The 922,746-nt window shown below is 37.7% G+C and carries 820 protein-coding genes, 10 tRNA genes, 3 pseudogenes, 1 CRISPR repeat array and 1 riboswitch (1 of these 835 running past the window's edge); of the genes and pseudogenes, 403 read left to right on the top strand and 430 right to left on the bottom strand.

The window, feature by feature from the left end:
* The 3 genes from mscL to DCS32_RS05435 all read right to left on the bottom strand — a co-directional run.
* Positions 1-376, bottom strand: partial view of a large conductance mechanosensitive channel protein MscL gene (mscL, locus tag DCS32_RS05425; RefSeq protein ID WP_108877339.1) — the 5' portion only. 29 nt of this gene lie to the left of the window's left edge; the window shows 376 of its 405 coding nt (coding positions 1-376); its start codon is at positions 374-376; its stop codon lies off the left edge, out of view.
* Between the two features lie 83 nt (positions 377-459).
* On the bottom strand, positions 460-1,557 hold the full coding sequence (gene alr, locus DCS32_RS05430) for an alanine racemase (protein WP_108877340.1): 1,098 nt from the start codon (positions 1,555-1,557) through the stop codon (positions 460-462).
* Positions 1,557-2,216 (bottom strand): thymidine kinase, encoded by a 660-nt coding sequence (locus DCS32_RS05435; RefSeq protein WP_108877341.1) that lies wholly within the window; start codon positions 2,214-2,216, stop codon positions 1,557-1,559. Before DCS32_RS05435 ends, alr begins: the two co-directional genes overlap by 1 nt.
* Before the next feature lie 113 nt (positions 2,217-2,329).
* On the opposite strand from DCS32_RS05435, the gene DCS32_RS05440 reads away from it, so the two are divergent.
* The 4 genes from DCS32_RS05440 to DCS32_RS05460 all read left to right on the top strand — a co-directional run bounded on the left by DCS32_RS05440 (position 2,330) and on the right by DCS32_RS05460 (position 5,233).
* Positions 2,330-3,175 (top strand): hypothetical protein, encoded by an 846-nt coding sequence (locus tag DCS32_RS05440; RefSeq protein ID WP_108877342.1) that lies wholly within the window; start codon positions 2,330-2,332, stop codon positions 3,173-3,175.
* A gap of 372 nt (positions 3,176-3,547) precedes the next feature.
* Positions 3,548-3,910 (top strand): DoxX family protein, encoded by a 363-nt coding sequence (locus DCS32_RS05450; protein WP_108877344.1) that lies wholly within the window; start codon positions 3,548-3,550, stop codon positions 3,908-3,910.
* Positions 3,911-3,951: 41 nt separating this feature from the next.
* Positions 3,952-4,626, top strand: coding sequence for a 16S rRNA (cytidine(1402)-2'-O)-methyltransferase (gene rsmI, locus DCS32_RS05455; RefSeq protein ID WP_108877345.1), 675 nt, complete (start codon positions 3,952-3,954; stop codon positions 4,624-4,626).
* A 37-nt stretch (positions 4,627-4,663) separates the two neighbouring features.
* Complete coding sequence (locus tag DCS32_RS05460; protein WP_204161803.1) at positions 4,664-5,233, top strand: uracil-DNA glycosylase family protein; 570 nt, start codon at positions 4,664-4,666, stop codon at positions 5,231-5,233.
* Here the strand turns inward: DCS32_RS05460 and DCS32_RS05465 are convergent.
* The 4 genes from DCS32_RS05465 to gdhA form a co-directional block, all read right to left on the bottom strand.
* Positions 5,230-7,641 (bottom strand): TonB-dependent receptor plug domain-containing protein, encoded by a 2,412-nt coding sequence (locus DCS32_RS05465; protein WP_108877347.1) that lies wholly within the window; start codon positions 7,639-7,641, stop codon positions 5,230-5,232. The genes DCS32_RS05460 and DCS32_RS05465 overlap by 4 nt on opposite strands.
* A gap of 1 nt (position 7,642) precedes the next feature.
* Positions 7,643-8,362, bottom strand: coding sequence for a DNA repair protein RecO (recO, locus tag DCS32_RS05470; protein WP_108877348.1), 720 nt, complete (start codon positions 8,360-8,362; stop codon positions 7,643-7,645).
* Positions 8,362-10,641, bottom strand: coding sequence for a two-component regulator propeller domain-containing protein (locus DCS32_RS05475; protein WP_108877349.1), 2,280 nt, complete (start codon positions 10,639-10,641; stop codon positions 8,362-8,364). Before DCS32_RS05475 ends, recO begins: the two co-directional genes overlap by 1 nt.
* Before the next feature lie 175 nt (positions 10,642-10,816).
* Positions 10,817-12,160 (bottom strand): NADP-specific glutamate dehydrogenase, encoded by a 1,344-nt coding sequence (gdhA, locus tag DCS32_RS05480; protein ID WP_108877350.1) that lies wholly within the window; start codon positions 12,158-12,160, stop codon positions 10,817-10,819.
* Positions 12,161-12,370: 210 nt separating this feature from the next.
* On the opposite strand from gdhA, the gene DCS32_RS05485 reads away from it, so the two are divergent.
* Complete coding sequence (locus DCS32_RS05485; protein ID WP_108877351.1) at positions 12,371-13,213, top strand: THC0290_0291 family protein; 843 nt, start codon at positions 12,371-12,373, stop codon at positions 13,211-13,213.
* Between the two features lie 67 nt (positions 13,214-13,280).
* Here the strand turns inward: DCS32_RS05485 and DCS32_RS05490 are convergent, their stop codons facing one another.
* Positions 13,281-14,423 carry a cystathionine gamma-synthase gene (locus DCS32_RS05490; RefSeq protein ID WP_108877352.1) on the bottom strand — a complete coding sequence of 381 codons (1,143 nt, stop codon included), beginning with the start codon at positions 14,421-14,423 and terminating at the stop codon, positions 13,281-13,283.
* Positions 14,424-14,613: 190 nt separating this feature from the next.
* Between DCS32_RS05490 and DCS32_RS05495 the strand changes: the two genes are divergently transcribed.
* On the top strand, positions 14,614-15,336 hold the full coding sequence (locus DCS32_RS05495) for a hypothetical protein (RefSeq protein WP_108877353.1): 723 nt from the start codon (positions 14,614-14,616) through the stop codon (positions 15,334-15,336).
* Here the strand turns inward: DCS32_RS05495 and DCS32_RS05500 are convergent.
* Positions 15,326-15,790 carry a DinB family protein gene (locus DCS32_RS05500; protein ID WP_108877354.1) on the bottom strand — a complete coding sequence of 155 codons (465 nt, stop codon included), beginning with the start codon at positions 15,788-15,790 and terminating at the stop codon, positions 15,326-15,328. The genes DCS32_RS05495 and DCS32_RS05500 overlap by 11 nt on opposite strands.
* A gap of 84 nt (positions 15,791-15,874) precedes the next feature.
* Between DCS32_RS05500 and DCS32_RS05505 the strand changes: the two genes are divergently transcribed.
* From DCS32_RS05505 to DCS32_RS05520, 4 genes are all read left to right on the top strand, one after another.
* On the top strand, positions 15,875-16,228 hold the full coding sequence (locus DCS32_RS05505; protein WP_108877355.1) for an arsenate reductase family protein: 354 nt from the start codon (positions 15,875-15,877) through the stop codon (positions 16,226-16,228).
* A gap of 6 nt (positions 16,229-16,234) precedes the next feature.
* Positions 16,235-17,128 (top strand): DMT family transporter, encoded by an 894-nt coding sequence (locus tag DCS32_RS05510; RefSeq protein ID WP_108877356.1) that lies wholly within the window; start codon positions 16,235-16,237, stop codon positions 17,126-17,128.
* Positions 17,121-18,251 carry a peptidogalycan biosysnthesis protein gene (locus DCS32_RS05515; RefSeq protein WP_108877357.1) on the top strand — a complete coding sequence of 377 codons (1,131 nt, stop codon included), beginning with the start codon at positions 17,121-17,123 and terminating at the stop codon, positions 18,249-18,251. The genes DCS32_RS05510 and DCS32_RS05515 overlap by 8 nt, the downstream gene beginning before the upstream one ends.
* A gap of 285 nt (positions 18,252-18,536) precedes the next feature.
* A complete protein-coding gene (locus DCS32_RS05520; RefSeq protein ID WP_013750788.1) occupies positions 18,537-18,905 on the top strand; it encodes a nuclear transport factor 2 family protein in 369 nt (122 codons plus the stop codon).
* 68 nt (positions 18,906-18,973) lie between these two features.
* Here DCS32_RS05520 and DCS32_RS05525 read toward each other — a convergent pair whose 3' ends face one another.
* Both DCS32_RS05525 and DCS32_RS05530 read right to left on the bottom strand, forming a co-directional pair.
* On the bottom strand, positions 18,974-19,447 hold the full coding sequence (locus DCS32_RS05525; protein WP_108877358.1) for an acyl-CoA thioesterase: 474 nt from the start codon (positions 19,445-19,447) through the stop codon (positions 18,974-18,976).
* A gap of 93 nt (positions 19,448-19,540) precedes the next feature.
* Complete coding sequence (locus DCS32_RS05530; protein WP_108877359.1) at positions 19,541-20,131, bottom strand: TetR/AcrR family transcriptional regulator; 591 nt, start codon at positions 20,129-20,131, stop codon at positions 19,541-19,543.
* Positions 20,132-20,303: 172 nt separating this feature from the next.
* On the opposite strand from DCS32_RS05530, the gene DCS32_RS05535 reads away from it, so the two are divergent.
* Both DCS32_RS05535 and azu read left to right on the top strand, forming a co-directional pair.
* Entirely contained in the window at positions 20,304-21,275 is a 972-nt protein-coding gene (locus DCS32_RS05535; RefSeq protein WP_108877360.1) for a YheT family hydrolase, read from the top strand.
* A 50-nt stretch (positions 21,276-21,325) separates the two neighbouring features.
* Complete coding sequence (azu, locus tag DCS32_RS05540) at positions 21,326-21,832, top strand: azurin (protein ID WP_108877361.1); 507 nt, start codon at positions 21,326-21,328, stop codon at positions 21,830-21,832.
* A 98-nt stretch (positions 21,833-21,930) separates the two neighbouring features.
* Here the strand turns inward: azu and arfB are convergent, their stop codons facing one another.
* Genes arfB through DCS32_RS05555 form a run of 3 tightly spaced genes read right to left on the bottom strand, consistent with a single transcriptional unit; the run spans position 21,931 to position 23,423 of the window.
* Positions 21,931-22,332: an alternative ribosome rescue aminoacyl-tRNA hydrolase ArfB gene (gene arfB / locus DCS32_RS05545; RefSeq protein ID WP_108877362.1), complete on the bottom strand. Its 402-nt coding sequence runs from the start codon at positions 22,330-22,332 to the stop codon at positions 21,931-21,933.
* Positions 22,329-22,463 carry a DUF2256 domain-containing protein gene (locus DCS32_RS05550; protein ID WP_204161804.1) on the bottom strand — a complete coding sequence of 45 codons (135 nt, stop codon included), beginning with the start codon at positions 22,461-22,463 and terminating at the stop codon, positions 22,329-22,331. The genes arfB and DCS32_RS05550 overlap by 4 nt, the downstream gene beginning before the upstream one ends.
* Positions 22,464-22,472: 9 nt before the next feature.
* Positions 22,473-23,423 (bottom strand): NAD-dependent epimerase/dehydratase family protein, encoded by a 951-nt coding sequence (locus tag DCS32_RS05555; protein WP_108877364.1) that lies wholly within the window; start codon positions 23,421-23,423, stop codon positions 22,473-22,475.
* 113 nt (positions 23,424-23,536) lie between these two features.
* On the opposite strand from DCS32_RS05555, the gene DCS32_RS05560 reads away from it, so the two are divergent.
* The 4 genes from DCS32_RS05560 to DCS32_RS05575 all read left to right on the top strand — a co-directional run bounded on the left by DCS32_RS05560 (position 23,537) and on the right by DCS32_RS05575 (position 30,337).
* Positions 23,537-24,136 (top strand): hypothetical protein, encoded by a 600-nt coding sequence (locus DCS32_RS05560; RefSeq protein ID WP_108877365.1) that lies wholly within the window; start codon positions 23,537-23,539, stop codon positions 24,134-24,136.
* A 1-nt stretch (position 24,137) separates the two neighbouring features.
* Positions 24,138-24,641, top strand: a complete 504-nt coding sequence (locus tag DCS32_RS05565) for a nuclear transport factor 2 family protein (RefSeq protein WP_108877366.1) — start codon at positions 24,138-24,140, stop codon at positions 24,639-24,641.
* Positions 24,642-24,783: 142 nt separating this feature from the next.
* On the top strand, positions 24,784-28,179 hold the full coding sequence (locus tag DCS32_RS05570) for a T9SS type A sorting domain-containing protein (RefSeq protein WP_108877367.1): 3,396 nt from the start codon (positions 24,784-24,786) through the stop codon (positions 28,177-28,179).
* Between the two features lie 97 nt (positions 28,180-28,276).
* Entirely contained in the window at positions 28,277-30,337 is a 2,061-nt protein-coding gene (locus DCS32_RS05575; RefSeq protein ID WP_108877368.1) for a M13 family metallopeptidase, read from the top strand.
* 75 nt (positions 30,338-30,412) lie between these two features.
* On the opposite strand, the gene DCS32_RS05580 is transcribed toward DCS32_RS05575, so the two are convergent.
* Both DCS32_RS05580 and DCS32_RS05585 read right to left on the bottom strand, forming a co-directional pair.
* On the bottom strand, positions 30,413-31,216 hold the full coding sequence (locus DCS32_RS05580; RefSeq protein WP_108877369.1) for an NAD(P)H-binding protein: 804 nt from the start codon (positions 31,214-31,216) through the stop codon (positions 30,413-30,415).
* A gap of 93 nt (positions 31,217-31,309) precedes the next feature.
* The gene (locus DCS32_RS05585) at positions 31,310-33,604 is read right to left on the bottom strand and encodes a M28 family peptidase (RefSeq protein WP_239057569.1); all 2,295 of its coding nucleotides are present in this window, start codon (positions 33,602-33,604) and stop codon (positions 31,310-31,312) included.
* Positions 33,605-33,805: 201 nt separating this feature from the next.
* Here DCS32_RS05585 and DCS32_RS05590 point away from each other — a divergent pair, with 201 nt between their 5' ends.
* Entirely contained in the window at positions 33,806-34,270 is a 465-nt protein-coding gene (locus DCS32_RS05590) for a CBS domain-containing protein (RefSeq protein ID WP_108877371.1), read from the top strand.
* Between the two features lie 4 nt (positions 34,271-34,274).
* Here DCS32_RS05590 and DCS32_RS05595 read toward each other — a convergent pair whose 3' ends face one another.
* The 3 genes from DCS32_RS05595 to DCS32_RS05605 are packed head-to-tail and all read right to left on the bottom strand — an operon-like array spanning position 34,275 to position 36,310.
* Entirely contained in the window at positions 34,275-34,802 is a 528-nt protein-coding gene (locus DCS32_RS05595; RefSeq protein ID WP_108877372.1) for a GNAT family N-acetyltransferase, read from the bottom strand.
* Positions 34,803-34,832: 30 nt separating this feature from the next.
* Positions 34,833-35,180 carry a hypothetical protein gene (locus DCS32_RS05600; protein WP_108877373.1) on the bottom strand — a complete coding sequence of 116 codons (348 nt, stop codon included), beginning with the start codon at positions 35,178-35,180 and terminating at the stop codon, positions 34,833-34,835.
* A 59-nt stretch (positions 35,181-35,239) separates the two neighbouring features.
* Complete coding sequence (locus DCS32_RS05605) at positions 35,240-36,310, bottom strand: isoaspartyl peptidase/L-asparaginase family protein (RefSeq protein ID WP_108877374.1); 1,071 nt, start codon at positions 36,308-36,310, stop codon at positions 35,240-35,242.
* Positions 36,311-36,526: 216 nt separating this feature from the next.
* Between DCS32_RS05605 and DCS32_RS05610 the strand changes: the two genes are divergently transcribed.
* The 5 genes from DCS32_RS05610 (at position 36,527) to DCS32_RS05630 (ending at position 41,365) form a co-directional block, all read left to right on the top strand.
* Positions 36,527-37,021: a CAP domain-containing protein gene (locus DCS32_RS05610; RefSeq protein ID WP_108877375.1), complete on the top strand. Its 495-nt coding sequence runs from the start codon at positions 36,527-36,529 to the stop codon at positions 37,019-37,021.
* Positions 37,022-37,143: 122 nt separating this feature from the next.
* Positions 37,144-37,680, top strand: coding sequence for a 3-hydroxyanthranilate 3,4-dioxygenase (locus tag DCS32_RS05615; protein WP_108877376.1), 537 nt, complete (start codon positions 37,144-37,146; stop codon positions 37,678-37,680).
* A gap of 184 nt (positions 37,681-37,864) precedes the next feature.
* Positions 37,865-39,418: an aldehyde dehydrogenase family protein gene (locus tag DCS32_RS05620; protein WP_108877377.1), complete on the top strand. Its 1,554-nt coding sequence runs from the start codon at positions 37,865-37,867 to the stop codon at positions 39,416-39,418.
* 288 nt (positions 39,419-39,706) lie between these two features.
* The gene (locus DCS32_RS05625; RefSeq protein ID WP_108877378.1) at positions 39,707-40,657 is read left to right on the top strand and encodes an OmpA family protein; all 951 of its coding nucleotides are present in this window, start codon (positions 39,707-39,709) and stop codon (positions 40,655-40,657) included.
* 21 nt (positions 40,658-40,678) lie between these two features.
* The gene (locus DCS32_RS05630; RefSeq protein ID WP_108877379.1) at positions 40,679-41,365 is read left to right on the top strand and encodes a hypothetical protein; all 687 of its coding nucleotides are present in this window, start codon (positions 40,679-40,681) and stop codon (positions 41,363-41,365) included.
* Between the two features lie 76 nt (positions 41,366-41,441).
* Here DCS32_RS05630 and DCS32_RS05635 read toward each other — a convergent pair whose 3' ends face one another.
* The 4 genes from DCS32_RS05635 to DCS32_RS05650 all read right to left on the bottom strand — a co-directional run bounded on the left by DCS32_RS05635 (position 41,442) and on the right by DCS32_RS05650 (position 44,747).
* Positions 41,442-41,858, bottom strand: coding sequence for an OsmC family protein (locus DCS32_RS05635; protein ID WP_041295646.1), 417 nt, complete (start codon positions 41,856-41,858; stop codon positions 41,442-41,444).
* Between the two features lie 177 nt (positions 41,859-42,035).
* A complete protein-coding gene (locus tag DCS32_RS05640; protein WP_108877381.1) occupies positions 42,036-42,386 on the bottom strand; it encodes a tRNA-binding protein in 351 nt (116 codons plus the stop codon).
* A 54-nt stretch (positions 42,387-42,440) separates the two neighbouring features.
* Positions 42,441-43,544 carry a DNA helicase PriA gene (locus tag DCS32_RS05645; RefSeq protein WP_108877382.1) on the bottom strand — a complete coding sequence of 368 codons (1,104 nt, stop codon included), beginning with the start codon at positions 43,542-43,544 and terminating at the stop codon, positions 42,441-42,443.
* A gap of 63 nt (positions 43,545-43,607) precedes the next feature.
* Positions 43,608-44,747 carry an SPFH domain-containing protein gene (locus tag DCS32_RS05650; protein WP_108877383.1) on the bottom strand — a complete coding sequence of 380 codons (1,140 nt, stop codon included), beginning with the start codon at positions 44,745-44,747 and terminating at the stop codon, positions 43,608-43,610.
* Between the two features lie 522 nt (positions 44,748-45,269).
* On the opposite strand from DCS32_RS05650, the gene DCS32_RS05655 reads away from it, so the two are divergent.
* The 4 genes from DCS32_RS05655 (at position 45,270) to aat (ending at position 47,703) form a co-directional block, all read left to right on the top strand.
* On the top strand, positions 45,270-46,145 hold the full coding sequence (locus DCS32_RS05655; protein ID WP_108877384.1) for a flavin reductase family protein: 876 nt from the start codon (positions 45,270-45,272) through the stop codon (positions 46,143-46,145).
* Between the two features lie 36 nt (positions 46,146-46,181).
* On the top strand, positions 46,182-46,565 hold the full coding sequence (locus DCS32_RS05660) for a DUF3127 domain-containing protein (protein WP_108877385.1): 384 nt from the start codon (positions 46,182-46,184) through the stop codon (positions 46,563-46,565).
* Positions 46,566-46,649: 84 nt separating this feature from the next.
* Positions 46,650-47,015, top strand: coding sequence for a hypothetical protein (locus DCS32_RS05665; RefSeq protein ID WP_162533598.1), 366 nt, complete (start codon positions 46,650-46,652; stop codon positions 47,013-47,015).
* Between the two features lie 31 nt (positions 47,016-47,046).
* Positions 47,047-47,703 (top strand): leucyl/phenylalanyl-tRNA--protein transferase, encoded by a 657-nt coding sequence (gene aat / locus DCS32_RS05670; RefSeq protein ID WP_108879245.1) that lies wholly within the window; start codon positions 47,047-47,049, stop codon positions 47,701-47,703.
* A gap of 15 nt (positions 47,704-47,718) precedes the next feature.
* On the opposite strand, the gene DCS32_RS05675 is transcribed toward aat, so the two are convergent.
* Positions 47,719-48,285 (bottom strand): DNA-3-methyladenine glycosylase I, encoded by a 567-nt coding sequence (locus tag DCS32_RS05675; protein ID WP_204161816.1) that lies wholly within the window; start codon positions 48,283-48,285, stop codon positions 47,719-47,721.
* Between the two features lie 67 nt (positions 48,286-48,352).
* Between DCS32_RS05675 and DCS32_RS05680 the strand changes: the two genes are divergently transcribed.
* Entirely contained in the window at positions 48,353-48,967 is a 615-nt protein-coding gene (locus DCS32_RS05680; RefSeq protein WP_108877388.1) for a thioredoxin family protein, read from the top strand.
* Between the two features lie 6 nt (positions 48,968-48,973).
* Here the strand turns inward: DCS32_RS05680 and DCS32_RS05685 are convergent, their stop codons facing one another.
* From DCS32_RS05685 to DCS32_RS05720, 8 genes are all read right to left on the bottom strand, one after another.
* On the bottom strand, positions 48,974-49,699 hold the full coding sequence (locus tag DCS32_RS05685; RefSeq protein WP_108877389.1) for a hypothetical protein: 726 nt from the start codon (positions 49,697-49,699) through the stop codon (positions 48,974-48,976).
* A gap of 59 nt (positions 49,700-49,758) precedes the next feature.
* Positions 49,759-50,481 (bottom strand): tRNA pseudouridine(55) synthase TruB, encoded by a 723-nt coding sequence (truB, locus tag DCS32_RS05690; protein WP_108877390.1) that lies wholly within the window; start codon positions 50,479-50,481, stop codon positions 49,759-49,761.
* A complete protein-coding gene (locus tag DCS32_RS05695) occupies positions 50,481-51,281 on the bottom strand; it encodes an undecaprenyl-diphosphate phosphatase (protein ID WP_108877391.1) in 801 nt (266 codons plus the stop codon). Before DCS32_RS05695 ends, truB begins: the two co-directional genes overlap by 1 nt.
* 38 nt (positions 51,282-51,319) lie before the next feature.
* Positions 51,320-51,583: a DUF3098 domain-containing protein gene (locus tag DCS32_RS05700; protein WP_108877392.1), complete on the bottom strand. Its 264-nt coding sequence runs from the start codon at positions 51,581-51,583 to the stop codon at positions 51,320-51,322.
* A gap of 18 nt (positions 51,584-51,601) precedes the next feature.
* Positions 51,602-52,480 (bottom strand): cell division protein FtsX, encoded by an 879-nt coding sequence (locus DCS32_RS05705; RefSeq protein WP_013750749.1) that lies wholly within the window; start codon positions 52,478-52,480, stop codon positions 51,602-51,604.
* An 87-nt stretch (positions 52,481-52,567) separates the two neighbouring features.
* A complete protein-coding gene (locus DCS32_RS05710) occupies positions 52,568-53,518 on the bottom strand; it encodes a hydroxypyruvate isomerase family protein (RefSeq protein ID WP_108877393.1) in 951 nt (316 codons plus the stop codon).
* A 67-nt stretch (positions 53,519-53,585) separates the two neighbouring features.
* Complete coding sequence (locus tag DCS32_RS05715; protein ID WP_108877394.1) at positions 53,586-54,230, bottom strand: gluconate 2-dehydrogenase subunit 3 family protein; 645 nt, start codon at positions 54,228-54,230, stop codon at positions 53,586-53,588.
* 1 nt (position 54,231) lies between these two features.
* Positions 54,232-55,911, bottom strand: coding sequence for a GMC oxidoreductase (locus DCS32_RS05720; RefSeq protein ID WP_108877395.1), 1,680 nt, complete (start codon positions 55,909-55,911; stop codon positions 54,232-54,234).
* A gap of 190 nt (positions 55,912-56,101) precedes the next feature.
* On the opposite strand from DCS32_RS05720, the gene DCS32_RS05725 reads away from it, so the two are divergent.
* From DCS32_RS05725 to DCS32_RS05780, 12 genes are all read left to right on the top strand, one after another.
* Positions 56,102-57,091 carry a sugar phosphate isomerase/epimerase family protein gene (locus tag DCS32_RS05725; protein ID WP_108877396.1) on the top strand — a complete coding sequence of 330 codons (990 nt, stop codon included), beginning with the start codon at positions 56,102-56,104 and terminating at the stop codon, positions 57,089-57,091.
* Positions 57,092-57,096: 5 nt separating this feature from the next.
* On the top strand, positions 57,097-58,320 hold the full coding sequence (locus DCS32_RS05730; RefSeq protein WP_108877397.1) for a nucleoside permease: 1,224 nt from the start codon (positions 57,097-57,099) through the stop codon (positions 58,318-58,320).
* Positions 58,321-58,420: 100 nt separating this feature from the next.
* Positions 58,421-59,557, top strand: coding sequence for a Gfo/Idh/MocA family protein (locus DCS32_RS05735; protein ID WP_108877398.1), 1,137 nt, complete (start codon positions 58,421-58,423; stop codon positions 59,555-59,557).
* Between the two features lie 134 nt (positions 59,558-59,691).
* Positions 59,692-60,744, top strand: a complete 1,053-nt coding sequence (locus DCS32_RS05740) for a sugar phosphate isomerase/epimerase family protein (RefSeq protein ID WP_108877399.1) — start codon at positions 59,692-59,694, stop codon at positions 60,742-60,744.
* 9 nt (positions 60,745-60,753) lie between these two features.
* A complete protein-coding gene (locus DCS32_RS05745; protein WP_108877400.1) occupies positions 60,754-61,512 on the top strand; it encodes a DUF1080 domain-containing protein in 759 nt (252 codons plus the stop codon).
* A gap of 3 nt (positions 61,513-61,515) precedes the next feature.
* Positions 61,516-62,277: a DUF1080 domain-containing protein gene (locus DCS32_RS05750; RefSeq protein ID WP_108877401.1), complete on the top strand. Its 762-nt coding sequence runs from the start codon at positions 61,516-61,518 to the stop codon at positions 62,275-62,277.
* Positions 62,277-62,609, top strand: a complete 333-nt coding sequence (locus DCS32_RS05755; RefSeq protein WP_013750739.1) for a hypothetical protein — start codon at positions 62,277-62,279, stop codon at positions 62,607-62,609. Before DCS32_RS05750 ends, DCS32_RS05755 begins: the two co-directional genes overlap by 1 nt.
* 171 nt (positions 62,610-62,780) lie before the next feature.
* Positions 62,781-63,644 carry a YicC/YloC family endoribonuclease gene (locus DCS32_RS05760; protein WP_204161805.1) on the top strand — a complete coding sequence of 288 codons (864 nt, stop codon included), beginning with the start codon at positions 62,781-62,783 and terminating at the stop codon, positions 63,642-63,644.
* A complete protein-coding gene (gmk, locus tag DCS32_RS05765) occupies positions 63,644-64,243 on the top strand; it encodes a guanylate kinase (RefSeq protein ID WP_108877403.1) in 600 nt (199 codons plus the stop codon). The genes DCS32_RS05760 and gmk overlap by 1 nt, the downstream gene beginning before the upstream one ends.
* A gap of 7 nt (positions 64,244-64,250) precedes the next feature.
* A complete protein-coding gene (locus DCS32_RS05770) occupies positions 64,251-64,595 on the top strand; it encodes a HopJ type III effector protein (protein WP_108877404.1) in 345 nt (114 codons plus the stop codon).
* An 18-nt stretch (positions 64,596-64,613) separates the two neighbouring features.
* Entirely contained in the window at positions 64,614-65,192 is a 579-nt protein-coding gene (gene nadD, locus DCS32_RS05775) for a nicotinate (nicotinamide) nucleotide adenylyltransferase (protein ID WP_108877405.1), read from the top strand.
* Positions 65,193-65,203: 11 nt separating this feature from the next.
* Positions 65,204-65,533, top strand: coding sequence for a hypothetical protein (locus DCS32_RS05780; protein ID WP_108877406.1), 330 nt, complete (start codon positions 65,204-65,206; stop codon positions 65,531-65,533).
* 94 nt (positions 65,534-65,627) lie between these two features.
* Here DCS32_RS05780 and lysM read toward each other — a convergent pair whose 3' ends face one another.
* The 4 genes from lysM to dprA all read right to left on the bottom strand — a co-directional run bounded on the left by lysM (position 65,628) and on the right by dprA (position 70,267).
* Complete coding sequence (gene lysM, locus DCS32_RS05785; RefSeq protein WP_108877407.1) at positions 65,628-66,128, bottom strand: peptidoglycan-binding protein LysM; 501 nt, start codon at positions 66,126-66,128, stop codon at positions 65,628-65,630.
* Between the two features lie 279 nt (positions 66,129-66,407).
* On the bottom strand, positions 66,408-67,370 hold the full coding sequence (locus tag DCS32_RS05790; RefSeq protein WP_108877408.1) for a nicotinic acid mononucleotide adenyltransferase: 963 nt from the start codon (positions 67,368-67,370) through the stop codon (positions 66,408-66,410).
* Between the two features lie 335 nt (positions 67,371-67,705).
* Positions 67,706-68,806: a hypothetical protein gene (locus DCS32_RS05795; RefSeq protein ID WP_108877409.1), complete on the bottom strand. Its 1,101-nt coding sequence runs from the start codon at positions 68,804-68,806 to the stop codon at positions 67,706-67,708.
* A 357-nt stretch (positions 68,807-69,163) separates the two neighbouring features.
* On the bottom strand, positions 69,164-70,267 hold the full coding sequence (gene dprA / locus DCS32_RS05800) for a DNA-processing protein DprA (protein ID WP_108877410.1): 1,104 nt from the start codon (positions 70,265-70,267) through the stop codon (positions 69,164-69,166).
* Positions 70,268-70,368: 101 nt separating this feature from the next.
* Here dprA and DCS32_RS05805 point away from each other — a divergent pair, with 101 nt between their 5' ends.
* Both DCS32_RS05805 and DCS32_RS05810 read left to right on the top strand, forming a co-directional pair.
* Complete coding sequence (locus tag DCS32_RS05805; RefSeq protein ID WP_108877411.1) at positions 70,369-71,304, top strand: SPOR domain-containing protein; 936 nt, start codon at positions 70,369-70,371, stop codon at positions 71,302-71,304.
* A 67-nt stretch (positions 71,305-71,371) separates the two neighbouring features.
* Positions 71,372-71,881 (top strand): acyl-CoA thioesterase, encoded by a 510-nt coding sequence (locus DCS32_RS05810; protein WP_108877412.1) that lies wholly within the window; start codon positions 71,372-71,374, stop codon positions 71,879-71,881.
* Between the two features lie 46 nt (positions 71,882-71,927).
* Here DCS32_RS05810 and DCS32_RS05815 read toward each other — a convergent pair whose 3' ends face one another.
* The 21 genes from DCS32_RS05815 to DCS32_RS05915 all read right to left on the bottom strand — a co-directional run bounded on the left by DCS32_RS05815 (position 71,928) and on the right by DCS32_RS05915 (position 91,306).
* Positions 71,928-72,113, bottom strand: coding sequence for a CsbD family protein (locus tag DCS32_RS05815; protein WP_013750728.1), 186 nt, complete (start codon positions 72,111-72,113; stop codon positions 71,928-71,930).
* Between the two features lie 145 nt (positions 72,114-72,258).
* Positions 72,259-73,491, bottom strand: a complete 1,233-nt coding sequence (locus DCS32_RS05820; protein WP_108877413.1) for a murein hydrolase activator EnvC family protein — start codon at positions 73,489-73,491, stop codon at positions 72,259-72,261.
* Entirely contained in the window at positions 73,478-74,260 is a 783-nt protein-coding gene (locus tag DCS32_RS05825; RefSeq protein WP_108877414.1) for a DUF4292 domain-containing protein, read from the bottom strand. The genes DCS32_RS05820 and DCS32_RS05825 overlap by 14 nt, the downstream gene beginning before the upstream one ends.
* Positions 74,260-75,642, bottom strand: coding sequence for a tetratricopeptide repeat protein (locus tag DCS32_RS05830; RefSeq protein ID WP_108877415.1), 1,383 nt, complete (start codon positions 75,640-75,642; stop codon positions 74,260-74,262). Before DCS32_RS05830 ends, DCS32_RS05825 begins: the two co-directional genes overlap by 1 nt.
* Before the next feature lie 9 nt (positions 75,643-75,651).
* Positions 75,652-76,671, bottom strand: a complete 1,020-nt coding sequence (locus DCS32_RS05835; protein ID WP_108877416.1) for a sugar phosphate nucleotidyltransferase — start codon at positions 76,669-76,671, stop codon at positions 75,652-75,654.
* A 39-nt stretch (positions 76,672-76,710) separates the two neighbouring features.
* Complete coding sequence (locus DCS32_RS05840; RefSeq protein ID WP_108877417.1) at positions 76,711-77,163, bottom strand: hypothetical protein; 453 nt, start codon at positions 77,161-77,163, stop codon at positions 76,711-76,713.
* Positions 77,164-77,169: 6 nt separating this feature from the next.
* The gene (dut, locus tag DCS32_RS05845; RefSeq protein ID WP_035335161.1) at positions 77,170-77,604 is read right to left on the bottom strand and encodes a dUTP diphosphatase; all 435 of its coding nucleotides are present in this window, start codon (positions 77,602-77,604) and stop codon (positions 77,170-77,172) included.
* Positions 77,605-77,659: 55 nt separating this feature from the next.
* Entirely contained in the window at positions 77,660-79,123 is a 1,464-nt protein-coding gene (locus DCS32_RS05850) for a lipopolysaccharide biosynthesis protein (protein WP_239057570.1), read from the bottom strand.
* 47 nt (positions 79,124-79,170) lie between these two features.
* Complete coding sequence (locus DCS32_RS05855) at positions 79,171-79,701, bottom strand: hypothetical protein (protein WP_108877419.1); 531 nt, start codon at positions 79,699-79,701, stop codon at positions 79,171-79,173.
* Between the two features lie 199 nt (positions 79,702-79,900).
* Positions 79,901-80,764, bottom strand: coding sequence for an ATP synthase F1 subunit gamma (gene atpG / locus DCS32_RS05860; RefSeq protein ID WP_108877420.1), 864 nt, complete (start codon positions 80,762-80,764; stop codon positions 79,901-79,903).
* Between the two features lie 124 nt (positions 80,765-80,888).
* Positions 80,889-82,466, bottom strand: a complete 1,578-nt coding sequence (gene atpA, locus DCS32_RS05865) for a F0F1 ATP synthase subunit alpha (protein ID WP_108877421.1) — start codon at positions 82,464-82,466, stop codon at positions 80,889-80,891.
* A 62-nt stretch (positions 82,467-82,528) separates the two neighbouring features.
* Positions 82,529-83,065, bottom strand: coding sequence for an ATP synthase F1 subunit delta (gene atpH / locus DCS32_RS05870; RefSeq protein WP_013750718.1), 537 nt, complete (start codon positions 83,063-83,065; stop codon positions 82,529-82,531).
* Between the two features lie 22 nt (positions 83,066-83,087).
* Positions 83,088-83,588, bottom strand: a complete 501-nt coding sequence (locus tag DCS32_RS05875; protein ID WP_108877423.1) for a F0F1 ATP synthase subunit B — start codon at positions 83,586-83,588, stop codon at positions 83,088-83,090.
* A gap of 97 nt (positions 83,589-83,685) precedes the next feature.
* The gene (gene atpE, locus DCS32_RS05880) at positions 83,686-83,910 is read right to left on the bottom strand and encodes an ATP synthase F0 subunit C (RefSeq protein ID WP_013750716.1); all 225 of its coding nucleotides are present in this window, start codon (positions 83,908-83,910) and stop codon (positions 83,686-83,688) included.
* Between the two features lie 40 nt (positions 83,911-83,950).
* On the bottom strand, positions 83,951-85,141 hold the full coding sequence (gene atpB, locus DCS32_RS05885; RefSeq protein ID WP_108877424.1) for a F0F1 ATP synthase subunit A: 1,191 nt from the start codon (positions 85,139-85,141) through the stop codon (positions 83,951-83,953).
* 92 nt (positions 85,142-85,233) lie between these two features.
* Positions 85,234-85,626, bottom strand: a complete 393-nt coding sequence (locus DCS32_RS05890; RefSeq protein WP_108877425.1) for a DUF6168 family protein — start codon at positions 85,624-85,626, stop codon at positions 85,234-85,236.
* Between the two features lie 2 nt (positions 85,627-85,628).
* A complete protein-coding gene (locus tag DCS32_RS05895) occupies positions 85,629-85,844 on the bottom strand; it encodes an AtpZ/AtpI family protein (protein WP_013750713.1) in 216 nt (71 codons plus the stop codon).
* Positions 85,813-86,217, bottom strand: a complete 405-nt coding sequence (locus DCS32_RS05900; RefSeq protein ID WP_013750712.1) for a polymer-forming cytoskeletal protein — start codon at positions 86,215-86,217, stop codon at positions 85,813-85,815. Before DCS32_RS05900 ends, DCS32_RS05895 begins: the two co-directional genes overlap by 32 nt.
* 18 nt (positions 86,218-86,235) lie before the next feature.
* A complete protein-coding gene (locus tag DCS32_RS05905) occupies positions 86,236-88,779 on the bottom strand; it encodes a tetratricopeptide repeat protein (protein ID WP_108877426.1) in 2,544 nt (847 codons plus the stop codon).
* Between the two features lie 332 nt (positions 88,780-89,111).
* Positions 89,112-89,828 (bottom strand): ABC transporter ATP-binding protein, encoded by a 717-nt coding sequence (locus tag DCS32_RS05910; protein ID WP_108877427.1) that lies wholly within the window; start codon positions 89,826-89,828, stop codon positions 89,112-89,114.
* Between the two features lie 8 nt (positions 89,829-89,836).
* Complete coding sequence (locus DCS32_RS05915; RefSeq protein ID WP_108877428.1) at positions 89,837-91,306, bottom strand: DUF5687 family protein; 1,470 nt, start codon at positions 91,304-91,306, stop codon at positions 89,837-89,839.
* A 94-nt stretch (positions 91,307-91,400) separates the two neighbouring features.
* Here DCS32_RS05915 and DCS32_RS05920 point away from each other — a divergent pair, with 94 nt between their 5' ends.
* From DCS32_RS05920 to DCS32_RS05935, 4 genes are all read left to right on the top strand, one after another.
* On the top strand, positions 91,401-92,453 hold the full coding sequence (locus DCS32_RS05920; RefSeq protein ID WP_108877429.1) for a ferredoxin--NADP reductase: 1,053 nt from the start codon (positions 91,401-91,403) through the stop codon (positions 92,451-92,453).
* Between the two features lie 167 nt (positions 92,454-92,620).
* Positions 92,621-93,025: a hypothetical protein gene (locus DCS32_RS05925; protein ID WP_108877430.1), complete on the top strand. Its 405-nt coding sequence runs from the start codon at positions 92,621-92,623 to the stop codon at positions 93,023-93,025.
* 135 nt (positions 93,026-93,160) lie between these two features.
* Positions 93,161-93,454: a hypothetical protein gene (locus tag DCS32_RS05930; RefSeq protein WP_108877431.1), complete on the top strand. Its 294-nt coding sequence runs from the start codon at positions 93,161-93,163 to the stop codon at positions 93,452-93,454.
* Entirely contained in the window at positions 93,451-94,113 is a 663-nt protein-coding gene (locus DCS32_RS05935) for an ATP-binding cassette domain-containing protein (RefSeq protein ID WP_108877432.1), read from the top strand. The genes DCS32_RS05930 and DCS32_RS05935 overlap by 4 nt, the downstream gene beginning before the upstream one ends.
* A gap of 572 nt (positions 94,114-94,685) precedes the next feature.
* Here the strand turns inward: DCS32_RS05935 and DCS32_RS05940 are convergent.
* From DCS32_RS05940 to DCS32_RS05955, 4 genes are all read right to left on the bottom strand, one after another.
* A complete protein-coding gene (locus tag DCS32_RS05940) occupies positions 94,686-95,639 on the bottom strand; it encodes an NAD(P)H-dependent flavin oxidoreductase (RefSeq protein ID WP_108877433.1) in 954 nt (317 codons plus the stop codon).
* Positions 95,640-95,697: 58 nt separating this feature from the next.
* Positions 95,698-96,711: a glycosyltransferase family 9 protein gene (locus DCS32_RS05945; RefSeq protein WP_108877434.1), complete on the bottom strand. Its 1,014-nt coding sequence runs from the start codon at positions 96,709-96,711 to the stop codon at positions 95,698-95,700.
* A gap of 58 nt (positions 96,712-96,769) precedes the next feature.
* On the bottom strand, positions 96,770-97,381 hold the full coding sequence (locus tag DCS32_RS05950) for a DUF4254 domain-containing protein (protein WP_108877435.1): 612 nt from the start codon (positions 97,379-97,381) through the stop codon (positions 96,770-96,772).
* A gap of 179 nt (positions 97,382-97,560) precedes the next feature.
* Positions 97,561-98,487: a DUF6427 family protein gene (locus DCS32_RS05955; protein WP_162533599.1), complete on the bottom strand. Its 927-nt coding sequence runs from the start codon at positions 98,485-98,487 to the stop codon at positions 97,561-97,563.
* A gap of 81 nt (positions 98,488-98,568) precedes the next feature.
* On the opposite strand from DCS32_RS05955, the gene DCS32_RS05960 reads away from it, so the two are divergent.
* Positions 98,569-98,832, top strand: coding sequence for a DUF6341 family protein (locus DCS32_RS05960; protein ID WP_108877437.1), 264 nt, complete (start codon positions 98,569-98,571; stop codon positions 98,830-98,832).
* 4 nt (positions 98,833-98,836) lie between these two features.
* On the opposite strand, the gene purD is transcribed toward DCS32_RS05960, so the two are convergent.
* Complete coding sequence (gene purD, locus DCS32_RS05965) at positions 98,837-100,105, bottom strand: phosphoribosylamine--glycine ligase (RefSeq protein WP_108877438.1); 1,269 nt, start codon at positions 100,103-100,105, stop codon at positions 98,837-98,839.
* A gap of 91 nt (positions 100,106-100,196) precedes the next feature.
* Between purD and DCS32_RS05970 the strand changes: the two genes are divergently transcribed.
* A complete protein-coding gene (locus tag DCS32_RS05970) occupies positions 100,197-101,480 on the top strand; it encodes a phenylacetate--CoA ligase family protein (protein WP_108877439.1) in 1,284 nt (427 codons plus the stop codon).
* Here DCS32_RS05970 and DCS32_RS05975 read toward each other — a convergent pair.
* The 17 genes from DCS32_RS05975 to DCS32_RS06055 form a co-directional block, all read right to left on the bottom strand.
* Entirely contained in the window at positions 101,477-102,277 is an 801-nt protein-coding gene (locus DCS32_RS05975; protein WP_108877440.1) for a glycosyltransferase family 2 protein, read from the bottom strand. The two genes, DCS32_RS05970 and DCS32_RS05975, sit on opposite strands and share 4 nt — an antisense overlap.
* Complete coding sequence (locus DCS32_RS05980; RefSeq protein ID WP_108877441.1) at positions 102,261-103,613, bottom strand: undecaprenyl-phosphate glucose phosphotransferase; 1,353 nt, start codon at positions 103,611-103,613, stop codon at positions 102,261-102,263. Before DCS32_RS05980 ends, DCS32_RS05975 begins: the two co-directional genes overlap by 17 nt.
* 2 nt (positions 103,614-103,615) lie before the next feature.
* On the bottom strand, positions 103,616-104,602 hold the full coding sequence (locus DCS32_RS05985) for a UDP-glucuronic acid decarboxylase family protein (protein WP_108877442.1): 987 nt from the start codon (positions 104,600-104,602) through the stop codon (positions 103,616-103,618).
* Positions 104,603-104,684: 82 nt separating this feature from the next.
* On the bottom strand, positions 104,685-105,908 hold the full coding sequence (locus DCS32_RS05990; RefSeq protein ID WP_108877443.1) for a WcaI family glycosyltransferase: 1,224 nt from the start codon (positions 105,906-105,908) through the stop codon (positions 104,685-104,687).
* Positions 105,901-106,449 carry a putative colanic acid biosynthesis acetyltransferase gene (locus DCS32_RS05995; RefSeq protein WP_108877444.1) on the bottom strand — a complete coding sequence of 183 codons (549 nt, stop codon included), beginning with the start codon at positions 106,447-106,449 and terminating at the stop codon, positions 105,901-105,903. Before DCS32_RS05995 ends, DCS32_RS05990 begins: the two co-directional genes overlap by 8 nt.
* Positions 106,449-107,525, bottom strand: a complete 1,077-nt coding sequence (locus DCS32_RS06000; protein ID WP_108877445.1) for a glycosyltransferase family 4 protein — start codon at positions 107,523-107,525, stop codon at positions 106,449-106,451. The genes DCS32_RS05995 and DCS32_RS06000 overlap by 1 nt, the downstream gene beginning before the upstream one ends.
* Positions 107,518-108,744: an O-antigen ligase family protein gene (locus DCS32_RS06005; protein WP_108877446.1), complete on the bottom strand. Its 1,227-nt coding sequence runs from the start codon at positions 108,742-108,744 to the stop codon at positions 107,518-107,520. The genes DCS32_RS06000 and DCS32_RS06005 overlap by 8 nt, the downstream gene beginning before the upstream one ends.
* Complete coding sequence (locus DCS32_RS06010; protein ID WP_108877447.1) at positions 108,714-110,156, bottom strand: O-antigen polymerase; 1,443 nt, start codon at positions 110,154-110,156, stop codon at positions 108,714-108,716. Before DCS32_RS06010 ends, DCS32_RS06005 begins: the two co-directional genes overlap by 31 nt.
* Positions 110,146-111,219, bottom strand: a complete 1,074-nt coding sequence (locus tag DCS32_RS06015; protein ID WP_108877448.1) for a glycosyltransferase — start codon at positions 111,217-111,219, stop codon at positions 110,146-110,148. The genes DCS32_RS06010 and DCS32_RS06015 overlap by 11 nt, the downstream gene beginning before the upstream one ends.
* The gene (locus DCS32_RS06020; RefSeq protein ID WP_108877449.1) at positions 111,209-112,477 is read right to left on the bottom strand and encodes an oligosaccharide flippase family protein; all 1,269 of its coding nucleotides are present in this window, start codon (positions 112,475-112,477) and stop codon (positions 111,209-111,211) included. The genes DCS32_RS06015 and DCS32_RS06020 overlap by 11 nt, the downstream gene beginning before the upstream one ends.
* Positions 112,478-113,098, bottom strand: coding sequence for a class I SAM-dependent methyltransferase (locus tag DCS32_RS06025; RefSeq protein ID WP_108877450.1), 621 nt, complete (start codon positions 113,096-113,098; stop codon positions 112,478-112,480).
* The gene (locus DCS32_RS06030; protein WP_108879246.1) at positions 113,099-114,145 is read right to left on the bottom strand and encodes a GDP-L-fucose synthase family protein; all 1,047 of its coding nucleotides are present in this window, start codon (positions 114,143-114,145) and stop codon (positions 113,099-113,101) included.
* A 7-nt stretch (positions 114,146-114,152) separates the two neighbouring features.
* The gene (gene gmd, locus DCS32_RS06035) at positions 114,153-115,271 is read right to left on the bottom strand and encodes a GDP-mannose 4,6-dehydratase (RefSeq protein ID WP_108877451.1); all 1,119 of its coding nucleotides are present in this window, start codon (positions 115,269-115,271) and stop codon (positions 114,153-114,155) included.
* A gap of 26 nt (positions 115,272-115,297) precedes the next feature.
* Positions 115,298-116,296 (bottom strand): hypothetical protein, encoded by a 999-nt coding sequence (locus DCS32_RS06040; protein ID WP_108877452.1) that lies wholly within the window; start codon positions 116,294-116,296, stop codon positions 115,298-115,300.
* Positions 116,297-116,334: 38 nt separating this feature from the next.
* Positions 116,335-118,029 carry a DUF6909 family protein gene (locus DCS32_RS06045; RefSeq protein ID WP_108877453.1) on the bottom strand — a complete coding sequence of 565 codons (1,695 nt, stop codon included), beginning with the start codon at positions 118,027-118,029 and terminating at the stop codon, positions 116,335-116,337.
* A 68-nt stretch (positions 118,030-118,097) separates the two neighbouring features.
* Positions 118,098-119,588 (bottom strand): GH3 auxin-responsive promoter family protein, encoded by a 1,491-nt coding sequence (locus DCS32_RS06050; protein ID WP_108877454.1) that lies wholly within the window; start codon positions 119,586-119,588, stop codon positions 118,098-118,100.
* On the bottom strand, positions 119,588-120,454 hold the full coding sequence (locus tag DCS32_RS06055; RefSeq protein WP_108877455.1) for a M23 family metallopeptidase: 867 nt from the start codon (positions 120,452-120,454) through the stop codon (positions 119,588-119,590). The genes DCS32_RS06050 and DCS32_RS06055 overlap by 1 nt, the downstream gene beginning before the upstream one ends.
* 163 nt (positions 120,455-120,617) lie before the next feature.
* Here DCS32_RS06055 and tatA point away from each other — a divergent pair, with 163 nt between their 5' ends.
* The gene (gene tatA, locus DCS32_RS06060; protein WP_013750675.1) at positions 120,618-120,806 is read left to right on the top strand and encodes a twin-arginine translocase TatA/TatE family subunit; all 189 of its coding nucleotides are present in this window, start codon (positions 120,618-120,620) and stop codon (positions 120,804-120,806) included.
* 90 nt (positions 120,807-120,896) lie between these two features.
* Here tatA and DCS32_RS06065 read toward each other — a convergent pair whose 3' ends face one another.
* From DCS32_RS06065 to DCS32_RS06090, 6 genes are all read right to left on the bottom strand, one after another.
* Positions 120,897-121,193 (bottom strand): type II toxin-antitoxin system RelE/ParE family toxin, encoded by a 297-nt coding sequence (locus DCS32_RS06065; RefSeq protein WP_108877456.1) that lies wholly within the window; start codon positions 121,191-121,193, stop codon positions 120,897-120,899.
* Positions 121,194-121,196: 3 nt separating this feature from the next.
* A complete protein-coding gene (locus DCS32_RS06070) occupies positions 121,197-121,442 on the bottom strand; it encodes a hypothetical protein (protein WP_108877457.1) in 246 nt (81 codons plus the stop codon).
* Positions 121,443-121,478: 36 nt separating this feature from the next.
* On the bottom strand, positions 121,479-122,450 hold the full coding sequence (locus tag DCS32_RS06075; protein ID WP_108879247.1) for a DUF4837 family protein: 972 nt from the start codon (positions 122,448-122,450) through the stop codon (positions 121,479-121,481).
* Positions 122,451-122,467: 17 nt separating this feature from the next.
* On the bottom strand, positions 122,468-122,965 hold the full coding sequence (locus DCS32_RS06080) for a hypothetical protein (RefSeq protein ID WP_108877458.1): 498 nt from the start codon (positions 122,963-122,965) through the stop codon (positions 122,468-122,470).
* 7 nt (positions 122,966-122,972) lie between these two features.
* Positions 122,973-124,595 carry a LysM peptidoglycan-binding domain-containing protein gene (locus DCS32_RS06085; protein WP_108877459.1) on the bottom strand — a complete coding sequence of 541 codons (1,623 nt, stop codon included), beginning with the start codon at positions 124,593-124,595 and terminating at the stop codon, positions 122,973-122,975.
* Between the two features lie 139 nt (positions 124,596-124,734).
* Entirely contained in the window at positions 124,735-125,922 is a 1,188-nt protein-coding gene (locus tag DCS32_RS06090; protein WP_108879248.1) for a phosphoglycerate kinase, read from the bottom strand.
* 74 nt (positions 125,923-125,996) lie between these two features.
* Between DCS32_RS06090 and DCS32_RS06095 the strand changes: the two genes are divergently transcribed.
* Positions 125,997-127,145 carry an ATP-binding protein gene (locus DCS32_RS06095; protein WP_204161806.1) on the top strand — a complete coding sequence of 383 codons (1,149 nt, stop codon included), beginning with the start codon at positions 125,997-125,999 and terminating at the stop codon, positions 127,143-127,145.
* 336 nt (positions 127,146-127,481) lie between these two features.
* Here the strand turns inward: DCS32_RS06095 and DCS32_RS06100 are convergent, their stop codons facing one another.
* From DCS32_RS06100 to DCS32_RS06120, 5 genes are all read right to left on the bottom strand, one after another.
* Entirely contained in the window at positions 127,482-128,000 is a 519-nt protein-coding gene (locus DCS32_RS06100; RefSeq protein ID WP_239057571.1) for an OmpH family outer membrane protein, read from the bottom strand.
* A 600-nt stretch (positions 128,001-128,600) separates the two neighbouring features.
* Entirely contained in the window at positions 128,601-129,434 is an 834-nt protein-coding gene (locus DCS32_RS06105; RefSeq protein ID WP_108877461.1) for a class I SAM-dependent methyltransferase, read from the bottom strand.
* 37 nt (positions 129,435-129,471) lie between these two features.
* Positions 129,472-131,349, bottom strand: a complete 1,878-nt coding sequence (gene mnmG, locus DCS32_RS06110; RefSeq protein ID WP_108877462.1) for a tRNA uridine-5-carboxymethylaminomethyl(34) synthesis enzyme MnmG — start codon at positions 131,347-131,349, stop codon at positions 129,472-129,474.
* Between the two features lie 177 nt (positions 131,350-131,526).
* Positions 131,527-131,934 (bottom strand): rRNA maturation RNase YbeY, encoded by a 408-nt coding sequence (gene ybeY / locus DCS32_RS06115; protein WP_108877463.1) that lies wholly within the window; start codon positions 131,932-131,934, stop codon positions 131,527-131,529.
* A complete protein-coding gene (locus DCS32_RS06120) occupies positions 131,927-135,448 on the bottom strand; it encodes a DUF4175 family protein (RefSeq protein WP_108877464.1) in 3,522 nt (1,173 codons plus the stop codon). Before DCS32_RS06120 ends, ybeY begins: the two co-directional genes overlap by 8 nt.
* Positions 135,449-135,614: 166 nt before the next feature.
* Here DCS32_RS06120 and gltX point away from each other — a divergent pair, with 166 nt between their 5' ends.
* On the top strand, positions 135,615-137,132 hold the full coding sequence (gltX, locus tag DCS32_RS06125; protein WP_108877465.1) for a glutamate--tRNA ligase: 1,518 nt from the start codon (positions 135,615-135,617) through the stop codon (positions 137,130-137,132).
* A gap of 70 nt (positions 137,133-137,202) precedes the next feature.
* Here gltX and DCS32_RS06130 read toward each other — a convergent pair whose 3' ends face one another.
* Positions 137,203-137,874, bottom strand: coding sequence for a hypothetical protein (locus DCS32_RS06130; protein WP_108877466.1), 672 nt, complete (start codon positions 137,872-137,874; stop codon positions 137,203-137,205).
* 163 nt (positions 137,875-138,037) lie between these two features.
* Here DCS32_RS06130 and DCS32_RS06135 point away from each other — a divergent pair, with 163 nt between their 5' ends.
* A complete protein-coding gene (locus tag DCS32_RS06135; protein WP_108877467.1) occupies positions 138,038-138,997 on the top strand; it encodes an SPFH domain-containing protein in 960 nt (319 codons plus the stop codon).
* 75 nt (positions 138,998-139,072) lie between these two features.
* Here DCS32_RS06135 and DCS32_RS06140 read toward each other — a convergent pair whose 3' ends face one another.
* The 4 genes from DCS32_RS06140 to DCS32_RS06155 form a co-directional block, all read right to left on the bottom strand.
* Positions 139,073-139,333, bottom strand: a complete 261-nt coding sequence (locus DCS32_RS06140; RefSeq protein WP_013750660.1) for a DUF6327 family protein — start codon at positions 139,331-139,333, stop codon at positions 139,073-139,075.
* Positions 139,320-139,739, bottom strand: coding sequence for a hypothetical protein (locus DCS32_RS06145; protein ID WP_108877468.1), 420 nt, complete (start codon positions 139,737-139,739; stop codon positions 139,320-139,322). The genes DCS32_RS06140 and DCS32_RS06145 overlap by 14 nt, the downstream gene beginning before the upstream one ends.
* A 21-nt stretch (positions 139,740-139,760) precedes the next feature.
* On the bottom strand, positions 139,761-140,135 hold the full coding sequence (locus DCS32_RS06150) for a YtxH domain-containing protein (protein WP_108877469.1): 375 nt from the start codon (positions 140,133-140,135) through the stop codon (positions 139,761-139,763).
* A gap of 180 nt (positions 140,136-140,315) precedes the next feature.
* Positions 140,316-142,352 carry a glutamine--tRNA ligase/YqeY domain fusion protein gene (locus DCS32_RS06155; protein ID WP_108877470.1) on the bottom strand — a complete coding sequence of 679 codons (2,037 nt, stop codon included), beginning with the start codon at positions 142,350-142,352 and terminating at the stop codon, positions 140,316-140,318.
* 314 nt (positions 142,353-142,666) lie between these two features.
* Here DCS32_RS06155 and DCS32_RS06160 point away from each other — a divergent pair, with 314 nt between their 5' ends.
* From DCS32_RS06160 to DCS32_RS06170, 3 genes are all read left to right on the top strand, one after another.
* Positions 142,667-142,816, top strand: a complete 150-nt coding sequence (locus DCS32_RS06160; RefSeq protein WP_317047397.1) for a zinc ribbon domain-containing protein — start codon at positions 142,667-142,669, stop codon at positions 142,814-142,816.
* 82 nt (positions 142,817-142,898) lie between these two features.
* Positions 142,899-143,255, top strand: a complete 357-nt coding sequence (gene folB / locus DCS32_RS06165; RefSeq protein ID WP_108877472.1) for a dihydroneopterin aldolase — start codon at positions 142,899-142,901, stop codon at positions 143,253-143,255.
* Positions 143,256-143,383: 128 nt separating this feature from the next.
* Positions 143,384-143,454, top strand: a tRNA-Cys gene (locus DCS32_RS06170).
* Between the two features lie 57 nt (positions 143,455-143,511).
* Here DCS32_RS06170 and DCS32_RS06175 read toward each other — a convergent pair.
* The 4 genes from DCS32_RS06175 to rnr form a co-directional block, all read right to left on the bottom strand.
* A complete protein-coding gene (locus DCS32_RS06175) occupies positions 143,512-144,213 on the bottom strand; it encodes a LysE family translocator (protein ID WP_108877473.1) in 702 nt (233 codons plus the stop codon).
* Between the two features lie 152 nt (positions 144,214-144,365).
* Positions 144,366-145,037, bottom strand: a complete 672-nt coding sequence (locus DCS32_RS06180) for a head GIN domain-containing protein (RefSeq protein ID WP_317047391.1) — start codon at positions 145,035-145,037, stop codon at positions 144,366-144,368.
* Positions 145,038-145,332: 295 nt separating this feature from the next.
* Complete coding sequence (locus DCS32_RS06185) at positions 145,333-146,856, bottom strand: carbon-nitrogen hydrolase family protein (RefSeq protein WP_108877475.1); 1,524 nt, start codon at positions 146,854-146,856, stop codon at positions 145,333-145,335.
* A gap of 166 nt (positions 146,857-147,022) precedes the next feature.
* Positions 147,023-149,227: a ribonuclease R gene (rnr, locus tag DCS32_RS06190; RefSeq protein WP_108877476.1), complete on the bottom strand. Its 2,205-nt coding sequence runs from the start codon at positions 149,225-149,227 to the stop codon at positions 147,023-147,025.
* Positions 149,228-149,532: 305 nt separating this feature from the next.
* On the opposite strand from rnr, the gene DCS32_RS16050 reads away from it, so the two are divergent.
* From DCS32_RS16050 to DCS32_RS06200, 3 genes are all read left to right on the top strand, one after another.
* Positions 149,533-149,700, top strand: a complete 168-nt coding sequence (locus tag DCS32_RS16050; protein WP_162533600.1) for a hypothetical protein — start codon at positions 149,533-149,535, stop codon at positions 149,698-149,700.
* A 906-nt stretch (positions 149,701-150,606) separates the two neighbouring features.
* Positions 150,607-151,038 (top strand): ribose 5-phosphate isomerase B, encoded by a 432-nt coding sequence (rpiB, locus tag DCS32_RS06195; RefSeq protein ID WP_108877477.1) that lies wholly within the window; start codon positions 150,607-150,609, stop codon positions 151,036-151,038.
* 30 nt (positions 151,039-151,068) lie between these two features.
* Entirely contained in the window at positions 151,069-151,524 is a 456-nt protein-coding gene (locus DCS32_RS06200; RefSeq protein WP_108877478.1) for a GNAT family N-acetyltransferase, read from the top strand.
* Positions 151,525-151,589: 65 nt separating this feature from the next.
* Here the strand turns inward: DCS32_RS06200 and DCS32_RS06205 are convergent, their stop codons facing one another.
* The 6 genes and pseudogenes from DCS32_RS06205 to rnpA form a co-directional block, all read right to left on the bottom strand.
* The gene (locus tag DCS32_RS06205) at positions 151,590-152,021 is read right to left on the bottom strand and encodes a carboxypeptidase-like regulatory domain-containing protein (protein ID WP_108877479.1); all 432 of its coding nucleotides are present in this window, start codon (positions 152,019-152,021) and stop codon (positions 151,590-151,592) included.
* Positions 152,022-152,030: 9 nt separating this feature from the next.
* Positions 152,031-152,639, bottom strand: coding sequence for an OmpA family protein (locus tag DCS32_RS06210; RefSeq protein WP_108877480.1), 609 nt, complete (start codon positions 152,637-152,639; stop codon positions 152,031-152,033).
* 6 nt (positions 152,640-152,645) lie between these two features.
* A pseudogene (locus DCS32_RS16345) lies at positions 152,646-152,909 on the bottom strand (OmpA family protein); the annotation flags it as partial.
* Positions 152,902-154,527, bottom strand: coding sequence for a S41 family peptidase (locus DCS32_RS06215; RefSeq protein WP_108877481.1), 1,626 nt, complete (start codon positions 154,525-154,527; stop codon positions 152,902-152,904). The pseudogene DCS32_RS16345 and the gene DCS32_RS06215, both read right to left, overlap by 8 nt.
* A 64-nt stretch (positions 154,528-154,591) precedes the next feature.
* Positions 154,592-155,413 (bottom strand): DUF4349 domain-containing protein, encoded by an 822-nt coding sequence (locus tag DCS32_RS06220; RefSeq protein WP_108877482.1) that lies wholly within the window; start codon positions 155,411-155,413, stop codon positions 154,592-154,594.
* Complete coding sequence (gene rnpA / locus DCS32_RS06225; protein ID WP_108877483.1) at positions 155,388-155,771, bottom strand: ribonuclease P protein component; 384 nt, start codon at positions 155,769-155,771, stop codon at positions 155,388-155,390. Before rnpA ends, DCS32_RS06220 begins: the two co-directional genes overlap by 26 nt.
* A 124-nt stretch (positions 155,772-155,895) precedes the next feature.
* On the opposite strand from rnpA, the gene DCS32_RS06230 reads away from it, so the two are divergent.
* Both DCS32_RS06230 and DCS32_RS06235 read left to right on the top strand, forming a co-directional pair.
* Positions 155,896-156,255 carry a S24 family peptidase gene (locus DCS32_RS06230; protein WP_108877484.1) on the top strand — a complete coding sequence of 120 codons (360 nt, stop codon included), beginning with the start codon at positions 155,896-155,898 and terminating at the stop codon, positions 156,253-156,255.
* Positions 156,252-157,523 carry a Y-family DNA polymerase gene (locus tag DCS32_RS06235; RefSeq protein ID WP_108877485.1) on the top strand — a complete coding sequence of 424 codons (1,272 nt, stop codon included), beginning with the start codon at positions 156,252-156,254 and terminating at the stop codon, positions 157,521-157,523. The genes DCS32_RS06230 and DCS32_RS06235 overlap by 4 nt, the downstream gene beginning before the upstream one ends.
* 48 nt (positions 157,524-157,571) lie before the next feature.
* On the opposite strand, the gene DCS32_RS06240 is transcribed toward DCS32_RS06235, so the two are convergent.
* Positions 157,572-158,159, bottom strand: coding sequence for a hypothetical protein (locus tag DCS32_RS06240; RefSeq protein ID WP_108877486.1), 588 nt, complete (start codon positions 158,157-158,159; stop codon positions 157,572-157,574).
* A gap of 172 nt (positions 158,160-158,331) precedes the next feature.
* On the opposite strand from DCS32_RS06240, the gene DCS32_RS06245 reads away from it, so the two are divergent.
* Both DCS32_RS06245 and DCS32_RS16350 read left to right on the top strand, forming a co-directional pair.
* Positions 158,332-158,910, top strand: a complete 579-nt coding sequence (locus DCS32_RS06245; RefSeq protein WP_108877487.1) for a hypothetical protein — start codon at positions 158,332-158,334, stop codon at positions 158,908-158,910.
* 71 nt (positions 158,911-158,981) lie between these two features.
* The gene (locus DCS32_RS16350) at positions 158,982-159,050 is read left to right on the top strand and encodes a DUF4113 domain-containing protein (RefSeq protein ID WP_108879250.1); all 69 of its coding nucleotides are present in this window, start codon (positions 158,982-158,984) and stop codon (positions 159,048-159,050) included.
* Positions 159,051-159,057: 7 nt separating this feature from the next.
* Here DCS32_RS16350 and DCS32_RS06255 read toward each other — a convergent pair whose 3' ends face one another.
* From DCS32_RS06255 to DCS32_RS06270, 4 genes are all read right to left on the bottom strand, one after another.
* The gene (locus DCS32_RS06255) at positions 159,058-159,810 is read right to left on the bottom strand and encodes a hypothetical protein (RefSeq protein WP_108877488.1); all 753 of its coding nucleotides are present in this window, start codon (positions 159,808-159,810) and stop codon (positions 159,058-159,060) included.
* A 210-nt stretch (positions 159,811-160,020) separates the two neighbouring features.
* Positions 160,021-161,868: a M1 family metallopeptidase gene (locus DCS32_RS06260; protein ID WP_108877489.1), complete on the bottom strand. Its 1,848-nt coding sequence runs from the start codon at positions 161,866-161,868 to the stop codon at positions 160,021-160,023.
* Positions 161,869-161,940: 72 nt separating this feature from the next.
* A complete protein-coding gene (locus DCS32_RS06265) occupies positions 161,941-163,614 on the bottom strand; it encodes a S8 family peptidase (protein WP_239057586.1) in 1,674 nt (557 codons plus the stop codon).
* Positions 163,615-163,618: 4 nt separating this feature from the next.
* Complete coding sequence (locus tag DCS32_RS06270) at positions 163,619-164,479, bottom strand: MBL fold metallo-hydrolase (RefSeq protein ID WP_108877491.1); 861 nt, start codon at positions 164,477-164,479, stop codon at positions 163,619-163,621.
* 218 nt (positions 164,480-164,697) lie between these two features.
* Between DCS32_RS06270 and DCS32_RS06275 the strand changes: the two genes are divergently transcribed.
* A complete protein-coding gene (locus tag DCS32_RS06275; RefSeq protein WP_108877492.1) occupies positions 164,698-166,602 on the top strand; it encodes a cation:proton antiporter in 1,905 nt (634 codons plus the stop codon).
* A gap of 8 nt (positions 166,603-166,610) precedes the next feature.
* Here the strand turns inward: DCS32_RS06275 and DCS32_RS06280 are convergent, their stop codons facing one another.
* Positions 166,611-167,954: an MATE family efflux transporter gene (locus DCS32_RS06280; protein ID WP_108877493.1), complete on the bottom strand. Its 1,344-nt coding sequence runs from the start codon at positions 167,952-167,954 to the stop codon at positions 166,611-166,613.
* 69 nt (positions 167,955-168,023) lie between these two features.
* A complete protein-coding gene (locus DCS32_RS06285; RefSeq protein WP_108877494.1) occupies positions 168,024-168,524 on the bottom strand; it encodes a GNAT family N-acetyltransferase in 501 nt (166 codons plus the stop codon).
* Positions 168,525-168,572: 48 nt separating this feature from the next.
* Here DCS32_RS06285 and DCS32_RS06290 point away from each other — a divergent pair, with 48 nt between their 5' ends.
* From DCS32_RS06290 to DCS32_RS06375, 18 genes are all read left to right on the top strand, one after another.
* Positions 168,573-169,364, top strand: coding sequence for a universal stress protein (locus DCS32_RS06290; RefSeq protein WP_239057572.1), 792 nt, complete (start codon positions 168,573-168,575; stop codon positions 169,362-169,364).
* A gap of 13 nt (positions 169,365-169,377) precedes the next feature.
* Positions 169,378-169,454: transfer RNA gene (locus DCS32_RS06295), tRNA-Ala, on the top strand.
* A gap of 262 nt (positions 169,455-169,716) precedes the next feature.
* A complete protein-coding gene (locus tag DCS32_RS06300; RefSeq protein WP_108877496.1) occupies positions 169,717-170,136 on the top strand; it encodes an HYC_CC_PP family protein in 420 nt (139 codons plus the stop codon).
* Between the two features lie 108 nt (positions 170,137-170,244).
* Positions 170,245-173,997 carry an efflux RND transporter permease subunit gene (locus tag DCS32_RS06305; RefSeq protein ID WP_108877497.1) on the top strand — a complete coding sequence of 1,251 codons (3,753 nt, stop codon included), beginning with the start codon at positions 170,245-170,247 and terminating at the stop codon, positions 173,995-173,997.
* The gene (locus DCS32_RS06310; RefSeq protein WP_108877498.1) at positions 173,994-175,214 is read left to right on the top strand and encodes a TolC family protein; all 1,221 of its coding nucleotides are present in this window, start codon (positions 173,994-173,996) and stop codon (positions 175,212-175,214) included. Before DCS32_RS06305 ends, DCS32_RS06310 begins: the two co-directional genes overlap by 4 nt.
* Before the next feature lie 16 nt (positions 175,215-175,230).
* Complete coding sequence (locus tag DCS32_RS06315; RefSeq protein ID WP_108877499.1) at positions 175,231-175,740, top strand: DUF3347 domain-containing protein; 510 nt, start codon at positions 175,231-175,233, stop codon at positions 175,738-175,740.
* Positions 175,741-175,751: 11 nt separating this feature from the next.
* Positions 175,752-176,978 (top strand): permease, encoded by a 1,227-nt coding sequence (locus DCS32_RS06320; protein ID WP_108877500.1) that lies wholly within the window; start codon positions 175,752-175,754, stop codon positions 176,976-176,978.
* Positions 176,979-176,982: 4 nt separating this feature from the next.
* Positions 176,983-177,732 (top strand): heavy-metal-associated domain-containing protein, encoded by a 750-nt coding sequence (locus tag DCS32_RS06325; RefSeq protein ID WP_108877501.1) that lies wholly within the window; start codon positions 176,983-176,985, stop codon positions 177,730-177,732.
* Positions 177,733-177,745: 13 nt separating this feature from the next.
* Complete coding sequence (locus DCS32_RS06330) at positions 177,746-178,237, top strand: DUF305 domain-containing protein (RefSeq protein ID WP_108877502.1); 492 nt, start codon at positions 177,746-177,748, stop codon at positions 178,235-178,237.
* Positions 178,238-178,241: 4 nt separating this feature from the next.
* The gene (locus DCS32_RS06335) at positions 178,242-179,969 is read left to right on the top strand and encodes an efflux RND transporter periplasmic adaptor subunit (protein ID WP_108877503.1); all 1,728 of its coding nucleotides are present in this window, start codon (positions 178,242-178,244) and stop codon (positions 179,967-179,969) included.
* A gap of 51 nt (positions 179,970-180,020) precedes the next feature.
* Complete coding sequence (locus DCS32_RS06340; RefSeq protein ID WP_239057574.1) at positions 180,021-180,416, top strand: hypothetical protein; 396 nt, start codon at positions 180,021-180,023, stop codon at positions 180,414-180,416.
* Between the two features lie 121 nt (positions 180,417-180,537).
* Entirely contained in the window at positions 180,538-184,959 is a 4,422-nt protein-coding gene (locus DCS32_RS06345; RefSeq protein WP_108877505.1) for a CusA/CzcA family heavy metal efflux RND transporter, read from the top strand.
* Positions 184,960-184,963: 4 nt separating this feature from the next.
* Entirely contained in the window at positions 184,964-186,157 is a 1,194-nt protein-coding gene (locus DCS32_RS06350; RefSeq protein ID WP_108879251.1) for an efflux RND transporter periplasmic adaptor subunit, read from the top strand.
* 5 nt (positions 186,158-186,162) lie between these two features.
* Positions 186,163-186,804 carry a cation diffusion facilitator family transporter gene (locus DCS32_RS06355; RefSeq protein WP_108877506.1) on the top strand — a complete coding sequence of 214 codons (642 nt, stop codon included), beginning with the start codon at positions 186,163-186,165 and terminating at the stop codon, positions 186,802-186,804.
* A complete protein-coding gene (locus DCS32_RS06360; protein ID WP_108877507.1) occupies positions 186,797-187,210 on the top strand; it encodes a Fur family transcriptional regulator in 414 nt (137 codons plus the stop codon). Before DCS32_RS06355 ends, DCS32_RS06360 begins: the two co-directional genes overlap by 8 nt.
* Positions 187,211-187,270: 60 nt before the next feature.
* Positions 187,271-187,627 carry an STAS/SEC14 domain-containing protein gene (locus tag DCS32_RS06365; RefSeq protein WP_108877508.1) on the top strand — a complete coding sequence of 119 codons (357 nt, stop codon included), beginning with the start codon at positions 187,271-187,273 and terminating at the stop codon, positions 187,625-187,627.
* A gap of 120 nt (positions 187,628-187,747) precedes the next feature.
* Positions 187,748-188,002, top strand: coding sequence for a DUF3703 domain-containing protein (locus DCS32_RS06370; protein WP_317047393.1), 255 nt, complete (start codon positions 187,748-187,750; stop codon positions 188,000-188,002).
* A 5-nt stretch (positions 188,003-188,007) separates the two neighbouring features.
* On the top strand, positions 188,008-189,972 hold the full coding sequence (locus tag DCS32_RS06375; protein ID WP_108877509.1) for a heavy metal translocating P-type ATPase: 1,965 nt from the start codon (positions 188,008-188,010) through the stop codon (positions 189,970-189,972).
* Positions 189,973-190,167: 195 nt separating this feature from the next.
* Here DCS32_RS06375 and DCS32_RS06380 read toward each other — a convergent pair whose 3' ends face one another.
* On the bottom strand, positions 190,168-190,371 hold the full coding sequence (locus DCS32_RS06380) for a hypothetical protein (RefSeq protein WP_013750612.1): 204 nt from the start codon (positions 190,369-190,371) through the stop codon (positions 190,168-190,170).
* 182 nt (positions 190,372-190,553) lie between these two features.
* Between DCS32_RS06380 and DCS32_RS06385 the strand changes: the two genes are divergently transcribed.
* The 6 genes from DCS32_RS06385 to DCS32_RS06410 all read left to right on the top strand — a co-directional run bounded on the left by DCS32_RS06385 (position 190,554) and on the right by DCS32_RS06410 (position 194,653).
* A complete protein-coding gene (locus DCS32_RS06385) occupies positions 190,554-190,802 on the top strand; it encodes a helix-turn-helix domain-containing protein (protein ID WP_013750611.1) in 249 nt (82 codons plus the stop codon).
* An 11-nt stretch (positions 190,803-190,813) separates the two neighbouring features.
* The gene (locus tag DCS32_RS06390; RefSeq protein WP_013750610.1) at positions 190,814-191,998 is read left to right on the top strand and encodes a VapE domain-containing protein; all 1,185 of its coding nucleotides are present in this window, start codon (positions 190,814-190,816) and stop codon (positions 191,996-191,998) included.
* Between the two features lie 240 nt (positions 191,999-192,238).
* A complete protein-coding gene (locus DCS32_RS06395) occupies positions 192,239-193,096 on the top strand; it encodes a toprim domain-containing protein (RefSeq protein WP_013750609.1) in 858 nt (285 codons plus the stop codon).
* Between the two features lie 80 nt (positions 193,097-193,176).
* Positions 193,177-193,473 (top strand): mobilization protein MbpA, encoded by a 297-nt coding sequence (mbpA, locus tag DCS32_RS06400; protein WP_013750608.1) that lies wholly within the window; start codon positions 193,177-193,179, stop codon positions 193,471-193,473.
* Positions 193,470-194,339: a relaxase/mobilization nuclease domain-containing protein gene (locus DCS32_RS06405; protein ID WP_013750607.1), complete on the top strand. Its 870-nt coding sequence runs from the start codon at positions 193,470-193,472 to the stop codon at positions 194,337-194,339. Before mbpA ends, DCS32_RS06405 begins: the two co-directional genes overlap by 4 nt.
* Entirely contained in the window at positions 194,336-194,653 is a 318-nt protein-coding gene (locus DCS32_RS06410; protein WP_013750606.1) for a DUF6730 family protein, read from the top strand. The genes DCS32_RS06405 and DCS32_RS06410 overlap by 4 nt, the downstream gene beginning before the upstream one ends.
* 163 nt (positions 194,654-194,816) lie before the next feature.
* On the opposite strand, the gene DCS32_RS06415 is transcribed toward DCS32_RS06410, so the two are convergent.
* The 5 genes from DCS32_RS06415 to DCS32_RS06435 form a co-directional block, all read right to left on the bottom strand.
* Positions 194,817-196,040, bottom strand: coding sequence for a site-specific integrase (locus DCS32_RS06415; RefSeq protein WP_013750605.1), 1,224 nt, complete (start codon positions 196,038-196,040; stop codon positions 194,817-194,819).
* Between the two features lie 279 nt (positions 196,041-196,319).
* Positions 196,320-199,016, bottom strand: coding sequence for a PD-(D/E)XK nuclease family protein (locus DCS32_RS06420; RefSeq protein ID WP_108877510.1), 2,697 nt, complete (start codon positions 199,014-199,016; stop codon positions 196,320-196,322).
* Between the two features lie 63 nt (positions 199,017-199,079).
* On the bottom strand, positions 199,080-200,495 hold the full coding sequence (locus DCS32_RS06425) for an OmpA family protein (protein WP_108877511.1): 1,416 nt from the start codon (positions 200,493-200,495) through the stop codon (positions 199,080-199,082).
* A 119-nt stretch (positions 200,496-200,614) separates the two neighbouring features.
* Positions 200,615-201,808 carry a glycine C-acetyltransferase gene (gene kbl, locus DCS32_RS06430; RefSeq protein ID WP_108877512.1) on the bottom strand — a complete coding sequence of 398 codons (1,194 nt, stop codon included), beginning with the start codon at positions 201,806-201,808 and terminating at the stop codon, positions 200,615-200,617.
* Between the two features lie 24 nt (positions 201,809-201,832).
* Entirely contained in the window at positions 201,833-204,973 is a 3,141-nt protein-coding gene (locus DCS32_RS06435; RefSeq protein ID WP_108877513.1) for a UvrD-helicase domain-containing protein, read from the bottom strand.
* A gap of 266 nt (positions 204,974-205,239) precedes the next feature.
* Here DCS32_RS06435 and DCS32_RS06440 point away from each other — a divergent pair, with 266 nt between their 5' ends.
* Positions 205,240-205,848 (top strand): superoxide dismutase, encoded by a 609-nt coding sequence (locus tag DCS32_RS06440; RefSeq protein WP_108877514.1) that lies wholly within the window; start codon positions 205,240-205,242, stop codon positions 205,846-205,848.
* Between the two features lie 524 nt (positions 205,849-206,372).
* Here the strand turns inward: DCS32_RS06440 and DCS32_RS06445 are convergent.
* The 4 genes from DCS32_RS06445 to DCS32_RS06460 all read right to left on the bottom strand — a co-directional run bounded on the left by DCS32_RS06445 (position 206,373) and on the right by DCS32_RS06460 (position 210,688).
* Positions 206,373-208,271 carry an amidophosphoribosyltransferase gene (locus tag DCS32_RS06445; RefSeq protein WP_108879252.1) on the bottom strand — a complete coding sequence of 633 codons (1,899 nt, stop codon included), beginning with the start codon at positions 208,269-208,271 and terminating at the stop codon, positions 206,373-206,375.
* Between the two features lie 42 nt (positions 208,272-208,313).
* A complete protein-coding gene (locus DCS32_RS06450) occupies positions 208,314-209,246 on the bottom strand; it encodes a PfkB family carbohydrate kinase (protein ID WP_108877515.1) in 933 nt (310 codons plus the stop codon).
* A gap of 208 nt (positions 209,247-209,454) precedes the next feature.
* Entirely contained in the window at positions 209,455-210,090 is a 636-nt protein-coding gene (locus DCS32_RS06455) for a viroplasmin family protein (protein ID WP_108879253.1), read from the bottom strand.
* A gap of 4 nt (positions 210,091-210,094) precedes the next feature.
* On the bottom strand, positions 210,095-210,688 hold the full coding sequence (locus tag DCS32_RS06460) for a phosphoribosylglycinamide formyltransferase (RefSeq protein ID WP_108877516.1): 594 nt from the start codon (positions 210,686-210,688) through the stop codon (positions 210,095-210,097).
* Positions 210,689-210,865: 177 nt separating this feature from the next.
* Between DCS32_RS06460 and DCS32_RS06465 the strand changes: the two genes are divergently transcribed.
* The 6 genes from DCS32_RS06465 to pyk all read left to right on the top strand — a co-directional run bounded on the left by DCS32_RS06465 (position 210,866) and on the right by pyk (position 216,844).
* Positions 210,866-211,099, top strand: coding sequence for an acyl carrier protein (locus DCS32_RS06465; RefSeq protein ID WP_013750595.1), 234 nt, complete (start codon positions 210,866-210,868; stop codon positions 211,097-211,099).
* Between the two features lie 10 nt (positions 211,100-211,109).
* Entirely contained in the window at positions 211,110-212,363 is a 1,254-nt protein-coding gene (fabF, locus tag DCS32_RS06470; RefSeq protein ID WP_108877517.1) for a beta-ketoacyl-ACP synthase II, read from the top strand.
* 6 nt (positions 212,364-212,369) lie between these two features.
* A complete protein-coding gene (gene rnc / locus DCS32_RS06475) occupies positions 212,370-213,107 on the top strand; it encodes a ribonuclease III (protein ID WP_108877518.1) in 738 nt (245 codons plus the stop codon).
* 93 nt (positions 213,108-213,200) lie between these two features.
* Positions 213,201-214,835: a sensor histidine kinase gene (locus DCS32_RS06480; protein ID WP_108877519.1), complete on the top strand. Its 1,635-nt coding sequence runs from the start codon at positions 213,201-213,203 to the stop codon at positions 214,833-214,835.
* A 105-nt stretch (positions 214,836-214,940) separates the two neighbouring features.
* Entirely contained in the window at positions 214,941-215,417 is a 477-nt protein-coding gene (locus DCS32_RS06485; RefSeq protein WP_162533601.1) for an IPExxxVDY family protein, read from the top strand.
* On the top strand, positions 215,417-216,844 hold the full coding sequence (gene pyk, locus DCS32_RS06490; protein ID WP_108877521.1) for a pyruvate kinase: 1,428 nt from the start codon (positions 215,417-215,419) through the stop codon (positions 216,842-216,844). Before DCS32_RS06485 ends, pyk begins: the two co-directional genes overlap by 1 nt.
* Positions 216,845-216,905: 61 nt before the next feature.
* On the opposite strand, the gene DCS32_RS06495 is transcribed toward pyk, so the two are convergent.
* The 3 genes from DCS32_RS06495 to uvrC form a co-directional block, all read right to left on the bottom strand.
* Positions 216,906-217,676: a hypothetical protein gene (locus DCS32_RS06495; protein ID WP_108877522.1), complete on the bottom strand. Its 771-nt coding sequence runs from the start codon at positions 217,674-217,676 to the stop codon at positions 216,906-216,908.
* Positions 217,677-217,808: 132 nt separating this feature from the next.
* Positions 217,809-220,040 (bottom strand): patatin-like phospholipase family protein, encoded by a 2,232-nt coding sequence (locus tag DCS32_RS06500; protein WP_108877523.1) that lies wholly within the window; start codon positions 220,038-220,040, stop codon positions 217,809-217,811.
* A complete protein-coding gene (uvrC, locus tag DCS32_RS06505) occupies positions 220,037-221,833 on the bottom strand; it encodes an excinuclease ABC subunit UvrC (protein WP_108877524.1) in 1,797 nt (598 codons plus the stop codon). The genes DCS32_RS06500 and uvrC overlap by 4 nt, the downstream gene beginning before the upstream one ends.
* A gap of 102 nt (positions 221,834-221,935) precedes the next feature.
* Here uvrC and DCS32_RS06510 point away from each other — a divergent pair, with 102 nt between their 5' ends.
* Genes DCS32_RS06510 through DCS32_RS06535 form a run of 6 tightly spaced genes read left to right on the top strand, consistent with a single transcriptional unit; the run spans position 221,936 to position 226,412 of the window.
* On the top strand, positions 221,936-222,382 hold the full coding sequence (locus DCS32_RS06510; protein WP_108877525.1) for an ATP-dependent zinc protease: 447 nt from the start codon (positions 221,936-221,938) through the stop codon (positions 222,380-222,382).
* Positions 222,357-223,229, top strand: a complete 873-nt coding sequence (gene rimK / locus DCS32_RS06515) for a 30S ribosomal protein S6--L-glutamate ligase (RefSeq protein ID WP_013750585.1) — start codon at positions 222,357-222,359, stop codon at positions 223,227-223,229. Before DCS32_RS06510 ends, rimK begins: the two co-directional genes overlap by 26 nt.
* 6 nt (positions 223,230-223,235) lie before the next feature.
* The gene (locus DCS32_RS06520; protein ID WP_108877526.1) at positions 223,236-224,234 is read left to right on the top strand and encodes a succinylglutamate desuccinylase/aspartoacylase family protein; all 999 of its coding nucleotides are present in this window, start codon (positions 223,236-223,238) and stop codon (positions 224,232-224,234) included.
* Positions 224,215-224,778 (top strand): 5-formyltetrahydrofolate cyclo-ligase, encoded by a 564-nt coding sequence (locus DCS32_RS06525; RefSeq protein ID WP_108877527.1) that lies wholly within the window; start codon positions 224,215-224,217, stop codon positions 224,776-224,778. Before DCS32_RS06520 ends, DCS32_RS06525 begins: the two co-directional genes overlap by 20 nt.
* Before the next feature lie 47 nt (positions 224,779-224,825).
* On the top strand, positions 224,826-225,974 hold the full coding sequence (locus tag DCS32_RS06530; protein WP_108877528.1) for a PAS domain-containing sensor histidine kinase: 1,149 nt from the start codon (positions 224,826-224,828) through the stop codon (positions 225,972-225,974).
* 21 nt (positions 225,975-225,995) lie between these two features.
* Positions 225,996-226,412, top strand: coding sequence for a response regulator (locus tag DCS32_RS06535; RefSeq protein WP_108877529.1), 417 nt, complete (start codon positions 225,996-225,998; stop codon positions 226,410-226,412).
* Here the strand turns inward: DCS32_RS06535 and DCS32_RS06540 are convergent.
* The 6 genes from DCS32_RS06540 to DCS32_RS06565 form a co-directional block, all read right to left on the bottom strand.
* Positions 226,409-227,044: a lipoprotein signal peptidase gene (locus DCS32_RS06540; RefSeq protein ID WP_108877530.1), complete on the bottom strand. Its 636-nt coding sequence runs from the start codon at positions 227,042-227,044 to the stop codon at positions 226,409-226,411. The two genes, DCS32_RS06535 and DCS32_RS06540, sit on opposite strands and share 4 nt — an antisense overlap.
* A gap of 34 nt (positions 227,045-227,078) precedes the next feature.
* Positions 227,079-227,705 (bottom strand): hypothetical protein, encoded by a 627-nt coding sequence (locus DCS32_RS06545; RefSeq protein WP_162533602.1) that lies wholly within the window; start codon positions 227,703-227,705, stop codon positions 227,079-227,081.
* A 95-nt stretch (positions 227,706-227,800) separates the two neighbouring features.
* Complete coding sequence (locus DCS32_RS06550) at positions 227,801-228,184, bottom strand: TraR/DksA family transcriptional regulator (protein WP_108877532.1); 384 nt, start codon at positions 228,182-228,184, stop codon at positions 227,801-227,803.
* Between the two features lie 2 nt (positions 228,185-228,186).
* The gene (ileS, locus tag DCS32_RS06555; protein ID WP_108877533.1) at positions 228,187-231,594 is read right to left on the bottom strand and encodes an isoleucine--tRNA ligase; all 3,408 of its coding nucleotides are present in this window, start codon (positions 231,592-231,594) and stop codon (positions 228,187-228,189) included.
* A gap of 106 nt (positions 231,595-231,700) precedes the next feature.
* Positions 231,701-232,339, bottom strand: coding sequence for an outer membrane beta-barrel protein (locus tag DCS32_RS06560; RefSeq protein WP_162533603.1), 639 nt, complete (start codon positions 232,337-232,339; stop codon positions 231,701-231,703).
* 31 nt (positions 232,340-232,370) lie between these two features.
* The gene (locus DCS32_RS06565; RefSeq protein WP_108877535.1) at positions 232,371-232,961 is read right to left on the bottom strand and encodes a carboxymuconolactone decarboxylase family protein; all 591 of its coding nucleotides are present in this window, start codon (positions 232,959-232,961) and stop codon (positions 232,371-232,373) included.
* 106 nt (positions 232,962-233,067) lie between these two features.
* Here DCS32_RS06565 and DCS32_RS06570 point away from each other — a divergent pair, with 106 nt between their 5' ends.
* From DCS32_RS06570 to DCS32_RS06585, 4 genes are all read left to right on the top strand, one after another.
* Positions 233,068-233,520: an OsmC family protein gene (locus tag DCS32_RS06570; protein WP_108877536.1), complete on the top strand. Its 453-nt coding sequence runs from the start codon at positions 233,068-233,070 to the stop codon at positions 233,518-233,520.
* A 4-nt stretch (positions 233,521-233,524) separates the two neighbouring features.
* Positions 233,525-235,066 carry an SPOR domain-containing protein gene (locus tag DCS32_RS06575; protein ID WP_162533604.1) on the top strand — a complete coding sequence of 514 codons (1,542 nt, stop codon included), beginning with the start codon at positions 233,525-233,527 and terminating at the stop codon, positions 235,064-235,066.
* Entirely contained in the window at positions 235,066-236,760 is a 1,695-nt protein-coding gene (gene recJ / locus DCS32_RS06580; RefSeq protein ID WP_108877538.1) for a single-stranded-DNA-specific exonuclease RecJ, read from the top strand. The genes DCS32_RS06575 and recJ overlap by 1 nt, the downstream gene beginning before the upstream one ends.
* A 195-nt stretch (positions 236,761-236,955) precedes the next feature.
* Complete coding sequence (locus tag DCS32_RS06585; RefSeq protein WP_108877539.1) at positions 236,956-237,153, top strand: hypothetical protein; 198 nt, start codon at positions 236,956-236,958, stop codon at positions 237,151-237,153.
* A gap of 45 nt (positions 237,154-237,198) precedes the next feature.
* Here DCS32_RS06585 and DCS32_RS06590 read toward each other — a convergent pair whose 3' ends face one another.
* The 4 genes from DCS32_RS06590 to trpS all read right to left on the bottom strand — a co-directional run bounded on the left by DCS32_RS06590 (position 237,199) and on the right by trpS (position 240,990).
* The gene (locus DCS32_RS06590) at positions 237,199-238,131 is read right to left on the bottom strand and encodes an alpha/beta fold hydrolase (RefSeq protein WP_108877540.1); all 933 of its coding nucleotides are present in this window, start codon (positions 238,129-238,131) and stop codon (positions 237,199-237,201) included.
* A 45-nt stretch (positions 238,132-238,176) separates the two neighbouring features.
* Positions 238,177-238,938, bottom strand: coding sequence for a UDP-2,3-diacylglucosamine diphosphatase (locus tag DCS32_RS06595; RefSeq protein ID WP_108879254.1), 762 nt, complete (start codon positions 238,936-238,938; stop codon positions 238,177-238,179).
* A gap of 6 nt (positions 238,939-238,944) precedes the next feature.
* Positions 238,945-239,397: a 6-pyruvoyl trahydropterin synthase family protein gene (locus DCS32_RS06600; RefSeq protein ID WP_108877541.1), complete on the bottom strand. Its 453-nt coding sequence runs from the start codon at positions 239,395-239,397 to the stop codon at positions 238,945-238,947.
* Between the two features lie 621 nt (positions 239,398-240,018).
* A complete protein-coding gene (gene trpS / locus DCS32_RS06610; RefSeq protein ID WP_108877543.1) occupies positions 240,019-240,990 on the bottom strand; it encodes a tryptophan--tRNA ligase in 972 nt (323 codons plus the stop codon).
* A 70-nt stretch (positions 240,991-241,060) separates the two neighbouring features.
* Between trpS and DCS32_RS06615 the strand changes: the two genes are divergently transcribed.
* Positions 241,061-241,792 carry a lysophospholipid acyltransferase family protein gene (locus DCS32_RS06615; protein ID WP_108877544.1) on the top strand — a complete coding sequence of 244 codons (732 nt, stop codon included), beginning with the start codon at positions 241,061-241,063 and terminating at the stop codon, positions 241,790-241,792.
* Positions 241,793-241,943: 151 nt separating this feature from the next.
* On the opposite strand, the gene DCS32_RS06620 is transcribed toward DCS32_RS06615, so the two are convergent.
* The 3 genes from DCS32_RS06620 to recA all read right to left on the bottom strand — a co-directional run bounded on the left by DCS32_RS06620 (position 241,944) and on the right by recA (position 245,181).
* Positions 241,944-243,401 carry an outer membrane beta-barrel protein gene (locus DCS32_RS06620; protein WP_108877545.1) on the bottom strand — a complete coding sequence of 486 codons (1,458 nt, stop codon included), beginning with the start codon at positions 243,399-243,401 and terminating at the stop codon, positions 241,944-241,946.
* On the bottom strand, positions 243,401-243,976 hold the full coding sequence (locus DCS32_RS06625) for an RNA polymerase sigma factor (RefSeq protein ID WP_108877546.1): 576 nt from the start codon (positions 243,974-243,976) through the stop codon (positions 243,401-243,403). Before DCS32_RS06625 ends, DCS32_RS06620 begins: the two co-directional genes overlap by 1 nt.
* A 197-nt stretch (positions 243,977-244,173) precedes the next feature.
* Positions 244,174-245,181, bottom strand: a complete 1,008-nt coding sequence (recA, locus tag DCS32_RS06630; protein WP_013750564.1) for a recombinase RecA — start codon at positions 245,179-245,181, stop codon at positions 244,174-244,176.
* A 404-nt stretch (positions 245,182-245,585) separates the two neighbouring features.
* Between recA and DCS32_RS06635 the strand changes: the two genes are divergently transcribed.
* The 6 genes from DCS32_RS06635 to DCS32_RS06660 all read left to right on the top strand — a co-directional run bounded on the left by DCS32_RS06635 (position 245,586) and on the right by DCS32_RS06660 (position 252,556).
* Positions 245,586-246,617, top strand: coding sequence for a rhodanese-related sulfurtransferase (locus DCS32_RS06635; protein WP_013750563.1), 1,032 nt, complete (start codon positions 245,586-245,588; stop codon positions 246,615-246,617).
* Positions 246,618-246,776: 159 nt separating this feature from the next.
* Positions 246,777-248,243 (top strand): regulatory iron-sulfur-containing complex subunit RicT, encoded by a 1,467-nt coding sequence (gene ricT, locus DCS32_RS06640; RefSeq protein ID WP_108877547.1) that lies wholly within the window; start codon positions 246,777-246,779, stop codon positions 248,241-248,243.
* Complete coding sequence (locus DCS32_RS06645) at positions 248,236-248,712, top strand: gliding motility lipoprotein GldH (protein WP_013750561.1); 477 nt, start codon at positions 248,236-248,238, stop codon at positions 248,710-248,712. The genes ricT and DCS32_RS06645 overlap by 8 nt, the downstream gene beginning before the upstream one ends.
* A gap of 10 nt (positions 248,713-248,722) precedes the next feature.
* Complete coding sequence (locus DCS32_RS06650; RefSeq protein ID WP_108877548.1) at positions 248,723-251,053, top strand: penicillin-binding protein 1A; 2,331 nt, start codon at positions 248,723-248,725, stop codon at positions 251,051-251,053.
* 142 nt (positions 251,054-251,195) lie between these two features.
* A complete protein-coding gene (locus DCS32_RS06655) occupies positions 251,196-251,897 on the top strand; it encodes a CoA transferase subunit A (protein ID WP_108877549.1) in 702 nt (233 codons plus the stop codon).
* Between the two features lie 2 nt (positions 251,898-251,899).
* Positions 251,900-252,556 carry a CoA transferase subunit B gene (locus DCS32_RS06660; RefSeq protein WP_108877550.1) on the top strand — a complete coding sequence of 219 codons (657 nt, stop codon included), beginning with the start codon at positions 251,900-251,902 and terminating at the stop codon, positions 252,554-252,556.
* A gap of 814 nt (positions 252,557-253,370) precedes the next feature.
* Here DCS32_RS06660 and DCS32_RS06665 read toward each other — a convergent pair.
* On the bottom strand, positions 253,371-255,059 hold the full coding sequence (locus DCS32_RS06665; protein ID WP_108877551.1) for an ABC transporter ATP-binding protein: 1,689 nt from the start codon (positions 255,057-255,059) through the stop codon (positions 253,371-253,373).
* Positions 255,060-255,417: 358 nt separating this feature from the next.
* Here DCS32_RS06665 and DCS32_RS06670 point away from each other — a divergent pair, with 358 nt between their 5' ends.
* Positions 255,418-259,386 (top strand): M36 family metallopeptidase, encoded by a 3,969-nt coding sequence (locus DCS32_RS06670; RefSeq protein ID WP_108877552.1) that lies wholly within the window; start codon positions 255,418-255,420, stop codon positions 259,384-259,386.
* Between the two features lie 118 nt (positions 259,387-259,504).
* Here DCS32_RS06670 and DCS32_RS06675 read toward each other — a convergent pair whose 3' ends face one another.
* From DCS32_RS06675 to DCS32_RS06685, 3 genes are all read right to left on the bottom strand, one after another.
* The gene (locus tag DCS32_RS06675) at positions 259,505-259,702 is read right to left on the bottom strand and encodes a gliding motility protein GldL (protein WP_108877553.1); all 198 of its coding nucleotides are present in this window, start codon (positions 259,700-259,702) and stop codon (positions 259,505-259,507) included.
* A 16-nt stretch (positions 259,703-259,718) separates the two neighbouring features.
* Entirely contained in the window at positions 259,719-260,435 is a 717-nt protein-coding gene (locus tag DCS32_RS06680; RefSeq protein WP_108877554.1) for a 3'-5' exonuclease, read from the bottom strand.
* 181 nt (positions 260,436-260,616) lie between these two features.
* The gene (locus DCS32_RS06685) at positions 260,617-261,090 is read right to left on the bottom strand and encodes a methylated-DNA--[protein]-cysteine S-methyltransferase (protein WP_108877555.1); all 474 of its coding nucleotides are present in this window, start codon (positions 261,088-261,090) and stop codon (positions 260,617-260,619) included.
* Positions 261,091-261,219: 129 nt separating this feature from the next.
* On the opposite strand from DCS32_RS06685, the gene DCS32_RS06690 reads away from it, so the two are divergent.
* The gene (locus tag DCS32_RS06690; protein WP_162533605.1) at positions 261,220-263,400 is read left to right on the top strand and encodes a response regulator; all 2,181 of its coding nucleotides are present in this window, start codon (positions 261,220-261,222) and stop codon (positions 263,398-263,400) included.
* A gap of 13 nt (positions 263,401-263,413) precedes the next feature.
* On the opposite strand, the gene DCS32_RS06695 is transcribed toward DCS32_RS06690, so the two are convergent.
* Positions 263,414-264,529, bottom strand: a complete 1,116-nt coding sequence (locus DCS32_RS06695; RefSeq protein WP_108877557.1) for a CNNM domain-containing protein — start codon at positions 264,527-264,529, stop codon at positions 263,414-263,416.
* A gap of 184 nt (positions 264,530-264,713) precedes the next feature.
* Between DCS32_RS06695 and DCS32_RS06700 the strand changes: the two genes are divergently transcribed.
* Positions 264,714-265,385: an HAD family hydrolase gene (locus DCS32_RS06700; RefSeq protein ID WP_108877558.1), complete on the top strand. Its 672-nt coding sequence runs from the start codon at positions 264,714-264,716 to the stop codon at positions 265,383-265,385.
* A 29-nt stretch (positions 265,386-265,414) separates the two neighbouring features.
* Here DCS32_RS06700 and DCS32_RS06705 read toward each other — a convergent pair whose 3' ends face one another.
* Complete coding sequence (locus DCS32_RS06705) at positions 265,415-265,864, bottom strand: DUF3291 domain-containing protein (RefSeq protein WP_108877559.1); 450 nt, start codon at positions 265,862-265,864, stop codon at positions 265,415-265,417.
* A gap of 25 nt (positions 265,865-265,889) precedes the next feature.
* Positions 265,890-266,873 carry a porphobilinogen synthase gene (gene hemB / locus DCS32_RS06710; RefSeq protein WP_108877560.1) on the bottom strand — a complete coding sequence of 328 codons (984 nt, stop codon included), beginning with the start codon at positions 266,871-266,873 and terminating at the stop codon, positions 265,890-265,892.
* A gap of 126 nt (positions 266,874-266,999) precedes the next feature.
* On the opposite strand from hemB, the gene DCS32_RS06715 reads away from it, so the two are divergent.
* The gene (locus DCS32_RS06715) at positions 267,000-269,663 is read left to right on the top strand and encodes a DEAD/DEAH box helicase family protein (RefSeq protein ID WP_108877561.1); all 2,664 of its coding nucleotides are present in this window, start codon (positions 267,000-267,002) and stop codon (positions 269,661-269,663) included.
* An 86-nt stretch (positions 269,664-269,749) separates the two neighbouring features.
* On the opposite strand, the gene hemF is transcribed toward DCS32_RS06715, so the two are convergent.
* The 8 genes from hemF to hemA all read right to left on the bottom strand — a co-directional run bounded on the left by hemF (position 269,750) and on the right by hemA (position 277,302).
* On the bottom strand, positions 269,750-270,655 hold the full coding sequence (hemF, locus tag DCS32_RS06720) for an oxygen-dependent coproporphyrinogen oxidase (RefSeq protein WP_108877562.1): 906 nt from the start codon (positions 270,653-270,655) through the stop codon (positions 269,750-269,752).
* 23 nt (positions 270,656-270,678) lie between these two features.
* Positions 270,679-271,437 (bottom strand): EI24 domain-containing protein, encoded by a 759-nt coding sequence (locus tag DCS32_RS06725; protein ID WP_108877563.1) that lies wholly within the window; start codon positions 271,435-271,437, stop codon positions 270,679-270,681.
* Between the two features lies 1 nt (position 271,438).
* Positions 271,439-272,794: a TrkH family potassium uptake protein gene (locus DCS32_RS06730; RefSeq protein WP_108877564.1), complete on the bottom strand. Its 1,356-nt coding sequence runs from the start codon at positions 272,792-272,794 to the stop codon at positions 271,439-271,441.
* Between the two features lie 65 nt (positions 272,795-272,859).
* Positions 272,860-273,318, bottom strand: a complete 459-nt coding sequence (locus DCS32_RS06735) for a DUF6973 domain-containing protein (protein WP_162533606.1) — start codon at positions 273,316-273,318, stop codon at positions 272,860-272,862.
* A gap of 26 nt (positions 273,319-273,344) precedes the next feature.
* Positions 273,345-274,373 carry a uroporphyrinogen decarboxylase gene (hemE, locus tag DCS32_RS06740; protein WP_108877566.1) on the bottom strand — a complete coding sequence of 343 codons (1,029 nt, stop codon included), beginning with the start codon at positions 274,371-274,373 and terminating at the stop codon, positions 273,345-273,347.
* 100 nt (positions 274,374-274,473) lie between these two features.
* Positions 274,474-275,154: a uroporphyrinogen-III synthase gene (locus DCS32_RS06745; RefSeq protein WP_108877567.1), complete on the bottom strand. Its 681-nt coding sequence runs from the start codon at positions 275,152-275,154 to the stop codon at positions 274,474-274,476.
* On the bottom strand, positions 275,151-276,065 hold the full coding sequence (hemC, locus tag DCS32_RS06750; protein ID WP_108877568.1) for a hydroxymethylbilane synthase: 915 nt from the start codon (positions 276,063-276,065) through the stop codon (positions 275,151-275,153). The genes DCS32_RS06745 and hemC overlap by 4 nt, the downstream gene beginning before the upstream one ends.
* Positions 276,058-277,302 (bottom strand): glutamyl-tRNA reductase, encoded by a 1,245-nt coding sequence (gene hemA, locus DCS32_RS06755; RefSeq protein ID WP_108877569.1) that lies wholly within the window; start codon positions 277,300-277,302, stop codon positions 276,058-276,060. Before hemA ends, hemC begins: the two co-directional genes overlap by 8 nt.
* Positions 277,303-277,512: 210 nt before the next feature.
* Here hemA and DCS32_RS06760 point away from each other — a divergent pair, with 210 nt between their 5' ends.
* Both DCS32_RS06760 and hemH read left to right on the top strand, forming a co-directional pair.
* Positions 277,513-278,403 carry a helix-turn-helix transcriptional regulator gene (locus tag DCS32_RS06760; protein WP_108877570.1) on the top strand — a complete coding sequence of 297 codons (891 nt, stop codon included), beginning with the start codon at positions 277,513-277,515 and terminating at the stop codon, positions 278,401-278,403.
* A 121-nt stretch (positions 278,404-278,524) separates the two neighbouring features.
* On the top strand, positions 278,525-279,565 hold the full coding sequence (gene hemH / locus DCS32_RS06765) for a ferrochelatase (protein ID WP_108877571.1): 1,041 nt from the start codon (positions 278,525-278,527) through the stop codon (positions 279,563-279,565).
* Between the two features lie 53 nt (positions 279,566-279,618).
* Here the strand turns inward: hemH and DCS32_RS06770 are convergent, their stop codons facing one another.
* Positions 279,619-280,029 (bottom strand): hypothetical protein, encoded by a 411-nt coding sequence (locus tag DCS32_RS06770; protein WP_108877572.1) that lies wholly within the window; start codon positions 280,027-280,029, stop codon positions 279,619-279,621.
* A 158-nt stretch (positions 280,030-280,187) separates the two neighbouring features.
* Here DCS32_RS06770 and DCS32_RS06775 point away from each other — a divergent pair, with 158 nt between their 5' ends.
* From DCS32_RS06775 to DCS32_RS06795, 5 genes are all read left to right on the top strand, one after another.
* Positions 280,188-281,570: an MATE family efflux transporter gene (locus tag DCS32_RS06775; RefSeq protein ID WP_108877573.1), complete on the top strand. Its 1,383-nt coding sequence runs from the start codon at positions 280,188-280,190 to the stop codon at positions 281,568-281,570.
* A gap of 554 nt (positions 281,571-282,124) precedes the next feature.
* The gene (locus DCS32_RS06780) at positions 282,125-285,232 is read left to right on the top strand and encodes a VPS10 domain-containing protein (protein WP_108877574.1); all 3,108 of its coding nucleotides are present in this window, start codon (positions 282,125-282,127) and stop codon (positions 285,230-285,232) included.
* Positions 285,233-285,313: 81 nt separating this feature from the next.
* Positions 285,314-285,865 (top strand): CopD family protein, encoded by a 552-nt coding sequence (locus tag DCS32_RS06785; protein WP_108879255.1) that lies wholly within the window; start codon positions 285,314-285,316, stop codon positions 285,863-285,865.
* Entirely contained in the window at positions 285,865-287,313 is a 1,449-nt protein-coding gene (locus DCS32_RS06790) for a sensor histidine kinase (protein ID WP_108877575.1), read from the top strand. The genes DCS32_RS06785 and DCS32_RS06790 overlap by 1 nt, the downstream gene beginning before the upstream one ends.
* A 63-nt stretch (positions 287,314-287,376) precedes the next feature.
* Positions 287,377-288,147 (top strand): enoyl-CoA hydratase/isomerase family protein, encoded by a 771-nt coding sequence (locus DCS32_RS06795; RefSeq protein ID WP_108877576.1) that lies wholly within the window; start codon positions 287,377-287,379, stop codon positions 288,145-288,147.
* 72 nt (positions 288,148-288,219) lie between these two features.
* On the opposite strand, the gene DCS32_RS06800 is transcribed toward DCS32_RS06795, so the two are convergent.
* Complete coding sequence (locus tag DCS32_RS06800) at positions 288,220-289,632, bottom strand: Gfo/Idh/MocA family protein (protein ID WP_108877577.1); 1,413 nt, start codon at positions 289,630-289,632, stop codon at positions 288,220-288,222.
* 178 nt (positions 289,633-289,810) lie between these two features.
* Between DCS32_RS06800 and DCS32_RS06805 the strand changes: the two genes are divergently transcribed.
* Positions 289,811-291,847 carry an alpha/beta hydrolase family protein gene (locus tag DCS32_RS06805; protein WP_108877578.1) on the top strand — a complete coding sequence of 679 codons (2,037 nt, stop codon included), beginning with the start codon at positions 289,811-289,813 and terminating at the stop codon, positions 291,845-291,847.
* An 86-nt stretch (positions 291,848-291,933) separates the two neighbouring features.
* Here DCS32_RS06805 and DCS32_RS06810 read toward each other — a convergent pair whose 3' ends face one another.
* The 3 genes from DCS32_RS06810 to DCS32_RS06820 form a co-directional block, all read right to left on the bottom strand.
* Positions 291,934-292,590 carry an HD domain-containing protein gene (locus tag DCS32_RS06810; protein WP_108877579.1) on the bottom strand — a complete coding sequence of 219 codons (657 nt, stop codon included), beginning with the start codon at positions 292,588-292,590 and terminating at the stop codon, positions 291,934-291,936.
* Between the two features lie 20 nt (positions 292,591-292,610).
* The gene (locus DCS32_RS06815; protein ID WP_108877580.1) at positions 292,611-293,087 is read right to left on the bottom strand and encodes a hypothetical protein; all 477 of its coding nucleotides are present in this window, start codon (positions 293,085-293,087) and stop codon (positions 292,611-292,613) included.
* Positions 293,088-293,238: 151 nt separating this feature from the next.
* Entirely contained in the window at positions 293,239-293,652 is a 414-nt protein-coding gene (locus DCS32_RS06820) for a BrxA/BrxB family bacilliredoxin (protein WP_108877581.1), read from the bottom strand.
* 199 nt (positions 293,653-293,851) lie between these two features.
* Here DCS32_RS06820 and DCS32_RS06825 point away from each other — a divergent pair, with 199 nt between their 5' ends.
* Positions 293,852-294,619, top strand: coding sequence for a TerB family tellurite resistance protein (locus DCS32_RS06825; RefSeq protein ID WP_013750523.1), 768 nt, complete (start codon positions 293,852-293,854; stop codon positions 294,617-294,619).
* An 80-nt stretch (positions 294,620-294,699) separates the two neighbouring features.
* The gene (locus DCS32_RS06830; protein ID WP_108877582.1) at positions 294,700-295,377 is read left to right on the top strand and encodes a haloacid dehalogenase type II; all 678 of its coding nucleotides are present in this window, start codon (positions 294,700-294,702) and stop codon (positions 295,375-295,377) included.
* A gap of 4 nt (positions 295,378-295,381) precedes the next feature.
* Here DCS32_RS06830 and DCS32_RS06835 read toward each other — a convergent pair whose 3' ends face one another.
* Entirely contained in the window at positions 295,382-296,530 is a 1,149-nt protein-coding gene (locus tag DCS32_RS06835; protein ID WP_108877583.1) for a lycopene cyclase family protein, read from the bottom strand.
* 56 nt (positions 296,531-296,586) lie between these two features.
* Here DCS32_RS06835 and pdeM point away from each other — a divergent pair, with 56 nt between their 5' ends.
* The 3 genes from pdeM to DCS32_RS06850 all read left to right on the top strand — a co-directional run bounded on the left by pdeM (position 296,587) and on the right by DCS32_RS06850 (position 299,654).
* Positions 296,587-297,219, top strand: a complete 633-nt coding sequence (pdeM, locus tag DCS32_RS06840) for a ligase-associated DNA damage response endonuclease PdeM (protein WP_108877584.1) — start codon at positions 296,587-296,589, stop codon at positions 297,217-297,219.
* A 118-nt stretch (positions 297,220-297,337) separates the two neighbouring features.
* Positions 297,338-298,765 (top strand): pyridoxal phosphate-dependent decarboxylase family protein, encoded by a 1,428-nt coding sequence (locus tag DCS32_RS06845; RefSeq protein WP_108877585.1) that lies wholly within the window; start codon positions 297,338-297,340, stop codon positions 298,763-298,765.
* Positions 298,766-298,853: 88 nt separating this feature from the next.
* A complete protein-coding gene (locus tag DCS32_RS06850) occupies positions 298,854-299,654 on the top strand; it encodes a hypothetical protein (protein WP_108877586.1) in 801 nt (266 codons plus the stop codon).
* On the opposite strand, the gene DCS32_RS06855 is transcribed toward DCS32_RS06850, so the two are convergent.
* Both DCS32_RS06855 and DCS32_RS06860 read right to left on the bottom strand, forming a co-directional pair.
* Positions 299,651-301,000, bottom strand: a complete 1,350-nt coding sequence (locus tag DCS32_RS06855) for a dihydrolipoyl dehydrogenase family protein (RefSeq protein ID WP_108877587.1) — start codon at positions 300,998-301,000, stop codon at positions 299,651-299,653. The genes DCS32_RS06850 and DCS32_RS06855 overlap by 4 nt on opposite strands.
* Before the next feature lie 125 nt (positions 301,001-301,125).
* On the bottom strand, positions 301,126-301,557 hold the full coding sequence (locus tag DCS32_RS06860) for a DoxX family protein (protein ID WP_108877588.1): 432 nt from the start codon (positions 301,555-301,557) through the stop codon (positions 301,126-301,128).
* Positions 301,558-301,750: 193 nt separating this feature from the next.
* Between DCS32_RS06860 and DCS32_RS06865 the strand changes: the two genes are divergently transcribed.
* The 6 genes from DCS32_RS06865 to DCS32_RS06885 all read left to right on the top strand — a co-directional run bounded on the left by DCS32_RS06865 (position 301,751) and on the right by DCS32_RS06885 (position 308,072).
* Entirely contained in the window at positions 301,751-302,266 is a 516-nt protein-coding gene (locus tag DCS32_RS06865; RefSeq protein WP_108877589.1) for a hypothetical protein, read from the top strand.
* A gap of 204 nt (positions 302,267-302,470) precedes the next feature.
* A complete protein-coding gene (locus DCS32_RS06870; protein ID WP_108877590.1) occupies positions 302,471-303,148 on the top strand; it encodes a hypothetical protein in 678 nt (225 codons plus the stop codon).
* A gap of 99 nt (positions 303,149-303,247) precedes the next feature.
* Positions 303,248-306,661, top strand: a complete 3,414-nt coding sequence (gene mfd, locus DCS32_RS06875) for a transcription-repair coupling factor (RefSeq protein ID WP_108877591.1) — start codon at positions 303,248-303,250, stop codon at positions 306,659-306,661.
* A complete protein-coding gene (locus tag DCS32_RS16055) occupies positions 306,648-306,800 on the top strand; it encodes a hypothetical protein (protein WP_158306999.1) in 153 nt (50 codons plus the stop codon). Before mfd ends, DCS32_RS16055 begins: the two co-directional genes overlap by 14 nt.
* Positions 306,790-307,389: a hypothetical protein gene (locus DCS32_RS06880; protein ID WP_162533607.1), complete on the top strand. Its 600-nt coding sequence runs from the start codon at positions 306,790-306,792 to the stop codon at positions 307,387-307,389. The genes DCS32_RS16055 and DCS32_RS06880 overlap by 11 nt, the downstream gene beginning before the upstream one ends.
* A gap of 2 nt (positions 307,390-307,391) precedes the next feature.
* Positions 307,392-308,072 carry a DUF2490 domain-containing protein gene (locus tag DCS32_RS06885; protein ID WP_108877593.1) on the top strand — a complete coding sequence of 227 codons (681 nt, stop codon included), beginning with the start codon at positions 307,392-307,394 and terminating at the stop codon, positions 308,070-308,072.
* A gap of 45 nt (positions 308,073-308,117) precedes the next feature.
* Here DCS32_RS06885 and DCS32_RS06890 read toward each other — a convergent pair whose 3' ends face one another.
* Genes DCS32_RS06890 through DCS32_RS06910 form a run of 5 tightly spaced genes read right to left on the bottom strand, consistent with a single transcriptional unit; the run spans position 308,118 to position 310,966 of the window.
* A complete protein-coding gene (locus DCS32_RS06890) occupies positions 308,118-309,002 on the bottom strand; it encodes a YitT family protein (RefSeq protein ID WP_108877594.1) in 885 nt (294 codons plus the stop codon).
* A 25-nt stretch (positions 309,003-309,027) separates the two neighbouring features.
* Positions 309,028-309,339 carry a phosphoribosylpyrophosphate synthetase gene (locus DCS32_RS06895; protein ID WP_108877595.1) on the bottom strand — a complete coding sequence of 104 codons (312 nt, stop codon included), beginning with the start codon at positions 309,337-309,339 and terminating at the stop codon, positions 309,028-309,030.
* Positions 309,340-309,387: 48 nt separating this feature from the next.
* Positions 309,388-310,350 carry a sodium-dependent bicarbonate transport family permease gene (locus DCS32_RS06900; protein ID WP_108877596.1) on the bottom strand — a complete coding sequence of 321 codons (963 nt, stop codon included), beginning with the start codon at positions 310,348-310,350 and terminating at the stop codon, positions 309,388-309,390.
* A 30-nt stretch (positions 310,351-310,380) separates the two neighbouring features.
* Entirely contained in the window at positions 310,381-310,689 is a 309-nt protein-coding gene (locus DCS32_RS06905) for a hypothetical protein (RefSeq protein ID WP_108877597.1), read from the bottom strand.
* 28 nt (positions 310,690-310,717) lie between these two features.
* A complete protein-coding gene (locus DCS32_RS06910) occupies positions 310,718-310,966 on the bottom strand; it encodes a hypothetical protein (protein ID WP_108877598.1) in 249 nt (82 codons plus the stop codon).
* 86 nt (positions 310,967-311,052) lie between these two features.
* On the opposite strand from DCS32_RS06910, the gene DCS32_RS06915 reads away from it, so the two are divergent.
* Together DCS32_RS06915 and DCS32_RS06920 are read left to right on the top strand one after the other, a co-directional pair.
* Positions 311,053-311,976: a LysR family transcriptional regulator gene (locus DCS32_RS06915; RefSeq protein WP_108877599.1), complete on the top strand. Its 924-nt coding sequence runs from the start codon at positions 311,053-311,055 to the stop codon at positions 311,974-311,976.
* 339 nt (positions 311,977-312,315) lie between these two features.
* Positions 312,316-313,140, top strand: coding sequence for a helix-turn-helix domain-containing protein (locus tag DCS32_RS06920; RefSeq protein WP_108877600.1), 825 nt, complete (start codon positions 312,316-312,318; stop codon positions 313,138-313,140).
* 14 nt (positions 313,141-313,154) lie between these two features.
* Here DCS32_RS06920 and DCS32_RS06925 read toward each other — a convergent pair whose 3' ends face one another.
* From DCS32_RS06925 to DCS32_RS06935, 3 genes are read right to left on the bottom strand one after another with little or no spacing between them, the layout of a single operon-like run.
* Positions 313,155-313,514: a YraN family protein gene (locus DCS32_RS06925; protein WP_108877601.1), complete on the bottom strand. Its 360-nt coding sequence runs from the start codon at positions 313,512-313,514 to the stop codon at positions 313,155-313,157.
* 15 nt (positions 313,515-313,529) lie between these two features.
* On the bottom strand, positions 313,530-314,414 hold the full coding sequence (locus tag DCS32_RS06930; protein WP_108877602.1) for a hypothetical protein: 885 nt from the start codon (positions 314,412-314,414) through the stop codon (positions 313,530-313,532).
* Positions 314,407-315,306, bottom strand: a complete 900-nt coding sequence (locus tag DCS32_RS06935) for an LD-carboxypeptidase (protein ID WP_108877603.1) — start codon at positions 315,304-315,306, stop codon at positions 314,407-314,409. Before DCS32_RS06935 ends, DCS32_RS06930 begins: the two co-directional genes overlap by 8 nt.
* Before the next feature lie 341 nt (positions 315,307-315,647).
* Here DCS32_RS06935 and metG point away from each other — a divergent pair, with 341 nt between their 5' ends.
* From metG to DCS32_RS06950, 3 genes are read left to right on the top strand one after another with little or no spacing between them, the layout of a single operon-like run.
* The gene (gene metG, locus DCS32_RS06940; RefSeq protein WP_108877604.1) at positions 315,648-317,735 is read left to right on the top strand and encodes a methionine--tRNA ligase; all 2,088 of its coding nucleotides are present in this window, start codon (positions 315,648-315,650) and stop codon (positions 317,733-317,735) included.
* 19 nt (positions 317,736-317,754) lie between these two features.
* Positions 317,755-319,206, top strand: coding sequence for a hypothetical protein (locus tag DCS32_RS06945; protein WP_162533608.1), 1,452 nt, complete (start codon positions 317,755-317,757; stop codon positions 319,204-319,206).
* A gap of 7 nt (positions 319,207-319,213) precedes the next feature.
* The gene (locus DCS32_RS06950; protein WP_108877606.1) at positions 319,214-321,337 is read left to right on the top strand and encodes a Tex family protein; all 2,124 of its coding nucleotides are present in this window, start codon (positions 319,214-319,216) and stop codon (positions 321,335-321,337) included.
* A gap of 315 nt (positions 321,338-321,652) precedes the next feature.
* Here DCS32_RS06950 and DCS32_RS06955 read toward each other — a convergent pair whose 3' ends face one another.
* A complete protein-coding gene (locus DCS32_RS06955; RefSeq protein ID WP_239057575.1) occupies positions 321,653-322,027 on the bottom strand; it encodes a GIY-YIG nuclease family protein in 375 nt (124 codons plus the stop codon).
* A gap of 291 nt (positions 322,028-322,318) precedes the next feature.
* On the opposite strand from DCS32_RS06955, the gene DCS32_RS06960 reads away from it, so the two are divergent.
* Positions 322,319-323,221, top strand: coding sequence for a histone deacetylase (locus tag DCS32_RS06960; RefSeq protein WP_108877607.1), 903 nt, complete (start codon positions 322,319-322,321; stop codon positions 323,219-323,221).
* 138 nt (positions 323,222-323,359) lie between these two features.
* On the opposite strand, the gene DCS32_RS06965 is transcribed toward DCS32_RS06960, so the two are convergent.
* From DCS32_RS06965 to DCS32_RS06995, 7 genes are all read right to left on the bottom strand, one after another.
* On the bottom strand, positions 323,360-325,846 hold the full coding sequence (locus DCS32_RS06965; RefSeq protein ID WP_108877608.1) for a ligase-associated DNA damage response DEXH box helicase: 2,487 nt from the start codon (positions 325,844-325,846) through the stop codon (positions 323,360-323,362).
* 65 nt (positions 325,847-325,911) lie between these two features.
* A complete protein-coding gene (locus tag DCS32_RS06970; protein ID WP_108877609.1) occupies positions 325,912-326,274 on the bottom strand; it encodes an endonuclease domain-containing protein in 363 nt (120 codons plus the stop codon).
* A gap of 145 nt (positions 326,275-326,419) precedes the next feature.
* On the bottom strand, positions 326,420-328,045 hold the full coding sequence (locus tag DCS32_RS06975; protein ID WP_108877610.1) for an ATP-dependent DNA ligase: 1,626 nt from the start codon (positions 328,043-328,045) through the stop codon (positions 326,420-326,422).
* On the bottom strand, positions 328,042-329,070 hold the full coding sequence (locus tag DCS32_RS06980) for a ligase-associated DNA damage response exonuclease (RefSeq protein WP_108879257.1): 1,029 nt from the start codon (positions 329,068-329,070) through the stop codon (positions 328,042-328,044). Before DCS32_RS06980 ends, DCS32_RS06975 begins: the two co-directional genes overlap by 4 nt.
* A 125-nt stretch (positions 329,071-329,195) precedes the next feature.
* Positions 329,196-329,507, bottom strand: coding sequence for a hypothetical protein (locus DCS32_RS06985; RefSeq protein WP_108877611.1), 312 nt, complete (start codon positions 329,505-329,507; stop codon positions 329,196-329,198).
* Between the two features lie 157 nt (positions 329,508-329,664).
* Positions 329,665-332,094, bottom strand: coding sequence for a hypothetical protein (locus DCS32_RS06990; RefSeq protein ID WP_108877612.1), 2,430 nt, complete (start codon positions 332,092-332,094; stop codon positions 329,665-329,667).
* 59 nt (positions 332,095-332,153) lie between these two features.
* Positions 332,154-334,577, bottom strand: coding sequence for a hypothetical protein (locus DCS32_RS06995; RefSeq protein ID WP_162533609.1), 2,424 nt, complete (start codon positions 334,575-334,577; stop codon positions 332,154-332,156).
* A gap of 116 nt (positions 334,578-334,693) precedes the next feature.
* Between DCS32_RS06995 and DCS32_RS07000 the strand changes: the two genes are divergently transcribed.
* Positions 334,694-335,080, top strand: coding sequence for a DUF2721 domain-containing protein (locus DCS32_RS07000; RefSeq protein WP_108877614.1), 387 nt, complete (start codon positions 334,694-334,696; stop codon positions 335,078-335,080).
* A 34-nt stretch (positions 335,081-335,114) separates the two neighbouring features.
* On the opposite strand, the gene DCS32_RS07005 is transcribed toward DCS32_RS07000, so the two are convergent.
* A tRNA-Leu gene (locus tag DCS32_RS07005) sits at positions 335,115-335,195 on the bottom strand.
* A gap of 147 nt (positions 335,196-335,342) precedes the next feature.
* Between DCS32_RS07005 and DCS32_RS07010 the strand changes: the two genes are divergently transcribed.
* The 5 genes from DCS32_RS07010 to DCS32_RS07030 all read left to right on the top strand — a co-directional run bounded on the left by DCS32_RS07010 (position 335,343) and on the right by DCS32_RS07030 (position 340,079).
* Positions 335,343-336,284, top strand: coding sequence for a ribose-phosphate pyrophosphokinase (locus DCS32_RS07010; RefSeq protein WP_108877615.1), 942 nt, complete (start codon positions 335,343-335,345; stop codon positions 336,282-336,284).
* Positions 336,285-336,310: 26 nt separating this feature from the next.
* Complete coding sequence (locus tag DCS32_RS07015; RefSeq protein ID WP_108877616.1) at positions 336,311-336,946, top strand: 50S ribosomal protein L25/general stress protein Ctc; 636 nt, start codon at positions 336,311-336,313, stop codon at positions 336,944-336,946.
* Between the two features lie 137 nt (positions 336,947-337,083).
* Positions 337,084-337,713, top strand: a complete 630-nt coding sequence (gene pth, locus DCS32_RS07020) for an aminoacyl-tRNA hydrolase (protein ID WP_204161818.1) — start codon at positions 337,084-337,086, stop codon at positions 337,711-337,713.
* Positions 337,714-337,715: 2 nt separating this feature from the next.
* On the top strand, positions 337,716-338,645 hold the full coding sequence (locus tag DCS32_RS07025) for a bifunctional riboflavin kinase/FAD synthetase (RefSeq protein WP_108877618.1): 930 nt from the start codon (positions 337,716-337,718) through the stop codon (positions 338,643-338,645).
* Positions 338,646-338,654: 9 nt separating this feature from the next.
* Positions 338,655-340,079, top strand: a complete 1,425-nt coding sequence (locus tag DCS32_RS07030; RefSeq protein ID WP_108877619.1) for an HTTM domain-containing protein — start codon at positions 338,655-338,657, stop codon at positions 340,077-340,079.
* A 191-nt stretch (positions 340,080-340,270) separates the two neighbouring features.
* On the opposite strand, the gene DCS32_RS07035 is transcribed toward DCS32_RS07030, so the two are convergent.
* From DCS32_RS07035 to DCS32_RS07045, 3 genes are all read right to left on the bottom strand, one after another.
* Positions 340,271-340,960 (bottom strand): hypothetical protein, encoded by a 690-nt coding sequence (locus DCS32_RS07035; protein ID WP_108877620.1) that lies wholly within the window; start codon positions 340,958-340,960, stop codon positions 340,271-340,273.
* 93 nt (positions 340,961-341,053) lie between these two features.
* Positions 341,054-341,617 (bottom strand): hypothetical protein, encoded by a 564-nt coding sequence (locus tag DCS32_RS07040; protein ID WP_108877621.1) that lies wholly within the window; start codon positions 341,615-341,617, stop codon positions 341,054-341,056.
* A gap of 157 nt (positions 341,618-341,774) precedes the next feature.
* Positions 341,775-342,302, bottom strand: a complete 528-nt coding sequence (locus tag DCS32_RS07045; protein ID WP_162533610.1) for a hypothetical protein — start codon at positions 342,300-342,302, stop codon at positions 341,775-341,777.
* A gap of 420 nt (positions 342,303-342,722) precedes the next feature.
* On the opposite strand from DCS32_RS07045, the gene serS reads away from it, so the two are divergent.
* From serS to DCS32_RS07130, 18 genes are all read left to right on the top strand, one after another.
* Positions 342,723-343,994 (top strand): serine--tRNA ligase, encoded by a 1,272-nt coding sequence (gene serS / locus DCS32_RS07050; RefSeq protein ID WP_108877623.1) that lies wholly within the window; start codon positions 342,723-342,725, stop codon positions 343,992-343,994.
* 70 nt (positions 343,995-344,064) lie between these two features.
* The gene (locus DCS32_RS07055; RefSeq protein ID WP_108877624.1) at positions 344,065-345,858 is read left to right on the top strand and encodes a tetratricopeptide repeat protein; all 1,794 of its coding nucleotides are present in this window, start codon (positions 344,065-344,067) and stop codon (positions 345,856-345,858) included.
* Between the two features lies 1 nt (position 345,859).
* Positions 345,860-346,513, top strand: coding sequence for a hypothetical protein (locus tag DCS32_RS07060; RefSeq protein WP_108877625.1), 654 nt, complete (start codon positions 345,860-345,862; stop codon positions 346,511-346,513).
* Positions 346,513-346,821 carry a DUF4286 family protein gene (locus DCS32_RS07065; protein ID WP_013750480.1) on the top strand — a complete coding sequence of 103 codons (309 nt, stop codon included), beginning with the start codon at positions 346,513-346,515 and terminating at the stop codon, positions 346,819-346,821. The genes DCS32_RS07060 and DCS32_RS07065 overlap by 1 nt, the downstream gene beginning before the upstream one ends.
* Positions 346,821-347,687, top strand: coding sequence for a 16S rRNA (adenine(1518)-N(6)/adenine(1519)-N(6))-dimethyltransferase RsmA (rsmA, locus tag DCS32_RS07070; protein WP_108877626.1), 867 nt, complete (start codon positions 346,821-346,823; stop codon positions 347,685-347,687). Before DCS32_RS07065 ends, rsmA begins: the two co-directional genes overlap by 1 nt.
* A 71-nt stretch (positions 347,688-347,758) precedes the next feature.
* Positions 347,759-349,108 (top strand): magnesium transporter, encoded by a 1,350-nt coding sequence (gene mgtE, locus DCS32_RS07075; RefSeq protein WP_108877627.1) that lies wholly within the window; start codon positions 347,759-347,761, stop codon positions 349,106-349,108.
* On the top strand, positions 349,105-349,530 hold the full coding sequence (locus tag DCS32_RS07080; protein ID WP_108877628.1) for an acyl-CoA thioesterase: 426 nt from the start codon (positions 349,105-349,107) through the stop codon (positions 349,528-349,530). Before mgtE ends, DCS32_RS07080 begins: the two co-directional genes overlap by 4 nt.
* 75 nt (positions 349,531-349,605) lie before the next feature.
* On the top strand, positions 349,606-349,992 hold the full coding sequence (locus tag DCS32_RS07085) for a cupin domain-containing protein (protein ID WP_108877629.1): 387 nt from the start codon (positions 349,606-349,608) through the stop codon (positions 349,990-349,992).
* Between the two features lie 7 nt (positions 349,993-349,999).
* A complete protein-coding gene (locus DCS32_RS16060; protein ID WP_162533611.1) occupies positions 350,000-350,167 on the top strand; it encodes a hypothetical protein in 168 nt (55 codons plus the stop codon).
* A gap of 3 nt (positions 350,168-350,170) precedes the next feature.
* Positions 350,171-351,118, top strand: coding sequence for a 2-hydroxyacid dehydrogenase (locus DCS32_RS07090; protein ID WP_108877630.1), 948 nt, complete (start codon positions 350,171-350,173; stop codon positions 351,116-351,118).
* 30 nt (positions 351,119-351,148) lie between these two features.
* Complete coding sequence (locus DCS32_RS07095) at positions 351,149-351,661, top strand: DUF4199 domain-containing protein (RefSeq protein WP_108877631.1); 513 nt, start codon at positions 351,149-351,151, stop codon at positions 351,659-351,661.
* A gap of 18 nt (positions 351,662-351,679) precedes the next feature.
* On the top strand, positions 351,680-352,075 hold the full coding sequence (locus DCS32_RS07100) for a VOC family protein (protein ID WP_204161819.1): 396 nt from the start codon (positions 351,680-351,682) through the stop codon (positions 352,073-352,075).
* 59 nt (positions 352,076-352,134) lie between these two features.
* Entirely contained in the window at positions 352,135-352,530 is a 396-nt protein-coding gene (locus DCS32_RS07105; RefSeq protein WP_108877633.1) for a TM2 domain-containing protein, read from the top strand.
* 108 nt (positions 352,531-352,638) lie between these two features.
* A complete protein-coding gene (locus tag DCS32_RS07110; protein ID WP_108877634.1) occupies positions 352,639-352,971 on the top strand; it encodes an ArsR/SmtB family transcription factor in 333 nt (110 codons plus the stop codon).
* Positions 352,968-354,389 carry a pyridoxal phosphate-dependent decarboxylase family protein gene (locus DCS32_RS07115; RefSeq protein WP_108877635.1) on the top strand — a complete coding sequence of 474 codons (1,422 nt, stop codon included), beginning with the start codon at positions 352,968-352,970 and terminating at the stop codon, positions 354,387-354,389. The genes DCS32_RS07110 and DCS32_RS07115 overlap by 4 nt, the downstream gene beginning before the upstream one ends.
* Positions 354,390-354,553: 164 nt before the next feature.
* Positions 354,554-356,047: a sensor histidine kinase gene (locus tag DCS32_RS07120; RefSeq protein ID WP_108877636.1), complete on the top strand. Its 1,494-nt coding sequence runs from the start codon at positions 354,554-354,556 to the stop codon at positions 356,045-356,047.
* On the top strand, positions 356,044-356,448 hold the full coding sequence (locus DCS32_RS07125; protein WP_108877637.1) for a response regulator: 405 nt from the start codon (positions 356,044-356,046) through the stop codon (positions 356,446-356,448). The genes DCS32_RS07120 and DCS32_RS07125 overlap by 4 nt, the downstream gene beginning before the upstream one ends.
* 126 nt (positions 356,449-356,574) lie before the next feature.
* Positions 356,575-357,288, top strand: coding sequence for a flavodoxin family protein (locus tag DCS32_RS07130; RefSeq protein ID WP_108877638.1), 714 nt, complete (start codon positions 356,575-356,577; stop codon positions 357,286-357,288).
* Positions 357,289-357,323: 35 nt separating this feature from the next.
* Here DCS32_RS07130 and DCS32_RS07135 read toward each other — a convergent pair whose 3' ends face one another.
* From DCS32_RS07135 to DCS32_RS07145, 3 genes are all read right to left on the bottom strand, one after another.
* Positions 357,324-359,138, bottom strand: coding sequence for a GNAT family N-acyltransferase (locus DCS32_RS07135; RefSeq protein WP_108877639.1), 1,815 nt, complete (start codon positions 359,136-359,138; stop codon positions 357,324-357,326).
* Between the two features lie 85 nt (positions 359,139-359,223).
* Positions 359,224-360,474 (bottom strand): aspartate kinase, encoded by a 1,251-nt coding sequence (locus DCS32_RS07140; protein WP_108877640.1) that lies wholly within the window; start codon positions 360,472-360,474, stop codon positions 359,224-359,226.
* A gap of 136 nt (positions 360,475-360,610) precedes the next feature.
* On the bottom strand, positions 360,611-361,096 hold the full coding sequence (locus tag DCS32_RS07145) for a GNAT family N-acetyltransferase (protein WP_108877641.1): 486 nt from the start codon (positions 361,094-361,096) through the stop codon (positions 360,611-360,613).
* A gap of 123 nt (positions 361,097-361,219) precedes the next feature.
* Between DCS32_RS07145 and fbp the strand changes: the two genes are divergently transcribed.
* From fbp to DCS32_RS07170, 5 genes are all read left to right on the top strand, one after another.
* On the top strand, positions 361,220-362,224 hold the full coding sequence (fbp, locus tag DCS32_RS07150) for a class 1 fructose-bisphosphatase (RefSeq protein ID WP_108877642.1): 1,005 nt from the start codon (positions 361,220-361,222) through the stop codon (positions 362,222-362,224).
* An 84-nt stretch (positions 362,225-362,308) separates the two neighbouring features.
* Positions 362,309-362,659 carry a hypothetical protein gene (locus DCS32_RS07155; RefSeq protein ID WP_013750461.1) on the top strand — a complete coding sequence of 117 codons (351 nt, stop codon included), beginning with the start codon at positions 362,309-362,311 and terminating at the stop codon, positions 362,657-362,659.
* Positions 362,660-362,680: 21 nt separating this feature from the next.
* Positions 362,681-363,481 carry a cell envelope biogenesis protein OmpA gene (locus DCS32_RS07160; RefSeq protein ID WP_108877643.1) on the top strand — a complete coding sequence of 267 codons (801 nt, stop codon included), beginning with the start codon at positions 362,681-362,683 and terminating at the stop codon, positions 363,479-363,481.
* A complete protein-coding gene (locus DCS32_RS07165; protein ID WP_108877644.1) occupies positions 363,468-363,962 on the top strand; it encodes a Rab family GTPase in 495 nt (164 codons plus the stop codon). Before DCS32_RS07160 ends, DCS32_RS07165 begins: the two co-directional genes overlap by 14 nt.
* Entirely contained in the window at positions 363,955-365,526 is a 1,572-nt protein-coding gene (locus tag DCS32_RS07170; RefSeq protein ID WP_108877645.1) for an ATP-binding protein, read from the top strand. Before DCS32_RS07165 ends, DCS32_RS07170 begins: the two co-directional genes overlap by 8 nt.
* Before the next feature lie 79 nt (positions 365,527-365,605).
* Here the strand turns inward: DCS32_RS07170 and DCS32_RS07175 are convergent, their stop codons facing one another.
* The gene (locus tag DCS32_RS07175; RefSeq protein ID WP_108877646.1) at positions 365,606-366,034 is read right to left on the bottom strand and encodes a fructose 1,6-bisphosphatase; all 429 of its coding nucleotides are present in this window, start codon (positions 366,032-366,034) and stop codon (positions 365,606-365,608) included.
* A gap of 88 nt (positions 366,035-366,122) precedes the next feature.
* Between DCS32_RS07175 and DCS32_RS07180 the strand changes: the two genes are divergently transcribed.
* The 4 genes from DCS32_RS07180 to DCS32_RS07195 all read left to right on the top strand — a co-directional run bounded on the left by DCS32_RS07180 (position 366,123) and on the right by DCS32_RS07195 (position 369,132).
* Complete coding sequence (locus DCS32_RS07180) at positions 366,123-366,716, top strand: HupE/UreJ family protein (protein ID WP_108877647.1); 594 nt, start codon at positions 366,123-366,125, stop codon at positions 366,714-366,716.
* 100 nt (positions 366,717-366,816) lie between these two features.
* Complete coding sequence (locus DCS32_RS07185; protein WP_035334863.1) at positions 366,817-367,245, top strand: deoxycytidylate deaminase; 429 nt, start codon at positions 366,817-366,819, stop codon at positions 367,243-367,245.
* Entirely contained in the window at positions 367,246-368,835 is a 1,590-nt protein-coding gene (locus DCS32_RS07190) for a S41 family peptidase (RefSeq protein WP_108877648.1), read from the top strand. It abuts the gene before it with no gap.
* Between the two features lie 9 nt (positions 368,836-368,844).
* Positions 368,845-369,132 carry a hypothetical protein gene (locus DCS32_RS07195; RefSeq protein ID WP_239057576.1) on the top strand — a complete coding sequence of 96 codons (288 nt, stop codon included), beginning with the start codon at positions 368,845-368,847 and terminating at the stop codon, positions 369,130-369,132.
* Positions 369,133-369,139: 7 nt separating this feature from the next.
* Here the strand turns inward: DCS32_RS07195 and DCS32_RS07200 are convergent, their stop codons facing one another.
* On the bottom strand, positions 369,140-369,334 hold the full coding sequence (locus tag DCS32_RS07200; RefSeq protein WP_108877650.1) for a hypothetical protein: 195 nt from the start codon (positions 369,332-369,334) through the stop codon (positions 369,140-369,142).
* A 4-nt stretch (positions 369,335-369,338) separates the two neighbouring features.
* Positions 369,339-369,923 carry a MarC family protein gene (locus tag DCS32_RS07205; protein WP_108877651.1) on the bottom strand — a complete coding sequence of 195 codons (585 nt, stop codon included), beginning with the start codon at positions 369,921-369,923 and terminating at the stop codon, positions 369,339-369,341.
* 265 nt (positions 369,924-370,188) lie between these two features.
* On the opposite strand from DCS32_RS07205, the gene katG reads away from it, so the two are divergent.
* Entirely contained in the window at positions 370,189-372,405 is a 2,217-nt protein-coding gene (gene katG, locus DCS32_RS07210; RefSeq protein WP_108877652.1) for a catalase/peroxidase HPI, read from the top strand.
* 181 nt (positions 372,406-372,586) lie between these two features.
* Here the strand turns inward: katG and DCS32_RS07215 are convergent, their stop codons facing one another.
* The gene (locus tag DCS32_RS07215) at positions 372,587-374,086 is read right to left on the bottom strand and encodes a M20/M25/M40 family metallo-hydrolase (protein WP_108877653.1); all 1,500 of its coding nucleotides are present in this window, start codon (positions 374,084-374,086) and stop codon (positions 372,587-372,589) included.
* A gap of 210 nt (positions 374,087-374,296) precedes the next feature.
* Between DCS32_RS07215 and DCS32_RS07220 the strand changes: the two genes are divergently transcribed.
* The 3 genes from DCS32_RS07220 to DCS32_RS07230 all read left to right on the top strand — a co-directional run bounded on the left by DCS32_RS07220 (position 374,297) and on the right by DCS32_RS07230 (position 378,002).
* Positions 374,297-376,093 carry an AMP-dependent synthetase/ligase gene (locus DCS32_RS07220; RefSeq protein ID WP_108877654.1) on the top strand — a complete coding sequence of 599 codons (1,797 nt, stop codon included), beginning with the start codon at positions 374,297-374,299 and terminating at the stop codon, positions 376,091-376,093.
* A 108-nt stretch (positions 376,094-376,201) separates the two neighbouring features.
* On the top strand, positions 376,202-376,768 hold the full coding sequence (locus DCS32_RS07225) for a DUF3109 family protein (RefSeq protein ID WP_013750447.1): 567 nt from the start codon (positions 376,202-376,204) through the stop codon (positions 376,766-376,768).
* A gap of 91 nt (positions 376,769-376,859) precedes the next feature.
* A complete protein-coding gene (locus tag DCS32_RS07230; RefSeq protein ID WP_108877655.1) occupies positions 376,860-378,002 on the top strand; it encodes a methionine aminotransferase in 1,143 nt (380 codons plus the stop codon).
* Here DCS32_RS07230 and DCS32_RS07235 read toward each other — a convergent pair.
* The gene (locus DCS32_RS07235) at positions 377,999-378,511 is read right to left on the bottom strand and encodes a DUF1440 domain-containing protein (protein ID WP_013750445.1); all 513 of its coding nucleotides are present in this window, start codon (positions 378,509-378,511) and stop codon (positions 377,999-378,001) included. The two genes, DCS32_RS07230 and DCS32_RS07235, sit on opposite strands and share 4 nt — an antisense overlap.
* Positions 378,512-378,726: 215 nt before the next feature.
* Between DCS32_RS07235 and DCS32_RS07240 the strand changes: the two genes are divergently transcribed.
* Positions 378,727-379,197, top strand: a complete 471-nt coding sequence (locus DCS32_RS07240; RefSeq protein WP_108877656.1) for an ankyrin repeat domain-containing protein — start codon at positions 378,727-378,729, stop codon at positions 379,195-379,197.
* Between the two features lie 76 nt (positions 379,198-379,273).
* Here DCS32_RS07240 and DCS32_RS07245 read toward each other — a convergent pair whose 3' ends face one another.
* From DCS32_RS07245 to DCS32_RS07255, 3 genes are read right to left on the bottom strand one after another with little or no spacing between them, the layout of a single operon-like run.
* Positions 379,274-379,936: an HAD family hydrolase gene (locus DCS32_RS07245; protein WP_108877657.1), complete on the bottom strand. Its 663-nt coding sequence runs from the start codon at positions 379,934-379,936 to the stop codon at positions 379,274-379,276.
* Positions 379,937-380,635: a PolC-type DNA polymerase III gene (locus DCS32_RS07250; RefSeq protein ID WP_108877658.1), complete on the bottom strand. Its 699-nt coding sequence runs from the start codon at positions 380,633-380,635 to the stop codon at positions 379,937-379,939.
* On the bottom strand, positions 380,636-382,546 hold the full coding sequence (locus DCS32_RS07255) for a DUF294 nucleotidyltransferase-like domain-containing protein (RefSeq protein WP_108877659.1): 1,911 nt from the start codon (positions 382,544-382,546) through the stop codon (positions 380,636-380,638). It lies immediately after the preceding gene.
* 67 nt (positions 382,547-382,613) lie between these two features.
* On the opposite strand from DCS32_RS07255, the gene DCS32_RS07260 reads away from it, so the two are divergent.
* Complete coding sequence (locus DCS32_RS07260; protein ID WP_239057577.1) at positions 382,614-383,393, top strand: amidohydrolase; 780 nt, start codon at positions 382,614-382,616, stop codon at positions 383,391-383,393.
* On the opposite strand, the gene DCS32_RS07265 is transcribed toward DCS32_RS07260, so the two are convergent.
* Positions 383,380-385,044: an Ig-like domain-containing protein gene (locus DCS32_RS07265; protein ID WP_108877661.1), complete on the bottom strand. Its 1,665-nt coding sequence runs from the start codon at positions 385,042-385,044 to the stop codon at positions 383,380-383,382. The genes DCS32_RS07260 and DCS32_RS07265 overlap by 14 nt on opposite strands.
* Before the next feature lie 41 nt (positions 385,045-385,085).
* Entirely contained in the window at positions 385,086-385,766 is a 681-nt protein-coding gene (locus tag DCS32_RS07270; protein WP_108877662.1) for a ComF family protein, read from the bottom strand.
* Between the two features lie 37 nt (positions 385,767-385,803).
* Here DCS32_RS07270 and DCS32_RS07275 point away from each other — a divergent pair, with 37 nt between their 5' ends.
* From DCS32_RS07275 to DCS32_RS07285, 3 genes are all read left to right on the top strand, one after another.
* Entirely contained in the window at positions 385,804-386,703 is a 900-nt protein-coding gene (locus DCS32_RS07275; RefSeq protein ID WP_162533612.1) for a hypothetical protein, read from the top strand.
* Between the two features lie 166 nt (positions 386,704-386,869).
* On the top strand, positions 386,870-388,405 hold the full coding sequence (locus DCS32_RS07280; RefSeq protein ID WP_108877664.1) for a glycine--tRNA ligase: 1,536 nt from the start codon (positions 386,870-386,872) through the stop codon (positions 388,403-388,405).
* 118 nt (positions 388,406-388,523) lie between these two features.
* Positions 388,524-391,190, top strand: coding sequence for a GEVED domain-containing protein (locus DCS32_RS07285; RefSeq protein WP_108877665.1), 2,667 nt, complete (start codon positions 388,524-388,526; stop codon positions 391,188-391,190).
* 110 nt (positions 391,191-391,300) lie between these two features.
* Here the strand turns inward: DCS32_RS07285 and DCS32_RS07290 are convergent, their stop codons facing one another.
* Together DCS32_RS07290 and DCS32_RS07295 are read right to left on the bottom strand one after the other, a co-directional pair.
* A complete protein-coding gene (locus tag DCS32_RS07290; RefSeq protein WP_108877666.1) occupies positions 391,301-391,642 on the bottom strand; it encodes a hypothetical protein in 342 nt (113 codons plus the stop codon).
* A gap of 37 nt (positions 391,643-391,679) precedes the next feature.
* The gene (locus DCS32_RS07295) at positions 391,680-395,105 is read right to left on the bottom strand and encodes a hypothetical protein (protein WP_108877667.1); all 3,426 of its coding nucleotides are present in this window, start codon (positions 395,103-395,105) and stop codon (positions 391,680-391,682) included.
* A 118-nt stretch (positions 395,106-395,223) separates the two neighbouring features.
* Between DCS32_RS07295 and DCS32_RS07300 the strand changes: the two genes are divergently transcribed.
* The 3 genes from DCS32_RS07300 to DCS32_RS07310 are packed head-to-tail and all read left to right on the top strand — an operon-like array spanning position 395,224 to position 398,081.
* Positions 395,224-395,988, top strand: coding sequence for an exodeoxyribonuclease III (locus tag DCS32_RS07300; protein ID WP_108877668.1), 765 nt, complete (start codon positions 395,224-395,226; stop codon positions 395,986-395,988).
* A gap of 14 nt (positions 395,989-396,002) precedes the next feature.
* Positions 396,003-396,986: an OmpA family protein gene (locus tag DCS32_RS07305; protein ID WP_108877669.1), complete on the top strand. Its 984-nt coding sequence runs from the start codon at positions 396,003-396,005 to the stop codon at positions 396,984-396,986.
* Positions 396,987-397,046: 60 nt separating this feature from the next.
* A complete protein-coding gene (locus tag DCS32_RS07310; RefSeq protein WP_108877670.1) occupies positions 397,047-398,081 on the top strand; it encodes an aldo/keto reductase in 1,035 nt (344 codons plus the stop codon).
* A gap of 93 nt (positions 398,082-398,174) precedes the next feature.
* On the opposite strand, the gene DCS32_RS07315 is transcribed toward DCS32_RS07310, so the two are convergent.
* From DCS32_RS07315 to panC, 6 genes are all read right to left on the bottom strand, one after another.
* Positions 398,175-399,320, bottom strand: coding sequence for a M23 family metallopeptidase (locus DCS32_RS07315; RefSeq protein WP_108877671.1), 1,146 nt, complete (start codon positions 399,318-399,320; stop codon positions 398,175-398,177).
* Positions 399,321-399,442: 122 nt separating this feature from the next.
* Entirely contained in the window at positions 399,443-400,813 is a 1,371-nt protein-coding gene (radA, locus tag DCS32_RS07320; RefSeq protein WP_108877672.1) for a DNA repair protein RadA, read from the bottom strand.
* A gap of 120 nt (positions 400,814-400,933) precedes the next feature.
* Complete coding sequence (locus tag DCS32_RS07325; protein WP_108877673.1) at positions 400,934-402,079, bottom strand: alpha/beta hydrolase; 1,146 nt, start codon at positions 402,077-402,079, stop codon at positions 400,934-400,936.
* Positions 402,080-402,126: 47 nt separating this feature from the next.
* Complete coding sequence (locus tag DCS32_RS07330) at positions 402,127-403,032, bottom strand: lysylphosphatidylglycerol synthase transmembrane domain-containing protein (protein ID WP_108879258.1); 906 nt, start codon at positions 403,030-403,032, stop codon at positions 402,127-402,129.
* A gap of 53 nt (positions 403,033-403,085) precedes the next feature.
* On the bottom strand, positions 403,086-403,436 hold the full coding sequence (gene panD, locus DCS32_RS07335; protein ID WP_013750424.1) for an aspartate 1-decarboxylase: 351 nt from the start codon (positions 403,434-403,436) through the stop codon (positions 403,086-403,088).
* A gap of 21 nt (positions 403,437-403,457) precedes the next feature.
* Positions 403,458-404,306: a pantoate--beta-alanine ligase gene (panC, locus tag DCS32_RS07340; protein ID WP_108877674.1), complete on the bottom strand. Its 849-nt coding sequence runs from the start codon at positions 404,304-404,306 to the stop codon at positions 403,458-403,460.
* 110 nt (positions 404,307-404,416) lie between these two features.
* On the opposite strand from panC, the gene DCS32_RS07345 reads away from it, so the two are divergent.
* The 5 genes from DCS32_RS07345 (at position 404,417) to DCS32_RS07365 (ending at position 410,993) form a co-directional block, all read left to right on the top strand.
* Complete coding sequence (locus tag DCS32_RS07345) at positions 404,417-405,229, top strand: glycogen/starch synthase (RefSeq protein WP_108877675.1); 813 nt, start codon at positions 404,417-404,419, stop codon at positions 405,227-405,229.
* Positions 405,230-405,236: 7 nt separating this feature from the next.
* Positions 405,237-406,991 carry a DUF4270 domain-containing protein gene (locus DCS32_RS07350; protein WP_108877676.1) on the top strand — a complete coding sequence of 585 codons (1,755 nt, stop codon included), beginning with the start codon at positions 405,237-405,239 and terminating at the stop codon, positions 406,989-406,991.
* An 11-nt stretch (positions 406,992-407,002) separates the two neighbouring features.
* Positions 407,003-408,850: a glutamine--fructose-6-phosphate transaminase (isomerizing) gene (gene glmS, locus DCS32_RS07355; protein WP_108877677.1), complete on the top strand. Its 1,848-nt coding sequence runs from the start codon at positions 407,003-407,005 to the stop codon at positions 408,848-408,850.
* Between the two features lie 307 nt (positions 408,851-409,157).
* Positions 409,158-410,666: a F0F1 ATP synthase subunit beta gene (gene atpD, locus DCS32_RS07360; protein ID WP_108877678.1), complete on the top strand. Its 1,509-nt coding sequence runs from the start codon at positions 409,158-409,160 to the stop codon at positions 410,664-410,666.
* Between the two features lie 48 nt (positions 410,667-410,714).
* Positions 410,715-410,993: a F0F1 ATP synthase subunit epsilon gene (locus DCS32_RS07365; RefSeq protein WP_108877679.1), complete on the top strand. Its 279-nt coding sequence runs from the start codon at positions 410,715-410,717 to the stop codon at positions 410,991-410,993.
* 81 nt (positions 410,994-411,074) lie between these two features.
* Here the strand turns inward: DCS32_RS07365 and DCS32_RS07370 are convergent, their stop codons facing one another.
* The 4 genes from DCS32_RS07370 to DCS32_RS07385 form a co-directional block, all read right to left on the bottom strand.
* Complete coding sequence (locus DCS32_RS07370; protein ID WP_108877680.1) at positions 411,075-411,287, bottom strand: helix-turn-helix domain-containing protein; 213 nt, start codon at positions 411,285-411,287, stop codon at positions 411,075-411,077.
* A 3-nt stretch (positions 411,288-411,290) separates the two neighbouring features.
* Complete coding sequence (locus DCS32_RS07375; RefSeq protein WP_108877681.1) at positions 411,291-411,827, bottom strand: DUF2975 domain-containing protein; 537 nt, start codon at positions 411,825-411,827, stop codon at positions 411,291-411,293.
* Positions 411,828-411,835: 8 nt separating this feature from the next.
* A complete protein-coding gene (locus tag DCS32_RS07380) occupies positions 411,836-412,276 on the bottom strand; it encodes a DUF2975 domain-containing protein (RefSeq protein ID WP_162533613.1) in 441 nt (146 codons plus the stop codon).
* Between the two features lie 170 nt (positions 412,277-412,446).
* Positions 412,447-414,219 (bottom strand): M61 family metallopeptidase, encoded by a 1,773-nt coding sequence (locus DCS32_RS07385; RefSeq protein ID WP_108877683.1) that lies wholly within the window; start codon positions 414,217-414,219, stop codon positions 412,447-412,449.
* A gap of 85 nt (positions 414,220-414,304) precedes the next feature.
* Here DCS32_RS07385 and DCS32_RS07390 point away from each other — a divergent pair, with 85 nt between their 5' ends.
* From DCS32_RS07390 to bioA, 4 genes are all read left to right on the top strand, one after another.
* Entirely contained in the window at positions 414,305-415,489 is a 1,185-nt protein-coding gene (locus DCS32_RS07390; RefSeq protein ID WP_108877684.1) for an aminotransferase class I/II-fold pyridoxal phosphate-dependent enzyme, read from the top strand.
* A gap of 36 nt (positions 415,490-415,525) precedes the next feature.
* Positions 415,526-415,942: a DUF2007 domain-containing protein gene (locus tag DCS32_RS07395; RefSeq protein ID WP_108877685.1), complete on the top strand. Its 417-nt coding sequence runs from the start codon at positions 415,526-415,528 to the stop codon at positions 415,940-415,942.
* On the top strand, positions 415,929-416,558 hold the full coding sequence (gene bioD, locus DCS32_RS07400; protein ID WP_108877686.1) for a dethiobiotin synthase: 630 nt from the start codon (positions 415,929-415,931) through the stop codon (positions 416,556-416,558). Before DCS32_RS07395 ends, bioD begins: the two co-directional genes overlap by 14 nt.
* A 65-nt stretch (positions 416,559-416,623) precedes the next feature.
* Positions 416,624-417,889 carry an adenosylmethionine--8-amino-7-oxononanoate transaminase gene (bioA, locus tag DCS32_RS07405; protein WP_108877687.1) on the top strand — a complete coding sequence of 422 codons (1,266 nt, stop codon included), beginning with the start codon at positions 416,624-416,626 and terminating at the stop codon, positions 417,887-417,889.
* A gap of 3 nt (positions 417,890-417,892) precedes the next feature.
* Here bioA and DCS32_RS07410 read toward each other — a convergent pair whose 3' ends face one another.
* Complete coding sequence (locus DCS32_RS07410; protein WP_108877688.1) at positions 417,893-418,330, bottom strand: cytochrome c oxidase assembly factor Coa1 family protein; 438 nt, start codon at positions 418,328-418,330, stop codon at positions 417,893-417,895.
* Between the two features lie 133 nt (positions 418,331-418,463).
* Here DCS32_RS07410 and DCS32_RS07415 point away from each other — a divergent pair, with 133 nt between their 5' ends.
* The 9 genes from DCS32_RS07415 (at position 418,464) to DCS32_RS07455 (ending at position 428,597) form a co-directional block, all read left to right on the top strand.
* Positions 418,464-419,618 (top strand): beta-ketoacyl synthase N-terminal-like domain-containing protein, encoded by a 1,155-nt coding sequence (locus DCS32_RS07415; protein ID WP_239057578.1) that lies wholly within the window; start codon positions 418,464-418,466, stop codon positions 419,616-419,618.
* A gap of 136 nt (positions 419,619-419,754) precedes the next feature.
* Positions 419,755-420,849, top strand: a complete 1,095-nt coding sequence (gene bioB, locus DCS32_RS07420) for a biotin synthase BioB (RefSeq protein ID WP_108877690.1) — start codon at positions 419,755-419,757, stop codon at positions 420,847-420,849.
* A 123-nt stretch (positions 420,850-420,972) separates the two neighbouring features.
* Positions 420,973-421,809: a cupin-like domain-containing protein gene (locus DCS32_RS07425; RefSeq protein WP_108877691.1), complete on the top strand. Its 837-nt coding sequence runs from the start codon at positions 420,973-420,975 to the stop codon at positions 421,807-421,809.
* 193 nt (positions 421,810-422,002) lie between these two features.
* The gene (locus tag DCS32_RS07430) at positions 422,003-422,434 is read left to right on the top strand and encodes a response regulator (protein ID WP_108877692.1); all 432 of its coding nucleotides are present in this window, start codon (positions 422,003-422,005) and stop codon (positions 422,432-422,434) included.
* Positions 422,431-422,823, top strand: coding sequence for a response regulator (locus DCS32_RS07435; RefSeq protein ID WP_108877693.1), 393 nt, complete (start codon positions 422,431-422,433; stop codon positions 422,821-422,823). Before DCS32_RS07430 ends, DCS32_RS07435 begins: the two co-directional genes overlap by 4 nt.
* 14 nt (positions 422,824-422,837) lie before the next feature.
* Positions 422,838-425,540, top strand: a complete 2,703-nt coding sequence (locus tag DCS32_RS07440; RefSeq protein WP_108877694.1) for a TonB-dependent receptor domain-containing protein — start codon at positions 422,838-422,840, stop codon at positions 425,538-425,540.
* A 16-nt stretch (positions 425,541-425,556) separates the two neighbouring features.
* Positions 425,557-427,356, top strand: coding sequence for a YfiR/HmsC family protein (locus DCS32_RS07445; protein ID WP_108877695.1), 1,800 nt, complete (start codon positions 425,557-425,559; stop codon positions 427,354-427,356).
* 125 nt (positions 427,357-427,481) lie between these two features.
* Positions 427,482-428,063, top strand: coding sequence for a methyltransferase domain-containing protein (locus DCS32_RS07450; protein ID WP_108877696.1), 582 nt, complete (start codon positions 427,482-427,484; stop codon positions 428,061-428,063).
* A 21-nt stretch (positions 428,064-428,084) separates the two neighbouring features.
* Positions 428,085-428,597, top strand: coding sequence for a GTP cyclohydrolase (locus DCS32_RS07455; protein WP_108877697.1), 513 nt, complete (start codon positions 428,085-428,087; stop codon positions 428,595-428,597).
* An 87-nt stretch (positions 428,598-428,684) separates the two neighbouring features.
* Here the strand turns inward: DCS32_RS07455 and DCS32_RS07460 are convergent, their stop codons facing one another.
* The 7 genes from DCS32_RS07460 to DCS32_RS07490 all read right to left on the bottom strand — a co-directional run bounded on the left by DCS32_RS07460 (position 428,685) and on the right by DCS32_RS07490 (position 437,428).
* Positions 428,685-429,794, bottom strand: coding sequence for a T9SS type A sorting domain-containing protein (locus DCS32_RS07460; RefSeq protein ID WP_108877698.1), 1,110 nt, complete (start codon positions 429,792-429,794; stop codon positions 428,685-428,687).
* A gap of 41 nt (positions 429,795-429,835) precedes the next feature.
* On the bottom strand, positions 429,836-431,278 hold the full coding sequence (locus DCS32_RS07465) for an SLC13 family permease (protein ID WP_108879259.1): 1,443 nt from the start codon (positions 431,276-431,278) through the stop codon (positions 429,836-429,838).
* 27 nt (positions 431,279-431,305) lie between these two features.
* Entirely contained in the window at positions 431,306-433,396 is a 2,091-nt protein-coding gene (gene recQ / locus DCS32_RS07470; protein WP_108877699.1) for a DNA helicase RecQ, read from the bottom strand.
* 91 nt (positions 433,397-433,487) lie between these two features.
* Positions 433,488-435,029, bottom strand: a complete 1,542-nt coding sequence (locus DCS32_RS07475; RefSeq protein WP_108877700.1) for an acyl-CoA carboxylase subunit beta — start codon at positions 435,027-435,029, stop codon at positions 433,488-433,490.
* A 3-nt stretch (positions 435,030-435,032) separates the two neighbouring features.
* The gene (locus DCS32_RS07480; RefSeq protein ID WP_239057579.1) at positions 435,033-436,484 is read right to left on the bottom strand and encodes an acetyl/propionyl/methylcrotonyl-CoA carboxylase subunit alpha; all 1,452 of its coding nucleotides are present in this window, start codon (positions 436,482-436,484) and stop codon (positions 435,033-435,035) included.
* Complete coding sequence (locus DCS32_RS07485; protein WP_108877701.1) at positions 436,485-436,979, bottom strand: acetyl-CoA carboxylase biotin carboxyl carrier protein subunit; 495 nt, start codon at positions 436,977-436,979, stop codon at positions 436,485-436,487. It lies immediately after the preceding gene.
* Positions 436,980-437,089: 110 nt separating this feature from the next.
* Positions 437,090-437,428 carry a single-stranded DNA-binding protein gene (locus DCS32_RS07490; protein WP_108877702.1) on the bottom strand — a complete coding sequence of 113 codons (339 nt, stop codon included), beginning with the start codon at positions 437,426-437,428 and terminating at the stop codon, positions 437,090-437,092.
* A 624-nt stretch (positions 437,429-438,052) separates the two neighbouring features.
* Here DCS32_RS07490 and acs (DCS32_RS07495) point away from each other — a divergent pair.
* Both acs (DCS32_RS07495) and DCS32_RS07500 read left to right on the top strand, forming a co-directional pair.
* Positions 438,053-439,963, top strand: a complete 1,911-nt coding sequence (gene acs / locus DCS32_RS07495; RefSeq protein WP_108877703.1) for an acetate--CoA ligase — start codon at positions 438,053-438,055, stop codon at positions 439,961-439,963.
* Positions 439,964-440,103: 140 nt separating this feature from the next.
* Positions 440,104-440,307, top strand: a complete 204-nt coding sequence (locus tag DCS32_RS07500) for a thioredoxin family protein (RefSeq protein WP_108877704.1) — start codon at positions 440,104-440,106, stop codon at positions 440,305-440,307.
* 15 nt (positions 440,308-440,322) lie between these two features.
* Here DCS32_RS07500 and DCS32_RS07505 read toward each other — a convergent pair whose 3' ends face one another.
* A complete protein-coding gene (locus tag DCS32_RS07505) occupies positions 440,323-442,551 on the bottom strand; it encodes an ATP-binding protein (RefSeq protein WP_108877705.1) in 2,229 nt (742 codons plus the stop codon).
* 377 nt (positions 442,552-442,928) lie between these two features.
* On the opposite strand from DCS32_RS07505, the gene acs (DCS32_RS07510) reads away from it, so the two are divergent.
* Positions 442,929-444,839, top strand: a complete 1,911-nt coding sequence (acs, locus tag DCS32_RS07510) for an acetate--CoA ligase (RefSeq protein ID WP_108877706.1) — start codon at positions 442,929-442,931, stop codon at positions 444,837-444,839.
* 57 nt (positions 444,840-444,896) lie between these two features.
* On the opposite strand, the gene DCS32_RS16125 is transcribed toward acs (DCS32_RS07510), so the two are convergent.
* Complete coding sequence (locus DCS32_RS16125; protein WP_204161807.1) at positions 444,897-445,040, bottom strand: hypothetical protein; 144 nt, start codon at positions 445,038-445,040, stop codon at positions 444,897-444,899.
* A gap of 283 nt (positions 445,041-445,323) precedes the next feature.
* Here DCS32_RS16125 and trxA point away from each other — a divergent pair, with 283 nt between their 5' ends.
* The 9 genes from trxA (at position 445,324) to DCS32_RS07550 (ending at position 452,407) form a co-directional block, all read left to right on the top strand.
* Positions 445,324-445,620, top strand: coding sequence for a thioredoxin (gene trxA / locus DCS32_RS07515; RefSeq protein WP_108877707.1), 297 nt, complete (start codon positions 445,324-445,326; stop codon positions 445,618-445,620).
* A complete protein-coding gene (locus DCS32_RS07520; protein ID WP_108877708.1) occupies positions 445,621-446,223 on the top strand; it encodes a thiamine phosphate synthase in 603 nt (200 codons plus the stop codon). It abuts the gene before it with no gap.
* A 19-nt stretch (positions 446,224-446,242) separates the two neighbouring features.
* Positions 446,243-446,407, top strand: coding sequence for a hypothetical protein (locus DCS32_RS16130; protein ID WP_204161808.1), 165 nt, complete (start codon positions 446,243-446,245; stop codon positions 446,405-446,407).
* Positions 446,408-446,533: 126 nt separating this feature from the next.
* Positions 446,534-448,045 (top strand): carboxypeptidase-like regulatory domain-containing protein, encoded by a 1,512-nt coding sequence (locus DCS32_RS07525; RefSeq protein ID WP_108877709.1) that lies wholly within the window; start codon positions 446,534-446,536, stop codon positions 448,043-448,045.
* Between the two features lie 108 nt (positions 448,046-448,153).
* Positions 448,154-448,771, top strand: coding sequence for a DUF4230 domain-containing protein (locus DCS32_RS07530; protein ID WP_108877710.1), 618 nt, complete (start codon positions 448,154-448,156; stop codon positions 448,769-448,771).
* Positions 448,771-449,259, top strand: a complete 489-nt coding sequence (locus DCS32_RS07535) for an AAA family ATPase (protein WP_108877711.1) — start codon at positions 448,771-448,773, stop codon at positions 449,257-449,259. Before DCS32_RS07530 ends, DCS32_RS07535 begins: the two co-directional genes overlap by 1 nt.
* Positions 449,256-449,612 (top strand): MmcQ/YjbR family DNA-binding protein, encoded by a 357-nt coding sequence (locus DCS32_RS07540; protein WP_108877712.1) that lies wholly within the window; start codon positions 449,256-449,258, stop codon positions 449,610-449,612. Before DCS32_RS07535 ends, DCS32_RS07540 begins: the two co-directional genes overlap by 4 nt.
* A 1-nt stretch (position 449,613) precedes the next feature.
* Positions 449,614-451,386, top strand: a complete 1,773-nt coding sequence (locus DCS32_RS07545; protein ID WP_108877713.1) for a MutS-related protein — start codon at positions 449,614-449,616, stop codon at positions 451,384-451,386.
* 19 nt (positions 451,387-451,405) lie between these two features.
* A complete protein-coding gene (locus DCS32_RS07550; RefSeq protein WP_108877714.1) occupies positions 451,406-452,407 on the top strand; it encodes a metal-dependent hydrolase in 1,002 nt (333 codons plus the stop codon).
* On the opposite strand, the gene DCS32_RS07555 is transcribed toward DCS32_RS07550, so the two are convergent.
* From DCS32_RS07555 to DCS32_RS07570, 4 genes are all read right to left on the bottom strand, one after another.
* Positions 452,404-452,823: a response regulator gene (locus tag DCS32_RS07555; RefSeq protein ID WP_108877715.1), complete on the bottom strand. Its 420-nt coding sequence runs from the start codon at positions 452,821-452,823 to the stop codon at positions 452,404-452,406. The two genes, DCS32_RS07550 and DCS32_RS07555, sit on opposite strands and share 4 nt — an antisense overlap.
* Positions 452,824-452,827: 4 nt before the next feature.
* The gene (locus DCS32_RS07560; protein ID WP_108877716.1) at positions 452,828-454,240 is read right to left on the bottom strand and encodes a sensor histidine kinase; all 1,413 of its coding nucleotides are present in this window, start codon (positions 454,238-454,240) and stop codon (positions 452,828-452,830) included.
* Between the two features lie 3 nt (positions 454,241-454,243).
* Complete coding sequence (locus DCS32_RS07565) at positions 454,244-454,792, bottom strand: response regulator (RefSeq protein WP_013750379.1); 549 nt, start codon at positions 454,790-454,792, stop codon at positions 454,244-454,246.
* Between the two features lie 99 nt (positions 454,793-454,891).
* A complete protein-coding gene (locus tag DCS32_RS07570) occupies positions 454,892-455,725 on the bottom strand; it encodes an AraC family transcriptional regulator (protein ID WP_108877717.1) in 834 nt (277 codons plus the stop codon).
* Between the two features lie 133 nt (positions 455,726-455,858).
* Between DCS32_RS07570 and DCS32_RS07575 the strand changes: the two genes are divergently transcribed.
* The 15 genes from DCS32_RS07575 (at position 455,859) to DCS32_RS07645 (ending at position 475,405) form a co-directional block, all read left to right on the top strand.
* Positions 455,859-456,773 carry a dihydrodipicolinate synthase family protein gene (locus tag DCS32_RS07575; protein ID WP_108877718.1) on the top strand — a complete coding sequence of 305 codons (915 nt, stop codon included), beginning with the start codon at positions 455,859-455,861 and terminating at the stop codon, positions 456,771-456,773.
* Positions 456,774-456,832: 59 nt separating this feature from the next.
* A complete protein-coding gene (locus tag DCS32_RS07580) occupies positions 456,833-458,329 on the top strand; it encodes an aldehyde dehydrogenase (NADP(+)) (RefSeq protein ID WP_108877719.1) in 1,497 nt (498 codons plus the stop codon).
* A gap of 7 nt (positions 458,330-458,336) precedes the next feature.
* Positions 458,337-460,049 carry a DUF885 domain-containing protein gene (locus tag DCS32_RS07585; protein WP_108877720.1) on the top strand — a complete coding sequence of 571 codons (1,713 nt, stop codon included), beginning with the start codon at positions 458,337-458,339 and terminating at the stop codon, positions 460,047-460,049.
* 21 nt (positions 460,050-460,070) lie between these two features.
* A complete protein-coding gene (locus DCS32_RS07590; protein ID WP_108877721.1) occupies positions 460,071-461,075 on the top strand; it encodes a 4-hydroxyproline epimerase in 1,005 nt (334 codons plus the stop codon).
* 21 nt (positions 461,076-461,096) lie between these two features.
* The gene (locus DCS32_RS07595; RefSeq protein WP_108877722.1) at positions 461,097-462,344 is read left to right on the top strand and encodes an NAD(P)/FAD-dependent oxidoreductase; all 1,248 of its coding nucleotides are present in this window, start codon (positions 461,097-461,099) and stop codon (positions 462,342-462,344) included.
* Between the two features lie 69 nt (positions 462,345-462,413).
* Positions 462,414-463,307: a RimK family alpha-L-glutamate ligase gene (locus DCS32_RS07600; RefSeq protein WP_108877723.1), complete on the top strand. Its 894-nt coding sequence runs from the start codon at positions 462,414-462,416 to the stop codon at positions 463,305-463,307.
* A gap of 192 nt (positions 463,308-463,499) precedes the next feature.
* Positions 463,500-464,660: a homogentisate 1,2-dioxygenase gene (locus DCS32_RS07605; protein ID WP_108877724.1), complete on the top strand. Its 1,161-nt coding sequence runs from the start codon at positions 463,500-463,502 to the stop codon at positions 464,658-464,660.
* A gap of 8 nt (positions 464,661-464,668) precedes the next feature.
* On the top strand, positions 464,669-465,142 hold the full coding sequence (locus tag DCS32_RS07610) for a CCC motif membrane protein (protein WP_108877725.1): 474 nt from the start codon (positions 464,669-464,671) through the stop codon (positions 465,140-465,142).
* A gap of 118 nt (positions 465,143-465,260) precedes the next feature.
* Positions 465,261-466,421: a 4-hydroxyphenylpyruvate dioxygenase gene (hppD, locus tag DCS32_RS07615; RefSeq protein ID WP_108877726.1), complete on the top strand. Its 1,161-nt coding sequence runs from the start codon at positions 465,261-465,263 to the stop codon at positions 466,419-466,421.
* A gap of 160 nt (positions 466,422-466,581) precedes the next feature.
* Positions 466,582-467,400 carry a DUF3108 domain-containing protein gene (locus tag DCS32_RS07620; RefSeq protein WP_108877727.1) on the top strand — a complete coding sequence of 273 codons (819 nt, stop codon included), beginning with the start codon at positions 466,582-466,584 and terminating at the stop codon, positions 467,398-467,400.
* 103 nt (positions 467,401-467,503) lie between these two features.
* Entirely contained in the window at positions 467,504-468,442 is a 939-nt protein-coding gene (locus DCS32_RS07625) for a tryptophan 2,3-dioxygenase family protein (RefSeq protein ID WP_108877728.1), read from the top strand.
* Positions 468,442-469,749, top strand: coding sequence for a M23 family metallopeptidase (locus DCS32_RS07630; protein WP_108877729.1), 1,308 nt, complete (start codon positions 468,442-468,444; stop codon positions 469,747-469,749). The genes DCS32_RS07625 and DCS32_RS07630 overlap by 1 nt, the downstream gene beginning before the upstream one ends.
* A gap of 17 nt (positions 469,750-469,766) precedes the next feature.
* Positions 469,767-471,380, top strand: a complete 1,614-nt coding sequence (gene pgi, locus DCS32_RS07635; RefSeq protein ID WP_108877730.1) for a glucose-6-phosphate isomerase — start codon at positions 469,767-469,769, stop codon at positions 471,378-471,380.
* A 169-nt stretch (positions 471,381-471,549) separates the two neighbouring features.
* On the top strand, positions 471,550-474,858 hold the full coding sequence (locus tag DCS32_RS07640) for a carboxypeptidase regulatory-like domain-containing protein (RefSeq protein WP_108877731.1): 3,309 nt from the start codon (positions 471,550-471,552) through the stop codon (positions 474,856-474,858).
* A gap of 112 nt (positions 474,859-474,970) precedes the next feature.
* Positions 474,971-475,405 (top strand): hypothetical protein, encoded by a 435-nt coding sequence (locus DCS32_RS07645; protein WP_108877732.1) that lies wholly within the window; start codon positions 474,971-474,973, stop codon positions 475,403-475,405.
* 115 nt (positions 475,406-475,520) lie between these two features.
* Here the strand turns inward: DCS32_RS07645 and DCS32_RS07650 are convergent, their stop codons facing one another.
* Positions 475,521-476,597, bottom strand: a complete 1,077-nt coding sequence (locus DCS32_RS07650; protein ID WP_108877733.1) for an endonuclease — start codon at positions 476,595-476,597, stop codon at positions 475,521-475,523.
* 122 nt (positions 476,598-476,719) lie between these two features.
* On the opposite strand from DCS32_RS07650, the gene DCS32_RS07655 reads away from it, so the two are divergent.
* On the top strand, positions 476,720-479,494 hold the full coding sequence (locus DCS32_RS07655) for a TonB-dependent receptor (RefSeq protein WP_239057580.1): 2,775 nt from the start codon (positions 476,720-476,722) through the stop codon (positions 479,492-479,494).
* Between the two features lie 14 nt (positions 479,495-479,508).
* Positions 479,509-481,008 carry a DUF5689 domain-containing protein gene (locus DCS32_RS07660; protein ID WP_162533614.1) on the top strand — a complete coding sequence of 500 codons (1,500 nt, stop codon included), beginning with the start codon at positions 479,509-479,511 and terminating at the stop codon, positions 481,006-481,008.
* A gap of 9 nt (positions 481,009-481,017) precedes the next feature.
* Here DCS32_RS07660 and DCS32_RS07665 read toward each other — a convergent pair whose 3' ends face one another.
* Positions 481,018-482,001, bottom strand: coding sequence for an endonuclease (locus DCS32_RS07665; RefSeq protein WP_108877736.1), 984 nt, complete (start codon positions 481,999-482,001; stop codon positions 481,018-481,020).
* Positions 482,002-482,070: 69 nt separating this feature from the next.
* Between DCS32_RS07665 and hflX the strand changes: the two genes are divergently transcribed.
* The 8 genes from hflX (at position 482,071) to DCS32_RS07705 (ending at position 490,793) form a co-directional block, all read left to right on the top strand.
* Positions 482,071-483,300 carry a GTPase HflX gene (hflX, locus tag DCS32_RS07670; RefSeq protein ID WP_108879261.1) on the top strand — a complete coding sequence of 410 codons (1,230 nt, stop codon included), beginning with the start codon at positions 482,071-482,073 and terminating at the stop codon, positions 483,298-483,300.
* 125 nt (positions 483,301-483,425) lie between these two features.
* Entirely contained in the window at positions 483,426-485,324 is a 1,899-nt protein-coding gene (locus tag DCS32_RS07675) for a PQQ-binding-like beta-propeller repeat protein (RefSeq protein WP_108877737.1), read from the top strand.
* 160 nt (positions 485,325-485,484) lie between these two features.
* Positions 485,485-486,093, top strand: coding sequence for a uridine kinase (gene udk / locus DCS32_RS07680; RefSeq protein WP_013750357.1), 609 nt, complete (start codon positions 485,485-485,487; stop codon positions 486,091-486,093).
* Positions 486,094-486,156: 63 nt separating this feature from the next.
* Positions 486,157-486,447 carry an FtsB family cell division protein gene (locus tag DCS32_RS07685; RefSeq protein ID WP_317047396.1) on the top strand — a complete coding sequence of 97 codons (291 nt, stop codon included), beginning with the start codon at positions 486,157-486,159 and terminating at the stop codon, positions 486,445-486,447.
* Positions 486,437-487,795, top strand: coding sequence for a methylmalonyl-CoA mutase subunit beta (locus DCS32_RS07690; RefSeq protein ID WP_108877739.1), 1,359 nt, complete (start codon positions 486,437-486,439; stop codon positions 487,793-487,795). The genes DCS32_RS07685 and DCS32_RS07690 overlap by 11 nt, the downstream gene beginning before the upstream one ends.
* Positions 487,796-487,799: 4 nt before the next feature.
* Entirely contained in the window at positions 487,800-488,384 is a 585-nt protein-coding gene (locus tag DCS32_RS07695) for a hypothetical protein (protein ID WP_108877740.1), read from the top strand.
* Positions 488,377-490,503, top strand: a complete 2,127-nt coding sequence (gene scpA / locus DCS32_RS07700) for a methylmalonyl-CoA mutase (RefSeq protein WP_108877741.1) — start codon at positions 488,377-488,379, stop codon at positions 490,501-490,503. Before DCS32_RS07695 ends, scpA begins: the two co-directional genes overlap by 8 nt.
* Positions 490,503-490,793 carry a YciI-like protein gene (locus tag DCS32_RS07705; RefSeq protein ID WP_108877742.1) on the top strand — a complete coding sequence of 97 codons (291 nt, stop codon included), beginning with the start codon at positions 490,503-490,505 and terminating at the stop codon, positions 490,791-490,793. Before scpA ends, DCS32_RS07705 begins: the two co-directional genes overlap by 1 nt.
* Positions 490,794-490,800: 7 nt before the next feature.
* Here DCS32_RS07705 and DCS32_RS07710 read toward each other — a convergent pair whose 3' ends face one another.
* Positions 490,801-491,652, bottom strand: a complete 852-nt coding sequence (locus DCS32_RS07710; protein ID WP_108877743.1) for a hypothetical protein — start codon at positions 491,650-491,652, stop codon at positions 490,801-490,803.
* Between the two features lie 61 nt (positions 491,653-491,713).
* Positions 491,714-492,268, bottom strand: a complete 555-nt coding sequence (locus DCS32_RS07715; protein ID WP_239057581.1) for an alpha-ketoglutarate decarboxylase — start codon at positions 492,266-492,268, stop codon at positions 491,714-491,716.
* Positions 492,269-492,365: 97 nt separating this feature from the next.
* Here DCS32_RS07715 and DCS32_RS07720 point away from each other — a divergent pair, with 97 nt between their 5' ends.
* On the top strand, positions 492,366-495,113 hold the full coding sequence (locus tag DCS32_RS07720) for a 2-oxoglutarate dehydrogenase E1 component (RefSeq protein ID WP_108879262.1): 2,748 nt from the start codon (positions 492,366-492,368) through the stop codon (positions 495,111-495,113).
* Between the two features lie 110 nt (positions 495,114-495,223).
* Positions 495,224-496,474, top strand: a complete 1,251-nt coding sequence (gene odhB / locus DCS32_RS07725) for a 2-oxoglutarate dehydrogenase complex dihydrolipoyllysine-residue succinyltransferase (RefSeq protein WP_108877745.1) — start codon at positions 495,224-495,226, stop codon at positions 496,472-496,474.
* Between the two features lie 292 nt (positions 496,475-496,766).
* On the opposite strand, the gene DCS32_RS07730 is transcribed toward odhB, so the two are convergent.
* The 4 genes from DCS32_RS07730 to DCS32_RS16065 are packed head-to-tail and all read right to left on the bottom strand — an operon-like array spanning position 496,767 to position 499,555.
* Positions 496,767-497,432 carry a response regulator gene (locus DCS32_RS07730; protein WP_108877746.1) on the bottom strand — a complete coding sequence of 222 codons (666 nt, stop codon included), beginning with the start codon at positions 497,430-497,432 and terminating at the stop codon, positions 496,767-496,769.
* Between the two features lie 9 nt (positions 497,433-497,441).
* Complete coding sequence (locus DCS32_RS07735) at positions 497,442-497,678, bottom strand: hypothetical protein (protein WP_108877747.1); 237 nt, start codon at positions 497,676-497,678, stop codon at positions 497,442-497,444.
* A complete protein-coding gene (locus DCS32_RS07740) occupies positions 497,671-499,353 on the bottom strand; it encodes a tetratricopeptide repeat protein (RefSeq protein WP_108877748.1) in 1,683 nt (560 codons plus the stop codon). Before DCS32_RS07740 ends, DCS32_RS07735 begins: the two co-directional genes overlap by 8 nt.
* 49 nt (positions 499,354-499,402) lie before the next feature.
* The gene (locus DCS32_RS16065) at positions 499,403-499,555 is read right to left on the bottom strand and encodes a hypothetical protein (RefSeq protein WP_162533615.1); all 153 of its coding nucleotides are present in this window, start codon (positions 499,553-499,555) and stop codon (positions 499,403-499,405) included.
* 272 nt (positions 499,556-499,827) lie between these two features.
* Here DCS32_RS16065 and DCS32_RS07745 point away from each other — a divergent pair, with 272 nt between their 5' ends.
* A complete protein-coding gene (locus DCS32_RS07745) occupies positions 499,828-500,235 on the top strand; it encodes a hypothetical protein (protein ID WP_162533616.1) in 408 nt (135 codons plus the stop codon).
* A 4-nt stretch (positions 500,236-500,239) separates the two neighbouring features.
* Here the strand turns inward: DCS32_RS07745 and dnaE are convergent, their stop codons facing one another.
* The 3 genes from dnaE to DCS32_RS07760 all read right to left on the bottom strand — a co-directional run bounded on the left by dnaE (position 500,240) and on the right by DCS32_RS07760 (position 506,358).
* The gene (gene dnaE, locus DCS32_RS07750) at positions 500,240-504,631 is read right to left on the bottom strand and encodes a DNA polymerase III subunit alpha (RefSeq protein ID WP_108877750.1); all 4,392 of its coding nucleotides are present in this window, start codon (positions 504,629-504,631) and stop codon (positions 500,240-500,242) included.
* A 145-nt stretch (positions 504,632-504,776) separates the two neighbouring features.
* Complete coding sequence (locus DCS32_RS07755; RefSeq protein ID WP_108877751.1) at positions 504,777-505,223, bottom strand: ferritin-like domain-containing protein; 447 nt, start codon at positions 505,221-505,223, stop codon at positions 504,777-504,779.
* A 322-nt stretch (positions 505,224-505,545) separates the two neighbouring features.
* The gene (locus DCS32_RS07760; protein ID WP_108877752.1) at positions 505,546-506,358 is read right to left on the bottom strand and encodes a DUF6252 family protein; all 813 of its coding nucleotides are present in this window, start codon (positions 506,356-506,358) and stop codon (positions 505,546-505,548) included.
* 130 nt (positions 506,359-506,488) lie between these two features.
* Between DCS32_RS07760 and DCS32_RS07765 the strand changes: the two genes are divergently transcribed.
* From DCS32_RS07765 to DCS32_RS07780, 4 genes are all read left to right on the top strand, one after another.
* Positions 506,489-507,004, top strand: coding sequence for a 30S ribosomal protein S16 (locus DCS32_RS07765; protein WP_108877753.1), 516 nt, complete (start codon positions 506,489-506,491; stop codon positions 507,002-507,004).
* A 196-nt stretch (positions 507,005-507,200) separates the two neighbouring features.
* On the top strand, positions 507,201-507,725 hold the full coding sequence (gene rimM, locus DCS32_RS07770) for a ribosome maturation factor RimM (protein ID WP_108877754.1): 525 nt from the start codon (positions 507,201-507,203) through the stop codon (positions 507,723-507,725).
* The gene (locus tag DCS32_RS07775) at positions 507,726-508,487 is read left to right on the top strand and encodes a tRNA1(Val) (adenine(37)-N6)-methyltransferase (protein ID WP_108877755.1); all 762 of its coding nucleotides are present in this window, start codon (positions 507,726-507,728) and stop codon (positions 508,485-508,487) included.
* Positions 508,488-508,545: 58 nt separating this feature from the next.
* On the top strand, positions 508,546-509,724 hold the full coding sequence (locus tag DCS32_RS07780; RefSeq protein ID WP_108877756.1) for an acyl-CoA dehydrogenase family protein: 1,179 nt from the start codon (positions 508,546-508,548) through the stop codon (positions 509,722-509,724).
* A 98-nt stretch (positions 509,725-509,822) separates the two neighbouring features.
* Here the strand turns inward: DCS32_RS07780 and DCS32_RS07785 are convergent, their stop codons facing one another.
* Positions 509,823-510,725 carry a NifU family protein gene (locus tag DCS32_RS07785; RefSeq protein ID WP_013750336.1) on the bottom strand — a complete coding sequence of 301 codons (903 nt, stop codon included), beginning with the start codon at positions 510,723-510,725 and terminating at the stop codon, positions 509,823-509,825.
* 305 nt (positions 510,726-511,030) lie between these two features.
* Between DCS32_RS07785 and DCS32_RS07790 the strand changes: the two genes are divergently transcribed.
* The gene (locus tag DCS32_RS07790; RefSeq protein ID WP_108877757.1) at positions 511,031-512,032 is read left to right on the top strand and encodes a type IX secretion system membrane protein PorP/SprF; all 1,002 of its coding nucleotides are present in this window, start codon (positions 511,031-511,033) and stop codon (positions 512,030-512,032) included.
* A gap of 95 nt (positions 512,033-512,127) precedes the next feature.
* On the opposite strand, the gene DCS32_RS07795 is transcribed toward DCS32_RS07790, so the two are convergent.
* Entirely contained in the window at positions 512,128-513,009 is an 882-nt protein-coding gene (locus DCS32_RS07795; RefSeq protein ID WP_108877758.1) for a flagellar motor protein MotB, read from the bottom strand.
* 134 nt (positions 513,010-513,143) lie between these two features.
* Positions 513,144-514,313, bottom strand: coding sequence for a VWA domain-containing protein (locus tag DCS32_RS07800; RefSeq protein ID WP_108877759.1), 1,170 nt, complete (start codon positions 514,311-514,313; stop codon positions 513,144-513,146).
* A 208-nt stretch (positions 514,314-514,521) separates the two neighbouring features.
* On the opposite strand from DCS32_RS07800, the gene DCS32_RS07805 reads away from it, so the two are divergent.
* Both DCS32_RS07805 and DCS32_RS07810 read left to right on the top strand, forming a co-directional pair.
* A complete protein-coding gene (locus DCS32_RS07805) occupies positions 514,522-516,720 on the top strand; it encodes a histidine kinase (RefSeq protein ID WP_239057582.1) in 2,199 nt (732 codons plus the stop codon).
* Between the two features lie 3 nt (positions 516,721-516,723).
* Complete coding sequence (locus tag DCS32_RS07810; RefSeq protein WP_108877761.1) at positions 516,724-517,458, top strand: LytR/AlgR family response regulator transcription factor; 735 nt, start codon at positions 516,724-516,726, stop codon at positions 517,456-517,458.
* A 9-nt stretch (positions 517,459-517,467) separates the two neighbouring features.
* On the opposite strand, the gene murI is transcribed toward DCS32_RS07810, so the two are convergent.
* From murI to DCS32_RS07850, 8 genes are all read right to left on the bottom strand, one after another.
* The gene (gene murI / locus DCS32_RS07815) at positions 517,468-518,274 is read right to left on the bottom strand and encodes a glutamate racemase (RefSeq protein WP_108877762.1); all 807 of its coding nucleotides are present in this window, start codon (positions 518,272-518,274) and stop codon (positions 517,468-517,470) included.
* Positions 518,275-518,355: 81 nt separating this feature from the next.
* A complete protein-coding gene (locus DCS32_RS07820) occupies positions 518,356-518,868 on the bottom strand; it encodes an OmpH family outer membrane protein (RefSeq protein WP_108877763.1) in 513 nt (170 codons plus the stop codon).
* A gap of 39 nt (positions 518,869-518,907) precedes the next feature.
* On the bottom strand, positions 518,908-519,915 hold the full coding sequence (locus tag DCS32_RS07825; protein ID WP_108877764.1) for an OmpH family outer membrane protein: 1,008 nt from the start codon (positions 519,913-519,915) through the stop codon (positions 518,908-518,910).
* 37 nt (positions 519,916-519,952) lie between these two features.
* On the bottom strand, positions 519,953-522,625 hold the full coding sequence (locus DCS32_RS07830; RefSeq protein WP_108877765.1) for an outer membrane protein assembly factor: 2,673 nt from the start codon (positions 522,623-522,625) through the stop codon (positions 519,953-519,955).
* Positions 522,558-523,298, bottom strand: coding sequence for an isoprenyl transferase (locus DCS32_RS07835; RefSeq protein ID WP_108877766.1), 741 nt, complete (start codon positions 523,296-523,298; stop codon positions 522,558-522,560). Before DCS32_RS07835 ends, DCS32_RS07830 begins: the two co-directional genes overlap by 68 nt.
* A 7-nt stretch (positions 523,299-523,305) precedes the next feature.
* Positions 523,306-523,980: a DUF6089 family protein gene (locus DCS32_RS07840; protein WP_108877767.1), complete on the bottom strand. Its 675-nt coding sequence runs from the start codon at positions 523,978-523,980 to the stop codon at positions 523,306-523,308.
* A 155-nt stretch (positions 523,981-524,135) separates the two neighbouring features.
* Positions 524,136-525,020, bottom strand: coding sequence for an NAD kinase (locus DCS32_RS07845; RefSeq protein WP_108877768.1), 885 nt, complete (start codon positions 525,018-525,020; stop codon positions 524,136-524,138).
* Positions 525,021-525,026: 6 nt separating this feature from the next.
* Positions 525,027-525,683, bottom strand: a complete 657-nt coding sequence (locus tag DCS32_RS07850) for a CBS domain-containing protein (RefSeq protein WP_108877769.1) — start codon at positions 525,681-525,683, stop codon at positions 525,027-525,029.
* 78 nt (positions 525,684-525,761) lie between these two features.
* Here DCS32_RS07850 and DCS32_RS07855 point away from each other — a divergent pair, with 78 nt between their 5' ends.
* From DCS32_RS07855 to clpX, 8 genes are all read left to right on the top strand, one after another.
* Entirely contained in the window at positions 525,762-526,475 is a 714-nt protein-coding gene (locus DCS32_RS07855) for a pyridoxine 5'-phosphate synthase (RefSeq protein ID WP_108877770.1), read from the top strand.
* 3 nt (positions 526,476-526,478) lie between these two features.
* Entirely contained in the window at positions 526,479-527,243 is a 765-nt protein-coding gene (locus DCS32_RS07860; protein ID WP_108877771.1) for an alpha/beta fold hydrolase, read from the top strand.
* Positions 527,244-527,372: 129 nt separating this feature from the next.
* Positions 527,373-528,644, top strand: a complete 1,272-nt coding sequence (locus DCS32_RS07865) for an OmpP1/FadL family transporter (RefSeq protein ID WP_108877772.1) — start codon at positions 527,373-527,375, stop codon at positions 528,642-528,644.
* 11 nt (positions 528,645-528,655) lie between these two features.
* Complete coding sequence (locus DCS32_RS07870; RefSeq protein ID WP_108877773.1) at positions 528,656-530,248, top strand: G-D-S-L family lipolytic protein; 1,593 nt, start codon at positions 528,656-528,658, stop codon at positions 530,246-530,248.
* Between the two features lie 102 nt (positions 530,249-530,350).
* Positions 530,351-530,701 carry a phage holin family protein gene (locus tag DCS32_RS07875; protein ID WP_108877774.1) on the top strand — a complete coding sequence of 117 codons (351 nt, stop codon included), beginning with the start codon at positions 530,351-530,353 and terminating at the stop codon, positions 530,699-530,701.
* A gap of 71 nt (positions 530,702-530,772) precedes the next feature.
* Positions 530,773-532,095, top strand: coding sequence for a trigger factor (gene tig / locus DCS32_RS07880; RefSeq protein ID WP_108877775.1), 1,323 nt, complete (start codon positions 530,773-530,775; stop codon positions 532,093-532,095).
* Between the two features lie 87 nt (positions 532,096-532,182).
* Positions 532,183-532,857 carry an ATP-dependent Clp endopeptidase proteolytic subunit ClpP gene (gene clpP / locus DCS32_RS07885; RefSeq protein WP_013750316.1) on the top strand — a complete coding sequence of 225 codons (675 nt, stop codon included), beginning with the start codon at positions 532,183-532,185 and terminating at the stop codon, positions 532,855-532,857.
* Between the two features lie 54 nt (positions 532,858-532,911).
* Positions 532,912-534,144 carry an ATP-dependent Clp protease ATP-binding subunit ClpX gene (gene clpX / locus DCS32_RS07890; protein ID WP_013750315.1) on the top strand — a complete coding sequence of 411 codons (1,233 nt, stop codon included), beginning with the start codon at positions 532,912-532,914 and terminating at the stop codon, positions 534,142-534,144.
* Positions 534,145-534,336: 192 nt separating this feature from the next.
* Here clpX and DCS32_RS07895 read toward each other — a convergent pair whose 3' ends face one another.
* Complete coding sequence (locus DCS32_RS07895; protein WP_108877776.1) at positions 534,337-535,848, bottom strand: GH3 auxin-responsive promoter family protein; 1,512 nt, start codon at positions 535,846-535,848, stop codon at positions 534,337-534,339.
* 101 nt (positions 535,849-535,949) lie between these two features.
* On the opposite strand from DCS32_RS07895, the gene DCS32_RS07900 reads away from it, so the two are divergent.
* Positions 535,950-536,747 (top strand): DUF2797 domain-containing protein, encoded by a 798-nt coding sequence (locus tag DCS32_RS07900; RefSeq protein WP_108877777.1) that lies wholly within the window; start codon positions 535,950-535,952, stop codon positions 536,745-536,747.
* Here DCS32_RS07900 and DCS32_RS07905 read toward each other — a convergent pair.
* Together DCS32_RS07905 and DCS32_RS07910 are read right to left on the bottom strand one after the other, a co-directional pair.
* Entirely contained in the window at positions 536,744-537,358 is a 615-nt protein-coding gene (locus DCS32_RS07905) for a LysE family translocator (protein WP_108877778.1), read from the bottom strand. The two genes, DCS32_RS07900 and DCS32_RS07905, sit on opposite strands and share 4 nt — an antisense overlap.
* A gap of 51 nt (positions 537,359-537,409) precedes the next feature.
* Positions 537,410-538,039 (bottom strand): LysE family transporter, encoded by a 630-nt coding sequence (locus DCS32_RS07910; RefSeq protein WP_108877779.1) that lies wholly within the window; start codon positions 538,037-538,039, stop codon positions 537,410-537,412.
* A gap of 164 nt (positions 538,040-538,203) precedes the next feature.
* On the opposite strand from DCS32_RS07910, the gene der reads away from it, so the two are divergent.
* The 3 genes from der to DCS32_RS07925 all read left to right on the top strand — a co-directional run bounded on the left by der (position 538,204) and on the right by DCS32_RS07925 (position 543,723).
* Positions 538,204-539,511, top strand: coding sequence for a ribosome biogenesis GTPase Der (der, locus tag DCS32_RS07915; RefSeq protein ID WP_108877780.1), 1,308 nt, complete (start codon positions 538,204-538,206; stop codon positions 539,509-539,511).
* Between the two features lie 431 nt (positions 539,512-539,942).
* Positions 539,943-542,723 carry an outer membrane beta-barrel protein gene (locus DCS32_RS07920; protein WP_108877781.1) on the top strand — a complete coding sequence of 927 codons (2,781 nt, stop codon included), beginning with the start codon at positions 539,943-539,945 and terminating at the stop codon, positions 542,721-542,723.
* Positions 542,724-542,805: 82 nt separating this feature from the next.
* Positions 542,806-543,723, top strand: a complete 918-nt coding sequence (locus DCS32_RS07925) for a patatin family protein (RefSeq protein ID WP_108877782.1) — start codon at positions 542,806-542,808, stop codon at positions 543,721-543,723.
* Positions 543,724-543,785: 62 nt separating this feature from the next.
* Here DCS32_RS07925 and DCS32_RS07930 read toward each other — a convergent pair whose 3' ends face one another.
* Together DCS32_RS07930 and DCS32_RS07935 are read right to left on the bottom strand one after the other, a co-directional pair.
* On the bottom strand, positions 543,786-546,467 hold the full coding sequence (locus DCS32_RS07930; protein WP_108877783.1) for an AsmA-like C-terminal region-containing protein: 2,682 nt from the start codon (positions 546,465-546,467) through the stop codon (positions 543,786-543,788).
* Positions 546,468-546,575: 108 nt separating this feature from the next.
* A complete protein-coding gene (locus tag DCS32_RS07935) occupies positions 546,576-547,289 on the bottom strand; it encodes a queuosine precursor transporter (protein ID WP_108877784.1) in 714 nt (237 codons plus the stop codon).
* A gap of 96 nt (positions 547,290-547,385) precedes the next feature.
* Between DCS32_RS07935 and folK the strand changes: the two genes are divergently transcribed.
* A complete protein-coding gene (gene folK / locus DCS32_RS07940) occupies positions 547,386-548,522 on the top strand; it encodes a 2-amino-4-hydroxy-6-hydroxymethyldihydropteridine diphosphokinase (protein WP_108877785.1) in 1,137 nt (378 codons plus the stop codon).
* A gap of 1 nt (position 548,523) precedes the next feature.
* Here folK and DCS32_RS07945 read toward each other — a convergent pair whose 3' ends face one another.
* Positions 548,524-549,936, bottom strand: a complete 1,413-nt coding sequence (locus DCS32_RS07945) for a CotH kinase family protein (protein WP_108877786.1) — start codon at positions 549,934-549,936, stop codon at positions 548,524-548,526.
* Positions 549,937-550,031: 95 nt separating this feature from the next.
* Between DCS32_RS07945 and DCS32_RS07950 the strand changes: the two genes are divergently transcribed.
* Positions 550,032-550,517 (top strand): OmpA family protein, encoded by a 486-nt coding sequence (locus DCS32_RS07950; RefSeq protein WP_108877787.1) that lies wholly within the window; start codon positions 550,032-550,034, stop codon positions 550,515-550,517.
* A 12-nt stretch (positions 550,518-550,529) separates the two neighbouring features.
* Here the strand turns inward: DCS32_RS07950 and DCS32_RS07955 are convergent, their stop codons facing one another.
* A complete protein-coding gene (locus DCS32_RS07955; RefSeq protein WP_108877788.1) occupies positions 550,530-551,504 on the bottom strand; it encodes a polyprenyl synthetase family protein in 975 nt (324 codons plus the stop codon).
* Positions 551,505-551,666: 162 nt separating this feature from the next.
* On the opposite strand from DCS32_RS07955, the gene DCS32_RS07960 reads away from it, so the two are divergent.
* From DCS32_RS07960 to DCS32_RS07975, 4 genes are read left to right on the top strand one after another with little or no spacing between them, the layout of a single operon-like run.
* The gene (locus tag DCS32_RS07960) at positions 551,667-552,272 is read left to right on the top strand and encodes a TetR/AcrR family transcriptional regulator (RefSeq protein ID WP_108877789.1); all 606 of its coding nucleotides are present in this window, start codon (positions 551,667-551,669) and stop codon (positions 552,270-552,272) included.
* On the top strand, positions 552,272-553,612 hold the full coding sequence (locus tag DCS32_RS07965; protein ID WP_108877790.1) for a TolC family protein: 1,341 nt from the start codon (positions 552,272-552,274) through the stop codon (positions 553,610-553,612). The genes DCS32_RS07960 and DCS32_RS07965 overlap by 1 nt, the downstream gene beginning before the upstream one ends.
* A gap of 49 nt (positions 553,613-553,661) precedes the next feature.
* Positions 553,662-554,828, top strand: a complete 1,167-nt coding sequence (locus DCS32_RS07970; RefSeq protein ID WP_108877791.1) for an efflux RND transporter periplasmic adaptor subunit — start codon at positions 553,662-553,664, stop codon at positions 554,826-554,828.
* Positions 554,829-554,831: 3 nt separating this feature from the next.
* Positions 554,832-558,377 carry an efflux RND transporter permease subunit gene (locus DCS32_RS07975; protein ID WP_108877792.1) on the top strand — a complete coding sequence of 1,182 codons (3,546 nt, stop codon included), beginning with the start codon at positions 554,832-554,834 and terminating at the stop codon, positions 558,375-558,377.
* A 144-nt stretch (positions 558,378-558,521) separates the two neighbouring features.
* Here the strand turns inward: DCS32_RS07975 and DCS32_RS07980 are convergent, their stop codons facing one another.
* Positions 558,522-559,829 (bottom strand): RagB/SusD family nutrient uptake outer membrane protein, encoded by a 1,308-nt coding sequence (locus DCS32_RS07980; protein WP_108877793.1) that lies wholly within the window; start codon positions 559,827-559,829, stop codon positions 558,522-558,524.
* Positions 559,830-559,838: 9 nt separating this feature from the next.
* Positions 559,839-562,772 (bottom strand): SusC/RagA family TonB-linked outer membrane protein, encoded by a 2,934-nt coding sequence (locus DCS32_RS07985; RefSeq protein ID WP_108877794.1) that lies wholly within the window; start codon positions 562,770-562,772, stop codon positions 559,839-559,841.
* 560 nt (positions 562,773-563,332) lie between these two features.
* Between DCS32_RS07985 and mutS the strand changes: the two genes are divergently transcribed.
* Positions 563,333-565,924, top strand: a complete 2,592-nt coding sequence (gene mutS / locus DCS32_RS07990; protein ID WP_410492547.1) for a DNA mismatch repair protein MutS — start codon at positions 563,333-563,335, stop codon at positions 565,922-565,924.
* A 93-nt stretch (positions 565,925-566,017) separates the two neighbouring features.
* On the opposite strand, the gene DCS32_RS16355 is transcribed toward mutS, so the two are convergent.
* Positions 566,018-566,299 (bottom strand): GIY-YIG nuclease family protein, encoded by a 282-nt coding sequence (locus DCS32_RS16355; protein ID WP_108877796.1) that lies wholly within the window; start codon positions 566,297-566,299, stop codon positions 566,018-566,020.
* A 470-nt stretch (positions 566,300-566,769) separates the two neighbouring features.
* Between DCS32_RS16355 and DCS32_RS08000 the strand changes: the two genes are divergently transcribed.
* Both DCS32_RS08000 and DCS32_RS08005 read left to right on the top strand, forming a co-directional pair.
* On the top strand, positions 566,770-567,030 hold the full coding sequence (locus DCS32_RS08000; RefSeq protein WP_239057517.1) for a transposase family protein: 261 nt from the start codon (positions 566,770-566,772) through the stop codon (positions 567,028-567,030).
* 19 nt (positions 567,031-567,049) lie between these two features.
* On the top strand, positions 567,050-568,003 hold the full coding sequence (locus tag DCS32_RS08005; protein ID WP_108876992.1) for a transposase: 954 nt from the start codon (positions 567,050-567,052) through the stop codon (positions 568,001-568,003).
* Positions 568,004-568,137: 134 nt separating this feature from the next.
* Here DCS32_RS08005 and DCS32_RS08010 read toward each other — a convergent pair.
* Positions 568,138-568,221, bottom strand: a tRNA-Leu gene (locus DCS32_RS08010).
* A gap of 71 nt (positions 568,222-568,292) precedes the next feature.
* Positions 568,293-568,364: transfer RNA gene (locus tag DCS32_RS08015), tRNA-Gly, on the bottom strand.
* A 533-nt stretch (positions 568,365-568,897) separates the two neighbouring features.
* On the opposite strand from DCS32_RS08015, the gene DCS32_RS08020 reads away from it, so the two are divergent.
* The 3 genes from DCS32_RS08020 (at position 568,898) to DCS32_RS08030 (ending at position 590,194) form a co-directional block, all read left to right on the top strand.
* The gene (locus DCS32_RS08020) at positions 568,898-587,173 is read left to right on the top strand and encodes a gliding motility-associated C-terminal domain-containing protein (protein WP_108877797.1); all 18,276 of its coding nucleotides are present in this window, start codon (positions 568,898-568,900) and stop codon (positions 587,171-587,173) included.
* Between the two features lie 71 nt (positions 587,174-587,244).
* Positions 587,245-588,207, top strand: a complete 963-nt coding sequence (locus DCS32_RS08025) for a type IX secretion system membrane protein PorP/SprF (protein ID WP_108879263.1) — start codon at positions 587,245-587,247, stop codon at positions 588,205-588,207.
* 37 nt (positions 588,208-588,244) lie between these two features.
* Positions 588,245-590,194, top strand: coding sequence for an OmpA family protein (locus DCS32_RS08030; RefSeq protein WP_108877798.1), 1,950 nt, complete (start codon positions 588,245-588,247; stop codon positions 590,192-590,194).
* A 121-nt stretch (positions 590,195-590,315) separates the two neighbouring features.
* Here the strand turns inward: DCS32_RS08030 and DCS32_RS08035 are convergent, their stop codons facing one another.
* Both DCS32_RS08035 and DCS32_RS08040 read right to left on the bottom strand, forming a co-directional pair.
* Positions 590,316-591,593 (bottom strand): metal-dependent hydrolase family protein, encoded by a 1,278-nt coding sequence (locus DCS32_RS08035; RefSeq protein WP_108877799.1) that lies wholly within the window; start codon positions 591,591-591,593, stop codon positions 590,316-590,318.
* Positions 591,594-591,596: 3 nt separating this feature from the next.
* Positions 591,597-592,730, bottom strand: a complete 1,134-nt coding sequence (locus tag DCS32_RS08040) for a DegT/DnrJ/EryC1/StrS family aminotransferase (protein WP_108877800.1) — start codon at positions 592,728-592,730, stop codon at positions 591,597-591,599.
* A gap of 137 nt (positions 592,731-592,867) precedes the next feature.
* Between DCS32_RS08040 and DCS32_RS08045 the strand changes: the two genes are divergently transcribed.
* Complete coding sequence (locus tag DCS32_RS08045) at positions 592,868-594,100, top strand: 3-deoxy-D-manno-octulosonic acid transferase (protein WP_204161809.1); 1,233 nt, start codon at positions 592,868-592,870, stop codon at positions 594,098-594,100.
* A gap of 25 nt (positions 594,101-594,125) precedes the next feature.
* On the opposite strand, the gene DCS32_RS08050 is transcribed toward DCS32_RS08045, so the two are convergent.
* The gene (locus tag DCS32_RS08050; protein ID WP_108877802.1) at positions 594,126-594,785 is read right to left on the bottom strand and encodes a DUF2461 domain-containing protein; all 660 of its coding nucleotides are present in this window, start codon (positions 594,783-594,785) and stop codon (positions 594,126-594,128) included.
* 140 nt (positions 594,786-594,925) lie between these two features.
* On the opposite strand from DCS32_RS08050, the gene DCS32_RS08055 reads away from it, so the two are divergent.
* From DCS32_RS08055 to DCS32_RS08065, 3 genes are read left to right on the top strand one after another with little or no spacing between them, the layout of a single operon-like run.
* A complete protein-coding gene (locus DCS32_RS08055; protein WP_108877803.1) occupies positions 594,926-595,147 on the top strand; it encodes a hypothetical protein in 222 nt (73 codons plus the stop codon).
* A 50-nt stretch (positions 595,148-595,197) separates the two neighbouring features.
* Positions 595,198-595,425 carry a hypothetical protein gene (locus tag DCS32_RS08060; protein WP_108877804.1) on the top strand — a complete coding sequence of 76 codons (228 nt, stop codon included), beginning with the start codon at positions 595,198-595,200 and terminating at the stop codon, positions 595,423-595,425.
* A 40-nt stretch (positions 595,426-595,465) separates the two neighbouring features.
* Positions 595,466-595,705 (top strand): hypothetical protein, encoded by a 240-nt coding sequence (locus DCS32_RS08065; RefSeq protein ID WP_108877805.1) that lies wholly within the window; start codon positions 595,466-595,468, stop codon positions 595,703-595,705.
* A gap of 55 nt (positions 595,706-595,760) precedes the next feature.
* Here the strand turns inward: DCS32_RS08065 and DCS32_RS08070 are convergent, their stop codons facing one another.
* A complete protein-coding gene (locus DCS32_RS08070; RefSeq protein WP_108877806.1) occupies positions 595,761-596,531 on the bottom strand; it encodes a helix-turn-helix transcriptional regulator in 771 nt (256 codons plus the stop codon).
* 238 nt (positions 596,532-596,769) lie between these two features.
* On the opposite strand from DCS32_RS08070, the gene DCS32_RS08075 reads away from it, so the two are divergent.
* On the top strand, positions 596,770-597,195 hold the full coding sequence (locus DCS32_RS08075) for a hypothetical protein (protein WP_108877807.1): 426 nt from the start codon (positions 596,770-596,772) through the stop codon (positions 597,193-597,195).
* Positions 597,196-597,300: 105 nt separating this feature from the next.
* On the opposite strand, the gene fabD is transcribed toward DCS32_RS08075, so the two are convergent.
* From fabD to DCS32_RS08095, 4 genes are all read right to left on the bottom strand, one after another.
* Entirely contained in the window at positions 597,301-598,185 is an 885-nt protein-coding gene (fabD, locus tag DCS32_RS08080; protein WP_108877808.1) for an ACP S-malonyltransferase, read from the bottom strand.
* Positions 598,186-598,322: 137 nt separating this feature from the next.
* Positions 598,323-598,889: a cysteine hydrolase family protein gene (locus tag DCS32_RS08085; RefSeq protein WP_108877809.1), complete on the bottom strand. Its 567-nt coding sequence runs from the start codon at positions 598,887-598,889 to the stop codon at positions 598,323-598,325.
* Between the two features lie 20 nt (positions 598,890-598,909).
* Complete coding sequence (locus DCS32_RS08090) at positions 598,910-599,392, bottom strand: dihydrofolate reductase (RefSeq protein ID WP_108877810.1); 483 nt, start codon at positions 599,390-599,392, stop codon at positions 598,910-598,912.
* Positions 599,389-599,835: a 2TM domain-containing protein gene (locus tag DCS32_RS08095; RefSeq protein WP_108877811.1), complete on the bottom strand. Its 447-nt coding sequence runs from the start codon at positions 599,833-599,835 to the stop codon at positions 599,389-599,391. The genes DCS32_RS08090 and DCS32_RS08095 overlap by 4 nt, the downstream gene beginning before the upstream one ends.
* Positions 599,836-599,898: 63 nt before the next feature.
* On the opposite strand from DCS32_RS08095, the gene DCS32_RS08100 reads away from it, so the two are divergent.
* A complete protein-coding gene (locus DCS32_RS08100; protein ID WP_108877812.1) occupies positions 599,899-600,969 on the top strand; it encodes an aminotransferase class V-fold PLP-dependent enzyme in 1,071 nt (356 codons plus the stop codon).
* A gap of 228 nt (positions 600,970-601,197) precedes the next feature.
* Positions 601,198-601,491 carry an isoamylase early set domain-containing protein gene (locus DCS32_RS08105; RefSeq protein WP_108877813.1) on the top strand — a complete coding sequence of 98 codons (294 nt, stop codon included), beginning with the start codon at positions 601,198-601,200 and terminating at the stop codon, positions 601,489-601,491.
* 63 nt (positions 601,492-601,554) lie between these two features.
* Here the strand turns inward: DCS32_RS08105 and DCS32_RS08110 are convergent, their stop codons facing one another.
* From DCS32_RS08110 to DCS32_RS08160, 11 genes are all read right to left on the bottom strand, one after another.
* Positions 601,555-601,836: a DUF427 domain-containing protein gene (locus DCS32_RS08110; protein WP_013750275.1), complete on the bottom strand. Its 282-nt coding sequence runs from the start codon at positions 601,834-601,836 to the stop codon at positions 601,555-601,557.
* Positions 601,837-601,886: 50 nt separating this feature from the next.
* Positions 601,887-602,852 (bottom strand): L-histidine N(alpha)-methyltransferase, encoded by a 966-nt coding sequence (locus DCS32_RS08115; protein WP_108877814.1) that lies wholly within the window; start codon positions 602,850-602,852, stop codon positions 601,887-601,889.
* Between the two features lie 39 nt (positions 602,853-602,891).
* The gene (egtB, locus tag DCS32_RS08120) at positions 602,892-604,058 is read right to left on the bottom strand and encodes an ergothioneine biosynthesis protein EgtB (RefSeq protein ID WP_108877815.1); all 1,167 of its coding nucleotides are present in this window, start codon (positions 604,056-604,058) and stop codon (positions 602,892-602,894) included.
* 171 nt (positions 604,059-604,229) lie between these two features.
* Positions 604,230-604,691 (bottom strand): hypothetical protein, encoded by a 462-nt coding sequence (locus DCS32_RS08125; RefSeq protein ID WP_108877816.1) that lies wholly within the window; start codon positions 604,689-604,691, stop codon positions 604,230-604,232.
* A 1-nt stretch (position 604,692) separates the two neighbouring features.
* Positions 604,693-605,103 (bottom strand): energy transducer TonB, encoded by a 411-nt coding sequence (locus DCS32_RS08130; protein ID WP_108877817.1) that lies wholly within the window; start codon positions 605,101-605,103, stop codon positions 604,693-604,695.
* Positions 605,104-605,123: 20 nt separating this feature from the next.
* Entirely contained in the window at positions 605,124-605,948 is an 825-nt protein-coding gene (locus tag DCS32_RS08135) for a thymidylate synthase (protein WP_108877818.1), read from the bottom strand.
* A gap of 164 nt (positions 605,949-606,112) precedes the next feature.
* The gene (locus DCS32_RS08140; RefSeq protein ID WP_108877819.1) at positions 606,113-607,393 is read right to left on the bottom strand and encodes a carboxypeptidase-like regulatory domain-containing protein; all 1,281 of its coding nucleotides are present in this window, start codon (positions 607,391-607,393) and stop codon (positions 606,113-606,115) included.
* Positions 607,394-607,603: 210 nt separating this feature from the next.
* Positions 607,604-609,004, bottom strand: a complete 1,401-nt coding sequence (locus DCS32_RS08145) for a NupC/NupG family nucleoside CNT transporter (RefSeq protein ID WP_108877820.1) — start codon at positions 609,002-609,004, stop codon at positions 607,604-607,606.
* 12 nt (positions 609,005-609,016) lie between these two features.
* Positions 609,017-609,631, bottom strand: a complete 615-nt coding sequence (locus tag DCS32_RS08150) for a bifunctional nuclease family protein (protein ID WP_108877821.1) — start codon at positions 609,629-609,631, stop codon at positions 609,017-609,019.
* Positions 609,632-609,798: 167 nt separating this feature from the next.
* Positions 609,799-610,761, bottom strand: coding sequence for an electron transfer flavoprotein subunit alpha/FixB family protein (locus tag DCS32_RS08155; RefSeq protein WP_013750266.1), 963 nt, complete (start codon positions 610,759-610,761; stop codon positions 609,799-609,801).
* 89 nt (positions 610,762-610,850) lie between these two features.
* Positions 610,851-611,591 carry an electron transfer flavoprotein subunit beta/FixA family protein gene (locus tag DCS32_RS08160; RefSeq protein ID WP_108877822.1) on the bottom strand — a complete coding sequence of 247 codons (741 nt, stop codon included), beginning with the start codon at positions 611,589-611,591 and terminating at the stop codon, positions 610,851-610,853.
* A gap of 251 nt (positions 611,592-611,842) precedes the next feature.
* Between DCS32_RS08160 and DCS32_RS08165 the strand changes: the two genes are divergently transcribed.
* Both DCS32_RS08165 and DCS32_RS08170 read left to right on the top strand, forming a co-directional pair.
* Complete coding sequence (locus DCS32_RS08165) at positions 611,843-612,820, top strand: pyruvate dehydrogenase complex E1 component subunit beta (protein ID WP_013750264.1); 978 nt, start codon at positions 611,843-611,845, stop codon at positions 612,818-612,820.
* Between the two features lie 173 nt (positions 612,821-612,993).
* On the top strand, positions 612,994-615,537 hold the full coding sequence (locus DCS32_RS08170; RefSeq protein WP_108877823.1) for a DUF5686 and carboxypeptidase-like regulatory domain-containing protein: 2,544 nt from the start codon (positions 612,994-612,996) through the stop codon (positions 615,535-615,537).
* 60 nt (positions 615,538-615,597) lie between these two features.
* A CRISPR array of direct repeats spans positions 615,598-616,258; the repeat unit is 48 nt; unit sequence TGTTGTGAATTGCTTTCAGAATTATATCTTTAGATAGGTAATCACAGT.
* A gap of 108 nt (positions 616,259-616,366) precedes the next feature.
* Here DCS32_RS08170 and cas2 read toward each other — a convergent pair.
* From cas2 to cas9, 3 genes are read right to left on the bottom strand one after another with little or no spacing between them, the layout of a single operon-like run.
* On the bottom strand, positions 616,367-616,711 hold the full coding sequence (gene cas2 / locus DCS32_RS08175; protein ID WP_108877824.1) for a CRISPR-associated endonuclease Cas2: 345 nt from the start codon (positions 616,709-616,711) through the stop codon (positions 616,367-616,369).
* 9 nt (positions 616,712-616,720) lie between these two features.
* The gene (gene cas1 / locus DCS32_RS08180) at positions 616,721-617,632 is read right to left on the bottom strand and encodes a type II CRISPR-associated endonuclease Cas1 (protein ID WP_108877825.1); all 912 of its coding nucleotides are present in this window, start codon (positions 617,630-617,632) and stop codon (positions 616,721-616,723) included.
* Positions 617,629-622,140 carry a type II CRISPR RNA-guided endonuclease Cas9 gene (gene cas9, locus DCS32_RS08185; protein WP_108879264.1) on the bottom strand — a complete coding sequence of 1,504 codons (4,512 nt, stop codon included), beginning with the start codon at positions 622,138-622,140 and terminating at the stop codon, positions 617,629-617,631. Before cas9 ends, cas1 begins: the two co-directional genes overlap by 4 nt.
* A 407-nt stretch (positions 622,141-622,547) precedes the next feature.
* Between cas9 and DCS32_RS08190 the strand changes: the two genes are divergently transcribed.
* The 4 genes from DCS32_RS08190 to DCS32_RS08205 all read left to right on the top strand — a co-directional run bounded on the left by DCS32_RS08190 (position 622,548) and on the right by DCS32_RS08205 (position 627,493).
* Positions 622,548-623,075, top strand: a complete 528-nt coding sequence (locus tag DCS32_RS08190; protein WP_108877826.1) for an inorganic diphosphatase — start codon at positions 622,548-622,550, stop codon at positions 623,073-623,075.
* A gap of 141 nt (positions 623,076-623,216) precedes the next feature.
* Positions 623,217-625,643 (top strand): sodium-translocating pyrophosphatase, encoded by a 2,427-nt coding sequence (locus DCS32_RS08195; protein WP_108877827.1) that lies wholly within the window; start codon positions 623,217-623,219, stop codon positions 625,641-625,643.
* Positions 625,644-625,810: 167 nt separating this feature from the next.
* Complete coding sequence (locus DCS32_RS08200; protein ID WP_108877828.1) at positions 625,811-626,341, top strand: peroxiredoxin-like family protein; 531 nt, start codon at positions 625,811-625,813, stop codon at positions 626,339-626,341.
* Positions 626,342-626,485: 144 nt separating this feature from the next.
* Entirely contained in the window at positions 626,486-627,493 is a 1,008-nt protein-coding gene (locus DCS32_RS08205; RefSeq protein ID WP_108877829.1) for an App1 family protein, read from the top strand.
* 62 nt (positions 627,494-627,555) lie between these two features.
* On the opposite strand, the gene DCS32_RS08210 is transcribed toward DCS32_RS08205, so the two are convergent.
* The 3 genes from DCS32_RS08210 to DCS32_RS08220 form a co-directional block, all read right to left on the bottom strand.
* A complete protein-coding gene (locus DCS32_RS08210; protein ID WP_108877830.1) occupies positions 627,556-628,068 on the bottom strand; it encodes a hypothetical protein in 513 nt (170 codons plus the stop codon).
* A 133-nt stretch (positions 628,069-628,201) separates the two neighbouring features.
* On the bottom strand, positions 628,202-628,816 hold the full coding sequence (locus tag DCS32_RS08215) for a deoxynucleoside kinase (protein ID WP_108877831.1): 615 nt from the start codon (positions 628,814-628,816) through the stop codon (positions 628,202-628,204).
* A gap of 1 nt (position 628,817) precedes the next feature.
* Positions 628,818-629,606 carry a hypothetical protein gene (locus DCS32_RS08220; RefSeq protein ID WP_108877832.1) on the bottom strand — a complete coding sequence of 263 codons (789 nt, stop codon included), beginning with the start codon at positions 629,604-629,606 and terminating at the stop codon, positions 628,818-628,820.
* 50 nt (positions 629,607-629,656) lie between these two features.
* Between DCS32_RS08220 and DCS32_RS08225 the strand changes: the two genes are divergently transcribed.
* The gene (locus DCS32_RS08225; protein ID WP_108877833.1) at positions 629,657-630,046 is read left to right on the top strand and encodes a group III truncated hemoglobin; all 390 of its coding nucleotides are present in this window, start codon (positions 629,657-629,659) and stop codon (positions 630,044-630,046) included.
* Here the strand turns inward: DCS32_RS08225 and DCS32_RS08230 are convergent.
* Entirely contained in the window at positions 630,043-630,726 is a 684-nt protein-coding gene (locus tag DCS32_RS08230) for a response regulator transcription factor (protein ID WP_108877834.1), read from the bottom strand. The genes DCS32_RS08225 and DCS32_RS08230 overlap by 4 nt on opposite strands.
* The gene (locus tag DCS32_RS08235) at positions 630,713-632,374 is read right to left on the bottom strand and encodes a sensor histidine kinase (protein ID WP_108877835.1); all 1,662 of its coding nucleotides are present in this window, start codon (positions 632,372-632,374) and stop codon (positions 630,713-630,715) included. Before DCS32_RS08235 ends, DCS32_RS08230 begins: the two co-directional genes overlap by 14 nt.
* 134 nt (positions 632,375-632,508) lie before the next feature.
* On the opposite strand from DCS32_RS08235, the gene DCS32_RS08240 reads away from it, so the two are divergent.
* The 4 genes from DCS32_RS08240 to DCS32_RS08255 all read left to right on the top strand — a co-directional run bounded on the left by DCS32_RS08240 (position 632,509) and on the right by DCS32_RS08255 (position 637,883).
* Entirely contained in the window at positions 632,509-633,348 is an 840-nt protein-coding gene (locus tag DCS32_RS08240) for a GLPGLI family protein (RefSeq protein WP_108877836.1), read from the top strand.
* 82 nt (positions 633,349-633,430) lie between these two features.
* Positions 633,431-634,339 carry a GLPGLI family protein gene (locus DCS32_RS08245; protein ID WP_108877837.1) on the top strand — a complete coding sequence of 303 codons (909 nt, stop codon included), beginning with the start codon at positions 633,431-633,433 and terminating at the stop codon, positions 634,337-634,339.
* A gap of 165 nt (positions 634,340-634,504) precedes the next feature.
* The gene (locus tag DCS32_RS08250) at positions 634,505-637,243 is read left to right on the top strand and encodes a TonB-dependent receptor (protein WP_108877838.1); all 2,739 of its coding nucleotides are present in this window, start codon (positions 634,505-634,507) and stop codon (positions 637,241-637,243) included.
* Between the two features lie 97 nt (positions 637,244-637,340).
* Positions 637,341-637,883 (top strand): CIA30 family protein, encoded by a 543-nt coding sequence (locus tag DCS32_RS08255; RefSeq protein ID WP_108877839.1) that lies wholly within the window; start codon positions 637,341-637,343, stop codon positions 637,881-637,883.
* Positions 637,884-638,104: 221 nt separating this feature from the next.
* Here DCS32_RS08255 and metK read toward each other — a convergent pair whose 3' ends face one another.
* Entirely contained in the window at positions 638,105-639,358 is a 1,254-nt protein-coding gene (metK, locus tag DCS32_RS08260) for a methionine adenosyltransferase (protein WP_108877840.1), read from the bottom strand.
* Positions 639,359-639,797: 439 nt separating this feature from the next.
* Positions 639,798-639,919, top strand: a riboswitch (SAM riboswitch).
* Between the two features lie 179 nt (positions 639,920-640,098).
* On the opposite strand from metK, the gene DCS32_RS08265 reads away from it, so the two are divergent.
* The 7 genes from DCS32_RS08265 (at position 640,099) to metF (ending at position 649,384) form a co-directional block, all read left to right on the top strand.
* Positions 640,099-641,391, top strand: a complete 1,293-nt coding sequence (locus DCS32_RS08265) for an O-acetylhomoserine aminocarboxypropyltransferase/cysteine synthase family protein (RefSeq protein ID WP_108877841.1) — start codon at positions 640,099-640,101, stop codon at positions 641,389-641,391.
* A gap of 74 nt (positions 641,392-641,465) precedes the next feature.
* Entirely contained in the window at positions 641,466-642,443 is a 978-nt protein-coding gene (locus tag DCS32_RS08270) for an alpha/beta fold hydrolase (protein ID WP_108877842.1), read from the top strand.
* Positions 642,431-643,519, top strand: a complete 1,089-nt coding sequence (locus tag DCS32_RS08275) for an aspartate kinase (protein ID WP_108877843.1) — start codon at positions 642,431-642,433, stop codon at positions 643,517-643,519. Before DCS32_RS08270 ends, DCS32_RS08275 begins: the two co-directional genes overlap by 13 nt.
* Entirely contained in the window at positions 643,519-644,691 is a 1,173-nt protein-coding gene (locus tag DCS32_RS08280; RefSeq protein WP_108877844.1) for a trans-sulfuration enzyme family protein, read from the top strand. The genes DCS32_RS08275 and DCS32_RS08280 overlap by 1 nt, the downstream gene beginning before the upstream one ends.
* Positions 644,688-645,686, top strand: a complete 999-nt coding sequence (locus DCS32_RS08285) for a homocysteine S-methyltransferase family protein (RefSeq protein ID WP_108877845.1) — start codon at positions 644,688-644,690, stop codon at positions 645,684-645,686. The genes DCS32_RS08280 and DCS32_RS08285 overlap by 4 nt, the downstream gene beginning before the upstream one ends.
* The gene (gene metH / locus DCS32_RS08290; RefSeq protein ID WP_108877846.1) at positions 645,686-648,415 is read left to right on the top strand and encodes a methionine synthase; all 2,730 of its coding nucleotides are present in this window, start codon (positions 645,686-645,688) and stop codon (positions 648,413-648,415) included. The genes DCS32_RS08285 and metH overlap by 1 nt, the downstream gene beginning before the upstream one ends.
* A 3-nt stretch (positions 648,416-648,418) precedes the next feature.
* Positions 648,419-649,384, top strand: a complete 966-nt coding sequence (gene metF / locus DCS32_RS08295; RefSeq protein WP_013750240.1) for a methylenetetrahydrofolate reductase [NAD(P)H] — start codon at positions 648,419-648,421, stop codon at positions 649,382-649,384.
* A gap of 22 nt (positions 649,385-649,406) precedes the next feature.
* Here metF and DCS32_RS08300 read toward each other — a convergent pair whose 3' ends face one another.
* Positions 649,407-649,976, bottom strand: coding sequence for a hypothetical protein (locus DCS32_RS08300; protein WP_108877847.1), 570 nt, complete (start codon positions 649,974-649,976; stop codon positions 649,407-649,409).
* Between the two features lie 26 nt (positions 649,977-650,002).
* Complete coding sequence (locus tag DCS32_RS08305; RefSeq protein ID WP_108877848.1) at positions 650,003-651,142, bottom strand: fibrinogen-like YCDxxxxGGGW domain-containing protein; 1,140 nt, start codon at positions 651,140-651,142, stop codon at positions 650,003-650,005.
* Positions 651,143-651,397: 255 nt separating this feature from the next.
* Here DCS32_RS08305 and DCS32_RS08310 point away from each other — a divergent pair, with 255 nt between their 5' ends.
* The 5 genes from DCS32_RS08310 to DCS32_RS08330 all read left to right on the top strand — a co-directional run bounded on the left by DCS32_RS08310 (position 651,398) and on the right by DCS32_RS08330 (position 654,983).
* The gene (locus DCS32_RS08310) at positions 651,398-651,823 is read left to right on the top strand and encodes an RrF2 family transcriptional regulator (protein ID WP_108877849.1); all 426 of its coding nucleotides are present in this window, start codon (positions 651,398-651,400) and stop codon (positions 651,821-651,823) included.
* 113 nt (positions 651,824-651,936) lie between these two features.
* Positions 651,937-652,200, top strand: a complete 264-nt coding sequence (locus tag DCS32_RS08315) for a DUF2061 domain-containing protein (protein ID WP_204161766.1) — start codon at positions 651,937-651,939, stop codon at positions 652,198-652,200.
* The gene (locus DCS32_RS08320; protein WP_108877851.1) at positions 652,200-652,823 is read left to right on the top strand and encodes a phosphoadenosine phosphosulfate reductase family protein; all 624 of its coding nucleotides are present in this window, start codon (positions 652,200-652,202) and stop codon (positions 652,821-652,823) included. The genes DCS32_RS08315 and DCS32_RS08320 overlap by 1 nt, the downstream gene beginning before the upstream one ends.
* 12 nt (positions 652,824-652,835) lie before the next feature.
* Complete coding sequence (gene cysD / locus DCS32_RS08325) at positions 652,836-653,735, top strand: sulfate adenylyltransferase subunit CysD (protein ID WP_013750236.1); 900 nt, start codon at positions 652,836-652,838, stop codon at positions 653,733-653,735.
* Between the two features lie 3 nt (positions 653,736-653,738).
* The gene (locus DCS32_RS08330; RefSeq protein WP_108877852.1) at positions 653,739-654,983 is read left to right on the top strand and encodes a sulfate adenylyltransferase subunit 1; all 1,245 of its coding nucleotides are present in this window, start codon (positions 653,739-653,741) and stop codon (positions 654,981-654,983) included.
* Between the two features lie 79 nt (positions 654,984-655,062).
* On the opposite strand, the gene pruA is transcribed toward DCS32_RS08330, so the two are convergent.
* The gene (gene pruA / locus DCS32_RS08335) at positions 655,063-656,694 is read right to left on the bottom strand and encodes an L-glutamate gamma-semialdehyde dehydrogenase (RefSeq protein WP_108877853.1); all 1,632 of its coding nucleotides are present in this window, start codon (positions 656,692-656,694) and stop codon (positions 655,063-655,065) included.
* Positions 656,695-656,886: 192 nt separating this feature from the next.
* Here pruA and DCS32_RS08340 point away from each other — a divergent pair, with 192 nt between their 5' ends.
* Positions 656,887-657,603 (top strand): NRDE family protein, encoded by a 717-nt coding sequence (locus tag DCS32_RS08340; protein WP_108877854.1) that lies wholly within the window; start codon positions 656,887-656,889, stop codon positions 657,601-657,603.
* A gap of 65 nt (positions 657,604-657,668) precedes the next feature.
* A complete protein-coding gene (locus DCS32_RS08345) occupies positions 657,669-658,610 on the top strand; it encodes a DUF6695 family protein (RefSeq protein WP_239057511.1) in 942 nt (313 codons plus the stop codon).
* Here the strand turns inward: DCS32_RS08345 and apaG are convergent.
* From apaG to DCS32_RS08360, 3 genes are all read right to left on the bottom strand, one after another.
* Complete coding sequence (gene apaG / locus DCS32_RS08350; protein ID WP_108877856.1) at positions 658,579-658,965, bottom strand: Co2+/Mg2+ efflux protein ApaG; 387 nt, start codon at positions 658,963-658,965, stop codon at positions 658,579-658,581. The two genes, DCS32_RS08345 and apaG, sit on opposite strands and share 32 nt — an antisense overlap.
* Positions 658,966-658,967: 2 nt before the next feature.
* Entirely contained in the window at positions 658,968-660,161 is a 1,194-nt protein-coding gene (locus DCS32_RS08355; RefSeq protein ID WP_162533617.1) for a DUF3667 domain-containing protein, read from the bottom strand.
* Positions 660,162-660,238: 77 nt separating this feature from the next.
* A complete protein-coding gene (locus tag DCS32_RS08360) occupies positions 660,239-661,492 on the bottom strand; it encodes a type IX secretion system plug protein domain-containing protein (RefSeq protein WP_108877858.1) in 1,254 nt (417 codons plus the stop codon).
* Between the two features lie 456 nt (positions 661,493-661,948).
* On the opposite strand from DCS32_RS08360, the gene DCS32_RS08365 reads away from it, so the two are divergent.
* From DCS32_RS08365 to DCS32_RS08400, 8 genes are all read left to right on the top strand, one after another.
* Entirely contained in the window at positions 661,949-663,295 is a 1,347-nt protein-coding gene (locus tag DCS32_RS08365; RefSeq protein ID WP_108877859.1) for a Na(+)-translocating NADH-quinone reductase subunit A, read from the top strand.
* Between the two features lie 3 nt (positions 663,296-663,298).
* Entirely contained in the window at positions 663,299-664,522 is a 1,224-nt protein-coding gene (locus DCS32_RS08370) for an NADH:ubiquinone reductase (Na(+)-transporting) subunit B (protein ID WP_108877860.1), read from the top strand.
* A 2-nt stretch (positions 664,523-664,524) separates the two neighbouring features.
* Complete coding sequence (locus DCS32_RS08375) at positions 664,525-665,271, top strand: Na(+)-translocating NADH-quinone reductase subunit C (RefSeq protein ID WP_108877861.1); 747 nt, start codon at positions 664,525-664,527, stop codon at positions 665,269-665,271.
* On the top strand, positions 665,271-665,918 hold the full coding sequence (locus DCS32_RS08380; RefSeq protein ID WP_013750225.1) for an NADH:ubiquinone reductase (Na(+)-transporting) subunit D: 648 nt from the start codon (positions 665,271-665,273) through the stop codon (positions 665,916-665,918). The genes DCS32_RS08375 and DCS32_RS08380 overlap by 1 nt, the downstream gene beginning before the upstream one ends.
* A 50-nt stretch (positions 665,919-665,968) precedes the next feature.
* A complete protein-coding gene (nqrE, locus tag DCS32_RS08385; protein WP_108877862.1) occupies positions 665,969-666,700 on the top strand; it encodes an NADH:ubiquinone reductase (Na(+)-transporting) subunit E in 732 nt (243 codons plus the stop codon).
* Between the two features lie 2 nt (positions 666,701-666,702).
* Positions 666,703-668,010, top strand: a complete 1,308-nt coding sequence (nqrF, locus tag DCS32_RS08390) for an NADH:ubiquinone reductase (Na(+)-transporting) subunit F (protein WP_013750223.1) — start codon at positions 666,703-666,705, stop codon at positions 668,008-668,010.
* A gap of 134 nt (positions 668,011-668,144) precedes the next feature.
* Positions 668,145-668,507, top strand: coding sequence for a Na(+)-translocating NADH-quinone reductase subunit F (locus DCS32_RS08395; RefSeq protein ID WP_108877863.1), 363 nt, complete (start codon positions 668,145-668,147; stop codon positions 668,505-668,507).
* Positions 668,507-669,502, top strand: a complete 996-nt coding sequence (locus tag DCS32_RS08400) for an FAD:protein FMN transferase (RefSeq protein ID WP_108877864.1) — start codon at positions 668,507-668,509, stop codon at positions 669,500-669,502. Before DCS32_RS08395 ends, DCS32_RS08400 begins: the two co-directional genes overlap by 1 nt.
* An 11-nt stretch (positions 669,503-669,513) precedes the next feature.
* Here DCS32_RS08400 and DCS32_RS08405 read toward each other — a convergent pair whose 3' ends face one another.
* The 9 genes from DCS32_RS08405 to DCS32_RS08445 form a co-directional block, all read right to left on the bottom strand.
* The gene (locus tag DCS32_RS08405; protein WP_108877865.1) at positions 669,514-670,278 is read right to left on the bottom strand and encodes a class I SAM-dependent methyltransferase; all 765 of its coding nucleotides are present in this window, start codon (positions 670,276-670,278) and stop codon (positions 669,514-669,516) included.
* Between the two features lie 3 nt (positions 670,279-670,281).
* Complete coding sequence (gene map / locus DCS32_RS08410; protein WP_108877866.1) at positions 670,282-671,103, bottom strand: type I methionyl aminopeptidase; 822 nt, start codon at positions 671,101-671,103, stop codon at positions 670,282-670,284.
* Positions 671,103-671,561: a BT0820 family HAD-type phosphatase gene (locus DCS32_RS08415; protein WP_108877867.1), complete on the bottom strand. Its 459-nt coding sequence runs from the start codon at positions 671,559-671,561 to the stop codon at positions 671,103-671,105. Before DCS32_RS08415 ends, map begins: the two co-directional genes overlap by 1 nt.
* Before the next feature lie 109 nt (positions 671,562-671,670).
* Positions 671,671-672,057 (bottom strand): DUF805 domain-containing protein, encoded by a 387-nt coding sequence (locus tag DCS32_RS08420; RefSeq protein WP_108877868.1) that lies wholly within the window; start codon positions 672,055-672,057, stop codon positions 671,671-671,673.
* A gap of 127 nt (positions 672,058-672,184) precedes the next feature.
* A complete protein-coding gene (locus DCS32_RS08425; RefSeq protein ID WP_239057512.1) occupies positions 672,185-672,757 on the bottom strand; it encodes a thioredoxin family protein in 573 nt (190 codons plus the stop codon).
* Positions 672,747-673,358 (bottom strand): thioredoxin family protein, encoded by a 612-nt coding sequence (locus tag DCS32_RS08430; protein WP_108877870.1) that lies wholly within the window; start codon positions 673,356-673,358, stop codon positions 672,747-672,749. The genes DCS32_RS08425 and DCS32_RS08430 overlap by 11 nt, the downstream gene beginning before the upstream one ends.
* Before the next feature lie 12 nt (positions 673,359-673,370).
* Complete coding sequence (gpmI, locus tag DCS32_RS08435; protein WP_108877871.1) at positions 673,371-674,885, bottom strand: 2,3-bisphosphoglycerate-independent phosphoglycerate mutase; 1,515 nt, start codon at positions 674,883-674,885, stop codon at positions 673,371-673,373.
* Between the two features lie 81 nt (positions 674,886-674,966).
* Positions 674,967-675,752 carry a M48 family metalloprotease gene (locus DCS32_RS08440; RefSeq protein ID WP_013750213.1) on the bottom strand — a complete coding sequence of 262 codons (786 nt, stop codon included), beginning with the start codon at positions 675,750-675,752 and terminating at the stop codon, positions 674,967-674,969.
* Between the two features lie 144 nt (positions 675,753-675,896).
* On the bottom strand, positions 675,897-676,961 hold the full coding sequence (locus tag DCS32_RS08445; RefSeq protein WP_108877872.1) for a branched-chain amino acid aminotransferase: 1,065 nt from the start codon (positions 676,959-676,961) through the stop codon (positions 675,897-675,899).
* Between the two features lie 81 nt (positions 676,962-677,042).
* On the opposite strand from DCS32_RS08445, the gene DCS32_RS08450 reads away from it, so the two are divergent.
* Both DCS32_RS08450 and mnmD read left to right on the top strand, forming a co-directional pair.
* Entirely contained in the window at positions 677,043-677,567 is a 525-nt protein-coding gene (locus tag DCS32_RS08450) for a DUF4920 domain-containing protein (RefSeq protein WP_108877873.1), read from the top strand.
* Positions 677,568-677,641: 74 nt separating this feature from the next.
* A complete protein-coding gene (gene mnmD, locus DCS32_RS08455; protein ID WP_108877874.1) occupies positions 677,642-678,325 on the top strand; it encodes a tRNA (5-methylaminomethyl-2-thiouridine)(34)-methyltransferase MnmD in 684 nt (227 codons plus the stop codon).
* Here mnmD and DCS32_RS08460 read toward each other — a convergent pair.
* The 10 genes from DCS32_RS08460 to DCS32_RS08505 form a co-directional block, all read right to left on the bottom strand.
* Positions 678,309-678,692, bottom strand: a complete 384-nt coding sequence (locus DCS32_RS08460) for a DUF2809 domain-containing protein (RefSeq protein ID WP_108877875.1) — start codon at positions 678,690-678,692, stop codon at positions 678,309-678,311. The genes mnmD and DCS32_RS08460 overlap by 17 nt on opposite strands.
* Positions 678,692-679,354, bottom strand: coding sequence for a DUF1361 domain-containing protein (locus DCS32_RS08465; protein ID WP_108877876.1), 663 nt, complete (start codon positions 679,352-679,354; stop codon positions 678,692-678,694). The genes DCS32_RS08460 and DCS32_RS08465 overlap by 1 nt, the downstream gene beginning before the upstream one ends.
* Positions 679,355-679,356: 2 nt before the next feature.
* Positions 679,357-679,662, bottom strand: coding sequence for a hypothetical protein (locus DCS32_RS08470; RefSeq protein WP_108877877.1), 306 nt, complete (start codon positions 679,660-679,662; stop codon positions 679,357-679,359).
* Complete coding sequence (locus tag DCS32_RS08475) at positions 679,631-681,055, bottom strand: DUF4153 domain-containing protein (protein WP_108877878.1); 1,425 nt, start codon at positions 681,053-681,055, stop codon at positions 679,631-679,633. The genes DCS32_RS08470 and DCS32_RS08475 overlap by 32 nt, the downstream gene beginning before the upstream one ends.
* Positions 681,052-681,522 carry a Coq4 family protein gene (locus DCS32_RS08480; RefSeq protein ID WP_108877879.1) on the bottom strand — a complete coding sequence of 157 codons (471 nt, stop codon included), beginning with the start codon at positions 681,520-681,522 and terminating at the stop codon, positions 681,052-681,054. Before DCS32_RS08480 ends, DCS32_RS08475 begins: the two co-directional genes overlap by 4 nt.
* Positions 681,523-681,570: 48 nt before the next feature.
* Positions 681,571-681,864 carry a winged helix-turn-helix domain-containing protein gene (locus tag DCS32_RS08485; RefSeq protein WP_108877880.1) on the bottom strand — a complete coding sequence of 98 codons (294 nt, stop codon included), beginning with the start codon at positions 681,862-681,864 and terminating at the stop codon, positions 681,571-681,573.
* A 59-nt stretch (positions 681,865-681,923) separates the two neighbouring features.
* Entirely contained in the window at positions 681,924-682,574 is a 651-nt protein-coding gene (locus DCS32_RS08490) for a hypothetical protein (protein ID WP_108877881.1), read from the bottom strand.
* Positions 682,575-682,922: 348 nt separating this feature from the next.
* Entirely contained in the window at positions 682,923-683,840 is a 918-nt protein-coding gene (locus DCS32_RS08495; RefSeq protein ID WP_108877882.1) for a glutaminase, read from the bottom strand.
* 3 nt (positions 683,841-683,843) lie between these two features.
* Positions 683,844-684,329: a hypothetical protein gene (locus tag DCS32_RS08500; RefSeq protein WP_108877883.1), complete on the bottom strand. Its 486-nt coding sequence runs from the start codon at positions 684,327-684,329 to the stop codon at positions 683,844-683,846.
* The gene (locus DCS32_RS08505) at positions 684,329-686,140 is read right to left on the bottom strand and encodes a sodium:solute symporter family protein (RefSeq protein ID WP_108877884.1); all 1,812 of its coding nucleotides are present in this window, start codon (positions 686,138-686,140) and stop codon (positions 684,329-684,331) included. The genes DCS32_RS08500 and DCS32_RS08505 overlap by 1 nt, the downstream gene beginning before the upstream one ends.
* Before the next feature lie 196 nt (positions 686,141-686,336).
* On the opposite strand from DCS32_RS08505, the gene DCS32_RS08510 reads away from it, so the two are divergent.
* Positions 686,337-686,570 carry a DUF1801 domain-containing protein gene (locus DCS32_RS08510; RefSeq protein WP_239057513.1) on the top strand — a complete coding sequence of 78 codons (234 nt, stop codon included), beginning with the start codon at positions 686,337-686,339 and terminating at the stop codon, positions 686,568-686,570.
* Between the two features lie 127 nt (positions 686,571-686,697).
* On the opposite strand, the gene DCS32_RS08515 is transcribed toward DCS32_RS08510, so the two are convergent.
* The 13 genes from DCS32_RS08515 to pyrH all read right to left on the bottom strand — a co-directional run bounded on the left by DCS32_RS08515 (position 686,698) and on the right by pyrH (position 701,930).
* Positions 686,698-687,327, bottom strand: a complete 630-nt coding sequence (locus DCS32_RS08515; RefSeq protein ID WP_108877885.1) for a response regulator transcription factor — start codon at positions 687,325-687,327, stop codon at positions 686,698-686,700.
* Positions 687,324-688,109 (bottom strand): sensor histidine kinase, encoded by a 786-nt coding sequence (locus DCS32_RS08520; RefSeq protein WP_108877886.1) that lies wholly within the window; start codon positions 688,107-688,109, stop codon positions 687,324-687,326. The genes DCS32_RS08515 and DCS32_RS08520 overlap by 4 nt, the downstream gene beginning before the upstream one ends.
* A gap of 133 nt (positions 688,110-688,242) precedes the next feature.
* Positions 688,243-688,896, bottom strand: a complete 654-nt coding sequence (locus DCS32_RS08525) for a hypothetical protein (RefSeq protein ID WP_162533618.1) — start codon at positions 688,894-688,896, stop codon at positions 688,243-688,245.
* A 274-nt stretch (positions 688,897-689,170) separates the two neighbouring features.
* Entirely contained in the window at positions 689,171-689,827 is a 657-nt protein-coding gene (locus DCS32_RS08530; RefSeq protein WP_108877888.1) for a hypothetical protein, read from the bottom strand.
* 35 nt (positions 689,828-689,862) lie between these two features.
* Positions 689,863-690,510 carry a hypothetical protein gene (locus DCS32_RS08535; RefSeq protein ID WP_108877889.1) on the bottom strand — a complete coding sequence of 216 codons (648 nt, stop codon included), beginning with the start codon at positions 690,508-690,510 and terminating at the stop codon, positions 689,863-689,865.
* A gap of 16 nt (positions 690,511-690,526) precedes the next feature.
* A complete protein-coding gene (locus DCS32_RS08540; protein ID WP_162533619.1) occupies positions 690,527-691,183 on the bottom strand; it encodes a hypothetical protein in 657 nt (218 codons plus the stop codon).
* Between the two features lie 826 nt (positions 691,184-692,009).
* Entirely contained in the window at positions 692,010-692,531 is a 522-nt protein-coding gene (locus tag DCS32_RS08550) for a hypothetical protein (RefSeq protein WP_108877892.1), read from the bottom strand.
* Positions 692,532-693,667: 1,136 nt separating this feature from the next.
* Positions 693,668-695,110 carry an asparagine--tRNA ligase gene (gene asnS, locus DCS32_RS08555; RefSeq protein WP_108877893.1) on the bottom strand — a complete coding sequence of 481 codons (1,443 nt, stop codon included), beginning with the start codon at positions 695,108-695,110 and terminating at the stop codon, positions 693,668-693,670.
* 177 nt (positions 695,111-695,287) lie between these two features.
* Positions 695,288-695,833: a pyridoxamine 5'-phosphate oxidase family protein gene (locus DCS32_RS08560; protein ID WP_108877894.1), complete on the bottom strand. Its 546-nt coding sequence runs from the start codon at positions 695,831-695,833 to the stop codon at positions 695,288-695,290.
* Positions 695,834-695,880: 47 nt separating this feature from the next.
* Complete coding sequence (locus DCS32_RS08565; RefSeq protein WP_108877895.1) at positions 695,881-698,277, bottom strand: efflux RND transporter permease subunit; 2,397 nt, start codon at positions 698,275-698,277, stop codon at positions 695,881-695,883.
* A gap of 139 nt (positions 698,278-698,416) precedes the next feature.
* On the bottom strand, positions 698,417-700,537 hold the full coding sequence (locus DCS32_RS08570; protein ID WP_108877896.1) for a DUF5686 family protein: 2,121 nt from the start codon (positions 700,535-700,537) through the stop codon (positions 698,417-698,419).
* 77 nt (positions 700,538-700,614) lie between these two features.
* Entirely contained in the window at positions 700,615-701,172 is a 558-nt protein-coding gene (frr, locus tag DCS32_RS08575; protein WP_013750185.1) for a ribosome recycling factor, read from the bottom strand.
* 53 nt (positions 701,173-701,225) lie between these two features.
* Positions 701,226-701,930: a UMP kinase gene (pyrH, locus tag DCS32_RS08580; protein WP_108877897.1), complete on the bottom strand. Its 705-nt coding sequence runs from the start codon at positions 701,928-701,930 to the stop codon at positions 701,226-701,228.
* A gap of 272 nt (positions 701,931-702,202) precedes the next feature.
* Between pyrH and DCS32_RS08585 the strand changes: the two genes are divergently transcribed.
* The 3 genes from DCS32_RS08585 to DCS32_RS08595 all read left to right on the top strand — a co-directional run bounded on the left by DCS32_RS08585 (position 702,203) and on the right by DCS32_RS08595 (position 704,401).
* A complete protein-coding gene (locus tag DCS32_RS08585; RefSeq protein WP_108877898.1) occupies positions 702,203-702,703 on the top strand; it encodes a hypothetical protein in 501 nt (166 codons plus the stop codon).
* 169 nt (positions 702,704-702,872) lie between these two features.
* Positions 702,873-703,442, top strand: coding sequence for a hypothetical protein (locus tag DCS32_RS08590; protein WP_108877899.1), 570 nt, complete (start codon positions 702,873-702,875; stop codon positions 703,440-703,442).
* A 233-nt stretch (positions 703,443-703,675) separates the two neighbouring features.
* Positions 703,676-704,401 carry a hypothetical protein gene (locus tag DCS32_RS08595; RefSeq protein ID WP_162533620.1) on the top strand — a complete coding sequence of 242 codons (726 nt, stop codon included), beginning with the start codon at positions 703,676-703,678 and terminating at the stop codon, positions 704,399-704,401.
* Between the two features lie 286 nt (positions 704,402-704,687).
* Here the strand turns inward: DCS32_RS08595 and tsf are convergent, their stop codons facing one another.
* The 4 genes from tsf to rplM form a co-directional block, all read right to left on the bottom strand.
* Positions 704,688-705,653 (bottom strand): translation elongation factor Ts, encoded by a 966-nt coding sequence (gene tsf / locus DCS32_RS08600; RefSeq protein WP_108877901.1) that lies wholly within the window; start codon positions 705,651-705,653, stop codon positions 704,688-704,690.
* Between the two features lie 91 nt (positions 705,654-705,744).
* Positions 705,745-706,581: a 30S ribosomal protein S2 gene (gene rpsB, locus DCS32_RS08605; protein ID WP_108877902.1), complete on the bottom strand. Its 837-nt coding sequence runs from the start codon at positions 706,579-706,581 to the stop codon at positions 705,745-705,747.
* Between the two features lie 209 nt (positions 706,582-706,790).
* Entirely contained in the window at positions 706,791-707,177 is a 387-nt protein-coding gene (gene rpsI / locus DCS32_RS08610) for a 30S ribosomal protein S9 (protein ID WP_108877903.1), read from the bottom strand.
* The gene (gene rplM / locus DCS32_RS08615; RefSeq protein WP_013750176.1) at positions 707,178-707,633 is read right to left on the bottom strand and encodes a 50S ribosomal protein L13; all 456 of its coding nucleotides are present in this window, start codon (positions 707,631-707,633) and stop codon (positions 707,178-707,180) included.
* A gap of 293 nt (positions 707,634-707,926) precedes the next feature.
* Here rplM and DCS32_RS08620 point away from each other — a divergent pair, with 293 nt between their 5' ends.
* Both DCS32_RS08620 and DCS32_RS08625 read left to right on the top strand, forming a co-directional pair.
* On the top strand, positions 707,927-710,620 hold the full coding sequence (locus DCS32_RS08620) for a DUF5916 domain-containing protein (RefSeq protein WP_108877904.1): 2,694 nt from the start codon (positions 707,927-707,929) through the stop codon (positions 710,618-710,620).
* A gap of 121 nt (positions 710,621-710,741) precedes the next feature.
* Positions 710,742-711,563 (top strand): hypothetical protein, encoded by an 822-nt coding sequence (locus tag DCS32_RS08625; RefSeq protein ID WP_108877905.1) that lies wholly within the window; start codon positions 710,742-710,744, stop codon positions 711,561-711,563.
* A gap of 137 nt (positions 711,564-711,700) precedes the next feature.
* Here DCS32_RS08625 and DCS32_RS08630 read toward each other — a convergent pair whose 3' ends face one another.
* On the bottom strand, positions 711,701-714,391 hold the full coding sequence (locus tag DCS32_RS08630) for an immunoglobulin domain-containing protein (RefSeq protein WP_108877906.1): 2,691 nt from the start codon (positions 714,389-714,391) through the stop codon (positions 711,701-711,703).
* 233 nt (positions 714,392-714,624) lie between these two features.
* Between DCS32_RS08630 and DCS32_RS08635 the strand changes: the two genes are divergently transcribed.
* The gene (locus DCS32_RS08635) at positions 714,625-715,119 is read left to right on the top strand and encodes a hypothetical protein (RefSeq protein ID WP_108877907.1); all 495 of its coding nucleotides are present in this window, start codon (positions 714,625-714,627) and stop codon (positions 715,117-715,119) included.
* Positions 715,120-715,293: 174 nt separating this feature from the next.
* On the top strand, positions 715,294-715,797 hold the full coding sequence (locus tag DCS32_RS08640) for a hypothetical protein (protein ID WP_162533621.1): 504 nt from the start codon (positions 715,294-715,296) through the stop codon (positions 715,795-715,797).
* A gap of 117 nt (positions 715,798-715,914) precedes the next feature.
* Here DCS32_RS08640 and DCS32_RS08645 read toward each other — a convergent pair whose 3' ends face one another.
* From DCS32_RS08645 to DCS32_RS08665, 5 genes are all read right to left on the bottom strand, one after another.
* Positions 715,915-716,601 carry a LipL32 family surface lipoprotein gene (locus tag DCS32_RS08645; RefSeq protein WP_108877909.1) on the bottom strand — a complete coding sequence of 229 codons (687 nt, stop codon included), beginning with the start codon at positions 716,599-716,601 and terminating at the stop codon, positions 715,915-715,917.
* Between the two features lie 124 nt (positions 716,602-716,725).
* Positions 716,726-719,575: a DNA polymerase I gene (polA, locus tag DCS32_RS08650; protein WP_108877910.1), complete on the bottom strand. Its 2,850-nt coding sequence runs from the start codon at positions 719,573-719,575 to the stop codon at positions 716,726-716,728.
* 1,134 nt (positions 719,576-720,709) lie between these two features.
* Positions 720,710-721,738, bottom strand: a complete 1,029-nt coding sequence (locus DCS32_RS08655) for an isoaspartyl peptidase/L-asparaginase family protein (protein ID WP_108877911.1) — start codon at positions 721,736-721,738, stop codon at positions 720,710-720,712.
* Positions 721,739-721,762: 24 nt separating this feature from the next.
* Positions 721,763-722,563 (bottom strand): sulfurtransferase, encoded by an 801-nt coding sequence (locus DCS32_RS08660; protein WP_108877912.1) that lies wholly within the window; start codon positions 722,561-722,563, stop codon positions 721,763-721,765.
* A gap of 10 nt (positions 722,564-722,573) precedes the next feature.
* On the bottom strand, positions 722,574-725,516 hold the full coding sequence (locus DCS32_RS08665) for a GH92 family glycosyl hydrolase (protein WP_108877913.1): 2,943 nt from the start codon (positions 725,514-725,516) through the stop codon (positions 722,574-722,576).
* Positions 725,517-725,616: 100 nt separating this feature from the next.
* Between DCS32_RS08665 and DCS32_RS08670 the strand changes: the two genes are divergently transcribed.
* Positions 725,617-726,333 (top strand): copper homeostasis protein CutC, encoded by a 717-nt coding sequence (locus DCS32_RS08670; RefSeq protein ID WP_108877914.1) that lies wholly within the window; start codon positions 725,617-725,619, stop codon positions 726,331-726,333.
* A gap of 57 nt (positions 726,334-726,390) precedes the next feature.
* Here DCS32_RS08670 and lepA read toward each other — a convergent pair whose 3' ends face one another.
* The gene (lepA, locus tag DCS32_RS08675) at positions 726,391-728,187 is read right to left on the bottom strand and encodes a translation elongation factor 4 (protein WP_013750166.1); all 1,797 of its coding nucleotides are present in this window, start codon (positions 728,185-728,187) and stop codon (positions 726,391-726,393) included.
* 135 nt (positions 728,188-728,322) lie between these two features.
* Between lepA and DCS32_RS08680 the strand changes: the two genes are divergently transcribed.
* Together DCS32_RS08680 and dusB are read left to right on the top strand one after the other, a co-directional pair.
* Positions 728,323-730,734, top strand: a complete 2,412-nt coding sequence (locus DCS32_RS08680; protein WP_108877915.1) for an outer membrane beta-barrel protein — start codon at positions 728,323-728,325, stop codon at positions 730,732-730,734.
* Positions 730,735-730,962: 228 nt separating this feature from the next.
* The gene (dusB, locus tag DCS32_RS08685) at positions 730,963-731,955 is read left to right on the top strand and encodes a tRNA dihydrouridine synthase DusB (protein WP_108877916.1); all 993 of its coding nucleotides are present in this window, start codon (positions 730,963-730,965) and stop codon (positions 731,953-731,955) included.
* Here the strand turns inward: dusB and DCS32_RS08690 are convergent.
* Positions 731,952-733,157, bottom strand: coding sequence for an ABC transporter permease (locus tag DCS32_RS08690; protein WP_108877917.1), 1,206 nt, complete (start codon positions 733,155-733,157; stop codon positions 731,952-731,954). The two genes, dusB and DCS32_RS08690, sit on opposite strands and share 4 nt — an antisense overlap.
* The gene (gene rbfA / locus DCS32_RS08695) at positions 733,158-733,550 is read right to left on the bottom strand and encodes a 30S ribosome-binding factor RbfA (protein ID WP_013750162.1); all 393 of its coding nucleotides are present in this window, start codon (positions 733,548-733,550) and stop codon (positions 733,158-733,160) included.
* A gap of 160 nt (positions 733,551-733,710) precedes the next feature.
* Between rbfA and mce the strand changes: the two genes are divergently transcribed.
* Complete coding sequence (gene mce / locus DCS32_RS08700) at positions 733,711-734,118, top strand: methylmalonyl-CoA epimerase (RefSeq protein WP_108877918.1); 408 nt, start codon at positions 733,711-733,713, stop codon at positions 734,116-734,118.
* 79 nt (positions 734,119-734,197) lie between these two features.
* Positions 734,198-734,271, top strand: a tRNA-Ile gene (locus tag DCS32_RS08705).
* Positions 734,272-734,722: 451 nt separating this feature from the next.
* Here DCS32_RS08705 and DCS32_RS08710 read toward each other — a convergent pair.
* Positions 734,723-735,310 (bottom strand): riboflavin synthase, encoded by a 588-nt coding sequence (locus DCS32_RS08710; protein ID WP_108877919.1) that lies wholly within the window; start codon positions 735,308-735,310, stop codon positions 734,723-734,725.
* A 59-nt stretch (positions 735,311-735,369) separates the two neighbouring features.
* On the opposite strand from DCS32_RS08710, the gene pdxA reads away from it, so the two are divergent.
* The 6 genes from pdxA to accC all read left to right on the top strand — a co-directional run bounded on the left by pdxA (position 735,370) and on the right by accC (position 740,443).
* Positions 735,370-736,452 carry a 4-hydroxythreonine-4-phosphate dehydrogenase PdxA gene (gene pdxA, locus DCS32_RS08715; RefSeq protein ID WP_108877920.1) on the top strand — a complete coding sequence of 361 codons (1,083 nt, stop codon included), beginning with the start codon at positions 735,370-735,372 and terminating at the stop codon, positions 736,450-736,452.
* 107 nt (positions 736,453-736,559) lie between these two features.
* The gene (locus DCS32_RS08720; protein WP_108879265.1) at positions 736,560-737,099 is read left to right on the top strand and encodes a YceD family protein; all 540 of its coding nucleotides are present in this window, start codon (positions 736,560-736,562) and stop codon (positions 737,097-737,099) included.
* 9 nt (positions 737,100-737,108) lie between these two features.
* On the top strand, positions 737,109-737,306 hold the full coding sequence (gene rpmF / locus DCS32_RS08725) for a 50S ribosomal protein L32 (RefSeq protein WP_013750156.1): 198 nt from the start codon (positions 737,109-737,111) through the stop codon (positions 737,304-737,306).
* 163 nt (positions 737,307-737,469) lie between these two features.
* Positions 737,470-738,468 (top strand): beta-ketoacyl-ACP synthase III, encoded by a 999-nt coding sequence (locus DCS32_RS08730; RefSeq protein WP_108877921.1) that lies wholly within the window; start codon positions 737,470-737,472, stop codon positions 738,466-738,468.
* A 27-nt stretch (positions 738,469-738,495) separates the two neighbouring features.
* Positions 738,496-738,984: an acetyl-CoA carboxylase biotin carboxyl carrier protein gene (accB, locus tag DCS32_RS08735; RefSeq protein ID WP_108877922.1), complete on the top strand. Its 489-nt coding sequence runs from the start codon at positions 738,496-738,498 to the stop codon at positions 738,982-738,984.
* Between the two features lie 106 nt (positions 738,985-739,090).
* Positions 739,091-740,443, top strand: coding sequence for an acetyl-CoA carboxylase biotin carboxylase subunit (gene accC / locus DCS32_RS08740; RefSeq protein ID WP_013750153.1), 1,353 nt, complete (start codon positions 739,091-739,093; stop codon positions 740,441-740,443).
* 59 nt (positions 740,444-740,502) lie between these two features.
* Here the strand turns inward: accC and DCS32_RS08745 are convergent, their stop codons facing one another.
* Positions 740,503-740,976: a DUF1572 domain-containing protein gene (locus tag DCS32_RS08745; RefSeq protein WP_108877923.1), complete on the bottom strand. Its 474-nt coding sequence runs from the start codon at positions 740,974-740,976 to the stop codon at positions 740,503-740,505.
* A 158-nt stretch (positions 740,977-741,134) separates the two neighbouring features.
* On the opposite strand from DCS32_RS08745, the gene DCS32_RS08750 reads away from it, so the two are divergent.
* Positions 741,135-742,070, top strand: a complete 936-nt coding sequence (locus DCS32_RS08750; protein ID WP_108877924.1) for a lipid A deacylase LpxR family protein — start codon at positions 741,135-741,137, stop codon at positions 742,068-742,070.
* Positions 742,071-742,138: 68 nt separating this feature from the next.
* Here DCS32_RS08750 and DCS32_RS08755 read toward each other — a convergent pair.
* The 6 genes and pseudogenes from DCS32_RS08755 to DCS32_RS08780 all read right to left on the bottom strand — a co-directional run.
* A pseudogene (locus DCS32_RS08755) lies at positions 742,139-742,327 on the bottom strand (DUF2200 family protein); the annotation flags it as partial.
* Positions 742,328-742,329: 2 nt separating this feature from the next.
* Positions 742,330-743,019, bottom strand: coding sequence for a GNAT family N-acetyltransferase (locus tag DCS32_RS08760; protein WP_108877925.1), 690 nt, complete (start codon positions 743,017-743,019; stop codon positions 742,330-742,332).
* A 102-nt stretch (positions 743,020-743,121) separates the two neighbouring features.
* Positions 743,122-743,427 carry a dATP/dGTP pyrophosphohydrolase domain-containing protein gene (locus tag DCS32_RS08765; protein ID WP_108877926.1) on the bottom strand — a complete coding sequence of 102 codons (306 nt, stop codon included), beginning with the start codon at positions 743,425-743,427 and terminating at the stop codon, positions 743,122-743,124.
* A gap of 25 nt (positions 743,428-743,452) precedes the next feature.
* Entirely contained in the window at positions 743,453-744,178 is a 726-nt protein-coding gene (locus tag DCS32_RS08770) for a DUF4328 domain-containing protein (RefSeq protein WP_162533622.1), read from the bottom strand.
* Positions 744,179-744,415: 237 nt separating this feature from the next.
* Positions 744,416-746,050 carry a 4Fe-4S binding protein gene (locus DCS32_RS08775; protein ID WP_108877928.1) on the bottom strand — a complete coding sequence of 545 codons (1,635 nt, stop codon included), beginning with the start codon at positions 746,048-746,050 and terminating at the stop codon, positions 744,416-744,418.
* Positions 746,051-746,071: 21 nt separating this feature from the next.
* The gene (locus DCS32_RS08780) at positions 746,072-747,412 is read right to left on the bottom strand and encodes an NAD(P)/FAD-dependent oxidoreductase (RefSeq protein ID WP_108877929.1); all 1,341 of its coding nucleotides are present in this window, start codon (positions 747,410-747,412) and stop codon (positions 746,072-746,074) included.
* Positions 747,413-747,769: 357 nt separating this feature from the next.
* Between DCS32_RS08780 and DCS32_RS08785 the strand changes: the two genes are divergently transcribed.
* The 5 genes from DCS32_RS08785 (at position 747,770) to DCS32_RS08805 (ending at position 753,474) form a co-directional block, all read left to right on the top strand.
* Positions 747,770-748,492, top strand: coding sequence for a DUF547 domain-containing protein (locus DCS32_RS08785; RefSeq protein ID WP_108877930.1), 723 nt, complete (start codon positions 747,770-747,772; stop codon positions 748,490-748,492).
* A gap of 185 nt (positions 748,493-748,677) precedes the next feature.
* A complete protein-coding gene (locus DCS32_RS08790; RefSeq protein ID WP_108877931.1) occupies positions 748,678-749,568 on the top strand; it encodes a hypothetical protein in 891 nt (296 codons plus the stop codon).
* Positions 749,569-749,785: 217 nt separating this feature from the next.
* Positions 749,786-750,796, top strand: a complete 1,011-nt coding sequence (locus DCS32_RS08795; protein ID WP_108877932.1) for a glycoside hydrolase family 113 — start codon at positions 749,786-749,788, stop codon at positions 750,794-750,796.
* A 96-nt stretch (positions 750,797-750,892) separates the two neighbouring features.
* Complete coding sequence (locus DCS32_RS08800; RefSeq protein WP_108877933.1) at positions 750,893-752,152, top strand: POTRA domain-containing protein; 1,260 nt, start codon at positions 750,893-750,895, stop codon at positions 752,150-752,152.
* A 62-nt stretch (positions 752,153-752,214) separates the two neighbouring features.
* On the top strand, positions 752,215-753,474 hold the full coding sequence (locus DCS32_RS08805; RefSeq protein WP_108877934.1) for an outer membrane protein assembly factor: 1,260 nt from the start codon (positions 752,215-752,217) through the stop codon (positions 753,472-753,474).
* 16 nt (positions 753,475-753,490) lie between these two features.
* On the opposite strand, the gene DCS32_RS08810 is transcribed toward DCS32_RS08805, so the two are convergent.
* Positions 753,491-755,710, bottom strand: coding sequence for an ATP-binding protein (locus DCS32_RS08810; RefSeq protein WP_108877935.1), 2,220 nt, complete (start codon positions 755,708-755,710; stop codon positions 753,491-753,493).
* A 191-nt stretch (positions 755,711-755,901) separates the two neighbouring features.
* Here DCS32_RS08810 and DCS32_RS08815 point away from each other — a divergent pair, with 191 nt between their 5' ends.
* The 3 genes from DCS32_RS08815 to DCS32_RS08825 all read left to right on the top strand — a co-directional run bounded on the left by DCS32_RS08815 (position 755,902) and on the right by DCS32_RS08825 (position 758,152).
* Positions 755,902-756,057: a YqaE/Pmp3 family membrane protein gene (locus DCS32_RS08815; protein ID WP_108877936.1), complete on the top strand. Its 156-nt coding sequence runs from the start codon at positions 755,902-755,904 to the stop codon at positions 756,055-756,057.
* A gap of 224 nt (positions 756,058-756,281) precedes the next feature.
* A complete protein-coding gene (locus DCS32_RS08820; protein WP_108877937.1) occupies positions 756,282-757,388 on the top strand; it encodes an acyloxyacyl hydrolase in 1,107 nt (368 codons plus the stop codon).
* A gap of 2 nt (positions 757,389-757,390) precedes the next feature.
* A complete protein-coding gene (locus DCS32_RS08825; RefSeq protein WP_108877938.1) occupies positions 757,391-758,152 on the top strand; it encodes a head GIN domain-containing protein in 762 nt (253 codons plus the stop codon).
* Positions 758,153-758,242: 90 nt separating this feature from the next.
* Here the strand turns inward: DCS32_RS08825 and DCS32_RS08830 are convergent, their stop codons facing one another.
* From DCS32_RS08830 to DCS32_RS08915, 18 genes are all read right to left on the bottom strand, one after another.
* Positions 758,243-758,842 (bottom strand): nitroreductase family protein, encoded by a 600-nt coding sequence (locus DCS32_RS08830; protein ID WP_108877939.1) that lies wholly within the window; start codon positions 758,840-758,842, stop codon positions 758,243-758,245.
* A 196-nt stretch (positions 758,843-759,038) separates the two neighbouring features.
* Entirely contained in the window at positions 759,039-759,749 is a 711-nt protein-coding gene (locus tag DCS32_RS08835; RefSeq protein ID WP_108877940.1) for a TIGR04283 family arsenosugar biosynthesis glycosyltransferase, read from the bottom strand.
* Positions 759,750-759,802: 53 nt separating this feature from the next.
* Positions 759,803-760,603, bottom strand: a complete 801-nt coding sequence (locus DCS32_RS08840) for a DUF547 domain-containing protein (protein WP_108877941.1) — start codon at positions 760,601-760,603, stop codon at positions 759,803-759,805.
* A 91-nt stretch (positions 760,604-760,694) separates the two neighbouring features.
* Complete coding sequence (locus tag DCS32_RS08845; protein ID WP_108877942.1) at positions 760,695-761,588, bottom strand: DUF547 domain-containing protein; 894 nt, start codon at positions 761,586-761,588, stop codon at positions 760,695-760,697.
* A 49-nt stretch (positions 761,589-761,637) separates the two neighbouring features.
* The gene (locus DCS32_RS08850; protein WP_108877943.1) at positions 761,638-762,528 is read right to left on the bottom strand and encodes a sterol desaturase family protein; all 891 of its coding nucleotides are present in this window, start codon (positions 762,526-762,528) and stop codon (positions 761,638-761,640) included.
* Between the two features lie 129 nt (positions 762,529-762,657).
* Positions 762,658-763,626 carry an arsenosugar biosynthesis arsenite methyltransferase ArsM gene (gene arsM / locus DCS32_RS08855; protein ID WP_108877944.1) on the bottom strand — a complete coding sequence of 323 codons (969 nt, stop codon included), beginning with the start codon at positions 763,624-763,626 and terminating at the stop codon, positions 762,658-762,660.
* A 78-nt stretch (positions 763,627-763,704) separates the two neighbouring features.
* A complete protein-coding gene (locus DCS32_RS08860; protein WP_108877945.1) occupies positions 763,705-764,517 on the bottom strand; it encodes a purine-nucleoside phosphorylase in 813 nt (270 codons plus the stop codon).
* A 33-nt stretch (positions 764,518-764,550) separates the two neighbouring features.
* Positions 764,551-765,153 (bottom strand): TIGR04282 family arsenosugar biosynthesis glycosyltransferase, encoded by a 603-nt coding sequence (locus DCS32_RS08865; RefSeq protein ID WP_108877946.1) that lies wholly within the window; start codon positions 765,151-765,153, stop codon positions 764,551-764,553.
* On the bottom strand, positions 765,150-765,332 hold the full coding sequence (locus tag DCS32_RS08870; RefSeq protein ID WP_108877947.1) for a hypothetical protein: 183 nt from the start codon (positions 765,330-765,332) through the stop codon (positions 765,150-765,152). Before DCS32_RS08870 ends, DCS32_RS08865 begins: the two co-directional genes overlap by 4 nt.
* A complete protein-coding gene (locus DCS32_RS08875) occupies positions 765,332-765,523 on the bottom strand; it encodes a hypothetical protein (RefSeq protein WP_021778162.1) in 192 nt (63 codons plus the stop codon). The genes DCS32_RS08870 and DCS32_RS08875 overlap by 1 nt, the downstream gene beginning before the upstream one ends.
* Positions 765,524-766,018: a rhodanese-like domain-containing protein gene (locus DCS32_RS08880; RefSeq protein ID WP_108877948.1), complete on the bottom strand. Its 495-nt coding sequence runs from the start codon at positions 766,016-766,018 to the stop codon at positions 765,524-765,526.
* Positions 766,019-766,021: 3 nt separating this feature from the next.
* Complete coding sequence (locus DCS32_RS08885; protein WP_108877949.1) at positions 766,022-766,849, bottom strand: metallophosphoesterase family protein; 828 nt, start codon at positions 766,847-766,849, stop codon at positions 766,022-766,024.
* On the bottom strand, positions 766,834-768,168 hold the full coding sequence (locus DCS32_RS08890) for a sodium:solute symporter family transporter (protein WP_108877950.1): 1,335 nt from the start codon (positions 768,166-768,168) through the stop codon (positions 766,834-766,836). Before DCS32_RS08890 ends, DCS32_RS08885 begins: the two co-directional genes overlap by 16 nt.
* A gap of 123 nt (positions 768,169-768,291) precedes the next feature.
* Complete coding sequence (locus tag DCS32_RS08895; protein ID WP_108877951.1) at positions 768,292-769,731, bottom strand: SusD/RagB family nutrient-binding outer membrane lipoprotein; 1,440 nt, start codon at positions 769,729-769,731, stop codon at positions 768,292-768,294.
* A 34-nt stretch (positions 769,732-769,765) separates the two neighbouring features.
* Positions 769,766-772,981 (bottom strand): SusC/RagA family TonB-linked outer membrane protein, encoded by a 3,216-nt coding sequence (locus DCS32_RS08900; RefSeq protein WP_108877952.1) that lies wholly within the window; start codon positions 772,979-772,981, stop codon positions 769,766-769,768.
* Between the two features lie 66 nt (positions 772,982-773,047).
* A complete protein-coding gene (locus DCS32_RS08905) occupies positions 773,048-773,656 on the bottom strand; it encodes a DUF2064 domain-containing protein (RefSeq protein ID WP_162533623.1) in 609 nt (202 codons plus the stop codon).
* Positions 773,657-773,747: 91 nt separating this feature from the next.
* The gene (gene arsS, locus DCS32_RS08910) at positions 773,748-774,803 is read right to left on the bottom strand and encodes an arsenosugar biosynthesis radical SAM (seleno)protein ArsS (protein WP_108877954.1); all 1,056 of its coding nucleotides are present in this window, start codon (positions 774,801-774,803) and stop codon (positions 773,748-773,750) included.
* A gap of 79 nt (positions 774,804-774,882) precedes the next feature.
* Positions 774,883-775,218 carry an arsenosugar biosynthesis-associated peroxidase-like protein gene (locus DCS32_RS08915; RefSeq protein ID WP_013750118.1) on the bottom strand — a complete coding sequence of 112 codons (336 nt, stop codon included), beginning with the start codon at positions 775,216-775,218 and terminating at the stop codon, positions 774,883-774,885.
* A 259-nt stretch (positions 775,219-775,477) separates the two neighbouring features.
* Between DCS32_RS08915 and DCS32_RS08920 the strand changes: the two genes are divergently transcribed.
* The 12 genes from DCS32_RS08920 to DCS32_RS08975 all read left to right on the top strand — a co-directional run bounded on the left by DCS32_RS08920 (position 775,478) and on the right by DCS32_RS08975 (position 787,086).
* A complete protein-coding gene (locus DCS32_RS08920) occupies positions 775,478-776,350 on the top strand; it encodes an aldose epimerase family protein (protein WP_239057587.1) in 873 nt (290 codons plus the stop codon).
* Positions 776,351-776,528: 178 nt separating this feature from the next.
* Positions 776,529-776,601: transfer RNA gene (locus tag DCS32_RS08925), tRNA-Phe, on the top strand.
* Between the two features lie 230 nt (positions 776,602-776,831).
* Positions 776,832-777,590: a hypothetical protein gene (locus DCS32_RS08930; RefSeq protein ID WP_108877956.1), complete on the top strand. Its 759-nt coding sequence runs from the start codon at positions 776,832-776,834 to the stop codon at positions 777,588-777,590.
* A gap of 149 nt (positions 777,591-777,739) precedes the next feature.
* On the top strand, positions 777,740-778,588 hold the full coding sequence (locus DCS32_RS08935) for an alpha/beta hydrolase (protein ID WP_108877957.1): 849 nt from the start codon (positions 777,740-777,742) through the stop codon (positions 778,586-778,588).
* 19 nt (positions 778,589-778,607) lie between these two features.
* On the top strand, positions 778,608-779,384 hold the full coding sequence (locus DCS32_RS08940) for a zinc-dependent peptidase (protein WP_204161768.1): 777 nt from the start codon (positions 778,608-778,610) through the stop codon (positions 779,382-779,384).
* Positions 779,385-779,447: 63 nt separating this feature from the next.
* Complete coding sequence (locus DCS32_RS08945; protein WP_108877958.1) at positions 779,448-780,173, top strand: type III pantothenate kinase; 726 nt, start codon at positions 779,448-779,450, stop codon at positions 780,171-780,173.
* Positions 780,166-781,413 (top strand): hypothetical protein, encoded by a 1,248-nt coding sequence (locus DCS32_RS08950; protein ID WP_108877959.1) that lies wholly within the window; start codon positions 780,166-780,168, stop codon positions 781,411-781,413. The genes DCS32_RS08945 and DCS32_RS08950 overlap by 8 nt, the downstream gene beginning before the upstream one ends.
* Before the next feature lie 17 nt (positions 781,414-781,430).
* Complete coding sequence (locus DCS32_RS08955) at positions 781,431-782,810, top strand: hypothetical protein (RefSeq protein ID WP_108877960.1); 1,380 nt, start codon at positions 781,431-781,433, stop codon at positions 782,808-782,810.
* Positions 782,810-783,379: an LPS export ABC transporter periplasmic protein LptC gene (gene lptC, locus DCS32_RS08960; protein WP_108877961.1), complete on the top strand. Its 570-nt coding sequence runs from the start codon at positions 782,810-782,812 to the stop codon at positions 783,377-783,379. Before DCS32_RS08955 ends, lptC begins: the two co-directional genes overlap by 1 nt.
* Positions 783,376-783,570 (top strand): hypothetical protein, encoded by a 195-nt coding sequence (locus tag DCS32_RS08965; protein ID WP_108877962.1) that lies wholly within the window; start codon positions 783,376-783,378, stop codon positions 783,568-783,570. Before lptC ends, DCS32_RS08965 begins: the two co-directional genes overlap by 4 nt.
* Entirely contained in the window at positions 783,570-784,868 is a 1,299-nt protein-coding gene (locus DCS32_RS08970) for a hemolysin family protein (protein ID WP_108877963.1), read from the top strand. Before DCS32_RS08965 ends, DCS32_RS08970 begins: the two co-directional genes overlap by 1 nt.
* 76 nt (positions 784,869-784,944) lie before the next feature.
* Positions 784,945-787,086, top strand: a complete 2,142-nt coding sequence (locus DCS32_RS08975; RefSeq protein ID WP_108877964.1) for a peptidylprolyl isomerase — start codon at positions 784,945-784,947, stop codon at positions 787,084-787,086.
* 114 nt (positions 787,087-787,200) lie between these two features.
* On the opposite strand, the gene DCS32_RS08980 is transcribed toward DCS32_RS08975, so the two are convergent.
* Positions 787,201-788,115 carry a GYDIA family GHMP kinase gene (locus DCS32_RS08980; protein ID WP_108877965.1) on the bottom strand — a complete coding sequence of 305 codons (915 nt, stop codon included), beginning with the start codon at positions 788,113-788,115 and terminating at the stop codon, positions 787,201-787,203.
* Positions 788,116-788,141: 26 nt separating this feature from the next.
* Positions 788,142-789,455 carry a hydroxymethylglutaryl-CoA reductase, degradative gene (locus tag DCS32_RS08985; protein ID WP_108877966.1) on the bottom strand — a complete coding sequence of 438 codons (1,314 nt, stop codon included), beginning with the start codon at positions 789,453-789,455 and terminating at the stop codon, positions 788,142-788,144.
* Between the two features lie 174 nt (positions 789,456-789,629).
* On the opposite strand from DCS32_RS08985, the gene DCS32_RS08990 reads away from it, so the two are divergent.
* The 3 genes from DCS32_RS08990 (at position 789,630) to DCS32_RS09000 (ending at position 794,096) form a co-directional block, all read left to right on the top strand.
* Positions 789,630-791,819, top strand: coding sequence for a S9 family peptidase (locus DCS32_RS08990; RefSeq protein WP_108877967.1), 2,190 nt, complete (start codon positions 789,630-789,632; stop codon positions 791,817-791,819).
* A gap of 40 nt (positions 791,820-791,859) precedes the next feature.
* Positions 791,860-793,449 (top strand): peptide MFS transporter, encoded by a 1,590-nt coding sequence (locus tag DCS32_RS08995; RefSeq protein ID WP_108877968.1) that lies wholly within the window; start codon positions 791,860-791,862, stop codon positions 793,447-793,449.
* A gap of 104 nt (positions 793,450-793,553) precedes the next feature.
* Positions 793,554-794,096, top strand: coding sequence for a thioredoxin family protein (locus tag DCS32_RS09000; protein ID WP_108877969.1), 543 nt, complete (start codon positions 793,554-793,556; stop codon positions 794,094-794,096).
* A gap of 9 nt (positions 794,097-794,105) precedes the next feature.
* Here DCS32_RS09000 and DCS32_RS09005 read toward each other — a convergent pair whose 3' ends face one another.
* From DCS32_RS09005 to surE, 5 genes are all read right to left on the bottom strand, one after another.
* Positions 794,106-796,130, bottom strand: a complete 2,025-nt coding sequence (locus tag DCS32_RS09005) for a ComEC/Rec2 family competence protein (RefSeq protein ID WP_108877970.1) — start codon at positions 796,128-796,130, stop codon at positions 794,106-794,108.
* A 58-nt stretch (positions 796,131-796,188) separates the two neighbouring features.
* Positions 796,189-796,698 (bottom strand): C40 family peptidase, encoded by a 510-nt coding sequence (locus tag DCS32_RS09010; RefSeq protein WP_108877971.1) that lies wholly within the window; start codon positions 796,696-796,698, stop codon positions 796,189-796,191.
* 23 nt (positions 796,699-796,721) lie between these two features.
* Positions 796,722-797,846, bottom strand: coding sequence for a lipid-A-disaccharide synthase (gene lpxB, locus DCS32_RS09015; RefSeq protein WP_108877972.1), 1,125 nt, complete (start codon positions 797,844-797,846; stop codon positions 796,722-796,724).
* Entirely contained in the window at positions 797,843-798,133 is a 291-nt protein-coding gene (locus tag DCS32_RS09020) for a hypothetical protein (protein ID WP_108877973.1), read from the bottom strand. The genes lpxB and DCS32_RS09020 overlap by 4 nt, the downstream gene beginning before the upstream one ends.
* A gap of 147 nt (positions 798,134-798,280) precedes the next feature.
* Complete coding sequence (gene surE / locus DCS32_RS09025) at positions 798,281-799,054, bottom strand: 5'/3'-nucleotidase SurE (protein ID WP_035334511.1); 774 nt, start codon at positions 799,052-799,054, stop codon at positions 798,281-798,283.
* A gap of 147 nt (positions 799,055-799,201) precedes the next feature.
* On the opposite strand from surE, the gene DCS32_RS09030 reads away from it, so the two are divergent.
* Genes DCS32_RS09030 through DCS32_RS09040 form a run of 3 tightly spaced genes read left to right on the top strand, consistent with a single transcriptional unit; the run spans position 799,202 to position 803,279 of the window.
* Positions 799,202-801,358, top strand: coding sequence for a carboxy terminal-processing peptidase (locus DCS32_RS09030; protein WP_108879268.1), 2,157 nt, complete (start codon positions 799,202-799,204; stop codon positions 801,356-801,358).
* A 3-nt stretch (positions 801,359-801,361) separates the two neighbouring features.
* On the top strand, positions 801,362-802,462 hold the full coding sequence (locus DCS32_RS09035) for an ABC transporter permease (RefSeq protein WP_108877974.1): 1,101 nt from the start codon (positions 801,362-801,364) through the stop codon (positions 802,460-802,462).
* A gap of 7 nt (positions 802,463-802,469) precedes the next feature.
* Entirely contained in the window at positions 802,470-803,279 is an 810-nt protein-coding gene (locus tag DCS32_RS09040) for a DNA/RNA non-specific endonuclease (RefSeq protein ID WP_108877975.1), read from the top strand.
* A gap of 70 nt (positions 803,280-803,349) precedes the next feature.
* Here the strand turns inward: DCS32_RS09040 and DCS32_RS09045 are convergent, their stop codons facing one another.
* Complete coding sequence (locus DCS32_RS09045) at positions 803,350-804,492, bottom strand: acyl-CoA dehydrogenase (protein WP_013750093.1); 1,143 nt, start codon at positions 804,490-804,492, stop codon at positions 803,350-803,352.
* Between the two features lie 82 nt (positions 804,493-804,574).
* Here DCS32_RS09045 and DCS32_RS09050 point away from each other — a divergent pair, with 82 nt between their 5' ends.
* The 12 genes from DCS32_RS09050 to DCS32_RS09105 all read left to right on the top strand — a co-directional run bounded on the left by DCS32_RS09050 (position 804,575) and on the right by DCS32_RS09105 (position 816,918).
* The gene (locus DCS32_RS09050; protein ID WP_108877976.1) at positions 804,575-805,657 is read left to right on the top strand and encodes an anhydro-N-acetylmuramic acid kinase; all 1,083 of its coding nucleotides are present in this window, start codon (positions 804,575-804,577) and stop codon (positions 805,655-805,657) included.
* Between the two features lie 65 nt (positions 805,658-805,722).
* Complete coding sequence (locus DCS32_RS09055) at positions 805,723-806,955, top strand: Glu/Leu/Phe/Val dehydrogenase dimerization domain-containing protein (protein ID WP_108877977.1); 1,233 nt, start codon at positions 805,723-805,725, stop codon at positions 806,953-806,955.
* A gap of 24 nt (positions 806,956-806,979) precedes the next feature.
* The gene (gene nhaD, locus DCS32_RS09060) at positions 806,980-808,383 is read left to right on the top strand and encodes a sodium:proton antiporter NhaD (protein WP_108877978.1); all 1,404 of its coding nucleotides are present in this window, start codon (positions 806,980-806,982) and stop codon (positions 808,381-808,383) included.
* A gap of 59 nt (positions 808,384-808,442) precedes the next feature.
* Entirely contained in the window at positions 808,443-809,147 is a 705-nt protein-coding gene (locus DCS32_RS09065) for a MotA/TolQ/ExbB proton channel family protein (protein ID WP_013750089.1), read from the top strand.
* Between the two features lies 1 nt (position 809,148).
* Entirely contained in the window at positions 809,149-809,541 is a 393-nt protein-coding gene (locus DCS32_RS09070) for an ExbD/TolR family protein (protein ID WP_108877979.1), read from the top strand.
* Positions 809,542-809,607: 66 nt separating this feature from the next.
* Positions 809,608-810,441, top strand: a complete 834-nt coding sequence (locus DCS32_RS09075) for an energy transducer TonB (protein WP_108877980.1) — start codon at positions 809,608-809,610, stop codon at positions 810,439-810,441.
* A 106-nt stretch (positions 810,442-810,547) separates the two neighbouring features.
* Complete coding sequence (locus DCS32_RS09080; RefSeq protein WP_108877981.1) at positions 810,548-811,765, top strand: bifunctional folylpolyglutamate synthase/dihydrofolate synthase; 1,218 nt, start codon at positions 810,548-810,550, stop codon at positions 811,763-811,765.
* A 109-nt stretch (positions 811,766-811,874) separates the two neighbouring features.
* Positions 811,875-811,949, top strand: a tRNA-Val gene (locus DCS32_RS09085).
* Between the two features lie 37 nt (positions 811,950-811,986).
* Positions 811,987-812,061: transfer RNA gene (locus DCS32_RS09090), tRNA-Val, on the top strand.
* A gap of 37 nt (positions 812,062-812,098) precedes the next feature.
* On the top strand, positions 812,099-812,212 hold the full coding sequence (locus tag DCS32_RS16360; RefSeq protein WP_108877982.1) for a GIY-YIG nuclease family protein: 114 nt from the start codon (positions 812,099-812,101) through the stop codon (positions 812,210-812,212).
* A gap of 130 nt (positions 812,213-812,342) precedes the next feature.
* Positions 812,343-813,233 (top strand): ABC transporter ATP-binding protein, encoded by an 891-nt coding sequence (locus tag DCS32_RS09100; RefSeq protein WP_108877983.1) that lies wholly within the window; start codon positions 812,343-812,345, stop codon positions 813,231-813,233.
* Position 813,234: 1 nt separating this feature from the next.
* Positions 813,235-816,918, top strand: coding sequence for an ABC transporter permease/M1 family aminopeptidase (locus DCS32_RS09105; protein ID WP_108877984.1), 3,684 nt, complete (start codon positions 813,235-813,237; stop codon positions 816,916-816,918).
* 78 nt (positions 816,919-816,996) lie between these two features.
* On the opposite strand, the gene DCS32_RS09110 is transcribed toward DCS32_RS09105, so the two are convergent.
* From DCS32_RS09110 to DCS32_RS09135, 6 genes are all read right to left on the bottom strand, one after another.
* The gene (locus DCS32_RS09110; protein ID WP_108877985.1) at positions 816,997-818,142 is read right to left on the bottom strand and encodes a glycoside hydrolase family 5 protein; all 1,146 of its coding nucleotides are present in this window, start codon (positions 818,140-818,142) and stop codon (positions 816,997-816,999) included.
* Between the two features lie 144 nt (positions 818,143-818,286).
* Positions 818,287-819,690: a TolC family protein gene (locus DCS32_RS09115; protein ID WP_108877986.1), complete on the bottom strand. Its 1,404-nt coding sequence runs from the start codon at positions 819,688-819,690 to the stop codon at positions 818,287-818,289.
* Positions 819,687-821,042 carry an HlyD family secretion protein gene (locus tag DCS32_RS09120; protein ID WP_108877987.1) on the bottom strand — a complete coding sequence of 452 codons (1,356 nt, stop codon included), beginning with the start codon at positions 821,040-821,042 and terminating at the stop codon, positions 819,687-819,689. The genes DCS32_RS09115 and DCS32_RS09120 overlap by 4 nt, the downstream gene beginning before the upstream one ends.
* A gap of 7 nt (positions 821,043-821,049) precedes the next feature.
* Positions 821,050-822,708, bottom strand: coding sequence for a peptidase domain-containing ABC transporter (locus DCS32_RS09125; protein WP_108877988.1), 1,659 nt, complete (start codon positions 822,706-822,708; stop codon positions 821,050-821,052).
* A gap of 53 nt (positions 822,709-822,761) precedes the next feature.
* A complete protein-coding gene (locus tag DCS32_RS09130; protein WP_239057514.1) occupies positions 822,762-823,460 on the bottom strand; it encodes a TetR/AcrR family transcriptional regulator in 699 nt (232 codons plus the stop codon).
* A 103-nt stretch (positions 823,461-823,563) separates the two neighbouring features.
* The gene (locus DCS32_RS09135; protein WP_108877989.1) at positions 823,564-823,989 is read right to left on the bottom strand and encodes a hypothetical protein; all 426 of its coding nucleotides are present in this window, start codon (positions 823,987-823,989) and stop codon (positions 823,564-823,566) included.
* 139 nt (positions 823,990-824,128) lie between these two features.
* Between DCS32_RS09135 and DCS32_RS09140 the strand changes: the two genes are divergently transcribed.
* Positions 824,129-824,968: a helix-turn-helix domain-containing protein gene (locus tag DCS32_RS09140; RefSeq protein ID WP_108877990.1), complete on the top strand. Its 840-nt coding sequence runs from the start codon at positions 824,129-824,131 to the stop codon at positions 824,966-824,968.
* Positions 824,969-825,015: 47 nt separating this feature from the next.
* On the opposite strand, the pseudogene DCS32_RS09145 reads toward DCS32_RS09140, so the two are convergent.
* Positions 825,016-825,554: pseudogene (locus DCS32_RS09145) on the bottom strand (carboxymuconolactone decarboxylase family protein).
* A gap of 518 nt (positions 825,555-826,072) precedes the next feature.
* On the opposite strand from DCS32_RS09145, the gene DCS32_RS09150 reads away from it, so the two are divergent.
* Entirely contained in the window at positions 826,073-826,759 is a 687-nt protein-coding gene (locus DCS32_RS09150; protein ID WP_108877991.1) for a hypothetical protein, read from the top strand.
* Between the two features lie 145 nt (positions 826,760-826,904).
* Here the strand turns inward: DCS32_RS09150 and galE are convergent, their stop codons facing one another.
* From galE to gldJ, 5 genes are all read right to left on the bottom strand, one after another.
* A complete protein-coding gene (gene galE, locus DCS32_RS09155; RefSeq protein WP_108877992.1) occupies positions 826,905-827,924 on the bottom strand; it encodes a UDP-glucose 4-epimerase GalE in 1,020 nt (339 codons plus the stop codon).
* 121 nt (positions 827,925-828,045) lie between these two features.
* Positions 828,046-829,689, bottom strand: a complete 1,644-nt coding sequence (locus DCS32_RS09160; RefSeq protein ID WP_108877993.1) for a solute:sodium symporter family transporter — start codon at positions 829,687-829,689, stop codon at positions 828,046-828,048.
* Between the two features lie 134 nt (positions 829,690-829,823).
* The gene (gene glpK, locus DCS32_RS09165) at positions 829,824-833,003 is read right to left on the bottom strand and encodes a glycerol kinase GlpK (protein WP_108879270.1); all 3,180 of its coding nucleotides are present in this window, start codon (positions 833,001-833,003) and stop codon (positions 829,824-829,826) included.
* A 110-nt stretch (positions 833,004-833,113) separates the two neighbouring features.
* A complete protein-coding gene (locus DCS32_RS09170) occupies positions 833,114-834,388 on the bottom strand; it encodes a UDP-N-acetylmuramoyl-tripeptide--D-alanyl-D-alanine ligase (RefSeq protein ID WP_108877994.1) in 1,275 nt (424 codons plus the stop codon).
* Between the two features lie 72 nt (positions 834,389-834,460).
* Positions 834,461-836,122 carry a gliding motility lipoprotein GldJ gene (gene gldJ / locus DCS32_RS09175; RefSeq protein WP_108877995.1) on the bottom strand — a complete coding sequence of 554 codons (1,662 nt, stop codon included), beginning with the start codon at positions 836,120-836,122 and terminating at the stop codon, positions 834,461-834,463.
* A 212-nt stretch (positions 836,123-836,334) separates the two neighbouring features.
* Here gldJ and porU point away from each other — a divergent pair, with 212 nt between their 5' ends.
* The 10 genes from porU to DCS32_RS09225 all read left to right on the top strand — a co-directional run bounded on the left by porU (position 836,335) and on the right by DCS32_RS09225 (position 849,748).
* Complete coding sequence (gene porU, locus DCS32_RS09180; RefSeq protein ID WP_108877996.1) at positions 836,335-840,144, top strand: type IX secretion system sortase PorU; 3,810 nt, start codon at positions 836,335-836,337, stop codon at positions 840,142-840,144.
* A 45-nt stretch (positions 840,145-840,189) separates the two neighbouring features.
* Positions 840,190-841,383, top strand: coding sequence for a type IX secretion system outer membrane channel protein PorV (gene porV, locus DCS32_RS09185; protein WP_108879271.1), 1,194 nt, complete (start codon positions 840,190-840,192; stop codon positions 841,381-841,383).
* Between the two features lie 31 nt (positions 841,384-841,414).
* Positions 841,415-841,897 (top strand): cytidine deaminase, encoded by a 483-nt coding sequence (locus DCS32_RS09190; protein ID WP_108877997.1) that lies wholly within the window; start codon positions 841,415-841,417, stop codon positions 841,895-841,897.
* A 209-nt stretch (positions 841,898-842,106) separates the two neighbouring features.
* Positions 842,107-843,105, top strand: a complete 999-nt coding sequence (gene pdhA, locus DCS32_RS09195) for a pyruvate dehydrogenase (acetyl-transferring) E1 component subunit alpha (RefSeq protein ID WP_035334484.1) — start codon at positions 842,107-842,109, stop codon at positions 843,103-843,105.
* Between the two features lie 3 nt (positions 843,106-843,108).
* A complete protein-coding gene (locus DCS32_RS09200) occupies positions 843,109-844,797 on the top strand; it encodes a pyruvate dehydrogenase complex dihydrolipoamide acetyltransferase (RefSeq protein ID WP_108877998.1) in 1,689 nt (562 codons plus the stop codon).
* A 62-nt stretch (positions 844,798-844,859) separates the two neighbouring features.
* Complete coding sequence (locus tag DCS32_RS09205; protein WP_239057515.1) at positions 844,860-845,855, top strand: M28 family peptidase; 996 nt, start codon at positions 844,860-844,862, stop codon at positions 845,853-845,855.
* Positions 845,855-846,535, top strand: coding sequence for an SDR family NAD(P)-dependent oxidoreductase (locus tag DCS32_RS09210; RefSeq protein ID WP_108878000.1), 681 nt, complete (start codon positions 845,855-845,857; stop codon positions 846,533-846,535). The genes DCS32_RS09205 and DCS32_RS09210 overlap by 1 nt, the downstream gene beginning before the upstream one ends.
* A gap of 35 nt (positions 846,536-846,570) precedes the next feature.
* Complete coding sequence (locus tag DCS32_RS09215) at positions 846,571-847,167, top strand: SprT-like domain-containing protein (RefSeq protein ID WP_108878001.1); 597 nt, start codon at positions 846,571-846,573, stop codon at positions 847,165-847,167.
* 5 nt (positions 847,168-847,172) lie between these two features.
* On the top strand, positions 847,173-848,258 hold the full coding sequence (locus DCS32_RS09220) for a mannose-1-phosphate guanylyltransferase (RefSeq protein ID WP_108878002.1): 1,086 nt from the start codon (positions 847,173-847,175) through the stop codon (positions 848,256-848,258).
* A complete protein-coding gene (locus tag DCS32_RS09225; protein ID WP_108878003.1) occupies positions 848,258-849,748 on the top strand; it encodes a DUF389 domain-containing protein in 1,491 nt (496 codons plus the stop codon). Before DCS32_RS09220 ends, DCS32_RS09225 begins: the two co-directional genes overlap by 1 nt.
* A 102-nt stretch (positions 849,749-849,850) precedes the next feature.
* Here the strand turns inward: DCS32_RS09225 and DCS32_RS09230 are convergent, their stop codons facing one another.
* The 7 genes from DCS32_RS09230 to gcvP form a co-directional block, all read right to left on the bottom strand.
* Positions 849,851-850,609 carry an ABC transporter ATP-binding protein gene (locus DCS32_RS09230; RefSeq protein WP_108878004.1) on the bottom strand — a complete coding sequence of 253 codons (759 nt, stop codon included), beginning with the start codon at positions 850,607-850,609 and terminating at the stop codon, positions 849,851-849,853.
* A complete protein-coding gene (locus DCS32_RS09235; RefSeq protein WP_108878005.1) occupies positions 850,610-851,347 on the bottom strand; it encodes an MlaE family ABC transporter permease in 738 nt (245 codons plus the stop codon).
* A gap of 70 nt (positions 851,348-851,417) precedes the next feature.
* Positions 851,418-852,512, bottom strand: coding sequence for an alkaline phosphatase (locus DCS32_RS09240; RefSeq protein ID WP_108878006.1), 1,095 nt, complete (start codon positions 852,510-852,512; stop codon positions 851,418-851,420).
* A 65-nt stretch (positions 852,513-852,577) separates the two neighbouring features.
* Entirely contained in the window at positions 852,578-853,429 is an 852-nt protein-coding gene (locus DCS32_RS09245) for a glycosyltransferase family 2 protein (protein ID WP_108878007.1), read from the bottom strand.
* Positions 853,429-853,956 carry a methyltransferase gene (locus DCS32_RS09250; RefSeq protein WP_108878008.1) on the bottom strand — a complete coding sequence of 176 codons (528 nt, stop codon included), beginning with the start codon at positions 853,954-853,956 and terminating at the stop codon, positions 853,429-853,431. Before DCS32_RS09250 ends, DCS32_RS09245 begins: the two co-directional genes overlap by 1 nt.
* A 57-nt stretch (positions 853,957-854,013) precedes the next feature.
* Positions 854,014-855,072 carry a 3-oxoacyl-ACP synthase III family protein gene (locus DCS32_RS09255; RefSeq protein WP_108878009.1) on the bottom strand — a complete coding sequence of 353 codons (1,059 nt, stop codon included), beginning with the start codon at positions 855,070-855,072 and terminating at the stop codon, positions 854,014-854,016.
* A 266-nt stretch (positions 855,073-855,338) separates the two neighbouring features.
* The gene (gcvP, locus tag DCS32_RS09260) at positions 855,339-858,188 is read right to left on the bottom strand and encodes an aminomethyl-transferring glycine dehydrogenase (RefSeq protein ID WP_108878010.1); all 2,850 of its coding nucleotides are present in this window, start codon (positions 858,186-858,188) and stop codon (positions 855,339-855,341) included.
* A 130-nt stretch (positions 858,189-858,318) separates the two neighbouring features.
* Here gcvP and DCS32_RS09265 point away from each other — a divergent pair, with 130 nt between their 5' ends.
* Positions 858,319-859,173, top strand: coding sequence for a hypothetical protein (locus tag DCS32_RS09265; protein ID WP_108878011.1), 855 nt, complete (start codon positions 858,319-858,321; stop codon positions 859,171-859,173).
* On the opposite strand, the gene DCS32_RS09270 is transcribed toward DCS32_RS09265, so the two are convergent.
* The 7 genes from DCS32_RS09270 to DCS32_RS09305 all read right to left on the bottom strand — a co-directional run bounded on the left by DCS32_RS09270 (position 859,154) and on the right by DCS32_RS09305 (position 863,039).
* A complete protein-coding gene (locus DCS32_RS09270; RefSeq protein WP_108878012.1) occupies positions 859,154-859,405 on the bottom strand; it encodes a hypothetical protein in 252 nt (83 codons plus the stop codon). The genes DCS32_RS09265 and DCS32_RS09270 overlap by 20 nt on opposite strands.
* Positions 859,406-859,432: 27 nt before the next feature.
* Positions 859,433-859,984 carry a sigma-70 family RNA polymerase sigma factor gene (locus DCS32_RS09275; RefSeq protein ID WP_013750053.1) on the bottom strand — a complete coding sequence of 184 codons (552 nt, stop codon included), beginning with the start codon at positions 859,982-859,984 and terminating at the stop codon, positions 859,433-859,435.
* Positions 859,985-860,118: 134 nt separating this feature from the next.
* Entirely contained in the window at positions 860,119-861,030 is a 912-nt protein-coding gene (locus DCS32_RS09280) for a TIGR01777 family oxidoreductase (protein WP_108878013.1), read from the bottom strand.
* A gap of 11 nt (positions 861,031-861,041) precedes the next feature.
* Positions 861,042-861,419: a hypothetical protein gene (locus DCS32_RS09285; RefSeq protein ID WP_013750051.1), complete on the bottom strand. Its 378-nt coding sequence runs from the start codon at positions 861,417-861,419 to the stop codon at positions 861,042-861,044.
* 3 nt (positions 861,420-861,422) lie between these two features.
* Positions 861,423-861,779 (bottom strand): hypothetical protein, encoded by a 357-nt coding sequence (locus DCS32_RS09290; protein WP_108878014.1) that lies wholly within the window; start codon positions 861,777-861,779, stop codon positions 861,423-861,425.
* Entirely contained in the window at positions 861,769-862,131 is a 363-nt protein-coding gene (locus DCS32_RS09295; protein ID WP_108878015.1) for a hypothetical protein, read from the bottom strand. The genes DCS32_RS09290 and DCS32_RS09295 overlap by 11 nt, the downstream gene beginning before the upstream one ends.
* A gap of 404 nt (positions 862,132-862,535) precedes the next feature.
* Positions 862,536-863,039, bottom strand: coding sequence for a GbsR/MarR family transcriptional regulator (locus DCS32_RS09305; RefSeq protein WP_013750048.1), 504 nt, complete (start codon positions 863,037-863,039; stop codon positions 862,536-862,538).
* Between the two features lie 91 nt (positions 863,040-863,130).
* Between DCS32_RS09305 and DCS32_RS09310 the strand changes: the two genes are divergently transcribed.
* Entirely contained in the window at positions 863,131-864,357 is a 1,227-nt protein-coding gene (locus tag DCS32_RS09310) for a glycosyltransferase family 4 protein (RefSeq protein ID WP_108878017.1), read from the top strand.
* Between the two features lie 34 nt (positions 864,358-864,391).
* Here the strand turns inward: DCS32_RS09310 and DCS32_RS09315 are convergent, their stop codons facing one another.
* From DCS32_RS09315 to purK, 3 genes are all read right to left on the bottom strand, one after another.
* Positions 864,392-866,419 (bottom strand): M3 family metallopeptidase, encoded by a 2,028-nt coding sequence (locus DCS32_RS09315; RefSeq protein WP_108878018.1) that lies wholly within the window; start codon positions 866,417-866,419, stop codon positions 864,392-864,394.
* A 253-nt stretch (positions 866,420-866,672) separates the two neighbouring features.
* Positions 866,673-867,155: a 5-(carboxyamino)imidazole ribonucleotide mutase gene (purE, locus tag DCS32_RS09320; protein WP_108878019.1), complete on the bottom strand. Its 483-nt coding sequence runs from the start codon at positions 867,153-867,155 to the stop codon at positions 866,673-866,675.
* Between the two features lie 9 nt (positions 867,156-867,164).
* Positions 867,165-868,328 carry a 5-(carboxyamino)imidazole ribonucleotide synthase gene (gene purK / locus DCS32_RS09325; RefSeq protein WP_108879272.1) on the bottom strand — a complete coding sequence of 388 codons (1,164 nt, stop codon included), beginning with the start codon at positions 868,326-868,328 and terminating at the stop codon, positions 867,165-867,167.
* 250 nt (positions 868,329-868,578) lie between these two features.
* On the opposite strand from purK, the gene DCS32_RS09330 reads away from it, so the two are divergent.
* The 4 genes from DCS32_RS09330 to DCS32_RS09345 all read left to right on the top strand — a co-directional run bounded on the left by DCS32_RS09330 (position 868,579) and on the right by DCS32_RS09345 (position 872,343).
* Entirely contained in the window at positions 868,579-869,694 is a 1,116-nt protein-coding gene (locus tag DCS32_RS09330; RefSeq protein ID WP_108878020.1) for an adenylate kinase, read from the top strand.
* Between the two features lie 52 nt (positions 869,695-869,746).
* Positions 869,747-870,745: a GTPase ObgE gene (gene obgE, locus DCS32_RS09335; RefSeq protein WP_013750042.1), complete on the top strand. Its 999-nt coding sequence runs from the start codon at positions 869,747-869,749 to the stop codon at positions 870,743-870,745.
* Between the two features lie 64 nt (positions 870,746-870,809).
* Positions 870,810-871,334 carry a DUF4136 domain-containing protein gene (locus DCS32_RS09340; RefSeq protein ID WP_108878021.1) on the top strand — a complete coding sequence of 175 codons (525 nt, stop codon included), beginning with the start codon at positions 870,810-870,812 and terminating at the stop codon, positions 871,332-871,334.
* A 46-nt stretch (positions 871,335-871,380) separates the two neighbouring features.
* Positions 871,381-872,343, top strand: a complete 963-nt coding sequence (locus tag DCS32_RS09345; protein WP_108878022.1) for a tetratricopeptide repeat protein — start codon at positions 871,381-871,383, stop codon at positions 872,341-872,343.
* On the opposite strand, the gene DCS32_RS09350 is transcribed toward DCS32_RS09345, so the two are convergent.
* The 7 genes from DCS32_RS09350 to DCS32_RS09380 all read right to left on the bottom strand — a co-directional run bounded on the left by DCS32_RS09350 (position 872,340) and on the right by DCS32_RS09380 (position 888,117).
* Entirely contained in the window at positions 872,340-873,077 is a 738-nt protein-coding gene (locus tag DCS32_RS09350; protein WP_108878023.1) for a M15 family metallopeptidase, read from the bottom strand. The two genes, DCS32_RS09345 and DCS32_RS09350, sit on opposite strands and share 4 nt — an antisense overlap.
* Positions 873,074-874,039 carry a GNAT family N-acetyltransferase gene (locus tag DCS32_RS09355; RefSeq protein WP_108878024.1) on the bottom strand — a complete coding sequence of 322 codons (966 nt, stop codon included), beginning with the start codon at positions 874,037-874,039 and terminating at the stop codon, positions 873,074-873,076. Before DCS32_RS09355 ends, DCS32_RS09350 begins: the two co-directional genes overlap by 4 nt.
* Positions 874,039-874,320, bottom strand: a complete 282-nt coding sequence (locus DCS32_RS09360) for a GNAT family N-acetyltransferase (protein WP_108878025.1) — start codon at positions 874,318-874,320, stop codon at positions 874,039-874,041. The genes DCS32_RS09355 and DCS32_RS09360 overlap by 1 nt, the downstream gene beginning before the upstream one ends.
* 68 nt (positions 874,321-874,388) lie before the next feature.
* The gene (locus DCS32_RS09365) at positions 874,389-875,537 is read right to left on the bottom strand and encodes a gliding motility-associated C-terminal domain-containing protein (protein ID WP_108878026.1); all 1,149 of its coding nucleotides are present in this window, start codon (positions 875,535-875,537) and stop codon (positions 874,389-874,391) included.
* 4 nt (positions 875,538-875,541) lie between these two features.
* On the bottom strand, positions 875,542-876,195 hold the full coding sequence (locus tag DCS32_RS09370; RefSeq protein ID WP_108878027.1) for a hypothetical protein: 654 nt from the start codon (positions 876,193-876,195) through the stop codon (positions 875,542-875,544).
* A 3-nt stretch (positions 876,196-876,198) separates the two neighbouring features.
* The gene (locus tag DCS32_RS09375; protein ID WP_108878028.1) at positions 876,199-878,466 is read right to left on the bottom strand and encodes a beta strand repeat-containing protein; all 2,268 of its coding nucleotides are present in this window, start codon (positions 878,464-878,466) and stop codon (positions 876,199-876,201) included.
* Positions 878,467-878,478: 12 nt separating this feature from the next.
* The gene (locus DCS32_RS09380) at positions 878,479-888,117 is read right to left on the bottom strand and encodes a hypothetical protein (RefSeq protein WP_108878029.1); all 9,639 of its coding nucleotides are present in this window, start codon (positions 888,115-888,117) and stop codon (positions 878,479-878,481) included.
* Between the two features lie 336 nt (positions 888,118-888,453).
* On the opposite strand from DCS32_RS09380, the gene DCS32_RS09385 reads away from it, so the two are divergent.
* Positions 888,454-888,529: transfer RNA gene (locus DCS32_RS09385), tRNA-Gly, on the top strand.
* 131 nt (positions 888,530-888,660) lie between these two features.
* Here the strand turns inward: DCS32_RS09385 and pepE are convergent.
* The gene (pepE, locus tag DCS32_RS09390; RefSeq protein WP_108878030.1) at positions 888,661-889,365 is read right to left on the bottom strand and encodes a dipeptidase PepE; all 705 of its coding nucleotides are present in this window, start codon (positions 889,363-889,365) and stop codon (positions 888,661-888,663) included.
* Between the two features lie 125 nt (positions 889,366-889,490).
* Here pepE and DCS32_RS09395 point away from each other — a divergent pair, with 125 nt between their 5' ends.
* The 5 genes from DCS32_RS09395 to DCS32_RS09415 all read left to right on the top strand — a co-directional run bounded on the left by DCS32_RS09395 (position 889,491) and on the right by DCS32_RS09415 (position 894,791).
* Complete coding sequence (locus DCS32_RS09395) at positions 889,491-890,294, top strand: hypothetical protein (RefSeq protein WP_108878031.1); 804 nt, start codon at positions 889,491-889,493, stop codon at positions 890,292-890,294.
* A complete protein-coding gene (locus DCS32_RS09400) occupies positions 890,294-891,091 on the top strand; it encodes a hypothetical protein (protein ID WP_108878032.1) in 798 nt (265 codons plus the stop codon). The genes DCS32_RS09395 and DCS32_RS09400 overlap by 1 nt, the downstream gene beginning before the upstream one ends.
* Complete coding sequence (locus DCS32_RS09405) at positions 891,084-891,857, top strand: hypothetical protein (RefSeq protein ID WP_108878033.1); 774 nt, start codon at positions 891,084-891,086, stop codon at positions 891,855-891,857. Before DCS32_RS09400 ends, DCS32_RS09405 begins: the two co-directional genes overlap by 8 nt.
* 70 nt (positions 891,858-891,927) lie before the next feature.
* A complete protein-coding gene (locus tag DCS32_RS09410; RefSeq protein ID WP_108878034.1) occupies positions 891,928-892,428 on the top strand; it encodes a DUF6702 family protein in 501 nt (166 codons plus the stop codon).
* Positions 892,429-892,487: 59 nt separating this feature from the next.
* On the top strand, positions 892,488-894,791 hold the full coding sequence (locus tag DCS32_RS09415; protein ID WP_108878035.1) for a M1 family metallopeptidase: 2,304 nt from the start codon (positions 892,488-892,490) through the stop codon (positions 894,789-894,791).
* A gap of 100 nt (positions 894,792-894,891) precedes the next feature.
* Here the strand turns inward: DCS32_RS09415 and DCS32_RS09420 are convergent, their stop codons facing one another.
* From DCS32_RS09420 to DCS32_RS09450, 7 genes are all read right to left on the bottom strand, one after another.
* On the bottom strand, positions 894,892-895,161 hold the full coding sequence (locus DCS32_RS09420; protein ID WP_204161769.1) for a hypothetical protein: 270 nt from the start codon (positions 895,159-895,161) through the stop codon (positions 894,892-894,894).
* A 161-nt stretch (positions 895,162-895,322) separates the two neighbouring features.
* Complete coding sequence (locus DCS32_RS09425) at positions 895,323-895,628, bottom strand: immunity 53 family protein (protein ID WP_108878036.1); 306 nt, start codon at positions 895,626-895,628, stop codon at positions 895,323-895,325.
* Positions 895,619-896,170: an NUDIX domain-containing protein gene (locus tag DCS32_RS09430; protein ID WP_108878037.1), complete on the bottom strand. Its 552-nt coding sequence runs from the start codon at positions 896,168-896,170 to the stop codon at positions 895,619-895,621. Before DCS32_RS09430 ends, DCS32_RS09425 begins: the two co-directional genes overlap by 10 nt.
* Positions 896,171-896,362: 192 nt before the next feature.
* Positions 896,363-897,409: an ACR3 family arsenite efflux transporter gene (gene arsB, locus DCS32_RS09435; RefSeq protein ID WP_108878038.1), complete on the bottom strand. Its 1,047-nt coding sequence runs from the start codon at positions 897,407-897,409 to the stop codon at positions 896,363-896,365.
* Between the two features lies 1 nt (position 897,410).
* A complete protein-coding gene (locus DCS32_RS09440) occupies positions 897,411-898,043 on the bottom strand; it encodes a low molecular weight phosphatase family protein (RefSeq protein ID WP_108878039.1) in 633 nt (210 codons plus the stop codon).
* Positions 898,044-898,068: 25 nt separating this feature from the next.
* Positions 898,069-898,536 carry a DUF6428 family protein gene (locus DCS32_RS09445; protein WP_108878040.1) on the bottom strand — a complete coding sequence of 156 codons (468 nt, stop codon included), beginning with the start codon at positions 898,534-898,536 and terminating at the stop codon, positions 898,069-898,071.
* A 47-nt stretch (positions 898,537-898,583) separates the two neighbouring features.
* A complete protein-coding gene (locus DCS32_RS09450) occupies positions 898,584-898,916 on the bottom strand; it encodes an ArsR/SmtB family transcription factor (protein ID WP_013750017.1) in 333 nt (110 codons plus the stop codon).
* Positions 898,917-899,469: 553 nt separating this feature from the next.
* Here DCS32_RS09450 and DCS32_RS09455 point away from each other — a divergent pair.
* The gene (locus DCS32_RS09455; RefSeq protein WP_108878041.1) at positions 899,470-900,144 is read left to right on the top strand and encodes a class I SAM-dependent methyltransferase; all 675 of its coding nucleotides are present in this window, start codon (positions 899,470-899,472) and stop codon (positions 900,142-900,144) included.
* Here DCS32_RS09455 and DCS32_RS09460 read toward each other — a convergent pair.
* From DCS32_RS09460 to DCS32_RS09500, 10 genes are all read right to left on the bottom strand, one after another.
* Positions 900,141-901,595 (bottom strand): FAD-dependent oxidoreductase, encoded by a 1,455-nt coding sequence (locus DCS32_RS09460; protein ID WP_108878042.1) that lies wholly within the window; start codon positions 901,593-901,595, stop codon positions 900,141-900,143. The two genes, DCS32_RS09455 and DCS32_RS09460, sit on opposite strands and share 4 nt — an antisense overlap.
* Before the next feature lie 206 nt (positions 901,596-901,801).
* Complete coding sequence (locus DCS32_RS09465; protein ID WP_108878043.1) at positions 901,802-902,677, bottom strand: CPBP family intramembrane glutamic endopeptidase; 876 nt, start codon at positions 902,675-902,677, stop codon at positions 901,802-901,804.
* Positions 902,678-903,184 carry a hypothetical protein gene (locus DCS32_RS09470; RefSeq protein ID WP_108878044.1) on the bottom strand — a complete coding sequence of 169 codons (507 nt, stop codon included), beginning with the start codon at positions 903,182-903,184 and terminating at the stop codon, positions 902,678-902,680.
* A gap of 103 nt (positions 903,185-903,287) precedes the next feature.
* On the bottom strand, positions 903,288-903,464 hold the full coding sequence (locus DCS32_RS16070; RefSeq protein ID WP_162533625.1) for a hypothetical protein: 177 nt from the start codon (positions 903,462-903,464) through the stop codon (positions 903,288-903,290).
* Between the two features lie 75 nt (positions 903,465-903,539).
* The gene (locus tag DCS32_RS09475) at positions 903,540-904,805 is read right to left on the bottom strand and encodes an OadG family protein (protein WP_108878045.1); all 1,266 of its coding nucleotides are present in this window, start codon (positions 904,803-904,805) and stop codon (positions 903,540-903,542) included.
* 111 nt (positions 904,806-904,916) lie between these two features.
* Entirely contained in the window at positions 904,917-905,777 is an 861-nt protein-coding gene (locus tag DCS32_RS09480; protein ID WP_108878046.1) for a hypothetical protein, read from the bottom strand.
* A 193-nt stretch (positions 905,778-905,970) separates the two neighbouring features.
* Positions 905,971-906,534 carry a hypothetical protein gene (locus tag DCS32_RS09485; RefSeq protein ID WP_108878047.1) on the bottom strand — a complete coding sequence of 188 codons (564 nt, stop codon included), beginning with the start codon at positions 906,532-906,534 and terminating at the stop codon, positions 905,971-905,973.
* Positions 906,535-906,711: 177 nt separating this feature from the next.
* Positions 906,712-907,086, bottom strand: coding sequence for a hypothetical protein (locus tag DCS32_RS09490; protein ID WP_108878048.1), 375 nt, complete (start codon positions 907,084-907,086; stop codon positions 906,712-906,714).
* Between the two features lie 106 nt (positions 907,087-907,192).
* On the bottom strand, positions 907,193-907,960 hold the full coding sequence (locus tag DCS32_RS09495) for a hypothetical protein (RefSeq protein ID WP_108878049.1): 768 nt from the start codon (positions 907,958-907,960) through the stop codon (positions 907,193-907,195).
* Between the two features lie 523 nt (positions 907,961-908,483).
* Positions 908,484-909,395, bottom strand: a complete 912-nt coding sequence (locus DCS32_RS09500) for an NAD(P)/FAD-dependent oxidoreductase (RefSeq protein ID WP_204161820.1) — start codon at positions 909,393-909,395, stop codon at positions 908,484-908,486.
* A gap of 201 nt (positions 909,396-909,596) precedes the next feature.
* On the opposite strand from DCS32_RS09500, the gene DCS32_RS09505 reads away from it, so the two are divergent.
* Positions 909,597-909,971: a Fur family transcriptional regulator gene (locus tag DCS32_RS09505; RefSeq protein ID WP_108878051.1), complete on the top strand. Its 375-nt coding sequence runs from the start codon at positions 909,597-909,599 to the stop codon at positions 909,969-909,971.
* A gap of 178 nt (positions 909,972-910,149) precedes the next feature.
* Here DCS32_RS09505 and DCS32_RS09510 read toward each other — a convergent pair whose 3' ends face one another.
* The 7 genes from DCS32_RS09510 to gldA all read right to left on the bottom strand — a co-directional run bounded on the left by DCS32_RS09510 (position 910,150) and on the right by gldA (position 917,446).
* On the bottom strand, positions 910,150-910,647 hold the full coding sequence (locus DCS32_RS09510) for a hypothetical protein (protein ID WP_108878052.1): 498 nt from the start codon (positions 910,645-910,647) through the stop codon (positions 910,150-910,152).
* Positions 910,648-910,937: 290 nt separating this feature from the next.
* Positions 910,938-911,534: a mobile mystery protein B gene (locus tag DCS32_RS09515; protein WP_108878053.1), complete on the bottom strand. Its 597-nt coding sequence runs from the start codon at positions 911,532-911,534 to the stop codon at positions 910,938-910,940.
* Positions 911,525-911,986: a mobile mystery protein A gene (locus DCS32_RS09520; RefSeq protein WP_108879273.1), complete on the bottom strand. Its 462-nt coding sequence runs from the start codon at positions 911,984-911,986 to the stop codon at positions 911,525-911,527. The genes DCS32_RS09515 and DCS32_RS09520 overlap by 10 nt, the downstream gene beginning before the upstream one ends.
* A gap of 324 nt (positions 911,987-912,310) precedes the next feature.
* Positions 912,311-914,512, bottom strand: a complete 2,202-nt coding sequence (locus DCS32_RS09525) for a polyribonucleotide nucleotidyltransferase (RefSeq protein WP_108878054.1) — start codon at positions 914,510-914,512, stop codon at positions 912,311-912,313.
* A gap of 529 nt (positions 914,513-915,041) precedes the next feature.
* Positions 915,042-915,311, bottom strand: a complete 270-nt coding sequence (gene rpsO, locus DCS32_RS09530) for a 30S ribosomal protein S15 (RefSeq protein WP_013750004.1) — start codon at positions 915,309-915,311, stop codon at positions 915,042-915,044.
* 258 nt (positions 915,312-915,569) lie between these two features.
* Positions 915,570-916,412: a bacteriorhodopsin gene (locus DCS32_RS09535; RefSeq protein WP_108878055.1), complete on the bottom strand. Its 843-nt coding sequence runs from the start codon at positions 916,410-916,412 to the stop codon at positions 915,570-915,572.
* A 137-nt stretch (positions 916,413-916,549) separates the two neighbouring features.
* Entirely contained in the window at positions 916,550-917,446 is an 897-nt protein-coding gene (gene gldA / locus DCS32_RS09540; protein ID WP_108878056.1) for a gliding motility-associated ABC transporter ATP-binding subunit GldA, read from the bottom strand.
* Between the two features lie 395 nt (positions 917,447-917,841).
* Between gldA and DCS32_RS09545 the strand changes: the two genes are divergently transcribed.
* The 4 genes from DCS32_RS09545 (at position 917,842) to DCS32_RS09560 (ending at position 921,871) form a co-directional block, all read left to right on the top strand.
* Entirely contained in the window at positions 917,842-918,660 is an 819-nt protein-coding gene (locus DCS32_RS09545; RefSeq protein ID WP_108878057.1) for a prephenate dehydratase, read from the top strand.
* A complete protein-coding gene (locus tag DCS32_RS09550; protein WP_108878058.1) occupies positions 918,657-919,799 on the top strand; it encodes a pyridoxal phosphate-dependent aminotransferase in 1,143 nt (380 codons plus the stop codon). The genes DCS32_RS09545 and DCS32_RS09550 overlap by 4 nt, the downstream gene beginning before the upstream one ends.
* Before the next feature lie 78 nt (positions 919,800-919,877).
* Complete coding sequence (locus tag DCS32_RS09555) at positions 919,878-920,729, top strand: prephenate dehydrogenase (protein WP_108878059.1); 852 nt, start codon at positions 919,878-919,880, stop codon at positions 920,727-920,729.
* Between the two features lie 59 nt (positions 920,730-920,788).
* Positions 920,789-921,871 carry a bifunctional 3-deoxy-7-phosphoheptulonate synthase/chorismate mutase type II gene (locus DCS32_RS09560; protein ID WP_108878060.1) on the top strand — a complete coding sequence of 361 codons (1,083 nt, stop codon included), beginning with the start codon at positions 920,789-920,791 and terminating at the stop codon, positions 921,869-921,871.
* A 78-nt stretch (positions 921,872-921,949) separates the two neighbouring features.
* Here the strand turns inward: DCS32_RS09560 and DCS32_RS09565 are convergent, their stop codons facing one another.
* A complete protein-coding gene (locus tag DCS32_RS09565; protein ID WP_108878061.1) occupies positions 921,950-922,603 on the bottom strand; it encodes a hypothetical protein in 654 nt (217 codons plus the stop codon).
* Positions 922,604-922,746: the final 143 nt, after the last annotated feature.

Genomic DNA, 922,746 nt, shown 5'->3' on the forward strand with positions numbered 1-922,746 from the left:
TTAATAAATCGATTTCAGATGGTCCTGGATCTGCTGCTACTTCTTCTACAACTGGCTTCTTAGTTTTGTTGTAAGCTTTTACAATCATGAAAAGTACAAAACCAACGATGATTAAGTTAATGATTGCATTAATCCAGTTTCCATACATAATTGCATTTTCTGGAGTTGCTACAGCACCGTCTACCATTACCGCCTCGTCAAGAACTATTTTTAAATCTGCAAAATCAACACCTCCAGCAAAGTGACCTACAATAGGCATCATGATGTCTCCTACAAATCCTTTTACTACAAGTCCAATCGCTCCAGCAAGTATTACTGCTATTGCTAGGTCAATGACGTTACCCGTCATGATGAAATCCTTAAATTCTTTTAACATTGTCAAGTCTGTTTTTTAGGTTAATATGAATCGAAGGTAACTATTTTTTTCAAACCACTTAACAAAAGTTTAAGAAACACGCTTTATCGAAGAATGACACGTTTTACCCGTTGACCGATCGCTGTTAAGAGTTCGTATGAAATAGACTGCATCTCTCCTGCCAGTGTTTCGGCACTTGTAGTTTCTCCAAAAACCTCCACATCATCTCCCTCTTTACAAACTATACCCGTGATATCGACCATGACCATATCCATACAAACGTTACCTACAATGGGCGCCTGTTGTCCCGCAATAATCACATAACCTACACCGTTTCCTAGCGATCTAGAGATGCCGTCTGCATGACCAATAGGCAATGTAGCGGTAACCATATTTTCGGTTGCTTTGTATGCTCGATTGTATCCTATACTCTGACCAGGCTCAATATGATGAATCTGTGAGATTACAGATTTTAATCTAGCTACTGGTTTTAAATTTTTTGTCTCCTCTTCATTATTACCGTAACCATACAACCCTATACCTATACGCACGCAATCAAAATGGGCTCTGTGATAGTTAATAACTCCAGAGGTATTAGTCATATGCATGAATGGCACATAATCCAACGCTTGTAGAAGTTCCTTGGAGATATTTGTAAATTGAAGTATTTGATTTAAAGTAAATTCTTCTTCGGCAGGATCTTCACTAGCTACAAGATGTGAGAAGAGAGATGCTACTTTTACACTCACATTTTCGCGCAAGCGGTCAAGAATCCATGATACGTCAGTATTTAAGAAGCCTAGTCTATTGAGTCCTGTGTTAAACTTTAAATGAATAGGGTAATTTTCTTGCCCTTTGCCTTTTGCAAAAGCTGTAAACAACTCCATCATTCTAACGCTGTAAATACTAGGCTCAAGGCATCGCTCTATAAGCTCATCAAAAGTATCTGGCTGCGGATGCAACACTAATATAGGTGTGGTTATACCAGCATCTCTAAGCGCAACACCTTCTGAAACGTATGCCACAGCGAAGTAATGTACCCCCTGGATTTCTAATTCTTGAGCCACAGATCCAGCATCACTGCCGTATCCAAATGCTTTTACTACTGCCATAACTTTTACAGCGGGTGCTACCTTCTTTCTTAAATAAGAATAGTTATGACGTAAGGCAGCTAGATCTATTTCTAAGCGTGTGATTGACATTAGTTAGGGTCTTGAGGTGTTTGCCTCGAGGTATTTGTTGTGATTTCTTCGGGAGTTTCTACGTCCATCTTACGTAGTCTGTCTCGCAACATAGCTTTATAGTAAGCCGCACGTGAGAGTGGTTCATACTCTTCTGTCTCTCCTAGCATCACAATATCCTCGCTTTGTGCTTTTCTATAACTATATTGAGCAAGGTTACCTGTACGAGTGCACACTGCGTGAACCTTAGTTACATACTCTGCCGTTGCCATTAGATTAGGCATAGGACCAAAAGGATTTCCTTTAAAGTCCATATCAAGACCAGCAACAATTACTCGTATGCCGCGATTTGCCAGATCATTGCAAACCTGTACAATCTCATCATCAAAAAATTGTGCCTCATCAATCCCCACCACATCACATCCATCTGCTAGCATAGGAATATTTGCAGCTGCAGGAACTGGTGTAGAACGTATTTCATTTGCGTCATGTGAGACCACCATTTCTTCATCGTAGCGCGTGTCTACAGCAGGTTTAAAAATCTCAACTTTTTGTTTTGCAAACTGCGCGCGTTTGAGCCTGCGGATGAGTTCTTCTGTTTTACCAGAGAACATAGATCCACAAATGACTTCAATCCAGCCAAATTGCTCTTTATGATTTACTGTATTTTCGAGAAACATTTTGTACTTTTCTAGACCAAAACGGCAATAATTCCGTTTTATTAATCCCAATGATTAAGGCAGAGGTAAATGTATCAAAATTACGTTGAAACCACTCCACATATCTCAAAGTTATGAAGAAAACTATCAAGGCAGAACTCGTAAGCATAGCTCATAAAATCCTACAACTACGTGACGATGCAGATTATAAACAACTGGCAGATACAACTAGAAAACTGCATGAAAAGCTTACTGTTCTTGCTTATGCAGAACAGCTCGAAAATGCAGGAAAACCTACCTTGGGACTTAGAGAACTAGAGGAAGTAATGGTAAATGAGGAACTTGCACCAGCAAAGGAACCGTCACCAGCAGATCTAGAAACCCAAACTCCTACTCCGTCTCCTACAAGAACGCCTGCCGAAATACTAGCAGACAATCAAGCGAGATACGCCGAAGCAAAAGGAACAGATGATCACCACAGACCAGATGGCACGCAATATAATGATGACGATGAGCCCGTACATGAGCCTGTGATTGAAAAAATTAAAGATATGTGGCCAGAAATGACCCCTGAGGCTGCAGATATTGATAAGGTAATAGACGCTATTATACCACCTCAGCCAGCTGTTGGCAAAGCAGATAGTTTTGAAATAGGAAATGAATTCGGACAAATGCCCATTTTCGAACCTAAAGAAATCACTAGTCAAGAAGTGGCAGATGATAAGCCAAAAAACCTTAATGATCGTTTGAAAACTGGTTTAAAAATTGGACTCAACGATAAACTCTCCTTTATAAAACATCTATTTGCTGGAAGTACCTCTGACTATAATAGAGTACTAAGCCAACTAGAAACCTTTGGCTCTGCAGCAGAGGCTCGCACTTTTATCTCCCAAATGGTAAAACCTGATTATAATAATTGGGAAGGAAAAGAAGTACAAGAAACACGCTTTCTAGAGATTGTGGAAGGAAGGTATTCATAGATAAATGCCCTATTGACTTTTGCAAACAACTATTTTAAAGAAGAAATCTGCATCCACGTTCATAGAGAGTGCCATTATAAATAATAATATTTTTTTATCACTATTGTTGACCTTCAAGAAAGCTAAGGTTGATAAAATCGCTCTTTCCGAGAATGATCTCATGTTTATTATTGAAAATAAAATTGTACTGCATAAAAAATTTCCGAAAATTGACTCTGTAAGCTATAACGGATTAAGAGAACAACTTGTAATCACTACCAATACTGCAGTTTTTAAATATTCATTAAAAGCTTTTAGAATTAGTTACGACGAAGGGAAAAGTCTTAAGGCAAGACTAAATGAGTTTAATTCTAAAATCAAAACTAGCTTACCATGAAAGTACAACGCATTATTTACTGGATCACCACAATAGGCATTTGCGCTATCATGCTCTACTCGGCTCAAATGTATTTTAGAAATACAGCGATGGTTGAAGGTTTTTTTAAAGCTCTAGATTATCCTACATATGTTGTAATACCGCTAGCGGTATTAAAAATTTGCGCAATCCTTATGCTATTATGGAGAGGTATTCCGTGGCTTACAGAGTGGGCTTATGCTGGAATATTTTTCGACGTAGTACTCGCAGCGGCTGCACACTACAAGGCAGATCATGATATTACTTTGACGCTTGTTGCACTAGTACTTCTACTTGCTTCTTACTTTTTTGGCAAAGAAGTAAGACCCATGTATCGTTAGTTATACAACTACAAACTATCATTTATCACTAACTTTGCGGCATGTCAAAACTCTACTTAGTTCCTACACCCATTGGTAATCTTGAAGATATGACCTTCCGTGCTATTCGCATACTTAAGGAAGCAGATCTTATTCTAGCTGAAGACACTCGCACGAGTGGTAAGCTACTTAAGTACTATGAAATAGGCACGCAGATGATGAGCCATCACATGCATAATGAACACCAGACAGTTGATACCATTGTTAAGCGTATTCAAGCAGGTGAGGTAATTGCATGTATAAGTGACGCAGGAACGCCCGCCATCTCTGACCCTGGTTTTTTACTTACACGTGCTTGCGTTGAGGCAGACATAGAGGTAGACTGTTTACCAGGCGCAACAGCATTTGTACCTGCGCTTGTAAATAGCGGCTTCCCTAATGATAAATTTATTTTTGAAGGATTTCTTCCCGTAAAAAAAGGGCGCCAAACTCGCTTTCTGGCACTTCAAGAAGAAACGCGCACGATGATTATTTATGAATCACCTCATAAACTCATAAAAACACTAGGTCATTTTATAGAATATTTTGGTGCAAACCGTCCGGTTTCTGTATCTAGAGAGATAACAAAATTGCACGAAGAAACTGTGCGCGGGACTGCCACAGAAGTACTCGCCCATTATACAAACAAACCTCCTAAAGGTGAGATTGTAATTATAGTAGGAGGAAAGTCAAAATAGCAGTTTCCTATCCTATGAGTCACTTAACCTTATCACCTTGGAAAACCTATTAAAATCCATTAGATCTTGTAACATTTGTTTAGACTTACCTCTTGGTCCAAATCCAATAGTTTCTGCTCATCCAAAAGCCAAAGTACTCATTATAGGTCAAGCTCCAGGAACAAAAGTACACAAGACATCTATACCTTGGGATGACCCTAGTGGCAAGCAACTACGTAAATGGCTAAGTTGCGATCATGAGACTTTTTATAACCCTAAAATAATATCTCTAATCCCTATGGGTTTTTGTTACCCAGGCAAGGGAAAAAGTGGAGATTTACCTCCTCGATCCGTGTGTGCTCCACAATGGCATGAACAAATTTTAGAAAAACTACCGGATTTAGAGCTTGTCATTCTTATAGGCACCTATGCCCAAAAATATTACTTGAAAGACAATACTTATAAAAATCTAACAGAAACTGTTCGCAATTATAACAAATACTTTCCTAAATTCATGCCCTTACCGCACCCTTCGCCACGCAACAGATTTTGGCTGCATAAAAACCCTTGGTTTGAGGCTCAAGTTTTACCTGTGCTTAAGTCCGCTTTCGCGAAAGCGATATCTTAAAAATTATAAGTCGCCGCAAGTATTAGATTTCTTCCCGCAGCAGCTATTCCAGATGAATATGTACGGTATCGCTGGTCTGTAATATTATCAAGATTTGCTGTAAAAGACCAGCTATCAGAAAGCACATAACGACTACCTAAACTAAGTTCATACCAGCTAGGTGAGTAAGGATTACCATCACTGTCAAGGGCATAGAGGTGTGAGTTACTTTGCTGACTAGGAGCAAGCTCGTCAAAATCAAAAGAACCACTATAAGCCACCGAAGCATCTAGCGTCCATTTATTACTAGTCCATATTAAGTGATTATTCCCAAAAAGCGGCGCCGCATGCCTAAAAGGAATGTAACTACCATCTTCATCTTGTTCTACACCACTCGTATAATTGAACTGCCCTGTAAGTTTCAGGGTTTTAGAAAGCTTTGCATCTGCGCCTATTTCTATACCATAAACCTCAGCCTTAGAGGCATTCTGTATTGCTTGCACGTTACTCAATTCTCCTTGATAAGCTATCTCTGTTACACCATCAAGATCAAAATCGCGGCGTACTAAAGCGTTTTCAAGCAAAGTGTAATAACCGTTTACATCCAGCCTTAGTGCGTTAGAAAAATTGAAGTTAAATCCTAGTTCGCCATTGTAAGCATACTCAGATTTAAGATTAGGATTAGGAACTACTACAGATCCTGGCTCGCTATCAAATATTTTACCTACATCATCAATGTTAGGTGCTCTAAACGCTGTTCCTAGATTTGCTTTGAGGCTTACTGACTTAGAAATTTCATGAGTGACACCTATGCTTCCTGTAAGGTTTCCAGTACTTAAATCTGCTTTATCAAAAGGCAGTGCAAAAAACTCGTTGTTATCAGAAAAATCGGCTGCAAGTAGTATGTGGTTATAACGCAGTCCAGATTGCAGGCGTGTCTTCTCTGTAAGTTCTAATTGTATACTTCCATAAGCTGCTAGAGATTGCCATGTAGATCCGTCTGGATAGCGAGAAGCTTGATTGCTTATAGTTCCAGTAGTGATATCTGTTACTTGACCATTAGATCCTACTTTATTGTGTACATACTCTAGTCCATAATAGACTTTATTACGTTTTGACTTTAGATTTTTTGTAAAATCTAAGCCAACAGAAAATGCATCTACATTCTCGTCAGTTTCAAAAAAATCTGTTCCGCCAAAATCACGATCATTTCTACTCTCTTTAGAGTTCTGATACGTAATGGTTGCTCTTGCACGATTGTAAAAACTACCATAGCCCTCTTTATCAATCTGGAGGTTAGTCATAAACCACTGTTGCGGACCATAAAACCACTCTGCCGCCCTAAACTCTCCATCTCTTTTTCTCGTTAATCTATCATAACGATCATAATCTGATGTAGTGGCATAAATAAGACCTAAGTTAAAATCCCAAGTATCGTTAGACCTAAAACGCACTTTTTGCATCAAATTTAAGGAGTTAAATGCAGAGCCCTCCTGTACCAAAGGATTATCATTAGTCACTGCAGTATCTACACCGTCAATAATTTGCACAAAATCAGTGCGCAAATAATCATCTGGACCGTGCTTCCCTTGACGCTGGTCATCATAATCTGAGTAGCTTGCACTCGTAAGAAAAGACCAGTTGCGCTTCCCTATATTGATATCAAAATGTCCTGTCCTTTCATTATTTGCAGTGTTTACACGTGCAACGGCCGCACCTGTAACCACATTAGTTTCTGTAAATGAAAGCTTAGGTTGCTTAGTATAAAAGTTCATCACTCCACCCACAGCATCACTACCATAAATCACAGATCCTGGACCTAGTAGCACCTCTGTGCGGTCTATGGTAAATGGATCTATGGAAATTACATTCTGCACGTTTCCTCCTCTAAAGATTGCGGTATTAAAACGCACGCCATCTAGCGTAATGAGTAGCCTATTTGTAGAGAACCCTCTTATTAAAGGACTACCTCCACCCTGCTGACTTTTTTGCACAAATACAGAGCCGCTTGCCTGTAGCAAATCTGCAGCTGTTTGTGGGTTTGCTCGCTGTATATCTTCAGATGAGATTCCTACTATTTTTTGCGGAACGTTCTTTCGGCTTTGTGCAAATTTGCTAGCAGAGAGCACAATTTCCGTAAGCTGATTGTCCTTCTGCTTTAAGAAGATTCTGTTAGAAAGTGCTATGATCTGAGCTTTGCTGTATTGCGCATCTTTATGTGCGACTTCTTGAAAATAAAGGGTTTCCGCTTTCGCGAAAGCGGTCACATCTGCTCTCCCATCAAAATCTGTGAGAGCACTTTTACTTTTATCTTTATTAAAAATAGCAACTCCTATTATAGGTTCGCGCGTATCTACATCAAGCACCGTAATTTTTTGGGCTTGTACAGAGACAGCTACTAATAAGAGTAGGGTAAAGAGTATGCGCATTTTAACTGAAAATTGAGTTGAGCACCGCTAGTGATCTAGGTTTTTTAAAACCGTGTAAATGTAACTCATAATACTGTAATAGCATGTTGAGAAAAGAGGTGCGCTGTTTTTGGTTTAGTTTGATAGAAACTAGTGCATCAAAATTTGTGCCCAAGAATAACTTTAACAACTCGATATCTTGCCCAGAACGACAGTAAATACTTGCTCCTACATTTTCAAACATCCCGTCCATCAAGTTAAAGTACTCATGCTGAACCTCTGAGTCATCAGGATAAAAACCTAAGTAGCTGCTTAACTTCAAAAGAAATAATAAATGAAAATTTGCAATCGTATTATTTAAATCTAGCCATAAGCTAGCGTTCACTATAAAATCAAAGAGAGGTACATTTTCTTCTTCCTCTTGCACAGAAGATCTAAGTACATCTGCAATAAAAAAAACAATGGCACTTTTTGCCACTTCCGTATGTAAACTCGTGTAATGCGTGACCACTTTTGCCTCGCGTATACTTTCTAAAGTTCCCTTATCCTTATGATTTGCTTCAATCTCTAAATGCGTGAGCGGCTGGAACATGGCAACTCGAAGCTTACCCTTCTTTGATTTTAAAACTCCTCTAATAAGGTAAGATTTGAGTCCGCTACTTTTTGTAAAGGCTTTTACAATGAGATCTGCCTCTCCATATTTGAGTGCAGAAAATACAATGGCTTCAGTTTTTACTAGCATTATCTAATGATCATGACTTTCTCAATAGTAGTTTCTTGCAACTCTTCTGGAGGTCCCGTAATAATGATGAGGTATACTCCAGAAGCAACCTTATGTCGCCCAAAAGCGGTAGTATCCCACTCAATGCTTCCACCCGTGGTATTTTCTTCATAAACAAGATTACCTACTAGATCTGTAATCTTCACGTTAGTATTTGCAGTAAGCCCTTCTATACGCACATTACCGTTAAACCCAGGCCTTACGGGGTTTGGGTACACGAGCACTTCTTCAAGATCTTCGGCTGGTGCTGTGGAAGAGCCGTCAAAAGCTACCATTCCTCTTATCGTTCCAAAGTACACACTACCGGTTTCCGGATCAATTGCTACAGATTGTACTGTATTTGAAGGAAGTGGTGAGTTATCTGTAGTAAAATGAAAAATCGTTTCTTGACCATTAGGACTCACATAAAACACACCTGAATCTGCAGTGGCAAGCCACTTATTATTTGCGCCATCTACAATAATATCTGTTACTACCTGATCATTAAGTAGCTCTTGAGCAATACCATCTTGTAATATTATGATAGCATTTGCACTTACCTGAGGATTTTCAAACAATTGAGAAGGCCCGAATAGTACTCGCAAACCCAATCTTGTGCCTATCCAGAGCGCTCCGTTTCTATCTACAGCTAGTGATCGTATATCATCTATGGGAAGGTTTCCAGCGCCATCCTCGCCTGCTAGACGAGCAAACGCATTTGTACCTGGATTGAAAGCAATAACACCTCTTCTATCTGTTCCCACAAAAATATTACCATCTGGGGTAATAGCAACTGCATCTAGGTTTGCATCTTCACCAGCAAGGATCTCTTCTGTATTGAACGGAGTAAACTGTCCGCTAGGAGAAACTCTTTGTAAGCCTAATACAGAACGTGCATTAGTCACCCAGAAATTACCTTCATTATCAAATGCTCCTCCGTTTACTCTCACATCATTTGTCGTAGTGGCAACTGGTAAAAGCGGACTATTATTTTCATCATAGAGAATACTTGGAGTTTCATCTATAATCTCTACAAGTCCTCCATTAAAAGAGCTAGCATACAATCGTGATGGATCTTGATCATTAATAGCAATGTGTACAAAATTGCTCGCCCCAAAGAAATCTTCCAGCGGAATAAAACTCCATCCCTCTGCTTCAGTATAACGACTTATTCCTTGTCTTTTAAGTGGAAATGGATTGTACGATACCGTATAATCACCAAAAACAGACCACACAGAACCTGCACTTGCTGCTGCGTCAAAATGAGCATTTTCTAATGGCCCATTAGGCAATAAACGGGTTATATCTCCAGAGGTTGTGCTATTAATGAGAGCAACACCTGACCCTAGAGTGCCTATAAACACAGCATCATCTTCTATAATTGCAGTGGTATATTTAGGAATAAAATCTTCTATAGCTCCGTAATTTTGAACTTGCGTACCAGTTACATCATATAAAAAAACACTAGCGTTGAGTGTGACTATAATATTCTCTGCACTAGATTGCACATCTATAATGGAAGTCTGAAAATTTTGAAAAACAGAAAAATCTAACCCGTTAGATGAGACTAGAAGACCATTATCCTCTTGTAAGTAAAGATTATTGTCAAATTCTATAACCTTCTCAAAAGCGCCATTTCGAGTTGTCTCCCAGTTATTAAAGTCAATAAGGTTGTCGTTTGCTACGAGCGCCCTACGCAGTCCGCCATCTGTAGTTGCCGCATAAATATATGGCTCTAGAATCGCAGTACTACCTATATCTAAAAGTCCTCCATTATTACCAATAAAATAGGAGTCATCAAACTCAAGTCTCTCTACATCATAAAGTGACACCCCAAAGCCAGTAGCTATATAAACAAACCCATTATATTCTTCAAAGTGGTTGATACGCTTGCGATCTGGGGGAATGGCTGGTTTATTAAAAATATCTACAACCGTAAGTACATCAGAAGTATTACCTACAATAACATCTATCACTCCATTTTCATAACCTACGAAGAGCGTATCAAAACTCTCACTATAATATATAGAAGAGATTAAATTACCAGAAAGACCATTTACCGTAGTTCGGTTTGTAGTAGTACCATCTAGTGTATTATAAATAAAAACCGCATTCTCAGATGCTACATACACCTTCTCATTCCCTGAGGTGATACCCACGATTTGGTTATAAGAAAAATGTGCTGTCCAATCTTCAGAAAAATCTTGTGCCACCGCAATAGATGAAACAAAGAATACAATAAGAAGAAAACGTATGTTCACAGCAGGAAAATCTTATTTATTTAAAACGATCAAATGTACAATTATTGCACTATGAATCGAAATGAGGCGTCTGCATATATTATTACGATTTTATGTGGAGGTATGCTTTCGCGAAAGCATAACAAAAAAAAGGGCAGCCTAAGCCACCCTTTTTAAAAACTATATAAAGCAGTTATTATACTACTCCTTGTGCTAGCATTGCATCTGCGATTTTTACAAATCCTGCAACGTTTGCTCCTTTTACGTAATCTACGTAACCATCTTCATCTTTACCATAAGTTACACATGCTTCATGTATATCAAGCATAATGTTGTGTAGTTTCTCATCTACTTCTTCTGCTGTCCAGTTGTAACGTAAACTGTTTTGTGACATTTCAAGTCCAGAAGTAGCAACTCCTCCAGCGTTTGAAGCTTTTCCAGGTGAAAACAAGATTTTTGCTTTGTGGAATACTTCAATTGCTTCTGGTGTACAAGGCATGTTTGCTCCTTCGGCAACACAGATACATCCGTTGTCTACTAATGTTTTTGCTTCATCACCGTCAAGCTCATTTTGAGTTGCACAAGGCAAAGCTACATCTACTTTTGTTCCCCAAGGTCTCTTACCTTCATGGTACTCTGCAGAAGTATACTTTTCTGTGTACTCGCTTATACGGCCACGTTTTACATTTTTAAGCTCCATTATAAATGCTAGCTTCTCTGCATCAATACCATCGTTATCTACGATATATCCTCCAGAGTCTGACATAGTGATTACTTTACCACCTAATTGAGTTACTTTTTCGGTAGCATATTGAGCAACATTTCCTGATCCAGAAACTGCAACTGTTTTACCTTCAAAAGTTTCTCCTTTAGTTTTAAGCATACTTTGTGCAAAATATACGTCTCCGTACCCTGTTGCTTCTGGTCTCATTAATGAACCACCGTATGATAATCCTTTTCCAGTAAGAACTCCCGTAAATTCATTACGAAGTTTCTTGTACTGTCCAAACATGTATCCTATCTCGCGACCACCTACTCCAATGTCACCCGCAGGCACATCTGTATTAGGGCCTATGTGGCGAGAAAGCTCGCTCATAAAGCTTTGGCAAAAACGCATTACTTCTGCATCAGATTTTCCTTTTGGATCAAAATCAGATCCACCTTTACCACCACCCATAGGTAATGTTGTAAGGCTGTTTTTGAAAACTTGCTCAAAACCTAAGAACTTAAGAATACTAAGATTTACAGATGGGTGGAAACGAAGTCCACCTTTATATGGACCAATAGCGCTGTTAAACTCAACACGGTATCCTCTATTTACTTGTATCTCTCCAGAATCATCCGTCCAAGGCACACGAAACATAATCGTACGCTCTGGCTCTACCATACGCTCAAGAAGTTTCTTCCCTTGGTATTGAGGATTCTTTTCTATGAAAGGTATTACAGTTTCTGCTACCTCGTGAACGGCCTGCATAAATTCAGGCTCGTTTGGGTTGCTCTTAGCAACATAATCGACAAATTTTTTAATGCTGTCTGACATAAGTTTAATCTATTGTGAGAATGTATTTTACAAATCAATTTTTACTGATTACAAATATACGGTATCCTTGATTTTATGCGCGTATTTTTTAGAATATCGTAATGAACAAATCAATAAGTAAGATTAAACTTACATAAAATAGGGAATATTCTTGAATATTTCGGTGTTTGACATTATTGTATATATTTGTCACACTCAAATTACCTACTTATGAAAGCCAAGTACCTACTGTTGGCATTGCTATCTTTTACGATGGCACATCAGAGCTTAAATGCTCAATTTGGATTTTCGCACGAACTTGGCGTGATTGCGGGTCCAATTGCATTTCAAGCAGATTATGGTGAACGTGGGAATCAAGAAACAAATATAGGGAATACTGGATTTGGAGTAGGTCTCGTTCACTATCTAAATTTCTCATACCAAGCAGATTGTAATTGCTACTCCCGATACACGTATTTTAATGATCACTTTAAAGTTCGTAATGAAATTGATTATCACTTTACAAATCTTAACAACTTTGGCCCAGAAACAGACGACAATGATTTTGGTGGTTTAAGACTACGTAATCACAAAGGAAAAGCGAGCGTTTTAGAAATAGGTTCTCATTTAGAATATTACCCACTTAGCATAAGAGATTTTGCAGCAGGAGCTTTTAAATTTGCTCCTTATGTGAGTCTTGGTGCCCACTTTGTTTCTTATAATCCTAGTGCAACTACTGATTTGAGAGCAGATGGAAATATTTTTGGACAAGTGCTCAACCCCTACACACAAGATCCTTTTGACACGGGACCAGCTATCTTTGATGGTTTTAATGTAGGTGATGGCGAGTTTGGGACAGGAGTTGACACAAGACCTGGAACAACCTGGGCCATTGCTGGAAGTATAGGGACTCGATATAAACTAGGTGTACTAAGTGATCTTAATTTAGATTTGAGATGGCACTACTACTTTTCTAACTGGGTAGATGGACTTAACCCTGACCCAAGACCTGACAATAAGGTAAATGACTGGATTTTCTGGGTTAATGTAGGATACATCTATTACCTAGATTAACTTAATATAAAGACTAAATAGAAAAGCGACTTTGATAATTTCAAAGTCGCTTTTCTATTTTACAAGATTAGTTTTCTAGTGCCTGTTTAAGATCTGCTATGAGATCTTCTTCATCTTCAATACCTACGCTTAGCCTCACTAAAGAATCTTTAATTCCAAGTTTTTCTCGTTCTTCTTTTGGGATAGAACCATGCGTCATTGATGCTGGATGACCTGCAAGCGACTCGACACCTCCTAGACTTTCGGCGAGCGTGAAAATGCGTAGCTTTTCTACAAAGCTTACGGCTCCAGCTAGCGAATCTTGCTTAGTAGTAAATGATATCATCGCTCCGTAATCCTTCATCTGTCTTTTGGCAATATGATGATTAGGATGATCTTCAAACCCAGGCCAGTATACCTTATCAACCATAGGATGTGATTTAAGGTAATGAGCAACAGCCTTGCCATTTTCACAATGTCGTTGCATGCGCACATGTAAAGTTTTTATACCGCGCAATGCTAGAAAACTATCTTGAGGTCCACTTATGGCCCCACTTGCATTTTGTATAAAGTATAATCTATCTGCTAGCTCCTTATCTTTTACAACAAGAGCACCCATAACCAGATCGCTATGACCCCCTAAATACTTTGTAGCACTATGCATCACAATATCTGCACCTAAATCAAGGGGTAGTTGTAAATAAGGAGTTGCAAAAGTATTGTCTACCGCAAACAGGATCTTATACTTTTTTGATATTGATGAAACTGCCTCAATATCAATAATACTCATCATCGGGTTCGTAGGCGTTTCTACCCAGATGAGCTTTGTTTTTTCATTTATATATGTCTCTATATTATTTACATCTTGCATCCCTACAAAGTGAAACTTAATACCAAAACTTTCAAATATCTTAGTAAATAACCTATATGTACCACCATACAGGTCACTCGTTGAGATCACCTCATCACCAGGCTTGAGCAATTTCACAATTGCATCTATTGCGGCAAGTCCAGATGCAAAAGCGATTCCATATTCTCCATTCTCTATACTCGCAAGCGACTGCTCAAGTGCGTGACGCGTTGGGTTTGCAGAGCGACTATACTCATATCCCTTATGACCGCCTGGAGTAGATTGTGCATAAGTAGAAGTTTGATATATAGGAGGCATTACAGATCCATAAGCCTTGTCTGGATGCTGTTTACCATGTATTGTCTTAGTATTAAATTTCATTTATTAGTTATTTTATAGTGATACGAACTCTCATCACCTGAGTAAATGTGTCTATAAAAATACGACAACTCGCAACAAGCTATTATTCCAATAAGGAAATCAAAACATAATATAATGCTCAAGTTGCGGCATTGTCATCTCCTTGCATACGTCGCTTTTAATTTGAAAGCATAACAACTACCTTTATTGCATGAAAAAACTGCTTCCTTCCATATTTGTAATCTTATTTTTTATAAGCTGCGAAAAGACAATAACCTATACAGCTACCACAGATAGCTATTCTACAAAAGATTTTGCTATTTGTAATAGCCAGCCATGTCCAGAAATTGCACTATCAATTCTCAATATGGAAACACCAGAAGAAGCTGCTATCACTGTAAATAATTGGATTCAAACTTCTACTATAAACACACTGTATAACGAGACAGAAATTTTACCTAGCTCTATCAATGATGCCATTGAACTCTATATTAACAACTCACAAATATCATATCCGGAAACGACAGAACTTTCGGACGCTCATGAAATCACTATAGATTCTGCGATATCATTTGGTTCTAACACATTACTTTCTGTAGTATTCTATTCATACCAATTTATGGGTGGTGCGAGTGGTTTTGACAATGAAATGTATCTCAATATCAATCCACAAACTGGTAAAGAGTATAGTGATGACGAGTTGCTCGATGATGATTTTTACGCTTTCGCGAAAGCGCAATTTGAAAAAGAATATCCGCAAGAAACATTTGACGTCACACCATCAAACCTTCCCGACAGCTACCTAAAAGAAGTAGGATTTACCGAAGAAGGTATTGTTCTTATTTATAATGATATGGGTGTATCCTCATTTAATATGGAGGACAAGCAGATTACAATCCCATGGGAGCTTTCAAAAGATTACCTTAACCTTTAATGAGTTTTGATAGTTGGATAATACAGCCTAGGTGTAATCCTTCGTGAAAATTATTAAAATCAAGTCCATGCTCTACTTTTGACAATGTTCCGCCCGTGGTAGAAAGCGTATATTCTTTAAAGTCTTTAAAAATACCCGCCTCATAATCTCTTTGAAGTGTCTTAAGAGTATCAAAAAGCATCTCGTGTATGAGACCTACTTCCTCCTGGGTTACATCTCTTTCTGGCTTTGTACCTTTTTTATAACTATTAATAAACTCCATAGATACAGCTGGCGTGAGACCAGAAAGTCCATAAGTAAGAAGTTGTTGTGTTGCGATGCTATGACCTATATTCCAGATAATATTATTATTGAAGCCATTTGGTATTTTATTGAGTTCTTCAAGTGTGTGACTCTTAATAAAACGCTCTAGAAGGTGACGGTTTTTTAGACAAATATCAAAGGTGTATTCCATTAGGTTTAATTTTTTCTAAAAATAATCCATTTTGGTAGAGATAGGCGGTATTTTTATACTGTAATTGAAATACACCACTTTATTTTGAAAAAAATCTACCACCTCTCTACCTGTAATACTTGCCAGCGCATTATTTCTGAAATTAACCCTAGTGATGATGTCATTATGCAAGACATTAAATCTGAGCCTATGACGTTATCTCAAGTAGAAGAGATGAAAGAAATGGAAGGGTCTTATGAAGCTCTTTTTAGCAAGCGAGCACAATTATATCGTAAACGCGGTCTTAATGAACAGACACTATCTGAAGATGATTATAAAAATCTTATTCTAGAGCACTACACATTTTTAAAACGACCTGTTATGATAGTGAATGACGCAATATTTGTGGGAAACAGTAAAAAAGTAGTGGCTGCTGCTGTTGAAGCATTTGCAAAATAAAAACCTATGAGTAAGCGTCATCTCGCCTTTCTTGCAGCCTTTGGCGCTAGTTTTATTTACGGTATTAATCACACGCTAGCAAAGGATTTGATGCCCACCTACATCGAGGCGTATGGATTTATTATGCTTAGGGTACTAGGAGCAGCGGTTCTATTCTGGATTACTAGTTTGTTTTTTCCCTCAGAAAAGATAGAATGTAAAGACTGGTGGCGTATGCTACTTTGCGCACTCTTTGGGATGACCATAAACATGCTCATGTTTTTTAAAGGGCTGCAATTATCTACTCCCATAAATAGCAGTGTGGTGATCACACTATCTCCCGTGATATTGCTTGTACTTTCTGCTATATTCTTAAAGGAAAAGATCACTTGGCTTAAAGGTTCTGGTATTGCTATAGGTCTAGTGGGTGCACTAGTTTTGATCCTCTTTGGCGCAAAAACACAAGAAAATGCCCCTAACATTACGCTAGGTAACATGCTCTTTATGATTAATGCTACCGCATACTCTGTCTATTTAATTCTTGTAAAACCACTCACTGCAAAATATTCGTCTATTACTTTAATGAAATGGTTTTTCCTTATTGCGGTATTTACAAACGCCCCTATCGGGCTTCCTCAATTTCTGGAAGTATCATGGAGTACTTTACCTCCTAATGTCATAGGAGTTATGGCTTTTGTGGTAGTAGGGACGACCTATCTTACCTATCTCTTTAATGTATTTGCTTTAAAACAGCTTAAACCATCAACCATAGGCGCATTTATATACCTGCAACCTCTTATTGCAACCATAGTAGCTATTATCTTGGGTGCAGATACGCTTACTACTATTAGGATTGTTGCTGCTGCACTTATTTTCTTAGGTGTATATTTAAGTACTAAACGAAAAAAAGCAATTGCCTAAAATCACCACTCAAGAGTATTTTACTATAAACGACATCCCTGACACGACCTTCAGAGAGTTAGGTTGTGATCAAATCTTTTACTTTTCAAAACTATTTTTGGCTTCCTTTGAAGAGGCAAATAGCACGATAGATTATCGATATTTGGTTTTCAGGAGTAAAGAGCAACCTATAGCTATTGCTATTCTCCAGCGGGTACGTGTCTCTCTTGAAGGCGCACCGAGCAATCTTCCATATTATCAAAAGCTAGCCAAATCTGTACAATGCTACCTAAGCAATAAAAAAACGCATATTCTAGTTTGCGGGAACGTGTTCTTAAGCGGGGAGTATGGGATATGGGTTAAACAAGGAATAGATAGAAGACGTATTTATGATATGCTTTCGCGAAAGCTTAAAAAATTGCAAAAATTAACTAAGTCAAGTGTTTGTTTTTTAAAAGACTTTAATGCCGCACAAGACACCGCTGCAAGTGTAGTAGAAAAACAGCACTTTCAATCATTTGCCGTCGAACCTAACATGCACGTACATGTTACTCGGAAAGATTTTGAGGAATATAAAAGCTCTTTGAAATCAAAATACCGTATAAAAGTTAATAAGGCAGACTCGTCTAGTAACGCTCTTGTACAAAATTCACTTACCGCAAACGAAATAAGAACTCATAAAGAAAAACTTAAATCCTTATATCTAGATGTTGCAGAGAAAGCCTTGTTTAACACTGCTTTTATTGACATTGAAACCTACGCATTACTTAAAGAGCGGTTTCCCGAAAATGTAATCATTAGCACCTATAGTAAGAAAGATGAAATAGTAGGATTCTCAACCGCTTTTTTACATAACGAACAGCTCAGTGCTCATTATGTGGGGCTTGATTATACCACAAATAAAACAGATGCCATCTACCCAAGAATGTTAAACGATTATATTCGATTAGGTCTTTTACTAGGGGTGAAAGACATTAACTTAGGCAGAACTGCATCTGAAATTAAAAGTACTCTAGGAGCAACGCCAGAGCACTTAAGATGTTATATAAAACACCGTCGTACTGTGGCAAATATGTTTTTTAAACCATTTATACGCCAGATTAAAATGACGGAATATAAACAACATAACCCATTTAAAATTTAAATTCAATAGCATCTACTTAGCGTAGATACTATTATATCTTCATTAAATTATGGTTATCAATCTACACTAATATTGAAAAATTTAAGTAAGCTGCTATTCATTTGACCTTCGTCAAAATCTCAGTAAACTCCTCTCACATCTATATTTTTATAAACTAGATATTGCTAAATATAGTAAATAAGTGTTAAAAATTTTAACACTTATTTTAACATTCACATAATTAGCAAACATATTTCTAAAAAAACTTCACTACATTTATTGCGAACAACTTAAAATCAAATACTTATGAAAACTAATGAAATTGCAAATAATTTAGTGAGCTGGTGTAATGAAGGTAATTATGAGCGTTGCTATAAGGAATTATACAGCCCTAATATTGTAAGCTTAGAACCCGCTTGGGCAGAAAACGCGCGTGCAGAAGGAATGCAAGAAGTTGCAAAGAAAGGAGAATGGTGGGAAAATACTTTTGAAGTACACAGCAGTAAAGCAAGCGAGCCTACAGTAGCAGATAATTGGTTTTCTGTGCGCTTTGATATGGACACTACACATAAACCTAGTCAGCAGCGTTCACAAACATCTGAGCTTGCCGTATATCAAGTAAAAGATGGAAAAATTGTACAAGAGCAGTTTTTCTATGATATGCCTGGACAATAAATAAAAAATCCCGGGTTTATCATGCGTTTGCACATTGTATACCCGGGATTTCCTTATTATGCTTACTACTACTTATCTATAGGCATTTGCCCATGTGAGCGCATGTCTTCCTTAGTAAGAATTTTAAAGTCTGGTGTTTTTGGTGCATTTTCGAGCATAGGCGTTAATGCTTCTGGTAGTCCGATAGTTTTACGAGTAGTAAGATCAATCCAAGCTCCCATCATGCTTCCGCGAGCTAGGTTTCTACCTTTGTAATCATAAAAATTGTGTACAAACTTGAAGAACATACCATCTTCACTAGCTCCACCTAGTTCAAATGTTACGGTAATAGGCTTGCCTTGAAAAGCTTCTTTAAAGAAGAACAACTGCTCGTGAAAAATTACTGGTCCTATATTATGAGTTACCATTTCTCGTTGGCTTAGTCCGTTCTCAATCATATAGCCCATACGAGTATGAGACATAAAATTTACATAGGCAGAGTTTGCTAGATGACGATTTGCATCTATATCACTCCATCGTATATCAAATTCCTTCGTGTACATATTATAATTATTTAATGCGCTTATGCGCTATAGTTAGTGCTGTTTAGTTTGTAAAATTACAATTTCAAAATCTTTTATTGCCTTAAGAATAGGTTAAGAATCCCGACGCAATACCCCAAGCGCGTTGTATACAATTTGCTGTAAAATATCGCGATTTCTCAAAAACATTCCTGTAGTACGTATTCCTTGAAAAGTGCAGAATAGAAAATAAGCATACTGTGATGCAGACTGCTTTGTGTTTATGAGTTGTGCATCTTGACCTTCTTGCACTAAGCCTTTAAAAAACTCTATTCTGTGCTCTTGCATCTTCTCGAGATAATCTCTTATTGACTCGTCCTCCCTACTAAGCTCCACTTTGCAGTTTATACTAAAACAACCTCTTCCTTGGCTGTCTTTTACAATCTCCTCTATAAAATTTTCAAATACAAAACGAATTCCCTCTAGCGGATTAGATGCTCGTACTAAAGCATTTGTATAAATCTTTTCATTTTCTTCTTGGTACTGTATTAATAAGATTTTATAAATGGCTTTTTTATTGCCAAACGAATTGTATATACTCGACCTATTAAGTCCCGTAACTTCTACAAGATTACTCATGCTTGTACCGTTATATCCTTTTTGCCAAAACAAATCTCTTGCTTTTGCTAGTACAATTTCTCTATCAAAATCTTCGGTTCTAGGCATTTTATGAGGTTATAATCTTGATAAAGATAATTGGAATGTTTGTTTCACAAAAGAAAACATTAAATAAAACTACTTTCTATAGGTTTGATTATTACGCTTTCGCGAAAGCTTAATTCTACCTATTTTTATATTCTCTTAATAGTTTTTTACTAATAGTACACCACCTAACATAATGCCCATTGTACCCTCACGTTTTCGCGCAAGCGGACTTTTTAAAGACCCACATTTTTCGACTATTTATTCTGCAAAGATTAGACGTGTAAAGGGGATCACGCAAACTCGAGAGCGTATGGAGCTTCCAGATAGAGATTATATAGATATAGACTGGACTCTAGCCGCGACACCACAGGGAGACAACATTAAAAAAGTCGCGGTATTATTACATGGACTTGAGGGAGACGCACAGCGACCTTATATACTAGGTACTGCAAAGTTGTTGAGTAATCATGGTTATGATGTGGCTGCTATAAACTTTAGAGGGTGCAGTGGTAGCCAAAATAGATTGTATAGATCATACCACAGCGGCGATACCGGCGATATTAGATTTGTAGTAAACACTCTCGTTACTAGAGCATACAACCATATTAATCTATATGGAGTAAGTCTAGGAGGCAATGCAGTGCTCAAGTATCTAGGAGAGCAAGATGATATACCCTCACAAGTGACCTGTGCTGCCTGCATAGGTGTTCCAGCAGATCTTAAGGCTTCCCTTGAGCAACTTACAAAAAGGGAAAATATCATTTATCGCACATCATTTTTAGTACACCTTAGAGCTAAGTATCGCAAGAAAATGCAACAGTTTCCTGATAAGATGAATAAGGAAGAATATAAAAAAATCAATAGCTTAAAACGTTTTGACGATCTGTATACCGCACCCGCACACGGCTTTGAGGATGCACTTGATTATTATGCCAGAGCAAGTAGCTTTGACTACCTTGATAAAATTACTATACCTACCCTTATTCTCAATGCAAAGAATGATAGCTTTCTCCACGGTGATTGCTATCCAATCGCACAGGCAAAAAATTCTAATATTATACACTTAGAAATGCCAGACCATGGAGGTCACGTAGGATTTTATATGAAAGGAGAATTTTACTATAATGAACTGCGTACTCTAGAGTTTTTTCAAAAAAATATGTAGTAAAAAGTAAGCGTTAGTTATCTTTATATTAATAAACAAAACTATAAATTATGAGAATTAAAGGATTTCTAGCAGTGATTGCACTAGCTACTATAATGGTAAGTTGTGGAGAAGGGGAGAAAAAAGAAACTAAAGAGACTGTAAAAATAGGATCAAAAAAAGCTGCTACAAAAGCAGATGAGAACACTGTAAATCTAGCACTTGCAGGTAATGACCTCATGAAATATGACAAGAGCGAGCTTAGTGCAAAAGCTGGACAAGAGGTAACTCTTACCTTTCGTCATACTGGAAAAATAGGGATTAAAGTTATGGGACATAACTTTGTATTACTTAAGCAAGGTACTTCAATACCAGAATTTTCGGCAGCAGCAGCTACCGCTGGTGAGGCAAAAGACTGGATTGCAAATGAAGACCAGATTATAGCACACACAAAAATGATAGGTGGTGGCCAGACTACTTCAGTAACATTTACTGCTCCAGCAGCTGGAACTTATGACTTTATCTGTAGTTTTCCAGGACATTCTGGATTAATGAAAGGAAAGTTTATTGTGGAGTAAATCACACCACATGTAAATTAATAAAAGCCATCATGAGTTGTAACTCATGATGGCTTTTTTCATTACTCTATATTCTTCTATAGTAAACCGAATGTCAATTAATACGACGGTTTGCGTCTGTTTGCTTTCTTTTCAGATTGCACTTTTTTAGTATTAAGGCGTTTAAGTTTTGCCATCTTAGAAGGACGTTTCTTTATTCTAACCTTAGGCCTTTGTACAGCTACCTCTAATAATGCAAACAGGCGTTTTATCACGTCCTCTTTATTTTTATGCTGGCTACGTGAGGTTTGAGAAGCGAGCAGCAACACTCCTTCTCTTGTAAGCCTATGACTAAGCTTTTCTTTGAGTAACTCAAGCTCTACCCCTGATACTGCAGCAGATTCATACATACCCCAAGATAACTCTACTCTTGAACTTGTTTTATTTGCATGCTGTCCTCCTGGCCCACTACTTCTCGTTGCCTTAAATGTAAGTTCGGTAAGTAGTAGCTCCTTGTTCATTGTTTTTTATTTCTTCTACATCGCTCACTGCAATAAATTACTTCATCCCAGTTTTTCTCCCACTTCTTGCGCCATGCAAAGGGTCTTTCACAAACGGGACATACTTTTGTAGGAAGGTGCTGTTTTTTCAAAATTTGGGCTTAACTGTATTGTAATTTAAGATTATCAAGCATAATCTTAGTAATAGCGTCTAGGTCAAATTTATGTTCCCATCCCCAATCCTTTCTTGCTTCACTGTCATCTATAGAACCTGGCCAAGAATCTGCTATGGCTTGTCTAAAATCTGGTTCATATTCGATCTCAAACGCAGGAATTACTTTTTGAATACTTTGAGCTACATCTTCTGGCGCAAAGCTTACTCCTCCAAGATTATATGACGAGCGTATTTTTACATCCTTTTTAGGAGCATCCATGATATTTATAGTTGCTCTTATTGCATCTTCCATATACATCATAGGCAACACTGTTCCCTCCTGCAAGAAACAACGATAGTTACCATGTTTAAGTGCTCTGTGGTATATATCTACTGCATAATCTGTAGTTCCACCACCAGGTTCTGTTGTATAACTTATAAGCCCTGGGTAGCGTATGCTTCTCACATCTACACCGTACTTTTTATGATAGTACTCACACCAGCGTTCTCCTGTTTGTTTTGAAATTCCATACACAGTTGATGGTTCCATAACCGTAAGTTGGGGAGTATTTTCTGAAGGAGTAGTTTCTCCAAAAACAGCAATACTTGATGGCCAAAATACCTTTTTAACCTTCTTGTCTTTTGCTAAGTTTAAAATATGAAACAGCGTTGTCATATTAAGATGCCAAGCTTTGGCAGGAAAACGCTCTGCAATGGCAGATAGCATGGCTGCCATTAAATAAACTGTATCAATTTTATATCTAAAAATTACATCTTCTACCGCAGCAAAGTCTGTAGCATCCAGCAGCTCAAAGTGTCCCTCACTCATCAGCTCTTCGTTGCCTTCACGGATGTCACTGGCTACAACTTTATCTGCACCAAATCTGTTACGTAAAGCAATGGTAAGCTCCGTTCCTATCTGACCGCAAGCTCCTATGATGAGTATTCTAGATTTCATATTGTGTGTTTTTAGTAGTACGCTTTCGCGAAAGCGTATGCAAACTTAATCATAAATATTGCGCGTATATACCCAATTAACCTACTTTTGTTAAGCGCTCAGTATAAGATTTTATGAAACAGTTACTTCCTTTTTTAATTATTCTTTCATTTATTATCACCACTTCTTGTAGCCAAAAAGAAGCTTCTCCAAAACCAAAAGAGAATGTAACATTAGTGGGCAATGACACCTTGACACTTGAAACTCCAAACAACCTTAAAGCTACCATACGACTTACTGCACAAGCACAAGAAGGAGTTAAAAACTGGTCGTTTTACAATGACCTCTCTGCCGCTGTTGATAGCCTACCATCTAATACTCTGGGTGAATTACGCCTTAAATTAATAAATGTAGATGCCCTGTATATTAATCTAGAGCAAGCAGAAGAAGACCTAGCTCCAGTTACCCCAGAAGCAGTACAGACTAAAGCGGTAAATGCGCGTCTCGTTGCTATAGAGACTAAGGCAAAAGTGCTCCAAAACAGTGCCCAACTCAACACTCCAGTGGCAGAGGATATCTCTAGAAAAATTGGCGAACTTTATAATGCCTACCAAGATCTAAATTTACAACTCAACGAACTTTTTGATACTAGCTTTAAAGACTTGCTAGAGGAGATAAAACAAGAAAATGAACAGGCTGCTAGTGAAAAGGCAGACGAGCTAATACCTAACTAACATGAAAATCTTATTTGTATTCTTTGCGCTAACTATTAGTACCGCATACGGCCAAGACACATCTCTTATAAAAAAGGATATAGAAGTATCTCTTAATTCTTGGCACAAAGCAGCTGCAGATGCTGATTTTGAAGCGTATTTTGAATTAATGACGGATGACGCCGTTTTTGTTGGAACAGATGCAACAGAAAACTGGCAGCTAGAAGAATTTAAATCATTCTCAAAACCTTATTTTGACAAAGGCAAAGCATGGAGCTTTACAGCTATTGAGCGTAATGTGTATTTATCTAGTAGTGATAATACCATCGCTTGGTTTGATGAACACCTTAGTACGCAAATGGGTATATGCAGAGGATCTGGAATTATGAAGAAAATAGATGGGAAATGGAAAGTACAACACTATGTACTTTCTATCGCTGTACCTAATGAAAATGTCTCTACCCTTACTGCTCTTAAGAAGGAATGGGATACTAGGTATATAAAAGAGATCTTTAATAAAAATTAAGCTGAATCCAAACGTTCATTGTTAAAATCTCACCTTGAGATTGTATTTATTAGATTTTTCATAGCTTTTTAGGCATTTTACATCGATATAATTATGCAATAATGACTATGCGTATTATATTTGATATTCAATAAAATAAACTATGAAAAAACTACTACTATTTACATTATGTTTGGTCACATTTATGACCAATGCTCAAATAGGATCGACTGCACCATGGATGGCGCCGTTTAATGATTCTAATCGAAGCACAGAACCTACTTTTCAAGAAATTGTTGATTCCTTTGATGCCTACTGGGAAGGAAAAGATGAAACAGTCAAAGGAAGCGGTTATAAGCCTTTTAAAAGATGGGAATCTCTGTATGCAAATTACCTGAATGAAGATGGCACTGTCATGTCACAAAAGCAACTTTGGGATGTTTGGCAAGAAATTAATAGTCAATCAAGGTCTACGCAAGCAGATGATAGCGACTGGAGAAATATAGGTCCACTTACACATACTAATACCGGCTCTTGGTCTGCTGGTCAGGGACGTGTCAATGCATTTGCAGTAGATCCTACAAATCCAAATACACTCTTCGTAGGAACACCTGCAGGTGGAATTTGGAAATCTAAAGATGCTGGAGACTCTTGGATCCCGCTTACAGATCAACTTCCTCAAATTGGAGTTTCAGGTATTGCTATCGATCCTACCGATACTGATATCATATATATCGCCACTGGTGATGATGATGCTGGAGACTCGACAAGTATAGGCGTTATGAAATCTACGGATGGAGGTGCTACGTGGAACACTACAGGTCTTAATGAGAATAATAGTCCAACGACTATGAATGAAATTTATTTTGACCCAGCAGATAGTAAGACCCTATGGGTTGCTACGAGTACTGGTATTTTCAAGACTGTAGATAGTGGTGCAAATTGGGATAATGTACTCGGCGGAAACTTTGACGACTTAAAGGTTAAACCAGGTAGCTCAGATGTTTTATATGCAGCAGATGCATCAAGAATATTTAGAACACTTGATGGTGGAGATACTTGGTCAAATATATCTTCCGGGACTATCTCAGGTGCAGCAAGATTAGTTATGGACGTAACTCCAGCAAATCCGGATGTGTTGTATGTTTTTAAATCAGATAACACTTTTGGAGCTGGTAACATTTACAAATCATCAAATAGTGGAGATTCATTTACTCAAACTTTTGCAGGTGGTGAAGATATTTTTGGAAGCACACAGGCGTGGTTTGACTTTGCATTTGCAGTATCGGATACGAACGAAAATGAATTATATACTGGTGTTTTGAATGTATGGAAATCTACAAATGGTGGTGTCAGTTTTACTCAATTAAATAACTGGAATGCTCCAAATACTCCTTCTTACACGCATGCAGATATTCATAATTTAAGATTTATAAATGGAACTCTATACTGTGGAAGCGATGGCGGTTTTTACAGCTCTAATGATGGAGGAGTAAACTTTACTAGTCACACAGATGGCCTAGCTATTGGTCAGTTTTATAGAATTGATGTAGCACCAGAAGATGCTTCTATTATATCTGGAGGTCTTCAAGATAATGGTGGTTACGCACGTAAAAATGGTATGTGGCAAAATTATTACGGAGCAGATGGTATGGAAAATATCTATGACCCAAATGATCCATCTAAAGTATATGGCTTCATACAATCTGGAGGTGGGCCTTATTTTTCAAATGACGGAGGTGCTTCGCTTTCTGGATCGTTTGCATCACCGGAGACTGGAAACTGGATAACACCCCTAGCTTTTGCTAAGGATAAGAGGCTATATGCAGGTTACACTAGAGTTTATGAACTTGATTTTTGCTCTAATTCTTGGGTACAAAAATCATCGTCATTTGGCTCACGCATAGACCTATTAGAAACGGATCCTAACGATGCTTCTATTATGTATGTAACTGTTAATGGAGCTTTATATAAAAGTTCAAATAGTGGTGCAGACTTCACTGTTTTGAGATCATTTCCTGAAGATATTTCGTCATTAGAAGTGAAGAATGGGGATAGTAATACGCTATATATAGTTACGGGAGGAACATCTGGTAAGGTATATGAAGCAACAATAACAGATAATACAATTACGGTAAATGATATTACAGGTTCTCTACCAGAAGTACCAAAACTGGTTATTAAACATCAAAGTAATCACTCTGAAAATCCATTATTTTTAGGGACTGCACTTGGCATTTGGAAATATGATGACATCACTAATGACTGGGAAACATTCGATAATGGACTGCCAAACACAGCCGTACGTGACTTAGATGTAAACGAATTTAACGGGGTTCTTACAGCAGGAACTTATGGACGTGGTATCTGGCAAACAGATATTGATACACAGCCGCTATCTTCAGACGTTGCAGCGACATCGCTAGCACCTCTAAATAATCAGGTAATATCTTGTGGAGAAAATCCTACTGAAATAACATTCAGAAATAATGGAACCTCTTCTATAACGGAAGCAACTATAACTTATGAAGCTGGAGGCATTCAAAACACCATGCAATGGACAGGAAATCTTGCTACTCAAGAAGAGACTACTATAGAGTTACCAATATTAGGACTACCTGTAGGAACTTATGAATTAATAGCTCAAATAACTACTAATGGCGATCAAGTAGAAGATAACAATGAGAAAAGAACTTCTATAGCTATCAATGAAGTAGGCGAAATCTATGTAGTGAATGATTTTGAAACACCAGAGAATAATTTACTTGTTCTTACAGACAATGCAAATGCGTCTTGCGATACTTCGGCACACACATGGCAGAGAGGAATTCCTAGTGGAACTTTATTAAATCAAGCTGCATCTGGTCAGAATGTTTATGCTACAAATCTTAGTGGTGACCATGGCAGTAATATTAAAGAATATCTTACCACTAAATGTTATGACATATCATCCTTAGAAATACCAGAACTATCTTTCAAAATGGCTTTCGAATTAGAATTGGATTGGGATATTATGTATGTAGAATATACTCTAGATGACGGATCTACTTGGAATATTCTAGGTACAGCAAATGATCCTAACTGGTATAATAGTGATACACTTCCAGACACTAACTGTTTTAATTGCCCTGGAGCACAATGGACTGGAACTAACGCATCATTTAATAATTATAGCTACGATCTTAGTGCATTTGCAGCAGAAACTAGTATGATCTTTCGTTTTGTATTTCATTCTGATCAAAACACCGTGGAAGAAGGCGTTGTAATCGATGATTTACAGATAGGTGCTGAACAGCTCTCTATCGAAGATGCCGTACTAGAAGGACTAAGTATCTATCCTAATCCATCTACTGCTATTTTTAATATACAGTGGCCTGCAGAACAATCATTATCCATAGAGGTATTTGATATTTTAGGTAAGTCTGTTATTAAGAGGTTTGATATGCCTCAAGGGTCAAGTAATTACCCACTAGACATGAGCACATTTGCATCAGGCTTATATCTCATTAAACTAAACACTGACAAACAACAAATTACTCAAAAATTAATTTTAAAATAATTACAAAAGCCCTCTTCACAGAGGGCTTTTTTGATTGCTTATGTAACATTTAAAATTTAATTTCGTCCCATTCAAAATAACCTAATAACGTTACTCTATGAAACTCTATAAATCGGCTGCAATTGTGGCTACTTGTGCTCTTACGCTTGTAAGCTGTAAGACAGAAGAAACAAAAGAGACAGCTCAAGTTGAAAAAATTCCTGGTATTGTACTAGAGAATATGGATACTACGGTTGCTCCTAATCAAGACTTTTACAATTATGTAAATGGATCTTGGATGAAAAACACTGAAATTCCAGATGACCGCACTAGCTGGGGAGGATTTTCTGTACTGCGTAAAGCTACAGATGCAGATGTTTTAGAAATACTTGCTGAGGCTGAAAAAAGCGGAACATACACAGCAGGTACAGATCAAGCAAAAGCGCTGGCAATTTATAATACTAAGCTAGATACCGTAGCGCGTAATAAAGCCGGGCTTACACCTCTACAACCTGCATTAGATGCAATTGCTAGTGTAACAAACTTAAGTGAGTTACAGACAGTTTTAGCTACTAATCCTGCTGTATCATCACCATTCTTAAGTATAGGAGCCGGAGCAGATCTTAATGATAGCTCTATGAATACCGTTTACTTAGGGGCAAATGGTCTTGGTCTTCCAGATCGTGATTACTATATTCTAGAAGATGGGAAATCTAAAGAAATTCGTGTAGAATATGTAAAACATATCTCACGCATGCTTCAAATGCTAGGAGATTCTGAAGCAGACGCAACTGCCGCTGCCGATAAAATCCTTGCAATGGAAACTGCGCTAGCGACTCCAAGATTAGATAAAGTAGAGAGCCGTGATGCTCGTAACTTTAACAACCCACGTTCTGTCGCTCAGGCAGACGAGATGCTCACATCTATAGATCTTAAAAAGATGATTGCAGATCTTGGTATTAAGAAGGATTTTGACACGCTTCTTGTCACACAATTAAAGTACACAGAAGCTTTAGACACATTCCTTAAAAAAACTTCAATAGAAGATATCAAAACGCTCGTACGTTGGGATACATTTAATAGTTCTGCAGGAAGATTGAGTACTGATATAGAAACTGCAAATTGGGAATTTTATAGCAAATACTTAAGCGGCGCAAAAAAACAACGCCCAGCAGATGAGCGTGCACTTGCAACAGTAAATGGTTCTCTAGGAGAAGCGCTAGGACAATTATATGTAGATGCTAAGTTTCCACCTGAAGCAAAGGCAAAAGCAGAAACAATGATTGCAAATGTTATTGATGCTTACAAAGCTCGTATCCAAAAATTAGACTGGATGGGTGCAGAGACTAAAGAAAAGGCTATCGAAAAGCTTGATAAATTTACAGTGAAAATTGCATATCCAGACAAGTGGGAAGATTACTCGACAATGGATGTAGCTGCAGATAAGACGTACTTTGAAAATATGACTGCAGTTGGAAAATGGGGCCAACTTAAAAATTATGATGAAATAGGTGAGCCAGTAGATAAGTCTAAGTGGGGAATGTCTCCTCAGACTGTTAATGCTTACTTCAATCCACTTAACAATGAAATTGTATTTCCAGCAGCAATACTTCAACCACCATTTTACAACTACACAGCAGATGAGGCTGTAAATTATGGAGGAATTGGAGCTGTAATTGGTCACGAGATCTCTCACGCTTTTGATGATAGCGGATCACGTTTTGACGCAGATGGAAACCTTAAAAATTGGTGGACTGCCGAAGATCTTGAGGCATTTACAACTCGTGGTAATGCACTTGCAGAGCAGTACAGCGCTGTAGAGGTACTTGATAGCGTTTACGTTAACGGAAAATTCACGCTAGGTGAAAACATAGGTGACTTAGGTGGTGTACTTGGAGCTTATGATGGATTACAGAAATACTATGCAGAGAATGGACGTCCAGAAAACATTGACGGGTTTACTCCTGAGCAACGTTTCTTCATGTCTTGGGCAACAGTATGGAGAACAAAGAGCCGTGATGAAGCATTAAGAACACAAGTAAAGACAGACCCACACTCTCCAGGAATGGTACGTGCGGTACAACCTTTGTTAAATGTTGATGCTTTCTACGAAGCTTTTGATATTAAAGAAGGAGATGCAAATTACCTAGCTCCTGAGAAGAGAGTTCGTATTTGGTAATATAATATATTCGCTTTCGCGAAAACAAGAACCGCCTCAATCGAGGCGGTTTTTTTATGCGTATTACTTTCGTTATTAAAGGTGCACCGTAAACTCGTAATTTAAAACACTATCAACCGTAATACTATCTATCTGCTTAAAGGATAAGGATTCTTCTTGACTATATTCTGGCGGCTCAAGACCCAACTCAATAGCCTGCTTTGTATAGTATTCTTTTTTTGTAGGGTGACTAGGAGACACTGCATTTATAATGTGACCAAAGGCATTTTGCTTGATTATCGCTGTTAAAATCCCAATGCAGTCATCGCGATGTATCATATTAACTGGAGCATCACCATTAGTTAGACCTTTACGACCCGCTAAAAATTTAACAGGGTTTCTACTGCCACCAAACAATCCTCCAAAACGAACAACCGTTGTCTCAAAAGCAGGGGTATTAAAGAATATCTGCTCTACATCATACAACTGCTTAGCTGCATTTGTATCAGGTTGTGGAGCATCTTTCTCTGTCACCTTACCTTGTGCATCATCATAGACGGAGGTACTACTTATAAGAATCACCTTTTTAACCTCAGACCGTTCAATCAGATGTAGAAAATGCGCCATTTTAAGAGCATAATTTGCACCTGTGTTCTTTCTCAAACCTGGCGGGATCATAATGAGTAGCACATCTGTATCTGCAAGCAAAGTTTCTACTAAACCTGAGACACCAGTTTCTGCTATTATTACGGGATATGCAGCGATATTGCTTCTTGTAAGATCTTTTGCCTTCTCTGCATCTGTCACACTTCCTTTTACTGTGTACCCCATAAGATGGAGTCTCGTAGCAAGTGCTTTACCAAGCCATCCTAAACCTGCAATTGTAATTTTTTTATTCATCTATTTTCTAGTAATAACTAGGGTGTTCGTTTAAATCTTCAGCAGCAACTATAATAAGTAGTTACTTCTATACTCTTGTCGAGAATTACATTACTATTTTACACCAGCGTTGATGCTATCTTTTTTTGCTTTCGCGAAAGCGTACTCAGCAATATCAATCGTACGCTCAACTATGATCGCGTCGTTAGGTACAAATGGTTTTGGCATCGTAGTATTAGGCCTCGCAGAAACTGTAAATTTTGGGTTTTCTAATAAATCATACGAGAACTCCTTGAGCGTAAACTTAGGACTCACACCTTCTGGCACTGCAAATGTAAACTCCAGCTTGTCATTTTTACCTCTGTAGTAGCTCAAAATCCCTTTACTACCTCGTTTCTTATAAAGCGTCTCAGTACTATCTGCATTTACAGCAACACCATTCCAAGAAATGTGCTGTAAAGGAGTTTCTATAGCTGTATACATACGCATTTGATGCACAGTACGATTAGGTGTGACTGTAAGTGTCATGTACCTCAACCCATCTACCAGCGTGTCTTTATCTAGCTGCACCGTACTTTCTGGCAAATCAATTACAGCAGTTTCCTTTGCATAGGTATATGGAGTATTATACTTACTACCTGCAGCATTACCTATGTACATAGCTGCTTGTTCTGGGTTTTCTCCTAGATATCCTTTGGTCCAGTCATCAAGCGACTTATTATATGTTGCCCAGTATGCTCTATTTGTATCTGTATTTTGATAATAAATAAGACTATTAGGTGCTTGACGATCTACTGCAGCATCTGAGTTCATGTGAGCAATCCCAAAACAAATGAGTGCTCCTAGCAAACTCAAATATGCCAAGAACTTCTTGTTTCTATATAAGCCAAATACTGGCAATACTAATCCAAAAAGGAGTATTAAAAAGATAACACTCGCATAGAGCATATCTGGTCCTAAACCTACAGGAAAGAATTGCACTAACGGGGCTAATAAAAATATAGCTGGAGCACACAGTAAGACAAGTAACAGCACACTAGGCTTACGTTGCGCTATAAGCACATAGAAAGCAATTAACCCAAAATATACAGGAATGATAAAAAAGGCAGCACCTTTTAAATAAACGGCAACAAGTATATTAATGATGAGCCACATCGCAAGTGGAGCTACCATATTACTTGCCGTGTTTTGTGCCACGGTAAGCCTATGATACATACCCATGCATAAACTAAAGCCTAGTAACGCAAAGGCAATAATATACCAGTGACCATTATAGATAAAAACGGGCAGCATGTCTTCATACGTAGGATATATATACTTTAATAACTCCCACAAGAGGTAAAAAAGCCCTCCTCCTAAGATTAATGTAAGGAAGAAAGTGCTGAAACCTCTAGCAACATATTTTCTCCTCAATTGTTCCTTTTTAAATCCATAAACTAGTAATACTATAAACAGGACAATCGCAATTGCTAGCATAGGCCAGATCCATGAAAATGGATATGCAACAAAGTTGGCCACAGCGGCATCAAAGTACACGTAATCTTCATCTGACTTTATGTTGGTGAGATCTGCAGATGCAAAATGTGTGAGCAAAGGCATTAGATAGGTTCCTTGGTGCTCTAGTGTCTTGCGATCCAAGTTTTCAAAAGTGTCATTTACCGTATGATAGTCAAAATGATCATCTATAAATGCAAAGAAAAAACCGTCGATATCGCCATCTTCTCTCAAAACAGTCGAGTCCGTATCATTAGGCAACATTTTGTAAATACTATACATTAATGAAGTCCCTACTGGGTACTCCACTCCTGCTTCCATAAATCCATTAATGAGATTTTTATTACCATGATTAGTCTCTACAATCATATTAGAAGGACCACCACTACCACGTGCTTCAAAGTTGAGGGCAAGTCCCACGTTTTTTGCCCATGGGTGTTCATCTACAAAAAGCTGAGCGCCATCTAGGCCAATTTCTTCGGCGTCTGTGATGCAAATTATGATATCATTTACAGGAGTGACTCCGCTAGCAAGGTATGCTCGTATACTTTCTAGTATGGTTACCACACCAGAACCTGCGTCACTAGCGCCATGAGATGCGCTATGCGGTGCACTATCATAATGTGACATAAGTAATAACGCTTTACCATCGCCACTTCCTTTTATACGAGCTATGATATTTTGAGGCTTTGTAAGATTACTGTATCCATTCCATTCCTCATTTACAAAGCCTTCTTGCACTTGCGGCTCTAGACCAAGCTTGCGAAGTTCTTGTACTATATATTGCTGCACTTCTGTATGTGCCGCTGTACCCACAAAATGCGGCTTTGCCGAGATTACTTTTAAATGTGATAATGCCCTTGCGGTAGAAAATTCTGTAAGCGGAGTTTCTTTGTCACTTATTGTCTTAGGCATGAGTGAGTAAAAGCTCACAAATACTAAAAACAACACTAGAATAAATGAAATAATATGGGATAAACGTTTCATCGACAAGGTAATCTATTGGTTTGGTGCTTGTAAAATACGAATTTATGAGCTTGAGTACGCTTTCGCGAAAGCGTAACCTTAGAGATTAAAATTAAATCACTAACTTTAAGAGAACAAAATCAGCAAGTTATGGCAATTAAAAGTTTTATGGGTAAGCGCGCAAAGGACACCAAAAGCAGCGCTACAGACATTAAGGTAAGTGATTACATGAGCCGAAAGCTCATTACTTTTTCTCCTGATCAATCGGTGCTAGAAGTGATGAATAACTTAATTAAACACAAGATTTCTGGTGGTCCCGTGGTTAATGGAAATAACGAACTACTGGGTATTATCTCTGAAGGTGACTGTATGAAGCAAATTTCTGAAAGCCGCTACTACAATATGCCTATGGATAATATGAAGGTGTCTAATCACATGGTGACTAATGTGGATACGATAGATGGTAATATGAATGTTTTTGATGCGGCAAATAAATTTTTAGAGTCAAAACACAGGCGTTTCCCTATTGTAGAAAACGGCAAGCTTGTAGGGCAGATAAGCCAGAAGGATGTTCTTAAAGCTGCGCTAGCACTCAACGGTCAAACTTGGAAATAAACTGTTATGGCATTTTTTCAAACCAAGCAAGTTCTACTTGCTGAGCTTCATATATAAAATTATTCTTGCGCTCGAGGCCTATCTTCTCTAGTACTCTGCAAGATGCTTTATTCCCTAACTCTGCCATGCCGCAGAGTTTTGTATTTGGAAAATATTCAAAAAAGTAATCTCTTGCCGCAATTGAAGATTCGGTTGCATAACCTTTACCCCAATACTCAGGCATAAAACGATAGCCTATATCATAAAAATTAGTGTGGCCATTCATTTCTTTTTCAAAGTTATATTTGAGTCCCGTCCACCCTATCCAATTTCCTGTGCTTTTCTCTATCGCTGCCCAGCGACCTATACCGTAGGTTTCATATTGCATACGAATGTAATCTACATACGTTCGCGCCTTTCCCATACATGTAATAGGGTTTTTGCCTAAATATTCATGTACTATTGGATTGCTATCTAGAAGATACACACCTCCTGTATCTTCTATACGAACCTCGCGTAAGATGAGATGTTCTGTTTCTATGTGGTAGGTCATAATTAATTTAGAATTAAATCCGCTTCAATTTTATGCCCGCTTCACAAGCGCATAAAAATCACCTTCAAGCGGCAAGTAACCTTGATCATACACAAAGTAATATACTGTACCGGCTTTTGTAGTATAGATACTTGTAAATAGATTGAAGTCAAATCCAGCTGCATTGAGTTTAGACTTGGTTGTTCTGGTTTTGTCTTCTGGATTGAGACCCTCTAAAATGCGATAATTTTTGCGCAATACATTATTAGTATTGCGCATGATATTCTTTGAGTCCTTATTTTGATTATTGTTGTGCGAATTACGGCATGAGTCACTACAGAATTTTTTATCTGCGCGACCTATGATTTTATCTCCACACTCGGGACAAGCTCTTTCCATATACTTGCTAGATACTTGAGCTCAAAGCTCAAGCGTCCATATTATGAGGTTAATACTCTTTAATTATTCTTATAAATCTTAATGTCTAGATCTCCGGTAGCATTCATATGAGCACGGTACATTCCTGCAGTGTTAAATTCCATCGCAACGTTACCGTCTTTGTCTATCGCTACAATACCTCCATCGCCTCCTAAAGCTGGAACTTTCTTCTGGATAACTTCGCTAGCCGCTTCTTGAAGTGTTACTCCTTTATATTCCATCATTGCCGAAATATCGTGAGCCACCTGTGCTCGTATAAAAAATTCTCCCCATCCTGTACTACTTACTGCACACGTAGCATTATTTGCATACGTACCAGAACCTATAATAGGAGCATCACCTATACGATTGTAACGTTTATTAGTCATTCCTCCTGTAGAAGTTCCCGCAGCTAGGTTACCATATTTATCTAACGCCGCACAACCTACGGTTCCAAATTTACTGTCCTTTATATAAGGATCCATAAATACCACCTTCTTATCATCATCGTGGTCGAGCTGTGTTTTTTCTTTATCTATTATTTTCTGTAAAGATTGGAAGCGTCTTTCTGTATAGAAATAAGAAGGATCTACAATTTCTAGTCCTTGCTCTTGTGCAAATTGCTCTGCTCCTTTTGCGCTTAACATCACATGCTCAGATTTATCCATAACAGCTACTGCAAGATCAATAGGATTTTTTACTGTTGTTACTCCAGAGATGGCTCCCGCATTAAGCGTCTTACCATCCATTACACTTGCGTCAAGCTCATTTGTACCATCATGTGTAAAGACAGCACCTTTTCCTGCATTAAATAAAGGACTGTCTTCCATTATATTTATAGCTGCTGTCACGGCTTCCATACTAGTTCCACCATCGGCTAGAATTTTATGACCAGCCTTTGTAGCTTCTTCTAGCTTAAGACGATATGCTTTTTCTAGTGAATCTGTCATATTCTTTTTGAGAATAGTACCTGCTCCTCCATGTATAACAAGACCAAATTTTTGATCTGCGGGGATAGTATTTTCAACTTCCTTAGAATTTTCTTTTTTAACTGGCATGTCGCAAGACATGATTAAAAAACATGAAATAATACTAAAAACTAATTTTTTCATAAAGATTACGATTTTGTAAGTGTCTAAATATAAGGAGAAAGAAACTTTAAAACGAACTGGGTTTTTCAAAAACATCGACGAAATACACAGTAATTCCTTTGAAATTTCTTACAAATAGAATTTTTTTGTGTATTTCATCGATTAAATACACAAAATATACGTTTAAGTGCAAAATAGTTTTATATTGCAGTCATAATAAACTCATAACCCCAAATTATGAAATTGATTAGCCAAACTTTATACGCACTAGTTGCGTTGTGCCTCCTAAGCGCGTGCACCAGCGAAGAATCTACAGAGATAGATACTCTTGCAAATTTAGAAACTACTATTGAAGTAGAAAATAACATTGAGCTTGCCGAAGAGGTACTTGATGTACTTAATGACTATAGGGCATCTCTAGGTCTATCTGCGCTACAGTGGCACACAGATTCAGAAAATCTTGCAGTAGGACACTCTAGTTATATGGTAGCTCAAAATGCTGCTAGTCACGATAATTTTTATGAGCGTGCTGCTATATTGCAAGAAAATGGGGCAGACATGGTGAGTGAGAATGTTGCTTACGGTTTTAGAGATGCAGCGTCAGTTCTAGAAGGATGGCTTAACAGTCCTGCTCATAAGCAAGCAATAGAAGGAGATTACACACACACAGGTGTAGGCATCGTCATGACAGAAACAGGAATACCATACTATACACAACTATTTATACGATAAAAAGATACCCCAAAATCAGTTTTGATTATCAACCCCGTTTACAACAGTAGACGGGGTTGTTTTTTTACGCTTTCGCGAAAGCGTACTTCTATAAATTGTATTTTTATACAAAGAATAATATTATGGCAATTCAACAACCGTTTAATTTAAATAAGTGGATTGAGGAAAATAGAGATCTCCTCAAGCCACCCGTAGGCAATAAGAACTTATATAAAGATGCTGGTGATTATATTGTGATGATTGTAGGCGGCCCAAATGCGCGTAAAGACTACCACTACAATGAGACCGAAGAACTATTTTTTCAAATAGAAGGTACTATTGAGGTACACGTACAAGATGAGGGAGTAAAGCGCACTATGCACCTAGGTCCTGGTGATATGTATTTACATCCCGCTGGTGTACCACACTCACCTGTTAGGCATGAAAACTCTATAGGTCTGGTGATAGAACGCAAGCGAGTAGACCTTGATGGAAAAGATGGATTATTATGGTTCTGCGATAACTGTAATCATAAATTATATGAGGTATTCTTTAAGCTTAATGATATTGAAAAAGACTTTTTAGGACACTTTAAAGATTTCTATGGAAGCAAAGAACATAGAACTTGTAATAACTGTGGGACTGTCATGGAAGTAGATGAGCGATTTACTACGGATTAGTAAAAAAACAGAATAATTTTTAGGGTGTGTTTAATAACACGCCCTTTTTTATGGAAGCCTTTGAATTATCCTTAGATTTGACTCAGAACTACACCTCTATTGCAGCAGATGTATATTAAAGAAATTATTAATCATTGAGTAAGATCGCTATGTATGTTTTCTTCACTCAATAATTCAAAAAACTATGAGCACAGTAGCAAAAGATTTTGGAATGGACGAAGCGCTTAAAATACTTGGCATTTCTGATATAAATGAAGGAACCTCTACAGGTCAAAAAAGTTTTGGTAATGGAGACATTATCGAGTCTTATTCTCCAGTAGATGGTCAATTAATAGGTAAAGTAAAGACTACCACAAAGGAAGATTACGAGAAAGTAATGACCTCTGCAACGGCAGCGTTTAAAGACTTTAGAACCATGCCAGCTCCAGCAAGAGGAGAAATGGTACGTCAGTTTGGAAACAAACTTCGTGAGGTAAAAGAGCCATTAGGTAAACTCGTTTCTTATGAGATGGGTAAATCATATCAAGAAGGACTAGGTGAAGTACAAGAGATGATAGACATCTGTGACTTTGCAGTGGGTCTTTCTCGACAGTTACACGGTCTTACTATGCACTCAGAACGTCCTGGTCACAGAATGTATGAGCAGTACCACCCGCTGGGTGTGGTAGGTATCATTTCGGCATTTAATTTTCCGGTAGCTGTTTGGGCTTGGAACACAGCGCTTGCTTGGGTTTGTGGAGATGTTTGTGTATGGAAGCCATCAGAAAAAACACCGCTTTGTGGTGTTGCTTGTCAAAACATTATTGCAGAGGTTCTTAAAGCTAACGATATGCCAGAAGGTATCTCATGCCTTATAAACGGAGATTACAAAGTAGGTGAGATGATGACTACAGATAAGCGCGTACCTCTTATCTCTGCTACCGGTTCTACTCGTATGGGTAAAAAGGTGTCTGCTACGGTAGGAGAACGTCTAGGAACGTCACTACTTGAGCTAGGGGGAAATAATGCAATCATTGTAACTCCAGACGCAGATATTAAAATGACAGTAATCGGTGCCGTTTTTGGTGCTGTAGGAACTGCTGGACAACGCTGTACATCTACTAGACGTCTTATTATACATGAGAGTATGTATGATAAAGTAAAAGACGCCGTAGTAAAAGCATATGGACAGTTACGCATAGGTAATCCTCTTGATGAAAATAATCACGTAGGACCATTAATTGATACAGATGCAGTTGCTAATTACAACAGCGCACTAGAACGTGTGGTTGCAGAAGGTGGTAACCTTATTGTAGAAGGTGGAGTCCTTAGTGGAGAAGGTTATGAGAGCGGTTGCTACGTAAAGCCAGCGATTGCAGAGGCTAGTAATGATTATGAGATTGTACAGCACGAGACTTTTGCTCCTGTATTATACTTATTAAAATACAAAGGAGATGTAATGGAAGCCTTAGAGCTTCAAAACGGCGTTGCACAAGGACTTTCGTCTGCTATTATGACAAATAATCTTCGCGAGGCAGAGCGTTTCTTAAGTGTTGCTGGATCAGATTGTGGTATTGCAAACGTAAACATAGGTACTTCTGGTGCAGAGATAGGTGGAGCCTTTGGAGGTGAGAAAGACACTGGAGGAGGCCGCGAGTCTGGATCTGATGCTTGGAAAGTATACATGAGAAGACAGACTAATACTATTAATTACACAACCGAGCTACCGCTTGCTCAAGGAATTAAATTTGATTTATAAGAGACTATCTCTTTTAAGTAATACTTATTTTAAAACCGTTTCCCACTAAAGGAAACGGTTTTTTTGTGCGCTTCCGCGAAAAAGTGAACACATCAAATCCACTCTTTGCATAATAAGCAAAACAGTATGTAACCTACGTTTTACGCTTGAACTTGATAATTTTTACTCGACTAATCTCTTAAAATCATCGAGCAAATACATAATCTACTGAATATCAAACCTAAAAAGTTGTAAGTGTTAATATTTTAACTAACTTTAAGAAACAGTAATCACCTAAAAAACAAACAAATGAGTAAGAAAACGGGATACCTCCTAGGTATGCTGCTTACGATTGTTATTTGTATGATTCTCGCATGGATTTTTTGCTGCAATACCACTGGAAATAGTGATTTGCAAAACAACCAAAGAGAAACAACTATTGACAATCCTCCTGCAGTAGCTGCTCCAGAAGTAGCAACCTCAATGGCCTTTAACCTTAAAGGACCTGACGGTAATTTTGCCTTCAACAGCAATGACAACTTTAACTTCAACACTTCATCATTTTCAATATTACCTCCTATTTCTGGAAAGGTGACAGATGGCGTAGGTGAACTCAAAGCATACTTTGAGACTGCCGGTAATGAAGATAAGATGATGGATATCACAGGATATTATGATAGTGGAGAAAAAAACACCTCAGCATTTGCAGATCTTGGACTTGCGAGATCAAATTCGGTAAAAAACTATTTTGTTGATCAAGGAATTCCTTCTAGCCGTATTAATACGTATGGAGAGCTACGCGCATCACTAGTTCCTGATGGCAACGTTTACAAAGGTCCTATAGAATACAGGATCTTTAATCAGGCAAATGGAGATCTTGATGCTACTAACACGGCACTACAAAACATAGAGAATAGCCTAAGAGCAGACCCACTAGTATTGTACTTCGATTATGGAGAAGCCTCTGTAACACTAAGCGAGAAACAACGCTTACAAATAGGAGACATAAGCCGCTATCTAGATAAAAAAGAAGGTGCAACCATCACTGTTGAAGGTCACACAGACAGTCAAGGTAGCCTCACAACTAACGATAGATTAGGATTAGAAAGAGCAGAATTTGCAAAGGCATACCTCGCAAACAACGGTATTCCAGGATCAAAAATCAAAACAGTTTCAAAGGGAGAGCGCAGCCCTATTGAAACAAATGATACCGAGGAAGGACGCAATAAAAACAGACGCGCAGTCATCACACTAAACTAACAGACCAAAAACAAAATAATTATGGATTTTTCAAACGTAGCTTGCTGGATATGGCCACTCATCGCAGGTGTCATCTGCGGTATTTTAGGATATTTATTGGGTCGCCTTTTTGGCAGTAGTAATAATAAAACAATAGACTACAGCGCAGATCTTGATGCTTGCAAACGCAAAACAGCGTCACTACAAGCAGATCTTGATGCTTGCACTCGTAAAACTGCATCCTTAGAAGCAGATTTAGCTTCAAGTCAGTCTAAGCTTAGTCTAGCAAAAAAAGCTCCCATAGTGGCAACTAGCACTGCGAGTATCGCAAGCTCATTTGCAGCAGGTGCTGCAACAGGCGCTGTCACAAACACTGTCACAGAAAATAACCTTCCACAAGAAAAAAGTAACAGTGTTGTTGGGGTGACATTTGATGCAATTGCTGCAAAAAGTGCGTACGGAAAGAAAAAAGTAAGAGAAAATGACCTCACCATCGTAGAGGGCATAGGACCAAAAATCTCAGAGCTATTTCACAATCATGATATTAAAACTTGGGCATCACTAGCAAGCACCTCTGTAGAGAAGTGCCAAGAAGTACTTAATTCTGGTGGAAAACGCTATGAAATACATCGTCCAGGGACATGGCCTATGCAAGCAGAAATGGCAGCACTAGGAAAATGGGCAGAGCTCAAAAAATGGCAAGATGAGCATGATTATGGTAAGGCGTAAGTAACACAGTATACCATAAAAAAAGTCCGCTATGATACATTTCATAGCGGACTTTCATTTTGTAAAAAACTGTTTACTATAATAATGTGGCGTCTAGTGTGATTTCTGCTTTCATAAGTTTAGACAGTGGGCACACTTCCTTTGCTTTTTGAGCAATCTCTTCAAATTTCTCTTTTGAGATATTTGGCACCTTCCCTTTGGTTACTAACTTGATGGTGGTGATTTCGCCATCTTCAAAAGTTACGTGAGCATCTGTGTCAAGACTATCTGCAACAAAATCTTCTTCATTTAACAAGAAGCTCAATTGCATAGTATAGCAGCCTGAGTGTGCAGCACCTATAAGCTCTTCTGGGTTAGTCCCCACGCCATCTTCAAATCTAGTCCCAAATGCATATTGTGCTTTATCTAATACCGTACTTTCTGTTGATATTGATCCTTTACCTTCTTTCCCACTTCCTGCCCAGTGCGCGCTTGCTTTCCTTGTAAATTTCATAATTGGTAATTTAAAACGACAAAAACATGTCTTCATCGCTGTTATTAATATGAAGTAAAAGTAATTAGATTATGCTTTCGCGAAAGCGGTATTAACAGCATATAACATCATCTTTAACAAAGCTTTATAATGACCTCAACTAATAGTCTACACTTGTTTTGAGGAGGTTGAAAGTCATTAACCTATTTGCGTGCCATTTGCTACTTTTCTATCTGGAGCTATTAAAATAACATCCTTCTCATTTCCTAAACCTCCCAGAACGAGACACTCACTCATCATTGTTGCAATTTGCTTTGGCGGAAAATTAAGGACTGCAACCACTTGCCTTCCCACTAGTTCTTGAGTCGTATATAACTGAGTGATTTGTGCAGATGTTTTTCTTTTACCATACTCACCAAAGTCCACAACCATTTTATAGGATGGATTTCTAGCCTCTGCAAAAACCTCTGCAGATAAGATGGTGCCTACTCGCATTTCTACTTTAGTAAAATCACTCCAGGTCAAATTTTCATGTTGTTTATCATCCATAGTTGACTTTTAAAACAGAAACTAAATAGCTCATAAGTTAGTTATTAATCTACATTACTGTTGCCCATTACTAGCTAGCAAAACAATAACTCCTATCACCATAAGACCTGCTAGTATGGCAAAGAAAATCTTCCAAAATGAATACGGTCGTTTTCCAGAAAGTGCTCCCGTTTCTCCATTAACAAAGAAGTTATATTCCTTCCCGTTGTATCGGTATGAACTCACATAAACGGGTAATAAAATGTGTTTAAACGTCTCCTCTGCGAGCTTCATGTCTATAGATGAAACGCGTTGTGTATCGCCACCTATGTCTCTAGCTGCCCAAGTAGATGCTATTCGCTTTGCAACATCACGAGATTTACCATAACCATCTTTGAGAGGAATCGTATATTTTTCTGTCACAAAACCAGATAAAAATCCGCTGTTGAAGGGTTGTAATTTTTTAAGATCCCATCTAGCAATTTTAGAAGGAACTCTTCCTGCTCGCTGTTTTGAGGCTTCTATCAAGGTGTCATCTACAAATCCAAATACACTGCCAGAAGCAGGATACCATCGCGTTTTTTGCACTTGTCTAGATTGCGTTTTTCCTTTACTATCTCGATACGTTTCTGTCACATAGTAGTACTCCCCTCGCTGGCCAGTATAGTTTGCAGCAAGTTGCGCATCAAAGGTCCAGTAAGGTAAATACAGTCCTTTTGTAAACTGAGGATCTAGCGAGGCTTTCTTTAATTTATTAGGAGCCCACCACAAACCGTTTACCCACTTTTTAAAAATAGTAAAAGAGGCACTCTGATCTATTTGAAATGGCAATACCGCTCCTGGCAAAATCCAGTCTTCCTTGCGCATATCTTCAAGTATGAGTGGCATACTGCAATACACGCAATGCAGGGATTTATAATGTTCTTCTACATGCTGGTTTGCTCCACAATTTTTACAGTGAAGCATTGAGATTTCTTCGCTGTTTTTTTGATCTCCCATTTTATCCAAGTAAGGATAAAGCTCTAGTTCTTCAAACTTACTGGTCTCTAGTGATATTTTTTCTTGATGCCCACAGTACTCACAGGTAATAGACGTGGTACCTGGCTTATACTTAAGCTCTGCACCACAATTTATACATGCTTTTTTAAGTTCAGTTTTATGAATGGGTGTTTCTTCCATATAGGAATAATGAAAGGTGCATATATAGGAATACGCACCTCAAAAGGTTTTAGTTATAAAATATTATTGTGGTAACGGCGGCGGTGTGTTACCTCCTAAGAAAGACTTAAGCTCTTCCACCTCTTGCAGTGCAGTCCATGCAGCCATTCCTTGTTTCCACACAAGGCTCTCTTTATTGATAGTGCGATTTGCAAACAAAGCTTTGAGTTGATCTAAACCTACGGGCCCTTGTTGAGCACCGTTTACCGCATAAAAATATTGTACTGCGGCTGGCATAGGTGGAGGCATCATTCCTCCTTGATTCATTTGGGGTTGTGCTTGTTGTTGTCCTCCCATTTGTGGAGACATCATTCCGCCCATTTGTTGTGCGAGTACAAAGCCCATTCCCATACCCATTCCTGCTCCTGCAGTACCACCTTCATTTGTAGCTGCAGCTTCTATAGCTTTTGCAGTTTTAAACTTAGTAAGTTTATCTAGATCGATTTTATCCAGACGACTGTATTCAAATATTTCTTTCTTGAGGTCTTCTGGCATCGATACATTCTCGATGTAAAACTTCTCAAGAGAAATACCTACAGACATAAACTCTGGCTTCATTACCTCTTGGCACGTCTCAGAAAGCTCTGAAGTATTTGCAGCATACAGCTCTATAGGAAGATTTGCTTCTCCTACCGTATCTGTAAATCTTGTTGCAATGAGACTTTTGAGGTGCTCATTAATCTCAAAATTTGTAAAGTTGTTATCTGTACCTACGATATCTACAATAAACTTTCCAGCATCTGCAATTTTAAAGGCATAGGTTCCAAAAGCGCGAATTTCTACAAGGCCAAAACGATCATCACTTAACGTAATTGGGTTTTTAGTTCCCCACTTTTCATCTGTAAATAAGTGCGTGTTTACAAAATAAACTTCTGCTTTAAATGGAGAGTTAAAGCCATATTTCCAACCTTTAATAGTAGATAATATTGGTAAATTTTGAGTAGTCAGATCATACGTTCCAGGTGTAAAAACATCTGCCAGTTGGCCTTCATTTACAAACACTGCCGTCTGTCCTTCACGTACAACAAGCTTTGCACCATTTTTAATTTCATTTTGATAACGTTCAAAACGGTGAGCAATGGTATCATCTGTGTAGTCTAGCCACTCGACAATATCTATAAACTCATTACTGAGCTTCTCTTTAATTTTACTGAAAATATCCATAGGTTGTGTTGTTTTATTTTGTGTTTTAAAGTTATGAAAAAAGGAGCATAAAAAAACCTACTATCGTTCCCTCAAACAATAGCAGGTCTTATTTGCCTATATAAAGGCAACTCAAAACAATGTATGGTGGCTTATCATCTATCCTTGATACTCATATGAGCTTCCATCTGGAAACTCTATTGAGAAATAAGAAACATCAAATTCCTCATCTTGAAAAATTTCTTCTAGAAGTCCCCACTCTTCCGTATTTGTATTCATGACATATCTTTTTAAGTGATTAATACATTACAAATATGAACCAGATTTATGGATCTCTAAGGGATATAATAGCGTGAATTTACAAGGGCGTAAACCCCTATATTAATAAGTTATTCTTAAACACCCTACACAAAAGATTTATTAATAGAGCTGCTGAACATCTTTTCTTATAATGCTATAGAGGTTGTTGTTAAGCTTTCGCGAAAGCGTTATTAATACCCTTAAAGAATTCCTATTTTTGATACACTTTTAAAATCAATATGTATGCTCACGATAGATCCTAAAGAAATTCCAGTTCCACAATTATTTGCTCACCTTACAGGTGCTGTGGGACCGCGTCCTATTGCATTTGCAAGTACTGTAGATAAAGATGGTAATGTGAATCTCGCTCCTTTTAGCTTTTTTAATGTCTTTGGGGCAAATCCTCCTATTCTTGTGTATTCCCCTTCTAGAAGTGGTCGTGATAACACCACAAAACACACGCTAGATAACGTGCTCGAAGTACCTGAATGTACTGTAAACATTGTAAACTATGCAATGGTACAGCAAATGTCACTTGCAAGTACGGCTTATGCAAAAGGTGTAAACGAGTTTACAAAGTCTGGACTTACTGAAAAACCATCTGAGATGGTGCAACCTCCTTGCGTTGCAGAGGCTCCAGTACAGTTTGAATGTAAAGTGATTGAAGTTAAGCCGCTAGGAGATCAGGGTGGCGCAGGAAATCTTGTGATTTGCGAGATTTTAAAAATGCATATTAATGAAGACGTTCTAGATGCTCATGGCGCAATAGATCCACTCAAAATAGATCAAGTCTCTCGCATGGGTGCAAACTGGTATAGTAGAGCAAAAGACGGGCTTTTTGAAGTGCCTAAACCAGTTTTAAGAACCGGTATAGGAGTTGATATGATTCCTCAAGAAATAAGAAATAGTACAATACTCACTGGTAACGATCTAGGCATGCTAGGTAATGTAGAGCAATTACCTACAGAAGATGAGATTTCTAACTTTATAGCACAGCATGAAGATGTAAGAACAAATCTCGCGACAGCAAGTGAGGAAACCATGCACAAAATGGCAAAGGAATATTTAGATAAAAAAAATGTGGATAATGCGTGGAGAGTTCTGCTCGCAAAACGCTAGGATTTTCATAAATTTACACCCTAATAATTGAACGCGATGGAAGTACAAGGTAAAGTAAAGATGGTCGGTGAGACTCAAACATTTGGGAGTAACGGCTTTAGAAAAAGAGAACTTGTCGTAACGACAGAAGAGCAATACCCACAGCACATTATGGTGGAGTTTGTACAAGATAAAACAGATCTTTTGAACAACTATGCTGTTGGTCAAAACGTAAAAGTGAGCATTAACTTAAGAGGTCGCGAGTGGGTAAATCCACAAGGAGAGACTAAGTATTTTAACTCTATACAAGGATGGCGCATTGAGAATGTAGCAGCAAATGCTGGTGGCGGTGGTCAACCACTTCCTCCTATGCCTCCTGCAGATTCTTTTGAGCCTGCAACAAACCTTAATAGTGACGATCACGACGATCTACCATTTTAAGACGATAAAGATCAATGTATTGATATTTGAACCCAAAACAATTAACTTGTTTTGGGTTCTTTATTTTTACACCTTTATCAACCTATGATTGTATACGGAGTTTGTAAAAGTTGCCATAACCACTTGAGCCTAAATGTTCTTGCAGGAACACGCACAGAACTCTCAAAACAAATAGGTGTAAGCATTTCAAAAAAATGTAATCGCTGTGGCGTTACTAATACCTTTACTATAAACCAACTCAAAGCCAAACTCTCAAAACGCATACGTCATGCGGTTTTCGAGGTTGCAATTGTGGGTGTCGTTGTATTATTTGCTAGCTGCTACTTTATCTCAGATATAACCTACATCGCATTAATAATTGCGCTTTATATAGCACTTGCAACGGGCTATGTGTGGTATACACGAAGAAATTTTCAGGTGATTGATACTTTTAATAGAAGCAAAGCCTAGTTATCTTTGTGTACATCTATTAACAATACTCGTGCTTTTACTCCCAGAAGATCAACATTGGAATAATGACCCTTGGTTTCCAGAACACCATCTGGCAGACGAGGAAGGACTACTTATGGTAGGCGGTGATCTCACTACAGACTGGTTACTACTCGCATACAATTCTGGCATCTTCCCTTGGTATAATGAAGGACAGCCTATTTTATGGTGGACGCCAGACCCGCGTATGGTAGTAAAACCTAGTGACGTACATGTATCAAAATCTATGCGCAAAGTGTTACGAGACAATCACTTTACAGTTACCTATAACCAGAATTTTCTAGAAGTCATACTTGCTTGTAAACGCATTAAGCGCAACGGTCAAGATGGCACGTGGATTACTAATGATATTATAGATGCATACCTCAGATTACACGAGCTAGGTCATGCTATTTCTGTTGAGGTTTGGCATGATGAAAAATTAGTCGGAGGTCTTTACGGGATTGATCTCAAGGAGAAGGGAATATTTTGTGGAGAGAGCATGTTTGCAACCATGAGCAATGCTAGCAAGGTGGGATTTATTACGCTTTCGCGAAAGCTAGAAAAAGAAAATTACCACCTCATCGATTGCCAGATGTATACAGACCACCTAGCGAGCCTAGGTGCCGTTGAAATTCCACGAGATTTATTTCTAGAATATCTACAGTAGCAATGCCTTGCGTCCCTACTGCACCTTATTATATCTGAAGCAGCTTACTTCATGGTCATTTACCATACCAATAGCTTGCATGAATGCATAGATAATGGTGCTTCCCACAAACTTGAATCCGCGTTTTTTTAGGTCTTTTGATATGGCATCACTCAGCGGTGTGTTGGCTGGAGCTTCCTTATAGAATTGCACCTCATTTTGGATAGGAGTATTATCTACATAAGCCCATAGATACTTAGAAAAACTTCCAAACTCTTTTTGTATCTCCATATACAGCCTAGCATTTGTGACTGTACCACGCACTTTTAATTTATTTCTGATAATGCCGGCATCTTGCAATAATGACTGGATTTTATCTTCCTTATATGCTGCAATACGCTTGTAGTCAAAATTATCAAAGGCTACTCTAAAGTTCTCTCTCTTCTTTAAAATGGTAATCCAACTCAATCCCGCTTGAAAAGTTTCTAATACAAGGAACTCAAAAAGCAAATCCTCATCTCTCAAGGGAGTTCCCCACTCATTATCATGATACGCTTCATAGAGATCATCACCTACACACCAACCGCATTTATTTTTTGTCATCATTGATCATTTGGGATTCTAAGGTGAAAGATAGTAAGTTTGTAGCAGAGCTCACGACATATGAGCTATGGAAACAATGGAAAAAACAACAACACAATTAATAGCAGAGGGTCTCTCTCAGGCTATTTCATATCAAGATTATAGAGTACTTACAGAGACTCACGCCCTAGAAGGTACTAATACAGGTCCAGAAGTAACAGAGGCGCTACATAACTATACAATGCTTAATCACAAGCGCATGAAACGTCTAGACAAGACACTCAAGCTCTCTGATGATGTGCAGCAGCAAATAAAAGATTTTAAAGGAGATGTAACTTGGCTAGTACTTACGGAGAGCTGGTGTGGTGACGCTGCTCAAACGATGCCTATGATGCAAAAGTTTGCAGACCTCAACCCTAAGATTACATTTAAAGTTATTCTTAGAGATGAGAATCTTGATCTTATGGATCAGTTTTTATATAATGGAGGGCGTTCTATTCCGAGACTAATCGCTGTAAATAGCGACACTAATGAAGTGATAGCAGACTGGGGACCACGTCCATCTGAGGCCACAAAAATGGTTAATGATTATAAAGAAGCTCACGGTAAGTTAACTCCAGAATTTAAAGAAGATTTACAAGTGTGGTATAACAAAGACAAAGGGCAAGGAACAGCTCAGGATTTACTTAAACTACTTAAGTAAGCTCGTCTATCCTTGAAAATCAAAAGTCACACTCCCTAGTTGTGTGGCTTTATTTCCTTTATCAAAGTAAGCTCTTGTTAAATACTCCATTGCCTGATCTATGAGACATCCGTTTGAACTTGTAGAAGCACTTTTATTATAATCCTTATCAATGATGGTTCCTTTATCGTTTACGGTAATATTCACCACTATCTTGCCGTAAGCATCACATGTATACACAGGATTAGGAAGAGCGATGGCAGTACGACCTACTAGATCATATGACACCGTACTCTGTCTATAAGCACTTTTCTTTTTCTTATTACGTGCAGCTTCTCGGGCATCTATAGCCGCTTGTACCTCTTCTCTTTTTGCTTCTAGAATACCTTCTCTAGCTTCTTGAAGTGCCTTAAGCTTAGCCTCATTGTCGTCATTAAGTTGCTCTACACTATTCTGCTGTTGAGCTTCTATTGCTTTTCTAATTTCGTCTTCCTCTTGAAAGCTTCTATTTTCCTTTCTAAGTTGAGCGGTATTGTAGGCTTGGTTGGTTTTTGAAATGCGACGCTCTTGAACTTGATCTTCTTGTTGCTCTTGAAGCTCCTCTGCTATCTCCTCAGTAATTACAGGAATCTCAATAAACTCCTCTATTTCCCCTTGATATGGTTTTACTCCCAGAAAGAAAAAAACGAGCACAAGTAAACTTGCCCCCGTAACGGTAATTAGTAAAGCCTTATCAGAATGAGAAATCTTCATAAAGAACTAAAATAATAAAAGAAAAACAGGTCAATCGCCTAATAACAGCGTTTCACGAATTATTCCTCCGTGGAACCAGCTGTAATTTCGGCTATAAATCCATCAAGAGACTGTGCATCATCTACGTTGTAATCACCTATTTTGGTTCTTCTCAATGCACTTAAGTGCGCTCCACTTTTGAGTCCTTCGCCAAAGTCAAATGCTAGTGATCTAATATATGTTCCTTTACTACAGCGCACTTTAAAATCTACTTCAGGCATGGCAATGCGAGTGATTTCAAAAGATGAGATATTAATCTCACGTTTAGGAATATCTACTTCTTCTCCTGCTCGTGCAAATTCATACAAGCGTTTCCCCTCCTTTTTGAGTGCAGAAAATACTGGTGGGCGTTGCATGATGTTTCCTTGGTACGCTTTCGCGAAAGCGTAAATATCCTCATCAGTAATATGCTCTGTAGAAAAAGTTTGATCTACTTCTGTCTCAAGATCATAACTAGGCGTTGTACCTCCTAACACAATAGTACCAGTATATTCTTTTTCTTGACCTACGAACTCATGTAAACGCTTTGTAAATTTACCTGTACAAATAATCATAAGACCCGTTGCCAATGGATCCAGCGTACCTGCATGACCTACTTTGATTTTTTTTATATTTCGGTTCTTGCGTATGAGCCAGCGCACTTTATTAACCAGCTGAAATGAGGTCCATTCTAGGGGTTTATCAAAAATGAGTACTTGCCCATCTCTAAAATCTTGATCTGTAAGTGCAGTAATATCTACCATTAAGCTTGATTATATATGGAAAATCCTATCGCAATTACTCCTACAATAAGACAGTAAATAGCAAACCAAGAGAGTTTACTTTTCTTAACCAATTTAATCATCCACGTACACGCTACAAGTCCTGCTACAAAAGCAGCCACAAAGCCTATTACTAGCACAGATACGTTACCCGTTTGCGTGGTAAGTGCTCCATCCATAAGGTCTTTTGCAATCTTCCCAAAAATAAGTGGGATTACCATTAAAAATGAAAAACGCGCTGCTTTGCTCTTATCGTTACCTAATAAAACAGAGGTAGATATAGTCGCTCCACTACGAGAAATACCAGGAATCATTGCCACTGCTTGAGAGACACCAATTATAAATGCATTTGAAAAAGTAACATTCTTTTGAGTGTCTTTTGCTCTATCTGCAAAGTATAATAGCACCGCAGTTACAAGAAGCATACAGCCTACGAGCATGATATTTCCTCCAAAAAGCGCTTCTAGCTGTTCTTCAAAAAAGAGCCCTACAATCACTGCAGGAATCATTGATAACACGATTTTTGCAGAGAACTTTGTTTCTTCATTCCACTTGAATGAAAACAATCCGCTTAAAATTTCTATGATATCTTTTCTAAAAACTACGATCGTAGAAAGTGCCGTGGCAAAATGCACAACAACGGTAAACATCAAGCTTTCTTCTGGGACAGAAGTGTCTCCTAGGATTGCCTTCCCTAGTTCTAAATGACCACTAGAAGAAACTGGTAAAAACTCTGTGAGTCCTTGAATGACACCAAGGATTAATGCGTCTAAGTTATCCATAACCGCAAAGATAAGATTGTCGTTATAAGGGGCAAGTGTTACTTCCCTTTATTAGGGTTGAGTAGTATTGCATATACTTCTATACCAAAACCTATGAGAATCACAGCAGGTGCTAGACGTATACGTCTCCATGAGTAGATCTCAGGATTAAAAACATTAGGGTCGTCACTACCACCACCAGACATTAGTATAAAGCCTAAGGCAATCACGCCAAGTCCAATAAGCATCCAGATAAAATTCTTCTTACCAAAGATAAATTCGGTTTCCTGTTTAATGACTTCTTTACGTTTTTGTTCTCCCATAGTAATACTTTTATACTGCTAGTAGTATAATTCGTCTGTGCGCAAATTTAAGAAACGTTGTGTTGCAAGAAAGGTGCTAAACCAAGTAATCACAATACCCATCATAAATACTCCTCCAAAAAGTGCTCCTAATAGTAGTGGATCATCAAGTAATGTAAGTTGTGGGAAAGTCTTGTTTGCATAATACAATACTCCTGCCATACCTGCTATAGCTATAAGCGCTCCTATAATCCCTAAACGCACACTTTTCCAAACGAAAGGCCTGCGTATAAATTTTTTAGTCGCTCCAACCATCTGCATGGTTTTTATGGTAAATCGCTTAGCATACACGGATAATCGTATAGAACTATTAATAAGCAACACTGCTATAAAAGTGAATATCCCTGAGATAATGAGAATCCACAAGCTCATTTTCTTAATGTTATCGTTAAGGAGTGAGATTAACGGCTTGTCATACGTCACTTCCTCTACAAAGTTTTTAGAAGCAATTTCTGCTGCGATTTCTGATACTTTTTCTGCAGATACGTAATCTGCATTAAGGTATAAATCAATGCTATTTTGTAATGGATTTTCCCCAAGGTAATCTACAAAGTTTTCTCCTAAAGCCTCGCTATGCGCTTCGGCAGCTTCTTCTTTTGATACAAATTGTATGGACTTCGTGTATTCTGCAAGCGACAAAGACTTCTCAAGCTGCTTCATCTCCACATCTTTTGCTCCATCTTTAAAGTAAACACCCACTGCAATAGTTTCCTTAAAATAGTCGGCTACTTTTTTGGTATTAAGCACTAGTAATCCTAGTATTCCCAATAGAAATAGCACCAAAGCAATACTAATCACCACCGAAAAATAGGAGGTAATTAATCGTCTTTTCTGGTATTTCTCAAAGGATGAACTCATCTGCTAGGGTTTTGAGTAAAAGTAGTAAATCCTACACACTCCATTATCAAACGAAGAGATTCTGATTGTATTATTTCAAAAAATAATTTATAAGAAGAGATCACTCTCCATATACGCATCTATTACACGCTGCTCGCCATCTTTCCCCTTGATACTGTTGCCATGCTCCATTCCTAAAACTCCTTTAAAACCACGACTATGAATGTATTTAAATACATTTTTATAGTTAATCTCTCCAGAAGTAGGCTCATTGCGCCCTGGGTTATCTCCTATCTGGAAATACGCAATCTCGTCCCAACACTGTTCTATGTTCGGGATCAAGTTCCCTTCCTGAATTTGCTGATGGTAAATATCAAATAGAATCTTACATGACGGACTATCTACTGCTTTGCAGATTTGATATGCTTGTGGCGACTTAGATAAAAAGAGTCCGGGATGATTTCTAAAGTTTAATGGCTCTAGCACCATCACAATACCGTGCGGTTCTAGTAATGCGCTAGCTTGTCTAAGGCTCTCCACCACGTTTGCCGTTTGATATGCCATGTCTTGACGCATATCCACATGACCGGGCACCACGGTCATCCATTTTGCATTTACACGCTTTGCAACTTCTATAGAACTTTTAATATCTGCCAGAAACTCATCACGCCATTCTTGTTTTCCGCTGGCTAGATTTGGTTTTGTCCAGTGTATTTTGTGAGCAACAAAAACTCCCATGGTCATTCCGCGTTCTTTCATGACAAGTGCCATCGCTTCTTGTTCGGAAACAGGACGGTTGCGCATCTCATTGTCTTCACAAGCCGTGAAGCCTTGATCTGCCATAAAATTGAGCTGATCGATACCATTTTCGCCAGCGAGCTCTTTAAACATCCCTACATGTGGTGCATAGTTGAGATTAAAAGAGTGTGCTCCATTTTTTGCTTTCGCGAAAGCGGAAACATCTCCTATCCCTTTAACCATAGCATTTACACCAATACTCCCTAAACCTAAAAAGGAACCCGTGAGAGCTCCTTTTTGTATAAATTTCCTTCTGTCCATAACTTATTAAAATTCTTGCAACATTGTCATTTATAGCATTCCATTTATTAATTACATCTGGTGTAATTTATAGAGAATATGTCTTTCCTCCTGTTGCTTCCTCTAGTGGCAAGCAACCTACTTGTTTACCTGGAATAGGCTCATAAGCGAGTACATTTTCTCCTATTTCTTCTGAAGCTTTCCATCCCCATATAGTCATTCCTCTTATATTTCCTAAAAGACTGAATGCTCCAGCATCTGGATCTACCTTTACTGTTTTATCATTTTGATAGGCTTGATAAAACTCACCAAGGCTTTTCTGAAATACAGCTTCTTGCTCTTTTGACGAAGTAAGATACTTTGCCAATAGGGCATCATAATCCTCAGCTTCTGCATCATCAAATATTTTACCAGATGCATCTTGCAATCTATTTGCAAGCGCATCAAATCCTGCTAGAATTTGCGTTTTGCCTTCTGCATCTACTGCTTGATTCCAGTAAGTATCTATAAACTTGTGTACACCTACATCTACCGCTCCTGGGATCATCTCGTCAGAAGGAATAATAAGATCTACCATATGGCGCAATGCTTTACCTTGAGTCTTGCTTAAAAATACAGGCTCAAACACCGGTCCATCTGCTTTACAACTTTGTAAAAGGCTCAATATAGTAGGTGTTGCAACAAGTGCGACTCCACCTAATCCTAAGTTCTTTATTAATTGTCTTCTATTCATCTTACGCTTCTTTTTTGATTTGAGCAGCAGCGTGATTTGCAGCACGCGCGCTAAAAGCCATGTATGTGAGTGATGGGTTTACACAACTTGCAGAGGTCATAAAAGCTCCGTCTGTTACATAAACATTAGGAACAGCATGTAACTGATTATTACCATTACAAACTGATGTCTTAGGATCACGTCCCATACGAGCCGTACCCATTTCATGTATTCCGTTACCCGGAGCACTAGGATCATCCATAGTCTGGATATCTGTAAATCCAGCCTTTTTAAGCATATCTTTTGCACTTGCAATCATATCCTTACGCATTTCCCACTCATTTTCTTTCCACTCTGCGTCAAAGTTTACTTTAGGTTGTCCCCATTTATCTAGATCATTATAGTCTAGCGTCATCTTATTCTCATGGTAAGGAAGACACTCTCCAAAGCCCATTAGACTCATCGTCCATCCTCCTGGTTTTTGAATCTCTTCTTTAAGCTTTGCTCCATATCCTGCTTCGGCAATTTGTGGTTGGTAATCACCACGTCCTGCGCCACCTTGATAACCGTAACCACGCTTAAAAGTTTTCTGATCTGTTACTCCGCCTATATTTCTAAAACGAGGAATGTATAATCCATTAGGACGACGTCCTTTGTAATATTTGTCTTTATCACCATCCCACTTTGCAGTTGCTCCTGCCTTGAAGTGGTGATCCATTAAGTTATGACCTAGCTCTCCAGAGTCATTACCCATCCCGTTAGGAAAACGCTCACTCTTAGAGTTCATAAGGATACTAGCAGATGCAATTGCAGATGCACAAAGGAAAACGGTCTTTGCTTTAAACTCCATCTTCTCCATAGTCTCTTGATCGGTAACTTTTACTCCTGTTGCCTTTCCTGTTTTATCATCATACATCACTTCTGTAACGATAGAAAATGGACGTAACGTCATATTCCCTGTGCGTTCTGCAGCTGGTAATGTAGATGAGTTACTTGAGAAGTATCCTCCAAAAGGACATCCTCTCATACAGCGATTTCTAAACTGGCAGGCAGAACGCCCGTCATAAGTTTTTGACCCTGTAATGTGAGCAACACGCCCTATAGTAAGTAAACGACCGTCTTTATAATTTTCGGCCATGTTTTTCTTAAGCACTTCCTCTACACAGTTCAACTCCATTGGAGGTGAGAATTTACCATCAGGTAACACCTCTAGACCTAGATTTTCTCCAGAGACAGAGATATACTCTTCCACCTTATCGTACCAAGGAGAAATATCTTTATAACGCACTGGCCAGTCTACGGCTATGCCTTCTTTTTTATTTGCTTCAAAATCAATATCAGATAAGCGATAACTCTGGCGTCCCCACATAATAGAACGACCTCCCACGTGATATCCACGTATCCAGTCAAAACGCTTAGTCTCATTATAAGGATGATCTACATCATCTACAAAAAAGTGACGACTCTCTGCTTTATGCACATAACCCGTACGGGCCTGTTTCTCATAACGAGCCTCTACTTCTACACTATTATTACCCTTTAATTCAAAGTCCCAAGGGTCTTTATGCATAGTAGGATAGTCTTCAATGTGATTAACCATACGACCACGCTCTAGAACAAGCGTTTTCATACCATTCTCACATAACTCTTTTGCTGCCCATCCTCCGGAGATTCCTGAGCCTACGACGATTGCGTCGTACATTTCGTTTTCGTTAGCTGTGTTCACTATATATTGTATTAATGAAAAAAATTTGTGATGTAGTTTACCAAATATATAAATTTTAAGTTGTTTTTTGTTAATATGAGAAAAAGGTTACCTTAGTCAAACACTAGATTTAACAGTAATTCACGGGCGAAAACGTTATAGTTCTACCCTCCAATTAAATTATATTATGAAAAAATATCTTCTAGGAACATTTTTATGCGCCTTTGCACTCATTTCTTGTAAAACTGATCAAAAAAAAGAGGTGGATAACGCTTCCGCGAAAGCAGAAGTTGAAAATCCACAAAAAGCTATGCCAACTTTCAAACATTCCCTCGCTCAGTGGTCACTTCATAAACCGTTTCAAGATGGTACTATGGACCCGATGGAATTCCCGCAAATTGCCAAAGATCTTGGTTTTACCGGAGTAGAATATGTAACACAACTATATCCATCTGTTGCTGAAGTAGGGACAGATTATAAAGAACGTGTAATGAAACTTGCAAACGACCTTAATGATAAGGCAACTGCTGCAGGAATGGATAACGTTCTTATTATGGTTGATCACGCTGGTGAACTAGCAGATCCAGATCCTAAAAAACTAGAAGAAGCTATTGCAAATCACAAAATATGGATGGATGCAGCAAAACTTATGGGAGCACACTCGGTAAGGGCAAATCTCTTTGGAGAGCTAGATCCTGTAAAATGGCACGCACTATCTGTAGCATCTCTTAAAGAACTAGGAGCTTACGGTAAAGAAGTAGGCGTAAACGTAATTATAGAAAACCACGGAGGATGGTCTAGTGATGGAGAAAAGCTTGTTGCTGTGATGAAAGAGGTTAATATGGAAACAGTAGGTGTCTTACCAGATTTTGGAAACTTTTGTGTAAAACGTGAAGGTGGAGAACGCTGGGGCGCGCCTTGTGTTTTAGAATATGATACCTATAAAGGAATAGAAGAAATGATGCCGTATGCAAAAGGAGTGTCTGCAAAGTCATATAACTTTGATGAAAATGGTAATGAGACAAAATTAGACTATCAACGATTAATGCAAATCGTTGCCGATAGTGGTTTTGAAGGATATGTGGGTACAGAATATGAAGGACCACTAGAAGACCCAAAAGAAGGTATCGCTCTGACTAAAGCACTAGTTCAAAAATCAATAGACAATCTTAAATAAGCAATATGAAATCAACGACTAAGTTTCAATTATCCCTAATGATGTTTCTCGAGTTTTTTATCTGGGGAGGCTGGTTTGTAACCTTAGGTACCTTTATGGGTAATAACCTAAGCGCCGAAGGAGGAGAAATTGCAGCAGCCTTTTCTACACAATCTTGGGGAGCTATTATAGCACCATTTATTATAGGTCTTATTGCAGATCGATTTTTTAATGCAGAGCGCATTCTGGGAGTATTACATATTATAGGTGCTGTACTTATGTATTTGATGTCACAAGCAACAGACTCGGCTGTGTTTTATCCATATGTTTTAGGGTATATGATTGCTTATATGCCTACACTGGCGCTAGTAAACTCGGTTGCATTTAACCAGATGAAAGACCCATCAAAGGACTTTCCATTCATTCGTGTATGGGGAACCATCGGTTGGATTGTGGCGGGACTATTAATAAGTTTTGCCTTTGGATGGGACTCTCAAGAGTCTATCGCTGCAGGCTTACTTAAAAATACATTTGTAATGACTGCTATTGCTTCTGCAGTACTAGGAGTTTTTAGTTTTACACTTCCTAAAACACCACCAAGTGCAAAAGGAGAGAAAGTTGCAATTAAAGATATTTTAGGTCTTGAAGCTTTAGATTTACTTAAGGATAGAAACTTTTTAGTGTTCTTTTTATCATCTGTTTTAATCTGTATTCCACTTGCTTTTTATTATCAAAATTTAAGTCCGTTCCTAACGGAGTCTGGTGTAGAAAAGTCTACAGCCCTTGCTTCTATAGGTCAAGTATCTGAGGTAGTTTTTATGTTATTATTACCTTTCTTCTTTAAGAAATTTGGGTTTAAGAAAACTATCCTTGTAGGGATGCTCGCTTGGACATTGCGCTACCTACTGTTTGCTTATGGTAACACGGGAGACCTTTTCTTTATGATAATTACAGGTATTGTTTTACACGGTATTTGCTATGACTTTTTCTTTGTGTCTGGACAGATTTACACAGACAGCAAAGCTGGGCCAAAAATCAAAAGTGCTGCTCAAGGACTTATCACACTCGCCACTTACGGTGTAGGGATGCTTGTAGGTTTTTATGTGGCAGGAAAAATTACAGATGCAAATATTATAGGTGAAGGTCACGACTGGAACTCAGTATGGGTATTCCCAGCAATTTTTGCAGCAGCTGTATTTGTGATTTTTGCCTTGTTATTTAAGAGTGAGAAAATAGAATATACGGAGTAGTCGCTCAGACTTAAAAAGTCTTTCCCCAACCCTGAAGGGTGGACTTTTCTAAGAAGAAGCATATTTACTCGATATAATTAAAAATTAAAAACACAACACAATGAGCAATAAAATAAGATGGGGCGTCTTAGGTGGCGGCGGAGATAGTTTAATAGGTGTGTTACACCGCGTGGCGGCAAGTATGTTTGATGCATACCAACTAGTAGGTGGTTCATTTAACCCAGATATTGAGGTAAGCAAAGACTTTGCTGCTCAAATAGGCATCCCGACAGATCGTATTTATAAAGATCTAACGGAGCTTGTAGAAAAGGAAACAGCACTCCCAGCAGAACAGCGTATGCAGGTAGTGTCTATACTTACACCTAACTTCTTACACTTCCCGATGGCAAAGCAGCTTCTAGAGGCTGGCTTTAACGTGATTTGTGAGAAGCCTATGACAATGACGCACGCAGAGGCGTTAGAGCTTGAGGCTATCCAAAAGAAGAATGGTAACGTCTTTGGACTTACACATACCTATACAGGTTATCCTATGGTACGCCAAATGAGGGAAATGATAGCAAATGGAGAACTAGGCGAGATACAAAAGGTAGACGCTCAGTATTATCAAGGCTGGATTAATAACCTCATACACGACAAGGAGCAACGCAATAGCACCTGGCGTTTGATGCCCGAGAAATCTGGAATTTCTTGCTGTCTGGGTGATATAGGCGTTCACGCTTACCAGATGCTAGAGTTTGTAACTGGCAAGAAAATAAAATCTGTACTTGCAGACCTCAACCATCTATATGCAGATAATGAGATGGATATAGACGGTACCGTATTACTGCGCCTAGATGAATACACAAAAGGCGTGTTACGCTCAAGCCAAATAGCAACGGGAGAAGAAAACAACTTTACCGTAGCTGTTTATGGTACAAAAGCAGGTCTCAAGTGGGAGCAAGAAAACCCTAACTATCTTTATTTACTAGAAGATGGACAACCTATGCGCGTGCTTAAACCAGGTCACGCTTATAACAGTCCGCTGTCATTAGATGGCACAAAACTACCTCCGGGACATCCAGAAGGAATTTTTGACGCGATGGGTAATATCTATAAAGGCGTTGCAAAGGCAATACGTGGAGAAGACTACAATTCAGGGGAATTTCCAGGTATGACAGATGGCGTGCGAGGAATGAATTTTATAGAGAAAGCCGTACAATCTCATCGTGATGGGAATGTGTGGGTAGATTTAGAGTAGTATAAGTACGCTTTCGCGAAAGCGTAAAGTTCTAAAAGTATATAAACATATCCCAATTGAAATATATGCAAAGTGTAGGTAGTTCATGGGAATAAAAAAGATAGTCTCTCCTTAGGAGAGATTTAGAGAGGATTATGAAAACAATAAAAGGACCCGCAGTATTTCTCGCCCAGTTTATGGATGACAAAGCACCATTTAATTCGCTCGACGGATTGTGTAAATGGGCAGCAGACCTTGGGTATAAAGGAATACAAATCCCAACTTGGGAAAACCGATTAATTGACCTCACCACAGCGGGAGAGAGTAAAACCTACTGTGATGAGCTTAAGGGTAAAGTAAATGACTATGGGCTTGAGATAACTGAGCTCTCTACACACCTACAAGGGCAACTGGTTGCAGTACATCCTGCTTATGACTTGATGTTTGATAATTTTGCTCCAGACGATTGTAAAAACAACCCAAAGAAGCGTACTGAGTGGGCTCGTAAGCAAGTAATAAGCGCTGCACACGCAAGTAAGCATTTAGGTCTTGATGTGAGTGCTACGTTTAGTGGTTCGCTGCTTTGGCATACAATGCACCCTTGGCCACAACGTCCTGCAGGACTTGTTGAGATGGGGTTTGAAGAACTAGCCAAACGCTGGTTACCTATACTCAATACTTATGATGAGTGTGGTGTAGATGTGGCTTATGAGATTCACCCTGGTGAAGATCTACACGATGGTGTCACTTTTGAACGTTTTCTAGAAGCTACAGGTAATCACAAGCGTTGTAATATTTTATATGACCCGAGTCACTTTGTATTACAGCAGCTCGATTATATCTCATATATAGATCACTATCACGAGTTTATAAAGGCCTTTCACGTAAAGGATTCTGAGTTTAAGCCAGATGGGAAGCGTGGTACTTTTGGCGGTTATAGTGACTGGCAAGATCGCGCTGGGCGTTACCGCTCTCCGGGTGATGGACAGATAGACTTTAAAACCATTTTTACAAAACTCACAGAATACGGCTGTGACGTTTGGGCAGTGATGGAATGGGAATGTTGTGTAAAAAGTCCTGAACAAGGAGCTAGAGAAGGCGCACCATTTATCGCTTCACACATTATTGAGGCAACACAAAAACGCTTTGATGATTTTGCAGGTGAGGATATTGATAAGGAGCAGTTAAAGAAGATACTTGGACTTTAAAACACAATTATGAGAAGAACAATCTATATCGCAGCAGTAGCTTTAATAGCATTTGCTTGTAAAAACGAGACAAAAACTACGGTTGTAGACATTAGGAGCGGAGAAGGCAATACCTTCTCTATAGGCGGCAAAAAAATTGCGGATCCTAGTGATAAAGTTGTTCTTTTTGACGGCTCTAACCTCAACGCCTGGAAAGGATATGGTACAGACGGTATGCACGACAACTGGACCATAGAAGATGGAGCAATGGCTTTTACACCTGGGGAAGAAGGTGGTAAAAACATCATTACAAAAAACACCTATAAAAACTTTGAACTCAAGCTCGAGTGGAAAGTTTCAGAAGGTGGTAACAGTGGTATCTTTTGGAGTGTAAAAGAATCTCCAGAATTTAAAGAAGCTTATGAAACTGGCCCAGAGATACAAGTGCTAGATGACGAACGTCACCCAGATGCAAAAGTGGCAAACGGCACACACAAAGCAGGGTCACTTTATGATATGATAAAACCCGCAGATGGTATGATTAATCCCGCAGGTGAGTGGAACCAAGTAACACTTTCTATCAATCACGATAGCAATCTAGGTAAAGTAAGCCTCAATGGCAAAGAGGCATACACTTTCCCGGTAAACGGTGAAGAGTGGGATGCTATGGTTGCAAAGACTAAGTTTGCAGACTGGAAAGGCTTTGGTAAATATCAAGAAGGTCACATAGGTCTCCAAGATCACGGTGACAAAGTCTGGTACCGCAACATTACAATAAAAGAATTATAGATTATGAAATTATACCATTTAGTAATTATCGCAACAGCACTAACCATTACATCTTGCGGCTCAGGAAATGTGGGTGACGAACCTACAAAACCAGAACAAACAGAAGTGTGGGGTCCCAAACCCGCAAAGGTTGCCATAAACGGGCAAACCGGTATTCCTAGTGATGCTGTGGTACTGTTTGACGGCACAAACCTCAACGCTTGGAAAAGTAAAAACGATGGCGGCGCTCCTAAGTGGACAATCAACCAAGACGGCAGTATGACCGTAAAAGATAAGACTGGAGATATTGTAACTAAGGAGAACTTCGGGAGTGTACAATTACACCTAGAATGGCGCAGTGATCCAAACAATACACAGACTAACCAAAACAGAAGTAATAGTGGTGTGTTTTTTCAAGGATTGTATGAAGTACAAATCTTAAATAACAATGATAATGACACCTATGTAAACGGTATGGTGGGCTCTATTTATAAGCAAAAAGCTCCAGACGTTATGGCTGCAAAACCTACTGGAGAGTGGAATACGTATGATATTGTTTTTCACGCACCAGAGTTTGATAGTACAGGAAAAAGAATAAAAGCAGGTACGCTCACAGTATTACTCAATGGTGTGCTTGTTCAAGATCACTATGAGTTACAAGGAAGCACAGAGTACATAGGTTTCCCTAAAAACAATGCGCATGGAGATGGCCCAATCATACTTCAAGATCACGGAGATATGAGTGGTGTAGGGTATAGAAATATTTGGTTACGTAAATTAGATTAATGGACTTCCCTACAATACTTACCACACTGGCACCAGCACTCATAAGTCTGGCATTATATATAAATACGCGTTACTTCCCACCGTCAATGGGTAACTCATTCTTAGCAAAATCTCCAGAATGGTGGATGAGAGATCAAGCCACTTGGAATAGTGCATACTCGTTTTTGGCTCAAAAATATGGCATTGGCACCATTGCGCTTTTTGCAATTTGCAGCTGTCTGTTCTTTCTTGAAAGCCCTTATGCAGCATACGGCGGTTATGTCGCACTCATCGCTTACGTGATTTTAGCAAATTACCAAGTGCGCTCATATATGACTGACAAAATAAAATAATATTGTCTCGCTTTCGCGAAAATTTGATTGCATTCACCAGGCATCTTGAATGATTGTATGTAAGCACGACTTAAATACTCTTAATTACAAGATTATAGGAATACAACTAAGCTTTCGCGAAAGCGTACAAACCCCATTCATAATTAATAATTGAACCTTTATCTTTGCCGAATGATAAAATCGATGACAGGTTTTGGGAAAAGTGTACTACAACTTCCTGGAAAAAAAATTACAATAGAGATCAAATCGCTTAACAGCAAAAATCTAGATCTCAATGCTCGTATACCTTCTACCTATCGTGAGAAAGAACTTGCCCTGCGCAATATGGTTGCAAAAGCACTCGAGCGCGGTAAGATTGATGTAGGTCTTTATGTAGAAAGTACTGGAGAAAATACCAATACAGTTATTAATGGAACGGTGGTAAACGCTTATATGGCTCAGCTCTCTGATGCAGTGAGTGGTAACCCTAGCGAGACAGAACTTCTTAAAATGGCAATGCGCCTTCCTGATGCTTTAAAAACAGAACGTGAAGAGCTAGATGAAAATGAGTACACATCGATTGTATCAAATCTAGAGGAAGCACTTAAAGAAATAAATAAATACCGTCTAGACGAAGGAAACTCTCTTAAAGCAGAGTTTGAACTACGTATTGCAAACCTACAGCGCTTGCTGGAAGAGGTAATTGTACTTGATGTAGATAGACTAAGTGATGTAAAAGTAAGGCTTGAGAAAGCTGTTTCTGATCTTAAAGTAAATGTAGATGAGAATCGCTTTGAGCAAGAGCTTATTTACTACCTAGAGAAATATGACATTACTGAGGAAAAAGTTCGCTTAAAGAATCACCTAGATTACTTTACAGAAGCACTAGAGTCTGATGATTCTAACGGTAAGAAACTTGGCTTTATAGGTCAAGAAATAGGTCGTGAGATTAATACAGTGGGATCTAAGTCTAACTATGCACCTATGCAGCAGCTGGTAGTGCAAATGAAGGACGAACTAGAAAAAATAAAGGAGCAAGTTTTAAATGTACTCTAATGGCAAAGCAACCAGAAGATAATAGTAGTGATCATCAGGGAAAGCTCATCGTATTTTCGGCACCTTCAGGAAGTGGAAAAACAACGATAGTAAGACACCTTCTAGCACAAGAAGAATTAAACCTTGAGTTTAGTATTTCTGCAACGAGTCGAGAGTCTCGTGGAGAAGAGAAAAATGGGAAGGACTATTATTTTATAGATCTCAAAGAATTTAAAAATCACATCAAGGCAGACGACTTTTTAGAATGGGAAGAAGTATACCGTGATAACTTTTATGGAACATTGTGGAGCGAGGTACAACGTATCTGGGCCATGGGTAAACATGTGATTTTTGATATTGACGTTGTGGGAGGTTTACGTATCAAAAAGAAATTTCCAGATAAAACACTTGCTGTGTTTGTAAAACCACCTAGTGTAGACGAACTTAAAATACGCCTCAAGAAGCGTAGCACAGAGAGTGAAGATAAGATTAACATGCGTATCGCAAAAGCTTCTGTAGAGCTCGCTACAGCACCACAGTTTGATCATATTATTCTAAACGATAATCTAGATAAAGCTCTTAAAGAAGCGGTAACACTTGTTACTGATTTTGTAAAATAACATAGAGATGACATTACAAGATTTTAAAACCAAACTTGCTACTATACCAAGCGAGATTGAGTTTACAGATACCATGGCGATTATAGAGTCACTATATACTTTTACGCCTAGCTCCTTTACAAATGGAGACATCCGTAACGAAAGCGGTGAGAACAATGGCTCTTGCAAGTTATTTGGTTTTGCAAAAGATCAAGGATTGAATAAAAGTGACACACTACAGTGTTTTGGCGCATATTACAGAGAAGATGTTTTGAGCAACCCAAACGGCACAGATCATCAAAACATTAGAAACTTCATGCAGTACGGATGGGACGGTATCACCTTTGATGCAAATCCTCTAAGCAAGAAATAATTCTTAAATACTACTCCATTGAAAATAGGTCTCTACTTCGGAACATTTAATCCTATTCACATAGGGCATCTTGCGATTGCAAATCACATGGCAGAGTATAGCGACCTAGATAAAATCTGGATGGTCATCACGCCACACAATCCGTTTAAGAAAAAGAGTAGCTTACTAGATAACAATCACCGTTATCAGATGGTTCTAGAAGCTCTTGAAACCTATGATAAAATAGAGCCAAGCAATATTGAGTTCAATTTACCGCAACCTAACTATACGGTATACACACTAGCTCATCTGGAAGAAAAGTATCCTCAGCACGAGTTTTGCTTAATCATGGGAGAAGACAATCTTAAAAGTCTTCATAAATGGAAAAACTACGAGGTGATTCTTGAGCGTCACGACATTTACGTATATCCTAGAATCTCTGAAGGCACGGTTGAAACACAGTTTGACAACCACTCAAAGATTCACAAAGTAGATGCTCCTATCATGGAAATTTCTTCTACGATGATTCGTAAGGCTATTAAGGATGGTAAAAATATAAGACCTTTATTACCACCTGAGGTGCATACTTACATAGATCAAATGAACTTTTACAAATAGGTCATAAGTGTATGCCTAGACGGGATTTGACACATCAAAATAGTAAAGAAGCTAGTTATTACGGCGTTTTGATGGTGGTTTCTTTTCTTGTCCATCTCGCTTTAAAACGCGTAAAAGCTTTAGATAATGATTTACCTGATTTTCTCTTAGGGTTTACGGTTGCTTTATTTATTGCATCCAGTATACTTACTATCATCAAATATTTTAAAGCTAGAAAGGAACCTCAAAGCCCTAAGCTAGCTAAGGTTCGCATTTTTGTAATTATAGCAGTTATTTTCTGGCTATTTTTCTTAGTAAACCTTTCTAAAGAAGTTTTGGAGGTTTTTAGTCAGCTAGCTTAAATACTACACATAAAAAAAGAACAAACATTCCAGACTTATCGTCTTTCATGCTTGTTCTTTTAATTAGTCTATAATCGCGCTTGAGCGCTTACTTTTATTTCTCTAAGTGAGGAATACGTAATACTTGACCTGGGTAAATCTTATCTACATCCTTAAGCATAGGCTTGTTTGCTTCAAAGATTTGTGGGTACTTCATTGGGTCTCCGTACATCGCTTTTGAGATTTTGCTTAAAGAATCTCCTTTTTCTACTGTATAAAAACGAGCTTCTGGCTCTGGATTTTCTACAGTTAGTCTATCATCTACCGTTGCAATACCAGTAGAGTTTCCTACTACAAGTATTACCTTTTCTTTAGTTGCTTGATCGTTTGCACTTCCAGTAACTACAGCAACATCTCCATCTATTGAGATATCAAGGTTGTCAACATCAAGACCTAAGTCATTAATTGTTTCTGCCATGTTACTTGCTGCTTTAGCATTAGACATTGCAATTTTTTCTTCGGCTACTGCCGCTTTTTCGGCTGCTTCTTCAGCATCTGTTTTTCCTATTCCAAAAACTTTTGCTCCTGCATTTTTAATAAATGAAAATAATCCCATAATTATAATATTTAGTTAGTGTTTTTATTGTGTAGTCAATTTACAAAAAACCTAGAGTTATCAATACATTGTTATGATGACTTTAGTAAATCTCAATGTATATTAACCCTTACCTAACATTTAAGCAGATCATCTATGTTTTTGTAAAATCTCATTCACATGAGCCACTTCCCAAAAAAAGAGAATCCCCACACTAAGTAACACTTAGGTAAGGATTCTCCAACTAAATAACCAACCAAAAATTCTTGAATCACACTGCTGTGGTTAGTGCAGTGATCGTTACTTTTTAAGCGCTGCTGCTTTCTTTTCTGTAAGCGCTTTTATTTCTGCTTTAATGTCTGCCGTTTTCTTACGAAGTTTTGGCGCATTTTTACTCTTTCCATCTGTTGCTGTTCTAAACTGGATATACCCTCTACCTCTAAACTGGTAAGTAGTTCCCGTGTTTACTTGAAACAGCTCTATCGTTTCATCATCAATAACGGTAAGGTCAAAGAACTCATTGTCTGGAAAATTATAATCTAATGTTAAAGTCTTTAAGTAGAAATCTCCAGGCACATCATTTACATCGTAGATACCATCATAATCCCAAAAGATATTATTTACAGACGTTCCATTACCATCTTCAGAGCTTCTAAAGTTTCCAGACTGTCCCGCAGGTAAAAACTGTAAGAAATTCTCATTATCAAAAGGATTTATTTCTCCTTCCTCACTCGTATATATTTTTTCCCAAGCTTCAAATTCTTGCAAGAAGTAGTGGATGTTATTATAAAAAACCAAGTCATAGTCAAAAGTGCTACGTTGGTATCCTACAAGGATATATACTGCTCCAGTTGATGGGTGAAATAACTCTATCTCATTACCAGATAATACACGCACGTCAAAAGAATAATCTCCATCTAGATCATGATAAGCATCTAGCTCATACCCAAAAGTGTCATAAGCTCCCACATCAATACCAAATCCTCCACCATTCTGACCTAGACCAGATAAGTTGTTGTTTGCAAAGATGGTTCCGTTTCTAAAGGATACTGTAAATGCCTTTTGTAAAAATGGTACGGTAAGATTACCAGAAGAGGCATCGATATCTACATAAAATATTTCATACTGACTCAACACTTGATTAAGTGAAGGTCCATTATCTACTTCAACATAAGGATCTACTACTACGATCTCTTCTGTATAACAAGAAGTAAATAGAGCTGCGATAAGCGCTACTGCAAATAATTTTTTGATCGTTTTCATACTGTTTGTTTTTTGATTCCCTTAACAGTATTCAAATGGCGTGCCAAAAATATAAACATCTAACTATTAGTTTATTATGCTTTAATTTCGCTTTCGCGAAAATATTATTAATTAGGAGACCTGTGACTTATAGCTCATACAGACTATTTACTGTATACTATATTTCCTAAATTTTCCTTGGCGAAAAATTTCACCAAGGAATTGTATCAATAATCTTGATTATTTTAATTAAAACATACAATAGAAGACGCTCTTTTTAAAGAAAGATTTTCAATAAATGGCAATATTATATTGTCTTTATCTAAATATAAATAACTATCCTTTATCCTCTATCATTATTCCAAAGTGACTAAGAACTCATTTGAAAAATAAGATACATTATCATCTTCTGCAATAAATTGGAGAGTATAATCTCCATCAATAAAGAAGTTTCGATTTAGCCTAACTGACAGAATATTTGCATCGTGAAAACCTTGACGGCCACTAACAGCCTCTCTTGCTGTTGCTACTCCTTCTGCAGCACAATTAAGATTAATGTCAACCACTGTAACGCCTTCCTCATTTACAAAAGTTCTTGTGATACTAGGATCATTAATATTTGTAACTTTTACATTATAAAAATCCATTTTATTAAAATCACTAATACTGGATACACCTTGATCCCTTAACCAAAAATTACCCCTAGGTTGCAATAAACCTATAGTTCCATTTAAATTTATACACGTGTTTATATCCGTAAGGACACTACTACTAATAAACGGAACGTGATTGTTTAAGCTAAAAGCACTCCTAACTCTTCCTCGTGTATTAGTTTGAGAGTTTGTAGTGATACGCGTATAAGCTTCTTTGGTAAACAGACCTATTTCAAACGGGTAATCATAAACATAATTCTCATCTGTAGTCGTTGGTAATATACTTCTAACATTTTTACCTACTTCAAAATCAATTGTTAAAGGTGTAGTGGTTACATTTAGTAAAGGAACACTATCATTTTCAATTATTATATAACCATTAATAGGTTGGGCAAATTCTCCAAATTCGGCACCATTTGAAGCAATTAAATTATAAAGATGATTTACTTCAACATCTGTGGCTAAAAAGGTAGTTCCAGCCTCTAAATTAAAGCCCAAGGTCGTTACAGAAATCGTTGGACTTACAAACTCTTGACCATTACTAAAGCGTTTAAAAAACATATCATACTTAGTCCCTTTTTCTAATCCTTCGATGGTATTTGATGAAGTTTGTTGATAGTTACCAGTACCTGATAACGCGTAATTAATTTCCGTAGTCACATTAGAGCCGCCATCAGATGTTGTACTTAAAACTACACTCGTAGTAGTTTTGTTAGTTACTGATATTTCGAGGTTTGTTAATCCAGAGTTTGAAGTTTCACCTTGATCATCTTCACTTGAGCAAGACAATAAGATTCCTACCAAAGCGACTAAATAAAAAAAATTTTCATTAAAAATAAATATATGATTGTTAAAAAATGTGTGTGAAGCTAAGTTACTTTTTTTTGTTTGGTTTATGTAAATAATTGTGGAAAGTAGTAAAACTAAATATTTATTAATTCAAGGGTTGGGATTAATATTTATAATTAAGATATTCATAACAGCACATAATGACATCTATAAATTATTCATTTATTACATAGTGCAACATCCAAGAACCTAAAATTTAATCCGCCATGTACTTCAGTTTATCATTTATACAAGATTATCTGCTCTATTTAATCAACTATAAAACGCTAGAGGTTCACACGATTCTAATAATTTAATTTTAGTCTAATTGGCTTACGTCAACTCAAATAACTTTCCTGGCAATGGTCTTACCACTCCTTTGAGTTCCATTTGTAACAATATACTCGCGATCTTAAAAGTGGGTAGCTTGCAGTTGAGAGCAATAATGTCCATAAGCTCCTTTCCATTCTCGTTAAGGAATCGCCACACTACCTTTTCTTCTTCTGTGAGTTCTACAAAAAGTTGCTTTTGAACGGCTGGCTGCTGCTTTTCTTCTAGTTTCCAGTTGAGAATATACACAAGGTCGGCTGCGCCTGTCATGAGATTTGCCCGTTGCTGCTTGATGAGATTATTGCATCCTAAACTTTGCTTATCATCTGCACGTCCGGGTACTGCAAATACATCGCGATTATAGCCATTTGCAAAATCTGCAGTTACAAGGGATCCTCCTTTCTCTGCAGATTCAATCACAATAGTAGCTTCAGAAAGGCCTGCTATAATACGGTTGCGTTGCAAGAAATTAGTATGCACAAAACTACTACGACTCCAGAAATCTGTAACAAAACCCCCATTCTCCTCTACTCCACTCATGTACTTACTATGCACTTTTGGATATACTTGGTTGAGACCATGAGCAAGTACACCTATGTTTTGTAAACCGTGGTCAATACACGCTTTGTGTGCTGTAATATCTACTCCATAAGCAAATCCCGAAATAATAAGCGGATTGAGCGGAGCTATCTCTTTGATGAATTTTTTTAAGAAATGCTCACCATAAGTAGTGATCTTACGAGTGCCCACAATACTAATAATTCGCGGATTATTCCAGTTAATGTTTCCTCGAGAAAAGAGCACAACTGGTCCATCTATACAATATTTCAACCGTTGTGGATAGTCTGGATCTGTGTAGGTAGTTGCCTTAATATCATTAGACTGTACGAAGGAAAGTTCTTCTTTCGCGAAAGCGTAATACTTCTCCTCACCAAATGCACTAAGTTTATGATTTCCTATTCCATCTATTTTGAGAAGCGTGGTTTTAGGCTGTTTTAGTACCTCCTCTGCACTCCCAAATTGTTGTATTAATTTCTTGATGGTCCCATCACCTAAATTAGGAGTATGCTGTAATGTAAGCAAGGAAAGTAATTCTTTTTCGGACATTAACTGTTGATTTTAAGACGTCTAAGTAACAACTATTATATCTGTTAATAAAATAAATCACTAAATCTTGGAGGGTTGTGCATTTTGATTAATTTTGAATTATGCAGTTAGATCAGTACATAAGCGATTTATTATATAGATATGAATGTGTGATATTACCTGGTTTTGGGGCGTTTTTGACTCAAATCCAGAGTGCACAGATTCACTCAACAACCCATGCCTTCTACCCGCCAAAAAAGAAGCTTTCTTTTAACGCGCAACTTACAGATAGTGATGGATTGCTAGCAAATTATATTTCTAAAACTGAAATGATCCCTCATGAGGAAGCGAGTACTCGTATTAAAACGTACGTGCGTTTTCTTTTTGACAGTCTTCACAAGGGAGAAGCACAGACACTATCAAACATAGGTACACTTTCTCTAGACACAGAAAGCAGGTTACAATTTGAGCCATCATACCACCTTAATTATCTTACAGATTCTTTTGGTCTTTCTTCATTTACCTCTCCAGAGATTTTAAGAGAAGTATACAAAGAAGAAGTTACTGCTCTAGAAAGCACGACCCCTATTGCTTTTACTCCAGAACGCAAGGCAGCGAGCTCGTGGATGAAGTATGCAGCTGCAGCTGTAATAGCTTTTGGCCTTATAGGCGCTGTAGGATTTAACTATGTAAAAGATGTAGAGCAGCATAACTATGTTTCTCATCAAGAGGCAGAAAAGCAACTAGAAGATAAAATTCAAGAAGCTACTTTTGAGATACCTAATCCGCTACCGGCGATTAAGCTATCACTTACTAAGCCTGGAGGAAGCTATCACATTGTTGCAGGAGCTTTCCGTATGGAAGAAAATGCACAAACACGTGTGGACCAACTTACAGAGCAAGGTTTTAAAGCTCGCAAGATAGGAACTAATAAATATGGCCTTCATCAAGTAGTGTATGGAAGCTATACAGACTCTCAAGAGGCTCTTGCCGCATTAAAGTCTATACGCAGTACAGATAATAAGGAAGCGTGGCTTCTTGTACAAGAAATGGAATAATCCTTTATTAGATTTTCATTTTTCAGCTTTCGAGTTTGACGTACCTTTGCGCCAAAATTGAAATGTAATGCAAGCACGTACGCCTACTGATTCAAAAACAACACTAACAGATTTAGTACTACCTAGTGAGACTAACCCTTTGGGTAATCTCTTTGGAGGTGAGTTACTCGCTCGTATGGATAGAGCTGCAAGTATTGCTGCAAGGCGACACTCTCGTCGTATTGTAGTAACTGCATCTGTAAACCACGTAGCCTTTAACCGCATGGTTCCTCTAGGAAGTGTAGTAACTGTAGAAGCAAAGATTTCTCGCGCTTTTAGAACCTCTATGGAGATTGTGATTGACGTGTGGATAGAAGACCGTGAGAGCGGCTTAAAATCGCAGGCTAATGAAGCAATCTATACCTTTGTTGCCGTAGATGAGCAAGGAATCCCAGTTCTAGTACCACAGGTAACTCCAGAGTCTGATCTTGAGAAGAAACGATATGACGCCGCACTGCGACGTAAGCAACTATCACTTGTGCTCGCTGGTAAAATGAAACCAGAAGACGCAACAGAGCTTAAAGCTTTATTTATATAACACAAAAAAAGCCTCCAATTGGAGGCTTTTTTTATGCTTGTGGTTATTACCACTTTTCTACTTCTTCTTTAATAGCTTCTTTGGTTTTTCCAGTCTTTTCTTGGATGCGACCTACAACTTCATCAAATTTTCCATCTGCAAATGTCTCGTCGTCGTCAAAGTGCTTTCCGTATTTCTGTTTGAAATCTCCTTTTACTTGATTCCACTTTCCTTCTAGTTCTGTGCTGTTCATAATCTTTTCTTTTTAGGTTCACCACTAAATTACTTATAATGAGAGCCTTCTAATTATAAGAGAATATTAAAAAGTGTTATGGTTGTGCTAAAGTTACTCAGATGTAGGATTTCCAGTACGCTTTCGCGAAAGCATGAAAAGAATATTACATATTAAGTACCCAATCTGCTGGGTTGAGCTTTGACGTATTTTTACGCACCGAGAATTTAAGAATACTCTTCCCACTAAAAGCGTTGCGTGTCACTTGACCAATCTCCTGTTTAAAAGAAATTTTATCTCCTTGTTTCACCTTAATGCTCTTGAGATTTGTATAGACAGTGAGGTAATCTCCATGACGTATAAAAACTGTAATAGTACCTCCTTGCATATCTTGTATCTGAGTAACCTCTCCTGCAAACACAGCTCTCACTGCTGCATCTGGATCTGTCTCGATATCTACACCGCTATTAGTAAGTGTAATTCCAGGAAGCGTAGGGTGTGCAGATTTACCAAAGCGACGCGTCACTCTACCTCGCACTACTGGCCATATTAATCTACCTTTATTTCCAGAAAATTCTTTAGCAAGCGCAACCTCTGCAGGAGTCATAGCAAATGTCTTACTGCTAGCCGACTTTCCGGCTTTTTTATTGCTCGCTGCAATAGCATCTGCAATGAGTTTATCTATTTGTCTGTCTATACGGTCTGCCTCTTGTTGTTTTGTTTTAATCTGGGCAATGTAGCTACTTGATTTTTTACGAATCTCTTTTACTAGTTCGTCTTGACGTTCTTTCTCTTTATCAAGCTCTCTTCTAGCAATTCTATTTTCTGCAATAAGTGCTTCCTTATCATCTTTTTGTTTAACTAGCTTCTTGTTTGTTTCTTGAATGAGCGTGGTGCGCTCCTTAATCTGCAAGCCTTGCTTCTTACGGTAATTTGCATACTGCTTCATGTATTGCGTACGCTTATATGCTTGCTTAAAACTCTCACTAGATAAGAGAAACATAATCTTACTTTGACCACTCTTGCTCTTATAAGACTTACGAATCATATCACTATAATCCTCCTTGAGAATGGCAAGTTCCTTACGTAAGTTTTCCATTTTCTCGAGGTTTTCATTAATCTCTCGAGTAAGTAAATTAGCCTGACTATTAGTAACTTTTATAAGATCTGAACGCAGTCTAATTTTTGTATCAAGATCTTCTACTTGTGTGAGGATAGAAACCTCTTTCTTTTTATTTGTTTCGCGCAAGCGTTGCAACTGCTGCATTTCCTTTTTAAGAGCCTCTCTGCGCTGTTCTAACTGTCTTTGCTTTGCAGATTGCCCAAGAGCTGCCTGTGACATCAATAACGTCAAGAAACAGATTACAATAAAGATGAATGCGAACTTACCTTTTTGCATTGAGCTTGATTTCTTGGTATCCAGAAGGAATAGAAAATGGCATGCGTACTTCTCCGTTTAAATCTATATCACGATACTCTATTTGTACTTGAGACTGGTTCTTACCGTCATCTGCAAGGATGTCTAATAAGAATGGAAATATCTTGGTTCCTACTTCTTTATAATCGCCATAAGCAATATCAAGCGATCCTCCATTATCCATTTGCTCAATACGCTGCTCTTGAGTAACAAAGTTTTGAGTATTAATGCCAAAAAATAGATTGACTTTATCAAGTTGCTTTCTTGGGGTGACCTCGTAGCCATTTTGAGTTTCTTTAAAACTATACTTCCCTTCTCTCAAGTCATACACAGTTTGTCCTGTAAGTAACCGCTGTAGTTGGAAAAAGTCTATTTCTACACCTAGATACTGACTTAAAAATGTAAAGTCACCATCAAAGTATTGATTGTTGAGCTTATCATAAAACTGCACCTTCTGTGGAGTTATTAAAGCACGAGCACCAGAAAAGCCTATCAAGGATGCATTCATCCAGATTTGTTTATCCTTTTCAATACGGATAGTAAGAGTAACTGTAGGCTTTGTACCTTTTTTATCTCTGTACTTGATTTTTGTACGAGCGTCAAAAGTTGTGAAATCTATCGCATTATTATAATATTCCTTTACAAGACGCTTAGAAGAAATATCTTCTACTGTCTCTGTGGTAGTAACTTTCTTTGCACCACCGCAACTTGCGAGCACTATTACTAATAATATGTAGCCTAGCTTCTTCATTAATTTCCTTGTGATTTAAGTTCTTTTACCTTGCTGTAATAACGGGCTGCTTTTGCAGCATCACCATCACCCATGTGTGCATCTCCCAGCTGTTTGTAAAAGTCCATCTCCATGATCAAATCTTCAATAATATAATCTACACCAAGTTCCAGCTGATCAATAGCAGCTTTGAACTTACCTTGTTTATTTAATGCTACGCCATAAGTAAGATACAGTAATGGCTGCGATGGATATAAATCAAGACCATCTGCCACTACATCTTCTACTTTTTCAAAATCACCTGCGTCTAGTAATAATAAACTTGTGTTTTTTATCAGTTCGAGATTTTCTGGCTCACTATCTAACGCTTTAATAAGGTATGGCAATGCCTTCGCCTTATTTCCTTTTTGAATGTAATAAGTAGCCAGCTCTTGGTAAATATTTGCATCTGCTACTTGGGTGTCAAAAATTGCAATGGCTCGCTCTAGCTCCGGCTCGTACTTTGGGTTTCTATTTACAAAGAGTACAAAGTCATTAAGCACTCGGTGTTTTGCTGGTGGACTCATACGCGTACTTTCAAGCACCTTTTGCATAGAGGCGATTGCTTCGTCTATCTTCCCGTCATTAAGGTTAAACTTGTATAAAGCTAGGTGAACTTCGTCTGCATATGGATTTACTTTTTGTAGCTCAAGTGCAGTTTCGTATGCCTTTTGCGTGTCGCCTTGCTCACTGTACAATAATATAAGTTTGAGATACTCTGCTTCGCTCTTTGGGTTTGAAGCAATATTCTTTTCTATCTCCTTTACCTGTCTATTTGTATTACCAGAAAGCACATATAATTTACTCTTTAATCGATCTCGGTATATGTCACTCCCTATCTCATCATCCAGCTCTTCAATGAGGTCAAGTGCTTCTTCGTATCGCTTTGTGCTTGTATAAATGCGTGCAAGATCTTCCTTGTACTGCACATCAAACTCGATAAGCTTTTTTACCGTGGTAGCTGCAGCTTCATAATCTTGCTGCTGGAAGTGAACTTCGTATAATGCCTCTAAAACATCTACATCATTAGGTTTGATACCTAAGTATGTATTAAAATCTGATGCAGCCTCATCATAGTTTTTGAGAAACACTTCGTTTTTACCTCTCTCAAAATATAATATGGCAAGCTCAGGTTCTACAGCGATGCACTTATTTAATGATGTGATGGCGCGTTCATAATTTTCAATCCCCTTTTGCTTAAGAGCTTCAAAAAAAGCAGTTTGAAAAGCATCTGACACATCACCTAAGTCATCTACATTCTCATCTGCAAAAGGTGTTACCTCTTGCGGTTGCTGTGCATAAGTACGCTTTCGCGAAAGCGTAAAAAGCACCGTCAGTATGAGTATGTAAATTCCCTTGTTCATCACTTTATATTATTTCATCACTGTGTAATCTCCAAGACTTACACGAGTATGCTCTCCGTTATACTGTACTTTATTACCAATCATCGCTTCTGTCCACTGTGCATTTTTGATTACACTATCTTTCTGGATTAAGCTATGGCTTATGGTACTGTCTTCAATAGTTGTGCCAGCTCCTATGGCAACGCCTGGACCTATGGTACAGTTTTTAAGAACTACATTTTCGCCAATGAAACAAGGCTCAATAATCGTTGAGTTCTCATTTACCACAGAATCTGCAATTAGTTGCTCCTCTTTTTCATCGTGTAAGAACTGTAACATCTTAGAATTAGTATCTATAGCTACTTCTTTATTACCACAATCCATCCACTCTGTAACAGTTCCTGTTTTGAAAATACGTCCTTCGGCCATCATTTTCTTAATACCATCGTTGATCTGGTATTCACCTCCATTCATTAGATTTTCATCTAACACTTCTTGAAGCTTCTCTTTAAGAACGGCTACATCTTTAAAATAATATATTCCTATAACGGCTTGATCAGAGACAAATGTTTCTGGCTTTTCTACAAGCTCTACAATTTCTTCTTTATCGTTGAGTTTTACGACTCCGTAAGCCTCCGGGTTAGGCACTTTCTTAGTCCATATAACACTATCTGCCTCTGGATCTAGCTCCAGATCTGCACGTATTAGTGCATCTGCATATGCGATTACCGCAGCACCACTTAAAGAAGGCTCTGCACTCATGATTGCGTGACCAGTTCCTAATGGCGCTCCCTGACGATAAATAGACGCCTTTGCTCCAAGACTCTGCGCAAGTTCCTCAAGTTGTGCAATCACAGCATCTCCAAAAAATGTAGGATCACCAAGTATAAATGCAATCTCGTCTACTGGTTGCTTTAAAATTTTGGCAATATCACGCACTAAACGATGCACAATAGGAGCTCCAGCTACAGGAATTAGTGGTTTAGGTATTGTTAAACTATGTGGTCTTAATCTTGAGCCGAGTCCGGCCATTGGTACTATTATTTTCATCTTTTATAAATCTTTACTTAATCCATTTACATGGAATTCTTAGTTTTTGTTCTCTAAGTCTAAATTGTACAATCTGGTTAATTCTTCAAGTTCTGCCTCAAATTCATCCCCATTATATTTAAATGAATGTATGCGCCATTCATTACTAGGCTTGTAAAACTCAAAAGTGAATCTTACAGGTTGCCTATCATATCTTACTAAATATGTATAAATCACATATTTACCCGAAAATTCTTTCTTAGTTATTAAATCTCGACCGTGCAGTTTACCAATGTATTCTTCGGTGAGGTCACTCATTTTATTCTTTAAGTTAATTATTGCATCAGTTTGACTATTTACCCAAGGATTACTTCCGTAAATATTATCAATGGCTTGAACAACTCCTTTAGACTGATAGTCACTAAAAAAATCCTCAATCATTTGCTCAGGAGTAGACTGTGCATTGAGACTAAATGATATTAATATTATAAATAAAGTTATAAGTTTCTTCATGGTTATCTATTTTACCCCTGTACTCCCAAAACCGCCTTCACCACGATCTGTGGTTGAAAGTTCTGTAACTTCTTCCCATTGTCCTTGCTCATGCTTTGCAATGACCATCTGTGCAATGCGTTCACCGTTTTCAATTGTAAACGGTTCATTAGATAGATTCACAAGAATTACTCCTACTTCTCCTCTATAATCTGCATCTATGGTTCCTGGAGCGTTGAGTACTGTGACTCCTTTTTTGGCAGCTAGTCCACTACGTGGCCTTACTTGTGCCTCAACACCTATAGGTAGTTCCATAAATATCCCGGTAGGAACAATGGCTCTTTCTAATGATCCTATCGTGATTGACTCTGTAATATTTGCACGTAGATCCATTCCTGCACTAGCAATGGTTTCATAGTGAGGAAGTGCGTGTGCACTTTTATTAATTACTTTAATCTTCATTATAATCTATTTCAATTCCGCAGCTGCGGTGTTTTTATTAAACTATGAGTTGACTTTATTTTCTCTTTACTAATCTTAATAAAAGCTCTTTTTCGCGAAAGCTTATAAAGCCTATTAATACTATAATCATACCAACTCCTACAAGATACAATGGTAAGCTCCCAACACCAAAATAATCTCTAAAACCATAGAAGAAAACGCAAGAAAATGCAATACTCATGACTAGGTACAAAAGTATATTTTTTACATCATAAGGAACTGCTAAATGTTTACGCCCCATGAGATAAGACACGACCATCATTAATCCATAAGCACTACAGGTAGCAATGGCACTAGCGAGATATCCTATTCTAGGTATTAATGTTACGTTTAAAACAATAGTGAGAATAGCACCGCCTACAGAAATGTATGCACCATATCTAGTTTTATCTGTCACTTTATACCATACGGATAGCGTTTGATAAATTCCAAAAAACAGGTATGCAACGAGAATGAGTGGCACGATGTACATGCCTTCCCAATATTCTTCTCCATCGAGCAAAATCACCTTTACTACGTCTACTAATACAACATAAGCAAATAATGCTATAGAGCCTAAGACTACAAATGCCTTTGTAATCTGAGCATACATGACTTGTGCATTTTCATTTTTTGCTTCGCTAAAAAAGAAAGGTTCAATCCCTATCCTGAAAGCAGTTGCAAATAAGGTCATACCAATGGATAATTTATAGCAGGCACCGTAAATAGCTACTTGCCCTTTGGCAATATGATCTGGTAATAATTTTTCTAATAAGATCTTGTCAAAAGATTCATTTATTGCAAAAGCAAGGCCTGCTAGCAATATGGGTGCTCCGTATGCAAGCATCTTCTTCCACAAGTCTACATCAAAAGACCACTTTACAAAATATGGTCTGATCACGATTAAAAAGGTGAGCATACTAGGTAAGAAAAGTGCAATAAAAACAAGCTCTATCTTATCTGTAGGTAACCAACTAGAAACACCATCTAAACTAGGCAGCCATACTAATAAGATTACAGAGAGTCCCGTTGAGATAACAACATTGAGTAATTTAATAAGTGCATATGTTCCCGACTTTTTTTGCGCTCTCATGTATGCAAAAGGGATTACGGTAAGCGTATCAAATGCAATAATGAGGATGACCCATCGCCAGTACGTAGCAGGTACATCTGATATTTGTGATAGCGTATCAATACCCAAAAATGCTATAATCGTGAATGCAACTGTAGAAACTAGAAGCGTAATGAGTGATGTAGATAGCGTCTTAGCACTATGCTTATCGTCATTAAAAAATCTAAAAAAAGCGGTCTCCATCCCGTAGGTAAGAAGCACATTGAGAATCATTACGTATGAAAATACGATAGTCACCTCTCCAAAGGCTTCCTTATCTGGTAAATATCCAGTATAGAGACGTGTGAGTAAAGCCGTAAGCACGCGCGGCAATACCGTCGCTAGACCATACACAAAGGTGTGTTTGAAAAGGCTTTTAAGAGAACTCAAATAATTATGTATTTAAGTAGCCAAAAGTACAGAAATTATACTAGGAACTAGTTACGACCACCACGTGGTTTCTGACTAGGGTAGGCTTTAGTTTCTTTCTCTACAACGTTGGCGATTTTGGCATATTTAAGCACTCCATTATCACGGTATGTTATACCAGCTTCAGATGGAGATAAGATAAATGGAAATGCATCTTTTTGAACAGGAGGAGTATTTACCGCCTCATCTTCTGCATTATCAGACATTACTACATCTTGATTAACACCTTGATCAGTTCTAAAACGTGCTACATAATTATCACTACCACGCATAATTTTTCCTACGCTTTCGCGAAAATATACGTTTTCTAATACCACATTGGCTTCTAATGCTTCTATGTCTAAATAGAACTCTATTCCCGAGCCTCCCTGAGCCATACCAGCAACGTACGTATTATAATATGCTGGACTTGATGCAAAAGCTGGTTGAGATAGTACCATAGTTTGTTGCGTATCTGACACAACTGTAGACTTACATTGTGTGAGTAATAATGAGGAGAATCCTATGCTTAAAAGCGCTACTAGTTTGTACATTTTCATAATTGGTTGTTTTGAGTTTATATTCAAAACCCTTGCCATAAAGGTAGTAAAGATTATTCTTGTAAAAACTAGTTAAAGCAATAAGCTACATTGACTTTATAATACAATGGCAATTCTCTAATAATATCCATTAAAAAACCCCAACCGTTTCCGATTGGGGTTTACTATATAAGTTAAAATAGTACTATTTAAATCAATACTAGTTATTTAAAGCTTCTGCTCCACCTACGATCTCTAAAATTTCGTTTGTAATAGCCGCCTGACGTGCTTTGTTATATTGTAATTTAAGCGCATCTCTAAGCTCTGTTGCGTTATCTGTTGCTTTGTGCATGGCAGTCATACGCGCACCGTGTTCTGATGCTACAGAGTCTCTAATTCCTTTAAAAAGTTGCGTTTTTAAAGCTTTAGGGATTAATCCTTCAACTATCTCCTCTTTAGAAGGCTCAAAAATATAATCTGCAGTTGCTGTTGCTTCTTCTTGTACGGTTGCTACGATAGGTAAAAACTGCTCTGGAGTTACAATTTGCGTTGCTGCGTTCTTAAATTTATTATAGATAATATCAATGCGATCGTATTCTCCAGCTTCAAAACGAGCCATTAAATCTTCTGCAATTGCGGCTACATTATCAAAAGTAAGATCATCGTAAATATCATTGTTATTTTCGATTACCTTAAAAGTCTTTGCTAGAATAGCATCTGCCTTTTTTCCTAATGTAACTAAGTGCACTTCTTTACCAGCATACTTTGCGGCAACACGTGCATTTACACCTTTAATAATGTTTGTATTAAAAGCTCCTGCAAGACCTCTGTTTGATGATATAGCTACTATAAGTACCTTTTTTATCTCACGATCTTCTGCAAGTTTACTTCCAGAATCTGCATCTAATGTTGCGCTTAAGTTCTGTAAAAGCTCAGTAAGCTTATCAGAATATGGGCGCATTGCTGTAATTGCATCTTGTGCTTTCTTCAACTTTGCAGCAGATACCATTTTCATGGCACTCGTAATCTGCATCGTAGAAGATACCGATGAAATTCTGTTTCTTATTTCCTTTAAGTTTGCCATCTTCTTTAAATTCCCGTAGTCCCAAGCATTACAACTTGAACATCACGATTTGTCTTTAATTTTGACAAGTCTCCCGCTCGCGCGGGAGTTGTTGAATTACATTTTTCGCGAAAGCGAAATACTCTTAGATATACTTTGCAGATAGGTCTTTTGCAACAGCTACTAATGTATCTGTAACCTCGTCTGTAAGTTTTCCAGATTTAAGTGTATCAAGAACACCTCTATGCTTAGCGTTTAAGAATTCGATATAATCTGCTTCAAATTCTTTAACCTTGTTTACTGGAACGTTACGTAGTAAGTTTTTAGACCCTGCATAAATAATTGCAATTTGATCCTCTACTGTAAACGGTGTATTTTCTGCTTGCTTAAGTATCTCTACGTTACGCTTTCCTTTTTCAATTACGTTAAGGGTAGCAGCATCAAGATCAGAACCAAACTTTGCAAACGCTTCCAATTCACGGAAAGCTGCTTGATCCAGTTTTAAAGTACCTGATACTTTCTTCATTGATTTAATCTGTGCGTTACCTCCTACACGTGATACCGAGATACCTACGTTAATAGCTGGGCGTACACCAGAGTTAAATAAATCTCCATCTAAGAAGATTTGCCCATCTGTAATAGAAATTACGTTTGTAGGGATATAAGCAGATACGTCACCTGCTTGTGTCTCAATGATAGGAAGTGCAGTAAGTGATCCTCCTCCTTTTACGATAGGCTTAAGACTATCAGGAAGGTCATTCATTGTTTTTGCGATAGCATCATCATTAATCACCTTTGCAGCACGCTCAAGTAATCTTGAGTGTAAGAAGAATACATCTCCAGGGTATGCCTCACGTCCCGGTGGACGACGAAGTAGCAATGATACCTCACGGTATGCAACTGCCTGCTTAGATAAATCATCATAAATGATTAATGCTGGACGACCTGTATCTCTAAAATATTCTCCAATCGCTGCTCCTGCAAATGGTGCATATACCTGCATTGCTGCAGGATCTGATGCGTTTGCTGCAACAATAGTTGTATAAGCCATTGCTCCAGCCTCCTCAAGTACATTTGCAATAAGTGCAACTGTAGAAGCTTTTTGCCCGATGGCTACATATATACAATGTACTGGCTCACCAGCATCGTAAAATTCTTTTTGGTTAAGGATAGTGTCAATACAAACAGTAGACTTACCTGTCTGACGGTCACCAATTACAAGCTCACGTTGTCCTCTACCTACTGGTATCATCGCATCAATTGCTTTGATTCCTGTTTGTAATGGCTCTGTTACTGGCTCACGAAAAACAACACCAGGCGCTTTACGCTCAAGTGGCATCTCATAAGTTTGTCCAGCAATAGGTCCTTTTCCATCAATAGGAAGACCTAAAGTGTTCACCACACGTCCAGTAATACCTTCACCTACCTGGATAGATGCGATACGCTGTGTACGTTTTACGGTATCACCTTCTTTAATAGATAAAGAAGTACCTAAGAGTACAACCCCTACGTTATCTTCTTCAAGGTTAAGAACAATTGCTTCAAGACCACTTTCAAACTCAACAAGCTCACCATACTGTGCGTTTGCAAGTCCGTAAATACGAGCGATACCATCACCCACGGTCAATACTGTTCCTACTTCGTCAAGGGAAGCTGTTGCTTCAAAACCTGAAAGTTGTTTCTTTAAAATTGCCGAAACTTCTGCTGGTTTAACTTCTGCCATTTGATCTAAATTTATAAGTCCGCTTTCGCGAAAATTTTCTCACCGTACGATGAGCCGTTTATTTATAAACTATTACTAAATTCTCTTTTTAATTTGCCTAACTGGCTAGCGATACTCGCATTGTATTGCGTATCACCTACACGTAGTACAAAACCTCCTATAATGCTCTCGTCGATTACATTAGTTAAAGTTACGTTTGTACTTCCAGTAAGCTCAGTCACTTTTGCTAGCACTTTAGTTTCTAGCTCTGGTGTTAAAGCTACTGCGGTTGTTACCGTTGCAGCCTCAATTTTGTTTGCTTTATTATATTCTGTAATAAAACTTTGTGCTACGCCGCCTAACAAGTTAGCTCTTTTATTATCTACAAGAACATCAATAAGACCAAGAGTCTCTTTTGTTCCGTCTGTAAATACTTGACGTAGTACTGCACGTTTATCATCTGTTTTGATAATCGGACTGTTAAGAGCATTGCGAAGACCTTTACTTCCTTCTAGCGTTGCTGTAACAGATTTCATATCATTTAAAACTGCCTCAATAGTACCATTATCTTTTGCAAGATCTAGTACTGCTTTTGCATATCTTATTGCTGCTCTGCTCATAGTGATGGCGGCTTAAATTCTATTAGTTTAAAGTTGCGTTTCCTAGCATCTCATCTACGAGCTCTAGTTGCTTTCCTTTATTTGAAAGTTCACTCTTTACAACTTTTTCTGCAATCTCTACAGATAATGCTGCAACCTGACCTTTAAGGTCTGCAATAGCACTCTTACGCTCAGCTTCGATTGCTGCTTGTGCTTGTGCTACCATTTTGTCTGCTTCAACCTTAGCTTCTGCCTTAGCATCGTCAATCATTTTTGTCTTCATCTCACGAGCTTCTTTAAGCATATACTCACGCTCTGCACGTGCTTCTTTTAAAAGCTTCTCGTTATCTGCTTGAAGATTTTGCATGTCTAGTTTTGCCTTTTCGGCAGCATCTAGAGCTCCTTGTATTCCCTCTTCACGCTCATTAAGAGCATTCATGATAGGCTTCCAAGCAAATTTTACCATCAATAGAATGATAAGTAAAAAAAGGATTGTTTGTTTTACAAACAGGTCAAGTGAAAAATTTTCTAATAATTGTTCCATCTCAAAAGTGATTCTTTGTTCTTTTATTCTTTGTTTAATTAAATTCAACTCCTGTAACCAACCGTTACAGGAAGTTGAATTTTAAGGTTGATTTGGATTAAGCTCCTAAAATTAGGGCACCAAATGCAAGTCCTTCTAAAAGTGCAGCAACGATAATCATCGCAGTCTGGATCTTACCAGCAGCCTCAGGCTGACGAGCAATTCCTTCCATTGCAGCTCCACCAATCTTACCAAGACCGATACCACCTCCAATTACTACTAAACCAGCTCCCACTAAATTTGGGATCATTGGTGCTACTTCTTGTACTAATGCTAAAGACATAATAGTGTATATAAAAAATTAAACAAATAAAAATTCTTAATTAAGTGAAGTTCTTTCTAATAACTTCTGTATCCTCTATCGCTTCACCATGCTCATCATGTAACTCCTCGTCATGATGATCATCTGCTACAGCCATACCAATAAATAATGCTGACAATGTAGTAAATATATACGCCTGTAAGAATGCCACTAGCAATTCTATAAGCATAATAAATAGTGATAAGAACAATGATACTATGGTAGACCCTGCTACGCTAAGTGAATCTTGTAATAAGATTCCCACCGCAACAAGACTCATAACAACAGTGTGTCCTGCCGTGATGTTTGCAAATAAACGTACTAATAGTGAAAATGGCTTAATAACCAATGTACCTGCAAGCTCGATAATACCTAATAATGGTCTAAATGGCCACGGAATACCTGGCATCCACAACATGTGACCCCAGAAGTGTTTATTACCACTAAATACGTAAATCACTAGTGTAATCACAGCAAGTGCTGCAGTTACCGCAATCTGACCTGTAACGTTAAAACCAAATGGCATTAACCCTACAAGGTTAAGTATCCAGATAAAGAAGAATACTGTAAGAAGGTATCCTGTAAATTTTCTGTAGCTCTCTCCAATGTTTGGCTTTGCGATCTCGTCTCTTACGTAAATTACTAGAGGCTCAAGTACTCGTGCAAATCCTGTTGGGATATTTTTTTTCTTGTATTGTCTTGCTAATCCAGAGAACCAGATTAACATTAAAAGTCCTATTAATAAGATACCAAAAACACTTTTTGTGATAGAAAGATCAAAAGGTTTTGAAGCATTTGTAGCGTGTTGATCTTCATCATAAGTAAGACTTGTTGCTCCCGCCTCAAGTTCATAGATACGACCGTGATTTTTCACAAAGCGGCTTTCTCCTTTAGTTACGATTACCTGTCCTTCATCATCATGATGAAACTCTGAAGACATGAATGCAGTAAAACCATTTTCTCCCCATAACATTACAGGAAGTGGGAAACCCCAGTGATGCTCTACTCCATTATCATCAAAAGTTGAGAATAAATGGAAGTCGTGAGAATCCTTTAAGTGATGCTGTATATAAGCCTTTACCTCCTCTTTAGTATTAACTGGATTTCCTTTTTCTCCAGTCTTTCCAGCATCCGCTTTCGCGAAAGCGTAAAAGGGAATACTAAGAACAAAAACTAATACTAAAAGTGTGATTGATTTTGATGCTACCTTCATTCTTAAATTTTCAATAAATAACGTAACCTTAAATTTTGTGCAAAAATACTCATTTTCTTGAAAATAAAATGCATTTCTTAATTATTTCAAAATTAATCCGCTCTGTTTAGCATTTTAACAACCACCATCACCTCATAAATTATGAAAATAGCAATGGGAATAAGTAAAGATAATTTATCTGATTTTGTTAATTGCAAGCTTGTTGACAACAATTCTCTAAAAATTACAAAGAAGAGCATCATTTTTAAAACAATAGATCCTAGGTATAAAAACCCTATTTGATCCTTAAATTCCTTTAAAAAATAAATGATGAGCTCAAAGGTAACCACAAGAAACAATGACAATGATGCATGAAAAATATACACCTCTCTTAAGTTATAGGGAGGAATGCTATCTAGTGACGTGAGCAAGTAATTATGCAAGCTGTAACTTATAAAAAAAGTGATTACAGCAATGATTACATACAAGAGTAATTTTTTTATCACGACTACTTGTTAAGTTGTATTACTCCTTTGATTACTATATAAATGGAAAGAAAAACTGATAATAATGTTATTGTAGTCTCTAGCCAATTTGCATCATACCGTACATCGAGCCATTTTCCTAATAAATTACCTAAGTAGATGGTTACACCCATCTGGAAAGGTATAGTGGAAAATTTAACCCATTTATTAAGCTGAACGTTCTTCTTTTCCTTTGCCATTTGACAATGATTTTACGCTTCCCTTCATAACACAAGATGCATTAAAGGTTGCTCCAGGCTCTACAGCTAGTTTACCAGTAATTACTTCGCCTTCAATATGAGCAGCTGTTTTAATAGAAAGAAGGTTTTTAATTTCTAATTTTCCTTCTATCTTACCTTCTACATCTGCATCATTACAAATAAGAGTACCTATGACCACCCCTGTTTTTCCTATAACAATTTTATTAGGTGATGTAATATTACCATGTATCTCACCATCAATGCGAAAACCACCTTCTGAGGTTACATCTCCTTTAAGTGTTGTACCCTGGCTTATGCGGTTCTGCTGGTTAGTGAGGTCAGGTCCTTTTCCTTTCTTATTGTCTGAAAACATCGGTAAAAAATTAGTCAGTTAATTTGAATCTTGTGCTTTGTAAGCATCAAGATTTTTATGCATTTGAATTATTTTATAATTCTCTGAAGCGATTACCATACTAGGTAATGTTATCAAAATATCTTTATTAGTACTAAGCAACTCTACGAGACCTTCTGCTTGCCTGCGGCTACTCAAAAAATGAACTACAACAAACGATTGTTGTGCATCATAAACATCAATGGAGGTTGAGAACTCTGTATAACCCACCTCATCAAAGCTTTCTAAAAGCTTTTTTTGTAAATCCTTTGCTCCTTGAATATTACTGTTATTAAATGGGTAGACTATTTTATAGTTAATTGCAATTGCCTCGTCATCAAACTGATCAAACTTCATGGTAGGCAGCGCATTTTGAAGTAAGCTTTGTGCTTTTTTTCCTTCTTCTGTGCGAGGATATGTAAGTGCTACATAGCTCAACCCTTTTTTATAAGCATCATATCCTTCATATCTACCAGCGACTGTTGCCTTGAGTAATTCAAATTTTGGCAAATATGGATCTCCATAAAACTGATCTATTCTTTTATTTAAATCACTCTCAAGATTTGCAAAGTTTTGATTTTGGAATCTCTTATATAATCCTTTGTACACCTCTTCTGGCGACTCTGCGTCGGCTTCTAATGCTTTGTCTGGATTATTAATGCGGGTAGCATAACGAGAGTCTGGATATTCCGTTGTGATTTTATTTTTATAAGTATTCGCTTTCGCGGAAGCGTCCATAGCCCCATACACTTGGTAGAGATTATATAACGCAGGAAGTACCAACTTTTCATCTGGATTAAAAGTTAATAATCTTTCTAATCGCTGCGCTGCCAAAGGATATTCTTTGAACTTTTCTTTATAAATAAGCCCTAGCTGAAAATATGCAAAGTCACGTTCTTTTAATAAACTATCTACCTGCGTTTTCTCTCTTGGTAAAGTTGCAATATAATCTGCTGTAGTCATCGCCTTCTCACCATCAAGCTCAGGATTATCTAAGGCTACTGGCAAGGTGCCAGAATTGAGTGGCACAGACTGCACAGAAGATAATCTCCATCCATCTACAAGACGACGTTTTCCCCATCTTTTTTCAAAAGACTGTTTCCCGTAAGAAACTGCTACATCATTATAGAAATAAAACTCTCCTGGCTCTCCTCCTATTGCTCCTCCTCCAATGCTTGAAGCATTGAAAAACTCATTGTTTCGTATGTTATCAATGCGCGCAATAGAATCTGCCGCTCTCTTTGCTTTAATTTGAGCAATATAGTTATCGAAATAAGCTCTAAGCGAATCTTCAGAAAGTGTGACAAGTGCTATAATACTGTCATTGCGCTGTGTGAGGTTTTCGTAATCTATAACGTCCGTTAGATTCTCACGCTTTTTCTTGATAGTACGATACTCACGGCTGCGATCACTTATCTTACCTATCACGCTATCATAATAAGCTCCTGCAATTTTATAAGAGGCTTGCTCAAAACTATAGTCTGCAAGTGCTAGGTAATCTCTAGAAAGCAAATAATCATCTGTACTACTTTGTCTTAACGACTTATTATAATTTGCAATAGCAGAGTCTTCTCTTCCTGTTTTCATAAAGAAGTCTGCCTTTGCATAATAGATTTTATCTAAAAACGGTCTGTTTTCACGGTTACGTACCATCTTATCTAAGCGCTCTCTCAAAATCAGAGTATCAGCTTCTTGATAATCATAATTACGTATCTGCTCTATATGAGCGTTTATGTGATACTTGCGGGGAATCTTTCTATTAAGATCAATTACTTCTTGGAATGCTAGGTTTGCACTATCCTTTTCTCCTAAACGATTGTAGAGTTGTCCCTTAATATAATTATAACGACCTCTCTCCTCAGATTTACGAGTTAATTTTGAAGCGTCTTTAATGTAGATAAGAGCACTATCTAGTTTATTTAAATTGAGATATGCTTGAGCAAGCATAGCTTTTGCATCTGCAATGTCTTGATCCTTTAGTTTATTTTCAACCTTAAATATTTTCTCAAGGTTAGCAATTGCAACCTCATTATTTTCAAGGCGGATGTTTGTCTTTTCTTTCCAGACTTTGGCTTGCGCTATATTATTACTTTTAGGATAGTATGCTAGTACGTAATTAAAAGCCTCTAGTGCAGGCACAAACTGCTGATCGTAATAACGTGCTTTACCTAAAAGAAGAAAAGCTTCATCCATTTGTGGGTTACGCTCCTCACCATCTATCTTCATAGCATGGTTTTGTATTGCTTTAATAGCTTTTTCTTCGGCTCTTAAAAAATTAGGATCTCTGTTCTCCTCACCTAGTGCAGTATTTTCCTCAAAAACGATACGCTCAATGGGTAAGATATCCCAGTAATTATCATTAAAGGTTTGTACAAGCGAGCTTTTGCCTTCTTCAAGGGCTACATTACCGTTATATAAAGTATTAAACTCTGTAGTAACAGCATGGAAGTTACGACTCACAAAAGAATCGTTCTTACGAGAACAACTCGATAGAGATAGTGTGATAACACCAGTAATGAATAAACGTTTTAAGAGTAATTTCAAACCTTATTTGTTTTTACTAAAAGGAACTGTAATTTACCTTTATTAGTATGGAAGCTCGTAAAAATACGCTTCTTTTTGAAAAAACGAAGATTTCTATCAGTAATTAAATAGTATTCACTTAGTAAGAAGTATCCTATTTACAATAAAAAAGCAGCAAAAAGACATTTTACGCAATCGTTTGAAATTTTATTATAAAAATTACCTCATGTTCATCATTGATTGCAAGCACTTTAGTACATTTACAATTCAGGTCGTTTTAAACGGTTTGAACAATTAAGTTGGGGAACTTAGGAAATGGTTGCTTTATTGTGACCATTTTTTTTACCCAAAACTTACGCCTCTATGATCACCTCATTACCAGCAAAATAACCTTCTAGCTCTTTAAGAGTCGCTGGTGAGGTAATAATGTCCTTTACAAGCTCTCCTTTTTCAAGCACTACAATACGCTCACAAACTTCTGTAACATGCTGTAAGTCATGACTTGAAACAAGTACTGTAACCTCCTTATCAATTGCCATTTGCTTGATAATTCCTTTGAGTCTTATTTGTGTAGTTGGGTCCAGATTTGCAAAAGGTTCATCTAGAATAATAACATCTGGCTTACCTATAAGCGTAGCTACAATACCTACTTTTTTTTGATTTCCCTTAGAGAGATCTCGCAAATACTTGCGTTTTCCTATAATCTCATCATTAAAGAAATCTTCAAAAGTTGCAAGTAACGCATCTACATCTGCCTTATTCTCACCTCTTAAGTCTCCTATAAAATAAAAGTATTCCTCTGGTGTTAAGTAACCTATGAGAAAAGTCTCGTCTATAAAAGATGCAGTGTGGGTTTTCCAGTCTTCACTTTCATTTACTTTTACTCCACCATTTTCTATATAACCAGAAGTAGGCTGAATAAGATCTAGTAAACAGCTAAAAAGGGTTGTTTTTCCTGCTCCGTTATTACCTACCAGTCCAAAAGATTGGCCTCTAGGAATCTCAAACCCGTCAAGATTAAGAACTGTTACTCCGCTATATGATTTTGATAAGTTGTTTATATTAATCATAATCTATGTTATTTAGTTTGTTTATAAGCTTCAAGCGTTTTATACTTCTCGCTCTTATATATTTTAATAATCTGGTCAAACACTTTATCTCTAAAGGCAAAACCTATCAATCCTACTATAGCAACAAGCGCATACCCTAGCATAGGCCCTACTGTAAAGTGGCCTATAGCATACAAAGCCATTGGTCCGAGCATTTTAGGCAAACTCACGAGTAGCGTTTTAAGGTTAAAAGAGCTCTTATCACCAAAAGCTTTTTTACCACTCTGCAAATCTATAGGTGTTTTTATAAACGCTCCACCTAGTAATACTAAGTGTGCATTAATTCCCATATTAAAAATGGCACCTACAATGATGGCGAGTAGCACATCTACCCCAAAATAAACATAAGGAATACAAAGCATCGCAGAGATAAGAGTCGCAATTACTACCAGTAACCACTTTGATTTTAAATACTCTTTGTAAGCGATATTTTGCGTCATCATGAGCGGGTAATAAGCACTATCCCAAGAAGGAACAAACTGACCAAAACTGAACAGAAACCCTCCTGACACAAACACTGCCGCAAACATCATCCAGAATGGACCACTATATACCTCTATTGCATCTCCAAAAAACAAGAATCCATAAAATAAAAACATGATACTCATAAAGACCGTAGTCTTAGAGCGTTTATTTCTCATTATGAGTCTAATATCATTTTTGAGAAACGTAGACTGCTTCCCAAAACGGTCTAGCCATCCTAAATCTCCACCTGACGCCTGACTTACTTTTTTTGCAAGACCCGCATCAAGGTATAATCGTGCTAAGAAATATTTAAAAGCGATGGTTGCGACCACAACAAGTAATGCTATGGGGAAAATAACCGTCCACTTAACTTCATACAAACCTTGAAAAAATGGCTGAGTGAAAGCAGTAATATCAAAATATTCATAATACTGAGCAGCACCTAGAAGTGCAAAAAGCACTCCCATACCTATTACTAACCACAATTTATCATTCAAAAAGACATTGATAAAGTTATTTGCATATATAAAACAGAACATTGCAATATGCCACACCAATACTCCTAGCGGATTAAAGCCCTGCGCGATTAATACAATAGAAAATGGAATAAAGAAAAACGCATGCATCCAGTTCCAGAAAGAAAGTACCGTCTTGCCTAATGCAAATTTTACAATCTTAGTTTTCTTAAAAGGTAGCAGCAATAGCGGCTTGATGTTTACCACTGGCATTTTCTGACCCATATATCTAATAATAAGATCTCCCACTACGTAATAAATCATAAACATGTTTACCGTAGCAAAAGGCTCGAGTTTCGCCTTTTCAAGACCAAAATATAGGAATGAACCCATCATTCCCAACCACAAAACCATTGATATCACTCCAAAAATCATCAAGATCTTGAGAGCGAGGTTGGTTTGAAAAGAAGCACTTCTAAAAAAAGCCTTCCACTCAAGGCTTATAAATTGTTTTACCATAATTACAGGTTATTTAGCGAGGTATAGGTATTTAAACTCTCTATAATGTTACATACAAAACGCAATCGTTTGTATTTTTACAAAAAAAAACACAATGGCACAATTCCATACACTTCATATACAACGCATTACACGCGTTACAGAAAAATCTGTAGCAGTAACTTTTGCTGTTCCAGATTCACTAAAAGAAGATTTCAACTTCTCTGCAGGACAATATATAACTTTAAAAACTCAAATTAATGGCGAAGAAGTTCGTCGTGCATATTCTCTTTGCAGCACTCCTCAAGAAGGACTTACTGTTGCGATAAAAGAAGTTGAGAATGGTACCTTTTCCACGTATGCAAACCGTGAGTTAAAAGAGGGTGATACCATGGACGTTCATACACCAGAAGGACGATTTAAAATTGAAAATTCCGCTTTCGCGAAAGCGCAAACCTACGCAGCCTTTGCCGCAGGATCAGGAATTACGCCTATTCTATCAATGATTAATACTACTTTATCACAGTCTGCAGATAGTAAATTTGTTCTAGTATACGGAAATCGCACCGAAGAAGAAGCTATGTTCCGCGATGAGTTAATAGCCTTACGTGACCAATATAAAGATCGTTTCTCAATAGAGTTTATTTACTCTCAAACACGAGTAGATGGAGCACATTTTGGACGTATTATGAAGGCTACAGTTAATTTTGTAGTGAAAAACAAATATGCAGCAAATGACTTTAACGAGTACTTCTTATGTGGTCCAGAAGCCATGATTAAAGAGGTTTCTAAAGTGCTTAAGGAAAACGACACCAAAGAAGAAAACATACACTTCGAACTTTTTACAGCAAGTACAGAAGAGGTGACTATTGACGCCAACCTAGATGGTAAAACTGCTATCAAAGTAGTTTGTGACGATGAGGAGTTTGAATTTACTATGGAGAAAGATGCTGTCATTCTTGATGCAGCTTTGGATCAAGACATAGACGCTCCACATTCTTGTCAAGGCGGCATATGCAGCAGCTGTATTGCGCGTGTGACAGAAGGAACGGCCGTAATGTCACAAAACCAAATCTTAACAGACTCAGAAGTAGCCGAAGGATTAATACTTACCTGCCAGGCGCATCCTACCTCCGCATCCATTGTGGTAGATTATGATGATGTGTAGTCTTTTACAATAAAATATTTTAAAACTCATTGGGTATAACTACTTAATGAGTTTTTTCTTTTTAAACACTTGCATGTGCTTATCATTTGTAGATATATTGCACGCTTATTTTTTGAGACTGATTAATTTACAAAAGGAATCACTAAACTTATTAAAGAAACAATACAATGGATGTAGACCAACAGGAATTTTCAATATTAACTACGCTATCGTCTCAAGAACTTCAATCCCACGTTGATCGCTATATATTGTTGATGAAAACTACCTATAATGTACGGTATGTGGGTTTTGCTGTAGCTGGACTATTTGGTATTTACAGCATTTTTATTGCTGGAAAACGTGTTACTTATTCAGAGAAGAATATTATAGAAATGACAATGCTCACACTAGGAGTCTTAATAATAGCTATACTTATTTGGTTTTTAGTTTCCATTCTTAAGAAAAATGCCGCACTGAAAAAAGGATTAAGAGCAACTGCAGAAAATCATGCCTTAGATAAAAAATCATTTTTAAAGGAATTTAATGCCCTTGTTATAGCTCAACATGGTGGTAAAGGAGTTTATAAAATATAGTGTTTTTCAAACACGTCAAGCTCTAGCCCTAATTAGCTTAAAATGTTGATATTATACTAAAACTAGACAATCTTGGTTTATGTAGATATATCTCGTCTAAATATATGATTAGACCAGACAGCACACCTTTAATCTATGTGGACCTATTACCGTGATGTAACTTTATACGCCGCAGGCACGTGCCTATTGTTTGGACTTGTACAGATTCCCGCTAGTGAACGTATCGCTGTAGGGATAATTACTACTATTATTATCTTTGGAGTTTTTGGAACTGGCTTAGGCGTTTTGGCATTTGCATATTTTCAAAAGCAGCAATATTACATGTATCATAATCTCGGCTTTACAAAGCGTTATTTAATACTACGTGCATGGGCGATAAATTTTGTTCTTGCCTGTATACTCACTGTTTTCGTACTGCCGTTTCTATGAAAAATGAACTCAACGCACACGGTCTCTACAAGAATTTTGGAAGGAAAAATATACTCACAGATGTGTCTTTTAATCTTAGTACAGGAGATGTTTTAGGACTTTTTGGAAAAAATGGTTCTGGAAAATCTACCCTTCTCAAAATTCTTTTTGGAACACTTAAACCTACGCGCTTAGAGCTTAGCATAAATGATATATTTATAGCACCTAAGAACATCATACCTGAGCAGCTTATTGGTTACTTGCCACAAGAAAGTTTCTTACCTAAGCATTTAAAAGTAAGAGATATTATTCCGTTATTTCATGAAAGTGGTGATGCTCAAGACACCATCTTTAGAGCTCCATTTATTGAGAAAATTGCTTCAAGAAAGGCAGGCCTACTCTCCATGGGAGAAATACGCTATCTAGAATTACTACTTGTCGCAAATCTCAACCACCCTTTCTTAATGCTGGACGAGCCTTTCTCTATGATAGAACCGCTTTACAAGGATAAAATAAAAGAGTTTTTAATTTCGCTTAAAGCGAAAAAAGGAATCATACTTACAGATCATTATTATACAGACGTTCTTGACGTTTCTACTAAGAACCTAATACTAAAGAATGGTGTTGCTCATGAAATTCATACTTCACAAGATTTGAAAGATTTTGGCTATTTGAGGTAAGAAAACTTTCTGAAACGGTGCACTTTGAGCTACTTGTGTGATCTCTCCTAGCGTCGAGATGACGATGCATAGTCATTTCGACAGAGCGAGGTACAAGTGACGAGAAATCGCATAAGAGTGAAAATGTTATGTGAGAAATTTTAAAACGCTACTTGTGGAGCTATATTCTTGAGCTACTTGTGAGATCTCTCCTAGCGTCGAGATGACAATCTGTAGTCATTTCGACAGAGCGAGGTGCGAGCGACGAGAAATCGCATAGGAGTGAGCAATCGAGAACTACTCTCAAGTACTAATTATATAGAGTTGTATTATGAATCATTCTCATGGAGCTATATTCCTTAGCTACTTGTGTGATCTCTCCTAGCGTCGAGATGACAATTTGTAGTCATTTCGACAGAACGAGGAACGAGTGACGAGAAAACGCATAGGAGTGAGCAATCGAGAACTACTCTCAAGTACTAATTATATAGAGTTGTATTATGAATCATTCTCATGGAGCTATATTCCTTAGCTCCTTGTGTGATCTCTCCTAGCGTCGAGATGACATCTCACATTTTCGCGAAAGCGTCCTTCTATATAAACTTCTTAATAATAGTTGCCACAGGCTCTATAGCAGTCGTTTCTTCTATCGATGGGCCAGCTACCCAAACTGTTTTATATGTAGCACTCTGAGCGGCTTTTGTGGTGTCACGCATTCCTTTTGCAAAGCGTATAGCCTTTACCCACTTCTTAAGTTTCTTATTCTTGTTAAGTAAGCCTTCTAACCACGTTTGTTTCGTCCCTATCTTTTGAACGTACGGCGTGTTTATGACAGTACAAGGTGTACCAGAAATCTTCTGAGTCATCACGATATCTTTAGCACCAAAGTCTACACAAGCCTGCTTATATTCTTGTGAAACTGGAGCCTCTTCTGATGCTATAAAAGGGCTTCCTATACTTGCTCCTATGGCACCATAGGTCATGGCGCGCTCAAGATCTGCTTTATTTGCAACGCCTCCAGCAGTGATAACTGGAATTGTACAATTTTCATCAAGTTCTTTTATCAGTGCTTCGGGAGCGATGTTACCTCTGTGTCCTCCTGCTTGATTATTTACAGCCACAAGAGCATCACAGCCCATAGCCTCTACCTTTTTTGAATAATCAAGGTCTGTTACATCACAAAACACTTTGATTCCCTTAGGTTTTGCCTGCTCAATCACCATCTGTGGTGATCCTAAGGATGTAATTATAAAGTCTACCCCTAATTCACAAGCTGCCTCAAGCTGTGCAGGGTATTTCATGTTTGATTTATTTACAATGAGGTTAATACCAAAAGCTCCTCCAGGAACTTTGGCAGCCTTAAGTTCAGTAATTGCAGCCTTAAGCTCATCTATCGTTCTATAATTGAGTGCTGGCACACAAGCAGCAATTCCGTTTTCCATTCCGGCTTTGAGCATCGCTACATTAGATACCAAAAACATAGGTGCCATAATGATAGGATGTGTAATTCCAAGTAAATCTTTTAGGGTAGGTTTTGTTGTGCTCATAACATTCAATTTAAACAAATATAATCAATCTTACTATGCGTGCATAATACTTTTTTCACTAGATTATAGTCGTCACTTTCTCAACAATATCAATAGGTAAGATAGTCGTCATCGCATCCTCATAACCTTCTGGCACTAAGTTTCCATAAATTGAAGTAGGTATTTGTGGATACCTTTTTCTATCTGAAAGTAGGCAGTTTACTTCTTGGTTAAATGGTGCAAATCCTGCGTATGGATGCGTTACTCCCCATAATGTTACGGTAGGGATCCCATACATCGCTGCTAGATGCGCATTACCACTATCCATAGCGAGCATACCATCTAGCTGACTAATAAGATTAATTTCTTCTTTGAACTTAAGTTTTCCGGCAACCACCTTTGTCATCATGCAACCTTGCGAAAGGTCTCTAAGTATCTCCTCCTCATCTGGTGCTCCAAAAAGGAATAAATTGTATTCTTTCCTGCCATCTAACTCTCTAATAACTTGCTCCATCAAGTCTAGTGGGTATTGTTTTCCTTGATGTGCTGCAAAAGGCGCAATGCCAATCCACTTTTTATGACAACCAGCAGTAAACTCTACAACTTCATTTTGTTTGTTAGGTTTAGGGAGTGGTTCTGGTATAAAATGACCTCCATCTAAGGCTTCAATAACATCTTGATATCTAGCTATTGTGGTTTTAAGGGCTTTAAAAACTTTGTCTGCACTTCTAGTAAGCGCCTTTTTATCTGGTCTACCTTTATCTAAGCAAACGCTGGGAAGATTAAGAAACTTACGCAGCATTTTTGAGCGAATTACATTATGCAAATCTGCGACATGTGTGATTCCTAACTTTTTGAGTTGGCGCGATAACTTCCACATACCGCTTACACCTTTGTGTATGGTATTAACTTCGGCAGCGATAAAAGTTACATTAGGTATTGCCTCTACAATAGGCCTAAAAAAAGGTTTTGAAAGGAAGGATATTTTTATTTCTGGGTTCGCTTTCGCGAAAGCGTACACCACAGGCACCGTCATCGCAACGTCTCCCATTGCAGAGAGACGAATGATGAGCATGTGTTTTTGTTGAGCCATTATCTCGTTAGACTTGTGAAGGGTTTATCGATTTTAGACTAAATCCTTCAACAGATAATTATTTTTTAATGTTGCGAAGGACTGGGTTGAGCTCATCGTCATTGTACATCTTCATCTGCTTATAGACTTTCATGTACTTATCTCCGCTTGAGATATCCTCAAGCAAGGTATCTATCGCCGTCGAAAGGTCTATGCGTTGCTCAAGCAATATATCAAGTTTTATTTTACAAGCTGCTCGGTGTGCATCACTAGCATCTGTGCGAGTTGCTTCCTCGTCCATATGGTATACTTTGAGCGCTAGAATGGATAAACGATCTACTCCCCAAGCCGGACTTTCTGTATTAATTGTAGCGCCTTCTTTAACCTCAACACTGTTATATTTTTCAAGGAAATAGCTATCTATATATTCAACCATGTCTGTACGATCTTGGTTAGACGCATCAATCTTACGTTTTAGAGTCAAGGCTGCAACTGGATCAATCTGCGGATCACGAATGATGTCTTCATAATGCCATTGTACCGTATCTATCCAGCATTTTCTGTACAATAGGTGGCCCAATAAATCTTCGTTTTTATCATACTTATTAGTAAATGGTTGGTCTACCGTATTTACTAAATGATAGGTGTCGATTGCTTCTTTAAAAATGGCGTTTGCCTTTTCTGTAAACATATAATTGTTTTCTATAATGTAATTGTTCTATAATGCGGAGCACTTCGTATAACGTGTAAATCCTCTAAGGAATACGGGCAATAGGCATGGTCTACAAAGATATTATTTTTTGAGTTGGCATAGCGACCTGCCTTTACTTGTTAAAAGTAGCCTTGAATTTAGAAACAAGAGCTGTCAAATTAAGGTAAGAGATGTATTATGATAGGTAATAATATGATAAACCATAATAAGCTTTCCTTAAATAGCAAGCTCTCTGTGTTTTCGAGATAATTACTTACAATGATGGTCATTACGGGTATAATAAAGTACCACTCCGCCCCTGTTTTAGTGGTGGTAAATAAGATTACCACTAGTCCCACAGCTAGTATTCCTAAAATAACCGAGTATCTACTTTTTGATCCCGTAGAAGCCCTCCGTTGTTCACCTAGATATTTCCATATAGTCCACAATAATGTCCCTATGAAGAAAGCAATTGCCGCGAGCACCTGTAGATTATTATAAGCTGTAAAATCTAGTGATATAGATTGAAATGATAATGACACCTCAGACGGATCACCCACTTGAAACAATAGTACAGCATAATAAATCACACTAAAACTCAGTAATGCTAGTAGCGGAATAAACAGGTATCTTACCACAGTAATTCTATAAAAAAGCAACGCTAGATAAATCGCTATAACATACAGCCAGCTAAAATAAAACGCTAGTGAGGCTAATAATATCCACAGTGCCGCGTCAAAAATCTTGCGCTCCATGTGTAATTCTGACTTGAAACTGATGATCCTACGTAGCGCGATTAAGATAAAGAAACCAGCTATTAATATGGCGTGATCCTTTAGAGCGACAGGTAATGCTAAGCTAAATGCTGCAAATAGAAGTACTCCATAAGATGATCGCTTAGTAAGGTCATTCTTTTGAGAAACAAAACTTAATATAAACATTGTGAGTACATAAAGTATCCACATACCTAGTGTTGTAAGTGTGCTTAGCCATGTAAATGGCTCAGTAATTATGTCCCTATGACTATAAAAAAAGCCCAAGGTCATATATATCAAAACAATGGCAATAGCGAGTGGTTTTGATGACCCAAAAAATCTTGTGAGCATAGCTAGTTTTTTTCCTATTTTTGCAATAACATCTTTACAAGATGCATAATTAAGATTTCAATATTGTAAACATACAACATTATGAGTTTGACAGGACTTTACGAAGGCATTCAAGAATTTGCAGAAGCAACTTTATTTGCACCTTTCAACGCACTTGCAGAATTAGAACTAAGCAACTGGTGGCTAGCTAACGGAATCAACTGGTTCTTTATGCTCATTTGTGCTGCAGCTATCGTATACTGGGTTATGGAAATCAAAAAGTATGACGATAATGACACAGAATACCGCGAAGCAAAAGCTCACGGTTTCTTAGGTAAAAACAGCGAGCTAGAAAGTAACCTGTAATTTACTATAGGTCAAAACCTATATCTGTACGATAATTCATCCTATCAAAATGTAGCTTTTCTATATTTTGGTAGGATTTTTTTATGGCCTCTCTATAATCTTCATGGAAGGAAGTGATAGCAATCACTCTACCACCATTAGTAACAACTGCGCCATCTTTTTCTGTTGTTCCTGCATGGAATGCTATAGAACCTTCAATTTTTTCAAGCCCTGTAATTACTTTTCCTTTATCATAAGCCTCTGGATATCCACCAGAAACTAGCATTACTGTTGCTGCACTTCTAGTATCTAGCTTAAATTCTTGCTTATCTAATGTTTGACTATCAACCGCTTTAAAGAGTGATACTAGATCAGACTGGATACGTGGTAATACTACCTCTGTCTCAGGATCACCCATGCGCACATTGTACTCAATTACCTTAGGGTCATCTCCTACTTTGATAAGACCAATAAATATGAATCCCTTGTAATCTATATTTTCTTTAGTAAGACCATTAACCGTAGGCTTAACAATACGGTCTTCTATTTTTTTCATAAAAGCAGCATCTGCAAATGGTACTGGGCTTATTGCACCCATTCCTCCGGTGTTAAGTCCTTTATCACCTTCACCTATGCGTTTGTAATCTTTTGCAGTAGGAAGCACTTTATAGTTTTTACCATCTGTAAGTACAAACACACTAAGCTCGATTCCGTCTAGAAATTCTTCAATCACTACGGTCGTACTTGCATCACCAAATTTACCACCAAGCATGCTTGCTAGCTCCTCCTTTGCCTCATCAAGATCATCTATGATTAGAACTCCTTTACCCGCCGCAAGACCATCTGCTTTTAATACATATGGAGGATTTAAAGTTTCTAAAAAAGCTTGTCCTTTCTCTAGTGTCTCTGCTGTAAAAGCTTCGTAGGCAGCCGTAGGAATATCATGAGCAATCATAAATTCTTTTGCTCGTTCCTTACTTCCTTCAAGTTCTGCTCCTTCTTTACTTGGGCCAATGACAGCAACGTTTTTCAGAGCTTCATCTGCTTTAAAGAAGTCATATACTCCTTGCACAAGTGGATCCTCAGGTCCCACAACCACCATTGTAATTTGTTCCTTAATCACTAAAGCTTTGATGGCTTCAAAATCGGTTACGCCTACGGCAACATTGGTTGCTATTTGAGCAGTACCTGCATTTCCTGGTGCAACAAATAGTGAATCACATTGCTCGCTCTGTGCTAGTTTATAAGCAAATGTATGCTCGCGTCCTCCAGAACCTAAGATTAAGATATTCATTATGGTATATTTTGCGTTTAGACAAAAATAAATGTTTGTATTTTGGCTCCCTAATTAAGACGATGTGAATTTATTCAACTGGGCTTTAAAAATGAAAGGATTTGATACCGCTTTCGCGAAAGCGGAATTGCAACGTATCAAAGACATTCCAGAAAATCAGTATGCCGCTTATATCTCTGAACAGAAAAAAAAGATAGTTACCCATCACGAAATCTATAATTCATTTTACAGAAAATTTCTTGCCAAAAGAGATGAAAAAGACTGGGAAACACTACCTGTACTGACAAAATCTGATTTACAACAGCCTCTTGAAAATAGGCTTTCTCAAAACTATGACCGCAAGAGTGTATACATAAGTAATACATCGGGTTCTTCTGGTCACCCTTTTGTTTTTGCAAAAGATAAAGTTGCACACGCATTGAGCTGGGTGAGTTTTCAAGATAGATATAACTGGTATCATCTAGATCTGGACACTTCAAAACAAGCACGTTTCTATGGAATCCCTCTCAATAAAATAGGATATAGAAAGGAAAGGCTCAAGGATAAACTAGGCAACAGATATCGTTTTCCCATTTTTGACTTATGTGATCATAAGCTTGCCGGTATGGTTGATAAATTTAGAAAGACACCTTTTGACTATATAAATGGTTACACAAGTAGCATTGTATTACTGGCAAAATATTTAAAAAAGCACCAACTAATACTCACAGATATTTGCCCAACCCTTAAGGCATGTATTGTAACCAGTGAAATGCTTTTTCCAGATGATTTACAATTAATGGATGAGCAATTTAATGTCCCAATCATTAATGAATATGGAGCCTCAGAAGTAGGCCTCATCGCCTTTCAAAACAAAAACAAAGAGCTGCAGGTAGACAGTGAGTTATTATTTGTCGAAATTCTTGATGACAACGATAAAGTATTACCACATGGTGATGTAGGGCGTATTGTTATTACGTCTTTTTATAACAAAGCACACCCTTTTATACGCTATGATATAGGGGATATGGGGTCATTATCTCCCCAAAGCACTCTTAAAAAACCTATTTTAGAAAACTTACAAGGAAGAACAAGTGATATTGCACGTCTTCCTAGTGGTAAAGTAGTTCCTGGCCTCACATTTTATTATGTGACCAAAAGCATTATAGAGGAAGATGGCAATGTACGTGAATTCATTATTGAACAAACTGCTAAAGATTCATTTACATTTATTTACACCTCTGAGAGACCACTTAATGTTCAAGAAAAAAGTAACATTAAAAAAACTACCGCTACATACCTTGAAAGTGGACTTCAACTCACATTTGAAAAAGTGGATGTCATGGATCGTAGTAATAGAGGAAAACTTAAACAGTTTGCATCGCTCGTCTCTTAAACCTCGTATCGCTGTATCCACTTAGGTCTCATTACAAAATACTCCCAGAAAAAGCGTAATAAATATAGTGCGGATAGTGTATGAGAATATCCTAGGCAAGTTTTATAAAACTGGTAGTTGTACTTGATAAGATTTAATTTATTTGAGCTCATCGAGCCTTCACTTACTCTATAAAAAGCAAGGTCTTCTTGCAAGCCTAAGGCTGGTTTCTTGCTTTTCCTTATCGCTTCTAACCATAGCGCCCAGTCTTGTCTCTTTCTAACGGCTGGAGCGCTTATTTTACCTATTGCGGCTGTTTTATAAATGCCCGTGAGATTTCCCACATAGTTATTACTATGTTGCTTCTTGTAAGCGAGTTCTGGTAAAGCCACGATGCGTTTTCCAAGTGGCTTTCCACCTTCATCTATATGCACATAGCTGGTATAAGAAACGTCACAACCTGTTTCTTGCATGAAAGCAATTTGCTTTTCGAGTTTTTCTGCATGCCATAGGTCGTCAGAGTCTAAGAAGGCTATAAACTTACCTTGTGCAGCTTCTGTTGCGACGTTACGAGAATGAGCAGCGCCACTATTTCGCGAAAGCGTAATAAGCTTAATTCTATCATCAAGAGCCGCTAGTGCTTTCACAATTTGAACAGAATCATCTGTCGAGCAGTCATCAACGATAATTTGTTCCCAGTTTTGATACGTTTGCGCTTGAACACTAGCGATAGTTTGGGCAATAAAACGTGCTGCATTATACAGCGGGGTAATAATTGAAACCAGTGGTTCTATATCTTTTTTAGTAAGCTTTGTCATCTCCTACAATAGCTTTATAAATAGTATTAAAAACGATTTTAATATCTAAAAAGAGCGACCAGTTTTCTACATAGAATATGTCAAATTTTACGCGGTTCACAATATCTTCATCGGTCTCTATTTCTCCTCTATATCCACTTACTTGTGCTAGGCCTGTAATTCCAGGTTTTATGAAGTGACGTACCATAAATTTATCTATACGCTCCGCATACATGTGTGTATGGCTAACCATATGAGGTCTTGGCCCCACCACAGACATGTCTCCTTTAAGAACATTAATAAATTGTGGTAACTCATCCATACTTGTTTTACGCAAGAAGCTACCTACTCTAGTAATGCGACTATCATTTTTACTCACTTGCTCAAGATCTGCCTGCTCGTTATCCCTCATGGATCGAAATTTATAACAATAAAATTCGTGATAATCTAATCCATTACGTTTCTGTTTGAAAAACACAGTTCCTTTAGAGTCGAGCTTTATTAAAATTGCAAGCAAAGGGGTAAGCCATGATAATACGCCTACAAGTACAGCAATAGAAAGAACGATGTCAAACGCACGCTTAATAAACTGATTTAATGGCTTATCTATAGGGATGGTACGCAATGATAGAATGGGAGTAATCCCTAGATATTGATATTCTAGTTTCTTTGTAAAGATCTCGCGGCTGTCTGGAATAAATTTTAATATCTTAAGGTTGTTATCTGTAAATTCAGATATCTCTCTCAACTCTTCATTAGTAAACTGCTCTACTGAGCAGTAAACCTCATCTACACTATTCTCTAATATGTAATTAAATATGCTATCAAGAGAAACACTTGGGTCTTTTACATCAAAGGTGTTACTCACTACATAACCGTACCTTTTGTTTTCATCAAAAAACTTTTTAAGCTCCTTAACTTGGACATTCCAGCCTAAAATAACAACACGACGATGGTTACCTCCTAAAACAGCTCTGTATGTTTTTAATAAATAAAACACACCAAATTTATTAACCCCTACACCTATAAAGACATATAAAACATATAGAAAGACAGCTACTGGAGAGGCGCCTACTGTTTGAAATAGACCAAAGAATGCAAAAACAAGTAATGCAAAAATGAATAACTGTAATAGTAAAAGAGATACTATACGTGTAGGCTTAGTATACCTATAAACTTCATAAAAATCTGACTTGATGGTTGAAAAAATCCAATTTGTCGTGATATATAATGAGAACACCACAAAATCTTCATTCATAATGAGGCATACCCTAGCTAGTAATAAAATAATTACTAGGTCTATAACATAAATTATGGGTCTTATGTAAAAGGAATACCTACCTACGCGTTGCGCCATACTTATTTACGTATGTGTTTTGAAAAGTCTTTATGTTCACTTTTATATAATTGTTCTTGAGATAAACTTTTAAAATATTCAAACGTCTTTCTCATGCCTTCTTTGCGGTCTACCTTAGCCTCCCAATCTAATATTTCTATTGCTTTTGAAATATCTGGTTTACGTTGCATAGGGTCGTCTACTGGCAAATCTTGGTAAATTACCTTCTGGTCTGTTCCGGTAAGTTTTATAATCTCCTCGGCAAAATCTTTTATAGTGATTTCATCTGGGTTGCCTATGTTTACTGGTAATGCATAATCACTTAATAGTAGACGGTAAATACCCTCTACTTGATCATCCACATAACAAAAGGAACGTGTTTGTAAACCGTCACCAAATATCGTTAGATCTTCTCCCCTTAGTGCCTGCCCCATAAATGCAGGGATTACTCTACCATCATTAAGTCTCATACGAGGTCCATAGGTATTAAATATACGCACGATACGAGTTTCTAGTCCGTGAAAACGATGATAAGCCATCGTGATAGATTCTTGAAAACGTTTTGCCTCGTCATATACTCCTCTAGGTCCTATAGTATTTACATTACCATAATAGTTTTCATCCTGAGGGTGTACGAGTGGATCACCATAAACTTCAGAAGTTGATGCAATCAAAATACGGGCATTTTTGACCTTAGCCAACCCTAGTAAGTTGTGTGTTCCTAAAGAACCTACTTTAAGTGTCTGTATAGGTATTTTAAGATAGTCTATAGGACTTGCTGGCGATGCAAAATGCAAGATGTAATCAAGTTTACCAGGTACATGTACAAATGTCGTAACGTCGTGATGATGGAACTCAAATTGTTCTAATTTAAAGAGATGCTCAATATTTGACAAGCTCCCCGTTATAAGGTTATCCATACCAATTACATGAAAACCTTCTTTAATAAATCTATCACATAAATGAGACCCTAAAAATCCTGCAGCACCTGTAATTAAAACTCTCTTCATAATTGGTTGATTAATCTATACAGATTTAAAAATCTGTGTTCGTAAAAATAAGGAAGTATTAGCTGCTTGTAAAGCGTAAGCCTTATAACCTACTCAAGGTTTGAGAAAATTTCTCTAAAATAGGTTTCCTTGCAAATTTTTCAAGTACATACTTTCTTGCAGCTGTACCCATAGTCATAGCTGTATCTGGAGACAAGTTGAGAGTCTCTAGCTGGCTCAATATTATATCAACATTAATAACGGAGTTATAAAATCCACCATTTGAATCTTTTATAATCTTAGCTGGCTCTGCGTCTGGGTGACCAGTGATGATAGATGGTCTAGCGCTCGCCATCATTCCTAAGATTTTAGAAGGCATAACAGTATCTACAACCTCGCTTTTTTGAAATAAAATATGCACATCTGTACTAGCGAGTAAACTTGATAACTCTACGAAAGGAACTGGCGCATAAAATTTTACCTTTGTATCCTTTAAACTTTCCTTCAGAGTCTCCATTTTTGCCCCTGCTCCTACTACGATAACTTCAAACTTATTAAAATCTAATGCTTTGATAACGTTAGTAAATAACTGCCAGTCTTGCTTGTCTCCCACGTTACCAGAATATAAGATGCTAAATTTCTCTTTTGAGAAAAAAGCATGTTCTTGAGCCTTTAAAGGGTCACTCTCGTCTGCATCTATCCAGTTGGGGAGATAGTAGGTTCCGGAAGTGGTTTTCTCTTTGAGTTTGGCCAGCATCGTATGACTTATGGTGCTTACATAATCTGCTTTATTAAGGATACTGCGTTCTAGTTTCATCAAGGCCTTATAAGGCATACTAGTGTTGTTATTTCCAGAGGCAAGACCTGATTGAAAAGCTGCGTCAAATTCAAAATCTTGAATGTGAATCCAGTGTTTTGCGTTACGCTTTCGCGAAAGCGTATTTCCTAACCATGCACTACTCGTAAAGGGGATTACAGAAATCACAATATCACATTTCGTGATTTGTTTAAAATTAAATCTTGACCCTATGGTAAAGTCGGCTATGTGAATAACACGCTTTAAGAATGTAGGCTCCTTGGGAGTAAACTGCTTATATCGATATATATCAATGGTTCCCTTCTTCTCATGCAAATAAGTTCCTTTGTTTTGATATGATTCTGCTATTTCCCACTTTGGATAGTAAGGAAATGCGGTAATTACAGAAATATGCGCCCCTTGATCCTCCAGATATTCTGCTAGTTGTGTGCTATACAGACCTATTGCCGTATCTTCTGGATAGAAGTTTAAGGAAATAAGCGTGATGTGTTTGCCTTGTAGGTTATTCAATACGATCTTTTATAATGATTGCTGGTGTACCTGTGCAGATTTTTCCTGCTGGTAAATTTTTAAAAACACTGCTTCTCGCACCTACCACGGTGCCATTTCCTATTGAAACTCCAGGTGCTACATAAACATCTGTAGCAATCCAGCATTTTTCTCCTATAGTGATAGGGTGCGCCTCTATTGCAAAACTTGAAGAGTGATAATCATGTGTTCCTGTGCATAAATAACTGCGTTGTGATACCACAGCATTTGCCCCTACAGTAATAGGTCCCAGCGTGTATAGCGCTACCTCATCACCTATCCAGCAGTAATCTCCTAAAACTAATTTCCAGGGATAGGTGATTTGAGCTGTGGGTCTTATAATTACTTTCTTACCCACCTTAGCACCAAAACATCTTAGTAAAAACCGCCTCCAGCCGTATAATGCCTGCGGAGAATTTCTGAACAAAATAACATACACAATACGCCATAATTGCACTATTACACCTAGTTTCCCTCTGAAACCACTAGGAGTATTATATGATTTTAAATCTTGATAGTCCACTAGCTTTTAAAGATATTAGTAAGCCTTTCTGAAAAGGCTGTTATCGTAAAATTTTTATTAAAGTAATTCACATTACCTTCTCCTATTTCCTTAATAGTGGACACATTGTTTACAAGGTACTCCATCTTGGCCGCTAGATCTTCTACCTGTTGTTTTTCTACAAAAAAACCGTGTTTACCATCTTCTATCACATCTACAATCCCGCCTTGTGTTGTGGTTACTATTAACGATCCTGTAGCCATAGCTTCAAGTATTGATATGGGTTGTCCTTCCATAGCATAATAGGTAGGTAATACAAATACATTACCCCACTCAAAAAGTTCTTTCTTTTCTTTTCCTCGTACGACTCCTTTGTAATCTACGTTTTTGAGCGTGAGTAGCAATGGGTTTACTTGAGACCACATTTCGGAAGTGACACCGCCTCCTATCTGTGCATTGAAGAGCACTCCTTTGTCTTGAAGAATTTTAAGTGCTCTTAAAAAGATTAAAATACCTTTCTCCTCCATCAAGTTACTCAAATATATAAAACGAGGTGCAGTATATGTCTTTATGATGTTTTCTTGTAAATATTCTTCGGCAAAATTAGGAAGTACATGTATATCTTTCGACTGTAAAAATGGAGTGAGATTAGCAATTAAAGATTGAGACAGTACAATCCCCGTGTTTGATTTCGACATTAAAAAATGTACAATTCTTTGTTGCACACTACTCATTTGCTCATATGCAGTACCTAGATGATTACCATGTATGTGGGTAATTATACGCTTTCGCGAAAGCGTACCAAACCCAATAAACAAGGCATATTTAAGAACACCAAAAAAGGTCTGTCCTGGTGTTATATATAAAATATCGTTTGAAAAAACTTTAAACGCTGCTGTATTATACTTGAGATTATGCCAAAATTTTTTAAATGAAAAGCTTCCTAATTTCTCATCTAGCTCGCTAAATGACGTATTAACTATAGTCACCTTAAAACCAGACTTAATCAACAAGTTACTTGCTACTTGGTTTGCCAGTGAAACCCCAGTGGTGGGCTCTGGAAAAGGGCCTACAATAAGTATCTTTTTATTAGTCATTAATAGGTGTGGCAAATAAGGTTTTGGCAGAAAGAAAATTAAAAAACAATGAGAAGTAAATGACCCCTGATTCTTTTTCAAAAATATTATCTGTGAGCATCATTATGCTGTAGAATATGATTACCAAGATCAGTAGCTCATTATTAAATCTGACGGCAAAGATAAAATTTAAAATGAGTGTAGCTAAGAAAGCAAGCAACGCAATGATTCCTCCTATAAGTAATAAACTAAGAAACTGATTGTGGGCATTATACCCTCCTTCTTCTAATAGCTTAGTTTCTAAAAGCTCATATCTCTCTGTAAGTACCTCGCGGTAATCTCCAACACCATAGCCAGCTATAGGACTTTCTCGTATAACATCGAGGGCTATCCCGTAAATAGTGAACCTAATATTTGTAGAGGTAGGAGCTCCCTGGCTAATGGATTCAATCTTTTTAAATTCTAAAAATTTATCTCGTGTGCGTGGTATAGCAATCATTAATACCAGTAGACCTACTATTACAAAAGCATACGGTTTCACCAAGCCTTTATTACGCTGAAAGAGCACAAAGACAAAGGAAACAACCATAAGCGCTATCATAGATCCCTTCTTTGCATAAAGCAATAAAAACAATACTAAAACAAGGTTTATAACGAGCAATCCAACGATTTTCCGTCGTGATTTTAGGGATCGAAATATGTATATGGAGAATAATAATGCAGCACTACAGTGCATTCCAGAATAAATAGGATGAATTTTATATTTACCCACATGGATTTTCATGATCATGGGAAAGTGCATAAGCATCTCATCAAAGCTATAATGCGTTATATAAAACCATAAAAAGGATATAACGTTAAATAAGGCGACAGTAACAACATAAACTGCAAAGTATCTTTCTAGATGCGTATATAATCGCTTTATGTCTTCTCGAGAATACATTGCAAAACAGAGCGGAAAGACTATTAACGATAAAAATATGGTGAGTTTCTTAATGCCAAATTCAACATTATCACTGTAGAGTAAAGTGCTCGCTACTGCGATATACACAAGTCCATTTACTATAAAAAAACGGAAATTAAATGTGTTCTTACTTTTAAAGAAATGAAGCAGAGAGATGACAGCAAATAGACCTATCGCTATAGATTTAGCGTTAGAAGGTAGTAATACAGATCCAAATAATAGAAAGAGAGCGCCTTCCGGTAATCTTAAGCTTTCTTGATGCGACTTTGCTTCCATTGTTGCTGATTGATTATTCCTTGTTTGATAAAATAATCTAATATTTTAGCAATACCCATAACTCCGACAAGGATGCCTACATAATACGAGAATCCATTTGCAAAATCCCCTCTAAGGAAAAACACAAGGTGAATAGCAAAATAAAAAGCCATCATCCTTTTTATTAAAATACTACTTTGCAACCAAGTAAGCAAGTAAACAATTGTGTACGCTAATGCTATTGCTAGTAGTATTACTCCCACTACTCCAAAGTTAATATAACCCTCTGAAACCATGGGATTAGATAGATTACTAAAATTAAAGCCATAATTATCTATAAGATGCTCTCCTACAAGTTGCCCTGTAGTTGTAGGCTTATCTGGCCATATTTTGCGTGGAACAAAAAAGAGAAAAGCCCCTAATAGTTGATATCCATGTGAGAAGCCCTCGTATTTTACATAATCTATAGTCGCTACAATGTTTATAAAGGCATCGTAATGAAGTGTATTAAATACCTCACCTATGCCCTCTCCTTCAAACTCATCAAGAAGTAATCGTGGTTGTATAAAAACCTCACGTAAAGATGACCTCGCATGCGTAATTATTGCAGACAATGGAAATACAATAATCATGGTGAAAAACATAAAAAATGTAGTCTTCACATTACTATTAAATATTCTAGGTATAAATAGGTAAATAATTGATATATAGATAGGTCCTAAAGCATTTCGCTTTTCTACTAATGGATTTTTAAACCATAACAATAGTATTACAAAGAGCATAAGTACTAATGCTATTGCCAACACATTTTTTGAAGAGCTTTTTACATTCTTATAATATTGTACTGAAAGAATAATTCCTCCTAACGGAACTACAAATAGCAGTTTTTTCCATAATAGCAATGCCGTAGTACCAACAGAAAATGATGTCTGCCCTGCTCTTGAAATCTCACTTATCACAAAACCATAACTTGCTATAAAAACGAACAATGATATCCCTAACAACCCTATTAATACCAAGGGCAATCTTGTATTACTTTCTATAGTATGTTTTACGACTCTAGTTTTTCTAGTTTTTTTAAACAAGGTATAGGCCCCAAAAAAGAACATAGTAAAAATAACTACAAGCACATTTGCATAAATAATACCACTTGATGTATAAGGGAGATTTGTTATAAAATCTGCATTCTTAATACCTATCACCCGTAATTGCAGTATGGGTGCTATTATGAAAAATAAAAAGTTAAAAACAATATACACAGATATAAAAGGAGAGTACTCCTTCTCTTTATATAAATGCCACCAAAAAAGTACAAATAGAACTAGGTTACTCACAAAAAAAGAAGCCCACACCTCTATCTCTGTTGCAAAAGTTGCAAATAGAAATGTACTTATTACTATATAAGCGAGTATTAAAATAAGTTTACCTAACATCCTTTGCTACTAAGTTAATAAAAACCTGAGCCATCGCTTCTACTGCATAATGCTTTGCACAAGATTTTGATATTCTTGAACGTCTTTTTATCCACTCATCTCGGCTTGAGAATATGCTTAGTACGCTTTCGCGAAAGGAATTGATGTCGTCACTATCATAAAATAATGAATTTTCATCTTCAATAGCTGCCTCTATTTCTGGAGAATGGGGTTCTCCATTAGAAATCAACATAGGTACACCAAACCCAAAACTTTGAGTAATGGATAAACCTACATAGCCAGGCGAAACGCTCATAATACTGCTAGCATATAAGCCCTTTAACATGTGTTGATCATAAATATGTCCAAGCAACTGTACTCGAGATTCTAGCCGTTGTACTTTTATATAACCACTTATTTCATCTTTTTCCTCACCTTCCCCCACGATTAACAGATTTGTGTCCTCAGGAAGGTACTCGATAATGGCGCTGAACGCTTTTACAAGAAACAGCACCTTTTTAGCCTTAGTGAGCCTCCCTACATAAATAAGATTACGAGGATTTTCAGATACTGGAACCATCTCGTTTTTATTAATCAAGGCGTTCGGTGCTGCGTAGATTAACTTTTTAGGCATTTTAAATTGCAGCTCTTGCTGCTGCTGTTTTGTATAAACCACTATACTATTTGCAAGCTTACGCATTTGCTGCCGTAATAAATCACTCTTAGATTCTTTACCGTTACGAGGCCAAGCATGTCCCCATAATACCGTCTCCTTTTTTGACCATTTTCTTCTCAAAAGTAAATACCAATTTGATATAATACGCGGGTTCATCTCTAACACGAGTAAACCCTCTTCTTGTACGAGATGTTTTATGCCTCGTTGCCAAAGAAACTTACCTCCTAGTAAATAAAAGTTGGTGACAGAGTGATGTATAATTGTATTGTCCGTCTTAACAGATGATTCAAAATAGTAACTCCCTCCATACAATTCAAAGCGAGAACCTAAAGAATCTCTAATATGCTCAAAGAACCGACCTCTATAGTCCGGCAGAACCGTTTGGAGAATAGTAAGTCTATGCTCCATGAACTTCAATATTTTTGCGTTTATTAAAGTAGAACCAGGCAAGAGCAGCTAGCAAAAACTCCGTAGTAATTACTGCGATTACAATACCGTATATAGGCCAAAATGAAACCAATATAAAAGCGAAAATCACGTTAAAGACACCTCCTACAAAAAGAATGTTCATCCTAGTGATATAATCACCTACAGCTGGAAAGTATAAAGAGAGCATCACCATATTTGCTGCTGCAAAAACAGTTCCTACAGACAGTATTTTAAATGCCAAAACATAATCGTTAATGGCTGAATCATTAAATAAGAAGTCCAAAATAACGTCACCAAATAATAATACAGTTACTGTATAGATTGCAGCAAGGAGTAACATAATAGGAGTAAGTTTAACAATATTAGAGCGTTGCTTAACAGCATCCTGTTTTGATAACCAAGGGAATATTGCCTGCATGAGAGGACCAAAAAAACTTTTTGAGGCAATAAAAATTTTTTCAAAACTTCCATAAATTCCCGCAATACTATCACCCGCAACAATACCTACGATAAAAATATTTGCCGAATTGAAAAGTCTAGCAGCAATATTTGAAACAAAAATACTTTTGCTCTCTATCATAAGTTCCTTCATAAGGACTTTTGATGGCTTTTTAATCTTGACATACTTAAGACTAATGATAAAACTTATAAGCCCTGCTATTATATACCCTATACTCGTATATAAAGGTACAAGTGTATAATCTTGTACAGATATGACAAAAAAGAAGATTAGTGCCGTAAAAATGACCTTAGCTAGCACATTGAGAATGGCTATAAATTGCATTTTCTCTATTCCCTGAAAAAACCAGTCTGGAAATAAGGCTTGACCAATTACTACACCGTAACTAAGCGCATATACCTCCCACTCTAATTGAAATCTAGGAAACATGAAAATTATAGCTGTATATACTATGGCAACTACAATTACTAGCAAAAACTTAACACCCATCACAGCCGAAAATATAGCGGCCTTTTGATTTGCATTATCTTTTGCTATTGATATTCTTCGTGTGGCACTTAGGTTAAAACCAAACTCAACAAAAACATACAAAATGGTACAAAATGCCTGAGCAAGTAATATAAGTCCATACTTTTCTGTACCTAGAGTTCTTACTAGGTATGGTAATAATAACAGAGGTAGTAAAATATTTGCCGCTTGGATAAATAGTAGTGAAACATAATTTCCAGCAATAGTTCTACCTGCGGTACTTTGCAATATAGACTTTATTATATTCACTTAAGGTTTTATAAGAATCACTGTATCAGAAACTCCACTAGAAAATTGTAATTGTTTCCACTGCTTAGTGACATTTGAAAATTCTTTCCAAGTTGGTAATTGTTCTGATTGCTGGTTTAAATAATTATAAGGTGCGTGAGTCTTAAGAGGTATGTAACGCTCTGCATCATCTAATAAAAGATATCCTCCAGAAGCTAATTTATCAATAGCTTTTAAAGCTAAGGTATCTCTATGCTTTCCATCAACAACGATAATATCAACGCTACTTTCCTCAATGCTGTCCATCAATTCTATGTATGGTATATTACCTTCGGAGTCCATAATGCTAGGCTTAAACAAATATGAAATATTATCAATATCAGAATTTTTCAAATCATCATTAACCTGTTTAAACCAATCCTGATGATCCTCTATGCTTATCAATGATTTAAGTCGCTTAGCATACCATACAGTACTTCTGCCGGACCCAAACTCTACACCCATCATATTTTTATTAAGATGCTCGTCTAGCCATTGAATTGCAGTAGGAGCAATCCAAGGTTTATCTTTATTAAATTGCTCATATATGTATAAGCTAATCCTATTTTTGGCGTACCTAGGTGTCCATATTTTAAGATTCATCTATTTATTTTTAAGATACCAATTATATAATCTATTAACTCCATCCTCAAGCGCTACCGTATGTTTCCATCCTAAGCTATTGAGTTTTGTTACGTCTGTAAGTTTGCGCGGAGTTCCATCTGGTTTTGAACTATCAAAAATTAACGCTCCTGTAAAACCTATCGTTTCTTTGATGAGGGTAGCTAGCTCTTTTATAGAGATATCCTCTCCTGTGCCTATGTTGATGTGTGTATTCCTTACTTCGGTGGTGCTTCCTTTTACGTCATCAAAACTTGTGTTCTCTAAGATATGTACACAAGCATCTGCCATGTCTTGACTCCATAAAAATTCTCTTCTAGGCGTTCCTGTTCCCCATATCTCAACACTTTCAGCTGTAACACCAAACTTTTCTAGTATAGGTTGCGCTTTCGCGAAAGCGGAAACATCTAGATCCTTACAAACCTCATCGTTCTTTCCTTCAGAGAGTAGTTTTGCAAGGTGAATCTTTCTTATTAGTGCTGGTAGCACGTGAGATTTCTCTAAGTCGAAGTTGTCATTAAATCCATATAGATTAGTAGGCATCACCGAAATGAAATCTGTTCCATATTGCAGATTATAACTCTCGCAGAGTTTAATACCTGCTATTTTTGCAATAGCATACGGCTCATTTGTGTATTCTAAAGCGCCTGTGAGCAGAGCATCCTCTGGCATAGGTTGCGGTGCATTTTTAGGGTAAATACAGGTACTTCCTAAAAATAACAACTTCTTAACTCCGTGTACATAACTCTGATGAATTACATTATTTTGAATCATGAGATTCACGTACAGAAAATCTGCTCGATACGTATTATTTGCTATAATCCCACCCACTTTTGCGGCTGCAAGAAAAACATATTCAGGCTTTTCTTGTTCAAAGAAGAGTTGGGTTGCAACAGTATCTGTTAAATCAAGCTCCTTGTGAGTTCGCGTGATTATGTCCGCATAACCTTTTGCTTTAAGCGTGTTTACAATCGCGCTTCCCACCAGGCCGCGATGTCCAGCAACAAATATTCTAGCGTTTTTAGGTATTGATATATTACTCAAAATAATTCATCGTTTTATATCCGCCCTCTTTAAGGTAGCTGTCTTTTTTCATTAACCTTAGGTCACTTTGCATCATATCATCTACTAGTCCTTGAAGTTGATATTCTGGCTTCCAGCCAAGTTTGTTATAAGCTTTTGAAGCATCTCCTATTAAAAGTTCTACCTCTGTAGGTCTAAAATACTTAGGATCCACCTCAACAACTACCTGCCCTATTTTTACAGGATAATCTACATTTTCTGATGCAATAACAATCCCTTTTTCATCTATTCCTTCACCTTCAAATGACAAGGTAACACCTATATGAGCAAATGACATTTTTATAAAATCACGCACCGTCGTAGTCTCTCCAGTGGCGATTACCCAATCTTCTGGCTCATCTGCCTGCAAGATCATCCACATCATTCTCACATAATCCTTAGCATGACCCCAGTCACGCTTTGCGTCTAGATTTCCTAGATACATTTTATCTTGTAAGCCTAAAGCAATTTTTGATGTAGCTCTAGTAATCTTTCTAGTCACAAAAGTTTCTCCTCTTACTGGAGACTCGTGATTAAATAAAATACCGTTACACGCAAACATATTGTAAGCTTCACGATGGTTTACGGTAGACCAGTATGCATATAGTTTTGCTACTGCATAGGGACTTCGTGGATAAAAAGGTGTGGTTTCAGATTGTGGTACTTCTTGTACCTTCCCATATAACTCTGATGTACTTGCTTGATAAATACGTGTCTTTTTTTCAAGACCTAGAGCTCTCACTGCCTCAAGGAGTCTTAGTGCTCCCAATCCGTCTACATTTGCTGTATATTCTGGCATCTCAAAGGAAACTTGTACATGACTCATTGCCCCTAGATTATAAATCTCATCTGGCTGTACTTCTTGTATGATTCTAAATAGATTTGTGCTGTCCGTAAGATCTCCATAATGAAGAAAAAATCGCTGATTATCAATATGCGGATCTTCATAAAGGTGATCTATCCTATCTGTATTAAATAAAGATGATCTACGTTTAATACCGTGTACTTCATAGCCCTTCTTAAGTAAAAACTCACTTAAGTACGCTCCATCTTGACCAGTCACACCGGTTATTAATGCTACTTTATTACTCATAAATTATTATTAATATGTGGGAGAAACTATCCTTTTAGGACCGCTGTTTCGCGCCTGTATGATTTGTATACACTTACAATCCCTGAGAATATTAGAAATATAATTACTAAGCCTAATGGGAAAATAACAATGAGATTATCTGTTATAGATGACTTCTTTGATACTTGGATGTCACTTACAATTACTGCCAAATCAGAATAACTTACAAAGTCATTTTTTTCTATTTCTAAGTCTTCTACTAGATTTGATTTGGTATGAAATAATGATGCAAGGTTGTTGGATTGATTATTAAAATAAAACCCTCCACCGTCTTTTGGCTCTAATTTGTTATTATCCTTACTAAAAGAATTAATAAGCTCATTTATTTGAGCAATAGATTGTTCTTGGCTTTCTAGATAAATCTTATGATTTTTAAGACCTTCTTTTTTCAACTCTTTAGCATAGGAATTATCATTAATAAATGATAGGAAAGATTCAATATCTTCTAAGTTTTTATCACTATCAAATGTAAATTTAAGTTTATGAAATTTAAACTTAGATAAAAATCTATCTGTTGCAAACAACTCACGGTCATCCTTAAGTTTAAACTCTCTGGTCATTTCTCCTAGCGCGCCGTCATTTTCACCTATATAATTAACTAAGTCTATAACCTCAACTACGGGCTCTACATTAACTTTTTTGATACTAAAGTTTTCAGGAGACTTACCAAGAGATGTTATAAAATCTTCATCGTCTTCTTCAAGGTTATTATTAAACTGCTCTATTGCCGTATAAACGTACGCCTGACTCGTAAAATTAGTTTTAAGTAACAGGTTTGCCTCATAAGATGGCTCGTCCTTCAAAACGAACCCTATAGCTATTCCAGCAATGATGAGTAATAAGAACGCCCACCACATTTTAATGACATAATCAACAATTCTAAAAAATGAATAAACTACATTTTTAAATAATCTACCTACCAAAGAAAAGATGTCTGAGAGGTCCATTTCTTGCTGATTTCCAGACTGATTGTAGTGATCGCTCATGTGCTTACTTAAAATTGAATGTTTGTTGTAATATATTCCTACTTATTAGTAGTGAACAGTTGGTGTAATATCTTTTCAGTAATTAGGTATGTAGGCTTTACCCCTGTAGTTCCTAGTCCTCCAGAAGCAAGTGTGCTACCCGTTTCTAGTGGGTTATCACTAGCATAGTATGCATATCGTACTTTTACATCCTCTTGAATACTCTTACGAAGTTTTGCGGCAGCTTGTATTGCCTTTTGATAATGTGCTCCTTCCATTTCTAGACCTATCACACTCCAAGTACTGTCATGGAAGAATTTAAGGATATCTCTATTTTGTAGTGATGTTCCTAATACAGAAACCATAGCTCCTTCAAACACTTCTAATCCGTGTCCTTCAAAATCTTCTTTTGTAAGTTCGTTCTCAAAAGGATAATTATCTGCTGTTCCTTCAAAAAGGTGTGCACTTGGAATCATAAGATCTCCCTTTCCACCTTCTAGAATACCCGCTTTACCCATAATAGACACAGAATCTACATCTAAGTATGTTTTCTCTTCTCCTTCTTCATAGGGTTTGAGAAGCTCTTCCATCGTTTCATAAGCTTGCTCTCCAAAAGCGTAGTCCATTACTATAATAACAGGCTGCTGCTCCTTTTTTAAATCATTGCTACAGAAATCATTTTCGGCTACTGGTAGCTTACACATATCAAAAATCTGAACATTGATATTAGTACCACTATCATCTGGTAGGTATATCATTCCGTTCTGTAATGCGACTTTCTCCACTTTAGCTCGTAGAGCTCCGTTGCCACTATTACTAAGCATTTCATACACCTCCAGTTTAGACTTTTTCTTAAGTTCAGACTTGAGTGCAAGTGGTGCATATAAAGTGTTCATAACAGAGTGCATATTTGCACTAATAATATGAAGAGGTCTACCTAAAAGATTATTTTTCTTTAGAGTCGCTTTAATATCATTTGCCCAGATCTCACCGTGTATGTGATGACCTAATCGTTCTCTTAAAACAGGACTAAAGGTAACTGTGCGTTTCTCCTCTTTAAGTACTTCTGCTATGGCAAGTTTACCTAACCAGTAAATAAGCTCAAAGAAGCGCTTATTGTTAGAACGTGTATTAAAAAGAGGTGCAATTGCGCGAACTTCGGCAAAGGTGCGTCCTAAGATATTTGCAGTATGCGTAGTTGCAATCTCCCAGCTATTTTGATCTAGCTCTTCGTTGTTTAATACTGCTTTTTCTAGCTTTTCCCAATCACGTATTACTGCGCCTTCATCATTTATGAGGACACGCTTCATAATCTTATGAGACTCAATAAATAGGAAGGTCACGTGTGTAAGAATATCATAAATTTCAGAACGACCACGCGTGATCTCGATGTTCATTTGTTCTTCATCTATGCGGTAGCAATTGCGACGACGCTTTGCTGGAATAATAGGTTCAAAGTGGCTATTTTTGTAGCCTTCATCACTTGTTAAGTTTATGAATCTGCATTGCTCTATTCCTTCTGGAAGTCTATCAATAACGTAAAGAAGACCATCAAGCTCTACTTTTTCTTCGGCAATGGTACCGTAAATTTCTGGTCTTAGTATAAGAAGTGACTCTCTAAGTGTCTCACCAGAGACTCCCATAGGTTTATAAAATCCTCTGTTAAAAAGGTGACGCATTGTAATATACATGCGTTCTATAGCGCTGCTGCTCTCTTGGGCTCTTGTACGGCCTTGTGTTTTGTTTGTGCTCATAATTGGGGATAAAGGTACTTAATAGAACTTGACCATGGTAATTTCATCGCCAGCTTACCTATTAAATACTATTTTGATTGCAATAGATCGGCAATCTTTCGATCGTTTGAAAGACGTGGAATTTTATTTTGACCACCTAACTTTCCTTGTGATTTCATGTAATTATTAAAGCCATCTTTTACCACCTTCGTGATTTTCAATGGCTGGAGTACCTTTCCTGTGATTAAGTCAAGGTAGTATGAATTTTGAGCTTGTAGTGAGGAATCTAACGCTTTCGCGAAAGCGTGCAAATCACCACTACCCTCATTTTCAAATTCTATAAACCACTCATGATAAGGCAACCCATCTTGAGGTGCAACTTGAGGCGCTACGGTAAACTCTGTCACTTTAATATCTGTTCCGGCTGAGGCTTCAAGCATGGCTTGCTCAACTTCCTTACCTATGACATGCTCTCCAAAAGCCGAAATAAAATGCTTAATTCTCCCAGAAACCATAATACGATATGGTTTGAGACTCGTAAATATCACGGTATCTCCTATGTTATAAGCCCATAAACCTGCTGTGGTAGAGATAATCATCACATAATTTACGTCAAGCGCTACATCCTTAAGCGTTATTCTCGTAGGATTCTCGTTAAAAAACTCATCTGCTTTTACAAACTCATAAAAGATACCGTTGTCTAGTTGCAACAGCATTCCTTTCTCTGTTTGCGTATCTTGAAAAGCAAAAAATCCTTCACTCGCTGGATATAACTCAATGCTGTCTACACTTCTACCTATAAGATCTTCTAGCTTGCGGCGGTAAGGTTCATAATTCACACCTCCATATACAAACAACTGATAGTTTTTAAAGAGCTCTCCCACCGTTTTACCACTCTTCTGGATAAGGCGCTCATAATACATCTGTACCCACGGAGGAATCCCTCCTATAAGCGTCATATCTTGGTCTATCGTTTCAGCTACAATCGCATCTACCTTTTGCTCCCAGTCGTCTATACAATTAGTCTCAAGACTAGGAAGCCTATTCTTCTGTAGGTAATTAGGCACATAGTGTGCGACAATACCAGAAAGGCGGCCTAGTTTGATGCCATTCTTTTCGGTCATCTCTGGGCTTCCTTGTAAAAATATCATCTTACCATCTACAAAGTCAGTATTTCCTGTCTCTGCGATGTAAGAAAGAATTGCATTACGCGCACTATTAGGGTGCGTTTTCATGCTGTCCTTAGTAAGCGGAATGTACTTTACTCCAGAAGTAGTTCCAGAAGTTTTTGCAAAATAAAGAGGTTTTCCTGGCCAGAGTATATCTGGTTCTCCAGCGACCATTTTATCCACATAGTAGCGCAAGTCTTCATAATCTCTTATGGGAACTTGCTTTACAAAATCTGCATGTGACTTTATCGTGTCAAAACGGTGATCATTACCAAAAGCTGTATACTGAGCAGCACCTATAAGACTCTCAAAAACTTTGTGCTGAGTCTCAATAGGGTTGTCTGCCCATTTTTTTATACTTCGCTGTATGTACGACGCAAAAATTTTTGCTCCAAAAGACTTTATCGACATTAGTTAAAATCTATAAAATTAGTCGGATTTATAGGGTAACCATTACTCCACAACTCAAAATGTAAGTGCGGTCCAGTACTATAGTCACCTGTATTACCCACCGTGGCAATAACTTCTCCTGCTTGTACTAACGCTCCTTGTGACTTATTGAGAGAAGCATTGTGTTTATATACGGTAATAAGGTTCTTACCATGATTTATTATGAGTACATGACCTGTCTCTGCTGTCCACTCGGCAAAAATCACAGTTCCATCTGCTGCTGCTTTTACAGGAGCATCTTTTACCGTTACAATATCTACTGCAAAGTGTTTTTGACTAGCATTATATGCAGATGATATGGTTCCTTTTACTGGAGGAAACAGTGAGAAATCTGTATCCTCAATAGCTTTATCAAAGACATTGTACTTGTCTTCCTGCTCTACAGTTTGTCTCAATAAACTGTCTTCTCTACTAGGAAGCACATAGATTTCTTCATCATTAAAAACAGCATCGCGTATAGAATCTCTATCAAATTCTAGCTCCTCTACATCACCACTCAATACTCTACGTATGGAAGAGTAGTATTGCTCATTTACTCTAATTGCATTTTCTATAGAATCTGTTTTTGCAACGAGTAGCGTCGCATTGCGCTTGAGTTTTGTGCTTGAGTAACCAGGAATATATTCCCTTAATGGTGTAAATGCAATAAGTAATGTAGTAAGTGCAATAAGAATAATAGCAGATATACCTACTAAAATAAACACATTGAGTCGTGTGAGTTTAAAAGAAATACGCTCCTCAAAAGTATCTTCATTGAGAATAACTAAGCGATACTTGTGCAGTAGCTTTTTTGCAATCTTTTTTTTCTTCTCTTTTTTTTCTGCCATTTGAGATACAAATATACTTTTTAGATATGAGATAATTGATGTCTTTACGCTTTCGCGAAAATTGGATTGCCATAACCACTCAACACCAATTAAGTCCTTTTTATGACTTTAACGCTCGTATGTCTGTTTTCTTACTATCTTTGTTTTTCTAAAACAGATGAAGATGAATTTTTTAGCAATATTTTTAGGAATGGTAGGCCCTTGGCAAATAGGACTTATTGTATTAGTTGTCTTATTACTTTTTGGAGGTAAGAAAATCCCTGAAATGATGCGCGGCTTAGGTGGCGGTATCAAAGAATTTAAGAAAGCGTCTAAGGACGAAGAAGATGATATGATAGAAGAGAAGAAGTAATACTCGCTCTTTCTTATATAAAAAAACCGCATAGCTCTTTAAGTTATGCGGTTTTTTTGTGTGTATTACGCTTTCGCGAAAGCGTAATTACTAAACATCATTTATCAATCTACTAGGGTTTTGATATGTACTAAAGACTCGTAAAACAATAATGTCATCACCTTCTCTGTCGTACACTATTTTGTAATGTCTTATTATAATCCTTCTAAAGGTATTATTAATTTCATCCTTTTGATATTGCTCAAAGTAAATAATAGTTTCACTAGCCTCGATAATATCATTAACCACATTTAGAGCGCCTTGTGGTGATTTCTTTACATTCTTTAAGTAATTATAAATTTGCTTTAAATCTCTTTTTGCTGTATTCGTCCAGACAGTATTAAGCATCTGTTACCAGCCCTTTATTTCTTTCTTGAGATCATCAACGGCTGTATACTCTCCTCGTTTATATTCTGCTTTTGCCTCCTTTAGCTCTTGTTTATATTGTTCTCTACCTAAAGGTTCTCCATCCACGGTGTAAGCAATAACTTCAGATTCTTGATAGCTTATTGCTAGCGCTTTTATCATTGCAAGTAAGCGCTCATCTGCGTCTTGCACTTTTTTTAAAACTTCCTCTCGCAATTCTCGTTCTCCCATAATATACTGTTTAACAACATAATAAAGATAACGTTTTTACCTCAACCTAGCACTCTTCAAGATACTTTCAAGCTCAAACATATTATCACGTTGGTCTTGTGATGGGGAGAAGATAAAGCCTTCTAATATCAAGTATCTTCCATTTTTTTCATCTCTTACGGCATAGTTTACAAAAGGTCCAGCCATATAACGACCGTCTACTTCCCATGTTCCTTTAGTTTCATAAGCTAGCTTTCCATCTATCTCTGTTTCTTGTAAGTATGGTGAGAAAGCTCGTTCTGTAATAAAGCGACCGTCATCTACTGGTATTTTCTTTCCTCCTATAGAATCACGCATGCGTATAATGTTCTTGATTGTTAAGGTATCCTTATCAATTGCTTCTAGCGGCACTTCATATACCGTTATGTTCATATTACCACTGCGCTTAAGTTCCTTGCGCATCCAGAAGAAATCCGGTTTCTGTTCTGCATATCGATATGCATTAGGAAAGTTAAGTTTTACTCCAAATACTTTTTGTAAAGAATCTGTTTTCTTCAGTGCCTTCTTAATTCGACTTTGGTTTGCAACAAGCTCTTGTTCTTTAAAAGCAGTTACAATACGTTCCTCATTATCAATAATAAGGTTTGCAATTTGTGTCTGGCTTCTTCCAGTAACAATTATTCCTGTCTGTGGGCGTGCATATGGGTCTTTTACTATGGTTAAAGAGGCACTATCTGCTGGTTTTATTTTTAGATAAATTCTGTTCTTAAGTAGAAAACCACTGAAAGCTTCTGGCGGAATCTGATCTATAGAAAATTTAGGCTCCTCACGTGGTAATCCATATACTGGATCTGCTAGGACGTCACGTAGCGCGTCTCCTATAGCTCCTTGCCATTGATCCTTAGACACAATGACCTTAACATTGTTAATATTACCTACAGACTGGCTTAAAATAGGTTTACCGTCATTATTCCCACATGAAAAAAGTAAGGATGCCACTACTACACTTAAAAATAATCTTTTTATCATATTGCTATTATTAACGATTAACATCCAGACATCACAAGGATCGTGGTGTAATCTATATCTCTATTAATTGTAAAAAATCCGCCTAGTAAATTGTCGGTTGGTCTGTATTCTGTAAGGTCAAAGTTCCAATGATTCTGGCCATAATCTCCAAAAACCTTATTAACCGACTCTACCCACAACAGTACAGATTCTCTATTGGGATTTGCTATGGTGAGCACTTCTCCTGTAGCAAGAGCTGCGTCTCCACAATTGCGTTTTGTGTAAATGATTCCATTTTGAAAAGTTTGTGTGAATCCGCAATCCCCTCCTCCATTAGGTGGAAGGATTTCCTTTTCTGAAATGGCTTTATAATTATCTATCAAGTACGTATAAACAGGGTTTTTTATAATACTATTTACATTCCCCTCACTATTTACTACTGTATAAGCCTCAGCATCATAAGGTTTAAGAGTTACTTCTTGCGCAGCAAGTACTGCTGTAAAGCATAGGCTTAAGGAGAGAAGTAACTTTTTCATAATTGTTTTATTTAGAAACACGTAGTTTCATTCCGGGCTTCAATTTACTACTACTAATATCATTCCAAACTTTAATATTATCGATGCTTACCCCAGGAAACTTATTTGCAATTTTCCAGAGTGAGTCACCATTTTGAACAGTATATGTTTTCTTTCCCTTTAATGAAACCGTTTTTGTGCTACTACTTGCACTACTGTTTGTGACCGGCTTTCTAGGGTAAATGGTTAGTCGCTGACCTATTTTAAGAGCATTTGATCGTAGGTTGTTCCACTTCTTAATCTGGCTTACACCTACTCCGTATTTGCTTGCTATCTTTCCTAGATAATCACCGCTACGCACTCGGTATCTTACCTGAGAGCTTGCTGTAAGTACTTCTGGCAATGGCTTTTCTCTTTTGTCTAGTTCAGCTTTCGCGAAAGCGTAAATAGCCTGTTCATTTTGTACAAATTTACCCACACTCTCGATAGGAAGTCGCACGTAATATTTCTTGTCCTTTACCACCGGAATAATATCCAATTTATACTGCGGATTTAGAAATTGAACAATCTCCAAAGGAATTCCCACAATACTAGAAACCTGATCTAGCGCGATACTTTGTTTTATGTGAATGGTATCTGTTGCAAAGTAGTTTATAGGTGCTCTTTCTGGTGTGTATCCATGCTCATCTGCATATTCAAAAAGATACATGGTGGCTAGAAAAGCAGGTACATAACCAGCGGTTTCTCGAGGTAAATTCTTTCTAATATTCCAGTAATTTGTAGCACCTCCAGAACGTCTTATGGCTTTAGACACATTTCCTGGACCAGAGTTATAAGAAGCCAGTGCAAGATCCCAGTCTCCATGAATGTCATAGAGTTGTGATAGGTAAGCACAAGCAGCCTCTGTTGCTGCAATAGGATCCATGCGATCATCTACATAGCTGTTTACCTCGAGGTTAAACATTTTACCCGTTGCAAACATAAATTGCCATAACCCTGTTGCTCCTACTCTAGATTTTGCTCTTGGTCGCAGTGCACTTTCTACAATGGCGAGATATTTCATCTCTAGAGGGATGTCATACTTATCCAGACGCTCCTCAAACATAGGGAAGTAAAACTGGCTTACTGCCATAAGCTTCTCCATAGCTGGTTTGTGACGCTTTAAATAGCGGTTTATAACGCTTTCTAGCGATGGGTTATACTCCACGTTAAATGGAGTACGCGCATTAATTTCGGCAAGGCGCTTTTTAAGCGTGTCTGTAGGAAGTTCTAGATTTACTTCAGGCTGGTATGTGTGACTTTCACGTATATTATTTATAGAATCAAATAAATCCATTCTTGCCAGTTCCTTACGCCAGCGCATATCTATAAGTGCTGCTTGAGGATTATCTGGTAAGTTGAACGTTATAGAATCTCTCACTTGTGTATCTAGTAATACTTGAGGTAAATCTTGAGAGATTGTATTGGTAATGACAGTTTCTACTACTTTGATAGTATCTCTTTGGAGTGCCGGTTTTTTATCTTCTTTTATAACCGGAGCTTTCTGTTTATAAGCCTCATATGAGAGGGTGTCTTGCGCTTTCGCGAAAGCGGAAAACAAGAGTATAGAAGCTACTAGGGATATTTTAAAATTATGTTGCATTAGAGTCATAGTCAAGGAACGAAAGATACGGGAAAATCGTATGGTTTTAAAGAGAGGAAATATAACTTCTAGCCAGCACAACTTCTGTTAGGGATATAAATAATAAGACCACCTCAAGAGGTGGTCTTATCTATTGATGTGTTATTAATTATTCTTGTATAGCAGCTATACCAGGTAAAGTTTTACCTTCTAGCATTTCAAGCATTGCACCACCTCCTGTAGAGACGTAGCTTACTTTTGTATCAAAACCAAATTGTTTTACAGCGGCAACACTATCTCCTCCACCTACTAGTGAGAACGCGCCATCCTTTGTAGCTGCAGCGATACTATGACCTAGTGCAATAGTTCCTCCTGCAAATGTTTCCATCTCAAAAACTCCTAATGGTCCATTCCATAAAATAGTTTTTGCACGCTTTGCCACTTCGTCAAAAAGTTCGCGAGATTTTGGTCCAGCATCAAGGCCTTGCCATCCATCTTCAATACTCATGATATCAGACACCTTTGTATTTGCATCGTTTGAGAAATCATCTGCAGCAATTACGTCTACTGGTATGTGAATCTGTACTCCTTTTTCTTTGGCTTGTTTAAGAATGTCAATAGCAAGCTCCAATTTATCATCTTCACAAATAGAGTTTCCTATGGTTCCTCCTTGTGCTTTAATGAAAGTAAAAGCCATACCTCCACCTATAATCATCTCATCTACTTTATCAAGGATATTCTCAATAACTGTAATTTTTGAAGATACTTTAGAACCACCAAGAATAGCTAGTACTGGCTTCTCACTATTATTAAGAACGCGATCAAGACTCTCTATTTCTTTTGATAGTAAATAACCATAGCATTTTGCATCTGGAAAGAACTGAGCAATGATGGTAGTAGAAGCATGCGCACGGTGTGCAGTACCAAAGGCATCATTTACATAAATATCTCCTAACTCACTTAACTGCTTTGCAAAGTCTATATCACCAGCTGTTTCCTCGCTGTAGTAACGGAGGTTTTCTAGTAGTAATATTTTACCCATTTCGAGGTTAGATGCTGCCTCTGTGGCTTTTGCACCTACACAATCCTCCACAAAGTTTACTTCTACACCAATGACTTCAGAGACAGTTCTACAAATCTGAGATAAAGAAAACTCCTCTTCTTTATTTTTAGGTCGACCTAAATGAGACATAAGGATAGCAGATCCTCCATCTTCTAATACTTTCAAGATTGTAGGTTTTGCAGCCTCAATTCTTGTAGTATCAGTAACATTACCATCTTCATCAAGGGGAACATTAAAATCTACGCGAATTAATGCTTTCTTATTCTCAAAATTAAAGTCGTCTACTGTGATCATTTTCATTGGTTTTGCTAACAAATATAATAGATACAGAGGATAAAAAATGCAGTGATTCCTTTATATTTGACGCTATGCTGTTTTCAAACGTTATCGGGCAAGATTTTATTAAAAATCATCTCACAACAAGTGTTGATGCTGGGCGAATTGCTCATGCTCAACTTTTTATAGGTTTATCTGGCACAGGGGTTTTGCCCATGGCGATTGCTTATGCACAATATATTTTATGTAATAATGCTCAAGGCGAAAATGAGGGAGGATCGCAAGCTTGTAATTTAAAGTTTGAGCACTTATCGCATCCAGATTTGCACTTTGCTTTTCCCGTAGCAACTACTCCCGAAGTAAAAAGCCATCCTGTCTCTAATAATTTTATGAGAGAATGGCGCTCGTTTATTACAGAAAACCCATATGGAGATCTCTTTGAATGGCACCAGCATCTTGGTATTGAAAAAAAACAAGGACAGATAGGTGTAGATGAAGCTTCTGAAATTAATAAAGCTCTCGCTTTAAAGTCATATGAAGGTGGTTATAAAGTAATGATCATTTGGGCAGTTGATAAAATGAATACTGCTGGATCAAATAAACTTCTCAAACTACTAGAGGAGCCACCAGCAAAAACGTTGTTTATTCTTATTTCTGAAAATGAAGACAGCATTATTGACACGATAAAGTCAAGATGCCAAGTATTACATTTCCCAAGATTAAGCGAACCACAAATTGCAGATGCTTTAATTACTCATCATAAAACTCCTGATGCAGAAGCTCATAAAATTGCTCATCAAGCACAAGGAGATTACCAGCAAGCGATGCATTTATTGCATCATGATGGAGACGATATTCAGTTTGAAAAATGGTTTGTTACTTGGGTGCGTACCGCCTTCCAAGCAAAGGGTAAAAAAGAGGCCGTTTTAGGACTCATGGAGTGGAGTGAAATCATAGCAAAATCTGGACGTGAAACACAGAAAAATTTCCTTGCATATTGCGTTCAATTTTTCCGTCAAGCTTTGCTTAAAAATTACAAGGCAAATGATCTTGTTTTTATGGAAACAGAGACAGGTTTTGATCTCTCAAAATTTGCTCCATTTGTTCATAATAATAATATATTTCCTATTGTAGAAGCCATCCAAGATGCTTCATATCACATAGAACGTAATGGAAATGCTAAAATAATCCTGACAGATCTATCTATAAAACTAACTCGATTTCTACATCGTAAGAGTTGATTATATCAATTAGTTACCTCTATTTTTAGTTTTGTCTAAATATATTTTTAGATAAATAATTAATAGTGTGCTCTATTTATATACTCAGATGATATCAGATCTTGTACTAAACGACAATATTTAAAGGCTCTATAATCTGCCACTACGATTTCTACCTCGCTAAACGCTACCAGTTGGTTAGTGAAATCTTATTAAATAGGCTTGATTATATTTATGAAAAATACGTAGTCTTTAATGCTTCATCTAGTCATTTATCGATGAGATAATTTATCAAAATCAGGCATAAAAAAAGCGATGATTTCTCATCGCTTTTAAAGCTATTTTAAACACTAGTGTTTAGTCTTCTTTCGGAGCATATTCTCCATTCATTTCTGTAAGAATTGCTTCTGTAAGATTCAATTCATCTTTACCATAAAGAACACTTCCAGCATCGTTAGATCCATAGATATAAGAGTAACCATTTGTCTTTCCGTAAGCCTTTACTTTATCCTTCACTTTTGTAATAAGTGAGTCTATTACTTTCTGGCTTTCTACTTGTAGTTGTCCTATTCTTGCCTGGCGTTCTTGTTGTAATTGTTGTGCCTCTGCTCCTAGTTCGTTGTAAGTTTCTTCTTGTTTCTTACGTGACATAGACGGTCCGTTTTTTCTAAACAAGTCTTCTTTGATTTGGTAAGACTTAATCTTAAGCTCTAATTCGCCCATGATTTCGTCATTTTGCTTTGTAAAACGATCCTTTGCGCTTTTAAGCTCTGCATATTCTGTAAGTAACTCTTCAGTATCTACAAAACCAGTTTTCTCTGTTTGACAGGCTACAGCCATCATAGCAGTAACAAGTAGCATTCCTATTTTTTTCATTGTGTTATTTTGATTATTTGATGCGAAAATAGGTAGAATCCATTAAAACTTAATTAAAATCATGCGTATTTCCATTTTGATTTTCAAATAAATGTAGATAGACTTAAAGTCATCGGTTATTCAATAAAAATTGAATCTTTTGAAATCTACATATAGAAGATATATAAAGAACGCTACAATTTAAAATAATGAAGTAATTCGTGATTAGTAAATACGATACGCTGAAATCCTCAAAATTGAAAACAGAAATGGAATACATTAATCAGGAAGATTGATAAACACATTACAAGTGATAGTAATTGTGTGATTTGAAAATTGGTATTGTTAATTGAAAATATTTCACGTGGAACATTTTACAACAAAATGCATTTTAAACAAAAACATTGAAAACCAAATTCTCAATTCCAGATTAAATATAAAAAGATGAAAATTGGTTGAAATAAGCTCTCATAAGAAAAAGCTATGGTCAAAAATTCGAATAATAACGAAATCCTATGAAAATCAAAGCCTATAAACACCATTTTTAAACGGTTTCAACATTTCGCCATATACATTTAAGGCATGTATGCTCAAAAGCGCTTAAAAGCGCTTATTCGCGATTTAAGCGTGTTTTAGGACATAAATATGAGATGAATAACCTCCAGACTGCTTTGCTTTACGATTTGACTTAAATCCAGTTACAAATGCAGTGAAGAAATTCATTTTACCATTTTTATACTTTTCAGAAAGAAGACCTACATAATAGGAATCAAATTTCATAGGCAGTGTTTCTACTAAATGTAAACCATGTTCTGAAAAAAGTTTTTTTATAGCAATTTCAGAAAAATGGTATAAGTGTCTTGGCACATCAAAAGCTGCCCAATATGATTTATAATAACTAGCATCAAAAGATTCGAAATTAGGAACGGCAATAAATATAGTTCCATTTTTTGCTAGTTGGTTTTTCAACCATGCAATTTGCTCTTGTAAATCGTAAATATGTTCTAGCACATGCCACATAGTTATCACATCGTATAACTCCCCTCCTACTTCATCGATAGTGTTATAAATATCGAGTCCTTTATGTTGAGCAAGCTTTTTTGCTTTGGCATTTGGCTCTACTCCTTTTACGTTCCATTTTCTTTTAGATAGAAATTCCAAAAAATCTCCAGTTCCAGCTCCTATATCTAAAACAGAGCCTTGGTCAGGATGAAAACTTTTCAGGAGTTTTTGCTTTCGCGAAAGTGTGATACCTTTTATAGTTTGATATGCGATTTCAAATAAAGATCGTTTTCCATCTGTATGAGATATATAATCTTCACTTTCATAATATGAAGGAAGTTTAGAAATTTCCGGCTTAGGGCTAGTGAAATACATGTGGTACTTCTTATCATACTTTAATGTAAATTCCTCCCCACTTACCGAATGATCTTTTACTTTAAAATCTTCTTTCATCAACTTTGTTTCACGTGGAACGTATACTATTTAAAAATTATCGCCCCATATAAACTAACATTACACTTATGTCTGAAGGAGAAACTCCACTCACTCTAGACGCTTGAGAAATTGTAGTTGGCCTAATTTTAGATAATTTTTCCCTAGCCTCAAAAGACAGAGACTTCAGTTTTGTATAATCAAAACCTTCTGGGATTTTAATATTTTCTAATCGCTGTAGCTTGTCTGCATTTGCTTTTTCCTTTGCAATGTAACCAGCATACTTAACTTTAATTTCTGCTTGTTCTAATACGTCACGATCAAGATCTTTCTCCTCAATATAAGCAGCTACTTTCTCGAAACCTTTCATATCATCAAGCGTAATTTGAGGTCTAGAAAAAACTTTAAACATCTTATCAGATTGTCTCATAGGAGAAGATCCTCTCTCCTCTAGAATATCATTTACTTCTTCAGGAAGAATACTTGTCTCTTCAAAGAACTTAACAAGATCATTAGATTCCGCCTGTTTCTTCTCCATGGTAATGAGACGTTCCTCAGAGGCTAAGCCTACAGCATTTGACATAGGCGTGAGGCGTTCATCTGCATTATCTTGACGCAACAGTGTTCTATACTCAGCACGAGAAGTAAACATCCTGTACGGTTCTTCTGTACCTTTTGTGATTAAATCATCTATAAGAACTCCTATATACGCCTCATCTCTTTTGAGCATGAAAGGATCTTTCTCATGCACTTTAAGGTGTGCATTCATACCAGCCATTAATCCTTGAGATGCTGCCTCTTCATATCCTGTAGTTCCATTAATTTGTCCAGCAAAATACAGCCCGCTCACAAGCTTAGTTTCTAGCGTATGCTTTAACTGTGTAGGCGGAAAATAATCATACTCGATAGCATAACCTGGACGGAAGAATTTTACACTCTCAAAACCAGCTACAGACTTTAAAGCCTTAAACTGGACATCTTCTGGAAGTGATGTTGAGAATCCATTTACATAGATCTCACATGTATTCCACCCTTCTGGCTCAATAAATAATTGATGTCTATCCTTATCTGCAAAGCGGTTAATCTTATCTTCAATAGACGGACAATATCTTGGTCCAAGAGATTTAATTCTACCATTAAACATAGGCGAGCGATCAAAACCTTCTCTCAAAATATCATGCACTTCTAGCGAAGTATAACTCATATGACAAGGACGCTGATGTGTAAGCGGACTTGTTTCTTTAGAATAACTAAACTTCTCTGGAACTTCATCCCCTGGCTGAATAATCATCTTAGAAAAATCTAACGATCTACCATCTACTCGTGGCGGTGTTCCCGTTTTCATTCTTCCAGACTCAAAACCAAATCCAGCTAGTTGTTCTGTAATTCCGGTAGCTGCTCTTTCACCTGCTCTACCTCCACCAAATTGTTTATCTCCTATGTGGATTAATCCATTTAAAAAAGTACCATTAGTTAGCACTACAGATCTTCCTTTTACTTCAATTCCGAGAGAGGTTTTTACACCAACAACTTTATCATTTTCTACTATGAGTCCGCTCACCATCTCTTGATAAAAATCAAGATTCTTAGTTCCCTCAAGCTTCATTCTCCACTCCTCTGCAAATCTCATTCTATCAGATTGCACACGTGGCGACCACATTGCAGGACCTTTAGATTTGTTAAGCATCTTAAACTGTATCGCTGTCTTATCAGATACGATTCCGCTATATCCTCCTAGTGCATCAATCTCTCTTACTATTTGCCCTTTTGCAATTCCTCCCATAGCAGGATTACAACTCATTTGGGCAATAGTTTGAAGGTTCATAGTTATAAGAAGTGTAGAACTTCCCATATTTGCAGCAGCAGCGGCAGCCTCACAACCTGCATGGCCAGCACCTACTACTATAACATCGTATGTATCTTGAAATAGACTCATTGTTTCACGTGGAACATTAAAATATTAATAACTCTAAGAGAAGTTACGCTTTCGCGAAAGTGTAATATACATTCTTTTAAAGGCGTGCAAAGATACAGCCTTTAATTCTCTCTAACACAACTTCCCCCTGGCTCAGATGTTAAACCTTGAAATAGAAGCGTGTAAGAAATTTACTACTTATCTAACTGATAAATATAAGTTTTCCTTTGCTCTCATCTCCTTAGCCTCATCCTCACTCTTATCTTTGTAACCGCAATAGTGAAGTACTCCGTGAACCATAACACGGCTTAATTCGTCTTTAAAAGAAGTTTTAAAATCTGCAGCATTATCTTCAACACGCTCTACAGAAATATACACATCTCCACTAATTACATCTCCACTCGTGTAATCAAAACTGATTACATCTGTAAGCGTATCGTGATTCAAATATTCAACGTTGAGTTTATGTAAGTAAGCATCATCACAAAAAATGTAATTGATCTCCCCCATTTGTTTTTGCTCGGCTTCTATCACAGATGTTAACCACTGAAGAATTTCTTCAGGATTTGATAACTCAAAATCATTTGTACTATTAAATTCAATCATTGTTTTTCTGGAAGTAATCCTGCACTTTACGCTTATATTCTTCCTTAAGCGGGAGTGCATTTCTGTTTAAAATTTCAGTTGTATTAAAATACTTTTTGGCCTTTTCGAGAGCACTATTCACAGGGTTTGCAAACTCCTTCAAGTTGGTATTTGCTTCACGCTTGTTCTCTTCTCCTTGTTGTAGTGTTGCCTCTTTAAGTTTAAGAAGTTCGTGCTTAAGATTAGTCATACGTTGTAAGGTTTCATTATTAAAACCTTTGTCTAACAATTGCTGCTCAACATCCTTCATATCCTTAACAAGCTTCTTTGCATTATCCCCAAGACCTTCCTTTTGAATAGCATCTTCTAGTTGTTGCCTTAACTTAGACTGCTCTTTATAAATTTCATAAAGAAGTCCCTGCTCATACTCGTCGCTTTGTGCATCTCCTTCTTTACCATTTCCTTCACCATCACTTCCTTCACCATTTTTGTCTCCATTGCTCGAACCTTTTCCTCCACCTTGACCACCTTCTCCTTGGCCTTCTTTTCCTCCTTCACCTTCAGATCGGGGTTGCTCACCGCCTTCCTTTCCTTGTCCATCTTTACCTTCAGAACCCTCGCCAGATTCTCCTTCTTTACCCTCACCTTCTTTTCCTTCTCCAGGCTTTTTTCCTTCACCCATTTTCTTATTGAGTTCCTCTTGACTCTGTATAATATCCGGAAGTTGTTGTCCATTACCACTACCACTACCCATACCCATTCCTTTCCCTTTTCCAGAACCGCTACTAGACATCATGGCATTTTGCATATTATCTAGCGTCTGACTAAGGAAGTCTGCTAGTTTGTTAGTTCCCGTAATCACATACTGCTGGCTACTTACTCCTTGCATAATTTGATTCTCTGCAAGTCTTAATAAGGCTTGATCCATGCTGTAATCAATATCAACTAAGGTCTCATTGATAATCTCATCCAGTTTTGGCTGGCGCAGTGACAAGGCATATAAACTATCATCTATATGTCTGAAGTTTTGTTTGAGTACATTTTGCCTTCTTAACTTACGCGCGTAGTTAGGATTCTTATCATCCATCTTACGAAATTCCATCATTATAGCTTCTTCCTCAAAACTAAAAACAAGAAGATTATCTAGTATCTGGCGTAACATCTCTGTATCCTCTTCAAGACTTTCTTCACCATCCATTTGCATTTGGGATTGCATAGATTGGCTCATTTGCTTCATCTTTTCTGCAGCCTTTTTTTGTTTCTGCTGGGCACTAGATTTATCTTGAGGGGTACCGTCTTGTTGTTCTTGATCCTCTTGTTTTTCTAGTTCATCACTAGCTCCCTGCTGCTCTTCTTTAATTTCTTCTTGTTTTTTCTCGTCACCAGGAAGGTCCATAGGCTTTTTAAGTTCTTGGTTTTCTTTCTCAAGATCCTTTAACGCTTCCTCCAGTTTTTTGAACTCTTCATTGAGTTCATCTTGTTTTTCTTTAGTGTTTTCTTTGCCTTCCTTATTACTTAAGTCTTCTTGTTTTTTTGCCAACTCTTCTAAGTCTCGAGCAATTTGCTCCGTCTTTTTTTGAACATAATAACGCTTTGTAAGCTCCACCATCTGCTCTAAGTTGCGTTTATTATTTTTATTCTGCTTTTCAAGTTCCTCAAGCTTTTCAGAGAGTTCTTCTTTTGGCATTTTCTCTCGAAGCTTTTGTAATTCCTTTAAAAGCTTTTCGTTTTCCTTTGCTTTCTTTTCTTGACGTTCTAGACGTTCCTTCAGTTTTTCTTTGTCCTCATCTGTAAGCTCTTCTTCCTTTTGAAACTCATCTAGATTCTCCTTAAGTTGCTTAGAAAAATCCTTCATCATTTCCTCTTGCTGCTTCTGACGCTTAAGAAAACTATCAAGTTTCTTTTGATCGTTAAAACTGAGCTGCTTTTTCTCCTTTTGGGTTCTGGATATTTCTTGCAATTCCTTCTCGCTATCCTTCATCTTCTGTAAGGACTTATCAAGATTACCTATAGATTTTTGTTGTTGCTCAAGCTGTTTGTTTTTAAGCTCATCATCTGTGAGTTTTACAAAACTATATATGGTGCTCTTCGTACTTTTAAAACGGTGGATGGCATCGTTATCAAATACTTCAAAATAGTACTCATAATTTACTCCTTCTTGTAAATCCAGATTATTAGGAAATGCATATATGAACTGATCTACGTTACCCTTTGAAATACTGATTTCCTCATACTGTTTATTATCACTCTCTGCAGGATAATAAACAATTTGTAATTTTTTAAGCCCGTAATCGTCGCTCACTTTTCCGTAAAAATAATTCTGCTGCTCGTTTACAGTATCTTTTTTTGCTTCTAAGGATATTTGAGGATACTGATCTTTTATGACTTGTAAATTATAAGCCAGATTTTCATAATTTTTCAGTTGACTATTGCTAGTACTTACTTCATAACTCGTGTTATTATAGATACGCTTTACTGCTTTGAAAACTTTTGAGGTTGTCACATTTTCGCTTAAAGCGAAAGGAATAATAGTATCCTTAAGAACAAGATCTACACCTTCCGTCTGCCTCGTACTAATATTCCAAGAAACGGTAGTTCCTTCTGGAATAATTGCATTTCCAGTATTTTTTACAGTCTCTTTTCCTTTGCGAGTATGTGCCGGATAGTTAAGTTCCATATCAAAATCCATAAGTACAGGAACCTTGAGCACCTCAATGGTATATGGCTGGGACACTACTTTATTACCTTTGAGATTGAAAGTTATATTTTCTGTAGGCTTTTCAAATATATAGCTATACTCTCCCAGAGCGATTTGCTGTAAAAAATACACCTCATCATTAAAACGCACAGACGCCTCCTCAGGAATTACATCTCCCAATGTGCGCACACGCAACTCAAAATCTTTATTTTCTATAGCCTGTAAATTCTCATTTACAACATAAAAACTAAAAAGCGCTGGTGGTTCATAAGCCTCATTATAATTTACAACACGCTCATAACTTGTTGAGAATACCTTTTCCTTCCCTGCATAGTTTGCAATGAGGAATATAACTACGGGTATTGCAGCATATTTGAGGTACTTCTTATTTTTTTTAAAATCTATGGCTAGTCTAAAAGGGATAGGCTCGAGCTCTTCACTCTTCTGCTCTATGCTTGCGAGCATTAACTCTGAGTCTGTAACTTCATTATGTAATTGCAAGGTGTTTATAAGCTTGTCGCTTACTTCTGGAAAATAATTTCCTATCAAACTTGCGGCATCCTTGTAGTTAATGCCTTTTGACAATTTAAATAATCTGGCTAGTGGTACTATTATAAACTTGATGAGTAAGGCAACTTCTACTACTATAAATGCCCAGAAAAGAACCGTTCTTCCCGCTGGACTAAGCCAGAAAAAATACTCAATGAGTAGTGTAATTAAGAAATAAAATAGACCTAATGCAAAAAATAATATCGCACCGCGCAGCAATTCATTAGTGTAATACTTTCTAATAAATCCCTCGAGCTTCTTCTCTATTTTTTCAAATCTATTCGTCATCTATCCTAATTCTCTTTATAGCAACCTCTAAAGTACTATTTTATTATGTTTTAAGAGGATGTCAACATTTACAAAGATATCACTGTGATCTTCATAAAAAACTTTAAACCGTAATCGTTAAGCCTTTTTAATGGCTTAAAAGTATCTTTGCACAAAATCTAAGACTATGTCTCAAAACGTTCGGGTGCGATTTGCACCTTCACCTACTGGGCCATTGCACATCGGTGGTGTGCGTACGGCGCTTTTTAATTATTTATTTGCAAAAAAACATGGAGGTACTTTTATCCTCCGTATAGAAGATACAGATCAAAATCGCTATGTACCTGGTGCAGAAGATTATATACGTGAGAGTCTAGACTGGTGCGGTATTTCATATGATGAAGGACCTACAAAAGATGGCGGATTTGGACCTTATAGACAAAGTGAACGTAAGGATAAGTATCACGCTTTCGCGAAAGCGTTAGTAGACTCAAATAATGCTTACTATGCATTTGATACTGCCGAAAGTCTTGATGCACATAGAAAAGATCACGAAGCAAACGGCAAAACCTTTATCTATAACTGGCACAATCGCCTTAAACTAGATAACTCTCTCGTTCTATCGCAAGAAGAAACAGAGAAGCGTATAGCCGCTGGCGAAAATTATGTGATACGTTTTAAATCTCCTCAAGATGAAGTATTACAACTACGTGATGAAATCCGTGGTGCTATGGAGATTGATACCAATATTCTAGATGATAAGGTGTTATTTAAATCTGACGGGATGCCTACCTATCACCTAGCAAACATAGTAGATGACCATTTAATGGAAATTACTCATGTGATACGTGGTGAAGAGTGGTTACCATCTCTAGCGTTGCACGTGTTATTATATAGAGCCTTTGGATGGGATGCGCCGGTATTTGCTCACCTACCGCTTATTCTCAAACCTGTAGGGAAAGGAAAATTAAGTAAACGTGATGGTGATAAATTAGGATTTCCAGTATTTCCGTTACAATGGGAAGATCCAAAATCAAACGAAATTTCTTCTGGATACAGAGAAGACGGTTACTTTGCAGAAGCAATGGTAAACATGCTTGCCTTTTTAGGATGGAATCCTGGTACGGAACAAGAAATTTTTAGTCTAGAAGAGCTTGTAGCAGCTTTTGACTTAAAACGTGTTAATAAAGCTGGAGCAAAGTTTGATCCAGAAAAGACAAAGTGGTTCCAGCAGCAGTATATGCAAGAATCTCCTGTAGCACTTATAGCAGATCAATTTATGACATTCTTAAAGGATAAGAATGTTACCGCTACAGAGGAATATACTACACACGTAGTTGATCTTATTAAAGAACGCGCCATCTTTGTAGAAGATTTATGGACATTAGGAAGTTACTTCTTTACTGCTCCAACAGAGTTTGATGAAAAGGCAGCCAAGAAAGCTTGGAAAGAAGATACGGCGGCCATCATGGAAGAGGTGAAAATTATATTATCTGGCGTATCTAACTTCACAACAATAGAAGCTCAAACAGCTCTTAAGGAGTGGATTGTAGCAAAGGAATTAGGTTTTGGAAAAGTAATGCAACCTTTTAGATTATCACTTGTGGGCGCTATGCAAGGACCTGATGTTTTTGATATTGCTACCACCATTAGCAAAGAAGAAACATTGCGACGTATAGATTATGCAATTACCACACTAGGATAACTGTTATACATCACATTATTATTTAAGGCTACAAATCATTGATTTGTAGCCTTAATTTTTTGCCGATAGTTTATAAATAAAAGACAACTCCAGCAGTGATTAATGATGCATTGCCTTTAAAATCTCTTGCATTGTTATCAATTACAAGGTTTTGCTCATTAAGATTATTGAGGATGTTTGTAAATCCATATTGGTACTGTAGCATAAGCCTTACGTGTTCAAAACCACCTGTAAGTCCTATGATACCAAAACCATTTACTCTAGATATTTCTTGTATATCACTTGCGGTGAGAGTAGTATAACCGCTTACTATATTTGTGCTTTGACTAGAATTATCTAATTTCATCTTACTGTTGATAAGTAGTGCAGGTCCAATGTCTACTGCTAGATGGTTTGCAATTAAGTTATAACTGAGTAATAGATTAAGCTGCGCACCTATGATATTGTATTGAGTATCCTCACTAGTAAGTTGATCTAAAGAAGTTGTTTGAACTGTAACCGCAGTACTTAACAAATCAATCCCGTAAACCATTCCCCAATTATTATACACATTTCCTCTAGTAGTAAAACCCGCTAGAAAACCAGCTTCTCCTTGTACATCAAAGTTCTTTGTATCTATATCCATAAATGCAACTTTACCTTGAAGGCCTATACGGTTATAATTACCGCTACCCCTATAAGATTGGGCAAAGATTGTTGTGGATGTTATAAGTAGTAAAGCAAATAGTAATAAATATTTCATAGGGGAGTATGTAAAGAAGATTATGCTTAATTAATGGTTCTAAGGTATAATAACTTCAAGGCAATCAAGAAACTTTTAGTTTATGTGTTACATTTTATCGATTATGGCTACTTATCTTTAAGATTACAATAATCACCATCAATAATTTCTAAAAATATCCAATATGGGACAGATTCTTTTACCAGTATTAATAGTACTAGCCATACTTATAATCCTCTCAGGGATATTTATGGTTAAACAGCAAACCGCCGCCGTTGTGGAGCGTTTTGGAAAATTCATTGGAGTACGTAACTCGGGACTTCAATTTAAAATTCCTGTATTTGATAAAATTGCAGGTCGTATCAATTTAAAAATACAGCAGCTTGATGTTGTTGTTGAGACTAAAACTAAAGATGACGTTTTTGTACGTCTTAAGATTTCTGTACAGTTTCAAGTAGTAAAAGATAAAGTGTATGACGCATTTTATAAACTTGAAAATCCACATGATCAGATTACCTCTTATGTATTTGACGTAGTAAGGGCAGAAGTTCCAAAAATGAAACTAGATGATGTTTTTGAGCGTAAAGATGATATTGCTATTGCAGTAAAGCGTGAGCTTAACGAAGCTATGTCTAGTTATGGTTTTGACATCATTAAAACCCTTGTAACAGACATTGATCCAGATATGCAGGTAAAGGCAGCTATGAACAGAATTAATGCAGCAGAACGCGAGAAAGTAGCTGCAGAGTTTGAAGCAGAAGCAGATCGTATCAAGATTGTAGCAAAAGCTCGTGCAGAAGCAGAGTCTAAGCGCTTACAAGGACAAGGTATTGCAGATCAAAGACGTGAGATTGCTCGTGGCCTTGAAGAATCTGTAGATGTATTGAATAATGTGGGGATTAATTCTCAAGAAGCATCTGCACTTATTGTAGTTACTCAACACTATGACACTTTACAATCTATGGGTGAGCAAACTAACTCTAACTTAATTTTAATGCCTAACTCACCACAAGCTGGAAGTAATATGCTTAATGATATGATAACTTCATTTGTAGCTTCTAATCAAATAGGAGAGCAAATGAAAAAAGATAATGAAGCAAAAGGTATTATCAATAAGAAGAAGAGAGACGCTCAAGAAGATTAATTATTACAATTGAGCTCATAAAAAACCCCAAGAACAGACTGTTCTTGGGGTTTTACTATTTATAAAATAAGTCTGTTAAGCTTTGTACTCTCCTTCTCTGTTTACTTCCTTAACGCGTTTATATCCAAAAATTGTACTTAGTAATTTAGCCACCACTGCCTTTTGAAGTAATGATCCTACTAAAGTGCCTAATGATGATACTGGAGAAAATCCAGAACTCATACCATTTTTAGCTCCATTTACATTAAGCCTTACCTCCTCCTCACTTATTTGTCTTTTAAGTTTAAGGATTTTAAGGTCATGCTCTATTTGTTCAAAACTACTATATTCTCTCATTAGTATCTGCTTTATTAGTTACTACTGGAGCCAAAGGAGATGCTTTTGAGATTGAATCCTCACTAAAAGCAAGTTTACTGTATTTCTTAAGCAGCATAGTTTCGAGCGGCTTTGCAGCAAAAAGAAATATTAAAAAGAAAATCACTAAGTAAATTCCTCCTACAATAAAAAATCCTGCACTCAAGCTATCTAGAGACTCCCCTATCACGATAGAAAGACCTATAGAAAAGAACATCATCGCTATAAGACCAAAAGTTGCTCTCAAAGCTAAGTTTGCTCCACTTACTAAACCTCTCATTCCATTCTTGAACAAGCTTAGTTTATAGTATTCTGCAGTGACTTTGGCATATTCCTGCCCGTTATCTGTGAGTCCTTTTAAGTTATTTGTTAACTTTTCAAAAGCCATATCTGATTGGTTTCTGTTGGCTTATGATAATGCTTTCTCCACTTTGGCTACGTTTTTATCTACAACTGCATCTTTTTGAAGTTTTGCATTTTGTACACGTAACTCAGCTAGTTTTGTTTCTAATGTTGAAATTACGTCATCTGCCTTGTGACTTGCAGTTGAGATAGAGTCGTTTAACTTTTCTTCAAAGGTTAACTTAGCTTTCTGAGCATTATCAGTAAGCGACTCTCTAGTTTCCTTAAGTTGCTTTAGTAGTTTTTCTTGCTCTTTCTTAGCTTTCTTAGAAAGATCCTTTCTTGTTTTAGTTCCTTTTTCTGGAGCATATAAAATTCCTGCTGCTGCACCTATTGCACCACCTAAAACTAACGCTAACAATGTATTACTTGACTTACTCATATGATTCTATTTTATATTAATAATTGGTTGAATGTAAAGATATTTTGATATGTTTCTTTTCTCCGTTAATAACCGGTTAATATCTCTTTAACCAACTCACAATCTTTGTTAAAAGTAGCCTCTTATCATCCTTAAATGAGACATTTATGCCAATAACTGTTAATATATAGATCCTAGATATTAAAATTTAGACGCTGCTTCTTGTAATATTTCGTTGCTATCTTCTTTTGCCTTTTCAACAAATGCTTCGGCTCCTTCAATGTCATTAATGGTTTTATTTTGCGCTTTCGCGAAAGCGTACAAACTCTCAATACCCGCAATACGGGTACCCACCTTTTTTGCCGACGTATTAAAGAATCCTTTTACTTCATCTTCCGTTAAACTCGCTGCTAGCTTCTGTATATCTGCCACAGCCGCAAGACGCTTATCTTCTGGAAGGTTTGCAAGTTTCTTTCCTAGTTTATTAATCGTACTTAACGCAGAAGCTTTTTGTTGTTGCTGTGGTTTTGCTTGCCCTTGAGCATTACCTTGTGCTTGTTTAGGCTTCACTTTTGCCCATGAATCACGTAAACCTACGGTTCTATTAAAAATAAGGTGATCTGCTGTAGACTCTTTATCTACATTAAAATATCCCTTGCGCTGGAACTGGAATATATCACCTACCTCAACGTCTTTAAGACTAGGCTCAAGGTATCCAGTAATCGTAGTAAGACTGTTAGGATTTATAAATTCCATAAAGTCTTTATCCTCATGTCCATCTGGATTTTCATCACTAAATAATCTATCAAATAAACGTACCTCTGCTTTAATAGCATGAGCAATAGAAACCCAGTGTAGCGTTCCTTTTACATTGCGCTTAGAAGCTTCTGTACCGCTTCCAGATCTACTCTCTGGATCATAGGTACAATGTATCTCTGTGATAACTCCGTTCTCATCTTTGATAACCTCACCACCTTTTATGATGTATGAGTTTTTTAAACGTACTTCCTTATCTGTAGTAAGGCGGAAATACTTGTTTCCGGCATTTTCTTTAAAATCCTCACGCTCTATGTACAACTCTCTACTAAAAGGAACTTTACGCTCTCCTGCAGCCTCATCTTCTGGATTATTCTCTGCATCTAGCCACTCCTCTTTTCCTTCTGGATAGTTAGTAATGACAAGTTTTACTGGATCTAATACTGCCATTACTCTAGGAGCAATGTTATTTAAATCCTGACGAATATGGAATTCTAACAATGCAACATCAATCACATTCTCACGCTTTGCAACTCCTACTGCATCAATAAAATTACGTATTGCTGCTGCAGTATAACCACGACGTCTTAGTCCAGAAATAGTAGGCATACGTGGGTCATCCCATCCAGATACAACTCCTTTTTCAACTAATGTGAGCAACTTACGTTTACTCATAATAGTATAATTGAGGTTGAGACGTGCAAACTCGCGCTGCTTAGGACGTAAATCATCACCAGAATATACTTGATCTAAGAACCAATCATAAAGTTCTCTGTGAGGCTTAAACTCAAGCGAGCATAAACTATGACTTACCTGTTCTATATAATCACTCTCTCCATGTGTCCAGTCATACATAGGGTAGATACACCAGTCACTACCTGTACGGTGGTGATCTTTATGCAGTACACGATAAATAATAGGATCACGCATTAACATGTTTACATGCGCCATGTCAATTTTTGCACGTAAAATATGCTCTCCTTCCTTAAACTCACCCGCTTTCATTCTAGCAAAAAGGTCTAAGTTTTCTTCTACCGTACGATCACGGTAAGGTCCAGGCACACCGGGTTGTGTAGGTGTTCCCTTTTGCTCTGCCATAGCCTCACTAGATTGAGAATCTACATAAGCTTTTCCATCCTTAATAAGCTGGACAGTCCAATCATATAACTGCTGGAAATAATCACTAGAAAAACATTCCTTATCCCATTGATACCCTAACCAAGAAACATCTTCCTTGATAGCATCTACATATTCTTGCTCTTCCTTTGCAGGATTTGTATCGTCAAAACGTAAGTTTACCGGTGCCCCGTACTTCTCCCCTAGCCCAAAACTTATACAGATTGCCTTACAGTGACCTATATGTAAATACCCATTAGGCTCTGGTGGAAAGCGAAAACGCAAATCCTCCTTAGTATAGCTTCCTTTAAGGTCTTCTTCAACAATTTGTTCTAGAAAATTCAATGATTTATTATCCTCTGTCATGATGTATGATTGTAAGGGTAAAATTAATCAATTTGTAGTTGGATTTAATAAGTGTTTTCACTGATGTTTTTATTGCTTACGCGAAAACTTGAAATCATTATACAGAAGCATTCATACAAACCATCGTGCTAGGTAAACCTCTCAACAATAGTATTACCAAAAACCACTGATTATACTTGAATTATAATGTTTTGAAAGTCATCATGTAACATTTTAAAAAAATAGACACTCATCTATTATAACAACAATACACTATGAAACCACTTAATTATACTTGCGTAAAATGCCAAAACCAAACTTACAAAATAGGCGAAATGCGTGCTACTGGAAGTTTTCTAACAAAATTGCTCAATATGCAAACAGAAAAGTACAGCACAGTAACATGTAAAAATTGTTCGTACACGGAGTTTTACAAGGCCAAAACTGGAGCACTTAGTAACATTTTTGATTTGTTTGGAGGATAAACTAAGGTTAAACCTTGGGATTTATAAATGCAACATCATGTTTTGAGTTGTAACTTTGAACACTTATAAACAATACCATATCATGGGAAAAATAAGAGTAACAAATATACGTGCATACGCCTACCACGGTTGTCTTTCTGAGGAAACAGCCATAGGATCAGACTACAGAGTAGACGTAGAGATTGAAGCAGATTTATCAAAAAGTGCTCAAACAGATAAACTTGCAGACACGGTAGACTATGTATTACTTAACCGTATTGTAAAAGAAGAAATGGCGATTCCTTCTGCATTACTAGAAGTAGTGTGCGAGCGTATTTTAGTACGGTTTTTTAAAGAAGAAGCTCTTATACAGCTAGCTACAGTAGCAGTTTCAAAAGTAAATCCTCCTATAGGTGGAGATGTAGAGATGGTTACTGTAGAGCGTACTCGAGTGCGTTAATACCTTTATTATCAGAGGTAAAACGAGTTAAAAATTCGTAAAAAGAATTTGTATTATTTATAAAGAAAAAAAAGAATATCTCATTTCGATATTTGTCAGTACTATTCCTATATTTGCACACCACATAAGGTGTCGTGGCCGAGTGGCTAGGCAATGGTCTGCAACACCATCTACAGCGGTTCGAATCCGCTCGACACCTCAAAAAGGAACTTCTAACGGAGTTCCTTTTTTTTTGTGCTTTATTGTAAAGACTTAATTAATGAATCGTATCTGGCTTGATTTCTGGAAGCTCTTGAAAACGTTCCATCTCTTGCTGGATATTAAACTCGTCTGAAGGAACAAAACCTTTTGTCACCAGTACAAGACCACAGAAAATAAGAATAAGACCTAAAACCTTTTTTACTTTAAAAATTCTACGTGGTGTGAGGTAACGCTTAAGTTGTTTTGCAAGAATTATTTTACCTAAATCTGTAACGAAATAGGCACCTATCATCCCTATAAAGAAACCTAGTAAACGGTCTCCGTCATTATCTACCGTAGGACCTACAATTATTAAGATTCCTAACCAGAAAACAAGTACTCCTATATTAATAAAGTTGAGTAAAAATCCCTTTATGAAGAGCTGTAAATAACCACCTTTCTTCACTTTTGCTCTGTTAGGATCAAGTGCATCTCGGGTAGGTTTTTTAAGATAAATGGTAAGTCCGTACACAATTAATATCGCTCCTCCAAAAACATAAAGACCTGGTTGATTACTCAGATTTTCCAGTAGTTGATAACTACTTAAGTAAGCAACTACTATAAAAACAATATCTGCAATAATAACACCTATATCAAAGGTAAGTGCAGCTCTGAAACCTTTAGTTGCCGCAGTTTCTAGTAACACAAAAAATACAGGGCCTATCAAGAACGCTAAGAAAAATCCTAGAGGTATAGCCGTGTGTAAATCTTGAAACATATAGAAAGTGCTTTACACAAAGTTAGACAAAAGCATACAGTAAAAAGAAAAGGATGCCTACGTATGTAAACATCCTTTGTATATATCTATTGATTAAGAATTTAAAGTGCTTTCAAACCTGTTATAGAAGATTGCCCTAAAAATATAATAGCTTACATTATTTTAATACGCCCTCCAAAAGTACGACGACGCTTCACCTCTGCTGGATTACCATAGATCACAATATCTCCACCTGCTCTTATCGTGAGATCTGCTAGTTTACTTGCATAAGCTTCTACTTCTCCTCCTGCTTGTACAAATATCTCGGCTGTTTCTGTTTCAAGATCTCTACCTTCATAGATGCCTCCTGTGTTCACTTTTACCTTTTGTAGAGTTGCTTGACCACTTGCTTCTATAATTCCTCCTGTAACGGCTCTTAAATGTGCTTCTTTTACAAGTAAGCCTACTTTTACACGAGCACCTTCTTGCATTTTAATCTCAATCTTGTCTTGTTCTATAAGTTCATTAGACGTGATTACAGCTCCCTCATTTCCATCTATTACTTGCAGGTTGTTGTAGTGCACATGTACAAAGGTTTTGTTTCCATCAAAAATAAGATCAAGATCCATTTTGATTTTCAAAGTTCCATCCTTGTTTACTACTTGTACTTGACTTACATCTTCACCAGTAATAATTACTTTATTCTCGGTAGACTTTACAAGGTTTACTACAATACGATCATACACTTTTACTTCTGTAAAATCACCTACGTCTTTTGTAATTGGGTTTTGAGCAAATGCTGTTGCTGTAATAACTAGCGCTACTATGGTATATATAAATTTCATATTCATTGTTTTTGTTTGATATAGAGACCAGACAATTACTAGATTGTTACAGTTTACAGCTTAATGCCTCTTCCCTTTCCATGTTCCACCATAGGTGTAACCTTCTTTATAACGATGTTTATCGCAACATGTTTCACATATAAAAACCCACTCTTTGGCGTGATTTAACCGTACTCTAAAAGCTACGGTTATTTCTTTGTTACAAGTATGACAGGTCTTTGTTTTAATATCAAATTCTTTATGAAAAAGCTCTTTGTGAAATGTGTTACGCTTTCGCGAAAGCGTATTTAAAAATCTATCTTCTTCTTAACTCAAATAAATCTTTACGACGGTCTCTTAAGTTCTTAACAGCTCCAAACTGGTTGAGGTTACGTAATAAGTCTATATCACAATCTGCAATAAGAATCATCTCTGTGTTAGGTGTAGCCTCTGCCTTGATCCCGTTTGCTGGAAATGAAAAGTCACAAGGAGTAAATACCATAGACTGTGCGTACTGGATGTCCATGTTATGCACCTTAGGCAAGTTACCCACACTACCTGCTATTGCCACATAACATTCATTTTCAATAGCTCTTGCTTGTGCACAGTTACGCACACGAGAGTATCCATTTTGAGTATCTGTAAGGAAAGGAACAAAAAGAATATCCATACCATCATCTGCAAGGATCCTACTTAGTTCTGGAAACTCAGAATCATAGCAAATTAGAATTCCTATTTTACCACAGTCTGTGTCAAAAGAGTGCAATTTATTACCTCCTTGCATTCCCCATACTTTTGCCTCATCTGGAGTTACATGAAGTTTTTCATAACGTTCTGTACTTCCATCTCTACGGCATAAATACCCTACGTTGTATAGTAAATCATCTACCACTTCTGGCATACTACCTGTAATGATATTGATGTTATAAGATATTGCTAACTGTGAAAAACGATTTTTAATTTCCTCCGTATGTTTTGCAAGTTCCCGTATAGCTTCTGAAACTGGTAGGTGATTATTTTCTGCCATAAGTGGAGCGTTAAAGAACTCTGGAAAAAGTGCAAAATCTGATCGATAACCAGATACTGCATCTACAAAGTACTCTACTTGCTGCATGAGCTCTTCTAGATCTTTATACAAACGCATTTGCCACTGTATTAAGCCAAGTCTTACTACCTTTTTTTGTGTAGCTGCAACAACAGATTTTTTCTCATAGTAGATGTTATTCCACTCTAGAAGTACGGCAAACTCACCTGAGTCTTCATCACCAGGTAGGTATCCTTTTAAAATCTTAGCAGGGTGAAAATCATTATTGATCTGGAAGTTTAATACCGGATCGTGGATTTCTTTACGCTTTACCTTCTCAATATATTCCTTGGGAGTTACAGAATCTGCGTGTTTGTGATAGTTAGGAATACGACCTCCAAAAAGGATTCCTTTTAAATTTTGCTCCTCACAAAGCTCTTTACGGTAATCGTATAATCTTCTTCCTAGACGTAAACCTCTGTATTCTGTTTTAATAAAAACATCGATACCGTACAGAATATCTCCATCTGGCTTATGTGTATTGAATGTGTAGTTACCCGTAATTTCTTCATAGGTATGTACACTGTCAAAAGTAGACTCATTGAGTTTTATGGAAAGCGCGCAACCTGCAAGTTTTCCATCAATTTTAATTACTACTTGACCTTCTGGAAACTTATTGATAAGTGCAGTAATTTGTTTCTCATTCCAGTACATATCTGGCATATTAGAATACGCCTGTATCATTGCACTTTTAAGTTCTTCGTAATCGTTGAGCGTAAGATATTTAAGCTCGATATTTTCTATGGATGTTGACATGTAGTATGGTTAAGAAGAGCGATTTTTAATTCTTCTATAAGATCACAAAATTAGTGCGCTTTTTCTTAATAAATTGCTAAACTTTTAAGAATAATTAATAGCATAAAAAAACCATCACACTTATGATAGTGTGATGGTTTAAACTTTAATATAAGTGATAAGTTACCTACTGATGCAATCCTTCCTTTACACCTACAAGTGTAAAATCAAGATGCTTCTTCACTAGATCTGCTTCTTTTACTTTTACTATTACTTCATCTCCTAGTGTAATTTGATTACCAGATTTTTGCCCTATTACAGAGTAACTATCTTGGTCAAATTCATAGTGATCACCTTTAATGTCTCTTAAGCGCACCATTCCTTCACACTTATTTGAGATTATCTCTACATAAATTCCCCATTCTGTAACTCCAGAAATAACACCTACAAACTCTTCATCCTTGTGATCTTGCATGAACTTAACTTGCATATACTTGATGCTGTCTCGTTCTGAACTTGTGGCTAGCTGCTCCATTTGTGAAGAGTGCTTACATTTTTGCTCATACTCTTCTTCACTAGCAGATTTACCACCATCAAGATAATGCTGTAATAATCTATGCACCATTACATCTGGATAACGACGTATAGGCGATGTAAAGTGACTGTAATAATCAAATGCAAGACCGTAGTGACCTATGTTATCTGTAGAGTATACTGCTTTACTCATAGTACGTATAGCAAGTGTATCTACCATGTTTTGCTCCTTCTTTCCCTGTACATCTGTAAGAAGTTGGTTTAAAGAAGAGGTGGTAGTCTTACGATCTTTTAAGTCTAATTTATAACCAAACTTGCCTATCACTTTTTCAAGAGATGCTAGTTTTTCATCATTAGGCTCATCGTGTATTCTGTATACAAATGTCTTTTTAGGAGATTGCTTTCCTATAAACTCAGATACTTTTCTGTTTGCCAGTAGCATAAACTCTTCAATGAGTTTATTTGCATCCTTAGAAGTTTTAAAATAAACACCCTCTGGATTCATGTCATCATCAAGCTTGAATTTTACTTCTACTTTATCAAAAGAAATAGCTCCATCTTTCATGCGCTGGCGACGCATAATCTTAGCAATTCTATCCATTTCTAATGTTGCTTCTACAAGCTCATCAGATACTTTGTAGGCTTCTCCAGTAAGAGAAACTTCGGCTGGGATGAGGTTTGATCTGCTTTCTATAATTGCCTGTGCTTCTTCATATGCAAAGCGGGCATCACTGTATGTTACAGTACGTCCGTACCAAGAATCTACTATTTTTCCAGAGTCTGCTTTCATTTGAAACACTGCAGAGAATGTATACTTCTCTTCATGAGGTCTTAATGAACAAGCACCATTACTCAATATTTCTGGTAACATAGGTACTACCCTATCTACTAGATATACAGATGTTGCACGCTCATAAGCTTCATCATCTAGTATCGTTCCCGGTACGAGATAATGACTTACATCTGCAATGTGAATTCCTATTTCATAATTACCATTCTCAAGTTTTTGAAAACTTAATGCATCATCAAAATCTTTTGCATCCTTAGGATCTATGGTATACGTGAGTACATCACGCATGTCGCGACGTTTTGCAATTTCATCTGCTTTTATAGATGTATCTATCTTGTTTGCAAACTCTTCTACCTCTTCTGGAAACTCATATGGAAGTCCATATTGAGCAAGGATAGAATGTATTTCTGTATTATGCTCTCCTGGTTTTCCTAAGACCTTTGTAATTCTTCCAAAAGGAGAATCTGCCTTATCTGGCCAGTCTTCTATAGTTACCACCACCTTATCACCATCTTCTGCTTTGCCCAGCTTTTTAAGCGGTACAAAAACATCGGTGTACATTTTATTAGACTCAGAGGTAAGTACAAAAGCAAACTTCTTTTGAAGTTTTACTACGCCTACAAACTCTTCAGTTTTGCGCTTAATTATTTTTGTAATCTCTCCTTCATGCTTCTTACTACGGCGCTGGCGGTAAATATATACCTCTACTTCGTCACCATTTAAAGCTTTATTTAAGTGATGCGGTGGTACATAAATGTCTTGTTCTAGATCATCTACCATCACATAACCTCCACCTTTTCCAGATACATCTAGAATTCCGGTGTGGTAATTTTTATTTGAAGCAATCTTAAACTGGCCGCGTTCTTCTTCTATAATCTGCTCTTTGGCCTTAAGTTGCTGTAAGTGTTTGATAATTTGGTTGCGGCTGGATGGATCGTCTACATCAAGTTTGGCCGCTATTTGTTTGTAATTGTAGGTTTTTTGGTGATCGTCTTTTAATATTCTAACGATTCTTTCTGAGAGGTTTGATATTTTTCCTGGTCCTCTCCTTCTCTTCTTGCTATTCATCTATTTTATTTCTGTCACAAAATTAGTCCTAAAAAGCTCAACTATAGCTTTTATGTTAAAAATTTAAGGTTTAGTAACGTTTTGTATACTTTAAGTTGTTTTTATACGCTTTCGCGAAAGCGTACTTTAAAGATATAATATCTAAAGCAACTCTTATACCGTTTTTACATAGTCTCACAAGCATAACAAGATCTGTACTAAAGTTTAACACTCTAATTTTAACAAAATATTAGTATTATCTTAATTAAATCTTAATTTTGCTGTAACGTTTTGATTTTTATTACGTCTTTAAGTAGATGACAACTATGAATACCTCCAAATTAATACATAAAAACACAATCTTGCTCCTTGCTATTTTCTTAGTAGGGATCATCGTCGCTGTGGTATATATCAATGCTACTTTTGAAGAGGAAACAAATAGCCGTCATACTACAGCACCTGTAACAACGAAAGGAGTTTCTTACCACTCATAAATTACATTTAAGCTTTTCTTTTAAAACGATTCCTTCCTCTTTTTTACAAAAGATAGAAGCATATAGTCATGCCTTCATCTTTCTAGTATTTTTCTTTTCAAGTATACAGAAAGTCAAGTACTCCGTTTTTTAAAATAAATCACTTCAGGATTATCAAAAATAGTCACTCCCTTTTTTCAATCAATTGACTTAAGAGAGCTTTCATTTTACAGAATTCAATTTTTAAAATTTTAGATGTTATTCACATATATATATATATCATTTGTTTTCTTTTAAAATTTTAAAAAATAATGATGCTTATTATATACTGTGAATAGCGGTATAACTTTTAAGAGGGAATATTGTAAATATCACTTTTTGATAGTTGTTCACACCTTATCATACAGTTATTAGATTGTTTTTCTATTGAAAACATGAGGTTTATGAATCACTGTTAACAAATGTTGATAACCATAGATTATTGCAAATTGCTCATAAGTCGAGTTATCAACTTATTAAAAATCGGCTCTTTTTGTGCTCATAAAATTGATCACTATTAAGCAAAGAAAAATTTGGTTCGTGTACCCTAAGTCTAGTATTGTTTTTTTAATCTTAATCTGCAAGTAGAGTTATCATTTACCGTCAAAAGTTATTGACAAACGCTATTAACAGCAATTCAAGGGTTATTAACAATAGTCTAGAATTGGAATATTTAATAGCTCGTTATGACAATAAGCACTATAAATATTAAGTTAAGTATCATTATTTCAATTACTTAACGTTATTAACAATTGTTGTGCTTTATACCATAACGTAGTTAAAACCTATTAACCGCCTTATTGTTCATATAAGAAGGATATCAGGTTACTACTTATCTATAAAACGAGAATGCTATTCCTTAACTTTGATTAATAAAACAAACGTACTATGAAAATCTCTATAGGTAACGACCACGCAGGAACCAGTTATAAGAATCTTATTGTAAATTTTTTAAAAGAAGCTGGACATACCGTTAATAACTACGGTACAAACGATGATGGAAGCGTAGACTATCCAGATTTTGGACATCCCGTCGCTAGCGATGTAGAGAAGGGTGAAGCAGATTTTGGGATTGTAATTTGTGGTAGTGGTAACGGTATTGCAATGACTGTTAATAAACATCAAGGTGTAAGAGCAGCACTATGCTGGATTAAAGAAATTGCAGTCCTTGCACGTGAGCATAACAATGCAAATATAATAGCGATTCCTGCCAGATATACCTCAGAAAATCAAGCGCTAGATATGGTAAAAGCCTTTCTAGCTACAGATTTTGAAGGCGGACGCCACCAACGACGCGTAGATAAGATTGCTTGTAAATAACTCAAAAAAAATTCGCTACGCGATATACATATGGAAGAACCTGGCATTAGTTTTATTATAAAGAAGTACGAGTTTATAAGTAGAGACGAGCTATATGACATACTACAGCTCAGATCTGAAGTTTTTGTTGTAGAACAAGACTGTGTATATCAAGATATAGATGGTAAGGATGATAAGGCCGTTCATGTTTTAGGTTATAAAAATGATGAGCTCATTGCTTACACGCGTATTTTCAAACCGGGCGCTTATTTTGATCAAGCTAGTATAGGTCGAGTACTTGTAAAAGAAAACCAGCGTAAGTTCAAGTATGGCTATGATCTTATGAACGCATCTATAGAAGCCGTGCATAAATACTACGATGAGCGTATTATAAAAATATCTGCACAGAAGTACTTAAAAAGCTTTTACAACAACTTAGGTTTTAAAGAACAAGGAGCAGAATATCTAGAAGATGGGATTCCTCACATTGTGATGATAAGAACATAAAATTAACGTGCAATTATTGAGATAATTATATGGTTGAGTTACGCTTTCGCGAAAGCGTATTTATACTAGTTTGATTGACAATATGATTTTTGGGCAGTGATGTAAACATTGCTATCAAAAAATGATGTCAATTTATTTTTTTCTTTAGCACTCATCAAATTCCACTGATTTATTGCTTTTCTTGACTTTCTTTTTCCTTTGCCAATTTTTAAGCACAAATAAGAATCATTTGTAGCTATACGACGAGTAATTTGATCAAAGCAAAATGGTAAAGAAATAAAAACGTCAAAATTAGTAGGTATGGTAAGGCAAAATTTTCCTTCAAGATCTGTTTGAGTTCCTATGGTTGTACCTAATATAATTACGTTTTGTCCAGGAAATGGTCTTTTATTTTCATCAACGAGTACCCCAGTTATTTGCCGAAAAGAAGAACTCTCACTTTGTGCTACTACAAGTGTAAAGTTCCAGAGTAGTAATAAAAGCAATAATATTTTCATGTCTAACTATTACTTCTTAGCCTTCACCTTCTTGATATAAGTCACATAAATCTCCACACGCTTATCCTCAGAAGGATCTCCACCTAGTGGAAATCTGCTTCCAAAACCTTGATAACGCATGCGTTTTTTTGCAACTCCTTGATCTGCGAGATAATCATAGATAAACTTTGCTCTTGCTTCAGAGAGATTGCGCTTGCCTGTTTTAAGATTGATACCATCGCGACCGTGATCTACACAACATACGTGACCTTGAATCTTAAAAATAATTTCAGGGCGTTCTTTTAAGTACTTGGCTAGCTTTTTTAGATCATTGTATGACTTCCCGTGTATGTAGCTATAGTTGGTTTTAAAAAGAATATTCTTAAGTAAAATACGATCTCCTTTAGCTATCGTATCTTCCTCGTAGTTTTTATAGCGATCTATTTTGGTCGTGATTTCATCCGCCTCTTCTACTTCTTCTGGAGTGACAGTGCGCGCTTGTTTTAGAGAAACAATAATCTCTACTTTTCGATTAAGTTTACGTTGTATCTCGCTTCCTGCATCATCTAATCTGGTGAGTAAAAGCTCTCCCTTTCCATCAGAATTTTTGATAATCGTGTCTGCAACACCTTGCAGCATAAAGATGTCCTTAATAGTATTTGCGCGATCTTGCGAGAGACGTTTATTATAGGCATCTGTGCCACGATCATCACAATAGCCGTAAATGGATATATCCTCTATTTTATCCTTAGGCAGCGATGCGATAAAGCGATTTAAAGACGCTAGCTCTGTTTTAATAAGCGCCGATTTATCGGTATCAAAAAAGGTTTCATGAGTGCGATCTATTTGCGCACTTACAGAAAGTACACAGAGGTAACATGCAATATGTAACGCAAGGAACTTAATAATTTAGAATCTTACTATAGCGCTTACTATCATTAAGTACGGTAGTCGCTTCTTTAATTTCTGTATTGTTAATAAGCTGGTATTCATACAGTCCATCACGGTAGAAGTATCGTTTTACAATCTCATCAATCAGTAAATTTTGAATTTCCTCTTGACGCTCATCTATCGCTTTATTTTTAGCTTGTGCAATAGCATTGTCTAGTTGTGAGTATGCAGCTTGTACTTCTTTTTTGAGATCATCTTTTTCTGCTTGAAGAAGCGCTTTTGCAAATGCTTTTTCAGTTTCGGTCTCATAGTTAAAACCTGTACGTGTCAAGAAGTTTTTAAAATCATTAAAATCTGTTTGAGACCATGAGAATTCGCTCATATCGCTGTACTGATGCTTATAATAATAATCTGTAGCGTATTCAAAAATGGCGTTATCCTTAAGTAGCGCCGTAGTCACAGGACTAAGCTTTGCAGATGATACTTGAATGTCTGGCAGTACACCACCACCATCAAAAACCTTGCGTCCGTTCTTAGTTTTAAACTCGTTATAATCTTCAGAGTTAGTACGCACGGCATTACCATCATTATCACGATTCCAGTAGTCTAACGCTTGAATACAACGTCCAGAAGGCGTGTAATAGCGAGATATTGTAATCTTTACAGAAGTTCCATAAGTAAGAGGCTTAGGACGCTGTACAAGACCTTTCCCAAAGGTTCTAGCTCCCACTACCACTGCTCTATCATAATCTTGTAAACCACCAGATACAATCTCAGACGCAGATGCAGATCTACCGTTCACAAGCACTACTAGTGGTATTTCAATATCCACTGGTTCTTGCTGGGTTACGTAGGTTTTATTATACTTCTTAACAACAGACTTTGTCGTAGTAATAAGTGAGCCCTTAGGTAAAAAGAGGTTACAGATATTGATAGCTTCACTTAGTAACCCACCACCATTACCACGTAGATCTAGAATGATTTTTTTTGCACCATCCGTCTTTAAACTTACAAGCGCATCTTTCACTTGGCTTGATGCTTTTTTACTAAACGTAGTAAGTACGATATACCCAGTATCTCCATCAATTAACTTAGAAAATGGAACTGCATCAATCTCAACAGAAGAACGTTTTATCGTCGTAGTATTCGTTTTCCCTTGACGTTCATAAGTGATAACAACCTCACTGTTAGGAGCTCCTTTTAATAAATCGCCAGCATCTCCGTCCATATGTGCAACGGTGATATCCCCTATTTTAAGGATATTGTCACCCGCTTTTAATCCTGCTTTATCTGCTGGATATCCTTTGCGCGGTTCAACAATAGTCATTTTATTAGCTACGTTTCTTACCGTTGCTCCTATTCCAGAGTAGTCTCCAGAGCGATTTATTTTGGCATCTTCCACCTCTTGCTCGGTCCAGTACTTAGTATAAGGATCAAGATCTGCAAGCATCCCTTCTATCGCACTATCCATCAATTCTGCAGGGTTAGTCTCATCTACATAATTCATGTTAAGCTCCTTAAAAAGCTCTGTAAAAATTTCGATTTGCTTTGCAATTTCAAAAAAGTCACTTTTAAAACTTACCGTTGCTATACCAATGGCAACCGCAATGATGGGGATGAATATTTTCTTTTTCATAATCTTTTATATCTGTAGTAGACCGTAGTTGTGAGTATAACGCTTTCGCGAAAGCGTACGTATATTATTTATGTTTCTTTTTCATCCAGCGACGCACAAAAAAAGCGCTTATACTTAACAAGATAAGAAATGGCCAAAGATGCAACAAACCTAAAAAGAATACCGAAACACCGTTCCAGCCACTTTTAAGGGCATTAATCATTTTTGAACCATAGGAGTTTGTGACCTTAGTATCCACCTCGTTCTTATAAAAATGGATATTTAGAGTGCTTAATGAGACTTGGCTTTCAAGGTATTTGAGTCTTCCTTGCTTTGCTTCTATTTCTTCTCGTATCTCTGCGAGTTCGCGTTCTATCTCTAGCATTTCTTTGACATTTTTTGCCTTTGAAAGTAAGTCGATATAACGATCTTCTAGCGCTCGCTTTGCTTTAAGGCGGGCGTTGAGGTCTACAAATTCTTCTGTAACGTCTTTTTGAGAGATAGTTTTCTCGTCAAAATATGCTACACCTTTTGAAATCTCATCAAGTGCTATCTGGAAGTTACGAGTAGGAACACGTACAGTAAGATTTTGAAAAACGCCGCCGTAGCTCTCTTTACCGGAATTATCATTCTGTATGTACCCTTCAGTCTTTTTTATAATATTGAGAATATGTGCGTGCGTTGCCGCCATATCCTGAGTTTCAAAACGTAGATTTCCTGTTTTGATAATTTTTTGTGTGGTGGCTTGGGCGTTTGGAGCACTTTCTTCGAGTACAATTTCCTCAATCTCCATATCGTCAAACGCCTCGTATGTTATTCCTGGTTCGCTATTGCTATAAGTACCGGTTTCGGCATTTTCACATGAAATAATGAATAAAAAACTAAGAAGTAGAAGAAACTGTCGCATCGTTAAAACGTTTTATAAGTTTGACCATGGCCTTATGAAGCACTGCTTGAGAGACTTCTTCTTGGCCTGTATATAATATAAGCATCGCAAATGTCGTGCCTTTTGTATCTATAAGGTCTTTATGTAAACGATAGGACTCTCGCATTAAACGTTTTATGCGATTGCGAGAAACAGCCAACTTAAAATTACGCTTGGACACAGAAACTCCAGCTTGTACCACGTAAGCATCAGTAGATAGTGGTGTTTCTATATAAACCATCCTAAGCGGAAAAGACTTCACAGACTTTCCCTCAATAAAAAGGGTGTCTATCAGTTTTTTAGACTTTAATTTTTCGGCTTTTGGGTAGGTGTGTGGCATTGCGAGCAAAGATAACAGAATTCAAATAGGTTGTATGATGCTAGTACGCTTTCGCGAAAGCAAAAAAGCACATAAAATTATGGATAAAATACGTTTAATAGGAATATATCCATAAATTTGTAGCGTGAACGAACTACAACCTCATAAAATAAAAAGAGCCAAAGAAGATTATGCAGGTAATCGGTCTGTGCAAACGGGTTTTCCCAGTCCAGCAACGCACTATCGCGAGCCTATGATTGACCTCAATAAAGAGCTCAGTTCTTCTCGAGATGCGACATTTTTTGTACGCGTAAAAGGGGACACATGGAAGGAGTATAATATTCTAGATCAAGACGTCTTGATTATAGATAGAGCTTTACATCCTAGTCAGGGCAAACTTGCTTTGGTAGTAACTCCAGACGGTTTTGATGTACAGAGAATAGACACCAATAAAAAGGTAGAACTCTGGGGAATGATAAGCTACATAATTCACAAAGCGGTATGATTGCAATGGTAGATTGTAATAGCTTCTACGCCTCGTGCGAGCAAGTATTTCGTCCAGATTTACGAGGAAGACCAGTGGCGGTACTTAGCAATAATGATGGTTGTATTATCGCCAAAAATAAAGAAGCAAAGGCACTCAAACATATTCCTTATCGCGATCCGCTATTTAAAATCAAGGGACTGCTTGCGCAAAATGATGTGACTCTATTTTCATCTAACTATACATTGTACGGCGATATGTCTGATCGCGTGATGAATGTGCTCAGAGATTTCTCACCAGCCGTTGAGGTGTATAGTATAGATGAGTCATTTGTAGACCTATCTGGTATTACCCACGTAAACCTCGAAACATATGGGTACCAAATTAAAGATACCGTTGTGCGACGCACGGGAGTTCCTGTAGGAGTAGGGATTGCACCTACTAAAGTCCTTGCAAAACTTGCCAATAGAATCTCAAAGAAGATAGCACGCTTTAATTATGTCTTTGTCATGGACACCGAAGAACGCCGCATAGAATGTCTCAAATGGGCCGAAACAAAAGATGTCTGGGGACTTGGTAAAAAGCATGTAGAACGCCTGGCAAATGTGGGTGTTTTCACAGCTTATGATTTTACACAATTGCCGCTTGCGTGGGTACGCAAAGAAATGACGGTAATAGGGGAGCGACTTTGGCGCGAACTCAATGGAGAATCATGTATTCCTTTTGATACGCTTCCGCGAAAGAAAAAAGCAATAGGTACCGCAAAATCCTTTGGTAAAAAACTAGATAATCTTCCTCAAATTGAGGAGGCTTGCGCCTACTACATAAGCGAAGTAAGTGAGGTGCTACGTTTTCAAAAATGTTGCTGTACACAGTTGCGTATATATCTTACCACAAACTACCACAGTACAAATGATGTGCAACACGCAGATAAGACCATTGTCACCTTATCTGTACCCACAAATGATACTTTCTTGCTTATTGTAGAAGCAAAAAAAGCATTGAAGCGAATTTACAAACCAGGTTTTAAGTATAAAAAAGTAGGAGTAGACCTCTTAGGTCTCATTCCAGAGGAGCAAGTACAAGGAAATCTCTTTATGCCTGAAGCAACAGGAGATAAACGCCTTATAAAAGCCTTTGATGCGATTAATAACCGATACGGGAAGTCCACCGTTTCTGCAGGATTATCCGGTACCACAAAAAGTAATAAGGAATGGGAACTCATCAAAGAAGAGCGTAGCCCTAGATATACAACGCAGTGGGATAGTTTGCTGGAGATTGGGGAGTAAAAAGCCAAAGCAAATCCTAGGGCTTATTTTCTCGTTTTCGAAAATTTATTACCTTCTTGTCAATTCAATTTCATTTCTTAACTCTAGAGATGAATCAGTTTCTGATCTTGTATTTAATAGAGATATTGTAGTTTCAGAAAAGCTTGTAACGAAAAAGAGGTTTCTAGCGTCGTCTTCGTCGTTGTCATTACCTGAAAATATGATGCGTACCGTTGCATTATCGCTATCAACTACGAAACTGCCGCTCTCATCCAATAATAGATCATAGGTATCCGTAAAAATCTGAACGCCATTTTCTTCACGAGTATCTGTTAAAGTATATGACCCTGTTAATGTAAAAGTGGCATTCTCTGCAAATGTCCAAGTTGTTTCAAAATTACTACCTATTGATGTATAATACTCTTCAACCGTTTCTCCATTAGAGGTATAAGAACTTGTTTGCTCAAGTTTTATAAGAGTTATGTCATAAATACCAGAAAAATTTTCAGTCGTTAGATCAAATGAAACTTGATTGTCTTCCGGAACTTGATTATCTTCTGTAATTTCATTGTTGTCTGTAGCTTGATTGTCATCATTGGTACTGCAACCAAAAGCAAGAAGAGACAGTAAAAGCAAATAAAAAGTAGTACTTCTCATTATTTTAAATTTTCCTTCGAAAATACGTTATATCGTATAAGTAGCACTATACAATTTTTGAAATCTCTTATTTTTCAAATAACCTTCAGCAGCACTTATTTGAGCATTCGCATAATTTGGAAAAGGTGTATTTTATTGCCCAAGCTACATTTCCTCTTTTGTCAAAATTGCTTTGTATATTATAATAGCCACTTTAACAACATTAAAGTACGAGCAATCTAATTTCCACAGATCTGAGAATGCCGCAAGTGAAAATTTTGCTTCTAGAGGAATGTACTTAGAGGGAGTTGATGATAATAGAAAGCGATATTTCAGGGACTTTGCAATTCAAAGAAAAAATGTTTCAAAAAATTCATTACGCGTTTTTCTCACGCATAATGCAAGTCTAGAAGATATTGTACTGAAATCAAATGATTCACTATCTTTAGAAAACGATCAACGTGGTGTAAACACCTTTTTTTCAAAGCTCTTTAAAGATGACACAGAATATGATTCAGAAAATTTTAAAGAATATTTGAACACTTTGAATAAGAATACTATCATTAAGATAGATGGTACAGTATACACGGAGGATTTAGTTGCTAGTTTTTTAGAAAATGGTCAGAGGGGTTATGAGACCTATCTGGATTTAAAGAACCTAGAACGAGGGCGACATACATTTCAAATCATATCAAAAAAATTAAACAAAAAAGACGCTATCGTAAATGATACATTGGGAACCATTCCATTTTGGTATTATCCAGATATGTAGTTTTCAGTATTTGAGGATTAGAATATTCCTAACGTTGTTTCAAATTAATCTTTTTTCTTAACTAGGAACTTATAAAAGAAGAGCGTAGCCCAAGATATACCACGCAATGGGATAGTTTACTGGAGATAGGGGAAAAATAACTTTCGGTTAATCTCGGATATTATTAAGCATAATAAGGTACTCTTCACTTAATTTGATAAGCTTGTCTATGAGTAAAAATGTATTTTTTGATTCAAGTAGCTGGTAATCAATATACTGATCTTCAAAATAATCAAAAAAGGCGTACGAGTAATTTGCTGGAAGTTTAAGTTCATTACTTAAAAAAGTATCGTTAAAAGTAGGATGATCTTCAAAGAGTTTTTCTAAATCTGTAGCAGATATCGTTGAGGTTGATTTTGGTGTTTTTTTATCTCCTTTTTTCTTAACGAGTTTAGCAGCAGCTCTAAAGAGCGCTATAAAATTTAAGCCAGGCGTAGATGGCGCGGGTTCGTATAAATGAGGATTTTTGTCAATGTCGCTAAGAATAGATTGCTGGACATTTTCCTCATACTTTGGTGCACTAAACGGTGTAGCTTTGACAACTTTGTTACGTAAAAGAACTTCGTCTAGTTGATTGTTTACTTCCTTTAATTCTATAACAAAAGGTGCTTTCAGAAGATCGTTAGTAACCACTTTAACCTGTGGAGCATAAGGAAAAATGTAAAAGTAGATAGAGTCATTTACTTCTGCAGCTATTTTAAAAGCTCCTTTGCTACTTGAGTATATCTGTATATCCTTACTTAAATTTTTGACGCTCACATCTGCTATTGTTTGTGTGGCGTTGTAAATAGTTCCTTTAAGCGTTTGCGCTGAAGTATAAGATCCTATTAGGCAGAAAAAGAAGAGTAACTTATAATTCATAAATACTTTTAGTTAGCCTTTAAAAATATTAAAACACGCATAGTATCAGAAGATTAAGAATCATAAAGTATTGATAAATTAGTGCTTATTTAATTATATATAAAGGGTGTTAGAATGTCTGCATACTATAGAGACTTATTCAAATTGGGTCAAAAAAAAACCAACCCATTGCGGGTTGGTTTATAATATTATATATTCAAAAGAGATTCCTTACTTTTTCTCCCAAACGTTATCTGTTTGATCAATATCTGCCATCATTGATGTAGGATCAATCTTCATCATTTTTACCTCACTTAGTGGTGCATCAATGGTGAATGTATAGGTAGGGTTTGTCCAAGGCCAGTCTGCTAGTTGCTCACGAGTGATGTTTGGTGTTGGGTTTGGCTTTTCGGCGCGCATCATACGTAATGGCATGTAGTAAGATTTTTGAGAACCATCTGCCATATCCACATAAAGATCTATAGGCATCGGCATGAGTCCTTTTCGCGTAAGCGTAACCTTAGTTTTATTACCATCTGCTTCTACACTTGTGATACCGTAATCAATAGTGTTTGTAGTCTGCGCCCAGTCCATTAAGTACCAGTCTAGTTCCATTCCAGAAACTTTCTCTGCAGTACGTTTGATGTCGTTAGGTGTAGGGTGCTTAAAAGAAAAATCATCAAAGTACTTTCTAAGTGTTTTCTTAAGATTGTCTTCACCGATAACGTATCCTAATTGTGCAAGAAATACCGCTCCTTTGCTATATGCAGCGATGCTGTAAGGCATGTTCTCATTGTAACGATCTGCGTGCGTTGTTTGTGGTTGCTCTTTACCGCTTTTAACGAGGTAATAGTAGCCTCTGTACGACCCAGAAAGCGGATTAGGATTATCACCTCCTGTAAGTTCATTTTCTGCAAGAGAAGAGATATATGAGGTAAATCCTTCATCCATCCACTCGTGTTTTGCTTCGTTACTTGCTAGTAAGAATTGGAACCAAGTGTGTGCCATCTCATGTGCAGTCACACCAAAAAGACTTCCAAACTTGCGCTCACCAGTGATAAGTGTGCTCATAGCATACTCCATACCACCATCACCACCTTGTATCACAGAGTACTGCTTGTACGGATATGTACCTACGTGTTTGTTATAAAAGGCAAGCAAACCTGCCGTCATAGGCTGGAGTTTCTTCCAATTTTCTTTGATAGACTCTTTGTTTTTATAGAAAAAGTGAAGTTCTGTATCATTTTCTCCCATGATCATATCGTGCACATAATCAGGATCTGCAGCCCATGTAAAGTCATGTACGTTTGGCGCTTTAAAGTGCCATTGTAATTTACCACGTTTTGCATTTTTACCTGGCTTCATAGAAGTTCCTGCATACCCATGACCCATATCTTCTGGATCTTGTAAATATCCTGTACCACCTACTGTGTAGTTCTCATCAATATTGATTTTTACATCAAAATCTCCCCATACTCCGTGAAACTCACGAGCGATATAAGGATCTGCATGCCATCCTTCAAAATCGTATTCGGCCATTTTTGGGTACCATTGCGTCATAGATAGTGCAACACCTTCTTTGTTGTTACGACCACTACGGCGTATTTGAGTAGGTACTTGACCTTTAAAATCCATCTCAAAAGTAGTAGTTGTTCCTGGTGCAATAGGAGTTGCAAGTTGTACTTCAAGTACCGTTCCCGCTACTTCGTAAGTTAACTTCTTACCATCTTGAGTAAGGCTATTTACTTTAATAAACCCAATCTCATCTGGCGCTAGTTTACTGATACGATCTTTTACACGACCATCTGGATCTGCAATGTTGCGTGAGCGCACGTCCATCTCGCTTCCAGGTTGGAACGCGTTAAAATATAAGTGATAAAAAACACGGTCTAGTGTCTCTGGAGAGTTGTTTGTGTACTCTAGCTTTTGTGTACCATCATATTGATAGTTTTTTACATTCATATCGATTTCCATTTCGTAATCGACGTGCTGTTGCCAGTAAGAGGTGTTGTTTTGTGCATACGCTTTCGCGAAAGCGAACAACGATACCATCACCAGTAATTTGTAAGCGTTTTTCATTATAGATTGATTTAAAGTTAAAATCCCAAACTCCGTTATTGAGGAGGTTGGGATTTTGAGAAATTACTAAAATTATTTTTGTAGTTCTGCTAGTTTAAAAGCGTTGTACATATTTACCATTTCGCCAGATTTTGATACTTCATTGAAGCGTGCTTGCTTCTCTGTATCTCCACCTAAAATTACCGAAGTATTAGTAGTAAGACCACTCTTCATGATAATATTTTTAACCTCGTTTGCAGAAAGCTTAGGGTAGTAGCTACGTAACATTGCAGCAACTCCAGCTGTGTTAGGCGCAGCCATAGAAGTACCACCTAGATACTCATACGTGTCTTCTGGTGTAGTAGAGTATATATCTACTCCAGGAGCAAATACATCTACATTAGATTTTCCATAGTTTGAGAAGTTTGCAAGCAACTGGCTACCGTACTTAGGTGCTAGAGCGCCTATTGTTAAGAAAGTATCTGCCATTTCTGTTACGTTGTCTAGTTGATCATTAGGATACACACGGTTTGCTGGATCATCAAGAGATAACCCTTCATTACCCGCAGCGTTTACGATAAGCACATCATTTTTGGCAGCATATTTTATAGCTTCATATACCCACTCAGGATTTTGTGAGTAGTACTTTCCAAAAGAGGTATTAATCACCTTTGCACCATTATCTACAGCGTATCGTATAGCAAGTGCGATATCTTTATCATATTCATCTCCATCTGGCACAGCGCGCACTGCCATGATTTTAATGTTGCTATTTGCAACACCATTCATTCCTTTACCATTGTTACGAGTTGCAGCAATGATTCCTGCTACGTGCGTACCGTGTTTTGCACCGTCCGGCTCAGGTCCATATACATTGTTGTTACCGTATTTTGTGTCTGTAATATCGTAAGGATCATCACCTAGCACTTTTCTAAAATCAGCTGTTTTATTATAATTTGCTTCTAGCTGACCAGTAAAGTATTCAACACCTTCATCTATGTTTTTCATAAAGTCAGGAATACTCTCTGTGTATTGAAACATTTGAGTAATAAACCCAAGGTGGTTCTGCATCTCGGCAGAAGGATTTTTAATAGTTGCAAGATCTGCTTGCGTGTAATCTTCTTTTCCTAATGCTTTTACTATCGCAGGATGAGAAGATTTAAGCTGGCTAGCAATTTGCTCGTATTGTGTTTTTTGACGCTGTGCACCTGCAACTTTCTCGTCATACTCAGCTTTTGCTTTTTGATATTGTAAGAAGATATCTTTTTGAGAAGCAGGAATAGTTGCTAGTGTTTTACCAGCAAACTCACTTTCAAAACGTTTGATGATACGTACAAATTCAAGTTGCTCTGCACCTACATCACCTAGAAAATTCCAGCCATGTATATCATCTATATATCCATTGTTATCATCATCTTTACCGTTACCAGCAATCTCTTTTGGATTCGTCCAGATACGACCCTTAAGGTCTTCATGGTTAATGTCAATACCAGAATCTATTACTGCAACGATTACTTGCTGTCCAGACTTACCAGGAAGAATTTCGGCATATGTGCGATCTACGCTCATGCCTGGTATGGTATCAGTTCTAAGATCTCTTGAACTCCATGCTTGTTTCTCACTTTCTGTAAGTGCAGAAACTTTGAGAGGGTTGCTATCTACATTTTCTACGGGTACAGTTACCAGTGCAGATGGAGTCTCACAAGAGGCTAAAAAAGTGGCAGCCATTGCTGCAATCACAAGAGATTTTGTGTGTTGTAAATTCATCATATTAGTTAAATAAGTCTTTAAAGGTATAAATTTCATTTGCACGCACGCCTTTCTCGGTGTGCTGTACGGTAATTATTTCATTATGAGCATCGTGCTCTAGCCATAGATAGTAATTATTATCTGCAGCGATATTTAAGAATTGTTCTTTCTCGCTTATAGAAAGTAGTGGTCTTGTATCATAACCTGTCACATAAGGAATAGGTAAGTGGCCTAGCGTAGGGAGTAGGTCTGCCATAAAAACAATGGTCTTACCTTGATACTCGATATGTGGAAGCATTTGCTTTTCTGTATGACCATCTGCAAAGAGAATACCAAAGTTGAGTTCGCTATTTTTTTGAAAAGCTTGTTCCCCTCGTTCTATAAAGTGAAGCTGTCCACTTTCTTGCATAGGAATAAGGTTTTCCTTTAAAAAACTAGCTTTCTCTCGATTGTTAGGCTCCACAGCCCACTGCCAGTGATTTTCATTTGTCCAGAATTTTGCATTTTTAAATGCAGGTTCATAACCTGTACGGTCTTTATTCCACTGGATGGCTCCACCTACGTGATCAAAATGGAGGTGCGTCATAAATACATCTGTAATGTCATCACGATGAAAACCATACTTCGCAAGTGATGTATCTATAGAGTGGTCTCCCCACTGATGGTAATAGCCAAAAAACTTTTCAGATTGCTTATCACCCATTCCATTATCAATGAGAATAAGTCTGTTGCCATCTTCTATAAGCATACATCTTGCGGCGATATCAATGAGATTATTAGCATCTGCAGGGTTTGTTCGGCTCCAGATAGACTTGGGAACAACGCCAAACATGGCACCACCATCTAATTTAAAATTTCCGGCTTCAATGGGATATATTTTCATAAATAAGGTTGCATCTAAGTGGGATTACTACAGTTACGCTTTCGCGAAAGCGTAAAAAATGTAAAAAAGAGTACTATTCCCAAAAACAAAATCTCTGCAAAATACCAAAAAGGAGCTTTTTAAATGGTTGGAACCCCTAGTTTTTAACAAAGAATTGTAACTTCACAACGACCGCCAAAAACGGAAAAACACTAATATCGCATCAAAACAGAATTACCATGTTAGAACTTGCTGGAATCATAATTTTAGGAATCATTGCACAATGGGCCGCATGGCGTTTAAAGTTACCAGCAATTTTACCATTATTACTTATAGGTCTCTTTGTAGGACCCGTATCTACTTTAATCTCTGAAGATGGTACAAAATGGATAGAACCTATATGGAATGGGGAAGAAGGACTTTTTCCAGGAGAGAGTTTGTATTGGTTTGTATCGCTTGCCATATCTATTATCCTTTTTGAAGGCGGACTTACACTAAAACGTGATGAAATTAAGAATGTAGGCCCAGTAATAACAAAGCTTATCTCTTTAGGCAGCCTTGTAACATTTTTAGGAGCAGGATTTGCTGCCTATTGGATATTTGGACTTAGCCTTCAGATCTCTTTATTATTCTCAGGACTTATCATTGTAACAGGACCTACAGTTATATCGCCTATTTTAAGAAACGTACCGGTAAAGCGAGATATCTCTACAGTGCTTAAGTGGGAAGGGATTCTCATAGATCCTATAGGAGCACTTGTAGCAGTATTAATGTATGAATTTATCTCTGTAGGTGAAGGAGCAGCTTTTACAAAGACAGCCTTAGTGGAGTTTGGTAAGATTATACTTTTTGGAAGTACGTTTGGGTTTACGTTTGCTCATGCGCTGGCTTTTATTATCAAAAAGAAGCTTGTACCACACTACTTAATGAATGTTTTTACACTCGCAGCAGTACTTGGTGTATTTGTAATGTCAGACCAGTTTGCTCACGAGTCTGGACTACTTGCAGTAGTAGTGATGGGAATGGTACTAGGAAACATAAACCTTCCTAATATTAAGGAACTACTATACTTTAAAGAATCATTGAGTGTCTTACTTATCTCTGTGCTATTCATCTTGCTATCGGCAAATATGAATCTTGTAGATCTTGAGTTATTATATCGTTGGGAGACACTAGCACTATTTCTTGTTGTAGTATTTGTGATACGACCTATAGGCGTCTTCTTGAGTACTTGGGGATCAGATTTACAAACCAATGCCAAGCTGTTTATTTCATGGGTAGGACCACGAGGAATTGTAGCGGCAGGTATTGCGTCACTTTTTGGATCAAAACTGTTAATTAAAGGAGAGCCAGGAGCAGAGTACATCACACCACTGGTGTTTATGATTGTACTGGGTACCGTATTATTGAATGCAACTACTGCACGACTATTTGCAAAGATGGTGGGCGTGTTTCTTACTAAATCTGAGGGTATTCTTATTGTAGGAGCATCAGAAATGCCAAGACTTATCGCCAAATATCTCCAGAAAAATGGTCGTCACGTAGTACTTCTTGATAGTAATTCTAATCATATACGTACAGCAAAAGAAGCTGGGCTTATGGCGCTAGAGGCAAACGTCTATGCAGACGATCTTACAGATGACGTTGAGCTTAGTGACATTGGATACCTAATGTCATTAACAGGAAACAGTGATATCAATAAGTATGCTATTAACCGTTTTAGAAAGCAGTTTGGAGAAAACGGAGCTTACCGTCTTATCTCTAAGAGAGAAATGGATAACATCGCACAACTACCTAAGGAAGGATTATTTTCGGCAACAGATGACTTCTTTAATATGACAGATGTTACGAGGCAGTATCCTACGATTAATGAGGTTGCGGTATCCTCAAAGGAGGAGTACATGGCAATAGGAAAACTTGTTGCAGATGATAAAAATATGATTCCGCTATTTGTAAAGAAGAAAGATAATACCCTAGAAATCATAAGCTCATTTATGCAAGATGTAGATGTAAAGTCTTTTGAGGGAAGTCACTTAATTTACCTAGGAAAACCTATAGAAGAAGAAACACTTGCCAAAATTGCTGAGTCAGGAGAGCCAGTATCAAACTCGGATGATGAAGTGATTGTCCCAATAGGTGATTAAGGATTGTCTTAAGATAGTCTGTTGTAGTACTTTTTCTTGTAAAAGAAAACAAGCATACCTGCTCTAAAAAGCATCCATACGATAAAGGCGAGCCAGATCCCTATCACACCCCATCCTAAGTACTTGCTTAAATAAAGAACAGGTACAAAACCAACAAAGGTAGCTAGTAGTAGGGTGTTGCGTAGCCATGCCATCTCACCAAGCCCTTTGAAAATGGCGTCTAGTGTGAACGCTACAGCATTAATAGGCTGCATGATAATCACCATAAAAAACACTCCGTAAAATACAGAGAGTACCGTTTCCTCATTGCTAAAAAGAAGGCCTAGCGGTTTGTATAAAAAGGTACAAACAATAATTAATACAGCCGAAACAACGAGATTATAGCGAACGACTTTCTTGGTTAATTGCCACAAATTAGGATAGTCCTTTGCGCCAAGTAAACGGCCACTTAATAGGTTTCCTGCAGCACCATAACCATCAATAAAAAATGCCGTAAATAGCCAGATATTGGCAGCAATAGTATGTGCCGCCACGGTTTCATCACTTATGGCAGTTGCTTCTCTCACAGCCAGCACAAGCGCCACGTTAAGCGAAAATGAGCGAACAAACAAGTTAAGACTCATGGAGATGAGTCTTTTTATTTCTGGGTGTAAGGGTAAAGTAAGTTTAAGAGAAACCTCTGTTTTTACTAGTAAAAGGATGAGCGCCATTATAGCCATAACACCTTGAGCAATCAAGCTAGCCCACGCAGCTCCTTTTACACCAAGCGGTTCGATAATTCCTTCTACACCATATACTAATGCGATGTCTAAACCTATGTTTAAAGAAGCACCAATGATGGCAACAATCATAGGCCAAAAGGTGTTTTGTAAGCCTCTGAATATTCCGAAAACAGCAAACGTAAATAAGGTGAGGGGAAACCCCCAGACTCTAATATTATAGTAATCGATACTTAATGAGAGCACTAAACCTTTTGCATTGAGTAGCGTAAAAATTTCGGCAACAAAGAAATAGGTACTGGCAAGTACCACAATGCTTAGGATGATATTAAAGTAAATTGCTTGAGCAGGGAGAACCTTAATATCCTCTAGTTTTCCTGCACCTAGATTTTGGGAGATAATGGTAGATATTGCGCTACGTGTTTGACCTAAAATCCATATAAGCATAGATAAAAAAGAACCCACAATTCCCACCGCAGCAAGTGACTCAACGCTATTTTCTGCCATATTACCCACTACAGCGGCATCTGTACTAGACAGTATAGGCTCTGCAATGCCAGCTATAAGCGCAGGAATGGCAAGCTGTTGTATGCGCTTGAATGAAATATCTATATTACTTGTGGTGGTGCTGATAGGATAGTTTTTTAAATAGAAAGATCAATAAAGTGTAAAACTACAGACTAAAAAAATGATAACCCACCTCTAGAGAACTCTTTCGTAGCAGTAAAATGGGTGCTCACTTTGTTTCGGAAAATAGATACTTCCTAGTTTCTCATATCCTCGAGCTTCATAAAACTTTTGATTACGTTTATTTTGAGAAAAAGTATCGAGACGTATTGAAGGTGTCGAGTGCGCTTTCGCGAAAGCGTATGCATAATCCATTAGTTTGCGAGCATTTCCTTGTCCTTGATAGTCGGGATGTACGGCAAGCCTATGGATGTACAAATTATTTTTTGAAGGGGTGAGCCAGTCAATGTCTAGATACTCATCATCCATTAATGTTGACAACACAATGGTACCTATAATGCTATCATTCTCCTTGAGAAGAAAGAGCTCATTACGAGCAATATCTTGCTCAAAAGCAGTGGCAGTAGGGTAGTGCTCATTCCACTGAAAAATATTTCTTGAAATCATTTCTTGTGCACAGGCACGAGTAAGTGAAAGGATTTCAGGGATTTCTGAATTTTTTGCAGGTACAATCACAGATTAAAAAGTATTTTTGTGTTAATCGGTAAAAATACAAGTTACAGTATGAAAAATATTCTCGTTCCCATAGGTTCTTCAGATAGCGCTTTTAACACGCTTCAATATGCAATAGATCTTGCACAAGAGATTGATGCAAATGTGTATGCGATATCAGTGTTTCAAGAATTTTCTAAAGCAGGTAGTGCTTCAAAGCTAAATACCGTTATCAAAGAAGAGTCAGAAAGTAGGCTCGAGAAGGTTGTAAATGGAGTAGATCACAAAGGAGTATCTGTAGTTGCTCACCCTATTAAAGGAGGTGTGATAGAAGGTGTAGAGCGCTTTAATAAGCACGTTCCTGTAGATCTTATGGTGTTGTCACCACGTAGTAACTCTGTGCGTGATGAGGTGTATCTAGGTAACATGACGGGGAAGCTTGTAAAAGGAACTGATATTGCAGTACTAGTAGTGCCAGAAAATGAAAAATTTAAGGAGCCTTCAAATATTTTAATGGCTTTTAAAAATGGAAAGTTTGATAAAAAACGTCACTTAGAGCCATTGAGAAAGCTTCAAAAGCATTTTGGGACAGAACTTCACTTACTGCATGTGGAAACTCCAGAGTCTGACGAAGCTATGAAAGAAGTATCTGATGACCTTAAAAAAATGAGTGCGTCTTATAAAACCACAACAAATGCAACTACCTATCAAGGAGTGCTAGAACACTTCCAGTCTGTAGAGCCAGATATGTTATGTGTTGTGCGTAGAAAGCGTGGTTTCTTTAAGAAACTATGGGAGAAAAATGTTGTACTAAAGAAAGAGTTTTTTACCACAAAACCTCTTCTTATTTTAAGAGTACAATAATATAGATTAGGATGGGGGATTAGCTCATTTGGCTAGAGCGCTTGCCTGGCAGGCAAGAGGCGACCGGTTCGAATCCGGTATTCTCCACCAGTACTCAAAGGGCTTCAAGGGTTTTCAACTCTTGAAGCTTTTTTCATTTGCACGCAATTTGCACGCAAAATGGGCTTTTAAGAATATTAATTAATATTTGATCCATTTTGGTGTAAAACAAGATCTTCACTGCTTTTTATATCTTTTCTAGATTACTTCGAAGAATATAAGCAATGTTTAGATCCCTATAATCTCTATAGTAAAACATAACCTTCCGTTAAACAATTGAAATAATTAAAAATTATACCTAGCTTTACAATAAATGAAACTATTTCTTCACAAATCAATGGCAATCTTTATGGCTTGCGTGGTGCTCGTAACCACGACGTCATTCACCGTGGATATGCACTATTGTGGGGATAACTTGGTAGATTTCAGTTTATTCTCAAAAGCTGAAGGTTGCGGAATGGAAAAAGCGCAATCCGTAAAAAGTTGTGAGAATCCTAAAATGACTGAAAAATCGTGTTGTACTGACCAGCAAATTGTCAAGGAAGGCAAGGACGACCTCAAAATTTCATTTGACACACTTTCATTCGAGCAGCAAACGTTCATCGCTGCTTTTACCTATTCATATATAAACCTTTTTGAAGGAACCGAATCTGAAGAAGTTCCTTTTGAAGATTACCCGCGACCCTTTGTCAAACGGGATGTGCAAATGTTGCACCAGACTTTCTTAATTTGATTTGTTAGATTTTTAGAATGAAGCCCAACAGCTATGCTGTCGTGGGCTAAAACTCGTGTTTGCCATTTTTTGCAATACGCAATTCCAATTATCTAATAATCAAATGCTATGCTGAATAAGAGCATTAAATTTCTCATAGAAAACAAACTTGTTGCTGTTCTACTACTCGCCCTATTCGTGGGTTGGGGCGTGGTTAATGCGCCTTTTAATTGGGAAACTGGCTTTCTGCCTACAGAGCCAGTTGCCGTAGATGCCATACCTGATATTGGCGAGAACCAGCAGATTGTTTTTACCAAGTGGCAAGGTCGCTCGCCACAGGATATAGAAGACCAAATCACATATCCGCTTACCACTTCCCTTCTGGGTATTCCAGGCGTGAAAACCATTCGTAGTTCTTCTATGTTTGGATTTTCGAGCATCTACATCATTTTTGAAGAAGACATTGAGTTCTACTGGTCACGCAGTCGCATACTCGAAAAACTGAACTCACTTCCTGCAAACCTTTTGCCCGATGGTGTCAACCCATCATTAGGGCCAGATGCCACAGGTCTGGGACAGATATTTTGGTACACGTTGGAAGGTCGTGATAAAGACGGAAACGTGACTGGCGGTTGGGATTTACAGGAATTGCGTAGTATTCAGGATTACTATGTAAAGTTCGGGCTATCCTCTGCAAGTGGTGTTTCTGAGGTAGCTTCCATAGGTGGCTATGTTCAGGAATATCAAGTCGATATCGACCCAGAAAAAATGCGCCAGTACAATGTAAGTATGGGCGATGTGGTCAAGGCCGTAAAGCAGAGTAATCAAGATATAGGCGCACAAACGCTCGAAATCAATCAAGCAGAATATCTTGTGCGCGGATTAGGTTACGTAAAGTCTATCGCAGACATTGAAAGTGCGGTGGTTGATTCTGAAAATTTTACTTCAATCCGTATCAAAGATGTGGCTAATGTTCATTTAGGGCCAGCCACAAGACGTGGTATTCTGGATAAGGAAGGTGCCGAAGTCGTAGGTGGTGTTGTAGTCGCTCGCTATGGTGCAAATCCGTTGGAAGTTATCAATAATGTGAAGGCACAAATTGCCGAAATCAGCTCTGGTCTTCCCACAAAAACCTTGGCAGATGGTCGCACTTCACAAGTAACCATCGTTCCATTTTACGACCGTACCGAACTCATTCAAGAAACGCTGGACACGCTAAACGAAGCCCTGACTTTGGAAATCTTGATTACCATTTTGGTCATTATCATAATGGTGTTCAACCTGCGAGCATCTATACTTATTTCAGGATTATTGCCCGTAGCCGTTTTGATGGTATTTATTACGATGAAGCTCTTTAATGTAGATGCAAATATCGTTGCGCTTTCAGGTATCGCCATTGCCATCGGTACAATGGTGGACGTGGGTGTCATACTCGCTGAAAATATGATACGGCATTTGGAAGATGAAAAGTTACGCCTTAATGAAAACGGTAAGGAATACAGTACAAACGAAATCATCTACAACGCAACTGCCGAAGTTTCTGGTGCTATCCTAACCGCAGTTTTAACAACAATAATCAGTTTCTTGCCCGTATTCACGATGATTGGTGCCGAAGGAAAACTGTTTCGTCCACTTGCCTTTACTAAAACAATGGCACTCACTGCATCGCTCGTCATTGCGCTGTTTATTATTCCACCCATCGCGGCATTCCTTTTCCGCAAGACGAGTGTACGAGAACGCACCCAATATGCCATCAATGGCGTACTTGTTTTATTGGGGATTCTCGCCATCGTTTATGGCTTTTGGTTAGGACTAATTCTTATCGCCTTTGCCATCACATCATTTTTAAAGATGCGTGGTACGCTTTCGCGAAAGCGTAAAAACCTAATCGACATTATCATTTCATCGGTTGCCATCGTGTTTTTGCTCGCGACCTATTGGCGACCGTTAGGCTTTGACCGAAGCATCGTGATGAACCTGATATTTGTTTCCACTATCTGTTTTGGATTGCTCGGTGTATTCTCAATTTTCAGGATATATTACGAGCGTATTTTGCGATGGGCACTTCAGAACCGATATCTATTCTTAATCGTTCCGGCTACGGTGCTCACGCTCGGTATTCTCATAATGCGAAATACGGGCAAAGAGTTTATGCCAGCGCTCAATGAAGGTTCATTCCTTTTAATGCCTACCTCACTACCGCACGCAGGTGTCGAAGAAAACAAACGTGTTCTGCAACAGCTCGATATGGCGGTGGCAAGCATTCCTGAAATTGAAACCGTGGTAGGAAAAGCTGGAAGGACAGAAAGCGCTCTTGACCCAGCACCACTCTCAATGTACGAAAACGTCATTCAGTATAAATCTGAATATATGCGAAATAGCTCTGGCGAGCGACAACGCTATAAGGTTAATGACGATGGATTGTTTGTGCTGAAGAACAATAAATTCATCATCAACCCAAATAATGACATAGATGAAGATGTAAACTATGAAAAAGCTTCGCTCAAGACTACTGCCTCACGCAATGATTTGATTGAAGATGAAGATGGCGAATACTATCGCAACTGGCGACCAGAAATCAGCAGTCCAGATGATATTTGGAACGAGATAGTACGAGTTACGAAGTTGCCTAGCGTGACATCTGCACCTAAGTTGCAACCCATCGAAACCCGATTGGTAATGCTACAAACGGGAATGCGAGCACCTATGGGTATCAAGGTAAAAGGTCCCGATTTAAAGTCGATAGAAAACTTTGGACTGCAACTGGAAGACATTTTAAAACAAGCCGAAGGTGTTAAAGAACAAGCCGTCTTTGCAGACCGAATCGTGGGCAAACCGTACTTGCTCATCGATATTAAGCGAGACCAACTGGCACGTTACGGCATATCTATAATGGATGTGCAGGAAATCCTTCAAGTGGCGGTTGGTGGTATGCCACTCACACAAACCGTGGAAGGTCGTGAACGCTATGCCGTGCGTGTACGTTATCCACGAGAGTTACGGGCAAATCCAGACGACCTTAAAAACATCTACGTTCCCGTAGAAAAAGGCAGTCCTGTACCGCTGGGTGAATTGGTTGAAATTCGATACGAACAAGGACCACAAGTCATTAAGAGCGAAGATACTTTTCTAATTGGCTATGTGCTGTTTGATAAACTCGATGGCTTTGCCGAAGTAGATGTGGTGGAAAATGCTCAAGCCTTAATCCAAGAAAACATTGACAACGGTACGCTGGTCGTACCCCAAGGTGTTAGCTATCGCTTTACGGGAACTTATGAAAATCAGTTGCGAGCAGAAAAAACCTTATCGGTTGTCGTACCACTTTGTTTGCTCGTTATTTTCTTGATTTTGTATTTCCAGTTTAGATCGGTTTCTACATCGCTTATGGTGTTTACAGCAATCGCCGTAGCCTTTGCAGGTGGTTTCATAATGATTTGGTTGTATGGGCAAGAATGGTTTTTCAATTTCAGCTTTTTTGGCGAGAACCTACGGGACTTATTCAATATGAAAACCATCAATTTAAGTGTGGCCGTTTGGGTTGGTTTTATAGCTCTTTTCGGTATCGCAACGGATGATGGCGTGGTAATGGCCACCTATTTAGACCAATCTTTCAAAAGCAATGACCCAGATTCTCAAAAAGATATAAGGCTCGCCACTTTGGAAGCGGCTGGAAAACGTATCCGTCCGTGTTTGATGACAACCGTAACCACAGTTTTGGCACTACTACCAGTACTCACATCTACAGGAAAGGGAAGCGATATAATGATACCGATGGCGATACCCATTTTTGGCGGAATGATAATCGATGTCACGTCCTATTTCCTACTGCCAGTCCTATACAGCTGGAAAAAGGAATACCAACTTAAAAAAGCAAACAGATGAAAAAATTAAAATATATACTGGTGTTCTTGTTTGTTTCCGCTTTCGCGAAAGCGCAACAATTACAATCCTACATTCAGGAAGCCGAAGCCAACAATCCAGAAATTCAAGCCTTTGAATTGCGCTACAACATCGCCGAAGAAAAGGTAAACGAAGCCAACTGGATTCCCAATACCGAAGTAAGTGCCGGCTATTTTGTGAGCGAGCCAGAAACCAGAGTGGGCGCGCAACGAGCACGTATAGGTGTCAAGCAAATGTTGCCGTGGTTCGGTACTATCACGGCTCGTGAAAATTATGCAACCGCAATGGCAGATGCCGAATATGTAGACATCACGATTGCAAAACGCAAACTCGCACTTTCGGTCGCACAATCCTATTATCGTTTGTATTCCATACGTGCCAAGCAAGCCGTACTGGACGAAAACATACAACTACTGGAAACCTATGAGCGACTTGCACTCACATCTGTAGAAGTGGGCAAAGCGAGCGCCGTAGATGTATTACGACTTCAGATACGGCAGAACGAGTTACAGCAACAAAAAGAAGTGCTGGAAGAAGAATTTACAGCAGAACAAACAGCTTTCAACAACTTGCTTAATCGTGATTCAATGATGAATGTTGACGTAATTCCAGAAATGGAAATTCCGCAGGAAGACCCATTTTATGACAATGAAGCGCTGACGCTAAATCCGGAACTACTCAAGTACGATAAGCTCTATGAATCGGTAGCACAATCTGAATTGCTCAACCAGCGTGAGAGCTTGCCTATGATTGGTTTTGGTTTGGATTACTTGCCTGTAACTGAACGTAGCGATGTCAACTTCAGCGATAATGGGAAAGATGTATTGATGCCTATGGTTTCGGTGTCCATCCCCATTTTCAACAACCGTTATAAATCTATTTCAAGGCAAAATGAACTGCGTCAGCAAGAAATAGAAACACAACGGGAACAACGATTAAATGTGTTGGAATCCGCTTTCGCGAAAGCGCAATCGCAACGCAATCAAGCACGCATAGCATACAACACACAAGCCCGAAACCTAAAGCAAGCGCAAGATGCCGAAGAAATTCTAATAAAAAATTATGAGACAGGCACTATAGACTTTAATGATGTGCTGGATATTCAGGAATTGCAGTTAAAATTTCAAATGAATCAAATCGAGTCGGTAAAAGGGTACTATGTGCAATCGTCCATTATCAACTATTTAATAAATCAATAATCTAAATATATATCCTATGAAAAACGTAATTAAAACAACATTATTAATGCTTGCCTTAGTAAGCTTTGTTTCGTGTAAGAATGAAACTAAAAACGATAAAAACACATCAAATTCTGAAACTGCTACGATGGCAGAATTGTCTTTTGAAGATGAAAATGTAGGCAAACAATTTCAGCATTATATCCACCTTAAAACCGCATTGGTAAATTCAGATATGGACGAAGCGAAAACTGGTGCAAAAATGCTTTTGGAAAATTCAGACGATGCCACTTTAAAAGAATTGCTTTCTAAAATTTCTGCATCAAATGATATTGAAAAACAGCGCGCCTTGTTTTCTGATGTGACAGAGAAAATGACTGACATTGTCAACGAATCAATTAATTCGGGCGAAGTGTTTCAGCAATTCTGCCCAATGGCTTTTAACAATGAAGGTGGCTACTGGTTATCGACGGAAGAAGAAATCCGTAATCCTTACTTCGGCGATAGAATGTTAAAATGTGGTAAAGTGACGGAAACTATTAAGTAAAATGAAAAGTGATGGATAAATTTTTAGAACAATGGGGCGAAGCCGCATATACGACTACCGGATTTTTCTGGATGGCATTGTGGGCATTTATTTTGGGCTATATCATCAGTAGTATGATACAGGTTTTTATAACCGAAAAACGGATGCAGAAAACAATGGGCGAAAATGAAAAGAAGAGTGTACTTCTTGGAACATTTTTCGGATTTATAAGCAGTTCGTGCAGCTTTGCCGCACTTGCTTCTACCAAGTCCATTTTTAAGAAAGGTGCCAGCTTTGTTTCATCTATCGCTTTCTTACTGGCATCTACAAATCTTGTCATCGAGCTGGGTATCATCATATCCATTTTCTTGGGATGGCAGTTTGTAGTGGGCGAATATGTGGGCGGTATTTTGCTCATTCTCATTTGCTGGATTTTAATACGCCTTATCAACCCGAAAAAACTTATCCAAAAAGCCCGCAAAAACCTTAAAAGCGAAGGCGACGATGAAGAGATGGATGATTCCACCGATTGGAAAAAACAAATACAGCAAGAATCGAGCTGGGCAAAAGTAGCCAAGAAATACAAGATGGAATGGCAGATGGTCTGGAAGGATGTTACCGTAGGTTTTACCATCGCAGGTATCGTCGCGGCTTTTGTACCTGATTCATTTTTCCAAACGCTGTTTATCAATAGTGGTAAAGGCAATACAGATTTTACGTTTCTTGAAATATTGGAACATATAGTCGTAGGTCCAATTGCCGCATTCTTAACCTTTATAGGCTCGATGGGTAACATCCCATTGGCAGCTTTGTTATTTGGTAAAGGTGTGAGTTTTGCAGGGGTTATGGCATTTATTTTTAGTGATTTGGTGGTTTTTCCGGTATTACGTATCAACGCAAAATACTATGGTTGGAAAATGTCATTTTTCATTGTATTCCTATTATTCACAGCACTAATAGGTACGGCACTTGCCCTTCATTATAGTTTTGATTTACTGAACATATTGCCAGATCCGTCACAGGTTACCATTCAGGATAAAGAACATTTTAAATTGGATTATACCTTTTACCTGAATATCGCCTTCCTTGCCATTTCAGGATATCTAATTTATCTGGGATTTTTCAAGAAAAAAGATGTGGAACACTCAATGAGTGAGATGGCACCAAAAAGCCCATTGCTTGAAACCGTTTTAAAGTATGTCGCTATCGCCTGCTATATCTGGCTGGCAGGCGGATTAATCACTAAATTTTTAATTTAATAAAATGAAACACACATTTAACATACAAGGGATGACCTGCAATGGTTGTCGCACCAGCGTTGAGAAAAAGCTTTCGCAAGTAAACGGTGTTACAAACGCATCTGTAAATCTTGAAAAGGAAGAAGCGGTCATTCAAATGGATAGCCATATCGATACGGCAACATTTCAAAATGCACTTCCAGAAAAATATACCATTTCAGAAAAGAAAACCGAGCAAAATGTTTTTGCAAATATTAATGATGGTAACGCTTTCGCGAAAGCAGAAACCGAAAAAACCAAGCTTCAACAGCTCAAACCGTTGCTCATTATTTTAGGCTACATCGCTATTGCAACGGTTTTACTGAACTATTCACGGGAAAATTGGGATGGTGCGATGCTTGACTTTATGGGTCTGTTCTTCATTGTTTTCAGCTTCTTTAAGATTTTAGATTTAAAAGGCTTTCCTGACAGTTTTAGAATGTACGACCCGCTTGCCAAAGTTGTACCTGCCTATGCTTGGGTATATCCATTTATTGAAACAGCGCTGGGATTAATGTTCTTGATGCGATTTAAAATACCTACCGCATTAATCGCCACGCTTATCATTTTGGGAATTACAACCGTGGGTGTAACTAAAATATTGCTGGATAAGAAATCGATACAATGCGCTTGTCTGGGTACTGCTCTAAAGCTACCTATGACCGAAGCCACCTTTATAGAAAACGCCATTATGATTGTAATGGCCGTTGTAATGCTAATTCAATATGTAAACTAAAAAACCAAAAATTATGAATTCAAACGAACACACAAATTCAGGAAAATCAAAAAATCATTATACACGTTTTGTAGCGATGCTGGCTTGCTCTTTTGTAGCAATGTATATCACGATGTATTTAAATACCTATGAATGGGACCACGTATGGTTTAGTCTTACGAGATTTTATATGGTCTGTTTAGGTATCTCAGCTATGGCCATCATAATGTTTGTTGCAATGCGTGGTATGTATCAAAATAAAAAGAAAAATTTAGCGATAGTCTTGGGAAGTATAGTTCTCTTTGCAGGTGCATTGGGACTTGTACGTGACCAAAAGTCAACTGTTGGCGATATACTTTGGATGAAGGCAATGATACCGCACCACTCAATAGCAATTCTAACAAGTGAGCGTGCAGATATTAAAGACCCAGAAGTTAAAAAGCTAGCTGACGATATCATTAAGGCACAGCGTAAAGAAATTGCAGAGATGAAAGCAATGATAAACCGTTTACAGAACGAAGAATAAAATTATGAATAAAAACATTTTATATATAGGAATTGCTGTCGTGGTAGGGCTATTTGCTGGATGGCTTATTTTTGGAAATGGGTCGAGTGATTCAAATAAGGATATGTCTGAAATGTCAGACCACGACCACTCTGGCGAAACCGAAGACCAAATGTGGACGTGTTCAATGCACCCACAGATAATGCAACCCGAAGCTGGTGATTGCCCTATATGTGGAATGGACTTAATCCCTGCGGAAGCTGGTGCTGAAGGTCTTGCAGCAAACGAGATTAAAATGACCGAAAACGCAATGGCGTTGGCAAATATCCAAACTACTATCGTGGGGAATACGCAAGTAAGCGATGATGATGGGATGATATCCCTTTCGGGGAAAATAGCTGCAAACGAAGAAAATAATACCGTGCAAGCCAGTTATTTTAAAGGTAGGATAGAACGACTTAATGTCAACTATGAAGGTCAGCGAGTAAAGCGTGGTCAGTTACTGGCAACCATTTACGCGCCAGACCTTGTCGCGGCGCAGCAGGAATTAATTACAGCTGCATCGCTGAAAGAATCACAACCAGCTTTATACAAAGCGGTGCGCAATAAGCTCAAAAACTGGAAACTTTCAGAAAAACAAATCAATGCAATTGAAGAAAGTGGCAGCGTACGTGACAACTTCCCTATTTATGCAACTGTTTCAGGAACGGTTTCAGAAGTAATGGCTGCGCAGGGTGATTATGTTAATCAAGGACAGCCTATTATTAAATTGAGCAACCTTAATTCAGTTTGGGCAGAATTTGATGCCTATGAAAATCAGATTGCACAATTTAAGGTTGGACAAAAAATCAACATTACGACCAATGCCTATCCCAATAAGGAATTTGAAGGAACTATCTCTTTCATCGACCCTATGCTTAACAAAGCAACACGTACGGTAACGGTGCGTGCAACCTTACAAAATCGAGACGATCTATTTAAACCAGGAATGTTTGTGACTGGAAAGGTAGAAGGTGCAACCCAAACTATGGAAAACGCTCTTTCTGTTCCAGCAAGTGCTGTATTATGGACTGGCGAGCGTTCATTAGTATATATAAAAACCAATCCTAATGAGCCTATTTTTGAAATGCGAGAAGTTACCTTGGGCAATCGCTCTGGTGAGAATTACCAAGTATCGACTGGACTGAATAATGGCGATGAAATAGTAACTAATGGGACGTTTACAGTAGATGCAGCTGCGCAACTGCAAGGTAAAAAATCAATGATGAATCAGCAGATGATGCAGGATGAATCAGCTATGATGGGCGATATGGAAATGAGTTTCAGTAATACGTTCAGTTCTGATTTCAACAAAGCATTACCATCATATCTTAAAATGAAAGATGCTCTTGTGGCAAGCGATGCTGGTCAGGTTTCCGCTTTCGCGAAAGCGACATCAAAAAAATTAAAGGAAATATCTATAACGGAATTAGGCAAAATGGAAAAGCAGCATCTTACCAAAAGTATTGAGATGTTGGATGCTATTGTTGCCAATAACAATTTGGAAAACCAGCGAGCACATTTTGTGATACTCAATGAGAATATCGTGCCTATTGCTATGAACATAGAAAACTCAACAAATTACTATGTCCAAAAATGCCCAATGGCAAACAACAATAAAGGGGCGGTTTGGTTGAGTACAGAAGAAGAAATAAAGAATCCTTATTATGGCGATGCGATGTTGACCTGTGGTAGTGTGATTGATTCGTTGTAAAATCCCTTTGCAACTCAATTGCATCATTATTCTTTTATCTTTGTATAATTAATGAAAGCATTTTATTCTATATCAATGTCAATGTTATTCCTTTTTCAAGGAATAACGGCCAATATGGAAATATGTGAACAAATAGAGAAATTCTCACATTTTATATCACATTATCAAATGCATAAAGAGTATGGTGGAGATACCTTTTATGAATATGTAGTAGAGGTAATTTTCAGTGATCAAGCAGATAATAAAGACCATCACGACGGCTCGCACGATGATAGTGCACCAGTACATTCACACCATCAATGCTGTCATCCTACAGTTTTTTTAACGCCTTCTAACGCGTTAGCCTTAAAGCCTCTTCTTTTTAAAGAAAGAGCGACATATTCACATTATTCTTATCAATTTAATTCCAGATATCTGGAATCTCTTTTCCAGCCACCACGGGCATAATTCAGTTTTAATAGGACAACTATATCCTTTTTTGAAGTTTTCCTAATAGGAATACTCAACTATGTTTTTGCTTTCGCGAAAGCGTAAACTCATTTTTTTAACTGAATTAATACATTAATCTATGATTAATAGAATCATTGATTTTTCAATCAATAACAAATTTATCATTGGTCTTTTCACGTTGACTCTTATAGGAGTTGGTATTTGGTCAATGGCAACAGTAAACCTTGGGTCTGTACCAGATATTACAAATAATCAGGTGCAGGTCATCACGCAATCGCCTAATCTGGGAACGGAAGATATCGAACAGTTCGTAACCTATCCCGTAGAGCTATCTATGGGTAATTTACCTGGTGTTACTGAAATTAGATCCATTTCAAGATTTGGGCTCTCTGTAGTAACCATCGTTTTTGAAGACGATATGGGAACCTATCTTCCTAGACAACTGGTAGGGGAAAAACTCAACGAACTTGGTGAATCTATACCTGAAAAATTTGGAAGTCCATCTATGGGTCCCATTTCCACAGGATTAGGCCAAATTTATGAATACACAATTCAACCAGAAGAAGGTTTTGAAACCAAGTATTCGCCTATGGAACTGCGCACCGCGCAAGATTGGGTTATCAAAAGACAACTCACATTATTGGAAGGCGTTGTAGAGGTCAACTCTTATGGTGGTAGCATAAAACAATATGAAGTTGCTGTCGATCCAGAGAAGTTAAACAGTATGGGTATCAGCATTTCACAAGTGTATGAGGCTCTCTCACAGAACAACGTAAATACTGGTGGCGCTTATATAGAGAAAAATAAAATGTCAAATTTTATAAGAGGTGAAGGTCTAATTCGCTCTTTGGAAGACATTAAGGATATTTCCATTATTAATGAGGGCAACATTCCTATTACTATTGGGGACGTGGCAACGCGCGTCCATTTTGGGAGTCAAGTACGCTATGGTGCTTTTACACAAGACGGTAAAGAAGCTGTGGGCGGTATGATAATGATGCTCAAGGGCTCTAATCCTAATGCAGTCATTCAAAATGTAAAGGATCGTATGGCAGAAATTGAAAAATCTCTACCAGATGGTCTGACTATCGCCCCAATAATTGATCGTAGTGAGCTTATTGCAAGAACCACCGATACAGTTAAAACCAATCTTCTGGAAGGTGCATTGATTGTGATTTTTGCACTTGTCCTATTGTTGGGTAGTTTAAGAGGTGGAATCATAACTGCTACTACGATACCATTGTCCTTACTTTTTGCCTTTATTCTTATGAAGCAGTTTAATGTATGGGCAAACTTGATGAGTCTGGGAGCAATAGATTTTGGAATCATCATAGATGGTGCTGTAATTATTATTGAAGGAACGGTGTATGAAATCCAAAAAAGAATAAGGTCTGGTAAGCTAAAATTCAATCAAGGAGTGATGGATAAAGTTGCCTATGATGCCGGAAGCACGATGATGGGTTCTGCGTTCTTTGGACAGATTATTATTCTCATTGTTTTTACACCTATACTTTTTCTTACTGGTGTAGAAGGTAAAATGTTTAAACCTATGGCATACACCTTTGGGTTTGCAATGATAGGTGCCATCATTCTATGTCTTACGTACGTTCCTATGATGGCAGCACTTTTTATGAAACCAGTACAAAACACCAAAAATTGGTTTGGCAAATTTGAGCGCAGGCTCGAAAAGATAAGTGATAAAATCATAGGTGCTATTCATAGTGCATATATGCCTTTATTAAAAGGTGCTCTTAAACTGAAGTTTATCGTTTTATCAGCTGCTACCGTACTACTTGTTATCGCTGGATTCATATTTTCTAATATGGGAGGAGAATTTGTACCACAGCTTGATGAAGGAGATTTAGCAATGCAGGCACTTATAAGACCAGGAAGTTCGCTAACAGAATCTATTGAAGTTTCCAAGAAAATAGAAACCATCCTATTAGAAAGTTTCCCTGAAATCAAGACGGTAACTGCTCGTATAGGTGTTGCAGATATTCCTACAGATCCTATGCCTATGGATATTGCAGATATGTACATTATCCTTAATAAGGATATGGACGAGTGGACAACAGTTTCTACTAAAGAAGGTTTAATAGATGCTATAAGAGATAAACTGGATGATGAACTGGTGGGTGTGAATTTAGTTTTTACCCAACCGGTTGAATTGAGATTTAACGAGCTGTTAGAAGGCGTAAGAGAGGATATTGCTGTAAAGCTGTATGGCGAGGATTTAGAGGTTTTATCAGAAAAAGTTCAGGAAATGGCGGCTATTATACAAACCGTTCCTGGCGCTGGCGATGTAAGTGCAGAACGTACTGCTGGATTACCACAGATGACCGTAAAATATAGGCGTGATAAAATGGCGCAATACGGACTGAATATTCAAAAAGTAAATGATTACGTAAGTACCGCTTTTGCTGGAGGAACCGCTGGAGTCATCTTTGAAGGCGAAAAGCGATTTGATCTTGTTGTACGATTTGATGAAAGTCATAGAAAAAGTATTGATGACCTGCGCAATATGTATATTGATCTTAAGGATGGTAGTCAGGTGCCCATTATCGAAATAGCCGAGATTGAATATGTCCCTGGACCTATGCAAATCTCACGTGACAATACGTATAGAAGAACGTATGTAGGTGTAAATGCCCGAGGCAGAGATGTAGAATCTGTCGTTAAGGATATTCAACAAAAACTGAATGAAGAATTGGACTTACCATCAGGATATTATATTACCTATGGTGGAGAGTTTGAAAACCTACAAAGCGCAAAGGATCGTTTGATAATCGTTGTGCCCATCGCCCTGTTTTTAATCTTAATACTGCTATACTTTGCGTTAAAATCCTTTTCACAATCTTTAATGATTTACATCGCGATTCCTTTGGCAGCCATAGGTGGTGTATTTGCTTTATGGCTTCGCGGTATGCCATTTAGTATCTCGGCAGGTGTAGGGTTTATTGTACTATTTGGTGTGGCAGTTCTTAACGGTTTGGTACTTATAAACCGGTTTAATTCTCTTAAAGAAGAAGGTGTTATAAGCATAAAGAATAGAATATTTCAAGGGACTAAAGAACGTATTCGCCCTATTATGCTCACGGCGACCACAGATATTTTTGGCTTTTTACCAATGGCATTTTCCACATCGGCTGGTGCAGAGGTACAACAGCCACTTGCGACGGTGGTTATAGGTGGTATGCTTACGGCAACGCTGCTTACATTAATCGTTCTTCCCGTGCTTTATACATTTATAGAAAAGAGACGTGAGCGCAAAGATCAGAACAAGATGGGTTCTTTTAATCCGCAAGCGTCAACTACGATTTTAATAGTTGGTTTTATTTTAGGTGGCACCGCTTTCGCGAAAGCGCAACAATCACAAGCACCTGTGCAAGACATTGTTGTCCAGGATAGCATCATACCCATCGCAATTTCACAAGCCATAGAAATTGCCAAAGAGAATTATCCTGTGCTGAAAGCGAGCCAACTCGAAATCGAAAGACAGAACGCACTTAAGGGCATTGCTTACGACTTCGGTAATACCCAAGTTTTTACTGGTGGCGAAGAGATTACAGACGGTCAAGGCATTTATACCGTGATAGGCATCGGGCAACAGAATATTGATCTACTGGGCATAGGAGCCAAAAAACGTTTGCAACAACGACGTATCGAGTTGGCACAAACTGCATTTAACCTTTCTGGAATTCAGATAGAATTGGAAGTCAAAAGAGCGTGGTCAGAAACATTTCAAGCAAAAAAGAAGTTCTCTTTGTACCGTGAATTGGATAGCATTTATGGTCAATTTTCAAAATCTGTAGAACTAAATTATGAAGTCGAAGCTATTTCACGGTTGGAATATGCCGCCGCGCGCAATCAGGCCTTGCAAATCAACAACAAATTTCAGCAGGCAGAAATTGATTATTTCATCGCGTTACAAAAACTCAATCTTTGGTTAACACCAGAAACGATGTATACCGTAACTAATGATTTGGAAGTTGCCGAAATTTCGATTTTGGATGCCGATGATACATTAGATGAACATCCCGATTTATTGCTTTCGCGAAAGCTTATAGATGAAGCACAAGCAAGCTACGACGCAGTTAGAGCAAACTTATTACCCAAGTTCAACCTGCAAGGTGGCTTGCAGCGTGTTAATGGCGATAGTAGTTTTTATACCTATCAAGCTGGAATTTCCATTCCGTTATTTTCTGGTCCAGACCGCAGTCGTGCAAAGACTGCAAAACTGGATACACAGATAGCAGAAACAAATGCCACTTTCAAACAACGAGAGTTGCAATCACAATTCATACAGGCACGGCAAAATTTTACAAAGTGGCGAGACACGTGGTTTTTCTATAAAATCGAAGCGCTGCCACTTGCCATAGACCAGCGCAAAGGCGCATTGCTCGCTTACAAGGAAGGAGCACTGGATTATGCCGCATTCACGCAAATCATACGCGATGCCATACAAACAGAAATGGATGCGCTGGACGCACTCGATAATTATTTAGATGCCTTGTTTGAACTACAATATTTTCAAAACTAAAAATATGAAAACGAAAAAATATATACCTATTACAGCGATGCTATTAGCATTATTATTGACCAGTTGTGGCGACTCAAAAACTGCCAAAGATGAAACTAAAGAAAGTACACAAACTGAAGAAAGCCATACAGAAGGCGAAGCTGAAGAAGTGATGCTCACGGCACAACAGTTTGAAGCCTTGCAGATGGAAATTGATACGCTCTCTCAACGCAATATGAGCGGTTATGTAGAAGCAAACGGTACGTTGGAAGTACCACCGCAAAACGAAGCAAATATTACAGCCCTTACGGGAGCAAATATTGCATCCATAGAGGTAATAGAGGGCGACGAAGTCAAAAGGAATCAAGCAGTTGCCTATCTATCTCATCCCAGTATTATACAGATACAGAGTGATTACCTAAATGCATACAGCAATAGTCGGTTTTTAAAACAAGAATATGAACGTCAAAAAAGGCTTTACGAAGCTGGCGTAGCATCTGGTATGAATTATCAAAAAGCCACGGCAGATTATCAAGCATCTACTGCAATGGTAAACGGGCTGGAAGCACAATTACGACAGTATAATATTAAGGTGAGTGGCGTCCGCAATGGTACAATTTATCAGCTTGTTGCTTTGCGCAGTCCTATTGCAGGTGTGGTAGAAAAAGTTTTCATAAAAACTGGTCAATATGTGGAGCCACAGACCAATCTAATGGAAATAGTAGATACAGACCACGTACACGCAGATTTGATGGTTTTTGAAAAGGATGTGGACAAAGTGAAGAAGGGACAAAAGGTACGGTTCAGCATTCAATCTCGACCAGGAAAAGAACTGGAAGCAAAGATTTATTCAGTCAGCCAGACTTTTGAGCAGGACCCAAAAGCGGTTCACGTTCACGCTGAGATCGAAAATAAAGAAGGTGGTCTTATCCCTGGAATGTACATTAAAGGTAAGATTGAAGTTGATAATGAGAAGACTACAGCATTTCCTGAAAGTGCTATAGTCACAGAAGCTGGTAAGAATTATGTGTTTGAAGCTCATAGGGAAGATGATGCGTGGAGTTTTATACCAATTGAAATTACTACAGGCGAGAAAGATGGCGAATGGATAGCCATACGCTTTTTTGAAACCCCAGATCCTAATGCTCGTTTTGCATACAATAATGCTTATTACCTAATGGGAGAAATGAAAAAGGGAGAAACTGAACACGAACATTAATAACTATGGATAAGACAAGAAGAAATAATCTAAAACAAGCCAGAACGCTTCAAATCTGGAATGTTATTTATGATGTGATAGAAGTAGTTGTGTCACTCATAGCAGGAATCACAGCAAATAGTTCAGCCTTAATAGGTTGGGCTTTAGATAGCGTTATAGAAGTAATAAGTGCAGCAACATTAGGATGGCGATTACACGGCGAACTCAAAGGCATCGATGAAGAAAAAGTAAAGCGAAGACAAAAAATCACGTTGAACGTGATTGCAGTTTCATTTACTCTCATCTGCATTTTCATTTCTTACGACTCGATTACCAAGCTTATCAATAAGGAAACTGCAAGCTGGAGTACGCTTGGATTGATTATACTATTGGTCTCGCTAGTCGTGAATCCTATTTTGATTTATTACAAGAGAAAGTATGGTAATAAGTTAGACAGTCCAGGCTTATTGGCAGATGCCAAGGATACCTTTATTTGTTTGTATCAGACCGTAGTTGTATTGATTGGATTGCTATTGGTCAACTGGCTGGGCTGGTGGTGGGCAGATCCCGTAGCAGCATTACTTATCGTCCCGTATGCAGCAAAAGAAGGTTGGGAAGCCTACAAGAAGGCAAAAGATATTAATTATAACATCGCACAAAATGACTGAAATAGAAAAAACATTAAATGATAACAATGTGCGTCCTACTGCTATGCGCATCTTGATTTATAAACATTTAGCACAAAAAGATGTCGCTCAAGCTTTACTGGATATAGAAACCGCTTTCGCGAAAGCGGAACGATCTACCATTTTTAGAACATTAAAGACTTTCGAAGAAAACGGTATCGTACACCAAATAGAAGATGGAACAGGAAACACGAAATATGCTCTTTGTGAACCAGGTTGCAATTGTGAGATAGACCAAGATTTACACTTGCATTTTCATTGCAGTAATTGTGATGAAACTGTTTGCTTGACAGAACATAAAATACCACACATCAACCTACCTGATGGATACATTGCAGAAGATGTAAATCTTGTTGTGACAGGTATTTGTGAAAAGTGTAGTGGTTGACTTTCCACAACAGTTGCGCAATCATTTCATTAAATTTAACAAATTAAAAAAACTGATAAAATGTTACAGATAATAAGTTCGGATAAGGAAAATGTAATTGCAGCTCGCATCACAAAAAAGGTTTCAAAAAACGATGTAGAAAAAATTCATCCACTCATCCACAATATTGTTGATAAAGGAATGAAAGCCCATTTCTATTTTGAATTGGTCGATTTTGAAGGCTATACCCTAAAGGGTTTTTGGGAAGATATAAAAGTAGATGCGGCTCATATTTCAGACTACGGGAAAATGGCTTTTGTAGGTGATAAAGATTGGCAAAAATGGGTAGCAAAAGCTACTGATTTCTTTACCAGTTCTGAAGTAAGATTTTTTGAACTAGAAAACAAAGAAGATGCACAAGAATGGATTAATCTATAAGTCGAATAAATGAAATTTAATATTGCCATTCCCACAGCATTGAAAGCGCACTATGATAAAGAGATAGAATCATATCGAGTTGCTTTAAAGGAATAAAACTGGTCAACTGCGTGGCAACACTTGGAACGCTCTCACGTAATTGGTCAATCCTATCCATTTGAGCACAGCTACTCGCATTGGTTAATGTTGAATTTTGGTTTTAAACAAAAGGACTTTAAAGAAGTTGCAGGACAATTGATACGACTACTTGTAGGTGGGTGGAAATCATTCATTAATCACGTCCCTAAAGGTAATACAGGTGGTTCAAATGTGCCGCCATTAAAGAAAATGGAAGTTCCAGCAGATTTGAAATTTATTTTAAATCAACACAATTAAATAGAATGAAAAAACAAAAACAAAATTTAAGGGATATAAATCCCAAAGAACATCAAGGCGAACACAGCCACGACGATGGACACGATCACGATCACGGAGATGGTAGTTCATTTAAAACATACATTCCTGCGATAATTAGTTTTGTAATGCTAATTGTAGGTATTGCGGTAGACTATTTTAATGCTATTCCAGCATTTGAAGGTTGGGTACGTATTGTCTGGTATACTATTGCTTATTTACCTGTAGGTTTTCCAGTTATTAAAGAAGGTTGGAAAAGTATTATGCGTGGCGATGTCTTCACAGAATTTTTCTTAATGTCTATTGCCACCTTGGGTGCATTTGCGATAGGAGAATATCCAGAAGGTGTAGCCGTAATGTTATTTTATGCCGTGGGCGAGCTGTTCCAGAACGCAGCGGTCAATCGAGCAAAGAGCAATATAAAAGCACTACTCGATGTACGACCTAATGAAGCACTTGTATATCGCACTGGAGACTACATAGCTGTAGATCCTGAAACTGTTGAGATAGGCGATAAAATTCAAGTACGTGTGGGCGAGAAAGTACCATTAGATGGAATTTTACTTTCAGAAAAAGGCTCGTTCAATACCGCAGCGCTCACAGGCGAAAGCAAACCTGATACTATTGCAAAAAACGATACTGTTTTTGCTGGAAGCATTAATCTCGACGGTGTTATCGAGGTTGAAACCACCAGAGAATTTAAGGACAGTTCCATTGCCCGAATTCTCGATATGGTGCAAAACGCCACAGCAAGAAAATCAAAAACCGAATTATTTATTAGGAAGTTTGCGCGCATCTATACGCCAATTGTAGTATTTCTCGCTATTGGCCTTACTTTTTTGCCTTACTTCTTCATTGATGATTACGTGTTTAGAGATTGGTTGTATCGTGCATTGATATTCCTTGTAATTTCTTGTCCTTGTGCTTTGGTGATCTCGATACCGCTAGGTTATTTCGGTGGTTTGGGAGCTGCATCACGCAATGGAATTTTATTCAAGGGCGCATCATTTTTGGATGCAATGACACAGGTTAATACCGTAGTGATGGATAAAACAGGTACAGTAACTAAAGCAGTATTTAAGATTAAGGAAATTGTTACTGCTTCCGCTTTCGCGAAAGCAGAATTTATGAAATACCTAATGGCAATGGAAGAGCAATCCACGCACCCAATTGCAATAGCCATTATGGAATATAAAGCTGAAGGAGCAGATTATAATGCTACAGACGTTTCTGAAATTGCAGGTAAAGGTTTGAAAGGTAGCGTAAATGGAAAAACAGTCTTAGTTGGGAACAAGGCATTAATGACAGCAAACCAGATAGAAGTTCCAGCAGAAACCGACAACATTGTTGAGTCTATGGTGATGGTAGGCATTGATGGCGCATTTGCAGGTTATGTAACAATCGCCGATGAATTGAAAGACGATGCACATCAAGCGATCAAAGAAATAAGATCAGCAGGAATCGATAAGATTATAATGTTGTCTGGAGATAAGGATTCTATTACTCAAGAAGTAGCAAAAGAATTAGGCATCGACTGGGCAAAAGGTGGAATGCTACCAGAAGACAAACTCAATGAGGTGGAAAAATTAAAACAGCAACCAGATACTAAAGTGGCTTTTATAGGTGATGGTATTAATGATGCACCTGTACTTGCTGCCAGTGATGTAGGGATTGCGATGGGTGGTCTTGGTAGCGATGTGGCGGTTGAAACCGCAGACGTTATTATACAAACAGATCAACCCAGTAAAATATCCAGAGCGATAAAGATAGGCCGTTCAACACGACGTGTTGTTTGGCAAAATATCATACTTGCCTTTGGCGTAAAAGTTATTGTTTTAATATTAGGCGCTGGTGGTCTTGCCACAATGTGGGAAGCAGTCTTTGCTGATGTAGGTGTAGCATTGCTCGCTATTCTCAATGCCGTTAGATTGCAGAAAATGAAGTGGGATTAATGTCTTTCTTTTAAAATAGTATTTCAAGCCTCTTAATTTTAGGGGGCTTTCTATTATGTGATTGATTCCGCTCCAGCCCTTCCCCTTTCATTCCGCAGAAAAAGCTCCATTCCAAGAAAAGAGCTTCACTCACAAAATCTTGAACACAATCTCAAAGTTAAAAGGATGGTGAAAATAGAAATGGCTGACTAGAGACTATAGCATATTTAACCTAGAAGGAACTTTGAGATAGCGTTCGCTAAAAAAAATCATACTAAAACCTGCGTTTATTATCCCTGATTTTTCCCCTTTTAAGCTTTTTGAAGTGTTGATAACCCAATTTTCTCCTGTTAGTAATATTTCTACCACATTTTCAAATTCTATCAAATCATCCCAAATAAAATTAATTGAAATTTTCACTCATTAATTTTGAATGATTTTACTACTCTTTGATACAACTAACTGATTTGAAGTTATCTGTGAATAACTATTGCCTTTTTTTACTGCTCCATAGGTCCGTTCTTTTACCTTTACTGCACACTTCCCACTAAGGGAAAGACAAAAGCGCTTTTGTCCATTTTGTAATCTAAAAAACAAATCAAATGGACAATTTTTTGATACTCGAACGGCTGGACCGTCTCGAAAAATTATTGATAGGAAGCAAGGAAGTACTTACCCTTGAGGAAACCTGTGATTATACCGGAATATCCAGAAGCTACCTCTACAAACTGACCGCCTCGGGCAAGATCCCACACTCCAAACCCAACGGGAAAATGATCTACTTCGAACGTAGAAAGATAGACAGATGGTTACTGCGCAATGAGCAGAAACTTCATCATACGGACGGCTAATTGCAAAGGTTATGAAAGCGATCCATTCACAGCTCTACACAGTTACAGACCCTAAGAAAAAGACCATCTATGATTATACCATAGAGTACCTTCTGGAAAAATATGACATCTACTATAATGAGATTTCCCACGATTTCCAGATTTCGATGCGAGGAAAGAAACAATGGCAGTATATCAATCTCAATTCACTTATTATCGAGCTCACCAAAGCTGGGATCGACATCAGCACCTCAAAGCTGGAAATCCTCATCAAGTCTGAACTCATCCCTAAATATAATCCGATTAGAGAGTACTTTGAATCCCTAAGTGCCTGGGATGGGTTTGACCACATCGGTAAACTAGCATCCTACGTGCCGGTGTATGACAATAAAGCGTTTGTTTATCATTTTAAGAAATGGTTGGTGCGTGCCATAAAGTGTGCCCTGGAACCCGGTTACTTTAATAAGCAGGCACTTATCATAAGCCATAGCGGGCAGAGTTCCGGTAAATCTACTTGGTGCCGTTTCCTGTGCCCGCCAGAGCTGTCAGAGTATATGGCCGAGGATATCAATAGCGATAAGGATGCACGTATCCAGTTGTGCCGGAATTTTCTCTATAACCTTGATGAGCTTGCGGTACTCTCAAAGAACGATGTGAATGCGCTAAAGGCCTTTTTCTCAAAAACGTTTATCAACGAAAGATTACCATATGACAGAAAGAACACCATCCTGCCCAGAATCTGCTCGTTTATGGGATCGACCAATATGTCCTCTTTTCTCAATGACGAAACGGGTTCCGTGAGATGGCTCTGTTTTGAGCTGATGCAACCCATCAACTTTGACTATAAAAAGGACCTAGATATCAAAAACGTTTGGACACAAGCGTACCATCTAGCGTATAGCGACAAAAGTTTCAACCCAGAACTTACCGTCCAAGATGTAAATGAGAACGAAGAGCGCAACCAGCGGTATACTAAAATGACCACCGAACAGGAACTCATCGCCAAATACTATTTGAAGTCAGATCAAGAGAAGGATTTTGTAACCGCCACGGATATTATGGTGAGTTTGAACTGTCTCAACATTAGGATCAGCCAGGTCAACTTGGGCCGTGCGCTTTCGGGGTTTGGATACCAGAGGGTCAAACATCCCAAGCGAAGAATCTATGGCTATCTGGCCAAACGGAACTTTAAGGACTCGCCCTATGAAATAGGCTGATGAAAGAAAAAAGAGCAAATCCTCTTACCATGCTACCACAAATTTTCTAAAGTCCTATAAACAGTAACACCATTTGTGGTAGGATGTTCAATAACCATCTTACCACAAACCTACCTAACCTACCACACAACTGTGGTAAGATGGGTAAGATGAAAAAACAGTCCTAAGAACCATCAACCCCTGTAAACAAAAGGCTGGGTAAGATGGTAAGATGTTTTAGCAATTTTAAACTATTCACAGATGAAAACTATAAAACTATCCTGTAAGGAAGCCCGCGATATCTCTATTGTAGAGATGTTGGCTGTTCTAGGACACTTTCCAAAACGCCAGTCGGAAAGGGAAGCCTGGTACCTGAGTCCATTTCGGTCAGAAACAGAAGCATCCTTCAAAGTTTCTCTTTCGCTCAACAGGTGGTACGATCACGGAGAAGGCATTGGCGGGAATTGTATCGATTTGGTTTGTAAGATTAAAGAGTGTTCAGTAGGAACTGCACTTTATTTTTTGAAACACTTAGATTTTCAAACAACAGCGCCCATTCTAAAGTTGAGTAGTACGCTTTCGCGAAAGCTAAAAATTACAGAGGTCAAAGAGATTGAAAATTCAAATTTGATAACGTATTTGAGTGAGCGGAAAATCCCAATAAATATCGCAAAAAGATATTGCAGAGAGGTTCATTATGTATGGTCTGGCCGATCCTATTATTCCATCGGTCTGAAAAACCGGTCAGAGGGATGGGAGCTGAGAAATGCATACTGTAAGAACGGTTCGTCCCCAAAGGATATAACCCTAATCTTGAAAAAAGGAAGTAAAAATCTGGCCGTGGTTGAGGGAATGTTCGACCTGCTTTCACTGGTCAAAGAGGAACTGAACTATTTAAAGGAGGCGTCAATATTGGTTCTTAATTCCATTTCCTTTTTGGAGAAAGCATTTCCGATCATAAGGGAATTTGAAAATGTAGCACTCTATCTAGACAGGGATGAAGCTGGCAGAAAGGCAACCTCAAAATTATTGAACAGGCATACAAATACAATAGACAGATCTGATTTATACACTGATTATCATGACCTCAATGATTGGATCGTGAACAGGGTAAAATGACACAGCGCGAAGCAAAGCAAGATGTGTGCCTGTGGCCACAAATCTTGCTTTGCTCCCGAAGGTCGCAAAGTTTTTAAGGAATGAAAAGAGCCGTTATAAAATTTAGATGTACCGTCTACGAGAAGCGATTGCTTGCAGTAAAAGCGAAGCAGGCGGGAACCACTTTGAGCGCTTTTTGTAGAGATACCCTGATGGAAAAGCAACTCACCGAGCGTATGAGCGAAGAGCATATATCCATCTATAAGATGATGGTGCAATATCATAACAACTTTAAGCGAATTGGGAATATGTACAAAAAGAATAATCCAAAGCTCTCTGACGAAGTAGTGAACCTGGCCAATGAAATTAGACTTCACCTTAAAAAGATTACGGGATGATTGCAAAGGCAACCTCCATATCGAGCACTAGGGCTTCCATTGCTTACGGCAAGGATAAAGAAAAAGGTGCGGAGACGATATACTCACATCTGCTCACCTCAGAAGATCCTACAGAAGTCACTGCGGAGTTCAAAAGTGTTCAAGCCCTCAATTGCAATTGTAAGCGCAACACGCTCAGTTTTATAATCAGCCCCACAATAGAAGATGGCCAAAAATTGGACAGGCATTCTCTCAAGGAAATCACAGCTAATTTTATGAAGCAGATGAAACTTGGAGATCGGCAGGCCATTGCATTTGTTCATTTGGACAAGGCACACAAACATATCCACCTCTATGTTAATAGGATTGACCTTAATGGAAAGGCGTACAACGATAGCTTTATAGGCAAAAGAAGCCAGCTCGCTGCAGAACGGACTGCAAAGAAACTCGGGCTGACCACAGTAAAAGAGGTGCAAATGACCAAAGCTTTGGAATCAAAAAAGATTCGACAGCAGATTCGAAATATCCATAACGATACTTTAGAAAAGGTAAAGCCTAAAAACTTGGATCAGTATATCAAAGCAATGAACAAACTAAAGGTCAAAGTGATTCCTAGCATCAACAAATCAAAACAGTTACAAGGATTTCGTTTTGAATATAAAGGTCAAAGCTTTAAAGCGAGTGAAGTTCATCGCTCGATGTCAGGAGGTAAATTGCTTTCGGCTATAGACAGTAATACTTATAAAAATGTAATCAATAAAAGTACTAATAGTATTCTACTTAAAGGAGTTTCACTTCCACTGTCAACAAATCTTATTACGGCAATAGGGAAGAAGCTGATCACAAAAGCAATCAAAAAATCAATTCAAATAGGAATGGGAATATGACACGACTGGAAACCATATCACAATTACTTGTTGAGGAACTAGAAACCTTTAAGGAACAAATAGACAGGCTTGAGAAAGTTTCTGAAAACCTGAAGGATGTTCGTGTCAAGGCAGATAGCTCTGCCATCGAGAAATTATTAAGTGAACATTTGAAAATTGTAATCGAAAGATCAAATGAGCAACAAACTCAATTAGAGAATATGCATAATAGAATAAAGTCGGCAAAACTATATCCTAACTGGTTGATTGTTTTGACGCTACTTCTTTTTCTTTCAATGGCATTTTTAATAGGCTACCTATTGCTGTTTCATTGAACACCCATAAGTGCGCCCTATGCTGTTTTTACTTCACGCTTATCAACCCGAACACTATAAAAACAGCACAGGAACCACGCGCAGGTAAGTTTTGGTAGATTTGGGGGCTATCAATTTGATTAAAGGAGAATCATAAAATTCAATAGTAAAACTTCCTTTTTTCTTAAAGTTGTATATCAACTAGATTTCTGTTGTAATTGTCTAATATTTCATTGGGTAAGGTTTTTAGATAAATTTGAGTAGTTGATAACCGATTGTGTCCTAGCATCGCTGATATAGCTTGTAATGGTACGTCCTGTAGCATTGCTTGAGTTGCAAAACTATGACGAGATACGTATGAGGATAGGCGTTGATTAATTTTGCATTTTATTGCAATTTGCTTCAAACCTTTATTATATCTCTTTCGAGCCCACAACACATCTTTATACTGAAGTTCGAATGTATCTCTTTTTATGATTGGAAAAATAAAATCCGTGCTACTCTTATCTTTTAAATAGAATGAAAGTATTTTCCCTAATTGTTCAGTTATACCTATATCATAAGGCTTAGCTGTTTTTTTTCTTTGAAATTTAATGCGATTATCAATAATATTTTCAGTTGTTAAGAATGCCAGATCCATATACGAAATACCATAGAGCATATATGAGGCTAAAAAATAATTGCGGTAATGAAAGAGATTGTCAGATTCCTCAAGATCCAGGAGCATTATGGATTTTAAACTATTGATATCAAGAGCTCTTTTTTCGGTTGGAGCTGTTCTAATTTTATAGTTTGTGAAAGGATAAGCATCTTTAGATAGGACATCAGATCTGATTGCTACATTTATAATGGCTTTTATTGTTCTCATATATGTTGAAAGACTATTCACTGAATTTCCTCTTGAATAATGCCATCTTTCAAATTTGTTTAAAAAGTCATAATTGATCTCGTTGAATTTGAGATCGTTGCCATTAGTAAATTTTTCAAGCACCTTTATAACAGCATAATAGGTGTTGGCATTTCCAAAACGGTCTGCTGCTTTCATTTCGTCCACGAGCATTTTTCCGTATACGAAAAAAGACTCATAAGACGTAATTTTTACAATCTTGCTTTTGAGTTGAACAATTGATAAATGATCAAGTTCTTCTTTTTCATTCAAAGCGTCGATGATGTCTACTGCCCGAGCCTTTTCTTTTAAAAACTGATTATTTAATTTACTAACTGAATTTGTCCCCTTGAATGCACGCTTGATTTTCTCATTTTTATCATCCCAAAACTCTTTCTGGACGGAATGACCCAAGCTTATTGAGGTTGTTTTTCGAAAGTGAGTCAATCTTAAAATAATTGGGTAGGAGGAATCTTTTTTCTGCCTCCTCGTATCCAATGATATTTTTATGTTTGTATTCATTACAAACTAAAGGTAATAAAAATTTGCACGCAATTTGCACGCATATATCTGATATTAAAAGATATCAATTGTGTACAAAATTAATTAAAATACTGATATTCAGTAAATTATGTTATGTTTTGAAACTAATTGAGATGGTTGTCGTGTGCCTGGCAGGCAAGAGGTGACCAGTTCGAATCTGGTATTCTCCACCAAGATATAAAGGCATTTACAGGGTTTCTGTAAATGCCTTTTTTTGATATAGTTAGTTTTTACGCTTTCGCGAAAGCATAATAACCCTTACACCTCCCTTTGTGTAAACGGAATTTCTGGATTGAGTATCTCTGCTATGAGGGATTTTAAAACTACTTCAAACTCCAAAAGTGTATCCTCTGTGACCTGCTCATTTTTATTATATCGAAATGGAAGATAGCCCGACTGTAAATTTTTGAAAGATATGATACCAACGCTTACTGGGAAATCGAGTGGTTTTTTCTTGTTAAGCATATAAGCATACATCAATACTTGAAAAGCTTTTTCAAACTTCCCTTCTGGCAATAGTAAATCATTAAAGGCAGAGAGGTTTAAATCCTTCTGAGCTACTTTTCCAGTTTTATAATCTACGATATTAACATTGTTATTGCGTTGTTCTACAAGGTCTACTTTTCCTCTTAAAAATATATCCTCCGTAAGTTGTATGTTTCTTAAATCATCTTCTACAGATTTAAGAATTACTGTATCACCCTTTTTAAGGAGTCCTTTTTCTCTTTTGAGGTAATTCTCAACATATCGAGTTACTATTGCATAGACTATCTTATTTTTACCCTCAGTGATATGATTGAGACCATATACTAGTTTAAATTGGTTGCGAACTTCAACTTCTATCATTGTAAGTAATTCTTCAATGATGGTAACAGTTAATTGTTGTCCTACGTGGGGTTTATATAATTCTTCAAGTGTATTATGAACGATGGTACCCATGGTATTTGCCGCCACAGTTTCTTCTACTTCATTACTCGAATTGACGCCGAGAACATATCGTTCATAAAACACGATAGGATCTCTCAGGTAAGTCGTGAGCGCAGAGGGTGAAATACCTTTTTTAAATAGGTTCTTAAGAGAATCAATAATAGCTGTGTCCTTAGGAATGTGAGGTAATCGCTCTTCAATCTTTATTGTAGATGGAGTAACGACGTGTTTCTTTATATTGTGTATACCTTCCTCTTCTATTTGTCTTATAAATCGACTTTTTTCACTGCTACCTAAACCGGTACTATGTGTTGTATATAGTAAATCTACAGTGTTTGCTCTGTGTAACAAATGATAGAAGTGATATGCATAAACGGCATCCTTCTCTGAGTAGGTCGGTAAATTATAGAGTTTTTTTAAGTCATAAGGGATGTATGAATTCTGACTTTTACCAGAAGGTAATATTCCCTCATTTACAGAAGTTATAATGACATGTTTATAATCAAGAACCCTTGACTCTAATACTCCCATAATCTGAAGACCTTGCTCAGGATCACCCCGCAAATCAATAGTTTCTGACGATAATATTTCTCTATAAAAGTGAATGAACGTTGATATATCTTTAATATGATCCTGCGCATCCATAAGCTGCTTGAGCTTATTAAATGCAACGTAAAAACCATAAATGTATTCAAGCTGTAGTGTGTTGTTACCAGTATCAAATAATGCCCTCAGTGCTTCTATGATACGTATACAATTTATCACAGCCTCTTTAGGGTTTTCATTCCAAGTTTGAAATAATAAATTGAAAACAGTATCTGTGCTATTACTACTAAGCTCAGCAAGTCGAGGAACACTAATGAATATAAGATTATTAGTTATAATTTCATGCTCTAAATGCTCTGTCTGTGACCCTAGCAGTGCAGCAGATAATGGATTGCGAAGAATATTTAAAACATCCTTAAAATAATAACCATTTTTATGAGGATTCTTTTTTAAGGTAATAAGCTGGTCAAAAAAGGAAGCTGTGGGTGTCTTACTCAAAGGTAAGCCCATAGTAATATTCACCTTTTGTATAGTGCGAGGCAAGGCATTAAGAACTGGTAATAAAAGAGATTCTTCTCCTAATACAATCGCGGTGTTAGATAGTTCTTGACTTGAGATTTTAGAAAGAATTGTTCCTAATGTTTTAGCTTGTAAAATATCTTGAGAGCATGCATATGTAGCGATATTTTTATGAGAGCTGTAATTATCAAAGGTCCAGTTAAAAGGATTTGAGTTATAGTATGACCACTTAGATTTATAGTTTTTTACAAATGAGTTAGTCTCATGGAAGGGATTATTCAAAAAAGATTTTTCGGTATCCCAGTATATTTCTGCGTTGCCCTCTGAGAGTAGAGCTTGGATGAGTTGTTGTTCAGCAGTATTTAAAGCGTTGAATCCTATAAACACATGTCTAACATTAGGTGACGAATGTATATAGTGCTCTATAGTCTCTACAGCTTGTCTGTAGACATAACCTTGATGTACTGCACCCTTATCTAATGATTTTGAACAAAAGACCGTATAGATGTCAAATAAGCTATTCCAAAAATCAATATAGTTGAGTACTAATTCATTCTTTGAGGAAGACCAGTGATCTGAGAGTTCTTTAATATCTTTTAGATGATTAAATACTTCTGACTGATTTAAGAGAAATCTGTCTATCTCGTTGAAGTCACTCAAAATGGATTGAGCCCATCCACAGAACGTTTGGAAATCGGCAAGCTTTTTCTTGGCTACAACTTCTTTATAACTTTCAAATAGGATAAATATTAAGTCTATGTTACTAGCTGATTTTAAACCGGTAACATGACTTATAAATTCTTCTATTGAAAAAACTTTAGGCGCAAACGAAGTGGTGATTGCTCGTGAAGCTATTTTTTTTGTAAGTGTATTTCCTGCACGACGGCTAGGAAGGATATAAATGATATTCTCGTTTTCAGAACCTTGTTCTTTATCAAGTACTACGTCAATAAAAGTTTGCATAGTCTAAAATAAAAAATGCCTCGCAATTGCGAGGCATTTTTAAGATTATAAAAATCTTATTTTCTATTGCTCAAGAATAGAAAGCTCAACACGTCTGTTCTCTTGACGTCCTGCAGCAGTTTTATTTGAAGCAACTGGTCTAGCTTCACCAAATCCTTTAGACTCTAAACGAGACGCTGGGATTCCTTTTCCTGTTAAGTAGCTTCTTACTGAAGCTGCTCTCTGATCAGAAAGGTTTAAGTTATAAGCATCACGTCCTCTATCATCAGTGTGACCTTCGATAAGGAAACGAGTTGTTGGATATTCCATCATTACTGATGCTACTTTATCAAGAGTTGCATAAGATTCAGTTCTGATTGATGCTTTGTTGTAATCAAAAAGTACTTTTTTAGTTTCAACGTTTAGTTCGTTAAGAACTTCAACAGATACTTCAGGACATCCGTTATTTGCTACAGTTCCTGCAACATCTGGACATTCGTCATCTTTGTCAAGTACACCGTCACCATCTTTATCTTCAAAAGGACATCCGTTGTTTGAACGTGGTCCAGCTTCATTAGGACAAGCATCATCAGCATCTTTGATTCCGTCTCCATCAGCATCAGGACAACCACCTAAAGCAGCGATTCCAGCAACAGTAGGACAAGCATCTTTAGGATCAGGGATTCCGTCTCCGTCAGTATCAGGACATCCATCAAACTCAGCTAAACCAGCAACAGTTGGACAAGCATCTTTAGAATCTTCGATACCATCTCCGTCAGAATCAGGACAACCGTTAAATTCAGGTAAACCTGCTACTTCTGGACAAGCGTCATCTTTGTCATATATACCATCACCATCAGTATCTTTTCCTCCGAAAACAATACCTATAGCAGCAACGTGTTGGAAGTGTTTTACTCCTTCGTCCTCAAAAGCGTGCTTGTATTTAGACTGTAAACCTACGTTGAAGTTTTCACCTAACCATATTTTTAATCCAGCAGCGGCATTTGCAGTTCCAAAGCCATCTAAATCAGAAGTTATTGAGTTTTCAACCCAAGTATAACCAGCACCTACAGAAAGGCTAGGATCAAACCATCCACCCTGACCATTGATTAGATCTCTAAAACTATAGGAGAAATCACCATCTGCTGCGTAATATTGAAGTTCTTGTCTTGGAGAAGAATCTCCTAATTTTTCAATTCTATTTAAAGATCCAGATACTCCAAATACGAACCCATCACCTAAGTAACGAGAAACATTAATGTAAGATAAAGAAGGAATAATATTCCAGTGATCTTCTACATTGTAGAATTCTTCAAAGAGGTTTCCTCTAACTTCTAAGTTAGTGCCAGCCTCACGAATTGCATCCCCTACAGGATATGTATCGATAGCGTTAGCTCCGATAGAAATTGCCCAAGGATTGTTTGCGTCTTGTGCATTCACAGATGATCCTATAGCAAGAATCATAAGCGCTGCAACTAAAAATCTGCTAAGATGTTTCATTGTTTAGTCTTAAATTTAAGTGTTAATTGATGTCAAAAGTAAGTTGTTAAAATTAATCAACAAAGGTAAATGTACTAAAATTTTCCTAATACCCCTTATTTACAAGGGTTGAGGTAACATTAAACAACTTTTAATGCTTTTCCAACCTTAATAAATGCGTTGATAGCCGTATCTAAATGTTCTATGGTATGAGCAGCACTTAATTGCACTCTGATTCTAGCTTTTCCCTTAGGAACAACAGGGAAGAAAAACCCTATTACATAAATTCCTTCTTCTAATAGTGCATCAGCCATATTTTGAGAAAGCTGCGCGTCATAAAGCATAACAGGTACAATAGCAGATTCACCATCTATTATATCAAAACCAGCATCTTTCATTCCTTTTTTGAAATATGCAGTATTGTGAGCAAGCTTATCTCTGAGCGAGGTGTCTTTTTCTAGCATGTCAAAGACCTTGATAGAAGCACCTACAATTGCCGGGGCAAGGGAGTTTGAAAATAAATAAGGACGACTACGCTGGCGTAGTATCTCTATAACTTCTTTCTTTGCTGTAGTATATCCACCCATAGCACCTCCAAGCGCCTTTCCTAATGTTCCAGTGATAATATCTACTCTTCCTAACACACCTTTTTCTTCAAGAGTACCTATACCACGATCGCCTATAAATCCAGTGGCGTGACATTCATCTATCATTACTAGTGCATCATACTTATCAGCTAGATCACAAATCTGGTCTAATGGTGCAACAAGTCCGTCCATGGAGAATACACCATCTGTCACAATGATTTTATGACGAGCGCCATTTTCATTTGCTTTTTTAAGTTGCTCTTCCAGATCTGCCATGTCATTATTTGCATAACGATATCTTGCAGCTTTACAAAGTCTTACACCGTCTATAATAGAAGCGTGGTTAAGTGAGTCAGAGATTATAGCATCTTCTGCGCCAAGTAATGGTTCAAAAACTCCACCATTTGCATCAAAGGCCGCTGCATATAAAATGGTATCCTCTGTTCCGTAAAACTTAGCAATACGATGTTCTAATTCTTTGTGTATATCTTGAGTACCACAAATAAAGCGCACAGAACTCATACCAAAACCATGTGTATCCATAGTGTCTTTGGCTGCTTGTATTACCTCTGGATGTGAAGAAAGTCCTAAGTAATTATTTGCACAAAAGTTAATTACCTTTTCTCCTGTAGAAATAGTAATTACAGCATCTTGTGCAGATGTAATGATGCGCTCTTTCTTATATAGTCCTGCCTCTTTAATTTCAGCAAGTTCTTTTTGTAAATATTGTTGGATATTACCGTACATGTGTTTGGATTTTTTACAAAGGTATTAAACAGATATCACATCTACAGTGGCGTCTATATATACTAGAAACTTATTAGCTACTTTAAACCCCATTTCCTCATATAGTGCTCCATACATAGCGATTTGTTTACTGTGTGATGGATTATGCATCCCGGTTTTGTAATCTATAATAGTGGTATCACCATTGGGTAATACAACAACTCTGTCAGGTATATAAAATGAACCATCACTAGATAAAATCATTCGCTCGTTGTAAACTGTATTTTGATCTTGGTAATAATCGGTTAATTGGTGATTGCTCGTAATGTTGCGAAGAACATTATTAATGGTTTCATATCCTTCCTCTGGAACAATACCTTGCTTTACGGCATCTTCTAGTACATGCGTGAGGTCTGTATAACTATTAATCTGAGCCATTAGCTCATGGATGAGATTACCATAGGTAATAGCATTTTGTTTTTGCTCATCCCATAAAAAAGTGGCCTGAGTAATGATCTGAATGCCCAATTCTTCTTTTGAGGTAGAGATGATGGAAGGAATAAATGAGGTGTAATCTGCTTTGTTGTCTTCTATTTTTGCAGGTGTCTCACGTCCAAAAGTATAGGTGCGTTGGTCTTCATTCCATAGATTATTTGTTTTAAGATAATCTATAAACAAATCACTGTAGGTATTTATTTTTTCTTTGCTTTCGCGAAAGCGTGACAACACATATAATCGTTCTGCGGCTCTTGTGAGTGCAACGTACAATACATTAATGGTGTCAAACTGCTGTTCATTATTTCTGGTCTCATATAATGTCGAGCCAGCGTCACCAAAATCTTTGAGTGCACTATTATGGGGAACCATCAACGTTTTAAATCCTCCAAATTCTGGATCATCTATAGGATACCATTGGTGTTCTCCTCGTACTCTATATAAATCTGAACTTGCATAAGGGTAGATAACAATAGGAAACTCTAATCCTTTAGATTTATGAATTGTCATGGTTTGTACAGCACTATCTTGCTCCGGAGCAACAATACTAGACTTCTCCTTTTTTTCTTCCCAATAGTCGATAAAACCGAGGATACCACCACTTTTATTCTGTGAGTAACTATAAGCAAGATCAAGATAAGCTACTACGTAAGCATCAGAAATTGCGGTGAGATTAAATAATCTCACTATCGATTCCAGATATTCATAGAGAGGTAGCGTTTGCATGTAGTCAATGTGCACAAAAACATCAAATTGCTGTAAATGCTCTATGAATTCTAAAAATGTACATGAGGTGTTGGTACTATAAAATGAGTGCGTGTCTTCTACATTATAGTAAGTTGCCAAAAAGTAGAGTACAGGCAATCTATTTTCTATTTGACTAGGGTAGGAGAGCATTGTGGCAAATGCATGAATAAATTGTACTGTGCTAGAGTTTGAGATAAGCAAGCTCTCAGAAGACACAACTTCTACATTTGCCTCTTGTAAGGCAGTTGCTATTAATGAGCCATCTATATTATTTCTCGTAAGTATACAAATGTCACTATGCAAGTAGCCTTGGGTAGTAGCTTCATTTATAATTTCAATAATGCGCGCAGGATATATTTCATTTGCTTCTTCTTTATTGTCATATTCCAAAAACTCAAGAGAGACAAAGCCCTCTGTGTTACTATTAGTTTGTTGTGAGTTGTCTTTATAATAAATTTCTCTATATAATTCGTTATCAAAGTGAGTTGCGAGATGCGTAAAAAACTGATTATTAAAGTTTATAATTTCGGCGCTACTTCTATAGTTAGTCTCTAGGCGGTCTATGGTTGCTGGAGTTGAAAAGGGGTTTGTTTGATTACTTAACGCTATAAATTGCTCTGCTTCTCCTCCTCTCCATCTATAGATCGCTTGTTTGGGGTCTCCTACAAGCAATAGGGAATTTGCAACAGTATCTTCTGCCTCACTACTTATGGTGTTATCTATAAGTGGGATTAAATTGTCCCATTGTATTACCGAAGTATCTTGAAACTCGTCTATAAAATAATTTGTGTACCGCTCGCCAAGTCTTTCATATAAAAAAGCGGCTGGCTGATCTTTAAGCGACTGCGCTATAAGCGCGTTAAAATCTGAGATGAGTAACACATTTTCATCTTCTTTGATAAGCTCTAGCTCTTTCTTGATTAAGTGCAAAACGGACAGTGGTATAATCTTAGATCTAAAAGATTGTAACATATTCTGCTTAGAAGCAAGTTCCTTAAGCTTCAAGAACGTTGCTATAAAATGATCCCTATGCCCATCAATGGTAGCTTTGATATGGTCTTTTTGAGTCTTTGTATAAAAGGTGTAAGACGTAATATTATCTTTATAAGCCGATCCTGTATACGCAAGTCCTTGTACCCCATTTGCAACTTGGAGCATGAATTTATAAAAATATCCACTCGCAAAACTTTTTTGATCTAACCCTAGCTCGTGTATTAATGCGATAAGATCTTCTCCTAGTTGTTTTTGAGCGGAGGAAAGTGACTTAATCTGAGCATGTAAATAGCTAGTTAATGTGTCAAAATCTGCAAGGGATTTATCTTTAATGAGCTCTAGCGCCTTGAGATCATTTTCATTGTGCAATAAATTTGCTATTTCTAGTAAATCACGGGCAATGTCCCAGCTCTTATCATCATCTGCTTTTTCTAAAGCAAAATTTATTAGGACTTTAGTAATCTCATCATCTATGCCCACCTTTGCAATGAGTGCATCTACCGCTTGGGCATTAAGTGTTTTCTGATCAAGGGAAACCTCAAAACTACCAGAGATATTTAGATCTTTTGCAAAAGTGCGTATGATTCTATGGGTAAGCGTATCTATCGTGACAATATCAAAGGCGGCATAATTATGAAGTATACGATTGAGTATTTCTTTAGCTTTCTTTACGACTACATCCTCAGGTAATCCACTAGATGAAACTAAGTCGTCTAGCATGTCTGGTTTTTTATTGCCAGGCTCATAATGACCTAAGTTTTTGAGCGTGTCTAGTACACGATTTTTCATTTCGGCTACCGCCTTATTTGTAAACGTAATAGCAAGAAGATGTCTAAATTTATTAGCATCGTTACTTTTTAGTAGCGTAGTAATATATTGCTTTACGAGACTGTATGTTTTTCCAGATCCCGCAGAAGCATTAAGTACGATAAACGTATTAGTTTCGGTCATAGTACTAAGATAGGAAAAGCGACTTACAAAGAGGGTATTGTTATTTTCTTAATAATCTTTTCATCAACAAATTGACTTTACAAATGACTGAACTAAGTTTAGACCAACTATTTCTACCGACTATCACGAAGAATAAATAGATGCATTTTCTGCTTTCGCGAAAGCAAAACCTAACTTTTTATAAGAAATCTATAACATAAAGAGTAGCTTACTTTACGTAACTTTGTTAAAATCTGAAAAGAAGTTTAACCAAAAACGATAAAGAAATGTCATTTACGTTACCAGAATTACCATACGCTAAGGATGCACTAGAGCCTAATATTGATGCTAAAACAATGGAGATACACCACGGGAAGCATCACGCTGGTTATACTTCAAAGCTTAATGCGGCTATCGAAGGAACAGACCTTAATGGGAAAACTATAGAAAATATCCTTATAAACCTAGATATGTCTAACACTGCTGTGCGTAACAACGGCGGAGGTTTTTACAACCACAGACTATTTTGGGAAGTAATGTCACCAGATGGTGGAGGAGAACCTACGGGAGAACTTGCCGAGGCAATAAATGCTGCTTACGGAAACTTTGAGTCTTTTAAAGATAAATTTTCATCTGCAGCTGGAGGACAGTTTGGTTCAGGATGGGCTTGGCTTTGTGTACACGAAGGTGGAAAAGTTGAGGTATGCTCAACTCCTAACCAAGATAACCCACTAATGCCTAAAGTAGGGTGTGGAGGTTTTCCAATCTTGGGGCTTGATGTATGGGAGCATGCATATTACTTAAACTATCAAAACAGACGTCCAGATTATGTAAACGCATTTTTTAATGTGATTAATTGGGAAAAAGTATCTGCATTATATGCTCAGAACAAATAAGAAATAACACTTATATTAATTTTTAAAGCCCACTTTTATAGTGGGCTTTTTTTATACAAGAAAATGTAGGTAAATTCTTTCTCTAATTTCTTGCGTAAATTCTATCTCAACTTTTTTACTTACATAAAACGGCAGGTTTAGAATAAAAATATAGACTGATATGGTTTTATTTTAAAGGTGGTTTTGAATGCTATATTTGGCAATGATAGCTCATTATCAATTAGATATGTTTAGTTGGCTAAAAAGAGTAATTTTTCAATCAAAACTTAATTACTTTAAAGATTGTAATTGAAGCTTAATGGTTAGGTCATAAAACGCTAAAAATTGGGCATAAAAAAAGGTGGAAAGATCCACCTTTTTTTGCCCCAAATCTACCATGAACTTAACCTACTTATGCTATGGCAATGCTAATATAAGAGGGTTTTAGTCAGTAGCAGTATGTTTTAGACCAAAGGCATAAATTTTAGACGAAATACACAATTAATTTTTAATTTGTGATATTTTTAAGACCAAATGCACTTTTTTTAATAGGCTCTCTCTTTATTTCCTTCTACATAATTAATGAATGCTTTGTTTACAACGCGGTTACCTCCAGCTGTAGGATAGTCTCCAGTAAAGTACCAATCTCCAAGATTATCAGGACACGCTTTATGCAAGTTTTCTACCGTTTGATAGATGATATCTACTTCTGTTTTTACCGAGCTATCGGTAAGTAATTCTGCAATCTTTTTAGACACTTCTCTCTGCTCAAAAGGAGCATAGATATCTTTAACGTGGTTCTTTACTTCCTTGTCATCTAGATCTACTTGTGCCTTACACTTCTCATAAACCTCTTGTATAAGACTTTCTTTGCCATTTTCCTTGAGTAAAGCAATCGCGGCTCTAAAAGCTATAAAATCTTCTAGTCGCGCCATATCAATACCGTAGCAATCTGGATATCGTATTTGAGGAGCACTAGAGACTACAATAATTTTGGCAGGGTTTAAACGTGCCATCATTTTGATAATACTCTTCTTAAGCGTTGTACCGCGCACAATGCTATCGTCTATAATTACGAGTTTGTCTTCTGGTTTAATAACACCGTAGGTAACGTCATAAACGTGGGCTACTAGATCGTCACGACTACTGTCTTCTGTAATAAACGTGCGGAGCTTTGCATCTTTTATGGCAATCTTCTCTGTACGCAAGCGCTGTGAGAGAATCTCTGTTAGTTCACTTTCATTTAGATTTCCCTTCGCAGCAAGAATCTTCTGTCCTTTTTGCTTGTTTAGTTCATCTTGAGCAGCCTCTACAAGACCGTAAAAAGAAGTCTCAGCCGTGTTAGGAATAAATGAGAACACAGAGTTCTTCGTATCGTGATTAATACTCTCTAGTACACGAGGCATTAATAAACGTCCAAGCATTTTACGCTCTTTGTAAATTTCTGCATCAGAACCTCTCGAAAAGTAAATACGCTCAAAAGAACAAGCCTTGCGCTCTAATGGTTCTATAATTTGCTGTATCGTAAGTGTTCCATTCTTTTTAATGATGACAGCAGCTCCTGGATTTAATTCCTTCACTTCATCAAAAGGCACGTTAAACGCTGTTTGAATCACAGGGCGCTCACTAGCTACGACAGCTACTTCGTCGTTTTCAAAATAATATGCAGGTCTTATTCCCGCAGGATCTCTCAAAACAAAGGCATCACCATGACCTAGAAGTCCAGCCATTGCATAGCCACCATCCCAATCTTTTGAAGCTCTTCTAAGTATTTTACCTACTTTAAGTCTCTCTGCTATTTGAGGAGAGGCTTGTTGTTTATTAAATCCTTCCTTTTTTAATTTCTTGTAAAGTTTACCAACTTCATCATCTAGAAAGTGTCCTATTTTTTCCATTACTGTAATGGTATCCGCCTGCTCTTTTGGGTGCTGTCCTAAAGAAACCAACTTGTCAAAAAGCTGATTTACATTAGTCATGTTGAAATTTCCTGCAACGATAAGGTTACGGTGCATCCAGTTATTTTGACGTAAAAATGGGTGTACACTCTCAACGCTGTTTTTTCCAAAGGTTCCATAACGCACGTGACCTAGTAATAACTCTCCTATGTAAGGAACATTACTCTTCTGCCAGGCTACATCATCCTTCTTATCAGGATTTGCAGTCATAAACTCGTTAATACGACCATTAATCTCTGCAAAAATATCTTGTATAGGCTGCTGTGCTGTAGATCGCTGTCTAGATATGTAGCGTTGCCCAGGAGCGACATCTAGTTTTATACTAGCAAAACCTGCACCATCTTGACCACGATTGTGCTGCTTTTCCATCATTAAGTACATCTTATTTACTCCGTAAAAAGCAGTACCGTATTTCTCTTTGTAAAATTCAAGTGGTTTTTTTAGTCTTATAACTGCAATACCACATTCATGCTTGATAGCGTCACTCATAGCTTGTAAAAACAAAAGCGCTCCAAAAATGGAGCGCAGGGTTTAGTTGTTTATGTTTATGTCAAATTGCACAAGTTTTTTAAACTGATGCAGTCTCTCTTTTATTTCTTCTGGCGTCACAGACTGTAAACGCTCTGTTCCAAATTTTTCTACCGTAAAGGAGGCAAGGCAAGAGCCATAAATAAGAGCCGTCTTCATAGTTTCAAAAGAAGTGTCTCCTGCTTGAGCTATATAGCCAGCAAATCCTCCAGCAAAGGTGTCTCCAGCTCCTGTAGGGTCAAAAACATCAGCAAGTGGTAATGCAGGGGCAAAAAACATATTATCTCCTTCAAAAATAAGAGCTCCGTGCTCTCCTTTCTTTATAACTACATACTTAGGTCCCATCTCGTGGATCTTCTTTGCAGCAGTTACAAGTGAGTACTCTCCACTTAACTGGCGAGCTTCCTCATCATTTATAGTGATTACATCTACTTTTTTAAGCGTAGTCTTAAGCTCATCAAGTGCGATATCCATCCAGAAGTTCATTGTGTCTAGTATTACAAGCTTAGGCTTTACTTCCATTTGCTCGATAACACTAAGCTGTACTTGAGGTTGTAAGTTACCTAGCATTACAATAGGTGCTTCCTTATGTGAAGCAGGAACCTTAGGAGAAAAATCTGCTAGTACATTAAGTTCTGTAGCTAGTGTATCTCTAGAGTTCATATCATTGTGATATTTACCACTCCAGAAAAATGTTTTACCACCTTTTACTACTTCTATACCGTCTGTGTTAATTCCTCTTTCTGCAAGAAAATCAAGATACTCTTGAGGGAAGTCATCACCTACAACGGCAACAATGGCTGGATCAACATTATCAAACTGTGCCGCAGCAAGTCCTATATAAGGAGAAGCTCCACCAATAATTTTATCTGTTTTTCCAAAAGGTGTCTCTATTGCATCAAACGCACAAGAACCAACAATAACCAATTTACTCATCTATAATTTTTTGTGCAAATATACGGTTTTGAATGTTTGACAACTCAAATTTAAGGAGACCGCTTTCGCGAAAATTTAAAATTAAATTATACAAATAAACTAGCGATAAAACTCTTAAGAGCATCCCAGTTTTTGATAACCAGTGTGGTAAGAAAAGCCGAAATTGCTATCGTATATATTCTCTTTTTTTCTGTCTTCATAATCATACTTATTTCCTGCCAAAATCTGCTGGAATTTCCCCCCAGGCTTTGGTTTCCCATTTTACGATGGTGGTTGTGTAGGTGTTTGTTTTAAGCCACTGCTCTGCGCGTGTGATGAGGTCAAAAACGTCTTTGTTTTTTGGGCTTTGCTTGAGGTTGGTCTTGCAATGTTTCTTTTTTACCCAGCTTATTGCTATGCGGGAGTCACTATATATAAGACGATCACTACCTATTTTTTTTAAATAAGCAAGACCGTGCACGAGCGCAAGAAACTCTCCTATATTGTTAGTTCCTTGTTTAAAAGGACCTTGGTGAAAGAGTTGTTTTACCGTTTGAGTATCTACCCCGCGATACTCCATGATACCTGGATTACCAGAACTTGCCGCATCTACAGCAATAGAGTAAAGGTTGGGGAAGCCATATTTGGCTTTTTCTTCGGCGGTGAGTACTTTTTTCTTCTTTGAGGAGCCTTTAAAGTCGTTATAGTCTCCGTTATATGCGTTTTTTGCTTTGGCAAAGGTTTCAAAACTCTTGTATTTTGCTCCGGCATAACCATCTATCATCTTCTTGCATTCCTTCCAAGACTCATAGATGCCAGGTTTTTTACCTTCCCAGACTACATAGAATTTTTTTGTTTTTGCCATCTCTCTAAGATAAGAATTCTGCAATTACCTCTGGAAAATGAGCTTGTTCCAGTTGGTGTATTTTTTCGGCAATTGCTTCTGGTGTGTCTTCTTGGCTTACTTCAACTTTGGCTTGAAATAAGAAATCTCCTTTGTCATATTCGGGCGTTACTTTATGTATGGTGATGCCTGTATATACTTTTTGAGAAGGATTTTTATCGTGTTGCGCTTTCGCGAAAGCGTAAACAGCCTCATGCACATTCATGCCGTACATTCCCTTTCCTCCAAAATCTGGGAGCAATGCTGGGTGTATATTTATGACCTTATCTGAAAACGCCGAAATTATTTTTTCTGGAAATAGCCATAAAAAACCTGCCAAAATGATGACATCTGGTTGTGTAGCTTTAAGAAGATGGAGTACATCATCACCTTTATAGAAAGCTTTTCTGTTAAAACTAAACGCAGCAACATCAAGGGCTGAGGCTCTTTGAAGTACTTTGGCACGCGGATTGTTACTAAGAACTTGCACGACTTGTGCATCCGTACGATCCTGGAAAAACTCTATAATACGCTGGGCATTTGTACCGTTACCCGAGGCAAAAATCACAATTCGTTTCATTTTTCTTGTTGCTGTTGTGGGTGCGAAATAAAGAAATATTAGTAACTATTTGAAGGTTATGGAAAGGAACTTATTTTATATTTCCGTAAATTACCTTCACATTTTTGAGTTGCAAACTTGTTTAACGGTAAAGTTTGTTATTTTTGCGACTTAAATAAAAATTTAAATTAGAAAATTATGTCAGACATTGCATCAAGAGTAAAAGCGATTATCGTAGACAAATTAGGAGTAGACGAAAACGAAGTTGTAACGGAAGCGAGCTTCACAAACGACCTAGGCGCTGATTCACTAGACACAGTGGAACTCATTATGGAGTTTGAAAAAGAATTTGATATCCAAATTCCAGACGATCAAGCAGAAAATATTGCGACAGTAGGTCAAGCAGTATCTTATATAGAAGAGGCAAAATAAGTCTTTATTTATGGAGTTAAAGCGAGTAGTAGTTACCGGACTTGGTGCACTTACCCCGATAGGAAATAATATTCAGGAATACTGGGAAGGACTTTCTACAGGGAAAAGCGGGTGCGCGCCCATCACCTATTTTGATGCAGAAAAGTTTAAAACGAAGTTTGCTTGTGAACTTAAAAACTTTGACGCTCTCGACTTCTTTGATAGGAAAGAAGCTCGAAAGCTCGATAGATTTGCTCAGTATGCACTGGTAGCCTCAGATGAAGCTATCAGTGATGCGGGCATTGATCTTGACTCTGTTGATAAATTTAGGGTTGGGGTTATTTGGGGAGCCGGTATAGGTGGTCTGGAGACATTCCAGAATGAAGTCCTCAACTTTGGTGCTGGAGATGGCACCCCTAGATTTAATCCTTTCTTTATACCTAAGATGATTGCAGATATTGCCCCTGGTAATATCTCTATCAAGCATGGCTTTATGGGACCTAACTATACGACGGTTTCTGCTTGTGCTTCTTCTGCAAATGCAATGATAGATGCCTTTAACTATTTACGTTTAGGGCAATGTGATATTATTGTTACAGGAGGATCTGAGGCTGCGGTAACGCAGGCTGGTATGGGTGGTTTTAATGCAATGCATGCGTTGTCAACTAGAAATGATGATTTTGAAACTGCTTCAAGACCCTTTGACGCAACTAGAGATGGTTTTGTATTAGGAGAAGGTAGTGGTGCATTAATCTTAGAAGAGTATGAACACGCTAAGGCACGTGGTGCCAAAATTTATGCTGAGGTTCTAGGTGGCGGTATGTCTAGTGATGCTTATCACATGACAGCACCTCATCCAGACGGTATAGGTGTAGAGCGAGTAATGCTTAACTGTTTACGTGACGCAGGTCTAACACCTGAAGATGTAGATCATATTAATACACACGGTACATCTACTCCACTAGGTGATGTAGCAGAGCTTAAGGCTATCAAAAAAGTATTTGGTGATCATGCAAAAGAAATAAATATTAATTCTACTAAGTCTATGACTGGACACCTTCTGGGTGCTGCTGGGGCTATAGAGTCTATTGCTGCTATCCTTGCGATGCAACATAGTCTTGTTCCTCCTACAATCAATCATACTACAGTAGATGAGAATATAGATCCCTCTTTTAATTTAACGCTTAATAAAGCACAAAAGAGAGAAGTAAACGTAGCAATGAGTAACACTTTCGGTTTTGGAGGTCACAATGCTTGCGTTTTATTCAAAAAACTTGACGCTTAGATTATAATGAGCGCATTTAAAAAAATATTTAACTCTCGTGCTGAAAAGGACGGGAGTTTTTTTATGCGAATGCATGCCATCATAGGCTTTAAACCGAAAGAGATAAGGTACTATGAGAAAGCTTTTACCCATCGTTCTCTAGGTCTTAAAAAAGAGGATGGAAATCCTCTTAATTATGAGCGATTAGAGTTTTTAGGTGACGCAATGCTTGGGTCTGTTATCGCAGCACATCTCTTTAATGCCGTACAAGGTGGTAATGAAGGATATTTAACTAAAATGAGATCTAAGGTGGTAAGCCGCAAGCACCTCAATGAGCTAGGCAGAGACCTCAATCTTGTGAGATATGTGAGAGCAAGTATACCATTAGACAACTTTGGGGTTAATATTCACGGCAATCTTTTTGAAGCTTTAGTAGGTGCTATATACCTTGATCGAGGTTATAAATATTGCGAGAAGTTTATAGCTAAACGTGTAATAGAGCCCTATGTAGATATAGAGAAGCTTGAGGGCCGTATCATTAGTTACAAGAGTGTATTAATAGAATGGTGCCAGAAGGAAAAGCGCACCTTTAAATTTGAAACTTTTGAAGATACTGGTCAAGACACTGTAAAGCATTTTGGAGTAAAACTTTTTATAGATGGTAAGGTTGTAGCAAAGGCTCGTGCTACAAGTAAGAAAAAGGCAGAAGAAATAGCCTCCAAACGCACCTTCTATGCTTTTCAACGAGAAATTGAAACTCAATAACGTAAGTTTATTAATTGATTTTACTACATTAGCTTTTTAATCATCTTTTTCCCCTAGAAGATTAAAGATTAGAGTCTTAGGGCTCCACCCCTTATGTTAGTAAAATTTCCAAAGAGATACTATCTCGTTTTTGCATTTCTTGCACTCATAACGGCAATTGCTGTTTATTGGGGTACATCCCGCATAATACAACAAGAGGAAGCTGCTCGTACACTTAACTTAGAAAGAGCAAATAGAGAAGCTGCAAAGGAATTTCAAGAAGCTCTTAACAATTATGCAACTCTAATTTCTGGAGTAAAAAGTTATATTGAAATATCTAATGGGAGCTTTACTGAGAACGATATATCTTCCTTTATAGAACGGCAGCTAGGTGGACTTATCATGGAACGTCCCTTTAGTGTTTCATATATTGATACGAGCCATATTTTTATTTTTGACTTTACCATGCAGCCTGTACCTAATGCACAATTAGTAGGTACTTCTATAGGTAAAATTATAGGTAAGGAAGGAATGTCAAGAATGGACTCTTTAATGCGTAAGAGTGATTTTTATGCCTCAGACCCCACAAATTTATTAGAAGGTAGAGTAGGGCTTCCGCTAGGGTTTGGTGTTTTGGACAGCCTCGGTAATTCTCTAGGCTACATTACAAGTATTGCAGAGTTTGCCCCTATTTTAGATAAAGCTTATGTTCATAATAACAAAGAGGATTTTGTTTTTAGGTTTAAGAGTAGTAACGGTAATTACTTTGATCGTAGTAGAGCCCATAATGGACAAAAAATATACTCTGTAAATGAGGACCCAGAGTTTTTTAAAAACTTCGATGTTAGTGAAGAAACCTATATTTCCAGTGTAGTCCCTTTTTACAATAAGGAATTTATGTTAAGCACCGCCTATAAGAAGTCTCATGAAGGTTTCTTAGCACTAGGCGTTACATCATGTTTATGGTATCTCGCCATATTAGGATTTATGTTCTTTTTAATAAGTCAGTATTATTTGTACGAGCGTAAGAATAAAATTATTGCATCACAAAAAGTTAGACTCTCAGAGCTTGTAGCTACAAAAAATAAGTTTTTCTCAATTTTAGCAAATGACCTTAGAGGTCCTCTATCATCCGTAATAAACTTTCTAGATGTATTAAAAGTAGAACACGCAAATAACAGTCAAACCACCACGATAATAAATTCTCTTGAAGACTCTAGCCGAAACAGTATTTCATTACTTGACAACCTTCTAAAATGGTCAAAACTGCAAACAGAGCAAGTCGAGTTTACTCCTGTTGCATTAGATATCATGTCTATTACAAAAGATCAAATCAAAATACAAAACCACGCTCTTCAAAGCAAAGGGATCAACATACGTCTAGAGTCAAGTTTTAAAGGTGAAGTAGTAGGAGATAAGAATATGGTGGCGACCATAATTAGAAATTTACTGTCTAATGCAATTAAGTTTTCGCACGATAATGATATCATAGTGATTGAGCTTACAAGGCTAGATAATAAGTTTGTTTTTAGTATTGAAGATAACGGAATAGGGATTCCAGAATATGACAAGCAACGTCTTTTTGATCTAACTGAGATTACGAGTCGGGTGGGCACTAGAAACGAAAAGGGTTCAGGTCTAGGACTAGTTTTAAGTAATGAGTATCTCAAGGCTCATAAAGGAGAATTACATATTGAAAGTGAAGATGGTAAGGGAACTCTCGTTACATTCACATTGCCTCTAGATTAAATACTTTACAATTTCTAGCGAAAACGTTTACGTAACTTTAATACCTCTCACGTATTCCTTCGGATGCTTCTTTGTATCTTTCTAACTTGCTTAAACGTTATGGGAATGTATAAAATTCTTTTGGAAGACTCCATTGGTTATGACTTTACGCTCATAGCTATACATGGTTCTTTAGAGCCATATTTCTTGGCATACTTACTTAATAAGAATCTTGGATTACGACTATCTCGTTCTCGTGAAGACCTCATTATTGGTAATCGAGAAGAAGAGGCAAGCTATCCCTTTTTTGAATTTAATGATGAACATCAGTATGTAGACTACTACGTATTATCAAATAAGACAAAGATAGAAGTAGAAGCTAAAGCTGTTATAGGTCTTTTTGAATCAGAGAAAACACTCAAGACTACCTACTTTATTCCAGAGATGCCACAAGTAGATTATTTTATAAAAGTAGTTGAGGATGGTAACGCTTTCGCGAAAGCTAAAGCACTAAAAATTCTCAATCAAATATCACATATTGTTACCGCTTACGAAGTAGATGTAAGCTCATTAAAAAATAAAGAACACTTAATTTTTGAATAATGCAGAAAAGAAAAAAAACCAAGATAGTTGCAACCTTAGGGCCAGCAACTAGTAAGCGACAAGTATTGCTAGACATGATGAATGCAGGAGTAGATGTATTCCGCATTAACTTTTCACATGCAGACTATGAAGATGTTAAGGAGCGCGTAGCTATGATACGTGAACTAAGCGAAGAGACTGGGTATAACACATCAATACTAGCAGATTTGCAAGGGCCAAAACTTCGTATAGGAAAAATGAAGGAAGAGGTAGTTGTAAATCCTGGAGATAAAATTACGTTCTCAACAGAAAGCGAATTTGAAGGAACAAAGGATCGTGTTTATATGAATTATAAGCAGTTTCCTCGTGACGTAAAAGCAGGTGAGCGCATTTTACTAGATGATGGTAAATTAATGTTTCAAGTAGATAAAACTGATGGTAAAACTGAAGTTGAAGCTACTGTAATTCAAGGAGGACCGTTACGTTCTAAAAAAGGGGTGAACTTACCTAATACAGATATATCACTTCCAGCACTTACTAAAAAAGACGTAAAAGATGCAATTTTTGCATTAGGACTTAAGGTAGACTGGATGGCACTTTCTTTTGTAAGACATGCAGAAGACTTGCAGCAACTACAAGAGTTGATTAAAAAGCACTCTGATCATAAAGTACCAATCATTGCCAAAATTGAAAAGCCAGAGGCTGTAGCAAATATTGATAAGATAGTTGCTTATTGTGACGCTTTAATGGTGGCGCGTGGAGATCTAGGTGTAGAAATCCCAGCACATGAGGTACCGTTAGTGCAAAAGCAATTAGTGTTGCGCGCAAAAAGAGCAAGAATACCAGTAATCATTGCTACACAAATGATGGAAACAATGATTTCTAGCCTTACGCCTACACGTGCTGAGGTAAATGACGTTGCAAACTCTGTAATGGACGGAGCAGACGCAGTAATGCTCTCTGGAGAAACTTCTGTAGGTCAATATCCAGTACAGGTTATTGAAAAGATGGCTTCTATATGTCGTAATGTAGAGGATTCAGATCTTATAAAAGTCCCGCAGGCACCACCACATATTAAGACTAAACGTTACATTACTAAAGCAATATGTTATCACGCGGCTCACATGGCAGACGAGATAGATGCAAAAGCAATTACTACCTTAACAAATAGTGGTTACACAGCTTTTCAAATCTCGGCATGGAGACCGTCATCTCATATTCTTGTATTTACATCAAACAAGCGCATACTTACACAGCTTAATCTATTATGGGGTGTAAAAGCACTGTTTTATGACAAGTTCGTAAGTACAGATGAGACGGTAGAAGATATTAGACAAATGGCTTTAAATACAGAATTAGTAGATAAAGGAGATATGCTTATCAATCTTGTGGCAATGCCATTACTAGATAAAGGAATGGTTAATACACTTCGAGTTTCTGAGGCGTAATTATCTGTATAGTGCATAAAAATAGGGTAGCCAGCGGCTACCCTATTTTAGTTAATGAGATTTATAGAGACATTTCTTCCTCTGTAATGACAAAAGCATTATTAGATTTTTTAATCATAACAGTGCGCTTATAATCTCTTAGCGAATAGGAGTAGGTAATATTTGCTATATCACCCTTAGGAGTAATATTGATAGTAAGTTGATCAGTTTGTGTACGATCTCTTTTATCCCCATTTATGATAGTCACTGTTTCTTTTCTATTTGAAAGTTCAGGATTTATCCCTTTAGGAAGATTAAAGAGACGTTGAGAAATTCGGTATGCTTCATTCCAGTTTTTTGCAGGAAGCTCTAGCGTTGTAGTCATTCCATAATCCTCTCCCTTTTTATTAGCTTTCTTTAATACTTTAATAGGGCGTTCTGGAGTGCTTATGCGGTTTGTGTATGCTTCTAGATCTTCATTTGGTTGCGGTGGAGCAAGCGACGTTAAATAGCCATTAAAAGCAAAGCCTGTTGCACCTTGATAGTTCACTTCTATCATCTCACCAGTAATTCCATCTACGGTCATTTCTGTGTGCTCAGGATTACTTAATAGGGATACCTGTGCACCATAAGGAAGTGTGAGAATTTTTTTTGAGGTGAGATTTGTTCCAGATCTTAGTGATAAACCAGAGGAGGAATTCACATAAAAGTGAGTTGGAGTCGCGAGAACTTTTGGAGTTGTGATGGCAAGATTTTCTTGAGTAGAGTGTTCACTCTTATTTTCTGTTGAAGAATCACAGCTTAAAAAGATAGTGAAGCAAATTGCGGAGAGGATGATGGTGTTGATTTTCATGATGAATGAGTTTTTAGATTAAACATTTATCAATAGAAACCACGATATGTGCCAAATATTAAATCGAAAAGGTTAAAAAAATGGTAAAAACCCAACAACGTGCGGACTATTTAAATATTGCTTAAGAATTGTTTAAAATTCGTAACCTAGACTTATAAACCACTCACTACGTTTAACTTCTGGGCTATAGGTATATTTAAGTCGCAAAGGTCCAAGTAGCGTTTCAGAGCCATACCCTAGAGAATAACCAGAAAATGTAGCCGGTGGCAACCAGTTGTCTGGATTGTCAAAAATATCGTAACCCACATTTGCAAAGTTTGCCGAGAGGTTGAGGTGGTTTTTTGGGAAAACCTCAAAATCAACTTCAAATAGTGCTTTTACATAGCCATCTCCAGCAATACTTAAGTAATCATATCCTAAGAAGGGGACAATGTTATTTACTTTCTTTGCGCCATAACCTCCTAAGAAAAAGTCGAGAGAATTATTATCTGCTCCACCTACTTTAAAGCCTCCTGCCGCCTCAACAGTAGCGGTAAATACATTACCTATACTACCAGCATATTTAATACGTGCATTTGCAACCCCAAACTCTGTAAAATCATTATTATAATCTGATGAGGCTAGAAATAAATCAAAGTCTGCATCAAAAAGAACTCCTGAGTTAGGAAAGTACTTATTATCTAGGGAATCATATTTTAATTGAGAGTATAGTCCTCCCAGGTTACTTCGTTCAAAAATAACAGCTGTTTCTTCCACATCTGTAGAGACCACAGTTTCCGTTTCTATATCCAAAAACTTGTGCTGTATACCTATGTCAAATGTAAATTGCTTCGCTAGTAGTGTTTGTATATAAATCCTATTTGTTAAGTCTTGATAATTGAGACTCACCCTATTAATTCCATCTAGAGGTATACCGCGTAAATCTTCAATAAGACGAGCGCTTACGCCTTGTTCAAAAGAGGTATAAGAAGAGTTTACTCCCACACTCCAGTAAAAACCTTTATCAATGTAGTAATCAAAATCGTATCTAATATTATCTCCTAGAATAAAATCTAGTGAGGCAATATCATTTTTAAAAAGGACTCTTTTTTTAGTAAAATTAATAAGTGCTGCCGTGCGAAAAAGATCGTCATAATGTAACGCTAGGCGCAATGATTGGGTGCTACTAGATTCCTTAAGCTCAATATGAAGTACAAATTCATCATTTACCTTCTGCAGCCTGTGACCTATTCTATTAAAGTTTTCGGTGGCTGTGAGGTTGTTGATGCCATTGTAAAAGTCATCATATGACACCGTTATTGGTGGTGTAAGTTTCAATTTTCCGAGAATGTAGGCTCTAGTATATTGCTCATTACCTGTAATGCTCACGGCGGCAATTTGTAATGAATCTTGTGGAGTGGGTTTTATACGCTTTCGCGAAAGCGGTTTTTGCCTCATTGCAACTTCCTTAAGTGCATCATACTGCTCCATTGCTTTTGTATTTCCTGTACCCATAATAACTTTTCCATCATTAAAGGAAACCACAGAGTAAGCATCAATAGATGGTCGTATGTAAATATCTGTTTGTGCGCGTTTTTCCTCCATCGCTTTCGCAGTGCGATAGTTGTTGATTTGCAATAACACCTCAGATGCAGATTTGAGATTGGATCTACCGCGTAGTGTATCTTGTACATCAACCCCAATAATGATATCCATTCCTTTTGCGCGCAACTCTTCTACAGGGTAGTTATTTGTAACGCCTCCATCTATAAGGAGTTTTCCGTTTATAAGTACGGGGCTAAAAAGTGAAGGTAGCGCTCCACTAGCTCCTAGTGCTTCTGGTAAGTATCCTTTATCCAGAATAACCTGCTCTCCTTTTTCTACATCTGTAGCGATGCAGAAAAAAGGAATAGGGAGTTTACTAAAATCATTAATATTCGAAGTATGATCGAGATTTTTAGCCAGTAAATTGTACGTGTTTTGCCCTTTACTTAAGGAGCTAGGAAGCGATAGTTTAAGGTGATCAAATGGTAGTGATACTACATATCGCTCTGCATCATCACGCTCATAAGAGGTCTTTGCCTTACGAGGTAAGTTATCTTGAATGATGTTATTAAAATTTACAGAAGTAAAAATAGAATCTAACTCTGCCGCATTATATCCAGATGCGTATAATCCTCCTACTATAGCGCCCATGCTAGTACCTGCAATATAATCTATGCGTACACCAGCTTCTTCTATAACTTTAAGAACGCCTATGTGAGCAAAACCTTTTGCGCCACCACCACTAAGTACAAGACCTACTTTTACATCCTCCTTTTGTGCTTCTTGCGCAAATGTAGAGAAGCTTAATATTAAGGCTGTAATTAGTATGAAGTACTTCATTCTTTAAGGTGGTAGTGATTATATATGATAGCTGCTTTTGATGGTCCTATTACCTCTGTGAGACTCTTTTTACTTGCCACTTTTACTTTTGAAACAGAGCGGTAATGTTTTAATAAATCTACAATTGTTTTTTCACCTATACCACGTATAGCGTCAAGTTCTGTTCCTAGGGCTGCATTACTACGTTGATTACGGTGAAAGGTGATGCCAAAGCGGTGCGCCTCATTACGTAATTGTTGTATAATTTTAAGAGTCTCACTTTTTTTGTCGAGATATAATGGAATACTATCACCAGGGTAAAATAATTCTTCTAGACGTTTTGCAATACCTATAATTGCTATTTTGCCACGCAAGCCTAGGTCATCTAGTGCCTTAACACCACTAGATAATTGACCCTTACCACCATCTACAATTATGAGTTGAGGTAGTGGTTGATCTTCGGCTAGTAGTCGTTTGTAACGTCTATAAACTACTTCTTCCATGCTCGCAAAATCATCTGGTCCTTCTACTGTTTTGATATTAAATTTACGATAATCACTCTTGCTAGCCTTTCCATTCTTAAAAACCACGCAAGCGGCTACAGGGTTTGAGCCTTGTATGTTTGAGTTATCAAAGCACTCTATATGTCTAGGCTCCTCACTCAATCTCAGGTCTGCCTTCATTTGTGCCATGATGCGGTTAGTATGGCGGTCTGGATCTACTATTTTAGTTTGTTTAAAACGCTCCATCCTGTAATACTTTGCATTACGTTCAGAGAGTTCTAGTATACGTTTTTTGTCACCTAGTTTAGGCACGGTAATTTTATATTGATCACCTAGCTCTACTTCAAAGGGAACATAGATTTCCTTTGAGTTATGGTCAAAACGTTGCTGGATTTCAATAATACCCAGCTCTAGTAATTCTTTATCAGTTTCGTCTAGTTGCTTTTTGAGTTCTAGCGTATGACTTTTAATAATAGCACCGTGTGATATCTGTAAGAAGTTTACATACCCATAACCCTCATCGCTTATAATGGAGAATACATCAACATCGCTTATCTTAGGATTAACCACCGTACTTTTAGATTGGTACCCTTCAAGAATGTCAAGCTTTTCTTTAATGCGTTGTGCATCTTCAAATTCCATGGCAGCAGCGTGCTCCTTCATTTTTTCGCGAAAGCGAGCTAGAGAATCTTTAAAATCTCCTTTTACAATCTGGCGTATGTGTTCTATGTGTTCGTGATATTCTTTTTCTGACTGCTTGTCTTCACAAGGACCTTCACAGTTGCCTAGATGATATTCAAGGCACACTTTATACTTCCCAGCGTCTATCTTATCCTTAGAAAGATCATAATTACAAGTGCGAAGCTTATATAAACTTTTAATCAAGTCTAGTAGCGTGCGCACTGTTTTCATACTCGTGTATGGACCATAATACTCGCTACCGTCTTTGATGAGTCTACGCGTAGGGAAAATCCTAGGGAAGCGTTCATTTTTTATACAGATCCAAGGGTAGCTTTTATCGTCCTTAAGTAAGACGTTGTACCGTGGCTGATATTCTTTTATAAGACTGTTTTCAAGAAGAAGCGCATCTGTCTCGGTCTCGACCACGATATGCTTCATCTCGTGAATCTTTTTAACCATAGTTCTAATACGACCGTTATCTAGGGTTTTATTAAAATAGGAAAGTACTCGTTTTTTTAAGTTCTTTGCTTTTCCTACGTAAAGCAGTTTTCCGTTTTTATCGTAGTATTGATATATTCCCGGACTTGTAGGAAGTGTTTTGAGTTGAAGTTCTATTGGAGCAGCAGGCATACTCAAAGATAATATATGAGGCGGATTACGCTTTCGCGAAAGCATAAAAAATCGCATTAAAATCTTTATAAAGAAAGTACATATTTTATACCTTGCCATACTATGCCAAAACGCACTATAGGTCGCACTGACAAAGCAGATTTTCCAGTTTTAGGATTTTACGATATTGATATTAAGATTGATACGGGTGCTTACACCTCCTCGATACATTGTCACAGTATTGTTGAAAAGGAAAACAAACTAGTGTGCACATTCTTTGATGAAGAGCATCCACTCTATAATGGTCAAGAAATGATTTTTGAGGAGTATGATATTGCCATCGTGCGAAGTAGTAATGGAGAAACTCAATATAGATATCAAGTTCAGAGTAGTATTACTATCTTTAGTAAGACTTATAAGATATCATTAACGCTCTCGTCAAGGGAGGATATGAGGTTTCCTGTTCTGATAGGAAGGAAATTTCTAACAAAAAAATTCATCGTGGATACTGAGTTTACAGACGTATCCTACAACCTTAAAAACAATGAATCTAAAGATATTATCTCGTAACCCGCATTTATACAGTACATCTAGACTTGTAGAAGTAGGATTAAAGAGAGGGCATAGCGTTGAGGTGATTGATCCTCTTAAATGTGACCTTATCATAGAAAAGAAAAAGCCTACCGTCTTTTACAAAGGACGCACGCTAGAAACAGCAGATGCAATTATACCTCGTATAGGTGCTTCTATTACGTTTTATGGTACTGCAGTGGTGAGGCAATTTGAGATGATGGATGCTTTTACCACGACAACCTCTCAGGCACTTGTAAGAAGTCGAGATAAACTGCGTAGTTTACAGGTGTTATCTAGATCAAAACTAGGTCTACCCAAGACCATTTTTACAAACTACTCGAGAGATGTGGAGGAGATGATTGCTCATGTAGGAGGAGCACCTCTTATTATAAAACTACTTGAGGGAACTCAAGGTCTAGGTGTAGTACTTGCCGAAACCAAAAATGCAGCCGAGTCTGTAATCGAGGCTTTTAATGGACTAGAAGCCCGAGTGATTGTGCAGGAATATATTAAGGAAGCAAAAGGAGCAGACATTAGAGCATTTGTAGTAGATGGTCAGATTGTAGGAGCTATGAAGCGCCAAGGTAAAGAAGGAGAGTTCCGTTCTAATTTGCATAGAGGAGGAACTGCAGAAATTATAAGCTTAACAGACGAAGAGGAAAATGCCGCTATAAAAGCAGCAAAAGCAATGGGTCTAGGAGTAGCTGGTGTAGATATGCTGCAAAGTGATCGCGGCCCACTCATTCTAGAAGTAAATTCATCTCCAGGTTTAGAAGGAATTGAAAAAGCTACAGGGAAGGATATTGCCAAAACAATTATTCGCTATATTGAACGTAATATATAAGAGATTGTGCCAAAAATAGACGAAAATAACATCCTGACACTACTAGGTAAACAGGTATTACCTGGTGAGAGCGTTACAATAAATTTCAATATTGCAAAGCTTTATACGGCCACCTCTGTAGAGGTTCCCATCATCATAGAGCGAGCAAAAAAACCTGGTCCAGTAATTTTAATTACTTCTGGAATTCATGGTGATGAAATTAATGGAGTTGAAATTGTACGCCAGCTCATAGCAAAAAAAATAAATAAGCCTAAGCGCGGAACCATCATCTGTGTACCGGTGGTAAATATCTTTGGGTTTTTAGATATGAAACGCACTTTTCCAGATGGAAGAGATCTCAACCGCGTATTCCCAGGAAATCCAAGAGGATCACTTGCGAGCAGGTTTGCCTATCAATTTGTAAAGAAAATATTGCCTGTAGCAGATATATGTTTAGATTTTCACACCGGTGGAGCATCTAGATTTAATGTTGCACAAGTACGCATAGAACCCTCAGATGAGACATCATTAAAGTATGGATCTATCTTTAACGCACCATTTACTTTGCACTCTAAAATGATACCAAAATCATATAGAGCCACTTGTGCGAGAATGGGAAAACCAGTGATTCTTTTTGAAGGTGGGAAGTCTAAAGTAAGTGACAAGGAAATTGCACGATTAGGTGTTTTTGGAACTATGAGAATATTAGACCATCTAGAAATGCTTGGTGCTAATTTTGAAGTTCCAGAAGTTTTAAAAGAATCGGTAACGGTAGATGCTACTACGTGGCTTAGAGCGCAATATTCTGGATTATTACATACTAAAGTGAGTTGTGGTGAGCGGCTATCTGTAGGCCAGCATATAGCTACAATTACAGATCCGTACGGTAAATTTCGTCATGTTGTAAAGGCAAAAAACGAAGGATACGTGATTAATGTAAACGAGGCATCCCTAGTCTATCAAGGAGACGCAATTTTTAATATATCTATAGACCGCATACCTAACGATGACCAAGCAGGAGCTTAGAAAAAAGTATAAAGATTTAAGAGATGCCCTCACACAAGATGAGCGCGACGAGAGAAGTTTAGAAATCGCAAATCAAGCGCTCTCTCTGGATATATGGAATCATAATTACTATCATATTTTCTTACCAATAGACCGCTTACGCGAAATAGACACTCAGTATCTACTCTCCATTCTAGGAGGAAAAGACAAGAATGTTATAATCTCAAAGTCAAATTTTGAGGAAAACACGCTATCTCATTATTTGCTCACAGACAGCACTAAAATAGTGGTTAATGATTACGGAATACCAGAACCCGAAGACGGAATAGAAATACCTGCGTCTAAACTTGATGTTGTATTTATCCCACTTCTTGCTTATGATAAGCAGGGTAATCGTATAGGGTACGGTAAAGGTTTTTATGACCGTTTTCTCGCTCAGTGCAAGCCAGATGTTATAAAAATAGGCTTGAGCTATTTTGAGCCAGAAGAGCACTTAATCGATATAAACACACAAGACATCGGTATAAATAGCTGTATTTCACCGAAAAAAATATATAGTTTTTAAAAAATTATGAATATTATGGTATATTCATAGCTATATAACTTATAGTAATGAATTTATCTAGATTGTCTTTAAAGGGAAAAAAGAACGCTACCGTAGAAAAAAATATTACGAGTACTTCTGATTATTTTTCGATGGATAATTTCTACTATAGACAGATTTCTGAACTTACAGGAGCAGGAGGATGGAGCGTCGATTTTAAGAATAAAAAGAGCTTCTTTGATGATCAAGCAAGAAATATTCTTAACGTACCTAAAGACTATAATCCTACATTAAATACCGGTTTTAATTTTTATGCAGAGGAGCATATGGACAAAGCCACAGCACTCTTTTTTGATTGTGCTCAAGGGAAATCTTTTTCTACTCATGTAAAGATGAGAACCTATGATGGAGAGATATTCTGGGCAAAAGCAATCGGACGCCCTCTTAGGAATAATGATGGGGAAATTATTGGTATACGAGGAGTTTTTCAAAATATTCATGAGGAGAAGTTTCGTGAAGAACAGTTAGAACAGTCTTTTAGATTAATACAGGGACATAACTCCCGGCTATACGATTTTGCTCATATTATTTCCCATAATTTGAGATCCCAAGTTGGAAACTTACAAATGTCTGCAGCACTATTTGACACCTCAAACCTAAGTGCAGACCAAAACGAATTACTTGAGAATTTTACAAAAATTGGAAAGAGTTTAGATATCACTTTAAAACATCTTAACAAGATAGTAAGCGTGCATAACGTAGCTAGTGAAACAAGAGATAGCGTTGTAATTGAAGAGGTCTACCAGCGCGTAGTCGCCGGACTATCTCAAACAATTAGAGAAAACAAGGTCATGATGTACACAGATTTCTCAGAAGTAGAGGAGATTCCATACATCGAAGCGTATCTAGAAAGTATTTTACAAAACTTAATTACAAACGCAATACGATATAAGCATCCAGATCGTGATCCAGAAATCTCTTTGTATACCTATGAGGAAGATGGAAAAGTACACCTTCTTGTAAAAGACAACGGATTAGGCATAGACTTAGAGAAGCATGGAGAAGAGCTTTTTAAAATCTATAAAACTTTTCACGGTAATGATGATGCATTAGGCCTAGGCTTGTTTCTCACTCGTAATGAAGTAGAGGCAATGGGCGGAGAAATCAACGTAGAAAGTAAAGTAGGTAAAGGATCAAAATTTATTGTAACGTTATAACAAACCAGTACAGCATTAACAATGACAGAATATCCGATAGAAATAGCATGTATAATTGACGACGATGAGATGTATGTAAGTTTAATCACAAAGGTGATAGACATACGTAAACTTGCAAAAGATCTTATCGTTTTTAAAAATGGCGAAGAAGCTCTTGATTACTTTGTCAAAACATTTTTACACAAAGAAGAACAAGCAATCCCGCAAATTATCCTGCTGGATCTCAATATGCCGGTAATGGATGGTTGGAAGTTTCTAGAAGAGCTCAGTAAGTACAATTTTCCAGCACTTAAAAACAGCACGCTATATATTGTAAGCTCCTCTATAAACCCTGTTGATATAAAGCGATCTCAAGAATTTAATCTAGTAAAAGACTTCTTAGTAAAACCTATTGGTCTTGACGACTTAGCAGCGGTCTTTAAAAAGAAAGTGGCTTAAGCTACAACCTTATTATCCTTCTCGTCCTGAGGAAATACTCTTTTATTAAATACAAGCAGTATTCCTACTCCAGTGCTTATTGCCATATCTGCTATGTTGAAGATAGCATTAAAGAAAGTAAATGTTTTACCACCTAAAAATGGAACCCATTCTGGCCACATTGCATCTTGAATAAACGGGAAATAGAGCATGTCTACCACCTTCCCAAAGAGAGGGTCTGCATATCCACCACCATCAGGCATAAAAGTTGCAATCTGACTCGTGGTACTCTCGCTAAAAATAGATCCATAGATAAGCGAATCTATAATATTACCTACTGCTCCAGCAAAGACGAGTGATAGTGCAATCACGAGAAGCTTAGGTGCATTATTTACTGCAGATTTATATAGATAATACCCAATTACAGGCGCTATGATAAGTCTAAAAAGTGATAAGGTTATTTTACCATACTTGCCAGGTAACTCTACTCCCCAAGCGGCTCCTTGATTTTCAACAAAAAAGATTTGAAACCAGTCCATACCAAAAACTTGTATACTCTCACGTAAGTAAAAGTTAGTTTTGATATAAACCTTTAACACCTGATCTACTAATAAAATCAGGAAAACAATAAGGGCGACTTTCTTAAGAGACATAATTATTTTTTGACAAGGGACAAAAATAGGTTATTCACAACGATTTTACTATCGTGATATCACCATGTATACTTTGTAGTTTGAGAGTTGGTCCCAGAGTGATTTCTGGCGATATAACGATAGTACCGTTACGAGATTGTGCAGTAACATGTGCTTTATCAATATCAAGTTCAATACTTCCAGAGATAGTGTTTATAGTTGCGCTTTCGCGAAAGCGGAATCCTTCTCCTTTAAAGTGTCCTCTTCCTAAATCCATGTGCACTTGCCCGAAGGCTCCATAGGTACCTACGCCTGCAAGTGTACTGTACACAGACACGTTTAGTCCCACAGGAACAGTTATTTCAAGCTCTATAGCCATCACTTTATGCGCAGAGAGCTTATCATTAAAAGGTTCGTAATCTGGTGTTTTGCCCGTAGTGATCTTAAGTACATTACTTGCGATAGCAGTGTTTAACAAGGTAGACGCAAATATTTCTCCGTCTATAATGGTATGCACTGTAATTTGATCAGTATCTGCAGCAGTAATTGTAATCTCAAAAATCTCATTACTATTAATGTATAACTCTTTTACACTCTCCGCATCGTATGTTTGAGACAAGCGTTTTTGTGCAACCACAGCCGTAGTAAGTAAGAAAAGTAATAAACAGAGAGATATCCTCATTATAAAAACTTGTAAAAATTAAAAGCGCTCAGAGAGCGCTTTTTAATAACATCCTTTTGAGAATGGAGTACTTTTTATTTTATCTAAGAAAGAACTTACGCCTGCATATTCTTAGCCTCAATACTCAATGTAGCATGTGGTACAAGCTTTAATCTCTCAGGATTAATAAGTTTACCAGTCACACGACAAATCCCGTAAGTCTTGTTCTGTATGCGCGTAATCGCATTTTTAAGATCGCGTATAAATTTCTCTTGACGTATAGCAAGTGCACTGTTTGCCTCTTTACTCATCGTGGCGCTACCTTCCTCAAAAGATTTAAATTGTGGAGAGGTATCATCTGTACCGTTATCTCCATCGTTGAGGTAGGCACTTTTAATAAGCTCGAGATCGTGTTGTGCTTTCTCAATCTTCTTTTCTATTAATTCTCTAAACTCAGCGAGCTGTGCATCGCTAAATCTTTCTTGTATATCGTCTGCCATTACTATTGTTTTGAAATGGTTAAAAATGTTGTTATATCATCAAAAGCAATCTCCAGTCCATCACTTAATGTAGGAACTAATTCAAGAGAATCTGCTAGTGTTTCTGCTTTAATATAGTCTGCGTTAGTCAGTACTGTCTGAGCAATTGATGGCTCTTCCTGTAGCTGTATATGGATACGATCTGTCACTTCAAATCCAGAGTCCTTACGTAGGTTCTGTATACGGTTAACCAATTCTCGTGCCACACCTTCTTTTTTGAGCTCTTCACTTATCGTAACATCTAGAGCTACTGTTACTCCAGCATTACTTGCAACTAGCCACCCTTCAATGTCTTGCGATGTTATCTCAACGTCACCAGCCTGCAAAATAGTATTTTCCCCATTAATTTCGACTGTTAATTCTCCATCTTGCTCAATTTTTGCAATATCCTCAGCTTGTAGTGAGTTTATCTTGCTGGCAATGAGTTTCATATCCTTCCCAAAACGAGGTCCTAATACCTTAAAATTAGGTTTGATTTGCTTCACTAAGATCCCAGAATCATCAGAAATGAGCTCAATTTCCTTCACATTTACCTCAGACTTAATCAAATCTGCCACGGCAAGGATCTCATTTTTATCATTTTCATTAAGCACAGGGATCATAATACGCTGCAAAGGTTGGCGTACTTTGATTTTTTCTTTTGCTCTTAATGAGAGTGTTAGTGAGCTTACTATTTGTGCTTTTTGCATTTTATGCTCAAGAGCAACATCTATATAAGTTGCATCACTCACTGGAAATTCTGCAAGGTGTATGCTTTCAAAATCTTCTCTTCCAGTAGCTGCATTTAAGTCTTTATAGAGTTTTTCCATAAAGAATGGTGCCACAGGAGCGCTAAGCTTTGCTACAGTCTCAAGACAAGTATATAGTGTTTGGTATGCAGAGATTTTATCTGTTGCATATTCACCTTTCCAAAAACGTCTTCTACTTAATCGTACAAACCAGTTAGATAGGTTTTCTTGTACAAAGGTGTCTATCGCTCTAGTTGCTTTGGTAGGCTCGTATTCTTCATAAAACTTATCTACAGTTGCGATAAGACTATGAAGTTCAGATAGTATCCACCTGTCTATTTCAGGTCGTTGAGAAAGTGCTATTTCCGCTTCCGCGAAAGAGAAATTATCAAGGTTTGCATACAGTGCAAAGAAGTTGTACGTGTTATAAAGCGTCCCAAAGAACTTACGCTTTACTTCTTCTATTCCTTCTAGATCAAACTTGAGATTGTCCCAAGGGTTTGCGTTAGAAATCATGTACCAGCGTGTTGCATCTGGACCGTATTTTTCTAAGGTCTCAAAAGGATCTGTTGCATTACCAAGACGCTTAGACATCTTTTGCCCGTTCTTGTCAAGTACTAGTCCGTTAGAAACTACATTTTTATAAGCAACATCGTCAAAAATCATCGTTGCAATTGCGTGCAGCGTGTAAAACCATCCACGAGTTTGATCTACGCCTTCGGCTATAAAATCTGCTTTACGCCAAGTGTCTTCTACGAGTTCTTTATTTTCAAAAGGGTAGTGCCATTGTGCATACGGCATAGATCCAGAGTCAAACCATACATCAATAAGGTCTGCCTCACGTGACATAGGCTTCCCGCTCTCTGATACTAAAGTGATTTTATCTACAATGTTTTTATGGAGATCTACGAGCTCATAATTCTCCTCACTCATATCGCCCACTTTAAATCCTTCAAAAGGATCTGCATCCATCACACCTTTGTCAAGTGCTTTTTGGATTTCGGCTTTAAGTTCGGCTATAGAGCCTATGAGGATTTCTTCTTTCCCGTCTTCCGTTCTCCATATAGGAAGCGGTATTCCCCAGAAACGGCTACGTGATAAGTTCCAGTCGTTTGCATTTGCAAGCCAGTTTCCAAAACGTCCTTCACCTGTAGACTTAGGTTTCCAATTTACACCAAGGTTAAGCTCGTGCATACGATCTTTAAAATCGGTCACTTTTATAAACCAAGAATCTAGCGGGTAGTAAAGTACCGGCTTATCTGTACGCCAGCAATGTGGGTAACTGTGCACGTACTTCTCTACCTTAAAGGCTTTGTTTTCTTCTTTTAAGCGTATCGCAAGTTCCACGTCCATAGAACGTTCTGGAGCCTCACCATCTGCATAATATTCATTCTTGATGTACTTGTTTCCAAACTCTTTGAGCTCAGGGCGAAATTTACCCTGAAGATCCACAAGCGGCACAAGGTTACCATCTTCATTTTTAATAAGAAGTGGCGGAATTTCTGGTGAAGCTAGCTTTGCAACCAAAGCATCATCTGCACCAAAAGTAGGTGCTGTGTGTACGATACCTGTTCCATCCTCTGTCGTTACAAAGTCTCCAGCTATCACACGGAAAGCATCTTGAGGATTATCATTAGGTTGTACAAAGTCAAATAGTTGCTCGTAGCGAAGTTCAAGAAGGTCTGCTCCTTTAAATTCTCTAGCTACATAGTATGGTATTTTCTTATCTCCAGCAGTATATGCGTCCAGTTCCTCTTTCGCGGAAGCGGAAACAAATTTCTTATCAAACTGCTTAGAGATTAAATTCTTTGCAAGGATAACTTTTACTGGCTCAAATGTGTACTGGTTAAATGTCTCAACAAGTACATAATCTATCTTCTTCCCTACGGTAAGTGCTGTGTTTGAAGGTAGTGTCCAAGGAGTCGTCGTCCAGGCGATAAAGTAGGTCTGCCCATCTGCAAGTTCTTTTGCAAGTGGGTTTTCACCTTGATCTGTGATTTTAAATTGTGCAACTACCGTAGTATCTGTCACATCGCGGTAACAGCCAGGCTGGTTAAGTTCGTGAGAGCTTAATCCCGTTCCCGCCTTAGGAGAATACGGCTGGATGGTGTAGCCTTTGTACAGTAAATCTTTGTTATAGATTTGCTTAAGTAGCCACCATACGGTTTCCATATACTTGGCCTTGTAGGTGATGTATGGGTCTTCCATATCTACCCAGTAGCCCATTTTTTCGGTAAGGTCGTTCCAGATATCCGTGTAGCGCATCACGGCTTTTTTACAAGCTTCGTTATACTCTTCTACAGTGATTTTTGTGCCGATATCTTCTTTGGTAATACCAAGTTCTTTTTCAACACCAAGTTCTACAGGAAGTCCGTGTGTATCCCATCCCGCTTTACGCTTAACCTGAAAGCCTTTCATCGTTTTGTAACGAGGAAAAATATCTTTAATCGCACGTGCTAGTACGTGGTGTACACCCGGTAGTCCGTTTGCCGAAGGTGGTCCTTCAAAAAACACATACGGTTTTGCTCCTTCTCGAGAAGTAACCGACTTCTCAAAAACGTCATTTTCTTTCCAATAGGCAAGTACCTCGCTAGCGATGTTAGGAAGGTCTAATCCTTTATATTCAGTGAACTTAGCGCTCATTTTGTAGTCTTTAAATGTTGTGCGCGAATTTACGAGATTTTTAGGCAATAAAGAAGCGCCTCAAGATGATAACATCTTGAGGCGCTTCTTTGAAATTTATTAATAACTAAAGTTTATAAGCAAGCCCCAGTTGAAACACTGAAGCCTTGATTCCATCTCGATGATTTAAACCAAAGTAATAGCCTCCTTCAATTTCTATTTTGGAAGACAAATCATAACTACTTTGTATTATTAAATCAACGCCAAATGGTTCTTCGTCTATAAAAACTATAGGGCCTTCATTAGTGTCTCCATCATAATCATCTTTTGTAGATAGGAGGTAATTAACCTGAGGTCCAAAACCTAAACTTAGTTTATGCCAGATGTTATACTCTATGAAAAAGGGTATAAGTATACTAGTTTCACCTAAAACAGAACCATTAACATCCTCTCTAAAATTGTTGTCGTTAGAGTCAAAAATATTTTGGTTACTATAATTTATATCCACTTTAGTTCCCCAGAATGATAACAGCAAACCTGAGGAGAGTTCAACCTTATAAGAAAGAGGCACACTAACTCCTCCTCCAAAATAACCTCCAAGTACATAATCAAATACTAAAAAATCACTCTTTACAGATTGGAGTTTACTAGATGAATACTTAGAGTAGTTTGCTCCAGCTTTTAATTTATAGCTAATTATTTTTTGACCGTAGGATAACGCAGTAATAGAGCAACCTATAAAAAACATTACAATATTCTTTGTCATAAATATATTTTTCATTCTTTTAAATATAAACTTACACGTGTTTTCCTACTTCAAATCCGTGTTTTCCGAGATATTGATTTCCAGAATCTATGGCATCTTCCTCTAGGGTAGTTCCCATCGAGTCGTTCCAGCGGTTAAGGTATCCAAAGAGTGAAATCACTCCCAGCATCTCTACAATCTCACCTTCATTCCAGTATTTATATAATTCTTCCTTGATTTTTGCATCTACAGCATTTGGTACTTGACTTGCTGCTAGTGAGAAATCAAGCGCAGCACGCTCTGCATCAGAAAAGGCAGCGTGATGTCTGTATTCCCAGATGTTATCTAGTTGCTCTTGCTCTGCTCCATAACGCTCTGCAGCACGTATGGCGTGCGCCTGGCAATAACGACATCCAGTAGCATTACTAGATACCCAAGCAATCATACGTTTTAAGGCAGAAGTCACTCGGCCTTGGTTTGCCATCACAGCTTTGTTAAGATTTATAAATGCGCGTGAGATATCAGGACGACGCTGCATTGTAAGTACCGAGTTGGGACAAAAGCCTAGTGTCTCATTAAAAAATAGGGCAAGTTCTTTGGTTGTCTCATCATGTTCGGCAGAGAGTGGAGTTACTAATGGCATCGTATATATTTTAAATTAATGTTCTTATTTACGCTTTCGCGAAAGCAATATAGGCATTTTATCTACCAATTTTGTACCTTCATATTTCAAGCAAAACACACATAAAATGGCTGGACATACAGTAACTACAATTTATAAGCAAGGAATGCAATTTGAAACAGATAGCCCTACGGGTTATAAGGTTTTAATAGATACTTCTCCAGAAAATGGAGGTAATAACGATGGAATGGGGCCTAAGGCAATGATGCTTTCTGGTCTTGCGGGATGTACTGGTTTAGACATTGTTTTTGTGCTAAATAAAATGAGGGTAGACGTGCCTAAATTTAAAATGATTGTAAAAGGAGAACTCACAGAGGAGCACCCTAAAACATATCACACCGTATGGCTAGATTATCACTTTTATGGTGATGACTTAAATGAAGAAAAAATCCAAAAAGCAGTAACACTCTCTGAAGATCAATACTGTGGAGTGATGGAAATGTTTAGAAAATTTGCCGATTTAAAAGTAGGCGTACACTTTCACGCACTTTCTGAATTAAATGAAGAGAGCGAAAACTAGAAAAATGAAAAAACTATTGAGTTTCCTGTGCATACTTCCTATAATAGCAATTGCTCAGGATTCAAAAACTTTTACTAGAGATAAAGAATTTTACATACGCGGCAACACTGCCGTGGTGGGTAATAATATATTAAGCAAAGACTCAGAAAAACCATTTAATGATCTCGAGAAAATAAACGATGAGTTCAAAATGCGCTATGTGGATATTGATAATGATCAAAGCACATGGAGTTCAAGTAGCGCTCACTTAGCGTTGAGAGAAGGAGTAAAGGTTGTGTATGCTGGATTGTATTGGTCGGGAACTTATCATGGTGAGCGCAGTGGAAAACGTCTTAAAGATGGTCAGGTTTACCACAAAAAACTAGACGATCGTGCTCATGATATAAGAGCCGTAAAATTAAAATTACCTGGTGGCACGTATGAGAATATACAAGGCTCGCTCATTTATGATGGCGAGAATGCGACACATAACTCTATAAGCTCTCGAGCGCCTTATGCATGTATAGCAGACGTTACAGCTTTAGTACAAGGTGATGTTAATGGCCAAGTTACGGTTGCAAATGTAAGTGCAACTCAAGGTGAAATCATAGGAGGAAGCTCTGCCGGATGGTTGTTATATGTGGTGTATGAAGATGAGACACAGCCACTGCAATATGTGACTACCTTTCACGGATTTGAATTTGTAAATAAAAAAGCCGTCGAAGTCGATTTTGGTAATTTTCAATCTTCAGAAATAGGGGAGTTGGAAACAGCTATTACCATTGGAGCTTTAGAAGGTGATGGGACTCTAGGTCGTGATGAGATTGGTATTTTTGATCCAAAAACTAAAATTTTTGTGACGCTAGACAATAGCGTGAGAGCGTCAAGTAATTTCTTTAATAGCACCATAACTATTAATGACAAGAGAGCCACAAACAGAATTCCTAATAGTTTAAATACACTAGGCTTTGACCTTGCGAAAATTAAAATTCCGACCGCTCAAAATGCGATCATTGCTAATAGTACAGGAGGGGTGAAAATGAGGTTTAAGACAAGATCAGATCGATTTTTCTTATTCTTTACCGCATTCCAAACAACGATAAGTGAGCGTTATTATAAAGAGAAAAATAACAATGCCACTAGCGTTGCTTCTGCTGAGCAAGTGGTAACTGCGCAACCACTTAAGAAGGTGATCACAAATCAGCAAGTTGCTATTGCGGTACCTCCAGCTCCAGACGAGCCTAAGCCAGCATATGTTGCGCCAAAAGTGGTAAACAAAGAACTTGCTTCGCTACTTGAAAAACCGTCGCTTAAGGTTGAAAATATAGGAGCCGGATATTACGTAGTGACTAACGTATTTTCAAACGCAACAAATGCCGAAAACTGGATGGCTATTCTTGCCACAAAAGGTCTCGAGCCACAAATGTTTTTCCGTCCAGATAATAATTACTTTTATGTGTTTGTAGACGCTGGGATGAATGCAGCCGCACTCTATAAAAAACTCGAAGAAGTAAGAACAATGCCCGACTTAAAAGAATCATGGATGCTCAAAATTAATCTTGATTAATGCGTTGGACTTTAAAACCAAAACCAGAAGCACAAAAAGTTACTAATCTTGCCAAAGAACTTGGAGTAGAGGAGCCTATTTCTCGTTTACTCATACAACGTGACATAGATACCTTTGAAAAGGCAAAACAATTTTTCCGTCCGTCTCTAGATGACTTGCATGATCCATTCTTAATGAAAGATATGGATGTCGCGGTAGCACGTATTGAACAAGCAATAGCTCAAGGCGAAAATATTCTTGTCTTTGGTGATTATGACGTAGATGGTACCACTAGTGTTGCTTTAATGAGCTCCTATCTCGATACGATCCATCCACAGGTGGCAACCTACATTCCAGACCGTTATGCAGAGGGTTATGGCGTTTCTTATATGGGAATAGACTTTGCTGCAGATAATGATATGACACTCATTATCGCACTAGATTGTGGTGTAAAAGCTATTGAAAAGGTGGCTTATGCAAAAGAAAAAGGAATCGATTTCATTATTTGTGATCACCACAGACCAGGTGATCAGTTGCCAGATGCGGTCGCTATTTTAGATCCAAAAAGAGAAGATTGCTCATACCCTTATGATGAGTTATGCGGTTGTGGTGTAGGTTTTAAATTAATAAGTGCAATAGCGCTTTCGCGAAAGCAAAACTTTGAAGAGCTTCTTCCTTACTTAGATCTTGTTGCTACTGCCATAGGTGCAGATATCGTACCTATTACAGGAGAAAATAGAATCCTTGCTTACCATGGATTAAATGTGATAAACCAAGCGCCTCGAGCAGGTTTTGAAGCCATTATAAAGCAAGTTAAAAAGCAAACGCTTACCATCACAGATGTAGTTTTTATCATAGGACCGCGTATAAACGCCGCGGGAAGAATGGTACACGGTAACCATGCCGTAACCTTATTAAGGGAGACAAACCTTGATGCGGCCATCAAATTTGCATCAGAAATAGAGCAATATAACTCCGACCGAAAGGAAGCAGATAAGAGTATCACTCAGCAAGCCCTAGATCAAATTATAGAGAGCAAAGAAGAGGGAAATAAAACTACCGTTGTTTTTCAAGAAGACTGGCATAAAGGAGTGATAGGGATTGTGGCTTCAAGATTAATAGAAACATATTACCGTCCTACCTTAGTGTTTACGAGAAGCGGTGATAAATATGCAGCCTCTGCAAGATCTGTAAAAGGTTTTGACGTGTATAACGCCTTGCATGAATGTGCTGAGCATATAGAGCAATTTGGTGGACATAAATATGCTGCCGGTCTCACATTATTACCAGAGCAATATGAAGCATTTAAGGAAAAGTTTGAACAGGTAGTTGCTGCTAGTTGTGATGAGCGCTTGCTAGTTCCAGAAATTGCCATTGACTCAGAGATAGACCTTGCAGATATTACGCCTAAATTTCACCGTATTTTAAAACAGTTTGCTCCATTTGGGCCTCAGAATATGTCACCTACATTTATGACTCAAAACCTAATAGACACAGGTTATGGTAAAAAAGTAGGAGCAGATCAAACACACTTAAAGGCCACTGTAATACAAAACAATCGAGGGCAACGTATAGGATGTATTGGTTTTAATCTAGGAGATAAATACGAGCTCATTGAAGATAAAAAAATCTTTAAGGCCGCTTATTCCCTTGATGAAAATGAATGGAATGGAAATGTGAGTTTGCAGTTACGATTAAAAGATATTAAAACTTGAGATCAAGTTTTTCATTTGATAAGGAAGAATTAATCTGCATGCATTTGTTAAAATAAAAGAGCATGTCTATTCTTTGCCTAGTGTAGGTGGGTTTCTTAGTTTATTTAGAGTATTATCCGATAAATATGTTAAAAATTTGTGATACGGGTTATTTTTTCTTAAATTTATGTTAACGATTAAGATAAATACACCTCTATGGCAACCACAAAAAAATCAAACAATGAGATATACGAAATCATTGAAGTAGCATTAGTGACCTTTTGTTTGGCCATAGTTATGATTATATTTTACCAGTACAATGATTCAAATGCTATTGAAGAAGCTCACTCATCTTTTGCGAGTTCTATGGACACTTGGGATAAGCAAATAACTGATAGATTTCATATCTATTAAAATGTAAAAACCCCTTTAACTAAAGGGGTTTTTACATTTTGAGAGTTATTTTAAAAAGTCCAAAATAAGCTTGACCACATCTTCGGGCTTTTCCTCTTGAATAAAGTGCTTTGCTTCTATAATATGGAAGTTCTCATCGTTAATTTTTAATTCCTTTTTAAGCCTTTCTTTTTGAGGTTCTATGAGCAAAAAGGAATCATCACCTCCCCATATTACTGCCGTAGGAATATCAAGTTCTTTTATCATATCGCTATAATCTGGCAAGTCATTACAAGTTTGTGTAAAAAAGTAATACATGCCTCTTGTTTTTCCGTTTCTTAGTGGGGTTTTATAGCCAGTAATATCCTCTTTGTTGAGGTTGTTCTCCATCATTCCTGACTTAAAAAGGTTCTTAAGCATCATGTTTGTAGTAATGCCGTTGCGATAACTCCACATTGCGGTGCGTGCTATAAAGCCCTTTTTAAAACGAACAGGAGGCTCAAAGCCTTCTTCGTAAATGATGGTGTTGAGAAGCACTAGTCGCGCTACCTTTGACGGATTTTTCTTTAAAAGTTCCCATGTCCACAAACCACCTGCGTCATGCATAACATGCGTCCAGCTGTCTATATTTAATGATTCCATAAGTGCTAGAAGACGCTTTGCATGATTCTCCTCAGAGTATATCTCATAACCCTTAGGATTATCGCTACTGCCATAGCCTAGCATGTCTGGCACAATCACTCGGTAACCTTGAGCCACAAGTGGGTCAATCATTTTTCTATACAACCATCCAGAAGTAGGAACGCCATGTAATAATAGAATGACTTTCTTGCTATTGCCGCGATCTATATAGGCAATAGTGCCATCACTAGAGGTAAATGTTTTCTGCTCCTTTCTAAAACTATCATAGGTAGTCTGTCCTTCTCTTAAAATCGTAGATTGATAAGGTTTACAAGAAAATAAAGCAAAACCACATAGGGCAATAAGAAGTAAACGCATGGATAAGTATTTGCTTAAAGATAACTAAGCAAGAAGTTTTACATACTATTCCTTCTCAAATTCCTTGAGTTCAAATCCATTTTCATCATATACTCCATAAGTGTAATGATGTATCCAGTCACCTAGATTATAATATGTGGAGCGCTCGCCCACTTGGATAGTCATAGGTAAGTGACGGTGTCCAAAAATAAAAAAATCAAAATGCTCCTTCTCTAGTTTGCGCTTAGCATACGTAGCCAGCCATTCCTGATCTTCGCCTAGAAAAACGTGGTCATCATCACCAGAGATGAGTTTGTTTTTTACAGACATGTATTGAGCAATTTTCATCCCAATATCTGGATGTCCCCATCGAAAAAGCCACTGAAAAAACTTCCCTCTAAACACCTTTTTCATGCGCTTGTAACCCATGTCTCCAGGACCTAATCCATCACCATGACCTAAAAAGAACTTTTTATCATTTATTGTAAAAACTTCTGGATCATGATAAACAGGGATACCTAGCTCATCTTGAAAATAGCCGTTCATCCAGAGATCGTGGTTACCCACGAAAAAGTAAATCTCAATACCTTCGTCACGCATCTCTGCTAGTTTACCTAGTGTGCGCACAAAGCCTTTAGGCACAACAGTCTTATACTCAAACCAAAAATCAAAGAGGTCTCCCATTAAGAAAATAGCCTGTGCGTCCTTGCGTGCCATCTCTAGCCATCGCAAGAATTTACGTTCACGAGGGCGACTTTCTTTCATAGTAGGAGCGCCCAGGTGATTGTCACTTGAGAAATAGATTTTCTTTCCTTTTGGGAGTGTTATTTTCATTTAATCTTGATCTGCAGCGTGCCATTCGGCATAGCTGGTTGCCGTTTCAGACAGGCGTAATGAGTGTAATTTTATACTATCTGGTAAAAATGATTGAATTTTTGCAGCAAAGTCTATCACCATCATTTCACTTGTAGGTTGATAGTCTACTAAAAGTACATCATGACCACGGTCAGAAAGCTCTTTTGCAAGCTCTACGTGCGGTGTATTTTTATTAAAAACGGTAGCGTGATCAAAAACGTTTACAATCTCTCTATTTACAATTTTCTTTAAGTCACCAAAATCGATAACCATTCCCAGCTTTGCGTTGTCCATATCTGTAATAGGTTCTCCTATTACGGTAACGCTAAGTTTGTAACTGTGCCCGTGTACATTCTTGCACTTGCCATCATAGCCATAAAGCGCGTGACCTGTCTCAAAGGTAAACTGTTTTGTAATTCTAATTTTTGACATACTGTATTATTGGTTTTCGCTTTCGCGAAAATTGAAACTTAAACGACCTAACGTCTGTTTCTAAATTTGTTGAACAAAACTACGATAATCAATACAAGTCCCAAGATGAGGAACAAACCGTTACCGCTTAAAAAGCTCATGAAGTCCATAGTTAATTGTTTTTAAGTGTTGAGTTTTTACCTATTTGTATGCTTACATATATTATATAAATCATCCAAAGCACTTGAAATACCTGCAAAAGCCAACTAAGATTATTCAGTGTATTATTTGCAGTTATTATTTCTAGTGAGGCATCCGTAGTTGCTGCTATATAATTTAAATCCTTTATAAAATATATAACTAGAGATAAAGCTAGAATTCCAATTACACTGAACGATAAGTAAATATAATTTGCAAAGTTGTCTTTAAATTTTTTAATGAGACTTCTAACTAGAAAAACGAGACTGAATATCAATACTGCAAATAAAATAAATATTATTCTTTGATCTATTATAAAGTAGGTGTCCCGAACGTTTATATCAAGTGTCTCATTTCCTAAAACACTTAAATCAAAAACTCCAATAGCTAAAAATAAAAATAGCAGTGTGGTTAAAAAGAACAGGTATGTGTTAATTTTTTTCATTAATACCCCACAACCTCTCTTACTCTTTCAAGCACTCCATTTGCTACCTTGGTTGCTTTTTCTGCTCCTACTTTTAATGCGGCATCTATCTCGTTGAGGTTGTCCATATAATAATGGTATTTCTCACGCTGTGTTGCATATCTCTCTATAATCACTTCATAGACAGCCTGCTTTGCGTGACCATAGCCAAAATCTGTGCGTTTATAATTTTGGCGTAAGCGGTCTATTTGTTCTGGTGATGCTAGTAATTTATAAAGGTTAAACACATTACAGCCCTCTGTTTCCATAGGTTCTTCCATAGGAGTGCTGTCTGTTTTAATCCCCATAATTTGCTTGCGTAGCTTCTTGTCTGGTAAGAAGATATCAATAATATTTCCTTTAGACTTAGACATCTTTGCGCCGTCTGTGCCTGGAATATACATAGTTTCTTCATTATGACTAGCTTCTGGTAATACAAAAACTTCCTTGCCGGTAGCTGCATGAAAACGGCTAGCAACATCACGAGTCATTTCTATATGCTGCGCTTGATCTTTCCCCACGGGAACAATCTCTGCATCATACAGCAATATATCTGCCGCCATAAGCATAGGATATGAGAATAATCCGGCGTTTACATCTTCTAAGCGATCTGCTTTGTCCTTAAAACTGTGAGCGAGTGTGAGTCGCTGGTATGGAAAGAAACAGCTCAAATACCAAGTAAGCTCTGTAGTTTGAGGTACATCGCTCTGTCTATAAAATACAGTATTGTTAATGTCAAGACCAAAAGCAAGCCAGGTAGCTGCCGTACTATAGGTATTATGACGGAGCTGTGCGCCGTCTTTTATCTGAGTAAGCGAGTGCATATCTGCAATAAAGAGAAATGCCTCGTTTGCAGGATTATTTGCCATCTCGATGGCAGGGATAATTGCTCCTAATAAATTTCCTAAGTGGGGTGTACCTGTACTTTGTACACCAGTAAGTATTCTTGACATAAAATTAAGTAAAAAGCAAAGTTAAGTTTTTCTGCTCATTGGCTAGAGCTAATTACCTATTTTTGGCACCATGCATTTTTTAAGAAACATAGCGGTTGCTGTTTGGAAAGTATGGTTTTACTTTTTAATGCTTGTGGTGATACTTATTTTATCTCCACTTCTCATTATAAGTATCCTCAAAGAAACGTGGTACGGAATGTTTTTCCGCCTAGCGCAAATATGGGCTCGTACGATTATGTTGCTCATGGGGTTATTTCCAAAGGTAAGTCGTGAAGAGAAGTTTGAGCGAGGCAAAGGGTATATGCTGGTGAGTAATCACACCTCTATGATGGATATTCTGTTAATGCTTCATCTTGCAAAAAGTCCTTTTGTATTTGTAGGTAAAGCAGAGCTGGCAAAGCTGCCATTGTTTGGGTTCTTTTATAAGCGCACTTGTATCTTAGTAGATAGAGGTAATGCGCGCAGTCGCAAGCAAGTATTTGATCAAGCGCAGCGACGCCTTAGTCAGGGTTTTAGTATCTGTATTTTTCCAGAAGGCGGCGTTCCTAACGATTTGGCACTAGTGCTAGATACTTTTAAAGATGGAGCTTTTAGACTCGCAATAGACCATCATCTTCCTATAGTGCCTATTACCTTTTATGATAATAAGAAGCGATTTCCTTACTCATTTTTCAAAGGAATTCCTGGGGTAATGAGAGCAAAGGTGCATCATTTTATTCCTACGATGGAGATGACGCAAGATGATAAGAGAGCTTTGAGAGAGCAAACACGCGAGGTTATCTTACGTGAATTAACTAAGTAGGATGAGACCGCTTTCGCGAAAGCGTTATAAAAAACAAAAGGCTCCGTAACCAGCGGAGCCTTTCTTGTTATCATTGCAAGAGCAACGATTACCTAACCAACTAAAAAACTAATCTAATACCAAGTAAACTACACTTGGTATAGCTTCTTTACTAGAACTTATAGCTTACGCCAGTATATACACCTATGTAATATGGCTGAAAATCTACCACCTTATTATCAAAACTATTGAGTTGATATTTAAGTGAAGGTTCTATATTAAATATGATTTTTTTTGTGAATTTATAGTCTAAACCTACACCTAGGTTTGTTGTAAAACTTACTTCATTTACACCATTTGCAGTACCCAGACTTGTAGTGAGCTGTGATGACTTTAAAACAACATCATTCTCATTTAGAAATAGAGTACTTACTCCTCCTATAAGAGATAGTCCTACACGTTTATCTGAGATCACATAAATAGCTTCAAGCGGTACTTCTACGTAGCTAAGTTGCTGTTGTAGCGAGCCATTTGAAGATACACCTATTCTCGATATCGCGTTATCTGCAGTAAAACTATGTTGAGTAGCGGGATTGTCTAGAATTGCTAACACTTTTGCGTTATCAGTAAAAGAGATGCCTCGCACACTGCGACCTAATCCATTTGTCGAAAATGATATTTCATTAGTATTGTAACTTAAGTCTACGTTGCTCACCCCAGTACGTATCTTAAATTTTGGACTTATAGCATAGCTCACTTGAACTCCATAACTTAAATTCACATCACCAGATTTATCATTATCTGCAAACTGTTTATCTAATCCTGAGCCACCAAAATCTCCATAATAAACAGGTGCGGCTACGGCTCCAACGTCCCAGCGCTTCATTTTTGTATTGTTATCTACTTGAGCAAGTTTGTCTTCTTGTAGGGTTTCTATTTTCTGAGCTTCGTCTATGAGGTTTTTATTAGGGTTGTTTTCCTCTTCTAATGTGGTTACTTGAGCAACTGTATTATTATCTTCTTGTGGAGATACATTATTTTTAACTTTAGCTTTATTTAGATGAAGCTGGCTGTTTGTGTTTCCGGTGTTTAGTTGAGGTGAATTTGCTTGATAAGCAATTGCCCCAGCGTTTTTCTCAGATGTTGCGAGTTTTGCTTTATTTGGACTGTTTTGAGATCCATTTCTAGAGTTATTGTCGTCTCTTCTAGATGCTGGGTTAGCGCTTTTTGGATTTCTTGAGGTCGTGTTGTTTTTTATACTTGAAGTAATTTGAGATTCATCAGCAGTTACGAACTTATTGCCTTCTTCATTATTTTTTGATACTTGAGGAGTAATTGATGTTGTAGCTGTGTTCTCTTCTAAGACTACGTTTTCATCATTTATGATTGGAGTATCTACAATCTGTATATTATTTTGACTAGAAGAGTTGATAAATAAACTACCTAAACCAAAAAGTAAAAGAAGTGCTGCAGCTATACCGCCCAACTTCCACCATAATGGGATGACCTTTTTATCTTCTTTTTCTTTTTGTGCTGCAAGAATATTATTCCACACATGGTCGCTAGGATGCGATTCAAAATCTTTGAATTTCTCTTGGAATAATCTATCTATGTTCTTCTTCTCCTTCATTATTGTATGTGAGATTTGCTTCTGGGGTTAAACTGGCTCATCTCTATTTTTTCTTTCAATATTCCTCGGGCGCGTGCAAGGTTTGATTTTGAAGTACCCTGAGAAATGGTAAGCAATGTTGATATTTCTTTGTGTGAGTGCCCATCCATTACATAAAGGTTAAAAACCATTCTGTATCTATCTGGAAGCTCTTGTATAATCTTAAGTAGGAAATCGAGAGGAATACTTTCTTCTTCTATTTCAACTTCTACCTCCTTTATATTTTCTTCGTTAACTAGATTAAAGACTCCAGGCTTACGGTAGCGCTGTAGCGCAGTATTTATAACAACTCTTTTAAGCCACCCTTCAAACGAACCTTTGTTTTTGTACTGACTTACTTTGTCAAAAATGGTCATAAAGGCATCTTGCAGAATATCTTCTGCTTCTGCATAATTAGGAGCATACTTTAAGCATACAGAAAACAAGACGCTCGAGTAGCGATTGTATAATTCTGCTTGAGCTTTAGGGAGCTTCTTCTTACAGTTCTTTATAAGTTGGTCTTGACTCAACCGGTTGTTTGGTTTTAATGTTCTCATAACAAGATAAGAACAGATATCTATTAAAAGTGCTCATGAGCTACATTATGATATCATTTATGGACGTCTACTCGTATACTTTCTATAAAATTTTACATGGTTAACACTACGTAGATGCTAAAAAAATAAAAAGGTTGCGTTTAAAATACAAAAACCTCCCATAAGGGAGGTTTTTATTATCAATATGATATAATTGCTTACTCGTTAGATAATTTGATTGCTTCGTGAATTTTTGTTTCTAGCTCATCCATGAGGTCTGGATTATCTAGTAACAATGCTTTTACAGCATCACGACCTTGACCTAACTTAGTATCTTGATAGCTAAACCATGATCCAGCTTTCTTTACAATCTCATAGTTTACACCTATGTCAATAATCTCTCCTACTTTTGAGATTCCTTCACCGTACATGATATCAAATTCTGCCATACGGAAAGGTGGTGCAACTTTGTTTTTTACAACTTTAACACGGGTCTTATTACCCATTACATTTGCATTACTATCTTTAATCTGTGTAGAACGACGTATGTCAAGACGTACAGATGCATAAAACTTAAGTGCATTACCACCAGTTGTAGTTTCTGGGTTTCCAAACATTACACCAATTTTCTCACGAAGTTGGTTAATGAAAATCACAGTACAATTAGTCTTGCTAATGGATCCAGTAAGTTTACGAAGTGCTTGAGACATTAAACGAGCGTGAAGTCCCATTTTTGAATCTCCCATCTCACCTTCTATCTCACTTTTAGGAGTAAGTGCAGCAACAGAATCGACTACAACGATATCAATAGCTCCAGAGCGTATAAGGTTGTCTGCGATTTCAAGTGCTTGTTCTCCGTTATCTGGTTGTGATATGATCAAGTTATCAATATCCACACCTAGCTTTTCTGCATAGAAACGATCAAAAGCGTGCTCTGCGTCAATAAATGCCGCAATTCCTCCAGCTTTCTGAGCTTGAGCGATGGCATGTAGCGTTAAGGTGGTTTTACCAGAAGATTCTGGTCCATAGATTTCAATCACACGACCTCTAGGATATCCTCCTACACCTAGAGCAACATCTAGCCCTAGAGAACCCGTTGGTATAGACTCTACATCCACGATAGCTTGATCTCCCATTTTCATCACGGCTCCTTTACCGTAAGTCTTGTCTAGCTTGTCTAGGGTGAGTTTAAGGGCTTTTAATTTTGCATCTTTTTCACTACTCATATCTTCAGTTTTGTATTGTAAATTTAATTGTTAAATAATGGGTAAACAAGGTGCGCTTTCGCGAAAGCGTAATATTTTTAACATAATTCTTGTCGATGATGACGCAACCATTTAATTATTATTGCATCTTAGCAACGAGAATAAGTCTAACGCACACCAAACACATTATTCCCGACGTTTTGTCAAAGATACTAAAATTTGGAATCTTTACTAAAATTAGGAAGGCCACAGCTACAAAGTATTAAACAAATTACGACGACATTAAATAAAATGTAAACCTGAATTAGCCAAAATTCACAAAAAAATGCCCGCAGGATAGACCTCCGGGCATTTTTTGTACCCTTAATTCAAAGACTTATATTTGCCGAAGAAATAATTCTTTTAACTTAAAACGAAGGTATAGCATGCAACTGTACAACAAATTAAGCGCAAAAGAGAGAGCACAACTTATAGAAGAGGCGGGAGAAGAACGCCTTACACTCTCTTTTTACCAGTATCATAAGATTGGAAACCCAGAACTTTTCAGAAACCACCTTTTTGTGGCTTGGGATGAGATGGAAGCCCTGGGACGTATTTATGTGGCAAACGAGGGAATAAATGCCCAGATGTCTGTTCCAGCCAAAAAATTCACAACATTTAAAGCCTTTCTTGACGGAATAAACTTCCTAGAGAATGTACGCCTCAATATTGCGAGAGAGCAAGACGATAAGTCGTTCTTAAAACTCAAAGTAAAAGTGCGTAATAAGATTGTTGCAGATGGACTAGTAGATGAAACTTTTGATGTAACAAACAAAGGAGTTCACGTAGACGCTTCTACTTTTAATGAACTGATAGAAGACGAGAATACAGTACTCGTTGATATGCGTAATCACTATGAGAGTGAAATAGGGCATTTTAAAAATGCAGTCACTCCAGATGTAGATACCTTTAGAGATAGTCTTGATATTATTGAAGAGGATCTAAAAGATCATAAGGAAGATAAAAAACTTGTGATGTACTGTACGGGTGGAATACGTTGTGAGAAGGCAAGTGCTTATTTTAAGCACAAGGGTTTTAAAAATGTTTTCCAGCTAGAAGGAGGAATCATTGAGTATGCTCGCCAGGTAGAAGCAGAGAAGCTTGATAACAAGTTCAAGGGTAAGAATTTTGTGTTTGATCACCGTCGTGGAGAGCGTATCTCAGACGATGTTATCTCAAATTGTCACCAGTGTGGTACTCCTTGCGATGAGCATGTAAACTGTGCAAATGAAGCTTGCCACTTACTTTTTATACAATGTGAGGAATGTGCAAAGGCTAATGAAAACTGCTGCTCTACAGAGTGTGCAGAGATTAATGCACTGCCATACGAAGAGCAAAAGAAATTACGTTCTGGTAAAGGAAATAGTAATAAGATTTTTAAGAAAGGTAGATCAGAAAAGCTGGCTTTTAAGAAGTAATCAATAGAAAAACAATCTGTTGATTTTGATTTTGGAAAAGGCGCTATAGATTACCTATCTTTATCGATAGTTCATTGTGAACATAAATATAACGCGTACACGCGGCTGTTACTCTCTTAACGATTGATATAGAGCGATGTACATTTAAATATACAAAATATGGCATGTGGCAGTTGTGGCACAGGTGAAGACGGATCTCCTAAAGGTTGTAAAAACAATGGAACCTGCGGAACCGACGGATGTAATAAACTTACAGTCTTTGACTGGCTTTCTAATATGTCCCTTCCTGATGGACAAGAAGCTTTTAACTACGTAGAAGTACGTTTTAAAAACGGACGTAAAGATTACTATAAAAACGAAGAAAAAGTTACCCTAAGTATAGGTGATATTGTAGCGACTCAAGCAGAGTCTGGCCACGATATTGGAATGGTAACCCTTACTGGTGAGCTTGTGCGAGTGCAAATGAAGCGCAAGAAAGTAAGGCAAGACACTCCAGAAACGCTTAAGATTTATCGCAAGGCATCACAAAGAGATATAGATATCTGGACTACGGCGCGTGAGAAAGAAGAAAGTATGAAGGTGCGTGCTAGACAGATAGCAATACGTCTAGATCTCCAAATGAAAATATCAGATATTGAGTTTCAAGGAGACGGTTCTAAAGCGACATTTTATTATACGGCAGAAGATCGTGTAGATTTTCGCCAACTCATAAAAGAATTTGCTCAAGATTTTCGTACCCGTATTGAGATGAGACAGATAGGTCTGCGTCAGGAAGCGGCACGTCTAGGTGGTATAGGTTCTTGTGGTCGTGAGCTATGTTGTTCTACATGGTTAACAGATTTTAGATCTGTGACTACGAGCGCTGCTAGATACCAGCAGTTATCACTTAACCCGCAAAAGCTTGCTGGACAATGTGGTAAATTAAAATGCTGTCTTAATTATGAGCTAGATGCTTATATGGATGCGCTCAAAAGTTTTCCAAAAAGTGAGACTAAACTATACACTCAAAAAGGAACTGCAGTTTGCCAGAAAATTGACATTTTTCAAGGGCACTTGTGGTATGCTTACGAGGGAGAATGGATGAACTGGCATAAGCTTACGACAGATCATGCAAATGAAATTATAGCTGCAAATAAGAAGAAAGAGCCGGTTGCAAGCCTAGAAGAATTTGCTGCCGAACTTATTCAGGAGACGGTAATAGACTTCGGTAATGTGGTAGGTCAAGATAGTCTTACTCGTTTTGACAAGCCTAAAACTACAAACAAGCGTCGCAATAATCGCAAAAGAAAACCTGCAGGTAACGGCAATAAGCCTCAAGGAGATAGACCAAAAGCTAAGGATAGAACTCCGAGAAAACCTAATCAAGATGGAGCAAAAGGGCCAAGACCTGTAGCAAAGAAAGGACCAAAACCTCAAGCAAAGGGACCTAGACCAGAAGGCAAAGGCCCAAGACCGGAGGGTAAAGGACCTAGACCTAAAAGCAGAGGGCCAAAGCCGCAAGCTAAGGGAGGAACACCTAAAGATGGAACTAGCCAAAAGCCAATTCAAGAAGGTCAAAAAGCTGGAGGATCAAAGCCTGCAAATAAAAATAAAAGGCGTCCTCAAAAACCAAAACCTAATGCGTAACGTATTACTATTGATACTCATTATTTTATGTGTTTCATGTGATTCAAAACAAGTGTATCATTCATACACGTCGTTAGGTAGCTCATGGAATATTAATGAACCTGTGGTGTTAGAAGTAAACGAGCTGGATAGTGTACCATTGTATAATGCATTCATTACCGTTCGTAATAACAATCAATACCCATACAGTAATCTTTTTTTGATTACAGAGATGCAATTTCCGCAAGGTCGTACGTATACCGATACCCTCGAGTATGAAATGGCAAATCCAGACGGAACGTGGATGGGTACTGGTTTTGGAGATATTAAAGAAAGTAAATTGTTGTATAGAGAAGGAGTACGCTTTCGCGAAAGCGGAACCTACACCTTTACTATAGAGCACGCAGTAAGAAAAAACGGAAACATCGCTGGAGATGCCTATCTAGAAGGAATTACCGAAGTAGGATTACGTATTGAAAAGCAAGAATAAACAGATCATAATGGCAAAACAAACACCTCCAAAAAAAGCTCCAAAAAAAAGCGAAGGAGATTACAGTAAATATATTTCTTGGTTTTGGCGACTATTTGCAGGAGGAGTCACACTGGCAGTACTATTGTTTTTACTAGCGAGTTGGAATGTTTTTGGAACACTCCCCACCTTTGAAGAACTTGAAAACCCAGAAAGCAACCTTGCTACAAAAATCATCTCTGTAGATGGAAAGCAGCTAGGTACTTATTATAATGAAAATAGGACTCCTATTAAATATGATCAATTACCACAAAACCTTGTCGATGCACTAGTCGCAACGGAAGATGAGCGTTATTATGAGCACTCTGGTATAGACTTTAGAGGTACGGCCAGAGCGATGGCTTATCTAGGTAAAAACGGTGGTGCAAGTACAGTAACACAACAGCTTTCTAAGTTGTTATTTTCAAATCCTCCTAGCTCTACGCTAGAGCGTCTTCTGCAGAAGGCAAAAGAGTATGTAATTGCAACAAGGCTAGAACGCCAGTATACAAAGCAAGAAATCATTGCGATGTATCTCAATAAATTTGACTTTCTCTTTAATGCTATTGGTATAAGTTCTGCCGCTCGTATTTACTTTAATAAAGATGTAAAAGATCTTGATTTGCATGAAAGCGCTGTTTTTGTAGCAATGCTTAAGAATCCAAGACAGTATAATCCGTACCGTGAGATATCTAAGGAGAAATCACTAAGAAGGCGCAATCAAGTCTTCAAGCAGATGGAAGTAAACGGAATGATCACTACTGCCGAAAAAGATTCCCTCACAGCATTACCTATGGAAATAAAGTTTACTCCAGAAGGACATGCAGATGGAACGGCAACGTACTTTAGAGAAAACCTTAAGAAATTCATGGCTTCATGGATTAAAGAGAATCCTAAAGGAGAAGATGCAGAGGGTAATACCACGTATTATAATATCTACCGTGACGGCCTTACAATAACGACGACTATTGATTCTCGTATGCAGAAAATGGCAGAAGATGCTGTTGCTGCTCACATGCCAAGGTTGCAAGCCGAGTTTGATAGACAAAACGAGAAAAATAAAACAGCTCCTTTTAGAGATATCGAAGAGGAGGATGTGGAGCGCATTTTTAACAATGCTATAAAAAGCTCATCTCGCTGGCGCAAACTCAAAGCGCAAGGAAAAACAGATGCTGCTATTAGAAAATCATTTGATGTAAAAACAGATATGACCATTTTTACATGGGCAGGAGATGTAGATACATTAATGACTCCGCGTGATTCAATACGTTATTACAAGAAATTCTTACGCACAGGGATGATGTCTATGGTACCTCAAACTGGAGAAGTGCGCGCATGGGTAGGTGGTATTAACATGAACCACTTTCAATATGATCACGTACAATTAGGAAAGCGCCAGGTAGGATCTACCTTTAAGCCTTTCTTATATGCAACAGCCGTAGATCAGCTTAAGATATCTCCTTGTGATACCTTGCCTAATACTATTCACTGTATTGCAGCAGGTAGTCATGGAAATACAAAGCAGTGGTGTCCAGAAAACTCAGGAGGAGAAATGGGTGGCATGATTACTTTGAAAAAAGCACTCGCTGAATCCGTGAATACGGTGTCAGCTAGACTTATAGATAAAGTAGGGCCACAGCCTGTATTAGACTTAGTAAGCAAGCTAGGTATAGATACGAAGGATATTCCAGTAGTACCTTCTATCGCGCTGGGGACAGCAGATTTAAGTGTGTATGAGATGGTATCTGCTTACGGAGCTTTTGCAAATCAAGGGGTGTATGTAAAACCACAGATTGTAAGTACCATACAAGATAAAAATGGAACTATTTTATACCAACATGTTCCAGAAACTAGGGATGTATTAAGTGCAGAGAGTGCTTATGTGACCTTGCAGTTAATGGAAGGAGTTACAAGGTCAGGTTCTGGAGCAAGATTACGTCACACATGGCGTAAAGATGCAATTTATCGCAATGCCGTAACGGGTTATCCATACGGGTTTGATAATGCAATAGCTGGTAAAACGGGTACTACACAAAATCAAAGTGATGGATGGTTTATGGGTATTGTACCTAATCTTGTGACTGGAGTTTGGGTAGGTGGTGATGATCGCGCAGTTCACTTCCCAGGCATAGGTTATGGTCAGGGAGCAACAATGGCATTACCTATCTGGGGAATGTATATGAAAGAAGTATACAAAAATGAGGATCTAGAGATTTCTAAAAGCGAATTTTCAAAACCTGATAACTTAACAATCACAACTAATTGTGATGATTATAAGAGTTCTGGTGTAAGCGACGAGCTGCCTGATGAGCTAGATTTTTAATAGTATAATACAGACATAATTATAAAGAGTGCGAGCAATCGCGCTTTTTTTTTTTGGATTCATTTTTAGATGTTCAATTACGCTTTCGCGAAAGCGTAATTTGATACAAAATCCGTATTTTTAGTACTTATAAACTAAGAATATGATAACAAAGAAAGTGACTGGAGTAGACGCCGCACTAGAAGGTGTTGAAAGTGGAATGACAATGATGCTTGGAGGTTTTGGTCTCAGCGGTATTCCAGAAAATTCTATAGCTAAACTAGTAGCTCTTGACGTTAATAATCTCACCTGTATTTCTAATAATGCCGGAGTGGATGATTTTGGACTCGGGTTGTTGTTACAGAAAAAGCAAATAAAGAAAATGGTTTCTAGTTATGTGGGTGAAAACGCCGAGTTTGAACGCCAGATGCTTAGTGGTGAGCTTGATGTAGAGCTTATACCACAAGGAACCCTTGCAGAGCGATGCAGAGCAGCGCAAGCAGGATTTCCAGCAATATATACACCAGCAGGATACGGAACAGAAGTAGCCGAAGGAAAAGAAACAAGAGAATTTGACGGGAAAATGTATGTGCTAGAACACGCTTTCAAAGCAGATTTTGCTTTTGTAAAGGCATGGAAAGGTGATGCTGCAGGTAACTTAATATTTAAAGGGACTGCAAGAAACTTTAATCCTAATATGTGTGGTGCAGCTACTATAACTGTTGCAGAGGTGGAGGAGCTTGTACCGGTAGGGACACTTGATCCCAATCAAATTCACATCCCAGGGATTTTTGTACAACGTATTTTCCAAGGAGAAACGTATGAAAAGAGAATAGAACAACGCACCGTTAGAACAAGAGACTAATTATGGCTTTAGATAAAAATCAAATTGCACAACGCATTGCAAGAGAAGTACAAGATGGATATTATGTAAACCTAGGTATCGGTATCCCTACGCTTGTTGCAAACTATGTACGTGAAGATATTGACGTAGAGTTTCAAAGTGAGAATGGAGTTTTAGGGATGGGGCCTTTTCCGTATGATGGAGAAGAGGATGCAGATATTATAAATGCTGGAAAGCAGACCATTACAACCTTGCCAGGAGCAAGTTTTTTTGATAGTGCTACTAGCTTTAGTATGATACGTGGTAAACATGTAGACCTTACCATTCTAGGTGCTATGGAAGTTGCAGAAAATGGTGATATCGCAAACTGGAAAATCCCAGGTAAAATGGTAAAAGGTATGGGAGGAGCAATGGATCTCGTTGCAAGTGCAGAGAATATTATTGTAGCCATGATGCATACTAATCGCGCAGGAGAATCAAAACTTTTAAAAAAATGTAGCCTGCCACTTACTGGTGTAGGATGTGTAAAAAAGATTGTAAGTAACCTTGCTGTGTTAGAAGTCACTGAAGATGGCTTTAAACTACTCGAGAGAGCTCCAGGAGTATCTGTAGAAGAGATTCAAGCAGCAACCGAGGGAACATTAATCGTAGATGGTGATATCCCAGAAATGAAGTTTTAATCTACTTCAATCTAGTAAAACATAGTCTCCAATTATCTTATAAACCATTAAAAGTGGTTTTGAGATAGTTGGAGATTTTTCTTTTAAATAAACCTTGTAGTCATATTTTCTTCTTAAGATCACACAGGTTTTAAGCACCTGGCGAGTTATTTTCTCCTCAAAAACAATCCTTTGTCTTGTGGATGAGCATATAGATGTTTTAATAATAAATATACTTGATTTAAAACGCTTCCCTCAAGATAGTTTTAATGAGCCTTATATGGCTATTCTTTAGTTGTTAAAAATGTAGAGCGCTTTCTCCTTGATTTTGCACAAATAGAGAATATTCTTACAATTTATATGGTGTTTTATTTACATAAATCAAAAGAGAGGTTTCTTAGCTTAAATTCGAAAACACCAATTAAAGACGTTTAAAAACTTAATATTTCGATGAAATACACAATAATTTAACATTTCGATAAATTTTCTTAATCAAAACCCTTGCAGATGTGTAATTTTATAGTACTTTAGCAGTCCCCCAAATCAAGTAATTGATTTCGATTAAATGCTAAGTAAGTTCGTTAACGAGCGTAGTAATTTAGTTTTATAGTATGACTTAAACGTATAAGAGTGTTTTAAGTTATGATTTGTTAGAAATCCGCGGGGGGAGCCCTGCGGATTTTGTTTTAAACCTCATTTGCTTTTCATCCCTACTATGGAAAAAATAACAAACTCCACGAGATCATTTGTCTCTGGTGTAAAACATGCTGCAGATTTTACTACAAATTGTGCTAGGCTAGCAAAGAAGGTATTTCTATTTATGATCTAGTAACCCTTACATTCCTTTTGGAATGGCATGAATAAGTCTTTGAGTATACTCCTTTTCTGGATGCTCATAAATATGATCTGCATCACCCATTTCTTCTATTTTACCTTTATTCATAATCACTAGCTGATCAGACATGTATTTTACTACCGCAAGATCATGCGATATAAAAATGTAGGTAAAGCCAAAATCTTTCTTAAGTTCATTAAGTAAATTAAGTACTTGTGCTTGTACAGATATATCTAGCGCACTTACAGACTCATCACAAATAATTAATTTAGGATTTACGGCAATAGTACGAGCAATCCCTATGCGTTGTCGCTGCCCCCCAGAAAACTCATGAGGATAACGATCATAATGCGATGCTTCTAGACCCACTCGTTCTAACAATTCTAGCACGCGCTTTTTTCTCATAGCTTTAGAATCATAAAGTTTATGGACTTCCATAGGCTCTATGATAGCCTGGCCTACAGTAAGCCTTGGATTGAGAGAGGCAAAGGGATCTTGAAAAATGATTTGTATTTCCTTTCTTAAACTTCTCAGTGCTGCTCCACGCATTTCATTAATAGCCATTCCTTTGTACAAAATGGTTCCTGCAGTCGCTTTATCTAATTGCAAGATGGCATTTCCCAGGGTAGATTTACCACAACCAGACTCGCCTACAAGACCTAAGGTTTCTCCTTCATAAATGGAAAATGAAACATCATCTACAGCTTTAAAGGCAATATCTTCAGCGAAGATGCCGGCACTAGAAAAGTATGTTTTTTCTACATTAATAACCTCTAGTAAAGGTGGCTGTGCATACAGATTTTTTAGATGTTCGGCTCTTTCGGATGTTGTTTCGGCTTCAGATAGTGGTTTTTTATCTAGGTAATCTTTTATAGTGGGTAACATTTTAAGGCGCTCATCTAGAGACGGTCTCGCACTTAATAATGCTTTTGTGTACTCATGTTGTGGATTTGAAAATAACGCTTTCGCGAAAGCGTACTCAACAATATCTCCCTTGTACATTACAGCAACTCTGTCTGCTATCTCGCTTACCAAGGAAAGGTCGTGAGAAATGAAAATAATACTCATCTGATTTTCTAACTGCAATTCCTTAAGTAATACTATAATCTCTTGCTGAACGGTAACATCTAGGGCAGTAGTGGGCTCATCTGCAATCAGGATTTTAGGTTTACAAGCGATAGCCATCGCAATCATTACGCGCTGTTTTTGACCTCCAGAAATCTCATGAGGATAGGCGCTATAAATCTTCTCTACAGTAGGTAGTTTCACCTTTTCAAATAAGCGCAGCGTTTCTTCTTTGGCAGATTTTCGGTTGAGTGAAGTATGTTGTAAAAGAATTTCTACTACTTGCTCACCGCATCGCATTGACGGATTGAGACTACTCATAGGCTCTTGAAAAATCATGGAGATTTCATTACCTCGTATTTTCTGAAAATCCTTTTCTTTCGTTTCTAGCAATGATTGATTTTCAAAAACGATGGAGCCCTCAATAAGCGTATTTTTCTTAGGTAAAAGTCCTAGAATAGCAAGTGATGACACACTCTTTCCGGATCCGGACTCACCCACAATGGCCAGAATTTCATTTTTATAAAGATCAAACGAAATATTATGTATTACTTCTTGTACTTCTCCTTGCTGTTTAAAGGATATAGATAGTTGGTTTACAGTAAGGATTTTTTGTGGCTGCATACTTCAAAAATACGATTTCTTACGGTCTGTTTTTATAAGGACTCATCGCAATTTTTAGCACAAAAGCGAGCATGATTTGAGACTTTTTATGATTAGGGATTGTCATAGTATTTCAAAACATTATTAAATCCATTCGGGTATAGAAAACATCTAGTTCTTGTTTAAGGATTCATTCAGTTCTTCATACAAACCGTATTTCTTAAAAAAATCTTAAAAAATTTTGTGTAGTTCATCGAAAAGATTATGATTTCTTTAATGAAATGACGTCATTTACTAGGTAAGCATATAGTTTTAGCCAATTTTTTGCTATAAAATATATTTTATTAAGATTTCCCTATAATTAATTTAAAACTACAGTATGAAGAAAATCTACTCCTTTTTCCTAATGACTTTTCTATTAGGAACCACCGTTTATGCACAGACCAGTGTGGACGGAATCGTCCAAAATTATCTAAGTAGCAATGCGGAAGAAGTTGGCTTAAAGTCTACAGACGTTGCTCAATGGAAGATTACAGATATCGTACCTTCTCTTAATCCTGAAATACAGCACGTTTATGTAAAACAAATGTATCAAGGTATTCCAGTACAAAACGGAACATACAAACTCACCGTAAGAGATGGTAAAGTAACCTACGAGATCAACCAGTTTGCAAAGGATGTTGCTCAAAAAGCAGCTGGAGCATCACTTTCATTAACGCCAGAAAACGCAATCTTGAAGGTTGTAAATGCTCATAGTCTTAAGACACCAAGCAATCTAGGAGTTACAAAATCTTCTGGTAACCTTCTTGAATATGCAAACTCTGGAATAAGCCTTGAGCCAATTAAGGTAGAAAAAACATACCTAGCAATAGGTGATAAGATGCATCTCACTTGGAATGTATCTCTTTATCAACTTGATGCCCAGCACTGGTGGAATGTAAATGTAGATGCATCTACAGGGGAAATTCTTAAAACTACAGACTGGGTAATTTCTTGTTCTTTTGAAGATCCTAATCATAAAGAGCATGGTCATACAACTACAGAAGAGCCAGAAGTAGTAAATTATGGACCAGTTAAAGCAACAGAAGCTACTTATGCAGCTGCTGCAGTAGGAGGAGGTTCTTATAATGTTTTCCCGCTAGGGGTTGAAAGTCCTAGTCACGGTAATCGTGTGGTAGTAACAGATCCAGCAAATGCTAATGCTTCTCCTTATGGATGGCACGACACAAACGGATCTGCTGGTGCAGAGTTTACAACAACGCGTGGTAATAATGTACTTGCGCAAGATGATACTAATGGTAATAATGGAACAGGTACAAGTCCTAATGGAGGAAGTGCTCTTAATTTTGACTTTAGCCTTAATTTAAATAACACTCCATCTACTTTCTTACCAGCAGCTACTACAAACTTATTTTACTGGAATAATATCATGCATGATGTATGGTACCAATATGGATTTACAGAGGCAGCAGGTAATTTTCAAGAGAATAACTATGGTAAAGGTGGTGCGGGAAGTGATTCTGTAAATGCAGATGCTCAAGACGGTAGTGATAGTAATAATGCAAACTTTGCAACTCCACCAGATGGTCAAAACCCTAGAATGCAAATGTTTTTATTCACAAATCCTACCCGTGATGGTGATTTTGATAACGTAATTATTGCACATGAGTACGGTCATGGTATTTCTACACGTCTCGTAGGAGGTCCTGGTACTAATGCTCTTGGTGGATCTGAGCAAATGGGTGAAGGATGGTCAGACTGGCTAGGTATGGTAATGACTATACGTCCAGGAGATACGAGAGATACTGCTAGAGGAGTAGGAACCTATGCAATAGCACAACCTACAACTGGTCCAGGAATACGCCCTACGAGATATTCTACAGATCTTGCTGTAAATGGAACAACTTATAATGATGTACCTAATCTAGTAGCTCCACACGGAGTAGGATACGGATTTGCTACAATCCTTTGGGATATGACTTGGGATTTAATAGATGAGAAAGGGTATGATCCTAATCAATACAGTGGTAATGGTGGTAATAATATTGCAATGTCACTTGTAATAGAGGGACTTAAAAATACAGCTAATAATCCAGGGTATGTTTCTGGTCGTAATGGAATTCTTCAAGCAGATCAAGATCTTTATGGAGGTCAATACAACTGTTTGATATGGGATGCTTTTGCTAGACGTGGAGTAGGTGTAGATGCTGTTGAAAATAGTAATGGAGGAACAAATACTAAAACTGACCAAGTTACATCATTCGCGAGTGGATGTTCTGGACCACCAGCACCAGTATCTTGTAGTGCTACAGTAGCAGCCTTCCCTTATGCAGAAGGTTTTGAAAATACCATAGGATCTTGGTCTCAAGATACTTCTGATAATATTGACTGGACAGTAAACTCTTCTGGAACACCATCTAGTGATACGGGACCAGCAGCTGCAAATGAAGGATCATTTTACATTTATGTAGAAGCATCTGGGGACGGAGCAGGGTTTCCAACAAAAACAGCTATTTTAAATTCTCCTTGTTTTGACCTATCAAGTGTAAGCGCAGCAGAGGCGACATTTAGTTATCAAATGACAGGTAATGCTGTAGGAACTGTGCGTCTTGAAGCAAGAGATGATACTTCTCAAACTTGGGATGAATTATGGGTACAATCAGGAGATAAAGGAGCGGCATGGCTTGATGCAACAGTAAGTCTTGCGGCTTATGATGGAGCGACGCAATTGCGTTTCCGTGCTACTACTGGAACTTCTTGGCAAGGTGATATTGCTATTGACGGCTTTGCAATTGATGGTACTGCTCCGGCAGATACTCAAGCACCTACCGCGCCTACTAATCTTGCAGTAACAGATGTTACTACAACATCTGTAGCCTTATCATGGACCGCAGCTACAGATAATGTAGCAGTAACAGCATATGACGTGTTCCAAGGAACTAATAACCTAGGAGAAGTAACAGCTACTTCGGCAAATATTACAGGTTTAGTAGAAGGAACTACCTATCAATTTACGGTTCGCGCCAAAGATGAAGCAGGTAATATCTCAGGAAATAGCAATACCGTAACTGCGACAACAGAAACTACTGCACCACCTAGTGGATGTGTAGGTACAGCAAGTGCTCCATATAGTGAGAGTTTTGAGTCAGGACTAGGTCAGTGGTCACAAGCTACAGGAGATGATATAAACTGGACACGTGATGCGTCAGGAACGCCATCTAATAATACGGGTCCAAGTTCTGGAGCAGATGGATCTTTCTACTTATATGTAGAAGCGTCAGGTAATGGAGCAGGTTTCCCTAACAAAAGAGCGATTATAAACTCACCTTGTTTTGATCTAACAGGAGAAACAGAAGCAAACTTTACATTTGATTATCACATGTTTGGATCTACAGACGGTGGCCGTATAGATCTTGAAGCAAGTGCAGATGGAGGAACGACATGGACAAGCCTATGGAACCAAACTGGAAACCAAGGTAACCAGTGGAATGCAGTAACAATCAATCTTGATGGATACACTGGCGGGACAGTGCAATTACGTTTCAACCGTATTACTGGTGGTACATGGGAATCTGATGTTGCTATAGATAATGTAGCACTATCTACCGGAGCTGGCGGAGGTGATACAGGTGCACCATCTGGATACTGTGCATCAAACGGAAATAGTGTTAGTGACGAGTACATACAACGTGTACAGATTGGAAGCATTAATAATGCAACCGGAGCATCCGCTGGAGGTTATGGAGATTTTACAAACCTTTCTACAACACTAGGAAGTAGTAATACAATCACAATTACTCCAAGATGGACTGGAACTGTATATAATGAAGGGTATGCAGTATTTGTAGACTGGAACCGTGATGGAGATTTTACAGATGCAGGAGAAACCGTATACACGAGAGCTGCAACATCTGCTACTCCTATTACGGGAACATTTAGCGTGCCTTCTGGAGCATCTCAAGGAGCAACGAGAATGAGAGTTTCTATGAAGTATAACGGGATCCCTACAGCTTGTGAGAGCTTCCAGTATGGAGAAGTAGAGGATTATATTGTAAATGTGGTAAGTAGTGCTGGATTTGGAGCAAATGATGCTCAGAGCAGTCTAACCGAAGCATCAGGAAGTGGAGAATTCTCCATATTCCCTAATCCTGTAACTCGTGGAGAACTTTCAATTAACTTAAACGGTACAGAAGCAACCGCCGTGACTATCTATAATCTATTAGGTCAGGTAGTACACAAAGGTAATTTTGAAAACACACTTGATGTTTCAAGATTAGAGACTGGTGTTTATATTCTTGAAGTGGAAACAGCAACTACAAAAATGGTAAAACGTTTTATTAAGAAATAGTATTTGTTTCTTAATGTAGTGGATCATAAAAATCCCGATATCAATTTGATATCGGGATTTTTCTTTGTGAATAATTACGCTTTCGCGAAAGCGTACTCAGCTTAATAAGACAACATTATTACTTATTAAGAAATTTCTTAAATTCTTCTGTAGTATATATTTTCCAGATACCTATAATCCCAGCGATAACTTGTAAAAACGTGCCGCCACTTAATAATTCTGGTGCTAAAGGCCAGTGCATAACCTTAAATAGCGCACCTAACACAGTGCAGATAAGACCTAAAATAAATATGGTTAAAATATGTTTTACCTTCATGATGAGTAGTAACTAGTTATACAGAAATGATTTCACTCTCTTCGAGTAGTTTCTCGTTGCGCAGTCTCAATACAATTTGAGCAACAGCAACGGTGTCTTTTTCACAATATACTACAATACGTTTTATATCCTTTTCTTCGTAGTAGACTGCCCTTACTTGGCTGCCGTCTATATCGTCCTTAGGAGAAGGGATGCCGAGTATTTTTGTGAGCAGTTTTAAGGAGGTGTAGTGTTTGTAATCTCCAAACTTCCATAAGTCTAAGGTATCAATGTGAGGTATCTCCCAAGGTTTTTTTCCAAAGAGGTTAAGCTTATGAGGTAATGTAATGCCATTTATAATCATCCTACGAGCGATATATGGAAAGTCAAACTCCTTACCATTATGAGCACAAAGAAGATGCTGCTTGCCATTAAAATGTGTTTCTAGTAGGGTTTTAAAATCATTGAGGAGAATTGATTCATCATCTCCAGCAAAAGAGGTGGTTCTAAATCTCTTGCCTGCTACACTAGCGTTAAAATAACCTACAGAAATACACACGATTTTTCCAAACTCTGCCCAAATGCCAGCGCGTTCATAAAAAGTCTCTGGAGTATGCTCATCTTTACGCAGGTATTTTGTCTTATCTGCGTAAAGTGCCTTTTCTACATCGTCTAGATCAGAAAAATCTTGATGTTGAGGTACTGTCTCAATATCCAAAAAAAGGATATGTTCTAGTTGTAACGTATCTATCATTTGTTTATTCGGTTATTTTCAAGCCTAAAATCTTATTTAATGACGTTAAAATACAATAAAATGCTAATTGACAGCGATTTGTGTGTTTTGATATTTGTAATTAGGTTATTCGAAAGATTATTTTAGGTAGGCAAATGTCAATTTTTTTTGCTTTCGCGAAAGCGAGATTGAAACCTTTACTTCAAAACAACGAACCCTGAGTAACGGGACTTTCGTGTTCAAGCAGCCATTTTTTACGATATAATCCGCCAGCATAACCCGTTAGAGAGCCATCGCTGCCTATCACGCGATGACAAGGAATGATTATAGAAAGGGGGTTCTTACCATTTGCGCTTGCTGCTGCACGTATTACTTTAGGGTCGCCTAGCTGTTTTGCCATAGCTAGATACGAGGTTGTTTTTCCAAATGGTATAGCCTCTAACTCTCTCCAAACTCGACGTTGAAAATCTGTACCTGACGGATTGAGCTTGAGGGAAAAAGTAGTGCGTTCTCTCGCAAAGTATTCTAGAATTTGGGCGACAGCATCATCAAGTGCTTTTGGAATTATCGTAGTGGGTAATGCATCTGTTTCTATAAATAATACAGAACTCAGGCCATCGCTAGAGGCTTTTAACTCTAATAATCCTATAGGTGTGGCTATAATTGCGTGTTCCATTATCTCAAATATACCAATTAAGGTGTTGTTTATCTTACTGCCAATCAGTACTTTTATGGATTATAATATCTACATATGCGGCTCGCGCAACACCTTACTTATCTGGTTTTTAGCTTATTTTCTTTAATAATGATGGCACAAACGCCGTCTCAAGACATAGAAAATTATCAGAGTATTACATTAGATCTCGCTGCTATTCAATTGCAGAATCAGGAGTATAAAAGCGCTATCCAGACGCTAGATGATGTTCTAAAAAGAGCACAAAAGCAAGATGATAAAAACAAGCAGTATAGTGGTTACTCCATTCTAGGCGCCGTGTATTTATCATTGCAAGACACGGTAAAATCACGAGATGTTTTTGAAAAAGCGCTTGTGATAGCACAAGAACTTAAAAATGATACACTACTAGCATCTTCTTACAATGATTTAGGAAAGTTATACGCATCTTCTGAGGGGTATCAAGACAAGGCGATTAACTACTTGCAGAAAAATATCCAGTTAATAGAAAAACTTGATGGCTCAGATAAGTCACTTGGCGCGCGTATAAACCTCGCTACACTGTACTTAAAGCAAGAAAATTTTGACGAAGCATACCCTGCTTTAATGCAAGCTAAATTTGCAAGTTTAAGAGATTCCTTAGACCGTAAAAGCCGCGCAAGAGTGCTCACATTACTAGGAAGATATTACACTAGTAGTAAACAAGAAACGCTCGCCGAAGATGCTTTTATGGAAGCGATAGAAATCAGTTTTTCAGAAGGCCTAGTTGCCGAAGAGGAGGAAGCTCAAAAGCAACTTGCAAAATTTTATGAAAGCAATAAAAATTTTGAGGCAGCATACTACCACTCACAACGTCAGTTACAACTAGCAAATGAAGTTTTTAAAAATGAAAGCCAGAAGGAATTGCAGGTTGCAAGCGCACAGTTTTACTCTCGAGAAAATGAACGTGACCTTGAGATAGCCACAAAAGAAAAAGAATTATTGGATCAAGTAGCCGAGAGTTCGCTCAAAACTACAACGGCGCTTCTTTTTGCTTCATCCATACTACTTGTGGCGCTTTTTATAATTTTCACATTGTATCGAGCACGCAAGCAAAACTTATTACGCTTACGCGAAAAAAATAAGCAACTAGAAAAAGCAAAAAACGACGCCGAAGAACTTTCTAAACTTAAAACTCAATTCTTCTCAACAATTAGCCATGAGCTGCGTACACCGCTTTATGGAGTGATAGGGATTGCATCAATCCTACTTGAAGATACAGAGGTAAACAAGCATAGGCATGATTTGAGATCGCTTAAATTCTCGGCAGATTATCTGCTCGCACTCATTAACGATGTGCTTCTTATGAGTAAAATGGAAGCAAAAAATATTAAGCTCGAGCATACACCTTTTAAACTTAATACACTTTTAAGGAGTATCACGCATTCATTTGAATTTAGTCTAGAGCAAAATAATAATAAATTACATTTAGAGATTGATAAAGACCTTCCTAACCAACTTGTAGGAGACTCAGTAAGGCTTTCTCAAATTTTAATGAATCTCATAGGGAATGCCATTAAATTTAATGAAAATGGAAATATATGGGTTCGTATAAAAAAGGAGTCTATTACCGCAGATGGGCTATATAGAACAGCATTTAGCATAGAAGATGATGGGATGGGAATTCCAAAAAATAGCCAGCAAAGTATTTTTGAAGAATTCTCTCAGGTAGAAAATAAAAACTACAATTATCAAGGTACTGGTTTAGGTTTACCTATTGTGAAGAAACTACTAGCGCTTTACGATAGCGATATTACGTTAGTAAGCGAAGAAGGAAATGGAGCAACTTTCTCATTTGTAATTAACCTAGAGAAAGCCACGGGAATAGCTTCTGTAGAGCAAAAACAAATTGATACAATAGAGAGTATACACACGCTTCAGGGAACACATCTCTTAGTGGTAGATGATAACCGTATTAATCAAAAGATTACTCAAAAACTACTTGAAAATAAAGGGTTTTCATGCGATCTCGCTAGCGATGGTATAGAGGCAGTAAGCATGGTTCAAAACGGAATGTATGACTTAATTCTTATGGACATTCACATGCCTAAAAAAGATGGTATCGAGGCAACTAAGGATATTAGAAAATTTGATACGAGTATACCAATAGTCGCACTTACAGCCGTAGAGATTGATGAGATACGTCATAAAATCTACAAAGCTGGTATGGATGACATACTAGTAAAGCCTTATGATGTATCTCAATTCTTGAGCGTCATATTGCGCAATATTAAAAATAAAAAATCACAAGCAATAGCTTCTGCGAGTGAGTAATTTACGGGTTAAGCTACGAGCCAGAAGGTGTGTTTTCTGAGTTCTTGTCATCATAAAGACCTAAGGTTTTTGCACGCTTTTGCCAGTTTTTTCGAGCTAGTGTTTGCAAGTCGGCCACGTTGTCGCTTTCATCCATGATTTCTAGTCCTAATAAAGTTTCAATAACGTCTTCCATAGTAACAAGACCGCTCATAGTTCCATACTCGTCTACTACTAGTGCTATATGGTTTTTAGTAGAAATAAGCTGATCAAATAGATCTGGAATAGGCAGATTGCGTTTTGTAACAAGAATAGGACGTTCTATCTCCTTTAAAGTAGTTGAATGTTTGTCTAAAGCCATCTCACGATACACTTCGCTTTTTAAAACAATACCTGTGATATGATCTCTTGTTCCTTCAAAAATAGGAATACGAGAAAAACGTAATGATTGATTCTCAGCAAAAAAGTCGGCAACGGTGGTTGATGCGTCTGCCATTTTTATCACGGTGCGAGGCGTCATAATATCTTTAGTAAGCACCTCTTTAAATGTAAGAAGGTTGTTAAGTATTTTTGATTCGCTTTCTTCAAAAACACCATCTTCACCTGCCATTTGTGCCATTGCAGTAAAGTCCTCACGGCTCAACACGCTCTCGTGGTGACCGCCACCACCTACCATACGCGTAAAAAGCTGTAGTAACCATAAAATACCGGTGTATTTTAAACTGGCCACCATAATTGTGAGCGTCTTTGCAGAGAAATTTGCAAGAGACTTCCAGAATTTTGCACCTATAGTTTTAGGTATAATCTCACTTGCAATTAAAATAAGCAACGTCATAAGTGCAGATACAAAACCAAGAAAGTTAATCTCTGTAAATCCAAGGTTAATAATAAATTCTGGATACAAATCTGCAGCAACAGTACCTACCATCATTGCACCTACAGTATGGGCAAGTGTGTTTAAGGTAAGGATTGCAATAAGTGGTTTATCTACATCTTTTTTAAGTTCTTCAAGAGTTTCGGCATAGGCTTTTCCTTCGTTTTTCTTGATGTTTATAAAAGTAGGTGTCACACTTAGAAGTACAGCTTCAAGTATAGAACACAAGAATGAAAAAAAGATTGATATAGTTGCCCACAACAGTAATTGACCCATAATAAAGTGATTGTTTTATGTAAATGTAGGGAAAAAGCGACGATACTTTAGCGGTGTTAGACGTACTTTATATGTAGGCACGCTTTCGCGAAAGCGTAATTAATCATACCAGTCCTAAATCATAACAATAATTTAAGACCAAACCCTTGATTTTTGGGTAGGTTCGCATCTCTTATAATTAGATATGAAAAAGCAAGAATTAAAGGCAGTACTTTTTGATTTTGACGGAACTTTAGTAAACTCAGAGTCGCTTCATTTTGATGCATTTAATGAGTTGTTGGAGCCGTTTAATATCCAATATTCTTGGGAAGAATATGCAGAAACCATGGCAGGAAAGCCTGCATATTATGCCTTGGAGCAAATCATTAAGGAGCACAATCTTGATATTCCCTTTGAAGAAACGCTTAAGAAAAAAGAAGCGCTGTCTTATAAAAACCTCCGTAACTCACCAGTTGCATTTATGCCTCATGCAATAGAGACGCTCAATTATTATAAAGATAAGGGAATCACCCTAGCACTTGTCACAGGAAGTGATCGTGAGATGGTAGATATTATTTTTGGCAAGGAAGATCTTGCACACTTTTTTGAGATTACAGTGACTTCCTCAGATGTAAAGGACACTAAACCTAGTCCAGAATCTTACCTCAAAGCACTTAGTGATTTAGGACTCCAGTCAGAAAATTGTATCGCCATAGAAGATACACACAGCGGTATGACTTCTGCAAAAGACGCAGGATTGCAGTGTTTGATAGTACAACATGATACCACACAACATAAAAGACTACAAAGAGCAGATGCACTCTTTTCAGATCTAAGAGAAGCACGAGCCCATATTGAAAAGCATTTTTCTTTCTAGAAACTCATTTTTTCGCGCAAGCGGAAAGTTTACACAGGCTTTTCAAAAACTTCTTTAAAAGTAAACGCATGGGCACTAGTGCCATTTTTTTGGAGATATTCTAGTCGTTCGATAGCTTCTTTTTCTGTGGGAGTGGTTCCGGCTTCTATCCACCATAGCGCATAATGTGCTTCACCATACTTTTGAAACCATTCCTTCTGGCGTTTCATAATGGCTGTATGGAACGTCGTGTAAGTATAGGTTCTAAGCGACTCTACATCCTCCCATATAGAGAAATTTATAAGCACTTGCTCATCGGCTAGGGCATTGGGTTGAGGTGTGGCATTCTCATCAAAAACATCCCGCCACACAAAACCTTTAGATTGCTCTGCAAGTGTATTTACCTCATCTGTATGGTCTCTAAAATCCTTCATCTCTGGATCATTTATGGAGACCCCTTTCATGCGGGCAACGTTAACTTGAGCGAGATGGTAGTTCATAAAATTACGTTCTTACTCCTACAAATTAACTTATCAACTTCACGACATCCTTTGCAAAGTAACTTGCCATCATAGTTGCCCCTGCACGTTTAATGGCAATTACTTGTTCCATCATCACGCTATCGTGATCTAACCAACCTTTTTCGGCAGCGGCTTTGAGCATTGCATACTCACCACTCACTTGATATACGGCAATAGGCACATTTACTGCTTCTCGCAAATCACGCACAATATCTAGGTAGCATAATCCTGGTTTTACCATCACGATATCTGCCCCTTCTTCTATATCCATGAGCGTTTCTTTAATCGCCTCATCACGATTTGCAAAGTCCATCTGATATGTTTTCTTATCCTTTGGAACATCTTTGAGATCAACAGGGGCACTATCCAGTGCATCACGGAAAGGGCCATAAAAGGAACTTGCATACTTTGCACTATAGCTCATAATGCCAGTGTTATAAAAACCTTCATCTTCTAGCAATGTGCGCATTTCAAAAATACGACCGTCCATCATATCACTTGGCGCGAGAATATCTGCACCAGCGCGAGCGTGGCTTAATCCCATTTCGGCAAGAACAGCGGCGGTATCATCATTTATTATCTCTCCGTTACCTACAATCCCATCGTGGCCAAAAGAAGAATAAGGATCTAGTGCCACATCTGTCATCACTACCATTTCTGGGCATGCATTTTTTACTGTTTTAATAGCACGTTGCATGAGCCCGTCACTATTGAGTGCTTCTGTTCCAGAGTTGTCTTTAAGGTTGTCTGGCACTTTTACAAAAAGCAATACAGATTTTAATCCCATTGACCACAACTCTTTAACTTCTTTTTCTATGAGTTCAAGGCTATACCTATAATATCCAGGCATAGAGTTTATTTCTTCTTTTACACCTTTTCCTTCCACAACAAAGAGTGGTACAATAAAATCATTAGGAGTGATGTATGTCTCGCGCACTAGTGAGCGTATAGCTTCTGAGGTGCGTAGTCTGCGATTTCTGCGTAGCATAAAAAGAGGTATATAGATTTATAATCGTCTAGTTAGGTGGTCACAACTCTTTTACAAATAGTCGTTCGTACTTCGAATTGTGTGCCTTATATTTAAACAAATTTACCAATTAATTTACCACTCCCTTTGCTTAAAGAAGCCTTTCATTTCATATACCCGTGGCGCACCTATCAGGAGCGATTTTTAAAGGATTTTAAAAGTCATGCTTTAGATAATCATTTGCATGTAGTTGCACCTCCAGGGTCTGGTAAAACAGTGCTTGGGCTCGAGATGATGCGCCGTGTAAATGAGAAAACGCTTGTGCTTGCACCTACAATTACAATCAGAAACCAGTGGGAACAACGTATGTTTGAGTGCTTTGTGAGCGAGGAAGATTGTACTATTCCGCTTTCGCGAAATATAAAAGAGCCTGCACACATCACTTTTGCAACTTACCAATCATTACATGCTTTTTCAAAAAATGAAATGGAAGGTGATATGAGTCGGCTGGTAGCTTTTTTCGCGGAAGCGGGCATCAAACATATTGTATTAGATGAAGCACATCACCTTAAAAACGAGTGGTGGAAACCACTTTTTGCCCTCAAAAAACTAGAGGGAACACTCACTGCGTTGACCGCCACACCACCTTATGATAGTGAGCAACGAGAAATAGCCAAATATTTCCAATTATGCGGCCCGATAGATATTGAAATAAGCGTTCCAGAATTAGTAAGAGAAGGAAATCTATGCGCGCATCAAGATTACATTTATTTCTCCGAACCAGACGAAGCACAAATTCAATACATTCTCAAGTACCGAGTAAAATCAAAGGTTTTCATTGATTCGTTAGTAGAAAATGATAACTTTGGAACGTTCGTTTTAGAACATACTTTGTATACTTTGACAGATGGATTACTTGATCCTATCTATGAAAAACCAGATTTTTACGTTGCCATTCTCGTATATCTTCAAGCACGTGGTCATGAGATTCCAAAAGAGAAAATAGAGGTACTAGGAGTAGACACCGAGAAAGCTCAATTGCCACTTTTTAATCAAGAATGGGCAGAGCGATTATTACAACCTATACTCGTTACAGATAGAGAACTATTTATAGAAGACGAAGAGATGCTGCTGGATGTAGAAAAGCAGTTGCGTAGGGTAGGTGCCTTTGACAATAACCGGGTGAACTTTAAAGGAGAGCGCCAGCTTTATAAATCACTTGCGCAAAGTCCTAATAAGCTTAAAAGTATTTGCGAGATTATAGATTTTGAATCCCAAGGAATGGGTGAAGATCTACGTGCAGTAATCCTCACGGATTATGTACGCAAGGAATTCTTAGAAAGCGTAAACGATGATCTGGCAGATGTAAATAAACTTGGTGTTGTTCCAATTTTTCATCACCTGCGACATTCACTATCAAAAAAAACTGAAGATTTACACGGAGTAAGCAAATTAGAAAAACTAGCTGTTCTCACGGGTACACTTGTTATTGTGCATAAACGCTTAGAAAGCGAAATCATCAAAGTACTTTCTAATGATGATTATACCATTACACCTCTTGATGGAACGGAGTTTATCATTGTAAAAACAAAGGAACGAGCAAAGAGCATTATTGTGAGTGTAATTACTCAGTTATTTACAGATGGTCACATACAAATTCTGGTAGGCACCGCTGCCTTGCTAGGAGAAGGATGGGATGCTCCCGCTATTAATACATTGGTACTTGGTTCCTACGTGAGTTCTTTTGTGATGTCTAACCAGATGCGCGGTCGTGCGATACGCGTGCAATCTGGTAATCCAGATAAAGTAGCTTCTATCTGGCACCTTGCGTGTATAGATCCTACCATTGATGGTGGTGGTGAAGATGTGGCAAAACTTGTAAAACGTTTTGACGCCTTTTGCGGAGTCTCTCTAGAAAATGATCCTTTTATAGAAAATGGCGCCGACCGGTTTGCACTGCCTACAACCACAATCAACAAGGAGACGATTAATGAAAAAATGCTCCAGCTAGCAGTAAACAGAAGCCATATTAAAGAGCGCTGGAATAAAGCTATAGGGACTGGAAAGCTACTTGTGCGAGAACTAAAGTTTGATTTTAGCCCAAGTAGCAAGAAGAAAGAAGCCGAAACGCAAAAGGTCTATTACAAAGATGCTGTAAAATATAGTTTCTTGCAGCTAGGAGCTGTTATTACTATGACCATTCCAGAGGTGATAATTAATAATGTAGGAAGCTATTTTTCTAAAGGAATGCTGTTTTTTATATATGCCACCTTAGGTTCTATTGTGCTCGTACTGGCGCCCAAAACATATAAGGCTATCGTGAAGTACCTTAAATTTGGTCGTATCGATAAGCAAGTGTATAAAATGGGGCAAGTAGTATTAAAGTCACTGCGTGAGCAATTATTAATCACCACCCAACTACAGCAAATGAAGCTCGGCGTAGAGTATTTACCTAATGGGGAGATTGCTTGTTTTCTCACAGGCGCCACCGCAAAGGAGGAAATACTTTTTGTAACCTGCCTGCAAGAACTTCTAGAACCCGTATATAATGCACGCTATATGATTGAGCAGTCCGGTTGGTTTCAAGAGAAATTTGGACTTGCAAATTACTACAGCGTCCCGTCTATATTTACAGCCAGTAAGAAAGATGCTGCCTTGTTTTTCAAGTACTGGGAGATTTTTGTGAGTGATGACGCACGACTGACTTTTACAAGAACACGAGACGGCAGGAAGCAATTACTTAAAGCACGTTTTCATTACTTGAATACCGAGAATGGTCTTAAGACCAAGACTTGTGCTATCTGGAGGTAAGAGGTTTTTCGCTTTCGCGAAAAAGTGAAGATTCATTGGTCATAAGTCACACACGGTAATTTATGACCAATAAGTAGTTTCGGTGTTTAAGAAACCCACTCCTTCGGCTCCTGCAACACTTTAATTAATCGTTCTTCCTCGCTTCCTGGTGCTGGGTGGTGATCATATTTCCACTGTACTACGGGTGGTAGGCTCATTAAGATACTTTCAATACGGCCATTTGTTTTTAGACCAAAAAGGGTTCCTTTATCGTGTACGAGGTTAAATTCTACGTAACGACCACGGCGTACTTCTTGCCAGTCTTTTTGTTCTTTCGCAAAAGCGGTGTCTTTTCTACGCTCCACAATAGGGACATACGCCTCTAAGAAACTGTCGCCCACAGTGGTTACAAAATTGTACCAGTCTTGCATAGAACGCTCTTCGGTAGCTTTGCAATAATCAAAAAACAAGCCTCCTATACCGCGACCTTCATTACGGTGTGCGTTGTAAAAATACTCATCACAACGTGCTTTATATTTAGGATAAAAGTCTGCATCATGTTTATCGCAAGCAGTTTTGCACGTCTGGTGAAAATGAGTAGCATCTTCATCAAAAAGGTAATAAGGAGTGAGGTCTTGCCCTCCACCAAACCATTGGTCTACAATGTTTCCTTCTTTATCATACATCTCAAAGTAACGCCAGTTTGCGTGTACCGTAGGCACCATTGGGCTTGTAGGGTGCAAGACCAGTGATAGGCCGCAGGCAAAGAAATTTGCATCTTCTACGCCAAAATATTGTTGCATCGCCTTCGGAAGTTCGCCGTGAACTTGTGAAGTGTTTACACCGCCTTTTTCGAAGATATTGCCGTTTTCAATGACGCGCGTGCGACCACCACCACCTTCTGGACGTTTCCAGTTATCTTCTTGAAAGCTGGCCTTACCATCTAGTTGCTCTAGTGTGGCAGTAATTAGATCTTGAAGATTTAGTATGTAGTTTACAAATTGATCTTTCATTATATGTTTTTTTAGGTGGTGACCTATGCAGTCAGGCTAGTGTGATGGTCCTTGTCAAGCAATTTTATGGTTTGCACCGTTGCTGCAGTTACAGATATGGGTAAAACGAGTATAATTCCCACAAGTGGGATGATAAGAAACAGCATAAATACAATACCGTTACCTATGGCTTGACCCTTGTTTCTTTTTATAAAATCTACGCTTTCTCTATACTTAAAATGACGTTCTAGTGTATAGTCCATATTACCAAAACCTGCGTAGTAAGCTTGTGTAAGAAATAGTAAAATAGTGGCAGCAATACTTCCTATAATTGGGATAAAATTGAGCAGTAAGATAGGTAGCGTGATAAGCAATTCTAGTCCCAAGTTACGCACGTTTATGCGTATACCTCGTATAAGTTGTTCAGTATTTGAGGTGTCTCTGTGGGTGTGATTTTCTCCTTTAAGGTGAGCCTCTATTTTTTCTGAAACTGGGCTCATAAATGGCGCACTTAGTGCCATAATAATGTGCTTATATAAAATAAGACCTATGGCAATGATAAGCAGTGCACTCACAATCTCTGCAAAAATAAAAAAGGCGTGTCTTCCCGTTTCCCAGGGCCAGATTTGCTCTACCCAGTGCCCTATATTATCAGAAAAGCCCCAGGCAGATGCCGCAATCATCGAGGCAGTAATAAGACTGATAACCATGGGGATGGCAAAATACTTCCAAAGCCCCAACTTTGAGATTAACCCAAAAGACGATTTATACGTTTGTAGTCCGTTTAAGATGCCTTTTATCATATTATACTGCTATATCTTCTTTGAGAATTTCTCTGTCTTCCTTTGTGATTCCTTTTGACCAAATGGCGAGGCCAAAGGTAAGTACACCTAGTCGACCTATAAACATAAGGATTATGATAATAATCTTACCTATACTGCTTAAATCTCCAGTAATCCCAGTACTCACACCCACAGTACCAAGTGCAGAGGCAACTTCAAATAAAATATTTTCAAAATCAAAATCTTCTGAGAAGGTTAGTACAAACGTCCCTACAAAAATAAGTGTTGTATAAAATATAAAAGATGATGTTGCTACGTATAGTCGCTCATAAGGAATGCGTTTTCCTAAGAAGGTGATGTTTTTAGATCCTTTGAGTCGGCTTTGCATTATGGCAAATACGGCAGTAAGTGTGGTAATTTTCATACCTCCAGCCGTACCAGAAGGAGAGGCGCCTATGTACATCAAAAATATAGTTACTAGTAGCATAGGTAATATAAAAGTACCAAAGTCAACAGTATTAAAACCTACTGTAGTCATCGCGGTCATAGATTGAAAAAATGCAGCACTCACTCGAGCTGACCCACTCAAACTTGAGATGGACGGCTCTAAGAAGTAAAAAAACAGGTATCCAAAAGCTAGAAGTATAAGCGAACCTATTGTGACAATCTTTGTTGTAAAGCTAAGCGAGTGTGTTCTGTTTTTTATCCATAAGCCCACGTCTGTAATCACTATAAAACCTAGCGAACCGCAAATAGCGAGCATTGATATGGTAAAGTTTATGAGTCCATTATCTACGTAAGGTGTAAATCCACTATTAAAAAGACTAAAACCAGCGGTACAAAAAGCACTTATACTATGAAAAATAGATGACCAGATTGCCTCTCCCGTTCCCATACCATCTGACTTAAAAGCAATAAAGAATAATATGGCGCCTAGAACTTCCATTATTACCGTATACAGTACTACAGATTTTAAAAAGTCTTTGATACGTATAGTAACGGGTAATGTAAACTCTGTATTGAGAATACTTTTATGCCAGGGTGTTATTTTATGGGTAGTAGATAGCAGCATAAATGTAGTAAAGGTCAAGTAACCTATACCTCCCAGCTGGAAAAGTGCCATTATAACAAATTGTCCTCCTATGTTATATGAGTCAAAAATAGACATCGTAACCAGCCCCGTAGTACTCACTGCAGAGGTTGCAATAAAAAGATGATCTAATATTGAAGCACTCGTCTTTTGTAACCAAGGCAAGCTCAGGAGTAAAGTTCCTACTAAAACATACGTGAGAAAACCATAAAATAAATTTTGCTGTGGCGTCCAGCTCCTTTTAAGTGCGGTGTATCGTAAACTCAGCTTATTGTAGAATGTTCTCATAACTAGAAATTATAATCAAAAGTATTTGTTTTGCCCTCCATAGCCTGTTACATATGGTTAAATTATCACTCTAAGTGAACCAGTATCGTATCACAACGCTTGATTTCTTTTAGGCTAGTACGCTTTCGTGAAAGCGGAACCATCTCCAGCAGTTGTGTCACCAGTTGTTCTTCGTCTTGCCCGCAAAGGCTTGTGATAAGATCACGTCCCACACGGTTGTTATGTAAGTCCATCGCACGTTCTAAAGGTGCGTTAGGAGAAAAATCCTCGTGCCAGTCTGTAAAACGTTTTGTCCACGCTAGTGATCGCTGCAGCGGCAAGCCTCGTTGCACACTAAGGTGCACGATAAGCATATTCCACAAGGCGTGTCTAAAAGCATTTTCTGGGCCGTTGAGATGCTGCTTCTCGCCATACAAGTCATTGCAAATAGCAACCGTTTTGCGAGTCCCCTTAATGGTAGGAATCACAAATCTTGGATGGCGTGCACTGAGCCAAAAAAGGCTCCACAGCTGTTTAAAATCCATAGATTTGACAACAGCCCAGACGTTCATTATGCTTTATACTCTTTTACAGCTTCTATAAATGCACCTGCATTTTCTATAGGAATGTTAGGTAAGATACCGTGACCAAGATTTACAATGTACTTGTCTTTGCCAAATTCATTAATCATCTCGTGCACCATTCTCTTGATCTCGCTAGGAGGTGAGAATAATCGAGTAGGGTCAAAGTTACCTTGCAGCGTGATATTACCACCAGTAAGGTAGCGCGCGTTGCGTGCAGAGCACGTCCAATCTACGCCCAGTGCAGATGCTCCAGACTTTGCCATTTTATCAAGTGCAAACCAGCATCCTTTCCCAAAAGCAATTATTGGCGCCTCATCTTTAAGAGCGTCTATAATTTGCTGTATGTATTGCCAAGAGAATTCTTGATAATCTACCGGTGAAAGCATCCCTCCCCAGCTATCAAAAACCTGTACAGCATTTACACCTGCTTCCACCTTTTTCTTGAGGTAAGCAATGGTAGTATCTGTGATTTTTTGAAGTAAAGCGTGAGCTGCTAGCGGTTGTGTAAAACAAAATTCCTTTGCTTTGTCAAAGTTTTTTGACCCTTGACCTTGTACACAATAACATAGTATCGTCCACGGTGATCCTGCAAAACCTATAAGCGGAATCTCGTCATTGAGTTTTTCCTTAGTCATTTTAATGGCATCCATCACATAGCCTAGCGTCTCATCGATATCAGGAACAATTACTTGCTCCACATCCTTTGCAGATCGTATAGGGTTAGGTAACCACGGCCCTACATTAGGCTTCATTTCTACCTCAATATTCATTGCCTGAGGGATCACTAGAATATCAGAAAATAAAATGGCTGCATCCATCCCATAACGGCGTATAGGTTGTACAGTAATCTCACTCGCAAGCTCAGGAGTCTGGCAGCGTGTAAAGAAGTCATACTTTGCTTTAATTTCCATAAATTCTGGAAGGTATCTTCCAGCCTGACGCATCATCCATACTGGTGGGCGGTCTACAGTTTCTCCTTTAAGTGCTCTTAAAAATAGGTCGTTTTTTATGCTCATATCTCTAGGTCTGTTCGAGCGCAGTCGAGAACTTAATTGTACTCTTATAATGAACCTCTCGACTGCGCTCGAGGGAACAATTTTATGTTTTTCTAGATAGTTAAGTTCTAGATTCTTCTTTCAATGTTTTCACCGCCTTTGCAATCGTGCTTTCTATGCTTGTTGCATCAGATACGATTACTTTTTTAAAGTGCAATCTTGCCGTTGTGGCAGTGGTCTCACCTATGCAAAACGCTATACTGTCTATTGCTGGTGTGTTTTTGTTCGCTTTCGCGAAAGCGTTAACACCACTCGGACTAAAAAATAATATACCATCAAATGTACGGTCAAAAGACTGTGTTATTTGATGTGTTTCATAAACCACTACTTCTTTACACGCTACATTATTTTCTTTGAGTAATGTAGGTAACTCATCTCTGCGCTGTCTCCCGCAGAAGTAAGTGAACGATTCGATTTTATGGTTTTCGACTATAAAACGAGCCAATTCTTCTCCATTTTGCGCTGTTTTTGTCACTTTTATGCCATTTTCGACTAAAAGCGCTGTTGTTTTTTCGCCAACAGCAAAACAACTTTTTATACTTTCTAATTGCTCACTAGAAAGATTATTAAGTAAAGCGCGTGCTCCATTTTGACTAGTGATGATTACTTTTTTATGCTTTCGCGAAAGCGTAAAAGCAACCTCTTGTGTGCGTATCGCATCATATTCCACAAATTGTAAACCTGCATTGAGAAGTAGCTCTCGTTGGTTAGGCTTTAATTTTTTTGTGAATAGTACGGTCATTTTTTTAAATTACTCTTAATCTCCTTCATCAACTCTCGTCCGCCATCATCAAGAATATCAAGGGCACAATCTGTTCCAAAACCAACAGCATTTGCTTTTGAAACTACCTGCTCTACTTCAATTTTTGTGGCACCATCGAGAGAAAATAATACCCCTCTAAATCGTATGTCGTCACCTATTTCTTCTGCGAGAGCTCCTATAGGAGCGGTACAACCGCCTTCAAGAGTTTTTAAAAACTCACGTTCTATATAAGTGCACAAAGCTGTAGGCTTGTGGTTTAGTGTGGCGCATGCCTCTAGACAAAACTGATCCTCTTCCATCGCGACAATGAGCATGGCTCCTTGTGCTGGTGCAGGAAGCATCCAGTCTAGTACTTCGTAATTTTCTGGAAGTACCTCAATACGTTCTAAGCCAGCTTTTGCAAATATGGCACCCGTCCAGTCACTATCTTCTAGTTTTTGAAGTCGTGTATTTACATTGCCACGTAAATCTGTAGTCTGATGGTTAGGGTATCTATTGAGCCATTGAGCCTGTCTTCTTAAACTTCCCGTAGCAATTGTGCAAGGTTGTTTGTAGTCTGGTGCTCCTTTATGTACAAGAATATCTTCGGTTGCAGCTCTTTTGAGAACTGCGGCTTGGACAATCCCTATAGGTAAGGCGGTTGGAACATCTTTCATGCTGTGTACAGCAATATCGACGGTGCCGTTAAGCATTGCAACATCTAGGGTTTTTGTAAAAATACCTGTGATTCCTAGCTCGTAGAGTGGCTTATCTAAGATAAGATCTCCAGTAGATTTTACCGGTACAAGTTCAGTTTTGTATCCGTTTGCTTCTAGTTGTGATTGCACGGTTTTAGCTTGCCAGAGTGCTAGTTCGCTATCTCGAGTACCAATTCGTATGGTTTTACTCATTGTCGTTTTCGAGTTGAAATATAGATTGTATAAGTGCTATACTTTGATCTGTAGATCCGTTTGCATTGCGTAAATGATGCGCAAACTGATTTGTAATTTTTTGAATAATCTTGTCACTCATAGCCGTTGCACTCGCCTCACTAAAATCTGGCGTTTTCTTACGTACATTTTCAATCTCTGCAGCTTGTACTTCTTGAAGTCTCACTTTGAGAGCTTTCATGGTAGGAGCAAACTTTCTAGTTTGTAACCACACATTAAACTCATCTGTAATTTCTGCAATGATTGCTTCTGCTTGAGGAATATAACCCTGGCGACGTTTTAAGGTCGCGTCTGTCATTTTTGATAATTGGTCTAAGTGGAGGAGCGTGACATTCTCAAGCTCTTCTACATCATTAGACACATTTTTAGGAATAGAGAGATCAAGAATAAGTAAAGGCTTTTTACTGTGTAGTAATTCTTTACTTATTGTAGGTTTCTGAGCACCTGTAGCAACTACAAGGATGTCCGTTTGTGCAATCTCACTTTGTATATCTGCATATTCCTTTACAAGTAAATTAAATTTACCTGCAATTTTTTCTGCCTTTTCTTTAGTTCTATTAATAAGCGTGATATGCTCATTTTTAGTATGCTTTACTAAATTCTCGCAAGTATTACGTCCTATTTTTCCAGTTCCAAAAAGAAGGATATTCTTGTCTGAAACATAGGGCACGCGAGCCATAATATATTGTACTGCGGCAAAGCTCACTGAGGTAGCACCACTTGAGATTTCTGTCTCGTTCTTAATACGTTTACTTGCTTGGATAACAGCATTTACTAATCGTTCCATAAATGGATTGATAAGCTGTAATTTTTTAGCACGCTTAAAACCAATTTTGAGTTGGCCAATGATTTCAAAGTCACCTAGAATCTGACTATCAAGGCCAGTCCCTACTTTAAAGAGATGAGCAATCGCATCATCGCCTTTGTGTAAATATGCTACGTCTAGAAACTCTTCTATGGTTCCGTGGGTGTGCTCGCAGAGAATTTTAACGAGCGTCATTGCGTCTGGCGCAAAGCCGTATAACTCTGTTCTATTGCAGGTAGAAATAACAGTAAGAGCAGTTACTCCTTCATTTTTGGCACCTTTTAGAATTGCCTCTTGAGCAGTTTCAGATATTGCAAAATGACCGCGCGTAGTTGCGTCGGCTTTTTTGTAACTAATACCTATGGCGTAAAATCGTTGTCTTTTCAAAAGCAAATATTCATTTCCTCTGATACTATCAGGGACGCAAAAGTAATAGTCACTTTCTTAAAAAAATAACGCTAGCGGTATCATTTATATCGTACAAGGTGTAAAATGAACGATAGAAGGCGTAATTTTACATGAAGCACAGTGTTTACGGTAAAGTACACGCACTTGCTATTTCATTTATTTAGAGTGATTCTAAATAAAAAAATAACTTTTGTTATGGATGTATCACAAAAAAACAACGCTGAAAGCCTAACTAATGAAACTCTCATAGAAGATGGCTTTTTTATATTAAGATTTGATAACGAATCTGCTCAAAAACAGCAAGTTGAGCGTACGGTAAATAGTAGTTACATTCAGTTTCACTTTTGCTTAAAAGGTGCAGCTATTTTTAATTTTAATGATGGCGCTTATCAACTACCTATACAAGAAGAAAACTCACTATTACTCTATAATCCTCAGCGAGATTTACCTATGAATTTAGAGCTAGCACCAGAAACTTGGGTCGTTACACTCTTAATGTCTATTAAAAAGTTTCACAACTTATTTTCAAATGAGGCGAGTTTCATTCACTTTTTGAGTGATGAAAATAAAGATCGTAAATACTATAAAGACGGTAGTATTTCTCCCAGTATGGCAATTGTGCTTAATCAGTTAATGAATTACAGTCTCCATCCTTCTATCCAGAAACTATATTTTAAGGGAAAGGCTTATGAGCTGCTTAGTCTATATTTTAATCGTCCAGCAGATGCAGATATTGAGCAATGTCCTTTCCTTGTAGATGAAGATAATGTGCAAAAAATAAAACGTGCTAAGCAAATTATCATTGCGAGAATGGACGCACCACCCACTCTAAGCGAACTATCAGATGAAATAGGCTTATCACTTAATAAACTTAAGGAAGGCTTCAAGCAGATTTATGGAGATTCTGTGTTTAGTTTTCTGTTTGACTATAAGATGGAAGTTGCGCGCCAGTTGCTGGAGACAGGCTCTCACAATGTGAACGAAGTAGGGCTAAAGGTAGGCTATAGCACAGCAAGTCACTTTATTACGGCATTCAAGAAGAAATTTGGTACTACGCCAAAGAAATATTTAATGAGCTTAGGGTAAAAGTTATCACGCTTTCGCGAAAGCATAAAAAAGACAATACCAGTATCATAAAGTCTTATAGATAACATGAGGATGATACGATTGATATACTGTATTTTTGTTAAGGAAAAACTGAGAATAAATGAACAAAGGAGTTTTAATGGTAAATCTGGGATCACCAGATAGTACAGATCCAAAAGACGTAAAAAAATATTTAGGCGAGTTCTTAATGGACGAACGCGTAATTGATGTTCCTTATGCAGCACGCGCATTGCTAGTAAAAGGAATCATATTAAATACACGTCCTAAGAAGAGTGCAGAGGCGTATAGTAAAATATGGTGGGATGAAGGATCACCGTTAATAGTCCTTACACAGCGGCTTCAGAAAAAAGTACAACAACATACAAAACTTCCTGTTGAGATTGCGATGCGCTATGGTTCTCTATCTATCAAAGAAGGGCTTCAGAAATTGCATGATCAAGGAGTAGATGAGGTAATGTTATTACCGCTTTACCCTCATTATGCCATGGCAACTACAGAAACAATTACCGTGCTTGCAGAGGAGCTAAGAGCTGAGTTTTTCCCGAAGATGAAAATAACTGATGTAAAACCATTTTACAAGGATGCAGATTACATCAAAGTATTAGGAGATTCAATTGCAGAGAGTCTTGAAGGTGTAGATTATGAGCATGTATTATTTTCATATCACGGGGTTCCTGAGCGCCACATACGTAAAAGCGATGTAACAAAGGTACACTGTAAGATTGACGGATCTTGCTGTATGTCTGAGTCTGCAGCACATGAATTTTGCTATAGGCACCAGTGCTATGAAACTACCCGAATGGTAGGAGAATATCTAGGATGGGAGCCTTTAAAGTTTTCAACTAGTTTCCAGTCTCGTTTAGGTTTTGATCCATGGTTACAACCTTATACAGACCGTACTGTAGAGCGTATGGGGAAAGAAGGATTTAAGAAAATGGCCATTGCTACACCAGCATTTGTTTCAGACTGCCTTGAGACGTTAGAAGAAATTGCGATGGAGGGTGAAGAGATTTTTCACGAAGCAGGAGGAAAGGATTTCCATACCATTCCTTGTATAAATGACCGAGATGACTGGGCTGCACTTATTGCCAAATGGGCAAATGAGTGGGCACTTGTAGAAAGTGGAAAAGCTATAGCTTAATAGAAGCTATAATCATGATTTAAAGAATAGAAAGTGAATTTTGCTTGATATAATTACCCTAACGGTTGTTCTGTAAGTGGTGATTTTTCGCCAAATTTCACTTTCTTTATTTCTTTTTGAGCTTCCTCAAGGGTATTAAAAACAGTGAGTTTGTACTTTGAGAAGTTTTGCTCAAACTGTACAATTTGTTTTGTAGCAATTTTTTCTGCAACTATAAACATTGCATTTATATCTGCATAATAAGGGCACTGTATATAAACAATAGGGTCAATTGTATAATCAATAGTCCTGTCAAATATGAATCCATATTTTAAACCGTTGTAGAAAGGGCGAGATTGCTCATGAAGAGCTATTGCTTTAGGAACATCTAGAACGATACCTTCATTCATTTTACAAATCACATAGGTTTTGTAAAACTCAATTATAGCAAAATTGAGATCTTTTTTTTGTAGTAAATCATCCATAGTTGCACTAGTTTGGGAGGTTTCAATGTATTGAAAAACATCAGTTTAAATAGGGATATCATGTAATTTAAGCATTATATATTTGATTAACTGATAACTACCGACTAAATAATATCTTAATTGTATCATAGCAACTAGTATTAAAACTCAAGATTAACTTGGCAAATAAAAATTCTACAGCATTAGGCACAGAGCCCATTTCAAAACTATTGGTTAAGCAAGCTGTTCCTGCATCTATAGGAATACTTGTAATGTCGCTTAATATGATTGTAGATACCATCTTTGTAGGGAGATGGATAGGCCCTCTGGCAATTTCCGCAATTACAGTAGTCATACCCGTTACCTTTTTTATAGCAGCCATAGGGCTAGCTGTAGGCATTGGAGGAAGTTCTGTACTGTCAAGAGCACTAGGATCTGGTGATGATGATAAGGCGCTACGTGTTTTTGGTAATCAGATCACACTTACCTTTCTAGTATCTGGGCTCCTAGCAGTCTTAGGGCTTGTATTTCAAGATTCGCTCATTGAATTTTTTGGAGCAGATGACACATTTAAAGATATGGCGCTCACCTATTATCGCATTGTACTTTATGGTATTGTGATGCTCGCAATGTGTATGATGGGTAACAATGTGATACGAGCAGAGGGTAAACCCAAATTTGCCATGTATGCCATGATTCTTCCCGCCATAGGTAATATAGGGATGGATTACGTACTCATAAATGTACTAGGTTATGGCATGGAAGGTGCCGCCTGGGCAACTTTCATTAGTTATGCTATATGCTTTGCATTTATCGTTTGGTTTTTCATTTTCAAGAGCGAATTAAGAATCGTAGCCGAATGTCTCAAACTTAAAAAGAAAGTTGTCTCAGAAATCTCAGGGCTTAGCGCAGTAACCCTTGCACGCCAGGGAGTGATATCTGTGCTTACTATTTTACTTAATAATGTCCTTATCAATTATGGAGACGCCCTAGATGTCGCAAGTTATGGGATTATAAGCAGGATGTTAATGTTTGCCCTGTTTCCCGTGATAGGAGTTACACAAGGTTTTATGCCTATTGCTAGTTATAATTATGGCGCAGACCAATATGACAGAGTGCGAGAAACCATAAAAACATCTATCATTTACGCAGGAGGATTAGCGCTCGCCATTTTTATCATTATTATGGTGGTTCCAGATTTCTTTGTCTCGTGGTTTATAAGTGATAGCCATGCAGATGCTCAGGCCATTGCAGATAACAATATACTTATGGATCGCACACCAGATGCCTTAAGATGGGTTTTTGCTGCCACTCCGGTAATTGTGATTCAATTAATAGGTGCTGTCTATTTTCAAGCGATTGGTAAGGCTGTTCCTGCGCTATTGCTCAGTCTTACAAAACAAGGTTTTTTCTTAATTCCGCTTGTGTTGATATTACCTAATTACTTAGGAGTATTTGGTGTTTGGATTGCATTTCCTATCGCAGATGTACTATCCACAGTGGTTACAGGCTATTTTTTAAGGCGTGATGTGACTAAAAATCTTACAGTAGCAAAGGAGTAGAAGTACTACGCTTTCGCGAAAAATCGAAGCGGGCTAAGAAGCCTATTTTTGTCATTTCGAGCTTGCCGAGAAATCTCATAATCGTAAGCAGTTGCTGGTGAGAATTATTTATTAAAATCTTTCTGAGCATGATGTGTGATCTCTCCTTCGTCGAGATGACGATTGCTTGTCATTTTGAACTTGTCGAGAAACCACACAACCGTGAGCAGTTGTTAATGGGGACTAATTTTTAGAATCTTTTCTGCCCATGACGTGTAATCTCTCCTTCGTCGAGATGACATTCGCTTGTCATTTCGAGCTTGACGAGAAATCACATAATTGTGAGCGGTTACTGTTGAATGTTTATAGATTTTGTCAGCTTGAAGTGTGATTTCTTCTTTCGTCGAGATGACGATTGCTTGCTTTACTATTTCCTTTATTGAGATGATAATAATGACGTTAATTCTATAGAGATTATAAGGTGTTTGTTTTCGCAAAAGCGTTAAAAATTCATCCTTGCTTCTTACTTCATAGAGAATTGTGTAATTTTCTTAGCTAAAACCAACACAATCCAAATGAAGACAAAATTATGCTACCTATTACTGGCGGTGTGCTCAGTATTATCTTTTGATACGTTTGCACAAACACCAGACCCCTCTACTTACGAAGCTTTAGAATATAGACTCATTGGCCCTTTCCGAGGTGGTCGAAGTGCTGCCGTTACTGGAGTACCGGGACAACCAGATCTATTTTATATGGGAAGTACTGGTGGTGGTGTGTGGCGCACTACAGATGGTGGTAAAGAATGGGAAAATATCTCAGATGGCTATTTTGGAGGAAGTATAGGAGCTGTTGAGGTTTCAAAAAGTGACCCAAACGTTATCTACGTAGGTGGTGGAGAGAAAACTCTCAGAGGAAACGTATCTTCTGGATACGGAATCTGGAAGTCTGAAGATGCAGGAAAAACATGGATACAGTCGGGTCTTAAGGAAAGCCGTCACGTGCCTAGAATACGTGTGCACCCTACAAATTCTGATATTGTATATGCTGGTGTTTTAGGTAATATCTATAGGCCTACGCAAGAGCGCGGTGTTTATAAAAGTACAGATGGAGGGAAGACTTGGAAAAGAACATTATTTTCAAATGCAGATAGTGGAGTTGTAGATTTAATTATAGACCCAAACAACCCACGTGTCTTATATGCAACAACTTGGAATGCCCGCAGAACACCTTATAGCTTGAGTTCTGGGGGAGATGGATCTGCTGTGTGGAAAAGTACAGACAGCGGTGAGACGTGGAAAGAGATTTCTACAAACGATGGTTTTGCCGAAGGTATACTAGGGATTATGGGAATCACAGTTTCTCCAGCAAACAGTAACCGCCTGTATGCAATGGTAGAAAACCAAGAAGAGGGTGGTTTATACACATCTACAGATGCAGGAACAACTTGGAAAAAAATAAACGATGAGCGTAAATTGCGCCAGCGTGCTTGGTATTACACGCGTCTATATGCAGATACTAAGGATGAAAATACAGTGTATGTATTAAACGTGCGTTACCATAAATCTACAGATGGAGGTAAAACTTTTAGTACGCATAACGCACCGCACGGAGATCACCACGATTTATGGATTGCTCCAGAAGATCCTAACCGCATGATTATAGGTGATGATGGTGGCGCGCAAGTGTCTTATGATGGTGGACGCTCTTGGAGTACGTATATGAATCAGCCTACGGCTCAGTTTTACCGTGTGACTACGGATAATGCTTTTCCGTACAGAATTTATGTAGCACAACAAGATAATAGTACGATACGTATCCCACACAGAACAGAAGGTGGATCTATTGGAGAGACAGACTGGGAGAGTACAGCAGGAGGAGAGTCGGCACATATTGCGGTAGATCCAGAAAATAATGAGATTGTGTATGGAGGTAGTTACGACGGATTTCTTACGCGTGTAAACCATGAGAAAAACACGGTGCGTAGCGTATCTGTATGGCCAGACAATCCCATGGGTCATGGTGTGGAGGATATGAAATACCGCTTCCAGTGGAATTTCCCTATCATTTTCTCAAAGCATAATCCTAACAGGTTGTACACATTCTCACAAAGCGTGCACGTAAGTGAAAATGAAGGTCAAAGTTGGGAAGTGATAAGTGGTGATCTTACGACTAACGATCCAGAAAAAATGAAATCTTCTGGAGGGCCTATCACACAAGATAATACCTCTGTAGAGTACTACTGTACCATATTTGCAGCAGCAGAGTCTCCTATGAAGGAAGGACTGTTATATGTAGGTAGTGACGATGGTCTCGTACACGTAACTCGTAATGGAGGGCAATCTTGGGAAAACATAACGCCTAAAGGGATGCCAAAAAATATGATGATAAACAGCGTAGAGCCATCTGCCTTTGAAGAAGGAACAGCTTACGTGGCCGGAACACGCTACAAACTAGGTGATTTTGCTCCTTATTTATATAAAACTACAGACTACGGAAAGTCGTGGAAAAAGATTACAAACGGTATTCCAGCAGAGCATTTTACACGTGTAGTGCGTGAAGATCCTAAGCAAAAGGGGTTATTATACGCAGGTACAGAAACAGGAATGTACATCAGTTTTGACGATGGTAAAAACTGGAAATCGTTCCAACTCAATCTGCCTATCGTTCCTATTACAGACCTTACGATTAAGGATGATAACCTCATTGTAGCAACACAAGGACGTAGCCTTTGGATTATAGATGACCTTGGGATGTTGCATCAGTCCGCTTTCGCGAAAGCGGGAACAAACAAATTATTTAAGCCAAAACCAACCTACAGAATGGGCGGAAACGGCGGAAAATCAAGCCTTACAGCTGGAACTAACCATCCAGGTGGTGTGATGACATATTTCAACTTGAAAGAGTTTGACACTAAGAAAGATACCGTAACGCTATCTTATATGACGATGGCGGGCGATACGCTCAAGTCATATAGCACAGGAGCTAAGAAAAAAGGTGAAAAGCTAAAAGCTAAGAAAGGTGGAAATATGTTTGCATGGAATACGAGAACAGACGGCGCAGAAAAGCTTGATAAAATGATACTATGGTGGGCAAGTCTCGATGGGCCTAAAGCAGTTCCTGGGAATTATAAGGTGTCACTTAATGTAAATGGAGAGGTGCAAACAGAAACTTTTGAAGTAGTTGCAAATCCAAATGCAGAAGCTACAGTGGCAGATATGCAAAAGCAACATGACTTTATTTCTGATGTAAATAAATCTGTAGACAGAGCACACCAAAGCATCAAAAAGATTAAGAAAATTAATAATCAACTCAAGTCGTTTACTACGCAATACGAAGACGATGAACGCACTGCAGATTTGCGTGAGAAAGCAAAAACAATGCAGGAAGAGTTTGGTAAGATTGAGAAAGAATTATATCAAACAAAGAACCGCTCAGGACAAGATCCACTTAACTTTCCTATTAAATTAACAAACAAACTAGGGCATTTAAACAGTCTTGTGGGTATGGGAGATTTTGGACCTACAGATCAAGATATTGCTGTAAAAAATGAACTTACAGCAGCAATTAATACACAACTCGAAGCCTTTGATACCATGCTAGATGCAGAGGTAACTAAGTTTAATGACGAGTTTAATAGCTTGAAGTTAAATTATCTTTTTGTGGAGGATGCAAGGGAGTAAATAAAGAAATTTTATTATTGGAAAGGCGCAGAAGAAATTCTGCGCCTTTATTGTTTTAACTTGCTTCGTATCTTTACCATTATGGCAGAATATTACCTTTATTTCAAATCCCTACACATCATATTTGTAGTCACCTGGTTTGCGGGACTTTTTTACATGCCGCGTCTGTTTGTATATCAAATAGAAGCTAGTGAAAAACTATCGCCAGATAAAGAAATACTTGGCAAGCAACTTGGCTTAATGGCACACCGCCTTTGGAAGATAATTACAGGACCTTCTATGGTGCTTACTGTAATTTTTGGGAGCTTGATGTTTTATATAAATCCAGGGCTTTTTAGCGCTCCGTGGATGCATATTAAACTCGCATTTATAGTACTCCTATTTTTATATCATTGGAAAAGTTGGCGCATACATAAAAGCCTACAAGAAGGAATATTTAAATATTCTTCACGCCAAATGAGGTTATGGAATGAGGGCGCAACACTTATCTTATTTGCAGTGGTTTTTCTAGCAGTCACAAAAAGTACTACAAACTGGATTTTTGGAATGCTAGGCCTCGTAGGTTTGGCAGTATTGTTGATGTTAGGCATAAAACTGTATAAGAAAATACAAGACAAAAACCCAAATGCTTAATGCTCACTTTTAATCGTACCTCACTAGGAACAAAGATCTTTACCTCCATGCTCACGCTGGTATTGATTGCTTTTTTAATGATAGCAGGAGTTACTTATTTTCAATACAAAGAGCAAATAAGAGATTATAATGAGGAGCGATTAGAGCGCAAGGAGTCTTCTATAAGAAAGACCATAGATTTCGTCTTAGATAATACTAGCTACGAACTCAAAACCGAAAAAATCCCATATATTTTTAAAGAAAAAATATATGAAATTGCGAGTATCCAAGGAGAGAATATCACCATGTATGATCTAGAAGGAGAACCTTTAATATCATCTACAGATCAATTGTTTGATAGTCCGCAGCAAAAGAAATTGTGCCTTGAGACACTACAAAACTTAGAAGAATCTGAAGAAAAGAGATATGTAAATCAGCTAGATGGAGAAGTATCACAGCAGCTTTCATACTCATATATAAACGACCCAAAATATAAGCCCCTTGCCATATTAGAAATAGAGTATGAAGATAGTGAGGCATTTATCAATAAGGAGCTTCGTGAGATTTTATGGCGCCTTGTTATAGTAAATATATTGATGGTTATTACGGCTATTCTACTAGCTTATTTTCTGGCTAGATATATCACTATAACTTTAAAAACGGTAGAAGATAATATCAAAGCGACTCAACTAGATAAACGAAATGAGAAGATAGATACTACTGCTCTGCCATCTGAGCTTACTACACTAGTAAATGCTTACAATCGTATGATTGACGAGCTAGAAGGCAGTGCTGTAAAACTTGCCCAGAATGAGCGAGAGGCCGCTTGGAGAGAGATGGCAAAGCAAGTGGCACATGAGATTAAAAATCCGCTCACTCCTATGCGACTTACGGTGCAGAGTTTTGAGCGCCGCTTTGATCCAGAAGATCCAGAAGTACACGATAAAATAAAGGAATATAGCAAGACTCTTATTCAGCAGATTGATACCATGAGTAGTATCGCGAGTGCTTTTTCAAACTTTGCAGATATGCCTGCACAGCAAAGCGAAATTCTCAATGTGCCTAATATTGTAAAGCTTTCTGTAGATATATTTAATGAACGTTACATCTATTTTTCTAGTGAAAAGGAAGAGCTATATACAAATTTTGACCGCACGCAACTGATTCGCGTGGTTACAAATCTGGTTAAAAATGCAGTACAAGCAACTAAGACTACAGCGCATCCTAATATTATTGTAGCTGTACAAGAACTAGAAACAGAGGCTGAGATTACTGTAACAGATAATGGAATAGGAATTTCGGCAGAGAATGAAGTAAAAATATTTGAGCCTAAATTCACAACCAAATCTAGCGGAATGGGGCTAGGGCTAGCGATGGTAAAAAATATTATGGAGACCTATAATGGAAGTATTACCTTTACTTCTCAAGAAGGAAAAGGAACTGTGTTTAAGGTTGTTTTTCCAAAATAAGAAGTTTTAAATCATGGCTATTACGGCTATATAAGAACCAATATTAAAAACAAACATAGTACTATGTACAATAATATTCTTTCAACTACAGAAAACGGTATTACTACAATCACAATCAATCGTCCGTCTAAGCTCAATGCTTTAAACAAAGAGACCATTGAAGAACTTCATAACGCTTTCGCGAAAGCGGAAGAAGATGCAACCGTACGCGTTGCAATCATAACCGGTTCTGGCGAAAAAGCTTTTGTAGCTGGTGCAGATATCTCCGAGTTTGCAAATTTCTCAGAATCTGAAGGAGCAGAACTTGCTCGTAAAGGACAAGAAATTCTATTTGATTATGTAGCAGATATGGGAACTCCAGTTATCGCGGCTATTAACGGTTTTGCTCTAGGCGGCGGACTAGAACTTGCGATGGCGGCACATTTTAGAATTGCCAGTGATAATGCTCGTATGGGATTACCAGAAGTAGGCCTAGGAGTAATCCCTGGATATGGTGGTACACAACGTTTACCACAACTAGTAGGTAAAGGACGTGCTATGGAGATGATTATGACTGCAGGAATGATAGATGCAAACACAGCATTAGAGTACGGTCTTATCAATCATATCGTAGCACAAGAAGAATTGTTACCACTCGCAGAGAAGCTAGGAGGTAAAATCATGCGCAACTCACCTATGGCAATTGCAGCGGCAATTAATGCAGTAAATGCAGGTTATGAAGACGGTGTAGATGGTTATGATACAGAAATTGAAGAATTTGGTGGTTGTTTTGGAACCGACCAGTTTATAGAAGGAACAACGGCATTTCTCGAGAAAAGAAAGGCTGAGTTTTAATAGCTGAATGGACTTATAAAAAAATCCGAAATCGTATGATTGCGGATTTTTTTGTGTTTTTAAATGAAATAATTATAACTCCCATCCCTCGCGGTAGTAACGCTTCACCCAAGCATTTGCCTCCTCATAATTAGTTACACGCATATTATCTCCGTCCCACTTAATCGTACGACGTCCAGGATAATTATACGGATCCCAGTCTCCTGATTTTTTGCCTTCTTTCAATTCTTTGTATTGGAAAGCTTTAATTGCAAGATTGCCCATAAGGACAGCCTCCGTAAGCTGTCCTCCATAAGAAAATGGTGATGATGTAGTACCACCATTAATACACGCCTCAACCCACTCTCCAGCATGACCAGTGGTCACTCTTTTGAGTGTTTGCGGCACTGCGGCCATATCTTTCATACGTTCGCTAGGTAGTAGTCTCGGGTTTGCACTATAGGTATCTGTAACCATAATCCCATCACTACCGTAAAAAATGCTACCACCACCGCCATCACCTGGCTTCTCTCCTTCTCCTAGTTCGCTAGGTAAATCTGGCATAATTCCACCATCATACCAGTTTAATCCCACGTCACCCTGAGTAGGTGAGTCAAACTTTAATCTTACAATAGAACTTGGTGGGCAAGCCTCGCGGTAATCTGCCTCCACAAAATCACCAGACCAGATACTCGTACAACTAGCTTCGGCTTCATAAGGGAAGCCTAGATTTAAGGCTTTGAATGGCGTTTCCATAATGTGACAACCCATATCTCCCATGGCTCCTGTACCAAAATCCCAAAAACCTCTCCACTTAAATGGCAGGTAATTCTCATTATAAGCACGGTATGAAGCAGGCCCTAACCACAAATCCCAATCTAGATTTTTTGGTACTGGGTGCCCTTCTGTTATGTGTTTAAATCCTTGCGGCCACACCGGTCGATTAGTCCAGCAATCTACACGAGAAACTGTACCTATAACTCCGGAGTTAATCCACTCCTGGGCTACTCTAATTCCATCACCAGAAGCTCCTTGGTTTCCCATTTGGGTTACAATTCCTTGCTGTCTAGCCACTGTCGCCATTAAGCGAGCTTCGTAAATATTATGTGTAAGAGGCTTCTCTACATATGCATGTTTATTCTCACGCATAAAAGGCAATGCGATGGTAGCATGCGTATGATCTGGTGTTCCCACCATTATCGCATCTATTTCCTTTATATGATTATCGTATAACTCTCTAAAGTCTCTATACATTCTGGTTTTGGGGTGCATGGCATAGCTCGCGGCACCCATCTTATCATCTACGTCGCACATCGCCACAAACTTCACTTTACCATAGTTTGTAAGATCATTCACCACGCCACCTCCGCGACCACCCACTCCTATTGCTCCTATATACAAAGTATCAGAAGGAGGCACGTGATTTCCGCCTAGCACAAAGCTAGGAACGATAGTAAAAGCTGCACTAGCTGCAGCACTTTTTTGAAGAAAGGAACGACGTTTCATAGGGGTTGCTTGTTTTTGTTTCTTAAAGATATTAAAATCAGCTCAATCTAAAGTTCAAGGAAATAGATTACGCTTTCGCGAAAGCCTAATAGAGTTGCTAAAAAAAAGCCAATAAAAAAAAGCGGTCAGCGCCACACTTGAAGAAAATAAGATTTCTATAACAAGTGCAAAACTAAAAATGAGGTATCTTGGGACTATTACAAATGATAACATCTCAGGAACCTACACACAGCTAGGTACTGACTATCCATTACAATTAATGAAAATAGAAAAAACACTCCCAGGAAATACAACATTACCATCATCAAATGAGTCGCTTGCAAAGCTCATTGCGCAAGAAGATGGGAATTTTAAATATAAAGTAGAAGATTACTTCCAGACGCCAGAAGCCTATGCGTTTAAACTTTCACCAGATGGAAAGTACCTGTCGTACATGAAGCGTAGAGAAGATGGAAAAAGAGATTTATTTCTTAAAAATACGACTACTCAAACTGAAGTCAAGCTTGTAGAACAGCAGGAAGATTTAATACGTAGCTACTTCTGGGCAAGTGAAGATCGTATTGTGTACTCACAAGATAAAGGAGGTAATGAAAACTACCATCTCTTTGGAGTAAATCTAGACGGTAGTGGTAATGAAGAGTTAACACCTTTTGATGAGGTACGCGTAGCTGTACTAGCCGTTCTTAAAGAAGATAAAGATCACGTTATCGTGCAGATGAACAAGGACAATCCTGCGCAGGAGGAGCCTTACAAGCTAAACATTAACACGGGTGCTATCGAGAAGCTGTACACCGTACATGAGGGTGATGCACCGGTAGCAGGATATGATTTTGATAAGTATGGAAATCTACGTGCAATCTCAAGAATCATCAATGGGGTAGACATGGAGTTGCTTTACAATATTGATGATGAGTTTGTAAAAATAATGGAAGTCCCTTTTGGAGAAACTTTTGGTATCAGTCGTTTTGATTATGCTTCAGATAATCCGGATGCGGCTTATGTGGTTTCTAATCTTGAGACAGATAAAATCGAAATTCAGCGTTATGATTTGCGAGCAAATAAAGTGCTGGCAACGATGTACAAAGATGAGACGTATGATGTGAGCGGAATTGCGCTTTCGCGAAAGCGTAACTATGAGGTTGATTATTTTTCGCACAATGGTGAGAAGGCGGTAATCGTACCTGTAAGTGACACCTACAAAAAGGTGCAAAAACGTTTGCAGAGAGATTTTGGAGATAAAGATTTTTATGTAGTAGGACGCACAGATGACGAGCGTAAAATGATGGTGGTGGTAACGAGCGATCGCATTATAGGCGAGTATCACCTTTATGATGTTGAAGAGGATACGGTAACGTTACTGTATAAAATTCTTCCTCAACTTGAGGAGCAAGATATGGCTGCAATGACTCCTATCACTTTTAAGAGTCGTGATGGGATTACTTTACACGGGTATCTTACCATGCCTAATGGTGTGAAAGAAGATCAAAAAGTGCCTATGATTGTAAATCCGCATGGAGGTCCTCAAGGAATACGTGATAGCTGGGGTTTTAACCCAGAAGCACAATTATTTGCTAGCCGAGGCTATGCTACACTAGCCGTAAACTTTAGAATTTCTGGTGGATATGGTAAAGAGTTTTACACCTCTGGTTTTGGACAAATAGGTCGCAAAGCGATGGATGATGTAGAAGATGGTGTTGATTATGCAGTTTCTCTCGGACAGATTGACAAAGATAAGGTTGCTATTTATGGTGCAAGTCACGGTGGATATGCCGTACTACGTGGAATGACCAAAACACCAGAAAAATATGCTTGTGGTGTAGATTATGTAGGTGTGAGTAACTTGCATACTTTTATGGAAACTATCCCGGCATACTGGGAGAAGTATCGTGATATGTTACATACCATCTGGTACAATCCTAACAAGCCAGAGGAGAAGAAAATCATGGATGAGATTTCTCCAGCCTTACATGTAGATAAGATTGTAAAGCCATTATTTGTGGTGCAAGGAGCAAATGATCCTCGAGTAAATATAGACGAGGCAGACCAAATTGTAGCGCAGTTGAGAACTCGCGGCGTTGAGGTGCCATATATGGTGAAGTATGATGAGGGTCACGGTTTTGGCAAAGAAGAAAACACGTTGGAGTTGTACAAAGCTATGATGGGCTTTTTTGCAGAGCACTTAAAACAAGAAGAAGTTGTTGCTCTTAAAAAGTAGATTACAAGTTACGCTTTCGCGAAAATTTGAATAAAAAAGCCCTGAATGTCATTTGACATTCAGGGCTTTTAATGTGGTATAATCTGCTATTTTAAACCTTCCCATTCGGCATAAAATTGGGCTAGGAAGCCTTCCATATATTGGTGGCGTTTCTCTGCCATTTTTTTACCAGTTTTGGTGTTCATTCTATCTTTTAATAGTAACAGCTTTTCATAAAAGTGATTGATGGTAGGAGCAGTACTTTTTTTATACTCCTCTACTGTCATATCTAGCTGAGGTGCTATTGCTGGATCATAGAGTTTTCTATTTTTAAATCCTCCGTAGTTAAAGGTGCGTGCAATCCCTATGGCTCCCAGAGCGTCTAGTCTATCTGCATCTTGCACGACATCAAGCTCTGGGGATGTAAATGCTTGCGTCTTATTTCCTCCTTTAAAAGAGATATTTTTTATAATCTGAACGACATGCTCAATTACCGTACTATCACAGTTTTGACTTAACAGAAACTCTGTTGCCATTTTTGGAGCAATGGTTTCATCACCATTAAAAAATTTTGAATCTGCAATGTCATGTAATAATGCCCCAAGAGCGACGACAAGAGGATCTACCTTTTCTCCTTGAGCTATCTTAACGGCGCTTTTATACACGCGTTCTATATGAAACCAGTCGTGACCACCTTCGGCGTTTGCAAGCGTAGTTTTTACAAAGGTGATGGTGTTGTCTATGAGTTCTTGGTGTTCTGTCATTCTGCAGTGTTTATTGTTTCTTAATGTTCTGTCCATTCAATATCAAGAACGTCTCGAAGTCTATTAAGACTATCTTTTAAGTTTCTATGAAAGGTTAAAGGGATTGCGATGAATCTTATAATGAGAATTTGACTAATAAAACTTACTGCCATTAACGTTGAAAATTCCTTTTCGTCTTTCATTAGAAAAGTCGTGATGCCAATTACTGGCAATAGGTAAAGAAGGCTAAGTAAAATCTTAAATGCTTTATGAATTTCAACATCAACAAAGCCACTTGTAGTATTGACTTCACCAGTCAACTTACAAAATGCACCTCGACCAATTTTTGAAGAAATAAGACGAAACTTATTACCATTAATTTCACCAATAAATGATTTTTCAGTTGATGTGGAAATTAACCAATCGGATTTCTTAGTTCTCCTTATAAGTCTATCAACAGTTTCTACTTGACTATTTACCAAGCAAAACCTCTTTCTTTTTGATGGAAGAAATTTCATTTCAACTTTTAATTATAAAAACTAAAATTCGCTAGTTTATATTAAACTGACAAGGTTATTAGTCTTTAAAATTTTCGCGAAAGCATAAAAAAACCACCCTAAAAAGAGTGGCTTATTTTTTATTGCCGTCTAGCGACTAAAAGTCTACAGACTACTTTACGTGCTCGTTAAAAGCATCCATAAGGTTTTCTGCAATCATTTCTGCAGGTCTTCCTTCAATGTGGTGACGTTCTAACATATGTACTAACTCTCCATCTTTAAAAAGCGCCATAGAAGGGCTTGATGGAGGAAATGGTACCATAAAAGAACGTGCAAGATCTGTTGCCTCACCGTCTACTCCTGCAAACACAGTAAATAAGTTATCTGGCGTTTTCCCGTTTACTGTAGCGTGTACAGCAGCTGGACGTGCGTTACGAGCAGCACAACCACAAACAGAATTTACAACCATAAGGGTTGTTCCTTCTTTTTTCATTGCAGCGTGTACGTCGTCTGTTGTATGTAATTCTGTGAAGCCATTTCTGGTAAGGTCTTCACGCATAGGTTTTACTAAATCTGGTGGATACATAATCAATATATTTTGATAACAAAGGTACAAAAAGTGTTCCTCCTTTGTATGACGGAAAATATGTCAGATTATTACAATAATTTCCTACCGCTTTTATAACAAGCTGTAAGTATGGCACAAAAGCGTAACAAACAGAATTTGCTCTCGTCTAATCTTAAGAACTCGTAGATTTGCAGTTCTAAAAGATTGAAAAGTACATATGATTAAATATATAGGAGCCGTAGTAGGTTGGTTTTTAGCACGTGGATTTTTTGGCGCTGTCATAGGCTACTTTATCGGTAGTGCGATAGACATGATGATGAGTACAAATAAGGGAGCATCTGAGGGTGGATCTCGTGGGCAACGTTTTAAAGATGTTTTTGAGCAAGCCACACAGCAGAATGTATCACCTGGCGATTTTGAACTTAACTTGCTTTCACTTGCATCTATCGTGATTAAGGCAGATGGAAAAATAAGCCAGACTGAGCTAGATTATGCTAGAGCCTACTTTGTGAGAGCGTATGGAAAGGAGCGTGCAAATGCAACCTTTAGAACTTTTAATGATGTGATTAAAAATCGTGAGATTTCGGCATCAAATATATGTACGTACCTTAATGCGAGAACGCGTTATGAGGTACGATTACAGATTTTACACTTCTTATTTGGTATCGCAGGAGCAGATGGACAAATAAGTCAGCCAGAGGTAAATGTGCTGGGCACCATTGCAGGATATTTTAGAATCAACCATCAAGATTTTGAGAGTATCAAAAACATGTTTGTTAAGAAAGCAGATAGTGCTTATAAAATACTTGAAATAGATAAATCTGCTAGTAATGATGAGGTGAAGAAAGCCTTTAGAACCATGGCCAAAAAATATCACCCAGATAAACTTATGGACATGGATGAAGCCTACCGAAAGGGTGCCGAGGAAAAGTTTAGAAACGTACAAGAAGCTTACGAGCAGATTCAAAAAGAACGTGGTATTTAACGTCTTTCTTAATATAACCTTACTGTTTCTTTAAGATATATTGTGTCAAGCACTCACTAACTTTGTAGCAAACCGATCTTATGAAAGCGCCTTCTGTATTATTTTTTGATGTTAACGAGACACTTTTAGAGCTTACAGCTTTGAAAAAGAGCGTTACTAGTGTTTTAAACGGGAGAGAGGAGCTTGTGCCATTATGGTTCAGCACATTATTACATTACTCACTAGTTGAAAACGTAACAGGAGATTATAAAGATTTTAGCGAGATAGGTGTCGCAGCATTGCAAATGGTAGCCGCAGGTAATGGTATTACCATTACAAAAGAGCAAGCTGAAGATGCGGTAATTAAGCCTTTTAAAAGTTTGATGCCTTATAAAGAGGTAAAACAAGCATTAGAGGCGCTCAGGGATCAAGGCTTCAAGCTCGTTGCACTCACAAATTCATCAACTTCTGGACTAGCCGAGAAGTTAGCATATGCTGGGATAAAAGATAACTTTGACACGTTACTAAGTTGTGAGACTGTAGGAGCTTTTAAACCTAGCTTAGAAGTTTATAGTTGGGCACTTTCAAAATTGAATGTACAAGCAGATGATGCTATGATGATAGCTGCTCATGGTTGGGATATCACTGGTGCAAAAAGAGCAGGAATGCAAACTACGTTTATAAGCAGGCCAGGTAAACAAATGTATCCACTAGCTCAAAAGCCAGATTATACTGTCGATACACTCGATGGTCTGGTAGACATATTCTCAAATAAATAAACTGCTATTTTTTAAATAACACCTTAAATGCTCCTTTTATAAAAGGAATTTTAGGCGCACTTAAAATAACTTCAAGCTCGTCTTTATAGGATGATTCTTCATCTAGAAATTTAAAGATATGTGCGGCTTTTCCTTTTTTAAACATGCGTGTAAAAATCTCTGCACCACGTTCATTGTGCGCAGCAAGCACCTCAAGTAATACGCCATCATAAAAAGTCCAGCGGTTTTTAAGGCTATAATTTTTTAGAGGTTTACCACTTTTTAAAAAATCAATAAGCGCCGCCGATTTTTTTAAGGTATGTTTAAACGTATATCCTGTACTCGCTTTTGTCCACCCACCTGCGGTACCTATGTGTAATATATGCTTGCTATTATGTTGTGTAAAATCATAAGTGGTCATAGGGATACTCCCGAATTCTTGATCTGTGATTTCATAATCTGTTACTCCAAGATTATTTAAATAATCCATTATAGCTTCTTTGTATTCTTCCTTTGGTAGTAAATCTTTAGAAAACAATGTGTACTCTATAAGTGCTTCTTGAGGCGAAGTAGGAAGTACATACATAAATCTGCAGTTCCCTTTTTGAGCTATGCTAAAATCCATGTACGTTGCTACTTTTGGATTAAAAACAGCCTTGTCAGTTTTTACAAACCAGCCTACAAAATGCTGTTGTAATACCACAGCTTCTTGCTGAGTTTCTAGTTGCTCTGGCTTGTAAAAGCTGTTTAAAATTGTGGTAGCATGATATTCATGATCAACAGTGTAAGCTATTGCTCCGTTTTCATTTTCAGTGACATGCGTTACTTTACCATGTATAAACGTGATATTGCTATGTTGCGATAATTCCGCTTTCGCGAAAGCGTACAATTGCTCGCTTTCCACTTTCTTGTAAGCGTATGGAGCGATATCTATGGTCGTACTTTGTTTATTTCCTTTAATTAAGACTGTTGGCCAAGAGTAAGAAACGACGCTTTCAAACAGATCTGGAGTGGTCTCCCAAAAGCACCAAGTGCGGTCATTTTTCTTGTCAAGATTCTGGTCAATGATAGCGATAGATGCATTCTTAAAAAAAGGATCTCTTGCCATACGAAGTGCCGTCGTTAGTCCAGAAAGACCAGCACCTAAAATGATATAATCGTATTTATTTTGCACGATATAAAGATACGGGGAAGTTGTAAAAAAAGCGACGTCATTTGTAACTTTACCAAGTGACTCAAACTACAATTTCTAATAATACATTTTTACTACACCCTACTGGCGCAATGTACTGGGAGGAGCAAGATATATTACTCATTGCCGATGTGCATTTTGGGAAAGTAGCTCATTTTAGAAAACACGGTAGTGCCGTTCCTCAAGAAGCGATACAAACTAATTTTGAGCAGTTGGATAAAGCAATTGCATATTACAACCCTCAGGAGGTTTGTTTTTTAGGAGACTTATTTCATTCTGATCTTAATATAGAATGGGCTTATTTTGAAAAATGGATAAGTGACCAGACTGTCAAATTCACATTGGTGATTGGAAATCATGACATCATCTCTCCATTGCGATTTGAAAAGCTAGGGATTACAATTTATGGCGAGAGAATCATTGACGGTTTTTTACTCACGCACCATCCCGAAGAACGAGATGGTTTATACAATTTTTGCGGTCACATTCACCCAGGAGTTCGACTGCAGGGTATGGGAAGACAAGCGCTAAAAATGCCTTGTTTTTTCAAGAAGAAAAGCCAACTCATATTACCTGCCTTTGGAACTTTTACAGGTAATTATTTACTAGAACCAGAAGATGGTGATGAGGTATTTGTACTAACTCCAGATGAAGTAATTTTAATTGCTTAATTGATGTATAGCATCATGAGGAAATACTAGTTCCTGCAATCTTCTTTTTAATTACCACGGCACACATTTTTAATGGTCTGAGCAATAGTCTAACTTTGCAGCCTTAATACAACAGGTGATGGATAAAGACAAATTAGAACTGTCAAAAGAAGAAATGACTGCCTACGGATACCGTATTGTAGATGCCGTAGTAGAACATTTTGATACACAAAACAGTAAGTTTCCTCTGGCTTCTGGAACTCGTGAAGAAATGGATAAGATGTTTCTAGAAGAAGCGCCAGAGAAAGCTTCAGATCCACAAGAAGTACTTGAATTTGTGATAGAAAAGGTGATGAAACAAAGTGCGATTTCTACGCATCCTAAGTCATTTTCATTTGTTCCAGGACCTAGTAACTACGTGAGTGCTATGTCTGACACGCTTGCTACAGGATTTAATATATTTTCTGGCGGCTGGTCACAATCACCACCAGCAGCAGAACTAGAGATTGTAACCATAAGTTGGTTACTTAAGATTTTTGGCTTTCCAGTTAAAAAAGGTGGAGGAATTTTTACAAGTGGAGGGTCTATGGCAAACCTCACTGCTATTGTTACCGCTCGTCGTGTAATGTGTGGGGAAGATTTTGCAAATGCAGTTATCTACCTTTCAGATCAAGCACACTCGTCAAACATAAAGGCGTTGCGTATCGTAGGTTTTACAAAAGATCAAATACGATTAATCCCAACAGACTCTGAGTTTAAATTTTCTACGATAAAACTTCGTAGTGCTATCGCTCGTGATAGACTGGAAGGTTACAATCCGTTTTGTGTAATTGCTACTGCAGGAACCACAAATACGGGTACAGTAGATCCTCTTACTGAAATTTCAAAAATTTGTAAAGAAGAGAAACTGTGGTTCCACATAGATGGAGCATATGGAGGAGCTGCGATTCTAGCAAAAAACGGAAAAGAACTTTTAAAAGGAATTTCTAAAGCAGATTCTCTTACTGTAGATCCGCACAAGTGGTTTTTCCAACCTTACGAGATGGGTTGCCTGTTAATACGTAATCACAAATACTTGAAAAGTACTTTTGTTGAGAAACCAGAGTATTTGAGAGATATAGAAGGTAATGAATCTGAGATTAATTTTTATGATCACGGTGTTCAACTTACAAGACGTTTTAGAGCACTTAAGTTTTATATGTCTTTAAAAACTTTTGGATTAGAAGGATTTAGAAACGCCATCACATATAATATCAAAATTGCCGAAAAGACAGAAAAGCTACTCCGTAAAAGTAAAAAATGGGAGATTGTATCACCAGCTACGCTCGCGATCATCAACTTTAGGTATAACCCTATTGGAAATAAATTTACAGAGAAGCAACTAGATGAACTCAATCAGAAAATCTCTGGGATGGTAACAGCATCTCGTGAGGCCCAACTGGTAACTACGATACTCAATAAGCAAGTGGTGCTGCGTATGTGTTTAATAAATCCGCGTACTACTTTTGACGACGTAAAAGATACCCTAGCACTTTGCGAAAAATTTGCAGGTGAGATTCTGGACTAAGCAAAACTTCGGTTTTGTGAATATTTTAGCAGTAGCTAGGGGTGTTTGAACATAGTAGCCTCTGTAACTTTACTAAAAATCAGTGATTATGAAAAAGACCTATGCGATTGTAAATTTTCTTTCTGTGATATTAGTGTTAGCTGTAAACGGACTGTCACAAGCCCAGCGCTGGAACGATACTACGATAGGTGAAGCTTCAGATAAATATGAGAATTTATTTACACCAGCAGGGTATGCATTTTCTATCTGGGGTGTCATTTTCTTAATGCTATTAGGGTATTCACTTTTTCAATTACGCCGCGCTTTCTTTAGTAAAAAAGAATCTCCGTTCATTGTACAGACTGGCTGGTGGTTTGCTATTGCAAATTTTCTTAATGCTGCATGGGTGGTTGCCTTTACGTATGAATACGTAGGATTATCTGTACTTATCATGTTAGGGATTTTGTCTAGCTTATTACTCGTAATATGGCGTACTAATATGGAACGATGGGATGCTCCTATTGAGGTTATTGGTTTAGTGTGGTGGCCTATTTGCATCTATTCTGGGTGGATAGCAGTAGCAACTATAGCAAATTTTTCTGCATTTTTTGCAAGTATAGGTTGGACAGGAGGACCACTTAACGAAGTAGTATGGACCATGGTGATGATTACTATTGCAGTACTTGTAAATGTGCTTATGGTGTGGATGCGTAATATGCGAGAGTTTGCACTAGTAGCTGTGTGGGCACTTGTAGCGATATTTATAAGACATAAAGACCAGCATGAAAGCATTGCTTATTATGCATTATTAGGCGCAATAGTATTAGTAGTAATTACAATGTTACACGCCTTTAAGAATAAGGAAACCGCTCCTCACTTAAAATTTAAGGAACGGTTTCTCGATAATTAAACCATACTCTGCATATCACTAGCAAACGTAGGATATGCAAAAATCGTTTCTCTAAACTGTGTACACGTCATCTTCTGCTGTATTGCCATTGCAAATAGATTGATCATCTCACTAGCTTCTGGTGCGAGTATCTCGGCACCTAGAATTTCATCATTAGGACCCTTCAAAGTCTTATAGCAATAATATGGCGAGTTAAGTCTCTTAATACTAAACCATTCTGGCACATGTTCTGACAGCACTTTATACTCGATCCCCTCGGCCTTAGCTTGTTGTTCTGTGAGACCTACAGTAGCGAGTTGTGGCGTGGTATAAACCGCGGTAGGAATCGCAGGAAAGCTATATACTTTGCGCTCACCAGTTGCAAGCTGCATACCTACATGTTTTCCTTCTAAACTTGAAAGCGGAGTTAACGGTAAAGAACCACTATCTGCCACATCACCACATGCATATACGTTAGGATTAGAGACACTCTGTAAGTATTTATTTACCTTGATTCCTCGGGATGTGGCTTCTACATTCCCTTTGTCAAGAGCAAGCATGTCAATTGATGGAACACGTCCAGAGGTATTAAAAACCATTTCGGCTTTTAGTTCATGCTCTTTTCCATCTTGTTTGTAAAATACGCGTGTGTTTTTTTGAAGCATTTCTGCTCCTACCACATCTGCTTCAAAAATGAACTTGATTCCTATATCTGTTGAAGCTTCTTGTAGCAAACTCGTAATACTTTTGTCAAACATTTTTAGCACACGCTCGCCTCGATCTATTACAGTAACATCTACACCGCATCGAGCAGCAATATGTGCAAATTCCATGGCGATATAACCTCCACCTACAAAGATGATGCTTTCTGGAAGCTCTGGAAGCTCAAGAAAATCGTCTGAGGTTTTAAAAAGCTCTGCTCCTTTAAAGTGTAAAGGTCTTGGGATAAGTCCGGTAGCAATTACCACTTTATCTGCGGTCACCTTTTTGCCTTCTACAATGAGTAGTCCTTCTTCTATAAATTCTGGAGACTGGTGATACATGGTAATCCCAGCTTGTTCGAGAGAATCTTCTGTTTTTACAGGCATTGCAGAAACAAATTTTTCTTTAAATTTTTGCAGCGCTTGCCAGTTTATGGTAGCGACTTCAGTTATACCTACTTCTGCCATGTGTGAAGTGCGAGCTATGATTTCGCTAGCGTTTAGTAATACTTTTTTGGGATCGCAGCCTCTATTTGCACATGTACCGCCATACTCACGATTATCTGCAATAGCTACTTTCATTCCTGCCTTTGCACAGCGTGTTGCCACCTGTCTTCCCGCACTTCCTGTGCCTATAACAAATATGTCGTAATGTTCAAATCCCATGCTTTTCTTTTTTTATAAAGGTAGGGAGCATGCACTTTTGTTGCTGTTATGAAAATGGTAAAATGTTAGTTACGCTTTCGCGAAAGCGTATTATTCACTATTACAAACCAGTAAAGTTTTAGTTACTATTGGCCTGTAAATCCGTCTACTACCGTCTTTGAAGTGCCGTCTATCGCAAAGGTATTGTGGCGTAAATTTTTAATAAAAATGAAGAAGAAAATTACATAAATCATTTGTGAGCCTACCAGATCCCAGTCTTCTTTAAAAGAAGTGCCCGCCATTAATAATGTGATTAATATGAAACTCAATGCCGCAGCAAGTCGTGTTTTGAAACCTATGATGAGCAGCACTCCTAGTACAAGTTCTACAATAGGAAGTCCAAAAGCAATAGGCTCCACAAGTGCAGGAGGTAGCATCGTTCCCTCAAAACCTTTTGATAGTCCGCTGGCAAAGCCTTCCATTTTAGGAAGTCGCACTACACCATGCAATAAGAAATTAATACCTATGGTTATACGCGCGATTACAAATGCAAGCTGATTATCGGTCCAGTTTTTCATAATTTAAAATTATAGAACCTTGAGATAGTGTAGTGTTATGAAAATGGTAAAAAGCGAATAACGCTTTCGCGAAAGCTGCCACACTCCGTATCTTTTCAAAACTCTAACAGCATCTTTAAATAATAAATTATAATTTTAATTTTAATTATCAGCATATTACCTTTAGAGCATATAGGAAGCCAAACATGTAATTATGAAAGACATTACAAAGTTGAGTAGATTTATAAAAATTTATTTCGCCTTTTTTTTAATTGTAAAATGTTCGTTTTCATATGGACAAACTTTCAATGAAGTTTTGATAGTTAATAAGGATGACACTTCTTTTTTAGATAATAGCTCACCCATCTCCCTCAGAGAATCTCAACTAATAAATCTTTTATCCTTTGGTGAGTTAACACTTATTTCTGGTAAAAGTGTTGAGCGCAAACTAGGACTAACAAATAGTGAGATACCATTGATAATCTCCTTTAATCAAAGTCAAAAATTATCTTTCTTCATGGGTGTTAACTCTTCATTTTTAAAAGAAACAGGAAGTCAGGTAAGGTTTAATAGCCTTTCATTAACTAGTGGAATTAATTACAACCCTAAAGAAAATATTTTTTCGGCATTACAGATTTCAAAACCTATACTTGAAAATTCATTTATACCAGAGAAACAATCTTTACAATTTGATCAAAAAATACGCGTGAAGGCAGGTCTTAAATTTTGAAAATGTATTCTTTGTAAGAAAAATTTTACATATTTTCACAACTAGAACTTTAAAGCCTTTGTTTTTAGCTTGTTGGTAACAAGTGGTTTATTATTTCTTTAGAATAAATAAACTACACTTTAGACTAAACAGTAAATTAAATCTATAAAAGAGCTACTTTTATCAAAAAAGTAGCTCTTTATAATTATTCACTCATAACTAATTATGAAATACTACATAATTCTTTCCTTTTTTCTACTGGTAACAGCTGGTTTAACAGCACAAAAGTCTTATGATATCGAAAACAGAAAGGGTGGTCTTTTCCTTAAAGTCTCACCAGAATATAGAATTACTCCTATTTATGATTCTGAATTTATAAAGAGAGACGGTTTTCCTCGTAATATTGATCAGAGTAATTCATCTGCGGCATTATCTTATGCGTTTGATTATTTTATCACAAAAAATTGGTCACTAGGATTTTCTCACTCTTTAAGATATGATGTCTTTTTAGCAGGAATCGATGATATAGAAGGAGATTTTGGAGCTCAACCAGATAATAAAACTTTAATACAAGATTTTCATATTTACGCAGATTATCACTTTAAAATCTTCAAAGAAGGAGAAATTTTTGCGCGTGTAGGATATTCTAGAATGAATACAGGAACCTTCTTTTCTGAAAAAACCACATTTTTTGAAGAGAATGGAGAAGATACCGGTATTTCTTCATTTTCTTCTGTTGCAGATTTTAGCTATTTTGCTTATAATCTTTCCTTAGGCTATAAGAAAAATAGAATAGAACTAGCTGGTGGTATTTATAGTTCTTCTGTAACTGAATATTTTGACGCTACAACGAGATTTATTTTACCTTATTTCAAGCTATCTTATAATATTGGCAAACTATAGTGAATAGGTGTTATGGAGAATTTGCGTTTTTTAAAAATTTAGTTAAACCCCTTTTTTACAGACCTAAGCACTCCGTATCTTTGTAAAAAATCTAATTACTTGAGTAAAAACGAACTCTCGCAACACTTTGCACAGTCTCTGCAACTGCAGAAACTAGGGGAAGCTATTTCCCATTCCCAAGAAAACAGTAAAAATATTCAAGCAAAAGGCCTCGTAGGATCTGCACTATCTTTTACCATAAGCAGTGCTTTTGAAACCGCCGAAAGTCCTTTTCTCATTATTTTAAACGATAAGGAAGAAGCTGCTTATTTTCTTAATGATCTAGAGCAGTTACGTAAAGAGGCAAATGTGCTTTTTTACCCTGGCAGCTATAGAAGACCTTATCAGATAGAAGAAATAGACAACGCAAATATCTTGCTGAGGGCAGAGGTTTTAAACAGAATAAACTCTCGTCGTAAGCCAGCATTACTAGTCACCTATCCAGATGCGCTTTTTGAAAAAGTTGTTACCAGAAAAGAGCTAGATAGACAGACGCTTAAGATAGCAGTAAGTGATCAACTGTCGCTGGATTTTGTAAATGAGATGCTGTTTGAGTATAAATTTAAACGCGTTGATTTTGTAACAGAGCCTGGAGAATTCTCGGTGCGAGGAGGTATTGTAGATGTTTTTTCGTTTTCTCACGACGAACCCTATCGTATTGAATTTTTTGGTGATGAGGTAGATAGTATAAGGACGTTTGATGTGGAGAGTCAACTCTCAACTGGACAGGTAAAAAAGATTTCGGTGATGCCTAATGTGGAGAACAAGGCACTTGAAGAAGTACGCCAGAGTTTTCTAGAATATATCTCGCCTAAGACAGTAGTGTTTATAAAAAACAGATCACTTCTTGTAGATCGTACTGATAAAAATTTCGCGAAAGCGGAAGAAGCATTTTCCTCCTTAGACTCAGAGATAAAACGCAACTCCCCAGAGGAGCTATTTATGCATGGTGCTGCATTACAGCAGCAGCTAGATACGTTTACCACAGTAGATCTAACCTCAAAAATAGATGGTGCGATAGCTGATACTACAATCAATTTTGAGCAACAACCACAGCCTTCTTTCAATAAGCAGTTTGACTTATTGATTGCAAACTTGAATGAAAATTCGGCAAGGGGTTATAAGAATTATATTGCCTGTGTGACGGAGCAAGCGGCAAAGCGTTTTCATGATATTTTTGATGATGCAGATGCGATTGTAAAGCAATATGAAACAGTTGTATTGTCGTTATATCAGGGATTTATAGATGATGAGCAGAAGATAGCGGTCTATACAGATCATCAGATTTTTGAGCGATATCACAAGTTTAATCTTAAGAATGGGTATGCAAAAAAGCAGTCCATAACGCTTAAGGAATTGAGCCACCTTTCTGTAGGTGATTATGTGACGCACATTGATCACGGGATTGGAAAATTTGGTGGATTACAGAAGATTGACGTAGAAGGGAAGCCGCAAGAAGCAATCAAATTGATCTACGGAGAGCGAGATATTTTATACCTCAGTATTCACTCGCTACATAAAATTACAAAGTATAACGGTAAAGATGGCAAGCCGCCACAAATTTATAAACTAGGAAGCCAGGCTTGGAAAAAGCTTAAGGCAAAGACCAAGTCTAGAGTTAAGCACGTTGCTTTTAACCTTATTAAATTATATGCAAAACGTAGACTTCAAAAGGGCTATGCCTTTGGGCCAGATACGCACATGCAGCATGAGTTAGAAGCTAGTTTTATTTATGAGGACACACCAGATCAAAGTAGCGCTACCGAAGATGTAAAGCGTGATATGGAAAGTGAGCGTCCTATGGATCGCTTAGTGTGTGGGGATGTAGGTTTTGGAAAAACAGAAGTTGCAATTCGCGCCGCGTTTAAAGCGGTTGATGGTGGTAAGCAAGTTGCTGTACTTGTACCTACAACGATTCTAGCCTATCAACATGCACGTACATTTAAGGGGCGTCTCAAAGATTTTCCTGTAAAAATTGACTATCTCAACCGTTTTAGAACAGCAAAAGAAAAGCGCGAAGTGCTAGCAGGATTAGAAAGTGGGGCAATCGATATTGTGATAGGTACGCACCAACTTACAAGTAAAAATGTAATCTTTAAAGACCTAGGACTTCTCGTTATAGATGAGGAACAAAAGTTTGGCGTTGCGGTAAAAGATAAGCTCAAAACTATTTCTGAAACCGTTGATACGCTCACGCTTACAGCGACACCTATTCCGAGAACGTTGCAGTTCTCACTTATGGCAGCAAGGGATTTAAGTACTATAAATACAGCGCCGCCTAATAGATATCCCATAGAAAGTAACGTAGTGCGCTTCTCTGAGGAGGTGATACGAGATGCGGTACAATATGAAATACAGCGTGGCGGTCAGGTATTCTTTATCCATAACCGTATTGAAAATATCAAGGAAGTTGCGGGTCTTATTCAGCGTCTTGTGCCAGATGCAAAAGTGGGCGTAGGTCACGGGCAAATGGAAGGGAAAACACTTGAAGCAAAGATGTTATCGTTCATGAACGGTGAGTTTGATGTACTGGTGTCTACCACTATTATTGAGAGCGGACTTGATGTGCCTAATGCAAATACGATTTTTATAAATAACGCAAATAATTTTGGCCTGTCAGACCTCCACCAGATGCGTGGGCGTGTGGGACGTAGCAACAAGAAAGCGTTCTGCTACTTCATCACACCGCCATATAGTGCCATGACAGATGATGCTCGTAAGCGCATCCAGGCACTGGAGCAATTTTCTGTGCTAGGAAGTGGTTTCAATATCGCGATGAAGGATCTTGAGATACGTGGTGCTGGAGATTTACTAGGAGGAGAACAGAGCGGATTTATCAATGAGATAGGGTTTGATACGTATCAAAAAATTCTAAATGAAGCCATTGATGAGCTTAAGGAAGATGAATTTTCAGAGTTGTATAATGATGATCCCGCTTTCGCGAAAGCAGAAAAAGATTATGTAAAAGACACTGTAATTGATACTGACTTTAGTCTGCTATTTCCAGATGACTACGTAAACAATATCACCGAACGCTTGAATCTATACACACAGCTCAATAATGTTAAAACAGAGGAGCAACTAGACGATTTTGAACGCCAACTCGTAGATCGTTTTGGACCATTACCAGAAGAAGCCGAAGATTTACTGGATTCTGTGCGTATCAAGTGGGTAGCGACTAAAATAGGTCTCGAGAAAGTGGTTCTAAAAAATGGAAAACTCACCGGCTTTTTCATTGCAGACCAGCAGAGCGCTTTCTATCAAAGCCCAGCCTTTGGCCGTGTGCTTAAGTTTGTACAAGAAAACGCATATCGCATAGGGATAAAAGAGAAAAAGCTATCTAAAGGATTGCGATTACTCCTAAAATCTGACGATGCTAAGACAGTGAATGATGTGGTAGCATTATTACGACCATTAATGCCAGAAAGCACCAAGAAAAAAGCAGCAGAGCTGCCTATGGATGATGGCGAGTAAATCTTGGAAATCAACGCTAGCGGTAATCGCTGCAATTATTACCATTGTAGGCTTGGTAACTGGGAAGTTTCTATTCTTTGTAGTCTGGTTGCCATTAGGGTGGCTATTTAATTCAAAAAAGGGAGATCGTGCAGACTAAATATTTCTTTTCCTTAATGTGTATTTGTGTCTTGCTACAGACATCACTGAGTCGTGCGCAAGCGCAAGAATCTGTAAAAACGGAAAAAGAGTACCGAATTAAACCTGAGCTTGTACCACAAAAGGCAAAAGACTTTATTGCGACCTTTACTGAGAATAAATCTTTTAAATGGCTACAAGAAGTAGGTGATGACGGTACTAGTCTTGAAGCAAAATTTAGATACAAAGGACAGCGTTATAGTGTAGAATTTACTAAAGATGGCGTTTTAGAAGATATAGAAATTGTTATTGGGTTAGGAGAATTACCTGAAGAGACAAAACAGGAGATAACCAGCTATTTCACGCAAGAGTTTGATTATTTTAAAGTAGAGAAAATACAAGCGCAGTATAATAATACGGTAAAAGAAATAATAAATAGGACTGCAAAAAATCTCGTATCCTCATCACCTATTCCGCATTACGAGGTCGTTGTAAAAACACGTAATTCAAGTGAAAAATCAAAGCGTTATGAAGTTCTTTTTAACGAGAAAGGAGCCTTCATAAGTCGGTCTCAAGTAAGTGTACGACGTGATAATATCCTGCGATTTTGATTATGTTTAAATTCACATTCTTTATCCTAATGTTTTCTCTAAGCACTTTGCTTTACGGGCAATCGCTGTATGAAGTTGGCATACTCCCAGAAGTAAATATAGGTACAAAAATTAATGAGCTGTTGAATATTAATGTAGAATTCGCGCCACGTTTTGAAATAAGTGAAGGAGATTTTAAAGGCAATAATAAAAGAGATATATTTTACTCCTTGCTTGATGTCACCACGGTTGCTACGCGTACAGTGGGAGTAGATGCAAAAGTTGGTGTGGGATATTTAGCTCGTTTCCGCGATAAAGAACTTATACATCGCGCGATACAACAATACTCTTTTACCGTCCCTTATTTTGGTTTTCGCTTGGGACATCGCTTCCGTACAGATCAAACATTTAGTGCTAACCAGAAAGCTGAGTTTAGAACGCGTTATAGACTTTCATCAGATATATCGCTCAACGGCGAGTTTATTGACCCAGGCGAAGCGTATTTAAAATTAGGGAATGAGTATGTATATTCCATTCAAGGAGATGCAACAGACCTTGAGGTAAGGTTTGTGCCTACTTTGGGTTATTATCTAAACGATGCAAATAAACTAGAGATTGGCGTAGACTACCGTATGGATTCATTTCTTGATGCTACTGCAAATCATCGATTTTGGATAAATCTGGGATATTACTTGAGTTTGTAGGGTTACGCTTTTGCGAAAGCTTAAGTAGTGTATCAATAAACAATCCTAAAAACTAGCTAACTTTCTATTATTTTTAGTGTCTAGGTATCTTCTAAGTACTCCTCCCTTTACATTATTTACATCAAACTCTACGATAAAGGCATCGGGGTCGCAGGAGTCTATTAGCTTGTGTATTTTGCGCAGGTGTATACGATTTATCACGGTTTGTATCACGCGGCGTTCATTATTATGACCCGTACTGCCGTAACCAGCAGCAGCTTTATAGACGGTGATACCAGTACCAAGCTCATTAAGAATCTTTTGTTCTATTTCTTCAGATGACGGGGATATAATGGTAATACCTATAAAATCTTCAAATCCTTCTATAAAAAAATCAATAAACTTCGCGGTCACGATATAGGTAAGTATGGAATATAGCGCGACCTCTACACTAAGCACTAATGCGGTGATAATAAATAGAATAATATTGAAAGCCAGAATAGTTTTACCTATGCTTATTCCAAAAAAATCAAATACATAAATCCCTAGAATTTCGGATCCGTCAAGCACCGCACCGTTGCGTATACTGATACCAATACCAGCTCCTAGAAACATACCGCCAAAAATTGCAATAAGCAGCTTATCTTCTGTAATTACTGGAAAGGACTCGACTCCGATAAGCACTGCTAGTATCAAGATGGATACGGTGCTTTTTAATAGAATATTTCGCGAAAGCTTATAAAAACCCAACACTAGAAACGGAATACTCACAATAAAGAGTAGTAAAGAGATGTCAAGATCTAACTTTTTACTTATTAAAATTGCGATACCCGTCGCTCCCCCATCTAGAAAACCATTAGGCAGTAAAAAGGCTTTAAGTCCTATACTTGCAAGGGCAATACCTATAGCAATTTGTACATACTCAGAAAGTGATTTTAATACTGTCGCCATACTTTTTGATTTTTTGTTAAGATACCTATTTCTCTTTCTTTTCTAGGTTCATTATAAAATTAATGAGGTTTGTATCGGCATCTTTACCATAGGCACTCGTAAGGCAACCTTTTGTAGAATCATTAGTTTCTATCAAAAATAAAATCGAACTATCACCTGGGTCATTCATTCCCTCGTGCCTACAATATTCTATAAGTGTGAGGTCTTTTATTTGATACCAGCGGTCATTAGTTCTACATAATAAGCGGCCGTCCCGATACATAAAATCTGAGGTAAAACCTGCGACTTTCGCTGCTGCTATATCTTCTGTTAGGGTGTTGCTTTGTGAGAGAATCATAAAGTAAGGTTTTGAGTACGCTTTCGCGAAAGCGTGATTAGAAAAATATTAACTCCAGTTTATAATGCAGAGGTAAAGCGGCATCCCTAGTGTGATATTAAAGGGAAAGGTAATGGCAAGCGCCATAGGTAAGTATAGGCCTTCGTTTGCCTTAGGCGCAGCGAGTTTCATAGCGGCAGGGACTGCAATATAGGAGGCACTTGCTGCAAGTATGGCAAACAGCAATCTGTTACCTATAGATTCTGTTATAAACCCACTTAGTAAACTCACGATAATACCATTTACAATAGGGACGGCAATTGCAAATACATAAGGAAAAGCGCCATACTCCTTTAGGCTTCCTATTTTTTTACCACTTGAGATTCCCATATCTAGTAAAAAGACAGCTAGAAAACCTTTGAAAATATCTGTGGTAAAAGGCGCAATACCTTGTGCTTGTGCATCGCTTGCCATAAAACCTATGACGAGACTTCCTATTATCAACAGTACACTTCCGTTTGTAACAGAATGTTTAATAATACTGCCCATTGAGACTGTCTTGTCACGGTTTGCCGTAAATAGCATCATAAGGAGTACGCCTATTATAATAGACGGCGCTTCCATAATAGCCATAACCGCAACCATGTACCCGCTATATGCAATTTGCTCCATATCAAGATAAGCAACTGTAGTAACAAAAGTTACAGCACTTACAGAGCCATATGCCGCAGCGATTGCTGCGGCATTTTGTACTCCGACGCGCTTTTTAAGCGTAAAAAACGCATATAATGGAACCACAAGAGCTAGAACGATTCCAAAAATTAAGGACCAAACAATCTCCATATTTAGCTCTGAGTGAGCAAGCTCTTGTCCTCCTTTAAATCCAATAGAAAGTAGGAGGTAAAGAGAAATAAACTTTGAAGAACTAGGCGGTATGGCTAAGTCACTTTTGAGTTGTACCGCTAGTAATCCTAAAAAGAAAAATAAAAGTGCAGGGTTGGTCAAGTTATCAACCAGTAGGTGTAAGTCCATAATAGAGGTTTAGGTGTCTTGGTGTGGTAATTACTTTTTGATGCGTATTTCAACAGTGCTTTTTATTTCTAGTTTACCTCCCTCTGCACGTAAATCACTTAAAAAGCTTTTTAGTTTTCCTTTCTCATCTAGTAATTCTATGATACGCCCACTATCATACTCACAGGCATCATCTATGTTACCTTCGGTACGGCTTAAGCGTTGTAATTTATGAAAGTTGATCTTCTTGTCAAGCATTGCATGTAAGATATCTCCAGCTTCGGTTGCTGTAAATACACCGTCTATAAGATTAATTTTTTGATCTGTCATTGTGAGTACGTCTGTTGTTTGTGTGTTCATGATAGTATTGATTTAAAGTGTGAAAGAATTATGATTTTCCGCTAGCAATTTTGATAAACGAGATAAGTATGATTAAAAATGAAGCAGATGCTATTTCCTTAAAAAACAAATAATCACTCAAGATAGAAAGTGTTATTGCCGATATAGGAATTGCAAGAAGCAATAAGTTTTTCAAGGTTTTAAATAGTAAAGCCCATTGTGCGATAATTGAGGAAGAGCTGTCCCTCTGAGAGTAATCACGAACGTTAAGCGTGTTGATTTTAAGTTTTTGTAACATATCTCTATTTTTTGATGGTGCAAAGATGTGGGCTAGGGTTCATATATTTTTATTTATATTTATAATGAATTACATAAATTATTTTAATGCACTATACGTTACACCAGCTTCAGGTCTTCTTAAAAGTCACAGAATTTAAGAGCATTACAAAAGCTGGCGAAGAGCTACATCTCACGCAGCCAGCGGTCTCGATACAAATCAAAAATTTTCAAAATCAGTTTCCTATTCCGCTTACGGAGGTGGTGGGGAGGCAACTGTTTGTAACTGATTTTGGCGAAGAAATTGCCGTTGCAGCACGTAAAATAATTGCCGAAGTAGATGCAATTAATTATAAAACGATGGCTTATCAAGGTCAGCTCTCGGGTAAATTAAAGATATCCATCGTTTCTACAGGAAAATATTTAATGCCTTATTACATAGCAGATTTTATGAATATGCATCCTGGTGTCGATCTAGAGATGGATGTGACAAACAAGACCAGAGTGGTACGTCATCTTGAAAAAAACGAAACAGATTTTGCACTGGTATCTGTAGTTCCAGATCATATCGCGATAGATAAAGTGACACTTATACCTAACAAATTATTTTTAGTAGGAGGTAGGCAGCACACCTACTCAGGTAAAACCATATCAAAAAAAGACTTTGATAAACTACCCGTGGTGTATAGAGAAAAAGGATCTGCAACACGGGCCGCTATGGAAAATTATATTGCAGACAGACAACTTCCTACACGTAAAAAAATAGAGCTTACCTCAAATGAAGCGGTAAAGCAAGCTGTGATTTCTGGAATAGGGATTTCCATACTCCCGCTAGTGGGACTTAAAAATGCACTTACTAGCGGTGATGCTCAAATCATCCCGAGCAAAGGATTGCCTATTACCACACACTGGAATCTCATTTGGCAAAAAAGCAAGCAGCTTTCTCCCACTGCAAAGGCCTTTGTGAGTTATCTCGAAGAGCATAAAACAGCACTAAATGAAAAGCATTTTGGATGGTTAGACACGTATTAATTGGTACGCTTTCGCGAAAGCATAATACGTGTAAAACGTTGTCTTTACTGAAGTGACGTGCAAATGTCGGGTTAAATACTGCTCAAGAAATGAAACAAATCATAAATGAGCCATACTATTGCAGTGTAGAACTTCTTGTATATGTAATACCTAATAACAAGAAAGATGAGCTTTACAATTCGTTTCTATCGCATACGTATTTCAATAAAAAATAAAACCGTAGTTTAGAACTATGCTTTGATTTTTATATTTCATCTATACGCGCTATAATTCAAATTGTTTAAAACCCCTCTTCCTTATCATCAGGTATAATGCGCATCATTACAAGGCAAAACATTTATGATGAAACAACCAGAATTAGGACAAAAGATTTTAGAACTGCGCCAGCAAAAAGGATTAACGCAGGAAGAACTTGTAGAACAGTGTAATATTTCTGTGCGCACGATACAACGCATAGAAGCTGGAGAAACAATGCCACGTATTTACACGATTAAAACAATACTCTCTGCACTAGATAGAGATCTAGATGACTTACAAGAAGATACCGTCTTTGAGGCCAAAGTAAAAAAGGCAATGCTCATTAATTTAGATGAGGATAAGGATGTATCATATCTATTTACACAACTCCACGTAGGATGGATAGCGGGTATATTAAGTATGATCGCATTTGTATTTGAACTTGTAGATGATTTTTACTTTGTAGCGGAGGGCACCTATTACTTTGGAAAAGTTTTTACTATTATACTTGGCATACTTTCTATTATTTTCTTTTCAGTATTTATGCGCACTTTTATACTTATCGGGAACTTATTTAAAAACAATTTTTTGAAAATAATTTCGACACTATTTATTATCATTAATGCAATTCTTGCTGGATATGCCCTTATTGACATGAACTATGTTGTCATGCCTATGGAGGCTTATGGAGTTATGTACATCGTGTTTTTTGGTGTGATGTCCATGTTTTTTGGCTATAGCTTATTTAAACTTAAAGGGCTGGGACAGTTACCACAAGCGTCCGGTATTTTACAAATGGTACTCGGTTTTATGATGCTGACTATATTTCTTGCTATTGTAGCAGGACCAGCAAGTATACTAGCACAAGCAATAAATGTCGCACTTATTCTCAGAGTGTATGAGATAATTAAAAAGCAAGTAGGTTAATAAGAACTATCATTTTAAAAAAAGTAAAACGCATCCTCAAAATGCTCAAGGCGTTCTTGTTTTGAGTTTTTAAGTACTCCTATAATATCAAATCGTACTTCGACATCTAGATCATTTTCTAGTACGTATTCATTTGACACTTTTACGATAGACTTTTGCTTACCAGTACTCACAAAACTCTGCGGATCGCCAAAGAAATCTGAGTTACGCGCTTTTACTTCTACTACAACGAGGACGCCTTCTTCCTTCTGGCAGATAATGTCGACTTCATTTTTTCCAAAAAACCAATTACGTTCAAGAATAGTGTAACCCTGCTTTATTAAATGCAGGGTTGCTAGTTCTTCGCCGTATTCGCCTAGTTCTTTTGGGGTCATGATTTAGTTGTGTTATTAGTACCCATAATAACCCCGTCTTAGTGAATCTACTCGTTTCTTTAACTTCCAAGGTGCAAGACCTACAGCAACACGTCTTTTGTCAATATTTTTAAAATCAAGGATATTGGTGCTATCGACATTATCATAAATCCCATAATCGTAAAAACCTCGCGACCGCTGGCGACTGTCCAGCATATTACCAAGTATATCTGCTGGCGCTTTACCATTCTCAATCATTTTTAAAAGCACCGGTTTAAAGTATATGGTGTCGTCAAAATGAAAAAATAATGTTCCTATGTCAACACGCTCACCTTGATCAAAATTATTCTTACCCACAAGTTGAGCTGAGGGATATCCATATTGATTAAAAATCTCTTTGATTCTTTTTTGATGAATGCTATCTACACGCTCCATCTCTATAAAATCTATAGGAGGCTGTCTTACTTCTTGATCAAGACGGTTCATTGCAATTATTTCTGCCCTTAAATCTTGGTTAATATTTGCGTTAAACTCATCTGCATAAGAAGCAGCGTTACGCGTCAGATAATCCCACTCTTCATATTCCTTGAGGATATTATATATTTCATCGTTTTCAAAAGTATCAAAACTCATTCCTTCTTTAAGCATGCGCTCCATATATGGAAATGCTTTTTGCGGTTCGCCTACTTTGATAGATAGTTTTGCCATCATTTCAGACTCTCTAATGAGCGTCTGGTTTAATAGACCACAACGAGCTTCTACCTCTTTAAAAATATCATAGGCTTTCTGATAGTCTTCTTCATAAAATGCAAGCTCTGCTTTATAAACATCTTGATAGTAGGAGTCTATAAAATTGCAAGAAGGTTTATCCACACAAGAAAAGAAAAACATAATTATAAGTATAGAGAGAATTCTATTCATACCGTATACTTGCTTTAGTTGCTGTTACTTCAAGAGTGATCTCACTCCCCAACTTTAATGCATTATTATTATCTACGTGTCCCGCAGGAAAGTCAAAAGCTACCGGAAAGTCACATTCTTTTACAGCATCAAGCACAATCTCCTGTGCTGTTTTACCAAAGGGGATTCTATTATCGTGCATCTTAGTCATACCACCTACAACCATGCCCGCACAGTGATCTAGCATCCCGTTGCGTTTTAGGTTGACAATCATCCTATCTATGTGATAGAGGTACTCATCCAGGTCTTCTATAAATAATATTTTACCAGTCGTATCAAGATCAGAGCTACTGCCGCAAAGGCTGAAAAGAATAGACAGGTTTCCGCCTACGAGCGTGCCTTTTGCAGTGCCTAGCCTGTTAAGCTTATTTGTGGTGTTGTAACTAAAGTTAGGTTGCTCGCCAAAAAGCGATTGTTTTAATGACGCTTTCGCGAAAGCGGTATTGTCATCAAGAGATACAGGCATGGTCGCATGTATCGTTTTGAATCCGATTTTATGGATGTGGCTATGTAAAACCGTCACGTCAGAGTAGCCCACCACCCATTTTGGATATTTGACAAACTTGTAAAAATTTAGATCATCTACTATGCGCACCGTCCCGTAGCCACCACGAGCACACCAGATGGCTTTAATCTCGGTGTTATCCAGCATTTGCTGAAAGTCTTGTGCTCTCTGAAAATCTGTCCCAGCATACTGATTATCTTCTAGCCCAATGGTGTTGCCCAATACGGGAACTAAGCCCCAGCTTTTAAGCAAGGCAATGCCTTCTTCTAGCTCTTTTTTAGAAATTTTACGTGCCGTAGCAACAATTGCGACATTGTCGCCTTGTACAAGATAAGGAGGTGTAATCATTAGTGTATTTTTCACACCTCAATATACTAACTTAACGGCAGTTTGGATTTTAAACCGTCTGGTAATTTGGTGATAGTTTTCATTACTCAATATTTCAAAACAAAGTGATTTGAGAGATGCTTATAACTCACAAACCATGCTCCATAGCCCCGATAGCAATGAAAATCCCGCAACCTAGCGATAGCGTGGTGAGGAATTGCAATGAATAGCGGGAAGAGGCAGCTGCTTACTACAACTACTGCAGCGCTCCTAGCATAACAATACCGAGTTAAAGCTAGATTACTTTATAGATACTCCTTGCTTGTTTTTCTTTATTTTTGTCGCTTCTTAAAGAATATAATATGTCTCAGAATCCACAACGATATACAATTACAGCGGCACTGCCGTATACTAACGGACCTATACACATAGGCCACCTTGCGGGAGTGTATGTTCCGGCAGATATTTATGCGCGTTACCAGCGTATGCAAGGAGCAGATGTTGCTTTTATATGTGGTAGTGATGAGCATGGAGTGCCTATTACAATTAAGGCAAAAAAGGAAGGGATTACACCGCAAGATGTAGTAGATAAGTATAATGCGATTATCAAAAAATCTTTTGAAGATTTTGGGATCACCTTTGATAACTACTCACGTACCTCTGCAAAAATTCACCACGATACAGCGTCTGAGTTTTTCAAGAACATGTATGATCAAGGTAAATTTATAGAAGAGACAAACGAGCAGCTGTATGATGCAGAGGCAAACCAGTTTCTTGCAGACCGTTTTGTGACGGGAACTTGCCCTAAGTGTGGCTTTGAAGAAGCTTATGGAGATCAGTGTGAGAGCTGTGGTACTTCGCACAATGCAACAGACTTAATTAACCCAAAGAGTGCCATAACAGGAGCTGTACCTACACTTAAGGAAACAAAGCACTGGTTTTTACCACTTGATCAATACAATGATTTCTTTAAGGAGTGGATAATAGAAGGACACAAAAAAGACTGGAAAACAAATGTGTACGGGCAATGTAAGTCTTGGATAGATGATGGACTACGTCCACGTGCCGTAACTCGTGATCTAGACTGGGGAATCCCAGTACCAGTAGAAGGAGCAGAGGGCAAGGTTTTATACGTTTGGTTTGATGCGCCTATTGGCTATATCTCTTCTACAAAGGAGTGGGCAGCACGTGAGGGTAAAGATTGGGAGCCATACTGGAAAGATGAAAACACAAAACTACTTCACTTTATAGGGAAGGATAACATCGTTTTTCACTGTTTGATTTTCCCTGCAATGTTAAAGGGACATTGTGAGTATATCTTGCCAGATAACGTACCTGCAAACGAGTTTTTAAACCTAGAAGGCCGCAAGCTTTCTACGTCAAAAAACTGGGCAGTATGGTTACATGAGTATCTGGAAGAATTTCCAGATCAGCAAGATGTGTTGCGTTATGTGCTTACGGCAAACGCGCCAGAATCTAAGGATAATGATTTTACTTGGAAGGATTTCCAAACTAGAAATAATAGCGAACTCGTAGCGATTTTTGGTAATTTAATTAATCGCGTGACGGTGCTTACACATAAGTATTATGGAGGTGTTGTGCCTACGCCTGGAGCTTTTAATGAGCTAGATAAAGAAGTGCTAGATGCCATAAAAGCATATCCAGCAGTGATAGGTAGCAGTATAGAAAAATACCGCTTTCGCGAAAGCCAAACAGAATTCATGAATCTCGCTCGCCTAGGAAACAAATACCTAGCAGACGAAGAGCCGTGGAAGACTATCAAAACAGACGAGGAACGCACTAAAACAGTAATGTATGTGGCTTTACAAATTGCAGCCGCACTTGCTATATTAAGTGAGCCGTTATTACCACATACAAGTGTAACGCTTAAAAATATTCTTGACCTTCCTGCTAGTGATGTTGAGAATGCATTACAGTGGAGTGACATCACTTCAAAAGAAGTGTTATTACCAGCTGGACATACAATCAATAAATCTCAATTACTCTTCTCAAAAATAGAAGACAGTCAGATACAAATACAGCTAGATAAACTAGAAGCAAGTAAAGCTGCAAATGAAGCAGAAGCTGCTGCCGAAAATGCGGTAGTAGAGCCACAAAAAGAGCTGATTAACTTTGACGATTTTACAAAACTCGATATGCGAGTAGGTACCATTATCGAAGCAGAAAAGATGAAGAAGACAAAGAAGCTCCTCATTTTAAAAGTAGATACAGGTATTGATGTACGTACCATCGTTTCTGGTATTGCAGAAAGTTTTACTCCAGAAGAAGTAATAGGGAAGCAAGTAACGGTACTTGTAAACTTGGCTCCAAGAGCTCTACGCGGTGTAGAGAGTGAAGGAATGATCTTAATGACAGAGGATGCTAGTGGAAAACTCGTGTTTTTAAATCCTGATGCAGATGGGGTGAGTAATGGGAATATGATAAGTTAATAAATTAAATATATATTGAATGAATAGATTCTTATTGTTAATAGCCTTGGTGCTATCAATGACTGCATATGGCCAAGAAGAATATCTTGAAATTTCTTTTAAGGATGTGAAGTCTTCAAGTGCTTACATCGACAATGTACATTTAGTTAAAAATCAAGAAACGGGATTTTTATCCATTTTTGCAGAAGAATCTAAGACTACTTACGGCTTTCAATACGATGAAAATTTAAAGCAGGTAGCACAATTGACATCTGGGGGACTTAAAAGAAAGTATAAAGAAATTATAGGTCAAGTATACGATAACGATAGAATTAGGTTGCTTCAAAAAAACAAGAAAGGAACTAAGTTTGCTAGTATATTATACGATTTCAATGCTCAAGTTACAGAAGAGATTGAGTATGATGTTGATATGTCAGATCAGAAATTTATTCAATCCTACAGCAAGGGCGGTGCTTGCTATGTTTTCACAATATTCAAAAACAAAAATCTTCTTAGAAAATGGGTGTTTAAGTTGGATGGATCAGTATCACATATTGATATATCTCTTCAAGAGGAATTAGTGCGTAATAGATTTTCATCAACAAATATTTATAATTTATTGACAGAGACGCAAGGTTTCAACACCATTTTAAAAATGGTAAAAGTTGAAAATAGACTTCCTAATACACTTGAAATAGCCACTGAAGAAAGTAAGATGTATGCACACGACAATGGATTTTATTGGACGCTAGATAGTAATCATCATTATACAGTTTTATTAGATTTTCAATTACCTGATTTAGAGCCTACAATCACTTTTGTTGAGAAAACTAAATTAAATACAAGACTTCCAGCTTCTAATTCTTTTATTGTAGGTAATGTATTGGCTCAAATTGTATCAAGTAGTCAGGAGTTGAAGCTCAATTTTAGAGATATAGAAGACATGGAGTCTTTGAAAACATATGATTTGCTCAAAGATGATGAAATCACCTTTAAAAATTCTCCTATACTTCAGGAGGGTTCTGTTTATAGCTTTGGAGCAACGAGAAAACTTGAGAAGACATCAAAATTTCTACGAAAAATCGCGTCAGATAAAAACGGTATAGCTCTTTTTAAAAGTGATAATGGTTACCGTGCTACAATAGGAGGTGTAAGACCTCAAAGCGGAGGTGGTGGATTTGGCGCCATGGGTGCTTTGGGTTCAATTCCAATAGCAAGTTTTGGTGCAGCCACGATGAGTTTCAACCCAGCTTCATTTGCATATGGATCTTATGGTTTTACTGGATCTACGCGCATTGAAAGTTTATTTCATAACGATTTTGACCATCGTGAAGGAGAGTTGCCTGATAATGTATTTGACGAGATTGAGGAGCTTTCTAGTAAATGGTTAAAAAGAGCAGATGATGTCTATTTGATAGACGATTTTGTTCTCTTTGGGAATTATCAAACCAATCGTAAACTCTTCACGCTTTATAAATTTCAAAACAAGTAAAACCTCCTTGAAAATTTTAGAATTTATATCAAACAGCTCTGCCTTATCAGAAAAATCTGTAAAAGCAACTTTACAACTTCTTTCTGAAGACTGCACTCTACCTTTCATTGCTCGCTATCGCAAGGAAGCGACGGGTGGACTAGATGAGGTGGAGATTGGAAAGATTATCGAACTTAAAGAGCAGTTTGAGACTTTAGAAAAACGAAAAAAATCAATTCTCAAATCACTAGAAGAGCAAGACGTTCTTACCAGCGAACTCAAAGATAAGATTGAAAAAACGCAAGATCTTACTACGCTAGAAGACTTGTATTTACCATATAAGAAAAAACGTAAAACCAAGGCAGAGACAGCACGTATAAACGGACTAGAACCACTAGCTAAAATCATTATGTCTCAAAATGCGCAAGACCCAGAAGGGCTAGCGCATCGATATACTAATAGCGAAGTTCCAGTTGCAGAAAATGCGTTAGAAGGAGCACGTCACATTATAGCTGAATGGATTAATGAGCGCATAGATATACGAGATAACATCCGTGAGCAGTTAAAGCGTTTTGCCACCATAGAGACGAAGGTGGTTAAGAAAATGGCAGATGAGGAAAAAGCTCAGAAATTCCGCGATTATTTTGATTGGTCTGAGTCATTAAGTCGTTGCCCTTCACACAGATTACTTGCTATTTTAAGAGCCGAAAATGAAGGCTACATTCGTGTAAAAATCGTAATTGATGATGACCGCGCGCTTGATAAAATAGAACGCAAACTCATACGCTCGCGTGGCGATAGCGCCACACAGATTGAGCTAGCTATAAAAGATGCGTATAAACGACTATTATTCCCTGCACTTTCAAATGAAACGCTATCTGAAGCAAAGAAAACAGCAGATGAAACTGCTATTCAGGTTTTTGCAAAAAATTTAAAACAATTACTCCTTGGTTCGCCGCTAGGTGAGAAGCGTATTCTTGCGCTAGACCCAGGTTTTAGAACAGGTTGTAAACTGGTATGCCTTGATGCACAGGGACGGTTGCTACATAACGAAACCATCTACCCGCATGCACCAAAAAATGATGATGCAGGCGCTATAAAGAAGATCTCAAGTCTTACAGACGCATATAAAATTGAGGCAATCGCCATCGGTAATGGTACGGCTTCCCGCGAGACAGAAAGACTTGTAAAACGCATCCATTTTAAGAATGCGATGGAGGTTTTTGTAGTGAGCGAGGCAGGTGCATCCATCTACAGTGCGAGCAAGATTGCACGTGATGAGTTCCCTAATTATGATGTGACAGTTCGCGGTGCAGTTTCTATAGGTCGTAGGTTACAAGACCCGCTGGCAGAGCTTGTGAAGATAGATGCAAAGTCCATTGGCGTCGGGCAATATCAGCACGATGTAGACCAGGCCGCACTTCAAAAATCACTAGATCAAACGGTAGAAAACTGTGTAAATGCCGTGGGTGTCAATATAAATACAGCAAGTGCTCCGTTACTTAGCTATGTGTCAGGTATTGGGCCAAAACTTGCTGAGGGTGTAGTACGCTTTCGCCAAAGCGAAGGACCCTTTAAAACACGTCAAGAGATTAAAAAGGTACCACGTCTGGGAGGAAAAGCATTTGTGCAAGCCGCAGGTTTCTTAAGAATCACAGGTGCTGAAAATCCGCTAGATAACTCGTCTGTACATCCAGAAAGATATAAGTTGGTTGCAAGCATCGCCAAAGATCAAAAAGTCTCTGTTGCCGAAATGATAGGAAACACAAGCCTTCTTAAATCGATAGATCTTCAAAAATATGTAACCGATGAGGTAGGACTTCCTACACTTACCGATATTATAAGCGAACTAGAAAAGCCTGGCCTTGACATTAGAGAAAAAGCGAAGGTTTTTACTTTTAATCAAAACATACGCACTATAGAAGATGTCCAGTCAGGCCATTTACTGCCTGGGATTATAAATAATGTAACGGCTTTTGGAGCTTTTGTAGACATTGGTATCAAAGAAAGCGGTCTCATACACATCTCAAACCTAGCAGATGGTTTTGTGAGTGATGTGAGTGCGCACGTAAGTTTGCAGCAGCAAGTTATTGTAAAAGTGCTAGAAGTAGATATCGCAAGAAAGAGGATACAGTTGAAGTTAGAGAAGTAAAAATTTTGTCACCTCGAGCGTGTCGAGAGGTCACACGAGTAACTCGTGGATGCGCTTACTCATATGAGATTTCTCGGCAGGCTCGAAATGACGAGCGATTGTCATCTCGACGCGAAGAGAGATCACACAAGAAGCTCAAGAATACAGGCTGCGGAAAACTTGATTGTTCGCGACAAAGTCCTAGTCACCTCGAGCTTGTCGAGAGGTCGCACGAGTGGCTCACGTATGCACTTACTCCTATGTGATTTCTCGACAAGCTCGAATGACAAGTGGCTATGTTATATCGAATACACAAATTCCTGAAAAGTATAGTGCTTAGAATACTTCATTATTTAAGCTCTCCCAAGTAGGATTAACAGTTTCTATAAGCTGATTTTTCTTTTGCCTACTCCACCTTTTTAGTTGTTTCTCTCTGGCAATAGCATCTGTTGCATATTGAAAACCTTCATAGTAGACGAGATCATAACAATTATACCTTCTAGCGAAAGAAATTTTGCTGTTTTCAGAGTCAAAATAATGCTGGCTAATTCTTCTTTGGATATCATTTGTTACACCTATATACACAGTCGTTCGGTATTGATTTGTAGTTATGTAGATGTAGAAATTGGTAAACATAATAGATTGTAAATCATAAATATAGCGTATTTGTAAGAAAGCATTCTTGTCACCTCGAGCGTGTCGAGAGGTCACACAACTAGCTTTTTATGCCCTTACTCCTATGCGATTTCTCGGCAGACTCGAAATGACGAGCGATTGTAATCTCGACGCAAGGAGAGGTGACACAAGTAGTTTTTTGTATTTAATTGTTTTGCATACTGATATGCAATTTCTCGACAGGCTCGAAATGACAAGCTTTAGTCACCTCGAGCGTGTTGAGAGGTCACACAAGTAGCTCTTGGATACGCTTACTCATATGCGATTTTTCGACAAGCTCGAAATGACGAGTGATTGTATATTTGTATACTCACTACAATATACTTAATGCTCAAAATCGCCTTTCACCACATCTACAAACATCCGCTTCCAGAAGGACATCGTTTTCCTATGGAGAAGTATGATTTGCTTCCTAAGCAGTTAGTATATGAAGGTACGTGTGATGCAGATAATTTCTTCGAGCCTGTACAGGTAGCTCACGAGCATATTTTGCGATGTCATACTACAGAGTATGTAGAGAATCTCAAAGCGCTAGCTATCGACCCTAGAGCACAGCGAAAAACCGGTTTTCCGCTCTCACAAGAACTTGTAGATCGCGAATTAATCATCACTCAAGGTACCATAAATGGGTGTCACTATGCGCTAGAAAATGGCATTGCAATGAATATTGCTGGTGGTACACACCACGCTTATACAGATCACGGAGAGGCATTTTGTCTTCTCAATGACCAAGCGATTGCTGCGCGATATTTACAAGCAAACGAGCTTGCAAAAAAAATTCTCATTGTAGACCTCGATGTTCATCAAGGTAATGGAACGGCAGAGATTTTTGCAGGTGACGATTCGGTGTTTACGTTTTCTATGCACGGTAAGGCAAACTATCCTTTTAGAAAAGAAATCTCAGATCTTGATATCGCACTAGAGACCGATACAAGCGATGCGGAGTATCTCGATATTCTCAAAAAAACATTGCCTAATCTTATTAAAGAACAACAGCCAGATTTTATCTTCTATCTATGCGGAGTCGATATTTTAGCGAGTGACAAACTGGGTAAATTGGGATGTAGTGTAGAAGGTTGTAAAGAGCGCGATCGGTTTGTGTTACAAACCTGTCACGATTTAAAAATTCCCGTACAATGTAGTATGGGCGGCGGCTATTCTCCAGACATAAAAGTGATAATTGACGCACACGCAAATACTTTTAGAGTCGCACAAGATATTTATTTTTAGGTCCTTGAGTTATATAGAGGAGAGTGAATTTCTTCTACTTTTAAAGCTGCTAAATCTAGGGTTTTGAATCATGTAAAACAGCTATAACTCGATAAAAATAGATGATTCAGCGCTTTTTTGCCAAAGTAAAAAAATCTACTAGAGTCCCCTTCGGGGGTTGGGGGATTTCATCAACTTCGCGGTCATTTTCTTGATCCTATCGGCTAGTTTTTCGCTACTCAATTTTTCGCGTAAGCGGTCCGTAATTATTGGAAAAGATAAAGGCGTAGGTTGCTCGCAATCCATCCATACAATTTCTTGCGTCTCTATGCGCTCAAGGGCTTGTTGTAAACGGCCTTCTTCAAGTTGGTGCTCAAAGGTTTCTGTAAATGCCTGCTGAAACAGTAGATTCTCTGCCTCATAATCACGGAACACATCAAAAAACAACTGACTACTACTTTGCAAGTGTTTCTGTTTGATTTGCTTGTTTGGAAAACCAGTAAAAACAAGTCCAGAAATCACCGCAATATCTCTAAATTTTCGCCTGGCCATCTCTGTAGCATTGAGACTATTCTGCAAGTCATCGTGCATATATGCCGTCGTAAATAGGTCGTTATCTAGTAGCTGCTGTATGTCTATAGGTTGGTCTGAAAGCAGCTCAAAACCATAGTCATTAAAGGCGAGAGAGAAGGTGATAGGATCTAGCAAACTAAGACGGTACCCAAGTAAACTTCCCATTGCTTCGTGCACAAAACGACCTTCAAAAGGATAAAATACGTGATGATAGCCATCGCGCGTTTTAAAAGTCTCAATGAGCAGTTGCTCATCACTCGGGATGATGCTCTCTACCTTTTGCTGTCTAAAAATATGCTCTAGCGCATTAATCTCAAGAGACCGCTTTCGCGAAAGCGAATTCCCTGTATAAAGTTCCTCCCTTAACAGCTGCGACATCTGGCTACTTAAAGTGAGCCTACCGCCCATCCACGAAGGGACTTTATTAGTTTTCTTAGAGCTGTTGCGCACGTGCACTTCCATATTTTTAATACGGATAAATTCTAGGTTGCGACCAGCAAAAGTAAACACATCACCACGCGTTAACTTGCTTATGAAAAACTCCTCTATGGTACCAATGTAACCCCCTTTTTGATATTTGACTACAAGATTTGCATCGCTTACAATCGTACCTATTTGCAGGCGATGACGCATTGCCACCATACGAGAGTTGACTTTAAATCTGCCGTCCTCAAGAATCTCCACCTTCTTATACTCATCATAAGCTTGTAGGGATTGCGCACCCATCGTCATAAAATTGAGACACCATTCCCATTGCTCTTTTGCCATTACTTGAAAGCAAAACGTAGTCTGTATCTCTGGCCAGATATCTTCGGGTAAAAATCCGTCAGATACTGCTAGTGTCACGAGATATTGAATCAGTACGTCAAAACTATTGAGGTACGGAATTCTATCTTCTACCGTGTTTTCCTTTACAGCGCGTTGCAAGGCAGAAGCTTCTACCAGCTCAATGGCGTGTGTAGGCAAAAAGTAAATCACACTCTCCTTACCAGGGCTGTGACCAGATCGCCCAGCACGTTGTAAAAAGCGAGCGACACCCTTCGGGCCGCCTATTTGGATGATGGTTTCAACAGGTGCAAAGTCTACTCCGAGATCAAGGCTAGAAGTACAAACTACCGCCTTGAGAGAGCCGTTGCGAATGGCGCCCTCAACCCACGTGCGCGTCTCTTTATTGATACTCCCGTGATGCATTGCAATTTCACCAGCATACTCAGGATGTGCCGCAAGAATGCGCTGAAACCAGATTTCACACTGGCTGCGCGTGTTCGTAAACAGTAAGGTCGTCTTGCTGTTGTTGATAATGGGTACGACGTACTCAAGCAAGTGCAATCCCAAATGACCACGCCAAGGAAAGGTTTCCATCTCGTCTGGAATGATTGACTTAACAGTAATTTTTTTGTTGATGTTTGCTTTGATAATTACGCTTTCGCGAAAAGCGTCACTCTCATAGCCCAGCAGTACTTCTCGAGCTTGCTCAAGATTTCCAATCGTTGCCGAAATACCCCAGAGACGCATAGCTGAAGCGACAGTTTTCAATCGGCTCAAGGCGAGTTCCATTTGTACACCGCGCTTAGTCCCTAGAAGTTCGTGCCACTCATCTACTATTACGGCAGAGCAGTCTTTAAAGACTTTCTCATACCCTTTTGAGGCAATTAAAAGCATCAAGCTCTCGGGTGTGGTGATGAGCAAGTCTGGCATAGAACGTTTTTGCTTGGCACGTTCAGATTGTGGTGTATCTCCATTGCGTATTCCTACTGTCATTTGTGTGCCGAGATCTTGTGTGATGCGAGAAGCCGAAAGCTCAATCTCATTAGAAAGCGAGCGCAGCGGAGTAATCCAAATAGCCTTTAGTCCTTTTTTATGTTTGGTCTTGTAATCAGGGTTTTGCTTTATGTAATTGAGAACTACCGGAAACCAAAGTGCATACGTTTTACCACTACCCGTAGGTGCATTAAGCAATCCATTTTTACCCGAAAGAAACGCCTTCCACGTTTGTTTTTGAAATGGAAAAGGTTTCCAGTCTTGCGACTGGAACCAGTTATTTGCGATATCGAGTAGTTCTTTTTGAGTCATATCAATAAAGTTCCCCTCCTTGAAAGGGAGGGATGGCCACGCCCTAAGCGTGGACGGGGTGGGTGTTACTTAAAATTATCACTAATATCTTTTAAAACACTTGGTAAAAGATCAAAAACCATTTTGTTTTCAAAACGAATTACTCGTAGTCCTTGATTTTTCAAGTATTTTGTTCTCATTTCATCGTACTGTTGCGCCTGCTCATTCATATGTACTTGACCATCTAGTTCAATAATTAACTGCTCTGATGCACAGTAAAAATCAACGATAAAGGGCCCTATGCCGTGTTGTCTTCTAAATTTTTTATCCTCAAGCTGTTTGCGTTTTAAGTGTGACCACAAAAATGCCTCTGCTGGAGTCAAATTACTTCTCAATTCTTTTCTAAATTTCAAAGTTTCTTCTGGATTGTGAAGCTTTTGCTTTTTCATTTTTATTTTGGCTTTTACCCCATCCGACCTAGATCTTCTAGGTCACCTTCCCCTTTCTGGGGAAGGAGCTTTTGTTTAACTCTTTAATCTTTAAAAGCTTCCCATTCTTAACCTGGAGATATTCGGACATTGCTTTCTTGCATCATTATTTTGTGGGCGGGAGAGATTCCTTCGCTGCGCTCGGAATCATCCCTTTTAAATCCTCTAGTGTATTTGCATCTTCTATTTTTTTGTCGTGTCGCCAGCGTAGCATTCTAGGGAAACGAGTGGCAATACCACTCTTATGTCTTTTTGATAAAGCTATTCCCTCAAAAGCAATCTCAAACACGTGATGAGGTGTTACAGATCTAACTGGCCCAAAACGCTCTAGTGTGTTTTTTTTAATCCAGTTATCTACTTTTCTAAACTCGGCGTCTGTAAGTCCAGAGTAGGCTTTTGCAAAAGTAACGAGCTCGGTTTTATCTTCATTCCATAAACCGAAAGTGTAATCTGTAAATAAATTACTTCGTCTACCGTGGCCACGCATTGCATAGGTGAGCACAGCGTCAATAGTGAGTGGATCTACTTTCCATTTCCACCAGTCGCCTTTTTTACGACCTACGCGATAGGGGCTGTCTTTGCGCTTTATCATTAATCCTTCAGAGCGCATCTCTCTACTACGGTCTCTTTCTTGTGCCATTGCTTCCCAACTATCAAACTCCATTGTTTCAGAAATACCGATAGGCAGTTCTTTATCTGTGATATTGCGATATAACGATTCAAGGATTGTTCTCCTTTTCGCGAAAGCGGTTTCACGCAAGTCTTTTCCTTCCCATTCTAGAATATCATAAGCTTTGATAATTACAGGCACTTCTTTGAGCATTTTCTTGCTCACGGTTTTCCTTCCGATACGTGCTTGCAAATCATTAAATGTACCAATCTGCCCATCATAAAAAGGCAGTAACTCACCATCTATGACGGTTCCGTCTGGTATGTGCTCTTTGAGAATCTCTAGTTCTGGGTATTTATCTGTCACTAGCTCTTCACCGCGACTCCAGATAAAAATATCGCCATTACGAAAGATGGTTTGTGAGCGTATACCATCCCACTTATGTTCGGCAAGAAAGTCTGTCACATCACCCAGCGCCGAAGGTTCATCTTCAACTGCATAGGCAAGGTAAAATGGATAGGGTCTTGAAAACTCTTGGCTTGCATCTTCCTCGATTACCAAATCATGGAAGGTAACCATCTGTGGTTTCCAGTCTCCCATAAGTTTATAAGCTAGTACATCTTCTTCTATGTCTGTCGCTTGTGATAATGCGCGTGTCATCAACTTTTGACTCACGCCTATTCTAAAGCCTCCTGTAATTAGTTTTGTAAATACAAAACGTTCATAATAGTTGAGGTTTGCCCAATTGTCAAAGAGGTATTCCTTTTTCTCTTCATCAGTTTTTTTCCTTAGAGCAATCATTTCTTCTAAAAACTGGGTAAGTGACTTCTCAGAAGATGCTGTTGCTGCCGGAACCACAAGTGCAATCGTTTCTGCAAGGTCACCCACGATGTGATAGCTCTCTTCAAAAAGCCATAATGGAATGTTAGATAGTTCGCTCGCCCATTCTCTAAGTAAGGTTGTGTTTACAGGCCTTGGAGGGCGACGGTGTGATAGGATGGCAATCGTCCACACCTTATCTTTATCTGGCGCCTCGGTAAAATAATGAGCAAGTGCTTTTACCTTCTCATTAGTTTTATTTGTAGAATCGAGTGTTTTTATAAGTGCTGCAAATAGTTTCATATGCTAGTTTCCTCCTCCTCTTTTTTTGCATCCCCTTCGGCTAATTCGCCTTCATATTGTGTTTCTTCCGTGCGAGCATCATAACCTATGCTACGTAAATATTTGGAGAATATATCTGTGTATCCGTGAGTACAAATGATTTTTTCGGCACCTGTAGCTTCTATACTTTGTAGTAAACTAGGCCAGTCACAGTGATCACTTAGCACAAAGCCTTTGTCAATCGCTCTGCGTCTTCTTGCTCCTCTAAAAGCCATCCAGCCGCTAGCGCTTGCGGTTACGTATGGCACCATCTTGCGTATCCACGTACTGCCGTGAGTAGCTGGTGGTGCTAGCACGATACTTCCTTTAAAATCTTCTTTTTTGGTATCTCTAGTTATTAATTCTGTTGCTGGCATATCGATCATAGGGCGCAGTACTTCAGTCATTTTTTCGATAGCGCCGTGGGTGAGTATCTTTCCTATAGTCGGGTCAAGGTGTTTCAATAATCGTTGTGCTTTACCTAAGCTGTAAGCAAAAAGTACAGAGCACTTTCCTTCGGCTTTGTTTTGCGCCCACCAGGTGTTTATATCGTGCATTACTTCGGCTTGTGGTGTCCACTTGAATGCTGGAAGTCCAAAGGTGCATTCGGTTATAAAAGTGTCGCATTTTACGGGTTCGTAAGGTTGAGAGATACCATCTACTTCGGTTTTATAATCGCCTGTAAATACCCACACTTCGCCTTTGTGTTCTACACGTATCTGACTAGAGCCTGGAATGTGACCAGCGGGATGAAAGGTGAATTTTACATTGTTGATATTTACGCTTTCGCGAAAGCGTACCCCAGAAACATTGATATCTCCCAACCTATGAGAAATGATAGGAACGTTACTCTCGTGAGTGATATACTGTTTATGTCCCCAGCGACTGTGGTCTGCGTGGCCGTGTGTGATGAGGGCTTTATCTACAGGTTTCCATGGGTCTAGATAGACCTTTGCGGGTGGGCAATAAATACCCTTGTCTGTAAATTCTAAAAGTGGTTTTTTCAAGCTATTTTTCTTTTTCATCTTAAAGATACGAGTCAGAATACCTTTACATTAGGGTTTTAGCAAAACTTTAGGGCATAAAAAAGCCTCTTTTTGCAAGAGGCTTTTAGGTGTTATAAGTTCAATTATTATTCGATTACTTCTAAGTGAAGAATGATTCCATCACTTGAGCTATCTTCAGATTTGTCTATGGTTTTATAGTGAACTAGATACTCTAAACCTACATTATCATTCTTTGTAAGTAGCTTACCATTAATACTGGTAGTAGCATCTATTTCTAAAATTTTCGGCTCATTTTCGCCATCTGTAAAGAAGAAATATCCTCCTTCATAAGCATCAAATACAAGGTGCTCTGTAAATGCTTCTTTAGAATTTTCTATTGCTGTAAAAGGGCTTATTCCTAATAATATTGTGCTGAATAATATAAGTATGGTTTTCATAATATCGATGGTTTAGTTAGCTTCAGTAAAGTGTTTTAAATGCTTTCTGAGTATAAATATAGTGCTAGACTTAGCCTATCGATTTTTAATTAACCATTGTTTGTGAGGGAATGTTAAGGGTATGGAAAATTAACATTCTTTCATTAAACATAGATTATTAGTTTTCTGTATTTTCTAATTGAAGTACTTCAGATTTAGAAATTACCGCTCCATCTTCACTTATTCCCTCTATAAAGAGTGTGATAGATTTAGTATTTGTATTGATAATATTAAAAGTGCTAACCTTGTTTTTATTTAAGATTACTTCTGGTTCCCAATGAATTGTGCCATAATTTATAAAGCCTTTATCATTCAATACGGTATATGCTGGATTGTAGAATTTTTTAGCAACAGAATACCCTTCACGTATAGCGTAAGTGAAAATGTTGTTTTGAATTTTTTTCTTAGTAGTCGTGGATGGTAAATCAATATTGAAATTACGTCTAGAGTATAATCTTATAACACCATCACCACCTCTTGAACCACTTCTAGAGTCAAACTTGTTAATGTAATAGCTTTCAATAAAATCTGTGCGAAGTCCATATAGTATGTCTAGATCTAACAACTCTACATCATCCAAATAGACTAAGGGAGCACGAGCGCCAGAAAAACCTGAAATTCTACGTGATGAAATAGAAATTCTACTTGTTGAACCAAAGGATAGCTCTTCTATAACTACATAACCATTCTGGCGTATCACATCTGTAACAAAAGGATATAATATGGTATCATCCTCAGTAACAACTTTAATTTCATTTTTCAAATATGAAGGAACATTAGGATTATCAATTATTTCGGATTTCTTTTTTTCAAATTCTAATATAACTTCGTTTAGTTCAATAAGCGATTGGTCAATCATTTGAGGCACTTCTATCTTTTCTTCTTTTATAGGTTTTCTAATAGGGATTTGCTTGGTTGTGGTTGAAGTAATATTGATAGGATCCACACGATTTGTTTCTTCATAAACGAAGAGACTTGGTCTAGATAATTGTCCTTTATTATTGATTAAGGAAAAGGAGATTTTCTCATCTTTTTTGGTATACAAGCCTCCTAAAGCAAACATGTTGTCCTCAGGTTTAATTGTTAAACCTTCATTGTAGAGAGTGGGGTGTACATAAATATTTTCCTTTGATCCAATGTTTCTGTTTAGTTTACCTACTACGGTAGTTCCTTGTTCAAAATCAAAATCTTTTTTTGGAGGATTATTTTCTATATTCTCCCAAGTGTATGTGCTCCAGCCTTGAGTAAGGAGTAGTAGATCGAGCTTATCTTTGTTGTCGTTTTTGCTATTAAAATATTGCTTAGGGTTTTCTACAGTACCTTGTATATAAGGTTTTAAATAAAATGAGCTAAGTATATTATTTTCTGGATCGTAACCTTTAGTATTTGTAGGAAGAACGGAAATACTAAGGTTTTTTTTAGAAATGTTTTTTCCTAAGTTATTTAAGGTGATTGTGATAGAATCTGATTTTTGATTGATTAGGGAGGACACCTCTACATCAAAATCAAGTTCATCTGCCCAATTAAAGTAGAGTCTCTCTGATAAAGGATTATCATTAGCATCAAATAAAGTAATAATATTCATCCCAGAAAATAGGGAAGATTTACTCACTACAAATGCTGAGATATTTGCTTCTTGATTAAGAGGAGTTTTAATTTTTTTTGCAATTCCATTTTTATGTAGTAAAACATACAAACCTTGGCGGTTTATAGTATTCCTTATTTGATAGTTACTTTTAATTTTTATTGATATTTCACCCTCATCTTCGTCAACTATTGCAATGCTCGGTATCGTGTTTACTACGTTTGGTAACGGTACAGCTATTTCCGTATTATCTTCAAAGGTAAAGTGTGCTGTATATGTTTGCGTAGGTACAGGGATAATATCAAATGTTGCAAACCCGTAGGGTTTACTTTTTATTTGCAGAAGATCTATACCATTTTGATTTCTTATTGTTCCGCTTTTGAAAGAAGCTCCAAATCCATCCTTATCTAGAACTTTTACACCCACGGTATTAGTTGTGCTATGTATCAAATGACCTCCTTCTGGCAGTAATTGAATGTCGTACGCTTTTTCTTTCTCTATATTGTTGCCCGACATTTTATTACTGACAATGGTTATTTTTTGCATGAACGAGTCATCTTCCTTAAAATTTTTCATCCATTGCGTAGAGCCTCTCAAATAATAGGTGCCACTCTGCATAGTGGAATCTATTTTAATGTTACCATGGCTTACTCCATTATCGACTACAAATTTTTCTGATTTGAACAGTAATCCGTCAGATTTAAAAATATCTATATATAAGGTTGTTTTTTCTGAGAAAGATTTTTCTAATTGTCTAGTTCGTAAGTAAGCCTTAAACCATATCTCTTCATTTTCTGTAAAATGAGTTTTATTTAAATGGATATAAGCACTTTGTCTAGGCAATTCAAAATAGGAGCTATAGTTTTCTATTAATTCACTCTTATTTGATTTTTGGGCGAAAAGAAAGCTTGTAAATAGAAATAAACTAATAGTAAAGAGTTTGAAGAATAATTTTGAAAACATGTTTTTTGATTGAGATATCTGATGATTAAACAGATTGTTAATAATTGATGAATTGAAATTTAATTTGAGTTATGAAGGTTTAAAGTTTTAATGGTAGAAATGAGCAATCCATCAAGAGTCATGCCTTCAATATGAACCATAAGTTTTTTAACACTAGTGTCTTTAATGTTGAATGAGGAAGATTTCTTGCCGTCTAGAATGAGCTCTGGTTCCCAGTGAATAACTCCAAAATTTGTAAAAGCTTTACTATCATAAGTTGAGTAATCAGGTTGTATGAATTTTTTCTCTTTTTCAAAACCCTTTTTTATTGGGTAAGCAAAAACTTCTGACATATTAGAAATTTCATTTTTTGAATCTGATTTTATAGGCTTATTTAAATTACGTCTTGTATAGATTCTAATAACACCTCCAGTCCCGTTTACGCCTTCCGAGGCTCCATTTCTTTGAAAATAAAAGCTTTCTAGGTCTTCTGTTCGTAAGCCGGTTAAGATGTCAAAATCTATTAACTTAACATCATTAAAATAAATCACAGGTTGTGGAAAAGCTCTTTCAGATCCACCACTTCCTAATCCAAAAGATTGTTGAGTCCGTACTCTTATTTGTACACGAGTTGTGCTTGCAAACTGTAAATCTTCTCTTACAGTATATCCTCTAGATCTAATAATATCTAAAAAACTAGGTTGTTTAAAAACAAGGTCTTCTGTAACCACTGTGACTTTATTCTTGAGAAAGGAAGGAACTAAAGGGTTGCTAGACTCGTATGAGACCTTCTTCTTACCAGTTAGTATAACCTCATTGAGTTGTTCTATATCATCAAAATTAGAAACGATAGGTAGTATCTTGGCCTCATTAGAGAATGAATAAGTTTTATTGTACGTTTCTGTTATAAAATCTTTCTCTAAAATATCCGATGAGAGAATGCTGAGTGATGGTTTTGTTAATTTACCTCTACCTGAAATAATTGAAAACTGTAAAGCTTGCTCTGTTTCAGGAAATATCAAAGGAAGTGTAAAATCGCCCTTTTCTAATTTTAGAGTTTGTGCAGGATACGTAGCGCCTGCATGCAAAAAAAGCTGTTCATTACTTCTTAGCTTCTTGTTTAATGTCCCCTTGATTGATACTCCTTGTGAGAAAGTGTATGTTTTCTTTGGAGGATTATTTAATATTCTCTTCCATAAATACCTGCTTTGCCCTTGTGAGATTAGTAAAGCATCAAGTTCTAATGAGTCTATGATGTTTTTTGAAAAATAACGATTGTAAGAGATAGTTTGATTTTTCAAATAGGGTTTTAAATAAAATGCAGATAGTATGTTTTGTGAGGGCGTATTACTTATGGTTTCAAATGGTAAGACAGATATGCTCAAATTTGAGAGTGAATTTGATGTTTTTTTAGATAGCGAGATAAGAAGAGAGTCGGTTTGGGTTTTTGTGATAGTTGGTTTTTGGATTTCTTCGTATTTGATACCGTCAGTATTAAAATAAATGCGCTCTGCAATGGGCTCGTTACTGTCATGAAATAAGGAGAAAATATTTACTCCTTGCTGTAATTGAGATTTATCAAATAAATAAGAGGCGTAGTTTACATCCTTAGGTATTGTTAGGTCTATTTTTTTTGCCATTCCATCCCTATGGATTAATAGGAGTAATGTGTCATTAGTGATTGATGTTGACGTTTTCTTATCTAATCTTAAGGTGATGGCTATCTTATTCTTTGAGTGGCTTGCGATAGCCAGTCCTACAGCATTTTTTTTTGGAGGAGCTATCTTCTGTAGCTGTTTACTTCCATCTTCATATTCAATTTCTAAAGAATATTCAAATGTAGCTCGAGGCGAAAATGTTACAACGGCGATATTGTTTTTGCCAGGGGTAAATGTTGTTAAGTGATACCCATATTGATCCTTGATAATTCCTTTTGTAAAGGGTTTTGAATAGCCGTGTTCATCAGAAACTCTTATCGCAACATTATTTGATACATCATTTACAAGGGATCCACCTTCTGGAGTAAATTCTATTTTTTTAACTGATGATGTGTTGCTTATATCCTTACTTACGCTGCCGTTGTAGATGGTTATTTTTTGCTGAAAAGAATCGTCCTCATAAAAATTTTTCATCCAATTTGTAGATGCTTTAATGTAATAGCTTCCACTTTGAAATGAAGAATCTAATTCAAAGTGACCGTTCCCAAATCCGTTACTGGAAATAAACTGCTTTTTGATTACCTGATTCCCTAGGGAATTATAAATACCAACGATTAGATTTGTGGTTTCAGAAAATGGTTTTCCCGTTTGCCTATTATAGATGTACGCTTTAAAATAGATGTCTTCCCCAGTTATGTAGGTCGTTTTGTTTAAATGTAGAAAGATGCTCTCTCTTGGTAGTTCAAAATAATTACTATAAACAGTGCCTAGCTCTTGACTTTTCACTTGATGTGAAAATGAGAGAATTATAATAATGAATATTAAAAGCCTTATTTTTTTCAGCATTGTTTATATTGAATACTAAAAGTAAATAACTCACTCAAATAAAAAGCAGTCAGTACTGTTAAGTTAATTGAGGGTAAACTTATTGCTAAGCTGTAATTTTGAGAAAAAGAAAAAAGATGAACCTTTCCTTAAGTATTCCCGCATTGCTATTTCCGGCAATATCACTTACGATGCTAGCTTATAATGCCCGTTATCTTGCAATTGCAGGTTTGATACGTAGCTTACATGCTTCTTATCAAGAAACGCACTCAGAAGGAGTAGGACTACAGGTTAAAAAGTTAAGAAAACGCCTTACGATTATTAAAAATATGCAGGCCGTAGCGATTGTGAGCTTTCTACTCGCGGTAATTACGATGTTCTTAATTTATATAGAAGAGGCTTTTTATGCAAAAATCGTTTTTGGGATTAGTCTTTTTGCACTAATGCTATCACTTATACTTTCTTTAATTGAAGTTCAGCTTTCTACAAAGGCACTTTCTATACAGCTGCGAGATATGGAATAAAAAAAGCCTCAATCGTTACAGATTGAGGCCTTTGTACCTAGGATGGGAATCGAACCCACACTTCAAAGAAACTCGAGTTTGAGTCGAGCGCGTCTACCAATTCCGCCACCTAGGCTTTTTGGAAGTGCAAAATTAAAGAATAATTTAAATTACAGCGTATAAAACATCATTTATTGTACTGCTCTACTCATTTTTAATTCCTATTTTTGCACCTCCTTAGAGGGAAAAGAATTGTAATTAAACCATTTAACTGTCACAACAGATGACCGCTACCGTACCGCAACCGAAGATATTTGCTTGTCAAAACAGCAAACCACTGGCCGAAAAAATCGCAAAAGCCTTTGGGCAGCCGCTGGGTAACGTCATAACATCGACATATAGTGATGGAGAATTCCAACCTTCTTTTGAGGAATCTGTACGTGGATCACGTGTATTTATTATAGGAAGTACCATGCCATCATCTGATAATATGATGGAAATGTTATTGATGCTAGATGCTGCAAAGCGTGCAAGTGCAAGACACATAACGGCAGTGATACCTTATTTTGGATGGGCGAGACAAGACCGTAAGGATAAACCTAGAGTGCCTATAGCTGCAAAGCTTATGGCAAGCCTACTGGAAACAGCAGGTGCTACGCGTATTATCACTATGGACTTACACGCAGATCAAATACAAGGATTTTTTGAGAAGCCAGTAGATCACTTATTTGCTTCTACTATATTCTTACCTTATTTAAAAGAGCTAGGATTAGAAAATCTTACAATTGCTTCTCCAGATATGGGAGGTAGTAAGAGAGCTTATGCATATAGCAAGGCGATGGAGAGTGACGTAGTTATATGTTACAAACAACGTGCAAAGGCAAATATAATCTCACATATGGAACTTATAGGTGAGGTAAAAGGACAGCACGTGGTGCTTGTAGATGATATGGTAGATACTGCTGGAACCTTAACAAAGGCAGCAGATTTAATGATAGAAAAGGGTGCGCTTAGTGTACGAGCGATCTGTACCCACGCTATTTTAAGCGGTAACGCTTATGATAAAATAGAAAACAGTAAACTGGCAGAATTAATTGTAACAGATTCAATTCCTAAGGAACACAAAAGTGGTAAAGTGCGAGTGATAACTTGTGCACCACTTTTTGCAGATGTAATGCACCGTGTAAATAGTAACACGAGTATTGCTTCGAAGTTTATTATGTAATATTTTTTTAACTATAATTATTTAATATGAAATCAGTTTCGATCCACGGATCTAAAAGAGAAAGCGTAGGCAAGAAAGCTACAAAGGCCTTACGTAATGCTGGACTGGTACCTTGCGTTGTATACGGAGGGGACACGCCATTGCATTTTAGCGCACCAGAACTAGCGTTCAAAGAATTGGTATACACTCCAGACGCGCACACAGTAGAAATCGAATTAGACGGTGTAACCGTAAAGGCGATTCTTCAAGATATCCAGTTCCACCCGGTAACTGATCGTATTTTACACATAGACTTCTACCAGATTTTTGAAGGTAAAGAAGTAACTATGAATATCCCAGTTCACTTTACAGGTAACTCTCGTGGAGTAATGAACGGTGGTGTTTTACGTAAAACTAACCGTGTATTACGTGTGAAAGCACTTCCTAAAGATCTTCCTGATTACTTAGTTGCAGATATCACAAACCTTAAAATAGGTAACAAGTTATACATAGGAGCTTTACCACAAGAAAACATAACTCTTATGCACCCTGATAACACAGTAGTGTGTCAAGTTAGAACTTCTCGTACAGCTATCCTTGATGCTGACGATGATGATGATGAAACTGAAGCTGGAGATGTTTCTTCTACACAAACAGATGATGCCGCTGCAGTAGCAGAGTAATCAATCCGTTATATTTAATACAAAAGCATCTCGTTCTTCGAGATGCTTTTTTTATTTTTATACGATAGTAATAAGCAGTGTCTTTAACGTAATTAGTAAAGCCTTGACGCAAATTACATTCTAACAAACAGCAAATGATGCGCTCTTTTTTCGGTAGATTATTTAGAAAAGTAACGATAGAAGAGGAAGCAATAGACCCCATGAAAAAATTTCTTATCGTTGGTTTAGGAAACATAGGTCCTAAGTACACAGAAACTAGGCATAATATAGGATTTAAGGTGGTAGACGCTTTCGCGAAAGCGCAAGAAACCACTTTCGAAACTGAAAAACTAGGTGACATCGCGCGTACCAAAATAAAAGGTAAAACCGTTATCTTATTAAAGCCTAATACCTTTATGAATTTAAGCGGTAAGGCTATACGATACTGGTTGCAACAAGAAAAAATCCCTGTAGAAAATCTTCTAGTAATTACAGATGATTTGAACTTGGAATTCGGAACCATAAGAGTGAAAACCAAAGGTTCTGCTGGAGGACATAATGGACTAAAGGACACGCAGGCTCAACTTAATACTTCTGCATATAATAGATTTCGTTTTGGCATAAGTGATGCGTTTTCAACAGGACGTCAGGTAGATTATGTGCTAGGAGAATGGACGCCAGAGGAGCAAGCTAGTCTTCCGGAGCGACTGGATATGAGTTGTGAGGTAATCACTTCTTTTGTGAGTGGAGGAATTAATAATACAATGAACGCGTACAACGGTAAATAATCTTGAAAACTCACAATAGCGCACATACATTTAGCTCAGAAAAAGGAACTGTCGTTACGATAGGTACCTTTGACGGAGTACATTTAGGGCATCGGCAGATTATTAATAGGCTTAACGAAAGTGCGCGCGCAAATGACTGGGAGTCGTGCGTACTTACCTTTTTTCCGCACCCTAGGATGGTGTTACAAAAAGACACTTCGCTCAAGCTTATAAACACCATAGATGAGCGAGCGCAGTTGCTTGAAGGTCTAGGTCTAGATCACCTCGTGATTCATCCTTTTACCTTAGATTTCTCAAGGTATCATGCGGAGACTTTTGTTGAGGAGATTCTTGTAAATTCTCTTAATGCAAAGAAAGTAATTATAGGATACGATCACCGTTTTGGACGCAATCGTAATGCAAATATTGAGGATCTCAAACGTTTTGGAGAACAACTAGGTTTTGAGGTGGAAGAGATATCAAAGCAAGAACTAGAAGATGTAGCTGTAAGTTCTACAAAAGTGCGTAAATCACTAGAGGTAGGAGACGTTGCACTCGCAAATAACTATCTCGATCAAGCATTTATGCTTACGGGAACCGTTGTAAAAGGCAGGAGTCTAGGTAGAACGATAGGGTATCCTACCGCAAATCTAGACATAGCCGAAGATTATAAACTAATACCCGCGCAAGGCGTTTATGTTGTGCAGTCTCGTATTAATGGAGGCGTTGTCTACGGAATGATGAATATAGGCACAAACCCAACAGTAGGAGGAAGTGCGCAAACTATTGAAACCTATTTCTTTGATTTTAGTAAGGACTTATATGGACAAGAGCTAGAGATACAATTGCTAGACCGTATACGTGATGAGAAAACCTTTGCGAGTATAGATGAGCTTGTAAAAGCGATGAAAGAGGATGAGAAGTATGCACGCGATTATATAAATAAGCTCTAATCAAATAAGATGTCACTTAATAAGCTACTCTTTACTAGAATAGATAATAACGCGCTCATTGTGTTTCGTGTTTTTTTTGGTTTTCTTATTACTTGTGAGGCTTGGGGAGCACTTGCTACCGGGTGGGTGCGACGTATTCTCGTAACACCAGAATTTACTTTTAACTTTATAGGTTTTGACTTTTTACAAACATTTCCAGGACCTGGGCCACAAATGTATGCGTGGTTTGGTTTAATGGGAGTCTTTGGGGTGATGGTAATGCTTGGTTTTAAATATCGTGTAGCGATTATTGGCTATGCAATCATGTGGAGTACCGTGTATTTCATGCAAAAAACCGCTTATAATAATCACTATTATCTATTGATGCTGCTTTTGTGGATTATGGCTATACTTCCTGCAAACGCTGCGTTTTCTCTTGATGCACGCTTTCGCGAAAGCGTAAGAAATATAAGTATGCCACGCTGGGTAACCTTGTTTATCATTCTCCAACTGTGGATTGTGTACACCTACGCGTCTATTGCCAAAATATATCCAGACTGGCTAGATGCGACCGTACCAGAAATATTAATGCGTGGTAAGAAAGATTACTGGCTCGTAGGTAGCGTGCTTCAAAAGGACTGGACACACTGGATTATTTCTTATGTAGGAATCGCATTTGATGGCTTGATCATCCCATTATTGTTGTGGAAACGTACGCGTACTTGGGCATTTTTTATATCTATATTCTTTCATCTTTTTAACTCTTTTGTGTTCCAGATTGGGATTTTCCCTTATATGTCACTGGCATTTACGGTATTCTTTTTTGAGCCGAGAACCATTCATAATTTGTTTCTTAAACGCTGGAAACCTTTTTACGAGCGCAGCGATACTAACTCTTACCATCAAGAAATTACAACTGATTCATTTAGTGGCTCACCTCAAACTTTAATCATCCCAAAATATAAAACAGCAATGCTCACTGTATTTGCGGTGTATTTTGTAGTGCAAATTGGCCTGCCACTGCGACAGCATTTTATACAAGATAATGTATTATGGTCTGAGGAAGGACATCGCTTGAGTTGGCGTATGATGCTCCGCTCTAAAGGTGGAACAGTAACGTTTACGGTAGAAGATAAGGCAACCGGAAAGCGAACTACACTAGACCATAAAGAGTACCTCACAAAAAACCAACAGCGCAACATCAGATCAAAACCAGATGTGATATGGCAATTTGCACAATACATAAAACAGCTCAAAAAGACAGAAGGGCAAGATGTAGCGGTCTACGTAAAATGTAGAATTCGCATAAACGGCCGTAAATCTCAGGAGCTCATAGATCCAGGAGTGGATCTGGCGAGTGTAGACTGGAACTGGTTTTCTCACAATCCTTGGGTGCTAGATAGCGATGGTTATCTGGATGATAAGGGGTTGTTTTCTAGTTTTGGAGGTGACTAATAAAAGTACTCTCCCATACAATCTAGAATTTATTTTTAAAATCTAGATTATAGAGGAGAGTTTGAATTTTTATGATTTTGCTACTACATGAAAGCCTGAAAGATAGATTTAATAGTTTCTTGTAATACCTGATATCTCAGGTTTGGGCTATCCCATTAATACATTGATACAAGGATGTACTTATTTGATATTTAAAGTGCAACCCACTCATTAAACGTTAAGTGGGAAGGCTGAAAAGCAACGCCGGTAATATTCATAGCTACCATATCATCTTTCATTTTTTCTGACACAAAATATCCGAATCCACCTTCAAGAGGACGCAAAATAAAAAAATCTTGCTCTAAGTTGTCGATTAATTTTATTTTAGAGACTTGGAGTATATTTCTATCTACTCTTTCTCTTTTTTGTAATTCATTAAAATCACAATAACTGCCTACTTCTAAATCAACTAAAATAGTACCACCCTCCGCTTTTCTCCTGCGACTCTGTATATGACTATCTTTATAATTAATGAATTCTGGATGAGTTTCAAAAGGACTCATTACCCAATAATCATCAAGCTCTTCTTCTCCATAAATAATAGGGGATTTGAAAAACTCTAATCCACTTTTTTGATGTATTTCAATTAAAGACTTTAATTTACCACTAATTAGTAGTTTGGCGGTATAACCTTGCCCTGAGGTACTTATAAGATCTGTAATTTTAGCTTTTTTGTCTAAAATTCCTATTGATGTAATTGGATCAAACGATGCTTTTTCAAAAAAAACGCTATCTATAAATCTTTTATCGTCAACTCTACATCTATGTTTCACTTCATTAATCTGAGTAAATTTGCCTACAATTTTTCTATCTGTACTGTGTCTAATTCGGTAATAGTTCATTTTTAAAAAGTTAAATCATTGAGATAAAAGTGAATATAGAATAAGATAGCGAGTTTAATATACTTTTGCGTCTCATAAACAATATAGTCTTTTCTACTGCATCACTCTATCTAAAACAATAGAGTGTGGTATTACAACCTCATATTCTCCTTCTTTTTTTAATAATACTTTTTCATTTTCTACGTAAGGGCTCAAAAGGCTTAGACTATTTCCTCCTGCCATAAAAATTAAATATGATGGAGAATTAGATCTTAGGTTACAAAAATTAAATAAATAAAACATATCGATATGAATTTTAAACGGAGAGGGTACAAGACATTGACCGTTATTTTTATTTATATCGTTATATACTGTAATACCATTCTTAATATATTTAACTTCTATATCTGCAGTATCATAATATGCATTTTCAAAGTGACTTACTTTTTCATCATATTTTATTTTGTATTTAGGTATTATTTTCAAAGTCAAAGTGTCAGATGCATTCGTCCAAAGCCATTGTCCCTTCAATCTTTCAAAGCTTCTGTTTTTGTCTTTCATATAAAAATCTTTTTTTGAGATTTTTTTATATGTTGGTTTATGAATGTCTATAATTTTTAGTTTTGAGCTACAAGAAGAAAATAAGAAGGTGCAAAATAATAGTTTAAGTATTTTCATTTTCTACTTGTTTTAAGGTTTAAACCAACTATCTGCATCGATATGCTGTTAGAGTGATTAAAAATTCAGCCATGAATATGTCTTTGCTACTTGAATCCGTTATATTTAAATATGTATTGAAAGAGCTGTAAGAATACCATAGTCGCTTAGAATTATGTTATGACATTGATATTCCTATAGATTTTTCATAAATCCATTTTGCATTTTCTTTTTTCAAAATTATAGCTTGTTCTGAGCTATCTAGAGGATTGCGAGTTAATCTAATAAAAATTATAGCTTTTGTATTATTCTTGTTAAGAAATAATTTACTCGTTTGAAGTAATATTCCTTTATTAGGGTTGTTGTATTTGAATATTTTTTGATCTAAAATTTCATTGTTTTTGATCTCAAAGTTTTTACATTTTGATGCTTGAAAAAAATCAACTAAGGATGTTTTTTCATACTTTCTTTTATTAAAATCTTTATTGATTTCTTTATTTAATTTATCAAAAAAAGGATCAATTTCAGTATTCCATACATATACTTTTAAGGGTTGTATACTATCAGGGCGGGTATCAAACCTATAAGCTGCTTTACCATTTTTAAATTCTTTTGGTGTGGGAATAACATCCAATCTAATATCCACTTTAATTTTTTCTAGATACTCGCATAAAAAATTATCTGGTATGACAGTTTTTTCACTCAAATCATTACAGCTTAAATATAAAAAAAGAAAGGGTAAACAAAGTTTAATTACAAGGTGGTTCATTATTGTCATTTAATACATTAGTATATAGATTAGCTAGCTCATTAAGCTCGGAGTGATTTATGTAATTAGCACTTAAACCAAAATCATTTTGTGTATGATTAATAGTGGTAATTCTACAAAATATATCCGCGTGAATATAGTCGTGCAATAGCTCTAACAACATCTAAACCAGAAATTGAAGCTGCTAGTTATGTGTTAACCTCAAAACTACATCACCTCACATTAACTATGTTACGGATTTCCTTTATTTGAGTAAAATTTTCATTTCTAGAGAAATAAAAAAATCTAAGCCATCTGTAACTGTATACTTAAGAGCATTTCCTTAAATTTACCTTTTCCTTTAAAAACCATTCCACTATGCTAGAAGTAGCACACATTAGAGAAAATAAAGAAGCTTTCGCAACAGCGTTATCTAAAAGAAATATAGACGCCGCAACCTTACTTGATCAAGTAGTGGCGGCAGATGATCTTCGTCGTAGTTCGCAAGCGCAACTTGATGAAGTACTTGCAGATAGTAATAAGTTTTCCAAAGAAATAGGAATGCTTTTTAAGAGTGGAGAAGCTCAAAAAGCTAATATTCTTAAAGAAAAAACTGCAGGTCTAAAAGAGCAATCTAAAACCCTTCAAGAGCAATTAAACACTGCTTCTGAGGATTTGCAAAACTTGCTTTATCAAATCCCAAACATTCCACATGACAGTGTTCCTGAGGGTAACAGTGATGAGGATAATGAAGAAATCTTTCGCAAGGGAGATATTCCTGAGTTGCATGAAGCAGCACAGCCACACTGGGAGCTTGCAAAGAAATATGATATTATTGATTTTGAACTAGGGACTAAGATTGCTGGGGCTGGTTTTCCAGTGTATAAAGGCAAAGGAGCACGTTTACAACGTGCGCTTATCGCTTACTTTTTAGACAAAAACACAGAAGCAGGATATACAGAATACCAAGTGCCGCACCTTGTAAATGAGGCGTCAGGTTTTGGTACTGGCCAACTTCCAGATAAGGAAGGGCAAATGTATCACGTGACCGAAGATGATTTATATTTAATCCCTACGGCAGAGGTGCCAGTGACAAATATGTTTCGCGGTGATTTACGCAACCATAATGAGTTGCCTATTACATGTACGGGGTATACGCCATGTTTCCGTCGTGAGGCAGGATCTTATGGGGCACACGTACGCGGGTTAAACCGTTTACACCAGTTTGATAAAGTTGAGATTGTACGCATAGAGCGCCCAGAAGATAGTGCAGCTGCACTAGACGGGATGGTAGATCACGTAAAAACAATACTTGATGAGTTAGAATTACCATACAGAATCTTACGTCTTTGTGGTGGTGATCTTGGGTTTACAGCGCACCTTACCTATGATTTTGAATTATTTTCTACAGCGCAAGATCGTTGGTTAGAAATTAGTTCTGTGTCTAACTTCTTGACATTTCAAGCAAACCGTTTAAAACTTCGTTTTAAGGATGAAGATGGTCAGAACAAGCTTGCACATACACTTAATGGTAGCTCACTAGCGCTGCCACGCGTACTTGCAGGAATTCTTGAAAACTGCCAGACGCCAGAAGGAATAAAAATTCCTAAGGCATTAATCCCTTATTGCGGATTTGATATGATTAACTAATAACGCATTAACAGTGATAAGAAACGTGTCAGAGCAATTGCTATGGCACGTTTTTCGTTATCTTTAGGATATGAAGAAAAATTGGTTTTTAATACTCATCTGTGTGTTTGGTTTTTTCGCTTGCGCGAAAGCGCAAACAGAACAACTTGCTCGCAACTATGCAGATCAAGGTGAGTTTGAGAAGGCCATCATTTCTTATAAAAAAGCATTACTCAAGCAGAAAGGCAATCACATACTCATCACAGGTCTTGTGAAAAGCTATCAACAGCTAGAAAAATACAAAGAAGCCGAAAGTGCGCTTATCGAAAACCTTGCAGCTACTCGCGATAAAGGTTTTTATTATGTAGAGATAGGATACAACCATCAATTACAACAGCGAGATTCTATCGCTCAGGATTATTATAACCAAGTAATTGCAGGCATAGAAAGTAATACTATGAGTGCTTATCGTGCTGCTCGTGCATTTCAAGAGCACAACTTGCTTACAGAAGCTGTTCAAGCCTATGAGATTGCGATGGCTAATAATCCACGAGCGAATTATAATGTCCAACTAGCGAGACTCTATGGGGAGCTAGGAGAGGTGGAGAAAATGTTTAATGCCTACTTAGACCTAATTAATAAGAGTGAAAACTATGTGCAAGCCGCACAACGCAATTTTGCGCTTTATGTAAATGATGATCCGCTTAATGAAGCCAACATTATCTTTAGAAAGACCTTGCTAAAGCGATTACAAACAGAACAAAACGTACTTTATAATGAGTTGCTCAGTTGGCTTTTTATACAGCAAAAGGATTATAGAAAGGCATTTGCACAAGAAAAGGCTATTTATCGTCGTACAGAAGGAAGACATGAAGGCATCGTAAATCTTGCCGAAATTGCGATAGAAGAAAATGCTATTGAAGATGCAACAGAGATATTAGAATTTCTAAGAGATAACGTCGTTGCGGGTAGTGTTAAGCTTTATGCAGAGCAACAGTTAATACAGCTAGCGGTAAAAACGGCAGTCACGGCCGAAGATAAAGCGGTTGTTAAAACACGTTTTGAAGCTTTACTAGATCAATATATTAAGAAAGAATACACCGTGCCTTTGCAGATAGATTATGCACATTTTCTTGCATTTAACATGGAGCAGCCGGATGAGGCAATTGCATATCTTAAAAAAGGAATTGAAATCCCTCGTGATAGATTTGACCACGCTCGTCTTAAGATGGAGCTAGCAGATATTTTGGTGCTCACAGAGAAGTTTAATCAAGCACTTATCTATTATTCTCAAATTCAGAATGAGATCCAGAATAATGTGATCTCGCAGGAAGCAAGATTTAAGGTGGCAAAGACTAGTTATTATAAAGCAGATTTTGACTGGGCAGAGTCGCAACTCAATGTTTTAAAAGCTGGGGCGACACAGCTTATTGCAAATGATGCCCTAGAGTTATTACTCGTTATTAGAGATAACTCCATGGATGATAGTTTACAGACGGCACTTAAAAAATATGCTAGGGCAGATTTACTTGCTTTTCAAAACAAGTCTGAAGAGGCTATCGCATTATACGATGATATTTTGGAGAAGCACAAGGGAGAAAAGATAGAAGATGAGGCTTTGCTTTCTCAGGCAAAATTGTATGAGCGTAAAGAAGCTTTCGCGAAAGCAGAAAAAAATTACCTCACAATCATAGAATATTATAGCGATGGTGTACTAGCAGACGATGCTTATTATCGCCTAGCAAGATTATACGAAGGACCACTTAATGAGCCAGAAAAGGCAAAAAATAATTACGAGCGTATTATTTTTGACCTAGCAGACAGCATCTATTATGTAGAGGCGCAGAAGCGCTTTAGGAACTTGAGAGGCGACGCAATTAATTGATATGGCAGAAAAGAAAAAAATAGACTGGCTCAATCATTTTCTGGAATTTATTGTGGTTGTTATTGGTATTTTGCTTGCTTTTCAGCTCAATACGTGTTCTCAAGAAAGGAAAGAGGGTGAACTTGTAGATAAACACATTGAAAATATAATCGATGAAACTGTTTACAATCAGAATAACGTAAAGAGGAGTTTAAAGTCTTCTAATGCTATGCTAGCGCTAGTAGACACTCTAGCTGTAGTTGTAAATGATAAACAACGCCTTGAACGTGAGTACTGGCTAAGTTTTAAGTTACTTGCGGCAGATTATCTTTATATTAAAAAGAATGCTTACAATACACTTATGGCTACTGGCGACGTTAGGTTTATAGAAGATCCAGTACTTCAAAATGATATTATAGGTATTTATGAATATTATGGCTGGGCAGAGGGAGTAGATGAACAGAGTCGGAGTACAATGACAGAATATTATTATCCTTATCTGATAGATTATTCAAATATGACTTCGGATACACTGGAAAATACAGCTCCTTATGAGACTCAGAAATTTAAGAATATCCTAGCGTCATATGGATACGCTTTAAGAGAACGAATTAAAAAACAAGAGGATCTTGATAATGTAATTCAAGAATTTTTAGAAAAATATAAAAAGAACTAATGCTTATATATAACGTTACCATAAACATAGAAGAATCTGTAGAAAAAGAATGGCTAGCCTGGATGCAGCAAGTGCATATTCCAGAAGTGATTGCTACAGGTAAATTTGTAAAAGCATTAATGACTAGAGTGCGCACGGAGGAAGAAATGGGCGGAGTGACATACTCTGTTCAATATGGTTGCCCTAGCCAGCAACATCTAGATGCTTACTACGAGCAAGATGCAGATAGACTAAGACTTGCGAGTAATAAGTTTGCTGGTAAGTTTGTTGCTTTTAGAACAGAACTAGAAATAATCAGTCAGCACTAATGGCGAAGCATAGCTCAAAACGTAAGTTTGAAAAGCCACATGCACATCGTGATACGCACGATCAAGGCATTAAGGCAAAGAAGCACTTAGGACAGCATTTCTTAGGAGATGAATCTGTTGCAAAAGATATAGCAGACACCCTTACTTATGTGGGATATAGTCATGTGCTAGAGATAGGTCCTGGTACGGGAGTACTTACAAAGTATCTTCTTGAAAAGCCTACGCACCTTAGTGTGATGGATCTCGATAGAGAATCTATAGCTTATTTACAGAGTGCTTTTACACTAGAGCATAAGCTCAATGATGAACATTTTACGGTTCTTGAAGCAGATTTTTTACGATATGATCTCGATACAATATATCCAGGAGAGCAGCTAGCTATAACAGGTAACTTTCCTTACAATATCTCTACGCAAATCGTATTTAAGACCATAGAACATAAGGAGCGCATACCAGAGTTTACGGGAATGTTTCAGAAAGAAGTGGCCGCCCGTATTTGTGCAGATCATGGTAGTAAGACCTATGGAATTATGTCTGTGCTAGTACAAGCTTTTTATGATGCAGAATACCTTTTTACAGTACCTCCTACCGTATTTATACCGCCACCAAAAGTGGATAGTGGTGTTTTACGCTTAAAGCGAAAAGAAGGATACCAAGATATAGGTTGTGCACAAGAGATGCTATTCAAGGTTGTAAAAATGGCTTTCCAGCAGCGCAGGAAGACCTTACGAAATAGTCTGAAAGGAATGGGATTAAGTGATGAGTTTAGAGAGCGAGAAATCTTAACAAGAAGACCAGAACAAATATCTGTACAAGAATTTATAGCACTTACGGCAGCAATTACAGAAGATATTGCTACTTCATAAATTCTATGAGGTAACTATTCTATCTCCGTAAGCGCTTTTCCTATATTTGCCCAACTACCAAAAATTACCCTATGCAATTTGAACTCACTAGCGATCTTATCGATCAAATACAAGCATATGTAGCTGTTCAAAATGAGACCGCACTTAAAGAGTTGCTCTCTGAGCTTCACCATGCAGATATAGCCGAAGTATTAGATGAGGTAGATGCAGATGAAGCTGCTTACCTAGTTCTTTTACTAGATAGTGAGCAAACCTCAGAAGCTCTTATGGAGCTTGATGAGGATGTGCGCGAAAAATTACTAGGCAATCTTACTCCAGCAGAAATAGCAGACGAGGTTGATGAAATGGATACCGATGATGCGGTTGACATGATTGCAGAGCTTGATGATGATGTGCAGCTTGCCGTTATTAATCAAATAGAAGATGAGGAGCATAAGGCAGACATACGAGAGATGCTGCAATATGATGAGAATAGTGCTGGTGGATTAATGGCAAAAGAGCTCATAAGAGTAAAGGATTCTTGGACTGTAGGTGGTTGTGTAAGTGAGATGCGCCGTCAGGCAGAAGAAGTTACGAGAGTACACTCCATTTATGTAGTTACAAAAAGAGACGAGCTTATAGGTCGTCTATCTCTCAAGGATTTGCTTACCTCTGATACAAAAACAAAAATTGCCGAAATATATATTCCTAAGGTTGACTCTGTAAATATTAATGACAGTGCAGAAGATGTAGCTAAGCTCATGCAGAAGTATGATCTAGAAGCGATACCGGTGGTGAATGATAAGAACATCTTAATGGGACGTATTACCATTGATGATATTGTAGATTTTATAAAAGAAGAAGCAGAAAAAGATTACCAGATGGCTGCAGGTATCTCTCAAGATGTTGAGGCAGATGATAGTATACTTACACTCACACGAGCAAGATTGCCATGGCTGTTTTTAGGCTTAGTAGGTGGAGTAGGAGCTGCGACTATCATGGGAGGATTTGAAGATATATTAGAGAGCTATGCACTGCTCTTTTTCTATACACCGCTTATTGCAGCGATGGCTGGAAATGTAGGAGTACAGTCTAGTGCGATTATCGTTCAGGGTCTAGCTAATGATGATGTAAAGGGAAGCATAGGTAACCGTCTTGTAAAGGAAATGCTGCTAGCAGCACTTAACGGACTCCTATTAGGACTTGCTTTGTTTGCCTTTACTGCATTGTGGTATGGTGATGTGAGAGCAGCGATTGCAATCTCTGCATCTCTTTTTGTAGTAATTATCATGGCAGGAATTATAGGTACTTTTATACCACTTTTTCTTCATAAAAGAGGGATTGATCCAGCGATCGCGACTGGACCATTTATTACTACGAGTAATGATATTTTCGGGATATTAATTTATTTCTGGATTGCAAAAATGGTATTAGGTATTTGAAAAAACAATCGTTTTCATATCACCTCACCGTCCCAGCATCTGCTATAGATGTATTAGGTCACGTGAATAATGTAGTATACTTAGATTGGGTGCAAATAGCTGCATCAAAACATTGGAATGCCGCAACGGCTGCTTATTTTAAGGATGAAGACCCAGACGAAGAACGCTTAGGGATTCATAAAATGGCGTGGGTCGTGATGGATCACCATATCAAATATAAAGCAGAAGCCTTTGAGGGTGATGAGATTGTGGTCACCACTTTCGTGAAAAATTTTACTGCCGCAACATCTGTCCGTCACACAGAAATACGTCGTAAAGGAGAAGATAAGATTCTCGTAAGCGCAATAACAAACTGGTGTTTGCTAAAAATGCCAGAAGGCAGACCTATGCGTGTGCCTAAGGAGGTGCTTGAGCTATTTTAATACATAGTTCATTATTGGTTATCTACACAGAGACAGTTTTATAAATCCTTATCTTTATCTTAAAGAAGTCGTTTTATGAAACCCATCAACATAAAAAAAAAGTACTCCAAATTTGATAAGCAATGGCATCCACACCAGATTGCCACGGTAGATGATATGCAAGTCTTGCTTGCTAAGATTTCTGGATCCTTTGTATGGCACAGTCATAAGGATGAAGACGAATTGTTTTATGTGCAAAAAGGAGTGTTAGAAATGCGCTTTCGCGAAAGCGGAAATCCAGAAAATGTGTGGTCTGAAATTGTAAATCAAGGCGAAATCATTGTCGTACCTAAAGGTGTAGAGCACTGTCCTACAACCAAAGATGGAGAGGAAGTACACCTACTACTTTTTGAGAAAACAAGTACTGCGCATACAGGTGAAGTAAGTCATGAAAAAACACAAACCAGCTACCCTAAAATTTAAAAATATTATGAATAATAAAAAGATAGCAGGTATTGTTATTATGGCAATTGCTGGAGTATTTATGTTTGCTTTTGATGATGTAACTGGAGGTATAGGTTTTGTGTCTGGAATAATGATGGCAATAGGATTAGGTCTTTTTCTAGGCTGGATTCCTGTGAGGAAAAAAGAAAAATAATCAATGAAGATATTACACTTAGATAATAACCACCCACTTCTTATGGAGCAGCTCACGGCTGCGGGTCATGAGAATGTGGAGAATTACACAATAACAAAAAAGGAGACAGAAGCTATCATTGCTTCATATGATGGCATTGTGATAAGAAGCCGCTTTAATATTGATAAAACGTTTATCGACGCAGCGCCCAATCTCAAATTTATTGCTCGTGTGGGTGCGGGACTGGAAAGTATTGATATTCCTTATGCAGAGAGTAAGGGGATTTATCTCATAAGTGCGCCAGAGGGTAATCGAAATGCTGTAGGAGAGCAAGCGCTAGGTATGTTATTAAGTCTCTTTAATAATTTAAATCGTGCAGATGCAGAGGTAAAAGCAGGTAACTGGAACCGTGAAGCAAACAGAGGTGTTGAGCTAGAAGGAAAAACTGTGGGAATTATAGGTTACGGTAATATGGGAAAGGCTTTTGCAAAGAAACTTCAGGGTTTTGATTGTGAGGTGCTCTGTTATGATATTACAGAAAACGTGGGAGACGAGGGTGCACGCCAAGTATCATTACAAGAATTTCAAGAGCAAGTAGATGTTGTGAGTTTGCACACTCCTTGGACTCCGCAAACGGATAAAATGGTAGATGCCACTTTTATAAATGCATTTGCAAAACCATTTTATCTGATAAATACCGCTAGAGGAAAATCTGTAGTCACTGCAGATCTCATGGAAGCCTTAAAAAGTAAAAAGATACTTGGTGCCGGACTTGATGTGCTAGAGTATGAAAAGCTTTCTTTTGAGAATTTATTTACCACAGACGGAAGTTCAAATCTGCCAGCACCATTGGAATATCTTATTAAGCAAGATAATGTGTTGCTTACTCCGCACATCGCCGGCTGGACAGTAGCAAGTAAAATCAAATTATCTCAAACGATTGTAGATAAGATATTGAAACGATTCTCTTAGATACAATCTATTAATTATACATATAATACTATGAGTTTAGTAATAAAGAAATTTGGAATGATTGCCTTTTTCATAGGCTTGCTTGGTTTTTCACTAGCACTGTATTTAGGTAAGAGTCTCGATTATGGAACACAAGAGCTCGTAGGATGGGGAGTTATGGGTATGACAGCTGCGATGGTGTATTTTGGTGTTGCTTACCAGCGCGATACGGTGTATGCTGGAAAAATATCTTTCGGGAAAGCTTTAAAAACAGGAATTATTATTGCAGCTCTAGGAGGGTTAGGAGTAGCGCTAGCAGACATTGTTTATACCTTATTTGTAAATCCATCTTTTTTTATGGAGTATAATGATTACGCAATGGAACTTGCTGTAGCGTCAAAAAACCCAGTAGCAATCTCTCAGCTTGAGGCTCAAAGAGAAATGTATAGTCAATATAGCGGTACAGAGATGTCATTTATTGCTGGACTTATGATGTTTGTAATGACGTTTATACTTGGTTTTGTAGTTAGTCTTATTGCAGCATTTATTCTCAAGAAAGAGTAAGTCACTTAAATATATAGCATTATGAAAAGAGTCACTGGAATAGGAGGAATGTTTTTTAAAAGTGAAGATCCGGATGCACAAAAGGAGTGGTATAAAAATCACTTAGGCATTCCCACAGATCAATACGGCTGGACATTTTGGTGGAGAGATGAGAACGGAAAGAAGTGCTCTACACAGTGGAGTCCCATGAATGATGATACGACCTATTTTTCTCCTAGTAAGAAACAGTTCATGTTTAATTTTAGGGTTGACAATTTGATTGCGTTATTGGCCGTCCTCAAAGAAGAAGGTGTAACAATTGTAGGTGAGGTAGAAGAATATAGCTATGGGAAATTTGGGTGGATACTTGACCCAGAAGATAACAAAATCGAATTGTGGGAACCTATTGATAGTGAGTTTTTAAAGGAAGAATAGCGTAGAAGTATCTCAATCTTTTTTGTAGTTTTAGCGCTAATTAACCAACAACCAACCAGATGAGTTTAGAAGACGAAAAAATACCGGGTGATAAGCCAGGTAATGATGCAAAAAACATGGCAGACGATGCAAAAAAAGCTGCAAGTAATTTTGCAAACGAAGCAAAAGATGCTGCCAATGAATTTGGCAATAGTGCAAAAGAAGAGTGGAATAAGGTGAACACTGGAGGAAGCAACAAAGTATTAATTGGTATAATGGGAATTATATTCGGATATTTAGGAATCCATAAATTTATGTTGGGTTATACTAAAGAAGGTCTTATTCAGCTTGGAGCAACTATTGTAACATGTGGTGCTGCGGGAATTGTGGGTTTTATAGAGGGTATTATATATCTCACTAAATCTGACGAAGATTTTCATATTACATATGTGGTAAATAAGAAACCTTGGTTCTAGAATTATAAAGAAAGCTCAGCTAGTCTGGACTTTTTTGTTAAATATTTTATCGTAATATAGCGATATTGCAATTTATATCTATCTTTAGGGTATAAACAACGCAACATTATGGGAGTTACAAAGAGGCATATACATTCTATGAGGGCAAATCAGATTGCAGATCTGGCAAAGATCCTCTCTAATCCGGCACGTGTGGCTATCATAGAATACATAGGTGATTGCGATGGTTGCCTATGTCAAGATATCTCAGAGAAAATAAGACTATCGCAGCCCACCACCTCTCAACACCTACAAGTAATTAAAAGAGCAGGAGTTTTAAAAAGCCAATTTAAAGGCAAGGCCCAATATTACAGTATAGATGCTCGCAAATGGGAGCAATTGCAAGGACTTTTTTACGATTTCTTTGAGCATACTAAATCAAAAATGTCTGAGAAGTCATGAGTACATCCTTATTAAAAAAAGCATACGATAGTTCACTTTTCAAAGAAGAAGGAACAGATCTAGTAAATCAGATATCTCAATACCTGTCTGACACTACCTCGGGAAAATCAGAGAAAGTCATCACGTGGACAACACCAGAAGATGAGTATCAATTTTGGAAAGAGTATATTTCATCTAATCACACAACCTCAGACTTTTTTAAGACTGTTATCGCGAGGTCAATACACACGCACCACCCTAAATATATAGGTCATCAGGTGGCACCTACGGTGCCTGTATCTGCTTTAGCCACACTATTGAGCGCGCAACTTAATAATGGGATGGCAGTATATGAGATGGGAGCAGCATCTACTGCACTGGAGCGATTGATTATCGAGCAGTTTGCAAAAGTTATTGGCTTTGATCATGGTGACGGTTTTCTAACTTCTGGGGGAACGCTCGCAAACCTTACAGCATTACTCGCTGCTCGCAGAGTCATGGCAGAAGGTGATGTTTGGAATGAAGGACATAGTAGTAAACTTGCTATTATGGTATCTGAGGAGGCGCATTATTGCGTAGATCGGGCCGCTAGAATTATGGGCCTTGGGAGTGAAGGCATTATAAAAGTGCCTGCAGATGATACCTACAAGATGCGCACAGAACTGTTAGATACTTACTATGATTCGGCTGTAGCAAAAGGTTATGAGGTGATTGCTATTGTGGGGAGTGCTCCTAGCACAAGTACTGGGGTTTACGATGATCTAGAAGCGATTCACGCTTTCGCGAAAGCAAAAAAAATATGGTTCCACATAGACGCAGCCCATGGTGGAGCAGCTATTTTTTCTCCTAAATACAAACATCTATTAAATGGAGCAGATAAAGCCGATTCTATAATTATAGACGGTCATAAAATGTTGGGTACAAGTGCGCTGGCAACGGCGGTTATTTTTAAGGAAAGTACGGCTAGCTACGCTACGTTTGAGCAAAAAGCACAATATCTCTGGGAAAAGAACGAAGATGCAGACTGGTTTAACTTAGCCAAAAGGACTTTTGAGTGTACAAAAAGTATGATGAGCTTGCGTTTTTATGCTATTATAAATGCATATGGATTGGCATTTTTCGATGACTTTGTTACAACACTCTATGATGCGGGAAGAGATTTCGGAGCTTTAGTTACTGAGCAGGAGGATTTTGAGATAGCACTTGATCCTGTTTCAAATATTGTTTGTTTTAGATATATAGCTGGGGCTGGTGATATCAATCGTATTAACCAGAACATACGAAAAGCACTACTGGAAGATGGAGAGTTTTATATTGTGGGAACCTCTTTACGTGGAGAATTCTATTTAAGAACCACATTTATGAATCCTTTTACGACAACAAAGCATACAGAGCGCTTACTTAATGTTATTAGAGAAGTTGCAACTGGATTTCTTTAAAAGGGAGGTAATTAGTCTACTATTTAAAATAATTACTGAGATACAACATGTTACAAAAGGAATAAGGGTTAGCTATTCTACGCAAATTAAAATTAAATTACCTATTTTAGTTAACTAAAGTAGATAATAGTTCTGTTTATCAGAATATTATGGCAAACCTATAGATGAAAATTTTTACTTCCCCTGCTTCGTTGTTTCCATCATTTGATGAGAACGCATCTTTGTTATTACAAGAAGCGGCATCTATTGGTATGTGGGAGTTTAATGTGGGTGGAGAAAAAGTGTACTGGAGTGCAGGTACAAAAAAGTTACACGAAGTCTCTGGTGATTATGCGCCTACAGTTGAGCAAGCTGTAAAATTTTATAAGAAAGGTTTCTATCGTGATAAGGTACAGAGAGACTTTGAAAATGCTATTAATCATGCACAAAAGTTTGATGGCCACTATATAATTGTTACCGCATCTGGTAAAGAAAAGTGGGTTCGATCTGTAGGAGTTCCAGTAGTTGAAAACGGGGCGTGCACGAAAATTTATGGTATTTTTCAAGATATTGATTCTCAAAAAAAAGCACAACTAGAGCTTAAACAGAAAGAACAGAAATTTAGAAAAACATTTATAAATGCTCCCAACGGTGTTGCCTTAATTTCCTTGGAGGGAGAGTGGATCCAGATTAACCCACAGATTTCTAAAATATTTGGATACACATTAGATGAAATTAATAGATTAAGGCTCCGTGATTTAAATTACCCTGGAGATATCGATATTAATGTTATTCTCAAAGAGAAATTACTGTCGGGAGATATAGAAAACTATCAAGCAGAGAGACGTTTTGTACATAAAACAGGTAAAACTGTATGGACAGTACTATCAGTGTCATTAGTAAAATCTGAGATGTCAGAGCCAGGTTATTACATATGCCAGATTACAGATATAACATCTCTTAAAAATGCAAATGAGAGAATAGAAGATCTCTTAAGTAAGACAGAAGGACAAAATGAGAAATTATTAAATTTTAAACACATTGTCTCACATAATTTGAGGTCACATACTAGTAACTTGGATATGTTATTGACATTTTTAAAGCAGGATATTCCGAGATTAGAAGAATCTTCTGTGTTTCAAATGTTAATGAGCGCATTTGGAAATCTAGAAGAAACTATTGAGAATTTGAGCGAAGTGTCATCTTTTGATAATGTAACTGCAGAAGATTTTGTTGAGATTAATGTAATCGAATTTATAGATAAAACACTTACAAGTCTTCATACATTATTTCACGAGGTGGGTGGCACCGTGACAGTGGATATATCTGCAGAGCTCAACGTTATGGCTATACCAGAATATTTGAGAAGTATTTTCTTAAATATTTTATCAAATACTATTACCTATAGACGCGAGAATGAGTCTTTAAGGGTTGTAATTACTGCTACACAAGATGCAGATTATACAATTATTCACTTTACAGATAATGGTCGCGGTATAGATTTAGATTTGCATGGTAATAAAATCTTTGGTCTTTATAAGACCTTCCATAGAAATGAAAGTTCAAGAGGTCTAGGCTTATATATTGTAAAAAACCAGATTGAAGCATTGGGAGGATGTGTAAAAGTTGAAAGTACGGTAGGTGAAGGATCTACTTTTAAAATTTATTTAAAACGATGAAGCAAATAGACATAGCCTGCATAATAGATGATGACCCAATCTTTGTTTTTGGCGCACAACGACTAATGAAAATGAGTAACTTCTGTAAGGGGTTTTTAATTTTTCATGATGGAGAGCAAGCGCTCAATCACCTTGCTCCGGTATTGAGAGGTACTGTAGCGTCTGCAATTCCAGATGTAATACTGTTAGACATAAATATGCCTATTCTTGATGGGTGGCAATTTTTAGACGGTATTATTACAATAAAGGTGATTAAGAAAATTACCATCTTTATTGTCACAAGTTCCATAGACCCTAGAGATAAGGAAAAAGCCAAGTCCTATAGTAACGTAAAAAACTTCATTGTTAAGCCCATTACTCAAGATAAGCTCAACGATTTGATGTCGCAGATGGAAGGTTGATTCAGTGCGCTTTCGCGAAAGCGTAATTCCTATTAAAATAAGCTAAGAGCTGGATAAAATTGGTTTAAGTACAAATCAGGTCGTAAAAATGTAAGTTTTTAAGAGTTTAAACGTCAGATCGTTGATATGAAAGAAAAACCTGATTTCTCAAACCTAAAAGCGCTGTATATAAATTGCACGCTTAAAAAAACACCTCACATGAGTCATACTAAGGCACTCATGGATGTCTCTATAGATATTATGCGAGCAGAGGGTGTTACTGTAGAATATTTGAGATTTGTAAATCATGATGTTGCCTATGGCGTGTATCATGACATGACAGCGCATGGAGAAGAGACCGATGAATGGCCAGAAATTTTTAAAAAAATAGAAGAGGCAGATATCCTTGTGATAGGAACTCCAATCTGGTTAGGTGAGAAGTCATCTGTAGCAACAAAGCTCATAGAGCGGTTATACGGGGAAAGTGGTAATCGTAATGACAAAGGTCAGTATTATTTTTACGGCAAAGTAGGAGGTTGTATTATCACGGGGAATGAAGACGGTATCAAGCACGTAGCAATGAGTACCCTTTACTCTTTGCAACATATAGGTTATAGCATCCCTCCACAAGCAGATTGCGGATGGATAGGCGAGGCTGGTCCTGGCGCTAGTTATAACGATGAAGAAAGTGGAGCAAAAAATAATGACTTTACAAATCGTAATACGACCTTCATGACATACAACCTCTTGCATCTTGCAAGTATGCTTAAAGCACAAGGTGGATATCCAGCTTATGGAAATTCACGAGGTGACTGGGATGATGGTACTCGCTGGAATTTTGAAAATCCAGAATACAGATAGTATAAGATTTATATAGAGAGGGGAGTAAAATTTTTTTATTCCTCTTCTGTATTACGTTGATTATATTTTTTTTCAAGCTCTTCTTGAAACTCTTCCATAACAGGTTTTACGGTGCTCTCTGGTAGATCTGCGATGCGTATATACATAAGACCATCTATTGCATTATTAAATAGGGGATCTACATTAAATGCAATAACTTTTGCATTTTGCTTTATGTATTTTTTAATGAGAACAGGGAGTCGTAGTGATCCTGGTTCTATTTCTTCAATGAGTTTATCAAACTTATTTAGATCTGCTTTACTTTCGTCAAAAACAAACTCCTTATCGGCATCTTTGAGCTTTACTTTCCATTCCTTTTTAGGACGTATATATTGTGCGATATAAGGGTCGTAATAATGGGATTTCATAAATTCAACCATCATCGACTTTGAGAAGTTTGAAAATTGATTCGAAATACTTACTCCACCTATGAGGTATTTATGCTCTGGAAAGCGCAATGTAGTATGTACAATACCTTTCCATAAAAGAAAAAGCGGCATAGGTTTCTGTTGATACTCTTTTATGATAAAGGCACGACCCATTTCAATACTCTCACTCATCATCTTATGAAGCTCTGGCTCAAAACGGAAAAGATCTTGGAGATAAAACCCATCTATACCGTGCTCCTTATAAATCTTTGATCCTAGCCCCATTCTATAAGCTCCTGCAAGTGCATTTGCTTCATTATCCCATAAGAACATGTGGTAATAATATCTGTCAAATTTGTCTAGATCAATAGCCTCATTTGTTCCTTCTCCTATGGCTCTAAACGTGATTTCTCTAAGTCTTCCTATTTCTCTCAAAATGCTAGGCATCTCTTGAGCAGGAGCTAGATATACTTCATAGTTTTTACTAGTGAGCAGGCGACGATCATTTTCGCGCAAGCGTAAAATCTCGTCTTCTATAAGGTCGCTACTCATTTCTGTAACAATCTTTTTAGGTTCCTTTGGCGGTTTTAATTTTTGAGGAATGTCTTTTAAAATATTCTTTTTCTCAAAGGAATTTGCCAGCATGTACGTTTTCTTACGTAAAAACTCTGTAAAGTCTTCAAGTGACTCATGTTCCTTTTGAGCGGTTACCTTTATAGGGTTTCCTATACGCACCTTTATTACTCGGTTTTTTTGAGTGAGTAGTTCGCTAGGTAACTTAGCTGTTCTGAGTGTATCACTTAAGCGTGATAGTTGATAAAAGAGCCTACTGTTTTTTGCGTGAAAATAAATGGGTACAATAGGAACTTCTGCCTTTTTAACCAGCTTCATAGCTGCTTCTTCCCAAGGCTTGTCTATAATGAGCTTATCATCTTTATACGTTGAGACTTCTCCTGCAGGGAAGATACCAAGGGGATGACCGTCTCTAAGGTGAGATATCGCACTTTTAAAACCAGCGATACTTGACTTTATATCCTTCTTGTTTTCGAAAGGATTTACTGGCATTACATAAGGCTTAAGTGGCTCAATGCGGTGTAGTAAAAAGTTTGCGATGATTTTAAAATCTGGCCGTTGCTCAAGCATTAACTTGAGCAGTAATATGCCATCAATACCACCTAGTGGGTGATTTGATATTGTTACATAAGCACCATCCTTAGGTAGTCTTTTTAAATCTTCTTCTGGGATTTCAAACTTGATATTAAATTCATCAAGCAATGCATTAAGGAACTCAAGATCTCCTAAATGTTTATTACGGTCGTAAACTTTATTGAGAGAAGAAATTTTAAGAATCTTCATTAATGACCACCCAGCAAAGGTGCCTATAAAGCCAAATTTATCGACATTTATAGCTCGTGCAACTTCTTTGGCGGTGACTAGACCCATTATTTTTGTGGTTATTTTAAGTAGGCAAATATAACAAATAGGGTTTGCTATAGTTACATTTTATTAACCTAGAGACCGCATACTTCTAGTTTTGTGTCACAAGTTGCACTGTGTTTTGAGCAACTTGCTTGAGAAGCACTGATTTATCCTCTTGAAATTTATCAAGTGCTTCTTGTGCAAAATGTCTTATTGTATAAAGTGAAACGCCTGTGGTAACGTTTACTTTAAATTTTCCTTTAAGCTGATTTGTAAGTTTTTCTAAGCCATTAAATTTGTTATCTACACATACAGAAAAGCTTATCGCAGAGTTCTGTATAAGGTCAACTTTAAGCTTGTAAGTAGAAAGCAACTGAAAAACCTCTGCAATATTATCTTCTACCATAAAGGAGAAATCTAGAGAAGATAGTGATATGAGCACTTGGTTTTTCTTGACAATATAACACGGCACCATAGGTGCTAATGTAGGCACACTACTTACCATGGTGCCAGCAGCCGTAGGGTTGAGGAAGGATTTTACATAAAGCGGTATTTCCTTACGCTGTAGGGGTTGTAATGTTTTAGGATGAATAACAGAAGCTCCATAAAATGCAAGTTCAATCGCTTCTTCGTATGGGATTTCATGTAATAAAACGGTCTTATTAAAAACTCGAGGATCACCATTTAAAACACCAGGAACATCCTTCCAGATAGTCAGATTTTCTGCATCGAGGCAGTATGCAAATATGCCACCCGTATAATCAGATCCTTCTCTGCCTAATGTAGTTGTAAAGTTATTACTGTCTGATGCTATAAATCCTTGAGTAATGGTAAGTCCTTTTGGGTCTACATGCTCTTTTATCGCTGCTTGCGTTGCCTTCCAGTCTACGCGTCCATCGCGGTAACTGCTGTCTGTTTTTATAAGACGTCGCGCATCTAGCCAGGTGTTTGTAAGACCTTGCTTGTTGAGGTATGCACTTATGATGGTAGTAGATATAAGCTCGCCGTAGCACACAATTTGATCATAAACAAAATCATATTTTGGCGATTTGTTCCAGGCAAGAAAGCCTTTGAGTTCTGCAAAAAGTTCTTTTATTTTTTCTAAAACTTCATCATCTTTTTCAAAAAGATTATTAATAATCTCCCTGTGATAAGCTACCGTGCGTTCTATATGTTCTGGAAGATTGCTTTTATCATCAAAGTAAGCTGTAACAATTGCCTCCATGGCATTAGTCGTTTTTCCCATTGCAGAGACTATAACAAGCTTTTCGCCAGCCCCTATGGTTTTCAGCACAGTTGCTACATTCTTTACGCCATCTGCATCTTTTACAGATGCTCCTCCAAATTTAAATACCTGCATATTGGTAATCTTACTTTTCTAAGTTAGTCGCTCGTTTTAAATGAGCGCTTATTAATAAACAAATGGTGATGTATTGTTGTGCGGGTTTTGTTACGCTTTCGCGAAAGCGTATACCTCACAACAGAGCCAAAAATTATTAAGCATTAATTTTTTTAATATAATCTTGAAGACGTTGCTCATCCATTTGTACAAGATGCCAATCTTTTAAAAACTTTGCATTACTTTTTTTGTAGAATTCAATGGCGCTAGTGTTCCAGTCTAGCACAACCCATTCTACACGTTTTACACCGCTCTCTGCTCCAAAAATCATAACCTGATCATAGAGCTGTTGCCCTACTCCTTTGCCACGTAAAGATTCCTTTACCACTAGATCTTCTAGGTGTAATGATTTGCCATCCCAAGTAGAAAAGCGAAAGTAGCATAATGCCATACCTACAACTTCGGTTGCTGTTTTGGCTACAAAACAAGTAAAAAGAGGGTGCTCACCAAAACCGTTTTCTAAGAGTGTTTTTTCTGTAATCTTTACTGCTTCTGGCTCTTTTTCATAAACTGCTAGTTCGTTTATGAGACCCAGTACAGCTGGCATATCTTCTGGTGTTGCTTTTTGAATAGAGATGTTCATAATTAGGGTTGTTTTTGTCTAAGCGACGCTAAGGTAAATAATTACATTAACTATTCTTAAACGAAAACGTTGTAGTAATTTAAGATTAAAGCTACTTTTGCGCTAAATCAAAAAACACGTATCGTGTCAAGAAAAAACCAAACATTAGGAGAGTTTATTATTGAAAATCAAGCTGAGTTCCAGTATTCTTCTGGAGAGCTTTCTCGCTTGATCAACTCTATCCGCCTTGCGGCCAAAGTAGTAAACCACGAAGTAAACAAGGCTGGCCTTGTAGATATAGTGGGTGCTGTGGGAGAGACAAACATCCAAGGTGAAGACCAGCAAAAGCTGGATGTAATGGCAAATGACACCTTTATACGTACCCTTACTAATCGTAATATTCTTTGTGGAATAGCAAGTGAGGAAAATGATGATTTTATTTCAATACAAGGTCAAAATGGGGATAACAATAATAAGTATGTATTACTTATGGATCCTCTAGATGGCTCTTCTAATATTGATGTGAATGTTTCTGTAGGTACAATTTTTTCAATTTACAGACGTGTGACCCCTGAAGGAACTCCTGTAACAATGGAAGACTTTTTACAAAAAGGTAGAGAGCAGGTAGCAGCAGGATATATCATTTATGGAACTTCTACCATGATTGTATATACTACAGGTCATGGTGTAAACGGATTTACTCTTAATCCAGCAATTGGAACTTTTTATCTTTCTCATCCTAATATGCAGTTTCCAGAAACAGGAAGTATTTATTCTGTAAATGAAGGGAACTATGTACACTTTCCAGACGGAGTTAAGAGGTATATAAAATACTGTCAAGAAGAAAAGGATGACCGTCCTTATACATCTAGATACATAGGATCATTAGTTTCTGATATTCATAGAAATATGATAAAAGGAGGGATTTATATGTATCCAAAAAGCTCAAAAGCAGCAAATGGTAAACTGCGTTTACTGTATGAATGCAACCCTATGGCCTTTATAGCAGAGCAAGCAGGAGGTAAGGCAAGTGATGGTTTTGAAGCTATTTTAGACCTTCAGCCTACAGAGCTGCATGAGCGAGTTCCTTTCTTTTGTGGAAGCAGATTAATGGTCGAAAAAGCCGAAAGTTTTATGAAGGAGTCTTAATTGTTGAGTTAAGAAGGATTAAAACTCATAAGGCGGGGGATTTTTTTTATATTTGATTAAACAAATATCAAGGCTACTACCATTATGGCTAAAAAAGACCCTACACAGAATGAGCAACTACCTGATGTTGCAAATTCTAAAATTGAGGCTATCAAGAACCTCATTTTCGGTGAAAATATTCAAGAATATAATCACGAATTTGACACTCTAAAGGCAGATATCACGCAAAAGCGTGAAGAAATGCTCTCTTATGTAGATGATGCTCGTAAAGAGATCATGACGGCTATAGATAATCTAAGTACAGATGTAAATATTCGTATTTCTGATCTTGAACAAGCACTTGATGATAAAACTCAAGACCTTGATAATAGAAAGGTAAGCCGTGATAGCTTAGGTGATATGCTCATACGTCTTGGTGAGAATATAAAAGCTTAGATCAATCTCTGAAAATTTTTAATGACAACTGATGAACGTCTTGAAATTTTAAAAGAGCTTTTACTCACAGATGAGAAAAAGCCTGAGAATGATATATACAGAAAAATTAAAAATCTAGAAGAGAGACAACAACATCTATCAGATAGAGTAGGCCCCATTCTAGATGAACGTTTGTTGAGCTTTGTAAAAGAAATGCCCGAAACTCTAGGGCCCACAATTACCCAAACTTTAAAGTCTGAAATTAAAAATTCTCAGGATGCTGTGGTAGAAGCATTATACCCTATTATGGGTAAAATGATCAAAAAGTATGTCCAAGCAGAAATAAAAAAGCTTAACGACTCTATAAGTGAGAAAATAGATAAGGCATTTTCATTTAGAAGTATGTTTAAGTCTAAGGGTAAGGAAAGACCTACTGCAGCGGCACTGCTTAAAGAAGAATATAAAGCGTATATTGAACAAATACTTGTAATCGAAAAAGGTTCTGGATTGCTTAAAGCAAGCTTTTCAAAAACCAAAACGATGGACAAGGATATGATGGCGGGTATGCTTACGGCGATAAAAAGCTTTGCAGAAGACGCTTTTGAGAGAGGTGAGATGGAATTAGAGAGGATAGATTATCAACTCTACACTATTCACTTACAAAACTTCTCAGAATATTATATTGCCGTAATTTTGAGCGGTATTTATGATGATGAATATAAAAATAAACTTGATGATGTGTTACTTGACTTTGCTCAGTTTGTGATAAACAAAGATGATTTAAGTGACAATCAAAAATTTACAAAAAAATTAAAAGAGTATTTTACAGATGAGCGTATCTAAAAAAATAGTATTACTAGGACATTTTGGTGTTGGTAAGTCTTCACTGCTTCGCAGGTTTGTTGAGAATAATTTCTCAGATAACTATGTAGTGACTATTGGTGTGCATATAATGAAGAAAGAAGTAACTATCAACTCTGATAAGGTAACGCTTATAGTATGGGATGTTGAAGGAACAGATGATTTTACAAAATATAGACCATCATACTTAATGGGAGCTTCAAGCTTTATTTATGTATTTGATGCCTCTAGAGCAGTAACATATGGTGATTTAAAATATAACTTAAGTCACTTAAAAGATAAGTATCCCCAAGTGCCTGTGCACATTATCGGAAATAAAGTAGACTTAGTCGACAAGGATGAAATCATGGCAGCTCTTAAGGCGCAAGATGTTCAACATAGCTATCTTTCCAGTGCAAAGACCGGAGAAAATGTTGAACAGCTGTTTAATGATGTAGCAGCCCAATTGCTTAAAAATGCTTGATAACCTTAGACAGGATTTTTTTAATAAAACCACACAATTACTTATTGTCAATAGAGGACTTAAGGTAGAAGACTCAGATCAAAACCTATTTTCTATTAGCAAAAACTCTGATATAACAGAGTTTCATCCATTTTTCTACTCACTGATGAATGTCTTTGAGGAGACAAAAAAAGAACATACTTTCTTTTGTGTTCAAGTAGAGGTGCTTGGAAAACTTTATTTTTTAGATATAAAGACCATTTTAAGAGATGACGATACGTTAGTCGTAATTTTAAATGATCTCACAGATCACTATAAAACCGTACACCAGATTAAGCAGGTGCGTAATGAGTCTATTATAGGTTTTAATATCACACAAGAACTTAATCAAGAGTTAGAAATACAGCGCAGTTTTAAGAATAAGTTTCTTGCAAACGTAAGTCATGAAATCCGTACTCCACTCAATAGTATTGTAGGCTTTCTTTCTGTATTAGAAAATACAGATATCACAAGAGAGCAATTAGACATTCTTAATATTGTAAAAGATTCATCTAAAAACCTAGTAACTATTCTAGATGATTTGATGGATATATCTAAGATTGAGGCAGGCAAACTAGAAATTAAGAAGAGACGTTTTGACTTTAAAGAATTTATAGAAGTTTTAGGTAAAACCTATCAACTTAGAGCAGATGAGAAAAGACTTTCTTTTGAGTTTGAGATGGGCTCAAAGATTCCACGTTTCTTAGTGGGTGATCATCTTAGAATCAATCAAATCCTTGTAAACTTATTAGAGAATGCATTAAAGTACACGCATCAAGGAAATATAAAATTCTGTGTAAAAACAGATTCTCAAAATGCCAGAAGAATTCCTGTTACTTTTGAAGTGACAGATACTGGAATAGGAATACCTAAGGAGAAGATAGATAGTATTTTTGACAGCTTTACACAGCTAGAAAAAAGAGGCCTCTTTGGAGGTTCTGGATTAGGACTTAGTATCGTAAAACAACTTACACACTTGTTAGAGAGTGATCTCGAGGTAAGTAGTGTGGAAGGCAAAGGATCTACATTTAGTTTTACAGTATATATGGGAGTTTCTCATAACCAGAAACGAGAGAAGAAAGAAAAGGCTAAGAAGACAAAGAATAAAAAAGCTGCTGGTAAAAAGCCACGTATTTTATTAGGAGAAGATGTCGAGGTAAATCAGTTGTTAATGCTTCGTCTATTTGTAGATCATGGTGCTTATAGTATAGATATTGCAAAAGATGGTGAGCGTGTTCTAGAATTTTTAGATAGAAACACTTATGATTTAGTGATACTTGATCTTACGATGCCTATAATGGATGGACTTGATACTGCAGTACAAATACGTAGTCATTCTAATAGTAAAATAAGTAAACTGCCTATTATAGCACTTACTGCTAGAACAGCTCAAGAAGAGCAAGATGCAGCAAAGGAGGCAGGTATGAATGCTTACTTAACAAAGCCTATAGATGCAGAGCTTCTTTTTGAAACAATAGAGAGACTCTTAACGCGCTATAAAAGAAAAAGTAAAGAAGTACTTTCATTAGAAGAAGAGGAAGAGTAAAATCTTCTTAGAAAACAATTAAAAAGGGGAAGATCTCATGAAGATCTTCCCCTTTTTGTTTTATAATAAAAGCTACAATCTAGCGGCTCATATTTTTTATTTCGTCTTGAAAAGTATCAATATCAGTACCCTCTCTCACTAGGGTAAGTGCTTTATGTGCTACATAAGATGCATTGCTTGTAGAAAATCCTAAACCTATAGCAAGTCTTACTAAAAGAGGCTCTTCTTCCTCAAAATCATGATCAATGTGAATCATACGAGTAAGATCGTATAAACGCTCTAATCTTCTGTCATAAGTAGTAGGAGGGTTAATAGGGTGTGACATATAATCTCCTAAAATAACTTCATAATCCTCTGCAGATATAGAAAGGTTACGAGCAAGCCTGTCTAAAAAGGCTTTTTCCTTGTCTGAAATTACACCATCATCCATTGCCACTCTCACAATAGATGCAAAGTGATCTTCATTTCTCTTGCGGAACCCGCTATCATATAAATCTGAAAAAGACATATTTCTTAATTTAAATTAAGCATCAAAGATAGCTATTTAATCAAGATTTTTAATTTGTACATTTGATAAAAACCCCTAATTTTTTTAGATGGATTCATTCATATTTTATTTTAAAGAAGGCCTTTTCCACGTACTAGATTGGAACGCCTATGACCATATACTCTTTTTAGTAGTACTCACAGTGCCGTACTTGTTTTCTAACTGGAAGAAATTATTGACATTAGTAACAATTTTCACGCTTGGTCATACCTTATCACTAGCACTATCGGCTTACGGAGTTGTTAGAGTAAATTCATCATTAGTAGAGGTTCTTATACCTATAACAATTTTAATTACTGCTCTTTATAATATTTTTACAGCTGGAAAAAAGAATCGCAATCAGAAGATAGGTATTCACCTTTTTGCAGCGCTATTTTTTGGATTAATACATGGGTTAGGTTTTTCTACATATTTTAAAATGATGACAGCAAGCTCAGAAAGTAAGCTGCTACCATTAATAGAATATACTTTAGGTATTGAAGCAGCACAATTGATTATTGTATTTGTAGTGCTTATTATAAGTTTTGTGGGTCAAGCAATCTTTAGATTTTCACTTAGGGATTGGGTAATGGTTATTTCATCCATAGTGATTGGAGTTGCTATTCCAGTGTTTAAAACTGCACTTTCTAGCATTAATTTTTAATAATTGTTTTGCATGCTTTTAGAAGTGTGTAAATAAGTTATATATTATATTTTTTTTACGCTTTCGCGAAAGCGTACCCATACACACATCACAACAATTAATGGCTTCAAAACAACATAAATATGACATCGCTTACTTGAGAATGGCTCGAGAGTGGGGAAAACTGTCGTACTGCAACCGTAAACAAGTGGGAGCAATCATTGTAAAAGATAAGATGATTATCTCTGACGGATATAATGGTACACCTACCGGTTTTGAAAATATTTGTGAAGACGACGAAAATAATACGAAGTGGTATGTATTGCATGCAGAGGCAAACGCAATTTTAAAGGTTGCCAGTTCCACACAATCTTGTCATGGAGCTACATTGTACATCACGTTAAGTCCTTGCAAGGATTGTAGTAAATTAGTACATCAAGCAGGTATTAAACGCGTAGTATATCATAATGCTTATAAAGATCTAACGGGTGTGAAATTTTTAGAAAAAGCAGGCGTTGAGATAGTACATCTTCAAGATATTGATTCATAAATGAAAATACAACGCAAATATATCCCCCTGCTCTTTGGTTTGGGCATTGCTTTAGGCATTTTGCTAGGAAGCCTTTTAGATTTTGGGTATAATGATACCGCGTTGTTTACTTCTAATGCAAAAAAGGATAAACTCAATAAGCTTATCGATTACATAGATTATGAATATGTAGATGTCATTAATACAGATAGTATTGTAGACGTTACTGTAAATGGTATTTTAGACAATCTAGACCCACATTCTACTTACATACCACCAGACGAGTATAGTGCTATGGAGGAGAATATGAAAGGCGATTTTGTAGGTATAGGAGTGAGTTTTTATCCTTATAATGATTCGCTTGCGGTAATACAAGCTATTAAAGGAGGGCCTAGTGCTCGTGCTGGAATCAAAGGTGGAGATCGCATTGTTTATGCAGATGGCATCAATTTATCTACCAAAGAAATTACAGATGACTCTCTATCTAGTATTTTAAAGGGTAAAGCAAGAACACCTATTGAAATCAAAATAAAAAGACCTGGAGTTAAAGACCTTTTGACGTTTAATTTTAAACGTGATCATGTGCCTATTTTTAGTGTGGTAGGCAGTTATATGCTTACTAATAATCTTGGATACATTAAGATTAACCGTTTTGCAGAGTCTACTCATGAAGAGTTCAAAAAAGCACTCATGGATCTCAAAAACAAAGGAGCAACTAAAATTGCACTAGATTTAAGGGATAACCCAGGAGGTTATATCTCTAGCGCAGAGGGTGTGGTAAATGAGTTTTTAGAAGAAGATAAACTTATACTCTTTACAAAAAATAAGACAGGAAATATATCAAATAGCTATACTGATGATGGCGGTATTTTTGAAGATGGAGAAGTGTTTATACTTATAAACGAAAACTCTGCAAGTGCTAGTGAGATTGTTGCGGGAGCATTGCAAGACAATGACAAAGGAGTAATAGTAGGACGTAGATCCTTTGGTAAAGGGCTTGTGCAGAGAGAAATGGATTTAGGTGACGGCAGTGCTGTGAGATTAACTATCGCACGTTATTACACTCCTACTGGGCGTTCTATACAGAAGCCTTATGAGTTAGGAGATAAAGATTATTTTGAAGATTATCTTAATAGGTATGAAAACGGCGAGCTGCGTAGTGTAGATAGTATTAAAGTGGCAGACTCTCTTAAATTTAGAACTCCTAAGGGTAAAATTGTATATGGTGGAGGAGGAATCATACCAGACATCTTTGTTCCTAAAAATACAGATTATGAGGTAGAGCATCTCAATTATGTATTGCGTTCTGGTTATATGCGCTTATTTATCTTTGAGCAACTAGAAAAGGATAGAACATACTACAACAGCTTGAGTATGGAGCAATTTCAAGAAGAGGTTGTTATATCAGATCAAGTAGTAGAAGATTTTATATCTTTCGCACAGTTTAGGCAGATTAATTTGAAAGCAAGTAAATATAAAGACTTGTATAAGAAATACCTCAAAGCTACAATGGCTAGACAACTTTTTGATAACAATGCTTTTGAGATGATGGTAAATAAAGAAGACGCTGTTATTCAAAAAGTAATAGAACTTACCCTTGAAAAAGAATAACCTATGTTAATGGTAGTAGCTATATATGTATATATTATCGCAATCATCTTTAGATTGCTAGATAATAGTGCTGCACTACTTATACGTCACGGTATATCTGTTAGTCCTTTTTATCTGAAGCCACCTATTATTCTTGCCCAAATAGAAGATCTTAAAGATGAGAAACTCATCTGGAAGTTGCGTCGTAATTTATGGTATCAAAAGTTGCACATTGCTTTTACAGCACTAGCAATACTCACATTAATTGTTGGGATTATTTACGAGATATATAACCCTTACATCATATACTTAATGTAAGTATATACTATTTATGTTTCTCTGCAATCTTGCGAGAGGTACGTAAAATAAGCAATAGCAATATTGCACACGCACAAGCAATAACTCCTATTAAAGCAATGCTGCTCTCTCCTTCAAGAAGATTAGAGAAGTCAAGCAATGTTACATTGTAAATAAGAAGGCCTAGGGCCAGTAAGATTCCAATAGGGATTATAAACTTCATAGATTTACTTAAATAGTTCTTGAATGTTTGCGGTAAAAAGCTTCACAGCAATTGCTAACAAAATTACACCAAAAACTTTATGTATTACAGCAATACCGTTCTTTCCTAAAAAGCGTTCTATATGTTTAGAAGTTTTTAATACAATATAGACTAGTAAGATATTGAGTATGATAGCAATTATAATATTGCTAAGATCATATTCTGCACGTAGTGCAAGAAGCGAAGTAAGAGTACCTGGCCCAGCTACTAATGGAAAGGCGAGTGGGAATACAGATACAGTCTTTGCACTAATACCATCATCATCTTTAAAAATACTAACACCTAGAATCATTTCTAGAGCTATAAAGAAAAGAATAAAAGAACCTGCTACTGCAAATTCATATACATTAACACCTATGAGACCTAGTATGCTTTCCCCTACAAATACAAATAGGATCATTACAATAAGTGCTACTAAGGCAGCCTTCTCACTCTGTATATGTCCAGCCTTTTTTCGCAGTTTTAATATGATAGGAATACTCCCTATAATATCTATTACAGCAAAAAGTACCATTGCGGCAGTAAGTATTTCTTTAAGATCTATTTTCATTGCATATTCATTTTAAAATGCGCGCAAAGGTACCTTTAATTAAAGGATACATAATGCATACTTGTATAGAATTATAAATACAATACGTAACTTAATGCACTATTAATAAGTTGGTAACATTTTATTTAAAACTCGTGTAATGTTTAATATAAATTGCCGTCATAGTTTTTGGCTATTAAACTTTAATTTATTCTAATGATAAACTATAGTTAGCTAGATAGATAATTAATATTTTTACCATATCAACCTTGTAAAACCTATTGGAATGAAAAATACAGAAACATTTGATCTTAACGACGATTCTCAAGCGGCAAAGTGCCCTTTTATGGGAGGAGCACATAAACATACATCTGGTGGCGGTACAACTAACCGCGACTGGTGGCCTAACGAACTTCGTCTTAATATACTTAGACAAAATGCTACAAAATCAGATCCATTAGGAGGTGACTTTGACTATGCTGCGGCATTTAATAGTCTTGATTTTAGTGCTCTTAAACAAGATGTACTTGATTTAATGACAGATTCACAAGACTGGTGGCCTGCAGATTATGGTCATTATGGAGGCTTCATGATTCGTCTGGCATGGCACAGTGCAGGTACTTACCGTATAGGTGATGGACGTGGAGGAGCAAGCTCCGGAACACAACGTTTTGCACCACTTAACAGTTGGCCAGATAATGGTAACCTTGATAAGGCTCGTTTATTATTATGGCCTATTAAGAAAAAATATGGAAATAAAATTTCTTGGGCAGATTTAATGGTGCTTGCAGGTAACTGTGCATTAGAATCTATGGGCTTCCCAACTTTTGGTTATGCCGGAGGACGTGAGGACGTATGGGAGCCAGAACAAGATATCTACTGGGGAAGCGAGACAGAGTGGGGAGCAAATGATGAGCGTTATGCAGAGGGAGAGTTAGAAGCACCACTAGGAGCAGTAATGATGGGGTGGATATATGTAAATCCAGAAGGGCCTAACGGAGTTCCAGATCCTATGGGTTCTGCGGCAAATGTGAGAGAGACTTTTGGACGTATGGCGATGAATGATGAGGAGACAGTAGCATTAGTAGCTGGAGGTCACACTTTCGGTAAAGCACACGGTGCAGCAGATCCAGATAAGTTTGTAGGTACAGAACCTCATGGAGCAGCTATAGAAGAAATGAGTACTGGGTGGAAAAATAGCTACGGTACAGGAGTACTTGACGATACCATTACTTCTGGTATAGAAGGAGCATGGACACCTAACCCTACACAATGGGATGCAGATTATTTTGATGTGTTATTAAACTATGATTGGGAGCTTACTAAGAGCCCAGCAGGAGCACACCAATGGACGCCTACAGAAGCATCAAATGCTAAGATGGCACCTATGGCTGGAGATGCATCAAAGAGACAGCGTCTTATGATGACTACAGCAGATATTGCGTTAAAAGTTGATCCAGAATATTTAAAAATCTCACAGAGATTTCACGAAGATCACAAAGCTTTTGAAGATGCATTTGCAAGAGCATGGTATAAGTTAACACACCGTGACATGGGACCGGTAGAGAGATACTTAGGACCAGAAGTACCTAGTGAAGAGTTATTATGGCAAGATCCAGTACCAAGTAACGATGGATATTCATTAAGTGATGACCAGGTTGCTACATTAAAAGTAAAAATTGCAGCGTCAGGACTTACAGTTTCAGAGATGGTTTCTACAGCGTGGGCATCTGCCTCTACGTTCAGAAATTCTGATAAGCGTGGTGGAGCAAATGGAGCTCGCATTCGTCTAGCGCCGCAAAATAGATGGGAAGTAAACAACCCGGAGCAGTTATACAAAGTGCTTAATGTATTAGGTGCTATCCAAAGTGATTTTGATGGTGATGTGTCTATGGCAGACCTTATCGTTCTTGCAGGATCTGTAGGAGTAGAAAAGGCGGCAAAAGATGCTGGGCATGATGTTACTGTTCCATTTACGCCAGGACGTACAGATGCGTCACAAGAACAAACAGATGTAGATAGCTTTGGTTATCTTGAGCCTAAAGCAGATGGTTTTAGAAACTATGTGAGTCATACACAAAAAGCAACAGCTGCCGAAGCAATGCTTATTGATCGTGCACAATTACTAGGACTTTCTATTCCAGAAATGACAGTGCTTGTAGGAGGTTTACGTGTGTTAGGTACAAACTATAATAATACTAAAGTAGGTGTCTTTACAGATCGACCTGGACAGTTATCAAACGACTTCTTTACAAACATACTAGACTTTACTTACACTTGGAAGGAGCTTTCTTCTGATGAGACATTATTCTCAGGAAGTGACCGTCGCACTGGAGAGATGAAGTTTACAGGATCTCGTGCAGATTTAATTTTTGGATCAAACACAGAGCTTAGAGCAATTGCTGAGGTTTATGGAGCAAATGACGGAGAGCAACGTTTCGTAGCCGACTTTATCAAGGCATTTACTAAAGTCATGAACGCAGACCGTTTTGATATTAAGTAAATAAATCACGCTTTCGCGAAAGCGTAAATACACAATAAAAACGTCCAACTTGTTATAAGTTGGACGTTTTGCTTTTTATGCAATATTTCTTCTATAATGTGGTAAATAGCTCTAAATTTTAAAGGATGCAGTTGTGCGTATTAGTTCGCTTTCGCGAAAGCGTAACAACACAAAAACCTTCCTAAAAAGCTGTTTCAAGTAATGCTAGACACACCTTAATACCTTGTCTAATATTCCCTATGCGTATATTCTCATTAGGATTATGCTGATTGTTATCCATATTAACCAGCGGAAGTATAACTGTAGGAACATCTAGCGCCTTAATCACGGGAACAATAGGCACGGTGCCACCCATCATCCTAATTGTAATAGGATCTTCACCAAAAGATTGTGATAGCGCTTTCCTCATTTTTTTGCCAAAAGCATTATCTGGATCTGTTCTAAATGCATTTACAGAAGTCTTACCTATAAACGTGGCTATTTTAGGATAAGCAAGTCTTTCCTCCTCTGTGGGTGCTCGATCTATAAGGTGATAACCTTGTTTAGTGATGTGCTTTTTAATCTTTTCTAATTGAGCATCACCATCTGTTTCTGGAACAAGGCGTATGTCAAGGTTTGCAATGGCATACTCTGGAACTACAGTTTTGAGACCTTCACCTGTCCATGAAGTCCCTATTTGTCTAACGTTAAGAGAAGGAAATTGCAGCGCTTCTTGATATGAGTTTCCAACTTTTTCGGCGGTGTGAACACCTAGTTTGTTATTAAACTCAGTAAGCTCAAAAGGTACAGAAGAGAGTACTTGAGCCGTTTCTGGAGTGATGGTAATTCCGTCATAATAATTTTCAATGAGGACCTTACCATCATCATCTTTCATGGTAGTAAGCAGGTTTGCAAGTCTAAAAACCGGGTTAGGTGCATAATTACCATAATGACCACTATGTTGAGGTAGGCGGGCACCATAGGTGGTAATTGCCGCAGTAGCAATCCCTCTACAGCCAAAGGTAAGTGTAGGTTTATTTGAGTCATGAGCAGGACCATCCATTACTACAAAGTAATCTGCAGCATATCTACTTTTATAAGTGTCTAGAGTAGAAAGTAAAGCAGTTGAGTTATATTCTTCTTCTGGATCAAAAATTACTTTGATATTAAAAGTAGGCTCTTTCTGTTGTTCTATTAAAAGTTGTAGCGCAGTGATAAATATCATAATGGGTGCTTTGTCATCTGCGGCGGCTCTACCATAAATACGCCAGTTATCGTCTATTTTACTATCTAGTTGATCCCAAGAAATCGCTTTATAATCCCCAGAGCTGTTTTTCTCCTTGAGTACAGGAGTGAAAGGGTCTTCTTGATCCCATGTTGCAGGGTTTACTGCCTGTCCATCTATATGAACATAAAAGAGTACTGTTTTGTAATTTGGGTTATACTCTTTCTCTACGAGAAGAATAGGGAGCGTACTAGTTTCTAGTAAGCTAGTTGTAAAATCTAGCGCCTTGTAACGCTCTTCTACAAAGGCAATATTTTCTAGCATTAAAGCCGGGTTTGAAGGCAAGTTAGGAATGCTCACAAAGGCTTTATGTTCAATAAGAGTTTTCTTGAGATTTTGATCTATAAGTGCATCTACGGGAGATTGAGCAACACCTATAAAAGCAGTAAATAAGAGACAAAGAGGCCAGAGTTTCATAGAAGATAATTTTAAGAATTGTTGCTGTGTTAAATACTACCGTATGGTAGATAAATATAAGGTTTTCTGCTAGGATGGTTCATTTCTATTAACAGAGGTTAATAAAAGCGTGTTATTATACGCTACTAAGGCCAATAAAAGAAGAAACGGTCTATTAATGTTTAATTTTGGAAAACCTCAATGATTAAATATCGTAATTAATTACAGTTTATGGATTACAAGCACCTAGTAGTAAATGTCAAGGAAAATGCGCTACGCTTTGAAAACAAGAATGCGCTTTACGTAAAGAATGAGACACTTAATACTTGGGAAGGTATAAGCTGGAAAAATATGCATCAGCGTGTTGAAAATCTTTCTAAAGGTTTACTGCAGTTTGGTGTTGAAACACAGCATAACGTAGCCATCTTTGCCGAAAATATGCCTAACTGGATTATTGCAGACCTTGCGATAATGAGCATAAGAGCAGTAACGGTACCTATCTATGCAACGTGCTCTACAAAGGAAGTAGACTATGTGATAAATGATGCTGAGATAAGCTTACTTTTTGTGGGTAATCAGCATGAATATGATCAAGCTTATGAGCTTCTAGAAAGCTCTTCATACTTAAAGCTTATTGTAGCTCTTACAGATACCATTAAGTTACAATCATCTGTTTCTTCTATGTATTTAGAAGACTTTGTTGCTACTAGCCCTACCCAAGAAATTGAAGATATCTACGTAAAGAGACAACAAGACCTTGATATAAATGATCTAGCGAGTATTATTTACACCTCAGGAACCACAGGAGAACCTAAAGGTGTGATGATAGACCATACTAATATAGGAGCTTCCCTTGCAGCTCATAGATATGAACTCGACATCTCTGATAAAGATGTGTCATTAAGCTTTTTACCACTTAGTCATATTTTTGAGCGTAGTTGGGTGTTTTTCTGTTTACACATGGGGATTGAAGTGTACTTTAATCAAGATCCAAAGAAAATTGCAGAGGTTCTCAAAGAAGTGCGACCAACGGTGATGTGTACGGTGCCTCGTATTTTTGAAAAAATTTATGCTGCCATACAGAGTAAAACAAAAGAAGCTTCGCCTACAAAGCAGAAACTTGCAAGCTGGGCATTAGGGGTAGGTAACGATTATTATAACAAGCACCAGCGACTAGAGAAAAAAGTGCCACTAGCATTACAGCTCAAATATAAAATTGCAGATAAGATTGTGTTGAGCAAGCTGCGTGCACTCTTTGGAGGGCGTATTAAATTTATGCCTTGTGGTGGAGCGCCACTTGCGGCAGATATGGTTTCATTTTTTCACTCCTTTGGTCTTGACGTAAAATGTGGCTACGGACTCACAGAAACGACCGCAACAGTATCTTTATTTGGATACACAAACTTTGAATTTAACTCTGCTGGTAAAAGCATAGAAGGCACTCAGATTAAGATAGGAGAAAATGATGAAATCCTTGTAAAAGGTCCTGGTGTGATGCAAGGTTACTACAAAAAGCCAGAAGCTACAGCTCAGGTTTTTAAGGACGGATGGTTTTGTACAGGAGATGCAGGTAGATTAGATAAAGACGGAAATCTTTTTATCACAGATAGAATCAAGGATTTAATGAAAACCTCAGGTGGTAAATATATCGCTCCTCAAAAGTTAGAAACAGCGCTTATCAGTGATTCGCTTATTGAGCAACTTGCAGTAATTGGAGATCAGCAAAAATATGTAACTGCACTTGCGGTTCCTAATTTTGAGAATTTGAAGAAGTATGCCGTTGAGAATAGTATCTCATTTGAGAGTATGGAAGAGCTCATTAAAGACAATAAGGTCTTAGCACTTTTTGAAAAACGCTTTGACGAGCTTCAGCAAGAATTCTCAGCTTTTGAGAAGATAAAAAAGTTTACGCTGCTTCCTCGTGAGTTCAGCATAGAAGAAGGGGAAATAACGCCTACCTTAAAAATTAAAAGAAAAATAGTTCAGAAAAAATACAAAGCACTTATTGATAAGATGTACGCAGAGTAGTTAGTCTGGGGTATTACGCTTTCGCGAAAGCGTAAATATTTACAACCATAAATAATCTCGCTACTCACACATTCTTACTTCATACTTTCCAAGTATCTTTGCCCAACTATGTTCCAACTCAAAAAAACCATCGTTTCTGAAGACATTATCGAAAAAGATTTTGTCTGTAATCTTAATGCTTGTAAAGGAGAGTGCTGCATCGCAGGTGAAGCTGGCGCGCCACTTGAAGAAGATGAGGTTACCATCATGGCAGATATTTATGATAAGGTAAAACCTTTTTTACGCCCAGAGGGAATTGCTGCAATTGAGGAGCAGGGAACGAGCATCGTGCGTGATGGTGAGCTTGAGACACCGCTAGTAAATGGAGCCGAGTGTGCTTATGTGACTTTTAATGACAAAGGCTGGGCAAGTTGTGGTATTGAGGATGCTTACAATGCAGGAGAAGTGTCTTGGCGTAAGCCTATTTCTTGCCACTTATACCCTATTCGCGTGCAAAAATACAGCTCATTTTCTGCAGTAAATTATCATCGCTGGCCTATCTGTAGCGATGCTTGCTCACTGGGGAAAGAACTATCTGTGCCAGTTTATAAATTTACTAAGGATGCGTTGATACGTAAATTTGGCGAAGAGTGGTATACAGAACTAGAGAAGACCGCTCAAGAAATGGGTAAATAATGTAGTGCCCTATGCGGACTTAAAAATCCTATACTACAAAGTTGCATGTTATCTTTTAGAGATGCCTTATCTTTAATCACAAAGACGATACATGCACTTTCATTCAAAACTTCCTGACGTTAGTACTACTATTTTTACGGTAATGAGTAAGATGGCACATGAACATCAAGCTATTAATCTTGCACAAGGATTTCCGGGCTTTGATAGTGATCCAAAACTGCAACAGCTTGTTACAAAAGCAATGAGTGATGGGTATAATCAGTATGCTCCTATGCAAGGTGTTTACAGCTTGCGAGAAGAAATCACTCAAAAGCTCAATACCTTATATGGAAGTGATTATCATCCTGAGACAGAAGTTACAGTAACTGCTGGAGCGACCCAAGCTATTTACACAATTGTATCTGCTTTTATACGTCCAGATGATGAAGTAATTATATTAAAGCCAGCTTATGATTGTTATGAGCCTGCAGTAATTGTAAATGGCGGTAAAGTAGTCCCTATCCAACTCAAAGCGCCAGATTATAAAGTAAACTGGAAAGCGGTGGAAGATGCCATCACGCCTAAGACTAAAATGATATTCATTAATACTCCGCACAATCCTACGGGTACTATTCTTGATAAAGAAGATATGCTGGAGCTAGAGCGTATTCTTGAAGGTACAGATATCATATTATTGAGTGATGAGGTGTATGAGCATATAGTCTTTGATGGCAAACGTCATGAGAGTGTGGCTCGTTACCCAGCTTTAAGAGCACGCAGTTTTATTACGGCATCTTTTGGGAAGACCTTTCATAATACAGGGTGGAAAATGGGATACACTGTAGCTCCCAAAGAGTTGATGGCAGAGTTTCAAAAAGTACATCAGTTTAATGTGTTTTCTGTACACCATCCTTCTCAAAAAGCATTTGCTCAGTACCTCAAGGAGCCTAGTCATTATCTAGAACTCAACGATTTTTATCAGCAGAAAAGAGATTTGTTTTTAGACCTAATTGAAGGTTCGCGATTTACAGCAAAGCCTGCCGCAGGTACCTACTTTCAGATGCTGGATTATTCTGTAATTACTAATGAGAGTGATACCGCTTTCGCGAAAGCGTTAACCATAGACCATAAACTAGCGTCTATACCAACGTCGGTATTTAATGTGAATCAAGAAGATTTTAAAATGCTACGATTTTGTGTCGCCAAAGATGACGAAACACTAAAAAAAGCTGCCGAAATTTTAACTAGTATCTAGTCATCTAGTTTACGTGCCACCCAACCTCGTATGAGTTCTGCTGTTACTCCAAAGGCGACATGTGCAAGAAATTCGTTTGCTTGTAATTTTACTGGTATATCTTTAGGCTCGTCTTCTAGGCCCATTAATGGTAGTGAGGTTTCATGCGTTGCAAGATATGCTGTCGTACCAAAGAGCGCTCCCTCTACCAGGTTAGTTTCTGGTCTATCACGTTTTGCATAGCCTAAACTAGCTCCTAATGTAAGGCCTATAGGGATATTTACTAGCTGTTCGGCTAGATCTCGATTTGATGTGCTCACAGGTTCTCCAGTGAGCTTCTCAGAGATGTTATCTACTAGTTTGAGTTGCGCACTTTCAGTGTTTGGCTGTCTTACTGGTAATACTCGTTCTATGGCACTTTTAACAATGGTACCTGCTAGACCGCCCAATACTCCAGCAATCACTCCGCGAGTAGCGGTAGATGCTATATTATCTTTTTCAAGCCAGTTAGAAAGTGCAGTATTACTCATAGTAGTTAGTGTTTTATGACCCTAAAGTACTTTTTAAGGCCTAGTAGAGCTCTTAAGATAATTATAATTAACAATTAATTAAATAGCTATAGCAACATGTAAATATCAATTCTATCAAGAGACGTTAAATTAAGGTGAGTATATCATTTTTGTTTTTATCTTTATGTTTTCGGAGCAAGTAGGTAAGGTGCTTCACAAAGTATAGACTGTAAGTTATGAATGACAAATTATTTGACGCAATACGCAACGGAGATCTAGAGATGGTGCAAGCAATTATTACTGCTCATCCAGAACTTGTAAACATTAAAGATCAACGTGGTTCTACCCCTTTATTACTTGCCACTTACTATGGAAATCAAGACATAAGCGAGGCTATTTTAAAACATAAGCCAGACCTTAATGCTAAGGATAGCTCTGGAAATACGGCGCTTATGGGTGTTTGTTTTAAAGGATACCCAGTAATTGCAAAACTACTTATCGAGAGTGGGGCAGATGTAAATGCTGTTAATCTTAATCATGCTACAGCCCTCATTTATGCAGCTACTTTTGCGCAGTCAGAAATAGCACAAATGCTTATTGAAAATGGAGCCAACTTGTCTCATAAAGATGAAAAAGGTAACACCGCTTTTGATCACGCAAAAATGCAAGGATCTACAAACTTGATGGAAATCTTAGAGGAAAAATAGATTTGTTGCTGCTATGCCGCTTTCGCGAAAATGTGACCCGTCAAAAACAGTCTCAAGCATAAATAGTTTTCACATCTTACTTTAATGAATTTAGGTCAAATTTTCTATAATCTTCTACCCAATTCTTACAGCCATTATCTAGCATCGCTTCACGATTTTTTGTGCCTATACCCAAAAACGAAATATCGAGTTCTTGCGCGGCTTTCAAATCCCAAAGCCCATCACCTACAGCAATGATATTATCAAAGGACGTTCTATTGTAATATTCTTCAGACTTCTGTATAGCTTCTTTTACAAACCCCACTCGAGAAATATTATGTAACGAAGTTGCAAGCACTTCAGGAATAAAAGGGACTTGAGAGCCCTCCATTTTTATAGCAGTAGCTTTTGGAAAAGCACCCGTTCCATAAGCAAATGGAATCTGCATTTCTTGCAATTTTAATAACAGTGAGCGCGCGCCTGGGATTTCACTCACAGGGTTGCATTTAGATAATTCTTTACCCAGTAAGTGGTCTAGCTCATATCTTAAGTTGGCTGGAGCTTTCTTGTTAAAAGTACGCTCGTAATTATACTCTAGCGCATACAAATCTGTATGGTGTAGATAGTTGTCATAATCAGTGTCTATATTTTGAAGTCCTATATCTGCTAGAACTTTAGTTATAACAGGTAGATAGGTTGGAATACTATCTGTGAGCGTTCCATCTATATCAAAAACGAAAAGTGTGTCTTTTGTAATCATCTAGTTTTTTCTGAATAATTGTTTAACGGTAAGTGACCCATCGCTGTTTAATCGCTTTACGATTTTTATGAAAGCAATGGCTGTGATAAGCGCATCTCCGGCAGAGGTATGTCTATCGTGCAAAGGAATTTTGAGCGCTTCGGCAAGTTCATCTAGCGTGTATCTTTTTTCTTGTAATGATCTGTTTATAGGATGCACAAGTCTTTTGTACAACGTTTCTGTATCTAGCACTCTATTTTTAAGTTTTCCTAGTTGAGCACGTTTGAGAGCTGCATTAATTACTGCAACGTCAAAACCTATGTGGTGCCCTATAAGAATGTCTGTTCCTATAAACTCTAAACATCTTTCTATTGCCTCTTGTTCATTTACTTGCTCATAGCTTCCATTGCGCAAGATGCCGTGTATTTTTGCGCTTTCAGGCTTGTATACATCTTGTTTGAGGTAAAGCTCTAGGCTCTGTGCTATAGAAATCTCATTGTTAATTACGGTGACCGCTCCTATAGATAGAATACGATCTTCTTTATAATGTAAACCAGTGGTTTCGGTGTCAAATACTACAAAGCGAGTAGTATGGAGCTTTTTTCCATCTAAGGTACTACCTAAAAACCCTGCCTTACTTTTCTCTTGAGAAAAAGCAGCAAGATACTGTGTCCAAAATTTTGGAAAATCTCTTTGAGGTGATGTAGTAAATAATCCCATCTAGCTCAAATTTTGAGTTTGAAAACGTACACGTAATACTTCTTGTAAATCGCGTAGTGGTTTAAAGCATCGTTTTAGTTTGAGACGTTCCTCCTTTGATAAATCGGCTAGTTTAATGAAGCGGCCGCTATCATCGTTGCGCAACCCTTGTTTGACTCTAAATTTAAGAAGTGCTTTAAATGCGTATGCGCAGCTTTCAAAGAGTTCTTTGTTTTGAGGTTCTAGCTCTGCAAGCTTTTCAAAACGTTCTGAGGTATGATTTATGTTGCGCAGGTTATGGTAGAGAGAAAGCACTCTGGCGCCACTTATTAATGGAGCCATAGCTCGATTTTTTATATCAAATTCGTCTTTATGTGCACCATCTGACTCCACTAGAAAGTTGCGAAAGAAACTCACCGGCGGCGGATTTTTAAGTGCGTCCTTTGCCATAAATCTAAAAAAGACAGAAGATGTAGATAGTTGGTCATAAATAGAGGCGGTAAGTTCTCCTACTAATTCCTGAGTTCCATAGACCATTCTATAGTCAAAGAATATTCCCGATAGCAACATGCTTTCTGGAGATGGATCTTTGATCCATGTAGAAAACTGAATTTTCCACTCAGAAAGTGATAAACAGTATAAAGGATTACTTCCCATCATATCTGCAGGGCAGTAATCATAACCTATTTTATGAAGGCGTTTATTCATCCTATTTGCTAGATGCAGAAAGTAATTTTTAGTCGCCTCATTATTTTCTGGTGACACATCCTCATAAATAAGAGCGTTATCTTGATCTGTATACAGTAATTGCTCCTCTCGACCTTGACTTCCTAATGCAAGCCATGTAAATGGTACTGGAGGATTATGTGCCATCTTACTTAATGAGAGCTGCATAGTGCGTTGCATGAGAGCATCTTTAAGCTCAGAAAAAATATTAAGAATATGTGATATGGGTAAGTTTTGGTCTAGGTAGCGCTCAAGAAGAAGCGTTGCTTTTTCCCAAGTAAATCTGAGCATTTTGGTTTTTTTTGCTCGTTTTATTTCCTTTACGAGTTCGGCGGGACTGTTACCGTAAGCGACCACAATGTCATGCTTACTTAACACACCTATTACCTTTGTGCTAGCTGTACCGTCCTCGGTAATTATGAGGTGACTTATTCCATTTTTGAGCAATATAAGTTGCGCTTGAGTTACGGTTATCTTTGGAACGGCACAGACAACCTGAGTAATCATTGCATCGCGTACTACGTGATTACTAGAGATGATATTATTTGCAATAGCATTACGTAATTCTCGATTTGTGAGAACACCCACTGGTATTGAATCTGTAGTAATGACTAAACACCCTATGCGATGTTGTTGCATCAATCTGGCTGCTTCTTGTATGGAAGTTTCTGGGGAGCAAGTAATGATGGAGGTGCTATATCGTGCTTGTTCTAAGCCCAGTAAATGTGCGCCGCGTTCAGGCTCATAGGTGTTCAGTAATGAGCCACTTTGCTGTAAAGTATATGGATCTTTAATATTTGATGCAAAGCTAGCGATGAGGTAATTTGAAATGGCTTTGTTCGCTTTCGCGAAAGCGGAAAACTCCTCCATAGGTAACGTATAGAGTATCGTCTCTTCCTTTGCCGTAGCAGTCGTTCTATAGGTATCTGTAGAGGTTACTTTAAGACCAAAAAGATCTCCTTCATCGCAAATGTCTACCACCTTAATCACATCCTTGGATGGTCTCGTAAGTTTTATAGCCCCTTGCTGAACGATATAAAAACGATCATTATAAGCTTGATCACGATTAAAAATGACTTCATCCTTATCCAAGTAAAGTACAGAAGCTTGACTACAAATATCCAGCAAATCACCTTCGGCCATAAATTGAAATGGTGGAAACTGTTTTAAAAAATCATAGATTCTTTGAGCAATTGTGTTTTGCATAGCGTGTACGTATTCATTGTAAAGATAGTACAGATGGAAAGTTCTACCATAAATGTATCTTTATACTATGAAATCAGAAACATTACAAGTAAGTCTCATACAAACTTCGCTTTTTTGGGAAGACGCAAATCGTAATAGAGCACATCAAGAAACATTAATAGCAAAGGTGCCTGATGGAACTCACCTTATTGTACTACCAGAGATGTTTACCACTGGGTTTTCTATGAGTCCGCAATCACTAGCCGAAACTATGGATGGAGAAACTGTCCAGTGGATGAAGCAACAGGCCTTAAAGTCACAAGCAGCCATCTGCGGAAGTTTAATAATAAGCGAAGGAGGTCTTTATCACAATCGTTTTATATTTGTCACTCCAGAAGGAGAATCAACGAGCTATAATAAGCGTCATACATTTAATATGGCTGGTGAGGGAGAGCAGTATAAAGCGGGTGATAAACAGGTGGTTGTTAATTATAAAGGCTGGAAGATTTTTCCGCAGATTTGTTATGACTTGCGTTTTCCGGTGTATGCGCGTAATACATCTGATTATGATCTCATTATTTACGTTGCAAACTGGCCAAAAACCAGAATAGCGGCTTGGGATACGCTCCTTAGAGCTAGAGCTATAGAAAACATGTCTTACTGTATAGGAGTAAACCGCGTGGGAGTAGATGGTAATAACCTTGAATATATAGGGCACTCTGCTGTATATGATGTGCTAGGAGACGAGATGGTAACAGCGCACACTCAAGAAGGCGTAGTGACCACTACGTTAACCAAAGCGCATGTAAATGACACCAGAAGTAAGTTGCCTTTTCTAGAAGACAAAGACAGATTTACTCTTGAATAGTATCCTTAACCTTGGTTTTCTTAGGAAGTAGTTCAAATGTTTCTTTAGCAAACCAACTAGGTCGTACATCAATTTCTCCAGGGAAATTAATAATCACCTCTGGTTGTTTTTTCTGTAAATAATTTCCTGAGTCAAAAACACGGTTATTATTGGAGTCCTCTATAAGGCGTATTTTATACGAGCCTGGTTTGAGGAGCTTAAAGTTAAAAACAGTCTCTTGAAGAGAGTATTGCGTTTCTATAACCTCATCACTTTTATCCATTAACTGGATGATGTAAGGGAAGTTGTTTGCGTTTTTAAGGGTGAGCTCTATATCTCCATAATCTGAGAACTCCTTAGTGTTTGCTTTATAGAAAAGAGTATCATTCTGTTGGCCAAAAAAGTCTGTAATCGCATTAGGTAGCGCTTTGATACTATAACTAGCTTTTTCCTCTTTCTCAAAATCAATATCTAGAGAAGTCCCGTTATCTTGTAAAGAATAGGTAAAAGGAATCTCGACAGAGTCTTTTACAACGGTTATTAAAGATTTATTAATGGTGTCTATTGGAATATTGCTGAGTATGCGATACGGTTTGTCTAGCAACACAGCATTGCGATATTTTGAAGAGAAGGCTAGAGAATCTAGTTTTGGCTTACGTATTCTAGCCTGCAGGGTGTCACTATAACCAGGAGCACTAATATTAAAGACGAGCGAGTCAAGTGATACTCGTGGTTTGTACCAATAATACAGAGTGTCCTCTCCTTTTTTTGTGATAGTAGTTTCATAATTATTTCCCACATTAGTTAAGAGGTTTATGGCTATACTATCTATATAACCACTAATACCAAAGGCAATTTTACCCTCTGCAGCATGCTTAGGGCGAGAGGCTTTATAAGCGGGTGTTTCTGAAAATAACTTTAATGTATATGACGAGTCGGTTGGGACAGTTACAAAATCTTCTATAAAAGCTACTTTGTCCTTTTTGGGTTGAAAAGTATAATTGGCATCTTCATCTTTTAAAGCTACAAGCGCATACGTTCCAGGTTTTAGATAGTCTAGTTCAAAGGTGTTAAGGCTATCTAAGGTGTTTGTAACATATAATGGAGGCTTATTATAAATAGTAGAATCTGTATACGTGCTATCTGCTTCATAAAGCATCACGGTCACAAAATTATCAGGCTTGTCTAAGATCGCATCTACAATTGTTCCAGACACAGTAAGACTATCTATATAGTCTCCTGTAGACATCACATACTTAAACGAAGGAAAAGGATTTCCTTCATTATTATCTACAATACTGAGCCCAAAATTGAAAACATAGGTCGTATTAGCAGCAAGTGTATCTTGGATTTTAATCTCTATGTATTTTGAGGCAGACCCCTGTGGAGAGATTACTCTATTGATAATAGGAGGAGAGATAATAAGTTGTTTTCTAAGGTCTTTGAGTTTTACATACTCATCAAAATAAATACGAATTTCATCTCCTTCAAAGTTTGTAGTAAAATTAGGAGGTGTAGACTTTACAAAAACTGGAGGCAAACTATCCATAGGTCCTCCGGTAGGAGAACCACGTTTTGCACAGTTTACGAGAGTAAGTGCCATACTTACCATAACTACTATAAATGTAGCTACTCGTCTTCTATTAAAATGATACCAAGGATTATCTGTCATGCGACTACAAAGAAACAATTATTTTAACCAAAACGAAATACCTATTGTGCTATTGCCATCACGGCAATACTTAATTTAATATTAGGTATTTTAAGAAGTTGCAACGCACATGATTCTAAAGTTGCTCCAGTAGTTAAAATATCATCACATAGTAAGATATGTTTACCTTCAAAATTGCGATTCATTGTAATTGAAAAAGCATCAAGAACTTCATCACTGCGTGTAAAACGCCCTTTAAATACTTGTGTTTTTGTATTTTTTGATTTGACAAGCACGTCATCTACATAATGAGCTTCTAATGCTTTGGCTAGTGATTTACCAAAGCCTTCCACTTGATTGTATCCTCTTTTTCTTTTCTTCTTTGGGTGTATAGGTACTGGAACTACTGCATCTATACGATTATATTCTTCAAGAGTTTTGAGATCTTCACCAAGCCATGCCCCTAGAAAGCCACTTATCTCATGCTGTCCTCTGTATTTGAGATTATGCATGAGTTCTTGCACAGGACCTTTCTTTTCAAAATAAAATAATGCGGTTGCATTTTCTATATTGAGGCGACCGTAAAATACTTTTTTGATTGCAGGGTCGTTGTACCTATGAAAATCTGTGAGAGGTAATGTATGCCTACAATGTGTACATATCATATTTTCGGCAGCGATGAGTTCGCTGTCGCAAGATTTACAGGTTTCTGGAAAAAATAGAGAACGGAGCGATTGTAGCAATGGCTTATACTTTTTTTTTCTAAATTAACCCCTTTATGTGAATAATAGAACATCTATGCGTACTAAAAGTACCAATAATACCTTATTACTCCTTGTAATCTTACTATGTCTTGTAGTTGCAGGGCTAGGATTTCACACCTATAATTTTCAAAACGAAGTGCAGCAACGAGAGGCGCAACTAATAGATGACAAAGAAAGAGTCACCGCACAGCTCGACGAGGAATTGTCTAAATATAGCAGTCTTTTAAAAGAGAGAGATGCATTAAAAGGAGAACTCAAACAAGCGCAATCAAGACTCTTACAGCTCAAGGAAACACTAAGAGACGACGACCTGAGTAGATCAAAAATGCAGCAGTTTCAAATGGAAATAAAAAGACTGCGTCGAGAGCGAGAATTTTTTATAAGTGCAAATGATAGTTTACAATTAGAAACAAAACGTCTTGTTGCATTGCAACAAGAAACACAAAAAGCACTTGATCTAGCGACAAAATCTCAAGACAGCATACAGAAATCTAATAGAGATCTAGCAGAGAGACTTACACAAGGAGCACGTCTTACAGTAAGTAATCTCGCTGCAAGAGGAGTGATTCAGCGCAACAGCGGTAAGTTTTTTATGACTTCTAGAGCGAGTCGCGTTGAGATGATGCAGGTGTGTTTTACCGTAAACGATAACCAACTTGCAGAGGTAGAAAATAAATCTTTTTACGTACAAGTACTTAATGGGCGAGGTCGCATGATAGGTGTAGAACGTAATGAAAAGTTTGAAGACGGCTCTGTGGTGCGCTATAATACAAAAACTACGATTGCATTTAATAAAACCGCATATACCATCTGCGAGCTTGTTCTGCCTGTACAGCAGATGGAAGGTGGTGATTACACTATAAATGTCTACCACGAAGGTTCTATGCTACTCTCTACCATACTTTCTTTAAAATAGAGCAATCGCAATTTCCGTTATTTCGGAGGGATTGCTATTTTTACAGCTTGTTACAAACGGAAACAAATAACTTTATTTTATTGGTTTGAGAGGTTTTTACGCTTTCGCGAAAGCGTGACCTCATACCTCATCAATATTAATAGATTGCATAATTAATCTACAGACTATGGCTCAACAAGACGATCATTTTAAAAAAGTAATATCTCACGCAAAAGAATATGGCTACATCTTTGGTAGTAGTGAGATTTATGATGGCCTAAGTGCTGTGTATGACTACGGTCAAAACGGTGTTGAGCTTAAGAAAAACATACGCGAGTACTGGTGGAAGAGTATGGTGCAAATGAACCAAAATATTGTAGGTCTAGATGCTGCAATATTTATGCATCCTACTACTTGGAAAGCTTCTGGTCACGTAGACGCATTTTCTGATCCACTTATTGATAACAAGGATTCAAAGAAGCGCTACCGTGCAGATGTACTCGTTGAAGATTATGCAGAAAAGCTCAATCAGAAAGCAGAGAAAGAAATTGCTAAGGCAGCAAAGCGTTTTGGAGAAAGCTTTGATAGAGTGCAATATGAAGCGACAAATCCTAGAGTTATGGGATATCGCGAGAAGCAAAAAAGTGCAACCGCAAGACTTGCACAATATCTAGATGCAGAAGATCTACCAGCAGTAAAAGCACTTATAGAAGAATTAGAAATAGGATGTCCTGAATCTGGATCAAAAAACTGGACAGATGTACGCCAGTTCAATTTGATGTTTGGAACAAAACTAGGAGCATCTGCAGAGACAGCAACAGATTTGTACTTACGACCAGAAACGGCTCAAGGTATATTTGTAAATTTCTTAAACGTCCAAAAAACAGGACGTATGAAGATTCCTTTTGGAATTGCTCAAACAGGGAAAGCATTTAGAAATGAGATTGTTGCGCGTCAGTTTATCTTTCGTATGCGAGAATTTGAACAAATGGAAATGCAATTTTTTGTACGTCCAGGAGAAGAAATGAAGTGGTACGAGCACTGGAAAGAGACACGCTTAAAATGGCATAAATCATTAGGTCTTGGAGAAGAGAATTATCGTTTTCATGATCATGAGAAGCTTGCGCACTATGCAAATGCAGCAACAGATATAGAATTCAACTTTCCATTTGGGTTTAAAGAGCTTGAGGGTATACACTCTAGAACAGATTTTGATCTTAAAGCACATGAAGAGCATTCTGGAAAGAAATTACAATTTTTTGACCCAGAAATTAATGAGAGCTATGTGCCTTATGTTGTAGAAACTTCAATAGGACTTGATAGAATGTTTCTAGCTGTATTTTCTGCATCACTTCAAGATGAAGAATTAGAAAACGGAACTTCAAGAGTAGTATTAAAACTACCAGCAATCTTAGCTCCTGTAAAGGCTGCAATTTTGCCTCTAGTAAAGAAAGATGGACTACCAGAAGTAGCGCAAAAAATTATAGATGATTTGAAATACGATTATCGCGTAGCTTACGATGAGAAAGATGCTGTAGGCCGTCGTTACAGACGTCAAGATGCGGCTGGAACCCCACTCTGTATAACAGTAGATCATGATACGCTAGAAGATAATATGGTAACAGTAAGAGATAGAGATAGCATGGAGCAACAGCGTGTATTAATCACAGATTTACCAGATATTCTCAATAATAAAGTGAATTTTAGACATTGGATAGCTTAAGTCCAATTACTGATATATACTAAAAACACCCATTTCATGGGTGTTTTTTTATGCTTTGGATTCAGATTTTTGTATTTTTAATAAATTTTTAACAAGCAAACCACTAAAAAACTACATTATGAAACAAATCTACTCATTGCTGGTTGCAGCTCTCTTAGCTTTTAGCTTTGGGGTGTCTGCGCAGCAAACAAATAAAGCCAGTAAAAGTGGGCTACTTTCTGCCCCTGTTGTAATACCTAGTATTGCAGATCAAATTAAAGCAGGAACACTTATATATGCGGATAATACACCAAAATTAGGTCGTGCCAAAGGCATAGGGTCTCCTAATATTGTCCCAGGTAAGGGTTCTGTAGGTAATGATCCTCTCGTAAACGCACAACGCAGTCAGGAGGTTAGCATGACACAAACAAGGTCACCTTTAACAACGTTTGTAGCAGATGTATCTTCTTTTACACCTTCTGACCCTACGGGTGCGGCCGGACCTAACCACTATATAGCTGCATGGAATGTAGGCTTTAAAATATTTAATAAGGACGGGACAGATGCTACTCCAGAAATGGACTTGAGCACTTTGTTTCCTGGAAATTCAACAGGAGATCCAATTGTTTTCTTTGATGCAAACGTAGATAATGGTGCAGGGAAACCTAGAGGGAGATATGTAATCACAGAATTCCGTAACTCTGGTGCGCCAGGTGGTAATGGATTTGACGTTGCAATATCTGCGGGTCCGGATCCGGTGAATGACCCATGGTATGTTTATGAAGCACAATTTAATGCAGGAGCATTCCCTGATTACACAAAATTTTCTGTATTTGGTGAATCTTACGTAGTTACGGCAAACATAAACTCAACTACAGAGCAAGTTTTCTTACTCGAGCGTAATAAAATGTTAAATGATGAAGCGGCTCAGTTTGTAGCTTTTGGACTTCCTGGAATTGAAAGAAATGGTTTTTATAGTCCACAAGGGTTTCATACTACGGGAGATGAGAGCGCTCCAGCAGGTACTCCAGTCCCTGTAGTTTATCTTCAAGATGATGCATGGGGAGGAGTCGATGATGACCACCTTAAAGTATGGGAAGCTACTATAGATTGGGCAGATGCTGCAAATGCAAGTATTGAACTAGCTCAAGAAATTACAACAGCAGATTTTGTAAGTGTCTTTGATGGTGGATCATTCTCAAATATTCCACAAGGCGGTGGAGGTCCAGATGTAGATGCATTGCAAGCTACGATGATGAACCAAGTACAATATAGACGTTTTCCTACTTATAACACTGTTGTAATGAATTTTGTAGTTGATGTGTTAGACCCAGGTGAAAAGGCAGGAATAAGATGGTATGAATTAAGACAAGATGGAGATGGGCAACCATGGTCTATATATCAAGAAGGTACTTATGTTACTCCAGGAAAGCGTAACGCATATCAAGGAAGTATGGCGATGGATTCTCAAGGAAATATTGCTATGGGTTATATATCATCATCAGATGAAGATCGTATTGCAATGAATTATACTGGTCGTTTTGATGGAGATCCATTAGGAGTAATGACAGTATTTGAGCAAGAACTCTTCAAAAGTACAGCAGCCTCTCCTACAGATAGGTTTGCAGATTATGTGCACTTAACTCTTGATCCAGAGAACGAGTCATTCTGGTTTATTACAGAGCAGTTTGATCCAACGCGTAGAGATGTAGTTGCTAATTTTACACTAGACGCTGCCCAGCCAGATGACCTCAGTGTTTTTAGTATTGTAACTCCTGTAGGAGAAGGAGAATATACAGGTGATGAGGATGTTATTGTAACTATAAGAAATTACGGATCAAATGCAATCACAAACCCAACTGTGCAATACACTGTAAATGGTGGAGCAGCAGTAGTAGAAACTTTTACAGGAACTATAGAGCCAGGGCTAAGTGTCGAATTTACCTTTGCTCAAGGTGCAGATCTTTCTGAGCCTGGTAACTATACACTTGATGTTTCTACTTTGTTGAGTAATGATAGCAATGTTGAGAATGATTCATTGGTGTGTGTTGCAACAAATACTGTGGGTCTAGCATGTCAACCAGATAGTGATTGTGAAGGTTTTGGTGATGGTGTGACTACCATTACATTAGCAAATCAAAATGCATTGTTAACAAATTGTACCTCTTCAGGATATAGTGATGATTCAGGAATTGAGTTTGCATTTGATAGTCCAGAGTCGTTATCTGGAACATTGCAAGTTGGTTTTACAGACTCTGCCTTTGCAATTTGGATTGATATAAATGATGATGCAACCTTTACTGAAGATGAACTTGTTGCTTCTGGTCAGGTAGCAACAGCAGATACTGATTTTGCTTTTTCAATTGATGTTACAGCCTTTGATGTGGCACAGCTTACTGCAGGGCCATTGACTATGCGTGTGAGAGGTGAAGATGAGGATACAGCTGGTGATGTTACTGATCCTTGTGATGATCTTCAATTTGGAAGAACTAATGATTATACAGCAACCTTCGCTCCAGAAGTGCTCGCGGTAGAGAGTAATGTGTTTTTAGAAACTTCTCTAAATATCACTAGTACAGATAATAAATATTTTGCTATAAATGTGAACACGCCATTTGAGGGAAGAGCTGCTATTTCTGTTTTTAATACTCTTGGACAAAGACTTGCCTATAACAATCTTAATAAAGAAGGAAATGGTTATACATATGATTTAGACATGTCATACGTTGCAGCTGGCGTTTATATCGTTCAATTTACAGATATAGATGGTGGATCTAAATTAGTAGAGAAGATAGTAGTTAGATAAATAATCGATACAGCTGAAACATATGCTGTATATCCATTAAATATTAAAAAGCTCAACAAGGAATTTCTTGTTGAGCTTTTTTTAGTAGAAAAAGTATGTACAGTCTCAATTTACATATTCATCTTCATCTCCGTAATCCCTACAGGGCTAGCTTTGTCACATCTATTCATACGGCGTTGTGGTGTATACTTGAACCAAACGCTGGCTCCATCCTTCATAAAATCTTTGTCTATCGTCATGGGGTCAAAATGACGTCCATCCTCAAGTTTAATAGTCCACTCGCAATCGCCTTCTGCCTTAGATTGTACGATTGTTCCAGAAGTATATCCAGTTGTGTCAAAATCCATAAGTGCTGTTTTAGTATCCTCTGTAGCAACCGCTTCTTGACCACGGCAAGAAAAAGCCATGATTGCTACTAGTGACATACCTGTAATGTATAATCTTGTTTTCATAATTAGGTAGTTTTGTTTCCTTAAAGGTCGTTAAAATTTAGAAGAAAGCTTTAATCTGGATATTACCCGTATGAATAGTTCGTGTTTCTTCACTTTTACGCCCAAAATATGATACATTCAAATCTAAAAATTTGGTAATCCTTTTTTGTGCAATAGCATTCCAAGTAAAATTTGTTCCTGGTTGTAATCCTTCTAATATCTGATATGCAACTGGACTAAATGCGCTTCCGCGAAAATCGTTATTGATATACGTAAACTCCCCAGTTAAAGATACTTTTTCTAAATCTGCTAATGCAAAGGAGATGCCAAGATTCTGCTGGTCAAGCTGTTCCTGCTCTCCTGATGTGTTATTCTTATTTTGATATTCATAAAATAGCGAAACTCTCGACTGTTTGCCAAAGAGATATGAGAGCTTAGGATTAATACCGATATTATCGATGCTAAAACTACGAGAGATAAAATTCTCTGCACTACTCACGGTCGAGCCTAAATCTCCTTGAGCATTAAAGAGCCAGCTCTCTTTAATTTTATGTAGAAAATTGAGTTGATGACTTTGTATCTCACTTTCTTGCAGCCCTGTAGAGAGAAGAATTTTAGAGGTATTTGATAGAAATGAATAGGAGGTCGTGTAACGCTGTTTTCCTCTATTAAAAAATAAGGTATTTCTAAAGTTGACTGTAGCACCTATTTCATTGTCATCCTCATTAAATGGGTTGAGGCTAAAATCGTTATCAGTGCGCAATACTCGTTTATCTAAGATATAGCTAGACTGATTGTAAAAGTGGGAAAGAAACTTTTTTATTCCTTTAAGCCCAGACCACTGTCCGGGTTGTAGGGTGAGTTGCTGGCTTAATTTATTTTGATGAGTTCTTACAAATACTTGGTTTGGTAGTAGTATTCTCACGTAATCTGCTTGATCTTGAAACTGCGCTATCTCAAACTCATCGAGTTCTTGTATACCATCTCCGTTATAATCATTCCATGTATGGGTTCCTTGACCTTCATCTACTTGAATAAAAGTAAATTCTTGCTGAGGTTGGGTACCGCTATTGGTTTCAAAAACCGTATTAAGACGGATGATATCATTTGCAAATCGTTGATTATACAGCAATCTTGAGTTGAGCGAATTCTCATCTTCTCGTTGATCTTCATAGCTAAGATTACGGTAATTTAAAAAGAGCGAGACGTTCGTTTTCTCATTCTTTATTAATTGAGATTTTAAGTAATATGTATTGGATGTATTTACACGTGCTATGCGATTAAGTCGCACACTATCATTTACACGATATTTATATCCAGCTTCCATATAGACGTTTGTGCTGTCTCCCACGCCAGCAAAAGCTTTGTAAGCGCTAAATCGCTGACTGCTTGCCGTTATAGAGTCATTCCTTTTTGTGACTCTAACGTTGTCCTCCATGTTAAATGCAGCGCCTATCCAAGATTTTTTAAAACCATAAATGGCATTTACGTCTGCTCGTGTAAAGTTTGTATTGAGTTGCACATCATCTGTACTAAGTGTACTTGCATTAATCGCAGTTCTTAAATTACCAAGTTCCCAGTTGGCATTTAGACTGTGTCTGTAGCCATTGTAGGCGTCTTGAAAGTTTAGATGTTGAAATTGATAGGTAATTGCTCCTTGTTCTGTACGAACATAATTGAGTCCTACCGTAGTAAAGTGTTGAGTTCCTAATAAAGTTCCTCCCGCTTGAGCTAGTGAGTTCTCGACATTCCAATCTCGGTTAAATTCTATATTGTAAAGCCCTTCAATACTTCTAAAATCTTCTTGTATAAAATCCCAACTCCCAAAAGCGCGAAGGCTGGATAAACTATCCTTTTTATATAACAGCTGATTTATATCTACATGTGCAGCATAGCCATTATTATCACCGTCATCTAGTGTAGAAAATGTGTTGGTGTCATTGTTACTTCCCGCAGCTTCAAAGTTTATTGTAGTTTTTTCTGAAGGTGTGTAGCTTCCATTTATTACACCTAATTGTAGTACAGTAGGGGCAAAAAGTTGTACTTGAGGAGCAAAAGAACCTTGCGAAATACCATTTATAGGGGCAACATATTGAAATGTGCGCTGTAGCGTATTTGTCGTGCTTAAAATATAATCTCCTTGGTTTTCTCCTACATTAGTAAAGCGTACTTGAAATAAATCTTCTCCAGGATCAGCGCTAAATTCAAAAACCTCGACTCCATTTACAACTATCTGCCTGTAGAGAATCTTATTTTCATCAAAGGTATCTGAGATTGCGCTGGGAGCAATCATTTCTTGCATATCGTCACCAGCTTCTTGTAAAATAGCAACCTGTTCGGAGGTGAGATTTTGTTGTAGTGGTTGATTTTTAGCATCACTTTCTGAATATACGTGAGCAGCTATTTTGAATTTATCGCTTTCGCGAAAGCTTCCTCCTCCATACGCCAGAAAACGTGTGTAACGTCGTTCAGAAAATTGATAAGCAACATTGATACGCATCTCACTAGTGATGGGATAAGTGGCATTAAATCGTATCTCTCCAGCATTATAATCGATAATATAGTCTTCGCTCTCTCCACGTGTGAGCGGGATGCCATTAACATAAACAGTCTCACTCCCAGAAACTACTAGAACGAATAGCTCACCATTAGGCCCAGTGAGTTTATAGGGGCCTTGATTTCCTTCCTGCCCTGTAAATGTACTTTGTGTAAAAACACCTCGTACTAAAGCTCCAGAAGCATGTAGATCTGTTTGTTTATCATCTGAGTGATTCAAGGTACCCCCTAGGGATAGCCCTTGTATTTTCTTTGTAAATCTGCTGAAATAGGTGTCCCTGTTTTCTAAATTAATATCACCAGCTCTTATATTCCAGTTATCAGAAAATAGTTCAATAAACACTTGATCAAACTCATCTAGATTTTGAGAGTAGCCACCTTGCTGGCTAGGTATATTTGCATCTTGTATAGAAGCGCGTAAGGTAACGCGCTCACTTAGCTTTCCGCTTATTTGTAAGTCAAGCTCTGAGTTCAAGGTACTGTTTTGGCTATTGCCTACAGCAACTCCTCTTAAGATGCTTCCGCTCACGTTAAGGCCAGAAAATGGAGTGACAGTATTTGTTCTTCTGTCTTCACCTAAACTTATAATCTTGTCGAGATTGCCAGTACTCGTCACAATCTGGTTAGGGTCATACTGAGAATAGACACGCGTAAGAAAATCTGGATATACCTTGTAGGTTATAATGAGAGAATCTGGAAGTATTCCATTTTTCGCGCTAAGCGTAAGGATACTTTTTCCATAATCCATACTATAAGATGTGCTATCTATCCTTTTACCTTGTAGCGTAGTGATTTTAAATAAGGAAGGATTTATGCTTACAGAGTCTAAAAGCACAGAGTCTCTTACCGCAATTCTTTTGGTACGCGTTTGTTGTGCTAGAACAGCACTGGTGCATAATAGTAAAAGAACTGTGTAAAATACGCGCATCAATAGTAAAACTCTAGGCTGAGGTAAATATTACAATGACTCAAAGGTAAACTTTATAAGTTTTTTACGAGGTGTGGAAAAACCTAATTTATAACTTAGCAGCCCAATACAGCATACTATGAAAATTATCTCTTATAACGTAAACGGTATCCGTGCAGCTTTGCGCAAAGATTTTGCCACCTGGTTGCAACACACAGATCCAGATGTGGTGCTGTTGCAAGAGACAAAAGCAACACCAGATCAAGTAGATACAGCAGTTTTTGAAAGTCTGGGTTATGAGCATTACTGGTTCAGCGCACAAAAAAAAGGATACAGTGGTGTGGCTATTCTCACGAAGAAAACACCTAAAAATGTAGTGTATGGAACGGGAATCGAATCCATGGATTTTGAAGGTAGAAATATAAGAGTGGACTTTGATGATGTTTCTGTGATGAGCATGTACTTGCCATCTGGAACAAATATTGCCCGTCTAGAGCATAAACTGGAATACATGTCGTTATTACAAGATTATGTAAACGAGATCAAGCAAGATGTTCCAAATCTTGTGATAGGTGGAGATTACAATATTTGTCACGAAGCTATAGATATTCACGATCCCGTACGTAATAAAAACGTAAGCGGATTTTTACCTGTAGAGCGTGAGTGGATAAGTAACTTTATGGACAGTGGTTTTATAGACTCTTTCCGTCATCTTAACAAAGAGCCAGACAACTACACATGGTGGAGTTATCGAGCAAATGCGCGAGCAAATAACAAAGGATGGCGCATTGATTATAACATGGTAAGTGAGCCTCTTAAAAATAATATTGAACGTGCTGTGATTCTCTCTGATGCTGTGCATAGTGATCACTGTCCGCACATGGTAGAATTAAAATTATCTTAAAAAAAATGAATACAATGTTTAAAAAATCCCTTCTTATAATACTTGCGATAAGCGCACTTACTTCTTGCGTTCCTGCAAAAAAGTTTAAAGATCTTGAAGCAAGCTATAGCAGGTTGCGCAAGGATAATCGTAGCCTTGAGGATAATGTAAAGGACTTAAAAGCTGAGCTTAAAAAGACGAACGCAGTTTATGATAAAGTCTCAAAAGATTTAGGCTCAAGTATAATTAGAGTAGAGGAGTTAGAAGGGGAGTACGCTTCCGCGAAAGCTAATCTAGAACAACTACAAGCAAGTTATAACGCACTAGAATCTAATAGTAGTGCGACTATAGCCGAAAATTCTCAGAAAAACAGACAACTTCTAGCCGAACTAGAGACAAAGCAAAATGATCTTGCTGAAAAAACTGCTGCTCTTGAAGCGGAACGTACTCGTCTTGAAAAGTTACAAAAGGATCTAGCAGAACGCTCTGCGAGAGTAGATGAGCTAGAAGGTGTAATCGCAGCAAAAGATGCTACAATGAGAGCGCTTAAAGAATCTATCTCAAAAGCACTTACAGACTTTGAAGGAAAAGGACTTACCGTAGAGCAACGTGATGGTAAGGTATATGTGTCGCTAGAAAACAAGCTTTTATTTGATTCTGGTAGCTGGACCGTAGGTGCAAATGGGACAAAGGCGGTAAAGCAACTAGGTAGCGTACTTGCAGATAACCCGGACATCGCAGTGCTTATCGAGGGACATACAGATAATGTGCCTTACGGAGGTAGCGGAAATCTAGCTGGTAACTGGGATCTATCTGCTAAAAGAGCGACAGCTATTGTTGAAATTTTACGCACAAATAGGAATATAGACCCTAAAAACCTAACAGCAGCAGGCCGTGGAGAATATGCTCCCGTAGCTGAAAATGATACCGCAGAGAACAAAGCAAAAAATAGACGTATAGAAGTAATCCTAACACCTAAGCTTGATGAGGTGACTGCTTTGCTTAATGATATTGATTAGATAAAACGAGAGTTCTATAGTTGTACAAAGACGCAATGATTTGCGTCAAATCCAATACTTATGAAATACACAACAATACCAAATACAGATATAAAAGTTTCAAAAATTTGTTTGGGGTCAATGACTTGGGGTCGCCAGAACACGGAGGCTGAAGGTCATGAGCAAATGAATTATGCACTTACACAAGGCGTAAACTTTATTGATACGGCAGAGATGTATAGCGTGCCTTTTCAAGAGAAAACCTATGGTGCAACAGAAAAGGTGATAGGTACTTGGCTTGCTAAAAATAAGAACCGAGATCAGATTGTTCTTGCTTCAAAGATTACTGGACCTAGCCCAACATTTGCTTCTGTAAGAGATAATCTTGGGTTTTCTAAAGAAGCTATTGATGATGCATTGCACAAGAGTTTAAAACGTCTCCAAACCGATTATCTTGATTTATACCAACTGCACTGGCCAGAACGTAACACAAATTTCTTTGGAAAATTAGGATATGTTCATAATGATGATGAGCAGTGGAATGATAATATTGCAGAGATTCTTGAATCTCTAGACACCTATGTAAAGCAAGGAAAAATTAGAAATATAGGACTGTCTAACGAGTCTCCTTTTGGTTTGATGCGTTTTATAGAAGAAGCTAGAAAAGGTGCGCCAAAGGTGGTTACTGTTCAAAATCCTTATAATCTTCTTAATAGAAAAGACGAGATAGGACTTACAGAAGGCTTACATCGGGAGGATGTAGGTTTACTGCCGTATTCTCCTCTTGGTTTTGGTCAATTAACAGGAAAGTATCTAGACGGTTATCCAGAAGATGCGCGTGTGACTTTGTTTCCTAACTATAATCGTTACCACAACGATAATGCATTTGAAGCAACACGCCGTTATAAAAAAATTGCAGATGACCACGGTTTAAGTCTAACTCAAATGGCACTTGCATTTGTAACAGATAGGCCTTTTGTGACTGGTAATATCATTGGAGCGACGAGTATGGAGCAACTTAAAGAAAACATTGGTAGTGCAGATATTACACTTTCTGAAGAGGTTTTAAAAGCGATAGACGAGGTGCACACAGCAATACCAAACCCTGCACCATAATAAAAGTAATGTACTAGTAAACTTAAAAGACACGCTGTAAAGTGTGTCTTTTTCTTTTCACGCTTTCGCGAAAGCGTAATTATCTACTTAAAATCATGTAAATGGAACGGGCTTTATAGCAGTTTTATATAGATATCCTTGTAAGCTATCATGAGTACGTATATGAAACCAGTTACCCGTTTTTTCTAATAGCAGAACAGTGTCTCTTCTCTTCAATGTGCCTACTCTTTCTGAAGTTGAAGTTGGTGATAATCGCATCGTACCATTATTTTTAAGAACTCCTAAATTGCTAGAGAGCGAATCTAAAATTGTGGGCATTTCCGTTTGTTTAATATATGGATATGGGTTAATAGCTCCCGTACGATTATAAATGCCAAAATGTAAATGTGGAGGTGTCGTTCTGGCATTCCCAGTATTGCCTACTAACCCAAGTGTATCTCCTATTTTCACGCGCTTTCCAGTCGTAGCGATGATGCTATCTAAGTGCGCATAATAAAGGGACTGGCCAAAAATGCCATCACGTAACCACAGCTGTTTACCTCCTAGACCGCGATTACCTGTGGAGGATACCATACCATCAGTAATTGCTACGACGGGGGTTCCTCTTGCTGCGAAAATATCTACACCCTCATGGCTACGTTTACCGCCACTTCTAGAAGCTCCCCAGAAGCTTTGAATGGCCTTATTATCTTTTCCGCTTACTGGAAAGCCGTACTGTGGTGTTGTGTAAATTTTTAATGTAAAGGATGAGTTTGTGCCTATTTCAGGCTGTATGAGGAGTGTGTATAATCCTGACGCCGTAATTTTGGTAGTAAATTTTCTCTCATTAGGAGCATTAGATAATCTAGGCGTTGGATTTATTATAGAATCATTCTCCCATGTAAAAAGGTCAAGAAATATGGCGGTTGAGTCTACGTTGTTTTCAACTTCCGCATGAAAAATCTCACCTGCAGCGAGTGTGAATGTATAGCGGTAAGGGATCAAATTGTTAGAAGAATAAGTCCCTACAGTGGTATACGGAAGACCCGAGAGTACGTTTTGGTCTTTAGGTAGTACTTTTTTTTGATACGCTTTCGCGAAAGCGGAATTCCAAGAGTTATAAATACTATCATCTTTCTCAAAGCCACGAGCATAAACTTCGCGAGCCGAAGGTTGCGTGATGGCATCTGTGGCTTTTTGAATTTGATTACAGCTTATTATGGCAAGAAGTAATAAAGTGTATAGAATCTTTTTAAGCATAGCAGCTACCGTGCAGAAAAGGTGCCATGTGTATGTAAGAAACAGTCAGATGTTAACGCAATTGATTATAAATGGACGTTTTTAATTACTCCTAGAAAATGATTGAAATTTAAAGAAGAAGTTTATCCAAAAAGGTGCCTCACGACATCATGGACTTTTGCAACTTTAATCACATTGATGTGATAATTAGTGTCAGGTATTTTGCAATATTTTGAAATCACGATGCTTGTAAAACCTAGTTTTTCTGCCTCTACGATGCGTTGTTCAATACGATTTACGGGCCGAACTTCTCCTGCGAGACCTATCTCTGCCGCAAAACACATGGATTTATCTACAGGTATATCTACGTTGCTCGATAATACTGCTGCTACCACTGCAAGATCTATAGCAGGATCATCTACAGTGATTCCTCCAGTCACGTTGAGAAAAACATCTTTTGCGCCTAGTTTGAAACCTGCTCGTTTTTCTAATACAGCGAGAAGCATATTGAGTCGCTTTACATTGTATCCTGTTGAGCTACGTTGTGGTGTTCCATACACTGCAGTGCTCACAAGCGCTTGAATCTCAATCATAAGCGGTCGCATACCTTCCATCGTGGTTGCGATTGCTGTCCCGCTCAAGTCTTCATCATTTTTTGAAATGAGAATCTCACTTGGATTGCTCACCTCTCTCAACCCTGAGCCCTGCATCTCATAAATACCTAGTTCGCTAGTGCTCCCAAAACGGTTTTTGTGTGCTCTTAAAATTCTATAAACATGGTTGCGATCTCCTTCAAATTGAAGAACGGTATCTACCATGTGTTCAAGAATTTTTGGGCCAGCGATGTTTCCATCTTTTGTGATGTGACCTATAAGAATCACAGGTGTTGCTGTTTCCTTAGCAAATCGTATCAGCTCTGAAGTGGTTTCACGTATTTGTGAGATACTTCCAGCGGTACTTTCTATATGATCAGAATGTAGCGTTTGTATAGAGTCTATAATCACAATATCTGGCTGCATCTCTTCTATGTGCCTAAAGATATTTTGAGTTTTTGTCTCTGTAAGAATATAACACTGGTCGCTTTCTGGATTAATACGCTCAGCACGCATTTTTATTTGCTGCTGACTTTCCTCTCCAGAGACGTAGAGTGTTTTGTAAGGTAGCGCTAGTGATATCTGTAATAGCAAAGTACTTTTTCCTATTCCAGGTTCTCCACCTAGAAGAGTAAGCGATCCAGGAACTAAGCCACCACCTAGAACACGGTTAAGTTCTCCGTTTTTAGTATTCATTCTAGCCTCAGAAGCGGTAGAAATATCGGCAATCTTAAGGGGTTTACTGGTGCGTGTAAGTCCAGAAACCTTTGCAGTTTCAGACTTCCAGTCCTTTTTGTCTACTTTTTGTACAACCTCTTCAACAATGGTATTCCATTGCTTGCAAGCATTACACTGGCCTTGCCACTTGGCATGCTGTGTGCCACAGTTCTGACAGAAAAAGGTAGTTTTTGTTTTGGCCATAAAATGAGTAATCTGCTTGCAAAATTAGAGAATCAAACCTTCTATTAAAATTAATTTGATTTAAATAATATGTAAACTATAGCGCAAGAGTACGCTATAAAAAGTGGATATTATAAGTGATTAATAGCCAAAGTCTTGTTTGATCTGATCTGCTCTATCTAGCATTAAATCCTTAGTAAGAAATGATACTTCTTCTAGTAGAAAAGCATTTTGATATGCGCGCATTGCCTTTTTAGGTTCTCCAGATTTCTCTAGTGATAGTGCAAGGTAGTAGTTTCCTAGCATAGTTTCTGGGTATTGCTTGCGAGCAACTTTTCCAAGTTCTTCAAGGCCTTCCCAGTCTCCTTTTTTCTCTAGCGCTGTAGATGTGGCTATAAAATCATTAACGCGTATAGGGTCATCTAGGCCAAAAAGCGTTTTTACCGTTGCATACTTATCTATGAGATAATTAAAAGGAGACTCGCTAGGTAGTATCTTCTCTTTGTACTCTTTTTTACTAATAGGGCGATAAATAGAAAACATGTTTTCTAGCGCCTTTGGTATAGCGCGACCCACGAGTGAGTAGTGCGTTGCTCCGTCAAAATTGTCAAAAGTATATTGAACATTCTCATTTTGGACCTGTTTGATCTGAGCATCTAGTTGAATAATAGGATCGCGTAGTACACTTATATCGTCACTTGCGGTTGCGAGGTAATAGAATATTTTTTGCTGTGCCTGTCCTAATCTAGCAACAAGACGCTCTTCCATTTGTGGTGCGAGATCTGGACTTAAAGAAATGTATCCTTGAAAAAGTGCGGGATCTTTCATTAAATAGTAATTCATAAAATTTGCGGTCATATCATGACCTACTGCGATTCTAAAAGTACTAGTTCTGTAATTTTCATCAAGATAAGGCATTACTTCTAAGCCTAAAAATTCAAAGAAAGAAGCTCCGGTATCAGATGGGAGGTTGCTTACATCATCATAAAAGGTGTCATCATCTCTACTGTCTACTTGATTAATGCCTACTACAATTACTTGTGGCATTTCTTCCCAGTAGCTATAATAATCTACATTACCAGCCACGGGTTCAAATAGGTAGTCACCATCCATAACTACAATTACAGGATATGATTTTTCTATATTCTCGTCATAATTGCGAGGTAACTGTATTTTAAGCTGTCTGGCTGTGCCTAGAATTTCTGATTGAATCTCTTTATAATCAATTTGAGAAGAAGCTAGTACACTGTAAATACAGAGTATTAGGGTAAGTAGGTTTGTTTTCATGTGGGAATAACTTTTTAGTTATTAGGATAGTCCTAAAATATAAAAAATTACCGTCTTTTAATGAGTAGCAAGATAAGTGCGCAAATGCCGCCTATAATTACATTAAAAATAGTTTGAGTTCCCCAGAGGAGCCAGCCAAAGGTTGCACCATCCTCAAATCCAAAAAAAGTGAATATTGCCGCCATAGCTATGGGATATAAACCCATTCCTGCATTTGTAGCACTCATTGCAAATGCACCTATTACAAAGGAAGCAAGAATAACTCCTAGTGGAGCCTCTGCAGTGCCAGGTACCGTAAATTTCATGATCCAAAACATACCTATATACATACCCCATATAAACAAGGTGTGTAGTATAAATGCAGTGTTATGCTGCATGTTTAGAATACTTCTTACCCCATCAAGAAGTCCGAGTCCAAAGTTTCTAATCTTCTGAATAAAAGGATGTGAGGACTTTTTAAGTAATCGCAAGCCAAAGATTCCAGCAGTAAGACCTACAGCAAGTAGTATGATAAAACCAGTGGGGTTTGCATTTTCTTTAAAGTAAGCTATGAGTGCTGTAGATTGTAAGACTACGGCTGTAGTCATGATGAGAAGCAGTACAATAAGATCTGCAATGCGCTCTGCTACAATAGTTCCAAAGGCTTTCTCAAAAGGAATGCCGTCTGTTTTTGAAAGGCTTACACCTCTTAAAACCTCCCCAGATCTAATGATGAAGGTATTTGCAAAATAGCCAATCATAATAGCCATGAAACTGGTAATAAATTTAGGCTTGTAACTTAAAGGTTCTAGTAGGTATTTCCAGCGGTATGCTCTAGAAAAATGACTTAATAAACCAAATAGCAGCGAGATAATAATCCATAAAGGATTGACCATTTTTATTGCTTCCCACATGTCGCTGCGCTCTACCGCAGTCATTTTACTGAGTTGGTACCAAACCAAAAAAACTCCCACAAGTGGGAGTATAATTTTAAGTGCGAGACTTTTATGTTTATTACTTATCAACGTTAGTTGAGCAAGTTTGTTTCTTCATTAGGGAAGCATAAAGTAGGTTTAAACTTTTTAGCTTCTTCTACTTCCATAAAGGCGTATACAATTAAGATAAGCGTATCTCCTTTTGCAACTTTACGAGCAGCAGCACCGTTTAGGGTGATTTCTCCACTCTTTCTTGGTCCAGGGATTGCATACGTCTCAAGACGTTCTCCGTTTGTTACGTTTACAATTTGTACACGTTCTCCTTCAATTATGTTTGAAGCGTCCATCAAGTCTTCATCAATGGTAATACTTCCAATATAATGTAACTCGGCACCCGTTACTTTAACGCGGTGTATTTTTGATTTTACAACATTTACTAGCATAGTGCAAAGGTAATAATAAGTTTAATTTAGGGCTATATTATCTATTAGTCTAATCTCACCAGCATAAACGGCAAGAAAAGCTCGGTATTGTTGGTTTTTACGCTTTCGCGAAAGCGTACTTAAATTTTTGATATTTGCAATCTCAAAGTATTCAAGTTCGAGACCTTCTTTTTCCTCAAAAACCGTTGAAACATATTTTTTCAATTGTAATGCAGATTGTGAGTCAAAATTATTCTTCACATACTGCAGCACTTCATAAATAAAAGGCGCAATAGCAAGTTGATTCTCAGTAAGTCGTGCATTACGACTGCTCATTGCGAGACCATTTTCTTGTCTATGTATAGGGCAACCTATGATTTTTAAAGGTAATTTTTCTTTTTCTACAAGCTTACGCACAATGGCAAGCTGTTGATAATCTTTCTCTCCAAAATATGCTTTATCCGGATTTACTTGTCTAAAAAGGAGATTTAAAACAGTCCCTACACCATCAAAGTGTCCTGGCCTGTGCTCTCCCTCCATAACCTTCTCTATGGCTCCAAAGTTATATGGGGTAGAGGAAACCTTATTCCCATAAACTTCCGTAGCAGTTGGTGCGTATACTACCACTTTATCTCCATAATGCGCTAGAAATTCTAGATCTTTTTTAAGAGTGCGAGGATACTTGTCTAAGTCTGAAATATTATTGAATTGTGTAGGGTTAACAAAAATGCTTACTATAATTAAGGCACAATCTTTGAGTGCATAATCAATAAGTGATGCATGTCCATGATGTAGGGCGCCCATTGTAGGGACAAAACCTACGTATTTGCCATTGCTTTTTGCTTGATGAACAATCTTAGAAATCTGTTTATGAGCTGTTATTGCTTGCACTTTATTAAAATTTTAACGGGATGCAAACTTACTAATATTAAGACTAAGTGCGTAAAAATTTGTACTTTTGCGTGTTTTTTGAATAGATTAACAACCTAATTTTTACATATATGAAAGATAAGAGGATATTGTACGTGTCATCTGAAGTGATTCCATACCTCCCAGAGACCGAGATTGCCTCTATGTCGTTTGAAGCTCCTCAAATGGTTAATTCCAAGGGTGGGCAAATACGCATATTTATGCCGCGTTACGGTAATATTAATGAGCGTAGACATCAACTACACGAAGTAATTAGATTATCTGGAATGAACTTGGTTATCAATGATTTTGATATGCCACTTATTATCAAGGTTGCTTCTATACCTAAGGAGCGTATCCAGGTATATTTTATAGATAACGAAGAGTATTTTAAGCGTAAGGCGACTTTTACAGACGAAGAAGGAAATCTTTTTCCTGATAACGACGAGCGCGCCATTTTCTTTGCAAAAGGAGTTGTAGAGACGGTTAAAAAACTAAACTGGGCGCCAGATATTATTCACGTTCAGGGATGGTTAGCATCTTTACTGCCATTATATCTTAAGCATTACTATGCAAGTGAACCATTATTTGCACAAAGTAAAATAGTAACTTCTATTTATAATCAAGGATTTGAAGGGTCTCTTAATGAAGAGCTTCTTAATAAAGTTGCTTTTGATGGAATTGACCCAGAGACTATCAAAGAACTAGAAGATCCTACTTATGAAAACCTAATGAAAGTTACTATCAAGAATAGTGATGCTGCAATCGTAGGTTCTCAAGAATTAAATGAAAACTTAATGAAAATCCTTAATACGACCAAAATTCCTGTTTTGCCGTATAAGAAGAAAGAGGAGTTTCCTCAGGCTTACGAAGATTTTTACACTACTCAAGTTTTAGAAGAATAGACTAATTATGAGATTGAATAAAATACTTAAGCAAGCAGCCATGGTTGTGGCACTTGCGCTGTTGATTGTTTCCTGTGAGGATGATTTTGGTTCTATTGGAACTAGTATTGTAGGGGAGGTCAATTTTGATACAGAGCTTGCTCAAGATTTAAAAATAGCGGCTTACAGTCGTAATTATGCTGATGCCTCAGGTTTTAATGGAGTTCAAACTAGTGGCACATCGGTTGGAGTTGTTGGTTTTTATAAAGACCCAACTTATGGTTCTACAACTAGTTCGTTGTTAACTCAAGTAGCTTTATCTAGTACTAATCCTGATTTTGGTGATGAAACTGAAATTGATTCAGTAGTTTTTTCACTTCCGTATTACTCTTCATTAGTAGAAACAGATACAGATGGAAATTCAACGTATACTTTAGACTCTATTTTTGGTAACACTCCAGGTCAAATGAAATTATCTGTTTACAGATCAAATTTCTTTTTAAATAGTCTAGACCCTGCAGAAGATTTTGAGAGCTCAGCAATATATTATTCTAATGAAATTTCTGAATTTCAAGGTGTAGAAGGAGACTTATTATTTGAGGTGCGTGATGAGAGTGGTGGTATTCAAGAAGAGGGTTTTGTGCTAGATGCTAGCGAAATCGTATTAACTACGCCAAATCTTGACGATGCTGGTAATCCAGATGGAACTAATGATGTGGATAGATTAAGTCCGAGAATTAGACTTTCATACAGAAATGGAATTGCTGCCGATGAGGCTGTTTTGGATTATTGGAAACAGGCAATTATTGACCAAGAAGGTCAAGGTACTTTGTTAAATCAAAATACATTCAATGATTATTTTAGAGGGTTATATCTTAAAGCAGAAGCTATAGATGATAAGGGGAGTGCTATTCTGTTTGATGTAGCAAACTTGAATGTCACTATATATTATTCTTTTACCAATGAAGATTCTACAACAGATGACTCTGGAGAAACAGTCTCAACAGGAACTGGAAATATTTCTTTAAGGTCTTCTGGTGTTCGCGCAATCGCTTATGAAAATGATTTTAGTCAGAGCCCCATAGGATCTACTAGTTTTAATGAGTCTCAAAATGTAATTGATGGCGAAGAAAATTTATATCTAAAAGGAGGTGATGGTAGTATTGCTTTAATTGATTTATTTGGTGCAGATGAGGACGATAATGGTGTTGCAGATCAGCTAGAGGCTTTAAGAGCTTGTAACATAATTGTAAATGAAGCAAACCTGCAATTTTACGTTCAGCAAGATGAATTAAGTGCTGGTAGTAATGGAGAGTTAGAGCCAGAGAGAGTATTTATATATGATTATGATAATAACGCTACGTTGTTAGATGCACTTATTGATAATACAACTGGAGAAGGTGGAGCTGTTAATACGAGAACAAATCACTTAGGAAGACTTTCTAGAGAGGTTGACGGTGATCTTTCAAGTAACGGCGTTAGCTATAGAGTACGTCTTACTCAGCACATAAATAATATCATTAAAAATGATTCTACAAATGTGAGATTAGCTTTATCTGTCTCTCAGAATGTAACTATTGATAATACTGCCTTGATAGGAGGGACAGGAGGTATTCAAGATGGGCAGAGAGTTCCGTTTTCTGGAGTAATCTCACCAGAGGGAACTATACTACACGGAACTGCAAGTTCTGATGAAGAAAAGAAATTAAGATTAAGATTGTATTATACAATAACAGAGGAAATTGATCCTAACAGCCCTTGTGGTTTAGCTTTAGGATTGTAATAATTTAAAGTATGTGTGGAATAGTTGGTTATATAGGGCATAGAGATGCTTATCCAGTAGTCGTTCAAGGTTTAGAGAGACTGGAATACAGGGGTTATGATAGTGCAGGAATTGCGTTATATGATGGCACTGATTTAAAGTTCTCTAAAACAAAAGGTAAAGTTGCAGACTTGCGGGCTAAACTAGAGTCAGAAATTTCTACAACAGGTGGTATAGGTATTGGGCATACAAGATGGGCAACACATGGTGTTCCTAATGATGTGAATAGCCATCCGCATTTGTCCAATTCTGGAGACTTGGTAATCATTCACAATGGAATTATAGAAAACTATGATTCTTTACGTCAGGAGCTTATAAAGCGTGGATATACTTTTCAATCAGATACTGATACAGAAGTATTAGTAAATCTTATTGAGGATGTAAAGAAAAATGAAGGAGTTAAGCTTGGTAAAGCAGTGCAAATTGCTCTTAATCAAACTATAGGAGCTTATGCAATAGCGGTTTTTGATAAAACAAAGCCTGATGAAATTGTAGTTGCTCGTTTAGGAAGTCCTCTTGCTATTGGTGTAGGAGAAGATGAGTTCTTCATTGCATCAGATGCGACACCTTTCATTGAGTATACAAACAAAACTATCTATCTCAAGGATGGTGAGATGGCGGTAATACGCAATCATAAGAAATTAAAAGTTCGTAAAATTAAAGATGATTCTTTAGTTGACCCGTATATAGAGGAGTTAAAGCTTAATCTCGAGCAAATAGAAAAAGGTGGTTATGATCACTTTATGCTTAAGGAGATTTATGAGCAGCCTCAAGCAATTAAGGATACTTTCCGTGGGCGTATGCTCGTTAAGGAAGGTATTATTAAAATGGCAGGTATTGATGATAATATAGAGAAGTTTAAAAACGCTCGACGTATTATTATTATAGCTTGTGGTACGTCATGGCACGCAGGGCTTGTGGCTGAGTATATTTTTGAAGAGTTTGCTCGTGTACCAGTAGAGGTTGAGTATGCTTCAGAGTTTAGATATCGTAATCCAGTAGTCTTTAAAGATGATGTGATCATAGCGATTTCTCAAAGTGGAGAAACTGCAGATACAATGGCGGCTATTAAACTTGCTAAAGAGCAAGGAGCGTTTGTTTTTGGTGTTTGTAATGTTGTAGGTTCTTCTATTTCTAGAATAACAGATGCAGGAGCATATACTCATGCAGGACCAGAGATTGGTGTTGCATCAACAAAGGCTTTTACTACTCAGATAACAATACTTACTCTAATCGCCTTAAGGCTTGCTCAGGCAACAGGTAAAATGGCCGATTCTGAGTTTAGAAAATATCTACAAGAATTAGAGCGCATCCCTGAAAAAGTTGAGAAAGCTTTAAAATGTAATGATCAAGCAGAGATTGTTGCTGCGCAATATAAGGATGCACCTAACGCTCTTTATTTAGGACGTGGTTATAATTTTCCAGTAGCACTTGAGGGGGCTCTCAAACTTAAGGAGATATCTTACATCCATGCAGAGGGTTATCCTGCGGCAGAAATGAAGCACGGACCTATTGCCCTTATAGACGAATTGATGCCAGTTTTTGTTATTGCAATGAAAAAGGGTCATTATGAGAAAGTAGTTAGTAATATAGAAGAAATCAAGGCGCGTAGCGGTAAGATTATTGGTATTGTTACAGAAGGTGATACGGAGGTTAAAAGACTTGCAGATCACGTGATAGAAATTCCGGAGACGCTAGAGCCTCTTACTCCAATTTTGGCTACTATTCCGTTGCAGTTATTATCTTACCACATAGCATTAATGCTTGGTAAAAATGTAGACCAACCACGTAACTTGGCAAAGTCGGTTACGGTGGAGTAATATTTTAATAATCTACTGTTTTATTTAGGGTATTTTAGAATGCTCGCCAACTAGATTATTTAATTATTTATAAAAGGACTTATTCGCTAGAAGCTGCATAAGTCCTTTTCTTTTGCACCTATTTTAAAGAAAATCAAATTATTACAGCCGCCATGTATATTCTTTAATCGCTGAATCATTGGAATCGTGAAAAGGCTTATAAAAACTTACATTTTGCATTTTTGTATAAAATATTAAACAGTATCTTTGCACCACGAAAAACGATAATTTTTTCGCTTTTATTTCGCTAAACATTAAATAGATACTAATGTCAAAAGTTACAGGTAAAGTTGCACAGATTATAGGCCCGGTAGTAGACGTCGCTTTCGAGAGCGGATCTGAGTTACCAAAAATCTACGATTCACTAGAAGTTACAAATTCAAACGGAGCACTACTTGTTCTTGAAGTACAGTCACACATTGGAGAAAATACGGTACGTACAATCTCTATGGACTCTACAGATGGATTAAGCCGTGGGGTAGATGCAGTTGCGACTGGAGCGCCTATTCAAATGCCTGTGGGTCCAGATATTTATGGACGCCTTTTTAATGTTATAGGTGATGCTATTGATGGAATGGATAACTTGCCTAAGGCAGGTGATGCTGGTTTATCAATACACCGTAGCGCACCAAAATTTGAAGATTTATCAACATCTACAGAAGTACTTTTTACAGGTATTAAAGTAATTGACCTTATTGAGCCTTATGCAAAAGGAGGTAAGATTGGTTTATTCGGTGGAGCAGGAGTAGGTAAAACTGTACTTATTCAAGAGTTGATTAACAATATTGCAAAAGGTCACGGTGGTCTTTCTGTATTCGCAGGAGTAGGAGAGCGCACACGTGAAGGAAATGACCTTTTGAGAGAGATGCTTGAGTCTGGTATTATAAAATACGGAGATGACTTTATGCACTCTATGGAAGAAGGAGGATGGGATCTTTCTAAAGTAGATAAAATGGGGATGAGAGACTCTAAAGCTACTTTTGTTTTCGGTCAAATGAATGAGCCACCTGGAGCACGTGCACGTGTTGCACTTTCAGGACTTACTATAGCTGAGTACTTCCGTGATGGAGCAGGAGAAGGACAAGGAAAAGACGTGCTTTTCTTCGTAGATAACATCTTCCGTTTTACACAAGCAGGTTCTGAGGTTTCTGCACTACTTGGACGTATGCCATCTGCCGTAGGTTACCAGCCTACTCTAGCAACAGAGATGGGAGCGATGCAAGAGCGTATTACTTCAACAAAAAGAGGATCAATTACATCTGTACAGGCGGTTTACGTACCTGCAGATGATTTAACAGATCCAGCACCAGCAACAACATTTGCTCACCTTGATGCAACAACAGTACTTTCACGTAAGATTGCAGAGCTTGGTATTTACCCAGCGGTAGATCCTCTAGACTCTACATCACGTATCCTTACTGCTGAGATATTAGGGAGCGAGCACTATAACACTGCACAACGCGTAAAAGAGTTGTTACAACGTTATAAGGAGCTTCAAGATATTATCGCCATCTTAGGTATGGAAGAATTATCTGAAGAAGATAAAATGGCAGTAGGACGTGCACGTCGTGTACAACGTTTCCTTTCTCAGCCATTCCACGTAGCAGAGCAGTTTACAGGTATCCCAGGATGTCTAGTAGATATTAAAGAAACTATCAAAGGATTTAATATGATTATGGACGGAGAGTTAGATCACCTTCCAGAAGCAGCATTTAACCTTAAAGGAACTATCGAAGAGGCAATCGAAGCAGGAGAAAAAATGCTTCAAGAAGCTTAAGAGATTTTTAATTACGCTTTCGCGAAAGCGTACTCAAAATAATATACTATGCATTTAGAAATTGTAACTCCAGAGGCATCTCTTGTAAGCGGTGAAGTATCATCGGTTACTGTACCAGGTGTAAATGGTGAATACCAAATGTTAGATAATCACGCAGCAACTGTTTCTTTACTAGGAGCAGGAACTGTAAAATTTGAAGGAAATCCTACAATTGCTGCAGGTCACGAAGGTAAATTTACCAAAGCGACAGACGGTAAATGGTCACTTGTAATTGCAAGTGGCACTGTAGAGATGAACAACAATAAAGTGATTGTGCTAGCAGATTAAAGCGCATTGAAATAAGTTTAAAAGCCCAAATTCTACCAAGAGTTTGGGCTTTTTTTGTATTAGAAAAAGTTTTAAAATGTATTATGTGTCTTTTATGGCATATTCTAGTATATCTCCTGGCTGGCAATCTAACGCTTTACATATGGCTTCCAGCGTAGAGAAGCGCACTGCTTTTGCCTTACCGGATTTAAGGATAGAGAGGTTTGCTTCTGTAATACCTACAATCTCTGCAAGCTCCTTGCTCCTCATCTCACGATCTGCCAGTACTTTGTCTAAGTTAATAGTTATAGGCATAGGTTATATAGTTAAATCGTTTTCTTGTTTCAAGAGCACACCTTTTTTGGAGATAGCAGCAAGCAACAGTATCAATTTGCCAAAAATAAAGCAAACAATAAGTCGAGGAAGTACATCTGTAATTGAAGATACATTATTGTAAAAAAACACACCAATAATCATAAAGAGAGCAGCATAAGACAACCCATAATTTAAAAATCCTTCGCCTATAAGTGTCAATTTTTTAGTGATTTCATCCGTTAATAATTCTCCATTTTTATATTCCTTTATAAGTTTATTGGATATCAGTAGCAGTTTTAGAAGATATAAATTCAGAATAGTTAGTAAAATAATAAAAATTATTGCTATCCAATTACTTGGATTATCAAAACCTTTTTTAAAGAATTCGCTTTTAATTACGTCAGTAAATTTGACAAGTTGGCTAGAAGGAAGTGTCATGGAGATCACTAAAATTGCGACAGTTTTTAGAGATATGTAGATCATTGCTATAATAACAATTATAGATAGACTACGGAGATGATATTTCAAAGTCTTTGTCATAAGTAATATTATATAGTTAGATCATTTTCAGATTTGAGTCGGAAGCCTACTTGTGCCATATCTGCAATAATTATTACTATAAAGCCAAGTAATGTAAACATAAAATCCATCAAAATAATTCCCATCATTATGTTTGGGTCGCCTCCACTTTGAACTCTTATAATATCTAAAACGGTCATCAAAACGCCTGAGAAGAAAAAGATGTATCCAGCAACTCGCATCAATTTTTTTGAACTCTCAGTAAAGTAGCCGTGTTTGATAATTTCTTGAAGGCATTTGATACTTACCAGTAGTCCTGAGAAAATCACTAGATTTTGAAAGCTTAGAATGTACTTGTTATACGAACCATACACAAGTTGATCATCAACAGAATTAATTGCTGCCCTTATATTGTCAAAAAATATAAAGTTGGAAAGAGCGCCTATTAAATAGAAAATTGCTGTTAGCATACTTACCAAATACAGGATTTTAATTTTTTTCATAATTCATTTTATTATCGTTTTACAATAACAAATATATAAAAATTATTGAAAAACAATAATTTTATTTGAAATTTGCGCATAAAAAATCCCCAGCACTATTTTTAGTTCTGGGGATATAATCTATAAAAACTATCTTTTTATTTTTCTTGAAGCCAGTATTTTCTAAGCTTACTAGGTTTTTTTCTTGGGTTAGGATTCATTGTTATTGTGTAGGTGGGGTCTGCGCTTACGGTTAGTTTAGTTGTAAGTTTTCTGCCAAATCGCTCATAGTTTACAGCTATCGTCTGTCCTACGGTAAGTGAATTCAAATAAGTTTCATAAGATTCACTAGTTCTTAACTCCGTGCCATCTAGTGCAGTAATAAGATCACCTTCGTTAAGGCCTGCAGTATAGGCGGGTGTTCGTTTTGAGGTAGCTCCTGCAATGCGTAATCCAGTTTCGGTGGAATTTACTCGTATTCCTAGGTATGGCTTTGCTTCATCTTGTGTGATTGTGAGTCCCGCATTGGTAAGTAGGTTTTGATAATCTGGCATTTGACTATCATAAATATATTGAGAGAAGAACGTTTTCGCGAAAGCGTCACCCGCATACTCAGCTAATACATTCTCAAGATCTTGTATAGAATAAGAGATTTCCTTTTTTCCAAACTGATTCCACACCGCTTTGAAATAATCGTCAAGATTAAGTCCTTGCTGGCGTAGTGAGAGGTCAAGCGCAAGCCCGAGTACACTTCCATAAGAGTAGTATGAGATAAAAGTATTGTTTCTATTTACAGGATCTACAGAGGTCGCGGCATCTACAAAGGGCGCCTGGTAGCTCATCTCAATCGGGTTAAAATAGTCACGGGCAGGTGAATTCCATACATAGTTAAACGTCCCGTTGAGACTTTTTACATAGTCTTCACTAATGATAACACCAGCGCGCGCAAGTATAAGATTTGTGTAATAGCTTGTAAAACCTTCGGCAAACCAAAGTGAGCCACTCATATTGGCCGCTGTAAAGTCAAAAGGCTCTAAATCTGCTGGGCGTATGCGCTCTACATTCCATGAGTGGAAAAACTCGTGAGATACAGTGCCTATGTTTCCTTCCATTCCTCCTGCAGCTAGTGATTCTCTGTCTGTAAGTATCGTGCTGTTGCGGTGTTCCATCCCATCGCCAGATACGTGAGGAGCGTAACAGGCAAGAAAGGTGTACTCGCCAAAATCATAGGCAGGTAACTCTCCAAACACTTCTTTTTGTGCCAGCACAATAGCTTTTACCTTTTTCCAGTAGGCGTCAAAATCTTCTGGGGTATCATCACTATGTAATGCAAAACGTATGTTCTGACCATCTACTGTAAATTCTCTAAGCTTATATTCACTTACCTCTGTAGGGCTGTCTAAGAAGTATTGTAAGTTTGGTGCACTGTAACGTGCGTCGTCTATTTTTTTAAGTTGGCTCGCTACTTTCCAATTCAAATCTTTCCTTAGCTTAAAATCTATCTCAATAGGACGGTGGTCTTCTCCCTCCATAAACATGAACGTTGCTGGCATATTGAGGTGTGCGTGCGACTCATCTACTTGTGAGTACGTGCCGTCTGCTCTATTTGCAAATAGTGTGTATGATACGTTTACCTCTCCATCATGATCTTTAATCTCCCACGAGTATGGATCTGGGCGTGTTGCTTCTAGCGCTTCTCCCTTGCTATTTGTAGCCTTAAAATTAAAAACGTTTTTTGCAAACTCGTGTATCGCATAGCGTCCTGGTGAGGATCTACTCATACGCACTACTACAGTCTTTTTCTTGAGTTCAGGAAAAGTGATAGCTATCTGTGCTTCATGGTGGTGAGCATTATCAAAAGATATCTCGTACGCATTAGTTTGTCCATAACAAAAGCCAGTGAGTAAAAGGGCAACACATAAAAATCTCATAGTAGCATATTTAGAATTTAAAAGTAAGAAACTAAGATCACTTCCGTGGTGTATATATGTCAAACCCGTGAAGTATCTTTACCTTATGTTACCAGAAAAATTACAGAAAAAACTTATCATACGCAGAGACAGTGATTCTTTAAGAACACTTAATACTTCGTCAGGTATGGTGGATTTTTCATCTAACGATTATTTGGGTTTTTCTAGTAGCCTTCCTATTGCTAGAAATATTGCCCAGCGAGCACAAGAAATCTTAGACGAACATCACATTATTGCAAATGGTGCCACCGGTAGCCGACTGCTGTCCGGTAATCATACTCTTTATAGTCAGGCAGAGACCTTAATTGCGGGTATTCATAATAGTGAGACTGCTCTTATATTTAATAGCGGTTATGATGCAAATATTGGCTTTTTCCAAAGCGTGCCACAGCGCGGTGATCTCATTCTTTACGATGAATTTATACACGCTAGTATACGTGATGGCATCCAGATGAGCCTTGCTAGAGGTTATAAGTTTAAACACAATGATATTGCAGATATAGAAGCCGTAGTTAATCGTCTTAAAGCGATGCATCATCTAGATGATCAAGAAACTACAACGGCTATATATCTTGTTACGGAATCTGTTTTCTCAATGGATGGTGATACGCCAGATCTAACTGCTATTTCTCAAATTTGTAAAAAACATCACATCTACCTAATAGTAGATGAAGCTCATGCAACGGGTGTTATAGGTAAAAAGGGACTTGGTTTAGTGCAGGAGTTGGCGCTAGAAAACGAGGTTTTTGCTCGTATTATCACTTTTGGAAAAGGCATGGGAGCACATGGAGCAGCGATTTTATGCAGCGAGCCATTGCGCGCGTATCTTATTAATTTTGCTAGATCATTTATCTATACCACGGGATTGCCGCCGCATTCCATCGCTATAATAATGGCGGCTTACGAGCAATTAGATGCACGAAGCAATGCGCAGTTGCTAGCAGTGGGGAATTTACAGCAACTTATAAGTCACTTCAATAGTCTTCTCAAAAAAACAGGACTTGATAGCTTATTTATAGAGAGTGACTCTGCCATACACTGTGCTGTGGTGATGGGTAATGAAAAGGTTAGAACGCTTTCGCGAAAGCTTGAAAAAGAAAATTTTGAAGTGAAGCCTATTTTATCGCCCACAGTTCCAGAAGGTCAAGAGCGCTTGCGTGTTTGTTTGCACGCATATAATACCAAAGAAGAAATAACAGCATTGCTGGCTATTTTAAAAGCGCAGTTATAGCTTATTAATGTGTAATGTGAAGATTATATTTGTGCTATGTCAAACACATTTGTAACCATTGCTCAGTTTCAATACTCAAGTGAAGCTCAAATTTTTAAAGGTCGTTTACTTGCAGAAGGTATTCATGCCTTTCTAGCAGATAATTATACAATAGATACAGATCCGCTAGTGAGTAATGCCATTGGTGGTGTAAAACTACGAGTGCCTGCAGATCAAGAGTCAAGAGCGAAAGAAATCTTAAGTGAAATCTCAGAGTATTCTGTTACCGAAGATGGTTCGCCTGTACATTGTCCTAATTGCAATAGTGAGGAAGTTGCACTTTTTACAACCGTTTCAGATATTAGATCTCTAGGGGCTTTTCTCCTAGGTTTTATTTTTGGCGCGCTTCCATTTTACACGAAATACGAGTATCGCTGTGATAACTGTAAAACAAAATTTAATGAAACCAAATAAGACATATTTTATAACAGGAATCTCTACAGACGTAGGAAAGACGGTAGCTGCAGCAATAGTGACACAGTCACTAGAGGCAGATTACTGGAAGCCAATACAGGCTGGAGATCTTGATAATAGTGATACACATAAAGTAAAGCGACTAGTTAATAATGAAATATCGCAATATCACGATAATAGTTATTCGCTCAAGACACCTATGAGTCCGCACGCTGCGGCAGAGATTGATGGCATTACCGTTACTCCCGCCTCTATAAAACGTCCTGAAACGACAAGACCTCTCGTAATAGAAGGAGCTGGTGGTATACTCGTGCCTATAAATGAAACAGAAACCATAGCCGATTTAATAGTGCCTTCAGATAAAGTAATTGTTGTGTCTCGTCATTATCTTGGAAGTATAAATCACACTTTATTGACGGTCGAGCTACTCAAAGCAAGAGGACTTGCTGTGGCGGGAATTATTTTTTCTGGAGAAGAGCATCCTACAACGGAAGCAATCATTGAGAAAATGACTGGTGTTACCATCATAGGTCGCATTGATGAAGAACCTTATTTTGATGAAAATGTAATAGCAGAATATGCAGAACTTTTTCGCGAAAGCTTACAGGCCTTATAAATCTCTACTAACTAGGGATTTTAGATAATCAACTCCTTAGCTAACTTTACTCAAAAATTACTACTGTGACTACTCAAGAAAAAGATAAAAAACATCTCTGGCATCCACTTACTCAGCATCAGACTGCGCAGGACCCTGTTGTAATTACGAGAGCAAAAGGAGCGGTAATGTATGATGAGCAGGGTAAGGAATATATAGATGGGATTGCCTCATGGTATACAGCCATGTATGGTCACGGCAATGAGCATATTACAATGGCAATGCATAAGCAGATGCAGGCGCTAGATTTTGTAATGTTTAGTGGCTTTACACATCCTCCAGCAATCACCCTTGCCGAAAAACTAATGGAGATACTACCAGAAAATCAAGAGAAGATTTTCTTTAATGATAACGGCTCTACAGCGGTTGAGGCAGCTATAAAAATGGCCATCCAGTTGTATCACAATAAAGGAGATAAGAGAGATACGCTTATCGCATTTGAAGACGGTTTTCATGGAGATACCTTTGGGGCGATGAGCGCATCTGGATTGAGCTCATACAACGGACCTTTTGAGGATTTTTTACTTAAAGTTGTTAGAATTCCTACGCCTCAAGAAGATAATCTAGAGGAAGTGATGGCTAAGCTTGAAGCCATACTCACATCAAATAAGTGCGCCGCTTTTATTTTTGAGCCATTAGTCCAAGGAGCTGCCGGAATGAAATTTCACTCTGTAAATGGTCTTGATGCGTTAGTCAAACAATGTCGTGAGGCAAATGTGCTCACCATTGCAGATGAAATCATGACTGGTTTTGGGAAAACGGGAACCATTTTTGCTTGTGACCAGTTGGGAAACAAGCCAGATATAATGTGCCTGAGTAAAGCACTGACTGCAGGGATGTTTCCGCTAAGTATTACAAGTTGTACGCAGGCAGTTTTTGATAGCTTTTTGAGCGACGAGGTGCACAAAGGCTTTTTTCATGCACACACATTTAGTGCGCACCCTGTAGGCTGCGCCGCTGCAATTGCAGGGATGGAAGTGTTGCAAAGCTCAGAAATCACAGATAGTCGTAAGCGTATAGAAAAAGCACATCAAGTATTTGCACAGCAAGTAGTAACACACCCTAAAGTGCGAGATGTACGCACAAAAGGTGTAATCATAGCCATAGATCTCAACATAGAAATGGAACGCTATGGGAATTTACGAGATGAGCTGTACCAATTTTTTATGAAACGTGGCGTGGCACTTAGACCGCTAGGAAATACAGTTTATGTACTACCTCCGTATGTGATAACAGATAGTGAACTCACTCAGGTTTATACAGCAATACAAGAGGCTTTAGATCATTTTTAGAGACTACTCTATCGCTTTTGGATCTAGCTCAATTACTTGGTCGCTGCCGTCTATAGTTACATTATAAACTTCGTACACTTTCTTATCATCTTCACCGCTCGTGATAAGATGTATAACGCCGGTTCCATTAGGGCCTTTTATGGGAGTAGTGGCATTACTTCTTTTTTCTCCATTATTAATAGAGATATTAAAACTCCCAAAACCGTCACTTTCTATAGGTTCGCCTAGTACAGCGATCACTTCTTGATTGGATTGAACTTGAATGAGCGCTTCGTCACTTCCAGAGGCTGTTTTAATTTTATTTGCAAAAGCAAAGGCGCCACCTACTATCAAAACGACAGCGATAATGATTACGGTAAGGCATCCTCCTACAGGTACTGCCCACTTCCAATTGCGTTTCCACCAGCTAGGGCGTTCTATAAGTTCGTTTTGATTATCCATTGTGATTGATTTTTAGATAGGTACCGTTTTGGCTGTAAAAGTTACAGAACTTTTCAAGAAAACTTAAAAATAGATGGGGTACGCTTACGCGAAATTGTACTTTTGTAGACGCAAACCAAAATTCAATTATACTTTGAAAACTCCCATAGCCATTACCGGTCTAGGTTCTATCTCTCCATTAGGTTCAAATGCTGAAGAGCAGTGGAACGCATACCAAGAAACAACTACAAAAATTACTTGGGAAGAAGATTTAGAAGCATTTACGGCAAGGTTAACACCTGAAGGGCAAAAAGCCATCCAAGCTATACGTCGAGAAGATAAAAACTATTTACGCATAGATCCATCTGTTCTTTATGCTATATACGCAGGAAGAATAGCTGTAACACAAGCAGGATGGAAAGACGGCGATTTTGGAATTAATGTAGGGTCATCAAGAGGAGCAACGCAGCTTTTTGAAAAGTTTTTTGAGACGTATAAGGAACGTAATATTGTACCTACGCAAGCATCTCCGTCTACCACACTAGGTAATATATCTTCATGGCTAGCAAATGATTTAAAATCTAACGGTCCAGATATCTCTCATTCTATTACTTGTAGTACAGCGTTACACTCTTTACTCAATGGAGTAGCATGGTTACAATCTGGAATGGCCAAAAAGTTTCTAGTAGGAGGTTCTGAGGCAGCACTTACGCCATTTACAATTGCTCAAATAAGAGCAATGAAACTTACACCTACAGAAGAGGGGACAAGTGCATACCCTAGTATGGCACTCAATCTTTTTAAGAAAAATAATACAATGGTACTAGGCGAAGGCGCAGCAATGGCCTGTCTAGAGCTTGGTAAAAAGAAAAATGCACTTGCATATGTTACAAGTGTAGGGTATGCTACAGAAAAGCTAGAACACGCAGTTTCTATTTCAAGTGAAGGTGAGTGTTTTCAGAAGTCTATAGCTATGGCACTTGATGGTATTGATCTATCAGAAATAGATGCTATTGTAATGCATGCTCCTGGGACTATTAAAGGAGATACCTCTGAGATGGCAGCTATAAAGAAAGTTTTTGGAGAAGAGGTACCTATGCTTACTACTAATAAATGGAAAATAGGACACACTTTTGGTGCAAGTGGCTTGTTAAGCCTAGAGCTTGCTATAAAAATGCTACAAGAACAACGTTTTATAGGAGTGCCTTATCTTAAAGATAAATCTAAGGATAGCGAACTCAAAAAGATACTTGTGAATGCTGTTGGTTTCGGAGGAAACGCGGTAAGTATTATTGTTGAGAAAGCTTAGGCGAATGGTGTGCACTTTTTCGCGAAAGCGTAATTAGAACCACCATATCTTCTATTACATGAGCAAGGGTTATTAAAATCAAAAAAATCAAGCAATAGCCGTTTACTTGCTTAAGACTATTTCATATTTTTACGTTATGACAGAAATAAGACACAACTGGACCAAAGAGGAAATACTCGCTATTTATAATAAACCGATGATGGAGCTTTTATATGAAGCTGCAACTACACATCGCGAGCATCACGATCCTAATACAGTACAAGTTTCTACATTACTTTCTATAAAAACTGGTGGATGTCCAGAAGATTGTGGGTATTGCCCGCAAGCTGCGAGATATCACACAGACATAGAGGGGAATGATTTAATGTCTGTACAGCAAGTTAAAGCACAGGCATTAAGAGCAAAATCATCTGGTAGTTCTCGTGTATGCATGGGTGCAGCGTGGCGTAATGTAAAAGATGGACCAGAATTTGACAACGTGCTAGAAATGGTGCGCACGATTAATAAGCTTGATATGGAAGTGTGCTGTACGCTAGGTATGGTAACCGAGAATCAAGCAGAACGCCTTGCAGAAGCAGGATTATATGCATACAATCATAACTTAGATACCTCAGAAGATTACTATAAAGATGTAATCTCTACGAGAGCTTTTGAGGATCGTCTCGATACTATCTCAAACGTGCGTAAAACAAATGTTACGGTATGTTCTGGTGGAATTATAGGAATGGGTGAAGCAATAGAAGATAGAGCAGGAATGCTTGTGGCGCTTGCAAAACTTGATCCGCAGCCAGAATCTACGCCTATAAACGCACTTGTTGCAGTACCTGGAACTCCAATGGAGGATATTGATCCTATCTCAATCTGGGAGATGATACGTATGGTAGCAACTACGAGAATTGTATTGCCACAAACACAAGTGAGACTATCTGCAGGTAGAACAGATATGAGTAGAGAGGGGCAGGCAATGTGCTTCTTTGCTGGTGCAAATTCTATTTTTGCAGGAGATAAGCTTCTTACTACACCTAATCCAGATGTAAATGAGGATATGAAGATGTTTGACCTACTAGGTCTTACTCCTCAAAAACCATTTGTAAAGAAAGCTCAGCCAGCATCTGTAGAGGCGGTAGACTCAAAATATGAATCATTAGGAGAGAAACCTAAATGGTCAAGACCTGGACACAAAATTGACAGAAACGAAGAAGCAAAGCTTGCAGGAAAATCTTTGAAATAAAGAGAACTGCAGTTTTGAAATTATCGTAGGTATATAACATAGTTTTATACTAAGCACTAACTCCCTGATGGGAGTTAGTGCTTTTAGGTGTTTAACTATTAAGGTTAATTAATTCTATTTCACATGCAGTTACAAGCCATTCCTAGAGTACATTCTATAACGAAGAAGGAGTTCGTAAGAGATTACGTAAAGCCTCAAAAACCTGTGGTTATTGAGCATCTTGTAGATGACTGGGATGCATATGAGAAATGGCGTCTTTCTTACATCAAGGAGGTAGCTGGAGACAAAGAAGTACCTCTTTATGATGACAGGCCTGTAAAGCATGATGAAGGTTTTAACCAGGCTCATGCTACCATGAGTATGAGCGATTATATAGATTTACTTAAAAAAGGACCTACTAATTATCGCATCTTCTTGTATAACCTCATGAAAGAGGTTCCCTCTCTTAAAAACGATTTTAAGTTTCCTAAAATAGGCTTGAGACTTCTCAAGCAGATACCTATGCTCTTTTTTGGAGGAGAAGGAAGTAAGGTATTTATGCATCATGATATAGATTGGGCAAATATTTTGCATTTTCATTTTGAAGGAAGAAAGCAATGTGTATTATTCCCTCCTAGTGAAACACCTAACCTTTACAAAGTACCTTATTCTCTAATTACAAGAGAGGATATCAACTTTGATAATCCAGATTATAAGAAGTTCCCTAAGCTAAAAAAAGCTAAAGGGTTTATATGCCATCTCAACCATGGTGAGACCTTATATATGCCAGAAGGATACTGGCACTACATGAAGTATGAAACGCCTGGATTTAGTATGAGTTTAAGAGCGCTTCCGCGAAATTTTTCTAACCTTAGAAAAGCACTGTATAATGTTTTTTATATGAGGCATTATGACAATTTCATGAGACGCCGAAAGGGTCAAGATTGGATAGATGAAAAAAATAAGAAAGCACTATTATAGCTTTCAATCCGTATGCGATGTAGTAAATTATTAACTTTTATTAATAGTTTACTTAAACATAGATGTCAAATCAGGTGTTTGGTCGCTTTAATCTAATTTTTTATCGAATAAATATTTTTTTTTACAATTTTACTGCAATGAGTCGTCAACTTTTTGTTATTTGTGAGGAATTCAAATATCCCCTAGCATTAGCATGATGAAAGTCCTCCTTATAGACGACGATAAAGCTGTAAACTTTTTCAATCAACACGTCGTTATTAAGCACAACTCCTTTGAGCATATTAAAACTGTTCAAAGCGGACAAGAAGGTCTTACTTTTCTGTCTAAAGTAGAATTAGGAGAAGCCACAAAGCCAGATCTTATTTTCTTAGATATAAATATGCCAGCTATGAATGGCTGGGAATTCTTAGACGAATATGAAAAGATGTGTCCAGATTTTAGAAAAGATATTAAAGTAATCATTCTTTCTAGTTCTTCAAATCCAGAACATGTAAACAAGACAATTCAAAACTATAAGGTTATTGACTTTATTAATAAGCCCCTGTCCTTTGATATACTTGATCATGTGTTGAAGGTTTATAGCAACGTATTGTCTACGAGTACTCAAAATAATCCACTAGTTTGACTTATAAAGCCTTAATAGTAGATGATAGCAAACCAATAACGTTCTTCAATAAAATAATTTTAGAGAGGTCCTCGCGTTTTTCTGAAATTTTGGTAGCTGTAAATGGAGAAGAGGCGATGAAGATATTAGACACAGAATTTAATCCTGACTTTATCTTTTTGGATCTTAATATGCCTGTTATGAATGGGTGGGAGTTTTTAGATACATACCACCAGAGAAAAGCTAGAAATAGTCAAATAATAATGCTTTTAGGAACTATGCCGTCACAAGAGAATCAAGATAGATTGAATTCTTATGATTGCATTAAAGGAGTTAGAGAGAAGATGCTTTCTAATACAGTACTTACAGAAATAATCAATAATACCTTAGCTGTAGAGTTAAGATCATAAATTACCCCTAGTTAATGTCTTTTTTATCAAAGATTACATTATTTATTGCGTGCATAGTATCTTCTCTTAGCTTCGCTCAATCTAGAGCTACGATAGAAGGAGTGGTTACAGATAATTTTGGGATACTACCAGGTACTACTATTAGTATAGAAGGTTATAATAAGAGCACCCAGACAGATATTAATGGAGCATTTTCTTTTCAAGTAGATGAAGGAGAGTATGTATTATCTGCAAGTTTTGTAATGTATAATGTACTTTATAAAACAGTTGTAGTGAAAGCTGGTGAAACACAAAAAGTAAACTTTAAATTAGAGACAGGTTTCTCTGTAGATGAGCCTATCTCTCTAGGTACAAGATCTGATCCTGTTTCCTCATTTCAGAACACGGCTTCTGTAGATATCATATCACCACAACAAATCACAAACTCTTCTCAAATAGAGTTGAGCCAAATATTACATTACCTCTCACCCTCATTTTATTCAACCAGACAAACCATTGCAGATGGTACAGATCACATTGATCCAGCGACACTACGAGGACTAGGTACAGATCAAGTTCTTGTCCTTATCAATGGAAAAAGAAGACATAATAGTTCTTTGCTCAATGTGAATGGTACCATAGGTCGAGGTGCCGTTGGTACGGATTTTAATGCTATCCCCATAAGTGCTATAGAGCGTATTGAGATACTAAGAGATGGAGCGACTTCTCAATATGGATCTGATGCTATTGCAGGGGTTATCAACATCATCCTCAAAAACCAAACGAATGCTGTTTCTTTAAAAAATTTATTAAAAGTTAATGAAGAAGGAGATGGTCTCACACAATTTGCAGGAGCAAATTTTGGTATGAAGTTAGGTAAGGAAGGCCTTTTAAATATTACAGGTGAATATAGAAAACGAGAGGCTACCAATAGAGCGGGTAACTATACGGGACGTGTTTATGTAGATAATGAAGAAGAGGATAATGCACTTATAGTTCAGAACAATTTCTTTGATCAAACAGGTTATTCAGATAGGCAAGTAATGCAGGTAGGTAATTCCGAAACTCAGAATCTAGCCATTCATTTTAATGGAGAAATAAAAGTATCAGACAGTGCTCAAGTATACCTTCATGGTGGACGAAATTATAGAGAAGGAAAATCTGCTGGCTTTTATAGATTTCCTAAAGATGAAGATCGCGTAATTACAAGCTTATTTCCTAACGGGTTTTCTCCAGAAATCTTAACAGATATTCAAGATGATGCCGTGACATTAGGTTTGAGAGGAAGTAAGCATAATTGGGATATTGATTTTAGTCATACTATAGGGATGAATTCTCTTGATTATACCATTAACAATTCTAACAATGCGTCATTAGGAATTGCGTCACCTACTACTTTTTATGCTGGAGGATTTTTGTATAGTCAGAATACATCAAACTTAGACCTATCAAAATCTTTTGATTGGAGGTCAGGTCTTAATTTCTCTTTTGGAGCAGAGTTAAGGGTAGAAAATTATCAGATAGGAGCAGGAGAAGAAGCATCATATATAAATGGCGGTAGTGTTTTTACTAATAGTGAGGGTCTTGAGGAGCCAAGAATAGCAGGAGCACAAGTTTTTCCTGGAATTCAACCAGAAAATGAACTTAATAAATTTAGAACAAACAGCTCGTTTTACGTAGATATTGAGGCAAATGTTAATGATAAGTGGCTCATACAACTTGCCGCCAGAAATGAGCTTTATAATGACTTTGGGAGTCAAGTGATTTGGAAAGTGGCTTCTCGATATAAGTTATCTAATAATACAAGTTTGAGAGGTGGTATTGCTACAGGTTTTAGGGCACCATCGCTACATCAAGTATTTTTTCAAAATATAAGCACGCAGTTTATTGACGGTAATATTTTGCAGGTAGGTACTTTTAATAATGAAAGCGCACTGACTGCTCAAGCTTTTAATGTAGATAGACTAAGTCCGGAATTATCAAATCACTATAGCATAGGTTTAAGTAGTAAGATAAGCTCAAATTTTTCGCTTGCACTTGACTATTACTACATAGCAATAAAAGACAGAATTGTACTCTCAGGACTCATATCTGATGGTTATGAAGACATTCTTGAACCATTTGGAGTTGGAGCAGCTCAGTTCTTTACAAATGCAATAGATACAGATACCCAAGGTGTAGATCTAGCATTAGTTTATAAAAACAACGTAGGTAATGGTGATCTAGAGAGTTCTTTAGGTTTTAATATCAATAGCACCACTGTAAGTAAAGATATAAGAGTGCCCATAGCTTTTGAGGGAGCAGAAGAAGTCATATTTAGTAGAGAAGAAATTGGGAGGCTAGAGAAAGGACAGCCCAAGTATAAATTGAGCTGGAGAAGTTTTTATGATATTGATAAGTTTAAAATTCACTTCAATAATACATTGTTTGGACCTGTAGAATATTTCCACCCAGATGATGGAAATAGCGACAACTGGGTTGTAAATGACTTTACAGGAAATGTAGAGTCCCGAGATCAAAAGTTTTCGGCAAAGGTTCTTACAGATTTCTCTATTCATTATCAGTTCCACTCACGAGTAAGTGCTGCTATAGGAGGGAATAATATTTTTAATGTGTACCCAGATAAACACACGCATTCATCAAATACGAGCAACGGTAATTTTACCTATAGTAGACGAGTAGGCCAGTTTGGAGTACAGGGTAGAAATTACTTTGTGAGTTTATCTCTAAGCTTATAAAAAGGATGTGTTATTCATGAAAGATTTCAAACTATTAACGGCACTTAAGATTATGGTCGCCTTAATAATCTTTGGGTCTTCTGCTCAAATTCAAGCGCAGACTAATGTTGAACAAGTCGCTAGAGTGCAACGAGCTATTTATGTTTATAATATTGCTCAACAAGTAAACTGGTCATCTCAATCTGGAGATACCTTTAAGATAGGAGTTTTGGGTCCTGATAGAACTATTATCGACTTTAAGTCAATAGCTCAAAAACGACAAATACAATCTAAACCGGTTGAGATTATCAATTTTCTTTCTGTAAAAGATATAGCTGGTGTAGATGTATTGTACGTCAACAAAAAGTACAATTTCCAAATGCCTTATATTCTTCAGTCTATCGAGGGAAAGGGAATATTAGTAATATCTGAGGGCTATGCATTTAATGATTCAATGATTAATATTATTAGAGTTGGAAATACATTTAGACATCAAATTAACGAAGAGTTACTGCGCAGTAATGACTTTGTTATTGCTCCTTCCTTAAAATTTTACGCCATTAAAACTTCACAAAAGTGGCAATCACTTTTTATAGAAGCACAAGACTCACTTAATCTAGCTAAGCAAAATTCAAAGAGAAAGGACTCTTTAATTATAGCACATCAAAGAGAGATTAATAGTAAGAATGAAATCATAGACACGATTCAAGAGATTGTAAAATTAAAGAATAACTCTATTCAAGATTTGCTCGATGAGGATGAGATTCAAAAACAGACCTTAGAAGAAAAGCAAGAAATTGCAAAAGAACTGGAAATAGAAAATGAATCTCAACTAGAAGAACTTGAAAGAAGACAGCGCATTTTAGTTCAAAATGCAGAAGAAATAGAGCGCAATCAAGATAGTATAGATAATCAAAACTTAAATCTCAGTGTCCAGAAAAAAGCGCTTGATGAGCAGTCTGTAGAGCTATCTCTTAGAGAGAACATCAACTGGCTTTTAGGAATCATCGCCTTCTTATTTCTAGTTGCAGGATTTATAATTTATAAGAATTACCAAAGTAAAAGCAAACTTGCAAAACAGCTTGTATTGCAAAATGCAAAGATACTAGCCCAGGCAGAAGAACTCAGTCAGAAAAATGAAGACCTCGAGCAGTTTGCCTACATCGCAAGCCATGATTTACAAGAACCTCTCAATACCATATCAAGCTTCATTGGGCTCATAAGGAATGATTATAGTGCACAGTTTGACGATTTAGGCAATCAGAGTCTTGAATTTATAGAAGAGGCAAGTGAGAGGATGGCAAAGCTTATAAATGTGTTGCTAGAATACTCACGCATAGGTAAGACTAGAAGTTTTACGGAGGTAGATTGTAACAAGATGGTACAAGACTTAGAGAAGGATATTTATGCACTCATAAAAAGGAAAAATGCAACTATTACATATTCCAATCTTCCTACCCTAATGGGTTCTGAAATTGAGCTGCGCTTGTTGTTTCAAAACTTAATCACAAACGCTTTAAAGTTTTGTGCAGAGGATACATCACCTACATTACATATCGAAGTGAGCGAGACTGCGAGCCTAGAGAACCCTAATGAGAAGATGTGGCAATTCTCTTTTAAAGACAATGGGATAGGTATTCGTAAAGATCATCAGGAGCGTATTTTTTCTATCTTTCAGCGATTGCATACTAAAGATCAATATAAGGGCACCGGAATAGGGCTTGCGCATTGTAAAAAGATTGTTGGGATACACAAAGGAAATATTTGGGTGACTTCAAAAATTAATAAAGGAAGTACTTTTTATTTTACAATCCCTATGAGTCCTGAAGTTGTGTAATGTGATTATGTACGCTTTCGCGAAAGCGTAACTACAAGTAACACACACTACATTTATTACTCGCTACACGTAATTTAATTAAATTGCGAGATACTAGATATTGCTTTAAAACTAAACCTGCATCTATGAAACTTACTTCAACGTATTGGAATAATCGCTATGCAGAGGGAAGCACAGGCTGGGATTTAAAGGAAATCTCTCCACCTATCAAAGCATACCTCGATCAATTAGAAAATAAGGAATTAAAGATTTTAATTCCTGGTGGCGGTTATAGTCATGAAGCGCAGTACTGTTGGGAGCAGGGATTTAAAAATGTGTATGTAGTAGACTTTTCTCAACTTGCATTAGAAAATTTGAAACAGAGAGTGCCAGATTTTCCTAGTTCGCAACTTATACAAGATGATTTTTTTAAATACAGCGGGCAGTTTGATGTAGTCATAGAGCAAACGTTTTTCTGTGCACTACAACCAGAATTAAGACCTGCTTACGTCGCACATATGCGCACATTGCTTAAACCAAAAGGTAAACTTGTAGGCTTACTTTTTAACTTCCCACTCACCGAAAAAGGACCACCATACGGAGGAAGTGTAGCGGAATATGAAAACTTGTTCTCAAAACATTTTGATATTCAAAAAATGGAGACTTCCGATAACTCAGTAGCTGCTCGTGCAGATAAGGAGTTATTTATCAAAATGGTAAAAAAGTAAACTAGTTAATACCACAACACAATGATCGTACAACTTGCAGAAGGAACTATTAAAACCAAGTATGGTGTCTATAAAGAAATTCTCTTTTATGACGGTGTCAAGGAGTGTCACGCGCTAGTGATGGGAGATGTCTCGGGAGAAGAAGATGTGCTATGCAGAGTGCATTCTTCTTGCATATTTGCTCATCATTTTAATAGTATAGAATGTGATTGCCGTGAGCAGATGGAAATCTCGCAACAGCTTATAGAACGTGAAGGAAAGGGTATTGTAATCTGGCTAGAACAAGAGGGCAAGGGCAATGGACATTATGCACTACTCAATACACTGCCACTTAAAAAGCAAGGAATGGCTCAAGCAGATGCTTACGAGGCTGTAGGTTTCCGTAAGGATAATCGTGATTTTAGCGCAGCTGCAAAAATTTTAAAATACCTAGAAGTGAGTTCTATCACAATGATTACGGGTAATGAGAAGAAAACCAAAACCCTCACAGATCTTGGTATTACTGTAAGTGGTATTCAAGCTACGGAGTTGTAATATGAGTACGCTTTCGCGAAAGCGTAATTTTAAAAAAATACTGTTAAATCATAATTTACTTTTGCAAAAATCTATAGTACGCAGTGGCTAGTTTTTTATCACCTTCTGTGTTTCTAGAACTTCACCATCTCTATTGAATAGTTTCAAAAAGTACACTCCAGAATTTAGGTTGTGTAAGGTAATTGCCTCGCGATTGTGAGTTCCTTGTAAAACTATTTTCCCATTGATGTCAATTAACTGAAATCTATGGCTTGATTCAGAACTTATATACAATCTATCGTTTACTGCAGGATTAGGATAAACAATTGAATTTTCTCTCTTGAAATCTTTTGTGTTTAATAATTCTGGATCTTCTATTAAGAAAATATTCTGTGATCCAGTGATATAATATAGATTGGATTCATAGCTAGTGATGCCTAAAGGAGCATTGTCTGGAGTTAAAAGAAATTCGGGACTAATTGGTAGCGCGTTGTCTAAATCGAACTTAATGATACTATGGTTTGCCGAGAGTGAAATTGTAGCGTATAGCAAACTATTTTTTAAGTAAACATCTTGCACAAATCCAGCATAACCATCCATATTTGAAACTAGTATAGGATCTGGAGAGCTGTCATTAATATTGATTTTATATAAGGCTAAGTTGTTTGTGGTTCCTGTGCGCTCAAAGAAATAAAGCTCATTATTAAAAACCTCTCCAATAATTGTGGAGTTATTATTCTCAAAAACTATGGTCTCCGTGTAGTTAGTGTCATTTATAGAATATTTTAAAATTGTATTACCTCGTACAAAGTACAGTACACTGTTATATAATACTACACCCATTTGGGTATCTATCGCAGCGTTGTTAATCGCTTCTCCTTGTACTGGGAAGGCATCATTTAAATTTAGCTTGTACAAAGTACTTGCTGTTCCACCTATAAGAGTGTTGGAATTTTCATCATAAGTGAGTTTTATAAAGCCAACTGCAGGCGGGGCTTCAGCAACAGTTATTTTATTAGTAGGGTTATTAAACGGCACCTTTTGAATGTAAGCCATATTGTTAGCGTTCACATCAAAGAGTCCAACATATAATTCATCATTAATAGTGTGTAGTGAAAATGGAGCTCCCTGCCCCGCAAATGAATCAGTAAAAATTTCTTGAGCTTGAGCTACGATACTCTGAAACATAAATAAACCGAAAAGTAATTTTAACTTCATAGAATGATTTTTCTTACAAATATAGTCTTAAGTATTAAATATCAAAACAATACCGGAACCACATAATACGCCAGCGCAAAGAGCAACCCTACAGAGATTAAATTTAAAACCACACCCACACGTGCCATCTGGCCTACGCGTACGTGACCACTTGCAAAGACTATCGCGTTAGGCGGTGTTGCCATAGGTAGCATAAATGCACAACTAGAAGCAAGGGTCACTGGAATTACCATTTGTAAAATGGGCACATCCATCCCTATCGCAATACCTACCACTAGCGGAACTAAAATGGTGACAAGTGCAACATTACTCATCAGTTCTGTCATAAAGAGCATTAAGAAAATAAGCACGGCAGTCACCACCCACATACTCCAGTCTTCCTGCTGTGAGATATAGGAACCTATCATATCTATAAATCCAGATTGTGCTAGTCCAGAGGCAAGTGCGAGACCGCCGCCAAAGAGGATTAAAATTCCCCAAGGTAATCGAGAAGTATCTTCCCAATTAAGCGGAAAGGAACCTTTCTTATAATCAATAGGAACTATAAACATAAGTAGCGCGGCAATGACAGATATGGTCGTGTCTGTAAGGGTAATATCTGGTAGCAAGTTGTTTAAATAAGAGCGTAGCATCCATGAGAACGCAGTAAGTAAAAAGATGATGAGCACCACTTTTTCTCCTTTTGAAACAGGACCAAGTTTATCTAATTCTGTCTGTATGATATTTCCAGACTTTCCGATATTACCTAAGTTATTCTTGTAGAAGACTCTTGTAATCATAAAATATGTGATGATCATAAGTATGAAAGAAAAAGGAACGCCCATTTTCATCCACTGGAAAAAGCCTATATCTATATTGTAACTCTCATTAAGGAAAGCAAGCATTACAGAGTTAGGCGGTGTGCCTATCAAGGTTGCCATCCCACCTATGTTTGCACCAAAAGCAATACCTAGCATAATGCTTAGGGCAAAGTTGCGGTCGTTTTTTGTAAAACCATCCTCATCATCTATAAGAAGTTGTATGACAGAAACAGCTATGGGAAGCATTACTACAGTACTTGCCGTATTTGAAATCCACATGCTCATCAAACCAGTGGCAATCATAAAACCCAGTATAATTCCGTTTGCTTTGGTGCCTGTGATTTTAAGAATAGAGAGTGCTATGCGTTTGTGCAGGTTAACTTTTTCTAGCGCTAGCGCGATTACAAATCCTCCAAAAAATAGATACACAATGGGATTTGCATAATTACTCGCCACATCCTTAATATCTCCTATGCCAAGTAGCGGAAACAGAGCAAGCGGTATAAGTGCAGTAACAGAGATGGAAACAGCTTCTGTAACCCACCAGATAATCATCCATAGAGCGACAGCAATCACCTTATCTATCGCTGGGTTTATGAGTTCTATAGGTGCTGCAAGTAGTATAATGCACAATAATGGGCCAATGATAAAGCCTACTTTTCGCGAAAGCGTAAATTCTTTCATAGCCTTAAAAATAGGCAAAAAAGAAAACTACTGACCTTTTAAATATAAGGCAAGTCTGATTTTCCAATAGGGCATCTCCTCCTTAAAGTATTCATAAAAGGATTTGAGCTTATCTGCGTCTTCTACTTTTAAAATGGCGTCGTGTATTTGCTTTACTTCTACAGGCTGTATAAACTGGTAAAAATCTACTTCCATACCTTCTTCATGCAACTTCATCAAGTGATTGTACACAGAGCCTATAGTGAGTTTACGGGTCTCTGCAATTTCTTCTAGAGAAAGGCCTTGCTGGATGAGTTTCTTAGTCTCTAGATACGTTTTACTACCGCTTTTAGGCTTTGGTTTTTGGACATGCTCTTTAATGACCTTTATAAAATCTGCGCCATATTTTTCCATCTTTGCTTGTCCCACACCTTGAATGTCTAAAAACTGCTTTTGAGTCACAGGTTCTTGATCTTCCATATCCTTAAGGGAAGCATCAGAAAATACGATATAAGCTGCCACATTTGCATCTCTAGCCAGTTCAGAGCGTAGTTCACGTAGTTTTTCAAAGAGCGTTCCTTTTGGTTTTTTAGGTTTGCGTTCTTTGGTAACAGGTTCGGTTTTAACTTTGGTGAGTTTAGCTAGTTGTATATTCTTCCCGTCGTATAATACTTCTTTAGCAAGTGGGGTGAGTAGTAATCTTCCGCTTTCGCGAAAGCGTATTTCTAACAACCCTTGATTGATAAGCTGCACAATATATTGCTGTAGGTCTCTCCAGGGAACATCTTTTGCGGCTCCGTATGTTTTTATTTCTTGATAGCCTTTGTCATATACTTGAGCGTTTTGCGAACCTCTTAAAACGTCAATTACGGTACCCATCGCTTCTTTTTGTTGCATACGAGCAACGCCCGAAAGTACTTTTTGAGCAAGTACAGTGCCATCAAAATATGCCGGCGGACTGTTACAAATGTCACAGTTTCCGCAATCTTCAGAGAGAAACTCACCAAAGTAGTTGATAAGAACTTTTCGTCTACAACTCAGCGCTTCTGCATACTGTTGCATGCGGTCAAGCTTAGCCATTTGGTAGTCGGCATTTTTTGCTCCGTCTATAAACTGTCTTAGCTGTAGGGTGTCTGCATAACTATAAAAAAGTAAGGTGTGGGCAGGTAATCCATCACGTCCAGCACGACCTATTTCTTGATAATATCCTTCAAGATTTTTAGGCATGTTGTAGTGGATCACCCAGCGCACGTTACTCTTATCTATTCCCATACCAAAGGCGATGGTAGCACAAATTATGGGCGTCGTATCATTTATAAAATCTTCTTGAACTTTTGAACGTTGCTCTGCATGCATTCCTGCGTGGTATGCAGCTGCTTTATAGCCGTTAGCTTGTAGTTTGGCTGCTAGAGACTCTGTACTTTTTCTAGAAAGACAGTAAATGATACCACTTTCTCCAGGGTGCTCTTCAAGGAAATCAAGAATCTGGTCATTACGTTTTTGGCCAGGTCTTACATCGAGATAGAGATTAGGTCTATCAAAGGAAGAGACGTACTTTTTTGCATTGCTTATTCCTAATTGGTCTGCAATATCATCTTGTGTTGATCTGTCTGCTGTTGCGGTAAGGGCAATAAGTGGCGCTTGTGGAAAGCGTCTTTTTAGATAGCCTAGTTGCGTGTATGCAGGTCTAAAATCGTGACCCCATGATGAGATACAGTGTGCTTCATCTATGGCAATTAAAGAAATGGTCGCCGCATTCAAAGCGCCATCCAGCATTTGTAAGCTCTCTGGAGCAACATAAATGAGGTCTATGGCGCCGCTTTGTAAATCTGCTAATACTTGCTGAGTTTCTTCTAGAGGTTGTGTACTATTGTAGTAGGCTGCTTTTATGCCATTGGCACGTAGCGCATCAACCTGATCTTTCATTAAGGCAATGAGAGGTGAGATTACAAGAGCAACTCCATCTAGCGCAAGTGCGGGCAATTGGAAACACATGGATTTACCACCACCCGTAGGCATAATAACAAGTGCGTCATCTCCACGACACACAGATTCAATAATTTCTTGCTGGTTAGGGCGGAAATTATCGTAGCCAAAATGAGTTTTTAAAAGGGAGTGTAATTCTTGTGTTGCAACCATCTTACAAAGTTATTAATACCAATTAAAAAAGGCGCTGATTAAAGCGCCTCTTTATACAGTAATGATGTATTTATTTTTCTTAAATAAGACGCTATAAAGGAATGTTACCGTGCTTCTTTTTAGGAAGCTCCACCTTCTTGTTTTCTAAAATACTAAATGCTTTGATAAGTTTGCGTCTCGTGTCTTGTGGCATAATTACTTCATCTATAAAACCGCGTTGTGCGGCACGATAAGGGTTTGCAAACTTCTCTGCATACTCATTTTCTTTTTCAAGTAGTTTTTCTTCAGGATTATCTGCTGCGCTTATTTCTTTTCTAAAGATAATCTCGCTGGCTCCCTTTGCACCCATTACCGCAATCTCAGCACTAGGCCATGCATAGTTAAGGTCTGCACCTATGTGCTTAGAGTTCATCACATCATAAGCACCACCATAAGCTTTTCTTGTAATTACCGTTACTCTTGGTACGGTTGCTTCACTAAGTGCGTATAATAACTTTGCTCCGTTTGTAATAATACCATTCCACTCCTGATCTGTACCCGGAAGGAAACCTGGAACATCTACAAGTACTAATAATGGAATATTGAAACAGTCACAAAATCTTGTAAAACGAGCAGCTTTCTTCGAACTATCTACATCTAGTACTCCTGCAAGAAACATAGGCTGGTTTGCTACAATTCCCACACTACGACCACCTAAACGAGCAAAACCTACAATAATATTCTCTGCATAATCTTTATGGATTTCATAGAAAGAGTCCTCATCTATAATACCCGTGATTACCTCGTGCATATCATAAGGCTTGTTTGCACTATCTGGGATAATGGTTGCAAGCTGGTCGCGCACTTCATCCTTAAGTGTAAACGGTAAATTCTTAGGTGTTTCCGTATTATTCTGCGGTAAGTAGCTCAATAAAGATTTAAGATCTTCTAGACATTGTGCGTCGTTTGAAGAGGTGATATGTGCTACACCAGATTTTGAGCTGTGTGTACTTGCGCCACCTAGTTCTTCTGAGGTTACTTCTTCATTAGTCACCGTTTTTACAACATTAGGTCCCGTCACAAACATGTAACTGGTGTTCTCTACCATCATGGTAAAGTCTGTCATTGCTGGAGAGTATACTGCTCCACCCGCACAAGGTCCCATAATAGCCGAGATTTGCGGAATCACACCAGAAGCTTGTACATTGCGGTAAAATATATCTGCATAACCTCCTAGTGAGCGTACACCTTCTTGTATACGTGCTCCACCAGAATCATTAAGACCTATTAATGGAGCTCCAGTTTTCATGGCGAGATCCATTATTTTACAAATTTTCTCTGCATGTGTCTCAGAGAGTGCTCCTCCAAAAACCGTAAAATCTTGTGCAAATAAGTAAATCAAACGACCGTTTACAGTACCATAACCAGTAACTACACCATCTCCATAATAGATTTCCTTTTCCATACCAAAATCTGTAGTACGGTGGGTTACAAGAATACCTATTTCTTCAAAAGAGCCATCGTCTAGCAAGTAATGTATACGTTCTCTAGCAGTAAGTTTCTTTTTCTCATGCTGCTTGTCTATACGTTTCTGCCCGCCACCTAGGTGAGCGAGTTCAATTTTTTCGTTGAGCGTTTTAATGTTAGCATCCATAGGTTATACAGTTGGTAGGCGTAAGATATTTTGTTCTTTTATATGTTGTTTAAGAGCGATAAGAGCAGCAATACGTGCTTCTTTCTTAAAACCTTCTTTTAAAGCTTCTGGAGAATAGTAATTTTTTACAAAATGTGTATCAAAATTTCCAGAACGGAAGGCTTCATGCTCACAAACAAATTTCCCGAAAGGAAGGGTAGTTTGCGCCCCCTCTATTTTATAATCATCTATGGCTTTAGAGAGCAGCTCTATAGCTTCTTCACGTGTAGGTGCATAAACAATAAGTTTTGAGAGCATAGGATCATAATAGATAGGAATATCCATTCCTTGTTCAAATCCATTGTCTACTCGTATACCTTCTCCTTCTGGGAGAATGTAAGTAGATAGATTTCCTACACTAGGTAAGAAGTCATTGAGAGGATCCTCTGCATACACACGTAATTCTAATGCGTGTCCTTTAATGCTGAGGTCTTCTTGAGCGATAGATAACTTCTCACCACGAGCAACGCGTATCTGTAACTCAACAAGATCTGTACCTGAGATAAGTTCGGTTACTGGGTGTTCTACTTGTAAACGAGTATTCATTTCTAAGAAGTAGAAATTGTGTTGATCGTCTAGCAAGAACTCTACGGTACCTGCACCACGATAATTACATGCTTTTGCTACTTTTATTGCTGCTTGTCCCATTTCTTCTCGTAGTTGCGGAGTAAGGACTACAGATGGAGCTTCCTCCACTACTTTCTGGTGACGACGCTGGATGCTACATTCACGTTCAAACAAGTGAATCACATTACCATGATTATCTGCCATTACTTGAATCTCAATGTGTCTAGGTGAGGCCACATATTTTTCTATAAAAACAGAACCATCGCCAAAGGCTGCAGTCGCCTCGCTAATAGCCGTACTCATTTGTGATGCTAGTTCGCTGTCTTTTTCTACTACGCACATACCTTTTCCTCCACCTCCGGCAGATGCTTTTATAAGAATAGGGTATCCTATTTCGGCAGCAATAGCTTTTGCTTTTTCTACATCTGTGATAGCTTCATCAATACCTGGCACCATCGGGATGTCGTATGCTTTTACAGCTTCTTTGGCCGCGAGCTTACTTCCCATGATTTCTATTGCGTGTGCCTCTGGGCCTATGAAGATCATTTGTGCTTCGGTTACCGCTTTCGCGAAAGCGGAATTCTCACTTAAAAATCCGTAGCCAGGGTGGATTGCATCTACGTTAAGTTCTTGAGCAACTTTGATAATTTTATCACCTAATAAATACGACTCCGATGAAGGCGCATTACCCACGCAAACGGCCTCGTCTGCATAGCGCACGTGCGGTGCATTACGGTCTACAGTAGAGTAAATGGCTACTGTTTTAATACCCATTTTCTTTGCAGTGCGAATTACCCTAATGGCTATCTCACCACGGTTTGCAATTAATATTTTCTTTATAGTTTTCATCTATTTTTCTTCTTCAAATTCTACAAGTAATTGCCCCTTATCTACCGCGTCATCTTTTACAACATGCACGGCCTTGATAACTCCGTCTGTATGGGATACAAAGCTGTTTTCCATTTTCATGGCGCTTAGAATCACTAGCGTGTCACCTTCTTTTACTTCTTGACCAGCAGAGACCTGCACATCAATAATAAGACCTGGCATAGGAGAAATGAGATTGTTGAGCTGCTTTGAACCTCCTACCGTGAAGCCCATCTCTTTAATAAGAATGTCAATTTCGTCTTTAATAACAACTTCATAATTGTTGCTATTTACCTGAATGTTGTACGTCTTTTTGCTGAAATCTGAGGAGACCACAGTTGCTTTAATAGAAGAGTTATCCTCTAGAATATGGTAAGAATCCGGAGAGGTAGGTACCGCGTCTAACTGAGATAGTTGGTCACGAGAAACCTCGAACTCATGCTCCTCATTAACGGTGGTTTTATAGGTGTTGCTCATCGCTTGTATTTTAAGATATAAATATACGTAATTGCGATATTGATAACCTAATGAACTTTTAATAAGAAAAGGCGCCCGTAAGAGCGCCTTTTCTTATTAAAAATGTAAGATTAGTTATTTTTACTAAGCATCAATAACTCGTTACAAACAATCTCTGTCATATATCTTTTGATACCATCTTTATCTTCCCAAGAGCGATTAGTAAGTTTACCTTCTATCGCAATTTCTTGTCCTTTCTGAATGTAGCTTTCTACTACTTTAACAAGACCGCCGCGTACTACGATGTTGTGCCAGTAAGCACGTTCTACTTTCTGACCATTCTTGTCTTTGTAAGAATCATCTGTTGCCATGGAGAACTTGGCAATTTTATTTCCATCAGGAAATGTTGTGATTTCTGGTTCTTGACCTAATCTTCCAATTAACTGTACTTTGTTGCGTAATGCGTTCATAATAATGTGTTTTTCTTGAGTAGGTTAAGCCTACCAAATTAAGTTATATTTCTTTCTCGAGCCGTTCTCGAAAAAAATCATTTATTCTTAGTAAGCGAATTATAATAACCACTTGTACATAAGAACACTGCAAATATGCGACAGCTCACAAGCTCTAGCCGACTTTTAAACGTTTACTTACGTTTATAGTCGTTTGTAAACGTTTGTAAGTAATTGAAATTGTTTTTATTACTGATAATCAGTGCTTTGTGTTTTTTTTTTTAATAATCTGGTTTTGAAGTGTTTATTACTTGAATCGTTTATTTAAACAAATATGAGATTATTTTTTTGCTAGACTTTAAAAAATAATCGCTCGGTATGAAATCTTTTAGCTGGGCAACAAAGAATGCTACGATACAGATCATAAATAATTTATTCGGCTACTTTGGTCTTTATGCGAATACAAATTGGAAAAATAATATGAGAATAGACAGTTCTGAAGTGCTACATATATTTTGATGAAAAAAAATCTACATAAATTTATTATATAATTTTTTTTTCTTTAAAATGTAAATTTTATTGCAAGTAGATGAAAAATTTTCGACTTATGCATATTGAAATACATCATTAAATTATTTTCATATTATGAGTAACTACCATATCAAAGGACTTAAAGAGTATTTCCAGGTCTATGGAATGGCTGTAGATGATCCAGAGCAATTTTGGGAAGAAATAGCTGAAGAAAATTTTGTCTGGCGTAAGTACTGGGATTCGGTACTTGATTGGGATTTTGAAAAACCGGAAGTAAAATGGTTTGATGGTGCTCAACTTAATATAACAGAAAACTGTATCGATAGGCACCTTAATCATCATGGAGATAAGACCGCATTTATTTTTGAGCCTAATGACCCTAGTGAAGCTGCGGAGCATATTAGTTATAAAGATTTACATAAACGTGTATGTAAATTTGCAAATGTGCTTAAATCTAAAGGGATAAAGCGTGGAGATCGCGTTTGTATTTATCTACCTATGATTCCAGAACTAGCTGTTTCTATGTTGGCATGTGCACGTATAGGAGCTATACATTCTGTAGTATTTGCTGGATTTTCTAGTGTAGCCTTAAGCACTCGTATTAATGATGCGAGTTGTAAGATGGTAATTACGAGTGATGGTTCATATCGTGGGACTAAAAAGGTAGATCTTAAAGTTATTGTAGATGATGCTTTAAATAATTCTCCTTCTGTGGAGGATGTACTTGTAGTAAAACGTACAGGCTGTGAGGTAGTATTGAAAGAAGGACGTGATGAGTGGCTAGCTCCATTATTAGAAAATTCATCAATAGAGTGTATTGCCGAGACTCTAGAGGCAGAAGATCCACTCTTCATTTTATATACATCAGGTTCTACTGGTAAACCTAAAGGGATGTTACATACTACCGCTGGATATATGGTTAATGTGGCCTATACATTTAAAAATGTATTTCAATATAAAGGAGATGATGTATTTTGGTGTAGTGCAGATATAGGTTGGATTACAGGACATAGTTACACCGTTTATGGTCCATTAATTAATGGAGCTACCTCTATAATTTATGAGGGAGTACCTAATTTTCCAGATTGGGGGCGTTTCTGGGCGCTTATAGATAAGCATCAAGTAAGTCAACTATATACGGCACCTACAGCAATAAGAGCGCTTGCCAAGGAGAACTTGAGTTATGTAGAAAAATATAAATTAACATCCCTTAAAGTATTAGGTACAGTGGGTGAACCCATCAATGAGGAAGCCTGGCATTGGTATAATAATAATGTAGGGAAAAAAGATTGTCCTATTGCCGATACATGGTGGCAAACAGAAACGGGAGGAATTATGATAAGTCCTATTCCATTTTCGACGCCTACAATTCCCACATTTGCAACCTTACCATTACCAGGAATACAAGCCTGTTTAATGGATGAACAAGGCAAAGAAATAAAAGGAAATCGAGTAGAAGGAAGATTGTGCATTAAATTTCCATGGCCTAGTATAGCTAGAACGATATGGGGTGATCACAAAAGGTATAAAGACACGTATTTTTCAACATTTGAAAATAAATATTTTACGGGAGATAGAGCATTACGTGATGCAACTGGTTATTATCGTATTACAGGGCGTGTAGATGATGTGATTATTGTATCCGGTCATAACTTAGGAACCGCACCTATAGAAGATGCTATCAATGAACATCCAGCGGTTGCCGAAAGTGCTATTGTTGGCTTTCCACATGATATAAAAGGAAACGCTTTGTATGGTTATGTAACCCTAAAAGATTCTGGATTAAGTATTGATAATGATCATCTTAGAAAAGAAATTAATCTTATTATTACAGAAAAAATAGGACCTATTGCAAAACTAGATAAAATTCAATTTACAAGTGCATTACCTCAGACACGTTCTGGTAAGATAATGCGACGTATACTGCGCAGAATAGCATCAGGAGATGTTGATAACATAGGAGATATAAGCACATTGATTAATCCTGAGACTGTAAAGGATGTTATGGATAACGTATTATTATAGGTATAACAAAGTCTCAAGGAGAAAATCTTTGGGACTTTTTGAGTTTGGTATAAATGATTAGAAATTTCTTTAAACCTCTACAGTAATAGGTGCATTTTGGTATATTTCAAAAAAACAATTTTGAAATCATCTAATCTGAAATTCTAGTTCTTGTAGACTTTTATGCTACTTGGTGTCGACCCTGTAAAACATTAGGATCTATATTCGGAGCGAGTAAAAGAAGAGCTCGGCCTCAAGTCAAAATTGTGAAGATTGATGTAGATAAAAATCAACCACTAGCAGCACAATATACTGTAAGAGGAGTACCTACGATGATACTTTATAAAGCAGGAAAACAAGGTTGAGTAAAAATGTATATATCACACGCTATGCATTAAGAGCATGTCTAAGAGAATCTCTGTCTTATAGGGTTTGAGTATGCTATTGTTAATGCCGTGTTTTGTTAGTTCTTTATCTCCTTCTTTATAGCTTGTGGCTGTAAGAGCAATGATAGGAGTTATACTGTCAAACTTTCTTATAACAATACTTGCGTCAATACCATTCATAATAGGCATGTTAATATCCATCAATATGAAATCATAGGCATTATTCTTTACTGCGCTCACAGCTTGTTGTCCATCACTGGCACTTTCGTTTTTTATACCGTATTGTTCAAGTACTTTTTTAGTTACAAGTTGGTTAATATTATTGTCGTCTACTATAAGTACCTTTTTGCCTTTGAGACGTTCATAGCTTGAGATATCTGATTGAACTTCTAGGTAGGAGTCGGATCCAGTTTCTAGGTCAATTGTAAATGAAAAAGTAGAACCTTTATTTGGACTGCTTACTAGTGATAATTTACTCCCTAGTATGTGTAAAATCTTTTTTACAATAGGAAGACCTAGGCCTGTGCCTTGATGGTCTGAACTGGCCCCTACTTGAGCAAACTCAGTAAAAATTTTTTCTTGTTCTTCTTTGGCAATGCCTTGTCCTGTGTCTGCTATACTAAAGAGAATACTGTTTACATCTTTATTCTTTTCTTGTAGTGTTGCCTTTATGGTGATTGTGCCATCCTCTGTAAACTTGCTGGCATTACTCGATAAGTTCATGAGGACTTGAGAGATTTTAGTTTTATCGCCCAGTAAAGTGTCTGGAATATTAGGGTCAATAATTACCTTAGTAGTGTTATTGTTTTTCTTATTTATAAACTCAAGAGTTTGTACGATGTGAGGTATTAATTTATGTAGTCTAAAGTTAGTCTTCTGGACGCGCTCGCCTTCTTTTGAGGCAAACTTATTTAAGCTCAATATGTCATTTACGAGTGCTAGGAGATAGTCGGCAGAAAATTTTAGGGATTTTAAATCTTCCTCATGACTTTTGAGTGCTGGGTCTTCAAGAAATACAGATGAAAGTCCTATAATTCCATAGAGCGGAGTTCTTAATTCGTGACTTACTGTAGAAAGGAATTTAGTATTGCTTCTGGCTAGCTTTTGAGATTTCTTTTTAGCTTGTAGATATTGTTTGTTTTTTGATTTTAAATTATCAAGAAGCCTGTTTCGTTTTTTCCTTCCATATAATAAAGTTCCGATAAATAAGAGTAAGATTGCCGCTAGTACGAGTGAAGTTCTTAAAAGTAATTTGTCTTCACCAGCCTTTTGAAGCGCGAGCTCATTTTCTAATTTAGAGGCTCGTAGTTCTTGTTTAAATTTATTGAGATTAAAGCGAGAGGTAGCATTTTTTTGCTGCTTTATCTTGTTTGCTTCATATCTCTTTTCGACGAGTACATCATAGGTTTTACGTATGTTATTTACTTGCTCGTAGTTACCTAAGCTTTCATAGGCTTTCATTAGGTTTTTATAATTATCAATTTTGTAATTGTCATCTTGCTCATTACCAGCGATCTCCATAGAGTAGTTAATTGCATTAATCGCCTCTTTGGGTTTATTTTGTAATAGATAGATAGAACTTTGAACGTGATAGACGGTCCCTTCAAAGTTGTTTTTCCTTCCATTAAAGTCATCTTTTGTTAGCAATTCTTTTGCTTGATTTAGATAGTATTGCGCTTCATTAGGTTGCCCTTTTATGACGTATAGTTCTGCTAGGTTGTTATTTGATATAAAATCAATCATGATACTATTTTCAATTTCTGGGCTTATGGCGAGTGCTTCTTCAAAATAAGTGATGGCCTTTTCTGGATCTTTCTCAAAAAAAGTGTTCCCCAGATTAGTAAGATTTCTTGCCAAATTAAAGGTGTCATTAGATTTTTTATTTTCCTCAATGGCGTTATTAAAAAGATCTTCGGCACCCTGAAAATTGTCTACTTGTATAAATGCATTTCCTAGAATACTTCTTAAACGAGATGTAGTGATAGGTGATTTGACTCTCTTAGCATTATCTAGAAGATGTGGTACTATCTCAATTACTTTTTCATAACTGGACTCATTGAAAAGGGTGAGAATTGACGGCATCAGAGAGTCTATCTCTGCAATAGTAAATTGCTTTTCTTTTATTGAAAGAATTTCTTCTTGAGAGATTGTCTCTTGACTGTAGGATTTAAAAGTATATACAGTACTTAAAACAACTAGAAGTATTGTAGTTAGTCTAGTCATAAATTTTGATTTGGGAATGATAATTTAAGAAATTATCCCTAGAGTATGTTTTATGTCAAAAAATGGATTTAATTAACTAATAATATTCTTTTAATCTTGAAAATACTGCTTTTTGTCGATTATAGGGGTGGTTTACTTAGATTTTTTTATTTTCCAAAATCTCTGTGATATTTTTTATAAGCCGCTAATTATCAGCAATGAATAATTTTCATGTTATAAAAAGGCTCTCTGTTGCATATTTGAGCCTTAACTAGTTGAGATTTTGAATTTATGGTAATATTAGGATGGTTTGTCTTTGGTGCGCTTTCGCGAAAGCGTTAAATGTTTTCATTATTAGCGTCATACTCTATATCTTTTATCAATCAAATAGATACATAATGAGTAATTACCACATAAAAGATCTAGAAGAGTATTTTCAAGTCTACCGAAAGTCTGTAGACAAGCCTGAGCAATTCTGGGAAGAAATTGCCGAAGAAAACTTTGTCTGGCGCAAGCGCTGGGATACCGTATTAGATTGGGATTTTAAAAAGCCAGAAGTAAAGTGGTTTGATGGAGCCCAATTAAATATTACAGAAAATTGTCTCGATAGACATCTCTACACTCGTGGTGATAAAACAGCATTGCTCTTTGAGCCTAATAATCCTGCTGATCCTGCCGAACATATTACTTATAAAGACCTGCATGAGCGCGTGTGCAAGTTTGCAAATGTGCTTAAGGCTAAAGGTGTGACACGCGGTGATCGCGTGTGTATTTATGTACCCATGATACCGGAACTTGCGGTATCTATGCTTGCATGTGCTCGTATAGGAGCGGTGCATTCAGTAGTATTTGCCGGTTTTTCTAGTACTGCATTAAGTACTCGTATTAATGATGCAAGCTGTAAGATGGTGATTACAAGTGATGGCTCATATCGAGGTAATAAAACGATTGACCTTAAGAGTATTGTGGATGAGGCATTAGAAAATACTCCATCTGTTCAGAGCGTACTTGTTGTTAAACGCACTGGTGGCAATGTAGTAATGAAAGATGGGCGTGATGAGTGGGTAGCACCACTGTTAAAGGAAGCATCAACAGATTGCCCTGCCGAAACTATGGAAGCAGAGGATTCTCTATTCATTTTATACACCTCTGGCTCTACAGGCCAACCTAAGGGGATGTTGCACACTACCGCTGGCTATATGGTATATAGTGCATATACATTTAAAAATGTATTCCAATATAGAGAAGATGATGTGTATTGGTGTAGTGCAGATATAGGATGGATTACTGGGCATAGTTATATTGTCTACGGGCCACTTGCAAATGGTGCAACCTCGGTACTTTATGAAGGCGTACCTAGTTTTCCAGACTGGGGTCGCTTTTGGGAAATAATAGATAAACATCAAGTAAGCCAGTTTTATACTGCTCCCACGGCGATAAGAGCACTTGCAAAGGAAAACTTGAGTTATGTGGAGAAGTATGATTTATCATCTCTAAAAGTATTAGGAACCGTAGGTGAGCCCATAAATGAAGAGGCTTGGCACTGGTATAATGATAATATAGGGAAGAAAAAATGTCCAATTGTTGATAGCTGGTTTCAAACTGAAAACGGTGGGATTATGATCAGCCCTATCCCCTTTGCAACGCCTACAATTCCCACATTTGCAACTTTGCCATTACCAGGAATACAACCCTGCTTAATGGATGAACAAGGCAAAGAAATAAAAGGAAACCAAGTAGAAGGAAAATTGTGCATTAAATTTCCATGGCCTAGTATAGCTAGAACGATATGGGGAGATCACAAAAGGTATAAAGACACGTATTTTTCGGCATTTGATAATATGTATTTTACTGGAGATGGTGCTTTGAGAGATGCTACGGGTTATTATAGAATCACAGGACGTGTAGATGATGTCATTATCGTTTCTGGTCACAACTTAGGTACAGCACCTATAGAAGATGCTATTAATGAACATCCAGCTGTTGCCGAAAGTGCAATTGTAGGTTTTCCTCATACTATTAAAGGAAATGCTTTGTATGGTTATGTAACGTTAAAGGAGACTGGAGAAGGGCGTGATCACGATAATTTACGCAAGGAGATTAATCAGCTTATTACAGAAAAAATAGGTCCGATTGCTAAGCTTGATAAAATCCAATTTACAAATGGATTACCTAAAACGCGATCTGGTAAAATCATGCGTCGCATACTACGCAAGATTGCGTCCGGAGAAGGGGATAATCTAGGAGATATAAGTACACTTCTTAACCCTGAGGTGGTGAAGAGCGTAAAAGACAACGCGCTATTATAACATGAGAAACCCCGAAGATTATTTCTTCGGGGTTTCTTATATATAGTGAGTGATTAATTAACTCTTTAGATTATCTCGTGGTTGGGTAAACTCTTTTTTATCTTTTACCTGATAGTTAATCTCTTTGCCGTGAGTGGCCTCTAGATTAATCGCTTGTTCTTTTTTACTTGTTTTCTCTGGATTAGGTGTTGTATTACTCATGATTATAATTTTTAATGTTCACTTAAAGATAATTTGAAACTGCCTTTTTGTAAAAGCAATTAATAAACCTTAACCATCCATTGTTAAAAAATGTGAACGGTGGTGCTTGAAGATTAGAGCTGTAGGTGTGAGTAGTTTTGAGAGAGTTTACTGGTTCAAAAATGTGCTAGTTTGGATATTAAGGAACACACATCAAAAACGACTAAGGTTATAAATCTCTTAAAGCCATTAATGGTACAGAGGGATTTTATTATATTTCAATAAATCTAAAATATACACAACGATGAAATCATCCTTTTTTGATATAATCCAATCTGAAACGCCCGTCTTAGTAGACTTTTATGCAACATGGTGCGGGCCTTGTAAAACATTAGGTCCAATACTAGAACAAGTAAAAGATGAGCTAGGTGATCAAGTGAAAATTATAAAAATAGACGTAGATAAAAATCAGCCGCTTGCTGCACAGTATAATGTGCGTGGAGTACCTACTATGATTCTTTATAAAGCAGGTAAGCAGGTGTGGAGACAATCTGGAGTGCTGGAGAAAAGTGTTATTGTTGAGGTGGTAAAAACAGCATAGATGATCATATTAATTTCTTCGGAGAAAACAAGCGAAAGTGAGATAGAGACGCTTCATCAACTCTTTGAAGCTGGATTATCTCATTTTCATCTTAGAAAACCAGATGCAAGTCTTGATGAGCACATAGCATACTTGAATATGGTTGATAGTGCATATCATAATCGTATAATGACGCACAACTTTCATAAAGAGCTGTGTAATCAATTTAACATTATGGGTGTGCATCTAGAGGAAGCGATGTGGAGAGCACAAGGTGACCGTCTAGAGGACTATGTAATCTCATTTACTAGCAAAGGAAATATTGTGTCTTCCTCTTATCACGAGCCTCAAGATCTTGCTTCGCAAGCAGTGCGTTTTGCATATACATTATTAAGTCCTGTGTTTTCGGCAATTTCTAAAAGTGATATGCAAGGAAGAGGTTTTGATGTGCGTCACATTAATAAGGATATTGTGGGCATGGGAGGAATAAATGCAACCACAACTCCAGAAGCACTAAAACTTGGTTTTAAAGGAGTAGGAGCGCTAGGTGGTATATGGAATGCAGATGATCCTGTAGTAGCCTTTGTGGAGATGAAGACCGCTTTCGCGAAAGCGAATACCTAACCTTTACTATATTTGCACCATGGCAAAACGAGGAACACCTAAGAATACGAAAAATAAAGCAAAGCATTCTAAGCTTATGGATCGTAAGAAAAAGAAAGAGCGCGAGAAAAAAGACGCTAGTGAAGCGCGATTACTCGAAGCAAAAGAAAAGATGAAAGCTCTTAAAGAGAAAGAAGAAGAATAATAAAAGCGTCCCGATGGACGCTTTTTTTGGTTTTAGAGCGTAACATATTGATAGTAAAGACGTCATTTTAATAGTTTAGGCAACCATTTTAATTTTTCCAGCGTCTATATATTAAATAACCATCTTATGACGACACTTATAAAATTCATTCTCACATTACTTACAATAACCTGCGCTGCTACGGCGGTAGCACAATCTTATAGTGTAACCGTAATTGATGAAAGGACTAAAGAGCCCATTCCTTTTGCAACTGTAAAATTATCTAAAAACACAGGTACAATTACCAACGAAGAAGGCATCTTTACTCTTGGAGAGCATAAGCTATCTACACTTAGGGATTCTGTGTATATCTCATCTATGGGATATGAAGAGGTGGCTATTTTTCCTAAGAAAGTGATGGATACCATTATATCACTGCGTGTAAAAACAAACGAATTAGAAAATGTGTTTCTCACAAATAATCCGCTGGATGCAGAGGAAATTATAGAGCGAGTTAAAGAAAACATAGCTGTCAATTATCCTAATGCGCTCACTGAGAAAAAAATATTCTTCAGACAGTCTGAGTCAGATCGTATTGATAAAATGGATATCGAAGTAGAAAAAACGACTATTCCAGAATTTAACCAAGTCTTTATGGATAGTCTAGTGGGGTCTGTAGCAAAGAAGAGTGATTACTACAGTGAGTCTGTAGGAACACTTTCTGGTAATTATGACAATCAAAAGCTAGTTATTGATAAAGCCGCAAAGCTCTATGACAAAACTAAAAAAGATGTAGGGGTAGAGAGTTTTGGAAAAAGGCTTGAAGAAATTGTTGAGAAAAATGTAAAAGCAGATTCTTATTTTAAAATAAAATCTGGAATTATAGGAACCACCATTGAAGTAGATGACTCAACAAAAATGGGTAGCTCAAATGGCGGACTTAAAATAGAGGTAGATACAGAGCAAGAGGAAAATGACAAGGAGCAAGCCATTACAGAAAGCATAAAATCTGACCTTTCTGATCTGTTTGAGGCTATGTTTTATAAAGAGGATACAAAGCTTGACTTTTTAACCAAAGCAAATCGTTATCGTTTTACTAAAAGAAAATTTACGGCAATAGGTGATGATATTGTTTATGTAATAGACTTTGAACCTAAGGGAAGAAAAGATTTTAAAGGAACCTTATATGTAAATACGGATGACTTTGCAGTAATGCGTCTAGAGTATGAGAATGTGCGCAAGCTGTCAAGTTTTGGGATGTTCGGTATAAGCTATAAGAAGTATTTATATAAGGGAAAAAGCATCTATGCAAAAGATGATAATGGTGGTTATTCCTTGCGATTTATGGAGTTAGAAAACGGAGAGCGCATAGGTATAGATAGACCTTTGAAAATCATTGAAAAAAACAAAAATGTAGGAGGTCGCCGCAAGCAAAATGAAGTAGCGATGGAGATTGAAATAGCAAATACTAGCTATTCAAAAAAGGAGCTAGTCATTTTTAGTTCTACTAGTATTGATCAAAGTACGTACGATGCTGTAGAGGAAATTAAAGAGATGGAGGCAACATACTTATCTAATTATGATCCTAATTTTTGGAAAGGTTATACCATTATGGAGCCTAATGCGGCAATACAAAGCTTTAAGTCTGAGAGTAAATAAAAGACTAGATCAAAGATTCTTGATATCGAATTATCATGCCAGTTTCCCTTTGTGGTTGCTGGCATTTTATATGGTGAAGTCTTTAAGCGCTTTTAGTATCTTTACTTTATGGAATTAGTATTTATAGGGCTCGCCGTAGGAGCGATTCTCTCTTATTTTGTATTTAACTTTATCTCTGGAAAATCTAAAACTCCAGATGCTCAAGCACAGTCTGTGGTGCTTATGGAGCGCATAAGAACGGTGTGTAAATTCATCACTGTAGAAGGCGACTTTGCAGAGATATATCATTACGAAAGTTTAAAAAATAAATGGATGAATCTATTACTAGGTTCAAAAAAAGCCATCGTACTCATAGATGCAAAAGCACACATAGGTTTTGATCTTACTAAGATTAAAATGGAGGCAGATGATAAGAATAGAACCATTAAACTTTTCAATTTCCCAGAGCCAGAGTTGCTTTCTGTGGAGACAGATTTTAAGTATTATGATAAAAAAGAAGGCTGGGCAAATCCTTTTACTAGCACAGATCTTACAGAGATAAACAGAGAGGCAAAGCAGCACATACGCGATAAAATCCCACAAAGCGGACTCTTTGAAGAAGCAAAAACACAGGCGCTAGAAACGGTACAGTTAATGCAAAAACTTGTAGAAACTATAGGCTGGAAATTAGACTACTCATCGCTTGAAATACCTGCGAGTAATGAGACTAAGAAACTGGACTCCTAGTGATTTATCTTATTACTGGAAATACAGGAGCAGGAAAAACTACGTATTCATTAGATCTTAAGAAAAGCGTTAATGGTATCTTATTTTCCATTGATCATTGGAATAAGACACTATTTCTTGATGATAAACAAGAGACAGACGGAGTTGATTGGTTTTTAGAACGCATAGCGCGTAGCGACCAGATGATTCAATCACTAGTATTACAGCTCGAAGAGGCGGATACTCCCGCAATTTTAGATCTTGGATTTGCAAAGCGAGATAGAAGAGAACGTTTTTACGCTTTCGCGAAAGCGCACCAAATACCTTACGAGCTTCACTTTCTTGATATTGATAAAGAAATAAGAAAAGAAAGAGTACAACAGCGCAATAAAGAGCAAGGAGCCACCTACGAATTTGACGTTTCGGCGGCAGATTTTGAGTTTATGGAAACCTGGTTTGAGCCGCCTGTAGAAGATGAACTCGTAGAAGCAACAATAATTACCAAGTGAATATAGAAGCGTTTAGAACATATTGCCTTGATAAAAAAGGAGTCACGGAGGAGTTGCCTTTTGATGCAGACACCCTAGTTTTTAAAGTGATGGGTAAAATGTTTGCACTTTGCTCTTTAAAACGAATTCCACTCTCGGCAAATTTAAAATGTGATCCAGATCGAGCTCTCATTTTGAGAGAGACTCACGATGGAGCTATCATTCCTGGATGGCATATGAATAAAACTCACTGGAATACCTGTGTTCTGGAAGAGTTACCACCACGATTATTAGCAGAGCTTATTGACCATTCTTACAATCTTGTCGTATCAAAAATGACAAAAAAACAACAAGCCGAACTTGCGGCTCTATAATATGACAGCACCTACAGCCTTCTATGAAGGACAAATTAAAACATATCAGAAGGAATTATCTGAGATTAAAAGCAAACTCAATATTTCAAGTACCATAAGGCTCGCAGTGTTCTTAGCTACAGGAGCGAGTGTGTACTTCACACTAGGTAACACGCAATTCCTTATGGGGTGTATAATCGTGGGTATTATTGCTTTTTTACTACTTGTGAGTCGGCACAGCCAGTTGCAGCACAAGCGTGATCTTACTAAAGCACTTCTAGAGCGCAATGAGACAGAATTAAAAGTACTAAGTAGGGATTTTTATGACCTGCCAGATGGGAGTGAATTTCATAATCCAGAGCATGTGTTTAGCCAAGATATAGACCTTTTTGGGCGTGGCTCTTTCTTTCAATACTTTAATAGAACTGCCCTTGATAGTGGTTCTTCAAAACTTGCTTCCATGCTTCTTTCAAATGATATTGAGGGAATATCACAAAAGCAAGAAGCTGTAAAAGAGTTAGGTGAGCTGCCAGAGTGGAGACAATTATTTAGTGCAATCGCATCATTAGTTACCACAGATTTATCTGCAGATAGTGTACTGCTTTGGTTAAAAGAGTACACCTCTTTTGTGCCTAAACAAATGAAACTTATCTCGCGTATATTTTCTGTAATCTCATTACTTACACTAGCAGCTTATTTTATAGGTTTTATTGCTGGATGGTGGGTATTTGTAGTATTTGGGATAGGTTTATTGATAAGCGGGAGGTTCTTTGGGAGAATTAATATGCTCTCTGCACATACAGGTAAGATTCAAACCACATTTACACAATATGCGAGCTTATTATCTAGAATAGAGGAGCAAGAATTTGCGAGTGATTTGCTAGTAAATAAGCGCAAGATGGTCATTACATCAGAGCAATCAAGTTCGTCCATTTTGAGAGCTTTTTCAAAACATTTAGACGCACTTGATCAGCGTAATAATTTTATAATTGGACTCATATCTAATGGGTTTTTTCTTAGAGATTTAAGTATTGTACACAACATTGAAAGGTGGATTGCAACACATCGCGATGCGGTTGAAGATTGGTTTGAAGTAATCTCCTTCTTTGATGCTTATAACAGTCTGGGTAATTATACTTTTAACCATGAAGGTCATGTATTTCCTGAGATTACCGAAACTGGAACTACATTAGTTACCACAGGAGCAGCGCATCCTCTTCTTGATCCTACAACTGCTGTGCGTAATGATATCACTATAAAGAATGATGAGTTCTTTATCATCACAGGAGCAAATATGGCTGGTAAAAGTACCTTCTTAAGAACGGTAGCCTTACAGGTTGTGATGGGTAACGTAGGTTTGCCCATATTTGCAACGAGCGCTTCATATACGCCTATAAAGTTAATTACTAGTATGCGCACCACAGATAGTCTTACAGATGATGAGAGTTACTTCTTCAGCGAACTCAAACGTCTTAAGTTTATTGTAGATCAGATAGAAACAGATCGTTACTTTATCATCTTAGATGAAATTTTAAAAGGAACTAACAGTACAGATAAGGCAGAGGGTTCTCGTAAGTTTATAGATAAGCTTGTAGGTGCAGGAGCAACTGGTATTATTGCTACGCACGACCTTAGTTTATGTGAGGCGGCAAATGATCTTAAGGAGGTGAAGAACTACTACTTTGACGCACAAATAATAAATGACGAATTGTTCTTTGATTACACTTTTAAGGAAGGTATTTGTCAGAACATGAATGCTAGTTTCTTATTGAAGAAAATGGGGATTGTGTCATAATAGTATTTAATAAGATTGTATGGATAGTTTAACTCAGATAGTTCTTGGTGCCGCAGTAGGCGAGGCGGTACTTGGCAAAAAGATAGGTAATAGAGCAATGCTCTGGGGAGCCGTAGCGGGTACCATACCAGATCTTGACATTGTATGGAGATATCTCACAGATACTATCACAGCGACAGAGATGCACCGTGGCTTTAGCCATAGTGTTGTATTTTCTATTCTCGCAGCACCCTTACTTGGTTGGATTGTTCATCAACTCAAAAAACGACCAGATGTGGGGTGGCAAGGATGGTCAAAGCTTTTTTTCTGGGGTCTTTTTACACATCCATTGCTAGATGCATTTACTACATGGGGAACACAAATATTTTGGCCATTTAATTGGAGAGTTGCTTTTAATAGCATCTTTGTTATAGATCCGCTATACACCGTTCCTTTTTTAATATGTGTTCTTATTGCAGCTACTAGAAAACGTGGTACGCTTTCGCGAAAGCGTATAAACAACATTGGTATTTATATAAGCACTGCATATTTATTACTAACGGTTGTAATAAAGTATATCGCCCATCAAAAAGTGGTTGAAAATCTTGAGCAGCAGGGCATAGCATATACCCAAATCTCAACGCGCCCAGCCCCAATGAACACGGTGTTGTGGAATATAAATGTAGATGCAGGCGAAAATTATCTTATAGGTGATTACTCTCTATTTGACTCCAAGCCCATCACTTTTAAGGCATATCCTAAAAAGCGCTCAGAAAGTGAAGCGCTTATCAATACGTCAGAAGTACAACGGCTTATAACCATTTCTGAAGGATGGTATATTTTAGAAAGAAATCAAGATAAGTGGATTTATAATGACCTCCGTTTTGGGCTTATTGCCATAAATCCAGATAATCCTCAATTTGTTTTTAGATACAAGCTAGAGGAAAATGACGGTACAATCACAGCCACAGAGGATCGTCCAGACACGTCAAATATGGATACCGTATTAGGTAATCTATGGACAAGGATTAAGGGGAATTAATCATCAAAACGTCCTGGAAATTGCTCTTTTAAAATTTTAAAGAGATTTTCTTGAGTAAGGGGTTTGTTGTCAAAATGTTGCAAGAGGTCATACTTTTCGGCCTTCTTTTTATCTACTGGAGAAGTAGAGGTAGTGAGCATAGCAATCACCACTCCTGCTTTTTGTACGTCTTCTAATTCTTCATAATGCTCTAAAAACTCAAAGCCATCCATGCCAGGCATGTTAATGTCTAAGAAAATAAGATCAGGACGTGGATAATCTTCATCTATCAGAGTTTTAAGATAAGTAAGCCCTTCCTCGCCAGAATATTTGATAGTCACTTTTGCAGTCACTTTTGCCTTTTTTATTACACGTGAGTGTACAAAGTTATCAGACTCAGAATCATCTATAAGTAATATCTCTCTTAGTGGTTGCATGTTCTTATTTTTTTAAAGTAAATGTGAATGTGCTGCCTTCACCTACGGTAGATGCAACACTTATTTTTCCCTTATGTAATTCAACTATTTTTTGACAGAAGGCAAGACCTATACCTGTTCCTTCGTATTCTTTTGCACTGTGAAGGCGTGTAAACATATTAAATATCTTATCTAAGTGCTCTTTTTTAATACCTAATCCATTATCAGAAACTTTAAACGTGTAGTAAAGTCTCGAGTCGCTTACACTTATATGAATTTTTGGAGAGCGTTCTGGTGGAGTAAACTTGATGGCATTTGTAATTAAGTTTACAAAAAGTTGTCGTAATTCTACAGGATAACCAGATACCGTAGGGAGTGTGTCCTTAGTAATAACTGTTCCACTCTCTTCTATGCGAGTGCCTAGATCTTTATTAATGTCGTCTAACAGTTTATTGAGATCTATTTTTGAACGAGTCCCAGATCGGCCTAGTCTGCTGTAATTGAGTAAACCTGTAATAAGACTCTTCATGCGAGCAGTGGCTCCTTTTATAAAATCAAAATAGGTGCCAGCCTCACCGTCTAATTTTTCGCCGTAATCTTCTTCAAAAAGTGCAATAAAGTTATCTACCGTACGCAGGGGTTCTTGCAAATCGTGAGAGGCTATGTAAGCAAACTGGTTAAGCTGTTTGTTCTTGTCTTCCATCTGGTGAATGAGGTCTTCATTCATCTCCATTTGTGCTTCTTTGAGAGCAATTTCTTGATCTCGAGAGTGGACTAGTTCGATGAGAGCATCATTATTTTCTGCAAGTTTTGTAAAGAGCGGAATAAGTCTTTTTCTAACGGCATACACATTAAAAAGCATCAATAATAAGGCTATTGATAATGCAATAAGACTCAAAACATAAATAGTGTCGTAGGTAGATTTACGCTCTAGTAGTAATGCGTTCTCCTCAATAAGCATGATGTCTCGCATATTATCAATAGCATCTATGAGACGCAAGGTTTCTACTCTTCCGGTACGTTTTCTATTTTCTTCTGGAGTACGTAGGACGTAGTTCTCCATGTTATTATCCATGCCCAGTACGCGCTCATTTACTAGCGCTTCAAACTTTCTTAAGTTTTCTTGTTGAGAAGGGTTCTCGAGCGTTTTTATTTTGAGTTGATCTATCTCACCCCTCAATTTTGCTATTTGAACTTTGTAATCAATACGATATTCTGGATCCTTACTTATTAAGTATCCACGTAGCATACTCTCAGCTTTCAATAATGTTTCAGATACATTATGTATTTGAGTGGTAGTTTCATTAGTATGAACAATCCATTTTTGAGAATACTGTGATGCAAGATATAGCAGCGTAACTAAAACAATTACAGCAAGCGTCGAAAAAAAACTTAAGTAAAGTGACCTGACTATATTTTTAGATTCGGTAGTATCCATAGATTATTTTATGGATAAAAATTTGAGCACTTTGTCCTTCAGAGATTCTATTGCTTCTTTGTGTTCATAAGCTTCAAAGTCATGATGACGTAAGTAATCTGTAAGCTCTCGCTCCCTAGCATCTTTTTCACGTTGTCTCTCTAAACGAGTGATAAGCTCTTGCTTTTCTGAAATGAATTTTTCAAAAAGTGGTTGTAGTTTTTGTTGTAAATTTTGAAGGTTTTCTTTCAAGAAAAATCCAGAAGCCCCTTGTAAGATGAGCTCTGCTGCTTTCTCTTCATTATTAAGGTTTCCAGTAATAATAATAACAGGGATCTCACTATTAAATTCTTTGACTTGTTTAATTACGTCAAACCCAGTAAATCCTTCAAGATTAAAGTCGCTTACCACGATATCTGGTAAGAACTGCTTAAGAGCCACAGCAAGTGAAAGCTCTTTGTCTGAAATGCTAATTTCAACATTGTTACAAAAGCGTTTTATCTGTTTTTGTACGAGAAAAGCATCAGATACTAGGTCTTCTACAATAAGTATGCGTAGTGGAGTATCAATCATTTTTGGTTAGTCTAGGTTGTTTATGTAAAGATATGAGATATTATATCGTAGCTTTCTTAACATTTTTATAAAAATCTAAGAAAAGAAAAACTTAAATAATTACGTTCTATCCTTGTCTCTATAGACGCTTGGAGTGATTTTCATCAATTTCTTAAAGTTTTTATTAAAATGCGATAAAGTCTTATAACCACAGCGATCTGCAACATCTGCTATAGGAATTTCTCGTTGAGCTTCTAGTAAGGAGCAGGCATGTGCAATGCGAACTTCAGTAAGAAAACTAAAATATGACTTGTTTGTGCGCTGTTTAAAGTACTTGCAAAAGCTATGAGGCGTCAAAGATGTTAAGGATGCAAGATCATTTAAATGCACCTCTTGTCTGTAATTTGCTAGTGTAAAGTCAAAGATTGCGCTCATGCGTTTTCCATCTTTTTCAGAAATGTGGCGTTCATAAATAAACGTTGAAAGCGATATGTTTTTCTTGATTTTCAAGACAGTAATTAGGTCTATAAAATGCCCTAATCTATGCATTCCTTGAGCCGTGTTTATATGCTGGAACAAAGATGCAATTTCAGGAGTTATAGATGTTTTAAATCCCGCTTTCGCAAAAGCATTAAAATCCGCAATACCTTTTCCTTCTTCTAATTGTAAAAATATATCGCCAAAAGATGCTGTACTAAAGAATACAGAATACATCAAGCAATCTGCGGTGTCACTATTAAATACATGGGGCTGAAAGCTGCCTAAAACAATTACCTCTCCAGCCGAAAATGAATGAACAGTATCTCCTGCCACTAGAGTTCCCGTTCCTTTCTTAATGTAGCTTATTTGGATTTCCTCATGATGATGGAGTGCATTGTATAATACACCTTGATCTACTTGAAATAAAATAGCAGCATTGCTGGGCTTCGGAATTTTAAAAGGGAGTACACGCATATATAAAGGTACTTTTTTGTTTCAAATAATCAGCAGGTCATATTAATTTGGATAATATACTATTAGTGATGGATAAAACAGTATTTAATTTTGGGCTTATAGTGCCATTATCTTTGACCAAAATAACATCATTATGAGTATAGAATGGAGAGGTGTCATGCCTGCGGTAACGACAAAATTTACAAAAAAAGACGAGCTGGATCTTGACATGTTTGCTGTAAACATCAAAGCCCAACTTGACGCGGGAGTGCACGGTATTGTACTAGGAGGCACACTAGGGGAGGCGAGTACTCTAGAAGATCATGAAAAGCGCACACTTACTACGGAGACGGTAAAACTTGTAAATGGTAGCGTACCGGTCATGATAAATATTGCGGAGCAATCTACAAAAGGAGCCATTGCTGCCGCACAGAAAGCTGAGGAAGATGGAGCAAGTGGCCTTATGATGCTTCCTCCTATGAGATATAATGCAGGAGATGCCGAAGTGGTTACTTATTTTCAAGATGTTGCAAGTAGTACCAGCTTACCTATCATGATTTATAATAATCCTGTAGATTATAAAATAGAGGTCACTCTTAACATGTTTGAGACCTTGCTAAAACATGATAATATTCAAGCTGTAAAAGAAAGTACTCGCGATATTTCTAATGTAACACGCATTAAAAATAACTTTGGAGATAGGCTTAAAATAATGACTGGCGTTGATACACTAGCGCTAGAGTCATTGTTGATGGGAGCAGATGGCTGGGTCGCAGGTTTAGTATGTGCTTTTCCAGCAGAGACTGTAGCAATATACGAGCTGCAAAAGGCTGGTAGAATTAAAGAAGCAATTGAGATTTATCGCTGGTTCTTACCACTACTAGAATTAGATATAAATCCTAAACTGGTACAAAACATAAAACTTGCAGAAGTCCATACTGGTATAGGGACAGAAGATGTGCGTAAACCTAGACTGCCACTTTCTGGAGATGAGAGAGAACATGTCTTGCAAGTAATAAAAAGTGGACTGGCTAGTAGACCTTCCTTACCTAATTATAGAAATTTATAATGCTACAGATAAGATCATTGTCTAATTATTACTCTGCACCAGCAAAAAATTAAAGCATTATGATTACAGGAAAAAATCAAATAGGTTTTACACAGACCGCTACGGGTAACGTGACTTATAAAACTATAAATCCTCTACTAAATAAGGAAAATCCAACCGTATTTTACGAGGCTACTCAACAAGAAATAAATACTGCTTGTGCGCTTGCTCACAAAGCCTTTCACTCCTACAGTCAAATAAAGGGAAGTAAACGCGCAAGCTTTTTAAGTGCTATTGCAGATGAGGTAGAGGCTTTAGGCGCTAGTCTTACAGATATGTATATGCAAGAAAGTGGCCTTCCAGAAGGTAGAGCACAAGGGGAACTAGGTCGAACATTAGGGCAGCTTAGAATGTTTGCAGAGTTAGTGTCACAAGACAAATGGCGCAATTCTACAGGGGCAGGAAATGCAAGCGGACTTAAAAAAGCATTGATTGCTATAGGGCCTGTAGTTGTTTTTGGGGCAAGTAATTTTCCGCTGGCTTTTTCTACGGCTGGTGGTGATACCGCTAGTGCTCTTGCAGTCGGTTGTCCTGTTATTGTAAAGTCACATCCTATGCATTCTGGTACGGGAGAGATGGTGGCTACTGCTATTATTAAAGCTGCACAAAAAACAGGAATGCCAGAAGGTGTTTTTTCTAATCTTAATAGTGCGGGTATTGAAGTAGGAGAGGAACTCGTGAAAAATACTGCAATAAAAGCCGTTGGATTTACGGGTAGTCATACTGGTGGTCGTGCACTGTACAATCTCGCGGCACAAAGAGATACTCCTATTCCAGTTTTTGCAGAGATGGGAAGTATTAATCCAGTGATTATAACGCAGGAGGCTTTAAGTAATAGAGGCTCTCAAATAGCCGAAACATATGCAGGTTCTATCACTCAAGGTGTAGGACAGTTTTGTACAAATCCAGGACTTATTATTACCGTTGCTAGTGATGAAGCTCAAGCTTTTGTAAATGATCTAGCAAATAATCTGAGCAAGGTAGAGGAAGGATGCATGTTGCATCCACGTATACAATCTGGATTTACTAGCGGAGAGAAAGAAATGGCAAAAGTACCTGAAGTCACTTTTGTGATGAGTACAGATAGCAGTAAAGAAAATCATGCAGCTCCCACACTGGCGGTTGTAAAAGGTGTAGATTTTATCAACAATTCTCAGCTGCACAAAGAAGTTTTTGGTCCTTTTTCTATGGTTGTGCTTGCAAAAGATGAAGCCGAGTTATTAAAGATTATAGAAAATCTAGAAGGGCAGCTTACGGCTACTCTTATTGCTCAAGATGAAGAGGTTGCCACATTACAAGGTATTACACTAGCTTTACAAGACAAGGTAGGTCGCATCATTTACAACGGAGTTCCCACAGGAGTTGCGGTAGAAGATGGTATGACACACGGAGGACCATATCCAGCAAGTACAGATAGTCGCTTTACGGCGGTAGGAAATCATAGTATTTTGCGTTGGGTAAGGCCTTTTAGTTTCCAAGACTTTCCTTCGACGTTGTTGCCAGATTATCTAAAATAGAACCTTTATGAAGCATATAATTATACTGCTCGTTTTCTGTATTTCAATGAATGTTTGCGCTCAGAATTCTTCGGCGCAGCTTGCAAAAATTATAGAAGATAGTCAGGAGTTCAAGTGGCAAGATGATTTGGCAGATGAGCATCCTATGGGTGTTTTTTCAAAAGAACGGTTTGAAAAGGAGTCCGCTTTCGCGAAAGCGCAACTTAAAAAACTACAGGCTATATCACCATCAACGTTGTCTGAAACGGAGCTCATATCTCTAGAATTACTCAAGTTCAAGCTCCAAGAAACGGTAGATTACTATGAATACGAAAGCTATTTAAATCCGCTATTGTCAGATTCGGGTTTTCATAGTAGTTGGAATTATATGGTGCGTCCCATAAGTACGTATAAGCAAGCGGTTTTATACCTCAATAAGCTGAAAGCGTTACCAGAAGTAGTAGATCAATACTTGCCATTGTTGAGAGAAGGAGTTGCAAAAGGTGTCTCACAGCCGCGTGTAATTTTTAATGGATATGAGAGTACGTATGATTCACAAATTGTAGCCAATTATAAAGATAGCTTCTATTATGAACCATTCTTAAACTTACCAAGTTCAATCTCAGGCTCGCAAAGAGATTCGATATTGGTAGCCGCTAGAAGCGTCATTGAGCAGCAAGTGATTCCATCTTTTAAGCGTGTAAAAATATTCTTTGAAACAGAATACCTCCCAAAAACGCGCACGACACTTGGAGTTTCAGAAACACCAAATGGAAAAGTATATTATCAAAATAGAATAAACTATTACACGACCCTAGATATCACTGCAGATGAGGTGTATAACAAAGGACTCGCTGAAGTTGCCCGCATTAAAGCCGAAATGCAGAAAATTATTAAGGAAGTAAATTTCGAAGGATCTTTTGCAGATTTCTTGCAGTTTCTGCGCACAGATAAACAGTTTTATACCACTTCTCCAGAGCAACTGCTTATGATTGCTCGTGATATGGCAAAAAGAGCAGATGCACAATTACCACGGTTTTTTAAAACCTTACCTCGCAAACCCTATGGAGTGGCGCCAGTACCAGACGCAATTGCTCCTAAATACACTACAGGACGATATGTAGGTAGTGCAAAGGGTAGTACTAATCCAGGTTATTACTGGGTAAATACTTATGATTTGCCTAGTAGACCAGTATATGTATTGCCATCACTTACAGTTCATGAAGCTGTTCCTGGGCATCACTTGCAAGGATCGCTCAATCAAGAGCTGGGCGATAGTATTCCAACATTTAGAAAAAACATGTATGTAAATGCATACGGTGAGGGATGGGGATTGTATTGCGAATACCTCGCTGCCGAAATGGGAATGTATACAACACCGTACGAACGTTTTGGTCAACTCACTTATGAAATGTGGCGTGCTTGCAGACTTGTAGTAGATACTGGATTACACGCAAAAGGCTGGACAAGGGAGCAAGTGGTAAATTATATGTCTGAAAACACAGCGCTTTCCATACATGAAATTAATACGGAGACAGATAGGTATATCTCATGGCCAGGACAAGCGCTTGCTTATAAAATGGGCGAACTCAAAATAAGAGAACTGAGAACGCTAGCAGAAAAAGAGCTAGGTACTAAGTTTGACATTAGGGAATTCCATGAGATCATCCTAGAGCAAGGAACGGTAACACTCGCTATACTTGATAGACGAGTTAAGCATTGGATTGAGAAAAATAGTTAACCCCTTTCTTAGTAATAGTATATGAAACACACCTTCACTTGTATAGACGCACACACCTGCGGAAATCCGGTAAGACTCGTTGCTCATGGTGGTCCAGATCTCAAGGGGGCAACTATGAGCGAGAAGCGACAGCATTTTCTTAAAGAGTATGACTGGATACGCAAAGGATTGATGTTTGAACCACGCGGTCACGATATGATGAGCGGGAGCATCTTATTCCCTCCGCATGATCCTGAAAATGATTTCTCTATTCTTTTTATAGAGACTTCAGGGTGCTTGCCTATGTGTGGTCACGGAACTATCGGGACGATAACAATTGCAATAGAAGAAGGGATCATCACACCTAGAGTGCCTGGTATTATTAAAATGGAAGCCCCAGCAGGATTAGTTGAAATTGAATACCAACAAACGGGTGATAAAGTAGATTGGGTGCGTCTCACTAATGTAGCCTCTTTTCTGGCTGCCGAAAATCTAACCGTCGATTGCCCAGGTCTCGGCGAGATCTCGTTTGATGTAGCTTATGGTGGCAATTACTACGCAATTGTAGATCCACAAGAGAATTTTACTGGCGTACACGAGTTTACGGCTGGTCAGATTATACAAATGAGTCAGGTAGTGCGTGAGCGTATTAATGAGAAATATCCTAATCAATTTGTCCATCCAGAAAATGATACCATAAGAGATGTAACTCACATGTTATGGACGGGAAATCCTATGGATGCAACATCAGATGGGCGCAATGCTGTTTTTTATGGAGATAAAGCCATAGATCGCAGCCCTTGTGGTACGGGAACTTCGGCTCGTCTCGCACAATTGTATGCAAAAGGGAAATTACAAGTAGGAGAGCCCTTTGTGCACGAGAGTTTTATAGGCTCAAAATTTATAGGTCGTGTAACAAAAGAAACAATGATAGGTGATCAAAAAGCCATTGTACCTAGCATACAAGGATGGGCAAGAATATATGGACATAATACCATTACCATAGACGAGGAAGATCCCTATGCTTTAGGGTTTTCTGTAATATAGCATTGGATAAAAGAAGTATTTATGGCAAAAGATGTTATCATCATAGGTGGAGGGATTATAGGATTAAGTTGTGCATACTTTCTACAAAAGTCTGGGCATCATGTCACGGTAATAGATCAATCTAAAATGGATGGCGGCGCGAGTTATGTAAATGCTGGATATATGTCTCCTAGTCATCTCGTACCACTGGCAGCTCCCGGAGTCATGAGGCAAGGAATAAAGTGGATGTTTAATAAAAAGAGTCCGCTGTATATTAAGCCGCGTCTTGATGCAGATTTTTTAAAATGGTCGCTAGCTTTTAATAGGTCGTGTACTCAGAAACATGTAAATAGCGCTGTTCCCGTAATGAAAGAAATTGCGGTGCTGGGGCGTGATTTATATCATCAGATCAAGCAAGAAGAAGGATTTTCTTTTCACTTAGAAAAAAAAGGACTGCTTATGCTTTGCCAGACAGAAGAAACACTTCAGCACGAGGACGAACTTGTGCAAATTGCAATAAAAGAAGGATTAAGCGCAAGAACCATTACTGCTCAGGATGTTAAAGGGATGATGCCAGATGCTACGCTTGATATCGTGGGCGCCTCGTATTTTGAGTGTGATCATCACAGTACTCCTGGCGAATTTATGGCAGAAATGAAAGCACATCTTTTATCAAAAGGTGTTGTCATTCGGCAAGAGGAGAAGGTGATTGATGTAACAATTAATAAGGGTAAAATAACCAGTGTAAAAACAGATAAGGAAGAGTTTAAGGCGGATGAAGTTGTACTAGCCGCTGGAAGTTGGACAAGTACGCTTTCGCGAAAGCTAAACATCAGCTTACTACTTCAGGCAGGAAAAGGTTATCGCATCCAGACCACCAAAGAGACAGGAATCACCTACCCATCTATACTTTCAGAAGCAAAAGTTGCAATAACTCCAATGAATGGATTTACACGTTTTGCAGGAACGATGGAAATTGCTGGAATCAATCACAGAATTAATAAGGCTCGAGTAGACTCTATTGCAGATGGTGTCAATAAGTATTTTCCAGAAGTGCATATTACAGCAGAAGAAAAAGCTGTTGCTGCTTGTGGCTTGCGACCAGTATCTGCAGATGGAATGCCATATATAGGTAAAAGTTCAAAATGCAAAAACCTCACTATCGCAACGGGTCATGCAATGATGGGGTGGACGTTAGGGCCTAGTACGGGTAAACTAGTGCAAGAAATTGTAGATGAGGTAACACCTAGTATGGATATGGCTATGTTTCATCCAGATAGAACGTTTTAAGTAGAAGAATAGTTTTCTGAGAGCAGTGGAGGGGCTATTTTTATAAAAGAATATTTACAAAGACTTATAATGACAGATATCACAATCCTCACTTGCCAAAAATATTTTAAGCCAGCAGTTATTTCGGCTTACGAGCAAAACATACTGGATGAGCGTAAGCTGATTATCAAAGCTCTTGAAGATAAGGGACTCAACGTGCATTGCACAACTTGGGATGATCCAGATTACGACTTTTCACAAACACGGGCTATCGTTTTTAGAACCATTTGGGATTATTTTGAGAGGTACGAAGAGTTTTCTGTCTGGCTAGAAATTGCTAAAACTAAAACTCAACTTATAAACTCTTATGACTTAATACAGTGGAATATTGATAAACACTATCTCGTAGATCTTGAAAAAAAAGGAGTTCGTATTGTTCCTACAGCTTATGTTGATAAAGGTTCATACCGTTCTATCGAGGAGGTTTGTTTAGAAAGAGACTGGCAAGATGTAGTCATAAAACCCGCTATAGCTGGAGGAGCTTTTCATACACATAAAGTGATGGAGTTTGAGCGTGCAGACAATGAAGAGCTCTTTGAAAATCTAGTTACAGAGCGGGATATGCTTGTGCAACCTTTTATAGCAACGATTGCTACTAAGGGTGAAGCCTCATTGATGGTTTTTAATGGTCGCTTTACGCACGCTATTCTTAAAAAAGCAAAGAAAGGTGATTATCGAGTGCAAGATGACTGGGGCGGAAGTGTTCATCCATATGAACCCACACAAGAAGAAATTACCTTTGCCGAAAAATGTTTTAGTGCTTGCTCATCAATGCCAGCGTATGGTCGAGCAGATATACTCTGGGATACAGATGGAACTCTTCTTCTGGGAGAATTAGAAATTATTGAGCCAGAATTGTGGATACGTAATTATCCAGAAAGCTCTGCAAGATTTGCAGAGGGTATAATTTCTGCTATGAAGTAGTTATTTTAAACTTAAAGAGAATCAATAAACTTCGGTTTTCGCGAAAGCGTAAAAATCCCCTATATTTACGCTCATGAACGCACAAGGCTGGATAAACTTACCTATACTTCTTAATTTCCTCATAAAGAGGAACCCAGAATAGATTGCTTTACTTGATTTTGAGTAACTTTAAGACAATCTAAAAACACAACAATGCCTTTTTATCATAAGTTGGGAGATATCCCTCATAAGCGTCACACTCAGTTTCGTAAACCAGATGGCTCCTTATATTCCGAACAATTGTTTGGAACCATAGGTTTTGACGGGATGAGTACAAATAGTTATCACGTACATAGACCTACGCAAGTAAAGGAAATACGTAAGCAATACTCTGTAAAACCAGAGATTGCAAAGGAGAATAACATGCAATCGTATCGTTTTCGTGGTTTTCAAATAAAGCCAGAAAAGGATTATCTAGAAAGCAGGAAAGCCGTGCTCACTAATAGCGACTGTACGATCATACTTGCCGCTCCTCAAGAACGCACACAAGATTATTTTTATAAAAACACAGATGCAGATGAGCTTATTTTTGTTCATAAAGGCACTGGAAAACTGCGCACACACTTAGGGAATCTTGATTTTAAATATGGAGATTACTTACTCATTCCTAGAGGAGTTATCTACAAGATGGATTTTGATACGGAAGATAATAGACTCTTTATAGTCGAGTCACGCAGACCTATTTATACACCTAAGCGTTACCGTAATTATTTTGGTCAGTTACTAGAGCATTCTCCATTTTGTGAGCGTGACTTAAGACAGCCTTACGAGTTAGAAACTAACGATGAGAAAGGGGAGTTTTTAATCAAGGTAAAAAAGCAAGACGATATTTTTGAGATGGTATATGCTTCACACCCATTTGATGTGGTAGGATATGATGGATATAATTATCCATACGCCTTCTCAATTCATGATTTTGAACCTATAACAGGTCGCATCCACCAGCCGCCACCAGTACACCAGACATTTGAGACAGATGCCTTTGTAATCTGTAGTTTTGTGCCTAGAAAGTACGACTATCATCCGCTCAGTATTCCAGCGCCATACAATCATAGTAATATAGATAGTGATGAGGTATTGTATTATGTAGATGGTGATTTTATGAGCCGTACAGATGTAGAGGCGGGACATATTTCTTTACACCCAGCAGGGATTCCACACGGTCCGCACCCAGGAACTGCTGAGAAAAGTATAGGGAAAGAGGGAACAGAAGAGCTTGCAGTGATGGTAGATACTTTTAAACCACTTATGGTTTGCAAAGATGCTATGGCAATTGCAGATGAAAGCTATTATCAAAGCTGGCTAGACCACTAAACATCAATATGCAAAATAAATTACCTGCAGATCCGTCTGCATTAATATTAGGAATCGTTGGCCTCGTGATAGGTATTGCTGGTTGCTGTTGTTATGGATTTACCGCAATAATACCATTAGGATTGAGTATCGCAGGACTTGTAATGGCAAATAAGAGCATGAAACTCTATCGCTTAAACCCAGAAGAATTTTCTGAGTCTAGCAGGAGTAACGTTTCCATAGCACGAGTTCTTAATATTATTTCTATCATTTTAAATGGGTTGTTCTTACTTATCGTGATAGGAGCGCTTGCATTTTTAGGAGTTGCTGGTATGACAGGAGCATTTGATGATCTTACAAATGATGCATACAGTACAGATAACAACTGGGAATACGAAGATGACTTTAATGATGATGTTTTTATAGAAGAAGAAGTAGATTCTATAAGTACAGATTCTATTTTCTTAAATGAAGTGTTTCCAGAAAGAGATAGTATTGAGTAATACCGCTTTCGCGAAAGCGTAACAAAAACAAATAATAATCTGCTACGGCAGAAGACTTATAAATTAGTATTAATAGTGAAGTAATAGCTTAAACTAACTTCACCGAAAAGTAACAACTATGAGCAAAGACTTAAAATCTGTAGACTACGGATTAGAAAAAATATTTGAAGGAGCGCAGGATTTTCTTCCGCTTCTAGGGACAGACTATGTGGAGTTTTATGTGGGTAATGCAAAACAAGCAGCACACTTTTATAAAACGGCATTTGGTTTTCAATCATATGCTTACAAAGGTCTTGAGACGGGATCTCGTGATGAGGTGAGTTATGTGCTTAAGCAAGATAAAATACGCATCGTACTAACGACGCCACTTAACAGTAAGTCGCCAATAAACGATCACATTGTAAAGCATGGTGATGGTGTAAAGGTGGTTGCTTTATGGGTAGAAGATGCAAGAAGTGCTTATGAAGAAACTACAAAACGTGGAGCAAAGTCATATTGTGAACCATTTGTAGAGACAGATGAGCATGGAGAAACGGTACGCGCTGGTATTTATACGTATGGAGAAACGGTACACATGTTTGTAGAACGTAAAAATTACAAAGGAGCGTTTTTACCAGGTTTTAGAAAATGGGAATCAGATTATAATCCAGAGCCTACAGGTTTAAAATATGTAGATCACATGGTGGGTAATGTGGGCTGGAACCAGATGAATACTTGGGTGAAGTTTTATGAAGAGGTGATGGGGTTTGTAAACTTCTTGTCTTTTGACGATAAGCAAATTCACACAGAATACTCGGCACTTATGAGTAAGGTGATGAGTAATGGAAACGGTCGTATTAAATTCCCTATAAACGAACCTGCAGAGGCAGCAAAGAAATCTCAAATAGAAGAATATTTAGATTTTTATGAAGGAGCTGGTGTACAGCACCTCGCACTTGCAACAGATGATATTATCAAAACCGTAGCGCAGCTTAAGGCTCGTGGTATCGAGTTTTTACCACCACCACCACAAACGTATTATGATGATATCCCACAAAGACTGGGTGAGCACATGAAGGTGATGAAGGAAGATATAGAACGTTTACAAGAGCTTTCTATCCTTGTAGATGCGGATGAAGATGGATATTTACTTCAGATATTTACTAAACCTCTAGAAGACAGGCCAACCCTATTTTTTGAAATCATACAACGTATGGGAGCAAAAGGATTTGGTGCAGGAAACTTTAAGGCACTCTTTGAGTCTATAGAAAGAGAGCAAGCACAGAGAGGAACTTTATAACTTCTTAAGTACGCTTTCGCGAAAGCGTAACCCTGTTATTTACACAATTACAATTATTTAACTAAAACTTCGTCTTAGAAATAGGACGGAGTTTTTTGTTATTCTATTTTTGGAATAACAATTGTATTATATGCTTTGTACAACCAAATAACGACCTAAAATGAAGTCACATAACAAATACATACCTGCCTTATTAATAGTGATAGTGCTTCTTGTGAGTACTGCCTTTATGCAGGCGCCCGTAGGTAATGGTGTGATGAAACATAAGGATACATATCAAGCTGGAGAGTGGCTTAAATTTAGAGTACACTACGGACTGCTTACTGGTGGTTATGCTACTATAGACATTAAAGATGCTACTTATAAAGGAAAGCCAGTACATCACATTAAAGGTTTTGGTGAGACTACAGGTATTGTGGGATTAGCCTTTGGAGTAGAGGATTACTATGAAAGCTGGGTAGATAAAAAGACAGATTTGCCATATAAGTTTTTACGTAAAATAGATGAGGGTGGTCACACTAAAAACAAAGTTATAGAGTTTGATCAAGTGGCACATAAAGCGCATATAAACGATTTAAAGCGAAATAAGAAAACCACTATTGATACAGAACCGGGCATTCAAGATATGGTCTCTGCAATGTATTACTTGCGTAATAATCTTACCACAGATGGATTAAAGGCAGGTGATGAAGTCAATCTCACCATGTTTTTTGATGGAGAAAACTATCCATTTAAAATGCGCTTTTTGGAAAGAGAGACGATTCGTACGAAGTTTGGAAAGGTAAAGACATTAGTATTTAGACCACTCGTACAGTCTGGTCGTGTTTTTCAAGAAAAAGAAAGTCTTACGATATGGGTGAGTGACGATGATAATAAAATACCACTACGTATTAAGGCAGAATTATCTGTAGGTTCACTTAAAGCAGATCTAGACGCTTATAAAGGACTTAAGCATCCTTTTGAGATCGTGTTTGATTAAGGATTTTGTAAATTGCCACTTAATAAATTAGGCAACACAGCGTTGATGTTTATCATATATGAAGTATTTGATAAGCTCAATATTTACGGTCCAATAACTACACATGAAAAAGCCCATTCAGCCAGACATAGAAAAAATTATCAATCAGCTTGATGATAAGTACGAGAAGATAGATCAAGATCTTGATGATCATCTTGAAGGATTACTGCAAAGTAAGCCTATCACTTATTGGGACTATATCCATACGGATGCATTATTAAGCCTGCAGTTACCACGAACGAGCATGCCAGATGAAAATGTATTTATCATGTATCATCAGGTTAATGAGTTACTTTTCAAGATGGTGCTATGGGAGATTGAGCAAGTAGCTCATCATCCAAAGCTTACTGTAGATTTTTTTAGCTCTCGCTTAGGACGTATAAGTCGGTATTTTGATATGCTCACAAGTTCTTTCTCGATTATGCAAGAAGGAATGGATGTCGAGCAGTACATGAAATTTAGAAAAACCCTTACTCCAGCTAGTGGTTTTCAAAGTGCACAGTATAGAAAAATAGAGTTTGCAAGTACAGATTTAATAAATCTTATAGATAATCGCTTTCGCGAAAGCATAGACCGCAATACTCCGTACGAACATGCGTTAGAACATCTATATTGGCAAGCCGCCGGCAAAGATTATCATACTGGTAAAAAATCTTATTTGCTCACAGCCTTTGAAGAGAAGTATAAAAACGACTTTGTAGCGTTTACAAAAGAATATAATACTATAAATTTGTATGCCCGCTTTAAAAGTTTACCTCAAGAAGTACGTGAGAATCAAAAGTTACGTGATGCTATGCGTCACTACGATTACACAGTAAATGTAACTTGGGTAATGTCTCATTATCATGCTGCAAATCATTACTTAAATAATGGTGAGAAAGTGGTGGAGGCAACAGGCGGAAGCGAATGGACAAAATATATGCACCCTAAATACCAGCGACGTATTTTCTTTCCAGAAGTCTGGACTGCAGAAGAGCTAGCAAACTGGGGGCATGATGTATAATGAATGACAACTTATTTTTTGTGAAATATTACCACCACTATCTTTTAGTTTTTTTTAGTTTTTTAGTTTTTGCTTGCGGTGACGCTACCTCAGATACGGTAGAAGATGAAGAAATTTATACTGCGCCACCAGAAGTAGTTAAAGAGTACGGTTACGTGCTTGATGATTATATTGTAGAGCGAGATACCGTGCAATCTGGAGATAGTTTTGGGAAGATTCTTTTTGATGCAAACGTAGATTATGCAACAATTGAAGAGATTTCTGATTCTGTAAAATCAGTTTTTGATACGCGCCGCATTAGAAAAGGAAAACCATATGTTTTACTTAAATCAAAAGACTCTTTAGAGGCCGCTCAGGTATTTATTTATGAGCAAAATAGGGAAGACTACGTAGTAGTTGATTTTAAGGAGAATGTGAAAGCTGCGGCAAGAAAGCATCCTACAACAACTTATGAGCGTGAGATTTCTGGAGTAATAAACAGTAATCTATCATCCACTTTTGATGATCTTGGGGTAAGTGTGAATGTCGCTTATAAAATGGCAGATATTTATGCGTGGACTATTGATTTCTTTAAGCTTCAAAAAGGTGACCGTTTTAAAGCAATATATGAAGAGCGCTTTGTAAATGATACTATTCCAGCAGGAGTAGGCAAAATTAAAGCTGTTCTTTTTGAACATGCGGGACGTGAGATTTATGCATTTAGATTTGCAAATGACTCGCTAGCCGGAGGTTTTGACTACTTTGATGAAAATGGAGATAATTTACGTCGTGCATTCTTAAAAGGGCCACTTAAATTCAATAGAATCTCATCTAGATATAACCTTAAGCGACGTATAAAATATTATGGCTATAAGTTGCGCCCACATAAAGGGACTGACTTTGCTGGAGCTATAGGCACTCCTATTCTTGCTACTGCAGATGGGGTGGTGACTAAATCTGAACGACGTGGAGGTAACGGTAATTATGTAAAAATACGCCACAACGCTACTTATGATACACAATACCTACACATGCAAAAAAGAGCTGTAAAAGTAGGTCAGTCTGTGCGTCAGGGAGATGTAATAGGAACTATAGGTATGACTGGAAATTCTGGTGGGCCCCACGTGTGTTATCGCTTTTGGAAAAATGGAAAACAAGTGGATCCTTTTAAAGAAGATCTTCCAGCATCAAAACCGCTAGATGACCATTTAAAACCTATTTACGATAGTATACGCAAACCTCTCAGACTTCAACTAGATAATATCCCATTTATGAGTGAAGCAGAAATGGAGTTTGCACAACAGCAAGCAGAAGAAAAACAACAGTAACCTCAAGAATTTGCCTAATGAAAAATATAAACCCAACTACAACAGCAGCTTGGAAAGCATTAGAAACGCATTACAAGGAAACAAAAGATACGCTATTAGTAGATCTTTTTAAGGATAGTGCTCGTGCAGAAGAGTTTACTATCATTTGGGATTCTTTATATGTAGATTATAGTAAAAATAGAATCACAACTAAAACTCGGGCTCTTCTTGTGCAACTTGCAGAAGAGGTAGGCTTAAAAGAGGCAATTGATAGCTATTTTGGTGGGGATGCAATAAACGCAACCGAGGATCGAGCAGTGATGCATACTGCATTACGTGATGAAAAGAGTGATGCCTTTGCTAAGGAAGAGGTGGATGAGGTAAAAAAGTCAATCGAACTATTTACTGAAAAAGTGATATCTGGTAAGCATAAAGGAGCTACTGGTAAAGAGATTACAGATGTTGTAAATATAGGAATAGGCGGTTCTGATCTCGGGCCAGTGATGGTTGTTGAGGCATTGCAGTTTTACAAAAACCACTTGACTACTCATTTTATATCAAATGTAGATGGTGATCATGTAATGGAGACTATTAAAGATCTTAATCCAGAAACAACGCTTTTTGTAATTGTATCAAAGACTTTTACAACTCAAGAGACATTGAGTAACGCTACAACAGTAAGAAAGTGGTTTGTAGACCAACTTGGAGAAGAAGAGGTAGGTAGCCATTTTGTTGCAGTGTCAACAAATGAGGAGGCTATTGCTAGCTTTGGTATTTCTTCAGATAACGTATTCCCTATGTGGAACTGGGTGGGAGGACGCTTTTCTCTTTGGAGCTCAGTAGGTTTGTCTATAGCGCTTGCTGTGGGTTATAAAAACTTTGAAGGCTTACTGCATGGCGCATTTAAAATGGATGAGCATTTTAAAAACACGTCATTTGATCAAAACATTCCAGTGATTACGGCACTCTTAAGTGTGTGGTATAACAATTTTTATGGTGCAGAGACAGAGGCTGTAATTCCTTACTCTCAGTATTTGCATAGGCTTCCAGCATACTTGCAGCAAGCAATTATGGAAAGTAACGGGAAAAGTGTAGATCGTAATGGTGATCGCGTTACTTATGAAACTGGAAATATTATTTGGGGCGAACCAGGAACCAACTCACAGCATGCTTTTTTCCAATTAATACATCAAGGAACAAAGTTAATTCCTGCAGATTTTATTGGTTTTAAAAAATCACTTCACGGTAATCAAGATCACCATGATAAGCTTATGGCAAATTTCTTTGCACAAACAGAAGCGCTCATGAATGGTAAGACGGTATCTCAAGTGGAGCAGGATTTTGAGGGAAGTACGCTTTCGCGAAAGCGTATAGAAGAACTTACCCCTTTTAAAGTTTTTGAAGGAAATAAGCCTACTACCACTATTTTAGGGGAGAAGCTTACTCCAGAGAGCTTAGGGTCACTGGTAGCAATGTATGAGCATAAAATTTTTGTACAAGGAGTGATATGGAATATATACTCTTATGATCAATGGGGAGTTGAGCTAGGAAAACAACTTGCAAAAAAAGTGCTTAATGAGTTCAGTACTGGAACAAGTGAAAATCATGATAGTTCTACTAAGAATTTAATGAAATACTATAAAGAAGCGTAGTAAATAATTGACTACTAGTATCTTATTGATAAACCCTTCAGGCTAATGTTTGAAGGGTTTTTTTGGTTTTACAAAATGAAAAAACCTTCTCATATAAGTTAACGTTAAGTTAATATTGGCACTCCACAAATTTAGAGTAATTTTGCAGCGCTAATTATTAACAAATATCATGAAGAAAATTACATTTTTATCATTGATCGCCATGTTTCTAGTGACGGTATCGTCATTAGCACAAGGGGTAACGACAAGTTCTATCTCTGGACGTGTGTTAGACAACACAGAAGGTCCATTGCCTGGAGCAAACATTATTGCAACGCACGTGCCTACAGGTTCTGTGTATGGAGCAGTAACAGATTTTGATGGTTTTTACCGTCTACCTAACCTTAAGTCAGGAGGTCCTTACAACGTTACAATTACTTACGTAGGATTTGAGGATTATGCACTTAATGGATTTAGTTTATCTCTTGGTGAGACTAAGAGAATTAGTGTAACAATGCAAGAAAATGCAAATGCTCTTGATGAGATTGTAATTACTGGCTCAAACAACAGTATTTTTAACACTAATAAAACGGGATCAGAAACTTCTATTTCTGAACGTGACATTGCTACTATTCCTTCTGTTTCTAGAGGAATTGCAGATTTTGCTCGTGTTACTCCTCAAGCTCAACTTTCTGAAGGAGATGATGGTTTTTCTATCTCTTTAGGTGGTCAAAACAACCGTTACAACGCAATCTATATTGATGGTGCTGTTAACAATGATGTTTTTGGACTTGCGGGATCAGGTACAAACGGAGGTCAAACGGGTGTAAGTCCTTTCTCTGTAGATGCTATTGAGTCTTTCCAAATTAACCTAGCTCCTTTTGATGTACGTCAGTCAGGATTCTCTGGTGGTTCTGTAAACGCTGTAACACGTTCTGGTTCTAATAACTGGGAAGGTAGTGTATACGGTTTCTTAAGAAACGAAAGTCTTGCTGGAAAAACTCCAGTAGATTTAACAAACGAAGGTGACGAGCGTGAGAAGCTTGCAGAATTTTCTGCTAAGACTTACGGTATCCGTATAGGTGGACCAATTGTAAAGGATAAATTATTCTTCTTTGCAAATTATGAGCGTCAAGATGACGAGACTCCACAACCATTTAACTTCTCAAACTATCAAGGAAGATCTTCTGAAGCAGAAATTGCAAACCTTTCTAGCTTCTTGCAATCTGAGTATGGTTATAACCCTGGTACATTTGATAACAATACTAGAACTTTAGAAAGCGACAAGATAAACTTACGTTTAGATTGGAATATCAACGATAATCACAAAGTTTCTATCCGTCAAGGTGTAGTTGAGGCAACAAACTTAGAAGCTCGTAATTCAGGAGAAAGAGGAATTGGATTCATCAATGGATCTGAGTTTTTTGAAACTAAAACATATTCTACTGCATTTGAATTAAACTCTACGTTTGGTTCTAAATTTGCAAACAACTTGAAGATTGGATATACTTCAGTAAAGGATGATAGAGATCCTTCTGGAAATCCATTCCCTACAGTAGACATTCAAGATGGTGGAGGTACAATCTCTTTTGGATCAGAACCATTCTCAACTGCAAATTTACTTGAGCAGGATATCTTTACTATTAATAACAACTTCCAGATTTTTTCTGGACGTCACGCTGTAACTCTTGGTGCGAATCTTGAGATAGCATCTGCTAAGAACTTATTCTTTGCTTATAACTATGGAGATTATACTTTTGAAGATCAGTTTGATGCTGATGATAACTTAGTTTCTTCTGGACTTGATCAGTTCTTAGCTGGGCAAGATGCAGATGTATTCCAACATGGTTATTCTTTAGTAGGTAATGGTGCTGTAGGTGATGAGTCTGCTGGATCTGCAGATTTTGGAACTTCACAATTAGGTTTCTACGTTCAAGATGAAGTTCAAGTAACTGAAAACTTCAAAATAACAGGAGGTATCCGTGTGGATGTTCCTTATTGGGAAGATGGTACTGTAAATGATGACTTCAATACAAGAACTGTTGGCCTATTAACTGCTGCGGGTAAAGATTTACAAGGAGCACGCGTAGGACAAGGAGTAGATGCTTCTGCTCACATTGCACCACGTTTAGGATTTAACTGGGATGTATTTGGAAACAACACTACACAAGTACGTGGAGGATTAGGAGTATTTACTTCAAGACTTCCATTAGTATGGCCAGGAGGAACTTACAACAACAATGGTGTTACTGGAGGCTTTAGCTTTATCTTCGGAGAGGAATTCCAACCTGATGTAAACCAACAAACACAAGTTGTAGCAGCTGGTTCTGGAGGAGTAGGTGGAAACATCGATCTTTTTGCTAAGAACTTTAAGCTTCCACAAGTAGGAAAGTATAACATTGCTATAGATCAAAAATTACCAATTTGGGGATTAATTGCATCTGCAGATTTCTTATATAATGATGTACTTACAGATGTTTATTATGAGAACTTAAACTTAGGTGAGCCAGTAGGAACTTATGAAGGAGCAGATAACCGTCCATTCTATAATCGTAGTGATGAAATCGATGATACTTACGGAAGAATCATTTTAGCATCAAATACAAACGAAGGATCTTCTTATAATGCAACTTTTACACTTAGAAAACCATTCCAAAATGGTTTCCAAGGGCAAGTTTCTTATTCTTACGGAGAGTCTGAAAAAATATTTGATGGAACTTCTTCTCAAAACAGCTCACAGTGGAGAGGGATTCAAACTGTAAACGGTAAGAATTCAGATATTCCTTTATCTAGATCTGACTTTTCATTAGGTAGCCGTATCTCAGGAAACGCATCTTATGAGATTGAATATGGAGGAGATTTCGGAGGAAAAACTACAATAGGTCTTTTCTATGAAGGATCACAATCTTCGCCTTATAGCTTTACATATAGAGAAGGACGTGATTTATTAAATGACGATTCTAGAGATAATGCTCTTATCTATGTACCTACAAATGCTTTAGATGCAAATCAGATTAATATTGCAGATATTGTAGATAGAGAAACTGGTGTAGTTCTTGTTCCAGAACAAGCACAACGTGAGATTCTTGAAGCATTTATCGAGAATGATGATTATCTAAGCACTCGAAGAGGAAAGTATGCAGAGCGTAACGGTTCAAGAGGACCTTGGAATCACATTGTTGACTTTAAGTTATTACAAGATATATATGTAAAAACTGGAGATAAGAAGAGTACATTCCAAATCTCTTTAGACATCTTCAACTTCACAAACTTTATCAATAAAGATTGGGGAGTACGTAAATTTGTAGGATCTAATGTATCTCCACTTCAAACCGTATCTACTTCTAATAGTGAGCCAGTTTTCAGTATAGTTGAAAGCTTATTCAATGTTGATGAAAATGGTAATCTATTGAGTGACAATATTGATCGAGTTGATGATCAAGGACTTCAATCTTCAAGATGGCAAATGCAGGTAGGTCTTCGTTATATCTTTAACTAAGAACTATTATTACATAATTGCAATCGCAATAATAAAGCCGCTACTGGAAACAGTAGCGGCTTTTGTTTTTATGGATTATCTTTGAGCTTTAAACTTATTAAACCATTTATTTATGTACTCAGTTGTTCAATTTGTCCATTCGTACTGGGCGTACCTTGTAGTTATCGTGCTTGTGGTTGCCACATTTAATGCACTCACAAAATTCTTTGGAAAAAAGGAGTACGGCGGTAAGGACATGAGCTTAGCTTTATTTACCCTTATTACAATGCACATACAACTGCTTATAGGCCTTGTGCTGTGGTTTATATCTCCTAATGGATTGCAAGCTATAAAAGCAAATGGTATGGGAGGACTTTCTAGCCAAGCAAGACAACTTGCGGTAGAGCATCCATTTTTAATGATTATTGCAGTGGTGCTTGTAACCATTGGTTACTCTAAGCATAAAAAACAACGCCTATCTACACCTAAATTTAAGAAGATAGCAATCTTTTATACACTTGCACTTATCGCAGTGCTAGCAATTATACCATGGAATCAGTGGTTTTAATAGTCATTGATTAAATATATACAAAGGTTATTATTACGCTTTCGCGAAAGTGTGCTAATTCATAAAAAGCCCAAAATCAATATTGATTTTGGGCTTTCTTATGTATGCTGTATTATTAGTCTACGTATTCTTTCTTGATTACGTAAATATAAACCGGAAAGTGGTCGCTGTAGCCACCCGTATATCCACCATTTGCAAAGCTTCTGTAAGGATATCCATTATAACGACCCTTAGGGTTGCTCAAGTAGCTTTTGTTGTAAATACCAGCCTTATAATACCTAAAAGAGGTGTAATCCTCATTAAGTAACGGAGCACTTATAATTATCTGGTCAAAGAGGTTCCACCCATCACGATACGCTAGCGTGCCTATGCCCTTTTTAAACATAGATTCCATTGGGTTGTAGAGTGCTTTATCTCTTACTTTTTTAATCTTGCGATGTGTTTGTAATACCTTTTTTACACTAGCATTTGTTGGGTCGTCATTAAGATCTCCCATGATAATAATCTTTGCATAAGGATCATTGCTTTGTAAGCTATCTGTAATTTTCTTCGTAAGTGAAGCTGCGTCCATACGTTTTTTTCTACTCTTTGCTTCTCCACCAGACCGAGACGGCCAGTGGTTTACGATGATATGTATCATGTCACCATCGAGTAGGCCAGATACCAGAAGCTGATCCCTTGTATACTTACGTTTTGATGGATTATCAATCTCGTAAATGAGTAATTCATGTTTACTAGTAAATAATGGCTTAAATAGCCTCTTTTGATACAACAGTGCTACGTCTATCCCTCTTCTGTCTGGAGAATCATAATGCACAATACCGTAATCTCTCGGCAGTAATTGTGGGTCATTAGCTAGCGCTTCTACGGTTTTTCTGTTTTCAATTTCTGCGAGTCCTATAATCGCTGGGCTGTTTTTTGTGAAGTCCTTTCCTATATCGGCAATTACTCGTGCGATATTTTTCACCTTGTCTTGATATATCGTTTCGGTCCAATGATCCTTACCTTCAGGAGTGCGATCATCATCATAAGTGATAGGGTCATTGATGGTGTCAAACAGATTTTCTACGTTGTAAAATGCGATAGTGTGGGCTCTGTATTTATTGGTTTGTTGCGCTTTCGCGAAAGCGTAAAGACAAAACAATATCACAAGTATTGAGCATCTCTTAGTTTTTAATTTTATTGAAAGCATTGGTGTTTTATGTAAGATTTTTCGTAATATGTAGTCCAAATGTAATGAAATTCAGTGCCTTACGAATTTATAATTTTTCTTATAAAATATTTAAAACTGAAATGTTACGTCAATTAGAGGCTATGAATAACAATTTATTACGGTATGTTTTCTTGTTGTTTAGTGGCGTTATGTGGTCTCAAACACAACTCAAAGGAACGATAATAGACGCCATCACTTCACAGCCGATTCCCGATGTGAGTATAAAAATTCAAGGAGAAAATAGCAATATAAAAACTGATGCTCTTGGTGTATTTGTGTTGACTAATATCGAGTTGTACGGAAATCAGATTTTAATTGTAGAAAAAAATGGTTTCGTTACGAAGCGACTGCCTGTCATTATAAAAGCTAAAGAAATATTAGAACTTTCATTAATAACGCTTGACGTCGATATTACTGTGGAACAGCGGCAGATAGGGTTAATCTCGTTATCAGATAATGATTTAAATAGTGATGATACTCAAGAGAGTTTTAATACCTCAGGCTTATTAACTGCTGGACGAGACGCTTTTTTGAGCGCTGCAGCATTTGATTGGAGCGCTACCTTTTTCCGGCCAAGAGGATTGGATAATGCTAATGGCAAACTCCTCATCAACGGGATAGAAATGAATAAACAGTTTAACGGGCGCCCGCAGTGGGGAAGTTGGGGCGGACTTAATGATGCACAGCGCAACCGTGAGTTTACGCAAGGTTTAAAAGCTAATGAGTATAGCTTTGGAGGACTGGCTGGAGTAACAAATATCATCATGCGAGCATCACAGGAGCGAAAAGGAGGTAGGGTTTCATATGCCGCAGCTAGTGCTTCTTATCAAGGGCGGTTAATGGGAAGTTACAACTCTGGGTTATCTCAGAAAGGATGGGCTTATAGTGTGTTGTTGTCTCGTCGTTTTGGCAAAGAAGGTTTTCAAGATGGTACTTTATATGATGCAAACTCAATATATTTATCTGTAGAGAAGAAAATTAATGATAATCACAGTCTTAATTTTTCTTCTTTTTACACACCTAATCGGCGTGGTCGTGCTTCTTCACTTACACAAGAACAAGTGGATCTTAAAGGGCGCACTTATAATCCATATTGGGGTTTTCAAAATGATGAACAGCGTAATGCTAGAATGCGCAAGATTGAAGAGCCAGTATTTATGATTAATCATTACTGGGATGTAAGTGATAAGACAAGTATCAATACAAACTTAGGGTATCAAGTAGGCACCATAAAAAGTGGCAGAATAGATAACGGAAGCCTTAGGAATCCAGCGCCAAATTATTATCAGCTCTTGCCCAGTTTTGCACTTCAAGATCCAAGCCCTACTGCGGGAGATTTTCAAACAGCATATGTACTGCAACAAGACTTCATAAATGATGGTCAGCTAGACTGGGAATCCATATACCAATCTAATGTAGGCGGAGGTAATTCAAAAATTATACTTCAAGATGACGTGGTGGGAGATAAACAACTGTCTGCAACTATGATTTTGAACTCTCAGCTTACGGATGCAATTACCATAAATGGAAATGTTTCTTATAGAGATTTGAAGAGTGAAAACTATGCACAGGTAAGTGATTTACTAGGAGGTGAGGGGTTTCTTGATATAGACAACTTTTCTGTAAGTGAGAGTCAGGATGGTCAAGAAGGCGATCTCGCACAGAGTGATGTGCGTAACCCTAACCGAATTGTTCAAGTAGGAGATCGGTATAAGTATAACTATAATATCAATTCAAGTACAATAAGCGGATTTGCTCAAGCACAGTTTACTTTTAAAAATACAGACTTTTTTATTTCTGGTGCAGCAAGTACTACAAGTTATCAGCGAGAGGGATTATTTGAGAACGGAAATTTTGTGGGTGAGAATTCCTTTGGACTAAGTGAGAAACTTTCATTTACAGATGGAGGATTGAAAGCTGGTGCGACATATAAATTTACAGGGAGACACATCATGACAGTTAACGGAGCTTACTACACTACTGCTCCTTCCATTAGAAATAGTTTTAGTAATGCGCGACAAAATAATGATGTAGTAAATAACCTAACATCAGAACAAATACAAAGTGTGGATGCTAGCTATATTTATAGATCGCCTATTGTAAAAGCACGTCTCACAGGATTTTATACAGGCTTTCAAAATGGAACTGATTTAGGATTCTTTTTTACTCAAAATTCGATAGCGCAAACGGAGGCGTCTTTTGTACAAGAAGTGCTTACCAATGTTGGTCGGCAAAACATAGGTATTGAGATAGGCATAGAGGCGCAGGTATTACCTACACTTAAGTTAAAAGCAGCTGCATCTGTAGGTCAATATACCTACACAAATAACCCAGATATTTACTATACCTCTGATGATTTTGATGGACCTCAGACATTTGGAGATGGTAAAGTTGCAATTAAAAATCTACATGTTGCCGGTGGGCCAGAAAGAGCTTATCAATTAGGTCTTGAGTATCGAGATCCAGATTTCTGGAATTTTGGTATTACGGTAAACCGCTTTTCTAATGCTTACATAGACATTAGTAATCTAGCACGTACAGCAAATTTTAACCAAGACATAGACGGTCAACCATTTAACGATTTTGATGCGGACGTTGCTAAGGGCTTGCTTAGGCAATCACAAATAGATAGTTATAATCTCGTAAATATTATAGGAGGCAAGTCATGGAGGATAGGAAGTTACTTTGTGGGCTTTTTTGCTACGGTAAATAACGTACTCAACGAAAATTATATTACGGGAGGCTTTGAGGATTCTCGTAGGGTAAATTATAGGTCAAAACTTGAAGAGTCGCAACGTGCCACACCCATTTTTGGAGATCGTTTATTCTTTGGAAGAGGAACCACATACTACGTAAATGCTTACGTTAGATTTTAAACTTTAAAATTAAGATGATGAAATTATTCCAGAAACTGTCAGTTGTTGCAATACTCTTCTTAATTATAAGTTGCGTAAATGATGATGAGTTCTCAACCCCAGTGCTTGAAATCACGGATCCAGATCTAGATGGAGAAATCATCACCATCGCACAACTAGCCAATCTCTATGAACAGGCAGTTCTAAGTGAGGCAGATAATCTAGGTATTAACCCTACTAGCGTGACAGATATTACAGCCTTGCGCAGTACATTTAGACTTGATCTTTCTGAAACCAATCGTTATGTAGAAGGTTTTGTGATAAGTAGTGATGCCTCTGGAAACTGGTTTGAGGAGCTCATCATACAAGATGCAGCAAGTAATCCTACAGCAGGTGTGCGCGTACTTATAGATGAGAGTCCGCTGTTTACCTATTATGAAGTGGGTCGCAAGGTATTTGTAAAGCTAGGTAATGCAACACTAGACAATCAAGCTATAGGAGGTTTATGGATAGGAGATAGCAACGGAGTATTAACGCTAGGCATTACAGATAATCTAGATAAAATCCCAGCGCCAGCACAGTTTAGCTTTATGCAGAGATCATCCATTATTGAAGAGATAATTCCGCTTGAGGTTACTATAGAAGACTTTAGGAATGAGTTAGAAAATATATTCGTCAAGCTCACAGATGTTCAGTTTATAAAGGAGGATGTCATTGATGGGAGTGTTACCTATGCGGGAGAACCTCTTGATGAGTTTGATGGAGAGCGAGAACTGGTGCATTGCGCCACTGGGCAATCTACTATTGTAAGTACAAGTACCTTTGCAAATTTTAAATCCATATTGCTACCCGATGGACGTGGGAGTATATCGGGAGTGCTCACACGTAACTTTTTTGGAGACACCTATAATCTTGCAATCAATGATCCAGAAGCCGTCATTTTTGATGGGACAGACCGCTGTGATCCCGTAGAAATAGATTGCGGCCCAGCTAGTGGAATGGGGGAAAATATACTATTTGAAGAGTTTTTTGAGTCGCAAACTAATAATAACCCTATAATGGGTAGTGGCTGGACTAATTATCAAGAAGAAGGAACCCAAGCATGGGAAGCTTATACGAGTACTGGTCAGAATGCCTCATTAGGTAGGTCTGCGAGAATTGCATCTGCGTTTTCTGGAGATGCAAGAACGGTGTCTTGGTTAATCACTCCTCCCATAGATTTTATTTCAAATACGGGAGAAACTTTACGTTTTAGAACATCCAATAGCTTTGCAGACGGCAGTAGGTTGACCATACTTTTTTCTAACGACTGGGATGGTGATGTCACAACAATTGCTGCTTCTACTTGGGATGTCCTAGCCGCAGCAGATATTGTAGCAGATAATGATTTCTTTGGAAACTGGATTGACTCCGGTATTGTTGATCTCTCCTGTGTCACAGGTACTGGCTATGTTGCATTTAGATATAACGGATCTGGAAATGCAAGTTTTGACGGTACTTATGAACTTGACGAGATTCAAATTAAAGCAAATTAAAATATCCTCTTAGTCAGATCTTGTAGATAGAATGCTATACACAGGAAAATGATCACTATAACCACCTAGATATCTTTTTCCAGCATAAGTGCGAAAGGGTGTTCCTTTAAATTTACCATCATATTCAGTGAGGAAAAAGTCATTGTAAATATCTGACTTCTCGTAAAGAAGTGTGTTTTCGTGTAGCTGTACAAAATTGTTCGAAAAGATAATCTGATCAAAAATGAACCACTCAAATCTATAATTTAAGCTTCCTTCATATCTTGTTCCTAAGTACAGCATCGGGTTGTAAAACTCCGTTTTAACGAGGTTGTTTTTTACGCTTTCACTGTGTGGCCCGTCATTAAAATCGCCCATAATGATAATCTTCACTTTAGGGTCTTCATTCATGAGTTTGTCAATAACTTCCCTATTGCGCTGTGCTGCTGTAATGCGCTTTTGTGAGGTTTCATTCTCACCAGATCTTCGGGAAGGCCAGTGATTTACTAGTATGTGCACAGGATTTCCTAAAAGTTCTCCTTGAACATAAAGAATGTCACGTGTATAGTCTCTGCCACCTTCATCGGCTTCTAGGTAGAGTGTGATGGGTTCACTTGCCGTGACTTTAAAGTCTGCTTTTTTGTATAATAGAGCAACGTCAATACCGCGCTCATCTGGGGAGTCATAATGAACAATATCATAGCCTTCATCTTTAAGATTATCTGTCGCAATAAGAGACTCTAGTACGGATCTATTTTCCACTTCGGCAACGCCAAGGAGAGAAGGTGAGGTCTTAGTGTCATCCTTCCCTATGTTTGAGATAACTTTTGATAGTTTGGCTATTTTCTTATTAAACTTATAGCTATTCCACTCCTTAAAACCGTTCGGTGTGAAGTCGTCGTCTAGCGTTTCAGGGTTGTTTGTCGTGTCAAAAAGATTTTCTAGGTTGTAAAAGCCTACTGCACATTGTATTTTTTCTTGTTGCGCTTTCGCGAAAGCGGAATCATCCTCCATAATGAATAGTGTCTATGAGTGTTACAATTTAGTCAAAAAGACTGCAATCCATTTGCTACCTTTGTTAATATGATCGAAACAGAAAAAATAGATTATGAAAAGTGTGTGCTAGTGGGGCTAGTTACCCAAAAGCAAACACACGATAAAATGACGGAATACCTTGACGAACTTGAGTTTCTAGCATACACAGCTGGAGGTGAAGTTTTAAAGCGTTTCTCTCAAAAATTAGAAAAACCTAATCCCAAAACTTTTATAGGGACAGGAAAGATGGAAGACGTTGCTGCATATGTAGAGCAGCACGATGTGGGTACTGTGATCTTTGATGACGAACTTACGCCTGGGCAACAACGTAACATAGAAGCAATCTTAAAATGTAAGATTGTAGATCGTACTTATTTAATACTTGACATTTTTGCTCAGAGAGCTCAAACGAGTTATGCACGCACACAAGTGGAGCTTGCTCAGTACGAGTATTTACTGCCTAGACTTACGGGTTTATGGACACACCTTGAACGCCAGCGTGGAGGTATAGGTATGCGTGGGCCTGGAGAAACAGAAATTGAAACGGATAGACGTATTGTGCGTGACCGTATTACCTTGCTTAAAAAGAAGATGCTTACTATAGATAAGCAAATGGCTACGCAGCGTGGTAATCGTGGTGCACTTGTGAGAGTCGCTCTCGTAGGTTATACAAATGTGGGTAAAAGTACCCTCATGAATGTGATAAGTAAGAGTAAGGTATTTGCCGAAAATAAACTTTTTGCAACCTTAGATACTACCGTACGTAAAGTGGTGGTAGGGAATCTTCCCTTCCTACTTTCAGACACGGTAGGATTTATACGTAAGTTACCTACACAGCTGGTAGATTCTTTTAAAAGTACCCTTGATGAAGTGCGTGAGGCAGACTTACTACTGCATGTGGTAGATATTTCTCATCCACAATTTGAAGATCACATCAATGCTGTAAACCAGATTCTTGATGAGATTGAGAGTATGGATAAGCCTACGCTTATGGTATTTAATAAGATTGATGCGTATACGGCAGAGGCTTATGATGACGAAGATCTTATGGTAGAGCGCACTGGTGTACACTACACGCTTGACGAGTGGAAAGAAACATGGATGTCGCGTACTAACGGTGATGCCATTTTTATATCTGCACTTAACAAAAACAACTTTGAAGAGTTCAGAAAGAAAATTTATGAGCGCGTAAGAGAGATTCACGTAACAAGATTTCCTTACAATGCATTTTTGTATCCAGAATATGAAGAGCAAGTAGGGAATAGCGAGGAAGAATAAGATTATTTTTTACAAATAATTTAATATTGAAAACGGTCAACTTTAAAAGTTGGCCGATTTTTTTTGCGCAAAAAAACTTTCTTGTTATTAACTATTATTCAGTAATTTCCCACAAAATTATAAATATGAATAAACTTACTCTTGTTGTCTTATTATTTTTATCATGCTCAGTCTTTTCACAAAGAGCTGCAGATGAAACACTTGATTTTGATGGAAAAGTCACGGACTTAATTATTGTGCCTTTTAATGGTATTGTAGTTATTTCTGACGGTACAAATTTAAATGCGTATAATCCAGATACAGATGAGAGTCTGTGGGTAACTCCTATACCAAAAGCGAGTAGTGCGTCTGCCCTATTAAATGCAGACTTATCTGTTGAAAGTATTTTTAGCACAAACAGAAAAGGATCAGGTTTTGACGTAATACCAGACACGCCTTTTCTTCAGAAGTTTTTTGATAACAGACTTTATATTATAAACAGCTTTGATGGAAGTGTGATTTTTGCATCAGATGATAGTGATGTTTTCTTCTTCCAGTCAGAATATCTTTTTGACGAAAATGCACTATTATTAAGGGGAATGAAAGATAAAAGCTTAGTGATTGCTAAGTATGATCTTAAGAATGAAACGTACCAATGGGAAACTGAAGTTTCAGAAAATTTTGGAACTGTTTTTTCTAAACTTGCAGCAGCAGCAGGAAAGGATCAAACGGGAGCTACAGATAAGTTAGAGCTTATAGAAGATAAAATTTTCTTACTCGCAAAATCTAAATTTTATGTGTTAGATAATGAGTCTGGTAGTTTATTATGGAGTGCAGAAGAGAATGATTATGCTGGTTTTAATGCAAACCAAGATGCAACTTATGTTCTTTTAAATGAGTCTAAAGGTTTCTTTGCAGGGAAGTCATTGTTATATCTCAAAAATGCACAAGACGGAAGTCCAGTATGGGAAGATCCTATTAAAACAAAGAGACTAGTTCTTTTTGAAGATTGGAAAAATAAAATGCTCTTAGCACACTATAAGGGCTTCAATTTTTATGATTTTGAGACTGGAGAAAAAGTGTGGGAAAAAGATCCTAAAGGAAAGAATATCAAATCTGTAATTCCAGAGGGAACAGATTTTCTTTACGTGTATGACAACGAGATGATGTTGATCGATAAGGACGGACAGAAAAAGTGGAAGAAGGATGTAAAAATCTGTGATGATGATGAAGATCCAGTTTTTTTCTTAGAAAAAACAAAAAACGGAAAAGTACTCTATGTGACAGCTACCTATGCAAATATGGTAGATTACAATACGGGAAAGAAAATATGGAGTGGAAACTTAAAACTAAATGAAAAGCGACCTACGGTAGCAAAGTTTGACGAGAACACAGGTGATTTTGTAATCTACAATGATGAAAAATTATATAGATTTAATGAAAACTCGACTGAAAGACCAAAGCCTTATGCAAAGCTTAAACTCAAAAATGAGAAGTTAATTACTAGCATGGAGATTTTTCCTAATAACGTGTCTATTTCTGGACAGAGTGAGGTGATCGGTGTAAAAGAAGATGGAGAAGTTCTTTTTCACAATAAGTATAAGCAGCCAGGAGAGTTTGGTAGAAAGTTATTAAAAGGTACTATGTCTGTGGTAAAAACAGCTGGTGCCGTTGCCACTACAAATGTTGAGATTAGTCAAGTAACTCGAGATGAAAATGGAAATGAGCAGGTTACTAAAGTTGGCGAAATAGGTTTTAACGAAAAAACAAGGCAGATAGGTAATGCAGGTTACATAGCAGGAAACATTGGTAGTCAGTTTGTAAAAGACAGATACAACGCACTGCAAGAGACAGATGTGTATGCCATCATTTTTGCAAAAGGTGAAAATGGGGAGAAGCTTCTTATTCGTGTAGATAAAGAAACAGGTGAGGAGTTAGATAAAATCACCGTAGATACTAATAAACCAGTCTACGATTATGATCCTGTTACCAAAGACCTATTTTACAGTAGTGGTAAAGAGGTGAAAATATTTAAGGGTAAATAATACAATACTTTATAATTATAAAAATCGAAGGCTTTGTTAAAGCCTTCGATTTTTTTTGTGCAAAAAGGATGGTTGAGCTTTTACTATTATTCTTGATTTTTTGAAACCACTCATAAAAGACTAATCCGTAAATAGTACCTTTACCTCAAAATAATATTATATGCTTATTATAGGAATAGGCGGTGGTACCGGAAGTGGTAAGACTACCGTTGTAGATCAGATTGTGTCAGATCTACCAGAAGGACAAGTAACAGTAATTTCTCAAGACTCATATTATAAAGATCTCTCTGCATTATCGATGGAAGATCGTAAGAAGGTGAACTTTGATCACCCTAATGCAATAGATTTTCCTTTGCTATGTCAACACCTTGTTGAGCTCAAAGAGGGAAGAAATATTTTACAACCTATGTATTCATTTGTTGCGCATAATCGCATTGATGAGACTGTGCTTACAAGCCCTACGAATGTGCTTGTGGTAGAAGGAATTCTTATTTTGACAGATCCTAATATTCGTAATCTTTTTGATATTAAGGTATTTGTGCATGCAGATAGTGATGAGCGTTTAATACGTCGTCTCAAGAGAGATATAGCAGAGCGCGGTCGTGATCTAGATGAGGTGTTAAATAGATATCAAACTACATTAAAGCCCATGCACCAGCAGTTTATAGAGCCTACAAAGGAATTTGCAGATATCATTATACCTAATAACAGGTACAATACAGTGGCTGTAGATATCGTTCGTAGTATCATAAACGAACGATTACATTAAGGTTTTGTTATATTTACAACAATGAACATCAAGGAACTAAAACAGAAAAAATGGTTTAGAATAATGAGCAATAAATACTTGCTCATTTTTTTCATTTTTATCGTGTGGATGCTGTTTTTTGATGGAAGTTCTTATTTGTTACACAGAGAGCTCAATCAAGAATATGATAAGCTGGAAGGCAATAGAGCATACTTTAAAAAAGAAATAGCAGAGGATAATGCACAAATCTTACAACTTAAAGATAGTGCAGGTTTAGAAAGATTTGCTCGTGAAGAATACCTTATGAAAAAGGACAACGAGGAGATTTATATAATTGAATATCAAGATAGTTTATCTACAGAGAATGAAGACTAATTTATTTTCAGAGTTTGACGCAGTTTCGGCAAAGGCTTTCAAGCAAAAAATACAGTTTGACCTCAAGGGTGCAGACTACAATGAGACGCTTGTCTGGCAAAGTCTAGAAGGAATACATGTAAAGCCTTTTTATCACAGTGATGAAATAAAAGAGACAGTAGCTGTTCAATCTCCACAAAAATGGTTTATAGGAGAGAAAATATTTATAGTAGACGCGGCTAAGTCTGCACAAACGGCAAATAAAGCTATTGACAACGGAGCAGAGGCTATCTACTTTCAGGCAGAAACTTTGTTTGATCTTGAGCTGTTATTTGAAGGTTTAAAGCACAAAGAAGTCCCTCTTTATTTTGAGCTCAGTTTTCTTGATGAAGATTTTTATAAACGTTTTCACGCTTTCGCGAAAGCGTATCATATCACCACAAAGCTTGATATCATTAATCATCTTGCACTTGATGGTAACTGGTATCACAACTTGCAAAAGGATCACGATATAGTGAGTAGTTTGCTACAGGGAGAAGAAAGTAAACTTACTGTAGACACCACCTTATATCAAAATGCTGGTGCCACGATGGTGCAGCAATTGGCTTACGGTATCGCTCATCTTACCGAATATTTAAATCATTGTGAGAAAGAGAAGCTTAGTATAAATATTGTCACTTTTGAAGTCGCGGTAGGAACTAACTACTTTTTTGAAATTGCAAAGCTAAGGGCGCTCAGAAAGCTTGCCGGTGTAGTATTATCTGCATTTAATTATACGGATGCAACTATTAACATTATAGCGCACCCATCAAGACGCAATAAAACAATTTACGATTATAATATAAACATGCTGCGCACCACGACAGAGTGTATGAGTGCTGTGCTAGGTGGCGCAGACTGGGTGGTAAATATGCCGTATGATGCATTGTATCACAAGACTAATAACTTTGGACAGCGCATTTCTCGTAACCAGCTCATTGTTCTCAAAGAGGAAAGCTATTTTGACGTGGTTCAAAACCCAGCAGATGGTTCTTATTATGTTGAAGAACTTACCACACAACTTGCAGAAAAGGCACTAGCGCTTTATAAAGATATAGAGACGCAAGGAGGGTTTTTGAGACAGCTTAAAGAAGGAACCATACAACGAAAGATAAAAGAAAGTGCTGCAAAGGAGCAGGCTAAGTTTGATGAAGGAGAGTTGATTCTTTTGGGGACAAATAAGCATCCTAATCCAAAAGATGTAATGAAAGATGAGCTAGAGATTTACCCATTTGTAAAAATCAACCCGCGTAAAACATTGCTGGAGCCTATAATTGCAAAACGCCTAGCTGAGTCATTAGAACAAGAACGTATTAAAGCAGAAAAGTAGTCTTATGAAAAAAGTGTATAGCCTTATTGTTGCAATAGTTATAGCATTTGGAGTTGTATCATGTGAAGACCAAGCTTCACTTGAGTATAAACACGCAGATAAGGAACAAGTAATTAATTGTGAAAATCAAAACAATGCATTGCTTAATGAAGCATTGTATCAATTTGAGCAGGATATTACAAATGCATATGATCCAGAATCACAATTGATTAATAAGGCTTATGCAAATTTTTTATATGCTGGTTTTTCAGGAGAAGCAGAATATGAACGAATAGCTATCCCACATACTTTGGCAATAAGAAAGGAACTTGTAAATGCAGGATTTATAAAAGACGGCGGATTTAAGAGTAATCTAGCCTATGATAATGTTTCATGTGTTCTTAAAAATATAGAGGATCCGCAGCTTGCTCTTATGATACAAGCGCTTGTTGATTCAAACACAATGGATCCAAAATTATTTAATTCTCGAATGAGAAATTTTGCATACAAATCTCAAACAGATAGATACACTGCCTTGTATGTTGCTTTAGACACCTATTATCAACAGCTTACAATGACTGAGCTTCCTATAAAAGAAAGTAATGAGTAGAAGAAATATTCAACATATTACGCTTTCTTCCCAAGAAGAAAATTTATCTTCAATAGCAGAAGTTAAGACTACAACTACTGCAGAGAAGATTGATGTAAAGTCTCGTTATACAAAGGACGATATAAAAGGATTAAAGCATCTTGATTTTATCGCAGGTGTCGCTCCTAATTTACGAGGTCCTTACAGCACTATGTATGTAAGACGACCTTGGACGATACGTCAGTACGCAGGTTTCTCAACAGCCGAAGACAGTAATGCGTTTTATAGAAGAAATCTAGCTGCAGGCCAAAAAGGGCTTTCGGTTGCATTTGATCTTGCTACGCATCGTGGCTATGATAGTGATCATGAGCGTGTGGTGGGAGATGTAGGTAAGGCTGGTGTTGCTATAGATTCTGTGGAGGATATGAAAATTCTATTTGATCAGATTCCATTAGATAAGATGTCTGTGTCCATGACTATGAACGGTGCCGTGTTACCTATTATGGCATTTTACATTGTAGCAGCACAAGAGCAAGGAGTAGATCCAGCATTACTTTCTGGAACCATACAAAACGATATTTTGAAAGAGTTTATGGTGCGTAATACGTACATATATCCACCTACTCCTTCTATGAGGATTATCTCAGATATATTTGAATATACGGCTGCAAATATGCCTAAATTTAATAGTATATCTATCTCAGGATATCACATGCAAGAAGCCGGCGCTACTTGTGATATAGAACTTGCTTACACACTTGCAGATGGTCTAGAGTATATTAAAACCGGTCTCGCTGCGGGGATGGATATTGACAGCTTTGCTCCAAGATTATCTTTTTTCTGGGCAATAGGGATGAATCACTTTATGGAAGTTGCCAAAATGCGTGCAGCACGTATGCTTTGGGCAAAAATTGTAAAGCAATTTAATCCTAAAAACCCCAAGTCATTAGCGCTCAGAACGCACTGCCAGACAAGTGGGTGGAGCCTTACTGAGCAAGATCCTTTTAATAATGTAGCACGTACTACCATTGAAGCTGCTGCGGCTGCCTTTGGAGGTACACAGAGTTTGCACACAAATGCTTTAGATGAGGCTATTGCCTTACCTACAGACTTTTCTGCGCGTATTGCTAGAAACACACAGATATTCTTACAACAAGAAACTCATATTACAAAAACAGTAGATCCTTGGGCTGGTAGTTATTATGTAGAATCACTTACAGATGATATTGCTCAAAGGGCTTGGGAGCTTATTGAAGAGGTTGAGGAGCTAGGCGGAATGACTAAAGCGATTGAAGCTGGGATTCCTAAGCTGCGTATTGAAGAGGCTGCTGCTAGGAAACAGGCTCGCATAGATAGCGCACAAGATATCATTGTAGGAGTAAATAAATACAGACCTACAGAAGATGAGCACCTAGATATTCTTGACGTAGATAATACAAAAGTAAGAGAAGGGCAGCTCAAACGTCTAGCCGATATTAGAGCTACACGAAACACAGAAAAGGTAAAAAATGCCCTAGAAGCACTTTCGGAAGCGGCTCGTACGGGTAATGATAATTTACTCGCGCTGGCGGTTACTGCTGCACAAGAGCGAGCAACTTTAGGTGAGATTTCAGATGCGCTAGAAGATGTTTATGGAAGGCACAAAGCACAAATCCAATCCTTTAGTGGAGTTTATAGTAAAGAGATGAAACAAGATCCCGCTTTCGCGAAAGCGCAACAACTCGCAAACCAGTTTGCCGAACAAGATGGCCGCCGTCCAAGAATTATGGTTGCCAAAATGGGGCAAGACGGTCACGACCGGGGCGCGAAAGTAGTAGCAACTGGATATGCAGATATAGGGTTTGATGTGGATATAGGTCCGTTATTTCAAACACCTAAAGAAGCAGCAAAACAAGCGGTAGAAAATGATGTTCATATTCTGGGAGTGTCATCCCTTGCTGCAGGTCACAAAACATTAGTACCTCAAGTAATTGAAGAATTAAAGTCGTTAGGTAGGCCTGATATTATGGTGATTGTGGGTGGGGTGATTCCTCAACAAGATTACCAATTCCTGTTTGATGCTGGTGCTGCAGCAGTTTTTGGACCTGGAACAAAAATTAGCGAGGCTGCAATAGGCCTTCTAGAAATCATGATGAACTAATGAAGCATTACCTTCTCATATATCAATACGTTGAGGACTATTTGGAGAAAAGAACGCCTTATCGTTCAGACCATTTTACACTAGCAAAAGAAGCAGTTGCTGCTGGCTATTTATTACTAGGTGGCGCTACAGAAAACCCAGCAGACCAAGGAATCTTAATTTTTAAAGTGTCTGATAAAAGTATCATAGAAGACTTTGTATCTCGAGACTCATATGTGCAAAACGGCATCGTTTCTTCTTGGGAAATTAAAGAATGGAATGTGGTCGTGGGAAGTATGTTAGAGGTATAATCTTGCGTTAATCATCTCCCCAAGAGCTTCCACCACTATAAGTTTGGAAAAAATATTCTGGACGTGTTTTAATGAAATCTGTATCCTCAAACTTAAATAACGAAGGATTTACCTCACCGCGTTGGATGCTTTTTACCTTGTTTTCTTTGGTGCTTAATTCATTAAAAACTTGATTTATCTTGTTTTTCCAGCCCTTTTCTGAAAGATTTGTTTCATCGTTAATACTTGCATCTCCAGTATTTTTTGAGATTTTAAAAAGTAATGGGAAGTGTACATTTTCTGGCATGTTAGGAAAAACAAGCGCTATCATTTCTCGTCTTACTTTAATCTCATCGGTATCAAAATTTTCTTGACGGATATCAAGGTCGCCATATAATTTATAGTCAAGTTGGAGAGATTCAATCGCTAGTGCATTTTCTTTGTCTGCGATGGTGGTGTAATCATCAAGGAAGCTATAGGTGTAATCGTAAGATGTTACAATAGATGCGTATGGAAAGGTGTCATTGGCGAGTGCATTTTTATACTCTTCAATGGTGTAAGCTGTCCATTTTGCTCCTCCGTAAGTGTTATATAAAATAACTTCATCCTTATCATAATTTACGATGATACCAGCTTTATCACCTAGCAGACCTTCGCCGCCTTGATGAGTTTGCTCTCTTCTTATACTATTCTCATCTACGTGAAAGGTAACTTCGGTTTTTGTGTTGTTTTCAATATTTTCAAGAACAATTTTGCCCACAAAAGGCTCGTTTGCGTCACTTAGTTCTATAATTGGAGTTTCAGTTTCTGATGAAAAACCACAAGAATTGAGCACACTGAGTGCTACTACTAATAAGAGAAAGCGAAGTTTTTGTATCATAATAAAGCTTGCATATAATGTCTAGCAAACTTAGCAAAAACGGCTTGTTATAAATGTTTCTTTAAAAATAAACCCTCACAAAAGGTTGCCATGCATCTGCATATACAGAATCGTCATTATCAAAAAGCACGTTGTAACGTACTCCGATAGCGCCTAGGCTATTTCCTCCCACGTTAAGCCGGTATCCCGCACCTAGAAAAAGGGCAGTGTTCCAGGAATTTGGAATATCTGGTTGTCCAGAAACAGATTGAAAAACACGAAGTTGCTCAAACTCTCCAGAAAGCTGTAAGAAATCAAGGGGATTTGAAATTACAATAGCACTTGCTCCCACAAGCGTTGTTTTAAAATCTCCAAATTTTTGATAGGTATAGTTAAGCCCTGGTCCAAAGGCAACATATTGATTGGGTTGGTATAACGCACTAGGCGCAACCGTGATATTTGTATTGTTTCGTCCAAAATTTAATCCTAATCCACCACCAAAACGCACCTTACTCCAAAAATCACTTTTTGGCGTAGTAGTGGTTTGTTGGGCAAAAAGGGTGTTGTTTCCTAAAAACAGGAAACTCAAAACTAATATTGCGTAGGAAATTCTCTCTCTCATTGTTAATCGTATCATAATTAAGTGTTATAAATATAAGGATTATATGGACGAAAATGTTAATTATTGTATTTTTGCACCTCTATTGTCTCATGACGCAGAACAAAAATATCAAATGGATAGATTTTCATTTCTGAATGCCGCACATACCGCTCACTTTGCTGAGCTTTACGATCAATATTTATTAAATCCGGATAGTGTAGAAGCTAGCTGGCGCGCTTTTTTCCAAGGTTTTGACTTTGGAATGGAGAATGCTGAGCCAGTTTCTGACGATTCAGGAATATCACCAGCTGCTATTCCAGAAGCAATACAGAAGGAATTTCAAATTGTAAAATTGATCGATGCTTACCGTAACAGAGGTCACCTCTTTACGAAAACGAATCCTGTGCGTGAACGTCGTAAATATGCACCTACTCTTGAAATAGAAAACTTTGGATTGTCACAATCTGATATGAGTTTGCAGTTTGAAGCTGGCTCTATTCTAGGTTTAGGTAAATCTAGCTTACGCGAAATAGTTGATCACCTTGAAGCTATCTATTGTGATCATATTGGGATAGAATATATGTACATACGTAATCCAGAAGAGATTGCGTGGATACAAAACTGGCTTAACAAAAACGATAACCACCCAGAATTTTCTGCTGAAGAGAAAAAACATATTCTTAAGAAACTAAACCAAACGGCTTCTTTTGAAGGGTTTTTGCACTCTAAATATGTAGGTCAAAAACGTTTTTCTGTAGAAGGACTTGACGCTATGATTCCTGGATTAGACACGCTTATTGAGCGTGGCTCAGATAAAGGAATTGAGCAATTTGTAGTGGGAATGGCTCACCGTGGACGTCTTAACGTACTTGCAAATATCTTCGGAAAATCGCCAGAGGCCATTTTTTCAGAATTTGATGGTAAGGAATATGCAGAAGATGAACTCTTTGATGGTGATGTAAAGTATCACATGGGTTGGACGAGCTTTCGCGAAAGCAGTAAAGGAGAAAAAATCCGTATGGATCTAGCGCCTAATCCGTCTCACCTCGAGACTGTAGGAGCAGTAATAGAAGGAATGTCTCGTGCTAAGATTGATAATCAATTAGGTGGGGACGAAAAGAAAATATTACCTATAGCAATACACGGTGATGCCGCAGTAGCTGGGCAAGGGATTGTATATGAGATTGTGCAAATGGCACAGTTAGAAGGTTACCGTACTGGAGGAACTATCCATATTGTAGCAAATAACCAAGTAGGTTTTACAACAAACTATCTTGACGCAAGATCATCTACGTATAGTACAGATGTAGGTAAAGTTACACTGTCACCAGTACTACACGTAAATGGAGATGATGTAGAGTCTGTATGTCATGCATTTGCATTTGCATTAGATTTTAGAATGAAATTTGGTCGTGATGTGTTTGTAGATATTTTAGGATATCGTAAGTATGGACACAATGAAGGTGATGAGCCACGTTTTACTCAGCCATTGTTATATAAAGCAATTGCAAAACATGCAAGCCCAAGAGATATCTATGCTGAGCGCCTTATCAAAGAAGGTGTTATACAAGATGGTCATGTAAAGCAACTAGAAAAAGAATATAAAGACGATCTAGAAGAAGATCTAGAGGAGTCTCGTAAAAAAGATAAAACAGTCATTACTGAGATTCTTGCAGATGACTGGGAAGGGTATGAGCTAGGTAGTAGAGAAGATATTCTTGCTCCTATCGATACTACTTATGATCAGAAAAAGCTTGATACCATTGCAGATGGTATTACAAAGCTTCCTAAGGATAAAAAGTTTATACGTAAGATACAGCGTATTGTAGCAGACCGTAATAAACAATATACAGAGACTAATAAGTTAGACTGGGGTATGGGCGAGTTACTTGCTTACGGCTCACTAATGGAAGAAGGTTTCAACGTGCGTATATCTGGTCAAGATGTAGAGCGTGGGACGTTCTCTCATCGTCATGCTATTATTAAGACAGAAGATGATGTGGAGGAGATTAATCTTCACAATCGCTTAGGTGTTGAGGGTAGAATGGATATTTACAACTCACTACTTTCTGAGTATGGTGTTGTAGGTTTTGATTATGGTTATGCAATGGCATCTCCAAAAACACTTACAATCTGGGAAGCTCAGTTTGGAGATTTTTCAAACGGTGCCCAGATCATGTTAGATCAATACATAAGTGCTGCAGAGTCTAAGTGGAAGACACAAAACGGTCTTGTAATGTTATTGCCTCATGGATATGAAGGGCAGGGTTCTGAGCATTCAAGTGCTCGTATGGAACGTTACCTTCAGTTATGTGCTACAGATAACTTAATCATGGCAGATGTAACGACGCCAGCAAACTTTTTTCACCTGCTACGTCGCCAGATGAAGTGGAATTTTAGAAAGCCACTTGTTGTCTTTACACCTAAATCATTATTGAGACATCCTCTAGTAGTAAGTAGTAAAGAAGAACTTGCGACTGGAAGCTTCCAAGAAGTTTTTGATGATGTAACTGTAGATAAGAAGAAGGTTACTTCTCTCGTATTTTGTACAGGTAAGTTCTATTACGATTTATTAGAGCGACGTACAGAAAATGAGCGTGAAGATGTCGCGTTAGTGCGTATCGAGCAACTATTCCCATTACCACAAAAACAACTAGAAGAGATTATTGCTAGCTACCCGAATGTAACAGATTACGTATGGGCACAAGAAGAGCCTAAGAATATGGGAGCTTGGGGTTACATGCTTATGAATTTTGAGCAAGTAAAACTTAGGGTAGCCTCACGTCGCGTGTATGCTTCACCAGCTGCAGGTAGTAGTACAAGATCAAAAGCACGTCATAAAAAAGTAATAGATAGCGTTTTTGACGCAACATTAAAATAAAAGTTCTTTTTAAGGAACAAGTAGTAAAAGCCTACAGAGATAATTGAAATGATTTTTGTAGAAAATAATGAATTAAACTCCGCTTTCGCGAAAGCGTAATTATAACAACTATGGTTTTAGAAATGAAAGTCCCTTCACCGGGAGAATCCATCACAGAAGTTGAAATCGCACAATGGCTCGTTGCAGACGGCGATTATGTAGAAAAAGATCAGGCTATTGCCGAAGTAGACAGTGATAAAGCAACTTTAGAACTACCTGCAGAAGCAAGTGGAGTAATTACCCTCAAAGCCGAAGAAGGTGATGCTGTTGAGGTGGGCGCTGTTGTGTGTCTTATTGACACATCTGCAGAGGCTCCAGCAACTACTACCTATGAAGGTGGCGATGAAGGTGGCGGTGATGCAAATGTTGAAAAGAACCTTAAGAAGGAACAAGCAAAAACTCCAGACTCTGGAGCAAAAGCTCCTGCAGAAACTCAAAAAACTTATGCATCTGGATCTGCTAGCCCTGCGGCAAAGAAAGTGCTTGCAGAAAAAGATATCGACCCTAAAACTGTTACAGGTACAGGTCGTGATGGACGTATTACTAAGGATGACGCAGTAAATGCTAGACCATCTATGGGAACTCCTGGACCAGGAGCCCGTGGAGAATCTCGTACTAAGCTATCAATGTTACGTCGTAAAGTAGCAGAGCGTCTTGTGGAGGCAAAGAATACCACTGCAATGCTTACTACCTTTAATGAGGTAAATATGCAAGCTATTTTTGATCTTCGTAAGGAGTACAAAGAAGACTTTAAAGCGAAGCATGGTGTAGGACTTGGATTTATGTCTTTCTTTACACTAGCTGTAGTAAGAGCATTAGAAATGTATCCTTCTGTTAACAGTATGATAGATGGCAAGGAGATGATTACTTTTGATTATAAAGACATCTCTATCGCTGTATCTGGACCTAAAGGTTTGATGGTGCCTGTTATGCGTAATGTGGAGAACCTCTCTTTTAGAGGTGTAGAAAGCGAAGTAAAGAGACTTGCAATAAGAGCTCGTGATGGACAGATAACAGTAGATGAAATGACAGGAGGAACGTTTACAATCTCTAATGGAGGTGTATTTGGTTCTATGTTATCTACTCCTATAATCAATCCACCACAATCTGGAATATTAGGAATGCACAACATTGTTGAGCGTCCTGTTGTAATAGACGGTGGTATCGTTGTAGCGCCTATTATGTATGTAGCATTATCTTACGATCACCGTATAATCGATGGTAAAGAATCTGTAGGATTCTTAGTAGCAGTAAAAGAGGCGTTAGAAGATCCTATCAATATATTAATGAATGGAGATATCAAGAAGGCATTAGAAATGTAATCTGATATCATCTAAATTTTCAAAAAAGTCTGCTTTCGAGCAGACTTTTTTGTTTGCAAAAAAAAACACCTGTCGGTACATCGACAAGGTGTTTTTTGGTTGGGGGACCGTAGAATAATCACACTAGCATAATCTAATTATGCCACGCAGTTTCTTCCAAAGAAATCAATTACATGTACTTAATAAAATTATTCTCTTGGAAGAGAAACTGTAGGGTGTTATAAAGATAGTAGTAGATGGAGATAAAATTTTACGTATTTCCTTTATTTGGGCTATATTTTTTCAAAAAAAATCACAAAAGATGTAAATCTGCAAGTATTCTTATGAGATGAATGGTGGTTTTTGCTCCAAATTCATTGCGCAGTTCCCTTAATCTTTTTTCTATGGAACTTCTGCTATTAGGCTTCATGTTCTTAGATTTAAAATGAAATTGTATCTCATCTTGTGTTGCTCCTTTTGCTAGAAGATTGAGGAGTTCCATGTCATAGTTATCGAGTTCGACAAGATTTTTTTGTTTTACTGTGTCTGCTAGTGATTGAGTAATGTAAGTTTCATTTTTAAAAACTAGTTCCATGGCCTCTCTTAGGTTTTCTAGTCCATGACGATCTTTGCATACGTAAGCGTCTATAAGTCTAGTATTCCAAAGGTTTACGAATCTTTGAGGGTGATCTTCCATGGTGTATACAATGACTTTAAGAGAGGGGTGTTCTGCTTTAAGTGCTTTTAAAAGATCTGCTCCTGAAGTTAATCGCTCTTTGCGATGAGATTCCTTAAATGATAGATCTGTAATGAGTAAATCGTAGGGTTCATTTGCTGCTAGACTATTTTTAAAATATAAGAACGCATCATCGCAGTATTGCGCATGCGTGATGGTAGGAATTTTAAATTGATTTACTATAGATGATACGCCTAGCTGTATGCTATCTATGTCTTCGGCTATTAATATTTTTTTAAACATAAATATTAGTTATGTAGTAACAGTAAGTGCTGCTCTAAATCCTTCATTCAACTTAGATTCAAAAGTGATTTGACCGTTTATAGCATCTATTCGAGATTCAATATTATTAAGTCCGGCATTTCGCTTTTCTGGTGATAATGTTGTTCCAACTCCATTGTCACTGTAATTTATAGTAAGAATATTGTCTTCGTGTTTAAAAACTAATGCTATAAAGGAGGCTTTGCTATGCTTCCTCATATTAGTCATAAGCTCTTGTAAAACACGATAAATTTCCACTTTTTTTTGCAGGAGCTATTAAGTCCCATTGCACAGATTCTAGGCCTTTCAAAATTAATTTTCTATGCGCTGTGATATATGTTTGCAAACTCATGGATAGTGCCTTGGGGAATGTGCTATCTGTCTGTATGGGTTGCGTCTCTCTAGATAAATCCCGACTCATCTTATAAATATGATCTAATTTTTCGGATACTTGAGGTGTGGTGGTGTCACTTTCCAGTTGTGACATTACTAAATAAATTTCATTAGCTAACTCATCGTGGAGTTTTTTGGCCAAACGTTTCTCAGTATTGTATTGATCTTGTAGGCGTTGTTTCTTTGAGCGCTCTTTTTGATATAATATCCAGAAAAAGGCTAGCAGACCGAGTCCAAGAAGTGCTGTTAAGGCCCAGTTACGTTTTCTGACAGCCGTTTCTTCTCTTAGTTTACTAGCAGATTGTGACTGTATCGCAATAGATTCTCTCTCCTCTGCTTTTTCTACATCATAACGAAGCTTAGCAAATTCAAACTTGGCTTTGTTTTGAGCATTCTTTAGGGAGTCTGATAAAACTACATATTCTTCAAATAATGTGGAAGATTTCCTTGTGACGGGAATTAAAAGATCGAGCGCTTTAATAACAGCTTGTGGGTTGTTTAATTTTAATGCAAGGTCATATGCTTCTTGTGCATGAAACCGTGATTTTTCATTATTACCTCTGCTTTTATAAATTTCTGAAAGATGCATATTACTTGCATATTCTCCATCTGTGTCATTTATTTTTCTTCTTGATAATAACACTTCTTCAAGAAGGCTAATAGCTGCTGGGTCGTCGAGTTTCCCTTTCGCGAAAGCAAAGTTATCTAAAAGTCTTAGTCTTGTATTTTTGCTTATTACTTCTCCATATCCAAGAGCAATCTCAAGTTGTACAATCGCTTCTTCAAAATTACCTGCAAGTATTAAGGTCAATCCATAATTATTCAACAATGAAGCTCTCGATACGGGACTATCTTCAAACTGTAGTGCTTTTTTATGATAGTTTACAGCCTCTTCCCAAAGTGCGCGCTGACGATATACTCTGCCTAAAATATCATAGAGCCATGCTAATTCTGATATATTTTTTACAGCATCGCCATATTTCAAAGCATTAACTATTGTATACTCTGCTCCGTCGTAATCTCCTTGATCTGCTTGAATAAAGCTTGCTCTTTTGGAAACCTTGATAACACTTAAGCTATCTCCTACCTCTGCAAAGAGATCAATGGCCTTTACATATGATGTAAAAGCTGGTATAGGTTCTTGCTTTACATTGAGATACCAGCCTAGTTTATTGTATGCTATAGCTTGATAATATGCATTGTTTAATGTTTTGGACTTATCTAGTAGTAATCTAGTTTGTGTAATGGCACTGTCGTAATCTTTTCCATTACTATAGATTCTAGTTTTATAGGCAAGTTGAGATAGTAATGTTGAGTCTGTTGCGTTTTGTGCTAGGTATATCGCGCTATCTATAGCTTTAATCCTTTCATCTATCGATAACTTCTTGTCTTCACTTATTTTTCTATACTTATTTATGCTATCTAATTGCAATAAGTTTGACGCAAAACTTAAGCTTGAAATTGAGCAAAATAATATGATAGTAAAGAGGAATGATACGTTGCGTTTCATTCCTCTAAAGTACAAAATTAGTAAAATAGTATATTGTATAATTTAGCTCTTATTCGCCGCTATCATCTGGATCTTCCTCATTTCCGCCTACATCTGTACCTTGCTCGATATGATTGCTCTTATCGCTTATTGCATCTGGAGTACATGACGAAAAATTAATGGTAAAAATAACTAGTAGTACAAAGTAAAGTGTAGTTTTCATAACGTTGATAATTTTTGATTTTTAAATAATTTTAGGGTGAAAGGCAATCGTGATTTGGGTGGTTTTCACAACTTTAATGATAGTGTCAAGTAATTAATTTCAAGAAAAACGTAGTCTTTTACGTATTTCCTTTATTTACATTTATCGACTTAACGTACCTTAAGGGCTGTTAACTAATTGTTTATACAAATAAACAATTAGGGAACTTATGAGTGTGGAAATTCTATGGAAAAGAAATTCCATGAAAAATGTTTACCAAAAAATAAGGCGTTATGATGTACAGAGAAATTGTGTTATCTGCCTTTGCAAAAGCAAATGCAGAAACACCAGCAGCCACAAAAACCCAATGGGCAAATTATTTAGTAGATGTATTGTGGGAAGATTACAAAATTCAAGTGTCAAGACGAACACTTTTAAATTACTACAATCATTATAAAGAAAATGATGATGGAGAGCTAACCCCAAAATCAAGAATAATCGAGTCGTTGTGCAAATTTATGCGTTACCCCAACTATGCTGCATTTTTAATTCACCATAGTTCATTAAATAGAAAACATAGCTCTGCTGTGCACACTGCCACCTATGTGGTATATGGAGATTGCCACAGAGATGTGGTTACCATTATGATAAGAAGGGAGTCTATATCGCGCCCATCTAAAGAAATTTTACAAAGTGCTTAGTGTATTAGTTTAGCTTATAATGAACGCTATTTTCTTCTAAAGAGTCAAGAAGCTCTTGGCAAATTTTTACTTTCATGCGTTTACTAGGCATTTTTACAAAAAGTTTTTCAAGCGGTTCAAAGACTTGAAAGTGAAGTTTAGCCTCGCCTACATGTAGGTCAAGAATATTCTTTATTTCTTCAATACGAGCCTCTGCAACCTCATTAATATCGATATTAATGGTTAGTTTTTTTGCATTTGTTTCCATCACATCCTGCAATTGCTGGATGCTATTAAACTGCGTTCTTGGATCACTTTTTCTACCAGTTTCTCTATTGGTAAAGCCATCCTTTATAAACACTTTTGCGTGTATGAAACTATTAGGAATCAAAAAGTGACGCATCTTGAGGTACTCTTCTCCAAACATTCTAAACTCGAAGGTATCTGTAAAGTCTTCTACTATGAATGAAGCCCATCCTTTTCCATTTTTGGAAACGCGATGTTGTACATCAGAGATTACGCCTCCAAAGGTGAGCTCTCGATTTATAAAAGATTCCATCTGACTAAAATGCGCAACAGTCGCATTACAAAATGTCTCCATTTCTGTTTTAAAGTCATCAAGTGGGTGGCCAGAGATATAAACTCCTACTACCTCCTTCTCGCGCTTTAGTTTTTCCATTGTTCCCCATTCTTCACATGGAGGAACTTCGGGTTCTGGTATTTGGACTTCGCTTGATTCTCCAAAAAGGCTTACTTGTGAGCTATTTTCATTTTCTTGGTAACGCGCACCATATTTAACTGCTTTTTCTAAGAAAGTAATACCATCTCCATCGTGATTAAAGAATTGAGCTCGGTGTGTATCTCCGTCCATTTCATCAAAACCACCTGCTAGCGCTAGACTTTCAAAAGCTTTTTTATTTGCAGCCCGTAAATCTACACGTCGTGCAAAGTCAAAGACAGATTTATAAGGTCCATCCTTTCTATTTTCTACAATAGTCGCAACGGCTCCCGTACCTACACCCTTTACGGCACCCATACCGAAACGTACAGCACCATTGTCATTTACCGTAAATTTTCTGAAAGATTCATTTACATCTGGACCCAATACTTCGAGACCCATACGTTTTGCCTCCTCCATAAAGAAGGTAACCTGCTTGATGTCGTTCATGTTGTTAGACAGTACAGCAGCTAGATACTCGGCAGGGTAGTGGGCTTTTAAGTATGCAGTTTGGTATGCAATCCACGCATAACATGTAGAGTGTGACTTATTAAATGCATAAGCGGCAAATGCTTCCCAGTCTTTCCAGATTTTTTCTAGTTTTTCTGGATCATGACCTTTGGCAGAAGCTTGCTCTATAAACTTAGGCTTCATTTTATCAAGAACGGCAATTTGCTTCTTACCCATTGCCTTACGAAGTACATCGGCCTCACCCTTTGTAAAGTCGGCTAACTTTTGAGAAAGTAGCATCACTTGCTCTTGGTAGACAGTAATACCGTACGTTTCCTTAAGGTACTCTTCCATGGCAGGAAGGTCATACTCTATCTCTTCTTCCCCGTGCTTTCTTCTTACGAAAGATGGGATATATTCCATAGGTCCAGGACGATATAATGCATTCATTGCAATAAGATCTTCAAACACGGTAGGTTTGAGCGATTGCATGTGCTTTTGCATCCCAGGTGATTCATATTGAAATATACCTACAGTATCACCACGCTGGAAAAGTTCATATGTTTTCTCATCATCCAGCGGAAAATTCTCTGGATCGAGATCTACGTCGTGACGATACTTTACTAGCTTTACAGTATCTTTTATTAAAGTAAGGGTCTTCAGGCCCAAGAAATCCATTTTAAGTAGCCCAGCTTCCTCTACGACGGAGTTATCAAATTGTGTTACGTAGAGATCAGAATCTTTTGCAAGTGCTACAGGGACAAAGTTTGTAATATCACTAGGTGTGATAATTACACCACATGCATGAATTCCCGTGTTACGCACAGATCCTTCAAGCTGTCTTGCTTGACGTAGCATCTGCCCTTCAAGATTGTCTGCTTGTTCTAGTGTAATTAGTTCTTGTACTTTAGGTAAATCGTCAGACCTAAAAGCACTACGTAGCTCTGCATCTGTTTTGCCAAAAATCTTCCTTAGCTTACTCATCGTTGGGATGAGTTTAGCTATTCTATCTGCATCACCTAGGGATAAATCTAGTGCTCTAGAGGTGTCACGTATAGATGACTTTGCAGCCATAGTACCGTAAGTGATAATCTGTGCTACTTGATTTGCGCCGTATTTGTCAATTACATATTGCATTACTCGCCCGCGACCTTCATCATCAAAGTCAATATCAATATCGGGCATACTTACACGATCCGGATTTAAGAAACGCTCAAAAAGCAAATCATACTTCATCGGGTCTATGTTTGTAATCCATAAACAGTATGCTGCCACAGATCCCGCTGCAGATCCACGTCCTGGACCTACCGAAACGTCCATATTACGAGCTTCTCGTATAAAATCCTCTACAATCAGAAAGTATCCAGGGTAACCCGTCTTTTCAATTACATCTAGTTCAAAGTCTAGGCGCTCTATAACTTCTTCAGAGAGTTCTTCTCCGTAACGCTTTTTTGCTCCTTCATAAACAAGATGTTTCAGAAATGCATTTTCACCTCGTTTTCCTCCATCAATAGCATCTTCTGGAGAAACAAATTCTTCTGGAATGTCAAATGCAGGAAGAAGTACGTCACGAGCAAGCTCGTAAGATTCGATTTTATTTACTACTTCTTGAACATTAAGAATGGCTTCAGGTACATCTGCAAAGAGCGTTTTCATCTCATCTGCACTCTTAAAGTAGTATTCGTCATTAGGTAATCCAAAACGATATCCTCTACCGCGGCCTTTTGGGGTGGCTACTTTTTCACCATCTTTTACACATAATAAAACATCATGCGCATCTGCATCAGACTTATCAATGTAGAATGTATTGTTAGAAGCAATAAGTTTTACATCATGCTTTCGCGAAAGCGTAATTAAAACAGGCATCACACGATCTTCATCTTCTTGCCCGTGACGCATGATCTCAACATAAAGGTCGTCACCAAATTGTTCTTTCCACCAAATAAGGGCCTCTTCGGCTTGTTTTTCTCCTACGTTAAGAATCTTACTTGGCACTTCACCATATAGATTTCCGGTAAGTACAATAAGATCTTCTTTGTACTGTTCAATAACTTGCTTGTCTATACGAGGAACATAATAAAAACCATCTGTATAAGCTATAGAAGCCATTTTACAGAGGTTTTGGTATCCATTTTTATTTTTGGCTAAAATGACAATCTGGTATCCATTGTCTTTTTGGCTCTTGTTTTTGTGATCAACACATACATTAAACTCACAACCTATGATGGCTTTAAGTGGTACATGCTCTTCTGCTTCTCCTGCTTCTGTGAGTTTTGCATTTTCCGCTTTCGCGAAAGCGTTATGACTTTTTACCGCTTTTGTAAAGTGAAAAGCCCCCATCATGTTACCCATGTCTGTCATAGCGACAGCAGGCATTTTATGTAGTGCAGCGGCTTTTACAATATCTTGAACGCTCGCAGTAGATTGTAATATAGAGAACTGAGAGTGGTTATGAAGGTGAGCAAACTTTACATCAGAAAGTTGTTCTTTATTTTCTTCTATCTCTGCCTTAGAAATTTCTGGAGTGTCATCTTGAGCAGCGAGCGCTTGAGCAATTTTTGCAGAAGCTTTTTTAAGATTTATATGCTTAAGCCCTATAAACTCAATAGGCTGCGGATTAGATTGAGAGAATCTTTCAAAATAATCTGGCGCAACGTCTAGCTCTTCTTTTGTGTAAACTCGCTGGCGTATAAGCTCTAGAAAGCAACGAGTAGTTGCCTCCACATCTGCAGTAGCATTGTGTGCTTCTCCAAATCCTTCTCCAAATAGGTGTTTGTGTAATTCTGTAAGCGTAGGTAATTTAAATTTACCACCACGTCCTCCAGGTAGCTGGCACAATGTCGCTGTTTTTTCTGTACAAGTGTCTAGCACTGGTAACTCTTGAAGATCATTACCTATGTTAAGTCTGTGAAACTCGGCTCCCATGATATTTGTATCAAAACCAACATTCTGACCTACAACGTACTTTGATTTTGAAAGTGCAATATTAAATTTTGAGAGTACTTCAGAAAGTTCAATTCCGTCTCTTTCGGCAAGTGCTGTGGAGATGCCGTGTATGCGCTCTGCATCATAAGGAATATCAAATCCATCTGGCTTGATAAGATAATCTTGATGCTCTATGACGTTACCCATCTCATCATGTAACTGCCAAGCGATCTGAATCGCTCTAGGCCAGTTATCTGAGTCTGTAAGTGGAGCATTCCAGTTTTTGGGAAGTCCGGTGGTTTCGGTGTCAAAAATAAGGTACATAGGCGTAGAAAAAGTGGATATGAAAAGTACTACATTTTAGTGCTTTTTACATGAGATTACGGCTATGAGTTATCAACTTTTATGCACAAAAAAAATCCAGCCATTATGGCTGGATTTTCAATTTTATATAAGCTACATAAATTGCTTATGCCCACTCTTCTAAAGTTTTTACTTCATTTAATGCACTCTGAATGCTATTGCGTTGCTTCTCTAGTACACTTCTTGTTGAACTAGGTAATGACGTCTCTGCTAGCACTTCATTATATGCTTCTACTGAAGCTTTTTCTCCACGAATCGCTTCTTCTAGTGTTGACTCGTCATCATCTGTAGAAAAGGCAGTTTTTACGTCCATCCATGCTCTGTGCATATCTGCTTGGAAGCTTGTTCCCTTATCTACTTCTTGTCCAAAACTTCTTACTTCTTCTTTAATTTCATGTCCAAAGTTATATCTGTCTTGTGCACGGTTTTGAAAAAAGTTCTTAAGTCCGCGATTTTTTACATTTTCTGCTGCTTTTTTGTATCCAGCTTCTGCATCGTATGACTTAGTTAATAGACTATTTAATTTATTTGCAACTTCTTCTGTATAGTTCATAATATGTGTTTTTGTTGTTAGTATTGGTGTAAAGATATGAGTATAAAACACTACACATAAGTAGTTTAACTTCCTTTAACCAGAACGGTTTATAATTGGCTTCTTTTAACGTAAATCGATGTTAATTGTCTTAATAGTATGATAAGAGAGGAAGAAAGGAAGAGAGGTAGGTGATGCAGTAATTTGTGAATTTAAACATCAAAACCCAAGCAATAAGAATTTGTAGATACTTGAAAAAGTTGTCTATCCTACCATGTTATTTATGGTAAGCCGTCGTTGCCTACCGTATTCAACTAGGCCATCTAGAAAGATACTAGATCTACTAATAATTGATGGTGAATGCACCGTCAGTAATCGAAAAACCTTCAGCAGTCATAAAGCTAAATGTTCCTACGGCAATATTGTTCTCCTGATCATTAGCAATAATTGTAATCTCACCAGATATGGCATTTGAGATTCCAGAAGGAGTTGTGTAAGCGGCAGAGAAGTCAGGATTAGATCCTATGGTGTAAGTTCCAGGATTGCTATTAAGAGGAAAACTTACCGCTATATTTGTTGAAGATGTGCGGCCTAAAACCGTAAGAACATTACCAGAGACAACATGATTGATAACTATTGAGTTAAAAACCGTTGTATTGATAAGAGCTTCAAAATTATCATCTACATCTTCAATTTCTGGTTGAATTACTACTGGAGTAAGGATAGGTACTCTATAAACAACACCTCTGCTAAATACTACAGTATCTGCAAAAGATGGAGTAAATGCAGTAAATTTAAAATTACCGGTCACCGCACTGCTTCCATTAAATGAAAAGTCTAATAAACCACTGGCTTGTGATGACTCAGTAGTGAATACTTTGCCATTTTCATCTATATACGTTGCAATACTAGGATTGTTCTGACCGCCAAATGTAATTTGAGTCTGTGCTTGATTTTTTATTTGAAAGCTTATAACCTCTGCACCGCGTTCTCCACGGATTAATAAATCACCATCCTCATTAAAAATTGCTCGACTGTCTTGAGTGCGCAGTAACACAGTATCACGCACCCCTTGAAGTGCAGGTGTATTATCTTCTATGGTACTACAAGAAATAAATGTAACAATAGAGATGAGAGCAAAAAGAAAATGACGCATAATAAAAATTCAAAAATAGAGGGCAAAAGTACTTTATATTAAAGATATAACGTGATGAGTGCCAGGAAAATTATAGTATATTTGCAGACTTATTTAAAAACGGGGTCGGGTACCCCACAAATTAACTTTTATGTCAGTTAAAATTAGATTACAAAGACACGGTAAGAAAGGTAAACCTTTTTACTGGGTTGTAGCAGCAGATGCTCGCGCAAAGAGAGATGGTAAATACTTAGAAAAAATAGGTACTTACAATCCTAACAGTAACCCAGCAATCATTGACCTTGATGTTGATCTTGCTGTAACATGGTTACAAAACGGAGCGCAGCCTACTGAAACTGCAAAGCGTCTTCTTTCTTATAAAGGAGCAATGCTTAAAAATCACCTAGCTGGTGGTGTACGTAAAGGTGCACTTACTGAAGAGCAAGCAGAAGAAAAATTCAATGCTTGGGTAGAGGAGAAAGCTGGTAAAGTAGAAGCTAAGAAAGGAAATCTTTCTCAAGCAGAAGAAAAAGCAAAAGCAGAAGCTCTTGCAGCTGAAAAAGCTGTAAACGAGGCTCGTATTGCAGCAGCTCAACCAGAAGTGGTTGCAGAGACTGAAGATGCACCTGCAGAAGGTGAAGCAGCAGCTTCAGATTCTGAAGAGTAAAAAAGCTAGTGGAAGCATTATGCTTTCGCAACATTTTGAAAATGCCCTAATTTAATTATTGGGGCATTTTTTATGGTCTAAGTTTAATACCACTAAATTGCTTGCAAAGTCTCTTATAAAATAAGCTTGCAGTGTGAGATTGCTTATCGATTAACTTTTACGTCTTTTTATAAGATATCCCGTATTTTTACACCCTATGAAAAAAGAAGATTGTTTCTACCTCGGAAAAATAGTTAGAAAGTATAGCTTTAAAGGAGAACTCCTAGCTAAACTTGATACTGACGAACCAGAGATATACGTAGACATGGACTCTGTGTTTATTGATTTTGGTCCTAGTCTTGTGCCATATTTTATAGAGTCTTCTCAGTTACATAAGTCTAGTTTACTTCGAGTAAAATTTGAAGATATAGATACAGAAGAGGATGCAGATGATATGATAGGCGCAGGTTTATACCTGCCATTAGATTTGCTTCCTGAGTTAAAGGGAGATCAATTTTACTTCCATGAAGTGGTAGGATTTACTGCGGTAGATAAAGATTTTGGTGAGATAGGTACAATCACATATGTAAACGATAGTAACACGCAGGCCATTTTTGAAATTGACAGAGATGGTAATCAAGTGCTTATACCTATGGTAGACGAGTTTATCAAGAAAGTAGACCGCGAGAACAAGCAAATGCACTTCGAACTTCCTGATGGACTGATTGATCTATACCTGTAAATGTCTTTAAAACCTTTTCAATTTAAAGAATTTACGGTAGCTCAAGATCGCTGCGCTATGAAAATAGGCACAGACGGCGTATTACTTGGCGCTTGGACCTCCGTTGCTCAGTATCCAGATAGCATTTTAGATATAGGCACAGGTACTGGTGTTATTGCTTTAATGCTAGCGCAACGTAGTGATGCCATGACGGTAGACGCTATAGAGCTAGATGATAGCGCTTATGAGCAGGCTGCAGATAACTTTGAAAATAGTGTGTGGGGAGACAGACTCTTTTGTTATCATGCACATTTATACGAATTTGCCGCAGAGATAGATGATGAGTACGACCTCATTGTGTGTAATCCACCTTTTTATATGGAGACGCTCAATGATGAGTCCACAGCGTTGCAGCGTTCACGTTCAATTAAAGATGGAGCGGCTATGGAAGCTAGAGAACAAGCGCGTTTAGAAGAGTCAATGCCTTTTGAGTTACTTGTAGGAGCCGTAGCAAAGTTACTTTCAGAAGATGGGGCGTTTAATGTTATTATACCTTTTGAAAGGGAAGAGGACTTTATATTGTTATGCTCTCGTGCAGGTTTATTTCCATCTAGAATTACACGAGTAAAGGGGAGCCCAACGGCGCCTATTAAAAGGAGTTTAATGGAGTTCCGCTTTCGCGAAAGCGTACCAAAAACCACAGAACTTACTATAGAGCATAAACGTCACGATTATACAGATGACTACATTTCTCTAGTTAAAGACTTCTATCTCAAAATGTAGTGGGAATTTTGGGCAGTGAAAACGTTTTCGTTACTTTTACTACGTTAAAATATATGCTATGAAACCAGATCTTTTTGAAGCTCCCGATTATTACAATATAGATGACCTTCTTACCGAAGAACATAAGTTAATACGAGATGCCGCGCGTGCTTGGGTTAAGCGAGACGTTTCTCCTATAATCGAACAAGCTGCACAAGATGCAAAATTTCCAAAATCAATCATTCCTGGACTTGCAGAGATAGGCGCTTTTGGACCTTATATTCCTGAACAATATGGTGGGGCTGGCTTAGATCAAATTTCATATGGTCTTATCATGCAAGAGATAGAGCGTGGTGACTCTGGTGTGCGATCTACTGCATCTGTACAGTCTTCACTAGTAATGTATCCTATATGGAAATACGGATCTGAAGAGCAGCGTAACAAATTCTTGCCAAAACTAGCTTCTGGTGAATTTATGGGCTCCTTTGGGCTTACAGAACCAGATCACGGATCTAATCCTAGTGGAATGGTGACAAATTTTAAAGATATGGGAGACCACTATCTTCTAAATGGAGCCAAATTATGGATTTCAAACAGTCCATTTTGTGATGTAGCTGTAGTATGGGCTAAGAATGAAGAAGGCCGTATACATGGACTTATAGTAGAAAGAGGAATGGAAGGATTTTCTACTCCAGAAACTCATAATAAGTGGTCGCTTAGAGCAAGCGCGACAGGAGAGTTAATTTTTCAAGATGTAAAAGTTCCTAAAGAAAATTTATTACCTAATAAATCCGGATTAGGGGCGCCATTAGGGTGTCTTGATTCGGCTCGTTACGGTATTGCTTGGGGAGCTATAGGTGCTGCAATGGATTGTTATGATACTGCATTGCGTTATGCAAAAGAGCGTATCCAGTTTGGGAAACCTATTGCTGCATTCCAATTGCAACAAAAGAAGCTTGCAGAGATGATTACTGAGATTACAAAAGCACAGTTACTTGCATTAAGACTAGGGCAGCTTAAAAATGAGGATAGAGCAACCTCTGCTCAAATCTCAATGGCAAAACGTAACAATGTTGATATGGCAATAAAAATCGCTCGCGAAGCACGACAGATATTAGGTGGTATGGGGATTACTGGAGAATACAGTATCATGCGCCATATGATGAACCTTGAAAGTGTAATCACTTATGAAGGAACACATGATATTCACCTTCTTATAACAGGCTTAGATATCACAGGCGAGAATGCTTTTAAATAATATTTGTGTTAGAGGTTGTGACCACTAATTGATCAAAAATAAAATGCCCTTTACATATTGAGTAAAGGGCATTTTTATTTAGTAGTAATGGGAGATAATTATCCGTTGATAGCTTCTACCATGTTTATTTTTCCAGGTAACATTTGCTTAAGCATGTTTTCTATACCATTTTTAAGTGTGAATGTACTAGAAGGACATCCACTACAAGCCCCTTGAAGTATCACAGAGACGTTCTGTGTTTTTGGATCATAGTTTTTGAACATAATATTACCACCATCACTTGCAACTGCTGGTTTTACATACTCTTCAATAATATTTACGATTTCCTTAGAAATATCATCTAAAGTCTCAAACTTTTCTTCGGCTATTGCTTCTGCTTGCTGTGGTGTTTTAAGTTGAGCTGCTGTTACAATTTCTTTACCATCTTGAATATAATCACGTATAAACTCTCTAGTTTCAGTAACAACTTCATCCCACTCTGCAACATCATACTTTTGAACAGAAATATAATTTTCATCAAAGAAGACTTCCTTTACATAAGGAAGGTGAAACAAAGCTTTTGCCATTGGAGCATTTGCAGTGTCATCTATACTTTTAAATTCAAAAGCCGTAGTTACAAGCTTCTTGTTTGCAACAAACTTAAGTGTTGATGGATTAGGTGTAGACTCTGCATAAACTGTTACTGGTATTTTCTTTGCAGCAACATCTTCTATAATAACAAGACCATTATCATTTAAGTAGTCTTCTATTTGATTTGCAACTTCTTGCTGTACATCTATCCACTCTACAATGTTGTACTTTTCTATAGCAACAAAGTTTTGAGTAATATATACTGTCTTTACAAATGGAAGATAAAATAACTGTTGAGCAAGCGGCGAATTTGCAGCTTCATCTATATTTTTAAATTCGTAGCTGTTATGATTAACTAGAAACTGATCTGCCTGAAATTTTTTAATAGCAGGGTTAGAAGTTCCTTCTACAGATATACTATATGTTGACATTGATAATTTTTTTACAAAGGTATGGAAGATGGAGCGTACTTGGTATATAAAGTATAGGTAATGGCTTTATGAATATTTATGCTTTGTGTACTTCATGATATAGTTCATTCATTAACAAATAATAGCCATTATTGAGGGTATGTGTATCGTAGTTGGGGAGTTATATGGCGTGAGGTATTGTAAAAAGTCCTATATTTGAGAGCTATGGAAGTATTGTCTTTTATAGATTTTACTCAAGTTAAAAGTATACAGTCGTACGAGGCATTATTCCTTCGATTTGTAGCCGTATAGAAAAAGAAAAGTCCATGAGTTTAAAGAAATCCTACTTTCTAATAGCATTGTTTTTTGCACAGTTTGCGATGGCGCAAGAAGGTATTCCAGTATATCTTGATTATTTACAAGATAATTTATATTTACTTCATCCATCAATGGCTGGAGCTTCTCAAACTACTAAGTTAAGAGGGACCGCTAGATCACAATGGGCAGGTGTAGATGACGCTCCAGCACTTCAAACAGTAAGTTTAAATGGTCGAGTAGGAGATAATATAGGGATAGGCGGTGTTCTATTTAATGATAGTAATGGCTATTTTTCTCAACAAGGGGTGTATGCTACGTTTGCATATCACTTAATGTTAGGACGTAACTATGTAGATTTAAATCAGCTTTCTTTTGGGATAAGTGCAGGAATTATTCAAGGTAAGCTTGATGAAACTAGCTTTGACCTGACAGATTTTGATCCTATTATAGCGGGGATAGAGCAAAGTGATTCTTACTTGAATATAGACTTTGGAATGTCTTACAATTTTTTAAATTTCTCAACGCACTTTACCGTTAAGAATGCAATCCCTGTGAAGCGTGATATCTTCAGTGAGGATTTTGAGCCAAATAACCAACGTCGTTATCTAATATCTATGGCGTATACAATTTCACCTAGTTATTCTGAATGGAGTTTTGAACCATCAGTAATGTTTCAGGCAACAGATAGCACAGGAGAAGCTACTTTAGATGTAAACGGTAAGGCATATTATAAAACAGACTGGGGTAGATTATGGGGAGGACTTTCTTATAGAAGAAGTTTTGACGGAGCAGAATTTACTACTAATGGTGAATCTGTAGACACTCAAAAACTTCAATATGTAACGCCATTTGTAGGAGGTATGTATGATCGTTTTATGTTAGGCTATACATATTCATATCAAAGTAACTCAGTAGTACTTACTAATGGTGGTTTTCATCAAATTACGCTCGGTATCAACCTTGGTAAAAATAAAGAACCTTATGATTGTAATTGTCCAGCTATCAACTAGCATTCGGTTAAATAATTTGGTTTAAAATATAAAAAAATCCCTCGCAGTTATGGCGAGGGATTTTTTAGTTTGCTAACTGTAAAAGAATATCGCTCTTATTCATTTGAAGCCATTAGTGCTAGAAATTTATCAAGGTTAGGAAGAATTAAAATTCTCGTTCTTCTATTTCTTGACATATTCTCTTTACTATCATTTTCTACTAAAGGCACATAGCTACTACGTCCAGAAGCAATTAGTTTTGATGGATCTACATTGTGCTTAGTTTGCAGCTCACGTACGATTGCTGTAGCGCGTTGTACACTTAAATCCCAGTTGTCTTTGAGGTATGAGCCTTTCTTTACAGTACGGCTATCTGTGTGACCTTCTACCATTACTTCTACAGCTGGTTCAGAATTTACAACGGCAGCAATACGTCTTAAAAGAGCATCTGCTTCCTTGCTTACTCTATAACTCCCAGAGCGGAATAGCATTTTATCTGAAATAGAAATCTGTACTACAGTATTATCTATATCAATGTTAATATCATCAAGGGCATTAGCTCCGTAAATATCTTTATCAAGGTTACGTTTAAGTTTATGAGAAACTGCAAGATTCATAGAGTCCTCTAGTGTTTGTGCTTGCGCTAGTTCGCTAGGATCTACATTTGCGAGTGCTGCTCTTAACTTCTGTTTCGTGTTTTCTGACATTACAGTACCATTCTTAGTAATCTCAAATTTAGCATCGTTAGAAGCTTGTAAATCAACGTTAGTGTCACGTAAAGAATTGATTTTAGTATTGTAGTCATCTACACGTTGCTCTATAGCTGCATATTTTGCTTCTATTTCCTCTTTTTCTACTTTAGTTTTAGTCAAAGTGACTTTTGTAGTGTCATACTCAGATTGAAGTTGAGTGTATTTCTTTTTTGAAACGCAAGAGGTAAGTGCTCCAGCAGTCATTGCAATAAGTAAGGTATTCTTTGTAACTCTTGAAATAATCATAAGTGTTTAGTTTAGTGTTTACTTCTTAGTTATACGGTGCGAAGTTTTTATATAGACGTTAAGGATATCATAAAGTAAAACATATTACACATAATAAAATATGTAATATGTTTATAACCAGATATTTGGAATAGTTATTCCCAACTGTAATTTTTTGCGCGGCCTTGTTTTTTTATAGCATCTATTAGTGCATTTCTCAATTCGTTATCTGATGTGTCTGTTTTAGAATCAACAAACTCTTGTCGTTTTTTATTAAGCGATGCAATTTCTTGTTGTATTGTCTTGCGTTGCTTTTTCTTCTTAGAAACGTACTCTTTTATCTCCTTTTCGGTTTTCCCTTTGAGTTCTTGAGGTAAACTAGTTTCTTTAAGTTCTACTATGATTTCTTCATTTTCTTCCATAGCATCTACGAGGTCCCAGCTAGTATTTTTATATAGTCTAGAGCTTTTGCTTACTGCTCGCTTTACAGCATTTGCATTTCCATATGACTGTGCATTGCTGTCTTGACTACTTTGTAAGGCCATTTTAGAAGGGGCTAGGTTGCCATAACCTACATAGGTTTTGTTAAGTTCTTCATTCTTACGTAAGATTTTATCATCGTATGGAGATGGGATGTGCACTGTTGCTTTATCACTATTTATAGCAATATAATCTCCTTGTGTAAGGGATGCGCCATCTTTCCAATTTGTGTTGAGCCCTTCATTATAATCACCACAAAAAATTGTGTTTATAGTAACATCCTTTCCGCAGGCATTGCTGGCAGCATCTTGGTAACGCACTGGACCTTGATCAAAAGGTTCATTACCAGCTATAAAAATAAGATTGAGATCGTTTTTATTTTTACCCCACTCTAATTGATTGAGCGAACTTTGAATCACATTACCGCAGTACTCGTTACCTCCATTTGTTGTCAGAGAAAAGAGGTTTTTAGAGATTTCATCAAGATCTGTGCTAAAAGCACTCACCATACGTATATATCCTTCTCTTGCATTGAGCCTGTCATTTCCATATTCATAAAGTGCGATTTTAAGGTCTGGACGGCTTTCATCTCCGCACTTAGCTTCGGCTAGTTCGTTGACTAGCTCCCACAATTGTGCTCGTGCTTGATCTATAAGACCATCCATACTATTAGAAGTGTCTAAGAGTAGTGCTACTTTAATGGTATTTTGAACGGGATCTTTTGTAAATGATGGTATATGATTTTTTTCCGCTTTCGCGAAAGCGTACTCATTCCCATGTAAGTTTGTTGCGAGTAGTCCATTGTGCATAGCTAGTGTAATTGCTAGGATAAAAAGAGTTTTCATTTGCTGATTTTTATGATGAATAGAGTTCAAAATTATCATTATGAAAAGTCAAATTTTATGTAGAATGAGGGAATAGGACGTATGAATGAGTAAACGACCTTAGATGATTAGTAAAAGGAACGTTTTTGTACGTAAAAGCATGAAAATAGGCGTGTTTGCTTCTTTTGTGATTTTAAGAAGCTATTTTTTTAGAGTAAGTTTGAATATAATGAAAACTAGAAATAACATATTATTTATACTTATTCTTTTATTAGGATCGTACACAGCTTTTGCACAACAAGAACGTGAGGCGGTTAGTAGAAGTACGAATCGAGTTTTTACTTTAAAAGGAAGTATACTTGATACTGAGTATATGAAGCCTGTTGCCAAGGCAAATGTAGAGGTAACTGGTGGGGCCTACACCACCTCAGGGAGTGATGGTGAATTTAGAATAGCCGCCAAAGTAGGTGATGAGCTTGTAATACGTAGTGAAGATTTTGAGACGGTCTTTTACACGATTAAAGATCAACAGCGAATAAAATTAGAAGTGAGACCTATAGAAAAAATGGTTGAGTTTGATGAGGTTTTAGATGTTCAAGCTCCTCCTATTACTTTTAACTCACTCATTAATCAAGCAACGTTAGTTTACAAATCAAATGCCGCAGCTGGTGTTGATAAAGTTGCACAAGCACTTTCTGTCTCTACTATTACCACAAGTGAAAGAGCCAGAAGTTTCAAATTACTAGGAGATATTTATAGTCACTGGAAACAGTATGATCTTGCGGTCACTAATTATAAGTTAAGTATTAAAAATGAGCCAAGTATTGCAGTAGAAATTGCGCTTGCTCAGGCATATTATAATAATAAGAACTATCAGGAATGTATAAGATTATACACCAGGCTTGCAGAGATGAACCTCACTGCAACACAACAAATAACTGTAAAGGAAGGACTAGGTGATGCTTATGTTGCAACTGGAGACTATGTAACTTCTATTACAAATTATGAAGAGGTGGAGAAAAAAGTCACCCAGCTGCAAAAGCCATCAGACGCAGCAAGGCTTAATACAAAGATAGGAGATGCTTATGATCAGCAAGGTGCACCGCAAGCAGCTGCTTTAAATTACTCTAAGGCTGCCGAGTTATCTAATATCGAAAAAACAGAGTCTGCTGTAAGAGCAAAGACAAAAGTAGCAGATTATTATAGTAGGAATAAATCTTATGATGCAGAGATTGAGCTACGTAAATCTGCAATTGAGGATATAAATCTGGTTGCACCAGATTCTATATCTAATGATGATGTAATAACCGTCCAGAAGCAAAACTATAAGATAGGATTTGCACTAGCCGCACAAAATAAATATGATGAGTCTATTACTTTTTTAGAGAAGAGTATAGAAGAAGCACGTGATAAGGAAGACATTGTAGTCGAGAAAAATGCAAGACGCAGACTCTCTGAAGTATATCGTGATAAGGGCGATATTAATAAAGCAAAGGAAGCTTACGAAGCATATAAAAACATTGTAGACCTTAGCTATAGTCGCAAGGAGCAAGAAATCTCTCAAGCCACCCGCTTTGCAAAGGACATTACCGAAAAGCAGAATAGAATTATTAGTCTAGAAAAAGACAGACAGCTTAATGAAAGTCGCTACCAGCTCGCTTTTCAAGAACAAGAACTGGTAGAGGCTAGAGATACTAGACAAAAAGTAATTATTGGATCACTCATACTTGTTACAGCATTATTGCTACTTACGGCATTCTCTATGTATAGAAGTAGTAAGAAGCAACAATATGCAAATAATCTACTTGCTCTTAAAAGCTTGCGATCACAAATGAATCCGCATTTTATTTTTAATGCCTTGAATTCGGTTAATAGTTTTATAGCTACTAATGATGAGCGTACGGCAAATAAATATCTTTCAGATTTCTCTATCCTCATGAGAGCCGTGCTAGAGAATAGTGAGGAAGATTTTATACCGCTGTCTAGCGAGATAGACCTTATCAAGAGGTACACAATGCTGGAGCATTTTAGATTTAAAGATCGTTTTGATTATGAGATTGAGGTAGATAAAGCGCTAGATGTAAGCTCTTTTATGATTCCACCTATGTTATTGCAGCCTTATGTAGAAAACGCTGTGTGGCATGGAATGCGTTACAAAGAAGAGAAAGGTATGCTGCGCATTAGTTTTGATCAAAAGGATGAGAATACAGCAATAATAACCGTCTCAGATGATGGGGTAGGGCGTACACGTAGTAAAGCATTGAAAACTGAGAACCAAAAGAAACAAAAATCTAAGGGAATGGGGAATATTAAAAAGCGAATTGCCATTCTCAATGAGATGTACGGTGATCGTATCGCTGTTACCGTCTCTGATGTATTTGATTCAGGAGAAGGAACAAAAGTGACGCTAACGCTTAAAAAAGTATAATACATGAAGCTCAAAACTATTATAGTAGAAGACGAAGAGACGAGTAGAGAGATCTTGCGTAACTATCTTACTAAGTACTGTCCTAAAGTTGACATTGTAGGTGAGGCAGCAAATGTTGATGAAGCGTTAATATTGATAAGAAATCATGAACTTGATTTAGTTTTTCTAGATGTAGAAATGCCTAAGGGAAATGCTTTTGATTTACTGGAGCAAGTAGGCGACCGTAGTTTTGAGACGGTTTTTGTAACGGCATATAATCAGTATGCCATGGACGCGCTTAATACGCACGCATCTTACTATTTACTAAAGCCAGTTTCAATAGATGAGCTCATAAAGGCGGTAGATTATGTGAGTGAGGTAAAGACAAAAGAAAATGCTTTAGAGAATAAAGTGCTCACTGCACATACCATTGACAAGCAAGGTAAAATCACTATTCCAGTACAAGATGGTTTTGAAGTGTTATCTGCACAAGATATTTTGTATTGCAAGGCAGATGATAATTACACAGAGATATTTTTGAAAGGAGGTGATAAAAAGTTAGTAAGTAAAACACTGAAGTTTTTTCAAGATGCGCTTACAGATTTTGGATTTGCACGTGTTCATAAATCATATTTAGTGAATGTTAATGAAATCACTGCCTATAAAAAGGGTAAAGGAGGAAGCGTCATATTAAGTAACGGGAAAGAAGTGATGGTTTCTGCTAGTCAAAAAGCAAACCTACTCACGTATTTTCAATAATTAATCCGACTAAAAATCAAGTTTCTTGATAGTGATAATAGGTGGAGGTGTTACGCTTTCGCGAAAGCGTACTAACACTTTTTCTAAAATACTGGGATCCCCATTTGTAAATAATTGATGATTTCCAGTCGTTGCAGTATGCAAGGCTTTTATTTCTGTAAGAACAGACTTAGTCTGGCGAGCAACGGCTAGTCCAGAATCTATGATGGTAACTTCTTTAGGTAATAATTCAGTTAGAAGTGGGATGAGATATGGATAGTGACTACATCCTAAAACGAGATAATCTATTTCTTGGGCAATCATTGGGTCTACATATGACTTAAGAAGTTTTTTTAAAACCGTACTCTCAAGATCTCCCTTCTCTATAAGTGGTACGAGGCCTTCTCCTATAACTTCTATAACTTTAGTTCCCTGTGTCCACTTTTCTGAAGTATCTTGAAATAGAGTGCTGTTTAGCGTTCCCTTGGTTGCTAGAATACCAATGGTCTTATTTTTAGAATTGAGTGCCGCAGGCTTAATAGCTGGTTCAATGCCTATAAATGGGATGTCATAATTTTTCCTTAGGTAGTCAATGGCGTTTGTGGTTGCGGTATTGCAAGCAACAACAATAATTTTTGCGCCTAGTTGTATAAGCTTTTCTGTGTTTTTTACGGATAAAGTAATTATTTCCTCTTTTGATTTTGCTCCATAAGGTGCATGCTTACTATCGGCAAGGTATATGGTGTTTTCATACGGTAGGTGTGTGACTACTTCTTTCCAGATGGAAGTGCCGCCTATACCACTATCAAAAAGTCCAATGTTACCTTTGTATTGCATGTATCTAAAATAAAAAACTGCCCTTTAAAAAAGGGCAGTTTTCAATATTTGTTTTCGCTTAGGCGAAAGAATATTTTAAAATTATATTCCTAAAGAAGCTTTTGCATCTGGCATTAAATCATAACCATCTGCCATGATAACTCCTCCAGCTCCTGGCGTAGAATCAAGTACGAATTCAAAACCTTTTGCTCTTGCAACTTTTTGAATAGCTACTCTTGCTTTTTCAATAATAGGCTTGATAAGTTCTTGCTGTTTAGTTTCTAGTGTCTGTAATGCAGATTGTTGATACTTTGCAATGTTAGTGCGTGTTTCTTGAACTTCTTGCATACGTCTTCCATTCTCCTCATCAGTTTGAGTTTCTGCCTCACGATTATAACGCTCATACGTCTTTTGAAGCTCTGCACCCATAGCAGAAATTTCTGTATCATATGATTTCTGAAGCTTTTCTAGCTCAGACATTGCGTTCTTATATGTAGGCATAGCTTCTACAAGAGACTGTGAGTTAATGTGTGCAACTTTGCTTTGTGCTTGCATAGCGCTACTCATTCCTACGATAAGTGCAATTGCTGCTAATACTTTTGTAAACTGTTTCATTTTAATCTAATTTGAGTTAAGTGTAATAATTAATAAGGGTTATCTGCCGTCTCCGTCGTTCCCATTTTGTGCTGGAGGCGTAGTTTTCTTTTTTCTTGCTTCTAAAATTGAATCCCTCTTTGCTTTTCTTACAGCAATAATAGAATCTTTTTTTCTTTTTCTATCTGCAATTGCAGCTTCTTTGGCTGCTTTAGCATTTGCGGGATCCGTGCCTAATGTTGGCGTGCTTCTTCCACTAGATGTTGTGGTTTTTGCTTCACGTACAGCTTGTATAGAATCTTTCTTGCGCTGGCGTTCTTCAAGTAATAACCTTCTTCTTTCTTGAAAGGCCGCTTGACGTTCTGCTTTTTGCGTTTCTCTATCTTTATTGCGAGCTTCAAGTGCAGCATCACGTTCGGCAGTCTTTGCGTCTATTACTCGTTGTCTTTCTTGACTGGCTTTATCTTGCTCTACTGTTTTTGCCTCATCGATGTCAAAATCTCTCTCGTCCTTCTTACTATTGATTTGATTACGTTTTGCAGCTCTAGTAATACTTCTAAGGACTTGATCACTTATATTAAGTCTGTCTGCCGTATACAGCATCATTAAGTCTGATGATTTATCAAAAACAAGGTCAAACTTTTTTGCTGCAGATATTTCTTGAACAGCGTTAAATACCTGGTCTTGTACAGGCTCAACAAGTTGTCTTCTCTGGATGGCTAAATCTCCACCTGGACCAAAACGTTTTTGCTGGTATTCTAATATTTGATCTCTTTCAAAAGTGATTTCCTCATCACGTTCTTCTATAAGCTCTTTTGTGAGTAATGCTCTTTCATTATCCAGTTGCTTTTTCATTGCAGCAACCTCTTCAAGTTTAGTTTCGATCTCACCTTTCCATTTCCCAACCTTATTATCGAGTTGTATAGAAGCTTCTTGATATTCAGGAACATTTTCAAGAATATAATCCATATCAATGTATCCTATACGCACACCACTAGCTCTTTGAGCTTCTAGTGAAGTAGATAACAACATTGTTGCGATTAGTAAGAGAAAAACATGTGTCTTCATAAGTTCAGAGTTGCATTAGAAATAATCGTGCCAAAAATTAGAACTGCTGACCAATAATGAAGTGTGTTTCCCATCCATTTGCTCCCACAGTACCAGGAATTGGGTCGAATCCATATCCAAAATCCAATCCTAATAAACCAAAGGCTGGCATAAATATACGAATTCCTGCTCCAGCAGATCTACTCAATTGAAACGGGTTATAGTCTCTAAAATTGTCATAAGATGATCCAGCTTCTGCAAATGTTAATGCATAAATAGTAGCTTGAGGATTAAATGAAATAGGGTAACGTAGTTCTAAGCTGAATTTATTATAGATGGTTGCTCCATCATTAGCTTGATTCGTGCTAGAAAGTGCTGCTCCTCTATCAATAGGAGTTACCGCTTGGTTAGGGTAACCTCTAAGTCGTACAATCTCTCTACCATCTAGTGAGAAACCACCTAGTCCATCTCCTCCTAAGAAGAAACGCTCAAATGGAGGTACGCCTCTGTCTTGATTATAGGCTCCAAGCCATCCAAATTCGATTCCTGTTTGTAAGACAAATTTACCAACTATCGGAGTATACCATTTACCATCAAATTTTACTTTATAGTACTCTAACCAGTTAAAACGCTCTTGATCAATACGGCCTATCTCATCACTATCTTGATTCTCTACAGCTATTTCACGATCTGCAGCAAGTTGCTTATAATCCGTACCGTTCCAAGCAGAGTAAGGAAGTGTAAGCTTTGCTGTAACACTTATGTCTGATCCACCAGTAGGGAATATAAGTCCACCAAATACTTCTCTTCTACTTAATCCGACTGTATAAGCTAAGTTTTCTGATGATCCATTACCAAAGGTAAATAGTCCCGTGTTGTAATTTTGTAAATCAAAGTGTTGGAAACTAATTGCATGTGATAGACTAAAGTTTCCATCTGGCCATGAAAGACGTTTTGAGAGCCCAACCGAGCCACCTGTGATTAAAAATTTTCTATCTCTGTCTACACGATCACTAGCATTACCGCTATTAATTCCTGTAAAAAGATATTGTATCGTATGTGAAAAAGAGGTTGAAAACTGCACTGGTTGTTTCCCTCCAAACCATGGGTCTGTAAGTGAAGCACTGTATGTTTGAAAAAACTGACTTGCTTGGGCTCTTAGAGAGAATTTCTGACCATCTCCCATAGGAAGAGGTTGGTATGCATCCTTATTAAAAATGTTCTGGATAGAGAAGTTGTTGAAAGAAAGACCTAATGTTCCCACAAAACCACCACCACCAAAACCTCCTTGAAGTTCTATCTGGCTAGCACCTTGTTCAACAACATTGTATTCTAAATCTACTGTTCCTCCTACAGCATCAAAATTGTCAAAGTTAGGCGTGAGCTGTTGAGCATCAAAAAATCCTAACTGGCCAAGCTCTCTAATAGTTGTAACTACGGCAGCTTTACTATAACGTTGTCCGGGTTTAGTACGCAGCTCTCTGTATATAACTTTATCTTTAGTTTTGTCGTTTCCTTTTACGGTTACTTTATTAAAATAAGCGAGTTTACCTTCTGAAATACGTACCTCAAAATCTATAGTATCGTTTTGAACACTTGTCTCTACTGCATTAACATTTGAAAATAAGTAACCACTATTTTGGTAAAGGTTTGCGATGTTATCCGCATCAGGGTCCGAGTCATCTTGAATACGTTCTTTTAAGAGTACTCCATTATAGACATCTCCTTTAAAAAGCCCTAGTTGACGGCTTAATTGCTCATCTGTATACACAGAATTACCTATAAAATCAATATCACCTATATAGTACCTATTACCTTCTTCTACGTTCATTTCTATCGTAATACTCTTCTCGTTATTCTTGATGATAGTATCAGAAATTATTCGTGCGTCGCGGTATCCTTTTTCTTTGTACTTATTGATAAGTGAAACTTTATCTTCTTCGTAATCTGCTTTGATAAATTTAGATCGCTTCCATACACGCCAGATTTTCTTTTCTTTAGTGCTTTTCATAGAGCCTAAAAGAGTTCCTTCCTTAAGCTTCTCGCGTCCTATGATATTGATGTCGGCTATTTTTACACGCTCTCCTTTATCAATATTTACAGTCATATTGACTTTGTTTGCACCTATACTATCTGCTGTAGGAACAGTATTAATAAAAACTTTTGAGTTAAGATATCCTTTCTTTTTGTAAGTATTCTCAATGTAATTCTTAGCAGTTGTCTCTAGGTTTTCTGTAACCTTTGCGCCTTTATTAAGACCATTGTCTTTGATGAAGTTGGATCCTTTTTTCTGTTTGATTCCTTTAAATCTTACTTCATTAAGTTCTGGAACTTCTTTGATGTCTAACTGTAAATCTACCTTGTCTCCATTAACAGCAGTAACATATAAGTTAATGTCTGAAAAGAGTTCTAGTCCCCATAGTTTTTTGATTACATCTGTAATCTTTTGTCCAGGTAGAAAAATGCGTTCTCCTACTCGGAGTCCTGTAAATGCAATTACAGTGTTTTCATTATAAGTAGAAACCCCACTTACTTTGATGTCTGCAATTTCATATTTAACTTCTGGATCTAACGGTAATTGTCTTTGCGCTTGTGCAAAAGTGAAGCTCAAAAGGGCTAAAAAAATCATCCATTTGCTTGTCACTTTTGAAAAAGTAGATGCACTATTTAATTTGTTCACTTGTCTTTCCAAATCTTCGTTCTCTTTTCTGATAATTGTAAATAGCGTCATGTAAATGTTCCTTTCTAAAATCTGGCCACAGTATTTCTGTAAAATAAAACTCAGCATAGGCTATCTGCCATAACAAAAAATTACTAATTCGTTGCTCTCCACTTGTGCGTATTAGCAAATCTACATCCGGCATGTCATGGGTGTAAAGATGCTCATTTATACAAGATTCATCTATTTCAGCTGGCGAAATTAGGTTATTTTTAACTTTATCGCTTATTTCTTTGACAGTTTTTATTAGTTCTTCTCTACTGCCATAACTCAATGCAAGTGTGAGTTTAAGCCTTTTGTTGTTCTTTGTTTTTTCTATAACCTCATCAAGTTCTCTTTGCGCTTTTTTAGGCAAAGAGCTAGTATTTCCAATAGTATTAAGGGAAACATCATTGTCTTGTAAGGTTGAAATTTCTTTCTTTAAAGAGGACACAAGTAAGTTCATTAGAGTATCTACTTCTGCCTTAGGACGGTTCCAGTTTTCTGTAGAAAAAGCATAAAGAGTGAGGTAAGGCACGCCAAGTTCGGCTGCGGCCTCTACGGCTTCTCTTACTGCTTTAGACCCTTTCTTATGACCTACAGCTCTAAGAAGTCCTTGTTTTTTTGCCCATCTACCATTACCATCCATGATAATAGCGATGTGCTGGGGCAATTTTTCTTTATTAATCTGGGCAAGTACGTCCATCATATTCTTAAAATCCGCAGTAACAAGGTCTGCGGCCAAAGGTAAAACTCACGGTCATTCCCGTAAATACATACCAATCATTATTATTTTTATTTCCTAAACTTAAAGCCTCTTCTCCTGCTGGATCGCTGCCATCTATATTATCTGTAAATGTATAACGTGCACCACCTTCTAGGGCTATGACCATTGCACTATTTACTGCTACTTTATAACCTAACACAATTGGAATCGCTACATCGAGCGCGTTTCCACTTGCTGTAACACCATCTATGTTTGATATGTTTTCTTGATTAAAAACAGTAAGACCAGTATATAAATACGGTGCGTTTGCATTACGATCTTTAAACATATCAAATTCCCAGAAGGTATACTCCAGGCCTAATGAAATTTCTTGAAGACTATTAGTAAAAGATAATCCTCTACTTTGTCTTCTTGCCTCATGACTATCCTCGTCATTTCCTTCTAGCTCTGTAAATAGGGCTGTAAATCTAAAGGAATGTCTGGAACTTCTATTCCACTTCAGAATAGCTCCAAAAACAGGCTTGTTTGGAGAAAAGTAACTAGTCGAGCCAATGTCACTTACAACGTTAGACCCGCCTAAAAACCCTCCTATTTCATAGGTCTGAGCTTGCGTTTCAGTATTCCAAAAAATGGCGATCAAAATAATCGTCAGGTACTTCATATGGTGTTAAAAGTTTGCAAATATAACAATTCTGTGTTGGTACTAGCAATTAGGGATTGCTAAGATGCTGTGGGTTAGTTTACGCTTTCGCGAAAGCGTACTTAAATACGTACTAGTAACCCTTACAGAAAACATATTAAATGCATAAATATTGTTTAGTTTCTTTTATCCTCTCCCCAAAGGAGCTTGCGACGGAGTGTTTTTAAAAAACTATCTCCTTCCAAACGTATGAGGCTTATTTGAAAAGGTGCCTTTTGTAAAGTGATAATAGTCTCATTATCTAGGGTTGCTATACGGGAATCAAGCGAAATCAAATGTTGCTCTTCTCTTCCCGAAACGCTAAGCTCTATTACTGTGTTATCTGGGATAACTAGTGGTCTGGCATTTAAGTTATGCGGAGCGATAGGTGTGAGTATAAGGCTAGAGGTGTGCGGCGTGATTACTGGGCCTCCACAGCTAAGCGAGTATCCAGTAGAGCCTGTAGGAGTTGCAACAATAAGTCCATCTGCCCAATAGTTTGTTAAGTCTTCACCATCAAGCTTAGTCTTTACCGAGATCATAGAAGTAGTGTTTTTTCTACTCACCGCAATCTCGTTAAGTGCAAAGTTAAGTTCTCCTATTTCTTCTGATAGTTTACTTGTCGTAATTTGTAGTAAACTCCTTTTAGAGATGCTGTATTTTCCAGTTAATATTTTATCAATAGAGGCTTCAATTTCATTTTTCTTGATGGTTGCTAGAAAACCTAGTCGCCCAGTATTTATTCCTACTATAGGGATGTTGAGATCTCTAACGTAGGTTACAGTCTTTAGTATGGTTCCATCACCTCCTATACTTACAAAGAGGTCATAACTGTTGTCTAATTCTTTGAAGGTGGAAAAGTGATTATAATCTTTTTCAATAGTGTCATTCTCATGAATGAGTTTAAGAAAGTTCTTTTCTATAATGACTTCTATCTGTTTTTTGTCAAGAATATCAAGAAGCTGCTGAATGTATTGTCCCGCTTCTTTATGATAAAACTGACCGTAAATACCAATTTTCATAATCTATTAGATATTAAGGTATTTTTCTAGATATTGAGAGCGCTCTCTTAAGTCTGTAAGGAAGGTGTCTTCATGGTGACTAGATACCACGTTATAGCTATACCTTCTAAAGGCTGCGAGAATATCATTAAAATTTGATCTCCCTATTTTTACTGAAATTTCGGCAACGTCATTCTCTATTCTAGAGATAAACATTCCCCAGATTTTCCCATCATTAGACTCTACAATCTGACTTATTTCGCTAAAAGAATAATCTTGGATTCCTTTTTCTATAATCACCACGCTTCCTGGCTCACTTATAAAAGGAGTGCTATTAAAGAAGCTCATTACATCTTCTAGTTCATAGTAACCTAGATAGGTGTTTTTTTCATCTAGTACTGGCATCATGTTGCAGCCGTGTCTTGCAAAAGTCTCGAGTACATCTAGCCAGTTTGTATCATAACGCACAAAAAATTGCTCATAGCCATGGCTGTATTCACTTATAGGAATACCTGCGTCTAGGCAATGTGTGTCATTTTCAGGTAGTGATCCTACATAAACACCTTCTCGTTCTATAGGAACATGAGAATAGGTAGTTTGACTAAAAATAGACTGTACTTCTCCTATGTTCTGCTTTTCAGAAACTGGAGAAATATCATTTATAATGAAATCTGTTAACGTCATACTGCAAAATAATGAAAAAATAACCGCCTAGCAGCGGTCTCTTTGTATTTTTGTGATATCAAATAATACCATATTGCTATGACAAAATTAAGTGTAAACATAAATAAGGTTGCCACATTGCGTAATGCAAGAGGAGGTAATGTTCCAGATCTATTAAAAGTAGCTAGTGACCTTGAGAAAATGGGTGCTCAAGGAATAACTATTCATCCTCGTCCAGATGAGCGTCACATAAGATATCAAGATGCGAGAGACCTTGTAGATGTAGTTACTACAGAGTTTAATATAGAAGGAAATCCTATCCAGAAATTCATAGACCTAGTTCTCGAGACTAAGCCTACACAAGTTACCCTAGTTCCAGATGCTGTAGATGCTATTACTAGTAATGCTGGCTGGGATACCATTAAACATAAAAGTTTCTTGCAAGAAGTAATTCAAGAGTTTAAAGAAGTAGGAATACGCACCTCAATTTTTGTAGATCCAGTGCTAGAGATGGTAGAAGGAGCTAAGGAAACAGGCGCAGACCGCATCGAGCTGTATACGGAGTCCTATGCAGATGGTTACGTGCTTAATAAGGAAGAAGCTATAAAACCATTTATCGCTGCTGCTTTTCATGCAAGTGATATAGGAATAGGGATTAATGCAGGGCACGATTTGTCACTAGATAATATTGAATATTTTCATAATAGTATTCCAGATTTGCTAGAGGTTTCTATAGGTCATGCATTGATGGCAGAGTCTTTATATCTAGGTTTTGAAACAGTGGTAGCTTCGTATCTCAAAAAACTTCAATAGATCATGTTGCATTCTAATATCATAGGAGAAGGTGAACCGCTCATCATATTGCACGGTTTTCTAGGGATGGGTGATAACTGGAAAACACTAGCAAAGCAATTTGCAGGAGACGGTTTTCAAGTGCATCTTATAGACCAGCGTAATCATGGGCGTAGTTTCCATAGTGATGCCTTTAGCTATGAATTAATGGTAGAAGATCTCAAGTCTTATTGTGTAGCAAATGGACTTGAAGAATTCCATTTGCTTGGACACTCAATGGGAGGTAAGGTGGCTATGCTGTATGCTGCCACCCATCCAGATATGGTAAAGAAATTAATCATAGCAGATATAGGTGTAAAAGAATATCCGCAACATCACCAGATTATCCTTGAGGGACTAACTGCCTTGTCAAATGATGTTCAGGCAATGACGAGTCGTTCAGGAGCAGATGATTTTCTTTCAAGATATATTACAGATGATGGTACGAGAATGTTTTTGCTCAAAAACCTTTATTGGAAAGAAAAGGGTGTGCTAGGTTTTAGAATGAACCTCAAAGCACTTATAGAAAATATAGAACAAATAGGGAAGGCACTTCCCGTAGGAGCTTCATACGAAGGAGAGGTGCTTTTTTTAAGAGGAGATAGGTCTAATTATATTCTTGATGAGGATGAAAAAGGTCTTTATAACGCTTTCGCGAAAGCGCAATTAATTACCATTTCAAATGCTGGTCACTGGCTTCATGCAGAAAATCCTAAAGATTTTTACAAAGAAGTGATAAATTTTTTATAACATTGTTTCAGCAAATTTACTATGTATGCATAGTAAATTGGTAATAAAACTATCAATCCCTTATAAATACTGTATTTTTGAGGATAGATTTTTAAGAATAACACATTTCCCTTAACCTTAAATTAAATTATGAAAAAAGTATTAAGTGTCGTTGTGCTACTACTCGTTTGTGCTGTAACGTATGCCGGTGGATACCGAGTAAGTTTACAAGGACAACGCGGTCTAGCGATGGGTCACACTGGTGTGGCAATGGTTAATAATGCAGAGATTGCATTCTTTAACCCAGGAGGTCTAGTTCATCTAGAAGGAAAATTAAATATAGCCGTAGGAGGTTTTGGTGTATTCTCTGATGTAAAGTTCCAGAACGCTGAGTTTGGACAAACTTCACAAACAGAGAGTCCTACAGGAACGCCTTTGTATCTATATGCAAGTTATAACGTGAGTGAAAAACTAGCAGTAGGTCTAGCCGTATATACTCCTTATGGAAGTACTGTAGAGTACCCAACAGACTGGTCTGGATCACATCTTGTTAATAGTATTGATCTATCGGCTGTTTTTGTACAACCTTTGGTTTCTGTAAAATTACTTGAAGATTTAAGTATTGGAGGAGGACCTATCCTAGCTATTGGTGGGGTTAATTTTAATCGTAACCTATCTCGTAACCTTACAGATATTGATGGTAATCGTTCTAATGTTGAGCTTGACTCGCAAGGACTAACTGCTTTTGGTTTTTCTGTAGGAGCTTTGATTACTCCTAATGATCAGTGGTCTTTTGGAGTTAACTACAGGTCTAGAATCGATATTGATGTAGAGCAAGGAGATGGTGATGCCGTATTCTCAAATGTGCCTAACTCTCCACTTGCTCCTATTACTAACGGAACTTTTGACTTCACTGCAACTTTACCATTACCAGCTGAGTGGACAGTAGGAGTTTCTTACAAGCCATCAGATAAGTGGACACTTAACTTTGATTGGAATTATGCAGAGTGGGATGCTTATGAAGCATTAGATATTATGTTCCTTAATACAGATGGTTCTCTTGCACTAGAGTCTATTAACCCTCGTAATTATAAGAACGCTTCTAGTTACCGTCTAGGTGCTCAGTTTGATGTAAGTTCAAAATTCGTTCTTCGTGGAGGTGTTTACTTTGATGAGTCTCCAGTACAAGATGGTTTCTTTGCTCCAGAAACTCCACGTAACGATTCTTACGGATTTACAGGAGGATTTACTTATAATGTAACTGATAAGTTAGCTATTGACGCTTCTTTCCTTTACTTAACATTTAAGGAAATTGATGCTTCTTACGATTCTTATGTAGAAGGTGGAGAGCGTGTTCCTTTTGGAGGAACTTACAAATCAAGTGCATTTGCACCAGGTTTAGGTCTTAGTTATAAATTATAAAAATAGCATTGATGAAAAAATATTTCAATTATATAGCACTTCCGGCATTTGCACTTGGATTAGTTGCGTGTGAGCCAGAATTTGATAACGACATCACAGAGAATCAAGATTTCTACACTAGCGGTAGTGCAGATTTCTCAAGCTACGTTTCTGTAGGAAACTCTCTTACTGCAGGTTTTGCAGATGGCGCTTTGTACATCACAGGTCAAGAAAACTCTTACCCTAACATTATGGCGCAGCAATTTGCGCTTGCAGGAGGTGGTAGTTTTTCTCAACCTTTAGTAAGTGATAACCTTGGAGGACTTACTCTAGGAGGTATGCAAATTACAGAAAATCGTTTTGTACTTGCTACAGACGCAGATGGTAACCCAGGGCCTGCACGTCTTGCAGGAACTCCTACTACAGAGGTTTCAAATATTGTTGCGGGACCATTTAACAATGTTGGTGTGCCGGGAGCAAAAAGTTTTCACCTTGTAGCACCAGGTTACGGTAATGTTGCTGGTGTAGCTACAGGTCAAGCAAACCCTTATTTTGCTCGTTTTGCTAGTACAGCAAATACGACAGTAATGGCAGAAGCCCTTGCAGCAAACCCAACATTCTTTTCTTTATGGATAGGTAATAACGACATCTTAGGTTTTGCAACATCAGGTGGAGCAGGAGTTGATCAAACAGGAAATTTAGATCCATCTACTTACGGATCTAATGACATCACAGATCCTAACGTATTTGCAAGTGTATACTCTCAAGAAGTAGCGGCACTTACAAGTACAGGGGCAAAAGGAGCATTAGTAAACATTCCAGATGTAACATCTATTCCTTTCTTTACAACGGTTCCTTCTCAAGCAATACCGCTAGATGAGGAAACAGCAGCAACACTTAACGCTAGTTTTATACTTTATAACACTCAAGTGTTGCCAGGTCTTGCTTCTTTTGGGGTTATTACAGCGGAAGAAGCTGCTGCTCGCCAAATTAACTTTAGTGCAGGAGCAAACTTTATCACTATTCAAGATGAGGATTTAACAGATATCTCTGCAATAATACAAGGACCTCCTTTTAACTTAGATCCTATCACTGCTGCAACTCTTTCACAATTACGTCAAACTACAAATGACGATTTAATTCCACTTACAACTGCTGGAGTTTTAGGAACTATAGATGAGGCTTATGTAGGGTTTCTATTAGCTAATGTGCCAAATATATCCCCAGAACAAGCAGGATTAAGTGCAATAAGAGGTGTGTCTAGACCATTACAAGATCAGTTTGTGCTTACTACGCAAGAGCAAGCATTAGTTACTGCGGCTCAAACACAATATAATGCAACAATCCAAGCACTAGCAAGTGCAAATGGACTTGCTTTTGTAGATGCTAGAACTGCGTTACAAAATGTAGCAAACGGTGGTGTTGCTTTTAGTGGTGGTATTCTTTCTTCACAATTTGTGACAGGAGGTGCATTTTCACTAGATGGAGTACACCCTACGCCTAGAGGTTATGCATTTACTGCAAATGCGGTTATTAATGCGATTAACAGTACTTATGGGTCAACGATTCCAGGAGTAGATATAGGAAACTATGCTACGGTAACGATAAGCAATGATGTAAACTAGAATACATTTACTTATAATATCTAAAAGCGCCTTTTAAAAGGGCGCTTTTTTTATGTGTAAATTTACGCTTTCGCGAAAGCGTAACCCTTAAAATTCAATCTTATGAAATCTATAATCAAAATTTTACTAACAGCTGTTGCGGTAGTGGTGCTTTCAAAGCTGCTTCCAGGTGTAGCTGTAGATGGTTTTGTGACGGCAATAATTGTCGCTATAATACTAGCATTACTTAAATTTATCGTGAGGCCTATACTTGTTATACTGACGCTTCCGGTAACGATTTTGACCTTTGGTTTGTTTCTTTTTATCATCAATGCTTTCATAATCTTGATAGCAGATTACTTTATAGGAGGCTTTTCGGTGAGTGGTATTTGGGTGGCATTACTCTTTAGTATCTTACTTAGTATTTTTCAAAGTATATTGTTTTCACTAATTAAAGACGACAGCAAGAGCTAGTTAAGCACATCTTAAAAGATTGTTGTACTCGTAAAAATATTGTATTTTTGCGCCCTCAAAATTACATCATAATGAATATTACAAAAGAGCAAATAGACGACCTGAACGCAGTAGTAAAGGTAGAAATCGTTAAAGAAGATTATAACGAGAAAGTAGAGTCTATCCTTAAAAACTACCGTAAAACGGCAAATATTCCTGGTTTTAGAAAAGGTCATGTCCCTATGGGAATGATTAAAAAGCAGTACGGAACAGCTGTAAGAGTTGATGAGGTAAATAAAATACTTCAAGAAGCTTTAGGTAAGTTTTTACAGGAAGAAAAGCTAGATGTGTTAGGTAATCCACTTCCTAAAAACCAAGAAGGTTTTAATTGGGATACAGATGATTATAATTTTGAATTTGCATTAGGAATGGCTCCTAAGTTTGATGTAAATCTTACGCCAAAGAAAGCCGTTACAAGTTATAAAATCAAAGTAGATGACAAGATGGTGGATAGCCAGGTCACTACTATAAGAAAGCAATACGGTACGCTAGTTTCTCAAACTGAAGTTGCAAAGGATAGTGAAATCACTGGTACTTTTGTAAACGAAGAAGCAGGAATTGATAACCAAGCGACTTTTGAAATAGAGCAAGTAAAAGGAAAGAAGAATGTAGATGCATTAGTAGGGGCAAAACCTGGTGATGTAATTACATTAAAAACTAAAAGTTTATTTTCTGAGCCTGGAACCTACCAAGCGGCTTTAAAGATCTCTGAAGATCAAGCAAAAGAAATGAATGCAGAACTTACTTTTACACTAGCCGAAACAAATAAGCGTGAGCAAGCAGACCTTGATCAAGAGCTTTTTGATAAGTTATTTGGTAAGGATGTTGTAAAAAGTACAACAGAACTTAAAGAAAAGATTAAAGAAGATGGAGAGCGCCAGTTTGTTCAACAGAGCGATCAACAACTTATGAATGACGTTACTGAGCGTCTTATAGATGAAACTAAATTTGACCTTCCTTCAGACTTTCTTGCTAGATGGATACAGTCTAGTGGTGAGAAGCCTATGACAGATGAGGAGGCAAAAGAAGAGTTTACTCGTTCTGAAAAAGGATTGAGATGGCAGCTTATAGAAGGGAAAGTAGTTACAGATAATAAACTTCAAGTAACTTTTGAAGAATTAAAAGACTACGCAAAAGATATGATCAAATCGCAGATGATGCAGTATGGTCAAATGAACCCTGAAGATAAGGAGCTAGAAGATATCGCAGCGCGTATCCTTGGTAATCAAGAAGAAGTAAAGCGTTTATCTGAGCAGCTTATGAATGTAAAAATGCTTACATTCTTTAAAGAAAATGTAAAGCTTAAGGAGAAGGAAGTAACCTTTGACGAATTTGTTAAGGAAGTTTACAATTAGAATACTTCCTAGATAATAAGTATCTTTAAAGCGTTTTACTTGTATAGGTAAAACGCTTTTTTTTAAAATATATATTGCTATAAAAATATGGATTACGGAAAAGAATTTAAAGATTTTGCAATCAAAGATCAGGGTGTAAACTCTAATTATTACGATAAAATTATTACGAGTATGTTGCCACAAGGGCTTACTCCTAATATCATTGAAGAGCGCCAGATGAACATCGCTATCTTTGATGTATTCTCTCGTTTAATGATGGATCGCATCATTTTCTTGGGAACAGGAATTAATGATCAGGTTGCAAATATTGTACAGGCACAGTTACTATTTTTAGAAAGTACAGATGCAAATAAGGATATCCAGATTTACATCAACTCTCCAGGAGGAAGTGTGTATGCTGGTCTAGGTATTTATGACACTATGCAGTTTATCAAGCCAGACGTTGCTACCATCTGTACAGGTATGGCAGCATCTATGGGAGCTGTATTACTTTGTGCAGGCGCAAAAGGTAAGCGTAGTGGTTTACCACATAGCCGTGTGATGATTCACCAGCCTATGGGCGGAGCACAAGGTCAAGCATCAGATATCGAGATTACTGCAAAGGAGATCTTGACTCTTAAGAAAGAACTTTACGATATTATTGCAAAGCATTCTGGTCAAGACTACGATAAAGTATATAACGATAGTGATCGTGATTACTGGATGAAAGCAGACAAAGCACTTGAATACGGTATGATAGACGAAATATTGAAGAGAGACTAATGAGATTTATGCTTTCGCGAAAGCGTATAGTAATATCTCACAACAGTAAATAAAATGGCAAAGGAAGATTTAGAATGTTCATTTTGTGGTAGAAAAAAACCGGAGACTAGCTTACTAATTGCTGGGCTTGACGCACACATCTGTGATAGATGTATCGAGCAAGCGCATGGTATTGTAATAGAAGAGTCTAAGGATGTTGCTACAAATGATCTTGAAGGGGAGCTTAAGTTAAGAAAGCCACAAGAGATTAAGGAGTTTCTTGATGGATATGTTATAGGTCAAGAGTTTACAAAGAGAGTAATGTCTGTAGCGGTATACAACCACTACAAACGATTATTACAGCCTGCGACAGATGATGATATAGAGATCCAGAAGAGTAACATCGTGATGGTGGGACAAACTGGAACTGGTAAAACACTTATCGCAAAGACAATCGCTCGTATGCTTAATGTGCCTCTCGCAATTGTAGATGCTACAGTACTTACAGAAGCAGGTTATGTAGGTGAGGATGTTGAAAGTATTTTGACACGTCTTCTACAAGCAGCCGACTATAATCTTGAGAAAGCACAGAGGGGAATCGTTTTTATAGATGAGATTGATAAGATCGCTCGTAAGAGTGATAATCCTTCTATTACTCGTGATGTGAGTGGAGAAGGTGTGCAACAGGCGTTATTAAAACTATTAGAAGGTACCGTAGTAAACGTGCCGCCTAAGGGAGGACGTAAGCACCCAGATCAAAAGTTTATTGAGGTAGATACGGAGAATATCTTATTTATCGCTGGAGGAGCCTTTGATGGTATTGAGCGCCACATTTCTAAGCGTTTAAATATGCAAGCAATGGGGTTTGTAGCGAGTAAAAGTGAAGATGTGGTAGAGAAGGATAATATGCTTAAATATATTATTCCTAAGGATCTTAAAGATTTTGGTCTTATCCCAGAAATTATAGGTCGTCTACCAGTATTGACACACATGGATCCACTAGATGCAGGAACATTAAGAGCTATACTTACAGAGCCTAAAAACGCTATTATAAAGCAATACAAGAAGCTTTTTAGCATGGATGATATAGAGCTTACGATTACAGATGAAGCGTTGGATTACATGGTGGGTAAAGCTATTGAGTACAAGCTTGGTGCAAGAGGATTACGTAGTCTATGTGAGGCCATCCTTACAGATGCTATGTTTGATCTTCCTAGTTCTGACGAGAAATCGCTTAATGTAACTAAAACCTATGCAGAGGGTAAATTGAATAAATCTACACTCAAAAAATTAAAAGCAGCTTCATAATAATGAGGTCGCATAAATAGATTAAAAAGGTACTCTTATGAGTGCCTTTTTTTATGGTTTTGAGTTACCGTTTTAGGTTTTAGAAAGAGGATGTATTGTGGTGAGTACGCTTTCGCGAAAGCGTAAAAAACCAACGATTTCGGTTAGTGATGAAGTTTATTGTGTGAGATCTTTTGTAAAACTTGATTGATATTATGCAAGTTCAAGCAGTGCTTCTACAAAATCTCTTTTGTTTGATAATCTAGGTACTTTGTGCTGGCCGCCAAGTTTGTTGTTTTCTCTAAGCCAGTCATAAAATAGATTTTCTCTAGCACTATGAATCGTGGGCGCGTTTAACGTAGTGTTGTTAAAACGTTTTGCTTGATAATCACTATTTACTTCTTGAAGTGCAAGGTCTAGTTTGTGATTAAAAAGTGCGATATCATCTGGCGGATTCTTAAATTCTATAATCCACTCGTGAGCACCTTTTTCCTTCCCATCCATGAAGATCGGTGCGGCTGTATAGTCTTTTATTTCGGCACCTGTCTCGCTTGTCGCTCTTTTGAGTGCTTCTTCTGCATTCTCAATTATGAGTTCTTCTCCAAAAACGTTGATGTGATGTTTTGTTCTCCCCGTTACTTTAATTCTATATGGGCTGGTGCTTGTAAATCTTACGGTGTCGCCTATTTTATACCTCCACAACCCTGCATTTGTAGTGATAACAATCGCATAATTTACTCCTACTTCTACCTCTGTAAGTGGTATCACGTTTTGCCCAGGAGTTCCATAGGTAGTCATAGGTATAAATTCATAAAAAATACCATAATCTAGCATGAGCAATAATTCCTTAGAGTCATTCTGACCTTGTATGGCAAAAAAGCCTTCTGAGGCATTGTAAATCTCGTAATACTTGAAAGAATTAGACGGGATCAACTTTTGGTATTGCTCCATGTAAGGGTCAAAACTTACGCCTCCATGGAAGTAAACTTCAAGGTTAGGCCACACTTCAAGTAAATTTGACGCGCCTGTAGTCTCAAGAACATTATTTAACAAAACAAGCATCCATGAAGGAACACCAGAAAGACTTGTAACATCCTGCTGGATAGTCTCGTCTACAATGGCTTGCATTTTAGTTTCCCAATCACTTAGAAGGGAAACGCCGTTAGTTGGTGTACTACTGAACTCTGCCCAGAAAGGCATGTTGTCAATTAATATAGCCGAAAGATCACCATAAACAGTTCCATTATCTTGGTACAACTGCTTGCTGCCGCCTAGCCTAAGTCCTTTGCCAGAAAATAGTTGTGAGCCTTCGTTATTGTTGAGATACATACATAATAAGTCCTTACTTGCTGCATAGTGGCAGTTTTCAAGTGATTCTGGGCTTACGGGAATGTACTTGCTGCGAGCATTTGTAGTACCACTACTTTGTGCAAACCATTTTATAGGTGTAGGCCACATTATGTTTGTCTCACCTTTGCGGCTACGCTCTATATATTCTTGATTTTCCTCATAAGAGGTAACTGGAATGCGGTCTGCAAACTCACGATATGACTTGATAGATTTAAAGTCATAAGCCCTACCTATCTCGGTATCTTTTGCTTTTTCTATGAGTTTAGTGCGCAATTCTTCTTGAACCTCAGAGGGGTACTTCATAAAAAGTTCCATCTGGTGAATGCGTTTTTTCAGGAACCAAGAAGCAATGGAATGCACTAAAGGGATAGCCATAAAGTTGGTATATTTACACGTATATAACGGGATAGGTTATTGCTTTCGCGAAAGCTAATTTAACCTTATTTCCCCACATTTTGTAATCAAAGTTTTCTTAAATGCAATACCAAGGTGTCCTTAGAAAAATGCAAACGGAGCACACAGATCCTATAAATTACTATTTAGAAATGGATGGTGACTTCATACAAATGAACCAGCTCTTAGGAAAAAGGTTGCATATTGAATTTGTAAAATACGAATGCCTGGCTTGTGGCGAAAATAAAAAGATTTTCCGTCAAGGGTATTGCTATGATGACTTTTATAAAGTCCCACAAGCTGCCGATTGGATTATGAAGCCTGAGCTATCTAAAGCTCATCTAGGTGAAGAAGAACGAGATCTAGAGTATGAGAAGAAGGTGCAGTTACAACCACATATTGTATATCTAGCAAACTCAAGTAATGTTAAGGTAGGAGTGACTCGTAAGACCCAAGTGCCTACAAGGTGGATAGATCAAGGTGCGCATGAAGCAGTAGAGATTGTTGAAGTGCCTAATAGATACCTGGCGGGTATAACAGAACTAGCACTAAAAGAGCATGTTTCAGATAAGACTAACTGGCGCAAGATGCTCAAAAATGATATAGAAGACTTAAGTCTCACAGAGTATAGGGATGCGCTTAAAAAATATATACCAGAAGAGGCGCAGCAGTATTTTATACCTAGCAATGAAGAAACTCACATTCATTTTCCAGTAGATAAATATCCCGAAAAACTAAAAACTCTTAATCTTGATAAAACTCCCGCTTATGAAGGTGTTCTAAAAGGAATTAAAGGACAGTATCTCATTTTTGAAGATGACACTGTATTTAATGTGCGTAGTTGGGAAGGATATGTGATACGCTTAGAAGTGCTTTCTTAAATAACAGTGAGCTTAATGACTTGCATACAGGCCAATATTATGAGCGTAATACCTATGTAGCGATTAATATTACTTCCTGAAGAAGATTTCTTTTTTTGAATATGAGTGCCAAATCTACTATAACCGTATAGTGTAGCAACCTTTCCTATAAAAACACCACTAAGGAATAATATCAGCCATAAAGCTGAGTGAGATTCATTACTTGATAACCATCTACCTAGTAGAGAAAACACTAAAATCCAATAAATAAGAACAGGTGGATTGATGACGCTAAGAGTAAATCCTAGAAGATATTTCGATGACTTTTTTCTTTTAGACCTTGTGCTTTCTTTCTTGTTAAGGGCAAAGTAAAGTCCAACAGTTGCAAGAACTGCAGCAACTACATATTGTACCCAAAGATTCATCTCAAAAAAATCTTGCACAACCATACCAGAGGAAAATGCTATAAAGGCTAGTAATACTTCTCCTAGTCCAGCACCATAACTTATTTTTAATGACTCTCTGTGAGATTCATTTAGGGAGGTTTTGATTACAGCAAGATTTGACGCGCCAGGAGGAAGTGCTCCCAGAATGGTAGCGATAGTGCCAATAAGTAAAGCTGTAAGAATCATAAACACTTAGTGGTACACTTTTGAGAAAGCTTACTTATGATGATCAAAATTTTAATCGATTATGAGTTTGATGGCTTGGATTGCTCCGGCAACAATAAGAACAACACCTATAATTTTATTGAGCGTTCCCTTGAACTTTGAAAAATTTGAAGTCATATACTCGCTAGCTTTACCGTAAAGATAAAGTAGTCCAAATTTACCAGCAAAAACTCCGACTAAGAAAAATATGATGAGTAGCCATGGGGAGTTTTTGTCTAAAACAACATACCTAGAACTTATGGAAAATATAGCAGTCCAGTAAATAAACATTGGGATGTTAAGTCCGCCTAGTAAAAGGCCATTGATAAATCGTTTAGGCCTACTAGAAGAGTCATTATCATTTTCTGTGTTCTTTTTAATAAGAAAATAGATCCCTACAGCTATCATGATAACGATAAAAGTAATCTGTATCCACTCGTGTTTTTCAAATATTCTCTTTGCAAGCACGCCAAAAGCAAGAGCGAGTCCAGCAATTATGACCTCTCCTAGCGCAGCTCCATAGGCTAGGTGTAGTGCCTTAGTGAGATTTTTATCACTTGTGTATTTAACAACAGCAAGATTAGTCGCACTAGGCGGTAGCGTGGCGATTAGGGCTCCTATAAGTCCTATAGTAAGTGTAAGTATATATGCGATAATGATCATAGCAGATAGCAAAGCTACAGTATAACCATATGTATTGACAAGAGTTTATCATATCCTTAGGATATAGGAAATTTACTTCCCAAAATGTTGGTATAAAGAGAACAATCATTTAAATGCATAAGACTGTAGATTAACGCTATCTTTGCACACCTAAAAAATTTACAATGAGTACCATAGTAGCTATCGTAGGACGCCCTAATGTAGGGAAGTCTACTTTTTTTAATCGTCTAGTGCAACGTCGTGAGGCGATTGTAGATGCCGTAAGTGGAGTGACGCGTGATCGTCATTACGGAAAAACAGACTGGAACGGTCGCGAGTTTACCGTTATTGACACAGGAGGATATGTAGTAGGAAGTGATGACGTTTTTGAAGCCGAAATTGATAAGCAAGTAGAACTTGCGATAGATGAGGCAGATGCTATTATTTTCATGGTAGATGTAGAGCACGGTGTAACGGGTATGGATGAAGAGGTTGCAAAACTTCTTCGCAGATCAAAAAAACCTATTTTCCTTGCTGTAAATAAAGTAGATAATAATAAAAGAGCAGCAGATGCTGTTGAGTTTTATAACCTAGGACTAGGTGATTATTATACCATTGCCGCTACAAATGGTAGTGGGACTGGAGATCTACTAGATGCTGTTGTAGAAGCTCTTCCAGAGCAAGTAGAAGAGGAGGAAAAAGATGAATTACCAAGATTTGCTGTAGTAGGTCGTCCTAATGCGGGAAAATCATCTTTCATCAATGCGCTGATAGGTGAGGACAGATATATTGTAACAGATATCGCTGGTACTACTCGTGACTCAATGGACACAAAGTACAATCGCTTTGGATTTGAGTTCAACCTTGTAGATACAGCAGGAATACGCCGTAAGGCAAAAGTAAAAGAAGATCTTGAGTTTTACTCTGTAATGAGATCTGTAAGGGCTATTGAGCACGCAGATGTGATTTTACTAGTAGTAGATGCAACGAGAGGTTTTGATGGCCAGGTTCAAAATATATTTTGGCTAGCAGAGCGTAACAGAAAAGGAATCGTGATTCTTGTAAATAAGTGGGACCTTGTAGAAAAGGAGACCAACACGATGAAGAATTTTGAAAAGCACATCAGGCAACAGATAGAGCCTTTTACAGATGTACCTATTGTATTTATTTCTGTACTGGAGAAACAACGTATCTTCAAAGCAATTGAAACTGCGGTAAAAGTATATGAAAGCAAAACGAAGCGTATTAAAACAAGCGAACTTAATGAGTTCTTCTTGCCGCTAGTAGAAGCATTCCCGCCACCAGCAATTAAGGGTAAATACGTGAAGATTAAGTACTGTATGCAACTTCCTACGCCACAACCTCAATTTGCGTTGTTCTGTAACTTGCCACAGTATCTTAAAGAAGGGTATAGAAGATTTTTAGAAAATAAACTTCGTGCAGCTTACGACTTCTCAGGAGTGCCTATTTCTATCTATTTTAGAAAAAAATAATTGAAAGTACACTTTCGTGAAAACGAAACATAAAACAAAAAGCTATCAGACATCTGATAGCTTTTGTTGTTTATAATAGTTTTCTAACGGCTCCTTGCAGCCTGTAATACATCTCCCGAATATTAGCCTAGTAACCCTAGAAGCCAGAAAATAATAAAGAAGATGATGATGGTGCTTATGCAACCGCCACCTAATTTTTTTGCTCCATATGCGGCAATAAGTCCTTTGATGATTTTATTCATGATAATTGGTTTAAGGGTTAGTTACACAAACTTACACTTCTCTATTTCTAGTATGAGTTAATAATCTGTTATGAGTTGAGATTTTAAGAAGAATAACTTGTTAAATATTTACTAAATTTTAACTGTCAGCATATCATTTGGAAGTAAAGATTGTTTATTTGATAGACATCAATCAATCAACCGTTTATAATGCGAATTAATCAACTAGTACTCCTTGCGATAGGGTTATGCTTATCTGTAGCTATGCAGGCGCAAAACTTTTCAATTACTGGAACTCTTAAAGACAAGGATTCAAAACAAACGCTAGAAGCAGCAACGGTATTCTTAGAGACCGTAAAAGACAGTACACTCATTACGTATACGATTACAAACCAAGAGGGGTTTTTTCAACTAGAAGGTCGCGCACAAGAGAAAGATGCACGTGTGAATATCTCCTTTCTGGGTTATGAGAACTTTACAAAAAATGTAGATTTAAGTACGGGTGATATTGTGCTTGGAGATATAGAGGTAGCACCTTCTACAAACACCTTGGGCGAAGTTGTTGTAAAAAGTAGAGCTCCAGTAACCGTAAAAAAAGACACGCTAGAGTTTAATGTTTCTTCTTTTAAAACTAAGAAAGATGCAAATATAGAGGACTTGCTTAAGGAACTGCCGGGCGTTGAGGTAGACGAGAGCGGTAAGATTTTAGTAAATGGTAAGGAAGTAAATAAAATCCTAGTTAATGGTAAGCCGTTTTTTGGTGATGATCCAACTATTGCTACACGCAACCTCACTAAAGAGATCGTAGAGAAAATACAAGTAGTAGATACTAAGACAGACGATGAGGCTTTTGCTGGCGAAGATGGTGATCAAGAGAGTAAGACTATCAATCTCACTATCTCAGAAGAAAAGAATAAAGGAGTCTTTGGTAGAGTAGCTGCTGGTGGTGGGACAGATAATCGTTTTGAATATGCAGGTATTGTAAATGCCTTTGATAACGAGCGACGCATCAGCGTGCTAGCTGGTGGAAATAATATCAACTCTGCTGGGTTTAGTTTTGGAGAGATAAGAAAAATGTTTGGAGGAGGAAGAAGCGTTTACTTTAATGGCAACGGAAGCTTTGGTATTGACGGAAGAAGCTTTGGCGGCGGACAAGGAATTGTAAATAGCCGCAGTGTAGGAGCAAATTATACAGATGAGTATGCAAAAGGATTTGATGCCAATATGGATTATTTCTACTCGGCTGCAAATTCTTTTGATGAGACTCGTGTAGAGCGGGAGAATATTTTGCCAGACAGAAGATTCTTTACAAACAGCGATTCTCGTAATGACTCAAATTCAGATAACCATAGTATTAATACCACTATTAATATTAAAAAGGATTCTACACTACTCATTAATATAAAACCAAAGTTCTCTTTTGCAAATAGTGAGACACGCTTCCGCCGTACAGAGGAGTCACTTAATGAAGACGGTGAGAGAATCAATGAGTCGGCAACAAACAACTTCGTGACAGACGAGGGGAAGAATTTTGAAAACACCTTAAGTGTTACCAAGAAATGGGGAGACAAAGGAGCTTATGTGAGAGCACGTGTACAAAACGAAATCAATAGACAAGAGAGTGAAGACTTTATAGTGTCAAACACAGAGATATTTGGCGATAACCCATCAGTAATTAATCGTAATCAGTTTACAGATGGAGAAACTAAACTTGACGGTTATAACCTCAACCTCACGTACAGAGTTCCTTTAGTTGCCAAAAAGTTATTCCTTGATGTAGATTTTGGTCACCGTAGTGATACTAGAAAACGGAAGCGAAGCACCTTTGACTTTGATGAGGTAACACAACAATATGCTATTCTCAATCAAGAACTAAGTACAGATTTTGAAGGTCGTAATTCGCGCACAACGCCTAAGCTGGGACTTAATTACGACAATGAGAAACTAAATGTGAACGTAAGTGCAGGATATGTATTTCGCACCTTAGAGAATAACGACAACTTGCGCCCAGAACTAGACATCAAACAAAATTTTGAAGCTTTAGAACTTGATACGTACGTAAATTACAGGTTTAGCCCTAAAGCATCTATGTATGCAAGTTTAGGTAAGAGCAACAGACCTCCAGAAGTCACGCAGCTCAATCCATTTGTAGATGTGTCAGACCCACTTAATATTGTGGAAGGGAATCCTAATCTTGCCCCATCAAATGATTATAATTTTTATGGAGGATTCAATAATTATGACTTTCAAAAAGGAGGAGGATGGTATCTCAATGGAAATGGAAGGTTTACAAACGATGCTATTGTGCGTAAAACGACCATAGATGATAACCTAGTAAGTCGCACTACTTATGTAAACGTAAATGGTAATTATAGCGTAGGAGCAGGAGGAGGTTATAATAAAAACGTAAAAATAGATTCCTTACGTAGTATAAAATATGGCGGAGGTATTTACACAAACTTTGGACGTAATGTAAACTTTAATAACGAAGTACAATATGCTAGTAAAACGAGATCTCTTACGCCGCGTGTAAATTTCACATACACTTGGAAAAAGTTATTTGAGGTTAGGCCTAGTTATAACATCTCGATTTCAAAAACTCAATTTGGTCTAGACGCATTTGAAGATCAAGATTTCATATCTCATAATGTTTCATTGGGAACGGCTTTGTTTGTTCCCAAAAATTGGGAGTGGCGCAATGATATTAACTATAATTACAACCCTAACATTACTTCAGATTTTCAGCGAAGTGCAGTGTTTTGGAACTCGACACTTGCTTATTCATTTGCCAAAGAGCGCGCTACCGCAACCTTGAAAGTGTATGATGTACTAGATCAGAATACAAACGCAAGGCGTACTGCAAATGCAAACTTTATACAAGATGTACAGAGCACCGTATTAGAGCAATACTTTATGCTTAGTCTTAGTTGGAAGTTCAATACGCTAGGAAAAAAAGGAGAAACAAATGATGGTGGGGTATTTTTCTTTTAACGCTTTCGCGAAAGCGTACCTCAACAAAACACTCATTTCTTAATTAAAAACCTTATTTTTCTGAGCTCAAAGAGAACCCACAATGCGAGCATTAGTCATTTCAGGAGGAGGAAGTAAAGGCGCTTTTGGCGGAGGCGTAGCCCAATACCTTATGCAAGAAATGGGTAAGGATTATGATATGCTGGTGGGGACCTCTACAGGTAGTTTGCTAGTGCCACATCTTGCACTTCAAAACATCGAAAAGATAAAAGAAGTGTATACTTCTGTTAATCAGAATGCCATTTTTAATGTATGTCCATTTGTAATTAAAAAAGATAAATGGGGAGAGCAAACCATCGCTATTGATCACTGGAGTGTACTGCGTAATTTTCTTAAAGGCTCTAAGACTTTTGGAGAAAGTAAAAAGTTGAGAAAACTTATTGAAAAAACCTTTACAAGGGAAAATTATAAACAACTTCAGGATAGTGGCAAAGAAGTGCTAGTCACTGTTTCAAATCTATCTCTACATAAGACGGAGTATAAATCCAGTAAAGAAGAAACTTACGAAGATTTTTGCGATTGGGTATGGATGTCGTGTAATTACATCCCTTTTATGAGTCTTGCTTCAAAAAACGGATGTGAGTATGCAGATGGTGGTTTTGGCGCGCTAGTGCCCATCAAGGAGGCTGTAGAACGCGGCGCAACCGAGATTGATGTAATCATACTTGAAACAGAGGTTACTTATTACAATAACCTCCCTTCTACTAATGTTTTTTCTCTGCTTAGTAACCTTCATGGTTTCATGATGGACCGTATCGAGAAGCAAAACATCACCATAGGTAAGTATGCAGCAAATCAAAAAGAGGCAATAATTAATTTCTATTATACGCCTACGGTGCTCACTACAAATTCACTCATTTTTAACAAAGAAAAAATGAAAATATGGTGGCAAAGCGGCTTTGACTATGCCAAGTATAAAAACGAAGAACTCAACGAGATTAAGGTGGATGATGAGGGGTAGTATCTCGCTTTCGCGAAAGCAGCATATTTATATATCACATCATAACTTGAGTTACTACAGCATTAATTAACCGTATCCTTCACCGTTTCTTTAGTTGTTTTCTTCTTCCCAAAAAGTCCTCCTAGAATATCTGTTGCTACATCTTTTATAGCCTCTTCTGCATTAGGCCTCGTAGTGCTATTTTGAGGGGTTTGTGTGCCAGTAGTTGTACTATCTGTCGCAGTAGTGTCTGGCGTTGTTTTGTTTCCGCCTAAAAACCCTCCTAATACATCAGTAAGTTTATCTTCTACTTTGTCTTTTGCGCGTTGCTTCTGGATCTCTATAATCTGGTTAGTAAGCGCTGTGGTAGCTGCTTTTAGATTAAGATCTACCTTAGGCGCAGTAAAATTTCCCGAAAGGGAAACAGGAACGTCTATATGTATATTTTCTTTTTCGGCATCTGTGAGTTTTGATAATAGGCTGCTCACGTCACCTCCTAGGTATTTCGCAGGAAGATCAAGGTTGAGGGTGTAGTTCATCTCGTTTGTAAAGCTATGTCCACCGCTTACCTGTACATTGATTCCTTTTACATTAAAATCAAAAGGCTTTACAGTCACCTGGCCATCATTAAACGTGAGGCTGGTTTTGAGCTTGTCTAGTTTGAGGTCGTTAAGGTTTATAAAATCAAGTTTTTGCGATAAGAGATTAAGAAGCGGCATCTTATCTGCATCCACATCTGCAGTCAAAATTTCGGCAAATGCATCTCCAGAAATGGTGCTAAGTATAGGGCTGAAATTATTATCAAGCTGTCCCTGTAATTGTATTTTAGTATTAAGAGCGCCTTGTAGGGCTTTTGCAATAGGAGCTAGACCTTGCAGCATATCGAGTTCCTTAAATGAGCGGTCTATATCTATACTACTCAAATCTACAGTCATATTAAAAGTAGGAGCACCGTTGCGTGTGGTGACAGAGCCAGAGAGCCCGGCCGCACCGCCAAAGATGCCAGAGTTAAGATTGCTTAATGATGCTTGCTCGTTTGCAATAGTCACACTTCCTTTTGTATTGCTAAGTTCAAGACCATCATAAATCACCTTTGTAGCATTAAAGTTTACAGAGGCATCTAGAAAGTCTGGAATTTTTATTGCTGTGTCGCTTGAGCTCTTGCTAGCTTGGGTAGTGCCAGATGTCGTTGCTGTACTAGTTGCAAAATCATCAAGATTAAACACCTTTGAGGTAACATCAAAACGACCTTTTAAATCCTCTTTAGACATTACAAACGGAATGAGATTTTCTATAGATCCCGTGGCATTTATATCTGAAGTCCCACTTGTGGCAGCAAATGAGTTAAGCGTGATATTGCCTGTTTTAAAACTTACAGCTGCATTTTGTATAGCAATGGGATTTGGTAGTTCTGGAGTGCTGTAGGTGAAGTTACTAAGCGTAGCATTACCAGTGCTTTTTATATTTTGATACAGCTGCTTCTCAACCGAGTTCATATCAAAACTCGTCACCACATCTGCAACAAGTCTCCCCTGTAGTGGTTGGTCTAGATTAAGTGGGTAGACCTTGTCTATATTTCCCAAATCTAGCGCACCATCTAGGTCTAGATTTACTAGCATATTACCCATTAAATTCTTGAGCGTTCCCTTTGCGGTAAAGGTGTCTTGGTCAATTTTAAAACGTAAGTCGTTTATCTCAATATAAGTAAGTTCTGTGATGCCAGAATCATTTTTAATCTTTACATCTATATTGATGTTGTTCATCCTTTTAGGGAGATCTGGATACTTAAAAGAAGCATTGTTAGACACAATCTCAATATCAAGATTTGGGATGTTAGTCTCCGTTGTTTTTCCTTTTATAATTCCGCTTACGCGAAAATCGCCACTCGTCTCCACGCCGTCGAGATTTGCTCTATATTCCTTAGGAATTAAAGCTAGAAAGTTCTTAAAATCTGACGAAGGTGTTTTAAACGATAAGTCCATAAGATTGCCATCTTCTAGAAGCTGTATGAAGCCATTAAATTCTAGTGGGAGTTCGTTTATTTTGGCTAGGTTTTCTTTAAAGGTATACTTCTGCTTTTCTAGCTCCATTTGGATTACAGCTTCAAGGTCCAGATCGTGGCCGTCTAGATAGTGTGTGCCACCATAATCAAAAGAAACTACGGCGTGTGTCTTAGTATCTAGCGAACTCTCAATAGACGAAAAATCTCCAGAACCAGTATGATTTACTTCTGTAAGTTCTAGGTGGGTTTGTGTAGAGCGATCGTCATAAATTATTTTTGAGTCTATAAGACTGTATTCTTGTAAGTTAAAAACAAACGGTTCTGAGTTTTCCTCACTAGCGGTATCTGTAGTTGCTGTCTCTTTTACAATGTCATAATTTGCATTGCCTAAAGAATCTACTTGTACGTGTACGTTTGCTTCCAGAAGTGATAATGCATCAATAGCAATAGGCTCATCTGCTGTGTTTTTAAAGAGTTGGGTGACGCCCATCTCAATGCGTATTTCTTTGCCAATCACAAGTGTGTCACCAGCAAATGGAGCGTTATTAATTACCGTAAAGTCGTTTACTATAACCGTAGCATCAGGAAAACTCCTAAAGAGGCTTAGGTCGAGAGAAGACCACTCTACCTGTGCATTTAAATTATTATTAATGGTTTTCTTGAGTAGGTCTTCTAGTTTTCCTCTAAAAAGGAATGGCGACGCTGCAAGCAGTATCACAACAACGAGAAGTATAATACCTGTAATTTTGAGTGCTTTTTTCATAATATTTGTTGGCTCTTTCGAGCAAGATTTACATCCCTTTTTTATTGTACTACTTTATTTTTAGTACGCTTTCGCGAAAGCGTATCTGTAATTCTTATAAACAACCTCCTAAATAGGCAGCTTTAGTTCCTCACCTTCCTCTAGTTTAAATCTCTTTTTAAATAATCCTACACCTAGGTATAGAAATGGGGTGTCTAAAGCGGCAACAATCACTTTAAATAGAAAACCTCCTAAAAGAAGACCTCCAAACAACTGCCACTCAATGAGTCCAAAGATACAGAGTAAAGAAAGGACCGAAAATGTATCTATAAATTGAGAAAAGAACGTAGAAAAATTATTTCTGAGCCAAAGGTGTTTGCCTTTTGTGATACGTTTCCAAAAGTGATAGATATGAATATCTACGTATTGTGCTAGTAGATAGGCAATCATACTTGCGAAAACTGCGAGCGCAGTGACCCCAAAAACCTTAGTAAACAGTGTATCATCTACGGGAGACCAGCTTGTAGCAGGAACAGCGTCACCTACATAAACGATTAAGAGCGAAAATAAGGAGGCAAAAATACCAGCAGTAACCATTTGGTTTGCTTTTTTCTTACCATAAATCTCGCTTACGACATCTGTAATTAAAAAGGTAATTGGGTAGGGAAGTATCCCTACCGAAATCTCAAAGGTGTAGATTCCGAAAAAATTCCACGAAAAGAATTTTTGGAATATTAAATTGGACACAACTAATGCACAGATAAAAAGAGCGCCTAGAATGACATAAATGCGATACGCAAGTTGTAAATCCTTTGTATTTAAATCTTTAGAGGGTAGTTGCATTTTCTTGATAACTTCGATTTCAAAATTAGCGCATTGTGATTTTGATTTCCTTAATTTGTTGTGAAATGTTATTCTCGTAAATCAATAGCTAGATCTTTGCATACCACATTCTTATCATTAGGCAGTAATCAAGGAAACACTTATGAAGCACTCGATAAAGCGATACAATTGCTTTTTGAGCGTGTAGGTAGGGTTGTAAAAATTTCTCCTGTGTATCAAAGTCCTGCTTGGGGTTTTGAGGGGCCAGATTTTCACAACTGTGTGGTGAGGATGGAAACATCACTACCTATTAAAAAACTCTTAGACACGACACAATCTATAGAGCAATTACTAGGTCGCAAGGAAAAGGAAGGAACCGCTTATCAATCAAGAATAATAGACATAGATATATTGCTTTATGACGATGTTGTAAGGCATTCCGACCAACTCACAGTTCCTCATAAACATATGCAAGAGCGTTTGTTTGTGCTACAGCCACTTGCAGATATCGCAGGTGATGAGGTATGTGAGGCATTATCTACAGCTGAAAACCCAGTCACTTATTTAGGGTTATTAGAAGCTTGTATTGATGATAGTATACTTACTAAGCAGGCTAAGTGGCTCAAAAAACCACAAGATAGTATTGATCTAGGTGGTTACAACTATATTACCATAGAAGGAAATATAGGAGCAGGAAAAACAAGCCTCGCCACGATGATCTCTGAGGAGTTTAATGCAAAGCTTATACTTGAGCGCTTTAAGGACAATCCTTTTTTGCCTAAATTTTATAAAGACCCAGATAGATTTGCCTTCCCTCTAGAAATGTCTTTTCTAGCAGATAGATACCAGCAGCTTCTAGATGATTTAGGGCAATATGATCTTTTTAAGGATTTTATGTGTGCAGATTATGATCGTTATAAATCGCTCATATTTGCACAGGTAACGTTGCAGGAGGAGGAGTTTTTACTTTATAAACGTCTTCATGAAATGATGTATAAAGATATGCCGCAGCCAGACTTATACGTGTACCTTTATCAAAATACAGAGCGTTTACTTAAGAACATAAAGAAGCGTGGTCGTAGTTATGAGAAGAGTATCGATCCTACATATTTAGAAAAAATAAATCAAGGATACCTAGATTTTATAAAGACTCAACATAATCTTAATGTAAAGATTATTGATATTTCGGAGTTAGATTTTGTCAAAAATAGAGCTGATTTTTTATCAATTATCAATCAATTTACAAACGAGTAATTTAGAGTTTAGAAATATAATCATCTAGAAACGCAAGTCTTTCTTTAGTCCATTGTTGCATATAGTCTAGCCCTTCTCGGTCAGATTTAAAATCTTTCCATACCAGCTGTTCTCTTTCAAAAACTAGATTAGATGAGAGTTTTTCATATACATTTTGTTGCCTAGTGAGTAATTCTTCTTGACTCAATACTTGAGCTCGAAGTGTTTTCCATCGTTTTTTAAAACGCGTGTTAAAATCATCTGCATTTGTTTTTATAAGTCTTCTCACGAGACCATTTGTGAGAAAATCATCGGTGGTTTTTATTCGTTTACCACTAAAAATAGTCCCGAAGCTTCCATCTAGATCCCATGGTGCATAGAAGTAAGGTTCTCCTGCATCGTAACGTATGAGATATAAATTCTTGCCTAAATTATCTGGCGCGCGCACAGCATTGATATATAGGAAATAATCAATCGCGTTATTGATTACAAATTGTTCTGAAATTCCTTTCGCGAAAGCGTTATCATCACTATGCACTACAAAATCTGTAAAAGGGTATACATTATCCCAGGGAGCATTAGTGTCAGAAGGGTATTTAATATCATAACCGCCCCAGCTTGCTAAGAAATTCTTTTTAGGAGATATGGAGTCAAAAGAGCTAGCGCCTAGGTAGCGCGCCCCTTGAAAAATCTCACCACGCACCGTGTCACCACGATTCTTTTTTACTTGTACGAGTTTGCGATCTATTTGTTCTTGTAGTAAGAAGATGCCTTGGTAGCTCCCGTTTACAAAAACCTCGGCATAGGCTGCTGTTGCGCCAGCTTTGGCTGTTGGTTCTTTATCTAGATAATGCGGTTTGTAAATATCATTCCATAAATTGAGAGAGAGGTAAGAACGCATACGTAGCGGCTCGTTGTAAAGCCCATCCAGAATCCAGTCATCATCATTGCGCATACCTGCAAGCTCATAATCTTGATTTTCAAAACCTAGACTGTCTTTATAAAAGTTGAGGTCGTACGTCTTTTTAGGAAACACAAGAGAGCTGCTTCCTCTCAGTTCTATCCCTGCATAACTTGTAAACTGCGTGTCTTTATCTGCATAAGAGATTGTTGCCATACGTTTAGGCTCATTTACAATCCCCTGTGGAGCATCTATCTGTATGAGCGGATATGAAGTGAGATAGGTTTTATAAGTAGTAGCGCCACGCTTTAATTGGTGAGAAGCAGTATAAATAGCATCCTTACTTGAAAGAGTAAGAGTGTATGATAGTCCGCTAATCTGGAAATCTGCATCTGTTACTGTGATCCCTTTAGGTATTTGGATAATGGCAATATTAAGAGAATCGTCTATTGCCACGCTTTGTGGAGTAAAGGATACTTGGGCACAAGAGTTAATAGAAATTGCTAGTACTAATAAAAAAATTGAATATCTCACAATAGATTGATTTACAGTAAAGATAAAGCAATTGAAATGCCACAAATGAATGTTAAGGAAATTTTGAGAGTCTTATAAAATTGTACTTTTATGCTATGAGATTGATAATTAGTTTTTTACTCTGCCTTTCTGCTACTATTTTGATGGGGCAAGAAAGTGCAAAATCAAGTATAGCGCTTGGTCCTCCTAACCCAAAACCAGGGGTTTGCTACCTTTCACGTGACGGTGTAGGAGAAGATAAACTATGGAAAGCGGTACTCTGTGAGTGGAAAGAATATCAAACTTTAGAGATTCTTAGTGATAGTATGGATCCGCGATTATCTAATTATGATAAACATTACATTAATAAACGAGTGCGTTTATTACTGGAACGTAAGCTCTCATTAGAAGTAGAAAGCTATTATTCATCAAGTGCTAGTGACACCACAGATGCTTGCCTTGCTCAGGCAAGAGCTAGGGAGGTAGGAGAATATCTTATAAGTCAGGGACTAGAAAGAAATCAGCTTAAGATTACCGTGCTCCCTGTTAAAGACAGCGTGGGATTAAGTTTGAGAGTAAGGGCAATTAATTCATTACCATAGCATTACGTTTTCTTAGTAAGTACGCTTCATTAAACTCTCTCCAAAAAGTCGCAATACCTCTTTCTTATCTTCAGAGATATCAACGTTATCTAGTGCTGTAAATGCTTTCTGCGTGTATTTGGCGATTTCTTGTTCTGTAGCTTTTGCTGCTCCAGAATCTAAAAACTGTTGCTTTACGGTTTCTATTTTATCGGCAGGATCTGCTGGTGAGATAGAGAAGAAATGCTCTAGTTGTTGTGCATCATCTTTATCAGAATTGATAAGCGCAGTAAGGTATAGGAAGGTTTTTTTATTTTCTATAATATCACCGCCCACTTGCTTCCCAAAACTCTCTGGATCGCCAAAGGCATCTAGATAATCATCTTGTAGTTGGAATGCTAGACCTAGATCTCGTCCATAGTTATAAATTGCTTCTTGACAAGTCTTTGAAGCACCAGCAACTATAGCTCCCATTTTAAGAGCAGCGCCCACGAGTACAGCTGTTTTGTACTCAATCATTTTCATATATTCTGGGATGGTAACATCGTCACGAGTCTCAAAATCTACGTCATATTGTTGCCCTTCACAAACCTCAATTGCCGTTTTAGAAAAGAGTTTTGCTAGTTCTTTAAAGGTATCACCTTCATAATTTTCAAAGAGTTGGTACGCCCTTATGAGCATTGCATCTCCAGAAAGGATCCCAGTGTTTATATCCCATTTTTCATGTACAGTTTCCTTACCACGACGCAGTGGAGCATCATCCATAATATCATCATGTACTAATGAAAAGTTGTGGAAAATTTCTATGGCTAGTGCAGCATCAAGTGCGATAGCATGGTCTTTTTCAAACAGCTCACAAGCCATAAGTGTAAGCACAGGACGCAGTCTCTTACCTCCTAAGCCAAGTATATAATTTATAGGGTCATATAAATTTTTCGGCTCTTTCTCTAAGGTGTGTTTATTTAAATAATCAATAAATACCTCTGTGTACTCTGGAATGCTGCGCATGAATTGCAATTTTTTTGTAAAAATAAGTGATAAGAGATGATTATGCCCTATTACGCTTTCGCGAAAGCGTACCCTAAAACCTTACAACTGTTAAAATTTGTGTAAAATAATAGGAAACTATAAAAACTTTAAAAGTTTCCTACGTATTTTTGCACTCGAAATATGAAAGAACAATTATTAAATACTGCCACAGAGTTGTTTTTAAGCCAGGGGTTTAAGAGCATCACAATGGATGATATAGCCAAAGAAATGGGTATGTCTAAGAAAACAGTGTACAGCTACTATTCAAATAAAGAAGCAATAGTCTCTGCAAGTGCGATGCAGATGTTTACAGATATATGCGGAGGGATAGATACCATATTTGAGCGTGAGTTAAATCCTATTGAAGAATTATATGACATTAAGAAATATGTACTTGAGCACATTAATGGAGAGCGTACTTCTTCTATGTATCAGCTTCAAAAATATTATCCTAAGATACACCAGACGCTTAGAAAGAGTCAGTATGATTACATGCAAAGTTGTGTGACTAGAAACGTGCTCAAAGGGATAGAACAAGAACTTTTTATAAGTGATATAAGTGTAGAGTTTGTAGTAAATATTTACTTCACGGGAATGACCGGAATTAAGGATGAGACTATTTTTCCTAAATCTACATTTCCCGTGTCAGACTTATATGATATGTATCTAGAGTATCACATACGTGGTATTGTAACACCTAAAGGAAGAAAAATTTTAAATAAACTCATCAAATCTAACCACAACTAATGATACAGAGATTATCGATAGCGATATTATTACTAGTAAGTGTTGCAACAATAGCACAAACTAGAAGTTTTACCGTAGAAGAGGCTGTAACCTTTGCTCTAGATAGCAATTATACAGCTATCAATAGCCGCCGAGATATCGCAAAGGCAATTAAGAGAAAATGGGAGACTACCGCTAGTGGATTACCACAGGTAAGCGCTAGTTTTGATTATAACTACCAGATAAAACAGCCTACACAGCTTATTCCAGCAGAATTTACGGGTGGTGAGCCTGGGACTTTTATTCCTGTAGTTTTTGGAACACAACAGAATGCTACTGCAACGGCAACATTGAGTCAGCTTATTTTTGATGGTTCATACCTTGTAGGGTTACAAGCTGCCAAAACATTTCTTGAGTTTTCTAAAAATGCAAACGAGAAAACGCAGCTAGAAGTTCGTAAGGGTGTAATAAATGCATACGGAGGAGTACTGCTTGCAGAGGAAAGTGTGGCAATACTAGATAAGAATATTGCGACATTAGAAGACAACCTTAGGGAGACTAGAATCATTTTTGAAAATGGATTTGCAGAGGAGGAAGATGTAGAGCAGCTACAGATTACGTTTTTATCACTTAAGAATCAGCGCGCAAATGCAAAGCGTATGGTAACCATTGCAAAGCAAATGTTTAACCTAGCAATAGGGATTGATATAGATCAAGAAACGGTGCTCACGCAAACCCTAGAAGGACTAGCATTACCTGCATTAGGACTTCTTAATGATACGGTAAACTTAGAGCAAAATGTAGATTACAAGATTGCAAATAATCTTAATGAACAACGTGAGCTCGAACTTAAACTTGAAAAAAGTAAAGCGCTGCCTACATTAGGTGCTTTTATAAATGTAGGAACATTTGCAGGGCGTAACGAGTTTAACTTCTTTGATAGTGACGAGAAGTGGTTTCCGCAATCTATTACCGGTTTCCAACTTAACATTCCAATTTTTAGTTCTGGAATGCGTAATGCAAGAACTGCGCAAGCGGCAATAGCGCTAGATCAAGCCAAAACTCAAAAAGAGGAGACAGAACAGCAAATTAAACTTGCATATGCATCTGCCAAAAGTGATCATGAGCTTGCCATAGATAACTACAATACATCTCTTAAGAATATCACGCTAGCAGAGCGTATCGAGAATAAAAACCAAGTAAAATTTAGAGAAGGCTTGAGTACGAGTTTTGATTTGAGACAAGCTCAGACACAGCTTTATCAAGTGCAACAGGAGTTGCTACAAGCAATGTTGCAAATAATCACAACAAAGGCAGATCTTGAGACCATACTTAATGTGCCTAATTATACCAATAACTAGTTTTCTTAACAAGGAATTTTAATAGAGTACCAACCAGAAATAAACAATGATGAAAAAATATATAACACTTGCTATCTTAAGTATTGCACTCGTTTCTTGTGGAGGAGACACTAGCGGAAAATCTGTAGAAGCACTCATAGAGTCTGGCTCAGTAGAAGAGCTTCAAGCTAAGAAAGAAGCACTTAAGGCAGAGATAACAACTAGTAATAATCAACTTGCACAAATAGAAAAAGTGCTAGAAGAAAAAACACCAAGAGACAAGAAAGAGGTTCTTATTACTACAATGACGGTTAAGGATACTTTGTTTAATCACTTTATTGAAGTACAAGGTAATGTGGAGACTAAGCAAAATGTGCTTATTTATCCAGAATACCAAGGGACGCTTTCAAGAGTACTTGTAAAGGAAGGGCAACGTGTGAGAAAAGGACAAACACTAGCTCGCATAGATGATGGAGGTTTAGGTAGTCAAGTAGCACAAATGGAATCACAACTTGCACTTGCCAAAACTACCTTTGAACGCCAGCAACGTTTATGGGATCAAAAAATAGGATCTGAAATTCAATACCTACAAGCAAAAACTCAATATGAATCTTCACAAAATATGGTGAGTCAAATTAGAAGTCAGCTGGGTAAGACTACTGTAAATGCACCTTTTTCTGGTGTGATAGACCAAGTAATTACAGACCAAGGAACGGTAGTTGCTCCAGGAATGGCGTTATTTAGAATTGTAAATCTTGACAATATGTATGTAGCTGCAGAGATTCCTGAGAGCTACTTACCTACAGTAACTGCTGGTAAAAAGGTAAAAGTAGATTTTCCTGTATTAGGAGAGACGGTTGAGACTACTGTGCGTCAGACTGGTAATTACATTAAACCATCAAACAGAAGTTTTGCTATAGAAGTAGATGTTCCTAATAAAGATGGTAAGGTAAAACCTAACCTTACTGCGCGACTTTCTATTAACGATTATACAGCAGATAACGCGATTTTAATCCCTCTCAATGTAATTAATGAAAATGCAGACGGTGAGCAATTTGTATATATCGCTTTCGCGAAAGCGGACGAAATGATAGCGCAGCAAAAAATAATTACTACTGGTAAATCTCAAGGAGATCGCATTGAAGTGCTTTCTGGAGTAGAAGTAGGCGATAAAATCATTGTAGAAGGAGCGCGATCTGTAAAAGACAACCAAGCTGTAAAAATCTTAACATACTAAGCGATGACAGATAAGAAAAAGAAAAATGTAGATAAGGAATTTGCAATCTCCAGCTGGGCGATTGATAATCCTACCATTATTTACGTTCTTATGGCGCTGTTTCTGGCCTTAGGAATGGGGGCATACTTAGGTATGGCGCGTGAGAATTTCCCGGAAATTAACGAGACTAAAATTTATATTTCGGCCCCATATCCTGGGAACACCGCAGAGGATATTGAACGTCTCATTGTAGATCCGCTAGAGGATAAACTTCAGAACTTATCAGACGTGGTTGAGGTGCTTTCTACTTCGCAAGAAGATTATGCAATCATCACCATAGAGTTTAAGGAAGGAGTTGATGTACAGGAGGCAAAGCAACGAGTAAAGGATGAGGTAGATTCAGAAACGGCAAATGAAGACTGGCCTACGTTTAACAATGCAAAGGTAGAGCCTAACGTATTTGACTTAAGTATCTCTGAGGAGACACCTATTCTTAATGTAAACGTATCTGGTAACTATCCTACTATAAAGCTTAAGGAATATGCAGAGTACCTGCAGGATGAGATAGAAAGCCTTAAGGAAATCAAAGAAGCAACTATACGTGGTGCGCAAGAGCGTGAGGTAGAAGTAGCAGTAGATGTGTATAAAATGATTGCTGCTCAAGTAAGTTTTAATGACATACTTGCTTCTATAGGTAATGAAAATATGACCCTATCTGCAGGTAATCTTGTGAGTAGCGGACAACGTCGTAACATTCGTGTGATAGGAGAAATCCAAAGCCCAGAAGAACTTGAAGATTTTGTAATCAAATCAGATAACGGGGCGGTATACCTTAAGGATATTGCAGAGGTAACTTTTTCTGAAGAGGATAAAACTACCTACGCTAGAGATCTCACATTATATGAAGGAGATACTGTAAATGATGAGGAGATAAGCGAGACGGTGGTAATGCTAGATGTAAAGAAAAGATCTGGCGAAAATATGATTGAAGCTGTTGAGCAAATCAACGAGATTATAGCAAATGCTACGGCAGAGGTATTTCCTCCTGATGTTGTAGTGCGTACCGCAAATGATCAGAGTGCAAAGACAGAAAACCAAGTAAACGACCTTGTAAACAATATCATCTTTGGTATTATTCTCGTGGTAGGCGTACTTATGTTCTTCTTAGGATTTAAAAATGCACTTTTTGTTGGGTTTGCAATTCCTATGTCTATGTTCATGAGTTTTATGATCCTCAACTTGATGGGTTATACCATGAATACCATGATTCTTTTTGCCCTTATTATGGGGCTTGGGATGCTAGTAGATAATGGTATTGTGGTAGTAGAAAATGTGTATCGTCTTATGGACGAAGAAGGAATGGGACGTATAGAAGCGGCCAAAAAAGGTATTGGAGAGATTGCATTCCCTATTATTATATCTACACTTACTACGGTAGCAGCTTTCGTACCATTAGGACTTTGGCCAGGGATTATGGGGCAGTTTATGATTTACTTCCCTATCACATTATCTGTGGTACTAGGGTCATCACTATTTGTAGCAATTTTTATAAACTCGATGCTCGTATCACAGTTTATGAAAACAGATGAGAAAGCGCTTTCGCGAAAATTTCTTATTCGTACCTCACTCATCATGTTGCCTATTGGGTTAATGATATTATTTTTAGGTGGAAGCATACGCGGACTAGGAAGTCTTGTGATTGCGACTATTATCTTCATGTGGATTTATAAATACGTACTTAAAGGTGCTGCCGATGCGTTCCAAAAACGTTTCTTAACGTGGTTAGAAGATGTTTATAAGAGATTCTTAGGATGGGCGATTAAAGGGTATAAGCCTATAGGATTTGTAGTAGGGATTTTCTTAATGCTTATTTTAACTTTTATGGCTTTTGGAGGATCTGTGAGTGCTGGTCGTACAGCTATAGAATTCTTCCCTGATAATAAGCCTAACCAGATTACGGTTTATATAGAATATCCAGAAGGTACAGCAATTACAAAGACAGATGCAATCACTAAAGAGATAGAGCAGCGTGTGTTCAAGGTCTTTAATGATGAGGCATACTTAGAAGGTGAAGATTACAATGCACTTGTAGAAACTTCTGTGTCACAAGTAGGAGAAGGCGCAGGTAACCCACAAACAGACGGAGGAAGCGCCGCCGAAATGCCGCACAGAGCAAAAATTACAGCTACTATGCGTGAGTATAAGTACCGTAATGAAGCAGATAGTGAAGAGCTTCGTTTTAAGGTACAAGATGCAGTAAGAGGAGTATATCCGGGAGTTGTAATTACTGTAGAAAAAGATGCTGCAGGACCACCACAGGGATATCCTATCAATATTGAATTAGAAGGAAAAGATTATCAAGAACTCATCATCGCAGCAGAAAAGATGCGTAACTATATCAATAGCCGCAACGTTCCTGGGGTAGATGAGCTTAAGATTAATGTAAATAGAGGTAAACCAGGAACAGAAGTTCTTGTAGATCGCCAGAAGGCAGGAGAGCTGGGTGTAGCTACTGGTCAAGTAGGGATGCAATTGCGTCGTTCTATCTTTGGTGATAAAGCTGGGGTTTATAAAAAAGATGGAGAAGATTATGATATTTACGTGCGCTTCAATGAAGAGCAGCGATATGATAAGTCGGCTTTATTTAATCAGAACATCACTTTTAGAGATCCTGCTACAGGTCAAGTAAAAGAAGTACCTGTAAGTGCAGTAACCACTACAAGAAACACATCTTCATTTAGTGCGATAAAGCACAGAGATTCTAAGCGTGTGGTGACAGTATATTCTAACCTTGCCGCTGGTTTTACAGATGCAGGTGTGGTAGTAGCTGCTGTACAAGAAGAGATGCAAAACTTCGACGAAATACCAAAGGATATTAAGGTAAACTATACAGGTCAAATTGAAGAGCAAGCAAAGGAAATGAATTTCTTGGTAAGTGCATTTTTTGGCGGACTGGCATTAATATTCTTCTTATTAATATTTCAATTTAGTTCCATTTCAAAACCTATCATCATTATGATAGCCATTTTCTTAAGTTTTATAGGAGTATTTGGTGGTATCATCATAAGTGGGTCGCCATTTGTAATTATCATGACCATGATGGGAATTATATCTCTTGCAGGTATTGTGGTAAATAATGGAGTGGTACTACTTGATTATACGCAGCTACTTGTAGATCGTAAAGAAGTAGCGCAAGATCTGGAAGGAAAGCAAATGCTTGATAAAAAGACCATGCAAGAACTCATTATAGAAGGTGGTCGTGCACGATTACGCCCGGTACTACTTACAGCGATAACAACAGTACTTGGGTTGATACCACTTGCTATAGGTATTAATATTGACTTCTTTGGGTTGTTCCAAGAGTTTGATGCAGGTATTTATGTAGGAGGTGATAACGTGATTTTCTGGGGACCACTAGCGTGGACCGTAATTTACGGATTAATCATAGCGACTTTCTTAACGCTTATTATTGTACCACTACTATACTACATAGTATATCGTATTAAATTCAAAATACGAGGTGGTAAAGATGCGGAAGAAGAAGAAAAAGAGCTGCCAGAAGCAGCATAAGTAATTAGTTAGTTAATTAGTGTAGAAAAGCGCATTCGGCAATAAGCTGAATGCGCTTTTTTAATGAGTAATTACGCTTTCGCGAAAGCATAAAAAAACCCTCTCAATAGATATTGAGAGGGTTTGAATGAATTAGATGTTTGTTTATTGATTCTCAGATAATGGTACTGGTAGTTCAGTAAATATGAGGTCTCCTTGTCTGTCAATAGGCAGTGTATTTTCAAGATTATATCTTCTTACGTCATATAAACGAGAATTCTCTGACCATAAAGAGTATCTACGTTGCTTTAATAATTCATCTGTTAGCGCTTCTGGTGTCAAAGCACCTGTATAATCATTTAGACTCGCACTATTGCGTATAATACTAAGAGCGGTTGCTGCATCATCAAAGTTACTAGCAAGAATACTAGCTTCTGCATATAGAAGGATTAACTCTTCGTTTCTCAGAATATCTATGCTTGAAAGTTGAGAGGCATAAAGTCTAGTTTCATTGGTCCCATTAAGATCATCTTGTCCTTGAGCATCTAAGCGAGTAGCTGTTTTAGTAGTTACCCTAGTATCACCAACTTCTGCATCCTCAATCCAACTATTGTGTACAATGATTTGATCACCATTTAAGTCAGGAGCACGGAACACAGGGTTTGCTTGATCTCCTGGGCTTAGACTAAAAATGTGTTTAGGTCCAGCGGTTAAAGAGCCATTAAGGTTAAAATAGGAATTAGTAAGAGCACTTAGTGCCTCTGTTCCATTACCTGAATAAACAGCGGTCATCGCTGCTACAGCTCTATTAAACTCTTGAAAAGATGATGGTGTATTGAAACCATCAAAACCATCACTCAATGTGAAAGCAAAACTAGCACCATTAAGAGTTGTAAAAGCGTCATCAAGCATATTTTTAGCAGCCATTAGAGCTTCGTCTGCACTTACAATCGGACCTAGATTGTCTTCGTCAGCTACGTCCACACGCGCAACATTATAAGATTTTACAATTTGAATTAGTTCATAAGCAGCAAAAGTTTTGGCAACACCTATATAGCCCTGTCTTTCTTCTTCTGTTATCGCTTCCGTATTCATTGCGGCATCAATAAGAATATTGGTGTTTTTTATGCAGCGGTAATTTCCATTCCATTGTGCAGTGCTATAAAAAGAGTTATTGTCAAGTGCAATACCATTTTTTCCTAGTAGATCACCTGTATTTCTCGGATCTGCATCAAATAGATATAACTCTCTCGCTATGGTGCCACTAGCTGTAGTTTCAATGCCTAAGCCGTTTCTTAGTGTAGATTCTACACCTACTACAAGTTCGTTAAGTTGTCCTATGTTGGCGTTTTCTTGAACACCACCCAGGCTTGGTCTGTTGGGATCAACCACCTCGTCTATAGAACAGGCTGTTATAAAGCCTATGACCATCGCATAGCTTATATATTTTATTGCTTTGTTATATGTTTTCATATGTATTTTTTAGAAGTTAACATTTAGGTGAAAGTAAACTTGTCTTGAGCTAGGGAAAGGTGTTACTTCAATTCCGCTTGATAAACCTGCACCACCATTTACAGATACTTCTGGATCATAACTACTATAATCTGTTATTGTAAAGATATTTCTACCGGAAACTCCAACTTTTACGCCGCTTACACTTTCTCCAAATGCTTTTTCTATAGCTCCTGTAGGTATTCTATAATAAACAGCAGCTTCTCTCAGCCTGAGGTATCCTGCTGGTTCTATAAATCGTACTCCAGTTGCTGGTAGATCTAGTCGTGCTTGACCAGCCGCTGTTTCAAGATCTGAGGATGTCTGACCTAAATCGCTTAAGAAGCGTGTAAGGTTAAGGTTATCCCCACCAGCTTTAAGTTGGAACAAAAATGAAACATCAATGTTATTCCACAAAGTAAGATTATTACTAAAAGCCATTTGAAAATCTGGTTCTACATTACCTATTTGAGTAGGAACTCCATCTATGTTTGTAACAATTTGAGTTACCGGCTGGCCTTCTTCAATAAAGAAAGTTCCTAGTCCAAGTCCAAAACCTGCTCCAGGTTGTGCAAACGCAGGTACTCCTAAGCGTGTAACCTTAGACCTGTTGAGATAAAACTGTAACCCTGTATTCCATTGAAAAGCTTCTGTTTGAAAAACATTTGCATCTAAAGCAAGTTCGACACCTTGGTTTTGTAAATCTGCTAGGTTGGTTAACTCTGTAGTAAAACCTGATGATGATGGCAACTGGCGTTGTAATAAGAGGTCATCAACATTTTTATTGTAATAGGTGGCTTGTAAATTAAGTCTTCCTTCAAAAAAACCAGCGTCAAAACCAATTTCAAATTCACGAGCTGTTTCTGGTTCTACATTAGGATCACCTCTTAGACCAGCTAATGATTGGCCAATAGTTCCACCAATGTTTGTGGCAGTAAGTCCTGTAAATGTTGATCCAAATCCAGCTGGATTTCCAGTTTCTCCATAAGCTGCACGTACTTTTAATTGGTTCATTGCTTCTAGATTCCAGAAATCAAAGTTTGCTAAGTTTACAGCTAGTGATGCTTTTGGGAATCCGTATAATTTGTTTGGATCACCATTTCTAGATGATTTGTCTAGACGATATCCTAATGTTCCTATGATTTGATCTTTGTAGTTACCCTCTACTTGTGTAAAGTATCCAAAGTCTTCTTCTTGGCTTAAAAATTGACTTGTAGCTTGAACACTAGATTGCTCAAGATTAGTTTGCCCCGCAGCTAAACCAGAGCCTCTTGCATTCACAAGATTTGCTTTTTGATTCAAATATGCAACACCCAATTGCGTTGTGAGCCCTAAGTCTCCATTGAGTGCATCATTGTTCCATACCGCTATGGCTTGTGCATTAAATTGAGTGAAATTATTTTTACCCTGAGCAACAAATCCTGGGGCTTGGTTCCCTAGTTGCCCTTGGTGATTTTCTGGAACGTATACAAACGTTTCATTCGCTAAATAATCAACTCCTCCACTTGTAACTAATTTAATGCGATTTTTGTCATTTGTAAAGAGTTTACTTGTAAGAGAAAGACCTTGTATAAGTCTATTGTTACTATCTTCATTTTTTGCAACATCTCTTACAAAAAGAGGATTTCCAGGATAGTTAGGGTTCAGTGGGTAATTTCCATTTTCATCTGGAAAAAGATTATTCCATGGGCGTGTAAAAGCTAGGTTGTAGCCATAACTTAAGCCTCCTTCATTTTCATTACCAGTAAAACTTCTGCTTGAATTACTTCTTACATAATTTGTTGTTGAGGTAACTTTAAAAATATCTGAAATAGTATGATCAAGGTTTGTTCTTAGAGATAAACGGTTAAACCCTGTATTTTTGATAATTCCTTCTTCATCTCTGTAGGAACCTCCTATATAAAATTTAGTTCTATCATCACCACCTGTTGCACTTATAGCTGTTTCAGTAATAATACCTGTTTCTCCATAAATTTCGTCTTCATAGTCGTAGAGTTTGCCATTTTCTGCGATTGTAGCATTATATTTAGCTAATTCTTCCTCGCCAAAAGTCTCTAAAACAGAATCTGCTGTCCAAGGTCTCAAACCAAGAGGATTAGCGATACGAGTGATACCCAAATCTTGCTTAAAGTTAATCTTGGTTTTACCACCTTTTCCTCTTTTTGTAGTGATAATTACAACTCCGGCATTACCGCGTTGTCCGTAAATTGCAGCTGCCGATGATCCTTTTAGAATCTCGATATTTTCAATATCATTTGGATCAATATCGGCAAGTCTATTTCCGGCGTTCTCTTCATTTCCTCCATTTGCTCCTGAAGCAAAACGAAGACCTGATGGAATTTCTACGTTATTTACGTAAACACCATCTACAATAATAAGAGGCTGGTTGTTACCATTAATAGACGATACTCCACGTAATCTAAGTGCAAGTCCTCCTCCTGGAGCACCTGAAGATGAGGTGATATTGACTCCTGGTACTTTTCCATAAAGTGCGCCGTCTATCGTAGTTTGTCCTGTTGTTCCAACAAGTTCTTCAGCTGAAACACTTGCTACAGCATTAGCAAGATTTGATCTCTTTACAGAAGATGCAAGTCCAGAAATCACTACTTCATCTAGTGACTCAGAGGATTCTTCTAGAGTTACGTTTAATGTTTGTGAGCTTGAAATTAATTTTTCTTGTGTAGCATACCCTAGATATGAAAATTCTAAGGTTCCAGAATTACCATTAAGTGTGATTGAATAATTGCCATCAAAATCTGAGGTGGTTCCGTTTGAACTTCCTTTTTCAATAACATTGACAAAGGGAATTGGGTTATTTCCAGCATCTTTAATAACTCCTGTAACAACAGACTGACCCATCAGGGCACAAGGAATTAAAAATAACAAGAAATAAACCATTTTGAGTAATGGGTACTTTTGTTTCATTTGTTTTTTGATTTAGTTTATAATCCAAATTATAAATAATATTTAACTTATTTAACTAATGATTAACTATTTGCTAATAATTTTCTAAAAATTACACGAAATAAGTGAATTTACCAATCGTTGTCTTGATTCTTCAAATAAATCAGCTTTCTTTTGAGAACTTTTCATACAATATTTATTAGATATATGAGAACAAGGGTGTTGTGAAATAATCTCCAGCATTTTTAAGTTCACATTTTTTAAATAGGACCTTAAATTGTTAAATAATTAATCACTAAATTTTATCTATTGAATTTAAAGTTTTGATAACTATAATCTATTAAATTTCAATCTCTAGGCTCTTTTTTAAGAGAAAATATTTAACTTAATTAACGAGACAGTCATGGCGGGCTCAAAGTGTTGTTAAAATGCTTTATTTTGCGCTTTCGCGAAAGCGTGTATATAAAATGTGGAAAAACTAAGAAAGTCTGATCATATTTGAGAAAGCCAACCCAATAGAATAACGTACTTTTATTTTTCTTAAAATAAATGATTTGGCTAAGAAAAAAGTGACCCCCTTAATGCAGCAGTATAATGGTATTAAAACAAAATACCCAGATGCGCTGTTGCTTTTTAGAGTAGGAGATTTTTATGAAACCTTTGGAGAAGATGCTGTGAAAGCAGCGGGAATTCTCAATATTACATTAACAAGTCGTAATAATGGTGGAGATCGCACGGAACTTGCTGGCTTCCCACATCATTCATTAAATACTTACTTACCCAAGCTTGTAAAAGCAGGTTGTAGGGTGGCTATTTGTGACCAACTAGAAGATCCAAAGCAAACTAAAAAAATTGTAAAGCGTGGGGTAACAGAGCTTGTGACGCCAGGGGTTGCAATGAACGATGATATACTTTCTGCAAAAACAAATAACTTTCTTGGGGCTGTTTTTTTTAATAGAGAAAAGGTAGGAGTTGCTTTCTTAGACGTGTCTACTGGTGAGTATCTTACAGCCCAAGGAGATGTAGCTTATGTAGATAAACTATTACAAAATTTTGCACCTAGCGAACTGTTAGTATGTAAAAAGCAAAAAAAGACTTTTTTAGAAGCTTTTGGCTCAGATTATCATACTTTTTACCAAGAGGATTGGGTGTTTCATATAGACTATGCTACAGAATCTTTGCATAAACACTTTGATGTAAATTCTTTAAAAGGATTTGGGGTAGAGCACTTATCTGAAGGAGTGGTGGCTGCTGGCGCAGCGCTTCATTATTTAGGAGAAACACAGCATCACAAGCTACAGCATATCACAAGAATAAGCCGTATTGCCGCAGATGATTATGTGTGGATGGACCGTTTTACCATAAGAAATCTCGAGCTTTATAACTCAGCTTCTGGAGTAAAAGCGATTACTTTAATAGATATAATAGATAAAACTACCTCTGCAATGGGAGGTCGCTTACTCAAACGATGGCTCGCTTTACCACTCAAACGTCTTGATGAGATTGAAAGGCGTCATGAGGTAGTATCTTTTCTCTCAGATAATGGGGAGATATTTGATAAAATGCAGTCTAATATTAAGAAAATAGGAGACTTAGAACGTCTCATAAGTAAGGTTGCTACAGGTAAAATAAGTCCGCGAGAGGTTATACAGCTTAAGAATTCGCTAGAAGCAATTGTTCCTATAAAAGGACTTGCTCTTAGTACTGATAATGAGTCACTCAACATCATAGGAGAGCAACTTCAAGACTGCGTTGTGCTACGTGATAAAATAAAGGAAACACTTAAAGAAGAGGCTCCAGTTTCTATAATAAAAGGAGGAGCAATCGCAGCTGGTTTTCATGAAGAACTAGATGAGTTAAGAGCGTTATCTCAAGGAGGTAAAGATTATCTAGAGCAAATGCTAGAACGTGAGACTAAGCGCACGGGAATCACCTCCCTTAAGATAGCATCAAATAATGTTTTTGGGTATTATATAGAGGTGCGTAACACACACCGTGACAAAGTACCAGAAGAGTGGATAAGAAAGCAAACGCTAGTTAATGCAGAGCGTTACATCACCGAGGAGCTTAAGGAGTACGAAGGTAAAATTTTAGGAGCCGAAGAGCGTATTCAGGCCATAGAACAGGAGCTATTTGTAGCACTGGTAAACTGGATGGGTAGTTTTATTCCTCAAGTGCAGGCAAATGCTTCCCAGATAGCACAACTAGATTGTTTGTTAGGTTTTACACAGCTCGCTAGAGAAAACAATTATGTGAGACCTACGCTAGACGAGTCACAAGCAATAGATATAAAAGAAGGGCGACATCCAGTAATAGAAAAGCAACTCCCACTAGGTGAGGCTTATGTGACAAATGATGTGTATTTAGATAGTGATGATCAACAAATGATTATGATTACAGGGCCTAACATGTCTGGTAAGAGTGCCATCTTAAGACAGACAGCTTTAATAGTCTTGCTCGCCCAGATGGGGAGTTTTGTACCAGCGCAAGCTGCACATATAGGTGTTGTAGATAAAATATTTACAAGAGTAGGGGCAAGTGATAATATCTCTATGGGTGAGAGTACTTTTATGGTAGAGATGAATGAGACTGCAAGTATTCTTAATAACCTAAGTGACCGCAGTCTGGTCCTACTAGACGAAATAGGACGTGGCACAAGCACTTATGATGGGATATCCATTGCTTGGGCCATAAGTGAGTTTTTACATGAACATCCAGGAAGACCTAAAACGCTCTTTGCTACACATTATCATGAGCTTAATGAGATGTGTGAGACATTTGAACGCATAAAGAACTATAATGTCTCTGTAAAAGAGCTTAAGGATAATGTATTGTTCTTACGTAAACTAGTTCCAGGAGGTAGTGCTCATAGTTTTGGAATACATGTCGCAAAGATGGCGGGAATGCCTCAACAGGTACTACGTAGAGCGACAAAAATGATGGAGAAGCTAGAAAAATCTCATGGAAGTGAGGAGCTTACAGGTAAACTTAAAGAAGCTGGCGAAGAAGAAATGCAGCTTAGTTTCTTTAATCTAGATGATCCGTTACTAGAAGATATTAAAGAGGAGATTTTACATATAGATATTGATACCCTTACTCCAGTAGAGGCGCTCATGAAGCTCAATGAGATAAAACGAATGCTCGTTAAAAAGAAAGGTGGCGCTATTTCTTAGAAGAATAATTAAACACTATAAAATACAAAAGGCTTCCTATATGGAAGCCTTTTGTACTCGAGACGGGTCCCGATAGCTATCGGGATGAACCCGTTACTTGTATTTTTGAATTAGTTTTTGTGCTATTTCTTCGTGTTTTTTGATATTTACAAAGTATGTCGTGCTTTTCATACTCTTGATGTGTTTTTCGATACTCCGTGCTTGTTGATATTCTAAATTGGTTATTTCAAAAAATATTTCCCAATCTTGAGTTCTGGCAGTAAATCCTTTGTATTTGTTAGATATGTGTTCTTGTATTCTTTGTGCTAGGTCTAAGCAACTACCTATGTAGTATTGATTAATCTTTTTAGAATAAAGTATGTAGACGGTTGCCATGGTTGAAATATATGAAAATAAAAAAGGCCTCCTAATGGAAGCCTTTTGTACTCGAGACGGGTCCCGATAGCTATCGGGATGAACCCGTTACTTATATTTTTGAACTAGTTTTTGTGCTATTTCTTTATGTTTTTTGATATTCACTAAGTATGTTGTGCTTTTCATACTCTTGATGTGTTTTTCGATGCTCCGAGCTTGTTGATATTCTAAATTGGTTATTTCAAAAAATATCTCCCAATCTAGAGCTCTAGTAGTAAACCCTTTGTATCTGTTTGTTGCGTGTTCTTTTATTCTTTGGTCTAAGTCTAAACAAGGATCATTCTCAAAAGTTGTGTGTGAATTGGATAATTTTTAGATTTTTGTAATAAAGCCTAGCCTTGGACAACTATCTAGAATTACTAAAACTCATTCTCCCAGAATTTCTCATTAACCACTTCGATCTGGTCAGAAACACCAAGAATGGTGAAGTAATGCATCTTTATTTTGAGGAGCGTAACGAGACTCCAAAAGAAGAATATATCCGCATACTTATTGCACACGGTTTTCACAAAGAGGTCACGATTCAAGATTTTCCTCTACGTGGCAATACTGTTTATCTCCACGTAAAGCGACGCAGGTGGATTGACAAGCAAACCAAAGAGATAGTTCAAAGAGACTGGAACCTAGTAGCACAGGGAACACGGATGACCGCCGAGTTTGCTGATTTTTTAAAAGAAATTAGTCAATACTAGAGCCTCGGACTGTCATACTATCGGGCGTTTTTATGGCGTTAATGGAAAGAAGCTACAGCGCCAGTACAAAGATTATCTAAGTGACTTTAAAAACTGGGATCAAAAGAAGCACGCAAAACAGTACCTGATTTTTCCAGAGAATATAGGACCTTACTTATCTATAGACGAGACCGCATTATCCAAAGGAGAACTCTATACGATTATTACCAATAAAAAAGCCAAAGGAAAGAAAGGCAGTATTGTTGCCATCTTCAAGGGAACAAAAGCAGAACCAATCATAGCACAACTGCTGAAAATATCTGCTAAGAAAAGAGCCAAGGTAATAGAGATAACCCTTGATATGGCTAACACTATGAAAACTATTTGTAAAAAATGTTTCCCGAAAGCTATACAGGTTACAGACCGATTCCATGTACAAAAACTAGCACTAGAGGCGCTACAAGACATTCGTGTCAAACATAGATGGGAAGCAATAGACCTAGAGAATGAAAACATAAAACTAGCACGAGTCAACAACACACCCCATCAACCTGAAATCTTTGAAAATGGTGATACCAGAAAGCAGCTTTTAGCAAGAAGTAGATATCTACTTTATAAAGCACCCAGCAAATGGACAAAAAATCAACACCACAGAAGTAAAGTTCTCTTCAAGGAATATCCAGATATAAAAACTGCATTTAATCTAGTACAAGGTCTAATAAATATCTTTAATACAGGAAGATCAATAGAAACAGCATATACCAAATTAGCACACTGGTACAGTGACGTCGAAAAAACAGGTTACAAAGCATTTAATTCAATCGTAAACACGATAAGCCTTAACTATAGATCAATATTAAACTACTTTATAAATAGAAGCACAAACGCGTCAGCAGAATCATTCAATGCGAAAATCAAGGCGTTTAGAGCTCAATTTAGAGGTGTGAAAAATGTAGAATTCTTTCTTTATAGATTAACAACAATATTTGCATAAACACAACAATTGGTCTTGATCCCTAAACAACTACCTATGTAGTATCTATTAATCTTTTTAGAATAGAGTATGTAGACGGTTGCCATGGTTGAAATATATGAAAATTAAAAAGGCTTCCTAGTGGAAGCCTTTTGTACTCGAGACGGGACTTGAACCCGTACGTCCTAATGGACATTGGATTTTAAGTCCAACGTGTCTACCAATTCCACCACTCGAGCATTTTCACTTACGTGAAAAATTGGTATTTATTTTTATACGCTTTCGCGAAAGCGTTATAATTTCAAACTAGAGCGAAAGACGAGATTTGAACTCGCGACCCCCACCTTGGCAAGGTGATGCTCTACCCCTGAGCTACTTTCGCATTGCATTCTATAAGAACGACGCTATTTCTCGTAGCGGATGCAAATTTAATCTTTTTCTTCTTTTGGCAAAGGGTTTTTGTGATTTTTTTCAAACTATTTTAGTTGTGATCACACAGTCTTTTTGAACGCATAATAAGGTTACGAAAAAGCCAAGTGAATATATTATAAGCCTATTATTCAATGATATTTATGTAGGAAATTACTATTTAATAAACATAGGCTGATGCTGTATTTGTGTAAATATCTGATTTTAAGTGCGTTGTTTATTAGTTGAAGTTACCATTCGTCGACAGAAAAGTGTATTTGGTCGAATTATACATGTAGAATATCTATTAATGGTTAAATTTAATCGATTAAGTGTTTATTTTTAACAGTATACTGGTATAAAATTCTAATTTTGTTTGTGCAAATGTAAACGTGTTATTTTTGACTTTAATTTCACATTGAGATAACGCAGAAAAGAAAATGATATCTGATGTTTGTTAAGGCCTCAGGTTGTATTAAAAGTTGAATTAAGTTATAATTTATATATATGGGAAAAATTACTATTCCTTCCGGACAGATTGAAAAGTTGCAATTGTCAATTATCTCAAAAAAGATAATTGTCCTAATTGTGGTATTTGGTTGTTTTACATCTTCCTTGTATGGTCAATGTGTGGGTACTGCTACAGATTGTGATGGTGATCTGGTGTCTAATACTCTGGATGAAGATGATGATAATGATGGGATTTTGGATACTTTAGAGTGTCCATTTGTCGTTCCTACTGGTGGTGCAGTGCAGTCTGATGCAGTTTATTATACTAATGATGATGGTGTTCAGTTCTTTGCTATTGCAGGAAACACAAATGGATTAGGTTACTCCGAATCTGGATGGGATGTTTCTGTAACTAATACAGGTGCAACAATACAATCCGATTTAAATTTTTCTAATACAACGTTCTCAATTGGCTCTGTCTCTGGTTCAAATGATGCAGTAGATCCGGTTGCAAATAATTATAATGTTGCTTCTACAACAAATGCTTCTTTTATTTCTGGAGCAAGTGGGTCTGGATTGTCAATTGAGCCTGGAAGAGCTAATTTAGAAGGAGATAGTGACCTAGAGTTTTCAACTTTTATAAACTTTACCACGCCTGTTTATGCTTTTGGGTTTGATTTAATTGATTTTATGGATCATGGTGCAGGTAATTATATTGATACTTGGCAGATTTATGTTGGTGGTGTTCTTTCTTACCAAATAGGTCCTGCTATTTCTGTTACTGCTGGTAATACCGGAACTTTTTCAGTTTTTGACGGTCAAGGAAATTCATTAGGTACTATTTTAGCAGGAGAAAATGTCGAATCCTTTTTTGGGTTTATTAGTATTACGCCTGTTTCTCAAGTAGAAATAAAAAGAAATTCAGTTTATAGTGGTGCTGGTGCTCCTGGGGAAGATTTTCATGGTATTGATAGTTTTAGATTTACTACAGATGTTCCTTTTGATACAGATAATGATGGTATTGCAAATTGTTTTGATTTAGATAGTGATGGTGATGGTTGTAGTGATGTTTTAGAGTCTGGTGGATTAGATCCTGATGGAGATGGAGTACTTGGTGTACTGCCAACAACTGTTGATGGTGCTGGCCGTGTCACAGGTTCTGGGTCGGTAGCTGGAGGTTATAATGGGCTTAGTGGAAATGAGTTGAATGCGGTGCAAGTTAATGTTGCTGCTGGCAACCCTATGGATCAAAGTGTGTTTGAAGGTGATCCTGTGAGCTTTACAGTGTCAGCTAGCGCAGATGAAGCCACGTTTTATACCGGTGGTTCACCTACTTATAGTGTTCCTGGTAATGCAGATGGAGGTTTAAGCTATCAATGGTATATAGGTGATCCAGATGTTTCAGGAGTGCCTATTGCTCCTGGAGATACTAATTATAGTGGTGCAGACACAAATACGTTAACAGTTAATGACTCTTCTGGATTAAACAATACTGAATTTTTTGTTATTGTTAGTCATGATGAAAATGTGTGTGTGTCCGAAAATAGATCGGCAGTGTTAACATTTCTTCCAGATCCGTGTGATGCACTAGCATCCGGAAATCCAGATAATGATGCTGATGGTATAAGTGATGTTTGTGATCTTGATGATGATAATGATGGTATTTTAGATACAGTAGAAGAACGATGTGATCAACCTAATCTTGCAAACTCAAATGAAGGTACAGGTAACTTCCAAGATCAATTGTATATTTTTGATTGGTCTAGTATTGGAGGAACTTTAAATAATGGAGATACACAAACCTTTACGGTTAATGATTTAGAAATAACGGCTACTTTTTCTAATGTTGTTGTAAACGGAACTGGAACTCAATCAATAGATACAAATGATTTAAATACTTTTGAATCTCCAACATTTGGTCAGTCTTTAATAAATTTATTATACAATACTCCAGGAAGTGCAGAAGCACTTTATGGAAATGTAGATACACAAGATTTTTCTTTTACAGTGGAATTCACTGCATTAAAAAACGGGATCCCTTATCCTTTAGATATTATTGCCATTGATGCAGAAGCTACTACTCCTATCAACCAAGGTAATGGTCCAGAAACAATTTCTTTCCAAACTAATGGAGGTGATTGGACATTTTTAGAATCAATCCTTACAGGAGTATCACCAGGACAGTTTAATGTAAATAACCAAACTTTAGATGTTTTAGGAACTTATGATTTAGAAGGAAATGGTAATAGTTTGTATTTTTCAAAAAACACAACATCAATTGATGTGTCAGTTGAAAGTCCAGGTACAGCACAACAAGCTGTTGCTTTTGCTATTTACTTACGATGTGACTCAGATAATGATGGTATTATAAACTCCTTTGATTTAGATTCAGATAACGACTTATGTAATGACGTTTTAGAGTCTAGTGGATTAGATCCTAATGGTGATGGACGTTTAGGAGCGTTGCCTACTACTGTTAATAGTGATGGGCTTGTTACAGGAAGTTCTCCTGCAACGGGAGGCTATGATGGTGCAAGCGGAAATGAAATTGTAGCAACACAAGTTAATGTTACAGCAATGGAACCTGCCGACCAAACGGCTACAACAGGTGAGTCTGCTACGTTTACAATTACGGCAACAGCAGATAATTCGACTGGATTTACAGCAGGTGTTCCAGATTACGGAACTCCTGGAAATGCAAATGCCGGAATAAACTATATGTGGTACATAGGTGATCCAGATACATCAGGAACTCTTATTACTGCAGCCGATACTAATTATAGTGGGGAAAATACGGATTCATTAATAGTAAATGATGTAACAGGTTTAGGTGGTACAGAATATTTTGTTGTCATTACACACGATGATAATGTGTGTTTTACAGAAACACGTTCAGCCACGCTTACTATTGCGCAGGCTGATGTGAGTATTGATAAAGTATTGGTTGATAGTAGTCCTTACGTAGTGGGGGGTACAGTGACTTATACATTAACAGTAAGTAATGCAGGTCCAGATGAAGCAACTAATGTTGTAGTTACAGATATTCCTGAAAATTTGACAATTACAAATGTTTCGGATGGTTGTACTGCATTGCCTTGTACTATAGCAAGTATTGCTGCTGGAGTTGCCAATAATGTGACAATAACAGTTGAAGCAACAATTGATAGTGAGGGAGTCTTCTCAAATGGTGCTACTGTACAAGCAGATCAAGATGATCCGAATACTGCCAATAATCAAGATTTATCAACAGATGCAAATAATCAAGGAGCAGTTCCTAGTGTTCCACCAGTGGTACAAAATGATGTAAGTGCTCCGAGTACTCCAGGAGCTACAGTAAGTTTAGATCCAACCGCCGATAATGGTTTTGGAATAGATGATGATGCTGACGGTACATTAGATGTTACGAGCGTGAGCTTAGTAGTTCCAGCTGGATCTACGATGGTACAAACGGATGCAGATGGCGATATTATTGGGTACACAGTTCCTGGTGAAGGAGTTTGGGAAGTTAATCCTGTAAACGGTGAGATTAGTTTTGCACCAGTAGCTGGTTTTAATGATGATCCAACATCTCCTGCCACTTATACAATAGATGATAATGCGGGTAATACTTCTAATCAGGCTACAGTAACAATTGATTATGTTTCTGTTGCAACGGTAGATGAGATTACTGGCGTTATGCCTGGCATGGATGCTGTAATTGATGTATTAGCAAATGATGTTGATGGTGACCTTGTTGATCCTACTACAGTAATGATAATAGACCCAGCAAATCCGGGAGTTCCCGTGACAAGTTTGGTAGAGCCTGGTGTAGGAGTATGGACTGTCGATCCTTCAAGCGGAGTGATTACGTTCGCACCTTGTACTGCAGCCGGAGTTCCAGATGCTAGTTGTACAGGATTATTTGAAGGTAGTCCGATGGATATTATGTACGTAGTAGCAGATGATGAAGGGAATGTTTCTGATCCTGCTACAGTAAGTGCAGCTTATGCTGTTCCACCAGTAGCACAAAATGATGTAAGTACTCCGAGTACACCTGGAGCTACGGTAAGCGTAGATCCAACCGCTGATAATGGTTTTGGTGTAGATGCCGATCCTGATGGAACTTTGGATGTAACGACTGTGAGTTTAGTAGTTCCAGCTGGAGCAACGATGGTACAGACGGATGCAGACGGTGATATTATAGGATACACAGTACCTGGTGAAGGCGCTTGGGAAGTTAATCCTGTAACTGGTGAGATTAGTTTTGCACCAGAAGCTGGTTTTAACGATGATCCAACAAATCCTGCTAGTTATACGATAGATGATAATGATGGTAACCCATCGAATGTAGCTACTGTAACAATTGATTATGTTCCTGTTGCAACGGTAGATGAGATTACTGGCGTTATGCCTGGCATGGATGCTGTAATTGATGTATTAGCAAATGATGTCGATGGTGACCTTGTTGATCCTACTACAGTAATGATAATAGATCCTGCAAATCCGGGAGTTCCTGTGACAAGTTTGGTAGAGCCTGGAGTAGGAGTATGGACTGTCGATCCTTCAAGCGGAGCGATTACGTTCGCACCTTGTACTGCAGCCGGAGTTCCAGATGCTAGTTGTACAGGATTATTTGAAGGTAGTCCGATGGATATTATGTACGTAGTAGCAGATGATGAAGGGAATGTTTCTGATCCTGCTTCAGTAAGTGCAGCTTATGCTGTTCCACCAGTAGCACAAAATGATGTAAGTACTCCGAGTACACCTGGGGCTACGGTAAGTGTAGATCCAACCGCTGATAATGGTTTTGGTGTAGATGCCGATCCTGATGGTACTTTGGATGTAACGACTGTGAGTTTAGTAGTTCCAGCTGGAGCAACGATGGTACAGACGGATGCAGACGGTGATATTATAGGATACACAGTACCTGGTGAAGGCGCTTGGGAAGTTAATCCTGTAACTGGTGAGATTAGTTTTGCACCAGAAGCTGGTTTTAACGATGATCCAACAAATCCTGCTAGTTATACGATAGATGATAATGATGGTAACCCATCGAATGTAGCTACTGTAACAATTGATTATGTTCCTGTTGCAACGGTAGATGAGATTACTGGCGTTATGCCTGGCATGGATGCTGTAATTGATGTATTAGCAAATGATGTTGATGGGGATCTTGTTGATCCTACTACAGTAATGATAATAGACCCAGCAAATCCGGGAGTTCCCGTGACAAGTTTGGTAGAGCCTGGAGTAGGAGTATGGACTGTCGATCCTTCAAGCGGAGCGATTACGTTCGCGCCTTGTACTGCAGCCGGAGTTCCAGATGCTAGTTGTACAGGATTATTTGAAGGTAGTCCGATGGATATTATGTACGTAGTAGCAGATGATGAAGGGAATGTTTCTGATCCTGCTACAGTAAGTGCAGCTTATGCTGTTCCACCAGTAGCACAAAATGATGTAAGTGCTCCGAGTACACCTGGGGCTACGGTAAGCGTAGATCCAACAGCTGATAATGGTTTTGGAGTTGATGCCGATCCTGATGGTACTTTAGATGTAACGACTGTGAGTTTAGTAGTTCCAGCTGGAGCAACGATGGTACAGACGGATGCAGACGGTGATATTATAGGATACACAGTACCTGGTGAAGGCGCTTGGGAAGTTAATCCTGTAACTGGTGAGATTAGTTTTGCACCAGAAGCTGGTTTTAGCGATGATCCAACAAATCCTGCTAGATATACGATAGATGATAATGATGGTAACCCATCGAATGTAGCTACAGTAACAATTGATTATGTTCCTGTTGCAACGGTAGATGAGATTACTGGCGTTATGCCAGGCATGGATGCTGTAATTGATGTATTAGCAAATGATGTTGATGGGGATCTTGTAGATCCTACTACAGTGATGATAATAGACCCAGCAAATCCGGGAGTTCCTGTGACAAGTTTGGTAGAGCCTGGAGTAGGAGTATGGACTGTTAATCCTTCAAGCGGAGTGATTACGTTCGCACCTTGTACTGCAGCCGGAGTTCCAGATGCTAGTTGTACAGGATTATTTGAAGGTAGTCCGATGGATATTATGTACGTAGTAGCAGATGATGAAGGGAATGTTTCTGATCCTGCTACAGTAAGTGCAGCTTATGCTGTTCCACCAGTAGCTCAAAACGATGAGAGTTTAGCAAATACACCTGGTGCCACGGTAAGTTTAGATCCCACCGCTGATAATGGTTTTGGTGTAGATGCCGATCCTGATGGAACTTTAGATGTAACGACTGTGAGTTTAGTAGTTCCAACTGGAGCTACAATGGTACAGACCGATGCAGACGGTGATATTATTGGATATACAGTTCCTGGGGAAGGAGTTTGGGAAGTTAATCCTATAACTGGTGAGATTAGTTTTGCACCAGAAGCTGGTTTTAACGATGATCCAACAAATCCTGCTAGTTATACGATAGATGATAATGATGGTAACCCATCAAATGTAGCTACTGTAACAATTGATTATGTTCCTGTTGCAACAGTAGATGAGATTACTGGCGTTATGCCAGGCATGGATGCTGTAATTGATGTATTAGCAAATGATGTTGATGGGGATCTTGTAGATCCTACTACAGTGATGATAATAGACCCAACAAATCCGGGAGTTCCTGTGACAAGTTTGGTAGAGCCTGGAGTAGGAGTATGGACTGTTAATCCTTCAAGCGGAGTGATTACGTTCGCACCTTGTACTGCAGCCGGAGTTCCAGATGCTAGTTGTACAGGATTATTTGAAGGTAGTCCGATGGATATTATGTACGTAGTAGCAGATGATGAAGGCAATGTTTCTGATCCTGCTACAGTAAGTGCAGCTTTTGCTGTTCCACCAGTAGCACAAAACGATGAGAGTTTAGCAAATACACCTGGAGCTACGGTAAGCGTAGATCCAACCGCTGATAATGGTTTTGGTGTAGATGCCGATCCTGATGGAACTTTAGATGTAACGACTGTGAGTTTAGTAGTTCCAGCTGGAGCAACAATGGTACAGGTGGATTCAGACGGAGATATTATAGGATACACAGTACCTGGGGAAGGAGTTTGGGAAGTTAATCCTGTAACTGGTGAGATTAGTTTTGCACCAGAAGCTGGTTTTAATGATGATCCAACAGATCCTGCTAGTTATACTATAGATGATAATGATGGTAACCCATCAAATGTAGCTACTGTAACAATTGATTATGTTCCTGTTGCAACAGGAGATGAGATTACTGGCGTTATGCCAGGCATGGATGCTGTAATTGATGTATTAGCAAATGATGTTGATGGGGATTTTGTAGATCCTACTACAGTGATGATAATAGACCCAGCAAATCTGGGAGTTCCTGTGACAAGTTTGGTAGAGCCTGGAGTAGGAGTATGGACTGTTGATCCTTCAAGCGGAGCGATTACGTTCGCACCTTGTACTGCAGCCGGAGTTCCAGATGCTAGTTGTACAGGATTATTTGAAGGTAGTCCGATGGACATTATGTACGTAGTAGCAGATGATGAAGGGAATGTTTCTGATCCTGCAACAGTAAGTGCAGCTTATGCTGTTCCACCAGTAGCTCAAAACGATGAGAGTTTAGCAAATACGCCAGGTGCAACGGTAAGTTTAGATCCAACCGCTGATAATGGTTTTGGTGTAGATGCCGATCCTGATGGAACTTTAGATGTGACGACTGTGAGCTTAGTAGTTCCAACTGGAGCTACAATGGTACAGACGGATGCAGACGGTGATATTATAGGATATACAGTTCCTGGTGAAGGAGTTTGGGAAGTTAATCCTGTAACTGGTGAGATTAGTTTTGCACCATTAGCTGGTTTTAATGATGATCCAACGAATCCTGCTAGTTATACCATAGATGATAATGATGGTAACCCATCAAATGCAGCTACCGTAACGATTGATTATGTTCCTGTTACAACCTTAGATGAGAGTGCAGGTAATGACTCTGGTCTTCCAGTAGTGGTAGATGTACTTGGTAATGATATTGATGGAGATATAGTAGATCCAACCACTGTACAGATTGTAGGTACTTCAAATCCTGGCGATGACTTAGTGGTTGTCGGTGAGGGAACTTGGAGTGTTGATCCAGTAAGTGGAGCTATTAGGTTTACACCTTGTACGGTAGTTTCTTTACCTGATTGTCCTGAGATTTTCACAGCAGACCCTACGGATATTGAGTATGTGGTTGCGGATGACGAAGGTAATGTTTCAGATCCTGCAAGTGTAAGTGTGAGTTTTGTTCCAGAACCACCAGTTGCGATGGATAATGCTAGTAATAATAATATGACTGGTGATCCAGTGATTATTGATGTTGCATTAAATGATATGGATCCTGATGGTACTTTAGATTTGACGACTGTTCAGATCGTTGGTACTGCTAATCCTGGTGATGATTTAGTAGAGCCTGGCGTAGGAGTTTGGAGTGTTGATCCAGTAAGTGGAGCCATTACTTTTACACCTTGTAGCGCAGCAGGAGTTCCTGATGCTAGTTGTGTTGGAGTATCTACCCAAGATCCACAAGACATTACTTATACAATAAATGATAATGATGGTAATGTATCTAATGCAGCTACGGTATCTGTGATGTATGATGCAGAGCCACCAGTAGCACAAAACGATGAGAGTTTAGCAAATACACCTGGTGCAACGGTAAGTTTAGATCCAACCGCTGATAATGGTTTTGGTGTAGATGCAGATCCTGATGGAACTTTAGATGTAACGACTGTGAGCTTAGTAGTTCCAACTGGAGCTACAATGGTACAGACGGATGCAGATGGCGATATTATAGGATATACAGTTCCTGGCGAAGGAGTTTGGGAAGTTAATCCTGTAACTGGTGAGATTAGTTTTGCACCATTAGCTGGTTTTAATGATGATCCAACGAATCCTGCTAGTTATACCATAGATGATAATGATGGTAACCCGTCAAATGCAGCTACCGTAACGATTGATTATGTTCCTGTTGCAACCTTAGATGAGAGTGCAGGTAATGACTCTGGTCTTCCAGTAGTGGTAGATGTACTTGCCAATGACGTTGATGGAGACATAGTAGATCCAACCACGGTACAGATTGTAGGTACTTCAAATCCTGGCGATGACTTAGTGGTTGTCGGTGAGGGAACTTGGAGTGTTGATCCAGTAAGTGGAGCTATTACGTTTACTCCTTGTACGGTAGTTTCTTTACCTGATTGTCCTGAGATTTTCACAGCAAACCCTACGGATATTGAGTATGTGGTTGCGGATGACGAAGGTAATGTTTCAGATCCTGCAAGTGTAAGTGTGAGTTTTGTTCCAGAACCACCAGTTGCGATGGATAATGCTAGTAATAATAATATGACTGGTGATCCAGTGATTATTGATGTTGCATTAAATGATATGGATCCTGATGGTACTTTAGATTTGACGACTGTTCAGATCGTTGGTACTGCTAATCCTGGTGATGATTTAGTAGAGCCTGGCGTAGGAGTTTGGAGTGTTGATCCAGTAAGTGGAGCCATTACTTTTACACCTTGTAGCGCAGCAGGAGTTCCTGATGCTAGTTGTGTTGGAGTATCTACCCAAGATCCACAAGACATTACTTATACAATAAATGATAATGATGGTAATGTATCTAACGCAGCTACGGTATCTGTGATGTATGATGCAGAGCCACCAGTAGCACAAAACGATGAGAGTTTAGCAAATACACCTGGTGCAACGGTAAGTCTAGATCCAACCGCTGATAATGGTTTTGGTGTAGATGCCGATCCTGATGGAACTTTAGATGTAACGACTGTGAGCTTAGTAGTTCCAACTGGAGCTACAATGGTACAGACGGATGCAGATGGCGATATTATAGGATATACAGTTCCTGGCGAAGGAGTTTGGGAAGTTAATCCTGTAACTGGTGAGATTAGTTTTGCACCATTAGCTGGTTTTAATGATGATCCAACGAATCCTGCTAGTTATACCATAGATGATAATGATGGTAACCCATCAAATGCAGCTACCGTAACGATTGATTATGTTCCTGTTACAACCTTAGATGAGAGTGCAGGTAATGACTCTGGTCTTCCAGTAGTGGTAGATGTACTTGGTAATGATATTGATGGAGATATAGTAGATCCAACCACTGTACAGATTGTAGGTACTTCAAATCCTGGCGATGACTTAGTGGTTGTCGGTGAGGGAACTTGGAGTGTTGATCCAGTAAGTGGAGCTATTAGGTTTACACCTTGTACGGTAGTTTCTTTACCTGATTGTCCTGAGATTTTCACAGCAGACCCTACGGATATTGAGTATGTGGTTGCGGATGACGAAGGTAATGTTTCAGATCCTGCAAGTGTAAGTGTGAGTTTTGTTCCAGAACCACCAGTTGCGATGGATAATGCTAGTAATAATAATATGACTGGTGATCCAGTGATTATTGATGTTGCATTAAATGATATGGATCCTGATGGTACTTTAGATTTGATGACTGTTCAGATCGTTGGTACTGCTAATCCTGGTGATGATTTAGTAGAGCCTGGCGTAGGAGTTTGGAGTGTTGATCCAGTAAGTGGAGCCATTACTTTTACACCTTGTAGCGCAGCAGGAGTTCCTGATGCTAGTTGTGTTGGAGTATCTACCCAAGATCCACAAGACATTACTTATACAATAAATGATAATGATGGTAATGTATCTAATGCAGCTACGGTATCTGTGATGTATGATGCAGAGCCACCAGTAGCACAAAACGATGAGAGTTTAGCAAATACACCTGGTGCAACGGTAAGTTTAGATCCAACCGCTGATAATGGTTTTGGTGTAGATGCAGATCCTGATGGAACTTTAGATGTAACGACTGTGAGCTTAGTAGTTCCAACTGGAGCTACAATGGTACAGACGGATGCAGATGGCGATATTATAGGATATACAGTTCCTGGCGAAGGAGTTTGGGAAGTTAATCCTGTAACTGGTGAGATTAGTTTTGCACCATTAGCTGGTTTTAATGATGATCCAACGAATCCTGCTAGTTATACCATAGATGATAATGATGGTAACCCGTCAAATGCAGCTACCGTAACGATTGATTATGTTCCTGTTTCAACCTTAGATGAGAGTGCAGGTAATGACACTGGTCTTCCAGTAGTGATAGATGTACTTGGTAATGATATTGATGGAGACGTAGTAGATCCAACCACGGTACAGATTGTAGGTACTTCAAATCCTGGCGATGACTTAGTGGTTGTCGGTGAGGGAACTTGGAGTGTTGATCCGGTAAGTGGAGCCATTACGTTTACACCTTGTACGGTAGTTTCTTTACCTGATTGTCCTGAGATTTTCACAGCAGACCCTACCGATATTGAGTATGTGGTTGCGGATGACGAAGGTAATGTTTCAGATCCTGCAAGTGTAAGTGTGAGTTTTGTTCCAGAACCACCAGTTGCGATGGATAATGCTAGTAATAATAATATGACTGGAGATCCAGTGATAATTGATGTTGCATTAAATGATATGGATCCTGATGGTACTTTAGATTTGACAAGTGTTCAAATCGTTGGTACTGCTAATCCTGGAGATGATTTAGTAGAGCCTGGCGTAGGAGTTTGGAGTGTTGATCCAGTAAGTGGAGCAATTACTTTTACACCTTGTAGCGCAGCAGGAGTTCCTGATGCTAGTTGTGTTGGAGTATCTACCCAAGATCCACAAGACATTACTTATACAATAAATGATAATGATGGTAATGTATCTAACGCAGCTACGGTATCTGTGATGTATGATGCAGAGCCACCAGTAGCTCAAAATGATGAGAGTTTAGCAAATACACCTGGTGCAACGGTAAGTTTAGATCCAACCGCTGATAATGGTTTTGGTGTAGATGCCGATCCTGATGGAACTTTAGATGTAACGACTGTGAGCTTAGTAGTTCCAACTGGAGCTACAATGGTACAGACGGATGCAGATGGCGATATTATAGGATATACAGTTCCTGGCGAAGGAGTTTGGGAAGTTAATCCTGTAACTGGTGAGATTAGTTTTGCACCATTAACAGACTTTAATGATGATCCAACAAGTCCTGCTAGTTATACCATAGATGATAATGATGGTAACCCATCAAATGCAGCTACCGTAACGATTGATTACGTTCCTGTTGCAACCTTAGATGAGAGTGCAGGTAATGACTCTGGTCTTCCAGTAGTGATAGATGTACTTGCAAATGATGTTGATGGAGACATAGTAGATCCAACCACGGTACAGATTGTAGGTACTTCAAATCCTGGCGATGACTTAGTGGTTGTCGGTGAGGGAACTTGGAGTGTTGATCCAGTAAGTGGAGCCATTACGTTTACTCCTTGTACGGTAGTTTCTTTACCTGATTGTCCTGAGATTTTCACAGCAGACCCTACCGATATTGAGTATGTGGTTGCGGATGACGAAGGTAATGTTTCAGATCCTGCAAGTGTAAGTGTGAGTTTTGTTCCAGAACCACCAGTTGCGATGGATAATGCTAGTAATAATAATATGACTGGTGATCCAGTGATAATTGATGTTGCATTAAATGATATGGATCCTGATGGTACTTTAGATTTGACAAGTGTTCAAATCGTGGGTACTGCTAATCCTGGTGATGATTTAGTAGAGCCTGGCGTAGGAGTTTGGAGTGTTGATCCAGTAAGTGGAGCAATTACTTTTACACCTTGTAGCGCAGCAGGAGTTCCTGATGCTAGTTGTGTTGGAGTATCTACCCAAGATCCACAAGACATTACTTATACAATAAATGATAATGATGGTAATGTATCTAACGCAGCTACGGTATCTGTGATGTATGATGCAGAGCCACCAGTAGCTCAAAATGATGAGAGTTTAGCAAATACACCTGGTGCAACGGTAAGTTTAGATCCAACCGCTGATAATGGTTTTGGTGTAGATGCCGATCCTGATGGTACTTTAGATGTAACGACTGTGAGCTTAGTAGTTCCAGATGGAGCTACGATGGAGGTGCTTGATGCAGATGGTGATATTATAGGGTATACAGTTCCTGGAGAAGGCGCTTGGGAAGTGAGTGAAACAACGGGTCAAATTAGCTTTATACCAGAAGCTGGTTTTAATGATGATCCAACGAATTCTGCTAGTTATACCATAGATGATAATGATGGTAACCCATCAAATGCAGCTACCGTAACGATTGATTATGTTCCTGTTGCAACCTTAGATGAGAGTGCAGGTAATGACTCTGGTCTTCCAGTAGTGGTAGATGTACTAGCCAATGACATTGATGGAGATATAGTAGATCCAACCACGGTACAGATTGTAGGTACTTCAAATCCTGGCGATGACTTAGTGGTTGTCGGTGAGGGAACTTGGAGTGTTGATCCAGTAAGTGGAGCCATTACGTTTACTCCTTGTACGGTAGTTTCTTTACCTGATTGTCCTGAGATTTTCACAGCAGACCCTACCGATATTGAATATGTGGTTGCGGATGACGAAGGTAATGTTTCAGATCCTGCAAGTGTAAGTGTGAGTTTTGTTCCAGAACCACCAGTTGCGATGGATAATGCTAGTAATAATAATATGACTGGTGATCCAGTGATTATTGATGTTGCATTAAATGATATGGATCCTGATGGTACTTTAGATTTGACGACTGTTCAGATCGTTGGTACTGCTAATCCTGGTGATGATTTAGTAGAGCCTGGCGTAGGAGTTTGGAGTGTTGATCCAGTAAGTGGAGCAATTACTTTCACCCCTTGTAGCGCAGCAGGAGTTCCTGATGCTAGTTGTGTTGGAGTATCTACCCAAGATCCACAAGACATTACTTATACAATAAATGATAATGATGGTAATGTATCTAACGAAGCTACGGTATCTGTGATGTATGATGCAGAGCCACCAGTAGCACAAAACGATGAGAGTTTAGCAAATACACCTGGTGCAACGGTAAGTCTAGATCCAACCGCTGATAATGGTTTTGGTGTAGATGCCGATCCTGATGGAACTTTAGATGTAACGACTGTGAGCTTAGTAGTTCCAACTGGAGCTACAATGGTACAGACGGATGCAGATGGCGATATTATAGGATATACAGTTCCTGGCGAAGGAGTTTGGGAAGTTAATCCTGTAACTGGTGAGATTAGTTTTGCACCATTAACAGGCTTTAATGATGATCCAACGAATCCTGCTAGTTATACCATAGATGATAATGATGGTAACCCGTCAAATGCAGCTACCGTAACGATTGATTACGTTCCTGTTGCAACCTTAGATGAGAGTGCAGGTAATGACTCTGGTCTTCCAGTAGTGATAGATGTACTTGCAAATGATGTTGATGGAGACATAGTAGATCCAACTACGGTACAGATTGTAGGTACTTCAAATCCTGGCGATGACTTAGTGGTTGTCGGTGAGGGAACTTGGAGTGTTGATCCGGTAAGTGGAGCTATTAGGTTTACACCTTGTACGGTAGTTTCTTTACCTGATTGTCCTGAGATTTTCACAGCAGACCCTACGGATATTGAGTATGTGGTTGCGGATGACGAAGGTAATGTTTCAGATCCTGCAAGTGTAAGTGTGAGTTTTGTTCCAGAACCACCAGTTGCGATGGATAATGCTAGTAATAATAATATGACTGGTGATCCAGTGATTATTGATGTTGCATTAAATGATATGGATCCTGATGGTACTTTAGATTTGACGACTGTTCAAATCGTAGGTACTGCTAATCCTGGTGATGATTTAGTAGAGCCTGGCGTAGGAGTTTGGAGTGTTGATCCAGTAAGTGGAGCCATTACTTTCACACCTTGTAGCGCAGCAGGAGTTCCTGATGCTAGTTGTGTTGGAGTATCTACCCAAGATCCACAAGACATTACTTATACAATAAATGATAATGATGGTAATGTATCTAATGCAGCTACGGTATCTGTGATGTATGATGCAGAGCCACCAGTAGCACAAAACGATGAGAGTTTAGCAAATACACCTGGTGACACGGTAAGTTTAGATCCAACCGCTGATAATGGTTTTGGTGTAGATGCAGATCCTGATGGAACTTTAGATGTAACGACTGTGAGCTTAGTAGTTCCAGCTGGAGCCCTAGACGTTGCTATTGATGCTAATGGAGACGTAACTGGTTACACAGTACCAGGAGAAGGGTCTTGGCAGGTGAATCCAATTACTGGTACAATAAGCTTTATTCCATTAGCTGGATTTAATGAGGATCCAACTTCGCCTGCTAGTTATACGATAGACGATAATGATGGTAACCCATCAAATATAGCTACCGTAACGGTGGATTACGTTCCTGTTGCAACTGCCGATGTAAGTGCAGATAATACAACTGGTCTTCCAGTAGTGATAGATGTACTTGCAAATGATGTTAATGGGGATGTTGTAGATCCATCGACGGTACAGATTGTTGGTACAACAAATCCTGGTGATGACCTAGTTGAACCTGGAGTAGGAGTTTGGAGTGTAGACCCAGTAACGGGTACAATTACTTTTACACCTTGTACTGCTGCTGGCATTCCAGATGCTACTTGTACAGGATTATCTGTAGAAGATCCAGCACCTATCGCTTATACAGTAATGGATAATGATGGGAATATAAGTGATCCAGCAGAGGTTTCTGTTTCTTTTGACGAATGTAATGGACAAGGACTTGGAGATTGTGATGGTGATGGTGTTTCAAATGATGATGAAGTAAATGGTGGTACTGATCCTAACGATCCTTGTTCTTATAATGCTATAGATCAAGATTTAACTATCGTTACAAATGAATGGAATAGTATTGATTGTGATATGGATGGTCTTACTAACAATGAAGAGACTACAGGAATCGATGATCCTTCAACTCCAAATGATCCAAATGGTAATACAACAGATCCACAAAATCCAGACACGGATGGTGACGGTGTAACAGATGGTGATGAAGCTGGAGATATGACAGATCCTAATGATCCTTGTGCTCTTGAGATAGCTAGTCAGACAGTTACTCCTACAATGGCATGGAATGATCTTGATTGTGATATGGATGGGTTAAATAACGGTGAGGAACTTACTGGAATCGATGATCCAACAACTCCTGGAGATCCAAATGGTAATATTACAGACCCATTAGATATTGATACTGATGGTGATGGTGTAACAGATGGTCAAGAAGCTCTTGATGGTACAGATCCTAATGATAACTGTAGTCTAGTAGTAGCAAATCAGACAGAAACGACTGATGCTGCTTATAACAGTGCAGATTGTGATATGGATGGTCTTACTAACAATGAGGAGACTACGGGAATCGATGATCCTTCAACTCCAAATGATCCAAATGGTAATACAACAGATCCACAAAATCCAGACACGGATGGTGACGGTGTAACAGATGGTGATGAAGCTGGAGATATGACAGATCCTAATGATCCTTGTGCTCTTGAGATAGCTAGTCAGACAGTTACTCCTACAATGGCATGGAATGATCTTGATTGTGATATGGATGGGTTAAATAACGGTGAGGAACTTACTGGAATCGATGATCCAACAACGCCTGGAGATCCAAATGGTAATATTACAGACCCATTAGATATTGATACTGATGGTGATGGTGTAACAGATGGTCAAGAAGCTCTTGATGGTACAGATCCTAATGATAACTGTAGTTTAGTAGTAGCAAATCAGACAGAAACGACTGATGCTGCTTATAACAGTGCAGATTGTGATATGGATGGTCTTACTAACAATGAGGAAACTACAGGAATCGATGATCCTTCAACTCCAAATGATCCAAATGGTAATACAACAGATCCACAAAATCCAGACACGGATGGTGACGGTGTAACAGATGGTGATGAAGCTGGAGATATGACAGACCCTAATGATCCTTGTGCTCTTGAGATAGCTAGTCAGACAGTTACTCCTACAATGGCATGGAATGATCTTGATTGTGATATGGATGGGTTAAATAACGGTGAGGAACTTACTGGAATCGATGATCCAACAACTCCTGGAGATCCAAATGGTAATATTACAGACCCATTAGATATTGATACTGATGGTGATGGTGTGACAGATGGTCAAGAAGCTCTTGATGGTACAGATCCTAATGATAACTGTAGTTTAGTAGTAGCAAATCAGACAGAAACGACTGATGCTGCTTATAACAGTGCAGATTGTGATATGGATGGTCTTACTAACAATGAGGAGACTACAGGAATCGATGATCCTTCAACTCCAAATGATCCAAATGGTAACACAACAGATCCACAAAATCCAGATACGGATGGTGACGGTGTAACAGATGGTGATGAAGCTGGAGATATGACAGATCCTAATGATCCTTGCGATTTACAAGTAAGTAGTCAATCTGTAGATCCTTCTCAGATGTGGAATGATCTTGATTGTGACCTTGATGGATTAACTAATGCAGAAGAAATCACTGGAACAGATGATCCTGATACTCCTGCAGATCCTAATGGTAATACAACAGATCCTACTAACCCTGATACAGATGGTGACGGAGTTTCTGATGGTGATGAAGCAGAAGATAAAACAGACCCTAACAGTCCATGTGATTTCTTAATAGATAGTGTTACACTACCTATGGATACTGATTTTGCTAGCCTTGATTGTGATGGCGATGGTGTAACTAATGCAGACGAAATAGCAGATGGTACAGATCCATTTGATGTTTGTGATTTAGTAGCAGATAGCCAGACTGTAACAACAACAGCAGAGTTTAACAATGCAGATTGTGACAACGATGGGTTAACTAATGAGGAAGAGATTACTGGAATAGATAATCCGCTTACTCCTTCAGATCCTAACGGTAACACTACAGATCCTACTAATCCTGATACAGATGGAGATGGCGTATTAGACGGTAGAGAGGCATTAGACGGTACAGACCCTAATAACTCTTGTAGTTTAGAAGTAGGTAGCCAGACACTTGCTGCTAGTCAAGAATTCCTTGATGGAGATTGTGACGGTGACGGTATTCTAAACGGTGAAGAACTAGGTGACGAGAATGATAATGGTATTCCAGACTTCCTAGAAGTAAATAATGGTAATCCAGATGCAACAGATGGATTAGAAGTATTTGATATTATGACTCCTAATGGAGATGGTCTTAACGATGTCTTTGTAATAAGAGGTATCGAGCAGTATCCTAATAATAAGTTACGTATCTACAACAGATGGGGAGTGCTTGTTTGGGATGCAGACGGATATGGACAAGATAACGTCTTCTTCAGAGGAGAGTCTAATGGACGTGTAGTTGTAGATCAAGACAGGTTATTACCTGTAGGTACTTATTACTACGTACTTGACTATACAAACGATGCTGGTTCACTCAAGCAACTAGCAGGACCATTATATATTAATAGATAATAAAACAATAATATTTGGTACGCTTTCGCGAAAGCAAAAAAAGAAAGTGTACCAAATTTAAATACACACCTATGAAAAGAACATACATCGCCATAGTAGCCCTGGCAGTAGTCGTTTTAGGTCTTACAACTGAAACTGCAGTAGCACAACAAGATGCTCAGTACACGCAGTATATGTATAATACATTAAGCATTAACCCAGCCTATGCCGGCGCAAGGGGAGGTCTAAGTGTATTAGGATTACACCGCAGTCAGTGGGTAGGTCTAGATGGAGCTCCTAGAACGCAAACAGTTTCCATACATTCTCCAGTAGGAGAGTCAAAACGTGTAGGACTAGGTTTAAATATTACTAATGATGAAATATTTATAAGTAACGAGACTTACATAGATGTAGATTTTAGCTATACGATACCTACCAGTGATGAGGGAAAGCTAGCTTTTGGATTAAAAGGTGGTGTGCATTTACTTGATATTAATTACAGCGAGGCAAACCCATTTCAAAATGGGGACAATCTAGCTACGGCTCAAAATAATATTGACAACAAGTTTTCCCCACAAATAGGACTTGGTATGTTTTACTATACTGATAAATATTATTTAGGGTTAAGTGCTCCTAATTTATTGCGCACAGAGCATTTTGATGCTAGTGACAACTCAAATAGTACAAACTCGACGTTTCTAGCTCGCGAGAGAATCAATTACTACTTAACTACTGGATATGTATTTGACATCACTCAAGACTTTAAGTTTAAGCCAGCAGGACTGGTAAAAGCCGTTCAAGGAGCACCACTTCAAGTGGACGTAACTGCAAATGCATTGCTTTATGATAAATTAACCCTTGGACTTGCTTACAGATGGAGTGCTGCATTAAGTGGTCTTGTAGGCTTTCAGATTACAGATAGCTTAATGATTGGTTTTGCTTATGATAGGGAGAGCACAGAGCTACAACAGTTTAATAATGGTAGTTATGAAGTGTTCTTAAGGTTTGAAGTATTTAAGCAGCCTAAAAAATTAATATCTCCACGTTTCTTTTAATTCTTTATTTAGTAGAAGATTTTTAAAACACATATTTATGAAACAAGTATTCCACTATATAATTATTTTATCCTTCATTTTTAGTGGTACCCTCGGGTATGCTCAAGAAGGTAAGGTTAAAGTTGCAGGAGAAAAATTTGAGGAATTTGCATACGTAAATGCACGTGATTTATACTCAAGAGTTGCAAATAGAGGGTTTACCTCTCCAGAAGTTTTTTCAAAGCTAGGAGACTCTTATTACTTTACAGCAGACTATGCAGATGCAGTGCAATGGTATGAGAAGTTAGTTACTACAGGAGAAGAAGTATCTCCTGAATATTATTTTAGATATGCACAGTCGCTTAAGAGTATTAAGAAATACGATAAAGCAGATAAAATGATGGCTGTATTCGTACAAATGAGCGGGACAGATACTCGAGGGGAAATGTTTGAGAAAGAACGTGATTACCTTAAGGAAATAGAAGCACAGTCTGGACGTTATGCTATAGAGCAAGTTAATTTTAATACAGAGTTACAAGATTTTAGTCCAAGTTTCCTTGGTGAAAGAGTTGTGATTTCTTCAAACAGAAAGAGCAGTACTGGTGACTACATTCATGATTGGAATAATCAGCCTTTCTTAGATCTATATGTAGTAGATAATGCAAAAAGCGATAATCCATCTATTGAAAAATTTTCAAAAAATATAAATACTCCATATCATGAGAGTAGCTCTGTCTTTACAGAAAGTGGAGATGAGATGTATTTTACACGTAACAATTACAGTAAAAAAACAAAGCTCAAAAGAGATGAAGCAGGAACTACGAAATTAAAGTTGTACCATAGCTATAAGCGAGGTGGTGTATGGAGTATTCCAGAAGAGCTTCCTTTTAATAGTGATGAATACTCTACGGCGCATCCTGCATTGAGTCCTGATGGTACGATATTGTACTTTGCATCAGATATGCCAGGTACAAAAGGATTAAGTGATATATGGATGTCTACTATAAACGAAGATGGCACTTATGGAACACCTATAAATCTAGGAAGCGAGATTAACACAGAAGGAAGAGAAACCTTTCCATTTGTGAGTAGCGACAACAAATTGTTTTATGCCACAGATGGCCACGTAGGTCTTGGAGGATTGGATGTGTTTGTTACTCAATTAAGTGATGATGGTAAAGTAGGAGCTTCATATAATGTAGGAAAGCCTGTTAATAGTAGTGCAGACGATTTTGGACTTATTTTAAGCGAGTCTAGAGGAACTGGATATTTTTCTTCTAATCGTGCATCTGGTCTAGGTAACGATGATATTTATAGCTTTACAAGAGATAGAAAGATTTTGACTAATTGCGCTCAAAACATCGTAGGTACTACTAGAGATGTAAAGACAGATGAGATACTTCCGCAAACTACAGTGACATTAAGAGATAAGGTAAACCAAGTTGTAGCAACGGTAACAAGTGATGATCTAGGAAAATTTACTTTTAGTGATGTAAATTGTAGTGAAACTTATGTAGTGCGAGGTGCAAAGGATACTTATGAGCCACACGAAGTTATTTTAACTACAAGTAGTGATGTAGGTGGTATTATAAATCGTGATGTTTATTTGAAGCCTGGAGCTCAACTTGTTATAGGAGGAGATCTTACTAATATACTAGAACTTAATCCAATTTATTTTGACTTTGATAAATCAAACATACGCCCAGATGCTGCTCTTGAACTAGAAAAGGTGATTGCGGTAATGCAACAGTATCCTACGTTAAAAATTGACGTTAGGTCACATACAGATAGTCGTGCCCCAGATGCTTACAACATGAAGCTCTCTCAACGTAGAAATGTATCTACAATACGCTATATTGTGCAGCAAGGCGGTATAGATGCTTCTAGGCTTACAGGTCGTGGCTATGGTGAAACGCAGCTTACAAATGCTTGTGCAAATGGCATAGAATGCTCAGAAGAAGAGCACCAGCTTAATAGAAGGTCAGAATTTATTATAATGGCAAAGTAAAACCCATTTATAACTTATAAAAAAACCTCGCTCATATACTGAGCGAGGTTTTTTTATGGGTAATGTTGAGCTTCTTAAACCATTGAGGAAATGAGCGTCAATTGATATTACTTGGGTTTCTTTACTGCTTATATACAATACCGTTCTTCATGACAAATGAAACACGCTCTGTCGTTGTGATGTCTTGCGTAGGGTCATTATCTGTTGCAACAATGTCTGCAAGATATCCAGCAGCAATTACCCCTAACTTACCTTCCATATCTAATAGCTTTCCATTTGTGATGGTAGCAGATTGGATAGCGAACATAGGTGACCATCCATATTCAGTCATGTAGCGAAATTCCTTTGCATTCTCTCCGTGAGGAAATACGCCTGCATCTGTTCCAAAAGCGATGTTTACTCCAGATTGTGCAACCATGGTAAATGTCTTTTTAAGTGTAGCATCTACTTTTTCAATCTTAGGAATAATAATGTCTGGATAGTAGCCTTTTACTTTTGCTTTCTCTGCAACATATTTTCCTGCAGATAGCGTAGGGACAAGGTAGGTGCCATGTTGTTTCATGAGTTTTACGGTTTCTTCATCCATAAAGGAGCCGTGTTCTATAGTCTGTACACCTGCTTTAATAGCGCGTTCCATTCCCTCTTTTCCGTGAGCATGCGCAGCGACGTGCATTCCGTATTCTTTGGCGGTGCGCACAATCTCATCTACCTCCTCTTGGCGAAACTGTGGGTTGTCTCCATTCTTACTGACACTGAGTACGCCGCCAGTTGCGGTAATCTTTATAAGATCAGCGCCATTTTTATAGCGTTGTCTTACTGCTTTTCTAGCATCGTCTACACTATTAATAACCCCTTCAGCCGGACCAGGATCTCCCATATTCACCTTTTTAAAGCCATTTGTAGGATCTGCATGACCTCCAGTGGTTCCTATAGCCTTTTCGGCAGTAAAGATGCGTGGACCTCTCGTGGTGCCGTTATTTATAGCATTTCTTAGAGATACATTTACACCACTTCCTCCTAGATCTCGTACAGTAGTAAATCCTGCCATGAGTGTTCTCTCTGCAATTTCGGCAGCAGTAAAGGCTACATCTGCCTCATTTTTAGTAAAGGTTTCCAAATATTTCTTTGGATTGGTCTCACTTTCGACGTGCACGTGCATATCTATAAAGCCAGGCATTACTGTCTTTGACTTAAGATCAATAATGGTCTGGCCACTTTTCGCGGAAGCGTAACCTTTCTCAACTTTTATAATGCTATTGCCTAAAATGGTTACCGTTTGTTCGGTTAAAACTTTTCCATTATTAGTATCAATCAGTTTCCCGCAATGGAGAAGCGTTTCTTGACCCGATAGCATAAAACTTGTAAATACGACAAGTAGTAGAGAGAGGTGGTATTTCATAGCTTATTTATTTACAAAATCAATAATAGTTTTAGTTATAAATGCGATTTGATCATCCTCTAGTTCTGTGTGCATAGGTAAAGAGATACAATCCTTTACAATAGCATTAGTCACTGGGAAGTCTGCCTCATTATAGCGAGTATCTTTATACGCCTTCTGGCTGTGTAGTGGTATTGGGTAGTACACTCCACAAGGAATACCATTTTCATTAAGATGTTTTACTAGCGTATCGCGATCTGTATCTTTCACTCGAAGTGTGTACTGGTGAAAGACGTGGCAATCACAGCTGTCACATATAAATGGAGTTATAATTTTAGGCTCATTTGTAAAAGCGGCAGTGTACTTACGTGCAGCATCCCTTCTAGCCTTGTTGTAACTGTCTAAATGAGGTAATTTTGCTCTAAGTACCGCAGCTTGTATGGAGTCTAGCCTACTATTAACACCTACTACGTCGTGGTGATAACGTTCATACATACCATGGTTTACTATTCCTCTAATGGTGTGAGCTAGCTCATCATCATTTGTAAAAATAGCACCACCATCACCGTAGCATCCTAGATTTTTAGATGGAAAGAAAGACGTTGTACCTACGTGTCCTATACCACCAGTTTTGACTTTCTGTCCGTCACGGCCAGTAAATGTAGAACCTATTCCTTGTGCGTTATCTTCTATTACGTAAAGATTGTGCTCCTTAGCAAGATTCATAATGGCATCCATATTTGCTGCCATTCCAAAAAGATGCACAGGTACAATTGCTTTAGTTTTTGGAGTAATTGCCTTTTTTATGGCTTCAATATCGATGTTAAAGTTTACGGGGTCAACATCTACTAGCACCGGTGTAAGCTTTAAAAGCGCAATAACTTCTACGGTAGCGGCAAATGTAAAATCTGCAGTGATTACTTCGTCACCTTGCTCTAGACCTAGACCCATCATAGCAATTTGTAAAGCGTCTGTGCCGTTTGCACAAGGAATAACATTTTTTACTCCTAGGTATTCCTCTAGTTCTTTTTGAAAGGCGTGTACTTCTGGTCCGTTTACAAAAGCGGTATTTTCAATCACCTCCATGATTGAGCTATCAACTCGTTCTTTGATCTGTGCATATTGACCTTTAAGGTCGACCATTTGAATTTTTTTCATCGTATAGTGGGAGGGAAGCAAGTGGCAACCCTGCAAGTGTAGTTATAAATAAATGTGTTTTTTCACACGAAACGAAATTACAAAAACTACAACCGCTTAACAATCTATTTATAGAACAAAGCACTATTTTTGAAACCATGCATAAATTGTATTCTCTTTTAATCAGGCTTATTCAAGCGCTAATTCCAGTAGCTGGTTTTTTTAATGCAAAGCTTAAGAAGTCGATAGTAGGACGTAAGCACACCTTGAAAATCCTTAAACGAGAAATCATAGCTGGCAAGCCTACTATCTGGATGCATGCAGCCTCTTTAGGAGAATACGAGCAAGGAGTACCTGTTCTTGAGGAGTTAAAAAAGAAGTATCCAGAGCACCAGATGGTAATTAGCTTTTTCTCGCCTTCTGGTTATGAGATCAAAAAGAATAACGCTTTCGCGAAAGCTACCGTTTACCTGCCATTTGACACCCCAAAAAATGTTTCTAGGTTTTTAGATATAGTATCTCCAGAGATGGTGTTTCTTGTGAAATATGAATTCTGGCCGAACTATTTAAGCGAACTCAAACGCCGAAGGATTCGCACTTTTTTAATTTCAGGGGTATTTAGGGAAAGTCAGCCATTTTTTAAACCTTATGGAAAGTGGATGACAGCATCTCTCAAAAGTTTTGAGCACTTTTTTTTGCAAAACGAAGATTCGGCAACTGTATTACAGAAGTTGGGATTTGAAAATTTTAGCGTAAGTGGAGATACCAGATATGATAGAGTGAGTCATCAAATCGAAATGGACAACACCTTAGATTTTGTCCATACTTTTAAGAATGACAAAACATGTGTAGTGTGTGGCAGTACTTGGGCAGAAGATGATGCTGTGATTGTAAATTATATCAATAGGAATGAAGGCGCAGCAAAATTTATCATAGCACCGCATGAAATTAAGCCTGAGAAAATTGCACTGCTAGCCTCAAGTATTAAGGGCAGAGTAATGCTATACTCTCAAATGAGTGCAGCGTCACTGGCGTCTTGCGATGTATTGATTATAGATACTATAGGTCTTCTTACTAAAATATATAGCTATGCAGATATTGCTTACGTGGGTGGAGCGATGGGAACTACAGGACTGCATAATATTCTTGAGCCAGCAACCTTTGGTGTACCCATAATTACTGGAGGGAATTTTGATAAGTTTCCCGAGGCAAAAAAACTACAGCAACTCGCAGGACTTTATGCCGTAACTAATCAGGCCGAATTTGATGAGCGTCTATCCAAATTAATCTTAGATGAAAAATTTAGAGCGCAAACAGGGATGATTGCGGGACACTTTATTAATAGTAATACGGGTGCCACAAAAGCGATTGTTGACTACTTAAGTAATTAGCTTGCTCAAGACTAAAGGACGGTTTCTAAGTTACTATAGATACAGCCTCTCTTAAGTATCTTCTAAAGGAGAGCATCTCTTTATAGACTGTTATAATTCTTTTTTCAAAATCATCTGCTAGTACTTGTTCTTGTGAGAGTGTCACTTCTACTGCAAACGTTTTGTTTCTTAATAAATCTATGTGTGGGTGATCTTTAGAAAATCCTTTTGGAGCTGTTTTAAGTTTATCGTCTTCCCACAAACCGCCAAATGTTTTTACAAAACTAGGTTTGTTTATAATAGCTTTTAACTCCTCACCATTATAATCTATGGCTTCGCGTATACTTTGTAAAATTTCTTTTTTAGGCCTCCAAAAACCTCCTGCTAGTAAATTCTGACTGAGACCTATTTCAATATAAAAATCTCCTTGTTTTGTTTTCTGGTCGAGTCCTGCACCTATGTGATCTTTGTAAATAGGTTTGTTAGGATGAAACATCAAATTGTTATTGATGCGATTAATTGCTTTTTTGCCTGGGGTGTCAAAATACTCAGTATCAAATTGGGCGAGTTTGTCATTTAAGTGATTAAGCCATTTGATGTGATTATCTCGTACATGATGATACTCATTTCTATGAGCATCCATCCACTCTTTTGTGTTGTTCTGTTGTAGTCGTTCTAAGAAATTGTAAGTGTCTCTAAAATTCATGAAAATAAAATTAACAGTTTTTATCTATAAATGAGCTAGATATTCAAAAGTTAACGAATGGTTTGGAAAACCTTGGTTATAAATTGTGCTTTACGGCATTATTACTAAGATACATTTGTGCTCTAAACAACCATCAAATTATGAAAACAAGAAATATTACAATTATCGCACTATTAATTGCATCATTTACAATAGCAAGCTGCAGAGAGACTGAGGTAAAAGAAACTACAGTTGTAAAAGAAGTTCAGGTAGAAACTGAAAGAGAAAGTGAAGGCATCTTAGAAAGAGCAGCAAAGAAGGTAGATAATAAAGTAAACGAAGAAATTAACGAAGAGATAGAAAAAATAGGAGACGACAACTAAAAGTCGCTCACGTTCGTATATCATTTAATTAACTATTTAATTTATTCAAAATGAAAAGAATTTTTTTAAGTCTAACACTTGTAGCTCTTTTAGGAACGTCATTTACCCTTACTTCTTGTAGAGAGAATAAAACTGTGGAAGTATCTACAGATAATGATGATGTAGAAGATGCAATGGATGATGTAGAAGACGCTATGGATGATGCTGGAGATGCTATAGGAGAAGGTGTTGACGAGATCAAAGAGAATACAGGAACTGGCGGCACAGACGATAATTAAGTCTAGTAACCACTTGTTTTAACAACCAAAATTTAAAATTATGAAATCATTAAAAATAGGAGCTTTAGCTCTTGGTATTCTTGCAGTATCATTTACATCTTGTAAAGAAAAGAAAACTGAGGCCGAAGTTATTATAGAAGAAGCAAAGGCTAATGGTGAAGTAACTAAGGAAAAAGATACTGACGATGGCTACAAATTAAAGGTAGAAGGCGTAGATGGTTCTGAAACTAAGGTAAAAGTAGATGAAGACGGAGAAGTAAAAGTAAAAACTGATAACTAGTAATCAAGTTTGTATTGTAAAAAGGTCGATAGCTCATTGAGTTATCGACCTTTTTTTATGCTTTAAATTGTGTCATTTGTGCTTTGAGATCGAGCATGGATTGCTGGAGTTCCTTAAGTAAACTATTGCTACTTCCTTCGTCAAGATTAAAAGTGAGCTTACTATTAACCTGCCATATTTCTTGAATGTCACTTATCGCTACTTCGTAAGGCACATACTCTTCATTTATAGATATTAATAAGACCTTTTTTGAATCTGGCAATTTCTGCAATTTCTTAACGACTACCGCGTCTTGTAAGACAATGACATACACTTTATTGTCACTAGCGTAGTCTAAGCTCTCCACTCCTTTAGCAAGTACCCAATCTTCTGGTCTAAAACTAGGCATCATACTGTCGCCTTCTATTTGAAAACCTCTATAAGTAGCATTGCGATACTGCGGGATAGGAAAATCAAAGGCAGGTAGTTTTTGATACCATTCTACATCTGCAATATTATTAGGATATCCAGCAGCTGCTTTTTGATTTACCAGCACCATGTTTTCATTATCATCTTTATCGACTACAACAACCTTAGGACTTACATCACTTTTGTCTGTATTGAGATGTTTTTGCTTGCTATAGCCATAAATCCATAATGGATTGATATTAAAGAGTCTCAATAGCTCAGTAATAACTTGTCCAGATAGTTTTGTTCTACCACGTTCTATATCTGCCGTGCTATTTTTTATTCCTAATTTATCTGCAAATTCTGCTTGTGTGAAGTCGTGATCTTCTCGTACTTCTTTAAATCTGCGTATTTCTGAAGGTAAATCGTTTATGCCCATAGGGTAAATGTATGAAAATTAGGAATAATTCCTACCATAAATTGTTTTATTAATTTTTTTAGAAATATTCAAGAAATGCATTCCAAATCAAGATTTATCTTAAATCGTTAAGATTTTGACGTAATACCTAAGAAATTTGCATTTTGTCGATAATCACTCTAGATATTAAATATTTTATGTTATGAGAATGTGAAATTATGTTAAATTCGCGCATCTAATTATCCAAACAAATTCAATTATGAAAAGATTTATTTTAAATGTTGCTGCTTTAGCATTAATCGTAGGAGCTGTTTCTTGTAGAGAAATGGAAGAGAAAGCAAATGAAGCTGGAAATGCTGTTGAAAACGCTGCAAATTCAACTGGTGATGCTCTTAATGACGCAGGAAATTCTGTGAAAGATGCTGCTGGTGAAGCTGCTGATGCTGCTGGAAATGCTGCAAGCGAAGCAGGAAATGCTATCGAAAATGCTGCCGATGCAACTATGGAAGGTGCAAAGGATGCTGCAAACGCAACTGGTGATGCTGTTAAGGATGCTGCAAATGCAACAAAAGACGCTGCAAACAATGCTGTAAATGCAACTAAAGATGCTGCAAACAACGCTGCAAATGCAACTAAAGATGCTGCAACTAAAGCTGGTGATGCTGTAAAAAAAGCAGTAAACTAATTTATATATAGTTTACAAAAATTATAATGTATAAAAACATTGTAATTTTTAGACAATAAAAAACCAGCCCTAGGGCTGGTTTTTTTATGGATATATGTTTGTAATTTATTCTGGAAGCGCTGCGCTGCTTGCCGTCACATCTCTATTTATTTTTCTTACAAGACCTTGTAATACTTTACCTGGTCCTACTTCAACAAATTCTGTAGCACCATCTGCTACCATTTGTTGTATAGTTTGTGTCCACCTTACAGGGGCAGTAAGCTGTGCGATAAGGTTTTTTTGAATCTCGCTAGCACTTGTAACAGCACTAGCAGTTACATTTTGATAAATAGGGCATACTGGGTTTTTAAAAACTGTATTCTCTATCGCTGCGGCTAGTTCTTCACGAGCTGGCTCCATCATAGGAGAATGAAAAGCACCACCTACAGGTAGTACTAGAGCACGGCGTGCACCTTTTTCCTTCATAGCCTCGCAAGCTTTGTTAATCGCCTCTACCTCACCAGAAATAACAAGCTGGCCAGGGCAATTATAGTTTGCTGCCACAACAACACCAGCAATTTCATTACAAACTTCTTCTACAATGTGATCTTCAAGACCTAAAACGGCCGCCATAGTAGAAGGTTGTAATTCACATGCCTTTTGCATAGCCTGAGCACGCTTACTTACAAGTTTAAGACCGTCTTCAAAATCTAGCGCACCACTTGCAACGAGTGCAGAGAATTCTCCAAGAGAGTGACCAGCAACCATAGAAGGTTCAAAATCTGTCATCACTGTTTTAAGTGCTATAGAATGAATGAATATGGCAGGCTGAGTAACTTGAGTTTGCTTCAAATCTTCTGCAGATCCTTCAAACATTACGTCTGTAATATTAAAACCTAATACATCATTTGCCTTTAAAAAGAGACTTTGTGCAAGAGGGTACTTTTCAAAAATATCTAGACCCATTCCTGAGAATTGGGCTCCTTGTCCTGGAAATATATATGCTTTCATAATTAAGAATTCATTAGTTGGCGTAAAAATACAAAACCTAGAAGATACCTGTTGTTATTACGCTTTCGCGAAAGCGTACTAGATTAAATTTAAAAGTTCAAAAATACAATAACTATTGTATTGATATAAGCAGGGTATTATAGAATCTCTAAAAGACTAGCGGTGTCAATGACTGTAGTAAATTCTTTATGTAAGCTCGCTAGTGCCGTCTGGTGGATAAGCTCAGAAGGATATATTTTTCCATCTATTCCTTTTCTATCAAAAGTTGCTGTAGCGTCAGAAACTAGGTATGTTTCAAACCCATAATTACCAGCCATACGTGTTGTGGTAGAGATACAGTGATTTGTGGTAAGACCTACAATTACTAGTTGTTTGATGTGCTGGGCGTCTAGTTGTGCTTTGAGATCTGTATCTATAAAGGCACTATTTACGTGCTTTATAATGAGAGGTTCATTAGGTTGAGGTACGAGATCATCTAGCATTTGAAAACCAGGTTGTGATTCATGAAGTGGTGATAGTGGATCTCGAGAGCTATGAATGCTATGAAATATAGGTAGACCTAATGAGCGCCACATTGTAAGTAATTCTAATGCTTTTTCTTCTGCATTGGGATTGTTACGATTGCCTCCCCAGTGGGATTCTTCAGAAAATCCTTTCTGTAAATCTATTAATAGTAAGGCAGTCTTTTTGTCTCGAAGTTTCATGATGTACTATTTAATGAGGATTACAGCTTTTTCCAGCTTTCAAAAGTAAATCCATTTTTATGTCTATCATCTACGTCGTGAAAAACACTACTTACTAACTCCCATTGATTTGTGTCAATCTCTGGAAAAAAAGCATCTGCTTCAAATTCATTATGAACGCGTGTGAGTTCTATGTGTGTGGCGTAGTCCATCCCTAATTTGTAAATCTCACCACCACCTATAATATAAGTATGAGCTTCGTCCCTGCTGTAAGCTAGTGCATCTTCAAGAGAATGCACTACTATAGCATTTTCTGCCTTATAATTTACGTCACGAGTAATCACTATGTGTGTGCGATTAGGTAACGGTTTAGGGAAAGATTCCCACGTTTTACGTCCCATTATAATGTGGTGACCAGTGGTTAATTGCTTAAAATGTTTGAAATCGTCTGGCAAATGCCAAGGGATGTTACCATCTTTTCCTAAAGCATTATTTTCTGCAGCTGCAGCAATCATTGTTATCATAGGAGCGTATTCTGGTTGTCTAGTGGTAAGGAAGGATTCCTCATTACTGGACTTTTTTTTTCTGGTAATGGATGTGATAAAGCTACATTTTCTTCCAGCTCTGCTATACGTACTTTCTGTTTGGCAACAAGTCTATCGAGGTGCTTTTGCTCCCACTCTTTATTCATAAACTTGCTCATGAGCAATACATTTATAAGGTGAATGAGGAAAAAGAACGTCCATATAAGTATTGCCCACACAAACCATGGCCTTTGGAATGGTTTAAATTCTTCACCTACATGAAGTACTTGGTTAATAACAATAAGTAAGATTGCGCCAGCAAGAAAAGTAACAAAGTGTCTATAAAGGTTCTTCTTTTGACGCACGCGTGCTTGCGCGTTTTCAATAAGTTCTTTTTGAACAGGGTCAATAGAAGTAGTAGTTTTCTTTGAAAATAGTGACATAAAATGCGACCTTTAGATGGTTATATAAAATTAGCCTTTTTGAGCGTCAATCGTAAATAGCTTATGAAAAATTTTGCAAAACTCTTTCCTATTTTAAAACAGTACACCTATCTCAATACTGCAGCATCGGGCTTATTATCACTGCCTGTGATGGAGTGGCGTCAAGAGCATGATCTCGATTTTCTTATACAAGGTAGTATACTTAAAGAGAATCAAGCAAAAGTACTCACAGGCGTACGAGAAAAGGTAGGTAAGCTTTTTTCTTGTAAAGCAAAAAGAGTAGCACTTGTGCCTAATTTTTCTTACGGATTCAACACGCTTATAGATGGGATAACAACGCATAAAAAAGTACTTCTTTTAGAAGGAGATTACCCTTCGGTAAACTGGCCTTTTGAGAGTCGCGACTTTGACTTGAGTTATATAAAAATTACGGGAACTGTTGAGGAGGAGATAGCAACCGCTTTCGCGAAAGCGCAACCAGATATATTTGCCTTTTCTATGGTGCAGTGGTTATCTGGTATAAAAATCAATCATGAGTTCTTGAAAGAGTTAAAGTCAAAATATCCCGACACCTTGTTTTTTGCAGATGCTACGCAATATCTAGGCACCGAAATATTTGATTTTGATAATTCTGCATTTGATGTGATAGGAGGAAGTACTTACAAGTGGATGAATGCTGGATATGGTAATGCATTATTTTTATTTAAAGAGTCTGTAGCAGAGCGTGTAGCTCCTAGAACTACAGGTTTCAATTCTATACAAGGAAAATATAAGCCTCAAGAAGGTAGTTTTTTAGGAAGGTTTGAGCCAGGTCATCAAGACACGCTCAATTACGGGAGTCTAGGTGTCGCCATTGATGTTATACGACAGCTAGGTGTGAAAACCATAGATGAAAAAGTAAAAACTATAAACGCTAAAGCAAAAGAAGCCTTTGCCGAGAGAGGACTTATTTCAAAAGAAATTATAGACCGAGTAGATCATGGTTCATTTTTTAATATCAAGGGAAATGACCAGCTTGTCGCACGATTAAGGAATGAAGGAATAATAACAATTGCACGAGGTGAAGGTGTGCGGGTAGGATTTCATTATTTTAATACAGAAGAAGATCTCAATAAATTGCTAGTTCTTGTGTAGCATCAAATAAGGGTTGCGTGTAGAGTTTACGATTAATAAAGTACTAAGTTTGTGATGTTCGATAAACAATTACGACACTTTTAGGAAGTGCAAACGTTTTCGCTTTGTGGCTTTTTAATTTTAAAGCTCCCAATATTGTTATATCGTAAAAATAAGGTTAAACTATTGATATGATGTTTTTTAAGTAAATATCCTGCTATATTTGGGTGTATTTTTAAACCTCTTATTATGGCAGTCACAAAAAAATTTTTAAAAACAAAACCTGTTTGTAAAGTTACATTTGCAATACCTGCAGCACACGCAAGTACTGTAGCTGTTGCTGGTGATTTTAATAACTGGGACACATCTACATCTCTCAAGAAATTAAAGAATGGAACTTTTAAAGGAACTTTTGATATTCCTACAGAGAGCTCTTACGAGTTTCGTTATGTAGTAGATGGTGAGTGGGTAAATGAAGCAGAAGCAGATCGTTTTCAGTATAATGCTTATGCCGCTACAGAAAATAGTGTTCTTGAATTATAATATATAGAAAAAGCCATTTCTTATTAAGAAATGGCTTTTTGTGTATTGTTTCGACAAGTCGTTTTAATCAACTACTTGTATCCCTCGCCAGAAAGCAACGTGGTTTTTAATTCCTTTTGCTAGTTCGCTCACTTCTGGATAAAACCAAGCGGCGTCTTTATTTTCTTTTCCATCTACGGTAACAGTATAGTAAGAAGCGACACCTTTCCATGGGCAGGTGCTCTGCAGTTCACTTGATGTAAAAAACTCTTTCTTTATAGCATCATGAGGAAAGTAGTGATTGTTTTCAATTACAACGGTATCATTACTTTCTGCTATTACTTGATCATTCCAAATTGCTTTCATAATAATTTTTTTTAAAATTTGAGAAGTTGCTTCTGTACTTATTGAACTATTTATTTTTTCTTGAATAAGTAGTTTTTATAATAAGCTTTGCTGTCTGAAAATTCATTGACTATCTCAAGTCCAGATTCACTAGCTAGCCACTCTACAATGTTATCATCATATTTCTGACTAATCTCCGTATGTATGGTTTCCCATGCGGTAAAATCTACTTTAAGGTCTAGCGATTTTATAGTAACAGACTGGTCTTTTGTACTTACAAGATAACTTTTGGCAGTGCCTGTTTCTGGGTCATAAACTTCCCAGTGTTTAAAATTATCAGGATTAAAATCTGCATCCATTTCATTATTAATACGGTGCAGTAAGTTTTTATTAAACGCCTCGGTAACCCCTTCAGGGTCATTATAAGCGTCAAGTATAGTCTGCGGATTTTTCTTTTGATCAAATCCCATATAAAGCAAATCTCCTGGGGTCATTGCATTCTGGATATTTGTAAGGAAATCTATAGCCTGTGGGTGTAGTAGGTTTCCTATATTTGAACCTAGTACCATAATTACCTTCTTGCGTTCATTGTAACCAGCAACATCTTCAAGGACTTCAAAATAGGTTCCTTGCTGAGGTTTTATGACAATATCTGGTATTTCTCTTTCTACACTTTCTTTAAGACCGTCTAGTACATTCTGACTAATATCTATAGGTAGATATGCAAAGGTGTCTCCTCGTTCTATTAAGTGCTTTAAAAGGACTTTAGTTTTCTTGCCATCTCCAGCGCCCAGTTCTATAAGGTCAAAACCTTCGTTGTCTGTAAAGGCTTTTGAAATCGCTTCCTTATGCGTTTCAAAAATTTCAAACTCACAGTTTGTGAGGTAATAGGTAGGCATTGCCATAATATCTTGAAAAAGCTTATCGCCTTTTTTGTCATAGATATATTTTGAAGAAAGGAACTTTGGGAAGGAGGTGAGTCCTTCTGTTACTTCTTGACTAAATGCAGATGTGATGGTAGTAGTTTTGGTCGTCATAGACGTTTATGTCGTGAGTTTTAATAAATACTTTCAATATTATTTGGCTAGGCGTAAGCCTGTAAATTGCCAGCGTAATCCGGTCTGAAAGAAATTGCGATAGGTATGTCTTGTATGTTTAGATGGCGTGGCTACAGAGCCACCTCTCAAGACTTTTTGATTAACCATGAACTTCCCGTTATATTCCCCTAGTGATCCTTCTTCTTTAGTGTAGCCAGGGTAAGGTAAGTATGAGCTTTCTGTCCATTCCCATCGATCACCCCAGTCTAGTTGGGAGCTAGCGACCTCCCATTCAAATTCTGTAGGTAACCTCATTCCTTTCCATTGTGCAAAAGCAAATGCTTCGTAATAGGAGATATGAACAAGTGTGTCATCTGGATTAATTTTTTGTAATCCATTATTGAGCGTGTATTGGTGCCATTGATCATCTACTAGATGCCAGTACATGGGAGCAGTTATCTCGTGAGTATTTACCCAGTCCCAGCCTTCGGCATGCCATAAGAGTGTTTCTTGATAACCTCCAGCTTCAATAAATGCTATCCACTCATCATTAGTTACTAGTTTGTTTGATATTTCATAATCGTGCAAGTATACTTTGTGACGGCCTAATTCATTGTCGTAGCAAAACTCTTTTCCTGTGTGACCTATTTCATAAACTCCTTCTCTAATAGAGATGAAGCTTGGTTGTGTTCCTTTTTCGCTTTCGCGAAAGCGTAATTCTCCTCCGTAAATAGGCGTAAGGGGATTGTTACCTAAAATGTATTTAATATCTGTGACAAGTAATTCTTGATGCTGTTTCTCGTGGTGTATGCCAATAGTGAGTAGCTTTTTTACCGTGGGTGTAATTTCTTCCTCAAGAAGCTCTTGGAGTGCTTGAGTGACGTATTTACGGTATGCATATACTTGGTCTACTGTTGGTCTTGATAGGTTGCCGCGATCTGTGCGCACGACTCTTTTTCCTACGCTCTCATAGTAGCTATTAAATACGAATGCAAAGTCTTCACTAAAAAGAGTGTATCCCTGCTTATGATGCTTGAGAATAAATTCTTCAAAAAACCAAGTTGTATGGCCTAGGTGCCACTTTGGGGGAGAGACGTGTGCAATGGGTTGCACTACGTAATCCTCAATTTCTAGTGGTTTACAGATGTTCTCTGTGTGTGCTCGAGTTTCATTAAAGAATTCGACAAGGTTTTCTATAGCAATCATATATATGACTTTTATGAGTCATATAAATTTACGGGTTTTTACCATGCCGTGCTTGTGAGAAGCCCATGACAGAAGGAATAACGTAATAAATGTTTGTTAAATGAGCAAGATGAGATACTCAAACGGAAAAAATAGGAGTAATTCCTTATAATAGCTAAGTGTGTAAGAAATCTAATTCTTATCGTCTTCTGTAGCCATAATACCTTCGTTTACAACAACAGTAAATGCTGTAGCAAATAGTGCATTTCTGGGTTTGTCTTTGTGCATCGCTCCTTTAAAACGCGGTAGTTTTGATAAAACCTTGAGTGTCTCTTTTTCTATAGAATTATAAGGTGTGCGTGCAGATAGTTGGTCGTAAGTGCCGTCCTCTAAAATCCTGAATTGCACAAAAACTCTGTGGTTACCTTTAGGTAGAAGCGACTCAAATTGTTTAAAATCAAAATTATCTGTAATAAGAGCTTCTACACTGTTACGGAAACATTCCTTGAGAAAGTTAGCATTTGCTCCCTTGCATCCAGGATATCTAGGTGGAGTGTCTACTATAGTAAATGAAATGTCTTTTTTAGTTTGTGCATGAACGCTTTGTGAAAAAAATGTACATACACAAACTAAGCTTAATAGGAGGTAACGCATATTAAAATGTAAATGGAAGTTTGAGCTTACTCTCCTTAGGAGTTCCTCCTATATTTCCAGGTTTTAATTGTGGGATAGTCATAATTGCTGTTTTTACAGCCTTTTGCATTCCAGGAGTGCCACCAGTAACATTTTTTACTACTGGCTTTCCTTCTTTATTAATTACCATGTCTACTACAACACGTGCACCTTTTTGGTAATCACTTGGAAACTTCATGTTGCGTACAACGTGAGTTGCTAGTTTTTGCCTTAAGCAGTTGTTTTTGTCATTTATAGATCCAGTACAACCAGGCCACGTAGGAGGGACTTCATCAAGTCTCAGTGTGGTAGACTTTTTCATGTAAACTCCTTCTTGAGCATTCATAGTTGTGATTCCAGCTACAAGTGCGAGTACAAATAATAATTTTTTCATTAGGTAGGTTAATTTGGGGGTTAAATAGCCACTGCTCCTTTAATATGTGGATGCGGATTATAGTTTTCTAAAGTAAAGTCATCAAAAGTGAAGCCAAAGATATCTTTTACGTCAGGGTTAATTTTTAATGTAGGCAAAGTACGGAATTCTCTTGAGAGTTGAAGCTCAACTTGTTCCATGTGGTTTGAGTAGATATGAGCATCTCCAAAGGTGTGTATAAACTCTCCAGCTTCATAACCACAAACCTGAGCCATCATCATTGTAAAGAGCGCATAACTTGCGATATTAAATGGAACTCCTAAAAATATGTCTGCACTGCGTTGATATAACTGGCAGCTTAACTTGCCATCTGCAACATAAAACTGGAAGAAAGCGTGACATGGTGGAAGCGCGGCTTTACCATTTGCAACATTCTCTGAGAAAGATGCCGAGGTGTCTGGCATCACAGAGGGATTCCATGCGCTCACGAGCATTCTACGACTATTAGGGTTTGTTTTGAGTGTTTCTACAATATCTTTTATTTGGTCAATCTCATCACCATTCCAGTTGCGCCATTGGTATCCGTAAACAGGTCCAAGATCGCCATTCTCATCGGCCCACTCATTCCAGATGCGCACACCATTTTCTTGTAAATATTCAATGTTTGTGTCTCCCTGTAAGAACCATAACAGTTCGTATACAATAGATTTAAGGTGCAATTTTTTAGTTGTCACCATTGGGAATCCTTCAGAGAGGTCAAATCGCATTTGATAACCAAAAACGCTCTTTGTTCCTGTACCTGTGCGGTCACCTTTTTGATTTCCGTTTTCTAGTACATGTTTGATGAGGTCGTGATATTGTTTCATAAATGGGATATAATGTTCTTTGTAAAGTAAGAAGAGCTAGTCGGGTAGGAGTAGTCTGTTTGTGTCTGATTCTAGTGAATATTACAGTACAAATATAACAATAAAAAGGCCCTCCCAATTGTATTGAGAAAGCCTTAGTAAATTTTAAGCCTATAAAATGTAAGTTATTTGCCTCCTAGAGAAGCACGATAATTATCATCTTTTTCTAGGTTACGTTTTATTTTTTTTATGGCTGCTTCTATAGATCTTTCAGGTTCTATGACGTTGTATTCTCCCCAAAATTCTGGATCTCCAAAGCCTAGGTTTTCATCTGCCATGATTATCGATGGAGATATCTCTCCACTCTTATTAAAAGCATTTGCAGTAGTTACCTTCCAGTCTGTTACTGCCATCTCGCAAGAGAGTGTATAAATTGATTTAAAAAGACGTCGTCGCTTTTTTACCTCAAAAGATAAATTTGCTTTCCCATAGCCGTAATACCATTTTCCATTTTTCTCACGATAATCTACTTCATAAGAGATGTCTCTAGCTTTTACTCGAACGCCATTGGGTTTACTTTTTACAAACATTTTGTTTACCTCAATTTCGTTTGTAAGATCTAGTGTAAATGTTGCTTTTTGCAATGCTAGCGATGTAGAACTTACATAAAGTTGGCCGGCATATAAAGGTCCTACAATGTTAGGTTTTGGCTCAAATCCCACTACTAGTACATCTTTACCGTTGAGCTCTGTAGGAGTTTCAAAGCTAAAATTATAAGCATTCAAGGTTTCTGGTGTAAAGATGTATTCCGGATACTTCATTACATCTACGTATAAGGTGCTAAAAGGCCCTCCTTGCAGTTTTAAAGCGATAGTATCAAGCTTAGCGTAATCTGTGCTTTTTCTTGATTTAAGTAAGCGTATTTGGTCTTCCTTGTTGCTTATGTATCCTTCCTTTTGGATAGAGACAACTGCCTCGGCTAGCGATGCATTTTTGTTTCTTTTCTTGATAGTCTCTCGATAGAATGCCGTCATCTTGAGCGGTTCACCTATGTAGTTTTCTCTCTTTTTATTAAAGACTTTTTTCACAAGTTCTTTGGCAGATTTGTAACCAACAACCTGCACCTCGCTTAGGTCAACGCTCTTTGGAGATAGGCGTATGTCAATATCATTATCAATATCTGCAATATCTTGTATGCTGTTTTTATATCCTAAGGCTTCAATAAGTAAAGATGGCTTAGTGGTGGTCTCTATTATCTTCAAAGCAAAATCCCCCTCGGTATTTGAGATGGTACTTATGTTTGTACCTACTAGCGTGATGGTTGCTCCGCTAATAGCTTGCCTGGTTTCGCGGTCATTTATAGATCCGGTAATGGTCGTGGTGGCAGTTTGAGCCAAGATGAGTAATGGGAAAAGCATGAGCATACTCGCCCAAGTAAATTTGGTAACATTGTAAATAGTTTTCATAGCAGTGAGTTTTAGTAAATTCTCAAGAAGTCTTTTTAACACTATAAGTTAGTATATTTTCATGGCATATTTAAAATCCCGCTGTTAATTTATTAAAACTAAGAGGCTAAGATTTTAAGAAAAAGGCACAATGAATAGGTGCGCTTTCGCGAAAGCGGACTTATACAGTCGAAAAGAAAATGAATTATTTACACTAATGGATGTGGTTTCTTAACCAATAATCATCCCTGCAATAGTAGCCGAAATTAATGAAGCGATAGACCCTCCGATAAGCGCTTTTAATCCGAAACGAGACAGCTGCGTGCGCTGTCCAGGAGCTAGAGATCCAATACCGCCTATCTGTATACCTATAGAGGCAAAATTTGCAAAACCACAAAGCATATAAGTCGCCATAATGATAGACTTCTCATTGTTGAGGTGAATTGCATTTGCAGTATTCTTAAGTTCTGCGAGCTGGATATAACCTACAAACTCGCTGGCTGCTAGTTTGATCCCGAGTAGTTGTCCCATCATTGTGGTGTCTTCACTTGCAACTCCTATAAGCCACATTAAAGGGGCAAAGATGGTTCCTAAGATGGCCTCAAGTGAAAGTTTAGGGTATGTAGAGTTTGCTGCAACCCAATCATTTATTGTGGTCACTTCGCCTATCCAACCTAAGATACCGTTTGCCATTGCTATAAAAGCTACAAAGACTAAAAGCATAGCACCTACGTTTACGGCAAGTCTAAGACCTTCTGTAGTACCATTTGCGATAGCGTCAAGAACGTTTGCTCCTATTTTATCATTAGATACACTCACGTCTGTGTTTACCTCTTCGGTTTGAGGATATAATATTTTTGATATTACAATTGCACCAGGTGCAGCCATGACAGAGGCAGCAAGCAAGTGCTTTGCAAATATGAGGCGTAAAGCTTCATCTTCACCGCCAAGGAATCCTATGTATGCCGCAAGTACAGCTCCTGCTACAGTTGCCATGCCGCCTATCATAACAAGCAGAATTTCTGACTTGTTCATTTTTTCTAGGTATGCTTTAATTAAAAGTGGTGCCTCAGTTTGCCCTAAGAAGATGTTACCAGCAACACTCAAACTCTCTGCTCCAGAGATGCCTAATAATTTAGATAATAACCATCCAAAAGCTTTTACCACTTTTTGTATTACTCCAAAGTAATACATGACAGAGGTAAGAGCAGAGAAAAATATGATGGTAGGTAATACTTGAAAAGCAAATATGTACCCAAAGGTAGAGGTGTCACTTACCAGCCCTTGAAACAGGAAGTCACTACCAGCAAGCGTAAAGTTTAATATAGCAACAAAGATTCCTCCAATGAAGTCAAAAATCTTTTCTATAAAAGCAACCTTAAGTACTCCTACGGCAATAACAAGTTGGAATGCGAGGCCTACGGCTACCGTTTTCCAGTTTATTGCTTTGCGATTACTACTAAATAAAAAAGCAATTAGTATAAGAGAGCACATCCCTAATACACCACGTCCAAAGCTTTCAAGAGAAAATCCTTGAGAAGGAACCACATCCATAATGGCTTGAGGTGCCTCTTGCGCAAATGCGGTAAATGAACTTAATAATACCAATAGGGTAAGTAGTAATTTGCGCATATAATAAGTAAGTTAGTTGCGTTTTGAGATTTCATCTCTTAACTGGGCAGCAGTTTCATAGTCTTCACTATGTACCGCTTGATCAAGTTTATTGTGTAAGTCTTGAAGTGACAATTTGTTATAATCACTATCGCTAGAAGATGTCTCGTCTTCTAGTAAGATTTCATCCATTAGGATTTCGTCATCTTCTGTAAACTCTTCAGGGTTTGTGTTTCCTTTTAAGAAAATGCCTGCTTTGTCTAGAATGTTTTTATAAGTAAAAATAGGCGCTTGGAAACGTAAGGCTAGTGATATAGCATCACTAGTACGCGCGTCTATTATTTCTTCAATGTTATCACGCTCGCAAATAATGCTAGAGTAAAAAACGCCATCAACAAGTTTATGAATAATCACTTGTTTAATAACCACATCAAAGCGATCTGCAAAGTTTTTAAACAGGTCGTGCGTAAGAGGACGAGGTGGTTTGATTTCTTTTTCTAAAGCGATTGCAATAGATTGTGCCTCAAAGGCTCCTATAACTATAGGTAATTTACGCTCTCCTCCTTGCTCAGTGAGAATCAAAGCATATGCTCCATTCTGAGTCTGGCTGTAGGATATTCCTTTTATATTTAAACGCACTAAGCTCATAAGTTGCAAAAATAGGAAAAAGGCTGCATAAGTAAAGAAGTTTATCTGTCTAGAGTTGGACTCTTAGAAATAGTAGCTATCTATCAGATTTACAGTATGAAAAGGGTTAAATAAAAATGAGCTTAAAAAAATATTTAAGCTCATTTTTTATTTTATAGAGTCGTTATCTAGCTATTTGCAGCTTTAAACGCTCTTAATTTTTCGTTAAGTTCTGGGACAACTTCAAAAGCATCTCCTACGATTCCATAATCTGCTGCTTTAAAGAAAGGAGCTTCTGGGTCGTTGTTGATTACTACTTTTACTTTAGAAGAGTTAATCCCAGCAAGGTGCTGTATCGCTCCAGAGATTCCTATTGCGATATACAGGTTAGACGCTACTGGCTTACCAGTTTGTCCTACGTGCTCACCGTGAGGTCTCCATCCTAAATCTGACACAGGCTTAGAACAAGCTGTTGCTGCTCCAAGAATATCTGCCATTTCTTCTATCATCCCCCAGTTTTCTGGTCCTTTAAGTCCGCGACCTGCTGATACTACAACCTCTGCATCTGCAATAGACACTTTATCTGTTGCTTTATCTACAGATTGTACTTCTACACCAAAATCTCCGAGCTCTGGAGAAAAGTCTTCTGTTGCAGCGGCTCCAGAAGCTTCTTTAAGGCCATAAGCGTTTTGCCCAAGTCCTACTATTTTAATTTCAGTAGAGATTTCTGTGTGGCTAAAAGCCTTGTTTGTAAAAGCAGTACGCTTTACAGTAAATGGAGAAGCACTTTCTGGAAGTGATACTACATTTGATGCGTATCCTGCCTCTAGCGCTACTGCTAGAAGAGGTGCAAGATACTTAGCATTTGCGCTCTGTGTAAGTACTACTACTTGAGCACCTTCTGCCTTTGCAGCAGCTGCGATTCCTTTTGCATAAGCTGCAGCATTAAATGCATCTAGCTTTGCGTCTTTTATGTTAAGAACTTTATCTACTCCGTAAGTTCCTAATGGTGCAGTATCTCCACCATTTACGGCAACTGCAGTTACAGATGTTCCCATCATATCTGCAATTCCTTTTGCATAAGAAGCAACTTCTAAAGAAGCTTTCTTAAACACTCCGTTTTCTGATTCTGTATATACTAAAACTGACATATTTATAAGAATTTCCAAAGAGAAGAACACGAGGTTCCACTATTCGGGATTATTATTAGATTAACAAGTTGCCTTTATAAAAGGGTAACTTAGATAGCTTTTGCTTCGTTGTGTAACAGGTCGATTAACTCGTCTACTGTTTCTACAAGTTTAACAGCCCCTTTAGGTGCAGGCTTTTCAAAAGAAACAGCATTTGTTTCGGTTCCAGCTCCAGAAGGTTCTACTACGCTTAATGGTTTTTTACGAGCCATCATAATTCCTCTCATGTTAGGAATTCGTAGGTCGCTTTCTTCTACAAGACCTTTTTGACCTCCTATTACTAGAGGAAGCGAAGTCTTTACAGTTTCTTTTCCGCCATCTATTTCTCTAGTAGCAGTAGCTGTTGTCCCGTCTACATCTAGTGAGATACATGTGTTTACAAAGTTTGCTCCTGTAAGTCCAGCAAGCATTCCAGGTACCATACCACCATTGTAATCAATAGACTCACGACCAGCAATTACTAGATCATACCCTCCATCTTGAACAACTTTTGCAAGTTCCTTTGCTACTTGAAAACCATCTTTTGCTTCCACATTCACACGGATGGCAGTATCTGCTCCTATTGCAAGCGCTTTACGAAGTGTAGGTTCTGTTTCTGGTCCTCCTACGTTTATCACGTCTACAGAGGCTCCTTGTTTTTCTTTAAACCACATAGCACGTGTCAATCCAAACTCATCGTTTGGGTTGATTACAAATTGAACACCGTTAGTATCAAATTTTGTATCTCCGTCTGTGAAGTTAATTTTTGATGTCGTATCAGGTACGTGACTGATGCACACTAATATTTTCATAGAATTTATATTTTATATAAAGGTACGCTTTCGCGAAAGCGTAATCCTAAACTATTTCGTTTTCGTAACAAAAATAACACAAAAAAGTATAATTTACTGTGCGTGCATAGTAAAATTTTACAAAAATGTAATTTATTGAGGTTTTGGAAATGCTTATTTTTGTGCTTGTTAAAAGAATACAATATTAATAAGGTAATTTTCAATGTTATGAGAAGCCTTAATTAAATTTCCGCCAGAGCGGTTTATATACTATGAGAACAATCCAGTTTAGAGAAGCCATTTGTGAGGCAATGAGCGAAGAAATGCGCCGTGATGAATCTGTTTATTTAATGGGTGAAGAGGTAGCAGAATATAATGGAGCTTATAAAGCGTCAAAAGGAATGCTAGACGAGTTTGGAGCAGATAGAGTAATTGATACTCCTATTGCAGAGCTTGGTTTTGGAGGAATAGGTGTGGGTAGTACAATGACAGGATTACGTCCTATTATTGAGTACATGACTTTTAACTTCTCACTGGTAGGTATTGATCAGATTATAAATAACGCTGCCAAAATTAGACAGATGTCTGGTGGTCAGTTTCCTTGTCCTATTGTTTTTCGTGGTCCTACAGGATCTGCAGGACAGTTAGGTGCAACACACTCTCAAGCCTTTGAAAACTGGTTTGCAAATACGCCAGGTCTTAAAGTAGTAGTGCCTTCTAATCCTTATGATGCAAAAGGACTTCTAAAAGCAGCAATACGTGATAACGATCCTGTGATTTTTATGGAATCGGAGCAAATGTATGGTGATAAAGGAGAAGTGCCTGATGGAGAATATGTATTGCCAATAGGTGTTGCAGATATTAAGCGTGAAGGAACAGATGTAACTATCGTTTCTTTTGGAAAGATTATTAAGGAAGCTTACAAAGCGGCAGACCAACTTGCAGAGGAAGGAATTTCTTGTGAGATTATTGATTTACGTACGGTAAGACCTTTAGATAAAGAAGCTATTTTTGAGTCTGTAAGAAAAACAAACAGACTTGTGATTCTTGAAGAGGCTTGGCCTTTTGGAAACGTTTCAACAGAAATTACATACCAAGTACAAGCGCATTGTTTTGATCACCTAGATGCTCCTATACAACGCATAAATACAGCAGATACACCTGCACCATACTCACCAGTATTACTTAAAGAGTGGTTGCCTAACAGTGACGATGTAGTAAATGCAGTTAAAAAGGTGATGTATAAATAATATTTTCGCGAAAGCGGAACCATATTTAATCCCTTTCTTAACCGGAAGGGATTTTTTAATTTATTATAATCTTAAGTAAGGTTGTGATAGATATGATGTCAAATGCTTGATGTAGCACCATTATAAACCGATGATGTCCCCAATTTATAGGCTATCTTCATAGATTATTTATTATGAAATATAATTTTTTACTCATTATTGCTAGCGTGCTCTGCGCTGCAAATTTATTTGGTCAAACCAAAGTGAGTGGTGAGATTTTTGACGCAGATGGTAATGGTCTGCCTTTTGTAAATGTCATATTTGTTGGGTCTAATGAGGGGACGATAACTAATGAAGACGGGCGTTTTTACCTAGAATCTGACCAGACATGGGGTCAAGTGCGATTTTCTTTTATAGGCTTTTCAAATAAGGTGATAGACCTAAGTGAGAAGGTAAATTATGAGATGAAAGTGACGCTAGAGGAAGAGGCAGGAGCGCTAGACGAGGTAGTCATATTTACAGGAAAAACAGACAAGAAAAACAACCCAGCGGTAGATATACTTCGTAAAATATGGGCAAATAAACGCCAGAACGGATTACGACAGTACAAGCAGTATGCTTATGATAAGTATGAAAAGCTAGAGTTTGATCTTAACACTATTGATAGTTCGCTTATTAACAGCCGCATTTTTAGAGGGATGGAGTTCATCTTTGAGCAAACAGACACAAGCCGTATTACTGGAAAAACCTACCTACCTATTTTTGTAAATGAGGCATTCTCAAAAGTATATGGTGATAATGAAATTAATAAAGAAAAAGAGATTCTAGAGGGGAATAAAAACAGTGGTTTTAGTGAGAATCAAACGATTATAGGTTTTGTAAAAAGTCTGTATAGTGATTATGACATCTATGATAACTATTTACAGTTTTTTGACAAGAGTTTTACAAGTCCAATTTCTCGTACAGGTATCCAAACCTATAACTACGTACTTGCAGATAGTGCTTACATCAATAATAAGTGGTGTTACAATATTATTTACTACCCTAGACGTAAAAACGAACTGACCTTTAAAGGAGATTTCTGGGTGAATGACTCTACATGGGCCATTAAGGAAATCAATATGCAGCTTTCTAAAAGTGCAAATGTAAACTGGGTAAAAGAGATTTATATGGAGCAAGAATTTGATATCGTAAATGATAGCACCTTCTTACTTTCAAGAGATTATTTCTTATCTGATTTCGCTTTGCGCGAAAAGGAGGAATCTAGAGGTATGTACGGTAAGCGCACTACATTGTACGATAATCATAACTTTGACAATAAGCTAGAAAAGGACTTTTACGACAGACAAGTGTATAACTATGATAAAGATGTTTTTAATCGTAGTGATGAGTTCTGGCAAGAAAATAGAAAAGAGGCACTTAGTAAAGATGAGCTAGGAGTTTATAAGATGCTTGACACCTTAAAAACGGTAAAGAAATTTAAAAACCTTTATAATCTAGGTTCCATTCTTGCATCTGGATACTATGAAATCCCAAGTTTAAACTTTGATTACGGGCCTATATTTTCAACCTTTGGATTTAACGAGGTAGAAGGATTACGTGTGCGCACAGGAGGAAGAACATATTTCTCACAGAATGATCCATGGAGATTAGAAGGATTTTTAGCATACGGATTTAAGGATAAAAAAGGAAAATTTGGGGTTTCAGGAAAATGGCTGCTAGATAAAAAAAGCAGGTTTATTGTTTCTGGTGGTTATAGACAAGACGTGGAGCAAATAGGAGCAAGTCTTACGACATCTAGAGATGTGCTAGGAAGAAATCTAGCATCATCCTCACTAGTAAATACTGCGACCAATGATAAACTCACCTCTATCAAGCTAGCAAATATCGCAGCCGAGGTAGAGATTGTGCGCAACCTTCAAGTGAGAGCCGACTTCTCTTTGAGAACGTTAGAGTCGGCTTCAGAAACCTTTAGCCTTGATTATTTTACAGATGCTACGCAAACCACTACCACAGGTGAGTTAAAACAAGCAGAAGTGGTCCTTACCACTATCTGGGAGCCAGGAAAGAAAACTTCAGGTTTTGGAGTAGAGCGTAGAGTAACTAATGAATGGTTTCCTAGTTTTTATGCAAGTTACACACGTGGCCTAGAAGGAACACTTGATAGTGACTTTGCTTATGATAAAGTGCAATTTTCTGCAAAGAAGGCAATCCGTATTGGAGGTCTAGGTACATTAACAGCCTCTACAGAAATAGGTAAAACATTTGATGAGGTGCCACTAGCGCTATTAAGTCCAGTACCAGGTAACCAGTCGTTATTTTCAATCTTTAATACCTTTAGCCAGCTTAACTTTTATGAGTTTACTACAGATGAGTATGCCTCACTACAGCTAGAACACAATTTTGGAGGGCGTATTTTTAATCGTATTCCATTACTTAAAAATTTGAATTTACGTGAGATTGTAAGCGTGCGTGGGGTGATAGGTAATATCTCTCAAAGGAATATTGACTTAAACCGTCCAGCATTTGAGAGTTTACTTTTTGAAGAAGGACAACCTATTACTGCAATTACTCCGAGCATGATAGCTCCATCTGTAGAGCCTTATTATGAGTATAGCGTAGGAGTAGGTAATATATTTAAAGTGTTCCGTATTGACCTTAACTTCAGAGGAAATTATAATTCTGTTCCAGATGCGAGGAAAATAGGAGTAACCGGTAGTTTTGGGTTTTATTTTTAAGGAGATTTTTACGCTTTTGCGAAAATGTACTATCCTTTTTATGATGTAGCCTCAAACCATTTAGGCTAATTGCTTTCAGAATTATATCTTTAGATAGGTAATCACAGTCTAAGAGAGAAGAACAAAAAGTAACCCTATGTTGTGAATTGCTTTCAGAATTATATCTTTAGATAGGTAATCACAGTGCCAGAGTATGAGCATTTGATTGATAGTTTGTTGTGAATTGCTTTCAGAATTATATCTTTAGATAGGTAATCACAGTAGCATTAGGACTTAAATCAATAGCTTTCTGTTGTGAATTGCTTTCAGAATTATATCTTTAGATAGGTAATCACAGTTTTAGTGTTGTTTTTAAAAAAGCTTTATCCGTTGTGAATTGCTTTCAGAATTATATCTTTAGATAGGTAATCACAGTCGCACACTTGCCCAAAATGCTCGCATACTGTTGTGAATTGCTTTCAGAATTATATCTTTAGATAGGTAATCACAGTTACATCTAATCGTCATTGTGTGGCTTGTTGTTGTGAATTGCTTTCAGAATTATATCTTTAGATAGGTAATCACAGTCGTGAGTTATCAAGGCTGCCGCAATGGCTTGTTGTGAATTGCTTTCAGAATTATATCTTTAGATAGCTAATCACAGTAAGAATGATTAATATGTGCGAGATGAAAGAGTTGTGAATTGCTTTCAGAATTATATCTTTAGATAGGTAATCACAGTATACCCGCTATAAAAAGCTGGTATACTGTTTTTTACGTCTATGTATAGCATTAAAAAAATGGAGGTTTAACTTGAGCCTTTAACTAGTTAAAGGCGAGATTGTTATTTCTAAAAGAGTTCTAATTGCTGGCTAGGAGTTTCTGGTGCAACTTCTTTTTGACCATGAAAGAGCTCCATCATCCCAAACTGTTTATCTGTAATCTGCATGATGCAGATTTTTCCTTTTTTAGGTAAATTATTCTTAGTGCGTCGTATATGTACACTTGCGTTTTCTCTACTCGCACAAAACCGCATATAAATACTGTATTGAAACATGGCAAACCCATCATTAAGAAGCTCTTTTCTAAATCGAGCAGCCACTTTTTTCTCAGTCCGCGTTTCTGTAGGTAAATCAAAAAATACAAGTACCCACATAGATCGATATTGATTAAGCCGTGTAAAATTGTTTGACATTGAGCGATGTTAGCGTCTGCTTAAGGCATATTCTGGATATAGCACTTTACGGTTAGTGCCCGCAAAACAATCATATAAGCTACTCGTTGTTCTACTTACGGCATTCATAAGTGGAGACCATGACCCATCTATATATACATCTAGCGCGGGAATTAATAGTAGTTCTGACTTTAACTTGGTATTGAGTTCGTTCAAGTCGCAACCACTTTCTACTAGTTCATAGACTACGGCATCCACATAAATACGGTACGGTTCCATAATATCATCTGCAAGACAAAATGCATTATACTTGTTGCGATGGAAGATGCCCACAGACGGCAACATCCCACTACTCACTAAAGCTCTCGCGACAATAGCTCTCAGTATGGCATATCCATAATTAAGAAGATTATTAGGAGCTACTCCTTTTTGATTACGGCTAAAACCTTCTACCTCGCTAAATAGCTGTTGAAAATAATAGGCAGCTGCATACGCCTCATGATTATCTGCATCTCCACTTTTTACGGCAGTACTCCAGTTGCGTAGTTTGAGACCATTATTGCCTCTAGCTTCAGGGTGTAAGGCTTGATTGTAAATTTTGGCAGCAACAGTTTGTTGCCAAAAATTCTTTTTAAGAGGTAAGCTAGCATTAAGCTGGTGACGCATGCGTTCTGTTTGCAACGTATGACCCACCAACGGTTGTAAAAAACCACAAGGTAAATGTTGGGCATCACAGGTAATGAGGGCGGTTTTATTTTGTACTAGCTTCATGAGTAAGCCATTAGTGATAGTTATCTGTGAGTTCTCTAATACTACGTAACCTAAGTCCTCTATGGGAATCGTTTTCTGTTCTCTATCTTCATCAGGAAAAGAAACCACCAGTTGGTCATTTTTTGTGCTGAGGTAAGCTGGATTACCGAAGAATAGAGTTTTTTTTATCATATTCCTACTTTTGCAACATTACCTAATCTATCTATGTTTAATTTTATAAAACGTTCTTTTATGGAATTGCCATTTAAGCTTGCCGTTTTAGTATCAAATGAACCAGTAGTTTTTTTCTTTTTCTCATCATATTTCAAATCTACTTCTTTTGGACAAATAGATGTTGCTAACGTGTTTGGCGTGAAATAACAAGTAACTCCAGAGAAATCATTTACATTATAAACTTGTTTCAGTTGCTCAATATTTAAATTCTCAAAATCTATATCTTCTAAATTTTCTAATTCTTCATTCGTAGGTATATAGACCAAATCTAAGGGAGATAGACAATCCACAAAATCAACAATGGTTTCCTTTCCTTTTATAATAATTACATTTTTTATGGGAACATTTGTTCTTTCCTTTATAGGTAAAATTGTGTTATTTTTTTGATGTAAAATAACTTCATTTAAAGGCACTGTTTCGTAATATTTGGAATCTCCATTTTTATAGATATTAAAAAATAAGTTTGGTGCTCCTTGCGCATATTTTTTATCGTTTATACCTTTTGAGCCAAGTGCAAATCTTCCACTACCTTTTTCAAAAATTCTTACTTTATAAATAGGTTTGTGATTCTTTCCATTATTAAAAGTCTTGATACTTTTATTCATTTCTTCAATACCGTCTTGAGTAAATGCTATTTCGGTATTATAAACTACATTTCCGTTTTTATCTAATTCTTCAAACTTTTTTTGTGTTAGATAGTTACGTAATATTTTTTGAATACCTGTATCTGTTATTTTTTCAATCTTTTTTAAAGAAAAACTTTTGTCTAATTCTTTTCTTGTAGCTGTTGTAAATTTTCCATTTTCTATTTTAACCCAAGGTAAATGAACCAAACCTGAAATTGTTTCTTCGTGAAGTGGCTTTCTAATAGAACGGTTTTGTCCTTTTATTTGCGCCCGTAACTTCTTTATTGGTTTTCCATTTTTATTTAGATTAACATTTCCGTATTCATTTTTATAAGACCAAAATTTATTATTAGCCTTTTTCATCACCCTATTATTCTTCTTAAAACTAACAATTGTCTTTTCAAGTGATGTTTTCGCGGCAGCGGTAAAACCTTCCCACGGTTTATGATACTCTTTTGCTACAGTTCTTGTCTTTCCTTTATTATCTGTAATTGTTTTTGTCGCTCTAAGTTTATTTACAAGCTTATGATTTTTGCGCGATGTATTTAAGGAAGTAACGTAATTAATGTGGTCTCTCGTGGTACAAGCAATTACAAGTGCATCAAGCGCATGATGCCTGTGGTCAATCCTCTTTTTGCTAAAATTGCGTTCTAACTCTTTAGGAACTTGTATCCTAAAAGCGTTAATCTTCTCGTCCCAATATCCAAAATCTTGACTTTTAGTAAGCTCGTTTAAACGCTTAAATCTAGGTGCTATAATCTCATTCCATTTATCGTTAAGTCCCCAATCATTTTTGAGTTTAGCCGTTATTGCACCATTTACTGGGATTAAGTTTTTAGATGTTGCTTCGAGCTCACCATCTTCGCGTACGATATTGCTCAGTAGTCCTTTTATTACTTTACTTATGTAGCGACTATCATTAAGCTGGCGATTAATGAATCCCTCTGGAATATCTTCACTAAGTAATAGCTCTAGTTTGGTTTTGTTTTTTCTAAAATATGTTTGACAGTGCTTTTCGTAATTTTCTATGGTAAATAACTGCACTGTATTTCCATGGCCTATATCAACTAAAGATCCCCCACGTTCTTTCAAAAATTCATAAGCAGTTTTATTGTCTTTTTCTTCGTTTACAGCGCTCTCACAAATGATTTTATTATTCATCGAGTTGTCAAAATAGCGAGACTGTGGTATAACATGCTCAATTTGGTATGCTGTAGAAAACAACTTTGTAAGTGGAATGATTTTACCAGTATATGGCGAAATATACCCTTGCTCTAACCATAATTTATACTTTATAATTTCTCCTTTTGTAGGTTTATTATTCTTCCTTATTTTTTCAATACTATTATCGACCTCCTTAAGACTAGAAAAGAGTCCATCTTCATAAATCTTTAAGATCTCTTGATGGCTGGGTGAATATGGTCTAATATCATCTGTCACACTTGGGTCAGATTTCAATTCTTCAAGAATTGCCTTAATACGTTCATTTGTATTTTCTCTTTCAGTATTTGATTTTGAAATCCGTTCTCTGGTTTTCTTATCATTTTTCATCTCCCGACCTAGCTCAACATGTATTTCGTCAAAAAGTGGTTTGTATTGTTTCTTCCCGTTTATAATTTCTTCTTCTCCATAGGTTGTCCATATATCTCGTACAACTCGTAACGTTTCTAGAATTACCTTTTCTACAATAGGATTACGGAGACTGTGTTGCTTAAAACTTGTGAGATATGTATCTATATCTTGAGGTTGTTTCCATTGTAAAACATCGCCTATCTCAGAATGTCTATTGTAGACCGCATAGCAAGCTTGATAAGTGTTAAGTCCCTTTAGAGGGTTTTCTTTATTCTTCTCTTTTGCAAAAGATTTTAGAAGTCTCATAGGTACATCATCATCTGCTATAGCTTCTATTTTTTCAACATTGTAATCAACTGCATTTAAGCGAGAAGCAATGCTATCTATTCTTTCTTGCACTTCTGTAGTAATGTTAGATATATTCCAATGGTTACCCATTCGCATTAATGGCAGTAATTTCTTTATAGCTTTTTCGGAATAGGCACCATACGAACTTTCAAAAGGAGGGAAGCGCTTAAAGTTTTCGATAAAGCCGTCAATGGATAAACTATTCTTCTCTGCAAAAGTGTGGAGTGCCTTTTCATAATCCTTTTTATCAGTAACAGAATAAATAAGGTGCCATAAGCTTTGGAGCATATCGCTGGTTAGAAAAGAGTCAACATTTACACCATTTATTTTTGATAACCTATTTGCAATTTGCGCGCGTGTATCATTACAAGGATATTTTTTATCTTCAGGAAAGTTCCAATGATGCGTTGTTTCTTTGAGCTTAAAATGAGATAGAAACTGCTTTTGATTGATTTCCTTGCTGTTGTTTAGTTTTTCAAAAAGTGATGTATAATCATCGTCATTTGATAAAAACTGAGTAGTTACTTCTTCATCCTTTAAAGGCATTCCTTCTTTATCACCAGCTTTTTCATAAATTTTTAAATTATGGATAAACTGCCATAATCTGAATTCTTGAAAAATAGGGTTTGATTTGGGAATACATTTTAACGATTGTTTTTTTAGCTCTTCTCCTTTTTTATAAAAACGTACTTCGTAAGGACAATCAGAAATAGAAGATTTTTTACTTTTTAATGGTCTTTGATAAAAAATAATATCTTCTACAAATAAATGTTTGAAGTCTTTGGCAAGTAATAGATTTTGATGCGCTTCATTTCTAGGATATAGCTCTTCAATGCAATTTTTAAGACTTTCATCAGTAAATAAATCTTGATGTATTTCAATTTGCTTATCAAGTATTTTCTGTAATTCGTCTTTATAATACTTTCTTTCAATGGTTTTTACTAGTTTACCACGGATTTTCTGAGTTGGGTTATTAAGTAGTGTATCAAATATATAAGAGCCTATACCGTAAGTTTGATTTTTGTCATTGTAGACGTCGACTTCATTTTGAGTTTTCTCCTTTATAGCGAGCCAGTCTTCCTCGGAATTAACTTTCTTGTAACTTCGTTTTAAACTCCCATCTTTTCTCGTGGTAGTTGTGACAATAAATTCTCTGGTTTTGTCTAGCCAATCTTCTTTTTTTGTTATTTGGCTATCATACTCCCATCCATTCTCAAAAGTTATATCATATAAAATATTTCCTTTTACCTTTTGCCCAGAATCAATAACACTTGACACCTTAAGTGCTTCAAACTTCTTATTTTTATCTGCTTCTTCTTCTCCTCGAAGTTGATAATACCCACGTTTTTGATTAAAGTTTAAAAGAATCCAAGCTAGTTCTTCTTTTGTTATTTTTTGTGTGAGTGCTTTTTTACGTAAATAATATATCGTCCAATCATAAGGAACCTTTGTTTCTTCTCCATTTTCCCTTGCATAAAATAAGGTTGGATTTTTAAAGCGAAATTCTTCAATCATTTCGTTAAAAGAATCTTGAAAAACAAAGTGGAATTCACCATTGTCGTCTATCCTATAAGGCAACTTAACCTCAGTGTCAGGTTTAAATTGACCGACCTTTTTATCAAAGTCGATACTTTCGCTGTAATGTTGTGGAAGAAAATTTAGAACATTGAGGACTCTATGTAATCGTTCTCGACGGAGATTATCTCTTTGATATAATCTTCTTTTAGAACGATAACCAGTTCTATCTGCCGTTTGAGATATGGTTTGTCCAGAATCAAATTTCCCCAATTCGGCTGCATCCATGGGGATTATTCTACTTCCTATACCAGTTATACCGCCTTTTTTATTTTTAAAATCTAAATTTATCTGTGCCCATCCAATCGAGTTAGTTCCCAAATCCAATCCTAATATTCTTTTCATAGTACCTGTCTTGTAAGAAATTTTTATAAAGCTATTAAAAAGAAATTCACGAAGTGTGCGGTTTCCCGTAAGGGAGATTAAAAAAAGTTTGTTATCTTTATAATTTTGAAAGCAATTCACAATAAGGATTATTCCGTTGTGAAAACATTGAAGGTGGTACTTTAATTAGTATCACCTTTCTTTTTTGAAGATTTATAACTTTGAAAATTAAACACCTAACCTAATCTTAACGCATCAATATTTGGCTAAATCGCTATTTCAGCGTATTTTTGCACGCCTTAAGAAATATGTTTTAAAGTAAATGGTTGTTATGCAGCTGTTTAATAAAGTGTAAGCTTAAGAAATTGTGAATTAATTGACACATCTCTCATGTATTTAAATACATGAGATTTGAAATATAATATATTATGACAGCAGATAAAGTAACAACATTTGACGTATTAGTAGAGATTCCTAAGGGGAGCCGTAACAAGTATGAGTACGATTTTAAATTAAAGAGAATGCGTTACGATCGTATGATTTTCTCTTCTATGATGTACCCAGCAGATTATGGTTTTATTCCAGAAACTCTTGCGCTAGATGGTGATCCTCTTGATGTACTAGTATTAGTTACAGAGCCTACTTTTCCTGGTTGTGTAATCGAAGTAAAGCCTATTGGAGTATTTCACATGGCAGATGAGAAAGGACCAGATGAAAAAGTAATCTGTGTGCCTGTAAGTGATCCTTCGGCTAGTAAGCTTACAGATCTTTCTGACTGTAACCCACACTTAATAAAAGAAATCGAGCACTTCTTCCAGGTATACAAAGACCTTGAAGAGAAAAAAGTAGATGTAGGTGGATGGGGAGATGTTCATGAAGCAAAAGCTATTATCCAAAAATGTATCGAACGTTACGAAGAATCTGATGTTCCTGTAGAAGAAGTTACTATCAAATAGATACTTTTTTATAGTATAGAATAGTCAAAAAAAGCAGCCTTTATGGCTGCTTTTTTTGTTCTATCTTATTCCCTACATTAGTAGTTGTTAAATATTTTAAGGATTTATTTAAGAATCCCTTATAAAAACACCTAATAATATATGGAATCAATAATGATTTATGTGCCTATCGCACTAGCATTACTCGGGTTGATCTACATGCTCGTAAAAAAATCTTGGGTAATGAAACAAGACGCCGGAGACGGTAAGATGAAAGAGATTTCTGATCACATCTATGAAGGAGCGCTAGCTTTTTTAAATGCAGAGTATAAACTACTTACTATTTTTGTAATTATTGTAAGTGTCTTACTTGCAATTGTATCTTTTGTAGTACCCACTACACACTGGCTCATTGTAATCGCATTTATATGCGGTGCTGTTTTTTCTGCTTTTGCAGGAAATATAGGAATGAAAATAGCCACCAAAACAAATGTGCGTACTACGCAAGCTGCAAGAACCAGTCTGCCTAACGCTCTTAAAATCTCCTTTGGTGGAGGTACGGTGATGGGATTAGGAGTTGCGGGACTGGCAGTATTAGGTCTTACGGCTTTCTTTATCTTTTTCTTTCACTTCTTTATGGGAGGTGTTTGGACTAATACAATGGATATGACAGTAGTTCTTGAAACGCTAGCAGGTTTTTCACTGGGAGCAGAGTCCATCGCTTTATTTGCCCGTGTAGGAGGAGGTATTTATACCAAAGCAGCAGACGTCGGTGCAGATCTTGTAGGTAAAGTGGAAGCAGGAATCCCTGAAGATGATCCGCGTAATCCAGCGACTATCGCAGATAATGTGGGAGATAACGTAGGAGATGTTGCTGGTATGGGAGCAGATTTATTTGGTTCTTATGTAGCTACTGTGCTTGCAGCAATGGTTCTTGGGAACTATGTGATAAAAGATATGGGAGGAAGCATCACCGATGCTTTTGGAGGAATAGGGCCTATTTTATTACCTATGGCAATTGCAGGTGTAGGAATTATCATTTCTATCATAGGTACCATGCTCGTAAAAATTAAAACTAACGATGCAAAAGAGTCCGAGGTGATGGGCGCACTTAATATAGGGAATTGGACTTCTATAGTATTAGTTGCTATCGCTTGTTTCGCACTTTGTAAGTGGATGCTTCCAGAAACTATGCAAATGGAATTCTTTGGAGAAGGGTTACAAGAAATATCTTCTATGCGTGTTTTTTATGCAACCATCGTAGGATTAGTCGTAGGAGCGGTAATATCATCTGTGACGGAGTACTATACGGGCTTAGGTAAGTCACCTATTCTTAAAATTGTACAACAATCTAGCACAGGAGCTGGAACAAATATCATTGCAGGTCTTGCAACGGGTATGATTTCTACGTTCCCATCCGTGCTGTTATTTGCAGGTGCCATTTGGGCATCATATGCTTTTGCGGGATTTTATGGTGTAGCTCTAGCAGCTTCTGCCATGATGGCAACAACGGCAATGCAACTAGCAATAGATGCTTTTGGCCCTATATCTGATAATGCTGGAGGGATTGCAGAGATGAGTGAGCAAGAGCCTATCGTACGTGAGCGAACAGATATTTTAGATTCTGTAGGTAACACTACAGCAGCAACAGGAAAAGGTTTTGCTATAGCATCTGCGGCGCTTACATCACTTGCTTTATTTGCAGCTTATGTAACGTTTACAGATATAGATGGTATTAATATTTTTAAGGCGCCTGTTCTCGCGATGTTATTTGTGGGTGGTATGGTGCCCGTAGTATTTTCTGCGCTTGCGATGAATGCTGTAGGTAAAGCTGCTATGGAAATGGTGGAGGAAGTGCGCAGGCAGTTTAGAGATATTCCGGGCATCATGGAAGGCACTGGTAAGCCAGAGTACGATAAATGTGTTGCTATTTCTACCAAAGCTTCTTTAAAAGAAATGATGCTTCCTGGAGTACTTACTATAGGTTTTCCATTAGTAATAGCTTTTCTACCTATGCTATTTGGCATGGAGCATAAAGCAATCGCAGAGATGTTAGGCGGTTATATGGCTGGAGTAACTGTAAGCGGTGTGCTATGGGCAATCTTTCAGAATAACGCTGGAGGCGCATGGGATAATGCAAAAAAATCTTTTGAAGCAGGAGTCGAAATTAATGGTGAGATGACGTATAAAGGTTCAGATGCGCATAAGGCTGCGGTAACTGGTGATACAGTCGGAGATCCATTTAAAGACACCTCTGGACCTTCTATGAATATATTAATAAAATTAACCTGCCTCATAGGTTTAGTAATTGCGCCTATTTTAGGTGGTCATAGTGAAGATGGGCTTGCTATTACTACTCAAGATGGAGCCGTTGTTGAGATTACTCAAGATGGTCGTATAGAAGAATCTAGAGAGGTACAAAAAGAAGTACGCTTCTCCATAGCCGAACAAAATGGACAATTTGTAGGAACAGTCACCACTATTACAGATGATAATGGGGATGTAACTACAGAGGTAAAAGAATTTACGGGTACAGAAGCTCAGGTTAAACAGCAAATGGATGATTATGAAAAGGAAATAAGAAACTAACATTCAAATAATTAAAAACTAAAGCGAGCCAATTAGGCTCGCTTTTTTTTATAACTAATTGGTATGGAGGTATAATAGTGTGTGTAATATAATTTCTTAACAAACCTTTATTGTCATATTAATATACTTTAACCTTCATCTCAGGTATTTTTATAAAAAACAAGATTATGATATTACCTAAGACTAAAGTGCCTTCACTAGAAGTGCCTTTAATAAATGATACAAACTGGAAATTAAGTGAGCAAAATGCAGAAAACTTCACGCTCATTATTTTTTATAGAGGATTGCATTGCCCCGTGTGTAAAGCGCAGCTTGAGGATCTAGCGTCACAATTAGATAAATTTACGGAGCGTGGAATTAATGTAATTGCTATAAGTGGTGATACAGAAAAGCGTGCAAAAATCGCTGGGAATGATTGGGACATTCCATCACTGCCTATTGGATATAACTTATCACTAGAAAAAGCTAGAGAGTACGGATTGTATATTTCTAAAGCAATTTCAGATAAAGAACCAGATTACTTTACAGAGCCTGGGTTATTTTTGATCAAGCCAGACGGTACACTTTTCTTCTCATCAGTGCAGTCTATGCCATTTGCAAGACCGCAATTTGATGATCTTTTAGGAGGAATTGATTTCATTATGAAAAAAGATTATCCTGCAAGAGGAGAGGTAAAAGATATTACAGCAGCAAAGTAAAATCCATACCTAAAATATTAAAAGGCGTACCATCTTATGTGTACGCCTTTTTTGTGAACTGTTTAGTTTACGCTTTCAGTGTGCTGAAGTTTATGCTGAGCCTGCCGAAGTACGAAAGCGTAATTTCATAAAAAACCACAAACTATGTTTTTTTCATCAAAGTCTGATCCCATACAGATAGACGGATACCAATCTTACGGATCTTCAAATCACTTGTATTTAATAGGTAGAGCGCTTGAGCATGAGGGAGTAGACCTCAAGAAGACCAGTTTTCTTTCTGCATTTAAAAATGCTTACAAACAGTTTGCTAGTGATGAGTTACGACATACAAAGTTAAAGGTGACTTTACCAGATAATAGATCATTTTATACTATTACAGACGCCGAAGGGTATTTTAAAATTGACGAACAAGTTGAAGGACTGGGAGCTCTAGCAAATGATGAAGGCTGGTTGCAAATGGTGTTAAGTTTTGATGATGTCCAAAAGGGAATTACTGTGCTAGGAGAGAACAGATTTCCTATAGAGATGCTTATTCCTGCAGAGACAGCTTCTTATGGGGTGATAAGCGATATAGATGACACTATCTTACACACTGGTGTTGCCTCTTTATTAAAATGGAGGGTAATTATAAATACGTTTTTTAAAAATGTAGGGAAGCGCACTTCGCTGGAGGGAGCACCAGAACTCTATAGAAAATTACATAGAGGGAAGTCTGGTGAAGATGCAAACCCGATGTTTTACGTGAGTAACAGTCCATGGAATTTATATAGTTATCTCGAGTCCTTTGTGAGGAATCAAAAATTTCCCAAAGGCCCAATATTATTAAGAGACTTACGTGGTCCTTTTGAAAAAACACAAAAACCAGAAAAGCCTCACAAACAACATGAGATTAGAAATATATTAAACACTTATCCTAATCTTAAGTTTGTTCTTATAGGAGATAGTGGAGAGCATGATGTAGATATTTATCTAGAAGTAGCAAGGGAATATCCAGAGCAAATAATAGCCGTGTATTTGCGTAGTGTAAAGCACAAGAAAAAGGTGCTTAGAGTAAAAAGTGTTTTGAGTCAGTATGAGACTACTCCTGCAGTACTAGTAGAAAAAAGCTCCTTTGCAGAGGAGCATGCAAGGTCCATAGGACTTATAAAGTGATACAAAAAAAATCGGCTACTTTATGTAAAGCAGCCGATTTTAATATGTTAAGAACAAATTACCTATTGTCTTGTAAAACGTAATTCCTCATTAGTTGTAGTTGTTCTGTTGCCTTCTACATCAACATCTGTGAACTCAATTCTTAATTGGCTGTTGTTGAATACAGTAACGTCTCCAGTTTTACCATCCATAATTATTGTCTGGTCATCATCATTTACTGAATAACTACCACTGTTAGACTCTGTAATGATTTGTGAGTCTGTAGTTTCATTATTGTCAAATTGAGTCGTTGTCTCAACGCGGTATTGATAGCTTCTCGTAAAAGTTCCATTAGCATTAAACACTATGTTTGATGATCCAAATGTATCACCTACTTTAGTTATAGTAGTAGTTGCTGTACCTCCCGTTACTACTTCTTCTATAACTTCTTCACTCACAGAAAAGTTTAGGTTATATGTTCCTTCAAGAAGTGCTGGTGTTAGTGTAGGTTCTGCTGGACCACCATCATCATCATTACCACAAGAAATAGCCATTATAGAAATAGCAAGGATTAAAATAAATTTAAGATTTTTCATAATATTTGTTAGTTTTTGAAGGCGCAAAACTAGACTATTTAATTCAATTAGAAAAGCATTTTGTAGATGTAAAGAAATACATTTACTCTGTGTAAATAACTGAAATTAAGCGAGTAGTAGTGTTGTTTTAACTCTAGAAAAGGCCGTTTAACTCAGCATCTATTCTATTAATAATATCTCCTAAGTCTTCAGGGTTATCTACAAAGTTAATATCATCTACATCTATAATGAGAAGCTTTCCTTTTTTATAACCATGTATCCAGGCTTCATAACGCTCATTAAGACGACTTAAATAGTCAATAGAGATAGAATTTTCATAATCTCTACCTCTCTTATGTATTTGTGATACGAGGTTAGGAATAGAGCTACGTAGATAAATCATAAGATCTGGTGCATCTACCACACTTTCCATTAGATCAAAAAGAGACTTGTAGTTGTTGTAATCACGATTAGTAAGAAGACCCATCGCATGAAGGTTAGGAGCAAAGATGAATGCATCTTCATAAATAGTACGATCTTGGATAATCGTTTTGTCACTATCTTTTATGTCTAGCAATTGTCTAAAACGGCTATTTAAAAAGTAAATCTGAAGATTGAAAGACCAGCGTTCCATCTCATTATAAAAATCATCTAGATATGGATTATCCACTACATCTTCATATTGCGGAGTCCATTTAAAATGTTTAGATAAAAGTTTAGTTAAGGTAGTTTTACCTGCTCCGATGTTACCGGCAATTGCAATGTGCATGTTAAGGTTTTTTAGGAAATTTTAGTCGGAAAGCAGCTAACTTTTGACCGGTGTAAAGATACAGGATTTCGCCATTCAACGAAAGTTGTTTTATGGTAAAATCTGGAGTTTTCAGTGCTATGAATTCATTAGATTCTTTTGACTTATAGTATAATTTACCCTGTGAGAATAAGATAAGAGCGCCGTCACTTTGGGAAATGAGTGTAATGTCATTAAAGTCTTTTTTACTTAAAAAACTTCCATAGTTATTATAATGAAATAACCCAGTTTCATTTACTACCCATGCAAAATTATAATTAGTTGCTACCGTTATAGCGTTCACTGGCATAGGTGGAAATTGTGTGGTTATTTGATTTGTATTCCAGTCAAAAATCTCAAGTTGTTGCAGGTCTGTATTAAATACCCATAAACGTCTATCACCATTTGTGGTAACATGACTTATGTTTCTAAAATCATCTATGGTAGAAAAATTTATACGAGTAATCTCACTCAATGTATTGTCTAGTATTACTGCGGTATTTGTAGCTTCATAAAACACACTTATTTTAAGCGGATTAAGAATGTCTACCGAAGTGATAGCACCTAGCTGTAGTGCTGTAAATTGATAACCTTCATTAACATCATCTTTATATAAAACATCATTTTTGATGTGGTACAGCGCATTGAAAGCATCAATACCTATAAAAATATCTGCCTCGATTGTCACCTCATTAATCTTTTCTAAGGTGTAACTCTGGCTAGCTGCCGTGATGGTGGCAAGTAAAAGTAATATGTTAATCAGTTTATGCATTAACGAGCAAAGTACAAAAATCTAGCCGTTATAGTTAATACCTTTGTAAGGTGAAAAAAGAGATTGAAAATAGAGAAGATGTATATACACTTGTAACCACTTTTTATGGTCGCATACGTAGTGATGTTTATTTGGGACCTATTTTTAATAAACACATTACAGATTGGCCACACCACTTTGAGCATCTTACAGATTTTTGGGAAGGCAATTTATTCTTTAAAAAAATTTTTACGGGAAGACCTTTACAAACGCACAAACGTGTAGATAGGGATGAAGGCTACACTATAAATGAGCAACACTTTGGTGTATGGCTTAATCACTGGGTACAAACGGTAGATGAGCTATATGAGGGCGAACTGGCAGAGATGGCAAAGTTTAGAGCTCGTAAGATTGGCACCTTTTTTCTAGTAAATATGTTTCAAGCAAAGCCTTCACACTAGCAGATGAGCTTATATCCGTATCCACGTACGTTTACGATTTCTATAGTAGGGTCGTCCTTTAGTTTTTTTCTAAGTTTTGATATAAAGACGTCCATGCTTCTTGCAGAAAAGAAATCATCATCACCCCATAATTTTTTAAGAATAAGTGATCGGTCTAGAACGGCATTGCGATTTTTATGAAGATGAAATAGTAAATGAGCCTCCCTGTGGGTTAACTTTTGTACGCTTTCGCGAAAGCGTAATTCTTGCCTTGTGAAATCGAAAATATAACTACCGATGGTTATAGCCTCAGCCTTTTGTTGCAATGTTTTACGTTGTAGTAAATTCTGAATTCTTACAATAAGCTCTTCTACGCTGAAAGGTTTTTTGAGATAATCATTACCACCTATACTAAACCCCTCAACCACATCTGCCGTTTGAGACTTTGCAGTGAGAAATATTATAGGAATCTCATCATCTTGTTCACGAACCTCCTTTGCCACAGTAAACCCATCCTTTTTAGGCATCATCACATCGAGCACTAAGATGTCAGGCTTTTTAAGTTGGTATTGATTTATCGCTTGAACACCATCTGTGCAGAGTGTTACATTAAAGCCACGACTCTCCAGACTTTCTTTTACAATGAGTCCTAGTGCTGGCTCATCTTCTGCGAGTAAGATATAAGGTTTATTTGTTGCCATCTGGAATTGTAATTTTAAATGAAGTTTGTGGAACAGTAGACACCTCTATGGAGCCATTGTGTTTTTCAATAATAGTTTTGGTGTAGTATAGTCCTATCCCAAAACCTTTTACATCATGTGTATTTCCTTTGGGTACACGGTAAAACTTTTCAAATAATTGAGATGCTTGATCCTTTGTAAGTGCTTTTCCTGTATCTGTAATTGACAAGTGGATGTTACTATTTGTATTACTTATTGCTATGGTTACTGGTGGTTTACCGTATTTAGTGGCATTATCTACTAGATTATCAATAGCATTTTCTAGATGAAAAACATCTACCGTAGCCCATATGGAAGATGTTGAACTTTTAAGTGTTATAGGAATGTCAGGTGCAATTTCTTTATATTTTTTAATCAAATGTTCAAGCACTTCCACTAGGTTGCAACGCTCTTTTTTCAACGATAAATCTTCTTTATCTAGTGTTGCGGTGTCTAGAATGCGTTCCACCATGGTATTAAGTTTACCTAGCTGTGTGGTAGACATGGCAAGGTATTTCTCTGTTTTTTCTTTGTCGTTTTCTTTGTTAAAATGCTGTATGCCTTCAATAGCTGCGCTTATGGTGGCTATAGGTGTTTTAAACTCGTGGGTGATATTGCTTATAAAATCATTTTTAATCTCGGCGAGTTGTTTTTGTTCTCGTATAATTTTGAGTAGATAGAGAAGGCTAGCAATTACTGCTATGATTAGAATAAACGAAAGTACTATGCCTGCCAGATTACGTTTTAAGATGATGGTGGTAATGTCATTAAAGCCTAGAGAGAGTATACTTTCTGCTGGGAGTAATTTTGAATTTGCAACTACATTAAAATCATAGGTAGGGCTGAGGTTTTTGGGAACCCCTGAAATGGGGCGTGAGATGGTGTCTCCCTTTGGGCTATATGTAAGACTATGCGCAGCGCGATCTATTCCTAATGTCAGTAATTGCTGTTTTACAAGTGTATCTAATTTTTTTATGTCAATGGTGTCATCGTTAAATGATATAACTATTTTAGAGGTAAGTGTTTCTAGAGCGTTTTTTCTATCGCGCAACTTTAATTCTCCAGAGGCTAGTGTGTCATACCTCGCGACACTATCTGTTTTAAGGCGTTGCTTTGTAAAGAATCGCTGCAACATATTACTGTTGTTTTTTAAAGTGTCTTTATTTGAGCTTCCATTAATGACAAATGTTGAGGTGTTTGCGCTATTTGATTCAAAGTGCTTGGTAAGTGCCTGTTGCTGCTGGCTTTGTATTATAGAATCTATTTTTTCTGGATGAGCCCCTTCTATCGTAAGAAGACCTAAGCTGTCCAGATTATTTTCTATCTGTATATGTTCAATGCTCAGAACGCTGGTATCCGTTTTCTTTCTTAGAAAATCTTTAAAGCTCTCAGATTCAAGATAATCCCCTGAGCCTTCTTCGTACTTTGAGAAAATACCTATGGTGTTTTGTGCAGCTAGTTCCTCATAATATTGGTCTACCGCTAGATCAAGGCCTATTTGCACATCACGCACAAGCTGTACTTTTCCAGCCTCATAGTTTTTGTAATTCCAATACAATTGGATGGCTAGCGTAAGCGTGATTACGGTAACAATAAAATAGATGATATAAGAGTACCTCTTGTCTTTCATGTCTCAAAGATGCTTTATAAGGAGTTCTTAAACAAATCGGTTAACACTCGTTAACGGTAGTTAACGTTGGTACCTTATTTATTTTCAGATATTTGAACCATCAATAAATCATATCAATCAAAAAACATTCAATTATGAAATCACTTATTATTACTATACTGGTTACTGTTTTTGCTTTCGCGAAAGCGTACTCACAACAACTCTCAGGAATAGCAACTTATCAATCACAACGATCTTTTGACTTTAAAATGAATAATGATAAGAACAATGGAATGAGCACCGAAATACAAAAGCAATTACAAGCTCAGATGAGAAAACAGTTTCAAAAAGAATATACACTTGCCTTTGTAGGCGCAGAATCTACTTACCAACAAGAAGAAAGTCTCGCTGCTCCTGCGCCATCTACTAATGGGATTACAGTCTCAATTTCTGGAGCCAAAGGCATCACATATCACAATACAACGGAGCAAAAATTATTAAAGGAAAGTGAGATTATGGGGAAGGAGTTTTTAGTGAACGACTCGCTACCTAAATTGAAATGGGTGCTTGAAAAAGAAATTAAAAACATAGGAGTATACACTTGTTTTAAAGCTACCATCTCAGAAGAATATGAGCAGCCATCTTTTAATGAAGAGACAGGAGAGGAGGAAGAATCTGTTACAAAGACGAGAACAATCACCGCATGGTACACGCTAGATATACCTGTAAATCATGGTCCAGATGAGTACTGGGGATTACCTGGCTTAATACTAGAAGTGAGTGATGGTAAATTCTCACTTATGTGTACAAAAGTAGTTTTGAACCCAAAAAAGGGAGTGCAAATAGTACTGCCAGAAAAAGGTAAAGAGGTTACCCAAGATGAATTTAATAAGATTCAAGAAGAAAAAATGGATGAAATGATGGAACGTCACGGAGGTGAAAGAGGTAAAAATGGAAGTCGCGTGTTTACAACCACAGAAATCATACGCAACTAGAGTTCTTAAAATTTTCTTAAAATTTGAATACCCGTCAAACTATGAGCTTCTTTAAAAGTCTAAAGTATAAATAATTAGAAATATGACTCTTAAAATATCCCAGTGGTTGTGTATTGTATTTGTGACACTTACAATAAGTACAGCCGTTCAAGCACAGAAAATAGAAGGTGTTGCAACTTACCAAACCAAAACTACGATAGATATGTCACGCTTTAATCGTGGTGGACAGCAACTGTCAGAAGCTCGTAAAAAAGAGATTGCAGAGCGCATGAAAAGCTTTTTGGAAAAGGAATATACACTGAGCTTTAATAAAGACGAGTCTTACTATAAGGAAGAAGAACAACTTCAATCGCCTGGACAAGGTGGAGGTGGACGTGGTTTTGGTGGAGGTTTTACACAAGGAGGTATATACTCTAACCGTGCATCAAATGATTACGCTCGTGAAAATGATATGATGGGTAAGATTTTCTTAGTAAAAGACACCTTAAACAATTTAAACTGGGAGCTCGTAAAAGAGAGTAAAGTAATAGGGCAATATCCAGTATTTAAGGCGGTAGCGACTAGAAATATCGAGCAGAACATGTGGAGCCGCATGGGAAGAGGAGCGAGACAAGGACAGAGAGATCGTGAGAAAAAAGAAGATATTACTGCTACTGCTAGTACAAAAAGCGACATTGAATTAGCAGAAGAGGAACCTAAGTCAGAAACTATAGTTGCTTGGTACACACCTATGATCCCTGCGAGTCACGGACCAGATGAGTTTGGTGGTTTACCAGGACTCATTTTAGAGCTTAGCACAAACAATACGACTATCCTTTGTACAAAAGTGGTACTTAATCCTAAGGAGCCTATTGCTATCGAGCCGCCCGTAAAAGGTAAAAAAGTGAGTAGAGAGGAATACCAAGCCATCGTTGAAGAAAAAGCCAAAGAAATGGCAGAACGTTTTGGCGGAGGTAATAGAAGAGGGCAGCATGGAGGAAGACGTTTTTAAACTAAGTAAGCGTTCAGTTTGTTGAAGTTTATACGGAGCTTATCAAAAAATGAAAGCGAGCAAACAATAACATCAATCAATATAATAATCATACCTAATATCTCTTGATAACAGGTGTGACTAATCCAACCAATCCAAATGATACTAAAAAAAATAATTTTGGTAATGCTTCTCGCATTACCCTTGACGCTCTTTGCCCAGTCTATAACGCTTAGAGGCGTCGTAAAAGATTCAATAGGGTCTCCACTTGAATTAGCAAACATCATCGCTACAAATAAAGCCGAAGGGACACTTGAATCTTATGGGATAACCGATGCATCAGGACGCTACCGTCTTGATCTTACCACGGGAATTACCTATGATATTAAAGTAAGTTACTTAGGGTTGCAATCTGTAAATGAAGAAATAAACGTTGCTCAGGATGCTCAAGATATTACTAAAGATTTTACACTGAAGGAAGATCCTAATCAACTGGATAATGTGGAGTTAGTCTATGAAATGCCAGTTACCATTAAAGGTGATACCATTGTCTATAATACGGATAGTTTTACAAATGGAACAGAGCGAAAACTAGGCGATGTACTTAAAAAACTTCCAGGGATTGAAGTAAATGATGACGGCCAGATAGAGGTAGAAGGGAAGGTGGTTTCTAAAGTGATGATAGAAGGAAAAGATTTTTTTGATGGTGACTCTAAACTTGCCACCAAAAACATCCCTGCAGATGCACTTAAGAAGGTTGAGGTTCTTAAAAACTATAATGAGGTATCTCAAATGAGAGGTCTAGGTAATGATCAAGATAATGTGGCGATTAATATTAAGCTTAAGGAAGGAAAAACAAATTTCTGGTTTGGAGATCTTACAGCAGGAGCTGGTGATGGAGAGAAATTTAGATATTTAGGAAAAGCAAAGCTATTTTATTACAGCCCTAAGGGAAGTATCAATATCATAACAGATTTCAATAATACTGGAGAGGTTCCATTTACATTTAGAGACTACTTTAATTTTACCGGAGGTTTTAGAAATTTTAATCAGCGAGGAGGGACTTCTTTTAATGTAAGTGATAGCGGATTAGGATTCCTTACCACACAGAACAATCGAGCAAACGAAATTGAAACGGGTTTTGCAGCGGCCAACTTCACTTATACAATAAATCCAAAATGGGATATAAGCGGTCTTGCGTTACTTTCAGATAACAAGACAAACTTTGTAAATAACTCACTAAATACATTTATAAACCAAGGATTTACACAAGGTTTCAACGAGAGTACAGATCAGCGTAACCAGTTAGGTATGGCAAAAATGAGTTCTGTATATAAGCCTAATGCAAACTTACAGTTTGATTATGATGTGCTCGTAAAAAAGTCTAAGCAAACAGAATTTTCAGACGGTACTAGTATCGTAACACGCGATGGTGCTGTACAAGAGGATGTGGTAGATCAAGACAAGGAGAATGAGCCATTTTCTATCAATCAAAATGTAAATCTATATTACACACTTGATGAGAACAACATATTCTCAGGAACTATCCAGCATCTATATCAAGATGAAGATCCGTTTTATAACGCTACGCTTTCTCAGGAGCCATTTACCGCTCCTGACCCAGCAGATATGACAAATGAAATAAGCGCTATCGATTTTATGCTTGGCGCAAATGGTCTTTTTGATATCAACCAAAATAAAAATATTAAAACCAATAAGCTGGATGCAAAATTAGATTACTACTACATTCTTAATAAAAAGAGCAACATTAATATAACTGCTGGAACAACCTTAAGTCGCCAAGACTTTAATTCTAACTTATTTCAAATATTAGAAACCGGAACAGTAGATGATCTTACCGAGACACTGGATGGTACTATCATAGGTAATGATGTTGCATTTAACTTTAGTGATGTGTTTGTAGGACTTCACTATAAACTTAAAACGGGAATTTTTACAATTACTCCGGGATTAACATTGCACAATTATACAACAAAGAGTGAGCAACTAGGCACAACAACAGAAGATAGTGATGTGAGACTACTGCCAGACTTATTTACGGTATTAGATTTTTCTCAAGGAAAAAGCTTACGTGTAAATTACCAAATGACTGCTCAGTATACAGACGTAAATAATTTTGCCGAAGGCTTATTGTTTAATAACTACAACAGTTTGTATCGTGGTAATAGAGAGATAGAAAATGCTATCTATCACAATGCAAGTATCAATTACTTTAGCTTTAGCATGTTCAACTTTACGAGTCTCTTTGGAGGAGTAAATTATTCTCGCAGAGTAGATCCTATCAAGACTTCTGGGTCCTTTGTAGGGATAAACCAAGTAGCTAGTCCAGTAAACAACACAAACTTTGCAGATGAGACATTAAGTGCAAATGCACGTTTCTCAAAACGTTTTAAGAAGTGGAAACTTAACGTGAGTGCAAGTGGAAGCTACAGTGACCTTAATAACATTATTAATGGTGAGGATAGAAATACAAAAAACTTAACGCAGAATTATACAACGAGCGCAGAGACTAACTTCAAAGAAGCGCCAAATTTTGAAATTGGCTACAACTTTACAAGCACAAACTCTGATAATGGTGTGACAGATAGAACATTCTTTACAAACAGACCTTTTGCAAATGCAGAGTGGAATTTAGGTAAAGGATTTACAATAGGTGCAGACTGGAGTTTGTATAATTATGATGATAATGATGATAGTACAGAGATAGATAACATGTACTCTTTTCTAGAAGCAAACTTGTATTACCAGAAACCAGATAGTCAGTGGGAGTTCCGTATACAGGCTACAAATCTCTTGAATGTTGATACCATTTCAAGTAACAATGTAAATGATTTTACAATCTCAAATACAGAGTATTTTGTGCAGCCCAGAATCGCAATGTTTACGGTGAAGTATAATTTATAACGAGTATGCTAAGGCTTGTGGCTATCTAGCTCGTTAAAAGTCTTTTAAATTGAAGGATTAAGCTTTCGCGAAAGCGTAACTTTATAAAAAAAAAGCTATGAAATATCTCTTAGCCCTATTAATTACAACAGCTATGATTACCTCTCCTTTGTCTTTTAATTTTGGAACCTCTTGTGATAATTGTGACGACTGGTTCGTCGTTCTGGACGGTGTTATGGGAGGATTATCTACAGGAGAGGTGGAGCAATCTGCAGAAAGTATCATCTTTCGCGGAAGCGTAAGTCTTGAGAATAATGGAGGTTTCGCATCCTTAAGAACTCCGTATCAATCTTATGACTTATCGCGATATACCGCAGTAACTGTTCGATACAAATCTACAGGGCAAGACTTTGCACTTACGCTCAATAAGTACAAAAGATTCTGGAGACCGAATTATAAAATCAATTTACCGATAACGGAAGGTGAGTGGAAAACTGTCACTTACAATCTTTCAGATTTTGGAACATATAGACTTGGTGAACCTTTGGAAGGTCACCCAGACAAAGATGATCTAGCATCAATCATTCGCCTCGGACTGATCTCAAACACAAAAGCTGCTACAGATTTTGAGATTGAAGTAGATAAAATCGTATTCGAGTAATTAAACATCTGTCATTTCGAGCCTGTCGAGAAATCACATAACAGTAAGAAAGCCTCAGTAATTATAATCGAGTGGCAGTTGTCATTTCGAGCCTATCGAGAAATCGCATAACAGTGAGCACATATGAGTGATAATAAAACGACCTACGTCCCTAATGTTATAATGTACAACACAAAAAAAGGGAGCCGCTAGGCTCCCTTTTTTAAACATATATAAGTCAATTATAGGTTGAAAGCTTCTTTTACTTTCTCTACATAATCAAGTTTTTCCCAAGTAAATAATTCTACTTCGATATCCTTTTCTTTACCGTCAAAGCTCTTGAAGATTTTTGTAACTACTTCGTTTGTGCGTCCCATGTGTCCGTAAGCAGCAGTCTCGCTATACATAGGAGAACGTAGCTTTAACCTGCTTTCAATAGCAGCTGGTCTCATGTCAAATAGTGCAGTAACTTTTTTTGCAATCTCACCATCAGATAAGTTTACTTTAGAAGTACCGTATGTGTCTACAAAGATTCCCATAGGCTCTACAACACCAATAGCATAAGAAACTTGCACAAGAATCTCATCTGCAACTCCTGCAGCAACGAGGTTTTTTGCAATATGACGTGTTGCATAGGCAGCAGAGCGATCTACTTTTGATGGATCTTTTCCAGAAAAAGCACCACCTCCGTGAGCTCCTTTACCACCATAAGTATCTACAATAATCTTACGACCTGTAAGACCAGTATCTCCGTGAGGTCCACCTATTACAAACTTCCCAGTTGGGTTAATGTGATACTTAATATCATCATTAAAAAGGTTTGCAATATTTTCTGGTAATAAACCTACTACGCGAGGTATTAAAATATCTTGAATATCTCCACGTATGCGACCTAGCATTGCCTCGTCTTCATCAAAATCATCATGCTGTGTAGAAACTACAATAGCGTCAATACGTTGAGGTACGTTTTCATCACTATATTCTATAGTCACCTGCGCTTTTGCGTCTGGGCGTAAATAAGTAATCTCGTCATCTTCACGACGTAGGTTACCTAGTTCAATAAGTAATTTATGAGAAAGCTCAAGTGCCAGTGGCATAAAGTTTTCTGTCTCCTTAGTAGCGTAGCCAAACATCATTCCTTGATCTCCTGCTCCTTGCTCTTCCTTAGTATCGCGATCTACACCACGATTAATATCGTCAGACTGCTCGTGTATGGCAGATAATACACCACAAGAGTTTCCGTCAAACATGTATTCACCTTTCGTATAACCTATTTTATTAATGGTCTCACGAGCGATTTTTTGAACATCTAAGTAAGCACTAGATCTCACTTCACCAGCAAGTACTACTTGTCCAGTGGTAACTAGGGTTTCGCAAGCAACTTTAGATTGGGGATCAAAAGCGAGGAAATTATCAATAAGCGCATCAGAAATCTGATCTGCAACTTTATCTGGGTGTCCTTCAGAAACAGATTCTGAGGTAAATAAATAAGCCATTTTTTAATTTTTTGTCAAGAAGTAGATTTGACGTGTGCTGGGTAGAAACATAACATAAGAAACGTTAAAGTCTTATGTTTGATTTTAGCCATTTTTTAATGAGGTTGCAAGCAGTCAAATCTGTCCTCGTAATTATGCCACAAAGGTAAAGAAACTTTAATAATATAAACAATCCATTATCCTACCAATTTAGTAGGGTTATGTTATTGTTTTGTGAAAATTGAGATGGCAAATTTAAACGTCTCACTATCTCAATTAGAATATTATACTGTAAAAATTATTAAGACTGAATATTTTACTGAAAGAATGATTTTTATAAAACTTTTTAGAAAAATATTCTAAAAAGTTTGCTTTTGTACAATTGTTTTTACAATATTTGTGCTCACAAAGTTCAATGACAGTTCAGATTTTCGCGAAAGCGGAATAATGAACAGAATAAATGTTATCAAGAAAGGCTGAGGGAATGACCCTATGAAGCCTTAGCAACCCTTTCATTTAGAAAGAAGGTGCTACATTCTACCCAAGAATCGCTCATTACCGAAACTTGAGGATAGATAACATCGAGCAAGTACCTCACGGGTATGTGCTTATGTTTTTTCTTATAATATTTTTCTTTAAACATTTCCTCGACCTTGAGATAAGGGTTCGTATTGGAAATATTTGGCTTTTGTTTTTAATCCGTTCACACGAAGTGAATCGCTAAAATTAATCCTAGTAGTACTGGGACAAAAAAGAGAAAAATGAGTACACAAAAATTGGCAACCAAAGCGTTGCACGCAGGACACGATTATGCAGCAAATGGAGGAACTCGAGCGGTGCCTATCTACCAGAGCACGGCTTATGTTTTTAAAGATGCAGACCATGCAGCAAACCTATTTAACCTGTCTGAGCCAGGTTTTATTTACACACGTCTCAATAACCCTACAAATGACGTGCTGGAAAAACGCCTTACAGAGATAGAGGGCGGACTAGCAGCCGTCGTGACCGCCTCAGGAACTGCGGCAATTAACACTACATTACTTACGTTACTAAAGCAGGGAGATCACATTGTAGCTTCTAGTAGTCTTTACGGAGGCACATGGAATCTTCTGAGTGTGACATTACCACGTTTTGGGATTACAACCACTTTTGTAGATCCTTCAGATCCTCAAAATTTTGAGAAGGCAGCCCAAGAAAATACGAGAGCTTTCTTTGTAGAGTCATTAGGTAATCCTAAGCTTGACGTATTAGATTTAAAAGGTATTTCCGCTTTCGCGAAAGCGCACAAAGTCCCTTTCATTGTAGATAACACCGTAGCAACACCAGCGCTACTCAACCCTATCGAGCACGGTGCAGATATCGTGATTCACTCACTTACAAAGTATATAAACGGTAACGGTACCGCACTAGGCGGAGTTATTATAGATGCAGGTAAATTTGATTGGAGTAATGGTAAGTTCCCAGAATTTACAGAGCCTTCCGCAGGATATCATGGCTTAGTTTACTGGGATGTGATTAAGGAAGCATCGTTTATTGCAAAAGTGCGTATAGAAGGATTGCGTGATCATGGTGCCGCTTTGAGTCCATTTAATGCATTCCAAATCTTACAAGGTCTAGAAACACTAGAACTTAGGTTACAGAAACATTCAAAAAATGCCCTTGAACTTGCAGAGTGGTTGCAAACTCGTGATGAGGTGGCATGGGTAAATTATCCAGGTCTTGCTTCTAGTAAGTACAACGACCTTGCAAAACAATATTTGCCTAAAGGACAGAGCGGAATTGTGACCTTTGGTGTAAAAGGAGGTTTTGAGAGTGCAAAAACAATCTCAAATGAAACTAAACTTTTCTCACTGCTAGCAAATATAGGAGATAGTAAATCGCTTATAATTCACCCTGCAAGTACAACCCATCAACAGCTTAGTGATGAGGATCAAGTAAGCACAGGCGTGACTAAAGATTTAATACGTCTTTCTGTAGGTCTTGAGGATATAGCAGATTTAAAAGAAGATCTCGTGGCAGCATTTGCGCGAGTAGATAAAAACGTCTTAGTGTAATTAATCTTAGTTAATTAATTAGTGCGGGAGTCCCCTGTTCATAGGGACTCCCTTTTTTAATCTACAGATAGGCTATGCTTTCACACATTGATTTACAAGATTTTAAAACATACTCGGGATACACTTGTCATTTACATGTTACGTATCAATTGTTTGGTGAGCCATTAGGTACAGCGCCTGTCGTGCTCGTAAATCATGCGCTTACGGGAAACTCTTCTATAACTGGAGAAAACGGTTGGTGGAGTGATTTGATTGGTAGAAATAAAGCGATTGATACAAGTTGCTATACCATACTTGCGATGGATATTCCTGGGAATGGTTATGATAATAATCAAAATCATCTAGTGCTTAATTATAAAGCATTTACTAATAGCGATATTGCAAAGGTTCAAATTACATTACTTGAGCATTTAAATATTAAAAAACTCTTTGCCATAATAGGAGGTTCGCTTGGTGGTCAGATTGCTTGGGAACTTGCAACACAAAGACCTAATCTAGCAGAGCACCTTATCCCAATAGCAACGGACTGGAAAGCGACCGACTGGGTCATTGCACAATGCCACATTCAAGATAGTTTATTGAATCATTCTCAGAGACCTATCTATGATGCACGCATTCATGCGATGACTTTTTATCGCACGCCTGCCTCTTTTAAAGAAAAATTTAATCGCACCAAAAAAGAAGATTCACTATATAATATTCAAAGTTGGCTAGATCATCACGGCAAGCGATTGTCAGAACGATTTTCTATTGCTTCTTATAAATTAATGAATCAATTATTGCTTGCGGCAGATATTACAAAGGGTAAACAAAGCTTCAATGAAGCAGTGAGCCAACTTACAGCAAAAGTGCACCTTGTCGCAATAGATACCGACGGACTTTTTCTAGCAGATGAGATATATGATACACACCTTGCGCTGCAAGAAGCGGGAATTACGTCTAGCTATCATGAGATAAATTCCATCCACGGTCACGATGCCTTTTTAATTGAATACGAGCAGCTCGCTGCTATCGTACAACCTATTTTTCAAAAACAGTTATGTCACAAATAAATATAGTAATCTTTGGGATCGGTAATGTGGGGAGCACGCTTATCACACAGATCACAGATTTTAATAAAAAAACAACAAATAGAAAGCTCAACATTTTTTGTATAGCAAATTCTAAGTTGGCGCTATTTAAAGATAACGTCACTTCTGGCTGGAGTTCTAATTTTGAGACCGCAGCGCAGCCGTATACGCTTGAAGATATTTACGCTTTCGCGAAAAAGTTAAAGGAGCAAAAAAGTCATGAGCATGAGCAAGAACAAGAATTTGTAGCAGTAGATGTAACGGCTAGCGCAACCTTTGCAAATAATTACATAGACCTCGTGGAACATGGTTTTCATATTGTTACAGCAAACAAAGTTGCAAACACACTGTCATACGATTTCTATAAAAAGTTGAGAGCTTCGCTTACACTTAATAAGAAGAAATTTGGTTACGAAACAAACGTTGGAGCCGGATTACCAATTATAGAAACCATTAAAAACCTCTATGAAAGTGGAGAAGAGATCCATAAGATACGAGGAGTCTTTTCTGGATCATTAAGTTACTTGTTCAATAATTTTTCTAAGGAAGATAAAGACTTTTCAGACATATTATTAGAAGCAGACGCACTTGGACTTACTGAGCCAGACGCAAGAGAAGACCTTTCGGGGAAAGATGTTGCTCGCAAGTTATTAATACTAAGTAGAGAGATAGGCCTTGCAAAGGAGTTTGGAGATGTAAAAATCCAATCTTTAGTGCCTAAGGAACTTAATGGAAAAACTACTTTATCACAGTTTCGCGAAAGCGTAAAAACACTTGACACCATTTTTACAGAGAGTAAAAGGAACCTTGCAAACAATGAGGTGCTACGTCACGTGGGAGAACTCAATGTCAAAACGCAAGAACTCGAGGTAAAACTAGTACAAGAATCTAAGTTTACAGCACTAGGTCAAACGCAAGGAGCAGATGCTGTTTTTGAGATTTATACCGCTTCATATGGTGATCAGCCGCTTGTGATTCAAGGCGCGGGAGCTGGTAAAGCAGTAACGGCAAGAGGTGTTTTAAGCGATATAATTAAGATAACGCAAAGCCTCAATTAATGAGCAAGCATCACCCAGAAACACTTGCCATACGCACGCAGCTTGAGCGCTCTGTGCATCAAGAGCATGCCGCGCCGGTATATCTCACTTCGAGTTTTGTGTTTGATAGCGCCGAAGAAATGAGAGCCTCTTTTGCCGAAGAAAAAAAGCGCAACATCTACAGCCGTTACACAAACCCTAACTGTGCAGAGCTGGTGGAAAAAATCTGTTTGCTAGAAGGCGCAGAGCAAGGCGTGACTTTTGCAACTGGGATGAGTGCTATCTTTAGCACGTTTGCCGCCTTACTTGATAGTGGTGATCATATACTTTCGGCGAGAGCGATTTTTGGGAATACGCACACATTATTTACAAAACACCTACCTAAATGGGGAATCACTCATACCTACTTTGATATTACTGAGCTAGACGAAATCTCCTCAAAAATAAAGCCTAACACAAAAATCATATATGTAGAGTCTCCTACAAATCCGGCTACAGAAATTGCAGACTTAGAACGTCTGGGAGCGCTTGCGCAAAAGCATAATCTCATATTTATAGTAGATAATTGTTTTGCAACACCGTATCTACAGCAGCCTATACACTATGGAGCCGACCTTGTAATACATTCTGCAACAAAATTACTGGATGGTCAGGGACGCACCATGGGAGGAATCACCGTGGGAAGTGCGCAATTAGTAGATACAATATATCGATTTGCAAGGGCAACGGGACCTGCATTATCTCCATTTAATGCGTGGACAATTTCAAAAAGTCTTGAGACACTAGCGGTACGCGTGGAGCGTCATTGTGACAATGCTCACGAGCTCGCTATGTCCCTCGAATCTCACGGTAAAGTCAAGCAGGTGCGCTACCCATTTTTGCCATCGCATCCGCAGTATGAACTTGCTCAAAAGCAAATGAAAGCTGGTGGAAATATTGTCACCATTGAGATACACGGAGGTTTAGAAAAAGGACGTGACTTTCTGGATGCTATCACAATGTGTTCCCTCACGGCAAATCTGGGAGACACTAGAACAATCGTAAGTCATCCTGCAAGTACAACTCATGGAAAATTGTCAAAAGACGAGCGTGAAGCCGTAGGAATCACAGATGGATTAATCCGTATTTCTGTGGGTCTAGAACATATTGAAGATATTAAAAGTGACATTTTTCAAGCTCTTAATCAATTATGAAAAGCCAACTCACATGCGCATTAGAAGAAAGAATCTTGGTTCTTGATGGAGCTATGGGAACTATGCTGCAAGCATATAACTTCTCTGAAGAAGATTTTAGAGGAGAGCGCTTTAAGGATTTTCACCTCTCTGTAAAAGGAAATAACGATATGCTGTCACTTACACAGCCTGCTGCGATTGCAGATGTGCATCGCAAGTATTTTGAAGCAGGAGCAGATATTGTGGAGACTAACACCTTCTCAAGTACCACCATCGCAATGGCAGATTATGAGATGGAGGAGTACGTGTATGATTTAAATTACGCTTCCGCGAAAATTGCTAAGGAAGTTGCTCAGTCTTTTACAGAAAAAGAACCGCACAAACCAAGATTTGTAGCAGGAAGTATAGGGCCTACAAACAAAACAGCAAGCATGTCTCCAGATGTAAATGATCCAGGATTTCGTGCAGTGAGCTTTGAAGAACTCAGAGTAGCTTATAAACAACAAGTAGAAGCCTTACTAGACGGAGGTGTGGATATGTTGCTTGTAGAAACGGTGTTTGATACCCTTAATGCAAAAGCTTGTCTTTTTGCAATAGAGGAAGTAAAAGAAGAACGGAACTCAGACATACCAATTATGGTGAGTGGTACGATTACAGATGCATCTGGACGCACGCTTTCTGGGCAAACGGCAGAAGCTTTTTTGATTTCTATCTCTCACATTCCACTACTTAGTGTTGGTTTTAATTGTGCGCTAGGAGCTTCTCAATTACAACCGCATCTAGAAGCAATAGCAAATGTTACTAGCTACGGGATTTCTGCTCATCCCAATGCTGGCTTGCCTAATGCCTTTGGTGAGTATGATGAAACACCAGAACAAATGGCGACGCAGATTAAAAAATATATCGACAAAGATCTTGTGAATATAGTGGGTGGTTGTTGTGGCACTACACCTGCTCACATTAAAGCTATTGCTCAACTTGTAAAAGGAGTGACTCCACGATCAATAACCTTATAATGAATACTACACCCAGATATATGCGCCTTTCAGGTTTAGAGCCACTAATAATTACTTCAGAAAGTAATTTTATAAATGTGGGTGAACGTACAAATGTGGCGGGTTCAAAGAAATTTTTGCGGCTTATAAAAGAAGAGAAATTTGACGAGGCACTATCTGTCGCTAGAGATCAAGTAGAAAATGGCGCTCAAATTATAGATATCAATATGGACGACGGCCTTATTGATGGAAAGGAGGCGATGGTTAGGTTTTTAAACCTAGTCATTGCAGAGCCAGACATCTCTCGTGTTCCTATAATGATAGACAGTTCAAAGTGGGAAATCATAGAAGCTGGTCTTCAAGTCGTACAAGGGAAGTGCGTAGTAAATTCTATAAGTCTTAAAGAGGGTGAGACGCAATTTATAGAGCAAGCAAAAAAAATAAAACGATACGGTGCTGCCGTAGTGGTTATGGCTTTTGATGAGGTGGGACAGGCAGATAATTATAAGCGTCGTATTGAGATTTCAAAACGTAGTTACGAGATTTTGGTTAATGAAGTCAATTTCCTGCCAGAAGACATCATTTTTGATCTTAATATTTTTCCAGTGGCGACGGGAATGGACGAGCATAAACGCAATGCGTTAGATTTTATAGAAGGCACGCGATGGGTAAGAGATAATTTACCTCATTGTTCTGTAAGTGGTGGGGTGAGTAATGTTTCTTTTAGTTTTAGAGGTAACAACGCAGTGCGCGAGGCAATGCATTCTGTGTTTTTATATCATGCGATAAAGGCCGGGATGAATATAGGTATTGTAAACCCTGCTATGCTGGAGATTTACGATAACATTCCAGAAGATTTATTGGTGCGTGTAGAAGATGTAATTCTCAATAGAAGAGATGATGCAACAGAACGACTACTAGCATTTGCAGAAACTGTAGGTCAAAAAGAAATTACAGAAAAGGAGACGGAAGCCTGGAGAACAGAAGATATCCAAAGTCGTATCACCAGAGCACTTGTAAAAGGAATAGATGCCTACATTCTAGAAGATGTAGAAGAAGCCCGCTTATCTGTCGATGCTCCTATTAAAGTGATAGAAGGTCACTTAATGAGTGGGATGAACGTAGTAGGAGACTTGTTTGGAAGTGGGAAGATGTTTTTGCCTCAGGTGGTTAAATCGGCCAGGGTAATGAAGAAAGCCGTTGCCTACTTGTTACCTTTTATAGAGGAAGAGAAACTTAAAAATGGAACTTCTGGCAGTAATCAAAGTGCGGGTAAAATCCTCATGGCTACCGTAAAAGGTGATGTACATGACATAGGTAAGAATATTGTTTCTGTAGTGCTTGCTTGCAATAATTATGAGATTATCGACCTAGGTGTGATGGTCTCACCAGAAAAAATCATCCACACAGCCATTGCTGAAAATGTAGATGTAATAGGGCTTAGTGGTTTGATTACGCCTAGTCTTGATGAGATGGTATATCTAGCTAAAGAGTTGCAACGTCTAGATATTAAAATTCCAGTGTTAATAGGCGGTGCAACCACGAGCAAAGCACACACCGCTGTAAAAATTGATACTCATTATAACAATGCGGTGGTACACGTAAATGATGCAAGTAGAGCAGTAACTATTGTAGGTGATTTATTAAAGAAAGACTCAAGTATTCTTTTTAAAGATCAATTAAAAAATGAGTATGCACGCTTTCGCGAAAATTTTAACTCAAGACAACGCATTAAGGAATACGTGACGATTGAGCAGGCGAGAGCAAATAAATTAGAAATAACTTTTAAAGCCGAAGATATTGTCGCTCCAAAAGAACTAGGTGTACAAGTGATTGAACATTTAGACCTGAAGAAACTGATGCCTTTTATAGATTGGAGTCCGTTTTTTAGAAGTTGGGATTTACATGGTAAGTATCCAGAAATTTTGACAGATGAGGTGGTGGGAACACAAGCCAGCGAACTATTTGCAGACGCACAACAAATGCTCCAGCAAATTATTGACGAGAAGTGGCTCACTGCAAAGGCAACTTTTGGGCTGTTTAAAGCAAACGCAAATAACCAAGATGATATTGTAATTCCCCCAACCCCCGAAGGGAGCTTTGAGCAAGATGATAAAAAGTCTCCTTTCGAAGCTGGAGGAGTCATTTTCCGAACGTTACGCCAGCAATCCAAAAAGGCAGCAGGAAAGCCAAATATTTCACTATCAGATTTTATAGCTCCGCTTGAAAGTGGTATTCAAGATTATATAGGCGCCTTTTGTGTTACGACAGGATTTGGAACAGCCGAAAAAGCAAAAGAGTTTGAAGAAGCCCTAGATGACTATAGTGCCATCATGATTAAAGCACTTGCAGACAGACTCGCCGAAGCCTTTGCCGAGTGTTTACACAAGGAAGTGCGTACAACATACTGGGGATATGCTAACAAAGAAGCGCTAGCCAATACAGATCTAATTAAAGAAAAATACCAAGGAATACGTCCAGCGCCAGGTTATCCGGCTTGTCCAGATCACCTTGAGAAAGAGACTATTTGGAAGTTGCTTGGTGTGGAAGAGTCAATAGGTGTTTCACTTACCGAAAGTTTGGCAATGTGGCCTGCGGCAAGTGTAAGTGGTTATTATTTTGGGCATCCTGAGGCAAGGTATTTCGGGCTAGGAAAAATAAAAGAAGATCAAGTAAAGGACTATGCGAGCCGTAAAAATATTGCTTTCGCGAAAGCGGAAAAATGGCTCACCCCAAATATAGCAGAGTAGATTATGACAAAAGTAAGAGACCACATAGCAAAGGCAATAGAAGAGAAGAGAACCGATTTTTCATTTGAAATATTGCCGCCTCTTAAGGGCCAAAATATCAATACCATTTTTGATAACATAGATCCGCTTATGGAATTTAAGCCTCCTTTTATAGATGTAACCTACCATCGTGAGGAATACATTTATAAAGAGCGAGAAGATGGATTGCTAGAGAAAAAGGTGGTGCGAAAACGCCCAGGAACAGTGGGGATTTGTGCAGCAATCCAAAACCGCTATCAGGTAGATGCAGTGCCGCACGTACTTTGCGGAGGTTTTTCTAAAGAAGATACTGAGAATTTTTTGATAGATATGGATTTTCTAGGTATTGAAAACGTGATGGCTTTACGTGGTGATGCAGTTAAGAGTGAAACTTACTACAAGCCCAATAAAAATGGAAATATCTATGCACAAGACCTCGTAGAGCAAATTATAGACTTAAATAATGGCACCTACCTAGATGAAGATTTGCAGAATAGCGCCAAAACAGATTTTTGCATAGGAGTAGCGGGTTATCCGGAAAAGCACCTAGAAGCTCCAAGTCTAGAAAGTGATATTCATTTTTTAAAGAAAAAGTTAGAAGCTGGGGCCTGTTATGTGGTAACTCAAATGTTTTTTGATAATCAGAAGTACTTTGACTTTGTAGATAAGTGTAGAGCCGCAGGTATTACAAAACCTATTATACCAGGTCTCAAGCCGCTGGCGACAAAGAAGCAACTCAATTTAATTCCGCAACGCTTTAGTGTAGATGTTCCAGATGCATTAGTGATGGAAGTTGTAAACGCAAAAGATGCTGCAGCCATTCGGCAAGTAGGGATAGAGTGGTGTATCCAGCAAAGTAAGGAGCTCAAAGCCGCAGGAGTCCCCGTGCTTCATTACTATTCTATGGGTAAAAGTGATAATATTAGACAGATAGCAGCGGCTGTTTTCTAAGTTATGGTGTTAAAAGTTGCCATTAGTTTACAACAATAGTGGCAGTACAAGTGCTTGGACTTCCATCTAGCGTGATGGTAAACGCATCTGTTTGGTTTGTTATAGGAGTGCCAGAGGCAGCTAGTGTAATGGTATTCATTCCCAAATTAGGAAAGATGCCTGTAGCACTAAAGCTATAGCCATTGGTGGTATTTGTACTTATCATATAGGATGCTATAACTTTAACAAGCACATCAATAGTGATGGTGTTAGTCGTGTTAAGAGAATTACCACTTGTGTAAGTACCATTTATAATGGTTGATGCACATTCTAGGGTGTTCTCACCACGTTCGGCAAGGCAGGTAGACCATGAAGTTCCCTTGTAGTATTGAAAACAATGATCATCACTATTATATATAAAGAGTCCAGCTGTAGGTGAGGCTATTGCGTCACGCTCTTGGGTGGTTAATGCAGGGAGTAGGACTCCTTTGTCTTTAGATACTATATCTAGCGCAGCAGATGGGTCTGGAGATGTGGTGTTAATGCCTATTTGAGTAAAGCTTATGGTAGACCATAACAATGATATGATGAATGTGAAGGTAGTTTTTGACATGTTCTAAATTTTAGCAGACGGCATCATTATCTAACGTATAGTTGTACCTCATTAACTGCAGTACCATTTGACGGAAGTCCACCATTCCAAGGATTTCTACTACCTATTGAATAAAACCAATTTCCAAAACCTACAGAGCCATCAAGGTATGTATTACCTCCAGACCCTTCCAGTCCTCCCCAACCATTTTGAGTCATATCAATACTAATCGGCACGTAACCAGCTACGGGGCTTGTGCCAGGTCCACTTCGTGGATCAAAATCTTGTTTCCAGTGGTTTCTTAAATTGAATGTAGGATAGTAGATTCTAAACTCATAATCGCTATCACTTTTAAGGTCATCTAGTCTACTCAAAATCGAGTATTTAGGAGTTGTGAGTCCTGGTAATAGAACATTGAACTCACTGGCTTGGGTGTCATTTAGCCAATATCCTCCTGCAATATTATGATTAAAGACAAGAGTCCAGCCCCCACCGTCATTTGTCATATCACAGTAACAGTCGTATGGTGCCAGAGGCCCAGCGCCATCTGTATCAATAGTGTAAATTCCATCAGCTGTTTCCCCTGCATTCAGATATTCTAAGCAATTCTTAAGTATGGAATCTGTAGTGACGTCTACAGTACATAAATTGGAATTTCCAGCGAGGGATATTGTAAAAGTATCTGTTTGAGTAATAAGCGGTATGCCAACACCAGTTAGCGTAACACTTGTTAAACCTGCATTTGTAAATACTCCTGCTCCCGTAAAACTATAACCATTTACGGTATTTGTTGTAATCAAATAAGGGCCTACTACATTTACTAGGACATCTATGGTGATAGTGCCATTACCAGCAAGAGGAACTCCTGTGGCAAAAGTTCCATTTGCTATTGGAGAAGTACAATCTAAGGAAGTGGTAGGGGCTTCGGCAAGGCAATCAGACCATCCAGTTGCTTTATAAAATTGAAAGCAAGTACTATCTGTATTATAAATAAATAATCCTTCTGCAGGTGAAACAATAGCATCCCTCTCTACGGCTGTCATTCTAGGTAGTAATAATCCACGATTAGAAGATGATATATCAAGAGCCGATGATGGATCTGGGTTTGTAGTATTTATACCAACTTGCGCATTAGAATAAGAGATAGATAATGCAAAAAGGAATAAAAAAAAGAAATTTTTAAACATTTAATGAAGTTGAGGGATTTTTCTTTTATCAAAAATAAAGGTTCTTTATGTACTTGTAATAAATAAGTTAGGGGAATTTTGTAAAATTTTTTCGGTGTGAATAGTGTATGATTTTTCGGTGTCGTTAAACATTTTAAAGCTCACGATGAGATAGAATTATTTTAGAATTAATATTCAATACGTGTATGCCGGTATTTTTTAATTATAAATTATCCCTATTTCTAAGTAGAGTTTTTTAGTACTTTCGTTTTAGATATGCTTTCGCGAAAAACTAAATACGGCATTAAAGCCCTAACGTACATTGCCCGTGAACAACGGGAAGATGCTTTGGTGCAAATAGGCACCATTGCTGAAAGTGAAAATATCTCTCAAAAATTCCTTGAAAGCATTATGCTTACGCTTAAAAAAGCGGGCTTCGTATCCAGCCGAAAAGGTAAAGGTGGTGGATACCAACTGCGTCGTGAGCCTAAGGATATCAAAATGGTTGAGGTCATGAGAGTACTTGAAGGACCCGTTGCCATGCTGCCATGTGTATCTCTCAATTATTATGAACGTTGTGCAGATTGTAAAGATGAGGATGCATGTTCTGTTCATAGTTTAATGATACAAATAAGAGATAACACACTTCTTGTGTTAGAGAAGAATACGCTTGCAGACCTTGTAGCGGCTGCTAGTTCGTAGTACTATTCACTCGCTTTTTTCTTTAAAACAACAATTATTCTTGTTAACCTAAGTTAATAATTTTACATTTGCCGATTAACCCTAGTAATCCGATAGGAATAAATAATTCTGAAATGATTATCGATTCGCTTGTTTTAAAACAATCAAAAAATACTTCTAAAGAGAAAACTCCTGCTTCGGCAGAAAAACCTATGCGCAGTATTGTGAAGTCCATAAGCTGGAGAGCAATAGGGACACTTGATACAATCGCTATTTCGTGGTTTGTAACTGGTACGCTAGCCTTAGCGTTGAGTATAGGGGCAGTAGAATTAGTATCAAAAATGGCGCTCTACTTTTTCCATGAGCGTGTTTGGAATTTAATAAAATGGGGAAAATAATGAAGTTTACTCAAGAGCAAATAACACAATTTAATAGTGATTTAAAATCACAAAGCCCGTCAGATATTGTAAAATGGGCATTAGAACATGCTGAAAAACCTGTAATAACAACAAATTTCAGGCCTTATGAGGCAGCCATCTTACACGTGGTTTCTCAAGAGTTCGATAAGATTAATGTAGTATGGTGTGATACAGGTTACAATACTCCAGAAACCTATAAACATGCAGAAGAGGTTATTAATCAACTAGCACTTTCTATTGACTTATATGTACCACAACAAACCCGTGCTCATCGTGATGTAGTGATGGGTAATCCTTCGGTTGCAGATGAAAGTCATAAAGAATTTACAGAACAGGTGAAATTAGAGCCTTTCCGTAGAGCTATGGAAGTACATAAGCCAGATGTGTGGTTTACTAATTTAAGACAAGGGCAAACGGCACATAGAGATAACCTAGATATTTTAAGTTTAAGTAAAGATGGCGTTCTTAAAGTAAGCCCTTTTTATTATTGGTCAGATAGTGAGTTAGACAAGTACTTAATAGATCATAAGTTGCCTAATGAACATAGTTATAATGACCCAACAAAAGTATTAGAACATAGAGAATGTGGTTTACATCTCTAAGCAGAGAGATATATGAAAGAGATATTAAAGACTAATGCACTCGAGAGTGAGTCCATTTATATATTTAGAGAGGTAGTTGCTCAGTTTGAAAATCCAGTGTTGTTATTTTCTGGAGGAAAAGATAGTATCACCTTGGTGAGGCTTGCTCAAAAAGCATTTTACCCAGCTGCGATTCCTTTTCCATTATTACATGTGGATACGGGTCACAACTTTCCAGAGACCATCAAATTTCGAGATGATCTAGTAAAGGAACTTGGACTCAATTTAATTGTACGCAATGTGCAAGACGCAATTGATCAAGGGAAAGTGACAGAAGAAACTGGTAAATATGCTAGTAGAAATAGTCTACAAACAACTACATTACTTGATGCTATTGAGGAGTTTAAGTTTGATGCATGTATTGGTGGCGCTCGTCGCGATGAGGAAAAGGCACGAGCAAAAGAGCGTATTTTTTCCGTACGAGATGATTTTGGACAGTGGGATGAAAAAAATCAGCGACCAGAATTATTTGACTTGCTCAACGGTAATATAGAATTGGGACAAAACGTGCGCGTTTTTCCTATCTCAAACTGGACAGAACTTGACGTGTGGAGCTACATACAACAAGAACAAATTGAAATTCCAAGTATTTACTTTTCACACACAAGAAAAACGTTTGAGCGTGATGGGATGATATGGAGTGCTTCAGATTGTGTGTATAGAGATGACAATGAAGAGGTAGAAGATCGTGTAGTGCGTTTTAGAACCGTAGGTGATATGACATGTACTGCCGCTGTAGCTTCTGAGGCAATTACCATCCAACAGATAGTAAACGAAATTAAAGTAAGCCGTATTTCAGAACGTGGAGCTCGTATAGATGATAAACGAAGTGAGGCAGCAATGGAAAAACGTAAACAACAAGGTTATTTTTAGATTATGGAAGTATTGAAACTGGCAACTGCTGGAAGTGTAGATGATGGAAAGAGTACTTTAATAGGTAGGTTGTTATACGACACGCAATCACTTACTGATGATAAACTTGAGGCTATAGAAAAAAGCAGTAAAAAGTTAGGGTATGATTACCTAGACTTTTCACTCGCGACAGATGGATTAGTGGCAGAGCGTGAGCAAGGAATCACGATTGATGTAGCACACATTTATTTTTCGACACCTACTAAAAGTTATATTATAGCAGACAGCCCTGGGCATGTAGAGTATACTCGTAATATGATTACAGGAGCGTCAAATGCTGCTGTTTCTATTATTCTTATAGATGCTAGAAAAGGCGTTATCGAGCAAACATTTAGGCATTTCTTTATTAATGCGCTTTTACAAGTTAAGCACGTGGTAATTGCAGTAAATAAAATGGACTTGGTAGATTATGATCAGTCTGTTTTTGATAGTATTAAAAATGACATTGATGCACTTCGAGCAAAGAGTGGTTATAAAGATCAAGAGATAACGTTTATTCCTATAAGTGCACTTACAGGTGATAATGTGGCTTCCGCTTCCGCGAAAATGGGCTGGTATGAAGGACCATCTATTTTAGGGTATTTAGAAAACGTAACACCAGAAGCAGCTAGCGATACGCCTATGCGTTTTCCAGTACAATCGGTAATACGACCAAAAACCAATGCATTTCATGATTTTAGAGGGTATGCGGGTAAGGTGTATGGAAGTTCAATAGCAGTAGGAGACGAGATAACGGTACTGCCTAGTTTGAAATCTTCAAAGGTTCAAGACATATTCAGCTACAAAGATTCTTATAAAGAAGCCCAAGCGGGTAATTCTATAACACTCACGCTAGAAGACGATATTAATGTCACTAGAGGTGATGTCATTGTGAAGTCTACCGAGGTGCCTCAACAAACCAAAGAGCTTACAGCAACCGTATGCTGGATGGATGACATGGTGCTTACGGCGGGTAAAAAGTACGAGCTACAGCACACAACGCAGCGCATACTTGCAAAGGTGTCTCAAATACAAGAAATCATCCCTACAGATTTTTCTACACCAGAAGCTGGCGCAAGTGAAGTAACAATTAATGAAATTGCAACGGTACATTTTAAACTTGCCAAATCACTTTTTTATGATCGTTATACAGATCATAAACAAGGAGGTTCATTTATTATCATAGACCCTATTACAAATACAACAGCTGGAGTAGGGTTTATACAGTAAACCAATCATCATAGTATGTAAAAAATAAAGCCCATTCTTTTAAAGAATGGGCTTTATCATTAATAATGGTCTTAGTCTATTACTTCTTTGCTAAGAAAGGGTATCTGTAATCTGTAGGAGTTACAAATGTTTCCTTAATCATACGTGGGCTTACCCATCGTAATAAGTTAAGCATAGAACCAGCCTTGTCATTAGTTCCGGATGCACGAGCTCCACCAAAAGGTTGTTGCCCTACAACTGCTCCAGTAGGCTTGTCATTAATATAGAAGTTACCTGCGGCGTTTTTAAGAGCCTTTGTAGCTTCTTGTACAGCATAACGATCTGTAGAAAGTATTGCTCCAGTAAGTGCGTACTCGCTAGTCTCATCTACTAGTGTAAGCATCTCACTCCAATCTTTATCTTCATATACGTAGATAGTCATCACTGGGCCAAAAAGCTCTGTGTGCATCGTTGTATACTTAGGATCTGTTGTTACAATAACAGTAGGTTCAATAAAGTAACCTTTCTTCTTGTCGTGTCCACCACCTACGATGATCTCTGCATTTGCATCTTCTTTCGCTTGATCAATGTATTTTGCAAGCTTGTCAAAAGATCCTTCGTGTATTACCGCAGTAATGAAGTTAGTCATATCCTCTGGAGAACCCATTTTAAAAGACTTTACATCTTCTATAACGTACTCTTTTACTTCTTCCCAGATAGAAGCAGGGATGTAACCGCGACTTGCCGCACTACATTTCTGTCCTTGGAATTCAAAAGCACCACGCGAGATAGCTGTTGCAACTTGCTTGGGAGGAGCACTAGGGTGAGCAACGATAAAATCTTTACCACCAGTTTCACCTACGATACGTGGGTATGTTTTGTAATTGTGAATATTCTCACCTATTTTTTTCCAGATATTCTTAAATACGTGTGTAGATCCTGTAAAGTGTAGTCCAGAAAAATCTGGGCTTGCAAGTACTGTATCTGTGATCATGATAGGATCTCCATGTACAACTTGGATTACACCATCTGGTACTCCAGCTTCACGGAAGATGTCAAGAATAATCTTAGCAGAAAGCATCTGGCTATCAGAAGGCTTCCATACTACTACATTCCCCATAAGTGCACAGGCAGCAGGAAGGTTTGCAGCAATTGCAGTAAAGTTAAAAGGAGTAATCGCGTAGATAAATCCTTCTAGTGGACGGTATTCTAATCTATTCCAAGCTCCAGAAGTAGACTCTGGCTGCTCGTTATAGATGTCTGTCATAAACTGCACGTTAAAACGTAAGAAGTCTATAAGCTCACAAGCAGCATCAATCTCTGCTTGGTAGATTGTCTTAGACTGGTTGATCATCGTTGCAGCATTAATCTTTGCGCGGTATGGTCCTGCAATAAGCTCTGCAGCTTTAAGAAAGATACCTGCACGTTGCTCCCATGGAAGCTCTGCCCACTCTGTACGAGCTTCTAGTGCTCCAGCAATCGCTTGATCAATGTGTGTTTTTTCTGCAAGATGATACTCACCTACCACTTTCTTGTGATCGTGTGGTGGAGTGATCGTGCGTGTATTTTTTGTGCGCACCTCTTTACCGTTGATGTACATCGGTACTTCTGTATGTGCATTAAATAATTCTTTATAAGCTGCTGCTACTGCCTCGCGTTCTGGAGAGCCTGGAGCATACGATTTTACCTCTTCGTTTACAGCAACTGGAACTTGAAAAAATCCTTTTCCCATGATGTTTTTTTATTTTGTTTTTTACGAGTTGTAAAGTTACAAATTTAAGATAGGATGATACAGGTCTTTGGGAAGAGTGTAACAAGTGGGATTTTTACGCTTTCGCGAAAGCGTAACTTAGAAACAAACCTTAGGAAACCTTACTATTCTTTTTTTCGTAATTTCACCCATTAAACTGCGACTTATCCCTCAATGTGTACTGTAACCTATATTCCGAAAAAAAATAACACGTTCATTCTTACGTCTAATCGTGATGAAGCGGTGGGTAGAATCACGCTCGCTCCAGACTTTTATGATGTGGATGGAACAAAAATGCTATTTCCAAAAGATGCCGTCGCTGGTGGAACGTGGATAGGTGTTTCTGAAAAAAGTAGGATGATATGCTTGCTTAACGGTGGTTTTGAAATACACGTGAGAAAAGAAAGTTACAGAATGAGCCGAGGTATCATTGTAAAGGAACTTCTCAAAGCAGCCGATTTATCTGAGGCTATCGATACGTTCAATTATGAGGGTATTGAGCCTTTTACGATTGTAGCTATAGACTGGAGTGGTGATCTTAAGGCGACAGAATTAGTTTGGGACGGTGGTAAAGCACATATAACAGTACTGGATAATGAGCCAAAAATATGGTCCTCATCTACATTATATGATGCTACTATGAAAGAAAAACGTCGTACGTGGTTTGCTGCATTTAAAGAAACTACAGATTGGAGTAGAGAGAGTTTATTTGACTTTCATACTAAGGCTGGGGAAGGTGATGCACATGTAGACCTACAGATTAATCGCGGACTGTTAAAAACAGTAAGTGTTACTCAAGTAGAAAAAATAGATGACACTTGCGTGATGACCTATAATGATCTTCAAAAGGATGAGGTTTACACTAAGCAATTTGAAATGATACCTGCGTGATTTATAACGGGAAGATTATAGTACTCGCGTTTCCAGATACGTTTGTAAAAATGTCTGATGAGCTCATGTGTAAAATTTTACCATTGATGGGGCTTGGTACACGTACTCATATTAAAGCGGGTCATGCGGCACTTGTGCTTATAGAAAATAAGACTGGTAAAGCACAATATTTTGATTTTGGCAGATATATTACTCCCAAAGGAAAAGGGCGTGTGCGAGGAGCTAATACAGATGTAGAACTTGAAGTACCTGTAAAGGCAATTGTAAATAATGGAACGCTTGAAAATCTAGATGAGCTTTTGCTTTGGCTTGATGCACATCCAGAAAAAACGCATGGGTCTGGAAGACTTGTAGCTTCGCTTTGCTCGAACATTAATTATGAGAAAGCACTTGCTTACATTCACTCACTGCAAAATCAAGGAAGCGTTCCTTATAAAGCCTTTGGAAAAATAGGAAGTAATTGCGCTCGCTTTGTTACAGAAACGATACTAGCTAGCACAGAAGATAAGGCTATTATTAAATACCTAAAGCGTAACAAGAAATTTACGCCAAGTACCATTGGTAATGTAGAGAAAAGCGCATCCCAAGAAGGGGTTTATCAGATTTTTAATGGTGTGATTGCACCTTATAATTCTACTGCGCTACGCGAGAATCTCACAAACTACTTTGATAGAAGAGTTCCTGCGGCACATGAACTAGAAGTGGAAATGAACTTGCCAGAAAATGTTCACTTTCTAGAGGGCACAGGCAGTAGTGCTTACTTTCACCTTGAGATTCTCTCTGAGATAAAAGGCATTGTTAGGAGGTTTACTGAGTTTGGCGAGCAGGACTTTGAAGGTGTCGCAGCATTTCCAGACGGTTTCTCTGCCGTGAGTGATTATCGTTTTGTGTATGATAGTAACTGTGCATATTGCATGCTTGAGCAGGGAGATTCACTTTTTCGCCTTGAGCTTACTTCTCAAAAATTCTCGGCTATTAGTTTAAAGCAAACGGTGCACTCAGCTTAAATACTGGGATTTTTACTCTAAAATTACGTGTAGTAGTAAAGTTTACCATTTGGTAAAAACCTTGCATTGCCCCAAAGGCAGAGTTGAGCAAGCATCCAGAACTGTAGGTGTGGCTTTCGCCAGGTTTAAGAACGGGTTTCTTACCTATGACACCTTCTCCTGCAACAGTCTCTGGTGCGCTAAGGGCATCTGTGATTCTCCAGTGACGAGCCATAAGTTGCACGCTATCTTTACTCTGATTTGCGATCGTTATTTTGTAGCCAAAGGCATAGCGCATTTTATGATTTTTATAAAATGTGCCCTCAAAGGTAGTCTCTACAGAAATTTTAATTCCTTGTGTAACTTGTTGTACCATTCTTAAAATAAAAGTGCAGTAATCGTAAAGAATATAAGTGCAAAAAATAGGGTGCTTATAAAAAATACGATATTTAAAAATACAAATTTTATAAGTGTCCACCGCCTCTTCTGTTTATAAAAATTGCGCAGTGCTTTGTAAAAGTAGAACGGTCCTACTAGAATTAATAGTATGGCGGCTAGAATATTATCTCCTGGAAGTAATAAATCTGGAAGTAAACAGATAATTAATACCACAAATATCCAACTGAATATATGGAAGATAAAAACCAAGTGTTCCATGTAGTTAAATTTCTTTTTTGAATAAATAAGCCAAAAGAAAAGGGCTACAAAAGGTGCCATGAAAAACAGAAAGAATGGGGTTTTAGAAAGTAGATATTTTGAGAATTTCACTGGATTTTCTTGGACACGCTGGAAGTCATTTGTCTTGGTGTATAGAAATATGTTGGTCTTTGTTTTAGGGTACCTTAAGCTGTCTAGCGCTGTTGCTGGATTTGATATATCTGTGTGTTTATTAAACTTGTAGAAGTATTCTGCTTTGTGTGCTAGAATATTTAAATAACTGCCTGATCCTTTGTAGGCAGCGGTGAGTGAGTCTTCTGTGATAAATATAAACTCCTTTTTCTCTTCATTCTTGCGTTGCGCTTTTTTGGTAGTGATAGACACAATACCAGCGTTAATTTTTTCTTCAATCTCGTTGCTTAATGAGTCGGCTTGTTCTTGATTGTAATTTTGCACATTACCAAAATCTATTTCTTCTATGGATTTCTGAATGTTTGCAACGTCCTCCTTTCCACCATTTATAATGGAAGCTTTGTTATCCAGATTAGTCGCTTGAGGATCTTCAAAGAGGCCAAAAAGCGCAAGTAGAATAAAATAAAAGATAGAAGCACTAAGAAAGAATCGAAAAGGGTTTGCATACTTAAGCCTCTTCCCGTCTACGTAGTTGCGGGTGATGGTGCCGGGTTTGAAGAGTAAATCTTTTATAGTGAACCTAAATTTAGAGTCGTAGGTGAAAACGCTTAGAATAAATTCGGCTATAAAATCTTTGAGCGTAAGTCTCTTGGTGGTGTTTATTTGACCACAGTATGCGCAAAAGCGGTCAGAGAGTTCTAGAGGGTGCTTGCAGTTTAAGCATTCTACTCCTCTATATCGCATCGCCTTTCGGCTAGTTGATTTGATTTCTGTTTCCTTCACGATATAAATATAGGATTTTTAGAAGGATACGCTTTCGCGAAAGCGTAAAGAAATAATGCTAACTACATATGTTGTAATTAGTTTGTAATCTGGCTAGAATTTGTAGTGCCATATCCTAGGAGTTCATCAAAACGTCCACCTGGTCTGCGATAGTACACTAATATTTGATAATCATTTTCTGTCTGCCAGAAATTGCCGTCTATATTGTCTTTTTCTTCTATGCTTCCATCTGCATTCACTAGTACGTAGCGATAATTGTAAAATCCTTGTTTAAGTAAATAAGGTAATTCATAACGGCGTGAGTCACCATTATAAGTTAGTGCAGTGCTCTTGTCGATTACATAATTATTGAAGTTACCATAAATATGTATAGATTGCCCGTCGCTAACTTCTGGATATTGTAAAGAGAAGTGAATCCACACATACTCTGCTTCTGTAAGTGGTGTGCGACCTTGCAAAGTGTTGATTAAGAAGTTGCCATTAATGTCTGGATTGTAAGTGTATGGCTCATCATAACGAGCGGGACTTGTGTATAGGTAGTTGTGGTAAAGACTTTTAAGCTCTATGCTGCGTATGGCAAATGTAGAAGATCGCACATCTTTATTTTCAAAGTTAAAAAACTCATTACCACCCCAGAAAGCTGTTTCTTGATCATAGCGATACTCAAGTTTGCTCCCTATATTATATTGTGGATTTATGCCTGTAATAGCAGTTTTTAAGTTATTATTCTGGATGAGAACAGTATGTAAATTGGTTTTTGGATTGATAATGAGGTCATCACCAGAATCTACAAAAAAGCGTAGCACCTGTTTGTTATCTATGTATCTCAAGTCGCGAGACCTCTTAACCTCTGCTCCCACACTATATTGAGGATTAAAAATCATAAACTTACGGGAGAAAACAAGATTGTCATCTTCATCATAAATACTCAAGAGGTAATTACCTGTTTTAGTAAGTCTCTTAGTCATCTGGTTAGGGATGCTCAGGTCGTAATGGGTGTAGAGTTGCAGGGTGGCAACCGAGTTTTCAAACCCGAGGATACGCACATTATCCATGCCATCCATAAACTCAGACCGCACGAGATTACTAGGTGTCCAGTCTGCATTATGATGTGTTATTTTATAAAAATAATCGCGCTCATCTCCTATAATATCGTCAAAAGAAAGTCGCAAACTGCTCCCCAGTTTTATAATAGGCAGCGAGGTGCCAGTAGTACTGTTTTCATTAAACTGTACAGTTTTTATAAATGCAGGTTCTGGAAGTTCTTGTACTGCTTGAGCAGCAACAGATAACGAAATTACAATCAATAAAATGGTGAAATATGGTCTCATAAAAACATGGATGGATACCAAATATAAACAATTTTGATGCCGAGATATTGCGTTAATCAATATGGTGTGGCAAATGATGATGTTTGATAATTACGCTTGCGCGAAAATGTGATAGCGAGAAGTGAATCTCAAAAATGGAGCATAACTTGAGATTGCGAGGTTTTTGCATTCCTTTTTAAGAATTGTGTCCCTCAATGTGATGTTACTTAAAAATTAATTTTGTGTAGCCCTAGGCAAATACGCTTAACAAGAATCTTAAAAAGAGATATTTTTTACGGTGAAAACGTTTGAAATATAGTGTTTTGAGAAGCTTTGTTTAATGAGTCGTGTAAAACATTATTTAGAAGTGTTATAAATAATACTTTCACTTAGTCACACTCGGAAATACGGACGGTATTATGTAAATTTGCAAACCTCAATTTAAGAGGATTTTAGATAACATAAATCTACTGACATATGTCAAAAGACATCAGAATCAAAAAAGGTCTTGATATCCGATTAGTAGGCGAAGCAGAAAAAACAATTTCTGAAGCGCCTAGATCGCGTACCATAACTATTAGACCTTCAGATTTTCATCTCATTACCCCTAAAATGGTCGTAAAAGAAGGAGCGACCCTACAGGCTGGAGATGTAATATTTTACTCAAAGTCTCAAGAAGAAATCAAATTTGTATCTCCAGTTGCTGGAACAATTACAGAAATCAAGCGCGGCGCACGTCGTGTTATTACTGATATTGTGATTGAAGCAGATTATGCTGGTGCTACTCGTGATCTAGGAGCTTTAGGTGCATCTGCAAGTGCAGAGGCAGTAAAAGCGAGATTGCTAGAAGGAGGAGTTTGGCCATTTATAAAGCAACGTCCTTATGATGTTGTTGCAAATCCAACAGTAACTCCAAAGGCGATTTTTATCTCTGGATTAAACACAGGGCCACTTGCTGCAGATCTTGACTTTGTTCTTGCAGGGAAGGAGGCGCACTTACAAGCAGCAGTTTCTGCACTAGCAACGCTTACTTCTGGAGGTGTTCACGTATCTATAGGAGCAAGCTCTTCTATATTTTCTGGACTTAAAGATGTTGTGACTCATACAGTAAAAGGACCGCACCCAGCTGGGAACGTTGGAACTTTAATTAATAAAACAAGCCCAATTAATAAAGGAGAAACTGCGTGGACGATTGCTGCACAGGATCTAGCTATTATTGGAGAGTTGTTGCTTACGGGTAAGTTTAATGCACAACGTGTAATATCTGTATCTGGATCATCTATCAAAGCGCCTAAGTATTACAAGACAATGATAGGAGCAGAGGTTTCTACATTTGCTTATGCTGCAGGAGTAGAGGGAGATAATAATCGTTTTATTTCTGGTAATGTACTTACTGGTAGTAAAGTGAGTCCAGAAGGAGCTCTAGGTTTTTATGCAACAGAGTTTGTAGCTATCCCAGAAGGAGATGATTATGAATTCTTCGGTTGGAATAAGCCAGTTTTTGATAAGATATCACCATCTAGAGCACTTACGTTCTCATGGATGCAGCCTAATAAAAAGTATGATCTTGATACTAATACAAATGGTGAGCACCGTGCGTTTGTAGTAACAGGAAACTATGAGGAGGTTTTTCCTTTAGATATCTACCCTATGCAAATCCTTAAGGCTTGTATGGTAGAAGATCTAGATGAGATGGAAGCACTTGGAATGTATGAAGTTGCTCCAGAAGATTTTGCACTTACTGAATTCATGTGTGTGTCTAAACAGCCACATCAAGAAATTATCAGAAAGGGATTAGATGTTATGTATAAAGAAATAGGATAAGTTATGGGAATGAAAGAAAGTTTACATAAGCTTAAAATGAAGTATGAAGGGAAGAAGATGGCTCCGGCTTTCAACGCACTTCACACTTTTTTATACGCTCCTAACGAGACTACACACAGTGGTGGTCACATAAGAGCGGTAGATGATTTAAAGCGAACAATGAATACGGTAATCATCGCATTGATTCCTTGTTTATTATTTGGAATATTTAATGCTGGATACCAGCATTACTACGCAGTTGCAGAAGTAGCTGGAACAGCAGCAGAGTATAAGGCTGTAGGTTTCTTTGATGCAAATTTCTGGAACTGGGATAACTTTGCAATGGGGGCTTGGACAGTATTACCACTTGTTGTGGTTTCTTACGGTGTAGGTCTTTTAGTAGAATTTATTTTTGCAGTTATAAAAGGGCACGAAGTAGAAGAAGGTTACCTAGTAACGGGAATGCTTGTGCCACTTATTGTTCCTATTGATATTCCATTATGGATGCTTGCGGTAGCAGTAATCTTTGGTGTGGTAATAGGTAAAGAAGTATTTGGAGGAACAGGGATGAACATCCTTAACCCTGCACTTACTATCCGTGCTTTCTTATTCTTTGCATATCCTACTTGGATGTCAGGAGATAAAGTATGGGTACACCAAGCAGTTGATATGGCTGGACAGCCAGATGCAATCTCTGGAGAAACCATTTTAGGTAGTTATGCACAAAATAGTACTGTTGCTTATGACTACTGGGACATGTTTGCTGGTTTTATACCAGGTTCTGTAGGAGAGACATCAAAGCTTTTAATCATTTTTGGAGCGGCATTTTTGATCTTTTCAAAGATAGCAAGCTGGAGAATCATACTTTCTGCAGTAGCAGGAGCGCTAGTAATGGGGCTTATCTTTAATGGTGTAGTTGACGCAGGATGGATTGATAGCTCAAGTAAGTTTTACGGATTAATGAGTGTTCCTTTCTGGCAACACCTTATTATAGGTAGTATTTTATTTGGTGCTGTGTTTATGGCAACAGATCCAGTTACAGGATCACAAACTAATAAAGGAAAATACATCTACGGATTCTTAATAGGATTTATCTCTATCATGATTCGTGTATTTAACCCAGCATACCCAGAAGGAGTATTCCTTGCGATCTTATTAATGAACGTATTTGCTCCTACTATTGATCACTACGTGGTTCAAGGTAATGTGAAGAAGAGAATGAAACGTCTTAAACTTAAAACAGCATAACGATGGCAAAGACAGACGGAAACGGATATACGATTCTATTTGCAACTATTATGGTAGTTGTAGTAGGTGGAGTGCTTGCAGGGCTTGCAACAGGTCTTAAGCCAGCAATTAAAGAAAATGAGCGCTTTGAAAAGCAACAGAATATTCTGTATGCAATGGGTGTGAATGAAAATGTTGAAGGTGAAGGTGGTGTTAACTTTATCCCTACTGATAAGGTAGAGGCAGAGTATGACAAATACATCAAGGAAGCTTACATTATACAGAGTGGTAAAATCACACAGAGTGATGAGGCTTTTACTGTAGATATGAAGAAGCAAAGTAAATTACCTAAAAATGAGCGTAAGATGCCTTTATTTGTAGGTGAGAAAGATGGTCAGAAGTTCTATGTTGTACCTATGTACGGTAAAGGACTTTGGGATGCTATCTGGGGTTACGTAGCTTTGGATGATAACTTAGTAGTACAAGGTGTATACTTTGATCACAAAGGAGAAACTCCGGGACTTGGTGCAAACATTAAGGAGCGTTACTTTATGGATGACTTTACAGGAGAGCAGATAATGTCTAAGACACAATATTCTGGAATCACTGTAGCAAAGGGTAATAACGATCCAAAAAACGAACGTAAAGAAGATAATAAAGTAGATGCTCTTGCAGGAGCTACTATCACAGGTGATGGTGTAAGTGCGATGATTAAGAGCACACTTAAGAATTACGTTCCATTTATTCAAGATTTTAAAACCAAAGCATAATGGCGATACTATCAAAAAAAGATCAAAGACTTATACTTGATCCGCTTGCAGATGATAACCCAATTACTATTCAAGTATTAGGTATTTGTTCTGCACTTGCAATTACAGCGCAATTAAAAGCATCTATTGTAATGGCAATTTCTGTACTTTTTGTACTCGGGATTGGTAACGTTGTAATATCGCTTTTACGTAATGTGATTCCTTCAAAAATTCGAATCATTGTGCAACTTATCGTTGTAGCAACGCTAGTAATTGTGGTAGATCAAACGCTTAAGGCATTTGCTTATGAGCTGAGTAAAGAGCTATCTGTCTTTGTAGGACTGATTATTACAAACTGTATTATCATGGGGCGTTTTGAAGCATTTGCTTTAGGAAACGGACCTTACAGATCATTCTTAGATGGGATTGGTAATGCACTTGGTTATGGTGTGATACTTATTATGGTAGGTTTCTTTAGAGAGCTTCTAGGTTCAGGAACACTTCTTGGATTTAAAGTACTTGGAGATCCTATTGAAAAAACAGGACTGTACAGTATAGGATACGAGAACAACGGATTTATGTTGCTATCACCTATGGCACTTATTGTAGTAGGTTTGATTATCTGGGTACAGAGATCAAGAAATCCTGCTTTAGTAGAAGAGAACTAAGAATCAATTTTCACGCTTTCGCGAAAGCGTAAACCTATAAAATCAAAGATATGTTAGAGCATATTGAATTATTTTTTAAATCCATTTTCATCGATAACATGGTATTTGCAACATTCTTAGGAATGTGTTCATACCTTGCGGTGTCAAAAAAAGTTACCACTGCCGTAGGACTTGGAGCTGCAGTAATATTTGTACTTGCGGTAACTGTACCTATTAACTGGTTACTTGATCAGTACATATTACGTGACGGTGCTTTAGCATGGTTAGGTCCTGAGTATGCAGATTATGACTTAAGTTTCTTATCGTTTATATTATTTATTGCAACTATTGCAACAATGGTACAACTAGTGGAAATTGTAGTAGAGAAATTCTCGCCATCACTGTATAACTCACTTGGTATTTTTTTACCACTTATTGCAGTAAACTGTGCCATCTTAGGAGGGTCATTGTTTATGCAATCTAGAGATATCCAAACGTTAGGTCTTGCCTTCAACTACGGTATATCTTCTGGTATAGGTTGGTTCTTAGCAATTCTTGCAATTGCAGCCATTCGTGAGAAAATACGTTACTCGAATGTTCCTGCACCTTTAAGAGGATTGGGAATTACTTTTATCATCACAGGATTGATGGCAATAGGATTTATGAGTTTTGGAGGAATGCTTACTGGAGGTGATGAAGAAGAAGCTCCAGCAGTAGAAGCTGCACAGATAGAAGTAAAAGAAGAAGGTCAACCGGTAGCTATGATCACTGTTGACAAAATTGCTAACGAAAAAGAAAACTAATTATGATACTAGCCGCATCAATGTCCGGCGTTGTCATCGCGACAATCGCTGCCTTTTTAGTACTTACGTTACTGCTCGTGGGATTATTGCTTTTTACAAAACAAAAGCTATCTCCATCGGGGCCTGTAACAATTACAATAAACGGAGAGAAACAAGTAGAGGTTGCCTCAGGAAGTACATTACTTTCTACATTAGGTAACAACAAGATATTCTTACCATCTGCCTGTGGAGGTGGAGGTACTTGTATACAGTGTGAGTGTCACGTTCTTGAAGGAGGTGGAGAAGCATTACCTACAGAAACGCCACACTTTTCTCGTAAAGAACTTGCTCATGGAGCGCGTCTTGCTTGTCAGGTAAAAGTAAAGCAAGATATGAATATCACTATCCCAGAAGAAGTATTTGGGATTAAGAAGTGGGATGCAACCGTAGTACGTAACTATAACGTAGCATCATTCATTAAGGAGTTTGTAGTAGAGATTCCTGAGGATATGGGCTACAAAGCTGGAGGTTATATTCAGATTGAAATCCCTGAATGTACAATCAATTATAAAGATATTGATATCACGGCTCACCCAGAGGAGCATGAAACTCCAGATAAGTTTCAAGCAGAATGGGATAAGTTTGGTTTATGGCCACTTACCATGAAAAATAATGAGACCGTAGAACGTGCATACTCTATGGCTTCCTTCCCAGCCGAAGGTCGTGAGATTATGTTGAATGTACGTATTGCTACCCCACCATGGGATAGAGCAAAAAACCAATGGATGGATGTTAACCCTGGGGTTGCTTCATCTTATATATTTGCACAAAAGCCTGGTGATAAAGTAGTGATTTCTGGTCCTTATGGAGAGTTCTTCATAAACGAGTCTGAGTCTGAGATGCTTTACGTAGGTGGTGGAGCAGGAATGGCGCCTATGCGTTCTCACCTGTATCACTTATTCAAAACTCTTAAAACAGGACGTACGGTTACTTATTGGTATGGAGGACGTTCTAAGCGTGAGTTGTTCTACTTAGAGCACTTCCGTGAGTTAGAAAGAGAATTTCCTAACTTTAAGTTCTACCTAGCGCTTTCTGAGCCTATGGAAGAGGACAATTGGAAAGTAAAAGATTCTACAGATGGAGAAGGAGACGGTTTTGTTGGTTTCATTCACCAAGTAGTAATTGATCAATACTTAAGTAAACATGAGGCTCCAGAAGATATCGAGCTTTATTTCTGTGGTCCTCCACTTATGAACAACGCTGTTCAAAAGATGGGAGAAGATTATGGAATTCCTGATGAGAACATCCGTTTTGATGACTTTGGAGGATAGTATATAATTTCGCCTTCGCGAAAACTAGAGAACCCGATACAGCAATGTATCGGGTTTTGTGTTTCTATCCTCCTGAGGCTTTCAAAAGTAGCGGGTGGTTAGGTAGAAATAAACGTGGATATTATCTTTGTAATATGGCAGAACTCCTCACAGAACAAGAGCTTCATAACCTTGCGATGAATATCGTGGGAGATGATCTTACTAGTCAAGGCTACGAATTTATGGCAGTAAATTCTAAGCTTAAAAAGGATCCGCAGTTTGTGGCTCTCAAGGATAAAAAATTACATTTCGTTATCGTAAGAGCTCGTACATTTCCAGAAGATGCAAATGTGTATGACGAGGCGCAAATGATAAGAATGCGTGATCATGCTATAAAGTTTGAAGCCCGCACTTTTTATGCTGGAGTAGGGTTAGGACATGGAGATAATTATCAATTACCAGTAGAGAAGGATAAGCCTTATCGAGAGATATACAACGGACTTCAAGAAATAACCTAATGAGATTACTTTTACTTTTTCTAGCCATTACTATTCTTTCTTGTAAACAAGATCATGTAGCAGATGAGATTACCATCCAAGGAGATGCATTTGGGACTACGTATGCCGTAAAATATTTTGGGTCAGAGCAAGACGCAATTCGTATCAAAAAAGGAATTGATTCTGTTATTTATGCAGTTAATAAATCAATGAGCACTTATTTACCCGATAGTGATATCTCTAAGATTAATAGAGGAGATAGTACTATTGTAATAGATGATATGTTTAAGGATGTGTATACGCTTTCGCGAAAGGTTAATAAAGCCACATCAGGCTATTTTGACCCTACAGTAGGAACATTGCGTAATGCATATGGATTTGGAGACACAGAGGCACTTAAAGTGATTGATAGTACTGCTCTTGATTCATTAATGAAGTATGTAGGCTGGGATAAGGTAACTCTAAGTGAAGATGATAAAATCCAAAAGATCTATCCAGAGATATATTTCGATTTTAATGCCGTGGCAAAAGGTTATGGTGTAGATAGAGTAGCAATTTTTATGAATGAAGAGGGATACCGCAATTTTCTTGTAGATATAGGAGGGGAGATTGTGGCTTCTGGAATTAATGAAAGAAAACAAGAGTCTTGGATAGTTGGAATAGAAAATCTTGACTCGCCTTTAGAAAAACGTACACATAGCGCATTGGTAGGTCTAAGAGACAAGGCAATGGCTGGATCTGGTAATTATAGGAAGAATCGTATTGATGAAACTACAGGCGAGCAATACGTTCATACTTTAAATCCACTTACGGGTTCTGCAGAGCGCAGTGATGTCCTTAGTGCAACCATTATTGCAGTAGATTGCGCTACGGCAGATGCGTGGGCTACTTCGTGTATGGCGATGGGATTAGAACGCGCTAAGGAAGCTTTAAAAGGTCAAGACGTAGAAGCTTATTTAGTTTATGACGGTGGAGTTTATATGACGGAGGGATTTAATAAGTATATTAAGGATTAAAACCTCGTAGATTACTTATAACAAACTGGTAATATCTCACCTTGAGCTAGTCTAAATCTATTTACTTCTTCTTGAGATAGGGTGTTTGTGTAATCAACTTCATCTACTTTAAACCCTACGCTTCTTAGTTTGTCAAAATAGTCGCGGCCGTAGACACGAACGTGATCATATTGTCCAAAAATCTTAGCTCTTTCATCACGATCTGTGATGGTGTCGTCTTCAAAAGTTGTGGCTCTATCTAGTTCTTGAGGAATTTGTAAAATTGCCATCCCACCTGGTTTTAAGACACGATACAATTCTTGCATCGCTTTAGTGTCATCTGGGATATGCTCTAATACATGATTGCAGAATATGACATCATAACTGTTTTCGCCAAAAGGCAAATCACATATATCTGCTTTTACATCTGCTAGCGGAGAGTTTAAATCTGTAGTGGTGTAATCTAGGTGTGCGCTTTCGCGAAAGCGTTTATAAAAAGCTTGCTCTGGAGCAAAATGTAGCACTCTTCTATGTGAAGTAAAGAAATCTGTTTCCCGCTGTAACCATATCCACAAGAGTCTATGACGTTCGAGTGAGAGCGTAGATGGAGATAGTACATTCTCTCTTGGCGTACCATAACCGTACGGTAAAAATTTCTTAAATGTTTTTCCGTCAATAGGATCCTCGTAACGGTCACCTTTTAAAAAGGTAGCCATAATAGGTCTCACCACATAACTAGCCCTTATTAATAAAGGCCGCGGAATAGCATTTAAGAAAAATTTAAAAAGCTTTTTCACTTGTTAAAGCACTAAAGCTTGCTGGCGAAAAGGAGTTTCCTCATCGCTTTCAATTCCTAACGCTTTATAGATGTAAGCAAAAGTAGATAGTAGCTCCGGCTTTCCATCAACTATAGCGACGTCATGTTCAAAATGAGCACTTGGTTTATTATCGCGCGTAGTAATCGTCCAGCCATCATTGTGCTGTGTGATATTGCGAGTTCCCATATTAGTCATAGGTTCGATGGCTACTACCATCCCTTCTATAAACTTTTTTCCACGTCCACGTTTACCGTAATTAGGCATTTCTGGATCTTCGTGCATGGTAGCTCCTAGACCGTGACCTACAAGTTCGCGTACTACACCATAGCCATGATCTTCTGTAAATTTTTGAATGGCGTAGCCTACATCACCTGTGCGGTTACCTATTTTGAGTTGTTCTATTCCCACGTAAAGAGATTGCTTAGTAATTTCAAGTAATTTCTTTACTTCTGGTGCTACTTCGCCTACTTCAAAAGTATAGGCGTGATCGCCATAGAAGCCATTCTTTATAGCTCCACAATCTATAGAGATAATATCTCCTTCTACAAGAGGTTTGTTGTTAGGGATACCGTGAACGACTTGGTCGTTTGGACTCATGCAAAGTGTGTTCGGAAAATCGTATAAACCCAAGAAACCCGGAATCGCATCTTGTGAACGTATATAGTCTTCTGCTATCTTATCGAGATATAGTGTGGTTACTCCTGGTTTTACCTCTCCAGCAAGTATGCCTAAGGTACGAGATACTACTAGCGCACTCTCACGCATTAACTCTATCTCTTCTCTAGTTTTCTGTATAATTGCCATTATGCGTTTTCGTCTTTAAAAAGCTCCTCTATGCGGGACATAAAGCTCTTTTTTGTTTTATTTCTAGCAGGTTTACTGCGTTTCTGTTTAAGCTTGGGTGATGTCTCGGCACTGTTACCTAATATTTGATAGATTTCTCCCCAGCCCATCATACCACGTACATCACGATCATCAATAAAAATATCTGCATTGATCTTGCGGCTTATATCTTCACTTAAAACTTCCTCTGGATAGCTTTTATTTATGGCATAAAATGTAATGCCATTATCGTTACAGAACTGAACGGCTTCATCTAAACGAGCACCACTTCTATAGGTCCATAGAATAAGACGGTTTCCTTCTTGCTGTAATTTTTTAAGAGTATCAAAAGCAAATAACATAGGCTTACCAATCCCTGGGTACGCATTTTCTACAATGGTACCGTCAAAATCTACCGCTATGGTTTTAATTGTTTCGATTGCTTTAAAGTTTATGCAAAATTACAAAAAGATCAACGGTTAGTTATACATAATAATAAAGGGCTTCTAATGAATTATTAGAAGCCCTTTATTATAAGTTGAATAGTTGTTATTGTATCAAGTCACCTTTTGGGTCTGGACCGTATTGATTAGGGCCGTGAGTTCCTTCTGTAGCCATAAGTATCAATAACCAAATACCGCCTATAAACGGCACGAATCCTATGAAATACCAAGTGCCGCTTTTACCCTGGTCATGAAGCCTGCGCACTACTACCGCAATACTAGGTATGAATAGAGCGACTATGTACAGAAAAAGTAATAGACCTCCTATCATCATTAGTGCTTCACTCTCCATAACTGCTCCAACAATAAATGGGATGTAAGAAAGCATTACAAAAATAACATTAAAAAGCGCAAACATCCAATACTCTTCCCTACGTGCTCTTCCTTCAAAGTTTGCATAATTGTCTCTTACTACTTTTAAATACCACTTCATAAATTGATTGTGTTTTGATTAATGTTTAAGACGCTAAACTAATAAAATTAATAGCTCCTTGAAAAAATTGATCAAAATAAAACCCTCATGAAGATGAGGGTTTTAAGATTAAATATTAATTGTCTATTTACTCAGCATAAGCATGCTTATAGTCTGCGCCAGATAGAATCTTAGCCATATCTTTCTCTAAGCTTTCTAGAGGATACTCTACAATACGACCTAGTTCTTTACCATCTTTCATGAAAATGAATGTAGGCACATTTGTTATATCTTTTCCTTTTACTAGTTCTTCTGGAACTGTTTTGTCCTCTGAAACAGTGATAAGTTTTACAGTTTCACTTTCATAATCTACTTCATCAAGAATTTTAAAAAATGCAGGTACCTCACGCTTACTGTCCTCACACCACGTTCCCATGAATATGGTAATTCTTACGTCTTTGAGACCTTCTTTTATAGCCGTAAGAGACTCCATGTCTATCGTGTGATTCTTATAGCTATTCATAAACCATTTGTTATATGGTTCAGACTCTAGGGTTTCTCTTTCTTGTGCGCCTAAAAGGATGGCAATCCCATTGTCGTCCACATTTTCATCTACAACTTCTACCTCTTCTACTACCACAACTTCTTCGGTAGTGGTTTTTTCTTTACAAGAGAAAGTGAGTGCTGTAATAACTACTAAGGCAATAATATTAGTTTTCATAAGAGTGTTTATAAGGTTCTCCATTTAAAATTTTAAGCATGTCTTCTTCTAAGCTCTCTACTGGACGCTCCACAATACGGCCTATTTCTTTACCGTCTTTTTTAAAGATAAAAGTAGGTACACGTATGATATTATTACCGTCAGTATACATTGTAGGTTTCTTCTTAGTACGATCTACTGTGATAAGCTCTAAGTCTTGATTTTTAAAAGAAGCTTCATCAAGTATCTTAAACATCCTAGGGGTCTCACGTTTACTATCTCCACACCATGTTCCCATAAAAGTAGTGATAGTAATGCCTTCTAGCCCTTTTTCTAGGTCATTTATGTAATCTGTATTTACCACATATTTTGCATAGTTAGGATTGAACCAACTATCAAAAGGAGCTTGTTTTAGCGCACTTCTATCTTCTTTACCTACGAGCATAGTTTTTTGTTTTGGAGCAGGTTTTACCACTACCGCTGGGAGTGCAGGTTTGGCAGGTTTTTTTGGTTCTACGGTTTCTGCAACTTGAGGAGTAGGAGTGGCTTCTACTGCTTTTTTTGAGCTATCACAACTTGATATAAGAGCAAGAAGTGCGAGTGTTATATAAAAGTGTTTCATTGTCTTTGTAATTTATATTAGTGGTGTACAATCCATAACCGCTGGTTGATCTACGCCTAGTAGTTTTAAAACTGTAGGTGCAACATCAGATAGAATACCATTGTTGATTTTTTTGATATCCTTATCCACTAGAATTACGGGTACTGGGTTCGTTGTGTGAGCCGTATTTGGAGAGCCATCTGGGTTAATCATTACCTCGGCATTTCCATGGTCGGCAATGATAATTACGGTGTAATTGTTTTCTTCGGCGGTAGTTACGATGTCTTTGACACAGCTGTCTACCGTCTCACAAGCTTTAATCGCTGCCTCCATAACACCTGTATGACCAACCATGTCTGGATTTGCAAAGTTAAGACAAACAAAATCTACCTCTCCTTTATTTATTTCTGGAACAATTTTATCACGTATCTCAAAGGCGCTCATTTCTGGCTGTAAGTCGTAGGTGGCAACCTTAGGCGAGGGTGCTAGTAATCTAGACTCTCCGTCAAAAGGTTCTTCTCGACCTCCAGAAAAGAAAAAAGTTACGTGCGGGTACTTCTCAGTCTCGGCGATACGTATTTGCTTTTTTCCAGCATTAGCAAGTACCTCTCCTAGGGTATTTACTAAGTTATCCTTATCATAGATGACTTTCATTCCTGTGAACGTATCATCATAATTTGTCATGGTAACGTAGTACAAGTCTAGCTTTTGAGTGTTTTGTTCAGGAAAATCTTTTTGAGATAACATTTCTGTTAGTTCGCGACCACGATCTGTTCTAAAGTTAAAGAAGATTACCACATCACCTTCTTGAACGGTTGATATACTCTCGTTATCTTGTGTTACAAAAAGCGGATCAATAAACTCATCTGTCTTACCTTCATCGTAGCTATCTTGAATAGACTGTACAACATCTTTAGTAGGTGTTCCAGCACCTTTGGTAATTAGATTGTATGCAAGAGCAACACGCTCCCATCGTTTGTCTCTATCCATCGCATAGTAGCGACCTATTACAGATGCTAGTTGTGCGTTGTGCGCTTTCGCGAAAGCAGAAATATCTCCTATAAGTTCTTTTCCAGATTTTGGATCTACATCACGACCATCTGTAAATGCGTGAATGTAAGATTGAGGAACTCCAGCATTTTCGGCAGCCAGAATAAGTCCTTTTAAGTGATTGATATGTGAGTGTACACCTCCATCAGAAACGAGACCGAGAAAGTGAACAGATTTATTGCTTTCTTTCGCGAAAGCGAAAGCATCTTTTAAAACTTGCTCATCCTTAAGCGTATCATCTTTGAGTGCCTTATTGATTTTAGCAAAATCTTGATACACAATGCGACCAGCACCTAGGTTCATGTGGCCTACTTCGCTATTACCCATTTGACCTTCTGGGAGGCCTACATTCTCACCATGAGTTAGTAATTGGGCATGTGGGTACTTATTGTAAAGGCTATCTATAAATGGCGTTTGCGCTTGGTCTACAGCAGATACTTTCTTGTCTGGAGCCATTCCCCATCCATCAAGTATCATGAGTATTGTTTTCTTATTCATCTTCTTAGGTTATAACGTAAAGATAAAAACAAAACCTCGCGAGAGCGAGGTTTTATAAGGGTTTTAACGAAAACGGTTGCGCTACATTGTCGCAGGTCCCGTGTAACCATATTTCTGGATACTCTCCTTTATTTGCTCAATACGATTCTCTGGATCTGGGTGTGTGCTAGAGAATTCTGGCTGGCTACTGCCACCACTTGCTGCTTTAAGTATTTTCATCACACCTATCATCTGGTATGGGTCATACCCAGCACGTATCATAAAACGTACACCTAGGTCATCACTTTCTAACTCGTCATCACGGCCGTTACCTAGTAACACACTCTGACCTATAGAACCAGCAGCACCGCCCATGCCGCCGCCTACCTCTGCACCCATAGAGATGGTAGACCACATGCTAGAGTTTTCGGCGCGCTCTGCGCTGTGTTTACCTAGAACGTGACCTATTTCATGTCCAAGAACACCTGCCACTTGATCTTCATTTTCAAGTTTTGAAAGTAGGGCATACGTAATAAATATTTGCCCTCCAGGTAATGCAAATGCATTTACCGTTTGTTCATCTCGCAATAAATGGAAGTCATATCTATAAGGTGTCTCACGAGCCATACTTTCTTGTACAAGTTTGTTTCCCACTTGGTCTACAAAAGATTGAAGTTGCTGGTCTGGGTGTAAACCGCCATGCTGCTCTGCCATTTGTGGGGCATATTGAATCCCCATTGCTATCTCCTCGTCTGGAGACATACTTATTGCCTGTACTTTTCCTGTATATGGATTTTCCTCGCGATTGCTGCAATTTTTAAAAAGTGCAAAAGCAACAATAGCAACACCAATAAGTAATCTGATCTTAAGACCACTGCCTCTTTTCATAATATGATGGTTAATTTATTTGTGGCTCTAAGTTACTTAAAAAGTCTTTAGTTCGTATTTAAGATACATAAATAGCCTTTATTTATAAGCAAAAAGTCCCAAAACCCTTGCGGGATTTGGGACTTGATATAAGTGCACTGTGTGTTACTTTACAGCAACTCTCCAGCCATATTTATCTTCAGAACGGTTGTACTGTATGTCGTTTAAAGCTTTCTTAAACTTCATACCGTAGCTATTTTCTGGTGCGTTTAGTTTGTGATCTTCACCTTTATAAGCAAAGCTTTTAAAAGGAACTACTACTGCTGCTGTACCTACACCAAAAATCTCTTTAAGCTCTCCAGCCTCAGACGCGGCAACAATTTCTTTTACAGCTACTGGTCGCACTTCTACATTGATTCCAGCATCTTTAGCTAGTTGAATTACACTCTTACGTGTGATTCCGTCTAGGATTGTATCGTTAGTAGGTGCTGTAAGAAGTGTATCTCCCACGCGAAAAAACACATTCATTGTTCCAGCCTCCTCTAAATATTCGTGTGTGTTTGCGTCTGTCCAGATAATTTGTTGGTATCCTTCTTCCTTAGCAAGGTTTGTAGGGTAAAACTGCGCCGCATAGTTACCTGCTGCTTTTGCAAACCCTACGCCACCGCTTGCTGCGCGGCTATATTTCTCTGCAAAAACTACACTTACTTCTCCAGAGTAGTAAGACTGTGCAGGAGCAAGTATGATTAAAAATTTATAACGATCTGCAGGTGATGCAGAAACTCCAGATTGTGTTGCTATGTTAAACGGGCGTATGTATAATGAGTTACCATCACCAGCTTTTATCCAAGCTTCGTCTAGTTTTAAAAGCTCAGTAAGTCCTTCCATAAAGATATGCTTAGGAAGTTCTGGCATAGCAAGACGGGCAGAAGATTTATTTATACGAGCCCAGTTATCTTCTGGACGGAATAAAAAGACATCTCCGTTGTCATCTTTAAAGGCTTTCATTCCTTCAAAAACGGCTTGACCGTAATGAAAAACTTTAGCACTTGGCTCCATAGGTATCGGTCCGTAAGGAACGATTTCTGGTTGTTGCCATGCACCATTTGCATATTCTATAGAGAACATATGATCAGTAAAAACGCTTCCAAAAGCAAGGTTACTGAAGTCCACATCGCCTATTTTTGAGGCGTTGCGCTTTTCGATACGAAGTGTAGAGGTTGTTTCCATAACTACAAATTTAGCGATTTACCGTCCTCAATGGATGATTTTTGCATAATTTTGCGATGTACAAACTAAAATGAACTAATTATGAAGATATTAGCAACAATATTCTTAATTGCCTTTACTATAATGAGCTGTAAGGAGCAGGAAGGTGCAAATGATAACGCTTTCGCGAAAGCGGAATCTGTAAATACCACGCTACAAGATGAGTATGTGAGTTATGGAGCTGCAATTTCTTCAGAAAATTCATTAACAAAAAGCGAGGTAGCAGAAAGATATGCAGCACTTGCCGAAGGTGATACTGCAGTTGTGAAATTTGAAGCACCTATAAACGCAGTATGCGCCTCAAAAGGATGCTGGATGCGCTTAGATATAGCATATGAAGAGCAAGTATTTGTAAAGTTTAAAGATTACGGATTCTTTGTGCCTACGGACACAAAAGAAGGTAGCGCAATTGTAGAAGGTAAAGCATATCTAGAAGAAGTATCTGTAGGCGAGTTACGTCATATGGCAGAAGATGCTGGGAAATCCAAGGAGGAGATTGCTGCAATCACAAAGCCAGAACGCGAGTTACGTTTTATGGCAGATGGGGTGTTACTTAAAGCAGAGTAATTTCTATTTTATAAAATCATTAGAAAAGGGTAGGCGCAGGCTTACCCTTTTTTTACTAGTATTACCTAACAGAAATGAAAAGAGAAATTATAACTACAGGAGACGGCTCAAAGACAATACATATTGCAGAGTGGGATGAGCAATACCATTCTAAACATGGAGCGATACAAGAAGCGCGTCACGTATTTTTAATGACAGGGGTAGAGCACTACGTGGCTCAACATCAAGATCAAAAAGAAATTGCGATACTAGAAATGGGTTTTGGAACAGGACTCAATGCGTTGCTTACCTACTTTGAAGCAGATAAATATCAAGTTTCTTTTAATTATGTGGGAGCAGAAGCTTATCCAGTTTCTCAAGAGGAAGCTGCAGCAATGGATTATGCTAGTCAGCTAGAGGAAGAGGACGCTACAAGCGTTTATAACGACTTACACGATGCTGCTTGGGAAAAGCAAATAGTAATAAGTGATCATTTTAAGCTTACAAAGCGTAAGCAGCGTTTTGAAGATATTACTGATAGTGAGGTTTTTGATTTAATTTATTTTGATGCCTTTGGACCAAGAGTTCAACCTACATTATGGACAGAAGCTATTTTTACTAAGATGTTTGCAGCTTTAAAGCCTAACGGTGTTTTGACAACATACTGCGCTCAGGGAGCTGCTCGTAGAGCAATGCAAGCTGTAGGTTTTCTAGTAGAGCGACTCCCAGGACCTCCAGGCAAACGCGAGATGTTGAGAGCGACTAAGCTTGTTCTCTAAGTTTTTCAAAAACTATTATAAAGAGATATCCACCTACATACGCAAGCATATCCCACCACGAGAACGAGGTACCTAGAATAATGCGTGACAATTTATTATCTGCTAGGCCAGTGTAGTTTATAAAGGAAATTGCTTGTAGGCCTTCTACTATAAAAGCAAATAGTAATACCGCCAGCGCAGTAATGTTTTTGCTTTTAAAACTTCTCGGGATATTAAACAATCCCATAATAAACACATAGATTAATACTACAACGATACTATCGCCTAGGTAGGGTCTTATGAAGTCGTCGTGTACGTAGAGAGCAATTAATATTTCCGTCGCTAGTAGGACTAAGAATGCGATGATGTATTTAAGTGATAAGCGCATTAGTTTTTGTGTTTAGAATGAGTGAATTGTAGTCCAAAAAAGGAAAGTATCATGATAGCTGCGTAGCCAAATGTGACTATCCAGGTTTTACTATTTATAAATGGATACCTTATTTGATACCATATATCGTTAGCAAGACTCATAGGGTTTTGAATAATATCCCAGCTATTCCATCTTAAAAATCTACCTAGATAAATTCCAAAGCCACAAAGTATAAATACGCCTATGATAACATAAGAAATATATTGAGGTCTCAATTTTAAAATGAGAAGCTTTTGCATATCACTTACCGTTAAGTACATTATAAATAACGCATACCACACAAAGGCTATAAGCATTAAGATATCGTACCAAATAACATCTGGGGAGCTATGTTGCAAGTGCTGTAGATCACTTATTAAATAAGGTGTATTAGGTAAAAACAATAACCATATCATTGCTATAGGAATCCATTTCCAGCTAGATTGCATCCATTGTTCTTTTGATATTAAAAGTAGCGAGCAAGCATAAGGTATAAAGGCAAGAAATAGGTTCCATATCAAGAAGAGAAAGAAGAAGGATCCTGTCATCTTAATGCGTATCGCAAGTAAAATGAAGCATAGTAAAAGACCTCCTATGGGAATATAGAATTCTCTAAGTTTGGGGATGATAATTTTTTCCATGACTATAGAGAATTAAGAACAATTGCGCCACATGCAAAAGCTAGCGGAATATTTAATAGCATAATAATTAGTGTCAAAAAATGCTCTGGAAGCTCATTGCGATGAGTCACAGCACTAAAAAGCACGCATACGAGAACAATAAGATGTACTGGAAGCGTAGGAATTAAATGATAAATACCTATGATGGCAATTTGGGTGCTTCCTGTTACAAAGAATACAATCACAAATAAGATTCCAAGACAAGCACTAAATGCTGCCAGTTTAAGTGCAAATCGATTAATAGCGTGTTCTGGTATCGGTAATTTCATAAGTTGACGTGTTTGGATGTAGTAAGCCTAAAAGTGTTTTGGATTGCCAGGTTTCTCGAGATAATGAAGATTGCCATTGCTCATAGCGATGTTGAATACTTGTACGATTCATAGGTTTTTCTGGGTGCGCTTTCGCGAAAGCGTATAAAATATCTCCATTGCTACTCCTCATAGAAAGTAAATAGGAAATGTCTGGAGTACCTACTTCGTGCAGATTATACGTAGTAATCGCACGATCCCAATTAAAACTTGAGATGATAATAAGAAGTATAAAAGCTGCGCGGGTATTTGATTTGAGCATAAATAGAAGATTGTGTTTACGAGCAATTTTTACATAAGTAGTAACCATTCCAGAAATGCAAAGCGTGAGATAAATAAATACACCTATTCTCTTATAAGTAAGTCCAAAACCACTGCTGTACATATAATTCTTATAAGCAGTAAGTAATATAATCACGATGTTAAGCGCAATCCATACATAGGTAAAATGCCTTAGTGTCTCACTTTTTTTGTAAAAATTGAGTTCACCTCTAAAGAGAATTAATATAGTAGTAATCGCAATAATAATGGAAGTAACAAGTGCACTCACGCCATCGTGTACCGTGGTAGAAAGTGTCGCTGCATCTTCAAGTGGGTCATGTAATACGTACCAGATGTCTGTAATTATAAACAATACTATAAGCGCATTGAGTGCTCCTAATAGAATGGTGCCGAGTAGCTGTTCTCTATGAAGGCTCGTAGCTTTAATGTCAGATATAGGTTGTTCAGAGAGGGTAGTAGAAGCATCGCGATCTATAGAAGTAATGATATCTAGCTCTGCTTTTGAGGTTAGATTTAGAATTAAATAATATCCCATAGCTGCAGTAAGTATCCAATTAAAATTTACGAAATCAAGATTAATAGCCGCAATCCATTCACCCAGAATAGGATTTGCTTTACCATAGAGCGTAGCAAAAACCACCACCAGCGTAGTAACAACAGCTATGGTAAGGATGATAAATTTATAATTGTGATTACTTTTTCCCTTAGGGATGTCTTTATTTGGATTCATCATACTATGTAAAGCACCTAGTAAGGATTGATATAGTCCGTTGAGCCACTGTATATATACTGCGTTTTTAATTCCCGAGATACTACCTGCAAATACAATAAAAGCCAAAATGCAAGTGGTGATCGCTAGCAAACTATTTACTGTAAATACAAATACGGCACTCAATAGATAGAGCCCTGCGGCAAGGAGAAATGATTTGTTGAACTTGGTTTCCGAACGAATGATAAGAACCGCTACTACAGTAATTATTGCAAATAATAGCATGTTGAGGCCAAGGCTTTGACCGTAGAATAGAAGACTAAAAAGGATAGCGCCTAGACATCTTATTATTGAAGTTTTCATAAAGGTTTGATTTTTAAGGTATGTTGTAAATCTGTGAGCGGTAGTGTGAGTAACTGTAAGTAATTGAGATTGTAAAAGCGATGAGCAGTCTTTCCTTTTTGAAAGGCTTTTATAAAGGACTTATAATGATCTATAAATAATGTTGAACCTATGATGAGTGCAATAAAGAGGTATAGAGATCTCTTTGCATTACCAAGTAGTAACCACTGCATGGCGATTTCATCAGGGACAGAGTTATTTGTGTCAGTAAGTACGTGAAAGACGTCGTGATCTTCTAGTTGAGGTTCTGGTGTAAATTGATGTCTTAATAAAAAACATCCTAAATGGTACCCTAACGTCTGTGGCCTATATGCTAGTAATTCTCTTACAGAAATATTCCAAGCAGCTTCTTTTTTAAAAAGCAATCTATACGGGATTTTACTCCATTCATATAAGCGTTCTAGTAATAAATAGCGAAGTGTTTCCATAATTATAAAGTACTTTGTATTTCAAAGTAAAATGATAAAAAAATATAGTTAGTTGTTGCCTAGTAATTTTTCAAGCGCTTCAATGTGTTTTTTAAATGCATTTTTACCTGCGGTCGTAACACTATAACTCGTGTTAGGCTTGCGGCCTATAAATGATTTTTGGACCACGATATACGCCTCTTTTTCTAATGCTTTTGCGTGACTAGCAAGGTTACCATCTGTAGCTCCTAAAAGCTCTTTTAGTTCTTTAAAATCTGCCTTTTCATTCACCATAAGCACGCTCATAATCCCTAGGCGGATACGATGATCAAAAGCTTTGTTTATGTTGTTTATGATGGACATTCTTGATTTTTTGAAAAGGCTATTTATTGTGATGTGTAGTTTACGCTTTCGCGAAAATACTAGTGACTTCTATCATATTTATTATACATGATTACTCCATAGATGATATGAAATACTCCAAAGCCTAATGCCCAAAAATACAATCCGTATCCTATAAATTGAGTAGCAATAAGGCCAATAATAATATTTGCAAGTCCTAGGTATTTGATATCTCCTAGTGTGTATTTACTTGCGTTTACTAAGGCAAGCCCGTAAAATATAAGTGTTGCTGGAGCAATAAGACCTATTATACCATATTGTATAAGTACGATAGAGAAGACTCCTCCCGTAACTAATGGAATGGCAAAATTTGCAATAAGTCGTTTTGACGAAGTGTCCCAAATGGACTCTTTGTTTCTAGCTGCTTTCTTGTAAGTTAAAATAATACCAGTTCCTATAGCAAGAAGTAGTGTGACTAGAAATAGTATAATTAAGTTTCCTGCAAGCTCTGCTGTTGCAAAAATTCTTAAAATGAGATTTAAAAAATCTTCTCTACTTGAAGCAAATAATTGAATATGCCCTTGAATTAAATAATGTGCAACAACGGCAGCTATAAGAGCATACACTCCAGCAAGTATACCAGATAATCCACTTAATGACATAAAACGTGAAGATTTGCTCATCATCGTTTTGATGCTTGCAATGTCTTCTAGATATTTTGATGACTCCATAATAAAGTACTTTGAAATTCAAAGTTAACTTTAATTTTGAATTTATGCAAACATTATAAATTATTTTTCCCTAGGTGCTTGTAAGATATGTGCTTAGTGGTAATCTAGGTAGGTGATGGGTGAGCGTAGGCTCTTGAATAGAGGTTATTATAAGTTATGCTTAAATAGATAAGAATATACATTAAGAAACAACTGCATGACTCCATAGCCCCGATTGCAATGAAAATCCCGCAATGGAGCGCTAGCGCAATGAGGAATTGTAATGTAAAGCGGGTAACAACGCTCAAAGTATACAATATCCTTCTGCTCAAAAAAGAAAGGATGAATGTAAAATAGGGTAGAGAATTCTTAGAAAACCGTATCCTGTGTCTCGTCTGTAAAGTATTCTAGAAATTTCATGCCACGGTAGGAGTTACCATGTTTATTAAGTTTAGGGCTCCACACGGCAATGGAGAAGGAATTAGGTAAAATCGCAACCATGCCGCCACCCACGCCACTTTTACCAGGAAGACCCACACGGAAGGCAAACTCACCAGCCTCATCATAAAACCCGCAGGTTTGCATAATGGCGTTTATACGTTTTGCCTGAGCAGGTTTTACCACCTTCATGTCTGTTTGAATCTGCTTGCCTTTATTTGCCAGAAACCCAAAAGTAAAAGCTAGTTGCTCACACGTCATCTCTATAGAGCAAAGATGAAAGTATAGGTCTGTAACTTGATTGCATGTGTTTTTAATATTGTCAAATGACTTTATGAAATTTGCTAGCGCATAATTACGATAGCCCGTAGCTTGTTCTGATGTTGCGATAGCAGTGGAGTAGGTAAGATCTTTAATGCCAGAAACCTCTCTCACATAATCCAGCAGCGCCGCTTTAGGATCATCAAACAGGTCACAAATAATATCGCACATCACAATCGCACCAGCATTGATGAGCGGATTTCTAGGGATTCCGTTCTCACTCTCCAGTTGTACTAGCGAGTTAAAGGCAGTTCCAGAAGGTTCAAAATCCATGCGATCCCAGAGCTTATCGCCTATTTTTGATAGCACCAGGCTCAGGGATAATACCTTAGCAATACTTTGTATAGAAAACTTTACCGTGGCATCACCACAAGTAAACTGTTCTCCGTTTTTTGTAATGAGACAAACGCCAAATTGATCAGGATTCACTGTCGATAGCTCAGGTATATAGCTGGCAACGGCCCCTTTATTTTCCATTTTCAACACCTTTTGATAAGTGCTGTCTAGTATGTTTTGGCAATCTATCATGCGCTAGTTATTCTGTAGCGTTAGTGTTTCAACAAGTCGAACGCCTGTTGCTGTTTTTTCAAATAGAAACGATGTACTTCCTCCTTGATAAAATGTAGGATACTTTGCGGTACGTTTACGCTTTCGCGAAAGCATTTCTATCACAAACATATCATTCTCGGTCTCTGAGACATAAAGCTGGTAGCGAGATCTTCTCTTTTCTCGCACTTTTTTGAAAGCTGGAATCTCAATAGGCTGATATAAATCACCATAAAAATTCTCAAAATCCTTGTCTGCAAAACGTGTGTCCATACCATCTAGCCAGAAGGCATAAGCTTGGTTTGTAAAACTCACTGTTTGCTTAGAAGCTGCAATTGTAGTGGCTCCCGTTTGTTTAAACTCTGGAGTCTTTTTAATTAATGCTACTGCTTTTTGATATATCTCTGTAGTTTCTTGCGCTTGTAGTCCTAAGCTCAAACACAAAATGGTGATGAATATTGATAGTCTCATTATAGTACTTTTCCTTTTATTTTTTTCCAAACATTGAGTAGTAATCCTCCAGATACAACGCAAATGCTCAATCCAATAAGTGCATTAGTTATTTGCCCATAAATAAAATAGCCTGTGGTAAATAACGTTCCATAAATTAATACACATCCTAGCAACATTGCGACGATACCCATAGGGACATTCCACTTTTCTGTAGTTTTTATGATGTTTACTTGTTCTTGGTCTGCTTGGAGTATAATTTTCTTCCATCCTGGGCCTCCAGGTTGTGTTTTTTTATAGAACGCATAAAGTGTTTCTTTAGTTTCTGGTTGTGTGAGATAAGTGACAACAACCCAAATAAGCGTCGAGCTAAATACCACAAAAGGGAACTTGGCATATGCTGGTAACATCCCGTTAGCTCCAAAGAGTGTTTCACCAAATGGGGTAAATTCTATGAGAATAGAAATGATACCAGAGGCAAGCATGGCGCTTATCTCTGTCCACGCGTTAATGCGCCACCAGAACCATCTCAAAATAAAAATGAGTCCTGTACCTGCGCCAAACATTAGTATGATATTGAAGAGTTGTAGTGCATTTGTAAGTGCCAGGGCAATGAGTGCGCTTATCACCATTAGAATTACCGTGGTGATACGACCTACAGCAACGAGCTCTTTTTCTGTTGCATCTGGTTTAATTTGTTGTGCATACACATCATTAACCACGTAAGATGCTCCCCAGTTGAGGTGCGTACTTATGGTACTCATATATGCGGCAGAGAGTGATGCGAGCACGAGACCTAACAAACCGCTAGGTAGCATCGTGAGCATTGCAGAGTAAGCAAGATCTTGGCCTAGTTTATCTTCTGATATATTTGGGAAAGCCTCCTGTATACTTGCGAGGTCTGGGAAGATTATAAGAGAAGCAAGTGCAACTAGAATCCACGGCCATGGACGTAATGCGTAGTGCATGATATTATAGAAAAAGGTTGCTCCTATGGCGTGGTTTTCATCCTTGGCGGCAAGCATACGTTGCGCCACATATCCACCACCGCCAGGCTCAGAACCTGGATACCAAGAACTCCACCATTGTACCGCTAGCGGAATAATGAGCAACGTGATAAGCATTTCTGTATTATTAAAATCTGGAAGGAGATTGATTTTATCTTTTACATTCTCATGAGAAATCAATGCTTCTAGACCGCCTATTTCTGGCATACCTACGATGTAATATGCAGCTCCAAAAGCTCCTGCCATTGCCACGAAGAATAATATAAAATCTGTGTAAACCACTCCTTTAAATCCGCCTATGGCACTAAAAACAACGGTGATTACTCCAGCTACAACTACTGTTGTAACAGGATCTAGCCCAAGCATGACTTCGCCTATTTTTATTGCGGCAAGTGTCACGCCAGCCATAGCAAGTACGTTAAATACAATACCAAGATAGATAGCTCTGAATCCTCTTAAAAAACGAGCAGGAGCACCACCGTAGCGAAGCTCGTAAAACTCAATATCTGTTTTTACCTCAGACTTACGCCATAACTTTGCATACACAAATACTGTAAGTAATCCAGTAACGAGGAATGCCCACCACACCCAGTTACCTGATACACCGTTAGTACGCACAATATCTGTTACCAGATTAGGAGTATCTGTGGAAAAAGTAGTCGCCACCATAGAAAGCCCCAAAAGCCACCACGGCATATTACGACCCGATAGAAAGTATTGTGTGGTATTTTTTCCTGCGCTTTTGCCTACGTAAAAACCTACGCCTAAAATGATTACAAAAAGAGCAATGATAATGGCAATGTCTAAGCCAGATAAGTCAATCATAAAGAATCAGGTGTTTTGTCTTAAATTGAAGTGAGATTACTAGGCGAAAGATAAGCATTCATCACAATAGTTTTTTTGAATGGGTGCAATCAATGTCACATCACAATGTCATTTTATCAAGATGGTAATGTCGTAGGAGTTGTTTTGCTTTTGCGAAAGCGTAAAAAGTTATAGATTACAGAGATAAAACAAAACAATGAACCCGGCCGAAGAATACATCCTCGCTAAGCCAGAGCCTTGGCGTTCTATGCTTATGGAGTTGCAAGCAGTGATTAAGCGTACCGTTCCTGAAGTAGAGGAGGGTTATAAATGGCATTTACCATTTTATAGCTTAAAGGGTAAAATGTTCTGCTTTTTAAATTTCAGAAAAACATTTGTAGATGTCGTTTTTCCTAAGGGGATACTTGTACAGGGATTGATGATGTTTTAATAGCTGGAGAAGGCCGCAAGCAATTGCGCTCGCTTAGATATCATTCACAAGAGGAGATTGATGCGCGTAAGCTAGAGGAAGTACTTAAAGCAATGGCTAGATTAACGTAACCTATGTTAGTACCTTATTAGGGTCTAAATAGCCCATTTTTAAGGGCATAAATCACTAAGCCTGTCCTGTTTTTTAAGTTGAGTTTTGAGAATACGCTATCACGATAGCCTTGCACAGTTTTTGGACTCAAAAACATAACATCTGCAATCTCATTATAAGTCATCTCTGTACAGGCATGTTTTATAAATTCAACCTCTCGATCTCGCAATGCATCTTTGTTGTTGCCATTTAGGCTTTTTACAAGTAGTTGGCTCACCGTATTGGTGTGATAATAACCATTTAATGCAAGTTCGTTCAGAGCATTTTCAAGTGTCTTTTTTTCTGTATCCTTAAGTAAATACCCTTTTGCACCTGCGCGTATCATTTGTAAGATAGTGTGGTCATCCTCTTCTACAGAGAGTGCTAGTATGAGAATCGTAGGGTAGAGCTCTTTTACTTGTGCGGTAGCTTCTATACCATCCATAATAGGCATGTTTACATCCATCAAGATGATGTCTGGGCGCTTATTTTCAAAACGAAGATTATCTAGAAGTTCTTGACCATTTTTACAAGTGTAGAGTACTTCAAAATTATCAAAAGAATTTACAAGTCCGCTTATAGCTTGGCTTAATAAGGTATGATCATCTACAATAACGATAGTTTTCATGGTTGTTTTGGTTTGTATGTAAGTGATAGTGTTGTGCCCTCGCCTACGTTTGATTTGTAGTCTACAAGAGCTCCTATTAGATTTGCTCTTGTCTCGATGTTAGTAAGCCCGATGCCGTTTTTTGCTCTTGCTTCTTTATAATTAAAGCCTACGCCATTATCTTTTATAGTAACATTAAGTGTGTCCATTTTATAGTTTAGGTACACATCAATGTTGGTTGCTTTGGAGTGTTTTATTGTGTTTGTAAAAAACTCTTGTAAGATTCTAAAGATGATGGTCTCTATCTTTTTATCTATAGTAATAGGGCTTCCTGTAATTTTGAGAGATGGTTTTAGATACGCCATTCTGTTAAAGCGTTCTAGCTCTAGGTTTAAAGCTTCCGGTAGCGACATATTTTTGAGAGCCTCTGGATTTATGAGCTTAGAGAGCGCTCTTATTTCTGTAAGTCCTTTGCCTATAGTAGCTGCTGCCTCGTCAAGATCTTGCTGGCTGCCACCACAATTTTGGGTTTGGATTTTGGCAAGGGTAAGTAATTGGCCTATGTTATCATGGAGCTCCCAACTTATATTGCGTAGCGTTTCTTCTCGTATTTCTATCTGCGTCTCTGCGATTTCTTTTTCAAACTTTTTCTTTGTGTGCTCTTGTTCTAAGAGTAAGGTGTTCTTACGTTTCATAAATACAGAGAAGAGCACCACTACAACAACGAGGAGCAATAGTAATATGGTAATAGCCACAAGGACTATAAACAGAGTGCCATTATCTTGATTTTGGATAAGAAGCATAGATTGGATTGGAGTAATTATAGTGAATGTTGAAGGTACTTATTTTGATATTGATTACCCATAGGGCATTTACCCCAAAGTCAATGTGTAATGGTTTTAGAAATACGCTTTCGCGAAAGCGTACTATAAACAACTACATTTCGTAAGCACTTACTTTCTTAGGGTCTGTCCATATAAACCCAAACACTAAAATGATATTAGTTACTACAAGAGAAAATGTCTGGATTGCTCGTAAGGTGTTTAATAATTCTTTTGAATACTGAAAATCCATCTGGCCTACCATAAATGGAGCTAATGGTATAAAGGTGATACCAAATAATAAGTATCCAGCAAAAATAAAAAGTTCGAGTTGGTTTTTAAGTCTAAGCGGAGCATCGCTCTTAAGACGGTCTATGGCATAATACATAAGTAAAACGACCAATAAGATCATGGCAATATTATAGATAATACTCATGTAGTGTGTGACCACATGCACTGTAAAGGCTCTAATAATAATCGCTATAATCATCACTGTAGATAACCACTTTACGATACGTTTTCTAGTCGTGTTTTCTATATGATCATATACCATTTTATAAAACAAAATGTAAAACAAGAATGCATAAAGATTATATGCCCAGTGATTATTGTGGTAATAGTGTGAGTATATTTTAGCCATACTTTCTGTAATGACCGCCACCCAAAGAATATACAGTATGGTTTTTATAGGGAGGTGTTTATACTTAGAAAAGTAGATAGTTGCCACAAGTGCCACTATAATTTCTGAGATATACATTAGAGTACTCAAGTAGGGGTTTCTTTAAGTTAGTGTCGAAAGGTAATAAATTATAAGGACGGAATTTGTAAGATTTTTACTCGTGGTGCGCTGTGTTACGCTTTCGCGAAAGCGTACTCAACACTAAAATTTCATATCAAAATAAGAAAAAACTGTATTTACGGCAATCTTGGCTTATTGTCAAAACGATAATACAGCGCAATGGCACAAAACAAAGTCGCTACTAAAAACAGTAGAAACAAAATGGTCACGCAGACCAGCCATATGACAAGAACTTCCTCCTTAATCATAAGGTGCGCCTTATTGAAGTTGCTGAATGTACTCCTCTATAAAAACCAAATGCAATCGTGCCATAACACGCAATTACTGCAATGAATTGAATAAGAAAAATCGCCTCATATAGAAAAACACTATCCGTAACAAGGAAGTATCGCGAAAACATTATAACGGGATATGAGATATGGAATATCAAAAAACCAATACTCACCCACAAAAAGATATCTCTGCTATATGCTCCAATTTTATTACTTCTTAATTGCTCTACTAAGTAAAGCGTAAGTGCTATAATGATTAATATGGTAGATAACGTAAATGAGTATACAGGCCAGTCTTTAAAAGGGTCTTGAGTAATCGCAGTAATGGTAAATGCAATAGCGCTTATTACGATTAATACATTTGCTATAGCGATGCGTATATGATGTGATAAATGCAATCTTGTTATTATCAATAAACCCAGGCAGACAATAACCTCATAAAAATTATAAAGTATCTCAAATCTATAGGGTGCCAGTAGTATGTGACAAGCAAACTCATTAATAGCGATATACCATAAAAGCGGTAGTATCCATTTTAATGGTGTTGCCTTGTATTTTTTATAATATACAGTGGCAGAGATTGCGGCAGCAAACTCAAATAATAGCACTATGTATATTAGGTAGTCCACAGGGTGTACAGTATGTTGTTTTAATTGTTAAAGTTTTATTTGTCCATTTCTATTTTATTTCCATAATAGAAGCCAAAGGCAATCGTGAGGTATGATAAAATGGCCACTGTAAATTGAATATAATTTAACGACCTGTGGATTTTATCTCCGTCACTTACAAACTCTCTTGCGAGTAAGATTACAGGGAATGAAATAAAAAATATTAGAAAACCGAGAGCAATCCATAGAAATAAATTTTTACTCATATTTAATACTTTGTCAGATTTTAATAACTCTATGAAATAGATTAATAATGAAATTAATACAGCAATTGTAAATATGGTGAAAGTAGTTTTCGAGAATTCTTTAAGCGGATTTGAAAAATAGATACTTATCAAAAAAGTGAGAAAACAAAAAGCAGAAAGTGCGAATACAATTTTCTTTCTCAATGAATCTGAAATTTGTGTGCTAATCAGATATACAAAACTTGCAGGTACTATAATGCGATATAAATTGTAAAGTAGGTATCCAGTTTCTGTTCTTGCAAATAAGTACTGACCTAATACCTCATTAATAGGTATGTACCACATTATAATTAGTAGCAATTTGAGTTTTGTGTTTTGATACTTGTAGAAGTATATAGAAGCAAACATTGCCGCAATAAACTCAGATGCAATACCTGCTATTTTGAATTTTTCATACATTTAAAACGACTTAGTTTTATTGAAAATCATCTGGATCATTTTTTGGTGGTGGATTCCAAGGGAAACTATTTCCTGCTAAACTCTGTACGCCATTCTGTATAGGCATTGTTAAGTCTGCTCTATTAGATTTCTCAGATGGAATTTTGATAAGTTTTCCTACAGGTACAGCTGTACTTTTATTACCATCTGTTTTAATTGCAAAAGCGACATCATCTCTTATGTCTCCTTTCTGTCCTGCCTCCATTATTGGGTTTAAAAAAACGGTCGCTCTATTGTCATTTTTACCTTTTTCATATTGAGAAAAATAAATACGTAGGCCCGAGATATCTGTTTTTGTGGATTTAGCTTGCTGCTCAATAAAAGCCAGATATGCCTTAAGATCTTTATAGTCCATAGATAATGCGCGCGTTGCCTGTACATAGCGATCATCTTCTGGTTTAATAGAGTCACCATCTTTATCAATGTTTACTGATTTTTCTATAAGTGGTACTCTTTGATTCCCAAACCTGTGGTACATATCTTCAGCTTCTTGCAAGGAAATTATGGTGCCAGGAGCAGCCAAAGGTTCTTCATCGTGATCATCGGTATGAGGCGTGCCCTTGGTGTCACCACCGCAGCTTATTGTTAAGAATCCACCCAATAAAAGGATGGATAGAAATTTACATGTTTTCATTTGTAGTAGGGTTTTTGGTTAGTATTAATGTAAATAAAACGTTAACCAAGCTAGGGAAATACAAGTATACTATGCCTACTACTCATGAGGTAGGGGTAAATGTCCCTTTATGGGAAGTGAGCTAGGGCAAGTGTTGTTAGAGCTTGACCAAGAAACTAATCTACTTCTCTTCTAAGTCAGCTGCCTTTTTAGAATAGATAAAGCCAAAGGAGAAGATGGTGTACATTAAAAAAACTATGAACCCCATTATGTATGAAAGTTTAATACTCATCTCAATATTATTTATATACATATTTCTTGCTAATAATATTACGGGCGTTGATATTAAAAACAAGGTAAAACCTAATAAAAAATATGTAAACAATTCCCGAAAGGGGTTGTGTAAGCTATTTGTCTTAAAGAGTCCTATTATATAAAGAAATAAACTTATTAGAGCTATTAGATAGCCCGTAGTTTTAGAGACAAAAAGAACTTCCTTGAAGCCTTTAAATATTAGTTCTGCAAGAAAAATTAATAGCGCTATACTAGAAAGTATGAGAGTTGTATTCTTGAATTTTTTAATCTTAATGTATTTGTAACTCATCCATAACACAAAAAATGTAGTGATGAATCCATAGAGGTTAGTGAGTTGAAATCTTATAATACCTTCTCTAAGTAAGAAATATGCTGCAGCTTCGTGCAATACTACATACCATAAGTACACACAAAAATATTTGAGAGGTGTTGATTTATATTTCCAAAGAGTAAATAATGAACACAATGCCGCTACTAGCTCTATTGTATGAATCAATATGCGTATCGTGTTCATTATTTTAATACATTTTTATTAATGATAATCGTTAGGATCATTTTGTCTCGGCGGTGGTGGATATTCCCAGTCATCACCTGCCAAACTCTGTATGACTCCATTACTTAACTTACTATCAGAAGGCTTTGGTATTTTACCATCTATCACATCTCCTACCGTGATTGCTTCTTTATTGCCGTTTACATCTGTATGAATTGCATAAGAAATATCTCCATCAATTCCTTTAAATGAAGCTACTGGATTCAGAAAAACAGTTTCTCTGCCAGGTTTCCCTTTTGCAGGTTTTGTAGCGCCAAAATAGATACGAAGTCCTTTTGGAGTTACACCAGCTTCTTTGGATTCTTTCTCAATAAAAGCCATATATGCTTTCATCTTTTCATAATCTGCAGTCACAAATCTTGTCGCTTCATAAGGCTTGTCAAGATCTTCATACAGTTTATTTACTCCACCCTCTATAAAAGGTGCTCTGTTTTGTCCATAAGTTCTGTAAAGGCTATCTGCCTCTTCAACAGAGATAATGTTATCCGGTACGTCTTCCATTGTTTAATTTGGTTGGTGCATTCTTTTCTAACAGTCTTAAGCCTGTGTTTCACAATCTAATGTCAAGCAATATTTAAAAAGAGAGAACACGCGTTAATAATTTGATTCTAGAAATAGTTTGGATTGTTATTTCATTACCAAAATACAACTTATGATTGTAATTGATACAATATGAAATATATGGAGATGAATAAGCCGATTTTAACTTGAACTTGAACTTGAACTCGAACTAGAAGAAAACAAGCCTCCGTCATTTCGACCTTGTGGAGAAATCGCATTCGAGTAAACACGCGCCAATTAAGAAAAGTTGAACTTGAACTTGAGCTTGAACTTGAAGAAAACAAGCCCTCGTCATTTCGACCCTGTGGAGAAATCACATATGAGTAAGCAGGTCTGAGTGAGCAACCTTCCTGAGCTTGTTTCTGAGATCTCTCCTAACGTCGAGATGACAAAAGCTGAAAACTAAATCTGTATCAAAGTCCCCTCCTTCGAAGGAGGGCTAGGGAGGATGTTCCACATGAGTAAGCACGTAGGAGTAAGAACAGTTGGATTTGAGAACTTGAAGCTGAAATCGAATTTGAACTTAAACTTGAACAAACCCTAGTCATTTCGACCTTGTGGAGAAATCGCATTCGAGTAAACACGCGAGAGTAAACACGCGCCAATTAAGAAAAGTTGAAGCTGAACTTGAAGTCGAACCAGAGGCTGAAATCGAAACCCTAGTCATTTCGACCCTGTGGAGAAATCACATACGAGTAAACACGCAAGAGTAAGAACTCCAACAAAACAACTTCCCATGTTAGACCATAAGATCTCTCCTAACGTCAAGATGACGAAAGTTAAAATTTAAGCTTTACTCAAGTCCCCTCCTTCGAAGGAGGGCTAGGGAGGATGTTTCACAAGAGTAAGCAGGCAAGAGTAAGCACAGCCCTATTAGAAATCAAAGCTAGGGAGGATGTTCCACAAGAGTAAGCACACTCGAGTAAGCATACATAATTGAGGATGTTCCAATAAAAAATCCAACATACCTAAGTACATTGGATTTATAATAGTTAATATATTCAAATTTTCGCGAAAGCGAAAAAAAGTATTTAATATTAGCGCATGAGTTCCCTCCTTTGGAGGGCTAGGGAGGATTAAAACTCCGCGTGACCAGGAAAACGTGGGTAAGGTATTACGTCACGTATGTTTGTCATTCCCGTTACAAATAGCACAAGGCGCTCAAAACCAAGACCAAAACCACTATGTGTACATGTTCCAAACTTGCGAGTATCTAGATACCAAGAAAGCTCTTCCTCAGAGATATCTAATGCAGCCATTTTTTCTTTAAGAACATCTAGACGCTCCTCACGCTGTGATCCTCCTACCATCTCACCAATTCCAGGAAAAAGTACATCCATCGCGCGTACGGTCTTACCATCTTCGTTAAGACGCATGTAAAATGCCTTGATGTTTGCTGGGTAATCAAATAAGATTACTGGGCAGTTAAAGTGCTTTTCTACAAGGTAACGCTCATGCTCAGACTGTAAATCTGCTCCCCATTCATTAATTGGGTATTTGAACTTTTTCTTCTTGTTAGGCTTACTATTACGTAAGATGTCAATCGCCTCCGTGTAGCTTACACGCTTAAAGTTATTGTCTACTATAAAGCTTAGTTTTTCACGCAGTGGCATAGGCGCACGATCTGCTTCTGGCTTGCTCTTGTCTTCTTGAATTAATCTATTTTCTAGAAACTCAAGATCATCTTGACAGTTTTCTAGTGCGTAGTTAATTACGTATTTGATAAAATCTTCGGCAAGATCCATGTTTCCATCTAGATCACAAAAAGCCATCTCTGGTTCTACCATCCAGAACTCTGCAAGGTGGCGAGAAGTGTTACTATTTTCTGCTCTAAAGGTTGGTCCAAAGGTATAAATCTTTCCAAGTCCTAACGCATAAGTTTCTCCTTCTAGCTGTCCAGAAACCGTAAGATTCGTCTCTTTGCCAAAGAAGTCTTTGCTGTAATCAATCTTTCCATCTTCTGTGCGTGGCGGATTTTCTGGGTCAAGTGCGCTTACGCGAAACATCTCACCAGCTCCCTCTGCATCACTACCGGTAATGATAGGCGTATGTGCATGGAAGTAGCCATTTTTATTAAAATACTCATGTATGGCAAACGATAACTTTGAGCGTAAACGCATTACAGCGCCAAAGGTATTGGTGCGAACTCTTAAGTGTGCCTGCTCACGTAATTTTTCTAGTGAGTGACGCTTAGGAGAGAGTATTGTGTTTTTTAATTCTTGAGGATCTGCATCTCCCTCAATCTGAATATCTTTTACTTTGATCTCTATGCGTTGCCCTCCACCTTGACTTTCTTCTAAGGTTCCTTTTATGGCAACGGCAGCACCTGTCGTGATACGCTTTAAAAGTGCTTCGTCTGTATTTTCAAAATCGACTACACACTGAAGGTTATTAATAGTAGAACCATCATTAAGTGCGATAAACTGGTTTCCGCGGAAGGATCTTACCCATCCTTTTACCGTAAATTCTTGATGAATTTTGTCACTTTCGAGTAGCGCTATAATAGGCGTATGTGTCATTGTATCTTATTTAAATGAATTCTCTAGATAGAGGGCAAATATAAAAGATTTTTGTGGTAGGGTAAGGGGTAAATAGACTGAAATATACGCTAAGGTGCATTACTCTTTATTGAGATTCACAGCAGTGCTCAACATGAGGTATAAAAAATGTTTTCACGCTTTCGCGAAAGCGTATCTCTACGGGTTCAAAAACTGCCCATTCCATGCACCATCTTCCTGATTAAATGCTACTCTTATATGGTTAGGCCTCTTAAGCTGAAGGAACTCTAAATGTGTAGGTGCAATCTCAATAATAGTAAAATAGTGTGTGCTCTCAAGGTAGTCTACCGCATCTGGATTTGAAATCTCTGCGCCAGGAGCATCAGCAGTGGTGTAATCTTTTTTTGATGAAGGTTGCACGCCGCTGTAGTAGCGTTGCAGCTCTACAGGATCTGTAATGATGGAAGCGTTTCCTGTAACTTTAATCTGCAGCAATTTTTTAGGATGGTAGAAGAGCAAGCTAGTAACATCATTTTGGAGTAACTGAGCTATTTTATTTGATCTACTGTCAGTATAAATTCTCAGTTTAAAATCCTCTGTAACTTGTCTTAGTACTACAGTTCTTAGTGCGGGAACTCCAGAAGCATCTACGGTGCCCATAGTGGTGTACCTAAACGGGTGTCCCTTTTTGTTGACGCCAAGTTGTAACTCTTCTTGTGCTTCCTTAAAATACTGATCTGTCATACCTTTTTGTATAAAGATACAAAGGGAGTGCCTAGTTACTCAAGCTCTTAATCAGGAGTTTCCTCATCACCCTCACGTTCTACAATTTGTAGCGCAGGTTCTTTAAAGGTGTCCTTGTTTGCAATCTCTTTTTCTAGAGATAACAACAGTGACGGTAATAGTAAAAGGTTGGCTAGCATAGCGAATAGTAAGGTTGCGCTTACAAGGCCACCTAGTGCTACAGTTCCTCCAAAACTACTAATCATGAATACAGAGAAGCCAAAGAAGAGCACAATTGATGTGTAAAACATACTTACACCTGTCTCACGTAGCGAACCGTAAACAGATTTTTTAATCTTCCATTTGTTAGCTTTTAGTTCTTGACGGTATTTTGCCAGAAAGTGAATCGTATCATCTACAGAGATCCCAAAGGCAATACTAAATACAAGTATTGTAGATGGCTTGATAGGGATGCCTATAAAGCCCATCATACCTGCCGTAACAAGTAGCGGTAATAAGTTAGGAATGAGAGACACTATAATCATACGTAGCGACTTAAACATCCACGCCATAAATAGCGCGATGAGTAAGATGGCAAGTGATAAACTTATAACAAGGTTCATTACAAGATAATCTGTTCCTTTCTGAAAAACGAGTGCAGTACCTGTCATGGTAACCTCATATCTATCGTCTGGAAAAAGCTTGTCTATTTTTAATTGGATATTTTCTTCAGCGCGCTCCATTTTATCAGTACCTACGTCTTTCATGAAGGTAGTAATTCTGGCATACTGACCTGTGCTATCTACGTAGGCTCCCATGAGATTTTGATCATTGTCAAAACTCTTTGCATACGGCAGTATAAAATTGCGCTCGTTACTTGTAGGTAGTTGGTAGTATTTAGGATTTCCATTAAAGTAGGCCTGTTTTGCATACTTCACAAGGTTTACAATCGATATAGGAGCAGAGAGTTCTGGTTGCTCCTCTATGGTAGCGCTTAGCTCTTCCATGCGTTTAAGCGTGGCAAGCTTCATGACTCCTTGTTTCTTCTTGGTGTCAATCAGAATTTCTAATGGCATGATCCCATCAAATTCTTCCTCAAAAAACTTTATGTCTTTATAGAAGTCGGCTTTTTTAGGCATGTCTTCTATGAGTGAACCAGAAATACGTATTTGATAGATTCCTACAATACTCAGTGCAAGTAGTAATACACTTGATCCATAAATCGCAGTACGTCTAGTACGTACCATGCGCTCCATCCAGTTCACAAACCCTTCTATCCAAGTTTTACCTAGGTGTTTAAGGTGCTTCTCCTTAGGAGGCGACATGTAACTGTAAATGATAGGGATGATAAGTAAGCTAAGTAAAAATATAGCGATGATATTAATACTCGCGACAACACCAAACTCGCTTAGTAGCGAACTCTCAGTAAGAATAAAAGTAGCAAATCCAGATGCCGTGGTAATGTTAGTCATCAAGGTCGCATTACCTACTTTGGTAATAACACGCTGTAACGACTTTACTTGGTTACCGTGATTTTTATATTCTTGCTGGTATTTATTAATCAAGAAAATACAGTTAGGAATCCCAATCACAATAATAAGCGGAGGGATAATAGCCGTAAGTACTGTAATCTCATATCCCAGTAATCCTAAAAACCCAAAAGCCCACATAACACCTATGATTACCGTAATCATGGAGATAAAGGTGGCTCTGTATGATCTAAAGAAAAAGAAGAATATAAAAGAAGTAACTAGCAATGCTGCACCTACAAATATGCCTATCTCATCAATAATATTTTGAGCATTGAGCGTTCGTATGTACGGCATTCCACTAGTGCGCACATCGATATCGTAGTCCTTTTCAAAAGTCGCGATAGCGGGCATAAGATCATTTACTACAAAGTCTAAACGCGCAGGAGTGTTGATCAAATCTTTCTTAAGATACACGGCAGAGCGCACAGTACCTGTCTCTTTATTGTAAATCAGATTTTCATAAAATGGTAAATCGTCAAAGAGTAATTTTCTATAACTAGCAGCACTTTCGGCAGTGAGCGTGCTATCTGTCATGAAGGGAACAAGGTCAAACCGCTGCGGGTTTTCTTGTTTATCTAATATCTTGAGGTCTTTAAGAGAAAGGGATAATGCAACAGCATCTGCCTTTGCAATCTTTGCAGATAAGTCATTCCAAGCAGTGAGCACCTCAGGAGTAAAGAGACGTTCATCTTGTATTCCTAACACGATGAGGTTTCCTTCTTCTCCAAATTTATCTTTAAAATTCTGGTACTCGAGATTAACTTCATGGTCATCAGGAAGTAAGTTTGCCTCTGTATAGGTAAAGCGCATATTGCGCCATTGGAAACCTAAGAAAATGGTGAAACCCACGATAAGAATGAGAATCAAAGGACGATTGCGTAGTATTAAACTCGCTACAGACTCCCAAAAACCTTTACTCAGAAATTTTGCCATTGACTTGTTTTAGCACCGCAAAGATATTCTTTTGGATGCAGATATGAGGGCAAATTAAAAAAGGCTTGTAGGTGGTAGGGGTTGCGCTTTCGCGAAAGCGTAATAAATTAACCTAAGTTCAGTAAGTTAAATGAGTTTACTACAGTTTGAGATTGAATGTAAACTTAAACGCAATGTTATCTCCCCAGTTAGATAAATGGTAAGCTCCGTAACGGTAGGTGAGACTCGTTCCAAAACCAAAAAGCAGCTTGTTAAGTTCAAATCCAGTTTCTGTATATCCTTTACTAAGCGAACCAAACTCGCCAATATCGAGGTGATCTTCTGGGTTGCTTATATCTCCTATGGCAAAACGGCTTATAAAAACCAATTCTGGTTTAAAACTCTTAGAGATATTAAATGGCGCCAGTCTATGTTTTACCTGAGCAGTAAGTAGTTTGTCTGAAAAGAATTCACCAAAAAACATAGTCTCAAAACTATTAACCCCAGCCACCGAAAAGCGCTGAAGTATCGTCTCCTTAGTAGGCGCATTAGGAAATGCGTGAAACAAATGTGTAATAGGTAAATCTCCAAAACCAACATTTCCTTCTACCAGAAACTCCGTAGCAGATTTGTTGAGATTATCTACTCTATAAAAAACCTTGGCTGCGAGTTTTGTAAAAGCAAGATCACCTCCTAGGCCATCAATAGCTTGAGATACCTGACCAGAGATTATAGGGTAGCCCTCATAAACAGGGACAATATCATTCTCCGTTTTTAAATATTTATTAGAAGGACTCCATCGGAAAGAGGCTGTGGCTTCAGAGATATCATAATTACGTATGATGTTGCCATTGTTATTATAGCGATAAGGGGTAGTTTGATCTAGTCTTCTATGAGCAATTTGTAACTCAGAAAGTAATTGTGGTGTAAGTCTGTACTCAAGATTTAAACGAGTAGTGCGGTGTTTGTAAAACTGTGTAATGTTTACAAGGCGTGGCTCAAAGAGTGAATACACACGGCGATCTGTTAAGTATGCATAATTACCTACTTCCTCTAGGTCGCTGTTGTAGGTTCCAGAAATCCATGCTCCCTTGTCTGGATCGAGAAGGTAACCAGCACCTATACCATACTTGATATCTTGGTCCTTGAACCCATAAGCAGCATAGCCTTCTATGCGGAAACGCTTAGAGAAAGACTCATTCGTCACGCCACCAAGTCCAAGTCGCAGTCCCTCATAATTATTGAACTTTACAGGGTATGTAAGGTCAAAATCAAAGGCATCAAAACTAAAATAACCAATACTAAAATTATTAGTAGTCCCTAATCTACGTTCTATGTTTTCGGCATTTACTATGCGCTCTAGTTCTGAGAAACTGCGTTCATCTTTGCTAGATAATGGTGTCGTGCGATAGTTTTGCCAGAACGATTCTGGTTGCTCGCTAGCGCCTTCCTTAAAGGTAATCGCATACTTAGAATCTGGAATGGTAACTTCCTTATTCACATTGTGATTGCTCATTCTCGTAGTAGCTACAAGAAACTTACGAGTGACCATATCTTCCAGCACTTCGTTTTCAATAGTACCTATAGAAATTCGTCCTTTAAAAAAAGAAAGCTTGCGATCTTCACTTCCTTTATCAAGAAATAATTCTCGCTGTTGCGGTAAGTATATATTTGCGTCTGCTATATAGGTATACTCTTGATTAAGAATAATGTTAAGTTTATCTGTGATACGCACTTGCACACCTTTTATAGCGAGTGTGTTTTTATCTAAGGTCATTTTCCCAGTAAGCCCAGGAATTTTCTTAGGTTTTTTAGGGCTAAAACTTACTTGGTAATCGCCATTTATACCACCAGAAGTTATACTGTAGTTATAATTGCGCATTCCTCTTGTTGAGAGAATTCCCGCATATCGATTATTAAAAATTACAAAGTCATCATCATAAAATGACCGTGATTGCACGTTTACAGCAAACACCTCGTATCGCGGATTCTTAAAACCAGCAAGCTGATATCCAATAATATTCTCCGAAAACTGGTGATGCTCTGTAAATTGAAGTTGGCTTACTTTTTCAGAAAAGAAGTTATGCGTACTTCCATTAAGGCTGTCTGTAATTACCGTTTTCTCGTAAACGTCATACGTGTAAGAAGCGAGTACCTCTCTCGGGTCGTTCTTAACTTTATTTTCAATTGCTTGATTGATAATGCGCTGCACGTCTGGCTCATTCTGAGCTATCGCAGTAAAACTTAAGCATAAGAGATAGACAATTATAAACTGACGCATAGAGTAGGTTGAAAGGTAAATGTATCAAAAAAGCGACCATGTGGTCGCTTTTTTATAATTGTTTAACTTCTGTACTATTATACAGTCATAATCTCAGCTTCTTTCTTGCTAAGAACGTCTTCTATTTTCTTGATATGAATATCAGTAAGCTTCTGGATATCTACTTCTGCATTTGCCTTTTCATCATCAGATGCGTCATCTACTTTTTTGATATCATTATTTGCATTTTTGCGATCATTACGCACACCTACTTTTGAGTCTTCTGCCTCTGCACGCGCTTGTTTTACAAGATCTTTACGTCTTTCCTCTGTAAGTGGCGGCACATTAATGATAATGTTTTCCCCGTTATTCATTGGGTTAAAGCCTAGGTTTGCATTTATAATAGCTTTTTCAATCTCTTGCATAAGGCTTTTTTCCCATGGTTGTACAGTAATAGTACGACCATCTGGAGTATTTACATTTGCCACTTGGCTTAAAGGAGTAGGGCTTCCGTAATAGTTAACCATTAAACCTTGTAGCATTGCCGGGCTTGCTTTTCCAGCACGTATAGTAAGTAATCGTTTTGCTAAGTGTACAATGGCATCGTCCATTGCTTCTTTGGCAGTATCTATTATAAATTTTAAATCTTCGTTCATGGTAATTTAATTATGATAGCAAGTTTACAAAAATTGAGCCAATTCTCTTGGTATTAGTTTACGGTAGTACCTATAGCGTCACCAGAGACCACTTTCATCAAGTTGCCACGAGTATTCATATCAAAAACAATAATAGGTAACTCATTTTCTTGACTTAATGTAAAAGCCGTAGTGTCCATCACTTTTAATCCTTTGCGTAACACATCGTCAAAAGAGATATGATCATACTTAATAGCATCTGTGTTTTTCTCAGGATCCGAGTTGTAGATACCATCTACTCTCGTTCCTTTTAAAATTACATCTGCCTCTATCTCAATTGCTCTCAATACCGCTGCAGAGTCTGTAGTAAAGTAAGGATTACCTGTTCCTCCGCCAAAAATAACCACACGTCCTTTATTGAGATGTGCCATCGCTTTACGGCGTATAAAAGGCTCAGCTACTTCATTAATTTTAATAGCTGTTTGCAATCTCGTTTTTACGTTGGCTTGTTCTAGCGCGTCTTGGAGTGCAAGACCGTTTATTACAGTGGCAAGCATTCCCATGTGATCACTTTGTACGCGATCCATTCCCTTGCTAGCTCCCGCTACACCTCTAAATATATTTCCGCCACCTATAACAATAGCAACTTCAATACCTTTTTCTGTTACTGCTTTAATGTCTTCTGCATATTCTGCAAGACGGTTAGGATCTATTCCGTACTGGCGATCTCCCATTAAGGCTTCACCAGAAAGTTTAAGTAATATTCTTTTATATTTCATAGTCTGTGTAGTTATGCAAATATACTATTTAAACAGAATGATTTAAAAGTGTGTGGCAATGGTTTTTCACGCTTTCGCGAAAGCGGATTTTTTAAAGAAAATATGCTCATTTTACGGATTTCCTTTTTTATAGACTATAAACTTGTATTAGGTTTGTGATGTGATTGATTTTTTTTTAAATGAAACTCTTTAATCAGGGAGTCTGAAATATTGTGATTAAGCAGTTTATTTTAATTTCATGATACCCATTAATTAGTCGTAAAATTTTTTAAATGATAAATCAAATTAAGATAGAAAATTTATTGAATTCAAGTATTAGTGAATTAAGTAAGCTTTTAAACTGTAATCTGGGTTTAGACATAACCAAAAGCTTTTATATCAATACTAATATTATCTGTGGAGATCTGTTAGGTAAAAAATATAGCTCTGTTGCCCTTTTTACGGATGAGAATAATTTAGTCAATTCTATTTCTATTAGATTTAATTGTGTTTTTGAAGAAATATATTACGAGAAATTAATCGAAGAGTATGGTAATCCTGATAGTATTTTGATCAAACCAAATGAAGATATTATCAATAAGACGAAAACTGTGCTTAATGAAAATTTAAGTCATGATTTCTCTCAAAAACTTACGAAGAGTACTTTTAATCTTGTACATGGTACTCTTGATCAGAATCCATTGCTTGTAATTTGGAACTTATACGATTTTCAAATTAAAATTATTCGTAGATATAATTCAAATATCAATAATATAATATTTAGCAGGAATTAATAGTATTTGAGCTAGTTTACAAGATGAAATTCATGGTGAAACTGTTTTAGTTAGCGAGTCCAAGTTCAATAGCTTCAGAATATAACGAAGCCTCCTTTACTATTAATCACAATAGGGGAAATACTCATAACTATGAAGTGAGAAGAAATAATATTAATACTACAGAGTTATGCGACTACTTATACTTTTATTTTTAATATTAATTCTTTTGAGTTGTAAAGCTTACGAAAGTGATATTTTAGATAATGATGAAAAAGTTGAAATGCTAAAAGTTGCGGCTTCTCATTTAGAAAACGTTTATAAAGTTGAAAAAGTAAACTTTGTTTTAAATGTTGATACTAGAGTTGATGAATTAATAGAAATGCTTGATGTGGACAAGCCTTATTATTTGCAACAAACAATTTTATTGTCTCAAACAAGTAGTGTTGAACTAAGCAAATCTAAAAGTACAATTAGCAGGCAGCTCCAGGGCTTAAATGCACTTAACTGTGATAATTTAAAAATCAATAAAAAATTTATCTGTTATAGCAATTTTGAATTGTACCCTCAAAAGAAAAAAGGGGATCCTAGAGAATTAAAAAATCCTTTTATATATCTCTCCAAGCCATTTTTTACAGTCAGCAAGGATTATGCAATTATTCTCTATTCTATAGGTACTAACAATACTTCTCAGAGTGCTATTATGATTTTAAAATACGATGAGAACTCTTGGGTTTTTAAAGAAAGAATGATTTTTTAATTTAATAATCTTGATTAGCTGTATAACTTCTAAACTTTAGGAACATTTTGTATTGTTAGGCTATTTAATTTGTATTCATTTTATGGGTGTTTATTAATTTGTGGTGCAATTTAATGATGAGGATGGTCATGTTCCCATTTCAAAGCATAGGGTTTAAAGAGGGCGTTGTGTGCAACTGATAGGGTGCTTTCAGGAACAGTATGAGTTTTTAGAATATGATGTAAATCGTTGGTTTGAGGATAGACTCAAAAGAGTGTTTAGAGAGAGAAGTGATGGTGGTAGTGTGGGAAGAGGTAATCTATATAATATTAATGTTAACGAGTATAAAAATGGATGTATGGATGGGTGCGAATAATTTTGATAAACAGAGTTTTCAATATTTTGACGAATTAATAAATAAAGTTTTTATAGACTCAAATAACGGCTTTTTTACACGTAATTTTCAAAAGTGGCAAACCGTAAGGGAGGATTTTGAACAACCTAGAATACTTAATCCTGAAATATGTGGTGAATTATGTTTAAAAAAGATGGAAACACTATTAGTAGAATATCCGGATTTTAATACCGTTCAAAATTTTACAGAACCTGCAATGGTTGGCTATTGTCAAAATATTCAAATTATAAATGATAATTATGAAAATAATTATAGTCATTCAATTTGCGTTAATATAAGTGATATTATACCCTATTTTCATATACACGTTCTTGAATTGAAGAGGAAGAAAAATAATTTCTCTAAATGGGATGGTTTGCCCTTCAGGAGAAAAGAATTAGAAATTACTGATTATTCTAGTCTATTGCAAAAGATTAAAGTCTTCCTAACTCAAGATTTGAGACTAATGGAATTTCCTGAAGTATTAGTTAACAAAGTACTTCCAAGTATTAATACTGAAAATATTTATCTAGGGGATTTTACTTATTACAATGCATTTTTTGCAGAAACTTTTAACACGCGATAAATAGTAATGAAAAAATATCTAAAGATTTGGCTATTTAGAAACATCCCAATTTGGATTATATTGGTCATAAATTGGCAAGCCTTGTTTTATTACAATATTGACGATACTTATTATGCACTTAGCTATATCTACTTTATACTGCCGTTTACTGTTTTGAGTCTTCTTTTTCTATTACGAGCTAGATTTGAGTAATAATTTTGGGCTCTCTTAAAGTACGCTTTCGCTAAAACAAAAAAAAACGCCTCCAGATGGAGGCGTTTTAAATATCAATAAAGTTTGTATAGCATTATGCTAGAGAAACTCTTTTAAAAGCTACTACAGATGCATCACCTTTTGAAGCAACAAACTCTGCTACGTTCTGGCTTTCATCCATAATAAAACGTTGGTCAAGTAACGCTTGCTCGTGATCAAGAGTCGTGTTGTCTGCAACAAAACGAGCTACTTTACCAGGTACAATGTTATCCCAGATTTTTTCTGGCTTTCCTTCTGCTTTTAATTGCTCTTTAATATCTGCTTCTGCCTGTGCCATTACTTCTTCAGTAAGTTGTGACATAGAGATGTATTGAGGTACGTTCTTAAGTGTCTTCCCAAGACGACCTAGTTCAATATTGTCTTTTTCGATAGCAGCAATACGTGCATCAGTTTCTGATGCTACAAATGCAGCGTCAAAATCTTTGTAAGAAAGCGTGTTTGCTCCCATAGATGCAACTTGCATAGATACACTCTTTGCAACCTCCTCAGCATTATCTGTAGCAGCGCTAAGACCTACTAGGGCACCTATTTTGTTACCGTGTACATAAGAACCTACAAAAGGAGCTTCTAATGTCTCATAACCTCCTATTTCGATTTTCTCACCTATGACACCAGTTTGCTCGATAAGCTTTTCTGTAACCGTCATTCCGTCAAAATCTGCAGCAAGCATTTCTTCTTTAGAGTTTACGCTTAATGCGATATCTCCCATTTTTGTAGCTAGCTCGATAAAAGAATCGTTCTTTGTTACAAAGTCAGTCTCACAGTTAAGTGATACAACAACTCCGCGTGTGTTATCTGCATTGATTTTTGCAATAACTACACCTTCAGAAGAATCTCTATCTGCTCTTTTTTCTGCAACTTTTTGTCCTTTTTTACGAAGTACAGTGATTGCGTCATCAAAGTTACCTTCTGCTTCAACTAGGGCTTTTTTACAGTCCATCATTCCAGCTCCAGTAGCTTCTCTTAATTTCTTTACGTCTGCGGCGGTAATGTTTGCCATGATATATAAGGTTTTAAAATTGAAAAAAGTCGTCTATTCGTTTTCAACAAAGAAAAGAAGTAGACGACTTTTAAGTATTATCAAATAGTTATTATTCTTCTTCTTCGCTAGCCGCTACAGGTGCTTTTGCAGCCTCAGCTTTTGGAGCTTTTGCTTCTGCCTTTGGAGCATCTGCTTTTTTAGCTTTCTTTTCAGCTTTTGGAGAATCATCACCTTCTTTTGCTGCATCTTTACCAGCTTTGCGATCTGCAAGTCCAGCACTAACAGCTTCAGAAACAAAACCTACGATTTTATCGATAGATTTAGAAGCATCATCATTTGCAGGGATAAGATAATCTACTTCTCTTGGATCAGAGTTAGTATCCACCATTGCAAAAATTGGAATGTTTAATTTTTGAGCTTCTTTAATCGCGATATGCTCACGCTTGATATCTACTACAAACAGTGCTCCTGGAAGACGTGTCATATCTGCAATAGAACCTAAGTTCTTATCAAGTTTTGCACGTAAACGGTCTGTTTGTAATTTTTCTTTCTTAGAAAGTGTATCAAATCGACCATCTTTTTTCATCTGGTCGATTGTTTGCATTTTCTTAATCGCTTTACGGATTGTAACAAAGTTCGTAAGCATTCCACCAGGCCATCTTTCTGTGATGTAAGGCATGTTTGCGTTACGAGCTTTTTCAGCTACGATATCTTTAGCTTGTTTTTTGGTAGCTACAAAAAGTATTTTTCTACCAGAAGCAGCAATCTTTTGAAGAGCCTCGCAAGTCTCTTCTATCTTTGCTGCAGTTTTGTAAAGATTGATGATGTGTATCCCATTGCGCTCCATATAGATATACGGTGCCATGTTAGGATCCCATCTTCTTGTGAGGTGTCCAAAGTGTACACCTGCATCAAGCAATTCTTTTATTTCGATGTTGTTTGCCATTTTTGTAATAGTTTACGTTCCGTTGGACATTAAAATTAGCAACTTCGAGTTCACGAAGTTTAGATGCTAAACTAACCTTACTAAGATTTTGCTCGCGCAAAAACATAATAAGCAACGACAACATTTCAATTAATTTTTAAATTTTGATAGTAATCAGTTTCAATTCATACCCATAATAAGCCAAAAGCCTTTGCGAGTATAGCGATATATTAACGCTTAGAGAATTGGAATTTCTTACGTGCTTTCTTCTGACCAAATTTCTTACGTTCCACCATTCTTGGGTCACGAGTAAGAAGTCCTTCTGGCTTAAGGATAAGACGATTTTCTGCGTCTAGTTCACACATTGCTCTAGAAAGAGCAAGTCTGATAGCCTCAGCTTGACCAGTAATACCACCACCGTAAACGTTTACCTTAATATCAAAGTTACCTTCATTGTTAGTCATAACAAGTGGTTGGTTTACTTTGTACTGAAGTGTTCCTGTAGGGAAGTAGTTGTTCAGTTCTTTTTTGTTAATAGTGATGTTTCCTTTTCCTTCAGAAAGGTAAACACGAGCTACTGCGGTCTTACGACGACCGATTTTGTGTAAAGTCTCCATTTACTTAATTTCGTTTAGGTTAATGGCACGAGGCTTCTGCGCTTCCTGATCGTGTTCTGCACCTGCATACACTTTAAGGTTACGGAAGATAGCACTCCCCAATTTGTTTTTTGGTAACATCCCTTTCACGGCAGCTTCTACTACACGTGTAGGATCTTTATCGTAAAGCTCTCTTGCTGTAAGACTACGTTGCCCACCTGGATAACCTGTGTGACGGATATATGATTTTTCCGTCCACTTGTTTCCTGATAATTGCACCTTTGCAGCGTTTATGATAACAACGTTATCTCCACAATCTACGTGAGGTGTAAAACTAGGCTTGTACTTACCGCGTAAAAACTTAGCTACGATAGAAGACATACGACCTAGCGTTTGTCCGTCTGCATCTATCAAAACCCACTCCTTGTTTACGGTAGCTTTGTTTGCAGATACTGTTTTGTAACTTAATGCGTCCACACTAATTAATTTTAATTAAACATTCCATTTCCCGCCTAAAAACGGGTTTGCAAAAGTACATAAATTTATTTATCACACAAACGTCTGTCTGACTATATTTTGTATTGTTCTTTTTATGTGTTGTATAAGTCATAATATATAGGTGTAAATAAGCATTATTAATGTTTGTTTTCACGCTTTCGCGAAAGCGTAACTTTAAAAAAAATGTGTTGATAAAATCTTAAAAGAAGAGAGTTATTGTCACAACCTGAGGTGTTTGAAGTCTTTCTAGTAAATCAATCAAAACCAAACCAATGTTACTTACTATCAATCAACTCCGAGCAGTAATCGCGCTCCTTTTTCTAAGTTCCCTTAGCGTAGTAGCCCAAACTGAAGCTACTGAGCTTAACATCCCCAAGAAAGTCTACAACACAAATGCTGTAAAAGGAGAGGCTCCTGATATAGATGGAGATCTCTCTGATGCGGCGTGGAATAATGTGGAGTGGTCTACAGATTACTTGCAATTTGAACCAGATGTGGGAACACCACCTACTACGCAGACTAAAATGAAAATCACTTATGATGATAAAAACTTATACGTGGCTTTCCATTGTCTTGAAAGTGATAAGTCTAAAATAGAAAGGAGGCTAGGGCGTCGAGATGATTTTCCAGGTGATTGGGTAGAGATTAATATAGATAGTTATAATGACGACCGTACGGCATTTTCTTTTACAGCTTCTGCCTCGGGAGTAAAAGGCGATGAGTTTGTGTCAAACAATGGCAACTTTGATAGTAGCTGGAATCCGATCTGGTATCTAGCCACGGGAGAAGATAGGGAAGGCTGGACAGCAGAAATGCGTATACCTTTGAGTCAGCTACGCTTTAGTGCAGAAGGGATTCAAACTTGGGGCATACAATCTACAAGGCGCTACTTTGCAAATGAAGAGCGTTCTACCTGGCAGCCACTTCCTGCCAATCCTCCAGGATGGGTGAGCGAATTTGGAGAACTGCGAGGAATTAAAGGAATTAAGCCACAAAAGCAATTAGAAATACAGCCATTTGTATTAGGTCAGTACGATACATTTGAGGAAGAAGCAGGTAACCCTTTTAGAGATGGTGACGATTTTGGAGGAAATGTAGGGCTTGATGCTAAGATTGGAATAACAAATGATCTTACTCTTGATCTTACGGTAAATCCAGATTTTGGACAAGTAGATGCAGATCCGGGCGCTATTGCATTAGACGGGTTTGAAATATTTTTTGAAGAGCGTCGTCCTTTCTTTGTAGAAAATAAGAGCGTCTTTGACTTTAGAGTAGGCGGTGGAGCAGATAATGTGTTTTTCCCAAGACGTATAGGGCGCACTCCACAGGGAGGAACCACATTTGATACTTCAAAAGGAGAGTATGAAGATTTTCCAACCAATACTACCATATTAGGAGCTGCAAAGTTTAGTGGTAAAACAAAAGATGGCTGGACTATAGGTGTGCTAGAAAGCGTGACAGGAAAAGAATTTGCCGAGATTGAACTAGATAATCGGGAAGAGGTTACATCGCCTCTCGATCTAGATGGACTTCTAGGAGAGAAGCGTAAGGAGCTTGTAGAACCACTTACAAATTACTTTGTAGGTCGCGTTCAAAAAGATTTTAATGACCGTAACTCTTTTGTGGGTGGGATATTTACCACAACTCATAGAGACATGGAGCGTAGTCTAGATTTTCTCCACACGCAAGCTTATACAGGAGGAATTGATTTTAGACATAACTGGAAAGACCGTAAGTATTATATAGAAGGGCGTGGTATTATAAGCCGTGTAAACGGAGATCCTCAAGCTATTTTAAATACACAGACATCGCTCACGCATTTATTCCAGCGAGTAGATGCAGAGCATCTGGAAGTAGATCCAGACGCCACAAGTCTTTCTGGTACTGGTGGTAATCTTGCTATAGGTAGAGGAAGCGGCAAGTGGCGATATGAACTAGGAGGTAACTGGAGATCTCCAGGATTAGAGCTTAATGATATAGGCTTCTTACGTCGTGCAGATAGAATTGTACAGTTTGCAAGCGTGAGACGCTTCTGGAATAACTCAACTTCTTGGTATAGACAAGCTAATGTAGGCGTAGAGCAAACAACGCAATATGACTTTGATGGAAATTTCAACCGTATTCAGTATGAAGGTAGGGCAGAAATTAACTGGAAAAACAACTGGTTTACAGAAGTAGGAGGCGCTCATAAACCTCGCATATTTATTAACTCCTTCTTACGTGGTGGACCACGCTGGAGATTTAATGAAGAGAACTTTTACTTTGCAGCTGTAGGGACAGATCAACGTAAGAAATTAAGTGCTATTGCAGTATATGTAAATTCTCAAGCAAAGCAAGATAACTTTTCTTTAAATAGGTACGAGTTACGTCTCAACTACCAGCCACTTGATGCGTTGAGTTTATCTCTTTCTACAGAATATGAGATGAACCCTAATAAAACACAATACGTTTCTCAGCAATCGTATGCGCCTGCTACTTTTGGGATGAGATATATAACAGGTGAGATTGAGCAAGAAACCTTGAGCGCAACTTTGCGCGTTAATTATAATATCAATCCTAATTTTACCATACAGTATTATGCGCAGCCATTTATAGCTAAAGGGAGTTATTCTAATTTCAATTTTGTAGCAGATAGTGATAATGAAAACCTCAATGAGCGAGTAATATTATTTAATCAAAACCAAATAAGTGAGATAGACGGAGGCTATGCAATAGATGAAGATGTGGATGGTACTACAGATTATAGCTTTGGTAATCCTGATTTTAACTTCGTTCAGTTTCGCTCTAATCTTGTGGCAAGGTGGGAATACATCCCAGGATCAGAAGTGTTTTTAGTGTGGTCACAAGGAATAGAAGGAGGCGCATCATCAAGAGAAAGCCTTACAAATGCTTTTGATAGTCAAGTACTAGGACAGCAAATTAGAAATACGTTTCTTGTGAAGTGGACGTACCGTTTTGTGTTGTAGCTGTCTTTTGTCTGCTTGATAATGCTTTACGTCGAGTTCTTGATTTTTTTAAGTTTAAGAATTTCTTAATTAAAATTTTTATGAGCTTGTAAACGTATAGATTAGCATGTAAAATATATTCATGAAATATCCCTTTATAGTTTTTTTACTTTTCAGTTTTTTTGCAAAAATCGGCTATTCTCAGGTAGGAGTTGGAACAGTATCACCTTATGCTGCTCTAGATATAACAAGTAATAATAGTGGTCTTTTGATTCCTCGAGTAGATTTAAGTTCTATATCAGATGTTACAACAGTAATAAATCCTAATGGGCCTACTCTTGTAGAGGGTACGATGGTATATAATACAGGAGCTGGGACATTAACTTCAAAAGGATTTTATTACTGGCAAGACGGCCAGTGGAATCAAGTAGCCCAAGCTAATCAAAGTCCAGTGCGTTTCGGTAAAATTCTTATAGATGGCCCTGGAACAATTGATGTAACGGGAATAGGCTTTGAACCTAGCTCTGTTGAGTTTACAGCAATAAATAGAGTCCAAGGTTTTGATGAAGGTACAGCTAGATCTGGTGCAAATAATTCTAACGATATTAGAATGGCTGGCGGAATGACTACGGGTTATGCTATAAATGGCGGTTCTGGTGCGATAGATCAACAAGTGATTTCTAATGCCTTTAGTGGAGCAAGTATTAATAATATAGGGACATATGCGTCAGAAGATTATTGTATAGCAGCTTATTTTATAAATAATAATGGATCACCACTTTCTGATAATGGTGCAAGCGGTGGGACAAGCGGCACTAGCCAAGAAGGCTTTATAAGGGCTTCTCTAGGTAGTTTTGATACAGATGGATTTACACTTAATGTAGATCGTTTTCTCAGTGGACCAACAGGAGAAACAATTGATAGAACTAATCAGATAGTAGTGATTTATAGAGCTTATCGATAAGTCAAAAGTTTTAATATTATTCGATATTTAAGTTTTGAGAAATTGAAATTTTGAATATCTAATTTAAAATAAAAACCCCATTTTCTTAGTAATAAGAATATGGGGTTTTCTCTATTTACGCTTTCGCGAAAGCGTGATTATTTGATGAGTACTTTTCTAGTTACAATAGCATTTTCAGATTGTAGCTTAACAATATAAACTCCACTACTCCATGTTGAGGTAGGCAAGGTTGTAGCTTCATTAAATGAAGTGGAAACCACCATTTGACCAACTAAATTATAAACGGTAAGGCTAACTTCACTTTGTAAGTTTGTGTTTGTTTCAATGCTTAGTTGCTTTTCTTTAGCATTTGATGTAATAGAAATACTATTAGAAAAGTCATTATCATTTACACCTAAAGTTATATCGAGGGTAATAGTATTTCTAGTAAGTGTAAGGTTAGGTACCTCAATGTTTTTTACTTCACAGGTATATGCTCCAGAATCTTCGACTTCAAGGCTGTCTATTGTAAAATCTGCCTCTGTTGCGCTATCAATGATGTTCCCATTTTTAAACCACTCATAAGTGTTTGTAGCGCTTGAAGTTCCAGTTACAGAGAGTGTCACAGCTTCTCCTTCTGTGATTGCTAAAGTCTGCTCGTCATCTATGTTTGCTTGTCCTATATAATTGAAAATTAAAGGTCCTCCAGATGGATAATAGTCTATTGCAGGTTCTAGGTTTTCAAAAACATACTCATTGTCATTAAGTGCAAAAAAGCTAAGTCTTGACAGATTTAATAATGGGATATCACCAGATAATTTATTGTTAGCAACATCTAGTGTGCTTATAAGCTCGAGCTCAGTTAATGATTGTGGGATTACTCCACTTATTTCATTATTACTTATCACCAAGTCTCTTAGAGCATCTAGGTCTGCTAATTCTGAAGGGATGGTACCTACAAGATTATTATTAGGCAAGTTTATGCGAGTCACTTTGTTTTGATCATCTGTAGTGATTCCAAACCAAGTATCATATCCTTGAGTCAAGTCCCAAGTAGTACTCCAGTTTTCTCCATCTGTGGCGTTGTATAGGGCGATGAGAGCTTCTCTGTCTGGTTCTGGTAAAGTACCTCCAGTAAGTGTTATGTTATTACGAGTAAGTATGAGGTCAGTAATTATTGAGTTACTAACCTCACATGTATAAATCCCCGCATCTAACGAGCTCGGATTTTCTATTGTAAATGAAGGAGATGTAGCGTCCTCAATAGGGGAGCCGTTTTTTAACCATTGAAATGTATTATTCATATTTGGCACCCCCGTTACAGATAGGGTTATGGGATCATTCATTATTGAGATCTCCTCTTCTTGATTTAATTTCTTTTGATTGCTGTAGGTTAGAGTTGTAGTTTCATTGTAATAATCTACTCCAGGAATTAAATCATCAAAAACATAATTATTTTCGCCTAGAGCTAGAAAATTGAAATTTGGACTCGCAATTTGCGGAATCACGCCACTTAAGTTATTCCCACTAAAAACAGCTATTTCTAAATTTGGTAAATCTTCAATGCTACTTGGTAGAGAACCTTGTAATGAAACTTCTCCTAGCCACAGCGATCTAATAATTTGCAAGTTTGAAAATGCGTCGTCTGGTAAAGAAAAAGCTTCGAAATCATTGCTTGACATATCGAGTCTGAATAATTGTTCAAATTGAAATATATATTGAGGAAAAACACCAGTAAAATTATTACTTCGCAGTTTCAATTGAGTGAGGGCGGTTAAGTTTGATAAGTCAGGAACCACACCCTCTAAGTTATTTCTCTCTAAATCTAAATATTGTAGTGATGTATAATTACCATAATCTTGAGGTAATGACCCTGTAAGATTATTGAAGCTCAAATCTAAACGAGCTAACTGAGATCCATTTGTTATTGTTTCAGGTAACTCCCCTGTAAAACCACAGCCTTTTAAACTTATAAATGCTAGATTGGGCATCTCAAACAGGCCTAGAGGTAATTGTTCATTAAAATTTGCTGTATTGTTTAATGATAAGGCAATTAAATTTTGTAGTTCAAATATAGCCTGTGGAAAAGCTCCTGTAATATTCGAATTTCTACCTAAGTTGAGTTCTGATATAGCGTCAAGTTGTCCTATTTCTTCAGGGATTTCGCCAGAGAGATTATTGTTGAAAAGGGCAAGTCTTGTTACTTTATATGTTGTTTGATCATATGATACTCCGTACCATTGTGTGTAAGGAGCATCTAAATCCCATGTATTTGTCCAGTTAGGTCCATCTAATGCATTATATATTGCAATTAGTGCATCTCGATCTGGCTCTGGTATTACCTCTGTAAATGATATATTATCTATATATACTTTAAATGGCTCATCAATAAAATTACCGAGACTTATTTCGAACTGCCAGTCCTCAGTTTCTGTAACTTCTATTTCTACTTCTCTAGTATTCCAGTCAAAATTTTGAGGTATACGGCTACTTGAGGTGTATGGAGAAAAGTCTGCTCCTCCGTACTTAGTCCCGATAACCTGTTGTCCAAAATTACTAGATCCTGTTTTTACCTTAAAATCATAGCTCAAAGTGTAAGTTTTTCCTGCCTCTACAGGGAAGTTCAATGCGAGAAGCCTGGGAGTAGTGTCGCCATCCACAAATAGTGCGCTACTTGTGCCACTAGTGAATTCTGCAAGTTCTTGAGAGATGGATCCCTCTTGACTTTGCCAATTGTCTAGCGAAGTAGAAGACCAATTTTCTAAGTCTCCATTGGTAATTAGATTAGTTTGTGAATTTGCTAGTTGAAAGACTAACAAACAAATGATTAGTAGGTTGATTTTTTTCATGATTGATGTTTAGAAACGCTAAAGTATAATTTTATTGAAGAATTTACCTACCTAATTAAGGTTTTTGTTCACTAGCTATTAAATGGTTTACCGTAAGCCTTCTTTTACGTGACTTTGGGTTAGCATTAAAAAATAAACTCCAAATTCTTACTGATAAGAATTTGGGGTATTTCTATTTACGCTTTCGCGAAAGCGTGATAATGATTACTTTGGTCACATCAAAACACTTAAATATGAAGTATATAGGATTAGTATTATTAGTTCTAACATTGAGTTGTTCTAGTGACGACAATCAAAATGAGTTATCTGTAAAGGGAGAAACGTATATTGCGGTATCTTATAAAGTTGAAAGCGCCATAGATATAAATGGTGATGGAATTGCTTCCATTGAATTATTTGATGAGTCAGATCGCAGCATGTTAGGGCAAGGTGTATATTTTAGAGAAGACAACAAAGTATATCCACCTAATCCATTAATTGTATGTATTGATGCAACTGAAGATGGTGATGTAGTAAATTATTGTGCGGTAATCGCAGATTACAATCCTCTTCCTACTTACACACAGAATAAAAATGCTGTTACTATTGATAATGGCATGGAAGGTGAAGTTTCTGCAGATTTTGAAACGATAGTATTTAAAGAAGTATTTTATAAATCTAGAAATAACAATGATGGAACGACTACTAGAGAACAAGAGGTAGCTATGGTAACCTATCAGAAGCAATAATATTAAGCTATCATTAATAATCTAAAGTCAGGTATTCAAGTAGTGGATATCTGGCTTTTTTTTTTGTGACGGTCATAAGGTATACTAACAGATTTAAGCAAAATGTTAATTTTTTTCTATTTACTTAATAATCTAACTGTAGAACGCTCTATATTTGAAATCGTAAAATTAAATATGAAACGTACTATTATTTTTTGTCTTGTATTTTTATGTCTATCCAGTTGTTCTGACGATGAGACAAAGAAGAAGGAAAGCGTCAAAGGCAGTTTATATAAGCAGATATCTTATGTCGTTACGGTACCATTAGATTTAAATAATGATGGTATTTTTTCTACTAACTTATTGGAAGAAAACGGAGCAGTTTTGAGTCCGCAACAGATTAATTTTAGTTTAGATAATACGGTGATACCACCTTATCCCATTACTACATGTGTAGATGATGATGGTAATGGTCATCTAAACGAATTTATATGCTTAGTGGTAGTAAACTACGTAAACCCTCCATCATATGTTCAGACTGGAAATACGGTGACAATTGATGATGAAATTATAGGCACATTATCTGCAGATAGGGATACATTGAGATTTGAAGAAACACTCACGAGAGATTTATTAAATAATGCTCCTTCGGGAGGTTTTGATGATACAATGGCAATATCTACATATGTGAGAGAGTAACTTATAGAATGTAAAACAGTAAACATAAGAAAGCCCAGACATCGTAAGGTGTTTGGGCTTTTACTTTTAATTAGCTTTTAAAAGCTAATTAAAGACAGTATAGTAATTAATACTAAATTAGTCCATTTGCTCTAGTAAACCTTCTAAGGTGTTTGACATTACAACTCCAGGTAATTTTACAGGAGAACCTACTTGAGCTAAGAATGTTCCATTTACCTCACCTGTTTTGTAAGTAGTAAATCCTATTCTGTATAGTCCTTTAGTTAATGCTTTTAAAGGGTTGCTTACTTGGCTCTCATAACGTAAAAGAGAGTTGTAGCTGCTTCCGCTTGGTTGCTTTGGCATTTCTCCACTATCATCATTTCTCTCAAGAGTAGTCCACGTTGCATTTGCAGAACCTGCAATTCCATCTTTTGTAAAAACGCTAGATCTTTCTAAAGTAATGTAAGTGTCAAAGTAATCTTTTGAGTCTTTGTTCTCTTCATAACCTGCACCTACAATTGGGTTTTTAGTTTTTACCTTTCCAGCAGGAGACATCATTCTCAAACCTAGCTCTGGTGCTACAGCAGGAACCCATAGATAGATGTAGTAAAATTTCTTTCCATCTTTAATTTCATTTTCTGTACCTGGAGCAGCGTGACCTAAATAGCTTACTACGTCTAAGTAAGGAACTCTTTTTGTTACGGGTCCTATTTTCTTTTCAATAGAACTTCCAAATGCTTTTAATTTTTGAGCATTCATGTTACTTGCTCCTACAGCAAATAAAAAGATGGCTAATAAACTGATGTTTTTGAGTGTTTTCATTGGTATTGATTTGTTAGATTTTGTTTGGTTCAAATCTATACCTTAACCCAGTTTTTTACTTGTATTTTATTGTTAATAAATGTTTAATTAGTGATTTTCAGATGTTAATTTATCTTGACTATTCTTAATGCGCCTCAAGCCAATTTTGTCCTAATCCAACCTCAACATCAAGAGGCACGGCCATCTTAAAAGCACTTTCCATTTCTGTCTTGATTAGCTCTTTAATGGCATCTAGCTCGTCATTAGGAACATCAAAAACAAGTTCATCATGTACTTGAAGAAGCATCTTTGTTTTATAGTCGCTATTTTCTAGCTTTTCAAAAATATTAATCATCGCGATTTTAATAATATCTGCAGCACTTCCTTGTATAGGAGCATTTACTGCATTTCGCTCGGCTGCGCCTCGCACAACTCCGTTGCTGGAGTTAATCCCGTTAAGGTAACGACGACGATCTAATACTGTTTTTACATAACCATTTTCTCTCGCAAACTCAACGAGCTCGCTCATGTAGTTACGTAGTTTTGGGTATGATTTGTAATAATTGTCTATTAGCTCTTTTGCCTCGCCACGCGATAAATCTGTCTGGTTAGAAAGTCCAAAGGCAGACACTCCGTATATAATCCCAAAGTTTACCGTCTTCGCATTACTACGTTGCTCGCGAGTAACTTCTTCTAGCGGTACATTAAAAACTTTAGCAGCCGTACTAGCGTGAATATCTTCTCCGTCTGTAAATGCTTGAATCATGTTCTCCTCCTCACTTAACGCAGCAATAATACGCAGTTCTATTTGAGAATAATCGGCAGCAAGTAGTGTGTGATTTTCATCTCTAGGAACAAAAGCCTTACGCACTTGGCGACCGCGTTCTGTACGTATCGGAATGTTTTGTAAGTTAGGGTTGTTTGAGCTCAAACGTCCCGTAGCTGCAACCGTTTGCATGTAATCTGTATGCACACGTCCATCTTGAGCCACTTGCTCTGGGAGTGCATCTACATAGGTAGATTTTAATTTTGATAGGCCGCGATAGTCTAGCACTTTCTGGATGATGTCGTGATCTTTTGCAAGATACGATAGTACATCTTCTGCAGTAGAGTATTGACCCGTTTTTGTCTTTTTAGGTTTATCGACAAGTTTCATTTTGTCAAATAGAACCTCTCCTAATTGCTTAGGAGAGCCTATGTTAAATTCTTCTCCCGCTTCCGCGAAAATTTCTGATGTAAGACGCTCTATATCTGCATTGAGATCTCCAGAAAGGCTTTGTAAGAATGATACATCAAGATTGATCCCTTCAACTTCCATAGCCGCTAGCACTCGTAATAGCGGAATTTCAATATCGTCAAATAACTTACGAGTACCAGCCTCGTCTAGCTCTTTTTCAAAATGATGTTTAAGTTGTAAAGTAATATCTGCATCCTCTACCGCATATTCTGTTTGGTCATCTACAGAAACATCGCGCATAGACTTCTGGTTCTTTCCTTTCTTTCCTATAAGTTCTGTAATAGAAACAGGTGTGTAGTTAAGATAGGTTTCTGCGAGTACGTCCATATTGTGACGCATATCTGGGTTGATGAGATAATGAGCGAGCATGGTATCAAAAAGTTTTCCTTTTACTTTTACGTTATACTTCGCAAGTACTTTGATATCGTATTTTAAATTCTGTCCTATTTTTTCAATCGCTGTGTTTTCAAAGAAAGGTCTCAACTCTTCTATAAGTGCCTGCGCTTCTTCCTTGCTTTCTGGAAAGGGTATGTAATATCCTTTTCCTGCTTCCCATGAAAAAGCAATTCCTACTAGTTCAGCAACGAGCGGATCGAGACCTGTAGTTTCCGTGTCAAAACATACAGAAGACTGCTTGTTGAGGTTTTGTATGAATAGTTTTCGCGCAAGCGGACTATCAACTTTTTGATAAAAATGCTGCGTGTCTTTTATTGTTTTGCGAGTAGAAGCATCAGAAACTGCGGCTGCAGTCGCTCCGCTATCACCACCAAATAATGAAAACTGCCCAGCTCCGGCATTAGAAGCAACCGCTTTTTTTGCCGAAGGTGTAGAAGAAACTTGCGCACCTTGATCCGCCTCTCCGGAAAATATTTTGATAAATTGATCTTTCATTCTACGAAATTCGAGTTCTTCAAATTTCTTTCCTACTGCCTCAGCATCTGGTTCAGAAAGTTCGTAATCTTTTGCATTAAAGGTTACGTCGCAATCTAGCATGATGGTCGCTAGTTTTTTAGACAGTAAGCCTAATTCCGCATTTTCTATAACTTTCTCCTTCATCTTACCCTTGAGCTTATCTGTATTTGCGAGTAAGCCTTCCATAGATCCGTATGCCGCTATAAATTTCTTTGCCGTTTTATCGCCCACACCTGGAAGTCCAGGAATGTTATCTGAAGCATCACCCATCATTCCTAAGTAGTCAATAACTTGCTCCGGACGTTCAACTTCAAAACGTTTTTGCACCTCTGGTATACCCCATATTTCTATACCATTACCCATTCTGGCAGGCTTGTACATAAAGATATTTTCAGATACCAGCTGTGCATAATCTTTATCTGGAGTGACCATATATACCTTAAAACCTTCCTTTTCGGCTTGCTTAGATAGGGTTCCTATGAGGTCATCTGCTTCCACACCTTGACGTTCTATGATGGGAATGTGCATAGCCTTAAGAATTTCTTGTATATGAGGAATCGCGATGCGTATTGCTTCTGGAGTTTCATCACGGTTTGCTTTGTAATCTTCAAAAGCCTCCACACGTGCTGAGCTACCGCCTTTGTCAAAAGCTACGGCAAGATGATCAGGACGTTCTCTCTTTATAACATCAAAAAGACTATTAGTAAATCCCATAATTGCACTTACATCCATTCCGGAGCTTGTGATACGTGGGTTTTTTATAAGCGCATAATATCCTCTAAAAATGAGAGCATATGCATCTAGTAGAAATAATCTCTTCTGGGTATTCTCTGTGGTATTGGTCACGTGAAGTTGTTTTGAATTACGCTTTCGCGAAAGCGTATGACGGCTAAAACTCAAATGTAAGAAGATGTACTTAGATATAGCAGCGGTGTTGATAAATAGTGCCGCCAAACATATGACCTAAGCAAGTTTTACGTAAAAAATGAAGTAAGTGAAGGGTTGGAGCAAACTAGCGACAGCCTCATAATTATTGATTTATTGCCATATTTCGAAGTTAGCAGAATATGACTAATTCTTCAATGGCTTTTAGTTTGCGCCGCAACGAGGGGAATTTTTAATAAAGTTCGATTAAGTCTAGACTTTTTTGGTTCGTTTTTTTGTCAATGAAAAAAATGAACAACTTCTTTAAAAAGGACTCAATTAATAGAATGGAAATCTTTTTTTAGAGCCACAATTGAATTCGCCATTTTTAAGAATCAACATTTTATAGTTTACAATTATTCTAGATGACCTAAGCGAATTTTACGTAAAAAATGATGTAAGTGAAGGGTTAAGCAAACTAGCGACAGCCTTACAATTAGTATTTATTATTCATATTTCGAAGTTAGCAGAATATGACTAATTCTTCAGTAGCTTTTAGTTTGCGCCGCAACGAGGGAGATTTTTAGTAAAGTTCGGTTAAGTCTAGACTTTTTTGGTTCGTTTTTTTGTCAATGAAAAAAATGAACGTATCGGGTATTAGAACTTAAACCTAATCACAGTAGAAGCCAAGGAAGAATGAGAAATATGTGAAACCGCTCGTTTAAAAATTGTACTAGCATTAGAGCTTGTCTACTCGCGACCCCGATATGATTTGTTGTGAAAGCCAATCTTTCACTTTAGGGCATAAAGAAAGCCAAGCAAGAATGCTTGGCTTTCACCCCAAATCATAATTGATTATTTAAAGTCAATTACAACAGTCTTAAATATTTTTTGCCTTATCGGCTTGCGCAAATATATAACAAATCTTTAAATAGAATATTGTGTATTATTTAATTCTGTGATGATGTTGGTGTTTAATTGATTGAAATTCAGTATTTAAAAAACGTATTTCAGGTTTTACAATTAACTAAACCTTAGTAAAATAGCGTCTTTTGTGTATTTTAACGATGCAAATAGGTATCGTGTCTATTTCATGTGACATATATGCGGGATGAACTAGCTATTTTTTGTGTCGTAAAAAGAAGATGAAATATTTTCATTTTTTTTATTTTGATACTTCATCATTGTAAATCCTTTATGAATACAATGACTTCCAGTCTCACCAGATTTATTCATAGCGATGTAGGCGATTTGGAAATCCTTATAACGAGCTCCCTTCTTTGTAATTCTATGGATTGCTTCCTCACAAGCAGCTTGTGGTGACATTCCAGAACGCATTAACTCTACAATTAAAAAACTGCCAACTGTCTTGAGTACTTCTTCTCCCATGCCTGTGGCTACAGCACCACCTACTTCATTATCTATAAAAAGTCCAGATCCTATAATGGGAGAATCTCCTACGCGTCCTTTCATTTTATAACCTAAGCCAGAGGTAGTACAAGCACCTGCAATATCACCATTGTTATCTATAGCAAGCATCCCGATGGTATCGTGATTCTCTATGTTAATTTCAGGTTTGTAATCACTTGTTTTTAACCACTCTTTCCAAGCTTCTTTGCGTTCTTCTGTGAGAAGTTTTTGTTTAGTAAATCCCTGCTCATAAGCAAATTCTTCGGCGCCTTTTCCTGCTAAGATGACGTGTGGCGTTTCCTCCATAACCTTACGTGCTAGAGCTGCCACATTTACTATATTTTCAACAGCAAGAACGGCTCCGCAATCTCCTTCTGGATTCATCACGCAGGCATCTAGCGTTACATTGCCCTCTCTGTCTGGAGTGGCTCCTATTCCTACGGTGGTATTTTCTATATTTTCTTCTTCTACAGCGACACCTGCTATAATTGCATCGAGTGCAGAGCTGCCGCCATCTAGGAGTTCGCCAGCTTTTGCTGTAGCTCCAGAAAATCCCCATGTACAAATGGCAATGGGAGATGGTTTTTTGATATTTTCTTTTTGCGCTTTCGCGAAAGCGTTATTATCCACATCACCAGTGCTTGTGCTTAGGTTATTGCATGCCATCAAACTTGCGCCTGTAGCAATCCCAGCTCCCGCAACTGCAGATTTATTTATAAATTTTCTTCTGTTCATAATGCGATATGTACTACAGTGATATTAAACAAATAGTTCTTGCTTTTCTGCCCATTCTGTCCATGAGCCATCATAGACACTACACTTTCTATCTGAAATTAAGGCCAAAGCAAATAAAATGATACAAGCAGTAATTCCAGAACCGCAGCTAAAAATAATAGGCGTGTCTGCAAGATTAAGATTATTAAAAAGGAGTTTTAATTCTTCCTTAGACTTGAACTTTCCATTATTTAAAACTTCTGTATATGGTAAGTTTAAGGAGTTTTTAATGTGGCCGCTTTGTATATGTGTTCTCGGTTCTGGATCAGTTCCATTAAATCTACCACTAGATCGGGCATCAATGAGTTGGTAGTTTGAGGTGGTGATATTTTGAACTACTTGTGCGTAGCTCTTAATAGCAGACTCGTCAAGGTGAGCTTTAAAATTACCAGTGGTTCTTTTTACTTCAACAATTGTTGTAACCGGAAAATTATTTGCTATCCATTCTGGAAGGCCACCGTCTAATACAGATACATTGTGATGCCCCATTGTTTTGAACATCCACCACACGTGCGGACTGGTAAAAATCCCTTTGTCATCATATACGATAATATGGCTCTCGGCATCTATGCCGAGCGCTTGGCATTCTTTTTCAAACTGTGGAGGTTGAGGGAATGTGTTAGGAAAAGCACTTTCTGTATCGCTAAAAGTGTTTTTAATATCAAAGTGCTGCGCTTCACGAATGTTTGAAGTAGTATTAAAATGAGAACTTGCATCTAATAATACGATATTGTCATCACTAAGATGTTGCTCAAGCCACTGTACTGAAACTAATTGATTTACCATAATTATATTGTTACTGCACTACAATCTCGTCTACAAATACCCAACTTTTTCCTTGATAAGGAAAACCTAAATGCCACTCTGGAAGATCTCCTAGTGTCTTTGCAATAAGCTTTATGTATTGAGCTTGTGTGCCTTGTTGTTTCCCTTTAATACTTTTAATAGCAATGTCCTCATCGCGAGAAGCAGCATCAATTTGCTCTTGGTGATAGATTTCAAAATTTTCACCGTCCGTAGAAGTTAGTAATGTTACTTCTGTAGGGTAGAAAATCCAACTGCGCTGATCTTGTAAAAATGCAGTTTCAATACTAGTGATGGTTTGTGCTTTGCCTAAGTCTAGCGTAGCTACTACATCTTGAGCATCATAGCCCTGCCATGTACCTGAGCGGAATTCTTTTACACCTCTCACACCGTCTATCAATGCATTATCTCCACCAGCATTATATGCATTTGCATAGATAGCGTCTAGTGTAAGAGAGTAGTTTTCATTTAGTTTAAATAATGGTGTTTCTATAGTAGCACTTTGCCCATGGCGACCCTTTGCGTAGGTGCGTAAAGTGTTGTGATCTTTAATTTTAATAGGCAGTCTGTATTTTTTAAAGTTATTGCCGTCTTCTTCTAGAGCGTAGAAAACATCCACATTTTTATCTGTAGTAGCGAGTGTAATCTCTGTCGCTTTTTTAAAGTTGGCTTCTCCTTGTGCTATTAATGGAGCTGCTGTAAATTTATTATCCTCAATACTTGTTTTAGGACTGTGAGCGGGGTGTTTTGCCCATCGGGAATGAGTAGCTGCCATATTAAATATGAGTTCGCCGCCATCCATAATATCTTCGTGTTTCAAGTATGAATATGGGTAAGCCTTATCATCCATATAAGCACTTTCTATGTGTATGTTTTCTTCAGAAAGATTTTGTGCAACAATGGTAAAACTATTACCATTTTCTAAATGTATGGTAGCCTTATCAAATAATGGTGTGCCAATAGCATATTCATTACTTCCTGGGGTTACTGGATAAAAGCCTAAGGAGCTTAGTACGTACCAAGCGCTCATCTGCCCGCAATCTTCATTGCCAGAAATTCCGTCTGGAGAGTTGGTGTATAATGTGGTAAGGATTTGATGGACTCGCTTTTGAGTTTTCCAAGGCTTCTGGATGTAGTTGTATAAATATGCCATGTGGTGGCTAGGTTCATTGCCATGTGCATATTGCCCTATCAATCCTGTGATATCTTGCTGGTGACGACCAGAAGTTGCAGTCTCGGCCGTAAATAGTGTGTCTAGCTTTCTTTCAAAAGCCTTGTTTCCTCCAGATAAGTTAATAAGACCACTTATGTCTTGAGGTGCATAGAGGCTATATTGCCAAGCGTTTGCTTCGGTATAATTGAAATTTACTTCAAACGGATCAAAAGGGGAGAACCATGTATTTCTCATGCGACCTCGCATAAAACCAGAAGAAGGATCATACACGTTTTTATAAGACTGGGCGCGCTTTGTAAATTCTTGATAGATTTCATCATTGCCCATTTCTTGAGCCATTTGAGCGATGGTCCAGTCGTCATAAGCATATTCTAGTGTCTTTGATACAGACTCTGCTTCGTCATTTGCAGGTATAAAACCGTATTTCTTGTAAGATGCAAGGCCAAGTTTGTCTTGTGAGGCACTATGAAGCATTGCTTCAAAAGCCTTATCTACATCATAATCACGTATTCCTTTCATATAAGCATCTGCGATTACGGGTACTGCATGATAACCTATCATACAGCCTGTATAGTTGCCAGCTAGATCCCAAATAGGCATAATGCCACCTTCCTCATATTTGGCAAGAAATGTGTTTATAAAATCATTAGTACGCTCTTCTTCTATAATCGTATATAATGGATGCGCTGCGCGATACGTATCCCACAGTGAGAATACCGTATAATAGTCAAAAGCATCTGTTTGATGAATTTCTAGATCCATCCCTCGGTAGCGACCATCCACATCTTGATAAAGATTAGGCGCGAGCATGGTGTGGTACAGCGAAGTGTAAAAATTAGTTTTGTAATCTGAGTTTTCACTTTCTACAACAATTTTTTCCAGCTGACGCTCCCAAGTGGATTGTGCTTCTTGCTTTACTTGGTCAAAGGTTTTGTTTCCTATTTCGGTTTCTAGGTTCTTTCGCGCCCCAGCTTCATCTACGGCAGATATTCCGATTTTTATGATGATTTCTTCATTCTTGGGATTGTCAAACTGCAATGCAGCTTTATGTGATGTCGCTCCGTTCTTAGTCCTTCTTGGTTGTTTTAGATATTTGAAAGTATGCGATGTTTTGATATAATAAAACAACTTTTGGTTGCTAGCCCAAGCCTTGGAATGTCTGTGTCCAGAGAGTTCTGTGCTAGAGAGTGTGTCTATTTTAGTACTTAGTACCTCATCACGATGTTCAAGATCTAAAATCACAAAGTTTTTTAAAGAGTCCGCTTTCGCGAAAGCGTACTTATGCACACCGCTACGAGCAGCAACAGTAAGTGCGACGTCTATGTTTGAGTTGTCTAGATGTACACTATAATATCCCGGTTGTGCTACTTCATTATCATGCGTAAAATGATCCCGATACCCAGGTTTTCCATCTGCACCATTATTAAACATTATGGAAGTAGAAGGCATCAAGAGGATATCTCCATAGTCTGAAACTCCCGTCCCACTTAAATGTGTGTGGCTGAAGCCATAGATAAACTCATCATCATAATGATACCCAGAACAACCGTCCCAGCCATCAAGGCGTGTGTCTGGACTAAGTTGCATCATTCCAAAAGGCATGGTCGCCCCAGGGTAGGTGTGACCGTGACCGCCTGTACCTATAAAAGGATTTACATAGCCTATGAGGTCTTGGTCTTTTTGAGCGGGAGTAACCTCTGTAATATGCTCGCAACTAGTGATAATAAGTAGGAGAAGAAAAAGAGAGAGTAGGTAACGCATTGATATGGTAGGTTTGTGTCTAAGATACAGAAAAGCAGTAATTCTTTAAACCGACTTTTACATTAAAGAAAGGGCACATATGGTTTAGTATCTTTAAAAAATGAAATTAGAAATCTGTGCAAACTCGTTTGAAAGTGCTCTGGATGCTCAAGATGCAGGAGCACATCGTATTGAACTTTGTCAAGAGCTGTCACTTGGAGGTATTACTCCTAGTCATGGTTTGATAGAGAAAGTGATGCAAGAACTAGAGATTCCTGTGTTTGTACTCATAAGGCCAAGATCTGGAGATTTTATGTACTCGGAAGCAGAGTTTGATGTGATGTTGCGGGATATTGCTTTCGCGAAAGCGCAAGGTGCTCAAGGAATAGTTTCTGGAATATTAAACATAGATTTTACAATTGACGCAGACAGGACTAAACAATTAATCGTGGAATGTGGCGAACTACCTTTCACCTTTCATCGTGCTTTTGATTGGACGCCTGATGTTCTTGCTGCCTTAGAGCTGCTCATAGATATGGGAGCTCAGAGGATTTTAACTTCTGGAATGAATGTTAATGTGAATGAAGGTTATGAAACCTTGGTGCAATTGCTAGCTGCGGCTAGAAATCGTATAGGTATTTTACCTGGCGGAGGAATTTCTGTTGATAATATTATGAAATTTAAGAACGCAGGTTTTAGCGAAGTGCATGGTAGTTTGAGTAGTAGTGCGTTTGGATATAATCATGCTATAAAAATGCATTCGCTAGCAGGTCATGAAAATAACTTACTTCAAACCTCTGATGTTTTTAAAATAAAGGCACTCTTAAATATGCTATAAAAAAAAGGGTGCAGTTTTAAAACTGCACCCTTTGATATTAATTATTATAGTTGATGATTAATCATTCAACTTAAGAACCGCCATAAATGCTTCTTGTGGAATTTCTACATTACCCACGGCACGCATACGCTTCTTACCTTTCTTTTGTTTTTCTAGTAGCTTACGCTTACGAGAGATATCTCCACCATAACACTTAGCCGTTACATCCTTACGAAGTGCTTTAACCGTCTCACGAGAGATGATTTTAGCCCCAATAGCTGCTTGTATTGGAATGTCAAACTGCTGGCGTGGTATTAATTCTCTTAATTTCTCACACATACGCTTACCTATATCGTATGCATTGTCTTGGTGCAATAACGCAGATAATGCATCTACCGCTTGCCCGTTGAGGAGTACATCAACTTTTACAAGTTTTGAAGCGCGTAATCCTATAGGAGAGTAATCAAAAGAAGCATACCCTTTTGATACTGTTTTAAGACGATCATAGAAGTCAAAAACAATCTCTGCAAGTGGCATGTCAAAATTAAGTTCTACCCTTTCTGTAGTTAGGTATGTCTGGCTTACAATCTGTCCTCTTTTTTCAATACATAAAGACATTACAGGTCCCACAAAATCAGATTTTGTAATGATAGTTGCTTTAATGAAAGGTTCTTCTACACGGTTTAAAGAAGAAGGTTCAGGAAGATCTGAAGGATTATTTACTAGAATAATCTCTTCAGGGTTTTTATGTGTAAAGGCATGGTAAGACACGTTAGGTACCGTAGTGATAACCGTCATGTCAAATTCACGCTCAAGACGTTCTTGTATGATTTCTAGGTGAAGCATTCCAAGGAATCCACAACGGAAACCAAAACCTAGTGCTGCCGAACTCTCTGGCTCAAAAACTAGAGAAGCATCATTAAGTTGTAGTTTTTCCATAGAGTTACGAAGCTCTTCGTAGTCCTCGGTGTCTACTGGATAGATACCGGCAAAAACCATTGGTTTTACATCTTCAAAACCTTCAATAGCATTTTGCGTTGGGTTCTTGGCATCTGTAATTGTATCTCCCACTTTTACTTCGCGGGCATCTTTTATTCCAGTGATTAGGTAGCCTACATCACCAGTTTTTACTTCTTGCTTTGGGGCTTGTGTAAGTTTTAACGTACCTACCTCGTCTGCGCCGTATGTGTTTCCTGTTGCGACAAACTTAATTTGCTGGTTTTTCTTGATACTTCCATTAATAACGCGGAAGTAAGTCTCAACACCACGGAAAGGGTTGTAAACACTGTCAAATATCAAAGCTTGAAGAGGTTCATCTGGATTTCCTTTTGGTGCAGGAATACGATTGATTACCGCAGCAAGAATCTCTTTGATGCCAATTCCAGTTTTTGCAGAAGCGGGTATAATGTCTTCTGGTTCGCATCCTAGAAGGTCTACGATATCATCTGTAACCTCTTCTGGATTTGCACTTGGAAGATCTATTTTATTAAGAACAGGGATAATCTCAAGATCATTTTCTAATGCTAGATAAAGATTTGAAATTGTTTGTGCTTGTATACTTTGAGCAGCATCAACAACTAGTAAAGCTCCTTCACAAGCAGCGATACTTCGAGATACTTCATAAGAGAAATCCACGTGTCCAGGAGTGTCTATGAGGTTGAGAATATAATTTTCTCCCTCATATACATATTCCATTTGGATAGCGTGAGATTTGATCGTGATTCCACGCTCACGCTCTAGGTCCATACTGTCTAGCAGTTGTGCTTGAGATTCACGTTTTGTAACCGTTGCAGTCTCATCAAGTAGACGATCTGCAAGTGTACTTTTACCGTGATCAATATGGGCAATTATGCAAAAATTTCGGATGTTCTTCATAGTCTCTCAAATAGACTGCAAATATACGAGATATGACACCATATTGTCACGGTATTAAAAATTAGAATAATTATTATAAAAAAATGTTAAATACATTGTGCTCATTATTAGGTTTCTATCTATTTTTATCAACTTATGACAAAAATTAAGAACTCCCTCATTCTCATATTCATAGTGTTAACAGCGTTTTCCGCTTATTCTCAAGACTTTAACATTAGTGGTAAAGTGCAAGATGTTAATGCACAACCTATTCCATTTGCAAACGTAGTGTTGCTAGATGCAGAAAAGGAAATCATACAAGGTACTATTACAGAAGACAATGGGTCTTTTGTGATTTCTTCTATCAAACCATCTGATGAATATTACATTAAGGTGAGTTTTGTAGGGTTTGAAGATGCTACAACTAGTGTGTTTTCCCTTTCGGGAAATAAAACGCTTCCTCCAATTATTTTACAAGCTAGTCAAGAAACCTTAGATGAAGTCACAATTACTGCTAAGACACCTACTGTTGTGCGCAAGGCAGATAGACTTGTGTTTAATGTGGAAAATAGTATTCTCTCTACTGGAAGTACACTAGATATCTTAAGACGTACACCTGCTGTAGTTGTAACTCAAGGAGGAATAAATGTTAGGAATCAACCTGTTACTGTATATCTTAATGATAGAAAAGTACAACTCAGTGTTGAAGAGATAAGAAGTTTACTAGAAAGTCTGGACGGGAATAATATAAAGTCTGTTGAGGTGATTACAAATCCTCCAGCTAAGTATGATGCAGAGGGAGGAGCTATTTTAAATATCAATACCTCTAAGGCTGTTGCAGCTGGTTACAAAGGAAATGTGAGTGCTACAGGTACTTATGCTATTTACCCAAAACATACTTTTGGTACTAGTCATTTTTTTAAAAATGATAAGGTAAGCTTGTTCTTTAATTATAGTTATAATCCTCTTAAAGCTACAAAGCAGAGTGATAACTCAATTAATTATGTAGATCAAGGTGTTAGTACGATTTGGGATCAAGATTTTGAACGTAAGACTTGGTCTAAGGCACACAATGCAAATCTTGTTGTAGATTATGAGCTAACGGAGAAGTCACAATTAAGTTTATCTGTAATAGGTTTATTTTCTCCAGATGTTTTTGAATTTACAAGAGCAACGACAGATGTTATCTCTCCTTCGCAAGATCCTTTTTTTATAAGAACACAAAGTAATATAGACAGTGATCGTAACAATGTAGCTTTTGATTTAAAGCATACATACGCCCTAGAGAAAGGAGAGCTTAGTACAAGTGCACACTTTACTAGTTTTAATCGTAGTAAACTACAACGACTAGGATCAATCTATACAGATCAAAATGATGATGTACTCAGTAACGTAAGGTTTGCAACAGATGCGACTCAAGATATCGAGATTTTTACGGGACAGGTAGATTATAATACGAGTTTTGGCGAAGTGCTTTTTGAATCAGGTGCAAAAGTTGCGATTATAGATTCTCAATCTAAGATTGATTTTTTTGATTTAAATAATGTCGAAAATACAGGACTTGAGCAGGCACAAAGCGATAACTTCTTATATGATGAAAATGTATACGCTGCATATATTTCGTTTAATAAAGATTGGGAAAAATGGTCTATTAAAGGTGGTTTAAGAGCTGAACAAACAAATAGTGTAGGAAATTCTATTGTTTTAAATACAAAGACAGAGTTAGATTATTTTGAATTATTCCCTAGTGCTTATGTGCAATATAGCCCTTTTGAAAACCACAGCTTTGCGATAGATTATTCTCGTAGGTTAGAAAGACCGCGCTACCAAGACCTTAATCCATTTGCATATTTTATAAATGAAAACAATTTCATAATAGGAAATTCTGGACTTCAACCATCTTTTAGTCATCAATTCAATGTGAACTATTCATTAAAAGATGAATACTTTTTTGATGTTTATTATAGAGATAATGGAGAGAACATTGTTACGGTGGCTACACAAGACAACGAGAATCAAGTGTTGAGGTCAGACAGTCAGAATGCTTTAGGGAGTAAATCTTGGGGGCTAGATTTTAATCATGGTCGCTCTGTAAGTAGCTGGCTTTATACAAGTGTGTATTTAAGTGCTTTTCATGAAGAAGATTCATTCCTTATAAATAGATCTACAAACACTAGCTTTAAAAATGACGTAAATGGATTTTATGCTTATGTGGGAAACTATCTTACCCTAGATAACGCAGAGACCTTAACGGGTTTTGTGACCTTCGAGTACTTATCTAAATTTATCGTAGGTTCCTATACTCAAGATGAAACCATTCAACTGGACCTTGGCCTTCGTAAATCTTTATGGAATAAGAGAGCTTCTTTGAGCTTATCTGTAGGAGATATTCTTAATCAGGCAAATGCTGTTGTATCAGCCAAATATGAGGGGCTAGACAATCAATATTTTCCTGAATTGGAGACTCAATTTCTTAGAATTGGGTTCAATTATAATTTTGGTAACTATAAGTTGAAAGATAATAATCGCGATTTAGATAAGGCAGAGCGAGATAGAATTAACAATTAAGACAAGTATTCATCGATAATACTATTACAAAACCACTTCAACGAAGTGGTTTTGTTGTTTAGATACAAATCCGTTTTACAATTACTTCTTGAGCGCTTCGTTTTATTCACTTGGAAAAAGAAAGTACCTTTGCGGTTGTTACGCTTTCGCGAAAGCGTACTAAAAAACATAATGCGTTTACAATAAAACAGTGGTGACATTTATTACCACACTTTTTAATACCGAATAATGGCAAAAATAGGAGATATAGATGTAGGAGATTTTCCGCTATTACTGGCGCCTATGGAGGATGTGAGTGATCCACCTTTTAGGGCGTTGTGTAAAGAGCAGGGGGCAGATGTGGTGTATACGGAGTTTATCTCTAGTGAGGGCTTGATAAGAGATGCTGCCAAAAGTGTCATGAAGCTTGATATTTATGAAAAAGAACGCCCTGTAGGAATCCAAATATTTGGTGCTGTAGAGGAGTCTATGCTGCGCAGTGTAGAGATTGTAGAGGCTAGTGGTCCAGATATTATAGATATCAACTTTGGATGTCCAGTAAAAAAAGTGGTTTCTAAAGGAGCAGGAGCTGGAATTTTGAAGGATATTGACTTAATGGTAAGCCTTACTAAAGCTATGGTAAATCATACCAAGCTTCCAGTAACGGTAAAGACTCGTCTAGGCTGGGATCACGATAGTATAAAAATCGTTGAGGTTGCAGAGCGATTACAAGATGTAGGTTGTGCTGCCATATCTATACATGGTCGTACACGTGCACAAATGTATAAAGGAGATGCAGACTGGGGTCCTATTGCAGAGGTGAAGAATAATCCTCGTATGCATATTCCTGTGTTTGGTAATGGTGATGTAAATACACCAGAGCGTGCTGTAGAGATGCGTGATAAGTATGGACTAGATGGTGCGATGATAGGTCGCGCAAGTATAGGATATCCTTGGTTTTTTAATGAAGTAAAGCATTTCATGGAAACGGGAACACACAAGGCGCCTCCTACTATGAAAGAACGTATAGAAGCCGCAAGACGTCACCTACAGATGTCTATAGACTGGAAAGGTGAAGTGCTAGGTGTTTTTGAAACACGAAGACATTATACAAATTATTTTAGAGGGATTCCACACTTTAAGGAATACAGAATGAAGCTAGTAACTTCAGATCAAAGTGTAGATGTATTTACAGCGCTAGATGTTATCGAAAAAGAATTTGGTGACTACCAGTTCGTCTAAGAGTCTTCTATAAGTTTTCTATTTATTCTAGTAGCTGCAAGTCTAGCTGCTAGAAAACCTAATATTAATATAGTGGCGTATACGAGCACGATATTAATTACTTCAAACTTTACAGGATAAGGAAGTTCGGCAGTGATAGGTATAAAGCCAAATTGCTGCTGCAGGACTATAAGTATCGCTCCTAGTAGAATACCAACAGCTCCGCCTATAACAATCATGAGCGCACCCTGAGTAAATATTATTTTTCTTATAGTAGGTAGCGTTGCTCCTAAGTCACTTAGTGTCTTGATGTGTTTGCGTTTATCTACAATAATCATAATTAAACTTCCTACAAAGCTAAAAAGAGCGATAATAAGTACGAGCGTACAAATAAAGTACAAAGCCAGATTTTCTGTGTTGAGCATTTTATAAAGAGCATCGTTAAGCTCTATTCTATTTTTGATAATGATATTATTATTAAAAATAGCATTTAACTCTTCACGCAGATTATCTTCATCTGCATCTGGATTTAGTTTAAACTCAATGGTGCTTATTTGGTTTACAGGATAATCAAGGAGAGAACCTACAAAGTCAATATTACCAAAAACGTGATCGTTATCTAGTGCCTCTCCTGCTTGAAAAACACCGCTTACCATTGCTTTAGAGGAGTTGAAAGCCTGTGTGGGGTCTGTAATCTGACCCGTACCTGGTTTTGGCGTCATGATAGTAACGAGACTTCCATAATCTCCTACATTTATTGATAATCGCTTGCGCACGAGAAGTCCCATAGAAACTTCAGGTTCTCCTGTACTAGGCCAGTAGCCTACAAAAATAGTGCTGTCCATTTGAGTGACATCTAGGTATTGCTCATCCACACCTTTTAAGAAGGCTAGTGAGGTTCTTCCATCATACTCAAGATATGCACGTTCTTCAATAATTTTAGAATAAGAAGCTACGCCTTTTAAGGAGTTGAGCTGCTGTTCTTGATCTGGAGATAGGGTAATGGTCTTTCCTGAAGCGGGAGCAATTTTTAAATCTGGATCTATAATGGAAGTTATAGATAAATTAAACTCCTTAAGTCCAGAGAACGCTGAGAGTACTATAAACAGTACTAATGTTCCTAGTATAATGCTTACCACAGATACTAGTGTGATGATATTTACGGCATTCGTGCCGCTTTTAGAAATAAGATATCTCTTTGCAATATAATAGGGAAATTGCATTTATATCTTTTTACGTCGCGCTAGTAAGCTAGGATCTTCAAGTGGATTTTCCTCGCGCTTAAGAGAGCGTTCAATACCGTCTAGATACTCTAGTGTATCGTCTATAAAAAATTGTAACTCAGGCATACGGCGCAGCTGGTGGCGTGTGCGTTGAGAGATATTATGTCTTATAATAGGTTTTACTTGATTTACCTCTTTAAGTATATCGGCTGCTTTGTCGTTTGGGAAAACGCTTAGATATACTTTGGCAATAGAAAGATCTGTAGGAACTTTTACCTTAGTAACGGACACAATGATGCCTCCCTTACCACTGTCACGTAGTGCGTTCTGAAGAACTTCTGCAAGATCCTTCTGAAGAACTCCTGCTACTTTTTTCTGTCTGTTTGATTCCATAGACTGCAAAAATACGTTTTTTGAATTGTATTACTTTTGTGTAAGTAAGTTATCATTAAACTTTAGTAGTAATAATGGTTGTAATTACGCTTTCGCGAAAGCTAAACTTGCCTACACGATACTATTAGTATGAAACAACATATCATAAATTAAATAAACTATGAAAAAAATAGAGCATATAGGAATTGCAGTTAAAGATCTTGAGGCGGGAAATAATTTATACGAGAAGTTGCTGGGTGTAGCTCATTATAAGATAGAAGAAGTAGCCTCAGAAGGAGTGCGTACATCTTTTTTCCAATCTGGACCTAATAAGATAGAACTCCTAGAGGCAACAACAGAAGATGGGCCTATTGCTAAATTCTTAGAAAAGAAAGGAGAAGGTATCCATCACATAGCCTTTGCAGTAGAGAATATCGTAGAAGAAATGGAGCGATTAAAAAAAGAAGGCTTTATTTTATTAAATGAAAAACCAAAGAAAGGAGCTGATAATAAGCTGGTTGTCTTTGTGCACCCTAAGACTGCTGGAGGTGTTCTAGTAGAATTATGTCAAGAAATAGATAATTTGTAATAAAAACCTTTGGTTGGGTCAAGATTTATATTAAATTTGCAGCCGTTTTCAACCTCATCTGAGAAACATAGAAAACAACGGTCCCATAGCTCAGCTGGTTAGAGCATCTGACTCATAATCAGAGGGTCCTTGGTTCGAGCCCAAGTGGGACCACTTTTTTAGTTAGAATACTAAATCCATAAATTTTATCGTTTTACTGTAAAATATTAATTAGATAACCTATCTAATTGGTATTTCGGTATGTTCTTATATTAAATTAAAATTACAAGTAATTTGCTTGTAATTCCGTTTAAATGCGTATTATTGGTGTCGAAATACACAAATATACCCAACCTAAGCTCTGGAAGCTTGTAAAATTATTTTACAGCCAAAGGGTATTACTTTTGAATTATTATGAGCCCCAATCTCAGAACTTTCATTGCAACAATTATCCTATCATTCGTGGGGATATGTGCATATGCACAAGATGGACCTCCGCCTCCGGGCACTAGGACATCCTCGCTGCCTGGACTTGTCGCGCCTATAGATGACAATATCATTATATTGGTAATTTGTGGTGTACTAGCAGGTGCTTTTTACGCTTACAAGAATAATAAAGCTAGATCTAATAGCCCTGCGTAAGACGTTTTACATATTTCCCTATTACATCAAACTCTAAGTTTACCTCCGAACCTATTTTAAAGTCTTTAAATACGGTGTTCTCATATGTGTAAGGAATAATAGCTACACTAAAGCCTCCTTCTGTAGAGTCTACTACGGTTAAGCTTGTCCCATTTACAGTGATAGATCCCTTTTCAATAGTAACATTTCCTAATGAAGTGTCATATTTAAAAGTAAATCTCCAGCTTCCATTCTCTTCCTCAATGTTAGTGCATGTTCCCACTTGGTCTACATGACCTTGTACAATATGTCCGTCAAGACGTGCGCCTAGTTGCATAGCGCGCTCTAGATTTACAGTGTCGTTAGTAGCGAGGCTGTTTAAATTTGTCTTGTCAAGAGTTTCTTGTATGGCTGTAACTTTATAAGTGTCATTCTTTATGGCAACTACTGTGAGGCAAACACCGTTGTGAGCAACACTTTGGTCAATTTTAAGTTGGCTAGTGATAGTGCTCCTTACGGTATAATGTATATTTTCTTGGTCTTTTTCAATTGAAACTATGGTAGCAAGATCTTCGATAATACCTGTAAACATGAATGGATTTTATTTGGTTACTTTTGTGTTGTAAAAATACAAAACGCTAGAAGCATCACATGAATAAAGATCAAAAAGTACGTGTAGGGATTTCTATTGGAGATTTAAATGGAATAGGGGCAGAGGTTGTGATAAAGACATTTTCAGAAGTGATGATGTTTGATTTTTGTACGCCTATAATTTTTGCTTCGGCAAAGACACTTTCTTATATTAAGAAGTCTTTGAGTTTACAAGCAGAGTTTCATGGTATAGACGCTTTCGCGAAAGCGTTAGATAACAAAATAAACGTCTATAATTTATGGAAGGAGCCTGTAGAGATTAAATGGGGAGAGGCGACTGAAACAGCAGGCGATTATGCTTTAAAGTCTTTTGTGGAAGCTACTAAGGCGCTTAAAAATGGAGATATTGATGTACTTGTAACCGCTCCTATAAATAAGGCTAATATCCAGAAAGAAGATTTTGCATTCCCGGGTCATACAGATTATCTAGCACAAGAGCTAGAGGGCGATGCGATGATGCTTATGATTACAGATACGCTTAAGGTAGGTTTGCTAACAGATCACGTTCCTGTAAAAGATGTGGCTAGTGAGATTACACCAGAGGTGATTGTTAAGAAAGTAAATACATTATATAATGCCTTGAAGCAAGATTTTGGCGTAGATAGGCCTAAAATTGCTTTACTGGGCATTAATCCTCATGTAGGAGACAACGGAGTTATAGGAGATGATGATGATAAGGTATTGATACCTACGCTTGAAAAAATGCGTGCAAATGGTCAGTTAGTTTACGGGCCTTATGCTGCAGATAGCTTTTTTGGGTCAGGGAATTATAAAAATTTTGATGCAATTCTAGCTGCTTATCACGACCAAGGGTTAATTCCTTTTAAGACATTATCTTTTGGTAAGGGTGTTAATTATACTGCGGGATTAGATAAAATACGCACATCCCCAGATCATGGTACGGCATATGAGATTGCAGGTAAGGGAGTGGCAGACGAGGGTTCTTTTAGGGAAGCTGTTTTTTCGGCAGTAAAGATTTATAATAAAAGAAAAGAATACCAAGAGATTACAAAGGATGTACTTAAGGTTTCTCCTAGACGTGCTGGTAGAGAGCGATCGGGAAGACCGCCAGCAAAAAGATAAGATACTAAAGACATTTTTAGTATTTGTAGAGAATTAAAATAAAATTGAGCTTGTGCTTTGTGATATAAAAAATTATGTATCTTTGCACGCTCCAAACGGCTGATGTGATGAAAGGATTGAAACCATACACCATACAATACGTAGGTTTAAAAGAAGGAGAGCATACATTTGATTACACGATTACAAAATCGTTCTTTGATCTTTTTGAATATGATGACTTTAATGATGCAAACATTGAGGCTACACTTCTCTTAACAAAGAAGTCTACTTTTATGGAGTTTGATTTTAAAATCTCAGGTACTATCAATGTGAATTGTGATGTTACTAATGAGCCTTATGATCAACCTGTAGAAGATGTCTACACTCTTGTAGTGAAGTTTGGTCAAGAGTTTAATAATGATATTGAAGATATTTTAATCTTGCCTTACGGTGAGTATGAAGTAAATGTCGCTCAGTATATTTATGAACTCATTATATTAGCACTGCCTAATAAGAGGGTTCACCCTGGCATTGAGGATGGGACATTGCAGTCAGATATATTAGATAAGCTGGAAGAATTAAGTATTCCAGATCAAAAAGTAAAAGAAGAAAAAGAAAATACAGATCCTAGATGGGATTCTTTAAAAAAACTATTAACAGATAAATAAGAGTACGTAATGGCACATCCTAAGAGAAAAATCTCCAAAACAAGAAGAGATAAAAGAAGAACGCATTACAAAGCTGCTATACCACAAATAGCTGTAGATCCAACAACTGGAGAGGCACACCTTTACCACAGAGCACACTGGTTTGAAGGGAAGTTGTACTATAGAGGTCAAGTAGTTATTGATAAGACGGAAGAAGTAGAGGCGTAAGCTTTGCTTTTATAAAATAGAACTCTCACGTTGTGAGAGTTTTTTTTATGCTCACAATTCATCAAAAAAAGTTAATTAAAGGCTGGTTTTGATCAATTTTTAGTATTTTTCCCCTCGTTTTTGACTATAATCGTCAATATTCGAAAAAATCTAACTGAAACAAATGAGTAAAATCTCAGCGGCAATTACAGCTGTAGGAGCTTACGTTCCAGACTATGTCTTGACCAATGAAATACTGGCAGGCATGGTAGATACTAATGATGAGTGGATAACCTCTCGCACTGGTATTAAAGAACGTAGAATCCTCAAGGAAAAGGGAAAGGGAACTTCGTTTCTAGCCATAAAGGCAGCCCAAGACCTTCTTGCAAAAAGACAACTTGACCCCTCAGAAATTGATATGGTCATAGTTGCGACTGCGACACCAGATATGCCTGTGGCATCCACAGCAGTGTATACTGCAACTCAAATAGGAGCCGTAAATGCTTTTGCATTTGATCTTTCGGCTGCATGTTCTAGCTTCCTTTACGGGATGTCTACAGCAGCGAGCTATATTGAGTCTGGTCGTTATAAAAAAATACTTCTTATCGGGGCAGATAAAATGTCCTCTATTATAGACTATACAGATAGAACAACCTGTATCATCTTTGGTGATGGTGCTGGAGCTGTCTTGTTTGAACCCAATGAAGAAGGATTGGGACTACAAGACGAGCTCTTACGATCTGATGGAATAGGTAGAGAGTATCTTAAGATTGATGCCGGAGGAAGTATATTACCTCCTTCACAAGAAACTATAGATAATAAACAGCACACTGTCTTTCAAGATGGAAAGACTGTTTTCAAATTTGCAGTGTCTAATATGGCAGATGTAAGTGATAAAATAATGAAGCGTAATAACCTTACGGGTGACGACGTAGACTTCCTTATCGCACATCAAGCAAACAAGCGTATTATAGATGCTACCTCAAGACGAATGGGTCTTGATGATGATAAAGTACTTATTAATATACATAGGTATGGAAATACCACGTCAGCTACCTTACCCTTGCTGATGAGTGATTACGAAAACCAACTAAAAAAAGGAGATAATATTATATTTGCTGCCTTTGGTGGTGGATTCACTTGGGGTTCAATTTACCTCAAGTGGGCATATAACTCCAACTAAAACTAAACAAGCTAAATTCAAACACTTATGGATTTAAAAGAAATTCAAAACCTGATCAGATTTGTTGCAAAGTCTGGCGCGAGCGAAGTAAAACTTGAAATGGATGACGTAAAAATCACGATCAAGACTGGCGAAGATGATAAGGCACCTACTACTTTCTTACAGCAAATGCCTGCAATGCAAATGGCCCCACAAGCGCCAGTAGCAGCAGCACCTGCCCCAGAAGCAGCCGCTCCTGTAGCACCAGCTGCTCCAGTAGAGGATGAAAATTCAAAATATATCACTATAAAGTCTCCTATTATCGGAACTTTTTATAGAAAGCCTGCACCAGACAAGCCTATGTTTGTAGAGGTAGGAAAACAAATCTCAGAAGGAGATGTACTTTGTGTTATTGAAGCGATGAAGCTTTTTAACGAGATCGAAAGTGAAGTATCTGGAACAATCGTAAAGATTCTTGTAGACGATTCTTCTCCTGTAGAGTTTGATCAACCATTATTCTTGGTAGATCCATCATAATCCCTTGCGGGTATTTTAATCATTGAGGAGGTATTGTAGTAGTACGCTTTCGCGAAAGCGTAATCTTACTGCTCATTTTTACGTACCACAATAAAAAATAAACACTATGTTTAAAAAGATACTTATAGCAAATCGTGGTGAGATTGCACTCCGTGTGATACGCACGTGTAAGGAGATGGGAATCAAAACCGTAGCGGTATACTCTACTGCAGATCGTGAGAGTTTACACGTGAAGTTTGCAGATGAGGCCGTATGTATAGGACCTGCGCCTAGTGCAGAGTCTTATCTTAAAATGTCTAATGTTATTGCTGCTGCAGAGATTACAAATGCAGACGCAATTCACCCGGGATATGGTTTCTTATCTGAGAACGCAAAGTTTTCAAAAATATGTGAGGAGCACGATATTAAATTTATAGGAGCATCTGCAGAGATGATTTCTAAAATGGGAGATAAGGCAACTGCAAAGAAAACAATGAAAGCAGCCGGTGTACCATGTGTACCTGGATCTGACGGAATTATAAAAGACTTTGAAGAGTGCCAGAAACTAGCAAAAGAAACTGGTTACCCTGTTATGCTTAAAGCTACTGCCGGTGGTGGTGGTAAAGGTATGCGTGCTGTATGGAAGAAAGAAGATCTTCTTAAGGCTTGGGAAGGTGCTCGTCAAGAAAGTGCTGCGGCATTTGGAAATGATGGCATGTATATGGAAAAGCTTATTGAAGAGCCACGCCATATTGAAATCCAGATTGTAGGAGATAGCAACGGTAAAGCGTGTCACCTCTCTGAAAGAGATTGTTCTGTACAAAGACGTCACCAAAAACTTACTGAGGAGACTCCGTCACCATTTATGACAGATGACCTACGTGAGCGTATGGGAGAAGCTGCTGTAAAAGCTGCCGAATATATTAAGTATGAAGGAGCAGGTACGGTTGAGTTTCTTGTAGATAAACATCGCAACTTCTACTTCATGGAGATGAACACTCGTATCCAAGTAGAGCATCCTATTACAGAGCAGGTAGTAGATTACGATTTAATACGTGAGCAAATACTTGTTGCTGCTGGAGTACCAGTATCAGGAAAGAATTATTACCCACAGTTACACTCTATCGAGTGTCGTATAAATGCAGAAGATCCTTATAACGGTTTTAGACCATCACCAGGGCGCATTACTAATTTGCATGCACCAGGAGGTCACGGAGTACGTATAGATACTCACGTTTATAGTGGTTATATGATTCCTCCTAATTATGACTCTATGATTGCAAAGTTGATTACTACTGCGCAAACTAGAGAAGAGGCAATTAATAAAATGAAGCGTGCTCTTGATGAGTTTGTGATTGAAGGTATTAAAACAACAATTCCTTTTCACAGACAGTTGATGGATCACCCGGATTATATAGCTGGTAATTATACAACGAAGTTTATGGAAGACTTTGTAATGAAGCCAGCAGAACAAGAATAGTTTTTAAAAAATCTCGATAGCAATATCGAGATTTTTTTGATTTAGATGATAGCAGTAGATTACTTTAATTGGGCTCGCAACATCTTTTTTATAAGCACTATCTGCCCAAAATGATAATGTGAGTGTTCTAATAAGCCTACTAAGTTATGCTCATAACTGCCATATTTTTTCAACACAAATTCTTCTTTTAATTTCTCTTGAGGAAAATCTTTTGCTAGTTGTGCACAGCGATGTGTCGCCGCATAGAGTTGTTCTTTTTGTAATTGCCATGCTGCTTCCGTAGTGATCAAGGGAGCATCAAAACTTAAAGAATCCTTAGCAAGAAGTGGTTTGCCTTCTAGTACGTCTCCCACAGCATTTATGTAATAGTGAATATGAAATACTAGCTGCGCTATACTGTTGAGTCCATAGAGACTCGTGATGGCCTCTTCTACAGAAACATCATCTAGGTGTTGCAATAGATGTGATCCCGTCAGATTAGGCCCTGTAATGAGTTGCTGTAGGTGAACGCCTAGTAATTGTGAAGTAGTCATCTATCGTAATTTTTTACAAGATATTATTTATTACGCTTTCGCGAAAGCGTATATAGAGACCATAACCTTTATGATATATAATTAGGATCTTATTTTAAAAACCTTGATTGCAAATTTCTCGTATACTTAGTATGAGGAATTTGTGTTGTCTATTAGTTATGTTATCGCTTTCAAGCCAGTATTCTTGGAGCCAAAAAATTGATAATACTACTTCCTATAGAGCAATAAATACGGATCATTATTTTAGGTTTAGCTATGACAATGACTACTTTGCTGCAACAGATGAAAATTATACCCAAGGCTATAGTTTTGAATTGGTAGCACCATTTTTAGCGAAAAATCCTGTCAATAAGTTGTTTTATATACCTAAAAATACCGAGCGTCGCTATGGATTATCCATCGAGCATATAGGGTTTACACCTAATCATTATGAGCTCCCAGAAATACAAGTGAGCGACAGGCCATTTGCTGCAGCAATAATGCTCAAGAGCTCCATGATTGCGGTAGATGTTTCTGCAAAAAGTATATTTAGTAGTGGTTTAAGTATTGGAATTATAGGTCCTGGAGCTTTTGGCGAAGAAATGCAGCGAGGCATTCATGAGGCTACGGGAAATAAAATTCCGCTGGGGTGGAGAAATCAAATTAAAAATGATCTCATACTTAACTACGAACTAGGATATGAGAAGCAACTATTGAGGTACGAAGATTTATTCTCGCTTCAAGCGAGTGCACATGCAAAAGTAGGAACTCTTTTTACTAATGGATCATTAGGATTAAATAGTACTGTGGGGATTATTAATAATTCATTTTCATCACTATCAGAGCGTAGCGGTTTTAAACTATACGCCTATGCCGCCCCTATGGTGAGCGTCATTGGTTATGACGCTACATTACAAGGAGGATTGATTAATCGAGATAGTCCATACACCATTGCGTCTGGAGATGTGCAAAGAGTAACGGGACAGTTTGATTATGGACTTATTCTTAAAACGAAAAAGCTCTATTTTGAATACACTCGCTCAGTAATTACAAAGGAATTTGCGACTGGCAGCTCTTATAAATGGGGAGGTATTAGGATTGGGTTTACGTTGTAAAAGCTTGTCTTGATTTACTAGAGTTTTTACTGCTGTTTACAGATACCTTTTAGTAAATGCGTATGCTTTTACTGAGTTCGTAAGATTTTTTCCATAGAACGACCTCTGGCTAGTTCATCAACTAGTTTGTCAAGGTATCTAACTTGTCGCGTAAGATCGTTCTCTATTTCTTCGATACGATAACCGCAAATAACTCCTTTGATAAGCTGAGCATTAGGATGAAGTGATGCATTTTCAAAAAATGTAGTAAACGTTACATTTATTCTTTTCTACAATATAACCACCAGTTCATATCTCTAGTGACCTCAAATCCTAATCTTTCATATAATGGGATTGCAAGGTTCCCTTTATTCGTATGTAAAATGGGTGTCTTGTTTTCTTTTAAGATCTCTTTGGCATTGTAAGCAATGAGCTGACTAGCTAATTTTTGCTTTGTGTAATCTGGATGGGTGACTACGGAGCTTATTTCTACAAAGAGATTGGTTTGCATGCGCTGTCCAGCGATGGCAACTAGTTTGCCGTTTTTAATAATTCCATAGAAATGGCCCATTTCAAAGCTGCGCTTTTGATAGAAACCTGGCATTACTAACCATACAAGCTCATAAATTTCATCAATATAAGATTTGTCCAATAATATGATCTCTTCGGTGATTTCAACTTTACTTAATTCTTTCAACACCATCTGGCACCCATCAATTTTTCTGTCTAGTACAACTTTTGTTTCATCTATTTGAGGTGTTTGGTTTTCTGTAACGAAGAAGAAATCTTTTCTTGTTTTTATATATTCTCTAGAAGCAGTTGCAGTCTTTGCTTCATTAAAGAAAGCTCCAAACGTACATACCGCGGGATCATAAAAAAGAACACCATCAAAAGTAACGGCAAACTTTTTATGTGTTTCATCTAAAGAATACCAGACAGGGTTTTCTAATTGTTGGGGTAGGGTTGTCATTGAGCTGATGGAAGATTAAGTTTTATTAAAATTTTTACAGTTCTGTAGTCGTTTATAAAGTTGATTTCTTAACCAAAAGTATACCTATAAGAAAGTTTGAAATTATGACTTTATATGTGAATAGCTATTATTTGAATTCTTCTTCCAAGTTCGCTTCATATTGATGGTAAGCTTCTCTTCGTAGGCTATCATTACTTCTTCTGCGCTTATTCCCATTCTAGCTGCTACGTCAAATATGCACATGATAGCATCTGCATACTCCACTGGATTTTTGATGTTCTTAGTAATATCCTCCTCAATTTCTCGTATCTCTTCTTTTGCTTTTTGAAGCGATCCCATTGGGGTTGCTTCTGTAAATGTTCTAAGAGACCATTCTAGTCTTTCCTTTTCTAATGCGATGATATCCATGATTCGGTTAATTTTAAGCTATTTACTAAATAGATTCTTGTTTTTCTAAACTTGAAATTTTCTCTTCTTTAGACGAATAGTTTTTGATAATAGTTACGGTCACGATAGCTAGCGGTATTCCTAATATCGACATAACCATGTCTGCAATAGTACTATTCATTAAGGTCTCAATAGTTTGTTCTTTAAAGATACTCTTAAGTACATAATTACCTACATAGTTAGATACAATCCATAGCGTCCACCAAAGTCCGATAACTGTAGTATTGCTGTCTAAGTAGTTAGAGTCTTTAGCTTTTATTAAACGTGTTGTTTTTTTCCACATTTCCTTCATTATCTGATACGGACGATACAATGAAATTATAGGTACAAACCAACTACCTGCAGCCCATCCATCTGTGTGGTTTGTTTTTGTTCTGATATTCAGGTTGTAGTAGGCTCTTCTAAACCATTGAATAAACGTTACTGTAGATGTTATAAATATGATTGTGTAAAGAATGGCTACAATTTGTTCTCTAGTGTCGTTTGCATTTAGTGCTTGCTCAGTAACAAACTCATCATTTTGTATTAACCTTAGAATGTCATACTGTAGGTAAGATGATATGATTGAGAAGATGTCGAGAATCATTACAAGCCAGATTAATGTCTGTGCAATTTTTGCTCTTTTCAGATTTGGCTTTATGGCATTTACGTTATAAGTTATTCTTGTTTTAGTCGGGTTGTTGTTACTGTTTTCTACGTTTGAATTTTCCAAGGGAGTAGCCGGTTTTTTTAGTTTATATATTTCTAAGTGATATGGAGCCACCGAAAATACAACACCTTAGTGCTTTATTTTTACGGATTCCCATATAATCATATTTTTTTTGAAATAAAGTGCATGTAAGGTTATCAGAAATAAGTTTTAACACACAGTTTAAAACCAAAAAAACCACCACAGTTTCCTGAGGTGGTTTTTGAAATATCACATTTTCGCGAAAGCGTAATAAAATAGTTACGCTACATCTTGATCATTATTTACATAGTCCATAAGGTCTACGTCATTACCTAGTAATACTTGAGTAGGATTGATACGACCTGCTTCTGGTCCGTTTTCTAATTTAAGTACGCCACGAGGACATACAGCACTACATACACCACAACCTACACAGCTAGAGCGCACGATGTTTTCTCCCTTTTGAGCATATGCACGTACATCAATTCCTTGCTCACAATAGGTAGAACAGTTACCACAAGAGATACATTGCCCTCCGTTTGTAGTGATCCTAAAACGAGATTTAAAACGTTGTACAAATCCTAAGTAGGCTGCTAGCGGGCATCCAAAACGACACCATACACGGTTACCAAAAATAGGGTAGAACCCAGTCCCGATTACTCCTGCAAACCAAGCTCCTATCAAGAAACTATACGTATCCTTAATCCACTGCGTGTTGATACCTAGTAGCGACTCTGCTCCTGTGAAGTAGCAATACAAAGTAACCACGGTCATTACAAGTGAGAAAGCAAGTACAGAATGAATGAGCCATCGCTCCAGCTTCCAGGCTTTCATAGATTTATTAGAATGCTGGCGGTAGGGATCGCCAAGAGTTTCGGCAAGTCCACCACAACCACAAACCCAACTACAGTACCATCTTTTTCCGAAGAAGTATACCATTACTGGCACAATAACTAGTGTAAGCACAATACCCCATACGAGGATGAAAATACCTAGGCCACCACTCTGAGTAAGTGTGTCGAGATTCCACTCAAAGAAGAAATCATAATCTAGCGGGAATGCGTTTTTAAAATCATAACCAGGCTTTCCTAAACTTGCCATAATCTCAGGGATAAGAAAGGCAAATACAATCTGGAAGAATAGTACAGATGTAGTACGTACAATCTGGTATTTATTGTGACGGTATTTTATATACATACGCACCGCCATAGTTACCATAATCACACAGTATAAAAAGCCATATACAAACCACTGGCTCGCATCACCTCCGTTAAGCGCATTACTTATAGGGTCGAGTACAAATGTCCAGTTTACCACATAGTCTGCATTAAAATAAAGTACGAGATAAAATAGTACGAGGTACACAAGCACCAGCCAGGCAATCCATCCTCTATTTGTTGCTGCCTCGTGATATACGTGGTCATTTTTGATACCTGGTTTGCCTAGCAACACGAGATTAGGAAAAATGAACATAAGAGCTCCTAGTATTCCTAGCCCAAAGGTTAAGAACCACATAAGTCCTTTATTTTCTACTATAAATCCTGTTCCGGCTTTTTTGGCTAGTGAGAAGCTAAAGGCTTGAAAGTCTTTATCATTTATTCTGTACTGATATTGTTCTCCTTTTTTATCCCACTCTTTAGCTGCGTCATACTTAGCTATTTGAGCATCATAATAGGTGTTATTTTCGGCAAGGGCATTACGTATGGCACCTGTAAAAGCAAATGTGCCGAGTTTTTTACCCACTACGTTATCTGAGATTTTTTGAGCTACTAGCTCACTTTTAATTCCTTTTTCAGAAATAAAGGAATCAAGTTGTTCTTGTTTTAAGGTGAAGTCTCCCATAAAGATGGAAGCTGTCCAGATGGCAAGCCCAGTAATAAAGATCACCAAGCCTAGGTTTTTAATAATTTTCATAAGTGTAAGTCGTTAGGTTGGTTATGCAAAAATTCTTTTCCAGCTTTTCTTTTTGGGACTAAGCGATGTCCCGTATGCAGCATTATAAGCATCGAGAATATCTTTCTCGTAATGGCTATAAAACTCAGGATCAAAGTTGGCATCCTTAAGATGCTCTAGTACATAGTCTGTAGTTTGCCCTTCGGTAAGCCAGCGGTCAAATAGTTCATGACGCAGGCGTATTCCAAAATTATTTATTCCTATAAACTTGCGAGTACCTTCTTGCATCTCGATAGTGATACATTTATTATCATCCTTATGCATCCAGTGAAAGTGTATATTACCTTCTTTAGGTTTTGAGAATACCCATCCATAGGTCTGGTATTCTATATCCATAAACTTAGCACTATTAAACCAGTGCCCAGGGTTATATGCCGTAGGTTTTCCAGTAAGTGTCTGAGCAAGTGCCTCGCCCATCATTCTACCAGTGTACCACACAGCCTCTATAGGACGACGGCCGTTTATACCGTCGTGCTGCTCTGCACAATCACCTATGGCATAAATATCTTTTATATTAGTCTCTAGCATAGGATTGACCTTGATACCTCGTCCTATCTCAATACCGCTATCTTTTAAGAAAGCCACATTAGGAGACACACCAGCGGTAAGTCCCACTACGTTGCAGGCTATTTCTTCTCCTGTCTCTTTTATAGTTACAGCGCGTACTTTACCATTATCATCTGCTAGAATACTATCTAGATTAAAGCCTAAACGTAAATCTACGTGGTGAGATTTAATGTGTCTGTTAATCATCTCACTTTCTCCTTGTGGTAAAACACCATTCCAGAAACTATTTTCTCGTACTAAAAATGTGACCGGTATATCACGCGTGAGCAGCATCTCTACCATCTCAATACCTATAAGACCGCCACCTACTACCACAGCACGTTTACAGGTTTCTTTATCTGGAGCATTTGCCTCTAGTTTATCTAGATCTTGTTTTGAGTACAACCCTTGTACACCATCGAGATCTTGTCCTGGCCAGCCAAATTTATTAGGAGTAGATCCCACGGCAAGTACCAGCTTATCATAACTCATTTTTTCACCACCAGAGAGTAGTAATTGTTTGTTTTCATGATCTACAGTCTCTACAAAAGCGCGTTTAAGATCGATACGGTTTTTCTTCCAGAAGTAATCTTCATACGGCTTTGTATGTTCATATTTCATGTGTCCCATATAGATATACATGAGCGCCGTACGAGAAAAGAAGTGATCCGTTTCGGCAGAAATGATGGTGATCTTTTTGTCAGAAGCCTTGCGGATGTGTCTCGCGGTGGTAACGCCAGAAATACCGTTGCCTATAATGACGATGTGTTCTTCCATAGAGGTTGGTTTTATATAATTTTCACCTAAGTAAAAACTAAAAAATGAATGGTTGTTGTTGTCTCGCTTTCGCGAAAAAATCTTTTTGTTACCCTTTCGCGAAAGCAAAATATATAGTAGTCTAAACAAGTATTTTAAAACTTGTTTCTATGAGATAACATATCCTTGGGTCGTTTTAAAGATAGTAAACTTAATGTGATGCTGTCTATTTAGAATTTATCTAAATGAAAAAGTGCTGTAAGGAAATTATAGTCTTGATTATGGAGCGTACTGAACTGGTTATTTTAAATTTTTAATGATCTGGCTGTAAGTCTCTCTATTTGAGCTCGACCCATTGTGCAGAAAAAAAGTTTACTTATGAAATCAATTACCAACCTCGCACTACTTCTATTAATCACCTTGTCAAGTGTGCACATCCAAGCACAAGACACGGCAGCATTTTTTGCTAATGCAGATACTTTTTTTAAAGCAAACGTAAAAAATGGGCTAGTGAATTATAAAGCGGTAAAGGCAAATCCACAAGCGCTAGATAAGCTATTAGAAAATGCAGCATCTATATCTGTAAGCACATCTGACGCGGCAACGTATCAATCTTTCTGGATTAACGCATATAATCTAGCGGTAATTAAAGGAATCACAGAGAAGTACCCAGTAAAACAACCACTATCTATAAAAGGTTTTTTTGATAAAAACACCTACAAGTTAGGCGGGACGAATATTACCTTAAATGATATTGAAAATAAGAAACTCAGAGCACAATTTCCTGGAGAACCTCGTTTTCACTTTGTACTAGTATGTGCAGGTTTAGGGTGTCCTCCTATTATCAATGAGGCATATACACCAGCCAAATTAAAATCACAACTACAACGCCAGACCACGATTGCTGTTAATAATCCTAACTTCATTAAAGTGAAAGGTAACAAGGTCCAGATTTCTCAAATATTTGAGTGGTATAAAGAAGATTTTGTGCGCAAGGGTACAGAAATAGATTTTCTAAATAAATACCGTAAAGAAGCAATTTCTAGTGATGCAAAGCTTTCATACTATCCATATGACTGGACGCTTAATGATACTAAATAAAAGTTCTAGTACATTAGAGTTGGTATAAATCACTTGCTCTAACTCCAATAAAATTTATCTATTACAACTACTCGACATCAGTCGAGGTAGGTAACTATTGTCTAAAAAAGCCGTTCTCACCAGATAGTATTAAACCCTAGCCGTCTGGTGTGTAACGCACAAATAAATAATCAAAAACAACTACAATGAAAAAAACAATCCTATTAGTCGCTTTAATGCTTATTGCTGCAACATCTTTTGCACAAGATGATACAGAAAACCTTGAAGACGGAGGCTCTGTGATACAAACACTCACACCTTCTAAACTTATCTCAAAAGGGCAATTTGATATCAAATGGTTTAATAATCTATACACAGAGACTAAAGACACCTTCGGAGAAAATGGTGAGGATCGTGACATCCCAAGGAATAATTTCTTTACATCAACACTTGAAGTATATACTGGTGTTTCAAATAATAATAGAGTAAACGTAGGATTAATACTAGAGGCAAGATCTAGCACTATAGGCGGTCGTGATGCCTTTGATGTTTTTAAATTTGATGGTGAGCGCGGCACTGCGCGTAGCGGTCTTACATCTATAGCACCATCTGTAAAGTTTGTTCCGTTTAGTAAAGTAAATAATTTCTCTATCCAGAGTTCGTTTTTTATTCCTCTGGTGGATAATGAGACAGAAGACGGTGTTTTTCTAGATCAAAAAGGATTTACATGGCAAAACAGATTTTTCTTTGACCACACTTTTGCAGGAGGAGACTGGCAATTATTTGCCGATTTAAACTCTGAGCTCAACTTTGGAGATGATGAGGATAGTTTTGCAAATGATAGTTTGCGTCTTACACCAGGATTGTTTTTAAGTTATTTCCCAAGTTCAAAATTTACAGTTTTAGGCCTTGTACAGCACTCACAACTTCTTGACCTAGGAAACGAATTTTCTCAAGACTTTACAGCTGTGGGTGGTGGTGCAAAATATCAACTTACAGATGCTCTCAACCTTGAGGCATTATATACAAACTTTGTAAGAGGAAACGATACTGGATTAGGGCAGACTTTTAACCTAGGGTTGAGAGCTGTTTTTTAACATATAGCTAGAGCGCTTAGGTTCCCCTAATCTAAGCTTTTTACAAGTGCAATGTATATTCATATATGTTAACTACAATGAGGATACTGCACACTTTTAAAGACCCTGAGAGTTACCCAGCTCTTAGGGTCTTATTGTTTTTGAGCTTATTTTTTAATAAAAATAAGCTTCTCAAACTTTAATCGTAAACACATATCTTTAAATCAAAAATAAGTAGATGAAAAAGATTATAGGGTGCCTCTTTTTATTGATTTGTCTACAAGCGTGTACTGCTCAAAAAGCGCAAGAACAAAAAATAAATGGCGTAAGTTTTGTTGCAAATCGTAATCCGGTAGATAGCACTCATGTAAGCCCTGTACAACTTGTAAATGCAAACTATGCTGCGGTAATGCCGTTTGGGTTTGTGCCACAAAAAGATAAACCACAAATCATATACAATACAGACAGGCAGTGGTATGGAGAGACCAGAGAAGGAGGTCGCAACTATGTGTCAGAATTGCACAAAGCAGGTATTGAGGTGATGGTAAAACCACAGATATGGATGCGCAATGGCGAGTTTACTGGGTACCTTAAAATGGAAACAGAGTCAGAGTGGACAGCGCTTGAAGATTCATACCGCAACTTTATAATTGATTATGCCACACTATCGCAAGAAGAAGGAGCAACCATTTTTTGCATAGGTACAGAGTTAGAACAATTTGTAACAAACAGACCAGATTTTTGGACGCAACTTATTATTGATATAAGAAAGGTGTACAATGGTAAACTTACGTATGCTGCAAACTGGGATGAGTATAAGACAACTCCATTTTGGAGCCAACTAGACTACATAGGGATTGATGCTTATTTTCCTGTTTGTGATGATCAAACGCCATCTGTGGAGTGTGTTACCGCAGGATGGCAACGATGGAAGGAGGAGATGTCCGCTTTCGCGAAAGCGGAAAACCGCAAAGTGATTTTTACAGAATTTGGGTACCGCTCTGTAGATTATACAGGTAAAGAGCCGTGGAAGGCAGATAGATCTATGACCACCGTAAATCTTGAGGGACAGGCACAAGCTACGCAAGCTCTCTTTGATACAATATGGGATGAAGAGTGGATGGCAGGAGGATTTATCTGGAAGTGGTTTATAAAACATGATGAGGTAGGAGGTCCAGAAAACAACCAATTTACACCACAAAACAAACCAGCCGAAGCTGTAATAAGACAGCATTATGGTAAATATTAAATAGGATATTCATTATTTATTTAAGTAAATAATGGCGTCTTGCGCAATGATTGTACATTACTTTCGACCAATGTTTTTAATATAACTATTGCCTTTATGAAATATTTCTCCCTCATCTGCGCCTTGTTGATGACTTCATTTCTTTTTTCACAAGAACCTATTGTAGAAGAAATCACTTTTGAAGGATTAAAGCGTGTAGATGAATCTTTATTGAGAAGGCTTATTAAAGTAAAGCTACAAACAGCATATGATTCTCTTAAAGTAGCAACAGATATTGAGCGTTTAAATAGACTGCCAGCTATCGCAAATGCTACCGTTGTTCAAACTAAACTTCAGAACAACTCCTACAGGCTCACCTATAAGATTGTTGAAAATTTTACCATCATCCCGGGATTACGCATCTCGGAAGCAAATGATGGTAGTTTTGCTTTTCGCGTAAGCGCATTCGAATTTAATTTTCTTGGTCAAAGTCAGATACTTGGCGGCTTTTATCAGCGGGATGTTTTTGACTCTTATGGAGCTTACTGGGAAGCACCTTTTTTAATTACTAACAAATTAGGCTTAGGTGTCAATTATATTAAAAATGTGACTTTTGAACCTATTTACCTAGATGAGACTCCTATAAATTATAAGAAAGATGATGTAGGTGCAGAGATTTATGGGTTGTATGAAATAGACTTCCATAACAAGGCAGAATTAGGAGTGAGAGTGTACCAAGAGTCTTACGACATTGATGATACAGAGGTGCAAAGTGTACTGCCCGCAGGGCTTGATGCAAATAAAGTTTCTCTACGCGGAGAGTATGAGACTAATTTTTTAAACATCACGTATCAATATGTAGAGGGAGTGCGCAATCTCCTTGATGTGCGATATATTCTAGGTGGTGATGGACTCTTAGAGGAAGGGCTAGTAGCACAAAACGCAACAGAATATTTTAAAAAAGTAGGAACAAAGGGTAACTTGGCAAGTAGACTACAGCTAGGGTATGCTTCTTATAATGAATCTGAGTTTGCTCCTTTTACGGTTGATAATCAGTTTAATCTTAGAGGAGCAGGTAATGATATTGATAGAGGGACATCCTTTGTTTTTGTAAATACAGAATACAGACACACGCTTATAGAAAAGGATTGGTTTGTACTTCAAGGAAATGCTTTTATAGATGCTGGATCAATACGAAGTCCTAGAGAAGGGTTTGGTGATCTAGCCAGTATCAATAATGTGGAGCTATACTCTGGTCTTGGAGTGCGTTTTATTCATAAACGTATTTTTAATGCGGTAATTAGATTAGACTATGGTGTCGGATTAGGGGCTACCCAAAACCGCGGACTCGTATTTGGGATAGGGCAGTATTTTTAAAGTAAGAGAATTTATAGATGATGAGATAATCTAATTATAAAGCATAGTAAATCCTACAGTACATGAATCGCTTCTGGTTATATATTTTACTTATGCTGTGTTGCTCTCTGGCTAATGCGCAAGAAAGCATTGTGGAGGAATTTACCATTCATGGCAATAAAAAACTTAAGACTTCTTTTATTAAACTCATTAGTGATTTGCATATAGATAGTCCTTTAGATTCTACCATGCTAGAGGTAGATATCATTAGACTCAAAAGGCTGCCTGCAGTACGTCACGCATATTATCAAGTGATTCGTTCTTTTGATAATTATGAAGTTCGCTATCATATTGAAGAGCATATAACGATAAATCCTCAACTTAATATCTATACCACAAATGATGATGAATTTGCTTTTAGAATAGGCTTATATGAGTTCAACACCTTAGGAAGGAATATTGCCTTTGGGGGATTTTATCAACGAGATATTTTTGATTCTTACGGAGTGAATCTTAGAGTGCCATTCTTGTTCAATAATAAGTTCGGGATTGCGATTAATGCGCAGCGATTAACCACGCAGGAGCCTGTGTTTCTAGAAGAAGGTACTGCAGATTATAAGTATAGTAACACCTCTTTTGAAGTGCTAGGATTATATGCTATTAACTTTAAACATCGGGTAGAAGCAGGTGTAAATTTATTTAATGAAAAGTATGAATACCTAGCTGGTGCGACTTCTGCAGGGGTTCCTCAAGAATTTAATGTAGATAAGATTCTTTTAAAAGGTATTTATGAGTACGATGCTCTAGACTACTATTACCAGTATATATCTGGTTTTAAGAGCACTTTTAATGTGCAGCATGTCATGGCAAATGATAGTAGATTACCCGATTTTACAATCTGGTGGAATGATTTTCAATATTTTACTAGAGTAGGTGACAAAGGAAACTGGGCAAACAGGTTACGTGTAGGTCTAGCATCTAATGCAGACTCACCATTTGCTCCATTTTCTGTAGATAATAATTTAAATATAAGAGGTGTAGGGAATACGATAGATCGTGGCACAGGAGTAATTGTAATAAATACGGAGTATAGACATACACTTGTAGATAAAGAATCATTTGTACTACAAGGTAATGCGTTTGTAGATGCTGGATCTTGGAGAAATCCAGGTGGAGATTTTGATGACTTTGGAGATGATCAAAACCTTAGGGTGTATCCTGGACTAGGATTGCGTTTTACTCACAAAAAGATTTTTAACGCAACTTTCCGTATTGATTATGGATATGGAATAACCCCAAACTCCACTAGTGGATTTGTTTTTGGTGTGGGGCAATATTTTTAATTTAAAAAAACTACGATTATATATGTAGTTGCTTTGCAATTGCAGATTGATCAGTAATTGTGTGTTGTAGGTTACGCAATATTGTGCGCTTAAAAATGGTGATATCGTAAGGCTTTACGATAATATCTGTAAGTCCAGCGTTGTAGATTTTGTAACGCATTTCTTTTACCTCTACAGCCGTAAGCGCTATAATAGGGATTTGTTTATTAAAGAGTCTAATCTCCTTGGTAGCTTCTAGTCCGTCTTTTACAGGCATGTTTATATCCATAAGGATAAGATCATATTCATTATCCCTAGCGCATTCTACAGCTTCTTGACCATTATTTGCAATGCTGCAAGTAACTTCTAGTTTCTGTAATATTTTCTTTGTCACTATTTGATTGATACGATTATCGTCTACAATAAGGATGCGTTTATTTTTAAGTTGTTTGTCATCTATAATAATTATGGGATCTACAATTAATGATTCATTTGATATCTCAAAGTCTAGTGTAAAGAAAAATGTAGATCCTTTTCCTTCCTTACTAGACAAGTGTATTTCTGCTCCAGAAAGCGCCAGTAGTTTTTGTACAATAGGCAGTCCTAATCCAGTTCCTTGATATGTGTAGTGTCTTGAGCTTACTTGAGAAAATTCATCAAATATACTTTGTTGTTTTTCTTCTGGAATCCCTATACCCGTATCTTGGATTGTAAAGTGAATACTCGCCTTTTGATCATTTAAACCAGAAGCTTCAAGTAGAATATAGATGTCTCCATTTTCTGTAAACTTACAAGCGTTTCCTACTAAGTTCATTAGTATTTGAGAAAGCCTTGTAGCATCTCCTTTAACAAATTCTGGAACGTTATCATCAATGTTAATGTGAATGTTGTTCTTGTTTTGCTGGCGCATGTATTCAAAGGAAGAAACGATGTTCTTAATAAAATCTCTTGTATTAAAAACTTCATTATTTTCTATAACCGTATTTGAATCAATTTTATTGATCTGTAGCACATCATTTATGAGCGCAAGGAGATAGTCTGCTGAGAACTTGAGAGACTTAAGATCTTGTTGATGAGATTTTAATTTTGGATCATCCATCAAAATCGTACTGAGCCCTATAACACCATAAAGAGGAGTTCTCAATTCATGACTTACAGTAGAGAAAAAGGCTGTCTTAGCTTTTGTAGATTGCTCAGATTCATTTTTTGCTGTAAGATATTCTATGTTTTTTTCAGTGAGACTTTTTACATAGTCCTTCTTACTTTTATACATTCTATAAAGCAAGATGAGCAATAAAATACTTGATGCCGCTACAACAATGAGAAATTTATTCCAATTTATTTGGTTACGTACAATTTCTGCTTGAAGTCTATTTTTTAATTCATTTCTCTCAATATTTTTTTTGTATTCGGCTACTTGAAAGTTTGCGGCTATTTTTTGAGATTCTTCATTTTGATATTCTTCTGTAGTTTCTTCATACAGATTTTGATACTTCACGCTATATTCATAAGCTTCCTTGTAGCGCTTTTGACCATAAAGGCTCAAACTGTAAGTGAGGTAGCTATCTGCAAGTTCAAATTTTGATGCTTGTAATAATGTATCCTTGAAAATTTTTGATAAATGATAATCTACTTTCTTATAGTTATTCTCGTGTAAGTAATAGATGGCCCATTGATTTTCAAGACTTGTCTTTAAGCTGTTTGAGAGTTGATTTTTTAACTGGTCAGCCTTTTTTAAATATTTTAATGACTTATCATATCGCTCATGCTCTTGTAATGTGAGCACAGTATTTAAATAGGCATTACTTAAGTTAAATGAGTCTTTTGTTTTTTCAAATATTGCAATAGACTTGTCATGATATTGAAGTGCTTTATTTATAGAATTATCTGAGTAACCATAAAGATTTGCAAGATCCATATAGGTAAGTCCTAAGCCTAGACTATCTTGTGCAAGATTAGCGTACTCTTGAGAGCGTTCAAAGCTTTCTCGAGCTTGTATGGTATCTTGTAGGATTAAATAGTCATAGCCTAAATACCGAAAGCCACTTTGTAAATAACCGGTATCATTAATTTTTTTTGCCTCCTCAATGATTCTAACATTGAGTTCGAGTGACTTACTATAATTAGTAGCTTCGTAATACGTAGCCGACGAATCCATCAGTTGTTCTAATCGCTCTTTTATTTTCAAGCTGTCAGTCTGCGCAGTTCCTAAAGAAACAGACATAACTAAGATTAAAAAAATAATAATTCTCTTCATTTCAGTAGCTTAATCTTTGACAATATACAAAACATAAATAAAAATGCATTTAATCGTGTGATTCAAAATAGAAACCTTGAAAAATCTTACAAAATTAACTTTAGTTAGTTAAGACTATCTCAATTAATAATGGCTTAACGTTCTCAAACACTGATGCTCGATATATTTGTGACTAACTAAAACCAAAAACAATGTCAATTCTAACCATCATTTTAAGCCTTATATTTCCACCACTTGCAGTAGCCCTAGAGAAAGGAGCTGGCAAAGATTTAATTATAAATATTATTCTTACTTTATTAGGCTGGTTACCAGGTGTGATACATGCATTTTATGTAAATGGTAAATAAGAGAATATCACGATATAGTAGGGGTGCATGACTTTGCATCCCTTTTTTGTTTTAGAGCAATTACTATCTATAAATTGACTAATAAAATATTTATTTATGCTACGCTTTCGCGAAAGCGTAACTTTCCCTATCAACAAGGTTTTTCATTATCAGATAATTAGAATAAAAGGCAAACCTGCACGTTCAAATTTTCGTAAGTTCACGCACACTAACCAGTGACTCTTATGAATTACTTGCGCCAGCTAGCAATTACTTTTTCGTGTATACTAACCATCACGATACATGCACAAGAAGGAAAAGTGCGTCCTTTTGATCTCGAGGCAGATTTTTTTTATGGTACGCTCTTAGAGCATAATCCTGATATATCTCATCTTATAACAGAGCATCCGCAGGGAATAATGCTTGCTTATAACCGTAAAACATACGGGTACGAGGAATGGGAGCGACGCTATAATTTTCCAGATGTGGGGTACACTTTTGTGTATCAAGACATGAAAAATGAAAATCTAGGAGAATTATATAGCGCCTATGCGCACTATAACTTTTACTACTGGAAGCGTAGATTACAGTTTAGAATAGGGCAAGGAGTTGCAATTGCTACAAATCCATATGACAGAGAGACTAACTTTATGAATAATGCATACGGAACTACTGTGTTGAGTAGCACCATGCTTAAATTTGGTTTCAAGCAGGATAATATCTTTAAAAATATAGGAGTACACGCAGGGGTTACCATTATCCACTATAGTAATGCCAACCTTAAAGCACCTAATAACTCCACAAATACTTGGGCATTTACTGCGGGGATTAATTATTTTCCAAAAGCAAATGAGTTTCCAGATTACATCCCACTAGGAGAAAAAACATCATACTCAGAGCCTGTACATTATAACCTAGTTGTGAGTGGTGGAGCAAATCAAAGTGATATTAATAACTCGCCGCGATATGGCTTCTTAACGCTTACGGCATTTGCAGATAAGCGTATTAATCACAAATCTAGTTTTACAGCAGGTGTAGATGCATTTTTTGCAAATTTCTTAAAAGAGCTTATTCGTTATGAGTCTGTCGCTTTTCCAGATGGAGAAGTTACAGGCGATGAAGACTGGAAACGTTTTGGAGTTTTTATAGGACATGAGTTGCACTTTAATGAGCTCTCGTTTGTGTCACAGCTCGGGTACTATGTGTATTATCCGTACGATTTTGAAGGAAGGTTTTATAATCGATTAGGGCTTAAAAGAACTTTTGGAGAGCACTTTTCTGGAAGTATGGTCGTAAAAGCACACGGAGCAAAAGCAGAGGCGGTTGAATTTGGACTAGGATATAGATTTTAAAGATGAAAAACAAATATTTAATAGTAGTGTTGTTGCCAGTGATGATGTGGTTTGCATCATGTGATACTGAGGATACATTATCATGTCTCAAAACAAGCGGATCCATAATCACTGAGCAATATGACCTGGCAAGCTTTGATAGTATCATAGTTTTTGAACGTGTACAATTAGTCGTAAAAGATGCTCCAGAGATATCAGTAGTACTAGAAACAGGAGAAAATCTGCTAGAAGATTTTGAGGTTTATGTAGAGGATAATACGCTCATCGTAAAAAATAATGCCTCATGTAATCTTGTTAGAGATTATGATACTTCTATATTACGTGTATCACATCCTAATTTAAGTCAGATTAGAAATAGTAGCGGCAGTACAGTTTTAGGAGACGGACTCATAAGTTGGAATACCTTGCGCTTAGTGTCTGATGATCTTATCGAGGAAGATTTTTATCATAAAGATGGAGATTTTGATATGGAGCTAGATTCAGAAAATGTTTTACTTCAATGTAATGGGTTATCTAACTTCTTTATACGAGGAGCGGTCACTAATCTAGATATTAACTTGCTGGAGGGTGATAGTAGATTGCCACTACAGGATCTAGCGGTTCAGAATGTCACTATTTTCCATAGAGGTACAAATGATGTATTGATCTCTCCCCAATTATCAATTACAGGAGAACTTAGAAGTACTGGTAATTTGATATTGAATAACACGCCACCTATTGTAGATGTGGAAGCATTTTTTACAGGAGAAGTTATTTTTGATTAGTCCTGTACTTCAGATATAGACCATAAAAAAGGAGTCACTTATTTAGAGTGACTCCTTTTTTAATGATGCTCATGTAACAATCTTAGTGCCTTAGATGCTTTCTACTACTTTTTCTAAAGCTATTCTTGACTTTGGCTTTTTACTAGGTTGATTAAAATCATCCTCATCGCGATATCCTATTGCAACAGCTACTAGCGTTGCGTAGCCTTTGTTATCTATAATCTTATCGTAATTTTCTGGCTCAATACCTTCCATTGGAGTTGCATCAATTTTCATCGCAGCACAGGCGCTTAATAATACTCCTAGCGATAAATATACCTGCTTGTCAAACCAAGCCTTGATTTCTTGCTCTGGTAGCGGTTTTAGGTATTCTTTATAGTAATCTACTGCACCCTGAGGTAGTTCTTCTTCTATTTGTTTTTCAAAGGTTGCTAGATCATTAATCCTGCTAAAAACAACTACAGTATCACTATCTGTTACCTTCTCGGTATTAATCCACGATACTTTAGAAAGTTTTTCCTTGGTAGCCTCGTCAGAAACAAAAGTGAATTTCCATGGCTGACTATTGATGGAAGATGGACTTAAGCGAAGTATTTCCTTAAGCTCTTCTATGTGTTTACTATCTATTTTTTTTGATGCGTTATACTTCTTTGTAGTATAACGTTCTTGCATTGCATTTATAAAACTCATATCAATTAATTTTAAACCATATTAGGTATAGTAGTAAAAATAAGTATCGCAATGTTGCATTGCAATAACGGCCTAAAAGGATAGTGCTTTTTTAAGAGAACTTTATGCGTTTAGCTCGTTTAATGGAGTTCAACAATGAATTAAATGATCTCAGGATAACTAAGGAAAGGAGCTGCGAGGTTTAATCTCTTGGAGGCTAAGAAATTTTTTTGAGATAGTACTTATGTAAATCTTCTGCGCTTGCGCCAAACCACTTACGCACATAAATACTCCAGAAGTGAAACTGCAATTTCCACACACCATTCTCATCATAGCGTCGTGCAGAGGTAGTTAGCCATTCTTGAATTACGACAAATTTACGCTTAGCATATAACTTATTGATGAGGTCATTATCTTCATAAATAATATAACGCTCGTCAAAAGTGCCTAGCTCCTTAAATAACTGTGCCGTAATAAACTGACTTTGATCTCCTCCTCTGCAGGCTCTCCACTTAAATTGTGTGAGCCATCCAGCGAGTTTTAACCACCAGTGGTTAGAGTCAAATTTCATCTTAAAACATCCAGCAGGATTACCAGTAACTACTTGCTCCACGATATACTTATCATAGTCTTGAGGAGGGTAAGAGTCTGCATGTAAAAAGTAGAGAATTGAGCTTGTGGCGATGGCCGCTCCTGTATTCATTTGTTTAGCTCTGCCCTTTGCAGATTTTATCACTGTGACCTGAGGATTGTGATTGCTATAGCTGCTTACGAGCTTGTAAGTATCATCTTTGCTTCCTCCATCAACTACAATAATTTGCTTGACATAAATACTAGAAGAAGCCTTCTCTTTCAAGTGTGCTAGTAATTTAATAATCGTTTCAGATTCATTAAGTACCGGTATGACAATCGAAATAGAAGGCTTCATTAAATAATTTATGGTCACCAAATCTACGCAAAAAGAGTAGAGATGGTTTTCATTTACTGGTTATTTAATCCCCAGTTGTAATCTTTAAAAGTTACGGGAGCATCTCCTGCAACTTCTACCGTACTGTATTTATTTAAGTAAGGGATTAAACTCTCATTAGATCCTCTATAAAAGTCCTTTGTATAAAATTTAAAAATCGAAGATAACTCAGCTTTATTAGTTGTGATAGTATTCTTGTCACTGTTTATAAACTCCTTTGTTGCTCTTTCTAGTTGTTCATTAATCTTTCCAGCAGTATAAGCTTCTCTTAATAATGGTGGGCAAGAAATAGAAGCGCAATTTATAGCAAAGTGTATTCTAGGTTCGTTCATCTTACGCAGCACCCCATTCTCAATTCCTCCTAGGGAAAGCTTGCGGTTTTGCACGGTAACAATTCCCTTAGTCCATACCCCGTCTATTTCTTTTATGCTCGTAACATTTGGATTTTTAAGGATTTGATCTACGGTATACGCATTGTAAATATTGATGTAATAAGCCAGCAATTCTTGAACGCTCCAGTCATTATTAGGGTCTAGGCTCGCAAGCTTATCTAAATAAGCATTAAGGGCTCCTTGATCCTTAGCAAATCCTTTATAATCTACCATTCCTTTTGAGTCTACATGCTTTTTAAGAAGCTTGTCCCACGCAGAGTGATCTACATTTACAGGAGAGTTTGCAGTGGTTGAGGTAAGTGTTCCTTCTACTTGTTTAGTAGGCTGTCCTTGACTTGTAATTCCGCCTGCTGCTAGTGTAGCGCAACTTTGCAGTGTGATTGCAAAGGCACTTATGGTAAGTAATCGTAAGAAGTTTTTCATAATATATCTTATTGAGAGTACAATATCGCTTTCGCGAAAGCAAAATCAATACCCATTAACGCGCAGTTAAGTGAGTTTTGTGAAAACATTACTACTTATTCAATGTCCAGTCGTAATCACGATAACGTACTTTTGCATTCTCTGAAATTGAAGTCGTTGAGTAGCGATTTAAGAAATCTATGAGTGATCCGTCTGTTTTGAAATCTTTGGCAAACCACGTGAAAATCTTTGAAACTTCTACGCGATCACTTGTGATAGTATTGCGAGTAGGATCATTAATAAATTTGCGAGAAAGCATCTCTAATTGCGCATCTACCTCGCTAGGTGTAAATGCCTCATTGAGTAGCGGCGGACAAGAATAAGAAGCGCAGTTTATCCCAAAATGTATACGAGCATCTCCCATTTTACGTAGAATTTCATGCTCAATCTCATTGAGATTATACCACTTGTTACCTAATTTCCAAAAGCGTTGATCCCACGGATCTTTAATATCTTTTATACTTTCAAGTGGATAATTACGTAGTATAAGATCTATCGTCATCGCATTATACGCATTCATCCAGTAGGATAGTTTCTCTTCTTGCGACCAAGTTGCTGTAGGCAGCGATTGCCCTAGAGAAGCAATATATGCACGTAAACTACTCCAATTAGATTTAATACCATTGTAGTTCACATTACCTTCTTTAGAAACGTATTTCTTTAAAAGTGTATCAAAAGCGTCATGATTAAAATTGGAAACTTCTTCTATAACTTCAACAACCTCTTCGGGTTCATTATTTGAGACGGCAACTTCAACGACTTCCTCTGGTTCGGAGATTGTTGATTCTGCTTCTTCAGTATCTGTAATTACCGTTTGCGGTATTTCAACGCGGGACTCGGTAATCACCATAGCAACCTCAGGTTCGGCAGGAGTTGTAACATTTTTAGAACTGCTACAGCCAGTGATAAGTGCAATTGCAAGTATGAAGTAAATTAATTTTTGCATCAGATTTTTTCTAAGATTAGTTCGCTTTCGCGAAAGCGTATGCAATAACCTACTTTTCTTTTTCAGAAAGAGGGTAGGTGATTTGACCTACAAAATCTGTTGGAAATGTTTCATCTCCATCAAATCCTAATTCGATATCACGACCATCATGAGGAACGTGACTAGTTCCAAAAAGGTAATCCCATACACTCAATGTTAGTCCGAAATTTACGCCATACTTTACACGCTCAGGTAATTCTTTTGCGTGATGCCAGATGTGCATCTTCGGGTTATTGAGAATATACTTAAGCGGTCCATAATCCCAGCCTATATTTGCATGGTTGAGATGACCTACAGTAAGTGCGGTGAAATGTATAATAGCCACATATGCAAGGTCAAAACCACCTATAATTGCAATAGGAATGTATAAAAAGGACTTGTACATAATAGGCTCTACCCAGTGATAGCGCATCTGTGCTGCAAAAGCCATCTCCTTTGTTGAGTGATGCACTTTATGAAAATTCCATAAAAAAGGAACTCTGTGTAGTATTCTGTGCGTGTTCCACTGCACAAAGTCAGATATGATAAAAAAGATAAGCAACCCTACGCCAAAGGGTAGTGTGTCTACATCAAAAAGTTGGAAATCACTCAATGCTAATCCTACAACGCCCAGAATATCATCAAAGAAGAGTGCTGCTGTATTTGTAAGTGCGATAAATACGATGAGATTGAGGAAGAAGAAATTAAAGAACATATAAAATAAGTCCATCCAGAAGTCTTCACGGAAAATCTTCTGATTCTTACGCCATGGGAATGCAATTTCTAGTCCCCAGACTACAAGAGATACAATTATTAATCCCCAGAAATAGTTGTCCCAGTTATTCTCAAAGAAAATCTCACGCTTAAAATAACTCCAATAGTCGGAGTAAGATTGTAAGAAAGTATCTAAGTATTTGCGCATATTATAAGATGATAATAACAAATTTACAAAAATGAAAAGGCACAACCTTAGTTGTGCCTTTTGTATTATCCTTACAAGGTTTCAATAGATTTGAACACCTAAAAGGGTGGTGATATTATAGGGAACAGCTTAACAACATCCACCACCATCATAATGATAAGTAGACTCACTTATAAAGATGTCATCACGTCCTAAAGCAGCAAGTGCTCCAGCAGTCTTATCACAAATAGCCAGCGGCTGATTCTTAAGAAGGATGTGTCCTAGCTTATCATCAAAGAAATCTTCTTCTCCGTAATAAATGGCAGCTTTTCCTGTAAAAATACAAGGTCCGTCTGCTGGCATAGGGTCTTTGATTGCTGCAACTTCAATAGACTCAATGTATATGAGCTCATCTGTAGGATACGCCCCAGGATTAAGTATTCTATATGGCTTGCGAGCTCTTATCTCAATAGTTCCAAAACCAGCATCTGTAAGTGCTTTTACATACTCGGCTATGGGTAGACTTCCAGAAAGACAAAGCGCACGTAAACGATCATCATTGCGCAACTCTTCATTCATTTCTTGCTCACAAGTAGGGTCGCTCATTACAAGCTTGCCGTGAGGTTTAAGCACGCGATACATCTCTGCAATAGCACGTTTTAAATCTTCGGCTTTAAAGATGTTGAAGAGGCAGTTTTGTGCAGCTACGTCTATTGAGTTATCTGCTACATTGAGGTTAAGAGCATCTCCTTTTTGAAGATCTACAAATTCGCTCTTAAACCAAGGGTTTAACCTCTCTGCTTCTTCAAAGTTTTTACGAGACGCCTCTAGCATTTCATCCACCACGTCTACACCTACTACGCCACCTTTATTGCGATTAAAATATGCAAACTGTAAAAGCTCCATACCACCACCTACACCTACATATAGCATCTTAGGCTCATTAGTAAGGTCACGAGCGTTTACAGTGCTTCCGCAACCGTAGTTCATCTCCTGCATAATCTTTGGGATCTTTAGTCCAGGTAATTCCCAAATAGGATTTGTAGTACAGCAAAGTCCTACATCTGGTGTAAGTGCTGCTTCTTTATAAAGATCATTTGTAGCATCTAAGTAGCTCATGTGTTATGTTTTTGTGGTTCGTGATTGATAGGTTTTGTGTCTGTTTTTGATGATGTTACGCTTTCGCGAAAGCGTGCTTTACAAAGATTTAATCAATCCCGTAAATAGCGTAATCATTTCTGGCTCTGCCTTACCAGCCATTGCAATTATTTCTGGAATATTTACAGGCTTGAGGTTATCTGGGTCACACTCATCTGTAAGTACAGAAACCGCCACCACTGGAAGTTTTAAGTGGTTTGCCACGATAATTTCTGGTACAGTACTCATCCCTACAGCATCTGCTCCTATGATTTTTAAGTAACGATATTCTGCTCTAGTCTCCAGTTGTGGCCCCACAACAGATGCATATATTCCTTCGTGAAGATTAATATTGTTTTTCTTTGCGATGTCACGTAGCGTATTGTTCATAGCAGCATCATAAGGTGCGCTCATATCTACAAAGCGCTCTCCCATTTTTTCCACTCCTTTAAAAGCTAGCGGTGATCCACCTTGTAGATTAATGTGATCATCTATGAGCATTAATTCTCCTTTTTTGAAATCAAGGTTAATCGCTCCAGAAGCATTAGATACTAATAGATGCTTGATGCCTAAAGCGTGCATTACACGTACTGGGTAAGTTACATCTGTAAGTGAGTAGCCTTCATACACGTGAAAACGACCTTGCATAATGATAACCTTTTTACCTTCTAGCGTACCGTAAATTAATTTACCTGTGTGGAACTCTACCGTTGCCGTTGGGAAGTTAGGGATATGATTATAACTCGCGGTGTGTTCTATCTCAACACGATCAATAAGTTGCCCAAGGCCAGTACCTAAAATGATACCAACTTCAGGTTTCTCAAATCCCTTACCTTTTAAATAGTCTGCTGTTTCTATGATATATTTTTCCATAATATGTTTTTTTAAACGTATTAAATTTTCTTGTTATTGTAAATACTGAGCAAACTCAGCATATGGTTTTAAATCTTCGGCAAAGTCAATGTCGTTAAGTGTTTCTAGTTGATGAACTTTTGCCGTTGCTAGATTATCCATAGTACTTTTAAAAACCGTATCTCCGCCCCATTCTTTATTGTAAAACACTTCTTTTATAAGCTTACTCATACCTAGTAAGTAATAGCCTCCATCTTGCGCTGGACCTATTACTGCATCGTTAGATTGTAGCGCGTCAAACGCCTCATTTATGTGAGAAGCGCGCAAGTCAAAAAGATCACTTCCCACAATGAGTACATTGTCATACCCATCTGCAAACGCTTGCTCGAAGGCATTGTGCATACGTACTCCTAGATCTTCACCTTCTTGCTGGAATTTTTCAAAAATAGCATTATCCCACATGTCATCTGGGCGTACTTGCACAGAGTAACCTACGCGTTTTGTGCAATTTAAAGTTGCAACTACGTCCTTAGTGTGCGCGAGTAGGGTTTTGTAAATCTCAAGCGCATTTTCTTGACCTACACCTTTGGCAAGTCTGCTTTTTACTTTGCCTAGCTCTGGATTTCTGGTGAATATGAGTACTATATTTTTTTTCATTTTTGCTTTCTATAATTATATACGAGATATAAAAACATAACTGCCATTGTGATGAGCTGTTGGTACATACTTGCGTTAGAAGACCAACCTAGGTTTTCAAAATCTAGCTTGCTTACAGTAAGTATAAGTAATAGGATAATAAGTATGATAAATATGAGAATGATTTTCTTTCTAGTCATTACTCGTCATCTTTTTTTGTCCACTGGTCACTTTTTTTAATGGCTATAAACATCCCAATGTTTGCTATGATAATGAGACTACTAGAGAGATAGTCTTTCCAGGTGGATGTCTCGTTAGTAAGATGGTAAGCCAGTAAAGCAAATCCTCCTATGGTGAGTCCTATAAAAATGAGTGGTATATATTTATTCATCTAGTAAACTTTATTTCCTGTTTTTAAATACTTTCCCCATACTTTGGAAAATACGTGAACAGAGTCGGTTGGTTGGTTGTTTTTGTTTTGAATTTCGTAGCCTTCATCTTTCCAAGCAAATATGCTTCCGTATAGATTTTTGACATTTGTAAATCCTTTCTTCTTCAGTCGCTCGCCAAAATCTTCAGAGCGTATCCCTACGGAGCAATAAACGACGATGGGTTGATCTTTTTTTGCTTTCGCGAAAGCGTACATACTATCATTCACCTTCTCAGAAACCCACACCGCTCCAGGGATATGACTCACATCAAACTCTTCTTTTTTACGAGTGTCTAAAATTAAATAGTCACTCATTTCCATCTTGAGTTCTTGCACAGAAATATAAGGAACAGAGCGCGTGTTGTACTGTTTTAAGAGCACATCCATATCCGACTGTCCAAATGAAACTGCCGAAACCAATAGAAGTAATATGTAAGCGATATTCTTAGTGTTCACGTCTTATAGTTTTATACCAAATCCTTGTAAGCCACTCTCTACAGGTGGCAGTATTTCTGTATTGTCCCAGATGCCAGTTACGATGGTACGTGCATATTCTTCTGGCAGTAAGCCGTTTTGCATTAACTGGCTCGTGAGCTTGTAATTATATGCAAAGGTATGATGTTCATAGCTAAGATTGCCAGAAGTGTCATCTAGAATGGCATACCACACTTCGGTAGAACCATCATTTGCGGGCATACCGATTACGCCAGGGTTGAGCCAGATTTTATCTTCTTGCTCCGTATGAAAAGGCAGGCCGCAATGTCCCGCAATGATTACATCACTTTGCGTTGCATCAAAATTTGAACCTTTCATTTCCCAAGGCGTAGATCTAAATATAAATTCAGAGATATGATGGTATGATCCGTGTACAACCGTAATCTTTTTACCAGCGTAGGTAAACGTAATATGGTCTGGAAGTGCCTCTAATGTTTCTAGCGAATTCTTAGAGAGCTTGCTTTGTGCATAAGGATACCACAGTTGGCTAAAACCATCACAACGCGATCCTTCTCTAAAGTCACATCCACAATCTTCTGCGCCTTCGCTTAGCTGTTTTTCTACATTACCAGCAATACCGTGTGTTCCCCATATTTTATAGAGTTGCACCGTTTCTTCTGGTTGCGCACAATATCCCACGATATCTCCAGTGCATATGCAATTTTCTGGTGCAATTCCTTGCTGCTCTGCAATAGACTTTAGTTTCTCTAGCGCTTGTAGATTGCTATACACACCGCCATAAAGGAGTATTTTACCAGTGAGATTGCCTATGTTTTTTATCTTTTTATCCATCGTGGTATGAGGTATAATATCGTACAGGCTGTTATGCCCCAGACGTTTGTCCAGAGTAACGCAGCATAAGATCCTGTTGTAAATTGTAACGACATTGGTAGTGCATCAAAAACTAATATGAAACCAAATATGATACCAGTAACCACACTCAAGTAATAACTAATTTTTGGGGCTGGCTTTTGCCAAAATAAAAACACTGGCGTTAGTCCAATCACCATTGTTCCAGATATGGTTGTAGCACTCAAAATCTCTGCGTTAAGAAATACGGGAATGGTTCCCAATATGGCAATTACAGCCATAGATAATCTCCCAAACGAAAGATTCTTACCCAAATTCAAATCAACTGAAAGTAATTTTGAAAATGACGAGAACGTACTATCCAACGTAGATGCAGCCGAGGTAATCATAATAAAGTTGATGACTAACAATATGACTACACCAAAAGCTTTGCCCACTTCTACCGCAGCCTGGCCTTCCATTCCTTGTGACTGTGCATACACACCGATAATACTAAATAAGATAATACAAGCTGCTCCCAATACCGAGGCGATTAGAAAGCTACGTAATGTAACCTTAGGCGAACTTAAAAAAGCTCTGTCTGTCAATACTGGATCGTGAAAAGGATAAGAGAATGACTGTAACAAGGCTGCAAATAGCAAATTAAGACCAAGATCAAAACTCCACGTTCCAGAAGTCGCAACCTCCTTCACACTAAAATCATCTACCGAAAATATACTCCATAAAATCACACATAGCAGTATGGAGAATAATCCCATCTGTATCACATCTGTAAATATAGAACTGCTCAATCCGCCCTTAAGTGCGTAAGCTAGTGTGAGTATCGTAAATACAAGAATCGCCCAATAGTAAGGAGTACTTCCCATTTCTCCAAAGTAAGAACCTATCACCATCGTGTTACTCCACACCTCATTAAAAAGCCTAATGGCAATGAGCACAGAAAATAAGCGCATCGCTCCTTTTCCAAATCTAGAAGTTAGAAACTGATGAATGCTCGTAAATCCTCCTTGCAGGCGCATCTGGTAGATAATCACACCAGCCACAGCAAAGGAGAGGTAATAACCCGCATAAGCCACACCACCCACAATCCCAAAACTCAGGCCTAAGTTGGCAGCGTTTGTAATACTCTTTGCAAAAATCCACGAGATAATGAGGCTACCCGTAAGCATCCACACATTAGGAGACTTCTTGCGATGCGTAGCCTTAAAAAACTCATCAGGACTTTTGGCAAGCGGAGACAGCACAAACATCAACACACTTGATGCTATAATTAATCCCCATTGCCAGATCTCTACATTCATATAGTAATTACTTAACTAGTCGTTATCGCTTTCCGTCAGGAAAGTGTATTTCATAAAAGTTCCCCTCTTTGAAGAGGGGCTAGGGGAGATGTCCGCATCACTACACCCACCTCCCACAATTCCTTAATCTACATCCCACCAAACGCGCACATTAAGGCTATTGCCATCTGTCGCATCAAATGCCGTCTGGTAATTATCTGCATTGAGCGCTTCTTCTTCAGATGGGTAAGGCATACGTACGGGAATTAAACCGTCGTTAAGACTTGCTTGCACATCCATAAACGCAGGAAAACCGGTGCGTCTATATTCTATCCAACCTTCATAACCGTTTATGATATTTGCAATCCATTTTTGAGTAAGTATTTGCTCTAGTGGCGAACTATCTGCGTTATTAAAAGCAGCATTACCAGTAAGATAATCTGCTGGCAATGGTGTTTGCCAGTACTCAAAAGCAAGCGTGACACCGTTTTCATAAAGTGCTTGTGCATCTGCGGTGATAAGTCCGCGCTGGGCAGCTTCGGCTAGTGCTAGCGAAGTTTCCCAAGCCGTCATAAAGTTGGCATCTAGTACAGACGTATCTTCTCTAAAAGCTGTGCCTGCAAGTGATAAATCTCCTAGCACTGCAGCTGTTGAGGTTGCATCTATTCCATTGATTAGTCCGTTAAATTCTCCAGTATTTGATGCGGGTCTAAAGAACGTATTAAGCCTCGCGTCTTCAAGGTCTACAAGAATGGTTTCCATCGTTTCTGAGAGCACAAAGTTGTTAAAGTCACCCACACGCAACTGTGCAAGTCTAAAACTATTAGGCTCCGTATTGCTAAAGTTAAAAACAGCATTATCACTATTACTAGTTATAAAGTTATCCTCATTAACAAGCGCTTGTAAATCTGCACTTACATCTACTTGATCTGAGATACGTAAAAGATGTTTGATTTTAAGACTGTTTGCAAAGCGTACCCAAGCTTGTAAGTCACCACCATATAGAATATCTCCTTCTAGCGGGATCACATCTTCATAAGCTTCTATTGCAGCAATTCCTGCATCTAGATTAGCCAGAATACCATCTGCTCCAGTATATATTGCCTCCTGTGTGTCATAGGCAGGCGTTACCGTTCCATCTATTCCATTAAACGCTTCTGAGTAAGGAACATCGCCAAAAAGATCTGTAAGCCCAGCAGCCATATAAGCCTTGAGGATAAGTGCAGGACCTTCATACACAGCAAAGGTCACATTAGTTTGCGCCTGCTGTAAGATAATCTCGTTGTCTCTTAAATTAGTATAAAATATAGGCCAAGGATTTCCACCTAGCTGAGGTGATTTTAAGGCGTGACGATCAAAAAGATTAAAGTCAAGAGCCGTTCTGTGCTGCGATAGTAAATCTCCAGCCACAAAACCTTCATAGCTCATTTGCTCTCCGTAGTCATAAATAACTTGTCGCAATAACAAGCTAGGTTGCACGCTTACGGGGTCATTTGGGTTGGTGTTTATTTCTTCATAATCTTCTGTGCAACTGCTCATTACGAGTAATAGCAGGAGGGAAGTGATGTATAAAAAATGTTTCATTTGTAATGTTTTATGTTACGCTTTCGCGAAAGCGTTAAAAGTTAAATCCTGCCTTAAATCCGAAGCTTCTTGTTGTGGCATAGCTCAAATCTTCTACACCGCTCACAAATCCTTGTCCCTGTACTGCGAGTTGCTCAGGGTCAAAATGTGGATTTTCTGTGATGGCAAAAAGATTGCGTCCTATAAGTGAAAGGTTGACGTCTACACCTTCCTTAAGACCGATAAATCCGTCTTTGAGCTTGAATGAATATCCTATAGAAAACTGACGAAGTTTTAAGAACGAGGCGTCATAAATGTTGTTTTCTTCGTGATTGCGGTCATAAAACTGGCGGTAGTAACTCTCTGCCGAAACCGCCGTGGTGTTTGGAACAAAATTTGGATTTGCCGCAGTACCTGTGTTTACAACTCCTTGTGCTATAATTCCCTCTTCTGGGCGGAAGGCTGTTTCTGCTAGTTGGCCTCCTACATTACCTAGTGCTCGCGTTCTTGAGACAATATCTCCACCTTGACGCCAGTCAAATAAGAAAGAGGCACTCCACTGCTTGTAGCGGAAATCATTGTTCCACCCTAGATTAAAATCTGCTGTGTAGTTTCCTATTTTCTTGAGGTTGTTATCTGCAATAAAGCGACCGTTATTATCAATGATAAAATCACCATCGTCATTACGTAGGTAACCTGTTCCATAAATATCGCCAACTTCCCCGCCTTCTTCTACTTGAAAAAATACGGTTTGGTTTGCGCTGTCATAAATACGGCTAAAGGCAAGCGTAAGACGACCATCAGATTGTGGTAAACTTTCAACTACAGACTTGTTGGTGCTGAAGTTAAAGGTCGTGTTCCATGTAAAGTTTTCATTTACGATAGGAGTAATGCCTGCAATTACCTCGATACCCGAAGTGCGCACCTCACCACCATTTACTACCTGCTGATTAAAGCCAGAAGAAATAGCAATAGGTAAGGAGATGATCTGATCTTTGGTAAGCGCGTTGTAGTACGTGAAGTCTACATTAAACCTGTCTTTAAAGAAACGTATGTCTGTACCTATCTCGTACGATGTAGTTTGCTCTGGTTTAAGGTTTGCATTAGGGATAAAGTTTTGTGCACTAAAAGTAGGCTGCCCTTCAAAAGGAGTTTGTGCGATAAAAGCTCCAGAAGTTTGGAAAGGATTAGTATCATTACCCACCTGAGCAACACTTGCTCTTAATTGTAAATAGCTTACTGCTTCTGGAAGTTCCCACACATTAGATCCTATAAAACTCAAACTAGCCGAAGGATAGAAAAACGAAGTATTATCTGCACTAAAAGGTGTTGCCAGTGCACTTGACCAGTCATTACGTCCAGTAACATCTAAATATAAAAAGTTCTTGTAACCCAGTTTTGCCACTCCGTAAAAAGAGTTGATACGCTTTTCAGATTCAAATTGGAATGCTTCTATAGGTGATGCGGCATTATTAAGGTTAAAAATACCTGGTTGTGCAAGGTTTGTAGTCTGCACCTGTTTTGTAGAAGCTACTTGTGATAAACGATTACCTCCAAGACTTACATCTAGCGAGAAGTCGCCAAATTTATTGTCATAGTTAAGTAAGAAGTCTGTATTGATCTCACGATAAAAAACATCGTGCTCCGCATAGCCACCATTCTGGAAACGGTTAGAACTAAAGTTTCTTAAAAACTGTCGTTTCTCACTACTGTAGTCCATCCCTGTACGTATGGTAAGGTCAAGATTTTTGGCGAGCGTTTGTGTAAGGGCTATGTTTCCAAAAACGCGATCACGGTTAAAAGAGTTTCTGTTTTCTTCTAAGATAAAAAACGGATTATCAAAGAAGGTGTAGTTAAAAGAATACTGCTGTACGCCTTCTAAACCTGGCTGCCAGTAATCACGTAGGCTGTCTATATTAAGAGAACGAGGTCCCCAGGCTACGAGCGAGTAATTTACATTCTCACTTCCATAGCCGTTTGATGGGCGGTTATCACTGCCAGAATTTACATAACTAATGCTCGCCTTAATTTTAGTTTTGTCTGTTGGCTTAAAGTTGAGCTTTGTCGCGATAGTCTGTCTATCTAAATTAACACCAGGTATGATAGACTCACTACGTAAATCTGTAAACGATATACGGAAATCACCTTGGTCAAATCCGCTAGAGACAGATACATTATTTATGGTGGTTACACCAGTTTCATAAAAGTCTTTTAGGTTGTCTGGGTTTGATCTAAATTCAGTAGGAGTAATGGCAAGTCCATTGTATAAAGCTGTATCTCCACCACGTACAATCGTCCCATCTGGAAGCGTCACCGGACTATCAAATTGCGAAATTAAATTTCCAGCATCTAGTCTAGGTCCCCAAGAATACGTGATGTTATCTGAGATTCCTGCTCCAAGACCATCTACATACTCAAAAACGCCTCCTTGACCTTGTCCATACTCGTTTTGAAAATCGGGAAGTTGGAAAGCACTGTCAAAAAAGATAGAAGAGTTAATGCTTATACCAAGTCCTTTTTTCTTACTACCATCTTTTGTTTCAATAACAATGACTCCGTTTGATGCACGCGTACCATATAATGCAGCAGCACTTGGGCCTTTAAGTACAGAAACAGAAGCTATGTCATCTGGGTTTACTTCCATTGCGCCGTTCCCAAAATCTACTTCTTGAAAACCTGCGGCAGCTTCATTCGTGAAGTTAAAAACAGTGTTATTATTAATAGGTACTCCATCTACCACAAAAAGCGGATTGTTATTAGAAAAAGAAGCTTCTCCACGTATGCTTATACGTGATGAAGATCCTACGCCGGTTGCACCTTGAGTGATAGTAACACCAGCAAGCTTACCAGAAAGGTTGTCTAGAAAGTTTACAGACTTAACCTCGTCTATAGCTTCTGAGTTTATGGTCTGTACCGTGTATCCTAGCTCTCTTGTGTTGCGTTTTACGCCGAGCGCGGTTACAACAATCTCATTTAATCCCTCAAAAGAATTTTCTAGTGAGATATCGATTGTTGTTTGCGAATTAACTGCAACTGACTGTGTGGTAAACCCTAAAGCAGAAAACTTCAGTCTGTCGTTTAGTGAGGTTGTTGTGATGGTGTAAAAACCATTTTCGTCTGTAATAGTTCCTTGAGTTGTGCCCTCTAGAATAACGTTTACAAATGGTATTGTAGTGTTATCTTCAGCGCTTGTAACAGTTCCGGTAACGGTAGTTTGAGCATACAAACTTGCTGTAAAAAGCAAGAGTATACTAAGATAAAATGATTTCATCTGAGTGTATTAGTTGATAATTAAGAAAATCTAAGAATAACTGTAAGCTGTTGTAGCTTACAAGATTTAAATACTAACTAATGATGGTGACCCTTTATTAAAGTGGCTTTTGGTGAGCGACTCAAAGAATCGGTTTGTAGTGTGGTAATCAAGAGAAATACCTTGATTTACTATGTTTTGTATAAGTTGTAATACTCTTTTTGATAATGTCGAAGAAGCCTCTTTAAGCATCTGCTGTAAATCTGCAAATGTGTCAAGATCTGAAAGGGTCTCAAGGAGGTAAAGGTTTGTACGCTTTCGCGAAAGCGTATCAGAAATAATAGCGCCAAGTTTACTAGACTGCCACGGTAGATTTTTAAACTGCTCCGGCTTAAAATGGTTCTTTTTAATCCCCATTAGATAACAACCGCCATCTGTACTTGGGCCAATAACAAGCGCAGATTGTTTGAGCTTTTCTTGTGCTAAAAGAATATGCCCCGCCGAAAGGTGCGGAGTGTCATTACCGATGGTTATAACTTGGTCATAACCACTGTCAAAAACAGCTGTAAGTGCGTTTGTAAAACGCTCGCCAAAGGTGTTTCCTACCTGCTCATTTTCAGAAAAAATAACATAGGGAATTCCCGTCTTGCGTACCGTAGCGATAGTTTGCCTATTGAGCTCCTTAAATAAAGCCACAGACTGCCCGAGCTTCTTGCGAGAAGCTTCGGTTGTTGCTGTTTGAGCAAATATGAGTATGGCGGTTTTTGGTGTCGTGATTCTCTACGTATTAAGCAACGGTTCCTTGACAACTACTTCCTGCACCTGCAGTACAACCATAACAATGCTGAGAGATCATAATGTTACGATCATTAAGTAAATCTTCATTATAATCTTTTATGTGCTTTACACTACTCGCGACTGGCAATTCTAGCATTTGATTAAAATCACAATCAAATAAATAACCATCCCAGCTTATTGAAATTGTGTTTTTACACATCACATTCTCTACTGCGGCAGGGTTATATGCCTCTACGAGTTGATACATATAATCCTCATAGTTTTCTGATGCGATGAGGTAGTCTAAAAATCGTGCTATAGGTAAGTTTGTGATTGCAAAAAGGTTGTGGAACTGGATATTAAAATCCTCCATAAGTCCTTTTTTAAAGTCCTTTTCCATACTCGCTTGGTCTCCCGGTAAGAAAGCTCCAGATGGATTGTAAACTAAGTCAAGTCTTAAGTCACTGCCTGGCATACCATAGCCACGCTCGTTAAGCTCTTGTAATGCTTTGATAGATTTATCAAAAACACCGTCTCCACGTTGTTTGTCTGTCTTTCCACGTGTCCAGTGTGGCATAGATGAGATGACGTGTACGTTGTGCTTTTTAAAGAAATCTGGTAGGTCGTAGTACTTTTTATTTGCACGTATAATAGTAAGGTTAGAACGCACAATAAAGTCTTTAATCCCCGCCTTACTCGCTTCTTCTACAAAACGTCTAAAATGCGGATTCATCTCTGGTGCACCACCAGTAAGATCTAGCGTGTGAGCTCCTGTGTTGCGTATCACTTCTAGACATTGCTCCATAGTCTCCCAAGTCATAATCTCCTTGCGATCTGGGCCAGCATCTACGTGGCAGTGATCACACACTTGATTACACATATACCCCACGTTTATTTGGAGTATTTCTAGTTTGTTAGGGCGTAACGGTAGCTGGTTGGTCTCCTTTATTTTCTTAGCAAACGTAGGTAGTTCGTCTTTAAAAATACCATTAGATAAAATTTCTATCTGCTTGTTTGCTTGTGCGAGTTCGCTACCTTCTTTCTTGAGTGATTTTGTTGCTGACATTTAAAAATGTTTGTCGTTTGTAGTGTTGATTTCTTTTGGTTGGAAATCTGTATGAGTACGCTTTCGCGAAAGCGTAAAACTACCCGTCTAGTTTATTTACTTTATTCATCATCATCACGCCGTGTACGAGGGTCGCACCACTTTTTATAGCGGCACCTACGTGTACAGCCTCCATCATCTCTTCCTTAGTAATTCCTTTCTGTAGGCCGTCTTTAGTATATGCATCTATACAATATGGGCACTGCTCTGTGTGGGCAACAGCAAGCGCGATAAGGGATTTCTCACGCGCGGTGAGTGCTCCCTCTTCAAAAACTTTACCGTAGTAGTCAAAAAACTTAGTTCCTAGCTCTTCACTCCACTCCGTGATTTTTCCGAATTTTCTTAAATCTTTTGGGTCGTAATATTGATCTGCCATAATAACATTGTTGTGTAAACACACGAATATACCTTTAATCGTAACCACTCCCTATTACTTACGTAGAAAATTAGATTCAAGTTTTGATGTCTTGAAATTCTAGCTGTACATTAGCATAGGAACCATTGATATGACTATAACTAAAACGACTTTTGGCTTTACAGGTGAGGGCGAAGAAATTTTTAAATTTATTTTAGAAAACTCTCTCGGATTGCGTGTTGAGTTACTCACGTAAGGAGCAACTATCCAGAAACTTTTTATTCCCAATGGAGATGGAGGGGCAGTAGATGTAGTTTTAGGTTTTGATACTTTACAGGAGTATGAGGCTGCACATCCGTATGTAGGGAGTTTTATAGGGCGCAATGCAAACAGACTTAAAAAAGAGGTGGTTATTGCAGGTGAAAAAATAGCGTTAGCAGTAAATGAAGGAGAGAACCAACTTCACGGAGGTGTTAAAGGTTTTGATAAACATGTCTGGGGTGCAGCAATAAGAGATGAAAGCTTAGAGCTTTCTCTAGATAGTGAAGATGGTGATCAAGGTTTTCCAGGTAATTTGAAAGTTAAAATTACTTTTAAGCTTGTGGGCCTACGACTAGAAATGCAATTAAGTGCTACTACAGATCAGCCAACTATCGCAAACTTCACTAGGCATGATTATTTTAACTTGTGTAGTGGAGTAAAGAATGCTGTTGTAGATCATAAGTTGCAAATACATGGCGCTTCGTATACTGAGCTGGATGGCAATATGATAACTACTGGTCGCTTATTGCTGGTTGCGGGCACTCCATATGATTTTACTGAAGTGAGAGCCGTGGGAGATGCTGATGAAGGTTTTGATTTAAATTATGTTTTAGATAAAACCTCTTATAAACTCAGGTTAGCAGCTCAGGTGTGGGCTCCAGATAGCGATATTACTTTGAAAGTGTATTGCACGCAACCAGGATTACAATTTTTTAGTGCAAAATCTATTATGCTTGCTAGTGGTAAAAAAGACTATTTGGCCGTAGAAAGTCCGGGATTGTGCTTAGAGCCACAATATTTTCCAAATTCTCCATCCCATTCACATTTTCCTTCAACAATCGTTTTACCATCCGAAGTGTATGAAGAACAGATAGTTTATGATTTTGAATGAGCTTTACTTGATTATGGGCGTGAAATTATTTTCAAAAAAAATGAATTTTATTTGAAAAAATACTTGCCAGAGTTCAGAAAGGTTTTATATTTGCAACCGCTTACGAAAGCTACTAGAGGTTATCCTAATAATAATTAGAATACTCGAGAAACAAACGTAAGTAACCTAAAAATATTTAGGTGCCTTAGCTCAGTTGGTAGAGCAATGGACTGAAAATCCATGTGTCCCTGGTTCGATTCCTGGAGGCACCACTAAAAACCCGATCTTTTGATCGGGTTTTTTGTTTTTAGATAAGTTTGAGATTTAATTGGTATTTGAGAGATATTGCGTACTTTTTTATGCGCTATGTAAAATCGTTTATAATCTTTCAGCGACCATAAGATAAATAGCTTTTGCCTCGAAAAAGTTTTTGAATGCAAAAAAAATCATCTAATTAATAAACTTATTAAAATTGAGTAGGAAAAGTTATAGTAAAGAGGGTATGAAGTATGATTACTTTGTTGTCGAGGGCTTTTCTCATGGGACCGTCTACTCAAACACAAAATTCATCAACTGCTGGTCTCAAATCAGAGGAGGAGATACCTATAAAAGAGTGAAATATTTAAAGAGTTGGTATTCTTGCGGTGGTTTCGCTTTGCCTCAATCTGTGAAAGATTTATTTTGGACTCCTAATTATTTGGATGTACCTTCTAATTTTAAAATAATAGATAACCAGCTCTATCTCAATATCTCTAGAAAAGTTAAAGAATTCAATTTTTATCTAGACCCTATCGAAGCTCCATTAAAAGTAGATGACTTAACAGATTTAGACTTAGTAAAAATTAAGCGACATTTTTACTTTAAGATGTCGATTACAAAAAACTTTAAAATATTCGACGATTATGATGAGAGATATAAGGGAGGTAGGATATATGGTTCTTCATATAGAATAGGCTGGCTTCACCGAAAATTTATATGTATGAGTCTGGTGGATGGTCAATTGATAGAGTTTATAAATCTTGGGGACATGTTACAGCCATACAGGGAGGGGCTAATAAAAAACCCAGATAGCTTTGTAGATCCTAGTTATTACGAAGATCTTATATGGACGGTTTTTCAAAACAAGAGCCTAAGTATTCTAGAGCGTAAAGCATACATAATTGAAGGTTTTGAATCTCCAAAAAACTTTTATGAAAGAAATTCGGAGCACTTTGTTGATCCTTATGATGATGTTTTTTCAATGTATGCGAAATTGGATTGACTTTTAGAATTTGAAGGTCTGCTTGGTTACACACAAGAAAGATGTAAGTATATCTCATCCTTCTCACGTATTGTGACAATTATAATATTTACTTACCAAATGCTTAACACGCATTCATAATATTCTAAAGTAGCTTCGCATTAAAAAATATGCGTCTATATATCTATATAACAATTGCAATCCTAAGTGTAACAATGTTGAGCTGTTCAAGTGCTAAACATAAAAACATCTCTTACCTAGGAGCGGAAACTATAACTACTAGTCAAGCGAAAAATCTGGCAGCTCCTACACTCAATATTTATGAGCCTTCTAGAGATAATAAGAAAGTTCCTGTAATTATCTATGTACACGGAGGTAACTGGAATCAAGGTAAAAAAGAAATATACTGGTGGTTAGGTCGCAATTTTGCTCAAAAAGATATTCTTGCTGTATTGCCAGGATACACCTTAAGTCCTAATGCTACTTATGATGATCAAGCTGCTCAAATCGCAAAAGCAATAGCGTGGACAAAGGAAAACGCGGCTCAATATGGTGGGGATCCCAATAAGATTTTTGTGACGGGACATTCGGCTGGCGGGCACCTTGTGGCACTAGCGGTAATGAATCCTAAGTATAATATTAATCAAGAAGATATTTCTGGAATCATTCTCAACGATGCTGCGGGGCTTGATATGTATCATTACTTGAGCGAGAACCCTCCAAGTGTGAGTGATAATTACAATACCACATGGACGACTAACCCTGAGCTGTGGAAAGATGCATCACCTATATACTTCATAAATGATAAAACGCCACCTATACTCAGTTATGTAGGCAGTAAAACATACCCATCTATTACGGTAGCAAATAATCGCTTCAAGGAAGAGCTTATTAAATTTCAACCAGATGCACGCAGGATCACGCTAGACAAAAAGCATGTTCCTATGATTACTCAATATATTTTTGGTTCAAATAATAGGTATGATGAGATTATACAATTTATGAGCGAGCAAGAGTAGGATGATGTATTTTTAGCAAATGATTTTATTTATAGCTGGTGCAGCTCTTTTTATTTTTATGGGTTATGGTCTTTTTACGCTTTCGCGAAAGCGTACCCCACAACAATTTCCTGCAGTATGGGATGAGATATTGAGTGATGAGGTGTTGTTTTACCAGAAATTAACTCCAGAAAAGCAAGCGTTTTTTAAAAAGAGAATGATGGCTTTTCTAGCAGAGGTAAATGTGGAAGCTGTTCAATTTGAGCTTACAGATAGAGATAAGGTTTTTGTCGCTGCGAGTGCGGTGATTCCCATATTTAACTTTGGAGACTGGCACTACAATAATCTTGACACGGTGTTAATATATCCAGATTACTTTAATGCAGAATTGGAGTTTCACTCAGAAGGGGAAGATAGAATCATAGGTGGTATGGTAGGTTCTGGGCAGTTTGAGAATCACATGATTTTATCGCGTAAGGCACTAGTGTTTGGATTTACAAATAAAACTGACAAAGGGAATACTGCGGTTCATGAATTTGTGCATCTGCTAGATATGATGGATGGGGAGACAGATGGTATACCAGAATTTTTATTGGGAAAAGAAAATATAGCTCCTTGGTTAGATCTTATGTATAAGGAGATGGATGCTATAAATAATGATAAGTCAGATATAAGGAAATACGGAGGTACTAGCGAGATAGAATTCTTTGCTGTGGCCTCTGAGTATTTCTTTGAACGTCCAGCATTGTTTAAAAGAAAGCACCCAGAACTTTATAAAATGCTAGAACTCTGTTTTGTGACACATGTTTCGGCTTAGTTTTATCATTCCCTTAACACCACGAGTACTTTGCTTTTGTATTTTTGAAGCTTACTATTATTTATGCAGCTTATTATTGATGTAGGGAATACGAGGGTCAAAACGGCTGTTTTTAATGGCGATGTGTTACAGGCTTGGCACCACTTCCTTCTTGAAGATTTTATAGAGGAAGTTGGAGAATTTGCAGGCTTGTATCCTATTAATAAAGCGATCATATCTTCTGTAGGGAGGCTTTCTAAAGAGCAGGCGCAATCTGTGCAGCTGCGATTTCCTACAATTATTCTTAGTCATAAAACTCCGCTTCCATTTAAAAACGATTACGGTACTCCGCACACACTTGGTGTGGATAGGATTGCGCTGGTTTCCGCTTTCGCGAAAGCGTATCCTAAAAAAAATGGACTCATAATAGATGCAGGTACCTGTATTACCTATGATTTTATTACTGCAGAAGGCTCTTATAAAGGAGGGGCGATATCACCAGGATTGCGATTGCGATATGAAACTCTAAACAATCTCACGGCAAATTTACCACTGCTCGAAAAGCAGATGCCAGAGAGTATTGTGGGGAAAAGTACTCATGAAGCAATACACTCCGGCGTTGTGCAAGGGGTTTTACTTGAAATTGATGGGGCAATAAATCATTATAAAGAGCATTATAATGTAGAAACCGTAATAATAACAGGGGGTGATGCCGAATTCTTGGCAAAACGATTAAAAAATAGCATCTTTGCGCACTCAAAATTTTTGTTAGAGGGCCTCAATTATATCTTAACATATCAGAATGATTAAAAAAATTTTTATAGTAGCAGTGTTGATGATGGCCTTCAAGGGTCTTGCACAAGAGGGAGCTACGACATCTCCATATTCATTTTACGGAGTAGGCTTACAACAGTTTAAAGGTACTGTTGAAAATAAATCTATGGGAGGCATACAGTCTTATAGTGATAGTTTGCACTTGAATTTATTAAATCCTGCCTCATTAGGTAAGCTGCGATATACAACTTTTACTGTGGGTGGTAATCACCAAGAGGTTACAGCAAAAGATGCTTTTACAGAAGAGGGTTCTTCAAAATCTACATTTGATTACCTAGCAATAGGTTTTCCAGTATCTAAAAAAGTAGGCGTGAGTTTTGGACTTATGCCATATACAACCGTAGGGTACAGATTTGATGACAGTGATGAGAATATTGTAAACGCCTTTAGTGGTCGTGGAGGTATAAACAGAGCATTTCTATCTGCTGGATATACAGTGGCGCCAGGTTTAACTGTAGGTGCTAGTGCAAATTATAACTTTGGAAATATTCAAAATGAGGCATTGAGATCTCAAGAGGGGGTGGAGCTTGCTACTCGTGAGAGTAATCGTAGTGATTTTTCTGGTTTTACATTTGATCTTGCAGCTCAGTATGAACGTATGGTATCAGATAAGCTACAACTTACTTCTTCTATAAAGTATTCGCCTTCTACAAATATAGGTACAGAAAACTCACGTCAAGTGGCTTCTGTAATCTTCAATAGCACTGGTATAAGTGCAGATGTAGATGCAGAGCAAATTGATGTGCAGGATACAGATTTTGATTTCCCTTCTACTTTGACGTTAGGATTAGGAATAGGAGGTGTAAATAAGTGGTTTGTAGGTGCAGAATATACATCTCAAAAATCGAGTAATTTTAGTAATAGAACATTTACACTGGATGATGTAGCTTTTGAAGATGCTAGCCAGATGCGTATAGGAGGTTTTTATATTCCTAAATACAACTCTGTTACAAGTTACTGGGATCGTATTACTTACCGAGCTGGATTCAGATATGAAGAGAGCGGTATTGTAGTGTCTAACGAGGATATAAACGAGTTTGGCATATCTTTTGGAGTAGGACTACCTACAGGACGTAGAATAAGTAATTTTAATCTTATGTTTGAGATGGGTCAGCGAGGAACGACAAGTTCAGGTCTTATTCAAGAGAACTTTATTAATGTAGGAATAAGCTTATCAGTAAACGACTTATGGTTCGTCCAGAGTAAATTTAATTAATTGAAAAACCCAACACTATGAAAACTAAATTAACCACACTTTTTGTAGCTATAGTAATGACAGTAGGATTTACTGCTCAAGCTCAAATAAGTGAAGAATGTATGACCACAGGTTCTATATTCAACGAAGCTGCAAAAGTTAAGAACTGGGATGCTGCGAGAGCACCATTTGCAAAACTTAGAAAAGATTGTCCTAACTGGTCACTTGCATTATACCAGTATGGTGAGAAATTATTAAAAGCAGATCTTAAAGCCGCAAGCGGTGAGCAAGAGAAAGCAGTAGCTCAAGATTTAATTTTATTACTACAGCAAAGAGAGCAGTATTTCCCAGGAAAAACTGATAAAGGTGAAAACGCTGCAGATCAAGCTCAGATAATGTTTGATAGCAAGATAGGAACTAAGAAGTCTCAGTTTGATGCATTTCAAAAAGCATTTCAACTAGACGCAGCTTCTATATCAAGTGCAAAAAGCATCTATACTCGTTTTAAACTAGCTGTAGATTTATACAAAGAAGGAGAGCAAATTCCATTACAAGATGTTTTTGATCTTTATGATGATACGCAAAGTAAATTAGGAAAAGAAGCAACTGTTCTTGATTCTAAGCTACAAGCTCTTTTAGATAAAGAAGAGGCTGGTACAGCGCTTAGTGCAAAGGAGAAAAGAAGAGTAAAAGGTTATGAAACTAACCTAAAAGCTTTTGGAATCTTTGGAGGAAGTACTGATGGGGCAATGGGAGCATTAGGTAACTGTGAGAACTTAGTACCACTTTACCAAAAAGATTTTGAGTCAATGAAAAATGACAAGGAATGGATTAAGAAAGCTGCTGGACGTCTTGCAGGTAAAGATTGTACTGATACAGATTTGTTTAAGCAAATGGTTGAAAACTTACACAGACTTGAGCCTTCTGCAAAATCTGCAAAGTACTTAGGTATCTTGGCTGGAAACAGAGGAGATACAGCTGCAGAGTCTAGATATTATCAAGAAGCTATTGATCTTGAAACAGATCCAAAAGAAAGAGCAAGCGCTTATTACAGACTTGCACTTCAAGCTAAAAAGGCTGGAAGCTACGGTAAGGCAAGAGGTTTATTTAATAAAGCATTGTCTGAGGATGGTACTTTAGGACAAGCTTACTTGAATATTGCTGCAATGTATGCAGCAAGTGCAAATAACTGTGGAGAAAATGCTTTCGATAAAAGAGCAGTATACTGGTTAGCTGCGAGTACTGCAGAAAGAGCTGGACGTGTAAGTCCATCACTAGCAGGAACTGCAAACAAAACGGCTGCAAGTTATAGAGGAATAGCTCCTAGTAAGGCTGATATATTCCAATCTGGTAAAGCAGGTCAAACTATCAAGATAGGATGTTGGATTGGATCAAGTGTAAGAGTTCCAGGTAACTAATGTATCTACTACATAGAAATATATTAAAATTCTTAGTCACGGCTTTTGCCGTGACTTTGTTTTTAAGTTGTGGTGATAAAGGAGAGGAGATACGTAAAATGAGTATCAAGTCTGACGGACCTGTGACAGAAGGAAGAGGTATCAACTTAAAATATACAGACTCTGGAAAGGTGACGGCTCATCTCAAGACACCATATATAAAGAATTATGCAAATTCTCCTTTTCCATATGAGGAGTTTCCAGAAGGGGTAGAGGTTGTTTTTATAGATGATGATAAAGAGAATGTGATTACCTCAGATTATGCAATACGTTATAAATACACAAATCTCATAGATTTGCAACAAAACGTAACGCTTGTAACTAGTGACTCTGTTACGCTTAAGGCAGAGCAGTTGTATTGGGATCAAACTAATAACTGGATTTTTACAGATCAACCTTATACCATTATAACAAAAGATGGCTCCCGCAATGATGGAGACCTTTTTGATTCTAATGAAGACTTTACAAATTTTGTATCTTTAAACAACGTAAGTAAACAATACGTTAAAGAAAATAAAGAAGACTTATGATGCGATATATAAAATACACGGAGTACGTTTATATCATAGTGGCAATCCTAGCAGGATATAAGGTGGTGACACTTTGGGGTGAAGATCAATCTAAAGCTTATTTCTTTTTATTTTGTCTTGCAGTAAGTGTAGGTATGTATTTCTTTAGACGTCACTTTCGTAAGAAATTTGAAAACAGGAAAAACTCTTAATGGGCAGCTTTGAAGTCCAGATAATTGTCGTTTGTTGCTCATTAATATTATCTGCATTCTTCTCAGGAATGGAGATTGCATACATTTCGGCAAACAAAATCCATATTGAAATAGAAAAAAAACAGAATGATTTTCTTTCTATTGTATTAACTCGTCTTACTGCGAGACCTTCAAAGTTTATCGCAACCATGTTGCTGGGTAATAATATTGCTTTGGTGGTATATGGTTATTTTATGGGAGCACTCTTACAAGGGTGGCTTGAGGGTTTGCCTTTCGGCGAAAATTTGACGTGGTTAGCTACATTCGTCCAAGAATTCAGTCTATTGAGTCAGACTATTATTTCTACCATTGTCATTCTAATTACTGCAGAATTTTTACCCAAAGTATTTTTTCAGATTTATGCAAACAAGCTGTTGAAGTTTTTTGCTATACCTGCCTATATTTTCTATCTGCTGTTTTATTTTTTAAGTGCTTTTATAATCTGGGTTTCAGACTTAGTACTTAAATATTTGTTTAAAACAGATGGAGATGAGGTGCAGCTAGCTTTCACGAAAGTGGAATTAGGAAATTATATTTCTGAGCAAATGGAATCTGTAAATGATCAAGATGATGTAGATACAGAAATTCAGATATTTCAAAATGCACTAGAATTTTCTGAGGTGAAGTCCAGAGAGGTAATGCTTCCTCGTACAGAAATTATTGCGGTTGATGAGCGTACTACGCCAGCAGCGATCAATAAAATATTTATTGATACTGGGCTGTCTAAGATATTAGTCTACAAAGACACAATAGATGATATTATAGGGTATGTGCACTCTTTTGAGTTATTTAAGAAACCTAAAACGATAAGTAGTGTTCTCATGCCTGTGGTGTATGTGCCAGAAACAATGCTTGTGAAAGATGTGTTGAATATGCTTACTAAGAAGCGCAAGAGTATTTGTGTGGTTATTGATGAGTATGGTGGTACGAGTGGCATGATGACCGTAGAAGATATTGTAGAAGAGCTTTTTGGAGAGATAGAGGATGAGCATGATACGGCAGAGCTTATTGAGGAGCAGCTAGGAGAAGATCATTACAAACTTTCTGCTAGGCATGAGGTAGATTACCTCAATGAAATGTATAAATTAAACCTTCCAGAGAGCGAAAACTATGAGACTTTAGGAGGTTTAGTAGTGAGCCACGCAGAGGAAATACCACAAGAAGGAGAGAACATAGAGATAGACGGAATAATCTTTCATATCCTAGAGACTTCAAATACAAAAATCGAACTCTTGGAAGTCCGTATTTCTAAAGACTAAATTGGCTTATTTTTTTATTTTTTATTATGGGAGAAAATGGTATTTTCGCCCACTATTATAGCATAAACAACAGACAATGGCAATTTTAAATAAAATACGTAGCAAGAGCATCTTTTTGATAATCATTATCGCACTTGCGCTATTTGCATTCATTTTTTCTTCAATTTTAGATAGTGGAGGTTTTAATGCTGATAAGCAAAACCGCGTAGCATCTATTAATGGAGTAAGTATTGATCGTGAAGCTTTTGCTTCAAAAGTAGAGGAGCAAACACGTAGGTTAGGAGCAAATGCCTCAACTACACGTGCTGTAAATACAGTGTGGGAGCAAGAAATTAATCGTGTTGTTCTTGAAGAGCAGTATGAAGAATTAGGTATTGAAGTAGGTAGAGACCGCACGCAAGAATTATTAAAGCAAGCATTGCAAAACGATACACGTTTTCAAGATGGTGATGGTTTCTTTAGTGAGGGTAAGATGCAAGAATTTATCGCAACTCTTAAAGACAGCCAGAATCCTGGTGATTACCAAAACTGGTTAAATTTTGAAGAAAACTTAAGAAATCAAGAAAAGCAAAGTATATACTACAACCTTATTAAGGCAGGAGTAGGATCTACACTTAAAGATGGTGAGATTGCTTACAGACTTGATAATAATAATGTAGACATACAGTTTGTACAAGTCCCTTATACTTCAGTTCCGGATGAAGAGGCTACAGTAAGTAAAGAAGAAATTCAGAAATATGTAAATGAGCATAAAGAAGAATACAAAACAGACGAAACTCGTAGTATCCGTTTTGTAAAGTTTTCTGAAGAAGCTTCATTAGAAGATGAAAATGCACTTAAAGCTGAGTTGTCAAAACTTAGAAATGAATACACATCTCGTAACGGTGCAACTGGAGTAACGGAAACACTTGCAGGATTTGATAAAACAGATAGAGTAGAAGATTTCTTACTAGACAATTCTGATATTCCTTATGTAAACCGTTGGTTCTTTAAAAATAACTTACCTGCAACTATTGCAGATACACTATTCGCTATTGGTAAAGGTGGCGTATACGGTCCTTATAAGGATAACAATTACATGAACCTTTCTCGTGTAATGGATGTGAGAAAAATGCCAGACTCAGTAAAGTCTCGTCATATTTTAATTGATTTTAAAGGAGCAGTAACAAATACACAGAGAGGACCAGTTCCTTCATCTGCTACTCGTTCTAAAGAAGATGCAAAGAAACTTGCAGATAGTCTACTTTCAGTTATCAAAAGAAACAAAGGGAAGTTTGAAGAGCTAGCAAAAGAATTTTCTTCAGATAAAAATAATAGTGAAAAAGGAGGTGATCTTGATTACCAAAATCCAAATCTTTTTGCTGAAGGTTACAGAGACTTTATCGTAGATAATAAAACTGGATCTGTAGGCGTTGCCGAAACAAACTTTGGTTACCACGTGATTGAGATTACAGATCAAAAGAACCTTCAAGATGTAATTAAGGTTGCAACGGTAGTAAAAGAGATTGCACCATCAGATAAAACAATCTCATCTATCTACAATACAACGCAAAAATTTGAACTAGCTGCACAAGATGGAGATTTCCAAGAAGTAGCAACAGAAAATGGTTATACAGTAAGACCAGTACAACGTATACGTGCAATGGATGAGAATCTTCCTGGTGAAGGTGCTCAACGTTCAATCGTACAGTGGGCTTTTGAAGAAGAAGTTTCTGTAGGAGATATTAAGCGTTTTCCAGTAAACAATGGATATATTGTAGCACAAGTTACTCGTCGCACTCCTAAGGGAACAGAACGTGTAGAAGATGTATCTACTCAGGTAACTCCTATACTTCGTAACATGAAGAAAGCAGCTATCATTAAAGGGAAGCTTTCTGGAGCTACGCTTGCAGAGATGGCACAGTCACAAAGCCAAACTGTAAAAACTGCATCTGCAATATCTATGAATGCACCAACGATTGCTGGAGCAGGTAATGAGCCTAAAGTTGTAGGAGCAGCTTTTGGATTAAAAGAGGGAGAAATTTCTGATCCTATTGAAGGTTCAAGAGGAGTTTATGTGGTTCAAGTAACTAAAATTACGGAAGCACCAGCTCTTGAAAACTACGCATCTTTTGCAACTCAAGAAGCTCAAAAGGCAAGAGTAGCAGTAAGTTCTAAAGTACTTAATGCACTTAAAGAAGCTGCAGAAATTGAAGATAACAGAGCTACTTTTTACTAGTAGTTATATCACATACATATTAAAAAAGGCTCGAACGTTATGTTCGAGCCTTTTTAGTTTATCATGGTGTTAGTTCGCTTTCGCGAAAGCGTAAAACTTATCTGTAAATCGTTCTTAGAAGTTTAGTATCATCTCGCAATAAGGAATGATGGTGTGAAAGCCTTTGTTTTTAAAATATTCCATTTCTTGAGCTTCTCCGGTAACCATTACAAAATCACCTCCCCAACCTCCTAAACTCTTAACAAGGTGTGGATAGTCAGAAAATAGCTCGCTTTTAATAGTAGGAGTTTTGATAATTTTAGAAAGTCTTTCCTCGTGTTCAGCAAGCAGTTTTTCAAAAGCTTGAAGTGTTTTGCTTTCTTTGACTGCTGTGGTGAGTTGAGAAAAATGAGAAACCTCGTTGAGGAGGAAGTTGCTGTCTAAGCTTCTATAGTGCTTAATGCTTTCTCGACTGTTTTGCTTTTTATTGAGGTGTATAAAGAAGATGTTTTCTTTAAAGTCAGGATCAAAAGCTACACTTTTGATGATTGGGTCGCTTTTCGTTCTCTGGTAGGTAATGGCGCTCTGTGCTGTTGAACAGGCAATATCATAGCCACTTCCTCCAAAAGTCATTTCAAGTAGCTTATAAGGGTTAACTTGAGCCCATAAAGCAATGTTTGTAATAAGAGTAGAGGAGGAGCCCAGACCCCAATCTCTTGGGAATTCTAAAGTGCTAGTTGCTATAAGCCCGTCTTGCCCTTGTAAAAACTGTGGATTAAGTTCTTGTGCTGCTTGTAATATGGTAAGTAAGCGCTGCGGGATATCCCCATTAGGAACTGCGCAGTCTTTTATGGGTAATGTAAAATGGGTTTCAAACCATGTGGAACCATCATGTAGCTCGCTTTTCCAACGTAAGCCTTGATCTTGCGTTGTTGTGACTGTAAGTTGCTGACCTCTGGTCGTGGGAAGCGCAAGTGCTTCTGCACCATCAAGAACCAGATATTCTGCGGTTAATAATAACTTACCATGGCTGTAAAAAGATGAGTTCACTTTGTGTATTTGTGTTTGTGGGCTACTTATGAGCGTAGTGCTTCTATAAAAGAAACAACGGCGCTATGTGTAACCGTATTGGTCTTAAAATGAGTGACTGTTTCTTGTTTTTCTGCAGTAGTTGCTTCCATTTGATTAAGGATATTCATGAGGTGCATTTTCATGTGTCCTTCTTGAATTCCCGTTGTAGTGAGTGATTTTAAGGCTGCAAAATTCTGTGCAAGTCCAGCGACAGCTACAATTTGCATAAGCTCTTGTGCAGATGGGTTTTCTAGCAATTCCATAGACCACTTTACCAGCGGATGTAATTTTGTAAGTCCGCCTACGGTTCCTAGTGCGAGTGGTACCTCAATCCAAAATTTAAATATTCCATCATTTACACTAGCATGTGTAAGACTTCTATATTGGCCATCTCTAGCGGCATACGCGTGCACACCAGCCTCTACGGCTCTAAAGTCGTTTCCAGTGGCAAGAATTACGGCATCAATACCATTCATTATTCCTTTGTTGTGAGTCACTGCGCGGTAAGGTTCTTCTTCGGCAATAGCAATTGCTTGGATGAATTTTTTAGCAAATTGCGCACCATCTATATTCTTTTCAGAAAGGTCGTTTACTGGGCAACTTACTTCTGCTCTCACGACACAATCTGGAACATAGTTTGATAAAATAGACATGATAACGGTTAGGTTTGCACCGCTTTCGCGAAAGCGTACTTCTTCCTCAAAACCTGTTTTAAGTGTCGTTGCAAATTGTTCTAGACAACTATTTATAAAATTGGCTCCCATTGCATTTAGCGTTTCAAACGTGCAATGAAGTTGGTAGTAATCTGTTACAGCTGAAGTTTTGTTAACGAGTGTGATGTCTTTAATGCCACCACCACGTTTCTCCATGTTTTTTGTGATTGCAGCGGTATCTGCAATTAACTGTGGCTTGATGGATTCAAAAAATGATGTCAAAAGCGAGGCATCACCATCATAGGTAAAATGTACTTGGCCTACTTTTGTAGTTCCTAGCACGGTAGTTTTAAAACCACCTCTATCTTGCCAGAATTTTGCCGCTTTACTTGCGGCAGCAACTACAGAGCTTTCCTCAATAGCCATGGGGATGGTGTAAATACGATCATTTATAACAAAGTTTGGCGCAACACCTAGTGGTAAGTAGTAGTTAGTGATGGTGTTTTCTATAAACTCATCGTGTAGCTGTTGTAATTTTTTATCATCATTCCAGTAAGATGATAGCACCTCAGTTGCCTGTGTTGGATTTTCAAAATACGTAGACGTGAGCCACGCTATTTTCTCCGTTTTTGAAAGTCTTGAAAATCCTGATATTGCCTTTGTCATTAAGCTGTATTTATAAAAGTGTCAAAGATACTGAGAATGAGGTAAACCTAGCTTTGTGTAAGTAATCTAGTGATTTTATTTCTTAACAATATGGCGCTATTTAACAGCTTTTACGGGGCTTTTTGCGTTATTTTTAGTAAAATTGAGATACATTACTAGAATTAGCAATTATATATGAAAATACAACTCTTTTTGAGTGCCATTTTACTCATGGCAATCCAGAGCGCAACTGCGCAAAAAAAGCAAATCACCCTTGAAGATATATGGAAAGAAGGCACCTTTAGTGCAGAGAGACTCCAGTCTATTCACTCCATGGCAAACGGACAAGAGTATGCTGTTCAAAACTTTGATAGAGCGACACGTACGGGAAGTGTAGATATTTATAGCTATGCGACGGGAGATAAAGTGCGTACAGCAGTAAGCAGTGCAGATATTGAAGGTCTTGATTATTTCATCAGTTATGAATTTAGTGGTGATGAAAAGCAAGTCTTGCTAGCGACCAAGCTACAGTCAATCTTTAGAAGATCTACGCTAGGCGAATTTTATGTTTGGAATACGCTTTCGCGAAAGCTAACAAAGGTTTCAGATGATCTTATCCAAGAGCCTACATTTTCTCCTGATGGGACGATGATTGCTTACGGAAAGGGTAACAACTTATATGTATTTAACATCGCAGAAGGTACAACCCAGCAGCTTACTACAGATGGAAAGAAAAATAGTATTATAAACGGTATTACGGATTGGGTCTATGAAGAAGAATTTGGTTTTGTGCGCGCCTTCGATTGGAGTGCAGATAGCAAGAAGATAGCTTATATACGTTTTGACGAAACAGATGTTCCAGAATTCTCTATGGATATTTATGGCAAAGAATTATACCAGACGCAGTCAGTTTTTAAATACCCTAAAGCTGGTGAGGCAAATGCAAAAGTAACATTACGCCTTCACAACTTAGATAGCGGAAATAGCCGTAAAGTAAAGGATGTTGAGATAAACCTAGGAGATAACGCTGGGTACTATATTCCACGTATTTCTTGGTCAAAAGATCCAAACGTACTTTCTGTACAAACGTTAAATCGTCATCAAGATACATTGAAGTTGTCACTTTTTAACGCAGCGACATACCAAACTACACTAGCTGTTCTTGAAACTGATAAAGCGTATGTAGACGTTACAGATAATCTTACTTTTCTAGAAGACAACAGCTTTATCTGGACAAGCGAAAAAGATGGATGGAATCACGTGTATCACCACAATGCAGATGGAACTCTTAAAAGCCAAGTAACATCAGGCGACTGGGAAGTGACAGGATATTACGGTTATGATGCAAAGACCAAAAGGATATTTTACCAAAGCTCAGAAAATGGTTCAATAAACCGAGGGGTTTACGCGATAGGACTTAACGGTAAAAAGAAACAAGCACTCGCTGTAAAAGAGGGAACAAATGATGCCGATTTTAGTGCAAACTTTAGCAACTTCATCCATACATATTCAAACACAACAACGCCTTATCGTTTTACACTTAATGATGCTAAGGATGGAAAGCAAATACGTGTTATAAAAGACAATAATGATCTCAAAGAGCTTTATGCTACTTATGATATTTCTCCAAAGGAATTTTTTGAGATTGACGTAAACGGAGTTTCTCTTAATGCATATATGATTAAACCTACAAGCTTTGATCCTAATAAAAAGTATCCATTATTTATGACTCAGTACTCTGGGCCTGGATCGCAAAGCGTTGCAAATAAATGGGATACAAGTAATGATTACTGGTTCCAGATGCTTGCTCAGAACGACTATATCGTGGTTTGTGTAGATCCTAGAGGAACAGGATTAAAGGGACGTGATTTTAAGAAAATCACTCAGAAGGAATTAGGGAAGTATGAAGTACAAGATCAAATAGCAGCTGCTAAACAATTAAGTGAACGTCCATATATAGATGAAAATCGCACAGGAATCTGGGGATGGAGTTATGGAGGCTTTATGGCGTCTAATTGTCTTTTTCAAGGAGCAGATACCTTTGAAATGGCGATTGCTGTTGCGCCAGTTACTTCATGGAGATTTTATGATTCTATTTATACAGAGCGTTACATGCAAACTCCGCAAGAAAATGCAAGTGGGTATGATAACAACTCTCCTATGAGCCACGTAGATAAGATGGAAGGTGACTTATTACTTGTGCATGGAGGTGGAGATGATAATGTGCATGTGCAAAACTCTACGCGTCTCGTAGAAGCTTTAGTACAAGCAAATAAGCAATTTGACTACTTCAATTATCCAGATAGAAACCACGGTATCTATGGAGGGAATACGCGTTTTCATTTATATACAATGATGACAGAATTCATAAAAGAAAAACTTTAAGGATAAACAACTTATATTAGCAGTAAATAAATAATACAATATGGAATATAAATTCGGTGGTTCTGAAACCAACCAAAAGACTGTGCTAGGGCATCCTTCAGGTCTTTTTGTTCTCTTTTTTACAGAAATGTGGGAACGTTTTTCTTATTATGGAATGCGTGCATTACTTGTTTTATTTTTAGTATCAGCTATTATTGATGGCGGCTGGGGCTGGGAGCGAGCAGAGGCACTACAGTTATATGCGTTTTATACAGGTCTAGTTTATGTGACTCCAATATTAGGAGGTTTAATAGCTGATAAGATTACAGGATATAGAAAAGCTGTAATCATAGGTGCCTTATTGATGACACTAGGTCACGCATCTATGGCTTTTGAGATTAGTTCAGATATTTTCTTTTATGCAGGTCTTATATTACTCATCATTGGTAACGGTATGTTTAAGCCGAATATTTCTTCGATGGTAGGGCAGTTATATAAGGATCAAGGTAAAGAAAAGGATGCGGGATATACCATATTTTACATGGGTATTAACTCCGGAGCTTTTTTAGGTATTTTACTTTGTGGTTATATAGGTGAGTCTGTTGGATGGCACTATGGTTTTGGACTTGCGGGAATTTTCATGCTTGTAGGAATGCTTCAGTTTTATTTTGCTCAAGGTATCTTTGGTAAAATAGGGTCAGCACCAGCAAAAGCTGGCGAACTTGATGATGTCATAGAGGATGGTGTTGAAAATGCTGCAGATAGTATTGAAGATGTTATTGATGATGCCGAAAAGTCTAAAGTAACTCGTGATCGTTTAATTGTAATTAGTGTTCTTGCATTTTTTACTATTTTCTTTTGGTGGGCATTTGAGCAAGCAGGAGGGTCTATGACCATCTTTGCAGCAGATTATACAGATAGAGTTCTTGAAGGTAGTAGTGGTATGACTTTTAAAATAGTCAACACAATACTTACAGTAGTTCCTATGCTTATTATTACATGGGTATTAGCGATGTTATTTAAGCAAACGTATGGTAAATACGCACTTTCTAATATTATCTTAGGCTTAGGTTTTGTTATTATTTGGGGAATTGTAATCTGGATGTTATCTCGTCAGTTTGCAGATGACGCTCCAGAAGTACCTGCTTCTTGGTTCGGAATATTAAACTCATTCTTTATCATTGCATTTGCTCCTTTATTTTCAAAAATATGGAAGAGCAAATACAACCCTAGCGGACCAGTGAAGTTTGCTATTGGACTTATTCTTTTAGGTCTTGGTTTTGGTATTCTTTCTTTTGGATCTATGGGAATTCCATTAGGTGCAAAAACTGCTTCTGTAAGTATGGTATTTCTAGTACTTGCATATTTATTCCATACACTAGGAGAGTTATGTGTATCACCAGTTGGACTTTCATATGTAAGTAAACTTGCACCAGCAAAACTTGTTGGGCTTATGTTTGGTATCTGGTTTGTTGCAAACTTTATAGCAAACTTTGCAGCGGGTATAACGGGTAGTTATATTGATCCAATAGTTGAGGAGCATGGAATGGCAATCTTCTTTTTGATATTTACCGTAATACCAGCAGCAGCAGGTGTTGTAATGTTATTACTAAATAAAACACTTATTAGAATGATGCATGGTATACGCTAAGCACATATAATAGTATAATTTAAAAACGTTCCCTATTTTGTGGAACGTTTTTTGTCTGTAAGAATTTTAAACTAAAACAGACTATACCTAAAAGAAAGAATTCAATGAGAAAAGTATTATACCTTCTTCTATTTATTGCGACGGGAACTATGAGTGCCCAGAAGATTAACTGGATGACCATGGATGAGGCGCTTGCTGCCCAACAAAAAGAGCCTAAAAAGATTTTTATGGACGTGTACACTGTCTGGTGTGGGCCTTGTAAAATGCTTGATAGAAATACCTTTGCAAATCCTGATGTAGCTGCTTTTATAAATGAAAATTATTATGCGGTAAAATTTAACGCCGAGGGTACAGAAGTGATTAATTACTTAGGTAATACATATACTAATCCTCGTTATGATCCTAAAAGAGCTAAAAGTCGTAACAGTCAGCATGAACTTGCGCAGGCTTTAAAGCTTCAGGGATACCCTAGTATGGTTTTCTTTGATGAAAAGGGTAATTACATCCAACCTATAGTTGGTTATCACTCTCCTAAGCGTCTAGAAATATATGTGAAGATGGTGGGTAATGATGATTATAAAGAGATTACTACTCAAGAGAAGTGGGCTACCTATCAAGAAGAGTTTGAGTACTCATGGCCTAATTAGAAAAAAAATTCACTCAATTATATAAGCTCCCTTTTCATAAGTACTATGAAAAGGGATTTTTTTGTTCAAACAACTAGCTTTCCATCGAGTGATGTAGCTTTTGTAGTTTGATGCATCTGCAATGATTTGAGCTTCTGGAAACCTCTCTGTCAGTCTGTTTATGTTAATCTTAGGAGATTGCGTCAGTAATATATAATCTGGATTTGCATTTCCTAGTTGGTAAGCCCCAAGACTATCTATGACGAGTATTTCTTTTCGCTTAAAGCGAAAATAGTTCTGCATGCTTTCTACGGCTACTTCGTCTATGCGTAAGCCATCCTTGTAGTTGCTAACTCTGCTATCTTGTATTATGGAATGCAATGAATCTGCACTAAATATTTGGAGGGTAGTATTGTTGAAAAAGCCTAACATACTAGATTTGCTCTTATTGAAAATAGTGAGATGCGTAGCAGGAGGATTGTTCCTTTCGTAAATAATAATAGATGTCAAAAGTGCCATTGATATAGATGCCGCTACAAGCCTGAGGTTGTTGTATTTTTTGAGTAAAGAAATACTAAAAACAATGCAGAGATATAGGCCTATAAGTAATGCAAAACTTATCGTGATGTGATTTGTGATAAAGGCCTCTTTACTAGCTACCCAAAAAATAAATCCATTCATTAGGTCTATGATAAATCCATAGGCAGCTACAATGTAATCAGGTAATATGCCTATTATAGCTAATAAAGCAACTAGAATGCCACCACCTAAAATGATTCCTAGAAATGGAATGATGATTACATTAGAGAGAAAAAATAATCCAGGAAACTGGTGAAAGTAAAATAAACTTAAAGGTAGCACGCCTAACTGGGCAGCAACAGAAACCGTAGCAATACCCCAGAGAAGCCTGTCTATATAATACCGCGGAGTATAAAAAGTAGATAGCCATGGTTGAATCCATAAAATACCAATAACAGCAAGATAACTAAGCTGGAACCCTACTTGATAAATAAGAAGCGGATTATAGAGTAACAGTACTACTGCAGATACCATGACTGCATCTGTTGATTTTCTTTTTCCGCCTAGCTGTTGTCCTATTTCGAGAAAGCTAAACATAGTAGCGGCTCTCAATACTGAGGGAGATAATCCAGTAGTGAAAGCAAAGCCCCAAATCAGTATGATAATTATTATAGAGCGTAGCCATCGTAGCTTGTAGTCTGCTATTGGTTTGGTAATAAAGCGTAGCAATAATAGTATAATGCCTACATGCAGGCCGGAGACGGCAAGTATATGCATCATTCCAGCAGATGCATAATGAGTACTCATTTGCTTATCTATACCATTTTTCTGCCCAAGAACGAGTGCGTCTATAACTGCAAGTTGGTCGCTAGTAAATGAATGAGAATGAATTGCTTTTAGTACGCTTTCGCGAAAGCGTGATGACCATACCCTCAATCCGCTAGAGGCGAGTTGTGATATGAGGAGCTCGTTTTTATTAATTGACAGCTGCCCGTGTATTTGTTTTCTTTTTAAATAGCTTCCGTAATCAAATTGATATGGGTTTTTGGGTTTGGGGACAGGTAAGAGTAAAGATCTTGTGTAGTACCATGCTCCTACCCGAAGACGATGCGATATGCTATCTCTGTTAATATTAAGAATTATTTTGCCAGAAGTAATTTCTTTGTTTATCGTCTTTAATGTAACAACATATTTGTCTTGATACATTGTGGATTTTAGTACTTCATCTATCGAGAATAAAAAGGTACTTGGGTTGCTAGTGTTTGTGTGGGTAAAATGCGTCTCGTTGTTTAGCGCGTTTGCTCTTTCTGAGGTCAAGTAGCCTAAGGTTGTAAATGCAATGGTAATGCCTACGGTAAACGCTATAGCGTTGAGAGGTCTTTTAAAAGCACGTCTGTGCAGTACAAAAAGAAATGATGCAGCGAGCAGGAGGATAATAGCTATCCAGAACAAGGAGACTTGGTAGACGTCATAACAAATTATCCCAGCAATGAGGGCGAGAAGTATTACTAAAATGGGCGTGTTAATCCTCTTCAATATATTACTAATTAACCTTTAAAAAGGTGTAACTGTCAGTAATATAGCAAATTATAATTTACAAGACGCGTCTGGCCATGATATATGCGTCATTCCAGTAACGCTCATTGAGGTTAGAAGTAAGAACGCCTTTTGAGGTTGTGGCGTGTATAAAGTAAATGTCATCGCCCGTAACTTTAGTGACGAGTCCCACATGATTTATGCGTTTGCTGCTTTTGTTCGTTCTAAAAAATAACAAATCACCCTTAAAAATGTCTTTGTCTTTTATAGGTTGACCTCTTTCTGCCATCTGTCTGGAGATACGAGGTAGAACTATGTTTTCTTTCTGAAAAGCAATATAAATTAATCCAGAGCAGTCCATTCCTTTGCTTGTAGTCCCGCCAAATTTATATCGAGTACCTGCAAATGATTGTGCTTGGTTAATAATGCGGTCCGTCTTTGATGCGCTTATATTTTTAACCCTAGCAGTAGTTCGAGTTCTTGTTTTTGTTCTAGATGTTGTTGTTTTTGAACTTCCGCAAGAGGTGAGTAAGAAGAGTAAAGAAAGCACTATGAATAATTGTTTCATAAAGTAGATGGGCTCGTAGGTTGTTAATTGCTTAGCTGTGCTTTGGTAGTAGCTACAATGAGAGATGCGGTTTTACTGCTCGCCCCTGCACCGCCTAATTTTTTCTCTAGTGCAAAGTAATCTTCAAATAGGATTGCACGATAATCATCATTAGTAATCTTATCGAGCTCCTTTTTTAATTGTGCAGTATTGAGATCTCCTTGAATTAATTCTTTTACCACCTCACGGTCCATAATTAGGTTTACTAGGGAGATATATTTGGTTTTGATAATACGTTTTGCAATACTGTATGAGACGGCATTTGCTTTGTAACAAACTACCTGTGGTACTTTAAAAATTGCTGCTTCCAGCGTTGCAGTGCCAGAGGTGATTAGCGCAGCATTTGCAAAACTTAAGATGTCGTAGGTTTTATTCATCACCAGTTTTACTGGATAATCCTTTAGGAAAGGTTGGTAAAAAGACACTTCTTGACTTGGCGCTCCAGCGATTACAAACTGATAGTCTGGATAATCATTTACTACGCTTAACATCACATCTAGCATAGCGCTTATTTCTTGCTTTCTACTTCCTGGGAGTAGGGCAATCATAGGTCGTTCATCAAGCTTGTGTTCTTTTGCAAAAGCAACTGGATCTGCTTGCTTACGACCTGCAACGGCATCTAGAAGTGGGTGACCTACAAAATGTACTTTGTAATCATGCTTGTCATAAAAGTCCTTTACAAAAGGTAATATCACATACATGTGATCTACATATGATTTAATCTTTTTGACACGACTCGCACGTGATGCCCATACCTGCGGACTGATATAATAGTGCGTCGTTACGCCTAATGGTTTTGCCCACTCTGCAATGCGTAAGTTAAAACCTGAATTATCTATAAGAATAAGCGCATCTGGTTCAAAACGGGCAATATCTCTCTTACAATCTTTAATAAGACCTGTGATCTTACGCAAGTTTGTGACAACCTCCATAAAGCCCATAAAAGCACGCTCTTTATAATGTGTCACAAGAGTGCCACCTACTTCCTGCATAAGATCACCACCCCAAAAGCGTATATCTGCCTCTGGATCTTCTTTATACAATGATTTCATAAGGTTTGCACCATGTAAATCACCACTGGCCTCGCCTGCAAGAATGTAATATTTCATTGGGTAAACATTAATATCATAGTTACAAATGCAATAGTAATCGTAGCAAGAAGAACGCCTCTCGCTCTCGCATCTTGTCCTTGTCTAAGCATTAAAAAGAATGCGAGCAGATTAAGAACGGCACCTATTGCCATAATTTTGCCCAGACGACCTTCGGAAACTGCTGTTTCAAGAACATTTGTGATAGTTCGGTTTTGAGTGCTGCCTATGTATAGAGAAAAAAGTAGTACACCTATTGCGTTTGCAATGAGTCCTACTATGATTCCTATAATGATGTCTTTTTTCATATGCTATGTTTCGGCTTTCGCCAAAATTTGAAATCTCTACAAATATGCTTATTGTTTTAAAATTTTCGCGAAAGCGGAATTATTCACATTAAGCTATAGAAAGATATTGATGTGTGTCAAAGTTACGATTGCTTTGTAAACTTTAGACTAGTCTTCCCACTCATTTAATTCTTGTAAAAAATGGTGAGCCGTGAGGTCAAATTGTACAGGGACAACAGACACGTATCCTTGAGACAGCGCCCACTCATCTGTGTCTTCTCCTTTATCTTGATTTACAAACTCGCCAGTGAGCCAGTAGTAATCTCTGCCCATAGGGTTAGTGCGCTTGTCAAAATCTTCTACCCATTGTGCTTTTGCTTGACGGCATACTTTAGTACCTTTAATTTCAGCTGCTGGTAGTTTTGGAATATTTACATTTAAAACAATTCCCTTAGGAAGTCCGTTTTTTAATACTTGGCGAGTAATGCGCTCCACATATTTTTTTGCTGGTTCAAAATCGGCATCGTGACTGTAATCTAGTAGTGAGAAACCTATTGCTGGGATTCCTTCTACACCAGCTTCTACAGCTGCGCTCATCGTACCACTGTAAATTACATTGATACTAGAGTTGCTGCCGTGATTTATTCCACTCACACAGATGTCTGGTCTGCGAGGTACAATCTGCTGGTTTGCAAGTTTCACACAATCTGCTGGAGTTCCAGAGCATGTATATTCTTTATGTGTCGCCGCAGGATCGAGTTTTACAGGGTCACAGTACAGTGTGTCGTTTATGGTAATGGCGTGTCCCATACCACTCTGCGGGCTATCTGGTGCAACAACAATGACATCACCTATCGTGAGCATTACATCGATAAGGTTGCGTATTCCGGGAGCGGTAATACCGTCATCGTTGGTAACAAGTATTAATGGTTTATTGTTCATAAGAGGAGTTGTAAACTAAGCACGAAAATACGTAAATTGTACTTCAATTCGAGCGACAGTCGGGTTTAACAAAAGATTACGAAGGTTAATCTTATCGTGGCACAATTTTTAATGTACATTGCTAGTTACATGCAAATAAAAGATTTTATGAAAAGGAATTTAAAATTAATCGCAGTAGTACTCCTCTTCTCGGTAGCGAGTTGCAGTTTTACTACAAAGTCATTTGATGATCCAGATAAGGATAAGACATTACTTGATCTTATTTCTTACTTACTTGAGAGAGGTCATTATGATGCAAAAGATATTAATGACGAATTCTCTGCAGCGGTGTTTGATGATTACATAGATGCATTAGATCCATATCGCCGTTTCTTTTACAAGAAAGATATTGAGGAATTTGAGAAATATAAGGATCAGATAGATGATGCTATTAGAGATAAGGATTTGACATTCTTTGATCTTACTTACACACGTCTTATGGAGCGTACGAAGGAAGCAAACGAGATTCAAGCAGACTTGCTAGAAAAGCCATTTGACTTTACAGAGGATGAAATCTTAGATACAGATTATGAAAAGCAACCATTTGCAAAAAATAAGAAAGAGCTTAAAAATCGCTGGAGACAGCAATTAAAACTCAATGCATTGAGTTCTTATTTTGATAAAAAGGAGGAGCAAGAAAAAACACCAGAAGAAGGCGAAGAGGTTGTAAATACAGATGAACCTAAGGAAATTCTTAGTGACAAGCAGCTCGAAGAGAAAGCTAGAAATGAAGTAAAGGATAATACAAAGGAGTTTTTTGAATTTACAGATGAACTCGAGCGTCAAGATTACTTTGCTATTTTCTTGAATGCGGTAGTGGAGGAATTTGATCCTCACACATATTACTTTGCTCCAGTAGCAAAAGATCGTTTTGATACTCAGATGAGTGGCCAGTTCCAAGGAATAGGTGCGAGACTTCAAAAGAAAAACGGAGAGATTAAAATTACAGATGTTATTTCTGGAGGTCCAGCATGGAGAGGTGATGAGCTGCGTGAAGGAGATGTTATCATGAGAGTGCGTCAAGAAGACGAGAAAGATGCCATTAGCATTGTTGGGATGCGTTTACAAGATGCCATAGAATACATCAAAGGCCCTAAAGGAACTAAGGTGATTCTTACCGTAAAAACGAAGCTAGACGGAAGTACTCAAAATATTACTATAGAAAGAGACATTGTTGAGCTCGAAGAAACTTATGCCAAATCTGCCGAGGTTGAAAAAGATGGTAAAAAATATGGAATTGTAAATCTTCCTAAGTTTTACTTTACGATGGATGATTATAAAGAGAAGAACGCTGCAAGTGATGTAAAGAAAGAAATAGAGCGTCTTAAAGAAGAAGGAATGGAAGGTCTAGTTATTGATCTTAGAAATAATGGAGGAGGATCTTTAAAAACAGTAGTAGACATTGCTGGATTATTCATTAAAAATGGTCCTATTGTGCAAGTAGCATCTAGCGGTGATGAGCCGGAAGTTCTTGAAGATGCAGATCCTTCTATCTTATGGGATGGGCCACTTGTGATTCTTGTAAATGAAATATCTGCTTCGGCAAGTGAGATTCTCGCAGCAGCAATGCAAGATTATAAACGTGCCATCATCATAGGTGGTAAACAAACATACGGTAAGGGAACTGTGCAGAACGTTGCAGACCTTAATCAGTACTTACGTAAAAACCCTTATGGTGATCTTGGAGCGCTTAAGTTAACTACGCAGAAATTCTACCGTGTAAATGGTGGATCTACTCAGCTAGAAGGGGTGAAGAGTGATGTAGTGGTTCCGGATCGTTTTAAGTATATCGACATAGGAGAACGCGATCAAGAAAATCCGCTTCCTTGGGATAAAATTAAAGCTGCAAGTTATGATGTTTGGGATGGTTATGTAGATTTTGATGAAACTATCGAAAATAGTGTGCAACGTATGTCTAAGAGCGAGCATTTACAACTAGTTGATGATTATGCTAAGTGGATTAAAGATCGTAGAGATGATCAACAATGGTCACTTAATTATGAAAAGTATAAAGAGCGTATCGCGCAAAGTGAGGAGTTTGCAAAGAAATTTGATGCGATAGATGATTATGATACGAAGTTGTCATACAAGTCACTCCCTTATGAGCAGAAACTTTTTGAAAGTGATACTATTTTAAAGGAAAAGCGTGATCGCTGGCACAAGAGTCTTACAAAAGATGCTTACGTAGAAGAGGCGTTAAATGTGCTTAAGGATCTTAAAATAAATAACATAAGAAAAGATAAACTTGCTGCGATAAAAGATTAATTCATGTCGCAAAGAGCAAATTCTTTAACAGGCTTAGCGCTCCAAAAATTCAAAAAGAATTTTTGGGGCGTTTTGAGTTTGCTATATATTGTGTTGTGTGGTCTTGCAGCATTGTTTGCCTATGTGATCGCCCCAGATAGTAGTGAGAACGCAAATCAAATGCACCTCTCTATTCACTCTCAAGGACCAGGGTTTACGGTAGATATACTCACCATACCCGCTCAGGTTGATGCGAGTCAAAGTTTCTTTTCAAAATGGTTTTCAGGCAGTAAGAATGCGAGTACAGAAATTCCCGTCATTTCGTATACTATTTCAGAAAGTAGTATCACTTACACCCAGTATGTAGGCGATGGAGTAGAGGGAATGCCTAAAACACTGGAAATAGATGGTGTGGAGGATTATAACGCTTTCGCGAAAGCGAATATCTCCTCACGTACATTTTTGTTAGGAACAGATAAGTATGGTCGGGACTTACTAAGTCGTATGCTTATAGGTGCGCGCATTTCTTTTTCTATAGGATTTGTTGCTGTATTTATTTCGCTTCTCATAGGTTTACTTATGGGGTCGCTTGCGGGGTATTTTGGTGGGAAGATTGACGCTGCAATCATGTGGGTAATTAACGTGACATGGTCTATTCCTACATTATTACTTGTAATTGCTATTACCCTAGCATTGGGAAAAGGATACTGGCAGGTGTTTATTGCAGTTGGGTTAACCATGTGGGTTGAGGTAGCTCGTGTAGTGCGAGGTCAAGTGATGGGAGTAAAGCAAATGCAATATGTTACCGCAGCGAGAGCGCTAGGTTATACAGATGGGCGAATTATTATCAAACATATATTGCCTAATGTGATTGCGCCGCTTATCGTGATCTCTGCAGCAAATTTTGCTGGAGCCATCTTAATAGAAAGCGGTTTGAGCTTTCTAGGGATAGGTGCTCAGCCGCCTACGCCTAGCTGGGGAGCAATGATTAAAGATCATTACAGTTATATCATCTTAGGGAAACCTTATCTTGCGCTCATTCCCGGTATAGCAATCATGTTACTCGTAATGGCTTTTATGCTCGTGGGAAATGCGCTAAGAGATGCGCTGGATGTGAAAAGTTAATTTATACATGAAAAGAAAATACACCTATCCATTACTAGTACTATTATTTACACTAGGGTGGTACATATTTGAAAATTATGCTCATCAAGCCATTGATGCGCCAGTTGTAGAGGAAGGAAAGCAGCCTAAATCTACGACAAACACCTATTTTCTACCTACGTCAACTACGGGGCAGATTGTACATCATAATTATTACTCGCTTAGTTATAGTGAGAAAGATGAACAAGCAGAGTGGGTTGCGTACGAGCTTAAAAAAGAACACATCGTAAATGCCGATTTTAAACGCCCATACTTTGAAGTCGACCCTAAGGTAGGGACAAAGTCTGCTCACTGGCGTAACTACAAGAAATCTGGCTATGACAGAGGGCATCTGTGTCCGGCTGGAGATAGAGAGTTTAGCAAGGCGGCTTATGATGAGACGTTCTTGACAAGTAATATTAGTCCGCAGCGGCATGATTTTAATGCTGGTATTTGGAACGAACTAGAACAACAGGTGCGCTATTGGGCAAAAAAGTATGATGGTGTATATGTGGTAACAGGAGGTGTTCTCAAAGATAAAATGGGCGCAATAGGAACAGAAGGTGTGACTGTTCCAGAATCATTTTATAAAATTGTCTATGATCAATCTGGAGGTGATGTAAAAATGATTGCTTTCTTAATGAACCACTCGGCATCAAAAAAGTCATTAAAAACATTTGTAACCTCTGTAGATCAGATTGAGAAACTTACTGGTATTGATTTCTTTCCTGAGCTAGAGGATGGATTAGAGGATAGGCTTGAAGCGAGTACAAGCACCAGCGGCTGGAAGCTTAGATAGTAAAGTGATATTATATAAAATAAAAAATGCGGCAATTGCCGCATTTTTTGTTGATCTATATTGGAAGATTTTATCCTTTAATTACACCTCTTGAGATTACGATTTTCTGGATCTCACTAGTTCCTTCGTAAATCTGAGTAATCTTAGCATCACGCATAAGGCGCTCTACGTGATATTCTTTTACAAATCCGTTTCCACCATGTATTTGCACAGCTTCTACAGATTGTTCCATCGCTACTTTTGAAGCATAAAGCTTAGCCATTGCACTAGACATATCGTAATTGTTTCCTTGGTCTTTATCCCATGCTGCTTTCATTACTAGATGACGCGCAGCTTCAATCTCCACATACATATCTGCTAGTTTAAAAGCGATTGCTTGGTGATTACAGATTTCTGTACCAAAGGCTTTACGTTCCTTAGAGTATTTAAGAGCAAGCTCGTAAGCTCCAGATGCAATACCTAATGCTTGTGCAGCAATACCTATACGTCCGCCAGAAAGAGTTTTCATCGCAAACTTGAATCCAAAACCATCTTCTCCTATTCTATTTTCTTTAGGAACTTTCACGTCGTTAAACTGTAGTGTGTGTGTATCACTACCACGTATTCCTAATTTGTCTTCTTTAGGTCCTACTTCAAAACCTTCCATGCCTTTCTCTACGATAAAAGCATTGATTCCGCGGTGACCTTTTTCTCTATCGGTTTGTGCAATAACTAAATATACATCAGAACGACCACCATTAGTAATCCAGTTTTTTGTACCGTTAATTACGTAGTGATCTCCTTTATCTATTGCTGTAGTAGCTTGTGAAGTTGCATCAGATCCAGCTTCTGGCTCAGAAAGGCAAAAAGCACCCACCATCTCACCAGTAGCAAGTTTAGTTAAGTATTTTTGTTTTTGCTCTTCACTTCCGTAAGCTTCAAGACCGTAACAAACTAAAGAGTTATTTACAGAAACAATAACAGATGCAGAGGCGTCAATTTTAGATAATTCCTCCATAACAAGTACGTACGAAGTAGCATCCATACCAGCTCCACCATATTTTGGATCTGTCATAATACCCATAAAACCTAAGTCACCCATTTTTTTAACGAGTTCATCAGGAAACTGCTGGATGTTATCACGTTCAATAACGCCAGGAAGTAATTCTGTACGGGCAAAATCGCGAGCCGCATCGCGTATCATTATGTGTTCTTCTGTTAAGCTAAAATCCATCGTGTTTGAATTATTAAGAATTATCTAAAAAATCTATACAAAGATACTTGTTTCTTGCCTTTTTCTCAATAGATTTAGTGCTATGGGAGAAAAAAACTATAACGTTATAGGGGTGATGAGTGGGACAAGCTTAGATGGTATTGATTGTGCCTACGCAAAAATCGGTCTTTCTTCATCAAAAGATAACTCAATATATCCATCTTTTACTAGTGATGTTATTGTTGCGAAAACTATTCCCTATCCTAAAAAGTGGAAAGAAATACTTTCTACGGCTCACTTGCTTAGTAGAGAAGAGCTAGATGCGCTTAACGTAGATTATACCGCTCACCTAGCGCAAGTGATTAAGAATTTTATTACCACTAATGACCTTACGGATATTGATGTTGTCTGTTCTCACGGTCATACGGTGCTCCATCAGCCAGATGAGGGAGTTACTTTGCAAATAGGAAACCTGCCAGAAATTGCCACTTTAATTAACCATCGCGTGGTTTGTGATTTTAGGGTGCAAGATGTAGAAATGGGTGGTCAGGGAGCGCCATTGGTGCCTATAGGCGACCAATTAATATTTGGTAATTACGATTATTGCCTTAATCTCGGTGGATTTGCAAATGTTTCTAAAGATGAAAATGGTGTGAGAATCGCTTATGATATCTCTCCTGTAAACGTGGTTCTTAATAAATATGCTCAAGAACTGGGTGAGGAGTATGATGATGGTGGCGCTTTCGCGAAAGCAGGAACCGTACATCAACCTCTCCTCGATAAGCTAAATGACATTCTGTTTTATAGCCTTCCAGCTCCCAAATCTCTTGGGATAGAATGGGTACACGCGCATATTTTCCCACTTATTGAGGCTGTTCAACTTTCTTCGGTAGATGTGCTAGCTACATTTACAGAGCATGTTGCTATTCAGCTTGCGGCGCAGTTTAAAGAAGGCGCTAGTGTACTCGTTACTGGTGGAGGTGCTTATAACACTTATTTATTGGAACGTGTCCGCTTTCGCGAAAGCGTAAAACTCGTTGTGCCGGACGCAAAGTTGGTTGAATTTAAAGAAGCGCTTATTTTTGGATTGTTAGGAGTGTTGAAACTTGAAAACCTCCCGAACTGTCTAGCGAGCGTGACGGGTGCAAGGCATGATCATGCCAGCGGAATGTTATATGAATCTTAAATTATTAACACTTCTTCTACAAGGTGTTTCTAAATTGTATATTTGGGCTTACCTAATCAGAAAGTATGAGAGCTCTTTTACAGCGTTATGAAGATAAATTACCAGAAATAGTTTTCCATTGGAATGACCCAGAAACAGAAGCAGAAGGCTGGGTTGTAATCAATTCATTACGTGGCGGTGCTGCGGGTGGAGGAACACGTATGCGTACGGGTCTGGATATGAATGAAGTACTGTCGCTGGCCAAAACAATGGAAGTGAAGTTTACCGTCTCGGGACCTGCGATAGGTGGAGCAAAATCTGGGATCAATTTTGATCCTAAAGATCCACGTAAGAAAGGAGTTTTAGAGCGTTGGTATAAAGCAGTATCACCATTATTAAAAAGTTATTACGGTACGGGAGGTGATCTTAATGTAGATGAAATACATGAAGTAATCCCAATTACCGAAGAAAGTGGAGTGTGGCATCCTCAAGAAGGAGTCTTTACAGGCCACTTCCAGCCTACAGAGGCAGATAAAATTAACCGCATCGGGCAACTGCGTCAAGGTGTGATAAAAGTGATTGAAAATCCAGTGTATTCTCCAGATGTGACACGTAAGTATACGGTTGCAGATATGATTACTGGATATGGAGTTGCAGAGGCCGTACGTCATTATTACGATATTTATGGTGGTGACGTAAAAGGAAAAAGAGCCGTTGTACAAGGTTTTGGAAACGTAGGAGCAGCCGCAGCTTATTACCTTGCTCAAATGGGAGCAAAGGTGGTAGGAATCATTGACATAGTAGGAGGTTTTATTAACAAAGACGGTTTCTCTTTTGAAGAAATACGTGATATGTACCTCAATAAAACTGGAAATACACTTAACGCAAATGCAGAAGGATTAATTCCATTTGCAGAGATGAATGAGCAAATATGGAATCTTGAAACTGAGATTTTTGCTCCATGTGCGGCGTCTAGACTTATTACAGAAGATCAAATCAATAGCATGATAGGCACTGGACTTGAGGTTGTCTCTTGTGGTGCAAATGTGCCGTTTGCAGATAAAGAAATTTTCTTTGGCCCTATAATGGAGCATACAGATGCAAAAGTGAGTTTAATACCAGATTTCATATCAAACTGTGGTATGGCTCGTGTATTTGCATACTTTATGGAGCGTCGTGTACAAATGACAGATGATGCAATCTTTAATGATACATCTCAAACCATTAGAAACGCTATTGAAAACACGTATAATAACAACAGTAGTAAGCAAAATATAAGCAAAACTGCTTTTGAAATTGCACTAAAAGAATTACTTTAATACTTACAATTAACCAGACAACTTATGGAATCAGTAATTATTCTCATTTTTATCATTGGGTATCTTTCTATAACCCTTGAACATCCTCTTAAACTAGACAAAACGGTACCTGCTTTAATTATGGCATCGCTTATATGGGCCTTCCTTGCGGTAGGTTTCCATTTAGGCTGGTTTGATGTAATTGATACGTATGAAAATGCATATAGCATTTTCCCTAATGGAACCGCCCTCACTGGAGATGCACTGCATGAAGCAGAGCATGGTTTCGACAACACACTTTTACACCACTTAGGTAAAACGGCAGAGATACTTATCTTCCTTATTGGAGCGATGACTATTGTTGAGATTATAGATCTACACCGTGGTTTTGAAGTGCTTAAGGGCGCTGTGCGCACTAAGAGTAAGAAAAAACTATTATGGATTATAGGGATACTAGCATTCATACTTTCTGCTATTATTGATAACCTTACTGCAACCATTGTACTTATTACATTATTACGCAAGCTTATTGTAAATAGAGAGCAGCGTTTATGGTTTGCAGCAATGGTAGTAATCGCAGCAAATGCCGGTGGTGCATGGTCTCCTATTGGAGATGTTACAACGACAATGCTTTGGATTGCAGATAATGTAACTGCAATGGGACTAGTGAAGTTTGTAATTGTTCCTTCTGTAATTTGTTTTGTACTTCCATTTTTAATTGCTTCTTATTTGCCAGCATTTAAAGGCGAGATTATTGTGGACACCACAGAAGACGAAGAAGCAGGTAGACTACTTAGTAGTAAGACCATGCTGTTCTTAGGTCTAGGTATGATTGTATCTGTGCCTATTTTTAAAACTATAACACACCTTCCTCCTTACATGGGAATGATGCTTGCACTAGGAGTAGTGTGGTTAGTATCAGAATATATTCACCCAGAAGAAGATTTTACAAAAGAACGTAAGCACTTATACAGCGCTCACAAAGCATTATCTCGTATTGAGATCTCAAGCATCCTCTTTTTCTTAGGAATCTTAATGGCTGTTGCTGGACTTGAAAGTCTAGTATATGGAGTTTCAGAATCTGGAGATCCAGTGGGAACTTTACGTTACGTAGCCGAAATCTTAAATGGAGCAGTACCAAATCAAGATGTTGTTGTTGTACTCCTTGGTATATTATCTGCAATTATTGATAACGTTCCTTTAGTAGCGGCATCAATGGGTATGTATGAAGCGCCTACAGATAGTTTATTATGGCACTTTATAGCATATTCTGCTGGAACAGGTGGAAGTATGCTTATCATCGGATCTGCAGCTGGTGTTGCAGCAATGGGAATGGAGCGTATCGATTTTATCTGGTACCTTAAGAAAATAACATGGTTAGCATTTATCGGTTTTGCAGCAGGTGCAATTGCTTTTGTTCTTCTTACGGGAGGAACAATGGCATCTTAATCTCGGACAATTTAATATCATAACCATCGTTTCATATTAAAGTCACAACGACCTAATTTATGATTTATACCTTATTACAAGACGGCGCTCAAGATGCAGCAGACGTTCTTACAACAGATGAGCCTGTAGAGCAGACTTTATCAATAATAGACTTGCTTATCACAGGTGGTACAGCAGGAATCATCATAATAGCAGTACTTTTTGTACTGCTATTTGTTGCTATTTATATTTATTTTGAACGCTTATTTGCAATCAAAGCAGCGTCTAAAGTTGATAGCAACTTTATGAATCAAATACGCGACAATGTACAATCGGGTAATATTGAAGGGGCAAAAATTTATTGCGCGCAAGCAAACTCACCTGTATCGAGGCTCACTGCAAAGGGAATCTCACGTATAGGTAGCCCTCTAGAGGATATTAATACAGCAATAGAGAATCAGGGTAAACTTGAGGTGTATAAGCTAGAACGCAATGTAAGTGTACTTGCTACCATAGCAGGAGCTGCACCTATGATTGGGTTTTTAGGAACTGTAATCGGTATGGTACTTGCCTTTCATACACTAGCTACAAGCTCAGGACAAGCAGAAATGGGAACACTAGCCGAAGGTATCTATACGGCAATGACCACAACCGTAGCGGGTCTTATCGTAGGTATAATTGCTTATATGGGTTACAACCACTTAGTAGTGCGCACAGATAAAGTAGTGCACTCTATGGAAGCAAATGCTGTAGATTTCTTAGATCTTCTAAACGAGCCAAGCTAGTATGAACCTGCGCGGAAGAAATAAAGTGAGCCCAGAGTTCAGTATGAGTAGTATGACAGATATTGTCTTTCTATTACTTGTATTCTTTCTCTTAACCTCACCTGCCATTACGCCAGACGCTCTAGACCTAATTTTGCCTAAAGCAAAAGGGAAAACCAGTAATAAACAAAACCTCTCTGTAAGTATTACAAAAGACTTAGATTACTACGTTAATAAAGAACGTGTAAGTGAGAATAGTATTGAAGGGTTTATTACAAGCGAACTTGCAGGAGTAGAAGAGCCAACTATTATTTTAAGAGCAGAAGAGGGGGTTCCTATCGAGAATGCAGTTAAGATAATGGATATTGCAAACCGTAATAAGTATAAAATTGTACTTGCGGTACGCCCTAATTAATTTGCTTACATCTTTTTTTTATACGCTTTCGCGAAAGCTTAATTTTTAATTTTTTCTATTCGTCAATTGGCATTCTTAGATACCATACATAAACGTAAATCCTTTACCATAAGCACTATTGTGATGGCTATCATACTATTGCTCATGTTTGTAGTGGGGATGAAATACCTCGATCCACCTGAAGAAGGAGGGATTGCTGTAAACTTTGGTACGTCTGAGGTAGGTTCTGGTAATGTGCAACCTACAAAACCAATAGCTTCAGCACCTAAAAACACGGCTCCACAGCCTAAGCCTACAGTGCAAGAGCCAGAGATTAAGGATGAGGTAGTAACTCAAAATATTGAAGATGCTCCCGTTATAGAAGAAAAGCCAAAAGAGAAGCCTACGCCAAAGGTTGAAAAACCAAAAGAAAAGCCTATTGAAAAACCAGTAGAGGAGGCAAAGCCAGATCCAAAACCAGATAAATCTACTACGAGTGCTTTAGATGCATTAATTAATGGGCCAAAAAGCAATGGAGCTTCACAAGCAGGAGAAGGTGATGATAACAAAGCGGGAGATAAAGGTGATCCTAATGGAGATCCTAATGCCTCAAGCTACTACGGAACTGGAAAAGGGCTTGATGGTGATGGTAATTACCAATTAGGAGGTCGTAAAGCACTTGGGAAGCCTAAGCGCCAGCAAGAGTGTAACGAAGCAGGTACTGTAGTTGTAAGTATCGAGGTAGATCGTAACGGAAAAGTTATTAAAGCAACTCCTGGAGTACGTGGGACTACTAATAATACTCGCTGTCTTCTTGAGCCAGCAAAAGCCGCAGCGCTAGCAACAAAGTTTAATGCAGACTCCGGTGCGCCGTCCAAGCAAATAGGAAAAATAGTATATCGTTTTAGTCTCTCAGACTAATAGGTTTTTTCTTATTAATGGAGCGATTTATAATGCTCTCAGTTTTTCACATTAATTACCTAGGTAATATCTACCTATCTTTACATACATTTAAAAGCGACCCACTATCACTTACCAAGAAACTTTAGATTGGCTATTTGCGCAGTTACCGATGTATCAGCGCAAAGGAGCAGCTGCTTATAAAGCAGATTTGGATAATATTAAATTATTATCAGAATACCTTGGCAATCCACACACTCAGTTTAAAGCTGTACATGTGGCGGGAACTAATGGTAAAGGTTCTACAAGTCATATGTTGGCATCTGTATTGCAAGAAGCTGGATATACGGTAGGTTTATACACGTCTCCACATCTCAAAGACTTTAGAGAGCGCATCAAAATTAATGGTGAGATGGCAAGTAAGCAATTTGTCATGGGGTTTGTAAAAAAGCACAAAGCCTTTTTTGAGGAGCACCAACTGTCATTTTTTGAGATGACGGTAGGAATGGCTTTTTCTTATTTCGCAACCAAAAAAGTAGATATTGCTATTATTGAAGTAGGCTTAGGAGGTAGACTAGATGCTACTAATATTATAACGCCTGTATTGTCTGTTATTACTAATATTGGTATTGATCATACTCAATTTCTGGGCGATACATTACCACTTATTGCCGCCGAAAAAGCGGGAATTATAAAAGAAGGTGTTCCAGTAGTGATAGGAGAGTATCATGAGGAGACAGAAGATGTTTTTAGTACGCTTTCGCGAAAGCGTAACGCAACACTATACAAAGCCTACGATTTTGATTTAATGTCTATGCAGTCAGATTTGATAGGTTCATACCAGAAACATAATATTAGAACCGTTCAAGTAGCATTTTCAGTATTACAAGGCGCAGATTTTCATGTAGGAATACAGCACATTGCAAAAGGACTTAAAAATGTAGTTAAGAATACAGGGCTTCTAGGTCGATGGCAAATATTACAAGAATTGCCAAAGGTGATTTGTGATACAGGGCACAATAAAGAGGGGCTGACTTATGTCATGGAGCAGCTAAGTAAGGAGAAATATAAAAAATTACATATTGTATTAGGTGTAGTGTCGGATAAGGATCTTGGGAGCATTTTGCCTCTTTTTCCAAGTTATGCAACTTATTATTTTTGTAAACCAGATGTGCCGAGAGGAATGGAGGTACAATTGTTAAGAAAAACGGCAGAGACTCACCGATTGAATGGAAAAGCGTATCCTAGTGTAAAAGAAGCCTTTAGTGCTGCAAAAAAGACCGCTGGCGCAAGCGATCTTATATTTATAGGCGGGAGTACTTTTGTGGTAGCAGAAATTATTTAATTTTTCTTCAAAAAGATTTCAAACTATTAAACTTTAGTTCTATATTTGCACCCGCAATAAGAGAAAGGCAGTAGTCAAGATTTTATTGTCACCTGATTATAAAATATTGGGGCGCATAGCTCAGTTGGTTCAGAGCACTTGGTTTACACCCAAGGGGTCGGGGGTTCGAATCCCTCTGCGCCCACAAACAAGAAGCGACACTCTTGTATAAAAAAATAGTCGGGCGCATAGCTCAGTTGGTTCAGAGCACTTGGTTTACACCCAAGGGGTCGGGGGTTCGAATCCCTCTGCGCCCACAAAGGCTTCCAGAAATGGAAGCCTTTTTTCGTTTGTATGAGTTTTTACGTTTACATATTATTTTCTTCTAGCCTCAATCGATATTACATTGGTTCAACTAATGATCTAGAAGAACGTCTCAAAAAGCATTCTTTTATAAAATTAAATTAAAGGGCGAGATTTTCTCAAAGCAATGTGTACTCAAATAGGCTGTCTTTAGCTATTTCTTCTTTATTTATATAATTACTTGTAACAAACTCCATATAAGTCATACCTATGCTACAACTAAAAAGCAACAGGTATGATTCTCAGTTTAAAGAATGTTTCAAAAACATATAGCAATGGTGTAAAAGCCTTAGATGATGTCACTATAGATATTAAGGCAGGAATGTTTGGTCTTTTAGGACCTAACGGTGCAGGAAAATCATCTCTTATGAGAACCATTGCCACGCTTCAAGAACCAGATACAGGAAGTATAGAGTTTAATGGACTTGATATTCTTAACAATAAAATTGAGTTTAGAAAAACCTTAGGCTATTTACCACAAGAATTTGGGGTGTACCCAAAAATGAGCGCAAGCGACCTCTTACATTATTTTGCAAGTTTGAAAGGGATTACAAATAAAGCAGAGCGCAATGCAATTGTAGATAAAGCACTTGAGGTTACTAACCTTAGTGATGTGCGCGATAAGCACGTTGCAGGCTACTCTGGAGGGATGAAACAACGTTTTGGTATTGCACAACTCTTACTTAATAATCCTAAACTTATTATTGTAGATGAGCCTACTGCTGGACTAGATCCTGCAGAGAGACATCGATTTTTAAATGTATTACGTGAGATAGGGACTAATCACATTGTTATTTTCTCTACGCATATTGTAGATGACGTTAAGGAACTATGTACTGATATGGCAATTCTCAATGGAGGAAGAATCTTATCTCAGAGCACACCAAAAGAGCTAGTACAAAGTCTATCTGGTCATATCTGGAAGATAAGTGCTTCTAGAGATAAAATAGATGAGTTACAAAAGCAATACAATGTGATTTCTTCAAGCTTTAATGATACCAATGATTTAGATGTGAGAGTCTATAGTACAACCTCGCCAGGAGAAGGTTTTGAATCTGCTGTTGCAACCTTAGAGGACGTATATTTTACTACGTTAAATCAGAACCAACCTGAAAACGTACAGTAATATGTTCAGCACAATATATCTACACGAAATAAGAACGTGGTTTAAGAAACCGCTTTTTTACATTTTTGCAGCAATTATGTTTTTACTAGGTGTCTTGATTATGGCAGCTGGTTTAGGCGTGTTTAGTAGTGATAATGTCACAGTAACGAGCAATGTATATCTTAATAGTCCGCTGGCAATAACAGGCATTTTATCCCAGCTGGCATTGTTGTCCTATTTATTAATTCCATCAATTACTGGAGGAACTATAGATAGAGATTTTAAAAATAACATGCATAATGTATTGTACTCTTATCCTCTTACAAAGGTGCAGTACCTTCTAGCAAAGTTCTCTGCAGCAATAACGGTAAATCTTTGTATCGCCGCTGCGACCATTTTAGGATTACTGATAGGTTCTATATTACCTGGCGCAAATGAAGAACTCTTGGGGCCTTTTGGACTATGGAATTACGTGCAGCCGTTTGCTTTTATCATTTTTCCTAACGTACTTTTTTATAGTGCGATAGTTTTTGCTATTGTGGTGTTTACACGTAATATGAATATAGGTTTCATGTCCATACTTACCATGATTATCATACAGCTTATCGCTACAAGCATGGCTGATAATGCAGATGATAAATTCTGGTTCTCATTATTAGACCCTATGGCAAATGTGGCACTGGCAGATGCTACAGAGTACTGGACTCCAATTGAGCAAAATAACCGCTCTATCCCTATGGTGGGAGCATTGCTGTATAATCGTTTGTTATGGGCGGCGATTTCGTTTGCAATTTTATTTGGGATTATAGCACGCTTTAATTTTTCTCAACATGCAATGACCATTCGTCTTTTCAAGAAAAAGACGGTAAGAGCAACTAAGAAAAACTTTAGTGAAGTAAGAAACATTGAAATGCCAGCAGTATCTACAGATTTCTCTTTTGTAGGGCAGTTAAAAACATTGTGGCTATTGGTTAAAAGTGACACTAAATATATCATTACAGGCTGGCCCTTTATTATTATCAGTTTTCTAGCCATTGTACTTACCATTGTAATGATGAGTTTTTCTCAGCTCATTTTTAACACGGCTATATTACCAAAAACGTGGACCATGCTTGCAGAGCCATCTGCATACATTATCATATTTTCATTTTTACTTATTCATCTGTATGCTGGATTCTTGATGGATCGCTCTAGGGCAGCTCATCTCAACCAGATAGTCGATGTAACGCCTACAAAAGACTGGGTATTTCTAGTGTCAAAAGGGATATCGCTATTTCTTATGACAGGCTTTTTACAAGTAGTACTTATTCTTTGTGGTCTAGCATTTCAAACGGCAAATGGCTTTTATGATTACCAGATAGACCTTTATGTATTTCAAGCTTTTTTTATCAATATCTGGAAGTATATTCCGTGGATTTTGATGGCGCTTTTGGTGCATACCTTGATTAAAAATAAATGGCTTGGCCTAGTAACTTTATTAGTGCTTGCTGTCGCGATTCCGCTATTGCAAAGTGCAATTGGAGTAGAGCAGGCTATTTATGATTTTAATTCGGGTGGTACACCTAGCCCTTCAGATTTTGATGGTTATGGTACGGTGTTGCCTCGTTTCTATACGTTTAGGGTGTATTGGATTTCATTTGGCGTTATTCTTTTAATGGCAGCTATCTTATTCTACAGACGCGGTGTGGGGACCAATGTAAAAGGTCGTATCGCTTTCGCGAAAGCGAGATTATCTACACCCATCATAGCAACAGCAGTAGTTTCTCTAGCAATATTTTTAGGTATAGGTAGCTACTCTTGGTATGTAAATAACGTGGAGAATGAATTACTCACAGGAAAAGAACGTGAAGAACTACGCGTACAAGCCGAAAGAGACTTAGGAAAGTATGCAGGAATACCACAACCTAGACTTATTGCTGTAAATACCTTTATGGATATGTATCCGAAAACCAGAGACTTTAAGGCGGGAGCCACCTTCACGATGGTTAATAAGGATAGTGTAGCCATAGATACCTTACATGTGAACCTCACAGATTACCCTACAGAAATCACGCTAGATAGAGATGCAGAAGTGGTTTATGATAATGAAGATTACAACTATAAAATGTATGCTTTTAGTAAGCCTATGAAGCCTGGAGATACTTTAGTGTTTAAGTTTACCATGCATAATGAGGAGAACAAATTTCTAGATGATAAGTCGCCTATTTCTACTAATGGAACCTTTGTCAACTATGGTATGTTTCCTTCTATAGGCTACAATGATAATTTTGAATTAAGAAACACACAACTACGTGAAAAGTATGAGCTAGCACCTAAGGACCGCTTACCAGATCCAAATGCTCCAGGGGCAAGAGATCGTAGTTATATAGGTGGTTATAGTGACTGGATAGACTTTGAGGCTACATTAAGTACTTCTCCGGAGCAAATAGCGATTGCGCCAGGCTATCTCATTAAGGAGTGGGAAGAAGATGGAAGAAAGTATTTCCACTACAAAATGGATTCAAAAATGCTCAATTTCTATTCTTTCTTAAGTGCAGAATATGAAGTGATGCGAGAAGAATACCAGGGGATTAATCTTGAGATTTATTACAATCCTGGTCATACGTATAACCTTGATCGTATGATGAATGGTATGAAAAAGGGGCTTGCTTATTACAACGAGAATTATACACCTTACCAGCATAAACAAGTCCGTATCATAGAGTTTCCTAAGGCTTATGGAAGCTTTGCACAGGCCTTTGCAAACACAATCCCTTTTAGCGAAGGGGTAGGTTTTGTGGCAGATGTAGATGATGAGGATCAAGATGCGGTTGATTATCCGCTCGCAATAACGGCACATGAGCTAGCACACCAGTGGTGGGCACATCAAGTAATAGGAGCACAGGCTAAAGGAGCTACACTGCTTTCAGAAAGTATGTCTGAGTATAGTTCGCTCAAGGTGCTTGAGAAAACCTATGGTAAAAACCAGATGCGTCGTTTCTTAAAAGACGCGATGGATGGATATCTTACGGGTAGAACTGGCGAGCAGATTAAGGAGCAGCCGTTAATGTATAATGAAAATCAACAGTATATTCATTACCAGAAGGGATCATTAGTATTATATGCTATGAGCGATTACTTAGGAGAAGATGTCTTTAACGGTGTAGCAAAACGCTTTGCCGAGAAATATCAATTTAAAGGACGTCCTTACCCTGTAGCAACAGAATTTGTGGCAGATATAAAAGCAGTGACGCCAGACTCGCTCAAATATCTAGTTACAGATATGTTTGAGACCATCACGCTATATGATAACAAAGTAGAAGATGCTACATATACACAATTACCAGATGGTAACTATGCTGTGCATATAGATGCGATTATAAGCAAGTATCGTTCTAAAAAGAAAGGTAAAAAAGAATACAAGTCTATCGCGGGCGATAGCCTTTCCTTTACACCGGAGGGTGAGGAGGATGCAATTGCATCATTACCACTAGCAGATTATATTGAGCTAGGAATTTTTGGCGAAGAGGATGAGGAAACAGGAGCAGAGAATGTGCTGTACCTTAAGAAAGTCAAAGTGAGTGATATCAATAATAGTTTTGATATTATAGTAAGTAAAAAACCAGTAGAAGCTGGAGTAGATCCTTTCAATAAATTAATAGACCGTCGAGGTAGCGATAATCGAATGAAGGTAAAAGAAGCGCTAGACAATATTACGAGTAAGTAAATCTTCAAATACAATTAAAAAGTAAGCGCCGTTTCTAGATGAAACGGCGCCCTTTTATATACTCTTGTTGCTTAAGTATTAGTTTGCAGCTTCAACAATTATATCTGCTATTGATGGGAAATGCCAATCTAGATTCTGTCTATCTAAAAGTCTAAAGTTACCTCCATCATCCCAAACAATTGGTAATAAACCACGTTCCATGCTCTTCTCTACATAAAATTGTGCGTATGCCTCACGGTTAGCAAGGTTTGAACGATCTATTGCACCCCATTCTCCTAGGATTACAGGTCTGCCTTCTTGTACAATCCACTTATTTTTTATGTATTCAAATTCATTTTCAAGTTGTGCTTTTTCTTGATCTGTGCCCCACTCTGTAGTTCCTCCTTCTTCACCTGTAAATGGCCAAGGAAAATAAGTATGTAGAGAAATGATAATATTACTATCATCTGGCACCACAAGAGCGTTCATTGCTACTGGGAGAGTACTTGCAGCATAGGTGCTCATCATAACGTGACGTCTTGCATTATTTCCTCCTGTAGCTCTTATAGCATTAAGTGCTGTCTCATGATATTCATTGATAACAGATCTTCCTTCTTCTGTACCTCCAGACCATTCTTCTGGTGAGTTAAGAAGTCTTGTCTCATTAAGGGTTTCAAAAATAAGCTTATCACCATAAGTATTGAAACGATTTGCAATTTGTGTCCATAGGCTTGCAAGGCGTGGCTTCACCATAGGTGCAGCTGCATTTGTAGGGCGTAACCAGTCTTCATCGTGATGAACGTCTATAATTACGTGCATTCCTTTACTTATACCGAAGTTTACAGTTTCTTGAACTTGCGTTAAAAAGTCCTCATTAACGGTATACGGCGCAGTAGATTGCATGTCCCAATTCCAGCTTACCGGAACTCGTAATGTTCTAAAGCCCATACTATAGACTTTGTCTATAATTGCTTGAGATGGTAATGGATTTCCCCATAATGTTTTATCTGCATCTTTTACATCAAGGCTATTTCCTAAGTTCCACCCTATGCCCATCTCTGAAACAAGATCTGCAGATGTTATATCCCTAACAGTGCCAGGAATATCTATGTTTGCAGCTTCAACAGGTGTTTCCTCTTCTGGAGGATTCTGGCTTGATGATTCTGGATCTTCGCTGTTAGAGCATCCTAAAGCAAAGATGCTAAGGAGCAGCAGCACGGCGTACTTGTAAGTGTGTAATTTCATAGTATTTTGTAGTTCGTTCTTCCTGTTAGTAGAAAGATATTTTAAAACTATGGAATTATGTTGTCTTTTTATATTTTTTTCAGTTGAATAGCTATTAGCAAAAAATTTTAACTAATTTTTTGCTAATAGCATAGTAAATATCATTTACAGGCCAGCTGCGTTATACAACTTTGCCTTTGCAGTAAGTTCCTTTACAGAAAGTGTATTTGCTTTAAGTCTTGCGTCTATTAACTTTTGCTCTCGGGAGTTAATGAGGAATAGTGAACTTTCTCCTAGAAAAAATTTACGCTCCTCTGCTTTTACAAGGGCTTCATAATCTACCACAATCTCAGTAATGAGGTTGTTTTGTTCTAAAAGCGAAGTGATCTCTGCCTCTGTGGCGTCAAGCTTATTTTTAATGGCAAGAGAAGTGGCTGTACGTTCAAACTCGGCGTCTTGAACTTTTAGTTTAGCAAGATTTAAATCTCCGCGTTCCTTACGTAAGAAAATAGGAAAGCTCACATCTACAAAAGCCTTGTAATTTGCCGTGTTAAAACCATCTAATCGATTTGCATCCGGTGATAGAAAATTATATTGCAAGTTTACCTTAGGAAGCAACTTATTTTTCTTTAAAAAGCGGTCTACTTCTAGACCATCAATTTTTGCATCTAGACTTTTAAGCTTAGGGTGATTATTTAAAAATACCGAAGTATCTGTGATTCCTACTAATAATAGCGAAGCGTCTAGCACTGAAAGTTCTGGCTTTTCTGGGTACACAGTCTCTTGTATTTCTAATGGAATACCATCTATCCATAAAAAATTACTCGCAATTAGGCGTGCCTTTTGAGCCTTAAGCGAGGCAGCTTCTAGGTCAAGACGTCTTGTTTGAGCCGTTATTCTTGCTTCTGTAATGTCTATAGCCGCTTTGTCACCTTCTGCTACGCTTCTTGTTACGGCGTCTAGTCTGGTGGTGGCATTCTTTAAAAAAGTATCGTAAATATCTTTTTCATTTTCTGTTTCTACCCAGTCAAAATAAGCCAAGCTCGCTTCATAAATTAAGTTGTTTACGAGTAAGTCACGATCTGCAATGGTTTGCTGTTCAAAAAAGCGTGCTTTCTTTAAGGTAGCCATACGTTCATTAATAAGTAGGCCTTGTGCTAGCGCAAATGAAACCCCAGCACTATACAATCCATCTTCGGGAACTGTAAGATTAGGATTGAGAAACTCACCTGTGTTTTCTTCAAAACTTCCTTTTAGCTCAATTCCATACCAAGTAGGGATTTTAAAAGTAGCGTTAAGCTGATCAAAATATTCGGTATCTTTAAACTTCTTACGATCATAGTCTACCTCAATTTTTGGATCAAAACCTCCTCTTGCTTTAAGTAGATTTGCTTCTCCTGTGCTTAACACTAATTCGGCTTGCTTGATTAATGGATGATGTTGCTTTACATACCCTAAGTATTCCTCAAAAGAAATACTTTGTGGAGAAAGTACAGGTGTTTGAGCTAGTCCCGCTTTCGCGAAAGCGTAACACAACACAAGTACTGTATATTTTATAAGTAACCTCATTTTTTCTCTTTTCTAGGCGTTAAAGTACCTTCTGGCAAATAGTAATCTGGTGGAAACCCGTTAAGCTGTCTCCATAACTCGTACCAGATAGGAACATCTTGTAGCAAGGCGATAGTTTGTGCTCCAGAGCCTACACGTACATTTTTTGGCCAATCCTCTGCTTCTTTATCTGGCGCAATAAGAACTCTAAATTTTCCATTTGTACTTATGAATGTTTCGACAGCGACTACGGTTCCTCCATAGGTCCCGAAAGAGGCATCTGGCCATCCACTAAAAACGATAGCCGGCCACCCGTCAAACTGAACACGTATTTTTTCCCCAGCATGTATGAGTGGTAAGTCTATAGGTCTCACAAAAGTCTCCACGGCGAGGTCATAGTCGGCAGGCATAATGCCTACTAGTTGCTCTCCTTCTTTAAAAGTCTCACCTATACCTGCTTTAATAGCTTTATTTATAAATCCATTTTGAGGAGCTGTAATATACTGCAGTGCACTACGCATCTCGTAGTTGGTACTTGCATTTGCTAGTTTGCTTACTTGAGCCTCTGTATCATATTGCGCACTGGATGCACTAAACTTGTCACTTTGCGCTTTGCTTATTTTTTCAGCATATTCCGCACTAGTTCTCGATATATCAATAGAAGCATTAAGAACATTGTTTTGACTCGCTAGTAATTTATTGTTTTGAGAGATAAGCTTAGCCTCTGTTTCTTGTAGTTTAAGTCTCTTGTCTTCTACATCTGCTGTAGATTTTAAACCTTCTGCCTCTAGCGTGGCAGTACGTTCAAATTGTTTTAAGGCAATATCACGATTAGTAGTTGCCGCAACAAGATCAATACTATCGCTTTGTACTTTAAAACGAGCTTGCTTCAGTTTGTTTTCTGCTTGTTCTAGTTTTAGTGCACGTTCGCGTTGTAAAGCGCCTAATTGATTTTCAAGAGCTACTACCTTAGATTTATAAGAACCAACAGCATTACTTTTTGCATCGCGTTGTTGTCTCGTACGTTCTGCAAGGAGAGGATCTTGATACTCATTCTTGATTTCAGAAATGCGCAAAATAGTATCTCCTTTTGCTACATAGTCGCCTTCTAGTACGTACCACTGTTCTACACGTCCAGGAATAGGAGATTGTATAGTTTGCGGTCTTTGATCTGGAGTTAATGTAGTGACATAACCTTTACCATTAACGTTTTGAGTCCATGGTAAAAAGAGTACAATTACGCCTATGATAGCAAAGGCTAGTAAGAATCTATTGAAGTATTTATAGTGCCTTGTCTTGTGCGCCTTAGCAAAAGCCGAATAGCCACCTACATCTATCTTCTTATTAAGTTGATTGTTTGATATATTAAGCATCGCTTTATTATGATTTTGAAATGATATTACCTTCTTCGAGTTCTATATGTTGATTACACATAGCTCTCCAGTCTTTGTTATTACTTGCGACTATAAGTGCCCACGGTCTGTCTGGACTAGCGAGATAAGCCATGATCTCTCGAGCTTGAGTTTCTTCAAAATGCTCGAGTGCGTCTTTAAGTAATAGTACCTTAGGTTCATGAACAAATGATCTTGCTAAAAGTATTTGTTTTGAGATTGTGTGCGGTATTTTTTGCCCTTCTGGAAACAATTTCGTTTGTAATCCATTAGGTTGTGTGCGCACAAATTCTTGTAAGCCTACTATTCTAATAACCTCATTGACCCTAGACGATGACACTTCTGGGTTACCAAAACTAATATTCTCTAAAATGCTTCCCTCAAAAGGATTTTGTTCTGGGAGTACCTGGCCTATCTTAGAGCGATAAGCATTTGGTCGCATCCCTTTAAAAGAGAAATTATTAACATAGATACCTCCAGAAGATGGTTGTATAACACCTGATAGTAATTTTAATAAAGTAGTTTTTCCAGATCCAGATAGCCCTGTTATTAAAATGCGATCACTAGTTTTTAAATTTAAGGTAATATTATTAAGAATAGTACCGGTTTCTGGAGTACTATAACTCACACTATCCATGTAGATATCCATATCCTCATTGATTTCAAAAGGGTCTGTACCTTCTTGTGGCTCTAGTTTTTTATCAACCACTTGCCCTATTTTTTCCAGCGAAGTAAGTACATCATAAAAGCTCTCTAATCCAGAAATAAGCTTCTCGACAGAACTTATGACTAATAAGATAATAATCTCTGCTGCTACAAACTGTCCTATGTTCATTTGCTGATTAAGTACTAGTAAGCCGCCTATGACCAGAAGTCCTGCTGTAACGAGTACCTTAAAACCTATCATCTGTATAAACTGTAACATCAATACTCTAAAGTGACTTTCGCGAGCCTCTAGGTATGATTGTGTGAGTTTATTATTGCGATTCATAGCTAGTGAAGTACGACCAGAAAGCTTAAAGCTTATAAGTGATCGCGCAATCTCTTGTAACCAGTGTGCTACTTTGTACTTACTCTTAGACTCTGCAAGACTAGTTTCAAGACCTTTTTTTGCTGTAAACTTGAATACCAAGTACACGAGTATTACAAGTAGAAAACCATATATGATGAAAAATGGATGATAAAAAGAAAGTAATATTAACCCAAAGAGTATCTGTAGTATAGCCGCAGGAAAATCTAATAAGATTTTTGATAATCCTTTTTGAACCGTAAGCGTATCAAAAAAACGATTTGCCAGCTCTGGCGGATAATAATTGTCTAGTTCGCTCATTTTTAATTTTGGGAAGCGATAAGCAAACTCAAAAGAAGAACGGGTAAAGATTTTCTGCTGTATGTTTTCAAGGATACGTACTTGCATTAATTGCAAGATCCCTTGAAAAGCTACTCCTAGCGTTACTAGAATAACGAGTACAATCCAAGAAGTGCTTACTTGAGCACCTTGAATGAGGTTGATAATAGCTTGGATACCTAGTGGTAATGTAAGCGCTACAAGTCCGGCGAAAATTGCGTAAAATAAAATTTGTTTGATATCTCGTCTATCTAGTTCGAGCATATTTACAAATCGTTGCCAAGGTGTCATTTCTTTCATTGAAAAACGGTGTTTTTCATCTCCATAACAGAGATTTTTGTTTAAATAATATCTTAGTTGATGGCCTTAAAAACCATATCTGTATAAAACTTTTCTATTGTGTTCTGCCCTTCCTCTACATTTGTAAGGGCAGGAAGATGTTTAGAGAAATAACGTTGATGGTGCGCTCCTTCTATGACCGTTGAGATAAGCATATGAGGAAATGCATAATTAGGGTTGATCTCAAGAACAATATCACTTATGCGTTGTACTACACGTTTATATGTTTTGTAAAATCCTTTTGAATTTTCTTTATCTACATCCTTTGTGTGGTATGCTTTAGCACTCTCGGAAATGATTATACGATGTAAGAGTATTTCATTTACATAGGAGACCGAATTGTCCTGTGTGACATTTTTGGTAATGAGTGCAAGAGCATTTTTAAGCTTTTTATCTGGGTCTGGAACGTTTGTGGTAGAGAATACAAGTTTATATTCTACCCAGCTCCAGTACCAGCTAGTAAGATAAACTAGTAAAGTGTGTTTACTATCAAAATATCTGTAAATCGAACTTTCATTTGAGTTAATCGCTACACCTAGTTTTTTAAATGTAAATTTTTCAAAGCCTAGCTCATCAATCATTTCTATACTCTTACTCACGATATTTCTGCCCAGTTCTGTAGTCTCGGGATTACGTGTATACAACGCTGGGTCAATAGTAATCTGTACATGCAATTCTTCCATGCAACAAAGATATGATAGTAATACTATCATAATAAAAAGTTTAACTATTTTTTATGAAAATATAACTATCAAAAAAAAGCCCTGAGAAGGGCTTTTGGTGTTGTGAAATTATCGCTTTCGCGAAAGCTAAACTTTAAAGTATACTAGGCAACGATGATAAATATGTTGCTATCCTCTTCTCACTAAATGCACTGTATAAAGTTTTAAGCTCCATTGGTGTGAGTTGACTATAAATACTCGAGTAATTAGTAGCCAAATACTTATTAAATTCCTGCTGCTCGTTAGACTTTCTGCTTGCTTTTCTAAAAATTTTGACCAATTCTTTTTTAGAGATTTGCTTCCCATCCACTCTATAAACTGATTTTGATTCTTTGCTTTCACTTAAAAATTGTGTGTAATTAAAGCTGTCATCATCTATCACTTCGATGGTAAATGAAGATAAAGAGGTAGATAATCTTGATGTTGACGTCAGCTTATTTCCATTACTAGCGATATAATCCTGTGAAAATGTTTGGCTAGTAATTAATATTGATAGGAGTGTGATATATAGAGTTTTCATAGTAAATGTAAATTGTACAATAGTGTGTTAGTCCTATTGTGATTAATTATTGTACAAAGTTATCGTAAGGTTACCTGGTATAGTATGGACATACTTCCTAGCCTCTTGTACATTTTGTACCTTGTCTTAATTTACATTTATGAAGCTCACATACACATCTATAAAAGAGGACAGTAAACTAATACTTACTAACTTTAATTGCGCGCCATCGCAGCAAATGCTTTCAGACAAAGGAATGTATAAAGTGCTGTGGGCAAAAGAAGCTTCTAGAGATATAGTAATTGATGGATACACGCTTCATTTAGAAAAAGGACAGCTTATCTTTTGCACGCCACTCAATGTATTAGAGATTGCACAGAGTGATGGATTACTAGCGCTAGTTTTTAATAGAGAATTTTACTGCATCAGAGAGCATGATGATGAGATTTCTTGTAACGGTTTTCTCTTTTATGGATCCTCACAACCGCCAGTTATAACGCTGAGCGACAAGGAACTTAAAAGTTATGATGCCATGTTTTTAATGATTCAAGAAGAGTTTGAGACAAGAGATCATATACAGGGAGAGATGTTGCGAGTATTGCTTAAAAGGTTATTGATAACCTCTAGTAGGCATATAAAAAGCCAATTGCCAGAGCCGGAGATGCCTAGTAATCAGTTTGATTTAGTGAGACAATATCACATTCTTGTAGAGCAACATTTTAGAACCTTGCACAAAGTCTCAGAGTATGCAGATCTACTCTTTAAATCGCCTAAAACCTTATCAAATCATTTTAAGAACATGGGTGATACATCACCACTTAAAGTAATTAATGATCGAATCATTTTAGAAGCCAAACGTTTACTTCTGTACTCAGATAAAAATGTAGAAGAAGTCTCTTATGATATCGGTTTTAATGATGCTGGGCACTTTTCAAAATTCTTTAAAAAGCATACAGGCGTCCCGCCGGGAACTTTTAAAAAGTCAAAAAGCCCACTGTAAAGTGAGCTTTTAAACAAAACAATTAATCTAACTAGTATTACTACTATTTACTTGCTTAATAAGGTTACTGCAGGAAAATCTACAGGAATCTTTGTAGTATTATTGATGTAGTTTGAGATCGTTTTATCTCCTACTAATGAGATCGTGTCAATAAGATTTTCCTTAGTCCATCCAGCGTTAAAAAAGTTTTCTAAAACTCCTTACTCGTATTACCACGGTTTTCTGTGATATTTTGAGATAGCTTAGCTAGCGCATCTAGCTTGGTGTCAAAAGAAGCACTTCCAGCTCTCAATTCTAATATTTGCTCCGGTGTATAACCATTCATGCCTGCAATAGCAGTATGTGCAGAGAGGCAATACTCACAACCGTTTACCTCACTTACAGCCAGGTTTACTACCTCTTTTTCCTTAGCCTTAAGGGAACTTGGCGCATTTGCAAAGTCTAGATAGTTTTTAAGTGCATTATTTGAGTGTGCATACGTTGCATATAAGTTCGGTACAAAGCCCACTGCTTTTTTAAGATTGTCAAAAATTCCTTGATTAGTCTCGCTTACTTCGGCTCTTGTTGGTACGTTAAATGTGCTCATAATTTTATTTTTTTAATATTGATTTATTGTTTGATGTATTTATAATTTTTCTGTGTCACAGTAATAATCGTGATGGAAATTGGTCTCACAATTTGTTTTAAAAATTCGTTTTGTTACACGACTTGTATTTTGTCTAAAAATCTCAATGAGATTAAAAATGGAGTTGGTTTTTGTTTTCATAATCTTGTTACTCTTTTGGTACACAACAATAGACGAGCAATTACAAGCAACCTTATTGTGTATACTTCCTCGCTTATGGTATATTATTCCCTACCTAACATTAAAAAGAGTTTACTTAGGAGCACTAGGGTATGTTGTATTTGCATGATGGTATCCCGCTTTACATTGCAATTCCTCGCGTCTGGCTGTGCCATACAGCTGCGGGATTTTCATTGCAATCGGGGCTAGAGACTACTGCTACCGCATTACTTGGTAAATTACCGTGGTTTAATAATTATATAATTCTTAACTATAACGAGACTAGCTTTTGTATACCTTCAAGTAATAAATAATGTACTATGAAAATTAATTTTAAAGTATCTCCAGATCACGTAAAAACTATAGAAAAGCTTCCGGGCGCTTGGAGTATAGATGACTATAAGAAGCTGTTAGAGATAATGGATTATGGCGATACTACAGGTATGACGGATGCAGAGCTTGAAGAAATGGCACTTCTTTCCCTATCTGATAATGAAACCAACGATGCTGCCGAAATCGTACTAGAATATCTTTTTAAAGACCAGCTAAATAAAGGACAAAGAGAGAATCTGTCACACGAGATGCTCAATGAACATCCATGGGAAGAATACTCAGACCTGTCTATGCATGAAACATTTTTTAATGCAGGGCAAATTTTATATAAAGCCTATAACGGAAAGTTTCCACACCCTAAAGCAATACATTTTAATGTTACTTTTAGTGTAAAAAGTAGTATGATGCTCGATGTGTTTAAAGAAGATACAGAAGAGCAAGTAATACGTATACTAGCTCAAGGAATGCCAGAAAACACACTCCTCAAAAGACTTTTTAAAGATGAGTTAGCTCACGGAGGCCTAACTGATGCTGCAAATATTATCTGGCAACTTAAGAAAGTATCACAAGAAGAAACAGCTATAACATTTGATGTACTAAGTTCAAACCGATGGTTTGAAGATATTAAGTACTTAGAAGATTTCGAGGCAACTATTGAGTTTGAACAAGAGTAGTTAACCCTAGAGCGATGAGGTTATTGGTGCTAGTTATTCTAAAACAGCACCCTGTAAAATCTTATTTATTAAAGTATAAAAACTGCCTATAAACAAAAAAGCTCTCAGTAACACTGAGAGCTTTTTTTTCTGCTATGAGATCATCTTATATGTCTCTTATTTTTTGTTCCCATTTCCATGCAGAAGCCATTGCTTCGTCTAGGGTGCTTTGCGCTTTCCATCCTAATTCATTATTTGCTTTGTGAGTATCTGCATAAGCGGCAGTAATGTCACCCTCACGTTTATCTACAATCTTATATTTTAGTGATTTTCCAGATATCTTTTCAAAAGATTTGATCACTTGTAGTACAGAACTGCCAGTACCTGTACCTACATTAAAAACTTCGTAGTTTTCTTTATTTGCTCCTGTAAGAAGTCGTTCTAGCGCTTTTACATGAGATTTTGCAAGATCTACCACATGAATGTAATCACGTATTGCCGTTCCATCAGCGGTAGGGTAATCATTGCCAAAAACGGAGAGTTCCTCCCTCATGCCTATTCCCGTTTGTGTAATAAAAGGTACTAGATTTGCAGGTACACCTAGTGGTAATTCGCCTATTTCGGCAGTAGGGTGGGCGCCTATAGGGTTAAAGTATCGCAAAGCAATAGCCTTGAGCTGTGGTTGTACACGGCAAGTATCTCGTATAATTTCTTCACCTATTTGCTTTGTGTTGCCATAAGGAGACTCTGCTGGTTTAACAGGTGCATTTTCTGTGATAGGTAGCTCATCTGCCTGCCCGTACACTGTGCAAGAAGAGCTAAATATAAAGGAAGCCTTTTCTTTCTTTTGTAACTCTTGGAGCATATAAATTAAGGTGGCTATATTATTTTCATAATACAATAAAGGATCTTTTACACTCTCTCCTACAGCCTTTGAGGCAGCAAAATGGATTACTCCATCAATATCATTATTGTGAGTGAAAAATTCTTGTACTTTAACTTTCTCTCTTAAGTCAAACTTTACAAAAGCTGGCGTTTTACCCGTAATACTCGTTATACGGTCCAGTACTTCTGTAGATGAGTTTGAGCAGTTATCAATTATGATAACATCATGCCCACTATTTTGTAGCTCTACAACAGTGTGCGAGCCTATAAAACCTAAACCTCCTGTTACTAAAATTTTCATTGTATAACCTAATTAGATACTTACTAAAGTAGTTGGATTTTTTTAATTCTAAGAAAAAAGAAGACACTTTATATACCATTCAATTTTTCGCGAAAGCAGGTGTAAATTTATCTATCTATTTTTAAAAAATGAGGTAGGTACTTAATACTAGTAATACGATTAATGCGCCTACGATGTATGCATATTTCCAAGGAGTAGTATCTATCGCGTCTGTTTGTTTTGGAACATATATATCTGTTTTAGGTTTAATCGCTCCTACGACAAGCATAATGATCACATTCACTACAAATAAAATTCCCATGACATGTAAAAAGTGAGGAAAAGCCTCCGCTTTTATGATTGCGAGTTGTGCAGCATCTGTTATGCCATTTGCATCTGCCTCTGCAAGGGCAGTTGCTTGATAGCTAGGTCTCATAAATATGGTACATACGTACATAATTACACCAGCTATTAAAACAATTTTTGCACCGATGGCGGGTACTTTTTTTGTGACTATACCTACAAGTACTACTGCAAGGATAGGAACACTAAGACTTCCTAAGGCTTGCTGGATGTAATCAAATAACCCTGCAGGTGCATTTGCTATAAACGGGGCAATTATCATTGCGATAATAGCAACAGCAACTCCAAAAAGCTTTCCAGCCTTTACCGCTTTATGCTCTGACGCCTCACGGTTAAAGAATTTTTTATAAAGATCAAACCCGAAGAGTGTTGCGCTACTATTAAGTAGACTATTGAATGAACTCAAAACTGCTCCAAATAATACCGCCGCAAAAAAACCAACAAGCGCTGGAGGTAGCACCTCTTTTACAAGTTCTGGGTAAGCTTTATCTGCCGAGCTTAAGTCTCCTTCAAACAGGTGCCAAGCTATGATACCTGGTAATACTACTATCACAGGTATTAAAAATTTTACAAAGGCAGCTAGCATCATTCCTTTTTGTCCTTCTTTGAGACTTTTTGCCCCAAAAACACGTTGTAAAATAGCTTGATTTGTACCCCAATAATACATTTGGGCAATCATCATCCCCGTAAAAATGGTCCCCACAGGAATAGATGATGTTACGTCTCCGGTAACGTCAAATTTATCTTGATTTTCTGTCCATAACTCGTTCAGACCAGCACCTACACTACCATCACCTATAATTTTTAATCCAAAGTATGGGATTAGTAATCCTCCTATTAAGAGACCAACGGCATTTACTAAGTCTGATACGGCTACTGCCTTAAGACCTCCAAAAATCGCATATATAATTCCTATAACACCTATTGTCCACACACAAAGCCAGATTACTGCTCCCTCAGACATACCTAGTAAAGTAGGTATGTCAAACATAGTGCTGAAGGCGAGCGATCCAGAGTAGAGGATAGTAGGCAGTAATACGATACTAAAAGCGATAAGAAATAATACAGAGAGAATAGCTTTTGTGTTTTCATCAAAGCGTTCTTCTACAAATTCAGGAATCGTGGTGATTCCCTTATGCATATATTTAGGTAGAAAATAAACTGCTGTAATTACCATTGCAATTGCTGCGAGTGTTTCCCATGCCATTACAAGTATTCCTTCTGAGAAAGCTTGACCGTTAAGTCCAACAATTTGCTCTGCAGAGAGGTTTGTAAGTAATAATGATCCTGCAATTGTGAGTGCGCCTAGACTTCTACCACCTAGGTAGTAACCGTCTGCACTTTTTTCATCAGTACCACGTGTTTTCCACCAAGCGTATCCCGCTACAAGTAATGTAAATCCAAGAAATGAAATGAGTCCCATGTAATTAGGTATTTATTAGTATAGCATGTAAAATATGACTTTTTAATATAATATTATGAGTTCTATTACGAACCTTTTTACGATATCGTTTTCGCTAGTTTGTTAATGTGTGATATTGCTTCAATGAGATAGTATTACTCAAATTCCTCTTCATAATATTTACTAGCATCCTTTAAAAGAATGCGGAGGTATTCATTTTCCTGTAATACTCTCTTTTCATCCCAGCCTAAATATCTTATCATATCCTCTTGAACGAGGTCACGATATTGGTGCACAGAGTATATGTCAAAATATAATCTACCCGTACGTCGCACAAAAAAGTCGGCAAGGCTGTTTGTCATCTCATGATGGATGCTGTACCATACTTCTGCACGTATTAAACGTTCTTCCGGATTTTCATTTAAGAAATAACTCATCTTGTCAATGATGGTATTGCTCTGCTTCCCGTATGTGGTTGCTAGGTACCAACTTTGATATTCATTTACAATCCCTACATTTTCAAGACGCTTCTTGATCTCTTGTTGGTAAATATCTACTTCTACTGTGTTTTTCAAAGGCTCAGAGGTAAGCGGTATTTTTTCTGTGTATGATTTTACGAGGTGTGCTTTCTTTTTCTCCGGTACATCTTTAAGAACGCGATCTATAACTCGCTGCGCCATTTTACGATATCCAGTAAGTTTTCCGCCAGCAATAGAAATCAACCCTGTGTCAGACACAAAAATCTCATCTTTACGACTCAATTCTGAAGGGTCTTTTCCATCTTCATGTATAAGAGGTCTTAGTCCAGCCCAGTTAGACTCTATATCGTCTATTGTAAGATTAACACTCGGGAACATATTATTAGTCGCATCAAGTAAATAGGTTGCATCATCTTGAGTAGCTACAACTCGGTTGAGGTTTCCGCTATAGTTCGTATCCGTCGTACCTACGTATGTTGATCTACCGCGAGGGATGGCAAAAATCATACGACCATCCGGCACATCAAAATAAATAGATTGAGTTAATGGAAAACGCTCTCTAGAAAATACAATGTGCACTCCTTTTGTAAGGTGTAAATACTTGTTATTCATGGAGTGGTCTTTCTTCCTTAAAAGATCAACCCAAGGTCCCGCAGCAGATACATAGTGCTGTGATTTAAGTTTAAAATTCCTTTGTGTATTGTGATCAAAACATTGTAAGCTTTTTATTTTTCCTTGCTCATCATATTTAAAGGTTTTCATCTCGCAGTAGTTAATAATAGTAGCGCCAAAACTGGCTGCTTTTTTTAATAACTCTACGGTAAGTCGTGCATCATCTGTGCGATACTCTGCATAATAACCACCACCTATTAACTGGTCTTTGTTAAGTAAAGGTTCTCTAGTAGCAGTTTCTTCCCCACTTAACATTTTACGTTTATCATCACCTTCTACATTTGCAAGAAAGTCATAAACCTTTAGGCCTATTGCCGTCATCATTTTACCATAGGTGCCACCTTCTATAAGTGGAAGTAGCATTTTTTCCGGAACAACAAGGTGAGGAGCAAGGGTATGCAATATTGCTCGTTCACTTCCCGACTCTTGCACTAAGCCTATCTCCATTTGCTTAAGGTAACGTAGTCCACCATGTATAAGCTTTGTAGATTTATTACTGGTCCCAGATGCAAAATCATTCTTTTCTATAAGACACACATTCATACCACGAGAAGAAGCGTCAAGTGCAATCCCAGCTCCAGTAACACCACCACCTATAACAATAAGATCAAATTTTTCTTTTTGAGCACGAGCTATCTGGCGCTGTCTATCTAGCACAGAGAAACGCATGGGGATATCTTCTTGCGTTGTGAGCATTTGGTTTGTAGTGCTCTTCGTGCGTGCTACGGCATTTTTCCAGCCGGTATATTTCTTGTTGCGCTCATATTCAGTGATTGTTGGTTCAAAAATGGAATCTACTTGACGTATTTTAGAAATATCTTTTTTGTTCCAAATCCCTGCTTGAATTCCAGCTAAAAAAGCAGCTCCTAGTGCAGTAACTTCTAGCATCTCTGGACGATCTACAGCTATGTTAAGAATATCTGATTGAAACTGCATGAGATAATTATTTGCAGTGGCTCCGCCATCTACTCTTAGCGCTTTCATTTGCTTGCCAGAATCTTCAATCATAGCATCGAGAACATCTCGTGTTTGATAGGCAATCGCATCTACGGTAGCTTTTATAATATCGTCTTTGCCTGAGTCTAGTGTTAATCCATAAATAGCTCCTTTTGCATCCATGTCCCAGTAAGGTGCTCCTAATCCTGCAAAAGCAGGAACTACGTATAAATCATCTGTAGCTGCTGTATTCATACAGATATCTTCTGTGTCTCTTGCATGATCTATGAGGTCAAGTTTATCCCGTAACCATTGTACAGATGCGCCTCCCGCAAATATGGAACCTTCTAGAGCATATTTAACTTTGCCACCAGGTAAGCTAGCACATAAAGTGGTAAGCAGTCCATTTTTTGAGGTAACAGGTTTTTTTCCAGTATTCATAAGTAGGAAGCAACCAGTACCGTAGGTGTTTTTAGCTATTCCAGATTTATAGCCTCCTTGACCAAAAAGTGAAGCCTGTTGATCTCCAGCAACTCCACAAATAGGAATGCTGTAACCGTCTAGAATGATATTTCCAAAATCTGAGGCGCTATTTTGAACTTTAGGTAGCATTGATTCTGGAATGTTTAATGCTTCTAGCATCTTTTCATCCCATTTTAAGTCTATAATGTTGTAGAGTAACGTTCGGCTGGCATTAGAGTGATCTGTTGCGTGTACAGCACCGTTGGTGAATTTCCAAATAAGCCAAGTGTCTATGGTTCCAAAGAGTAAATCGCCTTGTTGCGCTTTCGCGAAAGCGTTATCTACATTATCTAAGATCCACTTGACCTTAGTTCCAGAGAAGTAGGAATCTATAATCAGTCCCGTATTCTTATTTACATACTCTTCTAGATCTTGAGATTTTAATTGCTCACAGATAGCTTTAGTACGCTTATCTAGCCATACAATTGCATTATATATGGGTTTTCCAGTATTCTTATCCCAGACTACGGTAGTCTCTCGCTGATTAGTAATGCCTATCGCAGCAATCTCGTCTATAGATATGTCAGACGATTCTATAACCTCTTTGAAGGTTGCTTGCTGTGCTTCAAAAATCTCTATAGGATCGTGTTCTACCCAGCCGTGTTGCGGGTAATGTTGCTTAAGTTCCTTTTGGGCAATGTTTTTTATGGTTCCTTGATGGTCAAATATGATAGCTCTCGTGCTTGTCGTACCTTGATCAAATGCAATGATATATTTCTTTTCCATAGAGAGAAGCTTCATTTATGAAGTCGCCTAAAGTTAAGAATTACATCTTTAATTGATCTAGAGTTAATATTTAGAAAATCAAAAGTTATCTCTATTGAGAATCTTTGGGGTTAATTTTCTAAGAGATTTAATATTCGCTCCATTTTCATGCCTCTAGAACCTTTTATAAGTACGGTTGCGCCGGTTGGAATTTTGTTTGAGTACGCTTTCGCGAAAGCGTTATAATCTTCATAAACCTCTTGGTTCACATGAGGGGCCAAAGTGCCGAAGTCTGGACCTATTGCATACACCTGGTCAATACGAAGGTGATGCGCTAAATCTAACATCGCTTGATGCTCTGCTTTTGAAGTGACCCCTACTTCAAACATATTACCTATGAACGCAATGGTCGTAGTGGTTGTAGTCTTTAAGTTTTCTAGAGCTGCCGCCATGCTTGTAGGGTTTGCATTATATGCGTCTAGAATTATGCTATATGAATCTTTCTTTATGATTTGAGAGCGATTATTTGCAGGTATGTATTTTTCAATTCCTGACTTAACCTGATCAATAGATAGGTCAAAATAAGTACCCATCGCAATAGCTACGGCAATATTTGTATAGTTATAGATGCCTATGAGTTGGCTATTAATAGCAGTTTCCTTAAACGAGAGTTTGAGACTCTCAGACCCATTTACTAAGCTGATAGGGTAGTTACTTTCTGTAGAGCCAAATGTTTGTAAAGTAATGCCAGTAGCTTTTTCCACTTGTAGCTTGTCTGTGTCGTTTATAAAAGCCATTTCTTCATTATCTCTAAGGTAATTATAAAGCTCACTTTTACCTTTTATAACACCTTCAAACCCTCCGAAACCTTCAAGGTGAGCTTTTCCAAAGTTTGTGATGTAGCCAAAGTTAGGTTGGGCAATCTCACATAGCATTGCAATTTCGCCTTGATGGTTTGCACCCATTTCTACAATGCCTATCTCTGTAGTGGTGTCCATAGATAAGAGGGTAAGCGGTACTCCTATGTGGTTGTTGAGGTTTCCTTTAGTAGCTACGGTTACGTACTTCTCAGAAAGGACTGCGTTTATAAGCTCCTTAGTAGTTGTTTTTCCATTACTTCCAGTAAGACCTATAATAGGTAAGTTGAGATAATTACGGTGGTAATTTGCTAGTTGTTGTAGTGTTTTAAGGGCGTTATCTACAAGAACAGTATAATCATCTTCATATTCCTTTTCATCAATCACTGCGAGCCTAGCGCCATCTAATAATGCTTGTTTTGCAAACTTGTTGCCATTAAAATTATCTCCTTTTAGAGAGATGTAAATCTGATTTTTTTGTAGAGATCTTGTGTCAGTACAAACTCCGTTACTGTTTAAAAAATGGAAGTGTAGCTCTGCAATGGTCATAATGATAGTGAAGTTTTAATATGAAAAAAGCCCTCGTAAGAGGGCTTTTAAAAATACTGTAAAAAGAGAATGTTATCTAGCTCTTTTACCTGTTTTTGATTTTGATCCCACCCTTGACATAGCACAACGGAAACCAATATCGTCTGAGGCCATTCCTTGTGGAAGGAATCTTCTTTGTGCTGGATCTAACCAGTATGCTCTATCTCTCCAAGAACCTCCTTTGTAAACACGTACTTCGTCATTTACTAATGATGTTCTATTGTTAGACTCGTCATAACGACGGTCCATTTTTCCTGCGCTATCTCTCTCTACTTTATGTTGAGGAGCGTTGTACATATTTTTTCCTGAATCTGGATTATCTACATCTTCATTAAAAGATTCAAAATATCTTGTAGATCTTCTGTCACCATCTCTAAAGTTACGGTTGTCACTTGTAGAGAATTGTGTTCTTAAATAAGTCTCATCTTCATCTACAGGCACTTGAAGGATTTCTCCAGGTAAATCTCTAGCGATAATACTTCCATTTGCTAGTGTGTCATATACAATAGAATCTACAGTAACGATTTTTACTTTACCATCTTCTCCTATAGCGTTTTTTGTATATACGTTACCTCTGTAGTAGTTAAAGTCGTTAAACTCATCATCCACAATAGGACGATAAACATCTGCAACCCACTCAGAAACGTTTCCAGCCATGTCGTAAACACCAAAATCGTTAGGCTCATAGCTTTTTACTTCTGCAGTAATATCTGCATTATCATCAGACCATCCAGCGATACCACCGTAATCTCCATCTGCTTGTTTAAAGTTTGCTAAATGATCTCCACGCGTGCGGCGATCTGAAGATCTTGTGTAAGATCCATCCCAAGGATATTTCTTACGACCACGGTATACATTGTAGCTTCTTAATTCTGTAAGACCAAGAGCTGCATATTCCCACTCTGCTTCTGTAGGTAGTCTGTACTTAGGAAGAAGTATTCCATCAGTACGTTGTACAAAAATATTTGTACTATCATTTTGCTTCATACGACGTTCACTAGAACGACCACCTCTTGCAAGGCTATCGCTTCCACCATACGTAAGTGTTGGAGCATTTAAATAAGTTTCTGTGTCAAAAGTTGAACCAGCATCTACATCAAAACGAGCGCCTCTTGCAGTATAACCTTGTTCTTCTAGAATAAGTTCATTTACTCTGTTTGATCTCCAGTTTGCATATTCTACGGCTTGAATCCAGCTTACACCTACCACAGGGTAGTTTGCATATGCTGGGTGACGAAGGTAGTTTTCTGTCATAGTTTCATTAAAACCAAGACGATTTCTCCATACTAACGTATCAGGTAGTGCACCTTTGTAAATGTTGCGGTAATTTTCTTCTTCTGGAGGAAATACTTTCTTTAAGTAATCTAGGTATTCTAGATACATTCCGTTAGTAACCTCAGTTTCATCTATATAAAAAGATTGGACGTGTTGCTGGTTTGGAGAGTTATTCCAGTCATGCATCACATCATCTTGTACCTTACCCATGGTAAAAGTACCGCCTTCTACAAACACAAGACCAGGTCCAGTAGCCTGTTCTTCGTAGTCTGTTTTAAGCTTAAAACCTCCGTTTTTACCGTCGACTTTCCAGCCTGTTCCTCTAGAACTGTCTTTGTAATCGTTTGATTTGCTACAACTTGCGACTGTAATCGAAATCACGGCAAGTGCCAGCATTTTTAATGCAAAGTGTAGTTTCATAGGTAATTATGTTCAATGTATTTGGGATTGCAAGATAGTAATAACTCGTTAAAGTGCAAGCATTTTACGATGTCGAGCCCAAAAAAAATTCGTTGGTTATGGTTAACTCATTAGTAACGGCGCTATTTATTCTTTATTATTGTCTTAAGTAAAAAAACTACAGTACAACTATAAGTTAATAATAAGCCACACAGGCTTTCGTTATCCTACTAATGAAAACGTTACTCTCACTATTTTTAATATTTATAGGGATTTGCACATCTGCTCAGTCAGAGCAAATGGTTATAAACTGGGAAGGTGCTTTAAAAATTACCCAGAGAGGTAGTGCTCTAGAAGTAATGAATCTCGTGGTAAATGACCAAGGTGAGTATACATACAGTATGCAGTGGGATGCTAGAAGTGCAATTGATCCCCAATCTTCAAAATTTGTAAATGTAAAATTAGAGACTGTTCCCCAGTCTTGGCTCAATGCCATTGATAGAAAGCAATTATCTTCAGAGGTTAGCTATCAATTTCATACATCTAAAGCACGTAATACATATTATAGCGTATTAGAGATTTCACCTTTCATAAAAAAGAACGGTCAGGTGATGAGAGTGATCTCTGGTGATGTGATGTTCGCTTTCGCGAAAGCGCAACAACTACAACGAGCGCCTCTTGTAGTAAGTAATTCATTATTGGCTACTGGAGATTACTATAAATTTTACGTTGAGGAATCTGGAATACATGCAATCAATAGAAGTTTTTTACAGAGTTTAGGGGTTGATGTAAATGGAATTAATCCTGAGCAGATAAAAGTGTATGGTTATGGAGGTTCTCCTTTGCCATTGCGTAATAGCGATAATGAGAATTTTGACCTTAGAGAAATTCCTATTCAGGTAGTAGGAGGTAGTGATGGAACTTTTGATAATGATGATAGGATTCTCTTTTATGGCGAGAGTACAAGAAAATATCACGAAGAGTTAGATACTCATATTAATCCATACGAAGACAGATCGTATTACTATATAACAGTTGATGGTGTAAACGGTAGGCGTGTGAGTCCTTATATAGCGCCATCTGGAGCTGCGGTTATCACATATGATACATATAAGGACTATCAATTTCATGAGGAGGATGACAATAGTCTAGTTAAGATAGGTAGGCGCTGGTTTGGAGAGCGATTTAGTTTTGAGAACGAACAATCTTTTGATTTTAATTTTGAGAATGCAGTCCCAGGACAAACAGCGACCTTACGAGTAGAAGTCGCAGCAACGTCAGAAAGTGTAACATCTTTTGATGTACTCGTTAATGGTGCTTCTGTGGGGTCTGTAAATATTCTTGCAATTAGTGACATTGTGCTAGCTAGAGGTGGTTCTCTTAATGTAGAGGTGCCTGTGTCAGGTAGTGAGATGGTTGTAACGCTTGTATATAACAATAACGGAAACCCATCTAGTGTGGGATATCTTGATTTTATAAGTCTCGATGTAGACTCACAATTAAATGGTACTGGAAATCAATTTACCTTTAGTAATCCAGATGCAGGTATGCAGTCAGGAGTAGGCGCGTATTCATTAAGTAATATACAAGGTTATACTCAAATCTGGGATATAACAAATCAAACCGAAATAAGAGCTTTGGAGCTAGATGGTGAGCAGAATATCTCTTTCAAAAGTTTACTAGGAACAGAAAAATTATTTGTGGCAGTGCACCCATCTGATTATTTGACACCTTTACGCGAAAGCGGAAATACTCAGTTGTCTAATCAAAATTTGAAAGGGACTATTTTTCAAAACAATAGTGGTGATTTTGAAGATGTGGATTACTTAATGATTACAGGTAATACATTATTGTCCCAGGCAGAGCGTCTTGCTCAGCATAATAGAAATTTTAGAGGACTTAATGTAAAGACAGTTACACTTGAGCAAATTTATAATGAGTTCGGAGGCGGTAAAGCGGATATAGGAGCGATTAGAAACTTTATAAAATATGTTTATGATAATGCATCCTCAGACGCTGGAAGATTAAAATATGTATGCCTTTTTGGCGATACTTCGGTTGACTATAAAAATCGTATTTCAGGGAATAATAATGTCATGCCTACTTATCAAACGTTTGATAGTTTTAGTCTAGTGCGTTCTTTTATGAGTGATGATTTTTATGGCTCATTAGATCCATCTGAAGGAACAATGATTGCGTCTGATAAGTTAGATGTAGCTGTAGGAAGAATTATTGCCGATTCGCCTAGTCTTGCCTCCACGGTTGTTGATAAAATTATTAATTACGATGCTCGTGAGTCTTATGGTCGCTGGCGTAATAATTTTGTGCTGGTATCTGACGATGTAGATGAGGTTTTTGAATTTGCTCAGTTGCAAGGTACTTTAGATGATCTTGGTGATCAAATAAGTGTAGAGAAGCCTTTTGTGAATGTTATAAAAATACATAGTGATGCATTCCAGCAGCAATCGTCTGCCGGTGGAGATAGATATCCTCAAGTAAACGAAGCTATTGAAAATGCCGTTGAGGTAGGTTCGCTTGTGTTGACGTATCTAGGTCATGGAGGTGAAGAACTTCTCGCAGCCGAAGCTATAGTGACACAAAACGAAATTAATAACCTAGATAATGGCGCACGCTTACCGTTAGTAGTTACAGTTACATGCGAGTTTGGAAAATTTGACAATCCTGAACGTCCTACGGGAGGAGAAGCATTGTTTTGGAATGCCGATGGTGGAGCAGTAGGTCTGGTGACGACTACGAGAGAAATCACAGTAACCCTGGGAGTTAACTTTAATAACTCATTAGTAGAGCAGTTGTTTTCCTTTGGTACAAACGAAGTAAAAAGTGTAGCCGAGAATATTAGAGCTTCAAAAAATGGAATATCAGATCCACTACGTAGAGTGATTTTCTTTGTAGGCGATCCTGCCATGAAACTTGCATTTCCTAAACCAGACATACAGTTGTCTGCAATTAATGATGTGCCTGTTGGGACCGAGCTTCCTGTGTTAAAGGCACTCGATCTTGTTAAAGTAAATGGTCGTGTTACCTCACAAGGAGGTCAAACACTTACAGACTATAACGGTACACTCGCGGTAACTCTATATGATAAACGTATAGATAGACAGACGCTGGGTAATGATGGTGTAGTAATAGGTGGAGAGCTCGCAATTATGGATTTTACAACACTGGGTGCTATTCTTTATAGAGGGCAGGCGTCTGTGATAAATGGTAATTTTGAATTTAGCTTTAGAATGCCTAGAGATACTGCAATACCACTAGGTAATGGTCGTCTCAATTTTTATTCAGAACGATTAGGAGTATTAGAAGATCAGACAGGTGTAGATGAAACTATCATTATAGGAGGTCTCAACGAGAATGCCCCAGAAGATAACCTAGGTCCTAGGATTAAATTATTTATGAATGATGAAAACTTTGTAAATGGAGGTATCACAAACGACTCTCCTATTATACTTGCAAAGCTAGAAGATGAAAACGGGATTAATACAGCTAGTGGGATAGGTCATGATATTGTGGCAGTAATAGATGGTGACGAGACGAATCCTATTATAATGAATGACTTTTATGAGACAGAGGTGGATGACTTTATGAAAGGGACTGCTGCTCGTAAGATTAGAAATTTAGAGCCTGGACCACATACATTATCATTCAAGGCTTGGGATGTATATAATAATTCATCTACGGCAGAGCTGCAGTTTGTGGTGCTGGGAGATGAAGAGTTAGAACTCGAAAATGTGCTTAATTATCCTAATCCGTTCGTAAATTATACAGAATTTTGGTTCAATCACAATCGTCCTTTTGAGCCTCTTGATGTACAGGTTCAAATTTTTACGGTAAGTGGTAAAGTGGTGAAAACCATTAATCAAACGGTAGTGACAGAAGGGTTCTTGTCACGTTCAATTACGTGGGATGGTCTTGATGATTTTGGTCAAGCTATCGGAAAAGGAGTATATGTGTATAAGATAACTGTTAAATCTACGTTAACTAACAAGCGGGTCGAGAAAATAGAGAAGCTCGTTATCCTCTAATCATAATCATAGAAAAGTCTATATTTGTTTTAAATGCCTCAACATATGAATAAAGTTTTTACATTATTAGGAGTAGTTTTTTGTAGCGTGTTTGCTACTAGCGTTCAAGCTCAAGATCAACCTAATACTATTACAACGGCAGTACCATTCTTAGTAATAGCGGCCGATGCTCGCGCTGCTGGTATGGGAGAGCAAGGAGTTGCCACAAGTCCAGATGCTTATGGAGTGCAATGGAATCCTGCAAAACTAGCATTCCTGCCTAATCAACATAATGTAGGTATTAACTATACACCTTACTTAGGTAACTTAGTAAATGATATAGGGATACTTCAAGCAGTATATGCAAATCGCATTGATGATCGTAGTGCTTTTGCAGCTAGCATAAGATATTTTAGTCTGGGTACTATTAATACACGAAACGATGCTCAAGATCCAGGTCTTGATGTAAAACCTAATGAATTTGCAATTGATGCAACCTATGCACTTAAGCTTGATGATCAATTCTCTATGGCTGTATCTGGGCGTTTCTTACAAAGTAACTTACGTATACAGCAGTTAGATCAATTTGCAGACGCAAGTCCTGCTAGTTCTTTTGGAGTAGATATCTCAGGATATTACCAGTCTGAAGAGCAGGTGTATAGCAATTTTGATGGTAGATGGAGAGCAGGTTTTAATATTTCAAACATAGGGCCTAAAATCAAGTATGATGATGCTGGACAAGAAAATTTTATCCCAACTAACCTAAAGTTAGGTGGAGGATTTGATTTTATATTAGATAGTTATAATAAGATTTTTGTAGGTCTTGAATTTAATAAATTATTGGTGCCTACGCCACCTATTCGTGGTCGAGCAGACACTAATGGTGATGGAGAAATCACGCAAGATGACGACGTCGTGATCCTAGCTGGTCAAGATGATGATGTAAATTTCTTCTCAGGAATCTTTCAGTCTTTTGGTGATGCGCCAGATGGATTTAGTGAAGAGCTTAAGGAGGTTACTTGGTCTCTTGCTACAGAGTATACTTATAACGATGTTTTTGCGTTGAGAGCTGGTTATTTTAACGAAAGTGATATCAAAGGAGCTCGTAAATTTGCGACACTAGGAGCAGGTTTTGAGTTTAACGCTATTGATGTGGATCTTTCTTATCTTTTCTCTACAGGATCTGTAATTAGTCCTTTGGAAAGTACGCTCCGTTTTGGACTTACATTTCATTTTGGTGATGAGTACGACGAGTATTAAAACATGATATTTGCGAAAGCGAAAAAAGCTTATGAAAAAAATAAAAATTGAATCGTTTCTAGATGTGTACCCTTCAAAAGATGCACTTCCAGAAGCGATTTTATCATTAATGGATGCTGCTTTTGAAGCAAGAGAAAAGGCGTATGCACCATATTCAGACTTTTTAGTAGGAGCTGCATTGCTTCTAGATAATGGAGTTGTAGTTACTGGTAATAATCAAGAAAATGCCTGCTATCCTGGCGGTTTGTGTGCAGAGCGTACGGCTATTTTTTATGCATCTTCACAATATCCTGATGCTGTAATGGTGTCAATGGCAATCACCGCGAGAGCAAAGGATAAGGAAACCACGGTGCCTATTCCGCCATGTGGTATCTGTAGACAAGCAATTGCAGAGTACGAAATAAAGCAGAAGTCACCTATCTCACTCTATTTTATGGGCGAGCGAGGAGAAGTTTTAAAGAGTGATTCTTTAGAAAATATACTTCCACTCCTTTTTACTGCAAAATATCTATAGTATCTGTTGGCGCTAGTTTAGGTCATTTTGGTATCATAAAGTAAGCCGTTGTTTTTGTGTTAAGTACGCTTTCGCGAAAGCTTAAAAAATCTATTATAAATCTACGAAACCGTTTGCGTAACTTTTCCTTGTATTCAATTTTACCATATCTTCTTAATTGGTTATTTTTGTTACTCGCTCAAAAACGTGCGGCATTTATACGCTTTTAAATGAAAAAGATCACCAAAGAAACATACCTTAATTGGTACGAGGAAATGCTCTTCTGGCGCAAGTTTGAAGATAAGCTAGCTCAAGTATATATACAGCAGAAAGTCCGCGGATTTCTTCACCTATATAATGGTCAAGAAGCAATCCTTGCAGGTTCATTACATGCAATGGATTTATCTAAGGATAAAATGATAACTGCATACCGTAATCATGTACAACCTATAGGTATGGGAGTAGATCCTAAACGTGTGATGGCAGAGTTGTTTGGAAAAGCAACTGGTACTTCACAAGGTCTAGGAGGTTCTATGCATATTTTTTCTCGTGAGAAAGGATTTTATGGAGGTCACGGGATTGTAGGAGGACAGATACCCTTAGGAGCTGGAATGGCTTTTGGAGATAAGTATAATAAAACTGGAGCGGTAACACTTTGTTATTTTGGAGATGGTGCAGCTCGTCAAGGATCTTTACATGAAACGTTTAACATGGCAATGCTCTGGAAACTTCCAGTAGTATTTTGTGTTGAAAATAACGGGTATGCAATGGGAACATCTGTAGCTCGTACTGCAAACCATGAAGATATCTGGAAACTTGGATTAGGGTATGAAATGCCTTGTGGTCCTGTAGACGCTATGAATCCAGTTGCAGTAGCAGAAGCTATGGATGAAGCTATAGAGCGCGCTCGTCGTGGTGATGGCCCTACATTTTTAGAACTTAAAACATACAGATATAGAGGTCACTCTATGTCTGACGCTCAGCACTATCGTACTAAAGACGAAGTAGCGGAGTATCAAAAAATAGATCCTATTACTCAGGTTAAAGAGACTATTCTTGAAAAAGGATATGCAACTGAAGAAGAGATCAAAGTAATGGATAAACGTGTTAAATCACGTGTGGCAGAGTGTGAAAAATTTGCCGAAGAAAGTCCATTTCCAGATGTAAACGTGATGTACGATGTAGTGTACGATCAAGAAGAATATCCATTTATACCTCATAGACTTTAAATTATGGCAGAAGTAATAAACATGCCGCGTCTAAGCGACACGATGGAAGAAGGAACAGTTGCTACTTGGCTTAAAAAAGTAGGTGATAAGATAGAAGAAGGAGATATCCTTGCCGAAATCGAAACAGATAAGGCAACCATGGAGTTTGAATCTTTTAATGAAGGTGTGCTATTGCACATCGGGATTGAAGAAGGTCAAACTGCAAAAGTTGATGTGCTTTTAGCGATCATAGGTGAAGAAGGAGAAGATATTTCTGGATTATTGAATGGTGGTGACGCTTCCGCGAAAAGTGGAGAAGACGAAGCATCATCTTCTGATGAGAAAGAAGAGACTGCATCTCAAGATGAAACTAGTGAAGCATCTTCTGACGAAGAAGAATCGGCAGATGCTGGATCAGATATTCCTGAAGGAGTTGTCGTAGTGACAATGCCACGTCTTTCTGATACAATGGAGGAAGGAACAGTTGCAACTTGGTTAAAGGCTGTAGGTGATAAAGTAGAAGAAGGAGATATCCTTGCTGAAATAGAAACCGATAAGGCAACTATGGAGTTTGAATCATTCCAGTCTGGTACATTATTACATATAGGTATTAATGAAGGTGAGACAGCAAATGTTGACGAACTTCTAGCAATCATAGGCCCAGAAGGAACAGATGTTTCTGGTGTGGTAAAAAGCGGCGGAGCTACTAAAAAAGAGGCTCCAAAGAAGGAAGAAAAGAAAGAAGCCCCAAAAGCTGAAAAGAAGGCAGATGCTCCAAAGGCAGCGCCTAAGAAAGAGAATAATACAAACTCTGCTTCTGGATCTTCAAAACCTGCAACAAACACTAATGGAGGACGCATATTTGTGTCTCCACTAGCAAAGAAAATTGCAGACGAGAAAGGAATTAATCTTTCTCAAGTAAAAGGATCTGGAGAAAACGGACGTATCGTAAAGAGTGATGTAGAAAACTTCACACCTAGCGCTAGTCAATCTTCGGGAGCTGGAGTGCAGCAATTTGTTGCAACTGGAGAAGAGAGCTTTGAGGAAATTGAAAATTCTCAAATGCGTAAAGCAATCGCTCGCGGACTTGGTAAATCTAAATTTACAGCGCCGCATTACTACTTGAACGTTGAGTTCAACATGGAGAATATGATGAGCTTCCGTAAGCAGTTTAACGCATTACCAGACACAAAAGTTTCTTTTAATGATATGATTATTAAGGCAACGTCTATCGCTTTAAAGCAGCATCCTCAAGTAAACTCTCAGTGGTTTGATGATAAGATGCGCCTTAATCACCATGTGCATATTGGTGTGGCAGTAGCAGTACCTGACGGTCTCGTTGTTCCTGTAGTAGAATTTGCAAATGAAAAGTCATTACAGCAAATTAATGCTGAGGTTAAAGTACTAGCTGGAAAGGCTCGTGATAAAAAACTTACGTTACCAGAAATGGAAGGTTCTACCTTTACAATTTCAAATCTAGGAATGTTTGGTATCACAGATTTTACATCTATTATCAATCAGCCTAACTCTGCAATCCTATCTGTAGGAGCAATTGTAGAGAAGCCTGTAGTAAAAGATGGAAAGCTTGCTGTAGGACATACTATGAAGCTTACGCTTGCTTGTGATCACCGTACAGTAGATGGTGCAACTGGCGCACAGTTTTTACAAACGCTTAAAACGTACATTGAAAACCCAGTCTTGATGCTGGCGTAGTCAATAATAAATATAGAATGATAAACCCACGCAACTGCGTGGGTTTTTTTATCTTTAGCTTTATGAAAAATATATTAGTATTAGTAGGAGCCCTTGTCTTAGTGGGCTGTGGGTCGCCAGCTCCCTTGGTAGGTGTAAAGGGTGAAAACGTGAGTACTGCACCAGCGAGCCAAGTAACGATGGTGATGCCAGACATCAAAAACATGAAGTCTGTGAAGAGTACGATGGAGTTTCTAGCTTCAGATGAGCTTCAAGGTCGTGATACAGGAAGTAAAGGAATTGAGATGGCTGCGCAGTTTATAGAAGCTCGCTTTAAGGATGCTGGGATTAAGCCCTATTTTGAAAATTACCGTGATCCATTTGAAGTTAATGGTGTTGAGGCATTTAATATTGTAGGTGTGATTGAGGGAAATGATCCTAAGCTCAAGGATGAGGTTATAATCATAGGCGCACATTATGATCATATTGGTACCGCAAAAGCCGTTGGTGATGATACCATTGCAAACGGAGCAAATGACAATGCTGCTGGTACAACTACAGTGCTTGCTCTTACAGACTATTTTACTAAAGCAAAGACTAATAAACGTACTATTATATTTACACTATACTCTGCCGAGGAAAAAGGACTTTTAGGGTCAAAAGACTTGTCTAGTAGACTTAAAGCCGCTGGTATCGATCTTTATACGATGATCAGCATTGAGATGGTGGGAGTGCCTATGGTAAGTAAAGATCACTCGTTATATGCTTCTGGATATGAGAAATCTAACTTTGCAGAGAAATTTAATGAGTATGCTGGAGAGAAAGTCATTGGATTCCTTCCAAAAGCTAAAGAATTTAACCTCTTTAAGCGTAGCGATAATTATCCGTTTTTCTTAGACTTCAATGTTCCTGCCCACACGATTTCTTCTTTTGACTTTACAAACTATGACCATTACCATGGCGTAGGTGATGAGGCAGATAAAATGGATATTGATTTTATGGAAGGTCTTATTAAGAAGCTAATCCCAGGTATCACTGGAATGGCAAATAGTCCGAGTAAGGAGATTAAAATGAACTAATGAAAAGAATTATAATAACAGGTACGAGCAGAGGTATAGGTTTTGAACTTGCAAAGAAATTTGCAAAAGAAGGGCATCAAGTACTCGCTCTTTCGCGAAAGCATACACCTTGTGCCGAGTTGAATTTACAGAATCTCACAGCATTCCCATTTGATATAACAGATCAATCTCACTTTAAAAAAGTGGTTGACTTTATAGAAAGTGATTGGGAAGGTGTTGACGTACTAATTAATAATGCTGGAGCATTACTCAATAAACCATTTGCCGAAACAACTGTTGCAGATTTTGAGATGGTGTATAAAGTAAACGTCTTTGGCGTTGCCGAGTTAACACGCACTGTTCTTCCATATATGACGGCTGGAGCACATGTAGTAACAGTGTCAAGTATGGGTGGAATACAAGGAAGTATGAAGTTTCCAGGTCTTGCTGCTTACAGCTCAAGTAAAGGAGCGGTTATCACTTGGAGTGAATTACTAGCTGAAGAATACAAAGAACAGGGAGTAGCATTTAATGTGCTTGCTCTTGGGGCTGTACAAACGGAAATGCTAGAAGAAGCATTGCCTGGATATGAAGCGCCGTTGACGGCTATACAAATGGCAGATTATCTGTCTAATTTTGCGTTAACAGGAAATCAATTTTACAACGGTAAAGTGTTGCAAGTTTCTGCTAGCACGCCGTAACTAGTAAGTAATTTTAAAAACGATTTATAGTTGACGTGGTAGAAGTCCTCAAGAAATATATCCCTGAAAGAGCTGCCGCTCCAGTTTTTGCATTAATAAAGGAGCATGCTGTTTATCTCAAGATTGTAAATGAGCGGGTAACAAGGCACGGAGATTATAGAATACTGGCAGATGGACAGCACCAAATCACAATAAACGTAAGTCTCAATCAATACAGATTTTTAGTCACTTTAGTTCATGAGATTGCGCACTTAGTTGCTTTTAAAAAGTATGGTAGAGCGATAAAACCTCATGGTAAAGAATGGAAACATACGTTTCAATTCTTGATGTTACCCTTTATAAGGCCAGAGATTTTCCCATCAGATTTATTACCATACCTAGCAAGACATTTTAAAAATCCTAAGGCGAGTAGTGATACAGATGCTCACCTTTCGGTTGCGCTAAAGAACTATGATCCACCTAGTAATAAAAATTATATATTTGAGCTACCCATGGGATCTACATTCCAAATTTACAATGGGAAAATATTTAAAAAAGGAAAAAAACGTGTAAAACGTTATGAATGCATAGAGGTAAGTACAGGTAGAACATATCTATTTCAGCCTAACGCAGAGGTAGACATTATAGATTAAATATTATGGAAAATACTAAGAATTATTACGCATTGTTAATGGCAGGAGGAGTAGGTTCAAGGTTTTGGCCTGTGAGTACTCAGGCTTTTCCAAAGCAGTTTCATGATATGCTAGGCACCGGGGAAACTTTGTTGCAAAAAACATTCAATCGTCTAGCTAAGATTGTTCCGGAAGATCAAATTTTAATACTTACAAATACAGATTATAATGGTCTTGTAAAGGAGCAACTGCCTACTATAAAACAAAAAAATATTGTACTTGAGCCTGCAATGCGCAATACGGCGCCTTGTATACTTCTTTCTGCCTTAAAGGTGGAAAAGGAAAATCCCGATGCGGTGATGGTCGTAGCTCCTAGTGATGCGTGGATAGAAGATGAAGATGCCTTTGTAGAAGATCTTCAGAAAGCTTTTGATGCAGCTCAACAACAAGAAACTATAGTCACTTTAGGCATACAGCCTAGCTTTCCAAATACGGGTTACGGTTACATAAATTATGATAAAAGTGATAACGCTTTCGCGAAAGCGGTAAAACGTTTTACAGAAAAACCCGATTATCCAACCGCTAAGGAATTTGTAGTAAGTGGAGAATATCTCTGGAATGCGGGCATGTTTATATGGAGTGTAAAAACGGTAGTAAACAGTTTTAAATCTTTTTTGCCAGAAATGTACAGCTTACTCAATGAGGGTAATGCAGTGTATAATCTGCCAGAAGAGCAAGATTTCATAAATGAGGTGTATCCAAAAGCAGAGAATATAAGTATCGATTTTGGAGTGATGGAGAAGCATCAAAATGTAAAAGTGGTTCCGGCGACTTTTGACTGGAATGACCTAGGTACTTGGGGATCTCTCTATGATAAAATGGAGGGAGATTCTGGAAAAGATGCCGTGGTAAATGCGCGCATAATTGCAACAAATACCTCAGGAAACATCATTAGAACTGCTAGTAATAAAGTGGTAGTAGTAGACGGACTTAAAGATTATATTATCGTCGAAAAAGAAGATGTTCTCGTTATTGTGCCTAAAAGCAAGGAGCAAGACATCAAAGAAATACGCAATGAGGTGCAGTCTAAATTTGGTAATAACTTAGGATAGTGGAAAACAAAGATAATATAGGGGCAAATCCAGATCCAAAGCCCAGCGAACTCAATATTGATCCAAACGAGGATATGAGAGATGAGGCAAAGGGTCTCTGGGAAAGTATAAAGGAATTTTTAAGTGATCTTCTTGACATTAGAGAAGATACAGATCGATCTACCACGGTAGAGGCTATTCGTAAAGACATACCTTTTAAGGGTCATAACGCTTGGATCCTTATTTTTTCCATTTTTGTTGCGAGTATTGGACTCAATGTAAGTAGTACCGCTGTAGTAATAGGCGCCATGCTTATAAGTCCGCTCATGGGACCTATCGTGGGTATAGGGCTTTCTATAGCTATAAATGACGCTATCATGATGAAGCGATCATTTGTAAACCTAGCAGTGATGATAGTGCTAAGTGTGCTTACGGCTACCTTATATTTTAGTTTATCACCGGTTAAAGAAGTAACGCCAGAATTAATGGCGCGTACTTGGCCTACTATATTAGATGTGTTTATTGCAATTTTTGGTGGTCTTGCGCTTATTGTTGCTAAGACAAAATCAGGTACTATTGCTAGTGTGATCTTTGGAGTTGCAATTGCTACTGCCTTAATGCCACCACTGTGTACTGTGGGTTACGGTCTGTCTCAATCCATTATAGGCAACAGTGAGGGGCTTTATTGGGCGTTAGGAGCATTATATCTTTTCTCTATTAATGCCGTGTTCATCGCGCTTGCTACATTTACAGTGTCAAAACTTCTTAAGTTTCCGCTGGTTAAATATGCTAATCAAAAAAATAGAAAGCGTACAACGCGTATGGCAACACTTATTGCTATACTTGTCTTAGTACCTAGTGTGTGGACTTTCTTGAGATTGCTCAATCAGCAAATATTTATAACTAAAGCCAAGGCTTTTGTAACAAATACAATCAAGTATGAAGGAGCCGAAATTGTAAAGGAAACCGATAATCCAGAGAAGAGACGTATTGACCTTTATCTAATAGGTAAACTAGTGCCGCAAAATCTCATTGCTCAATGGGAGGATGAGTTTAAAAAGACCGAAGATTGTGAGAATTGTACCCTAGTCGTACATCAAGGTGCAGATCAAAGTGGCGAACTCGCAGCAAGATTAAGTACAGAGGTACGCTCTGGTATTCTTGAAGATCTATATGTAAAAAATCAAGAAGCAATGACTTCTAAGGATGAGCAAATTCGTCTTCTTGAGAATGAGGTGACCCAACTTCGAGGGACAGCATTACCATTTGCATCTATGCGTAATGAGGCAAAGATAAATTATGATGGGCTTAAACGATTTGGTTATGCTACGGAGATTACTACAGATTTTTCTGGAGGTATTGATACCTTAACGGTAGTTCGAGTAGAGTGGGCAGATAGCTTGTCCCAAAGCGTAAGAAATAAACAGCAGCAAAAACTAGGGCAATGGATAAAAGAGCGTTTTAGTCTCGATACCGTAGTTGTGAATGGTAATGTTTGGAGAAAGAAATAACATCGCTGTTCTTTACTATGTAAGACAGTTTCTTAAATGCCTAGGTGTAATTTTTTAAAGCAGTGTGATGCTATAAGTGGCGCTTTCGCGAAAGCGCAACATTTAAGAGTTTTGTGCTTCTCTTACCATTTTAAATAGGTTTGAGGAGTACACAAAATTTGTAACGTCTTTATTATCTGTTTTAAAGATTTCATCTTTGGTTCCTTCCCAGGCTAAGTGGCCTTTCTGAAGGTACACAATATGATCTCCTATTTCCATCACAGAATTCATATCATGCGTATTGATGATGGTTGTAATATCTTGCTCTATGGTAATCTCTCTAATAAGATTGTCAATTACGGTAGCAGTATTAGGATCTAGTCCAGAGTTAGGCTCATCACAAAAAAGATATTTTGGATTGTTTACAATAGACCTGGCGATGGCTACACGTTTTTGCATTCCCCCAGATATTTCTGAAGGTAACTTATGGTTTGCATTCTCTAGATTCACACGGTTGATGACCACATTTGCTCTTTCAATGCGTTCCTTCTTTTTCATCTTAGTAAACATCTTGAGCGGGAAAGCGATGTTTTCTTCCACAGTCATTGAGTCAAACAAGGCGCTGCCTTGAAAAACCATCCCTATCTGTTCTCTAAGATCACGTTGGTGTTCATCATCAAGTTCTGAGTATGGATTGCCATCGTAGATTATTTGTCCGCTGTCGGGCTTAAAAAGGCCTAACATAGTTTTTAAGAATACCGTTTTACCAGATCCAGATGTTCCTATAATAAGATTAGTCTTACCAGATTCAAACTTGGTTGAGAAGCCTTTTAAAACTTCGTTATCACCAAATGATTTTCGTATTTCTTTTACTTCTATCATCTAGCTTAGTAATAATTGAGTGACTATAAAGTTTACAAGAATAATGGCGACACTAGTCCATACAAAAGAAGTGGTGCTGGCTTTACCTACTTCTAGTGCTCCACCTTGCATGTAATATCCATGGTATGCAGGGATAGTTGCTAGTAAAAATGCAAATAAGAAGGTCTTAAAAAAGGCATAGAAAAGCTGAAAAGGAATAAAATCTTGCTGAAGCCCTGATAAAAAGTCATTACTAGGTGCAAAACCTCCATAAACAGCGGCTGTATATGCGCCTATAACGCCTAAAAACATGCCTATTGCGATTAGGAATGGATAGATGCACATTGCAACAATCTTAGGGAAGATTAAGTAGTTAAGAGAGTTAATCCCCATAACCTCTAGCGCGTCTATCTGTTCTGTAACGCGCATTGTTCCTATACTGGAGGTGATAAAAGATCCTACTTTTCCAGCCATAATTACTGATACGAAGGTAGGGGCAAACTCTAGTATAATAGATTGTCTTGCAGCAAACCCAATCAGTGACTTTGGTAATAACGGATTAGTAAGATTAAGCGCTGTTTGTATTGCGACAACGGCTCCTACAAAAAAAGATATAAATGCAACTATACCAAGTGAGCCTATAATCAAATCATCAATTTCTTTAAAAATAAGATCACGCAACACTCTACCCTTTGTAGGTTTTACAAAGGTGTTTTTTATCATTAAGAAATATTCACCTATAGAGTGTAGGTACGACATTGACGATGTTTAAGTGGCTAATGTAGGTATTAATACGATTGTTAAAATAGTATTTAAGATAGGTTTATGACTACTGCTGTTTTAGTAATTTCTTCATTTTGGCATGAATAGCAGTATTCTCATAAATTCCCATGAACTCAGAAGCACCAGGTCCGTAAGCAAAAACGGGTACCATAGTAGCACTGTGTCCACCTGTAGAAAATGATGGTTCGATGGTATTGTAATCTCCAGCCTTTGATGCAAGTGTAAAGCCACCGGTCTCATGATCTGCAGTTACAATAACAAGTGTGTTCCCATCTTTCTCGGCATAATCAAGCACTTGACCTATCACTGTGTCAAAGTCTATAAGTTCGCTTATTAAGTACTCACTATCATTATTATGCCCGCCCCAGTCTACTTGAGAACCTTCTACCATTAAGAAAAAACCTTTCTTATTTTGAGAAAGTTTCTTTATTCCTAGCTTAGTAGCATCATATAAAAAAGAACCACGACCCTCTAAAAATTTAGGCATCCCGCTATCTGCTAGTAAGAAGCCATAGTTTTTATCTTTCTTCATTGTTAATGCTGGATCCAGTCTGCCTAAGTGCATTTCATACCCTTTTGATTCAAGCGCTGCTACGAGGTTATTTCCGTCTTCTCTATTTTCAAAATATTTACGTCCTCCACCTGCAAAAAAATCAACGCCAGAGTTGATCATGTCTTCGGCAATCTCTAGCTCCATTTTTCTAAACTTCTGATGAGCATAAAAACTTGCAGGAGTTGCATGAGTGATGGTTGAAGTTGCTATAACACCTGTAGCAAAACCTCTTTTTTCTAAATCTTCAAGTATAGTAGGTACGGCTATGGTGTCGGTATCAACACCAATGGCTCCATTATACGTTTTTAGTCCCGTAGAAAAAGCCGTAGCTCCACTAGCAGAGTCTGTAATCAAATCACTTGCCGAAGAAGTTTTAATAAGCCCTATCGTTTTGAAACGATCATAATTAGACGGCTGCGTATTATAATATTGACTAGCAGAAATCTGGCTTAAACCAGTGCCATCTGCTATCATAAGTATAATATTCTTAGGTTTTTTGTTTTGTGCTGTACTGCTTACAGATGCACAAGATATGGTCATACCTATTACACATAGCGATAGATATTTTGATATAGACTGTATATTCATTGTAGTAAAGATTTAAGCAAAAGTAATTAATGTCTTAGTGACAATTTTAAAGATTAGGTTAAGAATTAGACACCAAGCTTAGATCTTATTCCTTTCCATCGTAAGTTTCTTATAAATGTTCCTTCTTGTGCACTCACAAGGTGATCTTTTTTAGATCGCTTTGCGCGAAAATATCCACGCAAATAATCATTAGTTAAAAGCAAGTTCCCTTTGCGATTTGCTAACTTGATTGATGCTATCAGGGTGAGCCAAAAGCCGTATCTCATTCCGTAGAATGCTTCTCCTTGTTTAAATTGTGCTGCCTTGTTGTAGGTGTTGCCTGTTGGTTTCAGGTGTTTTACATGCAGCGTGTCGTTTGTGATAACCTGCCAGTTATAATATTTTGCAAGAAGCTCGTCTATGGTGTCCCATCCCATTGCTGGTTTAAGACCGCCTATTTCTTTAAAACATTCTTTTCTATACGCTTTAAGAGCGCCGCGTATGTGGTCTTTGTTGGTTAGGTTTTCAAGAACCCAATCTCCATTTTTTTCAACATAACAAAATCCGCCAGCCATTCCGATGCGAGGATTTTTTTCAAATTCATGAGCAATGGTCTCCAGGTAATTCACAGGAAAAATAAGATCTGCGTCAAATTTGCAAAGGATGTCATAATCTTCATCGAGCGTGTTTATCCCTTTTTGAACGGCTTGTATCACTTTGCTACCAGGTAGGTGAATATCACTACTTGTGGTATTGAGGATTTCTATGAAAGAATACGCTTTCGCGAAAGCGGAAATTATCTCCTCACTATCATCTGTACTTTGGTCATTTACTATAACTACCTTTTTAGGGAGCAATGTTTGTGCAACTAAGGAGTCTAGCGTTTGTTTTATAAACTGCGCCTCATTGTGACAAGGTATGACGATGTAGAAATTCATTATGACTTGCGTTCGGCGTAAATCAAGTAATAGCGGGGAGTAATCATTCTAAGTAGTGGTCTAATTCCTACTTTCTTGACGGGATTCGTAAACTTTTCACGTTTTTTAATTTCCCAGCCCGCTTTTTCAAAAAGCCAGTCAAATTGCCAATCTTCAAACTCATGGTAATGTCTATCCCACATATCAGTCTTGGAACGATAAGCAGGGGAGAACCATAGTTTTAATGGGACGCTCGCTACTATTTTATCTGCTTTTATATCTTGCAGCACGTTAAAAGGTGCGAGTAGATGTTCAAAAATCTCAAACGCAGTAATCACCGTTGCATCTGCTTGTTGTACAGCACTCGTGTCTATATCTAGATCTTCTCCCGATGTATTTTGTACTGTATATCCTTCACGTTCCATAAAATCTACAAATGGGTTACGCACACCCAGATCAAGAATTTCCTCATTTGTGTCAGGAATTACTTCCTTGAGAAAATTGATGGTGTGTTTGTATCGTTTGTTTGGAAAAGTGTTTTCGTACACGTTTAATGATAATTTACAGTTAGTAACACATAAAAAAAGAGGGTTCTTGTCTCTTAATTAATAGCGATATACCATAGCGTTGATGTTCATACCAGCACCTACACTTGCAAAAATAACGACATCACCTTTGTTAATCTCGTGATTTTCTAGAGCTCCTTGACGTACTAAGTCAAATACCGTAGGAACCGTAGCAACTGAGCTGTTACCTAGTGTGTTTATGCTCATAGGCATAATATGTTCAGGCATTTCTAAGTCGTGAAGTTTGTAAAAACGACTTACAATAGCCTCGTCCATCTTCTCGTTTGCTTGATGGATAAATATTTTCTTAACATCTGCTATTGTACAGCCACTATTTTCAAGGCACGTTTTCATGGCTTGAGGTACTTGTGTAAGCGCAAAATTATAAATCTTGCGACCATACATTTTTATGTACTTAGTTTGCTGTTCTGCTTCTGGGTTGTATGAAGATCCGTTAAAAAGGAAATAAGCTTCATCATAGGTGAATGTAGCTGTCTCAAAAGATAAGATTCCAGTGTTGCTATCATCTTGCTCAATAATAGATGCTCCAGCACCATCACTGTAAATCATGCTATCTCTGTCGTGATCATCTACCACGCGAGAAAGCATCTCAGTACCAATAACAAGACATTTTTTTGCCATACCAGCTTTGATATATGCTTGCGCTTGAATGACACCTTCTATCCACCCTGGACACCCAAAAAGGATATCGTAAGCCACACACTTAGGGTTTTGGATACGTAAGTTGTGTTTAATACGTGATGCAAGGCTAGGAACAATATCGCTAAAGTTTGATCCCTTTTGTACATCACCATAATTGTGAGCGCAAATAATGTAGTCTAGTGTTTCAGGGTCTACTCCTGAGTCTTTAATAGCTTTTAGGGCTGCTTGCGTCCCCATGTCCGAGGATTGCATACCAGCAGGTGCATAGCGTCGTTCTGAAATACCAGTAATGGCTTTAAACTTCTCTATGATGATACCATTTTCAGATTTAATGGCAGAGCCATCCATATTCAAAAATTGATGTTTTTGAAAGTTGTCATTTTTTGTAACGACTTCTGGAATGTAGCTGCCTAAACCTGTTATCTTAATTGCCATATAGGGTATTTTGTAAGGAGGTAAAGTTAATAAAACAGAATGGGATTGCCCGATGTCATAACTGTTCCTATTTATTTTGTGAAATCCATAATAATAAGCTGTTTTTAGCTACTTATCAGTGAGAACTTTACCGTTATTAAATTAATCTTGATGTATGTATAAAATAGTAAAAGGTCAAAACGCTAGATTTTGACCTTTACTTATGAGATCATCTCAATTTTGACAATGTTTTTATCAAAATAATAGATGTTTCAGTTATTCTGCACTTATGCTTCCATGTATTCCTCAATAGGAGCACAGGTACATATTAAATTACGATCACCATAAGCGTCATCTACACGACGCACAGTAGGCCAGAATTTATTTTCTGCAACATAGCTTAGCGGGTAAGCGGCTTTCTCTCTAGAGTATGAGAACTCCCAAGTATCTGCAGTGACCATTGCTAGAGTATGCGGTGCATTTTTCATAATGTGGTTAGGCTCATCAGAACTTGCTGTGTCAATTTCCTTTCTAATAGAAAGCATAGCTTCACAAAAACGATCTAGTTCTTCTTTGCTTTCACTCTCTGTAGGTTCTATCATCATAGTTCCTGCTACTGGGAAAGAAACCGTAGGAGCGTGGAAACCATAATCCATAAGACGCTTTGCGATATCTGTTACTTCGATACCATGAGCTTTAAATGGACGACAGTCTATAATCATCTCGTGTGCAGCACGACCGCGTTCTCCTACATATAAACATTGGTAAGCGCCGTCAAGACGCTCTTTGATGTAGTTTGCATTAAGAATAGCATACTCTGTAGAGTGACGCAATCCTGGCTCACCTAGCATCGTGATGTATGCGTAAGATATAAGACATGCAAGTGCAGATCCCCATGGAGCTGCGCTTATTGCAGTAATCGCTTGCTCACCGCCTGTTGTAACCACTGGGTTAGTAGGTAAGAAAGGAACTAGCTGCTTTGCAACACATATAGGTCCTACTCCTGGGCCACCACCTCCGTGAGGAATAGCAAACGTTTTGTGTAGGTTTAAGTGACATACATCTGCACCAATTGCTCCTGGGTTAGTCAAGGCAACTTGTGCATTCATGTTTGCACCATCCATATATACTTGACCACCATGCTCATGTATGAGTGAGGTTATTTCTTTTACAGCGCTTTCGTATACTCCATGTGTAGATGGGTATGTGATCATAAGTGCCGCAAGGTTGTCCTTGTGCTTCTCTGCTTTTTCACGTAAATCATCTACATCGATGTTTCCGTTTTCAAGTGCTTTTGTAACTACTACTTTCATACCAGCCATTACCGCACTTGCAGGATTTGTTCCGTGTGCAGATGATGGGATAAGGCAGATGTTTCTGTGGCTGTCTCCACGAGATTCGTGGTATGCACGTATTACCATAAGACCGGCATACTCTCCCTGAGCTCCAGAGTTAGGTTGTAGTGATGTACCTGCAAAACCTGTAATCTCCGTAAGTTGATCTTCAAGTTTTTTAAGCATAGTCTGGTATCCTTCTGCCTGATCTAATGGTGCAAATGGGTGCATATTCCCCCATTGCGGATCAGAAAGTGGTAACATCTCAGACGCTGCGTTAAGCTTCATTGTACAAGAGCCTAGAGATATCATGGAGTGGTTTAATGATAAATCTTTACGTTCTAGTTTTTTGATGTAACGCATCAATTCTGTTTCAGAATGATAGCTATTAAATACTGGAAGTTGTAAGAATGAAGTCTCACGAGCCACACTTGCAGGAATCGCGTTTCCTTCGGCAATTTGAGATACAGTGATAGTTTCTTTTGAGTACGCTTTCGCGAAAGCGGAAACGATATCATTTACATCTTGTAAAGTGGTAGCTTCATGTATAGAGATTGCTACAGTCTCTGCGTCTGGGTAATGGAAGTTGATTTCCATTTCTTGTGCTACAGCAGCTACTTTGGCAGCATCTGCTTTTATCTGGATAGTGTCAAAATAACTCTCGTTAGTTTGATACAATCCTAGTTGTTCTAGTGCATCTGCAACGGTAGCTGCAGTGTTGTGCACTTTATTTGCAATATTTTTTAATCCCTCTGGACCGTGATATACACCGTACATTCCCGCCATAACAGCAAGTAATACCTGTGCAGTACAGATGTTTGAAGTTGCCTTATCACGCTTGATGTGTTGTTCACGTGTTTGAAGCGCCATACGCAGGGCGCGCTTACCATCAGTGTCTTTTGTTACTCCAATGATACGTCCTGGGATGCTTCTTTTGTATTCTTCCTTAGTAGCAAAGTATGCTGCATGAGGACCTCCGTATCCTAGCGGAATACCAAAGCGTTGTGTAGTACCTACGACCACGTCTACTCCAAATTCTCCTGGAGCGCGTAGTTTTACAAGGCTCAATATATCTGCTGCTACAGCTACTTTAATGTCTGCTGCATTTGCATTTGCTACAAAAGCTGCGTAGTCAAATACCTTTCCAGAAACACCTGGATATTGCAAGATGGCTCCAAAGAATTCTTTAGAAAAATCAAATTCCTCATGATTTCCTACTACCAGTTCAACACCTATTGGAGTTGCACGGGTTTGTAATAAAGAAAGCGTTTGAGGTAGAATCTCTTCAGATACAAAGAATTTATTTACGTCTGCCTTTTTCTGATCACGGCTACGTACAGAAAATAGCAATGCCATTGCCTCTGCAGCTGCGGTAGACTCATCAAGTAAAGATGCATTTGCAAGCTCCATACCTGTAAGATCTGTGATCATGGTCTGGTAGTTAAGCAATGCTTCTAGACGTCCTTGAGCAATCTCTGCTTGGTAAGGAGTGTAAGCCGTGTACCATCCCGGATTTTCTAGAATATTACGCTGTATTACTGCTGGTGTAATCGCTTGATTATATCCTAGACCTATAAAAGATCTGAATACTTTGTTTTTATTAGACAGTGCTGTGATATGTGCAGCAAACTCATGCTCGCTAAGCGCAGGGTCTAGCGTGAGGTTGTTCTCAAGTCTAATGTTGTCAGGAATAGTCTCAAATATGAGCTGCTCGATAGTTTCAGCGCCTACTGTTTTAAGCATCTCAGGAAGATCACTTCTACGTGGGCCTATGTGGCGTAATGCAAACGAATCTGTATTCATCGTATTGAATATTTTTAGGTCCAACAAAAATAAGGCAACGAAATCGATTTTTACGACTTATTTGCCTCATAGCAAGCTAATGTTTTCAACGGAAATACAACCTTATTAACAGTTGTAGTATTTTTGTCTAATGCAGTTGTTTAAACGTGTTTTTGACTTTTATATAAACAGTAGTATCCACGTGAGCTTAGCCGTGGTTGCATTAGGGTGGGTGACTTGTTTGTCTTTAGACATAAACGTTAATTACGAGTTGCTTGCGTTTTTATTTTTTAGCACAGTGACTGGCTATAATTTTGTTAAATATGCCGAAATAGCTGGTTTACACCATCGAAGCCTAGCAAAATCATTAAAATCAATACAAGTTTTTTCTGTTTTTTGCGGAATTGGGATGATAATAACGGCATTTTGGCTCCCAATAGAAGTGTGGGTGGCTTGTGGTATTTTGGGGTTAATCACGTTACTGTATGCAGTTCCATTTTTTCTCCCAGCAGCAAGCACAGAAAGTGATAAGGGAAATTTGAGAAGCATCTCTGGTATAAAGATTTACATCATAGGTTTAGTATGGGCAGGAGTCACGGTGATATTACCAGTTTTAGAGCAAGGACTCTCTATGTACTGGGATGTGTGGATTGTATGTCTACAACGCTTTCTTTTTGTAATCGCTATCATGATTCCATTTGAGATAAGAGATACGAGTTATGACGTCGCCTCTTTACGTACACTTCCTCAAATAGTAGGCATAAAAAAAGCCAAAATCATTGGTGTGATTTGGCTTTTACTATTTTTAATTCTAGACTTCTTAAAGGACGACTTATCTATGCCAATTTTAACTACACACTCAATTATTGTAGCAGTGGTAGTGGTTTGTATCACGCTTTCGCGAAAGCGTACTTCAATTAAGAGTTATTTTACTTCTTTTTGGGTAGAGGGAATCCCGCTACTTTGGTTAAGTCTAGCGTTGTTATTTAATTATTTACTTGATTAAGCTGCTCTTGAAGGCGTTGCTTCATGAGTTCTTTGTCAGATATAGAAACGGTTTCTACAGATGGATTTTTTATTGCTTTACTAAGCTTTCCATTACGAGCAGAATATTTTCTACAAGCTTTACAATAGATAAGGTGAAAACTCAGTCTTATCTTTTCTAACAATGAAGCCTCATTATACTGGTTCTTGTCGCAGATGTGGTTAGCCTCGTGACATTCAGTTTTTAATTTCATTTTTTTACTTTTAATTATTTTAGATACTTATAGCCAATTTTTCTCCATACAGCTTGCCATGGCTGTGCGGGCTCTGTGGATAATTACCCAAAAGTTAGACGGAGTAATATCAAATTCATTACAAATTGCTTCAGTATCAAAGTCGTCTATAGTTTTCATCTTAAAAATACGAGCTTGCTTTTCTGGCAACTTACTTAAGCAATTAAAAATCGCCTCGCCTAGCTCTTCATTTTCGATGCTATCTTCGGCAGTTTTATCAAATGGATCTGCAACGCGCTCCTCTAGCCAGTCGCCTTCACTCTCATCATCTTTGTAATTGATGTGTACTTCTGCCTTACCTTTCTTAGAGTTTGTCTTGCGGTAGTGGTCAATGATTTTACGCTTTAAAATGGAAATGAGCCACGTACGTTCTGTAGCCTCTCCTTTAAAGTTTTTCATTGACTTAAGACCAGCGAGAAAAGTCTCAGAAATTAAGTCTCTTGCCATGTCGCGATCATTTACGCGGGCGATGGTATAATTAAATAGGTAGTCCGAGTACTGGTCTACCCATTTTGTGGGGTCTATTTGGTTAGTGGACATAATCAATCTGTCGTATATTTTTTCAAAAATAACATAAAACTGATTAGCATATTGATTTTTAAAACAATCAAGGGGCTTGCGTTCGATTATTATAGGTTATTCATCCAAGAAATTTGAGCTCAAGGAAATGTGAACTAACATAATAAATCTTTTAAAGCCTTGTCTAGTTGGCTGTGCTTAAATGTAAATCCCTCTTTTAATAATCGTTCTGGGATTACGTTGCGGCTTTTGAGTAATAATTCGGTTTCTGTTCTTATTACAAAGGCACCAACTTCCAATAATGGTTTTGGAGAAGGGATGCCAAAATGAATTTTGAGAGTATCACGCATCAATGACATAAGATGTGCATTTGTGGTGGGCTTAGGTGCCACTATATTAATTGGTCCGTCTATAGCTGTGTTGGTTATGAGAAAGTCAAGACTACGTAAAAAGTCTTCTTCATGAATCCAACTAAATTTTTGCTTCCCATCACCTTGTTTTCCTCCTAGTCCTAGTTGGGTGATTTTTTTAATGGGTTGCAAGGCTCCGCCATTTTTGCCAAGTACGATTGATGTGCGCAACGCAATCTTTCGGGTTTGAGGCGTCGTGCTTGTGAAGAATGCATCTTCCCATGCTTTTGCCACACTTACCGAAAACCCAGTACCTATTTCTCCATTGCTTTCGGTCATTTCCTTATCTAGCGAGTGACGATATATAGTTGCTGTAGATGAGTTGAGCCACGTGGAAGGAGGATTTTTGCATTGTGCAATCGCTTTCCCTATAATCGTAGTCGTGTCTACACGGGAGTTCATGATAAGGTCTTTGTTTTTATCCGTATAGCGACAGTCTACAGAGCGTCCAGCCACATTAATAACTACATCTGCATCTTCAAATTCTCGCTCCCAGCCAGAGAAATTTTTAGCATCCCAAACTACCGTTCGCACGTTGTTGTGCTGTGGTTTTTGCTTTCGCGAAAGCAAAACAATCTCCTCAAACCTACTCCTGAAATAATCAGTTAAGAGCGACCCTAAAAAGCCGCTCCCACCTGATATAATTAATTTTTTCATGATGTTATAGTTTACACTTGTTGAGGTTGTATAGCTCTAGATTTTCTACGACCTCTAAAAAATAGCAATAAGTTAAGGAACAGCATAGCTCCTAAGTAAATTGAGAAACCACCTATTTTACTACTTAAAATCTCAATGAGACTTTGGTAAGTTTCATCAAAGCGATAATCACTAATCTTTAAGATAAGTAGCCCAAACCCAAGATTAAGGAGGTAGAACCCTACTTCAAAAAGCTTGTTGGTAGCATTTGCAATCTCTTCTTTGCCTTTAAAAATGTCAAGCATAAATGTTTTTCCATTCTTAAAAAGCGTGCGCGAGACAAAAAATGTCAATAATAGAATGACAGGTAAGTAAATAAAATAGCCGATGATGATTTTTGAAGTTTCCATAATTTAAAATTTAGATAGTGATTGTTTATTAAAAAGTAATTGTAAGCCTGCGATGTTTATATAATGAAGCGCTGCAAGAAGCATAATGATTTGTCCAGCATGAGAAGCAATGTTTGATATGACATCATGAGGAGAGGTGATTGCATTCCAAGTAGAAATCATATAAACGGAGTATCCAAGATTTACGAGGTAGTAACCTACTAGCAATACCTTATTGATATATGTACATAATTTAAGATTGTCTGGCATCAAGCTTGCCACAAACACATTGCCATTGCGATAGCAGATTTTGCCTACTTGTATAATAACGATACTCATTAGTACACCATAAATACTGTATGCGATGATGTTATAGCTCATGACAAGTAGATTTTAATTCATCATTAAGACTCAGTGCTCTTGAGGTATAAAGAGCGTAAAATGCAAGGAGTCCAGCTGAAATTAAACTGACTACAAAAACGAAGTCTTTTGCATAAACAAACTCCTCACCAAAGTATAGAAAAGACAACGTAGCCGTAACTAGTAACCCATAAAGAATAAGATGTTTTTTAAATAGGGTAGGTATCTTTTTCCAATAGCATAGGTGTATTAAATAAAGAATGATCTGAGTAGCGCCTGTAGCTATCATAAATATCAATCCAAAATATGGTATAATAAAGAGAATCAAATTAATGATCACAATGACTTTGTTGATTTTGTAGATGGTTTTCATAATTATTTATTGGTTTGATTATCATAATCTTGCTGAGCGTCCGATAAAAAGAAAAAGTAAATACCTAAAATAAATCCGCTGGGTATTAGAATTAAGAAATAGCTAAACTGAACTTTACAGTAGTATTGAATGAAGGAATAAAGTATGAGGAACGTTATGAGAATTCCATAGACTAAAAAGTATATCTTTAGATTTGGTTTTATATTACTCCAAGAGTTTAAATACTGGACGAATTGGATTAGTTGATAAATGCCAATTATAATAGGTAACAATCCAAAAATTAGAATTAAGAAAAATGCAATCATTTGAGGATATTTAATTATTATTCTTTCAGAAAATAATGAAACATTTAATTCAATAAAAAGCACATATTTCAGTGCTTAGTTATTTTAGATTGAGAAGTATTACTTCATCAGTTTTAATATGGTCTTAGTAATCCAGTTCTCTTTATAATCGGTGATTTTTTCAAGCATGCTGTCGGCTCTGGAGACAAATTCATAAAGCTCGGCTGTTTTTGCTTTAAAGTGAGCCGCTTCTTTTGTATCTGTATTTTCTAGGTTTGTAACTTCTTCTAAAACACGTAGTGTAGGTTTGATTTCTCGCTTGCTGCGCTCCTTTGCAATCTTTCTGGCAAGTTCATCTATATTTCCCTCGGCTACAAAGTATTCTCTTCGTTCACCGGCTTTGTATTCTTTAAAAATAATGCCCCAGTCTATAAGTGAGCGTAAATTCATGCTCGCATTACCGCGAGAGATATGAAGTTCACTCATGATATCTTCCATGCTAAGTGCTTCTGGAGATACCATTAATAATGCATGAATTTGCGCCATGGTTTTATTAATTCCCCATTGAGATCCTAAGGCTCCCCACGTTTGTATAAACTTATTTTTTGCTTGACTAAATTCCATACAGCAAATATACGAATGTTATTGTAGTTTCAATAATAAATGAAAGAATATTTTTAATCAAAGCAATATTCTTATCTGTATTTTTGATTTTATGAACGTATTAGTGATCTCTACAGTATGGGTTGAGCCTACCTCTTCGGCAGCGGGAAGTAGGATGTTGCAGCTATTAGATATAATGCTGGCAAAGGGTTGGAAGATTACTTATGCTAGTACGGCTGGAGTTTCAGAAAATGCTTTTGATCTAGAAACGCTTGGGATTACTACCCAAGAGATACGTGTAAATGATGAATCTTTTAACGCTTTCGCGAAAGCGTACCAACCCAACATTGTTCTTTTTGACCGTTTCATGGCCGAAGAGCAATTTGGATGGCGCATCGCAGAACAATGTCCAGATGCCATAAAAATACTAGACACCGAAGATTTGCACTGCCTGAGAAAAGCACGCCAGCAAGCAGTAAATGAGGATAGAGATTTCAGCGAGCAAGATCTTATCTCTGATGTAGCCAAAAGGGAAATTGCAGCCATATATAGATGTGATCTTACATTAATGATTTCTCTAGTGGAGATTGCATTGTTACAAGACTTTTTTAAAGTGCCTAGCTCACTCTTACATTACCTACCATTTTTATTGCCAAAAGCGCCAGCCGATTGTAAGCCTTTTAATGAGCGACAATATTTTATAGCGATAGGTAATTTTATACATCTTCCTAACTGGGATGCTACGCTAGCGCTTAAAAAGAATATTTGGCCACTTATTAAAAAAGAAATTCCTGCGGCAGAGTTACATATCTATGGAGCTTATCCATCAGAAAAAGTGATGCAACTGCATAATAAGAAGGATGGATTTATTGTAAAAGGAAGAGCAGAAGATGCTCATGAAGTGATAGCCAATGCACTTGTATTACTCGCTCCGTTGCGTTTTGGGGCAGGTTTAAAAGGAAAGTTTATCGATGCGATGCAGTGTGGAACTCCATCTGTGACCACAACAATAGGGGCAGAGGGAATGCAACAAGGCTTGCCTTGGAGTGGAGCGATAACTGATGATGATGCGACTTTTGCAAGAGAGGCAATCACATTATATAATGATAGCGTAGCTTGGCAAAAAGCTCAGGAGCAAGGAAGAGAAATCATTAATAAGAATTTTCAAAAAGAAGATTTTGAAGAAGATTTCATAACGAGAATCAATACTATTAAGACTAATTTAGAAACCGGCCGACGTAATAATTTCACTGGACAAATGTTGCTGCATCACTCGATGCGTAGTACCAAGTTTATGTCTAAGTGGATAGAGGAGAAAAATAAAAAGGAGCCCATATAATGAGCTCCCTTTGTAATCTGATTAATGTTTGAACTTAAATAAGCCCTGCACGTCGTAGTAATGCTTCCGGTTTAGGTTCTTGCCCACGGAAACGTTTATACAATGTCATAGGGTCCTCTGTTCCTCCTTTTGAGAGTACGTGATCCTTAAACTTAGCTGCCACTTCTTTATTAAAAATACCCTCTTCTTTAAAGTATTCAAAAGCATCTGCATCTAGTACTTCTGCCCATTTGTAGCTGTAATATCCAGAAGAATATCCGCCTTGAAAGATGTGTGCAAATGCTGTACTCATACACGTTTCTGGAGTGTCAGGATATAGAGAAGTATCTCCAAAAGCTTTTGTTTCAAATACTTTTACGTCCTTAATATCACTCGGATCTTGACCATGCCAAGACATGTCTAGTAAGCCAAAGCTTAGTTGGCGCAAGGTTCCCATTCCTTCTTGGAAGGTAGCAGCATCTTTTATTTTCTGAACCAAGTCCATTGGGATTACTTCACCGGTTTCATAGTGAGTTGCAAAAAGTTCTAATGCTTCTTTCTCATAACACCAGTTCTCTAGCACTTGGCTAGGTAACTCTACAAAATCCCAGTACACAGAAGTTCCTGAGAGGCTAGGGTAGGTGGTATTTGCAAGCATACCGTGTAGTCCGTGTCCAAACTCGTGAAAGAGTGTAGTCACTTCATTAAACGTAAGTAAAGATGGCTTGCTAGGTGTAGAAGGAGTGAAGTTACATACATTAGATACATGCGGGCGATCATTTACACCATTCTCAATTTTTTGACCTTTAAAAGAAGTCATCCAGGCTCCACCACGCTTTCCTTTACGTGGGTGGAAATCTGCATAAAATAAAGATATATAGTTGTCATCTGCATCTGTTACGCGATACGTTTTAACCTCTTTGTGGTAGACATCTACATCATATACTTGTTCAAACTGAAGTCCAAACAGTCTTGTCGCAATTTCAAAAACTCCGTCAATTACATTTTCTAACTTGAAATATGGCTTGAGTTGCTCGTCATCTAGGCTAAAAAGTTTTTTCTTAAGCTTCTCAGAATAATATGAACCATCCCATTTTTCTAAGCGATCAATGTTATCAAGTTCTTTTGCAAATTTTTCTAGTTGTGCAAATTCATTTTTGGCTGCTGGAGCAGCTTTTTCTAATAACTCATTAAGGAAGCTTATTACTTTTTCTGGCGTTTTTGCCATGCGCTCTTCTAGTACAAAATGAGCGTGAGTGGCATATCCCAGTAATTGTGCGCGTTCAAAACGCAAGTTTGCAATCTCCAGCGTATTTTTTTGATTGTCGTGCTCGTTATTTTTAAATGCTCTGCTTCCAAACGCAAGCGATAACTCTTTACGTAGCTTACGATTATCTGCATACTTGATAAAAGGAATGTAGCTAGGGTAATCAAGTGTTACTACCCATCCATCTTTTTCTCTAGAAGTAGCTTCGGCAGCAAATGCTTCTTTTGCACTATCAGGTATTCCTGCTAGATCTTTTTCATCAGTAATGTGTAACTCGTAGCTGTTTGTTTCTGCTAGAATGTTTTCGCCAAAACTCAGTTTTAATTGTGCTAGCGCAGTATCAATTTCGCGTAAGCGGGATTTTTTATCTTCTGGTAAGTTGGCTCCATTACGAGAGAAACTCTTATATTTTTTATCGAGAAGTGTTTTTTCTTCTACGGTAAGGTCTAAACTGTCTTTTTGAGCGTATATATCTTGAATTCTAGCAAATAACTGCTCGTTGAGAGTAACGTCATTACTAAAAGCTGTGAGCAGTGGAGAAACTTCTTGAGCTATTTTCTGAATAGCTTCTGAAGTTTCGGCGCTATTTAAGTTAAAAAAGATACTCGAAATTCGGTCTAGTTGCTGTCCAGCGTAGTCTAAGGCTGCAATGGTATTTGTAAAAGTAGCAGGCTCGGCGCTGGTAGCGATATCGTCTATTTCTTTACGACTTAAACGTATTGCTTCTTCAAAGGCTGGCTTAAAATGTTCGTCTTTAATTTGAGAAAAAGGAGCTTCATTAAAAGCTTGTAATAGCGGATTGTTTGTAAGCGACATGGACATTTAATTTTGTAATTTTTTGAAAACATGTACTTTATCGAAAAAAGCAGGGATGTTGTCGATAAATAGAATGAATTTTTTATGTTTGTTTACATAGAAAAAAACTAGAGTACTTTCACTTTAGTTTAAAACGATATTTCCCCCAATCAATGTGTAGAAAAGGTTTGGTTAATATTTAGAATGGTTAATAAATACGTTATCATTTCCCAGTATACTGCATTGTTAAAGACCACCTTTTAGGTGGTCTTTTCTATTGTATGCTTTTTGCACCTTCTATAACCTTCTGCTTAAGCCCTTCCTTGTAAGCTATAATTTTATCTTGTACTGCGCCATCTCTAGCTCCTAGAATCTGAGCAGCAAGAATACCTGCATTTTTTGCTCCATCCAGCGCTACTGTTGCAACTGGGACACCTCCTGGCATTTGTAAAATAGAAAGAACAGAATCCCATCCATCTATAGAGTTACGAGATTTTACAGGAACACCTATTACCGGTAGTGGTGATAGTGAAGCTACCATTCCAGGTAAGTGTGCAGCACCTCCGGCCCCAGCTATAATTACATTAATACCGCGAGTATGAGCATTTTTACCATAATCAAAAAGCTTTTCTGGTGTGCGATGAGCGCTCACAATATCTACCTCGGTATCAATATTCATTTCTTTTAAGAAGTCTATAGCTTCTTGCATTACTGGTAGGTCGCTAGTGCTTCCCATTATGATTCCTACTTTCATAATCTTTATTTTTTATTGTGCAATTACACGTATATTTTCTTTAACCTCTTGTGCTACCTGTCTTGCCTTTGCAAGATCGTGATTTACAATGGTAACGTGTCCCATCTTACGGAAAGGTCTTGTTTCCTTCTTGCCATAGATGTGTGGTGTCACACCATCCATCGCCATGATTTGTTCTATGTTCTTATATTTTACTGCGCCTGTATGTCCCTCATCACCTACTAGGTTCACCATTACAGATGCTACTTTGCTATCTGTATTACCTAGTGGTAAGTCTAAAATAGCTCTAAGATGTTGCTCAAACTGATTTGTAAAACTTCCCTCTATGCTGTAATGACCGCTATTGTGAGGTCTAGGAGCAACTTCATTTACAAGAATCTCATCATCTTCTGTTTGAAACATCTCGACAGCAAGTAGACCTACGTGGCCAAATGCGTTTGAAACCTGCTCTGCGATTGCTCGGGCTTTGTTTGCAACATTCTCATCTATACGAGCCGGGCAAATTACATACTCCACTTGGTTTGCTTCTGGGTGAAATTCCATCTCTACCACAGGGTATGTTTTTACTTCGCCAGATACACTACGAGCCACAATTACTGCAAGCTCATTTTTAAACGGAATCATTTTTTCGGCGATACATGGTACTTGAGGTAGGTGGTCTAAGTCTTCGGCGGTTCTTACGACAGAGACTCCTTTTCCATCATATCCTCCCGTGCATGATTTCCAGATAAATGGAAATTCGATATCACTTGACGCTGTGTCTATGTTTTCTTTTACCGCTTTCGCGAAAGCGTACTTTGTATATCCCGCTGTTGGAATATCATGTTGTGCATAAAAGTCTTTCTGCACTCCTTTATCTTGTATGTTACGCAACACAGATGGTTGCGGAAACACTTTTACCCCCTCTTTTTCTAGTGCTTCAAGGGCTTCTATATTCACACTTTCTATCTCAAAAGTAAGTACATCTACTTTTTTGCCAAAAGCGACTACCGTATCATAATCCATAAGACTTCCTTGCTCAAAATGATCACAAGCAATCTTGCTAGGAGCATCATCACTAGGGTCAAGCACATATGTTTGGATATCATACTTTCTAGTGTCATAAAGCATCATCTTAACGAGCTGGCCGCCGCCTAAAATTCCAAGTTTAAACTGTGAAGAGAAGTAGTTTGTCATAATATTAAATCCCATTTTACGGGTTTTATGTGCAGACCTATGAGATCTAATTAAAAGTTATTTCTTTGACCAAACACAGCAGACTAACCACCAAAGCTCGATTTTTTTATAGCATCTAATTACTGTTTTCAAAAGTACAAATTTCCTTAGGATGGAGTTTGAGAAGTGATTGAAAAAAGTCCTTTTGAGATTTGGGTTTTGGGTTTAAGGCAATTGTCATTTCCTCTTGGTATCTTTGCCCTTTGTTATTATGAAAAATACCATCACATTACACGACCTCTCTTTTGAGAAATTTATTACAAAAACAAATGTGCAACATGCCGTAAACGGTGTGGCTGTGCGTCTTAATGAAGATTATAGGGGCAAGTGTCCTGTATTTCTTACAGTGCTTAACGGTGCATTTCTCTTTAGCTCAGAGCTCATTAAAAAGTTTGATCACGACTGTGAATTGAGCTTTATAAAGGTAGCGAGTTATGAAGGAACGCAGCAAAGTGATGAAATTCATACCGTAATGGGTGCAGAGCCGTCACTTAAAGGGCGCGATGTGATTGTAGTAGAAGATATAGTAGACTCTGGAAATACTGTAGAGACCATAATAAAAATACTTAAAGACGAAGAGGTTGCCTCTTTTACGATAGCAACCCTACTTTATAAGCCAGAGGCTTATAAAAAGCCTTATAAAATAGATTATATAGGGCTAGAAGTACCTAATGATTTTGTAGTAGGATATGGTCTAGACTATAATGGTCTAGGACGTAATCTTACATCCATTTATAAACTTAAAAAATCTACGATGACTAATCTGGTTTTATTTGGCCCTCCAGGTGCCGGTAAAGGAACACAAGCCGAAGTTTTAAAAGAAAAATATAACCTAGTACATATAAGTACGGGTGATTTATTTCGATACCATAACAAGAACAACACGGAGTTAGGTAAAATTGCTGCAACTTATTCAGATAAAGGCCTTCTAGCTCCTGATGATCTGACTAATAAGATGTTAGCTGAGGAAGTTTCAAGAAACTCCGACGCTAACGGTTTTATATTTGATGGATATCCTAGAACAGAAGATCAAGCAGATTTTCTTTCAAAATTGCTAAAAGAAAAAAATACTTCTGTAAATGCAATGGTTGCACTAGAAGTTGATGACGAGGTTTTGGTAAAACGTTTATTAGAACGTGGTAAGACTTCAGGAAGACCAGACGATGCTGATGAAGAAGTGGTGCGCAATCGCATAAAAGTATATTATGCAGAGACCGCTATCTTAAAGGATTATTACGAAAAGCAAAATAAGTACCATGGTGTTGACGGCGTGGGTACGGTAAGTGAGATTACAGACAGATTAAGTAAGGTGATTGACACCTTATAAATAGTACTAGTGTACTGATATACAATTAAAGAAATAAAAGGCTAGCTGAAAGATGACTGAAGGAAATTTTGTAGACTATGTAAAGATTCACACGACCTCTGGAAATGGAGGTTCTGGTTCTGCGCATTTACACCGTGAGAAGTTTATTGAGAAGGGTGGTCCAGATGGAGGAGATGGAGGTCGTGGAGGCCACATTATTATAAGAGGAAATACTAACCTATGGACACTTATACATTTAAAGTTTAAAAAACACTTGCGTGCTGGTCACGGAGGAAACGGAGCAAAATCAAGATCTACAGGTCATGATGGAGTAGATGAATATATAGAAGTGCCACTAGGGACAACTATAAAAGATACAGAGACTGATCAGGTGCTTTTTGAAATCACAGAAGATGGTCAAGAGTTTATCGCCGCTCGCGGTGGTATGGGAGGTCGTGGTAACTGGCACTTTAAAACGAGTACAAACCAAACTCCTAGGCATTCTCAACCAGGTATAGATGGTTATGAAGTACACCTTACTTTAGAACTTAAAGTACTTGCAGATGTAGGTCTCGTAGGATTTCCAAACGTAGGTAAATCTACTTTGCTAGCGGCAATTACAGCGGCAAAGCCTAAAATTGCCAACTATGAGTTTACTACACTTAAGCCTAACTTAGGGATTGTAGCTTATAGGGATTTTAGATCTTTTGTAATGGCAGATATTCCTGGTATTATAGAAGGAGCAGCTGAGGGTAGAGGACTAGGACATCGTTTCTTACGTCACATAGAACGTAACTCTACACTACTATTTATGATCCCTGCAGATGCAGATAGTATTGCAGAGCAGTATGAAATACTTCTCAACGAGCTTCAAAAGTACAATCCAGAATTACTTGATAAAAGTAGACTCATCGCTATCACAAAAAGTGATATGCTAGATGAAGAGCTTAAAGCAGAAGTCTCAGAAGAACTAGATAGAGAACTTCCAATACCTTACTTATTTATTTCTTCTATTGCACAACAAGGTCTAGTAGAGCTTAAAGATGCATTGTGGAAAATGATGAATGAGTAGTTAAGAACTACTTAAATACAACAATCTGCATAATCCTTTGTTATCTTTATACAAAACTAAGGATATGCGGATTTTTTTATGTCTTATCGTCTCATTAATGCTCACTAGCTGCGGGACGATGTATGTAGATTATGATTACGATACTAAGAAAGATATTGCTGGTTATAAGAATTACGATTACGACTTCTCTCAGCCATCGGGCTTATCAGAGTTTGACGAGCGTAGATTTTTAAAATATACAGATAGCATATTGCAGTCTCGAGGCTTTGTAAAAACGATGGAAAATGATATTTTCATCAAAATAAAAGCAGAGGAATTTGAGACTAACTCTAGAAACACTATTGGCGTAGGTCTTGGTGGAGGTGGAGGTAATGTGGGAGTTGGCGTAAGTGGTGGGATTCCTATAGGAGGAGCCGAAAGACACTTAGAGCTTATTTTCACTATTTATGAAGCTCAAAATTCTCAGGCTACCTTATGGGAGGCGACGAGCGAGAGCGATGTAAAGGTAAAAGCATCTCCCGAAAAAAAGGAAGCTCATTTTAAGAAGCTAGCCGAAAAAATTTTAAGTAAATATCCACCTCAGAAGTAAATCAGTTTTGGCATCATATTGGTATATATTTGATAAAAATTTGAAAATGATAAAATGGATTCTCTTATTGTGTTTTCCCCTTTTTGTGGTAGCACAAAATGATAACGCTTTCGCGAAAGCGGAAACTCTTTTTAAGAAAGAACAGTATCAACAAGCAAAACCATTTTTCAAAACATACTTATCTACGCATCCCACTCATGCAAAAACTATCGAATATCTAGGCGATATAGAAGGCTATGCAGAAAACTGGAATGATGCCATATCATATTATGAGCAACTAGTTGAGCAGTATCCTAACAATGCAAACTATCATTATAAATATGGTGGCGTGATGGGTATGAAAGCCCTAGCAGTAAATAAGCTGAGAGCGGCGACTATGATAGGTGATATCAAGGAAGCTTTTGAAACAGCAGCAACACTTGACCCAAAACATATTGAAGCTAGATGGGCGCTTATTGAGTTTTATATTCAGTTACCAAGTATTATAGGTGGAAGTGAAGATAAAGCCATGAAATATGCAGATCAGCTGTCCAAAATATCACCAGTAGATGGGTATCTAGCCCATGGATATATTGCAGAATACAATGACCGTCCTAAGGATGCAGAGGTAAATTATAGAAAGGCCGTTCAAGTAGGTGGCTCTGTAACTTGTTACCAGAAATTACAAGAGCACTACGAGAAAAATAATAAACCAGAGGATGCTCTTGCAACGGTAAAAGCCGCTCAGACTAAACATAAAGAAGATAATAGATTGCATTATCAATTTGGGAAAATTGCTGGTCAATACGGAATAGGTTTAGATCAAGGGATCTCTTGTTTGCAAAAATATATTGATAATTATACAGCAAAAGACGGAGTGCCTAAAGACTGGGCTTACTTAAGACTCGCTCAGATTTATAAGCATAAAGGAGATAAAAGTAAGGCAGAGCAATGGATAGGGAAAGCATTAGCTAGCCGTTCTGACTTTAAGGAGGCGCTACAAGAGCGTAAGGAAATCCAGTTGCTTTAAGAGCGTAAGGCTGGATTAATATCCATTACATTATCTTGGAGATAGCGGTCTATAAACGACTCTGTAAAATGCTCGCTTCCTAATAATTTAGCCGATTGTAACTTGTTTTTAATAGGCAATTTTTGATATTCATTAAGATAGTCTAGTGACAAACTTTTAAAGCTGTAATGCCACGGCTCGTAGTTAAAACCCTTACGGTTATGGTCATCTGTATAGACTAAGTAAAAGCCATATGTATTTGCATTCTTATCCATCCACTCTTTAAACTTACAGAAAGGGCCATTACCATGAAATTTAGATGGTACGAGTAGTCCACCAGAAACTTTTGGAGTGGCGTCTACAATATCTATATCTGTACCCCAGTGATGTCTTGAAGTACCAGGGATGGTGGAGTATTCAATTATTTTTTCAATTGCCGCAGTAGGGTTGAGTCCGCTTTCGCGAAAGCTTTTGTACTTGCGTTCCCAGATTCTATTTTGGTGGTTATAGTCTCTATAGCTAGATACTACTTGGAATTTGATTCCTTCCTTAAATGCTGCACTTCTCATCTCTTCATAAGCAACTGCAGCTTCTGGTCGAAGTCTGTATGCTGAGGTCTTAGTAAGAAGCGGAGCACCTTTACCTAGCAATTCATCTTCAGAAATACCTTGAAAAAATGATGTGGTTGCGTGAAGTGGGAGGGAGGCAGCAACAGCTCCTAGCAACGTTAATTTTGAAAATGTGCGTCTGTTCATAGTAAGTCTTTTTTCATTCTAACATGAGGCCCTACTTGCGGAATATCAAATTCTTCCCCTATCAATTTGTAACCTAGATTTTTATAAAAGTCTAGTGCAACTGTGCGAGCATTAAACCATAAGATAGTGCGTTCTCTTTCCTTTAAGATTTCTTCACCTTTTTTAAGTATTTGTGCCGCTATTCCTTTATTGCGATATTCTGGTAATACGGCCATGCCACGTAAGCGCGTCTGTATGCCAGTAAATTCCTCGTGAGTATCTTCCATAAAACTAGCGACACCCACTATACTGTTGTTATGATACATTCCTAAGTGAAAGGTAGAAGCTTGTTCATCTGCCTCCATATACACATCTTCAATTGGTCTGCCAGCTCGTAAAACAGGATGTCTTACTGGCCAAGTATCTTGTGCAGCAATTTCTCGAAGCGAGTAATCTTCATTATCTAGACGATATAAAATCGAAGGCTGATCATCGTAATTAATTTGCCTAATATTTTTCATGTTACATTTCTCTAAAATCTTGCGAGATTGTAAATTATCTACATGAGCGTGAGCAACTAGAAATGGTAATTGTAGATCAGAAAAAGCGTAGGCGATACAAGCTTTGGCACTTTCTGTAGCATATCCTTGCTTCCAGTGTTTTTTATAAAACCGAAATCCTATATCTACGGCTCCTTTTTCTTTATGAAGTTTAAGTCCGCACCATCCTAAAAAAACATTATCTTCTTTTCTAATCACAGCATACCTTGCTAATGATACCTTTAATGAAGCTTTGATAGATGCAGTAGTGCGTAACCTAATATATTCACTTATGAAGCCTTGAGCTTCTTTTAGATTTTTGAATGCACTATCTCCGGTATATTTAATAACATCTGGATCGTTATTCATTTCATAAAGATGTACAGCATCTTCATAGATAAATGCTCTTAAATACAAACGTTCTGTTTCCAGAATGGTAGTCATTAAGCAAGCACGTCTTTAAATTCTGGGTTACGATCAAATTGAACCTCTGCAAAAGGACATAGCGGATTAATCTTAAGATTATTTTCTCTAGCAAACGTTACAGCGTGAGCCATAAGCTTTGAAGCGTAACCCTTTCCTTCTTGCGCGATTTTAGTCTCTGTATGGTCTATTGTGATTACAGAATTATCATCTTTAGAGTAGGTAAGTTCTGATATAATACCATTTTCACCTTTTATATAAAAGACACCTCGGTCATCTCTTTCTTTATGCTGTATGGTCATCACTTTTTTTATTTAAAAATATAAATAAAGAGTAAAGCAGCCTAACAAAGTTCGTTTTTGGGAAATATTTAGCGATTTATGTAAAATGCACCTGCTAGATCCTTTTGATCTTTAAGCTTAAGCACATAATAGTAAGTACCTACTGGCAGTTTATCGTCCTGAGATACAGTGACCCTTCCCTGTGACGTTCCATCAAACGAGTTGTCGTAGTTTTTCATTGAGAAAACTTCTACACCCCATCTGTTAAAAATGAATAGTTCATTGTCTGGACTGGTAGCTAATCCTTCGATAACAAAAGTCTCATTGATGCCATCACCGTTAGGGGAGAAGAAGGTATAAACATTTATAGAGCTACCTCCTCTTAACACAGAACCAAGCGTAAGCGCCGAAAAACCATTTGGCTCAAAGATGTCAGATGTTATCTGGCCATTAGTTTCATTTCCTGTGATTTGTGTATTTCCTAAGTCCACCCATCTATTTAGAACTTCAGAGTAACCCACAACTCGTAAAGACTCAATTCCATCTGCAAGAACAGGTACTTGTGTTTCTTCATCCCAAGTAAGTCTAGCTTGAACGGGTAATGTTCCATTTAAATCCCAATATTCATTAGGATCAATAATGGATAATGTATTTTGAAAAGAATCTCTATCAAAAGACCCAGAAAGCGTACTTGGAGTATTAGGATCTTCAAAGAAATATGCTGCCTGATACAACTCACCAGCAGGATCTAGAGGGACTACTGTGAGTTGGCGTATTTTAAAATCATCACCTATAGGGAAATCAAATTCTAGATTTCCTTGATTTGTCACATAACCGTCCACGTGGTTGTCATCACTTTCTCCTAAGTAAATAGCATCATTAGTAAAATCAAGATTAATTCCTAAGTCTTCACGTGGAGTTGTAATTCTCCCGTTTATAAAGTCTAAAAAATTAGTAACACCCACAGATACCTCAAAGTTGAGATCCTCTGGAACATCTACTTCCATATTAAAGAAAATAGGTTTATTGTTACCTAAAATAAATAGTTCTTCGTCTTGATTATAGAAACCCGCTAGACCTAGATTATTATCAAAGTCTCCATCATTCACGAGATCACCATGAAAGCCTATAGCTCCACTTTGATGAATCTGAACATTACCAAAATTATGTGCAGTCTCTTGCGCTTTCGCGAAAGCGAAACCACAACATACAAAAATAGCTGTAATTAGATTTTTCATATTATTATAATTTTGTTATCGAGGCATTTGTGAAAACTGCGTTGAGGCTAGCCCCTCCAGCATTAATTACATATTGAAAATTGATAACATCTCCCGCACTCAAAGAGTAGGTTATTGTGCCAGATGATCCCCAATAATCTTGGCCAGTTAGTGTTACAGAGCCTCTAGATAAATACCCTATAAGGGAATTGTTGCGTCGTGCGGCCAAAATATATTTAGTGTTACCTACTGGCATATTGCTAGTGGATAGAGATGCAGATATTGCATATACCCCATCTTGCTCAATTCTGACTTTGCCTGTATCAACTACAGTAAATAAACCTCCTTCGTTTGCTTGTATATGAGATGAATTAATAGGCATATCAAAATAAGTGTTATTAGCAGTGGTAAGAATTCCAGATCCTCCATTTCTATTAAGAATAATGCTGCCTCTAGCTGGAACATTCATTTCTTGCCAAGAGGTTCCGTCATAAAACTTTGCTATTTTCAAGTCGCTGTCGTATGCCATAGCACCAGCTTCTACGCCTGTCATGCTGTTTAATTCTGCTGTGGTAGCTTCATTTAATTTTAATAATAACTGTGGGTTTAATGATTGCGCTTTCGCGAAAGCGACAACTAAAAGAAAACAAGCGGTAATATATAGGGATATTTGTTTCATACTTTATTTATATGCCGTAAAAATCACTAGTAGTGCTTCATTGTTAACGTCTTCAGGTTGAACATCAATTAACGCATTAGTATTATTTACTGTAATTACACCATTTGTATAATTTACATTTACAGTAAATCCATCAGTTGTAAACGCTCCAAATGCTGCTTCTATTTTACCTAGACTGCTTCCATTTTGATCTCCATAACGCACTCCAATACAATTGCTGCTACTCGCATAACGAGAAATATCGTTTATTGAGTTACCATGTCCCCCTGAATACATTACTTGCTGTACTAAAGAGCCATTTATATTGCGTGCAAAACCATTCATTGTTCCGTACGAATTGTCAATACCTCTGTCATTATTACCTACGCCATTATCTGAATCTATATTGAGACTTTCAACATTTGCATTTGCAACAAATGTTACCTGAGATGGCTCAAACGGAATTCCAGTTATCGTAACAGTTCCTTCTGCTGAGATAATGAAAGTTCCTGTATAAACTGTTGGTCCTAAATATGCTCCACCATTTGTACCTACTTGAATTTGATTGTTTGCATCATCACTTACTACTTGAGCTGTAAAAGAGACACCATCTTCGTCTGTGTATGTGATTTCTCCAGTTGCCGCAGGGTTTACAGCTGTAGTAGTATCATCTTGCTCAAAAGTAGTTACAGTTTCTAAGTTTTGTACAAGTGCAGTGAGATCTAGTTGCGTGGTTGTGCCGTCTTCAGCTATGTAATCAATATTAGAATTATCTGCATTGAGGGCGATACTTGTAAGTGTTTCGGCACTCATTACATCTATTGTAACTGGTGTGCCATTATTGTTGTCAAAAGTAAATGTGCCATCTGTATTTTCAGTTAATGTAGCTTTGTTAACAGTATCTATAGTTCCATCGGGGCTTGAAAGGCTAAAAGACCCATAACCATTATCTATAAGAGCTACGGTGTCTACATAGGCCTTGTTTGCAGCGTCACCACCATTTACTGGAGTAGCGATATTTAAAACACTGTTATTGCTCATGTCTAGATCACCTACCATTGTGTCGCCATCTACATCAACATATAAGCTGTCATAGAATGTTGCGTTAAAGGGGTTGGTTAGAATCCATTCTACTGATGTTTCATCATATATATATGTTAACCCTATTTCACTAGTGGGTGAAGCTGTGTTGTTTACAATATAAATGTCACCCTCTACTGCCGCAACACCTCCTAATTCATTTGCAGTAATCATTGTTGGATCCGTCGTATTACCAGTGTAAACGCTGCCTACACTTATCGTTACGTTGCCATCAGCATTAGGTGTATTGTTGTTTACAGATGCAACCCGTGTACCATAAACCCAGTCTGTACCATTCCAGTAAATTTCATCATTGGTTGTGGTTCCGTTTGATAACATTGGTAATGTAATCTTATCAGTAAGGTCCACTAGGTTAGTAGGAGAGGCTGGAGTTGTAAGTGATAATTCTGTACCCGTTAATTGGATATCTTGCAATTCATTCTGTACATCTGCATCTGCATCTTCAATGTTTATATCAATATTACCTCCATCTTCTAGAGCTATATTGACCACTTCTAAAGGTGTTGTTACTGTGGAGGAGATAGCTTGATTATCGCTGCTTACGCTAGAAATATCTATTGTTTGGTTCCCAGCAGCATCTGTAATTGTCAATTCTGTACCATTAAAAGCAATACCAGTATTAGTCTCATTTAAAGGGTTTGCATCGGCATCCTCTATATTGATTGTTGTGTTTGTTCCATCAGATATTTGAATTTCAACTTCTTGGTTGGCTGTTACTACAGCATTTGATAGATTTTGAAATTCATTTAAAGGATCGGCATCTGCATCTTGAATATTAATTGTAGCGTTAGTGCCATTTGTTATATCAACACGTGCTTCTTCATTAGGGATTGTTACTGTTGTACTAAGATCTTGAAATTCGTTTGTAGCATCAGTATCATTAATAACAAAGGAAGTTACAGTGCCATCCTCAGATGTATATGTGAATACATTATTACCATCATCAATAAACGTTGTCACAGTTTCGTCAGACTTCGTTAATATGGGTAAAAACCCTGTAGATGTATATTCAAATATTCGATTTACGTCGGTATTGTAAACGAGCATTCCTATTTCTAAATCTGCAGGGAGGTATGCGTTTATTTCTGCTTGTGAAGCTTTTTGAATATTTACTAATAGGGCAGGGTTAGTGGTTTGCGCTTTCGCGAAAGCGTAAAAACAAAAAAATAGGAGAGTAATTATTTTTTTCATCTTTAGGGTCTATTAAAATCCAGGAATAAGGATAACGGTAAACATGAATTCTGAGTTGAAAAACGCTCGATCTGATCCTCCATTATCATTATCACCAATATTTACCGTAAACCCTGCTCCTGTTTGAGCAGAGTAGGAGATACCTGGGTCATCATTACCTGCTCCAGCTCTTCCTGGCTGACTAAGCTGAATAATGTAATTTGCGTTAGGTAGTGCTGTTGTAAATGTTACAACATAAGTCCCAGTTCCTGAGTTTGCAACTGTTGCATTAAAAATTGAACCTCCACCTGCGGCTGCTACTTTTCCAACTGAGTAAATAGTGGGTGCTACTGCAAGATATGCACCACCATCTGTTCCTACAGAAAGGGCGTTGTCTGTATCTGCACTAACAACTTGGGCGCTAAAATCATTTCCTTCTTCATCAGTATAAGTGATCTCTCCAGTTGCTGTAGCGTCTGTTGTTGTTGGAGTGTCGTCTTGGGCAAAAGTGGTTACTGTCTCTGCTGCGGCATCTGCCCATTCTGTCCCGGTTGCAGTAGCTGTTAGTACTTGTCCTGCTGTTCCAGGTAAATCATTTTCATCAAGAACAGGGCCGTTTAATGCTATAGAATTAGTTATAGTTACAAGCGTCGCGCCACCGTCTTCTTCAATATGAATTGCTTCTACTCCTCCTGCAACTATGCCCATTTGGTCAACTAAATTAGGTCTAAATATTCCAGTGTCAGTATCATTTGCAAATCTAAATGACGGTTCTGTGACAGAGCCATTAGAGTTTAAAAAACCTGCAGAACGAATTGCGCCAGAGACTTGTAATTTGTTGTCAGGAGAATTAGTTCCAACACCTAGTCTATTGTTTGTGGCATCCCAAAATAATTGGTCATTATCTTCCGTAGGAGTTCCATCTGTATCTGCAAAGAAAATAGATCCTTCAGTTCCTATATGTGCTAGCGAACTTAAATCTACTGCATTGGGAGTTCCTGTCTCATCAACATACTCTAATTCATTTGTGGTATTATCAAATGTTAATTCTGTTACTGTTTCGTTGATATTAACTGGAGTAGCTGTTGGGTCTTCATTAGTATAAGTAGCAATGGTGTTTCCTGTTGCTGCTGTTGCCGTTACTGTTGTTACAGTTTCGTTAATAGCAAAAGGATCACCTTCTTCATTGTTGTAAGTTCCAATTAGGTTTCCTGCAGCGTTGAGGTCAGTTACATCTGTTACAACATCTGCCGCTGGTTGTGCTACAAATAATGCTCCATCTGCTCCTGCAATTACTGCGTTGTCTGCATCTGCAGATATCAGGTTTACATTAGCATTTGTAGCGTCTTCATTTGCATAGGTAAGTTCACCCGCTGCTATAGCTAATTCTGTTACCGTTTCATTGATATTAACTGGAGTAGCTGTTGGGTCTTCATTAGTATAAGTAGCAATGGTGTTTCCTGTTGCTGCTGTTGCCGTTACTGTTGTTACAGTTTCGTTAATAGCAAAAGGATCACCTTCTTCATTGTTGTAAGTTCCAATTAGGTTTCCTGCAGCGTTGAGGTCAGTTACATCTGTTACAACATCTGCCGCTGGTTGTGCTACAAATAATGCTCCATCTGCTCCTGCAATTACTGCGTTGTCTGCATCTGCAGATATCAGGTTTACATTTGCATTTGTAGCATCTTCATTTGCATAGGTAAGTTCACCAGCAGCAATTGCTAGTTCCGTTACTGTTTCTTCTTCTGATACATCTACAAATAAAGCTCCATCTGCTCCTGCAGTAATGTTGTTATCTGCATCTGCTGATATAAGATTAACATTAGCATTTGTAGCGTCTTCATTTGCATACGTAAGTGCACCTACAGCTATAGCTAATTCTGTTACTGTTTCGTTGATATTAACTGGAGTAGCTGTTGGGTCTTCATTAGTATAAGTAGCAATGGTGTTTCCTGTTGCTGCTGTTGCCGTTACTGTTGTTACAGTTTCGTTAATAGCAAAAGGATCACCTTCTTCATTGTTGTAAGTTCCAATTCGGTTTCCTGCAGCGTTGAGGTCAGTTACATCTGTTACAAAATCTGCCGCTGGTTGTGCTACAAATAATGCTCCATCTGCTCCTGCAATTACTGCGTTGTCTGCATCTGCAGAGATTAGGTTTACATTTGCATTAGTTGCATCTTCGTTTGCATAGGTAAGTTCACCCGCTGCTATAGCTAATTCTGTTACTGTTTCTTCTTCTGACACATCTACAAATAAAGCTCCATCTGCTCCTGCAGTAATGTTGTTATCTGCATCTGCTGATATAAGATTTACGTTTGCATTAGTCGCATCTTCGTTTGCATACGTAAGTGCACCTGCAGCTATAGCTAATTCTGTTACTGTTTCGTTGATATTAACTGGAGTAGCTGTTGGGTCTTCATTAGTATAAGTAGCAATGGTGTTTCCTGTTGCTGCTGTTGCGGTTACTGTTGTTACAGTTTCGTTAATAGCAAAAGGATCACCTTCTTCATTGTTGTAAGTTCCAATTAGGTTTCCTGCAGCGTTGAGGTCAGTTACATCTGTTACAACATCTGCCGCTGGTTGTGCTACAAATAATGCTCCATCTGCTCCTGCAATTACTGCGTTGTCTGCATCTGCAGATATCAGGTTTACATTTGCATTAGTCGCATCTTCGTTTGCATACGTAAGTGCACCCGCTGCTATAGCTAATTCTGTTACCGTTTCATTGATATTAACTGGAGTAGCTGTTGGGTCTTCATTAGTATAAGTAGCAATGGTGTTTCCTGTTGCTGCTGTTGCCGTTACTGTTGTTACAGTTTCGTTAATAGCAAAAGGATCACCTTCTTCATTGTTGTAAGTTCCAATTAGGTTTCCTGCAGCGTTGAGGTCAGTTACATCTGTTACAACATCTGCCGCTGGTTGTGCTACAAATAATGCTCCATCTGCTCCTGCAATTACTGCGTTGTCTGCATCTGCAGATATCAGGTTTACATTAGCATTTGTAGCGTCTTCATTTGCATAGGTAAGTTCACCCGCTGCTATAGCTAATTCTGTTACCGTTTCATTGATATTAACTGGAGTAGCTGTTGGGTCTTCATTAGTATAAGTAGCAATGGTGTTTCCTGTTGCTGCTGTTGCCGTTACTGTTGTTACAGTTTCGTTAATAGCAAAAGGATCACCTTCTTCATTGTTGTAAGTTCCAATTAGGTTTCCTGCAGCGTTGAGGTCAGTTACATCTGTTACAACATCTGCCGCTGGTTGTGCTACAAATAATGCTCCATCTGCTCCTGCAATTACTGCGTTGTCTGCATCTGCAGATATCAGGTTTACATTTGCATTTGTAGCATCTTCATTTGCATAGGTAAGTTCACCAGCAGCAATTGCTAGTTCCGTTACTGTTTCTTCTTCTGATACATCTACAAATAAAGCTCCATCTGCTCCTGCAGTAATGTTGTTATCTGCATCTGCTGATATAAGATTAACATTAGCATTTGTAGCGTCTTCATTTGTATACGTAAGTGCACCCGCTGCTATAGCTAATTCTGTTACTGTTTCTTCTTCTGAAACATCTACAAATAAAGCTCCATCTGCTCCTGCAGTAATATTGTTATCTGCATCTGCTGATATAAGATTTACGTTTGCATTAGTCGCATCTTCGTTTGCATACGTAAGTGCACCTGCAGCGATTGCTAATTCAGTTACTGTTTCATCAATTTCAACTGCTGTTCCATCAGCGTTAGTTACTGTTGCGATAAGGTTACCTGCAATAACATCTGTGATTGCTACTCCGTTAGTATCAATAATCACATCAGAACCATCATTGTTTGTGAATGTGTATGTTCCGTCTGCGTTATCTGTGATGTCAGCTTTTGCTACTGTGATTGTTGCACCTGCTTCATTGTTGAAGGTTACGTTACCGTCTGCCGTATCTGAGATAGTTGTAACTGTTTCTGCGATTGTAAATGCTGTTGCGTCTTCTGCGTTATAGGTGGCAATGGTGTTTGTAACTGCCGCTGCATTCAAGTCTGTAACATCTGTGATTGTTTCGTCAATTTCAACTGCTGTTCCATCAGCGTTAGTTACTGTTGCGATCAGGTTTCCAGCAATAACGTCTGTGATTGCGACACCGTTAGTATCAATAATTACATCAGAACCATCATTGTTTGTGAATGTATATGTTCCGTCTGCGTTATCTGTGATGTCAGCTTTAGCTACAGTTATTGTTGCACCTGCTTCATTGGTGAATGTTACGTTTCCGTCAGTTTCATCAGATATTGTAGTAACTGTTTCAGCAATTGTAAAAGCTGTTGCGTCTTCAGCGTTATAGGTAGCAATGGTATTTGTAACTGCTGCTGCGTTTAAGTCTGTTACATCTGTTACTGTTTCCTCAATAACTTGATCGTTTCCTTCCTCATCTGTGTATGTTGCAATTGTTTTCACGGAAGTGGCCGTGTTATCGTCAGAAATTGAAGTTATAGTTTCATCAATTTCAACTGCTGTTCCATCAGCGTTAGTTACTGTTGCGATCAGGTTACCAGTAATAACATCTGTGATAGCTACACCGTTAGTGTTGATGATCACATCAGATCCATCATTGTTTGTGAAGGTATAAGTTCCGTCTGCGTTATCAGTGATGTCTGCCTTTGCTACGGTGATTGCTGTTCCAGCCTCGTTGGTGAAGGTTACGTTTCCGTCTGCTGCATCTGAGATAGTGGTAACCGTTTCTGCAATTGTAAAAGCTGTTGCATCTTCTGCATTATAGGTAGCAATGGTATTTGTAACTGCCGCTGCATTCAGGTCTGTAATATCTGTGATTGTTTCGTCAATTTCAACTGCTGTTCCATCTGCATTTGTTACTGTTGCGATCAGGTTACCAGCAATAACATCTGTGATAGCTACACCGTTAGTATCAATAATTACATCAGAACCATCATTATTTGTGAATGTATATGTTCCGTCTGCGTTATCTGTGATGTCTGCCTTTGCTACGGTGATTGCTGTTCCAGCCTCGTTGGTGAAGGTTACGTTTCCGTCTGCTGCATCTGAGATAGTGGTAACCGTTTCTGCAATTGTAAAAGCTGTTGCGTCTTCAGCGTTATAGGTAGCAATGGTATTTGTAACTGCCGCTGCGTTTAAGTCTGTTACATCTGTTACTGTTTCCTCAATAACTTGATCGTTTCCTTCCTCATCTGTGTATGTTGCAATTGTTTTCACGGAAGTGGCCGTGTTATCGTCAGAAATTGAAGTTATAGTTTCATCAATTTCAACTGCTGTTCCATCAGCGTTAGTTACTGTTGCGATCAGGTTTCCAGCAATAACGTCTGTGATTGCGACACCGTTAGTATCAATAATTACATCAGAACCATCATTGTTTGTGAATGTATATGTTCCGTCTGCGTTATCTGTGATGTCTGCCTTTGCTACGGTGATTGCTGTTCCAGCCTCGTTGGTGAAGGTTACGTTTCCGTCTGCTGCATCTGAAATAGTGGTAACCGTTTCTGCAATTGTAAAAGCTGTTGCGTCTTCAGCGTTATAGGTAGCAATGGTATTTGTAACTGCCGCTGCATTTAAGTCTGTAACATCTGTAATTGTTTCATCAATTTCAACTGCTGTTCCATCTGCGTTTGTTACTGTTGCGATCAGGTTACCAGCAATAACATCTGTGATTGCGACACCGTTAGTGTTGATGATCACATCAGATCCATCATTGTTTGTGAATGTGTATGTTCCGTCTGCGTTATCTGTGATGTCAGCTTTAGCTACAGTGATTGTTGCACCTGCTTCGTTGGTGAATGTTACGTTTCCATCAGTTTCATCAGAGATTGTAGTAACTGTTTCAGCAATTGTAAAAGCTGTTGCGTCTTCAGCGTTATAGGTAGCAATGGTGTTTGTAACTGCCGCTGCGTTTAAGTCTGTAACGTCTGTGATTGTTTCGTCAATTTCAACTGCTGTTCCATCTGCGTTAGTTACTGTTGCGATCAGGTTACCAGCAATAACATCTGTGATTGCTACTCCGTTAGTATCAATAATCACATCAGAACCATCATTGTTTGTGAATGTGTAAGTTCCGTCTGCGTTATCTGTAATGTCTGCTTTAGCTACGGTAATTGTTGCACCTGCTTCATTGGTAAAGGTTACATTTCCGTCAGTTTCATCTGAGATCGTTGTAACTGTTTCTGCGATTGTAAACGTTGTAGCATCTTCAGCGTTATAGGTAGCAATGGTGTTTGTAACTGCCGCTGCATTTAAGTCTGTAACGTTTGTGATCGTTTCGTCAATTTCAACTGCTGTTCCATCCGCATTTGTTACTGTTGCGATAAGGTAACCTGCAATAACATCTGTGATTGCTACACCGTTAGTATCAATAATCACATCAGAACCATCATTGTTTGTGAATGTGTAAGTTCCGTCTGCGTTATCTGTAATGTCTGCTTTAGCTACGGTAATTGTTGCACCTGCTTCATTGGTAAAGGTTACATTTCCGTCAGTTTCATCAGATATTGTAGTAACTGTTTCAGCAATTGTAAAAGCTGTTGCGTCTTCAGCGTTATAGGTAGCAATGGTGTTTGTAACTGCTGCTGCATTCAAGTCTGTAACGTTTGTGATCGTTTCATCAATTTCAACGGCTGTTCCATCAGCGTTAGTTACTGTTGCGATAAGATTACCTGCAATAACATCTGTGATTGCTACACCGTTAGTGTCAATAATTACATCAGACCCATCATTATTTGTGAATGTGTATGTTCCGTCTGCGTTATCTGTGATGTCAGCTTTAGCTACAGTTATTGTTGCACCTGCTTCATTGGTGAATGTTACGTTTCCGTCAGTTTCATCAGATATTGTAGTAACTGTTTCAGCAATTGTAAAAGCTGTTGCGTCCTCAGCGTTATAGGTAGCAATGGTGTTTGTAACTGCCGCTGCGTTTAAGTCAGTAACGTCTGTGATTGTTTCGTCAATTTCAACTGCTGTTCCATCTGCGTTTGTTACTGTTGCGATAAGGTTACCTGCAATAACATCTGTGATGGCTACACCGTTAGTGTCAATAATTACATCAGACCCATCATTATTTGTGAATGTGTATGTTCCGTCCGCGTTATCTGTGATGTCAGCTTTAGCTACAGTGATTGTTGCACCTGCTTCGTTGGTGAATGTTACGTTACCGTCTGCCGTGTCTGAGATAGTAGTGACCGTTTCATTAATGTCTGTTGCTGTGCCGGCAGCATCTGTTACTGTTGCTATCGTATTACCAGAAACAGTATTTGTTATGGTAAAACCATTTGTGTCTAATACAGTAGTAATTCCTGTCTCATCAGTGTAGCTATAAGTCCCATTTCCATTGTCAACAAGAGTAGAAACCGAAGTATCGGCTATAGTAGTAGTTGTTCCGCTTGCATCTGTGAAGTCATACGTTCCGTCACCGTTATCTACTAGTGCTACTGTTCCTGCTGCTGCGTTAATTTCGTCGATGGCGTCTTGCACATTTGTTGCTGCTAGTCCTGAAGTTGTATTGTCATACGGATTTGCAGAAGCATTTGTGTCGATTATTTGTGTTGCTCCGGTCTCGTCTGTATAAGTGTATGTTCCGTCTGCGTTGTCAACGAGTGTCGAGATAGACGTATCTGCAATAGTCGTTGTTGTTCCGCTTGCATCTGTGAAGTCATATGTTCCATCTCCATTATCAACTAACGCTACTGTTCCAGCTGCTGCGTTGATTTCGTCGATGGCGTCTTGCACATTTGTTGCTGCTAGTCCTGAAGTTGTATTGTCATACGGATTTGCAGAAGCATTTGTGTCGATTACTTGTGTTGCTCCGGTCTCGTCTGTATAAGTGTATGTTCCGTCTGCGTTGTCAACGAGTGTCGAGATAGACGTATCTGCAATAGTCGTTGTTGTTCCGCTTGCGTCTGTGAAGTCATATGTTCCATCTCCATTATCAACTAACGCTACTGTTCCAGCTGCTGCGTTGATTTCGTCGATGGCGTCTTGAACGTTTGTTGCTGCTAGTCCTGAAGTTGTATTGTCATATGGGTTTGCAGATGCATTTGTATCGATTACTTGCGTTGCTCCCGTTTCATCAGTGTATGTGTATGTTCCGTCTGCGTTATCAACTAGCGTCGAGATAGAAGTATCAGCAATCGTAGTTTCATTACCAAATACGTCAGTAAAAGTATATGTCCCATCACCATTGTCTACTAAAGTTACGTTTACAGCGCTTAAGGCTCCTGTAATTTCATCGATAGCATCTTGCACATTTGTTGCTGCTAGTCCTGAAGTTGCATTGTCATATGGGTTTGCAGAAGCATTGGTATCAATAATTTGTGTTGCTCCAGTTTCATCAGTGTAAGTATAAGTTCCATCGCCGTTGTCAACGAGTGTAGAGATAGAAGTATCTGCGATGGTAGTTGTTGTTCCGCTTGCGTCTGTGAAGTCATATGTTCCATCTCCATTATCAACTAACGCTACTGTTCCAGCTGCTGCGTTGATTTCGTCAATTGCATCTTGCACATTTGTTGCTGCTAGTCCTGAGGTTGTATTGTCATATGGGTTTGCAGATGCATTTGTATCGATTACTTGCGTTGCTCCCGTTTCATCAGTGTATGTGTATGTTCCGTCTGCGTTATCAACTAGCGTCGAGATAGAAGTATCAGCAATCGTAGTTTCATTACCAAATACGTCAGTAAAAGTATATGTCCCATCACCATTGTCTACTAAAGTTACGTTTACAGCGCTTAAGGCTCCTGTAATTTCATCGATAGCATCTTGCACATTTGTTGCTGCTAGTCCTGAAGTTGCATTGTCATATGGGTTTGCAGAAGCATTGGTATCAATAATTTGTGTTGCTCCAGTTTCATCAGTATAGGTATAAGTTCCATCTCCGTTGTCAACGAGTGTAGAGATAGAAGTGTCTGCAATTGTTGTTGTAGTTCCGCTAGCATCAGTAAAGTCGTAAGTTCCATCTCCATTATCTACTAGAGCTACAGTTCCTACTGCAGCATTAATTTCTTCTATTGCTTCTTGTACAGTATCTGAGGAAAGTCCGGTGCCATTGTTATCAAAAGTATTTCCAGATGCAGTAGTGTCAATAATTTGTATTGCTCCCGTTTCATCTGTATACGTGTAAGTTCCATCTCCATTGTCTACTAGTGTAGATATAGAAGTATCTGAAATTGTAGTTGTCGTACCGTTTGCATCTGTAAAATTATAAGTTCCATCTCCATTATTTACAATTGCAACGTTTTCTAATGCTGTATTTACCTCATCTATAGCATCTTGTACGTTTGTTCCTACGAGTCCTGAACTTGAATTGTCATAAGGATTTGAAGAAGCTTGCGTGTTAATAATTTGAGAGTTCCCATTGGCATCAGTATACGTGTATGTCCCATCGTTATTATCAACAATCATTGAGGCTATCTGGCATAAGCTCTGCCAGTTTGATCCTGTATATTGGAAAAAGCAATTTTCATCCGTATTGAATACTAAACCTCCAGAAAGCGGAGTGATTGCATTCATTTGACTTGTGCTTACTCTAGTGGCGACTAATACTTTACTTGTGCTTTCAAGTTCTAATAGAGATGAGCCGTCAATACTATTTGGGTTATCACCTACCTTTACCTGACCAAAGGCAGATATTGATAATAATAGAAAACTTGTGAGGATTAATAATTTTTTCATTTGAAGAATAATTAAATGGGGTAGTATAAATTATAATTGGGGCTTATGACTTTGTAAACTTTGATAAAAATACTTATGTAAATTGGGTCTAACTACTTCTAAAATAAACTTTTTTTCACGCTTGAATGCTAATGTAAATTAAGTATACTGAGAATCAGGTTGTTTTGGACGAAATGCTTAATTATGTCGATGAAATGCATTTTTTATAAAAATGTTAGGTGTTAAATATTTTTTGTATTTTTCTTGTGAGTGTATAAAAAAAAACTATTTTTGCATCGCTTTAATATCAAACATAATGTTGATATTAATACCTTTTGAAGTTTAACTTCAATAAATGCGGGAGTAGCTCAGTTGGTAGAGCGTCAGCCTTCCAAGCTGAATGTCGCCAGTTCGAACCTGGTCTCCCGCTCCAATAAAAAAGGCTCTACAGTTATGTAGAGCCTTTTTTTATGGATGTAGATCACTACTGTGTATGTATATACGAGATTTAAACGTTTTAGGATCTGCAGGTTATAAGATAAAATTTTCGCGAAAGCAGAATTCTTACAATGTGAGAAGTGTATTTGTGCTTAATTCGTAAGGAGTTTTATCTTGTTCAAATACTCTAGCCGAAAGAGTTCCTTCTAAAGTGATTTTTTTTCCTTCTACTCGTATCCAGCTTCCTTCTCTTATGCCTATTACGGGTACTGTATTATAAGCGTGGTATTCCTTTATTCTGGTTTCTCTAGTCTCTCCCATGTGGGTAGAGTTTGTGTCTGGATCTAAATAATGCGGATTTATATTAAAAGGAACCATTCCTAATGTTTTAAAGCTAGGTGGATAACTTATGGGCATGTCATTTGTAGTTTGCATCGTAAGTCCACAAATATTACTGCCAGCACTTGTTCCTAAATATGGAGTGCCATTAAGTAATACCTCTCTGAGTGGCTGCATTACTTTGTTTTTATATAGCTGGTTTACTAATACGAATGTATTCCCACCACCTGTAAAAATCCCTTGGGCAACCTTTACAGCTTCTGCAGCGTCTTTATAAGTATGAATACCTATTATCTTCTTATTAATTTTTGAAAATGCTTGCTGAGCGATTGCTGTATAAGCATCATGAGTGATACCTCCTGGTCGTGCGTATGGGATAAATAATATCTCATCGACACCAGTATATAGTTTTTCGAGAGTAGGGAGTAAGTATTCTAGATAAGCACTGCCATGAATAGTGGAGGTGCTTGCTATGATAAGGTTTTTAGACATTGTAAAGCTTTGGGTAAAAATACAAACTAGTGATCATGTGATTGCCAATTAACAAAATTTTAGAGCTGTATTGATTGTTTTTTGATCCTGTTACAGTTTTCTTTGAAAGCACTAACTAGTTGTAAATGAGATTATTTTTTGCTTTAATGTTTGTGTGTAGTACTGTTTTAAATGGTCAAGAATCTCGTGAGATTACGGGGAGATTACTTAACGTAAACGATGATGTGGCTCAAGTGACAGTAGTCAATCTCACTAGAAAAAAAGGAACCATCACTAGTGTTAATGGCACATTTAAAATTAAAGTGCGTGAAGGAGATATACTAATGATTAAAGCATTACAGTTTAAAACAGAACAACTTACAGTTACTAATAAGATATATGATAGTGGGTTTATTGAAGTGTTTATGACTCCTGACGTGAGCGAACTAGAAACGGTGCAATTATCAAATAATGGGCTATCGGGTAATATTAAAAAAGATGCAAAGGAAGTAAAACTTGTAGTTAGACCTAAGGCGCTTGGTGCTAAGAGAGAGCCTATTGCCGTTGAATATCGCAGATTGCATACAGCAACATCAAGACCGCCAGATCAGGTAGGTAGGCAAAATCTTAGGTTAGATGTTTCATTAGATGGAATTCTCAATAAGATTTCTGGAAAGACTAAACGTCTTAAAAAAGCGGTTGAGATTATGGAATATCAAAAAAAGGTTGATCAACTGAGAAGCTATTATGCAGACGCTGTTTTTACTAGTTCGCTACGTATACCAGAAGAATACATCGATGATTTTACTTTTTGGGTACTTAAAGATGAGGAGCAGCTAAGAGATGTTGATTTAAAAAATAAACTCAGTACGCTTGAGTATTTACTGTCTATGCAAAAAGAATACAAAAGTTTGCTATTAACACAAGATGCACAACTTAAAGGAAATTAATGAAAAGACTATTACTACTTATAATGTTTACTAGTGCCTTTTCAGGTTATGGGCAAGAAACAATTACTCTTACTGGTGCCGTTCTTAATGATACAATAGGAGTAAGCCAACTCAATATTGTAAATCTCTCGCTTAGAAGAGGTACTATAACAAATACAAATGGAGTTTTTGAAATTCCGGTAAGAGTTTATGATACGCTTAATATTAGTGCGGTGCAATATGAGAGTAGGCAGTTAATTGTGACTCCTGTAATATATGATAGAGGAAAGATTTCCTTTTATTTGATACCTAAAGTGACTGAGCTAGACGAGGTCGTGGTGAGCAATATAAATCTTACTGGTGATTTATCTAAGGATTTAAATGCAGTTCCTTTGCAAGTTTTTATCGACCCTAGAGACTTAGGTATTCCAGCAAATGCTAGACCTACCATGACTGCCGAAGAACGCAGATTTTATGGAGCAACAGGAGGTGCAGGCCCACTAGGGTCGCTTATCAATGCCATAAGTGGTCGCACAAAAATGCTCAAAAAACAGCTCGAGATTTCAAAATTCAGAGCGTTGGTAGAGGGCAATAGAGATAACTTTAATGACAGTGTGTACATCAAGTCACTCAATATTCCTGATGAGCTTATTTTAGATTTTGTTTATTATGTTTTTGAAGATGAGCGAGCAGAGGCAATAGCAAATGAAGGTAATACTTTGGGCTTGCTAGACTTTATGCTCACAAAATCTCCCGTATATTTGAAACTAAAAGCCGCCGAAAGCGTCTTACCTAAAAATGATAAGAACAATGAATAAATATCTACTACTAGCACTATTATTTATGAGTGCGCTTACCGCGTTGAGTCAGGATACGATTATGCTAGAAGGACAGGTTCTTAATGACACTATAGATAAGGCAAATCTTACCATTGTAAACCTCAACATGCGACGCGGTACTATTACCTCCAGTAATGGACAGTTTTCTATAGAAACGCGTCTTAATGATACTATTAATATAAGCGCTGTACAATATGAGCCAAGACAATTTGTTGTAAATGAGACAATGTATAATCGTGGTAAGATTACCTTATATCTTATCCCTAAAATCACAGAGTTAGATCAGGTAAACATTAGTAATACGGACCTCACAGGAGATATTACTAAAGATATAGGGAGTACAACTTATGAGCGCACAATTACACCTACAGACTTAGGTATTCCAGAAAATACCGCGCCACCACGCACGGTAGAAGAACGTCGTTATCATACTGCTATTTCTAGTGGAGGAGGTATACCTATAGATGGGCTCATAAACTCTATTACTGGTAGATTAAAAATGCTCAAAAAGCATATAGAAGTTTCTCGATTTGAAAAATTAGTTCAAGAAAGTAGGTACACGTTTTCAGATAGTATTTATATGAACGAGCTTGATATTGAGAAAGAATATATTGAAGACTTCGTGTATTACACTTTTGAAGATCCAAAAGCTAAGGAACTTGTAGACGCAAATAATGCATTAGGTTTACTCGATTTTATGATAAAAAAATCTGCAGCATATAAAGCCTTGATGAAAAAAGATTAAGCTGTGGCATATTTGTTGACAACGAATAAGTACGCTTTCGCGAAAGCGTAACACATCCATTAATTCCACTATGAAAAAAATCATTCTCCTTCTAGTTGTTGCGCCTTTAATTATGGCAGCATCAATACATAAGTACTATCTAAGTGTTACAGACCTTACATATAATGAGGAAGCACAATCCATACAAATAATCACTCGATTGTTTTATGATGATCTAGAAGCGGTAATTCAAGAACGTTATGATACTGATGTTGTGGTAGATGCGGTATCAGATCAAGAAGAGCTTGATAAGTATCTCGTAAAATATTTTCAAAAAAAGATGCTTATTACTGTAAATGATGAGCAACGCCAGGTAAGTTTTGTAGGTAAAAAGTATGAGGACGACTACGTAGTTTGCTATCTAGAAGTACTTGATGTTTCGGCAATAAAGACATTTGAAATAGAAAGTACACTACTTATGGATGTATTTCCAGATCAGAAAAATATGGTTCACACTACTATAGCTGGAAAAAAGAAAAGCTTCCTTTTTACTGCGGCAAATGCTAAAGGCTTGTTAAATTTTACCAAATAAAGACTTAACCCCTTCATTGTTTGGCTATTTTTAAGCGATAAAACAAATTCAACAAACTTATGATTCGTTACACGTATATGCTGCTTGCGGCATTTTTACTTCTAGGGACAAGCGCTTTTGCTCAAGAAGAACAAACACAAGAGCGTCCTATGGGACACGAAAACACAAACAGGTTTAGACAACTTTACAATGAGATGTCTACTCCTAATGAGTATAGAACTGCTTCTGGTGCGCCTGGTCATGCGTACTACCAGAACACTGCAGACTATAAAATGTCTATCAACCTTAATGATGACACACAGATTATCCAAGGTTCTGAAACTATTACTTACACAAACAACTCACCAGATGATCTAGAGTACTTATGGGTACAACTTGATCAGAACGTGAGAGAAAAGGACTCTCCAGCAAAGGAGAAAAACGGTGAAGGAGTAGGAGCTGTATCTCAGCCAGGTTCTTTTGTTGGTTCTTTTATGAAAAGTGAGCCTTTTGATGGAGGTTTTAAAATTCAAGAAGTAAAAGCAAATGGTCGTGACTTAAAGCACACTATTAACTGGACAATGATGCGTATCGATATGCCACAACCACTTAAGGCTGGAGATACTTATACATTTTCAATCAAATGGAATTACTTAGTTCCTGAGCACACAGTAGATCGCGCTCGTTCTGGATATGAAACCTATGCAGATGGTAACAAAGGTTATATCATTGCTCAGTTCTTCCCAAGAATGGCAGTGTATAATGATGTAGAAGGATGGCAGAACTACCAGTTCTGGGGTAACGGAGAATTTGCATTACCATTTGGTAATTATGAAGTAGATATTACAGTTCCTAAAGATCACTTACTTGATGGTACTGGTGAGATTACAAACTTAAAAGACGTTTACAGCAAAGAAGAAATGAAGCGCTGGGAGCAGGCAAAGAAGTCTTACGACAAGCCTGTAATTATCCGCACACAAGCAGAAGCAGAGAAGCTTGCTGCAGGAAATGTAAAAGCCACACAAACTTGGAAGCTTAAAGCAGAAAACGTACGTGATTTTGCATTTACATCATCTCGTCGTTATATTATGGATGCACAAGCAGTAAAATTTCCAGAGCGTGATGTGATGGCAATTTCTATCTACCCTCCAGAAGGAAACCCACTATGGGAAGAGTACTCTACTAAGGCGATTGTACAAACACTTGATACATACTCAAAATACACATTTAACTATCCTTACCCTAAAGCAATCTCAGTACACGCAAAAGGACAAGGAATGGAGTATCCTATGATTTGCTGGAACTATGGACGTCCTAACGAGGATGGAACATATAGTGATAGAACAAAATTTGGGATGATTTCTGTAATCATACACGAGGTAGGTCACAACTACTTCCCTATGATTGTAAACAGTGATGAGCGCCAGTGGGGATGGATGGATGAAGGTCTTGATACCTTTATGCAATTTCTTACAGAGCAAGAATTTGGACAGAATTTTCCAGATGCAATAAAAGGAAATGACGCATACCCATCTAGACGTGGAGCGCCATCTAAGATTGTAGGATACATGAAAGGAAATCAAGAATACATTGCACCTATCATGTCTAATCCAGAAAATGCGTTTAACCTAGGTGCAAATGCATATGGTAAGCCAGCAACGGCATTAAACATACTTCGTGAGACAGTAATGGGTCATGAGCTTTTTGATCATGCATTTAAAACATATGCTCAAAGATGGATGTTTAAACACCCAAGCCCAGAAGATTTCTTCCGTACAATGGAAGATGCATCTGCAGTAGATCTTGATTGGTTCTGGAGAGGATGGTTTTATAGCACAGAAGCTGTAGATATAGGTCTTAAAGAAGTAAAGCAATATTTTATTACAGATAATGTAACTGCAGCTGGTAAAGAATTACTTGCTCGTTACGGTGTTACAGATCCTAGCGCTATTGACGCAATCTATGTAGTAGATGAGGATAGCCCAGAGTTTACAGAAGATATGAGAGGTAGAGATATCCTTGAATCTTCATCAACTCTTAAAGAGTATCTTATGGATAACTTTACTCCAGAAGAGCGTGCAAAAATCAATACACCTAAGTTCTTATACAAAGTTGTTTTTGAAAAGCCAGGAGGAATCCCAATGCCTATCATCGTAGAATATGAGTATGCAGATGGAACTAAGAAAAAAGTGACGTATCCAGCTCAAGTATGGAGAAAGAATGATGCAGAAGTTAGTAAGGCAATCGCATCAGACAAGGAAATCGTAAAGATTACCGTAGATCCAGATCTTGAAACAGCAGATATTGATACTGATAACAACAGCTGGCCAAAAGCTAAAAAGCTAGGTGAGTTTGATAAGTTCAAAAATCAGAATAAAGGATAATACTAGTTTCGCTTTCGCGAAAAAGTGAAAAACTGCTTCTCCATCGAGAAGCAGTTTTTTTTTGCTTTTATTTTATTGATTGGAAATAATGAAACTTGGATTACTCAAAACCAAGCGTATCACTTACCGAAATTAATTGTGCTAACGCATCAATTTTGTCTTGTATTTTTTTAAAGAATATATGCTGCTCTCGCTCTCCTGCAGTATTTAAAAATTTACTCTGCTGTAATTGCTCGGTAATGTAAGCATGCCCTTGATCACAAGTTTGAACGTCAGAAGTTTTAAAGTAGCTTAGAAATGTAAAGGGAATGTAAAAAGCCTTTTTATAAGGAGTATCTATTAATACGGTATATAGAATTTCTAGAATCAAATAATCTATCGTTATATAACTAATAGAATCACTGTATATTACGCTGCAAATTAGTTAATCACGTTTCAGTTCAATAAGTATAATATTTATATCAAGAAGCGATTTAGTATACATCTGTTGTAGTTGTTACTGAAGGGTAAAATCAATTTCTTAAAAAGATCTTATGCATCCATTCCTTCAATTTTTTCTACAGTTTCTCTAAAGAGACCTAGAAGAAATTTCAATTTTCCAGCATCACCTGAAGCACTGAATTTTTGGTTTTCAATTTTCACACCGTACCAATCATCTTTGCTGTTTTCATTAAGAATCCATGGAATGGTAATCATGGCTAGTGAAGTATTTGATACATCTATCTCTAGCTCCCATCCAGGATTATCTGATGTTGTGATCTGGATAGCCTCTCTTTGTTCCCATTCACCATCGCAATTTCCTTTAAACCAATCTTGTATCCAATCTATTATTTCCATGTTGTTTTTTGTAAGTAGTTATTGTTGTTTAGTTGTGCTGCGATAAGAGTGAGTAAATACGTTTCTCTCACGATAGACATACCTTTTTTATCACTAGTTGCTAGCGTAAGTTGATTGTGAGCAATTGCTTCATTAATGTCAATCCATACCGCCTTCATGCCATTACCTTTCTCGTAATCCTCAAGGTTTGATTCTCCTAGCTTTTTGTTTATTTCACAGGTATAACAATATGAAATCATGTGTTGCACATCATAATCTGGTTTGTACCAAGGTCTATATTCTTCATAAATCCCAAAGGGTTTTATGTTTTGTATTTCCGTAGCTCCAGTCTCTTCGTTGAGTTCTCTCATCATCCCAACAATCATATCTTCACCTTCATCAAGACCACCTCCTGGAAGGCTATAGTCTTCATATCGTTCTGTATACATGAGTAAGATGCGGTTACCTTGTGTGGTAATACTTCTGGTACTCAATCGCTGTATAATCGTTTTATTATCTAGCGTGGTGATATCAGGATGAAAATGGGTTTTTAAGTGTCGCACAAAACGTAATTCAATGAACTTGCAAAAATAAGAACTGAATCCTATGCAATGGAGCTTTTAAGAAGTAAAATGGCTTAACGCTAGGGAGTTTGTGAAGTACAAGATTTCAGCCGCTATTATTAATTTCAAATAAAAAGAGAGGTTTACTTATTGATAAGTAAACCTCTCTTTCTTAACGGTAATACGTTTGCACTACATCGCCGCTTTCTTATAATACTTTTTACGTAACCAAAAAGATACACGCACCAATAGTATCAATGCAGGAACCTCTACTAGCGGACCAATAACGCCTGTAAATGCTTGTCCAGAATTAAGCCCAAATACGGCAATTGCTACTGCAATAGCTAGCTCAAAGTTGTTTCCTGCTGCTGTAAAAGCAACAGCTGTTGTTTTGTCATAATCTGCTCCAGTAGCTTTAGTTACAAAAAAACCTATGATAAACATCAATGTGAAGTATATGAGCATTGGAATAGCGATAATAACAACATCCATTGGTATTTGAACAATGAGTTCGCCTTTAAGTGAGAACATCACAATGATGGTAAAAAGCAATGCAATTAACGTCAATGGTGATATGGTAGGAATAAAGGTATTTGTGTACCAATGTTCTCCATTTAGTTTAACTAAGATAAGTCGGCTTGCGATACCTAATAAAAAGGGTAGCCCTAAATAAATGGCTACGCTCTCTGCTATAGTAGCAATAGAGACATCTATGATTGCACCTTCAAAACCAAAATATGGTGGAAGCACCGTTATAAAAAGCCAAGCGTAAAAACTGTATGCAAATACTTGGAACACGCTGTTAAGAGCGACAAGTCCCGCACCATACTCGCTACTTCCCTCAGCGAGGTCGTTCCATACTAATACCATCGCGATGCATCTTGCAAGACCTATTAAAATAAGCCCTACCATATATTCAGGATAGTCTCTCAAAAATGTAATCGCTAGCACAAACATTAATACTGGACCTATAATCCAGTTAAGTAATAGCGAAATAGAAAGAATCCTTGTGTTTTTAAAGACCTTAGGTAATAAGGCATAATTCACTTTGGCAAGCGGCGGATACATCATCAATATTAATCCTATCGCAATGGGGATATTTGTAGTCCCGCTATTAAATGAGTTAATGACATCTGGAAAAGATGGAATAAAATACCCCAAGCCAACGCCGATAGCCATTGCTACAAAAATCCATAGCGTAAGATTTCTATCTAAAAAATTTAATTTCTTTGGTGCCATGTTATGCTTTTATTTGAGCGAATACAAATAGCAATTCGGTTGCGATTTGTAGGCTTCGTTCCTTATATTTTTCTGCTTGTAGCGGAGTATTATCAAACGCTTTTGGGTCATCATAAGTAATAGGGAAACGTTTTTCTGCACCTGGTACAAAAGGACAACCTTCATCTGCTTGAGAGCAGGTCATGATTGCGCCAAAGCTATTATTAGGGTTAAAATCATGATCCATCGTTTTTGAAAATCCAATTACTGGCTGCTCGTTGCTTCCATACTTGATGCTGTATACTGGGTTATCAGACTGTGCGATAACCGCTATTTTAAAACCAGCGTTTTCAAGTGTTTGCGCTGCCATAGGGAAAAGTGCTGTGGCTTCTGTGCCTCCAGAATAGCAGGATACATTTGTTATATCAAAGTAGCTTGCCATTGCCTGCGCCCACACCTGTGACAGATGACTCCTACGTGAGTTGTGGGTACATATAAAATTTAATCTAATGGCTTCTTTGTTAGAAGCCTTAACCTGAATATAATCTGCTAGTGGTTGCAAGGCTTCTTTGCGCTCCTCAGATATCGAGGTTGTTGATAATCCTTCTATTGTTGTTACTATTTCTGGAAATAGTGCCGTTCTATTTATAGCCATGATGACAATTTTTTCATGAATTTAATTAGCAACATCCGCTACCTGGTTCGCAAGAACTTCCTGCTGGCATATCAGCAAATTGTAGCTTGGTTTTCTCCTCAGGAATACCACAATTATCTTTTGCAAGGCAATCTGTTTGCTTAGTTGTGAGTAAAAAAGAAGTGCCGTCAAAGTCAAGCCCAAATTTCCCAATCGTTTCTGCTTGGTATTCCACTTCAATCTCAAGATCTCCTATGTGTAGCATCTTTTCAGAAAGTTGGATGATATCTAGTAACTTCCCCGGGTGTAATCTGTGGTCATAGTCATCTGCATTCCAAAGTTGGAAATTTGCAACTTCCTCATAACGTACGGTACCTCCGCAGTCAATAAAATTCTTAGTGACTTTTCCCACTTCTGTCACGTGAAAATGATTAGGAACTAAAGAGCCATCTGGCAACTGGAAAGAAATCGTTTTTAACTCTTGTAATGCTGTTTTAATTTGTGATAGTTTCATAATGGTATTTGTTTATTGCGATAATACGATTAATAAGAATAATTTTTTTAGCAGCACTCTCCGCTACTAGTAAGATCTTGGTCAAGAAAAGCTGCCATTACATTTTTCATTGCGGTCCAGTTTTCTTTGTCGATACAGTAGCAAACACTTGTACCTTCTACGTTTCCTTTAATGAGACCTAAATGTTTAAGTTCCTTTAAGTGTTGTGAGATGGTAGGTTGCGCAAGTCCTATTTCTGCAACTAGGTCTCCGCATACACAAGAATCTATTTTAAATAAATGCTGGAGTATGGATACCCTAGCCGGATGACCAAAAGCTTTGGCAAAAAGAGAAATCTCATTTTGCTCATCTGTAAACATCTCTGTTTTTGCTAATCCCATAGTTGATTTATTTGTTGATTGCAATATTACGATTAATTAATGAGAAGTTTTTTGTTTTTTTTATAGTTCTTGCAAACATCTTCCTAAATCCCTCTTTGCAGAGGGACTTTTATTTTTTTTGTTTTGTGGGTTGCTCTTTGCGGATGTCTTGGTGAATCGAATTATGGGGATATATGGTATTTTTCTCTTTGCGAACATCTCTCTAAATCCCTCTTCGAAGAGGGACTTTTGCTTTGTTTTGCTGTGTGGGTTGCTCTTTGCGGATATCTTTTTGAATTGAATTATAGAGACATGTTATTTAGGTTTTCTTTGCGGACATCTCCCTAAATCCCTCTTCGAAGAGGGACTTTTTATTTTCTTGTGTGGGTTGCTCTTTGCAGAGGGATTTTAATTGTTTTCTAAAAAGGATAATTTTAGACATTACGCTTTCGCGAAAGCGTGATATATCAATGTTCGTATAGTATGAACAATAGCTAGATTCTTAATCCAACTTTCTTGATGGGTTGCAGATGAGGAATAGATGTTAGTACTTTGAACTTTATAAACGTTTTAAATGTCAAAAGATAATATCTCTGTAAAATCAAAAAAACCATGGCCTACAAAAAAGGCGATGGAGCAGGTGTATGATTTGAAGCTGTGGGGAGCTGGTGTTTCTGCTTTTTACTCTGGTGAAGGGTCACATCATCCTGAGATTGTTGTTCCATATGTGGAGGCAGTAACAGCTTTTCTTAGTTCTTTTGAAGAACCACTTGTAGTGTGTGATCTAGGCTGTGGAGATTTTAATATAGGCCGCAAGCTTATTTCATACACGGAGAGATATACAGGTGTCGACATCGTAGAAGATCTCATTGCGCATAATGAAGCTAACTTTAAAAATGAAGGGCTCAGTTTTAAGTGTCTTGACATTGCCGCAGAAGAACTTCCTATAGGCGATTGTGTGATTTTGAGACAAGTATTACAACATCTATCTAATCGTGAGATAGCCAGTGTTGTAGATAAATTGACTTCGTTTAAGTATGTAATTCTCACAGAACATTTGCCTAATGGTGATTTTACACCCAATCAAGATATCATTTCTGGACAAGGAACTAGATTAAAAAAGAACAGTGGTGTCCAGCTGTTAATGGCGCCTTTTGATATGAAGGTTGTAGGAGAGCGAGAGCTGAGTGTCACCTATCCAAGTGATGGCAAAGGGCGAATTGTTACGACACTTTATAAAATGTTTTAATCCTTAGTTCTAAAGGATTTTCCGCGAGGTGCATTGTTTTTTTCAAGTACTATAGGAGAGTGTAAAAAAGCAGCTGCTTTTGAGGAGTCGGTTACTTTTGATGCGGTACGTTCTAGCATGCTTTTTTCAAAACTGTTGAGTACATTGTGTCGTAATCCTCTTTCTTGCCAGTTTGATCCCTGTTTACAGCTTACCGAGATTGCTCTGGCTAGCGCCAGCGCATCAAGAAGTGCCTGGTTTGCTCCTTGTCCCTTAAAAGGGCTCATAGGGTGCGCAGCATCGCCTAGCAAGGTGATTGCTCCAGCATTTTGTAAAGTTTCAGATGTTAAGAGTGCTCTGTCGTAAGCAGGGTAACCAGAAATTAAGGTGTCTGGAGTCATTGCCATGATTTGTGGGATAGGGTCATGCCATTGCGTCCTCTTTATAGCTTCCTTTTTAAGTGCTGCGGGACCTGCTAGGTTGAACGCTATTGCATCTTGCTCAGAGATGGGAAAGCTAAGCTGCCACATGATAGCATCTTTATCGTAAGGCATCATGTAGATGCGCTCGTGACCATTTGCTGTTTGAAAAACAGTTGCTTGATCTAGTAGCGTACTTTCTACATTATCTAGTTTGTCTAGTGAACAAATGCCTAAAATCACCATGCAATCCAGGTATTGTAATGGTGACGTTTTCTCGTCTATAATAGTATTACGCACAGTGCTGCGTATGCCGTCTGCACCTACAATGAGATGGGCGTTTGTGGTTTTAATATTTCCATCTACTTGGAATTCTAGCGCTACAGTTCCATCTTGAGCGCTAGTATGCCCCATATATTGATGTCCCCATTGTATATGTGGTGAGTCGCCCAGTTGTTCTAGTAAAGCAAGTCGTAATGATTGCCTCGCGATGTGAATGTTTGTGCGCTTCGGGCTTGCATCCTCATCTTCTTCCATCCATTTTCTCATGCCCCATTCTCCTACGACCGTTCCTTCTGGAGTATGAACGAGGTGCCTTGTGGATACAATTCCCTCGTCTAGTTGAGTGATCCCAAAACCTTCAATCGCCTTGCTTGCTTGTTGTAAAGTTAGGCCGTAACCTTGTGAGCGTGCGTCAAAACTTTTATCACGTTCATATAACGTAAACGGAATCCCACGATGTAAGCAGGCCACCGCTAGTGCTACACCGCCTATGCCAGCACCTATAATTGCCACATGAGGGTAGTGCTCTGTATCTGGTGATGGTGGGGATGGTGCTGGGATGATACCGGAGCCGTTGCAAGCCGTGCATTTGCTTTGGTGCCTTTTTGGTCGAGTAGGAGCAATGCCTTTTCTATCTGATTCCTCATAAGCCGCAACCGCTCGCTGGTAAGCTAAGCGTACTTTCTTACGAAGTCGCTGGCTGTTGGATCCCTGCCCATTACACGCAGTACAGGCGGTCCAGCTTTGATTTGTAGGTGATGAGGTGTTCACTCGGTTTGGGTACTAATTGCTTATTATTTTTGCGGGATAAGGTACTTATTTAGTTGGTAAGGTGGCATTTTTTAGTGCCCACGGAGTTTATTTATTTCTCAATAATATAATGTAAAAAGAGATTTGGGTTATCACGCTTTCGCGAAAGCGTACTCATTCCCCATAAGCTCTTATGAAATCAAGATGTCATGGTAGAAAACTGTTGGTTATGCTGTCGTTGAAGAGTCCTTGTTCTTGTTGTAATACCAAACTATCAGGATAATAGTAAACACCTGAAAAATGATAGAAAATATGGAGCCCTCAAAACCGAAAAGGCCGCCGTTAAGCAGGTTGTTTTCTGTGATGCTAATTTCTATAAGGTGATACGAATCAATGCCACTCACGTTGAAACCAAACAAGGTCTGAAAAAGGTTCCAGCTTAAATGCAACGCAATAGAAAACCATAAATTCTTAGTGTACACGTATGACATTCCTAGCAAAATACCGGCAAGGAATAAGTTGGCTAGCGCAAACATATCTACGTTAGGATTTCCTGCATGAAGCAGTGAAAATAGCAGCGCCGAAACAATAAGAGCGATGTATTTATTAAAAGAACTCATCAGGTTGCGCAGTACGTAACCACGCAGCAGCGCCTCCTCTAAAATCGCAATATTTACAAACGTGAGGATGGCATACAGCAGCTGTGTAGCATCCCAATGGAAGCCCTTAAATTGAATTTCGCCCATCGATAACATGATAAGATAACCCAGCGCCATGATTGCCGCGCCTATGAGTAGACCAGCGATGATGTCTTTCTTCCTGTCCTTGAGCGTAAAACCTAGCTCAATAAATGGTTTTCTATCAACAAATTTTATAAAAATCCATATCACCGTAAGTGTTCCTAATAAGGAGAATATGGTGCCTACAAATAACTGGAAAGGAGACTTCTGGGTAGGAAGCTCATTATAATCTATACCAATAACATAATAACCTATGAGCTGAAATATAGCAACAATGAATAGGTAAGGAAGGATAATGGCAAGTACCCGTATCCAGCCTACGTGCTTATTTATGGGAGGTTGAGGTGTGTTGTTTTGAGGCATTTATTTATTAAATTTCTGTAAATCTATTTCTTCCTGTAAAAATGATAGATCGATGAAATAATCATCTAGCATTGAGTGATTATTTACGTAAACATTTACACAATCTCTTAGATTAAGTTTAAACTGAGCGACTGTAATATCAATATCTACTGTTTTTGAGAAGCTTTTTATGAGTTCTCCATTTTGAACATAATTACAGACAAACTTACTTCTGGCTACATCAACTAGATTTACTTTATTACGGTCTTTATTCATCCAGTCAAAAAATGATTCTTCTTTATGCTGAGGTTCGTATGACGGTAAGTTTTTATCAATTTTTGTGTCATATTTTATGACTGAGCAATTACTCGTATCTATTTCAATTTTCTCCCAATTAGCTCGGACGTTTTCTAAAAATATAGTACCGCCTTCTGATTGTAAATTGCGCTGCTTTCGCTCTGAATACTTACGATAATAGAATAGAGCAACTAACAACAAAATGCCAATGATATTAATAGTCCAAGTCATGTGTCTTCTAATTATTTAAGACTTTTAATTTTCTAAATGAATAACTTCTTTGTAGTTAGTAGGTTTCAGAATTTAGGCCCTATCAATTATAAATTGATATAGTTTATTCTGATTTCTTATTTCTATGTTGATTAATCACAATTGCACCAATAAGTGATGCTCCGATGACAATACCTCTTAAGGCCTCTATAAATTTATCGCCATTAAATACACCATAAAGTGCAAAAACTATGGAAGCGATACCTAATCCAATAATGAAACTTTGTAAAGGTTTACTCATGATTTTTGATTGATTGTATTGTTAAAGATTTGATGTTGCAGAGTTGTAGGTGAAACTTATTTAGGCTTCTATTAATTACCTCAATAATTCAAATGTCCCTTCTTTAATCTCTAAAAACGCTTCGAGTTTTTGGATTTTGTTAGGCTCTAAAAAAACGATAACTCCTCCTTGACCTTCAGGAAGAACGTAGAACTTCTTATTATTATTTGTCTCTGATTTAGTTAAGTAAAGAAATTGACTAAAAAACTTCTCATCAGTCCAATCTCTATTATGCTTAAACATCCATGTGTATTTGTCGTTTTTGTATTGAAATTTCACACCATATGGAGGTTCAATAATATTTTCTACTTTTTCAAAAGGATATTTGTCGTTAGCTATTTGATTCATCCTTGTTGTAAAGTCACCATATTTAACATCTTCGTCTCTTTCATAATCAAAATACCAAATATTCTTAGACAGTAATTCGTAGCTAAAAGCCTCCTGAGGATTGATTGTGATAAAAGTTCCAGACAAAAGAAAAAAGAAATATTTAAAATCTTTACCGTCTAAAGAATCCATCTCCCAATCTATCCAATTCCAATTTTTTTGTAAATGATCGAGGGTGATTTTTTTATTAAAGTGTAATCCAATTGAATGATAAAATTCTATGTTTTTATTTACTTCTTGTTGCCTTGAATAATTTTTATCTTCTGCTAAATTGTTATTTGCATTTTGTTCCTTGACGGGAGCTACAATTCTCGGCATAAATCTAGTTGGATCCTCCTTTTCTGTACGGATACGTTCTTTCTCAAGGGCACGTATACGTTCTTCTTCTGGTGTGATTTCTGGAACTGTTGCTGCTGCTTTTTTCTTAGTGCGAGTTTTAATACTTTTAGCAGCTGTTTTAGTTTCGCTATTAAGGTCTTCGGGTGTCTTTGTGCTTTTTATGGTAGCCATCAAGGAGATAAGTAATATGATGGCGAGCACTCCCCAAACAATCCCTATAAGTAGCTCAGAAATGGAGCTGCCTTTTTCCTTTTCTCTTGCGATGGCTTCATAAGGATCTGCAGCGATAATGTTAGGGTCATCGCTTAGATAGTAGATGTTGAGTTTACTAGTATTAGGCACAGCGTTGAGCGTGATTTTACCCGTGTAAGACTTGCCGTTGAGATCAAATCTGTAATCAAACTTATAAAGCTTAACCACACTTGCCACTGTAGACTCTGTGTACTCATTTGATAAGCTTGCAGTGACCACGGTGTTCTCACTAATCATTTGTTCTAGCTCACTTATTTTATACTCATCACCACCATGTATATAGTCTGAGACGCAGGTTTTGGCGAGCACAATAAACAAAATCATGAAGACGATTCTGTATAAAAAGGATTTTGACTTTTCAAACATGTGGTGGTGGGTTTGTTAAGGTGAGTTTAGGAGGAGTGGTATATGGGTAGGTTATTTTTGTGTACAGTTTTATTCCCAATACTTAAATTTTCTTCGAGATATTTTTATTCTTCCGCTTGATAAATACACTTTTTTTTCAATCCAGTTTTTGTTTTTGTCATACTTATATTCTGTAAGATGCGTTCTGGAACCTTTGCCAACTCCACTCGATTTTATTTCATTTCCAAAACTGTCATATTCGTGAGTTGAAATTGCAGGTGGAGCATTATATTTAGTCGAGATCCAAACTTTTACAGAAGGATTTTTGATGATTGTATCGTTATAATTTTGACTACGTAAGTTTTGGATGTAATCCTTATTTTCATATTCCTCAATGCGAGTTATCCGATTAAATTTATCATAAACGAATAGACCTTTGGTTACATAGCTGCTGTCAGAATTTGCTTTGGTGAAATATTCTAAATTATTAGATTGTTGATATTGGTATCGAAGATGTTTGTAAGTTTTGTCATATTGATGAATAATAGTGGTTGAATCATTAGGATATTTATAAACCCATTGAGTTGTATCTTTAGATCTATTATTCCAATAGTAATTTTCTTCTTTTATTCTCTTTAACCCATCATACTCATAAACCCATAATCCCTTTTCAATTAAAGTATCTTTTTTACGTAAATAAGACAATTCGGTTTTAAGATTGATATAGCCATTATTATTAAATTCTATTTTGTAATTGTTTGGCGCTAAAATAAAATTATCAACTCTCAAATCTTTTAGCGAATCCTTTTCTAGAAAAGATTGGTAATCAATATGTGAATATGATTTTACTTTAGCCATTAAGCCAAACCGTTCCAAATCTGTCGAATTTAATCTTTGACGATGTTGGCCAAAAGCTGTAACAGTAAATAAAATTAATATTAGTATTCTCATAGATTTTTTAATTTTGTACGGCAGTCTTATTTATTAAACGCAATACTAAAAATAAGTCCTTAAAACAGTCCTTTGCCATCGACAGCTCAGTAATATTCTACTTCGAAAATTATAAATCAGGGTTAGCTCAAAAGCATGTGCTGAGCACAGTCGAAGTTGGCTTGTTTTAAACTTAGGTCTTTGTTGTATAACTTTAATTATTCAACGGAAATGTTATTCCGACTGCAAATGCTCCAACATACTGTTCAACAGAAGGCTGAAAGTAATAGGTGAATCCTAAGTCAACATTATTATTTCGTCCTAATTCTAACCCTAAGGAAAAAGGTATGTGGTAAATTATTCCGCTTTTATCAATATTATTGAAAGCCGTAAATGTTTCAAATTTCCCAATGGAACTTCCTATGCCGATTTCAACATAAGGCGCAACCCAAGGAATTGGAGCTCTAACTCTTGCTTTTCCACCCAATAAAAATGCTTTTGATTCGGCTTTTTCATCCGTTGGATTGTCATTTAAGTCTTTTCCATTTGAATTAGTTAAAATTAAACCAGCATACGGTCTTAATTCAAACCAAGAAGTTACTTTTAGTACTAATTCTCCTTGAGCAAAAAATCCATCATCTACTATCTCGCTAACGCTATTATTCGGCGCGCTCAGTCCATATCCGATTTGGACGTTTATTGATTTTTCCTTTACAAACTGTGCATCAACTAAATTAGATGTAAGAATCATTATTACTAATATCAGAGTTTTTTTCATATTGTTTTATAACGTCTCTGTATATGGCTCGTAGCGTGCAAATTAAACAATTACTTTCGGATGAAGCACGAGCCGAATTTTTAAATTTTACTATTTATTTTTTTTTGCGAAATCATCAAATTTAAAAATTTGGCGACTTCGCAAATATGCCTTAACTTCGATTAAGCAACTGATTAGCTATGAGCTATATACGTTGTTATCTGTAGTTTCATTCGCAGCGCATTTAGATATAAATTCAATTTCACTAGATGTGTAAGAACCCTTTGTTCTATTATTAATTGAGAACTCTTGATTTAAAATTCGACGAGAATAACGCTCGTTCAAATTTTTACTGATAGTTTCGATATCTTTTCCCAAGTCGTATAAAAAACTTATTAAAAAAAATATATTTTGTTTCTTACCTTTAAATAATACAAAAGAACCTGAAATTCTCTTTTTTGATCGATCTCTTACTCCCAAAACTAAATCATCAATAGTAGGACAATAAGATAAGTATATTTCAACATTTGAGTTTTCGACAATATCTTCAAATAATGAGTTTACATCTTGCAATACGTCTTGACTATAAACAGTTTTGCTACCAATGATAAATGGTATTGAAAGCCCATCTCTACCTTTATTTCTCTATTCAACCAACAAAGTCTCCCAATATCTCATACTAATCAATATTCCAATACGCATCAGGATGACCTCCTAACACATCATTGATAAAATCATCATCTAAATGCCCACCATATCCATCGCCTGGACCACCATAAATTTCGTATGAACTATCGTAAGAATGGTTTGCATTAGATATGTAATACTTAGGTTCAGAATTTTCAAAATTTTCGTGCATTTGATTAATATTCCCCAGAAATCTTAAGTTTAATTCTTTTACAATTTTGTTAGTGCCATAACACTTACTTCCATTAGCCATAATTTCGCCGTCCTCATAAAATGACGGATTAATAAAAGATCCTTCCAAAATATGAAATTCTGAACTATCTAAGTTCGTTAATGCTGAAAGTCGCTTTTCAGTAACAAAAACTACATCATCATTTATGTTTTTGATGCCACAGTTTACTTTTCCATTTCTTGTGAAAGTAAATATTTGCTTTATTTTTCTAAATGGCATAAGCTTATGACTATTTTCCTCTTTAAATTCTTCATAATTATCAGGAACCATTGTAATCCAAAAGTCTTTGATAATAATATCATCTTTAGTACAAACTTTTCCATTAAACATTGTTTCGTTTTGTTTGTAATAAATTGGTTTGATGAAAGAGTCGGTTAGCATTTCCACTTCATAAACTTCCAAATTCGTATTTTGCTTGACGTTACTGCCTGTTAAAAAAACTACTCTTGACTGATTTGCAATTTCAAAACCGATTAGTTGTTTTCCATTAATTATTCTTGCGAAAACTCTTTTAATTTTTTTTCTCATATTTTGTTAAGAAATTACAGATAACTTGTATATATAAGCAATTTAGCTATTTAGGTCCCTCCATTCCAGTAAAACGGGAGTGGTTTTGGTTGTTTTTAGTATATCTGAGGTATCTCGATTTTAGTTGTATAAACGCAACTTTCCAAGTACAAACGATTATAAGTACTTATAATCGTTTGTAAACGGCTATGCAATAGCACCTCAAATCATCAGCACACTAAAATACACTACTCCAACTAATCTCCTTTACGCATTTCCTCATTATAGCCAACTTTTTATAAGTTATTTTTAATGATGCCTTGGGAAGTATTGTGGTTCCTCACATTTTCGCGAAAGCGTACCACAAAAAAAAATCGGCCACCCTGTGAAGGATAACCGATGTTATAGTGATTTACTAGTGTTATTTGTTCTTATAATGATTTGATGGCTAAGGTGAGGATGAGCTATACCACGTAGCTGATTTTACAGCTGCGTGTGTTTATGGACACACATTACATCTCAACATAAAGAAACGATTGAGTATTTATGTAAATGCTGCTTCGGTCATCTGGTTATTCATCATGGCACCTGCCATATTTCCCGTAGCCACAGCTTTTGAAACAGCTCTAAAAAGGCTCGAATTATCACCGCAAGCAAACACGCCATCTACCGTAGTTTTTTGAAAATCATCTACTTTGATAAGCTTTTGCTCCGTAAGCTCGCATCCTAGCATTGCTGGAATGTCGCAGTGTTGCTCAATATCTGGTCGTGCGTATATGGCTTCTAGCTCAAATGTAGTATTGTCTTTAAACACAAGTTGGTTTATTTGCCCATGATCATGTTGCACCTGCGTGATTTCCTTTTCATTTATTGAGATGTTATGTCTCTTAATTTTATCGTGTTGTTCTCTAGTGAGGGTTGACGTGCCATTTGTAAATATAGTAAGGTCTGTTGTCCAGTTACGTATGAGTTGTGCATAGTGAAAGGCAACATCTCCATTTGCTATAATTCCTGTTTTTTTGTGCTTTACCTCGTAGCCGTGGCAGTATGGGCAATGTATGGCAGAGATACCCCAGCATTGAGAAAAACCTTTTATATCTGGCATTATATCCTTTATCCCAGTGGCAAAGATGAGTTTACTGGCTTTAAATTTTTCTCCCTTTTTTGTAGTTATACTAAAACCATCATCAGTTTTTGCCCCACTAATGGCAAGGTCATTATGTATTTGAACAGTGTTATACTGTAATACCTGAGCTGTTGCTATTCTTGCAATTTCACTGGGCTTTTCACCATCTTGAGTGATAAAGTTGTGAGAATGTGGTGTCTGTCTATTACAAGGTAAATCGCTATCAATTATAAGTACGTCTCGAAGGGATCTCCCTAATGCCATAGCAGCTGATAGTCCTGCATAGCTGCCGCCAATGATTATTACATCAAATTTTTTATTACTAGCCATACCTTGTATTGTGTTAAAAGCGGTTAATGGAAGAGGTAATATCATCGCAGATAATGCAAGTGTGCCTTGCTTTATAATTATCCTCCTTCTCATTGCTTTGATTTTTAGGTAAATATACAACAAGTATACTTTATCGCGACATTGTCGCAATAAAGTTAACGCGATTAATTTGCATTAACTTTGCATTTTTAAAAGCAATGCATGAAACGTAGGAATACTCCATCTAAAGAGGCTGTGTTGAATTTACTTTCAAACACAGGGAAGGCGATGAGTCGTGAGGCTATCGAGCAAAAATTAAATGTAGAGATTGATCGAGCTACCATCTATAGGGTGTTAAATCGCTTCCATGAAGATGGAATGGTACATAAAATTATTGCCGAAGATGGCAAGCAGTACTTTGCTCTTTGCATGGACTGCGATGATAAGAATATGTCTGATAATCATTTTCACTTTCGTTGTAAAAGTTGTGACACCATCGAGTGCTTGCCAGAGACAGTTCATTTTACAGTGCCAGATGGGTATAGTGTAAACAGTATAAACTGTGTGTTAAGCGGCATATGTAATGATTGCGCGTAAACTCATTGTTGCTCGCATGGGTGACATTTTATATGATGTTATATGAGTAGATTTTTAAAAGGAGTTTTTAATCATGATTTCTCAGATTACGCTTTCGCGAAAGAATAACGTAAAAAAAATCGGCTACCCTGTGAAGGGTGGCCGATTTGTGTGATTGATTAGAGTGGCTATAAACTCTCTAATTAGTTTTTGTAACATCATCATAGCGAAGTTCAATTCTCTTTTTTCGCTTTCCGTATTCTACGATTATAGAGTCGGCATTAAGTCCTATGATTTTACCGTCTATGATATCGCGTTTTCTTTTAAAGACAACATTATCACCTACATTTAATTCTATCTCTGCAGTTGCACTGGTGTTAACATTGACGTTTGCTTTTTGAATTCCCCAAACGTCACCTATGATTTTTACTTTCTTTCCGTTACTCTTAACGTAAATCTTAGTATTTCTTAAGAATTCGCCTTCATGTTCTTTAGTTAAATTGTCTACAGCTTGTTCTAAAGCATCGTTTTCGGCTGTTGCGACGGCTTCTACTTCTCTCTCTAGCATTACATATTGCGTAGTGTCATCTATGTTTCTATTGCTTATTCCTGTGAGATCTCCAATCCTGACATATCTACCGCATGATGTGAGGGTTGTTAATAGTATTCCAATTACGAGTAGGTGACTTTTTTTCATTCTTTAAAAATTATAATTATTGATTTGGGTTTATTGGTCTTTGAGAGCTCTTTTTAAAGCTCTTAGCATTAATTACGAGCTAAAATATATATTCTATTTGTTTTATGATTACGCATTTCCTCATTATGGTCAATTTTTTACAAGTTATTTTTAATGATGTCTTGGGAAGTGTTGTGGTTGCTCATATTTTCGCGAGAGCGCATAATAAAAAAAAATCGACTATCCTGTGGAGGGTGGCCGAGATTATGTGATTTTAAAGTTCATTCTTTAAAAATAGACAAGGTTGCTTTTTAGTTTTTTGCAAATTCAATTAATTGGTTGATGTTGCCCTTATCGGCTTCTCTTAGAGCTTTTATATATTGCTGTCTCGTCTCATTAGCTTTAACCATATTTGATTGCTGCCAAGAAAATATTTCTTTGTTAAATATTGATTCCATAATAATGTCTGCCATCATTCGGGAATGTCTTCCATTTCCATTAGGAAAGCAATGAATGGATACGATACGATGTTTAAACCGTATTGCTATTTCTTCTGGTAAAAAAGTGTTGTTATCTATCCAATAGGTTGTGTCGTCAAGTAAATTTTTCAACTCAATTCCTATTTGAGTCCACGGTATTCCAATGTTTTTTTCGGATTTTCTAAATACTCCAGCCCATTTCCAAACATCTCCATACATTTTTTTGTGAACCTCTTTTACAAACTTTTCGGTTAAGATTTTTTCAAGCTTGAACTTTGTGTGAATAGTCCATTCGACTGCTTGTTCAATATTTAATTGTTCAAATTGATCTAGTTCCCTTTGTGTAGTGATTGACTTTATTTTAAGACCTTCCTTTTCTTCCTGGTCTAAAGGTGTTTGTCCATCTTTATAATTGAATTCTAATCCCATAACGATTTTTTCATCTCTCTCTTTATTTCATAAGCAAGTTCCTTTATGGTTTCAGCAATTTTTTCGTCTCCAATCCCTTGATCTTCTAATTTCATGTGTTGATTGGTTCTTAATACTATTTTTTTTGCCAGTTTTTCTGCTTTTAATTGGACTAAGTGATCTATAGTTCCGTCTTTGGGAACGAGCGCATACACTAATTTTAAGTCCATAGCAATAGCCACATCTTTTAAAGAGTTGAGTGTTATGGTGCCACTTGCCTCACTATCTTCTATTCTTTTTACACCTTGTCTGGTTATATTTAATGCAGTGCCTAGTTGAGCCATTGTCATATTTAATGTGGTTCTAATTGTATGTATCCATCCACGTTCTGGGACCAAAACCCTTGTAGCGCTAGAAAAAGGTTCAAGCTTATGGTCGAGCTGCTCAATTAATAGTTTTTGTTTACTTCTCATTTTTGTAACCATTTAAGTTTACAAATGAATATAAATGTAAACGTATTGATTTACAAAAATATAAAAAAGTAAACATATAGATTTACTTTTGATGATTGAAATATGTGATGACCTATGTGTTTTATAGTTGGGTTGCAATTCCAAAGCTTTGTATGTGGTTGTAAGTCAGCTCTTAGTTGCTATTTTTGATTATTGATTTGGCGTTGTGGTTGCTCACATTTTCGCGAAAGCGTACCACAAAAAAAATCGGCTACCCAATGAAGAATAACCGATTTTCTATTATTGACTAGTGTAAGTGTTTAAAGACTTACAGCTATATGAGAATTAATCTCTCTTACGATCGTCTCTTCTAGGTGGACGACGGTCATTATTGCGCTCTCTAGGAGCTGGAGCAACATAACCTTCTGGCTTCTCAAGCAATGCTTTACGAGAAACTTTTTCCTTACGAGTACGCTTGTCTATACCGAAGTATTTTACGTCAAGCTCGTCACCCATAGAAACTACGTCAGACGCATTTTCTGTACGTTCCCAAGCAAGCTCAGATACGTGTAGTAATACTTCGTTACCTGGAGCGTCAAGATATTCTACTACTGCACCAAAATCTAGCATCTTGATTACCTTCACCTTGTACGTATTACCTACGACTGGCTTAAATGTAATAGAGTCTATCTTTGCAAGTACGGCGTTGATACCTTCTTGACCTGTTCCTAAGATTTCTACAATACCTTCTTCTGTTACTGGATCTTCGTTTATAACGATGGTAGTTCCAGTTGCTTTTTGAAGCTCTTGTATTACTTTTCCTCCTGGGCCTATTAACGCACCAATGAATTCATTAGGGATACGTACACCTACCATTTTTGGAGCGTAGTCTTTTACATCCTCACGTGGAGTTGCAATAGTCTCTACAATCTTATCGAGTATGTGTAAACGACCATCTCTAGCTTGTTGTAAGGCAGCTACAAGAATCTCGTATGATAATCCTTTTACTTTAATGTCCATCTGGCAAGCTGTAATACCGTCTGCCGTACCTGTTACTTTAAAGTCCATATCTCCTAAGTGATCTTCATCTCCAAGGATATCAGAAAGTACTGCATACTTTCCAGAAGCACCGTCAGATATAAGTCCCATTGCGATACCAGAAACTGGCTTCGTCATCTGGATACCTGCATCCATCATTGCCATAGTACCTGCACAAACAGTTGCCATAGATGAAGAACCGTTTGATTCTAACACCTCAGACACTACACGTACAGTATAAGGACAATCTGCTGGGATCATTCCTTTAAGACCACGTTGAGCAAGGTTACCGTGACCTACCTCACGACGTGAAGTACCACGTATAGGTCTTGCCTCACCTGTACAGAAAGGAGGGAAGTTATAGTGAAGGTAGAAGTTTTCTTCTCCTTCGTGTGATGGCATATCTATTTTGTTTGCATCTCTAGACGTACCTAGTGTTACTGTAGCTAGTGCCTGAGTTTCTCCACGTGTGAAGATTGCAGATCCGTGTACAGATGGTAAGTAATCTATCTCACTCCAGATAGGGCGTATCTCTGTAGTCTTACGACCATCAAGACGAAGTCCTTCGTTAAGTGTAAGATCACGTATAGCAGCCTTTTCGGCAGCACGGTAATACTTAGATACAAGTCCACCAAAGTCTTCAAGTTCTTCCTCAGAAAAAGTTGCTTTGATTTCTTCTTTAATTTCTTTAAAAGCAGCGCTACGCTCATGCTTTGCAGATCCGGCTTGTGCGATTGCATATACCTTATCATACGCCATGTCGTGTACCTTTTGCTTAAGGTCTGCATCTTCTCTTTCGGCTGGGTACTCACGTACTTCTTTTTTGCCAAAAGCTTCTGCAAGACGAAGCTGTGCAGCACACTGTACTTTAATGTGATCGTGAGCAAATTTAATTGCGTCTGCCATTTCTTCTTCAGAAATTTCATCCATCTCACCTTCTACCATCATCACAGAATCTGCCGAAGCTCCAATCATCATATCGATGTCAGACTCTTCTAGCTGAGCTCTTGTAGGGTTGATGATAAACTCACCGTTTACACGTCCTACTCTAGCCTCAGAGATAGCACACTCAAATGGGAAGTCAGATAATTGGATTGCAGCACTTGCTGCAAGACCTGCCATTGCATCTGGCATAACGTCGTCATCATGAGACATTAACTGGATCATCACCTGAGTTTCAGAGTGGTAATCTTTTGGGAATAATGGACGTAGTACACGATCCACAAGACGCATTGTTAATACTTCACCGTCAGATGGACGAGCTTCTCTTTTAAAGAAACCACCTGGGTAACGACCTGCTGCTGCAAACTTCTCACGGTAATCTACCGTAAGTGGTAAGAAGTCAAGATCTTTTTGTTCGTAGTTTGATACTACAGTACAAAGCAACATACACTTTCCAGACTGTACTACTACAGATCCGTGTGCTTGCTTTGCAAGTTTTCCTGTTTCGATAGAGATTTCTCTTCCATCACCAAGGTCGATGACCTCTTTGTAAACCTTTGGAATCATAAAATTTGTTTTTCACCTCGATCTATGTCGAGATATTCTCACGTGCAAAGGATTATTGTAATCCCGCTTTCGCTAAAATTGTTAATGGTAGAACACCCTTCGTGGGTATTCCATGTGTCGTTGCGTTGTGTAGTTGATGTATCTGTAAAAAGATACGGGATGATTAAAGGGTAGTTACTTCCCAAAAATCGGACACCAATGAAAAACTAGCTGTGTAAGCTTTCTTTGTCGTTCTATACATAATTACTTGTGTATAAAAGGACTTGGAGTATTATATGCCTTTCGGCGAAAATCTGCTTTGTATCAAATGAAGCTTTTATAAACTTATATTTTAATACTGAGTAGATAATGATCCGTTCTCGTTTAAGATGAGATAGTCATGTTGTAACTATCAAAACTAGAGGAGAACATCTGTAATGTATTTATGCTTTTGCAAGAGGTTGCGATTTATAGCATTGTACTCTTGCGTGGTTTTCCTATTTAAAGGAATAAAAAAGGAGCTCCGTTAGGAACTCCTTTTTTTAAAATATTATTTACGGATACCTAATTCCTTAATAATAGCTCTGTAACGTAAAATGTCTTTCTTGATTAAGTAATCAAGTAATGAACGACGCTTACCTACTAGCATTACTAGTGAACGCTCTGTAACATAATCTTTACGATTTGTTTTCAGGTGGTTTGATAAGTGTGAGATACGTTGTGTAAAGATTGCGATTTGACCCTCAGCAGATCCTGTATCGTGCTTTCCTTTACCGTGTTTTGCAAAAAGCTCTTGCTTTTGTTCTTTTGTTAAATACATTCCAGTATTATTTTAAATGAAATTCATGTATTGATAGCGTCTCTATCAGCGTGCAAAGATACATTATTCTTTGTATTATCAAACTGTTGGGGCTTAATTTGCAGTCAATTCTCTAAATAATAGCTTCTAGCGTTAGTTTTTCAATGAAATGATAAGGTTATGAGTTGTTTGTAAAACACAAAAATCACGTTAAATGGCATGAGTAATATCTGTTAACGTGATTTTGTTATTATTGAGTTTGTGAGTTGCTACTTATAATTAGCTATTTGCTTTAACCAACTCTTTGTTTTTACTTAGTGTAATTGCAAGGTTACCTAATAGTACACCATAGATAACTTTAGAACATACATCTGCAATAGTGTATACTAGTTGTCTAGCCATCACACCGTCTTCACTGTATAAAAATCCATCTACTCCTGTGAGGTATGGCATTAAGTAAGCTCCTGGGTATAAAGTCCATGAAATTAAAAACAAGATCCAGATATTAGAAAGTATTTTTTGTCCTGCAGGAGAAATGCCTTCTTTTCCTTCTTTGATTACTTTTTTCATTACCCATAAAATATGGAAGAAAAATGCAGATGAAATAGCTCCCCATACTAAAAAGGCAGTCAAGTTACTTACTTCATAAAACTGGCCAATGTATCCAGTAATAATCATCATTGCCCCAGAAAACCAGAACTGATTGCGTACAGAGCTAAATTTTGAAGAAGTTAAGCTTACCACAAATAGAATTTGGAATAAAAGCATAGGTACATCGATGAGCCAGTTGAGATAACGATATCCATTATTAAATAAATCTCCACTTGGATCTAGAAAATATCTTCCTACTTCCTCATTATAAGTAAAACTTGATGTCCAGTTTTGCGCCTGCGCATATAAAAGTAAAAATGCCGATACCATCACCACAGCTGATAGGATGTTCGACATTTGGAATTTTTTATCTACATTTTTGATAGTAAGAATAAAGTAGAGTAATCCTGCAAGCATCACTGCGTACCCTAACGTAAGAATATGTGATGTAAATTGATAAGCAATCTCAGAGAAGCCTTCTGTAGCGCCTATAAAGTTTTCAAAATTTGCATTTCCTAGTTCTTGTGTCATAGCAATTTTTTTATGGTTTTTCTTTTTCCATAAAATTACGACTAACGATTACTTTGTTTAATATATTTAGTATTTAATTAAACAAAATTAAGAAAACAATAAGAGTGATAAATGTATATGCGACTTATTAGGTTCTTTTAGGAGGAAGTGAGTTCTGTAAATAATCCCTCTAGGCTCACGTTTTTTTGATTGAGTTGTAAGATTTTAAGGTCGTTATCATGTGCAAAGTCAAAGACCTTTGCTCTCATATCATCTTGAGTACTAAAGGTAATTTCATATATAAACCCTGTAGTGTTTTTTACAGAAGCTACTTTGTCTAGCCTGCTCAATGCTACTTCTTCTACACGGTAATCAAATTCGGCAATGACTATTTGTTGCTGTCCATCGCGTAGCTCCGTCATTTTCTTATCTGCAACTATAGTTCCTTTATTAATAATAATCACACGATCACAAATAGCTTCTACCTCTTGCATAATGTGCGTACTCATTAATATCGTCTTTTTCTTGCCTATATCCTTAATGAGATTTCTAATGTCTAATAGCTGATTAGGATCTAGTCCCGTAGTAGGCTCATCGAGTATCAATACTTCTGGGTCATGTAGTAAAGCAGTAGCAAGACCTACACGCTGTCGGTACCCTTTTGATAGTTGGCTTATTTTTTTATGTGCCTCAGAGGTTAGTCCTGTGAGGTTGATAACTTCATCTATACGTTCTTTAGAAACTTTATAAACTCCTGCGTTAAAAGCGAGGTATTCTCGCACATACATTTCTACATATAGTGGGTTGTGTTCTGGTAAGTATCCCACAGCACGACGTACTTCTTGTACATTGCTTTTGGTGTCGTGGTGATGTACTGTTGCCGTGCCAGACGTAGGAGCAAGAAAGGTGGTGAGTATTTTCATTAATGTACTCTTGCCAGCACCATTAGGGCCGAGAAAACCTACAATTTCACCTTTTTGTAAGGAAAAAGAAATATGATCAAGCGCCTTTTGCTTGCCGTACATTTTTGTGATGTCTGTTACTACAATGGACATAGAGGAGTATTTAATACTGTAAATGTAAGAATTGATAACGGGAGGATACATTTAAAAGTGTGACGATCATTTATGCCGATTAGATTTTAAGATAAGGATACGTATCGTATTCTCATTTTCATTAGTTTATCAATGTTTGATTGATAATTTCTCAAAATCTATGCTCAATAAAAAATATTTCATAAAAGGAGCTAAATTAATTGGCTCATTAGATATTTTTTCTACTTTAGCAGTCAAATAACTCAACATGTTATCAAACGTTTATTATTGGAACAATTTTTTCTATTTCTTCTTTTACGGGAAGAGATCAGGATTGATATTGTGCTAATTTAATAACACTCAATATTTCAATAAGTCCTGATAAATTTTTATCAGGGCTTTTTTTTTGCACAATTATGAAAGTAGCAATACAAGGCGTACAAGGATCATTTCATCACAAGGTAGCTCAAGAGTTTTTTGGGGCAGACGTTGCTGTGGTGGAGTGCATGTCTTTTCCTAGACTAGTAGATACACTAGTAGAAGGAGAAGTTCAAGATGCTGTAATGGCTATAGAAAATAGTATCGCAGGGGCAATACTCCCTAACTATGCGCTGCTAGATAAACATGATTTACACATAGAAGGAGAGTTTTACCTTGACATCCAGCACCAGTTAATGGCGCTACCAGGTCAAGGAATAGAAGATATAAAAGAAGTGTGGTCACACCCTATGGCAATCTTACAATGTCGTGAGTTTTTTAGAAACTATCCAGACATCAAGCTTGTAGAAGATACAGATACCGCAGGTGTAGCACGTGAGATACAAGAAATGCAACTACAAGGAATAGCAGCGATAGCCAGTACAGCTGCAGCAAGTATTTACAAACTGGAAATCATTAAAGAGTCCATACAGACTATAAATGAAAATGCAACCCGCTTCTTTATTTTAAATAAGGATAAGAAACAAGTAGAAGGTGTTATTGATAAGGCATCTCTAAGATTTTCGGCAGACCATAAGCGTGGTAGCCTTGCGGCAATATTAAATGTGCTGAGTGATTGCAAGATGAATCTCACAAAAATTCAGTCCATGCCTATTATCGAAAAGCCGTGGAAGTATGCATTTTTTGTAGATGTGACTTTTGAAAAAATAGAAAGTTTTAACAAGGCAGTACAATTACTAGAAATCATGGCAAATGATTTTAAAGTACTAGGAGTCTACAAAAACAGAAAGCAATGATGCAACCAGCAAATAGGTTACAGGAAACCAAGGAATACTACTTTTCGCGAAAGCTTAAGGAAGTTCGCGCACTCATTGCAGATGGTCATCCTGTGATTAATATGGGAATAGGAAGCCCAGATATGCCAGCACCACCAGCAGCAGTTGCGGCGATGCTCAAAGGATTGCATGATAGCGTAGCTCACCAGTACCAGAGTTATACTGGTATTCCTGAATTACGAGGAGCCATGGCAGATTTCTATAAAAAACAATATGGAGTAATCGCAAATCCAGACACTGAGATATTACCACTCATGGGTTCTAAGGAAGGGATTATGCACATCTCGATGGCATTTTTGAATCCTGGAGATAAAGTCCTTTTTCCTAATCCTGGATACCCTAGTTATGCTGCGGTAACAAGACTTGTGGAGGCAGAAGCAATTACATACGATCTTAACGAAGAGAACGGTTGGTTGCCAGACTTAAAGGCACTGGCGGCTCAAGATCTTTCGGGTGTAAAGATAATGTGGGTAAATTATCCTCATATGCCTACTGGGACTAAGGTGCCAGATGGTTTTTTTGAAGAATTGATCGCTTTCGCGAAAGCGCAACACATACTAGTAATCAACGATAATCCATATAGTTTTGTGCTTAATGACAATCCGCAATCACTGCTGGCAGTACCCGGAGCGTCTGAAGTAGCCTTAGAACTCAACAGTCTTAGTAAGACCTTCAATATGTCCGGATGGCGTGTGGGAATGGTACTAGGAAGCGCCGAAAATATAGGACACGTATTGCGTGTAAAATCTAATATGGATAGCGGTATGTTTTACGGCATACAGAAAGGAGCTGTAGCAGCCTTAGGCCTAGGAGATGACTGGTTTGAGCATATCAATACCATTTATGGACGCCGTCGTAAACTAGTTTATGAGCTAGCCGAAAGGTTAGGTTGTACGTACGACAGAGATGCTGTAGGATTATTTGTTTGGGCAAAACTTCCCGAGGGAATCGATGCCGAGACATTTATAGATAATATTTTATTAGAGAAGTACATCTTTATCACACCAGGAACCATTTTTGGAACGATGGGGAAAGGCTACATCAGATTTAGCCTTTGTGTAAAAGAAGAAGAAATTAAAGAAGCAATAAGCAGATTTTAAGATAATTAATAGCTGGATATGAGGTGTTTTTGTTAGTAAGACATTGAATTTGAGCAATTAGAGAGTAATATTTAGATAATGAAAGACATTTACATCATAGGGTTGGGGCTTATAGGAGGATCATTTGCGCGAGATTTGCGCGAGCAAGAACCTGCGGCAACTATTTATGGTATAGATGCAAGTGAATCTCACGTAACTGAGGCGTTATCATTAGGTTTTATTGACAAAAGCGCCGTACTAGAAGATATTAAAGCAGCAGACCTCGTAGTGCTGGCAATCCCAGTAGATGTGGCTATTCACGTACTACCAGACGTTCTTAATCATATAGGAGACGATACGATTGTGGTGGATATGGGATCTACAAAGCAAGCCATTTGTGAAGTAGTATCATCACACCCTAGACGTCGCAATTTTCTTGCATGTCATCCTATCGCAGGAACAGAATTTTCTGGGCCTAGTGCTGCGATTACAGGCTTATATAATGGGAAGACTAATATTATATGCGAGGTAGAGAAAACAGCTTTTAAGCTGCAAGAAAAGGTGCTCGACCTATTTAAGAATATGGGCATGCGCATACGTTACATGGATCCTGTGTCTCATGATAAACATATAGCATACGTGAGTCATCTCTCACACATAAGCGCATTTATGCTAGGAAAGACGGTGATACAAAAAGAGAAAAATGAGCGTGATATTTTTGACATGGCGGGCAGCGGATTTGCATCTACCGTACGTTTAGCAAAAAGTAATCCAGTTACATGGACCTCAATTTTTAAAGAGAATAAAGAGAATGTCTTAGAGACGCTAACTGAATATATTGCAAATCTCAACGATTTTAAAACGCTTTTGGAAAATGACGATTTTCAAGGAGTACACGATGAGATGGAAAACACGAATCATATTAAGGAAATATTAAACGGAATTAAATAGTTTTGCGCTTTCGCGAAAGCGTAAATATCAAAAGCCCGAAGCGGCACAAATTAAATGTTATGGAAAATAAGAAAGAACTTAGAAATTGGTTAGACGCTTTTGGCCTTGATCACCCTCTTGTAATTGCGGGACCTTGTAGTGCAGAGACGGAAGCGCAGGTGCTTAAAATAGCTCACCAACTTAAAGACACAGATGCTACAGTACTACGTGCAGGGATCTGGAAACCAAGAACGCGTCCAGGAAACTTTGAAGGAGTAGGAGCACTTGGGCTTAAATGGTTGCAAAAAGCCAAAGAAGAAACAGGAATGCTTACGACTACAGAGGTTGCAAATGCAAACCATGTAGACCTAGCTCTTGAAGCAGATATTGATATCTTATGGATAGGTGCTCGTACAACGGTGTCTCCATTTATCGTTCAGGAAATTGCAGAAGCTCTCAAAGGAACAGATAAAACGGTGCTTATTAAAAACCCAGTAAACCCAGATCTAGCTCTATGGTTAGGAGCGGTAGAGCGTTTTTATACTCAGGATATTAAAAATCTAGGAGTAATACACAGAGGTTTCTCTACGTATGAAAAGACACGTTACAGAAATAATCCAGAATGGCAGATAGCGATAGATCTTCAAAATAAATTTCCAGATCTTCCTTTAATTCTTGATCCATCACACATTGCTGGACGTCGTGATATTATTCATGATTTATGCCAGACAGGACTTGATCTTAACTATGATGGTATTATGGTAGAGACGCACTATGATCCAGATAATGCATGGAGTGATGCTGCACAGCAAATCACACCAGCGGCTTTAGTGCAGATGATGGTTGATCTTAAAATAAGAAAAGAAGTAGGTACAGAGCTTGAGTATACAAACAAGCTTAATACACTACGCACGCAGATTGATGTAATAGATCACCAGCTTATTGAAAGCTTAGGAAAGCGCATGAAAATTTCTGATAGTATAGGAGAGCTTAAAGCAGAAAATAATGTGTCTATCTTACAAACTAAACGTTGGAATGAAATTCTAGGTAAGATGATTCTAGAAGGAGAGCAAAACAATCTTAGTGAAGAGTTTATACTACGTGTATTTAAAGCAGTACACCAAGAGTCTATAAACCACCAGAAGAAAGTGGCAAGGTCGTAAAATTATAGATAGCTACTTATAAAGAAAAAGGCTCAACATGATGTTGAGCCTTTTTTTGCTTTTTGGAAAGTGAATTGATTAATCTTTCTTTGTGTAAGCAAGTCTTCTTGAAGCTTTTCTCATTAAGACATTTACCAAGTCTTCAGGAGAGCTACCTAATCCACCACGTACTTTTTTGTTGTAGTTCCATAAAAGTTGGCCATCTTCTCCATTATTTACGTTCATGTTTACAATAGCACTATTTGTAGAACCACCAAAGCCTATTAGTAAAGAAAGTGCAACGCTTGCTCCTTCACTCATAGGTTTGTTAGTCTCATAATCTCCAGATATGATTGCATCTACTTCAAGAATTTTTGCAAGTTCGTCAGATGTATATTCATAAATATTGTCATAGTCAATACCTTCCTTTTTTAGTAAAGCATTTGTTCTAGAAGGTTGTTGGATTTCTAGTGTTGTAAGTTTCCCTCTTTTTTTTCTCTTTAAAAACCAAGAAAACATACCAGTTTGTAACCCCTCTCCTTCGGCTTTTTCAAGACGGCTTAGTTGCTCATCTGTCATGTCTTTCATCTGCCTAGGTCTAAGCTTTACCTGAGTTTTAAAGGGTACGATTGCGATAATTTTATGCTCCTTAGCAATTTTATCAAACGCTGGGTTTTCGTACAGGCTTGTTTGAGCTGCAAGAAATGGCGTCATCAGAATAAAAGCTGCAATAAAAAGAATTGATTTTTTCATTAATAAAATTTTTGATTGATTTATTGCGCTAAAATATTAAAATCTTGCTGTAAATTCTTACAATTTTTAAAATTATGACTAGTAGTTTTTCTAATATTTCTAGAGAGTAACTAAAAAGAAGGTATTTTTGTACCTGACACAAA

Source organism: Dokdonia sp. Dokd-P16 (assembly GCF_003095655.1).
In the GTDB taxonomy this organism is placed as follows: Bacteria; Bacteroidota; Bacteroidia; order Flavobacteriales; family Flavobacteriaceae; genus Dokdonia.

Coding starts and splice junctions, on each gene's coding strand:
- DCS32_RS05535 (WP_108877360.1), top strand. CDS start 20,304: ATGCCCATTGTACCCTCACGTTTTCGCGCAAGCGGACTTTTTAAAGAC.
- DCS32_RS05755 (WP_013750739.1), top strand. CDS start 62,277: ATGGACTTCCCTACAATACTTACCACACTGGCACCAGCACTCATAAGT.
- DCS32_RS07490 (WP_108877702.1), bottom strand. CDS start 437,428: ATGAACGCATTACGCAACAAAGTACAGTTAATTGGAAGATTAGGTCAA.
- DCS32_RS08865 (WP_108877946.1), bottom strand. CDS start 765,153: ATGAAAAAAAATATAGTACTCATATTCACCAGAAATCCAGAGCTAGGC.
- DCS32_RS07710 (WP_108877743.1), bottom strand. CDS start 491,652: ATGATACAAAAACTTCGCTTTCTCTTATTAGTAGTAGCACTCAGTGTG.
- DCS32_RS07520 (WP_108877708.1), top strand. CDS start 445,621: ATGATCATATTAATTTCTTCGGAGAAAACAAGCGAAAGTGAGATAGAG.
- DCS32_RS08890 (WP_108877950.1), bottom strand. CDS start 768,168: ATGAATGTAGAGATCTGGCAATGGGGATTAATTATAGCATCAAGTGTG.
- DCS32_RS06780 (WP_108877574.1), top strand. CDS start 282,125: ATGAAGACAAAATTATGCTACCTATTACTGGCGGTGTGCTCAGTATTA.
- scpA (WP_108877741.1), top strand. CDS start 488,377: ATGAGTAGAAGAAATATTCAACATATTACGCTTTCTTCCCAAGAAGAA.
- DCS32_RS09470 (WP_108878044.1), bottom strand. CDS start 903,184: ATGACTTGGACTATTAATATCATTGGCATTTTGTTGTTAGTTGCTCTA.
- DCS32_RS09210 (WP_108878000.1), top strand. CDS start 845,855: ATGAAAAGAATTATAATAACAGGTACGAGCAGAGGTATAGGTTTTGAA.
- DCS32_RS07085 (WP_108877629.1), top strand. CDS start 349,606: ATGAAACCCATCAACATAAAAAAAAAGTACTCCAAATTTGATAAGCAA.
- DCS32_RS07985 (WP_108877794.1), bottom strand. CDS start 562,772: ATGAAACAAAAGTACCCATTACTCAAAATGGTTTATTTCTTGTTATTT.
- DCS32_RS05805 (WP_108877411.1), top strand. CDS start 70,369: ATGCAGTTAGATCAGTACATAAGCGATTTATTATATAGATATGAATGT.
- DCS32_RS06480 (WP_108877519.1), top strand. CDS start 213,201: ATGTTAGTAAAATTTCCAAAGAGATACTATCTCGTTTTTGCATTTCTT.
- DCS32_RS06375 (WP_108877509.1), top strand. CDS start 188,008: ATGAAAAAACAAAAACAAAATTTAAGGGATATAAATCCCAAAGAACAT.
- DCS32_RS09315 (WP_108878018.1), bottom strand. CDS start 866,419: ATGTCGCTTACAAACAATCCGCTATTACAAGCTTTTAATGAAGCTCCT.
- DCS32_RS09440 (WP_108878039.1), bottom strand. CDS start 898,043: ATGGCTATAAATAGAACGGCACTATTTCCAGAAATAGTAACAACAATA.
- DCS32_RS07745 (WP_162533616.1), top strand. CDS start 499,828: ATGATGTACAGAGAAATTGTGTTATCTGCCTTTGCAAAAGCAAATGCA.
- DCS32_RS08945 (WP_108877958.1), top strand. CDS start 779,448: ATGCAGCTTATTATTGATGTAGGGAATACGAGGGTCAAAACGGCTGTT.
- DCS32_RS07035 (WP_108877620.1), bottom strand. CDS start 340,960: ATGAACTATTACCGAATTAGACACAGTACAGATAGAAAAATTGTAGGC.
- DCS32_RS07965 (WP_108877790.1), top strand. CDS start 552,272: ATGATACAGAGATTATCGATAGCGATATTATTACTAGTAAGTGTTGCA.
- DCS32_RS06535 (WP_108877529.1), top strand. CDS start 225,996: ATGACAGAATATCCGATAGAAATAGCATGTATAATTGACGACGATGAG.
- DCS32_RS07660 (WP_162533614.1), top strand. CDS start 479,509: ATGATGAAATTATTCCAGAAACTGTCAGTTGTTGCAATACTCTTCTTA.
- DCS32_RS09450 (WP_013750017.1), bottom strand. CDS start 898,916: ATGGGATTAGCAAAAACAGAGATGTTTACAGATGAGCAAAATGAGATT.
- map (WP_108877866.1), bottom strand. CDS start 671,103: ATGGCAATTATACAGAAAACTAGAGAAGAGATAGAGTTAATGCGTGAG.
- DCS32_RS08815 (WP_108877936.1), top strand. CDS start 755,902: ATGTCAATTCTAACCATCATTTTAAGCCTTATATTTCCACCACTTGCA.
- DCS32_RS05645 (WP_108877382.1), bottom strand. CDS start 43,544: ATGGAAGAAACACCCATTCATAAAACTGAACTTAAAAAAGCATGTATA.
- DCS32_RS09265 (WP_108878011.1), top strand. CDS start 858,319: ATGCAGTTGTTTAAACGTGTTTTTGACTTTTATATAAACAGTAGTATC.
- mnmD (WP_108877874.1), top strand. CDS start 677,642: ATGAAAAGAGAAATTATAACTACAGGAGACGGCTCAAAGACAATACAT.
- DCS32_RS08550 (WP_108877892.1), bottom strand. CDS start 692,531: ATGGAAGACGTACCGGATAACATTATCTCTGTTGAAGAGGCAGATAGC.
- rimM (WP_108877754.1), top strand. CDS start 507,201: ATGAAAAAAGAAGATTGTTTCTACCTCGGAAAAATAGTTAGAAAGTAT.
- DCS32_RS07055 (WP_108877624.1), top strand. CDS start 344,065: ATGAAGAAAAATTGGTTTTTAATACTCATCTGTGTGTTTGGTTTTTTC.
- serS (WP_108877623.1), top strand. CDS start 342,723: ATGCTAGAAGTAGCACACATTAGAGAAAATAAAGAAGCTTTCGCAACA.
- fabD (WP_108877808.1), bottom strand. CDS start 598,185: ATGAAAGCATATATATTTCCAGGACAAGGAGCCCAATTCTCAGGAATG.
- DCS32_RS07795 (WP_108877758.1), bottom strand. CDS start 513,009: ATGATTATTTCAAGAGTTACAAAGAATACCTTACTTATTGCAATGACT.
- gcvP (WP_108878010.1), bottom strand. CDS start 858,188: ATGAATACAGATTCGTTTGCATTACGCCACATAGGCCCACGTAGAAGT.
- DCS32_RS07630 (WP_108877729.1), top strand. CDS start 468,442: ATGAATGACAACTTATTTTTTGTGAAATATTACCACCACTATCTTTTA.
- DCS32_RS08165 (WP_013750264.1), top strand. CDS start 611,843: ATGAGAACAATCCAGTTTAGAGAAGCCATTTGTGAGGCAATGAGCGAA.
- DCS32_RS07365 (WP_108877679.1), top strand. CDS start 410,715: ATGCATTTAGAAATTGTAACTCCAGAGGCATCTCTTGTAAGCGGTGAA.
- DCS32_RS06870 (WP_108877590.1), top strand. CDS start 302,471: ATGAAATACTACATAATTCTTTCCTTTTTTCTACTGGTAACAGCTGGT.
- DCS32_RS06975 (WP_108877610.1), bottom strand. CDS start 328,045: ATGAAACTATTTGCAGCACTTATAAAAACACTCGATTCTACAAATAAA.
- DCS32_RS08305 (WP_108877848.1), bottom strand. CDS start 651,142: ATGTTTAAAAATTTCTTTTTTTTATTCCTTTTTGCATTATCTATCTCT.
- DCS32_RS09140 (WP_108877990.1), top strand. CDS start 824,129: ATGAAGCTCACATACACATCTATAAAAGAGGACAGTAAACTAATACTT.
- DCS32_RS06550 (WP_108877532.1), bottom strand. CDS start 228,184: ATGGCAGACGATATACAAGAAAGATTTAGCGATGCACAGCTCGCTGAG.
- dut (WP_035335161.1), bottom strand. CDS start 77,604: ATGAAGATTAAAGTAATTAATAAAAGTGCACACGCACTTCCTCACTAT.
- DCS32_RS07800 (WP_108877759.1), bottom strand. CDS start 514,313: ATGAAAACTCTTTTTATCCTAGCAATTACACTAGCTATGCACAATGGA.
- DCS32_RS08930 (WP_108877956.1), top strand. CDS start 776,832: ATGAAGTATGATTACTTTGTTGTCGAGGGCTTTTCTCATGGGACCGTC.
- DCS32_RS06355 (WP_108877506.1), top strand. CDS start 186,163: ATGGATAAGACAAGAAGAAATAATCTAAAACAAGCCAGAACGCTTCAA.
- DCS32_RS05685 (WP_108877389.1), bottom strand. CDS start 49,699: ATGAAGATTTCTCATTCTGATAAGGCTTTACTAATTACCGTTACGGGG.
- DCS32_RS07525 (WP_108877709.1), top strand. CDS start 446,534: ATGACGACACTTATAAAATTCATTCTCACATTACTTACAATAACCTGC.
- DCS32_RS07625 (WP_108877728.1), top strand. CDS start 467,504: ATGAAAAAGCCCATTCAGCCAGACATAGAAAAAATTATCAATCAGCTT.
- ybeY (WP_108877463.1), bottom strand. CDS start 131,934: ATGATTGAATTTAATAGTACAAATGATTTTGAGTTATCAAATCCTGAA.
- DCS32_RS05915 (WP_108877428.1), bottom strand. CDS start 91,306: ATGGTAAAACAATTTATAAGCCTTGAGTGGAAGGCTTTTTTTAGAAGT.
- DCS32_RS08050 (WP_108877802.1), bottom strand. CDS start 594,785: ATGAATTTTAGAGACACTTACAATTTCTTAGAACGACTACAACAGAAC.
- DCS32_RS08825 (WP_108877938.1), top strand. CDS start 757,391: ATGAAAAACAAATATTTAATAGTAGTGTTGTTGCCAGTGATGATGTGG.
- mbpA (WP_013750608.1), top strand. CDS start 193,177: ATGAAAAGAGCCGTTATAAAATTTAGATGTACCGTCTACGAGAAGCGA.
- DCS32_RS06935 (WP_108877603.1), bottom strand. CDS start 315,306: ATGATTACACCTCCTTATCTTGTACAAGGCGACAATGTCGCAATTGTT.
- DCS32_RS07840 (WP_108877767.1), bottom strand. CDS start 523,980: ATGAAGTACCTGACGATTATTTTGATCGCCATTTTTTGGAATACTGAA.
- DCS32_RS08125 (WP_108877816.1), bottom strand. CDS start 604,691: ATGCGTTACCTCCTATTAAGCTTAGTTTGTGTATGTACATTTTTTTCA.
- DCS32_RS08220 (WP_108877832.1), bottom strand. CDS start 629,606: ATGCATAAACTGATTAACATATTACTTTTACTTGCCACCATCACGGCA.
- DCS32_RS07110 (WP_108877634.1), top strand. CDS start 352,639: ATGGGAGTTACAAAGAGGCATATACATTCTATGAGGGCAAATCAGATT.
- DCS32_RS06155 (WP_108877470.1), bottom strand. CDS start 142,352: ATGACAGAGGATAATAAATCATTGAATTTTCTAGAACAAATTGTTGAA.
- DCS32_RS08330 (WP_108877852.1), top strand. CDS start 653,739: ATGGAAGTATTGAAACTGGCAACTGCTGGAAGTGTAGATGATGGAAAG.
- DCS32_RS06120 (WP_108877464.1), bottom strand. CDS start 135,448: ATGACGAATAGATTTGAAAAAATAGAGAAGAAGCTCGAGGGATTTATT.
- rnpA (WP_108877483.1), bottom strand. CDS start 155,771: ATGCCACACACCTACCCAAAAGCCGAAAAATTAAAGTCTAAAAAACTG.
- DCS32_RS09400 (WP_108878032.1), top strand. CDS start 890,294: ATGAAAAGACTATTACTACTTATAATGTTTACTAGTGCCTTTTCAGGT.
- DCS32_RS07105 (WP_108877633.1), top strand. CDS start 352,135: ATGAGTTTAGAAGACGAAAAAATACCGGGTGATAAGCCAGGTAATGAT.
- DCS32_RS09465 (WP_108878043.1), bottom strand. CDS start 902,677: ATGCCTCAAAACAACACACCTCAACCTCCCATAAATAAGCACGTAGGC.
- DCS32_RS06100 (WP_239057571.1), bottom strand. CDS start 128,000: ATGAAAAAAATAGGAATGCTACTTGTTACTGCTATGATGGCTGTAGCC.
- DCS32_RS09240 (WP_108878006.1), bottom strand. CDS start 852,512: ATGAATATACAGTCTATATCAAAATATCTATCGCTATGTGTAATAGGT.
- DCS32_RS05665 (WP_162533598.1), top strand. CDS start 46,650: ATGATTGTATACGGAGTTTGTAAAAGTTGCCATAACCACTTGAGCCTA.
- egtB (WP_108877815.1), bottom strand. CDS start 604,058: ATGATTGCTATAGAAAACCTTGTCGAATTCTTTAATGAAACTCGAGCA.
- DCS32_RS05855 (WP_108877419.1), bottom strand. CDS start 79,701: ATGAAAATGTACAAACTAGTAGCGCTTTTAAGCATAGGATTCTCCTCA.
- porU (WP_108877996.1), top strand. CDS start 836,335: ATGAAAACGTTACTCTCACTATTTTTAATATTTATAGGGATTTGCACA.
- DCS32_RS08495 (WP_108877882.1), bottom strand. CDS start 683,840: ATGATAGATTGCCAAAACATACTAGACAGCACTTATCAAAAGGTGTTG.
- DCS32_RS05680 (WP_108877388.1), top strand. CDS start 48,353: ATGGAAACAATGGAAAAAACAACAACACAATTAATAGCAGAGGGTCTC.
- bioB (WP_108877690.1), top strand. CDS start 419,755: ATGACAGAAATAAGACACAACTGGACCAAAGAGGAAATACTCGCTATT.
- DCS32_RS06680 (WP_108877554.1), bottom strand. CDS start 260,435: ATGATAGATACGTTACAACTAGAACATATCCTTTTTTTGGATATTGAG.
- DCS32_RS07040 (WP_108877621.1), bottom strand. CDS start 341,617: ATGAAAATACTTAAACTATTATTTTGCACCTTCTTATTTTCTTCTTGT.
- DCS32_RS06130 (WP_108877466.1), bottom strand. CDS start 137,874: ATGAAATATTTATTACTATTTGCTTTACTACTTATAACATCCACAACA.
- DCS32_RS05710 (WP_108877393.1), bottom strand. CDS start 53,518: ATGGACAGAAGGAAATTTATACAAAAAGGAGCTCTCACGGGTTCCTTT.
- DCS32_RS07120 (WP_108877636.1), top strand. CDS start 354,554: ATGAAAATTTTTACTTCCCCTGCTTCGTTGTTTCCATCATTTGATGAG.
- DCS32_RS06855 (WP_108877587.1), bottom strand. CDS start 301,000: ATGGGATTTGAACATTACGACATATTTGTTATAGGCACAGGAAGTGCG.
- DCS32_RS07235 (WP_013750445.1), bottom strand. CDS start 378,511: ATGAGTAATACTGCACTTTCTAACTGGCTTGAAAAAGATAATATAGCA.
- DCS32_RS08870 (WP_108877947.1), bottom strand. CDS start 765,332: ATGACTAGAAAGAAAATCATTCTCATATTTATCATACTTATTATCCTA.
- DCS32_RS06570 (WP_108877536.1), top strand. CDS start 233,068: ATGGCTGGACATACAGTAACTACAATTTATAAGCAAGGAATGCAATTT.
- DCS32_RS05825 (WP_108877414.1), bottom strand. CDS start 74,260: ATGAAGAAGCTAGGCTACATATTATTAGTAATAGTGCTCGCAAGTTGC.
- metK (WP_108877840.1), bottom strand. CDS start 639,358: ATGGCTTATTTATTTACCTCAGAATCTGTTTCTGAAGGACACCCAGAT.
- DCS32_RS06795 (WP_108877576.1), top strand. CDS start 287,377: ATGTACAATAATATTCTTTCAACTACAGAAAACGGTATTACTACAATC.
- DCS32_RS09355 (WP_108878024.1), bottom strand. CDS start 874,039: ATGACTACCATTCTGGAAACAGAACGTTTGTATTTAAGAGCATTTATC.
- DCS32_RS05715 (WP_108877394.1), bottom strand. CDS start 54,230: ATGAATAGAAGACAATTAATAAAGAACTTAGGATTAGGTGGAGTCGCA.
- DCS32_RS08100 (WP_108877812.1), top strand. CDS start 599,899: ATGAAAAATTTTGCAAAACTCTTTCCTATTTTAAAACAGTACACCTAT.
- DCS32_RS08660 (WP_108877912.1), bottom strand. CDS start 722,563: ATGGTAAATCAATTAGTTTCAGTACAGTGGCTTGAGCAACATCTTAGT.
- DCS32_RS06790 (WP_108877575.1), top strand. CDS start 285,865: ATGCTCACTTTTAATCGTACCTCACTAGGAACAAAGATCTTTACCTCC.
- DCS32_RS05815 (WP_013750728.1), bottom strand. CDS start 72,113: ATGAACAGCACAGAACTAGAAGGAAAGTGGAATCAAGTAAAAGGAGAT.
- DCS32_RS16125 (WP_204161807.1), bottom strand. CDS start 445,040: ATGAGTAATACAACACCTAATCCAGAGAAAACAAGTAAAAAAGAACAA.
- DCS32_RS08565 (WP_108877895.1), bottom strand. CDS start 698,277: ATGGCAAAATTTCTGAGTAAAGGTTTTTGGGAGTCTGTAGCGAGTTTA.
- lptC (WP_108877961.1), top strand. CDS start 782,810: ATGTATCTACTACATAGAAATATATTAAAATTCTTAGTCACGGCTTTT.
- DCS32_RS05820 (WP_108877413.1), bottom strand. CDS start 73,491: ATGCAAAAAGGTAAGTTCGCATTCATCTTTATTGTAATCTGTTTCTTG.
- DCS32_RS06485 (WP_162533601.1), top strand. CDS start 214,941: ATGTATAAAATTCTTTTGGAAGACTCCATTGGTTATGACTTTACGCTC.
- DCS32_RS09405 (WP_108878033.1), top strand. CDS start 891,084: ATGAATAAATATCTACTACTAGCACTATTATTTATGAGTGCGCTTACC.
- DCS32_RS07960 (WP_108877789.1), top strand. CDS start 551,667: ATGAAAGAACAATTATTAAATACTGCCACAGAGTTGTTTTTAAGCCAG.
- DCS32_RS08085 (WP_108877809.1), bottom strand. CDS start 598,889: ATGAAACTTCGAGACAAAAAGACTGCCTTACTATTAATAGATTTACAG.
- DCS32_RS08210 (WP_108877830.1), bottom strand. CDS start 628,068: ATGAAAAATCTTAAATTTATTTTAATCCTTGCTATTTCTATAATGGCT.
- DCS32_RS07920 (WP_108877781.1), top strand. CDS start 539,943: ATGCGAATTAATCAACTAGTACTCCTTGCGATAGGGTTATGCTTATCT.
- DCS32_RS06600 (WP_108877541.1), bottom strand. CDS start 239,397: ATGTCAAAAATTAGAATTACAAAACAGTTTACCTTTGAGACAGGTCAC.
- DCS32_RS06455 (WP_108879253.1), bottom strand. CDS start 210,090: ATGGCAAAAACAAAAAAATTCTATGTAGTCTGGGAAGGTAAAAAACCT.
- DCS32_RS06040 (WP_108877452.1), bottom strand. CDS start 116,296: ATGAGCGATCACTACAATCAGTCTGGAAATCAGCAAGAAATGGACCTC.
- DCS32_RS08235 (WP_108877835.1), bottom strand. CDS start 632,374: ATGAAAGACAAGAGGTACTCTTATATCATCTATTTTATTGTTACCGTA.
- DCS32_RS06255 (WP_108877488.1), bottom strand. CDS start 159,810: ATGAATTATAAGTTACTCTTCTTTTTCTGCCTAATAGGATCTTATACT.
- DCS32_RS06335 (WP_108877503.1), top strand. CDS start 178,242: ATGAATAAAAACATTTTATATATAGGAATTGCTGTCGTGGTAGGGCTA.
- DCS32_RS07850 (WP_108877769.1), bottom strand. CDS start 525,683: ATGACGTTAACAGATTTCATTATAAATGATATTTCTCCAGTTTCTGAA.
- mutS (WP_410492547.1), top strand. CDS start 563,333: ATGCAGCAGTATAATGGTATTAAAACAAAATACCCAGATGCGCTGTTG.
- DCS32_RS06140 (WP_013750660.1), bottom strand. CDS start 139,333: ATGAGAGAATATAGTAGTTTTGAACAAATAGAGCATGACCTTAAAATC.
- cas1 (WP_108877825.1), bottom strand. CDS start 617,632: ATGATAAAAAAAACTCTATTCTTCGGTAATCCAGCTTACCTCAGCACA.
- DCS32_RS08300 (WP_108877847.1), bottom strand. CDS start 649,976: ATGTCAAAAACTACCTTCACATTCATCATATCATTGTTATGGTCTACC.
- DCS32_RS09050 (WP_108877976.1), top strand. CDS start 804,575: ATGGGAGAAAAAAACTATAACGTTATAGGGGTGATGAGTGGGACAAGC.
- ricT (WP_108877547.1), top strand. CDS start 246,777: ATGGCATGTGGCAGTTGTGGCACAGGTGAAGACGGATCTCCTAAAGGT.
- DCS32_RS06270 (WP_108877491.1), bottom strand. CDS start 164,479: ATGAAAATATATCCCATTGAAGCCGGAAATTTTAAATTAGATGGTGGT.
- DCS32_RS08730 (WP_108877921.1), top strand. CDS start 737,470: ATGAGTAAAATCTCAGCGGCAATTACAGCTGTAGGAGCTTACGTTCCA.
- DCS32_RS09190 (WP_108877997.1), top strand. CDS start 841,415: ATGAAAAAAATAAAAATTGAATCGTTTCTAGATGTGTACCCTTCAAAA.
- DCS32_RS06150 (WP_108877469.1), bottom strand. CDS start 140,135: ATGAGTAAGTCAAGTAATACATTGTTAGCGTTAGTTTTAGGTGGTGCA.
- DCS32_RS06700 (WP_108877558.1), top strand. CDS start 264,714: ATGAAAAAGCAAGAATTAAAGGCAGTACTTTTTGATTTTGACGGAACT.
- DCS32_RS05510 (WP_108877356.1), top strand. CDS start 16,235: ATGAGTAAGCGTCATCTCGCCTTTCTTGCAGCCTTTGGCGCTAGTTTT.
- DCS32_RS06085 (WP_108877459.1), bottom strand. CDS start 124,595: ATGACTCTAATGCAACATAATTTTAAAATATCCCTAGTAGCTTCTATA.
- DCS32_RS07350 (WP_108877676.1), top strand. CDS start 405,237: ATGAGATTGAATAAAATACTTAAGCAAGCAGCCATGGTTGTGGCACTT.
- DCS32_RS07950 (WP_108877787.1), top strand. CDS start 550,032: ATGAGATTGATAATTAGTTTTTTACTCTGCCTTTCTGCTACTATTTTG.
- DCS32_RS05895 (WP_013750713.1), bottom strand. CDS start 85,844: ATGGCAAAGGAAAAGAAGAACGTTCAGCTTAATAAATGGGTTAAATTT.
- trpS (WP_108877543.1), bottom strand. CDS start 240,990: ATGTCAAGAATACTTACTGGTGTACAAAGTACAGGTACACCCCACTTA.
- DCS32_RS09345 (WP_108878022.1), top strand. CDS start 871,381: ATGATAAAATGGATTCTCTTATTGTGTTTTCCCCTTTTTGTGGTAGCA.
- DCS32_RS07130 (WP_108877638.1), top strand. CDS start 356,575: ATGAAAGAAAAACCTGATTTCTCAAACCTAAAAGCGCTGTATATAAAT.
- DCS32_RS07810 (WP_108877761.1), top strand. CDS start 516,724: ATGAAGCTCAAAACTATTATAGTAGAAGACGAAGAGACGAGTAGAGAG.
- DCS32_RS07675 (WP_108877737.1), top strand. CDS start 483,426: ATGAATAAACTTACTCTTGTTGTCTTATTATTTTTATCATGCTCAGTC.
- DCS32_RS08500 (WP_108877883.1), bottom strand. CDS start 684,329: ATGAGACTATCAATATTCATCACCATTTTGTGTTTGAGCTTAGGACTA.
- DCS32_RS07135 (WP_108877639.1), bottom strand. CDS start 359,138: ATGGGTCTAGTCACCGCCAAAGAAGTTGCACGAGCTATAAATGTCGAT.
- DCS32_RS07895 (WP_108877776.1), bottom strand. CDS start 535,848: ATGGCTATCCCTTTAGTGCATTCCATTGCTTCTTGGTTCCTGAAAAAA.
- DCS32_RS07380 (WP_162533613.1), bottom strand. CDS start 412,276: ATGCTAACAGCAATTTTCTATTTAATAGGCGCTCTTTCCAACTTTATA.
- DCS32_RS08520 (WP_108877886.1), bottom strand. CDS start 688,109: ATGCTTCTTATCCAAAATCAAGATAATGGCACTCTGTTTATAGTCCTT.
- DCS32_RS05725 (WP_108877396.1), top strand. CDS start 56,102: ATGAAAAAATATCTTCTAGGAACATTTTTATGCGCCTTTGCACTCATT.
- DCS32_RS07325 (WP_108877673.1), bottom strand. CDS start 402,079: ATGAAAACAAACCTACTTACCCTAATACTCTGTATTTACAGTGTACTA.
- DCS32_RS05940 (WP_108877433.1), bottom strand. CDS start 95,639: ATGAGCACAACAAAACCTACCCTAAAAGATTTACTTGGAATTACACAT.
- DCS32_RS07610 (WP_108877725.1), top strand. CDS start 464,669: ATGCAAAATAAATTACCTGCAGATCCGTCTGCATTAATATTAGGAATC.
- DCS32_RS08630 (WP_108877906.1), bottom strand. CDS start 714,391: ATGAAAAAAATCAACCTACTAATCATTTGTTTGTTAGTCTTTCAACTA.
- der (WP_108877780.1), top strand. CDS start 538,204: ATGAGTACCATAGTAGCTATCGTAGGACGCCCTAATGTAGGGAAGTCT.
- DCS32_RS09485 (WP_108878047.1), bottom strand. CDS start 906,534: ATGAAAAAAACTCTGATATTAGTAATAATGATTCTTACATCTAATTTA.
- DCS32_RS09170 (WP_108877994.1), bottom strand. CDS start 834,388: ATGACCATTGCAGAGCTACACTTCCATTTTTTAAACAGTAACGGAGTT.
- lpxB (WP_108877972.1), bottom strand. CDS start 797,846: ATGAAATATTACATTCTTGCAGGCGAGGCCAGTGGTGATTTACATGGT.
- mnmG (WP_108877462.1), bottom strand. CDS start 131,349: ATGAGTCTATTTCAAGATACATACGATGTTATAGTAGTAGGTGCTGGC.
- asnS (WP_108877893.1), bottom strand. CDS start 695,110: ATGACACATACGCCTATTATAGCGCTACTCGAAAGTGACAAAATTCAT.
- DCS32_RS05500 (WP_108877354.1), bottom strand. CDS start 15,790: ATGGAATACACCTTTGATATTTGTCTAAAAAACCGTCACCTTCTAGAG.
- DCS32_RS08140 (WP_108877819.1), bottom strand. CDS start 607,393: ATGAAAACTATTTACAATGTTACCAAATTTACTTGGGCGAGTATGCTC.
- DCS32_RS07290 (WP_108877666.1), bottom strand. CDS start 391,642: ATGAAAACAAGATTATACATTACAGGTATGTCACTAGTAGCAATCATG.
- DCS32_RS05565 (WP_108877366.1), top strand. CDS start 24,138: ATGAAAATCTTATTTGTATTCTTTGCGCTAACTATTAGTACCGCATAC.
- DCS32_RS05630 (WP_108877379.1), top strand. CDS start 40,679: ATGGATTTTTCAAACGTAGCTTGCTGGATATGGCCACTCATCGCAGGT.
- DCS32_RS08950 (WP_108877959.1), top strand. CDS start 780,166: ATGATTAAAAAAATTTTTATAGTAGCAGTGTTGATGATGGCCTTCAAG.
- DCS32_RS08975 (WP_108877964.1), top strand. CDS start 784,945: ATGGCAATTTTAAATAAAATACGTAGCAAGAGCATCTTTTTGATAATC.
- DCS32_RS05705 (WP_013750749.1), bottom strand. CDS start 52,480: ATGAGTTCATCCTTTGAGAAATACCAGAAAAGACGATTAATTACCTCC.
- DCS32_RS09555 (WP_108878059.1), top strand. CDS start 919,878: ATGAAAGACATTTACATCATAGGGTTGGGGCTTATAGGAGGATCATTT.
- DCS32_RS09565 (WP_108878061.1), bottom strand. CDS start 922,603: ATGAAAAAATCAATTCTTTTTATTGCAGCTTTTATTCTGATGACGCCA.
- DCS32_RS06465 (WP_013750595.1), top strand. CDS start 210,866: ATGTCAGACATTGCATCAAGAGTAAAAGCGATTATCGTAGACAAATTA.
- DCS32_RS05490 (WP_108877352.1), bottom strand. CDS start 14,423: ATGAAATTTAATACTAAGACAATACATGGTAAACAGCATCCAGACAAG.
- DCS32_RS06390 (WP_013750610.1), top strand. CDS start 190,814: ATGAAAGCGATCCATTCACAGCTCTACACAGTTACAGACCCTAAGAAA.
- DCS32_RS05525 (WP_108877358.1), bottom strand. CDS start 19,447: ATGTACACGAAGGAATTTGATATACGATGGAGTGATATAGATGCAAAT.
- DCS32_RS08075 (WP_108877807.1), top strand. CDS start 596,770: ATGAAAAGATTTATTTTAAATGTTGCTGCTTTAGCATTAATCGTAGGA.
- trxA (WP_108877707.1), top strand. CDS start 445,324: ATGAAATCATCCTTTTTTGATATAATCCAATCTGAAACGCCCGTCTTA.
- DCS32_RS06830 (WP_108877582.1), top strand. CDS start 294,700: ATGAAAGCGCCTTCTGTATTATTTTTTGATGTTAACGAGACACTTTTA.
- DCS32_RS08985 (WP_108877966.1), bottom strand. CDS start 789,455: ATGACAAAGGCAATATCAGGATTTTCAAGACTTTCAAAAACGGAGAAA.
- udk (WP_013750357.1), top strand. CDS start 485,485: ATGCTTATTATAGGAATAGGCGGTGGTACCGGAAGTGGTAAGACTACC.
- DCS32_RS06055 (WP_108877455.1), bottom strand. CDS start 120,454: ATGGCAGAAAAAAAAGAGAAGAAAAAAAAGATTGCAAAAAAGCTACTG.
- DCS32_RS06450 (WP_108877515.1), bottom strand. CDS start 209,246: ATGAGTAAATTGGTTATTGTTGGTTCTTGTGCGTTTGATGCAATAGAG.
- DCS32_RS08070 (WP_108877806.1), bottom strand. CDS start 596,531: ATGGGCATAAACGATTTACCTTCAGAAATACGCAGATTTAAAGAAGTA.
- accB (WP_108877922.1), top strand. CDS start 738,496: ATGGATTTAAAAGAAATTCAAAACCTGATCAGATTTGTTGCAAAGTCT.
- DCS32_RS07685 (WP_317047396.1), top strand. CDS start 486,157: ATGAGCAATAAATACTTGCTCATTTTTTTCATTTTTATCGTGTGGATG.
- rnr (WP_108877476.1), bottom strand. CDS start 149,227: ATGAATAGCAAGAAGAGAAGGAGAGGACCAGGAAAAATATCAAACCTC.
- DCS32_RS05955 (WP_162533599.1), bottom strand. CDS start 98,487: ATGCTCACAAGATTTTTTGGGTCATCAAAACCACTCGCTATTGCCATT.
- DCS32_RS06650 (WP_108877548.1), top strand. CDS start 248,723: ATGGCAAAACAAACACCTCCAAAAAAAGCTCCAAAAAAAAGCGAAGGA.
- DCS32_RS07705 (WP_108877742.1), top strand. CDS start 490,503: ATGAAGCATTACCTTCTCATATATCAATACGTTGAGGACTATTTGGAG.
- DCS32_RS07715 (WP_239057581.1), bottom strand. CDS start 492,268: ATGATACGATTAACAATGAGAGAGAGAATTTCCTACGCAATATTAGTT.
- pruA (WP_108877853.1), bottom strand. CDS start 656,694: ATGGGAAAAGGATTTTTTCAAGTTCCAGTTGCTGTAAACGAAGAGGTA.
- DCS32_RS07000 (WP_108877614.1), top strand. CDS start 334,694: ATGAACCTTTCCTTAAGTATTCCCGCATTGCTATTTCCGGCAATATCA.
- DCS32_RS08000 (WP_239057517.1), top strand. CDS start 566,770: ATGCATCTTTATTTTGAGGAGCGTAACGAGACTCCAAAAGAAGAATAT.
- DCS32_RS07315 (WP_108877671.1), bottom strand. CDS start 399,320: ATGCTTAAAAAGATTCTATACACTTTATTACTTCTTGCCATAATAAGC.
- galE (WP_108877992.1), bottom strand. CDS start 827,924: ATGAAAATTTTAGTAACAGGAGGTTTAGGTTTTATAGGCTCGCACACT.
- DCS32_RS09510 (WP_108878052.1), bottom strand. CDS start 910,647: ATGAAAAAAAGTCACCTACTCGTAATTGGAATACTATTAACAACCCTC.
- DCS32_RS08060 (WP_108877804.1), top strand. CDS start 595,198: ATGAAAAGAATTTTTTTAAGTCTAACACTTGTAGCTCTTTTAGGAACG.
- DCS32_RS06565 (WP_108877535.1), bottom strand. CDS start 232,961: ATGCCATTAGTAACTCCACTCTCTGCCGAACATGATGAGACAACCAAA.
- DCS32_RS08345 (WP_239057511.1), top strand. CDS start 657,669: ATGTGTAAAATTTTACCATTGATGGGGCTTGGTACACGTACTCATATT.
- DCS32_RS09375 (WP_108878028.1), bottom strand. CDS start 878,466: ATGAAAAAAATAATTACTCTCCTATTTTTTTGTTTTTACGCTTTCGCG.
- DCS32_RS08230 (WP_108877834.1), bottom strand. CDS start 630,726: ATGGCAACAAATAAACCTTATATCTTACTCGCAGAAGATGAGCCAGCA.
- DCS32_RS07870 (WP_108877773.1), top strand. CDS start 528,656: ATGAAAAAATATTTCAATTATATAGCACTTCCGGCATTTGCACTTGGA.
- DCS32_RS08370 (WP_108877860.1), top strand. CDS start 663,299: ATGGGAATGAAAGAAAGTTTACATAAGCTTAAAATGAAGTATGAAGGG.
- DCS32_RS08810 (WP_108877935.1), bottom strand. CDS start 755,710: ATGAAGAGAATTATTATTTTTTTAATCTTAGTTATGTCTGTTTCTTTA.
- glmS (WP_108877677.1), top strand. CDS start 407,003: ATGTGTGGAATAGTTGGTTATATAGGGCATAGAGATGCTTATCCAGTA.
- DCS32_RS07875 (WP_108877774.1), top strand. CDS start 530,351: ATGAAATCTATAATCAAAATTTTACTAACAGCTGTTGCGGTAGTGGTG.
- DCS32_RS06200 (WP_108877478.1), top strand. CDS start 151,069: ATGGAAGAACCTGGCATTAGTTTTATTATAAAGAAGTACGAGTTTATA.
- DCS32_RS07230 (WP_108877655.1), top strand. CDS start 376,860: ATGCACTTTCATTCAAAACTTCCTGACGTTAGTACTACTATTTTTACG.
- DCS32_RS05950 (WP_108877435.1), bottom strand. CDS start 97,381: ATGTTTACAGAAAAGGCAAACGCCATTTTTAAAGAAGCAATCGACACC.
- DCS32_RS06860 (WP_108877588.1), bottom strand. CDS start 301,557: ATGAAAAACTGGACCGATAATCAGCTTGCATTTGTAATCGCGCGTATA.
- DCS32_RS06730 (WP_108877564.1), bottom strand. CDS start 272,794: ATGAGAACATTCTACAATAAGCTGAGTTTACGATACACCGCACTTAAA.
- DCS32_RS07410 (WP_108877688.1), bottom strand. CDS start 418,330: ATGGATAATCAAAACGAACTTATAGAACGCCCTAGCTGGTGGAAACGC.
- DCS32_RS05580 (WP_108877369.1), bottom strand. CDS start 31,216: ATGAATAAAAAAATTACAATTGCAGGTTTAGGATGGCTTGGTAAAGCA.
- DCS32_RS08680 (WP_108877915.1), top strand. CDS start 728,323: ATGACAAAAATTAAGAACTCCCTCATTCTCATATTCATAGTGTTAACA.
- DCS32_RS08915 (WP_013750118.1), bottom strand. CDS start 775,218: ATGGCAGATCAATATTACGACCCAAAAGATTTAAGAAAATTCGGAAAA.
- DCS32_RS06960 (WP_108877607.1), top strand. CDS start 322,319: ATGCTCAAAATCGCCTTTCACCACATCTACAAACATCCGCTTCCAGAA.
- DCS32_RS08215 (WP_108877831.1), bottom strand. CDS start 628,816: ATGCACATTGCAATTGCCGGTAACATCGGAGCAGGTAAAACTACCTTA.
- DCS32_RS07095 (WP_108877631.1), top strand. CDS start 351,149: ATGAGTTTAGTAATAAAGAAATTTGGAATGATTGCCTTTTTCATAGGC.
- DCS32_RS06215 (WP_108877481.1), bottom strand. CDS start 154,527: ATGAAAAAGAAAATATTCATCCCCATCATTGCGGTTGCCATTGGTATA.
- DCS32_RS07165 (WP_108877644.1), top strand. CDS start 363,468: ATGAGCGTATCTAAAAAAATAGTATTACTAGGACATTTTGGTGTTGGT.
- arsS (WP_108877954.1), bottom strand. CDS start 774,803: ATGTCAGCAACAAAATCACTCAAGAAAGAAGGTAGCGAACTCGCACAA.
- DCS32_RS08805 (WP_108877934.1), top strand. CDS start 752,215: ATGAATCGCTTCTGGTTATATATTTTACTTATGCTGTGTTGCTCTCTG.
- DCS32_RS07860 (WP_108877771.1), top strand. CDS start 526,479: ATGTTGCATTCTAATATCATAGGAGAAGGTGAACCGCTCATCATATTG.
- DCS32_RS08320 (WP_108877851.1), top strand. CDS start 652,200: ATGAAGTTTACTCAAGAGCAAATAACACAATTTAATAGTGATTTAAAA.
- DCS32_RS08200 (WP_108877828.1), top strand. CDS start 625,811: ATGATATTACCTAAGACTAAAGTGCCTTCACTAGAAGTGCCTTTAATA.
- DCS32_RS06065 (WP_108877456.1), bottom strand. CDS start 121,193: ATGCTTAATACTGTCTGGACGAATACAGCAAAAAGAGATTTAAAGCAA.
- DCS32_RS08875 (WP_021778162.1), bottom strand. CDS start 765,523: ATGAATAAATATATACCACTCATTTTTATAGGACTCACCATAGGAGGA.
- DCS32_RS06460 (WP_108877516.1), bottom strand. CDS start 210,688: ATGAAACGAATTGTGATTTTTGCCTCGGGTAACGGTACAAATGCCCAG.
- DCS32_RS09500 (WP_204161820.1), bottom strand. CDS start 909,395: ATGGCTAGTAATAAAAAATTTGATGTAATAATCATTGGCGGCAGCTAT.
- DCS32_RS06025 (WP_108877450.1), bottom strand. CDS start 113,098: ATGAATCTTAAAATATGGACACCTAGGTACGCCAAAAATAGGATTAGC.
- DCS32_RS09150 (WP_108877991.1), top strand. CDS start 826,073: ATGAAAATTAATTTTAAAGTATCTCCAGATCACGTAAAAACTATAGAA.
- DCS32_RS09030 (WP_108879268.1), top strand. CDS start 799,202: ATGAAAAGGAATTTAAAATTAATCGCAGTAGTACTCCTCTTCTCGGTA.
- rpiB (WP_108877477.1), top strand. CDS start 150,607: ATGAAAATCTCTATAGGTAACGACCACGCAGGAACCAGTTATAAGAAT.
- DCS32_RS07550 (WP_108877714.1), top strand. CDS start 451,406: ATGGATAGTTTAACTCAGATAGTTCTTGGTGCCGCAGTAGGCGAGGCG.
- DCS32_RS09370 (WP_108878027.1), bottom strand. CDS start 876,195: ATGAAACAAATATCCCTATATATTACCGCTTGTTTTCTTTTAGTTGTC.
- DCS32_RS08040 (WP_108877800.1), bottom strand. CDS start 592,730: ATGAAAAAAATTCAAATGGTCGACCTTAAAGGTCAATATGCACAGATC.
- DCS32_RS07575 (WP_108877718.1), top strand. CDS start 455,859: ATGAGTATAGAATGGAGAGGTGTCATGCCTGCGGTAACGACAAAATTT.
- DCS32_RS06820 (WP_108877581.1), bottom strand. CDS start 293,652: ATGTATCCACCAGATTTAGTAAAACCTATGCGTGAAGACCTTACCAGA.
- DCS32_RS08670 (WP_108877914.1), top strand. CDS start 725,617: ATGAAATTAGAAATCTGTGCAAACTCGTTTGAAAGTGCTCTGGATGCT.
- DCS32_RS08055 (WP_108877803.1), top strand. CDS start 594,926: ATGAAAACAAGAAATATTACAATTATCGCACTATTAATTGCATCATTT.
- metF (WP_013750240.1), top strand. CDS start 648,419: ATGACAAAAGTAAGAGACCACATAGCAAAGGCAATAGAAGAGAAGAGA.
- DCS32_RS07930 (WP_108877783.1), bottom strand. CDS start 546,467: ATGAAAAAAGCACTCAAAATTACAGGTATTATACTTCTCGTTGTTGTG.
- atpG (WP_108877420.1), bottom strand. CDS start 80,764: ATGGCAAACTTAAAGGAAATAAGAAACAGAATTTCATCGGTATCTTCT.
- acs (WP_108877703.1), top strand. CDS start 438,053: ATGAGTAACTACCATATCAAAGGACTTAAAGAGTATTTCCAGGTCTAT.
- recA (WP_013750564.1), bottom strand. CDS start 245,181: ATGAGTAGTGAAAAAGATGCAAAATTAAAAGCCCTTAAACTCACCCTA.
- DCS32_RS05900 (WP_013750712.1), bottom strand. CDS start 86,217: ATGTTTTCAGACAATAAGAAAGGAAAAGGACCTGACCTCACTAACCAG.
- mgtE (WP_108877627.1), top strand. CDS start 347,759: ATGCAATTTGAACTCACTAGCGATCTTATCGATCAAATACAAGCATAT.
- DCS32_RS06495 (WP_108877522.1), bottom strand. CDS start 217,676: ATGAAAATCAACACCATCATCCTCTCCGCAATTTGCTTCACTATCTTT.
- DCS32_RS06000 (WP_108877445.1), bottom strand. CDS start 107,525: ATGACTAATAAAAAGATACTTATTGTAGGCCCTTTTCCAGAGCCCACC.
- DCS32_RS07825 (WP_108877764.1), bottom strand. CDS start 519,915: ATGAAGACACATGTTTTTCTCTTACTAATCGCAACAATGTTGTTATCT.
- DCS32_RS07820 (WP_108877763.1), bottom strand. CDS start 518,868: ATGAAACAGTTTACAAAAGTATTAGCAGCAATTGCACTTATCGTAGGA.
- DCS32_RS08065 (WP_108877805.1), top strand. CDS start 595,466: ATGAAATCATTAAAAATAGGAGCTTTAGCTCTTGGTATTCTTGCAGTA.
- DCS32_RS06010 (WP_108877447.1), bottom strand. CDS start 110,156: ATGTTAGGTAAACTTATTTTAATACTCGCTTATATAGTAATAAGTACA.
- DCS32_RS06660 (WP_108877550.1), top strand. CDS start 251,900: ATGGCTTTAGATAAAAATCAAATTGCACAACGCATTGCAAGAGAAGTA.
- DCS32_RS06015 (WP_108877448.1), bottom strand. CDS start 111,219: ATGGAGCATAGACTTACTATTCTCCAAACGGTTCTGCCGGACTATAGA.
- DCS32_RS07455 (WP_108877697.1), top strand. CDS start 428,085: ATGATCGTACAACTTGCAGAAGGAACTATTAAAACCAAGTATGGTGTC.
- DCS32_RS09255 (WP_108878009.1), bottom strand. CDS start 855,072: ATGGCAATTAAGATAACAGGTTTAGGCAGCTACATTCCAGAAGTCGTT.
- DCS32_RS07205 (WP_108877651.1), bottom strand. CDS start 369,923: ATGAAAATAGATCTTAAAGAAATACTTACTGCCGCAATGGTACTTTTT.
- DCS32_RS06080 (WP_108877458.1), bottom strand. CDS start 122,965: ATGAAAAAGTTACTTCTCTCCTTAAGCCTATGCTTTACAGCAGTACTT.
- DCS32_RS06655 (WP_108877549.1), top strand. CDS start 251,196: ATGATAACAAAGAAAGTGACTGGAGTAGACGCCGCACTAGAAGGTGTT.
- DCS32_RS07440 (WP_108877694.1), top strand. CDS start 422,838: ATGTCTTTTTTATCAAAGATTACATTATTTATTGCGTGCATAGTATCT.
- DCS32_RS06690 (WP_162533605.1), top strand. CDS start 261,220: ATGATGGCACAAACGCCGTCTCAAGACATAGAAAATTATCAGAGTATT.
- rbfA (WP_013750162.1), bottom strand. CDS start 733,550: ATGGAATCAAACAGACAGAAAAAAGTAGCAGGAGTTCTTCAGAAGGAT.
- DCS32_RS08840 (WP_108877941.1), bottom strand. CDS start 760,603: ATGAAAAACTTCTTACGATTACTTACCATAAGTGCCTTTGCAATCACA.
- gdhA (WP_108877350.1), bottom strand. CDS start 12,160: ATGTCAGACAGCATTAAAAAATTTGTCGATTATGTTGCTAAGAGCAAC.
- murI (WP_108877762.1), bottom strand. CDS start 518,274: ATGCAATACAAAGGTAACATTGGACTTTTTGATAGTGGTATAGGCGGC.
- DCS32_RS06160 (WP_317047397.1), top strand. CDS start 142,667: ATGCGTGCTACTGGAAGTTTTCTAACAAAATTGCTCAATATGCAAACA.
- DCS32_RS06850 (WP_108877586.1), top strand. CDS start 298,854: ATGAAAAAGACCTATGCGATTGTAAATTTTCTTTCTGTGATATTAGTG.
- DCS32_RS05495 (WP_108877353.1), top strand. CDS start 14,614: ATGAAAAAACTGCTTCCTTCCATATTTGTAATCTTATTTTTTATAAGC.
- DCS32_RS09100 (WP_108877983.1), top strand. CDS start 812,343: ATGATTCTCAGTTTAAAGAATGTTTCAAAAACATATAGCAATGGTGTA.
- DCS32_RS05770 (WP_108877404.1), top strand. CDS start 64,251: ATGACATTACAAGATTTTAAAACCAAACTTGCTACTATACCAAGCGAG.
- DCS32_RS09235 (WP_108878005.1), bottom strand. CDS start 851,347: ATGTCGTACCTACACTCTATAGGTGAATATTTCTTAATGATAAAAAAC.
- DCS32_RS06075 (WP_108879247.1), bottom strand. CDS start 122,450: ATGATAAAAAGATTATTTTTAAGTGTAGTAGTGGCATCCTTACTTTTT.
- DCS32_RS07645 (WP_108877732.1), top strand. CDS start 474,971: ATGTACTCAGTTGTTCAATTTGTCCATTCGTACTGGGCGTACCTTGTA.
- DCS32_RS07925 (WP_108877782.1), top strand. CDS start 542,806: ATGCGAGCATTAGTCATTTCAGGAGGAGGAAGTAAAGGCGCTTTTGGC.
- DCS32_RS08505 (WP_108877884.1), bottom strand. CDS start 686,140: ATGATTGACTTATCTGGCTTAGACATTGCCATTATCATTGCTCTTTTT.
- DCS32_RS08400 (WP_108877864.1), top strand. CDS start 668,507: ATGAGATTACTTTTACTTTTTCTAGCCATTACTATTCTTTCTTGTAAA.
- DCS32_RS08275 (WP_108877843.1), top strand. CDS start 642,431: ATGTCACAAATAAATATAGTAATCTTTGGGATCGGTAATGTGGGGAGC.
- DCS32_RS09130 (WP_239057514.1), bottom strand. CDS start 823,460: ATGATAGTATTACTATCATATCTTTGTTGCATGGAAGAATTGCATGTA.
- DCS32_RS07180 (WP_108877647.1), top strand. CDS start 366,123: ATGGATTCATTCATATTTTATTTTAAAGAAGGCCTTTTCCACGTACTA.
- DCS32_RS09455 (WP_108878041.1), top strand. CDS start 899,470: ATGTCAAAAGATAATATCTCTGTAAAATCAAAAAAACCATGGCCTACA.
- DCS32_RS09110 (WP_108877985.1), bottom strand. CDS start 818,142: ATGAAATTACACACTTACAAGTACGCCGTGCTGCTGCTCCTTAGCATC.
- DCS32_RS08745 (WP_108877923.1), bottom strand. CDS start 740,976: ATGACTACTTCACAATTACTAGGCGTTCACCTACAGCAACTCATTACA.
- DCS32_RS07650 (WP_108877733.1), bottom strand. CDS start 476,597: ATGCTTTCAATAAAATTAAAAACTAAGAGATGCTCAATACTTGTGATA.
- DCS32_RS08760 (WP_108877925.1), bottom strand. CDS start 743,019: ATGACAACCCTACCCCAACAATTAGAAAACCCTGTCTGGTATTCTTTA.
- DCS32_RS09340 (WP_108878021.1), top strand. CDS start 870,810: ATGCGGATTTTTTTATGTCTTATCGTCTCATTAATGCTCACTAGCTGC.
- DCS32_RS08645 (WP_108877909.1), bottom strand. CDS start 716,601: ATGAAAACACTCAAAAACATCAGTTTATTAGCCATCTTTTTATTTGCT.
- lepA (WP_013750166.1), bottom strand. CDS start 728,187: ATGAAGAACATCCGAAATTTTTGCATAATTGCCCATATTGATCACGGT.
- DCS32_RS06665 (WP_108877551.1), bottom strand. CDS start 255,059: ATGCAGCCACAAAAAATCCTTACTGTAAACCAACTATCTATATCCTTT.
- DCS32_RS07655 (WP_239057580.1), top strand. CDS start 476,720: ATGAATAACAATTTATTACGGTATGTTTTCTTGTTGTTTAGTGGCGTT.
- dprA (WP_108877410.1), bottom strand. CDS start 70,267: ATGTCCGAAAAAGAATTACTTTCCTTGCTTACATTACAGCATACTCCT.
- DCS32_RS06885 (WP_108877593.1), top strand. CDS start 307,392: ATGTTTAAATTCACATTCTTTATCCTAATGTTTTCTCTAAGCACTTTG.
- DCS32_RS09410 (WP_108878034.1), top strand. CDS start 891,928: ATGAAAAAAATCATTCTCCTTCTAGTTGTTGCGCCTTTAATTATGGCA.
- DCS32_RS08270 (WP_108877842.1), top strand. CDS start 641,466: ATGCTTTCACACATTGATTTACAAGATTTTAAAACATACTCGGGATAC.
- DCS32_RS09515 (WP_108878053.1), bottom strand. CDS start 911,534: ATGGGATTAGAATTCAATTATAAAGATGGACAAACACCTTTAGACCAG.
- rpsI (WP_108877903.1), bottom strand. CDS start 707,177: ATGGAGACTTTACACAAAATCGGTCGTCGTAAGACCGCAGTAGCTCGT.
- DCS32_RS08955 (WP_108877960.1), top strand. CDS start 781,431: ATGAAAACTAAATTAACCACACTTTTTGTAGCTATAGTAATGACAGTA.
- DCS32_RS06545 (WP_162533602.1), bottom strand. CDS start 227,705: ATGAGGATATCTCTCTGTTTATTACTTTTCTTACTTACTACGGCTGTG.
- DCS32_RS05830 (WP_108877415.1), bottom strand. CDS start 75,642: ATGAACAAGGGAATTTACATACTCATACTGACGGTGCTTTTTACGCTT.
- DCS32_RS06045 (WP_108877453.1), bottom strand. CDS start 118,029: ATGAGCACAAACAAAACACAAGGCCGTACAAGAGCCCAAGAGAGCAGC.
- DCS32_RS05450 (WP_108877344.1), top strand. CDS start 3,548: ATGAAAGTACAACGCATTATTTACTGGATCACCACAATAGGCATTTGC.
- DCS32_RS09160 (WP_108877993.1), bottom strand. CDS start 829,689: ATGGGACTCATTTCATTTCTTGGATTTACATTACTTGTAGCGGGATAC.
- DCS32_RS08480 (WP_108877879.1), bottom strand. CDS start 681,522: ATGGAAACACTTCGCTATTTATTACTAGAACGCTTATATGAATGGAGT.
- DCS32_RS07260 (WP_239057577.1), top strand. CDS start 382,614: ATGAAATCAGAAACATTACAAGTAAGTCTCATACAAACTTCGCTTTTT.
- DCS32_RS08155 (WP_013750266.1), bottom strand. CDS start 610,761: ATGTCAGTTTTAGTATATACAGAATCAGAAAACGGAGTGTTTAAGAAA.
- DCS32_RS05925 (WP_108877430.1), top strand. CDS start 92,621: ATGGATGTAGACCAACAGGAATTTTCAATATTAACTACGCTATCGTCT.
- DCS32_RS07245 (WP_108877657.1), bottom strand. CDS start 379,936: ATGATTACAAAAGACACACTTTTCGTTTTTGATATAGATGGAACGCTC.
- DCS32_RS06965 (WP_108877608.1), bottom strand. CDS start 325,846: ATGACTCAAAAAGAACTACTCGATATCGCAAATAACTGGTTCCAGTCG.
- DCS32_RS07730 (WP_108877746.1), bottom strand. CDS start 497,432: ATGTTTAAAAAAATATTAATAGCCGAAGACATAGATAGCATACAGCTA.
- tatA (WP_013750675.1), top strand. CDS start 120,618: ATGAATTTTTTAGCAATATTTTTAGGAATGGTAGGCCCTTGGCAAATA.
- DCS32_RS09045 (WP_013750093.1), bottom strand. CDS start 804,492: ATGGATTTTAGCTTAACAGAAGAACACATAATGATACGCGATGCGGCT.
- DCS32_RS06395 (WP_013750609.1), top strand. CDS start 192,239: ATGAAAACTATAAAACTATCCTGTAAGGAAGCCCGCGATATCTCTATT.
- DCS32_RS06695 (WP_108877557.1), bottom strand. CDS start 264,529: ATGGGTCAATTACTGTTGTGGGCAACTATATCAATCTTTTTTTCATTC.
- DCS32_RS07190 (WP_108877648.1), top strand. CDS start 367,246: ATGAAAATACAACGCAAATATATCCCCCTGCTCTTTGGTTTGGGCATT.
- DCS32_RS05810 (WP_108877412.1), top strand. CDS start 71,372: ATGCAAGCACGTACGCCTACTGATTCAAAAACAACACTAACAGATTTA.
- DCS32_RS07780 (WP_108877756.1), top strand. CDS start 508,546: ATGAAACCAGATCTTTTTGAAGCTCCCGATTATTACAATATAGATGAC.
- DCS32_RS09230 (WP_108878004.1), bottom strand. CDS start 850,609: ATGATAGAAGTAAAAGAAATACGAAAATCATTTGGTGATAACGAAGTT.
- DCS32_RS09360 (WP_108878025.1), bottom strand. CDS start 874,320: ATGACCATACAGCATAAAGAAAGAGATGACCGAGGTGTCTTTTATATA.
- DCS32_RS07200 (WP_108877650.1), bottom strand. CDS start 369,334: ATGAAGTTTATAATCCCTATTGGAATCTTACTGGCCCTAGGCCTTCTT.
- DCS32_RS09020 (WP_108877973.1), bottom strand. CDS start 798,133: ATGAAAAAAGACATCATTATAGGAATCATAGTAGGACTCATTGCAAAC.
- DCS32_RS08710 (WP_108877919.1), bottom strand. CDS start 735,310: ATGTTTACAGGTATTATCGAAGATCTTGCTACCATAGTTTCAATTGAA.
- DCS32_RS07665 (WP_108877736.1), bottom strand. CDS start 482,001: ATGGAGGATGATTCCGCTTTCGCGAAAGCGCAACAAGAAAAAATACAA.
- DCS32_RS09035 (WP_108877974.1), top strand. CDS start 801,362: ATGTCGCAAAGAGCAAATTCTTTAACAGGCTTAGCGCTCCAAAAATTC.
- hemB (WP_108877560.1), bottom strand. CDS start 266,873: ATGCTACGCAGAAATCGCAGACTACGCACCTCAGAAGCTATACGCTCA.
- DCS32_RS05655 (WP_108877384.1), top strand. CDS start 45,270: ATGCTCACGATAGATCCTAAAGAAATTCCAGTTCCACAATTATTTGCT.
- DCS32_RS09065 (WP_013750089.1), top strand. CDS start 808,443: ATGATTTATACCTTATTACAAGACGGCGCTCAAGATGCAGCAGACGTT.
- DCS32_RS06510 (WP_108877525.1), top strand. CDS start 221,936: ATGCCAAAACGCACTATAGGTCGCACTGACAAAGCAGATTTTCCAGTT.
- DCS32_RS16070 (WP_162533625.1), bottom strand. CDS start 903,464: ATGAGTAAACCTTTACAAAGTTTCATTATTGGATTAGGTATCGCTTCC.
- DCS32_RS05560 (WP_108877365.1), top strand. CDS start 23,537: ATGAAACAGTTACTTCCTTTTTTAATTATTCTTTCATTTATTATCACC.
- DCS32_RS16360 (WP_108877982.1), top strand. CDS start 812,099: ATGAGTTTTTACGTTTACATATTATTTTCTTCTAGCCTCAATCGATAT.
- DCS32_RS06340 (WP_239057574.1), top strand. CDS start 180,021: ATGAAAGCATTTTATTCTATATCAATGTCAATGTTATTCCTTTTTCAA.
- DCS32_RS08445 (WP_108877872.1), bottom strand. CDS start 676,961: ATGGAAACAACCTCTACACTTCGTATCGAAAAGCGCAACGCCTCAAAA.
- frr (WP_013750185.1), bottom strand. CDS start 701,172: ATGAACGAAGATTTAAAATTTATAATAGATACTGCCAAAGAAGCAATG.
- rsmI (WP_108877345.1), top strand. CDS start 3,952: ATGTCAAAACTCTACTTAGTTCCTACACCCATTGGTAATCTTGAAGAT.
- DCS32_RS07395 (WP_108877685.1), top strand. CDS start 415,526: ATGTCAAACACATTTGTAACCATTGCTCAGTTTCAATACTCAAGTGAA.
- DCS32_RS08035 (WP_108877799.1), bottom strand. CDS start 591,593: ATGAAATACCACCTCTCTCTACTACTTGTCGTATTTACAAGTTTTATG.
- DCS32_RS07345 (WP_108877675.1), top strand. CDS start 404,417: ATGAAAGATAAGAGGATATTGTACGTGTCATCTGAAGTGATTCCATAC.
- DCS32_RS06175 (WP_108877473.1), bottom strand. CDS start 144,213: ATGTTTCAAGATTTACACACGGCTATACCTCTAGGATTTTTCTTAGCG.
- DCS32_RS08570 (WP_108877896.1), bottom strand. CDS start 700,537: ATGCGTCAGTTTATAATTGTCTATCTCTTATGCTTAAGTTTTACTGCG.
- DCS32_RS07560 (WP_108877716.1), bottom strand. CDS start 454,240: ATGGATACTACCGAATCTAAAAATATAGTCAGGTCACTTTACTTAAGT.
- obgE (WP_013750042.1), top strand. CDS start 869,747: ATGACTGAAGGAAATTTTGTAGACTATGTAAAGATTCACACGACCTCT.
- purD (WP_108877438.1), bottom strand. CDS start 100,105: ATGAATATCTTAATCTTAGGTTCTGGAGGACGCGAGCATACATTTGCT.
- cas9 (WP_108879264.1), bottom strand. CDS start 622,140: ATGAAAAGAATATTAGGATTGGATTTGGGAACTAACTCGATTGGATGG.
- DCS32_RS08995 (WP_108877968.1), top strand. CDS start 791,860: ATGGAATATAAATTCGGTGGTTCTGAAACCAACCAAAAGACTGTGCTA.
- ileS (WP_108877533.1), bottom strand. CDS start 231,594: ATGAGCGCTAAGTTCACTGAATATAAAGGATTAGACCTTCCTAACATC.
- DCS32_RS07570 (WP_108877717.1), bottom strand. CDS start 455,725: ATGCGTGTACTCCCTTTTAAAATTCCGAAGCCCAGCAATGCTGCTATT.
- DCS32_RS08540 (WP_162533619.1), bottom strand. CDS start 691,183: ATGAAAACATGTAAATTTCTATCCATCCTTTTATTGGGTGGATTCTTA.
- DCS32_RS07585 (WP_108877720.1), top strand. CDS start 458,337: ATGAAGCATATAATTATACTGCTCGTTTTCTGTATTTCAATGAATGTT.
- DCS32_RS07545 (WP_108877713.1), top strand. CDS start 449,614: ATGACAGCACCTACAGCCTTCTATGAAGGACAAATTAAAACATATCAG.
- acs (WP_108877706.1), top strand. CDS start 442,929: ATGAGTAATTACCACATAAAAGATCTAGAAGAGTATTTTCAAGTCTAC.
- atpA (WP_108877421.1), bottom strand. CDS start 82,466: ATGGCAGAAGTTAAACCAGCAGAAGTTTCGGCAATTTTAAAGAAACAA.
- DCS32_RS08965 (WP_108877962.1), top strand. CDS start 783,376: ATGATGCGATATATAAAATACACGGAGTACGTTTATATCATAGTGGCA.
- DCS32_RS06300 (WP_108877496.1), top strand. CDS start 169,717: ATGAAACTATTTCTTCACAAATCAATGGCAATCTTTATGGCTTGCGTG.
- DCS32_RS08130 (WP_108877817.1), bottom strand. CDS start 605,103: ATGAAAAAATTATTATTTGTACTCGCACTTGTAGCTGGAATCACAACT.
- pdhA (WP_035334484.1), top strand. CDS start 842,107: ATGAAAAAGATCACCAAAGAAACATACCTTAATTGGTACGAGGAAATG.
- DCS32_RS08340 (WP_108877854.1), top strand. CDS start 656,887: ATGTGTACTGTAACCTATATTCCGAAAAAAAATAACACGTTCATTCTT.
- rpmF (WP_013750156.1), top strand. CDS start 737,109: ATGGCACATCCTAAGAGAAAAATCTCCAAAACAAGAAGAGATAAAAGA.
- DCS32_RS05960 (WP_108877437.1), top strand. CDS start 98,569: ATGAGTTTGACAGGACTTTACGAAGGCATTCAAGAATTTGCAGAAGCA.
- DCS32_RS05935 (WP_108877432.1), top strand. CDS start 93,451: ATGAAAAATGAACTCAACGCACACGGTCTCTACAAGAATTTTGGAAGG.
- DCS32_RS07310 (WP_108877670.1), top strand. CDS start 397,047: ATGAAATACACAACAATACCAAATACAGATATAAAAGTTTCAAAAATT.
- DCS32_RS08205 (WP_108877829.1), top strand. CDS start 626,486: ATGTTTTTTTCATCAAAGTCTGATCCCATACAGATAGACGGATACCAA.
- gldJ (WP_108877995.1), bottom strand. CDS start 836,122: ATGAAACTACACTTTGCATTAAAAATGCTGGCACTTGCCGTGATTTCG.
- DCS32_RS08785 (WP_108877930.1), top strand. CDS start 747,770: ATGAAATCAATTACCAACCTCGCACTACTTCTATTAATCACCTTGTCA.
- folB (WP_108877472.1), top strand. CDS start 142,899: ATGGGAAAAATAAGAGTAACAAATATACGTGCATACGCCTACCACGGT.
- DCS32_RS08245 (WP_108877837.1), top strand. CDS start 633,431: ATGACTCTTAAAATATCCCAGTGGTTGTGTATTGTATTTGTGACACTT.
- DCS32_RS05625 (WP_108877378.1), top strand. CDS start 39,707: ATGAGTAAGAAAACGGGATACCTCCTAGGTATGCTGCTTACGATTGTT.
- DCS32_RS05930 (WP_108877431.1), top strand. CDS start 93,161: ATGTGGACCTATTACCGTGATGTAACTTTATACGCCGCAGGCACGTGC.
- gltX (WP_108877465.1), top strand. CDS start 135,615: ATGTCTCAAAACGTTCGGGTGCGATTTGCACCTTCACCTACTGGGCCA.
- DCS32_RS07430 (WP_108877692.1), top strand. CDS start 422,003: ATGATGAAAGTCCTCCTTATAGACGACGATAAAGCTGTAAACTTTTTC.
- DCS32_RS05465 (WP_108877347.1), bottom strand. CDS start 7,641: ATGCGCATACTCTTTACCCTACTCTTATTAGTAGCTGTCTCTGTACAA.
- DCS32_RS09285 (WP_013750051.1), bottom strand. CDS start 861,419: ATGGAAACTTCAAAAATCATCATCGGCTATTTTATTTACTTACCTGTC.
- DCS32_RS08365 (WP_108877859.1), top strand. CDS start 661,949: ATGTCAAAAGACATCAGAATCAAAAAAGGTCTTGATATCCGATTAGTA.
- DCS32_RS07565 (WP_013750379.1), bottom strand. CDS start 454,792: ATGATTGATACTCCACTACGCATACTTATTGTAGAAGACCTAGTATCT.
- DCS32_RS09120 (WP_108877987.1), bottom strand. CDS start 821,042: ATGCTTAATATATCAAACAATCAACTTAATAAGAAGATAGATGTAGGT.
- DCS32_RS07735 (WP_108877747.1), bottom strand. CDS start 497,678: ATGACTAATATGAGGAAGCATAGCAAAGCCTCCTTTATAGCATTAGTT.
- DCS32_RS08280 (WP_108877844.1), top strand. CDS start 643,519: ATGAGCAAGCATCACCCAGAAACACTTGCCATACGCACGCAGCTTGAG.
- DCS32_RS05615 (WP_108877376.1), top strand. CDS start 37,144: ATGGCAATTCAACAACCGTTTAATTTAAATAAGTGGATTGAGGAAAAT.
- DCS32_RS06915 (WP_108877599.1), top strand. CDS start 311,053: ATGCACTATACGTTACACCAGCTTCAGGTCTTCTTAAAAGTCACAGAA.
- DCS32_RS16060 (WP_162533611.1), top strand. CDS start 350,000: ATGAATAATAAAAAGATAGCAGGTATTGTTATTATGGCAATTGCTGGA.
- DCS32_RS16130 (WP_204161808.1), top strand. CDS start 446,243: ATGGCAAAACGAGGAACACCTAAGAATACGAAAAATAAAGCAAAGCAT.
- DCS32_RS06435 (WP_108877513.1), bottom strand. CDS start 204,973: ATGACCGAAACTAATACGTTTATCGTACTTAATGCTTCTGCGGGATCT.
- DCS32_RS09475 (WP_108878045.1), bottom strand. CDS start 904,805: ATGATTTTGTTTATTGTGCTCGCCAAAACCTGCGTCTCAGACTATATA.
- DCS32_RS06410 (WP_013750606.1), top strand. CDS start 194,336: ATGACACGACTGGAAACCATATCACAATTACTTGTTGAGGAACTAGAA.
- DCS32_RS07830 (WP_108877765.1), bottom strand. CDS start 522,625: ATGACGCTATTTACAATTATCAGAAAAGAGAACGAAGATTTGGAAAGA.
- DCS32_RS08800 (WP_108877933.1), top strand. CDS start 750,893: ATGAAATATTTCTCCCTCATCTGCGCCTTGTTGATGACTTCATTTCTT.
- DCS32_RS08845 (WP_108877942.1), bottom strand. CDS start 761,588: ATGCAAAAATTAATTTACTTCATACTTGCAATTGCACTTATCACTGGC.
- DCS32_RS06635 (WP_013750563.1), top strand. CDS start 245,586: ATGCAACTGTACAACAAATTAAGCGCAAAAGAGAGAGCACAACTTATA.
- DCS32_RS07220 (WP_108877654.1), top strand. CDS start 374,297: ATGGATTACAAGCACCTAGTAGTAAATGTCAAGGAAAATGCGCTACGC.
- nqrE (WP_108877862.1), top strand. CDS start 665,969: ATGTTAGAGCATATTGAATTATTTTTTAAATCCATTTTCATCGATAAC.
- DCS32_RS09070 (WP_108877979.1), top strand. CDS start 809,149: ATGAACCTGCGCGGAAGAAATAAAGTGAGCCCAGAGTTCAGTATGAGT.
- nhaD (WP_108877978.1), top strand. CDS start 806,980: ATGGAATCAGTAATTATTCTCATTTTTATCATTGGGTATCTTTCTATA.
- clpX (WP_013750315.1), top strand. CDS start 532,912: ATGGCAAAGGAAGATTTAGAATGTTCATTTTGTGGTAGAAAAAAACCG.
- DCS32_RS07855 (WP_108877770.1), top strand. CDS start 525,762: ATGACAAAATTAAGTGTAAACATAAATAAGGTTGCCACATTGCGTAAT.
- DCS32_RS08765 (WP_108877926.1), bottom strand. CDS start 743,427: ATGGATATCATCGCATTAGAAAAGGAAAGACTAGAATGGTCTCTTAGA.
- DCS32_RS07155 (WP_013750461.1), top strand. CDS start 362,309: ATGGCTAAAAAAGACCCTACACAGAATGAGCAACTACCTGATGTTGCA.
- DCS32_RS06385 (WP_013750611.1), top strand. CDS start 190,554: ATGGACAATTTTTTGATACTCGAACGGCTGGACCGTCTCGAAAAATTA.
- DCS32_RS07555 (WP_108877715.1), bottom strand. CDS start 452,823: ATGCAACCACTAAGAGAGATATTACTTATAGATGATTCTGAGTCTGAT.
- porV (WP_108879271.1), top strand. CDS start 840,190: ATGAATAAAGTTTTTACATTATTAGGAGTAGTTTTTTGTAGCGTGTTT.
- DCS32_RS08490 (WP_108877881.1), bottom strand. CDS start 682,574: ATGGAGTCATCAAAATATCTAGAAGACATTGCAAGCATCAAAACGATG.
- DCS32_RS06050 (WP_108877454.1), bottom strand. CDS start 119,588: ATGTCGATAAAGTCTTTTGGAGCAAAAATTTTTGCGTCGTACATACAG.
- DCS32_RS05435 (WP_108877341.1), bottom strand. CDS start 2,216: ATGTTTCTCGAAAATACAGTAAATCATAAAGAGCAATTTGGCTGGATT.
- DCS32_RS06845 (WP_108877585.1), top strand. CDS start 297,338: ATGGATAAAGACAAATTAGAACTGTCAAAAGAAGAAATGACTGCCTAC.
- cysD (WP_013750236.1), top strand. CDS start 652,836: ATGAAAGAGATATTAAAGACTAATGCACTCGAGAGTGAGTCCATTTAT.
- DCS32_RS09295 (WP_108878015.1), bottom strand. CDS start 862,131: ATGAAAACCATCTACAAAATCAACAAAGTCATTGTGATCATTAATTTG.
- DCS32_RS08095 (WP_108877811.1), bottom strand. CDS start 599,835: ATGTCACTATTTTCAAAGAAAACTACTACTTCTATTGACCCTGTTCAA.
- DCS32_RS05635 (WP_041295646.1), bottom strand. CDS start 41,858: ATGAAATTTACAAGGAAAGCAAGCGCGCACTGGGCAGGAAGTGGGAAA.
- DCS32_RS08395 (WP_108877863.1), top strand. CDS start 668,145: ATGGCAGAACTCCTCACAGAACAAGAGCTTCATAACCTTGCGATGAAT.
- DCS32_RS05650 (WP_108877383.1), bottom strand. CDS start 44,747: ATGGATATTTTCAGTAAAATTAAAGAGAAGCTCAGTAATGAGTTTATA.
- DCS32_RS06905 (WP_108877597.1), bottom strand. CDS start 310,689: ATGAACACACAAACAACAGACGTACTCACAATGACAGATCAAAAAATT.
- DCS32_RS06725 (WP_108877563.1), bottom strand. CDS start 271,437: ATGATAAAAGGCATCTTAAACGGACTACAAACGTATAAATCGTCTTTT.
- DCS32_RS06135 (WP_108877467.1), top strand. CDS start 138,038: ATGGGACAGATTCTTTTACCAGTATTAATAGTACTAGCCATACTTATA.
- DCS32_RS09350 (WP_108878023.1), bottom strand. CDS start 873,077: ATGAACAGACGCACATTTTCAAAATTAACGTTGCTAGGAGCTGTTGCT.
- DCS32_RS05575 (WP_108877368.1), top strand. CDS start 28,277: ATGAAACTCTATAAATCGGCTGCAATTGTGGCTACTTGTGCTCTTACG.
- DCS32_RS06985 (WP_108877611.1), bottom strand. CDS start 329,507: ATGAAAACCATACTTATATTATTCAGCACAATATTATTAGGAATAAGC.
- DCS32_RS07145 (WP_108877641.1), bottom strand. CDS start 361,096: ATGAACATCTCTATTCAAAAAGCAACACCAGAAGATATGCCAGCTGTA.
- DCS32_RS08665 (WP_108877913.1), bottom strand. CDS start 725,516: ATGCGTTACCTACTCTCTCTTTTTCTTCTCCTACTTATTATCACTAGT.
- truB (WP_108877390.1), bottom strand. CDS start 50,481: ATGGTAGATATTACTGCACTTACAGATCAAGATTTTAGAGATGGGCAA.
- DCS32_RS05585 (WP_239057569.1), bottom strand. CDS start 33,604: ATGCCTAAGACAATAAGTGACAAAGAAACTCCGCTTACAGAATTTTCT.
- DCS32_RS09525 (WP_108878054.1), bottom strand. CDS start 914,512: ATGATTCCAAAGGTTTACAAAGAGGTCATCGACCTTGGTGATGGAAGA.
- DCS32_RS07690 (WP_108877739.1), top strand. CDS start 486,437: ATGAAGACTAATTTATTTTCAGAGTTTGACGCAGTTTCGGCAAAGGCT.
- DCS32_RS07865 (WP_108877772.1), top strand. CDS start 527,373: ATGAAAAAAGTATTAAGTGTCGTTGTGCTACTACTCGTTTGTGCTGTA.
- DCS32_RS09445 (WP_108878040.1), bottom strand. CDS start 898,536: ATGAAACTATCACAAATTAAAACAGCATTACAAGAGTTAAAAACGATT.
- DCS32_RS08030 (WP_108877798.1), top strand. CDS start 588,245: ATGAAACAAGTATTCCACTATATAATTATTTTATCCTTCATTTTTAGT.
- DCS32_RS06330 (WP_108877502.1), top strand. CDS start 177,746: ATGAATTCAAACGAACACACAAATTCAGGAAAATCAAAAAATCATTAT.
- DCS32_RS05840 (WP_108877417.1), bottom strand. CDS start 77,163: ATGAAGAAACTTATAACTTTATTTATAATATTAATATCATTTAGTCTC.
- DCS32_RS06865 (WP_108877589.1), top strand. CDS start 301,751: ATGAAAGACATTACAAAGTTGAGTAGATTTATAAAAATTTATTTCGCC.
- DCS32_RS07775 (WP_108877755.1), top strand. CDS start 507,726: ATGTCTTTAAAACCTTTTCAATTTAAAGAATTTACGGTAGCTCAAGAT.
- DCS32_RS07835 (WP_108877766.1), bottom strand. CDS start 523,298: ATGGACGTACTTGCCCAGATTAATAAAGAAAAATTGCCCCAGCACATC.
- kbl (WP_108877512.1), bottom strand. CDS start 201,808: ATGTACGGTAATATCCAACAATATTTACAAAAAGAACTTGCTGAAATT.
- arfB (WP_108877362.1), bottom strand. CDS start 22,332: ATGAACAAGGAGCTACTACTTACCGAACTTACATTTAAGGCAACGAGA.
- DCS32_RS07265 (WP_108877661.1), bottom strand. CDS start 385,044: ATGACAGATAATCCTTGGTATCATTTTAATAGAAGACGAGTAGCTACA.
- DCS32_RS09275 (WP_013750053.1), bottom strand. CDS start 859,984: ATGTCCACTAACCAAATAGACCCCACAAAATGGGTAGACCAGTACTCG.
- DCS32_RS09125 (WP_108877988.1), bottom strand. CDS start 822,708: ATGAAAGAAATGACACCTTGGCAACGATTTGTAAATATGCTCGAACTA.
- DCS32_RS06105 (WP_108877461.1), bottom strand. CDS start 129,434: ATGAAAGAAGATTTTAAAGTAAAAGATCATTCGGTAAGTGGGGAGGAA.
- DCS32_RS06420 (WP_108877510.1), bottom strand. CDS start 199,016: ATGCAAACTTTTATTGACGTAGTACTTGATAAAGAACAAGGTTCTGAA.
- arsB (WP_108878038.1), bottom strand. CDS start 897,409: ATGGCACCAAAGAAATTAAATTTTTTAGATAGAAATCTTACGCTATGG.
- DCS32_RS08250 (WP_108877838.1), top strand. CDS start 634,505: ATGCTTCTCGCATTACCCTTGACGCTCTTTGCCCAGTCTATAACGCTT.
- alr (WP_108877340.1), bottom strand. CDS start 1,557: ATGTCAATCACACGCTTAGAAATAGATCTAGCTGCCTTACGTCATAAC.
- DCS32_RS07305 (WP_108877669.1), top strand. CDS start 396,003: ATGTTTAAAAAATCCCTTCTTATAATACTTGCGATAAGCGCACTTACT.
- DCS32_RS09290 (WP_108878014.1), bottom strand. CDS start 861,779: ATGAGCTATAACATCATCGCATACAGTATTTATGGTGTACTAATGAGT.
- DCS32_RS06240 (WP_108877486.1), bottom strand. CDS start 158,159: ATGAGAAGTACTACTTTTTATTTGCTTTTACTGTCTCTTCTTGCTTTT.
- rpsO (WP_013750004.1), bottom strand. CDS start 915,311: ATGTATTTAACAAAAGAACAAAAGCAAGAGCTTTTTGCAAAACACGGT.
- DCS32_RS08090 (WP_108877810.1), bottom strand. CDS start 599,392: ATGATAACAATGATTGCTGCAGCTGCAGAAAATAATGCTTTAGGAAAA.
- DCS32_RS08585 (WP_108877898.1), top strand. CDS start 702,203: ATGATAAATCAAATTAAGATAGAAAATTTATTGAATTCAAGTATTAGT.
- metG (WP_108877604.1), top strand. CDS start 315,648: ATGTCTCAGAATCCACAACGATATACAATTACAGCGGCACTGCCGTAT.
- hemC (WP_108877568.1), bottom strand. CDS start 276,065: ATGAGTAAAACCATACGAATTGGTACTCGAGATAGCGAACTAGCACTC.
- DCS32_RS05595 (WP_108877372.1), bottom strand. CDS start 34,802: ATGACCTACCACATAGAAACAGAACATCTCATCTTACGCGAGGTTCGT.
- pdxA (WP_108877920.1), top strand. CDS start 735,370: ATGAATAAAGATCAAAAAGTACGTGTAGGGATTTCTATTGGAGATTTA.
- DCS32_RS07375 (WP_108877681.1), bottom strand. CDS start 411,827: ATGACAAAGACTTTGAAATATCATCTCCGTAGTCTATCTATAATTGTT.
- DCS32_RS09245 (WP_108878007.1), bottom strand. CDS start 853,429: ATGAATTTCTACATCGTCATACCTTGTCACAATGAGGCGCAGTTTATA.
- DCS32_RS07935 (WP_108877784.1), bottom strand. CDS start 547,289: ATGCAACTACCCTCTAAAGATTTAAATACAAAGGATTTACAACTTGCG.
- DCS32_RS07160 (WP_108877643.1), top strand. CDS start 362,681: ATGACAACTGATGAACGTCTTGAAATTTTAAAAGAGCTTTTACTCACA.
- DCS32_RS08135 (WP_108877818.1), bottom strand. CDS start 605,948: ATGAAACAATATCACGACCTCATCAAACATGTACTAGAAAACGGAAAT.
- hflX (WP_108879261.1), top strand. CDS start 482,071: ATGATCGAAACAGAAAAAATAGATTATGAAAAGTGTGTGCTAGTGGGG.
- DCS32_RS07530 (WP_108877710.1), top strand. CDS start 448,154: ATGGAATTAGTATTTATAGGGCTCGCCGTAGGAGCGATTCTCTCTTAT.
- DCS32_RS07285 (WP_108877665.1), top strand. CDS start 388,524: ATGAAACAAATCTACTCATTGCTGGTTGCAGCTCTCTTAGCTTTTAGC.
- DCS32_RS08780 (WP_108877929.1), bottom strand. CDS start 747,412: ATGGAAGAACACATCGTCATTATAGGCAACGGTATTTCTGGCGTTACC.
- DCS32_RS08475 (WP_108877878.1), bottom strand. CDS start 681,055: ATGAAAACTTCAATAATAAGATGTCTAGGCGCTATCCTTTTTAGTCTT.
- DCS32_RS06325 (WP_108877501.1), top strand. CDS start 176,983: ATGAAACACACATTTAACATACAAGGGATGACCTGCAATGGTTGTCGC.
- DCS32_RS07790 (WP_108877757.1), top strand. CDS start 511,031: ATGAGTTTAAAGAAATCCTACTTTCTAATAGCATTGTTTTTTGCACAG.
- rsmA (WP_108877626.1), top strand. CDS start 346,821: ATGGCGAAGCATAGCTCAAAACGTAAGTTTGAAAAGCCACATGCACAT.
- DCS32_RS07445 (WP_108877695.1), top strand. CDS start 425,557: ATGAAAGATTTCAAACTATTAACGGCACTTAAGATTATGGTCGCCTTA.
- cas2 (WP_108877824.1), bottom strand. CDS start 616,711: ATGTCAAACAATTTTACACGGCTTAATCAATATCGATCTATGTGGGTA.
- uvrC (WP_108877524.1), bottom strand. CDS start 221,833: ATGCCTGCTGCTCCAATAGAACTTCAACTCAAAACACTTCCTACAAGT.
- DCS32_RS06095 (WP_204161806.1), top strand. CDS start 125,997: ATGCTGTTTTCAAACGTTATCGGGCAAGATTTTATTAAAAATCATCTC.
- DCS32_RS06445 (WP_108879252.1), bottom strand. CDS start 208,271: ATGAGTGACGCTATCAAGCATGAATGTGGTATTGCAGTTATAAGACTA.
- DCS32_RS05660 (WP_108877385.1), top strand. CDS start 46,182: ATGGAAGTACAAGGTAAAGTAAAGATGGTCGGTGAGACTCAAACATTT.
- DCS32_RS16055 (WP_158306999.1), top strand. CDS start 306,648: ATGATGGCGAGTAAATCTTGGAAATCAACGCTAGCGGTAATCGCTGCA.
- DCS32_RS05555 (WP_108877364.1), bottom strand. CDS start 23,423: ATGAAATCTAGAATACTCATCATAGGAGCTTGCGGTCAGATAGGAACG.
- DCS32_RS07175 (WP_108877646.1), bottom strand. CDS start 366,034: ATGTCTTTTTCAGATTTATATGATAGCGGGTTCCGCAAGAGAAATGAA.
- DCS32_RS06990 (WP_108877612.1), bottom strand. CDS start 332,094: ATGTTTTCAAAATTATTCTTCAAACTCTTTACTATTAGTTTATTTCTA.
- DCS32_RS07480 (WP_239057579.1), bottom strand. CDS start 436,484: ATGAAAACTATAAAGAAAATATTAATTGCAAACCGTGGTGAGATAGCC.
- DCS32_RS06235 (WP_108877485.1), top strand. CDS start 156,252: ATGATTGCAATGGTAGATTGTAATAGCTTCTACGCCTCGTGCGAGCAA.
- atpE (WP_013750716.1), bottom strand. CDS start 83,910: ATGTCTTTAGCATTAGTACAAGAAGTAGCACCAATGATCCCAAATTTA.
- apaG (WP_108877856.1), bottom strand. CDS start 658,965: ATGGTACAACAAGTTACACAAGGAATTAAAATTTCTGTAGAGACTACC.
- DCS32_RS08020 (WP_108877797.1), top strand. CDS start 568,898: ATGGGAAAAATTACTATTCCTTCCGGACAGATTGAAAAGTTGCAATTG.
- DCS32_RS05975 (WP_108877440.1), bottom strand. CDS start 102,277: ATGACAAAGCTTACTAAAAAAGATATAGAACCACTGGTTTCAATTATT.
- DCS32_RS07590 (WP_108877721.1), top strand. CDS start 460,071: ATGAAACACACCTTCACTTGTATAGACGCACACACCTGCGGAAATCCG.
- DCS32_RS06425 (WP_108877511.1), bottom strand. CDS start 200,495: ATGAAACATCTTAGCAGATTTTTAGTTGCAGCGCTTATGATTCTTGCT.
- DCS32_RS07975 (WP_108877792.1), top strand. CDS start 554,832: ATGACAGATAAGAAAAAGAAAAATGTAGATAAGGAATTTGCAATCTCC.
- recQ (WP_108877699.1), bottom strand. CDS start 433,396: ATGGTTGCAACACAAGAATTACACTCCCTTTTAAAAACTCATTTTGGC.
- rimK (WP_013750585.1), top strand. CDS start 222,357: ATGAATCTAAAGATATTATCTCGTAACCCGCATTTATACAGTACATCT.
- DCS32_RS05610 (WP_108877375.1), top strand. CDS start 36,527: ATGAAATTGATTAGCCAAACTTTATACGCACTAGTTGCGTTGTGCCTC.
- DCS32_RS06185 (WP_108877475.1), bottom strand. CDS start 146,856: ATGTCAACATCCATAGAAAATATCGAGCTTAAATATCTTACGCTCAAC.
- DCS32_RS08430 (WP_108877870.1), bottom strand. CDS start 673,358: ATGAAACACTTTTATATAACACTCGCACTTCTTGCTCTTATATCAAGT.
- DCS32_RS07370 (WP_108877680.1), bottom strand. CDS start 411,287: ATGCCTATAACTATTAACTTAGACAAAGTACTGGCAGATCGTGAGATG.
- pepE (WP_108878030.1), bottom strand. CDS start 889,365: ATGTCTAAAAACCTTATCATAGCAAGCACCTCCACTATTCATGGCAGT.
- DCS32_RS05875 (WP_108877423.1), bottom strand. CDS start 83,588: ATGGAACAATTATTAGAAAATTTTTCACTTGACCTGTTTGTAAAACAA.
- DCS32_RS08690 (WP_108877917.1), bottom strand. CDS start 733,157: ATGCAATTTCCCTATTATATTGCAAAGAGATATCTTATTTCTAAAAGC.
- DCS32_RS08265 (WP_108877841.1), top strand. CDS start 640,099: ATGAGTACACAAAAATTGGCAACCAAAGCGTTGCACGCAGGACACGAT.
- DCS32_RS06070 (WP_108877457.1), bottom strand. CDS start 121,442: ATGGGAGAACGAGAATTGCGAGAGGAAGTTTTAAAAAAAGTGCAAGAC.
- arsM (WP_108877944.1), bottom strand. CDS start 763,626: ATGAGCTACTTAGATGCTACAAATGATCTTTATAAAGAAGCAGCACTT.
- DCS32_RS06320 (WP_108877500.1), top strand. CDS start 175,752: ATGGATAAATTTTTAGAACAATGGGGCGAAGCCGCATATACGACTACC.
- DCS32_RS07765 (WP_108877753.1), top strand. CDS start 506,489: ATGTCAGTTAAAATTAGATTACAAAGACACGGTAAGAAAGGTAAACCT.
- DCS32_RS07755 (WP_108877751.1), bottom strand. CDS start 505,223: ATGAACTATACAGAAGAAGTTGCAAATAAATTAAATAGTCTATTAACT.
- DCS32_RS09010 (WP_108877971.1), bottom strand. CDS start 796,698: ATGAAACAATTATTCATAGTGCTTTCTTTACTCTTCTTACTCACCTCT.
- DCS32_RS06350 (WP_108879251.1), top strand. CDS start 184,964: ATGAAAACGAAAAAATATATACCTATTACAGCGATGCTATTAGCATTA.
- DCS32_RS05735 (WP_108877398.1), top strand. CDS start 58,421: ATGAGCAATAAAATAAGATGGGGCGTCTTAGGTGGCGGCGGAGATAGT.
- DCS32_RS08590 (WP_108877899.1), top strand. CDS start 702,873: ATGCGACTACTTATACTTTTATTTTTAATATTAATTCTTTTGAGTTGT.
- DCS32_RS07955 (WP_108877788.1), bottom strand. CDS start 551,504: ATGCGCAGCATTCCAGAGTACACAGAGGTATTTATTGATTATTTAAAT.
- DCS32_RS07010 (WP_108877615.1), top strand. CDS start 335,343: ATGACCGCTACCGTACCGCAACCGAAGATATTTGCTTGTCAAAACAGC.
- DCS32_RS09520 (WP_108879273.1), bottom strand. CDS start 911,986: ATGAGAAGTAAACAAAAACTATTAATTGAGCAGCTCGACCATAAGCTT.
- purK (WP_108879272.1), bottom strand. CDS start 868,328: ATGACAAACTACTTCTCTTCACAGTTTAAACTTGGAATTTTAGGCGGC.
- DCS32_RS06800 (WP_108877577.1), bottom strand. CDS start 289,632: ATGAAACGTCGTTCCTTTCTTCAAAAAAGTGCTGCAGCTAGTGCAGCT.
- DCS32_RS08150 (WP_108877821.1), bottom strand. CDS start 609,631: ATGAGCTTAGTGCGTTTAAATATAAAAGGAATATCCTACAGCCAGACT.
- DCS32_RS06500 (WP_108877523.1), bottom strand. CDS start 220,040: ATGAAGTACTTCATACTAATTACAGCCTTAATATTAAGCTTCTCTACA.
- DCS32_RS07595 (WP_108877722.1), top strand. CDS start 461,097: ATGGCAAAAGATGTTATCATCATAGGTGGAGGGATTATAGGATTAAGT.
- DCS32_RS07620 (WP_108877727.1), top strand. CDS start 466,582: ATGAAGTCACATAACAAATACATACCTGCCTTATTAATAGTGATAGTG.
- bioD (WP_108877686.1), top strand. CDS start 415,929: ATGAAACCAAATAAGACATATTTTATAACAGGAATCTCTACAGACGTA.
- DCS32_RS07060 (WP_108877625.1), top strand. CDS start 345,860: ATGGCAGAAAAGAAAAAAATAGACTGGCTCAATCATTTTCTGGAATTT.
- DCS32_RS05745 (WP_108877400.1), top strand. CDS start 60,754: ATGAGAAGAACAATCTATATCGCAGCAGTAGCTTTAATAGCATTTGCT.
- DCS32_RS06735 (WP_162533606.1), bottom strand. CDS start 273,318: ATGGATTTTAAACAGCTGTGGAGCCTTTTTTGGCTCAGTGCACGCCAT.
- DCS32_RS07250 (WP_108877658.1), bottom strand. CDS start 380,635: ATGGGATTATTTACTACATCACCTCAAAGAGATTTTCCAAAATTTTGG.
- DCS32_RS08835 (WP_108877940.1), bottom strand. CDS start 759,749: ATGAAGCCTTCTATTTCGATTGTCATACCGGTACTTAATGAATCTGAA.
- DCS32_RS08115 (WP_108877814.1), bottom strand. CDS start 602,852: ATGACGACCAAAACTACTACCATCACATCTGCATTTAGTCAAGAAGTA.
- DCS32_RS08470 (WP_108877877.1), bottom strand. CDS start 679,662: ATGAAATTACCGATACCAGAACACGCTATTAATCGATTTGCACTTAAA.
- DCS32_RS06900 (WP_108877596.1), bottom strand. CDS start 310,350: ATGGACTTACACCTACTGGTTGATAACTTGACCAACCCTGCACTTTTA.
- recO (WP_108877348.1), bottom strand. CDS start 8,362: ATGCTAGTAAAAACTGAAGCCATTGTATTTTCTGCACTCAAATATGGA.
- DCS32_RS06365 (WP_108877508.1), top strand. CDS start 187,271: ATGTTACAGATAATAAGTTCGGATAAGGAAAATGTAATTGCAGCTCGC.
- DCS32_RS16065 (WP_162533615.1), bottom strand. CDS start 499,555: ATGAAAACTACACTTTACTTTGTACTACTAGTTATTTTTACCATTAAT.
- DCS32_RS08460 (WP_108877875.1), bottom strand. CDS start 678,692: ATGCGCTTATCACTTAAATACATCATCGCATTCTTAGTCCTACTAGCG.
- DCS32_RS08775 (WP_108877928.1), bottom strand. CDS start 746,050: ATGAAAATTATTAAAAACCTAGGCTTGGTGATCTTTATTACTGGGCTT.
- DCS32_RS05920 (WP_108877429.1), top strand. CDS start 91,401: ATGGCACAATTCCATACACTTCATATACAACGCATTACACGCGTTACA.
- DCS32_RS07970 (WP_108877791.1), top strand. CDS start 553,662: ATGAAAAAATATATAACACTTGCTATCTTAAGTATTGCACTCGTTTCT.
- DCS32_RS06590 (WP_108877540.1), bottom strand. CDS start 238,131: ATGCGTTTACTTCTTATTGCCCTATGTGGTTTTGCTTTATTTTCTTGT.
- DCS32_RS08885 (WP_108877949.1), bottom strand. CDS start 766,849: ATGGATAAAAAGATAAAAAACATAGGCAATCTCACTGGTAAAATACTC.
- DCS32_RS07425 (WP_108877691.1), top strand. CDS start 420,973: ATGCAGTTACAAGCCATTCCTAGAGTACATTCTATAACGAAGAAGGAG.
- DCS32_RS05835 (WP_108877416.1), bottom strand. CDS start 76,671: ATGAAAATAATAGTACCAATGGCCGGACTCGGCTCAAGATTAAGACCA.
- DCS32_RS06415 (WP_013750605.1), bottom strand. CDS start 196,040: ATGAATACAAACATAAAAATATCATTGGATACGAGGAGGCAGAAAAAA.
- DCS32_RS08285 (WP_108877845.1), top strand. CDS start 644,688: ATGAAAAGCCAACTCACATGCGCATTAGAAGAAAGAATCTTGGTTCTT.
- DCS32_RS08790 (WP_108877931.1), top strand. CDS start 748,678: ATGAAAAAAACAATCCTATTAGTCGCTTTAATGCTTATTGCTGCAACA.
- gmk (WP_108877403.1), top strand. CDS start 63,644: ATGGCAAAGCAACCAGAAGATAATAGTAGTGATCATCAGGGAAAGCTC.
- DCS32_RS09200 (WP_108877998.1), top strand. CDS start 843,109: ATGGCAGAAGTAATAAACATGCCGCGTCTAAGCGACACGATGGAAGAA.
- gmd (WP_108877451.1), bottom strand. CDS start 115,271: ATGAGTAATAAAGTAGCATTAATAACCGGTGTGACTGGTCAAGATGGA.
- DCS32_RS08720 (WP_108879265.1), top strand. CDS start 736,560: ATGAAAGGATTGAAACCATACACCATACAATACGTAGGTTTAAAAGAA.
- accC (WP_013750153.1), top strand. CDS start 739,091: ATGTTTAAAAAGATACTTATAGCAAATCGTGGTGAGATTGCACTCCGT.
- DCS32_RS06895 (WP_108877595.1), bottom strand. CDS start 309,339: ATGATTCTCTCACAAAGCAACACCCTAACAGAAGATATAGCAGCAGCG.
- DCS32_RS06945 (WP_162533608.1), top strand. CDS start 317,755: ATGAATAGATTCTTATTGTTAATAGCCTTGGTGCTATCAATGACTGCA.
- pyk (WP_108877521.1), top strand. CDS start 215,417: ATGCAGAAAAGAAAAAAAACCAAGATAGTTGCAACCTTAGGGCCAGCA.
- DCS32_RS07905 (WP_108877778.1), bottom strand. CDS start 537,358: ATGATTCTTACAGCTTTACTTATTGGCACTATCGCTACCATTCTGGGA.
- DCS32_RS06815 (WP_108877580.1), bottom strand. CDS start 293,087: ATGAAATTTCTTCCATCAAAAAGAAAGAGGTTTTGCTTGGTAAATAGT.
- DCS32_RS05980 (WP_108877441.1), bottom strand. CDS start 103,613: ATGGCGCAACGCGTAGGTAGGTATTCCTTTTACATAAGACCCATAATT.
- tsf (WP_108877901.1), bottom strand. CDS start 705,653: ATGGCAAACATTACCGCCGCAGACGTAAAGAAATTAAGAGAAGCTACT.
- DCS32_RS07465 (WP_108879259.1), bottom strand. CDS start 431,278: ATGAAAGAATTTACGCTTTCGCGAAAAGTAGGCTTTATCATTGGCCCA.
- DCS32_RS09505 (WP_108878051.1), top strand. CDS start 909,597: ATGAAACGTAGGAATACTCCATCTAAAGAGGCTGTGTTGAATTTACTT.
- DCS32_RS06525 (WP_108877527.1), top strand. CDS start 224,215: ATGACCAAGCAGGAGCTTAGAAAAAAGTATAAAGATTTAAGAGATGCC.
- DCS32_RS06090 (WP_108879248.1), bottom strand. CDS start 125,922: ATGATCACAGTAGACGACTTTAATTTTGAGAATAAGAAAGCATTAATT.
- DCS32_RS05695 (WP_108877391.1), bottom strand. CDS start 51,281: ATGGATAACTTAGACGCATTAATCCTTGGTGTCATTCAAGGACTCACA.
- DCS32_RS08315 (WP_204161766.1), top strand. CDS start 651,937: ATGATTATCGATTCGCTTGTTTTAAAACAATCAAAAAATACTTCTAAA.
- DCS32_RS08640 (WP_162533621.1), top strand. CDS start 715,294: ATGAAACGTACTATTATTTTTTGTCTTGTATTTTTATGTCTATCCAGT.
- panD (WP_013750424.1), bottom strand. CDS start 403,436: ATGCTAGTAAATGTTGTAAAATCAAAAATACACCGCGTTAAAGTAACG.
- DCS32_RS08465 (WP_108877876.1), bottom strand. CDS start 679,354: ATGGAAAAAATTATCATCCCCAAACTTAGAGAATTCTATATTCCCATA.
- DCS32_RS06440 (WP_108877514.1), top strand. CDS start 205,240: ATGTCATTTACGTTACCAGAATTACCATACGCTAAGGATGCACTAGAG.
- DCS32_RS06290 (WP_239057572.1), top strand. CDS start 168,573: ATGAAAAATATTCTCGTTCCCATAGGTTCTTCAGATAGCGCTTTTAAC.
- DCS32_RS07115 (WP_108877635.1), top strand. CDS start 352,968: ATGAGTACATCCTTATTAAAAAAAGCATACGATAGTTCACTTTTCAAA.
- DCS32_RS09365 (WP_108878026.1), bottom strand. CDS start 875,537: ATGAAAAATCTAATTACAGCTATTTTTGTATGTTGTGGTTTCGCTTTC.
- DCS32_RS08145 (WP_108877820.1), bottom strand. CDS start 609,004: ATGCGCAAATTACTACTTACCCTATTGGTATTATTAAGTTCATTTACC.
- DCS32_RS07030 (WP_108877619.1), top strand. CDS start 338,655: ATGTCACTTAATAAGCTACTCTTTACTAGAATAGATAATAACGCGCTC.
- DCS32_RS09395 (WP_108878031.1), top strand. CDS start 889,491: ATGAGATTATTTTTTGCTTTAATGTTTGTGTGTAGTACTGTTTTAAAT.
- DCS32_RS06810 (WP_108877579.1), bottom strand. CDS start 292,590: ATGACAGAACACCAAGAACTCATAGACAACACCATCACCTTTGTAAAA.
- DCS32_RS05520 (WP_013750788.1), top strand. CDS start 18,537: ATGAAAACTAATGAAATTGCAAATAATTTAGTGAGCTGGTGTAATGAA.
- DCS32_RS06315 (WP_108877499.1), top strand. CDS start 175,231: ATGAAAAACGTAATTAAAACAACATTATTAATGCTTGCCTTAGTAAGC.
- DCS32_RS09310 (WP_108878017.1), top strand. CDS start 863,131: ATGAACGTATTAGTGATCTCTACAGTATGGGTTGAGCCTACCTCTTCG.
- DCS32_RS08535 (WP_108877889.1), bottom strand. CDS start 690,510: ATGTATGAAAAATTCAAAATAGCAGGTATTGCATCTGAGTTTATTGCG.
- DCS32_RS06890 (WP_108877594.1), bottom strand. CDS start 309,002: ATGGCGACAGTATTAAAATCACTTTCTGAGTATGTACAAATTGCTATA.
- DCS32_RS08105 (WP_108877813.1), top strand. CDS start 601,198: ATGGCAGTCACAAAAAAATTTTTAAAAACAAAACCTGTTTGTAAAGTT.
- DCS32_RS06760 (WP_108877570.1), top strand. CDS start 277,513: ATGGATGTATCACAAAAAAACAACGCTGAAAGCCTAACTAATGAAACT.
- DCS32_RS08190 (WP_108877826.1), top strand. CDS start 622,548: ATGACAGCAGATAAAGTAACAACATTTGACGTATTAGTAGAGATTCCT.
- gldA (WP_108878056.1), bottom strand. CDS start 917,446: ATGTCCATTGTAGTAACAGACATCACAAAAATGTACGGCAAGCAAAAG.
- DCS32_RS06575 (WP_162533604.1), top strand. CDS start 233,525: ATGAAAAAACTATTGAGTTTCCTGTGCATACTTCCTATAATAGCAATT.
- DCS32_RS06910 (WP_108877598.1), bottom strand. CDS start 310,966: ATGTTACAAAAACTTAAAATCAACACGCTTAACGTTCGTGATTACTCT.
- DCS32_RS07015 (WP_108877616.1), top strand. CDS start 336,311: ATGAAATCAGTTTCGATCCACGGATCTAAAAGAGAAAGCGTAGGCAAG.
- DCS32_RS08425 (WP_239057512.1), bottom strand. CDS start 672,757: ATGAAAACTAATATTATTGCCTTAGTAGTTATTACAGCACTCACTTTC.
- DCS32_RS05985 (WP_108877442.1), bottom strand. CDS start 104,602: ATGAAGAGAGTTTTAATTACAGGTGCTGCAGGATTTTTAGGGTCTCAT.
- atpD (WP_108877678.1), top strand. CDS start 409,158: ATGTCAAAAGTTACAGGTAAAGTTGCACAGATTATAGGCCCGGTAGTA.
- DCS32_RS07225 (WP_013750447.1), top strand. CDS start 376,202: ATGTTCCAACTCAAAAAAACCATCGTTTCTGAAGACATTATCGAAAAA.
- DCS32_RS09220 (WP_108878002.1), top strand. CDS start 847,173: ATGGAAAATACTAAGAATTATTACGCATTGTTAATGGCAGGAGGAGTA.
- DCS32_RS07600 (WP_108877723.1), top strand. CDS start 462,414: ATGACAGATATCACAATCCTCACTTGCCAAAAATATTTTAAGCCAGCA.
- DCS32_RS05700 (WP_108877392.1), bottom strand. CDS start 51,583: ATGGGAGAACAAAAACGTAAAGAAGTCATTAAACAGGAAACCGAATTT.
- DCS32_RS06785 (WP_108879255.1), top strand. CDS start 285,314: ATGGCAGAATATTACCTTTATTTCAAATCCCTACACATCATATTTGTA.
- DCS32_RS07065 (WP_013750480.1), top strand. CDS start 346,513: ATGCTTATATATAACGTTACCATAAACATAGAAGAATCTGTAGAAAAA.
- DCS32_RS06360 (WP_108877507.1), top strand. CDS start 186,797: ATGACTGAAATAGAAAAAACATTAAATGATAACAATGTGCGTCCTACT.
- DCS32_RS09205 (WP_239057515.1), top strand. CDS start 844,860: ATGAAAAATATATTAGTATTAGTAGGAGCCCTTGTCTTAGTGGGCTGT.
- DCS32_RS08970 (WP_108877963.1), top strand. CDS start 783,570: ATGGGCAGCTTTGAAGTCCAGATAATTGTCGTTTGTTGCTCATTAATA.
- metH (WP_108877846.1), top strand. CDS start 645,686: ATGAATACTACACCCAGATATATGCGCCTTTCAGGTTTAGAGCCACTA.
- DCS32_RS08025 (WP_108879263.1), top strand. CDS start 587,245: ATGAAAAGAACATACATCGCCATAGTAGCCCTGGCAGTAGTCGTTTTA.
- DCS32_RS07460 (WP_108877698.1), bottom strand. CDS start 429,794: ATGAAGTTAAAATTACTTTTCGGTTTATTTATGTTTCAGAGTATCGTA.
- DCS32_RS08255 (WP_108877839.1), top strand. CDS start 637,341: ATGAAATATCTCTTAGCCCTATTAATTACAACAGCTATGATTACCTCT.
- DCS32_RS08940 (WP_204161768.1), top strand. CDS start 778,608: ATGATTTTATTTATAGCTGGTGCAGCTCTTTTTATTTTTATGGGTTAT.
- DCS32_RS16050 (WP_162533600.1), top strand. CDS start 149,533: ATGAATACCTCCAAATTAATACATAAAAACACAATCTTGCTCCTTGCT.
- DCS32_RS06645 (WP_013750561.1), top strand. CDS start 248,236: ATGCGTAACGTATTACTATTGATACTCATTATTTTATGTGTTTCATGT.
- DCS32_RS06585 (WP_108877539.1), top strand. CDS start 236,956: ATGGCAACCACAAAAAAATCAAACAATGAGATATACGAAATCATTGAA.
- DCS32_RS07240 (WP_108877656.1), top strand. CDS start 378,727: ATGAATGACAAATTATTTGACGCAATACGCAACGGAGATCTAGAGATG.
- DCS32_RS07255 (WP_108877659.1), bottom strand. CDS start 382,546: ATGCAAAACACAATTGCTCAAAGAATCTATGATTTTTTAAAACAGTTT.
- atpH (WP_013750718.1), bottom strand. CDS start 83,065: ATGAGCAGAGCAGCAATAAGATATGCAAAAGCAGTACTAGATCTTGCA.
- DCS32_RS08620 (WP_108877904.1), top strand. CDS start 707,927: ATGTTACTTACTATCAATCAACTCCGAGCAGTAATCGCGCTCCTTTTT.
- DCS32_RS06620 (WP_108877545.1), bottom strand. CDS start 243,401: ATGAAGGAGAAGAAGAACATAGATAGATTATTCCAAGAGAAATTCAAA.
- DCS32_RS06675 (WP_108877553.1), bottom strand. CDS start 259,702: ATGAAGGTAAAACATATTTTAACCATATTTATTTTAGGTCTTATCTGC.
- DCS32_RS09425 (WP_108878036.1), bottom strand. CDS start 895,628: ATGGAAATAATAGATTGGATACAAGATTGGTTTAAAGGAAATTGCGAT.
- DCS32_RS08310 (WP_108877849.1), top strand. CDS start 651,398: ATGCTTTCGCGAAAAACTAAATACGGCATTAAAGCCCTAACGTACATT.
- DCS32_RS05440 (WP_108877342.1), top strand. CDS start 2,330: ATGAAGAAAACTATCAAGGCAGAACTCGTAAGCATAGCTCATAAAATC.
- DCS32_RS08820 (WP_108877937.1), top strand. CDS start 756,282: ATGAATTACTTGCGCCAGCTAGCAATTACTTTTTCGTGTATACTAACC.
- DCS32_RS09535 (WP_108878055.1), bottom strand. CDS start 916,412: ATGACACAAGAACTAGGAAATGCAAATTTTGAAAACTTTATAGGCGCT.
- DCS32_RS05640 (WP_108877381.1), bottom strand. CDS start 42,386: ATGGATGATAAACAACATGAAAATTTGACCTGGAGTGATTTTACTAAA.
- pgi (WP_108877730.1), top strand. CDS start 469,767: ATGAAAAATATAAACCCAACTACAACAGCAGCTTGGAAAGCATTAGAA.
- DCS32_RS08860 (WP_108877945.1), bottom strand. CDS start 764,517: ATGGAAAAATATATCATAGAAACAGCAGACTATTTAAAAGGTAAGGGA.
- DCS32_RS06770 (WP_108877572.1), bottom strand. CDS start 280,029: ATGGATGATTTACTACAAAAAAAAGATCTCAATTTTGCTATAATTGAG.
- DCS32_RS07785 (WP_013750336.1), bottom strand. CDS start 510,725: ATGTCAACATATAGTATATCTGTAGAAGGAACTTCTAACCCTGCTATT.
- DCS32_RS06405 (WP_013750607.1), top strand. CDS start 193,470: ATGATTGCAAAGGCAACCTCCATATCGAGCACTAGGGCTTCCATTGCT.
- DCS32_RS07090 (WP_108877630.1), top strand. CDS start 350,171: ATGAAGATATTACACTTAGATAATAACCACCCACTTCTTATGGAGCAG.
- DCS32_RS08360 (WP_108877858.1), bottom strand. CDS start 661,492: ATGAGACCATATTTCACCATTTTATTGATTGTAATTTCGTTATCTGTT.
- DCS32_RS05750 (WP_108877401.1), top strand. CDS start 61,516: ATGAAATTATACCATTTAGTAATTATCGCAACAGCACTAACCATTACA.
- DCS32_RS08900 (WP_108877952.1), bottom strand. CDS start 772,981: ATGAAATCATTTTATCTTAGTATACTCTTGCTTTTTACAGCAAGTTTG.
- DCS32_RS05790 (WP_108877408.1), bottom strand. CDS start 67,370: ATGAAAACGATCAAAAAATTATTTGCAGTAGCGCTTATCGCAGCTCTA.
- DCS32_RS07300 (WP_108877668.1), top strand. CDS start 395,224: ATGAAAATTATCTCTTATAACGTAAACGGTATCCGTGCAGCTTTGCGC.
- DCS32_RS05740 (WP_108877399.1), top strand. CDS start 59,692: ATGAAAACAATAAAAGGACCCGCAGTATTTCTCGCCCAGTTTATGGAT.
- DCS32_RS05675 (WP_204161816.1), bottom strand. CDS start 48,285: ATGACAAAAAATAAATGCGGTTGGTGTGTAGGTGATGATCTCTATGAA.
- DCS32_RS08170 (WP_108877823.1), top strand. CDS start 612,994: ATGAAATATAATTTTTTACTCATTATTGCTAGCGTGCTCTGCGCTGCA.
- DCS32_RS08830 (WP_108877939.1), bottom strand. CDS start 758,842: ATGAGTTTTATAAATGCAATGCAAGAACGTTATACTACAAAGAAGTAT.
- DCS32_RS05760 (WP_204161805.1), top strand. CDS start 62,781: ATGATAAAATCGATGACAGGTTTTGGGAAAAGTGTACTACAACTTCCT.
- DCS32_RS08485 (WP_108877880.1), bottom strand. CDS start 681,864: ATGTCCATCATAAACAACATAAACAAAGCTTTTGATCATCGTATCCGC.
- DCS32_RS09115 (WP_108877986.1), bottom strand. CDS start 819,690: ATGAGGTTACTTATAAAATATACAGTACTTGTGTTGTGTTACGCTTTC.
- DCS32_RS06345 (WP_108877505.1), top strand. CDS start 180,538: ATGATTAATAGAATCATTGATTTTTCAATCAATAACAAATTTATCATT.
- DCS32_RS07720 (WP_108879262.1), top strand. CDS start 492,366: ATGGATAGATTTTCATTTCTGAATGCCGCACATACCGCTCACTTTGCT.
- DCS32_RS06745 (WP_108877567.1), bottom strand. CDS start 275,154: ATGACCGTACTATTCACAAAAAAATTAAAGCCTAACCAACGAGAGCTA.
- DCS32_RS06205 (WP_108877479.1), bottom strand. CDS start 152,021: ATGAAAATATTATTGCTTTTATTACTACTCTGGAACTTTACACTTGTA.
- DCS32_RS08510 (WP_239057513.1), top strand. CDS start 686,337: ATGAACCCGGCCGAAGAATACATCCTCGCTAAGCCAGAGCCTTGGCGT.
- dnaE (WP_108877750.1), bottom strand. CDS start 504,631: ATGTACCTTATTTTTGACACCGAAACCACCGGACTTCCCAAAAACTGG.
- clpP (WP_013750316.1), top strand. CDS start 532,183: ATGGATTACGGAAAAGAATTTAAAGATTTTGCAATCAAAGATCAGGGT.
- DCS32_RS07390 (WP_108877684.1), top strand. CDS start 414,305: ATGTTACCAGAAAAATTACAGAAAAAACTTATCATACGCAGAGACAGT.
- DCS32_RS06930 (WP_108877602.1), bottom strand. CDS start 314,414: ATGAATAGAATTCTCTCTATACTTATAATTATGTTTTTCTTTTCTTGT.
- DCS32_RS07125 (WP_108877637.1), top strand. CDS start 356,044: ATGAAGCAAATAGACATAGCCTGCATAATAGATGATGACCCAATCTTT.
- DCS32_RS06260 (WP_108877489.1), bottom strand. CDS start 161,868: ATGAAAAACGCTTACAAATTACTGGTGATGGTATCGTTGTTCGCTTTC.
- DCS32_RS07910 (WP_108877779.1), bottom strand. CDS start 538,039: ATGATCATTATCGCATATATACTTACACTTACTATAGGACTTATAGGA.
- DCS32_RS08240 (WP_108877836.1), top strand. CDS start 632,509: ATGAAATCACTTATTATTACTATACTGGTTACTGTTTTTGCTTTCGCG.
- nqrF (WP_013750223.1), top strand. CDS start 666,703: ATGATACTAGCCGCATCAATGTCCGGCGTTGTCATCGCGACAATCGCT.
- DCS32_RS09560 (WP_108878060.1), top strand. CDS start 920,789: ATGGAAAATAAGAAAGAACTTAGAAATTGGTTAGACGCTTTTGGCCTT.
- DCS32_RS08795 (WP_108877932.1), top strand. CDS start 749,786: ATGAAAAAGATTATAGGGTGCCTCTTTTTATTGATTTGTCTACAAGCG.
- surE (WP_035334511.1), bottom strand. CDS start 799,054: ATGAACAATAAACCATTAATACTTGTTACCAACGATGACGGTATTACC.
- DCS32_RS07475 (WP_108877700.1), bottom strand. CDS start 435,029: ATGGATGCTAACATTAAAACGCTCAACGAAAAAATTGAACTCGCTCAC.
- DCS32_RS08625 (WP_108877905.1), top strand. CDS start 710,742: ATGAAATATCCCTTTATAGTTTTTTTACTTTTCAGTTTTTTTGCAAAA.
- DCS32_RS09480 (WP_108878046.1), bottom strand. CDS start 905,777: ATGAGAATACTAATATTAATTTTATTTACTGTTACAGCTTTTGGCCAA.
- DCS32_RS06805 (WP_108877578.1), top strand. CDS start 289,811: ATGAGGTATCTTGGGACTATTACAAATGATAACATCTCAGGAACCTAC.
- DCS32_RS05570 (WP_108877367.1), top strand. CDS start 24,784: ATGAAAAAACTACTACTATTTACATTATGTTTGGTCACATTTATGACC.
- DCS32_RS06145 (WP_108877468.1), bottom strand. CDS start 139,739: ATGGCTTTTGAAAAGTTAACAAATAACTTAAAAGGACTCACAGATAAC.
- DCS32_RS06530 (WP_108877528.1), top strand. CDS start 224,826: ATGAATTTATCTAGATTGTCTTTAAAGGGAAAAAAGAACGCTACCGTA.
- DCS32_RS07170 (WP_108877645.1), top strand. CDS start 363,955: ATGCTTGATAACCTTAGACAGGATTTTTTTAATAAAACCACACAATTA.
- tig (WP_108877775.1), top strand. CDS start 530,773: ATGAATATTACAAAAGAGCAAATAGACGACCTGAACGCAGTAGTAAAG.
- atpB (WP_108877424.1), bottom strand. CDS start 85,141: ATGAAGGTAGCATCAAAATCAATCACACTTTTAGTATTAGTTTTTGTT.
- DCS32_RS06685 (WP_108877555.1), bottom strand. CDS start 261,090: ATGGAACACGCAATTATAGCCACACCTATAGGATTATTAGAGTTAAAA.
- DCS32_RS07195 (WP_239057576.1), top strand. CDS start 368,845: ATGGTAGTAGCTATATATGTATATATTATCGCAATCATCTTTAGATTG.
- DCS32_RS06310 (WP_108877498.1), top strand. CDS start 173,994: ATGAAAAAATTAAAATATATACTGGTGTTCTTGTTTGTTTCCGCTTTC.
- odhB (WP_108877745.1), top strand. CDS start 495,224: ATGGTTTTAGAAATGAAAGTCCCTTCACCGGGAGAATCCATCACAGAA.
- DCS32_RS07450 (WP_108877696.1), top strand. CDS start 427,482: ATGAAACTTACTTCAACGTATTGGAATAATCGCTATGCAGAGGGAAGC.
- recJ (WP_108877538.1), top strand. CDS start 235,066: ATGCGTTGGACTTTAAAACCAAAACCAGAAGCACAAAAAGTTACTAAT.
- azu (WP_108877361.1), top strand. CDS start 21,326: ATGAGAATTAAAGGATTTCTAGCAGTGATTGCACTAGCTACTATAATG.
- DCS32_RS09330 (WP_108878020.1), top strand. CDS start 868,579: ATGAAAAATACCATCACATTACACGACCTCTCTTTTGAGAAATTTATT.
- DCS32_RS08635 (WP_108877907.1), top strand. CDS start 714,625: ATGAAGTATATAGGATTAGTATTATTAGTTCTAACATTGAGTTGTTCT.
- DCS32_RS09380 (WP_108878029.1), bottom strand. CDS start 888,117: ATGAAAAAATTATTAATCCTCACAAGTTTTCTATTATTATCAATATCT.
- DCS32_RS07980 (WP_108877793.1), bottom strand. CDS start 559,829: ATGAAAACATATAACAAAGCAATAAAATATATAAGCTATGCGATGGTC.
- DCS32_RS07580 (WP_108877719.1), top strand. CDS start 456,833: ATGATTACAGGAAAAAATCAAATAGGTTTTACACAGACCGCTACGGGT.
- DCS32_RS06210 (WP_108877480.1), bottom strand. CDS start 152,639: ATGCTGCAAGGTGTTGCAGACACGATTATCAAAAATTCTGATGGAAAG.
- DCS32_RS06670 (WP_108877552.1), top strand. CDS start 255,418: ATGAAGAAAATCTACTCCTTTTTCCTAATGACTTTTCTATTAGGAACC.
- DCS32_RS07280 (WP_108877664.1), top strand. CDS start 386,870: ATGGCTCAACAAGACGATCATTTTAAAAAAGTAATATCTCACGCAAAA.
- DCS32_RS09000 (WP_108877969.1), top strand. CDS start 793,554: ATGAGAAAAGTATTATACCTTCTTCTATTTATTGCGACGGGAACTATG.
- DCS32_RS06005 (WP_108877446.1), bottom strand. CDS start 108,744: ATGGAAGCAAAGTCGCATCAAGAAAGCTTAAGATTACCGGAAGGCGCT.
- DCS32_RS08375 (WP_108877861.1), top strand. CDS start 664,525: ATGGCAAAGACAGACGGAAACGGATATACGATTCTATTTGCAACTATT.
- DCS32_RS06705 (WP_108877559.1), bottom strand. CDS start 265,864: ATGAACTACCATCTCGCTCAAGTTAACGTTGCCCGCATGAAAGGGGTC.
- DCS32_RS07385 (WP_108877683.1), bottom strand. CDS start 414,219: ATGAGATTTTTATGTGTTGCCCTTTTACTCACTGGCTTTTGTTATGGA.
- DCS32_RS16355 (WP_108877796.1), bottom strand. CDS start 566,299: ATGGCAACCGTCTACATACTTTATTCTAAAAAGATTAATCAATACTAC.
- lysM (WP_108877407.1), bottom strand. CDS start 66,128: ATGGGATTATTTTCATTTATTAAAAATGCAGGAGCAAAAGTTTTTGGA.
- DCS32_RS07485 (WP_108877701.1), bottom strand. CDS start 436,979: ATGAGCAACACCTATAAAACCACCGTTAATGAGGAGCATGAGTTCGAG.
- DCS32_RS07845 (WP_108877768.1), bottom strand. CDS start 525,020: ATGAAAATTGGTATTTACGGTCAGTTTTATCATAAAGAAGCGGGACAA.
- DCS32_RS09040 (WP_108877975.1), top strand. CDS start 802,470: ATGAAAAGAAAATACACCTATCCATTACTAGTACTATTATTTACACTA.
- DCS32_RS08440 (WP_013750213.1), bottom strand. CDS start 675,752: ATGAAAAGAGGCAGTGGTCTTAAGATCAGATTACTTATTGGTGTTGCT.
- DCS32_RS06925 (WP_108877601.1), bottom strand. CDS start 313,514: ATGACCCCAAAAGAACTAGGCGAATACGGCGAAGAACTAGCAACCCTG.
- radA (WP_108877672.1), bottom strand. CDS start 400,813: ATGGCCAAAACAAAAACTACCTTTTTCTGTCAGAACTGTGGCACACAG.
- mce (WP_108877918.1), top strand. CDS start 733,711: ATGAAAAAAATAGAGCATATAGGAATTGCAGTTAAAGATCTTGAGGCG.
- DCS32_RS08750 (WP_108877924.1), top strand. CDS start 741,135: ATGTTATCGCTTTCAAGCCAGTATTCTTGGAGCCAAAAAATTGATAAT.
- DCS32_RS07185 (WP_035334863.1), top strand. CDS start 366,817: ATGGCTTCAAAACAACATAAATATGACATCGCTTACTTGAGAATGGCT.
- hemH (WP_108877571.1), top strand. CDS start 278,525: ATGAACAAAGGAGTTTTAATGGTAAATCTGGGATCACCAGATAGTACA.
- gpmI (WP_108877871.1), bottom strand. CDS start 674,885: ATGAATAAGAAAACAATACTCATGATACTTGATGGATGGGGAATGGCT.
- DCS32_RS09495 (WP_108878049.1), bottom strand. CDS start 907,960: ATGAGAAAAAAAATTAAAAGAGTTTTCGCAAGAATAATTAATGGAAAA.
- DCS32_RS07605 (WP_108877724.1), top strand. CDS start 463,500: ATGCCTTTTTATCATAAGTTGGGAGATATCCCTCATAAGCGTCACACT.
- DCS32_RS09305 (WP_013750048.1), bottom strand. CDS start 863,039: ATGGAATTTAGTCAAGCAAAAAATAAGTTTATACAAACGTGGGGAGCC.
- DCS32_RS08195 (WP_108877827.1), top strand. CDS start 623,217: ATGGAATCAATAATGATTTATGTGCCTATCGCACTAGCATTACTCGGG.
- DCS32_RS08935 (WP_108877957.1), top strand. CDS start 777,740: ATGCGTCTATATATCTATATAACAATTGCAATCCTAAGTGTAACAATG.
- DCS32_RS09055 (WP_108877977.1), top strand. CDS start 805,723: ATGAGAGCTCTTTTACAGCGTTATGAAGATAAATTACCAGAAATAGTT.
- dusB (WP_108877916.1), top strand. CDS start 730,963: ATGGCAAAAATAGGAGATATAGATGTAGGAGATTTTCCGCTATTACTG.
- DCS32_RS07505 (WP_108877705.1), bottom strand. CDS start 442,551: ATGACTAGACTAACTACAATACTTCTAGTTGTTTTAAGTACTGTATAT.
- hemE (WP_108877566.1), bottom strand. CDS start 274,373: ATGAGCATAAAAAACGACCTATTTTTAAGAGCACTTAAAGGAGAAACT.
- DCS32_RS06920 (WP_108877600.1), top strand. CDS start 312,316: ATGATGAAACAACCAGAATTAGGACAAAAGATTTTAGAACTGCGCCAG.
- DCS32_RS06995 (WP_162533609.1), bottom strand. CDS start 334,577: ATGCTGAAAAAAATAAGGCTTTTAATATTCATTATTATAATTCTCTCA.
- DCS32_RS06275 (WP_108877492.1), top strand. CDS start 164,698: ATGTTAGAACTTGCTGGAATCATAATTTTAGGAATCATTGCACAATGG.
- DCS32_RS08160 (WP_108877822.1), bottom strand. CDS start 611,591: ATGAAAATATTAGTGTGCATCAGTCACGTACCTGATACGACATCAAAA.
- DCS32_RS08560 (WP_108877894.1), bottom strand. CDS start 695,833: ATGACAGATCAGTATTTTAAGGAAGCACAAGAAGAGTTACAACTTGGC.
- DCS32_RS06560 (WP_162533603.1), bottom strand. CDS start 232,339: ATGACAAAGAATATTGTAATGTTTTTTATAGGTTGCTCTATTACTGCG.
- DCS32_RS06825 (WP_013750523.1), top strand. CDS start 293,852: ATGATTAAATATATAGGAGCCGTAGTAGGTTGGTTTTTAGCACGTGGA.
- DCS32_RS09280 (WP_108878013.1), bottom strand. CDS start 861,030: ATGAAAAAATTAATTATATCAGGTGGGAGCGGCTTTTTAGGGTCGCTC.
- DCS32_RS07760 (WP_108877752.1), bottom strand. CDS start 506,358: ATGCGTCATTTTCTTTTTGCTCTCATCTCTATTGTTACATTTATTTCT.
- DCS32_RS05970 (WP_108877439.1), top strand. CDS start 100,197: ATGAAAGGATTTGATACCGCTTTCGCGAAAGCGGAATTGCAACGTATC.
- glpK (WP_108879270.1), bottom strand. CDS start 833,003: ATGGAAAAGAAATATATCATTGCATTTGATCAAGGTACGACAAGCACG.
- DCS32_RS09135 (WP_108877989.1), bottom strand. CDS start 823,989: ATGAAAACTCTATATATCACACTCCTATCAATATTAATTACTAGCCAA.
- hemF (WP_108877562.1), bottom strand. CDS start 270,655: ATGAAAGATCAATTTGTAAACTACATACTAAATCTTCAAGATCTAATT.
- DCS32_RS09550 (WP_108878058.1), top strand. CDS start 918,657: ATGATGCAACCAGCAAATAGGTTACAGGAAACCAAGGAATACTACTTT.
- DCS32_RS05730 (WP_108877397.1), top strand. CDS start 57,097: ATGAAATCAACGACTAAGTTTCAATTATCCCTAATGATGTTTCTCGAG.
- DCS32_RS07215 (WP_108877653.1), bottom strand. CDS start 374,086: ATGAAACTCTGGCCTCTTTGTCTCTTATTTACTGCTTTTATAGGTGTT.
- fabF (WP_108877517.1), top strand. CDS start 211,110: ATGGAGTTAAAGCGAGTAGTAGTTACCGGACTTGGTGCACTTACCCCG.
- DCS32_RS09415 (WP_108878035.1), top strand. CDS start 892,488: ATGATTCGTTACACGTATATGCTGCTTGCGGCATTTTTACTTCTAGGG.
- DCS32_RS06540 (WP_108877530.1), bottom strand. CDS start 227,044: ATGTCTCTTAAGAAAGTCGCCCTTATTGTTTTCCTGATTTTATTAGTA.
- DCS32_RS08515 (WP_108877885.1), bottom strand. CDS start 687,327: ATGAAAACTATCGTTATTGTAGATGATCATACCTTATTAAGCCAAGCT.
- DCS32_RS08895 (WP_108877951.1), bottom strand. CDS start 769,731: ATGAAACATTTTTTATACATCACTTCCCTCCTGCTATTACTCGTAATG.
- DCS32_RS08420 (WP_108877868.1), bottom strand. CDS start 672,057: ATGAAGTGGTATTTAAAAGTAGTAAGAGACAATTATGCAAACTTTGAA.
- katG (WP_108877652.1), top strand. CDS start 370,189: ATGAAAAATACAGAAACATTTGATCTTAACGACGATTCTCAAGCGGCA.
- DCS32_RS06265 (WP_239057586.1), bottom strand. CDS start 163,614: ATGAATTTACAACACACAAAATCTCTTGTGATTGCAGCAATGGCTGCC.
- DCS32_RS05530 (WP_108877359.1), bottom strand. CDS start 20,131: ATGCCTAGAACCGAAGATTTTGATAGAGAAATTGTACTAGCAAAAGCA.
- DCS32_RS08045 (WP_204161809.1), top strand. CDS start 592,868: ATGCATAAATTGTATTCTCTTTTAATCAGGCTTATTCAAGCGCTAATT.
- rpsB (WP_108877902.1), bottom strand. CDS start 706,581: ATGGCAAACAACATCGAAATAAAAGAATTGCTTGATGCAGGTGTACAC.
- DCS32_RS08110 (WP_013750275.1), bottom strand. CDS start 601,836: ATGAAAGCAATTTGGAATGATCAAGTAATAGCAGAAAGTAATGATACC.
- DCS32_RS06625 (WP_108877546.1), bottom strand. CDS start 243,976: ATGAGAACATTAAAACCAAACAACCGGTTGAGTCAAGACCAACTTATA.
- DCS32_RS05590 (WP_108877371.1), top strand. CDS start 33,806: ATGGCAATTAAAAGTTTTATGGGTAAGCGCGCAAAGGACACCAAAAGC.
- DCS32_RS05605 (WP_108877374.1), bottom strand. CDS start 36,310: ATGAAAAAATTAGTTTTTAGTATTATTTCATGTTTTTTAATCATGTCT.
- DCS32_RS05485 (WP_108877351.1), top strand. CDS start 12,371: ATGAAAGCCAAGTACCTACTGTTGGCATTGCTATCTTTTACGATGGCA.
- DCS32_RS06970 (WP_108877609.1), bottom strand. CDS start 326,274: ATGAAAAAGCAAAAGCTTCACAATCCAGAAGAAACTTTGAAATTTAGA.
- DCS32_RS08990 (WP_108877967.1), top strand. CDS start 789,630: ATGAAAATACAACTCTTTTTGAGTGCCATTTTACTCATGGCAATCCAG.
- DCS32_RS08450 (WP_108877873.1), top strand. CDS start 677,043: ATGAAGATATTAGCAACAATATTCTTAATTGCCTTTACTATAATGAGC.
- DCS32_RS07695 (WP_108877740.1), top strand. CDS start 487,800: ATGAAAAAAGTGTATAGCCTTATTGTTGCAATAGTTATAGCATTTGGA.
- DCS32_RS08850 (WP_108877943.1), bottom strand. CDS start 762,528: ATGCGCAAATACTTAGATACTTTCTTACAATCTTACTCCGACTATTGG.
- DCS32_RS06615 (WP_108877544.1), top strand. CDS start 241,061: ATGCATTTTTTAAGAAACATAGCGGTTGCTGTTTGGAAAGTATGGTTT.
- DCS32_RS06220 (WP_108877482.1), bottom strand. CDS start 155,413: ATGCGACAGTTTCTTCTACTTCTTAGTTTTTTATTCATTATTTCATGT.
- DCS32_RS09545 (WP_108878057.1), top strand. CDS start 917,842: ATGAAAGTAGCAATACAAGGCGTACAAGGATCATTTCATCACAAGGTA.
- hppD (WP_108877726.1), top strand. CDS start 465,261: ATGAGCAAAGACTTAAAATCTGTAGACTACGGATTAGAAAAAATATTT.
- DCS32_RS05945 (WP_108877434.1), bottom strand. CDS start 96,711: ATGGCTCAACAAAAACACATGCTCATCATTCGTCTCTCTGCAATGGGA.
- DCS32_RS07740 (WP_108877748.1), bottom strand. CDS start 499,353: ATGAAACGCAACGTATCATTCCTCTTTACTATCATATTATTTTGCTCA.
- rnc (WP_108877518.1), top strand. CDS start 212,370: ATGAGCGCATTTAAAAAAATATTTAACTCTCGTGCTGAAAAGGACGGG.
- DCS32_RS06180 (WP_317047391.1), bottom strand. CDS start 145,037: ATGAAATTTATATATACCATAGTAGCGCTAGTTATTACAGCAACAGCA.
- DCS32_RS06305 (WP_108877497.1), top strand. CDS start 170,245: ATGCTGAATAAGAGCATTAAATTTCTCATAGAAAACAAACTTGTTGCT.
- pth (WP_204161818.1), top strand. CDS start 337,084: ATGCGCTCTTTTTTCGGTAGATTATTTAGAAAAGTAACGATAGAAGAG.
- DCS32_RS07805 (WP_239057582.1), top strand. CDS start 514,522: ATGAAAACTAGAAATAACATATTATTTATACTTATTCTTTTATTAGGA.
- DCS32_RS07295 (WP_108877667.1), bottom strand. CDS start 395,105: ATGCGCGTATTTTACACAGTTCTTTTACTATTATGCACCAGTGCTGTT.
- DCS32_RS05720 (WP_108877395.1), bottom strand. CDS start 55,911: ATGTACGACGCAATCGTCGTAGGCTCAGGAATCTCCGGAGGATGGGCA.
- DCS32_RS05910 (WP_108877427.1), bottom strand. CDS start 89,828: ATGATTAATATAAACAACTTATCAAAATCATATAGCGGAGTAACAGTT.
- DCS32_RS08655 (WP_108877911.1), bottom strand. CDS start 721,738: ATGAACAGAAGAAAATTTATAAATAAATCTGCAGTTGCGGGAGCTGGG.
- DCS32_RS09105 (WP_108877984.1), top strand. CDS start 813,235: ATGTTCAGCACAATATATCTACACGAAATAAGAACGTGGTTTAAGAAA.
- DCS32_RS05780 (WP_108877406.1), top strand. CDS start 65,204: ATGCCTAGACGGGATTTGACACATCAAAATAGTAAAGAAGCTAGTTAT.
- DCS32_RS05620 (WP_108877377.1), top strand. CDS start 37,865: ATGAGCACAGTAGCAAAAGATTTTGGAATGGACGAAGCGCTTAAAATA.
- DCS32_RS08380 (WP_013750225.1), top strand. CDS start 665,271: ATGGCGATACTATCAAAAAAAGATCAAAGACTTATACTTGATCCGCTT.
- DCS32_RS07140 (WP_108877640.1), bottom strand. CDS start 360,474: ATGCAGGTATTTAAATTTGGAGGAGCATCTGTAAAAGATGCAGATGGC.
- DCS32_RS05600 (WP_108877373.1), bottom strand. CDS start 35,180: ATGGAAAGAGCTTGTCCCGAGTGTGGAGATAAAATCATAGGTCGCGCA.
- DCS32_RS07640 (WP_108877731.1), top strand. CDS start 471,550: ATGAAGAAAATTACATTTTTATCATTGATCGCCATGTTTCTAGTGACG.
- pyrH (WP_108877897.1), bottom strand. CDS start 701,930: ATGAAATATAAAAGAATATTACTTAAACTTTCTGGTGAAGCCTTAATG.
- DCS32_RS09270 (WP_108878012.1), bottom strand. CDS start 859,405: ATGAAATTAAAAACTGAATGTCACGAGGCTAACCACATCTGCGACAAG.
- DCS32_RS07900 (WP_108877777.1), top strand. CDS start 535,950: ATGCAATACCAAGGTGTCCTTAGAAAAATGCAAACGGAGCACACAGAT.